Source organism: Pseudomonas sp. LBUM1674 (genome assembly GCF_059695635.1).
In genome coordinates, this window is sequence record NZ_CP166779.1 from 1,092,340 (window position 1) to 2,009,457 (window position 917,118).

The 917,118-nt window shown below is 59.8% G+C and carries 818 protein-coding genes, 29 tRNA genes, 6 rRNA genes, 20 pseudogenes and 1 riboswitch (2 of these 874 cut by a window edge); of the genes and pseudogenes, 469 read left to right on the plus strand and 404 right to left on the minus strand.

Annotated features, from left to right (window positions below; all coding sequences use genetic code 11):
* A protein-coding gene (locus ACA067_RS05025; protein WP_497460849.1) for a DUF4398 domain-containing protein crosses the window boundary here: on the minus strand, positions 1-230 show its 5' portion. Its footprint begins 184 nt before the window's first position; 230 of the gene's 414 nt are visible here — the first part of the coding sequence; it begins with the start codon at positions 228-230; its stop codon lies beyond the left edge, outside the window.
* Between the two features lie 376 nt (positions 231-606).
* Entirely contained in the window at positions 607-951 is a 345-nt protein-coding gene (locus tag ACA067_RS05030) for a pilin assembly protein (RefSeq protein WP_497460850.1), read from the minus strand.
* 201 nt (positions 952-1,152) lie between these two features.
* Here ACA067_RS05030 and ppc point away from each other — a divergent pair, with 201 nt between their 5' ends.
* The 7 genes from ppc (at position 1,153) to ACA067_RS05065 (ending at position 8,476) form a co-directional block, all read left to right on the plus strand.
* Positions 1,153-3,783, plus strand: a complete 2,631-nt coding sequence (ppc, locus tag ACA067_RS05035; RefSeq protein WP_497460851.1) for a phosphoenolpyruvate carboxylase — start codon at positions 1,153-1,155, stop codon at positions 3,781-3,783.
* Positions 3,784-4,076: 293 nt separating this feature from the next.
* Complete coding sequence (gene adk / locus ACA067_RS05040; protein ID WP_497460852.1) at positions 4,077-4,724, plus strand: adenylate kinase; 648 nt, start codon at positions 4,077-4,079, stop codon at positions 4,722-4,724.
* A gap of 87 nt (positions 4,725-4,811) precedes the next feature.
* On the plus strand, positions 4,812-5,486 hold the full coding sequence (gene tsaB / locus ACA067_RS05045; protein WP_497460853.1) for a tRNA (adenosine(37)-N6)-threonylcarbamoyltransferase complex dimerization subunit type 1 TsaB: 675 nt from the start codon (positions 4,812-4,814) through the stop codon (positions 5,484-5,486).
* Between the two features lie 271 nt (positions 5,487-5,757).
* Positions 5,758-6,063 carry a hypothetical protein gene (locus ACA067_RS05050; protein ID WP_497460854.1) on the plus strand — a complete coding sequence of 102 codons (306 nt, stop codon included), beginning with the start codon at positions 5,758-5,760 and terminating at the stop codon, positions 6,061-6,063.
* The gene (locus tag ACA067_RS05055) at positions 6,063-6,923 is read left to right on the plus strand and encodes a DUF72 domain-containing protein (RefSeq protein ID WP_497460855.1); all 861 of its coding nucleotides are present in this window, start codon (positions 6,063-6,065) and stop codon (positions 6,921-6,923) included. Before ACA067_RS05050 ends, ACA067_RS05055 begins: the two co-directional genes overlap by 1 nt.
* Before the next feature lie 33 nt (positions 6,924-6,956).
* The gene (locus tag ACA067_RS05060) at positions 6,957-7,778 is read left to right on the plus strand and encodes an isocitrate lyase/PEP mutase family protein (RefSeq protein WP_497460856.1); all 822 of its coding nucleotides are present in this window, start codon (positions 6,957-6,959) and stop codon (positions 7,776-7,778) included.
* A gap of 2 nt (positions 7,779-7,780) precedes the next feature.
* Positions 7,781-8,476 carry an extensin-like domain-containing protein gene (locus ACA067_RS05065; protein WP_497460857.1) on the plus strand — a complete coding sequence of 232 codons (696 nt, stop codon included), beginning with the start codon at positions 7,781-7,783 and terminating at the stop codon, positions 8,474-8,476.
* 3 nt (positions 8,477-8,479) lie between these two features.
* Here the strand turns inward: ACA067_RS05065 and ACA067_RS05070 are convergent, their stop codons facing one another.
* Complete coding sequence (locus tag ACA067_RS05070) at positions 8,480-9,100, minus strand: energy transducer TonB (protein ID WP_497460858.1); 621 nt, start codon at positions 9,098-9,100, stop codon at positions 8,480-8,482.
* Positions 9,101-9,193: 93 nt separating this feature from the next.
* Between ACA067_RS05070 and ACA067_RS05075 the strand changes: the two genes are divergently transcribed.
* Complete coding sequence (locus ACA067_RS05075) at positions 9,194-9,976, plus strand: class I SAM-dependent methyltransferase (RefSeq protein ID WP_497460859.1); 783 nt, start codon at positions 9,194-9,196, stop codon at positions 9,974-9,976.
* 118 nt (positions 9,977-10,094) lie between these two features.
* On the opposite strand, the gene ACA067_RS05080 is transcribed toward ACA067_RS05075, so the two are convergent.
* Entirely contained in the window at positions 10,095-10,739 is a 645-nt protein-coding gene (locus ACA067_RS05080) for a TetR/AcrR family transcriptional regulator (RefSeq protein WP_497460860.1), read from the minus strand.
* Positions 10,740-10,832: 93 nt separating this feature from the next.
* Here ACA067_RS05080 and ACA067_RS05085 point away from each other — a divergent pair, with 93 nt between their 5' ends.
* The 4 genes from ACA067_RS05085 to ACA067_RS05100 all read left to right on the plus strand — a co-directional run bounded on the left by ACA067_RS05085 (position 10,833) and on the right by ACA067_RS05100 (position 17,349).
* Positions 10,833-11,933, plus strand: a complete 1,101-nt coding sequence (locus ACA067_RS05085) for an efflux RND transporter periplasmic adaptor subunit (RefSeq protein ID WP_497460861.1) — start codon at positions 10,833-10,835, stop codon at positions 11,931-11,933.
* Between the two features lie 5 nt (positions 11,934-11,938).
* Positions 11,939-15,010 (plus strand): efflux RND transporter permease subunit, encoded by a 3,072-nt coding sequence (locus tag ACA067_RS05090; RefSeq protein ID WP_497460862.1) that lies wholly within the window; start codon positions 11,939-11,941, stop codon positions 15,008-15,010.
* A 512-nt stretch (positions 15,011-15,522) separates the two neighbouring features.
* The gene (locus tag ACA067_RS05095; RefSeq protein ID WP_497460863.1) at positions 15,523-15,804 is read left to right on the plus strand and encodes a DUF6124 family protein; all 282 of its coding nucleotides are present in this window, start codon (positions 15,523-15,525) and stop codon (positions 15,802-15,804) included.
* Positions 15,805-16,002: 198 nt separating this feature from the next.
* On the plus strand, positions 16,003-17,349 hold the full coding sequence (locus ACA067_RS05100; protein WP_497462733.1) for a Fic family protein: 1,347 nt from the start codon (positions 16,003-16,005) through the stop codon (positions 17,347-17,349).
* A gap of 122 nt (positions 17,350-17,471) precedes the next feature.
* Here the strand turns inward: ACA067_RS05100 and ACA067_RS05105 are convergent, their stop codons facing one another.
* Genes ACA067_RS05105 through plsB form a run of 3 tightly spaced genes read right to left on the minus strand, consistent with a single transcriptional unit; the run spans position 17,472 to position 21,138 of the window.
* A complete protein-coding gene (locus ACA067_RS05105) occupies positions 17,472-18,161 on the minus strand; it encodes a DUF4197 domain-containing protein (protein WP_497460864.1) in 690 nt (229 codons plus the stop codon).
* A gap of 23 nt (positions 18,162-18,184) precedes the next feature.
* Entirely contained in the window at positions 18,185-18,583 is a 399-nt protein-coding gene (locus tag ACA067_RS05110) for a YbaY family lipoprotein (protein ID WP_497460865.1), read from the minus strand.
* A 50-nt stretch (positions 18,584-18,633) separates the two neighbouring features.
* Positions 18,634-21,138 (minus strand): glycerol-3-phosphate 1-O-acyltransferase PlsB, encoded by a 2,505-nt coding sequence (gene plsB, locus ACA067_RS05115; protein WP_497460866.1) that lies wholly within the window; start codon positions 21,136-21,138, stop codon positions 18,634-18,636.
* Between the two features lie 166 nt (positions 21,139-21,304).
* Here plsB and ACA067_RS05120 point away from each other — a divergent pair, with 166 nt between their 5' ends.
* Entirely contained in the window at positions 21,305-21,514 is a 210-nt protein-coding gene (locus ACA067_RS05120; protein WP_008146705.1) for a cold-shock protein, read from the plus strand.
* A 126-nt stretch (positions 21,515-21,640) separates the two neighbouring features.
* Here the strand turns inward: ACA067_RS05120 and ACA067_RS05125 are convergent, their stop codons facing one another.
* From ACA067_RS05125 to ACA067_RS05140, 4 genes are all read right to left on the minus strand, one after another.
* Entirely contained in the window at positions 21,641-22,018 is a 378-nt protein-coding gene (locus tag ACA067_RS05125; RefSeq protein ID WP_497438493.1) for a hypothetical protein, read from the minus strand.
* A 75-nt stretch (positions 22,019-22,093) separates the two neighbouring features.
* Entirely contained in the window at positions 22,094-22,903 is an 810-nt protein-coding gene (locus ACA067_RS05130) for a putative RNA methyltransferase (RefSeq protein WP_497460867.1), read from the minus strand.
* Positions 22,903-24,054, minus strand: coding sequence for a succinyl-diaminopimelate desuccinylase (dapE, locus tag ACA067_RS05135; RefSeq protein ID WP_497460868.1), 1,152 nt, complete (start codon positions 24,052-24,054; stop codon positions 22,903-22,905). Before dapE ends, ACA067_RS05130 begins: the two co-directional genes overlap by 1 nt.
* 210 nt (positions 24,055-24,264) lie before the next feature.
* Positions 24,265-26,856, minus strand: coding sequence for a glycosyltransferase (locus tag ACA067_RS05140; RefSeq protein ID WP_497460869.1), 2,592 nt, complete (start codon positions 26,854-26,856; stop codon positions 24,265-24,267).
* A 276-nt stretch (positions 26,857-27,132) separates the two neighbouring features.
* Between ACA067_RS05140 and tcdA the strand changes: the two genes are divergently transcribed.
* The gene (gene tcdA / locus ACA067_RS05145) at positions 27,133-27,945 is read left to right on the plus strand and encodes a tRNA cyclic N6-threonylcarbamoyladenosine(37) synthase TcdA (protein WP_497455494.1); all 813 of its coding nucleotides are present in this window, start codon (positions 27,133-27,135) and stop codon (positions 27,943-27,945) included.
* Between the two features lie 90 nt (positions 27,946-28,035).
* Here the strand turns inward: tcdA and ACA067_RS05150 are convergent, their stop codons facing one another.
* The 4 genes from ACA067_RS05150 to ACA067_RS05165 all read right to left on the minus strand — a co-directional run bounded on the left by ACA067_RS05150 (position 28,036) and on the right by ACA067_RS05165 (position 31,201).
* On the minus strand, positions 28,036-28,440 hold the full coding sequence (locus tag ACA067_RS05150) for a SufE family protein (RefSeq protein WP_497460870.1): 405 nt from the start codon (positions 28,438-28,440) through the stop codon (positions 28,036-28,038).
* Positions 28,437-29,642 (minus strand): aminotransferase class V-fold PLP-dependent enzyme, encoded by a 1,206-nt coding sequence (locus tag ACA067_RS05155; protein WP_497460871.1) that lies wholly within the window; start codon positions 29,640-29,642, stop codon positions 28,437-28,439. Before ACA067_RS05155 ends, ACA067_RS05150 begins: the two co-directional genes overlap by 4 nt.
* Positions 29,643-29,770: 128 nt before the next feature.
* Positions 29,771-30,805: a 2,3,4,5-tetrahydropyridine-2,6-dicarboxylate N-succinyltransferase gene (gene dapD, locus ACA067_RS05160; RefSeq protein ID WP_497460872.1), complete on the minus strand. Its 1,035-nt coding sequence runs from the start codon at positions 30,803-30,805 to the stop codon at positions 29,771-29,773.
* Between the two features lie 33 nt (positions 30,806-30,838).
* Positions 30,839-31,201: an ArsC family reductase gene (locus tag ACA067_RS05165; protein ID WP_095631678.1), complete on the minus strand. Its 363-nt coding sequence runs from the start codon at positions 31,199-31,201 to the stop codon at positions 30,839-30,841.
* Positions 31,202-31,499: 298 nt separating this feature from the next.
* Between ACA067_RS05165 and ACA067_RS05170 the strand changes: the two genes are divergently transcribed.
* Positions 31,500-31,628, plus strand: a complete 129-nt coding sequence (locus ACA067_RS05170; protein ID WP_497460873.1) for a hypothetical protein — start codon at positions 31,500-31,502, stop codon at positions 31,626-31,628.
* On the opposite strand, the gene ACA067_RS05175 is transcribed toward ACA067_RS05170, so the two are convergent.
* From ACA067_RS05175 to map, 4 genes are all read right to left on the minus strand, one after another.
* Complete coding sequence (locus ACA067_RS05175) at positions 31,621-32,373, minus strand: M12 family metallopeptidase (protein WP_497460874.1); 753 nt, start codon at positions 32,371-32,373, stop codon at positions 31,621-31,623. The two genes, ACA067_RS05170 and ACA067_RS05175, sit on opposite strands and share 8 nt — an antisense overlap.
* 156 nt (positions 32,374-32,529) lie before the next feature.
* Entirely contained in the window at positions 32,530-33,729 is a 1,200-nt protein-coding gene (gene dapC, locus ACA067_RS05180) for a succinyldiaminopimelate transaminase (protein WP_497460875.1), read from the minus strand.
* Positions 33,730-33,943: 214 nt separating this feature from the next.
* Entirely contained in the window at positions 33,944-36,646 is a 2,703-nt protein-coding gene (locus ACA067_RS05185; protein ID WP_497460876.1) for a [protein-PII] uridylyltransferase, read from the minus strand.
* Positions 36,647-36,693: 47 nt separating this feature from the next.
* Positions 36,694-37,476, minus strand: a complete 783-nt coding sequence (gene map, locus ACA067_RS05190) for a type I methionyl aminopeptidase (protein WP_128872777.1) — start codon at positions 37,474-37,476, stop codon at positions 36,694-36,696.
* 373 nt (positions 37,477-37,849) lie between these two features.
* Here map and rpsB point away from each other — a divergent pair, with 373 nt between their 5' ends.
* The 23 genes and pseudogenes from rpsB (at position 37,850) to ispD (ending at position 63,989) form a co-directional block, all read left to right on the plus strand.
* Positions 37,850-38,587, plus strand: coding sequence for a 30S ribosomal protein S2 (gene rpsB, locus ACA067_RS05195; RefSeq protein WP_007907989.1), 738 nt, complete (start codon positions 37,850-37,852; stop codon positions 38,585-38,587).
* 189 nt (positions 38,588-38,776) lie between these two features.
* A complete protein-coding gene (gene tsf, locus ACA067_RS05200) occupies positions 38,777-39,640 on the plus strand; it encodes a translation elongation factor Ts (protein WP_154997187.1) in 864 nt (287 codons plus the stop codon).
* 213 nt (positions 39,641-39,853) lie between these two features.
* Entirely contained in the window at positions 39,854-40,597 is a 744-nt protein-coding gene (pyrH, locus tag ACA067_RS05205; protein ID WP_003172271.1) for a UMP kinase, read from the plus strand.
* On the plus strand, positions 40,594-41,151 hold the full coding sequence (frr, locus tag ACA067_RS05210) for a ribosome recycling factor (RefSeq protein WP_497460877.1): 558 nt from the start codon (positions 40,594-40,596) through the stop codon (positions 41,149-41,151). Before pyrH ends, frr begins: the two co-directional genes overlap by 4 nt.
* Positions 41,152-41,164: 13 nt before the next feature.
* The gene (gene uppS / locus ACA067_RS05215; protein WP_497460878.1) at positions 41,165-41,920 is read left to right on the plus strand and encodes a polyprenyl diphosphate synthase; all 756 of its coding nucleotides are present in this window, start codon (positions 41,165-41,167) and stop codon (positions 41,918-41,920) included.
* Positions 41,920-42,726 carry a phosphatidate cytidylyltransferase gene (locus ACA067_RS05220; protein WP_497460879.1) on the plus strand — a complete coding sequence of 269 codons (807 nt, stop codon included), beginning with the start codon at positions 41,920-41,922 and terminating at the stop codon, positions 42,724-42,726. The genes uppS and ACA067_RS05220 overlap by 1 nt, the downstream gene beginning before the upstream one ends.
* Positions 42,723-43,913 carry a 1-deoxy-D-xylulose-5-phosphate reductoisomerase gene (gene ispC / locus ACA067_RS05225; RefSeq protein ID WP_497460880.1) on the plus strand — a complete coding sequence of 397 codons (1,191 nt, stop codon included), beginning with the start codon at positions 42,723-42,725 and terminating at the stop codon, positions 43,911-43,913. Before ACA067_RS05220 ends, ispC begins: the two co-directional genes overlap by 4 nt.
* 50 nt (positions 43,914-43,963) lie before the next feature.
* Entirely contained in the window at positions 43,964-45,316 is a 1,353-nt protein-coding gene (gene rseP / locus ACA067_RS05230) for a sigma E protease regulator RseP (protein ID WP_497460881.1), read from the plus strand.
* Between the two features lie 74 nt (positions 45,317-45,390).
* On the plus strand, positions 45,391-47,766 hold the full coding sequence (gene bamA, locus ACA067_RS05235) for an outer membrane protein assembly factor BamA (RefSeq protein WP_497460882.1): 2,376 nt from the start codon (positions 45,391-45,393) through the stop codon (positions 47,764-47,766).
* 45 nt (positions 47,767-47,811) lie between these two features.
* Positions 47,812-48,315 (plus strand): OmpH/Skp family outer membrane protein, encoded by a 504-nt coding sequence (locus ACA067_RS05240; RefSeq protein ID WP_008028980.1) that lies wholly within the window; start codon positions 47,812-47,814, stop codon positions 48,313-48,315.
* A gap of 2 nt (positions 48,316-48,317) precedes the next feature.
* Positions 48,318-49,373, plus strand: a complete 1,056-nt coding sequence (gene lpxD, locus ACA067_RS05245) for a UDP-3-O-(3-hydroxymyristoyl)glucosamine N-acyltransferase (RefSeq protein ID WP_497460883.1) — start codon at positions 48,318-48,320, stop codon at positions 49,371-49,373.
* A 108-nt stretch (positions 49,374-49,481) separates the two neighbouring features.
* The gene (gene fabZ / locus ACA067_RS05250) at positions 49,482-49,922 is read left to right on the plus strand and encodes a 3-hydroxyacyl-ACP dehydratase FabZ (RefSeq protein ID WP_008154051.1); all 441 of its coding nucleotides are present in this window, start codon (positions 49,482-49,484) and stop codon (positions 49,920-49,922) included.
* On the plus strand, positions 49,919-50,695 hold the full coding sequence (gene lpxA, locus ACA067_RS05255; protein ID WP_497460884.1) for an acyl-ACP--UDP-N-acetylglucosamine O-acyltransferase: 777 nt from the start codon (positions 49,919-49,921) through the stop codon (positions 50,693-50,695). Before fabZ ends, lpxA begins: the two co-directional genes overlap by 4 nt.
* A gap of 2 nt (positions 50,696-50,697) precedes the next feature.
* On the plus strand, positions 50,698-51,828 hold the full coding sequence (gene lpxB, locus ACA067_RS05260; protein ID WP_497460885.1) for a lipid-A-disaccharide synthase: 1,131 nt from the start codon (positions 50,698-50,700) through the stop codon (positions 51,826-51,828).
* Between the two features lie 11 nt (positions 51,829-51,839).
* Entirely contained in the window at positions 51,840-52,466 is a 627-nt protein-coding gene (gene rnhB, locus ACA067_RS05265) for a ribonuclease HII (protein ID WP_064676113.1), read from the plus strand.
* Between the two features lie 74 nt (positions 52,467-52,540).
* Positions 52,541-56,062, plus strand: coding sequence for a DNA polymerase III subunit alpha (gene dnaE, locus ACA067_RS05270; RefSeq protein WP_497460886.1), 3,522 nt, complete (start codon positions 52,541-52,543; stop codon positions 56,060-56,062).
* Positions 56,063-56,215: 153 nt separating this feature from the next.
* On the plus strand, positions 56,216-57,163 hold the full coding sequence (locus ACA067_RS05275; protein ID WP_497460887.1) for an acetyl-CoA carboxylase carboxyltransferase subunit alpha: 948 nt from the start codon (positions 56,216-56,218) through the stop codon (positions 57,161-57,163).
* 133 nt (positions 57,164-57,296) lie between these two features.
* A pseudogene (gene tilS / locus ACA067_RS05280) lies at positions 57,297-58,624 on the plus strand (tRNA lysidine(34) synthetase TilS).
* Positions 58,625-58,898: 274 nt separating this feature from the next.
* A complete protein-coding gene (pyrG, locus tag ACA067_RS05285) occupies positions 58,899-60,530 on the plus strand; it encodes a CTP synthase (RefSeq protein WP_497460888.1) in 1,632 nt (543 codons plus the stop codon).
* A gap of 5 nt (positions 60,531-60,535) precedes the next feature.
* Positions 60,536-61,381 carry a 3-deoxy-8-phosphooctulonate synthase gene (gene kdsA / locus ACA067_RS05290; protein ID WP_497460889.1) on the plus strand — a complete coding sequence of 282 codons (846 nt, stop codon included), beginning with the start codon at positions 60,536-60,538 and terminating at the stop codon, positions 61,379-61,381.
* A 171-nt stretch (positions 61,382-61,552) separates the two neighbouring features.
* Complete coding sequence (eno, locus tag ACA067_RS05295) at positions 61,553-62,842, plus strand: phosphopyruvate hydratase (RefSeq protein WP_033059918.1); 1,290 nt, start codon at positions 61,553-61,555, stop codon at positions 62,840-62,842.
* Positions 62,843-63,006: 164 nt separating this feature from the next.
* Positions 63,007-63,285, plus strand: coding sequence for a cell division protein FtsB (ftsB, locus tag ACA067_RS05300; RefSeq protein ID WP_008028992.1), 279 nt, complete (start codon positions 63,007-63,009; stop codon positions 63,283-63,285).
* Positions 63,282-63,989 (plus strand): 2-C-methyl-D-erythritol 4-phosphate cytidylyltransferase, encoded by a 708-nt coding sequence (ispD, locus tag ACA067_RS05305; protein WP_497460890.1) that lies wholly within the window; start codon positions 63,282-63,284, stop codon positions 63,987-63,989. Before ftsB ends, ispD begins: the two co-directional genes overlap by 4 nt.
* Positions 63,990-64,130: 141 nt before the next feature.
* Here ispD and ACA067_RS05310 read toward each other — a convergent pair whose 3' ends face one another.
* The gene (locus ACA067_RS05310; protein WP_497460891.1) at positions 64,131-65,027 is read right to left on the minus strand and encodes a LysR family transcriptional regulator; all 897 of its coding nucleotides are present in this window, start codon (positions 65,025-65,027) and stop codon (positions 64,131-64,133) included.
* A gap of 107 nt (positions 65,028-65,134) precedes the next feature.
* Between ACA067_RS05310 and ACA067_RS05315 the strand changes: the two genes are divergently transcribed.
* From ACA067_RS05315 to rpoS, 8 genes are all read left to right on the plus strand, one after another.
* Entirely contained in the window at positions 65,135-66,247 is a 1,113-nt protein-coding gene (locus tag ACA067_RS05315) for an S-(hydroxymethyl)glutathione dehydrogenase/class III alcohol dehydrogenase (protein ID WP_497460892.1), read from the plus strand.
* Between the two features lie 8 nt (positions 66,248-66,255).
* On the plus strand, positions 66,256-67,101 hold the full coding sequence (gene fghA, locus ACA067_RS05320; protein WP_497460893.1) for an S-formylglutathione hydrolase: 846 nt from the start codon (positions 66,256-66,258) through the stop codon (positions 67,099-67,101).
* 43 nt (positions 67,102-67,144) lie between these two features.
* On the plus strand, positions 67,145-67,618 hold the full coding sequence (ispF, locus tag ACA067_RS05325; protein ID WP_497460894.1) for a 2-C-methyl-D-erythritol 2,4-cyclodiphosphate synthase: 474 nt from the start codon (positions 67,145-67,147) through the stop codon (positions 67,616-67,618).
* Positions 67,615-68,673: a tRNA pseudouridine(13) synthase TruD gene (gene truD / locus ACA067_RS05330; protein ID WP_497460895.1), complete on the plus strand. Its 1,059-nt coding sequence runs from the start codon at positions 67,615-67,617 to the stop codon at positions 68,671-68,673. Before ispF ends, truD begins: the two co-directional genes overlap by 4 nt.
* Complete coding sequence (surE, locus tag ACA067_RS05335; RefSeq protein WP_497455517.1) at positions 68,661-69,410, plus strand: 5'/3'-nucleotidase SurE; 750 nt, start codon at positions 68,661-68,663, stop codon at positions 69,408-69,410. Before truD ends, surE begins: the two co-directional genes overlap by 13 nt.
* Before the next feature lie 38 nt (positions 69,411-69,448).
* Entirely contained in the window at positions 69,449-70,084 is a 636-nt protein-coding gene (locus tag ACA067_RS05340) for a protein-L-isoaspartate(D-aspartate) O-methyltransferase (RefSeq protein WP_178110502.1), read from the plus strand.
* A gap of 200 nt (positions 70,085-70,284) precedes the next feature.
* Positions 70,285-71,142, plus strand: coding sequence for a peptidoglycan DD-metalloendopeptidase family protein (locus ACA067_RS05345; RefSeq protein WP_497462734.1), 858 nt, complete (start codon positions 70,285-70,287; stop codon positions 71,140-71,142).
* Between the two features lie 105 nt (positions 71,143-71,247).
* Positions 71,248-72,255, plus strand: a complete 1,008-nt coding sequence (gene rpoS, locus ACA067_RS05350) for an RNA polymerase sigma factor RpoS (protein ID WP_461973861.1) — start codon at positions 71,248-71,250, stop codon at positions 72,253-72,255.
* Between the two features lie 484 nt (positions 72,256-72,739).
* Here rpoS and fdxA read toward each other — a convergent pair whose 3' ends face one another.
* Positions 72,740-73,063 (minus strand): ferredoxin FdxA, encoded by a 324-nt coding sequence (gene fdxA / locus ACA067_RS05355; RefSeq protein ID WP_008154011.1) that lies wholly within the window; start codon positions 73,061-73,063, stop codon positions 72,740-72,742.
* Positions 73,064-73,205: 142 nt separating this feature from the next.
* Positions 73,206-75,785 carry a DNA mismatch repair protein MutS gene (gene mutS, locus ACA067_RS05360; protein ID WP_497460896.1) on the minus strand — a complete coding sequence of 860 codons (2,580 nt, stop codon included), beginning with the start codon at positions 75,783-75,785 and terminating at the stop codon, positions 73,206-73,208.
* 281 nt (positions 75,786-76,066) lie between these two features.
* On the opposite strand from mutS, the gene ACA067_RS05365 reads away from it, so the two are divergent.
* The 3 genes from ACA067_RS05365 (at position 76,067) to recX (ending at position 78,179) form a co-directional block, all read left to right on the plus strand.
* On the plus strand, positions 76,067-76,567 hold the full coding sequence (locus ACA067_RS05365; protein WP_138964500.1) for a CinA family protein: 501 nt from the start codon (positions 76,067-76,069) through the stop codon (positions 76,565-76,567).
* Between the two features lie 83 nt (positions 76,568-76,650).
* Positions 76,651-77,703, plus strand: a complete 1,053-nt coding sequence (gene recA / locus ACA067_RS05370; protein ID WP_338921963.1) for a recombinase RecA — start codon at positions 76,651-76,653, stop codon at positions 77,701-77,703.
* 8 nt (positions 77,704-77,711) lie between these two features.
* Positions 77,712-78,179: a recombination regulator RecX gene (gene recX / locus ACA067_RS05375; RefSeq protein ID WP_497460897.1), complete on the plus strand. Its 468-nt coding sequence runs from the start codon at positions 77,712-77,714 to the stop codon at positions 78,177-78,179.
* A 44-nt stretch (positions 78,180-78,223) separates the two neighbouring features.
* On the opposite strand, the gene ACA067_RS05380 is transcribed toward recX, so the two are convergent.
* Entirely contained in the window at positions 78,224-79,342 is a 1,119-nt protein-coding gene (locus ACA067_RS05380; protein ID WP_497460898.1) for an LOG family protein, read from the minus strand.
* Between the two features lie 485 nt (positions 79,343-79,827).
* Here ACA067_RS05380 and ACA067_RS05385 point away from each other — a divergent pair, with 485 nt between their 5' ends.
* Positions 79,828-80,028, plus strand: a complete 201-nt coding sequence (locus ACA067_RS05385; RefSeq protein WP_064676132.1) for a hypothetical protein — start codon at positions 79,828-79,830, stop codon at positions 80,026-80,028.
* Here the strand turns inward: ACA067_RS05385 and ACA067_RS05390 are convergent, their stop codons facing one another.
* Positions 80,029-80,454 (minus strand): quorum-sensing-regulated virulence factor family protein, encoded by a 426-nt coding sequence (locus tag ACA067_RS05390; protein ID WP_128872805.1) that lies wholly within the window; start codon positions 80,452-80,454, stop codon positions 80,029-80,031.
* A gap of 188 nt (positions 80,455-80,642) precedes the next feature.
* Here ACA067_RS05390 and ACA067_RS05395 point away from each other — a divergent pair, with 188 nt between their 5' ends.
* From ACA067_RS05395 to ACA067_RS05405, 3 genes are all read left to right on the plus strand, one after another.
* Entirely contained in the window at positions 80,643-81,401 is a 759-nt protein-coding gene (locus ACA067_RS05395) for a tRNA-uridine aminocarboxypropyltransferase (RefSeq protein ID WP_497460899.1), read from the plus strand.
* Positions 81,402-81,626: 225 nt separating this feature from the next.
* Entirely contained in the window at positions 81,627-82,277 is a 651-nt protein-coding gene (gene erdR / locus ACA067_RS05400) for a response regulator transcription factor ErdR (RefSeq protein WP_497460900.1), read from the plus strand.
* Positions 82,278-82,351: 74 nt separating this feature from the next.
* Positions 82,352-82,714, plus strand: a complete 363-nt coding sequence (locus ACA067_RS05405; protein ID WP_008030027.1) for a diacylglycerol kinase — start codon at positions 82,352-82,354, stop codon at positions 82,712-82,714.
* On the opposite strand, the gene ACA067_RS05410 is transcribed toward ACA067_RS05405, so the two are convergent.
* Positions 82,711-83,637 (minus strand): LysR family transcriptional regulator, encoded by a 927-nt coding sequence (locus ACA067_RS05410; RefSeq protein ID WP_128872808.1) that lies wholly within the window; start codon positions 83,635-83,637, stop codon positions 82,711-82,713. The two genes, ACA067_RS05405 and ACA067_RS05410, sit on opposite strands and share 4 nt — an antisense overlap.
* A 146-nt stretch (positions 83,638-83,783) precedes the next feature.
* Here ACA067_RS05410 and fpr point away from each other — a divergent pair, with 146 nt between their 5' ends.
* The gene (fpr, locus tag ACA067_RS05415) at positions 83,784-84,563 is read left to right on the plus strand and encodes a ferredoxin-NADP reductase (protein WP_008054100.1); all 780 of its coding nucleotides are present in this window, start codon (positions 83,784-83,786) and stop codon (positions 84,561-84,563) included.
* Between the two features lie 83 nt (positions 84,564-84,646).
* On the opposite strand, the gene tsaA is transcribed toward fpr, so the two are convergent.
* The 6 genes from tsaA to rimO all read right to left on the minus strand — a co-directional run bounded on the left by tsaA (position 84,647) and on the right by rimO (position 89,980).
* Positions 84,647-85,345 (minus strand): tRNA (N6-threonylcarbamoyladenosine(37)-N6)-methyltransferase TrmO, encoded by a 699-nt coding sequence (tsaA, locus tag ACA067_RS05420; RefSeq protein WP_497460901.1) that lies wholly within the window; start codon positions 85,343-85,345, stop codon positions 84,647-84,649.
* Positions 85,346-85,530: 185 nt separating this feature from the next.
* A complete protein-coding gene (locus ACA067_RS05425; RefSeq protein WP_497460902.1) occupies positions 85,531-86,301 on the minus strand; it encodes an SDR family oxidoreductase in 771 nt (256 codons plus the stop codon).
* A 191-nt stretch (positions 86,302-86,492) separates the two neighbouring features.
* A complete protein-coding gene (locus tag ACA067_RS05430; protein ID WP_497460903.1) occupies positions 86,493-86,963 on the minus strand; it encodes a YehS family protein in 471 nt (156 codons plus the stop codon).
* A gap of 74 nt (positions 86,964-87,037) precedes the next feature.
* Positions 87,038-87,748 (minus strand): rRNA pseudouridine synthase, encoded by a 711-nt coding sequence (locus ACA067_RS05435; protein WP_497460904.1) that lies wholly within the window; start codon positions 87,746-87,748, stop codon positions 87,038-87,040.
* 307 nt (positions 87,749-88,055) lie between these two features.
* Positions 88,056-88,529 carry a GNAT family N-acetyltransferase gene (locus ACA067_RS05440; protein ID WP_497460905.1) on the minus strand — a complete coding sequence of 158 codons (474 nt, stop codon included), beginning with the start codon at positions 88,527-88,529 and terminating at the stop codon, positions 88,056-88,058.
* Positions 88,530-88,642: 113 nt separating this feature from the next.
* Complete coding sequence (gene rimO / locus ACA067_RS05445) at positions 88,643-89,980, minus strand: 30S ribosomal protein S12 methylthiotransferase RimO (RefSeq protein ID WP_048393845.1); 1,338 nt, start codon at positions 89,978-89,980, stop codon at positions 88,643-88,645.
* Between the two features lie 446 nt (positions 89,981-90,426).
* On the opposite strand from rimO, the gene ACA067_RS05450 reads away from it, so the two are divergent.
* Entirely contained in the window at positions 90,427-92,328 is a 1,902-nt protein-coding gene (locus ACA067_RS05450; RefSeq protein WP_497460906.1) for a potassium transporter Kup, read from the plus strand.
* 277 nt (positions 92,329-92,605) lie between these two features.
* Here the strand turns inward: ACA067_RS05450 and ACA067_RS05455 are convergent, their stop codons facing one another.
* The 5 genes from ACA067_RS05455 to ACA067_RS05475 all read right to left on the minus strand — a co-directional run bounded on the left by ACA067_RS05455 (position 92,606) and on the right by ACA067_RS05475 (position 97,491).
* Positions 92,606-93,901 (minus strand): virulence factor family protein, encoded by a 1,296-nt coding sequence (locus tag ACA067_RS05455; RefSeq protein ID WP_497460907.1) that lies wholly within the window; start codon positions 93,899-93,901, stop codon positions 92,606-92,608.
* Positions 93,901-96,543: a bifunctional lysylphosphatidylglycerol flippase/synthetase MprF gene (mprF, locus tag ACA067_RS05460; RefSeq protein ID WP_497460908.1), complete on the minus strand. Its 2,643-nt coding sequence runs from the start codon at positions 96,541-96,543 to the stop codon at positions 93,901-93,903. Before mprF ends, ACA067_RS05455 begins: the two co-directional genes overlap by 1 nt.
* 276 nt (positions 96,544-96,819) lie before the next feature.
* A tRNA-Met gene (locus tag ACA067_RS05465) sits at positions 96,820-96,896 on the minus strand.
* A 220-nt stretch (positions 96,897-97,116) separates the two neighbouring features.
* Positions 97,117-97,193 (minus strand) — tRNA-Met (locus tag ACA067_RS05470).
* 221 nt (positions 97,194-97,414) lie between these two features.
* Positions 97,415-97,491 (minus strand) — tRNA-Met (locus ACA067_RS05475).
* A gap of 301 nt (positions 97,492-97,792) precedes the next feature.
* Between ACA067_RS05475 and dinB the strand changes: the two genes are divergently transcribed.
* Positions 97,793-98,854 carry a DNA polymerase IV gene (gene dinB / locus ACA067_RS05480; protein ID WP_497462735.1) on the plus strand — a complete coding sequence of 354 codons (1,062 nt, stop codon included), beginning with the start codon at positions 97,793-97,795 and terminating at the stop codon, positions 98,852-98,854.
* A 141-nt stretch (positions 98,855-98,995) separates the two neighbouring features.
* Here dinB and ACA067_RS05485 read toward each other — a convergent pair whose 3' ends face one another.
* The 4 genes from ACA067_RS05485 to ACA067_RS05500 all read right to left on the minus strand — a co-directional run bounded on the left by ACA067_RS05485 (position 98,996) and on the right by ACA067_RS05500 (position 103,803).
* Positions 98,996-99,949: a hypothetical protein gene (locus ACA067_RS05485; protein ID WP_497460909.1), complete on the minus strand. Its 954-nt coding sequence runs from the start codon at positions 99,947-99,949 to the stop codon at positions 98,996-98,998.
* 17 nt (positions 99,950-99,966) lie between these two features.
* A complete protein-coding gene (locus ACA067_RS05490) occupies positions 99,967-101,682 on the minus strand; it encodes a proline--tRNA ligase (RefSeq protein WP_497460910.1) in 1,716 nt (571 codons plus the stop codon).
* Positions 101,683-101,824: 142 nt separating this feature from the next.
* Positions 101,825-103,378, minus strand: coding sequence for an AmpG family muropeptide MFS transporter (locus ACA067_RS05495; protein ID WP_497460911.1), 1,554 nt, complete (start codon positions 103,376-103,378; stop codon positions 101,825-101,827).
* A gap of 44 nt (positions 103,379-103,422) precedes the next feature.
* Positions 103,423-103,803, minus strand: coding sequence for an MGMT family protein (locus tag ACA067_RS05500; RefSeq protein ID WP_497460912.1), 381 nt, complete (start codon positions 103,801-103,803; stop codon positions 103,423-103,425).
* Positions 103,804-103,939: 136 nt separating this feature from the next.
* Here ACA067_RS05500 and ACA067_RS05505 point away from each other — a divergent pair, with 136 nt between their 5' ends.
* Positions 103,940-104,947, plus strand: coding sequence for a DUF481 domain-containing protein (locus tag ACA067_RS05505; RefSeq protein ID WP_497460913.1), 1,008 nt, complete (start codon positions 103,940-103,942; stop codon positions 104,945-104,947).
* Between the two features lie 168 nt (positions 104,948-105,115).
* On the opposite strand, the gene ACA067_RS05510 is transcribed toward ACA067_RS05505, so the two are convergent.
* Complete coding sequence (locus ACA067_RS05510) at positions 105,116-105,325, minus strand: cold-shock protein (protein ID WP_002554837.1); 210 nt, start codon at positions 105,323-105,325, stop codon at positions 105,116-105,118.
* A gap of 354 nt (positions 105,326-105,679) precedes the next feature.
* Here ACA067_RS05510 and dcd point away from each other — a divergent pair, with 354 nt between their 5' ends.
* Both dcd and ACA067_RS05520 read left to right on the plus strand, forming a co-directional pair.
* The gene (gene dcd, locus ACA067_RS05515; RefSeq protein WP_282376893.1) at positions 105,680-106,246 is read left to right on the plus strand and encodes a dCTP deaminase; all 567 of its coding nucleotides are present in this window, start codon (positions 105,680-105,682) and stop codon (positions 106,244-106,246) included.
* A gap of 107 nt (positions 106,247-106,353) precedes the next feature.
* The gene (locus ACA067_RS05520) at positions 106,354-106,560 is read left to right on the plus strand and encodes a hypothetical protein (protein ID WP_128872824.1); all 207 of its coding nucleotides are present in this window, start codon (positions 106,354-106,356) and stop codon (positions 106,558-106,560) included.
* Positions 106,561-106,667: 107 nt separating this feature from the next.
* Here ACA067_RS05520 and pdeM read toward each other — a convergent pair whose 3' ends face one another.
* From pdeM to ACA067_RS05590, 14 genes are all read right to left on the minus strand, one after another.
* Complete coding sequence (pdeM, locus tag ACA067_RS05525) at positions 106,668-107,321, minus strand: ligase-associated DNA damage response endonuclease PdeM (protein WP_497460914.1); 654 nt, start codon at positions 107,319-107,321, stop codon at positions 106,668-106,670.
* Positions 107,321-109,807, minus strand: a complete 2,487-nt coding sequence (locus ACA067_RS05530) for a ligase-associated DNA damage response DEXH box helicase (protein WP_497460915.1) — start codon at positions 109,805-109,807, stop codon at positions 107,321-107,323. Before ACA067_RS05530 ends, pdeM begins: the two co-directional genes overlap by 1 nt.
* Positions 109,808-109,963: 156 nt before the next feature.
* Positions 109,964-110,728 (minus strand): ABC transporter ATP-binding protein, encoded by a 765-nt coding sequence (locus tag ACA067_RS05535; protein WP_497460916.1) that lies wholly within the window; start codon positions 110,726-110,728, stop codon positions 109,964-109,966.
* Positions 110,729-110,741: 13 nt separating this feature from the next.
* Complete coding sequence (locus ACA067_RS05540; protein WP_497460917.1) at positions 110,742-111,860, minus strand: succinylglutamate desuccinylase/aspartoacylase family protein; 1,119 nt, start codon at positions 111,858-111,860, stop codon at positions 110,742-110,744.
* 26 nt (positions 111,861-111,886) lie between these two features.
* Positions 111,887-112,597, minus strand: coding sequence for an ABC transporter permease (locus ACA067_RS05545; protein WP_497460918.1), 711 nt, complete (start codon positions 112,595-112,597; stop codon positions 111,887-111,889).
* Positions 112,594-113,322 carry an ABC transporter permease gene (locus ACA067_RS05550; RefSeq protein WP_497460919.1) on the minus strand — a complete coding sequence of 243 codons (729 nt, stop codon included), beginning with the start codon at positions 113,320-113,322 and terminating at the stop codon, positions 112,594-112,596. Before ACA067_RS05550 ends, ACA067_RS05545 begins: the two co-directional genes overlap by 4 nt.
* Positions 113,323-113,378: 56 nt before the next feature.
* Positions 113,379-114,161, minus strand: coding sequence for a transporter substrate-binding domain-containing protein (locus tag ACA067_RS05555; protein ID WP_497460920.1), 783 nt, complete (start codon positions 114,159-114,161; stop codon positions 113,379-113,381).
* Positions 114,162-114,471: 310 nt separating this feature from the next.
* Entirely contained in the window at positions 114,472-116,160 is a 1,689-nt protein-coding gene (locus tag ACA067_RS05560; protein WP_497460921.1) for an ATP-dependent DNA ligase, read from the minus strand.
* Positions 116,157-117,191: a ligase-associated DNA damage response exonuclease gene (locus ACA067_RS05565; protein ID WP_497460922.1), complete on the minus strand. Its 1,035-nt coding sequence runs from the start codon at positions 117,189-117,191 to the stop codon at positions 116,157-116,159. The genes ACA067_RS05560 and ACA067_RS05565 overlap by 4 nt, the downstream gene beginning before the upstream one ends.
* Positions 117,192-117,324: 133 nt before the next feature.
* Positions 117,325-119,775 (minus strand): penicillin acylase family protein, encoded by a 2,451-nt coding sequence (locus ACA067_RS05570; protein ID WP_497460923.1) that lies wholly within the window; start codon positions 119,773-119,775, stop codon positions 117,325-117,327.
* A 390-nt stretch (positions 119,776-120,165) separates the two neighbouring features.
* Positions 120,166-120,375: an SEC-C metal-binding domain-containing protein gene (locus ACA067_RS05575; protein ID WP_064676164.1), complete on the minus strand. Its 210-nt coding sequence runs from the start codon at positions 120,373-120,375 to the stop codon at positions 120,166-120,168.
* Positions 120,372-120,866, minus strand: coding sequence for an LEA/WHy family protein (locus ACA067_RS05580; RefSeq protein WP_497460924.1), 495 nt, complete (start codon positions 120,864-120,866; stop codon positions 120,372-120,374). The genes ACA067_RS05575 and ACA067_RS05580 overlap by 4 nt, the downstream gene beginning before the upstream one ends.
* Before the next feature lie 120 nt (positions 120,867-120,986).
* Positions 120,987-121,463, minus strand: coding sequence for a YchJ family protein (locus ACA067_RS05585; RefSeq protein WP_497460925.1), 477 nt, complete (start codon positions 121,461-121,463; stop codon positions 120,987-120,989).
* Between the two features lie 4 nt (positions 121,464-121,467).
* Positions 121,468-121,965: a DUF6231 family protein gene (locus ACA067_RS05590; RefSeq protein WP_497460926.1), complete on the minus strand. Its 498-nt coding sequence runs from the start codon at positions 121,963-121,965 to the stop codon at positions 121,468-121,470.
* A gap of 190 nt (positions 121,966-122,155) precedes the next feature.
* Between ACA067_RS05590 and ACA067_RS05595 the strand changes: the two genes are divergently transcribed.
* From ACA067_RS05595 to ACA067_RS05610, 4 genes and pseudogenes are all read left to right on the plus strand, one after another.
* A complete protein-coding gene (locus ACA067_RS05595; protein WP_497460927.1) occupies positions 122,156-122,851 on the plus strand; it encodes a PA1041 family peptidoglycan-binding anchor lipoprotein in 696 nt (231 codons plus the stop codon).
* Between the two features lie 103 nt (positions 122,852-122,954).
* A pseudogene (locus ACA067_RS05600) lies at positions 122,955-123,190 on the plus strand (OmpA family protein); the annotation flags it as partial.
* Between the two features lie 147 nt (positions 123,191-123,337).
* Complete coding sequence (locus ACA067_RS05605) at positions 123,338-123,616, plus strand: DUF1145 domain-containing protein (RefSeq protein ID WP_497460928.1); 279 nt, start codon at positions 123,338-123,340, stop codon at positions 123,614-123,616.
* Entirely contained in the window at positions 123,609-124,367 is a 759-nt protein-coding gene (locus ACA067_RS05610; protein ID WP_497460929.1) for a collagen-like protein, read from the plus strand. Before ACA067_RS05605 ends, ACA067_RS05610 begins: the two co-directional genes overlap by 8 nt.
* Positions 124,368-124,479: 112 nt before the next feature.
* On the opposite strand, the gene ACA067_RS05615 is transcribed toward ACA067_RS05610, so the two are convergent.
* Positions 124,480-124,938, minus strand: coding sequence for a CopD family protein (locus ACA067_RS05615; RefSeq protein WP_497460930.1), 459 nt, complete (start codon positions 124,936-124,938; stop codon positions 124,480-124,482).
* Positions 124,939-125,037: 99 nt separating this feature from the next.
* Between ACA067_RS05615 and dinG the strand changes: the two genes are divergently transcribed.
* The 5 genes from dinG to pdxH all read left to right on the plus strand — a co-directional run bounded on the left by dinG (position 125,038) and on the right by pdxH (position 133,091).
* Positions 125,038-127,182: an ATP-dependent DNA helicase DinG gene (dinG, locus tag ACA067_RS05620; protein WP_497460931.1), complete on the plus strand. Its 2,145-nt coding sequence runs from the start codon at positions 125,038-125,040 to the stop codon at positions 127,180-127,182.
* A gap of 96 nt (positions 127,183-127,278) precedes the next feature.
* A complete protein-coding gene (locus ACA067_RS05625) occupies positions 127,279-129,807 on the plus strand; it encodes a beta-galactosidase (RefSeq protein WP_497460932.1) in 2,529 nt (842 codons plus the stop codon).
* A 251-nt stretch (positions 129,808-130,058) separates the two neighbouring features.
* Positions 130,059-131,204, plus strand: a complete 1,146-nt coding sequence (locus tag ACA067_RS05630; protein ID WP_497460933.1) for a serine hydrolase domain-containing protein — start codon at positions 130,059-130,061, stop codon at positions 131,202-131,204.
* A 114-nt stretch (positions 131,205-131,318) separates the two neighbouring features.
* Positions 131,319-132,422 carry an OmpA family protein gene (locus ACA067_RS05635; protein ID WP_497460934.1) on the plus strand — a complete coding sequence of 368 codons (1,104 nt, stop codon included), beginning with the start codon at positions 131,319-131,321 and terminating at the stop codon, positions 132,420-132,422.
* A gap of 24 nt (positions 132,423-132,446) precedes the next feature.
* Complete coding sequence (pdxH, locus tag ACA067_RS05640) at positions 132,447-133,091, plus strand: pyridoxamine 5'-phosphate oxidase (RefSeq protein ID WP_497438411.1); 645 nt, start codon at positions 132,447-132,449, stop codon at positions 133,089-133,091.
* Positions 133,092-133,096: 5 nt separating this feature from the next.
* Here the strand turns inward: pdxH and ACA067_RS05645 are convergent, their stop codons facing one another.
* Positions 133,097-133,333, minus strand: a complete 237-nt coding sequence (locus ACA067_RS05645) for a hypothetical protein (protein WP_497455556.1) — start codon at positions 133,331-133,333, stop codon at positions 133,097-133,099.
* A 169-nt stretch (positions 133,334-133,502) separates the two neighbouring features.
* Between ACA067_RS05645 and ACA067_RS05650 the strand changes: the two genes are divergently transcribed.
* Positions 133,503-133,967: an outer membrane lipoprotein gene (locus ACA067_RS05650; RefSeq protein WP_064676178.1), complete on the plus strand. Its 465-nt coding sequence runs from the start codon at positions 133,503-133,505 to the stop codon at positions 133,965-133,967.
* A gap of 135 nt (positions 133,968-134,102) precedes the next feature.
* Here ACA067_RS05650 and nhaA read toward each other — a convergent pair whose 3' ends face one another.
* Positions 134,103-135,290, minus strand: a complete 1,188-nt coding sequence (gene nhaA, locus ACA067_RS05655) for a Na+/H+ antiporter NhaA (protein WP_497460935.1) — start codon at positions 135,288-135,290, stop codon at positions 134,103-134,105.
* A 239-nt stretch (positions 135,291-135,529) separates the two neighbouring features.
* Here nhaA and ACA067_RS05660 point away from each other — a divergent pair, with 239 nt between their 5' ends.
* On the plus strand, positions 135,530-136,624 hold the full coding sequence (locus ACA067_RS05660) for a PLP-dependent cysteine synthase family protein (protein ID WP_497460936.1): 1,095 nt from the start codon (positions 135,530-135,532) through the stop codon (positions 136,622-136,624).
* Positions 136,625-136,782: 158 nt separating this feature from the next.
* Here ACA067_RS05660 and ACA067_RS05665 read toward each other — a convergent pair whose 3' ends face one another.
* The 3 genes from ACA067_RS05665 to ACA067_RS05675 form a co-directional block, all read right to left on the minus strand.
* Entirely contained in the window at positions 136,783-138,396 is a 1,614-nt protein-coding gene (locus tag ACA067_RS05665; protein ID WP_497460937.1) for an NAD(P)/FAD-dependent oxidoreductase, read from the minus strand.
* A gap of 95 nt (positions 138,397-138,491) precedes the next feature.
* Entirely contained in the window at positions 138,492-139,157 is a 666-nt protein-coding gene (locus ACA067_RS05670; protein ID WP_497460938.1) for a COG3650 family protein, read from the minus strand.
* 186 nt (positions 139,158-139,343) lie between these two features.
* Positions 139,344-139,943 carry a short chain dehydrogenase gene (locus tag ACA067_RS05675; protein ID WP_497460939.1) on the minus strand — a complete coding sequence of 200 codons (600 nt, stop codon included), beginning with the start codon at positions 139,941-139,943 and terminating at the stop codon, positions 139,344-139,346.
* A gap of 105 nt (positions 139,944-140,048) precedes the next feature.
* Between ACA067_RS05675 and ACA067_RS05680 the strand changes: the two genes are divergently transcribed.
* Entirely contained in the window at positions 140,049-140,957 is a 909-nt protein-coding gene (locus tag ACA067_RS05680; protein WP_497460940.1) for a LysR family transcriptional regulator, read from the plus strand.
* Positions 140,958-141,156: 199 nt separating this feature from the next.
* On the opposite strand, the gene ACA067_RS05685 is transcribed toward ACA067_RS05680, so the two are convergent.
* The 5 genes from ACA067_RS05685 to ACA067_RS05705 all read right to left on the minus strand — a co-directional run bounded on the left by ACA067_RS05685 (position 141,157) and on the right by ACA067_RS05705 (position 146,159).
* Complete coding sequence (locus tag ACA067_RS05685) at positions 141,157-141,858, minus strand: ABC transporter ATP-binding protein (protein ID WP_064676186.1); 702 nt, start codon at positions 141,856-141,858, stop codon at positions 141,157-141,159.
* Positions 141,859-142,626, minus strand: a complete 768-nt coding sequence (livG, locus tag ACA067_RS05690; protein ID WP_497460941.1) for a high-affinity branched-chain amino acid ABC transporter ATP-binding protein LivG — start codon at positions 142,624-142,626, stop codon at positions 141,859-141,861.
* On the minus strand, positions 142,623-143,879 hold the full coding sequence (locus ACA067_RS05695) for a high-affinity branched-chain amino acid ABC transporter permease LivM (RefSeq protein WP_497460942.1): 1,257 nt from the start codon (positions 143,877-143,879) through the stop codon (positions 142,623-142,625). The genes livG and ACA067_RS05695 overlap by 4 nt, the downstream gene beginning before the upstream one ends.
* Positions 143,876-144,799, minus strand: coding sequence for a high-affinity branched-chain amino acid ABC transporter permease LivH (gene livH / locus ACA067_RS05700; RefSeq protein ID WP_497460943.1), 924 nt, complete (start codon positions 144,797-144,799; stop codon positions 143,876-143,878). The genes ACA067_RS05695 and livH overlap by 4 nt, the downstream gene beginning before the upstream one ends.
* A gap of 232 nt (positions 144,800-145,031) precedes the next feature.
* Complete coding sequence (locus tag ACA067_RS05705; protein ID WP_307340682.1) at positions 145,032-146,159, minus strand: branched-chain amino acid ABC transporter substrate-binding protein; 1,128 nt, start codon at positions 146,157-146,159, stop codon at positions 145,032-145,034.
* Positions 146,160-146,495: 336 nt separating this feature from the next.
* On the opposite strand from ACA067_RS05705, the gene ACA067_RS05710 reads away from it, so the two are divergent.
* The 3 genes from ACA067_RS05710 to ACA067_RS05720 all read left to right on the plus strand — a co-directional run bounded on the left by ACA067_RS05710 (position 146,496) and on the right by ACA067_RS05720 (position 149,461).
* The gene (locus ACA067_RS05710; RefSeq protein WP_497460944.1) at positions 146,496-146,801 is read left to right on the plus strand and encodes a DUF2288 domain-containing protein; all 306 of its coding nucleotides are present in this window, start codon (positions 146,496-146,498) and stop codon (positions 146,799-146,801) included.
* A gap of 235 nt (positions 146,802-147,036) precedes the next feature.
* The gene (locus tag ACA067_RS05715; protein ID WP_497460945.1) at positions 147,037-147,930 is read left to right on the plus strand and encodes an NAD(P)-dependent oxidoreductase; all 894 of its coding nucleotides are present in this window, start codon (positions 147,037-147,039) and stop codon (positions 147,928-147,930) included.
* Between the two features lie 181 nt (positions 147,931-148,111).
* Positions 148,112-149,461, plus strand: a complete 1,350-nt coding sequence (locus ACA067_RS05720; RefSeq protein ID WP_497460946.1) for a spinster family MFS transporter — start codon at positions 148,112-148,114, stop codon at positions 149,459-149,461.
* Between the two features lie 197 nt (positions 149,462-149,658).
* Here the strand turns inward: ACA067_RS05720 and rapA are convergent, their stop codons facing one another.
* The gene (gene rapA, locus ACA067_RS05725; protein ID WP_497460947.1) at positions 149,659-152,505 is read right to left on the minus strand and encodes an RNA polymerase-associated protein RapA; all 2,847 of its coding nucleotides are present in this window, start codon (positions 152,503-152,505) and stop codon (positions 149,659-149,661) included.
* A gap of 217 nt (positions 152,506-152,722) precedes the next feature.
* Here rapA and ACA067_RS05730 point away from each other — a divergent pair, with 217 nt between their 5' ends.
* The 3 genes from ACA067_RS05730 (at position 152,723) to ccoM (ending at position 153,555) form a co-directional block, all read left to right on the plus strand.
* On the plus strand, positions 152,723-153,064 hold the full coding sequence (locus tag ACA067_RS05730; protein WP_497460948.1) for an aspartate-semialdehyde dehydrogenase: 342 nt from the start codon (positions 152,723-152,725) through the stop codon (positions 153,062-153,064).
* Between the two features lie 72 nt (positions 153,065-153,136).
* The gene (locus ACA067_RS05735) at positions 153,137-153,298 is read left to right on the plus strand and encodes a hypothetical protein (RefSeq protein WP_007906621.1); all 162 of its coding nucleotides are present in this window, start codon (positions 153,137-153,139) and stop codon (positions 153,296-153,298) included.
* Between the two features lie 143 nt (positions 153,299-153,441).
* A complete protein-coding gene (gene ccoM / locus ACA067_RS05740) occupies positions 153,442-153,555 on the plus strand; it encodes a cytochrome c oxidase subunit CcoM (RefSeq protein ID WP_318183103.1) in 114 nt (37 codons plus the stop codon).
* Between the two features lie 261 nt (positions 153,556-153,816).
* Here the strand turns inward: ccoM and ACA067_RS05745 are convergent, their stop codons facing one another.
* Both ACA067_RS05745 and ACA067_RS05750 read right to left on the minus strand, forming a co-directional pair.
* Positions 153,817-155,292: an inorganic phosphate transporter gene (locus ACA067_RS05745; RefSeq protein ID WP_497460949.1), complete on the minus strand. Its 1,476-nt coding sequence runs from the start codon at positions 155,290-155,292 to the stop codon at positions 153,817-153,819.
* Positions 155,293-155,671: 379 nt separating this feature from the next.
* Positions 155,672-155,872, minus strand: a complete 201-nt coding sequence (locus ACA067_RS05750) for a hypothetical protein (RefSeq protein WP_497460950.1) — start codon at positions 155,870-155,872, stop codon at positions 155,672-155,674.
* Positions 155,873-156,540: 668 nt separating this feature from the next.
* Here ACA067_RS05750 and pcaR point away from each other — a divergent pair.
* The 11 genes from pcaR to pcaC all read left to right on the plus strand — a co-directional run bounded on the left by pcaR (position 156,541) and on the right by pcaC (position 167,364).
* Positions 156,541-157,383, plus strand: coding sequence for a pca regulon transcriptional regulator PcaR (gene pcaR / locus ACA067_RS05755; protein ID WP_497460951.1), 843 nt, complete (start codon positions 156,541-156,543; stop codon positions 157,381-157,383).
* Positions 157,384-157,510: 127 nt separating this feature from the next.
* Positions 157,511-158,857, plus strand: a complete 1,347-nt coding sequence (pcaK, locus tag ACA067_RS05760) for a 4-hydroxybenzoate transporter PcaK (protein ID WP_497460952.1) — start codon at positions 157,511-157,513, stop codon at positions 158,855-158,857.
* Between the two features lie 272 nt (positions 158,858-159,129).
* A complete protein-coding gene (locus tag ACA067_RS05765) occupies positions 159,130-159,990 on the plus strand; it encodes a CoA transferase subunit A (protein ID WP_497460953.1) in 861 nt (286 codons plus the stop codon).
* Entirely contained in the window at positions 159,987-160,766 is a 780-nt protein-coding gene (locus ACA067_RS05770) for a CoA-transferase subunit beta (RefSeq protein WP_497460954.1), read from the plus strand. Before ACA067_RS05765 ends, ACA067_RS05770 begins: the two co-directional genes overlap by 4 nt.
* Positions 160,763-161,968 carry a 3-oxoadipyl-CoA thiolase gene (gene pcaF, locus ACA067_RS05775; protein ID WP_497460955.1) on the plus strand — a complete coding sequence of 402 codons (1,206 nt, stop codon included), beginning with the start codon at positions 160,763-160,765 and terminating at the stop codon, positions 161,966-161,968. The genes ACA067_RS05770 and pcaF overlap by 4 nt, the downstream gene beginning before the upstream one ends.
* Positions 161,969-162,005: 37 nt before the next feature.
* Entirely contained in the window at positions 162,006-162,710 is a 705-nt protein-coding gene (gene pcaH / locus ACA067_RS05780) for a protocatechuate 3,4-dioxygenase subunit beta (RefSeq protein WP_497460956.1), read from the plus strand.
* A 1-nt stretch (position 162,711) separates the two neighbouring features.
* Complete coding sequence (pcaG, locus tag ACA067_RS05785) at positions 162,712-163,278, plus strand: protocatechuate 3,4-dioxygenase subunit alpha (RefSeq protein WP_497460957.1); 567 nt, start codon at positions 162,712-162,714, stop codon at positions 163,276-163,278.
* A gap of 163 nt (positions 163,279-163,441) precedes the next feature.
* The gene (locus ACA067_RS05790) at positions 163,442-164,746 is read left to right on the plus strand and encodes an MFS family transporter (protein ID WP_497460958.1); all 1,305 of its coding nucleotides are present in this window, start codon (positions 163,442-163,444) and stop codon (positions 164,744-164,746) included.
* 47 nt (positions 164,747-164,793) lie between these two features.
* Positions 164,794-166,158, plus strand: coding sequence for a 3-carboxy-cis,cis-muconate cycloisomerase (locus tag ACA067_RS05795; RefSeq protein ID WP_497460959.1), 1,365 nt, complete (start codon positions 164,794-164,796; stop codon positions 166,156-166,158).
* 11 nt (positions 166,159-166,169) lie between these two features.
* Entirely contained in the window at positions 166,170-166,961 is a 792-nt protein-coding gene (gene pcaD, locus ACA067_RS05800; protein WP_497460960.1) for a 3-oxoadipate enol-lactonase, read from the plus strand.
* A 10-nt stretch (positions 166,962-166,971) separates the two neighbouring features.
* Positions 166,972-167,364 (plus strand): 4-carboxymuconolactone decarboxylase, encoded by a 393-nt coding sequence (gene pcaC / locus ACA067_RS05805; RefSeq protein WP_497460961.1) that lies wholly within the window; start codon positions 166,972-166,974, stop codon positions 167,362-167,364.
* 347 nt (positions 167,365-167,711) lie between these two features.
* On the opposite strand, the gene ACA067_RS05810 is transcribed toward pcaC, so the two are convergent.
* The 4 genes from ACA067_RS05810 to ACA067_RS05825 all read right to left on the minus strand — a co-directional run bounded on the left by ACA067_RS05810 (position 167,712) and on the right by ACA067_RS05825 (position 175,190).
* Positions 167,712-168,971 carry an OprD family porin gene (locus ACA067_RS05810; protein WP_497460962.1) on the minus strand — a complete coding sequence of 420 codons (1,260 nt, stop codon included), beginning with the start codon at positions 168,969-168,971 and terminating at the stop codon, positions 167,712-167,714.
* A 436-nt stretch (positions 168,972-169,407) separates the two neighbouring features.
* Positions 169,408-170,868: an efflux RND transporter outer membrane subunit EmhC gene (gene emhC, locus ACA067_RS05815; protein ID WP_497460963.1), complete on the minus strand. Its 1,461-nt coding sequence runs from the start codon at positions 170,866-170,868 to the stop codon at positions 169,408-169,410.
* Complete coding sequence (gene emhB, locus ACA067_RS05820) at positions 170,868-174,029, minus strand: efflux RND transporter permease subunit EmhB (protein ID WP_497460964.1); 3,162 nt, start codon at positions 174,027-174,029, stop codon at positions 170,868-170,870. The genes emhC and emhB overlap by 1 nt, the downstream gene beginning before the upstream one ends.
* Before the next feature lie 3 nt (positions 174,030-174,032).
* Entirely contained in the window at positions 174,033-175,190 is a 1,158-nt protein-coding gene (locus ACA067_RS05825) for an efflux RND transporter periplasmic adaptor subunit (RefSeq protein WP_497460965.1), read from the minus strand.
* 264 nt (positions 175,191-175,454) lie between these two features.
* Here ACA067_RS05825 and emhR point away from each other — a divergent pair, with 264 nt between their 5' ends.
* A complete protein-coding gene (gene emhR, locus ACA067_RS05830) occupies positions 175,455-176,087 on the plus strand; it encodes an efflux system transcriptional repressor EmhR (protein ID WP_497460966.1) in 633 nt (210 codons plus the stop codon).
* Positions 176,088-176,336: 249 nt separating this feature from the next.
* On the opposite strand, the gene ACA067_RS05835 is transcribed toward emhR, so the two are convergent.
* A complete protein-coding gene (locus ACA067_RS05835; RefSeq protein ID WP_497460967.1) occupies positions 176,337-176,822 on the minus strand; it encodes a GNAT family N-acetyltransferase in 486 nt (161 codons plus the stop codon).
* A gap of 140 nt (positions 176,823-176,962) precedes the next feature.
* On the opposite strand from ACA067_RS05835, the gene ACA067_RS05840 reads away from it, so the two are divergent.
* The 3 genes from ACA067_RS05840 (at position 176,963) to ACA067_RS05850 (ending at position 179,170) form a co-directional block, all read left to right on the plus strand.
* Positions 176,963-177,388: a YybH family protein gene (locus ACA067_RS05840; RefSeq protein ID WP_150746132.1), complete on the plus strand. Its 426-nt coding sequence runs from the start codon at positions 176,963-176,965 to the stop codon at positions 177,386-177,388.
* 99 nt (positions 177,389-177,487) lie between these two features.
* On the plus strand, positions 177,488-177,832 hold the full coding sequence (locus ACA067_RS05845) for a YciI family protein (protein ID WP_497460968.1): 345 nt from the start codon (positions 177,488-177,490) through the stop codon (positions 177,830-177,832).
* 102 nt (positions 177,833-177,934) lie between these two features.
* The gene (locus ACA067_RS05850) at positions 177,935-179,170 is read left to right on the plus strand and encodes an RNA polymerase sigma factor (protein ID WP_497460969.1); all 1,236 of its coding nucleotides are present in this window, start codon (positions 177,935-177,937) and stop codon (positions 179,168-179,170) included.
* A gap of 216 nt (positions 179,171-179,386) precedes the next feature.
* On the opposite strand, the gene ACA067_RS05855 is transcribed toward ACA067_RS05850, so the two are convergent.
* A complete protein-coding gene (locus ACA067_RS05855; RefSeq protein ID WP_497460970.1) occupies positions 179,387-180,241 on the minus strand; it encodes a LysR family transcriptional regulator in 855 nt (284 codons plus the stop codon).
* A gap of 89 nt (positions 180,242-180,330) precedes the next feature.
* On the opposite strand from ACA067_RS05855, the gene ACA067_RS05860 reads away from it, so the two are divergent.
* Positions 180,331-180,768, plus strand: coding sequence for a multidrug/biocide efflux PACE transporter (locus ACA067_RS05860; RefSeq protein WP_497460971.1), 438 nt, complete (start codon positions 180,331-180,333; stop codon positions 180,766-180,768).
* A 121-nt stretch (positions 180,769-180,889) separates the two neighbouring features.
* Here the strand turns inward: ACA067_RS05860 and ACA067_RS05865 are convergent, their stop codons facing one another.
* Entirely contained in the window at positions 180,890-181,648 is a 759-nt protein-coding gene (locus ACA067_RS05865) for an SDR family NAD(P)-dependent oxidoreductase (RefSeq protein ID WP_497460972.1), read from the minus strand.
* Positions 181,649-181,768: 120 nt separating this feature from the next.
* Here ACA067_RS05865 and ACA067_RS05870 point away from each other — a divergent pair, with 120 nt between their 5' ends.
* Entirely contained in the window at positions 181,769-182,665 is an 897-nt protein-coding gene (locus ACA067_RS05870; RefSeq protein ID WP_497460973.1) for a LysR family transcriptional regulator, read from the plus strand.
* Between the two features lie 24 nt (positions 182,666-182,689).
* Here the strand turns inward: ACA067_RS05870 and ACA067_RS05875 are convergent.
* The 4 genes and pseudogenes from ACA067_RS05875 to ACA067_RS05890 form a co-directional block, all read right to left on the minus strand.
* A pseudogene (locus tag ACA067_RS05875) lies at positions 182,690-182,776 on the minus strand (hypothetical protein); the annotation flags it as partial.
* Between the two features lie 43 nt (positions 182,777-182,819).
* Complete coding sequence (locus ACA067_RS05880; protein ID WP_497460974.1) at positions 182,820-183,998, minus strand: GAF domain-containing sensor histidine kinase; 1,179 nt, start codon at positions 183,996-183,998, stop codon at positions 182,820-182,822.
* Positions 183,999-184,156: 158 nt separating this feature from the next.
* The gene (locus ACA067_RS05885) at positions 184,157-184,462 is read right to left on the minus strand and encodes a PepSY domain-containing protein (protein ID WP_154997254.1); all 306 of its coding nucleotides are present in this window, start codon (positions 184,460-184,462) and stop codon (positions 184,157-184,159) included.
* 181 nt (positions 184,463-184,643) lie between these two features.
* Positions 184,644-185,771, minus strand: coding sequence for a glycerophosphodiester phosphodiesterase (locus ACA067_RS05890; protein ID WP_497460975.1), 1,128 nt, complete (start codon positions 185,769-185,771; stop codon positions 184,644-184,646).
* A gap of 234 nt (positions 185,772-186,005) precedes the next feature.
* Here ACA067_RS05890 and ACA067_RS05895 point away from each other — a divergent pair, with 234 nt between their 5' ends.
* Positions 186,006-186,332 carry a DUF2025 family protein gene (locus tag ACA067_RS05895; RefSeq protein ID WP_497460976.1) on the plus strand — a complete coding sequence of 109 codons (327 nt, stop codon included), beginning with the start codon at positions 186,006-186,008 and terminating at the stop codon, positions 186,330-186,332.
* 245 nt (positions 186,333-186,577) lie between these two features.
* Here the strand turns inward: ACA067_RS05895 and ACA067_RS05900 are convergent, their stop codons facing one another.
* Together ACA067_RS05900 and ACA067_RS05905 are read right to left on the minus strand one after the other, a co-directional pair.
* Complete coding sequence (locus ACA067_RS05900; protein ID WP_497460977.1) at positions 186,578-187,108, minus strand: DUF1003 domain-containing protein; 531 nt, start codon at positions 187,106-187,108, stop codon at positions 186,578-186,580.
* A gap of 54 nt (positions 187,109-187,162) precedes the next feature.
* Positions 187,163-187,771, minus strand: a complete 609-nt coding sequence (locus ACA067_RS05905; RefSeq protein WP_497460978.1) for a TetR/AcrR family transcriptional regulator — start codon at positions 187,769-187,771, stop codon at positions 187,163-187,165.
* Between the two features lie 212 nt (positions 187,772-187,983).
* On the opposite strand from ACA067_RS05905, the gene ACA067_RS05910 reads away from it, so the two are divergent.
* Entirely contained in the window at positions 187,984-189,036 is a 1,053-nt protein-coding gene (locus tag ACA067_RS05910; protein WP_497460979.1) for an MBL fold metallo-hydrolase, read from the plus strand.
* 45 nt (positions 189,037-189,081) lie between these two features.
* Here ACA067_RS05910 and ACA067_RS05915 read toward each other — a convergent pair whose 3' ends face one another.
* The 4 genes from ACA067_RS05915 to ACA067_RS05930 all read right to left on the minus strand — a co-directional run bounded on the left by ACA067_RS05915 (position 189,082) and on the right by ACA067_RS05930 (position 190,980).
* A complete protein-coding gene (locus ACA067_RS05915; RefSeq protein WP_497460980.1) occupies positions 189,082-189,402 on the minus strand; it encodes a helix-turn-helix domain-containing protein in 321 nt (106 codons plus the stop codon).
* A complete protein-coding gene (locus ACA067_RS05920; RefSeq protein ID WP_497460981.1) occupies positions 189,395-189,757 on the minus strand; it encodes a type II toxin-antitoxin system RelE/ParE family toxin in 363 nt (120 codons plus the stop codon). Before ACA067_RS05920 ends, ACA067_RS05915 begins: the two co-directional genes overlap by 8 nt.
* A 44-nt stretch (positions 189,758-189,801) precedes the next feature.
* Entirely contained in the window at positions 189,802-190,119 is a 318-nt protein-coding gene (locus tag ACA067_RS05925) for a helix-turn-helix domain-containing protein (protein WP_497460982.1), read from the minus strand.
* Positions 190,120-190,212: 93 nt separating this feature from the next.
* Complete coding sequence (locus ACA067_RS05930; RefSeq protein ID WP_497460983.1) at positions 190,213-190,980, minus strand: AraC family transcriptional regulator; 768 nt, start codon at positions 190,978-190,980, stop codon at positions 190,213-190,215.
* 109 nt (positions 190,981-191,089) lie between these two features.
* On the opposite strand from ACA067_RS05930, the gene ACA067_RS05935 reads away from it, so the two are divergent.
* Positions 191,090-191,905 carry a sulfite exporter TauE/SafE family protein gene (locus ACA067_RS05935; RefSeq protein ID WP_497460984.1) on the plus strand — a complete coding sequence of 272 codons (816 nt, stop codon included), beginning with the start codon at positions 191,090-191,092 and terminating at the stop codon, positions 191,903-191,905.
* Positions 191,906-192,019: 114 nt separating this feature from the next.
* Positions 192,020-193,210 (plus strand): hypothetical protein, encoded by a 1,191-nt coding sequence (locus ACA067_RS05940; RefSeq protein WP_497460985.1) that lies wholly within the window; start codon positions 192,020-192,022, stop codon positions 193,208-193,210.
* 3 nt (positions 193,211-193,213) lie between these two features.
* Here ACA067_RS05940 and ACA067_RS05945 read toward each other — a convergent pair whose 3' ends face one another.
* The 4 genes from ACA067_RS05945 to ACA067_RS05960 all read right to left on the minus strand — a co-directional run bounded on the left by ACA067_RS05945 (position 193,214) and on the right by ACA067_RS05960 (position 196,711).
* Positions 193,214-194,203: a hypothetical protein gene (locus ACA067_RS05945; RefSeq protein WP_497460986.1), complete on the minus strand. Its 990-nt coding sequence runs from the start codon at positions 194,201-194,203 to the stop codon at positions 193,214-193,216.
* Between the two features lie 163 nt (positions 194,204-194,366).
* Entirely contained in the window at positions 194,367-194,846 is a 480-nt protein-coding gene (locus ACA067_RS05950; RefSeq protein WP_497460987.1) for a YbaK/prolyl-tRNA synthetase associated domain-containing protein, read from the minus strand.
* A gap of 9 nt (positions 194,847-194,855) precedes the next feature.
* Positions 194,856-195,620: a sulfite exporter TauE/SafE family protein gene (locus ACA067_RS05955; RefSeq protein ID WP_497460988.1), complete on the minus strand. Its 765-nt coding sequence runs from the start codon at positions 195,618-195,620 to the stop codon at positions 194,856-194,858.
* Positions 195,621-195,625: 5 nt separating this feature from the next.
* Positions 195,626-196,711: a TauD/TfdA family dioxygenase gene (locus ACA067_RS05960; RefSeq protein WP_497460989.1), complete on the minus strand. Its 1,086-nt coding sequence runs from the start codon at positions 196,709-196,711 to the stop codon at positions 195,626-195,628.
* A gap of 110 nt (positions 196,712-196,821) precedes the next feature.
* On the opposite strand from ACA067_RS05960, the gene ACA067_RS05965 reads away from it, so the two are divergent.
* Positions 196,822-197,745: a LysR family transcriptional regulator gene (locus ACA067_RS05965; RefSeq protein WP_497460990.1), complete on the plus strand. Its 924-nt coding sequence runs from the start codon at positions 196,822-196,824 to the stop codon at positions 197,743-197,745.
* An 85-nt stretch (positions 197,746-197,830) separates the two neighbouring features.
* Here the strand turns inward: ACA067_RS05965 and ACA067_RS05970 are convergent, their stop codons facing one another.
* From ACA067_RS05970 to ACA067_RS05990, 5 genes are all read right to left on the minus strand, one after another.
* Entirely contained in the window at positions 197,831-198,544 is a 714-nt protein-coding gene (locus ACA067_RS05970) for an HNH endonuclease (protein ID WP_497460991.1), read from the minus strand.
* Between the two features lie 112 nt (positions 198,545-198,656).
* On the minus strand, positions 198,657-199,193 hold the full coding sequence (locus tag ACA067_RS05975; RefSeq protein WP_497460992.1) for a BRO-N domain-containing protein: 537 nt from the start codon (positions 199,191-199,193) through the stop codon (positions 198,657-198,659).
* Positions 199,194-199,583: 390 nt separating this feature from the next.
* Positions 199,584-200,834 carry a ribonucleotide-diphosphate reductase subunit beta gene (locus ACA067_RS05980; RefSeq protein ID WP_064676236.1) on the minus strand — a complete coding sequence of 417 codons (1,251 nt, stop codon included), beginning with the start codon at positions 200,832-200,834 and terminating at the stop codon, positions 199,584-199,586.
* 654 nt (positions 200,835-201,488) lie between these two features.
* Positions 201,489-201,803, minus strand: coding sequence for a hypothetical protein (locus ACA067_RS05985; protein WP_497460993.1), 315 nt, complete (start codon positions 201,801-201,803; stop codon positions 201,489-201,491).
* A 188-nt stretch (positions 201,804-201,991) separates the two neighbouring features.
* Entirely contained in the window at positions 201,992-202,255 is a 264-nt protein-coding gene (locus tag ACA067_RS05990; protein ID WP_497460994.1) for a DUF2790 domain-containing protein, read from the minus strand.
* Positions 202,256-202,694: 439 nt separating this feature from the next.
* On the opposite strand from ACA067_RS05990, the gene acs reads away from it, so the two are divergent.
* From acs to astE, 14 genes are all read left to right on the plus strand, one after another.
* The gene (acs, locus tag ACA067_RS05995) at positions 202,695-204,650 is read left to right on the plus strand and encodes an acetate--CoA ligase (protein WP_497460995.1); all 1,956 of its coding nucleotides are present in this window, start codon (positions 202,695-202,697) and stop codon (positions 204,648-204,650) included.
* A gap of 713 nt (positions 204,651-205,363) precedes the next feature.
* Complete coding sequence (locus ACA067_RS06000; protein ID WP_497455613.1) at positions 205,364-206,137, plus strand: ABC transporter substrate-binding protein; 774 nt, start codon at positions 205,364-205,366, stop codon at positions 206,135-206,137.
* A gap of 91 nt (positions 206,138-206,228) precedes the next feature.
* Positions 206,229-206,918 carry an ABC transporter permease gene (locus ACA067_RS06005; RefSeq protein WP_007943881.1) on the plus strand — a complete coding sequence of 230 codons (690 nt, stop codon included), beginning with the start codon at positions 206,229-206,231 and terminating at the stop codon, positions 206,916-206,918.
* Positions 206,915-207,613 (plus strand): ABC transporter permease, encoded by a 699-nt coding sequence (locus ACA067_RS06010; RefSeq protein WP_497460996.1) that lies wholly within the window; start codon positions 206,915-206,917, stop codon positions 207,611-207,613. Before ACA067_RS06005 ends, ACA067_RS06010 begins: the two co-directional genes overlap by 4 nt.
* A gap of 1 nt (position 207,614) precedes the next feature.
* Positions 207,615-208,727: a M14 family metallopeptidase gene (locus tag ACA067_RS06015; RefSeq protein WP_497460997.1), complete on the plus strand. Its 1,113-nt coding sequence runs from the start codon at positions 207,615-207,617 to the stop codon at positions 208,725-208,727.
* A gap of 27 nt (positions 208,728-208,754) precedes the next feature.
* A complete protein-coding gene (locus ACA067_RS06020; RefSeq protein ID WP_010457249.1) occupies positions 208,755-209,519 on the plus strand; it encodes an ABC transporter ATP-binding protein in 765 nt (254 codons plus the stop codon).
* A gap of 317 nt (positions 209,520-209,836) precedes the next feature.
* Positions 209,837-210,817, plus strand: coding sequence for a transcriptional regulator ArgR (gene argR / locus ACA067_RS06025; protein WP_497460998.1), 981 nt, complete (start codon positions 209,837-209,839; stop codon positions 210,815-210,817).
* A 374-nt stretch (positions 210,818-211,191) separates the two neighbouring features.
* A complete protein-coding gene (locus tag ACA067_RS06030) occupies positions 211,192-212,412 on the plus strand; it encodes an aspartate aminotransferase family protein (protein WP_497460999.1) in 1,221 nt (406 codons plus the stop codon).
* A 226-nt stretch (positions 212,413-212,638) separates the two neighbouring features.
* A complete protein-coding gene (gene aruF, locus ACA067_RS06035) occupies positions 212,639-213,658 on the plus strand; it encodes an arginine/ornithine succinyltransferase subunit alpha (RefSeq protein ID WP_497461000.1) in 1,020 nt (339 codons plus the stop codon).
* Between the two features lie 85 nt (positions 213,659-213,743).
* Positions 213,744-214,769 (plus strand): arginine N-succinyltransferase, encoded by a 1,026-nt coding sequence (gene astA / locus ACA067_RS06040; RefSeq protein ID WP_497455618.1) that lies wholly within the window; start codon positions 213,744-213,746, stop codon positions 214,767-214,769.
* Complete coding sequence (gene astD / locus ACA067_RS06045; RefSeq protein ID WP_497462736.1) at positions 214,766-216,235, plus strand: succinylglutamate-semialdehyde dehydrogenase; 1,470 nt, start codon at positions 214,766-214,768, stop codon at positions 216,233-216,235. The genes astA and astD overlap by 4 nt, the downstream gene beginning before the upstream one ends.
* A gap of 166 nt (positions 216,236-216,401) precedes the next feature.
* The gene (astB, locus tag ACA067_RS06050; RefSeq protein WP_497461001.1) at positions 216,402-217,748 is read left to right on the plus strand and encodes an N-succinylarginine dihydrolase; all 1,347 of its coding nucleotides are present in this window, start codon (positions 216,402-216,404) and stop codon (positions 217,746-217,748) included.
* Between the two features lie 51 nt (positions 217,749-217,799).
* Positions 217,800-218,087: a hypothetical protein gene (locus tag ACA067_RS06055; protein ID WP_033056735.1), complete on the plus strand. Its 288-nt coding sequence runs from the start codon at positions 217,800-217,802 to the stop codon at positions 218,085-218,087.
* 11 nt (positions 218,088-218,098) lie between these two features.
* Positions 218,099-219,109 carry a succinylglutamate desuccinylase gene (gene astE, locus ACA067_RS06060; protein ID WP_497461002.1) on the plus strand — a complete coding sequence of 337 codons (1,011 nt, stop codon included), beginning with the start codon at positions 218,099-218,101 and terminating at the stop codon, positions 219,107-219,109.
* A gap of 169 nt (positions 219,110-219,278) precedes the next feature.
* On the opposite strand, the gene ACA067_RS06065 is transcribed toward astE, so the two are convergent.
* Positions 219,279-219,788 (minus strand): 6,7-dimethyl-8-ribityllumazine synthase, encoded by a 510-nt coding sequence (locus tag ACA067_RS06065; RefSeq protein ID WP_497461003.1) that lies wholly within the window; start codon positions 219,786-219,788, stop codon positions 219,279-219,281.
* A 103-nt stretch (positions 219,789-219,891) separates the two neighbouring features.
* Positions 219,892-220,063, minus strand: a riboswitch (FMN riboswitch).
* A 196-nt stretch (positions 220,064-220,259) separates the two neighbouring features.
* Between ACA067_RS06065 and ltaE the strand changes: the two genes are divergently transcribed.
* The 9 genes from ltaE to mgtE all read left to right on the plus strand — a co-directional run bounded on the left by ltaE (position 220,260) and on the right by mgtE (position 228,204).
* A complete protein-coding gene (gene ltaE / locus ACA067_RS06070; RefSeq protein ID WP_497461004.1) occupies positions 220,260-221,264 on the plus strand; it encodes a low-specificity L-threonine aldolase in 1,005 nt (334 codons plus the stop codon).
* Positions 221,265-221,410: 146 nt separating this feature from the next.
* On the plus strand, positions 221,411-224,035 hold the full coding sequence (gene alaS, locus ACA067_RS06075; RefSeq protein WP_497461005.1) for an alanine--tRNA ligase: 2,625 nt from the start codon (positions 221,411-221,413) through the stop codon (positions 224,033-224,035).
* Between the two features lie 91 nt (positions 224,036-224,126).
* Positions 224,127-225,368 carry an aspartate kinase gene (locus tag ACA067_RS06080; RefSeq protein ID WP_150797603.1) on the plus strand — a complete coding sequence of 414 codons (1,242 nt, stop codon included), beginning with the start codon at positions 224,127-224,129 and terminating at the stop codon, positions 225,366-225,368.
* 187 nt (positions 225,369-225,555) lie between these two features.
* Positions 225,556-225,744, plus strand: coding sequence for a carbon storage regulator CsrA (gene csrA / locus ACA067_RS06085; RefSeq protein ID WP_002554426.1), 189 nt, complete (start codon positions 225,556-225,558; stop codon positions 225,742-225,744).
* Positions 225,745-225,806: 62 nt separating this feature from the next.
* A tRNA-Ser gene (locus ACA067_RS06090) sits at positions 225,807-225,897 on the plus strand.
* A 107-nt stretch (positions 225,898-226,004) separates the two neighbouring features.
* Positions 226,005-226,081: transfer RNA gene (locus tag ACA067_RS06095), tRNA-Arg, on the plus strand.
* Positions 226,082-226,152: 71 nt separating this feature from the next.
* Positions 226,153-226,229, plus strand: a tRNA-Arg gene (locus ACA067_RS06100).
* Positions 226,230-226,318: 89 nt separating this feature from the next.
* On the plus strand, positions 226,319-226,594 hold the full coding sequence (locus tag ACA067_RS06105; protein WP_497461006.1) for a hypothetical protein: 276 nt from the start codon (positions 226,319-226,321) through the stop codon (positions 226,592-226,594).
* Positions 226,595-226,761: 167 nt separating this feature from the next.
* Complete coding sequence (gene mgtE / locus ACA067_RS06110) at positions 226,762-228,204, plus strand: magnesium transporter (protein ID WP_497461007.1); 1,443 nt, start codon at positions 226,762-226,764, stop codon at positions 228,202-228,204.
* A 223-nt stretch (positions 228,205-228,427) separates the two neighbouring features.
* On the opposite strand, the gene ACA067_RS06115 is transcribed toward mgtE, so the two are convergent.
* Positions 228,428-228,754 carry an Arc family DNA-binding protein gene (locus ACA067_RS06115; protein ID WP_023966649.1) on the minus strand — a complete coding sequence of 109 codons (327 nt, stop codon included), beginning with the start codon at positions 228,752-228,754 and terminating at the stop codon, positions 228,428-228,430.
* A gap of 494 nt (positions 228,755-229,248) precedes the next feature.
* Positions 229,249-229,482 (minus strand): hypothetical protein, encoded by a 234-nt coding sequence (locus ACA067_RS06120; RefSeq protein ID WP_497461008.1) that lies wholly within the window; start codon positions 229,480-229,482, stop codon positions 229,249-229,251.
* Between the two features lie 288 nt (positions 229,483-229,770).
* On the opposite strand from ACA067_RS06120, the gene ACA067_RS06125 reads away from it, so the two are divergent.
* The 7 genes from ACA067_RS06125 (at position 229,771) to ACA067_RS06155 (ending at position 236,579) form a co-directional block, all read left to right on the plus strand.
* A tRNA-Arg gene (locus tag ACA067_RS06125) sits at positions 229,771-229,847 on the plus strand.
* Positions 229,848-230,657: 810 nt separating this feature from the next.
* Positions 230,658-232,194: ribosomal RNA gene (locus tag ACA067_RS06130) — 16S ribosomal RNA — on the plus strand.
* Positions 232,195-232,316: 122 nt separating this feature from the next.
* Positions 232,317-232,393, plus strand: a tRNA-Ile gene (locus ACA067_RS06135).
* Between the two features lie 10 nt (positions 232,394-232,403).
* A tRNA-Ala gene (locus ACA067_RS06140) sits at positions 232,404-232,479 on the plus strand.
* A gap of 244 nt (positions 232,480-232,723) precedes the next feature.
* Positions 232,724-235,616, plus strand: a 23S ribosomal RNA gene (locus ACA067_RS06145).
* 152 nt (positions 235,617-235,768) lie between these two features.
* A 5S ribosomal RNA gene (gene rrf, locus ACA067_RS06150) occupies positions 235,769-235,884 on the plus strand.
* The 16S, 23S and 5S rRNA genes sit together here with 2 tRNA genes alongside, the layout of an rRNA operon.
* A gap of 155 nt (positions 235,885-236,039) precedes the next feature.
* A complete protein-coding gene (locus ACA067_RS06155; RefSeq protein WP_497461009.1) occupies positions 236,040-236,579 on the plus strand; it encodes a hypothetical protein in 540 nt (179 codons plus the stop codon).
* Positions 236,580-236,583: 4 nt separating this feature from the next.
* On the opposite strand, the gene ACA067_RS06160 is transcribed toward ACA067_RS06155, so the two are convergent.
* Positions 236,584-240,720 carry a CheR family methyltransferase gene (locus tag ACA067_RS06160; protein WP_497461010.1) on the minus strand — a complete coding sequence of 1,379 codons (4,137 nt, stop codon included), beginning with the start codon at positions 240,718-240,720 and terminating at the stop codon, positions 236,584-236,586.
* Between the two features lie 447 nt (positions 240,721-241,167).
* Here ACA067_RS06160 and ACA067_RS06165 point away from each other — a divergent pair, with 447 nt between their 5' ends.
* Complete coding sequence (locus tag ACA067_RS06165) at positions 241,168-242,409, plus strand: glutamine synthetase family protein (protein ID WP_497462737.1); 1,242 nt, start codon at positions 241,168-241,170, stop codon at positions 242,407-242,409.
* Between the two features lie 70 nt (positions 242,410-242,479).
* The gene (locus ACA067_RS06170) at positions 242,480-243,862 is read left to right on the plus strand and encodes an MFS transporter (RefSeq protein ID WP_497461011.1); all 1,383 of its coding nucleotides are present in this window, start codon (positions 242,480-242,482) and stop codon (positions 243,860-243,862) included.
* Between the two features lie 78 nt (positions 243,863-243,940).
* On the opposite strand, the gene ACA067_RS06175 is transcribed toward ACA067_RS06170, so the two are convergent.
* The 4 genes from ACA067_RS06175 to flgA form a co-directional block, all read right to left on the minus strand.
* Positions 243,941-244,687 (minus strand): flagellar brake protein, encoded by a 747-nt coding sequence (locus ACA067_RS06175; protein ID WP_497461012.1) that lies wholly within the window; start codon positions 244,685-244,687, stop codon positions 243,941-243,943.
* Positions 244,688-244,779: 92 nt separating this feature from the next.
* A complete protein-coding gene (locus ACA067_RS06180; RefSeq protein ID WP_497461013.1) occupies positions 244,780-245,247 on the minus strand; it encodes a flagella synthesis protein FlgN in 468 nt (155 codons plus the stop codon).
* Positions 245,248-245,295: 48 nt separating this feature from the next.
* Entirely contained in the window at positions 245,296-245,622 is a 327-nt protein-coding gene (gene flgM / locus ACA067_RS06185; protein ID WP_497461014.1) for a flagellar biosynthesis anti-sigma factor FlgM, read from the minus strand.
* A gap of 181 nt (positions 245,623-245,803) precedes the next feature.
* On the minus strand, positions 245,804-246,565 hold the full coding sequence (gene flgA, locus ACA067_RS06190; protein WP_497461015.1) for a flagellar basal body P-ring formation chaperone FlgA: 762 nt from the start codon (positions 246,563-246,565) through the stop codon (positions 245,804-245,806).
* Between the two features lie 81 nt (positions 246,566-246,646).
* Here flgA and ACA067_RS06195 point away from each other — a divergent pair, with 81 nt between their 5' ends.
* The 6 genes from ACA067_RS06195 to flgE all read left to right on the plus strand — a co-directional run bounded on the left by ACA067_RS06195 (position 246,647) and on the right by flgE (position 251,827).
* The gene (locus ACA067_RS06195; RefSeq protein WP_497461016.1) at positions 246,647-247,579 is read left to right on the plus strand and encodes a chemotaxis protein CheV; all 933 of its coding nucleotides are present in this window, start codon (positions 246,647-246,649) and stop codon (positions 247,577-247,579) included.
* A 46-nt stretch (positions 247,580-247,625) separates the two neighbouring features.
* Positions 247,626-248,453: a protein-glutamate O-methyltransferase CheR gene (cheR, locus tag ACA067_RS06200; protein ID WP_497461017.1), complete on the plus strand. Its 828-nt coding sequence runs from the start codon at positions 247,626-247,628 to the stop codon at positions 248,451-248,453.
* 346 nt (positions 248,454-248,799) lie between these two features.
* A complete protein-coding gene (gene flgB, locus ACA067_RS06205) occupies positions 248,800-249,207 on the plus strand; it encodes a flagellar basal body rod protein FlgB (RefSeq protein WP_497461018.1) in 408 nt (135 codons plus the stop codon).
* A 3-nt stretch (positions 249,208-249,210) separates the two neighbouring features.
* A complete protein-coding gene (gene flgC / locus ACA067_RS06210; RefSeq protein WP_497455635.1) occupies positions 249,211-249,654 on the plus strand; it encodes a flagellar basal body rod protein FlgC in 444 nt (147 codons plus the stop codon).
* Between the two features lie 15 nt (positions 249,655-249,669).
* On the plus strand, positions 249,670-250,392 hold the full coding sequence (gene flgD / locus ACA067_RS06215; RefSeq protein ID WP_497461019.1) for a flagellar hook assembly protein FlgD: 723 nt from the start codon (positions 249,670-249,672) through the stop codon (positions 250,390-250,392).
* Between the two features lie 31 nt (positions 250,393-250,423).
* Positions 250,424-251,827 carry a flagellar hook protein FlgE gene (gene flgE / locus ACA067_RS06220; RefSeq protein WP_497461020.1) on the plus strand — a complete coding sequence of 468 codons (1,404 nt, stop codon included), beginning with the start codon at positions 250,424-250,426 and terminating at the stop codon, positions 251,825-251,827.
* 196 nt (positions 251,828-252,023) lie between these two features.
* Here the strand turns inward: flgE and ACA067_RS06225 are convergent, their stop codons facing one another.
* Entirely contained in the window at positions 252,024-254,918 is a 2,895-nt protein-coding gene (locus tag ACA067_RS06225) for a ribonucleoside-diphosphate reductase subunit alpha (protein WP_497461021.1), read from the minus strand.
* A gap of 738 nt (positions 254,919-255,656) precedes the next feature.
* Here ACA067_RS06225 and ACA067_RS06230 point away from each other — a divergent pair.
* Both ACA067_RS06230 and ACA067_RS06235 read left to right on the plus strand, forming a co-directional pair.
* On the plus strand, positions 255,657-256,370 hold the full coding sequence (locus ACA067_RS06230; protein WP_497461022.1) for a response regulator: 714 nt from the start codon (positions 255,657-255,659) through the stop codon (positions 256,368-256,370).
* Positions 256,367-257,977: an ATP-binding protein gene (locus tag ACA067_RS06235; protein ID WP_497461023.1), complete on the plus strand. Its 1,611-nt coding sequence runs from the start codon at positions 256,367-256,369 to the stop codon at positions 257,975-257,977. Before ACA067_RS06230 ends, ACA067_RS06235 begins: the two co-directional genes overlap by 4 nt.
* A gap of 144 nt (positions 257,978-258,121) precedes the next feature.
* Here the strand turns inward: ACA067_RS06235 and ACA067_RS06240 are convergent, their stop codons facing one another.
* Positions 258,122-258,847 carry a 4'-phosphopantetheinyl transferase family protein gene (locus ACA067_RS06240; RefSeq protein WP_497461024.1) on the minus strand — a complete coding sequence of 242 codons (726 nt, stop codon included), beginning with the start codon at positions 258,845-258,847 and terminating at the stop codon, positions 258,122-258,124.
* A 189-nt stretch (positions 258,848-259,036) separates the two neighbouring features.
* Here ACA067_RS06240 and ACA067_RS06245 point away from each other — a divergent pair, with 189 nt between their 5' ends.
* From ACA067_RS06245 to ACA067_RS06255, 3 genes are all read left to right on the plus strand, one after another.
* The gene (locus tag ACA067_RS06245) at positions 259,037-259,639 is read left to right on the plus strand and encodes a hypothetical protein (protein ID WP_497461025.1); all 603 of its coding nucleotides are present in this window, start codon (positions 259,037-259,039) and stop codon (positions 259,637-259,639) included.
* Positions 259,640-259,757: 118 nt separating this feature from the next.
* Positions 259,758-260,435 carry a response regulator gene (locus ACA067_RS06250; RefSeq protein ID WP_497461026.1) on the plus strand — a complete coding sequence of 226 codons (678 nt, stop codon included), beginning with the start codon at positions 259,758-259,760 and terminating at the stop codon, positions 260,433-260,435.
* On the plus strand, positions 260,432-261,778 hold the full coding sequence (locus ACA067_RS06255) for an ATP-binding protein (protein ID WP_497461027.1): 1,347 nt from the start codon (positions 260,432-260,434) through the stop codon (positions 261,776-261,778). Before ACA067_RS06250 ends, ACA067_RS06255 begins: the two co-directional genes overlap by 4 nt.
* A gap of 88 nt (positions 261,779-261,866) precedes the next feature.
* Here the strand turns inward: ACA067_RS06255 and ACA067_RS06260 are convergent, their stop codons facing one another.
* Positions 261,867-262,865, minus strand: a complete 999-nt coding sequence (locus ACA067_RS06260; protein WP_497461028.1) for an AraC family transcriptional regulator — start codon at positions 262,863-262,865, stop codon at positions 261,867-261,869.
* A gap of 338 nt (positions 262,866-263,203) precedes the next feature.
* On the opposite strand from ACA067_RS06260, the gene ACA067_RS06265 reads away from it, so the two are divergent.
* Together ACA067_RS06265 and ACA067_RS06270 are read left to right on the plus strand one after the other, a co-directional pair.
* Positions 263,204-264,538 (plus strand): dicarboxylate/amino acid:cation symporter, encoded by a 1,335-nt coding sequence (locus ACA067_RS06265; RefSeq protein WP_150746736.1) that lies wholly within the window; start codon positions 263,204-263,206, stop codon positions 264,536-264,538.
* Between the two features lie 161 nt (positions 264,539-264,699).
* The gene (locus ACA067_RS06270; RefSeq protein WP_497461029.1) at positions 264,700-265,881 is read left to right on the plus strand and encodes a CaiB/BaiF CoA transferase family protein; all 1,182 of its coding nucleotides are present in this window, start codon (positions 264,700-264,702) and stop codon (positions 265,879-265,881) included.
* Positions 265,882-266,014: 133 nt separating this feature from the next.
* Here the strand turns inward: ACA067_RS06270 and ACA067_RS06275 are convergent, their stop codons facing one another.
* Together ACA067_RS06275 and ACA067_RS06280 are read right to left on the minus strand one after the other, a co-directional pair.
* Positions 266,015-266,509 carry a SprT family zinc-dependent metalloprotease gene (locus ACA067_RS06275; protein ID WP_497461030.1) on the minus strand — a complete coding sequence of 165 codons (495 nt, stop codon included), beginning with the start codon at positions 266,507-266,509 and terminating at the stop codon, positions 266,015-266,017.
* Between the two features lie 161 nt (positions 266,510-266,670).
* Positions 266,671-267,273, minus strand: a complete 603-nt coding sequence (locus ACA067_RS06280; protein WP_017340184.1) for a Yip1 family protein — start codon at positions 267,271-267,273, stop codon at positions 266,671-266,673.
* 373 nt (positions 267,274-267,646) lie between these two features.
* Between ACA067_RS06280 and ttcA the strand changes: the two genes are divergently transcribed.
* Positions 267,647-268,471 carry a tRNA 2-thiocytidine(32) synthetase TtcA gene (gene ttcA, locus ACA067_RS06285; RefSeq protein ID WP_497455649.1) on the plus strand — a complete coding sequence of 275 codons (825 nt, stop codon included), beginning with the start codon at positions 267,647-267,649 and terminating at the stop codon, positions 268,469-268,471.
* A 149-nt stretch (positions 268,472-268,620) separates the two neighbouring features.
* Positions 268,621-269,295, plus strand: coding sequence for a DNA-3-methyladenine glycosylase I (locus tag ACA067_RS06290; protein ID WP_497461031.1), 675 nt, complete (start codon positions 268,621-268,623; stop codon positions 269,293-269,295).
* Between the two features lie 104 nt (positions 269,296-269,399).
* Here the strand turns inward: ACA067_RS06290 and ACA067_RS06295 are convergent, their stop codons facing one another.
* From ACA067_RS06295 to arsC, 3 genes are read right to left on the minus strand one after another with little or no spacing between them, the layout of a single operon-like run.
* Positions 269,400-269,825, minus strand: coding sequence for a DUF2069 domain-containing protein (locus ACA067_RS06295; protein WP_497461032.1), 426 nt, complete (start codon positions 269,823-269,825; stop codon positions 269,400-269,402).
* A 1-nt stretch (position 269,826) separates the two neighbouring features.
* Positions 269,827-270,423 (minus strand): NAD(P)H:quinone oxidoreductase, encoded by a 597-nt coding sequence (gene wrbA, locus ACA067_RS06300; protein ID WP_064676288.1) that lies wholly within the window; start codon positions 270,421-270,423, stop codon positions 269,827-269,829.
* The gene (gene arsC / locus ACA067_RS06305) at positions 270,420-270,773 is read right to left on the minus strand and encodes an arsenate reductase (glutaredoxin) (protein WP_497461033.1); all 354 of its coding nucleotides are present in this window, start codon (positions 270,771-270,773) and stop codon (positions 270,420-270,422) included. The genes wrbA and arsC overlap by 4 nt, the downstream gene beginning before the upstream one ends.
* A 113-nt stretch (positions 270,774-270,886) precedes the next feature.
* Here arsC and ACA067_RS06310 point away from each other — a divergent pair, with 113 nt between their 5' ends.
* Positions 270,887-271,354, plus strand: coding sequence for a TlpA family protein disulfide reductase (locus ACA067_RS06310; RefSeq protein ID WP_497461034.1), 468 nt, complete (start codon positions 270,887-270,889; stop codon positions 271,352-271,354).
* 155 nt (positions 271,355-271,509) lie between these two features.
* On the opposite strand, the gene ACA067_RS06315 is transcribed toward ACA067_RS06310, so the two are convergent.
* The 4 genes from ACA067_RS06315 to ACA067_RS06330 all read right to left on the minus strand — a co-directional run bounded on the left by ACA067_RS06315 (position 271,510) and on the right by ACA067_RS06330 (position 276,304).
* Positions 271,510-271,914, minus strand: a complete 405-nt coding sequence (locus tag ACA067_RS06315) for an META domain-containing protein (RefSeq protein WP_497461035.1) — start codon at positions 271,912-271,914, stop codon at positions 271,510-271,512.
* Positions 271,914-272,348, minus strand: coding sequence for a hypothetical protein (locus ACA067_RS06320; RefSeq protein WP_307342060.1), 435 nt, complete (start codon positions 272,346-272,348; stop codon positions 271,914-271,916). The genes ACA067_RS06315 and ACA067_RS06320 overlap by 1 nt, the downstream gene beginning before the upstream one ends.
* Before the next feature lie 77 nt (positions 272,349-272,425).
* Positions 272,426-273,418 carry a 2-hydroxyacid dehydrogenase gene (locus ACA067_RS06325; protein ID WP_497461036.1) on the minus strand — a complete coding sequence of 331 codons (993 nt, stop codon included), beginning with the start codon at positions 273,416-273,418 and terminating at the stop codon, positions 272,426-272,428.
* A 132-nt stretch (positions 273,419-273,550) separates the two neighbouring features.
* The gene (locus tag ACA067_RS06330) at positions 273,551-276,304 is read right to left on the minus strand and encodes a response regulator (protein WP_497461037.1); all 2,754 of its coding nucleotides are present in this window, start codon (positions 276,302-276,304) and stop codon (positions 273,551-273,553) included.
* Positions 276,305-276,517: 213 nt separating this feature from the next.
* On the opposite strand from ACA067_RS06330, the gene ACA067_RS06335 reads away from it, so the two are divergent.
* The 7 genes from ACA067_RS06335 (at position 276,518) to ACA067_RS06365 (ending at position 284,984) form a co-directional block, all read left to right on the plus strand.
* On the plus strand, positions 276,518-277,240 hold the full coding sequence (locus ACA067_RS06335; protein ID WP_497461038.1) for a response regulator transcription factor: 723 nt from the start codon (positions 276,518-276,520) through the stop codon (positions 277,238-277,240).
* Positions 277,227-278,651, plus strand: coding sequence for a histidine kinase sensor domain-containing protein (locus ACA067_RS06340; protein ID WP_497461039.1), 1,425 nt, complete (start codon positions 277,227-277,229; stop codon positions 278,649-278,651). Before ACA067_RS06335 ends, ACA067_RS06340 begins: the two co-directional genes overlap by 14 nt.
* 170 nt (positions 278,652-278,821) lie before the next feature.
* Positions 278,822-279,724, plus strand: coding sequence for a cysteine synthase CysM (gene cysM, locus ACA067_RS06345; protein WP_497461040.1), 903 nt, complete (start codon positions 278,822-278,824; stop codon positions 279,722-279,724).
* On the plus strand, positions 279,724-281,076 hold the full coding sequence (gene rlmD, locus ACA067_RS06350) for a 23S rRNA (uracil(1939)-C(5))-methyltransferase RlmD (RefSeq protein WP_497461041.1): 1,353 nt from the start codon (positions 279,724-279,726) through the stop codon (positions 281,074-281,076). Before cysM ends, rlmD begins: the two co-directional genes overlap by 1 nt.
* A 123-nt stretch (positions 281,077-281,199) precedes the next feature.
* The gene (relA, locus tag ACA067_RS06355; RefSeq protein ID WP_497461042.1) at positions 281,200-283,443 is read left to right on the plus strand and encodes a GTP diphosphokinase; all 2,244 of its coding nucleotides are present in this window, start codon (positions 281,200-281,202) and stop codon (positions 283,441-283,443) included.
* A gap of 136 nt (positions 283,444-283,579) precedes the next feature.
* Positions 283,580-284,413: a nucleoside triphosphate pyrophosphohydrolase gene (gene mazG / locus ACA067_RS06360; protein ID WP_497461043.1), complete on the plus strand. Its 834-nt coding sequence runs from the start codon at positions 283,580-283,582 to the stop codon at positions 284,411-284,413.
* A gap of 28 nt (positions 284,414-284,441) precedes the next feature.
* A complete protein-coding gene (locus ACA067_RS06365; RefSeq protein WP_084321993.1) occupies positions 284,442-284,984 on the plus strand; it encodes a DUF2058 domain-containing protein in 543 nt (180 codons plus the stop codon).
* An 83-nt stretch (positions 284,985-285,067) separates the two neighbouring features.
* On the opposite strand, the gene ACA067_RS06370 is transcribed toward ACA067_RS06365, so the two are convergent.
* The 6 genes from ACA067_RS06370 to ACA067_RS06395 all read right to left on the minus strand — a co-directional run bounded on the left by ACA067_RS06370 (position 285,068) and on the right by ACA067_RS06395 (position 292,627).
* Complete coding sequence (locus ACA067_RS06370) at positions 285,068-285,256, minus strand: hypothetical protein (protein WP_497461044.1); 189 nt, start codon at positions 285,254-285,256, stop codon at positions 285,068-285,070.
* Between the two features lie 423 nt (positions 285,257-285,679).
* Positions 285,680-286,900: a beta-ketoacyl-ACP synthase I gene (gene fabB, locus ACA067_RS06375; RefSeq protein WP_497461045.1), complete on the minus strand. Its 1,221-nt coding sequence runs from the start codon at positions 286,898-286,900 to the stop codon at positions 285,680-285,682.
* A gap of 11 nt (positions 286,901-286,911) precedes the next feature.
* A complete protein-coding gene (fabA, locus tag ACA067_RS06380) occupies positions 286,912-287,427 on the minus strand; it encodes a 3-hydroxyacyl-[acyl-carrier-protein] dehydratase FabA (RefSeq protein ID WP_003179264.1) in 516 nt (171 codons plus the stop codon).
* Positions 287,428-287,674: 247 nt separating this feature from the next.
* A complete protein-coding gene (locus tag ACA067_RS06385) occupies positions 287,675-289,576 on the minus strand; it encodes an ATP-binding protein (RefSeq protein ID WP_497461046.1) in 1,902 nt (633 codons plus the stop codon).
* Positions 289,573-290,502: an ABC transporter substrate-binding protein gene (locus ACA067_RS06390; protein WP_497461047.1), complete on the minus strand. Its 930-nt coding sequence runs from the start codon at positions 290,500-290,502 to the stop codon at positions 289,573-289,575. The genes ACA067_RS06385 and ACA067_RS06390 overlap by 4 nt, the downstream gene beginning before the upstream one ends.
* Position 290,503: 1 nt before the next feature.
* Complete coding sequence (locus tag ACA067_RS06395; protein WP_497461048.1) at positions 290,504-292,627, minus strand: TonB-dependent receptor plug domain-containing protein; 2,124 nt, start codon at positions 292,625-292,627, stop codon at positions 290,504-290,506.
* A gap of 197 nt (positions 292,628-292,824) precedes the next feature.
* Here ACA067_RS06395 and ACA067_RS06400 point away from each other — a divergent pair, with 197 nt between their 5' ends.
* From ACA067_RS06400 to pyrF, 11 genes are all read left to right on the plus strand, one after another.
* Entirely contained in the window at positions 292,825-293,850 is a 1,026-nt protein-coding gene (locus tag ACA067_RS06400; protein WP_307342017.1) for an NAD(P)H-dependent glycerol-3-phosphate dehydrogenase, read from the plus strand.
* 31 nt (positions 293,851-293,881) lie between these two features.
* Complete coding sequence (locus tag ACA067_RS06405) at positions 293,882-294,229, plus strand: DUF4389 domain-containing protein (RefSeq protein ID WP_128872127.1); 348 nt, start codon at positions 293,882-293,884, stop codon at positions 294,227-294,229.
* Positions 294,226-294,678: a phosphohistidine phosphatase SixA gene (gene sixA / locus ACA067_RS06410; RefSeq protein ID WP_497461049.1), complete on the plus strand. Its 453-nt coding sequence runs from the start codon at positions 294,226-294,228 to the stop codon at positions 294,676-294,678. Before ACA067_RS06405 ends, sixA begins: the two co-directional genes overlap by 4 nt.
* Before the next feature lie 204 nt (positions 294,679-294,882).
* Complete coding sequence (locus tag ACA067_RS06415; protein ID WP_497461050.1) at positions 294,883-296,550, plus strand: AMP-binding protein; 1,668 nt, start codon at positions 294,883-294,885, stop codon at positions 296,548-296,550.
* 33 nt (positions 296,551-296,583) lie between these two features.
* Positions 296,584-297,027: a hotdog fold thioesterase gene (locus ACA067_RS06420; protein WP_497461051.1), complete on the plus strand. Its 444-nt coding sequence runs from the start codon at positions 296,584-296,586 to the stop codon at positions 297,025-297,027.
* A gap of 170 nt (positions 297,028-297,197) precedes the next feature.
* Positions 297,198-298,004: an alpha/beta fold hydrolase gene (locus ACA067_RS06425; RefSeq protein WP_497461052.1), complete on the plus strand. Its 807-nt coding sequence runs from the start codon at positions 297,198-297,200 to the stop codon at positions 298,002-298,004.
* The gene (locus ACA067_RS06430; RefSeq protein WP_497461053.1) at positions 298,001-298,855 is read left to right on the plus strand and encodes an alpha/beta hydrolase; all 855 of its coding nucleotides are present in this window, start codon (positions 298,001-298,003) and stop codon (positions 298,853-298,855) included. Before ACA067_RS06425 ends, ACA067_RS06430 begins: the two co-directional genes overlap by 4 nt.
* A gap of 50 nt (positions 298,856-298,905) precedes the next feature.
* A complete protein-coding gene (locus ACA067_RS06435) occupies positions 298,906-299,565 on the plus strand; it encodes a glutathione S-transferase family protein (RefSeq protein ID WP_497461054.1) in 660 nt (219 codons plus the stop codon).
* An 8-nt stretch (positions 299,566-299,573) separates the two neighbouring features.
* Entirely contained in the window at positions 299,574-300,380 is an 807-nt protein-coding gene (locus tag ACA067_RS06440) for a DUF4892 domain-containing protein (RefSeq protein ID WP_497461055.1), read from the plus strand.
* A 69-nt stretch (positions 300,381-300,449) separates the two neighbouring features.
* A complete protein-coding gene (locus tag ACA067_RS06445; RefSeq protein ID WP_497461056.1) occupies positions 300,450-301,505 on the plus strand; it encodes an AI-2E family transporter in 1,056 nt (351 codons plus the stop codon).
* 184 nt (positions 301,506-301,689) lie between these two features.
* Positions 301,690-302,388 carry an orotidine-5'-phosphate decarboxylase gene (gene pyrF, locus ACA067_RS06450; protein WP_185752715.1) on the plus strand — a complete coding sequence of 233 codons (699 nt, stop codon included), beginning with the start codon at positions 301,690-301,692 and terminating at the stop codon, positions 302,386-302,388.
* Between the two features lie 168 nt (positions 302,389-302,556).
* Here pyrF and ACA067_RS06455 read toward each other — a convergent pair whose 3' ends face one another.
* The gene (locus tag ACA067_RS06455) at positions 302,557-303,561 is read right to left on the minus strand and encodes an NADP-dependent oxidoreductase (RefSeq protein WP_497461057.1); all 1,005 of its coding nucleotides are present in this window, start codon (positions 303,559-303,561) and stop codon (positions 302,557-302,559) included.
* A gap of 235 nt (positions 303,562-303,796) precedes the next feature.
* On the opposite strand from ACA067_RS06455, the gene ACA067_RS06460 reads away from it, so the two are divergent.
* From ACA067_RS06460 to ACA067_RS06475, 4 genes and pseudogenes are all read left to right on the plus strand, one after another.
* The gene (locus tag ACA067_RS06460; RefSeq protein WP_497461058.1) at positions 303,797-304,558 is read left to right on the plus strand and encodes an SDR family oxidoreductase; all 762 of its coding nucleotides are present in this window, start codon (positions 303,797-303,799) and stop codon (positions 304,556-304,558) included.
* A gap of 153 nt (positions 304,559-304,711) precedes the next feature.
* Complete coding sequence (locus ACA067_RS06465) at positions 304,712-306,103, plus strand: aminotransferase-like domain-containing protein (protein ID WP_497461059.1); 1,392 nt, start codon at positions 304,712-304,714, stop codon at positions 306,101-306,103.
* Positions 306,104-306,250: 147 nt separating this feature from the next.
* Positions 306,251-307,315, plus strand: a pseudogene (locus tag ACA067_RS06470) (HAMP domain-containing protein); the annotation flags it as partial.
* Positions 307,313-308,176, plus strand: coding sequence for a methyl-accepting chemotaxis protein (locus ACA067_RS06475; RefSeq protein ID WP_497462738.1), 864 nt, complete (start codon positions 307,313-307,315; stop codon positions 308,174-308,176). The pseudogene ACA067_RS06470 and the gene ACA067_RS06475, both read left to right, overlap by 3 nt.
* Before the next feature lie 587 nt (positions 308,177-308,763).
* Here the strand turns inward: ACA067_RS06475 and ACA067_RS06480 are convergent.
* Positions 308,764-309,513: a hypothetical protein gene (locus ACA067_RS06480; protein ID WP_497461060.1), complete on the minus strand. Its 750-nt coding sequence runs from the start codon at positions 309,511-309,513 to the stop codon at positions 308,764-308,766.
* 409 nt (positions 309,514-309,922) lie between these two features.
* Here ACA067_RS06480 and ACA067_RS06485 point away from each other — a divergent pair.
* From ACA067_RS06485 to ACA067_RS06500, 4 genes are all read left to right on the plus strand, one after another.
* Positions 309,923-309,998, plus strand: a tRNA-Glu gene (locus tag ACA067_RS06485).
* A 2-nt stretch (positions 309,999-310,000) separates the two neighbouring features.
* A tRNA-Gly gene (locus ACA067_RS06490) sits at positions 310,001-310,076 on the plus strand.
* A 104-nt stretch (positions 310,077-310,180) separates the two neighbouring features.
* Positions 310,181-310,256: transfer RNA gene (locus ACA067_RS06495), tRNA-Glu, on the plus strand.
* A gap of 3 nt (positions 310,257-310,259) precedes the next feature.
* Positions 310,260-310,335: transfer RNA gene (locus ACA067_RS06500), tRNA-Gly, on the plus strand.
* 81 nt (positions 310,336-310,416) lie between these two features.
* Here the strand turns inward: ACA067_RS06500 and cqsA are convergent.
* From cqsA to ACA067_RS06520, 4 genes are all read right to left on the minus strand, one after another.
* A complete protein-coding gene (gene cqsA, locus ACA067_RS06505) occupies positions 310,417-311,472 on the minus strand; it encodes an alpha-hydroxyketone-type quorum-sensing autoinducer synthase (protein WP_497461061.1) in 1,056 nt (351 codons plus the stop codon).
* 51 nt (positions 311,473-311,523) lie between these two features.
* A complete protein-coding gene (locus ACA067_RS06510; RefSeq protein ID WP_497461062.1) occupies positions 311,524-312,162 on the minus strand; it encodes a LysE family translocator in 639 nt (212 codons plus the stop codon).
* A gap of 1 nt (position 312,163) precedes the next feature.
* Complete coding sequence (locus ACA067_RS06515; RefSeq protein ID WP_497461063.1) at positions 312,164-312,934, minus strand: 2OG-Fe(II) oxygenase; 771 nt, start codon at positions 312,932-312,934, stop codon at positions 312,164-312,166.
* Positions 312,935-313,026: 92 nt separating this feature from the next.
* Positions 313,027-313,653 (minus strand): alanyl-tRNA editing protein, encoded by a 627-nt coding sequence (locus ACA067_RS06520; RefSeq protein WP_497461064.1) that lies wholly within the window; start codon positions 313,651-313,653, stop codon positions 313,027-313,029.
* A gap of 91 nt (positions 313,654-313,744) precedes the next feature.
* Here ACA067_RS06520 and ACA067_RS06525 point away from each other — a divergent pair, with 91 nt between their 5' ends.
* Positions 313,745-314,743, plus strand: coding sequence for a LysR family transcriptional regulator (locus ACA067_RS06525; RefSeq protein WP_497461065.1), 999 nt, complete (start codon positions 313,745-313,747; stop codon positions 314,741-314,743).
* A gap of 191 nt (positions 314,744-314,934) precedes the next feature.
* On the opposite strand, the gene ACA067_RS06530 is transcribed toward ACA067_RS06525, so the two are convergent.
* A complete protein-coding gene (locus ACA067_RS06530; protein WP_027924016.1) occupies positions 314,935-315,342 on the minus strand; it encodes a PA2817 family protein in 408 nt (135 codons plus the stop codon).
* 74 nt (positions 315,343-315,416) lie between these two features.
* A complete protein-coding gene (locus ACA067_RS06535; protein ID WP_497461066.1) occupies positions 315,417-317,864 on the minus strand; it encodes an acyl-CoA dehydrogenase in 2,448 nt (815 codons plus the stop codon).
* A gap of 249 nt (positions 317,865-318,113) precedes the next feature.
* On the opposite strand from ACA067_RS06535, the gene ACA067_RS06540 reads away from it, so the two are divergent.
* The 4 genes from ACA067_RS06540 to ACA067_RS06555 all read left to right on the plus strand — a co-directional run bounded on the left by ACA067_RS06540 (position 318,114) and on the right by ACA067_RS06555 (position 321,282).
* Positions 318,114-318,773: a transglutaminase-like domain-containing protein gene (locus ACA067_RS06540; protein WP_497461067.1), complete on the plus strand. Its 660-nt coding sequence runs from the start codon at positions 318,114-318,116 to the stop codon at positions 318,771-318,773.
* A 43-nt stretch (positions 318,774-318,816) separates the two neighbouring features.
* Positions 318,817-319,440: a glutathione S-transferase family protein gene (locus tag ACA067_RS06545; protein ID WP_497461068.1), complete on the plus strand. Its 624-nt coding sequence runs from the start codon at positions 318,817-318,819 to the stop codon at positions 319,438-319,440.
* A 133-nt stretch (positions 319,441-319,573) separates the two neighbouring features.
* Entirely contained in the window at positions 319,574-320,506 is a 933-nt protein-coding gene (locus ACA067_RS06550; protein ID WP_497461069.1) for an ABC transporter ATP-binding protein, read from the plus strand.
* The gene (locus tag ACA067_RS06555; protein ID WP_462031844.1) at positions 320,503-321,282 is read left to right on the plus strand and encodes an ABC transporter permease; all 780 of its coding nucleotides are present in this window, start codon (positions 320,503-320,505) and stop codon (positions 321,280-321,282) included. The genes ACA067_RS06550 and ACA067_RS06555 overlap by 4 nt, the downstream gene beginning before the upstream one ends.
* Before the next feature lie 184 nt (positions 321,283-321,466).
* Here the strand turns inward: ACA067_RS06555 and ACA067_RS06560 are convergent, their stop codons facing one another.
* Positions 321,467-321,985 carry a DUF2062 domain-containing protein gene (locus tag ACA067_RS06560; RefSeq protein WP_497461070.1) on the minus strand — a complete coding sequence of 173 codons (519 nt, stop codon included), beginning with the start codon at positions 321,983-321,985 and terminating at the stop codon, positions 321,467-321,469.
* Positions 321,986-322,121: 136 nt separating this feature from the next.
* On the opposite strand from ACA067_RS06560, the gene ACA067_RS06565 reads away from it, so the two are divergent.
* The 8 genes from ACA067_RS06565 (at position 322,122) to murB (ending at position 328,969) form a co-directional block, all read left to right on the plus strand.
* Positions 322,122-324,344 carry a DNA internalization-related competence protein ComEC/Rec2 gene (locus tag ACA067_RS06565; RefSeq protein WP_497461071.1) on the plus strand — a complete coding sequence of 741 codons (2,223 nt, stop codon included), beginning with the start codon at positions 322,122-322,124 and terminating at the stop codon, positions 324,342-324,344.
* A gap of 97 nt (positions 324,345-324,441) precedes the next feature.
* Positions 324,442-325,080: a flagellar polar localization protein PocA gene (gene pocA, locus ACA067_RS06570; RefSeq protein WP_497461072.1), complete on the plus strand. Its 639-nt coding sequence runs from the start codon at positions 324,442-324,444 to the stop codon at positions 325,078-325,080.
* On the plus strand, positions 325,077-325,508 hold the full coding sequence (pocB, locus tag ACA067_RS06575) for a flagellar polar localization protein PocB (RefSeq protein WP_497461073.1): 432 nt from the start codon (positions 325,077-325,079) through the stop codon (positions 325,506-325,508). Before pocA ends, pocB begins: the two co-directional genes overlap by 4 nt.
* Entirely contained in the window at positions 325,508-326,518 is a 1,011-nt protein-coding gene (gene lpxK, locus ACA067_RS06580) for a tetraacyldisaccharide 4'-kinase (RefSeq protein ID WP_497461074.1), read from the plus strand. Before pocB ends, lpxK begins: the two co-directional genes overlap by 1 nt.
* A 24-nt stretch (positions 326,519-326,542) precedes the next feature.
* On the plus strand, positions 326,543-326,728 hold the full coding sequence (locus tag ACA067_RS06585; RefSeq protein ID WP_007945752.1) for a Trm112 family protein: 186 nt from the start codon (positions 326,543-326,545) through the stop codon (positions 326,726-326,728).
* Entirely contained in the window at positions 326,725-327,489 is a 765-nt protein-coding gene (kdsB, locus tag ACA067_RS06590) for a 3-deoxy-manno-octulosonate cytidylyltransferase (protein WP_497455693.1), read from the plus strand. Before ACA067_RS06585 ends, kdsB begins: the two co-directional genes overlap by 4 nt.
* A complete protein-coding gene (locus ACA067_RS06595) occupies positions 327,489-327,953 on the plus strand; it encodes a low molecular weight protein-tyrosine-phosphatase (RefSeq protein ID WP_497461075.1) in 465 nt (154 codons plus the stop codon). The genes kdsB and ACA067_RS06595 overlap by 1 nt, the downstream gene beginning before the upstream one ends.
* On the plus strand, positions 327,950-328,969 hold the full coding sequence (murB, locus tag ACA067_RS06600; protein WP_497461076.1) for a UDP-N-acetylmuramate dehydrogenase: 1,020 nt from the start codon (positions 327,950-327,952) through the stop codon (positions 328,967-328,969). The genes ACA067_RS06595 and murB overlap by 4 nt, the downstream gene beginning before the upstream one ends.
* A gap of 146 nt (positions 328,970-329,115) precedes the next feature.
* Here murB and ACA067_RS06605 read toward each other — a convergent pair whose 3' ends face one another.
* The 5 genes from ACA067_RS06605 to ACA067_RS06625 form a co-directional block, all read right to left on the minus strand.
* A complete protein-coding gene (locus tag ACA067_RS06605) occupies positions 329,116-329,787 on the minus strand; it encodes a hypothetical protein (RefSeq protein WP_497461077.1) in 672 nt (223 codons plus the stop codon).
* 156 nt (positions 329,788-329,943) lie between these two features.
* The gene (locus ACA067_RS06610; RefSeq protein WP_497461078.1) at positions 329,944-330,723 is read right to left on the minus strand and encodes a hypothetical protein; all 780 of its coding nucleotides are present in this window, start codon (positions 330,721-330,723) and stop codon (positions 329,944-329,946) included.
* A gap of 47 nt (positions 330,724-330,770) precedes the next feature.
* Positions 330,771-331,547 (minus strand): hypothetical protein, encoded by a 777-nt coding sequence (locus tag ACA067_RS06615; protein WP_497461079.1) that lies wholly within the window; start codon positions 331,545-331,547, stop codon positions 330,771-330,773.
* Positions 331,548-331,549: 2 nt separating this feature from the next.
* The gene (locus ACA067_RS06620; RefSeq protein WP_497461080.1) at positions 331,550-331,786 is read right to left on the minus strand and encodes a hypothetical protein; all 237 of its coding nucleotides are present in this window, start codon (positions 331,784-331,786) and stop codon (positions 331,550-331,552) included.
* 56 nt (positions 331,787-331,842) lie between these two features.
* Positions 331,843-333,936 (minus strand): lipase family protein, encoded by a 2,094-nt coding sequence (locus ACA067_RS06625; protein ID WP_497461081.1) that lies wholly within the window; start codon positions 333,934-333,936, stop codon positions 331,843-331,845.
* A gap of 1,112 nt (positions 333,937-335,048) precedes the next feature.
* Between ACA067_RS06625 and ACA067_RS06630 the strand changes: the two genes are divergently transcribed.
* The 4 genes from ACA067_RS06630 to ACA067_RS06645 are packed head-to-tail and all read left to right on the plus strand — an operon-like array spanning position 335,049 to position 339,407.
* Entirely contained in the window at positions 335,049-335,519 is a 471-nt protein-coding gene (locus tag ACA067_RS06630) for a (2Fe-2S)-binding protein (RefSeq protein ID WP_497461082.1), read from the plus strand.
* On the plus strand, positions 335,516-337,837 hold the full coding sequence (locus ACA067_RS06635; protein WP_497461083.1) for a xanthine dehydrogenase family protein molybdopterin-binding subunit: 2,322 nt from the start codon (positions 335,516-335,518) through the stop codon (positions 337,835-337,837). The genes ACA067_RS06630 and ACA067_RS06635 overlap by 4 nt, the downstream gene beginning before the upstream one ends.
* Positions 337,837-338,820 carry an XdhC family protein gene (locus ACA067_RS06640; RefSeq protein WP_497461084.1) on the plus strand — a complete coding sequence of 328 codons (984 nt, stop codon included), beginning with the start codon at positions 337,837-337,839 and terminating at the stop codon, positions 338,818-338,820. Before ACA067_RS06635 ends, ACA067_RS06640 begins: the two co-directional genes overlap by 1 nt.
* A complete protein-coding gene (locus tag ACA067_RS06645) occupies positions 338,817-339,407 on the plus strand; it encodes a nucleotidyltransferase family protein (protein ID WP_497461085.1) in 591 nt (196 codons plus the stop codon). The genes ACA067_RS06640 and ACA067_RS06645 overlap by 4 nt, the downstream gene beginning before the upstream one ends.
* Positions 339,408-339,608: 201 nt before the next feature.
* On the opposite strand, the gene rne is transcribed toward ACA067_RS06645, so the two are convergent.
* Positions 339,609-342,881 carry a ribonuclease E gene (rne, locus tag ACA067_RS06650; RefSeq protein WP_497461086.1) on the minus strand — a complete coding sequence of 1,091 codons (3,273 nt, stop codon included), beginning with the start codon at positions 342,879-342,881 and terminating at the stop codon, positions 339,609-339,611.
* A gap of 700 nt (positions 342,882-343,581) precedes the next feature.
* On the opposite strand from rne, the gene rluC reads away from it, so the two are divergent.
* Genes rluC through sppA form a run of 3 tightly spaced genes read left to right on the plus strand, consistent with a single transcriptional unit; the run spans position 343,582 to position 346,204 of the window.
* Positions 343,582-344,544, plus strand: a complete 963-nt coding sequence (gene rluC / locus ACA067_RS06655; RefSeq protein WP_128872161.1) for a 23S rRNA pseudouridine(955/2504/2580) synthase RluC — start codon at positions 343,582-343,584, stop codon at positions 344,542-344,544.
* Positions 344,531-345,190: an HAD-IA family hydrolase gene (locus ACA067_RS06660; protein ID WP_497461087.1), complete on the plus strand. Its 660-nt coding sequence runs from the start codon at positions 344,531-344,533 to the stop codon at positions 345,188-345,190. Before rluC ends, ACA067_RS06660 begins: the two co-directional genes overlap by 14 nt.
* Before the next feature lie 24 nt (positions 345,191-345,214).
* On the plus strand, positions 345,215-346,204 hold the full coding sequence (gene sppA / locus ACA067_RS06665; protein ID WP_497461088.1) for a signal peptide peptidase SppA: 990 nt from the start codon (positions 345,215-345,217) through the stop codon (positions 346,202-346,204).
* Positions 346,205-346,449: 245 nt separating this feature from the next.
* On the opposite strand, the gene ACA067_RS06670 is transcribed toward sppA, so the two are convergent.
* Positions 346,450-347,028 carry a Maf family protein gene (locus ACA067_RS06670; protein WP_497461089.1) on the minus strand — a complete coding sequence of 193 codons (579 nt, stop codon included), beginning with the start codon at positions 347,026-347,028 and terminating at the stop codon, positions 346,450-346,452.
* A gap of 105 nt (positions 347,029-347,133) precedes the next feature.
* Between ACA067_RS06670 and ACA067_RS06675 the strand changes: the two genes are divergently transcribed.
* The 21 genes from ACA067_RS06675 (at position 347,134) to ACA067_RS06775 (ending at position 365,473) form a co-directional block, all read left to right on the plus strand.
* Positions 347,134-347,661, plus strand: coding sequence for a YceD family protein (locus ACA067_RS06675; RefSeq protein WP_004371317.1), 528 nt, complete (start codon positions 347,134-347,136; stop codon positions 347,659-347,661).
* A gap of 13 nt (positions 347,662-347,674) precedes the next feature.
* Positions 347,675-347,857, plus strand: coding sequence for a 50S ribosomal protein L32 (gene rpmF, locus ACA067_RS06680; protein ID WP_008152339.1), 183 nt, complete (start codon positions 347,675-347,677; stop codon positions 347,855-347,857).
* Between the two features lie 4 nt (positions 347,858-347,861).
* On the plus strand, positions 347,862-348,872 hold the full coding sequence (gene plsX, locus ACA067_RS06685; protein ID WP_497461090.1) for a phosphate acyltransferase PlsX: 1,011 nt from the start codon (positions 347,862-347,864) through the stop codon (positions 348,870-348,872).
* Between the two features lie 125 nt (positions 348,873-348,997).
* Positions 348,998-349,936, plus strand: a complete 939-nt coding sequence (gene fabD / locus ACA067_RS06690; RefSeq protein ID WP_497461091.1) for an ACP S-malonyltransferase — start codon at positions 348,998-349,000, stop codon at positions 349,934-349,936.
* 16 nt (positions 349,937-349,952) lie between these two features.
* Positions 349,953-350,696 (plus strand): 3-oxoacyl-ACP reductase FabG, encoded by a 744-nt coding sequence (gene fabG, locus ACA067_RS06695; protein WP_497461092.1) that lies wholly within the window; start codon positions 349,953-349,955, stop codon positions 350,694-350,696.
* A gap of 191 nt (positions 350,697-350,887) precedes the next feature.
* Entirely contained in the window at positions 350,888-351,124 is a 237-nt protein-coding gene (gene acpP, locus ACA067_RS06700) for an acyl carrier protein (RefSeq protein ID WP_003442511.1), read from the plus strand.
* A 108-nt stretch (positions 351,125-351,232) separates the two neighbouring features.
* Positions 351,233-352,477 carry a beta-ketoacyl-ACP synthase II gene (gene fabF, locus ACA067_RS06705; protein ID WP_497461093.1) on the plus strand — a complete coding sequence of 415 codons (1,245 nt, stop codon included), beginning with the start codon at positions 351,233-351,235 and terminating at the stop codon, positions 352,475-352,477.
* On the plus strand, positions 352,477-353,292 hold the full coding sequence (gene pabC / locus ACA067_RS06710; RefSeq protein ID WP_497461094.1) for an aminodeoxychorismate lyase: 816 nt from the start codon (positions 352,477-352,479) through the stop codon (positions 353,290-353,292). Before fabF ends, pabC begins: the two co-directional genes overlap by 1 nt.
* A gap of 3 nt (positions 353,293-353,295) precedes the next feature.
* Complete coding sequence (gene mltG / locus ACA067_RS06715) at positions 353,296-354,573, plus strand: endolytic transglycosylase MltG (protein WP_497461095.1); 1,278 nt, start codon at positions 353,296-353,298, stop codon at positions 354,571-354,573.
* 19 nt (positions 354,574-354,592) lie between these two features.
* Positions 354,593-355,225 carry a dTMP kinase gene (gene tmk, locus ACA067_RS06720; RefSeq protein WP_497461096.1) on the plus strand — a complete coding sequence of 211 codons (633 nt, stop codon included), beginning with the start codon at positions 354,593-354,595 and terminating at the stop codon, positions 355,223-355,225.
* The gene (locus tag ACA067_RS06725) at positions 355,218-356,204 is read left to right on the plus strand and encodes a DNA polymerase III subunit delta' (protein ID WP_497461097.1); all 987 of its coding nucleotides are present in this window, start codon (positions 355,218-355,220) and stop codon (positions 356,202-356,204) included. Before tmk ends, ACA067_RS06725 begins: the two co-directional genes overlap by 8 nt.
* Positions 356,205-356,246: 42 nt before the next feature.
* Positions 356,247-356,603 carry a PilZ domain-containing protein gene (locus ACA067_RS06730; RefSeq protein ID WP_497461098.1) on the plus strand — a complete coding sequence of 119 codons (357 nt, stop codon included), beginning with the start codon at positions 356,247-356,249 and terminating at the stop codon, positions 356,601-356,603.
* A gap of 14 nt (positions 356,604-356,617) precedes the next feature.
* Entirely contained in the window at positions 356,618-357,406 is a 789-nt protein-coding gene (locus ACA067_RS06735; RefSeq protein ID WP_497461099.1) for a TatD family hydrolase, read from the plus strand.
* 386 nt (positions 357,407-357,792) lie between these two features.
* A complete protein-coding gene (locus tag ACA067_RS06740; RefSeq protein ID WP_008152317.1) occupies positions 357,793-358,431 on the plus strand; it encodes a TetR/AcrR family transcriptional regulator in 639 nt (212 codons plus the stop codon).
* Positions 358,432-358,569: 138 nt separating this feature from the next.
* Complete coding sequence (locus tag ACA067_RS06745) at positions 358,570-359,538, plus strand: GTP 3',8-cyclase MoaA (protein ID WP_497461100.1); 969 nt, start codon at positions 358,570-358,572, stop codon at positions 359,536-359,538.
* A gap of 173 nt (positions 359,539-359,711) precedes the next feature.
* The gene (locus ACA067_RS06750) at positions 359,712-360,317 is read left to right on the plus strand and encodes a DUF4823 domain-containing protein (protein ID WP_497461101.1); all 606 of its coding nucleotides are present in this window, start codon (positions 359,712-359,714) and stop codon (positions 360,315-360,317) included.
* A 17-nt stretch (positions 360,318-360,334) separates the two neighbouring features.
* A complete protein-coding gene (locus tag ACA067_RS06755; RefSeq protein ID WP_497461102.1) occupies positions 360,335-360,895 on the plus strand; it encodes a DUF1285 domain-containing protein in 561 nt (186 codons plus the stop codon).
* 256 nt (positions 360,896-361,151) lie between these two features.
* Positions 361,152-361,865 carry a GntR family transcriptional regulator gene (locus tag ACA067_RS06760; protein ID WP_497461103.1) on the plus strand — a complete coding sequence of 238 codons (714 nt, stop codon included), beginning with the start codon at positions 361,152-361,154 and terminating at the stop codon, positions 361,863-361,865.
* Complete coding sequence (locus tag ACA067_RS06765) at positions 361,862-362,860, plus strand: ADP-ribosylglycohydrolase family protein (RefSeq protein WP_497461104.1); 999 nt, start codon at positions 361,862-361,864, stop codon at positions 362,858-362,860. The genes ACA067_RS06760 and ACA067_RS06765 overlap by 4 nt, the downstream gene beginning before the upstream one ends.
* Before the next feature lie 224 nt (positions 362,861-363,084).
* Positions 363,085-364,551 (plus strand): purine-cytosine permease family protein, encoded by a 1,467-nt coding sequence (locus ACA067_RS06770; RefSeq protein ID WP_497461105.1) that lies wholly within the window; start codon positions 363,085-363,087, stop codon positions 364,549-364,551.
* Positions 364,544-365,473 (plus strand): PfkB family carbohydrate kinase, encoded by a 930-nt coding sequence (locus ACA067_RS06775; RefSeq protein ID WP_497461106.1) that lies wholly within the window; start codon positions 364,544-364,546, stop codon positions 365,471-365,473. Before ACA067_RS06770 ends, ACA067_RS06775 begins: the two co-directional genes overlap by 8 nt.
* A gap of 299 nt (positions 365,474-365,772) precedes the next feature.
* On the opposite strand, the gene ACA067_RS06780 is transcribed toward ACA067_RS06775, so the two are convergent.
* The gene (locus ACA067_RS06780; protein ID WP_497461107.1) at positions 365,773-366,027 is read right to left on the minus strand and encodes a hypothetical protein; all 255 of its coding nucleotides are present in this window, start codon (positions 366,025-366,027) and stop codon (positions 365,773-365,775) included.
* A gap of 40 nt (positions 366,028-366,067) precedes the next feature.
* Positions 366,068-366,406 (minus strand): hypothetical protein, encoded by a 339-nt coding sequence (locus ACA067_RS06785; RefSeq protein WP_497461108.1) that lies wholly within the window; start codon positions 366,404-366,406, stop codon positions 366,068-366,070.
* A gap of 191 nt (positions 366,407-366,597) precedes the next feature.
* Between ACA067_RS06785 and ACA067_RS06790 the strand changes: the two genes are divergently transcribed.
* The 6 genes from ACA067_RS06790 (at position 366,598) to ACA067_RS06815 (ending at position 372,469) form a co-directional block, all read left to right on the plus strand.
* A complete protein-coding gene (locus tag ACA067_RS06790) occupies positions 366,598-367,080 on the plus strand; it encodes a GNAT family N-acetyltransferase (protein WP_497461109.1) in 483 nt (160 codons plus the stop codon).
* Positions 367,081-367,294: 214 nt separating this feature from the next.
* A complete protein-coding gene (locus tag ACA067_RS06795; RefSeq protein WP_497461110.1) occupies positions 367,295-368,287 on the plus strand; it encodes a 2-dehydro-3-deoxygalactonokinase in 993 nt (330 codons plus the stop codon).
* Between the two features lie 19 nt (positions 368,288-368,306).
* Positions 368,307-368,927, plus strand: coding sequence for a 2-dehydro-3-deoxy-6-phosphogalactonate aldolase (locus ACA067_RS06800; RefSeq protein ID WP_497461111.1), 621 nt, complete (start codon positions 368,307-368,309; stop codon positions 368,925-368,927).
* A gap of 47 nt (positions 368,928-368,974) precedes the next feature.
* Complete coding sequence (gene dgoD, locus ACA067_RS06805) at positions 368,975-370,123, plus strand: galactonate dehydratase (RefSeq protein WP_008152275.1); 1,149 nt, start codon at positions 368,975-368,977, stop codon at positions 370,121-370,123.
* Positions 370,124-370,294: 171 nt separating this feature from the next.
* Positions 370,295-371,605, plus strand: coding sequence for an MFS transporter (locus tag ACA067_RS06810; RefSeq protein ID WP_497461112.1), 1,311 nt, complete (start codon positions 370,295-370,297; stop codon positions 371,603-371,605).
* A gap of 60 nt (positions 371,606-371,665) precedes the next feature.
* Entirely contained in the window at positions 371,666-372,469 is an 804-nt protein-coding gene (locus ACA067_RS06815; RefSeq protein ID WP_497461113.1) for an IclR family transcriptional regulator, read from the plus strand.
* On the opposite strand, the gene ACA067_RS06820 is transcribed toward ACA067_RS06815, so the two are convergent.
* Positions 372,470-373,522, minus strand: a complete 1,053-nt coding sequence (locus tag ACA067_RS06820; RefSeq protein WP_497461114.1) for an NAD(P)-dependent alcohol dehydrogenase — start codon at positions 373,520-373,522, stop codon at positions 372,470-372,472. It abuts the gene before it with no gap.
* A gap of 191 nt (positions 373,523-373,713) precedes the next feature.
* Between ACA067_RS06820 and ACA067_RS06825 the strand changes: the two genes are divergently transcribed.
* Complete coding sequence (locus ACA067_RS06825) at positions 373,714-374,604, plus strand: AraC family transcriptional regulator (protein WP_497461115.1); 891 nt, start codon at positions 373,714-373,716, stop codon at positions 374,602-374,604.
* Between the two features lie 184 nt (positions 374,605-374,788).
* Here ACA067_RS06825 and ACA067_RS06830 read toward each other — a convergent pair whose 3' ends face one another.
* Positions 374,789-376,453, minus strand: coding sequence for an electron transfer flavoprotein-ubiquinone oxidoreductase (locus ACA067_RS06830; protein WP_497461116.1), 1,665 nt, complete (start codon positions 376,451-376,453; stop codon positions 374,789-374,791).
* A gap of 547 nt (positions 376,454-377,000) precedes the next feature.
* Here ACA067_RS06830 and ACA067_RS06835 point away from each other — a divergent pair.
* The 11 genes from ACA067_RS06835 to ACA067_RS06885 all read left to right on the plus strand — a co-directional run bounded on the left by ACA067_RS06835 (position 377,001) and on the right by ACA067_RS06885 (position 389,167).
* Complete coding sequence (locus ACA067_RS06835) at positions 377,001-377,750, plus strand: electron transfer flavoprotein subunit beta/FixA family protein (RefSeq protein ID WP_064676439.1); 750 nt, start codon at positions 377,001-377,003, stop codon at positions 377,748-377,750.
* Between the two features lie 2 nt (positions 377,751-377,752).
* Positions 377,753-378,682 carry an electron transfer flavoprotein subunit alpha/FixB family protein gene (locus ACA067_RS06840; RefSeq protein WP_497461117.1) on the plus strand — a complete coding sequence of 310 codons (930 nt, stop codon included), beginning with the start codon at positions 377,753-377,755 and terminating at the stop codon, positions 378,680-378,682.
* 194 nt (positions 378,683-378,876) lie between these two features.
* Positions 378,877-379,701 (plus strand): substrate-binding periplasmic protein, encoded by an 825-nt coding sequence (locus ACA067_RS06845; RefSeq protein ID WP_497461118.1) that lies wholly within the window; start codon positions 378,877-378,879, stop codon positions 379,699-379,701.
* Between the two features lie 9 nt (positions 379,702-379,710).
* Positions 379,711-380,067, plus strand: a complete 357-nt coding sequence (locus ACA067_RS06850) for a DUF4398 domain-containing protein (RefSeq protein WP_497461119.1) — start codon at positions 379,711-379,713, stop codon at positions 380,065-380,067.
* Positions 380,064-380,876: an OmpA family protein gene (locus ACA067_RS06855; RefSeq protein WP_497461120.1), complete on the plus strand. Its 813-nt coding sequence runs from the start codon at positions 380,064-380,066 to the stop codon at positions 380,874-380,876. Before ACA067_RS06850 ends, ACA067_RS06855 begins: the two co-directional genes overlap by 4 nt.
* Positions 380,877-381,198: 322 nt before the next feature.
* Complete coding sequence (locus ACA067_RS06860; protein ID WP_138964764.1) at positions 381,199-382,638, plus strand: aminotransferase-like domain-containing protein; 1,440 nt, start codon at positions 381,199-381,201, stop codon at positions 382,636-382,638.
* Positions 382,639-382,716: 78 nt separating this feature from the next.
* Entirely contained in the window at positions 382,717-383,190 is a 474-nt protein-coding gene (locus tag ACA067_RS06865) for a translation initiation factor 2 (RefSeq protein ID WP_497461121.1), read from the plus strand.
* A gap of 162 nt (positions 383,191-383,352) precedes the next feature.
* Positions 383,353-383,607 (plus strand): YkgJ family cysteine cluster protein, encoded by a 255-nt coding sequence (locus ACA067_RS06870; protein WP_150744446.1) that lies wholly within the window; start codon positions 383,353-383,355, stop codon positions 383,605-383,607.
* Positions 383,608-383,648: 41 nt separating this feature from the next.
* Complete coding sequence (locus ACA067_RS06875) at positions 383,649-384,254, plus strand: START domain-containing protein (RefSeq protein WP_497461122.1); 606 nt, start codon at positions 383,649-383,651, stop codon at positions 384,252-384,254.
* A 469-nt stretch (positions 384,255-384,723) separates the two neighbouring features.
* Positions 384,724-386,088, plus strand: a complete 1,365-nt coding sequence (ltrA, locus tag ACA067_RS06880; RefSeq protein ID WP_497461123.1) for a group II intron reverse transcriptase/maturase — start codon at positions 384,724-384,726, stop codon at positions 386,086-386,088.
* A 967-nt stretch (positions 386,089-387,055) separates the two neighbouring features.
* Positions 387,056-389,167, plus strand: coding sequence for an LTA synthase family protein (locus ACA067_RS06885; protein WP_497461124.1), 2,112 nt, complete (start codon positions 387,056-387,058; stop codon positions 389,165-389,167).
* Positions 389,168-389,213: 46 nt separating this feature from the next.
* Here ACA067_RS06885 and ACA067_RS06890 read toward each other — a convergent pair whose 3' ends face one another.
* Positions 389,214-389,372 carry a DUF3309 family protein gene (locus ACA067_RS06890; protein WP_178084746.1) on the minus strand — a complete coding sequence of 53 codons (159 nt, stop codon included), beginning with the start codon at positions 389,370-389,372 and terminating at the stop codon, positions 389,214-389,216.
* A 279-nt stretch (positions 389,373-389,651) separates the two neighbouring features.
* On the opposite strand from ACA067_RS06890, the gene ACA067_RS06895 reads away from it, so the two are divergent.
* The 3 genes from ACA067_RS06895 (at position 389,652) to csrA (ACA067_RS06905) (ending at position 391,207) form a co-directional block, all read left to right on the plus strand.
* On the plus strand, positions 389,652-390,467 hold the full coding sequence (locus ACA067_RS06895; protein ID WP_150799761.1) for an SDR family oxidoreductase: 816 nt from the start codon (positions 389,652-389,654) through the stop codon (positions 390,465-390,467).
* A 64-nt stretch (positions 390,468-390,531) separates the two neighbouring features.
* The gene (locus ACA067_RS06900; RefSeq protein WP_497461125.1) at positions 390,532-390,864 is read left to right on the plus strand and encodes a YnfA family protein; all 333 of its coding nucleotides are present in this window, start codon (positions 390,532-390,534) and stop codon (positions 390,862-390,864) included.
* Between the two features lie 154 nt (positions 390,865-391,018).
* The gene (gene csrA, locus ACA067_RS06905; RefSeq protein ID WP_497461126.1) at positions 391,019-391,207 is read left to right on the plus strand and encodes a carbon storage regulator CsrA; all 189 of its coding nucleotides are present in this window, start codon (positions 391,019-391,021) and stop codon (positions 391,205-391,207) included.
* A gap of 5 nt (positions 391,208-391,212) precedes the next feature.
* On the opposite strand, the gene ACA067_RS06910 is transcribed toward csrA (ACA067_RS06905), so the two are convergent.
* From ACA067_RS06910 to mnmC, 5 genes are all read right to left on the minus strand, one after another.
* Positions 391,213-391,440, minus strand: a complete 228-nt coding sequence (locus ACA067_RS06910) for a YheU family protein (protein ID WP_003199186.1) — start codon at positions 391,438-391,440, stop codon at positions 391,213-391,215.
* Between the two features lie 165 nt (positions 391,441-391,605).
* Complete coding sequence (locus ACA067_RS06915; RefSeq protein WP_497461127.1) at positions 391,606-392,796, minus strand: osmoprotectant NAGGN system M42 family peptidase; 1,191 nt, start codon at positions 392,794-392,796, stop codon at positions 391,606-391,608.
* Positions 392,797-392,940: 144 nt separating this feature from the next.
* The gene (ngg, locus tag ACA067_RS06920; protein ID WP_497461128.1) at positions 392,941-394,686 is read right to left on the minus strand and encodes an N-acetylglutaminylglutamine synthetase; all 1,746 of its coding nucleotides are present in this window, start codon (positions 394,684-394,686) and stop codon (positions 392,941-392,943) included.
* 3 nt (positions 394,687-394,689) lie between these two features.
* On the minus strand, positions 394,690-396,462 hold the full coding sequence (locus ACA067_RS06925) for an N-acetylglutaminylglutamine amidotransferase (protein ID WP_497461129.1): 1,773 nt from the start codon (positions 396,460-396,462) through the stop codon (positions 394,690-394,692).
* A 124-nt stretch (positions 396,463-396,586) separates the two neighbouring features.
* The gene (gene mnmC / locus ACA067_RS06930; RefSeq protein ID WP_497461130.1) at positions 396,587-398,569 is read right to left on the minus strand and encodes a bifunctional tRNA (5-methylaminomethyl-2-thiouridine)(34)-methyltransferase MnmC2/FAD-dependent 5-carboxymethylaminomethyl-2-thiouridine(34) oxidoreductase MnmC1; all 1,983 of its coding nucleotides are present in this window, start codon (positions 398,567-398,569) and stop codon (positions 396,587-396,589) included.
* A gap of 128 nt (positions 398,570-398,697) precedes the next feature.
* Here mnmC and pap point away from each other — a divergent pair, with 128 nt between their 5' ends.
* Both pap and ACA067_RS06940 read left to right on the plus strand, forming a co-directional pair.
* Positions 398,698-400,212, plus strand: coding sequence for a polyphosphate:AMP phosphotransferase (pap, locus tag ACA067_RS06935; protein ID WP_497461131.1), 1,515 nt, complete (start codon positions 398,698-398,700; stop codon positions 400,210-400,212).
* A 102-nt stretch (positions 400,213-400,314) separates the two neighbouring features.
* Entirely contained in the window at positions 400,315-401,499 is a 1,185-nt protein-coding gene (locus tag ACA067_RS06940; RefSeq protein ID WP_497461132.1) for a thiolase family protein, read from the plus strand.
* A 134-nt stretch (positions 401,500-401,633) separates the two neighbouring features.
* Here ACA067_RS06940 and ACA067_RS06945 read toward each other — a convergent pair whose 3' ends face one another.
* Positions 401,634-401,828 (minus strand): DUF6316 family protein, encoded by a 195-nt coding sequence (locus ACA067_RS06945; protein WP_497461133.1) that lies wholly within the window; start codon positions 401,826-401,828, stop codon positions 401,634-401,636.
* Between the two features lie 210 nt (positions 401,829-402,038).
* On the opposite strand from ACA067_RS06945, the gene ACA067_RS06950 reads away from it, so the two are divergent.
* Entirely contained in the window at positions 402,039-402,998 is a 960-nt protein-coding gene (locus ACA067_RS06950) for a DMT family transporter (RefSeq protein ID WP_497461134.1), read from the plus strand.
* Between the two features lie 130 nt (positions 402,999-403,128).
* Here ACA067_RS06950 and ACA067_RS06955 read toward each other — a convergent pair whose 3' ends face one another.
* A complete protein-coding gene (locus ACA067_RS06955; RefSeq protein WP_497461135.1) occupies positions 403,129-404,523 on the minus strand; it encodes a class II fumarate hydratase in 1,395 nt (464 codons plus the stop codon).
* Positions 404,524-404,714: 191 nt separating this feature from the next.
* On the opposite strand from ACA067_RS06955, the gene ACA067_RS06960 reads away from it, so the two are divergent.
* The 5 genes from ACA067_RS06960 to ACA067_RS06980 all read left to right on the plus strand — a co-directional run bounded on the left by ACA067_RS06960 (position 404,715) and on the right by ACA067_RS06980 (position 409,113).
* Positions 404,715-405,236 (plus strand): DUF2059 domain-containing protein, encoded by a 522-nt coding sequence (locus tag ACA067_RS06960; RefSeq protein WP_150631677.1) that lies wholly within the window; start codon positions 404,715-404,717, stop codon positions 405,234-405,236.
* A gap of 12 nt (positions 405,237-405,248) precedes the next feature.
* The gene (locus tag ACA067_RS06965; protein ID WP_057713758.1) at positions 405,249-405,548 is read left to right on the plus strand and encodes a BolA family protein; all 300 of its coding nucleotides are present in this window, start codon (positions 405,249-405,251) and stop codon (positions 405,546-405,548) included.
* A gap of 171 nt (positions 405,549-405,719) precedes the next feature.
* Positions 405,720-406,661 (plus strand): oxygen-dependent tRNA uridine(34) hydroxylase TrhO, encoded by a 942-nt coding sequence (gene trhO / locus ACA067_RS06970; protein ID WP_497461136.1) that lies wholly within the window; start codon positions 405,720-405,722, stop codon positions 406,659-406,661.
* A gap of 3 nt (positions 406,662-406,664) precedes the next feature.
* Complete coding sequence (locus ACA067_RS06975) at positions 406,665-407,303, plus strand: DsbA family protein (protein WP_497461137.1); 639 nt, start codon at positions 406,665-406,667, stop codon at positions 407,301-407,303.
* The gene (locus ACA067_RS06980; protein WP_497461138.1) at positions 407,296-409,113 is read left to right on the plus strand and encodes an ABC transporter ATP-binding protein; all 1,818 of its coding nucleotides are present in this window, start codon (positions 407,296-407,298) and stop codon (positions 409,111-409,113) included. Before ACA067_RS06975 ends, ACA067_RS06980 begins: the two co-directional genes overlap by 8 nt.
* Before the next feature lies 1 nt (position 409,114).
* Here ACA067_RS06980 and ACA067_RS06985 read toward each other — a convergent pair whose 3' ends face one another.
* The gene (locus ACA067_RS06985; protein WP_497461139.1) at positions 409,115-413,890 is read right to left on the minus strand and encodes a hypothetical protein; all 4,776 of its coding nucleotides are present in this window, start codon (positions 413,888-413,890) and stop codon (positions 409,115-409,117) included.
* A gap of 375 nt (positions 413,891-414,265) precedes the next feature.
* On the opposite strand from ACA067_RS06985, the gene ACA067_RS06990 reads away from it, so the two are divergent.
* A complete protein-coding gene (locus tag ACA067_RS06990; RefSeq protein ID WP_497461140.1) occupies positions 414,266-416,725 on the plus strand; it encodes an EAL domain-containing protein in 2,460 nt (819 codons plus the stop codon).
* Between the two features lie 78 nt (positions 416,726-416,803).
* Positions 416,804-417,565: an iron-containing redox enzyme family protein gene (locus ACA067_RS06995; RefSeq protein ID WP_497461141.1), complete on the plus strand. Its 762-nt coding sequence runs from the start codon at positions 416,804-416,806 to the stop codon at positions 417,563-417,565.
* Between the two features lie 83 nt (positions 417,566-417,648).
* On the opposite strand, the gene sugE is transcribed toward ACA067_RS06995, so the two are convergent.
* The 3 genes from sugE to rdgC all read right to left on the minus strand — a co-directional run bounded on the left by sugE (position 417,649) and on the right by rdgC (position 420,144).
* Entirely contained in the window at positions 417,649-417,963 is a 315-nt protein-coding gene (gene sugE / locus ACA067_RS07000) for a quaternary ammonium compound efflux SMR transporter SugE (RefSeq protein WP_027922462.1), read from the minus strand.
* A gap of 120 nt (positions 417,964-418,083) precedes the next feature.
* A complete protein-coding gene (locus ACA067_RS07005; RefSeq protein ID WP_497461142.1) occupies positions 418,084-419,049 on the minus strand; it encodes a bile acid:sodium symporter family protein in 966 nt (321 codons plus the stop codon).
* 174 nt (positions 419,050-419,223) lie between these two features.
* A complete protein-coding gene (gene rdgC, locus ACA067_RS07010; RefSeq protein ID WP_497461143.1) occupies positions 419,224-420,144 on the minus strand; it encodes a recombination-associated protein RdgC in 921 nt (306 codons plus the stop codon).
* Positions 420,145-420,305: 161 nt separating this feature from the next.
* Between rdgC and ACA067_RS07015 the strand changes: the two genes are divergently transcribed.
* The 10 genes from ACA067_RS07015 to ACA067_RS07060 all read left to right on the plus strand — a co-directional run bounded on the left by ACA067_RS07015 (position 420,306) and on the right by ACA067_RS07060 (position 424,748).
* Positions 420,306-420,381: transfer RNA gene (locus ACA067_RS07015), tRNA-Val, on the plus strand.
* Positions 420,382-420,400: 19 nt separating this feature from the next.
* Positions 420,401-420,477 (plus strand) — tRNA-Asp (locus ACA067_RS07020).
* 188 nt (positions 420,478-420,665) lie between these two features.
* A tRNA-Val gene (locus tag ACA067_RS07025) sits at positions 420,666-420,741 on the plus strand.
* A gap of 15 nt (positions 420,742-420,756) precedes the next feature.
* Positions 420,757-420,833 (plus strand) — tRNA-Asp (locus ACA067_RS07030).
* Positions 420,834-421,243: 410 nt separating this feature from the next.
* Entirely contained in the window at positions 421,244-421,960 is a 717-nt protein-coding gene (gene bamJ, locus ACA067_RS07035; RefSeq protein ID WP_497461144.1) for a BamJ family beta-barrel-assembly machinery protein, read from the plus strand.
* 293 nt (positions 421,961-422,253) lie between these two features.
* Positions 422,254-422,709 carry a YkvA family protein gene (locus ACA067_RS07040; RefSeq protein ID WP_497461145.1) on the plus strand — a complete coding sequence of 152 codons (456 nt, stop codon included), beginning with the start codon at positions 422,254-422,256 and terminating at the stop codon, positions 422,707-422,709.
* A 112-nt stretch (positions 422,710-422,821) separates the two neighbouring features.
* A complete protein-coding gene (locus tag ACA067_RS07045) occupies positions 422,822-423,163 on the plus strand; it encodes a helix-turn-helix domain-containing protein (protein ID WP_497461146.1) in 342 nt (113 codons plus the stop codon).
* Complete coding sequence (locus ACA067_RS07050) at positions 423,160-423,531, plus strand: hypothetical protein (protein WP_003223109.1); 372 nt, start codon at positions 423,160-423,162, stop codon at positions 423,529-423,531. Before ACA067_RS07045 ends, ACA067_RS07050 begins: the two co-directional genes overlap by 4 nt.
* Positions 423,532-423,939, plus strand: coding sequence for an SEL1-like repeat protein (locus tag ACA067_RS07055; protein ID WP_497461147.1), 408 nt, complete (start codon positions 423,532-423,534; stop codon positions 423,937-423,939).
* Positions 423,940-424,421: 482 nt separating this feature from the next.
* Positions 424,422-424,748 carry a hypothetical protein gene (locus tag ACA067_RS07060; RefSeq protein ID WP_497461148.1) on the plus strand — a complete coding sequence of 109 codons (327 nt, stop codon included), beginning with the start codon at positions 424,422-424,424 and terminating at the stop codon, positions 424,746-424,748.
* Positions 424,749-425,116: 368 nt separating this feature from the next.
* Here ACA067_RS07060 and ACA067_RS07065 read toward each other — a convergent pair whose 3' ends face one another.
* Positions 425,117-427,198 (minus strand): carboxy terminal-processing peptidase, encoded by a 2,082-nt coding sequence (locus ACA067_RS07065; RefSeq protein WP_497462739.1) that lies wholly within the window; start codon positions 427,196-427,198, stop codon positions 425,117-425,119.
* Between the two features lie 140 nt (positions 427,199-427,338).
* Here ACA067_RS07065 and ACA067_RS07070 point away from each other — a divergent pair, with 140 nt between their 5' ends.
* Positions 427,339-428,301: a zinc-binding dehydrogenase gene (locus tag ACA067_RS07070; RefSeq protein WP_497461149.1), complete on the plus strand. Its 963-nt coding sequence runs from the start codon at positions 427,339-427,341 to the stop codon at positions 428,299-428,301.
* Between the two features lie 121 nt (positions 428,302-428,422).
* On the opposite strand, the gene ACA067_RS07075 is transcribed toward ACA067_RS07070, so the two are convergent.
* The 6 genes from ACA067_RS07075 to ACA067_RS07100 form a co-directional block, all read right to left on the minus strand.
* Positions 428,423-429,076, minus strand: a complete 654-nt coding sequence (locus ACA067_RS07075; RefSeq protein ID WP_497461150.1) for an HAD family hydrolase — start codon at positions 429,074-429,076, stop codon at positions 428,423-428,425.
* A 100-nt stretch (positions 429,077-429,176) separates the two neighbouring features.
* Positions 429,177-430,166, minus strand: coding sequence for an ABC transporter ATP-binding protein (locus ACA067_RS07080; RefSeq protein WP_497461151.1), 990 nt, complete (start codon positions 430,164-430,166; stop codon positions 429,177-429,179).
* Positions 430,163-430,963 (minus strand): ABC transporter permease, encoded by an 801-nt coding sequence (locus tag ACA067_RS07085; protein WP_497461152.1) that lies wholly within the window; start codon positions 430,961-430,963, stop codon positions 430,163-430,165. Before ACA067_RS07085 ends, ACA067_RS07080 begins: the two co-directional genes overlap by 4 nt.
* On the minus strand, positions 430,950-431,786 hold the full coding sequence (locus ACA067_RS07090; protein ID WP_497462740.1) for an ABC transporter permease: 837 nt from the start codon (positions 431,784-431,786) through the stop codon (positions 430,950-430,952). Before ACA067_RS07090 ends, ACA067_RS07085 begins: the two co-directional genes overlap by 14 nt.
* A gap of 5 nt (positions 431,787-431,791) precedes the next feature.
* Positions 431,792-432,598 (minus strand): alkaline phosphatase family protein, encoded by an 807-nt coding sequence (locus ACA067_RS07095; protein WP_497461153.1) that lies wholly within the window; start codon positions 432,596-432,598, stop codon positions 431,792-431,794.
* Positions 432,599-432,777: 179 nt separating this feature from the next.
* Complete coding sequence (locus tag ACA067_RS07100; protein WP_497461154.1) at positions 432,778-433,845, minus strand: ABC transporter substrate-binding protein; 1,068 nt, start codon at positions 433,843-433,845, stop codon at positions 432,778-432,780.
* A gap of 349 nt (positions 433,846-434,194) precedes the next feature.
* On the opposite strand from ACA067_RS07100, the gene ACA067_RS07105 reads away from it, so the two are divergent.
* Entirely contained in the window at positions 434,195-434,908 is a 714-nt protein-coding gene (locus tag ACA067_RS07105; RefSeq protein ID WP_497461155.1) for a UTRA domain-containing protein, read from the plus strand.
* 32 nt (positions 434,909-434,940) lie between these two features.
* Here the strand turns inward: ACA067_RS07105 and ACA067_RS07110 are convergent, their stop codons facing one another.
* Positions 434,941-435,708, minus strand: a complete 768-nt coding sequence (locus tag ACA067_RS07110; protein ID WP_497461156.1) for a DODA-type extradiol aromatic ring-opening family dioxygenase — start codon at positions 435,706-435,708, stop codon at positions 434,941-434,943.
* 103 nt (positions 435,709-435,811) lie between these two features.
* On the opposite strand from ACA067_RS07110, the gene ACA067_RS07115 reads away from it, so the two are divergent.
* Positions 435,812-436,468 (plus strand): thiopurine S-methyltransferase, encoded by a 657-nt coding sequence (locus ACA067_RS07115; protein WP_497461157.1) that lies wholly within the window; start codon positions 435,812-435,814, stop codon positions 436,466-436,468.
* A gap of 197 nt (positions 436,469-436,665) precedes the next feature.
* Here the strand turns inward: ACA067_RS07115 and htpX are convergent, their stop codons facing one another.
* Together htpX and ACA067_RS07125 are read right to left on the minus strand one after the other, a co-directional pair.
* Entirely contained in the window at positions 436,666-437,553 is an 888-nt protein-coding gene (gene htpX / locus ACA067_RS07120; RefSeq protein WP_497461158.1) for a protease HtpX, read from the minus strand.
* A gap of 316 nt (positions 437,554-437,869) precedes the next feature.
* A complete protein-coding gene (locus ACA067_RS07125; protein WP_090188845.1) occupies positions 437,870-439,081 on the minus strand; it encodes a pyridoxal phosphate-dependent aminotransferase in 1,212 nt (403 codons plus the stop codon).
* A gap of 226 nt (positions 439,082-439,307) precedes the next feature.
* On the opposite strand from ACA067_RS07125, the gene msrB reads away from it, so the two are divergent.
* The 3 genes from msrB to ACA067_RS07140 all read left to right on the plus strand — a co-directional run bounded on the left by msrB (position 439,308) and on the right by ACA067_RS07140 (position 440,862).
* Entirely contained in the window at positions 439,308-439,703 is a 396-nt protein-coding gene (gene msrB, locus ACA067_RS07130) for a peptide-methionine (R)-S-oxide reductase MsrB (protein WP_497461159.1), read from the plus strand.
* 215 nt (positions 439,704-439,918) lie between these two features.
* On the plus strand, positions 439,919-440,404 hold the full coding sequence (locus ACA067_RS07135; RefSeq protein ID WP_497461160.1) for a glutathione peroxidase: 486 nt from the start codon (positions 439,919-439,921) through the stop codon (positions 440,402-440,404).
* The gene (locus ACA067_RS07140; protein WP_497461161.1) at positions 440,401-440,862 is read left to right on the plus strand and encodes a MarR family winged helix-turn-helix transcriptional regulator; all 462 of its coding nucleotides are present in this window, start codon (positions 440,401-440,403) and stop codon (positions 440,860-440,862) included. Before ACA067_RS07135 ends, ACA067_RS07140 begins: the two co-directional genes overlap by 4 nt.
* Here ACA067_RS07140 and ACA067_RS07145 read toward each other — a convergent pair.
* Complete coding sequence (locus ACA067_RS07145; RefSeq protein ID WP_497461162.1) at positions 440,846-443,167, minus strand: hybrid sensor histidine kinase/response regulator; 2,322 nt, start codon at positions 443,165-443,167, stop codon at positions 440,846-440,848. The genes ACA067_RS07140 and ACA067_RS07145 overlap by 17 nt on opposite strands.
* Before the next feature lie 165 nt (positions 443,168-443,332).
* Between ACA067_RS07145 and ACA067_RS07150 the strand changes: the two genes are divergently transcribed.
* Positions 443,333-444,223 (plus strand): ATP-binding protein, encoded by an 891-nt coding sequence (locus ACA067_RS07150; RefSeq protein WP_497461163.1) that lies wholly within the window; start codon positions 443,333-443,335, stop codon positions 444,221-444,223.
* Complete coding sequence (locus ACA067_RS07155) at positions 444,220-444,702, plus strand: GAF domain-containing protein (protein WP_497461164.1); 483 nt, start codon at positions 444,220-444,222, stop codon at positions 444,700-444,702. Before ACA067_RS07150 ends, ACA067_RS07155 begins: the two co-directional genes overlap by 4 nt.
* Before the next feature lie 10 nt (positions 444,703-444,712).
* On the opposite strand, the gene ACA067_RS07160 is transcribed toward ACA067_RS07155, so the two are convergent.
* Positions 444,713-448,360 carry a transporter substrate-binding domain-containing protein gene (locus tag ACA067_RS07160; RefSeq protein ID WP_497461165.1) on the minus strand — a complete coding sequence of 1,216 codons (3,648 nt, stop codon included), beginning with the start codon at positions 448,358-448,360 and terminating at the stop codon, positions 444,713-444,715.
* Positions 448,361-448,368: 8 nt separating this feature from the next.
* Positions 448,369-448,995 carry a response regulator gene (locus ACA067_RS07165; protein ID WP_497461166.1) on the minus strand — a complete coding sequence of 209 codons (627 nt, stop codon included), beginning with the start codon at positions 448,993-448,995 and terminating at the stop codon, positions 448,369-448,371.
* Positions 448,996-449,187: 192 nt separating this feature from the next.
* On the opposite strand from ACA067_RS07165, the gene ACA067_RS07170 reads away from it, so the two are divergent.
* From ACA067_RS07170 to ACA067_RS07195, 6 genes are all read left to right on the plus strand, one after another.
* Positions 449,188-449,472, plus strand: a complete 285-nt coding sequence (locus tag ACA067_RS07170; protein WP_497461167.1) for a helix-turn-helix transcriptional regulator — start codon at positions 449,188-449,190, stop codon at positions 449,470-449,472.
* Positions 449,473-449,492: 20 nt separating this feature from the next.
* Entirely contained in the window at positions 449,493-449,768 is a 276-nt protein-coding gene (locus ACA067_RS07175; RefSeq protein WP_497461168.1) for a hypothetical protein, read from the plus strand.
* A 74-nt stretch (positions 449,769-449,842) separates the two neighbouring features.
* Complete coding sequence (locus ACA067_RS07180; RefSeq protein WP_497461169.1) at positions 449,843-451,714, plus strand: primase-helicase family protein; 1,872 nt, start codon at positions 449,843-449,845, stop codon at positions 451,712-451,714.
* Positions 451,707-452,252: a hypothetical protein gene (locus tag ACA067_RS07185; protein ID WP_497461170.1), complete on the plus strand. Its 546-nt coding sequence runs from the start codon at positions 451,707-451,709 to the stop codon at positions 452,250-452,252. Before ACA067_RS07180 ends, ACA067_RS07185 begins: the two co-directional genes overlap by 8 nt.
* Positions 452,242-452,430: a hypothetical protein gene (locus ACA067_RS07190; protein WP_497461171.1), complete on the plus strand. Its 189-nt coding sequence runs from the start codon at positions 452,242-452,244 to the stop codon at positions 452,428-452,430. The genes ACA067_RS07185 and ACA067_RS07190 overlap by 11 nt, the downstream gene beginning before the upstream one ends.
* 16 nt (positions 452,431-452,446) lie before the next feature.
* Entirely contained in the window at positions 452,447-452,767 is a 321-nt protein-coding gene (locus ACA067_RS07195) for a hypothetical protein (protein ID WP_497461172.1), read from the plus strand.
* Positions 452,768-452,811: 44 nt separating this feature from the next.
* Here ACA067_RS07195 and ACA067_RS07200 read toward each other — a convergent pair whose 3' ends face one another.
* From ACA067_RS07200 to ACA067_RS07240, 9 genes are all read right to left on the minus strand, one after another.
* Positions 452,812-453,291 (minus strand): hypothetical protein, encoded by a 480-nt coding sequence (locus ACA067_RS07200; RefSeq protein ID WP_497461173.1) that lies wholly within the window; start codon positions 453,289-453,291, stop codon positions 452,812-452,814.
* Between the two features lie 172 nt (positions 453,292-453,463).
* Positions 453,464-453,742, minus strand: a complete 279-nt coding sequence (locus ACA067_RS07205; protein WP_497461174.1) for a hypothetical protein — start codon at positions 453,740-453,742, stop codon at positions 453,464-453,466.
* Between the two features lie 14 nt (positions 453,743-453,756).
* The gene (locus ACA067_RS07210) at positions 453,757-454,719 is read right to left on the minus strand and encodes a hypothetical protein (protein ID WP_497461175.1); all 963 of its coding nucleotides are present in this window, start codon (positions 454,717-454,719) and stop codon (positions 453,757-453,759) included.
* The gene (locus tag ACA067_RS07215) at positions 454,716-455,258 is read right to left on the minus strand and encodes a hypothetical protein (protein ID WP_497461176.1); all 543 of its coding nucleotides are present in this window, start codon (positions 455,256-455,258) and stop codon (positions 454,716-454,718) included. The genes ACA067_RS07210 and ACA067_RS07215 overlap by 4 nt, the downstream gene beginning before the upstream one ends.
* Positions 455,251-455,493: a hypothetical protein gene (locus ACA067_RS07220; protein WP_497461177.1), complete on the minus strand. Its 243-nt coding sequence runs from the start codon at positions 455,491-455,493 to the stop codon at positions 455,251-455,253. The genes ACA067_RS07215 and ACA067_RS07220 overlap by 8 nt, the downstream gene beginning before the upstream one ends.
* Complete coding sequence (locus ACA067_RS07225; RefSeq protein ID WP_497461178.1) at positions 455,480-459,013, minus strand: hypothetical protein; 3,534 nt, start codon at positions 459,011-459,013, stop codon at positions 455,480-455,482. The genes ACA067_RS07220 and ACA067_RS07225 overlap by 14 nt, the downstream gene beginning before the upstream one ends.
* Positions 459,013-460,017, minus strand: coding sequence for a hypothetical protein (locus ACA067_RS07230; RefSeq protein ID WP_497461179.1), 1,005 nt, complete (start codon positions 460,015-460,017; stop codon positions 459,013-459,015). Before ACA067_RS07230 ends, ACA067_RS07225 begins: the two co-directional genes overlap by 1 nt.
* Positions 460,018-460,049: 32 nt before the next feature.
* On the minus strand, positions 460,050-460,295 hold the full coding sequence (locus ACA067_RS07235) for a hypothetical protein (protein ID WP_497461180.1): 246 nt from the start codon (positions 460,293-460,295) through the stop codon (positions 460,050-460,052).
* Positions 460,292-460,747, minus strand: a complete 456-nt coding sequence (locus ACA067_RS07240) for a hypothetical protein (RefSeq protein ID WP_497461181.1) — start codon at positions 460,745-460,747, stop codon at positions 460,292-460,294. Before ACA067_RS07240 ends, ACA067_RS07235 begins: the two co-directional genes overlap by 4 nt.
* A gap of 656 nt (positions 460,748-461,403) precedes the next feature.
* On the opposite strand from ACA067_RS07240, the gene ACA067_RS07245 reads away from it, so the two are divergent.
* Positions 461,404-462,102, plus strand: coding sequence for a recombinase family protein (locus tag ACA067_RS07245; RefSeq protein ID WP_497461182.1), 699 nt, complete (start codon positions 461,404-461,406; stop codon positions 462,100-462,102).
* Between the two features lie 451 nt (positions 462,103-462,553).
* Here the strand turns inward: ACA067_RS07245 and ACA067_RS07250 are convergent, their stop codons facing one another.
* The 6 genes from ACA067_RS07250 to ACA067_RS07275 all read right to left on the minus strand — a co-directional run bounded on the left by ACA067_RS07250 (position 462,554) and on the right by ACA067_RS07275 (position 467,414).
* Complete coding sequence (locus ACA067_RS07250; RefSeq protein ID WP_497461183.1) at positions 462,554-463,891, minus strand: tyrosine-type recombinase/integrase; 1,338 nt, start codon at positions 463,889-463,891, stop codon at positions 462,554-462,556.
* 429 nt (positions 463,892-464,320) lie between these two features.
* Positions 464,321-464,713 (minus strand): response regulator, encoded by a 393-nt coding sequence (locus ACA067_RS07255; RefSeq protein ID WP_497461184.1) that lies wholly within the window; start codon positions 464,711-464,713, stop codon positions 464,321-464,323.
* 183 nt (positions 464,714-464,896) lie between these two features.
* A complete protein-coding gene (locus ACA067_RS07260) occupies positions 464,897-466,225 on the minus strand; it encodes a deoxyguanosinetriphosphate triphosphohydrolase (RefSeq protein WP_497461185.1) in 1,329 nt (442 codons plus the stop codon).
* Between the two features lie 144 nt (positions 466,226-466,369).
* The gene (locus tag ACA067_RS07265; RefSeq protein ID WP_497461186.1) at positions 466,370-466,711 is read right to left on the minus strand and encodes a hypothetical protein; all 342 of its coding nucleotides are present in this window, start codon (positions 466,709-466,711) and stop codon (positions 466,370-466,372) included.
* The gene (locus ACA067_RS07270; RefSeq protein WP_497461187.1) at positions 466,708-467,097 is read right to left on the minus strand and encodes a phage holin family protein; all 390 of its coding nucleotides are present in this window, start codon (positions 467,095-467,097) and stop codon (positions 466,708-466,710) included. Before ACA067_RS07270 ends, ACA067_RS07265 begins: the two co-directional genes overlap by 4 nt.
* 2 nt (positions 467,098-467,099) lie before the next feature.
* Positions 467,100-467,414, minus strand: a complete 315-nt coding sequence (locus tag ACA067_RS07275) for an ElaB/YgaM/YqjD family protein (RefSeq protein WP_128871571.1) — start codon at positions 467,412-467,414, stop codon at positions 467,100-467,102.
* A gap of 304 nt (positions 467,415-467,718) precedes the next feature.
* Here ACA067_RS07275 and ACA067_RS07280 point away from each other — a divergent pair, with 304 nt between their 5' ends.
* On the plus strand, positions 467,719-468,927 hold the full coding sequence (locus ACA067_RS07280; RefSeq protein WP_497461188.1) for an ammonium transporter: 1,209 nt from the start codon (positions 467,719-467,721) through the stop codon (positions 468,925-468,927).
* A 1-nt stretch (position 468,928) separates the two neighbouring features.
* On the opposite strand, the gene ACA067_RS07285 is transcribed toward ACA067_RS07280, so the two are convergent.
* Positions 468,929-470,641: a cation:proton antiporter gene (locus ACA067_RS07285; protein WP_497461189.1), complete on the minus strand. Its 1,713-nt coding sequence runs from the start codon at positions 470,639-470,641 to the stop codon at positions 468,929-468,931.
* 209 nt (positions 470,642-470,850) lie between these two features.
* Between ACA067_RS07285 and ACA067_RS07290 the strand changes: the two genes are divergently transcribed.
* The 3 genes from ACA067_RS07290 (at position 470,851) to ACA067_RS07300 (ending at position 472,534) form a co-directional block, all read left to right on the plus strand.
* Positions 470,851-471,087: a glutaredoxin family protein gene (locus tag ACA067_RS07290; RefSeq protein WP_497461190.1), complete on the plus strand. Its 237-nt coding sequence runs from the start codon at positions 470,851-470,853 to the stop codon at positions 471,085-471,087.
* A 164-nt stretch (positions 471,088-471,251) separates the two neighbouring features.
* Positions 471,252-471,572, plus strand: a complete 321-nt coding sequence (locus ACA067_RS07295) for a transcriptional regulator (RefSeq protein WP_497462741.1) — start codon at positions 471,252-471,254, stop codon at positions 471,570-471,572.
* 71 nt (positions 471,573-471,643) lie between these two features.
* On the plus strand, positions 471,644-472,534 hold the full coding sequence (locus tag ACA067_RS07300) for a pseudouridine synthase (RefSeq protein WP_497461191.1): 891 nt from the start codon (positions 471,644-471,646) through the stop codon (positions 472,532-472,534).
* A gap of 69 nt (positions 472,535-472,603) precedes the next feature.
* Here the strand turns inward: ACA067_RS07300 and ACA067_RS07305 are convergent, their stop codons facing one another.
* Positions 472,604-472,825, minus strand: a complete 222-nt coding sequence (locus tag ACA067_RS07305) for a YgdI/YgdR family lipoprotein (protein ID WP_497455786.1) — start codon at positions 472,823-472,825, stop codon at positions 472,604-472,606.
* A 78-nt stretch (positions 472,826-472,903) separates the two neighbouring features.
* On the minus strand, positions 472,904-473,506 hold the full coding sequence (mobA, locus tag ACA067_RS07310; protein WP_497461192.1) for a molybdenum cofactor guanylyltransferase MobA: 603 nt from the start codon (positions 473,504-473,506) through the stop codon (positions 472,904-472,906).
* Between the two features lie 81 nt (positions 473,507-473,587).
* Here mobA and moaB point away from each other — a divergent pair, with 81 nt between their 5' ends.
* On the plus strand, positions 473,588-474,127 hold the full coding sequence (moaB, locus tag ACA067_RS07315) for a molybdenum cofactor biosynthesis protein B (RefSeq protein ID WP_497461193.1): 540 nt from the start codon (positions 473,588-473,590) through the stop codon (positions 474,125-474,127).
* Positions 474,128-474,149: 22 nt separating this feature from the next.
* Positions 474,150-475,337: a molybdopterin molybdotransferase MoeA gene (locus ACA067_RS07320; RefSeq protein WP_497462742.1), complete on the plus strand. Its 1,188-nt coding sequence runs from the start codon at positions 474,150-474,152 to the stop codon at positions 475,335-475,337.
* 230 nt (positions 475,338-475,567) lie between these two features.
* On the opposite strand, the gene ACA067_RS07325 is transcribed toward ACA067_RS07320, so the two are convergent.
* The gene (locus tag ACA067_RS07325; protein WP_497461194.1) at positions 475,568-475,879 is read right to left on the minus strand and encodes a hypothetical protein; all 312 of its coding nucleotides are present in this window, start codon (positions 475,877-475,879) and stop codon (positions 475,568-475,570) included.
* A 227-nt stretch (positions 475,880-476,106) separates the two neighbouring features.
* Here ACA067_RS07325 and yegS point away from each other — a divergent pair, with 227 nt between their 5' ends.
* From yegS to ACA067_RS07340, 3 genes are all read left to right on the plus strand, one after another.
* On the plus strand, positions 476,107-477,027 hold the full coding sequence (gene yegS, locus ACA067_RS07330; protein WP_497461195.1) for a lipid kinase YegS: 921 nt from the start codon (positions 476,107-476,109) through the stop codon (positions 477,025-477,027).
* Positions 477,028-477,140: 113 nt separating this feature from the next.
* Positions 477,141-478,076: a chemotaxis protein CheV gene (locus ACA067_RS07335; protein ID WP_497461196.1), complete on the plus strand. Its 936-nt coding sequence runs from the start codon at positions 477,141-477,143 to the stop codon at positions 478,074-478,076.
* A gap of 139 nt (positions 478,077-478,215) precedes the next feature.
* Positions 478,216-479,022 (plus strand): MOSC domain-containing protein, encoded by an 807-nt coding sequence (locus ACA067_RS07340; protein WP_497461197.1) that lies wholly within the window; start codon positions 478,216-478,218, stop codon positions 479,020-479,022.
* A gap of 70 nt (positions 479,023-479,092) precedes the next feature.
* On the opposite strand, the gene ppnP is transcribed toward ACA067_RS07340, so the two are convergent.
* The 7 genes from ppnP to ACA067_RS07375 form a co-directional block, all read right to left on the minus strand.
* Positions 479,093-479,377 (minus strand): pyrimidine/purine nucleoside phosphorylase, encoded by a 285-nt coding sequence (gene ppnP, locus ACA067_RS07345; protein ID WP_054614024.1) that lies wholly within the window; start codon positions 479,375-479,377, stop codon positions 479,093-479,095.
* A gap of 68 nt (positions 479,378-479,445) precedes the next feature.
* Complete coding sequence (locus tag ACA067_RS07350) at positions 479,446-479,988, minus strand: 3'-5' exonuclease (RefSeq protein ID WP_497461198.1); 543 nt, start codon at positions 479,986-479,988, stop codon at positions 479,446-479,448.
* A 71-nt stretch (positions 479,989-480,059) separates the two neighbouring features.
* A complete protein-coding gene (locus tag ACA067_RS07355; protein WP_497461199.1) occupies positions 480,060-482,021 on the minus strand; it encodes an acetyl/propionyl/methylcrotonyl-CoA carboxylase subunit alpha in 1,962 nt (653 codons plus the stop codon).
* Between the two features lie 132 nt (positions 482,022-482,153).
* Entirely contained in the window at positions 482,154-482,951 is a 798-nt protein-coding gene (locus ACA067_RS07360; RefSeq protein ID WP_497461200.1) for an enoyl-CoA hydratase/isomerase family protein, read from the minus strand.
* A complete protein-coding gene (atuD, locus tag ACA067_RS07365; protein WP_497461201.1) occupies positions 482,948-484,105 on the minus strand; it encodes a citronellyl-CoA dehydrogenase in 1,158 nt (385 codons plus the stop codon). Before atuD ends, ACA067_RS07360 begins: the two co-directional genes overlap by 4 nt.
* A 129-nt stretch (positions 484,106-484,234) precedes the next feature.
* Complete coding sequence (atuC, locus tag ACA067_RS07370) at positions 484,235-485,851, minus strand: geranyl-CoA carboxylase subunit beta (RefSeq protein ID WP_497461202.1); 1,617 nt, start codon at positions 485,849-485,851, stop codon at positions 484,235-484,237.
* An 83-nt stretch (positions 485,852-485,934) separates the two neighbouring features.
* A complete protein-coding gene (locus tag ACA067_RS07375; RefSeq protein WP_497461203.1) occupies positions 485,935-487,737 on the minus strand; it encodes an acyclic terpene utilization AtuA family protein in 1,803 nt (600 codons plus the stop codon).
* A 178-nt stretch (positions 487,738-487,915) separates the two neighbouring features.
* Between ACA067_RS07375 and ACA067_RS07380 the strand changes: the two genes are divergently transcribed.
* The 3 genes from ACA067_RS07380 to ACA067_RS07390 all read left to right on the plus strand — a co-directional run bounded on the left by ACA067_RS07380 (position 487,916) and on the right by ACA067_RS07390 (position 490,540).
* Entirely contained in the window at positions 487,916-488,542 is a 627-nt protein-coding gene (locus ACA067_RS07380; RefSeq protein WP_497461204.1) for a TetR/AcrR family transcriptional regulator, read from the plus strand.
* Between the two features lie 91 nt (positions 488,543-488,633).
* Complete coding sequence (locus tag ACA067_RS07385; protein WP_497461205.1) at positions 488,634-489,428, plus strand: substrate-binding periplasmic protein; 795 nt, start codon at positions 488,634-488,636, stop codon at positions 489,426-489,428.
* 98 nt (positions 489,429-489,526) lie between these two features.
* The gene (locus ACA067_RS07390; RefSeq protein WP_497461206.1) at positions 489,527-490,540 is read left to right on the plus strand and encodes a GNAT family N-acetyltransferase; all 1,014 of its coding nucleotides are present in this window, start codon (positions 489,527-489,529) and stop codon (positions 490,538-490,540) included.
* Between the two features lie 155 nt (positions 490,541-490,695).
* On the opposite strand, the gene ACA067_RS07395 is transcribed toward ACA067_RS07390, so the two are convergent.
* Complete coding sequence (locus tag ACA067_RS07395) at positions 490,696-491,244, minus strand: RNA polymerase factor sigma-70 (protein ID WP_010461205.1); 549 nt, start codon at positions 491,242-491,244, stop codon at positions 490,696-490,698.
* A 404-nt stretch (positions 491,245-491,648) separates the two neighbouring features.
* Here ACA067_RS07395 and ACA067_RS07400 point away from each other — a divergent pair, with 404 nt between their 5' ends.
* Positions 491,649-504,623, plus strand: a complete 12,975-nt coding sequence (locus ACA067_RS07400) for a non-ribosomal peptide synthetase (RefSeq protein ID WP_497461207.1) — start codon at positions 491,649-491,651, stop codon at positions 504,621-504,623.
* Between the two features lie 241 nt (positions 504,624-504,864).
* The gene (locus tag ACA067_RS07405; protein WP_497461208.1) at positions 504,865-505,677 is read left to right on the plus strand and encodes an alpha/beta fold hydrolase; all 813 of its coding nucleotides are present in this window, start codon (positions 504,865-504,867) and stop codon (positions 505,675-505,677) included.
* A gap of 176 nt (positions 505,678-505,853) precedes the next feature.
* On the opposite strand, the gene dsbG is transcribed toward ACA067_RS07405, so the two are convergent.
* From dsbG to dsbD, 3 genes are read right to left on the minus strand one after another with little or no spacing between them, the layout of a single operon-like run.
* Positions 505,854-506,624 carry a thiol:disulfide interchange protein DsbG gene (dsbG, locus tag ACA067_RS07410; protein WP_497461209.1) on the minus strand — a complete coding sequence of 257 codons (771 nt, stop codon included), beginning with the start codon at positions 506,622-506,624 and terminating at the stop codon, positions 505,854-505,856.
* The gene (locus tag ACA067_RS07415; protein ID WP_497461210.1) at positions 506,600-507,466 is read right to left on the minus strand and encodes a prolipoprotein diacylglyceryl transferase family protein; all 867 of its coding nucleotides are present in this window, start codon (positions 507,464-507,466) and stop codon (positions 506,600-506,602) included. Before ACA067_RS07415 ends, dsbG begins: the two co-directional genes overlap by 25 nt.
* The gene (dsbD, locus tag ACA067_RS07420; protein ID WP_497461211.1) at positions 507,466-509,202 is read right to left on the minus strand and encodes a protein-disulfide reductase DsbD; all 1,737 of its coding nucleotides are present in this window, start codon (positions 509,200-509,202) and stop codon (positions 507,466-507,468) included. The genes ACA067_RS07415 and dsbD overlap by 1 nt, the downstream gene beginning before the upstream one ends.
* Positions 509,203-509,355: 153 nt before the next feature.
* Between dsbD and ACA067_RS07425 the strand changes: the two genes are divergently transcribed.
* The 5 genes from ACA067_RS07425 (at position 509,356) to ACA067_RS07445 (ending at position 513,853) form a co-directional block, all read left to right on the plus strand.
* Complete coding sequence (locus ACA067_RS07425) at positions 509,356-510,036, plus strand: response regulator (RefSeq protein ID WP_497461212.1); 681 nt, start codon at positions 509,356-509,358, stop codon at positions 510,034-510,036.
* The gene (locus ACA067_RS07430; protein ID WP_497461213.1) at positions 510,033-511,358 is read left to right on the plus strand and encodes an ATP-binding protein; all 1,326 of its coding nucleotides are present in this window, start codon (positions 510,033-510,035) and stop codon (positions 511,356-511,358) included. The genes ACA067_RS07425 and ACA067_RS07430 overlap by 4 nt, the downstream gene beginning before the upstream one ends.
* Before the next feature lie 211 nt (positions 511,359-511,569).
* On the plus strand, positions 511,570-512,055 hold the full coding sequence (locus ACA067_RS07435; protein ID WP_497461214.1) for a GNAT family N-acetyltransferase: 486 nt from the start codon (positions 511,570-511,572) through the stop codon (positions 512,053-512,055).
* A 75-nt stretch (positions 512,056-512,130) separates the two neighbouring features.
* On the plus strand, positions 512,131-513,543 hold the full coding sequence (locus ACA067_RS07440) for an aspartate aminotransferase family protein (RefSeq protein WP_497461215.1): 1,413 nt from the start codon (positions 512,131-512,133) through the stop codon (positions 513,541-513,543).
* An 82-nt stretch (positions 513,544-513,625) separates the two neighbouring features.
* Positions 513,626-513,853: an MbtH family protein gene (locus ACA067_RS07445; RefSeq protein WP_008152757.1), complete on the plus strand. Its 228-nt coding sequence runs from the start codon at positions 513,626-513,628 to the stop codon at positions 513,851-513,853.
* 217 nt (positions 513,854-514,070) lie between these two features.
* Here the strand turns inward: ACA067_RS07445 and ACA067_RS07450 are convergent, their stop codons facing one another.
* The 11 genes from ACA067_RS07450 to soxR form a co-directional block, all read right to left on the minus strand.
* Entirely contained in the window at positions 514,071-514,973 is a 903-nt protein-coding gene (locus ACA067_RS07450) for a metal ABC transporter substrate-binding protein (protein ID WP_497461216.1), read from the minus strand.
* Positions 514,974-515,873, minus strand: a complete 900-nt coding sequence (locus ACA067_RS07455) for a metal ABC transporter permease (RefSeq protein WP_236480984.1) — start codon at positions 515,871-515,873, stop codon at positions 514,974-514,976.
* On the minus strand, positions 515,873-516,718 hold the full coding sequence (locus ACA067_RS07460) for a metal ABC transporter ATP-binding protein (RefSeq protein ID WP_497461217.1): 846 nt from the start codon (positions 516,716-516,718) through the stop codon (positions 515,873-515,875). Before ACA067_RS07460 ends, ACA067_RS07455 begins: the two co-directional genes overlap by 1 nt.
* Positions 516,715-517,641 carry a metal ABC transporter substrate-binding protein gene (locus ACA067_RS07465; protein WP_497461218.1) on the minus strand — a complete coding sequence of 309 codons (927 nt, stop codon included), beginning with the start codon at positions 517,639-517,641 and terminating at the stop codon, positions 516,715-516,717. Before ACA067_RS07465 ends, ACA067_RS07460 begins: the two co-directional genes overlap by 4 nt.
* Before the next feature lie 35 nt (positions 517,642-517,676).
* Positions 517,677-518,249, minus strand: a complete 573-nt coding sequence (locus ACA067_RS07470) for a DUF6162 family protein (protein WP_497461219.1) — start codon at positions 518,247-518,249, stop codon at positions 517,677-517,679.
* Positions 518,246-518,575: a hypothetical protein gene (locus tag ACA067_RS07475; RefSeq protein WP_497461220.1), complete on the minus strand. Its 330-nt coding sequence runs from the start codon at positions 518,573-518,575 to the stop codon at positions 518,246-518,248. Before ACA067_RS07475 ends, ACA067_RS07470 begins: the two co-directional genes overlap by 4 nt.
* Positions 518,572-519,114, minus strand: a complete 543-nt coding sequence (locus ACA067_RS07480; protein ID WP_497461221.1) for a PA2404 family protein — start codon at positions 519,112-519,114, stop codon at positions 518,572-518,574. The genes ACA067_RS07475 and ACA067_RS07480 overlap by 4 nt, the downstream gene beginning before the upstream one ends.
* Positions 519,111-520,310 carry a PepSY-associated TM helix domain-containing protein gene (locus ACA067_RS07485; RefSeq protein ID WP_497461222.1) on the minus strand — a complete coding sequence of 400 codons (1,200 nt, stop codon included), beginning with the start codon at positions 520,308-520,310 and terminating at the stop codon, positions 519,111-519,113. Before ACA067_RS07485 ends, ACA067_RS07480 begins: the two co-directional genes overlap by 4 nt.
* A gap of 262 nt (positions 520,311-520,572) precedes the next feature.
* The gene (locus ACA067_RS07490) at positions 520,573-521,448 is read right to left on the minus strand and encodes an alpha/beta fold hydrolase (protein WP_497461223.1); all 876 of its coding nucleotides are present in this window, start codon (positions 521,446-521,448) and stop codon (positions 520,573-520,575) included.
* 110 nt (positions 521,449-521,558) lie between these two features.
* On the minus strand, positions 521,559-522,017 hold the full coding sequence (locus ACA067_RS07495; protein ID WP_497461224.1) for a VOC family protein: 459 nt from the start codon (positions 522,015-522,017) through the stop codon (positions 521,559-521,561).
* 175 nt (positions 522,018-522,192) lie between these two features.
* Positions 522,193-522,660 (minus strand): redox-sensitive transcriptional activator SoxR, encoded by a 468-nt coding sequence (gene soxR / locus ACA067_RS07500; RefSeq protein WP_497461225.1) that lies wholly within the window; start codon positions 522,658-522,660, stop codon positions 522,193-522,195.
* Between the two features lie 95 nt (positions 522,661-522,755).
* Here soxR and ACA067_RS07505 point away from each other — a divergent pair, with 95 nt between their 5' ends.
* The 5 genes from ACA067_RS07505 (at position 522,756) to ACA067_RS07525 (ending at position 527,562) form a co-directional block, all read left to right on the plus strand.
* Positions 522,756-523,121 carry an antibiotic biosynthesis monooxygenase gene (locus tag ACA067_RS07505; protein WP_497461226.1) on the plus strand — a complete coding sequence of 122 codons (366 nt, stop codon included), beginning with the start codon at positions 522,756-522,758 and terminating at the stop codon, positions 523,119-523,121.
* Between the two features lie 221 nt (positions 523,122-523,342).
* On the plus strand, positions 523,343-523,612 hold the full coding sequence (locus ACA067_RS07510) for a hypothetical protein (protein WP_497461227.1): 270 nt from the start codon (positions 523,343-523,345) through the stop codon (positions 523,610-523,612).
* A 98-nt stretch (positions 523,613-523,710) separates the two neighbouring features.
* On the plus strand, positions 523,711-524,325 hold the full coding sequence (locus tag ACA067_RS07515; protein WP_497461228.1) for a LysE family translocator: 615 nt from the start codon (positions 523,711-523,713) through the stop codon (positions 524,323-524,325).
* 204 nt (positions 524,326-524,529) lie between these two features.
* The gene (locus ACA067_RS07520; protein WP_497461229.1) at positions 524,530-525,696 is read left to right on the plus strand and encodes an aminotransferase class V-fold PLP-dependent enzyme; all 1,167 of its coding nucleotides are present in this window, start codon (positions 524,530-524,532) and stop codon (positions 525,694-525,696) included.
* 57 nt (positions 525,697-525,753) lie between these two features.
* Positions 525,754-527,562 carry an aminopeptidase P family protein gene (locus ACA067_RS07525; protein WP_497461230.1) on the plus strand — a complete coding sequence of 603 codons (1,809 nt, stop codon included), beginning with the start codon at positions 525,754-525,756 and terminating at the stop codon, positions 527,560-527,562.
* 109 nt (positions 527,563-527,671) lie between these two features.
* Here ACA067_RS07525 and ACA067_RS07530 read toward each other — a convergent pair whose 3' ends face one another.
* The 3 genes from ACA067_RS07530 to ACA067_RS07540 all read right to left on the minus strand — a co-directional run bounded on the left by ACA067_RS07530 (position 527,672) and on the right by ACA067_RS07540 (position 529,636).
* Positions 527,672-527,959: a hypothetical protein gene (locus ACA067_RS07530; protein WP_497461231.1), complete on the minus strand. Its 288-nt coding sequence runs from the start codon at positions 527,957-527,959 to the stop codon at positions 527,672-527,674.
* Between the two features lie 321 nt (positions 527,960-528,280).
* The gene (locus ACA067_RS07535) at positions 528,281-528,871 is read right to left on the minus strand and encodes a 2-hydroxychromene-2-carboxylate isomerase (protein ID WP_497461232.1); all 591 of its coding nucleotides are present in this window, start codon (positions 528,869-528,871) and stop codon (positions 528,281-528,283) included.
* Positions 528,872-528,907: 36 nt separating this feature from the next.
* The gene (locus tag ACA067_RS07540; RefSeq protein ID WP_497283970.1) at positions 528,908-529,636 is read right to left on the minus strand and encodes an SDR family oxidoreductase; all 729 of its coding nucleotides are present in this window, start codon (positions 529,634-529,636) and stop codon (positions 528,908-528,910) included.
* Positions 529,637-529,728: 92 nt separating this feature from the next.
* Between ACA067_RS07540 and ACA067_RS07545 the strand changes: the two genes are divergently transcribed.
* Positions 529,729-530,289, plus strand: coding sequence for a TetR/AcrR family transcriptional regulator (locus tag ACA067_RS07545; protein WP_497462743.1), 561 nt, complete (start codon positions 529,729-529,731; stop codon positions 530,287-530,289).
* Positions 530,290-530,298: 9 nt separating this feature from the next.
* On the opposite strand, the gene ACA067_RS07550 is transcribed toward ACA067_RS07545, so the two are convergent.
* Both ACA067_RS07550 and rhtA read right to left on the minus strand, forming a co-directional pair.
* Positions 530,299-530,580 (minus strand): hypothetical protein, encoded by a 282-nt coding sequence (locus ACA067_RS07550; RefSeq protein ID WP_497461233.1) that lies wholly within the window; start codon positions 530,578-530,580, stop codon positions 530,299-530,301.
* 172 nt (positions 530,581-530,752) lie between these two features.
* Positions 530,753-531,640: a threonine/homoserine exporter RhtA gene (gene rhtA, locus ACA067_RS07555; protein ID WP_497461234.1), complete on the minus strand. Its 888-nt coding sequence runs from the start codon at positions 531,638-531,640 to the stop codon at positions 530,753-530,755.
* Positions 531,641-532,310: 670 nt separating this feature from the next.
* Here rhtA and ACA067_RS07560 point away from each other — a divergent pair.
* From ACA067_RS07560 to rrf (ACA067_RS07570), 3 genes are all read left to right on the plus strand, one after another.
* Positions 532,311-533,847 (plus strand): 16S ribosomal RNA (locus ACA067_RS07560).
* A 312-nt stretch (positions 533,848-534,159) separates the two neighbouring features.
* Positions 534,160-537,052 (plus strand): 23S ribosomal RNA (locus tag ACA067_RS07565).
* Positions 537,053-537,210: 158 nt separating this feature from the next.
* Positions 537,211-537,326: ribosomal RNA gene (gene rrf, locus ACA067_RS07570) — 5S ribosomal RNA — on the plus strand.
* Positions 537,327-537,554: 228 nt separating this feature from the next.
* Here the strand turns inward: rrf (ACA067_RS07570) and ACA067_RS07575 are convergent.
* Positions 537,555-538,478: a TIGR03571 family LLM class oxidoreductase gene (locus tag ACA067_RS07575; protein WP_497461235.1), complete on the minus strand. Its 924-nt coding sequence runs from the start codon at positions 538,476-538,478 to the stop codon at positions 537,555-537,557.
* Between the two features lie 270 nt (positions 538,479-538,748).
* On the opposite strand from ACA067_RS07575, the gene mrdA reads away from it, so the two are divergent.
* Positions 538,749-540,641: a penicillin-binding protein 2 gene (gene mrdA, locus ACA067_RS07580; protein WP_497461236.1), complete on the plus strand. Its 1,893-nt coding sequence runs from the start codon at positions 538,749-538,751 to the stop codon at positions 540,639-540,641.
* A gap of 12 nt (positions 540,642-540,653) precedes the next feature.
* On the opposite strand, the pseudogene ACA067_RS07585 reads toward mrdA, so the two are convergent.
* Positions 540,654-541,019: pseudogene (locus ACA067_RS07585) on the minus strand (substrate-binding domain-containing protein); the annotation flags it as partial.
* On the opposite strand from ACA067_RS07585, the pseudogene ACA067_RS07590 reads away from it, so the two are divergent.
* From ACA067_RS07590 to recR, 8 genes and pseudogenes are all read left to right on the plus strand, one after another.
* Positions 541,015-541,594, plus strand: a pseudogene (locus ACA067_RS07590) (M20/M25/M40 family metallo-hydrolase); the annotation flags it as partial. The pseudogenes ACA067_RS07585 and ACA067_RS07590 sit on opposite strands and share 5 nt — an antisense overlap.
* A 150-nt stretch (positions 541,595-541,744) precedes the next feature.
* A complete protein-coding gene (locus ACA067_RS07595; RefSeq protein WP_497461237.1) occupies positions 541,745-542,770 on the plus strand; it encodes a histone deacetylase family protein in 1,026 nt (341 codons plus the stop codon).
* Positions 542,771-543,018: 248 nt separating this feature from the next.
* Positions 543,019-544,923 carry a sigma-54-dependent Fis family transcriptional regulator gene (locus ACA067_RS07600; RefSeq protein ID WP_497461238.1) on the plus strand — a complete coding sequence of 635 codons (1,905 nt, stop codon included), beginning with the start codon at positions 543,019-543,021 and terminating at the stop codon, positions 544,921-544,923.
* Entirely contained in the window at positions 544,923-546,641 is a 1,719-nt protein-coding gene (locus tag ACA067_RS07605) for an ABC transporter ATP-binding protein (RefSeq protein ID WP_497461239.1), read from the plus strand. The genes ACA067_RS07600 and ACA067_RS07605 overlap by 1 nt, the downstream gene beginning before the upstream one ends.
* On the plus strand, positions 546,631-547,308 hold the full coding sequence (gene qhpE, locus ACA067_RS07610) for a subtilisin-like serine protease QhpE (RefSeq protein ID WP_497461240.1): 678 nt from the start codon (positions 546,631-546,633) through the stop codon (positions 547,306-547,308). The genes ACA067_RS07605 and qhpE overlap by 11 nt, the downstream gene beginning before the upstream one ends.
* A complete protein-coding gene (gene qhpG / locus ACA067_RS07615) occupies positions 547,305-548,600 on the plus strand; it encodes a flavin-dependent monooxygenase QhpG (protein WP_497461241.1) in 1,296 nt (431 codons plus the stop codon). The genes qhpE and qhpG overlap by 4 nt, the downstream gene beginning before the upstream one ends.
* Positions 548,601-548,761: 161 nt before the next feature.
* Entirely contained in the window at positions 548,762-549,799 is a 1,038-nt protein-coding gene (gene curA, locus ACA067_RS07620; RefSeq protein ID WP_497461242.1) for an NADPH-dependent curcumin/dihydrocurcumin reductase, read from the plus strand.
* 74 nt (positions 549,800-549,873) lie between these two features.
* Positions 549,874-550,476: a recombination mediator RecR gene (recR, locus tag ACA067_RS07625; RefSeq protein WP_497461243.1), complete on the plus strand. Its 603-nt coding sequence runs from the start codon at positions 549,874-549,876 to the stop codon at positions 550,474-550,476.
* A gap of 240 nt (positions 550,477-550,716) precedes the next feature.
* On the opposite strand, the gene ACA067_RS07630 is transcribed toward recR, so the two are convergent.
* From ACA067_RS07630 to ccoN (ACA067_RS07710), 17 genes are all read right to left on the minus strand, one after another.
* Positions 550,717-551,265: an adenine phosphoribosyltransferase gene (locus tag ACA067_RS07630; RefSeq protein WP_128869389.1), complete on the minus strand. Its 549-nt coding sequence runs from the start codon at positions 551,263-551,265 to the stop codon at positions 550,717-550,719.
* 79 nt (positions 551,266-551,344) lie between these two features.
* Positions 551,345-552,079: a fumarate/nitrate reduction transcriptional regulator Fnr gene (fnr, locus tag ACA067_RS07635; RefSeq protein ID WP_128869390.1), complete on the minus strand. Its 735-nt coding sequence runs from the start codon at positions 552,077-552,079 to the stop codon at positions 551,345-551,347.
* A 93-nt stretch (positions 552,080-552,172) separates the two neighbouring features.
* On the minus strand, positions 552,173-553,555 hold the full coding sequence (hemN, locus tag ACA067_RS07640; protein ID WP_497462744.1) for an oxygen-independent coproporphyrinogen III oxidase: 1,383 nt from the start codon (positions 553,553-553,555) through the stop codon (positions 552,173-552,175).
* Positions 553,556-553,758: 203 nt separating this feature from the next.
* Positions 553,759-554,442 carry a sulfite exporter TauE/SafE family protein gene (locus ACA067_RS07645; RefSeq protein WP_497461244.1) on the minus strand — a complete coding sequence of 228 codons (684 nt, stop codon included), beginning with the start codon at positions 554,440-554,442 and terminating at the stop codon, positions 553,759-553,761.
* Positions 554,435-554,653: a cbb3-type cytochrome oxidase assembly protein CcoS gene (gene ccoS, locus ACA067_RS07650; RefSeq protein WP_042932684.1), complete on the minus strand. Its 219-nt coding sequence runs from the start codon at positions 554,651-554,653 to the stop codon at positions 554,435-554,437. Before ccoS ends, ACA067_RS07645 begins: the two co-directional genes overlap by 8 nt.
* 23 nt (positions 554,654-554,676) lie before the next feature.
* On the minus strand, positions 554,677-557,127 hold the full coding sequence (locus ACA067_RS07655) for a heavy metal translocating P-type ATPase (RefSeq protein WP_497461245.1): 2,451 nt from the start codon (positions 557,125-557,127) through the stop codon (positions 554,677-554,679).
* A 134-nt stretch (positions 557,128-557,261) separates the two neighbouring features.
* Positions 557,262-557,801 (minus strand): FixH family protein, encoded by a 540-nt coding sequence (locus ACA067_RS07660; RefSeq protein WP_497461246.1) that lies wholly within the window; start codon positions 557,799-557,801, stop codon positions 557,262-557,264.
* A gap of 11 nt (positions 557,802-557,812) precedes the next feature.
* On the minus strand, positions 557,813-559,228 hold the full coding sequence (ccoG, locus tag ACA067_RS07665) for a cytochrome c oxidase accessory protein CcoG (protein ID WP_497461247.1): 1,416 nt from the start codon (positions 559,226-559,228) through the stop codon (positions 557,813-557,815).
* Positions 559,229-559,502: 274 nt separating this feature from the next.
* A complete protein-coding gene (locus ACA067_RS07670) occupies positions 559,503-559,745 on the minus strand; it encodes a hypothetical protein (protein WP_497461248.1) in 243 nt (80 codons plus the stop codon).
* 225 nt (positions 559,746-559,970) lie between these two features.
* Complete coding sequence (ccoP, locus tag ACA067_RS07675) at positions 559,971-560,954, minus strand: cytochrome-c oxidase, cbb3-type subunit III (protein ID WP_497461249.1); 984 nt, start codon at positions 560,952-560,954, stop codon at positions 559,971-559,973.
* Positions 560,951-561,136, minus strand: a complete 186-nt coding sequence (locus tag ACA067_RS07680) for a CcoQ/FixQ family Cbb3-type cytochrome c oxidase assembly chaperone (protein WP_003175465.1) — start codon at positions 561,134-561,136, stop codon at positions 560,951-560,953. Before ACA067_RS07680 ends, ccoP (ACA067_RS07675) begins: the two co-directional genes overlap by 4 nt.
* A 5-nt stretch (positions 561,137-561,141) precedes the next feature.
* Positions 561,142-561,750 (minus strand): cytochrome-c oxidase, cbb3-type subunit II, encoded by a 609-nt coding sequence (gene ccoO, locus ACA067_RS07685; protein ID WP_131059970.1) that lies wholly within the window; start codon positions 561,748-561,750, stop codon positions 561,142-561,144.
* The gene (gene ccoN / locus ACA067_RS07690) at positions 561,750-563,192 is read right to left on the minus strand and encodes a cytochrome-c oxidase, cbb3-type subunit I (RefSeq protein WP_150800227.1); all 1,443 of its coding nucleotides are present in this window, start codon (positions 563,190-563,192) and stop codon (positions 561,750-561,752) included. Before ccoN (ACA067_RS07690) ends, ccoO (ACA067_RS07685) begins: the two co-directional genes overlap by 1 nt.
* A gap of 482 nt (positions 563,193-563,674) precedes the next feature.
* A complete protein-coding gene (gene ccoP, locus ACA067_RS07695; protein ID WP_497461250.1) occupies positions 563,675-564,628 on the minus strand; it encodes a cytochrome-c oxidase, cbb3-type subunit III in 954 nt (317 codons plus the stop codon).
* A complete protein-coding gene (locus tag ACA067_RS07700; protein ID WP_311132817.1) occupies positions 564,625-564,825 on the minus strand; it encodes a cbb3-type cytochrome oxidase subunit 3 in 201 nt (66 codons plus the stop codon). Before ACA067_RS07700 ends, ccoP (ACA067_RS07695) begins: the two co-directional genes overlap by 4 nt.
* A gap of 21 nt (positions 564,826-564,846) precedes the next feature.
* Positions 564,847-565,455, minus strand: coding sequence for a cytochrome-c oxidase, cbb3-type subunit II (ccoO, locus tag ACA067_RS07705; protein WP_150655306.1), 609 nt, complete (start codon positions 565,453-565,455; stop codon positions 564,847-564,849).
* A gap of 10 nt (positions 565,456-565,465) precedes the next feature.
* Complete coding sequence (gene ccoN / locus ACA067_RS07710) at positions 565,466-566,890, minus strand: cytochrome-c oxidase, cbb3-type subunit I (RefSeq protein WP_497461251.1); 1,425 nt, start codon at positions 566,888-566,890, stop codon at positions 565,466-565,468.
* A 95-nt stretch (positions 566,891-566,985) separates the two neighbouring features.
* Between ccoN (ACA067_RS07710) and ACA067_RS07715 the strand changes: the two genes are divergently transcribed.
* On the plus strand, positions 566,986-567,663 hold the full coding sequence (locus ACA067_RS07715; RefSeq protein ID WP_497461252.1) for an alpha/beta family hydrolase: 678 nt from the start codon (positions 566,986-566,988) through the stop codon (positions 567,661-567,663).
* A gap of 168 nt (positions 567,664-567,831) precedes the next feature.
* Here the strand turns inward: ACA067_RS07715 and ACA067_RS07720 are convergent, their stop codons facing one another.
* On the minus strand, positions 567,832-568,761 hold the full coding sequence (locus ACA067_RS07720; protein ID WP_497461253.1) for a LysR family transcriptional regulator: 930 nt from the start codon (positions 568,759-568,761) through the stop codon (positions 567,832-567,834).
* 218 nt (positions 568,762-568,979) lie between these two features.
* Here ACA067_RS07720 and ACA067_RS07725 point away from each other — a divergent pair, with 218 nt between their 5' ends.
* Entirely contained in the window at positions 568,980-570,209 is a 1,230-nt protein-coding gene (locus ACA067_RS07725) for an acyl-CoA dehydrogenase (RefSeq protein ID WP_497461254.1), read from the plus strand.
* An 84-nt stretch (positions 570,210-570,293) separates the two neighbouring features.
* Here the strand turns inward: ACA067_RS07725 and ACA067_RS07730 are convergent, their stop codons facing one another.
* Entirely contained in the window at positions 570,294-571,100 is an 807-nt protein-coding gene (locus tag ACA067_RS07730; RefSeq protein ID WP_497461255.1) for a TatD family hydrolase, read from the minus strand.
* 229 nt (positions 571,101-571,329) lie between these two features.
* Here ACA067_RS07730 and ACA067_RS07735 point away from each other — a divergent pair, with 229 nt between their 5' ends.
* Entirely contained in the window at positions 571,330-572,751 is a 1,422-nt protein-coding gene (locus tag ACA067_RS07735) for an MltF family protein (RefSeq protein WP_497461256.1), read from the plus strand.
* 105 nt (positions 572,752-572,856) lie between these two features.
* Positions 572,857-573,291 carry a DoxX family protein gene (locus ACA067_RS07740; RefSeq protein ID WP_497461257.1) on the plus strand — a complete coding sequence of 145 codons (435 nt, stop codon included), beginning with the start codon at positions 572,857-572,859 and terminating at the stop codon, positions 573,289-573,291.
* Positions 573,292-573,413: 122 nt separating this feature from the next.
* Here ACA067_RS07740 and ACA067_RS07745 read toward each other — a convergent pair whose 3' ends face one another.
* Positions 573,414-573,668 (minus strand): hypothetical protein, encoded by a 255-nt coding sequence (locus ACA067_RS07745; protein WP_497461258.1) that lies wholly within the window; start codon positions 573,666-573,668, stop codon positions 573,414-573,416.
* Between the two features lie 596 nt (positions 573,669-574,264).
* Between ACA067_RS07745 and ACA067_RS07750 the strand changes: the two genes are divergently transcribed.
* Entirely contained in the window at positions 574,265-574,573 is a 309-nt protein-coding gene (locus ACA067_RS07750) for a class I SAM-dependent methyltransferase (RefSeq protein ID WP_128871797.1), read from the plus strand.
* Positions 574,574-574,591: 18 nt separating this feature from the next.
* On the opposite strand, the gene greB is transcribed toward ACA067_RS07750, so the two are convergent.
* From greB to ACA067_RS07765, 3 genes are read right to left on the minus strand one after another with little or no spacing between them, the layout of a single operon-like run.
* Positions 574,592-575,089: a transcription elongation factor GreB gene (gene greB / locus ACA067_RS07755; RefSeq protein WP_497461259.1), complete on the minus strand. Its 498-nt coding sequence runs from the start codon at positions 575,087-575,089 to the stop codon at positions 574,592-574,594.
* Between the two features lie 34 nt (positions 575,090-575,123).
* Positions 575,124-577,628 carry an ABC transporter permease gene (locus tag ACA067_RS07760; protein WP_497461260.1) on the minus strand — a complete coding sequence of 835 codons (2,505 nt, stop codon included), beginning with the start codon at positions 577,626-577,628 and terminating at the stop codon, positions 575,124-575,126.
* The gene (locus tag ACA067_RS07765; RefSeq protein ID WP_497461261.1) at positions 577,628-578,311 is read right to left on the minus strand and encodes an ABC transporter ATP-binding protein; all 684 of its coding nucleotides are present in this window, start codon (positions 578,309-578,311) and stop codon (positions 577,628-577,630) included. Before ACA067_RS07765 ends, ACA067_RS07760 begins: the two co-directional genes overlap by 1 nt.
* A gap of 10 nt (positions 578,312-578,321) precedes the next feature.
* Between ACA067_RS07765 and ACA067_RS07770 the strand changes: the two genes are divergently transcribed.
* The 3 genes from ACA067_RS07770 to ACA067_RS07780 all read left to right on the plus strand — a co-directional run bounded on the left by ACA067_RS07770 (position 578,322) and on the right by ACA067_RS07780 (position 580,437).
* Positions 578,322-578,927 carry an arylesterase gene (locus ACA067_RS07770; RefSeq protein WP_128871800.1) on the plus strand — a complete coding sequence of 202 codons (606 nt, stop codon included), beginning with the start codon at positions 578,322-578,324 and terminating at the stop codon, positions 578,925-578,927.
* Positions 578,928-578,983: 56 nt separating this feature from the next.
* Complete coding sequence (locus ACA067_RS07775) at positions 578,984-579,277, plus strand: hypothetical protein (RefSeq protein ID WP_003226812.1); 294 nt, start codon at positions 578,984-578,986, stop codon at positions 579,275-579,277.
* Between the two features lie 188 nt (positions 579,278-579,465).
* Positions 579,466-580,437 carry a L,D-transpeptidase family protein gene (locus ACA067_RS07780; RefSeq protein ID WP_497461262.1) on the plus strand — a complete coding sequence of 324 codons (972 nt, stop codon included), beginning with the start codon at positions 579,466-579,468 and terminating at the stop codon, positions 580,435-580,437.
* Positions 580,438-580,557: 120 nt separating this feature from the next.
* Here ACA067_RS07780 and oprI read toward each other — a convergent pair whose 3' ends face one another.
* Positions 580,558-580,809 (minus strand): outer membrane lipoprotei OprI, encoded by a 252-nt coding sequence (gene oprI / locus ACA067_RS07785; RefSeq protein WP_003172710.1) that lies wholly within the window; start codon positions 580,807-580,809, stop codon positions 580,558-580,560.
* Between the two features lie 635 nt (positions 580,810-581,444).
* Between oprI and ACA067_RS07790 the strand changes: the two genes are divergently transcribed.
* Complete coding sequence (locus ACA067_RS07790) at positions 581,445-581,732, plus strand: GNAT family N-acetyltransferase (protein WP_008057026.1); 288 nt, start codon at positions 581,445-581,447, stop codon at positions 581,730-581,732.
* 74 nt (positions 581,733-581,806) lie between these two features.
* Here ACA067_RS07790 and ACA067_RS07795 read toward each other — a convergent pair whose 3' ends face one another.
* A complete protein-coding gene (locus ACA067_RS07795) occupies positions 581,807-582,883 on the minus strand; it encodes a 3-deoxy-7-phosphoheptulonate synthase (protein ID WP_497461263.1) in 1,077 nt (358 codons plus the stop codon).
* Positions 582,884-583,052: 169 nt separating this feature from the next.
* On the minus strand, positions 583,053-583,496 hold the full coding sequence (locus ACA067_RS07800) for a PilZ domain-containing protein (protein ID WP_497461264.1): 444 nt from the start codon (positions 583,494-583,496) through the stop codon (positions 583,053-583,055).
* Here ACA067_RS07800 and ACA067_RS07805 point away from each other — a divergent pair.
* The 5 genes from ACA067_RS07805 (at position 583,495) to cysB (ending at position 587,453) form a co-directional block, all read left to right on the plus strand.
* The gene (locus ACA067_RS07805; RefSeq protein ID WP_497461265.1) at positions 583,495-583,881 is read left to right on the plus strand and encodes a YbbN family protein; all 387 of its coding nucleotides are present in this window, start codon (positions 583,495-583,497) and stop codon (positions 583,879-583,881) included. The genes ACA067_RS07800 and ACA067_RS07805 overlap by 2 nt on opposite strands.
* A complete protein-coding gene (locus tag ACA067_RS07810; protein ID WP_497461266.1) occupies positions 583,878-584,834 on the plus strand; it encodes a putative 2-dehydropantoate 2-reductase in 957 nt (318 codons plus the stop codon). Before ACA067_RS07805 ends, ACA067_RS07810 begins: the two co-directional genes overlap by 4 nt.
* A 27-nt stretch (positions 584,835-584,861) precedes the next feature.
* Positions 584,862-585,767 carry a 5'-nucleotidase gene (locus ACA067_RS07815; protein ID WP_497461267.1) on the plus strand — a complete coding sequence of 302 codons (906 nt, stop codon included), beginning with the start codon at positions 584,862-584,864 and terminating at the stop codon, positions 585,765-585,767.
* A 94-nt stretch (positions 585,768-585,861) separates the two neighbouring features.
* On the plus strand, positions 585,862-586,365 hold the full coding sequence (locus ACA067_RS07820; protein WP_497461268.1) for a universal stress protein: 504 nt from the start codon (positions 585,862-585,864) through the stop codon (positions 586,363-586,365).
* Between the two features lie 113 nt (positions 586,366-586,478).
* Positions 586,479-587,453, plus strand: coding sequence for an HTH-type transcriptional regulator CysB (cysB, locus tag ACA067_RS07825; RefSeq protein ID WP_064676591.1), 975 nt, complete (start codon positions 586,479-586,481; stop codon positions 587,451-587,453).
* Positions 587,454-587,459: 6 nt separating this feature from the next.
* On the opposite strand, the gene ACA067_RS07830 is transcribed toward cysB, so the two are convergent.
* Both ACA067_RS07830 and ACA067_RS07835 read right to left on the minus strand, forming a co-directional pair.
* Positions 587,460-587,942 carry a GreA/GreB family elongation factor gene (locus tag ACA067_RS07830; RefSeq protein ID WP_497461269.1) on the minus strand — a complete coding sequence of 161 codons (483 nt, stop codon included), beginning with the start codon at positions 587,940-587,942 and terminating at the stop codon, positions 587,460-587,462.
* Between the two features lie 2 nt (positions 587,943-587,944).
* The gene (locus tag ACA067_RS07835) at positions 587,945-588,355 is read right to left on the minus strand and encodes a hypothetical protein (protein ID WP_497461270.1); all 411 of its coding nucleotides are present in this window, start codon (positions 588,353-588,355) and stop codon (positions 587,945-587,947) included.
* 124 nt (positions 588,356-588,479) lie between these two features.
* On the opposite strand from ACA067_RS07835, the gene earP reads away from it, so the two are divergent.
* Positions 588,480-589,622, plus strand: a complete 1,143-nt coding sequence (gene earP / locus ACA067_RS07840) for an elongation factor P maturation arginine rhamnosyltransferase EarP (protein WP_497461271.1) — start codon at positions 588,480-588,482, stop codon at positions 589,620-589,622.
* Positions 589,623-589,670: 48 nt separating this feature from the next.
* The gene (locus ACA067_RS07845; RefSeq protein WP_007943632.1) at positions 589,671-590,240 is read left to right on the plus strand and encodes an elongation factor P; all 570 of its coding nucleotides are present in this window, start codon (positions 589,671-589,673) and stop codon (positions 590,238-590,240) included.
* 76 nt (positions 590,241-590,316) lie between these two features.
* Here ACA067_RS07845 and ACA067_RS07850 read toward each other — a convergent pair whose 3' ends face one another.
* The 3 genes from ACA067_RS07850 to ACA067_RS07860 form a co-directional block, all read right to left on the minus strand.
* Entirely contained in the window at positions 590,317-590,736 is a 420-nt protein-coding gene (locus ACA067_RS07850) for an organic hydroperoxide resistance protein (protein WP_497461272.1), read from the minus strand.
* A gap of 349 nt (positions 590,737-591,085) precedes the next feature.
* A complete protein-coding gene (locus tag ACA067_RS07855; RefSeq protein WP_497461273.1) occupies positions 591,086-591,547 on the minus strand; it encodes a MarR family winged helix-turn-helix transcriptional regulator in 462 nt (153 codons plus the stop codon).
* Positions 591,548-591,632: 85 nt separating this feature from the next.
* Positions 591,633-592,589 carry a LysR family transcriptional regulator gene (locus tag ACA067_RS07860; RefSeq protein ID WP_497461274.1) on the minus strand — a complete coding sequence of 319 codons (957 nt, stop codon included), beginning with the start codon at positions 592,587-592,589 and terminating at the stop codon, positions 591,633-591,635.
* 124 nt (positions 592,590-592,713) lie between these two features.
* Between ACA067_RS07860 and ACA067_RS07865 the strand changes: the two genes are divergently transcribed.
* Positions 592,714-593,448, plus strand: a complete 735-nt coding sequence (locus ACA067_RS07865; RefSeq protein ID WP_497462745.1) for a sulfite exporter TauE/SafE family protein — start codon at positions 592,714-592,716, stop codon at positions 593,446-593,448.
* Here ACA067_RS07865 and ACA067_RS07870 read toward each other — a convergent pair.
* Positions 593,438-594,292 (minus strand): LysR substrate-binding domain-containing protein, encoded by an 855-nt coding sequence (locus tag ACA067_RS07870; RefSeq protein ID WP_150765860.1) that lies wholly within the window; start codon positions 594,290-594,292, stop codon positions 593,438-593,440. The genes ACA067_RS07865 and ACA067_RS07870 overlap by 11 nt on opposite strands.
* 95 nt (positions 594,293-594,387) lie before the next feature.
* On the opposite strand from ACA067_RS07870, the gene ACA067_RS07875 reads away from it, so the two are divergent.
* The 3 genes from ACA067_RS07875 (at position 594,388) to ACA067_RS07885 (ending at position 596,307) form a co-directional block, all read left to right on the plus strand.
* Positions 594,388-594,609: a DUF1127 domain-containing protein gene (locus tag ACA067_RS07875; protein ID WP_497461275.1), complete on the plus strand. Its 222-nt coding sequence runs from the start codon at positions 594,388-594,390 to the stop codon at positions 594,607-594,609.
* A 161-nt stretch (positions 594,610-594,770) separates the two neighbouring features.
* On the plus strand, positions 594,771-595,010 hold the full coding sequence (locus ACA067_RS07880) for a DUF1127 domain-containing protein (RefSeq protein WP_497461276.1): 240 nt from the start codon (positions 594,771-594,773) through the stop codon (positions 595,008-595,010).
* A gap of 67 nt (positions 595,011-595,077) precedes the next feature.
* Positions 595,078-596,307, plus strand: a complete 1,230-nt coding sequence (locus ACA067_RS07885) for a winged helix-turn-helix domain-containing protein (RefSeq protein ID WP_497461277.1) — start codon at positions 595,078-595,080, stop codon at positions 596,305-596,307.
* A gap of 123 nt (positions 596,308-596,430) precedes the next feature.
* On the opposite strand, the gene ACA067_RS07890 is transcribed toward ACA067_RS07885, so the two are convergent.
* Positions 596,431-597,777: a class II 3-deoxy-7-phosphoheptulonate synthase gene (locus ACA067_RS07890; RefSeq protein WP_497461278.1), complete on the minus strand. Its 1,347-nt coding sequence runs from the start codon at positions 597,775-597,777 to the stop codon at positions 596,431-596,433.
* Between the two features lie 148 nt (positions 597,778-597,925).
* Between ACA067_RS07890 and ACA067_RS07895 the strand changes: the two genes are divergently transcribed.
* Positions 597,926-598,681: a spermidine synthase gene (locus ACA067_RS07895; protein ID WP_497461279.1), complete on the plus strand. Its 756-nt coding sequence runs from the start codon at positions 597,926-597,928 to the stop codon at positions 598,679-598,681.
* 111 nt (positions 598,682-598,792) lie between these two features.
* On the opposite strand, the gene ACA067_RS07900 is transcribed toward ACA067_RS07895, so the two are convergent.
* On the minus strand, positions 598,793-599,584 hold the full coding sequence (locus ACA067_RS07900) for a crotonase/enoyl-CoA hydratase family protein (protein ID WP_497461280.1): 792 nt from the start codon (positions 599,582-599,584) through the stop codon (positions 598,793-598,795).
* A gap of 423 nt (positions 599,585-600,007) precedes the next feature.
* On the opposite strand from ACA067_RS07900, the gene ACA067_RS07905 reads away from it, so the two are divergent.
* Entirely contained in the window at positions 600,008-601,681 is a 1,674-nt protein-coding gene (locus ACA067_RS07905) for a DEAD/DEAH box helicase (RefSeq protein ID WP_064676602.1), read from the plus strand.
* A 75-nt stretch (positions 601,682-601,756) separates the two neighbouring features.
* Here the strand turns inward: ACA067_RS07905 and ACA067_RS07910 are convergent, their stop codons facing one another.
* From ACA067_RS07910 to minC, 9 genes are all read right to left on the minus strand, one after another.
* Positions 601,757-603,094 carry an amidohydrolase gene (locus ACA067_RS07910; RefSeq protein ID WP_497461281.1) on the minus strand — a complete coding sequence of 446 codons (1,338 nt, stop codon included), beginning with the start codon at positions 603,092-603,094 and terminating at the stop codon, positions 601,757-601,759.
* A 65-nt stretch (positions 603,095-603,159) separates the two neighbouring features.
* Positions 603,160-605,316 carry a mechanosensitive ion channel family protein gene (locus tag ACA067_RS07915; protein ID WP_497461282.1) on the minus strand — a complete coding sequence of 719 codons (2,157 nt, stop codon included), beginning with the start codon at positions 605,314-605,316 and terminating at the stop codon, positions 603,160-603,162.
* Between the two features lie 77 nt (positions 605,317-605,393).
* The gene (locus ACA067_RS07920) at positions 605,394-605,570 is read right to left on the minus strand and encodes a hypothetical protein (protein WP_497461283.1); all 177 of its coding nucleotides are present in this window, start codon (positions 605,568-605,570) and stop codon (positions 605,394-605,396) included.
* A 173-nt stretch (positions 605,571-605,743) separates the two neighbouring features.
* Positions 605,744-607,033: a M18 family aminopeptidase gene (locus ACA067_RS07925; RefSeq protein ID WP_497461284.1), complete on the minus strand. Its 1,290-nt coding sequence runs from the start codon at positions 607,031-607,033 to the stop codon at positions 605,744-605,746.
* A 75-nt stretch (positions 607,034-607,108) separates the two neighbouring features.
* Complete coding sequence (locus ACA067_RS07930; RefSeq protein ID WP_497461285.1) at positions 607,109-608,212, minus strand: hypothetical protein; 1,104 nt, start codon at positions 608,210-608,212, stop codon at positions 607,109-607,111.
* Between the two features lie 33 nt (positions 608,213-608,245).
* Complete coding sequence (locus ACA067_RS07935) at positions 608,246-608,881, minus strand: RluA family pseudouridine synthase (RefSeq protein WP_030131660.1); 636 nt, start codon at positions 608,879-608,881, stop codon at positions 608,246-608,248.
* 180 nt (positions 608,882-609,061) lie between these two features.
* On the minus strand, positions 609,062-609,316 hold the full coding sequence (gene minE / locus ACA067_RS07940) for a cell division topological specificity factor MinE (RefSeq protein WP_007944431.1): 255 nt from the start codon (positions 609,314-609,316) through the stop codon (positions 609,062-609,064).
* Positions 609,316-610,128, minus strand: a complete 813-nt coding sequence (gene minD / locus ACA067_RS07945) for a septum site-determining protein MinD (RefSeq protein ID WP_150765849.1) — start codon at positions 610,126-610,128, stop codon at positions 609,316-609,318. The genes minE and minD overlap by 1 nt, the downstream gene beginning before the upstream one ends.
* A 201-nt stretch (positions 610,129-610,329) precedes the next feature.
* On the minus strand, positions 610,330-611,067 hold the full coding sequence (gene minC, locus ACA067_RS07950) for a septum site-determining protein MinC (RefSeq protein ID WP_497461286.1): 738 nt from the start codon (positions 611,065-611,067) through the stop codon (positions 610,330-610,332).
* A gap of 117 nt (positions 611,068-611,184) precedes the next feature.
* Between minC and ACA067_RS07955 the strand changes: the two genes are divergently transcribed.
* Both ACA067_RS07955 and ACA067_RS07960 read left to right on the plus strand, forming a co-directional pair.
* Positions 611,185-612,117: a lipid A biosynthesis lauroyl acyltransferase gene (locus ACA067_RS07955; RefSeq protein WP_497461287.1), complete on the plus strand. Its 933-nt coding sequence runs from the start codon at positions 611,185-611,187 to the stop codon at positions 612,115-612,117.
* Between the two features lie 31 nt (positions 612,118-612,148).
* On the plus strand, positions 612,149-613,321 hold the full coding sequence (locus ACA067_RS07960; RefSeq protein WP_497461288.1) for a patatin-like phospholipase family protein: 1,173 nt from the start codon (positions 612,149-612,151) through the stop codon (positions 613,319-613,321).
* 133 nt (positions 613,322-613,454) lie between these two features.
* On the opposite strand, the gene ACA067_RS07965 is transcribed toward ACA067_RS07960, so the two are convergent.
* The 9 genes from ACA067_RS07965 to puuE all read right to left on the minus strand — a co-directional run bounded on the left by ACA067_RS07965 (position 613,455) and on the right by puuE (position 621,679).
* Positions 613,455-614,240: an outer membrane protein OmpK gene (locus ACA067_RS07965; RefSeq protein ID WP_497455880.1), complete on the minus strand. Its 786-nt coding sequence runs from the start codon at positions 614,238-614,240 to the stop codon at positions 613,455-613,457.
* Positions 614,237-614,614 (minus strand): hypothetical protein, encoded by a 378-nt coding sequence (locus ACA067_RS07970; RefSeq protein ID WP_497461289.1) that lies wholly within the window; start codon positions 614,612-614,614, stop codon positions 614,237-614,239. The genes ACA067_RS07965 and ACA067_RS07970 overlap by 4 nt, the downstream gene beginning before the upstream one ends.
* A 1-nt stretch (position 614,615) precedes the next feature.
* On the minus strand, positions 614,616-615,401 hold the full coding sequence (locus ACA067_RS07975; RefSeq protein WP_497461290.1) for an outer membrane protein OmpK: 786 nt from the start codon (positions 615,399-615,401) through the stop codon (positions 614,616-614,618).
* A gap of 205 nt (positions 615,402-615,606) precedes the next feature.
* Entirely contained in the window at positions 615,607-616,965 is a 1,359-nt protein-coding gene (locus ACA067_RS07980; RefSeq protein WP_497461291.1) for a nucleobase:cation symporter-2 family protein, read from the minus strand.
* Between the two features lie 194 nt (positions 616,966-617,159).
* Positions 617,160-618,464 carry a urate hydroxylase PuuD gene (locus ACA067_RS07985; protein WP_497461292.1) on the minus strand — a complete coding sequence of 435 codons (1,305 nt, stop codon included), beginning with the start codon at positions 618,462-618,464 and terminating at the stop codon, positions 617,160-617,162.
* Positions 618,465-618,514: 50 nt separating this feature from the next.
* Positions 618,515-619,018 (minus strand): ureidoglycolate lyase, encoded by a 504-nt coding sequence (locus tag ACA067_RS07990; protein WP_403101035.1) that lies wholly within the window; start codon positions 619,016-619,018, stop codon positions 618,515-618,517.
* Between the two features lie 139 nt (positions 619,019-619,157).
* Entirely contained in the window at positions 619,158-620,153 is a 996-nt protein-coding gene (gene alc, locus ACA067_RS07995; protein WP_338922273.1) for an allantoicase, read from the minus strand.
* 87 nt (positions 620,154-620,240) lie between these two features.
* Complete coding sequence (gene uraD, locus ACA067_RS08000) at positions 620,241-620,756, minus strand: 2-oxo-4-hydroxy-4-carboxy-5-ureidoimidazoline decarboxylase (RefSeq protein ID WP_497461293.1); 516 nt, start codon at positions 620,754-620,756, stop codon at positions 620,241-620,243.
* Positions 620,753-621,679 (minus strand): allantoinase PuuE, encoded by a 927-nt coding sequence (puuE, locus tag ACA067_RS08005; RefSeq protein ID WP_128871836.1) that lies wholly within the window; start codon positions 621,677-621,679, stop codon positions 620,753-620,755. The genes uraD and puuE overlap by 4 nt, the downstream gene beginning before the upstream one ends.
* Positions 621,680-622,101: 422 nt before the next feature.
* Between puuE and uraH the strand changes: the two genes are divergently transcribed.
* Entirely contained in the window at positions 622,102-622,455 is a 354-nt protein-coding gene (uraH, locus tag ACA067_RS08010; protein WP_497461294.1) for a hydroxyisourate hydrolase, read from the plus strand.
* Positions 622,456-622,626: 171 nt separating this feature from the next.
* Here the strand turns inward: uraH and ACA067_RS08015 are convergent, their stop codons facing one another.
* The 8 genes from ACA067_RS08015 to ACA067_RS08050 form a co-directional block, all read right to left on the minus strand.
* Positions 622,627-624,507 (minus strand): hypothetical protein, encoded by a 1,881-nt coding sequence (locus ACA067_RS08015; RefSeq protein ID WP_497461295.1) that lies wholly within the window; start codon positions 624,505-624,507, stop codon positions 622,627-622,629.
* Between the two features lie 257 nt (positions 624,508-624,764).
* Positions 624,765-625,394, minus strand: coding sequence for a LysE family translocator (locus ACA067_RS08020; RefSeq protein WP_497461296.1), 630 nt, complete (start codon positions 625,392-625,394; stop codon positions 624,765-624,767).
* 65 nt (positions 625,395-625,459) lie between these two features.
* On the minus strand, positions 625,460-626,809 hold the full coding sequence (locus tag ACA067_RS08025) for an NCS2 family permease (RefSeq protein ID WP_497461297.1): 1,350 nt from the start codon (positions 626,807-626,809) through the stop codon (positions 625,460-625,462).
* A gap of 571 nt (positions 626,810-627,380) precedes the next feature.
* Positions 627,381-627,752, minus strand: coding sequence for a glutathione S-transferase N-terminal domain-containing protein (locus tag ACA067_RS08030; RefSeq protein WP_497461298.1), 372 nt, complete (start codon positions 627,750-627,752; stop codon positions 627,381-627,383).
* A gap of 104 nt (positions 627,753-627,856) precedes the next feature.
* A complete protein-coding gene (gene folE / locus ACA067_RS08035) occupies positions 627,857-628,402 on the minus strand; it encodes a GTP cyclohydrolase I FolE (RefSeq protein WP_497461299.1) in 546 nt (181 codons plus the stop codon).
* A gap of 78 nt (positions 628,403-628,480) precedes the next feature.
* Positions 628,481-629,038 (minus strand): Smr/MutS family protein, encoded by a 558-nt coding sequence (locus ACA067_RS08040; protein ID WP_497461300.1) that lies wholly within the window; start codon positions 629,036-629,038, stop codon positions 628,481-628,483.
* A gap of 75 nt (positions 629,039-629,113) precedes the next feature.
* Positions 629,114-629,434: a hypothetical protein gene (locus ACA067_RS08045; RefSeq protein ID WP_497461301.1), complete on the minus strand. Its 321-nt coding sequence runs from the start codon at positions 629,432-629,434 to the stop codon at positions 629,114-629,116.
* Positions 629,435-629,565: 131 nt separating this feature from the next.
* Positions 629,566-630,156 carry a cysteine hydrolase family protein gene (locus ACA067_RS08050; RefSeq protein WP_497461302.1) on the minus strand — a complete coding sequence of 197 codons (591 nt, stop codon included), beginning with the start codon at positions 630,154-630,156 and terminating at the stop codon, positions 629,566-629,568.
* Between the two features lie 239 nt (positions 630,157-630,395).
* On the opposite strand from ACA067_RS08050, the gene prmB reads away from it, so the two are divergent.
* A complete protein-coding gene (gene prmB / locus ACA067_RS08055) occupies positions 630,396-631,304 on the plus strand; it encodes a 50S ribosomal protein L3 N(5)-glutamine methyltransferase (RefSeq protein ID WP_497461303.1) in 909 nt (302 codons plus the stop codon).
* A gap of 123 nt (positions 631,305-631,427) precedes the next feature.
* On the opposite strand, the gene ACA067_RS08060 is transcribed toward prmB, so the two are convergent.
* Positions 631,428-632,219 carry a hypothetical protein gene (locus ACA067_RS08060; RefSeq protein WP_497461304.1) on the minus strand — a complete coding sequence of 264 codons (792 nt, stop codon included), beginning with the start codon at positions 632,217-632,219 and terminating at the stop codon, positions 631,428-631,430.
* Between the two features lie 99 nt (positions 632,220-632,318).
* The gene (locus tag ACA067_RS08065; RefSeq protein ID WP_497461305.1) at positions 632,319-633,317 is read right to left on the minus strand and encodes an alpha/beta hydrolase; all 999 of its coding nucleotides are present in this window, start codon (positions 633,315-633,317) and stop codon (positions 632,319-632,321) included.
* An 84-nt stretch (positions 633,318-633,401) separates the two neighbouring features.
* Between ACA067_RS08065 and aroC the strand changes: the two genes are divergently transcribed.
* The 3 genes from aroC to ACA067_RS08080 are packed head-to-tail and all read left to right on the plus strand — an operon-like array spanning position 633,402 to position 636,250.
* Positions 633,402-634,493, plus strand: coding sequence for a chorismate synthase (gene aroC / locus ACA067_RS08070; protein ID WP_150765827.1), 1,092 nt, complete (start codon positions 633,402-633,404; stop codon positions 634,491-634,493).
* 34 nt (positions 634,494-634,527) lie between these two features.
* The gene (locus tag ACA067_RS08075; RefSeq protein ID WP_150800277.1) at positions 634,528-635,673 is read left to right on the plus strand and encodes an MFS transporter; all 1,146 of its coding nucleotides are present in this window, start codon (positions 634,528-634,530) and stop codon (positions 635,671-635,673) included.
* Positions 635,674-635,704: 31 nt separating this feature from the next.
* Entirely contained in the window at positions 635,705-636,250 is a 546-nt protein-coding gene (locus ACA067_RS08080) for a 1,2-dihydroxy-3-keto-5-methylthiopentene dioxygenase (protein WP_497461306.1), read from the plus strand.
* 277 nt (positions 636,251-636,527) lie between these two features.
* Here the strand turns inward: ACA067_RS08080 and ACA067_RS08085 are convergent, their stop codons facing one another.
* Positions 636,528-636,806 (minus strand): DUF3509 domain-containing protein, encoded by a 279-nt coding sequence (locus tag ACA067_RS08085; RefSeq protein WP_017339634.1) that lies wholly within the window; start codon positions 636,804-636,806, stop codon positions 636,528-636,530.
* A gap of 344 nt (positions 636,807-637,150) precedes the next feature.
* On the opposite strand from ACA067_RS08085, the gene ACA067_RS08090 reads away from it, so the two are divergent.
* Entirely contained in the window at positions 637,151-638,986 is a 1,836-nt protein-coding gene (locus ACA067_RS08090; protein WP_497461307.1) for a long-chain-acyl-CoA synthetase, read from the plus strand.
* Positions 638,987-639,114: 128 nt separating this feature from the next.
* Positions 639,115-639,633, plus strand: a complete 519-nt coding sequence (locus ACA067_RS08095) for an ankyrin repeat domain-containing protein (RefSeq protein WP_497461308.1) — start codon at positions 639,115-639,117, stop codon at positions 639,631-639,633.
* A gap of 180 nt (positions 639,634-639,813) precedes the next feature.
* Here the strand turns inward: ACA067_RS08095 and ACA067_RS08100 are convergent, their stop codons facing one another.
* Positions 639,814-641,154 carry a substrate-binding domain-containing protein gene (locus tag ACA067_RS08100; RefSeq protein WP_497461309.1) on the minus strand — a complete coding sequence of 447 codons (1,341 nt, stop codon included), beginning with the start codon at positions 641,152-641,154 and terminating at the stop codon, positions 639,814-639,816.
* 125 nt (positions 641,155-641,279) lie between these two features.
* Between ACA067_RS08100 and ACA067_RS08105 the strand changes: the two genes are divergently transcribed.
* Positions 641,280-643,640: a DNA polymerase II gene (locus tag ACA067_RS08105; protein ID WP_497461310.1), complete on the plus strand. Its 2,361-nt coding sequence runs from the start codon at positions 641,280-641,282 to the stop codon at positions 643,638-643,640.
* On the opposite strand, the gene ACA067_RS08110 is transcribed toward ACA067_RS08105, so the two are convergent.
* Both ACA067_RS08110 and ACA067_RS08115 read right to left on the minus strand, forming a co-directional pair.
* Positions 643,626-644,075, minus strand: a complete 450-nt coding sequence (locus ACA067_RS08110; RefSeq protein WP_497461311.1) for a DUF1810 domain-containing protein — start codon at positions 644,073-644,075, stop codon at positions 643,626-643,628. The genes ACA067_RS08105 and ACA067_RS08110 overlap by 15 nt on opposite strands.
* A 30-nt stretch (positions 644,076-644,105) precedes the next feature.
* Positions 644,106-644,927, minus strand: a complete 822-nt coding sequence (locus ACA067_RS08115) for an aldo/keto reductase (protein ID WP_497461312.1) — start codon at positions 644,925-644,927, stop codon at positions 644,106-644,108.
* Between the two features lie 384 nt (positions 644,928-645,311).
* On the opposite strand from ACA067_RS08115, the gene ACA067_RS08120 reads away from it, so the two are divergent.
* Both ACA067_RS08120 and ACA067_RS08125 read left to right on the plus strand, forming a co-directional pair.
* On the plus strand, positions 645,312-646,061 hold the full coding sequence (locus ACA067_RS08120; protein WP_497461313.1) for a hypothetical protein: 750 nt from the start codon (positions 645,312-645,314) through the stop codon (positions 646,059-646,061).
* Between the two features lie 314 nt (positions 646,062-646,375).
* Positions 646,376-647,161: a sulfite exporter TauE/SafE family protein gene (locus ACA067_RS08125; RefSeq protein WP_497461314.1), complete on the plus strand. Its 786-nt coding sequence runs from the start codon at positions 646,376-646,378 to the stop codon at positions 647,159-647,161.
* 19 nt (positions 647,162-647,180) lie between these two features.
* Here the strand turns inward: ACA067_RS08125 and ACA067_RS08130 are convergent, their stop codons facing one another.
* Both ACA067_RS08130 and ACA067_RS08135 read right to left on the minus strand, forming a co-directional pair.
* On the minus strand, positions 647,181-647,549 hold the full coding sequence (locus tag ACA067_RS08130) for a VOC family protein (protein ID WP_497461315.1): 369 nt from the start codon (positions 647,547-647,549) through the stop codon (positions 647,181-647,183).
* A 45-nt stretch (positions 647,550-647,594) separates the two neighbouring features.
* Positions 647,595-648,062, minus strand: a complete 468-nt coding sequence (locus ACA067_RS08135; protein WP_497461316.1) for a GNAT family N-acetyltransferase — start codon at positions 648,060-648,062, stop codon at positions 647,595-647,597.
* Between the two features lie 228 nt (positions 648,063-648,290).
* On the opposite strand from ACA067_RS08135, the gene ACA067_RS08140 reads away from it, so the two are divergent.
* Positions 648,291-648,839: a DUF4174 domain-containing protein gene (locus ACA067_RS08140; RefSeq protein WP_497461317.1), complete on the plus strand. Its 549-nt coding sequence runs from the start codon at positions 648,291-648,293 to the stop codon at positions 648,837-648,839.
* A 134-nt stretch (positions 648,840-648,973) separates the two neighbouring features.
* On the opposite strand, the gene ACA067_RS08145 is transcribed toward ACA067_RS08140, so the two are convergent.
* Both ACA067_RS08145 and ACA067_RS08150 read right to left on the minus strand, forming a co-directional pair.
* A complete protein-coding gene (locus ACA067_RS08145; protein WP_497461318.1) occupies positions 648,974-649,609 on the minus strand; it encodes an HNH endonuclease family protein in 636 nt (211 codons plus the stop codon).
* A pseudogene (locus ACA067_RS08150) lies at positions 649,602-650,967 on the minus strand (AAA family ATPase). Before ACA067_RS08150 ends, ACA067_RS08145 begins: the two are co-directional and overlap by 8 nt.
* 503 nt (positions 650,968-651,470) lie before the next feature.
* On the opposite strand from ACA067_RS08150, the gene ACA067_RS08155 reads away from it, so the two are divergent.
* Entirely contained in the window at positions 651,471-651,830 is a 360-nt protein-coding gene (locus tag ACA067_RS08155) for a DUF6124 family protein (RefSeq protein WP_497461319.1), read from the plus strand.
* A 79-nt stretch (positions 651,831-651,909) separates the two neighbouring features.
* Here ACA067_RS08155 and ampC read toward each other — a convergent pair whose 3' ends face one another.
* The 5 genes from ampC to ACA067_RS08180 form a co-directional block, all read right to left on the minus strand.
* On the minus strand, positions 651,910-653,064 hold the full coding sequence (ampC, locus tag ACA067_RS08160; protein ID WP_497461320.1) for a class C beta-lactamase: 1,155 nt from the start codon (positions 653,062-653,064) through the stop codon (positions 651,910-651,912).
* Positions 653,065-653,236: 172 nt separating this feature from the next.
* On the minus strand, positions 653,237-653,506 hold the full coding sequence (locus ACA067_RS08165) for a PAAR domain-containing protein (protein WP_497461321.1): 270 nt from the start codon (positions 653,504-653,506) through the stop codon (positions 653,237-653,239).
* 2 nt (positions 653,507-653,508) lie between these two features.
* Positions 653,509-655,179: a type VI lipase adapter Tla3 domain-containing protein gene (locus tag ACA067_RS08170; RefSeq protein WP_497461322.1), complete on the minus strand. Its 1,671-nt coding sequence runs from the start codon at positions 655,177-655,179 to the stop codon at positions 653,509-653,511.
* Entirely contained in the window at positions 655,176-657,209 is a 2,034-nt protein-coding gene (locus ACA067_RS08175) for a T6SS effector phospholipase Tle3 domain-containing protein (protein WP_497461323.1), read from the minus strand. Before ACA067_RS08175 ends, ACA067_RS08170 begins: the two co-directional genes overlap by 4 nt.
* Positions 657,206-659,767 (minus strand): type VI secretion system Vgr family protein, encoded by a 2,562-nt coding sequence (locus ACA067_RS08180; protein ID WP_497462746.1) that lies wholly within the window; start codon positions 659,765-659,767, stop codon positions 657,206-657,208. The genes ACA067_RS08175 and ACA067_RS08180 overlap by 4 nt, the downstream gene beginning before the upstream one ends.
* A 128-nt stretch (positions 659,768-659,895) precedes the next feature.
* On the opposite strand from ACA067_RS08180, the pseudogene ACA067_RS08185 reads away from it, so the two are divergent.
* Both ACA067_RS08185 and ACA067_RS08190 read left to right on the plus strand, forming a co-directional pair.
* Positions 659,896-660,015: pseudogene (locus ACA067_RS08185) on the plus strand (FCD domain-containing protein); the annotation flags it as partial.
* Positions 660,016-660,104: 89 nt separating this feature from the next.
* A complete protein-coding gene (locus tag ACA067_RS08190) occupies positions 660,105-660,335 on the plus strand; it encodes a hypothetical protein (protein WP_497461324.1) in 231 nt (76 codons plus the stop codon).
* 194 nt (positions 660,336-660,529) lie between these two features.
* Here the strand turns inward: ACA067_RS08190 and ACA067_RS08195 are convergent, their stop codons facing one another.
* Positions 660,530-661,441 (minus strand): DMT family transporter, encoded by a 912-nt coding sequence (locus ACA067_RS08195; RefSeq protein ID WP_497461325.1) that lies wholly within the window; start codon positions 661,439-661,441, stop codon positions 660,530-660,532.
* Positions 661,442-661,537: 96 nt separating this feature from the next.
* Between ACA067_RS08195 and ACA067_RS08200 the strand changes: the two genes are divergently transcribed.
* The gene (locus ACA067_RS08200; protein WP_497455918.1) at positions 661,538-662,401 is read left to right on the plus strand and encodes a LysR substrate-binding domain-containing protein; all 864 of its coding nucleotides are present in this window, start codon (positions 661,538-661,540) and stop codon (positions 662,399-662,401) included.
* 184 nt (positions 662,402-662,585) lie between these two features.
* On the plus strand, positions 662,586-663,647 hold the full coding sequence (locus ACA067_RS08205) for an AI-2E family transporter (protein ID WP_497461326.1): 1,062 nt from the start codon (positions 662,586-662,588) through the stop codon (positions 663,645-663,647).
* Here ACA067_RS08205 and ACA067_RS08210 read toward each other — a convergent pair.
* The 3 genes from ACA067_RS08210 to ACA067_RS08220 all read right to left on the minus strand — a co-directional run bounded on the left by ACA067_RS08210 (position 663,644) and on the right by ACA067_RS08220 (position 664,822).
* On the minus strand, positions 663,644-663,826 hold the full coding sequence (locus ACA067_RS08210; protein ID WP_095128871.1) for a hypothetical protein: 183 nt from the start codon (positions 663,824-663,826) through the stop codon (positions 663,644-663,646). The two genes, ACA067_RS08205 and ACA067_RS08210, sit on opposite strands and share 4 nt — an antisense overlap.
* A gap of 100 nt (positions 663,827-663,926) precedes the next feature.
* The gene (locus ACA067_RS08215) at positions 663,927-664,121 is read right to left on the minus strand and encodes a hypothetical protein (protein ID WP_003179723.1); all 195 of its coding nucleotides are present in this window, start codon (positions 664,119-664,121) and stop codon (positions 663,927-663,929) included.
* 329 nt (positions 664,122-664,450) lie between these two features.
* Positions 664,451-664,822 carry a hypothetical protein gene (locus ACA067_RS08220; protein ID WP_497461327.1) on the minus strand — a complete coding sequence of 124 codons (372 nt, stop codon included), beginning with the start codon at positions 664,820-664,822 and terminating at the stop codon, positions 664,451-664,453.
* Positions 664,823-665,066: 244 nt separating this feature from the next.
* Between ACA067_RS08220 and ACA067_RS08225 the strand changes: the two genes are divergently transcribed.
* Complete coding sequence (locus ACA067_RS08225) at positions 665,067-665,885, plus strand: shikimate 5-dehydrogenase (protein ID WP_497461328.1); 819 nt, start codon at positions 665,067-665,069, stop codon at positions 665,883-665,885.
* A 359-nt stretch (positions 665,886-666,244) separates the two neighbouring features.
* Here the strand turns inward: ACA067_RS08225 and ACA067_RS08230 are convergent, their stop codons facing one another.
* Positions 666,245-666,892, minus strand: a complete 648-nt coding sequence (locus tag ACA067_RS08230; RefSeq protein WP_497461329.1) for a YceH family protein — start codon at positions 666,890-666,892, stop codon at positions 666,245-666,247.
* A gap of 139 nt (positions 666,893-667,031) precedes the next feature.
* Here ACA067_RS08230 and ACA067_RS08235 point away from each other — a divergent pair, with 139 nt between their 5' ends.
* On the plus strand, positions 667,032-667,541 hold the full coding sequence (locus ACA067_RS08235) for a DUF1993 domain-containing protein (protein WP_150800307.1): 510 nt from the start codon (positions 667,032-667,034) through the stop codon (positions 667,539-667,541).
* Between the two features lie 187 nt (positions 667,542-667,728).
* Here the strand turns inward: ACA067_RS08235 and sstT are convergent, their stop codons facing one another.
* A complete protein-coding gene (gene sstT / locus ACA067_RS08240) occupies positions 667,729-668,961 on the minus strand; it encodes a serine/threonine transporter SstT (protein WP_497461330.1) in 1,233 nt (410 codons plus the stop codon).
* Positions 668,962-669,241: 280 nt separating this feature from the next.
* Here sstT and ACA067_RS08245 point away from each other — a divergent pair, with 280 nt between their 5' ends.
* Entirely contained in the window at positions 669,242-670,396 is a 1,155-nt protein-coding gene (locus tag ACA067_RS08245) for an MFS transporter (protein ID WP_497461331.1), read from the plus strand.
* 4 nt (positions 670,397-670,400) lie between these two features.
* Here the strand turns inward: ACA067_RS08245 and nhaR are convergent, their stop codons facing one another.
* Positions 670,401-671,300: a transcriptional activator NhaR gene (nhaR, locus tag ACA067_RS08250; protein ID WP_497461332.1), complete on the minus strand. Its 900-nt coding sequence runs from the start codon at positions 671,298-671,300 to the stop codon at positions 670,401-670,403.
* A gap of 170 nt (positions 671,301-671,470) precedes the next feature.
* Between nhaR and ACA067_RS08255 the strand changes: the two genes are divergently transcribed.
* Both ACA067_RS08255 and ACA067_RS08260 read left to right on the plus strand, forming a co-directional pair.
* Complete coding sequence (locus ACA067_RS08255; protein ID WP_497461333.1) at positions 671,471-671,713, plus strand: hypothetical protein; 243 nt, start codon at positions 671,471-671,473, stop codon at positions 671,711-671,713.
* Positions 671,714-671,741: 28 nt separating this feature from the next.
* Positions 671,742-672,491 (plus strand): TerC family protein, encoded by a 750-nt coding sequence (locus ACA067_RS08260; RefSeq protein ID WP_497461334.1) that lies wholly within the window; start codon positions 671,742-671,744, stop codon positions 672,489-672,491.
* An 80-nt stretch (positions 672,492-672,571) separates the two neighbouring features.
* Here ACA067_RS08260 and ACA067_RS08265 read toward each other — a convergent pair whose 3' ends face one another.
* Positions 672,572-672,742: a hypothetical protein gene (locus tag ACA067_RS08265; RefSeq protein WP_497461335.1), complete on the minus strand. Its 171-nt coding sequence runs from the start codon at positions 672,740-672,742 to the stop codon at positions 672,572-672,574.
* Between the two features lie 221 nt (positions 672,743-672,963).
* Between ACA067_RS08265 and ACA067_RS08270 the strand changes: the two genes are divergently transcribed.
* The 3 genes from ACA067_RS08270 (at position 672,964) to ACA067_RS08280 (ending at position 674,188) form a co-directional block, all read left to right on the plus strand.
* Entirely contained in the window at positions 672,964-673,638 is a 675-nt protein-coding gene (locus ACA067_RS08270; RefSeq protein WP_497461336.1) for a peptidase C39 family protein, read from the plus strand.
* Between the two features lie 114 nt (positions 673,639-673,752).
* Complete coding sequence (locus ACA067_RS08275; protein ID WP_497461337.1) at positions 673,753-673,959, plus strand: DUF6021 family protein; 207 nt, start codon at positions 673,753-673,755, stop codon at positions 673,957-673,959.
* Positions 673,960-673,975: 16 nt separating this feature from the next.
* The gene (locus ACA067_RS08280; RefSeq protein WP_497461338.1) at positions 673,976-674,188 is read left to right on the plus strand and encodes a hypothetical protein; all 213 of its coding nucleotides are present in this window, start codon (positions 673,976-673,978) and stop codon (positions 674,186-674,188) included.
* 281 nt (positions 674,189-674,469) lie between these two features.
* Here ACA067_RS08280 and pbpG read toward each other — a convergent pair whose 3' ends face one another.
* The 3 genes from pbpG to folD form a co-directional block, all read right to left on the minus strand.
* Entirely contained in the window at positions 674,470-675,408 is a 939-nt protein-coding gene (gene pbpG / locus ACA067_RS08285; protein WP_497461339.1) for a D-alanyl-D-alanine endopeptidase, read from the minus strand.
* An 895-nt stretch (positions 675,409-676,303) separates the two neighbouring features.
* A complete protein-coding gene (locus ACA067_RS08290) occupies positions 676,304-677,572 on the minus strand; it encodes an IS110 family RNA-guided transposase (protein ID WP_497461340.1) in 1,269 nt (422 codons plus the stop codon).
* 577 nt (positions 677,573-678,149) lie between these two features.
* Complete coding sequence (gene folD, locus ACA067_RS08295) at positions 678,150-679,004, minus strand: bifunctional methylenetetrahydrofolate dehydrogenase/methenyltetrahydrofolate cyclohydrolase FolD (protein WP_497461341.1); 855 nt, start codon at positions 679,002-679,004, stop codon at positions 678,150-678,152.
* 279 nt (positions 679,005-679,283) lie between these two features.
* Here folD and ACA067_RS08300 point away from each other — a divergent pair.
* The 10 genes from ACA067_RS08300 (at position 679,284) to ACA067_RS08345 (ending at position 689,701) form a co-directional block, all read left to right on the plus strand.
* Positions 679,284-679,360 (plus strand) — tRNA-Arg (locus ACA067_RS08300).
* Positions 679,361-679,400: 40 nt separating this feature from the next.
* A tRNA-His gene (locus ACA067_RS08305) sits at positions 679,401-679,476 on the plus strand.
* Between the two features lie 56 nt (positions 679,477-679,532).
* Positions 679,533-679,617, plus strand: a tRNA-Leu gene (locus tag ACA067_RS08310).
* Positions 679,618-680,018: 401 nt separating this feature from the next.
* Positions 680,019-681,329, plus strand: coding sequence for a trigger factor (tig, locus tag ACA067_RS08315; protein ID WP_497461342.1), 1,311 nt, complete (start codon positions 680,019-680,021; stop codon positions 681,327-681,329).
* 92 nt (positions 681,330-681,421) lie between these two features.
* Entirely contained in the window at positions 681,422-682,057 is a 636-nt protein-coding gene (clpP, locus tag ACA067_RS08320) for an ATP-dependent Clp endopeptidase proteolytic subunit ClpP (RefSeq protein WP_064680636.1), read from the plus strand.
* 109 nt (positions 682,058-682,166) lie between these two features.
* Positions 682,167-683,450, plus strand: coding sequence for an ATP-dependent Clp protease ATP-binding subunit ClpX (clpX, locus tag ACA067_RS08325; RefSeq protein ID WP_007946893.1), 1,284 nt, complete (start codon positions 682,167-682,169; stop codon positions 683,448-683,450).
* Positions 683,451-683,625: 175 nt separating this feature from the next.
* Positions 683,626-686,022 carry an endopeptidase La gene (gene lon / locus ACA067_RS08330; RefSeq protein ID WP_497461343.1) on the plus strand — a complete coding sequence of 799 codons (2,397 nt, stop codon included), beginning with the start codon at positions 683,626-683,628 and terminating at the stop codon, positions 686,020-686,022.
* 148 nt (positions 686,023-686,170) lie between these two features.
* Complete coding sequence (locus ACA067_RS08335; protein ID WP_002552737.1) at positions 686,171-686,443, plus strand: HU family DNA-binding protein; 273 nt, start codon at positions 686,171-686,173, stop codon at positions 686,441-686,443.
* Between the two features lie 233 nt (positions 686,444-686,676).
* Complete coding sequence (locus tag ACA067_RS08340) at positions 686,677-688,548, plus strand: SurA N-terminal domain-containing protein (RefSeq protein ID WP_497461344.1); 1,872 nt, start codon at positions 686,677-686,679, stop codon at positions 688,546-688,548.
* A gap of 304 nt (positions 688,549-688,852) precedes the next feature.
* Positions 688,853-689,701: a DUF2242 domain-containing protein gene (locus ACA067_RS08345; RefSeq protein WP_497461345.1), complete on the plus strand. Its 849-nt coding sequence runs from the start codon at positions 688,853-688,855 to the stop codon at positions 689,699-689,701.
* 344 nt (positions 689,702-690,045) lie between these two features.
* Here the strand turns inward: ACA067_RS08345 and ACA067_RS08350 are convergent, their stop codons facing one another.
* Together ACA067_RS08350 and ACA067_RS08355 are read right to left on the minus strand one after the other, a co-directional pair.
* Positions 690,046-691,086: an AraC family transcriptional regulator gene (locus tag ACA067_RS08350; protein ID WP_497461346.1), complete on the minus strand. Its 1,041-nt coding sequence runs from the start codon at positions 691,084-691,086 to the stop codon at positions 690,046-690,048.
* 3 nt (positions 691,087-691,089) lie between these two features.
* A complete protein-coding gene (locus ACA067_RS08355) occupies positions 691,090-692,220 on the minus strand; it encodes a carbon-nitrogen hydrolase family protein (RefSeq protein WP_497461347.1) in 1,131 nt (376 codons plus the stop codon).
* A gap of 209 nt (positions 692,221-692,429) precedes the next feature.
* Between ACA067_RS08355 and ACA067_RS08360 the strand changes: the two genes are divergently transcribed.
* Both ACA067_RS08360 and ACA067_RS08365 read left to right on the plus strand, forming a co-directional pair.
* Positions 692,430-694,469, plus strand: a complete 2,040-nt coding sequence (locus tag ACA067_RS08360) for a 2,4-dienoyl-CoA reductase FMN-binding domain-containing protein (protein WP_497461348.1) — start codon at positions 692,430-692,432, stop codon at positions 694,467-694,469.
* A gap of 190 nt (positions 694,470-694,659) precedes the next feature.
* Positions 694,660-695,694 carry a 1-aminocyclopropane-1-carboxylate deaminase/D-cysteine desulfhydrase gene (locus ACA067_RS08365; RefSeq protein ID WP_497462747.1) on the plus strand — a complete coding sequence of 345 codons (1,035 nt, stop codon included), beginning with the start codon at positions 694,660-694,662 and terminating at the stop codon, positions 695,692-695,694.
* Between the two features lie 81 nt (positions 695,695-695,775).
* Here the strand turns inward: ACA067_RS08365 and phnX are convergent, their stop codons facing one another.
* Both phnX and ACA067_RS08375 read right to left on the minus strand, forming a co-directional pair.
* A complete protein-coding gene (gene phnX / locus ACA067_RS08370) occupies positions 695,776-696,603 on the minus strand; it encodes a phosphonoacetaldehyde hydrolase (protein WP_497461349.1) in 828 nt (275 codons plus the stop codon).
* Between the two features lie 167 nt (positions 696,604-696,770).
* Positions 696,771-697,880, minus strand: coding sequence for a 2-aminoethylphosphonate--pyruvate transaminase (locus ACA067_RS08375; protein WP_497461350.1), 1,110 nt, complete (start codon positions 697,878-697,880; stop codon positions 696,771-696,773).
* Positions 697,881-697,989: 109 nt separating this feature from the next.
* On the opposite strand from ACA067_RS08375, the gene ACA067_RS08380 reads away from it, so the two are divergent.
* Both ACA067_RS08380 and ACA067_RS08385 read left to right on the plus strand, forming a co-directional pair.
* Positions 697,990-698,853, plus strand: a complete 864-nt coding sequence (locus tag ACA067_RS08380) for a LysR substrate-binding domain-containing protein (RefSeq protein WP_497461351.1) — start codon at positions 697,990-697,992, stop codon at positions 698,851-698,853.
* 326 nt (positions 698,854-699,179) lie between these two features.
* Positions 699,180-700,412: pseudogene (locus ACA067_RS08385) on the plus strand (FAD-dependent oxidoreductase); the annotation flags it as partial.
* A 3-nt stretch (positions 700,413-700,415) separates the two neighbouring features.
* On the opposite strand, the gene ACA067_RS08390 reads toward ACA067_RS08385, so the two are convergent.
* A complete protein-coding gene (locus ACA067_RS08390; RefSeq protein ID WP_497462748.1) occupies positions 700,416-701,831 on the minus strand; it encodes a type VI secretion system Vgr family protein in 1,416 nt (471 codons plus the stop codon).
* Between the two features lie 230 nt (positions 701,832-702,061).
* On the opposite strand from ACA067_RS08390, the gene ACA067_RS08395 reads away from it, so the two are divergent.
* Positions 702,062-702,766: a YebC/PmpR family DNA-binding transcriptional regulator gene (locus ACA067_RS08395; protein WP_497461352.1), complete on the plus strand. Its 705-nt coding sequence runs from the start codon at positions 702,062-702,064 to the stop codon at positions 702,764-702,766.
* 226 nt (positions 702,767-702,992) lie between these two features.
* On the opposite strand, the gene ACA067_RS08400 is transcribed toward ACA067_RS08395, so the two are convergent.
* From ACA067_RS08400 to ACA067_RS08415, 4 genes are all read right to left on the minus strand, one after another.
* The gene (locus ACA067_RS08400; RefSeq protein ID WP_497461353.1) at positions 702,993-704,303 is read right to left on the minus strand and encodes a leucine-rich repeat-containing protein kinase family protein; all 1,311 of its coding nucleotides are present in this window, start codon (positions 704,301-704,303) and stop codon (positions 702,993-702,995) included.
* 317 nt (positions 704,304-704,620) lie between these two features.
* Positions 704,621-705,745, minus strand: coding sequence for a cell division protein ZapE (gene zapE, locus ACA067_RS08405; RefSeq protein WP_497461354.1), 1,125 nt, complete (start codon positions 705,743-705,745; stop codon positions 704,621-704,623).
* A 341-nt stretch (positions 705,746-706,086) separates the two neighbouring features.
* On the minus strand, positions 706,087-706,839 hold the full coding sequence (locus ACA067_RS08410; RefSeq protein ID WP_497461355.1) for an anti-sigma factor family protein: 753 nt from the start codon (positions 706,837-706,839) through the stop codon (positions 706,087-706,089).
* Positions 706,836-707,342, minus strand: coding sequence for an RNA polymerase sigma factor (locus ACA067_RS08415; RefSeq protein ID WP_497461356.1), 507 nt, complete (start codon positions 707,340-707,342; stop codon positions 706,836-706,838). The genes ACA067_RS08410 and ACA067_RS08415 overlap by 4 nt, the downstream gene beginning before the upstream one ends.
* Before the next feature lie 191 nt (positions 707,343-707,533).
* On the opposite strand from ACA067_RS08415, the gene ACA067_RS08420 reads away from it, so the two are divergent.
* Together ACA067_RS08420 and ACA067_RS08425 are read left to right on the plus strand one after the other, a co-directional pair.
* Positions 707,534-708,616 carry a catalase family peroxidase gene (locus ACA067_RS08420; RefSeq protein ID WP_497461357.1) on the plus strand — a complete coding sequence of 361 codons (1,083 nt, stop codon included), beginning with the start codon at positions 707,534-707,536 and terminating at the stop codon, positions 708,614-708,616.
* On the plus strand, positions 708,613-709,158 hold the full coding sequence (locus ACA067_RS08425) for a cytochrome b (RefSeq protein WP_497461358.1): 546 nt from the start codon (positions 708,613-708,615) through the stop codon (positions 709,156-709,158). Before ACA067_RS08420 ends, ACA067_RS08425 begins: the two co-directional genes overlap by 4 nt.
* Before the next feature lie 33 nt (positions 709,159-709,191).
* On the opposite strand, the gene ACA067_RS08430 is transcribed toward ACA067_RS08425, so the two are convergent.
* Positions 709,192-710,391, minus strand: a complete 1,200-nt coding sequence (locus ACA067_RS08430; protein ID WP_497461359.1) for an MFS transporter — start codon at positions 710,389-710,391, stop codon at positions 709,192-709,194.
* Positions 710,392-710,486: 95 nt separating this feature from the next.
* Here ACA067_RS08430 and ACA067_RS08435 point away from each other — a divergent pair, with 95 nt between their 5' ends.
* The gene (locus ACA067_RS08435; RefSeq protein ID WP_497461360.1) at positions 710,487-710,933 is read left to right on the plus strand and encodes a winged helix-turn-helix transcriptional regulator; all 447 of its coding nucleotides are present in this window, start codon (positions 710,487-710,489) and stop codon (positions 710,931-710,933) included.
* Positions 710,934-711,028: 95 nt separating this feature from the next.
* On the opposite strand, the gene ACA067_RS08440 is transcribed toward ACA067_RS08435, so the two are convergent.
* Together ACA067_RS08440 and ACA067_RS08445 are read right to left on the minus strand one after the other, a co-directional pair.
* On the minus strand, positions 711,029-712,180 hold the full coding sequence (locus ACA067_RS08440) for a M14 family metallopeptidase (protein ID WP_497461361.1): 1,152 nt from the start codon (positions 712,178-712,180) through the stop codon (positions 711,029-711,031).
* 486 nt (positions 712,181-712,666) lie between these two features.
* A complete protein-coding gene (locus ACA067_RS08445) occupies positions 712,667-713,008 on the minus strand; it encodes a DUF6124 family protein (RefSeq protein WP_497462749.1) in 342 nt (113 codons plus the stop codon).
* Between the two features lie 130 nt (positions 713,009-713,138).
* Here ACA067_RS08445 and ACA067_RS08450 point away from each other — a divergent pair, with 130 nt between their 5' ends.
* Positions 713,139-713,786, plus strand: coding sequence for a LexA family protein (locus ACA067_RS08450; RefSeq protein ID WP_497461362.1), 648 nt, complete (start codon positions 713,139-713,141; stop codon positions 713,784-713,786).
* 39 nt (positions 713,787-713,825) lie between these two features.
* Here the strand turns inward: ACA067_RS08450 and ACA067_RS08455 are convergent, their stop codons facing one another.
* From ACA067_RS08455 to ACA067_RS08470, 4 genes are all read right to left on the minus strand, one after another.
* Complete coding sequence (locus tag ACA067_RS08455) at positions 713,826-715,781, minus strand: acetyl/propionyl/methylcrotonyl-CoA carboxylase subunit alpha (protein ID WP_497461363.1); 1,956 nt, start codon at positions 715,779-715,781, stop codon at positions 713,826-713,828.
* The gene (locus ACA067_RS08460; RefSeq protein WP_497461364.1) at positions 715,781-716,596 is read right to left on the minus strand and encodes a gamma-carboxygeranoyl-CoA hydratase; all 816 of its coding nucleotides are present in this window, start codon (positions 716,594-716,596) and stop codon (positions 715,781-715,783) included. The genes ACA067_RS08455 and ACA067_RS08460 overlap by 1 nt, the downstream gene beginning before the upstream one ends.
* A 161-nt stretch (positions 716,597-716,757) precedes the next feature.
* Positions 716,758-718,362, minus strand: a complete 1,605-nt coding sequence (locus tag ACA067_RS08465; RefSeq protein WP_497461365.1) for a carboxyl transferase domain-containing protein — start codon at positions 718,360-718,362, stop codon at positions 716,758-716,760.
* 105 nt (positions 718,363-718,467) lie between these two features.
* Entirely contained in the window at positions 718,468-719,631 is a 1,164-nt protein-coding gene (locus ACA067_RS08470; RefSeq protein ID WP_150816943.1) for an isovaleryl-CoA dehydrogenase, read from the minus strand.
* Between the two features lie 408 nt (positions 719,632-720,039).
* On the opposite strand from ACA067_RS08470, the gene ACA067_RS08475 reads away from it, so the two are divergent.
* A complete protein-coding gene (locus tag ACA067_RS08475) occupies positions 720,040-721,737 on the plus strand; it encodes an AMP-binding protein (protein ID WP_497461366.1) in 1,698 nt (565 codons plus the stop codon).
* Positions 721,738-722,587: 850 nt separating this feature from the next.
* On the opposite strand, the gene ACA067_RS08480 is transcribed toward ACA067_RS08475, so the two are convergent.
* The 26 genes from ACA067_RS08480 to ACA067_RS08605 all read right to left on the minus strand — a co-directional run bounded on the left by ACA067_RS08480 (position 722,588) and on the right by ACA067_RS08605 (position 751,836).
* A complete protein-coding gene (locus ACA067_RS08480; RefSeq protein ID WP_497461367.1) occupies positions 722,588-723,487 on the minus strand; it encodes a hydroxymethylglutaryl-CoA lyase in 900 nt (299 codons plus the stop codon).
* Positions 723,488-723,650: 163 nt separating this feature from the next.
* The gene (locus tag ACA067_RS08485) at positions 723,651-724,049 is read right to left on the minus strand and encodes a MerR family transcriptional regulator (RefSeq protein ID WP_497461368.1); all 399 of its coding nucleotides are present in this window, start codon (positions 724,047-724,049) and stop codon (positions 723,651-723,653) included.
* Positions 724,050-724,437: 388 nt separating this feature from the next.
* Positions 724,438-726,003 carry a methyl-accepting chemotaxis protein gene (locus ACA067_RS08490; protein WP_497461369.1) on the minus strand — a complete coding sequence of 522 codons (1,566 nt, stop codon included), beginning with the start codon at positions 726,001-726,003 and terminating at the stop codon, positions 724,438-724,440.
* A 79-nt stretch (positions 726,004-726,082) separates the two neighbouring features.
* The gene (locus ACA067_RS08495; RefSeq protein WP_497461370.1) at positions 726,083-726,412 is read right to left on the minus strand and encodes a hypothetical protein; all 330 of its coding nucleotides are present in this window, start codon (positions 726,410-726,412) and stop codon (positions 726,083-726,085) included.
* 620 nt (positions 726,413-727,032) lie between these two features.
* Positions 727,033-727,428 (minus strand): VanZ family protein, encoded by a 396-nt coding sequence (locus tag ACA067_RS08500; protein ID WP_497461371.1) that lies wholly within the window; start codon positions 727,426-727,428, stop codon positions 727,033-727,035.
* A complete protein-coding gene (locus tag ACA067_RS08505) occupies positions 727,425-729,524 on the minus strand; it encodes a YjbH domain-containing protein (RefSeq protein WP_497461372.1) in 2,100 nt (699 codons plus the stop codon). Before ACA067_RS08505 ends, ACA067_RS08500 begins: the two co-directional genes overlap by 4 nt.
* Positions 729,521-730,294, minus strand: a complete 774-nt coding sequence (locus ACA067_RS08510) for a capsule biosynthesis GfcC family protein (protein ID WP_497461373.1) — start codon at positions 730,292-730,294, stop codon at positions 729,521-729,523. Before ACA067_RS08510 ends, ACA067_RS08505 begins: the two co-directional genes overlap by 4 nt.
* Complete coding sequence (locus tag ACA067_RS08515) at positions 730,291-730,950, minus strand: YjbF family lipoprotein (RefSeq protein ID WP_497461374.1); 660 nt, start codon at positions 730,948-730,950, stop codon at positions 730,291-730,293. Before ACA067_RS08515 ends, ACA067_RS08510 begins: the two co-directional genes overlap by 4 nt.
* A 14-nt stretch (positions 730,951-730,964) precedes the next feature.
* Entirely contained in the window at positions 730,965-732,068 is a 1,104-nt protein-coding gene (locus tag ACA067_RS08520; protein ID WP_497461375.1) for a polysaccharide biosynthesis/export family protein, read from the minus strand.
* Positions 732,069-732,155: 87 nt separating this feature from the next.
* Positions 732,156-732,458: a hypothetical protein gene (locus ACA067_RS08525; RefSeq protein ID WP_497461376.1), complete on the minus strand. Its 303-nt coding sequence runs from the start codon at positions 732,456-732,458 to the stop codon at positions 732,156-732,158.
* A 953-nt stretch (positions 732,459-733,411) separates the two neighbouring features.
* Entirely contained in the window at positions 733,412-734,179 is a 768-nt protein-coding gene (locus ACA067_RS08530; RefSeq protein WP_497461377.1) for a WecB/TagA/CpsF family glycosyltransferase, read from the minus strand.
* A complete protein-coding gene (locus ACA067_RS08535) occupies positions 734,176-735,372 on the minus strand; it encodes a glycosyltransferase (RefSeq protein ID WP_497461378.1) in 1,197 nt (398 codons plus the stop codon). The genes ACA067_RS08530 and ACA067_RS08535 overlap by 4 nt, the downstream gene beginning before the upstream one ends.
* Positions 735,362-736,573, minus strand: coding sequence for a DUF6369 family protein (locus ACA067_RS08540; protein WP_497461379.1), 1,212 nt, complete (start codon positions 736,571-736,573; stop codon positions 735,362-735,364). The genes ACA067_RS08535 and ACA067_RS08540 overlap by 11 nt, the downstream gene beginning before the upstream one ends.
* Positions 736,574-738,046, minus strand: coding sequence for a lipopolysaccharide biosynthesis protein (locus ACA067_RS08545; protein WP_497461380.1), 1,473 nt, complete (start codon positions 738,044-738,046; stop codon positions 736,574-736,576).
* A gap of 1 nt (position 738,047) precedes the next feature.
* Positions 738,048-739,190 carry a TDP-N-acetylfucosamine:lipid II N-acetylfucosaminyltransferase family protein gene (locus tag ACA067_RS08550; protein WP_497461381.1) on the minus strand — a complete coding sequence of 381 codons (1,143 nt, stop codon included), beginning with the start codon at positions 739,188-739,190 and terminating at the stop codon, positions 738,048-738,050.
* Positions 739,191-739,760 (minus strand): acyltransferase, encoded by a 570-nt coding sequence (locus ACA067_RS08555; protein ID WP_497461382.1) that lies wholly within the window; start codon positions 739,758-739,760, stop codon positions 739,191-739,193.
* Between the two features lies 1 nt (position 739,761).
* Positions 739,762-740,871 carry a DegT/DnrJ/EryC1/StrS family aminotransferase gene (locus ACA067_RS08560; RefSeq protein ID WP_497461383.1) on the minus strand — a complete coding sequence of 370 codons (1,110 nt, stop codon included), beginning with the start codon at positions 740,869-740,871 and terminating at the stop codon, positions 739,762-739,764.
* A complete protein-coding gene (rfbA, locus tag ACA067_RS08565; RefSeq protein WP_497461384.1) occupies positions 740,868-741,740 on the minus strand; it encodes a glucose-1-phosphate thymidylyltransferase RfbA in 873 nt (290 codons plus the stop codon). Before rfbA ends, ACA067_RS08560 begins: the two co-directional genes overlap by 4 nt.
* A 13-nt stretch (positions 741,741-741,753) precedes the next feature.
* Complete coding sequence (rfbB, locus tag ACA067_RS08570) at positions 741,754-742,857, minus strand: dTDP-glucose 4,6-dehydratase (protein WP_497461385.1); 1,104 nt, start codon at positions 742,855-742,857, stop codon at positions 741,754-741,756.
* Positions 742,854-744,122: a UDP-N-acetyl-D-mannosamine dehydrogenase gene (wecC, locus tag ACA067_RS08575; RefSeq protein ID WP_497461386.1), complete on the minus strand. Its 1,269-nt coding sequence runs from the start codon at positions 744,120-744,122 to the stop codon at positions 742,854-742,856. Before wecC ends, rfbB begins: the two co-directional genes overlap by 4 nt.
* Positions 744,123-744,188: 66 nt before the next feature.
* Positions 744,189-745,322, minus strand: a complete 1,134-nt coding sequence (gene wecB / locus ACA067_RS08580) for a non-hydrolyzing UDP-N-acetylglucosamine 2-epimerase (protein ID WP_497461387.1) — start codon at positions 745,320-745,322, stop codon at positions 744,189-744,191.
* An 80-nt stretch (positions 745,323-745,402) separates the two neighbouring features.
* Positions 745,403-746,794, minus strand: a complete 1,392-nt coding sequence (locus ACA067_RS08585; protein ID WP_497461388.1) for an undecaprenyl-phosphate glucose phosphotransferase — start codon at positions 746,792-746,794, stop codon at positions 745,403-745,405.
* A 780-nt stretch (positions 746,795-747,574) separates the two neighbouring features.
* Positions 747,575-748,081, minus strand: a complete 507-nt coding sequence (gene rfaH / locus ACA067_RS08590; RefSeq protein WP_497461389.1) for a transcription/translation regulatory transformer protein RfaH — start codon at positions 748,079-748,081, stop codon at positions 747,575-747,577.
* A 54-nt stretch (positions 748,082-748,135) separates the two neighbouring features.
* Positions 748,136-750,370, minus strand: coding sequence for a polysaccharide biosynthesis tyrosine autokinase (locus ACA067_RS08595; RefSeq protein WP_497461390.1), 2,235 nt, complete (start codon positions 750,368-750,370; stop codon positions 748,136-748,138).
* Between the two features lie 24 nt (positions 750,371-750,394).
* Complete coding sequence (locus ACA067_RS08600) at positions 750,395-750,829, minus strand: low molecular weight protein-tyrosine-phosphatase (RefSeq protein WP_497461391.1); 435 nt, start codon at positions 750,827-750,829, stop codon at positions 750,395-750,397.
* 218 nt (positions 750,830-751,047) lie between these two features.
* A complete protein-coding gene (locus tag ACA067_RS08605) occupies positions 751,048-751,836 on the minus strand; it encodes a CPBP family glutamic-type intramembrane protease (RefSeq protein ID WP_497461392.1) in 789 nt (262 codons plus the stop codon).
* A 66-nt stretch (positions 751,837-751,902) separates the two neighbouring features.
* Here ACA067_RS08605 and ACA067_RS08610 point away from each other — a divergent pair.
* Positions 751,903-752,016, plus strand: a pseudogene (locus ACA067_RS08610) (helix-turn-helix domain-containing protein); the annotation flags it as partial.
* A gap of 97 nt (positions 752,017-752,113) precedes the next feature.
* Here ACA067_RS08610 and ACA067_RS08615 read toward each other — a convergent pair.
* Complete coding sequence (locus ACA067_RS08615) at positions 752,114-752,734, minus strand: hypothetical protein (protein WP_497461393.1); 621 nt, start codon at positions 752,732-752,734, stop codon at positions 752,114-752,116.
* 793 nt (positions 752,735-753,527) lie between these two features.
* Positions 753,528-756,269, minus strand: coding sequence for an aconitate hydratase AcnA (acnA, locus tag ACA067_RS08620; RefSeq protein ID WP_497461394.1), 2,742 nt, complete (start codon positions 756,267-756,269; stop codon positions 753,528-753,530).
* A gap of 222 nt (positions 756,270-756,491) precedes the next feature.
* Between acnA and rlmM the strand changes: the two genes are divergently transcribed.
* Positions 756,492-757,565 (plus strand): 23S rRNA (cytidine(2498)-2'-O)-methyltransferase RlmM, encoded by a 1,074-nt coding sequence (gene rlmM, locus ACA067_RS08625; RefSeq protein ID WP_497455997.1) that lies wholly within the window; start codon positions 756,492-756,494, stop codon positions 757,563-757,565.
* 374 nt (positions 757,566-757,939) lie between these two features.
* Entirely contained in the window at positions 757,940-758,191 is a 252-nt protein-coding gene (gene tusA / locus ACA067_RS08630) for a sulfurtransferase TusA (RefSeq protein ID WP_007953079.1), read from the plus strand.
* 233 nt (positions 758,192-758,424) lie between these two features.
* Here tusA and ACA067_RS08635 read toward each other — a convergent pair whose 3' ends face one another.
* The 3 genes from ACA067_RS08635 to ACA067_RS08645 form a co-directional block, all read right to left on the minus strand.
* Positions 758,425-758,847, minus strand: a complete 423-nt coding sequence (locus ACA067_RS08635; RefSeq protein WP_497461395.1) for a type II toxin-antitoxin system HicB family antitoxin — start codon at positions 758,845-758,847, stop codon at positions 758,425-758,427.
* Positions 758,848-758,880: 33 nt separating this feature from the next.
* Positions 758,881-759,063, minus strand: coding sequence for a type II toxin-antitoxin system HicA family toxin (locus ACA067_RS08640; RefSeq protein ID WP_338922383.1), 183 nt, complete (start codon positions 759,061-759,063; stop codon positions 758,881-758,883).
* A 298-nt stretch (positions 759,064-759,361) separates the two neighbouring features.
* Positions 759,362-760,771 carry an MATE family efflux transporter gene (locus ACA067_RS08645; protein WP_497461396.1) on the minus strand — a complete coding sequence of 470 codons (1,410 nt, stop codon included), beginning with the start codon at positions 760,769-760,771 and terminating at the stop codon, positions 759,362-759,364.
* Between the two features lie 221 nt (positions 760,772-760,992).
* On the opposite strand from ACA067_RS08645, the gene pdxB reads away from it, so the two are divergent.
* Complete coding sequence (gene pdxB, locus ACA067_RS08650; RefSeq protein WP_497461397.1) at positions 760,993-762,135, plus strand: 4-phosphoerythronate dehydrogenase PdxB; 1,143 nt, start codon at positions 760,993-760,995, stop codon at positions 762,133-762,135.
* A gap of 217 nt (positions 762,136-762,352) precedes the next feature.
* Here pdxB and ACA067_RS08655 read toward each other — a convergent pair whose 3' ends face one another.
* Complete coding sequence (locus ACA067_RS08655; RefSeq protein WP_497456000.1) at positions 762,353-762,532, minus strand: PA1571 family protein; 180 nt, start codon at positions 762,530-762,532, stop codon at positions 762,353-762,355.
* Between the two features lie 271 nt (positions 762,533-762,803).
* Here ACA067_RS08655 and ACA067_RS08660 point away from each other — a divergent pair, with 271 nt between their 5' ends.
* Complete coding sequence (locus ACA067_RS08660) at positions 762,804-764,591, plus strand: ABC transporter transmembrane domain-containing protein (protein ID WP_497462750.1); 1,788 nt, start codon at positions 762,804-762,806, stop codon at positions 764,589-764,591.
* A 59-nt stretch (positions 764,592-764,650) separates the two neighbouring features.
* Positions 764,651-765,507, plus strand: a pseudogene (locus ACA067_RS08665) (Fic family protein); the annotation flags it as partial.
* Between the two features lie 297 nt (positions 765,508-765,804).
* On the opposite strand, the gene ACA067_RS08670 reads toward ACA067_RS08665, so the two are convergent.
* Together ACA067_RS08670 and ACA067_RS08675 are read right to left on the minus strand one after the other, a co-directional pair.
* Entirely contained in the window at positions 765,805-767,073 is a 1,269-nt protein-coding gene (locus ACA067_RS08670) for an IS110 family RNA-guided transposase (RefSeq protein ID WP_497461340.1), read from the minus strand.
* A gap of 533 nt (positions 767,074-767,606) precedes the next feature.
* A complete protein-coding gene (locus ACA067_RS08675; RefSeq protein ID WP_497461398.1) occupies positions 767,607-769,535 on the minus strand; it encodes a transglycosylase SLT domain-containing protein in 1,929 nt (642 codons plus the stop codon).
* Positions 769,536-769,749: 214 nt separating this feature from the next.
* On the opposite strand from ACA067_RS08675, the gene ACA067_RS08680 reads away from it, so the two are divergent.
* Positions 769,750-771,666, plus strand: coding sequence for an ATP-binding cassette domain-containing protein (locus ACA067_RS08680; RefSeq protein WP_497461399.1), 1,917 nt, complete (start codon positions 769,750-769,752; stop codon positions 771,664-771,666).
* 71 nt (positions 771,667-771,737) lie between these two features.
* On the opposite strand, the gene ACA067_RS08685 is transcribed toward ACA067_RS08680, so the two are convergent.
* Entirely contained in the window at positions 771,738-772,178 is a 441-nt protein-coding gene (locus tag ACA067_RS08685) for a universal stress protein (protein ID WP_497456004.1), read from the minus strand.
* A 134-nt stretch (positions 772,179-772,312) separates the two neighbouring features.
* Here ACA067_RS08685 and ACA067_RS08690 point away from each other — a divergent pair, with 134 nt between their 5' ends.
* The 7 genes from ACA067_RS08690 to ACA067_RS08720 all read left to right on the plus strand — a co-directional run bounded on the left by ACA067_RS08690 (position 772,313) and on the right by ACA067_RS08720 (position 781,095).
* A complete protein-coding gene (locus ACA067_RS08690) occupies positions 772,313-772,750 on the plus strand; it encodes a hypothetical protein (RefSeq protein WP_497461400.1) in 438 nt (145 codons plus the stop codon).
* Between the two features lie 541 nt (positions 772,751-773,291).
* A complete protein-coding gene (gene fadB, locus ACA067_RS08695) occupies positions 773,292-775,439 on the plus strand; it encodes a fatty acid oxidation complex subunit alpha FadB (protein ID WP_497461401.1) in 2,148 nt (715 codons plus the stop codon).
* 32 nt (positions 775,440-775,471) lie between these two features.
* Positions 775,472-776,647 (plus strand): acetyl-CoA C-acyltransferase FadA, encoded by a 1,176-nt coding sequence (gene fadA, locus ACA067_RS08700; protein WP_010456360.1) that lies wholly within the window; start codon positions 775,472-775,474, stop codon positions 776,645-776,647.
* Between the two features lie 99 nt (positions 776,648-776,746).
* Positions 776,747-776,983 (plus strand): DUF1653 domain-containing protein, encoded by a 237-nt coding sequence (locus tag ACA067_RS08705; protein ID WP_150745336.1) that lies wholly within the window; start codon positions 776,747-776,749, stop codon positions 776,981-776,983.
* A 114-nt stretch (positions 776,984-777,097) separates the two neighbouring features.
* Positions 777,098-779,731, plus strand: coding sequence for a type I DNA topoisomerase (topA, locus tag ACA067_RS08710; RefSeq protein WP_497461402.1), 2,634 nt, complete (start codon positions 777,098-777,100; stop codon positions 779,729-779,731).
* A 464-nt stretch (positions 779,732-780,195) separates the two neighbouring features.
* Entirely contained in the window at positions 780,196-780,720 is a 525-nt protein-coding gene (locus ACA067_RS08715; RefSeq protein WP_497461403.1) for a DUF6586 family protein, read from the plus strand.
* Between the two features lie 141 nt (positions 780,721-780,861).
* On the plus strand, positions 780,862-781,095 hold the full coding sequence (locus tag ACA067_RS08720) for a hypothetical protein (RefSeq protein ID WP_497462751.1): 234 nt from the start codon (positions 780,862-780,864) through the stop codon (positions 781,093-781,095).
* A gap of 94 nt (positions 781,096-781,189) precedes the next feature.
* On the opposite strand, the gene sulA is transcribed toward ACA067_RS08720, so the two are convergent.
* Positions 781,190-781,663 (minus strand): SOS-induced cell division inhibitor SulA, encoded by a 474-nt coding sequence (sulA, locus tag ACA067_RS08725; protein WP_497461404.1) that lies wholly within the window; start codon positions 781,661-781,663, stop codon positions 781,190-781,192.
* A 10-nt stretch (positions 781,664-781,673) separates the two neighbouring features.
* Positions 781,674-782,282, minus strand: a complete 609-nt coding sequence (lexA, locus tag ACA067_RS08730; protein WP_128870862.1) for a transcriptional repressor LexA — start codon at positions 782,280-782,282, stop codon at positions 781,674-781,676.
* 229 nt (positions 782,283-782,511) lie between these two features.
* Between lexA and ACA067_RS08735 the strand changes: the two genes are divergently transcribed.
* The 4 genes from ACA067_RS08735 to ACA067_RS08750 all read left to right on the plus strand — a co-directional run bounded on the left by ACA067_RS08735 (position 782,512) and on the right by ACA067_RS08750 (position 788,458).
* On the plus strand, positions 782,512-783,219 hold the full coding sequence (locus ACA067_RS08735; protein ID WP_128870861.1) for a TetR/AcrR family transcriptional regulator: 708 nt from the start codon (positions 782,512-782,514) through the stop codon (positions 783,217-783,219).
* Between the two features lie 148 nt (positions 783,220-783,367).
* On the plus strand, positions 783,368-784,378 hold the full coding sequence (gene nagZ / locus ACA067_RS08740) for a beta-N-acetylhexosaminidase (RefSeq protein WP_497461405.1): 1,011 nt from the start codon (positions 783,368-783,370) through the stop codon (positions 784,376-784,378).
* 12 nt (positions 784,379-784,390) lie between these two features.
* Positions 784,391-785,128 (plus strand): S-methyl-5'-thioinosine phosphorylase, encoded by a 738-nt coding sequence (locus ACA067_RS08745; RefSeq protein WP_497461406.1) that lies wholly within the window; start codon positions 784,391-784,393, stop codon positions 785,126-785,128.
* Between the two features lie 39 nt (positions 785,129-785,167).
* Entirely contained in the window at positions 785,168-788,458 is a 3,291-nt protein-coding gene (locus ACA067_RS08750) for a DEAD/DEAH box helicase (protein ID WP_497461407.1), read from the plus strand.
* Positions 788,459-788,600: 142 nt separating this feature from the next.
* Here the strand turns inward: ACA067_RS08750 and ACA067_RS08755 are convergent, their stop codons facing one another.
* From ACA067_RS08755 to mfd, 3 genes are read right to left on the minus strand one after another with little or no spacing between them, the layout of a single operon-like run.
* Entirely contained in the window at positions 788,601-791,291 is a 2,691-nt protein-coding gene (locus ACA067_RS08755; RefSeq protein WP_497461408.1) for an SNF2-related protein, read from the minus strand.
* A gap of 11 nt (positions 791,292-791,302) precedes the next feature.
* On the minus strand, positions 791,303-791,881 hold the full coding sequence (locus tag ACA067_RS08760) for a CsiV family protein (protein WP_497461409.1): 579 nt from the start codon (positions 791,879-791,881) through the stop codon (positions 791,303-791,305).
* Positions 791,882-791,891: 10 nt separating this feature from the next.
* Entirely contained in the window at positions 791,892-795,341 is a 3,450-nt protein-coding gene (gene mfd / locus ACA067_RS08765) for a transcription-repair coupling factor (RefSeq protein ID WP_497461410.1), read from the minus strand.
* Between the two features lie 362 nt (positions 795,342-795,703).
* On the opposite strand from mfd, the gene ACA067_RS08770 reads away from it, so the two are divergent.
* The 3 genes from ACA067_RS08770 to sthA all read left to right on the plus strand — a co-directional run bounded on the left by ACA067_RS08770 (position 795,704) and on the right by sthA (position 799,983).
* Positions 795,704-797,167 (plus strand): glyceraldehyde-3-phosphate dehydrogenase, encoded by a 1,464-nt coding sequence (locus ACA067_RS08770; protein ID WP_497461411.1) that lies wholly within the window; start codon positions 795,704-795,706, stop codon positions 797,165-797,167.
* 227 nt (positions 797,168-797,394) lie between these two features.
* Positions 797,395-798,381: an FAD:protein FMN transferase gene (locus ACA067_RS08775; RefSeq protein ID WP_497462752.1), complete on the plus strand. Its 987-nt coding sequence runs from the start codon at positions 797,395-797,397 to the stop codon at positions 798,379-798,381.
* Positions 798,382-798,588: 207 nt separating this feature from the next.
* Positions 798,589-799,983, plus strand: a complete 1,395-nt coding sequence (gene sthA, locus ACA067_RS08780) for a Si-specific NAD(P)(+) transhydrogenase (RefSeq protein ID WP_150765124.1) — start codon at positions 798,589-798,591, stop codon at positions 799,981-799,983.
* Between the two features lie 42 nt (positions 799,984-800,025).
* On the opposite strand, the gene ACA067_RS08785 is transcribed toward sthA, so the two are convergent.
* Together ACA067_RS08785 and ACA067_RS08790 are read right to left on the minus strand one after the other, a co-directional pair.
* The gene (locus tag ACA067_RS08785) at positions 800,026-800,748 is read right to left on the minus strand and encodes a glycerophosphodiester phosphodiesterase (RefSeq protein ID WP_497461412.1); all 723 of its coding nucleotides are present in this window, start codon (positions 800,746-800,748) and stop codon (positions 800,026-800,028) included.
* Between the two features lie 14 nt (positions 800,749-800,762).
* Positions 800,763-801,344, minus strand: coding sequence for a PilZ domain-containing protein (locus ACA067_RS08790; protein ID WP_497461413.1), 582 nt, complete (start codon positions 801,342-801,344; stop codon positions 800,763-800,765).
* 94 nt (positions 801,345-801,438) lie between these two features.
* On the opposite strand from ACA067_RS08790, the gene ACA067_RS08795 reads away from it, so the two are divergent.
* The 3 genes from ACA067_RS08795 to ACA067_RS08805 all read left to right on the plus strand — a co-directional run bounded on the left by ACA067_RS08795 (position 801,439) and on the right by ACA067_RS08805 (position 804,691).
* On the plus strand, positions 801,439-802,689 hold the full coding sequence (locus tag ACA067_RS08795) for a lipoprotein-releasing ABC transporter permease subunit (protein ID WP_497461414.1): 1,251 nt from the start codon (positions 801,439-801,441) through the stop codon (positions 802,687-802,689).
* A gap of 7 nt (positions 802,690-802,696) precedes the next feature.
* The gene (lolD, locus tag ACA067_RS08800) at positions 802,697-803,380 is read left to right on the plus strand and encodes a lipoprotein-releasing ABC transporter ATP-binding protein LolD (RefSeq protein ID WP_497461415.1); all 684 of its coding nucleotides are present in this window, start codon (positions 802,697-802,699) and stop codon (positions 803,378-803,380) included.
* Between the two features lie 66 nt (positions 803,381-803,446).
* Positions 803,447-804,691 carry a lipoprotein-releasing ABC transporter permease subunit gene (locus tag ACA067_RS08805; RefSeq protein WP_497461416.1) on the plus strand — a complete coding sequence of 415 codons (1,245 nt, stop codon included), beginning with the start codon at positions 803,447-803,449 and terminating at the stop codon, positions 804,689-804,691.
* 123 nt (positions 804,692-804,814) lie between these two features.
* On the opposite strand, the gene ACA067_RS08810 is transcribed toward ACA067_RS08805, so the two are convergent.
* Positions 804,815-806,164, minus strand: coding sequence for a heavy metal sensor histidine kinase (locus ACA067_RS08810; RefSeq protein ID WP_497461417.1), 1,350 nt, complete (start codon positions 806,162-806,164; stop codon positions 804,815-804,817).
* Positions 806,164-806,844 carry a heavy metal response regulator transcription factor gene (locus ACA067_RS08815; RefSeq protein WP_497461418.1) on the minus strand — a complete coding sequence of 227 codons (681 nt, stop codon included), beginning with the start codon at positions 806,842-806,844 and terminating at the stop codon, positions 806,164-806,166. The genes ACA067_RS08810 and ACA067_RS08815 overlap by 1 nt, the downstream gene beginning before the upstream one ends.
* Positions 806,845-806,999: 155 nt before the next feature.
* Here ACA067_RS08815 and copI point away from each other — a divergent pair, with 155 nt between their 5' ends.
* The gene (copI, locus tag ACA067_RS08820; protein ID WP_497461419.1) at positions 807,000-807,563 is read left to right on the plus strand and encodes a copper-resistant cuproprotein CopI; all 564 of its coding nucleotides are present in this window, start codon (positions 807,000-807,002) and stop codon (positions 807,561-807,563) included.
* Between the two features lie 309 nt (positions 807,564-807,872).
* Positions 807,873-808,703 carry an NADPH-dependent 7-cyano-7-deazaguanine reductase QueF gene (queF, locus tag ACA067_RS08825; protein ID WP_497461420.1) on the plus strand — a complete coding sequence of 277 codons (831 nt, stop codon included), beginning with the start codon at positions 807,873-807,875 and terminating at the stop codon, positions 808,701-808,703.
* 203 nt (positions 808,704-808,906) lie between these two features.
* Here the strand turns inward: queF and ACA067_RS08830 are convergent, their stop codons facing one another.
* A complete protein-coding gene (locus ACA067_RS08830; protein ID WP_497461421.1) occupies positions 808,907-809,170 on the minus strand; it encodes a DUF4404 family protein in 264 nt (87 codons plus the stop codon).
* Between the two features lie 123 nt (positions 809,171-809,293).
* On the minus strand, positions 809,294-809,914 hold the full coding sequence (gene pcrP, locus ACA067_RS08835; RefSeq protein ID WP_497461422.1) for an HAD superfamily inactivated hydrolase PcrP: 621 nt from the start codon (positions 809,912-809,914) through the stop codon (positions 809,294-809,296).
* A gap of 198 nt (positions 809,915-810,112) precedes the next feature.
* Between pcrP and ACA067_RS08840 the strand changes: the two genes are divergently transcribed.
* The 3 genes from ACA067_RS08840 to rssC all read left to right on the plus strand — a co-directional run bounded on the left by ACA067_RS08840 (position 810,113) and on the right by rssC (position 812,823).
* The gene (locus ACA067_RS08840) at positions 810,113-810,802 is read left to right on the plus strand and encodes an MlaA family lipoprotein (protein WP_497461423.1); all 690 of its coding nucleotides are present in this window, start codon (positions 810,113-810,115) and stop codon (positions 810,800-810,802) included.
* 357 nt (positions 810,803-811,159) lie between these two features.
* A complete protein-coding gene (rssB, locus tag ACA067_RS08845) occupies positions 811,160-812,341 on the plus strand; it encodes a two-component system response regulator RssB (RefSeq protein WP_497461424.1) in 1,182 nt (393 codons plus the stop codon).
* A complete protein-coding gene (gene rssC / locus ACA067_RS08850; protein WP_007935262.1) occupies positions 812,341-812,823 on the plus strand; it encodes an anti-sigma factor antagonist RssC in 483 nt (160 codons plus the stop codon). Before rssB ends, rssC begins: the two co-directional genes overlap by 1 nt.
* A gap of 286 nt (positions 812,824-813,109) precedes the next feature.
* Here the strand turns inward: rssC and tal are convergent, their stop codons facing one another.
* The 4 genes and pseudogenes from tal to dusA all read right to left on the minus strand — a co-directional run bounded on the left by tal (position 813,110) and on the right by dusA (position 815,843).
* Positions 813,110-814,036: a transaldolase gene (tal, locus tag ACA067_RS08855; RefSeq protein WP_497456032.1), complete on the minus strand. Its 927-nt coding sequence runs from the start codon at positions 814,034-814,036 to the stop codon at positions 813,110-813,112.
* A 424-nt stretch (positions 814,037-814,460) separates the two neighbouring features.
* Positions 814,461-814,539, minus strand: a pseudogene (locus tag ACA067_RS08860) (helix-turn-helix domain-containing protein); the annotation flags it as partial.
* On the minus strand, positions 814,530-814,784 hold the full coding sequence (locus tag ACA067_RS08865) for an AbrB/MazE/SpoVT family DNA-binding domain-containing protein (RefSeq protein WP_497461425.1): 255 nt from the start codon (positions 814,782-814,784) through the stop codon (positions 814,530-814,532). The pseudogene ACA067_RS08860 and the gene ACA067_RS08865, both read right to left, overlap by 10 nt.
* Positions 814,785-814,823: 39 nt before the next feature.
* Positions 814,824-815,843 (minus strand): tRNA dihydrouridine(20/20a) synthase DusA, encoded by a 1,020-nt coding sequence (gene dusA / locus ACA067_RS08870; RefSeq protein WP_497461426.1) that lies wholly within the window; start codon positions 815,841-815,843, stop codon positions 814,824-814,826.
* 343 nt (positions 815,844-816,186) lie between these two features.
* Here dusA and ACA067_RS08875 point away from each other — a divergent pair, with 343 nt between their 5' ends.
* The 3 genes from ACA067_RS08875 (at position 816,187) to ACA067_RS08885 (ending at position 825,100) form a co-directional block, all read left to right on the plus strand.
* On the plus strand, positions 816,187-816,405 hold the full coding sequence (locus tag ACA067_RS08875; RefSeq protein WP_497461427.1) for a TA system antitoxin ParD family protein: 219 nt from the start codon (positions 816,187-816,189) through the stop codon (positions 816,403-816,405).
* Complete coding sequence (locus ACA067_RS08880; RefSeq protein WP_497461428.1) at positions 816,402-816,677, plus strand: type II toxin-antitoxin system RelE/ParE family toxin; 276 nt, start codon at positions 816,402-816,404, stop codon at positions 816,675-816,677. The genes ACA067_RS08875 and ACA067_RS08880 overlap by 4 nt, the downstream gene beginning before the upstream one ends.
* A 242-nt stretch (positions 816,678-816,919) precedes the next feature.
* Entirely contained in the window at positions 816,920-825,100 is an 8,181-nt protein-coding gene (locus tag ACA067_RS08885) for a SpvB/TcaC N-terminal domain-containing protein (protein ID WP_497461429.1), read from the plus strand.
* Here the strand turns inward: ACA067_RS08885 and ACA067_RS08890 are convergent.
* Positions 825,075-825,218: pseudogene (locus ACA067_RS08890) on the minus strand (transposase); the annotation flags it as partial. The gene ACA067_RS08885 and the pseudogene ACA067_RS08890 sit on opposite strands and share 26 nt — an antisense overlap.
* Positions 825,219-825,325: 107 nt before the next feature.
* Entirely contained in the window at positions 825,326-825,751 is a 426-nt protein-coding gene (locus tag ACA067_RS08895; protein WP_497461430.1) for a DUF2628 domain-containing protein, read from the minus strand.
* Positions 825,752-826,145: 394 nt separating this feature from the next.
* Between ACA067_RS08895 and ACA067_RS08900 the strand changes: the two genes are divergently transcribed.
* Positions 826,146-826,553 carry a hypothetical protein gene (locus ACA067_RS08900; RefSeq protein ID WP_497461431.1) on the plus strand — a complete coding sequence of 136 codons (408 nt, stop codon included), beginning with the start codon at positions 826,146-826,148 and terminating at the stop codon, positions 826,551-826,553.
* Here the strand turns inward: ACA067_RS08900 and ACA067_RS08905 are convergent.
* A complete protein-coding gene (locus ACA067_RS08905) occupies positions 826,546-827,463 on the minus strand; it encodes a LysR family transcriptional regulator (RefSeq protein WP_497461432.1) in 918 nt (305 codons plus the stop codon). The genes ACA067_RS08900 and ACA067_RS08905 overlap by 8 nt on opposite strands.
* 94 nt (positions 827,464-827,557) lie before the next feature.
* Here ACA067_RS08905 and ACA067_RS08910 point away from each other — a divergent pair, with 94 nt between their 5' ends.
* From ACA067_RS08910 to ACA067_RS08925, 4 genes are all read left to right on the plus strand, one after another.
* Positions 827,558-829,516: an aconitase family protein gene (locus ACA067_RS08910; protein WP_497461433.1), complete on the plus strand. Its 1,959-nt coding sequence runs from the start codon at positions 827,558-827,560 to the stop codon at positions 829,514-829,516.
* 1 nt (position 829,517) lies between these two features.
* On the plus strand, positions 829,518-830,030 hold the full coding sequence (rraA, locus tag ACA067_RS08915) for a ribonuclease E activity regulator RraA (protein WP_497461434.1): 513 nt from the start codon (positions 829,518-829,520) through the stop codon (positions 830,028-830,030).
* 92 nt (positions 830,031-830,122) lie between these two features.
* Positions 830,123-831,454: an MFS transporter gene (locus tag ACA067_RS08920; protein ID WP_497461435.1), complete on the plus strand. Its 1,332-nt coding sequence runs from the start codon at positions 830,123-830,125 to the stop codon at positions 831,452-831,454.
* A gap of 147 nt (positions 831,455-831,601) precedes the next feature.
* Positions 831,602-831,838 carry a hypothetical protein gene (locus tag ACA067_RS08925; RefSeq protein ID WP_497461436.1) on the plus strand — a complete coding sequence of 79 codons (237 nt, stop codon included), beginning with the start codon at positions 831,602-831,604 and terminating at the stop codon, positions 831,836-831,838.
* Between the two features lie 94 nt (positions 831,839-831,932).
* Here the strand turns inward: ACA067_RS08925 and ACA067_RS08930 are convergent, their stop codons facing one another.
* The 6 genes from ACA067_RS08930 to ACA067_RS08955 all read right to left on the minus strand — a co-directional run bounded on the left by ACA067_RS08930 (position 831,933) and on the right by ACA067_RS08955 (position 837,110).
* Positions 831,933-832,352, minus strand: coding sequence for a type II toxin-antitoxin system YafO family toxin (locus ACA067_RS08930; RefSeq protein WP_497461437.1), 420 nt, complete (start codon positions 832,350-832,352; stop codon positions 831,933-831,935).
* A gap of 6 nt (positions 832,353-832,358) precedes the next feature.
* Positions 832,359-832,505, minus strand: coding sequence for a hypothetical protein (locus tag ACA067_RS08935; protein ID WP_497461438.1), 147 nt, complete (start codon positions 832,503-832,505; stop codon positions 832,359-832,361).
* Between the two features lie 149 nt (positions 832,506-832,654).
* On the minus strand, positions 832,655-832,924 hold the full coding sequence (locus ACA067_RS08940; RefSeq protein ID WP_497461439.1) for a short-chain dehydrogenase: 270 nt from the start codon (positions 832,922-832,924) through the stop codon (positions 832,655-832,657).
* Between the two features lie 400 nt (positions 832,925-833,324).
* On the minus strand, positions 833,325-834,116 hold the full coding sequence (locus ACA067_RS08945) for a transporter substrate-binding domain-containing protein (RefSeq protein ID WP_497461440.1): 792 nt from the start codon (positions 834,114-834,116) through the stop codon (positions 833,325-833,327).
* A gap of 422 nt (positions 834,117-834,538) precedes the next feature.
* Positions 834,539-835,807 (minus strand): IS110 family RNA-guided transposase, encoded by a 1,269-nt coding sequence (locus ACA067_RS08950; RefSeq protein WP_497461340.1) that lies wholly within the window; start codon positions 835,805-835,807, stop codon positions 834,539-834,541.
* 598 nt (positions 835,808-836,405) lie between these two features.
* Positions 836,406-837,110, minus strand: a complete 705-nt coding sequence (locus tag ACA067_RS08955; RefSeq protein WP_497461441.1) for a murein L,D-transpeptidase catalytic domain family protein — start codon at positions 837,108-837,110, stop codon at positions 836,406-836,408.
* Between the two features lie 79 nt (positions 837,111-837,189).
* Between ACA067_RS08955 and ACA067_RS08960 the strand changes: the two genes are divergently transcribed.
* The 4 genes and pseudogenes from ACA067_RS08960 (at position 837,190) to ACA067_RS08975 (ending at position 842,055) form a co-directional block, all read left to right on the plus strand.
* Complete coding sequence (locus tag ACA067_RS08960) at positions 837,190-838,941, plus strand: L,D-transpeptidase family protein (protein ID WP_497461442.1); 1,752 nt, start codon at positions 837,190-837,192, stop codon at positions 838,939-838,941.
* A gap of 47 nt (positions 838,942-838,988) precedes the next feature.
* Complete coding sequence (locus ACA067_RS08965) at positions 838,989-839,780, plus strand: WaaZ-like lipopolysaccharide core biosynthesis protein (RefSeq protein ID WP_497461443.1); 792 nt, start codon at positions 838,989-838,991, stop codon at positions 839,778-839,780.
* A 107-nt stretch (positions 839,781-839,887) separates the two neighbouring features.
* A pseudogene (locus ACA067_RS08970) lies at positions 839,888-840,352 on the plus strand (HAD family hydrolase); the annotation flags it as partial.
* Between the two features lie 131 nt (positions 840,353-840,483).
* Positions 840,484-842,055 (plus strand): sensor domain-containing diguanylate cyclase, encoded by a 1,572-nt coding sequence (locus ACA067_RS08975; RefSeq protein WP_497461444.1) that lies wholly within the window; start codon positions 840,484-840,486, stop codon positions 842,053-842,055.
* Positions 842,056-842,140: 85 nt separating this feature from the next.
* Here the strand turns inward: ACA067_RS08975 and ACA067_RS08980 are convergent, their stop codons facing one another.
* Positions 842,141-842,443, minus strand: coding sequence for a hypothetical protein (locus tag ACA067_RS08980; RefSeq protein WP_497461445.1), 303 nt, complete (start codon positions 842,441-842,443; stop codon positions 842,141-842,143).
* Positions 842,444-842,812: 369 nt separating this feature from the next.
* Here ACA067_RS08980 and ACA067_RS08985 point away from each other — a divergent pair, with 369 nt between their 5' ends.
* Complete coding sequence (locus tag ACA067_RS08985; RefSeq protein ID WP_497461446.1) at positions 842,813-843,607, plus strand: exodeoxyribonuclease III; 795 nt, start codon at positions 842,813-842,815, stop codon at positions 843,605-843,607.
* A gap of 111 nt (positions 843,608-843,718) precedes the next feature.
* Positions 843,719-844,546 carry an arylamine N-acetyltransferase family protein gene (locus tag ACA067_RS08990; RefSeq protein ID WP_497461447.1) on the plus strand — a complete coding sequence of 276 codons (828 nt, stop codon included), beginning with the start codon at positions 843,719-843,721 and terminating at the stop codon, positions 844,544-844,546.
* 69 nt (positions 844,547-844,615) lie between these two features.
* On the opposite strand, the gene ACA067_RS08995 is transcribed toward ACA067_RS08990, so the two are convergent.
* Positions 844,616-844,933, minus strand: coding sequence for a BrnA antitoxin family protein (locus tag ACA067_RS08995; protein WP_497461448.1), 318 nt, complete (start codon positions 844,931-844,933; stop codon positions 844,616-844,618).
* A gap of 2 nt (positions 844,934-844,935) precedes the next feature.
* Positions 844,936-845,217: a BrnT family toxin gene (locus ACA067_RS09000; protein WP_497461449.1), complete on the minus strand. Its 282-nt coding sequence runs from the start codon at positions 845,215-845,217 to the stop codon at positions 844,936-844,938.
* A 259-nt stretch (positions 845,218-845,476) separates the two neighbouring features.
* Here ACA067_RS09000 and ACA067_RS09005 point away from each other — a divergent pair, with 259 nt between their 5' ends.
* From ACA067_RS09005 to ACA067_RS09015, 3 genes are all read left to right on the plus strand, one after another.
* On the plus strand, positions 845,477-846,994 hold the full coding sequence (locus tag ACA067_RS09005) for a nucleobase:cation symporter-2 family protein (protein WP_497440780.1): 1,518 nt from the start codon (positions 845,477-845,479) through the stop codon (positions 846,992-846,994).
* Positions 846,995-847,473: 479 nt separating this feature from the next.
* Positions 847,474-847,638 carry a hypothetical protein gene (locus ACA067_RS09010; protein ID WP_497461450.1) on the plus strand — a complete coding sequence of 55 codons (165 nt, stop codon included), beginning with the start codon at positions 847,474-847,476 and terminating at the stop codon, positions 847,636-847,638.
* Between the two features lie 129 nt (positions 847,639-847,767).
* Entirely contained in the window at positions 847,768-848,145 is a 378-nt protein-coding gene (locus tag ACA067_RS09015) for a winged helix-turn-helix transcriptional regulator (protein WP_497461451.1), read from the plus strand.
* A gap of 135 nt (positions 848,146-848,280) precedes the next feature.
* Here the strand turns inward: ACA067_RS09015 and ACA067_RS09020 are convergent, their stop codons facing one another.
* A complete protein-coding gene (locus ACA067_RS09020) occupies positions 848,281-849,750 on the minus strand; it encodes an efflux transporter outer membrane subunit (protein WP_497461452.1) in 1,470 nt (489 codons plus the stop codon).
* A gap of 87 nt (positions 849,751-849,837) precedes the next feature.
* Here ACA067_RS09020 and ACA067_RS09025 point away from each other — a divergent pair, with 87 nt between their 5' ends.
* The 3 genes from ACA067_RS09025 to ACA067_RS09035 all read left to right on the plus strand — a co-directional run bounded on the left by ACA067_RS09025 (position 849,838) and on the right by ACA067_RS09035 (position 854,840).
* On the plus strand, positions 849,838-850,458 hold the full coding sequence (locus tag ACA067_RS09025; RefSeq protein WP_497440781.1) for a TetR/AcrR family transcriptional regulator: 621 nt from the start codon (positions 849,838-849,840) through the stop codon (positions 850,456-850,458).
* A 177-nt stretch (positions 850,459-850,635) separates the two neighbouring features.
* Complete coding sequence (locus ACA067_RS09030) at positions 850,636-851,757, plus strand: efflux RND transporter periplasmic adaptor subunit (RefSeq protein WP_497461453.1); 1,122 nt, start codon at positions 850,636-850,638, stop codon at positions 851,755-851,757.
* Positions 851,754-854,840, plus strand: coding sequence for an efflux RND transporter permease subunit (locus ACA067_RS09035; RefSeq protein ID WP_497461454.1), 3,087 nt, complete (start codon positions 851,754-851,756; stop codon positions 854,838-854,840). The genes ACA067_RS09030 and ACA067_RS09035 overlap by 4 nt, the downstream gene beginning before the upstream one ends.
* Positions 854,841-854,919: 79 nt before the next feature.
* Here ACA067_RS09035 and ACA067_RS09040 read toward each other — a convergent pair.
* Positions 854,920-855,153 (minus strand): annotated as a pseudogene (locus tag ACA067_RS09040) (phage integrase central domain-containing protein); the annotation flags it as partial.
* A gap of 83 nt (positions 855,154-855,236) precedes the next feature.
* Positions 855,237-855,312 (minus strand) — tRNA-Asn (locus tag ACA067_RS09045).
* 227 nt (positions 855,313-855,539) lie between these two features.
* Here ACA067_RS09045 and ACA067_RS09050 point away from each other — a divergent pair.
* Positions 855,540-855,770: a hypothetical protein gene (locus tag ACA067_RS09050; protein WP_008007186.1), complete on the plus strand. Its 231-nt coding sequence runs from the start codon at positions 855,540-855,542 to the stop codon at positions 855,768-855,770.
* Here the strand turns inward: ACA067_RS09050 and ACA067_RS09055 are convergent.
* Together ACA067_RS09055 and ACA067_RS09060 are read right to left on the minus strand one after the other, a co-directional pair.
* Entirely contained in the window at positions 855,767-855,976 is a 210-nt protein-coding gene (locus ACA067_RS09055) for a hypothetical protein (RefSeq protein WP_128870954.1), read from the minus strand. The genes ACA067_RS09050 and ACA067_RS09055 overlap by 4 nt on opposite strands.
* 257 nt (positions 855,977-856,233) lie before the next feature.
* A complete protein-coding gene (locus ACA067_RS09060; protein WP_497461455.1) occupies positions 856,234-857,430 on the minus strand; it encodes an amino acid aminotransferase in 1,197 nt (398 codons plus the stop codon).
* Positions 857,431-857,768: 338 nt separating this feature from the next.
* Between ACA067_RS09060 and uvrB the strand changes: the two genes are divergently transcribed.
* The 11 genes and pseudogenes from uvrB (at position 857,769) to ACA067_RS09115 (ending at position 866,213) form a co-directional block, all read left to right on the plus strand.
* Positions 857,769-859,784: an excinuclease ABC subunit UvrB gene (gene uvrB, locus ACA067_RS09065; RefSeq protein ID WP_497461456.1), complete on the plus strand. Its 2,016-nt coding sequence runs from the start codon at positions 857,769-857,771 to the stop codon at positions 859,782-859,784.
* A 398-nt stretch (positions 859,785-860,182) separates the two neighbouring features.
* Positions 860,183-861,664 carry a glutamate--tRNA ligase gene (gltX, locus tag ACA067_RS09070; RefSeq protein WP_497461457.1) on the plus strand — a complete coding sequence of 494 codons (1,482 nt, stop codon included), beginning with the start codon at positions 860,183-860,185 and terminating at the stop codon, positions 861,662-861,664.
* A gap of 252 nt (positions 861,665-861,916) precedes the next feature.
* Positions 861,917-861,992, plus strand: a tRNA-Ala gene (locus ACA067_RS09075).
* Positions 861,993-862,071: 79 nt separating this feature from the next.
* Positions 862,072-862,147 (plus strand) — tRNA-Glu (locus ACA067_RS09080).
* A gap of 53 nt (positions 862,148-862,200) precedes the next feature.
* Positions 862,201-862,276 (plus strand) — tRNA-Ala (locus ACA067_RS09085).
* A gap of 80 nt (positions 862,277-862,356) precedes the next feature.
* Positions 862,357-862,432 (plus strand) — tRNA-Glu (locus tag ACA067_RS09090).
* A gap of 184 nt (positions 862,433-862,616) precedes the next feature.
* A complete protein-coding gene (locus tag ACA067_RS09095; protein ID WP_497461458.1) occupies positions 862,617-863,156 on the plus strand; it encodes a TetR/AcrR family transcriptional regulator in 540 nt (179 codons plus the stop codon).
* A gap of 31 nt (positions 863,157-863,187) precedes the next feature.
* Complete coding sequence (locus ACA067_RS09100) at positions 863,188-864,021, plus strand: alpha/beta fold hydrolase (protein ID WP_497461459.1); 834 nt, start codon at positions 863,188-863,190, stop codon at positions 864,019-864,021.
* A 48-nt stretch (positions 864,022-864,069) separates the two neighbouring features.
* Positions 864,070-864,507 (plus strand): acyl-CoA thioesterase, encoded by a 438-nt coding sequence (locus tag ACA067_RS09105; protein WP_497461460.1) that lies wholly within the window; start codon positions 864,070-864,072, stop codon positions 864,505-864,507.
* 178 nt (positions 864,508-864,685) lie between these two features.
* A complete protein-coding gene (locus ACA067_RS09110; protein WP_497461461.1) occupies positions 864,686-865,645 on the plus strand; it encodes a tRNA dihydrouridine synthase in 960 nt (319 codons plus the stop codon).
* Positions 865,646-865,767: 122 nt separating this feature from the next.
* Positions 865,768-866,213 (plus strand): annotated as a pseudogene (locus ACA067_RS09115) (Hsp20 family protein).
* Between the two features lie 101 nt (positions 866,214-866,314).
* Here ACA067_RS09115 and ACA067_RS09120 read toward each other — a convergent pair.
* The 8 genes from ACA067_RS09120 to ACA067_RS09155 all read right to left on the minus strand — a co-directional run bounded on the left by ACA067_RS09120 (position 866,315) and on the right by ACA067_RS09155 (position 876,836).
* Positions 866,315-867,247: a phosphatidate cytidylyltransferase gene (locus ACA067_RS09120; protein WP_497461462.1), complete on the minus strand. Its 933-nt coding sequence runs from the start codon at positions 867,245-867,247 to the stop codon at positions 866,315-866,317.
* 1 nt (position 867,248) lies between these two features.
* Entirely contained in the window at positions 867,249-867,869 is a 621-nt protein-coding gene (locus tag ACA067_RS09125; protein WP_497461463.1) for a lysophospholipid acyltransferase family protein, read from the minus strand.
* Positions 867,870-867,878: 9 nt separating this feature from the next.
* Complete coding sequence (locus tag ACA067_RS09130; RefSeq protein ID WP_497461464.1) at positions 867,879-868,334, minus strand: hypothetical protein; 456 nt, start codon at positions 868,332-868,334, stop codon at positions 867,879-867,881.
* Positions 868,324-869,667, minus strand: coding sequence for a phosphatase PAP2/dual specificity phosphatase family protein (locus tag ACA067_RS09135; RefSeq protein ID WP_497461465.1), 1,344 nt, complete (start codon positions 869,665-869,667; stop codon positions 868,324-868,326). The genes ACA067_RS09130 and ACA067_RS09135 overlap by 11 nt, the downstream gene beginning before the upstream one ends.
* On the minus strand, positions 869,667-871,421 hold the full coding sequence (locus ACA067_RS09140) for a bifunctional alpha/beta hydrolase/class I SAM-dependent methyltransferase (protein WP_497461466.1): 1,755 nt from the start codon (positions 871,419-871,421) through the stop codon (positions 869,667-869,669). Before ACA067_RS09140 ends, ACA067_RS09135 begins: the two co-directional genes overlap by 1 nt.
* Before the next feature lie 10 nt (positions 871,422-871,431).
* A complete protein-coding gene (locus tag ACA067_RS09145) occupies positions 871,432-872,055 on the minus strand; it encodes a CDP-alcohol phosphatidyltransferase family protein (protein ID WP_497461467.1) in 624 nt (207 codons plus the stop codon).
* A gap of 536 nt (positions 872,056-872,591) precedes the next feature.
* Positions 872,592-875,870, minus strand: a complete 3,279-nt coding sequence (locus ACA067_RS09150; RefSeq protein ID WP_497461468.1) for a PAS domain S-box protein — start codon at positions 875,868-875,870, stop codon at positions 872,592-872,594.
* Positions 875,871-875,945: 75 nt separating this feature from the next.
* Positions 875,946-876,836: a LysR family transcriptional regulator gene (locus ACA067_RS09155; protein ID WP_497461469.1), complete on the minus strand. Its 891-nt coding sequence runs from the start codon at positions 876,834-876,836 to the stop codon at positions 875,946-875,948.
* 148 nt (positions 876,837-876,984) lie between these two features.
* On the opposite strand from ACA067_RS09155, the gene leuC reads away from it, so the two are divergent.
* The 26 genes and pseudogenes from leuC to ACA067_RS09285 all read left to right on the plus strand — a co-directional run bounded on the left by leuC (position 876,985) and on the right by ACA067_RS09285 (position 902,997).
* Positions 876,985-878,403, plus strand: coding sequence for a 3-isopropylmalate dehydratase large subunit (leuC, locus tag ACA067_RS09160; protein ID WP_064676826.1), 1,419 nt, complete (start codon positions 876,985-876,987; stop codon positions 878,401-878,403).
* A gap of 11 nt (positions 878,404-878,414) precedes the next feature.
* A complete protein-coding gene (leuD, locus tag ACA067_RS09165) occupies positions 878,415-879,059 on the plus strand; it encodes a 3-isopropylmalate dehydratase small subunit (RefSeq protein ID WP_497461470.1) in 645 nt (214 codons plus the stop codon).
* Between the two features lie 145 nt (positions 879,060-879,204).
* The gene (locus ACA067_RS09170; RefSeq protein ID WP_497461471.1) at positions 879,205-879,972 is read left to right on the plus strand and encodes a class I SAM-dependent methyltransferase; all 768 of its coding nucleotides are present in this window, start codon (positions 879,205-879,207) and stop codon (positions 879,970-879,972) included.
* Positions 879,973-880,106: 134 nt separating this feature from the next.
* Positions 880,107-881,189, plus strand: coding sequence for a 3-isopropylmalate dehydrogenase (gene leuB / locus ACA067_RS09175; protein ID WP_497461472.1), 1,083 nt, complete (start codon positions 880,107-880,109; stop codon positions 881,187-881,189).
* 68 nt (positions 881,190-881,257) lie between these two features.
* A complete protein-coding gene (asd, locus tag ACA067_RS09180; RefSeq protein WP_064676830.1) occupies positions 881,258-882,370 on the plus strand; it encodes an aspartate-semialdehyde dehydrogenase in 1,113 nt (370 codons plus the stop codon).
* Between the two features lie 271 nt (positions 882,371-882,641).
* Positions 882,642-883,652: an aspartate-semialdehyde dehydrogenase gene (locus ACA067_RS09185; protein ID WP_497461473.1), complete on the plus strand. Its 1,011-nt coding sequence runs from the start codon at positions 882,642-882,644 to the stop codon at positions 883,650-883,652.
* 208 nt (positions 883,653-883,860) lie between these two features.
* A complete protein-coding gene (locus ACA067_RS09190) occupies positions 883,861-886,566 on the plus strand; it encodes a motility hub landmark protein FimV (RefSeq protein WP_497461474.1) in 2,706 nt (901 codons plus the stop codon).
* A gap of 439 nt (positions 886,567-887,005) precedes the next feature.
* Positions 887,006-887,830 carry a tRNA pseudouridine(38-40) synthase TruA gene (gene truA / locus ACA067_RS09195; RefSeq protein WP_497462753.1) on the plus strand — a complete coding sequence of 275 codons (825 nt, stop codon included), beginning with the start codon at positions 887,006-887,008 and terminating at the stop codon, positions 887,828-887,830.
* Positions 887,831-887,893: 63 nt separating this feature from the next.
* Positions 887,894-888,517, plus strand: coding sequence for a phosphoribosylanthranilate isomerase (locus ACA067_RS09200; protein WP_497461475.1), 624 nt, complete (start codon positions 887,894-887,896; stop codon positions 888,515-888,517).
* A gap of 177 nt (positions 888,518-888,694) precedes the next feature.
* Complete coding sequence (gene accD / locus ACA067_RS09205; RefSeq protein WP_497461476.1) at positions 888,695-889,615, plus strand: acetyl-CoA carboxylase, carboxyltransferase subunit beta; 921 nt, start codon at positions 888,695-888,697, stop codon at positions 889,613-889,615.
* Positions 889,612-890,919: a bifunctional tetrahydrofolate synthase/dihydrofolate synthase gene (folC, locus tag ACA067_RS09210; RefSeq protein ID WP_497461477.1), complete on the plus strand. Its 1,308-nt coding sequence runs from the start codon at positions 889,612-889,614 to the stop codon at positions 890,917-890,919. The genes accD and folC overlap by 4 nt, the downstream gene beginning before the upstream one ends.
* A complete protein-coding gene (locus ACA067_RS09215; RefSeq protein WP_497461478.1) occupies positions 890,903-891,583 on the plus strand; it encodes an SPOR domain-containing protein in 681 nt (226 codons plus the stop codon). The genes folC and ACA067_RS09215 overlap by 17 nt, the downstream gene beginning before the upstream one ends.
* A gap of 98 nt (positions 891,584-891,681) precedes the next feature.
* The gene (locus ACA067_RS09220) at positions 891,682-892,242 is read left to right on the plus strand and encodes a CvpA family protein (protein WP_064676838.1); all 561 of its coding nucleotides are present in this window, start codon (positions 891,682-891,684) and stop codon (positions 892,240-892,242) included.
* A 41-nt stretch (positions 892,243-892,283) separates the two neighbouring features.
* On the plus strand, positions 892,284-893,789 hold the full coding sequence (gene purF / locus ACA067_RS09225; protein WP_150743630.1) for an amidophosphoribosyltransferase: 1,506 nt from the start codon (positions 892,284-892,286) through the stop codon (positions 893,787-893,789).
* 225 nt (positions 893,790-894,014) lie between these two features.
* Positions 894,015-895,226: an O-succinylhomoserine sulfhydrylase gene (locus ACA067_RS09230; protein ID WP_497461479.1), complete on the plus strand. Its 1,212-nt coding sequence runs from the start codon at positions 894,015-894,017 to the stop codon at positions 895,224-895,226.
* Complete coding sequence (locus tag ACA067_RS09235; RefSeq protein ID WP_497461480.1) at positions 895,223-895,999, plus strand: SDR family oxidoreductase; 777 nt, start codon at positions 895,223-895,225, stop codon at positions 895,997-895,999. The genes ACA067_RS09230 and ACA067_RS09235 overlap by 4 nt, the downstream gene beginning before the upstream one ends.
* A gap of 288 nt (positions 896,000-896,287) precedes the next feature.
* Positions 896,288-896,363: transfer RNA gene (locus tag ACA067_RS09240), tRNA-Val, on the plus strand.
* A gap of 54 nt (positions 896,364-896,417) precedes the next feature.
* Positions 896,418-896,494, plus strand: a tRNA-Asp gene (locus tag ACA067_RS09245).
* 93 nt (positions 896,495-896,587) lie between these two features.
* A tRNA-Asp gene (locus ACA067_RS09250) sits at positions 896,588-896,664 on the plus strand.
* 390 nt (positions 896,665-897,054) lie between these two features.
* Positions 897,055-897,564: a sigma-70 family RNA polymerase sigma factor gene (locus ACA067_RS09255; protein ID WP_497461481.1), complete on the plus strand. Its 510-nt coding sequence runs from the start codon at positions 897,055-897,057 to the stop codon at positions 897,562-897,564.
* Entirely contained in the window at positions 897,558-898,511 is a 954-nt protein-coding gene (locus tag ACA067_RS09260) for a FecR domain-containing protein (protein WP_497462754.1), read from the plus strand. Before ACA067_RS09255 ends, ACA067_RS09260 begins: the two co-directional genes overlap by 7 nt.
* A gap of 67 nt (positions 898,512-898,578) precedes the next feature.
* Complete coding sequence (locus tag ACA067_RS09265) at positions 898,579-901,002, plus strand: TonB-dependent siderophore receptor (RefSeq protein ID WP_497461482.1); 2,424 nt, start codon at positions 898,579-898,581, stop codon at positions 901,000-901,002.
* Positions 901,003-901,064: 62 nt separating this feature from the next.
* On the plus strand, positions 901,065-901,208 hold the full coding sequence (locus tag ACA067_RS09270) for a hypothetical protein (protein WP_497462896.1): 144 nt from the start codon (positions 901,065-901,067) through the stop codon (positions 901,206-901,208).
* Positions 901,208-901,516, plus strand: a pseudogene (locus ACA067_RS09275) (iron-siderophore ABC transporter substrate-binding protein); the annotation flags it as partial. The gene ACA067_RS09270 and the pseudogene ACA067_RS09275, both read left to right, overlap by 1 nt.
* A gap of 71 nt (positions 901,517-901,587) precedes the next feature.
* A pseudogene (locus tag ACA067_RS09280) lies at positions 901,588-902,361 on the plus strand (IucA/IucC family C-terminal-domain containing protein); the annotation flags it as partial.
* 3 nt (positions 902,362-902,364) lie between these two features.
* Entirely contained in the window at positions 902,365-902,997 is a 633-nt protein-coding gene (locus tag ACA067_RS09285; RefSeq protein ID WP_497462755.1) for an RraA family protein, read from the plus strand.
* Positions 902,998-903,112: 115 nt separating this feature from the next.
* Here the strand turns inward: ACA067_RS09285 and ACA067_RS09290 are convergent, their stop codons facing one another.
* Entirely contained in the window at positions 903,113-904,396 is a 1,284-nt protein-coding gene (locus tag ACA067_RS09290; protein WP_497461483.1) for an NAD(P)/FAD-dependent oxidoreductase, read from the minus strand.
* Between the two features lie 183 nt (positions 904,397-904,579).
* On the opposite strand from ACA067_RS09290, the gene ACA067_RS09295 reads away from it, so the two are divergent.
* A tRNA-Val gene (locus ACA067_RS09295) sits at positions 904,580-904,656 on the plus strand.
* Positions 904,657-905,273: 617 nt separating this feature from the next.
* Positions 905,274-905,420, plus strand: a complete 147-nt coding sequence (locus ACA067_RS09300) for a hypothetical protein (RefSeq protein WP_497461484.1) — start codon at positions 905,274-905,276, stop codon at positions 905,418-905,420.
* A 567-nt stretch (positions 905,421-905,987) separates the two neighbouring features.
* Here the strand turns inward: ACA067_RS09300 and ACA067_RS09305 are convergent.
* Positions 905,988-906,224: pseudogene (locus tag ACA067_RS09305) on the minus strand (tyrosine-type recombinase/integrase); the annotation flags it as partial.
* Between the two features lie 42 nt (positions 906,225-906,266).
* Between ACA067_RS09305 and ACA067_RS09310 the strand changes: the two are divergent.
* Positions 906,267-906,611 carry a hypothetical protein gene (locus tag ACA067_RS09310; RefSeq protein WP_497461485.1) on the plus strand — a complete coding sequence of 115 codons (345 nt, stop codon included), beginning with the start codon at positions 906,267-906,269 and terminating at the stop codon, positions 906,609-906,611.
* Between the two features lie 78 nt (positions 906,612-906,689).
* Here the strand turns inward: ACA067_RS09310 and ACA067_RS09315 are convergent, their stop codons facing one another.
* Positions 906,690-906,899 carry a hypothetical protein gene (locus tag ACA067_RS09315; RefSeq protein WP_497461486.1) on the minus strand — a complete coding sequence of 70 codons (210 nt, stop codon included), beginning with the start codon at positions 906,897-906,899 and terminating at the stop codon, positions 906,690-906,692.
* A 289-nt stretch (positions 906,900-907,188) separates the two neighbouring features.
* Positions 907,189-907,710, minus strand: coding sequence for a hypothetical protein (locus ACA067_RS09320; RefSeq protein WP_497461487.1), 522 nt, complete (start codon positions 907,708-907,710; stop codon positions 907,189-907,191).
* A 246-nt stretch (positions 907,711-907,956) separates the two neighbouring features.
* Between ACA067_RS09320 and ACA067_RS09325 the strand changes: the two are divergent.
* Positions 907,957-908,067 (plus strand): annotated as a pseudogene (locus ACA067_RS09325) (restriction endonuclease); the annotation flags it as partial.
* Between the two features lie 89 nt (positions 908,068-908,156).
* Here the strand turns inward: ACA067_RS09325 and ACA067_RS09330 are convergent.
* Positions 908,157-908,591, minus strand: a complete 435-nt coding sequence (locus tag ACA067_RS09330; RefSeq protein ID WP_497461488.1) for a hypothetical protein — start codon at positions 908,589-908,591, stop codon at positions 908,157-908,159.
* Between the two features lie 255 nt (positions 908,592-908,846).
* Between ACA067_RS09330 and ACA067_RS09335 the strand changes: the two genes are divergently transcribed.
* Positions 908,847-909,041 carry a hypothetical protein gene (locus ACA067_RS09335; protein ID WP_064676864.1) on the plus strand — a complete coding sequence of 65 codons (195 nt, stop codon included), beginning with the start codon at positions 908,847-908,849 and terminating at the stop codon, positions 909,039-909,041.
* Between the two features lie 48 nt (positions 909,042-909,089).
* On the opposite strand, the gene ACA067_RS09340 is transcribed toward ACA067_RS09335, so the two are convergent.
* A complete protein-coding gene (locus ACA067_RS09340; RefSeq protein ID WP_497461489.1) occupies positions 909,090-909,842 on the minus strand; it encodes a carbonic anhydrase in 753 nt (250 codons plus the stop codon).
* A gap of 215 nt (positions 909,843-910,057) precedes the next feature.
* Here ACA067_RS09340 and ACA067_RS09345 point away from each other — a divergent pair, with 215 nt between their 5' ends.
* A complete protein-coding gene (locus tag ACA067_RS09345) occupies positions 910,058-910,513 on the plus strand; it encodes a DUF2214 family protein (RefSeq protein ID WP_497461490.1) in 456 nt (151 codons plus the stop codon).
* 225 nt (positions 910,514-910,738) lie between these two features.
* Here ACA067_RS09345 and csrA (ACA067_RS09350) read toward each other — a convergent pair whose 3' ends face one another.
* On the minus strand, positions 910,739-910,930 hold the full coding sequence (csrA, locus tag ACA067_RS09350) for a carbon storage regulator CsrA (protein WP_008028241.1): 192 nt from the start codon (positions 910,928-910,930) through the stop codon (positions 910,739-910,741).
* Positions 910,931-911,180: 250 nt separating this feature from the next.
* On the opposite strand from csrA (ACA067_RS09350), the gene ACA067_RS09355 reads away from it, so the two are divergent.
* A complete protein-coding gene (locus ACA067_RS09355; protein WP_497461491.1) occupies positions 911,181-911,546 on the plus strand; it encodes an SPOR domain-containing protein in 366 nt (121 codons plus the stop codon).
* An 81-nt stretch (positions 911,547-911,627) separates the two neighbouring features.
* Here the strand turns inward: ACA067_RS09355 and ACA067_RS09360 are convergent, their stop codons facing one another.
* The 6 genes from ACA067_RS09360 to ACA067_RS09385 all read right to left on the minus strand — a co-directional run.
* Positions 911,628-912,317 carry an endonuclease gene (locus ACA067_RS09360; RefSeq protein WP_497461492.1) on the minus strand — a complete coding sequence of 230 codons (690 nt, stop codon included), beginning with the start codon at positions 912,315-912,317 and terminating at the stop codon, positions 911,628-911,630.
* Positions 912,318-912,321: 4 nt separating this feature from the next.
* A complete protein-coding gene (locus ACA067_RS09365) occupies positions 912,322-912,612 on the minus strand; it encodes a DUF1654 domain-containing protein (protein ID WP_497461493.1) in 291 nt (96 codons plus the stop codon).
* A gap of 326 nt (positions 912,613-912,938) precedes the next feature.
* The gene (locus tag ACA067_RS09370) at positions 912,939-913,931 is read right to left on the minus strand and encodes a LacI family DNA-binding transcriptional regulator (RefSeq protein ID WP_497461494.1); all 993 of its coding nucleotides are present in this window, start codon (positions 913,929-913,931) and stop codon (positions 912,939-912,941) included.
* 75 nt (positions 913,932-914,006) lie between these two features.
* Entirely contained in the window at positions 914,007-915,509 is a 1,503-nt protein-coding gene (locus ACA067_RS09375; RefSeq protein ID WP_497461495.1) for a glycoside hydrolase family 32 protein, read from the minus strand.
* Positions 915,506-916,651: an ABC transporter ATP-binding protein gene (locus ACA067_RS09380; protein WP_497461496.1), complete on the minus strand. Its 1,146-nt coding sequence runs from the start codon at positions 916,649-916,651 to the stop codon at positions 915,506-915,508. Before ACA067_RS09380 ends, ACA067_RS09375 begins: the two co-directional genes overlap by 4 nt.
* 27 nt (positions 916,652-916,678) lie before the next feature.
* Positions 916,679-917,118, minus strand: partial view of a carbohydrate ABC transporter permease gene (locus ACA067_RS09385; protein WP_497456251.1) — the 3' portion only. It continues 403 nt past the right edge of the window; 440 of the gene's 843 nt are visible here — the last part of the coding sequence; the start codon falls outside the window, past its right edge; its stop codon occupies positions 916,679-916,681.

A 917,118-nucleotide genomic window follows, 5' to 3' on the forward strand; every position in this document is an offset into this window, starting at 1 on the left:
TTGAGCTTGTCCTGGGCGGACCTCATTTCCACTGCGGCGAATTCGGTACCGCCAGCGCTGACGGCGCCATTCACGGCGGATTGGGTCACGGCGAATTGTTCGGTCGGCGGGTTACCGGCGCAACCGGCCAGGACCAGGCTGCTGCCGATGGCCAGTGCCGCCAGTTTCAGGCCGCGCAGGTGGGTCGACGGGGATTGGGCAGTTCGGGTCTTCATGGTCTTCAACTCCATTGGAATAACTCCTGAAAAACTTGAAATCCATCCTGGGCATGGAGCCGCAACCGTCAATTTCAGAGGCGTTTTGAAACGGCCGTCCCAGGCGTGGTTACTGGGTGTGACCCGAGGCGTTTTTCAAAAGTTCAGAGAAGATGGCCCATCGCCGGAAAAAATATTGACCGGGCGGACAAGGCTCTGGAGCGGGAACTTCGGCGATTTGTGGCGGTATTCCCGACCGTTTCAAGGCCCGGGAACACGCATTTTTGAACGGAACCGCAATCCATGTGGGAGCGAGCCTGCTCGCGAAAGCGGTGTGTCAGGCAACTTATACTTTGAATGTTGAATAGCTTTCGCGAGCAGGCTCGCTCCCACAGGTTTCGTATCGGATGGATCAGTGTTTCTGTTCGTCGTTACCGCTCGACAAGTCTTGCAAATGACGACGAGACAAAGCGAGAAAACGTGGCGTCGGCCCGACGTCTTCGTACAGCGGATCACCTTCTTCGTCGGTGGCCACGACGGTCGAGCCCTTAACGTACGGGAAGCTTTTTTCGAGCTCTTCCAGGGCGGCGCCGATCAGCTCGCCGAGGAGTTCTTCGGGCTGCCGTTTGGGGTACATCTCGACGATTGCAGCCAGCCGCGCGGCAGCCTCCACATCCAGATGAATCTTGTAGCCGGTGTCGGTCAGGCGACCCTTGGCGTTTTCTTCCCAATGTTGGGCAAGCTCGCGGATTTTCATAGTGACCTCAGTGCGCGCCTGCTCGTGGCAGGCAGGGTGAGTGCCGGCGTTGGCCGGCGGCGGCCGTTGTACGGCTTACTCTTCAGACTAGCTATAACGCCCAAGGTTTAAAGTCCCTTCGTCGTCTTGCTTGTAAGAACCGGTCTGGAGCGGCACTCTTGAAGATCTTAGCCGCCCGGATTTTTTGCTGGAGAACTGCTGATGACCGATATCGATGCACGCTTGCGCGAGGACGTTCACCTGTTGGGTGAGCTGTTGGGCAACACCATTCGTGAACAGTACGGGGACGGCTTTCTCGACAAAATCGAGCAGATCCGCAAGGGCGCCAAGGCCGACCGTCGCGGTTCGATGGATGCCGAGCTGAGTGCCAGCCTCAACCAACTGAGCGAAGAGGAGTTGCTGCCGGTTGCGCGGGCGTTCAACCAGTTTCTCAACCTGGCCAACATCGCCGAGCAATATCAGCTGATCCACCGCCGCGAAGAATCGCAGCCAGCACCGTTCGAAGCGCGGGTGCTGCCGGAGTTGCTGGCGCGCCTGCGCGCCGAAGGTCATGGCGCCGAATCCCTGGCCCGGCAACTGGGTCGGCTGGAGATCGAGCTTGTACTCACCGCTCACCCGACCGAAGTGGCGCGCCGCACCTTAATCCAGAAATACGACGCGATCGCCGCGCAACTGGCGGCCCAGGACCATCGCGACCTGACCACGGCCGAGCGCGAGCAGATCCACGCGAAACTGCAGCGCCTGATCGCCGAAGCCTGGCACACCGAAGAAATCCGTCGTACCCGGCCGACGCCTGTGGACGAAGCCAAATGGGGTTTCGCGGTGATCGAACATTCGCTGTGGCAGGCGATCCCGAATTATTTGCGCAAGGCCGATAAAGCCCTGCATGACGCCACGGGCCTGCACCTGCCACTGGAGGCCGCGCCGATTCGCTTTGCCTCGTGGATGGGCGGCGACCGGGACGGCAACCCCAACGTGACCGCTGCCGTGACCCGTGAAGTCTTGTTGCTGGCGCGCTGGATGGCGGCGGATTTGTACGTGCGAGATGTCGATCACCTCGCTGCAGAATTGTCGATGCAGCAAGCCAGCGATGCCCTGAAAGCCAAGGCCGGGGACAGCGCTGAACCTTATCGTGCGGTGCTTAAACAGTTGCGCGAACGCCTGCGCGCCACCCGTAACTGGGCTCACGCCTCCCTGACGACAACCACTCCCGCTTCGGCCGATGTGCTGCAAAACAACCGCGACCTGCTCGATCCGCTGGAGCTGTGTTACCAATCGCTGCATGAGTGCGGCATGGGCGTGATCGCGGACGGACCGCTGCTCGATTGCCTGCGCCGGGCGGTCACGTTCGGGTTGTTCCTGGTGCGACTCGACGTGCGTCAGGACTCGTCGCGGCACTCGGCGGCGATGACCGAAATCACCGATTACCTGGGCCTCGGTCGGTATGAAGACTGGAGCGAGGAGGAGCGCATCGCCTTCCTGATGCGCGAACTGAACAACCGTCGGCCATTGCTGCCAGCGTACTTCAAGCCGTCCGCCGACACCGCCGAAGTACTGGCGACCTGCCGGGAAATTGCCTTGGCACCGGCGGCTTCACTCGGCTCCTATGTGATTTCCATGGCCGGTGCCGCTTCCGACGTGCTGGCTGTGCAGCTGCTGCTCAAGGAGTCCGGCGTGTTGCGACCCATGCGTGTCGTGCCGCTGTTCGAAACCCTTGCCGACCTCGATAACGCAGGTCCGGTGATTGAGAAGCTGTTGCTGCTGCCGGGCTATCGTGCGCGCTTGCAAGGGCCGCAGGAAGTGATGATCGGTTATTCCGACTCGGCGAAGGACGCCGGCACCACCGCGGCGGCCTGGGCGCAGTATCGGGCGCAGGAGCGTCTGGTCGACATCTGCCGCTCACGCGACGTGGAGCTGCTGTTGTTCCACGGTCGCGGCGGCACCGTGGGCCGCGGTGGCGGTCCGGCCCACGCGGCCATTCTGTCGCAGCCGCCGGGTTCGGTGGCGGGACGTTTCCGGACCACCGAGCAGGGGGAAATGATTCGTTTCAAATTCGGCCTGCCGGACATCGCCGAGCAGAACCTCAACCTGTACCTGGCGGCAGTGCTGGAGGCGACCTTGCTGCCGCCGCCACCCCCCACACCCGAGTGGCGACACTTGATGGACGAATTGGCCGCCGATGGCGTCAGTGCCTACCGCGCCGTCGTGCGGGAAAATCCGCAGTTCGTCGAGTATTTCCGCCAGTCCACGCCGGAACAGGAGCTGGGACGCTTGCCGTTGGGCAGTCGTCCGGCCAAGCGCCGCGCGGGTGGGATCGAAAGCCTGCGGGCGATCCCGTGGATCTTCGGCTGGACCCAGACACGCCTGATGCTGCCGGCCTGGCTCGGCTGGGAAGCCGCCCTGAGCAAGGCACTGGAGCGCGGCGAAGGCGAGCTGCTGGGACAGATGCGTGAGCAGTGGCCGTTCTTCCGCACCCGTATCGATATGCTGGAAATGGTCCTGGCCAAGGCCGACAGCGATATCGCCCGGTCCTACGATGAGCGTCTGGTCGAGCCGAATCTGCTGCCTTTGGGGGCGCATTTACGCGACCTATTGTCGCAGGCCTGCTCGGTGGTCCTGGGGCTGACCGGTCAGTCTCAGCTACTGGCACATAGCCCAGCTACCCTTGAATTCATCCGCTTGCGCAACACTTACCTTGACCCGCTTCATCTATTGCAGGCCGAATTATTGGCGCGCTCCCGGCAACAGGAAGTGGCACAGGGCAGCCCCGTAGAACAGGCGCTGCTGGTGTCTGTGGCGGGGATCGCCGCCGGATTGCGAAATACCGGCTAAGGTTTTTGCCGTGGGTCCAGGCACTCGATGCGGGCATCGGGTGCCTGCTGGCAGAGGATTGGAAAGTGCTGCCAGGCGACAGTTAATGATGGGGTTGCGACTAGGGGTACCCCGTCGCAAAGGTCACGTCAGGCGCGGGTTTCTCCGACTTTTGGCGGCTTGTGTGGTCAGGGCCTGCTGTGTATCTTGATCAGCCTTTGGCCGTTTGGGCGGTCACGATCCTTTTTTTGAGATTGGCCCCAAGAGGCGAATCTGACGTTATCTGTATCTATAAAAAATTGAGGAGCACATCGATGCGCGTCATTCTGCTGGGAGCTCCCGGGGCCGGTAAAGGTACTCAGGCTAAGTTCATCACCGAGAAATTCGGCATTCCGCAAATCTCCACCGGCGACATGCTGCGTGCCGCGGTCAAGGCCGGCACCGAGCTGGGCCTGATCGCCAAGAGCGTGATGGACAGCGGTGGTCTGGTTTCCGATGACCTGATCATCAATCTGGTCAAGGAACGTATCAGCCAGGCCGATTGCGCCAACGGTTTCCTGTTTGACGGCTTCCCGCGCACCATTCCCCAGGCTGAAGCCCTGGTGAAGGCCGGTGTCGAGCTGGATCACGTGGTCGAAATCGCTGTCGACGACGAAGAGATCGTGCAACGTATCGCCGGGCGTCGCGTTCACGAGGCCAGCGGTCGCGTGTACCACACCGTCTACAATCCGCCGAAAGTCGCAGGTCAGGACGACCTCACCGGTGAAGCACTGGTGCAGCGCAAGGACGACACCGAAGAAACCGTGCGTCATCGCCTGTCGGTCTACCATTCCCAGACCAAGCCGCTGGTAGCCTTCTACCAGAACCTGGCCAATGCTCAGGGCAAGCCGAAATACAGCCACATTGCTGGCGTCGGTTCGGTTGAAGCGATCACCGGCAAGGTGCTCGAAGCGCTGAGCTGAACACCGCTTCATCTTCTACGGCCCGCTTGCGGGCCGTAGTTGTTTATACTGGCGCACTTTTTTCTGACCTCTCTTACGGAAACATCGATGAGCACCTTGCTGGCCCTGGACACCGCGACTGAAGCCTGCTCCGTTGCCTTGCTGCATGATGGCAAGGTCACGAGCCATTACGAGGTGATCCCGCGCCTGCATGCGCAGAAGCTGTTGCCGATGATTCAGCAATTGCTGGCCGAGGCCGGGACGACCTTGCAAGCGGTCGATGCCATCGCCTTCGGTCGCGGGCCGGGCGCTTTTACCGGCGTGCGGATCGCTATCGGCGTGGTACAGGGGCTGGCGTTTGCGCTGGATCGCCCGGTGTTGCCGGTGTCGAACCTGGCGGTGCTGGCACAGCGAGCGTATCGCGAACACGGCGTCAGCCAGGTCGCAGCCGCCATCGATGCGCGGATGGACGAGGTGTATTGGGGCTGCTACCGCGAGACGGCAGGGGAGATGCGCCTGGTCGGCAATGAGGCGGTGTTGCCGCCGGAAGCGGCAGCGCTGCCGGCCGATGCCAGCGGTGACTGGTTCGGTGCGGGCACCGGCTGGGGTTATGCCGAGCGCATTGCGGTCAACCTGACCGGGCAGGATGCGGGCATGCTGCCTCATGCTGAAGACCTGCTGACCCTGGCGCGTTTTGCCTGGGAGCGGGGTGAAGCGATTGTGGCGGATGAGGCGCAGCCGGTGTATTTGCGCGATAAAGTGGCGACACCAAAGGCCCGGTAATATCTCAGAGCGAGTCGGTCCAATCGCGAGCAAGCTCGCTCCCACAGGTTCTGTGTCGAGCACAACATCAGAGCGCACCTCAGGACCTGTGGGAGCGGCGGTGCGGCGATCCGACTTGCCCGCGATGGCGGCCTCCCAGCCAGCGCCAATCGTCAGTTTTTAACCCCTGCTTTAAACCTTTCATCGTTTCTGTGTTCTAGTTAGCACTCGGCTGTTTGCGAAGTGGGTTATGCGCCACTAAACTGCCATTATCGATACCGAGCCCGCCATCATGCGTATAGACGGCCTTTCCTCTCAGTCCTACCCCATCAAGCGCCAGCCTCGCAAAGGCCGTGTGGTTGACGACGAATCCGTCGAAATCGACGGTGAGCTGGAATTTCCGTCCGAAGAACAACTGGCCGCCCGCGCCGCCAAAGCCAGCGCGCAACGCTTGAGCAATCTCCCCGCCCGTCAGCAAGACATGATCTATCACCGCGCGATGAGCAAAAGTGTGGCCACGGCACTCGCCAGCTACCTGAGCACCGCCGGTTTTGTCGATTGGGATGCGGATGTGCTGGGTCTCGACCTGTACATCTGATGCTGCTGCCTTACTACCTCGGTTGCCCGTCCTGGAGTGAAAACGCCTGGCGCGACTACCTGTATCCGCAAGACGCCAAGCCCGCCGAGTTTCTGAGGCTCTATTCCCAAGTGTTCAATGCCGTGGAAGGTAATACGACCTTCTACGCCAGCCCCTCTGCCGCCACCGTGCAGCGCTGGGCCGACACCCTGCCGGAACACTTTCGCTTTACCGCCAAGTTTCCGGGCGACATCAGCCACAGCGGCGACCTGCGGGAACAACTGACGGCTGCCGAAACGTTCCTGCAATTGCTCAGCCCCTTGGGTGAGCGGGTTTCGCCGCTGTGGCTGCAATTGTCGAAAAGCTTCACGCCTCAACGACTGTCGGAACTGGCCGGTTTTATCGATGCTGTGGACCGACCCCTGGCAGTCGAAGTGCGGCATGACGCGTTCTTCGCCAAAGGTGATGCCGAGCGCAGGCTCAATCGCCTGCTGCTGGATCGCGGCGTCGAGCGCATCTGCCTCGATCCGCGTGCGCTATTCAGCTGCACCTCGGCCGACCCGTCAGTGCTCCACGCCCAATCGAAAAAGCCCAGGGTTCCGCCCCGTCCGGCCGCATTTACTCAGTTCCCGCAGATACGCTTCATCGGCCATCCACAACTGGAAGCCAACGATCCGTTCCTGGTGCCCTGGGTCGAGAAAATCGCCCTGTGGATCGAAGAAGGCCGCACGCCTTATATTTTCCTGCACACCGCCGACAATCTGCTGGCGGCAAAGCTTGCTCAGCGTTTCCACGCAAAACTGCGGCTGCGATTGCCTGGCCTGCCGCCGCTGCCTGAGCTATACAGAGAGCCCGCCGCGGAGCAACTTGGCCTGCTCTGAAGCGGATTCGTTCCCCTTTTCAGGAGCCTGCCAATGGATGCGCAAACCCTTCGAGCCCAGGCGTTCAAAGCCCTGCATGAACGCGACGGCGCTTTTGTCATTCCCAACCCATGGGATGCCGGCTCGGCGATAATGCTCGCCAGCCTTGGTTTCGAGGCACTGGCGACCACCAGCGCCGGTTATGCCTTTTCCCAGGGGCGTCCCGATGGTGGACTGACGCTGGACGAGACCCTGGCGAACGTTCAGGCGATTGTTGCCGCCACCCCTCTGCCGGTGGCGGTCGATCTGGAACACGGATTCGCCGACGATCCTGCCGAATGCGCCCAAAGTATCTTGCGGGCCGCCGCAGCAGGCGCCGTCGGCGGCTCGATCGAAGATGCCACGGGACGCGAAGACGGCCCGATCTACTGCTTCGACCATGCGGTCGCCCGCATCGAAGCTGCTGTCGCCGCAGCCCGCAGTCTGTCTTTCCCGTTCACGCTGACCGCCCGGGCGGAAAACTTTCTGCATGGCATACCCGACCTGGACGATACGATTCGCCGCTTGCAGGCGTTTGCCGAAGCCGGCGCCGACGTGCTGTATGCGCCGGGCCTGCGCAGCGCTGAAGAGGTGTTGGCGGTGGTCCGTGCCGTGGCGCCGAAACCGGTCAATGTATTGATGTCAGGTGGACTGAAACTGACGGTCGAGCAGTTGAGCGAAATGGGCGTCAAACGCATCAGCGTCGGTTCGGCGCTAGCCCTGGCAGCGTATGGCGAGTTTTTTCGCGCGGCTGAAGAGATCATGATGTCAGGCACGTTCGGGTTCACGTCGCGATCCATGCCGTACGCCCAAGCCAATCAATTGTTCAAAGGCTGACGATGCGGTTTCGGTGGTGGCTGCTGCTGATGCTGTTGATCATTGGTGCGGCGACCGGGAGCGTCTGGCGCGGCTGGATCTCTGTGCCACCACAGTGGAATCCCTGGGCGCCGCTGGATGTGCAGGCCGCGCCGAATTTTCTGACCCGCTACAAGCTGATGCGCCTGCGCGATGATCCGCAATTGTGCGATCAGGCGTTGAGCAGCTCCGGATTGCGCGTGACCCATCAAGCCGACAGTCCTGGCGCGACGTGCCCGCTGATCAACACGTTGCGCGTGCAAGGTGGCGCAGTGGCCCTGAGCAGCAGTTTCCTCGCCAGCTGTCGCCTGGCAGTGTCTTTCGCGCTGTTCGAACATCACGCCCTGCAACCCGCGGCACAGGCGGTCTATGGGCAGGCAGTGACCCGCGTCGACCATCTCGGCAGCTTTGCGTGTCGCAACGTCTACGGTCGCGAGAATGGCAGGCGCAGCCAGCATGCTACCGCCAATGCGCTCGATATCGCCGGTTTCCGCCTGGCCGACGGCCGCGCCATCAATGTGCTCAAGGATTGGCCGAAGGATAATCAGGACGCACGGTTTTTACGCCAGGTCCGCGATGGCGCCTGCGACATGTTCAGTGGGGTATTGAGCCCGGACTACAACGCCGCCCATCGCGATCACTTTCACCTGGATGTCGGGCCATGGTGGGTCTGTCGCTGAGACTCAGGCGGCGATACGCAGGTTCTGCAGCACGATCGGGCGCGCCCAGCCGGTGTCGAAATCGAAGTGTTGCTGTTGCTCCAGCAGCTGTTCTGGCGAGAACGGCGGGAAGGGTTTGTCCAGCAGATGGCGTTCGAACTCGGCGATCGGCAAATGCAGCGCACGCGGTTGTGGCGCCGGGCCGGCTTGCGGCACAGGTTGACCGGCGGCCAGCACGATAGGGCGTACCCAGGCGCTTTCGAAATCCTGCTGTTGCTGCTGCGCGATGATTGCCTCTTCCGGGAACGGTGGGAAGGGTTTGTCCGCCAGGTCCATTTCGAACTCGGCAATCGGCAGGAACAACGGCTCGGGCGGGCGTACCTGGTTGTCCTTCACCTCACAGTCGCGCTGTGAAACGATGTGCGCCAGCAGATCGCTGCCAACGGTGGGCTCGACCGGGCTGTCGAGAGCGACCGGTGGAAAGTTGAGCGACTCCGGCAGCGCCTCACCCGAATGATCGGCCAGCGCCCGGGCAAAAAAATCCTGCCACAGGTGACTGACACCGCTCAGTGCCTGGGTATTTTGCCGACTGTAATCGCCGTAGGGCGAGATAAAGCCGGTAATGGAGGGTTGAAAGTCTGACATTTCTCTCGGTCGACGCTCAGCTCTGGCAAAATGCTCGATAGTTTTGTTATCGGCCGTTTTTGCCGATCATTAATTTTTTGAGCGTGTTTTCCCATGATTGAGCAACCTGCGGCCTGCCGCATCCACGTCGAGGCTTCGACCCCGGCCTTTCAGCCACAGGCCGAGCAATGGGCCGAGCGCCTGGGTTTGCCGATGCAGGTGGCGGACGCTGAGTTTGCCTTGCAGGTGGGCGAGCAGGGTTTGCAGCTGCAACAACTGGGTGCCGATGCGCCGGGACCGGTGCGGGTGGACTTTGTCGAGGGCGGCGCGGCCCACCGTCGGTTATTTGGTGGCGGCACGGGGCAGATGATCGCCAAGGCGGTGGGCATTGCCCAAGGCGTGCGGCCACGGGTGCTGGATGCCACGGCAGGGCTGGGCAAGGACGCGTTCGTGCTGGCGAGCCTGGGCTGCGAGATGAGCCTGATCGAGCGTCAGCCGTTGATCGGTGCCTTGCTGGAAGATGGCCTGGCCCGTGGCGCGGAGGATTTCGAGGTGGCGCCGATCGTGGCGCGGATGAGATTGCTCAAGGGCAATTCGATCGAAGTGATGCGCAACTGGGAAGGTGAGCCGCCGCAGGTGATCTACCTCGACCCGATGTTTCCCCATCGGGAGAAAACTGCGTTGGTGAAGAAGGAAATGCGCCTGTTCCGGCCGCTGGTGGGGGATGATCCCGACGCACCGGCGCTGCTCGAAGCGGCATTGGCGTTGGCCAGTCACCGGGTGGTGGTCAAGCGCCCGCGCAAGGCGCCGTGCATTGCGGGGCCCAAGCCCAGTCATGCGCTGGATGGGAAATCCAGTCGGTATGACATTTATCCGAAGAAAGCGTTGAAGCCCTGAGACCTGCATCGCCCTCATCGCGAGCAAGCTCGCTCCCACAGGGGATCTGTGGTGTGACATGGATCCCTGTGGGAGCGAGCTTGCTCGCGATAGCGTCGGCCCAGACACTACAAATCGATCAGGCTGACTCCGGCCGATAAGCCCGCATAAACAACCCCACCACTTCCCGCACATGGCCCTCGGCCGCATCCCCGGTCAACGGCTCGCCACAGCCATACAGCAAGCGAAAATTCCCCGCACCCTTGAGCAGACAGAAAAAGTGCTCGGCTGCGTTACGCGGTTTGTCGATGCTCAGCGCGCCGCTCTGATCCACCTTGCTCAGCAACCGCTCCATGCCATGCAGCATGCGCTCCGGCCCGGCCTCGAAGAAAATCTGCGAGAGCTTCGGGTCCTGGCTGCCCAGGGTCATCATCAGCCGATGCAGGTTGACCGATTCGTCGCTATTGATCAGCTGATGAAAGCCGCGCGCGATGTTCAGCAGCACGGTTTCAACCGCGACGCCGTCCGGCAATTCGAAAAACAGCGTAGGCAATTGCTCTTCGCACTTGGCTACCACGGCGGCGGAGAACAGCGTCTCCTTATCGTTGAAATGGCTGTAGACCGTCAGCTTTGACACACCGGCCTCGGCGGCCACCGCGTCCATGCTGGTGTTGGCATAGCCCTTACTCAGAAATAGCGTTTTAGCCGCATCGAGGATCGCCTGGCGCTTGGCCAGATCCTTGGGACGGCCCGGGCCGTTAGGTACTGAAAGATTGTTAGGCATATGCGCTTTTATTACTGGACTGGTGAGTTTGCTATTAATAACATACTGGCCAGTATAATTATTCCAAGCACCATTAGCGAAAGGTCCTTCACCATGTTCCGCTATGCCTTGCCCCTCGCGTTGCCAGCTGCTCTGGCGTTTTTATTGACTGCGTGTGGTCACGAAGAGGCACCTCAAGTCACCGTCCGCCCGGCCATGGTGGTGCAGCCAGAGCCTTCGGCCCAGGCGATGGAAAGTTATCCTGGTGAAGTCCGTGCGCGCTTTGAGCCCGAGTTGGCGTTTCGCATTGGCGGCAAAGTCAGCCGACGACTGGTCGAAGAGGGGCAGCGCGTCAAGGCTGACCAACCGCTGGCGGAACTCGATCCTCAGGACGTGCGCCTGCAACTGGAAGCCACTCGTGCCCAGGTCGCCGCGGCCGAAGCCAATCTGAACCTGGTGCGCGCCGAGCGCGATCGCTACAAGACCCTGATGGACCGGCAGATGGTCAGTCGTTCGCAATACGACAATGCAGAAAACCTCTACCGATCCGGTGAGGCCCGCCTGAAGCAGATCAAAGCCGAGTTCAACGTCTCGACCAACCAGGCCAGCTATGCGGTGCTGCGCGCGCCCCAGGACGGTGTGGTGGCCAAGCGTGCGGTGGAAGTCGGACAAGTCGTGGCCGCCGGGCAAACCGTGTTTACCCTCGCCACCGATGGCGAGCGCGAAGTGTTGATCGGCCTGCCGGAGCAAAACTTTGGTCGTTTCAAGGTGGGTCAGCCAGTGTCGGTGGAACTCTGGACCCAACCCGATCAACGTTTCGCCGGACGCATCCGTGAGTTATCCCCGGCAGCCGATCCGAAATCCCGAACCTTCGCCGCCCGCATCTCATTCACCGGCGGCAAGGTCCCCGCCGAACTCGGCCAGAGCGCCCGAGTGTTCGTTCAGGTTGCCGACGTGGTGACGCTGTCCGTACCGCTTTCCGCGCTGACCGCGGAAAACGGCGCGACCTACGTCTGGGTGGTCGGTGCCAATAACACCTTGAAGAAGACCCCGGTGCGGGTCGGTGCCTTCGGCGAGAAAACCGTGCCGGTGCTCGAAGGCTTGAACGCCAGTGACTGGGTGGTGGCGGCCGGTGTCCATGTGCTGCTCGAAGGGCAGCAGGTGCGCCCGGTGGATCGCTCCAACCGCGTGGTCAATCTGGCGGACAAGGAGTAATCCCGATGGGTTTCAATCTATCCGAATGGGCGCTGCGTAATCGCCAGATCGTACTGTTCCTGATGCTGTTGCTGGCGGTCGTGGGGGCACTGTCCTACACCAAGCTCGGCCAAAGTGAAGACCCGCCATTCACCTTCAAGGCCATGGTCATCCGCACTATCTGGCCGGGAGCGACGGCGCAGGAAGTGTCGCGCCAGGTCACTGAGCGCATCGAAAAGAAGCTGATGGAAACCGGTGAGTACGAGCGCATCGTGTCGTTCTCCCGCCCTGGAGAATCCCAGGTGACGTTCATTGCCCGGGACTCCATGCATTCGGTGGACATCCCCGAGCTCTGGTATCAGGTCCGCAAGAAGACCAACGATATTCGCCACACCCTGCCACCCGGGGTTCAGGGGCCGTTCTTCAACGATGAGTTCGGCACGACATTCGGCAATATCTACGCCCTGACCGGCGACGGCTTCGACTACGCGGTGCTCAAGGATTACGCCGACCGCGTGCAGATCCAGCTCCAGCGAGTCAAGGACGTGGGCAAGGTTGATCTGCTCGGCCTGCAGGACGAGAAGATCTGGATCGAACTCTCCAACGTCAAACTCGCCACCCTCGGGTTGCCCCTGGCGGTGGTGCAGCAAGCGCTCGAGGCGCAGAACGCGGTGTCCACCGCCGGCTTCTTCGAAACCACCAGCGAGCGCTTGCAGCTACGGGTTTCGGGGAATTTTCAGACCGTCGACGAGATCAAGAACTTCCCGATTCGCGTCGGCGATCGCACGTTCCGCATTGCCGATGTGGCGAACGTACGCCGTGGTTTCAACGATCCTCCCGCGCCGCGCATGCGTTTCATGGCCGAAGATGCCATCGGTCTGGCCGTGGCCATGAAGCAGGGGGGCGACATTCTGGTGCTGGGCAAGGCGCTGGAAGTCGAGTTCGCCAGAATCCAGAAGAACCTTCCGGCCGGCATGCAACTGCGCAAGGTCTCCGACCAGCCAGCGGCGGTGAAAACCGGGGTTGGCGAGTTCGTTCAAGTGCTGGTGGAAGCCCTGGCCATCGTGCTGTTGGTGAGCTTCTTCTCCCTCGGTGTGCGCACCGGCATGGTGGTCGCCCTGGCGATTCCGCTGGTATTGGCGATGACCTTCGCCTGCATGTATTACCTCGGCATCGGCCTGCACAAGATCTCTCTGGGCGCGCTGGTGCTGGCCCTGGGGTTGCTGGTGGACGACGCGATCATCGCCGTGGAAATGATGGCGATCAAAATGGAGCAGGGCTTCGACCGGATCAAGGCCGCCAGCTACGCCTGGACCAGTACCGCGTTCCCGATGCTCACCGGCACGCTGATCACCGCTGCCGGCTTCCTGCCGATTGCCACTGCGCAATCGGGCACCGGCGAATACACCCGCTCGATCTTCCAGGTCGTGACCATTGCGTTGCTGGCCTCGTGGATCGCCGCCGTGGTGTTCGTGCCCTATCTGGGGGAAAAACTCCTGCCGGACCTGGCGAAAATTCATGCGGCCAAACACGGGACCGGCGACGGCCAGACCGACCCTTACGGGACGCCGTTCTATCAACGGGTCAGGCGCCTGGTGGAGTGGTGTGTGCGCTGGCGCAAGACCGTGATCCTGCTGACCGTCGTGTTGTTCATCGCTTCGATCGTGCTGTTCCGCTTTGTTCCACAGCAGTTTTTCCCGGCTTCCGGGCGTCTTGAGTTGATGGTCGACCTGAAACTGGCCGAAGGCGCTTCCCTGAGCAACACTGCCGACGAGGTCAAGCGCCTTGAGGCCCTGCTGAAGGATCACGTGGGGATCGACAATTACGTGGCCTACGTCGGCACCGGTTCGCCGCGCTTCTACCTGCCGCTGGATCAGCAACTGCCGGCGGCGAGCTTCGCCCAGTTTGTCGTCCTGGCCAAGACCATCGAGGACCGCGAACCCCTGCGTACCTGGCTGATCGACACCCTCAACGAACAATTCCCGGCCCTGCGCTCGCGGGTCACGCGTCTGGAGAACGGCCCCCCGGTCGGCTATCCGGTGCAGTTCCGGGTCACTGGCGAGCACATCGAGGAAGTCCGTGCGCTGGCGCGCAAAGTCGCGGCCAAGGTTCGGGAGAACCCTCACGTGGTCAACGTCCATCTGGACTGGGAAGAGCCGAGCAAAGTCGTGTACCTGAACGTCGATCAGGACCGCGCCCGGGCGCTTGGCGTGAGCACGGCGAACCTGTCGAGGTTTCTGCAAAGCTCCCTGACCGGTTCCAGCGTCAGCCAGTACCGCGAAGACAACGAATTGATCGAGATCCTGCTGCGCGGCACCGTGCACGAACGCACCGAACTGTCGTTGCTGCCCAGCCTGGCGGTGCCGACCGACAATGGCCGCAGCGTGGCGCTGTCGCAGATCGCGACCCTGGAATACGGTTTCGAAGAAGGCATCATCTGGCACCGCAACCGCTTGCCCAACGTGACGGTCCGCGCCGATATCTATGGCAAGGAACAGCCGGCGACCCTGGTGCAGCAGATCATGCCGACCCTCGATCCGATTCGTGCCGAACTGCCGGACGGCTATCTGCTGGATGTCGGCGGCACCGTGGAAGACTCGGCCCGCGGGCAGAACTCGGTGAAGGCTGGCGTGCCCTTGTTCATCGTGGTCGTGCTGACCTTGCTGATGCTGCAACTGCGCAGTTTCTCGCGCACGGTGATGGTGTTTCTCACTGCGCCACTGGGGTTGATCGGCGTGACCTTGTTCCTGATGGTGTTCCGTCAGCCGTTCGGTTTCGTTGCCATGCTCGGGACCATCGCCTTGTCCGGGATGATCATGCGTAACTCGGTGATCCTGGTGGACCAGATCGAGCAGGATATCGCTGCCGGGCTCAAGCCGTGGCAGGCGATCATCGAAGCCACGGTGCGTCGTTTCCGGCCGATTGTGTTGACGGCGCTCGCGGCGGTATTGGCGATGATTCCGCTGTCACGCAGCGTGTTCTTCGGGCCGATGGCGGTGGCGATCATGGGTGGGTTGATCGTGGCCACTGCGCTGACATTGCTGTTCCTTCCTGCGCTTTACGCGGCCTGGTTCAGGGTTAAGAAAGAGTCGGTTTGATCTTTTGATCTTGGCGGCCTTCGGGCCGACCAATCTCTCTCTCGGATACGCTGACCCACTGTAGGAGCTGCCGAAGGCTGCGATCTTTTGACCTTGACCTTGGCGGCCTGACAGCCGACCTGTTTCTGCGGATACACCCGATCCAATTGTGGGAGCGAGCTTGCTCGCGAAGGCGGCCTCAAAATCGACGATGTTTATCGCTTGATCACATGCTCAGAACTTTCCCACAACACTTTCAGGTTGGCTGTCGGAAGCTCGCCCTCTAGCCTATGAACGTCGCTGCCAATTCAGCGACCGGGACTGCAAGCCCGCCGATAGTTTGTTAGGTGCCTACAGGCACACCTATAATCGCGTCGCTTTTACCAGCGTCATCGATTTATGGTGGCTGTGTGCGGGAGATCTTCGGGTCTGCCGAGGTTGCCTAACGACTCGGTCTTGCAGACCCGCATACAGCTGCCACCCATCATCTGCAAGTGATGCTGGCCGCTCCCACGTTCGTTAGGAGCTACACAATGATCAAAGACAGTCCAAATCCCCCCGATCCAGAAACCGAAAAACTGGCCAGACCCGCTCACCGTCCCAGCCCGATTTTCATCATCCGCCCTAACGTCAATTCCGAAACCCTCCTGGTCCATGCCTGTGAAACGCTTGCCTCGGCCAATGTGATGGCTACCGAGTTGTCATCCGCCCTGACCGGCCCCACGTGCAATCTGGTGCTGGGCATCCAGCAGATGATTGTGCTGGCAGAGCTGTCCGTGAATCGCGTGCTGGATCATCTCGATCCCCAGCAATAGCACAACCAAAAAGCCCGCTGAACCTGTGAAGGCCAGCGGGCTTTTTGTGCATGGCCGTTGTCCGATCAGGCTGACCGGGTCCTGGTCATCACAAGCAAGCTTTGCTCCTACACCTATCTCAGACTTGTCTGATATTGAGATGTGGAGAGCAAAATGCTGTACTCAAGACTCAGTTTCATGAGTTTTGAGACAGCGCCAGTGAAAAAGCCACCCATTCTGAAAGGCCGATCCGACCCGATATTCGACCTGTTGGCGCGATCGCCCCACAAGGAGCGTCTCTCGGACTACCTCGCGCTGCTCAAGCCGATGGACGATCAGGGGCGTTACCTTCCGTTCGATGAATTGCGCTACCGCTGGGCGCCGGGGCTGGATTCGAACCTGTGCTGGGCTTTGGTCAAGAAAGCCCGGACTGCCCAGTACTCGACCCTTCTACCCTTGGGCGAGCCGATCCAGTGGGGCAAGTGTGTGCTGACGCCACTGGCGCAAAAGGCGATGTCCATCGTCGACCGGCAAACGACGACTGCAGCGCTGGAATACATGACCAGCCAGATCGGTGAGCACGCGCACTTCAGTTATCTGCTCAACGATCTGATCGAAGACGAAGCCATCAGCAGCAGTCAGCTCGAAGGCGCGGCAACCACCACCCGGGTGGCCAAGGACATGCTCAAGCGCAAGCGCCTGCCGCGCACGCCGGACGAGCGCATGGTGATCGGCAATTACAAGATGATGAACTTCGCCTGGGAGAAGCGTTACGAACCCTTGAGTCTCGAGCTGATCACAGCGATGCATTGCGTTGGTGTGGAGGGCATTGATGACGCGCAATATTCGCCGGGGGATTTCAGGGATAACGATGACGTGGTGGTGCAGGATGGCGAAGGCAACACCGTCCATGCGCCACCCCCGGCAGCGGGGCTCGCTTCACGATTGCAGATGTTGGCGAAGTGGATCAATCAGTCCCACAACGACCCCGATCACGCGGATTACCTCCATCCGTTGATCAAAGGCATCGCGCTGCATTTTGCACTGGGCTATGAGCATCCTTTTCGCGATGGCAATGGCCGGGTCGCGCGCGCGTTGTTTTACTGGTTCATGTTCAAGAATGACTTCTCGGCCTTTCGCTACATCGCGATCAGCATTTTGTTGCGCAACGCGCCGGTGAAGTACGGGCGCTCGTATTTGAATACTGAAGCCGATGATCTGGACCTGACCTATTTCATCGATTTCCAATGCTCGGTCATCCTGCGGGCTGTCAGCGGTTTTACCGAGGCTTATCGGAAAGGTCTGGCCTATGCCGAAAGCTTTGATCAATGGCTATTGGAGTCGGGCTTTTTCGACCGGCTTACCGAGAAACAGCGTGCTGTATTCCAAGTGGCCAAGAGTGGTATGGCCAAGGAGTTCACGGCGGTCAATGTGAAGGAGAATCTGGGTTGTTCCTACAACACCGCGTCGGCCACGTTGAACGGGTTGGTGGCGTTGAACGTGTTCGAGAAGCGCAAGATGGGACGCGAGTGGGTGTTCTTTCTGCGGGCTGCATCGACGCCCTGAATCATTGTGGGAGCGAGACCGGCTTGCCGGCGAAAGCGGTGTGTCAGCCAAAGATGATGTGACTGACACGGACCCTTCGCCGGCAAGCCGGTCTCGCTCCCACAGGTGTTTTGTGCTGAAGCTTAGAGCGTACCGAACACTTTTTTCGCCAGGCTGGTCGCCGCAGCTGCCGGGTTCTGGCGAATGGTTTCTTCCTGCTTGCCGATCATCTCGAACAAACCGTTCAATGCCTGCTCGGTCACATAGCTTTCGATGTTGGCATTCTTCGCATCCAAAACCCCCAGCGTTGCAGCCTGGCCCGCGAACGAGTTGTACTGCTTGGCCAGACCCACCTGGTCGGTCGCTTGCTTGACGATCGGCAGGAACTTGGCGCGGATCTGTTCGCGGCTGGTTTTGCTCAGGTACTGCGTGGCCGAGTCATTGCCGCCACTGAGAATCCCTTTGGCATCTTCCACGCTCATCTTCTTCACCGCATCCACGAGGATCGGCTGGGCCTGGGTCACGGCGGTTTCCGCCGCCTTGTTCATGCTGGTTTCCAGTTGATCAACCTGGGCACCCATGCCGAACTGTTTCATTTTGCTGGCGACCTTGCCCAGGTTGCCCGGCAGTTCGATTTTCACCTCCGGGTTATTGCTGAAGCCACCAGGCGTGCCCAGCTGCTTCACGGCCAGTTGCGCGCCCTGGGTCAGGGCATCTTTCAGGCCGCCGGTGGCGTCCTTTTGCGACAGGTCGCTGAGCGACAGCGCCAGGGCGCTGGCGCAGAACATCAAGCCTGCGCACAGGCCGGCGAGACGAAGGGTAGGGCGGAGCATGGTGGCTTCCTTGTTCGAAAGAATTAGCGGACGGCGTGGACGCGGACTTTCAGCGACTGCGGGTCGCTGCCATCAAGCTGTACGATGTGTGGTTGGGTGGTGATATACGTCAGTTTGCCATCCACCTCGATCCGCGCGCTGATCAAATAACGGTGGCCGGGTTGGACTTGTGCCGGATCGTAGCTCAATTGAAACGGCAGTGGCACCTGGCCTTTGACCGGGCCTTTCTGTTCATCGAGGACCACAGCGGGGGCGTCGGCCAGGGACACGTCCTGCAGGCTGACGCTCAAGGTGGCATTCGGCGGCAGGGCGATGCGTTGCAGGTAGAATACTTCGCCTTCGAGGCTGGATTTAGCGGCGGGTTGTATCAACTGACAGGCACCCAACAGGGTGGCGATGGCCAATAGAGAAAGTTTTTTCATCGTAAATCTCCGTATTTAAGGCGCCAGAAGAAGATGGCGCCTGTGGGAATTTAGTCGGTCTTTACCGGGTCCGCGAACTGATCTGCCGCATCTTCACTGCGATGCAGCGCTACCTGCCGGATCGACAAACGAATTTCCGCCGGCAACACCCTTTTTGCTGCGCCTTCGGCCAGTTCACCGAGCAGTTCGTGATAGCCCAGCTTGCCGGCTTCATCGCGCTTGAGCACGTCGAGGTCGAGCAGGGTCTGGATGAAGTGGCGGAACAGGCTTTTATCGAAGAATTCCGGGGCGTTCAGGCCATGGAGGATCGACAGGCGCTGGGCCATGACCGTGCACAGGTCTTCCAGCTCTTCGGCACTGATGCTGTTCTGGCCGCTGTTGAGCAGCAGGGACACGGTCATGTAGAAGCGTTGCAGGGTCTGGGCGATGCTTTTCGACAGCAGCGTCAGCAGCACAAAATGCCGCGAACTCGGTGCCGGACGCAGGTAGACGTCGTTCTCGAACCGCAGCAGGCCTTGTTCGACGAACGCCTCGAGCCACTGATCGATCACCGCGTCCAGTTCTTCCAGCGTCCAGCGAATGAACAACTCCGCTTGCAGGTACGGATACAGCGCCCGGGTGTAGCGCAGGATCTGCAAGCGGCTCATGCGCGACGCGCTCTGGAAGAAGCTCGCGAGCAACGCCGGCAGGGCGAAGATGTGAAGCACGTTGTTGCGGTAGTAGGTCATCAGGACGGCGTTCTGCTCGTCCAAGTACAGAATCTTGCCCAGGGCATCGCTCTGCTCGGACAACAGGTTCATGCCCTTCACATGCTCGATCAGCGCCCGGCCGTCACCTTCCGGCAGGGTGGTGTGCGGCGAGTACGGGACTTTGCGCAGCAGTGCCAGGTACAGGTCGAGTACCCGCGACATCGCGCGGTCGTCCAGGGCCAGGCGGCTGGTGGACAGCAGCGCCAGGGCCACCAGGTTGACCGGGTTGATTGCCGCGGCTTCGTTTAGATGCTGCGCGACTTTCTCGCCGAGGCGGTGGGTGGTTTCGTTGAGCCAGGCTGGCTTGAACTGCGGGCCGAGTTCCTGCTGGCGCCAGTTCGGCTGTTCGCTGTCGAGGAATTCTGCCAGTTTGATCGGCTCGCCGAAGTTCACCGCCACCTGACCGAAACGCTGCTTGAGCGCGCCGATGACTTTGAAGATGTCGAAAATCGACTCCTTCTTCTTGCTCGCGCCACGCAGTTCGCCGAGGTAGGTCCGGCCTTCCAGTACGCGCTCGTAACCGATGTACACCGGAATGAACACGATCGGCATCCGCGACGAGCGCAGGAAGCTGCGCAGGGTGATCGCGAGCATCCCGGTTTTCGGTTGCAGCATGCGCCCGGTGCGCGAGCGACCGCCCTCGACGAAGTACTCGACCGGGAAGCCTTTGGTGAACAGGGTGTGCAGGTATTCATTGAACACCGAGGTGTACAGCGGGTTGCCCTTGAAGGTGCGGCGCATGAAGAATGCACCGCCACGCCGTAACAGGCCGCCGATCAGCGGCATGTTGAGATTGATCCCGGCGGCGATGTGCGGCGGGGTCAGGCCGTTGCGGAACAGCAGATAGGACAGCAGCAGATAATCGATATGGCTGCGATGGCAAGGCACGTAGATCACTTCGTGACCCTGGGCGACCTGCTGTACGCCTTCGATGTTGTTGACCTTGATCCCGTCGTAGATCTTGTTCCAGAACCAGCTCAGCACCACTTCCAGGAAGCGGATCGCGGTGTAGGTGTAGTCAGAGGCGATCTCGTTGCCGTAGCGCAAGGCCTGGGCCTTGGCTTTCTCCGGGGAAATGTTTTCGCGCTCGGCTTCGTCGAGGATCGCTTGCCTGACCAGTGGCTGATTGAGCAAGCCCTTGACCAGGTTGCGCCGGTGGGAGATGTCCGGGCCGATCACGGCGGCTTTGAGGTTGCGCAAGTGCACCCGCAGAATCCGCTGGGCCATGCGCACGGTGCGCTCGTGGCCCTTGTCGTGAGCGATCAGCTCGCGCAGGTGGATCGGCGCCGAGAACTGCACGCGGGTCTTGCGTCCCAGCACGATGATGCTGAGCAATCGGCGCAGGCGCCCGGTGACTGCCCAGCTGTCGGCGAACAGCAGTTTCCACGGGCTCGATTCGCTGTCCGGCGACTGACCCCAGAAGACGCTGACCGGAATGATCTGCGCGTCTTCCGCAGCGTTCTGGCTCAGGGCGCTGACCAGGCGGGTCAGGGTCGGTGGCGCCCCGCGTTTGTCCTGACGTCCAAGCCAGTCGGGCGCCGGGGTCAGGTAGAAAAACGCGGCGGGTTCCGCCAGGTTGCCCACCGATATTGGAAGCACCGGGCGGGGCAGGCCGGCCTTGCTGCACTCGGTATCGACCACGGCGAGGTCGGTCAGTGAAGGATTTTGCAGGACGTAGAACACCGGACGGCTGCGGTCGAGGTTGAGGGTGAACGACGACTGGTTGATCGTCTCGGAGCGAACCCAGAGGTACAACAGTCGGCGCAGGGTGCCAAACACAAGACGGCGGAGCGGGGAACGGGTCATACGGCTTCTGCATGAGTGAATGAAACCGAGCAATTGCTCGGGCGGCTAATAGTGTGCCGTATTCGTCGAAAATCGGCAAAAAAGCGGCAAAGTAAAGTTGAGTTGAGAGATTTCTCTTCTGTCATATACTCGGCCGCTCAACAATAAAAAGAAGGGGTGACGAGTCATGGCTACGCGCGAAACCGGCAATGTGAAGTGGTTCAATGACGCCAAGGGGTATGGCTTCATTCAGCGCGAGGATGGGGTGGATGTGTTCGTGCACTATCGCGCGATCCGCGGTGAGGGACACCGCTCGCTGGCTGAAGGTCAGCAGGTTGAGTATGGGGTGGTGACGGGCGAGAAAGGGTTGCAGGCCGAAGACGTCGTCGGCCTGTAATTCGATCTAAAGATCATTCCCACGCTCTGCGTGGGAATGCCTCAACGGACGCTCTGCGTCCGCTTCTGGGACGCGGAGCGTCCCGGGCTGCATTCCCACGCAGAGCGTGGGAACGATCAACAGCTTTTAGGCGGTTTTCCAGGTGATTTCTTCTTCACCATCGGCGCTGATGCGCATCCAGCGATCCGCCGACTCTTCACCTTCTTCCTCGACCCAGCTACCCGGTGCGCAGCGCACTTCAACGTTCAGCGCGGCAAACGCGGCGCGGGCGCAGGCGATGTCGTCTTCCCACGGGGTCTGGTCGCTTTCCAGGTACAGGCTGTTCCATTTTCCTACGGCTTTCGGCAGCCAGGTCACTGGCACGTTGCCGGCCTTGCACTTGTAGGTCTGGCCTTTCTGCACCCAGTCGGTGCACGGGCCCAACGCTTGGCCGAGCCAGGCCGCGATGGCCTTGTAGTCGACGTCGGCGTCTTTCAGGTAAATCTCGATATCGGGTTGGCGCATGGATGTCCTCACTGCGGGTCTGAAAAATCCATTCGCGGATTTAGCCGGCCTCAAGCTGTTGCTCGAGACCAAAAATTATTGAAGTACGAAGTAATCGTAGCGCATCGAAACAGTGACCTCGAAAGGCTCCACTTGCTCAATGACCGCCGCCCGGCGTTCAGCACTGGCGCGCCAGCCGTGAGGCGTCATGGCCAACAGGTTCGCTCGGTCCTGACCGCTTTCCAGCGTCAGTTTGAATTCCAGTGTTTCACTGTGTTGCAGCGTCATGCCTGCCGGCACCAGGGCCAGATGCTTGTCATCCGTGTACTCACGGACTTCGTCGTACAGCCGCTCGCGCAGTTCCATCAGATGGCCGCTGGTCGGTCCGACTTTCATCAAGCCGCCACCGGGGCTAAGCAGGCGTTTGGCTTCTTCCCAGTCCAGCGGGCTGAAGACGCTGGCGAGAAACTGGCAACTGCCAGAGGCCAACGGCACCCGGGCCATGCTGGCGATCAACCAGGTCAGCTGCGGGTTGCGCTTGCAGGCGCGTTTGACCGCTTCGCGAGAGATGTCCAGCGCGTAACCATCGGCGTTCGGCAAGGCCTCGGCGATTTGCGCGGTGTAATACCCCTCGCCACAGCCGATGTCCAGCCAGCGCTGCGGCGCATACCTGGCAGCCAGCTCCGCCAGACGTTTGGCCACCGGCGCATAATGGCCGGCATTCAAGAAGTCGCGGCGGGCTTCGACCATCGCCAGGTTATCCCCGGGGTCGCGGCTGTTCTTGTGCTGCACCGGCAACAGGTTCAGGTAACCCTGGCGCGCGCGGTCGAAACGATGCCCGGCGGGGCAGGCCACGCCGTTGTCCACCGCGTTCAGCGGTTCGCTGCAGATCGGGCAGGCCAGCATCAGGCGAGCAACTTGATCAGGGTCTGGTAGTAGATGTCGGTCAGCACGTCGAGGTCGGCGGCCAGCACGCGCTCGTTGACCTGATGGATCGTCGCGTTGACCGGACCCAGTTCAACCACTTGCGTGCCCATGGTCGCAATGAAACGACCGTCAGAGGTGCCACCGCTGGTGGATGCTTTGGTTTCGCGCCCGGTGATGTCCTTGATGCTCGCCGACACTGCGTCGAGCAAGGCGCCCGGCTCGGTCAGGAATGGCAGGCCGGACAGCGCCCAGTCGATGTGCCAGTCCAGGCCATGTTTGTCGAGAATGTCGGCGACGCGCTTTTGCAGGCCTTCGACGGTGGATTCGGTGGAGAAGCGGAAGTTGAACACGGCCACCAGGTCACCGGGGATCACGTTGGTCGCGCCGGTGCCGGAATTGACGTTGGAGATCTGGAAGCTGGTCGGCGGGAAGAAGTCGTTACCGTGGTCCCAGTGCTCGGCAGCCAGTTCGGCCAGCGCCGGGGCGGCGAGGTGGATCGGGTTCTTCGCCAGGTGCGGGTACGCCACGTGCCCCTGCACACCGCGTACGGTCAGTTTGGCGCCGAGGGAGCCGCGACGGCCGTTCTTGACCACGTCACCCACCAGGGTAGTGCTCGACGGTTCGCCGACAATGCACCAGTCCAGGCGTTCCTTGCGGGCGGCAAGGCGTTCGACCACAGCCTTGGTGCCGTGGTGCGCCGGGCCTTCTTCGTCGCTGGTGATCAGGAAAGCGACCTTGCCCTTGTGATCCGGGTAGTCGGCGACGAAACGCTCGGCTGCCACTGTCATGGCGGCGAGGCTGCCTTTCATGTCCGCCGCGCCACGGCCGCAGAGCATGCCGTGCTCGTCGATCAGCGCGTTGAACGGGTCGATCTGCCAGGCCGTCACCGGGCCAGTCGGCACCACGTCGGTGTGGCCGGCGAAGCACAGCACCGGACCCTCGTGTTTGCCGTGGGTCGCCCAGAAGTTATCCACATCTTCGATGCGCATCGGTTCAAGCGCAAAACCGGCATCGCCCAGGCGCTGCATCATCTGCTTCTGGCAATCGGCGTCGACCGGCGTCACGGACGGACGGCGGATCAGGTCGATGGCGAGTTGGAGGGTCGGCGAAAGGTCGGCATGGGCCGTCATGAAAAACTCCGGAAGATCTTTATGTGGGAGCGAGCTTGCTCGCGATAGCTGAACCACGCTCACCATAAATGTTGAATGTGACGGACTCATCGCGAGCAAGCTCGCTCCCACAGGAATTGGGGCAGGTCATTGAGCCAAGCCCTGCAAAATGGCGGTTATCTTAAAGCAAAACGGCGGCCATTGGCCGCCGTTTAGTGCATCCGCAGCGATTTAGACCGCTGGTAGTGGCTCGGCTTCGACCGAAGGTTTCGGCAGCGAAGACAGGAACGCCATGATCAGCGCCGCCAGGTACGGCAGCGACTGCACCAGCAGCATGGTCACCCAGAAGCGCATGTCGTTGCTCGGCATACCATTCACCAGGTAGATCCCCAGTGCCGCACCCCACAACAGCAGCATGATGAACACTTCTTCCCGCGCTTCCGAAATCGCCACCCAGAAGCCGTGGTTGTCGGCATTTTTCGGTGTGCGGAAGAACGGAATGCTGCTGGTGAAGAAACCGTACAGCACTGCCTTGGCAATGGTGTGCGACAACGCCAGCCCGGCCAATGCCGCGCAGAACGCATCCTTGAGGTTGACCCCGACCGCACGACGGTAGAGGAAGATGATCTTGCCGACCTTGAACACAAACAGCGCCAATGGCGGGATCGCGAAAATCAGCAGCGGCGGATCGACCCGTTGCGGCACGATGATCATCGCCGCCGACCACAACAGCGCGCCGACGGTGAAGAAGATGTTCATGCCGTCCGCCACCCACGGCAACCAGCCTGCGAGGAAGTGGTACCGCTGGCCACGGGTCAGTTCGGTGTCTTTGCCGCGCAACAGGCTGGCGGTGTGACGCTTGATGATCTGAATCGCGCCATAGGCCCAGCGGAACCGTTGTTTCTTGAAGTCGATAAAGGTATCGGGCATCAGGCCTTTGCCGTAGCTGGTGTGGTAATACGCCGCCGACAGGCCTTTTTCGAATACGCGCAGGCCCAGCTCGGCGTCTTCACAGATGCACCAGTCGGCCCAGCCGAGCTCTTCGAGTACCGAGCGCCGGGTCATGGTCATGGTGCCGTGCTGGATGATCGCGTCACGGTCGTTGCGGGTGACCATGCCGATGTGGAAGAAGCCTTTGTATTCCGCGTAGCAGAGCTTCTTGAAGGTGCTTTCGTTCTGGTCGCGGTAATCCTGTGGCGACTGCACCACGGCGATTTTCGGATCGGCGAAGTGCGGCACCATATGCTTGAGCCAGTTCGGATCGACGCAGTAGTCCGAGTCGATCACCGCAATGACTTCGGCATCCTTGGCGGTGTGCGGAATCAGGTAATTCAGCGCGCCGCCCTTGAAACCGGCCAGCGGTGCGACATGGAAGAACTTGAAGCGCGGGCCGAGGGTTTCGCAATAGGCCTGCACCGGCTCCCAGACTGCCGGGTCCTTGGTGTTGTTGTCGATGATCAGGACTTCGAAATCCGGGTAATCGAGGTTGGCCAAGGCGTTGAGGGTCTGTTTGACCATCTCCGGCGGCTCGTTGTAGCAAGGGACGTGAATCGAGACTTTCGGTCGGTAGTCCGAATCACCCACCACCGGCAGGAATTCGCGCCGACGCTTGTGGGTCCACACCGCTTCGGCCAGTTCGTGGGCCTCGGTCAGCAGCACGATAAACACCCCGAACGCGCCGAGGGCGAGCAGGAAACCCACCGTCAGGCTGAACCAGGTGCTGTATTGCAGACTGTAGTCGTAACCGATCCACACCAGTACCGAACCGCAGAGGAACGCGATGAAGGTCAGGAAGGTACGGCCGCGTTGACGCAGGGCCGAGCCGTCGATCATCAACAGGGTCAGGGACAGCAGGGCCAACACCACCGAGCCGACAGCCAGCACCCGCCATTGCGGAATCGCGACGACCGGGCCTTCGAAGTTGAATTTCTGCTGACGTGCCGCGTTGAACACACCCCAATAAGCGCCCACCGAGCCTTCATCGCTGGCCTTCCAGGGTTGGTCAAACGCTTCGATCACGAAGTAGTTGAAGCCCTGGCGGTTGAGTTTGTTGACCAGTGTGCGCAGGTAGATCGCCTGGTCTGCCGGTGACGCATCGGCGCCGCCGCGCATACGGCCGTTGCTCGGCCAGCCGACTTCCGACAGCAGCAGCGGTTTTTTCGGGAACATTTTTTTCAGGTCGCGGGCGCGGTCGAGCACGAATTGCCCGGACTGTTCCATTGGAACGTGTTCCCAGTACGGCAGGACGTGCGCGGCGATCAGGTCGACGTGCTTGGCCAGGCTGGGGTTTTCTTCCCAGACGTGCCATTGCTCGGAGGTGGTCACCGGCACTTTCACCGCCGCGCGGACGCGATCGAGAATAATACTGAGCTCCGGGGCGGTAATTTCCTTACGGAAGATCGCCTCGTTGCCTACAACCACGCGAACCACACTGCGCGAACTGTTGGCGATCTCGATCGCACGTGTGATCTCGCGCTCGTTGCGCTCTTCGTCCGGGCTGATCCAGATGCCGAGGGTTACCCGCAGGCCGAATTCTTCCGCCAGTTTGGGGATGTTTTCCAGGGTGCCATCGACCGAGTAAGTACGGATGTTGTCCGTGAGCTTGCTCAGAATCTCCAGATCGCGACGCATTTCATCGTCGGTCGGGTATTGCTCTTTCTGTGGGTACTGGCCTTGCTGGAATGGCGAGTACGAAAAGCCGGAGATCTGTTCGGGCCAGTCGGGGGCGGTGACCGGGCGATTGATCAGCGCCCAGAAGCCGGTAAACAAGGCAGCGATGGCGAGCACCACCACCAGGTTGATTCCAAATTTACGCGATGACATAGCTATTTCGGGTTCCAAAGGCTGTGGAACTAAGGACCGGTCGGCGAGAACCAAGGGGCGCGCATCCTACACCGGGCATTCCCTGAGCGTACAGCTGACAGGGAAATGCCCTACATTTGGCAATCCAACTCGACTTAAGTTCTTTCGTTGGCCTTCGTAGGTTAATTCTTGGTTCTGTGTAGCCTGATTGAAGAAACCAAGACACCGTTCATAGCCCAAAGATGCTCTTGGCCGCCTTCGGCCCTATAATGCGCGCCGGTTTTTGGGGTAATGGTCATGAGTACAGAAGATCCACGGTTTGCTGGCATCGCCCGGTTGTATGGCATCGAGGGCCTGGAGCGCTTGCGCGCGGCCCATGTGGCGATCGTCGGTGTCGGCGGCGTCGGCTCCTGGGCGGCGGAAGCCGTTGCGCGATGTGGCGTGGGCGAAATTTCGCTGTTCGACCTGGACGACGTCTGTGTCAGCAACGCCAATCGTCAGTTGCACGCGCTGGACAGCACCGTCGGCAAGCCCAAGGTCGAAGTGATGGCCGAGCGCCTGCGCGGGATCAACCCGGACTGCACGGTGCACGCGGTGGCGGATTTCGTCACCCGCGAGACCATGGCCGAATACATCACGCCGAACATCGACTGTGTGATCGACTGCATCGACAGCGTAAATGCCAAGGCTGCGCTGATCGCCTGGTGCAAGCGGCGCAAGATCCAGATCATCACCACCGGCGGGGCAGGCGGCCAGATCGACCCGACGCTGATCCAGGTGTGCGACCTGAATCGCACCTTCAATGACCCGCTGGCGTCGAAAGTACGCTCGACCCTGCGCCGGGATTACAACTTCTCCCGCACCGTGACCCGCCATTACAGCGTGCCCTGCGTGTTTTCCACCGAACAGCTGCGCTACCCGAAACCGGATGGCAGCATTTGCCTGCAGAAGAGTTTTGTCGGGGATGGCGTGAAGCTCGACTGCGCCGGCGGGTTTGGCGCGGTGATGATGGTGACGGCGACATTCGGCATGGTCGCGGCGACCAAGGCTGTGGATAAGATTGTGGCTGGGGTGCGGCGGCCGGCGGATCGGGTCAAGCCTCAGGTTTGATCGGTGTGGCTGCTGACCTCTTCGCGAGCAGGCTCGCTCCCACATTGGAATGCGTTCCCCCTGTGGGAGCGAGCCTGCTCGCGAAGGCGATTAACCAGCCAACTCATTCATCCGCTGGAGCACGGCGTTGAGGCCATTGCTGCGCGAAGGAGATAGCTGACGGCTCAGTCCAAGCTGATGAAACCAATCCGGCAGATCCACCTGGTGCAACTCAGACGCCGACAACCCGTTAACCCGCGCCAGCAACAAAGCCACCAAACCTCGAATCAACCGTGCATCGCTACTGGCGCTGAACTGCCAGTGCCCATCCTGCAACGCGCCCACCAACCAGACCTGACTTTCACAACCATGTACCCGGTTGGCTTCGACTTTATCCACATCGCTCAATGCGGGCAGACGATCGCCCCATTGCATCAGCATTCGCGCCCGTTGTTCCCAGCCAGCGGCAGCCTGAAAGGTTTCGAGCGCAATGACAGCATCGGCAGGCAAACTCATCGCAACAACTCCAGCGCCTGATCCAGGGCTTCAAAGAATCGTTCCAGGTCTTCGGAGTCGTTGTACAGCGCCAGTGAAACCCGAATCGCCCCGGCCAGTTCGAAGCTTTTCAGCAGCGGCATGGCGCAATGATGGCCGGCGCGTACAGCGATCCCTTGTTCGGTCAGCAGATGTGCCAGATCGGAGTTATGCACACCCTCGACAACAAAACTGACCAGCGCCAACTGCGGTTTGCCCAGCAGGCGGATGCCGGTACGCGCCTCAAGGCCCTTGAGCAAATAGTCATGCAGCGCCGCTTCGTGGGCGGACACGGCTTGCTGATCGAGCCCGGCAAGGTAATCCAGGGTCGCCCCCAGGCCGATCACGCCGGCAATCGGTGGCGTACCTGCTTCAAAACCCAGTGGTGCCGGGCGAAAGCGGGCGTCGTGATAATTGGCATCCATCACCATTTCACCGCCAAACTGCCAGTGGCGCAGCTGCTCCAGCGCTTCATCGCGGCCGAACAGCACGCCGAGGCCCTCGGGGCCATAGAGCTTGTGGCTGGAAAACACATAGAAGTCGCAACCCAGCGCCTGCACGTCATGCCTACCATGGACGACGCCTTGGGCGCCATCGACCACGGTCAATGCGTCGTGTGCCTGGGCTAGCGCCAACAACGCGGGCAACGGCTGCCAGGCGCCGAGCACGTTGGACAGCTGACTGACTGCCACCAGGCGGGTTCGTGGATTGATCAACTGCGCGGCGGCATCAAGATCAATCAAACCACTGGCATCCAGCGGCAGGATCACCAGCTTCAAGTCGCGACGCTGGGCCAGTTGCTGCCACGGCAGCAGATTGGCGTGATGTTCCAGGGCGCTGATGGCAATTTCATCGCCCGGATTGAACAGGTGTTCCAAGCCATATGCCAGGAGATTCAGCGCGGAAGTCGCGCCGTGGGTAAAGATGATCTGCCCGCAATCGCCGGCATTGAGCCATTGGGCGACCTTGCGTCGGCTGTCCTCGAACGCCTGGGTGGCGTGGGCGCCGGGCAAATGTTGCGCCCGATGCACGTTGGCCGCGCCGTTGGCGTAGTAATGCGCCAGGGCATCCAGCAGGGCTTGGGGTTTTTGCGTGGTGGCGGCGTTGTCCAGATAGGTCTGGTCTTGCCGTTGCAATGCGGCGATGGCCGGAAAATCGGCACGCCAGGGAGAGGGAATCATCATGGGTTCAGCCCTGTGAACTTGGGCGGATGTACACTGGACCTTGTGGGAGCGAGCTTGCTCGCGATGGCGTCCGTAAGGCCGCCAAAAAGCATCGCGAGCAAGCTCGCTCCCACAGGTGCCTGCGGCACTTAGTTGTGAGCGTGCAGCGCTTCGTTCAGTTCGATGGCCGATTTGTGGGTTTTGCATTCCACGGCACCGGTCTGCGAATTGCGGCGGAACAGCAGATCCGATTGGCCGGCCAGCTCACGGGCTTTCACCACTTTCACCAGCGCGTTGTGCTCGTCCAGCAAGGCCACCTTGGTCCCGGCGGTGATGTACAGGCCCGATTCAACGGTGTTGCGGTCGCCCAACGGGATACCGATACCGGCGTTGGCGCCGATCAGGCAGCCTTCGCCCACCTTGATCACGATGTTGCCGCCGCCCGACAGGGTGCCCATGGTCGAGCAACCGCCGCCCAGGTCCGAGCCCTTGCCGACGAATACGCCAGCGGAAACGCGGCCTTCGATCATGCCCGGGCCTTCGGTGCCGGCGTTGAAGTTGACGAAACCTTCGTGCATTACGGTGGTGCCTTCGCCGACATAGGCGCCCAGGCGCAGACGTGCTGCATCAGCGATACGCACCCCGGCCGGCACCACGTAGTCGGTCATTTTCGGGAACTTGTCCACCGAGAACACTTCCAGCAGCTCGCCACGCAGGCGGGCTTCCAGTTGACGCTCGGCCAGTTCGGCAAGGTCGATGGCGCCCTGACTGGTCCACGCCACGTTCGGCAGCAACGGGAAAATCCCGGTGAGGTTCAAACCGTGCGGCTTGACCAGGCGATGGGACAGCAGGTGCAGTTTGAGATAAGCCTCAGGCGTGGAAGACAGTGGCGCATCTTCGGCCAGCAGGGTTGCGACCAGCGGCTTGTGGCTTTCGGCCAGACGGGTGAGCAGGGCGGCCTGGACAGCGTCGACGCCTTTGAGCGCGTCGGCCAGTTGCGAAGCCTGAGCGAGGGTGAAGGCGATGGCCTGGTTGCCTTCGGTGTAGCCCAGGATTGGCGCAACGGCGGCGACCAGTTCGGCCGACGGGTTGAGCAGTGGCTGCGCGTAAAACACTTCCAGCCATGCGCCTTGACGGTTTTGAGTGCCGACACCAAAGGCCAGGCTGAACAGGGTAGTGGACATGTAAATACCTCTAACAAAATTGAACGGGCTGCCTTACTTGAGCGCTGCCGCGTAGATATCTGGCTTGAAGCCAATCAGGGTTCGGTCACCGAGATCAAGCACCGGGCGCTTGATCATCGAGGGTTGTGCGAGCATCAGTTCGATGGCTTTGCGCTGGTCGAGATCGGCTTTGCGTTCGTCGTCGAGCTTGCGAAAGGTCGTGCCTGCACGGTTCAACACTACTTGCCAGCCGTGCTCATCGCACCATTGGCTCAGGTGTTCACGGTCGATTCCGGCCGTTTTGTAATCATGAAAGTCATAGCTGACAGCGTGTTCATCGAGCCAGGTGCGCGCCTTTTTCATGGTGTCGCAGGCTTTGATGCCGAAAAGGTGCAACGTTTTGCTTGAAACGGTCAAGGAATTGCCCCCTTTGCAGGTGCTGGAAATAAAAGGTGAAGGATTATGCCACGACCGGACGGTTTCGCGTCGGCCGTGGTCGGGTTTGTCGATCTGTAGGAGCGAGCTTGCTCGCGATGAGTCTGAGAACGCCGCGGGGTGACAGGCTTGTCGCGTTATCGTTGACGACCTTCGTCGGAGCGCCGCCCGGAGCAAGCTCGCTCCTGCAGAGGCTGGTGTCCAGGTGTGCGAGATGGGTGTAGCCAATCCCCAGGACCCGGCGTAGGCGGCGCTGGCGGTAGAACTCAAGGCGCGGATCATGTCCGAGTATCGGCATCAGCTGGAGTTGTATGGCCTGAGCCATCATCACCGGATCGGTGATGACGTGCTGCGGGAAGTATTGGGAGAGCTGGATTTGAGCGGGGTCAATCTGGGGCAGGTCAGATAAGCAAAGTGCCTTGGGGGCTTGGCTTCGGATAGATCTGGCTTATGTTGATCTTGTCCTGCGCGCTGATTTCTGGATTGACACCCACATACCAGTCTCCATAGGTGAGGAAGTTTGGTACGCGGTAGTGCATGACGGAATCTTTATCATAGTTTCCCAGGAAAGTATCAGCACCGGTTTCTAAATCAAATAGATTGTGATCAATCTGTTCTCTGCTCCACTCGGCAGCATGGGTGTAGTGTTCATATACTTTTTCCCGGTTCCAGGGGATATCTGCCAGGGGATGCAAGTGCGCGTGATGCAAACCCAGTGCGTGACCGAATTCGTGAAGTATTACTTGGCGAAAAACCATATCTGGATGATTTATCCCTACGACGAGAGTAGGTTCGTTCGGTTGCTTTAGCAACGCATCTGTCCCGATGGTGGAGTAGCTGTCCTTACCCTCCATGGCGATTCGGATTTCGCCTTGACCAGGCTCGACGAATTCGAAGGACAGACCGACGTAAGGCTCCCACTCGCGAATGATTCGTTCAGCATCACGTTTCATATCATTGAGCAATCCATGCATGAACGAGATGGTAATGGTTTTTCCGTTTTTCCAAAACTTGCTGTAATAACCCACCGAGCGTTTGCGACGCCCTCCCGGCAAAGTATTGGCGACATTGCTGGCGTTTTCTTTGACAGCCGCATCGTATGAGTTGTGCTCATTTAACGGCGGTTCCATTCGGACAAAGTGATGAGTGTGCATGAGTAACATCCATGTTGTTTATAAATTTTTTATTGGTCCGCAGGACAACGGGTTCGAAGAAGATAATAGGCTTGAGAGCTTCAGGGTGGACATTGTTGTAACTTGATGATTAATTGAAGTCCCGCCGCTGCATTGCGCAGGGCGGGACTTATCTGTTCACTGTTTCGAGGTAATAAAAGCGCGAATCCGTTCAGCCGCTTCGACACACTCTGCCAATGGTGCGACCAACGCCATCCGCACACGACCGGCGCCCGGGTTGACACCCTCCACCTCGCGGGACAGGTAGGAACCCGGCACCACGGTCACGTGTTCTTCGACAAACAGATCGCGGCAAAACGCTTCATCGTCGCCTTCCACATTCGGCCACAGGTAGAAACCACCGTCCGGGCGCTGCACATCCATCACCGGGCTGAGTATCTCCAGCACCGCATCGTATTTCTCGCGATACAGCGCACGGTTGGCGCGCACATGCACTTCATCATTCCAGGCGGCAACGCTGGCCAGCTGGGTTTGGACCGGCATCGCGCAGCCGTGGTAGGTGCGATACAGCAGGAAGCCTTTGAGAATGTCGGCATCACCGGCCACGAAGCCCGAACGCAGGCCCGGCAGATTGGAGCGCTTGGACAGGCTGTGGAACACCACGCAGCGCTTGAAATCCTTGCGGCCCAGTTCGACGCAGGCGCTGAGCAGGCCGGCGGGCGGGGTTTGTTCGTCGAAGTACAGTTCGCTGTAGCACTCGTCTGCGGCGATCACGAAGTCGTGTTCGTCGGCCAGGGCGATCAGCTTTTTCAGGGTATCTACCGGGATCAGCGCGCCGGTCGGGTTGCCCGGCGAGCACAGGAACAGGATCTGGCAGCGTTTCCAGATGTCTGGCGATACGGCGTCGAAATCCGGGTTGAAGCCGTTTTCATCCAGGCACGGCAGGTAGTGCGGCTTGGCCCCGGCGAGGAATGCCGCGCCTTCGTAGATTTGATAGAAAGGGTTCGGGCTGACGACCAAGGCGTCGTCGCCACGGTTGACCACGGTCTGGGTAAAGGCGAACAGCGCTTCACGGGTGCCGTTGACCGGCAGCACGTTGCGCGCCGGGTCGAGCCAGCCGTTCGGGACGCCGAAGCGGCGCTCGCACCAGGCCGCGATGGCCTCACGCAGGGCGGGGATGCCCAGGGTCGTTGGATAGACGGCCATTTGATCCAGGTTGCTGGCCAGGGCTTCGGCGACAAAGCTTGGCGAACGGTGCTTCGGCTCGCCGATGGACAGCGCGATTGGGCGCTTGTCAGGGTTTGGCGTAACGCTGCCGAGCAAGGTGCGGAGCTTCTCGAACGGGTATGGCTGCAACTGGTTCAGAGCGTTGTTCATCGATGGATCTCGTTCAATGTGGAGAGCGCGCTCAAATCTCAGTCAAGACACGAAACCTGTGGGAGCGAGCTTGCTCGCGATGGCGGCGGAACATTCAGCATCAATGTGTACTGATCCACCGCTATCGCGAGCAAGCTCGCTCCCACATGGGATTTCGCTTAACTGAGCATTCTTGGGGTTGCCCATTTCCACAGGGGAAGTTTGTTAATTCAAATCAGATACTGATTCGCGACAGTTTAATTTCGGATTCCTGGTTGACGGTCAACTGTTCGACGATCGCATCCTGCAAACGGCTGCACAGCAAGGGGTCGGACAGTGGATGGTTGTTCGCATCGGTGATGAAGAACACGTCTTCCACGCGTTCGCCGAGGGTGGCGATCTTGGCGTTCTGCAGCGACAGGTCGAATTCCAGGAAGATCGTGCCGATCCGCGCCAGCAAGCCGGGCCGGTCCGGAGCGCTGAGCTCCAGCACCGTCACCGGACGCTGGGCGTCGGTGTGGATCGTTACCTGCGGCGCAAACGCGAAATGCTTGAGCTGGCGCGGCACCCGACGCTGAATGATGGTCGGGTAGTCGTCCGGGTTGCGCAGGGCTTCGGTCAGGCCGTCACGGATCTGTTTGACCCGCGCCGGATTATCGCCGATCGAGTCGCCGTCGGTATCGAGCACGATATAGGTGTCGAGGGTGAACTGGCTGCTGGAGGTGATGACCCGGGCGTCGTGGATGTTCAGGTTGAGCTGGTCCATCGCGGCCACGGTCACGGCGAAGAAGTCGTGCTGGTCCGGGGCGTAGATGAAGATCTGCGTGCCGCCCTCGAACTCGCGCTGGGTGGTTTCCTTGATCAGCACCAGTGGCCCGCCGTCGGCCGGCTGCTGGAGGATCGCATCACTGTGCCAGGCCACATCGCCAGCGGTGTGACGCAGGAAGTAGTCGTCGCCCAGTTGCGCCCAGAGTTGCTCGACGTCGTCCGGATCGGTACCGCCGCGCACCAGGATGTCCAGAGCGGCGCTCTGGGTCTGGCGGATCTGTTCTTCGCGGTCGACCGGGTTTTCCAGGCCACGGCGCAAGGCCCGCTTGGTCTCGGTGTAGAGCTGGCGCAACAGGCTGGCGCGCCAGGAGTTCCATAGCGTCGGATTGGTCGCGTTGATGTCGGCGACGGTCAACACGTACAGATAGTCGAGGTGGGTTTCGTCGCCGACGGTCTGCGCGAAATCGTGGATCACCTGCGGGTCGGACAAGTCCTTGCGCTGGGCAGTGGTCGACATCAGCAAATGGTTCTGCACCAGCCAGACGATCAGGCGGCTGTCCCAGACCGGCAACTGGTGGCGCTGGCAAAAGGCTTCGGCATCCACCGCGCCGATTTCCGAATGGTCACCATGCCGGCCCTTGCCGATGTCGTGGTACAGCCCGGCCAGGTAGATCAGCTCCGGCTTGGGCAGCTTGCCCATGAGCTTGCTGGCCAGCGGGAATTTTTCCGACACCTGGGTGTACTGCAACTTACGCAGGTGTTTGATCAGGTTCAGGGTGTGGGCGTCGACCGTATAGATGTGAAACAGGTCGTGCTGCATCTGCCCGACAATGAAGCCGAACTCCGGCAGATAACGGCCGAGAATGCCGTAGCGGTTCATCCGGCGCAGGTTGCGATGGACGCCGATCTTGCACTTGAACAGTTCGATGAACAGGCTGGTGTTGCGAATGTCGTTGCGAAAGTTGTCGTCGATCAGGTGCCGGTGTTCGCGCAGCAGACGAATGGTGTCGGCGCGTACGCCCTTGATCTCCGGTTGCTGCGCCATCAGCACGAAGATTTCGAGCATGGCGAAGGGCGTACGACGGAATACGTTGTCGTTGCGCGCCTCGATATAACCGTCGTGCAGCTGGAATCGCGGGTTGATCGGTTGCGGCGGCGCCTGGTCTTGCGGCGCGAGAATGACTTCTTCGAAGTGCTGGATGATCAGGTCGCTGAGCTGGGCAATGCTCATGACCACCCGATAATACTGCTGCATGAAGTTTTCAATGGCTTGCTTGGCGTCATCGCCCTGGAAGCCCAGCAGCCCGGCAATGGTGCGTTGGTGATCGAACAGCAAGCGGTCTTCGGAGCGGCCGGCAAGCATGTGCAGGGCGTAACGAACCTTCCACAGGAATTCCTGGGAGGAGGCCAACAGGGCATTTTCGCTCTCGACCAGGAAACCTTCCCCGGCCAGCGCCCGCAGGTTCAGGGTGCCGTACTCGCGACGGGCCACCCACAGAATGGTCTGGATATCCCGCAGGCCACCGGGCGAGCCTTTGACGTTGGGTTCCAGGTTGTATTCGGTGTCGTTGTACTTGTGATGCCGGGCCTTCTGCTCGGCGCGCTTGGCCAGGAAGAAGTCCTTGCTCGGCCACATGTGCGCGGTGCTGGTGACGTCCAGCATGCGCTGGCGCAGGCGCTCGGGGCCGCAAATGGTGCGGCTTTCCATCAGGTTGGTGACGACCGTCAGGTCGGCGCGGGCTTCAACGGCACACTCGTCTACCGAGCGCACGCTCTGGCCGACTTCCAGGCCGATGTCCCACAGCAGCGTCAGAAAACGCTCGATGGAATCACGGAAAATTTCGTGATCGGCGCTGTCCAGCAGGATCAGCAGGTCGATGTCGGAAAAGGGGTGCAGCTCACCACGACCGTAGCCGCCGACCGCGACCAGCGCGATGTCGGCATCTTCGCTCCAGTCGAACTGTTCCCAGGCCTTTTGCAGGATGTTATCGACGAACCAGGCGCGATCCTCGATCAGCCGGCGAATCTCCCGGCCGCTGCGAAAGCGCCCGTCAAGCACCTCGCGGGCCTGGCGGATTGCCTTCTTGAAGGCCGCGATCGGGCTTGCCTTCAGGGCCAGTTCCGCCTGGAACTGGCCTCGGTCGAAGAGTTCTGGATCCACCTGCGGCATCGATTGGCTTTCCTGTCTATAAAAGGCTGGGAGCTGCGCGGCCCGGATCAGGCCGAAACGCGCGGGATGGTGTCGTCGGCGCGCAAGGTGAAGATCTCGTAACCGGTTTCGGTTACCAGCAAGGTGTGTTCCCACTGCGCCGACAGCTTGCGGTCCTTGGTGATCGCGGTCCAGCCGTCGCCCAGCACCTTGGTGTCGGCCTTGCCCTGGTTGATCATCGGCTCGATGGTGAAGGTCATGCCGGCCTTGAGTTCCATGCCGGTGCCGGCACGGCCGTAGTGCAGGATCTGCGGTTCTTCATGGAAGACCTTGCCGATGCCGTGGCCGCAGAACTCGCGAACCACCGAGAAACCATTCTTTTCCGCGTGTTTCTGGATGATTTCACCGATGTCGCCCAGGCGGCAGCCGGGTTTGACGATTTCGATGGCTTTGTACATGCATTCCTGGGTCACTTGCGACAGGCGCTCGGCCCAGACCGGCACGGTGCCGACGTGGAACATGCGGCTGGTGTCGCCGTGGAAGCCGTCCTTGATGACGGTGACGTCGATGTTCAGGGTGTCGCCATCCTTCAACGGCTTCTCGTTCGGGATGCCGTGGCAGACCACGTGGTTGATCGAGGTGCAGATGGACTTCGGGTAGCCCTTGTAATTGAGCGGGGCAGGGATGGCCTTTTGCTCATTGACGATGTAGTCGTGGCAGATGCGGTCCAGCTCTTCGGTGGTGATGCCCGGTTTGACATGTTCGGCAATCATTTCCAGCACATCGGCGGCCAGTTTGCCGGCGACACGCATTTTGGCGATGTCCTCCGGGGTTTTGAGGGTGACGGTCATACAGGCTCTCTCTGCGCTCGATGGCGCTTGCTAAAACAAAATGGGCGTTGCGCGATCGATCCCGCGGCCCTGAAAAACCCGATTCTATCAGACGAACAGGGCAAATCTGAGCCTCTGTGCGTCGCTTCTCTCTATAGAAGGGTGCATCCTTGACGAATTCCAGGGCGTGGAATAAAAGCCTAGGCTGGGATTTCAGAATCCGGGTTCCGTTTTTTTACGCCTTGTGGTATAAAATGCGCCGCTTTCCGGGGATCCCCTGAAAAGCCTAAATCCACACACGTGTCGACACGATGACCTGGGTGCCTGAAGCGTAATGCTGCTGGTTGGTCATTGGGATACGTGGAGGCCAAACCCGACTTATTAAGGAACTATCATGTCCCAAGTCAACATGCGCGATATGCTGAAGGCCGGTGTGCACTTCGGTCACCAGACCCGTTACTGGAACCCGAAAATGGGTAAATACATTTTCGGCGCGCGTAACAAGATCCACATCATCAACCTTGAAAAAACCCTGCCAATGTTCAACGAAGCTCTGACTTTCGTAGAGCGCCTGGCCCAGGGCAAAAACAAGATTCTGTTCGTCGGCACCAAGCGTTCCGCTGGCAAGATCGTTGCTGAAGAAGCAGCACGTTGCGGTTCGCCGTACGTCGATCACCGCTGGTTGGGCGGCATGCTGACCAACTTCAAAACCATCCGTGCTTCCATCAAGCGTCTGCGTGACCTTGAAGTGCAAGCCGAAGACGGTACCTTCGCCAAGCTGACCAAGAAAGAAGCGCTGATGCGCACTCGCGATCTTGAGAAGCTCGATCGTTCCCTGGGTGGTATCAAGGACATGGGCGGTCTGCCAGACGCTCTGTTCGTTATCGACGTTGATCACGAGCGCATCGCGATCACCGAAGCCAACAAGCTGGGCATCCCGGTTATCGGCGTAGTCGATACCAACAGCAGCCCGGAAGGCGTTGACTACATCATCCCAGGCAACGATGACGCAATCCGCGCTATCCAGCTGTACATGGGTTCGATGGCTGACGCAGTCATCCGTGGTCGCAACCACGTTGCTGGCGGTACCGAGCAGTTCGTTGAAGAAGCTCCGGCAGCTGCAGCTGAGTAATTGACGCCTTGGCGTTGACTCAGTAAGCAAAAAGGGGGCTTGGCCCCCTTTTTGCCACCTCGAAAACCATTTGTCGGCAGCGCAGCTACAGCCTTTGTAACGTGCAGCGGCTACAAGATGGTTCGGGAAGAATTGAACGCCCGTTTGATCGGGTGGAATGGTTGAAAACCTATCCAAGAGGATTTTGAAATGGCAGAGATTACTGCAGCGTTGGTCAAAGAACTGCGCGAGCGTACCGGCGAAGGCATGATGGATTGCAAAAAGGCCTTGACCAAGGCCGGCGGCGACATCGAAAAAGCCATTGATGACATGCGTGCTTCGGGCGCCATCAAGGCTGCCAAAAAAGCGGGCAACGTTGCCGCTGAAGGCGCGATCGCTCTTAAAGAAGACGGTAAATCTGCCGTTCTGCTGGAAGTGAACTCGCAGACCGACTTCCTGGCTCTGCAGGACGATTTCAAGGCATTTGTTGCTGCAAGCGTTGAAAAAGCGTTTGCTGACAAGCTGACTGACGTCGCTCCGCTGATCGAAGCTCAAGAAGCCGATCGCCTGGTTCTGGTCGGCAAGGTTGGCGAAAACGTCAACATCCGTCGCCTGGCGCGCGTTGAAGGTGATGTTGTTGGTGGTTACCTGCACGGCAACAAGATCGGTGTTGCGGTTGTTCTCAAGGGCGGCAACGTTGAGCTGGCCAAAGACATCGCCATGCACGTAGCGGCCACCAACCCTGAATTCCTGCTGCCATCGGAAGTTTCCGCTGAAGCGGTCGAGCGCGAGAAAGGCGTGTTCCTGACCCTCAACGCTGACAAGATCGCCGGCAAGCCGGAAAACATCGTTGAAAACATGGTCAAAGGCCGTATCAGCAAGTTCCTGGCTGAAGCGAGCCTGGTTGAGCAGGCGTTCGTCAAGAACCCTGAAATCAAGGTCGGCGAACTGGCCAAGAAAGCCGGTGCTGAAATCGTTTCTTTCACCTACTTCAAAGTAGGCGAAGGCATCGAGAAGCCGGTCGACAACTTCGCTGAAGAAGTTGCTGCCCAGCTGGCTGCCGCCAAGCAATAAGACAGTTTTCAACTGTCGCCCTGAAGAGGCTGCCCGCTCACGCGCGCAGCCTCTTTTCAGATGGGGTGCCAAATTTTTTAATTGGTTTCCCTTTGGAACTGGCTTACAAAGCCATGTTCTGATGGCGCTGAAGCAGCGCCAAGCTAGAGTGAACAGCCAGCTGTAAACAGCTCGCAAAGAATTTTTTAAAATACGCCGCAGGAGAGATTCGCAATGGCTCAGCAGGGCAGTGGTTATCAGGCTCGCTATAAACGCATTCTACTCAAGCTTAGCGGCGAGGCCCTGATGGGCTCGGAAGAGTTCGGGATCGATCCGAAAGTTCTGGATCGCATGGCGCTGGAAGTCGGCCAGCTGGTCGGTATCGGTGTTCAGGTCGGTCTGGTGATCGGTGGTGGTAACCTGTTCCGCGGTGCGGCGCTGAGCGCGGCCGGCATGGATCGGGTCACTGGCGACCACATGGGCATGCTGGCCACTGTGATGAACGCCCTGGCCATGCGCGATGCGCTGGAACGTGCCAATATCTCGGCCATCGTGATGTCGGCCATTTCCATGGTTGGCGTGACCGATCACTACGATCGCCGCAAAGCCATGCGTCACCTGAACGCCAAGGAAGTTGTGATTTTTGCGGCCGGTACCGGTAACCCGTTCTTCACCACGGATTCGGCAGCCTGCCTGCGTGCAATCGAAATCGATGCCGATGTAGTGCTCAAGGCAACCAAGGTCGATGGCGTCTACACCGCTGACCCGTTCAAAGACCCGCATGCCGAGAAGTTCGATCATCTGACTTACGATGAAGTGCTGGATCGCAAGCTGGGCGTGATGGACCTGACGGCCATTTGCCTGTGCCGCGACCATAAGATGCCGTTGCGCGTATTTAACATGAACAAGCCCGGCGCCCTGCTGAACATCGTGCACGGCGGCGCTGAAGGGACCCTGATCGAGGAAGGCCAACAATGATCAATGAAATCAAGAAAGACGCTAAAGAGCGTATGCAAAAATCCGTCGAAAACCTGGCTCACAACTTCGGCCGTATTCGTACCGGCCAGGCTCACCCAAGCATCCTTGAAGGCGTGATGGTGCCGTATTACGGTTCCGACACTCCAATCAAGCAGGTGGCGAACATCACCGTCAAAGATGCCCGTACCCTGCAAGTCGTTGCCTTTGAGCGCAACATGCTGGGTGCCGTCGACAAGGCTATCGGTAGCGCGGGTCTGAACCTCAACCCGACCAACCTGGGTGAATTGTTGCTGATCTCCATGCCGGCCCTGACCGAAGAAACCCGTAAGGGCTTCACCAAGCAGGCTCGTGATGTGGCTGAGGACGCCCGTGTTGCCGTGCGCAACATCCGTCGTGACGCAAACAGCTCGCTGAAGGATCTGGTCAAGGAAAAAGAAATCAGCGAAGACGAAGAGCGTCGCGCCACTGGCGAGATCGACGATCTGACCAAGAAGTTCGTAGCTGAAATCGACGCTAAGTTGGCGGAGAAAGAAAAAGACCTGATGGCCGTATAAGGGTCGCTTTGTCATGGATAAGATCAAGCAGAGTGCGCCGACTGCGGTGCCGCGCCATGTCGCGATCATCATGGATGGTAACAATCGTTGGGCGAAAAAACGCTTTATGCCGGGTGTCGCCGGGCATAAAGCGGGTGTGGATGCCGTTCGGGCAGTGATCGAGGTGTGTGCCGAGGCCAAGGTCGAAGTGCTGACGCTGTTCGCCTTCTCCAGTGAGAACTGGCAGCGTCCGGCCGCCGAGGTCAGTGCCTTGATGGATCTGTTCTTCAGGGCGCTGCGACGTGAAGCCAAGCGCCTGAACGAGAACAACATCAGTTTGCGCATCATTGGCGACCGTTCTCGCTTCCATCCGGAGCTGCAGGTTGCCATGCGTGAGGCCGAGGCCATGACGGTGGGCGCCGATCGCTTCATCCTGCAGATCGCCGCCAACTACGGCGGTCAGTGGGATATCGCGCAAGCCGCGCAGCGTCTGGCGCGGGAAGTTCAGGCCGGGCATCTGCGTCCGGAAGACATCACCCCAGAACTGTTGCAAACCTGCCTGGTCACCGGCGACCTGCCGTTGCCGGACTTGTGCATCCGTACCGGTGGCGAGCATCGCATCAGTAACTTCCTGCTGTGGCAACTGGCTTACGCCGAGTTGTACTTTTCCGACCTGTTCTGGCCGGACTTCAAACACGATGCCATGCGTAACGCGCTGGCCGATTACGCTTCTCGCCAGCGCCGCTTCGGTAAAACGAGCGAGCAGGTCGAGGCTGGAGCCCGGGTTTAATGCTTAAACAACGAATCATCACCGCACTGATCCTGCTACCGATTGCGTTGTGCGGGTTTTTCCTGCTTGAAGGCACAGGGTTTGCCCTGTTCATCGGGCTGGTCGTGACCCTCGGGGCCTGGGAATGGGCGCGCCTGGCGGGCTTCACCGAGCAGCCGATCCGCGTCGCCTATGCGGCGGTGGTCGCGTTGATGCTGTTTGTCATGCATATCCTGCCGGGGCTGGCGCCATGGGTGTTGGGCGCTTCTGTGCTCTGGTGGGGTGTTGCGACCTGGCTGGTGCTGACTTACCCGCGCTCCAGCGAACATTGGGCCAGCGCGGCCTGCAAGCTGGTGATCGGTCTGCTGATTTTGTTGCCGGCCTGGCAAGGGCTGGTGCAGATCAAGCAGGAGCCCTTGGGCAACTGGCTGATCATGGCGGTGATGGTGCTGGTCTGGGGGGCCGATATCGGTGCTTACTTTTCCGGCCGGGCGTTCGGCAAGCGCAAGCTGGCCCCCCAGGTCAGTCCCGGCAAAAGCTGGGAAGGCGTGTATGGCGGGTTGGCGGCGAGCCTGGTGATCACGGCAATCGTCGGAATCGTTCGCGACTGGAGTGTCGCCCAGATGCTGATCGGTCTGATCTGCGCCGCAGTGATCGTGTTTATCTCGGTGGTGGGTGACCTCACCGAGAGCATGTTCAAGCGTCAATCCGGGATCAAGGACAGCAGCAACCTGCTGCCAGGTCACGGCGGTGTGCTCGACCGCATCGACAGTCTCACGGCGGCGATTCCAGTGTTTGCCGTATTGCTGTGGATGGCCGCACCGTGAGCCGCCCACAGCAGATTACCGTGCTGGGGGCGACCGGCTCGATCGGTTTGAGCACGCTCGACGTCATTGCGCGTCATCCCGAGCGTTATCAGGTGTTTGCCTTGAGCGGCTTCACCCGCTTGAGTGAGCTGCGGGCGCTGTGCGTTCGTCATGCGCCGCGGTATGCCGTGGTGCCTGAGGCGAGCGCAGCCCGAGGCTTGCAGGACGACTTGCATGCAGCTGGCCTGTCGACTCGTGTGCTGGTGGGGGAGGAGGGGTTGTGCCAGGTGGCGGCCGATCCTGAAGTGGATGCCGTGATGGCGGCTATCGTCGGTGCGGCGGGCTTGCGTCCGACCCTGGCGGCGGTCGAAGCTGGCAAGAAAATCCTTCTGGCCAACAAAGAAGCACTGGTGATGTCCGGTGCGTTGTTCATGCAGGCCGTGCGTAAAAGCGGTTCGGTGCTGTTGCCGATCGACAGTGAGCACAACGCGATTTTCCAGTGCATGCCAGGGGATTTTGCCCGTGGCCTGGGGGCCGTCGGCGTGCGTCGGATTTTACTGACAGCCTCCGGTGGTCCGTTCCGGCAGACGCCGATGGCTGAGCTGGTGCATGTGACTCCCGATCAGGCGTGTGCCCATCCGAACTGGTCCATGGGGCGCAAGATCTCGGTAGATTCGGCCAGCATGATGAACAAGGGGCTCGAGTTGATCGAGGCCTGCTGGCTGTTCGATGCCAAGCCATCCCAGGTCGAGGTAGTGATTCACCCGCAGAGCGTGATTCATTCGTTGGTCGATTACATCGATGGTTCGGTGCTGGCCCAATTGGGCAATCCGGACATGCGTACGCCCATTGCCAATGCACTGGCCTGGCCAGAGCGTATCGACTCGGGCGTACCGCCGCTGGATCTGTTTGCCATCGCGCGCCTGGATTTCCAGGCGCCTGATGAAGATCGCTTCCCTTGCCTGCGCCTTGCGCGTCAGGCGGCCGAAGCGGGTAACAGTGCGCCGGCCATGCTCAATGCGGCGAATGAAGTGGCGGTCGCGGCCTTTCTCGACGGACGGGTTCGTTACCCGGAAATCGCGAGTATCATCGAGGAAGTGTTGAATCTTGAACCGGTGGTTGCGGTGGACGATCTCGACGCGGTGTTTACGGCGGACACGAAGGCGCGTGTGCTGGCCGGACAATGGTTGAGTCGTCACGGGCGGTAAGTGCAATACGTTGGCCCATGCAGCAACGAACAGGATTGCGGAGAAAGTAGATGAGCGCGCTCTATATGATTGTCGGCACCCTGATAGCCTTGGGTGTGCTGGTCACCTTCCACGAATTCGGCCATTTCTGGGTCGCACGTCGCTGTGGGGTCAAAGTGCTGCGTTTTTCCGTGGGCTTCGGCATGCCGCTGCTGCGCTGGCACGACAAGCAAGGCACTGAGTTCGTGGTCGCCGCCATCCCGCTGGGCGGCTATGTGAAAATGCTGGACGAGCGCGAAGGCGAAGTCCCTGCCGATCAGATCGATCAATCCTTCAATCGCAAATCGGTCCGTCAGCGCATCGCTATCGTCGCGGCGGGCCCGATTGCCAACTTTTTTCTGGCGATGTTTTTTTTCTGGGTAGTCGCCATGCTCGGCAGCGAGCAGGTGCGGCCTGTCATTGGCGCCGTCGAATCTGGAAGCATCGCCGCCAAGGCAGGTCTGAGCGCCGGTCAGGAAATCATTGCCATCGATGGCGAGCCCACTTCCGGCTGGGCGGCGGTCAATCTGCAGCTGGTGCGTCGCCTGGGCGAAAGCGGTTCCCTGCAGTTGTTGGTTCGCGAGCAGGGCTCCACGGCCGAATCGCCTCGTGAACTGGCACTGGACAAATGGCTCAAGGGTGCCGATGAGCCGGATCCGATTCGCTCGCTGGGGATTCGTCCCTGGCGTCCGGCCCTGCCACCGGTGCTGGCCGAACTTGATCCCAAAGGCCCGGCCCAGGCTGCTGGTCTGAAGACAGGCGATCGATTGCTCGCCCTGGACGGCAAGGCGCTCGATGACTGGCAGCAAGTGGTCGATACCGTCCGCATGCGCCCTGATAGCAAAATCATCCTGCGGGTCGAGCGCGACGCCGCTCAAATCGACGTCCCGGTGACGCTGGCGGCGCGTGGCGAGAAGAAGGCACCCAGTGGTTATCTGGGGGCAGGGGTAAAGGCAGTCGACTGGCCGCCCGAGATGATTCGCGAGGTCAGTTACGGTCCCGTGGCAGCGATCGGGGAGGGTGCTCGACGCACCTGGACCATGAGTGTGCTGACCCTCGATTCGCTCAAGAAAATGTTGTTCGGCGAGCTCTCGGTAAAAAACTTGAGTGGACCGATAACCATTGCTAAAGTGGCGGGCGCTTCTGCCCAGTCGGGTGTCGCTGATTTCCTGAATTTCCTTGCTTATCTGAGTATTAGCCTGGGTGTTCTGAATTTGTTGCCCATTCCTGTACTGGATGGGGGGCATCTGTTGTTTTATCTGATCGAGTGGGTGCGTGGTCGCCCCTTGTCGGATCGGGTGCAGGGTTGGGGGATACAGATCGGTATCAGTTTGGTGGTCGGGGTGATGTTGCTTGCTCTGGTCAATGATCTGGGTCGACTGTAACGCTTCGCTGAATTGCGAATCTGCCGCATTTTGCGGCAGTTTGTTTATTGCCAGTTGGAATAAGAAAGGACTTCATGAAACGTCTGCTGCTAACTGCGGTTTTCACCGTATTGATGATCGCCGAAGTTCACGCCGAGTCCTTCACCATCTCTGATATTCGCGTCAATGGCCTCCAGCGGGTCTCCGCGGGTAGTGTCTTTGGTGCCTTGCCGTTGAACGTCGGTGAAAAGGCGGACGATCGTCGCCTGGTGGAATCCACGCGTGCGCTGTTCAAAACCGGTTTCTTTCAAGATATCCAGTTGGGTCGCGATGGCAACGTCCTGGTCATCACGGTCGTCGAGCGTCCCTCGGTCGCCAGTATCGAGATCGAAGGTAACAAGGCGATCTCCACTGAAGACCTGATGAAGGGCCTCAAACAATCCGGTCTGGCCGAAGGCGAGATCTTCCAGCGCGCCACCCTCGAAGGTGTGCGTAACGAACTGCAGCGCCAGTACGTCGCCCAGGGTCGCTACTCCGCCACCGTCGACACCGAAGTGGTGCCGCAGCCGCGTAACCGCGTTGCGCTGAAGGTCAACATCAACGAAGGCACCGTCGCGGCTATCCAGCACATCAACGTGGTGGGTAACACGGTCTTCGCCGACGAAGACCTGATCGACCTGTTCGAACTCAAGACCAGCAACTGGTTGTCGTTCTTCAAGAACGACGACAAGTACGCCCGTGAAAAACTCTCCGGTGACCTGGAGCGCCTGCGTTCCTACTACCTGGACCGTGGCTATATCAATATGGATATCGCTTCGACCCAGGTGTCCATCACCCCGGACAAGAAACACGTCTATATTACCGTCAACGTCAACGAAGGCGAGAAGTACACCGTTCGTGACGTCAAGCTGAGCGGCGACCTGAAAGTCCCTGAAGACCAGGTCAAGTCCCTGTTGCTGGTGCAGAAAGGCCAGGTGTTCTCGCGCAAGCTGATGACCACCACGTCGGAACTGATCACCCGCCGCCTGGGTAACGAGGGTTACACCTTTGCCAACGTCAACGGCGTGCCTCAGCCTCACGAGGACGACCACACGGTAGACATCACGTTCGCCGTCGATCCGGGCAAGCGTGCCTACGTCAACCGTATCAACTTCCGTGGCAACACCAAGTCCGAAGACGAAGTGCTGCGCCGTGAAATGCGTCAGATGGAAGGCGGCTGGGCTTCGACCTACCTGATCGACCAATCCAAGACCCGTCTTGAGCGCCTGGGCTTCTTCAAGGAAGTCAACGTCGAAACGCCGGCCGTGCCGGGCGTCGATGACCAGGTCGATGTGAACTACAGCGTTGAAGAACAGGCTTCCGGTTCGATTACCGCCAGTGTCGGTTTCGCCCAGAGCGCCGGTCTGATCCTCGGTGGTTCGATTACCCAGAACAACTTCCTGGGTACCGGTAACAAGGTCAGCGTCGGTTTGACCCGCAGTGAATACCAGAGCCGTTATAACTTCGGTTATGTCGACCCGTACTGGACTGCCGATGGCGTGAGCCTGGGTTACAACGCGTTCTATCGCACCACTGACTACGACGATCTCGACGTCGACGTTGCCAGCTATGCCGTGGACAGCCTGGGTGCTGGCGTGAGCGTCGGCTACCCGATCAGCGAAACGTCGCGTCTGACCTTCGGCCTGACGGCGCAACAAGACAAGATCAAGACGGGCGTCTACACCGTTGACGAGATCTTCGACTTCGTTAACAAGGAAGGCGACAACTACCTGAACTTCAAGGCCTCGGCCGGCTGGTCTGAATCCACCCTGAACAAGGGCGTACTCGCCACCCGTGGCCGTTCCCAAAGCCTGGTGCTGGAAACCACCACGCCTGGCAGCGACCTGTCGTTCTTCAAGCTCGATTACCGTGGCCAGTTGTTCCAGCCATTGAGTGAAAACTACACCATGCGCCTGCACACCGAATTGGGTTATGGCGATGGTTACGGTTCGACCGATGGCTTGCCATTCTATGAAAACTACTATGCTGGTGGTTTCAACTCGGTTCGTGGCTTCAAGGACAGTACTTTGGGTCCGCGCAGTACGCCTAGTCGTGGTACAAACCCGGGTACACTGGCCGATCCGGACCAGGATCCGCTGCCGTTTGGTGGCAACGTCCTGATCCAGGGCGGTGTAGAGCTTCTGTTCCCTCTGCCGTTCGTCAAGGATCAACGCTCCCTGCGTACCTCGGTATTCTGGGATGTGGGTAACGTCTTCGACTCGAAGTGCGAAGACACCACCAATGCAAACGGTACGTCGTCCAATACGAAGTGCAACGACATCAGTCTGAGCAACATGGCCAGTTCCGTCGGTGTCGGCGTGACCTGGGTTACCGCACTGGGTCCTCTGAGTTTCGCGCTGGCCATGCCGGTCAAGAAACCGGATGACGCCGAGACTCAAGTGTTCCAATTCTCCCTCGGCCAGACGTTCTAAGCGTCTGACCCAAGATAACGACAATGGATTTTGTAGGAGTACATCGTGCGTAAGTTGACTCAATTGGTTCTCCTGGCGACCGTACTGGTAGCAGGTCCGGCTTTTGCCGACATGAAAATCGCCGTTCTGAACTATCAGATGGCACTGCTGGAATCCGACGCGGCCAAGAAATACGCGGTGGATGCAGAGAAAAAATTCGGCCCTCAGCTGACCAAGCTCAAGACGCTGGAAAGCAGTGCCAAAGGCATTCAGGATCGTCTGATGGCGGGCGGCGACAAGATGCAGCAAGGCGAGCGTGAACGCCTGGAACTCGAGTTCAAGCAAAAGGCCCGTGACTTCCAGTTCCAGTCCAAGGAACTGAACGAAGCCAAAGCCGTTGCCGACCGTGAAATGCTGAAGCAGCTCAAGCCGAAACTGGACAGCGCTGTGGAAGAAGTCATCAAGAAAGGTGCTTTTGACCTGGTCTTCGAGCGTGGCGCAGTGATTGATGTCAAGCCTCAGTACGACATCACTCGCCAGGTAATCGAGCGCATGAATCAGCTGAAGTAACCATGACAGCGACTATAAAGCTCGGCCAATTGGCCGAGTTCCTCGGCGCCACACTACGTGGCGACCCGGAGAAAGAAATTACTGGGCTAGCCACTTTGCAAGAGGCTGGCCCAGCTCAGTTGAGCTTTCTCGCAAACCCCCAATACCGTAAATACCTGGCGGACAGCCGGGCCGCTGCGTTGTTGCTGAAGGCCGCTGATGCTGAAGGTTTTACCGGGGATGCACTGGTGGTGCCTGATCCATATTTGGCTTATGCACGTATTTCCCATCTGTTCGATCCCAAGCCAAAGGCGGCTGCCGGTATTCATCCGACAGCTGTTGTGGCAGCGGACGCAGTGGTCGATCCGGCGGCGAGCATTGGCGCCTTTGCGGTGATCGAAAGCCGCGCGCGCATTGCTGCGGGTGTGACCGTTGGCGCGCATTGCTTCATTGGTGCCCGCTGCGAGATTGGCGAGGGGGGTTGGCTGGCTCCGCGGGTTACGCTGTACCACGATGTTCGCATCGGTAAGCGGGTGGTGATTCAATCCGGTGCTGTACTCGGTGGCGAAGGTTTCGGTTTTGCCAACGAGAAAGGTGTCTGGCAGAAAATCGCCCAGATCGGTGGGGTGCTGGTGGGTGACGACGTGGAGATTGGCGTGAATACCGCTATCGACCGGGGTGCACTGGCCGATACCGTACTGGGTAACGGTGTGAAGCTCGACAATCAGATTCAGATTGCCCACAACGTTCAGGTCGGTGATCACACTGCCATGGCTGCGTGCGTGGGGATCTCCGGCAGCACCAAAATCGGCAAGCACTGCATGCTCGCCGGTGGTGTAGGGCTGGTGGGGCATATCGAAATTTGCGACAACGTTTTCATCACCGGGATGACCATGGTGACCCACTCGATTACCGAAAAGGGTTCCTATTCTTCCGGTACAGCCATGCAACCGGCTGCCGAATGGCGCAAAAGCGCGGCACGCATCCGTCAGCTCGATGACATCGCGCGACGGCTGCGACAGCTGGAAAAGCGAGTAGGGGAAGTGACCCCTGACGATAATGCTTCATCAGATGGCTGATACCATTTCCATATCAAGTGTGTACAGCCGCTAGACGGCCTCCTTGATTTGCTAGAGGAATGCGCGTCAGTCGCGCGTTTCCAATCTTTACATAGGCTTCCCCCCGAAATGATGGACATCAACGAGATTCGCGAATACCTGCCTCACCGTTACCCGTTCCTGCTGGTGGACCGGGTCGTGGATCTGGATGTGGAAGGCAAGCGCATTCGCGCCTACAAGAATGTCAGCATCAACGAACCCTTTTTCAATGGCCACTTCCCCGCGCATCCAATCATGCCGGGTGTGTTGATCATCGAAGCGATGGCTCAGGCTGCCGGCATCCTTGGCTTCAAAATGCTCGACGTGAAGCCTGCCGACGGCACGCTCTACTACTTCGTCGGCTCCGACAAGCTGCGTTTTCGCCAGCCCGTCACCCCAGGCGATCAGTTGATCCTCGAAGCCCGCTTCATCAGCTGCAAGCGCCAGATCTGGAAGTTCGAGTGCCAGGCTTCGGTCGACGGCAAGCCAGTCTGCTCTGCTGAAATCATCTGCGCGGAACGCAAACTATGAGTTTGATTGACCCTCGCGCAATCATCGATCCGGCGGCCATTCTGGCCGACGGCGTCGAGGTCGGCCCTTGGTCGATCATCGGTGCAGGTGTGGAAATCGGCGAGGGGACAGTGATCGGGCCGCATGTGATTCTCAAAGGCCCGACCCGAATCGGTAAGCATAATCGCATCTACCAGTTTTCTTCGGTAGGCGAGGACACGCCCGATCTGAAATACAAGGGTGAAGAGACGCGTCTGGTCATCGGTGACCACAACGTCATCCGTGAAGGCGTGACGATTCACCGCGGCACCGTCCAGGACCGTTCGGAAACGACCCTGGGTGATCACAACCTGATCATGGCCTATGCCCACATCGGCCACGACAGCGTCATCGGCAACCACTGCATCCTGGTCAACAACACCGCGCTGGCGGGCCATGTGCATGTCGAGGACTGGGCGATCCTCTCTGGTTTTACCCTGGTCCACCAGTATTGCCACATCGGCGCCCACAGCTTTTCCGGCATGGGTACCGCCATCGGCAAGGACGTGCCCGCGTACGTCACGGTGTTCGGCAACCCGGCGGAAGCGCGCAGCATGAACTTCGAAGGCATGCGCCGTCGGGGGTTCAGCGAAGACGCGATCCACGCGTTGCGTCGTGCCTACAAGGTGGTTTACCGCCAGGGCCTGACGGTCGAGCAGGCGCTCGCCGAGCTGGCCGAACCTTCGGCGCAGTTTCCGGAAGTCGCGGTGTTCCGTGATTCCATCCAGTCTTCGACCCGCGGCATCACGCGTTAATCATGGCTAATCTGCGTATAGCGCTGGTAGCCGGTGAGGCTTCCGGTGACATTCTCGGTGCCGGTCTGATGCGCGCACTCAAGACTCGGCATCCGGCGGTGGAGTTCATCGGGGTCGGTGGCCCGTTGATGCAGGCTGAAGGCCTGACCTCGTATTTCCCCATGGAACGTCTTTCCGTGATGGGCCTGGTGGAAGTGCTGGGCCGCTTGCGTGAGTTGCTCAAGCGCCGCAAGAAGCTGATCGCCGACCTGATCGCCGAGAAACCGGACGTGTTCATCGGCATCGATGCCCCGGACTTCACCCTCAACATCGAACTCAAGCTGCGTCAGGCCGGGATCAAGACCGTGCATTACGTCAGCCCGTCGGTCTGGGCCTGGCGGCAGAAACGGGTGCTGAAGATTCGCGAAGGCTGCGACCTGATGCTGACGCTGTTCCCGTTCGAAGCGAAATTCTACGAAGAGAAGGGCGTGCCGGTACGGTTTGTCGGGCACTCCCTGGCCGATGCGATCCCGCTTGAAGCCGATCGCGCCGCCGCACGTGCCGAACTCGGCCTGCCGGACGGACCGCTGGTCGCATTGATGCCCGGCAGTCGCGGTGGGGAGGTTGGCCGTCTCGGTGCGTTGTTCCTCGATACCGCCCAGCGTCTGCGTGCGCTGCGCCCTGGCGTGCGGTTCGTCCTGCCTTGCGCCAGCCCCGAGCGGCGCAAGCAGCTTGAAGAGTTACTGGCGGGTCGCGATCTGCCACTGACCTTGCTCGACGGCAACTCTCATCTGGCGCTGGCGGCCTGCGACGCCGTGCTGATTGCCTCCGGAACGGCGACGCTTGAAGCCTTGTTGTACAAGCGGCCGATGGTGGTTGCCTATCGCCTGGCGCCCCTGACGTTCTGGATTCTCAAGCGCATGGTGAAAAGCCCATACGTGTCCTTGCCGAACCTGCTGGCCCAGCGCCTGCTGGTGCCCGAGCTGCTACAGGACGATGCGACGGTCGAAGCGCTGGCCCAGACCCTGTCGCCGCTGATCGAGGGTGGTGAAGAGCAGACCCGCGGTTTTGACCAGATACACCGGACCCTTCGTCTGGACGCCTCCAACCAGGCTGCGGATGCAGTGCTGAAGCTGATCGGTCAAGTACAATGAAAAAAACAAGCATGCAAATGGGGCTGGATTTCAACTTGGTCGCTGAAGTCGAAGAATTGGTCGCCGGCGTCGACGAAGTCGGTCGTGGCCCGCTCTGTGGTGCCGTGGTGACCGCTGCGGTGATCCTCGATCCGAGCCGACCGATTCTGGGTCTGAACGACTCGAAGAAACTGACCGAGGCCCGTCGCGAAAAGCTTTATGACGAAATCTGCGAAAAAGCCCTGAGCTGGTGCATCGCTCGCGCCGAAGTCGAAGAAATCGACCAGTTGAACATCCTCCACGCCACCATGCTGGCCATGCAGCGCGCCGTCGAGGGCCTGCACATCACGCCAAGACTGGCGATGATCGACGGCAACCGCTGCCCGAAACTGTCGATGCGCGCCGAAGCGGTGATACAGGGGGACGGCCTGGTACCGGCCATCGCGGCGGCATCGATTCTGGCCAAGGTCAGTCGCGACCGTGAAATGGCTGCTTTCGAATTGGTTTACCCGGGGTACGGCATCGGCGGCCACAAAGGCTACCCGACCCCCGTTCATCTGGAAGCCCTGGCCCGCCTGGGGCCGACGCCGATTCACCGGCGCTCGTTCGCCCCGGTCCGCCTGGCTTACGAGGCACGGGCACACCTGATCGTGAGTTAGTCGCAAGGCTGATGTTTTTTCCAAGGCCCGGTACAATCCGGGCCTTGTTGTTTTCATGTTTAGACAGGATCACTATGCCGGCTTCATTCGTTCACCTACGCCTGCACACTGAATATTCCCTGGTCGACGGTCTGGTGCGGATCAAGCCGCTGGTCAAGACCCTGGTCGGCATGAACATGCCTGCCGTAGCGGTCACCGACCAGAACAACATGTGTTCCCTGGTCAAATTCTATAAAGCGGCCATGGGTGCGGGGATCAAGCCGATCTGCGGCGCCGACCTGTGGCTGTCGAACAAGGATCCGGATAACGCCCTGAGCCGGATCAGTCTGTTGGCCATGAACGCCGTCGGCTATCGCAACCTGACCGAACTGATCTCCCGCGGCTTCATCGACGGCCAGCGCAATGGCTCGATCATCATCGAGCGCGAGTGGGTGGCCGAAGCCAGCGAAGGCTTGATCATGCTGTCGGCGGCGAAAGAAGGCGAGATCGGCCTGGCCATGCTCAGTGGCAACCCGGCTGAAGCGGAAAACCTGGCGCGCGAATGGATGGCGGTGTTCCCGGATCGCTTCTACCTGGAAATCCAGCGCACCCATCGCCCCAACGATGAAGAGCAATTGCACGGCGCCGTGGCCCTGGCCGAGAAGATCGGTGCGCCACTGGTGGCGACCAACGACGTGCGCTTCATCAAGCAGGAAGACTTTGCCGCTCACGAAACCCGTGTCTGCATCGGTGAAGGCCGTGCGCTTGACGATCCGCGACGTTCGAAGAATTACAGTGACCAGCAATACCTCAAAAGCGCCGAGGAAATGGCTGAGCTGTTCAGCGACATTCCCGAGGCACTGGCAAACACCGTCGAGATCGCCAAGCGCTGCAACATCGAAGTGAAACTGGGCAAGCACTTCCTGCCTAACTTCCCGATTCCCGATGGCATGACCATCGACGAGTATTTCCGCAAGGTGTCCTTTGACGGTCTGGAAGAGCGCTTGAGCGTTCTGCTGCCCAGGGACACCACCGAAGACTACGAAGCCAAGCGCCAGGTCTATGTCGACCGGTTGAATTTCGAGCTGGATATCATCATCCAGATGGGCTTCCCCGGTTACTTCCTGATCGTGATGGACTTTATCCAGTGGGCCAAGAGCAACGGCGTGCCGGTAGGTCCGGGTCGGGGGTCGGGTGCCGGGTCGCTGGTGGCCTATGTGCAGAAGATCACCGACCTCGATCCGCTGGAATATGACCTGCTGTTCGAACGTTTCCTTAACCCGGAACGGGTCTCCATGCCCGACTTCGACGTCGACTTCTGCATGGACGGTCGCGACCGTGTAATCGACTACGTGGCCGAGAAATACGGCCGCAATGCGGTCAGCCAGATCATCACGTTCGGTTCCATGGCGGCCAAGGCTGTGGTCCGTGACGTGGCGCGGGTGCAGGGCAAGTCCTACGGCCTGGCGGATCGTCTGTCGAAGATGATTCCGTTCGAAGTCGGCATGACCCTGGAAAAGGCCTACGAACAGGAAGAAATCCTGCGTGACTTCATCAAGGTTGATGAAGAGGCCGCGGAAATCTGGGAAATGGCGCGCAAGCTGGAAGGCGTTGTGCGTAACGTCGGCAAGCACGCCGGTGGTGTTGTTATCGCCCCGACTAAGCTGACTGACTTCTCGCCGATTTATTGCGATGAGGCCGGTGACGGTCTGGTCACCCAGTTCGACAAGGATGACGTTGAAGCCGCCGGCCTGGTGAAGTTCGACTTCCTCGGTCTGCGAACGCTGACGGTCATCGACTGGGCGCTGAAAACCATCAACCGCGACCGCGCCAAGGTCGATGAGCCGCCGCTGGACATCGCGTTCATCCCGCTGGATGACAAACCGACTTACCAGCTGCTGCAAAAGGCTGAAACCACCGCGGTGTTCCAGCTCGAGTCGCGCGGCATGAAGGAGCTGATCAAAAAGCTCAAGCCCGACTGCCTGGAAGACTTGATCGCACTGGTGGCCCTGTTCCGTCCGGGCCCATTGCAATCGGGCATGGTTGACGACTTCATCAACCGTAAGCACGGTCGCGCCGAACTCGCGTACCCGCACTCGGATTACCAGTACGAAGGCCTCAAGCCGGTGCTGGCACCGACTTACGGCATCATCCTGTATCAGGAACAGGTGATGCAGATCGCCCAGGTCATGGCCGGTTACACCCTCGGCGGGGCGGACATGCTGCGGCGGGCCATGGGCAAGAAAAAGCCCGAAGAAATGGCCAAGCAGCGCGGCGGCTTCATCGAGGGTTGCAAGACCAACAATATCGATGCGGACCTGGCCGGTAACATTTTCGACCTGGTGGAAAAATTCGCCGGTTATGGCTTCAACAAATCCCACTCCGCCGCTTATGGCCTGGTCTCGTACCAGACCGCGTGGCTGAAGACACACTACCCGGCACCGTTCATGGCCGCGGTACTGTCGGCGGATATGCACAACACCGACAAGGTCGTGACCTTGATCGAAGAAATTCGCACCATGAAGCTGCGTCTCGACGCGCCGGATGTGAATACCTCGGAGTTCAAGTTCACGGTAAACGACGAAGGCCGCATCATTTACGGCCTCGGCGCGATCAAGGGCGTGGGCGAAGGGCCGGTCGAGGCGATTACCGAGGCGCGGCAGAACGGGCCGTTCAAGGACCTGTTCGATTTCTGTGCCCGGGTCGACCTCAAGCGCATCAACAAGCGCACCCTGGACGGATTGATTCGCAGCGGCGCCCTGGATCGTCTGGGGCCCTGTTTCCATGACGAACCGAAAGCCTATCAAGCCAGCATCGACCAGAACCGCGCCATCTTGCTGACAGCGATGGAAGGGGCGATCAAGGCCGCCGAACAAACGGCCCGCACCCACGACAGTGGTCACGCGGACTTGTTTGGCGGACTGTTCGTCGAAGAAGACGCCGATGTCTATGCCAATCACCGCAAGGCCAAGGAGCTGACCCTCAAGGAGCGCCTGAAAGGGGAAAAAGATACCCTCGGCCTGTACCTGACCGGTCACCCGATCGACGAATACGAAGGCGAGATCCGCCGTTTTGCCCGTCAGCGCATCATCGACCTGAAACCGGCCCGGGATACCCAGACGGTCGCGGGCATGATCATCGCCCTGCGCGTGATGAAGAACAAAAAGGGCGACAAGATGGGGTTCATCACCCTTGACGATCGCTCTGGCCGGATCGAAGCCTCGTTGTTTGCCGACGCGTTCCATTCCGCGCAGTCGCTGTTGCAGACCGACGCGATGGTGGTGGTCGAAGGCGAAGTCAGCAACGACGACTTCTCCGGTGGCCTGCGCCTGCGGGTCAAGCGGGTGATGAGCATGGAAGATGCGCGCACCAACCTGGCCGAAAGCCTGCGCCTGACGCTGCAGACCAAGGATCTCAAAGGCGATCGGCTGCGCTGGCTGGGGGAGCTGTTCAAGCGCCATCGCGGTGCGTGCCCGATCACCCTGGAATACACCAGTCCCGATGCGAAGGCCTTGCTGCAGTTTGGCGAGACCTGGCGAATCGACCCGGCGGATGCCTTGATTCAAGCCCTGCGTGACCAGTTCGGGCGAGACAACGTCTTCCTCCAATACCGTTGACGGTCAGGCCTCATTCTTCTCCATCAAGAGCGTGGCCTGATCTCGACCGAATTTTTTAATCTCGACCTGAACGCGCCTGTCCCTTAAGGTAGGGCGCGAATAGACAACCGGCCGGCCCAAGTTCTCTTGGAGGTCGACCCAAGACGGACGCCTATGAACCCGAATTTTCTAGATTTCGAACAGCCGATCGCCGACCTGCAAGCCAAGATCGAAGAGTTGCGCTTGGTCGGTAATGACAATTCGCTGAATATCGGCGATGAGATCTCCCGCCTGCAGGACAAAAGCAGCACGCTGACCGAAGACATCTTCGGCAAGCTGACCAGCTGGCAGATCGCACGTCTGGCACGTCACCCGAAACGTCCGTATACCCTGGACTACATCGAACACATCTTCACCGAGTTCGACGAACTGCACGGCGACCGTCACTTCTCCGACGACGCGGCAATCGTGGGTGGTATTGCCCGTCTGGACGACCAGCCGGTGATGATCATCGGCCACCAGAAAGGCCGCGAAGTGCGCGAGAAAGTTCGCCGCAACTTCGGCATGCCGCGTCCGGAAGGCTACCGCAAGGCGTGCCGCCTGATGGAAATGGCCGAACGCTTCAAAATGCCGATCCTGACCTTCATCGACACCCCGGGCGCCTACCCGGGTATCGACGCCGAAGAGCGCAACCAGAGCGAAGCGATCGCCTGGAACCTGCGCGTCATGGCGCGCCTGAAAACCCCAATCATCGCCACCGTGATCGGTGAGGGTGGTTCCGGTGGCGCGCTGGCGATCGGCGTGTGCGATCAGTTGAACATGCTGCAGTATTCGACCTACGCGGTGATTTCGCCGGAAGGTTGCGCTTCGATTCTGTGGAAAACCGCGGAAAAAGCCCCGGATGCCGCTGAAGCCATGGGCATCACCGCCGAGCGCCTCAAAGGCCTGGGCATCGTGGACAAAGTGATCGGCGAGCCTTTGGGCGGCGCCCACCGTGATCCAGCCAAGGCGGCAGCCTCGATCCGTGCCGAGCTGAGCTCGCAACTGTCGATGCTGAAGAAGTTCGATAACGACGCGCTGCTGGCCCGCCGTTACGAGCGTCTGATGAGCTACGGTCTCTGATCTGACCTTGCTTGACCCATGTGGGAGCGAGCTTGCTCGCGATGGCGGTTTAACATTCAACAAATAGGTTGGCTGTTACACCGCTATCGCGAGCAAGCTCGCTCCCACATTTGATTTGGGCGAAGTGAACACTATGAGCTCATCCAAGAATGATCTGCCCGCCAGGCTTCTGCTGAATCTGAAGCCCTGGCGCAACGCCGCCACCTGGCGCATCGCCTTCTCCGGCGGCCTCGATTCCACCGTCCTGCTGCACCTTCTCGCCCATCTCGCAAAAACCGAATCCCTGCCCGCGCTAAGCGCCATCCACGTCCATCACGGCCTTCAAACTGCGGCTGATGCGTGGCCGGCACATTGTCAGGCGGTCTGTGATGCGCTGGGTGTGCCGCTGGAGGTGATTCGCGTCCAGGTTCAGCCTGGCGCCAGTCTTGAGCGTGCGGCCCGGGATGCGCGCTATGGCGCGTTCATCGAGGCCACTCGAGCCAATGAGGTGCTGCTGACTGCACAGCACCGTGACGATCAGGCAGAAACCCTGTTGTTTCGGTTGCTGCGTGGGGCAGGCGTGAGAGGGTTGTCGGGGATGCCACGCCAACGACCGCTGGGCAAAGGACATCTATTGCGGCCCTTGCTCGATGTCACGCGGACGGAATTGGAGGCTTATGCGGCCGAGTATCGGCTGAGCTGGATTGAAGACCCGTCAAATCAGGACCGGCAATACTCGCGCAATTACCTGCGTCATCAGGTGTTCCCGGTATTGACCGAGCGCTGGCCGCAAGCGGTGGCGACCATGGCCCGCAGCGCCGCGCATCTGAGTGAAGCGCAGGCATTGCTCGATGAGCTGGCGCAAATCGATCTGGCCCACGCGAGTACGGTCAGTGAGTTCGATTGGCTGGGTTTGCCGTCCCTGGAGCTGGCGCCACTGGCAACACTCTCCGCTGCTCGCCAGCGAAATGCACTGAGTTACTGGCTCGCGGCGCTGACGCGTCTGCCGGATAGCGACCATTGGTCGGGTTGGGAGGATTTGCGTGATGCTACCGGCGATGCTCGTCCGAGCTGGCGATTGGCGGATGGCGAACTCCATCGGGCAGGTGGGCGGATCTGGTGGTTGTCCGGCAGCTGGCTACGCCCCGTACTCGACGCTGGAACCTGGCCTGATCCCGCGCTATCGCTGGCGTTGCCGGGCAACGGTGTACTGACACTCACCGGCCAAATCCCCGCTGGCCCGCTGCATATCCGCTATCGTGAAGGCGGTGAGGTCATGAATCTGCCGGGTCGCGGCCACCGTGATCTGAAGCGTTTGCTCAACGAACGCGGTGTCCCGAACGTCGCCCGTGGCAGATTGCCGCTGCTGTACCAGGGCGAGCAATTGCTGGCGGTGGCGAACCTGCGGGGCTTGAACGGCAGCGCAAAGGACGGCTGGAATTTACATTGGCAGCCACCACCTGCGATCAAGGTTTGAGCTGAAAGGGGCTTTCCGGTAGACTACGCTCCCTTCTTGATACAACTTCTGTGGATTCGCCTGAATTGCAGGAGTTGCCGATTACCAAGCAGTCTTTGCTGGGCGATTCCAAAAAATGTGTAGCGAGCAACGTACCGGTGTTTCACCTTCCGGTCTGTCCCAACGCGGCGGTTTTTTTGAAAGATGCACTGTGATTGATGCAGGTGATCGGGGGCTTCGGCCTTCCTTCGCTTTCCCCGGCGGCTCGGACCGCTTTAACGCAGACTTCTAGGGTTTTTCATGACGCGCTACATATTCGTCACGGGCGGTGTTGTTTCTTCATTGGGGAAAGGCATCGCATCGGCTTCATTGGCGGCCATCCTGGAGGCGCGGGGACTTAAGGTCACCATGCTGAAGCTGGACCCGTACATCAACGTTGACCCGGGCACCATGAGCCCGTTCCAGCACGGTGAAGTGTTCGTCACCCACGACGGCGCCGAGACCGACCTGGACCTGGGCCACTACGAGCGGTTCATCCGCACGACCATGACCCAGAACAACAACTTCACCACCGGCCGTGTCTACGAACACGTCCTGCGCAAAGAGCGCCGTGGTGATTACCTGGGCGCCACCATCCAGGTGATCCCGCACATCACCGACGAAATCAAGCGCCGGATCATCAAGGGCGCCGGCGACGCCGACGTGGCCATGGTCGAGATCGGTGGCACCGTGGGTGACATCGAATCGCAACCGTTCCTTGAAGCGATCCGTCAATTGCGTTTCGAAGTCGGCGCCAAGCGCGCGATGCTGATGCACCTGACGCTGGTGCCGTACATCGCCACCGCCGGCGAGACCAAAACCAAGCCAACCCAGCACTCGGTCAAGGAGCTGCGTTCCATCGGCCTGCAACCCGACGTGCTGGTGTGCCGTTCCGATCACCCGATCGACCTGTCCTCGCGTCGCAAGATCGCGCAGTTCACCAACGTTGAAGAACGTGCGGTGATCGCGCTGGAAGACGCCGACACCATCTACAAGATCCCGGGCATCCTGCACTCCCAGGGCCTGGATGATTTCGTCGTCGAGCGTTTCGGCCTGCAATGTGGTGGCGCCGATCTGTCCGAGTGGGAAGCTGTGGTCGACGCCAAGCTCAACCCCGAGCACGAAGTCACCATCGCCATGGTCGGCAAGTACATGGAACTGCTGGACGCCTACAAGTCGCTGATCGAAGCGATGAGTCACGCCGGCATCAGCAACCGCACCAAGGTCAACCTGCGCTACATCGACTCCGAAGACATCGAAAACCAGGGCACCGCGCTGCTGGAAGGTGTCGACGCGATCCTCGTCCCGGGCGGTTTCGGTCTGCGTGGCGTGGAAGGCAAGATCACTGCCGTTCAATTCGCTCGCGAAAACAAGGTTCCGTACCTGGGCATCTGTCTGGGCATGCAAGTGGCTGTGATCGAGTTCGCTCGTAACGTGCTGGGCTGGAAAGACGCCAACTCCACCGAGTTCGATCGCGCCAGCGGTCACCCGGTCGTGGGTCTGATCACCGAGTGGGAAGACGCCACCGGCGCTGTCGAAATCCGTACCGAAGCCTCCGACCTGGGCGGCACCATGCGCCTCGGCGCTCAGGATTGCCTGCTTGAGCCAGGCTCCCTGGTGCACGATTGCTACGCCAAAGACGTGATCGTCGAGCGTCACCGTCATCGCTACGAAGTGAACAACAACCTGCTGCCGCAAATCATGGAGGCCGGTCTGAAAATCTCCGGTCGTTCCGGTGATGGCGCGCTGGTTGAAGTGATTGAAGCCCCGGATCATCCATGGTTCGTCGCTTGCCAGTTCCACCCTGAGTTCACCTCGACGCCACGCGACGGTCACCCGTTGTTCAGCGGTTTCGTTAAAGCAGCTTTGATTCAACACCAGAAGAAGGCGTAAATCTGATGGCGCAGAAGATCATTCGCGTAGGCGATATCGAGATTGCCAACGACAAGCCAATGGTGCTTTTCGGTGGCATGAACGTGTTGGAAAGCCGCGACATGGCGATGCAGGTCTGTGAAGAATACGTAAAGGTTACCGAGAAACTCGGGATCCCTTATGTGTTCAAGGCCAGCTTCGACAAGGCCAACCGTTCCTCCGTGACCTCTTACCGTGGCCCCGGCCTGGAAGAGGGCATGCGGATTTTCCAGGACATCAAGCAAGCCTTCGGCGTGCCGATCATCACCGACGTCCACGAGCCTGATCAGGCCGCGGTCGTCGCTGAAGTCTGCGATATCATCCAGCTGCCGGCCTTCCTGTCGCGTCAGACCGACCTGGTGGTCGCGATGGCCAAGACCGGCGCGGTGATCAACATCAAGAAAGCCCAGTTCCTCGCGCCTCAGGAAATGAAACACATCCTGAACAAGTGCGTGGAAGCGGGTAACGATCAGTTGATCCTCTGCGAACGCGGTTCGAGCTTCGGCTACAACAACCTGGTCGTCGACATGCTCGGCTTCGGCATCATGAAGCAGTTCGAATACCCGGTGTTCTTCGACGTGACCCACGCGCTGCAAATGCCCGGCGGTCGCTCGGATTCCGCCGGCGGTCGTCGCGCTCAGGTCCTCGATCTGGCGAAAGCCGGGATCAGCCAGTCACTAGCGGGTCTGTTCCTCGAAGCGCACCCGGACCCGGACAACGCCAAATGCGATGGCCCTTGCGCCTTGCGTCTGGATAAACTGGAGCCATTCCTGGCCCAGCTCAAAGCGTTGGACGAACTGGTGAAGAGTTTTCCTGTCGTAGAAACCGCGTAATATCGGCAAACCGGATCCCCTGTAGGAGCTGGCTTGCCAGCGAAGGCACCCTCAAGTCTTGCAAAGATTTCGAGACCGTCTTCGCCAGCAAGCCGAACCCTGCAAAGTGACCCACCCGTTATAAACCGAGCGGTACAGAGCGTTTTCGTCAACTTTGGAGTGTTTACAACAATGGCAAAAATCGTCGACATCAAAGGTCGTGAAGTTCTCGACTCCCGTGGCAACCCCACCGTGGAAGCGGACGTGCTTCTCGATAACGGCATCATCGGCAGTGCTTGCGCGCCGTCCGGTGCTTCCACTGGCTCGCGTGAAGCACTCGAGCTGCGTGATGGCGACAAGAGCCGTTACCTGGGCAAGGGCGTGCTCAAAGCCGTCGCCAACATCAACGGTCCGATCCGCGACCTGTTGAAAGGTGCAGACCCAAGCGACCAGAAAGCGCTGGATCACGCCATGATCAAGCTCGATGGCACTGAAAACAAAGGTTCCCTGGGCGCTAACGCGATCCTCGCCGTTTCCCTGGCCGCAGCCAAGGCCGCCGCACAGGACCAGGACCTGCCGCTGTACGCTCACATCGCCAACCTGAACGGCACCCCGGGTGTTTACTCGATGCCGGTTCCGATGATGAACATCATCAACGGTGGCGAGCACGCCGATAACAACGTCGACATCCAGGAATTCATGGTTCAGCCAGTAGGCGCCAAGTCTTTCTCGGAAGGTCTGCGCATGGGCACCGAGATTTTCCATCACCTGAAAGCCGTGCTGAAGGCCCGTGGCCTGAGCACTGCTGTTGGTGACGAAGGTGGTTTCGCACCGAACCTGGCCTCCAACGAAGACGCTTTGAAAGTGATCTCCGAAGCTGTGGCCAACGCCGGTTACAAGCTGGGCACCGACGTGACCCTGGCCCTGGACTGCGCGGCCAGCGAATTCTACGAAGACGGTAAATACAACCTGTCCGGCGAAGGCCAGGTGTTCACCGCTGAAGGTTTCGCCGACTACCTCAAAGGCCTGACCGAGCGTTACCCGATCATCTCCATCGAAGACGGCCTGGACGAGTCCGACTGGGCTGGCTGGAAAATCCTCACCGACAAGATCGGCGAGAAAGTCCAACTGGTAGGCGACGACCTGTTCGTGACCAACACCAAGATCCTGAAAGAAGGCATCGATAAAAAGATCGCCAACTCGATCCTGATCAAGTTCAACCAGATCGGCACCCTGACCGAAACGCTGGAAGCCATCCAGATGGCCAAAGCCGCGGGTTACACCGCTGTGATCTCGCACCGCTCCGGCGAAACCGAAGATTCGACCATTGCCGACCTGGCCGTGGGCACCTCGGCTGGCCAGATCAAGACCGGCTCCCTGTGCCGTTCCGATCGCGTTTCCAAGTACAACCAACTGCTGCGTATCGAAGAGCAGTTGAATGGCAAAGCCAAGTACAACGGTCGCAGCGAATTCCGCGGCTGATTGCTGAAAAAAGACAGCGGATAGTGTCGGAAAAGTCGCGACAGCGATGGATTTGCCATTAATCTGATGCCTTGCAAGCACAAGCCTGGGTCTTCCAGGCTTCGTGCTATCAGCAGCTTCAAAGTTTGGCATGCTGTCTTTTTCCACTGGATACCTGATATTCGATGCGCAGTCCCAATTGGTTGTTCCTCGTCTTGCTCCTGCTGCTGGCTGGCCTGCAATACCGCCTGTGGGTGGGTAATGGCAGTCTGGCGCAAGTGGCCGAGCTGACTCAGCAGATCGCTGATCAACACGCTGAGAACGAGGGCCTGCTTGAGCGCAATCGGGTGATGGACGCTGAAGTCAGTGAGTTGAAAAAGGGCATGGAGACCGTTGAAGAGCGGGCTCGTCATGAGCTGGGCATGGTCAAGGATGGTGAAACCCTTTACCAGCTGGCCCAATGAATCTCTCGTTACCGGCCTTCTGGGCCGTGATTCCTGCCGCGGGCGTCGGTGCCCGTATGGCCGCGGACCGTCCCAAGCAATACTTGCAACTGGGCGGGCGCACTATTCTTGAACACAGCCTTGGCTGTTTCCTTGATCATCCTTGCCTGAAGGGCCTGGTGGTCAGTCTTGCTGTCGATGATCCTTATTGGCCGAATCTGGCGTGTGCTGGCGATACGCGTATTCAGCGGGTTGAAGGTGGTGCCGAGCGTTCCGGCTCGGTACTCAATGCGTTGCTGCATTTGCATGCCCAGGGCGCTGACGATGAGGATTGGGTGTTGGTTCACGATGCTGCGCGGCCCAATCTGAGCCGTGATGATCTGGACAAGTTGCTGGGTGAACTCGCAGATGATCCGGTCGGTGGACTGCTAGCGGTTCCGGCACGCGATACCCTCAAACGGGTCGACAAGCACGGTCGCGTGGTCGAAACCGTGGATCGCAGTGTGATCTGGCAAGCCTATACGCCGCAGATGTTTCGCCTTGGCGCATTGCATCGGGCGTTGGCCGACAGTCTGGTGGCGGACGCGGTCATCACCGACGAAGCCTCGGCGATGGAGTGGGCAGGCCTGGCACCGCGCCTGATCGAAGGCCGTTCCGATAACCTCAAGGTCACTCGCCCGGAAGACCTCGAATGGTTACGCCAGCGTTGGGCTAACCGCCGCTGAATGGTTCGTTGTCTCTTCAACCGCTATCGCGAGCAAGCTCGCTCCCACAATGTTTTGCGTTGCCTACCTTTTCAGTGTTCACCAAAGACTCCTGTGGGAGCGAGCTTGCTCGCGATAGCGGTTGAAGAGACAACGCATAACTTAGCTTCGATACTCCGGCCGCTCGGCCAACCCTTCCTTAAGAAAATCTACCAGCTTGCGCACCTTCGGCGACAAATGCCGTTGCTGCGGATAAAGCGCCCACACCGCCGTATTCGGCGGCTGATGCGCTTCCAGCAACGAAATCAAGGCACCGCTTTTCAAATGCTCCAGTACGTAATAGTCCGGTAGCTGGCACAACCCAACCCCTTGTAACGCCGCATCCAGCACCGCCTGCCCACTGTTGCAGCGCCAGTTTCCCTGTACCCGCTGCGAAAACTCCCGTCCGTTCTGTTCCAGTTGCCAGATATCCGAACTGCCGATGAGGCAGTTGTGGCGGCTCAGTTCCGACAGACTGTGCGGGCGACCATACCGTTCCAGGTAGGACGGCGAAGCGCACAGGTACATTCGCCGTGGTGCCAGACGCGCCGCCACCAGTCTTGAGTCCTGCAAGCGACCAAGGCGGATCGCGAGGTCCAGGCCCTCGTGTACCAGATCGAGTTGGCGATTGCTCAGTTCGATATCGATCCGCAGTTGCGGATAGAGCCCCATGAAACGCGTCACCAGCGGCACGATAAAACGTTCGCCGTACGCCACGGCGCAGGTCATGCGTAGCATGCCTTTAGGTTCGCTGGTCAGGTCGCCGACCGCTCGCAAGGCTTCTTCGCGGCCATCCTGTAAACGTTGGCAATGCTGTAGAAACGTCTGCCCGGCTTCAGTCAGGGTGACACGTCGGGTGCTGCGGTAAAGCAGTCGCGTCTGAAGGCGCTCTTCGAGGCGTACGATTTGTCGACTGATGTGAGAGGAAGAAACCCCAAGACGTTCCGCGGCAGCCGTGAACTGACTGCACTCGGCGACCGCGACGAATTCGTCGATACCTTCCCAGCGGCTTTCGGACATTGAAGATTATCCCTGTACGGCAATAATGTTTTGCTTTTACCCGGATTATTCACCGTGTGGCCGTGTATTACACTCCTTGTCTCGTTTTTATTCACTGGAGAACCCACATGATCAAGTCGCGCGCTGCCGTAGCCTTCGAGGCCAAGAAACCCCTCGAGATCGTCGAAGTCGATGTTGCCATGCCCAAGGCCGGTGAAGTGTTGCTGCGCGTGGTGGCTTCCGGTGTCTGCCATACCGATGCCTACACGCTGTCCGGTGCTGACCCGGAAGGCATCTTCCCGTCAATCCTCGGTCACGAAGGTGGTGCGGTGGTTGAAGCGGTCGGCGAGGGCGTGACCTCCGTGGCGGTCGGCGATCATGTGATCCCGCTGTACACCCCGGAATGCCGTCAGTGCAAATTCTGTCTGTCGGGTAAAACCAACCTGTGTCAGGCGATTCGCGCGACTCAGGGTAAAGGGCTGATGCCGGATGGCACCTCGCGCTTTTCCTACAAGGGCCAGCCGATTTTCCACTACATGGGTACCTCGACCTTCTCCGAGTACACCGTGCTGCCGGAAATCTCCGTCGCCAAGATTGCCAAGGAAGCGCCACTGGAAAAAGTCTGCCTGCTGGGCTGCGGTGTCACCACCGGCATCGGCGCAGTACTCAATACGGCCAAGGTCAAACCAGGTGACACCGTCGCCATTTTCGGCCTCGGCGGCATCGGTCTGTCGGCGGTCATCGGCGCGGTCAAAGCCAAGGCTGCGCGCATCATCGCGATCGACATCAACCCGGCCAAATTCGAGATTGCCAAGCAGCTGGGTGCAACCGATTGCGTGAACCCGAAAGACTTCGACCGTCCGATCCAGGAAGTCATCGTCGACATGACCGATGGCGGCGTCGACTTTTCCTTCGAGTGCATCGGCAATGTGCAATTGATGCGCGCGGCACTCGAGTGCTGCCACAAGGGTTGGGGCGAGTCGGTGATCATCGGCGTGGCCGGTGCCGGCCAGGAAATCTCCACCCGTCCATTTCAGCTCGTCACCGGTCGCGTCTGGCGCGGTTCGGCATTCGGCGGTGTGCGCGGCCGTACCGAGTTGCCGAGCTATGTCGAAATGGCCGAGACCGGCGAGATCCCGCTGGATACGTTCATCACCCACACCATGGGCCTGGAAGATATCAACAAGGCATTTGACCTGATGCACGAAGGCAAAAGCATCCGTAGCGTCATTCATTTCTGAGGTCGGACATGAGCCTGGAAAATATCTCCTGCCAGAAAAGCTTCGGCGGCTGGCACAAACGTTATCGGCACCGCTCCGATGTACTCGGCTGCGACATGGTGTTTGCCGTGTACCTGCCGCCGCAAGCGGAGCAGGGCGGCAAACTGCCGGTGCTGTACTGGTTGTCCGGCCTGACCTGCACCGACGAAAATTTCATGCAAAAGGCCGGCGCCATGCGCATGGCCGCCGAGCTGGGGCTGATCATCGTTGCGCCGGACACCAGTCCTCGCGGCCCCGATGTCCCGGGTGATCCGGATGGCGCCTGGGACTTCGGCCTCGGTGCCGGTTTTTATCTGAATGCCACGCAGGAACCCTGGTCGCGGCACTATCGGATGCATGACTATGTCGTGCAGGAATTGCCGGCATTGGTCGAAGCCCATTTCCCTGCATCGGACAAGCGCGGCATCAGCGGTCATTCCATGGGCGGCCACGGCGCGCTGGTCTGCGCCTTGCGCAATCCGGGGCGTTATCAGTCGGTGTCGGCGTTCTCGCCGATCAACAACCCGATGGACTGCCCTTGGGGTCAGAAAGCCTTTTCCCGTTTCCTGGGGGAAGACCGTTCGAAATGGCGCGAATGGGATGCCTGCGCATTGATTGCCGAGGCTGATGAGAAATTGCCGCTGCTGGTCGATCAAGGTGATCGCGATGATTTCCTCGCCACCCAGCTCAAGCCGGAAGCCCTGCAACAAGCCGCCAAACTGGCCGGTCATCCGCTGACGCTGCGTCTGGAGCCGGGCTACGACCATAGCTATTTCTTCATCGCCAGCTTCATCGACAATCACTTACAGCATCATGCACGCGCCCTAGGCGTGTAATGCAGGTAGAATCACGCCCTGACAAAAATCGGGGCGTTTTTTTATGCGTATTGGCCACGGCTATGATGTGCACCGTTTCGCTGAAGGCGATTTCATTACTCTGGGTGGCGTGCGCATCGCACACGGCTTCGGGCTGCTCGCTCATTCCGACGGTGACGTCCTGCTGCACGCCTTGAGCGATGCCTTGCTTGGCGCTGCCGCGCTGGGGGACATCGGCAAGCATTTCCCGGACACCGACCCGACATTCAAGGGCGCCGACAGCCGCGTGCTGTTGCGTCACGTCGTTGCACTGATCCACGCCAAGGGCTGGACAGTCGGCAACGTCGATAACACCATCGTCGCCCAGGCGCCGAAAATGGCCCCGCATATCGAATCGATGCGCGCGCTGATTGCCGCGGATCTTCAAGTTGAGTTGGATCAAGTGAACGTTAAAGCCACCACCACCGAAAAGCTCGGCTTTGTCGGTCGCGAAGAAGGCATTGCCGTGCATTCCGTAGCCTTGTTGCTGCGCGCATGAACGACCTGCAATTGCTCGGTCCGCGGGCCTACGGTGAGGCCCTGGGCACCGCCGTACTGAAAGCGACGGCGGAAGATTTTCAGGTCGATGAAGTCCTCGATATCCCCCTCAGTGGCGATGGCGAGCACTTGTGGATCTGGGTGGAAAAGCGCGGGCTGAACACCGAAGAAGCGGCACGGCGAATCGCCAAGGCAGCGGGTGTGCCCTTGCGCACCGTCAGCTACGCGGGCCTCAAGGACCGGCAGGCGCTGACGCGTCAGTGGTTCAGCGTACAGCTGCCGGGCAAGGCTGATCCTGATTTGTCGCCTGCAGAAAACGATACGCTGAAAATCCTCAAGACCGGCCGGCACAAACGCAAGCTGCAGCGCGGTGCCCATTCGGCCAACGGCTTCACCTTGCGCCTGACGCAGTTCGCGGGCGACAAAGCGGCCATTGAAGAACGTCTGCAACTGATCGCCAAGCAAGGTATTCCCAATTATTTCGGCGCCCAGCGTTTCGGGTTTGACGGCGGCAACGTGGTCGATGCCCGTGCCTGGGCCGCGCGCAAGGCCTTGCCGGAGCAGCGCAACGTGCGTTCGCGCCTGCTTTCAACGGCCCGTAGTTTTCTGTTTAACCAAGTGTTGGCGGCGCGTGTCGCCGATGGCACTTGGCAGCGCGCTCAGGTCGGCGATTTGCTGGCCTTCACCGACAGCCGCAGTTTCTTTCCCGCAGGCGTTGCCGAGTGCAGCGACCCGCGTCTGGCGATTCTCGACCTGCACCCGACCGGTCCGCAGTGGGGCGAAGGTGACTCGCCGGCCTCGGGCGCTGTCCATGAACTGGAGCAGGCAATTGCCGCACGCGAGGCGGATCTTCGCGATTGGTTGATTAACGTCGGAATGAGCCACGAACGTCGCATCCTGCGGCTGCCCATTGGTGGGTTGACGTGGCATTATCCCGAGCCTGACATTCTGCAACTGGAATTCGTCCTGCCGGCCGGATGCTTCGCCACCGTATTGGTGCGCGAACTCGTCGATCTGGTGCCGGTGGGGCAGACGGACAGCCCATGCGTATTCTGATTTCTAACGACGATGGGGTAACCGCACCCGGTCTCGCCGCGCTTTATGCTGCGCTGGCGGATTACACCGAATGCGTGGTTATTGCCCCGGACCAGGACAAAAGCGGCGCCAGCAGTTCGCTGACGCTCGACCGTCCATTGCACCCGCAAACCCTGGCCAACGGCTTTATCAGCCTTAACGGCACGCCCACCGATTGCGTACACCTGGGGCTCAACGGTTTGCTGGAACAAGCACCGGACATGGTGGTTTCCGGGATCAACCTGGGCGCCAATCTGGGGGACGACGTGCTGTACTCAGGCACCGTGGCTGCTGCCCTTGAAGGGCGTTTCCTGGAGCGTCCTTCGTTCGCCTTTTCGTTTGTCTCACGGCAAGTAGAGAACCTTTCCACCGCCGCTTATTTTGCGCGCAAACTGGTGGAGGCTCATGCGGACCTCGAACTGCCACCGCGCACGGTGCTGAACGTGAACATTCCCAATTTGCCGCTGGACCACATCCGCGGAATACAACTGACTCGCCTCGGCCATCGCGCCCGCGCTGCGGCACCGTTGAAAGTGGTCGATCCGCGCGGCAAATCCGGTTACTGGATCGCCGCGGCGGGGGACGCCGAAGATGGCGGTCCGGGCACCGATTTCCATGCGGTCATGCAAGGCTATGTTTCAATCACCCCACTGCAACTGGATCGCACCTTCAATGATGCCTTCAGAAGTCTTGATGGCTGGCTGGAGGGGCTGCGCTGATGGCTCGTGAACAAGACCCTATGCATCGTGGCATCGGGATGACCTCGCAACGGACCCGTGAGCGCCTGATTCAGCGTTTGTATGAGGAGGGCATCTCCAACGCCAAGGTGCTGGAGGTGATTCGCCGTACCCCGCGTCACCTGTTCGTCGACGAGGCGCTGGCCCACCGTGCCTATGAAGACACGGCGTTGCCGATCGGGAACAACCAGACCATCTCCCAGCCTTACATGGTCGCTCGCATGAGCGAGCTGTTGCTGGAGGCAGGCCCTCTGGACAAGGTCATGGAAATAGGCACGGGGTCGGGTTACCAGACCGCGATCCTGTCGCAACTGGTCGAACGGGTGTTTTCGGTCGAACGCATCAAGGTGCTGCAGGACCGGGCCAAGGAACGCCTGGTCGAGCTTAACTTGCGCAACGTGGTGTTTCGCTGGGGCGATGGCTGGGAGGGCTGGCCGGCGCTGGCGCCGTACAACGGCATTATCGTCACCGCAGTGGCGACCGAAGTGCCTCAGGCGTTGCTCGATCAGTTGGCGCCGGGGGGGCGATTGGTGATTCCGGTCGGCTCCGGTGAGGTTCAACAATTGATGTTGATCATTCGGGAAGAACAGGGCTTTTCCAGACGCGTTCTCGGGTCTGTGCGCTTCGTTCCATTGCTCAATGGGCCACTGGCCTGAGCATTTGTTTCGGCGCGCTGAATTCTCTTCGATTGTCCCTGTCTTACAGCGGCATCAATCAATTAAACGAGGCGCATCAACAGGTAGCAAACGTGTGCCTCGCTTCATTAAAGGTAAAGCCTGCACGGGCCGTTATACTTGCGACATTTCTGCCGGAATACGGCAATCCACATTTTCAGCCACCACAAAGGGAGCGGCGGGTGAGTCTCACAGTCATTGCGCAGCGAATGGGAATAACGAGCTTTCAGCGCCTGGTGACTGGCCTCGTCTTGAGCACCTTGCTGGTTGGTTGTTCCAGCAACAAGTCGAGCGACGTGCGCGTCATCGAACGCAACAATTCCGTCGCACAGCGTCCGGCAGTGACGACGGGTCAGTACGTCGTCCGCCCCAAGGACACCCTGTTCTCCATCGCTTTTCGTTACGGCTGGGATTACAAGGCGCTGGCTGCACGCAACAACATTCCTGCGCCCTACACGATCCATCCGGGTCAGACGATTCGCTTCGATGGTCGTACCGGTTCAACGCCGACCACCGTGGGCAGTTCGTCCAGTTCAACGCCTTCGTCATCGAGTAAAACCACGGTCTTCCGTCGTCCCGCTACCGGTGCGACCACCAGCACGGCGGTGGTTGTACCGTCCGTCGCGAACAAACCTGCAGCCGTTCCGATGCCCGCGGCGGGCCCCGCCCCGACCGGCTGGGGGTGGCCATCTAATGGCATTCTCATTGGTAAATTCTCTTCAAACGGCAGTTTGAATAAAGGAATTGATATCGCGGGGGATTTGGGACAGCCTGTTTTAGCTGCGTCTGATGGGACGGTGGTATACGCCGGGAGTGGCTTAAGGGGCTACGGCGAATTAGTCATCATCAAACACAGCGATACCTACGTCAGTGCCTACGGACATAACCGCAGGCTGTTGGTTCAGGAGGGGCAGCAGGTCAAGGTCGGACAGACAATTGCCGAAATGGGGTCAACGGGTACAGACCGGGTGAAACTGCACTTTGAGATTCGCCGACAGGGTAAACCTGTAGATCCGCTGCAATTCCTGCCACGTCGTTGATCGCTATCCAGCCTGTTCCGTTACGTAGAGGGGACAGGCTCCAGCGTTGCCAAGGATAAAGGCGCCGCTTGAGCTTGGGGTCGAACTCACCAAAGGACTATAACAATGGCTCTCAGTAAAGAAGTGCCGGAGTTTGACATCGACGATGAGGTTCTCCTTATGGAGACCGGCATCGGCACGGATTCGATGTCGAATGATGAAGGGGCTGCTCCACCTTCCGTTCGTGCCAAATCCAAACACTCCGCTTCGTTAAAGCAACACAAATACATTGATTACACGCGTGCACTCGATGCCACGCAGTTGTATCTCAATGAGATCGGCTTTTCCCCTCTGTTATCCCCCGAAGAAGAAGTTCATTTTGCGCGCTTGTCGCAAAGTGGAGATCCTGCCGGGCGCAAACGCATGATTGAAAGTAACCTGAGGCTGGTGGTGAAAATCGCCCGGCGTTACGTCAATCGTGGCCTGTCGCTGCTGGACTTGATTGAAGAGGGCAACCTCGGGCTGATCCGGGCCGTAGAGAAGTTCGACCCTGAACGTGGCTTCCGCTTTTCGACCTACGCGACCTGGTGGATTCGTCAGACCATCGAGCGCGCCATCATGAATCAGACCCGGACTATCCGGTTGCCAATTCATGTGGTCAAGGAGCTTAACGTCTACCTGCGGGCTGCACGGGAACTGACGCAAAAGCTCGATCATGAACCCTCACCCGAAGAAATCGCCAACCTGCTGGAAAAGCCAGTGGCAGAGGTCAAGCGCATGCTGGGCCTTAACGAGCGGGTTTCTTCGGTCGACGTCTCGCTGGGTCCGGATTCGGACAAAACCCTGCTGGACACCCTTACCGATGATCGCCCAACCGATCCATGCGAACTGTTGCAGGATGACGACCTGTCCCAGAGCATCGATCAATGGCTCTCGGAACTGACCGACAAGCAACGCGAGGTGGTGATCCGCCGCTTCGGCCTGCGCGGACACGAGAGCAGTACCCTTGAAGATGTAGGCCTGGAAATTGGCCTGACCCGGGAGCGGGTCAGACAGATTCAGGTTGAAGGCCTGAAGCGTCTTCGGGAGATTCTCGAGAAGAATGGCCTGTCGAGTGAGTCGCTGTTTCAATAAATAGTTTGCCAGGCACGCTACATAAAAACCCCGACTGGTTCGGGGTTTTTTGTTATGCCGCGAAGGGTTTTGATGGGGCTGCGACATCACCTCAGCTTTGTAGTCTCGTGCTGTAAGTCTTTGCTTACCCTTTTGTAAGTGTTCGTTATTTTTACAGTGTGGCAGTCTTCCATTCTCCAGCCGCAGGCTTCTTATCTGGTTGATCCATAGACTTATTTTATAAAGTTACGAGTATATGACAGCCGATTTGGGCGTTTGCGGCCGCTTGCTCCCGGGCGGGAACACTCTAGTATTCAGGTTGTGTCAACGGACAGACACGCCCTTCAAGGATGAGGGGAAAGGACATCGCAGGACGCGATTCATCAGGACGATGAAAAGGAATACAGGGACTAGGGAAAAAATGTGGGCGGGTCAAACCGCCCCTTTTTTTGTCTTCAAAAAAGCAAAAAGGCCCGCAGGGGGCCTTTTCCAGAACGCGGGGCAATCAGCGTTCGAGGTCTTTGATCTTGCCTTTGACGCCATCCCACTCTTCGGCATCGGGCAGCGATTCTTTCTTCTCGGTGATGTTGGGCCAGATTTCGGCCAACTCAACGTTCAGCTGAATGAACTGCTGCATATCTTCCGGGACTTCATCTTCGGAGAAGATGGCCACGGCAGGGCATTCTGGTTCGCACAGCGCGCAGTCGATGCACTCATCCGGGTGAATCACCAGGAAGTTCGGGCCTTCGTAAAAGCAGTCCACCGGACAGACTTCTACGCAGTCGGTGTACTTGCACTTGATGCAGTTGTCGGTGACGACGAAGGTCATTTCTAGATTTCTCCTCAGGCGGCGGCAGCGGAGCCCCTTCACGTTGGGGTCGCCAGGTTCGGGAGCGATAGTCTGCTGGCCAGGCTATTAGCCAGCAGCATCCCAAACCGCGCGAGATTCTAACAGCTTGCAGGCAAGTGCGTTAGACCCGTGTCTTTAGTGCATAGAGCATTTCGAGCGCACGGCGCGGCGTCATGTCATCCAGATCGAGCCTGGCCAGTTCGTCCAGTACCGGATGCGGCAGGCTGGCGAACATGTCGCTCTGCTGCGGCGCGGCCGGTTTGCCCTTGGTTGGCTTCGGCGTTTCGTGAGGCAGGGCGGTGGCTTCCAGTCGGCCCAGATGCTCGCGAGCCCGCACGATCACTTCGCTCGGCACACCGGCCAATTGCGCAACCGCCAGGCCGTAGCTTTGGCTGGCAGGCCCCGGCAGCACGTGATGCAGGAACACGATGCGCTCGTTGTGCTCGGTGGCATTGAGGTGCACGTTGGCCACCAGCGGCTGGGCTTCCGGCAACACCGTCAACTCGAAATAGTGGGTGGCGAACAGCGTGTAGGCCCGCAAATGCGCCAGGCGTTCGGCGGCGGCCCAGGCCAGGGACAGGCCATCGAAGGTGCTGGTGCCGCGGCCGACTTCGTCCATCAGCACCAGGCTGCGCTCGGTGGCGTTGTGCAGAATGTTGGCAGTTTCGCTCATTTCGACCATGAAGGTCGAACGCCCGCCCGCCAGGTCATCGCTGGAACCGATCCGGGTAAAGATCCGGTCCACCAGCGACAATTCGCAGCTGGCTGCCGGCACGAAGCTACCAATGTGCGCCAGCAGCACAATCAAGGCGGTCTGGCGCATGTAGGTGGATTTACCGCCCATGTTCGGACCGGTGATGACCAGCATGCGGGTGTTGTCATCGAGGCTCAGGTCATTGGCCACGAACGGCGTGGTCAGCACTTGCTCGACCACCGGGTGACGACCCTGGCTGATGCGCATGCAGGGCTCGTCGACGAAACGCGGGCAGTTCAGATCCAGGTTCAGTGCACGCTCGGCCAGGTTGCTCAGCACGTCCAGCTCGGCCAGGGCGGCGGCGGTGTCTTGCAGGGGCGGCAGCTGGGCGATCAGGTCTTCGAGCAGCGCTTCGTAGAGCATCTTCTCGCGGGCCAGGGCGCGGCTCTTGGCCGACAGCGCCTTGTCTTCGAACGCCTTCAATTCCGGCGTGATGAAGCGCTCGGCACCTTTGAGCGTCTGACGGCGGATGTAATCTGCGGGCGCCGATTCGGCCTGTTTGCTCGGCAATTCGATGAAATAACCGTGAATGCGGTTGTAGCCGACTTTCAGGTGCGACAGACCGGTGCGGGCCTTCTCGCGCGCTTCGAGATCGATCAGGAACTGCCCGGCGTTTTCGCTGAGCGATTGCAGCTCGTCGAGTTCGCTGTCGTAACCGGTTTTCAACACGCCGCCGTCTCGAATCACCGCGGGCGGGTTGTCGACGATGGCTTTTTCCAGCAGGGCCGCCAGTTCCGGGTAGGTGCTGGTGGTCCTGGCCAGTTGAATGATGTGTGGCGCTTCAAGTTCGCTCATCGCCACTTGCAGCGCTGGCAGTGCGCCGAGTGCGTCGCGCAGGCGAGCCAGGTCACGAGGACGGGCATTGCGCAGACCGATCCGCGCCAGGATCCGCTCGATGTCACCGATTTCCTTGAGCTGCGGTTGCAGTTTCTCGAAACGGTAGCCGTCGAGCAGGCAGGTGATCGACGTCTGACGAGCCAGCAGTACGCTCAGGTCGCGCAGGGGGCGGTTCAACCAGCGGGTCAACAATCGGCTGCCCATGGCGGTCTGGCAGCGATCGACCACCGATTGCAAGGTGTTATCACGACCGCCGGCCAGGTTGGTGTCCAGTTCCAGGTTGCGACGGCTCGCGCCGTCCAGCACTACGGTGTCGTCCAGGCGTTCATGACGCAGGCTGCGCAAGTGGGGCAGGGCGGTGCGCTGGGTTTCCTTGGCATAGCTGAGCAGGCAGCCGGCAGCGCCAATGGCCAGGGTCAGGTTCTCGCAGCCGAAACCTTTCAGGTCCTGGGTCGAGAATTGTTGGCAGAGACTTTTCAGCGCCGAGTCACGCTCGAAATCCCACGGCGCACGGCGACGAACCCCACGACGTTTTTCCGCTGGCAGATCTTTCGGCCAGTCATCCGGGATCATCAGTTCCACCGGATTGACCCGCTCCAGTTCGGCGAGCAGATTTTCCCAGCCCTTGATTTCCAGGACCGTGAAGTTGCCGCTGGTGATATCCAGCACGGCCAGACCGAACAGGCGCTCGTCGCCCAGCACCGCAGCGATCAGGTTATCCCGACGCTCATCCAGCAGCGCCTCGTCACTCACCGTGCCCGGGGTGATGATCCGCACCACCTGACGATCCACCGGTCCTTTACTGGTAGCCGGGTCGCCGACCTGCTCACAAATCACCACTGACTCGCCGAGCTTCACCAGTTTCGCCAGGTAACCTTCGGCGGCGTGGTAAGGAATCCCACACATCGGAATCGCCTGGCCGGCCGACTGCCCGCGGGCGGTCAGGGTAATGTCCAGCAACTTGGCGGCTTTCTTCGCATCTTCATAGAAGATCTCGTAGAAGTCGCCCATGCGATAGAACATCAGCTGGTCGGGGTGCTGGTTTTTCAGGCGCCAGTACTGCTGCATCATTGGCGTGTGGGAGGACAGATCGGAGAGCGCTTTATTCATCGGATAATCAGGCAAATTCGTTGAAAGGTATAGGGCAAAGGAGGGGCGTCGGCCCGGCTTTTCCGCGATGGGCGCAAGGTTAACATGGGCGGTCCACCCGACGCAGGCATGAAAGCCCGACAAAGATACCGGCCAGGATCATTGAAGCCCACGCCAATGGATTGGCCAGGAGGAGGGCTGCGTCAGAGTCCTTGTCCGTTAACATCTTGATCGAAGCCGTGTCTTGCAAGCGCGATCCGCTCGTGTACGGTAGTCCCATTCAGCCCCTTCAGGAGAGGACCGTGAAAGAAATCACCCAGCTGGCCGCTGAACTTGGCAGGCGCTTGCAGGTTCTCAATACGCACGTCACTGCCGCCGAGTCCTGTACCGGCGGCGGGATTTGCGAGGCAATTACCCGCATTCCCGGCAGCTCGGCGTGGTTCGAGGCGGGTTATGTCACTTACTCCAACCGCCAGAAAATCGAGCAATTGAATGTCCCTGCGCAGTTATTTGCGACGGTGGGAGCGGTCAGTCGCGAGGTGGTCGAAGCGATGGTGCGGGGCGCGCAGGAAAAAAGCCGCGCGCATTTTGCCGTGGCGGTCAGTGGCGTAGCCGGGCCGGATGGTGGGTCTCCCAGCAAGCCGGTTGGCACGGTGTGGCTGGCCTGGGGCGTTGGCGAGCGGGTATTCAGCGAGGTGCAGCACTTCCCCGGCAACCGCGACGAGGTTCGCCGACAAACGGTGAAGGCCGCGCTAGAGGGGCTACTACGGCATGCCGCTGGAGAAATCTCAAATCAGGGGTAGGCGATCCTCAAGCGCTGTGGAATAATACTGGCTACTTATACAGGTGTTGGCCGTCAGGCCTTATTGATTACGTGAGGACTTTAATGGACGACAACAAGAAGAAAGCCTTGGCTGCGGCCCTGGGTCAGATCGAACGTCAATTCGGCAAGGGTGCCGTAATGCGTATGGGCGATCAGGACCGTCAGGCGATCCCGGCTATCTCCACTGGCTCTCTGGGGCTGGACATCGCGCTCGGCATTGGCGGCCTGCCAAAAGGCCGTATCGTTGAAATCTACGGTCCTGAATCCTCGGGTAAAACCACGCTGACACTGTCGGTGATCGCCCAGGCTCAAAAAGCCGGCGCGACCTGCGCATTCGTCGACGCCGAACACGCCCTCGACCCTGAATATGCCGGCAAGCTGGGCGTCAACGTCGACGACCTGCTGGTTTCCCAGCCGGACACCGGCGAGCAAGCCCTGGAAATCACCGACATGCTGGTGCGTTCCAACGCGGTTGACGTGATCATCGTCGACTCCGTGGCGGCTCTGGTGCCAAAGGCTGAAATCGAAGGCGAAATGGGTGACATGCACGTGGGCCTGCAAGCCCGTCTGATGTCCCAGGCACTGCGTAAAATCACCGGCAACATCAAGAACGCCAACTGCCTGGTTATCTTCATCAACCAGATCCGCATGAAAATCGGTGTGATGTTCGGCAGCCCGGAAACCACCACCGGTGGTAACGCGCTGAAGTTCTACGCCTCGGTTCGTCTGGACATCCGTCGCACTGGCGCGGTGAAAGAAGGTGATGAAGTCGTTGGTAGCGAGACCCGCGTCAAGGTCGTGAAGAACAAGGTGGCTTCGCCGTTCCGTCAGGCCGAGTTCCAGATTCTTTATGGCAAGGGCATCTACCTCAACGGTGAGATGATCGACCTGGGTGTTCTGCACGGTTTCGTCGAGAAGTCCGGTGCCTGGTATGCGTACAACGGCACCAAGATCGGTCAGGGTAAAGCCAACTCGGCCAAGTACCTGGCAGAAAACCCGGACATCGCCGCGACCCTCGAGAAGCAATTGCGCGACAAATTGCTGTCTCCAGCACCGGACGTCAAAGCTTCGCCGGTCAAAGAGAAAGCGGATGATCTGGTAGAAGTGGACGTCTGATTGATCCGATGACCGCCGTACTCGATACACTCGTCGCAGTGCGGCGAACCGCAATGGACCTGCTCGCGCGACGCGAGCACGGTCGAGTCGAGCTGACGCGTAAACTGCGTCAGCGCGGCGCTCTTCCTGAAATGATCGACACCGCACTCGATCGTTTGACGGAAGAGGGCCTGTTGTCCGAATCCCGTTACCTCGAAAGTTTCGTTTCCTACCGTGCCCGTTCCGGTTATGGCCCTTTGCGAATTCGCGAAGAGTTGAGCCAGCGCGGACTGCAACGTACTGACATCGAACTTGCGTTGCGCGAGAGCGGTATCAACTGGCAGGAACAACTGGAAGATACCTGGCGGCGCAAGTTCTCCGGACATTTACCCATAGACGCAAGGGAGCGCGCCAAACAAGGCCGATTCCTGGGTTATCGGGGATATTCCATGGAGATGATCAGCCGCTTGTTCAGCGGCCGAGGGATGGACGATTGAATGAAACGGCTCGCTATTTCGGTAGCGGGCCGTTTTTTTCGGCCTTAGGTAACCTTCAATGGCTCCCGCGTGCGTTGTTGCGTCTGGGATTTTGACTGCGCCCAGTTTTCCGGCAAGTTGATGTAGTCCACCAGTTCCCGCAGGCGTCCATGATCACGGGCATTGAACGTGAAGGCCAGTCGCGCCAAGTGGCTGAACTGCGGTTCGTCGTGCTCCTCACCGCTGTAGGCATGCTGGTGGAAGTGATCGCTCAGGCACAGGTCGGCGAATGCGCCTTGCATGTGTTCGAGCGCATCGTCGCTTAGCTTGTGGTTCATGCGGATAATGAACTGATGCTTGAGCCAGCGGCTGGAGTGGAAGTTGCTGTAGAACTGATTGATCTGCTCCACCGCCTCTTCGGCGCTATAGACCAGGCTCAACAGCTTCATGTCGGTCGGCAGGATGTAGCGATTCTCCTCCAGTTGCTGGTGAATGAAGTCCAGCGCCCCTTGCCAGAACTTGCCGCCCGGCGCATCCAGCAGCACCACCGGTACCAGCGGGCTCTTGCCGGTCTGGATCAGGGTCAGTACTTCCAACGCTTCATCCAGCGTACCGAAACCACCGGGGCACAGGACCAGCGCATCGGCTTCCTTGACGAAGAACAGTTTGCGGGTGAAGAAGAAGTGGAAGGGCAGCAGGTTGGTCGTGCCATTGACGGTGGGATTGGCATGCTGCTCGAAGGGCAGGGTGATGTTGAATCCGAGGCTATGTTCCAGGCCGGCACCTTCGTGGGCCGCCGCCATGATGCCGCCACCGGCGCCGGTGATGACCATCAGGTCCGAGCGCGCCAGCGCCGCGCCGAGCTCTCGGGCCAAGCCATACAGCGGATGTTCTATCGGCGTTCGGGCGGAGCCGAAAACGGTGACTTTGCGTCGTCCCTTGAACTGTTCCAGCACACGGAAGGCGTGTTCCAGCTCGCGCAGGGCTTGCAGGGTGATCTTGGCATTCCAGCGGTTGTGATCTTCCTGGGCCATGCGTAGCACGGTCAGGATCATGTCGCGGTAGATGGGGATGTTCGGGCTGTTGGGTGAAACCAGGTTGAGTTGTTCTTCGACCTTGCTGGTGAGGTCGTGGCCGCTTTCTTCAAAATGACGGCTCAGGAGGTCATTCGGTTGGTAAGGCATTCAGCTTCTCCTTCTGCACAGAACCCTTGGCGCCGACACAGCAGTTGTCCGCGCCGCGACACCTCGTGTGTCGCTGTCTGCCCAGGCCCGTGCCTGGGCGATCTGCCGGACTCGAGTTGCAATCGAGTCATCCATACAGGCTCTGTTTTTTCCCTTGGATGAAAGAAACGTTCGCACAACAAGATGCATGACAGGCAGCCCCTTTTCTGCCCGGAATAATTCAATGTGAACACTATGAATCTAGACCCTCGCGAGGATTTGCGCTGACTGGATCATTGCGCCGCAAAGTCTTTCCTGGCAACCGCTTAATGACGATTTGCAAGGTGATTTCACCGCTCGTCTGAACGCAAAGCTGAGTGTCCATCACTCTGATTTACTGAATGTCAGGCGAGACATGACATTTTGCGTCAATGGTAGGACGCACGACACAAGCGGTTGAAGGATTTTATCGCTCACGCAGGGCGAGGCGCAGGGAGCCGGAAGCAATGACGAGAGTCATTCTGGAAATCGAAATCGATACGCAACTGTATCGGTTACTGAAGTCATCGGCCGAGAACCATCATTTGAGTCTCGAGGAGGAGTGTTGCCGGCGTCTTGAGGCTGCCGAGCGACGCTCTTGCTACTTGCAGGCGCTGTTGGCAGAACTGCGCGCCGAAGATGAGCAGCGGCGCGCCAATTCCCAATGATTACTTTTTCTTCGCGGGTGCAGCTTTCGGGCAATCCGATTCCTGGAAGCGCTCGCTCGCGACCGGACGGTTGGTCTTAACCTCGGTGAACTCGTAACGCATGATTGCGCCCTTGGCCATCAGCTTGCGAAAGCCCGGGTTGTTGCAGACGGTGGAGCCGAGCTGGAAATACACCGCTTTCGGATCGGCGCGCATTTTGTCGGCGTGGCTGCTCTGGACGCTGAGGTGGTTGATCAGCTCTTTACCTTCAACGGTATAGCCCTGATCGAGAATGTCTTCGTTGATCGCTCGTGGAGTGCCGACGCTGCTTTGAGCGGCAACGTTTTGCAGCATTTTGCTCAGTTCCATGTCTTTCAAGGAAGCAGCCTGGGCGTTGAAGGACGACGCCAGCAAAATGGCGGCGGTAGGAACGATAAGGCGCAGCATGAAACTCTCCTGGTTCAGTGACTGGTGGTTCGACCAGCCACATGACTGTGCGTTCAGTGGCGGCGAATTATAGGGGAGGTGGCCTGGACGGTACAGGCTTGCGCCGGCCGGTCTGATAAACTGCGGGCACTTCCTGTCTTGCAGAGTGTTTTCGTGTCGATTTTCTACCCCTTCCGGTGTTGCCTGCGATGAGCCATGCAATCAAGCCTTTTGCGTTGAATGCTGTCGCCCGCCTGCGCGACGAGCGCGAAGAGGAGGGCATCAAACCGATTCAGGCCCGTGGCTGGCGAGCCCCGCGTTGCCGTGCCTGCCGTGTGATCGAGAGCCACTGCCTGTGTGCCTGGCGTCCGCAGGTCGAGACCCGCTCCGGGGTGTGCCTGATCATGACCAACAAGGAAGTGTTCAAGCCCAGTAATACCGGGTGGCTGATCGCCGATGTGGTGCGTGACAACCATGCGTTCATCTGGTCGCGGACCGAAGTCGACCCGCAACTGTTGCGGCTGCTGTCCGATCCGCAATGGCAACCCTATCTGGTATTCCCGGGCGAGTACGTCGAGCCCGAGCGAGTGACCCATGGTGTCGAGGCCGATAGCACCCGGCGGCCGTTGTTCATTCTGCTGGATGCGACCTGGACCGAAGCCCGGAAGATCTTTCGCAAAAGCCCCTATTTTGATGCGCTTCCGATCCTGAGCCTGCTGCCCGAAAAACTCTCCCGATACCGGCTGCGCCGGTCGACCCGCAGCGAGCACCTGTGCACGGCCGAAGTGGCGGCGCTGTGTCTCGATCTGGCGGGCGATGTCGAGGCCGCGTCAGCACTGGACGCTTATTTTGATGTGTTCAGTCAGCATTACCTCGATGCGAAACATCAGCTGGAGATGAACGTTGCAACACCGGCGCACGCCGAGCTGATGCCCTTCGTGCAGAACGCGGCTCCGGTGACGTGCTGAGCGTCGCCCATACTGCAAGCAACTGGAGCGGCGGCGTCGCTTGACCACCCCGGCTTCGCTGGGCATGCTTGGCGCCGATTAGGGCGCGGCCAGGTTTGATACGCCGTATTCTTACGTAAATAGCTGCGTGAATAGCTGCGTGAAGCTACGTAATTGGCGTTGAACGTGCCCTGTTGATGCAGCTCCGTGGCTGCACCTCGTTTGAAAAACAGGATCATTTGAAAAATGGCCACATACGAAATCCTGATTGCCGATGACCATCCTCTTTTTCGTAGTGCCCTGCATCAAGCGCTGACCTTGGGCCTCGGTCCGGATGTCCGGCTGGTGGAAGTGGCGAGCATTGCCGAACTTGAAACCCGTCTGGACGAAAAGGCCGACTGGGATCTGGTGCTGCTGGACCTGAATATGCCGGGGGCCTACGGTTTTTCCGGGCTGGTGCTGTTGCGTGGTCAGTATCCGCAGATTCCGGTGGTCATGGTCTCCGCCCAGGAAGAGGCATCGATCATGGTCAAGTCCCGTGAATTCGGGGCCAGCGGTTTCATTCCCAAGTCGAGCGACCTGAGCGTCATTCAAAAAGCGGTGCGAGCGGTACTCGATGGCGATGTCTTCTGGCCACCTCAAGCCTTCGAAGCGGTAAGCGTTTCCGCTGAAGCCAAGGCTGCCAGTGCGGGCCTTGCCAGTCTGACACCGCAGCAGTTTCGGGTGTTGACCATGGTCTGCGAAGGTTTGCTGAACAAGCAGATTGCATATGAACTGAGCGTTTCGGAAGCGACGATCAAGGCCCATGTCACGGCGATTTTCCGTAAGCTGAATGTGCGGACCCGGACCCAGGCGGCCTTGCTGCTGCAACAACTTGAGTCAATTTCGAGCCACTAAAGCGTTACCGTTCACGCTTTTTTGACCATGCTTGATCTAGCTTTCCCACTCCTTTTTGGTCAGTTGCCTACTCTATGTCACCTTTCAAAGGCCAGACCGGCCTCAAACGTATCCTCAACGCCTCCGGTTACTCGCTGGATGGCCTGCGCGCAGCCTTTACCGGCGAAGCGGCCTTTCGGCAACTGGTGTTGCTCAACGTCATCCTGATCCCGATTTCGTTCTTCCTGAACGTCAGCCGTGTCGAGCAGGCACTGCTCATTGCCGTCTGTCTGTTGGCCTTGATTGTCGAGTTGCTCAATTCGGCGGTGGAGGCGGCCATTGACCGCATTTCCCTTGAGCTGCACCCGCTGTCGAAGAATGCAAAAGACATGGGCAGTGCCGCGCAGTTGGTGGCGTTGACCATGATCGCACTGGTGTGGGCGGTGATCCTGCTTTAAGCGATGGTGGGCAGCACGATCTCGTCGCTGCGCTGAACCCCTGCGGTGAACGCGCGGCACAGATCGAGGAATTCGCGCATCGCCGACGTCTGGTATTTCTGTTTGTGCCAGATGAAATAGAACTGCCGCGCCAGGTCCAGGTCCGGGGTCTCCACCGGCACCAGACTGCCGCGGCGGAATGCATCGCGCAGTGCCAGCCGCGAAATGCAGCCAATGCCCAATCCTGATTCCACCGCACGCTTGATCGCTTCAGTGTGTTCCAGTTCCAGGCGAATATTCAGTCCGCTACGGTGGTGACGCATGGCCTGGTCAAACGTCAGTCGTGTGCCCGAGCCTTGTTCCCGCAGGATCCAGGCCTCGTGGCTGAGCTCATCCATGGTCGCCGTGCCACGCTTGGCCAGTGGATGCTGAGGCGCGCAGAACACCACCAGCTCATCCTCGACCCAGCTCTGCACTTCGATGTCCGGATGGCTGCAGTCGCCTTCGATCAGACCCAGATCAATTTCATAGTGGGCGACCTGCTGCACAATGTTGGCCGTGTTCTGCACATGCAGCTTTACCTGGCTTTCCGGATGGCGCTGCATGAAGCTGCCGATCAACAGGGTGGCCAGATAATTGCCGATCGTGAGGGTCGCGCCGACTGCCAGGGAGCCGAAACCGGACTTGCCGTTGAGCAGGTCTTCGATTTCCTTGGCCTGATCGAGAAGTGCCACTGCTTGCGGCAGCAGCTGTTTGCCGAGCGCGTTGAGGGCCAGCCGTTTGCCCGCGCGGTCGAACAGCTGGCAGCTGCACTGGCGCTCGAGCTCGGTGATCGAGGTGCTCGCCGCCGATTGCGACAGGTTGAGCAGACCCGCAGCGCGGGATACGCTTTCCTGCTGGGCGACGGCGACGAATACTTGAAGTTGACGGAGAGTAAATCGCATATCTATATAACCGATAACCCTTATCTTAATAATCCAGTTAACAGATATTGTGGCTGCCATTAGAATGCGATGCAATTGCGCACAGCAGCTCATTTTCAGAGCAGGCGCAGAGCGCGCGCAGACAAATCTCCAGGAGTCCCACGTACATGAGCAACATGAACCACGAGCGTGTCCTCAGTGTTCACCACTGGAACGACACTCTGTTCAGCTTCAAGTGCACCCGCGATCCGGGCCTGCGCTTCGAGAACGGTCAGTTCGTGATGATCGGCCTGCAACAGCCCAACGGCCGGCCGCTTATGCGTGCTTACTCGATTGCCAGCCCGAACTGGGAAGAGCATCTGGAGTTCTTCAGCATCAAGGTGCCTGACGGCCCGCTGACTTCCCAGCTGCAGCACCTGAAGGAAGGCGACGAGATCATCATCAGCAAGAAGCCTACCGGCACGCTGGTGCTGGACGACTTGAAGCCTGGCAAACATTTGTACCTGCTCAGCACCGGTACCGGTCTGGCGCCGTTCATGAGCGTCATCCAGGACCCGGAAACCTACGAGCGTTTCGAAAAAGTGATCCTGTGCCACGGCGTGCGTTACGTCAACGAAGTCGCTTACCGCGAGTTCATCACCGAGCACTTGCCGCAGAACGAGTTCTTCGGCGACGCCCTGCGTGACAAGTTGATCTACTACCCGACCGTGACCCGCGAGCCGTTCGAGAACGAAGGTCGCCTGACCGACCTGATGCGCAGCGGCAAGCTGTTCAGCGATATCGGTCTGCCACCGATCAACCCCCAGGACGACCGCGCCATGCTGTGCGGCAGCCCGAGCATGCTCGACGAGACCAGTGAAGTGTTGAACAGCTTCGGCCTGAAAGTCTCGCCACGGATGCGCGAGCCGGGCGACTACCTGATCGAGCGTGCGTTCGTCGAGAAATGACCTGTAGGAGCTGACCAGCTCCTACAAAAAAGCCCGCATGACCGGAGAAGGTCATGCGGGCTTTTTTATGCCCAACGCAATCCCTACAGGGGTATGGGGATGACTTCGAGGACGCGGATCAGGCCTGGCTCGGGGTAATGCCACCGCACATCCACATCCCAGAACTGCGCCCCATATTCCCGCTCAGGCGTAGGCGTCTGATACGCTGGCCGCGGATCCTGCGCCAGACACTGCTCAATCAACTCAACCAACGGCTCTTCAAGGCGCTGTGCATGCCCTTGGGCCTGTTGCAATGCCGAATCCGTCCACTGCACGGGAATCAACAGCGGCGCGGCGCTGGCGATGCTGTTGGAGGCTGTGTCGATGATGTCGGCGTAGGGCACGTAGGGTTTGATGTCGAGAATCGGCGTGCCGTCCAGCAGGTCGATGCCGGATATCCACAGGCGATTGGCTTCGACCTTGTCCAGTTTCACTACGGATTGGCCAATACCGTTGGGCCGATGCGTCGCGCGGGTGGCGAACACGCCCATGGATTTGTTGCCCCCCAGGCGAGGAGGGCGGACTTTCAGCCGTGGCTTTTCTTCCAGGGCCTGATGGAACAGGAACAGCAGCCAGACGTGACTGACCTGCTCCAGGCCTTGCACCGTGTCACCCTGATCGAACGGCGCCACCAGTTCCAGCACGCCGCGAGCGGCGGGAGCCAGTAGCGGTTGGCGCGGAATGGCGAACTTTTCCTTGAAGCAGGAGCGCACGAAGCCGATGGGGGAAACGCTGTAGGTCATGGTTTGGGGTCGAGGCGGGATTGAGGCGGGCATGATAACCCGAGCAGCCGCAGGATCGGTGGCGCCTGTCGGTCCGTCATCGCGGGCAAGCCACGCTCCCACAGGTTCTGTGTTGTCCACAAAATCTGTGTTCGCTCGAGAACCCTGTGGGAGCGTGGCTTGCCCGCGATGGCCGCGCCGCCGATCTAGAGGCTGAATCCACCATCCAGAGGAATGATATTCCCGGTCATGTAAGCCCCGGCCGTACTTGCCAGGCTGATCGCCAACGCCGCCATCTCTTCTTCCCGGCCCCAACGCTTCATCGGAATCAGCGCCGTATCTTCCGCCAGCGCCTGCTCATCATTGCCAATGTGCTGCGTCATCTTGCTCGGAAAGCGCCCCGGCGCGATGACGTTGACGTTGATGTGCTGGCTCACCAGCTCCCGCGCCAGAATCCGCGACAGTTGGTGTAAGGCAGCCTTGCTAGGCCCGTAGGCATAAGCCTGTTCACCGAAGGAAGAAATCCCGGCCACCGAGCCGATGTTGATGATCCGCGCCGGATTCGCTTCGGAGCCAGCCTTGCGCAGCAGTGGCAAGAATTGCTGGATGCAGTTGAAGACCGAGGTCACGTTGAGCTGCATGACCTTTTCCCAGCCCTTGACCGGGTAACTCTCCAGCGGCGCACCCCAGGTGGTGCCGGCGTTGTTCACCAGGATGTCCAGCTGGTTGATCTGCTCACCCAGTCGCGTTGCCAGCTGATGTACGCCTTCTTCGGTCGCCAGATTGGCCGCCACGGCGTGGCAACGGCCGAGTGCACTCAATTCATCGGCTGTTTGCTGGCAGGCTTCGACATCCCGCGCGCAGACGTACACGGTGGCGCCGGCCTCGACATAGGCCTTGGCGATCATTTTGCCGATACCACGGGTGCCGCCGGTCACCAGAGCGGTGCGGCCTTGCAGGGAGAAGTAGGGGTGCATGGCGAATCCTGAGGGCTGAGGGTCAGTACACCCTAGTCGTCAGCCGCCAGAAGCGGAGCCACTATTTTTGCGAGGAATGAGGATTCATACAGCCGGACCTGCGACCGCCATTGTAGGAGCCGGCTTACTGGCGATGGCGCTTTGAAAATCGCCATCGCCGGCAAGCCGTCTTCTACAGAACGGGCGGGTGCTTATTGCGGGCGCACGCGCAGGGTCAGGCCCTTGAGGAAGTTGCGCAGCAACTGGTCGCCGCACGCACGGTAGTTGGTGTGGCCGAACTTGCGGAACAGCGCGCTCAGCTCAGGCTTGGACACCGGGAATTCGGAGGCCTTGAGGATCGCGTGCATGTCGTCTTCTTTCAGTTCGAAGGCCACCCGCAGTTTCTTCAGGATGATGTTGTTGGTCACCGGCGTTTCGATCGGTTGCGGCGGACGGCTTTCATCCTTGCCGCGCTTGAAGATCACCAGGCCATCGAGGAAATGCGCCATGACGTCGTCTGGGCAGCGTACGAAGCCTTCCTCGTCTTCCTCTTTCTTGTCGAGGTAAGTCAGCAGGTCTTCGAGGCTCACGTCCATGCCGCCGAGCTTGATGATCTCGATGACTTTCTTGTCGCTGATGTCGAGCATGTAGCGCACGCTGCGCAGTACGTCGTTATGAATCATGTGTGCAATCCTGATATTCAGCAGTGGGCGCCGCATAAGCAGCGGCGCCGAAATGTGTGGCGGCGTGAAAAGTCTTAGAACTTCTCTTTGCCGGACAGGTAGCGCCATTGCCCCAACGGCACTTTGCCGATGGACACGCCGCCAATGCGGATGCGGCGGATAGCAACGACCTTCAGGCCAACGGCCTGGCAGAACAGGGCGATCACGCCCGGTTGTGGGTTCTTCATCGCAAAACGCAGGCGGTTTTCGTTCTGCCAGCTGGCCTTGACCGGCGGCAGTTCCTTGCCCTTGTAAGTCAGGCCGTGGTTCAGGCGGTTGAGGCCGTGAGCCACCATGTCACCTTCGACTTCGACCACATACTCTTGCTCGATCTTGGCGGAGTCGGCGGTGAGCTTGCGCAGGATCTTCCAGTCCTGGGTGAACACCAGCAGACCGCTGGCATTGGCCTGCAAGTCGGTGCTGGCGGTCAGGCGCAGGAAGTGACCCTTGAGCGGACGTTTGCTGAAGCGGTGTTCTTCGCTCAGGGTTTCGGCGCTGATGGTCGCCATGGCCGTGTCCGCATCCATGCCCGCCGGAACGTTGAACAGGATGGTCACCGGCTCGGGCGCAGTGGCTTTCGCTTCTGGATCGAGCTCGACTTTCTGGGTGCCGACCTTGAACTGCGGCTCGTCGATGACTTCACCGTCCACGGTGACCCAGCCGCCCTCGATGAACAGCTCAGCCTCCCGACGGGAACAGCCGACGAGTTCGATGAGGCGTTTGGAGAGTCGAATCGGGTCAGTCATGACAGGGCCGTAACAAAAAAGGGGTGGGCATTGTACCTGCTGGGCGCCGGTTAATCCCGGCTCCATTTACGCCGTACAGCTTTTTGTGTAGGAGCTGGCTTGCCAGCGAAGGGGCCCGAGAGCCTTGCGAGAGGCCTGCGGATGTCCCCCGAGCGTCCCTCCGATAGTTCTGTGGCGATCAATCGGGCCTCTTCGCTGCGGTGCGGCGATCCGACAAGCCAGCTCCTACAGGGTTCTGTGTTGTGTCAGCCATTGCGCATGTTGTTTTGTGTTGTGTCAGCCATTGCGCGTGTTGTTCCGCATTGTGTCAGCCGTGCTGTGAACGTTGCTGGGTTTGGCGCAGGCGCATGTGCAGCAGCGGATAGGGCTGGCCCATGCCATCGACCTCGGAGCGGCCGATCACCTCGAACCCCTGCTTGAAATAGAACCCCAGGGCTTGCGGGTTCTGTTCGTTGACATCCAGTTCGTTGGCATTCAGGTGCTCCAGGGTATACCGCAACAACTGCTTGCCTAGCCCCTGGCCGCGGTGTGCCGGGTCGATGAAGAGCATTTCGATCTTGCCCGCCGCGACCCCGGCAAACCCGGTGATGCGCTGACGCGAGTCTTTGGTGCAGATCAGCATGACCGCATCCAGGTAGCGGGTCAGCACCAGGTTCTTCAGCAGTTCGATGTAGCTGTCGGGCAGAAAGTCATGGGTGGCGCGCACTGATGCCTCCCACAGCTGGGTGAGTTCTTCGTAGTCGCTCTGTTTCGGCGTGTGGATGACCGAATGTTGGCGCATGGCCGGCTGCCCCTTTTATTGTTGATTGTGCGAGTCCTTTCTCCCACAAAACGATAGACGTAAAAAAGCCCCGCATCTCGTCAAGAGAGCGGGGCTTTGCGTATTTTTTGCGTTTAGATCTGTTCAGCCCACAGATCATATTCGTCGGCGTCGGTCACTTTGCACCAGACCTTGTCGCCCGGCTTCAGGTTGCTGCCGTTGTCGATGAATACGTTACCGTCGATTTCCGGGGCATCGAAGAAGCAGCGACCGACCGCACCTTGCTCGTCGACTTCATCGACCAGCACTTCGATTTCACGGCCGACGCGCATTTGCAGGCGTGCCGAGCTGATGGCCTGTTGATGCGCCATGAAGCGGTCCCAGCGGTCTTGCTTGACGTCGTCCGGCACGATGGCTGCGTCCAGCAGGTTGGCCGGTGCGCCTTCGACTGGCGAGTACTGGAAGCAGCCGACGCGATCGAGCTGCGCTTCGGTCAGCCAGTTCAGCAGGTACTGGAAGTCTTCTTCGGTTTCGCCGGGAAAGCCGACGATGAAGGTCGACCGGATGATCAGGTCCGGGCAGATCTCGCGCCAGTTCTTGATGCGGGCCAGGGTCTTGTCTTCGAAGGCCGGGCGTTTCATGGCTTTCAGGACTTTCGGGCTGGCGTGCTGGAACGGGATGTCCAGGTACGGCAGGATCTTGCCGGCGGCCATCAGCGGGATCAGCTCGTCGACGTGCGGGTACGGGTAAACGTAGTGCAGACGCACCCAGACGCCCAGGGTGCTCAAGGCTTCGCAGAGTTCGGTCATGCGGGTTTTCACCGGCGCGCCGTTCCAGAACCCGGTGCGGTACTTCACGTCGACGCCGTAGGCGCTGGTGTCCTGGGAGATCACCAACAGCTCCTTGACCCCGGCCTTGACCAGGCGCTGGGCTTCGTCGAGCACGTCACCGACCGGACGGCTGACCAGCTTGCCGCGCATCGACGGGATGATGCAGAAGCTGCAGCTGTGGTTGCAGCCTTCGGAAATCTTCAGGTAGGCGTAGTGGCGCGGGGTCAGCTTGATCCCTTGTGGCGGCACCAGGTCGATCAGCGGGTTGTGATCCTGGCGCGGCGGCACGGCGTCGTGCACGGCGTTGACCACTTGCTCGTACTGTTGCGGGCCGGTCACGGCCAGCACGCTTGGATGCACGTTGCGAATGTTGCCTTCTTCGACGCCCATGCAGCCGGTCACGATGACCTTGCCGTTTTCCTTGATGGCTTCGCCGATCACTTCCAGGGACTCGGCCTTGGCCGAATCGATGAAGCCGCAGGTGTTGACCACCACGACATCGGCGTCCTGATAGGTGGACACGACGTCATAGCCTTCCATGCGCAGCTGGGTAAGGATGCGCTCGGAGTCGACCAGTGCTTTGGGGCAACCCAGGGATACGAAGCCAACCTTTGGATTGGCCGGCGCAGGAGTGGTGGACATGTCTAACCTCGGTATGGGGTAGCGCCTCCGGCCGAAGACGGCAAGGCGACAGACGGGCGCTTGGCGTCCTGCCTCGTGAATACGCTGTTTTTTGACGAGTGCGTGTTGTTGCCAGGCAAGGCGCCGCGCCGAGTCATAGCTTGCTATGGCGAGAAGCGGCAACGCAGCATGGCGACAACAGGCGCCGTCAAAAAGCAGCAGTGATTCGCGAGGCAGGACCCTTAGCCTCTGATCAAAAAGTGCGCAATTCTAGCGATGGGCGAGGCACTTGACCAGCTTTATGCGGGGAAATACGACGAGTGTTGCGCTATGCTTCGCGCCGTTAGGCTTTACCGATTTTCTACAGTCAATAAAACGTCTGTAACAACAAGTAAAACAGCGCATGCTGCACGGCAAAGCATAGTGTTTCTTTCAAAGAAGTCCGGGTCTGGGTGTAGGAGTGGTGGATGGGTCAGGCAAGTAGTCAGGCGGCGGGTTCCGAGCATTCGGCGGCCAAGCCGATCGGCATGCTGGTCGCGGCGGTCGGGGTGGTGTATGGCGATATCGGCACGAGCCCGCTGTACACCCTCAAAGAAGTGTTTTCCGGTGGCTATGGCGTGCCCGTCAATCATGACGGGGTGCTGGGGATTCTGGCGCTTATCTTCTGGTCGCTGATCTGGGTCGTGTCGATCAAGTACATGATGTTTGTCCTGCGCGCCGATAACCAGGGCGAAGGCGGGATCATGGCCCTTACCGCGCTGGCCCGGCGGGCGGCGGCAGGGCATGCCAGGTTGCGTACCCTGCTGGTGGTGTGCGGGCTGATCGGTGCGGCGCTGTTCTACGGCGACAGCATGATCACGCCGGCGATTTCCGTACTCTCGGCCATTGAAGGGCTGGGACTGGCGTTCGAGGGTATCGACCATTGGGTAGTGCCGCTGTCGTTGATCGTGCTGGTGGCGCTCTTCCTGATTCAGCGTCACGGCACCGCGCGGATCGGCATTCTGTTCGGGCCGATCATGGTCACCTGGTTTGTCGTGCTGGGGGCGCTGGGTGTCTACGGCATCCTGCAACATCCGGAAGTGTTGCGGGCGATGAACCCGGTGTGGGGCGTGCGCTTCTTCATCGTGCACCCGGGCATGGGCGTGGCGATTCTCGGCGCGGTGGTGCTGGCACTGACCGGCGCCGAAGCGCTGTACGCCGACATGGGCCACTTCGGCCGCAAGCCGATTGCTCGTGCGTGGTTCATCCTCGTGCTGCCGGCGCTGGTGTTGAACTACTTCGGCCAGGGTGCGTTGCTACTCGGTGATCCGGAAGCGGCCCGTAACCCGTTCTACCTGCTGGCACCGAGCTGGGCGCTGATTCCGTTGGTGGGGCTGTCGACCCTGGCCACGGTGATCGCTTCTCAGGCGGTCATCTCCGGTGCGTTCTCCCTGACTCGTCAGGCCATCCAGCTTGGTTACATTCCACGCATGCACATCCAGCACACCTCCAGTGCCGAACAGGGCCAGATCTACATCGGCGCGGTGAACTGGGCGTTGATGGTCGGCGTGATTTTGCTGGTGTTGGGCTTCGAATCCTCCGGTGCCCTGGCCTCGGCCTACGGCGTGGCCGTGACCGGGACCATGCTGATGACCACCATTCTGGTGTCGGCGGTGATATTGCTGTTGTGGAAATGGCCACCGATCTTCGCGGTTCCGCTGTTGCTCGGTTTTCTGGTGGTAGACGGCCTTTACTTCGCGGCCAACGTGCCGAAAATCGTTCAGGGCGGGGCGTTCCCGGTGATCGCCGGTATTGTGCTGTTCGTGCTGATGACCACCTGGAAGCGCGGCAAGCAACTGCTGGTCGACCGAATCGATGAGGGCGGATTGCCGCTGCCGATCTTCATTGGCAGCATCAGCGTGCAACCGCCGCATCGCGTCCAGGGCACCGCGGTGTTCCTCACCGCACGCCCGGATGCCGTGCCCCACGCGCTGTTGCACAACCTGCTGCATAACCAGGTGTTGCACGAGCAAGTGGTGCTGCTGACGGTGGTCTACGAAGACATCCCGCGAGTGCCGCCAACGCGGCGCTTCGAGGTTGAGTCCCACGGCGAAGGGTTCTTCCGGGTGATCCTGCACTTTGGCTTCATCGATGAGCCGGACGTGCCGCAGGCGCTGAAACTGTGCCATCTCGATGACCTGGATTTCAGCCCGATGCGCACCACCTACTTCCTCAGCCGCGAGACGGTCATCGCCTCCAAGCTCGAAGGCATGGCCCGCTGGCGCGAGGCGCTGTTTGCCTTTATGTTGCAGAATGCCAACGGTAATTTGCGGTTCTTCAATCTGCCGTTGAATCGGGTGATTGAGTTGGGTACTCAGGTAGAGATGTAACCCCATCAAAAAGCCCCCGTTGCCATGATGGCAGCGGGGGCTTTTTTGTGGGCGAGCACCTGACCCCAATCCAACGAGAATCCCTGTGGGAGCGGGCTTGCCCGCGATGAGGCCGGCACATCCAACATAGTTGCCGACTGACACACCGCCATCGCGGGCAAGTCGAATCGTCGCACCGCCGCTCCCACAGGGGGCTGCGGTGCGTGGTAAACGGCGTACTTATGAAAAGCCCCCGCTACCGTGAGGTAGCAAGGGCTTTTTGATGGCGGGACTCAGATCACTCCTGAGCCGCCGTCTCCTTGGCTTGACGCTTCTCGATCACATCCACCAGCCGCTGGGCCAGTTTCGGGTAGTTCTCGTCGAAGTGGTGGCCACCGGGCAGTTTGATGGCTTCGCCCACCGCCGTCTTGTCAGTACAGCCACTCTCATCGACTTCTTCTTCCCCATAGATGCACACCACTTTTTCCGGCGGCAGCTTGGCCATTTCCGGGCCGGTGGCGGCTTCCTTGCCGGCGTTGCCGAGCCAGCCTTCGACTTCGATTTCGAAACTGCCGGTGCGGGCGAAGGCCAGCAGGATGATGGCGTCGACCCGTTGCTGCTCCGCGGGCTCCAGACGGTTGTAGATCGCCGGCAGGACGTCGGCGCCGAACGAGTAACCGGTCAGGATGAAGCGCTTGGTGCCCCATTTCTGCCGGTAATGCTGCATCAGCTCGGCCAGGTCCAGCGCACTTTGCTCAGGGCTCTTGTGCTGCCAGTAGTAGCGCAGGGTATCGATGCCGACCACCGGGTAGCCGATCTTGGCCATCTCGCCCGCCACGTCGCGGTCCAGGTCGCGCCAGCCGCCGTCACCGGAGAGGAACAGGGTGACGGTGTCCCGGGCCTGGCCGGCCGGCACTTCGACCACCGGGATCTGCAGGCCGCCAGCGGCTTTGTCGCCACCGACCAGGCGCTTGCGCAGTTCGTTGTTCAGCACTTGCGGCAGGTTGATGTCGTAGTCGCTGATGCTGGTTTCGGCGTTCGGTTGATCGCGCACGAAGCCGGCGCTGGTGTCGTCCGGGTTGTCGTTCCAGGCCACCAGCCAGTGACCGTGAGAGGCGCTCTTTGGCAGCAGGTGCGTGCAGCCGGGTTTTTCCAGGGCCAGGTCCACTGAAACGGCCTGGGCCTTGTCGTCCTTCTGTTCGGACAACCAGCGCCAGGCGAGCACGGCGCCAGGGCCGATGCCGCTGACCAGGGTCGCCGGGCCCTTGAGCTCCCTGAGGCCTGATTGCAGGGCACGACTTTGCAGCAGGCAGTCTTTGGGCAGGATCACCTGGACGATCTGCGCCGAGCCGCTGCGGCTGAGGGTCAGCAGTTGTTTGTCGCTGAGCTTTTGCTCTGCATTGACCGCCACCAGCACCCGGGCGCGTGGTGTGTTGCCGGGGATCACTCGAGTCATCGCCGCACCGTCGGAGGGTGTCAGCTGTTCGAGGGTCGGTTCTGGTGCCGGACGTTTGAGGTACCAGTAACCGCCACCGAGGATCAGGGCCAGCACTACCAGTGTGCCCAGTACGTACCGCAGGGAGCGTTGAATCATCAGCGTTTCACCAATCCAGTCAAGCCACCCGCAATCAGGGCAGCAGTGTCGGCCAGGGCCACCAGCGGATCGAGTCCGGCGGGCACGGCCATATAACGGGGTTCCCAGTCAGGCTGGAACTTGTCTTTGAAGCGGCGCAAGCCCTGGAAGTTGTAGAGCTGCTCGCCACGGCGGAACACCATCGAGCCCAGGCGCTGGGTCAGCGGTGCGCCGCGACGGGGTTGCAACCCCGACAGCGGCACCATGCCCAGGCTGAAACGCGCGTATCCATGATTTTTATAATGTTGGATCAGGCCGACCATCATGAACTCCATGGTCAGCTTGGGGGCCTCCGGGTGCGCGCGCATCAGATCGAGGCTGGCCAGGTCATGGCCGTAGGTCTCGAGCAGGTTGGCGAACGCCACCGGGCGGCCTTCGAAACGGATCACCGCGATGCGGAAATGCTTGAGGTAGTCATCGCTGAAACGACCGAGGGAGAAGCCTTTCTCGCGCACGTTCTTGCCGGTCAGCCAGGCATCGGAGATCACCTTGAGCTCATCCATCGGCGCTTGCCCCGGCTCATGGATCTCCAGCGACAGGCCATCGCGGGTGCCACGGTTCCAGGTGTAGCGCAGGTCCTTCATCTCTTTGCCCTTGGCCTCGAGGTCGAAGCGCTGCAGATCGACCCGGGCTTCTTCGCCGAGCTTGATCGCTGTCAGGCCAATGTCCATGTAGTACGGCAGGTTCTCGGCGCGCACCTGATAGAACACCGGGCGGGCGTGGTGAAGGTCACACAGGTCACGGAACTGCCAAATCATCTCGGCCCGTTGCTGGGCCGGGCCGATCGGGTCATACAAGGCCACCAGGCTGCGACCACGGCGGGCGTACATCAGGAACGCCTCGTCATCAGGGTGAAACAGCAGCGCCTTGTCACCGGTCAGGGCCAGGCCGCCATCCGGTTGGGCGGAAGCCATGAGGATCTTTGTCGCGCGATCCAGCTCATCGGACGTGGGCAGATGGATCACCGGGCGCGCGGTGCGCAGTAGCCAGGTCAGGGACACCACCAGCAACAGGACGGCGGCACCGAGCAGCGAGCGCAAGCCACGGGGGGCATCGGCGTCGAGGGTGAACTGCCACCAGAGTTGATGGCTGTAGGGAACGTCCTGATAGGCGAACAGCAGCAGCCAGATCGACGCGCCGAGGACGCACAGGCTGGACACGAGATACAGCGGCGAAAAGGGCAGTTCGGTCAGGCGGCTGGGGCGATAGAACGAACGCCGGAAAACCCCCAGCAGGCTCGCGGTCAGGGTCATCAGGCAGGCTTCTTCCCAGTCGAAGCCTTTGAGCAAAGAGAGCAGGGCGCCCACCAGCAACAATATGGTGGTTAGCATCCACGCGGCCGACAGGCGCCGCCGCAGACCTTGAGCCAGCAGCAGGCAAAGTACGCCGACCAGGCTGGCGCCGAAGTGCGAGGCGTCGACCAGTCGATGCGGGATCAGAAAACCGATGTGCTCCAGGCGCGTATCGATTTCCGGGGTGACGCCGGAGAACAGCAGCACCACACCGGATAGAAACACCAGCACCGCCAGAATCGGTGCGGCCAGACCGGACGCGGCGCGCAGTGTCTGGCGCGTCTGAAACACGCGTTGGCCTTCATTGATCAACAGCAGCAAGCAGGCCACCAGCAACGGTAGCACCACATAGATAAGGCGGTAGAGCAGCAGCGCGGCAGCCAGTGGCGCGGCACCGAGCTTGTCGGCGAAGGCGGCGAGAAGGATGGCCTCGAACACCCCGACACCGCCGGGCACGTGGCTGAGCACTCCGGCAGCCAGGGCCAGCAGGTACACCAGCAAGAATGCGCCAAAGGGCGGCGCTTCGGGCAGCAACAGATAAAGCACGGTCGCGGCGGCGGCCACGTCCAGGGCGGTGATGACCAATTGCAGGAAAGTCAGGCGGCGCCCTGGCAGACGCAAGGTGCGACGACCGACCTTGACCAGCAGATTATCCGGGTAAGGCTGTTCCGGCAGGCGACGGCGGTAGATGCCGACCGCCAGCACCGTAAAAAGCAGCAGTACGGCGACGGCGACCGCACCCAGCACTGTCTCGGACAGACCGAGGGCGACGGAAGCGGCAGGCAGGTTGCTGAGTGTGGCGAGGGCCGCGAGCGGTGGCAGGGCACAGCCGAGCGAGAGGCTGGCAAAGAGCGTCATGTGGGCGACTTCCGAAGCCCCCAGGCCATGTCGTGCATAGAGACGGTAGCGAACCGAGCCTCCCGAGAGCATCGAGAGGCCGATGGCATTACCAATGGCGAACGCGGTGAACCCGCCCAGGGCGAGGATGCGCGGCGCCAGTGTCACGCCGGCATACCGACTGGCCGACCATTCATAGCCCAGCAGAATAATAAAGCCGACCAGGGTCGCGGCCAGTGCGCCGAGCAGGTCCGGTTGCGGTACTTCGAGAATCGAGTCGTGCAGCGCGTATAGGTCGAGTTCGCTCAGCAGGTGACGACAAGCAATCAGCGCGACAGCGAACAACAGCAGCGTGACGGCCAGCCCCAGGGGTTGGCGGTATTTGCTGACCAGGTCCAGCAAGCGCAGACGCTCGGCCTTGATCGGTTGTGTGGCGGTGACGGTGTCTTGTGGATCAGACGAATTGGTGCGCATCAATCACCTCTTGGATTGTGCGCGACAGGATGGGGGTATCCAGTCAAGTTACCAATCCCTCTGGAAAAAAATAGTTACAAATATACCGACTCTCACTGGGACCCGGCGACGGCGCGTCATCATTTGTAGAGGGTTTTATCTGTGATCGAGCATAGTCTGAACTCAGCGAGCCGGAAGGCTGGACGGCACGGAACACGCTGATAGTTCATTGTTGCGAAAGGACTTTTTCAACAGGCACAAAAAAGGCCACTCTTTCGAGTAGCCTTTTTTGATGTTTGGTTGCGGGAGCCGGATTTGAACCGACGACCTTCGGGTTATGAGCCCGACGAGCTACCAGACTGCTCCATCCCGCGTCTGTGTGGCGGCATTCTACAGGCGAACGGCGGAGTGTCAACCGTTAATCCTGAACCTCGTCAAATAACTGCAAGTGTATGGCAGGCCGTGGCAGGGGAGACCTAAGTTCAGGAATCAGAACGATTTCTCTTTCCGCGCTACTGATGGGTAAACGCTGCACTCGTACAAAACAGGCGTGCACAAAAAAGGCCACTCTTTCGAGTAGCCTTTTTTGATGTTTGGTTGCGGGAGCCGGATTTGAACCGACGACCTTCGGGTTATGAGCCCGACGAGCTACCAGACTGCTCCATCCCGCGTCTGTGTGTCGGCACTCTACAGGCGAACGGCGGAGAGTCAACCTTTAATCCTGAACCTGGTCAAATAAGTGCAAATGAATGGCAATGCAAGGCACGGAGATCTAAGTTCAGGAATCAGAACGATTTTCTTTTTTCTGGGCTACCAATGGGTAAGCGCTGCACTCGTACAAAACGGGCGCGCACAAAAAAGGCCACTCTTTCGAGTAGCCTTTCTTGATGTTTGGTTGCGGGAGCCGGATTTGAACCGACGACCTTCGGGTTATGAGCCCGACGAGCTACCAGACTGCTCCATCCCGCGTCTGTGTGTCGGTATTCTACAGAGGATAGCGGGGGCGTCAACCCTAATTCTGAGAAAACCTGTTCCTGTTCAATCGCTTAGCTCTCCATGAGGGTGGGTATGGAGGCCTGTGAGGCAGGCGTGGCAAGGCTTCCAGCTCTATTTGGCGGTGTTGTTCGATTGAGAAATTAAATTCATCCGATACTTTTCCTACGTATGAAAAAGAACATTCGGAGTACTGGTGCTATATACAGGTGTCAGTGAGATACTGCCTGTCCGGCAGGCCATGACCCCATTTCTTCGCCATGAATACCGCTTTTATATGACCCAGCGAAAAATCATTCACGTCGATTGTGACTGTTTCTACGCCGCCATCGAAATGCGTGACGACCCGCGCCTGGCCGGTAAGCCTCTGGCGGTGGGTGGGTCGGCAGATCGGCGGGGAGTGATCGCCACCTGCAACTATGAAGCGCGGGCGTATGGCGTGCGTTCGGCCATGTCATCGGGGCATGCCTTGAAACTGTGCCCGGACCTGACCATCGTCAAGCCGCGCATGGACGCCTATAGAGAAGCGTCTAAGGAAATTCACACGATCTTTCGCGATTACACCGACTTGATCGAGCCGCTTTCCCTCGATGAGGCGTACCTCGACGTGTCGGACAGCGCGCATTTCGGTGGTAGCGCCACCCGCATTGCCCAGGATATCCGGCGACGGGTGTCCAATCAGTTGCACATCACCGTCTCGGCTGGCGTGGCGCCGAACAAGTTTCTCGCCAAGATCGCCAGTGACTGGAAGAAACCCAACGGCTTGTTTGTCATTACACCGGATCAGGTGGAGGACTTTGTCAGCGGTTTACCTGTCAGCAAGCTGCACGGGGTGGGCAAGGTGACTGCCGACAAGCTGGGCCGGCTCGGTATCGTTGACTGCTCGCATTTGCGCGAATGGGACAAGTTGGCACTGGTGCGCGAATTCGGCAGCTTTGGTGAACGGCTCTGGAGCCTGGCCCGTGGGATCGACGACCGTCTGGTGCACAACGACAGTCGGCGGCAGTCGATCAGTGTGGAAAACACCTACGACGTGGATCTGCCGGATCTGGTGAGCTGCCTGGATAAATTGCCCGAGCTGCTGGAGACCCTGTCTGGACGCATGGCGCGAATCGACAGCAGTTATCGGCCGGGCAAGCCGTTCGTCAAAGTGAAATTCCATGACTTCACCCAGACCACGCTGGAGCAGGCCGGGGCAGGGCGGGATCTGGGGAGTTATCAGCTGTTGCTGACCCAGGCCTTCAATCGCGGTGGGAAGCCGGTGCGGTTGTTGGGGATTGGGGTAAGGTTGGAGGATTTGCGGGGTGGGTTTGAGCAGATGGAGTTGTTTGAGCGGTAGTGCAGAGTTTCGATGCCGCGGTGAATGTTAGGCCACCATCGCGGGCAAGCCCGCTCCCACAGGGATTTGAGGCGGTCACAAATTGTGTGTCCACAGCAAATCAAATGTGGGAGCGAGCCTGCTCGCGAAGCCTTTAGGCTTTTAGTTCGGCCCCGGATCCGCCACCAATCGCCCGGCATCCCTGGTCAATGACTTGAGGAATTCGGTCTGCAGCTCCGGATCGTTGCGAGTCAGCTCAATCAGGCTCTGCTCCAGCTCCGTGGCCTCTTCTTCCAGGCCCAGTTCCGACAGACGCTTGACCCGGTGTACCCACTGGCTCACTTCGTCGTCTTCGAGGTCATCGTAAATCAGTCCGTGCGCTTCGAGCAGTTTGCCGCGCAATCCACTGCTGACCGCCAGGGACGAGTCGGAGTGCACGTTGTCCTGGGCATCTGCGACAGTGATCAGCAGTCGGCTCAGATGATTGATGTCATGTTCGGCGAACGGGCTGTCCAGCAGGTTCACGCGCAAAATGCCGTTTTTGTCGGTATTGAGCTGGAAGGTTTCCTTGCCAGCCTTGACCTCGACCGGACGCTCGCTCCACGGCAGGCTCGAGTACTCGGTGCGCTTGTCCAGCTGGACTTCATCGATGCCGGCCAGGTTCTGCTGCGCACGACCGTTGGACTGTGCGTTCATGAACGGGTTGAGCCCGGCGAAACCGTAGCTGAACCAGTCCCGGGTCACACTGTCCGGAAGGTTGCCGAGGGCGAACACGTTGACCACGTTCGCGCCGACACCGCCCACCACCGCCACCGCGCCCAGCGGAATCTCGTAGATCTCCCGCCAGGGTTGGTACGGCGTATAGCGATCATAGTGGCGCGTGACTTCGAATTCGGTGACTTCGAAGGTCTTCTGCTCGTGGATTTTCACCCGCCGTTGCGGCAGCTCAAGCACCTTGGGCTCGCCGACATCGATCTGCAGGCTGTGATCGAGCAATTTGCGCTCGACACGTTCCTCGTGCTCGCTGCGTTGCGACATGTGATTGGCACAGCCGCTGACCAGCAGGGTGCCGCACAAGGCGGCACCACCGAGGCCTAAGGTGTTTCGCTTGAACATGACTTCTCTATCTGGTGTCAGCGGCGGATTCGGGCCTGGAGGAAAGACAGCACGTCAGCGACCGGCAGCGCTTGCGCCTCGGGCTCGGTGCGGCTCTTGTATTCCAGATTGCCATCAGCGAGGCCGCGGTCACTGACCACGATCCGGTGTGGAATGCCGATCAGCTCCATGTCCGCGAACTTGATGCCCGGGCTGGTTTTCTTGTCACGGTCGTCCAGCAGTACTTCGAAGCCGGCTGCAGTCAGTTCTGCATACAGCTTGTCGGTGGCTTCGCGAACCTGTTCGGTTTCGTAGCGCAGCGGTACCAGGGCGACCTGGAAGGGTGCCAGGGTGTCGCTCCAGATGATGCCGTTTGCGTCGTTGTTCTGTTCGATGGCCGCCGCCACCACGCGGGACACGCCGATGCCATAGCAGCCCATTTCCAGGGTCACCGGCTTGCCGTTCTCGCCCAGCACTTCGCACTTCATCGCTTTGCTGTATTTGTTGCCCAGCTGGAAAATGTGCCCGACTTCAATGCCGCGCTTGATTTCCAGGGTGCCCTTGCCATCCGCGCTTGGGTCGCCGGCCACGACGTTACGCAGGTCGGCCACGGTCGGTACCGGCAGATCACGCTCCCAGTTCACGCCGAAGTAGTGCTTGTCGTCGATGTTGGCGCCGATGCCGAAGTCGCTCATCAGCTCGACGGAACGGTCGATGATGATCGGCAGCGGCAGGTTCAGCGGGCCAAGGGAGCCGGCACCGGCGCCAATGGCGTCGCGCAGTTCGGCTTCGGACGCCATCACCAGCGGGCTGGCAACGCCTGGCTGGTTGGCGGCCTTGATTTCGTTCAGCTCGTGGTCGCCACGGATGATCAGGGCAATCAGCTTGCCTGGCTCTTCTGCGTGGACCACCAGGGTCTTGATGGTCTTCTCGATCGGCAGGTTGAAGCCTTCGACCAGTTGCGCGATGGTCTTGGCGTTCGGCGTGTCGACCAGGCGCAGCTCTTCGGCGGGTAGTGCACGGGATGTTTCCCGCGGCACGGCTTCGGCTTTCTCGATGTTGGCCGCGTAGTCGGAACCGTTGCTGAAGACGATATCGTCTTCGCCGGATTCGGCCAGCACGTGGAACTCGTGGGAACCGGCGCCGCCGATGGAGCCGTTGTCGGCTTCAACTGCGCGGAACTTCAGGCCCAGGCGGGTGAACACATTGCAGTACGCCTGGTACATGCGGTCGTAAGTGACCTGCAGCGAAGGCTGATCGGCATGGAACGAGTAGGCGTCCTTCATGATGAATTCGCGACCGCGCATCAAACCGAAGCGTGGGCGGATTTCGTCACGGAATTTGGTCTGGATCTGATACAGGTTGATCGGCAGCTGTTTGTAGCTGCTCAACTCGTTGCGCATCAGGTCGGTGATCACTTCTTCATGGGTCGGGCCGGCGCAGAAGTCGCGGCCGTGGCGATCCTTGAAGCGCAGCAATTCCGGGCCGTATTCTTCCCAGCGACCGGATTCCTGCCACAGCTCAGCCGGTTGCGTGCTCGGCATCAACACTTCAAGAGAGCCCGCGGCGTTCATTTCTTCACGAACGATGGCTTCGACCTTGCGCATCACTCGCAAGCCCATCGGCAGCCAGGTGTACAGGCCCGAGGCGAGTTTGCGGATCATGCCGGCGCGCAGCATCAGCTGATGGCTGATCACGACCGCATCGGAAGGCGTTTCTTTCTGTGTGGCGAGCAAAAATTGACTGGTGCGCATGGTTGGCCGTTGTCGGTTGCTGATGACGAGAAATGACGGAGCATTGTACGGGCGAGATCTTCTGGCGTACAGGCGTGCGGTCGGCGGGGTGGCAAAGGGCAGGAATCGACGCGCCCTTTGCGAAGTTTCTTGCGTAGAGAACCTAGGACTCTTCCGCGACCTGGGTCGGCACCGGCTCCGGCGTCGGGCCGGCGCGGCGGTTCTCCTGGTACCAGTGCACGGCGATCAGCAGCAGCGTCGGAACGCCCAGGAACGCGGTAATCAGGAAGAAGTCGTGATAGCCGAATTTTTCCACCATCACCCCTGAGTAGCCGCCGATCAGGCGTGGCAGCAGTAGCATGATGGAACTGAGCAGCGCGTACTGGGTGGCGGAGAACTTGAGGTTGGTGAGGCTCGACAGGTAGGCGACGAACGCCGAGGTCGCCAGGCCCGAGCTGAAGTTGTCCAGGGAGATGGTGCCAATCAGCATGTTCAGGTTGGCACCCATGTCGGCGAGCATCAGGAACAGCAGGTTGGTGCCGGCCGACGTGACCCCGCCGATGAACAGGATCGGCAGGATGCCGAAGCGCACGATCAGCAAGCCGCCCATGCCGGCGCCGACCAGGGTCATGATCAGGCCGAAGATTTTGCTGACGCTGGCAATCTGATCCTTGGTGAAACCCTGGTCGATGTAGAACACGTTGGCCATCACGCCCATGACCGTATCGGACATCCGGTAGGTGGCGATCAGCCCGAGCAGCAGCAGCGCTTGCCAGCGGTACCGCAGAATGAAGTCGTTGACCGGCGTCAGCACCGGCGCCAGGCCGCGGCGGCCCATGGCTGACAGGCACAGTGCGGTCAGGGTGATGTAGAGGATGGCCCGCAGGAATGCGCGGTCTTCGAGCAACAGGTCGAGCAGGCTTTCGCCCTGGAATAGCACGCTGGCGAAGTCGGTGTTGTAGAGCTGGGTGAACAAGGCCGGTACGGAGACCAGCAGCACGATCAGCACGCATACCGACGCCAGTTGATGCACAAAGCTGTAGCGTCCGGCCTGCAGTTGCGTGCGCAGCGGTACCGGCGGCTCGCGCATGAAAAGGGACGTCAGCAGCGCCGGGATCATCAGTGCGCCGAACAGGATGTAAGTGCCGGCCCAGGCCGAATGCTGGTAATTGAAGCCCGTGGAGCCAAAGCCTTCGGCGAAGAACAGTGCGCCGGCGGTGGCCAGTAATGCGGCGATCCGATAACCGGCCATGTAACTGGCGGCCAGCGCTGCCTGGCGGCTGTCTTCGGCGATTTCCAGGCGATAGGCGTCGACCGCGATGTCTTGCGTCGCCGAGGCAAAGGCGACGACAACGGCGATAGCGATCAGCCAGGACAAATGCTTTTGCGGGTCGCAGAAACCCATCCCGATCAGGCCGAGGATTACCAGTGCCTGGGATAGCACCAGCCAGGAACGACGGCGACCGAGCTTGCCGAGCAGTGGCAGACGCCATTGATCGAGCAGCGGTGACCAGACCCATTTAAAGGCGTAGGCCAGACCGATCAGGCTTGCATAGCCAATGGTTTCGCGAGCCACGCCGGCTTCACGCAGCCAGACCGAAAGTGTCGAAAACACCAGCATGTAAGGCAGGCCGGCGGCGAAACCAAGCAACAACAGCACAAGCGTTGAGGGGCTGGCATAGGCGGCGAGCGCGGCGCGCCAGGTTTTACGGGGCATGGGCTGGAGTCTGCCTCAAGAATTACGGAAACAAAGCGCGCACTCTAACCGCTGTGCTCTACCGGGCGCCAGCCATGGCGCTGAATATCAACACGATTATTCTGGACGCTGATGCCCTCCATGCGCAAACGCGCCCGCTGTTCGTCCCCTGAAGCACTGCCCACCGGCAGGCTGATGCGCCCACCGGCACCGAGCACGCGGTGCCAGGGCAATTTACTGTCGGGGGGCAGTTGGCTCAGTGTCCGTCCGACCCAGCGGGCGGCGCGACCCAGCCCGGCCAGCTCGGCGAGTTGACCGTAACTCACGACTTTGCCCGCGGGCACTTGCGCCAGGGTCAGGTAGAGCGCCGTGCGTCGGATTTGCGCCGGGCTTTGGTTTTCAGCGGTTGAGTCGGTCACGTCCGCAGTTCCTGGGGGGATTCGCATTACCGTCTGTAGAGTAATGCCTGGATCTTCAATTGAGAAATGAACTCAATAGAAATAGTCGGGTCAGTGCTTGCTGGGGTCTTATTCCTATGGATAATGCCGACTTTTTTTCGCAATCTTGAGCCTGTTTTTGCTTATGGTGTCCAGAACCCTGCTGTGCCTCGCTGTCTTCACTGCTTCCACACCCCTGCTTGCCGACACCGTCTGGTTGAAGAACGGTGACAAGCTGAGCGGCAAGATCACCTTGTTCGACGGTGGCAAGCTGCTGATCCAGACCGAGTATGCCGGTGCGGTCCCGATCGACTGGAAGCAAGTCAAAACCCTGGAAAGCGATCAGCAATTGCTGGTCAAGCAGGATGCCTACACCGGCGAAAAGGCCAAGGCGCTGCATGCGGCGGAAGACGGCAAGGTGACCCTTGCCAACGGCGACGGTCCCAAGACCGTGGAGCTGGCCAGTATCCAGCAGATGCTCAAGCCCAAGCCGGTGGTCGAAGACCTGGTGTGGAAGGGCAATATCGACGTGGCGCTGGATTATCAGCGTGCGGAAAACGATACCGATGACTACGACGTCGACTTCAAGACCAGTGCCCGCCATGGCAGATGGCGTCACACTGCTGAAGGCGAGTACAACCGCGAGTTCCAGGACGACGTGGTCACCACGGACAACTGGCGCGGCGAGTACTCCCTCGACCGCTTCCTGACCGACAAATGGTTCTGGCAAGGCCGTCTGGTCTACAAGCGTGACAAGGTCGAAGACCTTGCTCGTCAGCGCACCGTCGGTACGGGTCCCGGTTATCAGTTCTGGGATGACGAATTGGGTGCATTCTCCCTGGGCTCACTGCTCAACCGCACCGATTACGAATACAGCGATGGCGGTAAGGACAACTTCTACTCTGTTGCCATGAAGTGGGACTACAACCGTTACCTGATCGGCAAGAAAGTTGAGTTCTTCACCAATGGCGAGGTGGGCAAACCGCTGGGCGGCGTGGCGGAGTATGCGCTGGATGCCGAGGCTGGGTTGCGTTACAAAGTGACGGATTGGGCGTCGCTGAACCTGAAGGCCGAGAGAGACATCATCAAGGGTAGCGATGAGGCTGACCTGAGCAAGACCCGTTATACCGCAGGGTTTGGCGTTACCTGGTAACCGCTGAAAGATCAAAAGATCGCAGCCTTCGGCAGCTCCTACTTTGGATTGATGTACATCCTGTAGGAGCTGCCGAAGGCTGCGATCTTTTTTGGGCCCGGCAAAAATCTACGGGCACAAAAAAGCCCCGCTTTTGAGGGCGGGGCCTTTTACTAAAGCAAGTACAAGTTAGATAACTTGAACTTCTTCAGCTTGCATGCCTTTCTGACCGCGGGTAGCGATGAAAGAAACCTGTTGGCCTTCTTTCAGGCTTTTGAAGCCGTCGGATTGGATAGCTTTGAAGTGAACGAACAGGTCGTCACCGGATTGTGGAGTGATGAAGCCGAAGCCTTTTTCATCGTTGAACCACTTAACGGTACCGGTTTGGCGATTAGACATGGTGTAACTCCTTGAACAAAGATAACTGCGACACAGGAAGAACCCTGGCCGAGACTGAGTGCAAAGAGCAGGAAAAATTCTTGTAGATGGTTGGATCGAAATTCAACATATCGTGTAGAGATTCTCAGTGACACAAGCAGCACAGTGGCGCCACCTTAACCCTTTTTCCGGAACGTGCCAATGTTTCTTGCGAAGGTTTCTCTGTTTTCATGACTGACGGTGCACTGTTCTGCGGCGAAGGTCCGCAAATTAAGGGGTTGGCGCCGAGAATCGTGCCGCGGACTTTGAACCCGGCGGCGCGCCCGGTAAGATGCCGGACAGAATTTTTCCACCTCGCTATTCAGGACACCCGCCATGAGCATCAAATCGGACAAGTGGATTCGCCGCATGGCGCAAGAGCACGGCATGATCGAACCTTTCGTCGAACGCCAGGTGCGTGGCGAAGGCGCCGACCGAGTGATTTCCTACGGTGTATCGAGCTACGGCTACGACGTGCGTTGCGCCGATGAATTCAAAGTGTTCACCAACATCAATTCGGCGACCGTTGATCCGAAGAACTTCGACGAGAAAAGCTTCGTCGACGTCAAGAGCGACGTCTGCATCATCCCGCCAAACTCCTTCGCCCTGGCGCGCACCGTGGAATTCTTCCGAATCCCGCGCAATGTGCTGACCATCTGCCTGGGTAAAAGCACCTACGCTCGTTGCGGCATTATCGTCAACGTGACGCCGCTCGAGCCTGAGTGGGAAGGCCATGTGACCCTGGAGTTTTCCAACACCACCACCTTGCCGGCGAAAATCTACGCCAATGAAGGCGTGGCGCAGATGCTGTTTTTCGAATCCGACGAAGAGTGCGAAGTCTCCTACAAGGACCGTGGCGGCAAGTATCAGGGCCAGCGCGGCGTCACCCTGCCACGCACCTGATTCGTTCCATCGGACGGTCAGCGGGAATTCTTGAGCGGGTAGACACTCTACTGGGTGTACTGCCCGGTTCGCGTACAGCGGACGAGGCCATTGCTCAGGAGTGTCCCATGAAGATCGATCCGCGAATAAGTGCCGAACTGGCAAGGCTTGAGCCCAATCAGGTTGGCGTCTTGGCCTGGTCCTTGTTGGCGCACCCGCCAATCATGGCGGGGGGCATCCCCGGCCAGCCCGATCCCGATACCCCCAACGAACAACCCACAGAACCGGGAGAGCCCACCCTGCCGGATGAGCCGCCGCCCGCGCCTGTTGCCTGAGCCCCTGCTCCCTGTGGGAGCGAGCTTGCTCGCGATGGTCGTCAACGATAACGCGATAAGCCTGACACTCTGCGGCGGGCTCGAGGTTTTCGCGAGCAAGTTCGCTCCTATACCGGCCATATTTCGTTATCGCCAATGACGAATATCCTGCAACTGTCATCCAGCGCTACCTGATAACCCCCGGTAAACGCGCCGAAGGCAGGTAACAGGCTGATCTCGTCGCCGAGCTTGAAGCAGGCCAGGCGCAAGCTTTGTCGACCTCGACCGTTCAATCGGTAGACGGGGTGTACATGCCCGGCCAGCACGTGCCGACTCACATGAGGGGTCGGTTCGTGCTGCAAGGCGAACGGTCCCAACAGCAAAGGCTCGGGCACCACCCGAATATTCAGCGAAACAGGCGGGTCGCCAGCGCGCTTGTCATGATTGCCGCGGATCAGCGTCATGGGCAGGTCGCGGTGCTGCGCTCGCCACTCGGCTAAAGCGCTTAGCGTGGCTTTCGCGTGGGAGCCGGGACCGTGCAGGAAGTCCCCGAGAAAAATCAGCTGCCGACAGGGCAGGGCTGCCAGTAACCCGTTCAATACGGCGATATTGCTGGCGGTGGTTCCCTGAGGCACCGGTTGGCCGAGGTTGCGATAAGCGGCGGCCTTGCCGAAATGCACATCGGCGACCAACAAGGCCTGTTGTGCTGGCCAATAGACAGCCTTTTCTGGCAACAACCAGAGTTCTTCACCCGCCAGGCGGACCGGATAGGGCGTACTCATCAGGCTTTCCCGGTTTCGGCGGTTTTCTCGAGATCGCTGACCATGCGTCTGATGCGGTCGGCGAGTTTTTCCGAACTCATGCTTTCGCGCATGCGCTCCACCAGCAGCGGAAACCCGAGGGGGGTAGGGCGTTTGACAGGATGCAGGTTCAATTGCAGGCGATTGAGCCGCTCCAGGGTCTGTTCCAGGCGCTGAATATCCAGTTCCTCCCGCAGGACTTCTTTCCCGGCCTGAGCCAGCAGCAGATTCCCGGCGTCGTATTGTTTGAACACTTCAAAGAACAGACCGCTCGAAGCCTGAACCTGACGCGTGCTTTTCGGCGCGCCGGGGTAGCCGGCGAACACCAGCCCGGCGATGCGCGCGATTTCCCGAAAGCGGCGCAACGCCAGTTCACCGGCATTCAGGCTGGCGAGGACGTCCTTCAACAGATATTCAGGGCTCAACAGCTGAGGATCCAGATGCGTCGACCAATCGACGCAGTTGGCGCTGAGCAGTTCCAGGCCATAGTCGTTGACCGCAATGGAAAACGTGACGGCCAGCCGTTGACTGACCCGCCATGCCAGCAGGCTCGCCAGGCCCAAATGCACCTGGCGTCCGGCAAAGGGGTAGAGGAACAGGTGCCAGCCTTCGCGGGATTTCAGCACCTCGGCCAGCAGGCTGGTCTCGGTGGGCAATCCGGACCAGCGTTTCTGTACCTCTAATAACGGGCGCAGGGCCTGCATTTCCGGGCCGATGAAGGTGCCCTGGTCGGCTGCACTGAAACGCGCTACCACGGCGTGCGCCAACTCGCTGGACAACGGCATGCGCCCACCATTCCAGCGAGGCACTGCGGCTTTTTTCGTGGCACTGCGTTTGACATAAGCCGTCATGTTTTCCACCCGGACCAGCTCCAGCAAGCGTCCGGCAAACAGAAAACCATCACCCGGCTTGAGCCTTGCGATAAAGCCTTCTTCGACACTGCCCAACGACTTGCCACCGCCGCCTTTGCTCCAGAACTTCAACTGAATGCTCGCGTCGCTGACGATGGTGCCGATGCTCATGCGATGCCGTCGGGCCAATCGCGCATCCGGCACACGCCAGACACCGTCCTCATCCGGTTCAACCCGGCGATAGTCCGGATAAGCCGTCAGAGAAAGCCCGCCGTGGCGTACGAAAGCCAAGACCCAGGCCCAATCCTGCGGTGAGAGATCACGATAAGCCCAGGCTCCGCGCACTTCTTCGTACAACTCATCGGGTAGAAACCCGCCGCCCAGTGCCATGCTCACCAGGTGCTGGACCAGCACATCCAGCGGCTTGTGCGGCGACTCGCGGGGTTCGATCCGTCGTTGCGCCACCGCGTCCTGTGCCGCGGCGGCTTCGATCAATTCCAGACTGTGCGTCGGCACCAGCGTCACCCGCGAAACCCGGCCCGGTGCGTGACCGGAACGCCCGGCACGCTGCATCAGCCGCGCCACGCCTTTGGCCGAGCCGATTTGCAGGACCCGCTCAACCGGCAGGAAGTCCACGCCAAGGTCCAGGCTTGAGGTGCAGACCACGGCTTTGAGCTGACCTTCCTTGAGCGCTCGTTCGACCCAGTCGCGGGTATCCCGGGACAACGAGCTGTGATGCAGGGCGATCAGGCCGGCCCAATCCGGGCGAGCCTCGAGCAACGCTTGATACCAGATCTCGGATTGGGCACGCGTGTTGGTGAACACCAGGCTGCTGGGGCTGGACTCGATCTCGGTAACGACCGCTGGCAACATCTTCAAACCGATATGGCCAGCCCATGGAAAGCGCTCGAGGGCGGGCGGCAGCAACGTGTCGACCCGCAGTGCCTTGGACGTTTGCCCCTGAACGCTGATACCACCGCCCTGTGGGATTAATACCTGCTCGGCGTGGGCCTGATTGCCCAGCGTTGCGGAAACGCCCCAGACGATCAACGCCGGGTGCCAGCGGCGCAGACGGGCGAGGGCCAATTGCAGTTGCACGCCGCGCTTGTTACCGAGCAATTCGTGCCATTCGTCCACCACCACCATGCGCAAGGTCGACAGCGCGGTGTGCGCATCGGCGCGGGCCAGCATCAGGGTCAGGCTTTCGGGGGTGGTGATCAGTGCAGAGGGCAAGCGCCGACTCTGCCGTGCGCGCTCGGCGCTGCTGGTATCGCCGGTGCGCAGGCCAATGCTCCACGGGATCTGCAAGTCGTGCAACGGGGCTTCCAGGGCGCGGGCGGTATCGGCGGCCAGGGCGCGCATGGGGGTTATCCACAGCACCGTCAATGGCTCGGCAACCGGCTTGCGTTTGCGAGGTTTATCAACAGCAGGGGTGGCGCGGGCGAAGCGATCGAGCGCACCAAACCACACGGCATAGGTTTTACCCGCGCCGGTGCTGGCGTGCAGCAACCCGGACTGTCCGTTTTTTATCGCTGCCCACACCTGTTTCTGAAAGACGAACGGCTTCCAGCCGCGAGCGGTGAACCAGTGTCTTGCGAAGTCGGGGGAGGTTCCCATGCCGGCGGTGTGCGCTCTGAAAGTCTTCTTTCAGTGACCACGACGGCATGCGAAAGGTTTAATGACACAACGCGGTCCTGTAGGAGCCCGGCTTGCCGGCGAAGGCGTTCTCGAGATCGCCTTCGCCGGCAAGCCGGCTCCTACAGGGGGCGTGCGCTACTTCAGGTTGCCGCTGAGGAATTGCTTCAGCCGTTCACTTTTCGGATTGCCCAGCACGTCGTCCGGCGCGCCTTCCTCCTCAACCAGCCCCTGGTGCAGAAACAGCACCTGGCTCGATACCTTGCGGGCGAAGCTCATTTCGTGGGTGACCATGATCATGGTCCGGCCTTCTTCGGCCAGGCCCTGGATCACCTTGAGCACTTCACCGACCAGTTCCGGATCGAGCGCCGAGGTCGGTTCGTCGAACAGCATGACTTCCGGCTCCATGGCCAACGCGCGGGCTATGGCGACCCGCTGCTGCTGACCGCCGGACAGGAACGCCGGGTACTGATCGGCCACCCGCGCCGACAGGCCGACCTTGTCCAGATAGCGTCGGGCGCGGTCCTCGGCTTCTTTCTTGTCACAACCCAGCACCTGGCGTGGCGCCATGGTGATGTTTTCCAGCACTGTCATGTGGCTCCACAGATTGAAATGCTGGAACACCATGGCCAGGCGAGTGCGGATCCGCTGCAGTTCATCGGCATCGGCGACATGGATGCCGTGGCGGTCCTTGACCATGCGGATGTTCTGGCCATCGAGGCTCAGGGTGCCGTCGTTGGGTTGTTCGAGAAAGTTGATGCAGCGCAGGAAGGTGCTTTTGCCCGAGCCGCTGGCACCGATCAGGCTGATGACATCGCCGGTATTGGCCTTGAGCGAGACGCCTTTGAGTACTTCATGATCGCCATAGCTTTTATGCAGGCCTTCGATGGTCAGTTTGTACATGGGGCATGCATCCTCAAGGCGAAAGTAGGTAGCCGCTGCGATAGGCCTCGATGCCCGCGACATGCGCGATCACCATCCCGGCAGTGGCCATGCGTCGCAGCGAGCGGGCGTACATCAGCCCGGCGGCGGTGCAATGAACGGGGGTGACGCGATCATTGATCGGGTCGATGATTTCGGCGATCAGTTGCCCGGCTTCCAGGTATTGCCCCGGCAACGCCGTGAACACCAGCAACCCGCCGACGGGGGTTGCCACCGGTTCCACACCGGCCAGTGGCGTGGCCGGGTAGGGCAGCGCGGGCAGTGGCGCCGGTTCGCCGGCAATGGCGCCGTAGTGAGTCAGGTAGTCGATCAGTGCCTGGCAGTCGAGGCTGGCCAGCGGGTGATTGACGTCGCCCTGGCCGCGCAGTTCGACGGTGACCGAAAAGCTCCCCGGCGGTATGTCAAAGTGTTCGCCAAAGCGTTCCTGGAGCTGCCACCAGAGCAGGGTGAAGCATTCATCGAACGACTGGCCGCCTGAATCGGTGGCCAGCAGACTGGCTTCGGCACCGATGTAGCGGGCCAGCGGCTCGACCTGCGGCCAGGCTTCGGGCGTTGTGTAGAGGTGGGCGACCGCTTCGAAATCGCAATGCAGGTCCAACACCATGTCGGCATCGCAGGCCAGCCGTTGCAGGATAAGGCGCTGTGATTGCAGTTGGGTGGCGGCGCTCTGGCGTGCCAGCGCATCACGCAGGCTGCCGCGGATCAGTTCGAGGTTGCGCTGCGGATCGTCGCCGAGTTGGCCTTCGATCGCATTGCCAACCTCCTCGCTCAAATCGACGAACCAGCGGTTGAAGTTCTGCCCGCTCTCCAGGTCGTAGCGGCCCAACGGTACATCCATCAGTACCTGTTCCAGTCCGACCGGATTGGCCACCGGCACCAGCACGATTTCGCTGCGCAGGCGGCCGGCGGTTTCAAATTCTGCCAGGCGCTGCTTGAGGTGCCAGGCCACCAGCATGCCGGGCATTTCGTCGGCGTGCAGGGATGACTGGATGTAGATCTTGCCCTTGGCCGACGGTGGGCCGAAGTGGAAGCTGTGAATCTGTCGTGCGGTCCCCGGCAGCGGGGCCAGCAGGTTATGAATCTGGTGGCGCATTCTGTGTTTCCTGAAGCAGAAAAGACCTAGTGGGTCGGCCCGAGGAAGGCCAGCCATCGGCGTTCGGCGAGGCGGAACAGGCCGACCAGCGCAAAGGTAACGGTCAGGTAGATCAGCGCGGCGATGCCGAACGACTGGAACGTCAGGAAGGTCGCCGAGTTGGCGTCCCGCGCGACTTTCAGGACATCCGGGATGGTCGCGGTGAACGCCACGGTGGTCGAGTGCAGCATCAGAATCACTTCGTTGCTGTAATAAGGCAACGAGCGACGCAGGGCCGACGGCATGATCACGTAGGCATACAGCTTCCAGCCTGTCAGCCCGTAAGCCTTGGCCGCTTCGACCTCACCATGGGCCATGCTGCGGATCGCCCCGGCAAAAATCTCCGTGGTGTAGGCGCAGGTGTTCAGGGCGAACGCCAGGATCGTGCAGTTCATGGCATCGCGAAAGAACGCATCGAGTACGGGCTGGGCCCGCACGGCGGCCAGGCTGTAGATACCGGTGTAGCAGATCAGCAGCTGGATATACAGCGGTGTACCGCGGAACAGGTAGGTGTAGAACTGCACCGGCAAACGAATGTAGGAGTGCGGTGAAACCCGGGCGATGGACAACGGGATCGACACCAGGAAACCGATGAAGATCGAGGCGCTGAGCAGCCACATGGTCATGGCCAGGCCGGTGATGTTGTAGCCGTCGGTATAAAGAAACGGTCTCCAGTATTCCTGCAAGAGTTCGATCATCGCACGGCCTCCCGGGAACCGGCGGCGTAACGGCGTTCGAGCCAGCGCAGGACGACATTGGAGGCGCTGGTGATCAGCAGGTAAAGCAGCGCGGCGAGCACCAGGAAATAAAACAGTTGATAAGTGCTTTTACCGGCGTCCTGGGCCGCCTTGACCAGGTCGGCCAGGCCGATGATCGAGACCAGCGCTGTGGCCTTGAGCATCACCATCCAGTTGTTACCGATGCCGGGCAGGGCGAAGCGCATCATTTGCGGGAATACCACGATTCGGAAACGCTGGCCGCGTTTGAGGCCATAGGCGGTGGCGGCTTCGACCTGGCCTCGTGGTACCGCGAGGATCGCGCCACGGAAGGTTTCAGTGAAATACGCACCATAAATGAAGCCCAGGGTGATGACCCCGGCGCTGAACGGGTTGATCTCGATGTATTCCCATTCCATGAAATCGGTAAAGCTCGTCAACCAGGTTTGCAGGCTGTAGAAGATCAACAGCATCAGCACCAGGTCCGGTACGCCGCGGATCAGCGTGGTGTAGAGCTGGGCCGGGATGCGCACCAGTTTGACTTTTGACAGCTTGGCACTGGCACCGAGCAGGCCGAGCAATCCGGCCAGCAACAGTGACAACACCGATAATTTGATGGTCATCCAGGTGCCTTCCATCAGCAACGGACCGAAGCCCTGGAGGCTGAAGGCTGAGAGCCCCAGGTTTTGTAATAGGTTTTCGAACATAAATCAGCAACCTGATCGAATGAAAAAAGCGCCCATCGCGAGATGGGCGCCGGGCATTATTTGCCGCTGTGCAGATTCAGATCGCCAAAGTGTTTCTTTTGAATGGTGGCGTAGGTGCCATCGTCGTGTAACGCTTTGATACCTTTATCCAAAAGTGCTTGGAGGTCTTTGTTACCTTTAGAGATACCGATAGCGGTTTTGGATGGCAGCAATTCGTTGTCGACCGGCTTGCTGACTTCGTAGCCCTCGCCTTTTGGCGACTTCAAGAAGCCCAGTTCGGCTTGCAGCATGTCCTGGATCGCCGCGTCGAGGCGACCGGACATCAGGTCGGAATACACCTGATCCTGATTCTGATAGGCCTGGGTTTTCACCCCTGCCTTGTCCAGCACGGCCTTGGCGTAGGCTTCCTGAATGGTGCCTTGCTCGTAGCCTATGGTCTTGCCCTTCAACGAAGCGACCTCTTCGCTCAGGCCCGACCCTTTCTTGAACACGTAGGCGGTCGGACCGGAAAACAGCTCATCGGAGAAGTCGATGACTTTTTCGCGAGCCGGGGTGACGGTCATCGAAGAGATCACACCGTCGAACTTATTGGCTTTCAGGCCCGGAATCATGCCGTCGAAATCGCTTTCGACCCACTTGCACTTGACCTTCAACTCGGCGCAGATCGCGTTCCCCAGATCAATGTCGAAACCCACCAGGCTACCGTTGGCCGCTTTCGATTCGAACGGCGCATAAGAAGGGTCAACGCCAAAACGCAATTCCTTGTATTCCTTGGCCAGCGCGGACCCGGCTGCCATGCACAACGCCAGTGCAGAAAGGGTAAGCAATGCTTTTTTCATTCTTCAATCCCTAAAAACCAATATGAGCGCTTGTGGCGCAGAATTATTGTTACTGGTAAGCGTAAGACCCGATGGAAGTAGCAATTTCCGAACCAGAGTCCCGAACAAGCGTTTAAAAGGTAGTTCAAGAAATGACGGCGAGGGATTTATGCACGGAAATGGGCGTTGGAAAATAGCTGCACCGTTGCGGTTCGAGTCGGCATAAATCCCTGTGGGAGCGAGCTTGCTCGCGATAGCGGAGTGTCAGCCGCCATCATTGCAAGATGACACACCGCTATCGCGAGCAAGCTCGCTCCCACAGGGGCCCGCGTTAACTCAGCAAATTCTGCAGGGTCCCCAGGTTGTCCGCTTCTTCGACGGTTTTGTCCTGCCGCCACCGCAACATCCGCGGAAACCGCACCGCAATGCCACTTTTATGACGCTTGGACAAGGCGATCCCCTCAAACCCCAGCTCAAACACCAGGCTCGGCTTCACACTGCTCACCGGCCCGAACTTCTCCACCGTGGTCTTGCGCACGATGCTGTCGACCTGGCGCATTTCTTCATCCGTCAGTCCCGAATACGCCTTGGCGAACGGCACCAGCGTGCGTTCGCTGGCGTCGGCTGGGGCATCCCAGACGGCGAAGGTGTAGTCGCTGTAGAGACTGGCCCGGCGGCCATGGCCTCGCTGGGCATAGATCAGCACGGCATCGACGCTGAACGGGTCGACTTTCCATTTCCACCAGACGCCCATGTCCTTGGTCCGACCGACACCATAAAGCGCATCCCTGGCCTTGAGCATCATGCCCTCGACACCCAGGCTGCGGGAGGCTTCCCGTTGCCGGGCGAGGTCGAACCAGTCTTCTCCCGTGAGCACGGGCGAAGGCAGCAGGACGGGGTTGGCGCAGGAGCTGATCACCTGTTCCAGTTGAGTGCGGCGTTTGACCTGAGGCTGATTGCGCCAATCTTCGCCTCGCCATTCCAGCAAGTCATAAGCGAGAACGACCACCGGCACCTCGTCGAGGATTTTCTTGCCGAGGGTTTTACGACCGATCCGCTGTTGCAGCAGGGCAAAAGGTTGCACCGCGGGTGCGGCTGGCGCTTGTGGATCGAAGGCATCCTCGGTGTCCGGTCGGGCTGTTTTCCAGGCAACGATCTCACCGTCGATCACGGTGCCATCAGGCAGGCAGTGAACCAGGCTCTCGAGTTCGGGAAAGCGCTCGGTGATCAGCTCTTCACCGCGCGACCAAATCCACAGTCGGCCGTCGCGCTTGACCACCTGGGCGCGGATGCCATCCCATTTCCATTCCACTTGCCAGTGGCTGGCGGGCCCGAGCAGGGCTTCGAACTGTTCGACCGGCTGTGACAGCGCATGGGCCAGAAAAAACGGATAGGGCTGGCCGCCCCGTTGGGCGTGCTCGTCGGACGATTCGGCGGCGATCAGCTTCAAATAGCTGGCCGCGCTCGGACGGTGGGACAGGTCGGTATAGCCGACCAGCCGCTGCGCCACGCGTTTGCTGTCCAGGTGCGCCATGGATGCCAGGGCGCGGGTCACCAGCAACTTGGAGACGCCGACCCGGAAACTGCCGGTGATCAGTTTGATGCAGAGCATCAGGCTGGGGCGGTCCAGTTGCGACCAAAGCCCGGGAAGCCGTTCGGCGAGAACGTCCGGTGGCGCGCCACGCAGTGGCAGCAGCTTGTCTTCGATCCACACCGCCAATCCGTCGATGGAGCTGTGGGGCGCTTCGGGCAGCACCAGCGAGATGGTTTCCGCCAGATCGCCGACGGCCTGATAACTCTCCTCGAACAGCCACGGCGACAGGCCGGAAAATGCCACCGCCAGTTCGCGCAGGATGCGCACCGGCACCAATTGCCTGGGGCGTCCACCGGACAAAAAGTAAACCGCCCAGGCGGCATCTTCCGGGGCAGCCTCAGCGAAGTAATGTTGCATCGCCGCCAGTTTGGCGTTGCTCGATGTCGTGGCGTCGAGCTCGGCGTACAGTTGGGCGAAGGCCTTCATGTCAGCACCTCGGCGATTTCCGGCTCGATGATCGGGCTCTCTTCCTCGTCATCGCCGTACTCGGTGTTGAAGCTCTGCGCATCGAGCCCTTGCTCGCGCAGGTGGCGCACCAATACCCCGACCGAACCATGGGTGACCATGACCCGTTCGGCACCGGTTTGCTCGATGGCCCACAGCAGGCCCGGCCAGTCGGCGTGGTCGGACAATACGAAGCCGCGGTCCACGCCGCGCCGCCGACGTGTGCCGCGCAAACGCATCCAGCCGCTGGCAAAGCCGTCACTGTAGTCACCGAAGCGTCGCATCCAGGTGCTGCCGCCTGCCGAAGGCGGGGCCAGCACCAACGCTTTGCGCATCATGGGGTCGCTTTTTTTCAAATCGCCGGCGTAGATCGTTGGCGGTAGATAAACACCGCTCTCGCGATACACCCGGTTCAACGGCTCCACCGCACCATGCACCAGGATAGGGCCGAGGCTGGCGTCGATACCGTGGAGAATGCGCTGAGCCTTGCCGAAGGCGTAGCAGAACAGCACGCTGGCCTTGTCGGCGGCGGCGTTGGCTTGCCACCACTGATTGATCTCGGCAAAGACCTGCGCCTGTGGCTGCCAGCGATAGATCGGCAGGCCGAAGGTCGATTCGGTGATGAAGGTGTCGCAGCGTACGGGTTCGAACGGTGCGCAGGTGCCGTCCGGCTCGATCTTGTAGTCGCCCGAGGCGACCCAGACTTCGCCACCGTATTCCAGGCGTACCTGGGCCGAACCGAGCACATGCCCTGCGGGGTGAAAGCTCAGGGTCACGCCATGGTGAGTCAGGGGTAGACCGTAAGGCTGGGTTTGCAGGTTGATATCCGTCCCCAGGCGCGTGCGCAGGATGCCTTCGCCGGGAGCCGCCGCCAGATAGTGCTGGTTGCCGCCCTTGGCATGGTCGCCGTGGGCGTGGGTAATCACCGCACGCTCGACCGGGCGCCACGGGTCGATGAAGAAATCCCCGGCGGGGCAGTACAAACCTTCGGGGCGGGCGATAACAAGGTCCATGTTTGTTACCAAATAGGGAGGGATTTGTTAGCTATGAGGTCGGCGCGAGGCGAGAAGTTCTATCGATTTTTAAAGGACAGACGACATTCAACTGTGGGAGCAAGCCCGCTCCCACAGAAGGTCGCGGCGACGCTTATTTACCTGGTGTCAGGGTCAACCGCTTGCTCCCATACACCTTGTCAAAGTTCTGCGGTTGCATCGGCAAGCTCATGTATTGGCCCTTGAACCACGGATCAATGCTATCCAGGTAATTGGGACTCGCCGGGTTGCCGGACTGGCCTGTGCTGTTCTGCCCCATCAGCGGTTCAGCCTGGCCGAAGTCGACGATCAAGCGCATGGCCGGTGCCAGGGTGGTGTTGAAATCCTGGCCCCAGGTGAAGGCCGCCGTGTTGAGGGTGGTGTGATCGCCTCCAGCCGGCAGCGGACCACGCACAGTCTGGCCGCTGGCATTCTTCCATTCGTAGCGGTGCAATTTGCCCCACTGCCAGACTTTGTGATCGCCACCCAACTGACTGTCACCTGCGCTGATAGCCGCCGCGAGACTGCGAGCGAGAATCGCCGGTTTATCTTCTTTTTGCGGCGTGCGAACGTCATCCCAGAACGGACTGTCCTCACGGCCCAACAGATGATCGGCCTGGGCGGCGTAGGACAACTTGCCGTTGGCGATCAAGGCTTTCCATGCCGGGCTGGTTTCCGGGCCCAGTTCGTCGAGGAAAATCTGCCGGGTGCTTTCCTGGAGGAACAGTTCGTAGATCGCCGCGTCGGCGGAGGTCGGACTGAGTTTGCCGTCGAACGCCATCAAGCGGGTGTACGCCTCGCGCGCCTTGTCGCGATCGGCGTCCGGCAGCGCTTCGATGGCTTGCTTGAGCGGTTGGGCCATGCCCGGTGCCTGGAATATTTTCTTCAGCTTGGCGGCGAAGGTGGTGGTCTGATCATATTGCATGGCGATCAGGCTGCGGGTGTCGTGTTTGCCCGCGCCGGCCAGCTCGGCCATGCGTTCGCCACGTTCCGGTGCCGACCAGGAATTGGACAGCTGCATGCCGTAGCCATGGGGAATGACCCGCTGGTTGGCGGTGCCGAGCCAGCCTTGGGCGGGGTCCTGGTCATAAGGATGCAGCATCGGGTCGGCGTAACCGTCCCAATCGTAACGGCCTTCCCAGCCCGGGGAGGGCAGCAGGCCTTCGCCTTCGCGACGGTTCGGGTAACGACCGGTGACTTGCCAGCCAATGTTGCGGGCGTCGGCAAAGAGCAGGTTCAGGGTAATGGCGCGGATTTCGCGGCTGGCATCCGACGCTTTTTCGACGTTCTGCGCCCGGGACAGGTCGAAAAACGCGTCCAGGGTTTTGTCGTCGGTGAAATTCGGCGTCTGCAAGGCCAGGCCGAAGCCGTTGGCCAGCGCGGTGCCTTGGGCACTGTTGAGCAGGGGGCCATGCCGGGTCTCGTACACCGCTTCGCGAATCGACCGCTGGCCTTTGACGAAATAACTTTCGTTACGCACGATCACTGGCTGCCATTTGCCGCCGACCTCGTAGGAAAGACCGTTGCCCTGGCGTTTGATTTTTTCCAGGAACAAGTCCTGGTTATCACCCATGACCGAGGTCATGCTCCAGGCCACCTTGCCGTTGTAACCGCCCAGCACCATCGGCAAACCGGCGATGGTGACGCCGGACGCCTGGTACTTCGGCGCGCGGATCTGTACGTAACTGAATAACGACGGCACGCCCGGCGATCCATGGCTGTCGCTGGCCAGCAGGCTTTTACCGCTGCGGCTGCGTTGCGGGGCGATCGCCCAATTGTTCGATGAAGTGGCGCCCAGCAGGTTCAGATCGGACAGTTGGGCGGTGGCTTTGCTGATTTCAGCCAGGCCCGGAACCTGCCCGTTGAGCTTGATACCCTGCAGTTTTTCGGCTTCGGCCACCGGCAGTTTTTCATCGGGAGCGGAGGGTGTCAGCCACGGCAGTTTGTCGGTGGTGACTGTCTGCGCCAGCATCAGCGAGGCAATTTCTTCCGGCAGGTTGGCCGATTGGCTGAAATTCAACAGGCAGAAAATCAGCGCCGAGTCTTCCGGTTTCCAGTATTCAGGTTTGTAGCCGGTAGCGGCGAGGTCCGCCGGCAGCTTGTCGCGGTAGCGGAACAGATAGGCGTTGACGCCACGCGCGTAGACTTCGAAAAAGCGCTTGAGGCGCGGCGAAGACGCTTTGTACAGCTCGCCGGCGCTTTTCTTCAGGTTGACTGCGCGCATGTAGCGGTCGGCGTCCAACAGGTCCGGACCGGACATCTCCGACAGACGGCCCTGGGCCAGCAGGCGCAGGGTCACCATTTGGGTGATGCGGTCTGTGGCGTGCACATAGCCAAGGGAGAACAGCGCGTCATGGAAACTGTTGCTTTCGATCAATGGCACGCCCATGGCATTACGCCGCACCGAAACGTTCTGCGCCAGTCCTTTGAGCGGTTGTACCCCGGAGGTCGGCGGGAGGGTGTCCTGGGTGTTCGTGGTCTGACAACCGGTCAGGCTCAAGACACCGGCCACTGCTGCGGCAACGCCGAACCGGGGAAGAAAATGTGTGAGGGCTGGCGAGGCCATGGCAAAGCTCCTGCGGGGGGTAGCGTCATTAAAGGCGCTACGTTAGTGAGCAGGAGGAGGGTGTGCAAGCAGCTTATTTCAGGATTTGTCTGCCGAACGCAAAGATCGCAGCCTGCGGGATGTACGCCGATCCAATGGAGCTGGCTTGCCAGCGACAGCGGTCTGTCAGTCAACAGCTCTACCGAATGTGCCGCCGTCTTCGCCGGCAAGCCGGCTCCTACACAGGATCGCTGTCGTTCACCGACCTGATGTTCGCTGAAGATCCCCCTGTAGGAGCTGGCTTGCCAGCGAAAGCGGTCTGTCAGCCAACACCTCTGCTGAATGTGCCACCGTCTTCGCCAGCAAGCCGGCTCCTACACGGGATTGGTGGCGTTCACCGATCCGGTGTTCTCAAGCCCCGTGGCACTTCTTGAATTTCTTGCCATTGCCGCACGGGCAAGGGTCGTTGCGGCCGACGTCTTTCAGGGCGTTGCGCACCGGTTCCTGGTGGGCGTGGCCGCAGTTCGGGCCGTGGACATGGCCATGGTCGTGATCATGGTGCTCGTGATGGTCATGATCGTGGTTGCAGTCAGGGCCATGGACATGGGGTTGCTGGGTCATCGAAGTTGCTCCGGAATTAAATCGGCGGGGATTATCACGCCATTGCGCGCCAGGTGCACGTAGTGCGCGATGAATAAACCGGTTTCCATTTCACCCTCCAGTCGATAGGGGATGGGCTGATCGGGTTTCTTCAGCAGTTTCACCACGTCCCGGACCTTGGGCCACAGGTTGGTGCGGATCGGCACCTTGAAGTACGCACTGCGCTTGGGACCGACCGTAAACCAGTGTTCGTGCTCGCCTTCGGTCAGCAGCATGTCGCCCAGGTGAATGCGATATTCGAGGCCGCGCACCGTCAGGTCACTGTCATTGGGGTTGTCGACGCGAAAGTACAGGAGGAATCGTTGCTGCATCAGTTTGGCCTGGACGACTTCGACCTTGACCAGGTGCACTTGTGGCTCCGGCCCGTCGTAGGAGAACCATGATGCACAGCCGCCGAGCCCCGAAAACAGGAGCAGAGTAAAGAGATAAAGTACGAGTCGTCGGGTGATCATGGTTGTGTTCTCCCTTGAACTCCAGTCTAGCCCCAAAAGATCGCAGCCTTCGTCAGCTCCTGCGGGTATATGCAATACCAATTCAGGAGTTGACGCAGGCTGCGATCTTTTGGGATTACCTCAACCGCTGATATACCCCGCGCAACACTTCTTGAACTTCTGCCCGCTGGCGCACGGGCAGGCATCGTTGCGCCCGGCCTTGAGTGGCACGGTGGGGTCGATGAAGTACCAGCGGCCGGCGTTCTGCACAAACGATGAGCGTTCACGGTGGCTGTGTTCGCCGCCGCCGTCGTGCCAGCGCGCCGTGAAGGTGACGAACGCGTGTTCCGGCTGGCCACCGAGTACCTCGGCGCTTTCCACGTCCAGGCCCAGCCAGGTGCTTTGGGCGCTCCAGTCGCTGATGGACTGTCGGTCCAGGCTCGCTTGTTGCGCGGGCAGTGTGGTCGCCACCAGATAATCGATCAGGCCCAGCACATAGGCGCTGTAGCGCGAACGCATCAAGGCTTCGGCACAAGGCGCCGGATGCCCGGCATGGTAATGACCGCAGCAGGCGTCAAGCAGGGTGCCGCTGCCGCAAGGACAAATAGAGGTACTCATTGCGTTACCACCAGTATTTCCCGAAATTTTCCGGATTGGCCCAGAACCGCGAATTGAGCCAGTCGGGTACTTGTTTGTAGTCAAGCAGATCATAGGTAAACAGGGTCAGCACCTGATCGTCGCGCTGGAAGCGCTCGCTGGCTTGCAGGGCCAGGGAGAAGAAGTCGGTCTCTAGCCAGCCACTGGCCGGCAAGTCTGCCAGCACCGCGATGCGGCTGGCGTTGAGGTTGCGTATCCCACCCAACAGGTTCAGGCCATCGCGTTTGGGCAAATGTTCCAGGCAATCGACCACCAGCGCCAGGTCAAACCGGCGTGCCGCCAGTTCGTCCGGCAGCGGTCCAGGTGCCGCATGGGCCACGAAGGTGTCCGGATGGGCGAGCTTGAAAGCTTCAAGCGCGGGGAATTCGCTGGCGCCAATCAGCAACAGACGCGCCGGGGCGTAACGATCAAGCAATGCGGCCAGCGCCTGCTGGGGCGTGCGCGGAGAAATAGCTGCAATCATCGAAGATCCTCAATCAGAGTGCCAAGACTAGCCTGCCCACAAGTCCAGATATAGAGCTGGATACAGTCAAAAGTGTCGATCAGCCGCGAACACGGGACCAAACAGCACTGGCCTATTGCTGGCGGAGATGAAAGCTGGGGTCTTTACTCCCTAGAATCGGTTTCAAGCCGATCCCTCAGGAGATAACTCGATGAGCATAGTTCGGACAGCATTACCCTTGGTTCTGCTAACCAGTGTGTTGACTGGTTGCGCAGGTTTGCAGAAAACCGACTGGCCGACCTGTGCGGCGGTCGGTGGTGTCGTTGGTGCGGGTCTTGGCGCAACCGAGAGTTCGGCATGGGCAGGGTATGGCGCGCTGCTGATCGGCGGCACGGCTGCGGCCTATTGCTGGGTTCACGGTGATGGCGACGAAGACGGCGATGGTGTGCCGGACAGCCGCGACAAGTGCCCGGGTACGCCTAGAGGCGTACGGGTCGACGCCGACGGTTGCCCTCCACCGGTGCCTGCGCCAGTGGTCGAAGAGGCCGTTGTGGTCAAGGAAGAAGTCATCGTCATTCGCGATGTTCATTTCCAGTTCGACAAAGCCACGCTGACCCCTTCTGATAAAGATGTACTCAACACCATCGCCACTCGCCTGAAACAGGAGTCCACCACTGCCCAGTTGAGCGTCACTGGTCACACCGACAGTGTAGGCAGTGATGCCTATAACCAGAAACTGTCTGATCGTCGGGCGCATTCGGTGGTCGAGTATCTGATCTCCCAAGGCGTTCCACGCAGCAGCTTCGTGTCCGTGGCCGGTGCCGGTGAAAGCCAGCCGGTGGCCGATAACAAAACCGCTGACGGCCGTGCACTGAACCGTCGCACAGAGATCAAAATCAACCGCTAGGCCCCGCGCATTCCGCGGCTTGTGCAGTCGCGGATGCAGGTCTTTACTCCTGTGTAACCGGCATCGGCCGGTAACACAGGAGCTTTCACCATGAGTGATCAGCGCCGAAGTCATCGTCCTGAGAGACGACGTGCTGTTCGCCTTCAACCAGTCCAGCCTGACCCCTTCTGCCCAAAGCAAGCTGGATTCGCTGATGAGCAAACTGCAGAACGCCGATGTGGTGAGCATCAAGGTGATTCTCACCGGCGAAGGCCGGGGTGAGCTCGAGCCGGTGGCCGATAACGCACAGATGCAGGGCGCGCGCAAAACCGTCGCGTGGAGTTGCACATCAACCGCTGAGGCCCGTAATAGAGCCGTCGGATAGCTATCATGGTCGATCCGGCGGCCATTCGACACCTTCATGAAGAATTTGCCATTGCCCTCTGGCTTATCCCGTGTGGAAGCCGTTACTGTGCGTGCAAAGAATAATTCTCGACGGGTGAGCGTATGAAGGTGTTCTGGTGGCTGGGGAAGCTGTTGACCCTGCTGTTCTGGTTGGTGGTGCTGGTCAACCTGCTCATGCCGTTTATCTATCCGCTGCACCTGTTGGTCAATATGGCTGGTAGCCTGCTGGCAGGCCTTCATCTGCTGGAGGCGGCGTTCTGCTTTCGCAGCCTCAGAGGGCGCGCCCACCCTTGGCGTGATCGCCTGAAAATCCTCTTTTTCGGTGTTTACCACCTGCAAACCATCCCGGCTCCTACCGTATCGAAGGCTTCCCATGCGTAAACTCTGTCTGCTCGCCGCACTCGTCAGCCCATTGGCTTGCGCTCAGGTGGTAAGCGTTGAAACCAACTCGCTGATGCGCTTGCCCAACACCGCCAGCACCTTGCACCTGGAACGCCTGGAAGTGGCCGATTACGGCACGTTATTGATCCCTTCGAACGTGACCGAAGTGAGCGTCGAGCAATTGCACCTGGGGCGTGAAGCGCGGATTGCGATCGTACCCAGCGAACAGGCACTGGCGCTGAAGGTCAGTCGTGCCCGATTGGCCGAAGGCAGCCAGATCACCGCTCGCGGTGCGCCGGGAACCTACCTCAAGGCTGCCCGCTCCGGGCGTAACCTGACGTTGCAGATCAAGACGCTTGAGGCGCCGCAATTGTCGGTCGACGCTCGCGGTGGCGCCGGCACACCGGGTTTTGTCGGTCTGGATGGAGCCAACGGGCAAGCACCGGGTTGCACCTGGGGCCAGGCCGGTCGCGGAGCCGATGGCAGCAATGGCAGCGACGGCCAGCCGGGCGCACCGGGTGCGCTGGTCCGGCTGGAAGTGCCGCGCGATTACCCGGCGGAACAAATCAAGGTCCAGGTCGCCGGCGGTGCCGGTGGCATGGCCGGACCTGGTGGCAAGCCGGGGGCGGGTGGCAAGGCCAAGGGCTGCTTCGTATACAAGGCCGATGGCGGCAAGAGCGGGCGTCCTGGCGCTGATGGACAGCCAGGACCTGCGGGTGCGGCGGGGTCGGTGACTGTACAGCGGTTGTAATCCGCTTTAACCGATCGTTCCCACGCTCAGCGTGGGAATGCAGCCCGTGACGCTCTGCGTCACTGGACGCGGAGCGTCCCTTGAGGCATTCCCACGCAGAGCGTGGGAACGATCACGGCCGCGCCGCAGCAATCGCCACCAGCACCAGCCCGACGATCAAATTGATCCCCACCAACTTGCGAATCCTCCCCAGCACCGCAGCCCCCGTCGGCCAATCCTGCGCCGTTACTGCAATGCGCAACTCAGGCAACATCAACGCCTGGATCCGGATAAACAGCGCAGTCATCACCACATACAATCCCATCATCACCTGCACATAACGTGGCGCGGTTTCAAACCCGGCGTACTGCATATGAATCATGCCCACGCCGCTGATCGGCAAAAGCACCACCGCCACCCAGACCCAGCGGAAAAATCCTTGAAACACTTCTACCCACAGTTTCAACCGGGCAGGACCCTCAAGCGCCTTCATTGCGGCGGGGCGCAAGACCATCCAGGCGAAAAACATGCCGCCGACCCATACCAGGGCGGACAGGACATGCAGGGTATAAACGATGCCAAAAGGTGTCATTGAGGTACTCCGTTCTGCGCGGGATTAATTAGCGGGGTATGATAGCGACCGATCCGAACCACTGAAAATTTATCCAGCGTTTTTTGCGCCCGACAATCCATGATCAGCACCGAACTCAAAACCACGATCCAGGGCGCCTATACGCGTTTTCTCGAAGCCAAGAGCCTCAAGCCGCGCTACGGGCAACGCCTGATGATCGCCGAAATTGCCAAGGTCCTCGGCGACATCGCCACCGACGACGAAGGCCGGCGCAGTGGCGACCCCGCGATTGTCGCGGTGGAAGCCGGCACCGGTACCGGTAAAACCGTGGCCTACAGCCTCGCGGCCATCCCCACGGCCAAGGCTGCCGGCAAACGCCTGGTGATCGCCACGGCCACCGTGGCCCTGCAAGAGCAGATCGTCTACAAGGATCTGCCCGACCTGATGCGCAACAGCGGGTTGAATTTCAGCTTCGCCCTGGCCAAGGGGCGCGGGCGCTACATGTGCCTGTCCAAACTCGACATGTTGCTCCAGGAAGGCCATGCGCAAACGGCCACGGCGCAATTGTTCGAAGAAGAAGGTTTCAAGATCGAGGTCGACGAGGCCAGCCAGAAGCTGTTCACCAGCATGATCGAGAAGCTCGCCGGCAATAAGTGGGACGGCGACCGCGACAGTTGGTCCACCGCCCTGGAAGACGCCGACTGGGCGCGCCTGACCACCGATCACAGCCAGTGCACCAATCGCCATTGCCCCAACTTTGGCCAGTGCGCCTTCTACAAGGCCCGCGAAGGCATGGGCAAGGTCGACGTCATCGTCACCAACCACGACATGGTCCTGGCTGACCTGGCCCTGGGCGGCGGCGCGGTATTGCCCGATCCGCGCGACACCATCTACGTCTTCGACGAAGGCCATCACCTGCCGGACAAGGCCATCGGCCACTTCGCCCACTACACGCGCCTGCGTTCCACCGCCGACTGGCTCGAAGCCACCGCCAAGAACCTGACCAAACTCCTGGCCCAGCACCCGCTGCCGGGGGATCTGGGCAAGTTGCTCGAACAGGTGCCGGAGCTGGCGCGAGAGATCAAGACCCAGCAGCAGTTCATGTTTACCGCGTGCGAGCAGGTCGCCGATTTCAAACCCGGCGAAGACGTCGAAGGCCGCGAGCGACCGCGTCATCGTTTCGTCGGCGGGGTCATTCCCGAGCATATGCGTGAGATGGGCATCGAGCTGAAGAAGGCCTTTGCCCGTCTGACCGACCTGTTCACCCGGCTGACCGAACTGCTCAAGGAAGGCATGGATGGCGAGGTCAACATCGGCATCGCCAGCAATCAGGCTGAAGAGTGGTATCCGCTGTTTGGCAGTCTATTGTCCCGTTCTTCGGGCAACTGGGAGTTGTGGACCGCTTTCACCGCTGAAGACCCGGAAGACAACCCGCCCATGGCCCGTTGGCTGACCCTGGCTGAAAGCGGTTCGCTGTTCGACATCGAGGTCAACGCCAGCCCGATCCTCGCGGCGGAAATGCTCCGACGCAATCTGTGGAACGTGGCCTACGGCGCGCTGGTGACCTCGGCGACCCTGACCGCCCTCGGTACCTTCGATCGTTTCCGCATGCGCGCCGGCCTGCCGAAAAAAGCCGTCACCGCCGTGGTCCCGAGCCCGTTCCACCACGCCGATGCGGGTGTGCTGCGGGTGCCGGACCTGAAGGCCGACCCGCGTGATGCGCCAGCCCACACCGCGGCAATCATCCGCGATTTGCCGCAATTGGTCGAAGGCTCCCGGGGCACCCTGGTGCTGTTCTCCTCGCGCAAACAGATGCAGGACGTGTTCGACGGCCTGGATCGCGACTGGCGCAAGCAAGTGTTCATTCAAGGCAACCTGTCGAAACAGGAAACCCTGAACAAGCACAAGGCGCGAGTCGATGGTGGGGATTCCAGTGTGCTGTTCGGCCTGGCGAGTTTCGCCGAAGGGGTCGACTTGCCCGGTGCGTATTGCGAACACGTGGTGATCGCGAAGATTCCGTTCTCGGTGCCCGATGACCCGGTCGAAGCGGCCCTGGCCGAATGGATCGAGGCCCGAGGCGGCAATCCGTTCATGGAAATCTCGGTGCCGGATGCCTCGCTGAAACTGGTCCAGGCCTGTGGTCGCTTGCTGCGCACCGAAGAAGACCGCGGCACCATCACCTTGCTCGACCGGCGCCTGGTGACCCAGCGCTACGGCAAGGCGATCCTCAATGCGCTGCCGCCATTCCGTCGTGAAATTTCCTGAAACAGGGCTGGGCAATTTTGCCCAACCTGCTGTCTATCTCTCTACCATCGCTTTTCCATTGGCCCATTGAAGGTCGTTAGGGAGAATTTCGTTCTCATGATTCGCCGTTCGCCGCGCCGTTCGTTACCTGCCGTTTTTGCCCTGATGTTTGCAGCCCCTGTGTTGGCGGCGCCTGCCGGCCAGCAGACGCTGTTCAACTTTGTGCGCCCCGCCGACGTGGTCCAGGTGGCGACTCAGGACGCCAGCCTGCCGCAATCCAACGCCGAACAAACGGCCGAAGGCGAAGTGTTGCGGCGGGTGACGTTCAACCCGGTGGCGCAGCCCACCTTGCGCCTGAGCCCGCAAACCGGTGCCTGGGACTGGTCACAGTCGGGTTTCATGAGCCTGCGGATTCAAAGCGCGATGAATTGGGCTGTGACCCTGTACGTCAAAATCCAGAGCAACGACGGCAAGACCCTGGTCAGTCGCGTCGATCTGCCGGCCGGCCCTGCGCAAACTTTGCTCGTGCCGCTGCAGCCATTTACACCTTTGAGCCTGGGCATGAAAGCCGGGCCGCCGATGCCGATGACCTTTGACGGTCAGCGCGTATTGCTGGCCAGCAGCGCGGGTGAGCTGGAGCGCAGCCAAGTAGTGTCGGTGACCTTGTCGATGGATCAGCCGAAAGTCGCCCAGAGCATCCTGCTCGAGCGGTTCGGCGTGCAGGAAGGCGAAGCGGTGACCAAAGCGGCTTATGGCGGTCTGGTGGATGCTTACGGGCAATCCACCCGCGCCAAATGGCCAGAGAAGATCGGCAACGACGAACAACTCAAAAGCAGCGCCGCCAAGGAACAGCAACAGCTGAAAACCTGGCTGGCCGAGCGTCAGAAGGCGTCGTTGGACAGGTTCGGAGGCTTGGACAACGGGCCGGTCTTCAAGGCCAGTGGCTTTTTCCGCACCGAGAAACGTGACGGCCGCTGGTACCTGGTGACGCCGGAAGGGCATCCGTTCTACTCGCTAGGGGTCAACACTGTGACCCCGGACGTCAATCGGACCTACATCGCCGGACGCGAATGGATGTTCGAATCCCTGCCCAAACCCGACGAGCTGCTGGCCAGCCACTATGGCGAAGGCGACAACCGCGGCGGCAATGGTGCCGATCAGGGCCGTGGTTATAACGCCGGTCGCTGGTACGACTTCTATGGGGCCAACTTGCAACGTCTGTATGGCGAACCCTGCGCACCGGGCAGCGACACCAATGCCGGTGTCGCCGAGGCGGCCAAGGCCGACGCGGTCGAGGCGACGGTCGACAAGGCCGCCGAACAACCCGCCGCACCTGCAGCTGCTAAGTCCAAGGCCGATGTAGCCGAAGCGGCCAAGTCCGACGCCGTCGAAGCAACAGTCGTACAAACCGCTGAACAGACAGTTGCCGAGCCCTGCAAAGCCGTGGTCGATGAAAAGCAATGGGCCAACCATGCGCTTGACCGCCTGCAGGCCTGGGGTTTCAACACCGTCGGTAACTGGAGTGCGCCGGTATTGGCCAACACCGACCGTGTGCCGTACACCTTGCCGCTGTCGATCGTCGGCGATTACGCCAGTATCAGCACCGGCAGCGATTGGTGGGGCGGCATGCCCGACCCGTTCGATCCGCGGTTCGCCATGGCCACCGAACGTGCCGTGGCCATCGCTGCCCGCGACCATCGCGACGATCCGTGGCTGATCGGGTATTTCGCCGATAACGAGCTGGCCTGGGCCGGTCCCGGCGACGACCCGAAAGCCCGTTACGCACTGGCCTATGGCACCTTGAAAATGACCACCGACGTGCCGGCCAAACGCGCGTTCCTCAAGCAATTGCGTGACAAGTACCGCAACCAGGCAGGCCTGTCCAAAGCCTGGGGCATTGACCTGCCAGCCTGGGAATTGATGGAAGACCCGGGCTTCGTGCCGCCACTGCCGAGCGCTGAACACCCGGAAATCGAAGCTGACTTCAAATACTTCCAGAAGGTCTTCGCCGACACCTACTTCAAAACCATTTCCGACTCGCTGAAGTGGCATGCGCCGAATCAGCTGTTGCTGGGCGGCCGCTTTGCCATCAGCACGCCGGAAGCCGTGGCGTCCTGCGCCCAGTATTGCGACGTGCTGAGTTTCAATATGTATACCCTGCAACCGCAGGACGGCTATGACTTCGCCGCGCTGCGCAGCCTGGACAAACCGGTGCTGATCACCGAGTTCAACTTCGGCTCCGCGGATCGGGGCCCGTTCTGGGGGGGCGTGACGCAATTGGCCAAAGAAGAAGACCGTGGGCCGGCCTACGCTAACTTCCTCAAACAGGCGATGAACGAACCGTCGATTGTCGGGGTGCATTGGTTCCAGTACCTCGATCAACCGGTGACCGGGCGTCTGCAGGACGGTGAGAACGGTCACTTTGGTCTGCTGGGCATCACCGACCTGCCGTTCCAGGGTTTCGTCGACAGTGTGCGCAAGAGCAACCTGGCAATGGTCGATCAATTGGGCAAAGAGGCCCAGAAGACCAAGGCTGAAGCGGAGAAAGCCAGCCACGATGCCGAGGGCGGTAGGCAAGGCGACGCCGGTAAGGGGCCGGGGCAGGGCGCTGGCCAGGCGGGTGGGCATTCGGCCGATGGTCACTAGGGCCTGAGACCGCATTATCGTTCTTCGCTGCGGTGCGGCGATCCGACAAGCCAGCTCCTACAGGGGATCTTTGGCGTGACTTAGATCCAATGTGGGAGCGAGCCTGCTCGCGAAGGCGTCCCAGAGGACGCCATGAATTTCAGATCCAATACATGGGTGACCGACCGCCCAGCTCGCCCCTGTTCCCAAAAGCCTCAATGGCTGGAACAATGCGGGCCACTTTGTAGTGCGTTTATCCAGGGGAGTTGCGGGTGCTGATTCAGGGTTATTACGATCTAAAGTTCGAAGCGGTGCGAGAGGCGTTCGCGGCGCTGTTCGACGATCCCCAGGAGCGTGGCGGCGCGTTGTGCATCCAGGTCGGGGGCGAAACCGTGGTCGATCTATGGGCGGGTAGCGCCGACAAGGATGGCTGCGACGCCTGGCACAGCGACACCCTCGCCAACCTGTTCTCCTGCACCAAGACTTTTACCGCCGTGACCGCCCTGCAACTGGTGGCCGAAGGCAAACTGCAACTGGATGCTCCGGTTGCCCGCTACTGGCCCGAGTTTGCCGCCGCCGGCAAAGCGTCCGTGACCCTGCGCCAGTTGCTCTGCCACCAGGCCGGTCTGCCGGCGCTGCGCGAACCGTTGGCGCCCGAAGCGCTTTACGACTGGCAAACCATGGTCGATGCCCTGGCTGCCGAAACGCCCTGGTGGACCCCGGGGGAAGGTCACGGTTACGCCGCGATCACGTATGGCTGGCTGGTCGGCGAGCTACTGCGTCGTGCCGACGGTCGAGGACCGGGCGAGTCCATCGTGGCGCGCGTTGCCAAGCCGTTGGGGCTGGATTTCCATGTCGGCCTGGCGGACGAAGAATTTCACCGCGTGGCGCACATCGCCCGTGGCAAGGGCAACGTCGGCGACGCCGCGGCCCAGCGTTTGCTGCAAGTAACGATGCGCGAACCGACGGCCATGAGCACGAGGGCGTTCACCAATCCGCCTTCGATCATGACCAGTACTAATAAACCGGAATGGCGCCGGATGCAGCAGCCGGCTGCCAATGGCCACGGCAATGCCCGCAGCCTGGCCGGGTTCTACGCCGGACTGCTGGATGGCAGCCTGCTGGAAAGCGAAATGCTCGACGAGCTGACCCGCGAACACAGCCTTGGCGAAGACAAGACTTTACTGACCCGGACCCGTTTCGGTCTGGGTTGCATGCTTGATCAACCGGACGTCGCCAACGCGACCTACGGCCTTGGCTCTCGCGCCTTCGGCCATCCGGGTGCGGGCGGTTCCATCGGTTTTGCCGACCCGGAATACGACGTGGCCTTCGGGTTTGTGACAAACACCCTGGGGCCGTACGTCTTGATGGATCCGCGGGCGCAAAAGCTGGTGCGGGTACTGGCCACTTGTCTGTAAAACCTGCTCAAGGGTTCCAGGGCCGGAACCCAAAGGCCTTTATGGTTTCAAAGCGTCTGTTTATCCGGGTTATTCCGGTCTGATTTTTTCATTACTTCATTTTGTGGAAATCCAATGTCATCCAATAAAACCTTCGCCTTGGCCCTGTGCTTCGCCATCACCGGTTGCGCACAAACACCACAAAATGATTCTGATGGCAGCAGCTGGTGGCCGTTCGGCTCCTCCGACAAAGTCGCCGCCAAAGATCCGGCTTCGACTCCAGCCCCGGCCCCGGCCCCTCTGAAGCCTGCCGCAACCGCGCCCGTAGCCAAGGCTGAAAGTTCCAGCCCATGGTATTGGCCATTTGGCTCCGAAGAGGTGCTGGACAAAAAACCGGAGGTAAAACCAGAAGCCAAACCTGTCGAAGTGACCAAGGCGCAAGCCGATGCAGGGGGCAAATGGTGGTGGCCGTTCGGTGGCAAGGAGCAAAGCACCGCCAAAGCCGTGCCGATGCCTGATCCGAAAGTCACCCAGGCCTGGCTCGACGACTACGAACCACGCCTGCGCGCGGCGATCAAGGACAGCAATCTGCAACTCGAGCGTCGTGAAAACGTGCTGGTGGTCACCGCGCCGGTAGAAGGTTCGTTCAACCCTGACCGTCCAGCCATGCTGCTGCCGGTGACGCTAGGTCCCTTCACCCGCGTTGCAAAAATCCTCGAAGTCGATCCAAAGACTGCCGTGCTGGTGCTCGGTCACAGCGATACGTCGGGCGCGGCACCGGCCAACGTGAAACTGAGCCAGGAGCGCGCCCAATCCGTGGCCGCGATTTTCCGTCTCAGCGGCCTGCAGCGTGATCGCCTGATGCTGCGCGGCATGGGCGGCGAAGCCCCGCGTGCTGCCAACGACAGCAATGAAGGTCGTGCCCTGAACCGTCGCGTGGAACTGCTGGTGACCCCGCAGAACACCATGGTGGCGTTGTTGAGCAAGTACAACATGCCGGCTCCGGCGCCAATACGCCTGGTCGCTGCTCAGGACGTCAAGCCAGTGGCCGCGCCGGTCACCCCTGCGCCAGCCGCGAAGAAAGCTGCTGTACCTGCAGCGAAAAAGGTCCCGGCCAAGAAAGCTGCCAAGGCTCCAGCCAAGAAAACACCGGCCAAGACTCCGGTGAAAAAGACCGCGCCGGCCAAAGCCGCAGCCGCTGACAAGAAAGTCGCCGCTGCCGATGCGGCAAAAAAGTGATTCGTTAACTAAAAGGAATGCGCCATGACCCAGGGCCTGGCTGATATGCGTCGCGACTACACCCGGGACGGCCTGACCGAGGCGCAAGCCCCGGCCGAGCCGTTCGCGCTGTTCCATCAGTGGTTCGCCGACGCGGTGAAAACCGAACAGGCGCCGGTGGAAGCCAACGCCATGACCCTGGCGACTGTCGATCAGGACGGTCGGCCGCATTGCCGCATTCTGCTGCTCAAGGGACTGGACGAGCAGGGCTTCACTTTCTTCACCAACTACGACAGTGCCAAGGGGCAGCACCTGGCGGCGAACCCGTTCGCCGCCATGACCTTTTTCTGGCCGGCACTGGAGCGGCAAGTGCGGATCGAAGGGCGGGTGGTGAAGGTGACGCCCGAGGAGTCGGATGCCTACTTCCAAGTCCGGCCGCTGGGCAGCCGGCTGGGGGCCTGGGCTTCACCGCAAAGTCGCGTGATTGCCGATCGTGACGAACTGCAAGCCTTGCTCAAGAACACCGAGCAACGCTTCAGCGACACTCAGCCGCACTGCCCCGAACATTGGGGCGGTTATCGTCTGCTGCCTGAGCGCATCGAATTCTGGCAGGGCCGTCCGAGCCGTCTGCACGATCGCCTTAACTACCGTCTGGGCGCCAACTGGATTCTTGAACGTCTGGCACCCTAAGCAGTCTACCGACCGGGATAGCCTGCCGCAGCGGCCTCCAGCCACTGGGGCAGGTCCCGACGCTTGATCTTCTGCGCCTGAGCGTTTGCCAATTGCTGGAGCATGAAGGCTTTCTTATGCTCATCGCTGCCCGCCAGGGCCAACGCCAGGTCGCGGTCCATCCAGCGCTTGATCCGCACGTACAGCCACCCGTGGAAGTACAGGCCGGCGACAGTGGTGACGACAATGATGAAGTAATCCATGACAATCCTTGAATCAGCGGGGCAGATCCCGGGATTTGCCGCTACTGTGTGGCAAATTCGCGCGGACGTCTGTACCGGAACTGAATGAAACCAATTTTATCCGGGCGATGCCGTGACAGGCGTCAAGCTGCGGAGTTTAATGAATACCTGTCTTTTTGGAGTTGATGCTATGCGTAAGTCTGTTCTGTTGGTTGCTTCCTTTTCCACCATGGCGATGTTGCTCACTGGCTGCCAATCGAACCTGACCGGTGACTCCTACTCCCGTGACGAAGCGCGTCGTGTACAGACGATTCGCATGGGCACCATTGAAGCATTGCGTCCGGTAAAAATCGAAGGCACCAAGACCCCGATCGGCGGCGCCGCGGGTGCAGTCGTGGGCGGTGTCGGCGGTAGCGCCATCGGGGGCGGTCGCGGCAGTATCGTCGCCGCCGTCATCGGCGCAGTGGCGGGCGGTCTGCTCGGTTCCGCTACCGAAGAAGGCCTGACCCGCACCCAGGGCGTGGAAATCACCGTCCGTGAAGACGACGGCAGCATGCGCGCCTACGTGCAACAGGTTCAGGAAAACGAAGTATTCCGTGTTGGTGAACGTGTACGGATTGCCACGGTGGATGGTACGAGTCGCGTTTCGCATTAAGCCGGACGTAGCAAAAGAAAACCCCGATCAGGTGACTGGTCGGGGTTTTTTTTCGGATGCAACCTACAGTGGATCTTTGCCAGACTCGGGATTTGTGTACGCTCCGACACCCCCTGTGACGACGTTCCTTTCGCGCTAGACCGCCGGACTACTACGCTTGCGACTCGCCACCGCCGTCACCCCATACCCGATCACCGCCGCCAGTATCGAACCGGTCAAAATCCCCATCCGATCCATCCCGGCGTATTCACTGGCACCCGGCACAAACGCCAGGGAGCCGACAAACAAGCTCATGGTGAAGCCGATGCCGCAGAGGATCGCCACGCCCAGTACCTGGCCCCAGTTGGCGCCTTGGGGCAGGGCGGCGATGCCGATTTTCACCGCCAGCCAGGTCAGGCCGAATACGCCAAGCATCTTGCCCAGCAACAGGCCGACCGCGATGCCCATCGGCACGTGGTGGGTGAAGCTTTCGAGGGTGACCCCGCTCAGGGACAGGCCGGCGTTGGCGAAGGCGAACAGCGGCAGGATGCCGTAGGCCACCCAGGGATGCAGGGCGTGTTCCAGGGTCAGCAGCGGCGAAGGTTCGGCATTTTTGGTGCGAAGCGGAATGCAGAATGCCAGGGTCACGCCGGCCAGGGTCGCGTGGACGCCACTCTTGAGTACGCAGACCCACAGGATCAGGCCGATGATCATGTACGGCCCGAGCTTGACCACGCCGAGCCGGTTCATCGCGATCAGCGCCACGATGCAGGCTGCCGCCAGAGCCAGTGACAGCGTCGACAGCGCACCTGAATAGAAGATCGCGATGACGATGATGGCGCCAAGGTCGTCAATGATCGCCAGGGTCATCAGGAACAGTTTCAGCGACACCGGCACCCGCTTGCCCAGCAGTGCGAGCACGCCGAGGGCGAAGGCGATGTCGGTGGCCATAGGAATGGCCCAGCCGCTGAGGGCTGGCGGGTTATCCCGGTTGAGAAACCAGTAGATCAGCGCCGGTACCACCATGCCGCCAATGGCGGCCGCGCCGGGCAGGACGATCTGTGACGGCTTGGACAGCTGGCCGTCGAGCACTTCGCGCTTCACTTCCAGGCCGATCAGCAGGAAGAACAAGGCCATCAGACCGTCGTTGATCCATAGCAGCAAGGGCTTGGCGATTTTCAGCGCGCCGATCTGGGCCACCACGGGGGTGTCCAGCAGGCCGTTGTAGAGCCACGACAGCGGGGAGTTGTTGATGATCAAAGCCAGGGCTGCAGCGGCGATCAATAGCAGACCGCTGGCAGCTTCCAACTGAAAGAAACGCGTGAAAGTGCTACGCAGAGGCAAGGTCGCTCTCCATCGATGGATTCAAAAGGTGGCACACCCTAACCCGTACCGTTAGTTGTTAAAACAAAAGTTATATTCTTTTTTGTTATATGCCGTTGCAGCGGTAGGGATCGACACGGAGCTGAGCCTAGCAGTTGCCGGGCGTATTGAACCTCAGCTGTATCTGTGCGTGATGTAGGATCTTTCCTAAGCTTGTCAGCTGAGCCTTGCAGTAAGGCCGACTCGACGAGAAAACCACCATGAGCGACAACCGACAGTGGGCCCGCGAAGCCATCCGGATCATCGAAGCCGATTTCCAGCGAAGTGCCGACACCCACCTGATCCCCTTGCCTCTGCCGGGTTTCCCAGGCATCGAATTGTATTTCAAGGACGAGTCCAGCCATCCCACCGGTAGCCTGAAACACCGGTTGGCGCGCTCGTTGTTCCTCTATGCGCTGTGTAATGGCTGGCTCAAGCCCGGAGCACCGGTGATCGAGGCTTCCAGCGGCTCGACGGCGATTTCCGAAGCGTATTTCGCCCGTTTGCTGGGATTGCCGTTCATTGCGGTGATGCCCGCGACTACCTCCAAAGAGAAGATCGCGCAGATTGCTTTCTACGGTGGTCAGAGTCATCTGGTGGAGGATCCAACCCAGATCTATGCCGAATCCGAGCGCCTGGCCCGCGAGCAGGATGGGCATTTCATCGACCAATTCACCTACGCCGAGCGCGCCACCGATTGGCGAGCCAACAACAACATCGCCGAATCGATCTTCCAGCAGATGCGTTTCGAGCAGCACCCCGAGCCGAGCTGGCTGATTTCCAGCCCCGGTACCGGCGGTACCACGGCGACCCTCGGTCGTTATGTCCGTTATCGCCAGCATTGCACCCGGGTGCTGTGCGCCGATGCCGAGCGTTCGGTGTTTTTCGATTACTACCTGACAGGCGATGCCAGCCTGCGCCTGGACCATGGTTCGCGAATCGAGGGCATTGGCCGGCCCCGGGTAGAAGCGTCGTTCCTGCCCAAGGTGATCGATGCGATGGTCAAGGTGCCGGACGCCCTGTCACTGGCGGCGATGCATTATCTGGCACAACACTTGGGACGGCGAGTGGGCGGATCCAGCGGGACCAACCTGATTGGCGCATTGATGGCGGCTCAGCAGATGGTTGCAGCGGGGGAGTCGGGGTCGATCGTGGCGATTTTGTGTGATGGCGGTGAGCGCTATGCAACCACCTATTACGATCAGGATTGGCTCAAGGCCCAGGGGTATGAGTTGAGTGGTTTGATGGACGCGGTGGCGGCTAGCGCCGAGCGCGGTGAGCCGCTGCCGGCGACAGTCCTTCGCGCCAATATCTGAGATCTTTCATACACTGAAGACCCTTGTGGGAGCCGGCGGTGCGACGATTCGACTTGCCCGCGATAGCGGATTCAAATTCAACAGAGATGTTGACTGATCCACCGCTATCGCGGGCAAGCCCGGCTCCACAGGTTTTGTGTTGTATCCAGGAATGCGCGTCAGGCTTCGAGGCCGAGGATATCCCGCGCTACCGCTTCCGCAATCCGAATCCCATCCACACCCGCCGATAGGATCCCGCCCGCATAACCCGCGCCTTCACCCGCGGGAAACAGGCCCTTCACGTTCAGGCTCTGCATCGACTCGTTCCGGGTAATCCGCAGCGGCGATGAGGTCCGCGTTTCGATCCCGGTCAACACCGCGTCGTGCAGCGAGTAGCCACGGATCTGTTTCTCGAAGGCCGGCAAGGCTTCGCGAATGGCTTCGATGGCAAACGCCGGCAAGGCCAGCGCCAGATCACCCAACGCAACCCCCGGCTTGTAGGACGGTTCGACACTGCCCAATTCGGTGGACGGTTTGCCCGCGATAAAGTCGCCAACCAGTTGCGCCGGCGCTTCGTAGTTGCTGCCGCCCAGCACAAAGGCGTGGGATTCCAGGCGCTCCTGCAGCTCGATCCCGGCCAGCGGGCCACCCGGATAATCGACTTCCGGGGTGATGCCGACGACGATCCCGGAGTTGGCGTTGCGCTCGTTACGCGAGTACTGGCTCATGCCGTTGGTGACCACGCGGTTCGGCTCGGAGGTCGCTGCGACGACCGTGCCGCCCGGGCACATGCAGAAGCTGTAGACCGAACGCCCATTGCTGGCGTGGTGCACCAGTTTGTAATCGGCGGCACCGAGTTTCGGGTGGCCGGCGTACTTGCCCAGGCGCGCGCGGTCGATCAGCGACTGTGGGTGTTCGATGCGGAAACCCACCGAGAACGGCTTGGCTTCCATGAACACGCCACGGGCGTGAAGCATGCGAAAAGTGTCCCGGGCGCTGTGGCCAAGCGCCAGGATCACGTGCTTGGAATGGATCTGCTCGCCGCCGTTGAGTTCGACGCCGACCAGTTGGCCATCCTCGATCAACACGTCAGTGACACGCTGCTGGAAGCGCACTTCGCCGCCGAGGGCGCGAATTTGCTCACGCATGTTTTCCACGACACCGGTCAGACGGAACGTACCGATATGCGGTTTGCTGACGTAGAGGATTTCTTCCGGTGCGCCGGCCTTGACGAACTCGTGCAGGACTTTGCGCCCGACGAACTTCGGATCCTTGATCTGGCTGTAGAGCTTGCCATCGGAGAACGTACCCGCGCCGCCCTCGCCGAACTGCACGTTGGACTCGGGATTGAGCACGCTCTTGCGCCACAGGCCCCAGGTGTCCTTGGTGCGTTGCCGCACTTCGGTGCCGCGTTCGAGGATGATCGGCTTGAAACCCATTTGCGCCAGCAGCAGCCCGGCGAAAATCCCGCACGGCCCGAAACCGACGACAATCGGGCGTTGCTGCAGATCATCCGGCGCCTGGCCAACCGGCTTGTAGCTGACATCCGGCGCCACGTTGACGTTACGGTCATCGGCGAACCTGTGCAGCACCGCCGCCTCATCGCGAACGTTGAGGTCAATGGTGTAGATGAAGCACAGTTCGGAGGACTTTTTGCGCGCATCGTAGCTGCGCTTGAACAAGGTGTAATCGAGCAGGTCATCACTGGCGATCCCCAGGCGCTGCACGATGGCAGGGCGCAGGTCTTCATCGGGATGGTCGATCGGCAGCTTGAGTTCGGTGATTCGTAACATGACGGGATCCGGTTCGCGGGGCGCACAACTGCGCCAAGGCGTATGAAACCGGGGATTATAAGCCCCAAAGGCGCATTCCCGTGAGGCTTAAACGATCAGTCGTCCCGGGATCCGCCGAAATACCCGCAGCCGCGCTGAACCTTGCCATCGATGCGTAGTTCGGCGCTCATGTGCTGGACACTGCCGGTCGTGCTGTCGACACAACGTTGCGGCGTGACCCACAGCTCGATGTGCTGGTTATTGGCTTCGGTGCTGAGGTTGAAGCGGCCATCGCCCAGTTGTTCTTCAACGTACGGCACCGCCAATGGCTTCTGACCGACGCGCTCGATAATCATGCCTTTGGCGCTGACCCTCACGTTCCACTCAGGGTCGTGGCCGGCAGCGCGCAAAATCAACTTTTTGAAGTCTGGATCGTCACAGGCGGTGCCCGAACGCTCGACCCGGTACAGCTGCTGCAAATCGAGTCGGTTATCGGCGCCACTGGCGACGATCCGGCCGCGCACGTCGGCGAACAACTTGCCCCGGGCATTGGCCAACGTGGCGGCCTCTTGCAGGACGCTGGTGCCTCCGGTGTCGTTGACCACGTAACTGCGCTGCTCATTGCACGGCTGGAACAGCAGCTTGCCGTCGGCCGCCGTCAACTGGCCCTGTAAGCGGGTTTGCCCCACGTTGGAGGCGCTTTCACGGGGGCCATCCAGCAATTGGCACGCGGCGAACAGCGGAAGCAGGGCAACAAGGACTAAGGAACGGGCGACACGCATCTTTGGTTCTCCAGACAAGTGCCGCCACGTTACTCAGCCTGACCGTTCATCACAACCCTGAGAAAGATCGCGGGGTCTTAAAATCAAAAGCCAGATCAAAAGATCGCAGCCTGCGGCAGCTCCTACGGTGGAGCGCACTTTTGTAGGAGCTGGCGAAGCCTGCGATCTTTTGATCCTTAGCCAGGTTCAGCCCACATGAAAAGTCTGACCGGTTTGCAAGCCTTCGACGCTTTTGGCGTAGGCCAGTGCCACATCGGCCGCCGGCACCGGTTTGTAGCCACGGAAGTACGGCGCGTACTTGCCCATGGCTTCGACCAATACGTTAGGGCTCACCGAGTTGACGCGCAGGCCGCGGGGCAACTCAATCGCAGCGGCACGGACAAAGCTGTCGAGCGCGCCATTGACCAGGGCTGCCGAGGCGCCGCTGCGAATCGGGTCGTGGCTGAGCACGCCGGTAGTGAAGGTGAACGACGCGCCGTCGTTGGCGAATTCACGGCCGATCAGCAGCAGGTTGACCTGCCCCATCAATTTATCCTTCAGGCCCAGCGCAAAACTGTCTTCGGTCATTTCGCTCAAGGGGGCGAAGGTCACGTTACCGGCGGCGCACACCAATGCATCGAACTTGCCGGTTTGCTCGAACAGTTGGCGAATCGAGGCGCTGTCGCTGATATCGACCTGTAAATCACCGCTGTTACGGCCGATGCGGATGATTTCGTGCCGCTCGGACAGTTCGTTGTCGATAGCTGAACCGATGGTGCCGCCGGCGCCGATCAAAAGAATTTTCATGGTGCTGATCCTCGAATGAGTTGAACGAGGCCCCAGTCTAGAGTGGTTTTTTACATTGATAAGCGTACTAATAGGCAACCTTTGGTTTTCAAATGGAAACAATCCATGAGCGAAATGGATGACCTGGCGGCGTTCGCGGTGTTGATCGAAGCGGGGAGTTTCACCCAGGCGGCACAGCAACTGGGTTGCAGCAAGGGGCAGCTGTCCAAGCGCATCAGCCTGTTGGAATCGCGGTTTTGCGTGGTGCTGCTGCAACGTACGACGCGCCGCCTCAGTCTGACCGCGGCGGGCGCGGCATTGCTGCCACAAGCCCAGGCGCTCGTAGTCCAAGTGGAGAGGGCGCGTCAGGCCTTGGCGCGATTGAAGGACGACATGGCCGGCCCGGTGCGTATGACGGTTCCGGTATCGCTGGGGGAAACCTTCTTCGATGGCTTGTTGCTGGAATTTTCTCATACCTATCCCGACGTGCAGATCGAGCTCGACCTCAGCAATGACTATCGTGATCTGTCCCGCGACGGTTTCGATCTCGCGGTTCGCTCCGAGGTGGGCAATGACGAGCGTCTGGTCGCCCGACCCCTGCTGGCCTGGCACGAGATGACCTGCGCGAGTCCGGGCTATCTCGAACAATACGGCGAACCGTTGACGCCTCAAGCGCTCGCTGCACACCGCTGTCTGCTCAACAGTCATTACAGCGGCCGCGAAGAGTGGCTTTATCATCAGCAACATGAGTTATTGCGGGTTCGCGTGTCCGGACCCTTCGCCAGCAACCATTACAGCCTGCTGAAGAAAGCGGCACTGGCCGGCGCCGGCATTGCGCGTTTGCCTTCCTATTTGCTGCAAACGGAATTGGCTGACGGACGATTGCGCTGGCTCCTGCGCGATTATCAAACCCGCAGAATGCCGATGTATCTGGTACATCCCTATCAGGGCGGTTTGCCCAAACGCACCCAGGTGCTGGCGGATTACTTGATCGACTGGTTCAAGCGCAGTGGCGAGGCGTTGGATCGGCTTTAACTGATCACACAACCCCCTGTAGGAGCTGGCTTGCCAGCGAAGGCGGCTTCACATCCAACGAAGATGTTGACTGATCCACCGCTTTCGCTGCGGTGCGGCGATCCGACAAGCCAGCTCCTACAGGGGATTTGCGGTGTTGTCGGGATAGGGGTGGGCATAAAAAAACGGCCCGAAGGCCGTTTCTGGTTACCGCAAAGGCTTAACCACCCAGATACGCTTCGCGCACTTTAGGATCGGTCAGCAACGCTTCACCCGTGCCTTGCATCACCACCCGGCCGTTTTCCAGCACGTAGGCGCGGTCAGCGATTTTCAGGGCCTGGTTGGCGTTCTGCTCCACCAGGAACACCGTCACGCCATCCTTGCGCAGCTGTTCGATGATGTCGAAGATCTGCTGGATGATGATCGGCGCCAGACCCAGCGACGGCTCGTCGAGCAGCAGCAGTTTGGGCTTGCTCATCAGCGCCCGGCCGATGGCGAGCATTTGCTGTTCGCCACCCGACATGGTGCCGCCGCGCTGGGCGAAGCGTTCTTTCAGGCGTGGGAAAAGTCCGAGAACCTTGTCCATCTGCTCCTGATAATCGCCCTTGTCGGTGAAGAAGCCGCCCATGGCGAGGTTTTCTTCCACGGTCAGGCGGGCAAACACCCGACGACCTTCCGGCACGACGGCGATGCTCTTGCGCATGATCTGCGCCGAGGTCTGCCCCACGAGCTCTTCGCCCATGTAGCGGATGCTGCCGCTGTGGGCCTGCGGCGAACCGCAGAGGGTCATCAGCAGGGTCGACTTGCCGGCACCGTTGGCACCGATAAGCGTCACGATTTCGCCCTGACGGATTTCCACGTTGACGCTGTGCAGGGCCTGGATCTTGCCGTAGAAGGTGGAAACGTTTTCGAATTGCAGCATTTACGCTTCCCCCAGGTAGGCTTTGATCACTTCAGGATTATCGCGGATCTGTTGCGGCGTGCCGTCGGCCAGGGGGGTGCCCTGGTTGATCACGACGATGTGGTCGGAAATGCTCATGACCAGTTTCATGTCGTGTTCGATCAGCAGCACGGTGACGTTGTGCTCTTCACGCAGCATGCTGATCAGCGCCTTGAGGTCCTCGGTTTCCTTCGGGTTCAGGCCGGCGGCCGGTTCGTCGAGCATGAGGATCCGCGGACGGGTCATCATGCAGCGAGCGATTTCCAGGCGACGTTGCTGACCGTAGGCCAGGGTGCCGGCCGGACGGTTGGCAAACGCCGTGAGGTTGACCTTGTCCAGCCAGTACTCGGCAAACTCCATGGCGTCGCGCTCGCTCTTGCGGAACCCCGGGGTTTTGAACAGGCCGGCCAGAAAGTTGGTGTTCAGGTGACGGTGCTGGGCGATCAACAGGTTCTCGACCGCCGTCATGTCCTTGAACAGCCGCACGTTCTGGAAGGTGCGCACCACGCCTTTGAGGGCGATCTTGTGGCCGGGCAGGCCTTCGATCGCCTGACCGTCAAGCAGGATGCTGCCACCGCTCGGTTTGTAGAAACCGGTCAGGCAGTTGAAGACGGTGGTCTTGCCGGCGCCGTTAGGGCCGATCAGCGCCACAACCTGTTTTTCTTTCACGGTCAGGGCTACGCCGTTGACCGCCAGCAAGCCGCCGAAGCGCATGCTCAGATTTTCGACTTTAAGGATCTCACGGCTCATTTGCGCAGCTCCATGTGAGGACGTTGCATGGGCAGCAGGCCTTGAGGACGCCAGATCATCATCAGCACCATCAAGGCGCCGAACATCAACATGCGGTACTCACTGAACTCACGCATCATTTCAGGCAACAGGATCATCACCACCGCGGCCAGGATCACGCCCAGCTGCGAGCCCATGCCACCCAACACCACAATGGCGAGAATGATCGCCGACTCGATGAAGGTGAAGGACTCCGGTGTTACCAGCCCCTGACGCGCAGCGAAGAAGCTGCCGGCGAAACCGGCGAAGCTGGCGCCCAGGGTGAAGGCCGACAACTTGATGACCGTAGGATTGAGACCCAGCGCACGGCAGGCGATTTCATCTTCACGCAACGCTTCCCAGGCGCGACCCAGAGGCATGCGCAGCAGGCGGTTGATGACGAACAGCGCCGCCAGCGCGAGGAACAATGCAACCAGGTAAAGGAAAATCACCTTGTTGATCGAGTTGTAGGCCAGGCCGAAGTACTCGTGGAAGGTCTGCATCCCTTCGGCCGCTTTACGCTCGAAGGTCAGGCCGAAGAACGTTGGTTTCTCGATATTGCTGATGCCATTCGGACCACCAGTGAGGCCGGTCAGGTTACGCAGGAACAGACGGATGATTTCACCGAAGCCCAGGGTCACGATCGCCAGGTAGTCACCGCGCAGACGCAATACGGGGAAACCGAGCAGGAAGCCGAAGGTGGCCGCCATCAGGCCGGCGATCGGCAGGCAGATCCAGAAGCTCAGGCCGTAGTAATGCGACAGCAACGCATAGCTGTAGGCGCCGACAGCATAGAAGCCCACGTAACCCAGGTCGAGCAGACCGGCCAGGCCGACCACGATGTTCAGGCCGAGGCCGAGCATCACGTAGATCAGCACCAGGGTGGCGATATCCACCGCCCCGCGAGAGCCGAAGAACGGCCAGACCAGGGCGCCGGCGATCAACGCGATGATAAACCAGCGCTGGGTGGACGGCAGGGTCAGGAAGTGACTGGCCTTGGCCGGAATCAGCGGCATGCTTGGCGAGGAGCGCCAGGCCGAGCTGATCTGCTGGTCGAACAGCACCCGCAGGAACATCAATACCGAGCACACGGCGATGGTGATCAGTGTGGTGTCACTGGTGCCATGGACCTCGAGGTTGATGCCGACGATGGTCAACTTCAGCCCGAGTACCGGATACGCCACAGCCCAAACCAAGAGCGCGCTGAACAACGCCTGTTTAAGATTCCTAGTCATACTTTCTCAACCTCCGGACGGCCCAGCAGGCCGGTTGGCCGGAACAACAACACCAGAACCAGCAGGCCGAACGCCACGACGTCCTTGTACTGGTCGCCGAAGATATCGGCACCGAAAGCTTCCGCCACCCCCAGCACGATCCCGCCGAGCATGGCTCCGGGGATACTGCCGATACCGCCCAGTACTGCGGCGGTGAAGGCCTTGAGGCCGACCAGGAAACCGGCGTTCGGGTTGATCACGCCGTATTGCATGCTCAGCAGCACGGCGGCGATGGCTGCCAGCGCGGCACCGATGACGAAGGTCAGGGCGATGATGTTGTTGGTGTTGATGCCCAGGAGGTTGGCCATCTTGATGTCTTCGGCACAGGCGCGGCAGGCGCGACCCAGGCGAGAGCGGGAGATGAACATCGTCAGGCCGAGCATGGCGACAAAAGTCACCACGAACACCACGATTTGCATGTAGGAAATCAGCACTTCTTGTGCGCCACCTGGCCCGAAGGAGAAGTTACCGGGGATCAGGTTGGGGATGGATTTGTCCTTGGAGTCTTGCGCCAGCAGAACCGTGTTCTGCAGGAAGATCGACATGCCGATGGCGGAAATCAGCGGGATCAGACGGTTACTGCCGCGCAAGGGGCGATAGGCGATCCGTTCGATACTGTAGCCGTAGGCACTGGTCACGACGATGGTCGCGATGAAAGCGGCGGTCATCAACAGCGGAACACTGTCGAGTCCCATCATGGCCAGCCCGGCGATGGCGATGAACGCCACGTACGAACCGATCATGTACACCTCGCCGTGGGCGAAGTTGATCATTCCAATGATGCCGTAAACCATCGTATAGCCGATGGCGATCAGGGCATACGTGCTGCCAATGGTCAGACCATTAACCAGCTGTTGGAGAAAGTGATAGATGTCAGGCATTACAGCGCTCCTAAAAACCTGATACGCATTTCACTGGTGGAGTCATTTTCCCGCTCGAGCCCCATGGATCTGCACCCACTTCGAATTCGAGATTGGCCAGCGAACCGCTGATGACGGTTTTGAGATTTTCAGGTGGGGAGGCTGGCGGATCACGCCAGCGCGGCCCAATACGTTCGTAAAACAAAGCCCACGGCACGCCGTGGGCTTTATTGGCAGTCAGTCAGGCAACGCCTTACTGAGGCTTGGCTTCAGTTTTTGGTTTGCCGAAGTGCCACTCGTAGACCACGAATTTGAAGTCTTTCAGGTCGCCCTTGTCATCGAAGCTCAGGTCGCCGGTCGGCGTCTTGAAGGTGCCTTTGTGGATGGCTTCAGCCACTTTGGCAGTGTCTTCGGACTTGGCAGTCTTGATGGCGTCAGCGATGACGGTCACAGCGGAGTAGGACGGGAACACGAACGGACCGCTCGGGTCTTCCTTCTTGGCTTTGAACGCATCAGCCAGGGCGATGTTGGCCGGATCCTGGTCGAAGGATTTCGGCAGGGTCACCAGCAGGCCTTCGGAAGCGTCCTTGGCGATCTGCGAAATGGAGTCGTTACCCACGCCTTCCGGACCCATGAACTTGGCTTTCAGGCCTTTTTCACTGGCTTGACGCAGGATCAGGCCCAGCTCCGGGTGGTAGCCGCCGTAGTAGACGAAGTCGACGTTGGCTTGCTTGAGTTTGGAGATCATCGACGAGAAGTCCTTGTCGCCGGCGTTGATGCCTTCGAACACGGCAACCTTGGTGCCTTTCTTCTCGAGGGTTTGTTTAACGGCGGTGGCGATGCCTTCACCGTATTGCTGTTTGTCGTGCAGAACGGCAACGATCTTCGGTTTTACGAAGTCGGCGATGTAGTTACCGGCGGCAGGGCCCTGGGCGCTGTCCAGACCGATGGTGCGGAACACCATTTTGTAGCCACGGGACGTGATGTCCGGGCTGGTGGCAGCCGGGGTGATCATGATCACGCCTTCGTCTTCGTAGATGTCCGAAGCCGGTTGGGTGGAGCTGGAGCACAGGTGACCGACGACGAACTTGACGCCGTCGTTGACGACTTTGTTCGCCACAGCCACGGCTTGTTTCGGATCACAGGCATCATCGTATTCAACGGCTTGAAGTTGCTTGCCGTCTACGCCGCCCTTGGCGTTGATCTGTTCGATGGCCATTTTGGCGCCACTGAATTGCATGTCGCCGTATTGGGCTACAGGGCCGGTTTTAGGGCCGGCGATGCCGATCTTGATGGTGTCGGCTGCGAACGAATGGCTGGCCACCCCGGCCAGAACCATAGCGGCAAACAGTTTGGAAATCTGCTTAGTAGCCTTAGTCATAGTGCTCCACTCTTACTGTTGTAGTTTTTATAGTCCTGGCGCCGTAGCAGCAGAACCGGGTCAGATACCTTCGATATCCTCCGGAAATGCCCCCGGCAACTGTACCGGTACAGTGTAGAGCGCCGATTGTCAGCCTGGGAAGCTGGCGCCAGGGGGCAAAACCTGAGGGTGTCGCTTAATTGAAAGAAAAAGACAGAATCGCGGCGGGGTTATAGCTGAAGTATCAGCAATCCTTGGCTTTCCTGCTGTTTTCGATCAGTAACTCAATTACATCCGGGTTTTTCTGCCAGACCACCGACGTTATGATGACGACGATTTCTTTTCCGGACAGGACCCATGACTCAAGAACCTAGCACCCTCTATGCCAAGCTGCTTGGTGAAACCGCATCTATCAACTGGAAGGAGCTGGAACCGTTCTTCGCCAAGGGTGCCCTGTTATGGGTCGATCCTGGCCTGGATTTGATCGCCGCCGCCGAGGCCGTGGCCACGGATGAAGATGAGAAAGTGGCTGCCTGGCTGGCCTCTGACCAGCTCGGCAAGCTGTCTGAAACGCGGGCGCTGGATCTTTTCGAACGTGATCCCGAGCTGTGGGCAGTGGTTGTTTCACCGTGGATTCTGATCCAGGAAAGGGCGACGAGCTGATGGCGTGCACATTATTGGTGCGCCGCTTCGCTGGATAAAAGTGTGTAGGTGAGTAGCGTGATGGCATGTTGCCGTGAAGAAAGACCACAGAAGGGTCTTGGCAAGGGTGACGTGCGCGTAACGGGAACAGTTTATTGCGCTGCCTTGGGGCCGCTTAATTGTTTCTGATTGTGAGCAAGGCAGTGGGTTTCGCGGCCAGTAATTGACGATCTTCAATCAAATGGGAGACTAAAGGATGGCAACGCTACCGCCGCTGGGATTTGCCGGGATTGGCCTGATGGGCTTGCCCCTGTGTCGGCGCCTGTTGGCAGCGGGTTATCCGCTGACCGTGTGGAATCGCAATCCGGCCAAGTGCGCGCCCCTGATCGAGGCCGGCGCGCGACAGGTCGCGACGCCTGCCGAGTTGTGCCAGCACGCGGACGTGGTGATGTTATGCCTGGCGGACACTTCAGTGGTGCGCGAGGTGGTTTTTGGCGCGGCGGGGGTGGCGCAAGGGGCGAAAAGCGGCCAACTGCTGGTGGATTTTTCCAGCCTGGAACCTGCCGCGACGCGGGAAATGGCGGCAACGCTGATCAGTCAGACCGGCATGAGCTGGCTGGACGCCCCAGTGTCCGGTGGCGTCGTCGGCGCGGAGGGCGGCAGCCTGGCGATCATGGTCGGCGGCGAAGCGACGGATCTGGAGCGAGTCAGGCCGCTGCTGCGCAGCCTCGGTCAGCGCGTGACCCACATGGGCGCCGTCGGGGCAGGGCAGGTGACCAAGGCTTGTAATCAGATGATTGTCGCCTGCAATGCGCTGGTGATCGCCGAAGTGGTGGCGTTGGCCGAACGCTCCGGCGTCGATGCCCGCCTGATCGCCGAGGCCCTGGCCGGCGGTTTCGCCGACTCCAGGCCCTTGCAGATACTCGCACCGCAAATGGCCGAGAGTCGTTTCGAACCGGTGAAATGGCACGTTCGCACGCTGCTCAAGGACCTCGACGCCGCCGTGCAGTTTTCCCGTGAACAGGGCTCGGCCACGCCCATCAGCGGATTGGCCGCACAACTGATGCGCCTGCATGGGGGCCAGGGCTTTTTGGAAAAGGACCCGTCAACGTTAGTGCAGCTGTACCGCGAGCCAGACTCGGAGGGCTGACCACTCGCTGCGATAGTGGGATGAGCGCCGGTGCCTTTGGAAATAAATCGTTGCATGGGCCACGCCTGCTGCCATGGGCAGGTATCAGCTTTACGAATAATTACAGACAGCTCCGGCGGGCCTGACTAGATTGCAGGTTCCGGGACAGTGATGTCCCAATAACAATAAAAGAGACGGACCCATGCAGAACTCGACCCAAGCGGCGAATGCCTGGCGCATTCTGTTCCTGCTGTTCCTGGCCAACCTGTTCAACTTTTTCGACCGCACCATCCCGGCCATCATCATCGAGCCGATCCGCATGGAATGGCACCTCAGCGACTTTCAGCTGGGGATCATCGGCACTGCATTCACCATCGTCTACGCCATCGCCGGCCTGCCTTTGGGGCGGATGGCCGATACCGGTTCGCGCAGCAAATTGATGGGCTGGGGCCTGGCGGCGTGGAGCGGGCTGACAGCCGTCAACGGGCTGGTGGGCAGTTTCTGGAGTTTCCTGATCGTGCGCATGGGCATCGGCATCGGCGAAGCCAGTTACGCGCCGGCTGCCAACTCGCTGATCGGCGACCTGTTCCCGGCCCACCGCCGCGCGCGGGCGATGGGCATTTTCATGCTCGGCCTGCCGTTGGGGTTATTGCTCGCGTTCTTCACCATTGGCTGGATGGTCAAGGCGTTCGACAGCTGGCGTGCGCCGTTCTTCATCGCGGCGGTGCCGGGGCTGATCCTGGCGGTCTTCATGTTCTTCATCAAGGAACCGAAACGCGGCGCAGCGGAAAGCGTGCAGGTCTCGCAGGAACGGGTGGACCGGCCAATCCGCCGCGTACTGGCAGTACCGACCTTCCTGTGGCTGGTGATGGCGGGGCTCTGTTTCAACTTCGCGACCTATGCCTGTAACTCGTTCCTGGTGCCGATGCTGCAGCGCTACTTCCTGATGCCGCTGCAGGAAGCAGCGGTGGCAACCGGGGTGATCGTCGGCGTCACCGGATTGTTCGGACTGACGCTGGGCGGCTGGGTCGCTGACAAGATTCACCAGCGCATAGCCAATGGTCGCCTGCTGTTCGCGGCATTCAGCCTGATCATCTCGACGGTGTGCACGGCCTGGGCCCTGCATGCGGGGCGGATCGAGATCGGGGTGTTTGTGGCGGTGTTCAGCCTGGGCTGGTTGTTTGCCTATAACTTCTACACCTGTGTTTACACGGCGATTCAGGACGTGGTCGAACCGCGCCTGCGGGCGACGGCCATGGCCCTGTTCTTTGCCGGTTTGTATTTGCTCGGCGGTGGGTTGGGGCCGGTGGTAGTGGGGGCTCTGTCCGATCACTTCGCCCATGCCGCCATGCTGTCGGCCGGTGCCGAACAGATGACCGAGGCGTTCAAGGCGGTGGGCCTGCATGACGCGATGTACCTGATTCCGGTGGCGTTGTTTTTCACGATGGTGTTTCTGGTCCTGGCTTCGCGGTGTTTCGTGCGCGATGCCAAGCGGATGAAAGATGGGTTGGTGGCTGTGGTTGAGCCTGGGGTTGCTGCGGCGACTGCCTGATCGCCATCGCGGGCAAGTCGGATCGCCGCACCGCCGCTCCCACAGGTTCAGTGGCGTTCATGGATTTTGGGCTCGACACGGACACTGTGGGAGCGAGCTTGCTCGCGAAGAGGCCCTCAAGAACAGCACACCAATCAAGCAGACAAAAAAAGGCCCGCATCGCTGCGGGCCTTTTGTTTAACGGGGCAGGGCCGGGATCAACCCGCCACCAACACCCGGATCGCTTCCAATCGCAACGCCGCCTTGTCGAGCATGGCCAACCCTTGCTCACGCTGTTTGCGCAGGGCAATCAGTTCGCTGTCGCGCACGGTCGGGTTGACCGCTTGCAACGCGGTCAGGCGCGCCAGTTCTTCGTCGGTGTCGGCGGCCAGGCGCCGCTGCGCTTCGGCAACGCGCTCGGCGTGACGCTGGAAGATCTTCTCTTCGCCGGCGTTGATCCGGGGCGACAGCTGATCGCGCTGGGCCTGGATGAACTTGTTGGCGCTGGCGCGAGGCACGCTTTCCAGCTGGTCGTTCAGGGTCTCGAACGAGACCCGGGCCGACAGGTCGTTGCCATTGGCATCCAGCAGGCAGCGCAGGGCGGCCGGCGGCAGGTAACGGCCCAGTTGCAGCGAGCGCGGGGCAACCACTTCGCTGACGTAGAGCAGTTCCAGCAACACGGTGCCGGGTTTGAGCGCCTTGTTCTTGATCAGCGCCACGGCGGTGTTGCCCATCGAACCGGACAGCACCAGGTCCATGCCACCCTGAACCATCGGGTGTTCCCAGGTGATGAACTGCATGTCTTCGCGAGACAGCGCCTGGTTGCGGTCGTAGGTGATGGTCACGCCTTCGTCGTCGCCCAGCGGGAAGCTGGCGTCGAGCATTTTTTCGCTCGGCTTGAGGATCAGCGCGTTTTCCGAATGGTCTTCGCTGTCGATACCGAAGGCGTCGAACAGGGTTTCCATGTAGATCGGCAGCGCGAACTGATCGTCTTGCTCAAGGATATCCTCGACCAGCGCATCGCCTTCGCCGGCGCCGCCGGAGTTGAGCTCCAGCAGGCGGTCACGGCCGGTGTGCAGCTCGGCTTCCAGACGTTCACGCTCGGCGCGGGCTTCGTCGATCAGCGCTTGCCACTCGCCATCGTCGGCGTTTTCCAGCAACGGCAGCAGACGTGGGCCGAACTGATGCTGCAAGGCGTTGCCGGTCGGGCAGGTGTTGAGGAACGCGTTCAGGGCTTCGTGGTACCACTGGAACAGCCGCTCTTGCGGGCTGGTTTCCAGGTACGGCACGTGCACTTCGATGATGTGCTTCTGGCCGATCCGGTCCAGGCGACCGATACGCTGTTCCAGCAAGTCCGGGTGCGATGGCAGATCGAACAGCACCAGATGGTGCGAGAACTGGAAGTTGCGACCTTCACTGCCGATTTCCGAGCAGATCAGCACTTGCGCACCAAATTCTTCGTCGGCGAAGTAGGCGGCGGCGCGGTCCCGCTCGAGGATGTTCATGCCTTCATGGAACACCGTGGCCGGAATGCCGGAACGCACGCGCAGGGCGTCTTCCAGGTCCATGGCGGTTTCGGCGTGGGCGCAGATCACCAGCACTTTGGTGCGCTTGAGCATCTTCAGGGTATCGATCAGCCATTCGACGCGCGGGTCGAATTTCCACCAGCGCTCTTCTTCGTTGGCGTCCGGCTGGGCCTGGAAGCTGACTTCCGGGTACAGCTCGGCGTGATCGCCCAGCGGCAGTTCGAGGTATTCGTCCGGGCACGGCAGCGGGTACGGGTGCAGTTTGCGCTCCGGGAAACCCTGCACCGCAGCGCGGGTGTTACGGAACAGTACGCGGCCGGTGCCGTGGCGGTCCAGCAGTTCGCGGACAAGGCGGGCGCTGGCTTCGGTATCGCCATCGTTGACCGCGGTCAGCAACGCTTCGCCTTCGTTGCCGAGGAAACCGTGGATAGTCTTGTGCGCTTCAGGCGACAGGCGCCCCTTGTCCAACAGCTCCTGAACGGCTTCGGCTACCGGGCGATAGTTTTCGCTCTCGGCGCGGAAGGCCTGCAGGTCATGGAAACGGTTCGGGTCGAGCAGGCGCAGACGGGCAAAGTGGCTGTCCTGGCCCAGTTGTTCCGGGGTTGCGGTCAGCAGCAATACGCCAGGGATCGTTTCAGCAAGCTGCTCGACCAGGCTGTACTCGGGGCTGGCCTTGTCTTCGTGCCACACCAGGTGGTGGGCTTCGTCGACCACCATCAGGTCCCAGCCGGCAGCGAACAGTGCGTCCTGGGCCTTCTCGTCTTCCACCAGCCACTCGAGTGCAACCAGCGCGAGCTGGGTGTCTTCGAACGGGTTGGAGGCATCGCTTTCGATGAAGCGTTCTTCGTCGAACAGCGCGACTTGCAGGTTGAAGCGGCGGCGCATCTCCACCAGCCACTGGTGCTGCAGGTTTTCCGGCACCAGGATCAGCACGCGGTTGGCCCGACCCGAGAGCAGTTGGCGATGGATCACCAGGCCGGCTTCGATGGTCTTGCCCAGGCCCACTTCGTCCGCCAGCAATACCCGCGGCGCAATGCGGTCGGCGACTTCACGGGCGATGTGCAACTGGTGCGCGATCGGTTGCGCACGCACGCCGCCCAGGCCCCACAGCGAGGACTGCAATTGGCGGCTGGTGTGCTCCAGGGTGTGATAACGCAGGGAGAACCAGGGCAGCGGATCGATTTGCCCGGCAAACAGGCGGTCACTGGCCAGGCGGAACTGGATGAAGTTCGACAGTTGGGTTTCCGGCAGGGTGACCACTTCGTTCTGTGCATTGAGGCCGTGGTAGACCAACAGGCCGTCGACGTCGTCGACTTCCTGTACGGTCAGTTTCCAGCCTTCGAAGTGAGTGATCGAATCGCCCGGCGAAAACCGCACGCGAGTGAGCGGCGCATTCCGTAGCGCGTACTGGCGAGTGTCGCCAGTGGCCGGATAGAGCACGGTCAACAAGCGGCCGTCCTGTGCCAGAACGGTGCCCAATCCCAGCTCGGCTTCGCTGTCACTGATCCAGCGTTGCCCCGGTTGATACTGCTGCGCCATGCTGCCTGACTCCCACCTTGAAAAAGCGGGCTATCTTAACGGAATGAGGGCTTCAGGGCCAAAGGACTCTCATAAAACTCACGGTATTTACCTTAGACTACCCAGACGAGGGGGCAGGCCGGGGCACCTATTCGTGCCAACCGGGTCACAGTTTGCGACCGATGGCTCAAGTCGCCATCTGCGCAGCCGACAGCCTGCTGACAGGAGACCCATCATTATGCTGCCACCGATGCTCCCCTTGAGTGCGGTTCCGATCACCTCACAGCTCGACCCGGTCCGCCCGCGTCCGGATATCCCGCCTGTGGTGCCGGTGCAGGAAAGCTCCAGCGAAAGCACGATCGACCTGCAGCAACACGATCCGGAAGAGGCGGCCTTTCAATTGCGCGAGGAACAACGTCGCAAGCAGGAGCGGGAAAAGCGTCGTCGTGAAGCGGATGACAGCGTTGAAGTACACCTGGCGATTCCCGGTACCGAGCTCAACGCCGACAACACCGTGCCGGTCGTGCCGCTGATTGAAGGCGAGCCACGTCAGGGTTTGTGGGTTGATATCAAGATTTGAGGGGATGGCTGTTCAGGGTTGCCTTCACACCGCATTATTATGACAAACCTGCCAAGCGATGTACTGAATGCCATGAGCCAAGACGACAAGCTGATCGACCTCAACACCGAACGCGCCAAGCGGGTTCATGACCTCAACGAAAAACGCCTGAATGAAGTGCGCCAGGCATTTGAACAGGCCATGCCGTTGGGCAAGGCGAAGAAAAAGCCGAAAAACAAACCGAAAAAGCGTTGATGTCCCCTGCATCGGTTGATGCAGGTCAATTTTTCCCCTCCTTTACGCCCAGTCTCGGGCGACATTGATCCCGGTCAATTTTCTCTTCTGCCTGATTGGTTACCTTGGCTCCATCGCAACAGGGTAACTGTAGGAGAGCCGTCATGTTCCTCGACAACGTGGTGATCGCCGGAGTGCTGACCGTCGGCCTCATGGTTCTGTTTTTTGCAGGGTTTGGATTTTTTATCTGGAAGGACTCGCATAAGCGCAAGCCATAAGTCTTTCCGGATGTAATGAGCACGCAAGGCATTTTGGGCGACTTCGGTCGCCTTTTTTTTGCCTGCGCTTCTATCGGGGTATGCAAACCCCTGTGGGAGCGAGCTTGCTCGCGATGAGGCCATAACATTCAAGATCCATGTCGACTGTAAGGCCGCCATCGCGAGCAAGCTCGCTCCCACAGGGGATTTGCGTTGCCTTGATGTGTGCAATAAAAAAGGCGCGAACCTCACGGAACGCGCCTTTTTTTTTGCCGCTGCGTATCAGCTGCCGAGTGCCTTCGAAGCCAGCCAGAACAAGCCGGCCGACAGCGCCACGGTCGCCGGCAGGGTCAGGACCCAGGCCAGCAGGATGGTTCTGACGGTGCCGCCTTGCAGGCCGCTTTTGTTGGCGACCATGGTGCCGGCCACGCCCGAGGACAGGACGTGGGTGGTGGACACCGGCAGGCTGAAGATGTTGGCCATGCCGATCAGGCTCGCAGTAGTGATCTGTGCCGACATGCCTTGGGAGTAAGTCATGCCCTGCTTGCCGATCTTCTCGCCGATGGTCAGTACCACGCGTTTCCAACCAACCATGGTACCCAGGCCGAGGGCCAGGGCGACCGCCAGAATCACCCAGAACGGCGCGTATTCGGTGGTGGTGGTCAGGTCTTTGCGCAACTTGTCCAGGTCAGCCTTTTCACGGGCCGCGAGGCCAGGCAGTTTGCCGACTTTCTTCGCGGTGTCATCAAGGCACAGCAGGTAGCGACGCACTTCAATGCGGTTTTCCGCCGGCAGCGAGTGGTAGTCGGCTACACCCTTGAGAGTGCCAAGCAGGGCCGTGATGGTCGGTTCGGTCTGTTGCGGGTTGCAACGGAATTTCTCCGGCAGATCGCCTTCCACGCTTTTGCCCAAAGCCAGGTATTCACCCAGGGTATCGGCATTGCGCTTGTAGAACTGGCTCAGGTGCAAGGTCGCGTCGCGAGTCCGTTCGATCTGGTAGGTCGTGCTGCCCAGGTCGAGCACGAACTGCGCCGGGACGATACCGATCAGCACCAGCATGATCAGGCCGATACCCTTCTGGCCATCGTTGGAACCGTGCACAAAGCTGACGGCCATCGCCGAAATCACCAGCACCAGGCGGTTCCAGAACGGCGGGTGCTTCTTGTCGTCGATCTTGCGGCGCTGTTCCGGCGTCTTGTGCATTTTCGACAGCGGACGCCACCATTTAAGGCCGATCAATATCAGGGCGGCGACCAGGAAGCCGGCCATCGGCGAGAACACCAGGGAGGCGCCGATGTCGATCGCTTTCTGCCAGTTCACGCCATCGGCCAACGGAATGTCGTTGATCAAGGCATTGGCCAGGCCGACACCGAGTATCGAACCGATCAGCGTGTGGGAGCTGGAAGCCGGGATGCCGAAATACCAGGTACCCAGGTTCCAGGTAATGGCGGCGGCAAGCAACGAGAACACCATGGCCAGCCCGTGACCGGTGTTCACATTGATCAACAGCTCTACCGGCAACAGGTGGACGATGGCGTAGGCCACGCCAACCCCGCCCAGCAGCACGCCGAGAAAGTTGAACACACCGGAAAAGAACACCGCCAGATGAGGCGGCATGGCTTTGGTGTAGATAACAGTGGCCACCGCGTTAGCGGTGTCATGAAAGCCGTTGATGAACTCGAAGGCGAGGACAAAGGCCAGGGCGAGCAAGAGGCTCACAAGCACCCAAGCATCCAGTCCGCTGAATAAATCGATCATGAAGGTTTTCTGACCCGGTCGTAAGGGGGCGCGATTATGCCAGAAAAGACCGCTAATCGATGCACTTGCTGCTCATCGGTAACATTCTTCAACGAATTAATTTGTAAAAATACCTTGGGCCCCCGGGTTTTACCGGGTTTTACAAGTCATTGAATTTCTTTGGAAAGCCCACAGGCACAAGGGTTTCTCTCGTAGGACCGAGAGGCTTCAACGCTTGTGTGAAATATCTGAAAAGAGGGCCAGACATAAGCCATTAACCTCATCCGATGGGTGAGGCAGCCGCTGCCCGCGGATAACGGGCGCGAAAAGGCAACATCTATACACCGCGCTTGTAACGGGTGCAGACACCAGGCCCTTGAAAGGAATTCGGCCGAGACTGTCACGGCTCTTCGGCTTTGAGTTCCTTTTCCATTTTCTGCAGTTCTTGAGTGAATGCCTGATCCTGAACGGTGGCGCGTTTACGCCAAGGCTTGCGTTCCGGTTCTGACTGGGCGGCGTAGGTGGTGACTTCCCCGCCGTACACTTCCTTGTAACGTTGTTCCTGGCGCTCAAGTTCCGCGCGCAGTTCGTCTTTTGTCACGGTAGTACCTGATTGAGATGAGATTAATTCTGGTGAAACGCGCTGCATAGAACCTATTGGTCGCGCTCGCCGAAAAGACAAAACCCGCGAAGGCTTCGTTTCTGGGCATTTGCGATCAATACTTCCATGTTGCAGGCGGCCACGGCACCAGAGACAAATAGCTGACGTAGCATCAGATTCCTGTTCCAGCGAGCGCCAGGTCGTAGCCTATGAAATGAGCGTCTGGCGCTTGCTGCGGGCAGCGGCGATGGGACATCGCGCTACCGGTGGTGAACTCGCGTAAAAACCGAGCACCACTGAACTGTATTATAGCGGTCGATTCGAAGAACACTATCGCCAACGCGTTAAAAGTGGTTCTCCATATGTGATTGTTTTGTTGTTCGCAACTTCAGGGGCCAACTAGGACGCCTTCCACAGCGGTGTCTTTCTGACGCCATTAAGTCGGTCAAGTAAGGACAATTACATTTACCCTCTTATGCCTATGCCGTGCAAGCGTGAATCGTCGAGGGAAGGTATCCATCCGCCGAGATATCGCCAAGTGCAGCTGCCATCGATTGCGATTATCGGCTGAGCGTTCGATAATCGCCCAATGTTGGCCGCCCATGGCTTGTGCAGGAAGCCGGGAGCCGCTTGTAATAGTCGCTGATCCGTGTGGGAAAGGACCTGATATGAACGATCAAATGCGCAATGCCTTCGCCTCCGTGGCGCCGCCAATCGTTGCGTCGCCGGCCAAGCGGATCCAGGCCATGACCGGTGACCCCGATTTCATGACGTCCCTGGCCCGAGGCCTGGCCGTGGTGCAAGCGTTCCAGGAGCGCAAACGGCACCTGACCATTGCTCAGATCAGCCATCGCACGGAAATTCCTCGCGCCGCAGTGCGACGTTGCCTGCACACCCTGATCAAGCTCGGCTACGCCACCACTGACGGTCGCACCTATTCGCTGCTGCCCAAAGTGCTGACCCTCGGCCATGCCTATGTGTCCTCGACACCGTTGGCGGTATCCGCCCAGCCCTACCTGGACCGCATGAGCGAGCAACTTCACGAGGCGTGCAACATGGCCACGCTGGAAGGCGATGACATCCTGTATATCGCCCGCTCCGCCACCACTCAACGCCTGATTTCCGTTGATTTGTCGGTGGGCGGACGCCTGCCGGCCTATTGCACGTCCATGGGTAGAATTCTTCTCGCCGCGCTGGACGATACTTCGTTGCGCGAGTACCTCGATCATGCGGAGTTCCAGGCCAAGACCAGTCGTACCTTGCATACCCCCGAGGCGTTGCTCGAATGCCTGCAAGAAGTGCGGCAGCAAGGTTGGTGCATCGTCGATCAGGAGCTCGAGCAAGGCCTGCGCTCGATTGCCGTTCCGGTATATGACGCGTCCGGGCAAGTCGTGGCGGCCTTGAATGTCAGTACTCACGCCGGACGGGTCAGCCGCAACGAGCTGGAACAGCGTTTCCTGCCGGGGCTGCTGAGCGCCAGCCGTGACCTCAGTGCACAACTCTTCGCCTAAGTTGTTCGATAACCGCACACAGCCGCATTTGTCGAATTGACGCTCATTCACCAGGATCACTAATGTCGCGGCAGCGTCAGCCTTGGCTGACTCCTGTCCGACTGCGTTCTTGCGTGGAATAAGAATAATGAACCAACCCCAGTCTGCTGTAGGTCACTGCCTCGACGTGCAGTCCTTCATCAATGCCCAACCCATTTCGCGCTACCAATGGCGAGTGGTGATCCTGTGTTTCCTGATTGTCTTTCTCGATGGCCTCGATACGGCGGCCATGGGTTTCATCGCGCCGGCCCTGTCCCAGGATTGGGGGATCGACCGCGCCAGCCTCGGCCCGGTGATGAGTGCCGCGTTGATCGGCATGGTCTTCGGTGCACTGGGTTCCGGCCCGTTGGCTGACCGCTTCGGGCGAAAAGTCGTACTGGTGGGCGCGGTGCTGTTGTTCGGCGCCTTCAGTCTGGCATCCGCTTACAGCACTAACGTCGATCAATTGCTGGTGCTGCGTTTCCTCACCGGCCTGGGGCTTGGGGCCGGGATGCCAAACGCCACGACCCTGCTGTCGGAATACACGCCGGAGCGCAAGAAGTCCCTGCTGGTGACCAGCATGTTCTGCGGTTTCAACCTCGGCATGGCCGGTGGCGGATTCATCTCGGCGAAACTGATTCCGGCGTTCGGCTGGCACAGCCTGCTGCTGATCGGCGGGATTCTGCCGCTGATCCTGGCGGTGGTTTTGCTGTTCTGGTTGCCGGAATCGGCACGTTACCTGGTCGTGCGCAATCGCGGCACGGACAAAGTGCGCAAGACTCTGGCGCCGATCGACCCGACGGTCGTCGCCCAGGCTTCAAGCTTCAGCGTGCCGGAACAGAAAACCGTGAAAGCCCGCAACGTATTCGCGGTGATCTTCTCCGGCACCTACAGCGCCGGCACCTTGTTGCTGTGGCTGACCTATTTCATGGGCCTGGTGATCGTTTACCTGCTGACCAGTTGGCTACCAACGCTGATGCGTGACAGCGGCGCGAGCATGGAGCAGGCGGCGTTCATCGGGGCGCTGTTCCAGTTTGGTGGAGTGCTGAGCGCGGTGGGGGTGGGCTGGGCCATGGATCGGTTCAATCCGCACAAGGTCATCGGCATTTTCTACCTGCTGGCCGGGGTATTTGCCTACGCGGTAGGGCAGAGCCTGGGCAACATCACGTTACTGGCGACCCTGGTGCTGGTGGCCGGGATGTGCGTGAACGGCGCGCAATCGGCGATGCCATCGCTGGCGGCACGGTTTTATCCCACTCAAGGCCGCGCAACCGGTGTGTCGTGGATGCTCGGGATTGGCCGCTTCGGCGCGATTCTCGGTGCGTGGATGGGCGCAACGTTGCTGGGCCTGGGCTGGAACTTCGAGCAGGTGCTGACGGCGCTGGTGATTCCGGCGGCAGTGGCGACGACGGCGGTGGTGATCAAGGGCATGGTCAGTCATGCGGATGCGACCTGATCCGGCTTTGAAATAGCGCTGTCCCAAAAAGATCGCAGTCTTCGGCAGCTCCTACATTGGAATGCGTACACCTGTAGGAGCTGCCGAAGGCTGCGATCTTTTGCAGGCAACACAGAACGGTAGGCAGACAACAATCTGTGCGATAAACGAACACTCAGTCGATTATCGGATTGTTTGACGATTTTCAGAGGCTTACTCTTCAGTCATTCCGGCGCTGCGCATCGCGCCTTTTTCTTCCACTGTCGGTTCATAACAAAACGGGAGCCTGCCCCATGGCTGAAATCCTTTCGCTGCACGACGCGGTGAAGCAATTCGTTAACGACGGCGATACGGTCGCACTCGAAGGCTTCACCCACCTGATCCCTACCGCGGCGGGTCACGAAATCATTCGCCAGGGCAAGAAAGACCTGACACTGGTGCGGATGACCCCTGACTTGATCTACGATCAGTTGATCGGTGCCGGTTGTGCTCGCAAGCTGATCTTCTCCTGGGGCGGTAACCCGGGTGTCGGCTCTCTGCACCGTCTGCGCGATGCAGTCGAGAAGCAATGGCCGCACGCGCTCGAAATCGAAGAACACAGCCACGCCGACCTGGCCAATGCCTACGTCGCTGGCGCTTCGGGACTACCTTTTGCGGTGCTGCGCGCCTACGCCGGCTCCGACCTGCCAAAGGTCAACCCGCTGATCAAGACCGTCACTTGCCCGTTCACCGGCGAAGTGCTGGCGGCCGTGCCGTCGGTGCGCCCGGACATCACCGTGATACACGCACAGAAAGCCGACCGCAAAGGCAACGTGCTGCTGTGGGGCATCCTCGGCGTGCAAAAAGAAGCCGCGCTGGCGGCCAAGCGTTGCATCGTTACCGTCGAAGAAATCGTCGACGACCTCAATGCACCGATGAATTCCTGTGTACTGCCAACCTGGGCCCTGAGCGCGGTCTGCCACGTCCCTGGCGGCGCACATCCGTCCTACGCTCACGGTTACAACGAGCGCGACAACCGTTTCTACCAGGCCTGGGACCCGATTGCCCGCGATCGTGAAACCTTCACCGCGTGGATCAACGAGTACATCCATGGCTGCGCTGACTTCAGCGAGTTCCAGGCCAAGCTGGCCGCTGCTTCGCAGGTGAAGAAATGACTTACACCACCAATGAAATGATGACCGTCGCCGCCGCCCGCCGCCTGAAGAACGGTTCGGTGTGTTTTGTCGGCATCGGCCTGCCGTCGAAAGCAGCCAACCTGGCACGTCTGACCTCGTCGCCAGACGTCGTGCTGATCTACGAATCGGGCCCGATCGGTGCCAAGCCGAGCGTACTGCCGTTGTCGATCGGTGATGGTGAGTTGGCGGAAACCGCCGACACCGTAGTCCCGACCGGTGAGATTTTTCGCTACTGGCTGCAGGGCGGGCGCATCGACGTCGGCTTCCTCGGTGCCGCGCAAGTCGACCGCTTCGGCAACATCAATACCACCGTGGTGGGTGACTACCACGCGCCGAAAGTCCGTCTGCCGGGTGCCGGTGGCGCGCCGGAAATCGCCGGTTCCGCCAAGAGCGTGTTGATCATCCTCAAGCAGTCGGCGCGTTCCTTCGTCGACAAGCTCGACTTCATCACCTCGGTCGGTCATGGCGAGGGCGGTGATTCACGCAAGCGTCTCGGTCTGCCGGGCGCCGGTCCGGTCGGTATCATTACCGACCTGTGCATCATGGAGCCGGAAGCCGGCACCCATGAATTCGTGGTCACCGCACTGCACCCGGGCGTGACCCGCGAGCAAGTGACCGCTGCCACGGGTTGGGCGATTCGTTTTGCCGAACACGTTGAAAACACCGCCGAGCCGACCGGAGTCGAGCTCAAGGCACTGCGCGATCTGGAAGCCCGCACTGCCGCGGCCCACGGCCAAGCGCCGGGAGAAGCGTGATGCGTGACGTTTATATCTGCGACGCGATTCGTACCCCCATCGGCCGTTTCGGCGGTGGCCTGTCGGCGGTTCGCGCCGACGACCTGGCTGCCGTGCCGATCAAGGCGCTGATGGAACGCAACCCGTCGGTAGACTGGAACGCGGTGGACGAGGTGTTCCTCGGTTGCGCCAACCAGGCCGGTGAAGACAACCGCAACGTGGCACGCATGGCGTTGCTGCTGGCGGGCCTGCCGGACAGCATTCCGGGCGTGACCCTCAACCGTCTGTGCGCCTCGGGCATGGATGCCATCGGCACTGCATTCCGGGCCATTGCCAGTGGCGAGATGGAGCTGGCGATTGCCGGTGGCGTCGAGTCGATGTCCCGCGCACCGTTCGTGATGGGCAAGGCCGATGCGGCGTTCTCGCGCAACATGAAGCTGGAAGACACCACCATCGGCTGGCGTTTCATCAACCCGTTGATGAAAGCCCAATACGGCGTGGATGCAATGCCGCAGACCGCCGACAACGTCGCCGACGATTACCAGATTTCCCGCGAGGATCAGGACGCTTTCGCACTGCGCAGCCAGCAAAAGACAGCCGCCGCGCAAGCTGCAGGGTTTTTCGCCGAAGAAATCGTCGAAGTGCGTATTGCCCACAAGAAAGGTGAAACGGTCGTCAGCCAGGACGAGCATCCTCGCGCCGACACCACCCTGGAAACCCTGGCCAGGCTTAAACCGGTCAACGGTCCTGACAAAACCGTTACCGCAGGCAATGCCTCGGGTGTGAATGACGGTGCGGCCGCATTGATCCTGGCGTCGGCCGAAGCGGTGAAAAAGCACGGCCTGACGGCGCGTGCCAAAGTATTGGGTATGTCCAGTGCCGGTGTCGCCCCTCGGGTCATGGGCATTGGCCCGGTCCCTGCGGTGCGCAAACTGACCGAACGCCTGGGCCTGGCTGTCAGCGATTTCGACGTGATCGAACTCAACGAGGCCTTCGCCAGCCAGGGTCTGGCTGTATTGCGCGAACTGGGGCTGGCGGACGACGCGGCTCAGGTCAATCCGAACGGTGGCGCCATTGCCTTGGGCCATCCGTTGGGCATGAGCGGTGCGCGCCTGGTGCTGACTGCGCTGCATCAGCTGGAAAAGACCGGCGGCAAGAAAGGTCTGGCGACCATGTGCGTCGGTGTCGGCCAGGGTCTGGCGTTGGCCATCGAACGCGTCTGACACCTCGCCTGGACTAATAAGAACTGAGGAATGCTCCATGACTGACAAGCCTGGTTACCGCCGCCCGCAGGCGGGCACTCAGCCGGAATACCTGCACCCGGCCTACCAATCCACCAACCGTCGCTCGCCGTCCAAGCCGCTGGTGTTCTTGCCTCACTCGCTGTCGGAAATTACCGGTCCGACGGTCGGTGCCGAGCGCATCAAAGAGAAGGACAACGACCTGACCACTCAGCACCAGGGCGAGCCGCAGGGCGAGCGGATCATCATCCACGGCCGCGTGCTGGATGAAGATGGCTTGCCGGTACCGGGGATCCTGGTGGAGATCTGGCAGGCCAATGCCGCCGGTCGCTACAACCATGATCGCGACCTGCACGATGCACCGCTGGACCCGAACTTCACCGGTACCGGCCGCACCGTGACCGACGCCGATGGCTGGTACCAGTTCCAGACCATCAAGCCCGGCGCCTACCCGTGGGGCAACCACCACAATGCCTGGCGCCCGGCGCACATCCACTTTTCGCTGTTCGGGCCGAGCATCCTGACGCGGCTGGTCACCCAGATGTATTTCCCCGGTGACCCGCTGCTGGCCTATGACCCGATCTACAACTGTGTACCGGATACGAGCGCCAAAGAGCGCCTGATCGCCAGTTTCGACCTGGAAAAAACCATCCCTTCCTACGCCCTCGGTTATCGCTGGGACATCGTCCTGCGCGGCCGCGAAGCCACGCCGATGGAGAAATAAGATGACGCTGAACGCGACCACGTCCCACACCGTCGGACCGTATTACCACATCGGCCTGACCTGGCTGAACCGCGAAGACCTGACCGTCGAACAAACCCTCGGCGAGCGCGTGGCGATCACCGGGCAGGTCATCGATGGCAACGGCGATGTCGTCAACGACGCAATGCTGGAAGTCTGGCAGGCCAATGCCGCCGGCAAGTACGACCACCCCGAAGACGATCAGGACAAACCCCTGGACCCGAACTTCGAAGGTTTTGGCCGAGTGCCGGTGGATGCTGAAGGGCGATTCCGCTTCACCACGATCAAGCCGGGTACGGTGCAAGGCCTCAAAGGCACGACCCAGGCACCGCACCTGGTGGTGCTGGTGTTCGCCCGTGGTTTGGTGAAGCACTTGCTGACGCGGATTTACTTTGATGGCGAGCCGGCCAATGTGGCTGATTCGCTGCTTGAATGCGTGCCTGCCGAGCGCCGCGATACCTTGCTGGCGAAGCAGGATGCTTCGGGGGTTTATCAGTGGAATGTGATTTTGCAAGGGACTGATGCGGAGACGGTGTTCTTCGATTATTAAGGTCAAGATCAAAAGATCGCAGCCTGCGGCAGCTCCTACATGGGTTCGGCATGCACTCTGTAGGAGCTGCCGCAGGCTGCGATCTTTTGATGTTTCAGAACTGTGGAACGGGATTGTTGCAAATTGTGTCTAGACTCTCACAGTCCCCAAAGAGTGAGTACCCATGGCTACCCCCACCGCTATTCCAGCGCACTACACCCGTGAAGAGCGCAGCAAACGGATCTTTGCGATTGTCGGCGCCTCGTCGGGCAACCTCGTTGAATGGTTCGACTTCTACGTCTACGCCTTTTGTGCAATCTATTTCGCGCCAGCGTTCTTTCCGTCCGACAACCCCACGGTGCAGCTGGTCAACACGGCGGGCGTATTCGCCGCCGGGTTCCTGATGCGGCCTATCGGTGGCTGGATCTTTGGCCGTGTCGCGGACAAGCACGGGCGCAAGAATTCGATGCTGATCTCGATTCTGATGATGTGCTTCGGTTCGTTGCTCATCGCTTGCCTGCCGACCTACAAGGACATCGGCGTCTGGGCGCCGATCATGCTGCTGTTCGCCCGCTTGCTGCAGGGCTTGTCGGTGGGCGGTGAGTATGGCACCACGGCGACCTACATGAGCGAAGTCGCCCTCAGGGGCCAGCGCGGTTTCTTCGCCTCGTTCCAGTACGTGACGCTGATCGGCGGGCAATTGCTGGCAGTGTCACTGGTGGTGGTCCTGCAACAGTTTCTCACCGAAGACGATCTGCGCGCCTACGGCTGGCGGATCCCGTTTGTGGTCGGTGCGGCGGCGGCATTGGTTTCGCTGTTCCTGCGTCGTTCGCTCAAGGAAACCACCAGCAAGGAAATGCGCGACAACAAGGACGCCGGCAGCATCCGTGCACTGTTCCGCGACCACAAGACCGCATTTATTACCGTGCTGGGTTACACCGCCGGTGGCTCGCTGATTTTCTACACCTTCACCACGTATATGCAGAAGTACCTGGTGAATACCGCCGGCATGCACGCCAAGACGGCCAGCTACATCATGACCGGCGCGCTGTTCCTATATATGTGCATGCAGCCGTTTTTCGGCATGCTCGCGGACAAGATCGGTCGTCGTAAGTCGATGCTCTGGTTCGGCGCCCTCGGTACCTTGTGCACCGTGCCGATCCTGCTGAGCCTGAAAAGCAACACCAGTCCGTTCCTGGCCTTCGTGCTGATTACCCTGGCGCTGGCGATCGTCAGTTTCTACACCTCCATCAGCGGCCTGGTGAAAGCCGAGATGTTCCCGCCGGAAGTGCGGGCATTGGGTGTCGGCCTGGCGTATGCGGTGGCGAATGCGATCTTTGGCGGTTCGGCGGAGTATGTGGCCTTGAGCCTCAAAGCCGTGGGCATGGAAAACTCCTTCTACTGGTACGTGACGGTGATGATGGCGGTGGCGTTCCTGTTCAGCCTGCGTCTGCCGAAGCAGGCGAAATATTTGCACGCCGATCTTTGATCTTTTTACCCGTGGGCCTGACCGGCCCACGCCTTCAGGGACTGTTTATGAACCAGCGACCGGGCAATCAATTGTTCGATGCTTATTTTACTGCCCGCGATATGCGTGACGTGTTCTGCGATCAGGGCCGGGTTCAGGCCATGCTCGATTTCGAAGCGGCACTGGCCCGGGCAGAGGCGCGGGTCGGGTTGATCCCGCCAACCGCCGTGGCACCGATCGAAACGGCTTGTCGGGCTGAGCAGTACGATTTCATCGCCCTCGGCGAGGCGATTGCCACGGCGGGCAATTCGGCGATTCCGCTGGTCAAGGCACTGGGCAGGCAGATCGCGAAGAACGATGCCGAAGCCGAGCGTTATGTGCATCTGGGTGCGACCAGTCAGGACGTGATGGACACCGGCCTGGTGCTGCAACTGCGCCGCGCGCTGGCGTTGATTGAAAGCGATCTGGCGCAACTGGGAGACCGCCTCGCGACCCAGGCCTTGCGTTACAGCGCCACACCACTGGCCGGGCGCACCTGGTTGCAACATGCAACGCCGGTGACCCTCGGCATGAAGATCGCCGGTTGGCTCGGCGCCGTGACCCGCAGCCGCCAGCGTCTGCAAGCACTCAAGCCACGACTGCTGGTGCTGCAATTCGGTGGTGCCTCCGGGACACTGGCAGCCCTCGGCGATCAGGCGATGCCGATTGCCGAAGCGCTGGCAGCAGAACTGCAACTGGCCTTGCCCGAACAACCCTGGCACACCCAGCGCGATCGCCTGGTGGAATTCGCTTCGGTGCTGGGTTTGATTGCCGGCAGCCTCGGCAAATTCGGTCGCGACATCAGCCTGTTGATGCAGACCGAAGCGGCCGAAGTCTTCGAGCCGTCGGCGCCGGGCAAAGGCGGTTCCTCGACCATGCCGCACAAACGCAACCCGGTGGGCGCAGCGGTGCTGATCGGTGCCGCGACCCGGGTGCCGGGTCTGTTGTCGACACTGTTCAGCGCCATGCCTCAGGAGCACGAGCGCAGCCTGGGGCTGTGGCATGCCGAGTGGGAAACCCTGCCGGAGATTTGCTGCCTGGTATCCGGTGCGTTGCAGCAGGCGCTGTTGTTGGCCGATGGGCTGGAAGTGGATGCCGATCGCATGGCCCGCAACCTCGATCTGACGCAGGGCCTGGTGCTGGCCGAAGCGGTGAGCATTGTCCTCGCCCAACGGGTCGGCCGCGACACCGCCCATCATCTGCTCGAACAATGCTGCAAGCGCGCCGTGGCGGAACAACGTCATTTGCGCGCGGTACTCGGCGCCGAGCCGCAAGTGACCGCCGAGCTGTCTGCCGGTGAACTCGATCGTCTGCTGGACCCCGCCCATTACCTCGGTCAGGCCCATACCTGGGTCGAGCGAGCAGTGGCTGAACATTCTGCGTTGACTGCCTGAAGGAGATTGCTGTGGCTTTCGTACAACTCGCCGAGGGCGAACTGAATTACCAACTTGATGGACCGGCCGATGCGCCGGTGCTGGTGCTGTCCAACTCGTTGGGCACCGACCTGCATATGTGGGACGCGCAGATAGCGGCGTTCACCGAACAGTTCCGGGTGCTGCGTTTCGATACCCGTGGGCACGGCAAGTCGCTGGTGACGCCGGGGCCCTACAGCATCGAGCAACTGGGCCATGACGTGCTGGCACTGCTGGATGCCTTGCACATCGAGCGCGCGCATTTTTGCGGCCTGTCCATGGGCGGCTTGATCGGCCAGTGGCTGGGGATCAACGCCGGCCAGCGTCTGCACAAACTGGTGGTGTGCAATACCGCGGCGAAAATCGGCGATCCATCGGTGTGGGACCCGCGGATCGAAACCGTGCTGCGTGACGGCGCGGCGGCCATGGTCGCGCTGCGCGATGCGTCGATTGCGCGCTGGTTCACCGCGGATTTCTCCGAAGCCAATCCCGAAGCGGCGAAGAAGATCACGGACATGCTCGCGGCGACATCGCCTGAAGGGTATGCGGCCAATTGCGCCGCCGTGCGCGATGCCGATTTCCGTGATCAGCTGTCCTCGATCAAGGTGCCGTTGCTGGTCATCGCCGGCACCGAAGATGCGGTCACGCCGCCGTCTGGCGGGCACTTCATTCAGGAGCATGTGCAGGGCGCCGAGTACGCCGAGTTCTACGCCGCGCATTTGTCCAACGTCCAGGCCGGCGCTGCGTTCAGCGACCGGGTACTGGCGTTCTTGTCAGCTGATTAAGGGGATGGTTGTGGACGAGAAACAACGTTATGACGAGGGCATGCAAGTCCGTCGCGCGGTACTCGGTGACGCCCACGTCGACCGCAGTTTGACCACCCTGACCGAGTTCAACTCGGAGTTTCAGGAGATGATCACCCGCCATGCCTGGGGCGACATCTGGACCCGCCCGGGCCTGCCACGCCACACCCGCAGTCTGATCACCATCGCCATGCTGATCGGCATGAACCGCGAGGGTGAACTCAAACTGCACCTGCGCGCCGCCGCCAACAACGGCGTAACCCGTGGCGAGATCAAGGAAGTGATCATGCAGAGCGCGATCTACTGTGGCATTCCGGCGGCGAATGCGACGTTTCACCTGGCAGAGTCGGTGTGGGATGAGTTGGGGGTCGAATCGCGGGGGTGATCCTGGTGTTTTGCAGTGTCTGAGCTGACGCCTTCGCGAGCAGGCTCGCTCCCACAATGGTCCGGTGTGAACGCAGGTGTTGTGTTCACCGAAGATCCCCTGTGGGAGCGAGCTTGCTCGCGATGAGGGCATAACATTCAATGTAGATGTTGACTGTTATTACGCCATCGCGGGCAAGCCCACACACAGTGGTCCAGTGTGAACACCAATTTTGTGTTCATCGAAGATCCCCTGTGGGAGCGAGCTTGCTCGCGATGAGGGCATTACATTCAATGTAGATGTTGAATGTCATGACGCCATCGTCGGAACGCCGCCCGGAGCAAGCTCGCTCCCACAGTAATTTGTGTTTACAGCAGGCTGATCGGGTAGCTGACGATCAAACGGTTCTCATCGAACTCGTTATTGCTGAAGTCGCGGCGGATGGTCGAGTTGCGCCATTTGACGTTCAGGTCCTTGAGCGCTCCGCTCTGTACGGTGTAGCCCAATTCACTCTCGCGACCCCATTCCTTGCCATCGGTAATGGTGCCGGTGCGCACGTTGTCACCGCTGATATAGCGGTTCATCAGGGTCAGGCCTGGCACTCCGAGTGCGACGAAGTTGTAGTCGTGGCGTAGTTGCCAGGATTTCTCCTTGGCGTTGTCGTAGCTGGCGTTGTAGCTGTCGTTGGCCAGGGTGCCGCCGCTGGTACCGTTGACCCGCATCCAGGCGTTGTCGCCGGTGAGTTTTTGCAGGCCGACGTAGAAGGTGTGGCCGCCGTACTTGGCCGAGAACAGGCCGGACCAGGTCTTGTTGTCCAGCTCGCCGGCCCGGGCGCTGCCGTCATCCTTGCCGTAGAAGAAGCCGAGGTTGGCGCCCAGGGTCCAATCGCCGATGGGCTGGCTATGGGTCACATTCAGGTATTGCTGGCTGTAGATGTCCTTGAGCTCGGCGTTCCACAAACCGACCTGGGTGCGCTTGTCGTTGAACAGGTACTCGCCGCCCTGAAAGTTGAAACGGTCTGAAGTGAATGCGGCCTGGCCGGTCATCGACATGTCGCTCATGCTGCTGTCGTCCCGCGGGCTGTTGGCGCGGAACTGGCCGCCGTAGAGGGTCAGGCCGGCGATTTCCTTCGAGGTGATCTGGCCGCCACGGAAGGTTTGCGGCAGGGAGCGACCGTCGTCGGAGCGCAGGATCGGCAGTACCGGCATCCATTCGCCGACCTTCACTTCGGTCTGTGACAGTTTGGCCTTGAACGCCACGTTGGTGCGGCCGAAGTTGTCCGCCGGGCGACCGTCGTGGTCCAGCGGCAGCAACTGCGTACCGCCGGTGCCTTTACCGCCGTCGAGTTTCACCGAATACAACCCCAGGACATCCATGCCGAACCCGACGGTGCCTTGAGTGAACCCGGATTTTGCGTCGAGGATGAAGCTTTGCGTCCACTCTTCAGCTTTGCCCTGGGCCCGGGTCGGGTTGGTGAAGTTGCGGTTGATGTAGAAGTTGCGCAGGTTCAGGTTGACCTTGGCCCCTTCGACAAAACCCGATTCCTCGGCCACGGCGGGCAGAGCCGCACCGGTCAGCGCGATGGCGATCAGGCTGGGAAAAAAATACTGCACGGTGGAAGGCGTCATGGGCTCGGGTCTCTCTAATTCTTGGGGATGAAGCGTGGCGATGCCGCAACCTGGGGTTGCAGTCACAAGATTCGAATTCGAAAACGGTGCGGGATCAGCCGGAGAGGGCAGGGCGCTGGGACATGGTGTCGAACCTGTTGTTATTGGTTTTGTGTGGCGAATGGTGCGGTGAATGGACTAGATAGTTCAATCAGACTAAACAGGTTTTGGGCGATAATCGAACGCAAGATTGGTTTATGATTTTATGTTGTTTGCACTGGCCCCATCGCGAGCAAGCTCGCTCCCACAGGTTCAGCGGGGTTCACCACTTGTGTGTACAGCTCGGACACTGTGGGAGCGAGCTTGCTCGCGATGGGGCCAGTAGGGCCAACACCACTTTCCCCGCAGGCAACAAAAAGCCCACCAAAAGGTGGGCTTCAAGTTTTTTACCCCGAGATCAGAACAACTTCATCTTCGGCGCTTCTTCTTTCTGCGGCTCGACCTTCGCGGTCTGCTCGTTCCAGCCCCCCCCCAGTGCCTTGTACAGATTCACCGCACTGGCCAGCTGCGCCAAACGGTCGGTGATCAGCGCCTGTTGGGCACTGAACAGCTGACGCTGGGCATCAAGGAAGGTCAGGTTGCTGTCGACCCCAATGCGATAACGACGCTCGGCCAGACGGTAGTAGTCCTGGTTGGCGGTGACGAAATCACGCTGGGCCTGCAACTGCTCGGTGTAGGTCTGGCGCGCGGCCAGGCCGTCGGCGACTTCCTGGAAGGCCGTTTGAATGGACTTCTCGTAGTTCGCCACGCCGATGTCTTTCTGGATTTTCGAGTAATCCAGGCTGGCGCGCAGGCTGCCGGCGTTGAAGATCGGCAGGTTGATCTGCGGCTGGAACAACCAGGTGCCCGAGCCGCCCTTGAACAGGCCGGACAGGTCCGGGCTCAGGGAGCCGGCATTGGCCGTCAGGCTGATGCTCGGGAAGAACGCAGCCCGTGCCGCACCGATGTTGGCGTTGGCGGCCTTGAGGTTGTATTCGGCCTGGAGGATGTCCGGACGACGTTGCAGCAAGTCTGACGGCAGGCCGGGCGGAACCTCGCTCAACAGATCGTCGGACAGCGGCTTGGCGGTTTGCAGATTGGCCGGGATACCGGTGCCGAGCAGCAGCACCAAGCCGTTTTCATCCTGCGCCACCTGACGGGTGTACCGGGCCAGTTGCGCCCGGGCGTTTTCCACCGAGGTACGCGACTGGGCCAGGTCCAGGGCCGACGCCACACCGACTTCGTTGCTGCGCGCGGTGAGCTTCAGGCTCTCCTCGAACGCACCGAGGGTGTCCTGGGTCAGTTTGCGCAGCTCTTTGTCGGCCTGCCAGGTCAGGTAGGCATTGGCCACGTTGGCCACCAGACTGATCTGCGTGCTGCGGCGGCCTTCTTCAGTGGCGAAGTATTGCTGCAGGGCTTCTTCGCTCAGGCTGCGAACCCGACCGAACAGGTCGAGTTCATAAGCACTGATGCCGACCGTGGCCGAGTAGGAGCTGGTGATGCCCGCTTCGCCAGTCTGCGAGGCCCGTGCCGGGACCCGTTGACGGCTGCCGGTGCCATTGGCCGACACCGCCGGGAACAGATCCGCACGCTGGATGCGGTACTGCGCCGCGAAGGCGTCGATGTTCAACGCCGCGACCCGCAGGTCCCGGTTGTTTTCCAGGGCGACCTGGATCAGCTGTTGCAGCGCCGGGTCATGGAAAAACTGCTTCCAGCCCTGTTCGGCGGCGGCCTGGGCCGGCGCCTGGGCCGGCGAGTACGCCGGGCCCTGCGGATACTGGCCTGCCACCGGCGCGTCCGGCCGCTGATAATCCGGTATCAGTGAGCAACCGCTCAGCACGAGGGCGGCGATTGCGATGGAGAGTAGCGACTTGCTCATTAGCCAGCCTCTTTAGAAGGTTCAAGAGCGTCATCCTGGTCAGCGGTCTTGCGCTGCCCCATGGCCGACACAGTGACGAAAAACAGTGGGACCCAGAAGATCGCCAGGATCGTGGCCGTGAGCATACCGCCAATTACCCCGGTACCGATCGCATGTTGGCTACCGGAACCTGCGCCCGTGGAAATGGCCAGTGGTACCACACCGAGGACGAAGGCGAGCGAGGTCATGATGATCGGTCGCAAACGCATCCGGCAGGCTTCGATCGCTGCATCGCGCAGGCTACGCCCTTGTTCATGCAGTTCCTTGGCGAATTCGACGATCAGGATGGCGTTTTTCGCCGCCAGACCGATGGTCGTCAACAGGCCCACCTGGAAGTACACGTCGTTGGACAGGCCGCGCAGGCTGGTCGCCATCAGCGCCCCGATGATGCCCAGCGGCACCACCAGCATCACCGCGATCGGGATCGACCAGCTTTCATACAAGGCTGCCAGACACAGGAACACCATCAGCAGCGACAACGCGTACAGCGCTGGCGCCTGCGAGCCGGACAGACGTTCCTCGTACGACAGGCCGGTCCAGGAAATACCGACACCGGCCGGCAGTTTCTTGGCCAGGGCTTCGACTTCGGCCATGGCTTCACCGGTGGAATAACCGGGCGCCGGAGCACCGAGGATTTCCATCGCTTCCACGCCGTTGTAACGCGACAGCTTCGGTGCACCGTAGATCCACTCACCCTTGGCGAAGGCCGAGAACGGCACCATGGTCCCGGCGCTGTTGCGCACATACCATTTCTTCATGTCTTCAGGGCTCATGCGTGCACCTGGCTGGCCTTGCACGTAAACCTTCTTCACCCGACCGCGGTCGATGAAGTCGTTCACATAGCTACTGCCCAGGGCAATCGACAGGGTGTTGTTGATGTCGCTGAGGGTCACGCCCAGGGCGCTGGCCTTCTCGTCGTCGATTTCCAGCTGATATTGCGGCTCGTCGTTCAGGCCGTTGGGACGCACTTGCGAGAGAACCTTGCTTTGCGCCGCCATGCCGAGGAACTGGTTGCGCGCTTCCATCAGCTTGTCGTGACCGATACCGGCGCGGTCCTGGAGGAACACGTCGAAACCGGTGGCGTTACCCAGTTCCAGTACCGCCGGTGGTGCGAAAGCAAACACCATGGCATCACGGAAGGTGAAGAAGTGCTGCTGGGCCCGTGCCGCCAGCTTGAACACGCTGTTGTCGGCGTTACGCTCGCCCCAGGGTTTCAGCATGATGAACGCCATACCCGAGCTCTGGCCACGACCGGCGAAGTTGAAGCCGGTCACGGTAAACACCGAGGCCACCGCATCGCCTTCACCGCCGTCCTTGCTCGGACGCAGCAGGAACTCACGCATCTCGTCCACCACCACCTGCGTGCGCTCGGCGGTGGAACCTGCCGGGGTTTGCACCTGGGCAAACAATACGCCCTGGTCTTCTTCCGGCAGGAACGCCGTTGGAATGCGGGTGAACAGCCAGATCATGCCGACCAGGATGACGAGGTAGGCCAGCAGGTACGGCGCCTTGTTCGAGAGCATATTGCCCACGCCACGCTCGTAGCTTCTGACGCCACGGTCGAAGTTGCGGTTGAACCAGCCGAAGAAGCCGCGTTTCGGCGTGCCGTGCTCGCCTTTGGGAATCGGCTTGAGCATGGTGGCGCACAGTGCCGGGGTGAAGATCAGCGCGACCAGTACCGACAGGGCCATGGCCGAGACGATGGTGATCGAGAACTGCTTGTAGATCACACCGGTGGAGCCGCTGAAGAACGCCATCGGCAGCAGTACCGCCGACAGTACCAGTGCGATGCCGACCAGTGCACCCTGGATCTGCCCCATGGATTTCTTTGTGGCCTCCTTGGGGGACAGGCCTTCTTCGCTCATGACCCGTTCGACGTTTTCCACCACGACGATGGCGTCGTCCACCAGCAAGCCGATGGCCAGCACCATGCCGAACATGGTCAGGGTGTTGATGCTGAAACCAAATGCCGCGAGGATCCCGAAGGTACCCAGCAAAACCACCGGGACAGTCATCGTGGTGATGACCGTGGCGCGGAAGTTCTGCAGGAACAGGAACATCACCAGGAACACCAGCACGACCGCTTCGACCAGGGTTTCAACCACGCCCTTGATCGACTCGGTCACCACCGGCGTGGTGTCGTACGGGAACACCACTTCCATGCCTTGCGGGAAGAACGGCTTGAGGGTTTCGATGGTCTTGCGCAGGGCTTTTGCCGTATCGAGGGCGTTGGCACCGTTGGCCAGTTTCACCGCCAGACCGGAGGCCGGGCTGCCGTTGAACTGGGCGCTGATCGCATAGTTCTCACCACCCAGGCCGACATCCGCGACGTCGCCGACGCGCACTTGCGAGCCGTCCTTGTTGACCTTGAGCAGGATCGCCTTGAACTGCTCGGCAGTCTGCAGACGGGTCTTGCCGATGATCGTCGCGTTCAGTTGTTGGCCGGCGACGGCAGGCAAACCGCCGAGTTGACCGGACGACACCTGGACGTTCTGCGCCGCGATGGCGGTTTTCACGTCCACCGGGGTCAGGTTGTAGTTGTTGAGCTTGGCCGGGTCGAGCCAGATCCGCATCGCGTACTGGGCACCGAAGACCTGGAAGTCACCGACACCGGCGGTCCGCGAGATCGGATCCTGCATGTTCGACACGATGTAGTTGGACAGGTCGTCCTTGGTCATGCTGCCGTCACGCGACACCACGCCGATCACCATCAGGAAGTTTTTCACTGCCTTGGTCACGCGGATCCCCTGTTGCTGCACTTCTTGCGGCAGCAGCGGGGTGGCCAGGTTCAGCTTGTTCTGGACCTGAACCTGCGCGGTATCGGAGTTGGTGCCCTGCTCGAAGGTCGCGGTAATGGTCATGCTGCCGTCGGAGTTACTTTCCGAGGAGACATAACGCAGGTTATCGATACCGTTGAGCTGTTGTTCGATCACCTGCACCACGGTGTCCTGCACGGTTTGTGCGGACGCGCCCGGGTAGGTCACCTGGATCGCAATGGCCGGAGGCGCAATGCTCGGGTATTGGTTGATCGGAAGTTTGAGGATCGAGAGTGCCCCGACCAGCATGATCACCAGGGCGATTACCCAGGCGAAAATCGGACGGTCGATAAAAAATCTGGACATGGTTTACTCCCCTTTGCCGCTGGCAGCCTTGTCAGCTACCTGTGCGGGGGCCGGGTTCTTTGCGCCAACGTTAGTCGCTTCACTGGCTTTGACTTCAATGCCAGGTTTGACGTATTGCAGCCCTTCGGTGATCAGTCGATCGCCGGCCTTCAGACCGTCTTCGATCAGCCATTGGCTGCCCACAGTGCGGCTGGCCTTGAGCTGACGCAGTTCGACCTTGTTGTCCGGGCCGACGACCAGCGCGGTCGGGGTGCCTTTGAGGTCGCGAGTCACGCCCTGTTGCGGCGCGAGGATCGCCGCGCTATTCACGCCGGACTGCAACTGGGCGTGAACGAACATGCCTGGCAGCAGGGTGTGATCAGGGTTCGGGAACACTGCACGCAGGGTCACGGAACCGGTGGTCTGGTCAACCGAAACTTCGGAGAACTCGAGCTTGCCCGGTTGTTTGTACTCGCTGCCGTCTTCGAGGGTCAGCTTGACCGCTGCGGCGGTGTCGCCAGCCTTTTGCAGGCGGCCGCTTTCGAGTTCGCGGCGCAGCTCGAGCAGCTCGACCGACGACTGAGTCACGTCGACGTAGATCGGGTCGAGTTGCTGGATCACGGCCATGGCGTCGGCCTGGCCGTTGGTCACCAGCGCGCCTTCGGTTACCGAAGAACGCCCGATACGGCCAGAGATCGGCGCGTACACCTTGGTGTAGCGCACATTGATCTGGGCGCTTTGCATGGTTGCTTCCGATTGCAGCCGGTTGGCCAGGGCCGTGTCGTATTCCTGGCGGCTGACGGCCTGCTCCTTGACCAATTGCTGGTAGCGATCCGAGATCGACTTGGTCTGCTGCAGGTTGGCCTGGGCGCTTTTCAGGGTGGCCTCATAAACGGCCGGATCGATCTGATACAGCTGCTGGCCGGCCTTGACGTCGCCGCCTTCCTTGAACAGGCGCTTGAGAATGATGCCGTTGACCTGAGGGCGAACTTCGGCGACGCGGAACGCGCTGGTGCGGCCCGGAAGCTCGGACGTCAGGGTGAAGGCTTGTGATTGCAGGGTTACGACGCCGACCTGAGGGGGCGGTGCTGCAGGCGCGGCCTCTTCCTTTTTGCATCCGCTAAGCAGTGTTGCCAGGGCGACGGCGGTGACCAGAGTGGTAACGGCTGGCTTGAATTGCATGAAAATCCTCGGGTCAGGCGCGCAAATTGCGCACAAGAAAGGTGGAAGGGTAAAAATTGTGCGCTGAGTGGATAAGTAGCTTGCTAAGTAATATACTTACGTTCATGGTTGTTTGTAAATAGCGTGGCCCTGTACCCATAACGTTACAAAAATTGTTCAAAGGTTCGAATTGTAGGCCGGGGACGACGCCTGAGAGCGCTCGCCCCACTTTTATTCAGCTGATATTCAGACATCGCTGAAGCATCCTGATTGAGGTTGTACTGCATGGTCCGTCGTACCAAAGAGGAAGCTCAAGAAACCCGTAGCCAGATACTCGAAGCGGCCGAAAAAGCCTTTTTCGAGCGGGGCGTGGCGCGCACGACACTGGCGGAAATCGCGACCCTGGCCGGCGTCACGCGCGGGGCCATCTATTGGCATTTCAGCAACAAGGCCGCCGTGGTGCAGGCCATGCTCGACTCCTTGCATGAGCCGCTGGATGAAATGGCCAAGGCCAGCGAAAGCGCAGATGAACCCGACCCGCTGGGCTGCATGCGCAAGCTGCTGATTCATTTGTTTCATCAGGTTGCGCTGGACCCGAAAACCCGACGCCTCAATGAGATTCTGTTTCATAAGTGCGAATTCACCGATGAAATGTGCGACCTGCGCCAGCAGCGCCGCGCGGCCAGTCTCGATTGCAATGTGCGGATCGCCCTGGCCCTGAGTAATGCAGTGAATCGGGGACAGTTGCCGGAAAACCTCGACACCGCCCGTGCCGCCATCAGCCTGCATGCCTACATCGATGGCATCCTGTACCAGTGGCTGTTGGCACCCGACAGTTTTCAACTGCACGCCGAAGCCGAGCGTTGGGCCGATACAGGGTTGGATATGCTGCGCTTGAGCCCGAGTCTGTGCAAATAAAACTAAATGAATAAATGAGTCCGGTTCTGACAATGCTTGGCAGGGGGAAGCGTCGTTCCTTGCCCGCGTTGTCGCAACGGGATGCTTTTATATACGCAGGCTCGCCCGGTTGACAGGTAGCGGGCTAAGTATTTTGTAGGGAATTTGTGTTGAGTGTGTGAATGAGCGTGACGTCGGCGTGATCGGCGTTGCGCTCATTTGCATCTGTGGCAGTGCAGTTGCCTGGATCCAGCGCCAGCACGGAACACATCAGAAGATCAGCCCCATTCGCCGCTCGTAACCGATCCGGCCCTTGTAGGCCTCGCCGCTGTCGACCCAGCCGAATTTTGCGTAAAGCGCGATGGCCGACACGTTGTCGGCATCCACTGACAATTCCAGCCCCTTTATTTCCGGCCAGGCCTGGCGCGCCACCTCGGGCAAGGCTCGCAGGCAAGCCTTGCCATAGCCTTTGCCCTGAGCGCGGTGATCCACTTGCAATGCATGCAGGGTCGCGCTGTGTTCGTTGGCCCAGGCGGGTAGCACCGGCGGGCGTTTTAGCAGCAGAAAGGCGACGGGAATATCCTCGGCCAGCAAGGCAAATCCCTTGACGCCGGGGCCGGGCCTGGACAACAGGGTGTGCAACGCACCGTGGATGTCGCCGGAGAACTTGATTTGTTCTTTGTGAACTTCAATGGCCTCGACCTGCCGGCGCTGGAGCGCGTTGAGGCTTTCGTAAGGCACGAGTCTGGCTGTCACTGGAGTATCCTTTTTCCATCACCGAGATGTTTCGAATTCTAACGAGTTTGTGCCGATGGATTATTTTTATTTCGGTTGTCGATTTGGCGTTTTGCCAGACGACAAAGGGTGTCTTCACACAAAAACCACGGAGAACCACCATGAACGCGACACACGAGATCCAGACCCTGATCGACACCTATCGTCAGGCGGTCATCGCCAAGGATGTCGAGAAAATCATGGCCCTGTATGCCGACGACATCGTCTCCTACGACGCCGTCAAGGCCCTGCAATTCCGGGGCAAGGCCGCCTACCGCGCGCATTGGCTGGAGTGCATGGAAATGTGCCAGGGCGCGCACACGTTTGACTTCGACCAGATGAACATCGTGGCGGACGAGCACATCGCCTTCGCCCATTGGCTGGCCCATTGCGGTGGCACCAATGACAAGGGTGAAACCCAGGCCTGCTGGATGCGCGTGACCGCCTGTTATCGGCGCGAGGCCGGACAATGGCGCATCGTCCACGAACACTGGTCAGCCCCGTTCGACATGATGAGCGGCACTGCGCTGTTCAACCTGGAACCTTGATCGTCGGGCGGTTGATCGGGAAACAGCGTCCAAACGCCAATCTGCAGCCATAGTTGATCAGTTCGATTAGGGCAGAGCCTCAAGAAACGGAGAGCGTCCATGAAATATCTATGCCTGGTCTACAGCAACGAGCTCGAGTTGCATTCGCTGCCCGACAGCCCGAAAGACGCCGAATGCATGGCCTACGCCGAGTCAATCCAGGGCAGTGGCCGGATGCTCGCGGCCGAAGCGCTGGAGTCGGTGCAGACCGCGACCACCGTGCGCATGCGCAACGGGAAAATGTCGATCACCGACGGCCCGTTCGCCGAAACCAAGGAGCAGTTGGCCGGCTTCTACCTGATCGATGCCAAGGACCTCAATGAAGCCCTCCAGGTCGCCGGCAACATCCCGGCGGCCCGGGTGGGCTGTGTCGAGGTGCGCCCCGTTCGCCAGTTGAACCCCTGAACCACAATCAAAGACAGGAGATCTGCATGAGCCCGCAACCTTGTAAAAAGCAGCCTGCCGAATTCGAGTCAGTGACGCGGGTGCCGAAGGCCTGCCGGACTGATGCCTGACGTCGCGGTGACGGCTCGGGTCGAGCAGGTCTACCGTGAAGACTCGCGGCGGATTCTGGCGACTCTGATCCGCTTGCTCGGCGATTTCGATCTTGCCGAAGAGGCCCTGCATGAGGCGTTTTTCGTCGCGGTCGAGCGCTGGCAGCGTGACGGTGTGCCGGACAATCCGCGGGCCTGGCTGGTGTCCACCGGGCGCTTCAAGGCCATTGATGTGTTGCGTCGGCGCGCGCGCTTCAACGCGTCTCGGCCGCTGTTGATCGCGCAACTGGAGGCGCTGGAGCAGGCCGACTGGAGTGACGAAGACGTGGAAGACGACCGCCTGCGCCTGATCTTTACCTGCTGTCACCCGGCACTGGCGCCGGACGCCCAGGTGCCATTGACCCTGCGGGAAGTCTGCGACCTGACCACCGAAGAAATCGCCCGGGCCTTCCTCTCGGCACCGACCACCATTGCCCAGCGCATCGTGCGGGCCAAAGCGAAAATCCGTGACGCGAAAATCCCCTATCAAGTGCCGACCCTGGCCGAATTGCCCGAACGTCTGGACAGCGTGCTGCGCGTGATTTATCTGGTATTCAACGAAGGTTACTCGGCGTCCATCGGCGCCGAATTGACCCGAGAAGATTTGACCCGCGAAGCGATACGGCTCGGCCGGTTGCTGGTCGAGTTGCTGCCGGAGCCGGAGGTGATGGGCCTGCTGGCGTTGATGCTGTTGCACGAGTCGCGGCGCCTGGCCAGGACCTCGGCCAGTGGCGAGCTGATTGTGCTGGATGAGCAGGATCGTGCGTTGTGGGATGCCGGGATGATCGCCGAAGGTTGCGCGCTGGTGGAGCGGGCATTGACGACCCGGCGTTTCGGGCCTTATAGCCTGCAGGCGGCGATCGCGGCGGTGCATGCCGAAGCGCCGAGGGCGGGGGAGACGGACTGGCCGCAGATTGTCGGTTTGTATGACGTGCTGTTGCAGGCCATGCCTTCACCGGTGATCGAGCTGAACCGGGCCGCGGCGTTGGCCAAGCGGGATGGACCGTTGGCGGGGTTGACCTTGATTGAAGGGATTCTGCAGCGCGGTGAGCTGCTGGATTACCACTTGGCGCATTCGGCGCGGGCGGAGTTTTGTCGGCAGTTGGGGCGGGTGGATGAGGCGCGGGCGGCATATGAGCGGGCGCTTGAGTTGACGCAGCAGGTGCCGGAGCGGCGGTTTATCGAGGGGCGGCTAAAGAGGTTGGAGTGATGTGATCTCTCGGGCCCCATCGCGGGCAAGCCCGCACACAGTTGATCGGGTTCTGCCTGGAGAATGTGGTCCAATGTGGGAGTGATGTGATCTTGCGGGCCTCTTCGCGGGCAAGTCGAATTGTCGCACCGCCGCTCCCACAGGTTCGAGTCGATCATATAATCACGATTCGACTCGAACCTGTGGGAGCGGGCTTGCCCGCGATGGGTGGCGCCGCTATTCCAGCATCTTGCCGATCAACCAACTCCCCGCCGGGCCCGGCGGATTCAACCGCGACCACAGCGCGTCCACCGACACGGTCTTTGGCCAACCACGCACGTGAATCTCCTGCAACGACCCCGCGCCAAAGCGTTCCACCAACCACCGGGGCAACGGCGCCCAGCCGAATCCACCCTGGGCCATTTCCAGCAGCATCAGGTAGCTCGGCGCCGACCAGACGCGCCCCTTCGCCCGGCTTTCATAGGGATTGACGATGGTCGCCAGCCGCAGTTCGCGATGCTGTTGCAGCACATCCTGATCCACCTTTGCCAAAGCCGCCAACGGATGTCCGGGGGCTACGAACAGTGCGATTTCCGTGCGTTCGTCCACCGTCGAACTGGCCAGGTCCGGTGGGTAGCTGTCTTGCCGCTCGGCGAAGGCGACATGGGCGCGACCGCTTTGCACCAGCGCCACCAGGTCATCGCACTCGGCAATCAGGCATTCGAGTTCCAGGTCCGGATAACGCTGTTCAAAGGTACTCAGTGCTGCTTCGAATCGGTCGGACTGGTAGGTGTCGGACAGCGCCACCGTCAGTTTCGCCTCGACCCCTCGGGACAATTGGCTGGCGGTCATTTCCAGGCGGCTGGTGGCCGCCAGAATCGCCTCGGCCCGCTGTAATACCACGTGCCCGGCCGGCGTCAGGCCGGGCTTGCGACTACTGCGATCGAATAAGGTCAGGTTCAGGTCGATCTCCAGGCTGGCCACTGCCGCGCTGATGGTCGACTGACTGCGGCCAAGCTTGCGCGCCGCCGCGGAAAACGAGCCTTGCGTCGCCGCCTGGACGAAGGCCAGCAACACTTCGTGAGAGGCCATGAACTATCGCCTTGATCGATGGTTATTGGTTATGAAGTATCGGTGCGATAGCGGACTATGGCAACCACAGTCACTCAGGGAGTCTGGCCATGAACGCCAACAAATCCATCACTGAACGTATTTTCCAGGCCATTGGTTTTGAACTGCTGGCGGTGCTGATCTGCACCCCGTTGCTCGCCTGGGTCATGGACAAACCGATGCTGGAAATGGGCGTGGCGACCCTGGCTATCGCTGCATTGGCCCTCGCCTGGAACGTGGTCTTCAACGGCTTGTTCGATCGCGCGCTCAAACGTCTCACCCTTGTGCGTAACGCCTGGGTTCGCGTCGTGCATGCATTGCTGTTTGAAGGCGGACTGGTTGCCGTCGGCGTGCCGCTGATTGCCTGGTGGCTCAATATCAGCCTGTGGCAGGCATTCCTGCTGGACATCGGTGTGTTGCTGTTTTTCCTGCCGTATACCTATGTTTATCACTGGGCGTATGACGTGGTGCGTGAGCGGATGGTATTGCGCACCTCTTACGATGGATAAAAGCAAAGATCGCAGCCTGCGGCAGCTCCAACAGGGATCGAGTACATCCGCATAATTGTGGTTGTACCCGGTCCATGTAGGAGCTGCCGCAGGCTGCGATCTTTTGATCTTGGCGGTCTATTTACAAAAACATCCCCCCCGAAGCCTCGATACGCTGCCCGTTGATCCACTGGCCACCCGGCGCCATCAATAACGCAATGGCCGCGCCGATGTCGTCCGGCTGACCGACGCGACCCAGCGCGGTATTACTGGCGACCAGTGTGTTCACCTGCGCGTTGTCGCGCACCGTGCCGCCGCCGAAATCGGTTTCGATAGCGCCAGGTGCCAAGGTATTCACTGCAATATTACGTGCCCCCAGCTCCTTGGCCTGGTAGCGCGTCAGCACTTCCATGGCGCCCTTCATGGCCGCGTAGGCGCCGTAGCCCGGCATGCTGAAGCGGGTCAGGCCGCTGGAAACATTGAGAATGCGTCCACCATCAGCCAGCAGCGGCAGCAGATTCTGCGTCAGAAAAAACGGTCCCTTCAGATGGATGTTCATCAGCAAATCGAACTGGGCGACGGTAGTGTCGACGAAATTTGCATTCACGCCGATGCCAGCGTTGTTGATCAAAAAGTCGAAGTGCTCTCGATCGAAATGGTTTTGCAGCACATCGGCGACCTGTGTGGCGAAGGCCGCGAAGCCTTCACTCTGGCCAACGTCGAGTTGCAGCATGGCGGCGCGACCGCCGAGGCTTTCGATGTGCGCCACCAGTGCTTGCGCCTCTTCGGCGCGGCTGTTGAACGTGCCGATGATGTCGACGCCCTGGGCTGCCAGATGCAGCGCTGCGTTTTTGCCAAGGCCACGGCTGGCGCCGGTGATCAATGCGATTTTACGGTTCATGGGACTTCCTCAAGCGCGGTGAGTGATGGTGTGAAGGAAGTTTATTTATCCGCCCTGCAATGATAAACAGAGCTAAATCGGAATCACTGGTCGGTTAATCCGAACAATAGAGGGCGAGCCATGAACAAGCTGGAACTGCTGCGCACCTTTGTGCGTGTCAGCGAGATGTCGAGTTTTACCCTTGCCGGTGAAAGTCTGGGCCTGCCAAGGTCGACGGTCTCCGACCACATCCAGGCCCTCGAAACGCTGTTGGGCACGCGCTTGCTGCAACGCACCACGCGCAAGGTTCAGGCGACCCAGGACGGCATCGTGTTGTACGAGCGCAGCAAGGACTTGTTGTCGCACATGGACGAAATCGAAGGGCTGTTTCGCCAGGATGCGGCGGCGCTCACCGGTCGGATCCGTATCGATATGCCGAATATTCTGGCTCGTCGCGTCGTGATGCCGCGCCTGCCCGAATTCATGGCGCAGCATCCCAATCTGGAGCTGGAAATCAGCAGCACTGACCGCCGGGTCGATTTGCTCGGCGAAGGTTTTGATTGCGTGGTGCGGGTCGGCGCGCAGCCGGATCAATCGGTGGTCGCCCGACACTTGTGCGACTTTGTCATGGTCAACTGCGCCAGCCCGGCTTATCTGCAACGCTATGGTGTGCCTGAGCGAATCGAAGACCTGGCGCACCATCGGCTGGTGCATTACGTCGGTGTGCTGGGTTCGCGCTCGGAAGGTTTTGTGTACGAGGTGGACGGGCAGTCGCATCAAGTGCCGATGGCGGGCAGCGTCACGGTCAACAGCACAGATTGTTACGAGTCGGCATGCCTGGGTGGTTTCGGTTTGATCCAGGCGCCGCGGGCGGGCATGACGCCGCACCTGCGCAGTGGTGAGCTGGTGGCGGTGTTGCCGCAGTTCAACGCGCCATCCCTGGGGGTTTCACTGTTGCACGCCCGGCAACGGCATTTGCCGTTGCGGGTCAGGGTGTTCATGGACTGGCTGGGGCAGGTGATCCGGGCAACCACGTGAACAACAACACATCACCTGTGGGAGCGCAGACAGCACGTGAGTGGTCGACACCGGCAGCCCGAATACGTCGGCCGCGCCGATGGTCAGCATGGCCAGGGCTTCCGCCGAGGCCCTTCGATACGGAAGCAAAAGATCTTGATCATCCTGCCGGTTCTTAACGGCGAATCGGCAGGCTGAAGGTAAAGATCGTCCCCTGTCCTGCGTTGGAGACCACGTCCAGTGTTCCCCCATGGGACTTGGCGATTTCGCTGGCGATGTACAAGCCCAGCCCGAGGCCGGCCTGCGGTGTATCGCGGGTCGGTCGCGAGTAGGGTTTGAACAGGTGCAACAACGCCTGCTCGGCAATCTGTCCCTGATTTTTTACGCTCAGTACAAAGGTGCCTTGATCGATCCGCGCGCTGACCACTACCGAACCTGCGAGATCGCCATGGGTGACCGCGTTGGCCACCAGATTGGAGGCCAATTGCGCCACTCGCTCACGATCGCAATGAACATCGCGCAAGTCGCCGATGGACGACACGATACTGCGGTCGGGGTGCACGCTCTGGATTTCAGCAATCACATGGCGTAATGCCCCTTCCAGATCCGGGCACGGCTCGATGTTCACCGGAATGCCCTTGCCCATGGAACCGCGGGTGAAGTCCAGGACATCGTTGACCAGTCTGGTCGCGCGCCGGGCGCTGGTGAGAATGTGTCGCACCAGCTTGTCGCTGGCTGGGTCTGGAAACTTGCGCAGGAGCATTTCCGCGCCGGCGCTGATGGCAAACAAGGGGTTGCGCAAGTCATGCCCGAGCACGGCGATGAACTGTTCGCGCAGTTCTCCGTTTTCCTGCTCCTGAATCAGGGCCGCTTCGGTCTTCTGCTGGTTTTCTTCGGATTCGATCTGCAGCGCCAGCATCCGTGCGAAGGACTCCATGGTGCTCTGGATCGTGCTGGATTTGAGCGGCGCCGGGTTGGGGTCAAGGGCGCAGATGGTGCCGAAGAAACGCCCGTCGGTGCGAAAAACCGGTACCGCGATGTAGCTTTCGAATTGATACAGGCGCGGCGTGTGGTGGTCGCGGTAAAGCGGGTCGTCACTGACCTTGTCGATCACCACGGCGTGGTGGGCCTGACGAATTTCGTGGCACAGCGTGGTAGTCACCTCCAGTTCACCGCCGACCTGCAGGCCGAAACCCAGTTGATCGAGCACCGCACAGGCGGTCCAGGAATCTTCGGTGACGCGGGCCACTGCGGCAAAGCGCAGGCCGGTCATTTCGCGGATCACCTGAAGTATGGCGGGCACCGCGCTGATTCGACCAATGGTGGCGATGTCTGCTGCCGCTGTCTGACCCATGTACGTTGTTCTCGCTGCAAGATGCCGAGGGGGGTCGAGGAATTCTAGCGGGCTGGCGCGAGGTTGGCGTCACTGGATTGATGACGTTCGGGATCAGCTGACGCAGGATGCAAAAAAGCCGCACGACTCGAAAGTCGTGCGGCTTCTTGATGTGTGTATCAGTCGTCTTGTTTGTTTTTCAGGACTTCGCCGGTGGCGGCGTTCAAATCCACGTCCCATTCAACGTTTTTGGCATCGCGCAGTTCGACTTCGTATTCATAGTTGTTGAAGTGGTTGTCCAGGTCGCTGTCGGTAATCGTGGCACCCGGGTGCAGCTTCAGCACGATCTGGTTCAGTTCTTCCAGTGGCTTGATCTTTTTATCTTTGACCAACTGCGGGATCTGATCGACAGGCACATCGGCCTGGGCCAGGCCAGCGGTGAGGGTCAGCGCAGCAGCGGTGAACAAGGCAGTCAGGGTTTTCATGGGATTCTTTCCTTGGGGTGAACTGTTTAAGTGGGGCCAGATTAACTGTGGCAACTTAATCGAGGCTTAATTCCCATTAACGCATCGGATGTAAAAGCTTCGCTGGCAAGCCAGCTCCTACAGGTTTTGCGCAATCCTGTAGGCGCTGGCTTGCCAGCGAAGCAGGCGCCACGGTCTCGGATCAGAACCCGTTGTTCTGCAACAACTGCGCAACACTCGCCGCCGCCGGGCGTTTGTAGAACTTGAGCAGCTCGCTGGCGCGATTGGTGAAGATGCCATCGACGCCGGCGTCCATGACTTTCTGATAATCCACGGCATCGTCGACGGTGTACGCATGCACCAGCAAGCCCTGGTCATGGGTGTACTGGTTCATCCACGGTTGCACCAGGTCCGAGTAGCTCTGATCACCCCCCTGGGTCAGCCTGGCAGAAGGGCCGGTGCCGATCGCGCCCTGGGCCTTGGCGTACTCGACCCAGCGCTGGAATTCGGCTTTGTCCTTCGGTTGCTGTTTAGCGTAGAACGTCGCTTTGTCCTTGTCGCCGGACTCGGCAAAGGTCACCTTGGACTTGGGCTCGATGCTGCCTTCGCCGACCCACAGCAGCAGGATCTTCGGCACTTGCGGCATTTCCTTGTCCAGCAGTTCGAGGCTGCCCTTCTCAAACGTTTGCAACACCACCTTGCCTTTGCCCTGGCCGACCGCCAGTTCGCTTTTCGCCAGTGTCGAACCGGTCGGACTCAACCAGCCGCGATCCTGGAGTTTCTCCTTGAGGTCGCGTTCGAGACCGGGAAACTGCTTCGGTTCTTTGGTTTCGATGTACAGGCCCGGCTTGTGCAGCGGATTGCCCTGGGCGATGTCGATGATCTCGTCCAGAGTCAGGATTTTCAGACCCGCGTAGGACGGACGGGCGCGATCCGGGTAAGCGCTGTTGAACCAGCTGCCGGCATCGAGGGTTTTCAGTTCGGCAAGGGTGAAGGCGTTGGCCGGGCTGTCCTTGCGCTCCGGAAACTTGATGGCGACGTCGGTGGTGCGTTGCAGGTTGTCGTCGTGCAGGGCAAACAGCACGCCATCCTTGCTGCGCTGCAAGTCCAGCTCCAGATAGTCGGCGCCCAGATCGCGCGCCAGTTTGTAAGCCGGGGCGGTGGATTCCGGCGCATCGAAGGACGCGCCACGGTGGGCGATCACGGCCGGATGCGGGATACCCAGGCGGGTCGCCAGTGCGGTGGGGCTTGGTTCGCTGGCGGCCTGTGCCTGGCCGAGGCCAAGCAGCACACTCAGCAGCAGGGCGCTTTGGGTGAAGGTGACAGGCATGGGTCGAAGTCCTTTCGCAGTTTTTCAAAGAGCTCCCTTTTAACAACTGAGGGCTGCCAGCGCTATCGCGAGACCGACATAAACCTGTTTAAAGCCCATTTTTTCCGCGCTTTTGTGCGGTTTTTTGCAGTACTCTTGGCCCCGGCAACGTCCCCGGCAGAGGGAAAGCCATTGACTTGTCTTGCGTGTAAACCATCGATCACCGGTCCTTCGCGACCCTTTGTGAGGTTTATCATGCGCATCACTTCCCAACTCATCTGCCAGGCTGCCGACCAACTCAAAGGCTTCGTCGGCCTCAATCGCAAGACCGGCCAGTACATCGTTCGCTTCAGTGAAGACTCGTTCGGCATGGACGTGGCGGATGACGGCATTATTCCGGTGAGCGAGTTCGTCTGGGCACCCGGTCCGGAGCAGGCCATGACGCTTAAACGCGAGTTGATTCAGTTGTTGCTGGATCAGCACATCGATGACCGGATCAACATTACCGAGCCGTTGCGGGTGTACATGAATCGGCGGGAAGTGCCGGAGATTTCGGCAGTGCGCAGTTTGGTGGGCGGCTGATGTTTTTGGGCTGACTGTTCCGGCCTCATCGCGGGCAAGCCCGCTCCCACAGGGACATGTGTCGTACACAGATCAAGTACCCGACACAAAACCCTGTGGGAGCGGGCTTGCCCGCGATGACGGCCTGAAGAACACCGCATCATCTACTGTTCGAACGCATACGCCCGTTCAACCCTGCGCATCCACGTTCGACAGCGCGCGGTCACCTGCTCCAGGTCCCCGCCGACAGGTCGTTGGTTCGCTGATCAGCTGCTTGGCTGATCCTTGCGCACAAACTGCTGATGCATCTCCGAAGTCAGGCTTTCGATGCGTTCGGTCAGGGCCTTGGTCATTTCGGTCAGCCGGGTGTTTTGCTCCAGCAGTTCCAACAGTTGCGCGGTGTTCTGCGCTGCCTGTGCCTGACGTTCGGCGTTGGCCACGGCCAGGGCTTCGCGGTGCTGCGCATCGGCCTCGGACTGGGCCTTGTCGCGTGCGGCTTGACGGGTCTGGGCTAGCAGAATCAGCGGTGCGGCGTAAGCCGATTGCAGGCTGAACGCCAGGTTGAGCAGGATGAACGGATACAGGTCAAAGTGGGCCACGCCAAACAGATTGAGGCACACCCACACCACCACGATCAGCGTTTGCGCACCGAGAAAGGTCGGCGTGCCGAAGAATCGCGCAAAGGCCTCGGCGCGCAGGGCAAACTTGTCGGTGCCAAAGGTCGGAGCCAGGTGAGCGTGAGGGCGGTGGAAACGCAGGTGATCGACGGGAGCGGTATGTTTGGTTTCGGTGGTCATGGGGCTCTCTGCCTGGCGCTGGGACTGAGGCTCACTATAGCGCCAGCGCTTGATCTAGACCTGATAGCAAGCCAGAAACATGTCCAGCGCCGACTCCACGACAATGGTCTGTCTCTCGGCTGACAGGCTTGGCAAGCCCATGGAAATCTGCGGCCAGAAGGCAAAGGATTTGAGCATCCCCTGAATCTGCTGCGCGGCAAATTCCGGGTCGACCGGTTTTAACCGGCCATCGGCCTGGGCGGCACGGATCCACAGGGTCAGGCTTTCTTCACGCTCGCCCATTCGCGCGACCATGTTCTGCGCACGCTCCGGGGAGTGGATGGTGGCGGCGATGGCGACCCGGGCCAGGTCGAGAAAATTGTCGTCGCTCATCATCTGCAATTTTGCCAACAGCATCCGGCGCATCTGGTCGCGCAGGGGCAGGTCAGGGCGGTAGGACGTTTCCGGTTCTGCGGTCAGTCGCGCCCACAACTGATTGAGGATTTCGGCGAACAACTCTTCCTTGCTGGGGAAGTGGTTGTACACCGTGCGCTTCGACACCCCGGCGGTGGCGGCGATCTTGTCCATGCTGGTGATGTCGAAGCCGTTGGCACGGAATTCGGCAATCGCCGCCTGAATGATGGCTGCACGTTTTCGATCGGTGAGGCGCTGTGGGGCAGTCATAGGAACGCTTCGTCAGGAATAGGTAAAGATTACACTGAGCAGTTTACTTGTGATCGGCATTGATGCAACCTAGAAACTACACTGTGCAGTGTAATGCTCTGTTAATCCTGTGCAGTAACCATAGATTTTTCGGCTAATGCGTGCGTGCTTGGCCATTTAACGTTTCAAAGCAGAGGGCCGCGAATCATGCGGTTTTCCTGGAGTCTTCAGCCATGGCCACTTCAATTTCCCCGGCGGACAACGCCTCCACACCTGAAGCGTCTCGACAGACTCAAGGGCAGTACAGAAACCATGCCCCGGTGCAGCGCGAAGGGTTTCGTAAAACCTTGCGCATCATGTGGAACGTAATCTTCCATAAACCAGGCAACACCCGCCCGACGGCACCCGTACCGGTGCAAAACCTGACGCAAGCCGCATTGATTGCCGCGCCCAATCACAGCGTCTACCGCCTCGGTCATTCCACCGTACTGCTGAAACTGCGCGACAAATTCTGGATCACCGACCCGGTCTTCGCCGAACGCGCCTCGCCGGTGCAATGGGCCGGCCCCAAGCGTTTTCATCAGCCGCCGATCAGCCTGGAAGAACTGCCGCCGATTGAAGCGGTGATCCTGTCCCACGATCACTACGACCACCTCGATTATCAGGCGGTACTGAAACTGGCGGACAAGACCAACTACTTCCTGACCCCGTTGGGCGTTGGCGACACCTTGATCAAGTGGGGCATCGACCCCGGCAAAGTGCGTCAACTGGACTGGTGGCGGGGCACCGAGGTTGATGGCGTGCAGTTCATCGCCACACCTTCGCAGCATTTTTCCGGCCGCGGCCTGTTCGATGGCAACAGCACGCTGTGGGCGTCCTGGGTGATGATCGACGGCGACACGCGGATCTTCTTCAGCGGCGACAGCGGCTATTTCGACGGCTTCAAACGCATCGGCGAACAGTACGGGCCGTTCGACCTGACGCTGATGGAAACCGGCGCCTACAACGTCGAGTGGCCCCATGTGCACATGCAGCCGGAGCAGACCTTGCAAGCGCATATCGATCTGAAAGGGCGGTGGTTACTGCCCATCCACAACGGTACTTTCGATTTGTCGATGCATGCCTGGTACGAACCGTTTGACCGGATCCTGGCGTTGGCCTGGGAGCGCAATGTTTCAATCACCACGCCGCAGATGGGCGAACCCTTTAATGTGATGCATCCGCAGCGAGGCAGTGCCTGGTGGTATGAGGTCGAGCAGCAGGTGTACCAGCAGAGTGTCGGCTGAAGCGGCTACAGATGGACTCGGAGGACAAACGCCGGGCTACGCGCTTCAGGTGAAAACCACCTCGATCCGGCCCTCTTTTCTTGATCGGGGGGCCGATTTGATGACGATTTGCACGTCACGCCCAAGCAGGGAAAGGCATTCCATCATCTTGGCTTCACTGATGCCGCGAAACTTTCCGCGCAACATTTCAGAGAGCTTGGGTTGTGACAGGCCCAGGATCACCGATGCTTGAACCTGGGTCAGGTGGCGAGCCTTGATGATCTCGCCAATTTTTGCGGCCAGTTGGGATTTGACTCGCATTTCATTGGCGTTGGGTATCCCGAGGTCGGCATAGACGTTCCCGCTGCTTTCTTCGATTTCAATCATTTTCTGATCCTTTTGCGTGATCCTGTGCTGCTTGAAGTCTCGTCCTGATCAAATCGATGTCGCCCTGCGCGGTTTTGATTCCCGTAGTCGACTTCTTCTGAAAACAGTGCAAAACATAAATGGCACTACCAAAACGAACGGTATAAACGGCGCGGTAGGTATTCGTATCGAAGTCCTCGACCACCTCAAGAACTCCAGCACCTCCAAAACCCTTCAGAGGCTTTGCGTCCGGATGCTTCGCACCAATTTGTGCCAGATCCAGAGCATGACCAAAAACGTCCTGTACATCGGCGGGCATTTGCTTGAGGTCCTTCTTACTGCTGCTCACCCACAGGAGTGACTTCCTTGTACTCATGGGAAAATATACCTATTTGGGGATAATCGTCAATCAATGATTCTTCACTCAACCATCGCATAATCCGGCCGTCCCACCGGATTCGGCGTCGACCCCTTAACATTCATCCCTCTCCCCGGGGCAAACCCCGGGAAGAACACCAACCCCTGCGCTTCAAACCGATAAGCCAACGCCAGCCGGGTTACATCCAGCACATCGCGCTCGGCTTCGAAACGTTGAATGGCGTCAACCGAGACACCGGATTCTTCAGACAGCTCTTCAACACTCCAACCCAGCATCGTCCGGGCCTGGGCGCAGTGGGTTGGCGTGAATTGGAAAAGGGCGATACGTTCCAGGGTGATCTTCATCGCATAAGAGGCCATGGTGTTCTCCGGGCTCGAGAGTGTTGGTTCAAAATATACTGTGTTTTTGTACAGTTGTTTTGCCCCCGGATCAAACTCATTTTTTGATGCATCCTATTTCACTCCCTCCAGCCAGACCGACGGTGGCTCTCCCAGCACCCGGCGAAACATCGTCGAAAACGCTGCCGGGCTCTCATAACCAAAATCCAGGGCAATGCGCGTCACTGGCTCACCCGCGGCCAATCGGGCGAGCGCCAGCACCACGCAGGCCCGCTGGCGCCATTGGCTGAAACTCAGGTCCGTCTGTTGGCGAAACAGACGATTGAACGTGCGCAGACTGATGTGCAACTGATCGGCCCATTGCTGCGGTGACTGATGGGCGTCGGGCCGCTGCACAAAGCCCTGGCACAACGCGAGCAGCCGCGCATCGACCGGCAGCGGAATGTGCAGGGGCAGGTGAGTACTGCGCCTCAGTTCATGCAGCAGCAAGTCGACCAAGGCTCCATCGCGCCCAGGCTCCTCGTACTCCAGCGGCATCTCCACCGCCTCCATCAGCAAATGGCGCAGCAACGGCGAAACGCTGATCACCTGACAACGGTGCCCGAGATCCACCGCCCCCGGCTCGATGTACAGACTGCGAGTACTCACCCCCAGCATCAACACCTCATGCGCCACACCCGCCGGAATCCACACCGCTCGCTGTGGCGGCACCACCCAATTGCCGTCGTGGGTGCTGACCTGCATCACCCCCGTGGCGCCGTACAACAACTGCGCCCGACGGTGCGAATGCCGAGGCAGCAAATGACCGTGGACATAATCCGTCCCAATGGCCACCACTCGCCGTGGTGTGCCGTCCAGCCGATCTATCGAAACATTGCGCATCAAGCCCCCAGCGGTTGGCGTAAACGCAAATATTATTGGCCGACTTGCTGAAGCAGGCCAAGCCATGTCGCTCTATCGTCGACCGCTCTCACCACACGGACGACATCCAATGTTCTATCTCTTGCTGGCACTCTTCGGCTGCATGACCGGCGTCACCGCCGTGCTGTTCGGCTTCGGCGGCGGCTTCGTCGTCGTGCCATTGCTCTACCGCATGCTCATGGCCAGCCACGGCGCAGACGACCCCATCGGCCAATCGGCGATGCACATTGCCGTAGCCACCTCGACCTGCGTGATGATCGTCAACGCGCTGGTCGCCACCGGAAAACACCGCCGAGCCGGTCATCTGATTCGCCATTATGTGTGGCCGTTGGGCGGATTCATCGGGGTGGGCGCGGTCATCGGCGCCGTCGCGGCAATGTGGGTGAGCGGCGAAGTGATTCGTTATGCGTTCATCGCCTACCTGGGCTTCACCATTGTGGACTGCCTGTTCAGACGTGGTTTTCTAACGCAATCCGGCGACGCAATCCCACGGCAGTTGGGGAGGGCGGAAGTGTCTGTCGGCGGTGTAGGAATCGGCGCTATCGCCACGTTTCTCGGTGTAGGAGGGAGCGTCATGACTGTGCCGCTATTGCGGCGATGCGGGTTGAGCATGACTCAGGCGACGTCCATGGCCAACCCGCTGAGTTTGCCGGTGGCGGTGGCTGGGACCCTGACTTACATGGCGATGGCGGGGTTTACCGAGTTTGATCTGGGGCAGTGGTTTGTCGGTTACGTGGATGTGTTGGCGTTTGCCGTTTTGACTACGGGATCATTGGTGGGGATTCGGCTGGCCACGCCTTGGATAGGGCGGCTACCGGATCGGGCGCATGCGCGGGTTTATATTGGTTTGCTGGTCGCGGTGATGCTCAGCATGGCGATGAAGTGAGGCGTTTGATGAGGCTCGATTCCCCCGTGCAACCTCGCCATAATCCGTCCTCGTTCAACCTGCGCCGCATTCAATCTGCCCGGCGCTGCTTCCGCTTAATTCAGGGATCGATCAATGCTCAAAGGATTGTTACGCCTGGTGCCAGGCGCCGCGCTGTTACTCATGGTGTGTTCCACTGCTCATGCCGAGGACGGGAGACGAGTCTTCACCGGCACCCTGGGCAAGATGCCGATTGTGCTGGAGCTCAACAGCGCCCAGTCGGACGAAGTCACCGGCCGCTACTTCTATGAGAAATACCATCGCGACCTGGAGCTGAGTGGCTCGCTGCAAGAAGAGACCTTGACGCTAACCGAAGGCAACAACCGCTACGGCGACGACAAACCCCTGCCAACCCTGAAGCTGCAAGAAACGGCCAACGGCTGGCAAGGCGAATGGAAAAGCCCCAAGGGCAAAATCCTGAAAATGCAGTTGACCGAAGCCAGGCTCCCGGCACCGGCGGTAGACGCCTTGCCCTTCATCGCCGCGCTGTCGAAAAGCGACCCTTACGAATATCTCCGCCTGCAAGGCTTGAAGCTCAAACCGGGCAAGAAAGAGTCCTTCATGGGCTACGACCTGCAATGGTGGACGCAGCCCGAGTCCAGTCTCTCCATGTTCAGCATCGAGTCCGGCTACCCGAAAGCCGACCAGCAGCGAGTCAATCAGCAATTGTTGGAGCGGCTCTGGAGCGAAGCCATCAGCTACCACGGCTGTTTGCTGCAAGGTGGTGAATATGCCGAGTTCGACCAAGGTGTCGCCCCCCAATTCCTATCGCCCGACGTAGTCAGCCTGAACATCTCCACCAGCTACAGCTGCGGCGGTGCTCACCCGGATTTTGGCAATTCGCCGATCAACCTCGACGTTCACACCGGTCATAGCCTGTCGTTGGAAGACGTGTTGTGGGTCGGCAAAGGCAAGCCACTGCTGCACGCCGATCGCGACGGCGCGGGCGACGCATCCTTGACCAAGGAAGAGGACAAAGCGCGATTCACTTATCAGCGTGAAGTGTTCGTACCGTGGTTGATCAAGCAGCTCACCACGCTATACCCCGACGAAATGATGAAACCAGCGGACGAGGACAGCTGCGATTACACCGACGAAAGCGTTTGGGGTTATTCCAACTGGCACTTCACCGCGAAAGGCCTGTACCTGGGCCCGTATTTCGCTCGCGTACAACGCAATTGCGATGACCCGAGCTGGTCAGTGCTGCCGTACGCCGTGGTCAAGCAACATCCCGGCGCAGTCAAACTCGAACTGCCTCAGGATTAATTCCTAGCCCGATGCCAACCCCGGCGCCTCACGAACAATGAAATGATCCAGGTTCTCGATATTGGCACTGAACACCCCGAACGTCTGCTCGGGGTTCTTCTTGCTCGGTACCTGCTGCAACTCCGGCGTCACCCCATAAAAGAAGCAATACAACTCGGCATCACTGTCGATGGCATGCTTGATCTCTTCCAGAAACGCTTTGCGCTTGCGGTAGTTTTCGATCAGCTTCTTGCTCAGGTAAACGTTGACTGAATAAGGCCTCTTCTTCGCCTCGTCCGCTTGCTTGAACCAGACCTTCTGTTCGAAATCGATGCGAAAGCTCTGGGTGTAATCCTTGATCTCCTTGATCTTGCCCCAGTAAATCAGTCCCTTGTTGTCCTGCAGATACTCGATCTTCTTGAAGAATGATGCATAAGGCGCCGTGTGCTCGCCAATCTTCAGCGGCATGCGCTTGAGCAGCTCCTTGTCCTCGAAATTCGACACGAAACACTCTACCGGGTGGGCAAAGACGCTGGTCTTGTCCGGTGCCGACTCGCGAGTCGAATGCTCGATGTCACTCGCCGCAGAAGGTGGTTTTGGATCATCCCGCATGACATCCGCCGCCACTGCGGGGTTAGACGGCTTGCGCACATACTCACGCCGAGTCAGCAACAACTCCGACGGGAAATGCTCCTCGCGACTGTCATCCGTTTCCGCACCGTCCGCCTCGACGCCCGACGCCGCCGTCTTCAAACTCACATAAGGACAACCCTCGACATGCCGAGTGCTGGGTATGTTCTTGAAGTGCGGCGTGCGCAGGTAATTCACATTCTTGGCGTTGAACGTCCCCAACACATTCCCCGCATCGAACGCCAATCGACAAGCATCGTTGGGGCACTGGAAGTGTTCCTTGGCGGAATCGAACGCCATCGTCTCGTCGAAATTCAAATCGCGCACGTCATAGATCGACAGCTTGTCGTCGAGGCTGAGGCAGTAGGCGAGGTCGAATTTCATGGCGGGCTCGGGTCCTTGCAGGCGCGAGCTTGCTCGCGATGGTTGCCAACGATAACGCATAAAACCTGACACCTCTCTGCGTTCTCAGGTTTTCGTCGCAACGCCGCCCGGAGCCAGCTCGCACCTACACCCATCAGCGCAATCCAATCCTGCCCACGGGTGCTCAACCCTGGCGGATATCCACCAACCGGGGCTTGGCAATCGACAGGTAATCCTGCGTATCGAGCACCATTGATGCATCCAGCCGCCCGGCGTTGAAGGCGATTTCGCCGTAGCCCGTGGTCAGGGACGGGTCGACGATCAATTGAATCCGCTCGTCGAAGGTAAACGGAGGGATGGCGCCGATCCTGCACCCGGTCAGTTGCATGGCCGTTTGCGCATTCACCAGCTCGGCTTTTTTTCCTCCCAGGGCCGCTCCGACTTTCTTCATGTCGAGCCTCTGGTCCCCTGGCAGTATCACCAGGGCATAGGGTTCGGCCTGACCCTTTAGCGCGCAGAGCATGGCTTTTGCGCCTTGGCCGGGTTCCGTGCCTCGGAGTTCGGCGACCCGCGCCGACTGGCCCTCGGCATCGTGCATCAACACCCGATAGGAGGCGGCGTGGGCATCGAGTAGCGTCACCAGGCGATCAAACATGGGTTGCATGGGCTTTTCTCAGGTTTTCAGCAACAGGTCATAGGACAGTTTGCTGATCAGGATCACCAGCAACACCAGAAACAGCGCCCGGACAAAGGGCACGCCTTTACGCACCGCCAGCCAGGTGCCGGTCAGCGCGCCCAGGATGTTGAAGACCGCCATGGGGAGGGCGATCAGGTACAGCACGTTACCTGTCGGGATGAAGAATATCAGCGCCGCCACGTTGGTCGCGATGTTCACCAGCTTGGCCGACGCCGAGGCGTGCAGGAAGTCGAAGGCGAAGCAGCGGATAAACAGGAAGATCAGGAAGGTGCCGGTGCCAGGACCGAACAGCCCGTCGTAGAAACCGATGGCACCGCCGATGACGACCGCCAGCCACTTCTGCCGGATACCGATGTACGTGGGGGCGTGCAGGGCGCCGAAGTCCTTTTTCCAGAAGGTGTATATCGCCATCAGCACGATCAATACCAGCACCGCCGGGCGCATCACTGCCTGGGGCACGAACGATACCGTGGCCGCGCCGAAGAAGGCCATGACAAAGGCGGCGCAGGCGGCTGGAATCACCAGGCCCCAGTCGATCACCACCTTGCGCACGAAGGACCTGGCCGCGAACGCGGTGCCGAACGCGGCCGCGACCTTGTTGGTCCCCAGCAGCGCTGCCGGTGGTGCGGCGGGCAGCACGTTGAACAACGCGGGTATCTGGATCAGGCCGCCGCCGCCCACCGCCGCATCGATCAGGCCGGCGGCGAAGGCGAACACACAAAGAATGACAATATCGACCATTAACATCAGGCTCTTGCGATGAAGGGTTGTTGGGGGTTCAGCGCCAGCACACGGGCCGGGTCGTTGACCCCGAAAACGCGCAGCAGCCAGCGGTCGCGCCCGTCGTAGCGCGGGGTAAAACCTTCCCTGGCATGCAGGGTTTGCTGGTTCTTGAAGATCAGCATGTCCCCCGGTTGCAGCAGGACGGGGCATACGACATCGGGGTGATTGGCGGCGGCTTCGAACAGCTGCAGGGCCAACTTCGCGATGGCGCCGGTGGCGGTGACACTGGCCTTGTTGTAACGGCAAAACAGCTCGCCGGTTGCGCTTTTGTACAGCAGGGGTACGTGTTCCAGCACATTGCCTGGCTTGCCGAAGGACACCGGTCGGCGAATGGCGAACTGCGGTTGTGACAAGGCAGTTTCAACCCAGTCGGGCAACATGGCCAGCACCTCGCTAATGGCAACGATGCGGGTCGGCACATCCAGCTCGCAGCGCAGACCGGTCAGGCACAGGTACTCCGGACAGGCCGACAACGCTGAGACAGGTTCGCAGGTCAAGGGCAGGTGCGGGTTGTCGACGTGCATACACAGGTCCATGCGGGACCCGTAGGAGCTCTTTTCGGCTTCACGCTGGCGCTTGGGCGACACGTGGCGAAACACCGTGTCGTCGTTTTCACCCTCGTAGGCCACCGGATGGGTTTGCAGGGTCTGCAGCACCGCCAGGATCGCGCCGGCCACTACCGGCAGTTGCTCGATACCTGGCGCCATGTCGTAGGGGGTGGCGGGCAGGTGCGAGTCCAGGGGCAGCCCCCTGACGATCATTGCCTCCTCTGGGGCCGTGGGGAAGTTGCGCAAGCGATCGATTTTTTCACCGCACAGGACGCTCTCAAGCAGCTGCCCCAAGGCCGGCATGCGACGGATACCCGAGGCGCTGTCGGTCACGGCCAGGGAGACCAGGCCGGCGTGAAGTGCGTGCTGTTCTTCAAACGAAACATGAATCTGCGGTATTGCTTGTCGGGTTGAACTCGCTGTGTGACTGCGCTGCCAGTCATGAATGTGTTCACCCTCAGTGGCCGTTGATGTCCCGACTATTTCTTCCATCTTTGCCATGTCCATTTGCTCCTGTTTGCCTACATCCCTGTAAGTTGAGCGCGAAGGTTAACGGAAGGGCCTTTTTTGTGTTGCAATGCCACGTTGCGATAAATGCAATGAGGTGATCAATGGCTCTGGATAAGTTATGGGCGCTTGAAGTCTTCGCGACCGTAGCGCGCAAGCGCAGCTTCGTCGCGGCGGCACGCGCGCTGGGGCGCTCCCCCAGTGCGTTGACCCGCGCCGTTCAAGGCCTGGAGGAAAGTTCCGGGGTCAAGTTGTTTAATCGCTCCTCCAGCACCGTAGGCTTGACCGAGGCGGGTGAACGCTTGCTGCCCCATGCCTGCAAAATGCTGGAATTGCAACGTGAGGCGGATGAAGACCTGGCCGGTCTCAGCGGCATGGCGAGCGGTTGGGTGCGTTTTTCCGCCCCCGAGTTCCTCGGCCACGGCGGTTTGCCGCAATTGATCGCGCAGTACGCCGAGGATTATCCGGACGTGAACGTCGACGTGATCTTCACCGATGAGACCCTCGACCCGGTCAAGAGCAAGCTGGACTTCTCGATTCGCGGCGCGTTTGCGCAATCCAGTGACCTGATCGGCTATCCACTCTGGAGTTACTCGCGTCATCTGTACGCCAGCCCCGGCTACCTGCAGCGGCGCGGGACGCCTGAGGCGATTGAAGCGCTGGAGGCCCACTCGCTGATCCTGCACACGGCGCCGCGCATCCTCAAGGAATGGAATTTCCGCAGTGAGCAGCAGGCCATCAGCGTTCGGGTCCATCCACGGTTTCGTTTCAGCTCGGGCGTGGCGGTGTTCCAGGCCGCCCTGGCGGGCATCGGCATCGCTCGCCTGGCGGACTGGCTGGCGGAGCCCGAAGTGCAAGCGGGGCGCCTGCGCCGGGTCTGCCCCGAGTACCGGCTCACCGCCAGCAACGGTGACAGCCCGCAGATGCACGCGGTGTACCCGGCCGGGAACCTGCCGCTGCGGGTAAAGGCACTGCTGGAGGTGATTCGCGGGTTTGGTGACAGTCTTGAGCTCAAGCATGGACCTTAAACAAGCAAGAGCAAATCAAAAGCTCATTTAGAAAAAAACCGCCGTTAGGCGGTTCTCTGTAAATCTCCCTCGCCACAGAGTTCGCCTACTCGGGAATTAACCGTGCGACCCTCTTATAAAGCGAAGCGGTGAACCTCTCTCTGTCGCTCGAATGATGACAACGACGATGGCAGTTCGGGCACACCGCTACTGCGTTGGTGATTTGATCCGAGCCTTTTTCGGCAAGCGGCTTAACGTGGTGAACTTCCAGATAAGGCAAATCAAGTTTTTGAAACGGAGCCGGCTCGCCACAAGCTTCGCAATGGCCTTCCGCTTCATTTCGAACCCAGGCTCTGACTTCGGGATCACGTACATATACTGTGCGAGAACTTGCGGCTCGCTTTGGCTTCTTAATGCCCTTTGGCGGTTCCTTTATCTTTTGCTTTTGAATCGCGGCAGCGCGACGTTCTAGCGTTTCCTCATCGGCCGTGGGAATGGCGGGGTTGCCAGGTTGAACGCCTCGTTCGGTAAGTGCTGCCCGGATTAGCTGCTCAACATTCGAACCAACGTTTTTTGCAGGCTTATAGCCCCTAATAGGATTCCGATCCATCGTCGCCAGAACCCTAGAAATATTCTGCATTCGGAATTCGACAGAACCCTTGGTGCGGGTCGGCAAGGCTGATGCACGCAGTACGCGATTCTCATGTGCCTTGTTAAATTTTTGACCGATTAGCTCTAGCTCAAGCATTTTCAGATAGGCGTCAACCGCTGCCTTAATCTCAGGAACGCTCCAGTCGTTATCTTCTTTCTTGTCGCTCATACAACCGCCGAGGGTTAAAAACCCTCGGACGATACTGAGTGGCCATCACCGCTGTCTACGAAAATTCCTACAAGATATAGCGAAGAATCTCACGAGTGTTCCTACGAGCACGTCACCCAACGATCGAATGCTTCGACGACTGAAATATTTGAACAACTCTCCGCCACCAAGGCTTAGCGACCGTCGCCCGCCGCTGCGTCTGATCGTTTAAAAGGTAAGGCATGTCCCGTAGCCGTATCCAACCTTCATCCTGCCAATGCAGCAGACTCAACGACATCTCCGGCCAATCCAACAAACTCAGCATTGGTCGATCCGGATTTGCCGAAGGTTCTGCATCGCGTAAGGCTGCCACCACCTGATGGGTCAACCACTCACGCAGTAAGCGATTCCCTGGAACGTAGTGATAAACCAACAGCGCATATACCCCTGACTCGCTGAGCATCAGCTGTTTTTCTGGTTGCCGGAAATACTCTATCCACAAAACGCGACGCTGATCTTTATCCAGTTTACTGACCATACGATCACTCAGATGGACGCCCATCAAACGGCCAATATCGCGGGCGCAGAACCATGGTTGATTTTCAAGAAGAAGGGCGTGGAGGTGGAGGTTGTGGCGGGTGAAGATCGTCGGCCTAACGAGATTGCGCATGACCGATCGGTGTGGAGTTTCTGCAGGCATATCCATTACCTCTACGTATGAGTGGAAGAGGGCCGGAACCCGACGTAGAGGATCTAAGAAATCCCAACAGGCAGTTTCTCCCACTCACAGGATTGCGCGTGTATCGCTGATATCAGCGCGCGTTCTGTGGAAAGGAAGTTAGCTTCTACGTTGGGCGTTTCTTAGGCACCTGCTATAGAGCTTAGAGGTGCTCTGAAACGACATCAATGCGGACGATGCTCTAATTGTTGTAGGAGTTTTAGTGGCGAAGGTTGAGATTAGTGAGAATTTTCTTACCCAATAAAAAGGCCCCTATCAAATCGGGGCCTTTTGCAGTTCGATTTTTCGATTTACATCGTCAAATCAGGGTGAACTCGGGAATCAATCCCAGCTCAACGCCCCACCAGTCTGATACTCAATAACCCGAGTCTCAAAGAAATTCTTCTCTTTCTTCAAGTCCATGATCTCGCTCATCCAAGGGAACGGGTTAGTCGTCCCCGGATACTCTTCCTTCAACCCAATCTGCGACAGACGACGGTTAGCAATAAACTTGAGGTAATCCTCCATCATCGCCGCATTCATCCCCAGCACCCCGCGAGGCATGGTGTCGCGCGCGTATTCGATCTCCAGCTGAGTGCCCTGCAGAATCATCTGCGAAGCCTCTTCCTTCATCTCGGCATCCCACAAATGCGGGTTTTCGATTTTGATCTGGTTGATCACGTCGATGCCGAAGTTCAGGTGCATGGATTCGTCGCGCAGGATGTACTGGAACTGCTCGGCGACGCCGGTCATTTTGTTGCGGCGGCCCATGGAGAGGATTTGGGTGAAGCCGCAGTAGAAGAAGATGCCTTCCAGGACGCAGTAGTAGGCGATCAGGTTGCGCAGCAGTTCTTTGTCGGTTTCGACGGTGCCGGTTTCGAACTTCGGATCGGAGATCGAGCGGGTGTATTTGAGGCCCCAGGTGGCTTTTTTCGCGACCGACGGGATCTCGTGGTACATGTTGAAGATCTCGCCTTCATCCATGGCCAGCGATTCGATGCAGTACTGGTAGGCGTGGGTGTGGATCGCCTCTTCGAAGGCCTGGCGCAGGATGTACTGGCGGCATTCCGGGTTGGTGATCAGGCGGTACACGGCCAGGACCAAGTTGTTGGCAACCAGGGAGTCGGCGGTGGAGAAGAAGCCGAGGTTGCGCATGACGATGCGGCGCTCGTCGTCGGTCAGGCCTTCCGGGTCTTTCCAGAGGGCGATGTCGGCGGTCATGTTGACTTCTTGCGGCATCCAGTGGTTTGCGCAGCCGTCCAGGTACTTCTGCCAGGCCCAGTCGTATTTGAAGGGTACGAGTTGGTTGAGGTCGGCGCGGCAGTTGATCATGCGCTTTTCGTCGACCGCTACGCGGGCGGAGGCGCCTTCGAGTTCGGCAAGGCCTTCGGCAACGTCGAGGTTGTCCAGGGCGGCTTTGGCGCGGGCGATTGCGGCGGAGTCGGACGCAGTCACAGCGCGAGCTTCCTGGGCGGCAACACCACCGGCAGCATCAAGGCGGTCCATGTTGGCTTCGGTAGCGTGGCCGGCGTTGGCGCCTTTGACCACGGTTTCGCCGCTGTCTTCTTTGTCGAATTCGTCCCAGCTCAGCATGACGTGTCGTCTCCTGCGTGAGGGCCAGTTGCCCGTGTGAAAACTGATAGGTTGGTTTTTCACACGACCGACTGGCCGCGTTGGATCTAAAGGAAATCGTTTTTTGCAGCAGTACAACGCAGGCAATAAACAGAATTTTGTACGGGTGTTCCGAAGCCGCTGACGGGCGCAGAAAACATGAACGGCATCTGCGTGGGCTTCAGACTGGCTATTGACCCCTGTAAGGGAATATTGCAGGCCCGTTTAAGCCCGCATTATAAGGAAAAATTCAGCGCCGTGGTGCGGCGAATCGGCGCTGGGAACGGTCGGCAGGGCACGTTTTCCGGTCGGAGCGAGGGTTTACAGGGCTTTGGCGGATGAAGTTTTTTTTTCGCCTGGAATGGCTTGTTTTTGACGCTGTGATCGGGTTGGTGGCGGGGTAGAGGTCGTCTGAAATGCTGTGAGCCAAGCCGGGCGGGGCTTACAGAGGAGGAAGGGGGATTTGCGGGCGAAATTGTGTGCAGTTTTGCTCAGGAAATGACCTTGGAATTGTCTGGTCAAAAAATAGCCAGAAATTGAGGTTTTTCACTACATGTAGTGTTTTTAGTCGGTTTTGCGTGGCTCCAGACACAACTAGGCCCGACCGAAGTCGGGCAGTGAGGTTGCCACTGATGGTCAGCTGAGGCGAGCAGCTCCCACATGATCAGAACCATCGGCAGCGACCTTGGCGGCACCTGTGTGATCGAAGCCGTCAGCGGCGACTTTGGCGGCGCCAGTATGATCAAAACCGTCAGAAGCGAGTTTGCCCGCACCGACGTGATCGGAACCGTCGGAGGCGAAGGACGCCGAACCCGTATGGTCGTAACCGTCAGAAGCGACAGCTGCCGAGGTGGTGTAAGCGGCCGAGCCAGTGCGGTCGTAGCCATCGGCGGCGAAGGTGCTGGCAGCCAGGACGGAGAGGGTCAGGGCGAGGATCAGCTTGGTTTTCATGATAATGCTCCAGGTTCGTTGGCGTTTTGTGCCTTGGGTGTGGAATTGATACTACGCCGACTTTTTTGATTAAAAAGCGCAAATAAACGCTTAAAACAATCAGATAAATCGATATGTAAGGTCCGGCGCTTCATCTGCCTTAAACCGCGGGCGGGTGGGTCGAACCTTGGGAAAGTGGGGGTGGGTGATCAGCCGTTGGAGCAGCCGTTACCCATGACGCTGTAGCGCAGAATGTGGCGCTGACCTTTGGAGTCGTCGTATTCCATTTTGGCTGGAACAACTTCGCAGACGTTGGGGATTTCGCTCATGGATATAACTTTGGCGATGTCCAGGTCGGTGGAGTAAGTGTATTCCTCAATGGCGGGTTGCTGCTGTGCGACATCAGTCGGACCCTCGTTGGCCATGGCGGTTGCGCACAGGCTGCTGAGGGCCAGAACTAATAAAGCTTTCATTTCAGGTTTACCTTTCAGAGGTCGAGTGGGGTCACGCAACCTTTTTGGGGTTGCGTGTGGAGCTTGATTACCGGGATCTGGATTAACTGCCTTCGTGGGGGCTGCAACTTGGTTAATCACGTTGCCTTGTTGGCGAGGTGGATTTTAGGCGTGGGGTGGGCATTCATATAGGTGGGGTTTTGATAAACACCTTTGACAGATTTCGTAACAATCGACGAATAACGTTGTAGGAGCCGGCTTGCTGGCGATCTTGACGACGTGGTTTTACAGGTACACCGCATTCGCCGGCAAGCCGGCTCCTACAGGGGTTTTGGGCGTCTTTCGGGGTAATCAGGACATTTTGTAGGGGCTTGTTACTACCATCGTCGAATGGTTCTATAGGCCCGGTCCGGCTACAACTGGGTCATACAAAAACAACTATTCCACCGAGGTAAGAAAGATGAGTGCGGCTTCCCTGTATCCCGTTCGTCCCGAGGTAGCAGCCAACACGCTGACTGACGAGGCCACCTACAAGGCCATGTACCAGCAGTCGGTCGTCAACCCGGACGGCTTCTGGCGCGAGCAAGCCAAGCGCCTCGACTGGATCAAGCCTTTCACCACGGTGAAGCAGACCTCTTTCGACGATCACCATGTCGACATCAAGTGGTTCGCCGACGGCACCCTCAACGTTTCCTACAATTGCCTCGACCGTCATCTGGCCGAGCGCGGCGATCAGGTCGCGATCATCTGGGAAGGGGATGACCCTGCCGAAAGCCGCAACATCACCTACCGCGAATTGCACGAAGAAGTCTGCAAGTTTGCCAACGCCTTGCGCGGCCAGGATGTGCACCGCGGCGACGTGGTGACTATCTATATGCCGATGATCCCCGAAGCCGTGGTCGCCATGCTGGCCTGCACCCGGATCGGCGCGATTCACTCGGTGGTGTTCGGTGGGTTCTCGCCGGAAGCCCTGGCGGGCCGGATCATCGACTGCCGCTCCAAAGTGGTGATCACGGCCGACGAAGGCGTGCGTGCCGGCAAGAAGATCCCGCTCAAGACCAACGTCGATGACGCGCTGACCAACCCGGAAACCAGCAGCGTGCAGAAAGTCATCGTGTGCAAGCGCACCGGTGGCGATATCAAGTGGAACCAGCATCGCGACATCTGGTACGAAGACCTGATGAAAGTGGCGGGCAGTGTCTGCGCGCCGAAAGAGATGGGCGCCGAAGAAGCGCTGTTCATCCTTTACACTTCCGGTTCCACCGGCAAGCCCAAGGGCGTGCAGCACACCACCGGCGGTTACCTGCTGTATGCGGCCATGACGCACGAGCGCGTGTTCGACTACCGCCCGGGTGAAGTCTACTGGTGCACCGCCGACGTCGGCTGGATCACCGGCCACACCTACATCGTCTACGGCCCGCTGGCCAACGGCGCGACCACCTTGCTGTTCGAAGGCGTGCCGAACTATCCGGACATCACCCGGGTGGCGAAGATCGTCGACAAGCACAAGGTCAATATCCTCTACACCGCGCCGACCGCGATCCGCGCGATGATGGCGTCGGGCACTGCCGCTGTTGAAGGCGCTGATGGCAGCAGCCTGCGTCTGCTGGGTTCGGTCGGCGAGCCGATCAACCCGGAAGCCTGGGATTGGTACTACAAGAACGTCGGTCAGTCCCGTTGCCCGATCGTCGACACCTGGTGGCAGACCGAAACCGGCGCGACCCTGATGAGCCCGTTGCCGGGTGCTCACGGTTTGAAGCCGGGTTCTGCGGCGCGTCCGTTCTTCGGCGTGGTGCCGGCGCTGGTGGACAACCTGGGCAACATCCTCGAAGGCGTTGCCGAGGGCAACCTGGTGATTCTCGATTCGTGGCCAGGCCAGGCGCGCACCCTGTATCGCGACCATGACCGTTTCGTCGACACCTACTTCAAGACTTTCCGCGGCATGTATTTCACCGGTGACGGTGCGCGTCGTGATGCAGACGGTTACTACTGGATCACCGGCCGTGTGGATGACGTGCTCAACGTGTCCGGGCACCGCATGGGGACTGCCGAGATCGAAAGCGCGATGGTCGCTCACCCGAAAGTCGCCGAGGCGGCGGTGGTCGGTGTGCCGCATGACATCAAGGGGCAGGGCATTTATGTCTACGTCACGCTGATCGGTGGTGAAGAGGCGACCGAGCAATTGCGCCTGGAGCTGAAGAACTGGGTGCGCAAAGAGATTGGCCCGATTGCTTCGCCGGATGTCATCCAGTGGGCGCCGGGGTTGCCGAAGACGCGTTCGGGCAAGATCATGCGCCGGATTCTGCGCAAGATTGCGACCGCTGAGTACGATGGGTTGGGGGATATTTCCACCCTGGCGGATCCGGGCGTGGTGCAGCATTTGATTGATGAGCATAGGACGATGAATGTTGCGTAAGCGTCGTCTCTGAGTCATTGAAAGCCCCATCCGGTGTTGTGCCGGATGGGGCTTTTTTTGTCTGTGGATTTTGTGTTGGTTGGTCGGGCCTCATCGCGGGCAAGCCCGCTCCCACAGGGTTTTGGGATTGGTTCAGATTGCATGCGCACCACAAATCCTTGTGGGAGCGGCGGTGCGGCGATCCGACTTGCCCGCGATGAGGCCCGGTCAGGCACTACATAAACAACGACCAATAATTATCGGCTTCATTTGTAGGCGCTTTCCCACTGTTACCCGTCACCCTTCAAGTAACTGAATGTGTAACCGCTCGCGCCGTTACGGGGCATTGGGAAACGCAAAGTCCCACTTTCGGGCCTCGTCCGCGCTCATGAAAAATAAGGTATGACGCTACACTTGCCGGATTAGAAGGCTTTGCCAATAATAGGCCCGCAATTTGCAACTTCGATCGGTTCACTGTCTTTTGCTCTTGCATGAAATTGCAAGGCTGTCAACGCGCCCGAACGGCTTTCTCGGTGCTTCTGTAATTTGTTGTCGCATTGAAGAAATATCGGCTTCGGGCCTGTCGTTAGAATGCCGATCACTCGCTCGTCGTTGCTCGCGTTGAAATCAACGTGGGTTTACCAGGACGCAGCACTGCTTTGCGGTTCCACTCATTCGCATATTGGGCTGTCGCTCACTCTGCCGTTTTAGCCCTTTACCGATGGAGTCCCAAGATGAAGAAACTCGTGCTGCTTGGCGCCCTGGCACTGTCCGTGCTGTCCCTGCCGACGTTCGCTGATGAAAAACCGCTGAAAATCGGTATCGAAGCGGCTTACCCTCCGTTCGCTTCCAAAGCGCCGGATGGCAGCATCGTGGGTTTCGACTACGACATCGGCAACGCCCTGTGCGAAGAAATGAAGGTCAAGTGCACCTGGGTCGAACAAGAGTTCGACGGCCTGATCCCGGCCCTCAAGGTGCGCAAGATCGACGCGATCCTGTCGTCCATGTCGATCACCGAAGACCGCAAGAAGTCTGTGGACTTCACCAACAAGTACTACAACACCCCGGCGCGCCTGGTGATGAAGGCCGGCACCCCGGTCAGCGACAGCCTGGCTGAGCTCAAGGGCAAGAACATCGGCGTGCAGCGTGGTTCGATCCACGAGCGTTTCGCCCGCGAAGTCCTGGCCCCACTGGGTGCCGAGATCAAGCCTTACGGTTCGCAGAACGAAATCTACCTCGACGTGGCCGCCGGTCGCCTGGACGGCACCGTGGCAGACGCGACCTTGCTGGATGACGGTTTCCTGAAAACCGACGCCGGCAAAGGTTTCGCCTTCGTGGGCCCGGCCTTCACCGACGAGAAGTACTTCGGCGACGGCATCGGCATCGCAGTACGCAAAGGCGACGCCTTGAAAGACAAGATCAACTCCGCGATCACTGCCATTCGTGCAAGCGGCAAGTACAAGCAAATCCAGGACAAGTACTTCGCCTTCGATATCTACGGCAAGTAATCGTCCCCGCAACAAGTCCGAAATGGCGCAAGCAACAGGATCTCTGAGGTTTGCGCCATTTTTTCATCCCCCCTTTTCGAGGACCTGAATCATGTTGAAAGGCTACGGGGCTGTCATCCTCGATGGCGCATGGCTGACGCTTCAGCTTGCCTTGTCGTCCATGGTCCTGGCGATTGTTCTGGGTCTGATCGGCGTTGCGCTGCGTCTGTCCCCGATTCGCTGGCTGGCCTGGCTGGGCGACCTGTACTCCACGGTGATCCGCGGGATTCCCGACCTGGTGCTGATCCTGCTGATTTTCTACGGGGGGCAGGACCTGCTCAACCGCGTCGCACCGCTGCTTGGTTTTGACGACTACATCGACCTCAACCCGTTGGCCGCCGGTATCGGCACCCTGGGGTTCATCTTCGGTGCGTATCTGTCGGAAACCTTCCGCGGCGCCTTCATGGCGATTCCGAAGGGGCAGGCCGAAGCCGGCATGGCGTACGGCATGAGCAGTTTTCAGGTGTTCTTCCGGGTGCTGGTACCGCAGATGATTCGCCTGGCGATTCCCGGTTTCACCAACAACTGGCTGGTACTGACCAAGGCCACCGCACTGATTTCGGTGGTGGGTCTGCAAGACATGATGTTCAAGGCCAAGCAGGCGGCAGATGCCACCCGCGAGCCTTTCACCTTCTTCCTCGCAGTGGCGGCGATGTACCTGGTGATCACCAGCGTCTCGTTGCTGGCATTGCGTCACCTTGAGAAGCGCTACTCGGTAGGCGTAAGGGCGGCTGATCTATGATCTTCGACTACAACGTCATTTGGGAGGCTTTGCCGCTGTACTTCGGCGGCCTGGTGACCACCCTCAAACTGCTCGCACTGTCGCTGTTTTTCGGTCTGCTGTGCGCGTTGCCGCTGGGCTTGATGCGCGTCTCGAAGAACTCGGTCGTCAACTTGAGCGCCTGGCTCTACACCTACGTGATCCGCGGCACGCCGATGCTGGTGCAGCTGTTTTTGATCTACTACGGTCTGGCGCAATTCGAAGCGGTGCGTGAAAGCTTCCTCTGGCCGTGGCTGTCCAGCGCCACGTTCTGTGCCTGCCTGGCGTTCGCGATCAACACCAGTGCCTACACCGCCGAAATCATCGCCGGCAGCCTGCGCGCTACGCCGAACGGCGAGATCGAAGCGGCCAAGGCCATGGGCATGTCGCGCTACAAAATGTACAAACGCATCCTGCTGCCGTCGGCCCTGCGCCGGGCGCTGCCGCAGTACAGTAACGAGGTGATCATGATGCTGCAGACCACCAGTCTGGCGTCCATTGTGACTCTGATCGACATCACCGGCGCCGCGCGCACGGTCAACGCGCAGTTCTACTTGCCGTTCGAAGCCTACATCACCGCCGGTGTGTTCTACCTCTGCCTGACCTTTATCCTGGTGCGCCTGTTCAAACTGGCCGAGCGCCGCTGGCTGGGCTATCTGGCCCCGCGGAAGCACTGATATGGAACGCATCGACCATGCATTGCCGTGGAGCCATCTGGGCAGCGAACGCCGGATTTCGGTGTTCCGTTTCGGCAGTGGTGAGCGCAAGGCCTACATTCAGGCCAGCCTGCACGCCGATGAATTGCCGGGGATGCGCACGGCCTGGGAGCTGAAAAAGCGCCTGACCGAACTCGAAGCCCAAGGCTTGCTCAACGGCGTGATCGAACTGGTGCCGGTGGCCAACCCCCTGGGCCTTGGTCAACTGCTTCAGGGCAATCATCAAGGGCGTTTCGATGCGGGCAGCGGCAAGAATTTCAACCGGGATTTCGTCGAGCTGAGTGCGCCGGTTGCTGCCGAGCTGGATGGACACCTGGGTGATGATCCGCACGCCAATATTCGCTTGATCCGTCAGACCATGAGCGATGTGCTCGCCGCATTGCCGCCCGCCGCCAGCCAGCTGGAAGGCATGCAGCGCATCTTGCTCAGTCATGCCTGCACCGCCGACGTGGTGCTGGATTTGCATTGCGATACCGACGCGGCGCTCCACATGTACGCCTTGCCGCAGCACTGGCCGCAGTGGCGTTCGCTCGCCGCGCACCTGAACGTCAAGGTGGGTTTGCTGGCGGAAGATTCCGGCGGCAGCTCCTTCGACGAAGCCTGCTCGCTATCGTGGTTGCGCCTGTCACGGCTATTTCCGGATGCGCAGATTCCGCTGGCGTGCCTGGCGACTACCATCGAGCTGGGTGGTCAGGCCGATACCGGTCGCGCTGAAGCCTGCGCTTACGCCGAAGGCATTCTGGCGTTCCTCGCCGAACAGGGTCTGATCAGCGGTGAATGGCCAAAACCTGCGCATGAGGCTTGCGAAGGTTTGCCGTTCGAAGGCACTGAATTGCTGTTCGCGCCGCACCCTGGCGTGATCAGCTTTTTGCGCAAACCCGGCGAGTGGGTCGAAGCCGGCGACGAGATTTTCGAAGTGATCGATCCGTTATCGGATCGGGTCAGCACGGTGTGTGCTGGTACGTCCGGGGTGCTGTTTGCCATTGAACGGCTGCGTTATGCCCAACCCGGTTTCTGGCTGGCCAAGGTGGCGGGGCGCGAAGCGCTGCGTCACGGGCGCTTGCTCAACGACTGACTGACTGTTTTTGTGAGAACCGACCGCATGTACAAACTTGAAGTCCAAGACCTGCATAAACGCTATGGCAGTCACGAAGTGCTCAAGGGCGTGTCCCTGAAAGCGGCGGCTGGCGATGTGATCAGCATCATCGGCTCCAGTGGCTCCGGCAAAAGTACGTTCCTGCGCTGCATCAACCTGCTCGAGCAGCCGCACGCGGGCAAGATTCTGCTCAACAACGAAGAGCTGAAACTGGTCGCCAACAAGGACGGCGCGCTGAAGGCGGCCGACCCGAAACAGCTGCAACGCATGCGTTCGCGCCTGTCGATGGTGTTCCAGCATTTCAACCTGTGGTCGCACATGACGGCGCTGGAAAACATCATGGAAGCGCCGGTGCATGTACTCGGCATGTCCAAGGCCGAAGCCCGCGAGAAGGCCGAGCACTACCTGAACAAGGTGGGCGTGGCGCATCGCAAGGACGCTTACCCGGGCCACATGTCCGGCGGCGAACAGCAGCGCGTGGCGATTGCCCGGGCGCTGGCGATGGAACCCGAGGTGATGCTGTTCGACGAACCGACGTCGGCGCTCGACCCGGAACTGGTCGGCGACGTACTGAAGGTCATGCAGGCCCTGGCCCTCGAAGGCCGGACCATGGTGGTGGTGACGCATGAAATGGGCTTCGCCCGGGAAGTGTCGAACCAGCTGGTGTTCCTGCACAAAGGTATCGTCGAAGAAAGCGGCAACCCGCGTGAGGTGCTGGTCAATCCACAGTCCGAACGCTTGCAACAATTCCTCTCGGGCAGCCTGAAGTAATCGCTCCCGTTACGCACCGGGATAGTGCATGCTTCGCCGTTTAGAAGCTGGCCCCGATCCCTTGTGGGAGCGGGCTTGCCGGACCCCCTGTAGGAGCTGCCGAAGGCTGCGATCTTTTGATTTTGATTTTGATTTTGATTTTTCAGATCAAAAGATCGCAGCCTCGTTTCACTCGACAGCTCCTACACAGCTCCTACACGGGGGGGGCGGCAAGCCAGCTCCCACATGTGATCTCTGTTGATTTTGAGATTTGCGTTCATTTACGGGCTAGCATTGGCCCGTGCCTTCATCACTGTTTTCGTTTCGGATTGCCCGCCATGACTGCCCATCGAATTGGTTTCCTGATTTGGCCCAGCACTAAAGCATTGACGCTTGCGCTGGCTGAGGAGGCCTTGCGTGTTGCTCAGCGTGTGCATCCGGACGTGGTCTACGAACTGTCGTTCCTGCAGGCCGAGCCACCGACCGAAGGTGCCTGGCAATTGCCGGGTGAACCCTGGGCCGGCAAGCTAGAACACTTCCAGAAACTGTTCCTGCTCGCCGATGAGCCCCCAACCACACTGGCGCCGGCGCTCAGCAGTGCGCTGAAACAACTGGTGCGTGCCGGTTGCGTGATCGGTGGGCTGTCGGCCGGTGTTTACCCGTTGGCGCAACTCGGTTTGCTCGACGGTTATCGCGCCGCCGTGCACTGGCGCTGGCAGGACGATTTCGCCGAGCGTTTCCCGAAAGTCATCGCCACCAGTCATCTGTTCGACTGGGACCGCGATCGTCTCACCGCGTGTGGCGGCTTGTCGGTGCTGGATCTGTTGCTGGCGGTGCTGGCCCGTGACCACGGCGCCGAACTGGCGGGTGCCGTCTCGGAAGAATTGGTGGTGGAGCGCATCCGCGAAGGGGGCGAGCGCCAGCGCATTCCCCTGCAGAATCGCCTCGGTTCCAGCCATCCGAAGCTCACCCAGGCGGTGTTGCTGATGGAAGCCAACATCGAAGAGCCGCTGACCACCGACGAAATCGCCCAGCATGTGTGCGTGTCCCGTCGGCAGCTGGAGCGCATCTTCAAGCAATACCTCAACCGCGTGCCGAGCCAGTACTACCTGGAACTGCGCCTGAACAAGGCCCGGCAGATGTTGATGCAAACCAGCAAGTCGATCATCCAGATCGGTTTGTCGTGCGGCTTTTCCTCGGGGCCGCATTTCTCCAGCGCCTACCGCAATTTCTTCGGTGCGACGCCACGGGAAGATCGCAACCAGCGGCGTAGCAGCAGTCCGTTCGAATTGTCTTCGGTGCCGTCGGAGCGCGGCTGATTCCGGACTGAAAGGCCATGGACATGACTCCCATGGCCCTGCGTGACGGGAACGCCAAATCTGCCTCATGCTGCCGGTCGCTGATCAAGGTCACGCGTTCGGTTTGCCTGCGTGCCCGTTCGACGCGTCTTTCTGCCCCCTTTAGTCAGGGCGAGTTGTGCAAATCAAATACTGGCAGCGCTGCCGCTAATCTCGTAGGCCAGTTAAACTGCGCCTTTGCGACGCTATTTGTCGCATTGCCGTAAACCCGGCTGAAACCGGGGTTTGCGCTATAAGAAGTTGTCGCTTGGCGGCAAGGCCGGGCTGAAAACTGTCCTTACAATCCCCTCATCGCTCGCCAGTTTCAGGCGGGTGTTCCTCTTCAGGAGACTCCGATGTCCGTTGAGCACGCTGCGGTACAACGCGCCGATTTCGACCAGGTAATGGTTCCCAACTACGCGCCTGCCGCATTCATTCCCGTGCGTGGCGCCGGTTCCCGCGTCTGGGACCAGTCTGGCCGCGAGCTGATCGACTTCGCCGGCGGGATCGCCGTTAACGTCCTGGGCCATGCGCACCCGGCGCTGGTCGGTGCATTGACCGAGCAGGCGAACAAGCTGTGGCACGTGTCGAACGTATTCACCAATGAGCCGGCCCTGCGCCTGGCCCATAAGCTGATCAACGCGACCTTTGCCGAGCGCGCATTCTTCTGCAACTCCGGCGCCGAAGCAAACGAGGCCGCCTTCAAGCTGGCCCGTCGCGTCGGTTTCGATCGGTTCGGCAGCGAGAAGTACGAAATCATCGCCGCGCTCAACAGCTTCCACGGTCGCACCCTGTTCACCGTGAACGTCGGTGGCCAGTCGAAGTACTCCGACGGCTTCGGTCCGAAGATCACCGGTATCACCCACGTGCCATACAACGATCTGGCAGCGCTGAAAGCGGCCATTTCCGACAAGACCTGCGCCGTGGTGCTGGAACCGATCCAGGGCGAGAGCGGCGTGATCCCGGCCGAGCTCGAATACCTGCAAGGCGCCCGTGACCTGTGCACCGCGCACAACGCGCTGCTGATTTTCGATGAAGTGCAGACCGGCATGGGCCGCAGCGGCAAGCTGTTCGCCTACCAGCATTACGGCGTGATCCCGGACATCCTGACCAGCGCCAAGAGCCTGGGCGGCGGTTTCCCGATTGCGGCGATGCTGACCACCGAAGACCTGGCCAAACACCTGGTCGTCGGCACCCACGGCACCACCTACGGCGGCAACCCGCTGGGGTGTGCGGTCGCGGAAGCGGTGATCGACGTGGTCAACACCCCTGAAGTGCTGGCCGGCGTCAACGCCAAGCACGACAAATTCAAGGCTCGCCTGGAACAGATCGGCGAGAAGTACGGCCTGTTCACCCAGGTCCGCGGTCTGGGCCTGTTGATCGGTTGTGTGCTGAACGATGCCTGGAAAGGCAAGGCCAAGGACATCTTCAACGCCGCTGAACAAGAAGGCCTGATGATTCTGCAAGCCGGCCCGGACGTGGTGCGTTTCGCCCCGAGCCTGGTGGTTGAAGACGCCGATATCGACGAAGGCCTGGACCGTTTCGAACGTGCTGCGGCGAAACTGACGCAAGCCTGATAGACCCTTCGACGCCTGATCATTCAGGCGTCGAACCCAATTTTTATGCCGGGCCAGATTCAATGTGGGAGCGAGCTTGCTCGCGATAGCTATCTGACAGTCGACATTGATGGCGACTGGCAGGGCCTCATCGCGAGCAAGCTCGCTCCCACAGTTGACTCTGAGTGATTTCAGATCTGGCCCGGTTAATTTTCCTCAAAGAATTTTTCGAGAAAGGAGTGACACCATGCTGGTGATGCGCCCCGCGCAAATGGCTGATCTGGGCGAGGTACAGCGTCTGGCTGCGGACAGCCCGATTGGTGTCACTTCCTTGCCGGATGACGTTGAACGCCTGAGCGACAAGATTGCCGCAAGCGAAGCCTCGTTCGCCGCCGAAGTCAGCTTCAACGGCGAAGAGAGCTATTTCTTCGTCCTCGAAGACTCCGCCACCGGCAAACTGGCCGGGTGCTCGGCGATCGTTGCCTCGGCCGGTTATTCCGAGCCGTTCTACAGCTTCCGCAATGAAACCTTCGTGCACGCCTCCCGCGAGCTGAAGATTCATAACAAGATCCACGTGCTCTCCCAGTGCCACGACCTCACCGGCAACAGCTTGCTGACCAGTTTCTACGTGCTGCCGGAACTGGTGGGGTCGGCCTGGTCGGAACTCAACTCACGTGGGCGCTTGCTGTTCGTGGCCAGTCATCCAGAGCGTTTTGCCGATTCCGTGGTGACCGAGATCGTCGGTTACAGCGACGAACATGGCGATTCGCCGTTCTGGGACGCTATCGGCCGCAACTTCTTCGATCTCAATTACGCCGAAGCCGAGCGTTTGTGCGGGCTGAAGAGCCGGACCTTCCTGGCCGAGCTGATGCCGCATTATCCGATTTACGTGCCGCTGCTGCCGGACTCCGCGCAAGAAGCGATGGGCCAGGTGCACCCGCGGGCGCAGATCACGTTCGACATCCTGATGCGTGAAGGCTTCGAGACCGATCACTACATCGACATTTTCGACGGCGGCCCGACCTTGCATGCCCGTGTCTCGGGGATCCGCTCGATCGCCCAGAGCCGTGTGGTCCCGGTGAAAATCGGTGAGCCGGTCAAAGGTGCCGGTCGTCAGTACCTGGTGGCCAACGCCCAGTTGCAGGATTACCGCGCGGTGTTGCTCGAGCTCGATTATGCGCCGGGCAAACCCGTGACCCTGGATCTGGAAGCAGCCGAAGCCCTGGGCGTCGGTGAAGGTGCCAGCGTGCGCCTGGTGGCGGTCTGACGACTGCTGCCACGCCTGGAAAACAATGCTTGGAAAAGCAGCGAAGTTTCGCGGGTGGCGCAAGCGGCCCGTTTGAGGAGATAGCATGATCGTTCGTCCCGTACGCAGCAGCGATTTACCCGCTCTGATCGACCTGGCCCGCAGTACTGGCACCGGCCTGACCACCTTGCCGGCCAACGAAGAGCGTCTGGCCCATCGGGTCGGCTGGGCCGAGAAGACCTTTCGCGGCGAAGCCGGGCGGGGCGATGCGGACTACCTGTTCGTGCTCGAAGACGACGACGGCCGTGTGGTGGGCATTTCTGCCATCGCTGGCGCCGTTGGCCTGCGTGAACCCTGGTACAACTTCCGGGTCGGCCTGACCGTCAGTGCTTCCCAGGAACTGAATATCTATCGCGAAATCCCGACGCTGTTCCTGGCCAACGACCTGACCGGCAACTCCGAGCTGTGCTCGCTGTTCCTGCACGCCGATTACCGCACTGGCCTCAACGGTCGCATGCTGGCCAAGGCGCGGATGCTGTTCATCGCCGAGTTCCCGCAGCTGTTCGGCAACAAGATCATCGCCGAGATGCGTGGCATGTCCGACGCAGCCGGGCGTTCGCCGTTCTGGGAAAGCCTGGGCCGGCACTTCTTCAAGATGGAGTTCAGCCAGGCCGATTACCTGACCGGCGTGGGCAACAAGGCGTTCATCGCCGAATTGATGCCGAAATTCCCGCTGTACACCTGCTTCCTGTCGCCAGACGCGCGCAACGTGATCGGCCAGGTTCACCCGGACACCGAGCCGGCGCTATCGATGCTCAAGAGCGAAGGCTTCAGCTATCAAGGCTACGTCGATATCTTCGACGCCGGCCCTGCGGTGGAGTGCGAAACCGGCAAGATCCGTGCGGTCCGCGACAGCCAGGCGCTGGTATTGGCCATCGGCACCCCGGGTGACGACGCTACGCCGTTCCTGATTCACAACCGCAAGCGCGAGGACTGCCGGATCACGGCCGCTCCCGCACGCTTCGCCGCCGGCACCTTGGTGGTCGATCCACTGACCGCCAAACGTCTTCAACTCAACGCCGGCGATCAAGTGCGCGCCGTTCCGTTGTCCGCTGCCCGGGAGTCGAAATAATGAATTCGCTATACATCGCAGGTGAATGGCTGGCCGGTCAGGGTGAAGCCTTCCAGTCGCTGAACCCGGTGACCCAACAGGTGCTGTGGGACGGCGAAGGCGCCACCACCGCACAGGTCGAATCGGCCGTGCAAGCCGCGCGTCAAGCCTTCCCGGGCTGGGCTCGGCGCACCCTGGAAGAGCGCATCACGGTGCTGGAGGCGTTTGCCGCCGCGTTGAAAAACCACGCGGATGAACTGGCGCGCACCATCGGCGAGGAAACCGGCAAGCCGCTGTGGGAATCGGCGACCGAAGTCACCAGCATGGTCAACAAGATCGCGATCTCGGTGCAGAGCTACCGCGAACGTACCGGCGAGAAGAGCGGCCCGCTGGGCGACGCCACCGCCGTACTGCGCCACAAGCCACACGGCGTGGTGGCGGTGTTCGGGCCTTACAACTTCCCCGGGCACTTGCCCAATGGTCACATCGTGCCGGCGCTGCTGGCCGGTAACAGCGTGCTGTTCAAGCCGAGCGAGCTGACGCCGAAAGTCGCCGAGCTGACGGTCAAGTGCTGGATCGAAGCCGGCCTGCCGGCGGGCGTGTTGAACCTGCTGCAGGGCGCGCGCGAAACCGGGATCGCCCTGGCGGCAAACCCGGGCATCGACGGCCTGTTCTTCACCGGTTCCAGCCGCACCGGCAATCACCTGCACCAGCAGTTTGCCGGCCGTCCGGACAAGATCCTCGCGCTGGAGATGGGCGGGAACAACCCGCTGGTGGTCGACGAGGTGGCTGATCTCGACGCCGCCGTCTACACCATCATCCAGTCGGCGTTCATCTCTGCCGGTCAGCGTTGCACCTGTGCCCGCCGCTTGCTGGTGCCGCAAGGTGCCTGGGGCGATGCACTGCTGGCGCGTCTGGTTGAAGTCAGCTCGACCATTGAGGTCGGCCCTTTCGATCAGCAACCGGCGCCGTTCATGGGCTCGGTGATTTCCCTGGGCGCGGCGAAAGCCCTGATGCAAGCGCAAGAGCATCTGCTGGCCAATGGCGCCGTGGCGCTGCTGGAAATGACTCAGCCGCAGGCTCAGGCCGCTTTGCTGACCCCGGGTATTCTGGACGTCACCGCGGTAGCCGATCGTCCTGACGAAGAGCTGTTCGGCCCATTGCTGCAAGTGATCCGCTACGCTGACTTTGAAGCAGCGATCGCTGAAGCCAACGATACCGACTATGGCCTGGCGGCGGGTCTGCTGTCGGATTCCGAAGCGCGTTATCAGCAGTTCTGGCTGGAAAGCCGCGCGGGCATCGTCAACTGGAACAAACAGCTGACCGGTGCCGCGAGCAGCGCGCCATTCGGCGGCGTCGGCGCCTCGGGCAACCACCGCGCCAGCGCCTACTACGCCGCGGATTACTGCGCGTACCCGGTGGCCTCGCTGGAAACCCCGAGCCTGGTGTTGCCTGCAGCTTTGACGCCTGGCGTGAAGATGGCGTAACGCCCAATCGCGGGCAAGCCCGCTCCCACAGAGTCTGCGTCGAACACAAAATATGTGAACACTGCTGAACCTGTGGGAGCGGGCTTGCCCGCGATGGCCGCAACTCGGTCTTACTGAATTGTTACCTGATGCCTATAACAAACCAGATTCTCGTGGAGCCTCGCTGATGAAATCCTATGAAGTCAATTTTGACGGTCTAGTGGGGCCGACCCATAACTACGGCGGCCTGTCCTACGGCAACGTCGCGTCCCAGAGCAACAGCCAGCAGTCCTCGAACCCGAAGGAAGCCGCGCTGCAAGGCCTGGCGAAAATGAAAGCGCTGATGGAGATGGGCTTTCAGCAAGGCGTGCTGGCACCCCAGGAACGCCCTGACGTGGCTGCCCTGCGCCGCCTGGGTTTCAGCGGCACCGACGCGCAAGTGATCGAGCAGGCCGCCAGGGACGCCATGCCATTGCTGGTTGCCAGCTGCTCGGCGTCGAGCATGTGGGTGGCCAACGCCGCCACGGTCAGCCCAAGTGCCGACACGGCCGACGGTCGCGTGCATTTCACCGCCGCCAACCTCAACTGCAAATATCACCGCAGCATCGAGCACCCGACCACCAGCCGCGTGCTGGGGGCGATGTTCGCGGACCAACAGCATTTCGCTCACCACGCCGCGTTGCCGGCCGTGGCGCAGTTTGGTGATGAAGGCGCCGCCAACCACACCCGTTTCTGCCGTGAATACGGCGAAGCCGGCGTCGAGTTCTTCGTGTTCGGTCGCAGTGCGTTCGATACCCGTTACCCGGCGCCGCAGAAGTACCCGGCGCGCCAGACCCTCGAAGCCTCCCAGGCAGTCGCCCGCCTGCACGGCTTGAGCGAGGAGGGCGTGGTGTTCGCCCAGCAAAACCCGTCCGTCATCGATCAGGGCGTGTTCCACAACGATGTGATCGCGGTGGGTAATGGCGAGGTGCTGTTCTATCACGAGGACGCGTTCCTCGACACCGAGCAGATGCTGGCTGAACTGCAGGGCAAACTCGCCAGGGTCGGTGGGAAATTTCAGTCGATCTGTGTACCGCGTTCCGCGGTCACCGTGGAAGACGCGGTTCGCTCCTACTTGTTCAATAGCCAGCTGCTGACACGTGCTGACGGCACCATGCTCTTGATCGTGCCGGAAGAATGCCGTGGCAATGAGCGGGTCTGGCAGTACCTGCAAGGCTTGACCGGCTCCGGCGGCCTGATCCGCGAAGTCAAGGTGTTCGATCTCAAGCAGAGCATGCAGAACGGCGGTGGCCCGGCTTGCCTGCGGTTGCGCGTGGCCCTGAACGAAACCGAACTGGCGGCCGTCAACCAAGGCGTTATCATGACGGCACCGTTGTACGGCACGTTGACCGAATGGGTCGACAAGCACTACCGCGACCGCATGACCGAAAATGATCTCGCGGACCCGCAATTGCTGCTTGAGTGCCGGACGGCACTGGATGAACTGACGCAAATCCTTAAACTGGGCGCGGTTTATCCATTCCAGATCAATTGACAGTCGGCGCTGCATGCGCCGATTCATCTCCTTTAGCGAGCGTAAAAAAACATGAGCGATACCCTGCAGCTGATCCTTGAAGACACCGACGGCACGCAACTGGAAACGTCCTGCACCCGCGTCGCGGTCATGTGGCAAGGCAAAGAGCTGTGGATCCAGCAGGATGGCCGCGGCCAGCTGCTGATCGGGGTGGACGTCGAAGAAGGTGATGCTGAATACGCCAACCTGCTGCTGCGCCCATTGGCAACTAATCTGGTAAGTCTGCAACTGGAAATGGAACCGGCCGAAGTCGGTGACGAAGACCACGTGCACGGCCCGGATTGCGCACACGACCACTAAGGAAACCGCTTATGCTCGCCCTCGGCAAACTGCTTGAACTGACCCTCGCCGGCCGCGAACCGGCGGAGAAGACTCAACTGACTGTCGAAGGCGTGCGGATGCGCTGGTTGAGCGAGGGTGCACTGGAAGTCCGGCCACCTGAAGCGCGCGACAACGGCCTGGACCTGCTGCTGTCAGCGGGCATCCATGGCAACGAGACAGCGCCGATCGAGTTGCTCGACCGCCTGTTGCATGACATCGCCCGCGGTGATGTTAAACCGCGCACACGTATTCTGTTTCTGTTCGGCAACCCCGAGGCGATTCGCAAGGGCGAGCGTTTCATCGAGCAGGACGTCAATCGGCTGTTCAACGGCCGACATGAACAAAGCAGCGGCTCCGAAGCCCTGCGGGCTTGTGAACTGGAGCGGCTGGCGGCCAGTTTCTTCAGCCTGCCGGATCGCAACCGCCTGCACTACGACCTGCACACCGCGATTCGTGGTTCGAAGATCGAGCAGTTCGCGTTGTATCCCTGGAAAGAAGGCCGTCAGCATTCTCGCCAGGAATTGGCTCGCCTGCGCGCCGCCGGCATGGAAGCGGTGCTGCTGCAGAACAAGCCGTCCATCGTGTTCAGCTCCTACACCTACGACAAGCTCGGCGCCGAGTCCTTCACCCTTGAGTTAGGCAAGGCGCGGCCGTTCGGGCAGAACGACGGCGTCAACGTCGACCTGCTGGAGACCCGCCTCAAACAGATCATCGAAGGCAACGAACCGCCGCCCACCGACGCGGCACTGGACGGCTTGCAGTTGTTCAGTGTGGCGCGGGAAATCATCAAGCACAGCGATAGCTTCCGCCTGAACCTGCCGGTGGATATCGAGAACTTTTCGGAGTTGGAAGTGGGTTATCTGCTGGCGGAAGACATCGCCCAGACGCGCTGGATCATCGAGGAAGAGGGCGCCCGGATCATCTTCCCGAACCCCAAGGTCAAGAACGGCCTGCGTGCCGGCATCCTGATCGTGCCGACCACCGACGAAAACCTGGCATAAGCCTGGTCTCAAGCCAGGCATAGAACCAATGTGGGAGCGAGCTTGCTCGCGATAGCGGGTCAACATTCAACGTTAATGTTGACTGTCAGTCCGCCATCGCGAGCAAGCTCGCTCCCACATTTGATTTGAGTGAAGCCAAAGACCTCACCCCAAACCACAGGTTTTGTGTTTACACGGCTACTGCGCGTGGTTCACTGCGACGCAACGCCCGCATCTTGTGCAACGTATCCGCACAAGTCTTCGCCGCTTCCTGACCCTTATGCACGAAATGCTCAAAGAAGAACTTCTGATGTTCTTCGCCGGCATGGAAATGATGCGGGGTCAGGACCACCGAGAACACCGGCACTTCAGTTTCCAGCTGCACCTGCATCAGCCCGCTGATCACCGACTGGGCGACGAATTCGTGGCGATAGATGCCGCCATCGACCACCAGCCCAGCGGCGACGATACCGGCATAACGGCCGGACTTGGCCAACAGCTTGGCGTGCAGCGGGATTTCAAAGGCACCGCCGACTTCGAAGAAATCGATCTCCGATTCCTGATAACCCTGAGCAATCATTTCGGCGACGAAGCCTTTACGGCTCTGATCGACGATATCCTTGTGCCAGCAGGCCTGGATGAACGCAACGCGCTCGCCCTGATGGTGTTTACTTTTGCTATCGATTGCGGTGGGTTGCATGTTCTGACTCCTGTTTGTGTAAAAAACAGGGCTTATGAATCGAATGGGATTTAAGGGTAACGTACGCTCGCACGAATGCTTGCGGGCGGCCCTTTGGCGCCAATCCCGTTCTCTCTTCATCCGGACTATGACCGTCGGCCCCGGGATCACACCGGGTCTGCTGACCTTGTCGCCAATCACCGCCGAAGCCGTGGCTGACGCCAAGCGCTCGCGGGCTATGCACGTTGCGCGCAATTACCGCCGGTGGGGAGTTGCACCCCGCCCTGAGAACGTTTTGCCGCCAGATTATTTGGCGGCGCAGCGTTTTTAACACATATTTCTCACCTGTGCATCGCTGCTATTTGATGATTGCGATCGAGTTTTTTGTTGGCTCAAGCAGCCTTTTCCTGCCCAAGGGTTGATTATTTGTCGCTATGACCGCAGTAATTCCTGACTGAAAGGGATTTTCCCCTGCTTACCGAGGCCAGATTCATGAGCGTTATTGATCTTCGCAGCGACACCGTCACCCAACCCACCGCCGGGATGCTCCACGCAATGGCCACCGCAGCCACCGGTGACGACGTTTATGGCGAAGATCCGACGGTCAATCGTCTGGAAGCCGAAGTGGCAAAACGGCTGGGTTTTACTGCCGCGCTGTTCGTTCCGACGGGCACCATGAGTAACCTGCTGGGGCTGATGGCGCACTGCGAGCGCGGTGACGAATACATTGTCGGCCAGCAAGCGCATACCTATAAGTACGAGGGCGGCGGGGCGGCGGTGCTGGGATCGATCCAGCCGCAGCCACTGGACGTGCAGGCCGATGGTTCGCTGGATTTGTCCCGGGTGGCCGCCGCAATCAAACCGGACGACTTCCATTTCGCCCGCACCCGCTTGCTGGCGCTGGAAAACACCATGCAAGGCAAGGTGTTGCCGCTGGAGTATCTGGCCCGGGCTCGAAGCTTTACCCGTGAACAGGGCCTGGCCCTGCACCTGGACGGCGCGCGGTTGTACAACGCGGCGGTAAAGCTGGGCGTCGATGCCCGGGAAATCACTCAGCATTTCGATTCCGTTTCGGTCTGTTTGTCCAAAGGCCTGGGCGCGCCGGTCGGCTCGGTGCTCTGTGGTACGGTGGAGTTGATCGCCAAGGCGCGGCGCCTGCGCAAGATGGTGGGTGGCGGCATGCGTCAGGCCGGGCTCCTGGCGGCGGCGGGGCTGTATGCTCTGGATCACAACGTTCAGCGTCTGGCCGACGATCACGCCAATGCCCAAATTTTGGCTGATGGCCTGCGAAAGGCCGGTTATGACGTCGAACCGGTGCAGACCAACATGGTGTACGTGCAGATGGGCGACAAGGCCGAGGCGATCACAGCCTTCGCCGCCGAACGCGGGATCAAGCTCAGTGCAGCAGGCCGCCTGAGAATGGTCACGCACATGGACGTCAGTCGTGTCCAGATCGGGCAGGTCGTCGCGACATTCGTCGACTTTTCGCGCAACTGACAGCGTTAGCCGTCCAATTGACCGTTTCTATCGTATAAACACGCTGTACCCCGCGCGCAGGGCCGATATAATGCGGCCCTTTGCCGTCGCTTCGTCTGTTGACGTTTCGCACAGGCCTTTGGCCGCAGCCTCCGTGGAAGAACCTAATGAAAAGCGCAGAAATCCGTGAAGCCTTCCTTCGCTTCTTCGAAGAGCAAGGCCACACCCGTGTAGCCTCCAGCTCTTTGATTCCGGGCAATGACCCAACCCTGCTGTTCACTAACGCGGGGATGAACCAGTTCAAGGACTGCTTCCTGGGCCAGGAAAAGCGCGCGTACACCCGCGCCGTCTCGAGTCAGAAATGCGTGCGCGCCGGCGGCAAGCACAACGACCTGGAAAACGTCGGATATACCGCCCGTCACCACACCTTTTTCGAAATGCTGGGTAACTTCAGCTTCGGTGATTACTTCAAGCGCGACGCGATCAGCTATGCCTGGAACTTCCTGACCTCCGAGCAGTGGCTGAACCTGCCGAAAGAAAAGCTCTGGGTCACCGTCTACGCCAGCGATGACGAGGCGTACGACATCTGGACCAAGGACATCGGCGTTCCGGCCGAGCGCATGGTTCGCATCGGCGACAACAAAGGCGCGCCGTATGCGTCCGACAACTTCTGGACCATGGGCGATACCGGCCCGTGCGGTCCTTGCACCGAGATTTTCTACGATCACGGCGCCGACATCTGGGGTGGCCCGCCAGGCTCGCCGGAAGAAGACGGCGACCGTTACATCGAAATCTGGAACAACGTGTTCATGCAGTTCAACCGCACTGCCGATGGCGTGTTGCACCCGCTGCCAGCACCGTCGGTCGACACCGGCATGGGCCTGGAGCGGATCAGTGCCGTGCTGCAGCACGTACACTCGAACTATGAAATCGACCTGTTCCAAAGCCTGCTGACCGCATCGGCCAAGGCCATCGGTTGCACCAACGATGCTCAGGCTTCCCTGAAAGTCGTGGCGGACCACATTCGTTCCTGCGGCTTTCTGATTGCCGACGGCGTGCTGCCGTCCAACGAGGGTCGCGGCTATGTGCTGCGCCGGATCATCCGTCGCGCTTGCCGTCACGGCAACAAGCTGGGCGCCAAGGGCAGCTTCTTCTACCAGATCGTTGCGGCGCTGGTCGCCGAGATGGGCGAAGCCTTCCCTGAGCTGAAATCCCAGCAGGCGCACATCGAGCGCGTACTGAAAGCTGAAGAAGAGCAGTTCGCCAAGACCCTGGAGCAGGGCCTGAAAATCCTCGAGCAGGACCTGGCCGAACTCAAAGGCGACGTGGTGCCGGGCGATGTAGTGTTCAAGCTCTACGACACCTATGGCTTCCCGATGGACCTGACGGGCGACATCGCTCGCGAGCGCAGCCTGACCATCGACGAAGAAGGCTTCGAGCGCGAAATGGAAGCCCAGCGCGTCCGTGCCCGTTCCGCCAGCTCCTTCGGCATGGACTACAACAGCCTGGTCAAGGTTGATGTGGCTACCGAGTTCACTGGCTACAAAGCCACCAGCGGTTCGGCGAAAGTCGTTGGCCTGTATAAAGACGGCCAGTCGGTCGACGTATTGAGTGAAGGCGAAGAGGGTGTGATCGTCCTCAACCAGACGCCGTTCTATGCTGAGTCGGGTGGGCAGATCGGTGACTGCGGCTATCTGCAGGCCGGTGCTTCGCGTTTTGACGTGCGCGACACCACCAAGACCGGCGGTGCGTTCCTGCATCACGGCGTGCTGGCATCGGGCAGCCTGACCATCGGCGCGCCGGTCGAGACTCATGTGGATGCCGACGTGCGTCACGCCACTTCGCTGAATCACTCGGCGACGCACTTGCTACACGCCGCCTTGCGTCAGGTGCTGGGCGAGCATGTTCAGCAGAAAGGCTCGTTGGTCGACAGTCAGCGCCTGCGCTTCGACTTCAGCCACTTCGAAGCCATCAAGCCTGAGCAGTTGAAGGCGCTGGAAGACATCGTCAACGCCGAGATCCGCAAGAACTCCGCGGTTGAAACCGAAGAAACCGACATCGAAACCGCCAAGCAGAAAGGCGCCATGGCGCTGTTCGGCGAGAAGTACGGCGATAGCGTGCGCGTACTGAGCATGGGCGGCGATTTCTCCGTCGAGCTGTGCGGTGGTATCCACGTCAACCGTACCGGCGACATCGGCCTGCTGAAAATCGTCAGCGAAGGCGGTGTAGCCTCCGGCGTGCGTCGTATCGAAGCGATCACGGGTGCCGCGGCGTTGGCCTACTTGAACGCTGCCGAAGAACAACTCAAGGAAGCGGCCAACCTGGTCAAGGGCAGCCGCGACAACCTGATCGACAAGCTGTCGGCTGTGCTGGAGCGCAACCGTCTGCTGGAGAAACAACTCGAGCAGTTGCAGGCCAAGGCTGCCAGTGCGGCGGGCGACGATCTGTCGGCCTCCGCGCTGGACGTCAAAGGCGTGAAAGTGCTGGCCGTGCGTCTGGACGGTCAGGATGGCAAGGCGCTGCTGGCGCTGGTCGATCAACTGAAAAACAAACTCGGCCGCGCAGTGATCCTGCTCGGCAGTGTCCATGAGGAAAAGGTCGTGCTGGTTGCAGGCGTGACCAAAGACCTGACTGGCCAACTCAAAGCCGGTGATTTGATGAAGCAAGCCGCTGCGGCAGTGGGCGGGAAGGGCGGTGGTCGTCCAGACATGGCGCAAGGCGGTGGTACTGACGCTGGCGCACTGGATGCGGCATTGGCCCTGACTGTTCCCTTTGTAGAGCAGGGTTTATAAGGCAGTGTGTACGGCCCGCAGTCTAGTGGCGGGCCGGAACGCTGTTTGAGTGATTATTTGGGCGCCCTTCATGGGCAGAGGCGGCTTTGAAATGGCTTTGATCGTACAGAAATTTGGAGGCACCTCGGTCGGCACCGTCGAGAGAATCGAACAGGTCGCCGACAAGGTTAAGAAATTCCGCGATGCCGGCGATGACCTGGTGGTTGTGCTGTCAGCAATGAGCGGCGAAACCAACCGTCTGATCGATCTGGCCAGGAAAATCAGTGGCGACGGCCAACCGGTTCCCCGTGAGCTGGATGTGATCGTCTCCACCGGTGAGCAGGTGACGATTGCATTGTTGGCCATGGCGCTGATCAAGCGTGGCGTGCCAGCGGTGTCCTACACCGGCAATCAGGTGCGGATCCTGACGGACAGCGCGCACAATAAAGCGCGTATCTTGCAGATTGATGACCAGAAGATTCGCGGTGACCTGAAGGCGGGTCGTGTAGTGGTTGTCGCCGGTTTCCAGGGCGTCGACGAACACGGCAACATCACCACCCTCGGCCGTGGCGGTTCCGACACCACCGGCGTGGCGCTGGCGGCAGCCCTGAAGGCTGACGAGTGCCAGATCTACACCGACGTCGACGGTGTCTACACCACCGACCCGCGCGTAGTGTCCGTGGCTCAGCGCCTGGACAAGATTACCTTCGAAGAGATGCTGGAAATGGCCAGCCTCGGTTCCAAGGTGTTGCAGATCCGTGCGGTCGAGTTCGCCGGCAAGTACAACGTTCCGCTGCGCGTACTGCACAGCTTCAAGGAGGGTCCGGGCACCCTCATTACTATTGATGAAGAGGAAACCATGGAACAGCCGATCATTTCCGGTATCGCTTTCAACCGCGATGAAGCCAAGCTGACCATCCGTGGCGTGCCAGACATCCCGGGCGTTGCCTTCAAGATTCTCGGCCCGATCAGTGCCGCGAACATCGAAGTCGACATGATCGTGCAGAACGTTGCGCACGATAACACCACCGACTTCACCTTCACCGTGCACCGCAACGACTACCAGGCCGCGCAGACCGTGCTGGAAAAAACCGCTGGCGAGCTGGGTGCCCGTGAAGTCATCGGCGACACCAAGATCGCCAAGGTGTCGATCGTCGGCGTTGGCATGCGCTCCCATGCGGGCGTCGCCAGCCGCATGTTCGAAGCACTGGCCAAGGAAACCATCAACATCCAGATGATCTCGACCTCGGAAATCAAAGTCTCCGTGGTGATCGAAGAGAAGTACCTGGAACTGGCTGTGCGCGCGCTGCACACGGCTTTCGAACTGGACGCACCGGCCCGCCAGGGCGAGTGATGCGTTTGCCAAAGGGCGCGGTCTGACCGCGCCCTTTGTTTTTTCGAATGGCGCGACTCGTGGCTGTTCTTTTGCTCGCGCTGGTCAATACTCAGGCATGTAGGGCTACGATCGTTCCGGTTGTAGGTCGGGTGCCTTTTTTTTTACAGACTGTTGTCCCTGAAATGAAATGCGTGAGGAGAAAGGTATGCTGATTCTGACTCGTCGGTGCGCAGAAAGCCTGATTATCGGTGATGGAGAAATCACCGTGACCGTGCTCGGCGTTAAAGGAAATCAAGTGCGTATCGGTGTCAACGCCCCGAAAGAGGTTGCGGTCCACCGTGAGGAAATTTACCTGCGTATAAAGAAAGAGAAGGACGAAGAACCAAGCCATTAATTTTTATCGTTTTTTATGTTTGCAAACGGGGAAGAAGCTGGTTAATATACGCCCCGTGTTGCGGAGAGCTGGCCGAGTGGCCGAAGGCGCTCCCCTGCTAAGGGAGTACACCTCAAAAGGGTGTCGGGGGTTCGAATCCCCCGTTCTCCGCCATTATTTGCGTAGTACGTTGTAATCTGGCTTCTTCGGTAAGTTGTTGAAATTACTAGAAAAAGTGTTTGACATAGAGATTAGACGGCCTATAATGCGCGGCAACAAATGCACTCGTAGCTCAGCTGGATAGAGTACTCGGCTACGAACCGAGCGGTCACAGGTTCGAATCCTGTCGAGTGCACCATTTAAGAGTTGTTTGCAGCAATGCGAATGACTTGGCTTCAACCAGTTGTGATCTGGTATAAAAACACAAATGCACTCGTAGCTCAGCTGGATAGAGTACTCGGCTACGAACCGAGCGGTCACAGGTTCGAATCCTGTCGAGTGCACCAAACACCAAAAAGCCTGCGTCTAACGCGGGCTTTTTGCTGTCTGGGTTTTGGCTTTTCCCTGTTGCATCCTCTCTCCTCAAATCTGGCCTATGCGCTATGACCTCGCCTGGGGTTGTGACGGCTGCGCGCGCTCGAATTCAAATGCCGATCTTGTCCTGTTTGTCGGGGACGCTTTTGATGTCCTGTTGTCTCATGCGGTGACGATGCGCTGGTTGATGGTCTTCCGTGAGGGTCTCTCAAGGGAGATCGCTGCATTTTTGGACGGCAGTGTGTTTTCTCCCCAGGATAAGTCGTCGCATTTTCATGGATCAGGACAGGGCTCAGGTTTATCTCGCAACCGCTTGTTTCCACCCGCGATTTTTTAACGTTTAAAACCGTCGGGCGGTGTATCATTGCGCCCGTCAGCCCCGCCGGGGCTTGTGGAATACCTCCATGGACTTACCCAGTAGTTACTCAGTAAACCGTTTTTCCAATCATGAATTGACTGATTGATCCTTCCGGCGCGCTCCGCTGCTGGGAGTGGAGTTCGCCTATGTCTGAAGTAGAAGTAAAGAAAACACAAGAAAGCCTGCAGGACCGCCTCGCTCAAGTCGTTGAGCTGCTGCAGCGTCAGCGGGTGGTCGAAGACCTGACTCATCGCCAGGAAGGCCCGCATCACGAGCGGGTCGAGAACCTGGTTCACCGGCAGAATCTCGTCGAACTGCAACGCAAGCTCGATGACCTGCACTCCGCCGACGTTGCCTACATCCTTGAAGCCTTGCCGCTGGACGATCGCCTGACGCTTTGGCAACTGGTCAAGGCCGATCGCGACGGCGACATCCTGCTCGAAGTATCCGATTCGGTTCGTGAAACCCTGATCGCCGACATGGACGATCACGAGCTCCTGGCTGCCGCCAAGGACATGGATGCCGACGAACTTGCTGACCTGGCTTCCGAGCTGCCGCGAGACGTCGTCCATGAGCTCATGGAAACCCTGGATAACCAGCAGCGTGAACGCGTGCGGTCGGCCCTGTCCTATGACGAGGAGCAGGTGGGTGCGCTGATGGACTTCGAGATGGTGACGATCCGTGAGGACGTCAGTCTCGAGGTGGTCTTGCGCTACCTGCGCCGCCTGAAGGAACTGCCGGGCCACACGGACAAGTTGTTCGTGGTCGATTATGGCGGCGTGCTCAAGGGCGTATTGCCGATCAAGCGTCTGCTGGTCAACGACCCGGATAAACAGGTGGCAGAAGTCATGGCCAGCGATCCGGTGAGTTTTCACCCGGATGAAGATGCCTACGATGCCGCCCAGGCGTTTGAGCGTTACGACTTGATTTCGGCGCCCGTCGTCGACAAGAACGGCAAGTTGATCGGTCGCCTGACCATCGATGAAATGGTCGACCTGATTCGTGAAGAGAGCGAAAGCGAAGTGCTCAACATGGCGGGTCTGCGCGAAGAAGAAGATATCTTCGCCTCGGTCTGGAAGTCCCTGCGCAACCGCTGGGCCTGGCTGGCTGTGAATCTGATTACCGCCTTCGTAGCCTCCCGCGTGATCGGTCTGTTCGAAGGTTCCATCGAGAAGCTGGTAGCGCTCGCGGCATTGATGCCGATCGTGGCGGGCATCGGTGGCAACTCCGGCAACCAGACCATCACCATGATCGTTCGCGCCATGGCGCTGGACCAGGTGAGCACGGGCAACACTTCGCGTCTGATGCGCAAGGAGTTGGCGGTAGGCCTGATCAATGGCCTGGTGTGGGGGGGTGTAATCGGTGTCGTTGCCTATCTGCTCTATGGCAGCTGGTCCCTTGGTGTGGTAATGACTGCCGCCATGACGCTCAACCTGTTGCTTGCAGCCTTGATGGGGGTATTGATTCCCATGACCCTGGCACGGCTTGGTCGTGATCCGGCGATGGGGGCCAGTGTGATGATCACCGCCATGACCGACAGCGGCGGCTTCTTCATCTTCCTTGGGTTGGCGACGATTTTCCTGCTCTGATTTCCTGCTGTTGTTGTAGGAGCAAGCTTGCTCGCGATGGACGTTAACGATGACGTGATTCTTCTGAATAAACGCGTCGCCTTTGAAACCGTCGTCGGAACGCCGCCCGGAGCAAGCTCGCTCCTACAGTCCACCATTACCCGCTGATTGGCGGGTTTTTTATGCCCGAATTTCAGGCAAAAAAAAGCCAGCGATTACGCTGGCTTGGGACTTTCGTGATGAGTCAGGAAGCGTCCGCGGCCATTTCGGTGTCATGGGCAATCAGCGAAACAAGAGCGTTCTGCTGACGATGGGAAAGTTGGCGGAAGCGTTGCAACAGTTCGCGTTCGTGCAGCGACAGCTCCGGGCTATCCAGGCGCATGCTCAGTTCTTCGCCCAGAGCGCCTTCCTGAATAAGGCTCTGCTCAAGGCGCGCGATGATTTCGGAGTTCATGCTGCGGTGATGATTGCGAGCCACCTCGGCAATGCGTTCACGCATTCCGTCTGGCAGACGTACGACAAACTTGTCAGCCGTACGGCTGGAATAAATTGCCTGTTTCAATGGGCGCATATATTTAACCGGTTAGTTCAGGGGAGCGGTTCTCGGGATTGGCCGCAGGATGTCTGTTAGGACAAGCGCTCTGGCCAAATGTTCAACCTGAATTGATAGAGGCTCGCATCATGCCTCAAGGTAGCCAGTTCATTGGCGTCAATTCTGTGACAAATATTGAACTGGATAAAGGCGTTCTGCCAGCACCTACTATCAGAAATGCGGACTGGTCGAAAAGTTTTACCTGTCCGTAGCGCTGCCGCGTCCGGTTGCCCGACTGGTGATGTCCGAAGACGCCGGAAGGTGCATGTTATGCGGATTCGTTCAATGTTCCTTACTTATACAGGGTAGTGGCAAATGGCCGATTTGCTAGGGTGTGGGCATACTGATACGCGATTACAGGATGGATGGCAGCCTGATTTGCTTTAGGGGCTTCCCTGATCAGGCAAGGAGGGCCGGGTCAATTTCGCGCGCGAGCTTCAGCGGCGACATGCTGTGCTCCTGACAGGGTGGATTCAAAATACCAGGCGTTCTGAACTGGGAGCTGGCAGCAGGATCTTCTCCTGGCTCACATCCTGGCTTGCAAAGCCGCGCTGATCGTTCATGACTGCCAGCTGTGGCGCTTTTTGCAGCTGGAGGTAATGGGGTGTTCGTTGGGCAACCGGTTCAGTGCCGTGCTCGGGAGCAAAATGAAAACCCAGCAGGACTGCCAGGGCGATCGCATTCGAGAGTAAAAGGGCGCTGTTCATGAGGGCTGACCTCCGTTGTTCTATGTGGGAGCTGAAGCAGCCGGCATGCCAAGACTCCTTTGGCTATTAAAGTCTTTAAAATCAAAGGTATAGAGTGTCAGGTCAAATAGAGGGTCTTGCATTTTGCAATGATGGCTTTTTGGGGTGATGCAATTTGCACGGTCAGCGATGCCGCGCGGCCTTGAAGTATCTGCCTACACTTAAAAAGCCTACGGACGACATGACAAAAGCAGGCCTGGCCGTTAACATGCTCGCCGTCCTTAGCGCCGCACTTGCGGGGCGACTTGTGTCTCAGTAGCTCAATTGGATAGAGCATCCCCCTCCTAAGGGGAAGGTTGGCAGTTCGAACCTGCCCTGGGACACCATATTCAAAGAAGCAAACTCGCATCCTTCCTCAAAAGCTTCATGGCTAGTGGGGTAGGGTGTTTGCTTCAGGCATAAAAAGCTCCGTTCAGGCATTCGATCCTGGCGGGGCTTTTTTTATTTTGGCGGCAGGCATGTCGACAGCGTTGGAGGTCTTGTTTTCGAGCACTGAAGATTCCTTCTATATAGAAGGCGTAGGTGTGGTCGTCCTGCCGAAGGAAACGGACCGTTTTGCGGCCTTTGGCAAGATATTGATAGGAGGGCGGAATTAACGCTTGACGGCAGATTCTGTAAGTCTATAATTCGCCCCACTTCCGGCGCAGTCGAAACGGAAAACTCCTTGGTAAACAAAGAGTTACGCAGTTTTCGACAGCGAGTTGCTTCAGTTCATCGAAGCCCAGAAGGAGTTGAAAGAGCGGTGATGTTTGGCTCTTTTGACGGTTCGATCTTCTCGGTCGAAAGCGGAGAAAAAGAGGTGTTGACAGCAGCGAGTAACGCTGTAGAATTCGCCTCCCGCTAACGAGAGATCGGAAGCGCAAGTGGTTGAAGTTGCAAAGGAAACTTTGAAAACTTCTGAAAATAACCGCTTGACAGCAGCAGAGGAAAGCGTAGAATGCGCGCCTCGGTTGAGACGAAAGATCTTAACCAACCGCTCTTTAACAACTGAATCAAGCAATTCGTGTGGGTGCTTGTGGAGTCAGACTGATAGTCAACAAGATTATCAGCATCACAAGTTACTCCGCGAGAAATCAAAGATGTAACCAACGATTGCTGAGCCAAGTTTAGGGTTTCTTAAAAACCCAAAGATGTTTGAACTGAAGAGTTTGATCATGGCTCAGATTGAACGCTGGCGGCAGGCCTAACACATGCAAGTCGAGCGGTAGAGAGAAGCTTGCTTCTCTTGAGAGCGGCGGACGGGTGAGTAATGCCTAGGAATCTGCCTGGTAGTGGGGGATAACGCTCGGAAACGGACGCTAATACCGCATACGTCCTACGGGAGAAAGCAGGGGACCTTCGGGCCTTGCGCTATCAGATGAGCCTAGGTCGGATTAGCTAGTTGGTGAGGTAATGGCTCACCAAGGCGACGATCCGTAACTGGTCTGAGAGGATGATCAGTCACACTGGAACTGAGACACGGTCCAGACTCCTACGGGAGGCAGCAGTGGGGAATATTGGACAATGGGCGAAAGCCTGATCCAGCCATGCCGCGTGTGTGAAGAAGGTCTTCGGATTGTAAAGCACTTTAAGTTGGGAGGAAGGGCAGTTACCTAATACGTTGCTGTCTTGACGTTACCGACAGAATAAGCACCGGCTAACTCTGTGCCAGCAGCCGCGGTAATACAGAGGGTGCAAGCGTTAATCGGAATTACTGGGCGTAAAGCGCGCGTAGGTGGTTTGTTAAGTTGGATGTGAAATCCCCGGGCTCAACCTGGGAACTGCATTCAAAACTGACAAGCTAGAGTATGGTAGAGGGTGGTGGAATTTCCTGTGTAGCGGTGAAATGCGTAGATATAGGAAGGAACACCAGTGGCGAAGGCGACCACCTGGACTGATACTGACACTGAGGTGCGAAAGCGTGGGGAGCAAACAGGATTAGATACCCTGGTAGTCCACGCCGTAAACGATGTCAACTAGCCGTTGGGAGCCTTGAGCTCTTAGTGGCGCAGCTAACGCATTAAGTTGACCGCCTGGGGAGTACGGCCGCAAGGTTAAAACTCAAATGAATTGACGGGGGCCCGCACAAGCGGTGGAGCATGTGGTTTAATTCGAAGCAACGCGAAGAACCTTACCAGGCCTTGACATCCAATGAACTTTCCAGAGATGGATGGGTGCCTTCGGGAACATTGAGACAGGTGCTGCATGGCTGTCGTCAGCTCGTGTCGTGAGATGTTGGGTTAAGTCCCGTAACGAGCGCAACCCTTGTCCTTAGTTACCAGCACGTTATGGTGGGCACTCTAAGGAGACTGCCGGTGACAAACCGGAGGAAGGTGGGGATGACGTCAAGTCATCATGGCCCTTACGGCCTGGGCTACACACGTGCTACAATGGTCGGTACAGAGGGTTGCCAAGCCGCGAGGTGGAGCTAATCCCAGAAAACCGATCGTAGTCCGGATCGCAGTCTGCAACTCGACTGCGTGAAGTCGGAATCGCTAGTAATCGCGAATCAGAATGTCGCGGTGAATACGTTCCCGGGCCTTGTACACACCGCCCGTCACACCATGGGAGTGGGTTGCACCAGAAGTAGCTAGTCTAACCTTCGGGAGGACGGTTACCACGGTGTGATTCATGACTGGGGTGAAGTCGTAACAAGGTAGCCGTAGGGGAACCTGCGGCTGGATCACCTCCTTAATCGACGACATCAGCTGCTCCATAAGTTCCCACACGAATTGCTTGATTCATTGAAGAAGACGATAGAAGCAGCTTTAAGCTCCAAGCTGATAGCTCAGGCTAACAGTTACAAGCTCGAAATTGGGTCTGTAGCTCAGTTGGTTAGAGCGCACCCCTGATAAGGGTGAGGTCGGCAGTTCGAATCTGCCCAGACCCACCAATTTTGTTATGGGGCCATAGCTCAGCTGGGAGAGCGCCTGCCTTGCACGCAGGAGGTCAGCGGTTCGATCCCGCTTGGCTCCACCATATAAACTTGCTTCGAAACGTTTAGAGTTTAGAAATGAATATTCGCACATGAATATTGATTTCTAGTCTTTGATTAGATCGTTCTTTAAAAATTTGGGTATGTGATAGAAAGATAGACTGGACAACACTTTCACTGGTGTTGGATCAGGCTAAGGTAAAATTTGTGAGTTGCTCTTTATGAGCAAGAATCGAATTTTCGGCGAATGTCGTCTTCACAGTATAACCAGATTGCTTGGGGTTATATGGTCAAGTGAAGAAGCGCATACGGTGGATGCCTTGGCAGTCAGAGGCGATGAAAGACGTGGTAGCCTGCGAAAAGCTTCGGGGAGTCGGCAAACAGACTTTGATCCGGAGATGTCTGAATGGGGGAACCCACCTAACATAAGTTAGGTATCTTAAGCTGAATACATAGGCTTAAGAAGCGAACCAGGGGAACTGAAACATCTAAGTACCCTGAGGAAAAGAAATCAACCGAGATTCCCTTAGTAGTGGCGAGCGAACGGGGACTAGCCCTTAAGTGGCTTTGAGATTAGCGGAACGCTCTGGAAAGTGCGGCCATAGTGGGTGATAGCCCTGTACGCGAAAATCTCTTAGTCATGAAATCGAGTAGGACGGAGCACGAGAAACTTTGTCTGAATATGGGGGGACCATCCTCCAAGGCTAAATACTACTGACTGACCGATAGTGAACTAGTACCGTGAGGGAAAGGCGAAAAGAACCCCGGAGAGGGGAGTGAAATAGATCCTGAAACCGTATGCGTACAAGCAGTGGGAGCCCACTTTGTTGGGTGACTGCGTACCTTTTGTATAATGGGTCAGCGACTTATTTTCAGTGGCGAGCTTAACCGAATAGGGGAGGCGTAGCGAAAGCGAGTCTTAATAGGGCGTCTAGTCGCTGGGAATAGACCCGAAACCGGGCGATCTATCCATGGGCAGGTTGAAGGTTGGGTAACACTAACTGGAGGACCGAACCGACTACCGTTGAAAAGTTAGCGGATGACCTGTGGATCGGAGTGAAAGGCTAATCAAGCTCGGAGATAGCTGGTTCTCCTCGAAAGCTATTTAGGTAGCGCCTCATGTATCACTGTAGGGGGTAGAGCACTGTTTCGGCTAGGGGGTCATCCCGACTTACCAAACCGATGCAAACTCCGAATACCTACAAGTGCCGAGCATGGGAGACACACGGCGGGTGCTAACGTCCGTCGTGAAAAGGGAAACAACCCAGACCGTCAGCTAAGGTCCCAAAGTTATGGTTAAGTGGGAAACGATGTGGGAAGGCTTAGACAGCTAGGAGGTTGGCTTAGAAGCAGCCACCCTTTAAAGAAAGCGTAATAGCTCACTAGTCGAGTCGGCCTGCGCGGAAGATGTAACGGGGCTCAAACCATACACCGAAGCTACGGGTATCACTTAGGTGATGCGGTAGAGGAGCGTTCTGTAAGCCTGTGAAGGTGAGTTGAGAAGCTTGCTGGAGGTATCAGAAGTGCGAATGCTGACATGAGTAACGACAATGGGTGTGAAAAACACCCACGCCGAAAGACCAAGGTTTCCTGCGCAACGTTAATCGACGCAGGGTTAGTCGGTCCCTAAGGCGAGGCTGAAAAGCGTAGTCGATGGAAAACAGGTTAATATTCCTGTACTTCTGGTTATTGCGATGGAGGGACGGAGAAGGCTAGGCCAGCTTGGCGTTGGTTGTCCAAGTTTAAGGTGGTAGGCTGGAATCTTAGGTAAATCCGGGATTCTAAGGCCGAGAGCTGATGACGAGTGTTCCTTTTGGAACACGAAGTGGTTGATGCCATGCTTCCAAGAAAAGCTTCTAAGCTTCAGGTAACCAGGAACCGTACCCCAAACCGACACAGGTGGTTGGGTAGAGAATACCAAGGCGCTTGAGAGAACTCGGGTGAAGGAACTAGGCAAAATGGCACCGTAACTTCGGGAGAAGGTGCGCCGGTGAGGGTGAAGCATTTACTGCGTAAGCCCATGCCGGTCGAAGATACCAGGCCGCTGCGACTGTTTATTAAAAACACAGCACTCTGCAAACACGAAAGTGGACGTATAGGGTGTGACGCCTGCCCGGTGCCGGAAGGTTAATTGATGGGGTTAGCTAACGCGAAGCTCTTGATCGAAGCCCCGGTAAACGGCGGCCGTAACTATAACGGTCCTAAGGTAGCGAAATTCCTTGTCGGGTAAGTTCCGACCTGCACGAATGGCGTAACGATGGCGGCGCTGTCTCCACCCGAGACTCAGTGAAATTGAAATCGCTGTGAAGATGCAGTGTATCCGCGGCTAGACGGAAAGACCCCGTGAACCTTTACTATAGCTTTGCACTGGACTTTGAATTTGCTTGTGTAGGATAGGTGGGAGGCTTTGAAGCGTGGACGCCAGTTCGCGTGGAGCCAACCTTGAAATACCACCCTGGCAACTTTGAGGTTCTAACTCAGGTCCGTTATCCGGATCGAGGACAGTGTATGGTGGGTAGTTTGACTGGGGCGGTCTCCTCCTAAAGAGTAACGGAGGAGTACGAAGGTGCGCTCAGACCGGTCGGAAATCGGTCGTAGAGTATAAAGGCAAAAGCGCGCTTGACTGCGAGACAGACACGTCGAGCAGGTACGAAAGTAGGTCTTAGTGATCCGGTGGTTCTGTATGGAAGGGCCATCGCTCAACGGATAAAAGGTACTCCGGGGATAACAGGCTGATACCGCCCAAGAGTTCATATCGACGGCGGTGTTTGGCACCTCGATGTCGGCTCATCACATCCTGGGGCTGAAGCCGGTCCCAAGGGTATGGCTGTTCGCCATTTAAAGTGGTACGCGAGCTGGGTTTAGAACGTCGTGAGACAGTTCGGTCCCTATCTGCCGTGGACGTTTGAGATTTGAGAGGGGCTGCTCCTAGTACGAGAGGACCGGAGTGGACGAACCTCTGGTGTTCCGGTTGTCACGCCAGTGGCATTGCCGGGTAGCTATGTTCGGAATAGATAACCGCTGAAAGCATCTAAGCGGGAAACTAGCCTCAAGATGAGATCTCACTGGGACCTTGAGTCCCCTGAAGGGCCGTCGAAGACTACGACGTTGATAGGTTGGGTGTGTAAGCGCTGTGAGGCGTTGAGCTAACCAATACTAATTGCCCGTGAGGCTTGACCATATAACACCCAAGCAATTTGACTACTCGAAAGAGCATCAGATTGCGGTGTGTGAAGACGAAACGAACCGAAAGTTCGAGACCTCACAAAACACCGAAAGCTATCACATACCCAATTTGCTGAAACGTCGAAAGACGGTTCAGTACCCGAATTTCTTGACGACCATAGAGCATTGGAACCACCTGATCCCATCCCGAACTCAGCAGTGAAACAATGCATCGCCGATGGTAGTGTGGGGTTTCCCCATGTGAGAGTAGGTCATCGTCAAGATTAAATTCCGAAACCCCTATCTGCGTATGCAGGTAGGGGTTTTGTTTTTGTCCGCCGGAAACTGGCACGACGAAAATGGATCCGCCCGACGACCTACATGGAAAGTCCGCCAGTGCTGTGCCTTAATCCAGAGGACCACTCACGGAGCGAAATAGATGCGACGCAGAGGCGCCCAATTCTGGCTATGGACCAATAGACGATTACCCCTCCACACCCATGAGGAAGTCCTCAGTGATGGTGTGCATATCGATGTGCAGGCGCGGGTCAACCATGAGGGGATTACCCAGGTTTTCGTAGGCGTCTACGGCCCGAATGGCTGGGCGATTGGCGAGGAGTTTTATGACCGGTGTGTCGGTGAACATTACTGTGCAGCGCTGAAATGGGGCATCCAGCGGGCAAGAGAAATTGTCGCGGCCACTCAAGAATTCGTAGCGCCGCACCGGGTGCAGTTGACCCTGAGTACGGTGATCACCGATGAGTCGGTATTGGCATTGAGGCGCATGGAGATGACCGAGCGCGAACGTTTGAAGCTCAGGTCTGAGGATGCCTGGGCGGAGTACCGTGCCGCCAAGACCGCCATGTTGGCCTTGATGCGCTCAACCAAGGTTGATCCCGGGATGTGGGCCGATCACAAGGAGCGGCTCAGGCAGGCAATCGATAGACGCGCCTGCGTACAGCGCGCCTATCTCAATTGATATTTTACCGCGGTGGCTGGCGCAAGGCCTCGATGGTTTCGATCAGTTCATCGTATGACACCGGCTTTCCAATATGCTGGTCAAAGCCTGATTGCCGTGACTTTTGAATGTCGCTGTGGGCTCCATAGCCGGTCAGTGCAATGGCCGGCACATCCTTGACCAGTGGCAACTGACGCAGGGCGCTCATCAACTCATGGCCGCTCATGACCGGCATGCCCAAGTCCGAAATGATCAGATCGAAACGGGTATTTCTGGCCGCGTCCAAAGCCGCCACCGGACGATCGAAGGCAATCACCTGCGCGTCCTCCATCTCCAGCAGCATTTTCAAGGTTTCCAGTACGTCGGCGGAGTCGTCTACCAGGAGGATCGTCAATCCGCTCAGTCGTCCCGAGGCGCTGTCGAACGGGGGCGCTGATTGAATCGCGCCATGGGTGAGTGCCAGTGGCAGACACACCGTGAAAGTACAGCCCGTTCCGACTCCCGCAGAGCTCACCTCAACCGTTCCGCGTTGTGCCTCAGTCAACTGGCGGACGAGCGAAAGACCGATACCCAGGCCTTCCCGGTGGTGTGTGGCGTGCTGCTGTTCGGCCTGACCAAAGAGGTCGAACACATGATCGAGGTTCTCGGGGGCAATACCGGCACCATCGTCTTTGACATCCAGTCGAGCCATGTTCCCGACCTTGCTGGCAATCAACTGCACGCGGCCCTTGGGCGGGGTGAATTTCAGTGCATTGTTCACCAGGTTCCAGATGATCTGCTCCAGGCGAGTCGGGTCGGCCTGGACGATCAGCGGGTCCGAGGGCACTAACAGTTCAACCCTGAGATCGTGCTGTTCATTGAGGACAACGGTGTGGATGTCACGCAGCACACTGATCAGATCCACGGCGACCGGTTGCAGCTTGAGCTTGCCAGTGCGAACCCGTGCGACATCCAGCAGGTCATCGATGATCCGTGCCTGGCTGTTGACGGCTTCGCAAATGGTATTGACGGCCTTGGCGGCCGGCGCCCGCGACTTGGTGACCGGCAAGCGACGCAGCAGCTCCGCGTTGAGCTGGATCAGGTTCAGCGGATGCTTGAGTTCGTGGGACATCACCGCGAAGAACTCATCCTTGAGGTAGTTGGTGTTGCGGGTCTCGGCCAGCTGTTTGCTTTGCTCTTCGTGCTGGCGTTTGTGACCGGTCAGGTCCCGGGCAATTTTCACATAGCCCTTGAGATTCTCACCCTTGAGCAGCGTCACCTCGCCGCTGCAGAAGAAGCGGCTGCCATCCTTGCGCAGGTGCCAGCGTTCATCTTCGCTGCGGCCATGGGTGCGCGCCGATAACAGTTCATTTTCAGGCTCCCCCGCCGCGCGATCCTCGGTGGAGAAAATGAAGTCGTAATACGCCCCTTCGGCCTCGGCCTTGCTATAGCCGAAGATCAACTCGGCGCCTTTGTTCCAGCTGGTGATGATGCCCAGCTCATCGAGGGTGATGATCGCGTAATCGCGGGTACTTTCGGCAACCAGGCGCATGCGTTCTTCGCCCTGGCGCAACTCTTCTTCGGCGGCACGACGCTTGCTGATGTCGATGAAGGTCAGCACGGTGCCGTCGATGTGGTCTTCGCTGGAGCGATAGGGCAGCAGGCGCGCGATGTACCAGCGATTGTCGTTGCTGCTGACTTCGCGCTCGATCATGTTCAACGATTCGAACACCTGCGCTGCATCAGCGGCCAGGTCGTCGTAATGCAGGCGATGGGTGATGTCGAGCAGCGAGCGACCGGTATCCACCGGCAACATGCTGAAGATGTCGGTGGCGCGCGGGGTGAACCACTTGATGCGCATGCTGCGGTCGACAAACACCGTGGCGATGTCGGTGGAGGCGATCAGATTGGTCAGGTAGTCGTTGATCTTGTCGGTTTCTTCAACCTTGGTTTTGAGCTCGTAGTTGACCGTCAACAACTCTTCGTTGATCGACTGCAGTTCTTCCTTGCTGGTTTCCAGTTCTTCGGTGGCCGAGCGCAGTTCTTCGTTGATCGCCTGCATTTCTTCGTTGGAAGCCTTGAGCTCTTCGCTGGAGACTTCCGATTGTTCGATGGTGTCCTGCAGGTGCAGTTTGGTGCGTTGCAGTTCACGCTCCAGGTTGGACAGCACCTGGCTTTCCGTTTGCAGCACGGTGGTCGCCGCCATCTCCGAAGGGTCGACCTCCACCTCCTCGAATATCACCAGCACGTAGTCGCCGTCCGACTCTTCATCCTTGTAGGGATAGGCAACGAGATCAATCAGGTAGCGCCGGTCGTCGCGCGTGATCGGTACTTCGCGGGATTTGACCGGCTGGCCGCTCTGCTGCACCTGGAACAGGGTGGTGCGGATTTCCAGGCGCAATTGCGGAAGAATCAGGGTCAGCAAATTGCGCGACAGTTCACCGCCGACATGCCGCAGGAAACGCCCGGCACTTTCGCTCATGTGCAGGATGTCGGCATTGGCATCGACAATCATGCTCGGTGGTGCGGACTGTTCCAGGGCCCGTTGATGGATATCGGCGACAGACAGTTTACGCGGCAGGCTGTTTTGCGGCACCTGCCGGGAAACACTGGTTCGCACGTAGCCACCGCGGGGCATGGTCGGGGTGCGACGGCTATTGGCCGTGCCGGTTTTGGCGCGGAAGATCCGGTTACGTTTGTCTATCGGAGCGAATAATTCATGGCACGCGTCCGCGCTCTCGGATGAACCGAGGAACAGAAAGCCGCCGGGACGCAGGGCAAAGTGGAACATCTGCAGGATTTCGCGCTGCACCTCGCGATCCAGATAGATCAGCAGGTTGCGGCAAACGATCAGGTCGATTTGCGAGAAGGGCGGATCGGACAACAGGCTGTGTCTGGCGAACAACACCTTTTCGCGGATTTCCTTGCGAATTCGATAGTGGTCGTTTTCCTTGGCGAAGTAATGCCGCAATCGCGTCGGCGGTACGTCGGTAATGATCGCTTGCGGGTACAGCCCGGCCCGGCCGACGCAGATGGCGCGCTCGTCGATGTCGGTGGCGAACAGCTGAAACGAGGCCGCGCTTCTGTCCAGTTGCAACTGATCGTTCAGCAGCATCGCCAGGCTGTAGGCTTCCTCGCCTGTGGAGCAGCCAGCGGACCAGACCCGGATCTCTTCTTTCTCCGGTTGCGTCGAGACGGCGGCGCTGACCAGTTGCGGCACCACATCCCGTTCCAGGGCTTCGAAGGCTTCACGGTCGCGGAAGAAGTTGGTCACGCCGATCAGCATATCGCCCAGCAGTGCCTTGGTTTCCTCGGGATTACTCTGCAAAAAGCGGTAGTAGCCGGCCAGGTCCGGCTGGGCTGTCACCTGCATCCGGCGTTCGATCCGGCGCAATACGGTCGCGCGTTTGTAGTGTTTGAAATCATGGCCGGTGCCGGTGCGCAATTGGATAAGAATGTCGTGCAGCAATTGTTCGGCCACCACGGCTTCGCGTTCGGATACGGCGGCAATGGTTTGCAATTCGGGATCGTTGGCGGTAGGCAAGCTGATTTCCTGAGCGTTACGCCACAATTCCAGCAACTTTTGCGGCATCTCGACAACGGGCAACACCAGGTCCACCAGGCGAGTGTCGATGGCTGCACGGGGCATGCTGTCGAACTCGGCGTCTTCCGGAGCCTGGGCGAGGGTGACGCCCCCCTGTTCCTTGATACGGGACAAACCGACAGCACCGTCCGAACCGGAACCTGACAGCACCAGACAGAAAGCACGCTCGCGGTGCACATCGGCCAGGTCACGAAAAAACAGATCGATGGACGCATGGCGCCCTTGACCCGGGTCGCAGGCGCGGACTTCAAGAACCCCGTCATTCATCGCCAGCCGTTGCGCCGGTGAAATGACGTACACCCGGTTTTTTTCGATGGGCACTGTTTCGGTGACTTGCAGCACCGGCATCCGGGTCGACTCCTGGATGATCTTGTCGGCGACGCTTTGGTGGTCGGGGGATAGATGGAGAATGATCACGAACGCCATGCCGTTGTCCTGCGGCATGTTTTCGAAAAACAGTTTGATGGCTTGCAGCCCGCCAGCCGACGCGCCAATGCCCACCACCGGAAAATCCAGGGTGCTGGGGCGCAAGGCCTTTAGCTCGGAGACAGTGTCCGAGCGCTTGGGAGTGGTGGTCATGACTTCGGCCTTTGGCGGCGACGGAAAACGTCTTGAGTTCAAGCGATGGGCAGCGCACTTCAATGAGTCAGGATAATCTCGTTTTTCGATAACGCCTTCAAATATTTAGCCCCTTGAGCGGCGCTCCCCTGTAGGAGCTGGCTTGCCAGCGAAGGCGTCGTAACATCCAATAACGATGTCGACTGAACCACCGCTTTCGCCAGCAAGCTGGCTCCTACAGTCTGCCAATCGGACGTTGTCATCCGCCATGAAGTATTTGTATGCCGGTGCTTGATATTCCGAACACGCGGAGCCTATTTTGTACGGGTCGCCGTTCGCGGCTCGCACAATAACAAGGATTGCGTCATGACAACCGATGGCCAGCGTTCACTCGCGCAGCGATTGACGGGCATTGATGAGATTGAATGTGTCACGCCGGACTTGAATGGCGTACCCCGTGGCAAGGTAATGACCGCCGAAGGTTTTCTCGAAGGGCGACGTTTGCAGATGGCGCGAGGGGTGCTGCTGCAATGCATCATGGGCGGATATCCGCCAGCGCGTTTCTACGGCAGCGATGACAGCGACCTGGCGTTGATTCCCGATGCTGCGCAGATCCACCGTTTGCCCTGGAGCAAACAACCGCGAGCCTTTGCCATTTGTGATGCGCACGAGTTGTCCGGCGACAGCTCAAACCTGTCGACCCGCGGCCAGCTCAAGGCCGTCATCGCGCGTTACGCCGTCCTCGGCCTGGCACCGGTGGTGGCGACCGAGCTGGAGTTTTTTGTCTTTGCGCCCAACACCGACCCGACTCGACCCTTCCAGCCTCCGGCAGGCCTGGACGGTCGTCGCGAGGACGGTCATTCGGCCTTCAGCGTCAGTTCCAACAACGGCTTGCGGCCGTTCTTCAGTGAAGTCTATGAATGCATGGCGGCCTTGGGCCTGCCGCGCGATACCTTCATGCACGAGATGGGCGTCAGCCAGTTCGAGATCAACCTGCTGCACGGCGATCCGTTGCTGCTGGCAGACCAGACGTTCCTGTTCAAACATCTGCTCAAGGAAGTCGCGCTCAAGCATGGCTTGACCGTGGTCTGCATGGCCAAGCCGCTGGCGCACACGCCGGGCAGTTCGATGCACATCCACCAGAGCATCGTCGAGATCGGCACCGGGCGTAACGTGTTCAGCGACGAGGCGGGAGAGCCGACCGCGATCTTCCGTCATTTCATCGCCGGCCAGCAGGCGGGCATGGCGGATTTCACCGCATTGTTTGCGCCGAACGTGAACTCCTATCAGCGTTTGTGCCATCCGTTTGCATCACCGAACAATGCCTGCTGGTCCCACGACAACCGTGCGGCCGGTTTGCGCATTCCGGCCAGTTCGCCGCTCGCCCGTCGGGTCGAGAACCGTTTGCCGGGGGCGGATGCCAATCCCTATCTGGCTATTGCCGCGAGCCTGGCGGCGGGGTTATATGGCATCGAAAACCAACTGGAGCCGAGCGAGGCGATTCAGGGCGAATTCGAGGTGCCGGATAATCTTTCATTGCCTTGTACCTTGCATGCCGCTCTCGAGCGTCTGAGTCGTAGTCAATTGGCGAAGGAACTGTTTGGCGAGGAATTCATCGAAGGCTACATCGCTTCGAAGACCCTGGAATTGACCAGCTTCCTTGATGAAATTACTCCCTGGGAGCGGCGTGTTTTAGCGGCCCAGGCCTGACGATCCGTCGACACCGGGCTATCTTTTCGGATAGTCCGTTACTCACTGCAAGGAGCCGCTCGGAACGCCGATGCGCCAAATCTGGAAACCTTTTCGAGCGCTTTATTTTGCCTCGCTGATGATGTTGATCGGCTCGGGCTTGTTGAGTACTTACCTGGCCTTGCGCCTGGCTGCCGATCATGTCGACAGCCTGTGGGTCGGTGCGTTGATGGCGGCCAACTATTTCGGCCTGGTGCTGGGTGGCAAGATCGGCCATCGGCTGATTGCCCGGGTCGGGCATATTCGAGCCTATTCGGCGTGTGCCGGGATCGTCGGTGCGGCGGTGCTCGGCCATGGTCTGGTGGACTGGCTGCCCGCGTGGCTGTTTCTGCGGGTCATCGTCGGCCTTGGCATGATGTGCCAGTACATGGTCATCGAAAGCTGGCTCAACGAGCAGGCGGAAGCCAAGCAGCGGGGCATCGTGTTCAGCGGCTACATGATCGCGTCATACCTGGGATTGGTGTTGGGCCAGCTGATTCTGGTCATGCACCCGGGGCTGGGTCTGGAACTGCTGATGCTGGTCGCCCTGTGCTTCGCTCTGTGCCTGGTGCCGGTGGCCCTGACCCAGCGGATTCACCCGGCGGCATTGCACCCGGCGCCGATGGAGCCACGGTTCTTCATCAAGCGCGTGCCGCAATCGTTGAGCACGGTGCTGGGGGCGGGGTTGATCGTCGGTTCGTTCTACGGTCTGGCGCCGCTGTACGCCTCGCAGCAAGGCTTGTCCACGGAGCAAGTCGGTTTGTTCATGGGGAGCTGCATTTTCGCCGGCCTGCTGGTGCAGTGGCCGCTGGGTTGGCTATCCGATCGTTATGACCGAGCGCTGTTGATCCGCTGTTTTGCCTTCAGCCTGGCACTGGCTGCCTTGCCGCTGGCAATCATGAAGCAGGTGCCGCTGGAGGTATTGTTCATCGCCGGTTTCCTCTGCTCGTTGGTGCAGTTCTGCCTGTATCCGTTGGCGGTGGCGTTCTCCAATGACCATGTCGAGGGCGATCGTCGGGTGTCCCTGACGGCAATGCTGCTGGTGACCTATGGCGTCGGCGCCAGTATCGGGCCGCTGGTGGCAGGGGTGCTGATGAAGCTGTTCGGCAGCCAGATGCTGTATGCCTTCTTCAGTTTCTTCGCGTTGGTGCTGGTCTGGCGTATTCGCCCGAAAGCGGTCACCAATCTGCACCAGGTGGACGATGCGCCGCTGCATCACGTCGCCATGCCGGACAGTATGTCGAGTTCACCGCTGGTGGCTTGCCTTGATCCACGGGTCGATGAGCAGGTGGTGCAGGAGCAGATGCATAACCCGATCGAGCCCGAGCCGGACCCCGCACCCGAAACGGAGACAGAAACGGAGACAGAAACCGATTCGTCCTCGGACGACACTGACCTGGGGCGCGAGCAAAGCTTTACCGAGGCCAGGCCTTAACAACGGATCCTTGATATCCGAGGATAAAAAACGGGCAGTCACCGCAAGGGGCTGCCCGTTTTTTATTGGAGCGTTGTCTCAGAAATCGTCTTTGTCGAAGCGCCGCGCTTCGCGCTGAAGCTGATAGACGAACCGCTCGACCTGTCGCTGTACCAATCCGCTCATGTTGTGAAAGCGTACGCCGGCGAAAGTGGTGGAGATTTTTTCTTCGAAGTGCAGGTACCGCAGCTCGACCGGTGCCGTCATTTTGCCAAAGGGCAGGGCGGCGGCGAAGCGGTCGTAAACCTGGCCCAGCTGCAGCCTGCTGCTAATGTCGCCTTCGAAGCGCAACTTGCAACCGGTGGCGGAAATGTCCAGCAATTTGCCGCTGATCGGCGCCTTGAACTTTTCGCCGTCCAGATCGATGTTGACCAATTGTGCCAGCTTCAACGCTGCGCGAAAGGCATTGCGGCGCTGGTGATAAACCACTTGATCGGGCAGGGGGCCGCGGTAGCAGCGAGTATCGACGGACTCGTCGATGGTCAGTGGGCCGTTGCTGTCCCAGGCAATGCGCACGCCGTCGTGGAAGCCTTCGACCTTGAACGGTTCGCCAGCCAGCAAAAAGCGCTCGCCATCGCGGGGAATCATTTCATCCAGAGCGATCGTCTTACGTTTACGGTCGATGTCCACCAGATAGCTCTGGAAGCGCTGGCTGCGCTCGTGGAACGTGATGATCAGCGGATCATGACTTTCTTGCAGCTGGCGCAGGTTGCCGGAGATCTCCAGAGGCGTGGTAAGCACCTTGGGTGGCTGCGGAGCATCTTCCGCATATAAGGCATTGGACACGGTTCATCAATCTCCGGACAAAATATGACTGCGGCTGGCCAGTATTTTGCCAGCATGTTTCGCGTCTAGATAGGGCGTACTCATCAGCAGGCTCAGGCCTGACTGAGCGGGCGCGGCTTCACAAGCGTGGAGAATGATCCGCTGGCGTTGTAGAGCGCTGGCGGCTCGCCGCCGGTGAGAATTTTCAGCTGGGTGGCCGTGGCGGCCTGCTGTCTCACAATCGACTGGCCATTGATGAGGTTGGCGGCCTGGCATTGGGCCAGAAGGTCGGTCAGCACATCGCTTTGTGCCAGCAACTGTTCACCCACGCTCGATTGGCTGGCCAGTTGCTCAAGGCCCTGGCGATTGGTGGGCAGGTTGAGACTGGCGAGGATTTCACTGCGCTTGCGGCCATGCTGTTCGAGCAGAACGATCAATGCCTGTTTCTGCGCCAGAATCTCTTCGAGCAGCGGCATGTCGCGACCGTGCAAGGCGATGGATTCGGTTTGCAGTAGCTGCAGCAAGTGTTGTGCGGGAGCAAAGTCGTCGGTGATCAATTGCAGCAGATGAGTGTCGTGCATGGCTGGCCTTGGGTTTTAAGCGTCCAAAAGCCTGGCGCGGGCCGTGGCCTAGCGCTGGGCTTCGAAGTTGAGCAGTTTGCTGGCGACACGGTTGCTGTCGACTTTGTAGCTGCCATCGGCAATCGCTGCTTTCAACTCGGCCACCCGGGCTTTGTCGACGGCAGGCTGATCGCGCAACGTGTCAGTGACCTTCTGCAACTGTTGAGCCTCATTGCTGATGTGTACCGATTCCCCGCTTTTGACGGTACTGGCCTGTTCGGCCGGGGTGCTCTGCGGCGCGGATTTGCCGGCGTCGGCGGTTTCCCTGGCAGCGCCGGTACGGGTACTGCCCGTCGGTGGCGAGGAGCTGTTCAATCGGTTGAAATCGATGACCATGATAAAAACCCTCTGGGTATTTGGACGCTTGCCATGTTTTCGGCCATACCCGGGAAAACTTTAGGCTCATCTCTCAATGAGCTTGCGCGCGTCAGCGCTTGCCCTGCATGGAGCACAGTTTAGGGAACAGTCGGATGGTGCGCCACCTGTTCACCCACACAGAGCCCACCCAAAGGGAATCCTACATGGCCACTTCCACCTGGCCAGGCGCGATGACTTGCGCCTTGATGACCCGTTGGGAGTTGAGGTTTTTCACTCGAATCTGTTCACGCATACCGCCGTTGGACAGTGCTTCACCCGGCATGCGCACGGTGAGCGTACCACTGCGGGCAATAATCACCACCTGGTCGCCCTTGCTGATGACTTCAGCCTGTTCCAGATGCACCAGGGTAATGACCTGGTCAGCGACCATGGGGCGGGTCAGTTTCTGCCCGATCGCCTGGTCGAGCGAGGTCAGGTAACCCTGGTTGATCAGACTGATGTCACGCTCACGCAAGGTCACGTCCTCGGGCTCGACAATACCCGCGCGGCGCAGGGGGCGGGTGGTGGTCACGATGTCGCGAAACAGGCGTACTTGAGCGGGCACGAAGACTGTCCAGGGGGAGGCGCCCTCGCAGCGAACCTTGACCGTGACCCGACCCAGCGGCTTGGCCGGGCTCTCCAGGGTGGCTGTCAATTCCTTGTCGCACATTGGCATGCGCAGTCGCGGGTCAAGCGGATTGACCTGGATCTCGTAACGGCCTTCCGTTTGGCTGCTCGCCAGATAGTCTTCCACGGTGAATTCAAGAAAGCCCTGAGTGACGCCGATAAGCATGTCAGGCAAGGTAACCGTGTCAGCAATGGCAGGGCTGCCGGCGTTGAACAGGCACACGGCCGCCAGCACGCGGCACCATTGGCGGCAGTTGGAGGTCAGGCGTCGGAAAAATGTCGGGTCTGGGTTCATAAGGGTTAAAAAGCAAGCGCCGTGCCGTTTAGTGATGAAGGTGCGTCGCAACACACTTGGCGTTGGTGTAGGAGTCTGGGCATGGCTGGTGTAATGGATTCGGTAAACCAGCGCACGCAACTGGTTGGGCAGAATCGCCTTGAGCTGTTGTTGTTCCGTCTCGACGGCCAGCAGCTGTATGGGATCAACGTATTCAAGGTTCGGGAGGTGCTGCAATGCCCCAAGCTGACCCTGATGCCCAAGTCCAATCCTGTGGTGTGCGGTGTGGCGAGTATTCGTGGGGCGACTATTCCGATTCTCGATCTGGCGATGGCGACCGGTTCCGGTCGGTTGCGTGATCAAAGCAATCCCTTCGTGATCATCACGGAGTACAACACCAAGACCCAGGGTTTCCTGGTGCGCTCGGTGGAACGCATTGTCAACATGAACTGGGAGGAGATCCATCCGCCGCCCAAGGGCACGGGACGCGATCATTACCTGACGGCGGTGACCCGGGTCGACAATCAGCTGGTCGAAATCATCGACGTCGAGAAGGTGCTGGCGGAAGTGGCGCCGACACCGGAAGCGATTTCCGTCGGCGTGGTGGATGTCGACACCCGGCACAAGGCGTTGTCCTTGCGCGTGTTGACGGTCGACGACTCGTCGGTGGCGCGCAAGCAGGTCTCGCGTTGCCTGCAAACGGTCGGTGTCGAAGTGGTGGCGTTGAACGACGGCCGGCAAGCGCTGGATTACCTGCGCAAGTTGGTCGAGGAGGGCAAGAAGCCGGATGAAGAGTTCCTGATGATGATTTCCGACATCGAGATGCCGGAAATGGACGGGTACACCCTGACGGCCGAGATCCGCAACGACCCGCGCATGCAAAAGCTGCATATCATCCTGCATACTTCGTTGTCGGGTGTATTCAACGAGGCGATGGTCAAGAAAGTCGGTGCCGATGACTTCCTTGCAAAATTCCGCCCCGATGACCTGGCATCCCGGGTAGTCGACCGGATCAAAGCAGCAGACATCAGCTAGGGGCCTTCTGCCCCTGGCAGTCAACACGATTTAAGAGGCGGTATCTTTGTCTACGGGTAATTTGGATTTCGAACAGTTCCGGGTCTTCCTGGAAAAAGCCTGTGGCATTTTGCTCGGTGAAAACAAGCAGTACCTGGTCGCGAGCCGTCTCAACAAACTGATGGAACAGCAGGGCATCAAGTCCCTGGGTGAGCTGGTCCAGCGCATCCAGACCCAGCCGCGCAGCGGTTTGCGCGAGAGGGTGGTGGATGCCATGACCACCAATGAAACCCTGTGGTTTCGTGACACCTATCCGTTTGAAGTGTTGAAGAACAAGGCGTTGCCCGAAGCGATCAAGGCCGCCCCTGGCCAGCGTCTGCGGATCTGGTCGGCGGCGTGCTCGTCGGGCCAGGAGCCGTATTCGCTGTCGATGTCGATCGATGAGTTCGAGCGGGTCAACATGGGCCAGTTGAAGATGGGGGTGCAGATCGTTGCCACCGACCTGTCCGGCACCATGCTGGCCAACTGCAAGAGCGGCGAGTACGACAGCCTGGCCATCGGCCGCGGCCTGTCACCCGAGCGCCTGCAGCGTTATTTCGACCCCAAGGGGCCGGGGCGCTGGGCCATCAAGGCACCGATCAAGAGCCGGGTGGAGTTCCGCTCGTTCAACCTGCTGGACAGCTACGCGGCGCTCGGCAAGTTCGACATCGTGTTCTGCCGCAACGTGCTGATCTACTTCTCCGCCGAGGTGAAGAAAGACATCCTGTTGCGTATTCATGGCACGTTAAAGCGCGGCGGTTATCTGTTCCTCGGCGCTTCCGAGGCGCTGAACGGTTTGCCGGATCATTACCAGATGGTTCAGTGCAGTCCGGGGATTATTTACCAGGCGAAGTGATGCAAAGCGCCAGGCATAAAAACGGGAGTCCTTAAGGACTCCCTTTTTTTATGCCTGGCGCTTTTGCATCACGTAGGAGCTGCCGCAGGCTGCGATCTTTTGATCTTGTTTTTTAAGATCAAGGTCAAAAGATCGCAGCCTGCGGCAGCTCCTACAGGGGGAGGTGTGCAATCCAGGAAAGCGGCAGAAAAGCGGCAGACAGCGGAACCCGGTTGCCGCTTTTCTGGCATCGCCGGCTTGCCCCTGCCCGCAAAGCCCCGGTTTACGGGCTTTTTTGGGTTGGCACGACGCTTGCTTTTGCAAAAGTCATCCTACGAAAAATCAGGTCACCCGAAGGTTTCCCGACATGAGCATCAGCTTCGATAAAGCGCTCGGTATCCACGAACAAGCCCTGGGCTTTCGCGCCAAGCGCGCCGAAGTCCTGGCCAACAACATCGCCAACGCCGACACCCCGAACTACAAGGCTCGGGACCTGGATTTCTCGGCAGTGCTCGCCGAGCAGAGCGAGAAGACCAAGGGCGGTCATTTCGCCTTGAATATGACCAACAACCGCCATATCGAAGCCGAAGGCCTGGGTAATGGCGATGAGTCGCTGCTGTATCGCACGCCGATGCAAGCGTCGATCGACCAGAACACCGTGGACGCTCAGCTTGAGCAATCGGCCTACGCTGAAAACTCGGTCAACTTCCAGGCCAGCTTCACCCTGCTCAACAGCAAATTCAAAGGGTTGATCTCAGCCCTTCGTGGAGAATGATTCATGTCCCTCGCCAGCGTTTTCAACATTGCCGGTAGCGGCATGAGTGCCCAGACCACTCGCTTGAACACCGTCGCCAGTAACATCGCCAACGCCGAGACCGTCTCGTCGAGCATCGACCAGACGTACCGCGCGCGTCACCCGGTGTTCGCCACCATGTTCCAGGGCGCCCAGAGTGGCGGCAGCGATTCGCTGTTCCAGAACCAGGACGCCGCCGGCCAGGGTGTGCAAGTGCTGGGCGTGGTCGAAGACCAGAGCGATCTGGACGCACGGTACGAGCCGAACCATCCAGCGGCTGACGCCAAGGGCTACGTCTATTACCCCAACGTCAATGTGGTGGAAGAAATGGCCGACATGATTTCCGCGAGCCGTTCGTTCCAGACCAACGCCGAAATGATGAACACCGCCAAGACCATGATGCAGAAGGTCCTGACCCTGGGTCAGTGATAAGGGACGACTCAGATGAGTGTGATTGATACCACCAGTGGCTTGAACCTCAACGACATCCTGGCCAACTCCTCGATCAAGACCAATACCAGTACCGACGGCCTGGCGTCGGCAACGGACAGCGCCACCGGCAAAAAAGCCCTGGGCAAGGATGCATTCCTGCAGTTGCTGGTCACCCAGCTGAAAAACCAGAACCCCCTGGAGCCGCAGGACAACGGCGAGTTCGTCGCCCAATTGGCGCAGTTCAGCAGCCTGGAGGGGATTACCACGCTTAACGACACGGTGACGGGCATTGCCGGCAACTACAACTCGTCTCAGGCATTGCAGGCTTCGTCACTGGTGGGGCGTTCGGTCATCGCGCCGGGCGACAAAGCCGTGGTCGACACGTCGAAGAGTATGACCGGCACGGTGGTGATCCCGGATTCAGTGGCCGGTGCCACCTTGAAAATCACCGACAAGGACGGCAAGGCCGTTCGCACCATCGACCTGGGCAGTCAGTCGGCCGGCAATGCCAGCTTCATCTGGGACGGCAAGGACGATGCAGGCAAAACGGTTGAGTCGGGTACTTACACCTTCGCCGCTGCGACCACCATCGATGATCAAGCCGTGGCGCTGATCACCTATCTGCCGGCGACCGTCAACAGCGTGACCATCAGCCAGACCGGCGGTGAGTTGATGCTCAACCTGGCCGGGCTGGGCAGCATTGCCCTGTCCAAAGTACAAACCATTGGTATGTAGAGCCGACTAACACGGCATAAAGGAGTGGAGTATGTCTTTCAATATCGGCCTTAGCGGTCTCTATGCAGCCAACAAACAACTGGACGTGACCGGCAACAACATCGCCAACGTCGCGACCACCGGTTTCAAATCGTCCCGTGCCGAATTCCAGGACGTTTACTCGGCAAGCAAGCTGGGCACCGGTAGCAAGGCCGTTGGTAGCGGGGTGCGCCTGGCTAACGTTGCCCAGCAGTTCACCCAGGGCGACATCAACAACACCGGTAACGTGCTGGACATGGGCATCAACGGCTCCGGCTTCTTCGTACTGAATAACAGCGGTTCGCTGTCCTACACCCGTGCCGGTACGTTCAAGGTCGACAAGGAAGGTTACGTCACCAACACCGACGGCTCTTCGCGTCTGCAGGGCTACGGTGTGGATGCCAATGGCAAGATTCAGAGCGGTGTGTTGACCGACCTGCGCATCGACACGTCCAACCTGGCACCGAAGTCCACCAGCACCGTTTCGTCGACGATCAACCTGAACTCCACGGCGGACGTGATCGATCAGTCGATTGCCGCCAACAAGTTCGATCCGTCCAAGCAGGCCACCTTCACCAAGCAGTTCAGCACCCCGGTTTTCGACAGCCAGGGTAACCAGCACGTCATGGATCAATACATGGTCAAGACGGGCCCTAATACCTGGGACACCTACACCCTGATCGATGGCCGCAACCCGGATGGCACCGACCCTGCTGCCGTTGCTATTCCTGAAACCCCTGCTACCCCTACTACTCCAGTCATCCCTGGTACCCCCGCCACCCCTGCGATCCCTTCGACCATGACGTTCGATTCGAGCGGCAAGCTGACTCAGGTGAGCACTCCGGCACCGGTCACCATTCCGCCAACTGTCCCGACTCCCGCGCCGACCATCAGCAGCGATCTGAAGATCATGAACTGGACTCCGGGCACTGTGACCGCCGGCGTCTGGAAGGCCAACGGCGCCGCGGCCAACCCGGAGGGCTTGACCATCTCCATGGGCAACACCACCCAGTTCAACGCCGATACCGCGCGTTCGATTCCTGCGCAGGACGGTTACGCCACCGGCCAGATCACCAGCCTGACCATCGACGGTAGCGGGGTGTTGCTGGCCAACTTCAGCAACTACCAAACCAAGGCTATCGGTCAGATCTCGCTCGCCAGCTTCACCAACGAACAAGGTTTGCAGCCTATTGGTGGCTCCAGCTGGAAAGAATCCTATGCGTCGGGCATTCCCGGCTTTGATTCGCCGCAAAGCGGTACCCTGGGGATGATCGAATCCAACGCCCTGGAAGAGTCCAACGTCAACCTGACCAACGAACTGGTCGACTTGATCAAGGGTCAGAGCAACTACCAGGCGAATGCCAAGACCATCTCCACCCAGAGCACCATCATGCAGACCATCATTCAGATGGCGTGATGTTGGTGGGCTGATTGCTTTACAAGGAGCCCCTCGCAAGAGGGGCTTTTTTTATCACCGGGATTTTTGTCAGGAACAATTTTTGACGATGGGGGCGGCCCGGATACCGTTTCCTTGAGGCAAAAGAAAACCCCCGAGAAGCCAGAGGCTCATCGGGGGTTTCAGGTAAATGCCTTTCGGCGTCTACCGGCTCAGCTTATTGACAAGCTTCGCAATCCGGCTCGTCGATGGCGCAAGCCTTTGGCACTGGAGCAGGGCCGGCAGGCGCTGCCAGGACCGAATCTTCACCGTGGTTGCCGCCGCTGGAAACAGCGTTCAGCTTGCCGGTGTTGATGGTCGACTTCTCGGTGCTGGTTGCGGCCAGGGCACGGAGGTAGTAGGTGGTTTTCAGGCCACGGTACCAGGCCATGCGGTAGGTCACGTCCAGCTTCTTGCCCGATGCGCCAGCGATGTACAGGTTCAGCGACTGAGCCTGGTCGATCCACTTCTGACGACGGCTGGCCGCGTCAACGATCCACTTGGTGTCCACTTCGAAGGCAGTCGCGTAGAGCGCTTTGAGTTCTTGCGGGATGCGCTCGATCTGCTGCACCGAACCGTCGTAGTACTTCAGGTCGTTGATCATGACCGAGTCCCACAGACCGCGAGCCTTCAGGTCGCGAACCAGGTACGGGTTGATCACGGTGAATTCGCCCGACAGGTTCGATTTCACATACAGGTTCTGGTAGGTCGGTTCGATCGACTGCGAGACGCCAGTGATGTTGGCGATGGTCGCGGTCGGTGCGATGGCCATGATGTTGGAGTTGCGAATGCCTTTCTGAACGCGGGCACGAACTGGCGCCCAGTCCAGGGATTCATTCAGGTCGACATCGATGTACTGCTGGCCACGTTGTTCGATCAGGATTTGTTGCGAATCCAGCGGCAGGATGCCTTTGGACCACAGCGAACCCTGGAACGTCTCGTAGGCGCCGCGCTCGTCGGCCAAGTCGCAGGACGCCTGGATCGCGTAGTAGCTGACCGCTTCCATCGACTTGTCGGCGAACTCGACGGCAGCATCGGAACCGTAAGGAATGTGCTGCAGGTACAAAGCGTCCTGGAAGCCCATGATGCCCAGACCGACCGGACGGTGCTTGAAGTTGGAGTTCTTCGCTTGCGGCACCGAGTAGTAGTTGATGTCGATCACGTTATCGAGCATGCGCACGGCGGTGTTCACGGTGCGTTCCAGCTTGGCGGTGTCCAGCTTGCCGTTGACGATGTGGTTCGGCAGGTTGATCGAGCCCAGGTTGCAAACGGCGATTTCGTCCTTGTTGGTGTTCAAGGTGATCTCGGTGCACAGGTTCGAGCTGTGAACCACGCCGACGTGCTGCTGCGGGCTGCGCAGGTTGCACGGGTCTTTGAAAGTCAGCCATGGGTGGCCGGTTTCAAACAGCATGGACAGCATTTTGCGCCACAGGTCTTTGGCCTGGATGGTCTTGAACAGCTTGACCTTGCCCGGGTACTCGGTCAGGGCTTCGTAGTACTCGTAACGCTCTTCGAAGGCCTTGCCAGTCAGGTCGTGCAGGTCTGGAACTTCGGACGGCGAGAACAGGGTCCACTTGCCGTCATCGAAGACGCGCTTCATGAACAGGTCAGGGATCCAGTTGGCGGTGTTCATGTCGTGGGTACGACGACGATCATCACCGGTGTTCTTGCGCAGTTCGATGAACTCTTCGATGTCCATGTGCCAGGTTTCCAGGTAGGCACAGACAGCGCCTTTGCGCTTGCCACCCTGGTTAACGGCAACGGCGGTGTCGTTCACCACTTTCAGGAACGGCACAACGCCCTGGGATTTGCCGTTGGTGCCCTTGATGTACGAGCCCAATGCACGAACCGGCGTCCAGTCGTTGCCCAGGCCACCGGCGAATTTCGACAGCATGGCGTTGTCATGGATCGCGTGGTAGATGCCCGACAGGTCATCCGGCACGGTGGTCAGGTAGCAGCTCGACAGCTGTGGACGCAGGGTGCCGGCGTTGAACAGGGTCGGGGTCGAGGACATGTAGTCGAAGGACGACAACAGGTTGTAGAACTCGATCGCACGGTCTTCTTTGTTCTTCTCTTCGATCGCCAGGCCCATGGCCACGCGCATGAAGAAGATTTGCGGCAGTTCGAAACGGATACCGTCCTTGTGGATGAAGTAACGGTCGTACAGGGTTTGCAGGCCCAGGTACGTGAACTGCTGATCGCGCTCGTGGTTGATCGCCTTGCCGAGTTTTTCCAGGTCGAAGGTGGCCAGGACCGGGTTCAGCAATTCGAATTGGATACCCTTGGCGATGTACGCAGGCAGGGCCTTGGCGTACAGGTCGACCATTTCGTGGTGGGTCGCGCTTTCGGCCACTTCCAGGAAGTTCAGGCCTTCGGCACGCAGGGTGTCCATCAGCAGGCGAGCGGTCACGAACGAGTAGTTCGGTTCGCGTTCAACCAGCGTACGGGCGGTCATCACCAGGGCGGTGTTGACGTCGGTCAGGGCCACGCCGTCGTACAGGTTCTTCAGGGTTTCGCGCTGGATCAGGTCGCCGTCGACTTCTGCAAGGCCTTCGCACGCTTCGGTGACGATGGTGTTCAGGCGGCCCATGTCCAGCGGTGCAAACGTGCCATCGGCGCGGGTGATGCGGATCGACGGGTGAGCGTCGACCGCGGCCTCGGCCGGTGCGTGGGCGGCGCGTTCTTTCGAGCGGCCGTCACGGTAGATCACGTAGTCGCGAGCCACTTTCTGCTCGCCGGCACGCATCAGGGCCAGTTCGACCTGGTCCTGGATTTCTTCGATGTGGATGGTGCCGCCCGATGGCATGCGACGCTTGAAGGTCGCGGTGACCTGTTCGGTCAGGCGGGCAACGGTGTCGTGGATTCGCGACGAAGCGGCAGCGGTGCCGCCCTCAACTGCGAGGAACGCTTTGGTGATGGCGACGGTAATCTTGTCATCGGTATAAGGAACGACAGTGCCGTTACGCTTGATCACGCGCAGTTGACCCGGCGCGGTCGCGGACAGATCCGAAGTCGAATCAGCGGCCTGCGGCAAGGTACCCTGCGGGTTCTCGCGAGTTGTGTCGGTTTGCATGGGGGGTTGTCTCCACATTCTCTATGTTTGTTTGGGCACCATCACGGTGCTCACCGTTCCGTCCTGAAGCACTACAACCGGCCAGTGGCCGGGCATACCAACGTCGGGACAGATCAGGAAGGGGCTACAGGGCGCCGCTTCCATGCCGAAGTATTTTGGTCCCAGGCCTTGAGCCTGAAACCGGGATCCTTTTGAGTGACAGTAACTGACTGCAACACCCGTACCGTTGTCGCCGTTTTCGGCTCAAGAACAGTAGCCATCCGCACGCGCGGTTTGGTCTTTCGAAAATACGTTTGGTTCAACCGGACAGAGGCAATAAAAGCGCTTGAAATCGGTGTCTGGTTTGTGTTTGGTTTTTGATGCAAAACCCTACATGTAGGGTTTTTTTCGCGCCGGAGTACAAGATAATGCGTTTTGGGGGGTGTTGCAACGTACTACCTGTGGATAAACCTGTGCGTAAATTGTGGGTGAAAGTTGGAACGTGCGTGTAGGCCGCGACTCTACTGGAGCGGACCATTTTTCACGGATTTTCAATGTTCGAAAACGGTCCGTTGGATTTTTAAGGGCGCGAACCCTACCACAAAAAACCGGCTCGGCCGAACGCATTTACCAGCTTGTGTTCTCGGCGAGTGGCGTTTATACAATCGGCCACTGCATACGCATTCTTATCCCCCTGGTCATTACAAAAAGACGGGCGGATCCTTTCTTATTTCGTGTTGTTGGCAAGCAGAGGTCACCGTGGAGCAAGAAGCCTGGCAGGTATTGATTGTGGAGGACGATCAGCGTCTGGCCGAATTGACCCGCGAATACCTGGAAGCCAACGGTCTGCGTGTGTCGATCGAGGGCAATGGCGCCTTGGCCGCGGCCCGCATCATCGATGAGCAGCCGGACCTGGTGATCCTCGACCTGATGCTGCCGGGTGAGGATGGCCTGAGCATCTGCCGCAAGGTCCGCGAGCGTTTTGATGGCCCGATCCTGATGCTCACTGCTCGTAGCGACGACACCGATCAAATCCTGGGCCTGGACCTGGGTGCCGACGATTATGTCTGTAAGCCGGTTCGCCCTCGGTTGCTGCTGGCGCGCATCCAGGCCTTGCTGCGGCGCAGTGAAGTACCCGAAGCCACCCCGGAAAAGCTTCGGCGCCTGCAATTCGGTCCGCTGGTGGTGGACAACGCGTTGCGCGAAGCCTGGCTCAATGACAACGGCATCGAGCTGACCAGCGCCGAGTTTGACCTGCTCTGGCTGCTGGTGGCCAATGCCGGGCGCATTCTGTCCCGGGAAGAAATATTCACCGCGTTGCGTGGCATCGGCTATGACGGCCAGGATCGCTCCATCGACGTGCGCATCTCGCGTATTCGCCCCAAGATTGGCGACGACCCGGAGCATCCGCGGCTGATCAAGACCATCCGCAGCAAAGGCTATTTGTTCGTCCCAGAGGCCTGCACCCTGTGAATTCGATCTTCCTGCGCATCTATGGTGGCATGTGCGCGGCGTTGATTCTGGTGGCGGTCCTTGGCGTACTGGCCTTGCACATGCTCAACCAGGTGCGCAGCGAGCAATACCGTGAACGCCTGGCCCACGGCACGTTTGCACTGATGGCCGACAATCTGCAACCGATGAACGCGACGGAACGCCACCGAACCCTGTTGGTGTGGGAGCGACTGCTCGGGATTCCCCTGGCGTTGAAGACCTTCGACCAGACCGACCTCGACCTCACGCAACGCACCCGCGTGCTGCGTGGTCAGGCGCTGGTGGAGCAGACCGGCCCGCACGCGGCAAAGGTTTACCGCTTGGTCAGTGACAAGGAGCAGTTGGTACTGACGGGCGAGGTGCAGCAGATCAGCGAGCAATTGGCGCGTGCGACTATTTACCTGCTGGCGGATGAACTGGTGCGCGTCCCGGTGGCCGAGCAGCCCGGGCGTCTGGCGCAATTAAAGGAAGAGAAGGGCTTCGGCTTTGATCTGCAGCTGGTCACGGTCGACCAGGCCGACATGGACGAAGACCAGAGCCGCCGGGTGGCCGAAGGCGATACGGTGATGGCCCTGGGCAAGGGCGGCGATTCGATCCGCGTGTTTGCCGGCATGGTTGGCACGCCCTGGGTATTGGAGATCGGCCCGCTGTATCAGATGAATCCTTATCCGCCGGAGTGGCTGGTGCTGATTGCGGCCCTCGGTTTGAGCCTGATCGGCTTGATCGTCTATTTATTGGTGCGTCAGCTGGAGCGTCGCTTGCGTGGCCTGGAAGCCGCGGCCACGCGCATCGCCAAGGGCAGCCTGGAAACCCGGGTACCGGCACGCGGTGCGGACTCGGTAGGGCGCCTGGCCTCGGCGTTCAACGGCATGGCCGAGCACTTGCAGCAGTTGTTGGCGATTCAGCGGGAACTGGTACGCGCGGTGTCCCATGAGTTGCGCACACCGGTGGCACGCCTGCGTTTTGGCCTGGAGATGATCGGCTCGGCCACCACCGCGCAAGCGTTGGAGAAGTATCGCGAGGGCATGGACCATGACATTGAGGATCTTGATCGGCTGGTGGACGAAATGTTGACTTATGCGCGGTTGGAGCAGGGCTCGCCGGCGTTGAATTTCCAGCGCATCGATCTGGATGCCTTGGTCAATCAGGTGATCGAGGAACTGGCACCGCTGCGGGCGGAAGTTACGGTGCAACGCGGCCTGTGCCTGTCGGCCGCCGATTGCGACGACGCCTGGGTCGAGGCCGAGCCACGCTACCTGCACCGGGCGTTGCAGAATCTGGTGAGCAACGCCATGCGCCACGCTCAATCGCGGGTAACTGTCAGCTATCAAGTGGGTCAGCAGCGCTGTCGGGTGGACATCGAGGATGACGGGCCGGGCGTGCCGGAATCTTCGTGGGAGAAAATCTTCACCCCGTTCCTGCGCCTTGATGACAGCCGCACCCGTGCTTCGGGCGGGCATGGGTTGGGGTTGTCCATCGTGCGACGGATCATCCATTGGCATGGTGGCCGGGCGTTGATCAGCAAGAGCAAGAGTTTGGGCGGGGCTTGTTTCAGTTTGAGTTGGCCGCGGAATCAGGAGCAGCGTTGAGATCTTTGTTGCGTTTGAGGGCCTCTTCGCGAGCAAGCTCGCTCCCACAGTTGATCTCTGCTGTTCAGCAGATAGGTGTTTACAGGAGATCCAATGTGGGAGCGAGCTTGCTCGCGATGAGGCCCTCCAAAACACCGAAAATGTTCAGGCCTTGATGCTGACCAGACTCAACAACTGCCCATCCTTCACCGCAAACTGCGCATCCATCTCAGTGCCGCTACGCCATTCACTGGACAGATCCGTCAGCAACCGCAGCCGCACTTCACCACCCTCGCTCCACTCCAGCACTTCAGCATGTTCAAAATAGAACCGCTGCAGAACAATCGGGTACAGCGCCTTGAACAAACTTTCCTTCACCGAAAACGTCAGCGTCACCAGCTGCGCCAGCTGATCCCGACGGCCTGTGCTCATACGCTGTAACTCCGGCGCGGTCAGGATTTCCCCGGCCAGGCGTTCGGCCCGGTCAGGGGCGAGCAGGTTTTCCAGGTCCATGCCCAGCCCGCGCCAGTGGCTTTTCTTCGCGACAATCGCCGCCGCCCGGCCGGTACTGTGGGTGATCGAGCCGGCGATATGTGACGGCCACACCGGTGCCCGGTCTTCACCGATAGCCGGGATAACGTTCAGTCCTTCCAGTGCTTGCAATGCCGCCCGAGCGCAGACCCGTCCGGCGAGAAACTCCGCCTGGCGCTTGGCGACCGAGCGCTGGATGCTGGCCGGCGGCTCGATGGCACTGCGTTGAAAATCATCGCTGGCCAATTGTGCGGTATCGAAGTGAGTGCCCAACAGGACCGTATCGGGCAGCACGAAGGGTAGCGGCCAATCGGCATCGAGTGGGGTGCAGCAGACGGGTAGGGCGGGAGCGGGATTCATGTCGGGCATTTTGCCGGGTTGCCCGGGTGCTGGGTAGTGCTGTCGTAAAACTGCGGTGCGGCCATTCGCGGTTCAGCTGGATGGATCTGGTTCAGTTCAGGTTAAGCGCGTGTTCAGGGGGCGTTCAGGGCGGGGTCAGTAATCTTGCCCCATAGCCAAACAACACGTCACTCACGAGGAGTTTCACCCATGACTGGATTCAAAAAACTGCTTCTGGCAATCACCGTACTGGGCGCGAGCACGGCAGCGTTCGCCTCCGACGACAATTTCGCCGGCCTTACTTATGGACAGACCAGCGACAAGGTCAAAAAGTCCCGCGCCTTGAGCGATAACCTCGACCGCCCGAACGCCAACGGTGTGATCGACAAGGATAATACCTGGGGCGTGCGCCTGGGTCGGCAAAACAGCCAGGGCCGCTACTACGCCACTTACGACAATGTGTCGGGGTCGCACAATGGCATTAAACTGCGTCAGGAAAACCTGCTGGGCAGCTACGATCTGTTCTACCCGGGGGGTGGCAGCACCAAGCTGTTCGGTGGCGTCTCGGCGGGGTTGACCAAAGTGAGTCAGGAATCGACAGGCTTCAGCCGCGACACCAACGTCGGTTACACCTATGGTGCGCAGGCGGGCGTTTTGCAACAGGTTTCGCGAAACACGTCGGTTGAACTGGGTTACCGTTACCTGCGCAGCAATCCCGGCACCGAGATGCGCGACCACAGCGGCAGCAAACAGGGTTCGCTGAGCATGAACAGCAGTTCCCAGGCGTACATCTCCGCTAATTACGCTTTCTAAAAAGCGTTCGCGGCAAGCCGGCACCGGATCAACCCAGGAGGCTGATCCGGCGTCGACCTGTCAGTTATCGAGGTGCGCCGTTCGTGTCTCAAGATGTTGATTTGCCCGGGAGGGCGTTATGAAACTGCTGGTCGTCGAAGATGAAGCGCTGTTGCGCCATCACCTGCAAACCCGCCTGACGGATAGCGGCCATGTGGTCGAGTCCGTGGCCAACGCCACCGAAGCGCTGTATCAGGCCGGGCAGTTCAACCATGACCTGGCGGTCATCGATCTCGGCTTGCCGGGCATGGGCGGGCTGGACCTGATCCGTCAGTTGCGCTCGCAGGGCAAGACCTTTCCGATCTTGATCCTCACCGCTCGCGGCAACTGGCAGGACAAGGTCGAAGGCCTTGCGGCCGGGGCCGACGACTATGTGGTCAAGCCGTTCCAGTTCGAAGAGCTGGAGGCTCGGCTCAATGCCTTGCTCCGTCGTTCCAGCGGGTTCACCCAGTCGACGATTGTTGCCGGGCCGCTGCTGCTGGACCTCAATCGCAAGCAGGCGTCCCTCGATGATCAGCCGCTGGCGCTGACGGCGTATGAGTACCGGATTCTCGAGTACCTGATGCGCCATCACCAGCAGGTGGTGCCCAAGGACCGCTTGATGGAGCAGCTTTACCCCGATGACGGCGAGCGCGATCCGAACGTGATCGAAGTACTGGTCGGCCGGCTGCGCCGAAAGCTGGAGGGACCCACCGGCTTCAAGCCGATCAATACCGTGCGTGGCCTCGGCTACCTGTTTAATGAGCGCTGCACTTGATCAGTTCTCTGCGAATTCGTCTGATGCTCGCCGCCACGATCCTGGCGATAATGTTCATGCTCGCGTTGCTGCCGGCGATGCAGGGCGCATTCAGCCTGGCATTGCAGGACGCTATCGAGCAGCGCCTGGCGTCGGACGTCACCACGTTGATCTCCGCCGCGCGGGTGGAGAACAACCGCCTGCAGATGCCGGCACAGTTGCCCGACGAGCGCTTCAACCTGGCCGACGGCCGTTTGCTCGGTTATATCTACAACCGTGAAGGTCGTCTGGTCTGGCGCTCGAAAGACACCCTCGAAGAGAACATCAATTACACACCGCGTTACGACGGGCACGGTAACGAGTTCGCGAGGATTCGCGAAGACAGTGGTCAGGAATTCTTCGTCTATGACGTCGAGGTCAAACTGCTCGGCGGCAAAAGTGCAGCGTTCAGTTTTGTCGCGCTGCAACCGCTGCGCGACTACGAAATCACCCTCGAAGGCCTGCGGGAAAACCTTTACCTGGGCTTCGGCGCGGCCTTGCTGGTGTTGCTGGCGTTGCTGTGGATCGGTCTGACCTGGGGCTTGCAGGCGTTGCGCCGGTTGAGTCAGGAACTGGACGAGATCGAAAGCGGCACCCGCGAAAGCCTCAGCGAACAACACCCCAGCGAATTGCTGCGCCTGACCGGCTCCCTGAACCGCTTGCTGTGCGGCGAGCGCGAACAGCGAAGCCGCTATCGCGATTCCCTGGATGATCTGGCCCACAGCTTGAAAACCCCGCTGACAGTGCTGCAAGGCGTCAGCGAGGACATGGCCCTGCGGCCAGCGGATCGCGATCAGGCCTGGGTCCTGCAAACCCAGATCGAGCGCATGAGCCAGCAGATCGGTTACCAGCTACAGCGCGCCAGCCTGCGCAAAAGCGGACTTGTGCGACATCAGGTGCGGTTGCGTCCGGTATTGCAGAGCCTTTGCGACACGCTGGACAAGGTTTATCGCGACAAGCAGGTGCGGGTGACCATCGATCTGCCGGAGCCGTGTCATGTGCCGATCGAGCAGGGCGCCTTGCTGGAGATGTTGGGCAATCTACTGGAAAACGCCTATCGCCTGTGTCTCGGCGAAGTGCGCATCAGCGCGCGCGCGACCCAGGACGGGATCGAGTTGTGCGTCGAGGATGACGGCCCCGGGGTGCCGCCAGATCAGCGCGCGCGGATTCTGCAGCGCGGCGAACGCCTGGACCGCCAGCATCCGGGGCAGGGCATAGGCCTGGCGGTGGTCAAGGACATCATCGAAAGCTACAGCGCGAAGCTGACCCTGGATGATTCACCCCTGGGCGGGGCGGCGTTCCGGATTCAGATTCCGGTGGTATGACCTGAGTCATGCAGGGTTCTTTCGGGCCTCATCGCGGGCAAGCCCGCGATGAGGCCAGTGAGTTCACCCTAGAGCCTGGCCCCGGAGCTCAGTTCTCCCGGGCGCGGTAGGCCCCCGGCGTCAATCCCGTCCACTTCTTGAACGCCCGGTGAAACGCCGAAGGCTCGGAAAACCCCAGCTGCTCGGCAATCTGTTGCAACGACAGATCCGCACGCCCCAAGTGATAAATCGCAATGTCCCGGCGCAACTGGTCCTTCAGTTCCTGAAAACTCGAACCCTCTTCACGCAAGTGTCGACGCAGCGTCTGCGGGCTGATGTGCAGGTGCGCGGCCACCGATTCCAGGTCAGGCCAGCATGCACTGTCGCGGCTGAGCAGACGCCGCAGCTGGCTACTCAGGCTGTCGCCGTCATCCGGGCGCGACAGCAGGTCGGCCGGGGACCGTTCGAGGAAACGCTTGAGGGTTCGCTCGTCCTGCAACAGCGGCATGCTCAGGTAGCGGTTGTGAAACAGCAGGCTGCTCTGCGCCGCCTTGAACTGCTGGGGGCATGAAAACAGCAAATCATATTCCGCGCCGTGTTCGGGCCTTGGATAGCTGAAGGTTGCCTGCTCCAGACGAATGCGCTGGCCGATCATCCAGCTGCCAAGCCGATGCCAGATCATCAGCAGGCTCTCGCTGAGGAAATGATCCGGGTCCCACAGCTGCGCATCGTCGAGGCTCAGGCGCACCCATTCGTCTTCGCGGGTCAGGCTCAGGCGCGGAGCCCCGGGGAATAAGCGATAAAACAATAAGCCGCGATTGAGGGCGCTTTCCAGGTTGCGGCAGTGGATCACCGCATGGCACATCATCGCGAAGCTGCCTGGTTTGCTCGGGGCCGATCCGAAACCCAGGTACTCGTCGTCCAGTGCCAGCCACAATCCCTGGATCAACCGGGTGAACTGCTCGGGCGCGATGCGTGCACGCGGCTCGTCGAGCAATTCGGCGCTGATCCCCAATCGCAGCAGCAGGTTCGAATAGTCGTACCCACGCCGGCGCGCCCCTCCCAGGGCGGCGCGGGCGAAATGACTGGCGATGGTGCGTTCGCGCATAGAGGCAGGTCCGTCCATTGAGCAGCGGATGGTAGCCGGGCGCAAGGGAGATCAACAAGGCGGATATCCGCCAAATTGCAGGACGCGATTTGGTCGATTGGCGGTATTCCGCCACGCTACCGTGATTGTTCAGTGTCCAGGAAAAACCTGTAACCCTTGATGTCGGAAGGCTTGCGGGCATTTCGCCGAAGGTGGCACGGGCTTTGCGATACAACCAGCAGATGTCTGCCGTTGCGCAGCTCGACAAAACAAATCCCTCCAGTGCAGGAGGGTTCGCAAATGAGGTGTCGTCGACAACAGATGGAGGTTGTCGCGGGACGCTCTTGAGGAACTTTGCAATGACGACTCGTCAGCCACTGTATAAATCCCTGTATTTCCAGGTGATCGTTGCTATCGCCATCGGCATCCTGCTTGGTCACTTCTACCCGCAGACTGGTGTGGCCCTCAAGCCGCTGGGTGACGGGTTCATCAAACTGATCAAAATGATCATCGCGCCTATCATCTTCTGCACCGTTGTCAGCGGTATCGCCGGCATGCAGAACATGAAGTCGGTCGGCAAGACCGGCGGTTACGCGCTGTTGTACTTCGAAATCGTTTCGACCATCGCACTGCTGGTGGGTCTGGTGGTGGTCAACATCGTGCAGCCCGGTGCCGGCATGCACATCGACGTCACCACCCTGGATGCCTCCAAAGTCGCTCAGTACGTATCCGCTGGTGCCGATCAAAGCGTGGTCGGCTTCCTCCTGAATGTCATCCCGTCCACCATCGTCGGCGCGTTCGCCACGGGTGACATCCTGCAAGTGCTGATGTTCTCGGTGATCTTCGGTTTCGCCCTGCATCGCCTGGGTGCCTACGGCAAGCCGATCCTGGACTTCATCGATCGCTTCGCCCACGTGATGTTCAACATCATCAACATGATCATGAAGCTCGCGCCGATCGGTGCCTTCGGTGCCATGGCGTTCACTATCGGCGCCTACGGTGTCGGCTCGCTGGTGCAATTGGGTCAGTTGATGGCCTGCTTCTACATCACTTGCCTGCTGTTCGTCCTGGTGGTGTTGGGCGGTATCGCTCGCGCGCACGGCTTCAGCGTGCTGAAAGTGATCCGTTATATCCGTGAAGAGCTGCTGATCGTGTTGGGTACTTCCTCCTCGGAATCGGTACTGCCACGCATGCTGATCAAGATGGAGCGTCTGGGCGCGCAGAAATCCGTGGTAGGCCTGGTTATCCCGACCGGTTACTCATTCAACCTCGACGGTACTGCGATCTACCTGACCATGGCGGCGGTGTTTATTGCCCAGGCCACCGACACTCACATGGACCTCTCTCATCAGATCACGCTGCTGGTGGTATTGCTGCTGTCCTCCAAAGGCGCTGCGGGCGTGACCGGTAGTGGCTTCATCGTGCTGGCTGCGACCCTGTCTGCGGTCGGCCATCTGCCGGTTGCCGGCCTGGCGCTGATCCTGGGTATCGACCGCTTCATGTCCGAAGCCCGTGCCCTGACTAACCTGGTGGGCAATGCCGTTGCTACCCTGGTGGTGGCCAAGTGGGTCAAGGAACTGGATGTCGATGTGATGCAAGCCGAACTGGCTTCCGGTGGTCGCGGTATCGCCGACGAGCGTGAAGAAGATGACCTGGGCGTGGCCGAAGGCCCAACCCCGAACAGCGTCAAGTAACGCTCGCTTCACCGCTATTCAGGCTGCAACAAAAAACCCGCTTCGGCGGGTTTTTTGTGGGCTGCGATTTGAGCGAAACGGTCACCGCAACTGACGCAAAAGGTGATTGCCGCATTGCCGATGGCTGCCTAGTCTGGGGGTATCGTTTACGGAGAAGACCCATGATCGGTCCACTGGCATCACTCAAGGTTCTGGATTTCTCTACGTTGTTGCCTGGGCCGTTTGCCTCGTTATTGCTGGCGGACATGGGCGCCGAGGTGTTGCGTATCGAATCGCCGAGCCGCATGGACCTGTTGCGGGTGCTGCCGCCCCATGACCAGGGTGTCTCGGCCAGCCACGCCTACCTCAATCGCAACAAGCGCAGCCTGGCGCTGGACCTCAAGCAGCCTGAAGCGCTGGACGTGATCAAGCAATTGCTTCAGGACTACGACATCGTGCTGGAGCAGTTTCGCCCCGGCGTGATGGAGCGTCTGGGCCTGGGTTATGAAGCCTTGAAGGCGATCAATCCGAAACTGATCTACGTCTCGATCACTGGTTACGGTCAGACCGGCCCTTACAAGAACCGCGCCGGCCATGACATCAATTACCTGGCGCTGTCAGGGCTGGCCAGTTACACCGGTCGCGCCGACAGCGGACCCTTTCCCTTGGGCATGCAAGTGGCGGATGTCGCCGGCGGCTCTTTGCATGGGGTGATAGGCCTGTTGGCAGCGGTGATCGCCCGTCAACAAAGCGGGTCAGGACAATATCTGGACGTGAGCATGACCGATTGCGTGTTCAGTCTGAACGCCATGGCCGGCGCCGGCTACCTGGCCTGTGGCGCGGAGCCGCACAGGGAGGACCAGATGCTCAATGGTGGCAGCTTCTACGACTATTACCGTACACGCGACGGCCGCTGGTTATCAGTGGGTAGCCTGGAGCCGCCGTTCATGAAACAACTGTGTACGGCGCTGGGGCTGGAGGAGCTGGCGACTTTGGGATTGTCGCCTGAACCGGTGCAGCAGAAGAAACTCAAGGAAGCACTGAGGACCGAATTCGAGAAACACGACTTTGGTGAATTGTGCGCGCTGTTTGCCGAGCTCGATGCCTGTGTCGAACCGGTATTGAATCTGGGCGAAGCGGTTCGTCATCCTCAGTTGAGATCACGGCAACTGGTCACTGAGGTGCCGCGCAACGACGGCTCGACCCAAGCGCAGATGGCCTGTCCGTTGAAGTTTTCGGACGGGTTGCCCGAGCCGCGACATATCGGCGCGGCGCTGGGTGAGCATACCGATCAGGTGTTGGGGGAGTTGGGGTATAGCGCTGAGCGGATTGAAGCGTTGCGGCGTGCCGGGGTGGTCATATAGCGCCTGTACCGGCCTCTTCGCGGGCAAGCCCGCTCCCACAGGGGCAGTGCCGTTTGCAGATTTTGTGTACGACACAGATCCTGTGGGAGCGGGCTTGCCCGCGAAGAGGCCAGTCGAGACACCACAAATCCAACTACTCGACCCGCATCTCCCCACTGAACACCAACGTGCTCCGGCAGCGCCGACACAAATACCGTCGGCCTTGCCGCACCAGCCCATGGCGCTGCGCTGAAAACGGAAAATCGCTGTCGGCGCACGGGCATTTGTAGATGTAGCGGGTCACCCTGCGGCGTTTGACGTCATAGGTATGGCAGCGATTGGGCGGCAGTTCGTACACGCCACGCATGATCAATTGCCACTCTTCGCCATGGGGCTGGATGCGGTCGCCGAACAACTGATGGGCGATCAGGTGGGCAACCTCGTGGGCCACGGTCTGTTTAAGAAAATCTTCGGTGTTTTCCCGGTACAGCTGCGGATTGAAACGCAGCATGTTCTCGTGCAAGTGCGCGACACCGGCTTTTTGGCCGCGCAGCTTGAGACTCACCACGGGGCGTTTGAAAGGTCGTTTGAAAAAGGATTCAGCTTGTTGGAAACAGTCTTCGACGCGGGAATTGAGGTGCTCGGGCATGCTTGATGGATCTCCAGAGACGTCGAGTATGCCGCAACCCTCGGGACTTGCGAATCGTCGAGGCGCCGAATGGTCATCGGCTGCCCACTGCCTTGAAGACATCAGAAGGCCGCCTTGCGGCGGCCGGTATTGGCAGATCTGGTTTTTAGTAAACAGCGTTGTTAATTGGTATAGACCGGCCCCACGCCGAGTCCCCAGACAATCACGGTGAACGCCATGATGGCTACCAGCACCACCAGGCCTACGGCGAGTACCGAACTTGAAAACAGAAATCCTTCGTCCGACGGAATGTTCATGAACGTCGGTAGCCCGACATAGAGCAGGTACACCGTGTAGCAGATGGCCGCGGTGCCGACGATCATCCCCAGCCACATGTGCGGGTACAGTGCCGCCAGGCCGCCAATGAACAACGGTGTCGCGGTATAGGTCGCAAACGCGACGCAACGGGCCAGGCTCGGGTTGGCATCATAGGTACGGGCCATCCAGTGGATGAATGCGCCCATCACCGCAACGCCACCGAGCATCGCCAGGTATGACATGATCGTCATCCATAGCGCACTCTCTGTCGTCAGCATCACCGGCGCTCGATTGCCGATGACCCAACCGACCTGTGTGGTACCGATAAACGCCGACACCGCCGGGATTGCCGCCAGGATGAGCGTGTGGGTCAGGTACATGTGGCTGATGCTTTCCTCCTGATCGCCACGAATTTCTTTCCATTCTTGGTCAGGGTGGGTGAATAGGCCCACTACGTGATGGATCATGCCAGTCACTCCTCTTGTTTTACCGTCGCCCCCCAGTGGAGCGCCTACGGGCCAAGGTGGCCGAGTAAGGAAAGGTCTGGATATGTGTGCGACCTTATGTCGCAGTATAGAAAGGTCTTATCCACGCAGGTACGGGGGGCTTAGAGCAAATCGCGCTGTAAAAGCGGAGGGTAATCGCTGAAGGGTCTGTCACCTCAATCCCTGTGGGAGCGGGGCTTGCTCGCGAAAGCGGTTTAAAATCCAACCTGGACGTTGGCTGATCCAACGCCTTCACGAGCAAGCCCGCTCCCACAGGGGGATGGTGGGCACTTCGCCCCGGAAGGGTTTTTGCGTAAAATGCCGGCCTTTCGTCACACCTCACGGATTTCGCGTCATGGGCACTCTCACGGTCAACCAGAACAAACTGCAAAAGCGCCTTCGCCGCCAGGCCGGTGAGGCTGTCGCCGACTTCAACATGATTGAAGACGGTGACAAGGTCATGGTCTGCCTGTCCGGAGGCAAGGACAGCTACACCATGCTGGACGTGCTGATGCACTTGCAGAAGGTTGCACCGATCAGGTTCGAGATCGTGGCTGTGAACATGGACCAGAAGCAGCCGGGCTTCCCGGAGCATGTACTGCCGGCTTACCTCAAGACGCTGGGTATCGAGTACCACATCGTCGAGAAAGACACCTACTCGGTGGTCAAGGAGCTGATCCCGGAAGGCAAGACCACCTGTTCGCTGTGCTCACGCCTGCGTCGCGGTACGCTCTACACCTTCGCCGACGAAATCGGTGCGACCAAAATGGCGCTCGGCCATCACCGCGACGACATCGTCGAGACCTTCTTCCTGAACATGTTCTTTAACGGATCGCTCAAGGCCATGCCGCCGAAGCTGCGGGCCGACGACGGTCGCAACGTGGTGATCCGCCCGCTGGCCTACTGCAACGAAAAAGACATCCAGGCCTACTCCGACTTCAAGCAATTCCCGATCATCCCGTGCAACCTCTGTGGTTCCCAGGAAAACCTGCAGCGTCAGGTGGTCAAGGACATGCTCCAGGAGTGGGAACGCAAGACACCTGGCCGCACTGAAAGCATTTTCCGCAGCCTGCAGAACGTGATCCCGTCGCAATTGGCGGACCGCAATCTGTTCGACTTCACCAGCCTCAAGATCGACGAAACCGCAGCTTCGCGGTTCGTCAACGTAGTAAACCTCTGACACTAATTATGTGTGGGAGCGAGCCTGCTCGCGAATGCGTAGTGTCAGTCAACAACAATGTGGCTGACACTCCGCATCCGCGAGCAGGCTCGCTCCCACAGGTTCTTTGTTTACAGGTGTCGGTTTCATCTCAATCCTCAGGAGAGGGCATGCGCGATTACAAGTGGCTGCACGAATACTGTCTGAACCGCTTTGGTTCAGCGGCTGAACTGGAAGCCCATCTGCCCGTTCCCAAGACCCCGGCGCAATTGCGCAAGATCAGTGATGACCGTTACCTGTCGACCATGGCGCTGCGCGTATTCCGTGCCGGGCTCAAGCACAGCCTGGTGGACGCCAAGTGGCCGTCGTTCGAAGAGGTGTTCTTCAAATTCGACCCGGAAAAAGTCGTGCTGATGAGTGCCGAACACCTGGAGCGGTTGATGCAGGATGCGCGGATTATCCGGCACCTGGGCAAGCTCAAGAGCGTGCCGCGCAATGCGCAGTTCATCCTTGATGTGGCGCATGAGAAGGGCAGCTTCGGCGCCTTGATCGCCGATTGGCCGGTGACCGATATCGTCGGCCTGTGGACTTACCTGAAAAAGCACGGGCATCAGTTGGGCGGGTTGTCGGCGCCGCGGTTCTTGCGCATGGTCGGCAAGGATACCTTTGTGCCGAGCTATGACGTGGTGGCGGCGTTGAATGCGCAGAAGATCGTCGACAAGGTGCCGACCAGCCAGCGGGACCTGGCCACGGTGCAGCACGTGTTCAACCAGTGGCATGAAGAGAGTGGCGGGCGGGCGATGAGCCAGATTTCGATGATGCTGGCGTACACCGTCAATCATTGACACCGAGTCGATCCCATCGCCGGCAAGCCGGTCTCGCTCCCACAGGGGATTTGTGAACGGCGCAAATTCCCTGTGGGAGCGAGCCTGCTCGCGAAGGCGGCCTATCAGGCGACCGAGATCTCGCCTTCTCCGGCCAACCTGCGATTCAACTGAAACCGCCACCGCACAAACAACAGAGCCGAGCAGAACACCGCCAGGCTCGCCCCCATCTCCAGCAAACCGAACAGCTGCCGGTTCGGGTCGAACGCGGCCAATGCGCCCTTGATGAAATACAGGTTCACGACAAAGCACATCCACGAATGCCCACGCGGGCTGCCGGTGATCATGCCCGGCGCCAGCAACAGCAGCGGCACCAGTTCGATCAGCAGAATGACCCAGGGCCGTGCGCCGTGCAGGTCGGCGACTGCCAGGTAGTAGACGCATAGCAGCCCCACCAAGCCGAAAAAACACAGCAGGCTGATGACTCGCATCGCTCGTACGCGCGGTTCCAGCCATTCGATGGAGGGCAGAATCTTCGGCTTCCTGGCCACTTCAGCTCTCCAGTTTCTGTGCAGTGCGGGCCAGGCGCAGACCCAAGGCTCGGCACAGCGCCACTTCATGTTCATTCAAGCCGCTTTTGCCATCGGCCCCGGCGTGGTGACTCGCACCATAAGGCGTGCCGCCGCCGCGGGTTTCCAGTAAGGCCGATTCGCTGTAAGGCAGGCCGGTGATCAGCATGCCGTGGTGCAGCAGTGGCAACATCATCGACAACAGCGTGGTTTCCTGGCCGCCATGCAGGCTCGCGGTGGAGGTGAATACCCCGGCCGGTTTGCCCACCAGTGCACCGGTCAGCCACAGGTTGCTGGTGCCGTCGAGGAAGTATTTGAGCGGCGCCGCCATGTTGCCGAACCGGGTCGGACTGCCCATGGCCAGGCCCGCGCAATTCTTCAGATCGTCGAGGCTGGCGTACAGCGCGCCTTCGTCGGGGATGTCCGGCGACACGGCTTCGCATTCGGTAGAAATCGCCGGCACCGTACGCAACCGGGCTTCAAGACCGGCCTGCTCGACACCCCGGGCAATCTGCCGGGCCATTTCATTGGTCGAGCCACTGCGGCTGTAATACAGGACCAGGATATAGGGTGCGCTCACGGCAGCAGCTCCAGCACATTCTCCGGCGGACGGCCGATGATGGCTTTGTCGCCGACTTCGAGAATCGGGCGCTCCATGAGTTTCGGATTCGCGGCGATGGCGGCGATCAATTGCGCCTCGCTGAGGCTGCTATCGGCCAGATTGAGGGTTTTGTACTCGTCTTCGCCGGTACGCAGCAGTTGCCGGGCGCTGATGCCGAGCTTGGTCAGCAGGCTCTGGATTTGCCCGGCGTCGAGCGGGGTTTCCAGGTAACGGACCACAGTCGGAGCCAGGCCCCGGGCTTCAAGCAGTTCGAGCGCACCGCGGGATTTCGAGCAGCGCGGGTTGTGATATAGCGTCAGATCGGTCATGTGCGGGTCGCATCTTGCGTAAGGTGGCGGCTATTCTAACTGGGCAGCGCGTAATCCAGAACCTTGGGAGGCAATGGGTCGCGGCAGTATTCTTTTTTGACAAGGATCACGACATGACAAGACGACTGGCGGCGGCATTGGCAATCATCGGGGCGTTGGTGCTGGGAGGCTGTGGCAACGACTATGGCATCGACCAGAACGGTCGGGCAATCGCTGCCGAGCGTCTGGACAAGCAATGGCTGGTGCTCAACTACTGGGCAGAATGGTGCGGGCCGTGCCGTACAGAGATCCCGGAGTTGAACGCGCTGGCCGATCAGCTCAAAGACAAGCAGATCGGCGTGTTCGGGGTCAACTTCGACAATGTACAGGGCGAGGAGCTAAGAAGCGCCAGTGAGAAGTTGGGCATCAAGTTCACGGTGTTGGCGCAAGACCCGGCCGACCTGTTCGAACTGCCGCGCAGTGAGGCGTTGCCGGTGACCTATATCATCGATGACAAAGGCAAGGTGCGGGAACAGTTGATGGGCGAGCAGACGGCAGCGGGGGTGATGGCGAAGCTGGAGGCGTTGCAGGCTAACAACTGATCGTCCGTGCTGTAGGAGCCGGCTTGATCGTTCCCACGCTTTGCGTGGGAATGCATCCTTTGACGCTCTGCGTCACGATTTGCGAAGGGACGCGGAGCGTCCCGGGCGGCATTCCCACACGGAGCGTGGGAACGATCATTACAGGTTGCTTCGGATCAACCCTCTTCCAGCCACCAGCGCAACGGCTTGCCTTCGGCCGGCCAGAAACGCATCTGGTCGATCGGCGAAACATCCCAGAGCTGCACATTTTCCAGCGCCTGGAGAAAACGCTTCTCCTGCTCCATCAACGCCGGCGCACACATTTTGCGGGTGCTGCCGACCTTGCCGAAGCTCAGCTTGTCGCCGTCCAGGGTGTACGGCGCGAACCAATGGTTGCAGCCGCCGTTGCCGTAGGCCCGACCGTCTTCACCGAGGGTGATGGTCAGGTGGCTGTAATCCATCAACGGACGTTCGCCGATCCACTCCAGTATGTAGCTGCGGTTCTGTTGCAACTTCACCGGTTCGGCGGCGCAGCCCAGCAGGCTGGCGCCAAGCATGGCGCCCAGAACAAGGCGTTTCATCACGCAGGCTCCTGGCATGTCGGGCACAGGTGCTTCTCGCCGGCAGTGGTCCAGCCCAACTCGGCAATCCGCGCAGTGGCGGCTGGCTTTTCGGCCTTGTTGCCCAGCTTGGCGTCGACCGCGAACTCGAAGCTCAACGCTTTGGCGCAGCTGTCGCAGTTGACGTTCCAGGTGTGGATCGCCAGTTCGCCGAACACCGGACCACTGGCCACCGCGACCCATTGGCCGGGCGGGTTGATCAGGTGGCGAACCGTTTCGACGGTCAGGCGCATGGACAAGTCCTTGCTGCCTTTGAGGGTCACGACCAACACGTCGTTATTGCGAATCGAGCCGCCGTTGCCGGTGACTTGATAACGCCCCGGTACCAGGGCGCGGCATTCGGTGAGGGTGTGTTGCGGGTTCATCAGGCTATAGCGGAAATCGTGTTCGACCATGGGTCCTCCAATTATGCGCGGCATGCTAGCACGGACATCAACGCAGCACCGCGCGGGCGAATGACCTTCGATCTGGTTCAGCCGGCATCAACTTGATTCTGAGTATTGCCGACAGCCCAGGCCGCGATGTTCTGCAGGGTGGTCGCAGCAATCGCGCCCAGGGCTTCGCGGGTCAGGAAGGCCTGGTGTGCGGTAATGATCACGTTGGGAAACGTCAGCAGGCGCGCCAGCACATCGTCCTGCAGCGGCAGATCGGAGCGATCCTCGAAGAACAGCTGCGCCTCCTCTTCATACACATCCAGCCCCAGATAACCCAGTTGGCCGTCTTTCAACGCATCGATCAGCGCCGGGGTATCCACCAGGCCGCCGCGACCGGTATTGATCAGCATCGCGCCGGCTTGCATGTGTGCCAGTGACTCGCTGTTGATCAAGTGTTTGCTCTGCTCGTTGAGCGGGCAATGCAGGCTGATGATCTGCGACTCGGCCAGCAACTGCGGCAAGCTCAAATAACGGGCACCGAGGGCTTCGACCTGAGGATTGGGGCAGGGGTCGTACGCCAGCAACCGGCAGCCAAAGCCATGCATGATTCTGGCGAAGGTCGCACCGATCTGCCCGGTGCCGACCACGCCGACGGTCTTGCCGACCAGGTCGAAGCCGGTCAGGCCATGCAGGGTGAAATCGCCTTCGCGGGTGCGGTTGTAGGCGCGGTGCAGGCGGCGGTTGAGGGCCAGGATCAGCGCCACCGCATGTTCGGCCACCGCATGGGGCGAGTAGGCCGGGACCCGTACGATCGTCAGTTCCAGCCGCTTGGCCGCAGCCAGGTCGACATGGTTGTAACCAGCCGAACGCAGCGCGATCAGACGAGTGCCCCCGGCGGCCAGGCGTTCGAGCACCGCGGCGCTGAGGTCGTCATTGATGAACGCGCAGACCACCGCGTGATCCTCCGCCAATGCCACCGTATCGAGGCTCAATCGCGCCGATTGAAAGTGCAACTCGATGCCGGCGGGCAGGGCTGCCGCGAGAAAACTGTCGCGGTCGTAGGTCTGACTGCTGAAAAGAATGGTGCGCATGATTTCCTCCTTGTTCCCGATCCCCTGTAGGAGCTGGCAAGCCAGCGAAGGCGTCCTCAAGAAATACGCAGAATTTGAGGGCCCCTTCGCTGGCAAGCCAGCTCCTACAATGGGTTGCGGTAATGGGTCAGTTCAAGCGTTGATACGGGCATGGGCGGCCAGGCGGTTGATCGCCCGATCGAGTTCTTCCAGGGCGCCGGGGGCTTTCGGGTCCTGTTGCTTGAGCAGGGTTTCGCTGCGCTGGCAGGCGGCGCGCAGTTGCGGCACGCCGCAATAGCGGGTCGCGCCGTGCAGCCGATGAACGCGCTCGATCAGGGCGTTCTGGTCATTGGTTTCCCGAGCGCAGCGAATGGCTTCGCGGTCGGCTTCCAATGACGCCAGCAGCATCGCCAGCATGTCCGCCGCCAGATCAGCCTTGCCGGCGGCCAGGCGTAAACCTTCTTCGTGATCGAGCACCTGCAACTCATGGTCGCCGCCATGGCTGTCGCTGGAACGCTCCGGCCCATGATTGCGCAGCGCCAGGCCGGTCCACTTCAACACCACCTGCGCCAGTTGCCGTTCGCTGATCGGTTTGGTCAGGTAATCGTCCATGCCGCTTTGCAGCAGTGCGCGTTTTTCGTTGGCCATGGCGTGGGCGGTGAGGGCCACGATCGGCAGCGGCGTGCAATGCCGTTCGCTTTCCCACTGACGTATCGCTTCGGTGCTCTGGCGTCCGTCCATGCCTGGCATCTGCACGTCCATCAGCACCAGATCGAAGGTCTCGCTCTGCACCGCCTTCACCGCGGCGTAACCACTTTCCACCGCAAGCACCTTGGCGCCCATGTCTTCGAGCAGGGTCTGCACCAGCAACAGGTTGGCCGGGTTGTCGTCGACACACAGCACCTTTGGCGCACGGCTGGACAACGGTTCGCCCGGCTCACTACGCAACTGGCGCGGGTTGACCAGGTCGGACAGGGCCCGTCGCAGTTTGCGGGTGCAGGCCGGTTTGGCCTGAAGCTGGCTGTGCGGGTTGGGGACCGAGAGGTGGAACAGCGTCTGTTCGGTGGTCGGGCACAGCACCAGCACCTTGCAGCCCAGGTGTTCGAGGTCCCAGATGTGCTGGTTGAGGCGCTCCGGCGGCATGTCGTTGCTGGTGATGCCCAGCACCGCCAGGTCAATCGCCTGATCGGTCTGATGTGCGCCGGTCACGCCATTGGTCAGGCTTTCCAGGGTATTGAACGGGGTGACTTCCAGACCGCAGTCTTCCAGTTGATGCTGTAACGCCTGACGGGCCAACTCGTGGTTTTCCAGCACCGCCACCCGGCGTCCGAGCAGCGGCGGACCCGGCAGGTCTTCGGCGTCGTCGCGGGTTTTTGGCAGGCTCAGGCTGATCCAGAACTCCGAACCTTCGCCCGGCGTGCTGTCGACCCCGATTTCGCCACCCATCTGTTCGATCAAGCGCTTGGAAATCACCAGGCCAAGACCGGTGCCGCCAGGCTGTCGGGACAGCGAGTTGTCGGCCTGGCTGAACGCCTGGAACAGCGCGCGCACGTCCTGGTTCGACAGGCCGATGCCGGTGTCCTGGATGCTGATGCGCAACTGCACGCTGTCCTCATGCTCTTCTTCGAGCATGGCCCGGGCGACAATGGTGCCTTCACGGGTGAATTTGATCGCGTTGCTGACCAGGTTGGTGAGGATCTGCTTGAGCCGCAGCGGATCACCCACCAGCGACAGCGGCGTGTCGCGATATACCAGGCTCACCAGCTCCAGCTGTTTGGCGTGGGCGGCCGGGGCGAGGATGGTGAGGGTGTCCTGCAACAGGTCGCGCAGATTGAACGGAATATGGTCGAGCACCAATTTGCCGGCCTCGATCTTGGAAAAGTCGAGGATCTCGTTGATGATCCCCAGCAGGCTGTCGGCGGACTTTTCGATGGTGCCCAGGTAGTCGAGCTGGCGCGGGGTCAGCTCGCTTTTTTGCAGCAGATGGGTGAAGCCGAGTATGCCGTTGAGCGGCGTGCGGATTTCATGGCTCATGTTGGCCAGGAATTCGGATTTGATCCGGCTGGCTTCCAGGGCTTCCTTGCGCGCCAGGTCGAGCTCGATGTTCTGGATTTCGATGGTTTCCAGATTCTGGCGCACATCTTCGGTGGCCTGGTCGATGCTGTGCTGCAATTCTTCCTGGGCATTTTGCAGGGTGCCGGCCATGCGGTTGATTCCGGACGCCAGTTCATCCAGCTCCTGACTGCCGAGAGGCGGCAGGCGGGTTTCCAGATGCCCGTCCTTGAGTTTTGTCACGGCTTGCTTGATCTGGCCCAGCGGCCGGTTGATGGTCCGGCCCATGCGCAACGCCAGCAGTGCCGCACCGCCCAGGCCCGCGCCGATCAGCAGCAGGCTGGCGAACAGGCTGCGGTAACCGCGCAGCAGCATGCCGTTGTGGGACAGTTCGAGTTCCACCCAGCCGAGCAGGCGGTCGGCTTCATCAGGGATCAGGTCGCCGGCCAGATTGCGGTGCTTGCCGAATACCGGCAGCAGGTAGCGAGTCGCATCGTTGCCGCTGCGATGCAGCATCTGCGAGCCGTTGCCCAGAGGGGCAGGATTGAGCATGAGCGGGCCGGCATGGGCCAGTAGCGTGCGGTCGGGCGCGAGGAAGGTTACCGCGCGAACGTCCGGCTGCTCCAGTGCCTGGGTGGCGATGCGCTCCAGCAGCTCGTTGTTCTGGTGACCCATGGCCGGGGCCGCCAGGGGCGCCAGCTGTTCGGCGATCATTTCGCCACGCTGCATGAGTTGGGCTTGCAGGTCGGACTGCTGCATCCAGGTAAAGTAGCCACCCAGTACCAACGCCATCAGGCTGGTCGGCAACAGGGTCAGCAACAGCACGCGGCCTTTAATTCCCAGTTTCTTGAGCACGCCTCTCTCCTGCATCCCGCTATTCAATGACCTGCACGTACATCCGGCACGCACCACCTGCGCAGTGTAGCGATTTGATCGCGGGCCATCCGGTAAAATTGAAGTAGTCATTCGTCGGCCGCAGGCCTGCTTTTGCGTCGTGGGCAAACCTTGGGTTGCCCCTGGCGAGGCAATCTTGAATAATCGCCAATTGAGAATTATTTGCAGATACTCATGACTCCCATCTCTATTGGCCACCCTCGCATCCTTTCCATCGAAGACGACCTCGTGCTCGGTGCCTATGTTCATGAGCACCTGGGACGTTGCGGGTTTCAGGTGACCTGGTGCCAGAACGGTCAGGAAGGCCTGGCCATTGCCCGCCAGCAAGCCTTCGATGTGGTACTGATGGACATTCTGTTGCCGGGCATGGACGGGTTGAACGTGCTGACGCAATTGCGCCAGAGCCATTCGACTCCGGTGGTGCTGATGTCCGCGCTCGGCGCCGAGGCGGATCGCATCAGCGGCTTTCGCCTGGGCGCCGATGATTATTTGCCCAAACCCTTCAGCATGGCCGAGTTGCGGGTGCGCATCGAAGCGATCCTGCGGCGGGTGGCGCTCGACCGGCGGCCGGCGCCTGCACCGGTCGTCCCTGCGGCGGACAGCCTGCGGTTCGATGATGAGCTCTTTGACGTCTTTTACGCCGACCACGCTGCCGGGCTGACCCGTAGCGAGTATCGGTTGCTGGAAACACTGAACCGCAATGGCGATGAAGTGCTGAGCAAGGCCTTCCTTTATCAACATGTGCTGCAACGCGGTTACGCGGCCCATGACCGCAGCCTCGACATGCACATCAGCCAGATCCGCCGCAAGCTCAAGGTCATCGGCTACACCGAGCGGGAAGTGCGCACGGTCTGGGGCAAGGGCTATGTATTGAGTGCTGTCGATGAAATGGTCTGATCTGCCGGGCCGGCATTCGCTGTTCTGGAAGCTGGCATTTTTGCTGGTGGCGTTCTGCCTGCTGATGATCTGGTTGAGCTGGTCTTGGGGCCGCTATATGGAACAGCGAAACCAGTTCCTGTCGGATGACGCCCGAGCCACCCTGACGCGCTATGCCGCCGAGGCCGAGCAGGCGTGGCAGCAGCGGCAGGACGCTGGCGTCGATGCATGGCTGCAAAGCATGCAACAGCGCGAAAGAGGCTGGGTTGGCGTCATTGGCGGTGATTTGCAGTCGTTGAGCAGCCTGCCGCTATCGGATAAGGACATCCAGCGCCTGACCTTTCTGCGCGGCCTGGACTGGCCCATCCATAAAAAAGGCCTGCCGTGGCTGCGGGTGCCGTTTCCCAACGACCCGACCGTCGGCAGTCTGGTAATTGAACTGCCCCAACGTTTTAAACCCGGGCGCTACCGGGTGTTCTGGCGCGTGATCACCAACGGCGTCATCCCCGGACTGTTCACCTTGCTGCTGTGCGTCGGGCTGTATCGGCTGCTGGTAGTCCCCCTCAATAACCTGCGCGAGCAGGCCAATGCGTGGCGTGCCGACCAGTTGGGCGTGCGCCTGTCGCGCCGCACGACCAACCGTTCCGATGAGTTGGGTGAGCTGGGCCGAGCCTTCGATCACATGTCCGAACGCCTGCAAAGTACCGTGGCCCTGCAACAACAATTGCTGCGCGATCTGTCCCACGAGCTGCGCACGCCGCTGAGCCGCCTGCGGGTGGCCAGCGAGAGCGAGCAGGGGCTGACGCAATTGCGCGAACGCATTGGTCGGGAAGTCGACGGGATGCAGCGGCTGGTGGAGGATGCTCTGCAACTGGCGTGGCTCGACACCGAGCGCGCGCCTTTGCCCGACGAAGCGATCCAGATCCAGGCGCTGTGGGAAATGCTCACGGAAAACGCCTGCTATGAAAGTGGCTGGCCGGCGATTCAGTTGCAATGTGCGGTGGATTCGTCCTGCTGGGTGCGCGGCAATCTCAATACCCTGGCTCAGGCGCTGGAAAATATCCTGCGCAATGCCATTCGTCATTCCCCCAAAGGCGGCGTCGTGCGTCTGGACGGACGGCGCGATGGTGATTTCTGGCATTTGTGGCTGGAGGACGAGGGCGGCGGGGTGGCTGAGGCGGATCTGGAACGGATCTTCTCGCCGTTCATCCGGCTTGACGGCGCGCGGCCGGGGAATGGTGGGTTCGGGTTGGGGTTGAGTATCGCCAGGAATGCGGTGCAGCGGCAGGGTGGGAGGCTTTGGGCTGAGAACACTGGGGCGGGGTTGCGGCTGAATATGCGGTTGGTGGCTGATGTCGGTGGTGTCAGTGATGACGCCTTCGCGAGCAGGCTCGCTCCCACAGTGGATGGGTGTCGGCCACAAATTATCTGATCACCTCAGATCCCCTGTGGGAGCGAGCCTGCTCGCGAAGAGGCACTGCGATCCACCACAATCCTTCCCTTATTCCCATAAGCCATAAGCACCGTACTTTGCGTGATATGGCCTGCGAACGTTTGCCGGTATGATAGGCGCCCCCGCAGTCTGGATTGCGAATACACACCATGACCTTGCAGTACCCAACCATCGCCGATTGCGTCGGCAACACTCCGCTGGTTCGTTTGCAGCGCCTGCCCGGCGCCACCAGCAACACCCTTTTGCTCAAGCTCGAAGGGAATAATCCGGCGGGTTCGGTCAAGGACCGTCCGGCGTTGTCGATGATCACCCGCGCCGAATTGCGCGGGCAGATCCACGTCGGCGATACGCTGATCGAGGCGACCTCGGGCAATACCGGGATCGCCCTGGCGATGGCCGCCGCGATCAAGGGTTACAAGATGATCCTGATCATGCCCGACAGCTCCAGTGCCGAGCGCAAGGCGGCGATGACCGCCTATGGCGCCGAGCTGATTCTGGTCACTCAGGAAGAGGGCATGGAAGGCGCCCGCGACCTCGCCGATCGGATGCAGGCCGAAGGCCGTGGCAAGGTGCTGGATCAGTTTGCCAACGGGGACAACCCCGAGGCGCACTACACCACCACCGGCCCGGAAATCTGGCGTCAGACCGAAGGCACCATCACCCATTTCGTCAGTTCCATGGGCACCACCGGTACCATCATGGGCGTCTCGCGCTACTTGAAAGAGCAGAACGAGAGCGTGCAGATCATCGGTCTGCAACCGATGGAAGGCTCGGCGATTCCGGGCATCCGTCGCTGGCCGCAGGAATACCTGCCGAAGATCTATCAGGCCGAGCGCGTGGACCGGATCGTCGACATGGCACAAAGCGAAGCCGAAGACGTGACCCGCCGTCTGGCCCGCGAAGAAGGCATCTTCTGCGGCGTGTCCTCGGGCGGTGCCGTGGCAGCCATGCTGCGTTTGTCCCAAGAAGTTGAAAACGCGGTGATCGTCGCGATCATCTGCGACCGTGGCGACCGTTACTTGTCGACCGGCATTTTCGACGCGCCCAACTGATGGCCAAGCAAGAGAGAAGCCTGCGCTTCCAGCCCACCGGCGGCAGCAAGGCCGCGCAAATCCCGACCGGCAAAAAGCAGCGCCTGACCATCGAGCGCCTGGCCAACGACGGTCGCGGCATCGCGTTTGTCGAAGGTCGCACCTGGTTCGTCATCGGCGCATTGGCCGGTGAAGACATCGAGGCGCGTGTTCTCGGTGCCCACGGCAAAGTGGTCGAAGCGCGCACCGAACGGGTGTTCCAGGCCAGCGAACTGCGCCGCCCGGCACCGTGTCCGCATGCCGGTCGCTGCGGCGGTTGCAGCGTGCAACATCTGCCGCACAACGAACAACTCGCCCTGAAACAGCGCATGCTCGCCGAACAATTGTCGAAGGTCGCCGGTGTCGAACCCGAAGAATGGGCAGCGCCGTTGAGCGGTCCGGAATTCGGTTACCGGCGTCGCGCCCGAGTGGCGGTGCGCTGGGACATGAAGGCGAAAAAGCTCGAAGTCGGTTTCCGCGCGGCGGGCAGTCAGGACATCGTTGCGATCAACGAATGTTCGGTGCTGGTACGGCCCTTGCAACCGATCATGACCCGCTTGCCGGAGATGTTGCGGCGCTTGAGCAAACCTCAGGCGCTGGGGCATGTGGAGTTGTTCAGCGGTTCGTCGTTGGCGGTGTTGCTGCGGCACATGGCGCCGCTGTCCGACGCCGACATGACGATTCTCAAGGATTTCTGCGCGTTCCATGAAGCCCAATTGTGGCTGCACGGTGATGGGGAACCGCAACCGGTCGAGGCTGACCAGTCGTTGGGTTATCGACTTGAACAGTGGGATTTGAACCTGGCGTACCGCCCAGGGGATTTCATCCAGGTCAACGCCGGGGTCAACGAAGCGATGATCGTCCAGGCGTTGGAGTGGCTGAAGCCGACGGCGGATGAACGAGTTCTCGATCTATTCTGTGGATTAGGTAACTTTGCCTTGCCGCTGGCCAAGGCCGTTCGTGAAGTGGTGGCAGTGGAAGGCGTGCAGGCGATGGTCGAGCGGGCAGCCGCGAACGCCGCTAGCAACAATCTGCATAACACGAAATTTTTTCAGGCCGATTTATCCCAGCCTTTGACCGATGCCGAATGGGCGCGCGAAGGCTTTTGTGCGGTACTCTTGGACCCACCCCGTGACGGTGCTTTCGAGGTCGTGCGCAAGCTCAAGTCGTTGGGCGCCAAACGGTTGGTGTATGTGTCATGCAACCCTGCAACCCTGGCGCGTGACACGGTCGAATTGATCAAACAGGGCTACCGGTTAAAACGTGCCGGGATTCTCGATATGTTTCCTCAAACGGCACATGTCGAGGCCATGGCGTTATTTGAAGCGAGCTAGGAAGGCTCGTCTGGTCCGACTGGCCCGCCCGTGAAGCCGCGCACCAGCCCGACGTGGGCTCATGGGCAGCGAAGGTCAGCGATTTTGACGCATTGAATCTGCGTCTTAGGGAAGGTAAGCAAGATGGTACAGGTGAGAGCACACCAGCCGATCAACACCGACGGCAGTATCAATCTCGAGGCTTGGCTCGATCACGCGGTCAGTGTCGATCTGGCACTGGATCGCGAAGCCTTGAAGGAAGCGTGCGAGTTCGCTCGCGCATCTGAGCAACAGGCCAATGCGGCGAAAAATCTCTGGTCCGAAGGGACCTCGAGTTTCCGCGCGGGCCTTGAGATCGCCGAGATTCTCGCCGACCTCAAACTCGATCAGGATTCGTTGGTTGCCGCGGTCTTGTACCGCGGCGTGCGCGAAGGCCAGATCGAACTGCCGGCGGTGAGCCAGCGCTTCGGTCCGGTGGTCGCCAAACTCATCGACGGTGTGTTGCGCATGGCGGCGATCAGCGCCAGCCTCAGCCCCCGTCAATCCCTGGTACTGGGCACCCAGGGCCAGGTGGAAAACCTGCGCAAAATGCTGGTTGCCATGGTCGACGACGTACGCGTCGCGCTGATCAAATTGGCCGAGCGTACCTGCGCGATCCGTGCGGTGAAAACCGCCGACGACGAGAAACGCAACCGCGTGGCCCGTGAAGTCTTCGACATCTATGCGCCCCTGGCTCACCGTCTCGGTATCGGTCACATCAAGTGGGAGCTGGAGGACTTGTCCTTCCGTTACCTCGAGCCCGACCAGTACAAGCAGATTGCCAAGCTGCTCCACGAGCGGCGCCTGGATCGCGAGCGTTTCATCGCCGATGTGATGAACCAGCTGAAAGTCGAATTGCAGGCCACCGGTGTCGATGCCGATATAAGCGGCCGGGCCAAGCACATCTATTCGATCTGGCGCAAAATGCAGCGCAAGGGACTGGAGTTCAGCCAGATCTACGACGTGCGCGCCGTTCGTGTGCTGGTGCCGGAAATGCGCGACTGCTACACCGCACTCGGCATCGTCCACACGTTGTGGCGGCACATCCCGAAGGAATTCGACGACTACATCGCCAACCCCAAGGAGAACGGCTACCGCTCGCTGCACACCGCGGTGATCGGGCCCGAGGGCAAGGTGCTGGAAGTGCAGATCCGCACCCACGCCATGCACGAAGAAGCCGAGCTGGGCGTGTGCGCGCACTGGCGCTACAAGGGCACCGACGTCAAATCCGGCTCCAACCACTACGAAGAGAAAATCTCCTGGCTGCGTCAGGTCCTCGAATGGCATGAAGAGCTGGGCGACATTGGCGGCCTGGCAGAACAGCTGCGGGTCGATATCGAACCGGACCGGGTCTACATCTTCACCCCGGACGGTCACGCCATCGATTTGCCAAAGGGCGCGACGCCACTGGACTTCGCCTACCGCGTACACACCGAAATCGGTCACAACTGCCGTGGCGCGAAGATCAACGGGCGCATCGTGCCGCTCAACTACAGCCTGCAAACCGGTGAACAGGTCGAGATCATCACCAGCAAGCACGGCACCCCGAGCCGCGACTGGCTGAACCCGAACCTGGGTTACATCACCACCTCGCGTGCACGGGCGAAGATCGTTCACTGGTTCAAATTGCAGGCGCGCGATCAGAACGTCGCCGCCGGTAAAACCTTGCTGGAGCGCGAACTCAACCGCCTCGGTCTGCCAGCGGTAGATTTTGACAAGCTGGCCGAAAAGGCCAACATGAAAATGGCCGAAGACATGTTCGCCGCATTGGGCGCAGGCGATTTGCGTCTGGCACAACTGGTGAACCTGGCGCAGCAACTGGTTGAACCGGAACGCGGCAACGAACAGCTGGAACTGATTCCACGCAAGGCCACCGGTTACAAACCGGGCAAGCGCGGCGATATCCAGATCCAGGGCGTCGGCAACCTGATGACGCAGATGGCCGGCTGCTGCCAGCCGTTGCCAGGGGATGCAATCGTCGGTTACATCACCGTGGGCCGCGGTGTGAGCATTCACCGTCAGGACTGCGCCTCGGTATTGCAATTGGGCGGGCGCGAGCCTGAGCGGATCATCCAGGTCAGCTGGGGGCCGGTGCCGGTGCTCACCTACCCGGTGGACATCATCATCCGGGCCTATGACCGGTCCGGCTTGCTGCGTGACGTTTCGCAAGTGCTGCTCAACGAGCGGATCAATGTGCTGGCGGTCAATACCCGCTCGAACAAGGAGGACAACACCGCGTTGATGTCCCTGACCATCGAGATTCCGGGGCTGGATGCACTGGGGCGGTTGCTGGGACGGATTTCCCAGTTGCCGAACATCATCGAAACCCGGCGTAACCGCACGCCGTGATGATCTATGCGGGACGGTTTTATGTGGGAGCGAGCTTGCTCGCGATGGCAATTTGAAGGATACATTAATGTTGAATGTGCCGACGTCATCGCGAGCAAGCTCGCTCCCACAAGGTTTTTTGCTGTGAGAGAAATAGATGTACAGCCTTGAAGACTTGCTGCACCTGATGAACCGCCTGCGCGACCCGCAGTACGGTTGCCCGTGGGACATCAGGCAAACCTACGCCACCATCGTCCCGCACACCCTTGAAGAGGCCTACGAAGTCGCCGACGCCATCGAACGCGGTGATTTCGATCACTTGCAGGGGGAGTTGGGGGATTTGCTGTTCCAGGTGGTTTATTACAGCCAGCTGGCCCGGGAAGAAGGGCGCTTCGAATTCGCTGGCGTGGTCGACAGCATCACCCGCAAGTTGATCCGCCGCCATCCTCACGTGTTCCCCACCGGGGATCTGTACGCACCGCTGGATGTTCCGCGCCTGAGTGAAGAACAGGTCAAGCAGCGCTGGGAAGAAATCAAGGCTGAAGAACGGGCGGAGAAATCTTCGGCGCCCGAACAGCTGTCCTTGCTCGATGACGTGCCTGCGGCACTGCCGGCATTGTCCCGTTCGGCGAAGTTGCAGAAGCGCGCAGGGCAGGTCGGTTTCGACTGGCCTGACGCCTTGCCGGTGCTCGACAAAGTGCGCGAAGAGCTCGATGAAGTGCTTGAAGCCATGGCCGACAATGACTCGGCAGCGATTGCCGATGAAGTCGGTGATCTGCTGTTTTCCGTGGTCAATCTGGCGCGTCATCTCAAGGTCGACCCGGAAACTGCCTTGCGTGGTGCCAACAGCAAGTTCGAAAGACGCTTCCGATTTATCGAACAGGCATTGCGCGACACCCACCGTCCCATGGAAGATTGCACCCTCGAAGAGTTGGACGCCTTGTGGGGCGAAGCCAAACGTCAGGAAAAGAATATGCCCAGCTGCGGTTGAGCAGTTGCCTAAGTGAGAAATAAGCACCATGAGCATTTCCCTTCGCGACCAGTTGCTCAAAGCAGGGCTGGTCAACCAGAAGCAGGCCAAGCAGGTCGGCAAAGAAAAACAGAAGCAGCAACGTCTGGCCCACAAAGGCCAGATCGAACTGGATGACTCGCAGCAGCGGGCGGCTCAGGAAGCCATGGCCGAGAAGGTCAAGCGCGACCAGGAGCTGAACCGTCAGCAACAGGAGAAGGCCGAAGCGAAAGCCCGCGCCGCCCAGGTCAAGCAATTGATCGAAGTCTCGCGCCTGCCAAAGCTGACCACCGAGGATTACTACAACTTCGTTGACGACAAGAAGGTCAAGCGTCTCTCCGTCAATACGCTGATGCGCAACAAGCTCAGCAACGGTTCGCTGGCAATCGTGCACCATGCCGGCGGCTACGAAGTGATCCCGCGTGAGGCGGCCCTGAAGATTCAGGAGCGCGATCCGCAACGTATCGTGCAGTTGAATGTGCAGACCGAAGAAGCGGCCGCCGAAGACGATCCGTACGCGGCCTACCAGATCCCGGACGATCTGATGTGGTAAGCCGATAAAGGCTGCAACAACGACAAACCCCGCTCATGGCGGGGTTTGTCGTTTTCAATGCTGTCATTGCTTATGCTCCGCGCCTAGGCGGTGAGTAACTCGCGTTGCTGCTCCTGTTTTTCCAGTTCGGCCTTGTAGCTGTGGGCATCGGTTTCGGAATGAAACATTCCCACCAGCATGTCTTGTTGATGTACATCCCAGATCCGGATACCGGCGGCTACGCCTTCATGGGATTTATGTGAATCGTCGCGTTCAGTTACTTTTACAGTCATCTGCTAGCTCCAATCTCTGTTATCTGCAGCAAGGCGTGTGCAGGCCTTTGTTATATATTTTGGTAGCTTGCTAAGTAAACGACTGGATTCGATAACGAATTTTTGCGAAATCGGCAAAAGTCCTGCAGCCCGCTAAACACGCGGCATTCGGTCGCAGGGCGTTAAGTTTCATGACAAAAGCTTCATGTTGGCGAGGCACAAAACTCTCTTCGAGCCTGATGGATTGAACGCCGCAATACCTGTGGGAGCTGGCTTGCCTGCGATGGCGTCGGCACCGAAAACATCTATGTTGCCTGATCCTCCGCTATCGCAGGCAAGCCAGCTCCCACAGGATTTGTGTTCGGCCTGACTACTTATGACAGGCACAAAAAAAACGCCCCGAACCAGTCGGGGCGTTTTTGTGTGCAGCAGAGCGGCGGGGTATTACTTACCTGCCCAGCGCTTCAGTACCAGCGTGGCATTGGTGCCACCGAAACCGAAGCTGTTGCTCATCACGGTGTTGATGGTGGCGTCTTCGCGAGTCTTGGTCAGGATCGGCATGTCTGCCACTTCCGGGTCCAGTTCGTCGATGTTGGCGGAGCCCGCCATGAAGTTGCCTTCCATCATCAGCATGCAGTAGATCGCTTCGTGAACGCCGGCGGCGCCCAGGGAGTGACCCGACAGGCTCTTGGTGGAGCTGATGGCCGGAGCCTTGTCGCCGAACACCTCACGCACACCCTTCATCTCCATGACATCACCGACCGGAGTCGAGGTGCCGTGGGTATTCAGGTAGTCGATCGGAGCGTCAACGGTGGACATGGCCATCTGCATGCAGCGGATGGCGCCTTCGCCGCTTGGGGCGACCATGTCGTAACCGTCGGAGGTCGCGCCGTAGCCAACGATTTCGGCGTAGATCTTCGCGCCGCGGGCCAGAGCGTGTTCCAGCTCTTCGACCACGACCATGCCGCCACCGCCGGCGATGACGAAACCGTCACGCTTGGCGTCGTAGGCACGGGAAGCTTTTTCCGGGGTTTCGTTGTACTGGCTGGACAGGGCGCCCATGGCGTCGAACAGGAACGATTGGCTCCAGTGTTCTTCTTCACCGCCGCCGGCGAACACGATGTCCTGCTTGCCCATCTGGATCTGTTCCATGGCAGTACCGATGCAGTGAGCACTGGTGGCACAGGCAGAAGCGATGGAGTAGTTCAGGCCCTTGATCTTGAACGGCGTGGCCAGGCAGGCGGAAACGGTGCTGCTCATGGTCCGCGTCACGCGGTATGGGCCGACGCGCTTCACGCCTTTCTCGCGCAGGATGTCCAGCGCTTCCATCTGGTTCAGCGTGGAGGCACCACCGGACCCGGCGATCAGGCCGGTACGCGGGTTGGAAACCTGCTCATCACTCAGACCGGAGTCGGCGATGGCATCTTTCATGGCCAGGTAGGCGTATGCCGCCGCGTGGCCGACGAAGCGAAAGATCTTGCGGTCAATCAGCTCTTCGAGGGGAAGGTCAATGGAGCCGGAAACCTGGCTACGCAGACCCATTTCGGCATATTCCGGGTTGAACCGGATGCCAGGGCGGCTTGCACGCAGGTTAGCGGAGACGGTCTCTTTGTCATTGCCCAGGCACGAAACGATGCCCAGACCAGTGATAACGACGCGGCGCATGCGGATAACCCTTAGAAGTTGTCAGTGGAGGTGAAAACGCCGACCCGAAGGCCTTCGGCGGTATAGATCTCGCGACCGTCGACAGTCACCGAACCGTCGGCAATGGCCAGGTTCAGCTTGCCTTTGAGGACGCGCTTGATATGAATGTTATAGGTCACTTTCTTCGCGGTCGGCAGAACCTGACCAAAGAACTTCACTTCGCCCGAACCCAGGGCGCGGCCGCGGCCCGGCAGACCTTGCCAGCCAAGGAAGAAACCGACCAATTGCCACATGGCGTCGAGGCCCAGGCAGCCTGGCATCACCGGGTCGCCTTCGAAGTGACAGGCGAAAAACCACAGATCCGGAGTGATATCCAGCTCGGCGACCAATTCACCTTTGCCGTACTTGCCGCCTTCTTCGCTGATCAGGGTGATGCGATCGACCATCAGCATGTTCGGGGCGGGCAGTTGCGCGTTACCTGGGCCGAACAGCTCACCGCGACTGCAGCGCAGCAGGTCTTCCCGGGTAAAGGCGTTTTGTTTGGTCATGCGAGCTCCTCAATAGTCCCGTGCGGCAGGTGGGGCAAATCTTCCCGGCCGGTCGAAGCATTCATGCCTCGAGTCAGCAGCCTACTCATAGACTATTGCGTTGTGGTGAAAGTCACAGCACCAAGGACACGAATGTACACTTGTGCACTGAAATTTTTATTCAAGCCCCTTTTCGGGCCTGTTCGGGTGCCTAAGACTGCCGCACTTTCGCCTTTCACGCCAGTCGCAGATAGCCGAAAGGCCTGCACTACTGCACCCATCGCTGCAGAATCTGCTGCAGATCAGTACGTTTGAAGGGCTTGGCCAGGTAATCGTTCATTCCCGCCGATAAACAGGCTTCCCGGTCGCCCTGCAAGGCATTGGCGGTCAGGGCGATGATGGGCAAGCCAGCGCAGCCGGGCAATTGGCGAATCTGTCGGGTCGCCTCATAGCCATCGATGATCGGCAATCGACAATCCATCAGGATCGCTTCGAAAATCAGACTCTCGGCACTGCGCACCGCCTGCACTCCATCCGTCGCGACGCTGACAGTAAAGCCCAGGCTGCGCAACATTGCCTCGATAACTGTCTGATTGACCGGATTGTCCTCGACCAGCAGTACATTGCGCCCTTCGCCATCACCGGTGCCGGTGGGCGTACGTGGCGTCAGCATCGGCAGCGTCTGTTTACAAATCGCCAGCGGGATTTCCAGCGTGAACACCGAACCGCGACCTTCTTCGCTCTGGGCACGCAGGGTGCCGCCCATGCGTTCAGCCAGGGTACGGGCGATGGAGAGCCCCAATCCGGTGCCGCCATAGCGCCGTGAAATGGAACTGTCGGCCTGCTGGAAGGCTTTGAACATCGACTCCAGGTTCTCGCTGGAAATTCCGATCCCGCTGTCGCGCACCGTGCAGGTAAACCAGAGCAGCTCGTGATCCAGCGACTGCCATTGCGGCTCGATGGTGACGCGACCTTGCTCGGTGAACTTCAGCGCATTGCCGACCAGGTTGACCAGGATCTGCCGGATCCGCGTCGGGTCGCCCTGCACCTGCAACGCGCGCATGTTATCGGGCGTCAGCAGTGCCAGGTCCAGCCCGCGTTGTGCGGCGCTGTGCGAGAACGACTGGGCACAACTGCCGATCAGGTCCGTGAGGTTGAACGGTATGTGCTCCAGTTCCAGTTCCGAGCGCTCGATGCGCGAGAAGTCGAGAATGTCGTTGATGACCTTGAGCAGGTGTTCGGTGGACTCCGAAGCCAGCGCCGCGTATTCGAGCTGCTCCTCGGTCATCTCGGTGGTTTCCAGCAGTTGCAGCATGCCCAGTACGCCATTCATCGGGGTGCGCAGCTCGTGGCTCATCATCGCGAGGAAATCGGTTTTTGCGTTGTTGGCCTTTTCCGCCTCTTCGCGGGTCTGGATCAACTGCGCCATCGCCTGGTGCTGTTCCCGGCTGGCTTGTTCGAGACCGCTGGCGAGGTTGTTGATGTGTTGCGACAACGCCCCGAGTTCGGTGTCGTCGACGATCGGCAGCGGAGTTTTGTAGTCGCCGTCCTGGATCGCCTTGACCGCATTACCGATGTCGCGGATTGGCTGCGACAGGCTACCTGCCAGGCGCCGGGCGATCAGAAAGGTAAACAGCAGGGCGAACATTGCCAGAATCCCGGCCTTGAACAGGATTTCCTGCTGGCGCTGGCTGAAGGCATCGTTGGACAGGCCGACAATTACCCGGCCCAGATAATCTTCGGTGGGCGTGGCGCCGGGGGCTTTGCTGCCCTGGAAAAAGTCGTTGTGCAGCGCAATGCGTTGCAGTCGCACCGGGGCCTGGAAGACTTCGACCTGATGCGAGCGGGTGTGGGTTTCCGACGGTTGTTCGACGTACACCAGAATCCGGTTGGCGCTGTCCTGAACTTCCAGGAAGCGCACATTGGGCGTGGCCAGCGTGGCCTTGAGCAAACTGTCGAGCACCTCGTTGTTGCCCGAAATCACCCCGTATTCAGTGGCCGGCGCCAGTTGGTTGGCAATCAACTGACCGGTGTGGTTGAGTTCCTGGCGCAGGTCCTGGATTCGCACGAAGGTGAAGAAACTGATCAACAGCAAGGTCAGCAACAGGGCAGGGCCGAGGCTGATGATTTGCGTGCGGGTGTTGATGTCCCAGCGACGATGGAAAGTCATGGGTGGCTTTCTCCTGCGGCCAACTGTGTTGCGACAGAGGCTTCATCTATCTGTTCAATACCTAAGGAACGAGCCACTTGTGGATTACTCAAGACCTGGAAGCGCTGCGGGTAGTGCGCGCGTGGCCAGTTGGCCGGTGGCTGGTCGAGCAGTGTGTCAAGAATCGCCAGCCAGTCGCCCTGATCGCTGTAGGTACTGGCCAGGCTCCCGGCCTTGACGAAACCGGCATTGGGGCCGATCAGCGCCAGTTGCCGTGCGTAGCTGCTGAGCAACAGGTTTTTCGCGGTTTTCGGGTTGAACAAATCGGGATCGTCGAGTCCCAGCAGCACGTCGCTGTTGTTCAGCAAAGACTGTAACGGGCGGCTGTCACTGGTGTTGTCCCAGCGCTCGGTGACGATTTCAAGGCCGAGCGGCAGGGCGGCCTGGCGCAGTTCGTTCAAGAGAAACTCACTGTGACTGTCGTAGAGCACGCCGATTCGGCGGGCCTGGGGTAGAAGAATACCGGTCAGGCGCAATTGCCGAGCCAGCGGCGGATCGCTCCACAGCAGGCTCAAGTGCGGGGGCAGGGTGGCACCCAGGCGTTGGCGCGCTTGCAGGCGACTGATGCGCAATACCAGTGTCGCCGGGCCTCGGGCCTCTTGCAGGCGCCAGTCGAGACTCGGCAGATCAAGCAGGATCAAACGGGTAGTGGCGGGCAGTTTGCCCGGTGCCGGCAGACGGGGCAGTGGCTGGAAGCGCACGCTGTCGGCAGGGCGCAACTCGCTCAGGGCCCGGGCGAAAGATTGCACGCCGGGGCTGTCTTCGGCGGCGGTCAACAGAATGTCGGCGGCCCGAGTCGGCAGGCTGCACAGTAAAGCACCCAGTACCAGGCATAGCCCGGCCATCAGGTGGCCAAGGGTTGGCGTCTTCCGTGACCAATAGCGCATCTTAGAACGCCAGCTCTGCGCTGAAGTAAATCACCTGACGCTCGTCATAGTTGTTGTCGACGAAGGTGGTAGGTTGATTGTCCAGCCGTTGCTGGAGCACCCCCGCCAGTTCCAGGTTGGCCTTGCCCAGATCGATGCGTTTGGCGATGCGGGTGTCGACCCGTTCGAAGCGGTAACCGTTGAGTGCGTCGTCGCCATAGTAGAAGAGTGCGCTGTTCCAGCCACGGCCCCAGTCCCGCAGCCAACCGGCAGAGCCGCTGTGGCGGGCGGTCAGTTGCGCATCCAGCGGATTGCTCGCCTCGGCGTCGACGTAGGCATAGGTCAGGCGCAAGCGATCGGCGCTGCCCAGGCGCCAGTCGAGCTGGGTTTCCGTTCCCGAGAAGCGCGAGGTGTTCGAATTGCTGGCGATGTACTGATTATTGCGCAACGGTTCGCTGATCATGCCGCTGATTTCGTCGTAGAACAGCTTCACATCGACCGCCAGTCCCCACTCGGCGAAGTAGCCGTTGTAGCCCAATTCCCGGGAGCGCATGTGTTCTTGGTCGAGGTCGCCGGGGCCGCGGGTCTTGACGAAATAGCGGGCACTGGTCTGGCCATAGGCGCCGGGCCGCAGGTTGGTCACCTGGTAACTCCAGTTGACGTTGTTCTCGAACATATCCGGCGAACGGATGGCCTCCGAGTACACCGCCCGCACACCGTGACGCGGGTTGATCAGGTAGTTGACCGCCACCCGCGGGGTCAGCGAACTGCCGATCAGTTGCGAGTCTTCGAACATCGCGCCGCCCTGCAGCAACCAGTGCTCCGTGGCGCGCCACTCCAGTTGGCCGAACACCCGCCAGCTGGTGTCGTCGAGCGTGCCATCGAAGTAGGTCTCGGAGTTTGCCCGGTCGTAACGATAGTTCAAGCCGCTGACCAGTCGCAGACTGTCGGACAGGCTGAGGGTGTCCTGCAATTCAAGGTCGTAGCGCGACTCGCGGGCGCTCTGGTCGATGTCGCCGCACAGGGTTCGGCTGGCGCCGTTGCGCCATTGCTCCAGCACCTGATTGGCCAGGGCTTGTTCCGCCGCCGTGCCGGGTGGTGCGCCGGGGCCGGTGAAGCGTTCCATGTTGCGCGCCAGGCGTTCAGTGTAATTCGGGTTGAGCTGCCAGAGTTCGCTCAGCTGCGGGCTGAACGAGACCTCGGCATCACAGGCGCGCCAGGTCTGCTGGCGATCCCAGTGCTGTGCCGAGCCCTGAATATACAGGCTGTGATCGGGATCGATGTCGAGATTCCAGCGCAAGGAAGCGGCGTAATCCTTGGCGATGACGTCGGAATTGTTCCCGGCATCGGTCACTCCCGAGAACACCGGCTGATAGGTATAGGGCCGCTGGTTGCTCCCGTCCTTGGCGTTCAATTGCCAATCGATACTCTGGTTTTCATCGAGCGTCTGACTGACGGCCAGGTTGAAGCGGTTCAAGCGCCGGCTGTCGCGGTAGTCCGCACCCTGGCGGTCCGAGTCGAAGCCGTCGTCTTGCTGGCCCGACAACGACAGGCGCAAATCGCCGCCATCCCAGCCCACGCCCTGGCTCGCGTAGAAGTCGTCGATACCGCGCTGGCCACGGGTGACTTTGAGGCGCGTGCCATGGCTGTCCGCCGGGGTGCGCGTGATGATGTTGATCACCGCCATCAACGCATTGGCGCCATAGCTGACGGTGTTCGGGCCGCGGAAAACTTCGACGCGCTCGATGTCCTCCATCGCCACCGGAATGTCGCTCCAGTCCACCGTGGCCAAGCCGGCGCGGTACACCGAGCGACCGTCGATCAGCACTTGCATGCGCCGCGCTTCGCTGGCGTTGGTGCCGTGGTAATTCACCGCCGCCTGATTACCGCTGATGTTGCCGACCATCATCCCCGGCACCAGGCGCAGCAGCTCGCTGATGTCTCGGGCGCCGCTGGCGTTGATCAGTTGGCTGTCGAGCACCGTCATGCTTCCCGGCACCGCGGCCGGCGACTGCTTCAAGCGCGTGGCCGTCAGCACTTGCGGTAGCGGCTCGCTGTCAAGGAACAGGTCGTCGGCCAACAAGGGCGGGCTGAAAATCAGCGCCAGCACCAGCGGCGAGCGGGGTGATGGAGAGCCAAACGACACGACAACATCCTTGATAGGGAACAATTGGCGCGCATGTTAACCGAGCCGGTCGACTTTTCCAGTCACGATGGCGGCATTTTCCGCGGATTTATTGGTCTTCTTCGTACAAGTGCCGGTAATTGATACAGGGGCTGGCCGCCACTGGGCTGCTCCGTATAATGCCGATATCGCCACTGGTATGGATTAACGGATTGCATATGACTGAACAGCGCCCAATTGCGGTCCTGGGAGGCGGAAGTTTTGGTACCGCCGTGGCTAATCTGCTGGCCGAGAACGGGCATCAGGTGCGGCTGTGGATGCGTGACCCCGAGCAGGCCGAGGCCATTCGGGTCAATCGCGAAAACCCGCGCTATCTCAAAGGCATCAAGATTCTGCCGGCCGTGGAAGCGGTCACCGACCTGCAAGCCACCCTGGAAGCCTGCGACCTGAGTTTCGTTGCGCTGCCGTCCAGCGCACTGCGCTCGGTACTGGCGCCGCATGCCGAACGTTTGCGCGGCAAATTGCTGGTGAGCCTGACCAAAGGCATCGAAGCCCACACCTTCAAGCTGATGAGCGAGATCCTCGAAGAGATCGCGCCGCAAGCGCGCATCGGCGTACTGTCCGGACCGAACCTGGCCCGTGAAATCGCCGAACACGCGCTGACCGCCACGGTGGTCGCCAGCGAAGACGAAGACCTCTGCCAGCAAGTCCAGGCCGCGCTGCACGGTCGCACCTTTCGCGTCTACGCCAGCGCCGACCGCTTCGGTGTGGAGTTGGGTGGGGCGCTGAAAAACGTCTACGCGATCATCGCCGGCATGGCGGTGGCGCTGGGCATGGGTGAAAATACCAAGAGCATGTTGATCACCCGGGCGCTGGCGGAAATGACTCGCTTCGCGGTGAATCAGGGTGCCAACCCCATGACTTTCCTCGGGCTGGCAGGCGTGGGCGATTTGATCGTCACCTGTTCGTCGCCGAAAAGCCGTAACTACCAGGTCGGGTTCGCCCTCGGCCAGGGGTTGAGCCTGGAAGACGCAGTGACGCGTCTGGGCGAGGTGGCCGAAGGCGTCAACACCCTGAAAGTGCTCAAGGCCAAGGCCCAGGAAGTTGGCGTGTATATGCCGCTGGTCGCCGGGCTCCATGCCATCCTGTTCGAAGGGCGCACGCTGGAGCAGGTGATTGGTCTATTGATGCGTGCCGAGCCGAAAACCGACGTCGACTTTATTTCCACCAGTGGTTTCAACTGAGCACTCAATTGACAGGGGCAGGGAGCGAGACATGAACGATCCGAAAGTAGAAGCCAGGTACGAATCCATCCTGCTGCGCGTGCTGTGGATGATCGTCTTCTTGCTGGTCTGGCAAGTGGCGCAATTCATCCTGGGCGCGGTGGTGCTGGTTCAACTGATCTATCGTTTGATCTATGGCGCCCCGAGCGCCAGCCTGATGAACTTCGGCGACAGCCTGAGCCAGTTCCTGGCACAGATCGGTCGTTTCGGCAGTTTTCACAGCGACCAGAAGCCCTGGCCGTTCGCGGACTGGCCGACGCCGCGTACGCCGGAAGGTGAGGCGCCACACGTTGTGGCGCCAGCGCCGCATCCGGCTCGAGATGAGGAACCGAAATTATGAAACTCTGGGTATTGCGTCATGGTGAAGCCGAGCCACACGGTACTCGTCCGGACTCCGAGCGGGCATTGACCATCAAGGGGCGTGAAGAGGTGTTGCGCACTGCCGCCGAATTGCTCGGCCAGCCGCTCACCGCGATCTATGCCAGCCCTTTCCTGCGAGCGCAGGAAACCGCCCAGCTGGTCCGTGAAGCCCTGGGCTTTCAACCGGAAATTCGCACCGTCGAGTGGCTGACACCCGACTACCGCCCGCAAACGGTGGCGGAGCAGTTGGTGTCTGTCGATCATGCGCTGCTGGTCAGTCATAACCCGCTGGTGGGCAACCTGCTCGGTTATCTTCAGCACGGCCATGTTCAGGACCGGGAATCGGTGCCCACCGCCGGGCTTGCCGAGCTCGAAGGCGAAGGGCCGCTGGCGGGGGCGATGAAGCTCAACGGCATCAAGCACCCATAACCGCTTTTGCTTTTGTGGGAGCGAGCCTGCTCGCGAATGCAGCACCTCGGTTTATCAGCTATGTCGAGGCGTCTCCATTCGCCGGCAAGCCGGTCTCGCTCCCACAAGGGCGGCGGCGTTGCTGATTTATGTATGAAATAGTCAACCAAGCAACTGCTTGGTTGACTACGCTTGCTCCAGAACAAAAACAAAGGAGCGAGTCGCATGTCAGTCGCTTTTCGTTTGCCGCTGGACGTCTTCTACGAGCGCGAAGCCCGTCATCCCCGCCAGCGCTTTCTGGTCCAGCCCATGGGTGGCGGACAGGTCGAAACCCTGACCTGGGAAGACGTCGGGCATCAAGCGCGATGCGCCGCGCATTGGTTGCGTGCGCGGGAATTGCCCCAAGGCAGTCACATCGCCCTGATCTCGAAAAACTGCGCCCACTGGATCATTGCCGACCTGGCGATCTGGATGGCCGGACATGTTTCGGTGCCGCTGTACCCGAATCTCACGGCCGAGTCCGTCGCCCAAGTACTGGAACATTCGGAGGCGGCGCTGGCGTTCATCGGCAAACTCGATGACTGGCCTGGCCTGTCCCGTGGGGTCAATCCCGATCTGCCGACCATCAGCCTGCCATTGCACCCGCCCGGAACTTTCGATTTCAGCTGGGCCGACCTGCAAGCGAGCTCACCGATCCAGGATGATCCCAAGCCGTCCGCCGACCAATTGGCGACGATCATTTACACCTCCGGCACCACCGGCCTGCCCAAGGGCGTGATGCACAGCTTCGCCAACCTGGGGTTTGCCACCACCCGTGGCACGCAATTGTTCGGTCTCAACGAGTCGGACCGACTGCTGTCCTACCTGCCGCTGTGCCACGTCGCCGAGCGGATGTTCGTCGAACTGGCGTCGGTCTATAGCGGGCAAACCGTATTCTTTGCCGAGAGCCTCGACACCTTCCTTACCGATCTGCAGCGTGCGCGGCCGACCGCGATGTTCGGCGTGCCGCGAATCTGGACCCGGTTCCAGATGGGCGTGTACGGCAAAATTGCGGCAAAGCGTCTCGACTTCCTGCTGGGCTTGCCGGTGATCGGCAAGCGGGTGGGGCACAAAGTCCTTGCCGGATTGGGGCTGGACGCCTTGCGCGTGGCCTTGTCCGGCGCAGCGCCCGTGCCGCAGTCCTTGCTGCTGTGGTACCAAAAGCTGGGGCTGGATGTGCTGGAGGTGTACGGGATGACCGAGAACTGCGGCTATTCGCACGTTGGCCGGCCCGGTGAGAACAAGCCCGGCTGGATCGGCAAGCCATGCCCCGAGGTGGAGGTGCGCATCGAGCCGTCCGGCGAAGTGCTGGTGCGCAGCGGCGCGACCATGCTCGGGTATTTCAAGGAACCGGAAAAAACCGCCGAAACCCTCACTGAAGACGGCTTCCTGCGCACCGGTGACAAGGGCGAGCAAGACGCCGAAGGCAACCTGCGCCTGACCGGACGCCTGAAGGAAATCTTCAAGACCAGCACCGGCAAATACGTCGCCCCGGCGCCGATCGAAAATCGGCTGGCGGTGCATTCGCGGATCGAGCAGGTGTGCGTGGTCGGTGCTGGATTGAGTGCGCCGCTGGGTTTGTGCGTGCTCTCGGCGGTCGGGCAACAGGACGCGGGCGGCACCGCGCGCGCAGGCCTGCATTCCAGCCTGGAAAAGCTCCTGGAGGAGGTTAACGGTGTACTCGACCAACATGAGCGCTTGCGGCGGCTGGTGGTGGTCAAGGACAGTTGGGCCGTGGAAAACGGCTTCCTGACGCCGACCCTGAAGATCAAGCGCAACATGATCGAAGCGGCTTACGGTGCCCGGTTCGAAGAATGGAGCGAGCGCAGCGAAGCAGTGCTGTGGCAGGATTGAGTGACGAATAAAAACCAACAAAGGATGTCAGCAATGAGTTTGTGGCGTACCACTCCCAACATCGAGCAGTTGAACGCAATCCAGAAAAACACCATCGGCGAAGTGCTGGATATCCGCTTCGAAGACTTCGATGAAGCGTCCCTGACCGCCAGCATGGTCATCGACCACCGCACTCACCAGCCTTACGGCCTGCTGCACGGCGGCGCCTCGGTGGTGCTGGCCGAATCCGTCGGCTCCATGGCCAGTTACCTGTGCATCGACACCAGCAAGTTTTATTGCGTGGGCCTGGAAATCAACGCCAACCATTTGCGCGGCCTGCGCAGTGGGCGGGTGACGGCGGTGGCCAGGGCGATTCACATTGGACGTACGACCCATGTCTGGGACATTCGGCTGAGCAGTGACGAGGGCAAGGCCAGTTGTGTGTCGCGGTTGACCATGGCGGTGGTGCCGTTGGGTGAGAATCCGCCGGCGCGTTGATTGAGGGTTGATGGATCAAAAGATCGCAGCCTGCGGCAGCTCCACCGCGTACCTTGCGATCTTTGATATTTGCGACATTTCCTACCACCATTGCTGACAGTTATGGTCATTGCTGTAGGACCTGGTCTTACGGACAATCAACGCCTGTTCTCGCTCATGGATTTGCCTGTATGCCGCAACAGATTTTTTTCGCCCACGCCAATGGCTTTCCTTCGGGAACCTACGGCAAATTGTTCGCGGCGCTGGCGCCCGAGTATCAGGTGACGCATCTGGAGCAACACGCCCACGATCCGCGTTTCCCGGCGGACGACAATTGGCACAACCTGGTCGACGAGTTGATTCATCACCTCAAGCAGCAATCGGAACCGGTGTGGGGTGTCGGGCATTCCTTCGGCGGTGTGTTGCATTTGCATGCGGCCCTGCGTTGCCCCGAGTTGTATCGCGGCGTGGTGATGCTCGATTCACCCGTGCTGACCCGTGCCGATCAATGGGTCATCCGCGCCGCCAAGCGCTTCGGTTTCATCGACCGCCTGACCCCTGCCGGTCGCACCCTGGGCCGTCGCGAAGAGTTCGCCGACCTGCAAGCTGCGCGAGTGTATTTCGCCGGTAAGACCTTGTTCCGTGGTTTCGACCCGGAATGCTTCGATGCTTATCTGCAACACGGTTTGCAACAGGTTGGCGACACGCTGCGCCTGCGCTTCGACCCGGCCACGGAAATCAGTATCTACCGCGGCGTGCCCCACACCAGCCCGGGCCGGGCGCGGCAGCTGAAAGTACCATTGGCGGTAGTTCGCGGGCACAAGAGTCGGGTGGTCATGCGTCATCACGCCAGTGTCGTCGGGCGCATGCCGCTGGGCGAGTCACTGACCATGCCCGGCGGCCACATGTTTCCGCTGGAACGTCCCCAGGATACGGCCATGCTGCTGAAGAATCTGTTCAGCCGCTGGGAAGGTCGCCGCCAGCAGGATTGCGCATGAGCCCTGTCGTTGAAGAAGTTCGCCTGAGCCTGCCGCATATCGAATTGGCGGCGCATCTGTTCGGACCGGAAGACGGTGTCCCGGTGATCGCCTTGCACGGCTGGCTGGACAACGCCAACAGCTTTGCCCGGCTGGCACCGAAGCTCAAGGGGCTGCGCATCATCGCCCTGGACATGGCCGGCCATGGTCACTCCGGGCATCGGCCCGTGGGTGCCGGTTACGCGCTCTGGGATTACGCCCATGACGTGCTGCAAGTGGCCGAACAACTGGGCTGGAAACGCTTCGGGTTACTGGGGCACTCGCTGGGGGCGATTGTTTCCCTGGTGCTGGCCGGGTCTTTGCCGGAGCGGGTGACCCATCTGGCCTTGATCGACGGCATCATTCCTCCTACAGACAAAGGCGAAAATGCCGCCGAGCGCATGGGCATGGCCCTGCAAGCACAGCTGGGTCTAAAGGAGAAACGCAAACCGGTCTACCACACCCTCGATCGCGCCATCGAAGCGCGCATGAAAGGTCTGGTGGCGGTCAGTCGCGAAGCCGCCGAGCTGTTGGCGCAACGGGGCCTGATGCCGGTACCGGGCGGTTACACCTGGCGCACCGATAACCGTCTTACATTGCCATCGCCGCTGCGTCTGACCAACGAACAGGCAATGGCCTTCGTCCAGCGGATAGGTTGTCCTGCAAGACTGGTGGTCGCGGCCGACGGCATGCTCGCTAAACATCACGAGCTGCTGGAACGTCTACCCTTTTGCCGTGAACAGCTGCCTGGCGGCCATCATTTGCACCTGAATGACGAAACCGGCGCCGACCTTGTCGCAGACTGTTTCAATCGGTTCTTCGCCGTTCCTTGACTTGCGCCGGGCAACTGTCGAGGCTGGGCGGGTTGAAATGGGAGACAACCATGATAGATCTCTACACCGCTGCGACCCCGAATGGCCACAAGGTCTCTATCGTGCTCGAGGAACTCGGCCTGCCCTACAGGGTGCACGCCTTGAGTTTCGACAAAAAGGAACAGAAATCCGAGGACTTCCTCAAGATCAATCCCAATGGCCGGATCCCGGCGATTGTCGACCGCGCCAACGGTGATTTTGCCGTGTTCGAATCCGGCGCCATCCTGGTTTATCTCGCTGAACTGAGCAGCAAGCTGCTGCCCACGGACCCGAAAGGGCGCTCGGTGGTGCTGCAGTGGCTGATGTTCCAGATGGGCGGAATCGGCCCGATGCAGGGGCAGGCCAACGTGTTTTTTCGATACTTCCCTGAGAAACTGCAGGGGGCCATCGACCGTTACCAGCATGAAACCCGTCGTCTCTATGAAGTGCTCGACACGCGCCTGCAAGCGGTAGAGTTTCTGGCGGGCGAGTACAGCATTGCCGATATTGCGACCTTTCCATGGGTGCGTGGCCACGAGTGGTCCGGTGTCGAGGTAGAGGGTTTGTCCGCCTTGCAACGCTGGATGGCGACCATGGAGGCGCGCCCGGCAGTACAGCGTGGTCTACTGGTGCCCGAACGCATCGATGATGACAGCGTAGTCAAAGGTGCCCAGGCCATGCTGATCCGATGAGCCCGACCATGCGTTCATTCAGTCTGCTGGCGCTGTGCTGTTTCAGTCCTCTATCGTTTGCCGCCGATGTCCCGGGCAGTCAGGACCTGCCGATCGTGCCGCGCATGACCGATGCGCAGATCGTCGACTATCGCCCGTCCGTCGAGCTCGAGCGGATCTACCCGCTGGGTTCGATCCGCAAGATCAGCGGCCAGCTGCGCTTCGATGGTCAGGTCAGCGCCCGTGGCAATGCGACCTCGGTCACCTACGAGTTGCCACCGGAGCACTCGTCCATCGACGCCTTCACTGCCGCCCGCGAATCCCTGCAGAAGCAGGATGCCGAGTTGCTGTTCTGGTGCCAGGCCCGGGATTGCGGGGAAAGCAGCCTGTGGGCCAACGATGTCTTCGGCAACGCCAAGCTCTATGGCGCCGACGATCAGCAAGCGTATCTGCTGTTGCGTCTGGCCGCGCCGCAGGACAACACACTGGTGGCGCTTTACAGCATCACTCGCGGCAATCGCAAAGCCTATCTGCACGTCGAACAATTCGACGCCGCGGCGCCGCTGGGCAATGTGCTGCCGACATCCGCGACCTTATTGCGGGAGCTCAAGAGCACCGGTGAGCTCGATTTCCCCAAACTGACCGGCGATCCCGACGAGACCTGGCTGCGCTTGATCTCCCGCGGATTGAATCTTGACACCACCTTGCGGGTCAGTGTTTCCGGGCCCAAGGCCGAAGCCTGGCGCCAGGCCCTGATCGGGCAGGGTGTGCGTACGGCCAGAATGGAAGCCGGCAGTGTCGAAGGCTCTGGCCTGCACCTCGAACTGTTGCGATAAGCTATATCGGGTGAACGTGCTCGCGTGTTCACCTACTTTTTGGCTGACTGACTTTTTTTCGAGATTGGGATGATCAATAACGATCGGCTGTTGGTGCAGATCCTGCTCCTGGTGCTGTTTGGCGCGAGTTTCTGGGTGATGGCGCCGTTCTGGTCCGCGTTGTTCTGGGGCGCGGTGCTGGCCTTCGCCAGCTGGCCGCTGATGCGTTTGCTGACCCGCTGGCTCAACGGGCGCGAATCCCTGGCGGCGGCGCTGCTGACCATGGGCTGGATGGTGCTGGTGGCGGCGCCGCTGGTATGGCTGGGGTTCAACCTGGCGGACCATGTGCGTGATGTCACGGCGTTCATCAAGGATGTGCATGTCGATGGCCTGCCCGAAGCACCGGTCTGGCTGGGCAGTATTCCCTTGGTGGGCGAGCGGTTGCTGGGGATCTGGAACAGTATCGATCAGCAGGGCGCGGCGATGATGCTGGCGATCAAGCCCTATCTGGGCCAGGTCGGTAACTGGTTGCTGGCGCGCAGTGCGCAGATCGGCGGCGGGATTCTCGAACTGACGTTGAGCATTGTCTTCGTGTTCTTTTTCTACCGCGACGGGCCGCGGTTGGCGGCGTTTGTTCATGGGCTGCTGCAGCGGCTGATCGGTGATCGAGCCGGCTATTACATCGAACTGGTGGCGGGAACGGTGCAACGCGTGGTGAACGGGGTCATCGGGACGGCGGCGGCTCAGGCGGTTCTGGCGTTGATCGGGTTCCTGATTGCCGGGGTTCCCGGGGCGCTGGTGTTGGGGATCGTCACGTTCTTGCTGAGTCTGATTCCGATGGGACCACCGCTGGTGTGGATTCCTGCCACGGCCTGGCTGGCCTGGAAGGGTGAATACGGGATGGCGGTCTTCCTCGGGTGCTGGGGGATGTTCATCATCAGTGGGGTCGACAACGTGCTCAAGCCTTACCTGATCAGTAGGGGTGGCAATTTGCCCTTGGTGATTGTATTGCTTGGGGTGTTTGGCGGGCTGATTGCGTTTGGGTTCATCGGTTTGTTTATCGGGCCGACCTTGTTGGCCGTGGCTTACAGCTTGCTGACCGACTGGAGCAAGACTCAAGCCCGGGTTGAGGATCGCCGGCCTTGAGAGGCATCGCGGGTGCGCTATTCATCCAGGTGTGGGTGTGTCAGGTGTGTATCTGACTCGACACAAGGGGCGCAGGGGCTAGGCTTGCGGGAGCTGACTCGACGATTTACCGATCATCGGGTCCCGCAGCGCCGCTGGTTCCGCTACAATGCGCGCCGATTTCGACCTGCCTGAGAGCCCACTCATGTCCGCCTGCCAGACTCCTATCATCGTCGCCCTGGATTTCCCTACCCGTGACGCCGCACTGAAGCTGGCCGATCAGTTGGACCCGAAGCTGTGCCGGGTCAAAGTCGGTAAAGAACTGTTTACCAGCTGCGCCTCGGAAATCGTTGGCACCCTGCGTGACAAGGGTTTCGAAGTATTCCTGGACCTCAAGTTCCACGACATCCCGAATACCACCGCCATGGCCGTCAAGGCGGCTGCGGAAATGGGCGTGTGGATGGTCAACGTGCACTGTTCCGGTGGTCTGCGCATGATGGCCGCCTGCCGTGAAGTGCTCGACCAGCGCACCGGCCCGAAGCCGCTGTTGATCGGCGTGACCGTGCTGACCAGCATGGAACGTGAGGACCTGGCGGGTATCGGCCTGGACATCGAGCCGCAGGAGCAGGTGCTGCGTCTGGCCGCACTGGCGGAAAAAGCCGGGATGGACGGTCTGGTCTGTTCGGCCCTGGAAGCCCGGGCCCTGAAATCGGCTCACCCGTCGCTGCAACTGGTGACCCCGGGGATTCGTCCGGCGGGCAGCGCCCAGGACGATCAGCGCCGTATTCTGACCCCGCGTCAGGCGCTGGATGCCGGTTCCGACTATCTGGTAATCGGCCGTCCGATCAGCCAGGCGGCAGATCCGGCCAAGGCCCTCGCTGCCGTAGTGGCCGAACTCGCCTGATCACTCGTAGGAGCCGGCTTGCTGGCGAAGGCATCACCGCGGTGTACCTGATACACCGCGGTGCCTGCATCGCCAGCAAGCCGGCTCCTACAGGGATGGCATCACCGCGGTGTATCTGTTCCACCGTGGTGATGCCTTCGCCAGCAAGCCGGCTCCTACAGGCCTGCGTTAAACCTTCAGCACCAATTTGCCGAAATTCTCACCGCTGAACAATTTCATCAGCGTCTCCGGGAACGTCTCGAGTCCTTCGACGATGTCTTCCTTGCTCTTGAGCTGCCCCTTGGCCATCCAGCCAGCCATTTCCTGCGCGGCAGCGGCGTACTGTGCGGCGTAATCCATCACCACGAAACCTTCCATCCGCGCGCGGTTGACCAGCAGCGACAGGTAGTTGGCCGGACCTTTGACCGCTTCCTTGTTGTTGTACTGGCTGATGGCGCCGCAAATCACCACCCGTGCCTTCAAATTCAGGCGGCTCAGCACGGCGTCGAGGATATCGCCGCCGACGTTATCGAAGTACACATCCACACCTTTCGGACACTCACGCTTGAGCCCGGCGTGGACGTCTTCGTTCTTGTAGTCGATGGCGCCGTCAAAACCCAGTTCGTCGATCAGGAACTGGCACTTGTCGGCACCGCCCGCGATGCCGACGACGCGGCAACCCTTGAGCTTGGCAATCTGCCCGGCAATGCTGCCTACCGCGCCGGCCGCGCCAGAGAGCACCACGGTGTCACCGGCCTTGGGCGCACCGACGTCGAGCAGGGCGAAGTAGGCGGTCATCCCGGTCATGCCCAGTGCTGAAAGAAAGCGCGGCAGCGGTGCCAGTTTCGGATCGACTTTGTAGAAACCCCGTGGCTCGCCGAGGAAATAATCCTGCACGCCCAGGGCACCGTTGACGTAGTCGCCGACCGCAAAATCCGAATGGTTCGAAGCAATGACCTGGCCTACACCCAATGCACGCATGACTTCGCCGATACCCACTGGCGGAATATAGGACTTGCCCTCGTTCATCCAGCCTCGCATGGCCGGGTCCAGGGACAAGTATTCGTTTTTGACCAGAATCTGACCCGTGGCCGGTTCGCCGACCGGTACTTGCTGATAGGTAAAGGTCTCGCGGGTAGCCGCACCCACCGGACGTTTGGCGAGCAGGAACTGGCGATTGGTCTGGGTAGTCATGACAGGCACTCAAGATGAATGAAGACTTGTTGATAGCCCTTCATGATCAATGCCGCAAGTCGGGCCGATGCGGCGAATGCAGTCCGATCCAGAACAGTGATGACTAGTCGGGTGGTTTTATCACTGTCACTCATGGGCACTCAACCGGCCTTCTGATAGTGCTGCCGCGCTACGGATGCCTGTGGCTAGACTGCGGCACGCGGACCCCCCGCATCTTCTCTACGAGGACATAACAATGAGCATGACGTTTTCCGGCCAGGTGGCAGTGGTGACAGGCGCGGCCGCCGGTATTGGCCGCGCGACTGCCCAGGCGTTCGCCGCCGAAGGCTTGAAGGTGGTGGTGGCCGACCTCGACACGGCGGGTGGCGAGGGCACGGTGGCGTTGATTCGCACGGCGGGCGGTGAAGCAACTTTCGTGCGTTGCAACGTCACGCTGGAAAGCGATGTAAAAAACCTGATGGACGAAGTCGTGAGTACCTACGGCCGTCTCGACTATGCCTTCAACAACGCCGGCATCGAAATCGAGAAAGGCAAGCTGGCCGAGGGGACGACCGACGAATTCGACGCGATCATGGGCGTCAATGTCAAAGGTGTCTGGCTGTGCATGAAGTACCAATTGCCCTTGTTGCTGGCTCAGGGCGGTGGTGCGATCGTCAACACCGCTTCGGTGGCCGGCCTGGGCGCTGCGCCGAAGATGAGTATCTACGCGGCCTCGAAACATGCAGTGATCGGCCTGACCAAATCGGCGGCCATCGAATACGCCAAGAAAAAGATCCGCGTGAATGCGGTGTGTCCGGCGGTGATCGATACCGACATGTTCCGCCGCGCCTATGAAGCGGATCCCAAGAAGGGCGAGTTCGCCAATGCCATGCATCCGGTGGGTCGCATTGGCAAGGTCGAGGAGATTGCCAGCGCGGTGCTGTACCTGTGCAGCGATGGTGCAGCGTTCACCACCGGCCACTCGTTGGCGGTGGACGGTGGCGTCACGGCATTCTGACCCACATTCATGGTTTTTTTTCATCTTCGGTGAAGGGCCGGACAATGTGTTTCCAATGGTTAGAACCGAAGGTTCTGGCGGCGTTGTCGCACATCCGATCGAGCGTTCCTGTGATTAACTGTTCCAGCAAAACGAACAGGAGTTTGCTTGCTCATGGAATTGAGAATCGATCGACAGGCCTTGGTGCCGCTCGTCCAGCAAATTGTCGACGCGCTGGCGGGCTGGCTCCGTCAAAGCGAGGTATTGCCGGGCACGCGTTTACCTTCTGCGCGGCAAATCGCGCGGGATAATCTGCTCAGTCAGTCCAGCGTCGTTGAAGCGTGTGAGCGCCTGGTAGCTGAAGGGGTGCTGGCGTCGCGTCAGGGCGGCGGCTTTTTTGTCGCCGACCCGGCGTTGGCTGCTCGCAGGCAACGGGATTGCTCCTGGTTCGAAGGCGCGGCGGTAAAGCACGATGGCGTCTTGGGTGAGCTGAAGCTGGGCTGTGGTGGATTGCCCGTAAGCTGGCGCGAGACTGACGACCTGGGTTACGCGATCCGTCAGGTCAGTCGCACCGACATGGCGGGCCTGTTCAACTACGGCACCCCGCTAGGTTTGCCAGCCCTGCGCCAACAGATTCTCAAGCGCCTGCTACAACTGGATATCGCCGTGCAGGAGCGCCAGATCCTGACAACGGCGGGCGCCAGCCAGGGGCTTGATCTGATTGTGCGCACCTTGCTCAAGCCGGGGGAGTGCGTGGTGGTGGAAAGTCCCGGGTACTCGATGCTGTTCAAGCTGCTCAGGCTGCACGGCATCAACATGATCGAGGTGCCGCGAACGCCGAGCGGGCCCGATATCGAAGTGCTCGAGGCGCTGCTCCTGCAGTACCGGCCCCGTGCATTGTTCATCAACAGTTTCCATCACAATCCTACGGGCAGCAGCCTGACGCCGAAGGTGGCACAGCGGGTTCTGCAACTGGCGAAAACCCACTGTGCGCTGGTCGTCGAAGATGACGTCTATGCGGATTTATCCAGCGGAGCCGGTACGCGGCTCGCCGCGCTGGATACCGCGGACAATGTGATCTACGTCGGCAGTTTCTCCAAAACCCTCAGCAGCTCGTTGCGGGTCGGTTTTGTAGTTGCCGGCGCCGGGGTTGTTTCGCGACTGGCCGAGGTCAAGATGATCAGCAGCATGGGCGCGTCACGGTTTTGCGAATCGGTGCTGGCTTGCCTGTTGGCCAGTGGTGCCTACCGCAAGTTGGTACAGCGACAACGCCAGCGTTTGAACAGCGACCGGGAGGCCGCCCTGCAAGTGCTTGAAGACGCTGAGTGGGAGGTCTTCGGCAAGCCCGCCGGGGGCTTGTTCATCTGGGCGCGATCCCGGATGGCCGACTACGCTCAGGTGCGGGCCCAGGCACAGCGCTTCGGTGTCCTGCTGTCTTCAGCGACGGCCTTCAGCCCCACCGGCGAGCCCGGTGACTGGCAGCGTATCAACGTGGCCTATGCCGGTGACCCGCGAGCCCGGGCGTTTTTTCAAGCCACCACTGTGGATCGACCTCAAGCGTTCTGAAAACGACGTTGGCGTAGCTTTTTGCCATTATTCCGACACCAGAGACTTGTGTTGATACAGGCCCGTTGCGACCCTGCGTCAACAGACTCTATCAGGGGACCCAGTGCAATGATTTCGGCCGTGAAAGGACGTTTTGCCAACCTCGGTATGGCAAAAAAACTGGGTGTCGGGTTTGTACTCGTACTGTTGTTGACCGCGGTGGTGGCGGCCATCGGCGTAGGGGCCCTGCAGACCATCAGCCAGCGCTTCGACGGGCTCACGCACATGTCGTCGCTCAACAGCGGTCTGCTCAAGGTGCGACTGCTTGAGCAGGAGTATGCGTTGCACGGCAACCCGAAAACCGCCGAAGCCCTGCACAAGGGTGTGGACGACCTGATCGCCCTGGCGACCGAACTCAAGGTCCGGTCCGCGGCCAACGTGCCGGTGATGAATGATGTCGAGCAATCCCTGGGCGCCTATCGCAAGGCCTTTGACGAGTTCGTCTCGCTCAGCCAGGCCAAGGACCTGGCGCTGGAAATGGCCAGTTGGTCGGTGTCCAGCGTGGCCAATAACCTCGATGTGCTGCAGGCCGGGCTGGCCGATGACGGCGCCTATACCTTGAAAGAGTCCGCAGGCAAGGACGGCGCGCAGTTCATCGAGCAAGCCAGTCAGGTCAGCCAGGTGTCGCGGCTGATGTTGCAGGCCATGAACGAAGCGCGCGTGCGCCTGGACCAGAGCCGCAAGGGCGACGACAGCGCGGCGCAGGGCAAGATCGAGCAGGCCGACCAGGCGCTGACCCAGGCCGAGCAGCTGAAAACCACGGTCAAGGACGAGGGCTACCAGACGGTGCTCAATGAAGTGGCCGGCCACATCGGCAGTTTCAGCGAAAAACTCGCCGAATACACTGGCCTGCTAGCCCAGGAAAAAACCGTCTATGAGCAACTGCATCAGCGTGCTGCGCAGGTGGTGGCGCGGGTGGATCAGGCCTATGTCACCGAAGACCAGTCGATGCAAACCGAGCTGAAAAAGAATTCGTTGCTGATCATCGGCTCCTCCGCGCTGGCCTTGCTGGTCGGGTTGATTGCGGCATGGGTGATTACCCGGTTGATCGTGGCACCGTTGCGCAGTGTGATCCGTATTGCGCAACAGATCGCCGCTGGCGATTTGAGTGCGACGGTTGAAGTGGTCCGTCGTGACGAAATCGGTCAATTGATGCAGGCCATGCAACAGATGGGGGCCGGGCTCAGCGGTATTGTCAGCGGCTTGCAGGCCGGCATCGAGCAATTGGCCAGTTCGGCGCAATCACTGTCGGCGGTGACCGAGCAGACCAATCTGGAAGTCAGCAGCCAGAAGGAAGAAACCGAGCAGGTCGCTACCGCGATGAATCAGATGACCGCGACCGTGCACGACGTTGCACGTAACGCGGAAGAGGCCGCTCAGGCGGCGCAGACGGCGGACGACAAGGTTGAAAGCGGTCAGCAGGTGCTGCGCCAGAGCATGGCCCGGATCGAGCAACTGGCAGATTCTGCGACCTCGGCCAGTTCGAGCATCGAAAGCCTGAGTGTGCAAATCCAGAATATCGGCATGGTGCTCGGTGTCATTAAGAGCGTGGCCGAGCAAACCAACCTGTTGGCGCTCAACGCCGCTATCGAGGCGGCGCGGGCCGGCGAGCAGGGCCGGGGCTTTGCGGTGGTGGCCGATGAAGTGCGGGCATTGGCCAAACGGACCCAGCAATCGACCGAGGAGATCGAGCGACTGGTCAGCGCCTTGCGTTCAGCGGCGCACTCGTCGGTACAGCAGATTCAGAACAGTGGTGAGTTGGTGAAGCTGGCGGTCAGCGATGCGCTACAGACTGAGAGTGCGCTGGGCAGTATTGCCGCGGCGGTATCGTTGATTCAGCAAATGAACCAGCAGATCGCGGCGGCTGCCGAGGAGCAGAGTTCGGTGGCCGAGGAGATCAATCGCAGTGTGACGAGTATTCGCGCCAGTGCGGATCAGTCTTCGTTGGCGATGCGGGGGAATGCGGCGTCCAGTATTGAGCTGGCGCAGTTGGGGGTTGAGTTGAAGGGGATGGTCGGGCACTTTCGGCTCTGATGTGGTCTTTTGAACTTGGCGGCCTGTTAGCCGACCAGGTTCTTGTTGATGGTGTACATATCCGTTGCTGCGGTAACGGCCGCTGGCGGTTTCGCTTTTACAGCGAGTCACTTGGAAAAGCGCCAAGTAACCAAGCGCTCTTGCCCCTTTCGTTCGGTGCCTCGCTAAGGCTCGGCATGCCCTCGCTCCGGTCCTGCTCCGTGGGCCCGCCGCGATCGGCCATCCATGGCCGAGCGCGGCTAACCCGGCATCCATGCCGGGTTGCCCACTGCGCAGTACCTGCGCTCGGCCTCTCGAGGGGGCGGTGCGTCAAGATCAAGCGCTGCAGGCGAGCTAACGCTCGGCCTGTTGAGTGGTGAAGAGCGCAGGTGTACGCCGATTCATTGTAGGAGCTGGATTGCCAGCGAAGGCGGCCTGACAGCCGACCTGATTCTGCGGATGTACCCAGACCCCTTGTAGGAGCTGCCGCAGGCTGCGATCTTTTGATCCTGGCGGCCTGGATGTCGACGTGTATTTCCCTGATGTACTCACCGATAAAACTCACCACAAAAAAAGCCACCTTTCGGTGGCTCTTCTACTTTCCTGAATCAGTCGTAAATCAATTTCTTCTTCCAGTCCGCATCATCCTTGAGACCTTCGGTCAGTTGGTTCACTTCGCCTTCAGCCGGCGCGTTGTTATCCATGACCTGGGCGTTGGCCTGGGCCAGGAGTTTTTCCAGGTATTCCAGTTGTTCGGCGTAGACCTTGGGTTCCTGCTGTTTGCGCAGGTACTGCACACCGCGTTCGAACGCCAGGCGGGCTTGGCCGGGCTGGTTCTGTTGCAGGGAGTGCTGGCCGAGGTTGTTGAAGAATTCGATGTGCAGCAGAACCAGGAAATGGCGGACTTCGCGGATCCAGCGCTTGGCTTCGTTGGTTGGCAGGAAGCCATCATGTGCGGCGCGGGTGATCTGGCCGTGCAGGGCTTCGAGCAGGAAGCGTACGTCCTTGGCTTTGGCTTCGGTCTGGATCGGTGCCGGCGGATTGTTGACCGGGATCGATTCGCCCTGGGCGACCAGGGCAGTCAGTTCGGCAATCCGCTCCTTCATCGTGGCGTTGGATTTCTCCAGGTTGAGCAGGCGCTGGCAGACGTTCAGCTCCAGACGGGTCAACAGCAGCTTGAGTGCCGGTGTCATCAACTGACCGGGAAACGTCTCGGTGATTTCGCCACAGCGACGCAGGCGGTCGTTCAGCTCGATCCGGGTGCGGGCCTTTTCCAGCTTGCTGTTTTCCACCACATGGCTCATGTAGCCAATGGCGATCAATAGTGCGATCCCGGCTACGACTAGCAGGGTGATCATGAGTGGAGTCACCGGTAAGACCTCTTTATGGGTTTATGGGTTTATGGGTTCGCGTGCGAATGTAGTGGCTGGGCAGGGGAGCCGCCCAGGACCGCTCGACGGGATGAATCGGCTTTACTTATGCTGTATCGGCCGCGACCCTGATTACTATAAGTAATAGTCGTGCGAGAGGCATATTGCCATCATTCACGGCGTGGATGGACTATAAGCCTTGTCGGGCGTCAGAATATAGACGTCAAACGCCGGGCAACGGAAAACCCGGATCGGTGTCCTAAAGCAGGGCGAAGTCATTGATTTAAATAAATTTATATCAGGGGGTTGACGACCCCTCAATCCATCCATAGAATGCGCGCCACTTACAGCGTAAAGCACACAGCGAAACGCGGTAGGAAGTGAATGTTGTACGTGTGTCCCCTTCGTCTAGTGGCCTAGGACACCGCCCTTTCACGGCGGTAACAGGGGTTCGAGTCCCCTAGGGGACGCCAATGCGGGAATAGCTCAGTTGGTAGAGCACGACCTTGCCAAGGTCGGGGTCGCGAGTTCGAGTCTCGTTTCCCGCTCCATTTTTAAACAGCGTTGCTTTCGGGCAGGGCTGAGTGAAACCAGAACCAAGTCTTCGGATGCGGGTCTGGGCACCGAAACACACACCATGTGTTCCGGGCAGCGTGTCCCCTTCGTCTAGTGGCCTAGGACACCGCCCTTTCACGGCGGTAACAGGGGTTCGAGTCCCCTAGGGGACGCCATTTGCGGGAATAGCTCAGTTGGTAGAGCACGACCTTGCCAAGGTCGGGGTCGCGAGTTCGAGTCTCGTTTCCCGCTCCATATTCACAAAAACGCCGCTCATTGAGCGGCGTTTTTGTTTGTGCGCGATTTGTGCCCGCTGCAGTAACAAAGGCCTTCCAGTCAGACAGCTGACGAAGAACGTCTCCAGAGCTTCAGGCTGACTTCATCTCGAATATCGGAGCAGGCCCTGATGAGATGGTCGAGTTCCTCATCAGTGAGTCCGCAGTTCATAGAAAATCGCATTAATGAGCGGTTGAGCCCGGTCGCCGGGGCGCAGAAAACCGAGCCGAATATGCCTCGTGCCTGTAAGGCGTCCCGCAAGCGAAGGGTAAGTAATTCAGGCCCGGGCTCCAAGGCAATAATCTGTTCCGTCCCAGCGCTGACGTCATACCCCAACTGCGTGAATGCCGCTCTGACTTGATGGGTAATCGCATGCAGCCGTCTGCGACGTTCATCGGCGTGTTGTAAAAAATCGGCAGCCTGCTCGAACCATGTCAATTCGTGATCCAGCAGGCTGGAGCTGAAAATGGCGGGGTAGGACTCCATCGCAAAGTAGTCCTTGAAACTGCCAGGACAGGTGATCAGGCCCGCACGCCCGCCGAAAGCCTTGGCCAGGCTGACAGTTTGGAAATGGACCTTGTCAAACAGCTGATTCTGCGCGACCAATCCCGCTCCATGTGCCCCGTGGGTTCCGAGTGAATGGGATTCATCGACAGCCAGCACGCAATCGTTTCGTTGAGCAATATCGGCGAAATCTGCCAGAGGACAAAGACTGCCATTGGTGCTGTAGATCGCATCGACCGCAATAACCCCTTGGCCATGTTTCTTTATCTGCCGCTCCGCATGGGCGGCATCGTTGTGGGCAAATGCAATTGAGCGCGCATGAGCGGCGTGTGCTCCTTGCCAGAGGGACATGTGCGCGTGGATATCCAGATAGACGGGGGTATATGGACTGGCGATAGCCTGCATCAGCCCCACATTAGCGGCCCAACCTGACTGGCAAAGAATACTGTCTTGCGCACCGATGAATTGCGCCAGGTGTTGCTCTAACCTGGCGATGGGCGAGTCACCCTTGAGAAAAACGGCAGACATCAAAAGTTGGCGCCGGGTCTGGAGGATCGCGCGGGCCTGGGCTTCGATTATCTGTCGCTCGTTTGCCAGGCACCGCGACAACAAAAAAAGGCCCGCCAGTCAGACTGTGCGGGCCATTTGCATGTTCGGCGTTTTTTACATCGACAGAATCAAACGCCCGGCGAACAAAATCAGAATCACCCCCATCGTCCGCTCGAACCAGTGCCCCATGCGCATGAACAGCAATCGCACCCGGGCGCTGGAAAAGAACAGCGCGACGATGACAAACCACATCGCGTTCACGAAACACATCCAGACCCCGTACAGCGCCTGAACCTTGAGCGGTGTCGTGGTGCTGATGATCGTGGTGAAGATCGCCAGGAAAAACAGTGTGGCTTTGGGGTTGGTCGCGTTAGTCAGGAAGCCGGTAGTGAACGCTTTCAACAACGTTTGTTCGACCACCGGTTGGTCTGCACTTTTGTCGCCTTCCAGCACGGTCTTGGGTTTGCTGCGCAGCAAACTCACACCGAGGTACAGAATGTAGGCACCGCCCACCACCTTGGCCACCGTCAACAGCCAGGGTGTGGTGTGCATCAGTGCGCCGACGCCAAGCAGGGTGTAAAGCACATGCACGGAAATGCCCGCACCGATGCCAAGCGCCGTGCAGATTCCCACTACTCGACCGAAGCGCACACTCTGGCGGATGGTGACGGCGAAGTCCGGTCCGGGTGCGACCACGGCCAGGAAGTGGATAGTCGCCAGCGCCAGGAACTCGCCAAGGTAATTCGAAAGCATCTCAACTCCAAAACGTAAGGGGTGAAGCATTGCCGCGATAGCCGACAAAGAACGAAAGGCTCAATCGCGGATCGGCCACACCCGGTGTCACCGCGTGCATGCGACGTGAATTGAACATGATGAAATCACCCGGTTCAGGACGAATCTCCAGGGTCGGCGTGCCGAGCAGGGCTGGGTCGATGCCGTAGCTGTCGCCACGCATTTCGTCGAACTGGTCTGGGGAAATGTCGTCGTCCCACATCTGCAATGCGCCCCCTTCGGTGGGCATGTTCAGGTAAACGTTGCAGGCGAACTGCGCTTCCAGGCTTCTGGCCTGGTAACTGTCCGGGGCATCCTTGGCGAAAATGTCGTGGTGGGCGAGGAAGCACACGCCGGGCTTCACTACCCGGGACAACCCGACATACATCTTGCGGCCGTAGAGATTCTCCAGATGCGCCCCCGCCGGCCAGGATTCGTCGAGCATGCAGCGCAGGGTGTCGACCGGTGATGAATAGGGCGCGCAACGGTTGCGCAATTCCGCAATGTTGCGGGTGGCGCGTGCGAAATAGTCCTCGATCAGCAAAGGCTGGTTTTCTGCTTCATAAAACGCCATGCCGATGCGACCAATGCTGGGTGCGTTGATATAGCCTTCGAAGCCGGGGGCGAGGATCTTGTCGCCAATCTGAATCGCCAGCGATCGGGGCAGCAAGCCTTTGACGCGGATGGCGAGGACTTCTTCATTGGCCAGTTTTTTTATGCACGTCTCATCGAGACGCTCGACGTCAAGCATCATGGTTTAGGTCCATCTATCAGAGAGACAACGGAACCCGCGGATGCGGCTCCCCCGGCGTCAGGCGATGGCCAGGCTCGGCATCGCCAACATGCTCAGTTCACGTCGTAGTGAACTGACAGCGTTCCTTTCTTCTGCGAAACGGCAGCGATCGAGACCGTGCCCAGATCCTTCAGGCTACGTACATGGGTGCCACCGCAACCGTAGGCGGGCAATTCACCGAAACCGATTTCCCTGGCACCTTCGCGCAATGACGTCAGGCGTGGCAGGTCGTGGGCGATCCACTGCTCGATGCCGTGCTGAACAGTCTCGGTATCAACGTCTTGTGCCGAATCCTGCGGCTTGAACTGCACGCGTCCTTCGCCAGGCCAGTGATGCGCCTTGATCGGCACCCAGCCGAAGGCCTGAACAAAGTGACCGATCAGATGGCCGGCAGAGTGCATGCGCGTGTTGAACTGGCGACGCTGTTCGTCGACCCGAATCTGGGTCATGCCGAGTTTTACCGGGCGATCGACGAAATGGATGATTCGGTCCGGATCCTGAACCACACGCAGCACCTGGCTTTCACCGATCCAGCCGGTGTCGAAGGGTTGTCCGCCACCCTGAGGATGAAACAGCGTGGCGCGCAGCACTACCGCGAATTCGTTCTCGCAGGGCGTGCACTCCAGCACTTCCACGTCAGCCTTGAGATCATCACTATGGAAAAACAGGCGAAGCGTCATAGTCCATGACCTTATTAAAATTTCTATTTTTTATTATATGGAGTGCGCAATTGCGTGATAATCCGTTCAAACATCAAAGGACTGTTGCGTTGTGAGCATAAATCTTCCACTGCCACTGCTGGGTGAAATGGCGATTTTCGTCAAGGTCGTCGAGACCGGCAGTTTCTCCGAGGCCGCTCGCCAGCTGGGTTCCTCTCCCTCGGCAATCAGTCGCAGCATTTCGCGTCTGGAGAAGGCGCTCGCCACCCGTTTGCTACAACGCACCACCCGTAAACTACGCCTGAGCGACGGTGGCGAGGAAGTGTTCAAGCGCTGCCAGGAAATGGTCAGCGCCGCCAAGTCGGTGATGGAAATCAGCGGCCAGTTCACCCACGAAGCGGAAGGGCTGGTGCGCGTCAGCGTGCCTAAAGCGGTGGGGCGGTTCGTGATTCATCCGCATATGCCGGAATTTTTGCGGCGTTATCCCAAAGTCGATGTGGAGTTATTGCTTGAAGACCGTCAGGTGGACTTGATCGACGACAACGTCGACCTGGCGATTCGCATTACCGATCGGCCACCCGCCGGTCTGGTGGGACGGCAACTGCTGACCATCGACCATTTGCTCTGCGCAACGCCGCAGTACCTGGCCGAACACGGCACGCCGACCCATCCCCATGACTTGCTCAATCACAGTTGCATCTACCTGGGCGAAACGCCGAGCGATGCGCGGTGGAAATTCAAGAAAGGCAGCAAGGCTGTGACCGTCGGTGTGCGCGGGCGGTATGCGGCCAATCACACCGGTGTGCGATTGGGTGCGGTGTTGCAGCACATCGGGATTGGCAGCCTGCCGTATTTCACCGCGCGTTATGCGCTGGAGCAGGGACTCATCGTGCAGGTGTTGCCGGACTGGACCTTCCTCGCGTCCTACCACGGCGGTGCCTGGCTGCTGCATTCGCCGACCCGTTATCTGCCGCCCAAGCTTCGGGTGTTGATCGATTATCTGGTGGAGTGCCTGGAGAAGGAGCCCACTTTGAGCAAGCCGGGCAAGCCAGGTACGTTGGGCAAAGTCGCGGCGCAATATGAGTTGCCCGAAAGTGATGGGTTGCTCTGAAGGACCCTATCGCGAGCAAGCTCGCTCCCACATTTTGATCTGTGTTGGATGCAATTTTCGCAGCCGCTGGAGATCCCCTGTGGGAGCGAGCTTGCTCGCGATGGCGTCCGCTCAGTCGCCACATCTTTCGGCAATGCCAAAAAAAGGCCCGCATATTCAACCATGCGGGCCTTTTGATTGCTGACCGGGGATCAGTGCTTGCTGTCGTCGTTCGACATCGCCAGCAGCTGTTTTTCCTGGTTCCAATCGAACGGTTCGTCGTTCTGTTCGGCTTCGAAACGACGCTCTTCCAGTGCCTGGTACAGGTCGATCTCATCGTCGGGCATGTAGTGCAGGCAGTCACCGGCGAAGTACCACAGCAGGTCGCGCGGGACCAGGTGGGCGATTTGTGGGTAGCGGGTGATCACCTGGCACAGAATGTCCTGGCCCAGGTATTGGCTTTCGATCGGATCGACCGGCAGCAACGCGCGCAGTTCGTCGAAGCGCTCCAGGAACAAGGCATGGCTTTCTTCGGGAACCTGTTCGGCCTCACCTACGGCGACCAGGATACTGCGCAGGTGGTCGAGCAAGACAAGATGATCGGCAACGACGTTGGACACGAGATAAGTCCTCAAGAGCAAAACGGGCGCGGGAGTATAAAGCGCCCGCGCCCTTTTTTACATGGTGGACGGGATCAGCGGACCTTTCCTTTGGTCAGCGCCAGCTCCTCTTTGTCGAAATCATCGACATCGATCACCTTGCGTCGTGCTGCTTCGGCATCACGCAGGGTTTGCGCCTCCACGGGCTGCAACACGCCGGCTTCCAGCGCTGCATCGATGACGTGTTCCCCGACCGCTGGTTTGACCTGACCGCTTTTGAGGGCCACATGCAGTTTTTTCTGCAAGGGCTGCGCCGCGTTCAACAGATTGCAGGCGTGTTGCAGTGCGCCGACGGCATCATCGGCCGATTGCGGACGGTAGCAACCGCCGAGCAATTCTTCGAGGGTCGGATCGCCCTTGGCCCGGCCAATCACCGCCGCGACTTCTGCGCCGAGCGTGTCCGAAGGTCCTTTGTGACGACGACCAAGCGGGAATACGATCACCCGCAGCAGACAACCCAGCACCCTGTTCGGGAAGTTGCTCAGCAGTTCATCGAGTGCGCGCTCCGATTGACCCAGGCTTTCTTCCATGGCCCAGGTAAACAGCGGTGCCATATGGTCCGGTGAGTCGAGGTCGTGGTAACGCTTGAGCGCGGCGGAGGCGAGGTACATGTTGCTGAGCACGTCCCCCAGACGAGCCGACAAGCGTTCGCGGCGTTTCAGTTCACCGCCCAGCAGCATCATGCTCAGGTCGGCGAGCATGGCGAACGCAGCGGCCTGGCGATTGAGTGCACGGAAGTAACCCTGGCTGAGCGTGTTGCCCGGCGCGTGTTCGAAATGCCCTAAGCCGAGGTTCAGCACCAGCGTGCTGGCGGCATTGCCCACGGCAAAACCGATGTGCTTGAGCAGCAGGCCATCGAACTCGGTGAGTGCCTGGTCCTTGTCTTCGCGGCCGGCCAGGGCCATTTCCTTGAGCACGAAAGGGTGGCAGCGAATCGCGCCCTGGCCGAAGATCATCAGGTTGCGCGAGAGAATGTTCGCGCCTTCCACGGTGATGAAGATCGGCGCGCCATTCCAGCTGCGCCCCAGGTAGTTGTTCGGCCCCATGATGATCGCCTTGCCGCCGTGCACGTCCATGGCGTGGCTGATGCACTCGCGACCGCGTTCGGTGAGGTGATACTTGAGAATTGCCGACAGCACCGACGGTTTCTCGCCCAGGTCTACTGCGTTGGCGGTCAGCATCCGCGCGGCGTCCATCATCCAGGCATTGCCGCCGATGCGCGCCATGGCTTCCTGAATGCCTTCGAAGGCCGCCAGCGGCACGTTGAACTGCTCCCGAACCTGCGCGTATTGTCCGGTTACCAGACTGGTGAACTTCGCCGCACCGGTGCCCACTGCCGGCAACGAAATCGAACGCCCGACCGACAGGCAGTTCATCAGCATCATCCAGCCTTTACCGAGCATTTCCTGGCCGCCGATGAGGAACTCCAGCGGAATGAACACATCCTTGCCCGAGTTCGGGCCGTTCATGAACGAAGCGCCCAGGGGCAAGTGACGGCGGCCGATTTCGACGCCGGCGGTGTCGGTGGGGACCAGCGCCAGGCTGATACCCAGGTCTTCTTCGTCCCCCAGCAGGTGATCCGGGTCGTAGGCCTTGAACGCCAAGCCGAGCAGGGTAGCGACCGGGCCCAGCGTGATGTAGCGCTTTTCCCAGTTCAGGCGCAGGCCGAGGGTTTCCTGGCCTTCCCATTGTCCTTTGCAGATCACCCCGGTGTCGGGCATCGCGCCAGCGTCGGAACCGGCCAGAGGGCCGGTCAATGCGAAGCAGGGGATGTCGTCACCCCGTGCCAGTCGTGGCAGGTAGTGGTTGCGTTGTTCGTCGGTGCCGTAATGCAGCAACAGTTCGGCCGGGCCGAGGGAATTGGGGACCATCACCGTGGAGGCGAGATCGCCGCTGTGGGTCGCCAGTTTCATCGCCACTTGCGAGTGGGCATAGGCGGAAAAACCTTTGCCACCGAATTCCTTGGGAATGATCAGGGCGAAGAAGCCGTTGTCCTTGATGTGGGCCCAGGCTTCTGGCGGCAGGTCCATGTCTTGCCCGATCTGCCAGTCGCTGACCATGGCGCAGAGTGCTTCGGTCGGGCCGTCGATAAAGGCCTGTTCTTCTTCGCTCAGTTGCGCTTTGGGGTAGGACAGCAGTTTGTCCCAGTCCGGACGACCGCTGAACAGTTCACCGTCCCACCACACCGTGCCGGCGTCGATGGCATCGCGTTCGGTTGGCGACATCGGCGGCAGGGTTTTCTGGAACCAGTTGAACATCGGCGCACTGAAGTATTTGCGGCGCAGGTCAGGCAGCAATAGCGGGGCCGCGGTGGCCGCGAGCAACACCCAGAAAATCAGCAGCAACCCACCCGGTGCACGGCTGAAAATGCCCATCGCCAACAGATAGACAGCAACGATGCCCATGGCGGGCAGCGGGGCGATGCGGCGGTGAGCCAAATAAGCGATCCCGACAACCAGAACCAGTATCCACAACAGCAGCATATTTAATCCTCCGTGAAACCAGGGCAAAACCAGCCTTCAGAGCTTAGACGGCATCCGTAAAACAGGGTGGTCAGAGCGATGTGATTGAAATCGTGGGAAACCGTGATGAATTTTGTAGGACCGATGGGCGACAGGTCGTGAAAAATCATTCATGGCGCGAGCGACAATGCGCTCAAGTTTGGCCGAAACGTCGTTATCTCTGTGCTGAACCTGTCGCTAGACTCGTGGCTTCCCCAGGAGATTGTTCTCATGCACGAGTATCTGAGTCCCGGCCGCTTCATCGATAGTGACCACCCGTCGGTGGTGGAGTTCGCCGAAAAACATCGAGGCAGCAGTGCCGACCCGCTCGTGCAGGCGATCAATCTCTATTACGCCGTGCGCGAGGCCGTGCGCTACAACCCCTACACCTTCAGTCGCGACCCGCAGACCTTGCGTGGCAGTTATGCACTGGCGGCCGGGACGAGTTACTGCGTGCCCAAAGCCACGCTGCTGGCCGGATGCGCACGGCATTGCTCGATCCCCGCACGCATCGGCCTGGCGGATGTGCGCAACCATTTATCGACGCCGCGCCTGCTCGAATTGCTCAAGAGCGACGTGTTCGCCATGCACGGTTATACGGAGCTTTATCTGAACGATCGCTGGATCAAGGCCACGCCGGCGTTCAACCAGGGCTTGTGCGAACTGTTCAATGTCGCACCACTGGAATTCGATGGAATCAACGACAGCGTTTTCCATCCCTTTAATCGTGACGGCGAGCAGTTGATGGAGTACCTGCTCGATCACGGCCAGTTCACCGACGTGCCTGAAACGTTCTTTTTCGAGCACTTGGAAAAGTGCTACCCACATCTGTTCAGCGAGCAACTGCCGGTGCTGCTGGGCGATATGCAGAGCGATTTGAGTCGCGCCTGATCCGGCGTATGCTGCCTGCGCATTCATCCATAAAGAGGCGGTCATGCTGAAGATCTGGGGTCGGAAAAATTCGTCGAATGTCAGGAAACCTTTGTGGGCCGCCGAGGAGCTGGGCCTGGCCTATGAAGCGATCGATGCCGGCGGCGCCTTTGGTGTAGTCGATACGCCGCAGTACCGCGCGATGAATCCCAACGGCCGTGTGCCGGTGATTGAAGACGACGGTTTCGTGCTGTGGGAATCCAACACCATCGTGCGTTACTTGCTGGCGCGCCATGCCAACGGTACTGCCTGGTACCCCGAGAATCCGCAAGCCCGCGCCGCTGCCGAGAAGTGGATGGACTGGACCACTTCAAGTTTTGCCGGCCCATTCCGTACGGTGTTCTGGGGCGTATTGCGCACGCCGCAAGACAAGCAGGACTGGCCCGCCATCAAGGCTGCAATCAAGGAATGTGACGATCTGCTGTCGATGGCCGATCAAGCGTTGGCGACCCAACCGTACCTGTCGGGCAATGACATCGGCATGGGCGACATTCCCCTCGGCAGTTTCATTTATGCCTGGTTCGAGATGCCGATCGAGCGTGCGCCACAGCCTCATCTTGAAGCCTGGTACGCACGACTGAAGCAGCGTCCGGCGTATAAGAAAGCCGTCATGACCGCGTTGACTTAATACTCACTATCGACACACTTGACTGTACTTGTGAGGCGGCGACAAGCACCATTGCGTCCATGCGCTGCGGTTGCATTGCTCGCCGCCCGCCCTTATTTATTCTTTTCTTCCCTTCTTGGTGCGTAAATCCGATATGAGTTCCGCTCTGTCCATCCGGCAGCTAACCAAAACCTACGGCAACGGTTTCCAGGCCTTGAGTGGTATCGATCTGGACGTCGCCGAAGGTGACTTCTTCGCCTTGCTCGGCCCTAACGGCGCCGGCAAATCCACAACCATCGGCATTCTCTCGACCCTGGTCAACAAGACCAGCGGAACGGTGAATATCTTCGGCAACGACCTGGACAAGAACCCTGCGCAGCTCAAGCGCTCCATCGGCGTGGTGCCCCAGGAATTCAACTTCAACCAGTTCGAGAAGACCTTCGACATCGTCGTGACCCAGGCCGGTTACTACGGCATCCCGCCGAAAATCGCCAAGGAACGCGCCGAGCAGTACCTGACCCAGCTTGGCCTGTGGGACAAGCGCGATGTGCCGTCGCGTTCATTGTCCGGCGGCATGAAGCGCCGACTGATGATCGCCCGTGCGCTGGTCCACGAACCACGCCTGCTGATCCTCGATGAACCGACGGCGGGTGTGGATATCGAACTGCGTCGTTCGATGTGGACCTACCTCACCGAGCTGAACAAGAAAGGCATCACCATCATCCTCACCACCCACTACCTGGAAGAGGCTGAGCAGTTGTGCCGCAACATCGGCATCATCGACCACGGCACCATCGTCGAGAACACCAGCATGAAGCAGTTGCTCGGCCAACTGCATGTTGAAACCTTCTTGCTCGACATGAAAAACGATCTGAAAGTGGCGCCGCAGTTGCTCGGTTACGCCACCAAGCTGCTCGACAGCCACACCCTGGAAGTCCAGGTGGACAAGGCCATGGGCATTACCGCGCTGTTTACTCAGCTTGCTCAACAGCGCATCGAAGTGCTGAGCCTGCGTAACAAAACCAATCGCCTCGAGGAGTTGTTCGTGTCCCTGGTGGAGAAAAATCTGTCGAAGGTGGCGGTATGAGTTCCGAGCTGCAACCCAATCTCGTTGCACTCAATACCATCGTTTACCGTGAGGTCAAACGCTTTACCCGGATCTGGCCGCAGACCTTGCTGCCGCCGGCCATCACCATGGTTCTGTACTTCGTGATCTTCGGCAACCTGATCGGTCGGCAGATCGGCGACATGGGTGGCTTCACCTACATGGAGTACATCGTCCCGGGACTGATCATGATGTCGGTGATCACCAACTCCTACGGCAACGTGGTCTCGAGTTTCTTCGGCAGCAAGTTCCAGCGTTCCATCGAGGAATTGATGGTGTCGCCGGTGTCGCCGCATACGATTCTGATTGGCTACACCCTGGGAGGCGTGTTGCGCGGCTTGATGGTCGGGGTCATCGTGACGCTGCTGTCGCTGTTCTTCACCGACTTGCAGGTGCATCACCTGGGGGTGACCATTCTGGTGGTGGTGCTGACCGCTACGATTTTCTCGTTGTTGGGCTTTATCAACGCGGTGTTTGCGCGCAATTTCGATGACATCTCGATCATCCCGACTTTCGTGCTCACGCCACTGACGTACCTGGGCGGGGTGTTCTACTCGATCAGCTTGCTGCCGCCGTTCTGGCAGACCGTGTCCCTGGCCAACCCGGTGCTGCACATGGTCAACGCTTTCCGTTACGGGATTCTGGGCGTTTCGGACATCCGGATCAGCGTGGCGATTACCTTCATGCTGGTGGCGACTGTGGTGTTGTATATCGGTTGTGCGCGGTTGCTGGTCAGTGGTCGCGGGATGCGTACATAAGGAAGACCGAGTCGCCTGCATCGTCGGAACGCCGCCCGGAGCAAGCTCGCTCCCACAGGGTCTCTGGTGTTTATGCGATTTGTGCCACGCAACAGATCCCTGTGGGAGCGAGCTTGCTCGCGATGGCGTCAGTCCAGACACCGCAAAAAAACAACGGCCTCCCACTGTGGAGGCCGTTTTGCGTTTACGGCATCCGTCTCTTCTGGCGCCGCCGCCACTGCCGCCCGACCCACCAGCGCCAGTACATCATGGTCAGGCAGTAGGCGAGTGCGCCGAGCACCAGTCCCGTCACCACCGAACCGAGTAAAAACGGCTGCCAAAGAGTCGAGAGTTGGCCGCTGATCCAATCCCAGGTCAATTCATCCGGCAAATGACGGGCAGGCACGTCCATCAACCAGGCACCGGTCTGGTAAGTACAGAAAAACACGGCCGGCATGGTGATCGGGTTGGTCAGCCAGACCAGGCTGACGGCAATCGGCATGTTGCCGCGCGCGATGATGGCCAGGAACGCTGCCACCAACATCTGCAATGGAATCGGCAGGAAAGCCGCGAACAGACCCACTGCCATGGCCCGGGCGACGGAGTGTCGGTTGAGGTGCCAGAGGTTCGGGTCGTGCAGCAGGGTGCCGAGAAAGCGTAAGGACTTGTGTTCCCTGATGCTCGTCGGGTCTGGCATGTAGCGTTTGAATAAGCGCCGGGGCATAAGGCTTCTCGGTCGGTTAAGGCGGCAAGTATGTCTGGATTCCATGAACCGCCCATTCAGACTTTGTGACAATTGATAACCGCGGTCGTGCGATAAGCCGGCTATGCCTAGGGATGGAACTCTCAAGGACGGGCTTATGCGCATAGGGATGATGGCGCTGGCGCTGGGTCTGCTGACCCTGCGTTTTTTACCTGTACTACCGCCGGTCTGGTTTTGGCTGTCGTTGCCGGTAGCGGCTTTGATGATGCTGCCGTTCAGGACGTATCCACTGGCATTTTTCCTGTTCGGCTTCAGTTGGGCGTGTGCGAATGCGCAGTGGGCGCTGGATGATCGGCTGCCCGTCAGTCTGGATGGCGAAACCCGTTGGGTTGAAGGGCGGGTGGTGGGATTGCCCCAGAACGGTGAGGCAGTCGTGCGTTTCGAGTTGGCAGATGCCCGCTCGCGACGCGAGAAAGTCCCGAAATTGTTGCGCCTGGCCTGGTACGGCGGGCCGCCGGTCAACAGCGGCGAACAGTGGCGACTGGCGGTGAAATTGAAGCGTCCTGCCGGGCTGCTCAATCCCCATGCCTTCGATTACGACGCCTGGCTGCTGGCGCAACGCATCGGCGCCACCGGAACGGTCAAGGATGGCGTGCGTCTCCAGGAAGCCCGGTGGGCCTGGCGCGACGGCATCCGTCAACGATTGCAGGCGGTGGATGCCCAAGGCCGAACGGGGGCGCTGACGGCCTTGGTGCTGGGGGATGGCGCCGGGCTCAGTCGCGAGGATTGGCAGGTGTTGCAAGACACCGGCACTGTGCATTTGCTGGTGATTTCCGGGCAGCACATCGGCTTGCTGGCGGGGTTGGTGTACCTGCTGATCGCCGGCCTGGCCCGTTATGGCCTGTGGCCGGGCCGTTTGCCCTGGCTGCCATGGGCGTGCGGCCTGGCCTTCGCCGCTGCGCTTGGTTATGGGTTGCTGGCCGGCTTCGACGTGCCCGTGCGGCGGGCCTGCGTGATGATCGGCCTGGTGCTGTTGTGGCGGCTGCGCTTTCGTCACCTCGGTGCCTGGTGGCCGTTGTTGCTGGCGCTCAACGGCGTTCTGCTGCTGGACCCGCTGGCGAGCCTGCAACCGGGGTTCTGGTTGTCTTTCGCGGCGGTAGCCGTGTTGATCTTCATTTTCGGCGGCCGCCTGGGGCCTTGGCGCTGGTGGCACTCCTGGACCCGCGCCCAGTGGCTGATTGCGATCGGTCTGGGCCCGCTGTTGCTGGTTCTGGGATTGCCGATCAGCCTCAGCGGGCCGCTGGTCAATCTGCTGGCCGTGCCCTGGATCAGTCTGGTGGTGCTGCCGCCAGCCTTGCTGGGGACGCTGCTGTTGCCCATCCCTGTTGTGGGCGAAGGGTTGCTGTGGGTGTCGGGTGGCTTGATTGATCTATTGTTCAGAGGCCTGGCACTGATGGCCGGGCGTTTCCCCGCGTGGGTGCCGGCGGCGGTGCCGGTGTGGATAGGGGGCCTGGGCGCACTGGGTGCCTTGCTGCTGTTAATGCCTCGCGGAGTGCCCCTGCGCCTGTTGGGTTGGCCGATGCTGCTGTTGCTGGTATTTCCACCCCGGCAACTGCTGCCGGAGGGCACGGCCGAAATCTGGCAACTGGACGTCGGCCAGGGGCTGGCCATCCTCGTGCGTACCCGTCATCACACGCTGTTGTATGACGCCGGGCCACGTTTCGGTGATAACGACCTCGGCGAGCGCGTGGTGCTGCCGACGCTGCGCAAACTGGGCGTGAGCGCCCTCGACCTGATGCTGATCAGCCACGCCCATGCCGATCACGCTGGCGGGGCGCAGGCTGTCGCCAAGGGGTTGCCGGTGATGCGCGTACTCAGTGGCGAACCCTTGGAATTGCCCGCCGAGCTGCAAGCCGAAGCCTGCGAGAGCGGCCGGCAATGGACCTGGGACGGTGTGCAGTTCGCGCTCTGGCAATGGGCAGCAGCCCGGGAAAGCAATCCGAAATCCTGCGTGTTGCAGATCGAAGCCAACGGCGAGCGCCTGTTGCTGACCGGTGACATCGACACCGCGGCCGAGCGAGCCCTGCTCGACAGCCCCCTGGCGGTGACCACCGATTGGTTGCAGGCGCCCCATCACGGCAGTCGCAGTTCGTCTTCGCCAGCGCTGCTTGCCGCGTTGCAACCCGCGGCGGCGCTGATCTCCCGTGGCCAGGGCAATGCCTTCGGCCATCCCCATCCCACGGTAACAGCGCGCTATAAACAGCGAGGCATGGCGATTCATGACAGTGCCGAACAGGGTGCCATCCGTCTGCAACTGGGACAATTCAAGCCAGCATGGACAATGCGTCAGGAACGGCGTTTCTGGCGGCCTGCACCCTGATCGCGAGTGAACGAAGCCCACCGGATGCGCCATACCGGTCTTCGGTGCGCCCACCCCCTATGTTAGAGTGGCGCACTTTTTCGAGGGGACTGTCACTGTGTGGGAATTGGTCAAATCCGGCGGCTGGATGATGCTGCCGATCATTCTGAGTTCCATCGCGGCCATGGCGATCGTTGCCGAGCGTCTCTGGACCCTGCGCGCCAGCCGTGTGACCCCGGAGCATTTGCTCGGGCAGGTCTGGGTCTGGATCAAGGACAAGCAACTCAATAAAGACAAGCTCAAGGAACTGCGCGCCAACTCGCCGTTGGGTGAGATCCTGGCGGCGGGCCTGGCCAACTCCAAACATGGTCGCGAGATCATGAAAGAGTGCATCGAAGAGGCCGCTGCGCGGGTCATTCACGAACTCGAGCGCTACATCAACGCCCTGGGCACCATCGCGGCCATGGCCCCGTTGCTCGGCTTGCTCGGCACAGTGCTGGGCATGATCGATATTTTCAGTGCGTTCATGGGTTCGGGCATGACCACCAACGCCGCCGTGCTGGCCGGTGGTATCTCCAAAGCCCTGATCACCACGGCTGCGGGCCTGATGGTCGGTATCCCGGCAGTATTCTTCCATCGCTTCCTGCAACGCCGGATCGACGAACTGGTGGTAGGCATGGAGCAGGAAGCGATCAAGCTGGTCGAGGTTGTACAGGGTGACCGTGACGTGGACCTGTCCGAGGGCAAAAAAGCGTGAAATTCCGCCGCAAGCAACGGGAGAATGTGGACATCAACCTCGCGTCGCTGATCGACGTGGTGTTTATCCTGCTGCTGTTTTTCGTCGTGACCACCACCTTCACCCGTGAAACCCAGTTGCGCGTCGATTTGCCGGAAGCGGTCAGCGGCGCGCCTGCCGAAGACCAGCAGGCCAAGCACCTGGACGTCGCGATCAGTGCCGAGGGTGTGTTCTCGGTGAACAACCAGGTCTTGCCGAAGAACGACCTGGCTACTTTGATGGACGCACTGCAGAAAGAGTCCAGCGGTGACACCAATCTGCCGCTGTCCATCAGCGCCGACGGCAAGACCCAACACCAGGTTGTCATCACCGCCATGGACGCCGCCGGCAAACTCGGCTTCAGTCACCTGCGCATGACCACTGTCGAGGCGGCGCCGCCCGCGCCCTGATGGCCATCTCCGATCGCTTGCTCGCCGCGTGGTACCAGGGCCATCCGGCCCTGAAGCTGTTGCAGCCGCTGGAGTGGCTGTATCGGCGCGTGGTCAACAACAAGCGCAAGCGCTTCCTGGCGGGTGAGGGCGAGATCTATCAGCCGCCGGTGCCGCTGATCGTGGTCGGTAACATCACCGTCGGCGGCACCGGCAAGACGCCCTTGATCCTGTGGATGATCCAGCACTGCCAGCGCAGCGGCTTGCGGGTGGGCGTGGTCAGTCGCGGATACGGCGCCAAACCGCCGCAATTGCCGTGGCGGGTCGAAGCCGAGCAGGGCGCCGAAATCGCCGGGGATGAGCCTTTGTTGATCGTCCAGCGCACCGGCGTGCCGTTGATGATCGATCCGGACCGCAGCCGCGCGGTCAAAGCCTTGCTGGCGAGCGAGCCGCTGGACCTGATCCTGTCCGACGACGGCCTGCAGCATTATCGCCTGGCCCGCGACCTGGAACTGGTGCTGATCGACGCCGCCCGTGGCCTTGGCAATAGACGCTGCCTGCCGGCCGGGCCGTTGCGAGAGCCCGCCGAGCGCCTGCACAGCGTCGACGCGGTGCTCTACAACGGCGCCGCCGCCGACCGCGACGGCGGTTTTGCCTTCCAGCTACGGCCCACCGCGCTGGTCAATCTGCACAGCGGAGAACGGCGTCCCCTCGACCACTTTGCCGCCGGCCAGGCCCTGCACGCGGTGGCCGGGATCGGCAATCCGCAGCGTTTCTTCACGACCCTCGAAACGCTACACTGGCAGCCCGTACCCCATGCATTTGCCGACCACGCCGAATACAGCGTCCAGGCCTTGAATTTTACGCCGTCATTGCCATTGGTGATGACCGAAAAGGACGCGGTGAAGTGCCGTGCCTTCGCTGCCGCCGATTGGTGGTACCTGGCGGTCGATGCTGCGCCATCGCCGGCCTTCGTGGCTTGGTTCGATACGCAGCTGATGCGCCTGTTGCCGGCTCGTCTTTTGCCTTAATCCGTTTTTCTCCAGGGAATGCTCATGGACACCAAATTGCTCGATATCCTCGCTTGCCCGGTCTGCAAAGGCCCGCTCAAGCTCAGTGCCGACAAGACCGAGCTGATCAGCAAGGGCGCAGGTCTGGCGTACCCGATTCGTGACGGCATCCCGGTGATGCTCGAAACCGAAGCCCGCACCCTGACCACCGACGAGCGCCTGGATAAATGACCACCGCCTTTACCGTTGTCATCCCGTCGCGTTATGCCTCCACCCGCTTGCCGGGCAAGCCGTTGCTGATGATCGCCGGCAAGCCGATGATCCAGCACGTCTGGGAACAGGCCAGCAAGAGCAGCGCCGAGCGCGTGGTGGTCGCCACTGACGACGCGCGCATTGTCGAGGCCTGCAAGGGCTTTGGCGCCGAGGTGGTGCTGACCCGTGAAGACCACAATTCCGGCACTGATCGCCTGGCCGAAGTCGCCGCGAAATTGGGCCTGGCGCCCGATGCGATCGTGGTCAACGTCCAGGGTGACGAGCCGTTGATCCCGCCGAGCGTGATCGATCAGGTCGCCGCCAACCTGGCCGCCCACACCGAAGCGCGCATGGCCACCCTGGCCGAGCCGATCGAAGACGTGGAAACCCTGTTCAATCCCAACGTGGTCAAGGTCGTCAGCGACCTCAACGGCCTGGCGCTGACCTTCAGTCGCGCGACCTTGCCGTGGGCCCGTGATGCCTTCGCCAGGAGCCGCGAGCAATTGCCGGAAGGCGTGCCGTATCGCCGCCACATCGGCATCTATGCCTACCGCGCCGGTTTCCTGCATGACTTCGTCAGCTGGGGCCCGTGCTGGCTGGAAAACACCGAATCCCTGGAACAGCTGCGGGCCCTGTGGCACGGCGTGCGGATTCACGTCGCCGACGCACTGATCGCACCGCCCACCGGCGTCGACACCGTTGAAGACCTCGAGCGCGTTCGACGCCTGCTGGAGGCCTGATGCGGGTCCTGTTCGTCTGTCTGGGCAATATCTGCCGCTCTCCCACGGCGGAAGGGGTGCTGCGGCATAAACTGCGCGAAGCGGGGCTGGTCGATCACATCGAAGTTGCCTCCGCCGGCACCGGTGACTGGCACGTCGGCAAGGCGCCGGACAAGCGCAGCCAGGCCGCCGCCAGGTTGCGCGGCTACGACCTGTCCGCGCAGCGCGCCCAGCAAGTGAGTCGTGCCGATTTCGCCACCTACGACCTGATCCTGGCGATGGACAACAGCAACCTGCGCCACCTCAAGGCCCTGCAACCGGCCAAGGGCAAGGCCGAGCTGGACCTGTTCCTGCGTCGCTACGAGTCGGAAATCGACGAAGTCCCCGATCCGTATTACGACGGCGACCAGGGCTTTGAGCAGGTGCTGGACCTGATCGAACGCGCAAGCGACAGGCTAGTGATCGAATTGAAGGGGCGGTTATGAGTTTGCAGGTACTGCCCAAGGTGTCGCTCAAACCGTTCAATACCTTCGGGGTGGACGTTCAGGCCCGGTTGTTCGCCGAGGCCCACAGCGACGCCGACGTGCGCGAAGCCCTGGCCTATGCGGGGCAACATCAGGTGCCATTGCTGGTGATCGGCGGCGGCAGCAACCTGCTGCTCACCGCCGATATCCAGTCGCTGGTGCTGCGCATGGCCACGCGCGGGATTCGCATCCTGAGCGACGATGGCAGCAAGGTCGTGATCGAAGCCGAGGCCGGCGAACCTTGGCATCCGTTCGTGCAGCACACCCTGGCCCAGGGGTTGTCGGGGCTGGAGAACCTCAGCCTGATTCCCGGCACCGTCGGCGCGGCACCGATGCAAAACATCGGCGCCTATGGCGTGGAAATCAAGGACGTATTCGCCGGGCTGACCGCGCTGGATCGCCAGACCGGCGAACTGCGGGACTTCACCCTGGCCGAATGCAACTTCGCCTACCGCGACAGCCTGTTCAAACAGGAGCCGGGACGCTGGTTGATCCTGCGGGTGCGTTTCCTCCTCGACCGCGCCGTGCACCTGCATCTGGAATACGGCCCGGTGCGTCAGCGCCTGACCGAGCAGGGTATCGATCACCCCACGGCCACCGATGTCAGCCAGGCCATTTGCAGCATCCGCAACGAAAAGCTGCCGGACCCGGCGGTACTCGGCAATGCCGGCAGCTTCTTCAAGAACCCCCTGGTGCCCGCCGCACTCGTGGCGCAATTAAAGGGTGAATTCCCGGACCTGGTGGCCTACGCGCAACCGGACGGGCAAATGAAGCTGGCGGCGGGCTGGCTGATCGAGCGTGCGGGATGGAAAGGTTTCCGCGATGCCGACGCCGGTGTGCATAAATTGCAGGCGCTGGTGCTGGTCAACTATGGCAACGCGACCGGTCTGCAATTGCTGCATCTGGCGCAGCGCATCCAGAAAGACATTTCAGAACGTTTTCACGTTGATTTGGAAATGGAGCCTAATCGTTATTGATTGAGCAAAGGCAGGCTTTAAGCCATCTCAATTCCAAGTAGAACCAGGCTTGTTTCTACTTGCAGCTTAAAGCTTGCAACTAATTTACATGTCTCAACAGTAAGGCCGTTCAATTTACAACTGGGGGAGGGGCGCGTGTAGCGCGTTCATGGTGTTTGACCCAAGCGAATGGCTTGCAGCTTCTTGAAGTTTGGATCGCTAATGCGATCGCCCACCACGCTGCCATCGGGATAGATGTAGCGGGTGTAATTGCCCTCTTTTTTCACTTTCGGCCCCACCGAATACAATACGTAGTCGGCATGCAGCAGGGGCTCGAACGATACCTTTCGCGCGTTTGTGGCGCGGTAATACAAATAGATGCCACCTTCACCGACTAACCAAGCGTGTTTTTTATGTCCGCCAATGAAAAGCTCGCTAACCTCGGGGTAATAGTCCTTCCTGATCAGCAAGTCGCCATTAACCTCTATAGTTGGATCAAAAACAGAGCGCCGCTGTGGCAGATGATGATCGAACATCACGATCACCCCACCCCCTGGCCCCGCTTTTACGTTATCCCCGAAGTGTGTCGTGTTGGCATAGGTGACGCCAAAAGTCACATTACTCAACCGCCACTGGCATCCGCCCCCACCATTGACGGCCAATTTCGCCTCATACAGGTCACTCTGCCCCTGTTGTTGCGGCTGGACCGTGGTAGCGAGGTAGCCATCCACTTCATAAGAGCTCCAATCCGGCCCGGAGCGCTTGATCGTGCATTTCTCCGAGCGGTAGATCACCTGCATGGGTTCTGCCGCGAGATCCTGGGGGACCTTCACCGTCATGCTGACCTGTTCGCCCCCCCGCTGGCGGCGACAAGCCACGGTCCAGGACGCAACCGGTGAGACTGAACAGCAACAGGCCAGCGCTTGTACAGCGGATGAGGGCGTTCATGCTTACTGCATGGTGGCGGGCGGGGATGGGGATAACCCGCAGCGCTCTCATTGGGATTGACCCAGGCGAATGGCTTGCAGCTTCTTGAAGTTTGGATCGCTAATGCGATCGCCCACCACGCTGCCATCAGGATAGGTGTATTGGGTGTAATTGCCCTCTTTTTTTACTTTCGGCCCCACCGAATACAATACGTAGTCGGCATGCAGCAGGGGCTCGAACGCCACCTTTCGCGCGTTTGGGGCGCGATAATACAAATAGATGCCACCCTCGCCGATTAGCCGAGCGAGCTTTTCATATCCGCCAATGAAATGCTCGCTAACCCTGGGGTAGTAGTCCTTTCTGATCAGCAGGTCGCCATTGACTTCTATAGTTGGATCAAAAACAGAGCGCCGCTGTGGCAGATGATGATCGAACATCACGATCACCCCACCTCCTGGTCCTGCTTTGACGTTCTCCCCGAAGTGCGTCGTGTTGGCGTAGGTGACGCCAAAAGTCACATTGCTCAACCGCCACTGGCATCCGCCCCCGCCATTGACAGGCAGCTTCGCCTCATACAGGTCACTCTGCCCCTGTTGTTGCGGCTGGACCGTGGTGGCGAGGTAGCCATCTACTTCATAAGAGCTCCAATCCGGCCCGGAACGCTTGATCGTGCATTTCTCCGAGCGGTAGATCACCTGCATGGGTTCTGCCACGAGATTCTGGGGGACCTTCACCGTCATGCTGACCTGTTCGCCCCCCGCTGGCGGCGACAAGCCACGGTCGAGGGCGCAACCGGTGAGACTGAACAGCAACAGGCCAGCGCTCGTACAGCGGATGAGGGTGTTCATGCTTACTGCATGGTGGCGGGTGGGGATGGGGATAACCTGCAGCGCGCTCATTGGGGTTGACCCAGGCGAATGGCTTGCAGCTTCTTGAAGTTAGGCTTGTTACCATCGGCTACCACGCTGCCGTCGGGGTAGGTGACGCGGTTATATTCGCCCTTTTTGTTCCCTTCCGGCTCCACCGAATACAACACGTAGTCGGCATGCAGCATGGGCTCGAACGCCACTTTTCGCGCGTTTTGGGCGCGATAATACAAATAGATGCCACCCTCTCCGACGAGCCAAGCAAGCTTTTCATGTCCGCCAATGAAATACTCGCTAACCCTGGGGTAGTAATCCTTCCTGATCAGCAGGTCGCCGTCGACCTCTTCAGTCGGGTCAAAAACAGAGCGTTGCTGTGGCAGATGATGATCGAACATCACGATCACCCCACCTCCTGGTCCTGGTTTGACGTTCTCCCCGAAATGCGTCGTGTTGGCGTAGGTGACGCCAAAAGTCACATTGCTCAACCGCCACTGGCATCCGCTCCCACCATTGACGGCCAATTTCGCCTCATACAGGTCACTCTGCCCCTGTTGTTGCGGCTGGACCGTGGTAGCGAGGTAGCCATCCACTTCATAAGAGCTCCAGTCCGGCCCGGAGCGCTTGATCGTGCATTTCTCCGAGCGGTAGATGACCTGCATGGGTTCCGCCGCGAGGTTCTGGGGGACCTTTACCGTCATGCTGACCTGCTCGCCGCCCGCTGGCGGCGAGAAGCCACGGTCGAGGGCGCAACCGTTGAGACTGAACAGCAACAGGCCAGCGCTTGTACAGCTGATGAGAGTGCGCATTCTCAAAACTCCTCCAAGGTAGAGGGCAGTTCGTCAGGAAACTCGATGGTCATCGCGTCCGGGGAGCAGGTGGGGATAGGTTGGCTGTCACCTTTATGATTAGTCACGCCCTCGTACACCTTCCGTTCCCGGGTGGTGACGCGGTATCTGCCGAAGGGCACGACAGCGCCGCTTTCATCGAAGGTGCGATAGGTCACGTGTTGCACTGGAAATTGCGCCGGGTGGATCAGAATATTCATGGTTTAACTCTTTCCCTGTGGCTGAAGCGTCGGCCGCGTCTTACCGGAGCGCAGGCTCAGGCCTGGGTGATCTCGATCATCACGCCAAACTCACGCTCGCGGCAGAAACGCTGCAGCGCTTCCGGACCACCCTCCAGGTCCTGGGTCGCGCGCAACGCCATGGGCAACAACTTCTGCAGGGCGAGGAACTGCTCGTTGCGGTGCCTCTCCGGCTCGGGGATTCCCAACCTTTGCATCTGTTCCTCGAACTTTGCCCGATCCTCCTTTCGTTGCAGCGGACGTTCGGGGTCACTCAACTCCAGCAACTGGTTGTGCAAGAACGGCAGGTAGGCTTCGATCATCGAGTGATCCATCGGGTTGCTGCGCCGGTTACTGCGCTCGGGGTTGGTGTGTGATGGCAGGAAACGCGCCAGATTTTCCCGGTTCAACGAACCGATCAGCACCTTTTGCTCTTCATAAGCGAAGCGGCTGAATTCATCGTTGAGGCTCGGCACCAGATAAATGCGGGTGCGGTGCGGCAAGCGCCGGGTGATGGTGTTGTGATAGGGCGCGCCCAGGCCGTCCTTGTTGCGATAGGCCGGGTAGGAGGAACCCTGTGACGACAGGTGCTGGTCGGCCCGGTAGAACATGACGAGCTGCCCGTGATGCCAGTACGGGTCGCCAAAACGAACCAGTTTGCCGGCCAGCAACTGCCCCACGGACCAGATGTAGCCCAGGTCAGAGCCAAGTGGGCCAAGGGCGTCGTACAGCCAGTTGTCCAGTGCCGCCTCGGGCGGAACGCTGGTGATGGTGTCCGCATCGTTCACATGGCGGAAGTGTGTCACCTCTTGAAGATGTTCCAGTGCTTTGCCGGTGAAGGTGCGGGGCATGCCGTAGGTATAGAGAATTGGATTGCGGTCCTTCAACTCTGCCGAATGAATCAGCGCTAATGCACCGCCTAGACTATGACCACAAATAAATAATGTTCTTTCTTCCAATGCGTGTTTAATCTCACCGAAGTCACTGACGAACAGCTTCTTAGCCACCTCAAACGCCTGCAAAAACCCGTAATGCACACTGCCCACCCCGGTAAGTGGCGTGCCCGGAAACTTCAAATCGCTGCCACTGCCATCAGTCGGCACGGGTCGGTACATCAAATCCGTCAGCCAGTCCCTGGGCTCCTGAGTTCCGCGCCAGGCCACTACCACCTGAGTCTGGTTGATGAAATAGAGCAGTTGAGTGTTTTCAATGATGAGCCTGGGAATGTCCGGCCCACCCGGCGGACGCTCGGCCGTCAGTGAGTCGAGCATGACCGCCGTGGTGTAGCGCTGGTCAAAAGGCACGTCTACCACCAGGGCGGGCAGGGTAGTCCCCTTGGCGTCGATCATCATCGGCGTGCGTGACAGGTCGAGGCATTGGCGAAAGAAGAACTCCTCCACCGAGCCCGACACCGTGACAGGATCGGTGGCCGGCCTTATCTTCAAGACCTCTTGGGCTTCAACGCTATATGACAGATTGGCCATCAACCCAAGGTTGTAGGCATTGGCCATGCTGTATTCCGGCTGGTGGTGCAGCACCAGCGACCAGGCACGAAAGGGGCAGATCTCCAGTACGTGACGGCGGTTCAGGCTTTCGCTGTCCACCGTGAAACCGCCGAAGCCCGGATCAGGAAAATGGAAAACCGGCAGTTTGTCCGGTTCTGACCAGGCAGGATTCAGGTCCGGGAATCGATCGCACAATTGACCGATGCGCAGATAGTGATACACGTGCCCATCGTCCAGGGCCTGGTTCTCCACGGGAGAGAAACCCGCGGGCGGAGAGTCATAGCGATAGGGGATTTCCACGGGCGTCGAAACGGGCAGTTCGGCGCGCAGTGCGCGCACGCGTCGGGTCTGCAACACCTCCGCCAGCGGATTGGCCGTCAGCAGCAGGGTCACCGCCAGCGGGTGCAGGCCCTCCAGGCGAATCACCCCTTGGGCATCGCTCTGGCCGCTGAATTCGGCGACGAGCTGGCAGCGGGTCGCCTCGTTGATCGCCCGATAAGGTTGATGAGGCAAAGGTTCTCCGCGCTCATCCAGTAACTGGAACTCCAGCCAATGCCGGATCTGTTTACCGCATTGAACGTCCTTGGACGGACAAAGGGTATCGGTACGATGGTGTCTATCAGACATGACCAGTCTTCCATGAAATATTCAATAGTCGTGAAAATACGCCTTGGCTTGAAGTGGAACTTTCGCCAAGTTATGCGGGTGTCCCTGTAAGACTTTCTGGAGTCTTTAAGTTGCTGGCCACAGAAAAACTCTTCGAGGGAGGAAGAATGAGGTGCGCAATATTCAATCGTAACTAAATTGTAACGACACCAGAGCTGGCAAATATGTAGGACGTTTCCTTTTTGCCTGTAGTCCCTAGTGTGTTTGCGACCGTTACGAAATCGGCTTTATGCGGCCGTCCAGTATTTACAGGCTGTTGGGCGTCGATTCTGACCACTATTTATGGCTTTTCAGTTGGGTGAAAAGCTCTTCGGAGTACAGCGCAACACGGTAAGGCGCGCATGCGCCGTCGCGACTTAGTCATTTTCAAGCGCAGTTCTCGACTCGCATTTTTTAATCAGGGCTGGTAAAAATTCTTACACCGTTTAATACATGGGAAAGGTTTTTTGTTCTTGCGGGTGACCATGTAAGCCCTGAAAACAACAAACCCCGGCCATTGCTGTAATGCTATCCACTAAAGCGGAGCAGCCTTACTGTTCACTGAAAGCCGGATTTTGAAATATTCACCATTGTTGGTCTCGACGGCCTTGGTGGGACAGAAACATCCCTCCAATACCCGCCTTTGACGCTGGCAAGCGCCTCCCGTTCTGAACTCGGGTTGGCCGCCGCCATCATGAACAGTCTCGTTGCGAAAAACGCTATGCCCAATGCCAGCCATAGCACTTGATCAGCGGGCAGCGACGCCGCCTGATGACGGCCTGCGTGGAGAGATCCCGCGACGACGTTAGCCGAGACCAGAGCTCTGGCATCAGATTTTTCGCCTCTGCCCGCTGAGGCTCAAATTCTTGTCTTAGATGAATAACACTACTATCTCAGCAGGTTTTTTTTGTTAATGTTGGGTTAACTTAGCTCCCTAACGATGCAGGCATTTGCTCCACCCAAGGCCTGATGCAGACGTTGCCGTCCGCATAAGAGAGCCCATTAGCCTGAGTCGATCTGCGTGATGCGAACCGCGAAACCACCAGCGGCAGATAGGCTCGACCCCATGAACCAATAACGATGCGGGCGTGCCCATGATTACCCTGAAACTCAATGGCCAAGACCATCAACTCGACGTCACCGAGGACATGCCACTACTGTGGGCGATCCGCGACGTGGCCGGTTACAACGGCACCAAATTCGGTTGCGGCATGGGCCTGTGCGGCGCCTGCACCATCCATATCGAAGGCGCTCCGGCGCGCAGTTGCATCACGCCGATCGGCTCGGTGGTCGGCCAGAACGTCACCACTATCGATAATCTGCACGTCGACCCGGTCGGCAAAGTCGTCCAGCAAGCCTGGCTCGACACCGCCGTGGCCCAGTGCGGTTACTGTCAGGGCGGGCAGATCATGTCCGCGACTGCATTGCTCAAGACCAACCCGAATCCTAGCGACGCACAGATCGAAGAGGCGATGGTCGGCAATATTTGCCGCTGCGGCACCTACAACCGAATCAAGACGGCGATCCGTCAGGCATCCACTGACCTGAAGGAGGCCAAGGCATGAGCCAGCTACCGAATGATTTTGCGCTGAGCAACCTCAGCCGTCGCGGTTTCCTCAAAGGCGCGGGCGCCACCAGTGCGTTGGTGTTGGCGGCAAGTTGGGGCTGGCAGAACGCGTTCGCCGCCGAAAAAGAGAAGAAATTCGGCGCCGAAGGCATGCCCAACGGCTGGATCGATGACCCGAAGGTGTACGTCAGCATTGCCGCCGATGGCACGGTGACTGTGGTTTGCAACCGTTCGGAAATGGGCCAGGGGATACGCACCAGCCTGACCATGGTGGTGGCCGATGAACTGGACGCCGACTGGGCGTTGGTAAAAGTTCAGCAGGCGCCAGGCGACGAAGTGCGCTTCGGCAACCAGGACACCGACGGTTCGCGCAGCATGCGTCACTGGTACGAGCCGATGCGTCGCTGCGGTGCTGCCGCGCGGACCATGCTCGAACAAGCCGCCGCCGAACAGTGGAAAGTGCCGGTCAGCGAATGCCGTGCGCAACTGCATAAAGTCATTCACCAACCGACTGGTCGTGAGCTGGGCTACGGCGCTTTGGCCGCTGCTGCCGGTGCACTGGCAGTGCCGGCCCGCGACAGCCTGCGGCTCAAGCAGCCGTCGCAATTCCGTTATATCGGCAAGGAAGGGACGAAGGCTATCGACGGTGCGGACATCGTCAACGGTCGCGCGGTCTTCGGCGCCGATGTGCATTTCGACGGCATGCTCTTCGCCACCATCGCGCGTCCGGCGGTCTACGGCGGCAAGGTCAAATCCCTCGATGCCAGCGCCGCGATGAAAATCCCTGGGGTAACCAAGGTTGTCCAAATCGAAAGCCGTCCTCTGCCATCGGCGTTCCAACCCCTGGGCGGAGTAGCCGTAGTCGCCAGCAACACCTGGGCGGCGATCAAGGGTCGCGAAGCCCTGAAAATCGAATGGGATGATGGTCCCAACGCCAGTTACGACTCGATCGCCTATCGCAAGGAACTGGAAGCTGCGTCCCTCAAACCCGGCAAAGTGGCGCGCAATACCGGCAACATCGACGAGGCCATGGGCAGCGCCGACAGCATCCTGGAAGCCTCCTACTACCTGCCGCATCTGGCGCAATCGCCAATGGAACCGATGGTCGCCATCGCTCGCTTCGGGGACGGTCAGTGTGAAGTCTGGGCCCCAAGTCAGGCGCCACAAGTCACCCGTCAGCGGATCAGTGAGCGTCTCGGCATTCCCTTCGACAACGTCACGGTCAACGTCACCCTGCTGGGCGGCGGTTTCGGCCGCAAATCCAAACCGGATTACATTATTGAAGCGGCGATCCTCGCCAAGGAGTTTCCCGGCAAGGCTGTGCGGGTGCAGTGGACTCGTGAAGATGACATTCATTGTTCCTATTTCCACACCGTGTCGGCCGAATACCTCAAGGTCAGTCTGAACAAGGACGGCATGCCATCGGGCTGGCTGCATCGCACCGTTGCGCCGAGCATTACGGCGCTGTTCGCCCCGGGCATGAATAACGAGGCCGCTTTCGAGTTGGGCATGGGCTTTACCAGCATGGCTTACGCGATTCCCAACGTGCGCCTGGAAAACCCCGAAGCAGCGGTCCACACCCGGGTCGGTTGGTATCGCTCGGTATCGAACATTCCTCACGGGTTTGCGATTCAAAGCTTTGTTGATGAACTGGCGCACAAGGCCGGTCAGGATCCGCTCAAGTATCAGGTCAAATTGCTCGGCCCGGATCGTCAGATCGATCCGCGTACCTTGAGTGAAGAGTGGAACTACGGCGAATCTCCCGAGCGCTATCCGATCGACACCGGTCGTATGCGCACGGTGCTGGAAACCGCCGCCAAAGCCGCCGGTTGGGGGCGCAAGTTGCCCAAGGGCCGAGGCTTGGGTCTGGCAGTGCATCACAGCTTCGTCACTTACGTGGCGGCAGCGATCGAGGTCGAAGTCAAAGATGACGGCACCTTGATCGTGCACAAGGCTGACATCGCCGTGGATTGCGGTCCGCAGATCAACCCGGAGCGGATTCGCTCACAATTCGAAGGCGCCTGCGTCATGGGCCTGGGCAACGCGGTGCTGGGGGAAATCAGCTTCAAGGACGGCAAGGTCCAACAGGACAACTTCCACATGTACGAAGTGGCGCGCATGTCTCTGGCGCCGAAGGAAGTCGCCGTGCATCTGGTCACGCCGCCAGGCAACGTGCCATTGGGCGGTGTCGGTGAGCCGGGCGTGCCGCCGATTGCGCCAGCCCTGTGTAATGCGATCTTCGCCGCCACCGGCAAACGCATTCGCAATCTGCCGGTTCGCTATCAGCTGCAGGGTTGGCAGAAGGCTGAGGCCTGATGGACAGCGTTGATCTGAACGTATTGCGCAGTGTGCTGCAATGGCGGCGCGCCGGTCAGCGGGTGGTGTTGTACAGCGTGGTCCAGACCTGGGGCACCGCGCCCCGGGCACCTGGCGCCATGCTGGCCTTGCGTGAAGACGGGGTGGTGATTGGCTCGGTGTCGGGTGGCTGTGTCGAAGACGATCTGATCGCCCGGCTGCACGATGGACGGATTCCGGCCGATGGGCCGCCTGTGCAGCTGATCACCTATGGTGTCACTCGTGAGGAGGCCGCGCGATTCGGTTTGCCCTGCGGCGGCACCTTGCGTCTGACCGAGGAGCGAGTCGGTGATCCGGCCTGGGTGGCCGAGCTGCTGACACGTTGCGAGGCCCACGAAATCGTGGCGCGGGAGCTGGATATCGAGACCGGTGCAGTGGTTTTGCAACCGGCCAGCAAGACCGACGCGTTGACGTTCGACGGCAAGACCTTGCGCGCCATCTACGGTCCGCGTTGGCGGTTGTTGTTGATTGGCGCGGGGCAATTGTCCCGTTATGTCGCCGAGATGGCGCGGCTGCTGGATTTCGAAGTGCTGATCTGCGACCCGCGCACCGAATTCGTCTACGGCTGGGAAGAACAGCACGGGCGCTTCGTATCGGGTATGCCCGACGAAGCGGTGCTGAACATCCAGACCGACGAACGCACTGCCATCGTAGCCCTGACCCACGATCCTCGCCTGGACGACATGGCGTTGCTCACCGCCCTGGACTCCAGGGCTTTTTATGTCGGTGCATTGGGTTCCCGGGTCAACAGCCGCAAGCGCCGGGACAACCTGGCTCAGCTAGGCTTGTCAGATCAGGCCATCGAGCGGCTGCATGGCCCGATCGGTTTGCACATCGGCAGCCATAGCCCGGCGGAAATCGCCTTGTCGCTGCTGGCCGAAATTGTCGCGATCAAGAACGGTGTCGAGCTAAAGCAGAAGAAGCCGTTGCAGGAGGTAGTATGAGCGAACCCATCGGCGCCATCGTGTTGGCGGCAGGGCAGGGCAGCCGTTTCCGCGAGGTGGCGGGTGCCGGGAAGGACAAGTTGTTGGCGGATTGTGCCGGGCGTGATGGCGCGGTTCATTCGGTGATCGAGCAGGTGCTGGTGAATTTACCCGCCCGCCTTGAAAAGCGCGTCCTGGTGACGACCGCTGACCGCCCGCAAGTGATTCGCATGGCCCAGGCTTATGGTTGCGAGATTGTGCTGATCGAGTCGACCGGCATGGGCGACAGCATTGCGGCCGGGGTGGCGGCGTGTCCGCAGCTTGGTGGTTGGTTGATAGTGTTGGGCGATATGCCGTTTATCCTGCCGTCGAGTATTGAACGGGTGGTGGCGGGGATTGCGGATGATTGCGTCAGTGTGCCGGTGCAGGACGGGGCGTATGGGCATCCGGTGGGGTTCGGGCGCACGTTTGGGCCGGGGTTGATGGCGTTATCGGGAGATCAAGGCGCCAAGCCGTTGTTTGCGCAAGCGCGGGTGGTTGAAGTTGCAGTGGATGATCCCGGGGTGTTGTGGGATGTGGATGTGCCTGAGGCGTTGGTTTTCAAATAACCTTGGTGCACATCCCCCTGTGGGAGCGAGCTTGCTCCGGGCGGCGTTCCGACGATAGCGGTGGATCAGTTTGCATCGATATCGAATGTTAAACCGCCATCGCGAGCAAGCTCGCTCCCACATTGGTTCTCGGTGATGTTCCATGACATAAAAAAAGCCCCGCCTGGATCACCAGGCGGGGCTTTTTAGTGGCCGATGGAATCAGACGAGAGGTTTAGGCTCGTGCTCTTTTTCCAGGGCTTGCTCGCGTTGCTCTACCGCTTCCTGAACGGAGCGCGGCGCTTCGTCGATCGCGGAGTCAACCGGCTCGGCAGCGACTTCAGCCGCCGGGGCAGGAGCTGCCTCGACCACATCAGCCACAACCGGAGCCGCTTCGACCACGGCCGGTGCAGCAGCGGCAGCCAGTTCGGCTTCCTTCTGCAGACGCTCGGCTTCACGCTTGCGACGACGCACTTCACGCGGGTCGTTCGGCGCACGGCCGCTTGGCGTCAGGGCGCTGACAGGCGCCGCTTCAACTTCAGGTGCGGCCACTTCGGCAACGACCGGCGCCGCAGCTTCGACTGCCGGTGCAGCTTCGACTACCGGAGCAGGTTCGGCCACCGGTGCAGGTTCGGCAGCCGCCACCACTGGTTCGGAAACCATGGCGTCAGCTTCTGGCGCTTCGGCGGCAGTTGGCTCGGCAACCCAATTGAATGCAGTCTGCTCTTCGCGAACTTCACGAACGGTTTCGGTCACGGTTTCGGCGACTGTTTCAGCCGCCGGCTCTGCAACCACGGCTGGCGCTTCGGCGACGACTGTCGGCTCAGCCACAGCTTCAACTTCAGGCTGTGCTTCACGAACCGGGGCGACTTCGATTTCCGGGGACGCGGTGGCTTCGATCGGCGTGGTCGCTTCAACGACTGGCGCTTCCACTGGAGCAGTTTCCAGGTTGGCGGCAGTGGCGCGTTCGGCTTGCTCGTTGGCTTGGGCCTCGGCTGGCGCGCTGATCACGCTGCTGGCAACGGCTGCGGTAACCGCCAGGCCGGCGGCCAGATCGGCAGCGCTTGGCGCTTCGCGGGTTTCGCTGGCTTCGCCTTCGGCGGACTCGGACTCATCCGACCCTTCGATCACGTTGCCATTGGCATCGCGTTGACGCTCGCGGCGGTTGCTGCGACGACGCTGGCCACGGGAGCGGCGGCGTGGACGATCGCCTTCGGCGCCTTCCTGACCGTCTTCCTGCAGTTGCTCTTCGTTGCCGGTCAGCTCTTCTTCGGCCACGGCGGCAGCCGCTTGCTCGGCACGTGGTTGACGTTCTTCACGCGGTGGGCGTGGAGCACGTTCTTCACGTGGCTGGCGGGCAGGACGTTCTTCGGCGGTAGCGGTAGCGGAAGCGGCGGCAGCCGGAGCCGGAGCGATGGCATCCAGAGGCTCACGCAGTTCACGAACCCGTTCTTCACGATCGCCACGGGGCTTGCGATCTTCGCGAGGAGCACGCGGTGCGCGTTCTTCACGAGGGGCGCGTGGTGCGCGTTCTTCGCGAGCGACTACTGGAGTGGTGGCCTCTTCACGGGCTTCGCGTGGTTGGCGCTCTTCGCGTGGCTCACGGGGTGCGCGCTCTTCACGCGGTACACGTTCCTCGCGCGGCTTGCGTTCTTCGTCGCGGCGACCGTTACGGTTGCGGCTTTGCTGGCGACCGTTGCGACGCTCTTCGTTGCGGGCAGGACGCTCGGTGGTTGCCGGCTTTTCAACCACAACCGGAGCGGCGGGCTCTTCCTTGGTCGCGAACAGGCTGACCAGCGACTTCACCAGGCCTTTGAACAGGCTTGGCTCTGGCACGGCGGCCGGTGCGGCAACGGGCGCGGCAGCGACGACTTCGGCTGGAACCGGAGCGTTGGCGCGGACCGGCGCAGTCTTGACCGCGGCTTCCTGGCGAACCAGGGTACGGGTCGCAGCGGCTGGCTGGACTTCTTCGACTTCGGCAGCGGCAGCCGCGATTTCATAGCTGGACTGGCCGACCGCGGCTTCCGGGCTGTCATCGCGCAGACGCTGAACTTCGAAGTGCGGCGTTTCGAGGTGATCGTTCGGCAGAATGACGATGCGGGCACGGGTGCGCAGTTCGATCTTGGTGATCGAGTTGCGTTTCTCGTTGAGCAAGAACGCAGCCACCGGGATCGGCACTTGGGCGCGAACTTCGGCGGTACGGTCCTTCAGGGCTTCTTCTTCGATCAGGCGCAGGATCGCCAGCGACAGCGATTCAACGTCGCGGATGATGCCGGTGCCGTTGCAACGCGGGCAAACGATGCCGCTGCTTTCGCCCAGGGATGGACGCAGGCGCTGACGGGACATTTCCAGCAGGCCGAAGCGCGAGATGCGACCGACTTGCACGCGAGCGCGGTCGGCTTCCAGGCATTCGCGGACTTTCTCTTCCACGGCGCGCTGGTTCTTGGCCGGGGTCATGTCGATGAAGTCGATGACGATCAGGCCGCCGATGTCGCGCAGGCGCAACTGACGGGCGATTTCTTCGGCGGCTTCAAGGTTGGTCTGCAGAGCGGTTTCTTCGATGTCGCTGCCTTTGGTGGCGCGCGCCGAGTTGATGTCGATCGACACCAGGGCTTCGGTCGGATCGATAACGATGGAACCGCCGGAAGGCAGTTCAACGACGCGCTGGAAGGCGGTCTCGATCTGGCTTTCGATCTGGAAACGGTTGAACAGCGGCACGCTGTCTTCGTACAGCTTGATCTTGCTGGCGTACTGCGGCATTACCTGGCGAATGAAGGTCAGGGCTTCGTCCTGGGCTTCAACGCTGTCGATCAGCACTTCGCCGATGTCCTGGCGCAGGTAATCGCGGATGGCGCGGATGATCACGTTGCTTTCCTGGTAGATCAGGAACGGCGCGGAGCGATCCAGCGAAGCTTCTTTGATGGCGGTCCAGAGTTGCAGCAGGTAGTCGAGGTCCCACTGCATTTCTTCGCTGCTGCGGCCCAGGCCGGCAGTGCGCACGATCAGACCCATGTCAGCCGGGGCAACCAGGCCGTTCAGGGCTTCACGCAGTTCGTTGCGCTCTTCGCCTTCGATGCGACGGGAGATACCGCCGGCACGCGGGTTGTTCGGCATCAGCACCAGGTAACGACCGGCCAGGCTGATGAAGGTGGTCAGGGCGGCGCCCTTGTTGCCACGTTCTTCTTTTTCGACCTGAACGATGACTTCCTGGCCTTCGCTCAGGACGTCCTTGATGTTGACGCGGCCTTCGGGGGCTTTCTTGAAGTATTCGCGGGAGATTTCTTTGAGGGGCAGGAAGCCATGGCGCTCAGAGCCGAAATCGACAAAGGCAGCCTCAAGGCTTGGTTCGATGCGAGTAATCCGGCCTTTATAGATGTTGGCCTTTTTCTGCTCGCGTGCACCGGATTCGATGTCCAGGTCGTAGAGGCGCTGGCCATCTACCAGTGCAACTCGCAACTCTTCAGGTTGGGTTGCGTTAATCAGCATTCTTTTCATGTAGTACCGTCGGTTTCCGGGCTGCCGGAAACGGCGTTCGGCACACACGACTTCTCATGGTCGGTGTCAGGTGCGTCGGGAGTGGTTGGCCATTCCCGTGTCCAGCGAAGTCCGGCCAATGTGGGCCTTCATCGCGACGTACGCGTCCTGCTTGCTGTGGCTACTTAAGCACTCAGTCAGGAGGAGGAATCAACCGGCGGCTGTGGACGAGATGAAGCGTCTTGATAAAGCCTAGTGCTACACAGTCCAGCGGTTGTGCATCTCCACCCTACACGTATCCCTGATAATTCGGGTGCTGCCGCGCGCAGAATCCGCAGCGGGTTGGCATTTACCGTGAGCTCCGAAAGGCGGAGGTCACGCATCATGGCTAATTTAGGCGTGGTTTCCGAAGCGTTCGCTCGGGGTCATTCACCGCTGACTGCACTTTGTGAACTGGCCATGAATATTGGCTCGAAAAGCGAGTGAAAACCCTGCTTTGCGGCTTGATTCAGGCCTCATGTCACCTGCGCTCGTTACAGCTGCAAACTCCACCGTTACGTAGCGAAAGCCCCGTAGGACGGCCTCGCGTCCTGGTGAATTGCGTGGTCAGGGCCGGTTTTTGACCGTTGGTCCGCTGTCCAGGCCGCTTTTGGCGGCGTTCGCGACTATAGCAGCAATGATTAAGTGCTTCAATTCCATAAAAAATTGTTATCATCGCGGCATGACGACTACTGCCCCTTCGACCCCAGCGGTACAACTGCTGGAGGTCTCGCCGGAATATGCCGGCCAACGTATAGATAACTTCCTTCTCGCTCGGCTCAAAGGCGTGCCCAAGACCTTGATTTACCGCATTTTGCGCAAAGGCGAAGTGCGGGTGAACAAAGGTCGGATCAAGCCCGAATACAAGCTGCAGGCGGGCGACATCGTGCGCGTGCCGCCGGTTCGCGTGCCGGAGCGCGACGAGCCGGTGCCGCTGGCCCAGGGCCTGCTGCAGCGACTCGAAGCCTCGATTGTCTTTGAAGACAAGGCGCTGATCGTGATCAACAAGCCTTGCGGCATCGCGGTTCACGGTGGCAGCGGCTTGACTTACGGGGTGATCGAAGCCTTTCGTCAGTTGCGTCCCGATTGCAAGGAGCTCGAACTGGTTCACCGTCTCGACCGTGATACCTCCGGCCTGTTGATGATCGCCAAGAAGCGCAGCATGTTGCGCCACTTGCACGCTGCCTTGCGCGGCGATGGTGTCGACAAGCGCTATATGGCGCTGGTTCGTGGTAACTGGGCGGCCTCGATCAAGCAAGTCCGGGCGTCGCTTGGCAAGAGCAATCTGCGCTCCGGCGAGCGCATGGTCGAGGTCGACGAGGAGGAGGGCAAGGAGTCTGTGACCGTGTTCAAGGTCCTGCGCCGCTTCGGCGACTTTGCCACCCTGGTCGAAGCCAAGCCGATCACCGGCCGCACCCACCAGATCCGGGTTCACACCTTGCACGCCGGGCATTGCATCGCCGGCGATACCAAGTACGGCGACGAGGGCTTCAGCAAAGAGATTCGTGACCTGGGCGGCAAACGCCTGTTCCTGCACGCCTACATGTTGACCGTGCCGCTGCCCGACGGTGGCGAGCTGAAGTTGCAGGCGCCGGTCGACGAGATGTGGGCCAAGACTGTGGAGCGCTTGAGTGCACCCATCTGATTACAAACTGCTGATTTTCGATTGGGATGGCACGCTGGCCGACTCCATTGGTCGGATCGTCGAGTCGATGCATGTAGCGTCCGAGCGATCGGGTTTCCCGTTGCGCGATGATTTTGCCGTCAAGGGCATCATCGGCCTGGGCTTGCCGGAAGCGATTCGTACGTTGTATCCAGACATCGGTGACGACGACTTGGTCGCCTTCCGTCAGCACTATGCTGATCACTACATCGCCTCCGAAGCCGTGCCCTCGCCATTGTTCGAGGGCGTGGTCGAGTCGATGCAAGCGTTTCGCGCCGACGGGTATCACCTGGCGGTCGCCACTGGCAAGGCCCGCCGCGGGCTGGATCGGGTGCTGAAGTCTCACGGCTGGGAAGATTATTTCGATATCACCCGGGCCGCCGATGAAACTGCCAGTAAACCCCATCCTCTGATGCTGGAGCAGATCGTCGCGCATTGCGGCGTCCGTCCGGAGCAGGCGCTGATGGTGGGCGATTCGTCCTTTGACCTGCAGATGGCGCGCAACGCCGGCATGGACTCGGTGGCCGTCAGCTATGGTGCTCAATCGATCGAGGCGCTGAAGCTGTTCGAGCCGCGCCTGGCGATAGACCGTTTTTCAGAATTGCATGCCTGGCTGAGCCAGGCTTAAACCGTTTTTGCTGGGGTACATGGCATGACCGACGAATGGAAAGCGCCCGCCGAGCCGAGCGCGCAGAGCGGTGACGAGAAAAGCTGGAAGCTGCTGGAAAAGACCCTGCTGGCCAGCGTGCAGGAGCAGCGTCGGTCCCGTCGCTGGGGCATCTTCTTCAAGCTGTTGACCTTTGTGTATCTGATTGGCGCGCTGATCCTGTTCACGCCGCTGATGGACATGGAAAAAGCTGCAACCCGCAGTGGCAACTACACCGCGCTGATCAACGTGACCGGCATGATTGCCGACAAGGAGCCCGCCAGCGCTGACAACATCGTCGGCAGCCTGCGTGCCGCCTTCGAGGATGAAAAGGTCAAGGGCGTCATCCTGCGAATCAACAGTCCGGGCGGCAGTCCGGTGCAGTCGGGTTACGTGTATGACGAGATCCGCCGCTTGCGCGGTCTGCATCCGGATACCAGGGTTTACGCGGTGATCTCCGATCTGGGTGCTTCCGGCGCTTACTACATCGCCAGTGCGGCGGATCAGATCTATGCCGACAAGGCGAGCCTGGTGGGCTCCATCGGTGTGACGGCGGCCGGTTACGGCTTTGTCGGCACCATGGAAAAGCTTGGCGTCGAGCGGCGTACCTATACCTCGGGCGAGCACAAGTCGTTCCTGGACCCGTTCCAGCCGCAGAAACCTGAAGAGACGCAGTTCTGGCAGGGTGTGCTCGACACCACTCATCAGCAGTTCATTGCCAGCGTCAAGAAAGGGCGTGGCGACCGTCTCAAGGACAAGGAGCATCCGGAACTGTTCTCCGGCCTGGTCTGGTCTGGCGAGCAGGCGCTGCCTCTGGGGCTGATCGATGGCCTGGGGAGCGCCAGTTCCGTGGCGCGTGATGTGATCGGCGAGAAAGAGCTGGTGGACTTCACCGTCCAGGAATCGCCGTTCGATCGCTTCTCGAAGAAGCTCGGTGCCAGCGTGGCTGAGCATCTGGCGATGTGGATGGGGTTTCAGGGGCCGACGCTGCGCTGATTGGGGGGGTATCCCGCCATTTGGTCCTTGCACCGATTAACTGTAGGAGCTGGCTTGCCAGCGAAAGCGGTGGGTCAGTCGACACATTACATCGCCTGAACGGACGCCTTCGCTGCGGTGCGGCGATCCGACAAGCTAGCTCCAGCAGGGAAGTGGTGAGTCAGTTGACGCATTCATCGCCTGAACGGACGCCTTCGCTGCGGTGCGGCGATCCGACAAGCCAGCTCCTACAGGGGGTGTGGTGTTTACGGGATTTGCACACCTTCCGCCCACAGCATATCGATCAGCCGAATCAGTGGCAGGCCGATCAGGCTGGTGGCGTCAGTGCCTTCGGTGCTCTGAAACAGGCTCACCCCCAACCCCTCGGCCTTGAAGCTGCCAGCGCAGTCGTAGGGCTGTTCAGCGCGCAGGTAGCGTTCGATGCGCGCGGTGTCGAGTGTGCGCATGTGTACGGTGAACGGCACGCAGTCGACTTGGCAGTCGCCAGTCTGGCTGTTCAGCAGGGCGATGCCAGTCAGGAAGGTGACGCTGGCACCGCTTGCGGCCAATAGCTGCTCACGAGCCTTTTCGAAGGTGTGGGGCTTGCCGATGATCCGCTCGCCCAGCACCGCGACCTGGTCGGAGCCGATGATCAGGTGAGCGTTATGGTCAGCGGCCAGTGCGCGGGCCTTGGCCTCGGCGAGGCGCTTGACCAGCTCGATGGCGGGCTCGCCCGGGCGATGACTTTCATCGATATCCGGCGAGCTGCAGATGAACGGCAGCTGCAGGCGGGCCAGCAACTCCCGGCGATAAACCGAGCTTGAAGCGAGTAATAAAGGCAGCATGCGCATCTCCAAAGGGGAGGTGCCAATTCTAGCGAGGTGACCAAGTGACGGACAGGGCTGAATTTCCTTTGACATGCCCGGGGGCATCCCTATAATGCTGCGCCTATGTTGAATGACCCGATTCCACCTCACGTTGACCCGCGCAAATTGGCTGATCGTGGCACCACCCTTCAAGGTGAACTGCTGCTGGCCGATTTGGAGAGACTCTGCGACCCGCTTTCCGATACTGTCGGTACGGTGCAGGCTAAATTCGTTTTTGAACGAGATGAACGTAAGTCTGTGGTAATCCACAGCTTTATCGACACCGAAGTCAAAATGGTTTGCCAGCGTTGTCTTGAGCTGGTCACCCTGCCGATCCATAGCGAATGCAGTTATGCTGTGGTGAAGGAGGGTGCGAATACCCAGTCGTTGCCGAAAGGTTATGACGTGCTGGAACTGGGCGAAGATCCATTGGATCTGCAGTCACTGATCGAGGAGGAGCTTCTGCTCGCCTTGCCCATTGTGCCTGCTCATCATCCGGAAGAATGCCAGCAGCCGGCGGGTCTCGATGAGCCCGAACCGAGCGAGGACGAGGTAACGCGGTCCAACCCGTTCAGTGTATTGGCGCAGTTAAAGCGTGACCCAAACGTTTAGGAGTTAATCAATTATGGCTGTTCAGCAGAACAAAAAATCCCGCTCTGCCCGTGACATGCGTCGTTCGCACGACGCCCTGACGGCAAGCACTCTGTCTGTAGAAAAAACCACCGGTGAAATTCACCTGCGTCACCACGTATCGCCAGAAGGCGTATACCGTGGCCGTAAAGTGATCGACAAGGGCGCTGACGAGTAATCACTTGTCTGCTCAAGTCATCGCGATTGACGCAATGGGCGGGGACTTCGGTCCCCGCAGCATTGTTCAGGCCAGCCTTGCTTGTCTGATTGCTACACCCTCGTTGCACCTGACCCTTGTCGGTCAACCCTCACTCCTTGAAGAATTGATCGCCAGCCAATCGGCTGTGGATCGCGCGCGCCTGTCGATTGCACCGGCGTCTGAAGTCATCACCATGGACGAAAAGCCGGCCCAGGCCTTGCGCGGCAAGCCTGATTCGTCGATGCGCGTGGCGCTGGAGCTGTTGCGCGACGGCAAGGTCCAGGCCTGCGTCAGTGCCGGCAACACCGGCGCGCTGATGGCGTTGTCGCGATTTGTCCTCAAGACCCTGCCGGGCATCGACCGGCCGGCCATGGTCGCGGCGATTCCGACGCAGAAGGGTTACTGCCAGTTGCTCGACCTGGGCGCTAACGTCGATTGCAGTGCCGAACATCTGTTGCAGTTTGCGGTGATGGGGTCGGTCGCGGCAGAAACCCTGGGTATCATTCGTCCTCGGGTCGCGTTGCTGAACATCGGCACCGAAGACATCAAGGGCAATCAGCAGGTCAAGCTGGCGGCGACCTTGTTGCAACGCGCCCGTGGCATCAACTACATTGGTTTCGTCGAAGGTGACGGTCTGTACCGCGGCGAGGCGGATGTGGTGGTGTGTGACGGTTTTGTCGGCAATATCCTGCTTAAGTCCAGCGAAGGCCTGGCGACCATGATTGCCGGGCGCATCGAAGCCCTGTTCAAAAAAAACCTTGCATCAAAAGTAGTCGGCGCAATGGCGCTGCCGCTGATGAAACGGCTGCAAGCCGATCTGGCGCCTGCGCGGCATAATGGCGCAAGCTTCCTCGGATTGCAGGGGATCGTCGTGAAAAGCCACGGCTCGGCCGGGGTTCAGGGCTTTCAGAGTGCCATTGCCCGGGCGTTGATCGAAATCCAGGAAAACCTGCCGGAACGGATTCACGGTCGTCTGGAGGATTTGTTGCTTTAGGCGTTTTCGTCGGACAATGCTTAAATGTGACCGTTCAGTTCAATTGGCCATCCAATTGTCAGTTTTCTTGCGTCCCGGGGTGGGACGTCAATTCTTCGGCGACAAGATCATTAGGGGCTTGTTACATGTCTGCATCCCTCGCATTCGTCTTTCCGGGACAGGGTTCGCAGTCCCTCGGCATGCTGGCCGAGTTGGGCGCGCAACATCCGCTTGTCCTCGATACCTTCAAAGAAGCTTCCGACGCCCTGGGTTACGACCTGTGGGCACTGACCCAGCAGGGGCCGGAAGAGCAACTCAATCAAACCGATAAAACCCAGCCGGCCATTCTGACCGCCTCGATCGCCTTGTGGCGTCTGTGGCTGGCCGAAGGCGGCGCGCGTCCGGCTTATGTCGCCGGTCACAGCCTGGGCGAATACAGCGCTCTGGTGGCGGCAGGCAGTCTGAGCCTGGGCGACGCGGTGAAGCTGGTCGAACGCCGCGGTCAGTTGATGCAGGAAGCCGTTCCGGCCGGGCAGGGTGGCATGGCCGCGATCCTCGGTCTGGAAGATGCCGACGTGCTGGCCGCCTGTGCCGAAGCGGCGCAAGGCGAGGTGGTCAGCGCCGTCAACTTCAATTCCCCGGGCCAGGTGGTCATCGCCGGTGCCAAGGCGGCGGTCGAACGCGCCATCGAAGGCTGCAAGGCCCGTGGCGCCAAGCGCGCCATGCCATTGCCGGTCAGCGTGCCGTCGCACTGCGAGCTGATGCGTCCGGCAGCCGAGCGTTTCGCCGAATCGATCGCGGCGATCGACTGGCAGGAACCGCAGATTCCTGTGGTACAAAATGTCAGTGCCGGTGTGCCGGCCGATCTGGAAACCCTCAAGCGCGATCTGCTTGAACAGCTCTACAAGCCCGTGCGCTGGGTCGAATCGGTCCAGGCGCTGGCTGCCAAGGGCGCGACCCAACTGGTCGAATGCGGCCCGGGCAAAGTACTGGCCGGCCTGAACAAACGTTGCGCCGAAGGCGTATCGACATCCAACCTCAATACCCCAGACGCTTTCGCTGCCGCCCGTGCAGCGCTGGCCTGAATCAGGAGAAGCTTGCATGAGTCTGCAAGGTAAAGTTGCACTGGTAACCGGCGCGAGCCGCGGTATCGGCCAGGCTATCGCCCTGGAACTGGGTCGTCAGGGCGCCATCGTCGTTGGCACCGCGACCTCCGCTGCGGGTGCCGAGCGCATCGCCGCCACCCTGAAGGAAAACGGTATTCAGGGTACTGGCCTGGAACTCAATGTCACCAGCGATGAATCCGTCGCTGCTGTCCTGGCGAGCATTCAGGAACAGTTCGGTGCACCGGCGATCCTGGTCAATAATGCCGGTATCACCCGCGATAATCTGATGATGCGGATGAAAGATGACGAATGGCATGACGTCATCGATACCAATCTGAACAGTCTGTTCCGCCTGTCCAAGGGCGTTTTGCGCGGTATGACCAAAGCCCGTTGGGGACGAATTATCAGTATTGGCTCGGTTGTGGGTGCCATGGGCAACGCAGGCCAAGTAAACTACGCTGCCGCCAAGGCCGGCCTGGAAGGTTTCAGCCGTGCACTGGCGCGTGAAGTCGGCTCGCGTTCGATTACGGTAAACTCGGTGGCCCCAGGGTTCATCGACACCGATATGACCCGCGAACTGCCCGAGGCGCAGCGTGAAGCCTTGCAGACGCAGATTCCGCTGGGCCGTCTGGGACAAGCGCAAGAGATCGCGTCTGTGGTCGCTTTTCTTGCATCCGACGGTGCGGCATACGTTACTGGGGCTACAATCCCGGTGAACGGCGGGATGTACATGAGTTAAATGTGACGGATCGTTTCAAAAAAATGTCATACGAGCTGTCTAAAATCCGTTATAAAGCTGCAATCTATTTATAGGCAGAGGGCCACCGGGTTTGAGGAGTGAAGCTTTCAGTTGAAAAACTGAAAAGTCTTTCTATACACTTACCCACTGGCCAGCTGCCTGAATTTGTCCATTAGGAGTGAAAACAAGGTATGAGCACCATCGAAGAGCGCGTCAAGAAAATCGTTGCCGAGCAACTGGGCGTTAAAGAAGAAGAAGTGGTCAACACTGCTTCCTTCGTTGAAGACCTGGGTGCTGACTCCCTTGACACCGTTGAGCTGGTGATGGCTCTGGAAGAGGAATTCGAGACCGAAATCCCTGACGAAGAAGCCGAGAAGATCACTACTGTACAAGCTGCAATCGACTACGTTACCAACCACCAGGCGTAATAGCTTGTAGTCGTTGCTTGCTGTCATGGAAAAACCGCACTGCCATCACGGCGTGCGGTTTTTTCTTTAGGCCTGATGCAAAGTCGTCATTTGAAAAAGGAGAGTGCTGTGTCGCGTAGACGCGTCGTAGTCACCGGTATGGGTATGTTGTCGCCACTGGGCACGGATGTGCCGAGCAGTTGGCAGGGCATTCTGGCTGGCCGCAGTGGCATTGGTCTGATCGAACACACCGACCTTTCTGCCTATTCCACCCGTTTTGGCGGCTCGGTAAAGGGCTTCAATGTCGAGGAATACCTGTCGGTCAAGGAAGCTCGCAAGCTTGACCTGTTCATTCAGTACGGTCTGGCTGCAGGTTTTCAGGCCGTTCGTAACGCCGGTCTGGAAGTCACCGACGCCAACCGCGAGCGTATCGGGGTGGCCATGGGGTCGGGTATTGGCGGTCTGACCAATATCGAAGAAACCAGTCGCACCCTGCATGAATCCGGCCCGCGACGGATTTCTCCTTTTTTCGTGCCTGGCTCGATCATCAATATGATTTCCGGGTTCCTGTCGATCCACCTGGGTGCACAGGGGCCCAACTACGCCATCGCCACGGCGTGTACCACCGGTACGCACTGCATCGGCATGGCGGCACGCAACATCATGTACGACGAAGCCGACGTGATGATTGCCGGCGGCGCCGAGATGGCGGCCTGCGGCCTGGGCATGGGCGGCTTTGGTGCCTCCCGTGCACTGTCGACCCGCAACGACGAGCCGACCCGCGCCAGCCGTCCATGGGACAAGGGCCGTGACGGCTTCGTATTGTCCGATGGCGCCGGTGCGCTGGTGCTGGAGGAGCTGGAACACGCCAAGGCTCGCGGCGCGACCATCTACGCCGAGCTGATCGGTTTCGGCACCAGTGGCGACGCCTTCCACATGACTTCGCCACCGGCCGATGGTGCGGGCGCTGCACGCTGCATCACCAATGCCTTGCGCGACGCGAAGATCAATAGCGATCAGGTCCAGTACATCAACGCCCATGGCACCTCGACGTCGGCCGGTGACCTTGCCGAAGCCTGCGCGATCAAGTCGGTGTTTGGCGACCACGCCTACCAGCTGGCGGTCAGTTCGACCAAGTCCATGACCGGTCACCTGCTGGGTGCGGCGGGCGCGGTCGAAGCGATCTTCAGTGTGCTGGCGATCAACAGCCAGGTGGCGCCACCGACCATCAACCTCGATGAGCCGGACGAAGGCTGCGATCTCGATTTCGTGCCCCACACCGCGCGCAATATGGATATCGATGTGGTCCTGTCCAATTCCTTCGGGTTTGGCGGTACCAACGGCTCGCTGGTGTTCCGCCGGTTCGCTGACTGATGGACAGCTGGGTCGACGGTCAGCCGGCTGACGCTTTGTCGCTGAAGGATCGCGGCCTGGCTTACGGCGATGGTCTGTTCGAGACCATTGCCGTACACAACGGCGCTCCTGTGCTGCTGGACCGGCATCTGGTGCGTTTGGTCAACGGTTGCCAGCGCTTGGCGATCAACCTCGACCACAGTGCGCTGTGCACCGAGTTATCGAGCTATGCCCAAGCGTTGGGTGAAGGCGTGCTCAAGCTGATCGTCACCCGTGGCGACGGTCTGCGCGGTTACGCACCGGATCCTGCGGCGCAGGCACGGCGCATCATGCAAGGCAATCCTCCCGCAGCGTATCCCGTGGCGAATGCGGAGCAGGGCGTGCGTCTGTTCCCCTGCTCGACGCGCCTGTCCAGGCAGCCCCTGCTCGCCGGGCTCAAGCATCTGAATCGCCTTGAACAGGTCATTGCCCGCTCCGAGTGGCAAGACACCGAGCACGCGGAAGGTCTGATGCTCGACCAGGCCGGTCGCGTGATCGAAGGCGTGTTCAGCAACCTGTTCCTGGTGCGCGACGGAGTATTGATCACCGCCGATCTCAAGCGCTGTGGCGTGGCCGGCGTGATGCGCGCCGAATTATTGTTTCAATCCGAGTCATTGGGCATCCCCACGCAAATCACCGACATCACCCTCGACCAGCTGCAATGGGCCGATGAAGTCTTTGTCTGCAACAGTGTGTATGGCATTTGGCCGGTGCGCGCCTATGCAGCACTGAGCTGGCCGGTTGGCCCGCTCACCCGTAAACTCCAAACCATTGCCCGTGCGCTACTGGATGCTTGATTCGTGAGACGTAAATTCTTGCTGCTGCTGGAAACCGGATTGGTTCTGGCGGGGCTGTGTCTGGGCGCTTCTGCCTGGAAAATCCATTCGGCGCTGGAACAGCCGCTGAACATCACCCAGGAAGAATTGCTGGAGGTGCCCAAAGGCACCACGCCGACCCGCACCCTCTATCGACTCGAAGCCGATGGCGTGATCAAGGACGCTTTCTGGCTGCGCGTTTACTGGCGCTTCAATCTCGCCCGGCAACCCTTGCACAAGGGCGAATACCGCATGCAGCCCGGCATGACTGTCGAAGGGTTGATCGACCTGTGGAAGCGCGGGGAAATTGTGCAGTACAGCTTGACCCTGGTCGAAGGCTGGAATTTCCACCAGGTTCGCGCGGCCTTGGCCAAAGAAGAAAAACTTGAACAGACCCTCGCCGGTTTGAGCGATAGCCAGGTCATGGAGAAACTCGGTCACAACGGGATTTTTCCGGAAGGCCGATTCTTCCCCGATACGTATCGCTACGTGCGTGGCATGACCGACGTCGAGTTGCTGAAGAAAGCCTATGACCGCCTCGACGAAGTCCTCGCCAGGGAGTGGGGGCAGCGCTCGGCCGACGTGCCGTACACCGAACCCTATCAGGCGCTGATCATGGCTTCGCTGGTGGAAAAGGAAACCGGTGTGCCGCAGGAGCGCGGGCAAATCGCCGGCGTGTTTGTGCGGCGCATGGAAATGGGCATGCTGTTGCAGACCGATCCGACCGTGATCTACGGCCTCGGTGATCGTTACAACGGCAAACTGACCCGTGCCCACCTCAGGGAAGCGACCCCTTACAACACCTACATGATTTCCGGCCTGCCGCCGACCCCGATTGCCATGGTCGGCCGCGAAGCGATCCATGCAGCGCTCAATCCGGTGGCGGGCAACAGCCTCTATTTCGTTGCCCGGGGTGATGGCAGCCACGTGTTCTCCGATGATCTGGATGCCCATAACAACGCGGTGCGCGAGTTCCAGCTCAAGCGCCGCGCCGACTACCGCTCCAGCCCGGGGCCCGTGACCGCGCCGGAAGCGCTGGACGAGCAGATGCCGATTCCGGCCGCTTCGCCCAACATCGCCCCTGAGGCTTTTGAGCCAGTGCCGCCGCAAGAGCCTGCTCAGGTGGCGTCACCCGAATCACAAGCGCCTGTCGATGAGCCGCCACAGGAGCCGTCACCAGCGCCGGCGCAACAACCCGCTGAAGAACCCGCTGCCGCACCCGTGCCCGACCCGGATGCGACTGCGCCGCAAAGCCCGCAATGACTCTGACTAAGGACTGCCTGTGACTGGCTTGTTTATTACCCTGGAAGGGCCGGAAGGCGCCGGCAAGAGCACCAACCGCGACTACCTGGCCGAGCGCCTGCGCGCCGCCGGTATCGAGGTGGTGCTGACCCGCGAGCCGGGAGGCACGCCGTTGGCCGAGCGGATCCGCGAGGTGCTGCTGGCGCCCGTCGACGAAGTCATGAACCCCGACACTGAATTGCTGTTGGTGTTCGCCGCGCGAGCCCAGCATCTGGCCGAGGTGATTCGCCCGGCGCTGGCCCGCGGCGCCGTGGTCCTGTGTGATCGCTTTACCGATTCGACCTACGCCTATCAGGGTGGCGGCCGCGGATTGTCGCTGGAGCGCATCGCGACCCTGGAAACCTTTGTCCAGGGCGACCTGCGCCCGGACCTGACGCTGATTTTCGATCTGCCGGTTGAAGTGGGCCTGGCCCGCGCCAGTGCTCGCGGTCGCCTGGACCGCTTCGAACTCGAAGGCCGGACATTTTTCGATGCGGTGCGCAGTGCCTTTCTCAAGCGTGCTGAAGCGGACCCGGCGCGCTATGTCCTGGTCGATGCCGCCCAGCCGCTGGCGCAGGTTCAGCAGGCGCTGGATACCTTGCTCCCGCGTCTGCTGGAGTTGACCCGTGGCTGAGTCCTATCCGTGGCAGGACAGCCTCTGGCAGCAGTTGGCCGGTCGCAAGCAGCATGCTCACGCCTATCTGCTGCATGGCCCGGCCGGGATCGGCAAGCGCGCGCTGGCCGAGCGCTTGATGGCCAGTCTGCTGTGCCAGCGTCCGACCGCGCAGGATGCTTGCGGCGAATGCAAATCCTGCCTGTTGCTCAAGGCCGGCAGCCACCCCGACAACTACATCCTGGAGCCGGAAGAAGCGGACAAGGCGATCAAGGTCGACCAGGTTCGCGAACTGGTCGGCTTCGTGGTCCAGACCGCGCAGATGGGCGGGCGCAAGGTGGTGCTGATCGAACCGGCCGAGTCGATGAACGTCAACGCCGCCAATGCCTTGCTCAAAAGTCTTGAAGAACCGTCCGGTGATACCGTGTTGCTGCTGGTCAGCCACCAGACCAGTCGGTTGTTGCCGACCATCAAGAGCCGTTGCCAGCAACAGGCGTGTCCGCTGCCCAGCGAGGCGATGAGCCTGGCGTGGCTGGCGAAGGCCCTGCCAGACTGCTCGCAAGAGGAGCGCGTCGAGTTGCTGACACTCGCCGCCGGGTCGCCATTGGCCGCGGTCAAGTTGCAGGCCCGGGGTGTGCGCGAACAGCGGGCGCTGGTGGTCGACGGCGTGAAGAAATTGCTCAAGCAGCAACAGTCGCCGACGCAGCTTGCCGAAGAATGGAAAACCATACCGCAGTTGCTGTTGTTCGACTGGTTCTGCGACTGGTCGAGCTTGATCCTGCGCTATCAGTTGACCCAGGATGAAGAAGGTCTCGGCCTGACGGATATGCGCAAGGTCATTCAATACCTGGCGCAGAAAACCGCGCAGGACAAAGTGCTCGCCATTCAGGACTGGATTCTCGCCCAGCGTCAGAAAGTGATGAACAAAGCCAACCTGAATCCGGCGCTGTTGCTGGAGGCGCTGTTGGTGCAATGGGCGTTGTTGCCTGGCCAGAAGTGACCGTTCGCGCCTAGACTCTGAACATCAGCCGTGGAGATCAGCATGAATGAAGCCGTCAATCCGGGGCCGCGCAACGGCATTTTGTCCCTGACGATCAAGGACAAGTCCGTGCTGTATGCCGCTTACATGCCGTTCATCAAGAACGGCGGCCTGTTTATCCCGACCAACAAAAGCTACAAGTTGGGCGATGAGGTATTCATGCTGCTGAACCTGATGGAAGAGCCGGAAAAAATTCCGGTCGCCGGCAAGGTCACCTGGATCACCCCCAAAGGCGCCCAAGGCAACCGGGCCGCGGGGGTCGGCGTACAATTCAATGAAGGCGACGATACCGCGCGCAGTCGAATCGAAACCCATCTGGCCGGAGCCCTGAAGTCCGACCGTCCTACCCATACGATGTAAGTTGCAGCCCTTTTATGCTCGTAGATTCTCATTGTCACCTTGATCGCCTCGACCTCGCCGCCCACGACGGTTCTCTGGATGCTGCGCTCGATGCCGCCCGTCAGCGCGGGGTCGGTCACTTTCTGTGTATCGGCGTCAGCGTCGACAACGCCGCCGACGTCAAAGCCCTGGCCGAGCGATACGACGACGTCGACTGCTCGGTGGGTGTGCATCCGCTGGATGTGCAACCCGGTGCGGCGCCAGCGCTGGAGTGGTTGCTGCAGGAACTGAATCACCCGCGCGTGGTGGCGATCGGAGAAACCGGCCTGGATTATCACTACGAACCGGAAGCGGCCGAGTTGCAGCAGCAATCGTTTCGCCTGCACTTGCAGGCGGCGCAGCAGACGGGCAAACCGGTGATCATTCACACCCGTGGCGCCCGTGCCGACACTTTGAGTCTGTTGCGTGAAGCGGCGCTGCCTCAGGCGGGCGTCCTGCATTGCTTCACTGAAGACTGGGACATGGCGAAAGCAGCGCTGGATATGGGTTATTACATTTCCCTGTCCGGGATTGTCACCTTCCGCAATGCCGATGCGTTGCGCGACGTGGCGAGCAAGGTTCCGGCCGATCGCTTGCTGGTAGAAACCGACTCACCGTACCTGGCGCCGATTCCCTATCGCGGCAAGCCGAACCTGCCGCAGTATGTGCGGGAAGTGGCAGAGTTTCTGGCGATGTTGCGCGGTGAGCCCTATGAGCGGTTTGCCGAGCAGACCACGCAGAACTTCAAGCGGTTATTCCCGTTGGCGCATGTGAAATCAGTTTAGGGTTCAACGCCGCTTTCGCGAGCAACCTTGCGCCCGCAAGGGTAAATCGCAGGCAAAAAAAACCCGGGTTCTGGGGGGTGAATCCGGGTTAAGACCATTAGGAGTAAAACAAAGGCACGCGGTCCGTTGGTACCTATATCGGCGTGACACTTGGGGGAGATGCCCCGCCGACAGTTGAAGTATTGATCAGTATCGCGCCGAGTCCAGTTTAGCAGGGCGGGTTTTTAAACAATTTTGGAATACGCCCGCTTCGGAAGCGTTCTCATCGCCCGGCATTTTGCGCGAAATCATCATGAAACATAGATATGGTCGGATGATCCGTGCATTTTGGCGCAAGTTAGGCATAATACGCGGCTTCGAATTTTGACCCCTACAGACCTTTTCTTATGCATAAAGAACCTCGTAAGGTCCGTGAGTTTCGTCGCCGCGAGCAAGAAATTCTCGATACCGCGCTCAAGCTATTCCTCGACCAGGGTGAAGACAGTGTCACCGTCGAGATGATTGCTGATGCCGTCGGTATCGGCAAAGGCACGATCTACAAGCACTTCAAGTCCAAGGCGGAGATCTATCTGCGCCTGATGCTCGATTACGAGCGCGATCTGAACGAGCTGTTGCATTCGGCCGATGTCGACAAGGACAAGGAGGCGCTGTCCCGGGCCTATTTCGAATTCCGCATGCGCGACCCGCAACGCTATCGGTTGTTCGACCGCCTGGAAGAAAAGGTGGTCAAGGGCAACCAGGTGCCGGAGATGGTCGAGGAACTGCACAAGATCCGCGCCTCGAACTTCGAACGCCTGACCCTGCTGATCAAGGGCAGGATCAGCGAAGGCAAACTCGAAGACGTCCCGCCTTACTTCCATTACTGCGCGTCCTGGGCGCTGGTACACGGTGCCGTTGCGCTGTATCACTCGCCGTTCTGGAGCAATGTGCTGGAAGATCAGGAAGGCTTTTTCCAGTTCCTGATGGACATCGGCGTACGCATGGGCAACAAGCGCAAGCGCGATACCGACACCCCGAGCAGCTGAGCCATTCAGTTCCCTTATGCGCCATGATTTAGCTACATGGCGCAGTACCTCAGGAATATACTCAGGCATAGGACTTGCTAAAACTTGATTTGTGAGTCAAGTTTTACGCGTCCGAATTTCCTTTTGCCGGAGTGATCCATGATCGTTGACCGTCAAGGCAGGCGTTTTCGCAATCTGCGTATCAGCCTGACTTCAGCCTGCAATTACGCTTGCACCTACTGCGTGCCCAATGGCAAGCGGCTGGTGGCTGCGCAGGATGAGTTGTCGGCCGAAGCGATGGCACGGGGCGTGGCTTATCTGATTGAAGCAGCAGGTATCGAGCGCTTGCGCATTACCGGCGGTGAACCGCTGGTCAGCCCAAAACTCGAAGCCTTCATGACGGCTGTCGGGCAGATGGGCCTCGAAGACATCAGCCTGACCACCAATGGCCAGCTACTGTCCAAGAAGCTGCCGCTGCTGGTAGACGCTGGCATTCGCCGCATCAACGTTTCCCTCGACACCCTGGATGCCAGTGCATTCCGCAGCATTGCCCGCGGCGGCGATCTGGCGACTGTGCTCAACGGCATGGACCAGGCCAGCGCCGCCGGGATGAAAATCAAGGTCAACATGGTGCCGCTGCGCGGACAGAACCTCGATCAGGTGATGCCGCTGCTCGATTACTGCCTGGAGCGCGGCTATGAGTTGCGTTTCATCGAGCTGATGCGCATGGGCCACCTGGCCAGTGACTCCAATGCCTTCCTGCAGCAGTTCGTCAGTCTTCAGCAGTTGCTGAGCCTGATCGGCGAGCGCTACGAATACCTGCAGGCCGATGCGCCCGTTGACGCCACGGCCGTGCGCTACGAGGTGCCGGGGCAGGGCTACTTTGGCGTGATCGCCAACGAAAGCGTGCCGTTCTGTCGGACCTGCTCGCGGCTGCGTCTGTCGTCTACTGGCTGGTTGCATGGCTGTTTGTCATCGAGTAACCGGCACTATGTCGGCGACTTGCTCGACAAACCTCGGCATCAGGCATTGCCGGCGTTGCAGCGACTGCTGGTGAAAGCCCTGGGAGACAAGCAGGAAGTGGCGTTCTCCGGTGGCGCGACCATCATGAAAATTATCGGCGGCTGATCGGCCCTCTTCGCCGGCAAGCCGGCCTCGCTCCCACAGGTCGTGTGCCAACCCTGTGGGAGCGAGCCTGCTCGCGATGGCGTCAGATCAGGCGAGGCTACTCTTGAGCTGGCGCGGAAGCTGCATCCAACCCCCATTCGCCGGTTTTCCGTCACCGGCCTCTGGAGGGAAGGATGCGTAGCCTGGTTTTGCTGCTGACCGTTTTGGTGCTCGGTGGCTGCATGAATGTCAGCGACATGGCCGAAGGCACTCGCTACCACATGAGCGACGCGGGCCTGCTTGACCATAGCGACAGCCACCGCGCCAATAATCTGCGCATTCAACCCGACTCCTTCGTCTACATCGCCCAAGGCGCCTTCGCTCCACCGGGCAGTGCCTATCCACGACCCAACGTGATCGCCGAAGTCGCCTTCGATGGCTTTATCGAATACTTCCCGATGGCGCGCCGTGCCCGCGTGCCGGAAGGTCTCGACCAGGCCATGGGTGAAGCCCGTGCCGCCGGTGCGCATTACCTGCTCTATACCCGCTTCGCCAAGTCCGACGACCGTATCGGAAACTCGGACGAATGGCTCGACCAGGAAGCCGTGGATCGACTCGGTATCGACAGTGGCGTCATTCAGATCATGTTGATCGAGACCAACACCCAGTATTTGATTGATACTGCACGTATCAAGAGTCGTGGCGGTTTGCTGACGTTCCACGACAACAAGCCAGAAGACCTGATGGGCCCGCCGCTGGAGCAATATGCTCGTAGCTTGCTGGGGCTCAGCGACCAGTAACTCAAAAGGAGAACGCCATGAGTGGCCCGCAAAAAGCCAACGACCTGTTGGGGCAAATCCCCAAAACCAAAGGCTTGCCACCGGTCCATCTGTGGAATCCCGACTTCTGCGGCGACATCGACATGCGCATCGCGCGCGACGGCACCTGGTACTACCTGGGCACGCCGATCGGGCGCAAGCCAATGGTCAAGCTGTTCTCCACCATCATGCGCCGCGACGGCGATGACTACTTCCTCATCACCCCGGTCGAGAAGGTCGGGATCAAGGTCGACGATGCGCCTTTCGTGGCGATTGCCGTGGAGGTGGAAGGCGAGGGTGAGGCGCAGGTCTTGCGCTTCACCACCAATGTCGAGGAAAGCGCCGAGGCCGGTGCCGAACACCCGATGCGGGTTGTGATCGACCCGGTGACGCAAGAGCCGGCCCCCTACGTACATGTGCGCACCAACCTTGAAGCGCTGATCCACCGCAATGTGTTCTATCAACTGGTGGAGCTGGCCGTGACCCGAGAGATCGACGGGCAGCGCTGGTTGGGTGTGTGGAGTGGTGGAGAGTTCTTCCCCATCGGTCTCGAGCCCTGACGCATAACACTGTGGGAGCGGGCTTGCTCGCGAAAGCGCCGGCACATCCAACATTTATGTGTCAGACAGACCGCTTTCGCGAGCAAGCCCGCTCCCACAGGTTATATGTCGGCCGCATAATCCGGGCACGACACTTGACCTGTAGGAGCTGGCTTGCCAGCGAAGGCTGCGTCACTGATCGACGCCTACACCCCCCCCGTCACCTCCCTTAAATATTCCTTGCCCTCCCGACCTCGTTTCGGTTATCACGTTGTACATGATTAGACAGGTACGATTTGACAAGAAACAACGGGTGGTCGACGAACTCATCCGGCGCATCGAAAGCGGCCTCATGGAGGACGGCTTTCATCTGCCGGGGGAGCATCAGTTGGCTCAGGAATTCAAGGTCAGCCGGGGCACGCTGCGCGAAGCCCTGGCCGAGTTGAAACGGCGCAACTATATCGCGACGCAAAGCGGGGTCGGCTCCATCGTCACTTTTGACGGTGTGGTACTCGATCAACGCAGCGGCTGGGCCCAGGCGCTGGCCGACAGCGGGGCGCTGATCAATACCGAAGTGCTGCGGCTGGAGGCGGTGACCCGTCCTGACCTGCTGCCGCGTTTCGGCACCGACCAATTCATCACCCTCGACCGACGCCGCCGTTCTACGGATGGCAAGCTGGTTTCCCTCGAACGCTCACTGATGCCTGCCACCGGAGGCCTGGAAAGCCTGCCGCGGGTCGGCCTGATCGATAATTCCCTGACCATCACCCTGGCCGCCTACGGCTACATCGGTGAGCGCGGCGATCAATGGATCGGCGCGGAACCCTTGAACGCCGAAGACGCCGAGTTGCTCGGTCGCCCGGAAGGCACGGTATTTCTCAAAGCCTTGCGCACCACCTACGACCGGAAAAACCGTTTCATGGAACAGGTCGAAAGCCTGCTCGATCCCGTGCACTTTCGCCTGCATCTGCAATTTGGACCTACACAATGACTGTGCTCAACCGTGCCCTGGGCGCGTTTTATGGGCTGGCCCTGGGCGATGCGCTCGGCATGCCGACGCAATCCCTGAGCCGCGCCGAGATCAAGGCGCGCTTCGGTGAAATCACCGATCTGCAGGACGCCGGCCCGAATCAACCGATCGCCGCGAACATGCCCAAGGGCTCGATCACAGACGACACCGAACAGGCGATTCTGGTCGGTCAATTGCTGGTTGAAGGTGAGGGGCGGATCGAACCTTCAAGGCTCGCCCAGCGCCTGATCGAATGGGAAGCCGAGATGCAGGCCAAGGGCTCGCAGGATTTGCTCGGGCCGTCGACCAAGCGGGCGATCGAGATGATCCTCGCTGGCCACTCGGCGGAAGAGGCGGGGCGCTATGGCACCACCAATGGTGCGGCCATGCGTATCACACCGGTCGGGATCGCGGCGGATGTCGCCGATCCTGAACGTTTCATCAATGCCGTGGTGCAGGCCTGCCAGGTCACCCACAACACCACGCTGGGCATTTCCAGTGCGGCGGCGGTGGCGGCGGTGGTCTCGGCCGGGATCAATGGCATGGACCTGGGCGAGGCCTTGAACCTCGGCCAGCAGATTGCCCTGCAAGCGGAAGGTCATGGCCACTGGGTCGCTGGCGGACGCATCGCCTCGCGCATCAGTTGGGCACGGACCCTCAGTGTCGACAGCGACAGGGTGATGCTCGCCGATTTGCTGTATGACGTGATCGGCACCTCGGTGGCGTCACAGGAATCGGTGGTGGTGTCGTTTGCCCTGGCTCAGCAAGTAGCCATCGGCGAAATGAACGCCTTCGAAGCGCTGTGCATGGCGGCGAGTCTGGGGGGGGACACCGATACCATCGCCGCAATTCTCGGGGCGATGCTCGGGGCCTGTCTGGGGTTTGAGAGCTGGCCGGCGGCGATGATCGAGCAGGTTAAAGCGGTTAACTCGTTGGAGTTGGAACCGTTGGTGAGAGGACTGTTGGCTCTGCGCTGACTGGACTGACGCCTTCGCGGGCAAGCCCGCTCCCACAGGTACCGCGTGGATCTTTAGGTTTGCACTACCCCTGTGGGAGCGAGCCTGCTCGCGAAAAGGGCACACCGCGCACTCAAATTTTTTCACCGCAATGGAACGCACGAACACGGCCAGGACCGCCGGGAAGTTGTTTCGTCTTCCGAAATTGCCCACAACCACAACAAAGGCAACAGGAGTGTTTTTTCATGAGTTCATCGACCGCCGGGCCAAGCGCCGGGCAACTGGAAACCCGGGGCATCGAACCGGTGCCGGAGGCGGAGTGCAACGGTCATCCGCTGCAACTGTTCTGGGTCTGGTTCGCCGCCAACATTTCCATCCTCGGCCTGCCGCTGGGTGCGACCCTCGTGGCGTTTCGCGGCCTGGCGATCTGGCAGGCGATCATCGTCGCGATCCTCGGCGCCGCCGGTTCGTTTGCGGTGGTCGGCATCATCTCCATCGCCGGCCGTCGGGGCCGGGCACCGAGCCTGACCTTGTCGCGAGCGATCTTCGGCGTACGCGGCAATATCGGCCCGACCCTGGTCTCGCTGATGTCGCGCCTGGGCTGGGAAACCGTCAACACCACCACGGCCGCCTTCGTGCTGTTGTCGCTGTGCTCGATCCTGTTCGGCTCGCCGGTGCAAGCCAAAAGCGCGCCGCTGCTGACCCTGGTGTTCATCGCGATTTTCGTGCTGCTGACGTTGTCGGTCTCCGGCCTCGGCCACGCCACTTTGCTGGTGATCCAGAAGTGGGCGACTTACGTGTTCGGTGCGCTGAACATTCTGGTGGGCGGTTTCCTCTGCGCCACCATCGACTGGAGCGCGGTGTTCAACGCCACGCCGGCACCGCTGAGCGCCATGATCATCGGCATCGGCACCATGGCCGCCGGCACCGGCATCGGTTGGGCCAACGCTGGTGCCGATATGTCGCGCTACCAGCACCGCAGCGTCAAGGCCGTGCGCCTGGTGGCGTCGGCGGCGTTCGGTGCGGGGATCCCGCTGGTGCTGTTGATCACCCTCGGCGGGCTGCTGTCGGTGGGCAACAACGACCTGGCCTCGGCCACCGATCCGATCGTCGCGATCCGCGACATGCTGCCGACCTGGATGGCCGTGCCGTACCTGATTACCGCTTTCGGCGGGCTGCTGCTGTCGAACAACCTGTCGGTGTACTCCGCCGGCTTGACCACCTTGACCCTCGGCCTGAAGGTCAAGCGCGTCTATGCCGTGGTGGTTGATATCGTCGCGATCTTCGCCGGTTCGATCTACTTCATGCTGATTGCGGACAGCTTCTACGGTCCGTTCATTACCTTCATTTCGCTGCTGGCAGTGCCGATTACGGCGTGGGTCGGGATCTTCGTGGTCGACCTGATTCATCGTCACTACTACAGCCCCAAGGACCTGCTGGACGTCAGCCCGAGCAGCGCCTACTGGTATTGCGGCGGCGTCGAGTGGCGTGCGTTCGGTGCGTGGGCGGTGGCGATCGTGCTGGGTTTCAGCTTCACCACCCTCGGCACCACCGAACAAACCGTCTGGTTCCGCGGATTCCTGTCCGACTCCTGGCTGGGTCATAACGGCCTGGGCTGGATCGTGACCCTCCTGGTGGCAGGCGGGATTTATTTTGTATTCGGCGGGGCCAGGGATCGCCGCGCCGCGTCGCTAGAGAATGCTCATGCCTAGATTGCTGCATACCGGCCAGGTCATCATCGACCTGGTCATGGCCGTGGATAAACTGCCTCAACCCGGCGGTGACGTGCTGGCGCAATCCGCCAATTTCCAAGCCGGTGGCGGCTTCAATGTGATGGCTGCCGCCCAGCGTAACGGGTTGCCGGTGGTTTACCTGGGCCGCCACGGCACCGGACGTTTCGGCGATCTGGCCCGTGAGGCCATGAACGCGGAAGGCATCCGCCTCGGCATCGCTGACCGCGCCGAGCGCGATACCGGGCTGTGCGTTGCGGTGACGGACGCGTCGGCCGAGCGCAGTTTCATTTCCTATATCGGTGCCGAGGGCGAGCTGACCGCCGAGGACCTGGCGAGTGTGCCGGCTGAAGCGGGCGACTATGTCTACGTCAGTGGCTATAGCCTGTTGCATCGCGGCAAGGCGCAGGCGCTGGTGGATTGGGTGCTGGCGTTGCCGGGCGGGATCAAGGTGGTGTTCGATCCGGGCCCGTTGGTGGATTCGCCGGATTTGCCGTTGATGCAGGCCTTGCTGCCGCGCATTGCTCTGTGGACCAGCAACAGTGCCGAGGCGCTGCGGTTTACCGGGGCGTCGGACATCGGCGAAGCATTGAACCGGTTGGCTGATCACCTGCCGGCCGAGGTGCTGACGGTGGTACGCGATGGGCCGCAAGGGTGCTGGATCAGCCGGCGTGGCGAGCACCGGCATGTGCCGGGGTTCAAGGTCGAGGCGGTGGACAGCAATGGCGCCGGGGATGCGCATGCCGGGGTGTTTATGGCCGGGTTGGCGCAGGGGTTGTCGGCAGGTGAGGCGGCGCGGCGGGCGAATGCGGCTGCGGCGTTGGCGGTGACTCGGTGGGGGCCGGCGACTTCGCCCGGGACTGCTGAAGTGGATGCGTTGATCAGCAAGACTTTCGGTGTCTGATCTGTCGCCATCGCGGGCAAGCCCGCTCCCACAGGGTTCAGGGTGAACACAAAATTTGTGACCACCGCCATACCTGTGGGAGCGGGCTTGCCCGCGATGGGGCCCTTGAATTCAACACAAAATTCTGGCGTTAACTTGCTTTGCGCAACGCCTCGATCAACTCCTGCTTCCACGAGGCATGGGATTTCTCCTTGCTTCAGGATGTATATCCGTAGGAGCCGTCCCGCCGCAGCCTGCGATCTTTTGATCTTCAAGCATTCAAAGGCAACAGATCGCAGCCTGCGGCAGCTCCTACACTGTTAGATGTCCAGCTTGCGCGCCGCTTCAACCCCGGCGGCACTGAGCTTGATCGGCAAGTTCAGCGAGTGCTCACCGGCTTCGTTGCAGACCACGTGACCATGTTGAATCAACCCGCGGTCCTGCAGCGTGGCGAGGGCGCTGGCCACGACTTTCTCCCCCCGGTAATTGTCCAGGACCTCCTTGCCCAGCCCACTCGGGTGGGCGTGCAACAGGCGGGTCAGGACTTCTTTTTCAAGGCTTTTGTCGACGTTCATGCTTACCTCTTCAGGTGAATAAGTCGCTCGCGTGGGCGAACTATTGACTGACACCGCCTTCGGAACCGGAACCACCGGTGGTGGTTTTCGAGCCGATGCCGGTGTCCGCGTTATCGGGTGTCCGGGTGTCCGGCTGGTTCATACCACCTTGACGGCCCGCGTCGTTGCCCTGAGTCCGTGGGTCGGTGCCTGTGGAGGGCGGCAGGCTGCTGTCGACGCCCGTACCGTTGGTGTTCATACCGGGTGCGCTTTGGATGGCGGGGGCTTTGGGGCTTTCGACCGGATTGGTCGGGCCGGTGCCGGAGGCAGTGTTGGCGGCGAAGGCGGCGGATGACATCAGGACGGCGAGAGCGAGGGCGGACAACCTGGACGCGATCATGGTGGTGTCTCCATTTTCTATTGAGAGTCCTTACCTGATATTGGTCCGCTCCCGATCTGGATTGGTGCCTGATGAACGACGAACGGTTCGGACCTGCGGCAACACTCGTCTCCCGCCTCAGAGATTTCTAATGTGACGAGCGTCGCTTGTGGACTTAGTATGGCGTTTTCAACTTTGACGAAGGCACGTCCATGACCATCGAGATACGCCCGGCGACCCCCAGCGATGCACCGCAAATCCTCGGGTTCATCACTGAATTGGCCGACTACGAACGTGCCCGCCACGAAGTCATCGCCAGCGTCGCCGACATCGAACGCAGCCTGTTCAGCGAAGGCGCCACGGCCCACGGTCTGATCTGCCTGCGTGACGGAACGCCGATCGGCTTCGCGGTGTTCTTCTTCAGCTATTCCACTTGGCTCGGCAGCAACTGCCTGTACCTCGAAGACCTCTACATCACCCCGCAACAGCGCGGTGGTGGCGCGGGCAAGACTTTGCTGCGCCATCTGGCAAAAATCGCCTGCGCCAATGATTGCGGGCGGTTCGAGTGGAGCGTGCTGGACTGGAACAAACCGGCGATCGAATTCTACCAATCCCTCGGCGCGCAGCCGCAGGAGGAGTGGGTGCGGTATCGGATGGATGGGGCGGTGTTGAGAGATTTCGCTTCGGGTAACTGACCCCTTAAAAGATCGCAGCCTGCGGCAGCTCCTACAGATTCAGTGTGCGCCGCTACATCGCGCCCGAACACGATCCCTGTAGGAGCTGCCGAAGGCTGCGATCTTTTTTTGCCTTATGCTCAATATATGGGATGTATATTTATATATTGAGATTTTGTGCCGTCCGGGTTTATAGTCCAGCTCACTCACTGCCAAAAACAAAACAGGTGAATCGATGCTGGCGCAATTGATCGCGCTCGATTGGGGGACAACCTCATTACGTGCTTACAAACTGGGCGAAGGTGGCCAAGTGCTCGAACAGCGCTCGCTGTCTTCGGGCATCATGCAGCTGCCCAAAGCGCCACGAATCGTCGCCGGCCGGGAATGCACCGATGGTTTTGAACTGGCCTTCGATGAGGCCTGCGGTGACTGGCTCGACGCGCAGCCCGATTTGCCGGTGATTGCCTGCGGCATGGTCGGCAGCGCCCAGGGCTGGTGCGAAGCGGCCTATCGCGATACCCCGGCAAACGTCGCCAGTCTCGGCACCTCCCTGCACACCCTGCGCAGTACTCGCGGTGTCGATGTGCACATCGTGCCGGGCGTCATCCAGCGCTCGCCTTTACCGAATGTGATGCGCGGCGAAGAAACCCAAGTGCTGGGCGTGCTGCAAAACCTGCCATTGGATGGCGGCAACGATCTGTTGATCGGCCTGCCGGGCAGTCATTCGAAATGGGTGGAAGTCGCCGACGGCTGCATCGTGCATTTCGATACCTTCATGACCGGCGAAATCTTCGCCGTGCTCAGCGAACACAGCATTCTCGGACGCACCCAGCAACGCGGTGCGTCTTTCGATGGCGCAGCCTTCGATCAAGGGGTGCAAGTGGCCTTGTCGGCGGATGGCGAGATCGGTCCGCTGTCGACCTTGTTCAGCGCCCGCAGCCTGGGGTTGACCGGCGAACTGAGCGCTGGCGCGCAACCGGATTACCTGTCCGGCCTGCTGATCGGCCATGAGCTGTCGGCCTTGGCCAGCGTACAGCGCCGGCGCCGCAATACGGTGCATCTGCCCTCGATCATCCTCATCGGTAACGGCCAACTGTGTGCCCGCTACAGCCGGGCCCTCGACGCCTGCGGTTTTGCCCGGGTGACCCTGGCCGAACAGGCCACCGAACGCGGGTTGTGGCAGTTGGCGCTCGCCGCCGGACTGATGACCGCAAACCCATCCCGTTAAACCTGACTGGAGGTCTGACATGCTCAAGCAAGCACTGGCGCAAAACGGTCTGATCGCGATCCTGCGTGGCCTGCGCCCGCAAGAGGCAGCGGCTATCGGAGAAGTCCTGTATGCCGCCGGATTTCGCGTCATCGAGGTGCCGCTCAATTCCCCCGAGCCGTACGACAGTATCCGCATCCTGCGCAACATCTTGCCTGCCGACTGCCTGATCGGCGCGGGCACGGTGCTGACGCCGGAGCAGGTCGAGCAAGTGAAAGCCGCAGGCGGCCAGGTGATCGTCATGCCCCACAGCGATCCCAAGGTGTTGCGCGCGGCGAAGGCGGCGGGGTTGTTCCTGTCGCCAGGTGTTGCGACGCCGACGGAGGCCTTTGCCGCGTTGGCCGAAGGGGCGGACGTGCTGAAGATGTTCCCGGCCGAGCAGATGGGGCCAGCCGTCGTCAAAGCCTGGCTTGCCGTATTGCCTGCCGGAACGCTCTTGGCGCCAGTCGGCGGCATTACTCCGGACAACATGCAAGTGTTTATCGACGCGGGCGTCAAAGGCTTTGGCCTCGGTTCCGGTTTATTCAAACCGGGCATGACGCCTGAAGAGGTGGCCGTTAACGCCAAGGCGTATGTCGCTGCATGGAACGCTCTGCATTAAGAATTTTTGGCGCCGAGCGCGCTGCATCTAATAAGAGAGACAAAGAGATGAAAATCACCAAACTGACCACCTTCATCGTTCCACCGCGCTGGTGCTTCCTCAAGGTCGAAACCGACGAGGGCGTGACCGGTTGGGGCGAGCCCGTGGTCGAAGGGCGCGCCCACACGGTCGCTGCTGCCGTCGAAGAATTGTCCGACTACCTGATCGGCAAAGACCCACGCAACATCGAAGATATCTGGACCGTGCTCTACCGCGGCGGCTTCTACCGTGGCGGCGCGATTCACATGAGCGCGCTGGCCGGTATCGACCAGGCGCTGTGGGACATCAAAGGCAAGGCCCTGGGTGTGTCGGTCAGTGATCTGCTGGGCGGCCAGGTGCGCGACAAGATCCGCGTCTACTCCTGGATCGGCGGCGACCGGCCGGCGGACACCGCTCGCGCGGCGAAAGAAGCGGTCGAACGTGGTTTCACCGCGGTGAAAATGAACGGCACCGAAGAACTGCAATTCCTCGATTCCTTTGAGAAGGTCGACCTGGCCCTGGCCAACGTCGCCGCCGTGCGCGACGCAGTGGGCCCGAACGTCGGCATCGGCGTCGACTTCCATGGCCGGGTACACAAGCCCATGGCCAAGGTGCTGATGAAGGAACTCGATCCGTACAAACTGATGTTCATCGAAGAGCCGGTGCTCAGCGAAAACTACGAAGCACTGAAGGAACTGGCGCCGCTCACCAGTACGCCGATTGCCCTGGGTGAGCGGCTGTTCTCGCGCTGGGATTTCAAGCGCGTGCTCAGCGAAGGCTACGTCGACATCATCCAGCCCGATGCCTCCCACGCCGGCGGCATCACCGAAACCCGCAAGATTGCCAACATGGCCGAAGCCTACGACGTGGCGCTGGCGCTGCATTGCCCGCTGGGCCCGATTGCCCTGGCGGCGTGCCTGCAACTGGATGCGGTTTGCTACAACGCGTTCATCCAGGAACAGAGCCTGGGCATCCACTACAACGAGAGCAATGACCTGCTGGATTACGTCAAGGATCCACGGGTGTTCGACTATGACAAAGGCTTCGTCAAGATCCCCAACGGCCCGGGCCTGGGGATCGAGATCAACGAGGAATACGTGATCGAACGCGCGGCGGTCGGTCACCGCTGGCGCAACCCGATCTGGCGCCATGCCGATGGCAGTTTTGCCGAGTGGTGATGCCCACGCGGTGATCGTTCCCACGCTCTGCGTGGGAATGCCGCCATGGACGCTCCGCGTCTGCTGTTGACGCTGTGACGCAGAGCGTCACGGGATTCATTCCCACGCAGAGCGGGGGAACGATCATGTCTTCAAGACGCCCTCAATAAACATAAAAAGAGGCACTCCCCCATGCAACCGCAAACCCTCACCGGGCAGGCGTCGTTGGTGACGCCCAGTCGCAAGCGTTTTTTCATCATGGTCCTGCTGTTCATCACCGTGGTGATCAACTACCTGGACCGCAGCAACCTGTCGATTGCCGCCCCGGCGCTGACCAGCGAACTGGGGATCGATCCGATTCATGTCGGGCTGATCTTCTCCGCGTTCGGCTGGACCTACGCCGCCATGCAGATTCCCGGCGGCTGGCTGGTGGATCGCGTCCCGCCGCGGATTCTCTATAGCGTCGCGCTGCTGCTGTGGTCGATCGCCACGGTGATGCTCGGCTTCGCTGCCAGCTTCATCGCGCTGTTCGTCTTGCGCATGGCGGTCGGTGCGCTGGAAGCGCCGGCCTATCCGATCAACAGCCGTGTGGTGACGACGTGGTTCCCCGAACGCGAACGCGCCACCGCCATCGGTTTCTATACCTCCGGGCAGTTCGTCGGGCTGGCCTTCCTCACCCCGGTACTGGCCTGGTTGCAGCATCGATACGGCTGGCACATGGTGTTCGTCAGCACTGGTGCGGTGGGCATTCTCTGGGCGGTGATCTGGTACGCGGTGTATCGCGAGCCGCGGGATTTCAGGGGCGCCAACGAGGCTGAAATCGAGCTGATCCGCGAGGGCGGCGGGCTGGTGGATATCCAGGCCGAAACCGCGAAAGCCAAGGCAAAATTCAGCTGGATCGACCTCGGCATTGTCCTGAGCAAGCGCAAACTCTGGGGCATCTACCTTGGCCAGTTCTGCCTCAACTCGACACTGTGGTTTTTTCTGACATGGTTCCCGACCTACCTGGTGAAATATCGCGGCATGGACTTCATCAAGTCCGGCCTGTTGGCATCGCTGCCGTTTCTCGCCGCCTTCGTTGGCGTGCTGTGCTCGGGGTTCTTCTCTGACTGGTTGATCCGTCGCGGCTACACGGTGGGTTTCGCCCGCAAGTTGCCGATCATTGGCGGCCTGCTGATTTCCACCTCAATCATCGGCGCCAACTTCGTCGAGTCGACACCCCTGGTGATTGCCTTCCTCGCGCTGGCGTTTTTCGGTAACGGGCTGGCCTCGATCACCTGGTCGCTGGTGTCGACCCTGGCCCCGGCACGTTTGTTGGGGCTGACCGGCGGGGTGTTCAACTTTATCGGCAACCTGTCGGCCATTACTACGCCCATCGTCATCGGCTTCCTTGCCACCGGTGATTCGTTTGCTCCGGCGATCACTTATATCTCGGTGCTGGCATTGATTGGCGCGCTTTCCTACATCTTGCTGGTGGGCAAGGTCGAGCGTATCAAGTTGTAGTTGCAGTCGTCGGGCGACCATAATGCCGCCCGTTCACTCGCTCAACGGTAAAGGCTGGATATGCAGGAAGACGCCCCGAAAATCGCCAAGGACGCCGCGCCGACCGGCACCCAGACACTGCTTCGCGGTTTGGGTGTGGTTCAGGCCGTGGCCAGTGGTGCCCGTGATCTCAAGGAAATCGCCCGGCTGATCGGCACCACGCGCAGCACTACCCATCGTCTGGCCAGTTGCCTGGTGGACGAGCGTTACCTGCGGGTGGTGCCGCAAATCGGTTACCTGTTGGGGCCCAAGCTGATCGAGCTGGGTTTCCAGGCGCGGGAAGAACTGCCGTTGGTAACCCTGGCCGGGCCGTTTCTGGATGAGCTGTCGGCATTGACCGGCGACACCATTCACCTGGCGATTCGTGAAGGCGATGAAGTGCTCTATCTGCACAAGAATCCTGGGCGCAACGGCCCGGAAATGCGTTCGCGGGTCGGCCACCGCATGCCGTTGGCGCGTACCGGGATCGGCAAGGCGCTGATGCTGGATGACACGCAGGAAGAATGGCAGCGGCTGTACGAAGTCAGTCTGCCGGCGGGTGGGAAAAATCAATTCTGGCCGCAGCACCCGGAACAATCCTGGGAGCAGTTTCAGCAGCGCATGCTTGAGTATGTGGCGGGCGGTTACGCCTTCGATCTGGAAGACAACGAACCGTCGATCCGCTGTGTGGCGGCGCCGATCCGCGATGCCTCCAGGCGCATTGTCGCTGGCATCAGTATCGCCAGCACCGTGCCCTACATGCCGCTGGAAAAAATGGCCGAGCTGATCCCCCTGATCAAAGGGGTCACAGCCCGGCTCTCGGCAGAGCTCGGCGCGAAGGTCTGATCAGACCTTCAGCGTCGCCATGTCGATCACGAAGCGGTACTTCACATCACCGGCGATCATGCGGCTGTAAGCCTCGTTGATCTGGCGGATGTCGAGCATTTCGATGTCGCAAGTGATGCTGTGCTCGGCGCAGAAATCCAGCACCTCCTGGGTTTCGGCAATGCCACCGATCAGCGAGCCGGCCAATACGCGACGGCTCATTACCAGTTTGCCAGCATGCACCGGCGGCTCGACCGGTTCGATCAAGCCCACCAGAATGTGCACGCCGTCGAAACGCAGGGTGTCGAGGTAGGGATTGAGGTCGTGCTGCACCGGAATGGTGTCCAGCAGGAAGTCGAAATGACCGGCCGCCGCCTTCATCTGTTCGGCATCGGTGGACACGATCACGTGGTCCGCGCCCTGACGGCGAGCTTCTTCGGCCTTGCTCGCCGAGCGGGTGAACAGCGTCACTTCGGCGCCCATGGCCTTGGCGAACTTGATGCCCATGTGGCCGAGGCCGCCCATGCCGAGAATGCCGACCTTGTCGCCAGCCTTCACCCCATAGTGCTTGAGCGGCGAGTAGGTGGTGATGCCGGCACAGAGGATTGGCGCGGCGCTGGCCAGGTCGAGTTTCTCCGGAATGCGCACGACGAAGTGTTCGCTGACCACGATGCTGTCGGAATAGCCGCCCATGGTGTTGCTGCCATCGATCCGGTCCGGAGTGGCGTAGGTCATGGTCGGGCCTTCGAGGCAGTATTGCTCGAGATTCGACTGGCAGGCTTCGCAGCTGCGGCAGGAATCGACCATGCAGCCGACACCGACCAGGTCGCCGACCTTGTGTTGGGTGACGTTCGCACCAATGGCGGTCACTTTGCCGACGATCTCGTGGCCGGGCATCAGTGGGTAAACGGCAATGCCCCACTCGTTGCGTGCCTGGTGGATGTCGGAATGGCAGACGCCGCAGTAGAGAATATCGATGGCAACGTCGTCGGCCCGAGGGCTGCGGCGCTCGAATTTCACGGGGGCGAGGGGAGTGGTGGCCGATTGGGCGGCATATCCGATGGCGGTGTACATGAAGAACCTCGCAGAGCAGTGACAGGTGAGGGGGTGAATTCTGGGCGCCGTACCCACGACCGGCCATGGCGATTCCTCCGGGTGTCATGCCTAATCCTCCGGCATGAGCCGCGGCGGAGTCGCATTGGCCATCAGACCTGCGATGATGCTTTCATCCCGATTTCCGCGACTTTTTCTGTGAAGAGCTGCCCATGCTGTTGACCCGTCATCTCGATGCCAATGCCACCCTGGTTTCATTGATCCAGCCGCTGACCACTCGCGATGGTTTCGCGCCCACCTCATTGCCGGGTGTTCAGGTTCTGCGCGCCAGTTGTGATGTGGCCCGTGGCCCGCAGATCTACGAGCCGAGCCTGGTCATCATCGCCCAGGGCAGCAAACTGGCGTATCTGGGACCGCGTACGCTGGAGTACGGCGCCGGGCATTATCTGATCCAGGCATTGCCGGTGCCGTTCGAGTGCGAGACGTTTTCGGCACCGGATGGGCCGATGCTCGGGGTGTCCATCGCCATCGACCGGGTGCTGCTCGGTGAGTTGGTGTTGGCCATGGGGCTGGTGTCGGGACGCACGATTGCTGCGCAGACGCCGGAGTCCATGACCTCGGCGGTGCTCGACGACGCGATGCGTGGCTGTGTGGAACGGCTGCTGCGTTGCCTGCACGATCCGCTGGAATGCCAGGTGATGGGACAGGCCCGATTGCGCGAGTTGTTGTTCGTCGCCTTGCGCGGGCCGCAAGCCGATGTGCTGCGGGCGCTGGTCGAGCAACAGGGACAGTTCGCCCGGATCGCTGCCTCGCTCAGTCATCTGCACGCGCATTACACCGAGCCGTTGAACGTCGAAACCCTGGCCAGTTGCGCGAACATGAGTGCGTCGACCTTTCACGAGCATTTCAAGCGCAGCACCTTGTTGTCACCGGTGCAGTACTTGAAGCGCCTGCGTTTGCTCAAGGCGCAGACCTTGCTGGTGGCAGAGGGGTTGGGCGTGGCGCAGGTGGCGCATCGGGTGGGGTATCAGAGCACGTCGCAGTTCAGTCGTGAGTACAAGCGGTACTTCGAGCGCAATCCCGGCGACGAACGCGCCGCCTGAAACGCCATCGAGCCCCTGTGGGAGCGAGCTTGCTCGCGATAGCGGTGGATCAGCTTGCATCGGTGTTGAATGATAGATCGCCATCGCGAGCAAGCTCGCTCCCACATGGACTCTGTGTTGGGTATAAATTGCAGGCAACAAAAAAGGCCCCCATTCCGGGAGCCTTGATGTTCAGCGCTGCGACTTACATGTTCGGATAAGTCGGACCGCCGGAGCCTTCCGGCGCCACCCAGGTGATGTTCTGCGCAGGGTCCTTGATGTCGCAGGTCTTGCAGTGCACGCAGTTCTGGGCGTTGATCTGGAAGCGCTTCTCACCGTCTTCCTTCGTCACCACTTCATATACGCCGGCCGGGCAGTAACGCTGGGCAGGTTCATCGTACATGGGCAGGTTCTTGGCGATCGGGATGCTCGGATCAGTCAGCTTCAGGTGGCACGGCTGTTCTTCTTCATGGTTGGTACCGGAGATGAACACTGAGCTGAGTTTGTCGAAGCTGAGCTTGCCGTCCGGTTTCGGGTAGTCGATCTTCTTGCAATCGGCCGCCAGTTTCAGACACGCGTAATCCGGCTTGGTGTCGTGCAGGGTGAACGGCAGTTTACCGCCGAAGATGTTCTGGTCGAGCCAGTTGAAACCACCGCCGACGATGGCGCCGAACTTGTGGATCGCCGGGCCGAAGTTGCGGCTGGCGAACAGTTCGTCGTAGAGCCAGCTCTTCTTGAACGCGTCCACGTAGGTGGTCAGCTCTTCGGTGCCGTCTTTTTCAGCAAACAGCGCGTCGGCCACGGATTCGGCCGCGAGCATGCCGGACTTCATGGCGGTGTGGCTGCCCTTGATCTTGGCGAAGTTCAGCGTGCCGAGGTCGCAACCAATCAACGCGCCGCCCTTGAACACCATTTTCGGCAGCGAGTTCAGGCCGCCCTTGCTGATGGCGCGCGCGCCATAGCTGATGCGCTTGCCGCCTTCCAGGTACTGCTTGAGCACTGGGTGATGCTTGAGGCGCTGGAACTCGTCGAATGGCGACAGGAAGGTGTTGCTGTAGGACAGGTCGACGATCAGACCGACGACCACCTGGTTGTTTTCCAGGTGATAGAGGAACGAGCCGCCGGTGTTCTCGGTGCCCATGATGTCCAGCGGCCAGCCGGCGGTGTGCACCACCAGGCCTGGTTGATGCTTGGCCGGATCGACTTCCCAGATTTCTTTCAGGCCGATGCCGTAGTGCTGGGCATCGGCCTCGCTGTCGAGGTTGAAACGCTTGATCAGTTGCTTGCCGATATGGCCACGGCAACCTTCGGCGAACAGTGTGTACTTGCCACGCAGTTCCATGCCAGGGGTGTACAGGCCTTCTTTCGGATTACCTTCACGGTCAACACCCAGGTCGCCGGTGATGATCCCGCGAACCACGCCGTTCTCGTCGAATAACGCTTCCTGCGCAGCGAAGCCCGGGTAGATTTCCACGCCCAGGTTCTCGGCCTGCTGGGCCAGCCAGCGGCACAGGTTGCCCAGGGAGATGATGTAATTGCCTTCGTTGTGCATGGTCTTGGGCACAAAGAAGTCAGGAATTTTCTGCGCGCTGTCGGCGTTCTTGAGCACGAAGATGTCATCGCGGGCCACCGGCGTGTTCAGCGGCGCGCCGAGCTCTTTCCAGTCCGGGAACAATTCGTTCAGGGCGCGGGGTTCGAAGATCGCGCCGGAGAGAATGTGTGCACCGACTTCGGAGCCTTTTTCGACCACGCAGACGCTGATTTCCTTACCGGCTTCAGCAGCCTTCTGCTTCAAGCGGCAGGCGGCGGAAAGACCCGCGGGGCCGGCACCGACGATGACCACGTCGAATTCCATGTATTCGCGTTCCACAGGTTATCTCCTACTCAAGGCTCAACAGTTTTTTTTCTAATTGGAGGTTGGGTGTCGCATCCATGAATGCCTGCTCGATGCAGGAAAAGGACAATCGATAAAACCACCTTTCTCTCTAAGGTGGCGCATTATATCTACACCACTCTCAGCGTCCAATACAAACGTTTGTTTGAATCGGCGCAAAGCCAGAGAAATCACAGTAAAGCGGCTTATGAATGGCCCATTTGCCGTATTGACCGGAATAGGTGTTCCGGTCAATATACGGGCGGTTTTGCGCTCGCCGTAGGCTGACTGTTGGTTTCAAGAGCACCTCTAAAGACAGGGCGGTGGCAGTACAAGGTGAAGCGTTGCGACCCCTGGGGCGCAGTTTACACGTCGCGGTAAGGTATGACTCGTCGGTCATCACTGACGAACGGTCATAAACCTCGTGAGCAAGGTTCACCTGATTCACCTGCCAGCGTTTTTAGAGGTGCCCTTGCGCCGATGAGCATCAAACCGCCAGGTTCGCCTAGGCGACTTCTTTTCACCGGAGAGTAACGAGGAATCCATGAAGGTTCTTGTAGCTGTCAAACGCGTTGTGGATTACAACGTCAAGGTTCGCGTCAAGGCGGACAATTCCGGCGTCGACCTCGCCAACGTCAAGATGTCGATGAACCCGTTCTGCGAAATCGCAGTGGAAGAAGCCGTACGCCTGAAAGAGAAAGGTGTTGCGACTGAAATCGTCGTCGTCTCCATCGGCCCGACCACCGCTCAAGAGCAACTGCGCACCGCGCTGGCTCTGGGTGCCGACCGCGCCATCCTCGTCGAATCCGCTGAAGATCTGACTTCGCTGGCTGTTGCCAAGCTGCTCAAGGCTGTTGTCGACAAGGAACAGCCTCAGCTGGTGATCCTTGGCAAACAAGCCATCGACAGCGACAACAACCAGACTGGCCAGATGCTCGCTGCATTGAGCGGCTACGGTCAGGGCACGTTCGCGTCCAAAGTTGAAATCAGCGGCGACAGCGTTGCCGTGACCCGCGAAGTCGACGGCGGCGCGCAGACGGTTTCCCTGAAACTGCCGGCCATCGTCACCACCGACCTGCGTTTGAACGAGCCGCGCTACGCGTCCCTGCCAAACATCATGAAAGCCAAGAAGAAGCCTCTCGAAGTGCTGACTCCGGACGCTTTGGGCGTTTCCACCGCCTCCACCAACAAGACCGTGAAAGTCGAAGCGCCAGCTGCACGCAGCGCGGGTATCAAGGTCAAGTCGGTGGCTGAACTGGTTGAGAAACTGAAAAACGAAGCGAAGGTAATCTAATCATGACTATCTTGGTAATCGCTGAACACGACAACAAAGTGCTGGCCCCGGCCACGCTGAACACCGTGGCGGCTGCCGTCAAAATTGGCGGCGACATCCACGTTCTGGTTGCAGGTCAGGGCGCTGGCGCCGTGGCTGAAGCCGCTGCGAAAGTCGCTGGCGTGGCTAAAGTGCTGGTGGCAGACAACGCCGCCTACGCTCACCAACTGCCGGAAAACGTTGCTCCCCTGGTTGCCGAACTGGGCAAGGGCTACAGCCACATCCTGGCTGCCGCCACTTCCAACGGCAAAAACATCCTGCCGCGCGTTGCCGCCCAGCTGGACGTTGACCAGATCTCCGAGATCATCTCGGTCGAAAGCGCCGACACCTTCAAGCGCCCGATCTACGCCGGTAACGCCATCGCTACCGTTCAATCGAACGCTGCGGTCAAAGTGATCACCGTGCGTGCCACCGGTTTCGACCCGGTTGCCGCTGAAGGTGGTTCGGCGGCTGTTGAAGCCGTGGCGGCTGCTCACGACGCTGGCACTTCGAGCTTCGTTGGCGAAGAGCTTGCAAAGTCCGATCGTCCGGAACTGACCGCTGCCAAGATCGTCGTTTCCGGCGGCCGCGGCATGCAGAACGGCGACAACTTCAAGCACCTGTACGCCCTGGCCGACAAGCTGGGCGCTGCTGTTGGCGCTTCCCGCGCCGCGGTCGACGCAGGTTTCGTACCCAACGACATGCAGGTCGGTCAGACCGGCAAGATCGTTGCTCCACAGCTGTACATCGCGGTCGGTATTTCCGGCGCGATCCAGCACCTGGCCGGCATGAAAGACTCCAAAGTGATCGTTGCGATCAACAAGGACGAAGAAGCGCCGATTTTCCAGGTGGCCGATTACGGCCTGGTGGCGGATCTGTTCGAAGCGATCCCTGAGCTGGAGAAGCTGGTCTAATCCAGCGGCTTCACTTATAAAGAGCCCGACCTTTTGGTCGGGCTTTTTTTTGGCTTTTCCTGTAGGAGCGAGCTTGCTCGCGATGGTCTCAAAGGCAACGCGTTTATTCAGAATGAACGCGTTATCGTTAACGACCATCGCGAGCAAGCTCGCTCCCACAGGAGATATAACCAGGTTTAGGGGAGTGTATTGCCATGGATCTGCGCCGAGTGTTCGGTTGGTCAATGCTGTTGGGGCTGACGGTGTTGCCGGTGCTGTCTGTTGCCGCAGGCAAGTGCGAGCGCCTGGTGGTCACCGGCAGCCCGGATGCGCCGCCGTACCTGTGGCAAGACCCGCAGCACCCCAAGCGCCTGATCGGCGCCAGTGCCGATCTGTTGCAGCAGGTGGCGGGGGAGTTGGGGATCAAGGTCGAACTGCTGTACGCCGGCAAACGCTCCCAGGCCCTGGACGAGGTGCGCAGCGGGCGCATGGACATGCTGGCCGATGCGCCGTTGACGGTCAGCGGACTGGAAACCCTGGATTACATTCATCCGCCGTTGCTGGAAAACGATTACCTGGTCTGGACCCGAAAAGACTCGGCACTGGTCTACAACGAAGCACAGGATCTTCACGGTCATCCCGGCGCTTTATCGGAAAAGGCGCGTTTGACCCCGGCATTCGGCATCTTCGCCGAACAGCAATTGACCCTCGCGCGCACGCCCAACCTGACCCAGAGCTTTCAGAAATTGCTGTTGGGCGAGGTGGAGTTTGTCCTCGCTGGACGCTACTCGGGCATGGCCGCCGTACAGGCATTAAGCATGGTCAATGACCTGGTCGCGCGACCCCGGGCAGTCGACAAACCCGGTCTGTTCCTCGCGGTCTCCCATAACTCCGCCTGCAACGATCCGTGGTTACGCGGACAGCTGGCTAAAAAGATGACAGAATTGCTCGCGTCCGGACTGACGGAAGCCGCATTGCAGCGCAATGTCGAGCGCTGGAAGCTGCAGCAGCAACTACCCGCCAGTACCCCAAAACAGTAGGGATTTTTCGTGAGTATTCGACCTCTTTTCGCTGCCCTGGCCGTTCTGGCTCTGGCGGGTTGTGCAGCCGATCCGGCGCCGAATGAACAAATACGCCTGACCGAACAGGCGCTTGTACAAGCAAAAGCTGTGGGTGCCACCCCCGACGACGTGCCGGAGTTGAAACTGGCCGAAGAAAAATTCAGCCGTGCCCAGGGCGACATGGCCGACCAGTCCTATAAACATGCGCGCATGCGGGCCGAACAGGCCGAGCTGGACGCGCGTTTGGCCGAAGCCCGGGTCCTGACCCGCAAGAGTGAAGAACAGTTGAACGTGCTCAATACCCGCATCACCCGCTTGCGCAAGCAACTGGGAGATGCCCAATGAGCCTCAAGCGCAAAGTACTCGGCGGTTTGTTCCTGGCAGGCTGCGCCAGCCTCCTTGGCTGTGCCGGTCAGCACAGCGAGGCCGCGTTGCAGCAGGCAGGCGTTGATTTCCAGAAGGTCAAGGAAGACTCCAACGTGCTGCGGATCGCGCCCAAGGATGTGATTCGCGCCGGTGAGTCCCTGGCCCGCGCCGATCGTCTGTCCAGCTACTGGGGCAGCGGATCCGACGTGCAGCATTACGCTTATCTGAGCCAGCGCTACAGCGAAATCGCCCGTGAACACTCCAACCAGGTGCTCAACGAAGAGCGCGCGGCGAAGCTCGAACTGGAGCGTCAGCGCCTGCAACTGGCCCTGCGCGAATCCAAATTGCTCAGCGTGCAACAGCAGGGCAAGTGGCTTGAAGAACAGATTCTCGCGCTGGCCACCACCCAGACCGACCGTGGCCTGGTGATGACGCTGGGCGATGTGTTGTTCGATACCGGCGAAGCGGAGTTGAAAAGTTCGGCCAACCGCGTGGTGTTGAAGATCGTGCAGTTCCTGCAGCTCAACCCCAAGCGCGTCGTGCGCATCGAAGGCTACGCCGACAGTACCGGCGGCAAGCAGGAAAACCTCAAGCTGTCCCGCGACCGTGCGCAATCGGTGGCGAACGTGCTGATGGACCTGGGCATCGACGACAAACGCATCCAGGTCGAAGGGTACGGCGATGAATACCCGGTGGACGTCAATGCCTCGGAACGGGGCCGCGCGCAGAACCGTCGGGTGGAAATTGTGTTCTCCGATGAAAAAGGCCAGCTTGGCGCTGCTCGGTAATCAGAAGTCCCGTAGGAGCTGTCGGGTGCACGGGGCTGCGATCTTTCCGGGTCCACTTGAGTCCCAAGCGAAAGATCAAAAGATCGCAGCCTCGTTGCACGAGACAGCTCCTACACACCAGCTCCTATAACCCGGCCTGCCTGGCAGCGCCGGGTTTTTGTTGCGCCTGACAATTTTCGCGCCATGCCAATAAAGCAGTACAGATTTTGCTGACACTGCACTGTACTGTCGACTATTGTGGCAACTGTCCCCGTACACTTCTAAACTGTTCCGGTATTGTTTCACACAAGAATAAAATGCCCGTGAAATCGAGTGCTGCGTCATGACCAATCTCTTGCTTTACCAACGTATTGCTCAACAACTGGCCGAAGACATCCGCCGGGGCGTCTATCAACCGGGGGAGCGCGTGCCTTCGGTACGCAAGATGAGCTCGCAGCTCAACGTCAGCCATGCGACGGTGTTGCAGGCCTACGCCAATCTCGAGGATCAGGGGCTGATCCGTGCCCGGCCGCAGTCGGGCTACTACGTGCACCAGACCCCCGCGCTGACCGCGCCGACGCCGGACATCGCCAGGGTCGAGCGTCCCGGCCTGGTCACCCGCAGCAGCATCATTCAGCAAGTGCTGGTCGAATCCCGCCGCGAGGGTGTGTTCCCCTTGGGCGCGGCAGTACCGAGTGTCGATTATCTACCGGTAAGGGCGCTGCATCAGCAATTGGCCAAAGTCACCCGTTTCCATAGTCCGCGGGCGTTCAGCTACATGTTCAGCCCCGGTTTCGAACCCTTGCGGCGCCAAGTGGCGATTCGCATGCGTGATGCCGGCGTGGTGGTCGATCCCTCGGAAGTGGTCATCACCCACGGCTGCGTCGATGCCTTGCAGATGTCCCTGCGCGTCCTGACCCGGCCGGGCGATTTGATCGCCGCCGAGTCGCCGACCTACTACGGTTTGCTGCAGCTGGCTGACCTGTTGGGCCTCAAGGTCATCGAGATCCCCAGCGATCCGGCGACCGGCATGAGCCTCGAAGCCCTGCAACTGGCGGCCAACCAGTGGTCGATCAAGGCGCTGGTGCTGACCACTCGTCTGAGCAATCCGCTGGGCGGCACCATGCCCGAAGAGCGACAGAAGCAACTGCTGCGGCTGGCCTCGGATTTCGATATCCAGGTTGTCGAAGACGATATCTATGGCGAACTGATGTTCGAGCAGGGTCGCACCAAATCGCTCAAGGCCTACGACCGGCTGGATCGGGTGATCTATTGCTCGAGCTTCTCCAAAACCCTGTCACCGGGCGTGCGGATCGGCTGGATGATTGCCGGCAAGTACCAACAGGAAATCCAGCGCTTGCAGACCTTCAGCACCCATTCGGCCTGCAGCGTCACGCAGATGGGCATTGCGGCGTACCTGGAGAACGGCGGTTACGACCGGCACTTGCGCTACATCCGCCAGGAGTACCGCAAGAACCTCAGCGCGTTCCAGCTGGCGGTGCAACAGCATTTTCCAGAAGGCACGCAGATGACCCGACCGACCGGCGGCTTCATTCTGTGGGTCAGTTTGCCGGGAAGGGTCAACACACAGGAACTGCATGTGCGGGCATTGCAGCAGGGCATCAGCATCGCGCCAGGGCTGATTTTCAGTAACACCGAACAGTTCAATCACTGCATTCGCCTGAACTGCGGCATCCCCTGGAACCGGGAAGCCGAGCGTGCATTGATGACCCTGGGCATGCTTGCCACCCAGCTCTGCCAGGAAATGGCCGGCGGTTTTTGACCAGGCGGGCAGGCCGTGCTTGTCTTGTTGCGTGCAACAGGTGAGCATATGACTCCTGCCGTTTGCGCCGTTGGGTCCATGAAACCGATTCTCCCCGCCGTCTGGCTATCGATCTGTCTGCTGATGACCTTCCAGGCCGAAGGACTCATGGCGGCTCCCCTGCAGGAAAAACCGGCAGCCAGCATTACCTCGCAACAACCCGCCCCGGCCAAAAAAGCCGCAGCGGTCAAAAAGAAAGCGGCCAAGGTGAAAAAACGGGCGCCGATTGCCTCCAAGTCCAAACCCGCCAGCGAGGTGGTGAAAACCAAGTTGCCTTCGGCCGACCTGGATTTGAGTCTGCCCGAGGACATGGCGGAGGAATTGAAACCGATCGGTTCGGTACCCTTGCCACGACACGACGAAGTATTGCCGCAAATGTTCGGTGACAAGGCCGGCAGCACGCCGTTCCAGCTCAACGGAAGGCTGATCAGTAACGAAATGCAGTTGCAACTGCGTAACGAAGAGCGCCGGGAAGTCGAAGGCGCAGCGCTGGAATTCGAATTCAAGCGGTAATTGCGATATCTGTGACCCGTTAGCCAGACACTTTGTCGGAGACTGGTCAGTCACGTTCGTTTGAGCGAAAAAACCTGGGTCCAGGCAATTTAAAACGACCGTTTTAGCGGTTACCCTGTGCCCCGTCTTTAACACATCGCCCGTCGCGAGGAGCTCGTCGTCATGAAATGCCGAGAAGGCTGTGGCGCCTGTTGCATTGCCCCTTCCATCAGTTCACCGATTCCCGGCATGCCTAATGGCAAGGCCGCCGGAGAACGTTGCGTTCAGCTGTCTGCGGAGAATTTGTGCAGTATTTTCGGCAAGGCGGAACGTCCCGCCGTGTGTTCGGCATTTGCAGCCGATGTCGAAGTCTGCGGAAGCAGCAGTGATGAAGCGATCAAATTGCTGGGATGGTGGGAGCAAATGACGGCGGCGTAGTGTGTTCAACGAACGGAACTTCAACAATAAGGAATAAGATTATGGGTTCGCTGCATCGTATGGCTGTGCTCTGTGGTTTGACTGTAGTGCTGGCCACCACGGCCGCTCAGGCTGAAAACTGGACTGTCGCCAAGAACGAAGATGGGATCAAAGTCTCCCTGAGTGAAGTGGCTGGCTCCGATTACAAGGCCTACCAGGGCGTCACCCTGATGAAGACCACCATGGCCAAACTGCGCGCATTGCAGGAAGACGTGCCAGGCGCCTGCGCCTGGATTCACGACTGCAAAACCCAGAAGTTGCTCAAGCACGAAGGCGACCAGAGCTGGACCTACACCCAGTTCAATACGCCCTGGCCGGTCACCGCGCGTGATTCGGTGCTGCATGTCACCACCGTTGAGGGCGCAGACGGCAGCCTGACCCGTAAGCTCGAAGGCGTACCGAAGTACCTTCCCGAAGAAAAAGGCTTTGTGCGGGTCACCAAGGTCGACGGTTTCTGGAAGTTCGTGCCCAAGGGCGACCAGATCGAAGTGACTTATCAGGTGCACACAGAGCCGGGCGGCAGCATTCCGTCGATGGTGGCGAACAAGTTTGTGGTCGATGCGCCGTTCAATACCTTGAAAGCCCTGAAAGAACGTGCCGAGAAGTGATTGCTCCGTTTTTTTGATGTCGGCTGCATTGGGTACATATCCGTTTCTGCGGTAACGGCCGCTGACGGTTTCGCTCTTACAGCGAGTCACTTGTGCGCCCAGCATGGGCGCCATCCCAGAGGTGAAAGTCCTCTCTTGAGCTGGCCACAGCGAATGAAGCGAAGCGCAACTGCATGAGGGCGACCGAGTGTGGGAAGGAAGCGTGGAACGTAAACCGCGAGCCGAGGTACACGAACCGCATATAAGGCGCCGCCGGTCAGGGCGAGCAGCCAAGTGACTGCGAAGCTCTTGTGGCCAAAGTGCCGGGGACGTAAATGCGGCGGTTGTGCGGTGAAGGATGGCGTTCTTACCTGGGGAGATCTCGCCTCATGCCTGAAAGGGCGACGGCGCAAGCCGGAGCGAGAAGTCAGCAGAGGTCGTAGTAGCTGCGTTGCAGCGAAGGGCCGAACGAGAAGGAGTGAGGTTCACCATGGCGATACAACAGGCCTTGCATCAGATGCCCGGGAAACCGGGGCGGGACGCAGCTGCGACGGGTGAAACCCGACGCGAAGCGTCCAGCGATGAAGCTGGTTGTCCGCGCGATGACCCGAACCCCATGGGGTCAGGGCTTCTGCAAGAAGTCCTGACCAGAGAAAACCTGCAACTGGCGCTCAAGCGAGTCCGGTCCAATAAAGGTGCGGGCGTCGACGGTCTTGGGATCGATGAGACGGTCGAGCATCTGCAAACGGCCTGGCCCGTCATACGGGCACAGTTGCTGGCGGGAACGTACCGGCCAAGCCCGGTGCGTAGAGTTCTGATCCCAAAACCGGAAGGAGGCGAGCGCAAGCTGGGCATTCCGACGGTGACGGACAGACTGATCCAGCAGGCGCTTCTACAGGTTTTACAGCCTCTGCTGGACCCGGGATTCAGTGATCATAGCTATGGTTTTCGTCCCGGTCGCAGCGCTCACCAAGCGGTACTGGCGGCGCAGCGATATATTCACTCGGGGCGAGACATCGTGGTGGACGTCGATCTGGAGCAGTTCTTCGATCGCGTTGATCATGACCTGTTGATCGCTCGACTGAGCAGGAAGGTGACCGACCGAGGCGTTCTGCGTCTGGTCCGGGCTTATCTGAACAGCGGGACGTTGATCGACGGCGTAGTGGTAGTCAGTGAACGAGGGACGCCGCAAGGCGGCCCACTTTCACCATTGCTCGCCAATGTATTGCTGGACGAGGTGGACAAGGAGCTGGAGCGACGAGGCCATTGCTTCGTCAGGTACGCGGACGATGCGAATGTTTACGTGCGCAGCCTCAAGGCCGGCCAGCGGGTAATGGCAGTGCTCCGTCGCCTTTATGACCGACTTAGGCTGCAAGTAAACGAGAGCAAGAGCGCAATTGCCAGTGCGTTTGGCCGCAAGTTTCTGGGCTACGGCTTTTGGCTGTCAGCTCAAGGCGAGGTCAAACGCTGGGTGGCAAGCAAAGCGCTACAGACGTTCAAAAGCCGCATCCGACAGCTGACGTCTCGAAATTGGGGTCGAAGCATGTCGCGAGTGGTGGAAGGTCTGAGGCTGTACCTACTGGGTTGGAAAGCGTACTTCGGTTTATCGCAAACCCCTCGCCTCTGGCATAGGTTCGATGAATGGATACGCCGACGACTCAGGGCCATCCAGCTAAAACAATGGAAAACTGGAAGGAAGACGTACCGTGAACTGCGCAAACTTGGAGCAGGCCCTGACTTGGCAGCGGCGATAGCCGGCAACAGCCACAGGTACTGGCACAACAGTGTCGGTCTGATCCATGGAGTGCTTACGGTGGCGTGGTTCGACCGGTTGGGTCTACCTCGACTCTGCTGACCTCAACTTCTCGAACCGCCCGGTGCGGACCCGCATGCCGGGTGGTGTGGCAGGGGCGCGGCCAGATGGCCGCCTCCTATGCCGATGGAAGAGCCCCAAGTAACCAAGGGCTTTTGCCCCGCCATTCGGTGCCTCGCCTAGGCTCGGCATGCCCTCACTCCGGCATTGCTCCGGGGGCCCGCCGCCATCGGCCATCCATGGCCGGGGGCGGCTACCGCGGCATCCCTGCCGCGGTGCCCCCTGCGCAACGCCTGCGTTCGGCCTCTGGGAAAGGGGCGGCAGATCTAAAGCCAAAGCCAAAGCCAAAGCAACGGCAACGGCAACATCAACATCAACAGCAACAGCAACAGCAACAGCAACAGCTTCGCGAGCAGGCTCGCTCCCACATGGATCGGCGTACCCCTTCGCTTTTTCACCACTCAACAGGCCGAGCGTTAGCTCGCCTGCAGCTTTTGATCTTGATGCACCGCCCCCTCGAGAGGCCGAGTGGAGGTTCTGCGCAGTGGGCAACCCGGCATGGATGCCGGGTTAGCCGCCCCCGGCCATGGATGGCCGATGGCGGCGGGCCCACGGAGCAGGACCGGAGCGAGGGCATGCCGAGCCTTAGCGAGGCACCGAACGAAAGGGGCAAGAGCGTTTGGTTACTTTGCGCTTCTCAAAGTGACCCGCTGTAAGAGCGGAACCATAAGCCGCCGTTACCGCAGAATCGGATATACACACAAGCAAACGGGGCATCAGAGGCTGGGACTTTATTTTGTTTCCAGATATACGTTGCACGAAATTTTCACAAAGCCTCCAAGACAATTCGCCCCGCGCCGCGCATGCCGGTCAGTAATCAATGGCAATGCCGCGGACGATCGTGCAACATTTGCGCACCGCGCAAGCCCCGGGGTCGAGAACTGGCCAACAGAGGGCAAGGCGCCGCTGTATTTTTGAAACTTCAACTTCCAATGGGTCCTAAAACGACATGGCAAACCCGGACGCCCTGAGTCAGCAGCGAGCTTCTAGTCGCCTGCTGCAACCGACCGTCAAATCGCATCTGGCCTACACGCTGCTGTGTGCCCTGGTCATGATGGTCATGTTCACCCTGCTGCGCGTCGCGCTGCTGGTCTACAACCGCGAGATGATCCTCGACACACCGGCCTCGACCTTTTTCGAAGCGTTCACCAACGGTCTGCGTTTCGACCTGCGACTGGTGGTCTACCTCAGCGTTCCGCTGGTGCTGGCACTGTTCAGCGCCCGGGCCATGGCCGCCCGCGGGTTCTTCCGTCTCTGGCTGACCGTCGTCTCGAGCATTGCATTGTTCCTCGGCCTGGTGGAGATGGACTTCTACCGCGAGTTCCACCAGCGCCTCAACGGCCTGGTCTTCCAGTACATCAAGGAAGACCCGAAAACCGTGACCAGCATGCTCTGGTACGGTTTCCCGGTGGTTCGCTACCTGTTGGCCTGGGTCGTGGGCACCGTGATCCTGACCCTGGCATTCAAGGGCGCCGACCGCGCCACCCGTCCTCGCGGTCCATTCAGCGGCGGCAGTGTCAGCTCACGCCAGATCGCCCCATGGTACTCGCGCATCGCGGTGTTCGTGGTCTGCCTGCTGGTCTGCGTCGTCGCTGCCCGTGGCACCCTGCGTCAGGGCCCGCCGATGCGTTGGGGGGACGTCTACACCACCGACTCCAATTTCGCCAACCAGCTGGGCCTCAACGGCACATTGTCGCTGGTCGCCGCGGCCAAGAGCCGGATGTCCGAAGACCGCGACAACATCTGGAAAGCCACGCTGCCGCAGCCGCAAGCCCAGCAAATCGTGCGTGACATGCTGGTGATGCCGGATGACAAGCTGGTGGATAGCGAGACTGCCGCCGTGCGTCGCGATTACACGCCGCCGACCGACAAGACCCTGCCGATCAAGAACGTCGTCGTGATCCTGATGGAAAGCATGGCCGGTCACTCGGTGGGCGCGTTGGGTGCCCCAGGCAATATCACGCCATACCTCGACAAGCTGTCGAAGGAAGGCCTGTTGTTCGACCGTTTCTTCTCCAACGGCACCCATACCCATCAGGGTATGTTCGCCACCATGGCCTGCTTCCCGAATCTGCCGGGTTTCGAATACCTGATGCAAACGCCTGAGGGCAGCCACAAGCTGTCCGGCTTGCCGCAATTGCTCAGCGCCCGTGACTACGACGATGTGTACGTCTACAACGGCGACTTCGCCTGGGATAACCAGTCGGGTTTCTTCAGCAACCAGGGCATGACCAACTTCATTGGTCGTAACGACTTCGTGAACCCGGTGTTCTCCGATCCGACCTGGGGCGTGTCCGACCAGGACATGTTCGACCGTGGTCTGGTCGAGCTCAAGGCGCGGGAAAACGGCAAGCCGTTCTACGCATTGCTGCAGACCCTGTCGAACCACACGCCATACGCCTTGCCGACACCCTTGCCGGTTGAACGCGTGACCGATCGCGGTAACCTGAACGAACACTTGACCGCCATGCGCTACGCAGACTGGGCGCTGGGCCAGTTCTTTGAAAAGGCCCGCAAGGAGCCGTACTTCAAGGAGACCCTGTTTGTCGTCGTGGGCGACCACGGGTTTGGCAACGAGCGCCAGATCACCGAAATGGACCTGGGCCGCTTCAACGTGCCGATGCTGTTCATCGCACCGGGTATCCAGGAAAAGTTCGGCCAGCGTGACCACACCGTGGGCACCCAGATCGATATCGTGCCGACCATCATGGGCCGGATCGGTGGCGAAGTGCGCCATCAGTGCTGGGGACGTGACCTGCTCAATCTTCCCGAAGGCGATACCGGTTTCGGCGTGATCAAGCCGTCGGGCAGCGAACAGACCACGGCCATCATCACGGCCGACCAGATTCTGGTGCTGCCGAAGGAAAAGGAAATGGCGCCGAAGGTGTACCAGTATGAGCTCGGTGCTACGCCGCGCGCCGAGGTGGTTGCGAATGCGCCGCGAACGGCGGAGCTGAAACTCAAGCTCGAAGCATTCCTGCAAACGGCAACCAAGAGCCTGATCGACAACACCGCCGGTGTGGTTGACGGCAAGCCGGACGGAATAGTCGAAGCGCAATAAAAAAAGAGGCCCTTGAAAAGGGCCTCTTTTTTTGCCTGTTAAACCTTTATATCTTGCCCAGCAACAGCAGGATCAACAGCACCACCAACACCACGCCGATGATACCCGACGGCCCATAACCCCAACTTCTGGAGTGTGGGAAGACCGGTAAACCACCTACCAGCAGGAGGATCAGGATAATGATCAGAATTGTGCCCATGTTTATTTCCTTGTTGGAAGTGTTCTGGAACTACCTGGCGTTTAACGGTCAGCCGCGATGCTATAAAACCAGGCTGCTTACCAAATCCGACTGTTGCCCATGAAAGAAAATTCCAAGTTTTTTTAATGTTTTTCGAAGAAAGGCTTATTTCGTTTTTACTGCATTAGTGGGTTGGGGCACTTCCACGGTTTGCTTGGGCCATTCAGCAATCTGATGGAGCGTGGGTCGGGCAATGTCCTTCGCTACACTCGACACATCTTCCCCGGAACAACAAGGCTGTTTGCTATGCAAAATCGCATGATGATCACTGGTGCGGGCTCTGGCCTGGGTCGCGAAATCGCGCTGCGCTGGGCGCGTGAAGGCTGGCAACTGGCCTTGTCGGATGTTAGCGAGCCTGGTCTGCAAGAAACCCTGAAACAGGTTCGCGAGGCCGGCGGCGACGGCTTCATCCAGCGTTGCGATGTACGCGATTACAGCCAGTTGACCGCCTTCGCCCAAGCCTGCGAAGAGAAACTGGGAGGCATCGATGTCATCGTCAACAACGCCGGCGTTGCTTCGGGCGGGTTCTTCAGTGAACTGTCCCTTGAGGATTGGGACTGGCAGATCGCAATCAACCTGATGGGGGTGGTCAAGGGCTGCAAGGCCTTCCTGCCGCTGCTGGAAAAAAGCAAAGGCAAGATTATCAACATTGCGTCGATGGCCGCGCTGATGCAAGGCCCGGCCATGAGCAACTACAACGTCGCCAAAGCGGGCGTGGTGGCCCTGTCCGAAAGCCTGCTGATCGAGCTGGCGCAGCAGGAAGTCGGCGTGCATGTGGTGTGCCCGTCATTCTTCCAGACCAACCTGCTCGATTCCTTCCGCGGCCCGACGCCGGCCATGAAGGCCCAGGTCGGTAAATTGCTGGAAAGCTCGCCGATCAGCGCTGCCGACATTGCCGACTACATCTATCAACAGGTCGGCGCCGGTGAATTCATGATTCTGCCCCATGAACAGGGCCGTATGGCCTGGGCGCTCAAGCAGAAGAACCCACAACTGCTCTACGACGAAATGACCGTCATGGCCGACAAGATGCGCGCCAAGGCCAGGCAAACCGCAGGCTGAGCTTGCCCCTGGGTATCACCGTCGCTAGGGTGGCCGCAATCGGTCATCCTCGCGAGACGTTTGCATGCTCAATTACCTGTGGTTTTTCCTCGCCGCGCTGTTTGAAATCGCCGGCTGCTTTGCCTTCTGGGTGTGGCTACGTCAGGGCAAGAGTGCCTGGTGGATAGTGCCGGCGTTGCTCAGCCTGACGGTGTTTGCGCTGCTGCTGACCCGTATCGAGGCGACCTATGCCGGTCGCGCGTATGCTGCTTACGGTGGTATCTACATCATTGCGTCGATTGGCTGGCTGGCGGTGGTCGAGCGGATTCGTCCGTTGGGCTCGGACTGGGTCGGCGTGGCACTGTGCGTGATCGGGGCGAGTGTCATCCTGTTCGGGCCGCGCTTTTACGCATCCTGACAGACCGGTCCTACAGCGCCGGTGATTTGTCAGTTCTTTCCTACGCCGGCTTACTTCTTGCGCTGTAGGGAAGGACTGATTTGCCGCCGTCGCATTGAACACCCGCCATGGGCCGGGCATCTTCAGGGTCAACCAATCCTGAAGGACGAATACCATGCTTGTACTCAGTCGCGTTGTGGGCGAATTGATCTCTATCGGTGACGACATTTCCGTGCGCATTGTGGCCGTCAACGGCGGCACGGTGCGCTTCGGCGTCGAAGCGCCACGAAACGTCAACGTGCACCGGGCCGAGATCTATGAACGCATCCAGCTCAATCTGCCGAAAAAAGACAAAGCGCGCTGAAGGTTTCAGTCAAACAGATGCTTGGGCACGTCGTGCTTGAGCATCAACTGGCATTGCTCGCTTTCCGGGTCGAAGACAATCAGCGCCTGACCCTTGGTCAAGGCCTGGCGAACACGCAGTACGCGGGTTTCGAGCGGCGTGTCATCACCGTTGTCGGTGCCGTCACGGGTCACGAAATCCTCGATCAGACGGGTCAGGGTGTCGACTTCAAGTTGGTCATGGGGGATCAGCATGGGCACCTCGGCTAAACAATGGCGCGATGCTACGGCGGTTATGAACGCATCACCAGTAGGAGCTGCCGAAGGCTGCGATCTTTTGATCTTCAGCGACCTAATAGACGCCAAAGATCAAAAGATCAAAAGATCGCAGCCTTCGGCAGCTCCTACAGTAGCGTTCGCTTAGCTATCGTTGCGCTGCCCCACCAGGCTATCCACCGACGGTACCCGAGTATCGCTTTCCATTTGCGTGTCATGTTCGATCTGATGACTGAACCTGTCCAGCGACCCCTTCGCAGGCTGGGCATCGCTGGCGAATACCGGCGGGCTGAGGATATAGGCACCCAGCAAACGACTGAGCGCGGCGAGACTGTCGATGTGGGTGCGTTCGTAGCCGTGGGTGGCGTCGCAGCCGAAGGCGAGCAGGGCGGTGCGAATGTCATGGCCGGCGGTCACTGCCGAGTGCGCATCGCTGAAGTAATACCGGAACAGGTCGCGGCGCACCGGCAACTCATTGTCACTGGCCAGCCGCAGCAGGTGGCGTGACAAGTGATAGTCATAAGGCCCGCCGGAATCCTGCATCGCCACGCTCACTGCATGTTCGCTGGAATGCTGGCCCGGCGCGACTGGAGCGATGTCGATGCCGACGAATTCGCTGACATCCCAGGGTAACGCTGCCGCCGCGCCGCTGCCGGTTTCCTCGGTAATGGTGAACAGCGGATGACAGTCGATCATCAGCTCTTCACCGCTGTCGACGATGGCTTTCAGCGCTGCCAGCAGTGCAGCAACACCGGCCTTGTCGTCGAGGTGACGGGCGCTGATGTGGCCACTTTCAGTGAACTCCGGCAACGGGTCGAAGGCGACGAAATCGCCGACGCTGATTCCCAGGGAGTCGCAATCGGCACGGGTGGCGCAATAGGCGTCCAGACGCAATTCGATGTGATCCCAGCTGATCGGCATTTCATCCACGGCGGTATTGAAGGCGTGCCCGGAAGCCATCAGCGGCAACACGCTGCCGCGGATCACGCCGTTATCGGTAAACAGGCTGACCCGGCTGCCCTCGGCAAAACGGCTGGACCAGCAACCGACCGGAGCCAGGGTCAGACGGCCGTTGTCCTTGATCGCGCGAACCGCCGCGCCGATGGTGTCCAAGTGCGCGGAAACGGCCCGGTCCGGACTGTTCTTCTTGCCCTTGAGGGTGGCACGGATGGTCCCGCGACGGGTCATTTCAAAGGGGATGCCAAGCTCTTCAAGCCGTTCGGCGACGTAGCGCACGATGGTGTCGGTGAACCCGGTCGGGCTGGGAATGGCGAGCATTTCCAGCAGGACTTTTTGCAGGTAGTTGAGATCAGGTTCGGGAATTTTGTTGGTCATGGAAACTCCTGATGAGTTAAGCGCTGATCGTTCCCACGCTCCGCGTGGGAATGCAGCCAGGGACGCTTTGCGTCCCAAAAGCGGACGCGGAGCGTCCGGTGAGGCATTCCCACGCAGAGCGTGGGAACGATCGTAAGGGGAGCGTCAGGCCGCCGGCTGACTATGCGGAAACAACAAATCCACAAACCGCTCGGCCGTCGGCTGCGGTTCATGGTTGGCCAGCCCCGCCCGCTCGTTGGCTTCGATAAACACATACTCCGGCTGATCGGCGGCGGGCACCATCAGGTCGAGTCCGACCATCGGAATATCCAGTGCCCGCGCGGCACGCACCGCCGCATCGACCAGGGTCGGATGCAGGATCGCCGTGACATCCTCGAGAATACCGCCGGTATGCAGATTCGCCGTGCGGCGTACGAACAGATGCTCGCCGGCCGGCAGAATACTGTCGTAGTCATAGCCTGCTGCCTGCAGGGTGCGCTCAGTCTCATGGTCCAGCGGGATTTTGCTTTCACCGCTGGTGGCCGCCTGGCGCCGTCGACTCTGGGCTTCGATCAGCGCACCGATGGAATGCTGACCGTCACCCACCACTTCTGCTGGTCGGCGGATCGCGGCGGCGACCACTTCGAAACCGATCACCACGATCCGCAAGTCGAGCCCTTCGTGGAAACTTTCCAGCAGCACGCGGCTGTCGAACTGGCGGGCTGCCTCGATGGCTTGCTGGACCTCTTCAATGGTCTGCAAATCCACCGCGACCCCTTGACCCTGCTCGCCGTCCAGGGGTTTGACCACCACCCGTTCGTGCTCATCGAGAAACGCCAGATTGTCGTCCGCGTTACCTGCAAGCTGTTGCGCCGGCAGATTCAGGCCGGCCTTTTTCAGCGCCTTATGGGTCAGGCTCTTGTCCTGACACAAGGTCATGCTGATGGCGCTGGTCAGATCGCTCAAGGATTCGCGGCACCGTACCCGACGACTGCCATGGATCAAGGTGAACAGGCCGGCCTCGGCATCATCGACCTGCACGTCGATGCCACGCCGGTGTGCTTCCTCGACGATGATCCGCGCATACGGATTGAACTCGGCTTCCGGACCGGGGCCGAGGAACAGTGGCTGATTGATGCTGTTCTTGCGCTTGATGGCGAAGGTCGACAGGTTGCGAAAACCCAGCTTGGCGTAAAGACTTTTCGCCTGGCGGTTGTCGTGCAGTACTGACAGGTCCAGGTAACTCAAGCCGCGGCTCATGAAATGTTCGATCAAGTGCCGCACCAGTACTTCACCGACGCCCGGTCGCGAACATTGCGGGTCGACGGCGAGGCACCAGAGGCTGCTGCCGTTTTCCGGATCGTTGAACGCCTTGTGATGATCGAGGCCCATGACGCTGCCGATGATCGCGCCGCTGTCCTCATCTTCGGCCAGCCAGAATACCGGGCCGCCCTGGTGACGCGGGGTCAGCAGGCTCGGGTCGATCGGCAGCATGCCGCGCAGCTGATACAGCTGATTGATCGCCGACCAGTCCGCATCGCTCTGGGCCCGACGGATGCGAAAACCGCGAAATACCCGGGTGGACTGCCGGTAATCGCTGAACCACAGACGCAAGGTGTCGGACGGGTCGAGGAACAGTTGTGCCGGCTCCAGCCCCAGCACTTGCTGGGGCGCGGCGACGTAGAGCGCAATGTCGCGCTCGCCGGGCTGCTCGTTGAGCAACTCCTGGGCGAGGCTGGCCGGGTCGGCAAAGGTGTGGCCGATCAATAACCGGCCCCAGCCGCAATGCACGGCGATCGGCGCCGCGCCCAATTCACTGCCGTCTTCGGCCAGGCGCGCCTGCAAGCGTTCGTAGGAGGGCGCCTGACCGCGCAACAAGCGTTGGCTGTATGCCGTGGCATGGGGTTTCATCGATCAGATTCCTTGTTCACTGAGCCACAGGTTCAGGGCCGCCAATTGCCACAGCTTGGAGCCGCGCAACGGGGTCAACTGTCCTTCTGGATCGGTCAGCAGGCGGTCGAGCATGGCGGGCTTGAACAGACCGCGATCCTGACTTGGATCGAGCAGCAGTTCACGCACCCAGTTCAGCGTGTCGCCCTGCAAATGCTTCAGGCCAGGGACCGGGAAGTAACCTTTCTTGCGGTCGATCACTTCACTGGGAATCACCAGCCGGGCCGCTTCTTTCAAGACTTGCTTGCCGCCGTCCGGCAGTTTGAATTTACCCGGCACCCGGGCCGACAATTCCACCAGGCGATAGTCGAGAAACGGCGTGCGCGCTTCCAGGCCCCAGGCCATGGTCATGTTGTCGACGCGTTTGACCGGGTCGTCCACCAGCATCACCGTGCTGTCCAGGCGCAAGGCTTTGTCCACCGCTGCGTCCGCGCCGGGCTGGGCGAAATGTGCTTTGACGAAGTCGCCAGCGGCGTCATTGGCGGTCAGCCATTTCGGCTGCACAGTGGCGGCGTAGTCGTCGTAGCTGCGGTCGAAGAACGCATCGCGATAGGCGGCGTAAGGATCGGCGGCGCCGTCGACTTGCGGATACCAGTGGTAGCCGGCAAACAACTCGTCCGCGCCTTGGCCGCTCTGCACCACCTTGCAGTGCTTGGCCACTTCCCGGGACAACAGATAAAAGGCAATGCAGTCATGGCTGACCATCGGCTCGCTCATGGCGCGGAACGCCGCAGGCAGTTGCTCGATGATCTCTTTTTCGTCGATGCGCAGTTGGTGGTGTTGCGTGCCGTAATGCTTGGCGATCAGGTCTGAATACTGGAACTCGTCGCCACGCTCGCCGCCGGCATCCTGGAAACCGATGGAGAAAGTCGACAGGTTTTCAACGCCGACTTCCCGCAACAGCCCGACCAGCATGCTTGAATCGACACCGCCGGACAGCAGCACGCCGACGTCGACCGCCGCACGTTGACGAATCGCTACCGCGTCGCGGGTGCTCTCGAGCACTCGGTCGCGCCAGTCTTCGAGGGTCAGGTTCATCTCGTCGGCATGTGGGCCGTAGGGCAGGGTCCACCAGGTTTTCTGCTCGGTGGTACCGTCCGCTTCGATGCGCATCCAGGTCGCCGGTGGCAGTTTTTCGATGCCCGCCAGCAAGGTGCGCGGCGCCGGGACCACGGCGTGGAAATTCAGATAATGGTTGAGCGCCACCGGATCGAGGATCGGGTTGATGTCGCCGCCCTTGAGCAACGCCGGCAGGGACGAGGCAAAGCGCAGGCGCTGGCCGGTGCGCGACAGGTACAGTGGCTTTACGCCCAGACGGTCGCGGGCGATGAACAGGCGTTTGGCGTCGCGCTCCCAAATGGCGAAGGCGAACATGCCATTGAGCTTGGGCAGCAGCGCTTCGCCCCAGGCGTGATAGCCCTTGAGAAGCACTTCGGTGTCACCGCCGGAATAGAAGGCGTAGCCCAGGCTTTCCAGCTCGGTGCGCAATTCCGGGAAGTTGTAGATGGCGCCGTTGAAGGCCAGGGACAAGCCCAGTTGGTTATCGACCATCGGCTGCGCCGAGCCGTCCGACAGGTCCATGATTTTCAGGCGACGATGGCCGAGGGCAATCGGCCCTTGGGCCTGGAAGCCCCATGCGTCAGGGCCGCGAGGGGCCAGGTGATGGGTGATTCGTTCAACGGCTGCAAGGTCCGCAGGTTGATGATCAAAGCGTAACTCGCCAGCTAATCCGCACATAAAGTCCTTACCGGTTTTTCCGTTGGGGAGGGTCAAGCGATACCGCACCAAAAACGGTGGGTACTCAGAAACTGACCAGCGTGAATCCCCGTAGTTTTAGACCGATAAGTTATAAGCCAAGGGTTCAGACTTTTCCGCGGATCAATTGGCGCAGGGCAAAACGGTTGGGATGACAGGCCTCGGCGATTGACCTGGGCATGGGCAGAGGTTCGTTTTCGATCCATGCCGCGAGCAATTCACCCGACAGTGGCGCGGTGATCAGGCCGCGAGAGCCGTGGCCGCTGTTGACGTAAAAACCCTCAAGCCAGGGGCAGGGAATGTCCGGTACTTGCCGGGCGTCCTTGCTCAGTACGGCGTAGGCGTCGGCGAACGCTGTTTGCTCGGCCAACGGGCCGACGATCGGCAGATAGTCCGGGCTGGTGCAGCGGAACGCGGCGCGTCCTTCAAGCTGCTGCGGGTCCAGTTCCCGAGCCTGCAGTCGAGTGGCCAGGTCGGGGGAGATTTCCTCGAGCAACGCCAGGTTGCCCAGGTGCTCGGTGAGGGTCGGGGTCAGGTCATCGCTCTTGAAGTCGAAGCTGGCGCCAAGTGTGTGTTCGCCCAGTCGAGCCGGCGCGACATAGCCTTCGGCGCACACGACGGTGGTCAGGCTCTGGCTTTCAGGTGTTTGCGCCAGTCGGGTGATCTGGCCACGAATGCGTTTGAGGGGCAGCTCGGCACTCTGCGCAAAACGCTTGATCTCGGCGGCAGCGGCCAGGATCACCACGGGGGCACTGGCCAGCAAGTCATCACCGTCCCAGGCCTGCCACTGATCATCAACCTTGTGCAGTTCCAGTACATTGCGGTGGGGCAGCCACTGGATGTTCGCTGAGGACGCCTGCCAATGGCACAACGCTGGCGGATGAACCCAGCCACCTTCCGGGAAGAATAAACCGCCGTGCTCCAGGGCGATGCCGGCCTGTGTCTGCGCCTGCGGTTGATCGAGCAGGTGCACCAGGTCTGGCGAAAAGGCTGCCGCCAACTGCGCCTGACGCTCGGCTTCCTTGGCGTTGAAGGCCAGTTGCAGGACGCCACAATCGTCCCAGTCGACGCCCCGATGCAAATGCTCAAGCAAGCGTCGGGTGTAGCCAAAGCCGCTGACGATCAATTGCGACAACGCCGTGCCATGGGCCGAAAGCTTGAGATACAGCACGCCCTGGGGATTGCCCGACGCTTCCTGCGCCAGCGCATGGTGACGCTCCAGCAGGCTGACTTGCCAACCCCGCGCAGCCAGGCTGGCGGCCGTCGCGCAACCGGCCAGGCCGGCGCCGACCACCAGCGCTCGACGCTCGCCGGTCAGCGGCGCCGGGCGTGCAAACCAGGGTTTCACGGCGACGGGTGTCGGGATTTGTTCTGGCCAGCCGACGAAGGTGCCGCGCAGGATTTCCCATTTGTGGCCGATGCCTGGCGTGCGCTTCATCTTGAAGCCTGCCGAGTTCAGCAAGCGCCGCACCCAACCAGTGCTGGTGAAGGTGCTGATGGTCGAGCCGGGTGCCGCCAGGCGCGCCAGTTCGGCGAACAGCTCGGCGGTCCACATGTCGGGGTTTTTCGCCGGGGCGAAACCGTCGAGAAACCAGGCGTCGATCTGTGCGTCCAGTTGCGGCAGTTGTTCCAGCGCATCGCCGATCAACAGGGTCAAGGTCACGCGGCCACTGTCCAGCACCAGGCGCTGGAAACCTTGATGGATCGCCACGTATTGCGCCAGCAGTTGATCGGCAAACGGCTTGAGCTCCGGCCACAAGGCCAAGGCACGCTCCAGATCGGGCAGGCTCAACGGATACTTTTCGACACTGACGAAATGCAACCGCGCTCCACCCACAGCGTGCTGTTCAAACAACTGCCAGGCGCATAGGAAATTCAAGCCGGTGCCGAATCCGGTCTCGCCGATCACCAGTCGACCGCCAGGGGGTAATGAGGCGAAGCGCTCACGCAAAGCATTCTGTTCGAGGAACACATAACGGGTTTCGTCCAATCCGGACAGATCGGAGAAATACACATCGTCGAACACCCGCGAACGCGGGAGCCCTTGGTCGTCCCAGTCGAGCTGGGCGTGGCGCAATACAGGTTTCATGGCAGGCTCGGCAACGGCAAGGCAGCCATTCTAGCCGATCGCCACAAAAGCCCGAACCACAGGGAATTTTCCCTGCTGACTATTGGCCCAATCCGCTAGTCTTGCTCAATCCTGGAAGGAGCCGTCCCATGTTCGAATCCGCCGAAATCGGTCACGTCATCGACAAAGAAACCTACGAAGCTGAAGTGCCAGCGCTGCGCCAGGCTTTGCTTGAGGCGCAGTTCGAACTTCAGCAGCAGAAGCGCTTCCCGGTGATCATCCTGATCAACGGCATCGAAGGCGCGGGCAAGGGCGAGACCGTCAAGCTGCTCAACGAATGGATGGACCCGCGCCTGATCGAGGTCCGCACTTTCGATCAACAGACCGACGAAGAGCTGGCGCGACCACCGGCCTGGCGCTATTGGCGGATGCTCACGGCCAAGGGCCGCATGGGGGTCTTCTTCGGCAACTGGTACAGCCAGATGCTGCAAGACCGGGTCCATGGCAAATTCAAGGATCCGCGGCTCGATCAAGGCATCAACGCCGCCGAGCGACTGGAGAAGATGCTGTGCGACGAAGGCGCGCTGATCTTCAAATTCTGGTTCCACCTCTCGAAGAAACAAATGAAAGCGCGGCTCAAGGCCTTGGCTGATGATCCGCTGCACAGTTGGCGCATCAGCCCGCTGGACTGGCAGCAATCGCAAACCTACGACAAATTCGTCAAGTACGGCGAACGCATTCTGCGTCGCACCAGCCGCGACTATGCACCTTGGCATGTGATCGCCGGGATGGACCCGCGCTATCGCAGTCTGGCGGTGGGCAAGATTCTGCTCGATGGCCTGCAAGGCGCCCTGCAGCGACCCAGGATTCACCCGGCCAAAGTCAGCGCCGCGCCTTTGACCAGTAGCGTTGATCAGATGAACCTGCTCGACAGCCTGGACTTGACCCTGAATCTGGACAAGGACGATTACGAAGAACAGTTGATCACCGAGCAGGCGCGGTTCTCCGGACTGATGCGCGATAAACGCATGCGCCGCCACGCCCTGATCGCCGTGTTTGAAGGCAATGACGCAGCGGGCAAGGGCGGGGCCATCCGCCGGGTGGCCGCGGCGCTGGACCCACGCCAGTACAGCATCGTGCCGGTCGCCGCGCCCACCGAAGAGGAGCGGGCGCATCCGTATATGTGGCGGTTCTGGCGCCATATTCCGGCGCGGGGCAAGTTCACTGTGTTCGACCGCTCCTGGTATGGCCGGGTGCTGGTGGAGCGCATCGAAGGTTTTTGCAGCGCGGCGGACTGGTTGCGCGCCTATGGTGAAATCAACGACTTCGAAGAGCAGATCGCCGATGCCGGGGTGATCGTGGTCAAGTTCTGGCTGGCCATCGACAAACAGACGCAGATGGACCGATTCGAGGAGCGTGAACAGACGCCTTTCAAGCGCTTCAAGATCACCGAAGATGACTGGCGCAATCGAGACAAGTGGGACGACTATCGGGCCGCGGTCGGCGACATGGTCGATCGCACCAGCACCGAGATCTCGCCCTGGACCCTGGTGGAGGCCAATGACAAGCGCTGGGCCCGGGTCAAGGTGTTGCGCACCCTCAACCGGGCGCTGGAAGAAGCGTTCAGGAAATCCGACAAGAAGGTGAAAAAGAACAAGGGGTAAGCCAATGGTCGCGCATACGCGAGGTGAATGATTGTCGCGGTCGGTCATTCTGTGGACTTATGCTCGGTCCACTCTAAACCGACAACAACAATGAGGTATGCCATGCGTGAAGTGGTGATCGTCGACAGCGTGCGGACCGGCCTGGCCAAATCCTTTCGCGGCAAGTTCAACATGACCCGTCCGGACGATATGGCGGCGCATTGTGTCGACGCCTTGTTGACACGCACGGGGATCGACCCGGCCAGCGTCGAGGATTGCATCGTCGGCGCCGGCTCCAACGAAGGCGCCCAGGGCTACAACATCGGGCGCAACGTCGCCGTGCTCTCGCGTTTGGGCGTCGGCTCCGCCGGCATGACCCTCAACCGATTCTGCTCCTCTGGCTTGCAGGCGATCGCCATCGCCGCCAACCAGATCGCCTCGGGTTGCAGCGACATCATCGTTGCCGGTGGTGTCGAGTCCATCAGCCTGACCATGAAAAGCGTCAACACCGACAACCTGATCAACCCGCTGCTCCAGGAGCAGATGCCGGGCATCTACTTCCCCATGGGCCAGACCGCCGAAATCGTCGCCCGTCGGTACCACGTCAGCCGCGAACAACAGGACCTGTACGCCCTGCAAAGCCAGCAACGCACCGCTCAGGCCCAGGCCGCGGGATTGTTCGACGATGAAATCGTGCCCATGGCGGTGAAGTATCGGGTTGAAGACAAGGCCACCGGCCAAGTGCAGCTCCTGGACGGCATCGTCGATCGCGACGACTGCAACCGCCCGGATACCACGCTGGAAAGCCTGGCCGGGTTGAAACCGGTCTTTGCCGAAGACGGCTCGGTGACCGCCGGTAATTCTTCGCAACTGTCCGATGGCGCCTCCATGACCCTGGTGATGAGCCTGGAAAAGGCCCTGGAGCTGGGATTGAAGCCGAAAGCCTTCTTTCGCGGCTTTGCCGTGGCCGGGTGTGAACCTGATGAAATGGGCATCGGCCCGGTGTTTTCAGTGCCCAAGCTGCTCAAGGCGAAGGGCTTGCAGATGGCCGACATCGATCTGTGGGAGCTCAATGAAGCGTTCGCGTCCCAGTGCCTGTACAGCCGCAATCGGCTGGAGATCGATAACGATAAGTACAACGTCAATGGCGGCTCGATCTCCATCGGCCACCCGTTCGGCATGACCGGTTCGCGCCAGGTCGGGCATATCGTGCGTGAGCTGCAGCGGCGTAACTTGCGCTACGGCGTCGTCACCATGTGCGTAGGGGGTGGGATGGGGGCGACGGGGTTGTTTGAAGCGGTGCGTTAGAGTCGAAAATTTTGTAGCCTGATCAACCGCTTTCGCGAGCAGGCTCGCTCCCACAGGGATCTGGTGTGCGACAGAGATCCAATGTGGGAGCGGGCTTGCTCCGGGCGGCGTTCCGACGATGTAGGCGCCGCGGTTTATCGGTTCATACGCGAAAGCAGCCTCCGCTCTATATAAACCTGAATCTCCAATTCAGCCTTCTCCAGGTTTTCAAACGGCCCCTCCAGGGTGTTTTCCCGGGTACTGAAATACAACTCCCCATTCACACGGCACATCCGGTCACTGCGAAAGTGTGTGGCGGGGGCGTTGTCCTGGGCGCGCATGCCGTACATGGCGATCTCCTGTAGGGTGTTGCCGTTGGTGGATCCAATGAGCTTATGCACGAACCACTGGCAATGCCTCGCCAACCGATCGACGGCCTATCGCCCCTTGAATGTTGCGACCTGCACAGTTTCATTCGCGGCCAATCGCCAACTGTCCCTGTGTGCCGAGCGGCTCTGCGCCTAGAATGACGGTTCTCGCCAATGGGCTTCGGGGTACGCATGCACATTTCATCGGGTCGCTGGGTCTATGGTCTGTTCCTGGCCTTGTTGACCGCGTTGCTGTGGGGAATCCTGCCGATCAAGCTCAAGCAAGTGCTGGTGGTGATGGATCCGGTGACGGTGACCTGGTTTCGTCTGATGGTGTCCGGCGGGTGCCTGTTCATTTGCCTGGCGGCGACCAGGCGCCTGCCCAGTCGCAAAGTCCTCGGCCCACGCGGTGGCTGGCTGGTGTTGATGGCGGTGCTCGGTCTGGTGGGCAACTACGTGCTGTACCTGATGGGGTTGAACCTGCTCAGCCCCGGCACCGCGCAGCTGGTGGTGCAGATGGGGCCGATCATGCTGCTGATTGCCAGCCTGTTTGTGTTCAAGGAGCGGTTCAGCATGGGGCAGGGGATTGGCCTGTTGGTGCTGCTGATCGGCTTCGGGTTGTTTTTCAACCAGCGGCTGGCCGAGTTGTTCACGTCCCTGACTGACTATACGGCCGGCGTCCTGTTGGTGCTGTTGGCCTCCACCGTCTGGACCTTCTATGCCCTGGGGCAGAAGCAATTGCTGACGGTGTGGAATTCGTTCCAGGTGATGATGGTGATCTACCTGTTTTGCGGGTTGTTGCTGACGCCCTGGGTGCATCCGCTGGAGGCACTGCAACTCAGTCCGTTGCAAGGCTGGCTGCTGCTGGCGTGTTGCATGAACACCCTGATCGCCTATGGCGCGTTTGCCGAGGCGTTGGCGCATTGGGAAGCTTCGCGGGTGAGTGCGACCCTGGCGATCACGCCGTTGGTGACCTTTGCTGCGGTGGCGGTGGCGGCGTGGTTGTGGCCGGAGTATGTGCATGCCGAGACAATCAATGGTCTTGGGTATGGCGGGGCGGTGCTGGTGGTGCTGGGGTCGGCGCTGGTGGCGTTGGGGCCTTCGCTGATGGCCGGGCTCAGGGCGCGTCGGGTTCGGGTGGCGGCCAGTTAGACCGCGTTATCGTTCTTCGCGAGCAAGCCCGCTCCCACAGGTTTTGTGTCGAGCACAATTTCGGTGAACGACGCAACACTTGTGGGAGCGTGGCTTGCCCGCGATGACGGACTGTCAGGCGCCGAAAATCTTAACCTTTGGCCCCAGCCTCCAGCATATTCTCCGGCCTAACCCACGCATCAAACTCTTCATCCGTCAGATACCCCAACTGCAACGCCGCTTCCCGCAAGGTCAACCCTTCGCCGTAAGCCTTCTTGGCAATCTCCGCCGATTTGTCATAACCGATGTGCGGATTCAGCGCTGTCACCAGCATCAGCCCACGTTCCAGATGTTCCGCCATTTTCGCCGCATCCGGCTCCAGGCCGGCGATGCAGTGCTGCTGGAAGTTGCCGCAGCCATCGCCCAACAAGCGAATCGATTGCAGCAGGTTGTGGATGATCACCGGCTTGAACACGTTCAATTGCAGATGCCCCTGACTCGCCGCAAAACCGATGGCGACGTCGTTGCCCAAGACCTGGCAAGCCAGCATCGACAGCGCTTCGCACTGGGTCGGATTGACCTTGCCGGGCATGATCGAACTGCCCGGCTCGTTGGCCGGCAGTTTCACCTCGGCAAAACCGGCACGCGGCCCAGAACCCAGCAGACGCAGGTCGTTGGCGATTTTCATCAGGGTGACGGCGAGGGTTTTCAGCGCGCCGGACAGGGTGGTCAGCGGCTCATGGCCGGCCAGTGCGGCGAATTTGTTCGGTGCGGTGACGAACGGCAGGCCGGAGAGGGCGGCCAGTTCGGCGGCGATCGCTTCGCCAAACCCGTGGGGCGAGTTCAAGCCTGTACCGACGGCGGTGCCGCCCTGGGCCAGTTCGCAGACGGCCGGCAGCGCGCTGCGGATCGCCCGTTCCGCGTAATCCAACTGCGCGATGAACGCCGACAGTTCCTGGCCGAAGGTAATGGGTGTCGCGTCCATCATGTGGGTGCGGCCGGTCTTGACCAGCTTCATGTGCCGCGCGGATAACTCGGCCAACCCGCCGGACAGTTCGCTGATCGCCGGCAGCAAATGCTGTTGCACTGCCTGGGCCGCGGCGATGTGCATCGCAGTGGGGAAGCAGTCGTTGGAGCTCTGGGAGCGATTGACGTGATCGTTGGGGTGCACCGGGGTCTTGCCGCCGCGCGGGTTGCCGGCCAGTTCATTGGCACGACCGGCGATCACTTCATTGACGTTCATGTTGCTCTGGGTGCCGCTGCCGGTCTGCCAGACCACCAGCGGGAACTGGTCGTCGTGGCTACCGTCGAGCACTTCGTCGGCGGCCTGTTCGATCAGCCGGGCGATGTCGGCGGGCAGGTCACCGTTGCGGTCATTGACCCGCGCCGCGGCTTTCTTGATCAGCGCCAGCGCATGCAGCACCGCCAGCGGCATGCGTTCGTTGCCGATGGCGAAATTAATCAGCGAGCGTTGCGTCTGAGCGCCCCAGTAGGCTTCATCGGGGACTTCCACCTGGCCAAGGCTGTCGGTTTCGATACGGCTCATCATGCACACTCCTGTAGGTCTGATAGCGCAGTTTAGGCCGTGATCTATCGCTGTGGTTCCATCAGTCTGGAATTTGACCGTTCACCCCTCTAAATCAGGCCCGACAAGGCTTGGGGTTGAGCCGCACGGTTTTTTAGGCGCAGAATGGTCGCCCTTGGGGTTTTACCTCGCCTGCTAGAAAAGGAAACTCGATGACTCGTCTTCGTGCCATCTGTACCGCGGTTGCACTGGTTTGCGCCAGCGGCCCTGTTTTTGCCGATACCGCCAGCCACAACGCCAGTGCCGAGGCTTTCCTGACCCTGGCGCACGCTGACAAATTGGGCACTCCGGTGTACATGCAAGTGCAGCAAATGTTCGCTCAGCGCTTTGAACAGACCAAAGCCCCCGAGTCGAAAAAAGCCCTGCTGGAAACCTACCAGGCCAAAGCCAACGCCGCCCTGGACCAAGCCATCGGCTGGAACAAGCTGAAGCCGGACATGGTCAAGCTCTACACCACCAACTTCAGTGAATCCGAGCTCAAGGACCTGGTCGCGTTCTACCAGTCGCCACTGGGCAAGAAAGTCCTGGAAAAAATGCCGCAGCTGACTCAGCAATCGGCCCAGATGACCCAGGCCAAGCTGGAAAGCGCAGTGCCTGTAGTCAACAAACTGCTGGCTGACATGACGGCCGAGCTGGAGCCTAAAGGCGCCGCTCCAGCCAAGAAAAAGCCGTAAGCGGAGTTCGGTATGACCATGCAACAACGCATCGAATCGACGCTGGGTCTGTTACAGCCCGAGCACCTGCAAGTGCTGGATGAAAGCCACATGCACAGCCGTGGGCTACAGACCCACTTCAAGGCTGTGGTGGTCAGCGCGCAGTTCGAAGGGCTCAATCGCGTCAAGCGTCACCAGAAGGTCTACGGCACGCTCGGCGAGCTGATGGGCGAGTTCCATGCGTTGGCGCTGCATACCTACACGCCAGAGGAATGGGCACAGATCGACGCGGCTCCGGCCTCGCCGACCTGTGCTGGCGGCAGCAAGCATTAAGATCAAAAGATCGCAGGCTTCGCCAGCTCCTACCTTGGAATGCGTTCTCCTGTAGGAGCTGCCGCAGGCTGCGATCTTTTTTGCTAGAATCCGCAACGCGCCGCTCACCCGGCGCGTTTTTTTTCGCATCCGGTTCACCCCTTACGAGGGTAGCCACCTGGAGAATCACCCATGACACAACAGATTGTCGTGGCGGCACTGTATAAGTTCGTCACCCTGGAAGATTACGTCGCCCTGCGCGAGCCACTGCTGCAAGCGATGGTCGACAACGGCATCAAAGGCACGCTGCTGATTGCCGAAGAAGGCATCAACGGCACCGTGTCCGGCAGCCGCGAAGGCATCGACGGGCTGATGGCCTGGCTCAAGAACGACCCGCGCATGGACGACATCGACCACAAAGAGTCGTACTGCGACGATCAGCCGTTCTATCGCACCAAGGTCAAACTCAAGAAAGAAATCGTCACCCTCGGCGTCGAAGGCGTGGACCCGAACAAAAAGGTCGGCACCTACGTCGATCCGCAAAACTGGAACGCGCTGATCAGCGACCCTGAAGTGCTGCTGATCGACACCCGTAACGACTACGAAGTCTCGATCGGCACCTTCGAAGGCGCCATCGACCCGAAGACCGCCAGTTTCCGCGAATTCCCCGACTACATCAAAGCCCATTTCGACCCGGCCGTGCACAAGAAAGTCGCGATGTTCTGCACCGGCGGCATTCGTTGTGAAAAGGCTTCGAGCTATATGCTCAGCCAAGGCTTCGACGAGGTTTATCACCTCAAGGGCGGCATCCTGAAGTATCTGGAAGAGGTACCGCAGGAAGAAACCAAATGGCAGGGCGACTGCTTCGTGTTCGATAACCGTGTGACCGTACGCCATGACCTCAGCGAAGGCGACTACGATCAATGTCATGCCTGTCGCACACCGATCAGCGTCGACGACCGTGCATCCGAGCACTACGTGGCCGGCATCAGTTGCCCGCATTGCTGGGATAAGCTGAGCGAGAAGACCCGCCGCAGTGCCATCGACCGGCAAAAGCAGATCGAACTGGCCAAGGCGCGCAACCTGCCTCACCCGATCGGCTACAACTACAAGCAAACCCCTTCCGAGGCTTGAATCATGTCTGCTCGCCGCCTGCTCTATGTGATGGACCCTATGTGTTCCTGGTGCTGGGGCTTTGCGCCGGTGGCCAATGCGCTGGTCGAGCAGGCGCACGCAGCGGGGGTGGAGGTGCATCTGGTCGTGGGCGGTTTGCGCACCGGCAGTGGCTCGGCGCTGGAGCCGACGACCCGGCGCTATATCCTTGAACACTGGCAGGCGGTGACCGAAGCCACCGGCCAGCCATTCAAGCAGGAAGGCGCGTTGCCCGAAGGCTTTGTCTACGACACCGAGCCTGCGTGTCGGGCACTGGTGACGGCGCGCAGCCTGGCGCCGGATTGCGCGTGGAAACTGCTCGGGCTGATTCAGCATGCGTTCTATGCGCAAGGGCGCGACGTCACTCATGCCAGTGTGCTGGTGGAACTGGCGGAGCAGGCCGGTCTGCCGCGCATCGAATTCGCCGCCGCATTCGACCGTGCGGATCAGCACGCCGCAACCGCGGCCGATTTCACCTGGGTCCAGGACCTGGGCATCGCCGGTTTCCCGACCTTGCTGGCTGAACGTGATGGTCAGCTGGCGCTATTGACCAATGGCTATCAGCCTCTGAGCGTGTTGTCCCCGTTGCTCGGCCGCTGGCTGGAGCGCGCGGCCTGTGCATGACTTGCCCGATGACGCGCCAGTACCCAAGCGCGTCGATCGGCTGAGCTGGGCGGAAATCCGGCGGCTGGCCCTCCAGCATAAAAAGTCCCTGTGGATCGCCAACGGCGTGGCCGTACTGGCGACCCTGTGCAGCGTGCCGATCCCCTTGCTGCTGCCGCTGCTGGTGGACGAAGTGTTGCTGGGCCACGGTGACACCGCGTTGAAAATCATGAACCACGCGCTGCCGGATGCCTGGCAGAAAGCTGCGGGCTACATAGGCCTGATGTTATTTGTGACCTTGGGCCTGCGTTGCGCGGCGCTGCTGTTCAATGTCGTGCAGGCAAAGCTGTTCGCGGCGCTGGCCAAGGACATCGTGTACCGCATTCGTGTGCGCCTGATCGAGCGACTCAAACGCATTTCGCTGGGTGAATACGAAAGTCTGGGCAGCGGCACGGTGACCACGCACCTGGTCACGGACCTCGACACCCTCGATAAATTCGTCGGCGAAACCCTCAGCCGTTTCCTCGTGGCCATGCTGACCCTGGTCGGTACGGCTGGCATTCTGATGTGGATGCACTGGAAACTGGCGTTGCTGATCCTGCTGTTCAACCCCTTGGTGATCTATGCCACGGTGCAGTTGGGCAAGCGGGTCAAGCACCTGAAGAAACTCGAGAACGACAGCACCTCGCGTTTTACCCAGGCACTGACCGAAACCCTCGATTCCATTCAGGAAGTACGTGCCGGTAACCGTCAGGGCTTTTTCCTCGGGCGCCTTGGCCAGCGAGCCCGTGAAGTGCGTGACTATGCGGTGAGTTCGCAGTGGAAAACCGATGCGTCGAACCGTGCCAGTGGCTTGCTGTTCCAGTTCGGTATCGATATTTTTCGTGCCGCCGCCATGCTCACCGTACTGTTTTCCGACCTGTCCATCGGGCAGATGCTGGCGGTGTTCAGCTACCTGTGGTTCATGATCGGTCCGGTGGAACAACTGCTGAACCTGCAATACGCCTTTTACGCTGCCGGTGGCGCGCTGTCGCGGATCAACGAGTTGCTGGCCCGGGCCGACGAGCCTGAATACCCGGGCGGCGTCGACCCGTTCAACGGTCGCGAAACCGTCGGCATCGAAGTCCAGGGACTGAGTTTCGGCTACGGCGACGAGCTGGTGTTGAACCAGATGAACCTGTCGATCGCTCCTGGCGAAAAGGTCGCGATAGTAGGTGCCAGCGGCGGCGGCAAAAGCACCCTGGTGCAGCTGCTGCTGGGCCTGTACACACCGCTCGCCGGAACCATCCGCTTCGGCGGTTCGACCCAGCAAGAGATCGGCCTGGAAACCGTGCGCGAAAACGTCGCCGTGGTCCTGCAACATCCGGCGCTCTTCAACGACACCGTACGCGCCAACCTCACCATGGGCCGCGAACGTAGCGACGAGGCCTGCTGGCAAGCGCTGGAAATTGCGCAACTGCACAACACGGTTCGGGAATTGCCCAACGGCCTGGACAGTATTGTTGGACGGTCCGGCGTGCGTTTATCCGGCGGGCAGCGTCAACGCCTGGCGATTGCGCGGATGGTGCTGGCCGAGCCCAAGGTGGTGATCCTCGACGAGGCCACCTCCGCCCTGGACGCGGCCACCGAATACAACCTGCACCAGGCATTGGCGCGGTTCTTGAGCAACCGCACCACCTTGATCATTGCGCACCGGTTGTCGGCCGTGAAACAGGCCGACCGGGTGCTGGTGTTCGATGGCGGGCAAATTGCCGAGGATGGCGACCATCAGCAGTTGATTGCCGATGGTGGGTTGTACGCCAAGCTTTATGGGCATTTGCAGCAGATGTAGGTCAGTTCCAAAGCACCTTGAGCGCGTCTCTTCCGCCATCATGTCCGAACTGTTGCATGACCACTGAGCACGACTCACAGGGCCGCATGGTCGACACTACGTCGATGGAGCGGATTTGCGTTGGGTCGGGATACTTCTCACGAATAACCTTGATTAATTTACTTTCGCTGTCCAGCGAGGTTGGTCTGGTTGCATCTATCGGTTTATAGGTTTTGATATCTTTGATAGTAAGGGGGATGGCCAGTATCTTTCCCTCAGGCGTGACATTGAGGTTCGTTTTCGGGAAAGTCTGATTGAAGTCGATGTTGAAGTACGTTGCATTACCCTGCCGTACCTGATTGGCACCCAAGCTGCGGAACAACGGCAAATAGGTGGTGCTGCCCTGAGCCCCGGAAACACTGACGTAGATTTCCCTTTGCCCCGAACTGGTCGTCACATCGGCGAAGGCAATGTTTCTGGCATTGACCGGACGTGCATTTCTGGGTAGCAGGCTGTGCAGCCTGGACATTGTGTCCTGGATCCGTAAGTAAGGATCGGCAAGTCTAGGTTTGATGATTGGAGACAGAAAAAGCGTATCGAGGATTTCTGCTGTTTTTTGCCGAAAGGGTTGTGATGCTACCCCACTGCGTGTCCAGGTAGCGGCCCCTTCAGGTAGGGAGGTGACGATCATTCGGGTCGAGTGATCGAACATTAAAGCCTCTCCCGGGCTGGTATCCACCTTAAGCCATCGCATATTACTGGCAGGATTAGCCGTTGTGCCCAGCGGGATCGCGATCTCATCCATGGTTCTCATGGCACGTTCGACAGCCTCGACTCCGTGGATTCGGGCGGTGTTGTTCGCATTCAGCGAGCCGGTATATACCCGTGATAGTTCATCGCCGAGCGTGCCATCGGCCATCTCGGCCTGCGTAAGTTTTCTGAATTCCAGTGGTTCGCTCAGACTGTTGCCCTTGGGGACTGTCGCGAGATAGTACTTGTCGGTGTTGACCCGGGTAAAAACATGGATGGCCGTATCATCGATGGCGGGAATCACAATGGCCCCGACCCGTTGAATGTCGGTGGCCTGCTCATAGGTTCCAGGAATATTAATGCGAGCGTAAATACCTTTTCGAAACTCTATGGTGGCGGTAATTCTTCTGCGGGGTATCAGATAGTTTTGGTTGAAACCCAGAGTTCTCAGATCGCCATGAACGCGGCTAGGTACATTGTCCGTAACTCGGTAGAGCCCGCCATCGCGTGCGAGGTACTGATTCTGGCGCCATGTTTGCGGTGTAGAGAGCTGGTCGCCAAACCACGGTGCATAACCCTTGGATTCGTCGACTGAGCCAATTGGGGGAGTCGGAGCGGGAGTTGCAGTGACAAAACTATTGAGGCAGACGGTTTCGGCAATTACTCGCCGCAGACGGCACGGAACAAGTTTCAATGCGTCGCTGTCATCGATCAGGTTGACTCGGCGCAAGATGTTGCCATCCAACCGGTAGGCGACATCATCGAGATACATCGTGGTTCGGCCATCGACTTCAGGCATTTCTCGAACGCGTGTATTTTCCGGGATGTCGCACAGCACGCTATCGCTATTCTTACCAGCGGTTCGATACAGCGATGGCCCGATGGACAATTCGTTTTCAGACAATACGCGACCATAGGGTTTGCCAGATAGAGGATCGCTTAAATAATGGGCTGACCTGGTGGTTGATCCGACATTGCGTACAGGGACGTCGTCGAGCCCGCGCACTGTAGCCAGTCGGTCGCCCTTCGTCAGGGGCGTCCAGCGACCCGGATCATTGATATGAGGCAAGCCTGAGATGACGCTGTATTTTCCAGATTTACCCGCGGCGATCCGAATGCGTTTATACGCAGGCCTGAGCGCAAATCTCAAACCTGCGTATAAGCCCCGCAACGAACCTCCCAATAGTCGCAGGCCGAGTGTTGGAAGACCATAGAACGGGATTGTGTTCCGTACGAGTGAAGTGGTTAGCTTTGTAACAAGCGAGCCGAACTCCGGAAGTGCAGCGCGTACACCAGATCGGACTGTTGTGGAGGCCAGCTTCATGGAGCCTGAGGCAAATTTCCCCACGGGGAATGCAAACGAGGCTACATCGAAAAATAATCCGTAAAAACCCCAAATCTGTTTATTGGGGTCGTTGGAAAGCAGATCGCTGATACTTCCCCAGAATGGAATAAACCCTTTGATCCGCTCAGTAAAATAAGGCCGGTTTTTAACTTTTTCTATCTCGGTTGTACCTCGGGCCTCGGCGTAAAGATGTTTTTCGTCATAATAGAAAAATTGATTGGCAATATAATCGGCGAGCTTCAAGGCTTGAGAAAAACCCGAGATGCCAGACGAGGAATAATCACTGTCCGGGCTTGGTGATGGGGCTGAGAACGTTTTTCCAAACTGATCGATAATGGCGATGCATGTTGCATTTTTTTTCGGGAGGGTACCGCTCTCATGAGCGTCCCAATCAAATGGAACACTTTTTCCCCGTACGACTGGCACATCGGGAAAGAAAGACCCTTCGATCTGCTCTAATTCTTCTTGTCCGCCGAGCATGGAGGCTGAAAAATCTGCACGTTCTCGAATGATTCCGGCTTGCGGTAAGCATTCATAATAGGAAATTTTTGTTTTGTAGTCGATCTGAAGAATGAATCCCATTCGGAGTCGAAGTGGGAGTGTGATTTCTTCCGTCTCGTTAGCTTTTCCTATATCGATGGCAGATGTTCTCAAGGTGAAAATCTTGACTTCTCCCTTTTCGATGGCTTGGCGGTCATCGTAGGGAAGTGAAAAAAACAGACTTTTCAATAGTGTCTGATAGCTGCGTTTGGTGAGTGTTAGGTAATTATTAAATTCCAATTCAAATAATTCTTCTACATCGGGCAAGGTTTTTTGCCTCAGTGTTTCAGGAAGCCAGGGGGCGGTGGTTTTTATTGTTCGGTCTGCATTAATACTGATTCGGTGCCCACTTCTGCTTACTTCGTTGCGATTCGTGATGTACCAGGTTTTATTTTTGGTCCATTTTCCCGACATATAAACATCTTTAAATGAGTAGGGTTTGTCTGCTAGCGGGGGTATTGGACGCCCTCCAGGAGTTTGCTCGACATATTCAATCAATTTTCGTCCGTCTGAAGTGAACGCACCGCTGGTGTTGCCGGTAACTGTCCGCTGTACTCCATGTATAGTGGTGACATAGGAGTAGCTGTGTTCGCTGTTGAAATAGGCTTTCATCTCTCGTTCGGCAATGGCCGATCTTTCCGGATGCTTGACATCCAATTGAATGATGGCTTTTCTCAATGCGTCGGTGTGCTCGTCGAGCGCTTTGATCGATCGTTCTATTTCTTCCTGTGAATAATCCGAATCGGCTCTCTCGAAGATGACGTCATTGGTGATGGCCCATTCCAAAGTCGGGGGGATTCTCGCCCACGCGATAAGCTCAAGTTCTTCCGGAGTGGCTTGTATAGACCGCTGAAGTGGTAAATCGACCAATTGCTGAAAGGTCATCCGCTGGAGCAGGTCAGATTCCATGGCCTCGGCGATCAATACACCATGGACGAAGTTTACCCAGACAACAGAACTTCTGTAGGGCAGGTCGGCGGGTATGTCAGGAATCTGGAATTCCTTGGGGAATTCGGATTGGAACAACTGAGCGAGCAAGCGCGCCTCGGTCATTGAAGAGGCTCGTTTGGAGTCGAATAAATGCCGTTCGAACTCGGTCCAAATACTTCGGTAACTTTTTCCCCAGTTTGAACGCTTGTGCCAAGGGTAGCCTGCGATATCTGCCGGGTTGTCATTCCTTGACATGTTTGTCCATAAACGAATGGTTTTACTGATCAGTTTGATCCGGACCTCTGCTGAGGCATCCTCGCCCGGCTGGCCGCCGTACCAATTTAAACCTTCCAGTAATGCGTTTCCCAACCGCTCGGCCTCGGGAGTACGCAAGATTTTTTCGAGCACTACGGTTGGCGTTGTGCGGGCTTTATCGTCAGTCGCTCTGGGGGACGTATTTTTTTCGAGGTGGTGGAATAGCGAATTTTCTGTTTTGGGAAGAAATCCTTTAACGATATCCGTGATCTTGCTATTGGTAAGTTGGGTGATCAGGCTGTCCATTGTAAATGTTGGTTCGACTCGCCGTATTGTTTTTAGCGTTTTTTGGTCGTGCTGGGTGGGCGTACGAGGGCAAGCGTCGATATCGACACCGATGCCTAGATGAAGCGAATGGCGGGCGCGTTTTTCTTTCAGGTTATGGATCGTTGCGCGATGTTCGGCGGTGACTTCAGGATTCCAGGGAAGCATGCCGTAATAGTTGATCATCTGTATAAGCCTGATCGCACCATCGCTGCGAATGACGCCGCCTAGTTTAACCGCTGCAAGGTTAATGGTCAGCATCAGGTCAACCAACTCCTGCTTCGTCGGTAGACCCAATACCAACGTTCGCGTACCCTCTTTCGAGGTGGCCTCATACTTGACCCTATCACCGTCGACCGTCAGTACCAACGTATCGGGATTGGCCCCCGAGTTCTGACAATATGCTCGGTATTCCGCATTTTTTAATAGAGGCTCCAATAGTTTTTGGCCTGGGACGCCGAGGCCCGCGAGTGGAGAATAGGCGTGGGGAACGATACGAATGCTTTGCAGGACCACTAACGATATGTTGGGAGCATCTAAGTGGGTAATCATTGTGTCATAGTCGGACAGAGTGCCTTGGTGCTCCATTGCGGCAGAGGGTGTTGAAGCGGCTGTTGTTGAGTCTTCACTCAACTCTGATGTTGTTAAATTCATTTTAGTGATATCTCGCTTGGTTCATTTGTGAGAATTGCGCATGCGACACAGAGGTAGGTGCGTTATCCCAGTTGGAAGAGTAAATAGTTGTACCAGCAGGAAATTAAAGAATGCGGTATTTATATATATTGTGAAGTCGAGCGCGGGTAGTGGGTGTGTTGGTTGAAGGGTAGTTCCAGGGAGACATTGCTACGCGTCCCTTTGCCTGTTTTTGTTATGACTTTTGAAGCTCGTATAAACTGTGGAAGTTGGCCGGGGCGTGCGAGGGGGATCCGGAAATTGTGGCGCTGGCTTGCCGGGAGAGTGAACGCACCCTAGTCTAGCTGTAGCGATCACGTTGGATGATGATCTGGCAGTGCTAATGCAAGGGACCCCATGAATCAGACACGGACTCTCGGAACGCCCCGGCTGTTGGGCATCGTCTGGCCATTTATCGCCGTCGTGCTGTTTCAGGCGCTGCTGGGGGGCGTCAGTCTGTACACGCTTTCAGCGGTTCGCGGCTACGTGGCCGGTGAAAGCCTGTGGTCCAAGGGCCAGAAAGACGCCATTTATTACCTCAATCTCTACGCCGACAACCGTGACGAGGCGATTTTTCGCAAGTACGAGGGTGCCATTGCCGTGCCTGAGGGAGGGCACGAGTTGCGTCTGGCGCTGGATCATCAGCCACCGGACATCGAAGCGGCGCGAGTGGCGATTCTCAAGGGTGGCAACCACCCGGATGATGTTTCCAGTGTGATCTGGCTGTACCTCAACTTCCGGCATTTCAACTACCTGGAAAAAGCCATCGACCTCTGGAGAGTGGGGGACGCCTACCTGGTTCGACTCGACGACGTTGCGCAGCAGATGCACCGGCACATCATCGCCAATCAGGCCACGGATGCCGACATCAAGCGTTGGAAGGAGCAGATATTCGCCATCAATAATGGCGTGACGCCGGCGGCGAAGGCGTTCAGTGATGCCTTGGGCGAAGGCTCACGGGTGATTCTGCGGCTGTTGTTGGTGATCAATCTCGCCACAGCCCTGGGCTTGATCGTCCTGGCGCTGATGCGCACCCACAAGCTGCTCAAGCAGCGCCATGCGTTCGCCGACGCGCTGCAACTGGAGAAAGACCGGGCGCAGATCACGCTGCAATCGATCGGCGATGGCGTGATAACCACGGATGTCGAAGGCGCGATCGCCTACATGAACCCGGCCGCCGAGGCGTTGACGCACTGGAAGGCCGAGCAGGCGACAGGTTTGCCGCTGGCAGCGCTGTTCAATCTGCTCGATGAGAACGCTCAAGCTGACGGTTTTACCTTGATCGAGCACATTTTGAGCGGACAGCTCAGCGGTGGCAGCGAACATTCCAAATTGATTCAACGCCTGGACGGCAGCACGGTGTCGGTCACGCTGGTCGGTGCGCCGATCCGCAATGCCGGCAAGGTCAGTGGCACCGTGCTGGTGCTGCACGACATGACCCAGGAGCGGCAATACATTGCCAATCTGTCCTGGCAGGCGACCCACGATGCCCTGACCGGGCTGGCCAACCGCCGCGAGTTCGAGTATCGCCTGGAGCAGGCGCTGCACAACCTGACGCGGTATTCAGGGCGCCATGCGCTGATGTTCCTTGACCTGGATCAGTTCAAACTGGTCAACGATACCTGCGGTCACGCGGCCGGTGACGAGTTGCTGCGGCATATCTGTGCGTTGTTGCAATCCGGCCTGCGCGAGGGCGATACCCTGGCTCGGTTGGGTGGCGACGAGTTTGGCATCCTGCTGGAAAACTGTGCCCCGCAAGCCGCGGAGAAAATTGCCGAGGTGTTGCGCCAGACCGTACAGAACCTGCATTTCGTCTGGAAAGGCCGCCCCTTCGTGACCACGGTGAGTATCGGCCTGGTGCATGTCACGCAGAGCCCGACCACCCTCGAAGCCTCGCTGCGCGCTGCAGACATGGCCTGCTACATGGCCAAGGAAAAGGGGCGCAATCGGGTTCAGGTCTATCATGCCGACGATTCGGAATTGTCCCTGCGCTTTGGCGAGATGGCCTGGGTGCAACGTCTGCACATGGCGCTGGAAGACGACCGCTTCTGTTTATACGCCCAGGAAATCGCGCCCCTTGGCCCTACCGATCAGGGCGGCGGGCATATCGAAATCCTGTTGCGCCTGCATGACGAAGCCGGGCGGATGATTTTGCCCGACAGTTTTATTCCGGCCGCCGAACGTTACGGCCTGATGACGTCTCTTGACCGCTGGGTCGTGGAGAACGTGTTCAAGATCATTGCCCAATGCATGGCTGAGAAGCGCAGCTGTCCGTTGGCGATGTGTGCGATCAATCTGTCAGGCACCACGATCGGAGATGAGGCGTTCCTCGACTTCCTGCGTGAACAATTTGTTGCATATGCGATCCCGCCTGAAATGATTTGTTTTGAAATCACAGAAACGAGCGCCATTTCCAATCTGGGCAGCGCAATAAAATTTATCAATGAACTCAAAGGGTTAGGTTGCCACTTTTCGCTGGACGATTTTTGCGCCGGAATGTCCTCATTCGCGTATTTGAAACATTTGCCTGTAGACTTCCTGAAGATCGACGGGAGTTTCGTAAAGGATATGCTGGACGACCCGATTAACCGCGCCATGGTCGAAGTGATCAATCACATCGGTCATGTCATGGGTAAGCGCACGATTGCCGAGTTTGTAGAGACACCCCAGATCGAGCAGGCATTGCTGGAGATCGGGGTGGATTACGCTCAAGGGTATGTGATTGAACGCCCGCATCCGTTTACCTGCGATAGTCTGCAACGTCGTCCTGCCCGGCCTCGGCCCTTGTTGTTCAAGGCGCCTGGCACGTTCCGCTGAAATCTTTCGCTGGTCCATACAATCACAATCAAAAGGAGCTCGACAGTGATCGACACATTCATCAGAACCGGACCACTCATGGAAGCTGCAAGTTATCCCGCCTGGGCTCAGCGCCTGATCCAGGATTGCAGCGAGAGCAAGCGCCGGGTTGTCGAACACGAACTGTACCAGCGTCTGCGTGATAACAAACTCAGTGCAAAGACCATGCGCCACTACCTGATTGGTGGCTGGCCGGTGGTCGAACAGTTCGCTTTATACATGGCACAGAACCTGACCAAGACTCGCTTTGCCCGCCATCCAGGCGAGGACATGGCACGTCGCTGGCTGATGCGTAATATTCGCGTGGAACTCAATCACGCTGATTACTGGGTGCACTGGAGCCGTGCCCACGGTGTCAGCCTGGAAGATCTGCAAGCGCAACAGGTTGCCCCGGAACTGCATGCCTTGAGCCATTGGTGCTGGCACACCAGTTCCGCGGATTCATTGATCGTTGCCATTGCCGCCACCAACTACGCCATCGAAGGCGCGACCGGGGAGTGGTCGGCGCTGGTGTGTTCCAGTGGCGTCTATGCGGCATCGTTCCCCGAGGAAGATCGCAAGCGGGCCATGAAGTGGCTGAAGATGCATGCCCAGTACGACGATGCCCATCCGTGGGAAGCGCTGGAAATCATCTGCACGCTGGCGGGCATGAACCCGAGCAAGTCCCTGCAAGAGGAGCTGCGTCATGCCGTCTGCAAGAGCTACGACTACATGTTTCTGTTCCTGGAGCGCTGTATGCAGCTTGAGCATGCGCAGATGGCCCCGGTGATGCGTGAGCGGATGGCGCTGGCGGAAAGCTGATCCGTTATTCGCTGCATTGAAAAAGCCCGCTTTCCTGTCCGTATCGATAGGGGCGCGGGCTTTTTAGTAACAGCTGAAAATGACTAGGCGCTGACTTTCAGTCCAACCAGTCCGGCAATGATCAGGGCTACGCTGGCCAGTCGGAACAGCGCCATGGATTCGCCAAACAGAATGATCCCGGCGATCACTGTCCCGACTGCACCCACGCCCGTCCAGATTGCATAGGCCGTGCCCAGCGGCAGTTCCTTCATGGCAAGACCCAGCAAGCCCAGGCTGATGGCCATGGCGGCAACGGTCAACGCGGTGGGGAGAGGGCGGCTGAATCCGTCGGTGTACTTCAGGCCGACGGCCCAGCCGACTTCGAACAGGCCGGCGAAAAACAGAATGATCCAGGACATGAGAGACCTCCATCGATTGACGGGGTCGTCCCCAGATTAAATGACTCGATCGAGCCGCGAGGTCGTCCTCGCGTTGCGCAGAATAGTGCCAATTATTAACCCGGGGATCAAGTTCGTGGATCAGTCAGTGGCCTCTTTGGCCGCTGTTGTCCTGTCTGCTTTCTCGCTCATGCGCCGGAAATACGTCGAGAGCAGCGCCCCGGAAATGTTGTGCCAGACGCTGAACAACGCGCTGGGCACTGCCGCCAGCGGCGAAAAGTGCGCGCTGGCCAGGGCGGCACCCAGTCCGGAGTTTTGCATGCCGACCTCCAGCGCCAGGGATTTACGCTGGGCCAGGGGCAGCTTGAACAGCCGCCCTGTGAAGTAGCCCAGCAGGTAGCCGAAGCTGTTGTGCAGCATCACCACGGCCATGATCAACAGGCCGGACTCGGCGATTTTCGCCTGGCTGGCGGCAACCACCGCGGTGACGATGATCACGATGCTCACCACCGACACCAGCGGCAACACCTCCACCGCGTGGCGGACCCGATCACCAAGCACACGCTGGGCGACCACGCCGAGCACGATCGGCAGCAGCACCACTTGCAGGATCGACCAGAACAGCTCCATGAACGATACCGGCAACCACGCCGAGGCCAGCAGCCAGATCAGTGCCGGCGTCAGCAGTGGCGCGAGGAGGGTGGTGACGGCGGCGATGGCCACCGACAGCGCCAGATCCCCGCGGGCCAGCCAGGTCATCACGTTCGATGAGGTGCCGCTCGGGCAGCAACCGACCAGAATCACACCGACAGCGATTTCCGGCGGCAATTGGAACACCTGGCAGAGCAACCACGCCACGCCGGGCATGATCACGAAATGGGCAACCACGCCCAAGGCCACGCGCCACGGATGGCGAGCGACTTCGGCGAAGTCTTCGAGTTTGAGGGTCAGGCCCATGCCGAACATCACCAGCCCCAGCAGCGGGACGATTGCGCCTTTGAGGCCGATGAACCACGTCGGTTGCAGGAATGCCACGACGGCGAAAATCAGTACCCAGTAAGCGAAGGTGTTGCCGACAAAACGACTCAATGCTGCCAGCGCGCGCATGGCCTGATCCTTGTTAAATTAGTGGTATTCCCAGAGTGGAAATCCATCAATGTGGGAGCTGGCTTGCCTGCGATGGCGGTGTGTCAGGCTACATTTCAGCTATCTGACACACCGCCATCGCAGGCAAGCCAGCTCCCACCTTTGACCCGGTTTCTTCAGGGGAGCCGGTTGCCTTTAGATCCCTTGCGGAAGCTCTTCGCCACCCAAGGCTTCAACCAGCGCCGGCAGGAAGTCGCCGAAGGTCAACATCATCAGGGTGAAGCTGGCATCCAGTTGGCCCAGGGCTTCTTCGCCACCGTCCTGTTCCGCCTGGTCTTGCAGCAGGTCTTCGAACTTCAGGCGCTTGACCACCATCTTGTCGTCGAGGACGAACGACAGCTTGTCTTGCCAGGCCAGGGACAACTGGGTGACCACTTTGCCAGTGCTCAGGTGCAGCTGGATTTCTTCGCTGGTAAGGTCCTGGCGCTTGCACCGTACGATGCCACCGTCTTCATGGGTGTCACGCAGTTCGCACTCGTCCAGTACGAAGAAGTCGTCCGCGGCTTTCTGGGTGGTGACCCACTCCGTCATGGTCGCCGTCGGGGACATCTTCACGGTCAGTGGGCGTACCGGCAGCGTACCGATCACTTCACGCAGGGTGGACAGCAGGTCTTCGGCACGTTTCGGGCTGGCCGAGTTGACCAGGATCAGGCCCTGTTTCGGCGCGATGGCGGCGAAGGTCGACGAACGACGGATAAAGGCGCGCGGCAGGAAGGCCTGGATGATTTCATCCTTGATCTGGTCGCGTTCCTTTTTGTAGACCTTGCGCATTTGCTCGGCTTCGATCTCTTCGACCTTTTCCTTCACCGCGTCGCGCACGACGCTGCCCGGCAGAATGCGTTCTTCCTTGCGGGCGCTGATCAGCAGGAAGTCACCGCTGACGTGTACCAGCGGTGCATCTTCGCCCTTGCCGAACGGCGCGACGAAACCGTAGGTGGTCAACTCCTGGCTTGCACATGGACGCGCCAGTTTGGTGGCCAGTGCAGTTTCCAACGCCTCGGCATCAACAGGCAGATCTTGGGTCAGGCGATAGAGAAGCAGGTTTTTGAACCACATGGGGTGAGTCTCTCCTTATATACAAAGGGGGGCATTATTCTCTTCGCGGCGCCATAGGCCAACCCTTAGCTAAGCCTTTGGAAGGCCTGCAAAAATTATTTAAAAAAGTGCTTGCCAGAGGTGGGGGCGCTCCGTAGAATGCGCGCCACACCGAACGTGAAGGGTGATTAGCTCAGCTGGGAGAGCGTCTGCCTTACAAGCAGAATGTCGGCGGTTCGATCCCGTCATCACCCACCATTCGCATTCAGTGTTACGCGCAGCGGTAGTTCAGTCGGTTAGAATACCGGCCTGTCACGCCGGGGGTCGCGGGTTCGAGTCCCGTCCGCTGCGCCATATTCGGTTACCTGGAATGCTGAACGCCAGGTCACCACGGAAAAGCCCGCTCACGCGGGTTTTTTTCTGCCTGAAGTTCCTGCAGGATGCATCGTTTCACGGGTTTTCAGATTTTTTTGAAAGATTTATCAATTAAATCAACACTTTATGAAAATCCATGGCATAATGTGCCCCGCAACGAAGGTAAAGGGTGATTAGCTCAGCTGGGAGAGCGTCTGCCTTACAAGCAGAATGTCGGCGGTTCGATCCCGTCATCACCCACCACTTTCAACGCTACGCGCAGCGGTAGTTCAGTCGGTTAGAATACCGGCCTGTCACGCCGGGGGTCGCGGGTTCGAGTCCCGTCCGCTGCGCCATATTCGGTCATCTGGAATGCTGAACGCCAGGTCACCACACGGAAAGCCCGCCTAGTGCGGGCTTTTTGCTGTCTGGAGATTGGCTTTTTGCTGGCTTCCCACTGTGTGTAGCGGCGAGCTTGATCCTACATAACCGCCACACGACCTGTAGGAGCGAGCTTGCTCGCGATGATCTCGAGGGCGACGCGTTTAGTCAGAGAAGACGCGTTATCGTTAACGTCTATCGCGAGCAAGCTTGCTCCTACAGGCGAAGATGACAGAAGCTTCATCCTCCGATTCCAGAAATGCGTTGAAACACCTGAACTTATCAGCAGTTTCCTGCTCTCATGCCGGTAGCCATTGGTCGTGGCCGCCTGATAAGCTCGCGGCTTTACTCGATTGCCCTTTAGGCGCATGAACAAGGAAATAGCATGAAACAGCATCGGTTGGCGGCGGCGGTGGCCCTGGTTGGCCTGGTACTAGCGGGTTGTGATTCGCAGACCAGCGTAGAGCTCAAAACCCCGGCGCAAAAAGCTTCCTACGGGATTGGCCTGAACATGGGCAAGAGCCTGGCTCAGGAAGGCATGGATGATCTGGACTCCAAAGCCGTTGCCCAGGGCATCGAAGATGCCGTTGGCAAGAAAGAACAGAAGCTGAAGGACGAAGAGCTGGTTGAAGCCTTCGCAGCACTGCAAAAGCGTGCTGAAGAACGTATGGCCAAGATGAGCGAAGAGTCGGCGTCCGCCGGCAAGAAGTTCCTCGAAGACAACGCCAAGAAAGCGGGTGTCACCACCACGGCTTCGGGCCTGCAGTACGAAGTGGTCAAGAAAGTTGATGGCGCACAGCCGAAGCCGACCGACGTAGTGACTGTCCACTACACCGGCACCCTGACTAACGGCACCGTTTTCGACAGCTCCGTCGAGCGCGGCAGCCCGATCGATCTGCCGGTCAGCGGTGTGATCCCGGGTTGGGTCGAAGGCCTGCAACTGATGCACGTTGGCGAGAAGTACAAACTGTACATTCCTAGCGAGCTGGCCTACGGCGCCCAAAGCCCGAGCCCGGCGATTCCAGCCAACTCGGTGCTGGTATTCGACCTGGAACTGCTGGCGATCAAGGATCCGGCAAAACAGGACGACGCTGCCAAGTAATCGGCGTCTGCTCTTACAACAGCGCCTCGCTTATGCGGGGCGTTGTTGCATCTGGCGCTCAGCAAGGGTAAACAAAGCGAACGGATGCTGAACGCTGGAGTCATAGCCATTGAGGACGCCCGTGCTATCCGCGCCAGAGCGCCAAGTCAATGAAATCTTGGGTTTTTTTATGTGAGTAAAAAACGCCCGATCTGAGCTCAGCCCTTATGAAACGGGGCCTTCAGCCGCGAAATGCAGCTCTGTTCACAAGGTTATCCACAATTTGTGTGGATAACATTTCAGTGGGAGGAATCATGAAAGTACCCTGGAATTTCGCTCGTTTTCTGCCACTTGCCGGACGTCTGCTCGCTCGTGGCCGTTTGCCGACCTTGCTGTTCGCGGTTGCCAGCAAAGGTGCCAGCCAGGGCAACCGGCTGGGCAAGCTCAAAGATGACCTGCGCTTGTTGCAGGCGCTGTGCCTGGCCTATTGGCGAGGTGAGTACCGTGCCATCAGCCCGAAAGCGCTGATATCGGTGGTCGCAGGCTTGATGTACTTCCTCAGTCCGGTGGATGCGATCCCGGATTTCATTCCGATGTTCGGCATGCTCGATGACATTGCCGTGCTGGCCTGGCTGATGAAAGTCCTCGACGACGAACTCAACGCCTTCCGTGCCTGGCGCAAACGCCAGCTGCCGGAGAAGCTCGCCATTGTCGAGCGCCTGCCCGATACCCCGGAGCAACTCAAGCTTCAGCACCCGAAAAAGCACTGAGCCCTTCAGGACGTCCTTATATTCAAACCCCTCGCGACCTTGGCCGCTGTTAGGATTACACTTCTAGGGAAAAGTGCCGACTCGCTAAGTGTCGTTGTCCTACGGGGAAGTCATGGATATTCAGATAATCACACGCGAAGGCGAGCCCGAGTATGCGGTTCTGCCGTGGGCTCAGTATCAGGCTCTACTGAAAGCAGCAGGCATCAACCAGCAACCGCCGCAGGTCGCCCCAGAGCGTCATGCGGCATCACCCGACCCGATTCTGCCGGGTCTGGATCAACTACGCAGTTTGCGCGAAGGGAAGGGCATCGCCATCGAGGCGCTGGCCCGCACGGTAGGCATCAGTCCGTCTTATCTGGCCTTGATCGAAAGTGGCGAGCGTCAACCCGACGCTGCGATTCGCCGCAGCCTGGCCTGGGAATTGACGGTGCCAGGGTGGAGGGATGAATCGTGAGCGTACGCATCAGTCGTCAACATTGGGATGGATTACTCGGCGAGCTGGATCAGGCACGTCGTCAGCGTCACCTTCTGACTTATCGCGCATTGCTGGAGCGTCTGCAGCTTCCGACGCCGGCCATGCAAACCCTGACCGCTGCCCTTGAGCATCTGGCCGCGCTGGACGCCAAGGCCGAACAGCCCCTGCGCAGTTCGCTGGTGATCAGTCAGGGCGCCAGTCGCCTGCCGCGCACCGGCTTCTTCGAATGTGTCGAACGCCTGGGGCGTTTCTCCGGGCCATCCGATGGTGTCGCTGCTGCCTCCTGGCATGCCTCGGAAGTGGTGCGAGTATTCGAATACGAGTATCCCGAATCGGCGGAAGCCTGAGTGTTTTTACGACTCAAGGCGCGGGCCGGTTACTGGCTCGCACGCCGGTTGTTTCACTGGTCATGGTTCGTCCGCCAGCCCCGTGGCTGGAGCTGGCTCGAGGGCCAGTTCGCGCGCATGGCGAACCTCGGTGACGTTGGCGCCCAGAGCTTCTATGGTCACATCCTGACCTTTCGCGGCGTTGGCCTTGGGGCTCGTGAGGAAGGCGTGCGCTTGTTGCGCCTGGCGGCGTTGGCGGGCGATGGCAAGGCCGCGTACCAGGTGGGCGTGATCAGTCTGGCGGGGACGGCGAGCAAGGCGCCGGATCCGGTCGAGGCGGCGCGGTTCTGGGAGATGGCTGCCAAGGCGGGGCATCCGTTGGCTGAGATCAAACTCAAAGCGTTGGCGTCTCGCGGTGCTGCGGATTAATTACCTGCGTATCTGGCAGACAAATGTAGCGTGAGGGAAACCTCTCGCCACGTTTGCGTTTCTGGCTGCTCATTCTATGGTGGCGAATTAAAGAATTGCCCTACATCAACATCATCCTTTTCCGGCTTCTTTTCTGATTGATTCCCCGCAATGTCATGCGCGCAATTTCCGGACAGGCTCATCAGAGATTTCCTTCAAGTTGTAGCGATTTTCATGAACTGGTGCGCAGCTGGGTCTATCGATAGTCTTTTGGCTGTCACTGCAAATTCAGTGACAGGGCGTGGAAGCCCTTCTATCGTTAGGCGCACAAGCGCCGCCAGCTCGGCGTTTTTTATCGTCTGTGTTTTATGGTGGCTGTGCGCGGGGCGCTTTCGAGTGCGCCGGGTGCCTAACGTCCCGGTCTTCCACACCTGCGTACAGCCGCCACCTATTGCGTGGAAGTGATTTCTGGCGGCTCCATTTCATACGTTAGGAGTCAAGCGATGACAGCAATTACACCTGATCCACCCTACGAAAAACCAATTCCCAATCCGGGAAACCGCTTCATGGCGCTTACCAGCAACTGTTCGGACATACCAACCTTGTTCGTCGATACACACGCGCCGCTTGATGTTTTGTATGACGCAGCCAACTACCGAATCCGCGCGGTAACCCAAGCGCTGGAGAACCTGTCGATGCGCGGTTCTATCGAGTGTGAATCCTTCATCCTCAGTGACTTTTCCTTGCTCTGTGCCATTCCATTGCGCGATGGCTGCGATGTGCTGGATGTCATTGGGCGGCGGTTGCGGGCTCGGTCAGCGGCGAATTAGTTCAGAGACTTGTAGTGTTTGAGCTGGCCTCTTCGCGGGCAAGCCCGCTCCCACAGGTTTGGTGTCGTTCACAATATCTACGAACGACACCAGACCTGTGGGAGCGGCGGTGCGGCGATCCGACTTGCCCGCGAAGGCGTCCTTCCAATCAGCGCTACCCCATCAGCAATGATCGGCTGGAACAGGCGGTGCAAACCGCTTTGGGCCAGGATTGAACTCAAGGCACTCAGCTGTTCGGTTGTGGTCATGGCGATCTCTGGCGATAAAAAAAGGACCGGGTGCAAGGTGCACCCGGTCCTTTATTTATCGCCAGAACAATGACTGTCTGCTGACGCTCCGGAGAGCGTCAGCATTTAATTGCCATCATCTCAGTGCTTGGCCACCGCCGTGTTGAGTTTCAGGTAATCCAGCAGAATCCGCCCGGTCTCGCTCAGGTAGGCATCGTCTTCCGGCTTGGTCTTGTCCGGCTCGGCTGCGATCAGGTCTTCATCTTCTTTCTTCAGCTCTTTTAGCGGCTCTTCGCCCTTGGCCTTGCGACGCAGATTCTCCATCGCCAGCTGCTTGGCTTCGATATCGGCGTGTTGGGCACGACGATCGGCTTCATTGAGGCTGACGGTTTTTTCCGCCATCAGTTTCTGCGCCAGGGCCAGCTTGTCGCGGATGAACACGAACTCTGCGTCCTTGGCCGTGCGCACGTCATGCTCGGACTGGAGCTGGGTGATGTACGGTTTGAACGGGTCGAGCGCAGGCTTGATCGCCGCGCGGATGGTGTCCCACGGCATGGCTTCCGGCAGGGCGCTTTCGCCGATTTCCTTGGTGTCGATGATCGACGGGTAGTCGATGTCCGGCAGCACGCCCTGATGCTGGGTGCTCTGACCGGAAACCCGGTAGAACTTGGCCAGGGTCAGTTTCAGTTCGCCATGGTTCAGCGGCTGAATGGTCTGCACGGTGCCTTTGCCGAAGGTCTGGCCGCCGATGATCAGCGCGCGGTGGTAGTCCTGCATGGCACCGGCAAAAATCTCCGAAGCGGAGGCCGACAAGCGGTTGACCAGCAACGCCATCGGGCCTTTGTAGAACGCCCCCGGATTTTCATCTTCAAGCACGTCGACCCGGCCATCGGCATTACGCACGAGAACGGTCGGCCCTTTGTCGATGAACAGGCTGGTCAGCTCGGTGGCTTCCTGCAGGGAACCGCCGCCATTGTTGCGCAGGTCGATGACCACGCCGTCGACCTTGTCTTTCTGCAGCTCGGTCAGCAGTTTCTTGACGTCGCGTGTGGTGCTCTTGTAGTCCGGATCACCGGCACGGAAGGCCTTGAAGTCCAGGTAGAACGCCGGGATCTCGATGACGCCGAGCTTGTAATCCTTGCCATCCTGCTTGAGCTTGAGGACCGACTTTTTCACCGCCTGGTCTTCAAGCTTCACCGCTTCGCGGGTGATCGGGACGATCTTGGTGGTCTGGTCGTTCGGCGCATTGCTGGCCGGGATCACTTCCAGGCGCACCACGGTGCCTTTCGGACCACGGATCAGCTTGACCACTTCGTCCAGGCGCCAGCCGACCACGTCGACCATTTCCTTGTTGCCCTGGGCTACACCGATGATCTTGTCGGCCGGTGCGACCTGCTTGGTCTTGTCGGCCGGGCCGGCAGGCACCAGACGCACGACTTTCACCTGGTCGTTATCGCTCTGCAACACGGCGCCGATGCCCTCGAGGGACAGGCTCATGTTGATGTCGAAGTTCTCCGCGTTATCCGGCGACAGATAGTTGGTGTGCGGGTCGTAGGACATGGCGAAGGTATTGATGTACGCCTGGAAGATGTCTTCGGCACGGGTCTGGTCCAGGCGCGCCAGCTGGTTCTTGTAGCGCTTGGTCAGGGTTTCCTGAATCTGCTTGGAGTCCTTGCCGGCGATCTTCATCCGCAGGACTTCATCCTTGACGCGTTTGCGCCACAGTTCGTCGAGGTCCGCGGTGGATTTGAGCCAAGGGGCATCCTTGCGATCGATCAGCAAGGTTTCCTTGGTGGTGAAATCGATTTTGTCGACGCCTTTGTTCAACTCGACAAGGGCAAAGTCCAGACGCGCCTTGACGCGGTCCAGGTAGCGCTTGTAGATGGTGAACCCGGCGTTCAGGTCGCCGCTCTTGAGGAAGTCGTCGAACTGGGTTTTCCACTTGTCGAATTCGGCAATGTCGCTGGCCATGAAATAGCTGCGCGACGGATCCAGCAGCTTGAGGTAGCTGTCATAGATGATGACCGAGCGCGCATCATCGAGCGGCGGCTTGCTGTAGTGGTGACGCTTGAGCAACTCGACGACGTTCAGACTGGCGATCACTTCGTCACGATCAGGCTGAAGCTTGTCCCAGCTATTTGCTGCGAACGTATTGCTCGACATCGGCAACAGGCCGATACCAATAAATAGGGCTAGGGCGGTGCTGGGGAACAGATGCTTCATGCTGATTCGACGCGGGGACAATTGATCACGCATATTAGGCCGTCTTTGAAGTCGCCGGTTCCACAAAGGGCCGGTCACATAATGCAAGAAAGCCCGGCGCTACAGCTACGGGCTCAGTCCAGACTCACTATGGAGGCACTGTGAAAGCATTGCAAGGCGTGGAAGGTCGAGTGGAGTGGGTGGAAGAGCCCAGTCCTACGTGTGATGTAGGACAAGTCCGCATTCGTGTGGCGGCAGCGGGTCTCAATCGCGCCGATTTGTTACAGAAGGCGGGACTTTACCCGCCACCGCCGGGAGCCAGTCAGGTACTGGGTCTTGAGTGTTCGGGGGTCATCAGCGAGGTCGGTCCGGGCTCCTCCTGGCAGGTCGGTGATCGGGTTTGCGCCTTGCTGGCCGGGGGCGGGATGGCCGAAGAGGTGGTTGTCGACGGACGGCATGTGTTGCCGGTTCCCGACGGAATGTCGCTGGCCGAGGCGGCAGCGCTGCCTGAAGTGTACGCGACCGTTTGGCTGAATTTGTTCCAATTGGCTGCGCTCAAGCCAGGTGAGAAAGTTCTTCTGCATGCCGGGGCGAGTGGAATCGGTTCAGCTGCCATTCAGCTGTGCAAGGCGTTTGGCAACCCGTGCTGGGTCAGCGTCGGTTCTGCCGAGCGCCTGGCTTACTGCGAAGCGCTGGGCGCGCAGGGCGGTGTGGTGCGCAACGGCGATCTGGACAGCTTGCGCGATCTGGGGCCGTTCGATGTGATCCTCGACCCGGTCGGGGGCAACTATGCCGAGCTGAATCTGAAGGTGTCGGCCCTGGATGGCCGTTGGGTATTGATTGGGCTGATGGGAGGGCGAGAGGCAAAGCTGGATCTGGCACAAGTGCTGGGCAAGCGCGTGCAATTGTTGGGTTCGACCCTGCGCAGTCGCGACGAGCAGTTCAAGGCGGATCTGTTCAGCGACCTGAGCCAGCATGTCTGGCCGTTGTTTGCCGAAGGGCGTTTGAGCCCTCAACTGGCGAAGACATTTCCGATCAAGGATGCCGAAGCGGCGTTTGCGGAACTGGCGAGCAATAAGGTGTCGGGGAAGTTGGTGCTGCTGATCGACGAAAGCCTGACCTGATTTTTCGCTAAATGCGGTCCTTGTGGGAGCGTGGCTTGCCCGCGATTCAGGCGACGCGGTGTGTCAGTCAGACCGCGTCATCGTTCATCGCGGGCAAGCCACGCTCCCACAGGGATTTGGGTTACTTCCAGAGATGGATTGGCCAGCCGGCTTTTTCGGCGTGTTCGAGCAACACCGGATCCGGATTCACCACGTGTGGGAAATCCACCTTTAACAGCAGCGGCAGATCGTTGCGTGAATCCGAGTAGAAACTCGCGCCTTCCAGGTTTTCCTCCTCCGCATCCAGCCATTCCAGCAAACGCGTGATCTTGCCTTCGCGGTAGGTCAGGGTGCCGAGGGTGTTGCCGCTATACACCCCGTGCGTAACTTCCAGCTCGATGGCGAGCATTTCATCGATACCCAGCCGTTCGGCAATGGGCCCGACCAAGTGCGTGCCTGAAGCAGAAATCACCAGAATCCGGTCGCCAGCCTTGCGGTGGGCAGCAATGGCCTTGGTGGCGTCACTGAAGATGATCGGCTCGATGAAGTCTTCCACCCAAGGCGCCACCAAGTGCTCGACCTCTTCCGGCGTGCGCCCGATCATCGGCTCCAGGCTGAAGGTCATGTACTCCTCCATGCGCAATTTGCCGTGGCTATAGGCGTCCATCATTTCGTTGTTGCGACGCATGAACGGCTCGGGGTCGACCCAACCCAGGCGGCCCATTTGCTCGCTCCAGAGGGTGGCGCAGTCGCCGTGGATCAGGGTTTCGTCCAGATCAAAAATTGCCAGGGCCATTAGTGCGGTTCTCTCCGAGAACAGCTTCAAGCTATAAGCTTCAAGCTGCAAGAAGTGGATTTAGGGTCAGCAGTCTACAACTTGCAGCTTGCCGCTGCTTTCAAGCTACCTCACACAGCGCCGTCGGATCGATGGAAAGCGCCAGGCGCTGACCATCGGGATGCAGATCGGCCGCCGAACGGTTGAGCACATCTACCACCAATTCCACGCCCCGGGTTTCGACCCGGTAGCGAATCACGTTGCCCAGCAGGCTGTGGCTACGCACTTGTGCGTCCAGTTCGCCGTTGAGGCTCAGCTCGATCGCTTCCGGACGAATCGCGATGCGATGGGTGATCGGCCGTTGCAGCAGTTTCGAGGCGCTGTCGGCGTCCAGCAGGTTGTAGTTGCCGATGAAGCCGGCGGCAAAGACATCGACTGGTGCTGTGTACAGGGTCTCGGCATCGCCGCTTTGTACGATCTTTCCCTGATTCATCAGGAAAATTCGATCGGACATGGTCAGCGCTTCTTCCTGGTCGTGTGTGACGAAGATCGTGGTCAGGCCGAGTTCGCGCTGGATCTGACGAATCTGTTCACGCAGGTGTTTGCGAATCCGCGCGTCGAGCGCCGACAGCGGTTCGTCGAGCAGCAACAGGCGCGGACGGGTCACCAGAGAGCGGGCCAGGGCGACACGCTGGCATTGGCCACCGGACAGTTGATGTGGGTAACGGGCAGCAAAGTCGTTCAGCTCCACCAGTTTCAGCACTTCGGCGACACGCTTGCGGCTGTCGTCGGCGTTGACTTTCTGCATGCGCAAACCGAAGGCAACGTTCTGTTCCACTGTCATGTTGGGGAACAGTGCGTAGCTCTGGAACACCATGCCGATTCCGCGTTTCTGCGGGCTCAGCGGTACGAGGTCGTGACTATCGAGCAGGATCTTGCCGCCGTCCACCGAGGTCAGCCCGGCAATGCAGCGCAGCAGCGTGGATTTGCCGCAACCGGACGGACCGAGGAGGGTGACGAATTCACCCTTCTTGATTTCACAGTTGATGTCGCTGAATACCGTGGTGCCTGAGTAACTCTTTTGAAGATGTTGGACGCTGACATAGCTCATTCGCTTTTGTCCTTGTTCAAGATATTGGCCGCCCAAGTCAGAACCAGCACAAAGAAAAAGTAGGAAATCACCAGCGCACTGGTGAAATGGCCGCTGCTGTTTCGCATATTGTTGAGGTACACCTGCAGGGTTTCGTAGCGGGTGCCGACGAGGATGTTGGCGAACACGAACTCACCGAACAGGAACGAGAACGACAGCAGCAGCGCCACCATCAAGCCCTTGCGCAGGTTGGGCAGTACCACCAGAAACGCCGCTTGCCAGGTGCTGGCGCCGAGCAATTGGGCGGCGTCCATCAGGTCGCGCAGGTTGATCGCTTGCAAGTTGTTGGTGATCGCCCGGTACATGAACGGCAGTGCCACGGTGAAGTAACAGCCAATCAGAATCCACGGCGTGCCGACCATCGCGAACGGGCCGGAACCGTAGAGCTGCAACAGCCCCACCGACGACACCACGGGCGGCACCGCGAAGGGCAGCAGGATCAGGATGTTCATCAACACGTCGAGTTTCGGGAAGTGGTAATGCACCACGAACAGCAGCGGCAGAATCAGCACCACCGCTAGAATCAGTGCACCGACACACACCAGCAACGACTGTCCGAAGGCATGCAGAAAACGTGGGTCGCTCCACAGTTGCACGTACCACTTGAAGGTAAAGCCGCTGGGCAAAATGGTTGCCGACCAGCTGCTGGAGATCGAGTAGACCAACGTCCCGACCAGGGGCAGCAACAGAATGGCAAACAGCAGGTACACCACGACCCGGTGGTAGACCCCGACAGGGCCCGTTTCAGCGCGAGACATGGTAGCTCCTCTTCAACAGCAGCTGATGCACGATGGTCACCAGGGTCATCAACGCCACCAGCACCACGGCCAGGGCGCTGGCCAGGTTCGGGTCCAGGGAAATGTCGCCGGAGACCATCGCCGCGATGCGTATCGGCAGCACGTTGAAGTTGCCGGTGGTCAGGGCATACACCGTGGCGTAGGCGCCGAGGGCGTTGGCCAGCAGGATCACGAAAGTGCCGAGCAGCGCCGGGGTCAGCACCGGCAAGCCGATGTGCCGCCAGAACTGCCAGCCGTTGGCACCCAGCAGCGCGGCGGATTCACGCCAGTCCTCGCGCAAGGCGTCGAAGGCCGGGTAGAGCAGCAGCACGCCGAGCGGAATCTGGAAGTAGGTGTACAGAATGATCAGCCCGGTTTTCGAGTACAGGTTGAAGTCCTGAATGATCCCGGCCTGCTTGAGCATGATGGTGAAGCTGCCGTTGAACCCCAGCAGGATGATGAACGCGAAGGCCAGAGGTACGCCGGAAAAGTTGCTGGTCATGTTGGCGAAGGCGTTGACGAAGTTGCGCAGTTTCGAGTCGACGCGGCGCAGGGAGTAGGCGCCAATGACGGCGATGATGATCCCGAACACGCTGGACCAGAAACTGATCTCGAGGCTGTACTGGATCGCCTGCAGATAGAACTTCGAGTTGAAGATTTTGCTGAAGTTGGCCAGGCCCCAGCCGAACTCTTCCGATTCCAGGCTATTGATCATCACCCACGCCAGCGGGGCGATCTGGAACACGATGAAAAACAGCGTGAAAGGCACCAGGCACAGCGCCGCCAGCCATTTGCCGCGGGTCATGGCGTTCACTTGAGTAGCTCCCGACACACCGATTTGTCGTGAGCCACGCCGAGCAGTTCGCAGACGGTGCCGCAGATTTCAGTCTGTTTCGGTGCGGCGTTGGCGTTGAAACTGAAGGCATCACCGAGCACGAACAGTGGCACTTCGCGTTCTTCGGGGAGCAGGCCGTTGTGGGAGCGGTCGTTGTTCATGCCGTGGTCGGCGGTCACCATGACCTGATAACCGGCATCGAGCCAGCCTTGCAGGTAGTCGGCGAGGATGATGTCCGCCGAGCGGGCACTGTTGCGGTATTGCGGGGTGTCGAGGCCGTGCTTGTGCCCGGCGTCGTCGATGTTCATGGGATGGACCAGGAGAAAATCTGGCGCATGACGCAGGCGCAGGTTTTCTGCGTCGGCAAACAGGTGCGAGTCCGGGTAGTGATCGCTCCAGTAGAAATGGCCGTGCTGGATCGGCAGGTCCGGATCGTCGGTGTGACGATCCCGGGCCGCGACGAATGGCGAACGGTTATACAGTTCGCTGACCCAGTGATAGGCCGCGGCGGCAGTGACAAGGCCGGCGTCGGAGGCGTAGTGATAGATGCTGCGCTGGTTGGACAGGCGCGAGACGTTGTTATGGACGATGCCGCTCTCGATGGGCGGGACGCCGGTCAGGATGCATTCGTAAAGCGGTCGGGACAGGGCCGGCAGTCCGCACTCCAGTTTATAGAGCGCCGCGCGTCCTGCGCCGACATAAGCCTGCAGGTGCCCCATGGCGTGACGGGCGACTTCGTAATTGAGGCCGTCGAGCACGACAAGGATGACGTTGTGCTTCATAGGGCGATGACTCCGCAAAACAGATGATTCAAATTCGCAACCAATCCCCCTGTGGGAGCGAGCCTGCTCGCGAAAGCGGTATGACATTCAACATCTTTGTCTAATGTTCAGCCGCATTCGCGAGCAGGCTCGCTCCCACATTGGATCTCCATCAGCCGTCCGATGTGGGATTCAGGGCGTTATTTCATCTCGACGATGACTTCTTCGTTCCACTTCTGCGGCAAGGCCTTGGAAGTTTTCTCCCACGCGTCAGCATCCTTGATCGGCGTCACGCCTTTGTACTGTTCGTTCGGCAGCAGCCTGGCCTTGACGTCCTCCGGCAGTTTGATGTGCTCGGCGCGGATTGGACGGGCGTTGCCTTTCGCCAGGTTGATCTGGCCGGCATCGCTGAAGATGTACTCGCGCGTCAGCTTGGCGGCGTTCGGGTTTTTTGCGTATTTATTGATGATGGTGGTGTAACCCGAGATCACCGAACCGTCGGAGGGAATCAGCACGGTGTAGTCATCAGGATTGGCCATCTTGGCCTTGTAGCTCAGGCCGTTGAAGTCCCAGACCACGCCGACTTCGATTTCACCCTTTTCCATGGTGGCGATCGTCGGGTTGGCCATCGACAGACGACCTTGTTTGGCGATGTCCGCGAACAGCAGCAGGGCTGGCTGAAGGTTCTTCTCGTCGCCACCGTGGGCGAGCGCGGCAGCCAGTACACCATTGGCGGCTTGGGCTGCGGTGCTCACGTCACCGATGGACACTTTGTATTTGCCGGTCTTGAGGTCGGCCCATTTGGTCGGCGCGTCGGAACCGTGCAGCAACTTCTTGTTGATGATGAACGCGATAGTGCCGGTATAGGCCAGCGCCCAGTTGCCGTCCTTATCCTTCGCCCAGTCCGGAATCTGCTCCCAGGTGCTCGGCTTGTAAGGTTGCACCACACCTTGCTTGACCGCGATCGGACCGAAGGCTGCGCCGACGTCGCCGATGTCGGCACTGGCGTTGTCCTTCTCGGCGGCGAACTTGGCGATTTCCTGGGCCGAGCTCATGTCGGTGTCGATGTGCTTCAGGCCGTATTTACTGGCCAGGTCTGCCCAGGTTCCTCTCCAGTTGGCCCAGTCATCGGGCATGCCGACGCTGTTGACCGCACCTTCCGCTTTCGCTGCGGCTTCCAGGGTTTTCAAATCGGTGTCAGCGGCCATGGCGGCGGTGCACATGGCAATGGTCGAGCCTAACAGTGCTGCCAGGAAAAGCTTTTTCATCCGAAGCTCCTTTGGGCGTTTTCAACGCTGCGATTGCGGTTGTGTTGGTCTAGGTCAGCAATACCTGAGCCAATTTAGGCGGGTTGGATGACATTTTGATGTCGACGGCCGGTCTGCCTATATTTACCGAGTTGCAATGCTCAGGCTTCCGGGTAAGCGTAGACCATGGCTAAAGGGCTGAAATGAAAGGACTTGGCTGTGAAATTGCAGGTGTCTGGATCAACCGTTCGGCGGCTTTGTCATCTGTCAGTCATAAGCAGTGCCTAGGCTTGCAGGAAGTTGAAAGGAGCCGGTTGAGTAGCGGTTCCGCCCCGTAGTAGTGCTGGTCTAGTCCAGATAGGTAACGTTGATGCGCATCGAGACAACCAAGGCGGTGACAACGATCGGGCAGGTCCTGCAGGAACAGCTCGACCATGGTCTGTTGGCGCCCGGGAGCAAACTGCCAGCCGAGCGCAAACTCAGTGAGTTGTTCGGCACCACACGGATCACCGTGCGCGAGGCGTTGTTACAGCTGGAAGCCCAAGGTCAGATTTATCGGGAGGAACGCCGTGGCTGGTTCGTATCGCCACCGCGCCTGGCGTACAACCTGATGCAGCGCAGTCACTTTCACGCGATGGTCAGCGCTCAGGGGCGAGTGCCGTCCACCGAGGTGATTTCGGCGCGGTTGCAGCCGGCGTCGGCGGCGGTCTGTGCCTGGTTGCAATTGCCGGCGTTGTCCAGCGTGATTCAGATTTGCCGGGCGCGGCGCATTGATGAGCGGTTGGTTTTGTATGTCGAGCACTATTTGAATCCGCAGTTTTTTCCGGGGATTCTGCAGTTCGATTTGAATCAGTCGATGACCGAGCTGTATGCACGGCATTACGATTTGCATTATGGGCGGGTGCGTTTCGAGATCGTGCCGACGGCGCTGTCGGTGGATGCAGCGGCGGCTTTGCGGGTGTCGGTGGGCAGTCCGGGGCTGCGGATTGCCCGGGTCAACTACGATCAGCATCAACGGCTGATCGATTGTGATCTGGAGTTCTGGCGGCATGATGCAATTCATGTCGGGGTCGATGTGGTCTGAGCCTGGGCGCCCCAGGCTGCACGTTCTTTACGTCATCCAAAGCGATAAATGTCCATGCCCAGAGCGCCCAGGGTGAATCCCTCGTGGCTCACGCTGAATGTGCCTCCGGCGCCGCGGGCAAAGTACAACGGCAACAAATGTTCATCACTCGGATGGTTGCGCACGGCGTTCGGCGCTTGCCGACGATAATCGTGCAACGCGACTTCATCCTGCGCCTTGAGTTTCTCCACCATCCAGTCGCGAAATACCCTGGCCCAGGGTTCGACGCTTTCCGGGCCGGCGTGCCAATCCAGTTCGCGCAGATTGTGGGTAATGCTGCCGGACCCGATCAGCAGCACGCCCTGTTCGCGCAAACCGGCCAGGGCTTGACCCACCCGGGTTTGCAGGGCCGGGCCACCGCGGGTGGGCAGCGAGACTTGCACAATCGGGATATCGGCTTGCGGATACATCAACGACAAGGGCACCCAGACACCGTGGTCGAACGGTCGCTTGGGGTCGATGCGTGCGGGCAGGCCCGCGTTCTCCAGCCGTTCGACCACCTCTGTCGCCAGGTGTGGGTCGCCAGGTGCCGGGTACTGCACCTCGAACAAGGCCTGTGGAAATCCGCCGAAGTCATGCCAGGTGTCGGGTTGTGGGTTGCCGCTGACCAGCAGCTCATTGCTTTCCCAATGCGCGGATACAATGACGATAGCCTTGGGTTTCGGCAATTCGGCGGCCAGGCGCGCGAGGGCCGGCCCGCTGGCACCGGGTTGCAGTGCAAGCATGGGGGAGCCATGAGAGATATACAGGCTGGGGAACATGAATGAGCTCCTGGGAGTTAAGATGGCGTCATCTTCAGTCAGATCATTGATCTAAATCTAATATAAGTTTTAGGGTGTTTTGATCGAATTTTCGGGGTTATATATGCAGCCGGAGTTTTGGCACAAGCGGTGGACGTCGAATCAGATCGGCTTTCACCTGCCGGAAGTGAATCCATATCTGCAACGGTACTGGCCGCAGCTGGGCCTGGAAGAGGGCTCGCGCGTACTGGTGCCGTTATGTGGGAAAAGCCTGGATCTGCTGTGGCTGGCAAAATGCGGTCACGAGGTGTTGGGCGTCGAATTGTCGGAAAAAGCGGTGGAAGACTTTTTCCACGAGCATCAATTTGATCCGGACGTCAGCGACCAAGGTCCCTTCACTGTCTATCGGGCGGGCTCGATCGAGATCTGGTGTGGTGATTTCTTCGCGTTGACGGCCGGCGATGTCGCTGATTGCAGTGCGTTGTACGACCGCGCTGCATTGATTGCCTTGCCGCCGACAATGCGCGAGCAATACGCCGAGCATCTGAAGCGGATTCTTCCGAAGGATTCGCTGGGGCTGCTCATTACCCTGGATTACGACCAGGCGCAAATGGACGGGCCGCCATTTGCAGTGTTGGATGACGAAGTGCAACGGTTGTTCGGGGCTTTGTGGGAGTTGAAGATTCTGGAGGACCAGGACGTTCTGGGTGAGAGCTGGAAGTTCCGGGAAAGCGGTGTTACGCGGCTTGAAGAGCGGGTGTATCGGGTTTCCAGCCGATAGATTTGTTGTTTGTACAGACCCCATCGCGAGCAAGCTCGCTCCCACATTGGATCTTCAGTGGACACAGATTATGTGTACAACAGAGATTAAATGTGGGAGCGAGCTTGCTCGCGATGGGGCCAGGAAGCGCACCCCAAAAATCAGCAGACAAAAAAAGGCCCGCATCACTGCGGGCCTTCTTTTTGGTGCCGCGCCTGTCAGCCCCGACGACGCAGTGCGTCGATGCGCTCTTCCAGCGGCGGGTGGCTCATGAACATGCGGGCAAACCCTTGCTTGATGCCACCGTTGATGCCGAAGGCATTCAGGGTGTCCGGCATGTGTACCGGCAGCCCCTGTTCCGCCCGCAGGCGTTGCAGAGCGCCGATCATTGCACTGGTGCCGGCCAGGCGTGCGCCGGCTTCGTCGGCACGAAATTCCCGTTTGCGCGAGAACCACATGACGATGGAGCTGGCCAGGATGCCCAGTACCAGTTCGGCAACGATGGTCGCCACGTAGTAGGCAATACCCTGGCCTTCTTCGTTCTTGAAGATCACCTTATCGACAAAGTTGCCGATGATCCGTGCAAAGAACATCACGAAGGTGTTCACCACGCCCTGGATCAGCGCCAGGGTGACCATGTCGCCATTGGCCACGTGGCCGATTTCATGGGCCAGCACGGCTTTGACTTCATCCGGCGAGAATCGCTCGAGCAAGCCCTGGCTGACCGCGACCAGCGCGTCGTTCTTGTTCCAGCCGGTGGCGAAGGCGTTCGCCTCGTAGGCCGGGAAAATCCCGACTTCCGGCATCTTGATTCCGGCTTCCCGGGACAATTGCTCAACGGTTTGCAGCAGCCATTGCTCGTGACGTGTGCGCGGCTGGGTGATGATCTGGGTGCTGGTGCTCATCTTCGCCATCCACTTGGAGATGAACAGCGAGAACAGGGAACCGGCGAAACCAAAGACCGCACAGAAAATCAGCAGCTGATTGAGGTTGAGATCAACCCCGTTGGCCGCCATGAACCCGTTGAAGCCGAAAAGGCTCAGGGTGATGCTGGCAATCAGCACGACCGCCAGGTTAGTGGCCAAAAACAGCAGGATGCGCATCATGGTTGTAGAAATCTCCTCGTGCTAAAGATGTAGCGTACTGCGGGGTATATAAGGTGCTGCACCGGGCTATTCAACCGGGTGACTATTTCAAACTGTGTCCTACAGCCAGAGTCTAGCTGCTTGAAGGACATTTCCGACGCTGATGGGGGGAAGTGTTTGTCAGCCAATTTGCCTCGCAGGCCCCGTCGTTGTTAGACGCGAGCCAGCAACCTGTCCTCGGTCAGCCGTGGAAGGCGTGATGGAAGACAGGGCGCAAAGATATGTTGCTGAATCAATCACCCTGCGACTTCAGTACGCGCCGCACAGTGACATCCGCTTACTGGCGATAGGACTTGAGGAAATTGCCGATACGTCCGATGGCCATGTCCAGGTCATCCACCCGCGGCAGGGTCACGACTCGGAAATGGTCCGGCCATGGCCAGTTGAAGGCCGTGCCTTGCACCACCAGCAGCTTTTCGGAGAGCAGCAGGTCGAGCACGAATTTTTCGTCGTTGTGGATCGGGCAGACTTTCGGATCGATCCGCGGGAACGCATACAGTGCGCCCATCGGCTTGACGCAACTCACGCCCGGAATGTCGTTGAGCAGTTCCCAGGTACGGTTGCGCTGCTCCAGCAGGCGACCTTGCGGCAGCACCAGGTCATTGATGCTCTGATAACCGCCCAGGGCGGTCTGGATCGCATGCTGGCTCGGCACATTGGCGCACAGGCGCATGTTGGCCAGCATGTCGATGCCTTCGATGTAGCTCTGGGCGTGGTGTTTCGGGCCGGAAATGGCGATCCAGCCGGAGCGGAATCCGGCCACGCGGTAGGACTTGGACAGACCATTGAAGGTCAGGCACAGCAGGTCCGGCGCGAGCGAAGCGGTGCAGATGTGCACGGCATCGTCGTACAGGATCTTGTCGTAGATTTCGTCGGAGAACACCACCAGGTTGTGCTGACGGGCCAGTTCCAGCATGCCCAGCAGGACTTCTCTGGAATACACCGCACCCGTCGGGTTGTTCGGGTTGATGATCACCAGCGCCTTGGTATTCGGGGTGATCTTGGCCTTGATGTCGGCCAGGTCCGGCCACCAGTTGGCCTGCTCGTCGCACAGGTAATGCACCGGGTTGCCCCCCGACAGGCTCACCGCGGCGGTCCACAGCGGGTAGTCAGGGGCCGGCACCAGCACTTCGTCGCCATTGTTGAGCAAGGCCTGCATTGACATCACGATCAGCTCGGAAACGCCGTTGCCCAGGTAGATGTCTTCGATGCCGACGCCTTCCACCTGCTTTTGCTGGTAGTACTGCATGACGGCCTTGCGCGCACTGAACAGGCCTTTGGAGTCGCTATAACCCTGGGCGGTCGGCAGGTTGCGGATCACGTCCTGGAGGATTTCATCCGGCGCTTCGAAACCAAAGGGCGCCGGGTTGCCGATGTTCAGCTTGAGGATGCGATGGCCTTCCTCTTCCAGGCGTTTGGCGTGCTTGAGCACTGGGCCGCGAATGTCGTAGCAGACGTTGGCGAGCTTGTTCGATTTGCTGACCTGCATGGCGATGTGTTCCCGAAAATGAACGATCCAGGCGGCGTTTGAACGACCGTACTGGGAATCCTGCGTAATCACACAGGCCTGACGCCTTGTGAAGCGGCACCCATAAATCCGTTTGAATGCGCGTGGTCTGGCTGCCAGACTGGCGTTTGACGAGGCGCAATCATACGTGCCGCCCGATCCGTGGAAAAGGTACAGATCGGGCTTTTTCAGCTGCTGAGGTGTGACAATGGAAAAGTTGGAAAAAACCCTGGAAGAATGGAAGGCGATGCTCGATCCGGAGCAGTACAACGTTTGCCGCCTCAAGGGCACCGAACGTCCGTTTTCCGGCAAGTACAACGACAGCAAGGTTGACGGTGTTTATCACTGCATCTGCTGCAACGAGCCGCTGTTTGACTCCAAGACCAAATTCGACTCTGGCTGTGGCTGGCCGAGTTTCTACGCACCGATCGGCGACAGTGCCATGGTCGAGATCCGTGACGTCAGCCACGGCATGATCCGCACCGAAGTGGTTTGCGCCAAATGCGACGCGCATCTGGGGCATGTGTTCCCGGATGGTCCGCCGCCGACGGGGCTGCGGTATTGCATCAACTCCGTGTGCCTGGACCTGGTGCCGCGCTCCTAATGGGAGCCGTGTAGGAGCTGCCGCAGGCTGCGATCTTTTGATCTTGATCTTTTGCGATCGAGAGAAAAAACAAGATCAAAAGATCGCAGCCTGCGGCAGCTCCTACAGTGTTGTGTGTCGGTTTCGGATTGAGGGGCAATCTCGATCTATTACATTGCATGCAATTCAATTGCGCGCTATTTTTAGCCTTTCTTCCTCACCCCGGATACCGCGCCATGAGCGACAATCTTCTGAGCATTCCCTGCACCACCATCAAAGGCGAGCAAAAGACCCTGGCGGATTACGCCGGCAAAGCCGTATTGGTGGTCAATACCGCGAGCCAATGCGGCTTCACTCCGCAGTACAAAGGGCTGGAACAGCTGTGGCAGACCTACAAGGACCAAGGCCTGGTGGTGCTTGGCTTTCCCTGCAACCAGTTCGGCAAGCAGGAACCGGGTAACGAAGGGGCAATTACCGAGTTCTGCGAATTGAACTACGGTGTCAGCTTCCCGCTGTTCAAAAAGATCGAAGTCAACGGCGCTGATGCCCATCCGCTGTTCGTGCAATTGAAAAAGCGCGCACCGGGCGTACTGGGTTCCCAGGGTATCAAGTGGAACTTCACCAAGTTCCTGATCGGCAAGGACGGACAGTTGGTCAAGCGCTTCGCTCCGGCGACCAAGCCGCAGGACCTGAGCGGCGAGATCGAAGCCCTGCTCAAATGAACAGCTTGTCCGTCGATTCCCTGAAGCTCGACAGTCAGCTCTGCTTCAAGTTGTACGCCGCTTCCCGGGCGGTCATCCGCGCCTATAAGCCGATGCTTGATCAGCTCGGCCTGACCTACCCGCAATACCTGGCGATGCTGGTGTTGTGGGAGTGGCAGGAAGCGGCGCCGGAGCAGCCGACGGTCAAGGCGTTGGGCGAACGCCTGGCACTGGATTCCGGCACCTTGACGCCGCTGCTCAAGCGGCTTGAGCAGTTGCAGTTGGTGCAGCGTCAACGTTCGGCGCGGGATGAGCGTGAAGTGCACCTGAGCCTGTCACCCACCGGCAAGGCATTGCGCGATCAGGTGGGGCCGCTCAAGGCGCGTTTGTTGTGCGACAGCGGTGTCGATCTGGATCGCCTGCATGATCTGCGTGAGGGTCTCGATCATCTCTTGGGCCAGATCAAGGCACTGTCATAGACGGTATCCACAAATCCAGCAGGGCGGCCAGCTCTTCGCGGCGAAACGGTTTGGCCAGGTAGTCGCTCATGCCCGCTGCACGGCAGCGTTCGCGTTCTTCGGACATCGCATTGGCGGTCAGGGCGACAATGGGCAACTGTGGCCAGCGCCCGCTGCGGCGGATTTGCCTGCTGGCTTCGTAACCGTCCATCACCGGCATGTTGCAGTCCATCAGCACCAGATCGAACTCACTGCGCTCAAGTTGATCCAGGGCCTCACCGCCGTGAGCGGCGACGATCACCTCGCAGCCGAGTTTGCCAAGCATGCCCTTGGCCACCAGTTGATTGACCGGATTGTCCTCCACCAACAACACCCGTCCACGTCGCAAGGATGAGCGATTATCGAGCCGGGCATCGTTGATCGTGTTGAGGTCCGGCTGCAGCACCCGCCGCAATGTCTGGTACAGCGCGTTACGCGCCAGAGGCCGCGCCTGTTGCTGCAAGGGCGCCAGGGCGCTGGCTTCTTCGCTGGGCAGGAAACTGCCGTAGGCGGTCACCAGCAAAATCGGCGCAGTGCAGGTGGGGCGCAGGCGGAACAGGCATTCGGGGCAGTCGGTGATCACCACATCCGGGTCCAGTCCGATCAACGAGTCCTCGAGCGAGCGCTGCTGATACTCCAGGCCCCAACCCGGCAACAGGCTCTTGAGTAATTCCGCCAGACCGCTGCTGGCCGCGGTGATCGCGATGACCTTGCCCTGTAACGTTGCCGACGCCAGGGCGCGGGTGTGGCAAGGTAGCGGCAGGTCGGCGCAGAACTGGCTGCCGAAGCCTGCTTCGGAGCTGATGGTAAGGCGCCCTTGCATGACTTCGCAGAGGTTGTAGGTCAGTGCCAGGCCCAGGCCGGTACCGCCGAATTGCCGGGTAATGCCGGCACCCGCCTGGGTGAAGGGCTGGAAGATCTTGACCTGGGCGTCCTGGGCGATACCGATACCGGTGTCGCAGACCTCGATTCTGACACCGTCCTCGAAGGTGGACAGGCGCACATCGACCCGACCGAACCGGGTGAACTTGAGGGCGTTGGACAACAGGTTGCTGACAATCTGCCGGACCCGGGTCGGGTCGCCGAGCACCAGCGCCGGAAAGCGCGGATCGATCAGACAGGTCAGCTCGACGCTGGGCGCGGCGTTCTGCGACAGCAGGTTGGCGGTGTCTTCAATCAGCGAGCCGAGATCGAACGGAATATGCTCGAGTTCAAGTTGGCCGGCGTCGAATTTCGACAAATCGAGAATGTCGTTGAGCAATTCCACCAGTACTTTGCCCGAGTCATGGGCAATGGACAGCTGTTGCTGTTGCTCGGCATTGAGCGGACCGTCCAGGGAGAGCGCGATCATTCCCAGCAGACCGTTGAGGGGCGTGCGGATTTCGTGGCTCATGTTGGCCAGGAAGGCCGAGCGCGCTTCGGCCATGTCCAGGGCGGTGCTGCGGGCGACTTCCAGTTCCTGGTTGGACTGGCTGAGCCGGCTGTTGATTGCATTCAGTTCCGCAGTCCGGGCCGAAACGATGTTTTCCAGTTGTCCGAGGTAGTCGGTCAGACGGTTTTCGGCATTGCGCCGTTGCTGGATTTCAGTGGCGATGTTTTCGAATTGCTGGTTCGCAACCTTGACCAGCACACCGATCTCATCGTGTTCATGTCCGGCCGGGTACTCCAGCCACGTCGGTTCGACACTGCGCGGATCGCGACTGCTAAGTTCCCGAATCACCCGCACCAGGGGTTTGGTCAGCATCACGTAGAACAGTGCAAGCAGGATGCCGGTCAGCAGCAGGCTACGGGTGAAGCCGTTGAGCAGGGTCACTTCGGCCCGACGCAGGAACCGGCTGCCGAATGCATAGGTGTCGACGTCCAGGTGCAGGGTGCCGAGGGATTCGGACGGTAAATGATCCAGGTACAGGCGGTCTTCGAAGTGCCGGTTGGCGCCAAACAGGAAGTCGCTGATCACCCGATAACCGCTTTGCAGGCCAGGGCGCTTGACTTTGGCCAACACCGTACCGTTGTTGTCGATCAACTGCGCGCCGATGATCGCGGGCGAGTGCAACAGGCCCAGGGTCAGTTCCTGGGCGAGTTCGGAGTCAATGTTGTAGGCGATGCGCGAAGCGGGGTTATGACTGATTTCCAGCAAAGACTGGATTTCGCGGTTGATGGAGGCGTCTTCACTGGCATAATCGATGCCTATTTGCAGCAGACTGAGCAGCGTGCCCAGAATGAAACCGACCAGCACGGTCAGCCGGGCTTGCTTGTAGGACAGCCGGTTGGTGAACTTGATATCCATGGAGTGTTGAACCACTTCCGTTTCCCTTCGCTGCTCAAGCATAGTTGATCATGCATGGATCCCGATGTTCCCGCGCAACCCTGGTTCAAGGGCTGAACAGGACATCGTACGCTGTGTTGGATCGCTGTAACGCATCATTACTGTGAACCTGCCCGAGGAGAAGACGTGGATTCCCGATTGAATGCTTTTCTTGAACGCGCCGATGCCGTTCTGGCCCGTATCGAACCGCTGCTGCCCGCCCCCCGGCAAGCCATCGACTGGCCCCACAGCCTGGCTGCACGCTGGCAACGCGAAGGGCGCAGCGGTTTTCTGTTGCCGCTGCAAGTCAGCCTCGACATGCGTTTGTCCGACCTGATCGGCGTCGATCGGCAAGTGGAGCAATTGGGGCGCAATACCCAACAGTTCCTCGACGGCATGCCGGCCAACCACGCCTTGCTCTGGGGCTCGCGCGGCACCGGCAAATCGTCCCTGGTGCGCGCCTTGCTGGCCGAACACGCCCAGGCGGGGTTGCGGCTGATCGAGATCGAACGCGATCACCTGGCGGACTTGCCACGCGTAGTCGAACAGATTGGCAAATTGCCCCAGCGCTTCGTGCTGTTCTGCGATGACCTGTCCTTCGAGTCGGGCGAAGGCGACTACCGCGTGCTCAAGAGCGTACTCGACGGTTCTCTCGAACAGGCGCCGGATAACGTGTTGCTCTACGCGACCTCCAATCGTCGGCACCTGGTGCCGGAAAAGGAGAGCGATAACGAAAACTGGAAAAGGGTCGACGGTGAACTCCATCCCAGCGAGGCGGTGGAAGACAAGATTGCCCTGTCGGACCGTTTTGGCCTGTGGCTGTCGTTCTATCCGTTTACCCAGGAACACTTTCTCAACGTCGTCGAGCACTGGATCGGTCAACTGGCCGACAAGGCCGGCCTCAAGTGGCAGCGTGATGCAGCACTGGACATCCTTGCCGTGCGTTGGGCCACGGGGCGGGGCAATCGCAACGGACGATGCGCTTATCAATTTGCCCGCTATTGGGTCGGGCTCAAGCTGTTGGAGCACAAGGCATGATCGATTTGCAAAAGAGCGGCCAGGGCCTCGAAGGCTACGGCATGCTGTGGGCGCAGCTGGAGTCATTGCTGGCGGATGAACGGGATTTCATTGCCAACGCCGCGCAGTTTTCGGCGTTCCTGTACAACCAGCTCGATGATTTGAACTGGGCCGGTTTCTACCTCAATCGACATGAAGAGCTGGTGCTGGGTCCGTTTCAGGGGCAGATCGCCTGCGTGCGAATTGCCTTCGGTCGCGGTGTGTGCGGAGCTGCGGCGGCGACCTTGCAAACCCAGTTGGTCGACGACGTGCACGCGTTCCCGGGGCATATCGCCTGCGACAGCGCGTCCAATAGCGAGCTGGTCGTGCCGCTGGTCAAAAACGGCCGATTGATCGGCGTGTTGGACCTAGACAGCCCGAAGCTCGCGCGGTTTACCGCTGACGATCAAGCCGGTATCGAACAACTGGCGCAGATTTTCCTGCGCCTGACTGACTGCTGATCATGCAGGGTTAAGCCTCTTTCATCGTGCTGTTGCCGTCTTGTCGAAGTTGCTGTTGCAGCGCCTGCTCCAATTCGAGCATGGCGCTCTCTACGGCTTTGCTGCATTTGGTGACTTGGGCGCGATGGAACACTTCATGGCAGGCGTTCTCCAGCGCCTCGCAGCTGTCGATCAAGCGGGTGGCCTGGACAATTCGGGCAGCGCCCTTGATTTTGTGGGCAATATCGAGAAATGACTGCCGGTTCCCGGACCCGGACAACGCCAGCAGCGCTTGTCGGTCCTGCTGGTTGCAGTTGAACAGTTCGGTCAACAGTCGCTGTTTCAGAACCGGGTTGCCTCCCGTCAACTGGTGCAACCCTTTCAGGCTGAAGGCCGGATCGCGGACGGTGGGCTCGATGCCTTCAACCCATTGGCTCAACGCTGTCAGTGTCAGGGGCTTGAACAGGCAGTTGTCCATGCCGGCTTGTTTGCAGCGCTGTATTTCTTCCGGCTGTGCGTTGGCGGTGAACCCCAGAACGGTGCAGGGTGGGCGTTGCGTTTGTTGTTCCAGTCGGCGAATGGCCCGGGCCAATTCGTAGCCATTCATGATCGGCATGTTGCAATCGACAATCACCAGGTCGAACGTCTGTGCTTGCCACGCCTCGAAACCTGCTTCGCCATCCGCTGCGACACTGAATCGATGCCCCAGAAACTCAAGCTGCTGACACATGAGCAAGCGATTGGCCGGGTGATCGTCGACCACCAGAACGTTCAGGGGGGATCTTGTGGAATGGATGGGCGCTTCAACAGCCTCAGGGAGCTGTTCGCATGGCAGTGTTGCCAGGCACAGCGCAACCTGGACCAGAGTACCGACACCCGGCTGGCTGCTCAATTGCAGGCTGCCGCCCATCATCTCGCACAGACTGCGACTGATCACCAGGCCCAGCCCTGCGCCACCTCTGCTTGACTGTTCACAGTGATCGGCTTGAGCGAAGGGTTCGAACAACCGTTGCCGATCCTGTTCGCTGATGCCGATGCCACTGTCCTGAACGTGCACCAACATCCGGACGCGCTCGGGCTCGTCGGTGGGTTGCAGGTCCACGCTGATCCTGACCTGACCAAGCTCTGTGAACTTGATGGCGTTGCTGACCAGGTTGGACAACACTTGTTTGAAGCGCAACGGGTCCAATATGACATCGACCCGCGGATTGGCAGGGTGAAATTCCAACAGCAGTTCAAGATTTTTCTGACGCGCCAGTCCATCGAAAATCCGTATCACCGATGTCACAATCTCACGCGGATTGACGCGCTCCGGGCTCAGGCTCAGACGCCCGGACTCGATCCGCGCGATATCGAGAATGTCTCCGATCAGTTCGAGCAGGTCTTTTGCCGAGTGGTACGCCACCTCGATCGCCGGACGGTCCGGGTGCTGGTGATCGATACGCTTGAGCGTCAGTTCAAGCATGCCGATGACCGCGTTCATCGGCGTGCGAATCTCATGGCTCATGGTCGCCAGAAACGTACTTTTGGCCCGGTTGGCCTCATCGGCCCGTTCTTTCGCACAGCGCAGCTCATCGAACAGTTGCCGCCGCTCGCTGATGTCGATCCAGCCGCCAATGATGCCTCGCACTTCACCGCTTGAATCGCGGTAGGGGATAATCCAGTGGTAGATCGTCAGCCTGCGGCCACCGATGTGCAGCGGCCGGTCGAGAATCAGCGGTATGCCCTCGGCCACGACGCGCTGGTAATCGGCTTGATATTCCCGCGCTTCGAAGGCGTTGCTCAGGGTGCCCTGCATGACGCTTTTGCCGATGACCTCTTCACGTTTCGCGCTGAAGGCTTCCAGGTAACTGTCGTTGCAGCTTTGCAGCAGCCCTTGACGATCGCGCACATAGATGGGATGCGGTGTCCCGTTGACCAGCGATCGCATGAATTCGAATTGATCGTTCAACGCACGCTCGGCCGCCTGACGCTGCTTTATCTGTCGACGCATGTACGCATTCCAGGCAACGGAAATCAGCAGCAGCACGCCGGCACCGATGACGATCTGATAAAACACCCGGTGATAGTCGCGCCAGGGATTTTGCGATATTGCCGAATAGCCACGCCAGCGACCGTTGATGATGCCCAGTTCTTCCGGCGTGATGCTCAGCAGCGCCTTGTCGAGGATGGCGTTCAGCTCTCGGGCGTCCCGGCCGGTAGCCAGGGAAAATGCGGCCTGCCGGGTTCCGAGGGTGCTGCTGATTCGCAGTGTGTGCTCGAAAATCCGCGATGACAGGAAGTAGTTGGCAACCACCAGTGAGCTCACCGCACCCTGTGCCTTGCCTTCGGCCAGCAATTGCGCGGCGCTGAAGGTGTCCGGGGTTTCAATCAGCTTGATCTGCGGGAACTCGCGGCGCAAGTCATCCACCATTGGATTGCCCTGAGCGATGGCCAGGCGTTTGTTCTGAAATTGATCAAGGCTTGTCGGGCTACCGGCGGATTTGCGGGTCAGCAGGATTAAGGAGTTTTGCAAGTAGGGACGGGTGAAGCTCAGGCTTGCTTCACGTTGGGCGCTGGGGAGCAGGGCGGCGATCAGGTCGGCTTGTTGGTTGTTGACCTGCTCGATCATCTCGCCATCGCTGCGGCTGCGCCGGATGTCGAAGCGCAAACCCGTACGCAGCCTGATCAGTTCGAGCAGGTCTGCGGTAATGCCTCGAAAGTTGCCGTCGTTGTCGAAAAACGTCAGCGGCGCAAAAGCTTCATTGACCACCACACGCACTACCGGGTGTTGCGCCAGCCAGCGTTCTTCGTTGTCACTGAGCTGCAGTTTTTGATCGGTGAGCAGAATGTCGCTGCCAGCGCTCCAGCGCTTGGCAATGCTTTCCCGCTCGCTGGTGGGGACAGCCATGAGCATCGCATTGATAATCCCGAGCAGTTCGGGGTTGTTCCTGTTCACGGCAAAGCTGAAACCCTGGGCTTCGTGTTTGCCGAAATTGGCCATGCGGATGTTGTTCAGGTAGCCCTTGTTGATCGTGTAGTGGGTTGAAATCGTATCGCCGAGGAAGACGTCAGCCTGGTCGAAAGCCACGGCATTGATCGCATTCTGGTAGGACGGATAGGACGTGATGATCGCCTTGGGATAGATGGCCCTGACGTCCTCCAGTGGCAAATAGTGATACACCATGCTCAGCCGCAGGCCGGCGAGACCATCGCTCAGGGACCTGCTTTCGTCTTCTCGGGTCACCAGCACCGGTTGATCCACGGCGTAGGGGCCGGACAGCACGATGTCCAAGGCATTGTGAGCTTCGAACCCATTGGCGGTGCCGAGCAGGTCGACCTCGCCGTTTTCGAGTGCCTCGATCGCCGCCCCCCGGGACTCGAAGCGCTGGACCTTGATGGCCAAACCGGTGGACTTGCCCAGGATGCCGGCATAGTCGGCGGTGTAACCTTCATACTCGTGACCGCTGATGGTCAGATCGAAGGGCGGATAATCCGGGCCCGAAGTGCCGAGAATCAGTTCACCCTTGTTCTTGATCCATTGTCGTTGGGATTGATCCAGTTGCAGGTCCAGGTGTGCGGCCGATGAACGACTGAGCAGGGTGAGACTTTTGCTGGAGGTCTGTGCAGCGGGCACCGAGGTGCTCAGGCTTAAACCAACGGCCATGAGTATCAGATAGTCCTTTATGCGGCTGGGCATCCTGCTTCTCATACTAACGCGTTACGTTTTGCCATCTCGATGAGTTCAACCAGGGATTTGGCCTTGAGTTTTTGCATGAGTCGTTTTTTATAGGTGCTGACCGTCTTGTTGCTCAGAAACATACCTTTGGCAATTTCCTTGTTGGTGCGGCCTTGGGCAAAAAGTTGCAATACCATCAGTTCGCGATCGTTGACTGCCTTGAACAACTCCAGGTCGGCATAGTGCACATCATCGACACGAACAGGACTCAGGGCCTGACTCGGATAATAGTTGTAACCTGAGAATACCGCTTTGATGGCGCTGACCAGTTCACTGAGCTCTTCCTGTTTGCACACATATCCGGAAGCGCCGGAATGCATGCAGCGAATACCAAAAAGTTTCGGACTTTGGGCCGTGAGTACCAGTGTTTTTATCGGCGTACACATTTGGTTGAAACGAGCGAGAATTTCCAGTCCGTCCAGTTTGGGAATACGGATATCGAGAATGACCAGGTCAGGCATGTATTCGCGAACCATCTGCATGGCATCGACCCCATTATCTGTTTCGCCGATGACGTTGTAACCTTCATGTTCGAGCAGCATTCGGACGGCAAGACGGATGACAGGGTGATCGTCGACGATTAAAACGGAGTTCATAATCAAATCAGTAGAAAGCGGTAAGATGGCCGTAGTAGAGCGATTGTGCACACAGCAGCTGTGCCGGATACCCCTTGATATACCCCTTACCTCAATATCCCGAAAATAATTTCATTTCCCTTCTTTACCTCCCGAATTTCTCACTATCATGGGCCTCAACACCTTGTTCCGCCCCGTGTTGAGGATACTGAAATGAGCAAAGCCAGAGCCCGTGAAATAGCCAAAACAGTCGATTCCTTTCTGCACCCGGATGATTTGATGCGGGCGTTTGGGGTGAGCCGAAACACGCTCGATAACTGGGTGGCCGCGGGGTGGTTTCCGGCACCGGTCCAGATCGGCGTAATGCGCACATCAGGACGGTCGGGGAGGGTGGCGTGGCTCAAGTCTGAGGTAGACGCGTGGATTCTTGCCCGTGCGGCAGCTCCACGTTCGGCCAGCCCGCTGGCTGCTTTCGACGGTGCCAGTCAACCCGCGTAACCACATTGAGGTGATTGACCATGGACAGACGCAGCTATGAAGCCCTCATCCTGAAAGACGCAGAGGCCGCCGTCGAAGTAGCGCTCGCCGCCTATGCGGCGCTCGCCGCAGACTACATAGCCACACTCAGGACAGCCTTCGCCACAGACTACGTATCACCCGCGTATCGCATCGCGGCCATCGATCACGCGACGGTCGCATTTAGGCGGGTTGAGGCACGATACCTGGCCGCCGTCGAGCACTATAGAGCCTCCCATGCCGAGGCCATCAGCGGCGCCATTCCACCCGCTTATTAGCAGACAAAGAAAAGCCCGGTGAACGCTACCAACATTCGATCCGGGCTGAGCGACCTCCTTGGGGGAGATCCAGAATGAGTAAGATACATAGTAACATTTCCGCGTCTGTAAAGCAGCCGGCAATGATAGATGCCCACGCCGGATTGGTAGAAAGCACGGCGCGGCGGGAAGCTGAGAAAGCTGAGGCGAAAGCCCGCCAGAAAGCCAAGAAGGCTGCCATTGCGGCAGCGAAGTCACAACCTGTGCCAGCATCTGTAAACGACACCGAACAAGGCGTCAGGATCTTTGATGATACAGCGCAGGCACTGGGTGAACAGTCGCTATCAGGTACGGTATCGGCCACCCTGGCGGCGACGCCCGCTGCCAACGACATCCAGACAGCGGCGTCCGCCATCCCCGTGACGACGGAGCGGCCTGCCTATCTGGACGAGGTCAAGGCCGAAGACACGAAGCCCGAAGCTTTGGTTATCCAGACAGAAGCCAAGGCCGAAGCCACGCCGCAGGCCGAGCCGAAACGGGAGAAAGCCAGCACAAACGGCCAAGGAGCCCCAACTGGCGGCTTGAAGTTCGACCCCGAATCCTTCGAGGTCCTGCGGTACATCAGCGAGGACTTCGTGATGTTGACGGGCAAATCCCTAGTCGCCTATCGCATCGAAAGCGGTGATGAGATGTGCAGGGACGCGTTTATCCAGTACAGCGATCGGCATTATCACGACGTCCTTGTCCTCCAGCCGCCTGACAAGGACGGTAACCCGGTGGAGCCAAAGCGCGTTTCCGCTGGCGAAGTCTGGTGGAGTTGGAAAAACGACCTGCGCCGCAGAGTTCGCCGTATCGTGATGGAGCCGACAAGTAAGAACGAGGCTGACGATAACCCCGAGGTGCTCAACCGCTGGCACCAGCTCAAGGAAACGATGGCCGAGCGTAATCCTGCCGCTACGGCAGACGACATTACGATTCTGGTCAATCACCTGATGTACCTGTCCGGTGGTGACGTCGTCGGTGTGACTTACTTCCTGTGCTGGCTGGCACAGTTGTATCAGACGCCAGAGATCAAGATCCCGACCGCGATCCTGATGTACTCGAAGAACACCCGCATCGGCAAGAACCTTATGCAACGGCTGCTGACGAAGGTATTCGGCAAACCGCTGGTGTCGGGGGCGACAGGCAAGTCATTGCAGGGGAGATTCGACGACGCCATAAAGCACAAGCGACTCTTCTTCATCAACGAGTTGGCCCGGTCCGATAAGGTCGATGGATACGAGAATTTCAAGAGCATGGTTTCTGAAGAGGACATGCAGTTCGAGGGCAAGGGCGACAAGTCGAAAGAAATCAAGAACATCACGCATTACGTGGTCACCACCAACCATGCGGACGCGCTGCCGCTGGCGGAGAAGGATGGTCGGGTTCTGGTACTGCAATGTCTGGCTGAGCGTCAGCCGGACGCCTACTACAAGGAGCTGGTCGATTGGATAGATGGCCCTGGTGCACCGGCGCTGGCACAGATCTTGGACACTTGGCGGTTCCCGGCTGACTGGGACCCCTACGCACCTGTACCGCAGACCGCCGCCGTGAAGGCCATGCAGAAGTCCGCCAAGGGCGAGCTACACGGTGTCGTGATGGACATGATCGAGGCGGGCGAGGCACCGTTCGACAAGGACATCATCATCGTCGCCAACGCCTGCAATGGACTGAACAACAGCGACCGAGTCCTGACGAGGCCAGCCAACGAATCCACACTCGGCGCGGTGCTCAAGGACGTATACGGCGAACCTTTATTTCGGCGGATCTTAATCGGTAAGGAGGCTAAGTTGAGACGTTACTACGTCATTCGCAACGCGGCGAAGTGGGAGGTTTCCACGCCGGAACAACGCGGCGAGCACCTGAAAACCGGCGCGCCAATGTTCGCCGTCCAGCAACCGCAGCCAAAGGAGTCCGACCATGACTAGCCTATCTGGCACCGCGACCGCACCTCTGCCGATCCCGTTCTCCCTGAACCTATGCGGCACGTTGCGCGGGCGGCGGTTGGAAAAAGAACTCGCACCCAAGCCCAGCGACGAACGCGCCCGACAGCTCGCCGCCAAGCGCAAGATCCAGCACGAAGTCCAGATGCTGAGCCTCGAGTGGTCCAAGATCTTGCTCCAGCGACAGATCGACGACGCGATCAACCCGGCTACAGACCCCCGCCTGCGACGTGACCTATGCAACGATGTGCTCAACCGTGGCGTTGGTCGGCCGAAGGAACAGGAGGACGAAAACGCGGACGCCAAGAAGAAAGGCAACAGCGGTGCGCAAGAATTCCTGGAAATGCTGGCGGCCATTTCGACGGCAGCTTCGGCGGCGGCAGTCTTGAACCACAACATAGCGTCGACACCCCGGATCGAACGCGACATTGGTGGCAGTGGCACCGACGAGAACAGCCTGCAATCGTTCCTTGATGGGCTGGAAAACGATCTGGACGGTGAGGAGGTGGATGATGAACAGTGAATCACTTAAACCGCCGCTGCGTGCCGTGCACCGCATGGATGGGCTGACGCTTTTCACCTACGGGACCAGCAAACGGCGCGACGTGCACATGACAGCCCCGCCAGAGCCTGACAGCTGCCTGGCCTGGGTCGAAAAACTGGAGCAGCTGCGCGAACTGTGCAGGGAGGAAGCGCGATGAACGATGAGGACGCATCATGAACATCGTATGGGTAATACTCGGTCTGGCTGTGCTAGGTGCGGTCGCATGGCCTATTGGCGTCCTGTGGGATCGGTACGTCACGCAAAGCAAATACGGCATACCGATCGTCGCTACGGCGATAGTCGGGGCGCTGGCCTGGATGCCCGTGTACGCGCTGATCATGTCGGCGTTCGACGTCCACGCGTCCAATGCCTTTCACTGGGCGATCATGGGCGCAGGCACGGTGCTTACGGCGTTCTGCCTTGGCCTCTACAAGAGCCTGTTTGCGGGTATGGTCCGCGACCACCAAAACCACCTGAAAAATCACCGGGCATGAAAAAGGGCGCTTCCCTGGCGCCCTTAGTCTTTCCTGCACACCGGTCAAAACAAACCGCCGATTATTCTCTGCATCGCGAGCCCGCCCCCCGGTGCCGCGTAACCCTGCTGCGGTGCGACGATGTTACGCGGGGCGATACCGCCACCCTGTGCCAAGTAGCCACGCTGGGCTTGGGTCTGGCCAGGGCCGCCCTGCCCGCGCGCCATCATGCCAGGCATCTGCATCTGTGGCGGCATAGGCGGTTGCTGACCTTGTTGGCCCTGCATCATCGCAGCACCCATAGGACCGAGCTTCTGGATCATCTCCGGGGTCATCTGGAAGTTCTGCAACTGACCCATCAGGGTTTGCGGCGCGGCCATCTGCGAAGCACCCATCTGGCCCTGCATCAGCTGCTGGCCCATGCCGAACCCAGGACCGGCAGCCTGTGGGCCACCCATTTGCGCGGCGCCGAGCTGAGCCGCTGGCATCTGCATGCCGCCCCCACCACCGCCAAACATGCTCATCAATGTTGTCATGTCCATCATGTCACCTCAATGTTGCGCCGTCCGTGGCACAGGTTGTCATTTCTCGTCGAGCGGTTGCTTCGGTGCCTTCCGCTGACTGGGCTGCACGTCCTTCCCCGGCAGATCTGACTTCGTCCGCGAGAACCACGGCTCCTGGCTCGGGATTGGTTTTTTCGTTACGCCGTCGCGTTTATCAATCGTCATCGTCTTCTACCTCGGTTGATGTGCCGGCTGGCACACTGTCTATCGGCAAACCCAGTTCCAGACGTAACGTCACCTCGAGCTCGGGAAGCGTAGCCGGTGCCGTCACGCTCCAGAGCGCAGCCCTGAAACCACGGATCAAGGCGCGATCACGGCGGCGATCTTCAGCCGAGCTGGTCGGCGCCCTTTCTATTTCTCGCTGAAGTCTGCAAAGCATTTCCTCGGTCAGAGCTTCCCTAGTGCGTCGGACCTTTCGTTCCGGCATTGTCATGATCTGCACCTCCATCAGAACGCTGGCCCAGACGAGCCGCCGCGGGACATCCCCTTCCAATACTCATCGAACTCAGCATCAGTCATAGTGGAAATGTCCGACAGACCGACCTTGCCGCCTTCTCCCGGCACTCGAGCAGAGCCAGCCAGGCTGGACAAGCTGGTGGGTGGTTCACGACGCGGCGCACGACTGGCAGCCTTGAAGCCCAGTTGCTGCGCACGTTGGTACAGGTACTCGGCTGGGTTAACACCCTGTGCCTGGCACTGCTCCGCGAGTGTGACCAGCGCAGCGGTCCTTAACATTCCGAGCTGTTGATCGTTGATACCTGGGTGCTGAGCGCGCATGTTCTGCTCAACGACAGCCATGGCGTGATCGGCTGCCTGCCGATAGTCCGGGTTGGCAGCTTCAAACCGTGTCTCCAAGTCGGTGATCACGGGGGCAAGCACAGCGGCTTTCTGCACCAGCTGCTGTTCGAGCTGCTGAACTTGTGGTTGCTGACCGCCGTTCTTCAGGTCCTCAAGTTCCTGCTTGAACTGTCGTTTCACGGCTTCCACGTGGCCCTCAGGGTCTTCCGAGAACGGGGGGATTTCCGCTTCCTGCTGTGCCTGCAACTGTGCCCGCTGCGCTTCCTGCTGTGCCGCCTGAAACTGCTGCATTTGTTGCTGATACGCTGCGAGTTGCAGCTCGAGCGCCTGGCGCTTGGTGCGCTCTTCATGCAGGGCGGCCAGCGGCACCTTCTTGCCGCGTTGCTGGGTTTGCTCTTGTTCGACTTCGCGCTGCTCAGCCGCTTCGCGGGTATCGTCCACATCGTTGCTGACAGGAATGTCCTTTTCGGCCTCGTACTGGTCGAACTCCGCCACGGCGTTGGCCATGCTTTCCGGCAACTCATCACCAGTATCGACGGCGTCTGGCACACCGACAGAGTCGGTCAAATACGCCGCGGCTGATTGGCTAAGGTCTTCGTTAAGATCGCTCATGACTTCACTCCAGAACGGGATAGATTACGTTCACGTTTGGCACTGCCTTGTACTGGCACTGCCTTCGTCGGTTTGGCTGGGGTCGATGCCAGGCCGTAGCGGGATTGAAGGTCGGTTGCACCGGCGTTCGCCTTGGCAGTTGCAGCGTTCTGTCCGACGACGGCAGCCAGTTCACGGGTAAGACGTTTCACAGTGGCGGCATGCTCGATGCCGGCTTTGTATTCGGCCAGTTCCTCGACGGTCAAAGGTCGGCGGTTGATGTCCGAGCCAGACCAGCCATAGACGCGGCCCGCTCGGACCTTGACCCGCTCAGCCAACTGAAGGCGACGGCACCCGGTCAGCATTTCATACTCAGCCTGTGCGGCATTGCTGCACCACGTCTCTTTAGGCGGATCGTCCAAGGTGGTGCCGAGGTCAATCAGCGGACCGCTGAACGTGACGCGGTAGCCGTCTCCGTCGGTGCTGATGGTTGCGCGGGTGGTGTCGATGCACAGGGTTCGGCAGTCTTCGCGGATGTATAACAAGTCGGGATTAAGCATTTTCTTTGACCTCGTTGAGTTTACGGCGGAGGGTTTCCAGCTCGGCGCCGCGGATCGATGCCTTGCTGGGGCGAGTCAATTCACGCAACCGCTTCTCGGCCCTGGCCAACGCGGCTTGTGCGGCTGGCAGCTCAACGTCGAGCATCTTCTCGATGGCGAGCAGTTTTCCCAACGCTGCCTGCGCTACCGTCACGGCATGTGCGGCATCGACTGCTTCCCGGTTATCGGTATTCATTTTTCTTACCCCCGTCTGTGCGCTTCCAGGCGCTGGTTTGCTTGCGGTAAAGGTCGATCAACCCGCGCTTGTTAGCCGACAGGTACGGCACGAATGCCACCCTGGCCGAGGCCCGCGCTTCCTTCATGATCTTGTCCAGATGGTCGGCGCGTTCGTCATCATTGAGGCCCTCCCAGTACCGACTGCGCATCAGATTCCCGGCAGCTGCGTGCATGCGAGCACCGGCTAGCTCGTTCAACTCGCGTAGTTGTTCGTCGGTCAGATCGAAGCGCTTGCCCGGTACACCACGCTTCCTTGGCGGCACACTGAAGTGGTTTTGCATTCCCCCTGGCACCCAACCGATACGAGCTGCCTCGATCCTTACGGGGTCATCGCTCACCTCGACGTGGGTCATTGGAGCCAACGCGTTGAACACGCTGTCGCCTTGCCGGTTGTTGGCCAGCGGCTGGCCCCATGCGTCCTGGCGCACCGGCACAGATTCCCGAAGCCCTGGAGTGCGAACCTTGATGGCCTCTAGCAGCGATTCAGGTTTGCGTGCGAATTCGTCTTGTCGTGCGGCGATACCACTGGCGAGTGCGTTGGGTTGCAGCAGCGAAGCACCAGTGCGTTGCAGGTAGTTCGGCATGTAACGTTCCGGGTCCGCCAGTGCCTGCGACAGCCCTTCGACACCGGACATCCAGGTTTTCGAAACGATGTTGTCCGCGAACGTGGATACCAACTTGAGCGCCCGCTGCTCGGCGTCTTTGTTCTTCCAGTCCGTCTGGACCAGATCAGCGACCGATCCAGCCCACATCGCGAAAGGGTCCAGACGATTGATCCCATACCAAGTATTTCCGATCTTCACCGAGTACGGCTGATTTCCCGCCACGAGCCATGCGGCGCGGGTCGGCTCGTCGTCCGGGCCATTGCCGGTCAGATACCCTGCCTGGGCCAGGAGGCCAGCGCCGATCATGATTTGAGTGCCGGTCATCATCTTGCTAATGGCAGCTTCCTGGGTCGCCCCGCCCGCCCGGATATCACGCCACACGCCCCGCGTGGTCAGGCCAAGGGGCGAGCCTTTCCAAGCGCGCTCCAATACGTTCAAAGGCGTGCGGACGAACGGAATGACGATGTTGAGCCATGGCACAGCAGCCTTGGCTGCAAGCAATTTGGAAGCGAACGGGCCAGCCTTTTTGTTGAAGGTTGATTCTCTGGCAAAGTCGCCGGACTGCTCGATCATGGTTGGTGTCGGGCTGCTGACCAACTGCTCGATCCGCTGACTCAGCTTGACTCCCTGCGGCAGGGCACCGGCCTTCTTCTCTGCGGAGGCAGCGCGGTGCGCTAGGGCGCGCAGACTGGCCTCATACTGGCTTACAGCAAAATAGGCATCTTCAGCACCGAGGAAGCGGAACGGCAATAGCGCGGTGTTATCGAACGCCAACTTGGCCGTACCTTTCAGACCTGGCATGGTGCGTCGTGGCAGGGTGGACGCTTCCAACTTGCCGCTTCCCAATAGTGGTGATTCCCCTTCCATGAATGCCTTTTGAGTTGCGGCTACTGCCTTGGCCTGGCCACGAATGGCACCACTCAAAAGGGCCACCGGCTCTGACCATGTAGTCTCACCTTTCAAGCCGAACATCCGCTTGGCGCCCGCCAGCACAGCAGCGTTGGTGCGATCCATGATGTTGACGCCGACCATCCCCGTGTTCCCGGTCATGTTGGCCAGATGCGTAGAAGGGTCGGACAACCAACCAGCCTTGATATAGTCGGTTATGTGGTTGCCTTTCTGAATAACCCTCGCCGCGTTCTGGAGTCCGCCCGACTGGATCGCTGCACCAATGGCTGTAGCCAAATCATCCGCGCCAGACACACCACCCACGCTTTCGAGGATCGCTTGGGCCTGCCTGATGTCAGCCACTTGCCGGCGCTGCGCAGCCAAGGCGCGAGCTGCCTCAGCGCGAGCCCCGAGTAATTCGCCTGTCGTGCGGCGCATGTTTGTCAGGTCGTCAACGAACTGAGCCCTGTCGATGTCAGAAGCCTGACCGCTGGCGATGCGCTGTTGCATTTCGAGGACGTTGGTCATCTGGGTTTGCACAGCGGACGTGACGGCGCGGAACTCTTCGGCATTGAACGTCTGCCCAAGCTTTCGACCGTGGGCCAGCGCCTGGGCACCGTCGAGGCCGATCAGATTAGCCAAGCGCTTTTGCTCAGCCTCTGACACGACACCGCGACGACGGACCTCGATATCAGCTTCGACCGGCTGGAGAAGGTCAAGCGTCCGGGTCCGCTGCTCGCCTTGAAGGCCGAGGTTGTCGAGCAAGGGGGAAAGGTCTTTCGAGCCTGCAAACGGCGTTGCCGCTGGTACGGCTGGCGCCTGCTGCGGTTGCGTAGCGGCCATGACCTGCGCGTGCAAGCCCTGTAGTGCCGCCTGGGGCGCGCTCGCCGCTGGGCCTGGTGTTGGCATGGCTTGCGGAATGAAAGCTGGCTGACCCTGGGCTTGCTGCACAGGTTGGGCCATGAGTGCAGGCGCCGGCTGTGGTGCGGACACTCCTGGGCGATTCAGCAGGTTTGCTCCTCCGCCAAGGGCCGCGCCGAGCACACCGCCCATGGTCGCGTTTTTGGCGACGCCATCGAAAGGATTCTTACCCTGCGCCAGGTTCCCAAGAATAGTCTCAGACGTTCCCTGTCCGGCTTCTTCCAGGCTCTCAAGGGTCGTACCACCCAACGCTCGAGTGACCAAACCACGGGCTACCTGATTGCCGTTCTGGCCGGCGAGCATCGCGTCCACGTCGCCGATACCGAGGGCTCTGCCGATTTTTGCGGCTGCCGCGCCTAACAGTCCTGTTGCTGCGCCACTGGCGACAGCGAGGCCGGATTGCTTGGCGGTCAGCAGTTGGTCAGGGTTGCTCATGCGCGCCTGTTCGGCGGCGGCGCCACTTTGAACAATCCCTTCCCCAGCCCCCGCGCCAAGGATGCCGGCCATACCGGGTGTAGCGCCAAGCCCTTTAACGCCGAGCGCAATACCACGGCCCGCCGCGCCCCCTAGCAATAGGCTTGGCACCGACTCGGTGATCAAGTGCGGGATGTTGCCGGGGCTGTCGCGCAGCGCCCGCAATGTACCGCCGACACCCTGAGCCTGCTCGAGCGCCTGCCGGGATTCTTGCCGTGCTGGTGTGTCCCGGCTGTCCATGAACTGCTTTACGGCAGTCGTGTCGTAGCCGATCGCCTTGGGAATCGCGCCCTGGGATAGCAACCCGGCCAGCCCCATCACGGAATCGCCAGCACCGATGCCACCCCGCGCAAGGCTGCGGCCAAAGTCGCCGAGCATAGAGTTATCGATGGCGTGTTCGATCTGGCCAATGACGCCTTGCGGTTGTCCCGGTACAGGAGGTGTGGCTTTCGGTTGTGCAGCCACCAGTGCACCGGCTATGCCACCGGCAGGCGCGGTTTGTGGCTGCGCGTAGTCCGCCCAAGGTGGGGCATCATCCGCTGTGGCCTGCGGCGGATCGGCCGCAAAGTCATCCCACGGCATACCGGCCATTAGACTTTGCTCCAGCTCTTAGGATCGGCGGGGTTGCCACCGAGGAACTTGAAACCCTTGCGCACAGTGCCAACGGCTGGTGCGCCGGGGTATTGCGGCTGGCTAGCCTTCGGCGGCGAGGCGTATTTGGGCGTTGCACTGGCGAGGACACCGTCCGCTACGGCCTGGCCGTCGGGAATCGTGACGCTGGCGAGGACGCCGTCCGCGGTGCTGTTTGATGGCGGACGTGCCATCGGATTAGCCCCGTTGCTGTGTTGTAGGAGCTCGGCACCCTGCATCGGCTGCTTGGTGTAGCTCGACAACGGCGCATTGCCTGGGAGTTGCCCAAGACCAGCACCGACGTCTGGGGTCAGTTGGTCGACAGTCTCTTCCACCGCGCCGGACTTGCCAGGGGCGAAGGCTGGATAGGCCCGGCCGTAAGGTTTGTAACTGCCCGACGCAGCGTCGTACAGATGCTTCTGGAGCATATTATTTTCAAGCGGTTCGATGATCAGCTGGCGCGGGGTCGGTGCTTTCGGACCTCGATCACCACCACCACCACCACCAACGTGTGCCTGGCGCATGTCGAACTGGCTTTGATTCTGTGCCAGTTGAGCAGCACGGTGGGCTTGCAGGTTATCGCCACTGGCAGCCTTCAACACGTCATCCAAAGGCATACCCAACCCGGCAAGCGTTTTAGCTAATGGGCCGAGCTGGCTTTGCAGGTTCGGGTCTTGCAGTGCCTGGGCCTGGCGTTGTTGCTGCTCAGTCTTGGCTTGCGCCTGGGCTTGCCGATGGGCCATGGCCTGCTGTCCCTGGGCAGCAATCTGTTCGCGGTATTGCTGAAGCTGCTGCGAATGTTGCTGTTGCTGCATCAGTTGTGCAGCCTGGCTGCCGGCCTGACCGAGTGCCTGAGCACCGGAGCCTTGACGCCCTTGGGACATCATCTGCAAGCCCAGCAACATGCGGGGATCGCTCATCAATTTGTTTACCGATTCCGCCGAGAAGGCGTCAGCGAAGGCCATGACAATTCTCCACCCGGCACAGTGGCCGGCGATTACTGCAAGGTGTGTTGACCCTTGGCTTTTTCAGCCGCGGCGTCATCAACAAGTTTCTGGTGATCGAGCCCCAGCACACTGGCGAAGGTGCCATCGCACACGGTGTTGTAATGCGGACTGACTGGCTGCTCGAACGGCGTACTGCATAGGCCATACGACATAGGGGCATCCTGATTGCCGGCAGCGCCGTGGATCAGGCGGGCCATCGGCGTACGTGGCGGCAGGAAAAGAATCTTGGCGGTCATGGCTGCATCTCCTGCGGAGTGGTGGTGCTGGGTTGGCGTTTGGCAGCGCGGCGGGCGCGTAACTCGACGCGTTCCCGGGCCATCAGGGCTTCGACCTTGGCACGCAGTTCAGGCGTCAGGGCACCGTGGTCGCGGGCGACAACCTCGAGGACGCCATCGACTTCAATGAGGCTGTGGGCATCAAGGAAGCGGGCCATGGGTGATTTCCTCTTGCGGGTGCACATGGACATGGCGACCCGGAGCCTTACCTCGGCTTCGGTCAGGAAATTGGTTTCGCGCAAGATGAATGCGGCGATGTCTTCGAGGCTGTAGGCCTTGGCAGGTCGGCCACCTTGTGGGCTGGCGGACGGCACATCGAAGGCCCCCGGTAGTTCGTCGCGGTGCAAGGTGAAGTAGGAGGGGTCGAGCCCTGCGAGGCTGGCCAGTTGCTGCGTGGTGATGATGGTTTGCATGTTCCCCGACCTCCCCAGTCAGGTTTTCTGTTGCGTTCAGATTACTCCTATTATTCCAAATTGGTATAACAAACAGACGAACGGCATGATTACCTATGGACAATTAAACGCTTACGTGATATGGGAGAGCAATAAATCAGACGGCTTCGTTACCACGGATAAGCGCTAAGCACAGTGCTTAAATAGACAGCTTCGTTAAGATTAACGGGCGGCTTAATTAAGGGCGGAACCTTTAGCATGATGTTCTTAGGCTTGCGGCGGCTAAAATTTGCGGGGAAATTTTTGGGAAAATAGGCAGAGTCTGGAATCTTAAAAAATAGTGCTGGGATCTCAGCCCTAGTTATACGTATGTGACGTGATCGAAAGGACTGGTACGGCACCCCCACGGGTCGACTTTCAGCCACCTGGCCCTTTCCTGGCAGCCTCCAGCCAGCAGCCGTGCCTTCTGCCTCCTCCCTTCTGTCTCCGTCTCCGCTCGACATCGAACGATCAACGATCAACGATCTGAATGTGTGCGGGTGGGATGCAATGATCTGGGCGGCATGGCCTGTTTTCCTGGGCTTATTCCCTTTTGTCGGAGCATTGTCATTCAGTTGTACAAATGTGCAAGACAATGACATAGTACTGACTCCAGTCACCAGACAAGGGCTCAGACCATGGACGTTGTCGCTTACACCAGGGTATCGAGGGCAGCGCAGGAGAAGTCAGGCTTGGGCCTTGAGGCGCAGCTCGACTACATTCGCAAGGCGGCGGAGCAGAAAGGGTGGACGATCATTGCCACCTATCACGACACGGTCAGTGGATCGGTCGCGCCGTCAGAACGCCCTGAGTGCGCCAAGGCGCTGGAGCATGGGCTTCCCCTTGTGGTCGCCAAGCTCGACAGGGTATCGCGTGACGTAGAGCACATAGCGGGACTCATGAAGCGAGCGCAGCTGAAGGTGGCTACGATGCTGGAGGCTGATGCCTTCCAGCTGCATATCTACGCGGCACTCGCGCAACAAGAGCGGACATTCATCAGGCAGCGGATCAAAGACGCACTGGACGCGCTACAGCGGCGCGCAGACGATGGCGACGTGGTAAGTCAGGAGAAGATCGCTCGGCGCACTGCGGCGATGGTGAAGGGGCGCAAGATGCCTACCACGGCACCGATGCGAGAAGCCAAGACGCAGAAGATGGATCAGCACAGGGGGGCAATCAGGGTTCATGTCGAAGCGTGCCTGTACAACGGCGCCAGTACGCTGCAAGGGGTTGCAGACTGCCTGAACAGCAAAGGACAGAAAACTAGCCGGGGCGGGCTATGGAATCCGACAACGGTACGCCGGCTGATGATCGCTTTAGGGTTGTCGTTTGCGTAGGGCAATGATGGCACCGTGTGTCTTTAGCCTCAAACCATGTAACAAACCCTAGTAACAACGGCGGAGGCTCTAGGACGGGCCTTACAGCACGCTGTTACATGCGTTACTACCTTTTGCCTATTGTGCCCAGCGGGGGCGCTTTTGCGCTACAGCACAGAGGCCATATTCCTGGGCATATAGTCATACTATTTACACCCTACCTCTCTCCCTCTCTAAATCATTAAAAAAGATAGTAACATAGTAACAAGCCTGTGCTGAGCCCCGGACTAGAGCGGTGCCGAGTGTTACTAGGTCTGCTAAAAACCACGTAACTGTTACTGTAACAGCGCCCTCCAAAACACTAAATCCTGTGCCGATTCGCGCTAAAAGCTCAGTTTTTACCGCCAGAATCTGAAAACGGAGTTGCAGTTACCCCCGGCCCCTACGTGTAACAAGGTGTTTCGCAGTGCCATCACTCCACGCCCCGAAGATCCGCGACCGAAGCCCTCAGTTCGTCCAGCTTGTTCGCGTACCTTTGTGCTGCGGCGTGCCGCTGCTTCAGCAGCAATCCTCGAGCGTAGGTCGCCCCCATTGCCCCCGGCATACGGTGCCCGAGGCACAGTTCGAGGACAATCGGGTCGATCTCCAGCACTTCATGGCCGATCGTTCGGAAGCTGGAGCGGAAGCCGTGGGCAGTGATCTCTCCGCGCTTGTACCCTAGAGCCTCAATAATTCGAACCAGTATCGTGTCGCCGGAGATTGGGCGTCCGAAGCGGTTGGCTGAAGGGAAGACCCAGCCGGTGGGACTTGCTTCTGTTCTCCGGGGCACACCCAGTTTCGTGTTCTTTGCCTTCAGTTCATCCAGGCGCGCGCGCAGGAGGGCGACGGCTTGCGTGGGCAGCGCGACGATGTGCGGTAGTTCCTTCTTCGGCACGGTGAAACGCCATTCAGCGCTGTCGAGGTATACGTCTTTCCACTCCATCGCCGCCAGTTCGGAGGGTCGCACCGGTAACAGGGTCAGCAGGCGCAGCGCCGAGGTCACGCTGTCGGTGGAGTCTTCGAGGGCGTCGAGCCGTCGCAGAAATTCCGTCAATCCGGCTTCGTCGATCAGGGCCGCGTGATGCTTGGTCTTGTGCTTTTTCAGCAGCCCGCTGCGCCCTTTGGCTTCATTGCTGGGCACCAACCCCCGTTGCTCGGCATAGTCCAGCACCATCTTCATCAGGTCCAGCGAATGCCTGGCCATGGTGGGGGAGGTGGCCAGCCGATCCAGCACTGCGATGATGTGGCTGAGTTTGATGTCGGCGACCGGCACATCACCCACCAACAGAAAAACATGATTCTTTAAGGCGCCACGATGGCCGGCCAGCGTCTTGGGTGCCAGGTTCGACCGGAACTCGAGCCAGCGTTCGGCGACCTTCCTGAACGTATTGGCCTCCTTCTGTTTCTGTGCTTCGGCTTCGGCCTGCTGTGCATCAGCTTTAGCCCGCAGTTCGTTCTTCTTGGCTTGCAGTGGGTGGACGCCATTGTCGACTTGCTCAAGTGCCCACTTTGCTGCTCTACGGGCTTCGGCACAGGTAACTTCCGGGTACTTGCCGATAGAATAAATGTTCGCCTTGCCGCCAATCTTGTACTTGAATCTCCATAGTTTTGCCGTGGCGGTAACTTGCAAGTACAGCCCCCTTACCGATCCAGGGTAGCGGTCGGGGTCTTTCACTGAGCCCGCAGAATACCGGCCGGGTTTATTCAGTCCCTTCACTATCAGATCATGGTAGGCCTTTTCTTTGGTCGACTCGTCGGGGTTCTTCATCATGAGGGGTATCCGGTGTGCTGAAGAGGGGTATCCAGCGACCAAAAATACCCTAGGCGAAGCTGGTGGGCAATGATTAAACGGGTATATATTGAGTGTCGTAAACTGAGGTATTCCAAGTGGTTACGGGCATTTGGTGTCGTAAGTCCTTGATACTGCTTAGGTCTCAGGAGTTCATAATCAAATCCCATACGAGCGCGAATAAAGCGCGCACCTTAGCTCAGATAGTTGAGGTGACGCATGAGCTGACGGACCTGCTGCAGCAATATAGGAAGATTCCTACGTGTGAAAAAGATTAGGACTACGTATCAACTGGATTTTTTGTGGAGAAGGTGACAGTGGTGGGTGTTTAGACGAGGTGTTTGAACTTCTGTTTCGGAAGTTTCAAATTGTGTCCTGGTCGGGTTTTTAGTGTCTGAATTACAACTTTGTTTACAGTGAGGCCAAGGTCAGCAAGTTTAGAAATTCGGATTGTTTCAACGGCTTGACCAGATAACCCAGTAATGGCAGCCGATGTTCGTTGGCCAATTGTTTTAAACCGTCCAGTTCAGCGGGTGTCAGGCTGCTTAGCAGTATGGCTTGCCTGATCATCCCCCGGTGACTGGCGTACTCGATCAACTCGAGGCCGGGAAGGTCGGGCAGGCATTGATCGCATAAAAGAATATCGAAGGGTTGCGCAGCCCTGAACATATGTTGCATCGCGCCTTCGGCACTGTCGGCGGGGGTCAATTGACTGAAGCCGTAACTCTCGAGCAGGTACTGGGTCGCCCTGAGCTGAAAAGGGTGATCTTCTACCAGCAGGATGCGCAGATCGTCTTCGAACATAGGATTACTCACGCTTCATCTGTCGAGTACAGTGGAGTGTGATTATTGAGCGAGAATCCCGAACAGACGATCAGTACACTTACCACGAGCTGTAGGGGGATTCAGCGAGCGTTGAATGTACTTGGATTTTCAAGCGTTGATCAGCCATTTCGGGTGTCGAAATGGCCGATCAACCGGTTCTTGTCAATGATTGGAGCGACCGGTCATTTCCAATGCCATGTCACTGGCATAGCTGTCGGTCATGCCCGCGATGAAATCGATCATGCGAAGAAACGAAGTGTGCAGGGGACCGCAGGGATCGGGCGCATTGTTACCCAACAAATCGAGGATGCGCCGGCTCTTGAAGGAGGGCGTGCGACCGTCATGCTGTTCCAGTGCCGCACCGCAGAAGGCATTGAGCAGGATTTCCAGCGTGGTGTAGGCGCCGATTTCGTGCAGGGTCTTGCGCTTGTCCTGGAAGATTTTTTTGCGCGCCATGTCCTTCGCATTCAACACGCATCGCTTGGCGGGGCCATGCATGTGCTCCACCAGATCGCCGGGCAGCAGGCCCGCCAGCAACGCGTCCTGTTGCTCGACAAAGGCGCGGGCCGCGGCATTGGTCAGATGTTCAATGGCTTTGCCGCGCAGGATCGCCAGTTTGCGCCGACGCGAGTCCTGCGGACCGAGCTGGCGATAGGTTTCCGGCAAATCGTCACCCACCAGGTCCAGCAGCAGCGATTCGACTTCGGCATACTCCAGCAACTCCATCTCCAGGCCATCTTCCAGGTCGATGAGCGCGTAGCAGATGTCATCGGCGGCCTCCATCAGGTACACCAGCGGGTGACGCGCCCAGCGCTGTTCCTCGAGTTGCGGCAGGCCGAGCTTATGGGCGATCTGCTCCAGCAGCGGCAATTCACTCTGATAGCAGCCGAACTTGTGCTTTTTGTAGCCCAGTGAGTCGGCGTGTTTTGCCGTCCATGGATACTTCAGATAGGTACCCAGGGTGGCGTAGGTCAGCCGGGTGCCGCCGTCGAACTGGTGATATTCCAGCTGCGTGAGTACCCGGAAGCCTTGGGCATTGCCTTCGAAATTGAGGAAGTCATCGCGTTCGACTTCGCTCATGGCATCCAGCCAGCCACGGCCGGCGGCTTGCTGGAACCAGTGCCTGATGGCGTCTTCACCGGAGTGGCCGAAGGGCGGGTTACCGATGTCGTGGGCCAGGCAGGCCGATTGCACGACCATTCCCAGGTCACTGGGTTCGCACCAGTCGGGTAGGGCACGACGGATGGTTTCACCGACGCGCATGCCCAGCGAACGGCCGACGCAACTGACCTCCAGCGAATGGGTCAGGCGCGTGTGGATGTGATCGTTACTGGTCACTGGATGAACCTGCGTCTTGCGCCCGAGGCGGCGAAACGCTCCCGAAAAAATGATGCGGTCGTGGTCTTTGTGAAAAGGGCTGCGGCCGAGTTCTTCCGGGCTGTGCAGAGGCTTTCCGAGGCGTTCGCGGGTAAGCAAAGTTTGCCAATCCAAGGCTGGTTCTCTCCGTCAGGTGACTGAATCCTTAAGCTTCCGGGTTCGCGCCATGGCCTGCAAGGGGAAAACACGCGCGCACCTGAACCCCTCGATAAAGAGGTTCATTCCGGTGACGTGGCAAGAATGCAGCCAGAAAGTGGCCTAGTGGTTGCGCGAGGAGCCTTGCATGACCAGCTTGATCAGCGGACCCAGCGTGGTCCCCAGCCGAACCAGTCGGGACAGGCTGCTGGTGCCGCCACTCCTGGCGCCCTTGCCGGTCAGAAACCCCAGCAAGGTCACGGCCGCCATGCCCCAGAGCGGGGCGTGTTTGATGCCGAAGCCATCCTGCAGGTTTTGCGTCATCCCGCGCACACGTTGCAGGGGTTGCAGCAGTTGCGCGGATTCGTGGCGGATTTCCTGGCGATGCATTTCCATGCGCAGGCGGATCAATGCCTTGCGCATTTCCGTGCGCGAGTTGTTATGAGGCAATGCAGGCAGGCTCATGGCAGCAAGCGCTCCCGATCATTGGCCAATTCTTCCAGCGTGCCGTGAAAGGGCGAGGACTCATCGAAAATCGCCGCTCTCAACCGCATCCCGCAGAATATGGCCGCGAGTGTATAGAACACGCAGAGCCCGATGATGGCCGGCAGGCGATAGGTGTCCCAAAACAGGATCAATACCAGCGTCGACAAGCCCACCAGCAACAGCAAGGCAAACACCAGCGACAGGCCGGCGAACAACAACAGGCTGACGGTGCGGGCCTTCTGTTCCTGCAATTCGATGCCGAACAGTTCGACATGGCTGTGCAGCAGTCCAAGAAAAGCGGCACCCAGGCGCCGCGGTGAGGAGCTTGGGCCCGTCGCGGACGAGCCGGATTCGCCGATCGCCATAATCAGCGCCGAGTGGCCAGCAGGCCAATCAGGAAGCCCACACCGGCCGCTATCCCGACCGATTGCCATGGGTTGGCCTGAACATAGTCTTCAGTCGCGGTAACGGCAGCCTTGCCGCGTTCGCGCAGGGAATCTTCGGTCAGTTTCAAGGTTTCCCGGGCACGCAGCAGGCTGTCATGGATCTGCGAGCGCAATTCATCGGCCTGATCCCCGGCCAGCGTCGCCGTGTGTTCCAGCAACCGCTCGGTGTCGCTGACCAGTGTTTGAAAGTCATTCATCAGAATTTCTTGAGCAGTCTTTGCCTTGATGCTGGCCATTGGTGGATCTCCGTAAGTGGCGTCTGTTGCGTTCGAGTATGAGCCTTGCGTGAAGGTTCAGTACAAATGACTGGTACAACTTTTGCTATGTCGTGGTGCGTCCGCCTGCGCCGTTGCGCGGTTGCCGGGCATGATTCGAGCGAAACCTTATCTCAAATAAAGAAACCTCGCGCAAAGGCTCCAACCTTGTGCGCCAAAGTGGCTCATCGGATCCCTGTACCGATCCGGGAAGGTGCAATTTGGTGCATGAATCGTCTGTGCGAACTGCTTTGGTGCTTTTTTAGCCTTCAGGTCTGCCAATCCCATGGAAAATCTGCAAAGCGCTGTGGACAGTCTGATCCATAGCTCCAACACGTTGTTCATTCTCGGCGGCGCGGTCATGGTGCTGGCCATGCACGCCAGTTTTGCCTTTCTGGAAGTCGGCACGGTCCGGCAGAAGAATCAGGTCAACGCCCTGTCGAAAATCCTCAGCGACTTCGCGATTTCGACCTTGGCCTATTTCTTTATAGGCTATTGGATTTCCTATGGGGTCAGCTTTATGCAACCGGCGGCGGTGATCAATGCCGATCATGGCTACGGGTTGGTGAAGTTTTTCTTTCTGCTGACGTTTGCCGCGGCGATCCCGGCGATCATTTCCGGCGGGATCGCCGAGCGAGCCCGGTTTGTCCCGCAGTTGTGCGCGACGGCCTTGATCGTGGCGTTCATTTATCCGTTTTTCGAAGGCATGATCTGGAACGGCAACTTTGGCTTGCAAGCCTGGTTGCTGGAACGCTTCGGCGCCAGCTTCCATGATTTCGCCGGCTCCGTGGTGGTCCACGCCATGGGGGGCTGGCTGGCGCTGGCGGCAGTGTTGTTGCTCGGGCCACGCAATGGTCGTTATCGCGACGGAAAACTGGTCGCGTTCGCCCCCTCGAGCATTCCTTTCCTGGCATTGGGTTCGTGGATCCTGATCGTCGGCTGGTTCGGTTTCAACGTGATGAGTGCGCAAACCCTGCAAGGTCTCAGCGGACTGGTGGCGGTGAATTCGCTGATGGCCATGGTCGGTGGCACCGTGGCCGCGCTGATCGTCGGGCGCAATGACCCGGGCTTTCTGCATAACGGTCCGCTGGCCGGGTTGGTGGCGATCTGCGCCGGCTCCGATCTGATGCACCCGGTGGGTGCGCTGGTGACCGGTGCTGTTGCCGGTGCGCTGTTTGTCGGGTGCTTTACCGCCGCCCAGGGCAAATGGCACATCGACGATGTCCTGGGTGTGTGGCCGTTGCATGGCCTGTGCGGCGTCTGGGGCGGAATCGCCTGCGGCATTTTCGGCCAGGGCGCATTGGGTGGTCTGGGCGGGGTAAGCCTGATCAGCCAATTGATCGGTACTGCGCTGGGCGTGGTGGTGGCGCTGGTCGGTGGCTTTGCCGTGTATGGCGTGATCAAGGCGTTCCATGGTCTGCGCCTGAGTCAGGAAGAAGAGTATTACGGCGCGGACCTGTCGGTGCACAAGATCGGCGCTGTCAGCCAGGACTGAATCAATGCTCTTCATCGTCTGCGCCGGGATAAAAGCCGTGCAACAGGCGATAGCGGTCGTGCCGGATCTGGTCGGCCCGCTCCTGCACCTGATGCGCGGGTAACCCCAGCATGATCAGCGCGTGGGAGGCGAGCATCAGGCTCGACTCCAGCAGTTCCGGCACGACTTCGCTGGCGCCGGATGCTTTCAACTCGGCCAGTTGGCTGTCGTCGCGCGTGCGCACCAGTATCGGCACGGTCGCGTTGAGTCGCCGCGCTTCCCTGAGGATCAGTAACGCGATGTCGGTCTGATCCACGGCGATCACCAGTAGCCTGGCGCGCTCCAGCCCTATCGCGACCAGCAGTTCACCGCGGCGTGAGTCGCCATAATGCACACAGGTTTCACCCACGGCGGCTTCCTGGACACGGACCGGATCAGTATCCAGTGCGATATAGGGTTGCTGCGCATTGCGTAGCGCGCGTCCGATCGACTGGCCGACACGACCATAGCCACAGATCACTACATGGTCATGCAAGTCGGCAGTGAGTGCGCTGATTTCCTCGAGTTTCGCTTCTTCATTGGGCTTGCGGTGCAGGCGTGTCGCAAGGTGAGGCGCGGCGCGCAATAGCAGCGGCGTGACGAGCATCGAACAGAAGGTTGCCGCCAGCAGCAGGCCGCCAAAATCGGCGGGCATCAGTTTGTTATGCTGCATCTGCGCCATCAGCGCAAAGCAGAATTCGCCGCCCTGGGCCAATGCCAGGCCGCTGCGCCAGGCGGTTTCGCCATCGCTGCCACGCCATTTGACCAGGAGCGCAACGACGCTGCCCTTGAGCAGCAACAACCCCAGGGTGAGGCCGAGAATCAGCAGGCCATGGCTGGCGAACAACTGCAAATCGATGAGCATGCCGATACTGACAAAGAACACGCCGAGCAGAATGTCGCGGAAGGGGCGGATGTCGGCTTCGATCTGGTGCCGGTAGTGGCTTTCTCCCAACAGCATGCCGGCCAGGAATGCACCCAGGGCCGGGGAGAGGCCGAGCAAGTGGGTCAACCAGGCCGTCAGCAGCACGATGACCAGCGCCAGCAGCACGAACAGCTCGGCGGAGCGGGCCGCCGCTACTTCATGGAACAGCCGTGGCAATATCCAGCGACTGGCCAGCAGCAGGCCGACGAACAGCACCACGGTCTTGCCCAGCGTCAGTGGCAGCGCCCAGTACCAGGCCTGATCGCTGCTGCCGGCGAACACGGGCACCATCGTCAGCAGCAACACCGCCACCACATCCTGGAACAGCAGCACGGCGATGGCATTCTGGCCGTGACTGCTGAAAATCTCGCCAAGACTGCCCAGCTCCTTGCTGACGATGGCGGTGGAGGACAACGACAAGCCGGCACCGAGTAACAGCGCAGGCAGGGTCGAGATGCCGAGCAGCATCAGAAAACCACCCAGCAGCATTGCGGTGCCGAGCACCTGCAGGCTGCCGAGGCCAAACACCACTTGGCGCAACGCAAGCATTTTCGTCAGGGAAAACTCCAGCCCCAGGGAGAACAGCAGGAACACCACCCCCAGTTCGGCGAGGTCCGGCAAGTCTTCGCTTTCATTGACCCAATTGAATGCGGTCGGCCCGATCATCAGCCCCACGCACAGGTAGCCCAGCACCGGCGGCAAGCGCAGGCGCTGGAACAGTGCAATCACCACCAGGGAGGAGGCGAAGATGACCAACAGGTTGGCGAACACAAAACACTCCGGAATCAGGTCTGGCTACTCAAGCGTAGAGGCAAAAAGGCCATGAGCATCGCGTAAGTTCCACTGCGCACGAATGATTTGAATCAGCAGTTTGCCGAAACTTTCTGAAATTCACCGTTGCTCAGACGCTTGGTTCATTGGCTCGACTGCTTTTGATCACCGGCCTAGAATGAACGCCTACTTAGTCGGGTCTTGTCGTCATGCTTCCTGAATGTCAGCTGTTCGGCACCATAGGGTGCCATCTGTGTGAAGTGGCCGAAGCCATGCTGATGGAATTTGTCGAGCGCGGCCTGCTGGTCGAACTGGTGGATATCGCTGACGACGAAACATGGTTCGAAGCCTACAGCCTGCGTATTCCAGTGTTGCGACGGGTCGATACCGGCGCGGAGCTGGGCTGGCCGTTCGGTGCCGATCAGGTAGTGGCGTTCTTGGGTTGATCGGACGCTTTCGGCAACGGCCCACCCGTCGCCGTTCTCGTTTCCTCCATTGGCGAAAAACAGCTTATTCGGTTACTGTATGGGTATACAGCTATTCCGGTTGCCTGCCATGCGGTCCCTCCTGCGGGATTGGGCAGGCGATCCCAGAAGTGAGAGGGATGAACGTGGTCAATGTCGAACAATTGAAGAACAGCGTGAACCGGATGTCGGCGGACGTGGTGCGCGAGGCCGTCACCGAATTGCGTCTGGATGGCTTGGTCACCGAAGGAAAAACCCCCTTCAATAAACTGCATTTCAACACCTGTTTCGCCGAAATCGAAGCCTTGTTCCAGCGCGCGGGTTATCACAGGCAGCTGGATGTCGTGGGTTATCAGGGCTTGTTGTATGCCCTGTATGACCCGGGTCGCTGGGAGGCGGTCGACGTGCTGCGCTGGCTCAAGGAGTTCACCGAAGCGGCAGCGCAGACCCGGTCCATACCGGCCTGAGGATTCTCTTCTAGGTTCGATCCGGCTGCTGTCGGATAATGCCGCCCTGTATCGAGGGTCAGAACGTCCGTATGTCCACTTCATCTTTTTCTGCAGCACACAACCAGGCCAGCACGCTCTACTTGCCGCCGGGGCCGTGGCAGACCGTGCTCGATTGCCTGTGTGAACACTTCAGCGCCATTGGCCGTGAACAATGGCTGGACAGAATCGCGCGTGGGCGCGTCCTCGACGGGCATGGCGCACCGATTGCCCTCGATCTGCCTTACAAGGAAGGTCTGCGGATTCACTATTTTCGAGAAGTGCCGGACGAAAAGCCGATCCCGGTGGTCGAGTCGATCCTGTACGCGGACGACCATCTGGTGGTGGCGGACAAACCGCATTTCCTGCCAGTGACCCCGGCCGGGGAATATGTAGAGCAGACTCTGCTGCGACGGTTGATTCGCCGCCTGGATAACCCGCATCTGGTGCCCTTGCACCGCATTGACCGGCATACGGCGGGGCTGGTGCTGTTTTCAGCCAACCCTCGGAGCCGGTCGGCGTATCAGTCGTTGTTTCCTGCGCGGCAGATCGAAAAGCGCTACGAGGCGATTGCCAGGGCATTGCCTGATCTCTCATTTCCACTGGTGCACAAGAGCCGGCTCATCGATGGCGAGCCTTTCTTCCGCATGCAGGAAGGTCCGGGCGTCAGCAACACCGAGACAGCCGTCGAGGTCCGTGAGAAAAACGGTGATCTGTGGCGGTATGCGCTTTACCCGGTGACGGGCAAGAAGCATCAATTGCGCGTGCACATGACCGCCCTGGGCGCGAGTATCTGCAACGACCCCTTCTATCCTCAGGTGCTCAAGGGCGTCGTGGATGACTATGCCAATCCCTTGAAGCTGCTCGCCCAGGGGCTGCGGTTTATCGATCCGGTGAGCGGGCAGGAAAGAAGCTTCGAAAGCGCGATCACGCTGCAGTGGTGAGCACCGTTCTTCGGCCACGAAAAAGCCCGCTTGCAGCGGGCTTTCTGTATCCGGTTGTCACCGCAAGGATTACAACTCCTTGACGGTACGCACCTGATCCTTGTTAACGCGGTTTTGCTTACCATCGAGTTGTTCGAACTCGTAGAAACCTGATTCGTCATCGTATTTTGGTGCGTCGACGGCCTGGATTTCGCGACCGTCATTCAAGGTGATCACTGTCGGCGAGGCGCAACCTGCGAGGGTCGCGAGGCCCAGTGCGAGCATGAAAGTGGCAAGGGTCCGTTGAGTCATGAGTGTGTCTCCGAATTTGAATTCTTTTGGTTACTGAGCTTGAGACGTATACAACGAGTGCAAGTTCCGTGGGTAGTGTCAGTCTGGCACAGTGTTATGGGTACTTAACAGTTCCGGGGTATTGAGGTTGGCCAGGCGAGGGTCATTGTCGGGGCATTGCAGTGCATGGGCCCCCAGCTTGCGCATGAGGCGACCCGGGCTGCGTTCACCATCGTGCCAGGCATTTTCAAAAGCGTCGGAAAGTGCCACGGGGATGATGCACAGCAAGGGCTCCCAATGTTCGCCCTGGCGCAGCATCAACGGTTTGTCCGGATGCTGGCTGGCGGTTTCGCGCATGCCCTGGAGCAACGCGGCATCGATACGGGGCACATCACAGGGCAATATCATCAGCTGCGCATGCCTGGCGGCCTTCAGGCCAGCCCGAATACCGGCCAAAGGCCCCGGAAAATCCCCTTCGTCGTCATGGACCAGCCGGTCGGCGTAGGGTGCGTACTGCTCCGGGTTCCTGTTGCAGGAGATGATCAGGTCATCGCTCAATGCGCGGGTCTTGCGGTGCAGATGAGCAATCAGGGGTTCACCGTGCCATTGCAGCAACCCTTTATCCTGACCGCCCATGCGTTGGCCACGCCCACCCGCCAGGAGCAGAATGGAGCAGGGCGGCAAATCCATAGTCGAAGTCATGGCAGGTCTCCATGGGGGCGGCGAAAAAATGAGGGGCTGTGATATAACACCGGGCCGTTTCTCCTACAACTGGACGAGCCTATGAAAGCCAAGGCTGATGTACCTTTTGCGCCGCTCAACATCGCGGTGCTGACGGTCAGCGATACCCGTACCCTGGAAACCGATACGTCAGGCCAGGTCTTCGTCGACCGCTTGAGCGCCGCCGGCCACCACCTGGCGGCCCGGGTATTGCTCAAAGATGACCTCTACAAAATTCGTGCGCAAGTCGCCAACTGGATTGCCGACGATGTCGTGCAGGTCGTGCTGATCACCGGTGGCACCGGTTTTACCGGACGCGACAGCACCCCTGAAGCCGTGAGCTGCCTGCTGGACAAGCAGGTCGACGGCTTTGGTGAACTGTTCCGGCAGATATCGGTGGCCGATATCGGCACCTCGACCGTGCAATCCCGGGCCTTGGCCGGTCTGGCCAATGGCACGCTGGTCTGCTGCTTGCCCGGTTCGACCAATGCCGTACGCACCGGTTGGGACGGCATTCTCGCCGAGCAGCTGGATGCGCGGCACCGCCCGTGCAATTTCGTGCCTCATCTGAAACAGGCGGCACCCTGTGAATCCCGCGGGTAAGCCGGGCAAGGCCGGCAGCCTGATGGCGGTCGAAGTGGCCCTGGCCCGTTTGCTCGAAATGGCCGAAGCCTCACCGATTCGCGAACGTGAACGCTTGCCGTTGGCGCAGGTAGAAGGCCGCGTATTGGCCGATGACCTGGTGTCGACGCTTGACCTGCCGCCCTGGCCCAACAGTGCCATGGACGGTTATGCCTTGTGCCTGGCCGACTGGACGGGAGAACCGTTGGTCGTCAGTCAGAAGATTTTTGCAGGCAAGGCTCCGGCCCCCTTGAAACCAGGCACTTGTGCACGAATCTTCACCGGTGCGCCGGTCCCTGCGGGTGCCGATTGCGTCGAGATGCAGGAAAACGCCGAGGTCCGGGCGGATGGGCGAGTGCGTTTCATCGAACCCATGGTCCCGGGACAAAACATCCGTGCGCAAGGCCAGGAAACTACCGTCGGTGAACTGATTCTGCCTGCCGGCACGCGTCTGGGACCGATCGAGCAGGGGCTGGCGGCATCGCTGGGTTGCGCAGAGCTGGAGGTGATTCGCAAGGTTCGCGTTGCGGTCTTGTCTACCGGGGATGAGTTGCTTGAACCGGGTCAGGCGCTGGGGCCGGGGCAGATTTACAACAGCAATCGCGTGTTGCTCTGCAGTTGGTTGCAGCGCCTGGGCTGTGAAGTGATCGACGCCGGTATTCTTGCGGACGACCTGGCGACCACTCGCGCCCGCCTGGGCGAGTTGAAAGATGTCGACCTGATCCTCTCGACGGGCGGCGTCTCGGTAGGTGAAGCCGATTTTCTCGGGATCGCCTTGCGGGAAGAGGGCGAGTTGACCTTGTGGAAGCTTGCCATCAAGCCAGGCAAACCGTTGACCTTCGGACATTTTTGCGGCGTCCCGGTGATCGGCTTGCCCGGCAACCCGGCGTCGACCCTGGTGACCTTTGCCTTGTTGGCAAGGCCTTATCTGATGCGTCGTCTGGGGGTGAAGGAGGTCGAGCCCCTGAAGTTCCAGGTTCCGGCAGGATTTGCCTGGCCCAAAGCCGGCAATCGGCGCGAGTATCTGCGTGGGCGGCTGGAGAACGGGCGTGCCATTATCTACAGGAATCAGAGTTCCGGGGTGCTGCGCAGCGCCGCCTGGGCGGATGGCCTGGTTGAAGTGCTGGAAGATCGCACGCTGGTCGAGGGGGACTGGGTCAGCTTCATTCCATTGAGTGAAGTCCTGGGCTAACCCGGCATCCTTGCCGGGTTGCCCACTACGCAGAACCTGCGCTCGGCCTCTCGAGGCGGCGTGTACCGCAACAGCCAAAGCGAGGCGGCCTACGGGCCGACCTGGCTCCACGTGAACGCCTCCCCCTGTAGGAGCTGTCGAGCGAAGCGAGGCTGCGATCTTTTGATCTTGTCGTTGCCGTTGCTTCGGCTTCAGATTTGTCGCCCCCGGGAGGCGTTCATGGCGAATCCTTATCGACCCAGAAGAAGCGTCACGAGCTGGTCGAAACGGCTATTGCCGATCCACACCAGAAGCCCGAGAACCACGGCTGTTCCGCCCGCTGAATAAACCAGCCGGTGCTTGATGGATTTGACGTTGTCACGCACTTCATCCATCTCTCTACGAATGTATTTGAGGTGCGTCTCCAGTTCAGTGACGCGAGGGTCCATGGCGACTCCGCCGGTGGGTGCTGCGCTGTTTTTTAATTCAGCCTGATGATTGGAGCGTTTTTCTGCCAGTGGTGTGACCGGAATGAGCGGTGGCCTGATGTCATGGTTTTGCATGGCACGTCCCTGTTTGTTTCTGCTGATGACTGTTAAATGCAGTCGCCACGTTGTACCAATCACGGCAGTCGGGTCAATTGAGCCAATTCCTAACGTTTTGTAAGAAAATTCCTTGTTGCAGGGCGCAAGACGGCTCGATTTGAATTAATTCAATTCCCATCGACTTTTCTGAAGGGCAGTGAGGTCATATCTCCCGTATGGAATTCAATTCTTGGGAGTGAGCACAAATGAGCGAACACAGGGCGCTATTGATTCTTCATGGCAAGCAGGCGCTCAACGAGTCGGTTCGCGCCGCCGTCGAGGGCAAGCGCCAACAGGGCTGGGAACTGGCCGTTCGACTGACCTGGGAAGCCGGGGACGCACAACGGCTGGTAGAGGAGGCATTGACGGCAGGCTATAGGCAAATCATCGCCGGCGGCGGTGATGGCACCTTGCGTGATATCGCCGAGGCGATGGCCGCACATCCGACGCAGGCCAGCCTGGTATTGATGCCCCTGGGGACGGCCAATGATTTTGCCCGCGCCGCCGGTGTGCCACTGGAGCCTGATCAGGCACTGGATCTTTTGGACACTGCGCCGAGCGCCATTGATCTGGGCGAAGTGGGCGGACAGGTATTCCTGAATATGGCCACGGGCGGCTTTGGCAGCCAGGTGACGGCCAATACCTCGGAGGATCTGAAAAAAATCCTCGGCGGGGCGGCTTATCTATTCACCGGTTTATCTCGCTTCAGTGAGTTGCATGCGGCCTACGGCGAGTTGCAGGGCCCTGATTTCCAATGGAGTGGCGAGCTGCTGGCATTGGGTATCGGCAATGGCCGACAGGCGGGCGGCGGGCATGTGTTGTGCCCGGACGCACTGGCCGACGATGGCCTGCTGGATATCAGCATCTTGCCTGCGCCGCAGGAACTGGTGGGCACCTTGAAAACACTGTTGGCTGATGGTTTCGGTATCGACAACATGTTTGTGCGCGCCCGTTTGCCCTGGGTCGAGATCAAGGTCGCGGAAGGTCTTTATATCAACCTTGATGGCGAACCTCTGGAAGGCGACAGTCTGCGGTTCTCTGCGCGGGCGGCGGCACTGCGCGTGCACCTGCCGGAAAACTCGCCGCTGCTAGGCGGTACTCTAACGACTGGGGGGCAACAGGCTTGATCGTAACAAGCAGCAATGCCTGGACGTGGCGTTTTGCCTGGGGGTCAAGGTCCGATAAAAACAGCCGATAACCCCCTTTAGTGAATTCATCAGAACAAGCCCAGGAGTCCTTGATGGCCGGCATTCTCGACACGGTAGACCAACGCACCCAACTGGTGGGTGAGAATCGCCTGGAAATTCTCATGTTTCGACTGGCCGGACGGCAATTGTTCGCGATCAACGTGTTTAAAGTACAGGAAGTGCTGCAACTGCCGAAACTGACCCTGATGCCCCAGCGCCATCCGTTTGTCTGCGGCGTGGTCAATCTGCGTGGCCAGACCCTGCCGGTGATCGACCTGTCCCAGGCCATCGGCATGCGTGCGCTGGTGCCAAGCCCTGCCAGTACCATCATCGTCACCGAGTACAACCGTTCGGTGCAGGCGTTCCTGGTCGGTGGCGTGGACCGCATCGTCAACATGAACTGGGAAGCCATCCTGCCGCCGCCAACCAGCGCCGGTCGCCAGCACTACCTGACCGCTATCAGCAAGGTCGACGACCAGTTGGTGGAAATCATCGATGTCGAAAAAGTCCTCGCCGAAATCGTCCCGTACAACGCCAAGGTATCCCGCGAAAAACTCGACGATCCGGTACTGGAACACGCCCGCGGTCGTGAAGTGCTGCTGGTGGATGACTCCAACGTGGCGATCTCGCAGTTGCGCGACACGCTGGGGCAATTGGGCGTGAAGATGCACGTTGCCAGCGATGGCTTGAAGGCATTGAACCTGCTCAAGGGCTGGGCCGATACGGGCGTGACCATGACCGACAAACTGCTGATGGTCTTCACCGATGCGGAGATGCCGGAAATGGACGGTTACCGCCTGACCACTGAAATCCGTAACGACCCGCGCCTGCGTGGCCTTTATGTGGTGCTGCACACCTCCTTGTCCGGCAGCTTCAACGACTCGATGGTCAAGAAAGTCGGCTGCGATAACTTTCTCTCCAAATTCCAGCCGGACAAACTGGTCGATGTGGTGCGCCAGCGCCTGATGCTCGACGCCGTGCCGGCCTGATAACGACGCGAAGCCTGAGCACAGTTTACCTGTGGGAGCGGGCTTGCTCCCACAAGGTATGCAGAGATCGGTTTTCAGCCTTTGATTCGGCGCTGGAGGTCGTATAGGGTGGCGTTTTTCACCTTCCAGGGAGCTGGCCATGTTGCGTCTGAGCGCGCTTTATCGTTATCCGTTGAAATCCGGCAAGGGCGAGATCCTGCAGCAGGCCAGCCTGGACAAGCTTGGGCTGGAAGGCGATCGACGCTGGATGTTGGTGGACGAGGCCAGCGGGCGGTTCCTGAGCCAGCGCGTAGTGGGGCAGATGAGTCAGCTGTCGGCGTTGTGGAATGCCGAAGGCGGCTTGACCCTGGGGGCTCCGGGCCGCTCACCGATTGATATCGCCTTGCCAGGCAGTGACGCTGAGCTGCGGGGCGTGACCATCTTTCGCGACAGTTTGCGGGTTCCCGATGCCGGTGATGAGGCAGGGGCCTGGGTCAGTGAATTCATTGGCAAGCCGACTCGCCTGGTGCAAATACCGCTTGATCGCGCGCGGATCACTCAGGCGGGCTACGGCAAGGATGACGATCGGGTGGCTTTCGCCGACGGCTTCCCGCTGTTGCTGATCGGGCAGGCGTCCCTTGAGGATCTATCGCAAAAAGTCGGGCGCCCGCTGGAGATGCTGCGTTTTCGACCGAATCTGGTGATCGAGGGCACGCCAGCCTATGCCGAGGATGGCTGGAAGCGTATCCGTATCGGCGATGTCGAGTTTCGCGTGGTCAAGCCTTGTTCGCGCTGCATTCTGACCACCGTCGACCCGCAAACCGGTCTACGCAGCGATGATCGTGAGCCTCTGGCCACCTTGCAGAAATACCGCGCCCAGGAAGAGGGGGCAATGTTCGGCCAGAATCTGGTCAATGATGGCAACGGCCAGCTCGAAGTCGGCATGCCGGTGACGATCCTGGAGTAAACGCGACAATGAAAAATGCCCGTGTCCTGGGACACGGGCATTTTTTTTTGCGCTATGAAAACCCGGGGTTTTAGCCGCGGTATTCGCACAGGTAAGCGGTGTCGACAGCCACTTTCAGCTGGAACTTGCTGTTGGCGGGCACGTTGAACTGGCTACCCGCGGCGAAGGTTTCCCAGTCACTGCTGTCTGGCAGTTTGACGGTCAGGGCACCGGTCACCACGTGCATGATTTCACGCTGGCTGGTGCCGAATTCGTACTCGCCCGGCGCCATGACGCCGATGGTCGCCGGACCTTCTGCGGTGCCAAAGGCGATCGACTTGACGGTGCCGTCGAAGTACTCGTTGACTTTAAACATGGGCGATTCCTCGAAAAGGGCTGAAAAGGGCTGGCCAGTATGCACAAGGCCCTTGGCGCCGTCACGCCCTAGAGGGGCAGGACCAGTGGCAACAGGCGTGCAGTATTGCGCGCGTCTTCCAGCGCCCGGTGTTGCTGCCCGGTGAACTGCATGCCCGCCAGTTGCAGGGCGCCGTTGAGCCCCAGCGGGCGTTCCAGCCGACGGGCCTTGGCAAAGCGCTGCTTGAGGTTCATGTGTGGCACCCGGCTCAGGGCGCTGTCGAGCTGCAGGCGCTGCCATTCCTGAAGCAGTTGCTTGCGGTCGTAATCGCCCCAACTGACCCAGCCTTCCAGCCGCCCGTGATGCTGGCCGAGCCAGCGTTCGAACGACACCCAGACCTCGCTCAGCGGCTCGGCACCGTCGACGTTGGCCTGGGTGATGTGCGTCAGCTCCCGGCAAAACGGCGTCAGCAAAGGCCGCCGCAGTGGCCGCACGAAGCGCTGGAATGAATCCAGTTCTCGCCCCTTGCGATCCACCAGCGTGGCGCCGATTTCGATGATTTCCATTTCCGTTACTGGCCAGCCACCCTCATCGGTGGTGGCTTCCAGATCAATCACCAGCCAGTGAGGCATCGCAGGGTTCCTGGTATCCGCGTCCTGATAGCGCTTGAGCGTAGCCAAACCCGGCGGATCCGCCTAGCGGCTTATTCGACCTCCAACAATATCTGACGATTTTTCACCTGGTCGCCAACCCTGACCTGCAAGCGTTTGAGCACGCCATCGATGCCTGACTTGAGGGGATGCTCCATTTTCATGGCCTCCAGCACCACCAACAACTGGCCTTTACTGACCGGGCTGCCCTCGGTGACCAGCACGTCGACGATCGCACCGTCCATCGGTGCCTTGAGCGTGCCGGAGCTGACGCTGGCCTGACCGCTGACCAGGGCTTGAGTCCGATCCATCAGCCGCAGGCTGCCGGGCCGGGTGAACAGCCAGAGCTGCGCGGATTCAAGACGATAGGCATGACGTTGGCGGATGCCATCGATTTCCAGGGTGGCCCAGCGTCCGTCGCACCGCACAACCTTCAATTCGAGGGTCCGGGTGGCGACTTGAATCCGGTAGGGTTCGCCAGGCACTGCGTGCAATTGCACCGGCCAATCCTGGTCTTCCAGGCCAATGCGATAGTGCAACGGCACGCTGGCGTTGTTGCGCCAACCGGCCAGGGGCGCGAGGTGATTCTGCGCCGATGCCTGATAAAACAGGGCCGCTGCGATCGCCAGTTCTTCGGCTGTGGGTACAGGGGGATGCAGGCAGTCATGGTCGGAAAAATACCTCGGGATAAAGCCGGTATTGAACTCGCCGCTGACGAACTGCGGGTGTTGCAGCAAGCTGGCGAGCAGTCGCTGATTGCTCTGCACGCCCAGTAGCACGCTGTCCTGCACGGCGCGCAGCAACTTGCGCCGGGCTTCTTCGCGGGTGGCGCCGTGGGCAATGAGCTTGCCCAGCAGCGGGTCGTAGAAGGGGCTGATGCCCTGGCCTTCGATCAGACCATGGTCGATCCGCACACCGTCCTGCAAGGCGGGCTCCCAGGTTGCGATGCGTCCGGTCTGTGGCAGAAAACCCTGGGCCGGGTCTTCGGCATACAAGCGCACTTCCATGGCATGGCCGTTGAGTTGCAGTTGCTCCTGGCGCAGCGGCAACGGCAGCCCTGCGGCAACCTGTAGCTGCCAGGCGACCAGGTCGAGACCGGTGATCAATTCGGTCACCGGGTGTTCCACTTGCAACCGGGTGTTCATCTCCAGAAAGTAAAACTGTCCGCTTGCATCCAGCAGGAACTCCACGGTGCCAGCGCCGACGTAACTCACCGCGCGCCCCGCCTTGAGCGCCGCTTCGCCCATGGCCCGGCGCAGTTCGGTGGTCATCACCGGGCAGGGTGCTTCTTCGATGACTTTCTGATGGCGACGCTGGATCGAGCAGTCGCGCTCGCCGAGGTAGATCAGGTTGCCGTGCCGGTCGCCGAATAGTTGGACCTCGACGTGCCGGGGATCGATCAACGCTTGTTCGAGGATCAGTTCGTCACTGCCAAACCCATGCAGCGCTTCGGAGCGCGCGCTGCGGATCTGCTCCAGCAAATCAGCGGCGCCCTGTACCAGGCGCATGCCGCGCCCACCACCGCCGGCACTGGCCTTGATCATCAGTGGGTAGCCGATGCGCCCGGCTTCGCGACTCAGGGTCGCGTCGTCCTGTTCGGCGCCCTGATAGCCTTTGATGCAGGGTACGCCGGCTTTGATCATGGCGAGTTTCGACAGGCGTTTGCTGCCCATCAGCTCGATGGCGTCGGGGCTGGGGCCGATGAAGGTGATGCCGGCGTGTTGGCAGGCGCGGGCGAAGCCTGCGTTTTCCGAGAGGAAACCGTAGCCGGGGTGGATCGCGTCGGCCCCGGTGCGCCGGGCGGCGTCGATGATTGCCGGGATGTTCAGGTAAGACTGCTGCACCGGGGCCGGGCCGATGTTCACGGCTTCGTCGGCCATCTGCACGTGCAGGGCATCGGCGTCGGCATCGCTGAAGACGGCGACGGTGCGATAGCCCAGGGCCTGGGCGGTGCGCTGGATGCGGCAGGCGATTTCACCGCGGTTGGCGATGAGGATTTTGCTGAATCCGGACATGGGTATTTCCTTGGTTTTTGCGGGGAATGTGCTGGCCTCTTCGCTGCGGTGCGGCGATCCGACAAGCCAGCTCCTACAGGGATCTGTGTCGTTCACAAGCCCCCTGTAGGAGCTGGCTTGCCAGCGAAGCTTTTAAGGGGCCCACCCCGGTTTACGCTTCTGCACAAAAGCCTGGGTCCCCTCGACCCCCTCATCCCCGGTCACCGCGTCGCTGAACCACCCGGCCGCCTCATCGAGCAACGCATCCGTCGGCTGCCCCGCACTCGCCAGCAACAGCTGTTTAGTCCGCGCATTAGCCTCTGGTGCGCAGCACAACACATGGGCCAACACCTCATCGAGACGCTCGGCCAGGGCTTGCGCGTCATGTTCGACAAAATGCACCAGGCCGATCCGCTTGGCCTGGGTGCCATCGAAGCGCGCCGCCGTCAGGGCGAGTCGACGGGCCTGGGTCAGACCGATGCGCTGGACCACGAACGGCGCGATCTGCGCGGGCAGCACACCGAGACTGGTTTCCGGCAGACCGAATTGCGCCTGATGATCGGCCAGGGCGACGTCGCTGACGCAGGCCAAGCCCAAACCACCGCCGAGTACGGCCCCTTGCAGCACGGTGATCACCACTTGCGGCGTGTGTTGCACTTCTTGCAACAGCGTGCCGAACGCACGGTTCAACTCCCGGTAGGCGTTCGGGCCTTGGGCGCGGGCGTTGGCCATGTCCTTGATGTCGCCGCCGGCACAGAAATGGCCGCCGGCACCGCCAATGACCAGGGCACGCACTGCGCGGTCATCGTGTACCGCCGCCAGCACCGCGCGCAGTTCGGCGACCATCTGCAGGCTCATGGCATTCCGGCTTTCGGGGCGGTTGAGGGTAATGTGCAGGACGCCGTTGTGCAGTTCCAGCAGCAGGGTCTGGCAAACCGGCAAGGTGCTCATTGCTTTTTCCCCGGCAGGATGCCCATGAGTTTGCAGATGATCCCCAGCATGATCTCGTCGGCCCCGCCGCCGATCGACACCAGCCGCACATCGCGGTAAGCCCGGGCCACCGGGTTGTCCCACATGAAGCCCATGCCGCCCCAGTATTGCAGGCAACTGTCGCTGACTTCGCGGCCCAGGCGACCGGCCTTGAGTTTCGCCATCGACGCCAGGCGGGTGACGTCCTGGCCTTTGATGTATTGCTCAGTGGCCTGATAGACCAACGCTCGCAGGCATTCGATTTCGGTTTGCAGTTCGGCCAGGCGGAAGTGAATCACCTGGTTGTCGATCAGCGCATTGCCGAAGGTCTTGCGGTCCTTGCAGTACTCGATGGTGCTGTCGATGCAGTATTCCAGGCCCTTGATCATGTTGGCCGCGCCGAACAGGCGTTCCTCCTGGAACTGCAGCATCTGCATCATGAAGCCCGCGCCTTCGTGGCCGATGCGATTGCGTTGCGGCACGCGCACGTTGTCGAAAAATACCTGGGCGGTTTCCGAACTGCGCATGCCGAGCTTGTCCAGGTGCGAGCCGAGGCTGATCCCGGGACTGTTCATCGGCACCATGATCAGCGACTTGTTGATGTGCGGTTTGTCGTCCGAGGTGTTGGCCAGCAGGCACATGAAGTCGGCACTGGGCGAATTGGTGATCCACATCTTGCTGCCGTTGATCACGTAGTCATCACCGTCCTTGCGAGCGCTGGTTTTCAATCCCGCCACGTCGGAACCGGCGCCGACCTCGGAGACGCCGATGCAGCCGACTTGCTCGCCGGTGATCGCCGGACGGAGGAATTCTTCGCGCAACTCATCGGAACCGAAACGCGCCAGTGCCGGGGTGCACATGTCGGTCTGCACGCCGATGGACATCGGGATGCCGCCGCAATGAATGGTGCCGAATTCTTCGGCGGCGACGATCGAGTAGCTATAGTCGAGCCCCATGCCACCGAATTTTTCCGGTTTGGAGATCCCCAGCAGGCCGAGCTCGCCAGCCTTGCGGAAAATCTCGTGGATGGGGAAACGCCCGGCCTTTTCCCATTCCTCGATGTGAGGGTTGATTTCGTGGTCGACGAATTGGCGGACGGTGCGGCGCAGTGCTTCGTGTTCCTGGGTGAAGATCATTTTTATTGTTCTCCTGTGATCCATGATCGTTCCCACGCTCTGCGTGGTAACGCCTCTAGGGACGCTCTGCGTCCGCTCTTTGGACGCGGAGCGTCCTGGGCTGCATTCCCACGCAGAGCGTGGGAACGATCAAAACCTCGCTACACCAAAACTGTTGGGTTGCAGCGCTCGCACTTCGGCTTCATGACAAATATCCAGCAAGTAACCGAGCAACGTCCGGGTATCCCGCGGATCGATCAACCCGTCGTCCCACAAACTGGCGCTGCTGTAGAGCGCGGTGGACTGGCTGTCGAGTTTTTGCGCAGTGACCTGTTCCAGCATGTCGAGCATTTTCGGGTCCGGCACCAACCCGTCCTTGAGCTGTTTGGCTTCGGTGACGATCCGCAACACTTTGCCGGCCTGGGCACCACCCATGACCGCCGTGCGGCTGTTGGGCCAGGCGAAGATGAAGCGCGGGTCGAGACCGCGGCCGCACATGGCGTAGTTGCCAGCGCCATAGGAGCCGCCGACGACAATGGTCAGTTTAGGTACCCGGGCATTGGCCACCGCCTGGATCATTTTGGCGCCGTGCTTGATCACGCCTTGCTGTTCCGATTCGGTGCCGACCATGAACCCTGTGGTGTTGTGGAAAAACAGCAGCGGCGTCTGGCTCTGGTCGCAGAGCTGAATGAACTGCGCCGCCTTGCTCGCACCCTTGGGGGTGATCGGGCCGTTGTTGCCGATGAAGCCACAGGCGCGGCCCTGAATCTGTAAATGACCGCAGACGGTCTGCTGATCGAACTCGCCCTTGAATTCGAGGAAGTTCGAACCGTCGGCAATCCGCGCGATGATTTCGCGCACGTCGTAGGGTTTCTTCGGGTCATCGGGAATCAGCCCGAGCACCTCATCGATGGGGTAGAGCGGTTCTTCCCAGTGTCGCGCAGGGGGGGCAGGCAGCCGCGCATTCCACGGCAACAGGCGGACAATTTCGCGCACCTGACGCACGCCATCGGCATCGTTCTCGGCCAGGTATTCGGCGGTGCCAGCGATCTGCGCATGCATCTGGGCGCCGCCCAGTTCTTCGTCGGTGGCGACTTCGCCAGTGGCCGCCTTGAGCAGCGGCGGGCCGGCCAGAAACAGTTTGGCCTTGCCGCGCACCACCACCACGTAATCCGATAACCCAGGCTGATAAGCCCCGCCAGCGGTGGCCGAACCATGGACGACGGTGATCTGCGGCAGGCCCATGGCCGACATCCGCGCCTGATTGGCAAAGCTTCGCGCGCCTTCGACGAAAATCTGCGCCGCGTAATTGAGGTTGGCGCCGCCGCTTTCGGCGAGCGTGATCACCGGCAGTTTGTTTTCCATGGCGATCTGTTGCAGGCGCAGGGTTTTTTTCAAACCGCTGGGGGAAATGGTCCCGCCCTTGATCGCACTGTTGTTCGCCACGACCAGCACCCGAACACCGGACACGTAACCGATCCCGGCGATCAAGCCGCCGCCGGCCGAGCTGCCGTCCTTGTCGTCGTGCAACTTGTAGCCGGCCAGGCTCGCCAGTTCGAGGAAGGGCGCGCCGGGGTCGAGCAGCAGGTTGAGGCGCTCCCGGGGCAGCAGTTGTCCGCGCTTGTCGAACCTGACTTTGGCTTCGGCGGCTTTGTTAAGCAGGTTTTGTTCGAGCTGGCGGACGTGCTCGATGCCCACCAGCATCGCCGCGCGATTGCGGGCGAGCTGTTCGCAGAACGGGTCCACTTGCGACTGAATCACCGGCATGGGTTATTCCCTGTCCTTGAGCACATCGGGTCGGCAAACAGATCAGTTTTGAACATCGAATCGTAGGCCACGGCGGCTGTCCTCTAGTTGACCTGGTCGGCGATGCGCTGCGGCACCGGAATCTGGATTTCCAGCAGTTGTTGGGCAAAGGCCTTGCCTTGTGGATCGATGCGCAGGCTGGCCACCCCGCCACCCCCCAGGGCGTTTTCCAGCAGGAAGTTAAGGCTGTGGGTGGCGGGCAGGTACCAGCGCTCGACTCGCCCGTGGACCGGGTCGAGGACATGGCTCATCCAGTCGACGATCACTTCCGGGGTCAAGGCTTCGGCGATCCACGGCAGGTAGTCGGGGTCGCGCGCCATGACCCCGATATTGCTGTGATTGCCCTTGTCGCCGGAGCGCGCCACCGCGAGCTTGATCAGGGCGACGCTGGCGTCGGCCAGGCCCGTGGGTTTGGGTGGGGCCAGGGGGATGGGCAAGTCCGCGGTGTCGAGTCTGTCGACGGCGGGCAGGGCACACGGATGGCGCTGGCCGGCGAGGTCGATCTGCAGGGTGCAGGCGCTTTTGTCGATGAGGAACGAGAACAGCCGGATCAGCGGATACACAGTCGGCCGCCCGCCGACGATCCCGGTCAGCCCGGGCGCCATGCCGGTGGCGGCCTGGGCGATTTCCCTGGAGAACAGGATCAGTGCCTGTTTGCTCGGGTGGCGCACGGCGAGCTTGATCACCACTTCGCGGCTGTCCTGGCGCTGGCCATGGGGGCCATAGGTGGCCTCGCTGCCCAGCAGCTCGATGTTCACTTCACGGTAGGGCGCCCAGCCGCGCTGAGCGAAGATTTCCGCGGTCTTGTCGATGATCGCCGTGCTGACCCGGCGCGCCTTGTCGACCGCATCGATCCCGGCGATCAGGCAACTGGCGGTGCAACGAAAACCGTCCGGGTACGTGGCACTGACCTTGTATTGACCGGTCGGCGGCAAGCCTTTCGCGCCGTGCACCCGAACCGCGTTCTTGCCTTGTTGCACCAGTTTTACCTGAGTGAAATCGCAGACCACATCCGGCAGCAGATAAGCCTGCGGGTCGCCGATTTCATACAGCAGTTGCTCACCGACGGTCAGTGGCGTGACCAGGCCGCCGGAGCCTTCGGGTTTGCTGACGATGAACTGGCTGTCGGCGCTGACTTCAACGATGGGAAAGCCAATGTGTTCGTAGTCGGGAACGTCGCGCCAGTCAGTGAAGTTGCCACCGGTGCACTGGGCGCCGCATTCGATGATGTGGCCAGCCAACGCGGCCTGGGCGAGTTTGTCGTAGTCGTGCCAGGACCAGCCGAATTCGTGTACCAGCGCGGCACTGACCACGGCGCTGTCGACCACGCGCCCGGTAATCACGATGTCCGCGCCCAGGCACAGAGCCTCGACTATGCCCGGCGCGCCGAGGTAGGCATTGGTCGAGACGCACATCGGCGGCAGCGGCGCGCCGCTGAACATTTCATGCAGGCCAAGGCTGCTCAGTTGTTTGAACTGCGGTTGCAGGTCGTCACCCAGCAGCACGGCTATTTTCAGCGCCACCCCGGCCTGGTCGCAGGCGGCCTGCAGGGCAGCGGCGCAAGCGTGTGGGTTGACCCCGCCGGCATTGCTGATGACGCGAATGTTCTGTTCGGCGAGCCGAGTGAGCAGCGGGCCGAGGACTTCGATGAAGTCGCTGGCGTAGCCGGCCCTGGGGTCTTTCATTCGCGCGCCGGCCATGATCGACATCGTGATCTCGGCCAGGTAGTCGAACACCAGATAGTCCAGACGCCCGCCTGCCACCAGTTGCGCGGCGGCGGTCGAGGTGTCGCCCCAGAAGGCGCTGGCGCAACCGATGCGAATTGTCTTGGACCCCGTCAACACCATAGCCACCTCCGACAGCAGTACATCGAGACTACCAAGCAAGCGCTTGGTTTGTAAACGACTAAACTATCTTCTGCCCGAGCGCTTGCTTGGTCGCCCCCGCCAGCTTAAATTGCGCGCGCAACCCCGCTGTTTTAGCGGTGAACGGCGCATTTGATTGATCGACTGTAGGAGAGAACGGGTGGACGAGCAAAAAGCCCTGAGGGTGATGCGAGAATTGGTCGACGACGGCCAATTGACCGACCCGGACAGCGCCCGCGGCAAACTGCTGCAAGTGGCGGCTCACCTGTTCCGCAACAAAGGCTACGAGCGCACCACCGTGCGCGATCTGGCCGGTGCCGTAGGCATTCAGTCCGGCAGTATTTTTCATCACTTCAAAAGCAAGGACGAAATCCTGCGGGCGGTGATGGAGGAGACCATTCGCTATAACACGGCATTGATGCGTGCGGAACTGGCCGAGGCCGGCAGCGTGCGCGAGCGGGTGCTGGCGCTGATTCGTTGCGAATTGCAGTCGATCATGGGCGGCAGCGGCGAAGCCATGGCGGTGCTGGTGTATGAATGGCGTTCGCTTTCCGAAGAAGGGCAGGCGCGGGTGCTGGCCTTGCGCGACATTTATGAAGACCTGTGGCTACAGGTGCTGGGGGAGGCCAAGGACGCCGGGTTTATCCGCGGCGATGTGTTCATTACCCGGCGGTTCCTGACGGGTGCACTGTCCTGGACCACCACCTGGTTTCGCGCTGGCGGCAGCCTGAGCCTCGATCAATTGGCCGATGAAGCGTTGATTCTGGTGCTGGCAGAGAAACAATAGTGTTGTCTGAAACACGACTAGACTGGTGAAGTGGCTGAAACCGCCTAGCTTGAATGCATTGATGCGTATTTTCTGGGGAGTGGGTTGTTTGATGTCTTCGCCAATTCGGACGGCCTCGGTGCTTTTGCTGGCGGCGCTTTCGTCGATAGGGGCAGTACCGTCCCAGGCTGCACAGCTGGTGCGGATCGGCGCCGCGCATTTCCCGCCCTACACGGTTCGCCCGGAAACCGGTGCCGACACCGGCCTGTTGCCGCAACTGGTGGAGGCGCTCAATGCCTTGCAGAGCGACTATCAATTTCTCCTGGTGCCGACGTCCATTCCCCGGCGCTTCGGTGACTTCAAGCAAGGCCGGGTGGACATGGCGATCTTCGAGAACCCGGACTGGGGCTGGAAGGACATCCCCCACACCAGCGTCGACATGGGGCTGGAAGACGCCGAGATTTTTGTCGCGCAACGCGAGCCCGGTCGTCAGCAAAGCTATTTTGCCGATCTCACCGGCAAACGCCTGGCGCTGTTCAGCGGCTATCACTACGAATTTTCCAATTTCAATGCCGACCCGAAATTTCTCGCGCAGAACTACAACGCCACACTGACCTATTCCCATGACAGCAACCTGTTGATGGTGCTGCGCGGGCGAGCAGACATTGCCCTGGTGACGCGCTCTTACCTGAGCGACTACCTGTTGCGCAACGAGCAGGTCGCCAATCAGTTGCTGGTGTCCGAGCGGGTCGATCAGATCTATCACCACTACGCCATCCTCCGCCCGACGGCGCCCATCAGTGGCGCTGCATTTGGCAAGCTGCTGCAAGACTTGCGCGAGAACGGCCAGATGCTGAAGATTTTTGATCCGTACAGGATTGCCGTGGTGCCGGTGCCCGGTAACTGAGATCGCACCAGGTTGCGTATTGACCGACTTCTCTTAAATTTCTCGCCTTGGCCCACGTCACCTCGTTGAACTGTCGACGATTAACGTGAGCCTGACCCATGTCCAATCCGAATGACCTGACTGCCCTGACTTTGCCCACAGGAAGCCGTCTTGTAGCTGATGAAACCGAAAACCGGCTGAGCCTGGACCTGGATGGGCAGCCGCTGATCAAGTTGCGTCTGACACGCGAACCCGTACTGCAGGTGCAGATAGAGCAACGCTTCGACCGCCCCGATGGCGATGCACTGCGCACAGCCTGTTATTGGCTGTTTACCCGCGATCCGGCCTGTCAGTGCCTGACCTGGCAGCTGGATGAAGTCCCTGTTGAAGCCTTGCGCAACGGCTTGCTGGTCGCCACCGAAACTCCAGGCCAGTATCGCTGCGAGCGCACCCTGTTCTGGCAGTTGCCGCAGCCCTGGCTAGGTCAGTCCCTGGCCAGCAGCTATCCGCAGCAAATGGTCATCAGTGGCGGCAAACGTCATCCGTTGCGTGCGGTGAAACCAAGGGGTGAGGTGTATCGACGTTTCGATGCACGGCTGGGCGCGTGGATTTCCCTGCGTACGCTGGACATCGACCATGACCTTGAACGGTTCAATCGCTGGCAGAACAGTGCGCGGGTCGCGAGTTTCTGGCAGGAGGAGGGCAGTCTCGAACAGCATCGCGAGTATCTGGCCAAACTTGAGGCCGACCCCCACACCCTGACCCTGATCGGTTGTTTCGATGATCAGTCGTTTGCCTATTTCGAAGCCTACTGGGCCAAGGAAGATCGCATTGCGCCCTTCTATGAAGCGGACGATTACGACCGGGGTATTCACATGCTGGTCGGTGAAGAGCATCACCGCGGCCCGCACAAGGTGGCGAGCTGGTTATCGGCGCTGGTGCATTACCTGTTTCTCGATGATCCGCGTACCCGGCGGGTGGTTGCCGAGCCTCGGGCCGACAATGGCAAGATGATCGGGTATATGCAGGGCCAGCGTTTTTATTGCGAGAAAGAGTTTGATTTTCCGCATAAGCGTGCGGCGTTGATGGTGTTGGGGCGGGAGCGGTTTTTTGATCGGTGTGAGTTGGCTTGATGCGTAAGGCTCAGGGGCTGTATCGGCCTTGAGTCCGCCTTCGCGAGCAAGCTCGCTCCCACAGTGGATCTCCTGTGTACATACAATTTGTGAACAACAGAGATCAAATGTGGGAGCGAGCTTGCTCGCGATGGGGGCGACGAAAATTTCAGATCTCAGCGGCGGGCAAAAGTATCCACCCGATTCCCCGACACCTTCCGGCAGTGCACCAAAGCATCGCGAATCATGAAGTTCACCAGGGTCGGCGAAACCCCGAGTTCCTTGGCGATGTCCTTCTGCGGCACGCCATGCAGGCGGTACATTTCGAAAGCGTAGCGGGTGCGGCTGGGCAACTCCGTCAGCGCATCGGCAATGTTTTCCAGGGTCGAGAAGTTGATGTGCGAGGTTTCCGGCGAAGCGCCTTGAATCACCACGTTCAAGCCTTCTTCTTCAGGGCCTGAGTACTTCTGTTCCAGTGCCTGTTTACGGTAGTGATCGATCGCCAGGTTGCGCACGATCTGGAACAGGTAGCTCAGTTGAGCCTTGAACGAGGACGTGATCTGCGGCGCCGACTGCAGGCGGAAGAACGCATCCTGTACCACGTCTTCAGCACGCGAGCGGCAGCCGGTGATACGGGCTGCAATCTTGACCAGAATCAGTCGATTGTCGACGAATGCCTGAAGTAGCGGTGAATCGCACCTGCTTGTGGACACTTGTTCCGTCATGGAAATCACCCTGCTGCAAATAGGTTAGTGGGACGCCTGGAAGACCGGTGCCGTCCTACACATCGAGCGACAAATTATGTTGAATGATAATGATTGTCAATTGAGAAAGAGAATTAATGCTCCCCAAAGGTGCAAAGTGAGAACTGCGACACGCTGTTGTGCTCGCTTGCGACGCTCGCTTGCGACACCGCAGCGGGGTTGGCGATCCGGCCCGCCGACTAATTATTTCAAGACGTCATCCGTTCTCATTGGTGAATAGCACAGCGCAATCCTCATAACCCTGTAGGAGCGAGCTCGCTCGCGAAGGTCGTTAACGATGACGATGGGCACCTGACACCCCGCGGCGTTCTCCGGTTTTTCGCGAGCGAGCTCGCTCCTACAGCCGAATTCAGGCAGGAAACCCCATGACCGACGCGTTCGAAATCCCCAGCACTCTGGTCCAAGCCCTCCAGCGCCGCGCGGCCCTGACGCCGGACCGGGTGGCCTTGCGTTTTCTCGCCGAAACCGAGGATCAGGCTGTGGTGCTCAGTTATCGCGAACTGGATCAGCGAGCGCGCGTCATTGCCGGCGCGTTGCAGGCCGAGGCTGAGTCTGGCGATCGCGCGGTGCTGCTGTTCCCCAGTGGCCCGGATTACGTCGCGGCGTTTTTTGGTTGTCTGTATGCAGGTGTCATCGCGGTGCCGGCCTATCCACCGGAATCGACCCGTCGTCATCACCAGGAACGCCTGCTGTCGATCATCAGCGATGCCGAACCGCGTCTGTTGCTGACCAGCGCCGACCTGCGCGATGCGTTGTCGCACATTGAAGGCGCGCCGCCGTTGCTCTGCGTTGACACCCTCGACGGCACGTTGGCGGAGCGCTGGGTCGCGCCGGAGCTGCAAGACGATCACATCGCCTTCCTGCAATACACCTCCGGTTCCACCGCGTTGCCAAAAGGCGTACAAGTCAGCCACGGCAACCTGGTGGCGAACGAATTGCTGATTCGCCACGGCTTCGGCATCGATCTGAACCCCGATGACGTGATCGTCAGCTGGTTGCCGCTGTACCACGACATGGGTCTGATCGGCGGTCTGCTGCAGCCGATTTTCAGCGGCGTGCCGTGTGTGTTGATGTCGCCTGCCTATTTCCTCGCAAGGCCGTTGCGCTGGTTGGAAGCGATCAGCAAGTACGGCGGCACCATCAGCGGCGGGCCGGACTTTGCCTATCGGTTGTGCAGCGAGCGGGTCAGCGAATCGGCCCTGGCGCGCCTCGACCTGAGCGGTTGGCGCGTGGCGTATTCCGGTTCCGAACCGATTCGTCTCGACACGCTGGAGCGTTTCGCCGAAAAGTTTGCGGCCAGCGGTTTTACCCCGGACAGTTTCATGGCGTCCTATGGTCTGGCGGAGGCCACGCTGTTCGTCGCCGGCAGCCTTCGCGGCCAGGGTATCGGCAACCTGCGGGTGGACGATCAGGCCTTGGCGCAAAACCGTGTCGAGCCGGGCGAGGGCGGCGCGATCATGAGCTGCGGCATCAGCCAGCCGGATCACGCGGTACTGATTGTCGATCCGGTGACGCTCAACGAGTTGGCAGATCACGCAGTCGGCGAAGTCTGGGCGGCCGGGCCGAGCATTGCCCACGGCTACTGGCGCAACCCCGAAGCGTCCGCCAGGACCTTCGTCCAGCACGCCGGCCGCACCTGGCTGCGCACCGGCGACCTGGGCTTCATGCGCAACGGCGAGCTGTTCATCACCGGGCGCCTGAAAGACCTGCTGATCGTGCGCGGGCACAACCTCTATCCTCAGGACATCGAGCTGACCATCGAGCGCGAAGTGGAAGTGGTGCGCAAAGGTCGCGTCGCCGCTTTCGCCGTGAATATTGACGGGCAGGAAGGCATTGGCATCGCGGCTGAAATCAGCCGCAGCGTGCAAAAAATCCTCGCGCCCGAGGCGTTGATAAAGGCTATCCGCCAAGCCGTGGCCGAGGCGTATCAGGAAGCACCGAGCGTGGTGGTGCTGCTCAATCCGGGCGCGTTGCCCAAGACGTCCAGCGGCAAACTGCAACGTTCGGCATGCCGCAATCGCCTGGCAGACGGTAGCCTCGACAGTTATGCGCTGTTCCCGTCGGCAGACACCGACAGTCAATCGGCAACTGAATCAGGTTGCGAACTGCAAAGCCTGATCGGCCAGATCTGGTGCGAGCAATTGCAGGTCAAGCAGGTCAACGCCGACGATCACTTCTTCCTGTTGGGAGGCAACTCGATCGCCGCCACTCAAGTGGTCGCGCGTCTGCGCGAAGAACTCGGCCTGGAGCTGAACCTGCGCCTGTTGTTCGAAGCGCCAACCCTCGGTGCGTTTACCGCCGCGGTTGTTCAACAGCAACAGGACGGTGGCCTGGCCCAAGGGTCGATCTGCGCGCTGTCGCGCAGCGAAGCCATGCCGCAATCCCTGGCGCAAAACCGTCTGTGGATCACTTGGCAGCTCGACCCGCAAAGCAGCGCCTACAACATTCCCGGTGCCTTGCGCCTGCGCGGCGAACTGGATGAAGACGCCTTGCGCGTCAGTTTTCAGCAGTTGATCGAACGCCACGAATCTCTGCGCACGCGGTTTTTCGAGCGTGACGGTGTGGCGCTGCAACAGGTCGATGCCGCCGCATTCAATCTGCAACGGATCGACATCAGTGATTTACCTGTCGCCGAGCGTGAAGCGCGCGCGCGGCAAATCCGCGAGGACGAAGCCCGCACCGAATTCGATCTGGAAAAAGGCCCGCTGCTGTGGGTGACGCTGGTACGCCTCGATGATGAGGATCACCAGTTGCTGGTGACGCTGCACCACATCATCGCCGACGGCTGGTCGCTGAACGTGCTGGTCGACGAGTTCTCGCGACTGTATGCCGCAGCGTCCCAGGGACAAAAGGCGACGCTTGCAGCATTACCGACCCAGTACGCCGACTACGCCAGCTGGCAGCGCCAATGGCTGGCGCAAGGGGAGGGCGAGCGGCAACTGGCCTACTGGAAAGCCCAATTGGGCGATGAGCATCCGACACTGAGCCTGGCCACCGACCATCCGCGCTCGGCGCAACACACCCACAGTGCTGCCCGTCATTCCATAAAGCTTGGCGCAACGTTGAGCGATGCCATTCGCCAGACCGCCCAGGCCCATGAATCGACCACTTTCATGCTGTTGCTCACCGCCTTCCAGAGCCTGCTGCACCGCTACAGCGGCCAGCGCGACATCCGCATCGGTGTGCCGAATGCCAACCGCCCGCGCCTGGAAACCCAAGGGTTGATCGGCTTCTTCATCAACACCCAGGTGCTGGGCGCCGAGGTCGATCCGCGACAGCCCTTCGTTGAGCTGCTGGCGCAGACCCGTCAAGCCGCATTGGGTGCACAAGCGCATCAGGACCTGCCGTTCGAACAATTGCTCGAGGCTTTCCCGCAAGCCCGCGAACAAGGCTTGTTCCAGGTCATGTTCAACCACCAGCAACGCGACCTCGGCGCATTAAAACGTCTGCCTGGGCTGCTCGCCGAAGAGCTGCCGTGGCACAGCCGCGAAGCCAAGTTCGACCTGCAACTGCACAGCGAAGAAGACCGCAACGGTCGCCTGAGCCTGTCCTTCGACTACGCCAGCGAACTGTTCGACGCCGCGACCATCGAGCGTCTGGCCGAGCATTTCAGCAACCTGCTGCGAGCGGTTTGCGCGCAACCGGAAACCGCCATCGCCGACCTGCAACTGCTGACCCCGAGCGAGCTCGATCAGCAAGCAAGCTGGAGCGCTGCACCGTGCACGCCGGCCAGCCAATGGTTGCCGCAGCTGCTCCACGAACAGGCGCGCCTGACTCCCGAGCGCATCGCGTTGATGTGGGACGGCGGCCAACTCGACTTCGCCGAACTGCACACCCGGGCCAACCGCCTGGCCCATTACCTGCGCGACAAAGGCGTGGGTCCTGATGTCTGCGTGGCCATCGCCGCCGAGCGCTCGCCGCAACTGCTGATCGGCCTGTTGGCGATTATCAAGGCCGGTGGCGCCTACGTGCCGCTGGACCCGGATTACCCGGCAGAACGCCTGGCTTACATGCTCAACGACAGCGGCGTCGAATTGCTGCTGACCCAGACCCAATTGCTTGATCGCCTGCCCGCCACCGACGGCGTCAGTGTTATCGCCATGGACGCTTTACATCTGGATGGCTGGCCGAGCCATGCGCCGGGCCTGCACTTGCACGGCGACAACCTGGCCTACGTGATTTACACCTCCGGTTCTACCGGTCAGCCCAAGGGCGTCGGCAACACCCACGCGGCCCTCGCCGAACGCCTGCAATGGATGCAGGACACCTATCGCCTGAACGACACCGACGTGCTGATGCAAAAGGCGCCGATCAGTTTCGACGTGTCAGTGTGGGAATGCTTTTGGCCGCTGATCACCGGCAGTCGGTTGCTGCTCGCCGGCCCCGGCGAACACCGCGATCCGCACCGCATTGCGCAACTCGTTCAAACGTACGGCGTGACTACGCTGCACTTCGTGCCACCGTTACTGGCGTTGTTCATCGACGAGCCGCTGACCGCCAAATGCACCAGCCTGCGTCGTGTGTTCTCCGGCGGTGAAGCCTTGCCTGCCGAGTTGCGCAACCGGATCCTGGCACACCTGCCGGTGGTGCAATTGCACAACCGCTATGGCCCGACGGAAACAGCGATCAACGTCACTCATTGGCAGTGCACAGCCGCCGATGGCGAACGCTCGCCGATTGGTCATCCGCTGGGCAACGTAGTGTGCCGCGTGCTGGACGATGATCTCAATCCGGTTCCTGCCGGTGTGCCGGGCGAACTGTGCATCAGCGGCATCGGTTTGGCTCGCGGCTATCTGGGCCGTCCAGGCCTGACCGCCGAACGTTTTGTGGTCGATCCCCTGGACGAGCAAGGTGCGCGTCTGTATCGCACCGGCGACCGTGCACGCTGGACCGCCGATGGCGTGATCGACTACCTCGGGCGCCTCGACCAGCAGGTCAAACTGCGCGGCTTTCGCGTCGAGCCGGAAGAAATAGAGGCGCGTTTGCTGGCCCAGGACGGCGTCGCTCAGGCCGTGGTGCTGGTGCGCGAAACGGCAGCCGGCGGACAGTTGATCGGTTATTACACCGCAACCGAAACCAGCGAAACCGAAGACATTCAAACCGCACGCCTGAAAACCACACTGGCGGCCGAGCTGCCGGAATACATGGTCCCGGCGCAGCTCATGCGCCTGGACGAAATGCCTCTGAGTCCGAGCGGCAAACTCGACCGGCGTGCCTTGCCGGAACCGCAGTGGCAAGTCCGCGACCACGTGGAACCGGTCACCGCGCTGGAACAGCAGATCGCCGCTATCTGGCGCGAAGTCCTTGGCCTCGCGCAAGTCGGTCTGCGCGACGATTTCTTCGCCCTCGGTGGCCATTCGCTGCTGGCCACACAAATCATTTCCCGCACCCGACAAGCCTGCGACGTCGAGTTGCCGCTGCGGGCGCTGTTCGAAAACAGCGAGCTGGGCGCATTCGTCGATCAGGTTCAACTGATCCAGGCCAGTGGCAACACCAACACACAGCTGCCCATTGAAAAAGTCGACCGCAGCCAACCGGTGCCACTGTCCTATTCCCAGCAGCGCATGTGGTTCCTCTGGCAGATGGAGCCGGACAGCCCGGCCTACAACGTAGGCGGCATGGCACGGTTGCGCGGGGTGCTCGATGTCGGGCGTTTCGAAGCGGCGCTGCAGGCGCTGATCATGCGCCACGAAACCCTGCGGACTACGTTCCCGAGTGTCGACGGCGTGGCCCGCCAACAGGTTCATCCGCAAACCGGCATGCGCCTGGAGTGCAAGGATTTCACCACGCTGGATGCCGATGGCCGAGAGTGGCAGGTCCAGCAATTGGCCGATGACGAAGCGCACAAACCCTTTGATCTGGAGACCGGGCCGCTGCTGCGCGCCTGCCTGGTCAAGACCGCCGAGCAGGAACACTACCTGGTGCTGACCCTGCACCACATCGTCACCGAAGGCTGGGCTATGGACATCTTCGCCCGTGAGCTGAGCGCGCTGTACGAAGCCTTTGTCGAGGACCGCGAATCGCCGCTGGCACCGCTGCCGGTGCAGTACCTGGATTACAGCGTCTGGCAGCGCCAGTGGCTGGAGTCCGGCGAGCGCCAGCGCCAGCTCGACTACTGGACCGCACAACTGGGCCTGGAACATCCGCTGCTGGAATTGCCCGCTGACCGACCGCGGCCGCCGGTGCAAAGTCATCAGGGCGAACTGTTTCGCTTCGACCTCAGCGATGATCTTGCCGCCCGGGTTCGCGCCTTCAACGCACACAACGGCCTGACCCTGTTCATGACCATGACCGCCGCGCTGGCCGTGCTGCTTTACCGCTACAGCGGCCAGACCGACCTGCGCATCGGCGCCCCTGTCGCCAACCGGATTCGTCCGGAAAGCGAAGGGCTGATCGGTGCGTTCCTCAACACCCAAGTGCTGCGTTGCCAGCTTGACGGGCAGATGTCCGTTGGCGAGTTGTTCGAGCAGGTTCGCCACACGGTGATCGAAGGCCAGTCCCATCAGGACCTGCCATTCGACCATCTGGTCGAGGCCTTGCAGCCACCGCGTAGCGCTGCATACAACCCGCTGTTCCAGGTGATGTGCAACGTGCAGCGCTGGGAATTCCAGCAGAGCCGTACCCTGGCCGGCATGACCGTCGAGTACCTGGCCAACGATGCCCGCGCAACCAAGTTCGACCTCAACCTGGAAGTCACCGACCTCGATCATCGCCTGGGTTGCTGCCTGACCTACAGTACCGACCTGTTCGACGAACCGCGCATTGCGCGCATGGCCGGGCATTGGCGCAATCTGCTGGAAGCGCTGCTGGCCGATCCGCAACAGCGTCTCAGTGAACTGCCGTTGCTGGAAGCGAGCGAACAGCAAAACCTGCTCGACAGCCTCGGGGTCGAGCCGGGTGAGCATCGGCTGGATCAGTGCATCCATCATCTGTTCAGCGAGCAGGCCCTGTCCCGCAAAGAAGCCCCGGCATTGACCTTCGCCGGACAAACCCTGAGTTACGCCGAACTCGACAGCCGCGCCAATCGCCTGGCCTGGATGCTGCGCGAGCGTGGCGTCGGGCCGCAGGTTCGGGTCGGCCTGGCGCTGGAGCGCTCGCTGGAGATGGTCATCGGCTTGCTGGCAATCCTCAAGGCGGGCGGCGCTTATGTGCCGCTGGACCCGGAATACCCGCTGGATCGTCTGCACTACATGATCGAAGACAGCGGGATCGGTTTGCTGCTCAGCGATGCGGCGATGTTCGACGCGCTTGGCGAGCTGCCGGCCAGCGTCGCCCGCTGGTGCCTGGAAGAAGACTCCGCCGAGCTGGTCAACTACCCGGCCAGCGAGCTGCCATTTATCAGCCTGCCGCAACATCAGGCCTACCTGATCTACACCTCCGGCTCCACCGGAAAACCCAAAGGCGTGGTGGTATCCCACGGCGAAATCGCCATGCATTGCCGCGCCGTGATCGAACGCTTCGGCATGCGCCCGGACGATTGCGAGCTGCACTTCTATTCGATCAACTTCGACGCGGCCACCGAGCGTTTGCTCGTGCCGTTGTTGAGCGGCGCTCAGGTCGTTTTGCGTGCTCAAGGACAGTGGGACGCGGAAGAAATCTGTGGTCTGATTCGCCGCCACCCCATCAACATCCTCGGCTTCACCCCGAGCTACGGCAGCCAGTTGGCCCAATGGCTGGCGACCCGGGGCGAAACCCTCCCGGTGCGCATGTGCATCACCGGTGGCGAAGCCCTGACCGGCGAGCACCTGCAGCGAATTCGCGCGGCGTTCAAGCCGAGCCTGTTCTTTAACGCCTATGGCCCGACCGAAACCGTGGTCATGCCGCTGGCCAGCCTGGCGCCGCAACGGTTGGAAGAAGGCCTGGGCAGCGTGCCGATCGGCAGTGTGATCGGCGCTCGTGTGGCCTACATCCTCGATGCCGATCTGGCCTTGGTGCCGCAAGGCGCGACGGGTGAGTTGTATGTCGGCGGCGCCGGTCTGGCGCAGGGTTATCACCAGCGTCCGGGCATGACGGCCGAGCGTTTTGTCGCCGACCCGTTCGCCGCCAATGGCGGGCGTCTGTACCGCACCGGCGATCTGGTGCGTCAGCGCGCCGATGGTCTGGTGGAGTACCTGGGGCGTATTGACCATCAAGTGAAAATTCGCGGCTTCCGCATCGAACTGGGCGAAATCGAAACCCGACTGCTGGAACACGAATCGGTCCGTGAAGCGGTGGTGTTGGCGCTCGATGCCCCGAGTGGCAAACAACTGGTCGGCTACGTTGTCACCGAGCTCGCCGGGCAGGACGAAAGGCAACAAGCCGAACTGCGCGAATCCCTCAAGGCTCACCTCAAGTTGCAATTGCCGGATTACATGGTGCCCACGCACCTGATCCTGCTGGCTCACTGGCCGCTGACCGCCAACGGCAAACTCGACCGCCGCGCACTGCCGGCACCGGATCCGGAGCTGAACCGCCAGCAGTACGTGGCGCCGAGCAACGCGCTTGAACTGACCCTGGCCGACATCTGGTGCGAAGTGCTGAACGTCGAACAGGTGGGGCTCAACGACAACTTCTTCGAACTGGGCGGCGACTCGATTCTGTCGATCCAGGTGGTCAGCCGGGCGCGGCAGCAGGGCATTCACTTCAGCCCGCGGGACTTGTTCCAGCACCAGACCGTACAGACCCTGGCGGCCGTGGCGACCCGTGCCGAGCAGCGCAGCGCCGAACAGGGTCTGATCACGGGCGAGTCGCGGTTGACGCCGATCCAGCACTGGTTCTTCGACACCGACATCCCGCAGCGCCAACACTGGAACCAGGCGTTGTTGCTGGAACCCACTGTGGCGCTGGAGCCCCATCGCCTGGAGCAAGCGCTGCTGGCAGTGATCGAACAGCACGACGCCTTGCGTTTGCGTTTCTCTGAAAATGCAGGCCAATGGCAGGCCGGGCACCAAGCGATTTCCGACGCGCCGGTGCTGTGGCAAGTGCGCGTTTCGTCCATGGACAAATGCGCGGCACTCTTCGCCGATGCCCAGCGCAGCCTCGACCTTGAGGAAGGGCCGCTGATGCGCGCGCTGCTGGTCGATGGTCCTGAGGAGCAACAGCGGCTGTTCATCGCCATTCACCACCTGGTGGTGGACGGGGTTTCGTGGCGGGTGTTGCTGGACGATTTGCAAACGGTGTATCGCCAACTGGACGCTCAACAGTCCATCAAACTGCCGGCAAAAACCAGTGCATTCAAGGACTGGGCGGCACATTTGCAAGCGTATGCCGGCAGTGAATCCCTGCGCGAAGAATTGAGCTGGTGGCAGTCGCAACTGGCCGGTGAACGTGCTGAATTGCCGTGCGACCGACCGGAGGGTGGCCGGCAGAATCGTCATGCGCAAACCGTCAGCGTGCGCCTTGATATCGAGCGCACTCGCCAACTACTGCAACAGGCACCGAGCGCCTATCGCACCCAGGTCAACGACTTGCTGCTGACCGCATTGGCCCGCGTGCTGTGCCGCTGGAGTGGTCACGAATCGGCGCTGATTCAACTCGAAGGCCACGGCCGTGAAACGCTGTTCGACGAGATCGATCTGACCCGCACCGTTGGCTGGTTTACCAGTGCTTATCCATTGCGCCTGATGCCAATGGAAGAGCAGGGCGCCTCGATCAAGGCGATCAAGGAACAACTGCGCGCGGTGCCACACAAGGGCCTGGGATACGGCGTGTTGCGCTACCTGGCCGATGATCGGTGCCGCCAGTCCATGGCTGCACTGCCGATGGCGCCGATCACCTTCAACTACCTCGGCCAGTTCGACCAGAGTTTCGGCAACGATGCGTTGTTCCGTCCGCTGGATGAACCGATCGGCGCCGCACACGATCCGAAAGCGCCGCTGCCCAACGAGCTGAGCGTCGACAGTCAGGTCTACGGCGGTGAGCTGGTGCTGCGCTGGACCTTCAGCGGCGAACGTCACGACCCGCAGACCATCAGCGAACTGGCGCAGGCTTATCTCGCTGAATTGCAGAGCCTGATCGAACATTGCCTGAGGGACGACGCGGGCGGCCTGACGCCGTCGGACTTCCCGCTGGCCAGGCTGACCCAGCCGCAACTCGACGCGCTGCCGGTTCCGGCCGCGGTCATTGAAGACGTCTACCCGTTGACGCCGATGCAGGAAGGCATGTTGCTGCACACCCTGCTGGAACCGGGCACCGGCCTCTACTACATGCAAGACCGTTACCGCATCAACAGCGAGCTCGATCCGCAGCGTTTCGCCCAGGCCTGGCAAGCGGTGATCGCCCGTCATGAAGCCTTGCGTGCGTCGTTCTGCTGGAACGTCGGCGAAGACATGCTGCAAGTGATCCACAAACCGGGCAGCACACCGATCGAGTACCTGGACTGGACGGCAATTGCTGAAACCGAACAAGAGCCGAAGTTGCAGGCGCTGCTCAAAAGCGAGCGCGAGGCCGGTTTCGATCTGCTCAACCAGGCACCGTTCCACCTGCGTCTGATCCGGGTCGGCGCGGCGCGCTACTGGTTCATGATGAGCAACCATCACATCCTGATCGATGCCTGGTGCCGTTCGCTGCTGATGAACGACTTCTTCGAGATCTACAGCGCCCTTGGCGAAGGCCGGGACGCGCAGTTGTCCGTGCCGCCACGTTACCGCGACTACATCGGCTGGCTGCAACGCCAGAGCCTGGCCGAGGCTCGGCAGTGGTGGAAAACCAACCTGCGAGGCTTCGAACGCACCACGCCGATTCCGAGTGACCGGCCGTTCCTGCGCGAACATGCCGGTGACAGCGGCGGCATGCTCGTCGGCGATCGTCATACCCGGCTCGATGCCCGTGATGGCGCGCAACTGCGCGAACTCGCCCAGGCGCATCAGCTGACTATCAACACCTTCGCCCAGGCGGCGTGGGCCTTGGTATTGCGGCGCTTGAGCGGTGATCGCGACGTACTGTTCGGCGTCACCGTGGCCGGGCGTCCGGTGGAAATGCCCGAGATGCAGCGCACGGTCGGGCTGTTCATCAACAGCATCGCGCTGCGGGTGAAGATGCCGGAAGACGACCAGCGTTGCAGCGTGCGCCAGTGGCTGAGCGGCTTGCTCGACAGCAACATGCAGTTGCGCGAGTACGAGTACCTGCCACTGGTGAACATCCAGGAAAACAGCGAACTGCCCAAGGGCCAGCCGCTGTTCGACAGCCTGTTCGTGTTCGAAAACGCCCCGGTGGAAGTCTCGGTAATGGACCGTGCGCAAAGCCTCAACGCGACCTCGGATTCGGGCCGTACCCACACCAACTTCCCGCTGACCGCGGTGTGCTACCCGGGCGATGACCTCGGATTGCACCTGTCCTACGACCAGCGTTATTTCGACGAGTCGACCATCGAGCGCATGCTCGGCGAGTTCAAGCGTTTGCTGTTGGCACTGGTCGAAGGCTTCCATGGCGACATGGCCGACCTGCCGCTGCTGGGTGCCGAGGAGCAGGACTTCCTGATCAACGGCTGCAACCAGAGCGAACACGAATACCCGCTGGAGCAGAGTTACGTCGAGTTGTTCGAAGCGCAAGTTGCCCGGCATCCGCAGCGGATTGCCGCCAGTTGGCTGGATCAGCAACACACTTACCTTGAGCTGAACCAGCGCAGTAACCGCCTCGGCCATGCGCTGGTCGCCGCCGGTGTCGGGCTGGATCAACCGGTGGCGTTGCTGGCCGAACGTAATCTCGATCTGCTGGGCATGATCATCGGCAGCTTCAAGGCGGGCGCGGGCTATCTGCCGCTGGATCCGGGACTGCCGAGCCAGCGTTTGAGCCGGATCATCGACTTGAGCCGCACGCCGTTACTGGTCTGCACTGAAGCCTGCCGCGAGCAAGCGCTGGCATTGCTGGATGAGTTCGGTTGCGCCAACAGGCCGAAGTTGCTGGTCTGGGAAGAGGTGCAAGGGAGCGCTGTCTCGGTGGTGAATCCTGGCCTCTACAGCGGCCCGGACAATCTCGCCTACGTGATCTACACCTCGGGCTCCACCGGCTTGCCGAAAGGGGTGATGGTCGAGCAGCGCGGCATGCTCAACAACCAGCTGAGCAAGGTACCGTACCTGAACCTGAGCGACGCCGACGTGATCGCCCAGACCGCCTCGCAAAGCTTCGACATTTCGGTCTGGCAGTTCCTTGCCGCACCGTTGTTCGGCGCGCGGGTGGACATCGTGCCGAACACCATCGCCCACGACCCGCAAGGTTTGCTGGCCCATGTCCAGAGCCAGGGGATCAGCGTACTGGAAAGCGTGCCGTCGCTGATCCAGGGCATGCTCGCCCAGGAACGCATGAGCCTCGATGGTCTGCGCTGGATGCTGCCGACCGGTGAAGCGATGCCGCCGGAACTGGCGCATCAATGGCTGCTGCGCTACCCGGACATCGGGTTGGTGAATGCCTACGGCCCGGCGGAATGCTCGGATGACGTGGCGTTCTTCCGGGTCGACATGGCGTCGACGCGCGGCAGTTACCTGCCGATCGGTACGCCGACGGACAACAACCGTTTGTACCTGCTCGATGGTGCACTGGAATTGGTGCCCTTGGGTGCGGTGGGCGAGTTGTGCGTCGCTGGCACCGGGGTGGGGCGCGGTTATGTCAGCGACCCGTTGCGCACCGCCCAGGTGTTTGTGCCGAACCCGTTTGGTGCAGATCGCCTGTATCGCACCGGTGACCTGGCCCGTCGTCGCAGTGACGGCGTGCTGGAGTACGTCGGTCGCATCGACCATCAAGTGAAGATTCGCGGCTACCGCATCGAGCTGGGTGAAATCGAAGCGCGTCTGCATGAACAACCGGAGGTCCGCGAAGCAGCAGTCGGTGTGCAGGAAGGTGCGAACGGCAAACATCTGGTCGGCTATCTGGTGGCGGCTGATTCGGCACTCAAACCGGCTGAACGGCTGGAGCGCATCAAGCAACGCCTACGCGCCGAGCTGCCGGAATACATGGTGCCGTTGCATTGGTTGTGGCTCGAGCGGATGCCGCTCAACGCCAACGGCAAACTCGATCGCAAGGCCCTGCCGGCGCTGGAGATCGGTCAGTTGCAGAGCCAGGACTACCAGGCGCCGCGTAATACGCTTGAGCAGGTGTTGGCTGATATATGGGCTGAAGTGCTGAAGGTCGAGAAGGTCGGCGTGCGCGACAATTTCTTCGAGCTGGGTGGGCATTCGCTGCTGGCGACGCAGATTGCTTCGCGGGTGCAGAAGGCGCTGCAACGTAACGTGCCGCTGCGGGCGATGTTCGAGTGCAGCACGGTGGAGGAATTGGCCGGATACATCGACGGGTTGGCGGCGAGCGATATCACTGAGGAGAAGGTCGATCGGCTCAATGATCTGATGGCGGAGTTGGAGGGGCTTTGATTCTCCAGCGTCTGTAAGGGCCTCATCGCGGGCAAGCCCGCTCCCACAGGTCCGGGGTGTTCTCTGATGTTGTGCTCGACACAAAAACCTGTGGGAGCGGGCTTGCCCGCGATGGCGTCAGTCCAGACTCCATAAAATTCACGGCACAAATGCGTACATTCTTGCGATTGACTGCTGTTTCCGGCCAGCTCAGGCTGCCTCTGCTTTTTTAGTGAACCGCATTTCACCAAGGAAACAGCCAATGCCCTTCGTCACAATAGATGGACAACCGCTTCACTACATCGATCAAGGCACAGGCCCGGCAGTGCTGCTGGCCGGCAGCTATCTGTGGGACCAGGCCATGTGGGCACCGCAGATTACCGCGTTGTCGCAGCAATACCGGGTGATTGCCCTGGACCTGTGGGGCCATGGCGAATCCGGGCCCATACCGCAAGCGACCACTTCACTGGATGACATCGCTCGTCAGGGATTGGCGCTGCTGGATCATCTGGATATCGATCGCGTCACGCTGGTGGGACTTTCGGTCGGTGGCATGTGGGGCGCGCGCCTGGCCTTGTCGGCGCCACAGCGGATCGCCGGTTTGGTGCTGATGGACACCTATGTCGGTAACGAGCCTGAGCCGACTCGCGAATATTATTTCTCGTTGCTAAAACAGATCGAAGAGTCCGGCGAGATAACGCCGCAGCTGCTGGATATTGTGGTGCCGATCTTCTTCCGTCCCGGTATCGACCCTCAATCGGCGCTCTATCAGGATTTCCGTGCGTCGTTGGCAGCGCTGCCATCGGATCGTCTGCGCGAAAGCATCGTGCCGATGGGGCGGATTACGTTTGGCCGGGAGGACCTGCTGCCGCGGCTGGGCGAGCTGAACGCTGACACCACGCTGCTGATGTGTGGGGATCAGGATCAGCCACGGCCTCCGGCGGAAACCAGGGAAATGGCCGAGTTGATCGGTTGCCCGTACGTGCTGGTGCCGGAGGCGGGGCATATCTCCAATCTGGAGAATCCGCTGTTTGTCACGGATGCCTTGCTGACGTTTTTAGCCCAGAGAAATTAGTCGGTCATACAGCCGCCATCGTGGGAACGCCGCCCGGACAAAGCCCGCTCCCACAGGGATTCAGGGTGCACACAAATCATGTGTCTACCACCACCCCTTGGGGGAGCGGGCTTGGTCCGGGCGGCGTTCCGGCGATGGCGTTAATGCTGTCACCACAAATCCATCGGCCGAACTACTTATTTGGGGCCGAGAATCTTCACCAACGTGTCCGGCGACGGCGCCCCTTGCTGCTGTTGCAGCTCGCCCTTGTCATCCATATAGAAAATCGCCGGTGTCGCGGACAACTCCAGCTCTTCCATCAACTGCATGTTCGCTGCAAGCTTCGCCTGAATCGCCGGCGGCACTTCTTTCAAGGCCTTGAGCGAGCTGCCCTTGCCGGCACCTTCGTGGTCTTGCAGTGCTTTCTGCGGATCCTTGGCCGCCAGCAATGCAGCAGATTTGCCCGGGCTGTCTTCTCGGATGATGCCGACCATGATGTGGCGCAACTGCACCTTGCCGGCCTTCACCCACGGCCGCGCCTGTTCCCAGAACATATTGCAATACGGGCAGTTCGGATCGCTGAACATATAGACAACCCGTGGTGCGTCTTTATTGCCGTCTGCGATCCAATTGCTGGTTTCCATCTTGGCCCAGATTTCTTTCGCCATCGGTGCATAAACCAGCTTCTGCAACGGCGCGCTGCTCAGGTCATTGCCCTGGGCGTCATACAGATTGCCCAGCAGCACATGCTTGCCATCCGGGGTCAGGTACAGTGCCATGCCCCGGTTCTGGTACTGCGCCGCATAGCCGCGCAAACCGTCGGGAGCATCGAATTGACCAACGATTTTCGCGCCCTTGGCCTCGATCTTCTTGATCGCTTCGGGCAGTTCTTCGGCAGCCTGTACCGACGGCAAATGCAGCAGGGCGGCGCCCAGGGTCAGCGTTAGCAGGTGGCGGAGGCGGGGCATGGCAGTTTCCTTGAAGAAGTGGCTGGTGTGGCAGGATTAGAGGTATCGAAGCTTTCCAGGGCGCGGGCCAGGCTGGCTTCCGACAGCTCTCCCAGATGGCTGCCCAGCAAGCGACCTTCGGGGCTATAGAACAGCGTAGTCGGCAATGCCATGGAGCCGACGGCCTGGCCCAATCGGCCGCTGCCGTCGAACAGGACGTTGGACAGGCTCAGGCCCTGGGTTTCCAGAAAGGTGCTGACGCTTTGCATGCTTTCGGCCTGGTTGACGAACAGGAAGGTCAGGTCCGGGCGCTGTTGCTGGGCGTTTTCCAGCACCGGCATTTCCCGGCGACAGGGCGGGCACCAGGTGGCCCAGAGATTGATGACCAGCGGGCCGCCTTTATAGTCGGCCAACTGCACGGTCTCACCGGCGGCATTGCGCAGGGTGATTTCCGGCAGGCGTGTGCCTTGCTCGTAAATCGTCAGGGAGAACGTCGCCAGGAGCCAGAACGCCAAGCCGCTGGCAACGCCAAATCCCAAGGGACGGCGTAAGCCGGGGCGACGCCAGCCTCGATACAAGGCAGCGAGCAGCAGCACGAAAACACCCGGCCAGGCAAGGAAACCGCCGTCGCGCAGGTCGATCATCTGCCACGGATCGTCCCGATAATGGGTCCAGTAACGGGCGACAAACCCCACGCGCGCCGCCAGCATGCCCAGCAGGAACAGACTGAACAGCGCCGACTCGGGATTCTCGCCACCGCGCTTGGCCACCCGCCAGCCGATGAAGGTCGCCAGCGCCAGGGCGCTGATCAGCAGCAGGTGGTTAAGCGCAATGGCAAAGGTGCCGAGGGTAAAAGTCAGCATTAACGGGCGTCTCGGGTGGTGGTCCAACGTTGCAGGAAGGTGTCGGCATTGACCTCGCCGGTGATGCGCTGGCTGCGGCGCTCGATGCCGTCGGCGCCGATCCACAGCAGGCTCGGTGGCCCCGGCACTTTATACCGGGCGAGCAGTTCACGGCTGGCGGCATTGTCGGCGGTGACGTCCAGCCGTAGCAAGCGCACCTCGCTCAAGGCTTGCAGCACATGGGCTTGGCCGAACACCTGTTTTTCCATGACCTTGCACGACACACACCAGTCGGCGTAGTAGTCCAGCAGCACCCATTGGCCTTGTACCTGTGCCGCATCGAGCTCCCGTTGCAGGGCGGCGGGGTCCTTGATGGTGGTGAAGGCGTCGTGACCGACAGGGCTTGCGGCGCTGCCTGGGTTTGTTGCGCTGTAGACCTGCAACGGCTTGAACAGATCATCGCTGCCGCCTGCGGCACCGATCATCAGCAGGCTGCCCCATAAGCCCAGCAACAGCGAACTGGCACCGAACAGGTGAGCGACGCGCCCGAACCCTTCGGACTGTTTCCAGGCGCTGTAGGCGGCGATCAACAACAATGCACCCCACAGTCCGACCCACAGGGATTCAGCCAGCACCGGACGCAGCATCAGCAGCGCAGTGGCGAGGAACATGAAACCGAACACGCCTTTGAGCAGGTTCATCCACGCGCCGGGTTTAGGCAGGAAGCGATTGCCGACCGTCACCAGCAACAGCAGCGGTATGCCGATGCCGATCCCCATGGCGAACAGGATCAGCCCGCCATGCAGCGCATTGCCGCTTTGCGCGATGTAGAGCAGGGCGCCGGCCAGCGGGGCGGTCATGCAGGGGCCAACCAGCAGACCGGAGACGGCCCCCAGGACACCAGCGCCGATGAGGCTGCCACCGCGCTGGTTGCGAGAGACATTTTCCAGGCGATCCCGCACGGCTACCGGCAATTGCAACTCGAAGAATCCGAACATCGGCAACGCCAGCAGCACAAACACCGCGGCGAAGGTGCCCAGCAACCAGGGGTTCTGCAGCAATGCCTGCAGATTTGCGCCAAGCAGCGCCGCCAGCACACCCATCGCCGCATACACCAGCGCCATGCAGAGCACATAGCTGCAGGCCAAGGCAAACCCGCGTCGGGGCGTGGCGCCACTGCCGACAATCAAACCGGCGAGGATCGGCAGCATGGGGAGTGTGCAAGGGGTGAAGGCCAGCAACAACCCCAGACCGAAGAACACCAGTAGACTCCAGCCCAGTGCCCGCTGTTGCAGGCCGCTGGCCAAGGCTTGATCAGGTGCTTCGTCAACGGCCGATGTGGCAGCGCTCCCACCCAGATCCACCACCTGCGTTTGCGGCGGATAACACAGGCCGGCATCGGCACAGCCCTGGAAACCCACCTTGATCTGGCCCGTGGCCCCCGCTGGAATCTTCAGCTCCAGGCCCTGGCGATAAACCTGCTGCTCGCCGAAAAACTCATCGCTGTGCGACTCGCCCTCGGGCAGCGCAGGTTTGAACTCCGGGGCCAATCCGTCGAATTTCAGGCGTTGTTGATAGAGGTAGTAATTGTCGGCGATCTGCCAATAGAGCTGGGTTTCACCGCTCTCGAGACGTTCAGCTGTGAAAACGAACGCTTTACCGACGGGAAGAAAGTCCGGTTTGGTCGCGAACGGATCAGTCCCTGCCTGGACCAGGCCCGAGATCAAGAGAGCAAAAAATAGAAACAGTCGAAGCATGGGTAGGCCTTGTCCCTGTGCAAGTGAAGTGCACAGTGGCGAATGGCGATTAACCGATGATTAACCGCGATGGTCTTGTCGCCGTGGCACTTGCGGCATAATGTCCGCTTAATCGGGCACCGGCCTAATCACCTTTTATCCACAGGTTTCAGCATGCACGTACTGGTTTGCGAAGATGATGAGCTGATCGCCAGCGGCATTGTCGCCGGCCTCACCGCTCAGGGCCTGACGGTCGAACACGTGGCCACTGCCTCGGCAGCCCGGGCGATGCTCAAGGTCGCCGAGTTCGATGTGATGGTGCTCGATCTTGGCCTGCCCGATGAGGACGGGCTGAAGCTGTTGCAGCAGTTGCGCCATCATGGCCTCGACATTCCGGTGCTGATTCTCACCGCGCGGGACTCGGTCACCGACCGGGTCGACGGTTTGCAGGCCGGTGCCGACGATTACCTGCTTAAACCTTTCGATCTGCGCGAACTGGCGGCGCGTCTGCACACCTTGTTGCGCAGGGTGGCCGGGCGCAGCGTCAACCTGATCGAGCACGGTGCGCTGACGTACGATCCGAGCAGTCGCGAAACCCTGCTCGGCGGCCAGCCGGTCGACCTGTCGCGTCGTGAGCAGGCACTGTTGCAGGCCTTGTTGCATAACCGTGGCCGGGTGCTGTCCACCGAGCAGCTGAAGGACAGTGTCTACGGCTTCAACGACGAACTGGAAAGCAACGCCCTCAACGTTCATATCCATCACCTCAGGCGTAAACTGGGTAACGGAATCGTCGAGACCGTGCGCGGCCTGGGTTATCGCCTGGGGCCGGCGGACGGGGGAGATCAATCGAAGTGATGAGCCTGCGTTTGCGCCTGAGCCTCACGCTAGGCGCCGCTTTTACGCTGATCTGGGCCTTGGCGGCGGCCTGGATGCTCAGCGACCTGCGCAATCAAATGATGTTTTCCCTCGACCAGCGGCTGGTGGCGTCGGCGCGCATGGTCGCCGGTCTGATGGAGCAATTGCCGGCGTTGCCGAGCAAGGGCGAGGGCACCCATTTCAGCGCCGAACAACTGACTATCCCCGGCGGCATGGCGTGTCAGGTCAGCTCGTTGCGTGGCGAAATCCTCGCCCGCAGCCACACTGACCCGCAACAAACCCTGGAAGCCGAGAAGATGGGCTTCCACGATCAGATGATCGACGGCGCGCCGTGGCGCAGTTTCACCCTGGCCCGCGGCGATCTGCGCATCACCACGGCGGACCGGCAGATCGAGCGCGAAGCCCTGAACATGTCGATCCTGCTGGCCGCTTCGGTGCCGGTAGGCGTGGCGTTGCTTGGCTGCCTGTGCCTGCTCTGGCTGGGCATCGGTCAGGGGCTGGCGCCGCTCAATCGCATGCGCGATGCCTTGAAACGGCGCAGCGCCGATTCCCTGGAGCCGTTGCAGATCCAGCCGTTGCCCAGTGAACTGCAACCCTTGCTCGATACCCAGAACCAGCTGTTGCAGCGGATTGGCAAGACCATCGAGCGCGAGCGCCGCCTGACCGGTGACGCGGCCCACGAGTTGCGCAGCCCGCTGACGGCGATCAAGACACACCTGCAAGTGGCGCGCATGACCGACGGCGCATCCCGGGATCAGTCCCTGGCCCGGGCCGAAGAGGGCGCCGATCGCCTGCACCGGACCCTTGAACAATTGTTGCTGCTGGCGCGGGTCGAGGGCAGCCTGTCGTTCGACGATGGTGCGCAATGCAGCGCTGAGCAAGTGGCTAAACTGGCGATTCAAGACGCCGCCAGCGGTGATCGCCAGCGAATCAGATTCCAGGTACCGCCGAAGATCTCTCACGCTCCGGTACAAATGCCGGCCGTATTGTCCATCGCGGCACTGCGCAACCTGCTGGACAACGCACTGCGTCATACCCCCGGTGACGGGCCGGTGGAGTTGAGTCTGGAAACCACCGGCAATCGCGTGCAGTTTGTGGTGCGCGACCATGGCCCGGGCATTGCCGAAGACGATCTGCAACACCTGACCCAACGTTTCTGGCGCAACGGCCAGAGCACTGGCTGTGGCTTGGGACTGGCGATAGTCCAGGCCATCGTCCAGCGCTGCGGTTGTACCCTGCATTTCGACAGCCGGCCGGATGGGTTGCGGGTCAAGTTGACCATGCCGCTGCAACCGATCTAACCAACACCACAATCCCCCTGTAGGAGCTGCCGCAGGCTGCGATCTTTTGATCCTCGTTTTAAAAACAAGATCAAAAGATCGCAGCCTCCGGCAGCTCCTACATGGGATCTGCGTCGCTCATCAAATGTAACTTCTCTCCATTGGCGTTCGAGCCCCTACCGGCGCTATCGTCTCCGCCAGCTTTGACTCAATGGATTGAGGTAACAGCGCCATGGATGCACCCATACACATCTGCAAGGCTACCCCCGCCGACGCCGGCATCATCAGCCGCATCGTCGAGCGTTCCATTCGCGTCGGTTGTGCGCTCGACCACCGCAACGACCCACGTACGGTCGCCAACTGGACCCACAACAAGACCATCGAACACGTATTGCCGTGGCTGGCTGACCGACGACTGTATCTGAACATCGCCCTGTTGCAGGACAAGCCGGTCGGCGTCGCCATGGCGGCGATCAGCGGCAAGGTCGCATTCTGTTACGTGCAACCTGAATGGTTTCGCCGGGGAGCCGGGCGAGCGCTGGTGCGCGACCTCGAGGGTTGGTTGATCGGCCGGGGTTTGCACCGGGCTCAGCTCAACAGTACGCGTACCAGCGAAGCCTTTTATCGCCATCTGGGTTACCGGCCTTGCGCCCGAACCTTCGCGGTCGCAGGGCTCCACGCCATTCCCATGCACAAGGGCCTGTCGCCACCTTCATGAAAGCGGGTCAGAGGGCTAAATCCCCGAGGCCCTGATGCGTTTCCACAACAGGAAAACCTTTTTAGGGGTCGAGAGATGTCAGTCGCTACCAGCCTTGTGGAAGATCAGCCGGCCCGGATCACTCCGGCGCCCACCGAGGTGCTTTATCATTTCAACGAATCGCCGTTGCTGGCCCGTCAGAGCCAGCAGGAATCGAATGCCCGCAGCTACCCGCGACGCATTCCACTGGCACTCAAGCGCGCCAAGGGCATCCACGTCGAGGATGTCGAAGGTCGCACGTTCATCGACTGCCTGGCCGGCGCCGGCACGCTGGCACTGGGGCATAACCACCCGGTGGTGATCGAAGCGATCCAGCAAGTACTAAGCGATGAACTGCCGTTACATACCCTCGACCTGACCACCCCGGTCAAGGATCAATTCGTCCAGGACCTGTTTGGCCTGCTGCCACCGGCCATGGCCGCTGAGGCGAAAATCCAGTTCTGCGGCCCCACCGGCACCGACGCGGTGGAAGCTGCGCTGAAACTGGTGCGCACCGCCACCGGCCGCAGCACCGTGCTGTCGTTTCAGGGCGGTTACCACGGCATGAGCCAGGGCGCGCTGAGCCTGATGGGCAGTCTGGGGCCGAAAAAACCCTTGGGCGCCTTGCTGAGTAACGGCGTGCAGTTCATGCCGTACCCCTACGATTACCGCTGCCCGTTCGGTCTCGGCGGCGCGCAAGGGGTACAGGTCAACCTCAATTACCTGGAGAACCTGCTCAATGACCCGGAAGCCGGCGTGCAGTTGCCGGCAGCGGTGATCGTCGAAGTGGTGCAGGGCGAGGGCGGGGTGATCCCGGCCGATCTCGACTGGCTGCGCGGCCTGCGGCGGATTACCGAACAGGCTGGCGTGGCGCTGATCGTCGATGAAATCCAGAGCGGATTTGCCCGCACCGGCAAGATGTTCGCTTTCGAGCATGCCGGGATCATTCCGGATGTGGTGGTGCTGTCCAAAGCCATCGGTGGCAGCCTGCCGCTGGCGGTGGTGGTCTATCGCGACTGGCTCGACACCTGGCTGCCGGGCGCCCATGCCGGGACGTTCCGCGGCAATCAGATGGCGATGGCGGCTGGCTCCGCGGTGATGCGTTACCTGATCGAACACAAAGTCTGCGAGCACGCGGCCGCCATGGGTGACCGCTTGAGCGAGCACCTGCACATTCTGCAGCGGGACTTCCCGCAGTTGGGGGACATCCGCGGTCGTGGCTTGATGCTTGGCGTAGAGCTGGTCGACCCGGCCGGCGCGCCGGATGCCCAGGGTCACCCGCCGATCTTTGCGCGCCTGGCGCCGCTGGTCCAGCGCGAATGCCTCAAGCGCGGCTTGATCCTCGAACTGGGTGGTCGTCACGGCGGCGTGGTGCGCTTTCTGCCGCCGCTGGTGATTACCGCCGCGGAAATCGATCGGGTCGCCGAGATTTTCGGCCGGGCCATGGCTGCGGCGACCGCCAGCCTATAAATTTTCCGGCCCCTCGAACGTTCCTTCTACAGACCGGCTGCGCATGCAGCGCAGCCCACCCCTACAGCGATGGAGACACACCATGACGTCAGTATTCGACCGCGAGGACATTCTCTTTCAGGTCGTGGTCAACCACGAAGAGCAATACTCGATCTGGCCCGACTACAAGGCCGTGCCTGCCGGCTGGCGCACCGTGGGCAAGAGCGGCCTGAAAAAGGAATGCCTGGCTTACATCGAAGAAACCTGGACCGACATGCGGCCGTTGAGCCTGCGACAGAAGATGGAAGAGCAGGCGGCTGTGGCTCACTGAGTCACCGTCCATAAAGAAGCCCGCTGAACGGGTGACAGTCAGCGGGCTTTTTCAGATCTGGAATTTGTGTTGTCTATAAGCCGCCTTCGCGAGCAAGCCCGCTCCCACATTTAATCTCTGGCGATCACAAATTCTGTGTTCGCAAGAGATCGAGTGTGGGAGCGGGCTTGCTCCGGGCGGCGTTCCGACGAAGAACGATAACGCGGAATAACTGACGTTACACCCCGCTCAACCCCTTGATCACCAAATCCACATTCTCCTCCAGCTCCGCCACCGGATCCGCTGCATCGGTACTCAACACCACCAACCGACAGCCAGCCTCGGCAATCACCGCTTTCACCGCGTCCGACGGCTGTCGATGATGCAACACCACCGCCACGTCATTGTCCTTGAGCGTCGCGCCCAATTGCTTGAGCGCCTCCGGCGTCCACTCGGCATCCGGCCGTGCATCGACGCCGACCAACTCAAGATTGAGCCCGCCAATCAGGTAACCGAAATGGTCGCTGAGGCTCATCACACTGAGGTTGTCGGCACTGGCCAGCCGCACTTCGCTGTCTGCACTGAACTTGAGCAGGCGCTGTTTCAGCGCTGCCAGGTTGGCCTCGATCTTCGGCTTGGCCTCCGGTGCCAGGCGTACCAGATCCGCCGCCATGACGTCCGCCATCCGCCCCATGTTGTTGCTGGAAAACCACGGCTGACTGTTCAACCCATCGACCTTGTTGCCCGGCTGTACGGCGATGCCGGGCAGGGCGCCGTCCACCGGGCGAGCGGCATCGACTTCGACGATACGGATATTGCTGCGCCGGGAGATCGGGTACAGCGGATCATCCGTCCACAGCGAACGCAGGCCGATCACTGCATCAGCGTCGGTCGCCAGTTTGGCCAGTGCCGGCGCGCCACGTCCGGTAAAGTAGGCGGTCTGACGGCTACCAGGCAGGTTCGCCGGCGCCGCTCGCTCAAGGTTGACGTCGGTGCCCTTGAGCAAGACTTCGCCCAGACCGTAGGTGATCGGCAAGGACGCCAGCACGCGCAGCGGTTTGCCGCTGTCCGCCGCAAAGGAGGTATGGACCAGCCCGCATAAGGCCATGGCCAGGGTCAATTGACGCAGAGAAAAAGTCATTTATCCAAGGTTCCCTTTCAGACTTGGGACGACACCACGGGCAATGGCGGCCAGGGCGAAGGCGATGCCGGCCACCAGAATGATCGCGGCGCCGGACGGGATAGGCAGGTCGAAGACAATCGGCGCGAGAATCCCGCACAGCGTGCTGACCGTGGCGATCAACACCGAACACCAGAAGAAGCCCTTCAACGACTGGCTCAGCAAGCGCGCCGCCGCCGCCGGAATCACCAGCAGGGCGCCGACCAGAATTGCGCCGATGACTTTAACGGCGGCCACGGTAATCAGGGTCACCAGAATCACGAACAGGTAATCCAGGGTTTTCACCGCCACACCGCGCACCGCCGCCAGTTGCGGGTTGAAACTGGCGAGCATGATGCGGTTGTACAGCGGCAAGGCCAGCGCCATGACCAATGAACCGACGATGGCCAGCACCAGCAGGTCATTGCCGTTGACCGTCAACACCGAGCCGAACAATACGTTTTCCAGAATGTGCACGTTGATTTTGCCGGCCAGAATCAGCAGCAGGCTGGCACCCAGCGCCAGGGACACCGAGAGAAACACGCCGATCAAGGTATCCGGCGCCAGGCCGGTGCGGTTGCGCAGGTAGTTGAGCAAGATGCCGAACAGCAGGCAGTAGCCGAACAGGCTGCCATAAGGTCCGGTGTAGGGTTCACCGAGCAGGATGCCGACGGCCACGCCGGTCAATGCCGCGTGACCCACCGCTTCGGAGAAAAACGCGAAGCGCTTGACCACCACCAGCGTGCCCAGGCCGCCCAGCACCGGGCCGATCAGCAAGCCGGCGAGCAGGGCGTTGACCACGAATCCATAGGCCAGCGCCTCGGGCAGATAACCCGATGAGGCCCAACCCTGGACCATCAAGCGAAAGGCTTCGTAACTCATCAGGCAGCGCTCCGTGGATGGGTGGAGAACAGGGTCAGCAAACGTTCCGGCGTCAGTGCCTGTTTCGGCGTGGCATCGAATAACACCCGACGATTGAGCCCGGTGACGCGATCGGCCAGACGCCCGACCGCTTCCAGATCATGCTCGATCCACAGCACGGTGATACCGCTCTGGCGCCAGTCGCCGAGCAGCCGTTCGAACACCCGGATGCCCGCCTCATCGAGGGCCGACATCGGCTCATCGAGCACCAGCAATTGCGGTGCCGGAATCAGCCCCTGAGCCAGCAACACGCGCTGGCGTTCGCCGCCGGACAAGGCGCCCATGCGTCGTTTGCGCTTGTCCTGCATGCCGACCCGTTCCAGGGCTTCACCTATCGCTGCTGCGTAATGCTTGCTCAAACCGAGGAACGCCGGACGCCGCTGACACATCGCGGCCATGAAATCGTCGACGGTCATCGGCAGGCCGCGGTCGAATTCCAGCGCCTGCGGCACGTAGCCGATGGTCCCGGGCGTGCCCGGCCATTGCAGGCTCAAGCGACCCTGATGCGGCATCTGCCCGAGCAGGGTCTTGATCAGTGAACTCTTGCCGCCCCCGTTGGGGCCGACCAGCGCATGCACGCTGCCGGGCTGGACCTGGAAGGTCACCTGGTCGAGGATCGTGGTGCGGCCGAGGGTCAGGCTGACATCCGCAAAATCCAGGGTCGGCCCCGATGATACTTGTGGGAGCGAGCCTGCTCGCGAAAGCGGTATCTCATTTTGCGATGATGTTGACTGAGCGGACGCCTTCGCGAGCAGGCTCGCTCCCACAGGGGATTCGGAGTCGATGAGCTTTTCTTTAGCCGTCATTTCCCCGACTCCTGAATCGCCCGGACCACGGTGTCGAGATTGCCGGTCATTTCCTTTTCGTACTTGTCGGCCGTGTACTCGCCATAGGAAATGTGCGACAGCGGATACAGTTTCACCCCGGATTCACGCTGGATGGTCTCGACGTAAGTGGATGGAAAATCCATTTCGGAGAAGATCACTTTCACATCCAGTTCGCGCAGTTGGTCGATGGTCTTTTTCAGCTGGCTCGGGCTCGGCTCGATGCCATGGGCCGGCTCGACCACGGCGGTCACTTCGAGGCCGAATTCGCGCAGCAGGTAGTCATACGCCGCGTGCACCGTAGCCACCCGCAGTTCGGCGTTCGGCGCCTGGGTCAGTTTGGCCAGGGCGTCGGCGCGCATCTGCCGCAGGCGTTTGCCGTAGGCGCGGGCGTTCTGGGTGTAGGTCTTGGCGTTGGCCGGGTCGAGCTTGCCCAACTCCCGGGCAATGTTGTTGACCTGGGCAATCGAGGCGCTGATCGACAGGAAGGTGTGCGGGTTCACGACCTTGCCGGCGCCGCGGGCGGCGACGCCGGTGGCGGCCAGCAAAGGCACGTTTTCATTGGCTTCGATTACCGGCACGTTCGGGGTTTCGCTGGCGGCGATCATGCGGTCGGCGAAGTCGTCATGGCCGACGCCATTGAGCACGACCACGTCCAGCCCGCTGATGCGCTTGATGTCTTCGGCCCGGGGCTCATAGGCGTGAGGATTGAAACCGGCCGGAATCAGCGGGACCACCTCGGCCTTGTCGCCGACAATGTTGGCCACGTAGCTGTAATAAGGGTGCAGGGTGATGCCGATGCGCAGGCGCTTGGCCTCGTCGGCACTGGCCAGGGGTGTCAGCAGGCAGGCGAGCAGGCCGACCAGCAGCAGGCGCAGGAATGAGCGTTGAGATGAACTAGGCATGGGCAAGCGGTCTTCTCTCGGGTGAAGGCGAGGGTTCAGTGCCGGTGCTGGCGGGTCACGCCGGCATCGAATTGCGCGACGATCTGCTGCCAGCCGGTGCTTTCGAGCGCGGCGTCAGTGAGGTCGGTCGGGGCGGCGAGGGCTTTGCCGGGGTTGAGCCAGATGTCCGGTGCATCGTCGTCAGCGCTCAGGCGCATCAGAAACGAGCCGGCCACGGTGGGGGCCTGGCTCTGGCCGAAGTAAGCCTTGGCGTCGAGCAATTGCCAGGCATGGCCGCCACGGCTGACGGAACTGGCATCCTGGGCAAACGGCGCAAAACCTTCATCGGCGAGGACTTCAGGCGTCGGCAGGGTTTGCTGTTCCTGGCGCAACAGGTGAATTTCGTCCAGCGTTACCCGCAGGTCGGCGTAGATGCCTTGCTCGGAGGCGCTCAGGTCGCGACGGGCATCCAGTTGATGGCTACCGACACTGCTGACCTCCTGGGACTCACCGCGCCAGGCGACCACCGAGCCGGCCACCGCCAGGATCATCAGACACAACAGCAGCACATAAAGGGTTTCATGACCGGCTCCGGCCGGGCGGACGATGTGCGTGGTTGGCGTGGTCATGGGGCCTCGATGTCCGCTTGGTCGATCTCGACGACGTGACCGGGACCGGCGTCGAACAGCACGTAGAACTCGGCGCCGGGCTTCTTGAAGGTCAGGGTCGAATCGGCACCGAGCTTGCCCGGTACCAGGATGGTTTCGTCGTAGCCGATCACGTCCAGGGTCACACCCGGCGCGCCGCTGCCATCGGAAAAGCCGCCGGTACACTGGATCTGCTCGGCGTCGATGGCCTTGCACTCGCACATCGGATTGTGGGCCAGGGCACTGGCGCTGAAACCGGCGCACAGCACCAGCAACGCGGCGCTCAGAGGACGGGTAACATTGATCATGGTTTGCCTCTTTGTTGGTTCAGCCAGGCGAGGGTGGCCGGGGAGGCCTGGCTGAGCGGAATGGATGCCTGATGCATGGCGCCGTCCCAGCCTTCCATGGTGATCCACAGCTCGGCGTCGGCCTTGGTCTTCTCGGGGATCGGCAGCATCGCGCCCATGCGGTGCGGCGTGCCGAAGAAAATCACCCCAGCGGCGCGCAGGCTGCGTGGCTTACCGATGCGCAGGTAAGTCGCCTTGACCTGATCGCGGCAGCTGTCGCACAGCGCCGCGTTGAAGTTCTTCATGTAACCGGCCGGGCCATCGAGCCTCGGTGCTTCATTGCGCAATTCGGCCAGGCGCAGGCTCCAGGGTCCGACCTGAACCTCGCCGATTTCCCGCTCGCCCAGGCCCGTATCACCACGAAAAAGCGCGGCATCGGCGAAATACTTGGGCATGAACCCCAGCGGCACCAGCAACAGCAGGACGTTGATGTGAAAACGCCATTTGTGCCAGAAACGGCTCAGTTTCGAACCCGGTTTTTCAGCGGCGAACAGGCTCATTGGCTGACCTCCGTGGTTTCACGGCTGGAGGCCGCAGCGGTCTGGTTGCGCGGGGTTTTGTTGCTGCGCTTGAGGGCGTTGGCCGTGGCCAGGGCCGTGCGCTTGGTCCAGATCAACAGGCCGCTGAGCACCATCATGCTCAGGATCAGGCCGAAGAAGAACCAGATCAGCTTGATCCAGAGGCCACCGAAATCGCCGGTGTGCAGCGGCCGCATGGATTCGGTCACCAGCTCCAGGCCCGAGCGGTCCGACAGCAGGCGGGTCGCGCCGACGTCGCCGGTGTACGGGTTGATTTCGGCGGTCTGGAATATCAGCGGGTACCAACTGCGGCCACCCACCGAGAGGTAGCTGTAGGCATTGGCGGGCAGGCTGACGAAACTGTCTTCCAGCCCGGGAATGCTTGCCTTGGCCTGCGCAGTCGCGGCCTCCAGGCTGATCATCGGTGCCGGCGCGCCATCGTCGGTCATCGGCACGCTCTCGCGCGGGACCACCAGCGCCACCGGCGCGGTGGAAATCGAAATCTGGTTATCGAACATGAAGGCTTCGATCAGGAACCAGGTGCTGGTGACGGAAATCACCGCAATGAACCAGATCGACCAGATGCCGCTGAGGCGGTGAAAGTCGCCCCAGAAAATCCGCGCGCCGTGACGAATGCGCAGGGTCGGGCGCAGGAAGCCTTTCCAGAAACGCTTGTAGACCACCAGCCCGGTGACCAGGGACGCCAGCAACGGCAGGCTGAGGAACGACACCAGGTACCAGCCCCAGCTGTAACCGTTGGTGAACGGCACCAGCCACCAGCCATGCAGTGCGCGGGTAAACGCCTTGAAATTGAATTGCGGGGCCGTGCCCTGGATGACACCACTGTACGGGTTGACGTAGACCGTCACCGAACGACCGTCGGGGTAGCTGACGTCCACGTCGAGGGCGAAGTGTGATTCGTCGGGCCGACTGATGGACTCGACCAGGGTGTCGGGCTCAGCCTTCTTGATGGCGGCGATGATCTGGTCGTAACTGAGCAAGGGCGCATCGTCAGCAGGCTGGCTGGCGCGCATTTGCGGGTTGGCCAGCCAGACGATTTCCTGGCTGACCACCGCCAGGGTGCCAGTTACGCAGACGATGAGCACGAAAAACCAGATCGGCAAGGCCAGCCAGCTATGGACCAGAAACCAGAGTTTTGAGCGGGATTTCTTCGACATGATTAAAGGTCTTGTATCGATGAGAGGGCCTCTGCTGCGGGCTTCCCAGCGATGAGGTCCATGAAAGGTCCGGCTGTGGCTTTTGCCTACGCGGCCCGACTGCATCTATATAAGACGAATGAGTATCGGAAATCCCGAAGGGGAATATGAAAGAAAATGTTTCGCATTTCACAATAGCTGATTTTCCCGGGGCATGCCTATCCGCCGCAAGCCAGGGATGGCCAGCGGCGGCAAGTTGATTCAGATCAGTCAGGCATCGAGCTCAGAGCAAGAAACCCAGCGTTTCGGCGAGCAGCAATTCAGGGGTTTCTTCAGCGAGGTAATGGCCGGCGGGCAGCGCCTTGCCGCGGACATCGGTGGCAACCTGTTGCCATTCCTTGAGCGGGTCGAAGCAGCGCCCGACCGTGCCTTCGGCGCCCCACAGCACCAGCAATGGCAGGTCCAGGTGATGGCCAGCCTCGATGTCCGCGCGGTCATGCTCCAGGTCGATGCTGGCGCTGGCGCGGTAGTCCTCGCAGATACCGCGGGCGGCGCCCGGCAGTTTCAGGCAGCGCAAGTATTCGCCAAAAGCCTCGGCGGTGAAGGGTTCTAGCCCCGCGCTGCGACTGCCCATCACGCTGCGCAGATAGGCTTGGGGGTCGGCTTCGATCAGGGTTTCCGGCAATGGCGCGGGGCGGATCAGGAAGAACCAGTGCCAGTAGGCGCGGGCAAAGGCTTCGTGGGTTTGTGTGTACATCGCCAAGGTGGGCGCGATGTCGAGCAGCACCATGCGTTGCACGGCGTCGGGATGATCCAGCGCCAGGCGATGGGCCACCCGGGCGCCACGGTCGTGGGCCAGTACTGAAAACCGCTCGAAACCAAGGGACTTCATCAGCTCCACACTGTCCTTGGCCATTTCGCGCTTGCAATAGTGGCTGTGCCGGTCGTCGGCCGGTGGTTTGCTGCTGTCGCCATAACCGCGCAGGTCGGCGGCGATCACCGTGAAGTGCTCGGCCAGTTGTTCGGCGACCTTGTGCCAGATGACGTGGGTCTGCGGGTGACCGTGCAACAGCAGCAGGCCCGGCCCGCTGCCGCCGATGCGGTAGGCAATGTCCACACCGTTGACGTGGCGCTGGTCTTTCAGGAATCCGGCAAACATGGGGAGCCTCCTTGTTGTAATGCCTGCATCCTGAAATTGTTGGCGCGCAAGGACAAGTCGCAAAGTGTGGTGCGAGTGTTCATGAAGTGTGTTCAAGGAGGCCGAAGATTTCAACCCTGCTGGAACATCTCCTTCGCCCGCTGCTCAATCTGCTCCTGAGTCAGGTCCTCCTTGCGCGTAGCCAGGAACCACAAATGCCCATAGGGATCCTTCAAGGTCCCCGAACGGTCGCCGTAAAACTGATCCTTGACCTCGGACACCACCGTGCCGCCTGCCGCAATCGCCTGTTTAAAGGACGCGTCCACATCGTTCACGTACAGATGCAGCCCCACGGAAGGCGAGGTGTCCGGATTGCTGAGCGGCCCTTGATCGCAAGGCGTGCCCAGCATGATCGGGCAATCGCCGATACGCAGTTCGGCATGGCCGATGCCACCATCCGGCATGGACAGGCGCATGACTTCGGTGGCGCCAAAGGCTTTCTTGTAGAAATCGATGGCTTCGGCCGCTTTCTGAATGCCCAGATACGGGGTAATGCTGTGATAACCCTCTGGAATCGGTTTGACGCTCATGACGGTTCTCCCTTTTTGTTGTGAGTTGACGAGTTTTCGTCAGTCTCCAGCCGAACCAGTGTAGGAGATGCCGAAGGTTCGGGCCGCCGATCTCTTGATTTTGATCTTTAACCGTCGTCAAGTTCACAAAAAATCGCAGCCCGCGGCAGCACCCAAGCCCGCGATGGCCGCACCGCTATTTGGAACCCGGCCCCGATTCCAGGAGCTGCGCCCCCGGACCCTGTTCCCCCAACACATCACCAAAATTACGCAACGGACATGCCTCCATCGACAAACATCCACAGCCTATGCAGCCGTTGAGCTTGTCCCGCAGCAACGTCAGCTGATTGATCCGCTCATCCAGATCCCGACTCCATCTTGCCGACAACAGTTTCCAGTCCGCCGCCGTCGGCGCCCGGCTGTCCGGCAGCGCTTTCAAGGCCTGGCCGATCTCCGCCAGCGGAATGCCCAGCCGCTGGGCCACTTTGATCAACGCCACTCGCCGCAACACTTCCCGCGGATAGCGCCGCTGGTTGCCCTGATTGCGATTGCTTTTGATCAGCCCCCTGGATTCATAAAAGTGCAGGGCGGTGACGGCCACGCCGCTGCGCGCGGCCACTTGGCCGACCGTGAGTTCTTTATGCAGATTTTCCGAGGTGACCATTTAAAAAATGCCCCTTGACCTCTAGTTAACTCGAGGTTTTACCCTGCAGGCCTTCGGATCGCAAGATCCGTCTTACAGGTGAGTGGGGACTATTCATGCAGGCGCTAGAGAAAAATCGCAGCTTCACCCAATTGATCGAATTCGAGATCGAACCCCATCGGCAACCGGCACTGGTATCGGCGCTGGCGGCACAAACCGAACGCCTGGCCCAGTGCTACGCAGGGTTTCTGAGCGCCAGTATCCAGGCCAGCGACGACGGTCGGCGGGTGCTCAATTATCTGCAATGGCAATCCCGCGAGGCCGGGGAAGCCGCGTTTCAGGGTTTTGAAAGCGGCGAACAGGATTTCTGGCAGCTGATTCGCGCTCATCAGGCGAAAACCGTGACCTTCGGTTCGTTCCAGGTGCTGCACAGTCTGGAGCGCAGCCACGACAATGCGCTGCACTGTAATCTGGTGGGTTAGATCGACGGACAACTGTAGGAGCTGACGAGTGAAACGAGGTTGCGATCTTTTGATCTTGATCTTTTAAAATCACAAGATCGCAGCCTCGTTTCACTCGTCAGCCCCTACAGCAACGTTAGCCAAATTCAATACCCACTATCGAGAGCGTTGATTTCTGTCCATCCAAAGGCGCGAGTAGCCTGTGTTCATTGCCCCGAACCCAGATGTCAGGACGCCAGACCATGAAACCTCTACTCGCCACTTTCCTGCTGCTAGCCGCCTCCGTTCTCGCAGGATGCGCCAGCCACGTTCCCCCGGAACTGCGGCCCTACACCGCTGAAGAAAGCAAGGAACTGGCGCTGGAGGCATTGAATCGTCGTGGCTTGTCCTTCGATGAATACCACGCAAAAAAAACCGAACTGCTTGGCGAGCCGCGAAAGTCGTTCAGCTTCGACAAACAAGGGGAAATGAGCGCCGAACGTGCCGTACAACTTCATGGTCGCCCAAGCTGAGCGACTGTACTGCTCGAAGTTTCACCCAACTGTCCGTGGGTTTTGCGCAAGGTGTGCGATAGGGTCAATACCTGACTGCCCCTGATGGACTGCCACCGATGACGCTCTCGCTCGATCTGCTGCTGGGGTTCGCCCTGTTTGCCCTGGTCACCTCGATCACCCCAGGCCCGAACAACACCATGTTGCTGGCATCGGGTGTGAACTTCGGCTTTAATCGCACCATCCCCCATATGCTTGGCATCACCTGCGGTTTCTTCGTGTTGGTCGTGGCGGTGGGTTTCGGCCTGGGCGCGGTGTTTCAAACCTATCCATTGCTCTACACCGTGCTGCGTTACATCGGTGCTGCATATTTGCTGTACCTGGCGTGGAAAATCGCTCATTCCGGACCCGTCTCGGACGCCAGGCAGAGTGAGGCCAAGCCGATCAGCTACCTGGGTGCGGCGGCGTTTCAATGGGTCAACCCCAAGGCCTGGATCATGGCAATCGGTGCCATCAGCACTTACACGCCCCTGCAGGGCTATTTCACCAATGTGATCGTGATTGCCGCGGTCTTTGCCCTGATCAACTTGCCGAGCGTCGGTGTCTGGGCCGCTTGCGGCACGCTGTTGCGCAACGTGCTGAAGGATCGCCGCTGGTTGCGCCTGTTCAATTGGGGCATGGCCGCGCTGCTGGTGGCTTCGCTGTATCCGATATTGCTCGAAAGCTTTCACTGAGGCATTGCTTCAACCGGTTGCCCGATGCCTGTTAAGCTCGACTTCAGGAGCGTTCCTACGCACTTTTAAATGAAGTTGTTCTTCTTTAACGGCCTCCGATCAGGTATTTCTAAGGTTCCGGACGATCGACGCAGCTCACGAGGTTGCGCCTAGACCGTTCGGTAACGAGCTTCCTGATCCCGGAACACGCTCTGCGAGTCTTTTATGAATAAACGTCCACTGTATTTCGACTACGCCGCCACCACGCCGGTGGATGAGCGGGTCATCCAGGTCATGATCGAATGTCTGGGTTTCAACGGCAATTTCGGCAACCCGGCTTCCAGCTCCCATGCGTTCGGCCAGCTGGCCCGGCAAGCGGTCGAGCAGGCACGGCGTCAGGTGGCGGAACTGGTCGGTGCCCAGGCGGAGCAGATCGTCTGGACCTCCGGCGCCACCGAATCGAACAACCTTGCGCTCAAGGGCGTGGCCCAGGCTCGCGGCGTAGCTGGCGGCCACATCATCACCAGCCAGATCGAACACAAGGCCATCCTCGACACGGCGAAACAATTGCAGGACGCCGGTGTTGCAGTGACGTATCTGGTGCCTGACGCCGAAGGCCTGATTACCCCGCAAGCCGTCAGCGAAGCGATGCGCGAGGACACCTTCCTGGTCTCGCTGATGCTGGTCAACAATGAGTTGGGCACCGTCAATGACATCCAGGCCATCGGCCAGGTCGTGCGTGATCGCGATGCGTTGTTCCATGTCGACGCGGCTCAGGGCGCGGGCAAGGTGGCGATCGATCTGGCCGAATGGCCGGTGGACCTGATGTCGTTTTCCGCCCACAAGATTTATGGCCCCAAAGGCATCGGCGCGTTGTACGTCGGACCTCGCGCACAGCAGCGCTTGCAGGCGCAGATCCACGGTGGCGGTCACGAAGGTGGCTTGCGTTCCGGAACGCTGGCGACTCACCAGATCGCGGCCATGGGCGCGGCCTTTGCGTTGGCGGGACAATTGTTCGAGGATGAGAAAGTCGTGATCGAGCATCTGCGTGAACGTCTGCTCGAGCCGCTGCTGGGCATTCCTGGCGTTCGCCTCAATGGCAGCCCGACCCGGCGCATTCCCCATACCCTGAGCCTGACCTTCAACGAAGGCGAGTTCAGCTCTGCGGCGTTGAGCGCCTCGATCGCGTTTTCCGCGACCTCGGCCTGTAACTCCGCCAGCAATGCGCCCTCCCATGTGCTGCTGGCCCTTGGGCACGACGCCCGCTCGGCGAGCCGTACCATCCGCTTGAGCCTGGGACGTTTCACCACCGAGCAGGACATCGATCAAGCGGTACACCTGATCAAATCGGCCTGCGCCAGTGCTCCGGCATTCTGGGCGACAGGGCCATAAAGCGCCGGCTTCGATCGGCACTCAACAATAATGATGAAGTGGTTAGCAGGAGACACGATGAGTACGCAGCCTTCGATCAATGGATCGGTGCCCGAGCGCCTGGCGCACACCCGCGAGCTGATGAGCCGGGAGGGCATTCACGCTCTGCTGGTGCCGTCGGCCGACCCGCACCTGTCGGAATACCTGCCGGGCTATTGGCAAGGGCGGCAGTGGTTGTCGGGCTTTCATGGCTCGGTCGGCACACTGATCGTGACCAGGGACTTTGCCGGAGTCTGGGCTGACAGCCGGTACTGGGAACAAGCGACCAAGGAACTCCAGGGCAGCGGCATCGAGCTGGTCAAGCTGCAACCGGGTCAACCCGGCCCGTTGGATTGGCTGGCCGAGCAAACCCCCGAAGGCGGCGTCGTCGCGGTGGATGGTGCAGTGATGGCCGTGGCCTCGGCGCGTACCCTGGGCGGCAAGCTCGAAGAACGCGGCGCTCGCTTGCGTACCGACATCGACCTGTTGAGCGAAGTCTGGAGCGACCGCCCGAACCTGCCGAACGAGCCGATCTATCAACACTTGCCGCCGCAGGCGACTGTCAGCCGCGGTGAGAAGCTCGCCAAGCTGCGCGAGGTATTGAAGGAGCGCGGTGCCGACTGGCATTTCATCGCCACCCTCGATGATATCGCCTGGCTGTTCAACCTGCGCGGCGGCGATGTGTCGTTCAACCCGGTGTTCGTCTCTTTCGCCTTGATCAACCAGCAGCAGGCCACCTTGTTCGTCGCCCTGAGCAAGGTCGATAGCGAACTGCGCGCGATCCTCGAGCAGGACGGCGTGACCCTGCGCGATTACAGCGAAGTGGCCGACGCCTTGCGTGCCGTGCCGAGCGGCGCCAGCCTGCAAGTCGATCCGGCGCGGGTGACGGCGGGTTTGCTGGATAACCTGAACAGCGGGGTGAAACTGGTCGAGGGCCTGAACCCGACGACATTGGCCAAGTCGCAGAAAAGCCTGGCCGATGCCGAGCATATTCGTCAGGCCATGGAGCAGGACGGCGCGGCGTTGTGCGAATTCTTCGCCTGGCTGGAGTCGGCATGGGGTCGTGAGCGCATCACCGAACTGACCATCGACGAACACCTGACAGCCGCGCGTACCCGACGTCCGGGTTATGTGTCCCTGAGCTTCAACACCATTGCCGCGTTCAATGCCAATGGCGCGATGCCGCACTACCACGCCACCGAAGAGGAGCATGCGGTGATCGAGGGTGACGGTCTGTTACTGATCGACTCCGGCGGCCAATACCTGGGCGGCACCACCGACATCACGCGGATGGTCCCGGTCGGTACGCCGACGGATGAGCAGAAACGCGATTGCACGCGGGTACTCAAAGGCGTGATTGCCTTGTCCCGGGCACAATTCCCGAAAGGCATTCTGTCGCCATTGCTGGATGCCATCGCTCGCGCGCCGATCTGGGCCGAAAGCGTCGACTACGGTCACGGCACCGGTCATGGCGTCGGCTACTTCCTCAACGTGCACGAAGGTCCGCAGGTCATCGCCTATCAGGCGGCAGCCGCGCCGCAAACGGCAATGCAGCCAGGCATGATCACATCCATCGAACCGGGCACCTACCGTCCGGGCCGCTGGGGCGTGCGGATCGAGAACCTGGTATTGAACCGCGAGGCGAGCAAGAGCGAATTTGGTGAGTTCCTGAAATTCGAGACCCTGACCCTGTGCCCGATCGACACTCGCTGCCTGAAGCCGTCGTTGCTGACCGAAGATGAAAAACAGTGGTTCAACGCTTACCACGCCGAGGTACGCAAACGTCTGAGCCCGTTGCTCGACGGTGCAGCGCTCGAATGGTTGAACACTCGAACCGCCGCTATCTGATCGGCATGAGTCCAGGCGCTGTTGCCAGCGCCTGGCTCTTGGCGACGATTCGCAAGTGGCTCCCTCTACATCAGATAAGGCTGACAGTGCTCCTGATACTCGACAGAACTTACCGTTGTTTGCACACCTCCAGCTCGTCTTGAGTTTTCAAGTCAGTAGTGACACCCAGGCGGTATTTGCAGTAGTTGATCACCGCTTGCCGCTCTTCATTGCTTAATTGGCTAAGCGGCTTATCGTCCGCATCGTTGGCGAAAAGATGTCGAAACTTAACTTGAAAGGTTGGTGATTGTTTGATGAAGACGACACTACGTGTCTCAGCATCCTCCAGCACCTCGTAATGCCCGACGAAGAGTGCGGTCAGTAGGGTTAATGCAATGATGAAAAGCGACTTTTTCATACCCGAGGATTTGGAGGGGCAAGTAGGTCGGTCCGGGTACGAATGGCTAATCCGCTTACAGTTCCACGTCCCATTGTCCAGCCCTCCATAGGCGGCAGGAAATCCTCCGCTATTCAATGAATCGTATCGACTCGCTAGTGAGCTGGAATCGAGCGAAGTAACCGACCAAAGTTTCAGGACAAGGGCGCTGAGAGTAAATAGGACGTTTCCGAATAGGGTGTCAGAAGTGGTCGCCCTCGAGTCGGATCACAAGCACCAGATTGAAGCCGCCCATAAGCTGCTCGGTTCTGGCGCTGCTCAAGGGCGGTTGGTCGCGGAAATTTAACTCAAGGCTTCAAGCACGAACTCCAGCCGATCCTGGCCAAAGAACAACTCATCACCGACAAACATGCTCGGTGCGCCGAATACGCCCCGTTGCACAGCTTTCTCGGTGTTGTCCTTGAGGGCGGCTTTGACTTGCTCATCGGTGGTCAGGGCCAGCACGTCATCCGGATCGAAGCCGTTCTGTGTCAGCACCGACGCGACAGTCGCCAGGTCATCGAGACTGCGCCCTTCAACCCAGAGGGCGTGGAACAGGCAGTCGATGAACGCCTGAAAGCCTTCCGGATGGCGCAACTGCATGCCCGTGACGGCGCGCATGAGCATCAGGGTGTTGATGGGAAAGTGCGGATTGAACTTCAGTGGCACGCCGTAGCGCCGGGCATAGCGGTCCAGGTCTTGAAACATGTAGCGGCCCTTGGCCGGGATGGTCGCCGGGGAGGCGTTGCCCGTGGCTTTGAAGACGCCACCCAGCAGGATCGGAATGTAGATCAACTGGCTGTCGGTTTGCGCGCAGATCTTCGGCAGTTGGGTATAGGCCAGGTAGGTCGCGGGGCTGCCGAGGTCGAAAAAGAACTCCAGGGTTTTGCTCATGGTCGATGTGCTCTGCTTATTGTTGTAGGGGAGGGCTTACCAACGCTCATTCCACGGACGCAGGTCCAGTTCGAAGGTCCAGGCGTCCCGGGGCTGGCTGTGCAGGTACCAATAGTTCTCGGCGATGTGCTCGGGGTTGAGGATGCCGTCCTGCTCCTTGGTCGCGTATTTCTCCGGAAAGCTGTCACGGATGAAGTCAGTATCGATGGCGCCGTCGACCACGACATGGGCGACGTGAATATTCATCGGGCCCAGTTCCCGGGCCATGCTTTGGGCTAGCGCGCGAATCCCGTGTTTGGCGCCGGCAAAGGCCGCAAACCCCGCCGCACCGCGCAAGCCGGCGGTGGCGCCGGTGAACAGGATGGTGCCGCGTTGACGCCCGGCCATGCGTTTGGCCACTTCACGGCCATTGAGAAACCCTGAGAAGCAGGCCATTTCCCAGATCTTGAAATACTTGCGGGCGGTTTCTTCGAGAATGCTGCACGGCACATTGGCGCCGATGTTGAAGACGAACGCTTCGATAGGCCCGATCTCGGTTTCGATCTGTTCGACCAGCGCAATCACCTCTTCTTCCTTGCGCGCATCGCAGGCGAATCCGTGGGCTTGTGCGCCACTGGCCTGGATGGCTTCTACCAGTGGCTGGAGTTTGTCCGCGCTGCGCCGAGTGACACAGGCCACAAAACCTTCCCGGGCAAAACGCTTGGCGATGGCACCCCCGGTGGCATCCCCTGCGCCGACAACCAGTACGACCTTCTTATTGTTCATGGGTAGATCCCTTTGATAAACGATCGTTAACTAAACGAACGTTATGCTACGATTCGACAGGCGTCAAGGTGATCAACTCTGGGGGCAAGGCAATGCGTTACTCGGCCAGTCACAAGCAGGAAACCAAAGAGAAGCTGCTGCAAAGCAGTGCGGTGTCGGCCAAGCAATCCGGTTTTTCAACGGTAGGTGTCGACGGCTTGATGAAAGCGATCGGCTTGAGTGGCGGGGCTTTTTACAGCCACTTTTCGTCGAAGGATGAACTGTTCTCGTCAATCGTCGAGCGCGAGTTGGGCCAAAGCCTGGCTCGGCTGGGGGCTGACCAGGACCGGGGCAAGCTTGAGCGTTGCCTGAAGCATTACCTGACCATGGCCCATGTTGAGCATCCGGGGTCCGGCTGTGCGTTACCGGCCCTGGGAGCGGAGATTGCCCGTTCGGACATCGCGATTCGCCAGCAGGCTGAGCATTGGATTTGTCGGTTGCAGGAGAGTTGGGCGCAGGTCCTGGAGAGTGACAGCCTGGCCTGGGCGATACTGTCGCAATGCATCGGTGCGTTGGTCGTGGCGCGCATGTTGGCCACTCCAGACCTGCAGCGCAGGGTGCTGAAGTCCAGTCATGAAGAGATTGGCCGCCAGCTCGCAGGTCCGCGAACCTGACCAGGCGGCCTATTTGCAGATGACGATCATGCTGCGGCTGGTGTAGCCGGCAGGATTGAGACCAAATGGATAATCGCCGGGTTCTTCCACCGCGTCCCCCGACTTGGCGATGACCTTGTAACCCTTGGGCGCACATGAATTGGCCGCGCTGGCGTAGCACTTGTCCCAGGATGACGACAGCCCGGAACAGTTGATATGCAGCCCTTTCTTGCCATGTTTGATCGTGGGTTTCGACGTCGCCGCGCAGCCCGCAACTGCCAGCACGGCGATCAGTATCAAAATTCGTTTCATTACTGTCCTTATAGCGTCCCCGGATCTTGATGCCCGGGTCTTGCTGTATTCGCTTTCGCTGGAAGCGTCTCCGATGTCCCTATCCTTGAAAATCCATGTCTGGCACCGGGTTACGGGTCTAAACATGGCCTAATTGCGCGGTAAATACCAGACCCTCGTTAAAAATCTGATATCAATCCGCCACGACGGCGGGCTTGACGGCGTTGCCCATGGTCATGGTCGCACCGACGGACGCCAGAATGATGCACAGGATAGCCATCCACTGTGACAGCGAGAGGTATTCCTGGAGGAACAGCAGGCCGGACAGTGCGCCGATAGCAGGTTCAATGCTCATCAGCGTGCCGAAGGTCCGGGCCGGCATGCGGGTGAGTGCGACCATCTCCAGCGTGTAGGGCAATGCCGTGGACAGCAGGGCGACACCAATGGCGATGGGGATCAGCGATGGAGTCAGCAGGGCGGCGCCCGCATGCACGATGCCGATCGGGGCGACGAACAGTGCGGCAATCATCACCCCCAGTGCTGCGGTCTGCACGCCATTGTCGGCACCGGCTTTTTGCCCGAACAGGATATAAAGCGCCCAGCAGACACCCGCCCCCAAGGCGTAACCGGCCCCTGCCAGATCGATACTGGCGGAGGCGGCTCCAGTCGGTATCAACAGCATCAGGCCGACGGCAGCCAGGGCGATCCAGACAAAATCGATGGCGCGGCGCGAGGCATAGATGGCAACCGCCAGGGGACCGGTGAACTCCAGTGCCACCGCGATACCCAGGGGCACGGTGCGCAAGGACATATAGAAGAGGAGGTTCATGCCGCCCAGCGCCATCCCGTAGACAATAACGGTGCGCAGGGATTTCGCCGTGAGCGTCGCCCGCCATGGGCGCAGTATCAGCAGCATGATCACACTGGCGAAAATCAGGCGCAGGGTAGTGGTCCCTTGAGCACCCACAACGGGAAACATGCTTTTGGCCAGGGAGGCTCCAGACTGGATCGATGCCATGGCTATTAATAGCAGGCCAACCGAGAACAGGGTCGAGGCAAGACTGCGGGGTTGGTTATTCATTGCGTGGCATCGTCCGAAGTAGGAAACGAGAGTGTAGTGCTGATTGTTGAGCAATATACTGCGCATTCGTTGCAGGCGCGTCTATATATAAGCGGCGTTTTTGCAGATCTTGATAGAAATGCGTAATCAGGGCTTGACGGCAGATTCTGGAAGTCTATAATTCGCCCCACTTCCGGCGCAGTCGAAACGGAAAACTCCTTGGTAAACAAAGAGTTACGCAGTTTTCGGCAGCGAGTTGCTTCAGTTCATCGAAGCCCAGAAGGAGTTGAAAGAGCGGTGATGTTTGGCTCTTTTGACGGTTCGATCTTCTCGGTCGAAAGCGGAGAAAAAGAGGTGTTGACAGCAGCGAGTAACGCTGTAGAATTCGCCTCCCGCTAACGAGAGATCGGAAGCGCAAGTGGTTGAAGTTGCAAAGGAAACTTTGAAAACTTCTGAAAATAACCGCTTGACAGCAGCAGAGGAAAGCGTAGAATGCGCGCCTCGGTTGAGACGAAAGATCTTAACCAACCGCTCTTTAACAACTGAATCAAGCAATTCGTGTGGGTGCTTGTGGAGTCAGACTGATAGTCAACAAGATTATCAGCATCACAAGTTACTCCGCGAGAAATCAAAGATGTAACCAACGATTGCTGAGCCAAGTTTAGGGTTTCTTAAAAACCCAAAGATGTTTGAACTGAAGAGTTTGATCATGGCTCAGATTGAACGCTGGCGGCAGGCCTAACACATGCAAGTCGAGCGGTAGAGAGAAGCTTGCTTCTCTTGAGAGCGGCGGACGGGTGAGTAATGCCTAGGAATCTGCCTGGTAGTGGGGGATAACGCTCGGAAACGGACGCTAATACCGCATACGTCCTACGGGAGAAAGCAGGGGACCTTCGGGCCTTGCGCTATCAGATGAGCCTAGGTCGGATTAGCTAGTTGGTGAGGTAATGGCTCACCAAGGCGACGATCCGTAACTGGTCTGAGAGGATGATCAGTCACACTGGAACTGAGACACGGTCCAGACTCCTACGGGAGGCAGCAGTGGGGAATATTGGACAATGGGCGAAAGCCTGATCCAGCCATGCCGCGTGTGTGAAGAAGGTCTTCGGATTGTAAAGCACTTTAAGTTGGGAGGAAGGGCAGTTACCTAATACGTTGCTGTCTTGACGTTACCGACAGAATAAGCACCGGCTAACTCTGTGCCAGCAGCCGCGGTAATACAGAGGGTGCAAGCGTTAATCGGAATTACTGGGCGTAAAGCGCGCGTAGGTGGTTTGTTAAGTTGGATGTGAAATCCCCGGGCTCAACCTGGGAACTGCATTCAAAACTGACAAGCTAGAGTATGGTAGAGGGTGGTGGAATTTCCTGTGTAGCGGTGAAATGCGTAGATATAGGAAGGAACACCAGTGGCGAAGGCGACCACCTGGACTGATACTGACACTGAGGTGCGAAAGCGTGGGGAGCAAACAGGATTAGATACCCTGGTAGTCCACGCCGTAAACGATGTCAACTAGCCGTTGGGAGCCTTGAGCTCTTAGTGGCGCAGCTAACGCATTAAGTTGACCGCCTGGGGAGTACGGCCGCAAGGTTAAAACTCAAATGAATTGACGGGGGCCCGCACAAGCGGTGGAGCATGTGGTTTAATTCGAAGCAACGCGAAGAACCTTACCAGGCCTTGACATCCAATGAACTTTCCAGAGATGGATGGGTGCCTTCGGGAACATTGAGACAGGTGCTGCATGGCTGTCGTCAGCTCGTGTCGTGAGATGTTGGGTTAAGTCCCGTAACGAGCGCAACCCTTGTCCTTAGTTACCAGCACGTTATGGTGGGCACTCTAAGGAGACTGCCGGTGACAAACCGGAGGAAGGTGGGGATGACGTCAAGTCATCATGGCCCTTACGGCCTGGGCTACACACGTGCTACAATGGTCGGTACAGAGGGTTGCCAAGCCGCGAGGTGGAGCTAATCCCAGAAAACCGATCGTAGTCCGGATCGCAGTCTGCAACTCGACTGCGTGAAGTCGGAATCGCTAGTAATCGCGAATCAGAATGTCGCGGTGAATACGTTCCCGGGCCTTGTACACACCGCCCGTCACACCATGGGAGTGGGTTGCACCAGAAGTAGCTAGTCTAACCTTCGGGAGGACGGTTACCACGGTGTGATTCATGACTGGGGTGAAGTCGTAACAAGGTAGCCGTAGGGGAACCTGCGGCTGGATCACCTCCTTAATCGACGACATCAGCTGCTCCATAAGTTCCCACACGAATTGCTTGATTCACTGTAGAGGCGATAGGCATCCATATGGTTGTCTTTTTCGTTAGAGTTTAGAAATGAATATTCGCAGATGAATATTGATTTCTAGTCTTTGATTAGATCGTTCTTTAAAAATTTGGGTATGTGATAGAAAGATAGACTGGACAACACTTTCACTGGTGTTGGATCAGGCTAAGGTAAAATTTGTGAGTTGCTCTTTATGAGCAAGCATCGAATTTTCGGCGAATGTCGTCTTCACAGTATAACCAGATTGCTTGGGGTTATATGGTCAAGTGAAGAAGCGCATACGGTGGATGCCTTGGCAGTCAGAGGCGATGAAAGACGTGGTAGCCTGCGAAAAGCTTCGGGGAGTCGGCAAACAGACTTTGATCCGGAGATGTCTGAATGGGGGAACCCACCTAACATAAGTTAGGTATCTTAAGCTGAATACATAGGCTTAAGAAGCGAACCAGGGGAACTGAAACATCTAAGTACCCTGAGGAAAAGAAATCAACCGAGATTCCCTTAGTAGTGGCGAGCGAACGGGGACTAGCCCTTAAGTGGCTTTGAGATTAGCGGAACGCTCTGGAAAGTGCGGCCATAGTGGGTGATAGCCCTGTACGCGAAAATCTCTTAGTCATGAAATCGAGTAGGACGGAGCACGAGAAACTTTGTCTGAATATGGGGGGACCATCCTCCAAGGCTAAATACTACTGACTGACCGATAGTGAACTAGTACCGTGAGGGAAAGGCGAAAAGAACCCCGGAGAGGGGAGTGAAATAGATCCTGAAACCGTATGCGTACAAGCAGTGGGAGCCCACTTTGTTGGGTGACTGCGTACCTTTTGTATAATGGGTCAGCGACTTATTTTCAGTGGCGAGCTTAACCGAATAGGGGAGGCGTAGCGAAAGCGAGTCTTAATAGGGCGTCTAGTCGCTGGGAATAGACCCGAAACCGGGCGATCTATCCATGGGCAGGTTGAAGGTTGGGTAACACTAACTGGAGGACCGAACCGACTACCGTTGAAAAGTTAGCGGATGACCTGTGGATCGGAGTGAAAGGCTAATCAAGCTCGGAGATAGCTGGTTCTCCTCGAAAGCTATTTAGGTAGCGCCTCATGTATCACTGTAGGGGGTAGAGCACTGTTTCGGCTAGGGGGTCATCCCGACTTACCAAACCGATGCAAACTCCGAATACCTACAAGTGCCGAGCATGGGAGACACACGGCGGGTGCTAACGTCCGTCGTGAAAAGGGAAACAACCCAGACCGTCAGCTAAGGTCCCAAAGTTATGGTTAAGTGGGAAACGATGTGGGAAGGCTTAGACAGCTAGGAGGTTGGCTTAGAAGCAGCCACCCTTTAAAGAAAGCGTAATAGCTCACTAGTCGAGTCGGCCTGCGCGGAAGATGTAACGGGGCTCAAACCATACACCGAAGCTACGGGTATCACTTAGGTGATGCGGTAGAGGAGCGTTCTGTAAGCCTGTGAAGGTGAGTTGAGAAGCTTGCTGGAGGTATCAGAAGTGCGAATGCTGACATGAGTAACGACAATGGGTGTGAAAAACACCCACGCCGAAAGACCAAGGTTTCCTGCGCAACGTTAATCGACGCAGGGTTAGTCGGTCCCTAAGGCGAGGCTGAAAAGCGTAGTCGATGGAAAACAGGTTAATATTCCTGTACTTCTGGTTATTGCGATGGAGGGACGGAGAAGGCTAGGCCAGCTTGGCGTTGGTTGTCCAAGTTTAAGGTGGTAGGCTGAGATCTTAGGTAAATCCGGGATCTTAAGGCCGAGAGCTGATGACGAGTGTTCCTTTTGGAACACGAAGTGGTTGATGCCATGCTTCCAAGAAAAGCTTCTAAGCTTCAGGTAACCAGGAACCGTACCCCAAACCGACACAGGTGGTTGGGTAGAGAATACCAAGGCGCTTGAGAGAACTCGGGTGAAGGAACTAGGCAAAATGGCACCGTAACTTCGGGAGAAGGTGCGCCGGTGAGGGTGAAGCATTTACTGCGTAAGCCCATGCCGGTCGAAGATACCAGGCCGCTGCGACTGTTTATTAAAAACACAGCACTCTGCAAACACGAAAGTGGACGTATAGGGTGTGACGCCTGCCCGGTGCCGGAAGGTTAATTGATGGGGTTAGCTAACGCGAAGCTCTTGATCGAAGCCCCGGTAAACGGCGGCCGTAACTATAACGGTCCTAAGGTAGCGAAATTCCTTGTCGGGTAAGTTCCGACCTGCACGAATGGCGTAACGATGGCGGCGCTGTCTCCACCCGAGACTCAGTGAAATTGAAATCGCTGTGAAGATGCAGTGTATCCGCGGCTAGACGGAAAGACCCCGTGAACCTTTACTATAGCTTTGCACTGGACTTTGAATTTGCTTGTGTAGGATAGGTGGGAGGCTTTGAAGCGTGGACGCCAGTTCGCGTGGAGCCAACCTTGAAATACCACCCTGGCAACTTTGAGGTTCTAACTCAGGTCCGTTATCCGGATCGAGGACAGTGTATGGTGGGTAGTTTGACTGGGGCGGTCTCCTCCTAAAGAGTAACGGAGGAGTACGAAGGTGCGCTCAGACCGGTCGGAAATCGGTCGTAGAGTATAAAGGCAAAAGCGCGCTTGACTGCGAGACAGACACGTCGAGCAGGTACGAAAGTAGGTCTTAGTGATCCGGTGGTTCTGTATGGAAGGGCCATCGCTCAACGGATAAAAGGTACTCCGGGGATAACAGGCTGATACCGCCCAAGAGTTCATATCGACGGCGGTGTTTGGCACCTCGATGTCGGCTCATCACATCCTGGGGCTGAAGCCGGTCCCAAGGGTATGGCTGTTCGCCATTTAAAGTGGTACGCGAGCTGGGTTTAGAACGTCGTGAGACAGTTCGGTCCCTATCTGCCGTGGACGTTTGAGATTTGAGAGGGGCTGCTCCTAGTACGAGAGGACCGGAGTGGACGAACCTCTGGTGTTCCGGTTGTCACGCCAGTGGCATTGCCGGGTAGCTATGTTCGGAATAGATAACCGCTGAAAGCATCTAAGCGGGAAACTAGCCTCAAGATGAGATCTCACTGGGACCTTGAGTCCCCTGAAGGGCCGTCGAAGACTACGACGTTGATAGGTTGGGTGTGTAAGCGCTGTGAGGCGTTGAGCTAACCAATACTAATTGCCCGTGAGGCTTGACCATATAACACCCAAGCAATTTGACTACTCGAAAGAGCATCAGATTGCGGTGTGTGAAGACGAAACGAACCGAAAGTTCGAGAGACTCACAAAACACCTGACTATCACATACCCATTCGCTGGAGCGTAAACCGAAAGGTGAACGACCTGGCTACCGAATTTCTTGACGACCATAGAGCATTGGAACCACCTGATCCCATCCCGAACTCAGCAGTGAAACGATGCATCGCCGATGGTAGTGTGGGGTTTCCCCATGTGAGAGTAGGTCATCGTCAAGATTAAATTCCGAAACCCCTATCTGCGTATGCAGGTAGGGGTTTTGTTTTTGTCCGCCGAAAATTCGCACTGTAGGAGCGAGCTTGCTCCGGGCGGCGTTCCGACGATGGTCGCCAACGATGACGCTGGCCTCCTGACACCCCGCGCTGTCCTTTAGTTCTTCGCGAGCAAGCTCGCTCCTACACACGAAAAAAGGGATAACCCAACGGCTACCCCTGGTCCCGACAGCATCAGTGAAACTTCGGCAGCACGTATTCAGCGATCTCCTCGATAACCTCGGCCACCGGTCGTTCGCTGCGACGCACATGCAAGCCAACATGCTGCACCCCCGCCTCACGCAAAGCCTGAAGCTCATCAATCAGGGCCAGCCGCCCACAGCTGCCACCGAAACGCACACGGCGCATCGGCGCATGGGGATTGGCCGCCAGGTCCAGGTGCACGAAGCTGATATAGGGTTTATCAGCGCCGACTTCCCGCCAAAGCCCCGCTCGACGCCGATGTTCATCCGGGGTACCGGGGTAGGCAAGCCAACCGTCCATGTGTTGGCCAATCCATGCCGGGGATTGTTGACCAAGACCGGCTACCAGCAACGGCACCGGCTGATCCCGTTCGGGAAGCAATCGGGCACCTTCAGGTAATCGCCCTTCACCTTGGCTGCGCAACAACTCAACCGTCTCGCGAAAGATCTCTCCCCGCTGATCATAGTCCACCCCAAACAACGGATATTCCATCGGCCGGTCACCACTGGCCACACCCAGCAGCAAACGCCCGTCACTCAATTCATCGACGCTGTTGGCGGACTTGAGCGTGAGCCAGGGCTGACGCAGTGGCAGCACAACCGCCGCCGTGCCCAGCATGATGTTATCGGTGATCCCCGCCAGGTAGCCCAGGTAGGAAAAGGTTTCGAACACCTGTGCGGCATCGCCGAAGTTGGGGTCGTAAATCGGCACGTCACGCACCCACAGGGCGCGGAAACCCGACTGGTCAGCCAGGCGTGCCATCGCAGCGTGCTGCTTCAGATCGGGAACGCCAAACGGCCTGTCCTCGGCGATCCGCAGTCGCTGCCCATCGCTGGACCAATCATTATCCAGCGGCAACTCCAGTCCGATGGAAAATCCATTCGAGCCGAGTAATCGTTTAAAACGTGGGTGCATGAAAGACTCCAGATAGCACAAAGGGAATGACATGCACCCAGTATCTACAGCCGCTACAGCAAGAAAAATGCATGAATCGGAATATCAATCTTGAGTGAAAGGCACGAGTGAGCCAGAAACTGATCATCGTTTTGCCCCTCAAGGACCTCCCTTGGAGCAAATCGCACTAAAGTGACCGCGCGGTTTTTGGTATGGTGCAGCTCGTTTTTTAACGGACTGATTTCAAGCCTGAGGATGGGCTCCCTTTACAGTCAAAGAGCTGCTGCAGAAATGCCCGAACCGATACCGATCAAGGACCACGAACAAGAGACGCGCCTGGTCAACAAACGACTGATGGCCTGCGCCTTGTTCGTCGCCGCCATTAGCTGCGCCTTGGTCGTGCGCCTATACGTCCTGCAGGTACTCGAATTCGACTACAACTCGACGATCTCCGAAAACAACCGCGTACACGTACTGCCGATCACCCCCACCAGAGGGCTGATCTATGACCGCAACGGCGTGGTTCTGGCAGACAACCGCCCCAGCTTCAACCTGACCATCACTCGCGAACGCGCCTCCGATATCAAGGAAGAGCTGGACCAGGTGGTCACCCTCCTGCATTTGCCGGCCGAAGACCGCACGCTGTTCGACAAGGCCATGAAGCAGGCACGCCATCCGTTCGTCCCCGTCACGCTGTTCTACGAACTCAGCGAAGAACAGATCGCGGTACTGGCCGTGAACGAGTTCCGTCTGCCAGGGATCGACGTCGAGCCGCAGTTCGTTCGTCACTACCCGATGGGCGCGCACTTCGCGCATTCGATCGGCTACGTCGGCCGTATCAACGAGAAAGAGTCCAAGGCCCTGGACACGGTGGAATACCGTGGCACCCAATCCATCGGCAAGACCGGCATCGAGAAATTCTACGAGTCGCAATTGCACGGCCACGTCGGTTACGAAGAAGTCGAAACCAACGCCCAGGGCCGGGTGCTGCGCGTGCTCAAGCACACCGATCCGATCCCCGGCAAAAATATCGTCCTGAGCCTGGATGTAAAACTGCAGGAAGCCGCCGAGGAGGCGTTGGGTGATCGTCGCGGTTCAGTGGTCGCGCTCGACCCGTCGACCGGCGAAGTGTTGGCCATGGTCAGCAAGCCAAGCTTCGACCCGAACCTGTTCGTGACGGGCATCAGCTTCAAGGAATACGCGGCGCTGCACGATTCCATCGACCGGCCGCTGTTCAACCGCGTGCTGCGCGGCCTCTATGCCCCCGGCTCGACCATCAAGCCGGAAGTGGCAATTGCCGGCCTCGACGCCGGCGTGGTCACCCCGCAGACCCGCGTCTACGATCCGGGTTATTACCAGTTGCCGGACTTCGATCACAAATACCGCAACTGGAACCACAGTGGCGATGGCTGGGTGGACATGGACGCGGCGATCATGCGCTCCAACGACACCTACTTCTACGACCTGGCCCACAAGCTGGGCATCGACCGCCTGCACGACTACATGGCCATGTTCGGCCTCGGCGAGAAGGTCTCGCTGGACATGTTCGAAGAGTCTGCCGGGCTGATGCCGTCCCAGGCCTGGAAGCGCGCCACGCGCCGCCAGCCGTGGTTCCCTGGCGAGACGGTGATCCTCGGCATCGGCCAGGGCTACATGCAGGTCACGCCACTGCAACTGGCCCAGGCCACTGCGTTGATCGCCAACAAGGGGGTCTGGAATCGACCGCACCTGGCCATGACGGTGGATGGCATCGCGCCGGTGGATGAGCATCCGATGCCGAACATCCTGCTCAAGGACCCCCGTGACTGGGAGCAGGTCAACCACGGCATGCAGATGGTGATGCACGACGCGCGCGGGATTGCCCGGGCGGCAGCGGCGGGGGCTCAATACCGGATCGCCGGCAAGAGTGGAACCGCGCAGGTGGTGGCGATCAAGCAGGGCGAGCGCTACAACCGCGCGAAAACCCTGGAGCGTAACCGCGATAACGCCTTGTTCGTCGGCTTCGCGCCGGCCGAGCATCCGAAGATCGTCATCTCGGTCATGATCGAAAACGGCGAGGCCGGTGGTCGTGTCGCCGGTCCCGTGGTGCGGCAGATCATGGACGCCTGGCTGCTCGATCATGACGGCCACCTGAAACCGCAATACGCCACGCCGAGCAAAAAGCCGGGCGACCCTCACGTCTGAATGATCGAGGCTTCACAGCACAGGCTCACGAATACTGAGCCTGTGCTGGAAGCTGTCGAGGAACACGGTTTCGGCCTGACTCATCTTCTGCTCGCGATTCCACAACAGCTGGATATCGAAATCGACCACCCCATCTTCCGGCGGCAAACGCCAGAGCAAACCTTGCTCGACATCCCGTCGCACCAAGTGTGTCGGCAGACAGCCAATACCGAAGCCTGCGCAGATCAAGCGATAAATCTCTTTGAAACTCGTCGATGAAGCCACGATCTTGCCGGTGAACCCTTGCTGGTCGCGAAACAGCGTCAACGGCGAAAGATTACCGCCGAGCTGGTCGCTGGTGAAGCTCACGAAATTCTCCGCCGCGAGCTGTTCCAACGTGCGGGTCGAAGGCATGGCCGCCCACGCCGATGCCGCTGCGCAAGGACGCCTTGTACGGCGTGGCGCGGATGATCCAGGCGATCGAAGGGTTGGCCGGTGATTTCGCCCCCGAGGGGCTGACCACCGTCGGCGAGTTGAGCATCAACAAGTCGTCGCGCAACACCATTCCGGGGCTGGTGAATTTCACCATCGACCTGCGTCATCACCGCGATGAAGCCATCGAGGCGATGGAGCAGCAGGTGCGTGCACGACTGCAGGCGATTGCCGACAGTCGCGGCTTGAAGCTGACGATCACGCCGCACTGGATCAGTCCGGCGACGCCTTTCGATGCCGATTGCGTGGCGGCGGTGCAGCAGGCGGTGGATGCGCTGGGCTACGCTCAGCAATCGATTGTCAGCGGCGCTGGGCATGACGCGATTCACCTGGCGCGGTTCTGCCCGACGGCCATGGTGTTTATCCCCTGTGTCGGTGGGTTGAGCCACAACGAGGCGGAGGATGTGCTGCCGGAAGACGTGCGCCAGGGCACCGATGTGTTGCTCAACGCCGTGCTGTCCCGCGCCGGCAAAGCTCAATAAACGCAATCCCTGTGGGAGCGAGCTTGCTCGCGATAGCGGTGGATCAGCCGCCATCAATGTTGAAGTGCTGACCTCATCGCGAGCAAGCTCGCTCCCACAGGAGGGCACACAAGGTTTCAAGATCTACGTTAACTGACAGGTATTAATCCCATGCGCAGTTTTTTCCATCCCGAACAATTGCTTCACCATCCACGCAGCTACTACTCCCGCGGGCAGATGCGTACGCCGCAGGAAGTGCCCGAGCGCGCTCAACGCTTGGTGCTGGCCTCGCACTCCCTGGGTTTTACGGTCGAGCAACCGGCCGATGCCGGACTCGATCCGCTGCTGGCGGTCCACGGCGCGCCGTACCTGGCCTTCCTGCAGGAAGCGCATCAGCGCTGGAAGGAGATTCCCGAGGATTGGGGCGATGAGGTGATGTCGAACATCTTCGTGCGCGAGCCCAACGCCTTGCGCGGGATACTCGCTCAGGCCGCCCGTTATCTGGCCGACGGCAGTTGCCCGGTGGGTGAGCAGACCTGGCGCTCGGCCTATTGGTCGGCGCAGAGCGCTGTCGCCGGCGCCCAGGCATTGCTCGACGGCGAACCTGCCGCTTACGCCTTGTGCCGGCCGCCGGGTCATCATGCCCGGGCCGAAGCGGCGGGCGGGTTTTGTTATGTGAATAACGCGGCGGTAGCGGCGCAGGTGTTGCGCGGCGGTTTTGCACGCGTTGCGGTGCTCGACACCGACATGCACCACGGGCAGGGGATCCAGGAGATCTTCTACGATCGCGATGATGTGCTGTATGTCTCGGTGCATGGCGATCCGACCAACTTCTATCCAGGGGTGGCCGGCTTTGCCGATGAGCGTGGTAGTGGCAAGGGCGAGGGGTGCAACCTGAACCTGCCGATGGCCCATGGCGCGAGTGAGGCGCACTTCCTGGAGCAACTGGAGGTGGCGTTGATGGCGGTGAAGGACTTCGGCGCCGAGGTGCTGGTGCTGTCCCTGGGATTCGATATTTTCGAGCTGGATCCGCAGAGCAAGGTGGCGGTGACCCGGGAAGGATTTGCGCGGCTGGGGGAGAGGATTCGCAGTCTTGGGTTGCCGTGTTTGATTGTGCAGGAGGGCGGGTATCACCTCGAAAGTCTTGAAGACAATGCGCGGGCGTTTTTTGTGAACGCCGAGGTGTGGCAGCTCTGAGTTTATGGTTGTCCGGGAAATAGCTATCGCGAGCAAGCTCGCTCCCACAGTAGTCGGTGTTAAATGCAAATTTGTGGTTCAACTCGGTCAAGTGTGGGAGCGAGCTTGCTCGCGATGAACGATAACGCGGTCCCCCGGATGAAATACAAGCGCCGTAAGGCACTTGCCATCGCCCTGACGTTAACGTAAAGATTGCGCCAGGGCGCTGAACTTGAATAAGCGCAAAGCGGACCGCTCCGGAGCGCTTGATGACGCTGATAAAAACAACTACACCCAAGCCGCACCGCGAAGCCCGGCTGGCCCGGGAAAAACTCCATCTCGAGGGCGAAGTCCCGGATGGTGTATTGCGGGCGGAAATCGATGCCTCGTGGCGACGCAGCCTCAGCCATGGCGTGCATTTCAATGCCAAGCACGAACTGGCGCTGGAATCGAGCGCGAGTCTCGACGTGCTGTTGGCGAGCAACCGCCTGCTGATCGACGCCGCATTGCCGGCGATCGATTACCTGGCCGAGCGCCAGGGCAAGGAAGGGCTGATCATCCTTGCCAATTCCGACGCCACCATCCTGGCCGTCGAAGGGCGCGCCGATCGCCTCAAGGGCAGCGGCCTGCAAGACATCACCCTAGGTGCCTGCTGGAGCGAAGCCGTTCGTGGCACCAATGCCCTGGGCACCGCACTGGTGGAAGCCCGGCCTACGCTGATCGATTGCGGCGAACATTACCTCGATCGCCTGAGCGACTTTTCCTGCACCTCGGTGCCGATCCATTGCCCCCAGGGCGACATCCTCGGCGTGCTCGACCTGACCCGCGAAGGCCCGCTGGGCCGGGTCCATGACAGCACCGCGCTGCTGGCCATGGCCGTGAGCCAGATCGAAAGCCGCATCTTCAACTCAAGCTATCCGGACGAAATCGTCCTGGCGTTCCACAGCCGTCGGCAATACCTCGAATCCCCTTGGCAAGGCCTGCTGGCGGTGAGCCTCGGCGGGCAAATCCTCGCGGTCAGCGCCCAGGCCTGCCAGTTGCTGCATGCCGAGCGTTCGGCGCTGGTCGGTCGACGCTGCGAAGAGTTTCTTGGCGTCGATGGCCTGCAACTGCTATCACGCCTGCATCAGGGCGGTGTCGGCAGTCTGCAGACCGCCAAGGGCGAGTTCTTCTACAAGACTCTGCGTGCGCCGCAGCGGTCGATCAACGTCAGCACGCTACCGCGCACCACCACCAAAACCGCCAAACCCCAACCGGACCTCGAATCCCTGGCCGGCAGCAACGTCCGTTATGCCCGGGCCTTGCGCATGGCCCGCCAAGGCCTGGCCAATGAACTGCCGGTGTTGCTGCTGGGCGAAACCGGCACCGGCAAGGAAGTCATTGCCCGTGCTTTGCACATGGCCGGCACCCGCTGCGACAAACCCTTCGTCGCGGTGAACTGCGCGGCGATCCCCGAAGGCCTGATCGAGTCGGAACTGTTCGGCTATCGCGAAGGCGCGTTCACCGGCTCCCGTCGTGGCGGCATGATCGGGCGTCTGCAACAGGCTCACGGCGGCACCTTGTTCCTCGACGAAATCGGCGACATGCCCCTGGCCCTGCAAGCACGTCTGTTGCGCGTGCTACAGGATCGCAAAGTCGCCCCACTGGGTGCCGGCGAAGAGCAAGACATCGACGTTGCACTGATCTGCGCCACCCACCGCGACCTCAAGCGTCTGGTGGAAGAAAAGCATTTCCGTGAAGACCTGTTCTACCGGGTCAACGGCATCAGCGTGATGCTCCCGGCCCTGCGCGAGCGCGACGACTTCAGCGCCCTGGTCGCTCGCTTGCTGGCCAGGCTCGACGCGCCGACGATGGTCCTGCATGACGACCTGAGCCGCTTGCTTGGCGGCTATCACTGGCCGGGTAACATCCGCCAACTGGAGATGGTCCTGCGCACCGCGCTGGCCATGCGTGAACCGGGCGACACGGTGCTCACCCTCGATCACTTGCCCGACAGCATGCTCGACGAGCTGACCGCCACTGAGCGCCCTCAGTCGGGGAGCATTCGCGAAAACGAACTGGAGCTGATACGCCAATCCCTGGACACTCACCAGGGCAACGTCTCGGCCGCCGCCGACGCCCTGGGCATCAGCCGCGCGACCCTGTATCGCAAGCTCAAACAGTTGCGCTCGTGATGCAGCGCTTGCTCGTTCGGCTGATCCACAGCCAGAACCCCGAGGCCTTGCAAGCGGCGTTGCGCTGGCTCTACAGCTTTGTTCGGCCCCATCGCCTGGCGATTGCCGGGCTGCTCGGCCTGTCGGCCTGTGCTTCGGCGCTGGTGCTGGTGCAGCCGTGGCTGACCAAGTTGCTGATCGACGACGGCCTGCTGGCGCGCAACTTTTCCATGCTGGTGCTGATCGCCGGGCTGATGATCGTGGCCGGGTTGCTCGGCACGCTGCTGTCCGGGGTCAATCGTTACCTGCACACGCGGCTGTCCGGGCGAATTTTGTTTGCCCTGCGCGATGATCTGTACCGACATTTGCAAAAACTCTCGCCGGGTTTCTACGGTCAGCGGCGCATCGGTGACTTGATGTCGCGCCTCGATGGCGACGTGGCGGAGATTCAACGCTTTGCCGTGGATTCGATGTTCTCCGCGGTATCGAGCGTGATCGGTCTGGTGGTCGCCGTGGCGATGCTGGTGACCCTGTCGTGGCAACTCTCGCTGCTGGCCTTGGTCCTGATTCCCCTCGACGTGCTCTGGCTGCGCTGGATGCGGCGCAAGGTCGAGCGCGATGTGCGGCAGTTGCGCGAGCGTTCGGCGGACATGTCGTCATTCATGGTCGAGACCTTGCCGGTGATGAAATTCATCCAGTCCGCCGGTCAGCAGCAGCGTGAAGCGCGCCGGCTGGAGACGCTGGGTCAGGGCTATATGAGCCAGTTGCTGCGATTGCAAGTCACCGAGTTTTTCACTCAGGCAGTGCCGGGCACCCTGACTTCGTTGTCCCGGGCCTGTGCGTTTTTGATCGGCGGTTACTGGGTGGTGCAGGGGACCTGGCAACTGGGTGCGCTGATCGCGTTTTCCACCTATCTGGGGATGGCTGTGGGGCCGGTTCAGAGTCTGCTGGGCCTGTATGTCGCGATTCAACGGATGACCGTCAGCCTCGGGCGGGTCATGGAGTTGCGCGGCGAAGAACCGACCGTGCTCACGCCGGCTGCGCCGCAGCCGATGCCGACTTCTGGCGAACTGCGTTTCGACAACGTGCACTTCAGCCATCCCGGCCGCCCGACAACGTTGCGCGGCATCGAAGCGCGTATCCCCTATGGCTTGAAAGTCGCCCTGAGCGGTGGCTCCGGGGTCGGTAAATCGACGTTGATCGACCTGCTGCAACGGCATCACGATCCGCAGTCCGGCCGGGTGTTGCTGGGGGAAGTCGATGTGCGGGAGTTGGACCTGTTCCAGCTGCGTCGGCGAATTGCCGTGGTCAGCCAGGACATCGTGCTGTTCCGTGGCAGCCTCGCTGACAACCTGGCCTACGCCGTACCGGATGCCAGTCGCGAAGCGATCGCCGAAGTGGCGCGGCTGGCGCAACTCGACAGCCTGATCGCGTCATTGCCCGAAGGCCTCGACAGTCCATTGGGCGAGCGCGGCCAACAATTGTCCGGCGGGCAGAAACAACGCATCGCCATTGCCCGTGCGCTGTTGCAGGACCCGCTGATCCTGGTGCTGGACGAGGCCACCTCGGCAGTGGATGAAGCCACCGAGCGCGAAGTGATCGAGGCCATCGACCGCCTGTTTGCCGGACGTACGCGCATCCTGATCAGCCATCGCCCCTCGACCCTGGCCGATGCCGATCTGCGTTTTGAATTGCTCGACGGCGTGCTGACGTCGAAAACGGTGCTGCATGAAGCCTGAGTTGCGCATTGGCGTGGTGGACAGTGGTCACTCGGCGGCGCAGCGGGTGCAGGTAGTCGCGGGGCGACGATTCTCGTTGCTGGCCGATGGGCTGGCAGAAAGTGATTTGCGTGAAGATCCGCTCGGCCACGGCAGCGCAGTGATCGAGGCCATCGGTCGGCGGGCGCCGGCGGCGGTATTTTGCGTGGGCCAGGTGTTCGACCAGCGGGGTGTCACCAGCGCCTTGCAGATCGCCACGGCCATCGACTGGCTGGTGGCCCAGGACGTGCGCCTGATCAATCTGAGCCTGGGTCTGCGGCAGGATCGCAGCCTGTTGCGCGAAGCCTGCGCCGCGGCGGTGGCTCGGGGCATTCTGCTGTGTGCGTCCAGTCCGGCCCAGGGCGAAGGTGTGTTCCCGGCGAATTATCCACAGGTGCTGCGGGTCACCGGTGATGCGCGGTGCGCCGAACAGGAATGGTCGTGGCTCAACAGCGCCCAGGCGGATTTTGCCGCCTGTGTGCATGGGACGTATCCGGGTCAGTCCGGCGCCAGCCTGGGGTGTGCGGCCTTGAGCGGGCACATTGCCGGTTTTTTGGTGGCGCATCCCGAGGCGAGCAACCAACAAGTCATCGAATGGTTGCGCGAGCATGCCCGTTATCGTGGCCCTGAACGGCGTTCCGGCGCATGACGGCGGTTGTCATTCTCGGCGCCGGCCCGGCGGGTGCGGCCGTCGCGTTGGGGCTGCGGCGGCTTGGTTATGCGGTGACCCTGGTCAGTGAGTGGCGCCGCTTTGCCGCGCTGGAAGGCGTTTCCGTGCGGGTGCTCGAGGCGTTGCGTGGCGCGGGGCTGAATCAGGCGCTGGCGGATGCGGCGTTGCCTTCCCAGCGTCAGGTGTCGTGGAACGGCCAGCAGCATGCGCAAAATATCGAATATCTAGTGGATCGTCCGAGCTTCGATCGGGGCCTGCGCGAGGACCTGCGCCTGGCGGGTGTCGAACTCATCGAAGCGCGGGTGTTGACGGTTCACCCGTCGGCGGCGGGGCATCGGATCGAGCTCGAAGGGCGTCCGCCACTGCTGGCGGATTTTCTGGTGGAGGCCCGAGGCCGTCAGGCGCCAGCGCTGGGCAAAGGCCTGCGCGGGCCGGAGACGGTCAGCCTGCTCAATCGCTGGCAAAGTACGCCGGGCACCACCGCCAGCGCCGTGGAAAGCCTGGAGGATGGCTGGGCCTGGATGGCGCGGCGGGCCGGCGGTCAGTGTTACTGGCAATGGACGGTCGACGTCGCCAGCGCCGGGTTGCCAGGCAAGGCGCAATTGCTCGATTACTGTCGTCAGCGGCGCCAGGGTTCGGCGTTGGCCCGGGCGTTTTTTGCGGCGGGGCCTGAGAATGATCTACAGCTGCATGCCCGCAGCAGCACGGCCATTTTGTGTCCACAGGTCTGTGGCGCTCACTGGATCCGGGTCGGCGATGCGGCAATGGCGGTGGACCCGCTGTCGGGCAACGGGATTTTCCAGTCCCTGTCTTCGGCGTTACAGGCCCCGACGGTGATCAACACGCTGTTGCGAAAGCCTGAACGAGCAGCGCTGGCCCAACGGTTTCATCAGCAGCGGGTGGAGCAGTTGTTTTTGCGATTTGCGCGGATCGGGCGCGATTTTTATGCCGATGAGCAGCGTTGGTCCGGGCAACCGTTCTGGCAGGCGCGGCGACAATGGCCGGATACCGTGGTCGCTCATGCCGAGGCGGATTTCAACGCGCTGAGAATCGAGCGCGCGCCGGTGCTCAGGGATGGCTTTGTCGATGAGGCCGAGGTGGTGATCACGGCAGATCAGCCATTGGGCATCTGGCATGTGCAAGGGATCGAGTTGGCGCCGTTGGTGCGGCGGTTGCGTACAGAACCGGCGACACAGGCGTTGGCGGGGTTGTCGGTGGAGCAGGGGCGGATGGTTCGCAGCTGGTTGCTGGCCCAGGGATTCAAACCCTGACCGATCCTTTGCACGCGCATTGGCAAGCCACGTCCCGGATTGCATATCCACGATAAACGATCAACGATGAACACTCCGCGTACGGCAGAAACATCGAACCCGCCACCGCCACAACGGTCTGCTCCCTATACCATCGAATTCTCGTACAAGGAGACGCTCACATGCCCGAAGCATTGACCCTCAACCAACGTATCGTCCTGGCATCCCGCCCCACAGGCGCGCCGACGCCGGAGAATTTTCGCCTGGAAAGGCAAGCGCTGCCGGACCTGGCCGACGGTCAGGTGCTGCTCAAGACCCTTTATCTGTCGCTAGACCCTTACATGCGCGGGCGCATGAGTGATGCGCCATCCTACGCCGCACCCGTGGAAATCGGCGAAGTGATGACCGGTGGGGCGGTCAGCCGGGTCGAGCGCTCGCTGAATCCGAAATTCCACGAAGGTGACCTGGTAGTCGGCGCCACCGGCTGGCAGAGCCACAGCCTCAGCGACGGTCGCAACATCATGCCGGTGCCGTCCGGGCTGCCAAGCCCGTCGATGGCGCTGGGTGTACTGGGCATGCCGGGCATGACCGCCTACATGGGGCTGATGGACATCGGCCAGCCCAGGGCCGGCGAAACCCTGGTGGTCGCGGCGGCGTCCGGTGCGGTGGGATCGGTGGTCGGCCAAGTGGCGAAGATCAAAGGCCTGCGGGTGGTCGGCGTGGCCGGAGGTGAGAAAAAGTGCCGTTACGTGGTCGAAGAACTGGGCTTCGATGCCTGCATCGATCACAAGAGCGCCCACTTTGCCGATGAGCTGGCTCAGGCCTGCCCTGACGGCATCGACATCTATTACGAGAACGTCGGCGGCAAGGTGTTCGATGCGGTGCTGCCGCTGCTCAACCCCAAGGCGCGGATTCCGCTCTGCGGCCTGATCGCTTCGTACAACGCTCACGAGGTACCGACCGGGCCGGATCAATTGCCGCAACTGCAGCGCACCGTGCTGACCAAGCGGGTGCGAATCCAGGGCTTCATCGTGTTCGACGACTACGGCGACCGTCAGCCGGAGTTCATCAGTGCCATGGCGCCCTGGGTGCGCGATGGCAAGGTGAAATTCCGCGAAGACGTCGTCGACGGCCTGGAGAATGCGCCCGAGGCGTTCATCGGCCTGCTGGAAGGACGCAACTTCGGCAAACTGGTGGTTCTGGTCGCGCAGGCCGAGTAATTGACCCTGCCATTTGACGCTAAACAGAGGCGCGGGTATAAACCGCGTCTCGTTGTTTTGTCGGACTTTTCCCCATGAGCTTCAGCCCTCTGATTCGCCAACTGATCGACGCCCTGCGAACTTTGCCCGGTGTCGGTCAGAAAACTGCCCAACGCATGGCGTTGCAGCTGCTCGAGCGTGATCGCAGCGGTGGCTCGCGCCTGGCCCTGGCGCTGAGCCAGGCCATGGAAGGCGTGGGCCACTGCCGGCTGTGTCGCACGCTGACCGAAGACGATCTGTGCCCGCAATGCGCCGATACCCGTCGCGACGACACCTTGCTCTGTGTGGTGGAAGGGCCGATGGATGTCTATGCGGTGGAGCAGACCGGCTTCCGTGGGCGCTACTTCGTGCTCAAGGGGCACCTGTCGCCTCTCGACGGCTTGGGCCCGGACGCCATCGGCATTCCGCAACTGCTGGCGCGGATTGAAGAAGCGGGCACGTTCACTGAGGTCATCCTCGCCACCAACCCGACGGTGGAAGGTGAAGCCACGGCGCACTACATCGCCCAGTTGCTGAGCAATAAAGGCTTGATCGCCTCGCGCATCGCTCATGGTGTGCCGTTGGGCGGCGAACTGGAGTTGGTCGATGGCGGGACGTTGGCGCATTCGTTTGCGGGGCGTAAGCCGATCGCTTTGTAGCGTCTGCACTGACGCCATCGCGAGCAAGCTCGCTCCCACAGTTGATCTCAGTCGTGCACGAACGTGTGTACACCGAAAGTCCCCTGTAGGAGCTGGCTTGCCAGCGAAGGCGGTGTCCGGGATTACTTGACCAGAACAAGCCCGCTCCCACAGTTGATCTCAGTCGTGCACGAACGTGTGTACACCGAAAATCCCTGTGGGAGCGAGCTTGCTCGCGATGGCGTCGTTGCAGACACCGCGCTACTTATCGCTCAACGCAAACTGCGTCAGGCAAAACGTGGGAATCCCCATGTCTTCCAGCCGCTGCGCCCCACCCAGCTCCGGCAGATCAATAATCGCCGCCGCCTCATGAACCCGCGCACCCATGCGCCGAATCAGGTTCGCCGCGGCAATCAGCGTGCCGCCGGTGGCAATCAGGTCATCGAACATCACCACCGAATCGCCTTCACACAGGCTGTCGGCGTGGACTTCGAGGAAGGCTTCGCCGTACTCGGTCGCATACCCCTCGGCCAGCACGTCGGCCGGTAGCTTGCCTTGCTTGCGGAACAACACCAGTGGCTTGTTCAACTGATAGGCCAGCACCGAGCCGATCAGGAAGCCACGGGCGTCCATCGCACCGATGTGGGTGAAATCGGCTTCGACATAACGGTGAGCGAAGCTGTCCATCACCAGGCGCAGGGCCTTGGGCGACTGGAACAACGGGGTGATGTCGCGAAAGATCACGCCCGGCTTGGGGAAGTCGATCACGGGGCGGATCAGGGATTTGATGTCGAAGGCGTCGAAGGCCATAGTCGAAGAATCCTGGCAGGCTGCAAACGTTGCAGTATAACGGCGGCTGAACCCTTTCGCTCAGCCGCAATGGTTGCCGTCAGCCCTCGAGCGAGCCGCCGGCCAGGGCGCAGAGCTGGATCGGGTCGAGGATATGAATTTCCTTGCCTTCGGCGGCGATCAGTTCGTTTTGCTGGAAGCGCGTGAACACCCGGGACACGGTTTCCACCGCCAGCCCCAGATAATTGCCGATCTCGTTACGCGACATGCTCAGGCGAAACTGGTTGGCCGAGAACCCCCGGGCGCGAAAGCGTGCCGAGAGGTTGACCAGGAACGTCGCAATACGCTCATCGGCCGTTTTCTTCGACAACAGCAACATCATTTGCTGATCGTCACGAATCTCGCGGCTCATGACGCGCATCAACTGTCGGCGCAGTTGGGGCAGTTGCAGCGCCAGCTCGTCGAGGCGCTCGAAAGGAATTTCACAGACCGATGTGGTTTCCAGGGCTTGCGCCGAGACCGGGTGTTTTTCGGTGTCCATGCCCGACAAACCGACCAGTTCACTCGGCAAATGGAAACCGGTGAGCTGCTCTTCGCCGCCATCGCTCAGGCTGAAGGTCTTCAAGGCGCCAGCGCGAACTGCATAAACGGAATCGAACGTGTCGCCCTGACGGAACAGGAACTCGCCCTTTTTCAGCGGGCGGCCACGTTTGACGATTTCGTCCAGCGCATCCATGTCTTCCAGATTCAGAGAAAGTGGCAGGCAGAGGGGGGCCAGGCTGCAATCCTTGCAATGGGCCTGGCTATGAGCGCGCAGTTTTACTGGCTCGGACATTTCTTCAATCCTTGTGGGAAAAAACACACATAAGCCGTAAGGGTAACTCACGGGAGGACATTCAGGCCAGCGCCTGGCGAAATTGCCGTAGGCCTAGATCACCCGTGAAAAACGCTGGCGATTCTGCTCGCCCAGGTAGGCGTCGAACACCATGCACACCGAGCGCACCAGCAACCGTCCTGCGGGCAGCACGTTGATTTTTTCATTATCGAGTTCGATCAGGCCGTCTGCGGCCATGCGCTGCAATTGCGGCCAGAGTTCGGCGAAATAACCCCGGAAATCGATGTTGAATGCGTGTTCGATCAGGGCGAATTCCAGATTGAAGTGGCAGATCAATTGTTGGATGACTGCCCGACGCAACCGATCATCGGTGTTGCACAGCAGACCGCGATGGGTGGCCGGTTGCGAGGAGGCCAGCGCGTTCTGATACTGAGTCAGGTCGCTGCTGTTCTGGCAGTACAGGTCGCCGATCTGGCTGATGGCCGAAACGCCCAGGCCGATCAGGTCGCAGTGACCGTGGGTGGTGTAGCCCTGGAAGTTGCGTTGCAGGGTCGATTCTTCCTGGGCAATTGCCAGTTCATCGTCGGGCAGCGCGAAGTGATCCATGCCGATGTAGCGGTAACCGGCGGCGGTCAGTTGTTGGATGGTGCGCTGGAGCATGTCCAGTTTCTGCGCCGGCGTCGGCAATTCGTCGCTGTTGATGCGCCGCTGCGGCATGAAACGTTCCGGCAGGTGCGCATAGTTGAATACCGATAGTCGATCGGGTTGCAGCGCGATGACTTCGTCGACCGTGCGCGCGAAGGTCTCGGGCGTCTGTTTCGGCAAACCGTAGATCAGATCAATGTTGATCGAGTGAAATTGCAGGGTGCGGGCGGCGTCGATCACCGCGCGGGTTTCTTCCAGGCTTTGCAGGCGATTCACCGCCCGTTGCACCGCCGGATCGAGGTCCTGCAGGCCGATGCTGACCCGGTTGAAGCCCAGTTCACGGAGCAGGCCCATGGTCGACCAATCGGCTTCGCGAGGGTCGATCTCGATGCCATAGTCGCCGGAATCATCGTCCAGCAAGTTGAAGCTTTTGCGCAAGCGGGCCATCAACTGGCGCAGTTCGTCATGACTGAGAAAAGTCGGCGTGCCGCCGCCGAAATGCAATTGCTCGACTTTCTGCGCCGGGTCGAGGTGGCAGGCGATCAGCTGGATTTCCTGTTCCAGACGCTGCAAGTAAGGCAGGGCCCGCCCGCGGTCCTTGGTGATGACCTTGTTGCAGGCGCAGTAGTAGCAAATGTTTGCGCAGAAGGGCACATGCACGTAGAGCGACAACGGACGCAGGGCCTTGCGGCTGTCACGCAAGGCATGGAACAGGTCGAAGCTGCCGACATGCCCGTCGAACTGCATGGCGGTCGGATAAGAGGTGTAGCGCGGTCCCGCCAGGTCGTAACGGCGGATCAGATCGGTGTCCCAACGAATGGCGTCGAGCATCATGCGGGCATTCCCCCGGATAGGCTGGCTGTGTCGGCGAGTCTAGGGGCGGCGGTGTTGGGGCATCTTGATTTGCATCAAAGGTAGGGATCTGTGTTGTCAGTGCGGACCCCATCGCGAGCAAGCTCGCTCCCACAGGGGATTGGTGAACACCGCAAATCCAATGTGGGAGCGAGCTTGCTCGCGATGGGCGCGCCGCCGATCTAATGCCCCATGAGCCAATGCTGATGCGGCCCAGGCATGGTCCAGATACCGAACAAAATGACCAGCAAGCCACCCGTCATGCGCACGCTGCGTTTGCGCAACAACGCCGTCACCCGTTCGGCCGCCAGCCCCGTGGCGAGCAATACCGGCCAGGTGCCCAGCCCGAACGCGAGCATCAGCAACGCACTGTCCAGCGCATTACCCTGGCTCGCCGACCACAGCAGCGTGCTGTAGACCAGTCCGCACGGCAGCCAGCCCCAGAGCGCACCCAGCAGCAACGCACGCGGCAGGCTCGACACTGGCAGCAGCTTGGTGGCAACCGGCTGGATGTGCCGCCACAGGCCGCGACCGAGGCTTTCGATGCGGGTCAGGCCGCTCCACCAACCGGCGAGGTAGAGGCCCATGGCGATCAGCAGCAATCCGGCGATGACGCGCATGAACATCGCTGCCGGGCTGTTGGCCACCGCCCACCCGGCCAGTCCGATCAGCAGGCCGGCAGCGGCATAGCTGAGAATTCGTCCCAGGTTATAGGCCAGCAGCAACCGAAAGCGTCGGCTGCGCTGCTCCCGGGGAATCGCCAGGGTCAGCGCGCCCATCAAGCCGCCGCACATCCCCAGGCAATGACCGCCACCGAGCAGGCCGAGAATGACGGCAGACACCAACAGCGGCGCCAATTCAAGCATGCGGAGGCGCCTTGTCGTCCGGTTTGGCCGGATGGCCGCTGGCCTCGTCGACCGCCGCCTGGTGATTCGGGTCCTGATCGTCGAACAGGATGCTGTGGGCCGGGCCGTCCAGATCGTCGTACTGACCGCTGTCGACTGCCCAGAAGAAAATGTAGATCGCAATGGCCACAATCAGCAGCGCGGCCGGGATCATCACGTAGAGAGCTGGCATGGGTCACTCCATGCCCGCGCGGCTCAGGCCGGCAGCGGGCGGGTTTGTGGCGTGGCGCCGGCGGCAGGCGCGCCCGGCAGGTGAGTCAGGCGCAGGGCGTTCAGCACCACGGTCAACGAACTGATGGACATGCCCACCGCGGCCCATACCGGGGTGATCCAGCCGAGGGCGGCGAAGGGTAACATGAGGCCATTGTACAGCCCCGCCCACAGCAGGTTCTCGATGATTACCCGACGGGTGCGCCGGGCCAGGCTGAAGGCTTGCACCAATGCGTCGAGCCGGTTGGACAGCAACACCGCATCAGCACTGGTCTTGGCCAGATCCGTCGCCGAACCCATCGCCACGCTGATGTCGGCGGCGGCCAGCACCGGCACGTCGTTGACCCCGTCACCGAGCATCAACACCCTGCGACCTTCCTTGTGCAGTTGTTGCAAGACCTGCAATTTATCGACCGGACGCAAGCCGCCACGGGCTTCGTCGATGCCCAGTTCAGCCGCGACGCTGGCCACCATCGGCGAGCTGTCGCCGGACAGCAGCAACGTGCGCCAGCCGCGGGCCTTGCACGCGGCGAGCAGGGCGGGAGCGTCGCTGCGCAGACGGTCATCGAGGACGAACCATGCCAGCGGCCCCCGGTTGTCGCCGAGCAGCAACCATTGACCGGCTTCATCCGGCATGACGGGCACGGCAGCGCCACTGAGTTCGCAGACAAAACCGGGTTGACCGATGCGCAGGCGTTGCTCGCCGACCAATCCTTCGAGGCCCAGGCCGGGCGTGCTGTGGACTTCTTCAGCGGCCAGCGGCGCCCGACCAAATGCCCGGGCGATCGGGTGTTCGGAGCGGTTTTCCAGGGCTGCGGCGAGACTCAGGCATTGATCACTGTCTAGCGCGCCGAGCGGGCGGATCGAACGCAGCGCCAGGCGGCCTTCGGTGAGGGTGCCGGTCTTGTCGAAAATCACCGTGTCGATCTGGTTCAGGCCCTCCAGCACATGACCGCGAGTCAACAACAACCCCAGTTTGTGCAGGGTGCCGGTGGCGGCGGTGAGGGCGGTCGGCGTGGCCAGGGACAAGGCGCACGGGCACGTCGCAACCAGCATCGCCAGCACGATCCAGAAGGCCCGTGACGAATCCAGCTCCCACCAGACCAGGCCGATTACGGCGGCGGCAATCAGCGACAGCAGCAGGAACCACTGCGCGGCGCGGTCGGCGATTTGTGCCAGTCGCGGCTTTTCGGCCTGGGCACGGTCCAGCAGGCGGACGATGGCGGACAATCGGGTGTCCTGACCGAGGGCCTGGACTTGCACAGTCAACGCGCCCTCGACGTTCAGGGTGCCAGCGGTGACCGCATCGCCCGGCATCCGTGATTGCGGCAGGTATTCGCCGGTGAGCAGGGATTCATCGATGCTTGACTGGCCGTCGAGGATCTTGCCGTCGGCCGGGAGGATCGCGCCGGGATGCACCAGTACATGATCGCCCACCCGCAGTTCGCTGAGCAGGATCCGCTCGCTCTGGCCGTCAGCACTCAGTCGCAAGCAAGAGGCGGGCAATAGATTGACCAGCTGCGCGGTGGCGGCGGCGGTACGCTCCCGGGCGCGACGTTCCAGGTAGCGCCCGGCCAGCAGGAACAGCGCAAACATGCCGACAGCATCGAAGTACAGTTCGCCGACACCGGTGATCGAGGTCCAGATCCCGGCGAAGTAGGCGCTGCCGATCGCCAGCGATACCGAAACGTCCATGGTCAGGTGCCGGGTACGCAGGTCGCGCATGGCACCCTTGAAGAAGGGCGCACAGCTGTAGAACACGATCGGCGTCGTGAGGAACAGCGCGACCCAGCGCAGGATGGTGTGCAGCTCGGGGCTGAGGTCGATATTGAATTCCGGCCAGGTGGCCATGGTCGCCATCATCGCCTGGAACCACAGCAGGCCGGCGACCCCGAGCTGGCGCAGGGCCAGGCGGTTTTCACTGGCCAGTTGTTCGCTGGCGCGGTCGGCCTGGTAGGGGTGGGCGGCGTAACCGATGTGGCGCAATTCGCTCAGGACCTGGCTCAGCGGCAATTGCGCGTCGGCCCAGCGTACGTGCAGGCGATGGTTGGAGAGGTTGAGGCGTGCTTCGGCAACCGCTGGCAAGCTGCGCAGGTGCTTCTCGATCAGCCAGCCGCAGGCGGCGCAACTGATGCCTTCCATGAGCAAAGTAGTTTCGGCGAGGTCGCCTTCGTGACGAACAAAGGGTTTTTGCACGTCGGCGCGGTCGTACAACGCCAGCTCGTCCACCAGCTGTACGGGCAAGGCTTCGGGGTTGGCCGATGCTTCGCTGCGATGCTGGTAATAGCTGTCCAGGCCCCCGGCGACAATCGCCTCGGCCACAGCTTGGCAACCCGGGCAGCAGAACTCGCGGGTTTCACCGAGGACGGCAGCGGTGAAGCGGCTGCCGGCCGGGACGGGCAGGGCGCAGTGGTAGCAGGGGGTTGGCGTGGTCATGAGGCGTTGTCCGATGATCGTTCCCACGCTCTGCGTGGGAATGCCTCCCCGGACGCTCCGCGTCCGCTTCGGCTGGGACGCGGAGCGTCCCTGGCTGCGTGCCCACGCAGAGCGTGGGAACGATCAGTTGGTGCTTACTTTTTCAGGTCTTCCGCGCCTTGCAGCGGTTCATCACCCAGCAACAGATCCTTGTCATGACTGACCTGTTCTTCCTCGAACATGCGCCAGGTTTTCCCGTCCTGCACTCCCAGCAACTCCACGAAGCGACGGCCTTCGACCTTGTCGCTCACCTGGCCGATATAGCGCCCCTGTTCGGTTTCGCTGCGGGCGAGGGTGATCTTGCGATCCTTCTCCGGCTGGGTCGGCGAGATCAGGTTCAGCTCCAGGGTGGCCGGTGCGCTGTTGCCGTTCAGGCGTACATCGACTTCACCGGTCACGCCATCCAGATGAACGCTGGCGCGCAACAGCAGGGTCTGGGCCAGCAGTTCACGGTCCAGCGAACGGTTGATGCCCTTGCCGGCCTCGTAGTAGTTATCGTTGACCAGGTTGTCCGGGTTGTTCACCGCGATGGTCACCATGGACAGGGTCAGGGTCACCGAGCAGGCCAGGATGGCGATGATGATCCACGGCCAAAGGTGCTTGTACCAGGGACTTGTGGCATTTGCTGCGGGCATGGTCACTTCTCTCAACGAATTTGTGGGCCGATGAATCGGCTCTTGGCTTCAACGTGGATGCTGGCGTCATCGGCGTCCTTGAGGATGAACTTCACCTCGTTGGTACTCGACGGCAGTTGTTCCGGTGCGCTGGACAATTCGACCGGCTGGCTGAAAATCTCCCCGGCGGCGACCTTGATCTCACGCTTGCCTTGCAGCTTGAGGTCCGGCAGGCCAGTGGCTTCCAGCAGGTAGGTGTGGTCGCGCTGGTCCTTGTTCATGATCTTCAGGCTGTAGACGTTCTCGATCCGGCCTTCGGCGTTCTCGCGGTACAGCACGCGGTCCTTGCTGACGTCGAAGCCGACCAGCGAACGCATGAAGAATGCGGTCACCAGCAAGGCGATCATCGCCAGCAGCACCGTGGCATAGCCGAGCAGGCGGGGCCGCAGTTTATTGGTTTTTTGCCCGGACAGGTTGTGCTCGGTGGTGTAGCTGATCAGGCCGCGCGGATAGTCCATCTTGTCCATGATGCTGTCGCAGGCATCGATGCAGGCGGCACAGCCGATGCATTCGACCTGCAGGCCGTCGCGGATGTCGATACCCGTCGGGCAGACCTGGACGCACATAGTGCAGTCGATGCAATCACCCAGGCCCATGGCCTTGTAGTCGACGCCTTTCTTGCGCGGGCCGCGGGATTCACCACGGCGCGGGTCGTAGGAAACGATCAGGGTGTCCTTGTCGAACATCACGCTCTGGAAGCGTGCGTACGGACACATGTAGATGCACACCTGCTCACGCAGCCAGCCGGCGTTGCCATAGGTGGCGAGGGTGAAGAAGCCGACCCAGAAGTAGGACCAGCCATCGGCTGCGCCGGTGAAGAAGTCGATGGTCAGTTCGCGGATCGGCGAGAAGTAGCCAACGAAGGTCATGCCGGTCACGAAGCCGATCATCAGCCACATCGCGTGCTTGCTGAATTTGCGCAGGAACTTGTTGGCGCTTATCGGCGCCTTGTCCAGCTTGATGCGCTGGTTGCGGTCGCCTTCGGTGACCTTTTCGCACCACATGAAAATCCAGGTCCAGACACTCTGCGGGCAGGTATAGCCACACCAGACCCGCCCGGCATACACGGTGATGAAGAACAGGCCGAAGGCGCTGACGATCAGAATCCCCGAGAGGAGGATGAAGTCCTGGGGCCAGAAGGTCGCGCCAAAAATGAAGAACTTGCGCTCCGGCAGGTTCCACCAGACGGCCTGATGGCCACCCCAGTTCAGCCAGACCGTACCGAAATACAGCAGGAACAGCCCGGCACCGCCCATCATCCGCAGGTTACGGAACAAGCCGGTGAAGGCGCGGGTGTAGATCTTTTCCCGAGAGGCGTAGAGGTCGACGGTGTTGTTGGTGTTTTTGGCAGGGGGGGTAACGTCGTGTACCGGAATCTGGTTACTCATCATTGCATCCCACGGCAGTGGAAAAATGCCCCGGTCAGTACATGCCGACCGCGGTCAAAAAAGGTGTAGCAGTGGCGCAATGATACGCCTGTCGCTCTGGCCCGAGGGTGCGACCTTTAGTCGCGTTGGGGAAAAATCTTGAATGGTGTAGCAGATGTAACAAAACATGATGCAGGTCAATTGACTATAGCCGAACACGACTGCTCGCCGATGAACGATGCCTTCAAGCTTCAGGACGCAGCGGAGCGCCGCTGCGCCCGTGGATGAGTACTGATCAAGGCAGGCGACCACCTCCCAGGCTGTCCAGCCCGCTACCGGTAGTGGACTTTTTGCCGTCTCCGTCCTCGGGAGCGGCAAAATTGGCGCGGCGACTCGAAATCCCTGCGGCTGCAGAGGCCTGTGCTGGAGCATCCTCGTCGATCTGCGGCGAAACAGTCGTGTCTGGAGTGGTCTCCAGGGTGGTTTCGGAGTCCGGGAAATAACAGGTTGTGGGTTGGTTTTTGGTCTTTTTGGACATTTGATGATCTCCTTGTTTTCGATGGGTATTCCCTTGTCCCTGAGTGACCTGAGTCGCACACAGATTGCCCGCTTGCGGCCACCAGGTGGATGGACGTTACCCCTGGCCGCCACGCGGGCCTACTGAATATAGGTTTCAATGTGTGAAAGGTGGGTTGATCCAGACCCCAAACAAAACGGCCCCGCCAATTCTCACTGGCGGGGCCGTTTTTTATTACATCAAGCGTTACTGGGCATCCGCCACCGGAGCCTTCTCACCGTGAGACAGGCTGTAGACGTAAGCGGCCAGCAGGTGGACCTTGTCGTTGCCTTGCAGCTGTTCCTGCGCAGGCATCTGGCCCTGACGGCCGTATCGGATGGTCTGCTGCAGCTGAGCGAAGCTCGAGCCGTAGATGAACGCACCCGGGTGGGTCAGGTCAGGTGCCCCCATGGCTGGCGTCCCTTTACCTGCCGGACCGTGGCATGCCACGCAGTTGGCAGCAAACAGTTTCTGCCCGGCAACCGGGTCGGCCTTGGTGCCTTCCGGCAGCTTGCGGCCATCGAGGTTGGTCAGCACGAACGCGGCAACGTCAGCCACGCCTTGCTCGCCGATCACTTCGGCCCAGGCCGGCATCACCGCGTGACGACCGCCCATGATGGTGGTCTTGATGGTTTCCGCTTCGCCGCCCCAGCGCCAGTCGGCGTCGGTCAGGTTAGGGAAACCATAGGCGCCTTTGGCGTCGGAACCGTGGCAGACCGAGCAGTTGGAGGCGAACAGGCGGCCACCCATCTTCAGGGCTTGCGGATCCTTGGCCACTTCTTCGATGGGCATGGACGAGAACTTGGCGAAGATCGGGCCGAACCTGGCGTCCGACCTGGCCATTTCCTTTTCCCACTCGTGAACGCCGGTCCAGCCGGTCTGGCCGTTGGCGAACGCGGTCTGCTTGTCGTTATCGAGGTAGTTGTAACCCGGCAGCAGGCCTTTCCAGTTGCCCAGGCCCGGGTACAGCACCAGGTAGCCCAGGGCGAAGATGATGGTGCCCACGAACAGCATGAACCACCATTTTGGCAGTGGGTTGTCGTACTCCTCGATCCCGTCGTAGGCGTGGCCAACCGTTTCCTCGGTGGATTCGCTGCGCTGGCCCTTGCGGGTGGCCAGCAGCAGCCAGGTCAGGGCGAAGATAGTGCCGAGACTGAGGACTGTGACGTACAGACTCCAGAACGTAGTCATTCTTTGTTACTCCTAGAAGCTTGCTCGACGTGCTTGATGGCTTCGGGATCATCCGCGAAAGGCAGCAAGGTCGCGTCTTCAAACTCCGACTTGCGCTTGGGGCTGAACACCCACAACGCCAGACCGATGAAGGCCACCATCACGACAACGGTGCCCAGGCCACGAATCATCCCGATATCCATCCAGATCACCGTTTGCTTTTGATGATGGTGCCCAGGCCTTGCAGATAGGCCACCAGCGCGTCCATTTCGGTTTTGCCCTTCACAGCATCCTTGGCGCCGGCGATGTCTTCGTCGGTGTAAGGGACGCCGAGCGTACGCAAGACTTCCAGTTTCTTGGCGGTGTCTTTGCCGTCGAGCTTGTTTTCCACGAGGAACGGGTAGGCCGGCATTTTCGACTCAGGCACCACGTTGCGCGGGTTGTACAAATGCGCACGCTGCCAGTCATCGGAGTAACGACCGCCGACGCGGGCCAGGTCCGGACCGGTACGCTTGGAACCCCACAGGAACGGGTGGTCCCAGACGCTTTCACCGGCGACCGAGTAGTGGCCGTAACGTTCGGTTTCAGCACGGAACGGGCGGATCATCTGCGAGTGGCAGCCGACACAACCGTTGGCGATGTAGACGTCGCGTCCTTCAACTTCAAGGGCGGTGCGAGGCTTCATGCCTTCGACCGGCTTGTTGGTGACGTCCTGGAAAAACAGCGGAACGATCTGGGTCAGGCCGCCGATGCTGACGGCGATGACCATGAAGAAGGCCAGGAGGCCAATGTTCTTCTCGACTGCTTCATGCTTCATCAGTGAGCTCCAACTACAGCAATCTGTTCAGCAGCTTTGGCTTCAGCCGGGTTCGAGGCACGTACGGTACGCCATACGTTGTAGGCCATGAACAGCATGCCGCTGGCAAAGAACGCACCGCCCAGGGCGCGAACGATGAAACCGGGGTGGCTGGCTTGCAGCGCTTCGACGAACGAGTAGGTGAGGGTGCCGTCATCGTTGATTGCACGCCACATCAGACCCTGGGTGATGCCGTTGACCCACATCGAAGCGATGTACAGAACGGTACCGATGGTCGCGAGCCAGAAGTGCGTGTTGATCAGGCCGATGCTGTGCATCTGCGCACGACCGAACAGTTTCGGGATCATGTGGTAGATGGCGCCGATCGAGATCATCGCCACCCAGCCCAAGGCACCGGCGTGAACGTGGCCGATGGTCCAGTCGGTGTAGTGCGACAGCGAGTTCACGGTCTTGATGGCCATCATCGGGCCTTCGAAGGTCGACATGCCGTAGAAGGCCAGGGACACGACCAGGAAGCGCAGGATCGGGTCGGTGCGCAGCTTATGCCAGGCGCCCGACAGGGTCATCATGCCGTTGATCATGCCGCCCCAGCTTGGCGCCAGCAGGATGATCGACATCGCCATGCCCAGGGACTGAGCCCAGTCCGGCAGAGCGGTGTAGTGCAGGTGGTGCGGACCGGCCCAGATGTACAGGGTGATCAGCGCCCAGAAGTGCACGATCGACAGACGATAGGAGTAGATCGGACGCTCGGCCTGCTTCGGCACGAAGTAGTACATCATCCCCAGGAAGCCGGTGGTCAGGAAGAAACCGACCGCGTTGTGGCCGTACCACCACTGGATCATCGCGTCAGTCGCACCGGCGTAAGCCGAGTAGGACTTGAAGAAGCTGACCGGCAGGGACGCATGGTTGACGATGTGCAGCATCGCCGTCACAACGATGAAGGCACCGTAGAACCAGTTACCGACATAGATGTGCTTGGTCTTGCGCTTGACGATGGTGCCGAAGAACACCAGACCGTAGGTGACCCAGACGATGGCCAGCAGAATAGCCAGGGGCCATTCCAGTTCCGCGTATTCCTTGGTGGTGGTCAGACCCATCGGCAAGGTAATGATCGCGCCGACGATCACCGCTTGCCAACCCCAGAAGGTGAAGGCGGCGAGGCTGTCGGAAATCAGTCGCGTTTGGCAGGTTCGCTGCACGACGTAATAAGAAGTGGCAAACAGTGCACAACCACCGAAGGCGAAAATCACCAGGTTGGTGTGCAACGGGCGCAGGCGTCCAAAGCTCGTCCATGCCAGACCGAAGTTCAACTCCGGCCAGACCAGTTGCGAGGCGATGAAGACACCGAGCCCCATGCCAAGGATCCCCCAGACCACCGTCATGATGGCGAACTGGCGGACTACCTTATAGTTATAAGCAGTCGGACTGATTGCTGTGCTCATTCTAAGGTTCCACGGTTTGGGTGTTTTATTAGGAGTAAAAATCGGCCGCAAGTATGGAGAAAGCGGGGGGTCATTGCAACGCGCCATGACCTGGGTCAATGCTTTCAAAAGCTGATTCTGCGGCCTTTCCATGCGCCGCGTAAGGACAAAATTGCCCCCGGCCAAAATGCCGCAGCGGACGTAGGAGGTGAGGGGGTCAGGTCAGTTGTAACGGGGTGTGTTCAAACATGACGATCGGGCGGCTGATGGCAATTGGCACGACAGCCGGTGTCTACCAGCCTTTGCGGCCTGTCATCGAGCAAATTCGTCGAACACATCGGGTAAGATCGACCTGGAGCCGGCTCATGCCAGTCCGCATCGGAGCAAGCTTAGACCCGAATCCGGGGAACCGAAAGGAGGACTAAGGGAGGGTGCGACAATGGGTCGCAAAGGGGCAGGGAACTGCCGCATCCGGGGGAATGCGACAGAGTAGCGGTCAAGAATTATTCGCTGTTGCCTTCAGCCTGCAAACGCTCTGTATTCAGTCCATTCGACAGGCTGTACACATAAGCTGCCAGCAATTGCACTTTGTCGTTGCCAAGCAGTTCGATCTGGGCTGGCATATGGCCTTGACGGCCATGACGAATCGTTTGTCCAAGCTGCGCCAGGCTGGTTCCGTAGATGAACCCGGCCGGTTGCGTCAGATTCGGCGCGCCCATGGCTTCAGTGCCTTGGCCGTTTGCCCCATGACAGGCTACGCACATGGTGCTGAACGCTTGCTGTCCGGCGTGCAGGTCAGCACCGCTTTCGGCAGGCAACGGCAGGCCGGCCAGGTCATGGCGCACATAAGCCGCGACGTTTTTCACGCCGGCATCACCAAGGATTTCACCCCAGGCCGGCATTGCGGCCATGCGGCCACCCATGATCGTGGTTTTGATGGTGTCGGCGTTGCCGCCCCAGCGCCAGCTGGTGTCCCCCAGGTTCGGAAAGCCAAAGGCACCCTTGGCATCCGAGCCGTGGCAGACCGCGCAATTGGAGGCAAACAGGCGACCGCCCATTTTCAACGCTAACGGGTCCGCCGCCACTTCTTCCACGGGCATCGCCGCGAATTTGGCGAAGATCGGACCGAACTTCGCATCGGCCTTGTTCATCTCCTTTTCCCACTCGTGGACGCCGGTCCAGCCGTCCTCGTAACCGGGCAGGATGCCTTTCCAGTTGCCCAGGCCCGGGTACAGCACCAGATAACCCACGGCGAACACCAGGGTGCCGGCGAACAGCATGAACCACCACTGCGGCAGCGGGTTGTCATACTCCTCGATGCCGTCGAAGCTGTGGCCCATGGTCTGGTCCACGCTGCCCTTGGTTTCGCCCTTGCGGGTGCCGATCAACAGCCAGGTCAGGCCGATCAGGCTGCCGATGGTCAGTACGCAGATCCACGTACTCCAGAAGGTGGTCATGGCCGGGTACTCCTTGTTTCAGGTTCTTGGGTGGCGTCATCGGGTAGCGGTTCATCGGCGAACGGCAGCAAACGCGCTTCGGCGAATTCCGGGTTGCGCTTGCCGTTGAACACCCACAGCGTCAAGCCGACGAAGGCCACGAACACCACGACCGTGCCCAGGCCGCGGATCATTCCACTGCTCATTTCGCTTATGATTTCAAAGGGCATGGCCATGGCTCACCTCTTGCTCTTGATGGATGTGCCGAGCACTTGCAGGTAAGCGACCAGGGCGTCCATTTCGGTCTTGCCCTTGAGCGAAGCGACTGAGCCGGCGATGTCGTCGTCGGTGTACGGCACGCCCAACGTGCGCATGGCGCGGATCTTGGTTTCGGTGTGGCTGCTGTCGAGCTGATTGGCCACCAGCCACGGATAGCCGGGCATCTTCGATTCCGGTACGACGTTGCGCGGGTTGTACAAGTGCGCGCGGTGCCAGTCTTCGGAGTAGCGACCGCCGACCCGGGCCAGGTCCGGACCGGTGCGCTTGGAGCCCCAGAGGAACGGGTGATCCCAGACGCTTTCACCGGCCACCGAGTAGTGACCGTAGCGTTCGGTCTCGGCGCGGAACGGCCGGATCATCTGCGAGTGGCAACCGACGCAGCCTTCGCGGATGTAAATGTCGCGACCTTCCAGTTGCAACGCGGTATAGGGCTTCATGCCTTCCACCGGTTTGTTGGTCACGTCCTGGAAGAACAGCGGGACGATCTGGGTCAGGCCGCCGATGCTTACGGCCAGCACCATCAGCAGCATCAGCAGGCCGACGTTTTTCTCGATTGTTTCGTGTTTCATGGCGGCCTCCTCAGGCGATCTGCGCGGCAGCGGCGACTTCGGCAGGCTGCGAGGCCCGAACGGTGCGCCAGGTGTTGTAGGCCATCAGCAACATGCCGCTGAAGAAGATCGCACCGCCTACCAGGCGCACGACGAAGCCTGGGTGGCTGGCCACCAGGGTTTCGACGAAGGAATAGGTCAGCGTTCCGTCTGCATTGACCGCGCGCCACATCAGGCCCTGGGCGATGCCGTTGACCCACATCGACGCGATGTAGAGCACGGTGCCGATGGTGGCGAGCCAGAAGTGCGCGTTGATCAGGCCGATGCTGTGCATCTGCGTGCGGCCAAAGATTTTCGGGATCATGTGGTACAGCGCACCGATGGAAATCATCGCCACCCAGCCGAGCGCGCCGGCGTGAACGTGGCCGATGGTCCAGTCGGTGTAGTGGGAGAGGGCGTTCACCGTCTTGATCGCCATCATCGGCCCTTCGAAGGTCGACATGCCGTAGAACGCCAGCGACACGACGAGGAAGCGCAGGATCGGGTCGCTACGCAACTTATGCCAGGCGCCGGAGAGCGTCATCATGCCGTTGATCATCCCGCCCCAGCTCGGTGCCAGCAGGATCAGCGACATCACCATGCCCAGCGACTGGGCCCAGTCCGGCAGCGCGGTGTAGTGCAAGTGGTGCGGGCCGGCCCAGATGTACAGGGTGATCAGCGCCCAGAAGTGCACGATCGACAGGCGATAGGAATACACCGGGCGTTCGGCCTGTTTCGGCACGAAGTAATACATCATTCCGAGGAAGCCGGCGGTGAGGAAAAAGCCTACGGCGTTGTGCCCGTACCACCACTGCACCATGGCATCGGTGGCACCGGCGTATACCGAGTAGGACTTGGTGAAACTCACCGGCAGTTCAAGGTTGTTGACGATGTGCAGAATCGCCACGGTGATGATGAACGCGCCGAAGAACCAGTTGCCGACGTAAATATGCCGGGTCTTGCGCTGCATGATCGTGCCGAAGAACACCACGGCGTAGGCGACCCAGACGATGGTGATCAGGATGTCGATCGGCCATTCGAGTTCGGCATATTCCTTGGAACTGGTGTAACCCAGCGGCAGGCTGATCGCTGCCAGGAGAATCACCAGCTGCCAGCCCCAGAAGCAGAACGCGGCGATTTTCGGCGCGAACAATCGCGTCTGGCAGGTGCGCTGCACCGAATAGAACGAACTGGCGAACAGGGCGCAACCGCCAAAGGCGAAGATCACCGCGTTGGTGTGCAACGGGCGAAGGCGGCCGAAACTGGTCCACGGCAAGTCGAAGTTGAGTTCGGGCCATACCAACTGGGCAGCGAGAAAAACCCCGAGCCCCATGCCGACGATGCCCCACACCACCGTCATAATGGCGAATTGGCGGACCACCTTGTAGTTGTAGGCGGTACTGATAGAAGTGTTCATGGTTCCCCATCCACGGTTCAGCCGAAGTGAAGGCGGATGCGCAAGGCAACGCTCACTTCGCCTGGAGTTATAGGCAGACTAAAAGCGAGGCAAGCATGGGCAAAGAGCACAAGGCCAGTATTGACGGGGATCAATGGGCGCAGTGTGTGCAGGATCATGGATGGTTGTGGAATGCCGCTTCAGCGCCGGCATCTGCGACGTTGATTCTCGCCCACGGCGCCGGTGCACCGATGGACAGTGGCTGGATGAACGACATGGCTGCACGCCTTGCGGCTCAAGGCGTCAACGTGTTGCGCTTCGAGTTTCCATACATGGCGCAGCGGCGGCTGGAAGGGGGCAAACGTCCACCGAACCCGGCACCCAAACTGCTGGAATCCTGGCGTGAGGTCTATGCCGAGGTGCGACGCCATGTCGCTGGGCGCCTGGCCATTGGCGGCAAGTCCATGGGCGGGCGTATGGCCAGTCTATTGGCGGATGAACTGGGGGTGGATGCGCTGGTGTGCCTGGGGTATCCGTTTTATGCGGTCGGCAAACCGGAGAAGCCGCGGGTCGAGCATTTGGCCGGATTGAAGACGCGCACGTTGATCGTTCAGGGGGAGCGGGATGCGCTGGGCAGTCGCGAGGCCGTCGAGGACTATAGCCTGGCGCCGAGCATCGAAGTGTTCTGGATGCCGGCGGGGGATCATGATTTGAAGCCGCTGAAGGCTTCAGGGTTTACTCATGAACAGCATTTGGCGGCAGCGGCGAGCCAGGTTGCCATGTTTCTTCTGTGAGCGTTCGCTGTCGCCCCATCGCCGGAACGCCGCCCTCGCCGTGCCCCCTGTACCTGTCCCCTGTGGGAGCGAGCAAGCTCGCTCCCACAGGAAACAGGAAACAGGAAACAGGAAACAGGAAACAGGAAACAGGAAACAGGAAACAGGAAACAGGGGGCAAGCCTCTCGCTAGACCTTATCCAGCTTCTTTTCATGGGCCGTCACCTGCTGGCACAACTCGATCATCTGCTCGCGCATCCAGCGGTTGGCCGGATCCTGGTCGGTGCTTTCATGCCAGTACAGGTGGGTTTCCACCGGCGGCACGTCGTTGACCGGCAAGTTCACCGAGTACAAGTCATGGCGGCGGGCGAAGCGCTCCGGCACGGTCATGACCATGTCAGTCTGCTGCAACACTTGCGAGGCCATCAGGTAATGCTGGGAGCGCAGGGCGATCTTGCGCTGGATGCCCATCTTGCCCAGTGCCAGATCGACATGGCCCAGGCCGCTGCGACGGCTGGATATATGGATGTGGGTCAGGGAGAGGTAGTCATCGAGGCTGAATTTTTCCTTGGCGGCCAGCGGATGCCCCTTGCGCATGGCACACACGTAGCGGTCTTCCATCAGCTTGACGTGGCGCACCTGTGGGTCGGTGTTGAGCGGCGCATCGACGGCGAAGTCGAGGCGGCCGGCCGCCAGATCCTTGGTGGTTTCGCGGCGCTTGGACAGGAAGCTCTCGATGATCACCGTGGGGGCCAGTCGACGCAGGCGCTGGAACAGGGGCGGCAAAATCACCGCTTCGGTGAGGTCGGTCATGCTGATGCGGTAGGTCTTGACCGCCTGCAACGGATTGAAGATGCGACTTTCCTGCACCGAGACCCGCAGCAGGGAAAGGGCGTTGCGCACCGGGCCGATGATGTTCTGGGCCATCGGTGTCGGGACCATGCCTTGGGCGGTGCGCACGAACAACGGATCGTTGAAGGTCTCACGCAGGCGAGCCAGGGCGTTGGACACCGCCGGCTGGGTGATCCCGACTATCTGCCCGGCCCGGGTCAGGTTGGCTTCGGTGTAGATCGCATCGAAGACGATGAAAAGATTGAGGTCGACCTTGCTCAGATTCATTGCGCTGCACTCTTGTTATAGGGGCGGTGTTATAGGAGCGGTGTTATACGGGCGGTGTTATAGGGGCTGGGTGGCCTTGACGATCAGTCGATCATATATCGGTGATGAATGTTAATACACGCCGAGAATAGGCTAGGTAAATTTTCATGGCTGTTCTAGCATCGATTGCATGACTTGAACAACTCCTCTGAACCCCCTGTCAAAAGGTAGAGCTGCCCATGGATTTCGCTTATTCGCCCAAGGTGCAAGAACTGCGTGAGCGCGTGACCGCGTTCATGGACTCCTACGTTTATCCTGCCGAAGCCGTGTTCGAGCGCCAGGTCGCCGAGGGCGATCGCTGGCAGCCGACGGCAATCATGGAGGAGCTAAAACTCAAGGCCAAGGCTGAAGGGCTGTGGAATTTGTTTCTTCCCGAGTCCGAACTCGGCGCCGGCCTGAGCAACCTGGAATACGCGCCATTGGCGGAAATCATGGGCCGTTCGCTGCTGGGGCCGGAACCGTTCAACTGCTCCGCGCCGGACACTGGCAACATGGAAGTGCTGGTGCGCTACGCGAACGAAGAACAGAAGCAACGCTGGCTCGAACGGTTGCTGCGCGGCGAGATTCGCTCGGCGTTCGCCATGACCGAACCGGACGTGGCCTCATCTGACGCCACCAACATGGCTGCCCGCGCCGTGCGCGATGGCGACGAGTGGGTGATCAACGGCAAGAAATGGTGGACCTCGGGTGCCTGCGATCCGCGCTGCAAGATTCTGATCTTCATGGGCCTGAGCAATCCGGATGCGCCGCGCCATGCCCAGCACTCGATGATCCTGGTACCGGTGGATACCCCGGGGGTGAAAATCGTGCGCCCGTTGCCGGTGTTTGGTTACGACGATGCCCCTCACGGTCATGCCGAAGTGCTGTTCGACGATGTTCGGGTGCCGTACGAAAACGTCCTGTTGGGTGAAGGACGCGGCTTCGAAATCGCCCAGGGTCGCCTTGGCCCTGGCCGGATTCACCACTGCATGCGTTCGATCGGCATGGCTGAGCGTGCGCTGGAACTGATGTGCAAGCGCTCGGTGAACCGTACAGCGTTTGGAAAGCCCCTGGCACGTCTGGGCGGTAACATCGACAAGATCGCCGACTCGCGGATGGAGATCGACATGGCGCGCCTGCTGACATTGAAAGCCGCGTACATGATGGACACCGTCGGCAACAAGATTGCGAAGAGCGAAATCGCGCAGATCAAGGTGGTGGCGCCGAACGTCGCCTTGCGGGTGATCGACCGGGCGATCCAGATCCATGGCGGGGCAGGGGTGTCCAACGATTTCCCGCTGGCCTACATGTATGCGATGCAACGCACCCTGCGCCTGGCCGATGGCCCGGACGAAGTGCACCGCGCGGCGATCGGCAAGTTCGAGATCGGCAAATACGTACCCAAGGAAATGATGCGCAGCGGTCACTAAGACCGGTCAGCAAATAGGGATTCTGTGTGGGGCGAGCTTGCTCGCTCCCACAAGGTCGGTTTTGCGTCAAAAGTCGATGGTTTGTCAGTCGACCATTGGCAGCCCATAGAACGCCCGCGCACACGCAGTGCTATGAGCCGCCAGGTCTTCCTCGCTTTCCCCACGATGCAGCGCCACTTCGCGCAACACTTCGGTGAGATACGCAGGCTCGTTACGCCCGTTTTTCGGTTTGGGCCGCAAACTGCGCGGTAACAGGTACGGCGCATCGCTCTCCAGCATCAACCGCCCGCGCTTGATTTCCTTCACCAGCGGATGCAGGTGCGTACCCCGGCGCTCGTCGCAAATCCAGCCGGTGATGCCGATGTGCAAATCCAGATCGAGGTAGCTGAACAGGGCCTTTTTTTCGCCGGTGAAGCAATGCACCACCGCGGCGGGCAACTGATCACGGTAATCACGCAGGATCTCCAGCAAGCGCTGGCTGGCATCGCGCTCGTGGAGGAATACGGGCATTTGTAGCTCGACCGCCATCGCCAGGTGCTCTTCGAGGACTTTTTCCTGCTGCGGACGCGGCGAGAAATCGCGATTGAAATCCAGTCCGCATTCACCCACGGCCACCACATTCGGCTCCTTGAGCAAGCTGAGCAGTTGCCGGGCGCTGTCGGCGTTCCAGTCACTGGCCGAGTGCGGATGAATGCCGGCGGTGGCGAACAGCCGTTGCGCCGTTTCATCCAGCTGGCGACACAGCTCCAGCGCCTGTTCGCTGCCCTCGACACTGGTACCGGTGAGCACCAATTGGCAGACCCCGGCAGCGTAGGCGCGGTCGAGTACAGCCTGGTGTTTGTCGGCAAAACCGGGGTTGGTCAGGTTGACGCCGATATCGATGAGTTGCATGGTGCTACCTCGGACCAAAGGCCGGAAAGCATATCAGAGCTGCAGATTTATAAGAAAAACCAAGAACTACAACGGGTTATTGCTGTCTCTTGAGGCCGAGAGACAGGTCCGGTTGGTCAATGTGCCATCACTGTGCCAGTTTTCGGCACCTTGTCAGCGCTCAGGGCGCTCTGTTTCTGTCGCTCGATCTCATGAAAACGATCGACCCGGTATTCTTCGCGGAGAGCGGATGATTCGTCCCTCGGTTTTGCTACTGCTGTGTTGTTCGTTGCTGCTGCCGATGCCCGCGATTGCGCGCCTGGCCGGGCCATTGCAAGCCGTGCCGGCAGCCAAGGTCCGCGATCTGGCGGACATCCGCAGCAGCCGGGTGCTGAGGGTGCTGGTCAATCAGAGCCGCAACAGCTCCGGCGAAGTCCAGGGCCAGTCCATCGGCGTCGAATACCATCGCCTGCGTGCCTTCGAGCAATACCTCAACGGTCACGCCCGAGACGGTCAGGAAATCACCCTCAAGATCATTCCCAAGGCCAAGGATCAATTGCTCGGTGCGCTGCAGCGCGGTGAGGGGGATCTGGTGGCGCCCGGGGAACTGCTCGATCTGCGGCCCGGCTACGCCGTCAGCACCAGTGCTCCGGTTTCGAGCAACGTTCCCTTGCTGCTGGTCGGTATCAAGGGCGAGCGACGCTACACCCGTCTTGAACAACTTTCGGGCAAAACCCTGGCGCTGCCCACCGGCAGTGCCGCTGGCGATGCGGTCAGTCAGATCAATCAGAAGCTGGCGCTGCACAAGTTGGCGCCGGTGAAGATCGAGTGGGTCGATCCCAGCCTGGCGGTCGAGGATGTGCTGGAGATGGTCCAGGGCGGTATTTTTCACCTGACCATCGTCGAACAACCGATTGCCGAGCGCTGGGGCAAGATCCTGCCCAAGTTGCGTTTTGATCGGCAGGTGCTCATCAGCGAGCCGGGCGATGAGTTCTGGTTCGTGCGCCGCGATGCTTCGATGTTGCGCGCGAGCATCGATCGCTTCCTGACCGGCTACAAGAAACCATCGGATCAGGACGTCGCGTTCCTGCGGACCTATCGACGCTCGTATCGAGTGCACTATCCCTTGGCCAAGGCGGATCGACAGCGCCTGGAAAAACTTCGACCGGTGCTGCAGAAACACGCGGATGCCCAAGGCATGGACTGGCTGAACCTGGCGGCGCTGGCGTTCAAGGAGTCGTCCCTGCAACCCAATGCCCGCAGTGGCAGCGGCCCCACCGGCCTGATGCAGATTACCCCCTCCGCGGCCCAGCGGGTGGGGGTCAACAATATTCAGAACCTCGATGCTAACGTGCAGGCCGGGGCCAAGTACCTGGCCTTGATCCGTCGCAAATTCTTTTCCAGCCCCAAACTCAACGAACGCGAGCGCATGGCGTTCGTGCTGGCGGCCTACAACATGGGGCCGGAGCGCGTGCAAGGCATGCGTGCCGAGGCGCGTCGTCGGGGCTTGAATCCCAATCAGTGGTTCTTCCAGGTGGAACGCATCGCCATGGAGCAGGTGGGAATGGGCGCCGTCAGCTATGTTAATAGCGTGAACAAGTATTACTTGGCGTTCGATCGGGAGCGGGAGTCGTTGGAGCCCGGGGGACAGAAGGTTGTCTTGCGTAAATGATCGAATAAACTGATTGTTATGGCGGGTTTTTTGCGCTTTTAACATGATATTTACTGATTAATATAGCGGCCAACCACTACTCAACCCCAGAATGGATGACACAGCATGAGCACACTGATCAACAAGGTACTGTTTACCCGCGCCGGCTATGGCCTGACTGTCCTGCGGATTTTCGTCGGCATCATCTTCGCGGCCCACGGTTCGCAGAAACTGTTTGGCGCGTTTGGTGGTTATGGTCTGGCGGGCACGGCGCAGTACATGGAGAGCATCGGTCTGACACCAGGCTACGTGATGGCGACGCTGGCGGGCGGCACCGAGTTCTTCGGCGGCCTGGCATTGATCATCGGCTTGCTTGCACGCCCGGCTGCTCTGGGTCTGACTTTCCTTTCGCTGGTTGCGATTTTCAGTGTGCATATTGGCAATGGGTTGTTCATGGCCAACAACGGGTATGAGTTCGCTTTGGCGCTGCTTGGCGGCAGCATTGCGGTGTTGATCGAAGGTGCGGGCAAGCTGTCGGTCGATCGTGCTATCGCTGGTTGACCGTTTTCCGTGTACATATCCGTTTCTGCGGTAACGGCCGCTGACGGTTTCGCTCTTACAGCGAGTCACTTGGAAGAGCCCCAAGTAACCAAGGGCTTTTGCCCCGCCATTCGGTGCCTCGCCTAGGCTCGGCATGCCCTCACTCCGGCATTGCTCCGGGGGCCCGCCGCCATCGGCCATCCATGGCCGGGGGCGGCTACCGCGGCATCCCTGCCGCGGTGCCCCCTGCGCAACGCCTGCGTTCGGCCTCTGGGAAAGGGGCGGCAGATCTGAAGCCAAAGCAACAGCAACAGCAACAGCAACAGCAACAGCAACAGCAACAGCAACAGCAACAGCAACAGCAACAGCAACGGCAACAGCAACGGCAACCTCAACATCAACAGCTTCGCGAGCAGGCTCGCTCCCACATGGATCGGCGTACCCCTTCGCTTTTTCACCACTCAACAGGCCGAGCGTTAGCTCGCCTGCAGCTTTTGATCTTGATGCACCGCCCCCTCGAGAGGCCGAGAGGAGGTTCTGCGCAGTGGGCAACCCGGCATGGATGCCGGGTTAGCCGCGCACGGCCAGGGATGGCCGATCGCGGCGGGCCCACGGAGCAGGACCGGAGCGAGGGCATGCCGAGCCTTAGCGAGGCACCGAACGAAAGGGGCAAGAGCCCTTGGTTACTTGGGGCTCTTCCAAGTGACTCGCCGTAAGGGCGAAACCCTAAGTCGCCGTTACCGAAGAAACGGATATGTACTCCCACACCCCCATCGCGCAGCCCGTTTTTGTTGCGCGTCATTCTTGACACCCTCCGGTCAGCTTCTCTAGGATGCTGCTCATGCGCCGATTTAAACAGCTACTTGCGGGGCGCCAGGTGACTCATTCAGTTGCCGACAGAAGCTTGCAGCAAGCTTCGAAATACCGCTAAAGCGCTGGTTCGGTGTTGCCTCTCACCTGCCATGCAGACTTTTTGAGGCAGAGACACGACACGATGAATGCACTAAGCCCTGTTATACGCCCCGCGCCGATCACGGCCCATCTGACCCAGCGCAATCCAAAAATCCTGCTGGGTGGCAAACATCAGCCGACGCTCCTGCGCTATCTCGATGGCTGGCCACGTCGCACCGGCGGACCTGCAGCCTTCCTGATCCAGTTTGTCGAAGACGGTGAATCCCTGGCCCGCTTTGCCAGCGACAGCTTTGATCTGGCGGTGATTCAATCGCCCAGCATTGAAGACGCCCCCGAAGTGATCAGGCAACTGACCCGTGTTGCCCGACAAGGGCTGATTACCCGCCGCTGAGATTAATGGCGCTGCGACTCAGGGATAGTCGATCGCCACGATATACACACACTGCTCGCCAGTGGGTGTCTGGACTCGAACTTCCGCATCCAGTGCCTTGCCGATCAGGGCGCGGGCCAGCGGTGAGTCGATGCTGATCAGCCCCTGCTTTAAATCAAGCTCATCCGGCCCGACGATGCGATAACGCGATTCTTTGCCGTTCTCGTCTTCAATGGTGACCCAGGCGCCAAAATAAACCTTGTTCGGGTCGCTCGGCTTCTCGCTGACCACCTTGAGCGCTTCCAGCCGCTTGGTGAGAAAGCGCACGCGACTGTCGATCTCGCGCAGCATTTTTTTTCCGTAGGTGTACTCGGCGTTCTCCGAGCGATCGCCCTGGGCCGCGGCCTCGCTGACCGACTGCGTGACCTGCGGGCGGCGCACATGCCAGAGCTCATGGAACTCGGCCCGCATCCGCGCTTCACCCTCGGGGGTGATCAGCGCGGTGCCAGCGGTGCGGGGAGGGCGATAACGGCTCATGGCAACTTCTTGTGGTGGAGAAGACTTGAGTCTATCAACCCTCGCGCAAGACTGTCAGGGGGCTGGCGTTCAAGGCACGACGAGTACCGAAGACACCGGCGCCACCGATCAGCACGGCGCCGATCAGCGGCAGCACCAGCAGCCACGGATGTGGGTGCCAGGGCAGGTCGAAGGCGTAGCGGTAAAGCACCAGGCTCACCAGTTCCGAGCCCAGCGCCGCCAACAAGCCGCTGACTGCGCCAAGCAAACCGAACTCGATACGTCGGGCCTTGACCAGCAACTGCCGCTCGGCCCCCAGCGCTCGCAACAAGGCACCCTGGCGAATGCGTTCGTCCAGGGTCGCTTGCAGGCCGGAGAACAACACCGCCATTCCCGCCGCCAACACGAACAACAGCACGTACTCCACCGCCAGGGTGACCTGGGCGAGGATGCTGCGCAACTGCGCGAGCAAGGCTTCGACTTGCAGAATCGTCACCGCCGGGAAGGACCGGGACAGGTCGACGATCTGCTGATCGTGACCGGCCGCCAGATAAAAACTGGTCAGGTAGGTCGCCGGCAAATCCTTCAACGTGCCAGGCTGGAAGATCATGAAGAAGTTCGGTTGAAAGTTGTCCCAGTTGATGTCTCGCAGGCTGGTGACTTTCGCTTCGCGATTCATCCCGCCGACGGTGAACACCATGTGATCGCCCAGCTTGAGCTTCAGGCTCTCGGCGACCTTGCCCTCCACCGACACGCCGGGAATCTCATCTGGCGCTTGTCCGGGCCACCAGTTGCCAGCAGTGAGTGTGTTGCCCGCCGGCAGGTCCGCCGCCCAGGTCAGGCTCAGGTCGCGCTGGATCGCCCGATCACCGGCCGAATCCTTGCTGACGATTTCCTGCACCGGTTCGCCATTGATGCTGATCAGTCGCCCCGGCACCACCGGGTACAACGGTGCCGACTGTGCCGACAGTTCGATCAACCGGTCGGTGAAGGCCTGCTTGTCCGCCGGCAGAATGTTCAGCGCGAAATAGTTCGGCGCGTTTTTTGGCAACTGGTTCTGCCAGGTGTCCAGCAATTCGCCGCGCAAGAGGGCGATCAATGCCATGGACAGCAGAATCAGACCGAAGGCCAGGGCTTGACCCGCGGCGGCCAGCGGATGGCGCAGCAATTGGCCCAACCCGAGGCGCCACGGCAAGGACGCGCGCGCGAGCATTCGGCGCAGGCTCTTGAGCAGCAGCAACAGCAAACCGCCCAGCACCAGCGCGGCGATCACACCACCGCCGAGCAGGGCAAAGGTCAGCAGCAAGTCCAGGCTCAGGCGCCACATGATCAGGCCGAGAGCGCCCAACGCGGCGCCGTAGACCATCCAGGTGCTGGTGGGAATCGGCAGCATGTCCCGCCGCAATACCCGCAAGGGTGGCACCCGACCCAGCGCAGCCAGCGGCGGCAAGGCAAAACCGGCCAGCGCCACCAGCCCGGTGCCGATCCCGGCGATGCCCGGAAACAGGCCGCCCGGCGGCACATCGGTCGGCACCAGATCATGCAGCAAGGCGAACAGGCCGAGCTGCGCCAGCCAGCCGATAACGGCGCCGCTGATACTGGCGAGGAGTCCGAGCACCGTCAGCTGCAAACTGAACAGCACCATGGTTTCCCGACGGGACAGCCCCAGGCAGCGCAACAAGGCGCTCGCATCGAATCGCCGCGTAGCGAAGCGCGTCGCCGACAACGCCACCGCCACACCGGCTAGCAGCACCGCTACCAGACTGGCCATGTTCAAGTAACGCTCGGCCTTGCCCAGGGCGCCGCCGATCTGCCGGTTGCCGTCGCGGGCATCCTGTATGCGCTGGTTGGCGGCCAGCCCGGGCTTGATCAGTTGCCGATAGGTTTCCAGTGCCTCGGCGTTGCCGCGCCAGAGTTCGCGGTAGCTGACCCGACTGCCGGGTTGCACCACGCCGGTCGCCGCGAGGTCGTCGAGGTTGATCAGCACCCGTGGCGTGAGGCTGTAGAAATTGCCGGCACGGTCGGGTTCGTAGGTCAGCACGCGCGCCAGTTTCAGGGTTTTCATACCGACGTCGATGCTGTCGCCGATTTTCAGGTCCAGGGCGGTCAGCAGGCGTCCTTCGACCCAGGCTTCACCGGGTTTCGGGCCGCCACCGGATTCTTCCGCGGCGAAGGGCGCCGGGGTACTTTTCAGTTCGCCGCGCAGCGGGTAGATGTCGTCGGCGGCTTTGATACTGGAGAGCTGGATGCCGTTGTCGGTGGCAATGACGCTGGAAAACTCCACCACTTGCGCGTGTTCCAGGCCCAGCTCCACGCCACTCCTGATTTGTTCGGGGCGCGCCGGCGAGCTGCCTTCGAGCAGCAGGTCGGCGCCGAGGAATTCGGTGGCGCGCAGCATCATGGCGCCGTTCAGGCGGGCACCGAAGTAGCCGATGGCGGTACTCGACGCCACGGCCACCAGCAGGGCGAAGAACAACACCCGCAGTTCACCGGCGCGGGCGTCGCGCAGCAGTTGGCGGATGGCGAGGCTGAACAGGCGCAACAGCGGCAGGCGTGCCATCAAGGCTCCAGAGGGGCGACCAGCAGGCCGGCTTCAAGGCGGATCAGGCGCCGGCAGCGATGTGCCAGGCGTTCGTCGTGGGTCACCAGCACCAGGGTCGTGCCGCGTTCCTGGTTGAGTTCGAACAGCAGGTCGCTGATGCGCTCGCCGGTATGGCTGTCGAGGTTGCCGGTGGGTTCATCGGCGAACAGCACATCGGGCTCCGCAGCGAAGGCGCGGGCAATGGCCACACGCTGCTGTTCACCACCGGAGAGCTGGCGTGGCGAGTGGCTCAGGCGTTGACCCAGGCCGACTCGTTGCAGCAATTCGGTAGCGCGCCCACGGGCGTCTTTGCGACCGTCGAGCTCCAGCGGCAGCATGACGTTTTCCAGGGCATTGAGACTGTCGAGCAGCTGGAATGATTGAAAGACAAAACCGACATGTTCGGCACGGATGCGTGCGCGTTGGTCTTCATCGAGTTGGCTCAGGCCTTGTCCGGCGAGGGTGACTTCGCCGCTGCTCGGCAGGTCGAGCCCGGCCAGCAGGCCGAGGAGGGTGGATTTGCCGGAACCGGAGGCGCCGACGATGGCCAGGCTGTCGCCCTTGTTCAGTTCCAGGCTGAGTTCGTGCAGGATAGTCAGTTCACCTTCCGCGCTGGAAACCACTTTGCTGAGGTTCTTCGCGGTGAGAATGCTTGCGCCCATGGAGAATCCGATGCGAGTGTGGTTTTTGAGTGCTGGCCTGGCCTTGATGTGCATGGCCCAGAACGCAGCGGCGGGTACAGTCCTGATCGTTGGCGATAGTATCAGCGCCGGTTTCGGACTGGATACCCGCTTGGGGTGGGTGTCGCTGCTCGAGCAACGGCTCAAGCGCGAAGGTTTCGACGATAAGGTGATCAACGCATCCATCAGCGGCGACACCAGTGCCGGAGGCCAGGCGCGCCTGCCGGCGCTGCTTGCAGAGCATAAGCCGGAACTGGTGATCCTCGAATTGGGCGGCAATGACGGGCTGCGCGGAATGCTGCCAACGCAATTGCAACAAAACCTTGCGGCGATGATCGACAGTTCCCGCGCCAGTGGTGCCAAGGTGTTGTTGCTTGGCATGCAATTGCCACCCAACTACGGTGAGCGTTACACCAAAGCCTTCGCCGAGGTTTATACCAAAGTGGCCGATGAGAAAAAAATCCCGCTGGTACCGTTTTTTCTCGACGGCGTGGGCGGTCATCCGGACTTGATGCAGGCCGACGGCTTGCACCCGGCCGCAGGGGCGCAGGACAAGTTGCTGGAAAATGTCTGGCCGGCACTGAAACCGCTGCTTTGACGCTTTTCTAGCGGTCGCGTTTCGGCTAAGGTGGCGCCCCCGATTTGGAGCCCCCGATGCCGCGTCCCGCCTGGTCACTTTTTGCCTACCAACTGATCGAGCCTGACGAACAGCTGGATCTGTTCGCCTGCCAGGAAGTGCGGGTACATCTGGTGACCCGTCAGCTGGAATTGGGCGGCTCGGCGGACCGCACCTTGTGCGGCAGCCTGCTGCCGGCGCAGCCACGCTGGTCGAGCGTCGACCGCCGGGTGTTCCAGGATCAGCGCCTGTGCTCGCTGTGCCGGGCCATCCTGGAATCGCAAAAGCGCGGCACCTCGCCGATCTGGCCTGAGTTGCGGTTCGAGCTTTAGGGCCCCTTCGCCGGCAAGCCGGCGAAGACGGCATCCCAGGTACCAAACATAGTTGAGGCAGAACCTTTCGCGAGCAAGCCCGTCCCATGCCTTGCATCGCCTGTAACAGTCGCGCCTCCCCGAAATAACGGGCGCCAGTGTACAATCCCGTTTTTATACCCTTGTCGATCATGCGAAGGATTTTCCGGATGTTGCCGCGTTTTCCCGCCGTCACCCGCTGCCTGACCCTTGCCGCCCTGTGCGTCGCAGGTCCGGTTGCCGCATTGGAGCTGCCCCTGCCACCGCCCGGTGAAGACATCGTCGGCCAGGTGCAAGTGATCAAGGCCAAGTACGAAGACACCTTCGCCGACCTTGGTACCACCTATGATCTGGGCTATTCGGAAATGGTCGCGGCCAACCCCGGGGTCGATCCATGGTTGCCGGGCGCCGGCACCGAGATCGTGCTGCCGACGCGCTTCATCCTGCCCCCGGGCCCGCGTGAAGGCATCGTCATCAACCTGGCCGAGTACCGCCTGTATTACTACCCGAAAGACCGGAACGTGGTCTACACCTTCCCGCTGGGTATCGGCCGTGAAGGCTGGGGGTCGCCGATTGCCCACACCAGCATCATCGCCAAGACGCCGAACCCGACCTGGACACCTCCGGCGTCGATCAAGGCCGAGCACGCCGCCGATGGCGATCCCTTGCCAAACGTGGTGCCGGCAGGCCCGGACAACCCGCTGGGGCCGTTCAAGTTCACCCTGGGCACACCGGGCTACCTGATCCATGGTTCGAACAAGAAGTTCGGCATCGGCATGCGCACCAGCCACGGTTGCTTCCGCATGTTCAACAACAACGTGCTGGAAATGGCCGGCATGGTGCCGGTAGGCACGTCGGTGCGCATCCTCAGCGATCCTTACAAGTTCGGCGTCAGTGGCGGCAAGGTGTATCTGGAAGCGCACACGCCGCTGGACGACGCGGGCAACCCGTCGGTGGTGGACAAGCACACCGCCGTGATCAACGCGATGCTCAAGCGTGAGGACATCACCAACAACCTGCGCATGAACTGGGATGTGGTCCGCGACGTGGTGGCTGCCGAAGATGGCCTGCCGGTGGAAATCGGCGTGCCGGACGCCTCGGCGCCAATGATGACGAGTGCACCGATCGATCCACTGCAGTAACGCTTGAAAAGAACCCGCCGATGCCGACCGCATCGGCGGTTTTTTTTGCCTGTACGAAACAGTGGGCAAAAAAAAGCCGACCCATGAATGAGTCGGCCTGATAACAATCCCGAAGGACTATTACTTGCGGCTAGCTTTTTCCAGCATGCGCAGAGCACGCTCGTTAGCTTCGTCAGCAGTCTGTTGTGCTTTTTGAGCAGCAGCCAGAGCTTCATCAGCTTTACGGTAAGCTTCGTCTGCACGAGCCTGGGAGCGAGCAGCTGCGTCTTCGGTAGCAGTCAGACGTGCTTCGGTTTCTTTCGATACACTGCTGCAACCGGTAGCCAGAACTGCGGCCAGCGCCAGAGCAGAGAATTTCAGAACGTTGTTCATCGTGTTCCCCTTCAAGGACTTTCTAGTAAGTAGCTGTCTCCTCAGAGTGAGGAAATGGCCGGCGTACATACTACCCATTACTTCTAGTAAGTAAACTGACGTGTAGCAAGAAGCAAAAAAAATTGTAGGCGTTGATTCTTTTTCGAGCAACTTTTAACTGCATTGTTTAAAAAATATCCAGCTGCGAGGCCCGAGCTGAGCGAGCCGGGGTAAAAAAGTTCCCCGTGTTCGCGGCTGTTTCCCGGGGCTTGGCCAAAGTCTGTCTATATGATTGCGTCTACTCTTTTGTTCGGGATTTGCGTGACGCCTCTCATATCTTTCTCCTAGTTGAGGTGACTTTAACGAGGGGCGTTCGTCTTATGTCTCAATATCCGGCGATGTTCGGGCTCCGACCCGGTGCAATACCTGGTCGAGCCGTCCCTGCGCAACCCGGAGCAGCACCCGCCAACCTGCATGATGACGAGCGTACCTTGAGCATTTTTGCCAATGGTGCCTACTATTTGTACGTGCCCGGTTGCGCGAGATCGTGCAGCTCTTCTCGGTGTCCATTCAGGCACGGGGTGGCGTAGATGTTCCTTCGCCGGAAAAACATCGGTAAGGTAGGGGTCAGAATCCAAGACCCGCGAGGAGTAGTGATGAGCGAGGCGTTGTCCATCCACCATGACCAGGCTGGTCATCAGTTCGAGACCAATGTGGACGGTCATCGTGCCTACCTGACCTATATGGATCTGGGGAAACAGACCCTGGATATCTATCGCACCTTTGTGCCCAATGCATTGCGTGGTCGCGGCATTGCGGCCGCCTTGACCGAAAAGGCGCTGGAGTACGCCGAGGAAATGGGCTACACCGTCATTCCTTCGTGCTCCTACGTGGAGCGCTACATGGAGCGTCATCAGCGGCATGCGGCCAAGCTGAGCCAGTAAAACGAACGCATAAAAAAACGCCGGGCTCAGCCCGGCGTTTTTTTGTCTGGCGGTTTTTTTGCCTGGAAAAGCGATCAGGTGCGATCGCGTTTCGGCAGCACATCCTTGAGTTTGGCATGCATGCTGCGCAAGGTGGTTTCGGTGGCGGTCCAGTCGATGCAGGCATCGGTGATCGACACGCCGTATTGCAGGTCGGCGAGGTCTTTAGGGATCGACTGGCAGCCCCAGTTCAGATGACTTTCGACCATCAGCCCGATGATCGACTGGTTGCCTTCGAGGATCTGGTTGGCGACGTTCTCCATCACCAGCGGTTGCAGGGCCGGGTCCTTGTTTGAGTTGGCGTGGCTGCAGTCGACCATGATGTTCGGCTTGATCTTCGCCTTGTTCAGCGCTTGCTCGCAGAGCGCGACACTGACCGAATCGTAGTTCGGCTTGCCGTTGCCACCGCGCAACACCACATGACCGTAGGCGTTGCCCTTGGTGGTGACGATCGACACGCCACCTTCCTGGTTGATGCCCAGGAAACGGTGTGGGCTGGAAACCGATTGCAGGGCGTTGATCGCCACGGTCAGGCCACCATCGGTACCATTCTTGAAACCGACCGCCGAGGACAGGCCGGACGCCATTTCACGGTGAGTCTGGGACTCGGTGGTGCGCGCACCGATGGCCGACCAGCTGATCAGGTCCTGCAGGTACTGCGGGGAGATCGGGTCGAGGGCTTCGGTCGCAGTCGGCAGGCCCATTTCGGCCAGGTCCAGCAGCAACTGCCGGCCGATGTGCAGGCCGTCCTGAATCTTGAAGGAGTCGTCCAGGTACGGATCATTGATCAAGCCTTTCCAGCCGACGGTGGTACGTGGCTTCTCGAAATACACGCGCATGACCAGATACAGGGTATCGGACACTTCGGCCGCGAGTGCCTTCAGGCGCTCGGCGTATTCGTGGGCCGCCTTGATGTCGTGGATCGAGCAGGGCCCGATGACGACAAACAGGCGGTGATCGGTGCCATCAAGAATGTTGCGAATGACTTCGCGACCCTTGGTGACGGTGCGCAGGGCAGCGTCGCTCAGAGGGATATCACGCTTGAGCTGATCAGGAGTGATCAGCGTCTCGTTGGAGGCGACGTTTAGGTCGTTGATCGGTAAATCAGCCATCGTTTACTCGTCAGGTCACGGGTGCCGGCCGCCAGCGAACCCGCGCGGCGGAGCACAGCAAATTAAGCGCGTCGGGGAGCCGAACCTTAGCGCGTTACACCGTGGCTCGACAATGGGCAGACACCGGTTTGCGGCGACAACGCGGCGGGAAACTGACCGAGAACGCTCCCTAATCCATCACCGGCTGTGAAAATGCCCGGCGAACCGTGTCATGGGAGAACTCGTCGGCGTGCTCCTGGACCCATTCGAGGGCCAGTGCCTGGTTATCGTGCAAGTCGGTGTGGGTGTCGTGCATGCGGCAATAACGTTCGATCTGACACACCTGCTCGCCCATTCGCGCCGTGAACAGAGTCTGCTCGTCAACGAAAGCGATGCCCACCAGATAGCCGTGCTTGCGTCGCAGGCACCAGGCCACATAACCCAGGTAACGCAGGTCCGGGTTCACGCTCGGCATGCGCACTTCCAACGCCGTACCGTGACGCCACGCACGGTGGTAATTGCAAGCCATGCCCCCGAGGCTGATAGTGTGCAGCTGTTGCCGCGAAATACACTCGGGTGTGAGCAACGTCAATTCAACGGGTACATCGTCAGGATGAGGAAGAAAACGTCCCATGAGCACGGACTCCATGTGTCGGCCATCTGACATTGTTCCCACCAGTATAGTGGTCGAATTGGAACTGACTGATTTCGACGCCGACCAACGGCTGCTGGCGATGAGCGGTGTTTCGCTGGTGATTTTCACCAGTGTCGGTTGCGCCGGTTGCCGGTTTGCCCGTGAGCGACTGCCGCGCTTGGAGCTGGACGTGGATCGGCTGTGCTGGATCGATGCCGGGAACAATGGCGGGCTGGTCGAGCGTTACCAGGTCTTACATTTGCCCGCGCTGTTCGTGGTACGCGACGGTGAGTTTTTTGGGACACTGAATTCACGCCTGAGCGGTACCGAACTCAATGTGGCCGTAGGTCAGGCGTTGACCAGAACAGCAGAGGAGTTGCCATGACGGGTGCAGTTGCCAAACCGACAATCGGTATCATCGGAACCGGCGCGATCGGCGGTTTCTACGGCGTGATGCTGGCGCGAGCCGGTTTCGATGTGCACTTTCTGTTGCGCAGTGAATTTACGGCGGTGGCCGAACGCGGGTTGCAACTCGACAGTGCGGTGCATGGCGCCCTGGCGTTGCATCCGGTTCAGGCCTATTCGACGGCCGAAGACATGCCGCCCTGCGACTGGTTGCTGGTGGGGGCGAAGACCACCGGCAATGCGGACCTGGCCCCGGCGATCATCCACGCCGCGGCGCCGAATGCCAAGGTGCTGTTGCTGCAGAACGGCCTGGATGTCGAAGACAGCTTGCGCGCGCTGCTTCCCGATTCCCTGCATGTGCTTGGCGGTCTCTGCTATATCTGCGTCCATCGCGCCGGGCCCGGGGTCATCACCCATCAGGCGCTCGGCGCGGTGCATGTCGGTTACCACAGTGGTCCCGCCGTCGATGAACCGACGCGCAGGGTCATCCTCGAGGAGTGTGCCGGGCTGTTCCGCGCCTCCGGCATCGACTCCCAAACCATGGCGAACCTGCACCAGGCGCGCTGGCAAAAACTGGTATGGAATATCCCTTACAACGGCCTGTCGGTGCTGCTCGGGGCCAGCACCACGCCCTTGATGGCCGATGCCGACAGCCGGGAACTGATCAAGGCCCTGATGGCCGAAGTGGTCCAGGGCGCAACCGCCTGCGGTCACGAGATACCTGCCGGTTATGCCGAGCACCTGTTCGCGGTGACCGAGCAGATGCCCGACTACTGGCCGAGCATGTACCACGACTTCCTGCACAAACGACCGCTGGAGCTGGCCGCGATTTACGCCCGGCCCCTGGCGGCGGCCAAGGCGGCAGGCTGCGAAATGCCGCGTATCGAAGCCTTGTATCGCAGTTTGAGTTTTATCGATCGACGCAACGCTTGAGTCGATCAACCAGAGGGGGAAGGGGGCATGGCCAAGACTATCGATGACAAACTGGTGCTGGCGATTTCCTCGCGAGCGCTGTTCGACCTGAGCGAAAGCCACAAGGTCTACCTGTCGAGCGGCGTTGAGGCCTATCGCCAGTATCAGATCGAACATGAAGACGAAATCCTCGAGCCCGGCGATGCATTCCCGCTGGTGCAGAAACTCCTCAACCTCAATGCCCACCTGGGCCGCGCCCGGGTCGAGGTGATCCTGGTGTCGCGCAACAGTGCCGACACCGGCCTACGGGTGTTCAATTCGATCCACCACTATGGCCTGGCGATTTCCCGGGCGGCATTTGTCGGTGGGCGCAGTCCTTATCCTTACCTCAAAGCCTTTGGCTGCGACCTGTTTCTCTCGACCCATGCCGAAGACGTGCGCAGCGCGCTGGAGGCCGGGTTCGCCGCGGCGACCATTTTGTCGGGCGGCGCCAGTCGTGCCGCCAGCGATGAGTTGCGGATTGCCTTCGACGGTGATGCGGTGCTGTTTTCCGATGAGTCGGAGCGCGTCTATCAGTCCGGGGGCCTGGAAGCCTTTCAGGCCAGCGAGCGTGAAGCGGCCCGCGAGCCTTTGCGCGGAGGACCCTTCAAAGGCTTCCTGGCAGCCCTCAACCTGTTGCAGCGCGAGTTCCCCGACGACGCCTGTCCGATTCGTACGGCCCTGGTGACGGCGCGTTCGGCGCCGGCGCATGAACGGGTGATCCGCACCTTGCGCGAGTGGGACATTCGTCTGGACGAGTCGTTGTTCCTCGGCGGCCTGACCAAGTCGGCGTTTCTCGAAGCCTTTGCCGCCGACGTGTTTTTCGACGATCAGGCCGGCCACTGCGAGCTGGCCCGGGAGGTGGTCGCCACCGGTCATGTGCCCCACGGCATAAGCAACGAGCAAAAGGTTTAAGCCCGCGCTTCAAGGTGTTGCACGGCACGTCGCACTCGCCAAGGCACTGCTAAGCTGAATCAATCCCCGCCATGTTGGCACTCGAGGAGGTCATATGATTCGTTCGATGCTATATGCCACTGACCTCGGCCTGTACGCGCCTTTGGTGATGCAGCATGCCTTGGCGCTGGCGAAAACATTCAACGCCGACCTCTACGTGGTTCACGCCGTCGAGCCGATGGGATTGTTCGCCGAGTCGGTGCTTCAGAGTTACCTCGATGAGCAGGCGCTGAACGAGTTTCACAGTCAGGGCTTGAATACGGTGATTGCCAATATCGAGCGGCGGGTACTCGACAGCTTTCGTGAAGAACTGGGGGAGGACGGTGAGCAGGACCTGGAACGGATCAAAGCGGTGCGGGTGCTGCAGGGCGATCCGTCGCAGGTGATTCTCGACCAGGCGCAGAAACTCTCCGTGGATTTGTTGATCGTAGGTAGTCATAGCCATGGGGCTGGTGCGGAAACGCCTCTGGGCAGGACCGCGGCGCGGGTGCTGCAATTGTCCCGGGTGCCGGTCTATCTGGTGCCGCGGGTGGAACGTCGGCGCCAGGGGGATCGCTAGAATACGAATAATGGCAGTTTGACAAAAAAGTTCTAGATTTATTATTCAAACCTTTAATATAGTTATATACCGTCGCTGATGCCCGTGGCGTCTACCTGCTTTGAGGGATTGATATGAAGCTTCAACAACTGCGCTACATCTGGGAAGTGGCGCACCACGACCTCAACGTCTCCGCTACGGCCCAAAGTCTCTACACCTCGCAGCCGGGCATCAGCAAGCAGATCCGTCTATTGGAAGACGAGTTGGGTGTCGAGGTTTTCGCCCGCAGCGGCAAGCACCTGACCCGCGTCACACCGGCCGGCGAGCGCATCATCACCACCGCCGGCGAGATCCTGCGCAAGGTTGAAAGCATCAAGCAGATCGCCCAGGAATTCTCCAACGAGAAGAAGGGCACCCTGTCGATCGCCACCACCCACACCCAGGCACGTTATGCATTGCCGCCGGTGATCAGCAATTTCATCAAGCAATACCCGGACGTTGCCCTGCACATGCACCAGGGGTCGCCGATGCAGATCGCCGAAATGGCCGCTGACGGCACCGTGGATTTTGCCATCGCCACCGAAGCGCTCGAGCTGTTCGGCGACCTGGTGATGATGCCGTGCTATCGCTGGAACCGCTGCGTGGTCGTGCCGCACGGCCACCCACTGACCAAGCTGTCGAAGTTGACCCTCGAAGCCTTGGCTGAATACCCGATCGTGACTTACGTGTTCGGTTTTACCGGTCGTTCGAAGCTCGACGAAGCCTTCAGCCATCGCGGCCTGACGCCGAAAGTGGTGTTCACCGCGGCCGACGCCGACGTGATCAAGACCTACGTGCGTCTGGGCCTGGGCGTGGGTATCGTGGCGAAAATGGCGGTCGATACCAAACTCGACAGTGACCTGGTGGTGCTCGATGCCAGCGAACTGTTCGAATCCAGCATCACCAAGATCGGTTTCCGTCGCGGCACCTTCCTGCGTGGCTTCATGTGCGACTTCATCGAGAAGTTCGCCCCGCACCTGACCCGCGAAGTCATGGCCAAGGCCATCCAGTGCCACAACAAGCAGGAACTGGAAGAACTGTTCGACGGGGTCGAACTGCCGGTCCATTGATGTCCTTCAGATCACCTCGGTGACAGCAAATTGTTGCCGGGTGCCCGCCACCAGAATCTCCACCTCGTCCCCGTCGAACTTGCCCAGCAGGCTTTTGCCCAGTGGCGAGCGCGGGGTGATGACGGTGATCAGCTGCCCCACCAGATCGATCTTCAAGCCGGCCGCATCGGGGGCCAGGAACAGCCATTGCTCGCGACCCTTCTCGTCCTCCAGGCCGAGCAGGGCGCCGACTTCGATGCCGCGCTGGTTGTCGTAAGGGCGCAGCATCAGGTTCTGACACAGCGTCAGTGAGTGTTTGATTTCTTCTACCCGTTTAGCCTGTCCCGCCGCCAGGTAAGACGCCTCCAGGCCCAGGGTGTCGTACTTGTTTTCGGCGATGTTCTCTTCGTGGGTCGCGGTTTCGTAAGCGGTTTGCGCGGCTCGCTCGGCGATGTCGAGATCGATCCGCAACTTGTCGAGAATCAGTTGGTGAACTGTGTGTTTATTCATGGTCAGTCGCAGAATTGCATGACATTGGCCCGGCTTTTTTCGCTGGGTGCGGTGCGGTCCTGTTGCAGCCAGAACTGGCATTTCGGATTGGCCAGATTGCGCTGGCTGCTGCGCGCCTGATCCAGCCGTTGCTGCTGCTCGTTCCGGCGCAGGTTCTCTTCGTATTGGTCGAACAGCGGACTCTGAGGTGGACTATCCGGCACCGGTTGCGCCACCACCGGCGGTTTGGCCAGTTGCTCGAGCGCTGCCGCGACGGGCGCCAGTTGCTCGCTGAACAACAGGCGAGCGGCGAGCCAGGCTGTCAGCGCGATTGCAATGAATCCCAACCACAGGCCAAAGGCGATGCTGGCACTCAGCTGCACTGCATTGAGCTGGATCGGCAACGACCGGCGCGGGTCGGGACGGTAGGGCATGGTTGCCTCCTGGCGGGTGGTCGCGGGCAAGTGGCGATTGTCGCATGAAGATTAATCGCCGTCGGGTCTTCTGTACGGGGTAATTTATGCGGACAATCGGCGCCTTTGCCAACGGGAGCCTGGAATGCCTGAACTGAACACCCGCTGGGATATTTTTTGCACCGTGGTCGACAACTTTGGCGACATCGGTGTGACCTGGCGCCTGGCCCGACAGCTGGTGGCCGAACATTCGGTGACGGTTCGTTTGTGGATTGACGATCTACGGGCCTTCGAGCGCTTGTGCCCGGACATCGACGTTAACGCTTCACAGCAGTGGCAGCTGGGCGTCGAGGTCTGTAAGTGGCCGGCCGACTGGCAACCCACCGAAGCCGCCGATGTGGTGATTGCCGCGTTCGCCTGTCAGTTGCCGAGTGCTTACATGGACGCCATGGCCGAGCGGGAAAAGCCCCCCCTCTGGATGAATCTCGACTACCTGAGTGCCGAGGACTGGGTCGTCGGCTGCCATGGCCTGCCGTCGGTGAAGTACAAGCACGTGCAGAAGTTCTTTTTCTTCCCCGGGTTCCAGAAGGGCACCGGTGGCTTGCTGCGTGAAAACGGATTGCTGGAGCGGCGTCGGCAGTTTCAGCAAAGTCCCCAGGCTCAGCGAGCATTCCTGCAAGGCCTGGGGATTGATCGTGCAGAAGGCGCGCTGCTGATCTCGCTGTTTGCCTATGAAAATAGCGGCCTGGCGAGCTGGCTCGATGCGATGGCCGGTGATTCGACACCCACGCATCTGCTGGTACCCGAAGGGCGGATTCTCGGTGATCTCGAACACTGGCTGGGTGTGAACGGGTTGGCGGCTGGGGCCGTGCATGTGCGCGACGCCCTGACCGTGCAAGTCCTGCCGTTCGTCCGACAGGACCAGTATGACCTGCTGCTGTGGAGTTGCGATTTCAACGCCGTGCGTGGCGAAGATTCCTTTGTCCGGGCCCAATGGGCGGCGCGGCCACTGCTCTGGCACATCTATCAGCAGGAAGAAGATGTCCACCTGGACAAGCTCGAAGCCTTCCTCGAACGCTACGTGAAAGGCCTTTCGCCGCCCGCCAGCGAGGCGATCAGCGGTCTCTGGCGGGCGTGGAACGCGGGTGAGACAATGGGCGATCACTGGCAATCGACCCGCAAACATTGGCCCGAACTGCAAAAACATGCCGACGCGTGGTGTCTGGAACAGGCCTTGCAGGCTGATCTTGCCGCAGCGCTGGTACAGTTTTATGTAAATTGGATATGATACGCGGCCTAGATTTATGTAAATCCCATCCAAATTCGGATATTCGCAATGAAAACTGGTAAAGAACTGAAACCCGGTACCGTGATCCGTCTCGAAAACGATCCTTGGCTGGTTCAGAAAGCTGAATTCACCAAGTCCGGTCGTAACAGCGCGATCATGAAGACCAAGCTGAAAAACCTGTTGACCGGTTACAAGACCGAGATCGTTTACAGCGCCGACGACAAACTGGACGACGTAATCCTCGACCGCAAGGAAGCGACACTGTCCTTCATCAGCGGCGACACCTACACGTTCATGGACACCACCGACTACACCATGTACGAGCTGAACGCTGAAGACATCGAAGCCGTTCTGCCTTTCGTTGAAGAAGGCATGACCGACGTCTGCGAAGCGATCTTCTTCGAAGAGCGCCTGGTTTCCGTAGAGCTGCCGACCACCATCGTGCGTCAGGTTGACTACACCGAAGGCTCCGCTCGCGGCGACACTTCCGGCAAGGTGATGAAGCCTGCCAAACTGAAGAACGGTACCGAACTGTCGGTTGCTGACTTCATCGAAATCGGCGACATGATCGAGATCGATACCCGCGAAGGCGGTTCCTACAAAGGCCGTGCCAAATAAGCACCGCTTCAGGAATGAAAAAGCCCGACCATTGAGTCGGGCTTTTTTGTGGCCGAAGATCTTTGCTTTATTGCGCTTAAACCGTCACGTGCAAGCGCACATCGACATTGCCACGGGTGGCGTTGGAGTACGGGCAGACCTGGTGGGCCGCGTCGACGAGGCTTTGCGCATCGGCCTGTTCAAGACCCGGCAGGCTGATGTGCAGGTCGATGTCCAGCCCGAAACCACCAGGGATCTGGCCGATGCCGACATGAGCAGTGATTGAGGCGTCATTCGGGACATTGCGTTTGGTCTGGCTGGCGACGAATTTCAGCGCGCCGATAAAGCAGGCGGAATAGCCGGCTGCGAACAGTTGCTCAGGATTGGTCGCTGCGCCGCCGGCACCGCCGAGTTCCTTGGGCGTGGCGAGTTTGACGTCGAGGATGTTGTCGCTGGAAACCGCACGACCGTCACGGCCACCGGTGGAGGTTGCGATTGCGGTGTAGAGGGTTTGCATGGTGAGAGCCTCGTTCGGGATTTGGTTGTTTGCGCTAAATGTTTGCGCGCTAAGTAAGTGCGAAGTGAATGTATCGCGCAAATATTTAGCGCGCAAGATAAATGTCGGAAAAATTTTAGGTGGGATTTTGGTATTTGGTCAGAAAGGTCTGGCTAGAGCGGTTTCGTGGGAGTTTGCGCACGGCAGGTTTTTTGAGGCGAGGATGTGAAACGGGGTTGGGAGGACACCACCATCAACTGTGGGAGCGGGCTTGCCCGCGATGGCGGTGTAACAGTCGCCTCAATGCTGAATGTCACACCGCCATCGCGGGCAAGCCCGCTCCCACAAGGGATCGATGGTGTTCTTGAAATCAGAGGCTGTCTTGCAGATTGCTGCGCAGCGCTTGCAACTCGGCTTGCAGTTTCTGCAGTCGCTCCAGCGTCATCCCGCTTGCGCCGAGAATGCACCGGGGAACATCACGCGCCTTGTCCCGCAAGGCACGGCCTTGCTCGGTGAGTTCAACGATCACCACCCGCTCATCCTCACGACTGCGGGTGCGGCTGAGCAAACCTTCGACTTCCAGGCGTTTGAGCAGCGGCGTCAGCGAGCCGGGATCCGTCAGCAGTCGCGTGCTGATTTCGCCTACGGTCAGACCGTCCCGTTCCCACAACACCATCATCGCCAGGTATTGCGGATAGGTCAGGCCCAATGCCTGCAACAACGGCTTGTAGACTTTGGTCATCAGCAACGAAGTGGAATGCAGGGCGAAGCAAGCCTGATTATCCAGCAGCAGTTCGTCGCAGTTATCCGGGGTGTTGCGCTTGGTGGTCATTTCGAAGCCTTGTTCAGTGATCGTGACAAATCTAGCGGGCGAATCTTTAACGCGCCAGATAATTAGGGTGCAAGGGTTCTATGAGTCAGTGGCGCTCAAGGCTGTTTTGCAGCGCCAAATCCCAAGGCGGAACAGGGCTGAAGCGGGTCTTGAGGTATTCCAGCAACAAGCGACTGCGTGAATCGGCTTGTCGCTCCAGGCGCAGGGCATAAATGCCGGTCGTCTCCGGAGGCGGCAGGCCGTTCTCGCAGAACAGCGGCAGCAGTTCGCCGCGCAACAAGTGTTCGCTGGTCAGCCAGGTCGGCAAGTGCGCGACACCCAGCCCGGCCAATGCGCCGCATAGCAGCGCCTCGGCGTTATTGGCGCTCAGGCGGATACGTCCAGGGCGGTGCAGGTGCAGTTGCCCGTCGCGTTCGAAGCGCCAGGCAAAGGGCGGAGCCAGGCCCTCCCAGTCAAGGCCATCATGTTCGGCCAGTTGCGCTGGATCGGTCAGTACACCCCGTCGCTGCAAATAGTCAGGGCTGGCGCAGGCGATACGCACCATGCTTGCCAGCGGCGTAGCCACGAGCCGGGTATCGGCCATTTGTCCGGCGCGCAGAACCAGATCGACCTTGCCCAGGTTCAAGCCCTGCATGTCGACAAAACTCTCGATCAGATGCAGTTGCACGTCGAGGCCGGGGTAGAGCAGCAGAAAATCGGCGATCACCGGCGCCAGGTGCAGCCGACCGAACGCTGCCGGCGCATCCATCCGGATCAGCCCCTCCGGCGCACTGCTGAGGGATACCGCTTCCGCCCGGGCCAACTGCAATTCCGCCACAATTCGTCGCGCACGCTCGGCAAAGGCCAATCCTGCCGGCGTTGCGCGCACTGCGTGGGTGCTGCGTATGAACAACTGGCTGCCGACCGCATTTTCCAGGCTGTCGATCCGCCGCGCCACAGCCGAAGGAGTCAGTGGATGACGGCGGGACGCGGCGGAAAAACTGCCGGTTTCCAGTACGTCGAGGAACAGGCCCAATTGCCCGGTCAATTGATTGGGGTTCATGCTTGGTCTGCGCTTGTGCGAATTTGGCATAGCCATTGTGCGTTGCTGTGCGTTTCCCTACCAGAGCTGACTGCGTAGGATGAACGGACTGACGTGAGGGAATGGGCAAGTGATTGAGTTTTTGATGTATCTGGTGTTTGGCGCTGCCTTGGGGACCCTCGGTGGATTGTTCGGCATCGGCGGCGGTCTGATCGCGATTCCGCTGCTGGGCGTGCTGTTCGGTCTCGATCAGCAGATCGCCCAGGGCACGGCGCTGGTGATGGTCGTGCCGAATGTCATGCTGGCGCTGTGGCGTTATCACCAGCGCAACCGTATCGAGATGCGCCATGCCGTGCCGCTGGCGTCGATGGGCTTCTGTTTTGCCTGGATCGGTTCGATCTGGGCCGTGGGCATCGATGCGCAAACCATGCGTATCGCTTTTGTCGCCTTCCTGGTTGCCCTGACGGCCTACAACCTCGTGCGAATGTTCACGACCCACTCGCCACCTTCGGCGCAGATGCACCATTCGCCACGGTGGCTGGGTGTGCTCGGTGCGGCGTCGGGCAGCATGGGCGGGTTGTTTGGCGTGGGCGCGGCAGTGGTGGCGACGCCGGTGCTGACCAGCGTCTTCGGCACCAGCCAGGTGGTTGCGCAGGGGTTGTCACTGGCGCTGGCATTGCCGAGTACCAGCGTCACCTTGGTGACTTACGCGGTACACCATGAGGTGGATTGGGCGATCGGCGTGCCCTTGGCGGTCGGCGGTCTGCTGAGCATCAGTTGGGGAGTGAAGGTCGCCCACGCCTTGCCGGAGCGGCTGTTACGCGGGCTGTTCTGCGGTTTCCTGGTGCTGTGCGCGGTGATGCTCGCCTTTAAAGTTTGAAGCCTTCGACAATGTGCTCGGCCAGGCACTCGGTGATCGGCGACGGGTTGTGCAGGTTGCGCACCAGCATGATGCTCGCCTCCGGCAAAACCGGAAGGTCCTCGGCGTCCCCCAGGATGCGCATGTCGGGTGTGATCAGGCTTTCCAGTTGCGCGGTGATGGCCAGGCCGGCGCTGACTACCGCCATGATCGCCGACAGGCTGGAACTGTTGTAGGCGACGCGGTAATCGCGGCCCATGGCGTCCAGCGCATTGCAGGCCCACAGCCTGCAGAAACAGTCACTGTTGAACATCGCCAGCGGCAACGGCGTCTGCTCATGAACGCTGTAGCACTGCGCTTCGGCCCAGACAAACCGCTCCTTGCGCAGCAACTGGCCGATTTCGTTGCCCGGTTCCCGGGTGACGATGGACAAGTCCAGGTCCTGACGCAGCAGCAGTTGTTTTGACGATTCGCAGTGCACCTCGATCTGGATCAGCGGATAGGACTGGGCAAACCGGCGCAGGATCCCCGGCAGAAAACGCATGACGTAATCGTCCGGCGTGCCGATGCGCACCATGCCGACCATATGCGGCTCGCGCAAGGTATTGAACACCTCGCTGTGCAGCTTGAGGATGCGCCGGGCGTAACCCAGCAGCACCTGGCCTTCAGCTGTCAGCCGTACCTGCCGTCCGTCGCGCTGGAATAATTGGCGCTGCAGCACGTCCTCTTCCAGTCGCTTCATCTGCATGCTCACGGCGGACTGGGTGCGGTTGACCTGTTCGCCGGCGCGGGTGAAACCGCCCTGGTCGGCGATGGCGACAAAGGTGCGCAGCACTTCGGTGTCGATACTCGGGTAGGCGGACATTCATCAATCTCCGAGATGTGTTGCATCAGAAACATTCGTTGGATTGATCTTAGCTCCGGCGCGACACTTGAGCCATCCAAACGGAGGGCAACACGATGAAAGGTCAAAACGGTTTTATCACGGTTGAAAAACACTCCATCCACCTGGTGACCGACCTGCTGCACAAGATCAATCGCTGGTACGAACTGCACCGCGAACGTGAAATGTTGGCGGGTATGAGCGATGAAGCGCTGAAGGATATCGGCCTGACCCGTGCAGATGTCGCACAGGAAGCCGAACGACACTTCTGGCAAGACCCCCTGAGCAATGGAAAATAAGCTGAACGCTCTGCGGGAAATCCCTGGTCACAACCCCATGATTGAGGCGCAAGCCCCTGAAATGGGGTTCGTGGCGACCTGAAACAGACGGTCATAGACATTCGCTGGAGCCTGCCCGACACCTGGCCAAGACTGCCGCCTCGACGCTGAGGAGCATCATCATGGAACGATCGATTATTGCAAGGCGCAGCACGTTACAGGCATTGAGCCATGGATTGGGCAGGGTCGGCCTGCCACTCTCCAGGGCAACGGCGCAACTGATGCGCTGGCGACAACTGAGCAGGGATCGCGCCGATCTGGCGCGCTTGAGCGATGACTGTCTGCGCGATATCGGCTTGAGTCGGGCTGACGTCATCTTGGAGTCGTCCCGGCCGTTCTGGGACGATCCGCTCAAGCGATGACGCGGCGACGCTGGCATTTTATGCGCAGGTCGCTAAGGTGGGAACAGACCTCGCCATGAGCCGTTGAATGTCCACTTCCTCGAGCTTTTCCTTGAAACAGGCCAGGCGCCTGGCACTGACCGCCCAAGGTTTTACCGGGCGTCAGTCGCCAGCGCCGGTCAAGTCGGCCAGGATCAATCGATTGATCGAGCGTCTGGGTACGGTGCAGATCGACTCGGTCAACGCGTTGGTGCGTTCGCACTACCTGCCCCTGTTCTCCCGCCTCGGCCATTACTCACATGATTTGCTCGACCAGGCTGCCTGGGGTCAGGGCCGGCAACGCACGCTGTTCGAATATTGGGGGCATGAAGCCTCGCTGCTGCCCCTGTCGATGTACCCGTTGATGCGTTGGCGCATGCTGCGCGCGAGCCGTGGCGAAGACATCTATCAGCAACTGGCGCGTTTCGGCCGTGAGCGGCAGGACACGATACGCCGGGTGCTGGCCTCGGTTCAGGCGCTTGGCGCGCTGGGGGCCGGGAGCCTGTCGACCCGTCAGGTGCGGGCAGGGCCCTGGTGGGACTGGAGCGCGGAAAAGCATGCACTGGAATGGTTGTTCGCCGCCGGTGAAGTGACCGTGGCCGGGCGGCGCGGGTTCGAGCGGCTGTATGATTTGCCGGAGCGGGTGATTCCTTCGGCGATTCTGCATCAGCCTCTGCTCTCGGAAGTCGAGGCGCAGCGGGGTTTGTTGCTGCACGCCGCAACAGCCTTGGGTGTCGGTACGGAAAAAGACCTGCGCGACTATTTTCGCCTGGGTCCGGCAGACAGTCGACCGCGGCTGGCGGAGTTGGTCGAGTCCGGTGACTTGCTGACCTGCGAGGTTCAGGGCTGGCGCCAACCGGCGTTCTGCCTGCCGGAGCCAAAGGTGCCGCGCAAGGTCGAGGCCAGTGCGCTGTTGTCGCCCTTCGATTCACTGATCTGGGAGCGCAGCCGTACCGAGCGGCTGTTCGATTTTCGCTACCGGCTGGAGATTTACACGCCCCAGCACAAGCGGGTCTATGGCTACTACGTGTTGCCGTTCTTGCACAACGAGCGAATAGCCGCACGAGTAGACTTGCGCGCTGAACGGGCGCTGGGCAGGCTGGCGGTGCACGCCGTGCATGAGGAAGAGTCGGGGCTGGACGAGGAGGGGATGCTGGCGTTGGCGGTCAATCTGCGGCGCATGGCGGATTGGTTGGGGCTGGAGCAGGTTCAATTGAATTGTCCGCGGGCGAGTGCGGCGCGGTTGCGGGTGGCATTGGCTCAATTCAGTGGTGACTGAACCGACGCCATCGCGAGCAAGCTCGCTCCCACAGTTGACCGCGTCCGTCTGGGCCACTCGGTCAACTGTGGGAGCGAGCTTGCTCGCGATGGCGGTGTATCAGGCAACCAAAGACTTACTGACTCACCGCCGGACCTGCTTCAACGTCTCGGCAATCAAAAACGCCAATTCCAGTGACTGATCGGCATTCATCCGCGGGTCGCAATGGGTGTGATACCGATCCGACAACCCATCTTCGGTAATCGGCCGTGCCCCACCGATGCACTCGGTCACATTCTGCCCGGTCATTTCGATGTGAATACCGCCGGCATAACTGCCTTGCGCTTCGTGAACCTGGAAGAACTGCTTCACTTCGCCAAGGATCTGCGCAAAATCGCGGGTCTTGTAGCCGCTGCTGGCCTTGATGGTGTTGCCGTGCATCGGGTCGCAACTCCAGAGCACCTGCTTGCCTTCACGCTGCACCGCGCCGATCAGTTGCGGCAAGTGATCGCCGACCTTGTTCGCGCCCATCCGCGCAATCAGGTTCAGGCGCCCCGGATCGTTGTCCGGGTTGAGCACGTCGATCAGGCGGATCAAGTCGTCAGGGTTCATGCTGGGGCCGACCTTGACCCCGATCGGGTTGTTCACCCCGCGCAGGAATTCGACATGAGCGCCATCCAGCTGACGGGTGCGGTCGCCGATCCACAGCATGTGCGCCGAGCAATCGTAGTAATCGTTGGTCAGGCTGTCGCGACGGACGAAGGCTTCTTCGTAGTTCAGCAGCAGCGCTTCGTGGGCCGTGAAGAAACTGGTTTCGCGCAATTGCGGCGAACCGTCCATGCCACAGGCGCGCATGAACGCCAGGGTTTCATCGATGCGATCGGCCAGATGGCTGTACTTTTCAGCCAGTGCCGAGTTGGCGATGAAGTCCAGGTTCCATTTGTGCACCTGATGCAGGTCGGCAAAACCGCCCTGGGCAAAGGCGCGCAACAGGTTCAGGGTCGCGGTGGACTGGTGATAGGACTGCAGCAGGCGCTCCGGGTCCGGCACGCGGCTTTTTTCGTCGAAACCGATGCCGTTGACGATGTCGCCCCGATAGGCCGGCAGGGTGACGCCATCGATGGTTTCGTCATTGGCCGACCGCGGTTTGGCGAACTGCCCGGCCATGCGCCCGACCTTCACCACCGGGCAACCGGCAGCAAAGGTCATGACGATCGCCATTTGCAGCAGCACTTTAAAGGTGTCGCGGATTTTCGCAGCGGAGAACTCGGCGAAGCTTTCGGCGCAGTCGCCGCCCTGCAGCAGAAACGCGCGTCCTTGGGTCACTTCGGCAAACTGACGGCGCAACTCCCGGGCTTCACCGGCAAACACCAGCGGCGGATAACTGGCCAGCGTTTGCTCGACATGCTGCAAATGGGCGGCGTCGGGGTAACGGGGTTGTTGCTGGATCGGCAGGGCGCGCCAGCTGTCAGGACTCCAGGGTTGGCTCATCGCGGTCTCTAGTGTTTTACGCTCGGACTGTCATGTTATCAGCAATTAGTGCGTGACCTGTTCCCGTCGCTTCGCGGACAATCGCCCCTTTGCCGCGCCACGCCGCGGTTTCAATGTGTTGCCTGCCGGGCGACGATCAGGAGACAAGATGACTGAGGAGCGCGTCGAGCATCTGCTCGCCGAGGTACAGGATGAGTTCGGCGTGATTCGCGTGCTGGAAGTGGCCGATTACCGTTTTCTCGAGTTCGGTGATGCCATCGAGCAAAGCTGCGTGTTCACCGCGGACCCCAGTTGGCTCGAATACGATTACACCCGGGCGATGCTGATCGGCGCGCTGTGCCACGAACAGCCGGAAAACGCGCTGTTCCTCGGACTGGGCGCCGGTACCTTGACCCAGGCCTGTCTCAAATTCCTGCCGTTGGAAGACGTCGAAGCCATCGAACTGCGCCCCGACGTGCCGCGCCTGGCCATCGAATACCTTGGGCTGGATGACGATCCGCGCCTGTATATCCGCGTCGGCGATGCGCTGGAGCTGCTGGAGTCGGCGGAACCGGCGGACCTGATTTTCGTCGACCTCTATACCGACGTCGGTCCGGGTGTCGGGCATCTGGCGTGGAGTTTCCTGGAGAACTGTCAGAAGCGCCTGAACCCGGGGGGCTGGCTGGTGATCAACCAGTGGGCGACCGATGACGGCAAGCCGTTGGGCGCGGCGTTGTTGCGCGGGCTTTATCACCGGCATTACTGGGAACTGCCGGTGAAGGAGGGCAATGTGATTCTGCTGGTGCCTTCGGAGCTGGATCAGGAACTGGACATGGACGGGCTGATGGCCCGGGCCGAAGGGCTGGCGCCGCGGTTGGGGTATTCGTTGCAGTCGCTGATCAAGGCCATCCGCCCGGCGACATGAGTTGTCGTCTGTAATGGCCCCATCGCGAGCAAGCTCGCTCCCACATGGAATTGCGGTTCAACTGTGGGAGCGAGCCTGCTCGCGATGGCGATCTATCTGCCAATACAAATCTCAAACCCCTTTGAAGATGCCAGGCCGCTTCTCGACCATCGACCGCACACCTTCTTTGGCATCCTCACTGGCCAGCAACTTCTTCACCAGCGCCGGCAATCCCTGCGCTGCTGCCGTTTCTCCTTCGTAACGCGCCTGCCGGGCCGACATCAACGTCGCCTGCACCCCAAGCGGCGCCTGCCGGGCAATCCGCTCCGCCAGTTCAAGCGCTCGCGGCAGTAAATCCTCACTGGCCATGACTTCCTGCACCAGCCCCAGATGCAAGGCGTCATGGGCGTCGAATTCATCGCCGGTCAGCAGCCAACGCATGGCATTGCCCCAGCCCGCGACTTGATGCAGGCGCAACGTCGCGCCGCCGAACGGGAAAATGCCGCGCTGCACTTCTTTCTGGGCGAAGCGAGTGTTGCTCGCGCACAGGTTGATATCAGCGGCCAGCATCAGTTCGATACCAATGGTCAGGCAATAACCTTGCGCGGCGACGATCACCGGTTTGCTCACCCTGGGCCCGGCAAACACCCCCCACGGATCACAGCCGCCTGGCGGTGCCTGCCAACCTTCGGCCAGGGCCGCACTGGCGTTGATCAGATCGAGCCCGGCGGTGAAATGCTCGCCATGGCCAAACACCACCGCCACCCGCGCCTCGCTGTCGGCCTCGAATTCGCCGTACGCCAGGCTCAATTCATTGAGCAGGTCGAGATCGAAGGCATTGCGCTTGGCCACCCGATCCAGACCGAGCAACAGGACATGACCGCGGCGTTCACGGGTAACACGACTGTGGTCGGGCTGGTTCATGGGGCATTTCCTCGGGGTGGGAAGGGGTCGTCGGACTGCCGGTCTGCGGCCCCGGGATGAACCGTTTTAGCGCGATCGCCAGCAGGGCCGGGGCCTTTGAAAAATAGACCCTTGCACGATTATCCGCAAAGCCTGTGACACAACGGTGTATGCGTCAGTTTTCCGACAAATAATGCTCCCTTTTTGGCCGATTTCCGGTATAGTGCGCGCCGGCCTTTAACCGGGCCGCGTTTAGGTAGCGCAATTCCCCGAAGCCAGCTTCGGCTGCACGTTCGCACTGCGAACTCTTCCTTGACGAATCTTTTTCATTCATTCGTTTTCGCAAATCCCCGCCGACAAAGCAGCCAGGGCGACTCTTGAGTCTTACACGGCATGCGCAGCTTTGGAGCATGGGTCTTTGCGGATGCACTTAGAGGCAGACCCATGACCCAGGAAACCGGCGGCTTCGCCGCTTTTAATCTTAATCCGAATATCCTTGCAGCCGTCATCGCGACTGGCTACGAAGAGCCTTCGGCTATTCAGCAGCAATCGATCCCGATCATCATGGCCGGCCAAGACATGATTGGCCAGGCGCAAACCGGTACCGGTAAAACCGCCGCGTTCGCCCTGCCGATCCTGCACTGCATCGATCCTGCCAAGCGCGAGCCGCAAGCCCTGATCCTGGCGCCAACCCGTGAGTTGGCGCTGCAAGTAGCAACCGCTTTCGAAACCTACGCCAAGCAAATGCCGGGCGTTACCGTTGTGGCCGTTTACGGCGGCGCCCCTATGGGTCCACAACTGAAAGCAATCCGTAATGGCGCACAGATCGTTGTCGCCACGCCGGGCCGTCTGTGCGACCACCTGCGTCGCGACGAAAAAGTATTGTCGACCGTGAACCACCTGGTTCTCGACGAAGCCGACGAAATGTTGAAGCTGGGCTTCATGGACGACCTCGAAGTTATCTTCAAGGCCTTGCCAGCGACCCGTCAGACCGTATTGTTCTCGGCCACCCTGCCGCAGTCGATCCGTGCCATTGCCGAACGCCATCTGCGCGATCCGCAACACGTGAAGATCCAGACCAAGACTCAGACCGTTACCGCGATCGAACAGGCTCACCTGTTGGTTCACGCTGACCAGAAGACCTCGGCTGTATTGAGCCTGTTGGAAGTGGAAGACTTCGACGCCCTGATCATGTTCGTGCGCACCAAGCAAGCGACCCTGGACCTGGCCAGTGCCCTGGAAGCCAAAGGCTACAAAGCCGCTGCGCTGAACGGTGACATTGCCCAGAACCAGCGTGAGCGCGTGATCGAATCCCTCAAGGATGGCCGTCTGGACATCGTTGTGGCGACCGACGTTGCCGCTCGTGGCCTGGACGTTCCGCGCATCACTCACGTGTTCAACGTTGACATGCCGTACGACCCGGAATCCTACGTGCACCGTATCGGCCGTACCGGCCGTGCCGGTCGCGAAGGTCGTGCACTGCTGCTGGTGACTCCGCGTGAGCGCCGCATGCTGCAAGTGATCGAGCGTGTAACCGGTCAGAAAGTTGCTGAAGTTCGCCTGCCGGACGCTCAAGCTGTTCTCGATGCCCGCATCAAGAAACTGACCAACAGCCTGTCGCCGCTGGTGGCTGATGCCGAATCGACTCACGGTGATCTGCTGGATCGCCTGACTGCCGACATCGGTTGCACCCCGCGTGCCCTGGCCGCTGCGCTGCTGCGCAAGGCCACCAACGCTCAGGCGCTGACCCTGGCTGCAATCGAGAAAGAACGTCCACTGGTGCCAAACAACGCACCGCGTGGCGATCGTCCAGAGCGTACCGGTGATCGTCCGGACCGTGGTGATCGTGAGCGTCGTGCTCCGGTTCCATTGGCCGAAGGTCGTGCCCGTTGCCGTACCGCGCTGGGCGCGCGTGACGGTATTGCGGCCAAGAACCTGCTGGGTGCCATCCTGAATGAAGGCGGTTTGGCTCGTGAAGCCATCGGTCGCATCCAGGTGCGTGACAGCTTCAGCCTCGTCGAGCTGCCGGAAGATGGTCTGGAGCGTCTGCTGACCAAGCTGAAGGACACTCGCGTTGCCGGTAAGCAGTTGAAGCTGCGTCGCTATCGCGAAGATTGATCCGCTCCCGGGCTGATTGATCGAACATAAAAAATCCCCGACTGGTTCGGGGATTTTTTATGCCTGGATTTTGATTCAGGGTTTGGCGTTGGCGTAGAGATAGTCCGTGGCCAATGACGCCAGCGTCCGCACGCCGACCACCAGCGCCGCCTCATCCACAAAGAACCCCGGATTATGATTCGGCGCCGCCTTGCTCATGTCCTGGTCTTTGGGCGTGACCCCCAGGAATACAAACAACCCCGGTGCTTCCTTGGCGTAGAAGGAAAAGTCTTCGGCGCCACCGACCAATGGCCCCTGCACCACGTCGTCCTTGGCCGCCCAGCGCAAGGTCGGCAGCATTTTCTCTGTCAGTGCCGGGTTGTTGATCGTCGGGTCATACTTCTCGATGATCGTCACTTCAGCCTTGGCGCCACCGCTTTCGGCGATTTTCTCCACGGTCTGGCGTACGTCGGCGTGCAGCTTCTGGCGGATGGCGTAGTCGTAGGAGCGGATAGTGCCGCTCATGTCCACGGACTCGGGAATGATGTTGTAGCGGGTGCCGCCGTTGATCGTACCGATACTGACCACCGACGGATAAGACGAGATGTCGGTACGGCGGCTGACCACGGTTTGCAGGCCGACGATGGTTTGCGCGCCGACCGTGATCGGGTCGATACCGTCCCACGGGCGCCCGGCATGGGTCTGCTTGCCGAGAATTTTAATGCGCAGGTCATCGGAGCTGGCCAGGGTCGGGCCAGGGCGATAGGCGATACGGCCGGCGGGGACGCCGGCCCAGACGTGCAGGCCAAATACCGCGTCCGGTTTCGGTGATTTCATCACGCCTTCTTCAATCATCATTTTCGCGCCCCAGGTGTTTTTACCGTCGGGGATGAAATCGCTAGGGCCTTCTTCTGCCGGCTGGAAATAGAACACCACCGTGCCGGGCAAGGTGTCGCGCATGCCGGTCAGGATTTTCGCCGTGCTCAGCAGGATGGCGGTGTGCGCGTCGTGGCCGCAAGCGTGCATCACGTCGACTTCTTTGCCGAGGTAGGTGCCTTTGGCTTTCGAGGCGAAAGGCAGGTCCGAGACTTCCTTGACCGGCAGCGCATCCATGTCGGCGCGCAGCGCGACGGTCGGGCCGGGCAGGGCACCTTTGAGGATGGCCACCACGCCAGTGCGGGCGACGCCGGTTTTCACCTCAAGGCCCATGGCCCGCAGTTGTTTGGCGACCAGTTCCGAGGTGCGTTGTTCGGTGTTGCCCAGTTCCGGGTGGGCATGGAGGTCGCGCCGGGTTTCCAGCAGCTCGGGCTCCAGGGCCTTGGCCTGTTCGGCGATGTGGGTGCGGGCGCCTTCCAGTGTATCGGCGCTGGCGTGGCCGGCCAGTGCGCCGAACAGGGTCAGCAAGCAGGTTTGGGCAATGCGGGTCAGCTGCATGGGTATCTCCATGATTGTTGTTTTTTTGGCTTCAGTGCCTGTGACTCGAGTGCTGGAGTCAAGTGCTATTCCTGCACCTGGCCGCCACCTGCCGTGATCACTTGCACGCTCATGCGTGGCGTCGCCAGATCGAGCCCGGCCTCATCCAGGTGCCGCTTGAGTGACAGGTTGAACGCCCGGGACACTTCCCACTGCTTGATCGGCGCGGTCTTGAAGCGGGCGCGCAGGATCGCGTTTCCCGACTCGAAACTCTCGACCCCCTGGATCTCCAGTGGCGACCAGATATTGCGCCGTTGCAGCGGATCGGTGCGCATCTTCTGCCCGACGTCGCGCATCAGTTTGATCGCGTTATCGATGTCCATGTTCGAAGGCACTGCCACCCGGAAGATCGCGTAGCCGAATTCCCGGGAGTAGTTTTTGATGCTTTTGATTTCGCTGAACGGAATGGTGTGGACGATGCCGTCGATGTCCCGCAGGCGCACGGTGCGGATGGTCAGGCCTTCGACGGTGCCCAGGTGGCCGCCGACGTCCACGTAATCGTCGATGGCCAGGGAGTCTTCGATGATGATGAACAGCCCGGTGATCAGGTCCGCCACCAGCGACTGCGCACCGAAACCGATGGCCAGGCCGATCACCCCGGCACCGGCCAGCAGCGGTGTGACGTTCATGCCCATGTTGGCCAGGGCGACGATCAGCGCGATGATGAAAATGGCCACGAACAGCACGTTGCGGATCAGCGGCATCATCGTCTGCGCGCGGGCGTTGGCCAGGCCTTTGCGCGAGCGGGTGAGAGCGTGGTGCACGGCGGTGTCGCTGAGGATCCAGATCAGCCAGGCAAAAATCAGCGTGCCGCCGAGGCTGAACAGTTTGACGCTGATTTCATGGCCTTCGCCTTCAGTGAACGCGATGAACGACAGGCCCCAGACCCGCAGGCCGAGCTCGATGAATGCCAGCCACACCAGCAGATGGGCAAGGGTGTAGAAGAAGCTTTTCAGGCGATCGGAGTACAGCGCATGTCGCTTCGCGCTGCGCTGCGGCTTGAGGGAATGGCGGCGCACCAGCCCGTTGATGACCATGCATAGCACCAGCAGCACGGTGCAGATCAGCGACTGGCGCAACGCCGTGCTGGTATCGCCGGCCGAGACGAACGTGGCGAACAACGAGATGGCCACCAGCACCAGCGCCGGTACGTACCAGAAGGTGCCGAGGATATCGATGGTGTCGCTGAGGGCGCGCCGGGTCAGGCGTCGGGACAGCGGTTGGTTGCGGATCAGATGGGCAATCGGGCGGCGGAACCGCAGGATGAACAACCCCGTGGACACCGCTGCCAGCACGTTGGCGATCGTCGCGGCGGTATGCGCCAGGTGACTGCCGAGGCTGGCGACCAGGCGCGGGTCGCCCAGGGCTTCACCGAAGGCGGCGAAACTGCCGATCAGCCACAGCGGCCGAAAGGCCTGATGGCGCAGGATGTACAAGGCGCGGTGGCGGTGCGGGCCGTCGAGCACGGAAAACGCGATCACGCAGATCGCCGAGAAACAGGTACCGACCACCAGCGCATAAGCCAGCACCATGGCCAGGCTTTTGCCCAACGACGAGGGCAGGGCATAGCTCATATACACCGTGATGACCAAGGCGATCAGCCACGGCCCGAGCTTGCGCAGGGCAAAGCGCAGCATGTCCAGGGCCCTGGGGTGTTGCGGCAGTTCTTCGGTCAGGCCGAAGCGCATCCGCACCCGGTGCCCGAGCCAGATCAGCGCGGCGGCCAGCAGGCTCCAGATCATCAGGATCATGGCGAAGGCAAAGATGATCGGCAGCCATTCATTGGCCGGCAACACCAGCGCCGCCAGTTCATCCTCGGCCAGTTCGAACTCTTGCGTCCAGCGCGTGAGCGGGCTGTCGGCGCCGGAGAACTGTTTTTCGAAATTGGCCAGGGTACCGCCGATGAGGCCCAGAACGCCTGTTTCAGTGGTGGGCCGGGCTTTCAGGGTGGCGTCGCGCAGCTTTTTCAGGTCGGTCAGCAACTGGATCCGTTGCTGATCGTTCTCCAGCGACTTGATGACTTCATCCAGGGACTGGCCCAGGGGTTCTTGCGCCTCTGGCTGGGATTTCGCCGAACCGCCGAGCAAGCCCGGCAAACCGACCGCCTGGGCAGGGGCCAGCGGCAGCAGCGTCATGAGGCAGACGAGGAAAAGGGATGGCAGGGCAAAAAGACGAGCGAACACTAGGCGGTCAACCTCGGATGAGCGGATCGACCGAGTGTACGAGCCCGTCAAAATCAATGCGAGCCAGGGTTGAGGATTTATTCGTTGAGTTTGGCGAGGATCTTGAACACCACGGTGGCGAGGATCGTCAGCATGCCGATCCACATCGCGAACACGCCAATGTTCTTGTCGCGAAAATTGAAACCGATCGCCAGCATGATCATCCCGGCAAGAATCGGGATCAGCATGGCGTGGAACGAAGACATCGTGATCATGGGCGACTGCCTTGTCGGAAGGGGTAGTTAAAGTCTAGGTGGCTTTTGAGAGACTGGAGGTGATGGGCGTAGGAGCTGCCGAAGGCTGCGATCTTTTGACCTTGATCTTCAGCATTCAGCCTGGCATCAAGATCAAGATCAAAAGATCGCAGCCTGCGGCAGCTCCTACGGGGCTATGGCAACTCGCGGCAGGCGTAGAACGCGCTCAGCACCTTGACCAGGTGCGCCAGGTCATGGCTGCCGCACAGCTCGCGGATCGAGTGCATGGCGAACGTCGGCAAACCGATGTCCACGGTGCGCACGCCCAGGTGGCTGGCGGTGATCGGGCCGATGGTCGAGCCACAACCCATATCGCTGCGCACCACGAAGCTCTGCACCGGCACTTCTTCGGCCATGCACAGATGGCGGAAGAACCCGGCTGTTTCGCTGTTGGTGGCGTAGCGCTGGTTGCTGTTGACCTTGATCACCGGGCCGGCATTGAGTTTCGGACCGTGGTTGGCGTCGTGTTTGTCGGCGTAGTTGGGGTGCACGCCGTGGGCATTGTCGGCCGAGACCAGCAGGGATTTCTGAATGGTGCGTACGAATTCATCACCTTCGGGCAGCAGGCGACGCAGGGTTTGCTCGAGCATCGGGCCGTCGGCGCCGCAGGCGGAGCAGGAGCCGACTTCTTCGTGGTCATTGCAGACCAGCACGCAGGTTTCATCGGTCTCGGTCGTCAGCAAGGCTTGCAGGCCGGCGTAGCAGGACAGCAGGTTGTCCAGGCGCGCACCGGCGATGAAGTCGCCATGCAGGCCAATGATCGCGGCGCTTTGGGTATCGTAGAAGCTCAGCTCGTAATCCAGCACCACGTCGGCGTTCAGCCCATGCTCCAGGGTGAGCTGGTTGGTGAGCACGGCGCGGAAGTCGACCCGTTCGTCACCGGCAAATTGGGCGAGGATCGGTGGCAACTCGGTCTGGGCGTTGATGGCCCAACCCATGTTGGCTTCGCGGTTGAGGTGAATGGCCAGGTTCGGGATGATGGCGATCGGTACCTTGAAGTCGACCAGCTGACTCTCGACCTTGCCGTCACGGCGGAAGGTCACGCGGCCGGCCAGCGACAGATCACGATCGAACCACGGCGCCAACAGCGCGCCGCCATAGACTTCCACGCCCAGTTGCCAGAAGCCCTGGCGTTGCAGTTCCGGCTGGGGCTTGACCCGCAGGCAGGGGCTGTCGGTGTGGGCGCCAACCAGGCGAATCCCGCCGTGCAGCGGCGAATGACGGCCCATCTTGATGGCGACGATCGAAGAGTCGTTACGGGTGACGTAGTAACGACCATTGGTTTCGGTGGTCCATGGCTCGCGCTCGTCGAGGCGTTGATAGCCCGCCGCTTCCAGGCGCTGTACCAGGCTGGCGGTGGCATGAAACGGGGTAGGGGAGGCCTTGAGGAAGTCGATCAGGCCTTGGTTCAACTCTTCGCGCATAAGTAGCTCCAGACAGCAGTGGAGCCAGTTTAACGTATTGGTCGGGGGCTTTGGGCATGACGTGTACCACTCACCTCAGCTCGCAGCCTCGACCCGCTTTATCAGGTACTTCATGATGATCCGCTCATCCTCGGGCTTTTCGGGCCGGGGCAGTTGCGCGGACCAGCCCTGCTTCGTCTCCAGCAGCTTTTTCTGACGGCTGCGGTCCCAACGAAGAATCTCCCGCGAGGCACTTTCCCACCACTCGTGGCGGCACGCCGTGTAGTACGGGTGATCGGGTGCCGCGCTGCCGTAAAGCAGATCGCGTCCGACCTTTCTCAGCGGGCCGCTCTGGTGACGCAGCTTCCATTTTATTTTCAGTCGCTGCCAGGCCGAAGGGAAGGGTTTCGCACGCGGTACATCACGGCACAGTTCAACCAGGTGCTGACTGAACGCCTCGCCATGCAGGGAGAAGAAAAGCGCCTGCATCGCGTGGAAAAAGCGTTTATCCGCAAAGTAGTGATAGATGGACTTCCTGGCCTCAGCCACAGGCTTGCCGTGCATGGCGAACGACAGGGCGATCTGCTCGATGGTGTGGATGTCGAAGCCGTCGCGGGTCCATTCGTCGATGAATCGGATGGACGCTTCGAACAGCGCCGTGTCGCGATCAGTCACGCCGCACACGCCGCTGTTGAACAGCTTGAAGCCGTTATCCGCGGTGATGCCATGCGCGCGCAGGTAACCGCCGAGCTTCACATAGTCGGGGCGTTCGTGGACGTCTTTCCAGTCGTATTCGAACCGGTCCATCAGGTAGTGCCCAGGCTCAATCCGCTCGAAGATCTGCATCGGGTCGCGGGTGAACAAGGTGTCGGTGTCGACGAACAAGGTCTTTTGCGCCAGCGTCAGCCCATAGGCGATCGCGCAGGCCTTGCGACGATGGTGATAGCTGTTTGCGCCTTGCCACAGGGTCAGGGTTTCCTGGGTCAGGGTAACGGTTTCCACTGGCCAGCCGGCATAGTCCTGTGGACGATCCGTAAGGATTCTGATGCTCGGCAGCTTGCCGTTCGTGGCGTGGGACAGCGCGGTCAAAATACTGAACTTGGCTTCCCGCCGGTACACGTCATGGTCGCCGTAGATCAGGTAAAGCAGCTGGTGTCGGGTTTTTTCGACGGGTAACGCCAGGAAATCAGTACAACTCATCCGGATTAATATCCTTTCTCTGAAGCGGCAAGCTTAAAACGGTGCCGGGCATTCGAAGCGCAAGCGTTCGCCGGTTTGCGGATGGGTGAAGCTGAGCATACTGGCGTGCAGGCACAGGCGCGGCCAGGCGGCCAGGGCCTGTTCGTGCGCATAGAGCCCGTCACCCAGCAGCGGATGACCGATGGACAGCATGTGCACGCGCAGTTGATGGGAGCGGCCGGTGATCGGTGTCAGTTCGACGCGGCACCAGTCGCCGCAACGTTCCAGCACGCGCCAGAAGGTCAGGGCATGCTTGCCGAACTCATGGTCCACCACGTGGCGTGGTTTGGTCGGCGGGTCGTAACGCAGTGGCAGATCGATGCTGCCACTGTCGAGCTCCGGTTGGCCCCAGCACAGCGCGGTGTAGGCTTTTTCGGTTTCGCGGTCGTGAAATTGCCGAGACAACTCGCGATGAGTATCCGGATCACGGGCCAACAGAATGATGCCGGACGTTTCCCAATCCAGTCGATGGACGATTCGCGCTTCCGGGTAGCCGTTTTCTTGCAGGCGGGTAATCAGGCAGTCCTTGTTGTCGTCAGCCCGGCCAGGGACGGAGAGCAACAGGGTTGGTTTATCCACCACCAGTACGGCGGCGTCCTGATGGATGATGCGGATGTTGGACAACGGCATTAAAACAGCCTCGTAACAAACGCCAACGGCGGCTCAGAACCTTCGTTGTCCCCTGTAGGAGCTGCCGCAGGCTGCGATCTTTTGATTCTGCTTTCAAAACAAGATCAAAAGATCGCAGCCTGCGGCAGCTCCTACAAAGGCCCGAAGGCCCTGAACCGCCGTGGCTCCTGTCTGATCGACTCAGCGATCCGGCAGGGTGATATTGAGTTCCAGGATCGAGCAGCTGCCCTGGTTTTCCAGAGCGACGTGCACGTCATCGGACCCGATATTGACGTACTTGCGGATCACTTCCACCAGTTCCTTCTGCAAGGCTGGCAAGTAGTCCGGCGTACTGCGCTGGCCGCGTTCATGCGCCACGATGATCTGTAGACGCTCTTTCGCTACCGAGGCGGTACTTGGCTTCTTGTTGGCACGAAAGAAGTCAAAAATGTTCATTACCTACCTCCAAACAGGCGCTCGAAGAATCCCTTCTTCGTGACATCGAGGAAGCGATGTTCCACGGTTTTACCCAGCAGGCGATCGACCGCATCGCTGTACGCCTGGCCGGCGTCGCTCTGATCGTCGAGGATCACCGGCACGCCGGAGTTGGAAGCCTTGAGTACCGCCTGGGATTCCGGAATGACACCCAGCAGGGTGACCGCCAGGATTTCCTTGACGTCTTCGACACCGAGCATTTCGCCGTCACTGACCCGTTGTGGGTTGTAACGGGTCAGCAGCAAGTGTTCCTTGATCGGTTCTTCGCCCTTTTCCGCGCGGCGCGACTTGCTGGCCAGCAGGCCGAGCATGCGGTCCGAGTCACGTACCGAGGACACTTCCGGGTTGGTCACGATGATCGCTTCATCGGCGAAGTACATCGCCAGGTGAGCACCTTTCTCGATGCCGGCCGGGGAGTCGCAGACGACGAATTCGAAGTCTGCCTTGAGCGCCATCAGGACTTTTTCCACGCCATCGACAGTCAGCGCGTCTTTGTCGCGGGTCTGACTGGCGGCCAGTACGTAGAGGTTTTCCAGGCGTTTGTCTTTGATCAGCGCCTGCTGCAGGTTGGCTTCGCCGTTCACGACATTGACGAAGTCATACACCACGCGGCGTTCGCAACCCATGATCAGGTCGAGGTTACGCAGGCCGACGTCGAAGTCGACGATAACTGTTTTGTGGCCACGCAGAGCGAGGCCGGTACCGATAGCGGCGCTGGTGGTGGTCTTACCCACACCACCCTTGCCGGATGTAACCACGAGAATCTTGGCCAAGGTGTTTCACCCCTAAGGAAAAAGGACTTTTAGCCCCTGAAAAACATCTCTTGAAAAACTACTGCAGTCGGACAGCCTTGGCTGGAATCCGGTTCAGAGCGGCACTTACTTACGGTAAACACTGCTTGTAGCCTTTTTCCTACTTCGTTTGAGCCGTATTCGCTACGTTTTAGAGATGCTTGGAAAATGCGGCAGTATCCGTTAAAGCCGAATGATGTTCAACACATCGCCCGACAGGCTGACCTGCACGCCCGAGCCCCACAAAGGGTCGCGACGCAGATCCTCCGAAACTTTGTAATGGCCTGCGATTGAGACTAGTTCAGCGCTCATCTGCTGACAGAAAATCCTGGCTTTGGTGTCGCCTTTGACCCCGGCCAGCACACGACCACGCATCGGGCCGTATACATGGATGTTCCCATCGGCGAGAAGTTCCGCCCCCGGACTGACCGACGACACCACCACCAGATCGCACCCCTGGGCATAAATCTGCTGGCCACCCCGTACCGGCGACGTGATGATCTTGGTCGGCTTGAGCGTCGGCTCCGGCGGTTTTTCCGGTTTTTTCTTCACCTCGCCTTCGTACGGGTCCAGCGCACGTTCCCGGGCGCCGGACGGTGGCAGCACCGGCAGGTCGACCGCGATGGCGGCGGCGATGTCCTCGATGCGGCTGGCACGGATCGCCAGGGTGCGCAAGCCGTGCTGGCGGCAGATGCGCATCAGGCCGGGCAGATCGACGGCGCCTTCGTGGGGCGGCAGTTTGTCCAGGGCCAGCACCAACGGCGCGTTACTGAAGAAGTTAGGCGCCTGGGCAACCTTGGCGGCCAGTTGCCGATCGAGGTTCTCGAGGTCGTTACGGGCCAGTTCCAGCACCGTGATGGCGAGCATGCTGCCCTTCAACTGGAACACGGGATCTTGGTCTAGCGGATCGATTTTGCTCATGTCGGCATACAACGGCTTGTCACTAAAAGTGCCGAGACTTATAACGAGAACGCCCGCGGGCCGCAAGCCGGGTCGAACGATGTAGAATGCGCGGCCACTGTCTTGACGGAAGCTTTAATGGATCGCCCGCGTTTTCGAACAGCATTTCTTTCTCCGCGTTTCTGGCCGCTGTGGTGCGGGCTGGGGCTGTTGTGGCTGATAGTCCAGTTGCCGTACCCGGCATTACTGGGTATCGGGCGCGCCCTGGGTGCATTGATGTATCGCGTGGCCGGCGACCGACGGCGCATTGCCAAGCGTAATCTCGAGCTGTGTTTCCCTGAAAAGACCGCTGCCGAGCGCAAGCGCCTGCTCAAGGAAAACTTCGCCTCCACCGGCATCGCCTTCTTCGAGATGGCCATGAGCTGGTGGTGGTCGCGCGAACGCCTGGCGAAACTGGCGCATGTCGAAGGGCTGGAGCATTTGCAAAAGGCCCAACGTGAAGGCAAGGGCGTGATCCTGATGGCCGTGCATTTCACCACGCTGGAAATCGGCGCGGCGCTGCTCGGCCAACAGCACACCATCGATGGCATGTACCGCGAGCACAAGAATCCGTTGTTCGACTACATCCAGCGCCTAGGTCGCGAGCGGCACAACCACGACTCGCTGGCGGTGGAGCGCGACGACGTGCGTGGCATGCTCAAGCTGCTGCGGGCCGGCCGGGCCATCTGGTATGCACCGGACCAGGACTATGGCGCCAAGCAAAGTATCTTTGTGCCGCTGTTCGGCATTCAGGCCGCGACCGTCACCGCCACCAGCAAGTTTGCCCGGCTGGGCAAGGCGCTGGTGGTGCCGTTCACCCAGGAGCGCCTGGCGGATGGCAGCGGTTATCGACTGGTGATCCATGCGCCGCTCGAGGGTTTCCCCGGCGAGACCGAAGAGGCCGATTGCATTCGCATCAATCAGTGGGTCGAAGGCGTGTTGCGCGAATGCCCGCAGCAATACCTGTGGGCCCACCGCCGCTTCAAGAGCCGTCCGCCGGGCGAGCCCAAGCTGTACGCAAAACGCGGTTGATCGATCTCTTTGAGCGCCATGGAGTGTTGCCATGAGTCCTGCTGAACCGGTGACAGGCTTGATTCTTTCCGGTGGCGGGGCCCGGGCGGCCTATCAGGTCGGGGTGCTGGCAGCGATTGCCGAGCTGTTGCCGGTGGGTGCAAGCAATCCGTTTCCGGTGATCGTCGGCACGTCGGCCGGGGCGATCAACGCGGTCAGCCTGGCCAGTGGGGCAATGGATTTTCGCGGCGCCATCGAGGGTCTCACCGCGTTCTGGCAGGGCTTTCGCAGTCACCTGGTACTACGCAGCGACTGGCCCGGGGTGATCCGTCAGGCGAGCCGTTTTGTCAGTCACAGTCTGCTGGGCATCGGTGCCCAGGTTCCGGTGGCCCTGCTCAACAGTTCGCCGCTGCGCGGGTTGCTCAATGACAAACTGCACATGACCGGTATTGACGAGGCCATTGCGCAGAAGCAGCTGCAGGCAGTGGCGGTGACCGCGTTCGGTTACGAATCCGGTCAGGCCGTCACGTTTTATCAGGGCGGCGGCACCATCGACGCCTGGTTGCGCCATCGACGAATCGGCGTTCCCACACAGTTGACCGTAGAGCACTTGCTCGCCAGCTCTGCCATTCCGCTGCTGTTCGCGCCAGTGAAAATCGGCGAAGAGTATTTCGGTGATGGTGCTGTGCGCCAGTCGGCACCGATCAGCCCGGCCCTGCACCTGGGTGCCAGCCGGGTGCTGGTGGTGGGTGTCAGCGGCAATCCGCGGGGTGTCGACCCGCAGCAGCCGCTGCAACGCGCCTACACCGGTCAGCAGCCGACCCTGGCGCAGATCGGCGGGCACATGCTCAACAGTACGTTCATTGACAGTCTGGAAAGCGACATCGAGTTGCTGCAGCGTCTCAATCAGTTCAGTCATCTGCTGCCCGACGGCACCCCGACCCGCGCGCTCGGCGTGGCACCGGTAGAGGTGCTGGTGATTTCGCCGAGCCAGCCGATCGACGAAATCGCCGCGCGCCATCGCCAGGAATTGCCGGCGGCGCTGCGCCTGTTCCTGCGCGGGCCGGGGGCGACCAAGACCAGCGGGGCGGGGGTGTTGAGTTATCTGCTGTTCGAGGCGGGGTATTGCAGCGAGTTGATTGATCTGGGGCGGCGGGATGCGCTGGCCAAGCGGGATGAGTTGTCCCGGTTTCTCGGGTTGGCGGAATCTGTGGTTGCGGCTTGAGATCGGCGGCGTGGCCATCGCGAGCAAGCTCGCTCCCACATTCGATCTACTGTGAACACATTATTTGTGATCACCACTGATCAACTGTGGGAGCGAGCTTGCTCGCGATGGCGTCACTGCAGACGCCGCTGAATCAGAAATGAACCTTGACCAGGAAGCTGGTCACGCTCTGATCAGTCTTGAAACCCTGGCTGTCTTCAATACCGTACTTGTTTTTCCAGTAGTCATACTCGACACCGACGTACAACTGCTTCTCGCCCAGATTCAGCGCCTTGCCCAAGTCGTATTTGACCTGTGGATTGAAGTGCAGGTTGGCGTGGTATTCGCCTTTTTTGTTGACGTCATTGTCGACCACCCAGTCCATGAAGCCATCAATCAGGATGTTCGAATCGCCCACCGGGATGGTGTAGGACCAGACCGGAGTGACCTGCCAGATATTGTCACCGGGGCGGTCGCCTTCGGTATGACGGTTGTAGAAGTTCAGCTGGAAGTAATCGAAGCCCGGGATCGCCAGGTCAAAAGCAGGACCGATCAGGTACGACTCGGTATCGTCTTCACCGAACTCGTACGTCATGGCCAGCAACACGTCTTTGATCGGGCCGAACTCGAGTTTCTGATCGAAGATCTTGCCGAACGACAGGCGCGGGCTGATTTCACCGTAGTAGGTGTTCTCACCGGCGAAGGAATCTTCCTTGCCGTTGTAGAAGATCTTGTCGACGAACATGAAGTTGTCGCCGTATTTCCAGCCATCGGCGTGTTCGAAGGTCACCGTCTGCTGAATGCGCGGGTTGACCTGGAAGTCCTTGCCATACAGATAGGTCAGGCTGTTGTTCTGCCATTGCAGCAAGTCGCCGGCCATGGCCTGGCCACCGGCCAGCAAGGATCCTGCGAGCATCAGGCTAGTGCACGTACGTTTCATTCGGTTGCTCCCAAAAAGTAGGTGTTCCACGTTATTTTTCTAAGGTCGGCGCTCTGGTCTGGCGCCTTTTTCTCAAGCTGTAAAAAATCGTCCAATCGGTCAGCTTCAGGGCTGTTGGCAAGCGCTGCGCCAAGGCTTTCGCAAAGCACAAAAACTCCCGCTCGGCTGCTCGAAAACAGTCGATTGAGAGGGGTTTTGGATGGCCTTGATACCGTCCAGAGCCGGGATAAGTTGGCTTTCTGGTCAGGAATTAAATCCGGGCTTTTTTTTAAAGCGGATTTGGGCGGCCGCGGAGAATACTGACTCCTTGGCCAGGTCTCAAGTGCCCCGCAACAGCGCACGGACGACAGGTTTAAGGCGCGGTTGCGGGCCATCTTAGAAATGCACCTTCACCAGCAGGCTGGCGGTGTTTTCATGGGTGTCCAGGTTCGAGCTGTTTTCGACCCCGTACTTGTTTTTCCAGTAGCTGTATTCGGTGCCGACATAGAACTGCTTCTGGCCCCAACCCAGGGCTTTGCCGAGGTCGTATTTGATCTGCGGGTTGATGTGCAGGTTGGCGTGGTAGGTGCCGCGGGCGTTCTGGTCATTGTCCACCACCCAGTCCAGATAGCCATCGATCAACAGGTCCGATTTGCCCAGTGCAATGCTGTAGGACCAGGCGGGTGTGATCTGCCAGACACCGTCGCCAGGGCGCGGGCCTTCGGTCTGGCGGTGATAGAAATTGAGGGTGAAATAGTTGAAGCCTGGCACTGCGAGGTCGAAGCCGGGGCCGATCAGGTAGGCCTCGCTCTCGCCTTCGCCATACTCGTAAGTCATGGCCAGCAGCACGTCCTTGATCGGGCCGTATTCGAAGCGGCGGTCGAGGATCTTGCCGAAGGACAGGCGCGGGCTGAACTCGCCGTAAAAGGCGTGACGGCCTTTGCTGCGGTCTTGTTCGCCGTTGTAGAAGACCTTGTCGACGAACAGGAAGTTGTCGCCGTATGTCCATTTGTCGGCATGCTCGAACGTCACCGTCTGCTGGATCGACGGGTTGATCGCGAAGTTCTTGCCGTACAGGTAGCTCAGGCTGTTGGTCTGCCATAGCAGCAGATCGCCGGCCATGGCCTGACTGGCGGCCAGAAGACCACCGCACAACAACATGCTTGTCTGGGTCCGAATCATCTGTTGCTCCCTCTTGTTTTTATTGTTCGAGGCGCAGGCAGCCACTGACCTGTGGCCTGGTGGCTTGCCTTTTTGTTTTTGTAGGAGCTGGCTTGCCGGATCGCCGCACCGCAGCGAAGAGGCCAGCAAATCCACCATCAATGTCGTCTGACACACCGCCTTCGCCGGCAAGCCGGCTCCTACAGGGGGTTGTGGTGTCAGTGGGTCAATGCGGGTGGGCGTGGCAGTCGTTGATGGCCGCGCGTTCGGCGCCGCCGAGGATGTTGAACAGCAGGTTCAGTGACAGCGCACTCAGCGTGGCCATCGCGATTCCGCTGTGGGTGATCGGGCTCATCCACAGCGGCAGGTGGGCGAAGAATTCCGGGCGCACCACCGGGATCAGCCCCATGCCGATACTCACTGCCACCAGCAACTGGTTGCGACGATCACCGATGTCGGCTTCCTGGAGAATCTTGATGCCGGTGGCGGCGACCATACCGAACATGGCGATGGCCGCACCGCCCAATACCGCCGGTGGAATCGACGCCACCAGGAAGGCCGCTTTCGGCAGCAGGCTCAGTACCACCAGCAACCCGCCGGCAACGATGGTCACTGAGCGGCAACGCACGCCGGTCATCTGCACCAGGCCGATGTTCTGGGCGAAGGAGGAGTGGGTGAAGGTGTTGAAGAACCCGGCGAAAAACGAGGCGCCGGCATCACAGAGCAGACCGCGACGCAGCATCCGCGGGCAGACTTCCTGGCCGGTGATCTTGCCCAGTGCGAGGAACATCCCGGTGGACTCGACGAAGATGATCACCACCACCAGGCACATCGAAAGGATCGGTGCGAGTTCAAACTTCGGCATGCCGAAATGCAAGGGGGTGACGATTTGCAGCCACGGCGCCTGAGCCATGCCGCTGAGGTCGACCATGCCGATCAAGCCGCAGATCACGTAGCCCAGGCACATGCCGATCAGCACGGATATGTTGACCCAGAAACCGCGCATGAAGCGATGAACCAGCAGAATGGTGGCCAGTACCAGGGCGGCGATGGCCAGGTAAATCGGCGAGCCGAATTGTGCGGCGCCAGCACCGCCACCGGCCCAGTTCACCGCCACGGGAAACAGCGACAAACCGATCGAGGTGATGACCGTACCGGTCACCAGCGGCGGGAAAAAGCGTACGACTCTGGACATGAATGGCGCGATGAGCATGCCGAAGAATCCAGCGGCGATGGTCGCACCGAAAATCCCCTGCATACCGATGCCCGGCATGCCGGCCATGGCCACCATGCTGCCGACGGCGGCGAAACTGGCGCCCATCATCACCGGCATGCGGATGCCCATGGGGCCGATGCCCAGCGATTGAACGATAGTGGCAATCCCGGCGACCAGCAGGTCGGCGTTGATCAGGAAAGCGATTTCTTCACGACTCAGACCGGCGGCCTGTCCGATGATCAGCGGCACGGCGATGGCTCCGCCGTACATCAGCAAAACGTGTTGCAGGCCGACCAGGATCAGTTGCAAAAGGGGCAAACGCTGAATGGCGGGTGCGTCGGGGATGCGCGCTTCGGATAGCTCGGACATGCAACACCTCGGATTTTTTTATTCTTGTGATTTACAGCCGCATTGCTGCTGGCAGCTGTTTTCTAATCAGGTGGACCGCGTCGCGGCCATTCGCGAGCAGGCTCGCTCCCACAGTTGATCTCTGCTGTTCACCAGATATGTGTTCACAGGAGATCCAATGTGGGAGCGAGCCTGCTCGCGAAGCTTTTCAACGATTAATTGGTTGGAGCTCCCTGCACAATCCACGCGCCGATCAGGTCACGTTCCTGCTGGGTCATCTGGGTGATGTTACCCAGCGGCATGATCTGGCTGGTGACGGCTTGCGCCTGGATCCGCGCGGCGTTCTGGCGGATCTGCTCGGGGGTGTCGAACATCACACCGGCCGGTGCCGCGCTGAATAGCGGGCTGGTCGGTTTGGCCGAATGACAGACCGTGCAGCGTTCCTGAATCACGTTGTGCACCTTGTCAAAGCCAGGACCTGCATTGGACGCTTGCGCCGGTGCGGCGGCAGGCGCTTCTGCGGGTTTTGCTTCAGCCGGTTTCAAACCACCGCCCAGTGCTGTTTCCGGCAGAGGCTGGTATTCGATCTTCGCTGGGGCGTTGGCGACTTCAGGGGCGCTGGACATCGGCTTCGGCCCGGACACGTAGGCCAGGCAAATCATGCCCACCGCTGCCACGGGCAGGGTCCAGGCATATTTGTGGCTGTCGTGACGGGTGTTGAAGTAGTGACGCACCAACACCGCCAGTACCGCGATCCCGGCCAGGATCAGCCAGTTGTACTGGCTGCCGTAGGTGCTCGGGAAGTGGTTGCTGATCATGATGAACAGCACCGGCAAGGTGAAGTAGTTGTTGTGACGCGAACGCAGCAGGCCTTTGGCCGGCAGCGCCGGATCGGGCGTGCGGTTCTCGGCGATCGCCGCCACCAGTGCACGTTGCGCCGGCATGATGATGCGGAACACGTTGCCGACCATGATGGTGCCGATGATCGCGCCGACGTGCAGGTACGCACCACGACCGCTGAACACCTTGCTGAAGCCGTAGGCGGCGCCGATGATCAATACGAACAGGATGAAGCCAAGCAGGGCAGGGCGTTTGCCCAGGGCCGAGTCGCAGAGGAAGGAGTAGATGAACCAGCCGATGAACAACGAGCCAAGACCGATGGCCACGCCTTCAGGACCGCTCAGGGTGCTGCCCGGTGCCAGCAGGTACAGCGTCGGGTTGGCGTAGAACACCACGCACAGCAGCGCGATCCCCGACAACCAGGTGAAGTAGGCTTCCCATTTGAACCAGTGCAGGTTGTCCGGCATGGTCGGTGGGGCCAGTTTGTATTTTTCCAGGTGGTAGATGCCGCCGCCGTGGATCGCCCACAAATCGCCAGCCAGGCCGCTTTTCGGGTTGACGCGATTGAGGTTGTTCTCCAGCCAGACGAAATAGAACGACGCGCCGATCCAGGCCACGCCAGTGATCATGTGAACCCAGCGCACGCTCAGGTTCAGCCATTCCAACAGATGTGCTTCCACAGTCTTTACCTCTCGCCTGTCACTCTGTCGTCGAGTGATCAGACCTTCTCTTATTGGTGGGGGGCGAGGATCAAACGCTCATCCTCTTTGAAAAAGTGCTCATCGCAGTTATTGCCTGTGCCACTGCGATCAACCACCAGGAAGTCATCCCGCTTTTCGATCGTCAGCACCGGATGGTGCCAAACGCCGCGATGGTAATTAATGCCCTGCCTGCCGTTGGTGACGAAGGCGCGGACCAAGCCTGATACAGGTTCATCGCCAAGTGGCGCGACCACGATCAGAAAGGGGTTGCCGAGCAGCGGAATGAAAGCCTGGCTGCCCAGCGGGTGACGCTCCAGCATGCTGACGGTCAGCGGCATGTCCTGCGCGTCGGCGCGGAAGATGCTGATGATCGCGTTGTCCTCTGGCGTGGCGGTTTCCACCGTCGCCAGTTTGTGAAAGCGCATGGTCGAACCATTGTTGATCATGAAGTGATCGCGGCCAGAGGTTTCGATCACGTCACCGAAAGGGGCGAAGGCTTCTTTGGTCAGCGGTTCAATCGTCAGTGTGCGCATGCTGGTCTTCTTAATCTTTTGAATTTGATCGTTCCCACGCTCTGCGTGGGAACGCCGCCATGGACGCTCCGCGTCCACTGTGACGCGGAGCGTCACGGTATGCATTCCCACGCAGAGCGCGGGAACGATCATCGCTGTCTTATTTTGCGACCTTGCCGAGAACGCGCAGGCGGCTCACACCACCATCCGGGAACACGTTCAGGCGGATGTGGGTGATCGGGCCCAGCGCCTTGATCTGCTCGGCGAAGGTGTGTTCGGCGTGCATTTCCAGTTTCTGCGCCGGCAGCAGTTCGCGCCAGAACAACGATTGGGTTTCGATCTGGCTGTCGGTGCCGCCTTTCACGAACGCGCCCTGGATCGAGCAGGTGTCCGGGTAGTTGCCCTTGAAGTGCAGGGTGTCGACGATGACTTTCTCGATCTCGCCAGCATGACCCAGCGCGACGATCACCCAGTCATTGCCTGGCGTACGACGACGTGCGGTTTCCCAGCCGTCGCCCATGTTGATGCCACGGCCCGGGTTGAGGATGTTGCTCATGCGCCCGAAATGTTCGTCGGAGCAGGCGAGGGCGCGGCCACCGTTGAGGGCTGCTGCCAGGTCGATTTGCTCGTTGTCGCCGACAGCGGACCAGTCGCGGAACGGAATGCCGTACACACGCAGACGGGCGACGCCGCCATCCGGGTAGATGTTGAAACGCAGGTGGCTGAACGCCTGGTCGTTGCTGATTTCGTGGTAGTGGTGGCTGTTGCCTTGCAGTTCGACTGCGGACAGCACTTCAGTCCACTGGGTGTTATCGTCCGGCTCGCCCGAGGCCAGGAAGCAGGCTTCCAGGGAGGCAGACGGCGGGAAGTTGCCGGTGAAGAATGAGGTGTCGATGTCCACGCCTTTGATCGAACCCGGTACACCCAGGCGGATCACGGCGCTGTCGTAGCCTTCGAAGCGCTTGCGGCGCGACTCCCAGCCGTCCATCCACTTGCCGTTGTCGTCGAACACGCCCTCCTTCCACACAGCCGGGGTCGGCTGGAACAGGCGGTTGGCATCAGCGAACCAGTCATCGGTGACCGAGATGATTTTGGTGCCCAGGCGGGCGTCGGCCAGGTTGACGAACTTCTCGAAAGGTACGGCGTAAGCTTTCATTCTTCTAGTCTGCCTTTTATTAAGTTGGCTTGGGATGCTTGCAATGCCCTGGGTGTCTTCGCGTCTTAAACACTTGGGCAAGCCTCGCTATAGGGTCAATAATCGGAACAACGCAATCTTGTTGATCTCCGCCAGCGCGCATTTGAATTCGGTCTCTGCCGAGTTGTGAATGCGCGTTTCGAACGCCGCGAGGATCTGATGCCGGTTGCTGCCTTTTACCGCCATGATGAAGGGAAACTTGAACTTGGCCTTGTAGGCGTCGTTCAGCTCGGTGAAGCGCTGGAACTCATCGCTCGAGCATTGGTGAATACCGGCGCCAGCCTGTTCATTTGTGCTGGCTTCGGTCAACTGGCCCTGGACGGCGGCTTTGCCTGCCAGGTCCGGGTGAGCGTTGATCAGTGCCAACTGACTGGCGTGATCGGCGCTCGACAGGATGTCGCTCATGCGCTGGTGCAGGGTTTCGATCTCGTCGATCGAAGCGTCCTGGCCCAGGTCGAAGGCCTTCTCGGCCACCCATGGCGAATGTTCGTAGATGTCGGCGAAGGCGGCGACAAACGCATCGCGGCTCTGGGTCGAGGGTTTCAGGGTTTGAAACTGGCTCATTTCGCGGCCCCTTGGTACGGGTGGGTTTCATGCCAGTGGCGAGCGATGTCGACGCGACGGCTGAACCACACCTGTTCATGACTTTTAGCGTATTCGATAAAGCGCTTGAGCGAGGCCAGACGCGCCGGACGGCCGATCAGACGGCAGTGCAGGCCGATCGACAGCATCTTCGGTGCTTCGGCGCCTTCGGCATACAGCACGTCGAAGGCGTCTTTGAGGTATTCAAAGAAATCGTCGCCCTTGTTGAACCCCTGGACCTGGGTGAAGCGCATGTCATTGGTGTCCAGGGTGTACGGGATCACCAGGTGCGGCTTGCCGGTCGGGTTGTTCGGTTCCCAGTAGGGCAGGTCGTCGTCGTAGGTGTCGCAGTCGTAGAGGAAACCGCCTTCTTCCATCACCAGGCGACGGGTGTTCGGGCCGGTGCGGCCGGTGTACCAGCCCAGTGGCCGCTCGCCGGTGATTTCGGTGAGCACGCGGATCGCTTCGAGCATGTGCTCGCGTTCCTGCGCTTCATCCATGTACTGGTAGTCGATCCAGCGATAGCCATGGCTGCAGATCTCGTGGCCGGCATCGACCATGGCGCGGATCACGTCCGGGTGACGCTGGGCGGCCATGGCCACGGCGAAGACGGTCAGCGGGATGTCGAATTCCTTGAACAGTTTCAGAATCCGCCAGACACCGGCACGACTGCCATACTCGTACAGGGATTCCATGCTCATGTTGCGCGCGCCTTGCAGCGGCTGCGCCGAGACCATTTCCGAGAGGAAGGCTTCGGATTCTTTGTCGCCGTGCAGGATATTGCGCTCGCCACCTTCCTCATAATTGAGGACGAAGGACAGGGCGATGCGGGCATTGCCCGGCCAGTGTGGGTGGGGAGGGTTACTGCCGTAACCGATCAGGTCGCGTGGGTAGTCAGCGCTCACTGCAGTCTTCCTTCTTGTTCGTGTTGACAGGTTGTGTGACAGCCCTGGTGTTGGGGTGACAGGCTGGTGTCACAGCGATGGAATGATTGTATACAACTTTATATCCACATTGTAAGCCTGTTTTTTCGCATTTTTCCCTAACGGTTATCTTTGCTTGAGGTTGCAAGAAACCTGCCTGACTGGTCAGCAAATGGATAGAGGGTCCTTTGATTTCATGGTGCGAAGGCTAATTCGTCGGGAATCCCCGAATGACGGGGGTAGGGGTAAAAATGTCGTTTTTATTGTGTACAATTTTTTTTAAAAGTGTCTTAATCGATGCCTCGCCGTAGCGTTTCGTGCTCCGAACCGGTGCGGTCTCCTTTTCAACTGACTTCGGGAGGCGCGAGGCCTGACTGCCCCAGGCAGCCAGGCGCGCAGAATCAATGGGACGTTTGACTACACACGTTTTAGACGCTGCACACGGTTGCCCGGGCAGCTCGATCAAGGTCGAGCTGTACCGCGTTGAAGGCTCGCAGCTGGAACTGATCGCCACCGCGATCACCAACAGCGATGGCCGTGTCGATGCACCGCTGCTGCAAGGCGAAGACTACCGGTCCGGGGTCTATCAGGTTCAGTTTCATGCGGGCGACTACTACCGCGCCCGGGGCGTGCAGCTTCCGGAGCCGGCGTTTCTGGATGTGGTGGTGCTGCGGTTTGGCATCTCTGCCGAGCAGGATCATTACCACGTACCGTTGTTGATTTCGCCATACAGCTATTCAACGTACCGAGGAAGCTGATCCCCAAACAACGGTCTCATCCTGGAAGCGACTGCGCATATAGCTTCTTTGGTCTTTCGCCCGCTCACACTGCGGGCTTTTTTTATTCTTCGCACACCGTCGAGCGATATTTTTCAATTGACGTCTTCTGGTGTCTTGCGAGTGAACCCGCAAGACACCAGAAGTCGTAAGTCAGCGCTCTCTGATAATAAAGACCGAAGGTGAGCCCTCGGGAGGGATTTGCACGCCCCCTGACAACCACGTCACTGCGTTGTGGTCATTGGCAGCGCGCAATTGTTGAACGGCGACGTCGCCAATCTGAGTACCCAGGTCGGGATGGGTTAATTCAGAGCCAGGTGTCTTATGGAGTGTTATGGTATTACCCGTAATCACACTCAGTTCGAGGAAGTAAACCCTGTTGTGGTTTGGACGTCTGAATACCAACTTTGGGGATAGCTGGGGTTTGGTTTCCAGGGGGAAGATCTGAAAGCCATTTTTCCGGAGCACGTAGCCGAGCAGATATCTGAGTTGAAAATCTGTTCCGCTCTCTCGGTAGAAGTCCCATTGTTGCTGGAAACCGCGAGGATCAAAGTCCAGGCGTCGCAACGATTCGTCGGCAGTCTGAGCCAGCAAGGGAATGAACTGTGGATCTCTACGTGTAGCGACAGGCAACAAATCCAGCGGGTTTTCGTATCCGGTTGTTGGTCCCGTAGGCTGTTTCCAGTAGCGAAGGGTTTCTGTCGTGGTTAATAACGTTGCATGATCAAGTACGGCTGAGTGGGCGGAGCCTTCAAATAGGCTTCGGGCAACTGCCCGGGATGTGATGGTCGTGAAGTCCGGGAATGAATCTGCTACAGACTGAGTGATCGTTTTTTCAAAGAGGCGAGTGCCGCCTTGCACAACCCACTGCCCTTCGTTATTCAAGACCGCCGATACCGGCTGCTTCGAAGGTGTCCCATTCAGCATTTGCTCGAAGACGTCAAAGCGCAACGGCGAGAGCTCAGGAGGCTGCAAGTAGGCTGAGTTATCGATTCTTTGTCCCTTAGGGGCAATTCGATAATGAAGGCTCCCTATCCGCACGGATTCGACAGCAGCGGGTTGTGTTATTTCTCCCCAGGATGCCCATAGGTAAGGATTGTAACTTGGCTTGCTGGACGAAGACACAGCGGGCGTATGTTCGGCAGCGGCGCTCTCTGCTGCGCGATCATCATGGTCTTCAATGCGAGGACGTTTACTGGGACCGGGGCCAGGATCTTCAGCCGAGGATGAACGGTGAGAAATGTCCCTTTGTTCCTGGGTTAGCGCATTCGGTGCTTTTCTTTTCCAGAATGATGTTGCTTCGATTCTTTCAACTACCGGACCAGACGGCATCCTCTCCTGGGGAGTGGTCGCCTGATAGTTGCCATCCGCGTTCTTGTCGACTTGAACCGTGCCTTCCTCGATCAGATCGACATAACTTCTTGAATTATACCAGCGTATGCCTTGATCATTTGGCGTTGGTAACTTCTTCACAGCAGCAGGGTTGATGAGGGTGACAGACGCAGTGGCTCCTGTAATGAAGGAGGGCGAACCTGCGGCTGGCGCAGCTGGCCAAGGTTCTACAAATCGCCACTGCGGTTTACCTTCGATTTTTTTAAGGAGTGGGCCTGGATAGTCCGGCGCAAAGGGGAAATGCACCTGGTAATCTCCATCTGCATTGAGTTCCACCCGGCCGATACCTGCTTTTTCAACGTCGGCATACAACGTTCGCTCATTGCTCATGAAGAGCCCCGTATCGTTGATCTTCTTCAACTGATCAACCTGATCCCGGGGCCACGAAGCCAGGTTCGAAGCACGGACAGTGGAATTGCGAAAGGGTATGTCGCTGACGATCACATCCTGTTGATGAGGGATGTTAGTTGGCGGCGTATTTGAGGTATGAGATCCCGGAGTTGGCGCACCATCAGGCAGATGCATGCCCGGAGGCACGGAATGCTCGCCCCTGACCCTGCTTTCCTCTGGCAAGGTTCTGGGCGTTGTCGACGATGTATCGGATGGATGAGTATTCGAAATTTTCTTCGGTGGTTTCGCCATGATTTTAATTCCAATAAATAATCAGATGAATCTGACTCAGGAAGTGCACCTGAAAAATTATAAAAAACGTAATGTGATGAAATCAGACGCGTGAAAAATACAGGGCGTCGAACTTCTACAGCATTCAGTTTCTGTCAGTCTGATTCTCGAGGTGCACTACATATTTATCGGGTGGTCAGTATTTGCTACAAGATACGTCTCCAGTGTTGGACGTTGCGGCAAGTTACAATTACACGCTCACAGCCACGTCGGCCGCGTCAGTGATTGCTTATTAACGAGGCAACTCCGGCACCGCCGAACAACCCCGCACTAACGCGGTTAAACCAGCTCTGCCCCTTGCCACTACGCAAATACCGCGCCGTACCATGCGCACCCAGCCCGTAAGCCAACTTGCACAGCAGGTCCAGCACGGTCCACGTCGCAATCATCACCAACAACTGGGGCAGGAAGGGGTGTTCGGCGCTCAAAAATTGCGGCAGGAAAGCGGCGAAGAACAGAATGTCTTTCGGATTGCTGGCGCCCAATACAAAGGCGCGTCCGAACAGTGCGCGAAAGCGCGGCACTGGTGCAGCCTGGGGCACTTCAGCGCCCACCGAGGGCAGGCGCGATTGCTTCCAGCTCTGCCAGGCGAGGTAGAACAGGTACAGCGCGCCGACGATCTTCAGGGCGCTGAACAGCTGTTCGGATGCGAGCAACAACGCGCCCAGACCCAGCGCCGAAGCACTGAGCAAGCAGATCGAAGCAAACACGCCCCCCAAAAACGCCGGGTACGAACGGCGCAAACCGTAATTCAGACTGTTGCTGATCATCAGCAAAGACAGCGGTCCCGGGATCAGGATCACCACCAGCGCAGCGCCGCTGAACAGCAGCCAGGTTTCCAGACTCATCACTTTCCTCCATTTGCACAAAAGCCTCACCCGACGGGGTGAGGCTGAATTGATGCGTTTACGGCTTACAAGAAAACGAACTTGGCGATGAAGATCGCGCAGAGCACCCACAAACTGACGGAAATTTCCTTGTGCTTGCCGGTACAGGCTTTCAGCACCACATACGTGATAAAGCCCAGCGCGATGCCGTCGGCGACCGAAAAGGTCAACGGCATCATGATCGCGGTAACGATCGCCGGAATGCTGTCGGTCGCCTCGTCCCATTCGATGTGCGCCATGCCGCCCATCATCAGCATCGCCACATAGATCAGCGCACCGGCGGTGGCATACGCGGGGATCATGCCAGCCAACGGGGCGAAAAACATGGCTGCAATAAATAACACACCTACGGTCACAGCGGTAAGACCAGTCCGACCACCTGCGGCGACCCCGGCGGCACTTTCCACGTAACTTGTGACGGGAGGGACACCCACCACAGCGCCGAATACGCTGGAAGCACTGTCGGCTTTCAGGGCGCGGGAGAGGTTTTCGATCTTGCCGTCGGCGTTCACCAGGCCGGCGCGCTGGGCCACGCCCATCAAGGTGCCGGCGGTATCGAACATGTGCACGAAGAGGAACGCCAGCACCACGCTGATCATGCTGATGTTGAACACGCCGGCGACATCCATGGCCATCCAGGTCGGTGCCAGGCTCGGCGGGGCCGACATGATGCCCTCGTAGTGCACCAGCCCCAGCCCCCAACCGGCCAGGGTCACGGTGATGATGCTGATGAGGATTGCGCCGAACACTTTGTGGTAGCTGAGTACGGCAATCATCAGGAAGCAGATGGCAGCCAGCAATGGACCGGGTTCGCGCAGGGAGCCGAGCTTGATCAGGGTGGCCGGGCTATCGACGACGATCCCCGCGGTTTTCAGACCGATCAGCCCCAGGAACAGACCGACACCGGCGCCCATGGCAAAGCGCAAGCTCACCGGGATGCTGTTGAGCAGCCATTCGCGAATCCGGGAAAAGGTCAGGAACATGAACAACACGCCGGAAACGAATACTGCGCCCAGGGCCGTTTCCCAGTTGTAGCCCATGGTGCCGACCACGGTGTAGGTGAAGAAGGCGTTCAGACCCATGCCCGGCGCCAGGCCGACCGGCCAGTTGGCGTACAGGCCCATCAGCAGGCAGCCCAGCGCGGCGGCGATGCAGGTGGCGACGAACGCAGCCCCGTGATCGATCCCGGCGTCGGCCATGATGTTGGGGTTGACGAAGATGATGTAGGCCATGGTGATGAAGGTCGTCACACCGGCAATCAGCTCGGTCTTCACCGTGGTGCCATGCAAGCTGAGTTTGAAGATGCGCTCCAGCCAGCCATTGCGGATCGGCGGCGAGAGTTCCAGGGTCGGGGCTTCGGATTTGCGGCTTTCCACAGCGAGTACTCCTCAAGAGTTTTATTGTTATTTCCAGGGCAGGACCCATGAGGGTGGCAGCGGCCCTTTGAGGTGCTTGCAAAATTGTTGACCGCCTGGTCAAGAACTCGCACGAAGTGGATTATGCTTTTGTATACAAATAATGCAAATAATGTTTTTGATTTTGTAGACGAAAAGTTTGGCAATCGGGATATATGGCCGCTCGGCAGCATTCGCGAGCAGAGGTGGGATCGTTCCACGCTCTGCGTGGGGATGCCTCAACGGACGCTCTGCGTCCGCTTTGGGACGCGGAGCGTCCCGGGCTGCGTTCCCACGCGGAGCGTGGGGACGATCAGTCTGCAAGGGCCTGGTTTTTCCTGGCGGCCGGGCTTGAGGGGAGGCAGAAACAAAAAAACCGGCTTGAGGGCCGGTTTATTTTTGTCTGAAGGTTTGCGGTGTTTTTGCCGGCCTCTTCGCGAGCAAGCTCGCTCCCACATTGGATCTGTTTTAACTACAAATCCCATTCCCACCACAAATCCCCTGTAGGAGCCGGCTTGCTGGCGAAGGCGTCCTTAAGGACACCTCCAAACCATCAGGCCGCCGCAAACCGCTTATCCAGATAATCAATAATCACCTTGGACTCATACATCCAGGTGGTCTGCCCATTTTCTTCAATGCGCAGGCACGGCACCTTGATCTTGCCGCCTTGCTCCAGCAGCGTCCGGCGATCCTGTTCATTGTTCTTTGCGTCGCGCAACGCCACCGGCACATTCAGGCGGCGCAGGGTGCGGCGGGTTTTCACGCAGAACGGGCAGGCATGGAACTGATACAGGGTCAGGCCCTTGGCTGCCGTGTTGACCTGAGCCTGAACCTCGGCCGGGCGTTGCTTTTTACCTGGGCGAGTAATGAAGTCGATGAAGATGATCAGTTGGCCAAGGCCGACACGAAGCGCTTTTACGAACACGGTGAAAGCCTCACGGTACGAATGAAGAAAGGCGCGCAGCTTACCTGATTTTTTGCAGACGAAAAAAAACCGACGATGAACGCCGGTTTTCTTCGTGCAGCAGGTTACTTGATCAGGCTGAGAAACTCGCTGCGGGTGGCCGCATTTTCGCGAAACTCACCGAGCATCACCGAAGTGATCATCGTCGAATTCTGTTTTTCCACACCGCGCATCATCATGCACATGTGCTTGGCCTCGATCACCACGGCAACGCCGATGGCGCCGGTGACTTCCTGGACCGCATCGGCGATCTGGCGGCTGAGGTTTTCCTGGATCTGCAGGCGGCGGGCGTACATATCGACGATCCGCGCAACTTTCGACAGCCCCAGCACCTTGCCGTTCGGGATGTAGGCGACATGGGCCTTGCCGATGAACGGCAGCAGGTGGTGTTCGCACAACGAGTAGAGCTCGATGTCCTTGACCAGCACCATTTCGCTGTTGTCGGAGCTGAACAAGGCACCGTTGGTGACCTCTTCCAGTGTCTGTTCATAACCGCGGCAGAGGTACTGCATGGCTTTGGCGGCACGCTTTGGCGTGTCGAGCAGGCCCTCGCGGGACACGTCCTCGCCCAATTGGCCGAGAATCGCGGTGTAATTCTGTTCCAGGGACATGAAACTACCTGTGGGATTTTTACGCAAAGGCCAAGGGTACGGTGGCGGACACGGCGCTGCAAGCACGAAGCGACAGCCTCACTCGTCGCGACCTTCCATCATGGTCCGTTTGAGCATCACATAAACCGCTCCGGCACCGCCGTGTCTAGGCTGGCACGAAGTGAAGCCGAGTACCTGGGAATGCTGGCGCAGCCAGGTGTTGACGTGGCTTTTGATCATCGGGCGCTTGCCGTCCAGGCGCACGGCCTTGCCGTGGGTGACGCGCACGCAGCGGATTTCGAATTTGGTCGCTTCGGCCAGGAACGCCCAGAGGGTCTCCCGGGCCTTTTCGACATTCATGCCGTGCAGGTCGAGGCTGCCTTCGAACGGAATCTGGCCGATCTTGAGCTTGCGCATCTGGCTTTCCTGCACCCCGTCGCGCGCCCACATCAGCTCGTCTTCCGGGCCGACGTCGATGACGAACTGATCGGACAGCCCGTCGACGGTGGTGGCATCGGTGCGCACGGTGGCGGCCTGGCGCAGCTTGGCGATCTGCGCGCGGTCAGCTTTGGGTTTGCCGGTTTCGGCGCGATCGTGCTTGATCGGCTTGACGCCTTGGATCACGCTTTTGAACAGGGAAAAATCGTCGTCTTGCATGTCAGCCTCCGCGAAGGGCGGCCAGTTTACCCAACTCGGACGAACGGGGCGCGACAAAACCCCTTCGGGTTCGACTCAGTCGTGTTTTTTCATCAGGTGCGGAGAAATGTTCAGCTCCCGCGACTGACGCGCACGGCGACGGCAGCGGCGCCATAGCCACACGCCGAGGTACAGCACGAACAGGCCGACCGCCAGAATGATTGCCGAGCCCAGCGGGCTGGCATTCAACTCGCCGAGTGCCGGTGGGCGGCCCAGCAGGCTGGCCGCACCGGCCATCGCCAACAGCACGCCACAGGTCGCCAGCAAGGCAGCAAAGGCTGCGCCGAAGCGAAAACGCCAGTTGCTCTGGCCTTTGGACCGCAAGCGGCGAGCGTCAAATCCATCGGATAACTTCATTCCGACCTTCCTCAATGGGTATCGGCCCTTCGACCGGGAGTTGACCGGGATGTTCCTGAGGCTAAGACAATTACAGCACACCAGAGGCATTTGCGGATGAGCGGCGGTATGCACCGCTCATCGAGCGTCGATCAAATCAGCTCGCGGGTCACGGCGAGGGTGGCGAAGTTGTCCGCCATGATCGCCATTTCGGTCTGCTGCACGTGCTCGGCACTCAGGATTCCACCTTTGTACGGCAGGTCGCGAGTGGCACAGGCATCTTCTACCAGGGTGCAACGAAAGCCCAGGTTCTTGGCGGCGCGCACGGTGGTGCTGACGCTGGAATGGCTCATGAAACCGCAGACGATCAAATCCAGCGAACCGAGATTCTGCAGGCGTTCCAGCAGTTGGGTACCGTGAAACGCACTCGGCAGCAGCTTGCCGACGATGGTTTCGTCGTTCTGCGGTTCAAGCCCCGGAATGAATTCACCGCGCGCACCTTGTGGATCGAACAGCCCACCGACGGTGCCAAGGTGGTGCACATGCACGATCGGCCGGCCGGCTGCGCGGGCAGCGGCCACCAGTTGCTTGATGTTCGCGACGGCAGCATCCATGCCGCTCAGGGCCAGCGGACCACTGAGGTATTCTTTCTGGGCATCGATGATGACAAGGGTCGCATTACTCAGATTGGCTGCTGCGTAACCGCGGCCGCTGAGTTGAAACATCGTTTTTGGAACGGACATTCTGGGGCTCCTTCGGGTGGGGCTTTTGCGACATTGTCCTCTGGCTGAGCGCTTCTGTGAATCGCTACTATCACAGGCACCGTCGTTGCTGGCTCGCAGCCTTGTCAAGATGTCTGTTTTGTTCAAGAGCCAAGCTAAAAAAGAGAATAGTCCTACAACTGGTCAGGTGCTTTTCCTGCGTCGTCGTGGCGCGATTTGGCTGATAGAATCGCCAGTCGTTTTTTCTGGAGTCTGCCGCCGTGATCACTTCCCGCCTTCGTACCCTGCGCGACCATATCCGTTGGGCCGTCAGTCGCTTCCATGGGGAGGATCTGTTTTTTGGCCATGGGACCGACAACGCCTGGGACGAAGCCCGGCAACTGGTGTTGGGTGCCTTGCACTTGCCATGGGAAATGGCCGACAGCTACCTGGACTGCAATCTGGAAGACGATGAACTGGTCAAGGTGCAGCGCTTGCTCAAACGCCGCATCGAAGAACGCATCCCGACCGCGTACCTGCTGGGTGAAGCCTGGTTCTGCGGCCTGTCGTTCATCGTCGACGAGCGTGTGCTGATCCCGCGCTCGCCGATTGGCGAGCTGATCGAAAAACGCTTCGAACCCTGGCTGGGCACCGAGCCTGCGCGGATCCTCGACCTGTGCACCGGTTCCGGCTGCATCGGTATTGCCTGCGCCGACGAGTTCCGGAACGCCGAAGTGGTGTTGGCCGATCTGTCGTTCGAAGCCCTGGAAGTGGCCAACCAGAACATCGAGCGCCACGGTGTCGACGAACGGGTGTACACGGTGCAGGGCGATGGTTTCGATGGTTTGCCGGGTCAGCGGTTCGACCTGATCGTGTCGAACCCGCCGTATGTCGATGCCGAAGACTTCGCCGACATGCCGGACGAATACCAGCACGAGCCGGAGCTGGGGCTGGCCTGTGGTGACGATGGCTTGAACCTGGTACGGCGCATGCTCGCCGAAGCGGCGGATCACCTGACCGAGAAGGGGTTGCTGATGGTCGAAGTGGGCAACAGCCAGGTTCACGTCGAGTCGCTGTACCCGGAAGTCGACTTCGCCTGGCTCGAATTCGAGCGCGGCGGGCATGGGGTGTTCATGTTGACGGCGGAGCAGTGCCGGGATCATCAGGCACTGTTCGCTTCCCGCGTTTAACCGTCAAAAGCATCGCGAGCAAGCTCGCTCCCACAGGTTTCGTGTGTGCCATATCATTTGGACACGATACACATCCTGTGGGAGCGAGCTTGCTCGCGATGGCCGCACCTCGGTCTACAACCTTCACCGGTGCATGGCAATCCAGATCAACAACCCCGCCTGAAACACCGCAAACGCCACCAGACAAGTAATGGTAAACCGCAGCCCCGCATCTTCGCGTTTGTACTGGCTGACTTGTTCCTCGTGTTGCTTGAGCTTCACTTCCTGCTGGGCCAGGTGCTGCTCGGCGTGCTGCAGCATCTGCGCCGCCTCGAGAATCTCCACCCCCTGCAGCTTCTCGGCGTTCCAGTCACCCAGCAGATCGCCGACCCGCACCTCTTTGACGCGGCCCTTCAAATGCTGGGCGTCGGCGTAGACCACATCAAAACCCTGCATACGCAGAAAATGATCGCGGCGCGAACGAGTGTCTTCATTCAACGCATCCTTGTTGTTCAGGTCGGTGCCGTCGACGGTGTAGCCAGGCCATCGCTGCTTCGCCCAGCTAATGCCTTGAGCCGCCATGAAGCGGCCGAGCCCGCGGTTCATCGGCTCGATCTGCAAGCCACTGTCCGGGCTGAAATGCACACGTTGGGTGCGGTGATCGATCCACACGTCCAGATGATTCTGTTCCTTGCGCACGCGCTGGCCGGGCAGGGCGATGCGCATGCGCATCAGGCTGTGTTCCTTGCCGAAGCGATGCGCATAACCGAGTTCGACAAAGCGCAGCGGGCGGGCGCCGGTCGTGCGGTCGGTTTGCAGCGGCGCCAGGCGGAGCAGCCTGTGATGCTCGACGTCGACGTCCGTCCACGGCAGCTCGACCACGGGCGCAGCCTCTGTTTCAGCGGTGGTGTCGGGTGAAGCCGGGGTATCAGTCATAACGGCGAGATCCTGTCCAAGCCCTGCTTGTCGCCAGCGATAGCGTTGGCGACAAAGGCTTATCGGCCGTATTGGTCAAAACTGGAGGGCAGGCTGCGCCTAAGGGGTGCGAAGTCCGTCAACAAATCCGATGATTCGCGCGCCCAGTTCAGCCGCCAGCGGCAATTGCGGATCCTTATAGGACGCCAATTGCCGTTTCACATCGTTGGGCACGATGCGCATCACGTGGTTCATGCCTTCGATCAGTGCCAGTTCGGCGTCCGGCTTGGCGGCCTTGAGCAGCCGGGCATCATTGACCCCGACCTGGATATCGTTGCTGCCCTGGATGATCAGCGCCGGCATCTTCAATTGGCCAAAGGCTGCCGCCGGGTCCTGGCGGAACAGCGAAATCAGGTACGGCTGCACGCTCGGGCGGAAAATCACCTGCAAAGCTGGCGGCACGTTGTCGTCGGTGCGGCCGGCCTTGAGGCTGTCGAGCAGTTCGTTGCTGCGCAGCATCAGGGGGGGCGGCAAGCGATTGCTCAGTTGCTGGCGCAACACCTGGTCGACCGGTCGGGCGCTGCCGGACATGGAAATCACCGCGGCGGCGTCGAGGCTCGGCGCCGCGAGGCTGGCGATCAAGGCGCCCTCGCTATGGCCGAGCAGGATCAGTTGGCCAAAGCGCGGATCGGTTTTCAGCTGCCGGCCCCAGGCCTCGGCGTCGGCCACATAGGCTTCCACCGACAGGTTACGTTCGTCCGGGGTCGCCGCGAGGCTCGCCGCCACGCCGCGCTTGTCGTAACGCACGCTGGCGATGTTGTGTTTGGCCAGGACCCAGGCCAGACGCTTCAGGCTGTCATTGCGTCCGCCGTCGGGGTTGTTGCCATCGCGATCCGTAGGACCGGAGCCGGAAATGATCAGCACGACCGGCACGGGTTGCTCGGATTTTGGCAGCAGCAACGAGCCGAAAAGCTCGCCGGTGCCGGTATTCAGACTGATGGGCCGTTGCAGGACAGTGGCCTGCACAAAGCCGGTAAACAGGGTAAGGCTCAAGGCTAGAACTCGCAGCATCATCACGCCATCATGAACAAGGTGCCGGTTGGACTCGCGGGCACCCATAAGGTTCGAGGATGAACTAGTTGGGTAGCCTGCGTATACTGGCGCGCATTACGTATTCAGGTTCGATTTCACGGAGCGTCCCGCATGTCCGGCAATACCTACGGCAAGCTGTTCACTGTCACCACCGCTGGCGAAAGCCATGGTCCGGCGTTGGTCGCCATTGTCGACGGCTGCCCGCCGGGTCTGGAGATCTCCCTCGACGATTTGCAGCGCGACCTCGATCGCCGCAAACCCGGCACCAGCCGCCACACCACCCAGCGCCAGGAAGCCGACGAAGTCGAGATCCTTTCCGGCGTGTTCGAAGGTCGCACCACCGGTTGCGCCATTGGCCTGTTGATCCGCAATACCGACCAGAAGTCCAAGGACTACTCGGCGATCAAGGACCTGTTCCGCCCGGCCCATGCCGACTATACCTATCACCACAAATACGGTGAGCGCGATTACCGCGGCGGCGGTCGCAGCTCGGCGCGGGAAACCGCGATGCGCGTGGCGGCCGGCGCTATCGCCAAGAAATACCTGGCCACCCAAGGCATCGTCATTCGCGGCTACATGAGCCAGCTGGGCCCGATCGAGATCCCGTTCAAGACCTGGGACTCGGTGGAACAGAACGCCTTCTTCAGCCCCGACCCGGACAAGGTGCCGGAGCTGGAAGCCTACATGGACCAGTTGCGCCGCGACCAGGATTCGGTTGGCGCGAAGATTACCGTCGTCGCCGAGGGCGTGATGCCAGGGCTGGGCGAGCCGATCTTCGACCGTCTCGATGCCGAACTGGCCCATGCGCTGATGAGCATCAACGCGGTCAAGGGTGTGGAAATCGGCGCCGGTTTCGCCAGCGTCGCCCAGCGCGGCACCGAACACCGTGATGAAATGACCCCGCAAGGTTTCCTCAGCAACAATGCCGGCGGCATTCTCGGCGGCATTTCGTCGGGTCAGCCGATCGTCGCGCACCTGGCGCTGAAGCCGACCTCGAGCATCACCACGCCGGGTCGTTCCATCGACATCCACGGCAACCCGGTGGAGGTCGTCACCAAGGGCCGTCACGACCCCTGTGTCGGCATCCGCGCCACGCCGATTGCCGAAGCGATGATGGCCATCGTGCTGATGGATCACCTGCTGCGTCACCGCGGGCAGAACGCCAATGTACGGGTGAGCACTCCGGTGCTGGGTCAGCTTTAATGCCTGGCCTCACCGCCGCTGCGGTTTGACCACTGTGGCGGCGCTCCCGTACTGGCGGCTCTCCAGTTTTTATCTGTTCTATTTCGCCTTGCTCGGTTCGACGGCGCCGTTTCTGGCGCTGTACTTCGATCACCTGGGCTTTTCCAGCGCACGCATCGGCGAGCTGGTGGCGATCCCGATGTTGATGCGCTGCGTGGCACCGAACATCTGGGGCTGGCTCGGTGACTACACCGGCCAGCGCCTGGCCATCGTGCGCTTCGGCGCGGTCTGCACCTTGCTGACGTTCTCGTTGATTTTCGTCAGCAAGACCTACGCCTGGCTGGCGATGGTCATGGCCTTGCACGCCTTCTTCTGGCACGCCGTGCTGCCGCAGTTCGAAGTCATCACCCTGGCACATTTGAAGGGGCAGACGTCCCGCTACAGCCAGATCCGGTTGTGGGGTTCCATCGGCTTCATCATCACCGTCGTCGCGCTGGGCCGGCTGTTCGAATGGCTCAGCCTCGACATCTATCCGGTGGCGCTGGTGTTGATCCTGGCCGGGATCGTGGTCAGCAGCCTGTGGGTGCCGAACGCACAACCGCTGCAGGGGGAGCGACTGGCGGGGGACGGTTTTCTCAAGCAATTGCGCAGCCCCGGGGTGTTGGCGTTTTACGCCTGCGTGGCACTGATGCAACTGAGCCACGGTCCGTATTACACCTTTCTGACCTTGCACCTTGAGCGACTCGGCTACAGCCGGGGCTTGATCGGCATGCTCTGGGCGGTTGGTGTGGTCGCAGAGGTCCTGATGTTCCTGGCCATGAGCAAGATCCTCGCGCGTTTCTCCGTGCGTCGAGTGCTGCTGGCGAGTTTTCTGCTGGCGGCGCTGCGCTGGTTGTTGCTCGGTTCGTTCGCCGAGTATCTGTGGGTATTGCTGTTCGCCCAGGTCCTGCACGCGGCCACCTTCGGCAGCTTTCATGCGGCGGCCATCCAGTTCGTGCAACGCAGTTTCGGCGCACGCCAGCAAGGGCAAGGCCAGGCGCTGTACGCGGCACTGGCCGGCACCGGCGGCGCACTGGGTGCGTTGTACGCAGGCTATAGCTGGAACGCCCTCGGGGCCACATTGACCTTTAGTATTGCCAGTCTCGCCGCGTTCGCGGCGGCCGTTATGATTGCGACATGTATGCAAGAGGACCGGCCATGAGCCTGTCCTGTGAACAATCGAGGAAGTAACCATGAGCAGCCTGTCCGTTTACCCTGTCAGCAGTCCGGAACTGCCGAACAAGGTGCTGACCCACTTCGACGATATCGCTTCGACCCTGGCCGAGCAGGGGGTGCGCTTTGACCGCTGGCAAGCCGCGACGAAGCTCCAGCCCGGCGCCAGCGAGGAAGAAATCATCGGCGCGTACCAGGCGCCGATCGACGAGCTGATGACCGAACAGGGGTATATCAGCGTTGATGTGGTCAGCCTGAGCAGCGATCACCCGCAAGCAGCCGAGCTGCGCGCCGAACGCCTCGAGGAACACCGCTGCGATGAAGATGTAGTGCGATTTTTCGTTGCAGGCCGTGGCTTGTTCAACCTGCACATCGGCGATTACGTCTACGCGGTGTTTTGCGAGAAGAACGACCTGATCTCAATCCCGGCCGGTACTCCCCATTGGTTCGATATGGGTGAGCATCCGCATTTCGTCGCGATCCGGCTGTTCAATCATCCGGAGGGCGGGGTGGCCAACTTCACTGGCGAGGACATTGCCAGTCGCTTTGCGCTGCTTGAGGATTGAGGTCGGATCAAGGTGATCTCTCGCCGGCAGCGACCCTGCCAGACGACCTGTTCTCTGATCCGTAAGCAATTCAAACTGTGGGAGCGAGCCTGCTCGCGAAGAGGGCGTGTCAGTCGACATCAATGCCGGATGTGAGTCCGCCTTCGCGAGCAGGCTCGCTCCCACATTGATTCTTTGCCGGTCACAGGATTTGTGTACGCCCCAGCTCCTACGAGAAACAACACAGGCCGTGAAGCGAAAGCTTTCACGGCCTGTGTGTTTGCAGCATTACAACGGTTTACGCCGAATGATAAGTCGGCAGGGCAAATCGTTGCTGGCTTTGCAGCATGGAGATCTGCGGCAGTTCGCTGGCCTGTTCGGCAAGATCACGGCGGATTGCGCTGATCACCCAAGACAGCTGATCGCCAGCATGCAATTGCTGGTAGGAAATCGAGCGTTTGAACACTTTACCTTCGGTGCTGCGCAGGGTCAGCAGGATGCCACCGTCAGGACGTGGCTGGGTGGTCACTTCGAAGTTGGAGAACAGCGACGAAAATTTTTCTTGGATCAGGTTCATGTCTATCAGCTCCGTTAGCTCTTGAATGGCAAGCATGCAGAGGTAGTTGCAGTGATTGTGCCAGCACCTTAATTTTTAAAAACACTTTAAAATCAATAACTTATATTTGTCGTGATTTTGTGGTTTCGTGCAATCTGCATGAATGACCATCGTGCATCCTGCATTTTGCGTGGTTGTGCGCGATTCGACTGAACCATTTGCACGGCGGGTGCTCCCGATTTCCGTTGCGGCTGCCGCGGATACAAAACATTTCAAAAACCGCGTGTACAGCCCAGGAAGCGCTGACGTATTTTCGGCCTCATTCAACCGCCACCCGACAATAAAAAGATCGACCGGGAGCCTCCATGAGCATGCCGCACGACACGATTACCTGGGGCATGATGCTCCGCAAGCTGCCTTCCATTGCCAAAGCCATCCCCCGAGTGGTGAAAGGCATGAAAGCGGCCAACGTCAAGGACCCGACCCAACCCTGTGGCCTGGGCTGGAGCTTCGAGCAGGCGACCTTGCGCAATCCCGATGGCCCGGCATTGCTACAGGGCGAGGTGGCGCTGACTTATGCACAGGTCAACCAATGGGCGAATCGCATTGCCCATCACCTGATTGCCCAAGGCATCCGCAAGGGCGATGTAGTGGCGGTGTTCATCGAGAACCGCCCGGAACTGTTGGTGACGATTCTGGCGGTGGCCAAGGTCGGCGCGATCAGCGCCTTGCTCAATACGTCGCAAACCCGCGACACCCTGGCCCACAGCCTGAACCTGGTGGCGCCGGCGGCAATCATTGTCGGCGAGGAGCTGGTCCCGGCGTTTTCGGCGGTGCGCGAACGGGTGTCGATCACGCCTGCGCGCACCTGGTTTGTCGCCGATCAAGGCACCTATACCCATCCGGGCATTGCCCCCGACGGCTTCATCAACCTGATGGCGACCAGCGTCGACGCTTGCAGTGACAACCCGGTCAGCAGCCAGCAGGTTTTTTTCGACGACCCTTGTTTCTACATCTACACCTCAGGCACCACCGGGTTGCCCAAGGCCGGGGTGTTCAAGCACGGCCGCTGGATGCGCAGTTCCGCCAGCTTCGGGATGATCGCGCTGGCTATGCGCCCCGAGGATGTCGTCTATTGCACCTTGCCGCTCTATCACGCCACCGGGCTGTGCGTGTGCTGGGGTTCGGCGATCAGTGGCGCCTCGGGTTTTGCCATCCGCCGCAAGTTCAGCGCCAGCCAGTTCTGGAACGATGTGCGAAAGTACCGCGCGACCACCCTCGGCTACGTCGGTGAGCTGTGCCGTTATCTGGTGGATCAACCGCCCGCTGCCGACGACAACCAGCACAGGGTGACGAAGATGATCGGCAATGGCCTGCGCCCCGGCGCGTGGCGCGAATTCAAGACGCGATTCGGTGTAAAGCATATTTGCGAGCTGTACGCCGCCAGTGACGGCAACATCGGCTTCACCAACGTTCTGAATTTCGACAACACCGTGGGGTTTTCCCTGATGTCATGGGAACTGGCGGCGTACGACCACGACAGCGGCTTGCCGACTCGGGACGCCAAAGGCTTCATGCGCAAGGTGGCCAAAGGCGAGCAGGGCTTGTTGCTGGCGAAGATCGACGACAAGGCGCCGCTGGATGGCTACACCGATCCGCAAAAGACTGCGAAGGTCGTGCTCCACGATGTATTCGCCAAAGGCGACCGTTACTTCAACACCGGCGACCTGATGCGCAACATCGGTTTCGGCCACGCGCAGTTCGTCGATCGTCTGGGTGACACCTATCGCTGGAAGGGCGAAAACGTCTCGACCACCGAGGTCGAGAACATCCTCCTGCAGCACCCGAACATTTGCGAAGCCGTGGCCTATGGCGTGGAAATCCGCAACACCAACGGCCGCGCCGGGATGGCCGCGATCACGCCCGCCGAATCCCTGGCGACCCTGGATTTCAGCGAGCTGCTGGCCTTCGCCCGGGAGCAGATGCCGGCCTATGCCGTGCCTTTGTTCCTGCGGGTAAAAGTGAAAATGGAGACCACCGGGACCTTCAAATACCAGAAGACCCGGCTCAAGGATGAAGCGTTCGACCCCGGTAGAACCGGTGATGATCCGATTTACGCCTGGCTGCCCGGGACCGGGACTTACGTGCAGGTTACTGAGCAGTTGCTGACGGACATTCATGGCGGCAAGTACCGTTATTGAATGTGGCTATTGTTGAATGTGGCTATTGTTGAATGTGGCTATGACCGTCCATGAGAAAAAACAAGTGACAGCTTCGGGGCTCATCGGGAAACTGTCGGCTTTGCGAATAACCGAAAGTGGAGCCCCCGATGTCAGACCAAAGCCGCCAGATGACCCCCGAAGAAGCCGCTGAATTTGCCGAACAGGTATTCAACAAGGCGCGCGAGGGCGATGCGGCCATGATGGCTGCGCTGCTGACCAAGGGCCTGCCGCCGAACCTGCGCAACCACAAGGGCGATACCTTGTTGATGCTGGCCGCTTACCACGGCCATGTGGAGACGGTAAAAGTCCTGCTCGAGCACAAGGCCGACCCGGAAATCCGCAACGACAACGGCCAGAGCCCGATTGCCGGCGCGGCCTTCAAGGGTGACCTGGCGGTGGTCAAGGCGTTGGTCGAAGGCGGTGCGCAGGTTGAAGGTTCGTCCTTCGACGGCCGTACGGCGCTGATGATGGCGGCGATGTTCAATCGCGTCGAAATCGTCGACTACCTGATCGGCAAGGGTGCCGATCCGAAGGCCCGGGATGCCAATGGCATCACCGCGCTGGATGCGGCCAAGACGATGGGTGCGGTGGACACCACGGCGCAGCTTGAGAAATTGCTCGGCTGACCGGCAAATCCTCAGGCAGGCTGAAAACCTGTGGCGAGCGAGCTCCTGTGGCGAGCGAGCTTGCTCGCGCTGGGCTGCGTAGCGGCCCCAAAAATCTGACAACAACACAGATTTTTGTGAGTGCTACGCACTCAAGCGGGAGCAAGCTCCCTCGCCACAAGTGTCATAAATTTCAGGTTTTCAATACACCCACACCTCAACCCGCCGATTCTTGATCCGCCCCTCGTCCGCGCTATTGGCCGCCACCGGCATCTCTGCGCCAAAGCCGCGAACCTCGCGCAACACCACACCGCTTTTCACCAGCTCCCGGCGCACTGCCATGGCGCGCAGTTTCGACAGCAGATCGGCCCGCGCCGAATCACGCTTGGCATCGCCAAATCCCACCAGCGTCACCTGCCGACGGCTCTTGTCGTGCTGCTTGATGTAGTCGAGCACCCTTGAGAGGTCCTGCCGGGCCTTGTTGTCCAGGGTCGCACTGCCTTCTTCGAACCGGAAGTTGACCGACAGCCGCTGGGCATGGCGGCTGAGCGCCTGATAGCCTTCGGGCATCAGCGCATTCGGCGTGACGGCCATGGCCTGGACGGTCTGGGCGATAAAGCCATTGGCCGCGACGATGGCCTGACCCTGGCTGCTTTGGGCGAATGCCACCAAGGCGTTGGCCCAGGGATTATTCCCGGTGGGCGGCAGGTAAAAGAACAGTCGACGGGACAATGGATAGTCTTCCGTGGCGATCAGGCTGTCGAGCGGCAGCATGGCCTGGGATTGGCCGTCGGCAATGGCCACGGCTTTGGCCTGGCGTACGTAGGGCAGACCGATGAAGCCGATGCCTTGCGGATCCAGGCTCACCGCGTCGGACAACTGCTCACTGGATTCGAAACGTTTCGCGCTGCCGCTCAGCATTTTCCCCCGTCCCGCGAGAACCAGTTCCTTGAACGTGTCATAAGTGCCCGAATGGTCATCCCGCGCATAAAGATGAATCGGCCCACCGCGACCGCCGAGTGCTTCCCAGGTACTTGCCTCGCCGCTGAAAATCCGCGCCAGTTGTTCGGTGTCGAGTTGATTCAACGGGTTTTGCGGATGAAGGATGATCGCCAGGCCATCGATGGCGATCACCTGCTCGGCGTCAGGTTGTTTCAGATCGCCCAGTGATTGCAGGGTTGCCCGTTCGCTGTCCTTGATCGGGCGCGAGGACGCGGCGAGATCGGCGGTGGCGTTTTCCAGGGCAGTGAAGCCGGTGCTGGAGCCGTGAGCCGCAATGCCCACCACCACCCGGCGCCCTTGAACGGTTTCGCCAACCACTCGCAGTTCGTTGGCGGTGTCCAGGGCTTCGCGGTGAACCTTGTACAACCCTTGCTCGCGCATCAAGCCTTCGACCAGTGCCGGGCCCAGTGCGGCGCCGATCGTATTGGACCCCTGGATGCGCAGCACCGGACCCTGTTCGGGGGTCGGCAGATCACCGGCCGAAGCCGTCAGCGGCAGGCTCGCGCAGAGCACCCACAGGAACAACACGCGCAGCGTCATGCCGGCACCTTACAAGATAAGGAAAGTGCCGGGAGAATAAGACAGTAAGGTGTCCGAAAGATGACAGATCAATAGCTCGTCTAACGCGTAGAATTGCGCTCTGGAGCAAATCTGAGGTTGCAGTGGTGGATTTACAGCGGGGCTTCGTCTTGACCCGGCATTGGCGCGACACACCGGCCGGCACGGAAGTCGAATTCTGGTTGGCGACCGATACCGGTCCCCAGCGAATCCGCCTGCCTTGGCAACCCTCGGTGGCGTTCATCCCGGCGGCCCAGCGCGAGCAGGCCGAGGCGCTGTTGCGCGGCGAAAAAAACGTCGAACTGCGACCGCTCGCCTTGCTGGATTTCGAGCATCGTCCGGTGCTCGGTCTGTATTGCCGGCAGCACGGGCAGCTGATGCGCCTGGAAACCGCGCTGCGCAAGGCCGGCGTCGATATGTTCGAAGCCGACGTGCGCCCGCCCGAGCGCTACATGATGGAGCGGTTCATCACGGCGCCGGTGGTCTTTGGCGGCACGCCCGGTGCCGAGGGCCTGCTGCTGGACGCGCAGATGAAACCCGACCCGGACTATCGACCCACGCTCAGGCTGGTGTCCCTGGACATCGAAACCACCGCCCGGGGCGAGTTGTATTCCATCGCCCTGGAAGGCTGCGGCGAGCGTCAGGTCTATATGTTGGGTCCGCCCAACGGCGACGACCGCGCGGTGGATTTCCAGCTCGAATACTGCGACTCGCGAACCCTGCTGCTGAAAAAACTCAATGAATGGTTCGCCCGCCATGATCCCGACGCGATCATCGGCTGGAACGTCGTGCAGTTCGACCTGCGCGTGCTGCACGAGCACGCCAGGAGCCTGGCGGTGCCGCTGAAACTGGGGCGCGGCGGCGAGGAAATGCAATGGCGCGAACACGGCAGCCGCAACCATTACTTCGCCTCGGCCGCCGGGCGATTGATCATCGATGGCATCGAATCCCTGCGCTCGGCAACCTGGAACTTCCCCTCGTTCAGCCTGGAAAACGTCGCGCAAACCCTGCTTGGCGAGGGCAAGGCGATCAGCACGCCGTATCAGCGCATGGACGAAATCAACCGCATGTTCGCCGAGGACAAACCGGCCCTGGCCAGGTACAACCTCAAGGACTGCGAACTGGTGACGCGCATCTTCGCCAAGACCGAACTGCTGACCTTCCTCCTGGAACGGGCCAGCGTCACCGGTTTGCCGGCGGACCGCAGCGGTGGTTCGGTGGCGGCCTTCACCCACCTGTACATGCCGCTGATGCACCGCCAGGGGTTCGTCGCGCCCAATCTCGGCAGCAAGCCCGCGCAAGCCAGCCCCGGCGGATTCGTCATGGACTCGCAACCGGGGCTGTATGAATCGGTGTTGGTGCTGGACTACAAAAGCCTCTATCCGTCGATCATCCGCACCTTTCTCATCGACCCGGTGGGCCTGATCGAGGGCCTCAAGCATCCCGCTGACAGCGAGTCGGTGCCAGGTTTTCGCGGTGCACGTTTTTCCAGAACCCGGCACTGCCTGCCAGCGATCGTCGCCCGCGTCGCCGAAGGCCGGGAAACCGCCAAGCGCGAACACAACGCGCCGCTGTCCCAGGCCTTGAAGATCATCATGAACGCCTTTTACGGCGTGCTCGGTTCCAGTGGTTGCCGCTTCTTCGATACGCGCCTCGCATCGTCCATCACCCTGCGCGGCCACGAAATCATGCTGCGTACCCGCCAGTTGATCGAAGCCCAGGGCCACACGGTGATCTACGGCGACACCGACTCGACCTTCGTCTGGCTGCGCCGCGCCCACGGTCAGCAGGAAGCGGCGCAGATCGGCCGCGCCCTGGTGGACCACGTCAACCAGTGGTGGCGCGAACATGTGCGGCAGGAATACGGGCTGGAAAGTGCCCTGGAGTTGCAGTTCGAAACCCACTACAAACGCTTCCTGATGCCGACCATCCGCGGCGCCGAGGAGGGCAGCAAGAAGCGCTATGCCGGGCTGGTGACCCGCGCCGACGGCACCGATGAAATGGTCTACAAAGGCCTGGAAACCGTGCGCACCGACTGGTCGCCGCTGGCCCGGCAGTTCCAGCAGGAACTGTACCTGCGCATCTTCAATCGCCAGCCTTACCGGGATTACGTGCGCGACTACGTGCGCAAGACCCTGGCCGGTGAGTTCGATGACCGGCTGATCTATCGCAAGCGCCTGCGCCGCACCCTCGACGACTATCAACGCAACGTGCCGCCCCATGTCCGCGCGGCGCGTATCGCCGACGACTACAACGACCGTCAGGGCCGGCCGCGGCAGTACCAGAACGGGGGCTGGATCAGCTACGTGATCAGCGTCGCCGGGCCCGAACCGCTGGAGATCCGTAGCGCACCCATCGATTACGACCACTATGTCACCCGGCAATTGCAACCGGTGGCGGATGCGATCCTGCCCTTCGTCGACGACGACTTCTCAACCCTGATCGGTGGGCAATTAGGCCTGTTTTGAGTCCAGCAGCGTCAACGTCCACTCGTCAGGAATGCCGTGGAAATACCGATCCAGTGCCCGGCTGAAGAGGTTGTCTTCGGTATCGATCTGGGCAAACAGTGTCATCGAGGAGTGAAACTTGAGGTCGTCGGGATGGCCGAAAATCGCGGCAATCGGGCGCTGCTCGATGTCCAGGACCAATTGCGTGCAGGTACGCAGGCGCGTGCTCAATACGGGGTGTTGGAGATAGGCCTGCGCTTCCGCTGCGGATCGAATCGCGAATTGACGGGACATCTCACTGTCGCCAAGTCCGGTGAATTGCGGAAAGATGAACCACATCCAGTGGCTGCGCTTGCGGCCATCACTGAGCTCATCCTGAACCCGTTCGAACACCGGGTTTTGTGCCTGAATGAAGCGTTGCAGGTTGAACCTGTCGAGTGGATCGGTGCTTCTCATGCGCAAGCCCTCTGACAAAACCGCGATGGCTCAGACCATGGCCAACCGTTGCTTTCGTTGCGGCGCGTGAAACGCATGGTCCAGCGCCTCCAGATCCCCGGCTTCAAGCTGCAATTGCGCGGCTCGCGCATTCAATTGCACATGTTCAGGTCTGACCGCCTTGGGGATGGCGATCACGTCGTCCTGACGAAGAATCCATGCCAGTGCGATTTGGGCCGGCGTCGCGTCGTGATGGGCGGCAACCCGCCTGAGCGCCGGGTGGTTCAGCAGCTGCCCACCCTGGCCGATCGGACAGTAGGCCATGACCGGCAGGCGATGCTGCTGGCACCAGGGCAACAGGTCAAATTCTATGCCGCGTTCTTCCAGATTGTAGAGTACCTGGTTAGTGGCGCAGGCCGGCGCGGCCAGCTCGTGCAAATCATCCAGGTCGCAATTGGACACGCCCCAACGACCGATCTTGCCTGCTTCGCGCAGGCGTTCGAAGGCTTCGACGGTTTCCTCCAGGGGATACTGGCCGCGCCAGTGCAGCAGGTACAAGTCAATGTAGTCGGTATCCAGCCGTTGCAGGCTGCGCTCGCACGCCAGGGGGATGCCGTTGCGGCTGGCGTTGTGCGGGTACACCTTGCTGACCAGAAACACCTTGTCTCGCCTACCTGCGATGGCTTCACCGACCACCTGCTCGGCGCCACCTTCGCCGTACATTTCAGCGGTGTCGATCAGGGTCATGCCCAACTCGATGCCCAGGCGCAACGCCGCGACTTCCTGGCTGTTCCGCGAAGGATCCTCACCCATGCGCCAGGTGCCCTGGCCGATGACCGGTACGTTGACGCCTGCCAGTTCGAGGGTGCGCATGCACATCTCCTTTTTCGCTCGAAGGGTACTCTTCGGTTGGCACCAGAATAACCCGGTGGTTCCGTCGGAAGATCAAAAGATCGCAGCCTGCGGCAGCTCCTACATCGATCGCGTCCATCCGCGATATACCGGATGGACGCTGCCCCCTGTAGGAGCAAGCTTGCTCCGGGCGGCGTTCCGACGATGCACGTGAACGATAACGCACGCTGCCAGAAAACACGCGCACCCCTGTAGGAGCTGCCGCAGGCTGCGATCTTTTGATCTTATGCACCACCCCCCACACTTACGGACCGCCGGCACTGCACTTTTCCGTAATTCCCGGCTCTATCCATGGCCAGCCTGCGGCGATCCCCACCGCAAGCCCATGTCCAAGTTCAAACACCCATGGTTCGAGTGTTATCCCTCATCACAATGCAAATCCGCCGTATCAGCCTGCTGCTGGCCTGTCTGTCGACGCTCTGCCTCACCGGATGCAGCCAGCAACAGGGCGGCGACATCATCGACCAGTTCCGCGAAGGCAAACCCCAGGAATTTCTCCAGACCAGCGTCGACCGCATGGCAACCCTGGCGATGCGCGACAACCTCGACAGCCTCTACTTGCTCATGAGCAAGCTCTACCTGCGCAATCCCGAAGAGTTGAAGAAGTCCGGCTTCCTCGACGCCCGCACCGCTGGGCAGCAAGTGCGCATGGCCATCGAAATGCAACAGCCGCTGCCGACCCTGGGGGGTAAAAAAGACCTGGCGGCACTGAGCTTCGCCATGAGCCCGGAATTCCTCGGCGACCGGGTCGGTGCCTTCATCTATGCCATCGGCAGCATGCTGGTCACCGCCCACGGCAATCGTCTCGAGTTCTACATGACCGATGCGATCAACCCGACCTTCGTCAACAACGCCGCGCGCAACATCGAGAAAGCCACCTGGATCCTCAGCCAGCGGCAGAACAAGCAGGGCGAGCCCTTGCTGTTTTCCAACGAGATTTCGGAGGAGGGCAGCAACCTGAGTTTTGCCGTGGAATTCGGCAAGATCGTCGCGCGTCTGGACCTGCTGACCCAGATGCTCGACGAGCGCTACCGGCGGATCGGGCTGAATTACGCCCAGAGCCTGCTATTCCTCAATTTCCTGCCCGTGCAATAACTTTGGCGGCCTGCCCCTGATCCATCAAACGCCCGCACCCCCCTGTAGGAGCTGGCTTGCCAGCGAAGGGGCCGTCACATTCAACATCATTGTTACCTGTCACACCGCCTTCGCTGGCAAGCCAGCTCCTACAAGGGTCCGGTATGTCCACAGCATCAGGTCGGCTGACACACCGCGTTCGCAGGCAAGCCAGTTTCAGGAGGGATATCAGAGGTCATATAGGTATAACGATAGACCGCATCGATATAAGTGGTTATAAGAAAAATCGCTATGCTGCGGGCCAGTTTTTTCATGCGATTTTTGTGGGCGTGTTAATGGAATTCGTTAACTTCGGGTTGGTGGTCGCAGGTTTAATTGTGGGTTTCATCGTCGGCATGACCGGCGTCGGCGGCGGTTCATTGATGACGCCGATCCTGCTGTGGTTCGGCGTCAATCCGGCGACGGCGGTGGGCACGGATCTTCTGTACGCCGCCATCACCAAATCCAGCGGCGTTCTGGTTCATAAAAAGAACAACAACATCGATTGGTCAATCACCGGCTGGCTGACCCTCGGCAGTGTGCCGGCGGTGCTGATGACGCTGTGGTTCCTGAGCACCCTGCAGACATCCCCCGATGCCATGAACGCCGTGATCAAACAGGCCTTGGGCTTTGTCCTGTTTGCCACCGCGATGGCGATTTTCTTCAAGAAACGCTTGCTCGATTTCGCTCACAAACGCGCGGGCGGCAACTACAACCCCAGCGGCTCGCGCCTGAATGGGCTGACCGTGATCACCGGTCTGGTGCTCGGCACCATGGTCGCCCTGACCTCTATCGGTGCGGGTGCCCTGGGGACCGTGGCGCTGTTCATTCTTTATCCACTGCTGCCAACCCGCCGGCTGGTGGGCACGGAAATCGCCCACGCCGTACCGCTGACCCTGGTCGCAGGCCTCGGTCATGCGAGCATGGGCAACATGGATTGGCAGGTGCTGGGCTATTTGCTGGTCGGTTCGCTGCCAGGCATTTACCTGGGCAGTCATCTGACCGGCCGCATCTCCGACGAAGTGTTGCGTCCTTGCCTGGCCACGATGCTGGTGCTGATCGGCTACAAACTGGCGTTCTGATGTTCGCCGCAGGCCTCAGTCACTCACGGGTGAAAATTTCCAGCAGATGCCCATCCGGGTCATCGAAGTAAACCCGCCGGCCACCGCCGTAGTCATTGATTTCGTTCGGCCGCTGCTTGCCGGGATCGGCCCACCAGGGTTGCTTTCGCGCTTGCAGACGGGCGAAGGCCGCATCGAAATCGTCGTCACCGATCAGAAATGCATAGTGCTGGGAGGCGATCGGTGGGTCGTTGTTGTAGAAATCCAGCGACACGCCGTTGTCGAGTTTAACGATCAACATCGGCCCGAAGGGTTCGGGGGCGGGCAGGCCGAGGATGTCGGCCAGATAGTTGGCCGATGCCTGCTTGTCGCGGCACCAGACGATGGTGTGGTTCAGCTGAGCGCTCATGGGAGGAGACTCCTTGATCTCACCCATGAGTTAAGCACTGTTGCTTTAAACCTTCGACGTATCGCGTGCCATCACGGTGATCTCGAGCCCGTCGTCGTCCAGTTGCTCCACGATCTCCCAGCCCAGTCTGGCGTAAAGCGACTGGGCCGAGTCGGTGTATAGAAAGAGCCTGGGGATTGCGAGTGCCGCCGCCTCCTCGACGATACGCGACACCAGCCCGGAGGCGATGCCCCGACCACGATGCTCGGCCTTGACGTAAACACCTGCCAGCCAGGGAGTCAATTCGGGCCGTGATGCCAGATCGCTCTCAATCAACAGGGCTCCGCCGAGCAGTTGCGTACCATCGAGTGCTACCACCACGGTGGGCACGGCACCTTTGCCGCATGCAGCGCGCATACGTTCGGTTCTTGCCTGGAGGGTGTCGCCGGGTCTGAATTGACCCCATTCCTTGAAATTCAGCTCGGCCAATTCCGGGATCAGGGCGGGGTGGTTGCAGAGGTAATCGATTTCCATGTTGAATTGAAGCTCCTTTGCCGGCAGACGATTCAGTCGTCGCAATGGTGAACCACAATAAAGCGCTCGGAACAGCTGATCAAATCCACGTTCGATCCTCAATGATCTGTTGCGCAATGACTGCCCTGACCTAAGCTAGGGTCAGGGCGAAACATAATTGCGAAGCGTCCCCGGAACGAACGCCGCGATGCGCAATCATTAGAGCGTGGATATCAAAAGGAGATGCGCATGCTCATCAGGTCATTGACCCTGGCTACCCTGCTGGCTTTCGCCGGTCCCTTGTTCGCCGCCGATGGCGACTCACCGCTGGACATGGACAAGGGCAGGGCCCGGCCGTTGATCGTCATCGCTCCGAGTACGGTCGATCCCACGTGGGTCAGCTTGAAAAAGGCACTGGATGAGCCGGCCAACCGCAAGGGCTTCGACGATCGCAACATGATCCTGTACACCGTGCTCAATCTGATGGGCCAGCGCGAGGGCAAAGACCTGGGGCCACAAGACACGGCGGCATTGATCCGTTCGCTCAAGTTGGGGGCCGGCGCGAAGACCAAGGTGATTCTGGTCGGCAAGGACGGCGAAAAGAAACTGGAACAGTCGGATGCGGTCGACCTGCAGGCGATCTTCAAGACCATCGACGAATTGCCGGCGACAGAGAAAGAAGCCACGGTGCCGACGCCACCGCCGGTGACCGAAGCCGCCCCGGCCAAGGGCGCCAAGGGCACAAAACCGGCCAAACCGACCAAACCCGCCAAGCCGCCTGAAATGCCGGACGATTGAATCCGCGCAGAACCTTCATGGCAAATGAATTCCCTGTGGGAGCGAGCTTGCTCGCGAAAGCGGCGTGTCAGTCAGCATCGATGTTGAATGATCACTTGCCTTCGCGGGCAAGTCGAATCGTCGCACGACCGCTCCTACGGTTGAGCCAGAAAATTGCTGATTACGTTGACCAGGACGGGTGAAAAAGGCTGCAGACATTGCGCAGCATCCGGTGTTTTCAGATCCTCCAGGAGCAAACCCAGGAACTCTTCATCTTCAAACTGCAAGTCTTCGGGAGGCACGCTCTGGCTATAAATGAGTGCATCGACCAACGCTTTGCGTTTACCGACAAGGCCTCTATTACTTTCTTCGGTATGACCCAGGTTCAATGCCTCAATAGCAACCCTGGCCCGTTCGGTTTGTCCCATTACCAGTCCGGACAAGTAGAACTTCAGTTCGGTTTCGCATTCCGTCATCAACGGCGTGAGTGGCAAATGTCGTGTACCGCGACCATGACCACATTGATTGGGGCGCTGGCAACTGGCGACGATGTTGGAAAAATCCAAAGTCCGATTCGGCGCACGATCCTGGACTTCAAGATGTTCGTTATGGGCGTCATCAATCGTGATCGACTGACAGCAATACGCACATAAACCGTATTGTTCCGAGATACACGATGAACGGATGGACCGGCTCTCTTCCCGTGGTAAGTCCCGGTAACGTAGCGCGTTGTTCGAGCGCTTCCAGCGAGACAGTGATTGGGGCTCCATGCCTTTGTCGATCTTACGCACGGCGCAACTCCAACTTACGGATCAACAATGCAGCCTTCCAGCTCCAGATGCCCCTCTGGGAGCTCAAGTGAAAGCTCGGAAAAAAGGTTCTTCGCTTCGTCCAGATCACCGTCTTGCAAACGCTCCAGCAATCGATTCAAGCGCTGCTGCACTTCGCTGTTGCGGATGTCGGTGTCCATGACTTCCAGCAGAACCTGATTGGCATCCAGTCCATATAGGCCGTTGCGTTCCTGCAATTCCCCATCGTCCAGCACATAAACCAACACATCTTTTGCGTCGCTGATGACCAGCGGTGAATGGGTTGTCAGCACAAATTGGCAATTGGGAAAGGTATCGCTCAACTGCCGAATCAATCTGCGCTGCCATTTGGGGTGCAGGTGCAAATCGACTTCGTCGATCAGCACGATGCCGTCACCTTCCAACGGATTGTCCAAAGACTGATTCATCATCGCCAATCGGCGAGCGATATCGCCAACTAACGCCATCATGGATTTTTCACCCTGCGAGAGCTGGGACACATTGAGTGTTACGCCGTCTTTGTCTATCGCCATGTGCAGGCGCGGCTTACGCTGCACTCTCAGGTTGCTGAAGCCAGGCATAAACGCTGCGATAGCAGAGCGAACCGCCGTCAGTTGACGATCACGGGATGAGGCCTTCAATTGGGAAAGGGTTTTCCAGATGTCGCTGTCGTTGCCGAATTTTTCGGAAATCTCGGCCAACGCGGTATCGGATACGCCAGTTTCATTTTCGCTATCTTCGCGTTCGCGAAACCATTCAAAGAAACGGCGGAAATCCACGCCACGATTCAATGAGTTGTCGTAACCATCCAGTTGGTCGAAGGTATGTTTGGTTCTGATTTTCAGGGGGATTTCCAGAACCGAACGTTCAACCGGGTAGTAGGCGATCAATGGGAGCGAAGCTTTATCATCTGCGGTTAGTTCGTTGCGATAGTGATCCGCAAGGAGACTGACATCGCCTAAGGAACTATGAATATGAGCCTTTCGCCCTTGTCTGCCGCGAGCAATGCCCCACGTGAACAGAGCATCCTCAGGATTTGCATCGGAACGACTTGAGCGTGCATGTGACTCGTCTACTACGCCTATCAGAATTAATGCAGACGAAGCACCGTTCCGAATGTCCTCTTCCGCAAGATAATTGCCATTGCCTTTCTCGGTGCGAATTCTGGCAACCAACCAGCTCAACGAGGTGGCCAGTGACTTTAAAAGGGTGGTTTTCCCGGCGCCGTTATTCCCCACCAGAACCGTCACGTTTGAGGGGTGTTTGGCCGTGGGGGCCAACTGAATGTCCAATTCGGTGAATCGACCGACATCCGAGACCTTGAATCTGTTGATTTCCATTACATCGCCCTTTGGGGGTCAGTCGGTTTGAAGGCTTGAGCGCGCATTATGTCATTCCCGACCACGGATTGATCCGATGCCGTTTAGATACAACGGTTTCGGTCACATCACAACGGTTAGCAATAAAAAGTATTTGCAATGTATGCCCATAAAAATGAGCCAGGGCAAAGGCCTTCAATTGCGTCGGACATTTCCTGCAAACCGTGGCGCACGCCATGAACTGGTGCTCTGTGGACCGTGTCGATAACCTTCCCCAGCCGCTGCAAAATCAGTGGTCGGATGTGGAAGTCCGGTGGTCAGAGATACTCACCAACGCTCGTAAAGCGCATGTCGACATTTTTTATGTCAACATTGCCGCGTTATGGCGGCTGTGCGCGGGAGCACTTTCGAGTGCGCCGGGTATTGGTGGGTTGGCCTGGTCTTCCACACCTGCGTACAGCTGCCTCCCTCATGTGGAAGTGAGATGGGTGGTTTTCTCGACAACCCTCAATGGATCTTCTCCTATGAAAAAAGTAAGTCCCAATCCCCCAGAATCCCCAACCAGTTCCGATCCCCTCGACCCCGTTCCACTATCCGATATCACCGAACCCGCCATCAGCGCCCGCTTGCGCAACCCCCACCACGCCGACCCGGTCAGCCACATCTTCACCATCGTCCCCGGTGTCGACACGGCAACCCTGCTATGCCACGCCTGCGAAACCCTCGCGTCGCTGAATGTCCTCGTCACGGACCTGGCCTGCAAACTGGAAAGCTCCAACCGCAACGTGGCGCTGTCGATTCAGCAGTTGGCCGTCGTGGGCGAGTTATTGGTGAACCGGGCACTGGACAATATCGATCCACTCGAAGGCGCGCCGGCTGTTTAGCTAATAGGCGCACCAATGAAAAGGGGCGACCTCAAGGGGTCGCCCATTTTGATGACTGCCACAGGTGAGTGTGTCCAGTTTATTTACTCAGTGCGCTCAATACCCTATGCGCCACTTTCGCCCGCGCATCATTCGGATAGTTTTTATTGGCCAGGATCACGATGCCAATATCTTTCGAGGGCACGTACGCGACGTAGGCACCGAAGCCACCCGTTGAGCCGGTTTTATTGACCAGCACAGCGTCCGTTTGTGGTTGCGGCGGATTCAGCCAGCGGACTTTGTGAGCTTCCATCGCCATCTGCGTCGAGTTGCCGGCGAGCAACTGATCAAGCGTGACCGGATAGTTGTAGAGCTCCCAGCCCAATCCCTGAGTCATCTCACCGACCTGGTAATACCCCGTGTGTGTGGTGGCGATTGCCCGTTGCAGCGGTGCTTCAAGCCCTGCCGGATTCATGTTCAGCTGAACATAACGCAGCAGATCCGCCGCACTGGTCTTCACCCCATACGCCTCTGAATCCAGCGCCCCCGGCCCGACCCGCACCGGCTTGTCTTCCTTGTCATACCCCTGGGCATAAAGCCCCATCTGATCCTGCGGCACCTTGAGGAAGGTGTGCTTCAGCCCGAGTTTCGGCAGCAGGGTCTTTTCCATCACCTCATCAAACGGCGCGCCCATGCTTTTGGCCGCCAGATAGCCAAACAGCCCCAGGCTCGGGTTCGAATACTGCCGATGGCTGCCAGCGGCGTAGGTCGGTTTCCACTGCTCGAAATAGCCAAGCATCTTGTCCGGCGCATCGGACTCGCCGGGGAATTGCAGTGGCAGTCCACCGGCTGAGTAGGTGCCCAGTTGCAGTACGCTGATGTGATCGAACGCACTGCCGCGCAGCTCTGACAGGACGTTGCTGGCCTTGTCTGACAGGGAAAGTTTGCCTGTCGCCTGGGCGTAGGCGGCGAGGGTGGCAGTGAAGGTCTTGCTCACCGAACCGATCTCGAACAGGGTGTCTTCAGTGACGGCTTTGCCGTTGTCCTTCGAGGCCACACCGTAGTTGAAGTAATGCGGCTGGCCGTTGACGGTGATGGCGACCGCGATACCGGGGATCTGCTGTTGCTGCATCACTGGTTTGATGGCGGCGTTGACGATGGATTCCATACGCTCGTCTGCTACGCAGTGACCGGCGCCGAGGAAAAGTACGAAAGCGCTGTAGGACGCGAATTTGTTCAGATTGTATTCAGGCATGACTGAGCCATTCTCCATGAGTTTCAATGATATTAACCGCTACACGCCGAGCGGCGTTTGAATCCGGGCCGCAGGCGCCCGATGATCGAGATCAAGCGATCGATCTCTCGCGTCGAGAGACTGCTGGTCAGTTCGTCGAACGCGGGCTCGCGTTGAATGAAAATGCGGAGCATCAGGTGACCCGAACCTTCTGCGCATGACCCGCCACCCCATGGCAGCCACAGGCAAGGCGATGACCTTGCAGGACCACCGGGATGCCATTCATGCGCCTGCGCGGATGCCCCTCGACGAAAGCGAACTCGCCCAGATGAAGCGGGCAGGTGGCCTTGTCGCCCAGCACCGCGGGGGTTTTTCCGTTGAGGGTATGTGTGCCTGCGAGTTGGCAGGACACGACCGTGCCACCACTGCTGGTGGAGTCGCCCAGGCAGACGGGATGGGTCATGGTCATCCCCCCGGCATGCGAAATCGAAACGGGTCGATGCCGTGGGTCTGCTGGTTTTTCGCTTTGCGGGCTTCGTCAGGCGGACGGATCATTTGCACTGTGGTGCTGCCATCCTTGCCGGAGTACACCACTGCGCTGACACCACCCTCCTGGTAGCTGGCAATCGTGGCGAGGTTGATTTCAACCAGGGCGCCACTGACGCCGGTATTGCCCAGGCGCCGACCGATATCGTAGCCCTCGTCGAGATTGCCCAACTCGATGCCGGTGCCGTCAATGTTGAGGCCGTGTAGCGCGTTGGTCAGGGCGATTTCGCCGTTGACATTGTCAGTGCTGTCGTAGAACACGCGTACTGGTTTGTCGCCATCGGGCAGGGTTTCCAGCGCCTGTTGCCAACCCGCTTGAAGAGCTTTGGCCTGGAGTGCAGGCTTGAGCAATTTGCCGTTATCGTCCTGCATCGGGACTTTTATCGGGCGATGCAGGTAACCCAGGATTGGAGCCCTGTCGAACTCCTGGACTTGATGGTTGGCCCAACGTACCGGGAGCCATGGGGAAGGTTCGAAGTGGCCGGGCCCTCGGTTGCTCAGGGTTTGCCAGAGGGTGGGGAGTTGGGATTGCCAGTAGGCGGAGGACATGGTGCCGGGACCATTCGGGTTCTTGATCCCCTCGGCTAGTTTGGCGTCTTCATATACTTTTCTGAACAGCGGTGAATGCTTCCAATAAAAAGCCCACAACTTGCCCATGTCGGTGTTTGTGTTTTGGTTATCCTCGGATTCGTTGGTGGTAAAGGGACGGATGTAACGGTCTACTCGATCGGAACGCGTGACTAGTAGGCCGGTCACGCTTGTGTACACCGTCGGTACGACCTGAACATATTGCAATCCAGGTGTGCCGGCCACTCGATAGCCGTTTCGGGTGACATCACCGTCCTCGCTCACAATCAATGCTTGCGGCACCATGGGATTGTCGTCGAAGAACTTGAATAAGCGTTCAATCATGCTTTGGGCATGGGTTGTATTGTCCGCGTCCTGCCACAGGAACAGTGTGACGCCTAAGGTGGCGGCGTTTCGTCCATCCAGAATGTTTGCGGCGGCCCCCGTATCTTCAGGCTGTTTTGGCGGTGCTATCGCGAACACAGGGATCGGCCAATAGGCGACCGAGTCGCTGGCCGAAAAGGTGAAAGCAGCTCGAATAGCAAGTTGATTCGTGTTTGTTCTGGACGTTACTGAGGCCTTGTAATCTTTGGGGTCTCGCGAGTAGATCGATATGAAGTTGTCTGATTTTTCTTCTATTTTTCGCCACACCGATGACTGATACCACCCCTGAACCGCCAAGCCTACCCCTCGTATTTCCAGCGAATACGTCCGGTCTGTCGTCGCACTTTGCTCGGCTGCATCAACGATGACTTTTGTTCTGTAGGCTGAGAGTTGTTCCTTTTCATAAGCTACCTGCTTGGCAAACCAATGCCCGCTGTAGGCCAATACCAAGCCACTCAAAACACTCACGACTCCCCAGCGCATAAAAGTACCCATTTCCTTTGGTTTCAAATCTTCAGCTGGTGTTATGTAAATGACGAACAGCAAAAAACTCAACAAAACGGCTATCAGTATCGCTATTCCCCAGAGGTAGCCTTTCAGGTTAGGTCGCTGTGACTTGTTCTTTTGACGATCCCTCATCGGCCTGTTCCTATTTCCGGGTTGCCGGAGATCAGGTTCGGCGGCGTCAACGACACGAGATCGGTGGAAGGGAATGTGCCTTCTTGGTAATACAAATAGCAGGCCTTCACCAGCGTCCGTGTCTGCGCAGTCAGGCGCGACCATCCTTCCATTTTTTCGACCTCATAGAAGTACCTTTTTTTGTCCATTTTCCAATCCGCAATCGCCACCAACACCTCGCGCATCACCGGATCATCCAGGCACTTCGCCTGCCCAATCGCGATGTCCATTGCCGTCACCCAACGATGGTTTTCCGGACTGCGCAATACCGCCGAGTGATAGCTGTTTTCACTCAACTCTTGTGGGTCGATGTCCATGCGGGCACGGATTTCGTTGGGCGTTTCCTCACGTTCGTAGCGGTAGTGATCTTTGGTTTCTAGCAACGCAATACCGGACACCGCAGTTCGGCGGAAAGCGTGGGTCTGGTCGTCCGGCTCTTTGCCCTGGTTCCAGCGGGCGCGTACGACTTCCACATCGATTCGATCGGTGATGTTCTGCACAAAAATCCATTTGAAGGTCGCGCTGGGGTTGCCCAAAGCAGCGTTTTGCGAGACCGCGTCTGAGCGGTCCTTTCCCGATTCGTGAGTTGAACCGGTCACGACTTCGCCACCGAACATTTGCGGCGCGTGAGGCGGGTACAGTTGTTCGGCATTGATGTTGCGCTCTTGGCCTTTCTGGATCGGTGCTCGCGAGGCCACCGCCGCGGCTGACCAACCACCGGGGTAACGCGGTTCGCCCTTGGCTCGGGTAAGGTCCTGTTGCGGAGTCTTCCCGACGAGCACGGGTTTACCTTCGCGCAGACGCTTGGTCCACAAGCGCTGGTAGAAACGCAAGGATTGCAAAGCGTTCATGGCTGGCTGCCCATCAGGGAGCACGTCCGGTACGCCGTAAGTACCGATACCCTGTACATCATCCAGCGCCACCGTGGTGTCGTCCGGGCAGAAGTACAGATAAACCTTGCCGCGATTGTCGCGCTCGGGAAATACCAGGGTTGTCCCGTCAGCCCCCAAACGCTGACCCTGTTCAGGTGACCATCGCGGGCCGGTACGACCGCCATACCCCGGTACGCCACAACGCGCGGCGCTCAAGGGCGGTTGGGAATGGGGCGATTGGGTGATCTGTTGCACAAGGTTTATCAGCACTTGCAGCGTCTTTGAATTTTTCGGCGTCGTACCTGGCAACACCGAATAAGGCGAGGCCACCATGATTGCGCAGTCGGCGCAGCGTTCGCCCCGATCCACCAGCATCGCTTGAGCAAGCAAAGTGATCAGCGTGCCCTGGCTGTGCCCCATGATGGTGATGGTTTCATCGGGTGAGACGCGGCGAATCTCGCTGACCAGCATCGCCAGCCGGGTCGCCGCCAGCACAAAGTAACGCCTGTTTGGCGCCTTACCCATGAACAGAGAATTATGCATCGTGGGTTGGGCCAAATGGCGCACCCATTTGGCGAAGCCTTCCTCGTACATCTCAAGCAAATTGTTGGTGGCGTTTGAAAAAAAACCGCCGCCCTTGGCGAAGTGACGGTCCAGACGGTTGTTGAACCTGTCCTGGAATTGATCACGTAGCCGGGCTGGATCGCCATTCTCATCGCGCTTGACTTCTCCAGGTTCGGCCCTGTAACCCCAGTAAAACGGGATCATCAAGCTACGCGCTTTGGGATCTTCGGTATCTCGCTGATAGAGATAGGTGTCAGGGTCGTCGATTGCGAACTTGTGCTCATCCTTGCGCTGCTCCAGCGGTAACGCTTTGGCTGCACTGAAATCAGCTCCATACCGCCCCGCCCTGAGATCCGGCCGATCCAGCCGCTCATTAACCCCCTGACACAACCCCGTCTCCACCGACTCATACGATGCCCCCGGATCATTGACACCGTGCAGGAAAATCACCACCCCAGGCAGGTCACCAGGGACTTCCATCCTGCGCTCGGTGGTGCAGTTCGCAATCAAGCGGGTGGTGCTCTGCGCCACTGTGTGAAAGCTCGACTCGCTCATTGACTCTCTCCCGCCGGGCCAGTTTTTCGCTTGGCCTTCACCCGGGCCTGATGCATCACCTCGCGCTCCACCCTCTGCGTCAAACCGGTCGCATCCGTTGAACCTTGCACCACGCTGCCATCTCCAAGCTCGATCTGGTACGCGTGGTCCGCTGCCATTCGGGGGCTCTCGGGCGCATGGCCCGGATAGTGAAAGGCCAGACGTTGCGCCGCTGGATCACGGCTGAAAGAAGGTATGGAAACGCTGTCGCTTTTCGGTCCGACCCAGTCATGGTCGCTGGCATGCACCATGACCTTGTCCTGGGTGCCGATCTCGATGCCGCCACCAATCTTGATGTAGCTGCCGTCGTCGGCCACCAAGCGAATGGTGGGGGCCGTCACGATCACTTCACCTTCGGTGGCCGACAGGTGCAGGTTCTTTTGCGCATTGAGCGCAATGTCATCGTCCTGGGCTTGCACGAGCACCTTGCCGCGATTGGCGATGGCGCTGATGCCTTCATCTTGCGCAAAGGCCGAAATCCCTTTGCCCGCGTTCAATCGCATGGCAGCACCGCTGGTCAATTGCAGGTGGTCCTGAGCCGTTGTGTCGTGGTTCTCACCGGCGTAGTGCACTTGTGAGCGCGGTGTTGCGCTGGCAATGCCCGCCTCGGCGGCCACGGCGAGCAGTGGGTCGCCCGAGCTGTTGCTCTCGGGTGCAGGCCATTGATTCAACGACTGGCGCAGCGTTTCGATGCCTTGGCGATCGACCTGTTGGCCACCACGGGCGGCAGCGGTCTGGCCGAGCGACTGGAACAGTTCGCCGCACTCGCTCAGCAGCTTGAGCAGTTCTTCGCGGTCCAACTGCGAACCCTGCGCACCGTGACGGGCATAGGTGGTCAATAACATGCCTTGGGCCGCTCGCAGAGCGATGGCCGCGTCGGTGCGCAGTTCGGCGCCATTGCCACGGGGCTGGGCTTGTCCATCAGTTCTGGGCGTGGTGAGTTTGCCGAGGTTCAGCGCGGTGGCGTGATGGGTCGTGCCCATGCGGGCGCGCAATGCACCGGGTGTATCGTCGAAAAGCAGTTCGTTGAAGCCGTTGCCTTTGTGTTCCCGGGTCTGGATGCCCGAGAGCGTTCGATTACCCGGTAAACCCGTGGCGTTACTGAAGCGCGGCGGTAAATGGTCAGCGTTGTAGAGTACCGAAGTGACAAGGGGACGGTCGATGTCGCCCCCGAGGAAAGTCACCAGGACCTCCTGACCGATGCGCGGCAAAAACTGATGACCAAAACCGGCGCCAGCACTGGGCATGGCAACCCTTAGCCAGGTGGTGCCGGGTGCAGGATCTTGCCCGCGCTGCCAATGGAAGCGTACTTGTACCCGCGCCAGCGCATCGGTGAAGACTTCCTCTCCTTCAGGACCCACCACGATGGCGGTGAGCGGCCCCGAAATCGTCGGGCGAGGCGTGATGATCGCAGGACGATACGGAATTCTATGGCGCACGCACACGAAGCTATTGTCGTAGCCTGCCGGTTGATTCGATAGATAGTTGTTACTGCCATGGTGCTCGACGCTCAGCAACAGGAAATGGCGATCTGCAATGGGGTCACGATCGTGATCGAAGTGCTGGGTCAACTCGAAGGTGTAACCCGGCAGCATGGCGCGACAGTTGCTGCTGCCCTGAAACGTCTTGCCCTGTACTTCCATGGCTTCCAGTCGATGACGCACCAGCGTCTCGCCATCCGCGGGGATCGCGTGGCTGTAATGACCGGGAAAGTCGTAGATTTCGTAAGGCGGGACCTCACCCTGGACGTTGAGGCTGGGCATGCTGACCGGCAGTGGATTTCGCGGTTGCCGGTAGTCGAATGTCTGAATCGCCATACGACCGGACTGCAAGACCCGGTTGCTGCTCCATTGAGTGATGGAGTCGGCTGTCTCGGTGACCGAAGCACTGTGGTAGCGGATCTGCGGTTGCTGCGGTAACGGCTCGAGGTTGCGGGAATGGTCGGTGATGATCAGCCGATGTCCTTCCTTCGCGTGATCGAAGTAGAAGAACAACCCTTCGCCTTCCAGCAGGCGCAAGACGAAATCCAGATCGTTCTCGCGGTATTGCGTGATGTAGCTGTGGGACTTGAGCGGCGGGTCCAGCCGGAACTCGAAACTGGGCAGCGCTTCATAGTGGGCAAACACCGTGCGAATGATGTCTTCGATCGTTTGCTCTTGAAATATCCGCGAGTCTGAACGGCGCGACAGCATCCACAGCCAGGGACTTAATGTTGCCGAGTAGCGCGCCAGCCCACCGTCACTGCCTTGCAGGCTGAAACGGCTGATATAGCCATGAATATAACGGGCCCCACCGGTCGCCAGTTCAATCTCCAGCAACGCGGGTTGCCCTATCAGGGACTTGAGTTCCAGTCGCGCATCCTGACTGATCAGCGACAACTCGAAACTGAACAGCGTCGACAATCCTTCAGTCCCGGAAAATCGCTCCAGTAGCAGTTCCTGCTGACCGTTGGCCGGGGTGGTCAGCTTGATCAAGCGTCGGTTCTGTGGCGCAAATAGTGTTGTCAGTTCCATTAACAAGTGTCCTACGGCATAAGCAACCGGTGTTCGATCCATGAGCGGTGCACGTTGTGCTCACGGCGAAATACAAACACGGGAATTAAGACGCTTATGAAATAGCTTGTATGTAGGACGCTTCCTTTTTTAACAACCTTGAGCACGAGGCGATACTCAACGCCATCAAGCGCCAGGACCCGGATGCGGCGCGGGCAGCCATGTGGCTGCACCTGACCAATAGCCGCGACCGGTTTCTGGCGGATCGCGGGTAGCCGTTGGTCTACTCGATAGCACCTCATTCACGGCGTTGCTTCCAACCAGTACGGCCCAGATTTGCTGGACCTCACCTGTGAGGTGCGTCATGGCTAACGAATCAACGTTCCAGGGTGGAACACCCACTACCGACCCTGCCAGACCCATACCCGGTACCGATGAGCCAAGCATGGATCAGGATGCACCACCAGGCATGGACCCGACCCGGGATCCGACCGGCGCAGACGCTGATCGGCCTGAAGACTGGATGGATCCGACAGCGGATGAGGACGTGCCTCCGGCAGATGAGCCAACACCGTTGTCCGATGACAGGCGATAACCAGAACCCGGCCAGTGTGCCGGGTTTTTTGTGTCGGGCAGGTTAACCGCGTTATCGTTCATCGTCGGATCGCCGCCCGGACCAAGCCACGCTCCCACAGGTTCCGGGTTGATCCAAATGGTGTGATCGACACAAAACCTGTGGGAGCGTGGCTTGCCCGCGATGGCGTCTGATGCATCAGAGAAGGTCATCGATCAGACACTGGCCCCCTGAATCACCCCCACCCGCCGCTCCAGATTCAACGCCAGCACACTGATCAGCACAATCGCCGAACCAATGAAAACCATCAATGTGGGCTGCTCCGCCAACGCAAAAGACGCAATGCCCATGGCAGTGGGTGGAATCAGGTACAGCGTCATCGTCGCCCGGCTCAAATCCACATGAGCCAACACATACGCCCAGGCCAGATACGCCAGAGCGCTCGGAAACACGCCCAATCCGATCACCGCCAACTGCACATCCACCGGCGCTGCGGCCACCTTGCTCGCCAACCCCGGGAGATAGACCAACAGCAGCAGCGTCCCGAACCAAACCGTGTAACACACCAGCGTCAACCCGTCGTAGCGCCGGGCATGATGTTTCTGCAACGCAAAGTAAAAGCTCCAGGACAGCGCCGCCAGCAGAATCAGCAAGCCGTGGCCATCCATGCTGCCCAGCCCGTGATCGCCAGCGACCACAATCACCACGCCAAGCATGCCCAGGACGACACAGCCCCAGCGCCAGGCACTCACCCGGTCCTTGAACACGAAGCGCGCCAGTAGCGTGCTGAACAAGGGCGTCGATTGCGCCAACACACTGGACGCTCCGGCGCTGACGCCCTGCTGGCCGAAATTCAACGCGACGTGATGCAGGCTGACCGCAAAGAAACCCAGGGCCACCAGCAGCGGCAGATCGCCAAGGCTCGGCAGGCGAATGCCTCGGATCAGCGCGACTACGCCCATGAATGCCGAGGCCAGCAGAAACCGCAGCAACGCCAGATGACCCGGATCATAGGCTTGTAATCCGAGGTGAATGCCGGTCGGGGAATACCCCCAGCAGGCGACGACGAACGCCATCGCCAGGACGATCTTGACGGGGGAGGGGGAGACGGCTGTGAGCGCTTGCATGGTCGGATACCTGTGGGCCTGTGCACCGAGTATCAGAATTCAAACAATTCACCACAACTGACTTATACTGCGTTAACTGTTCACTTTGGGTGATGTATGGAGCTGGCGCAGATTCGCATGTTCAAAACCGTCGCCGACGTCGGCAGCATTGCCCGCGCCGCCGAGTTGTTGCATTGCGTGCCGTCGAATATCACGGCACGGATCAAGGCGCTGGAGGCAGAGCTGGGTGTCGCGCTGTTCCTGCGCGAGGGCCGAGGGTTGCGAATCAGCCCGTCGGGGCAGACCTTCCTCGCCTATGCCGCGAAGATGCTCGCGCTCGCGGCTGAGGCCAAGCGGGCGCTCGATCCCGCCGCGGAGCCGTCCGGTCCGTTACGCATCGGCGCCATCGAGTCCTCGGCCACGGGGCGCTTGCCGCGCTTGCTGGCCAAGTTCCACAAGCGTTTCCCGAAGGTGGCACTGGAACTGACCACCGGTCCCTGGAGCCAGCTGCTCGATGACACCTTCAACCATCGGCTCGACGGCGCGATAGTCGCCGTGGATGTCGAACGCTCGCAACTCAAGCGCACGCCGATGTACCGCGAGGAGCTGCTGTTGATTGCCTCGACGTCCCTGGGGCCGGTGCGTGATATTGCCGATTTGCAAGACAAGACCGTGTTCATGTGGCCACAGGGCTGTCCCTACCGGGCGGCGCTGGAGCATTGGTTGTTGCGACAGGGGCAGGCGTTGCCGATTGTCAGCCTGGCCAGTTACGGCGCGATCGTCGGCTGTGTCAGCGCCGGGGCCGGTGTGGCGCTGGTGCCTAAAGGGGTTTTCGACCAATTCGCCAAAGGCGCCGGTTGCGCAGGCTATGAATTCCCCGACCTGACGGCCATCGACAACCTGTTCTACTGGCATGAAAACGCCGGGGTTCACCCGGCGCGAGAGGCGTTTGTGGCGATGTTGCGCGAAGAGTTCGCCTGAACTCCTGTGGGATGGCGGTGCGCAAAAGTGACCGAGAATAAGCGGCTTGCTCCAGGGACTCATTCATCTGGATCTATGCTTGATGAACAAACGGATGGCACTCGCGCGAACCGTGGCGGACTAAGCACCAGAACGGCTCTTCAGTACAAGAGCCTGCGCCCCTGCGGACTGACATGGATCGGACATGAACGACGAGACAGTACAAAACAAATCACTGGTGATCTTGCTGGGGCTGGTAACCGCCGCTTTCATCTGGATTTTGCTGCCGTTCTACGGCGCGGTGTTCTGGGCGGTGATCCTCGGCATCCTCTTCGCGCCCCTGCAGCGACGGCTGCAACTGAAGTTCGGCTGGGAGCGCAATCTGACATCGCTGCTGACGCTGAGCATCTGCCTGGTGATCGCGATTCTGCCGGTGATCATCCTCAGTATCCTGCTGGTTCAAGAAGGGGCGGCGCTTTACAAGAGCATCGAAAGCGGTGAATTGGACATCGCGGGGTATGTGACCCATTTCAAACACAGCCTGCCGCCGTACTTCCAGCATTTGCTCGATCGGTTCGGGGTAGGCGAGTTGGACGGCCTGCGGGAGAAAATCATCAAGAGTGCGGTGTCCGGCAATGAGTTCATCGCCACGCAGGCCTTCAGTTTCGGCCAGGGCACATTCGAGTTTCTGGTGAGCTTTTTCATCATGCTCTATCTGCTGTTCTTCTTTCTGCGGGACGGCGCCGAACTGGCGCGCAAGGTTCGTGCGGCTGTGCCGCTGCAGGAGAGCCAGAAACGCCGGTTGCAGCTCAAGTTCAACCGCGTGGTGCGCGCCACGGTGAAGGGCAACCTGCTGGTGGCTATCACGCAAGGGGCATTGGGCGGTTTGATTTTCTGGTTTCTGGATATTCCGAGCTCGTTGCTGTGGGCCGTGCTGATGGCGTTTCTGTCGCTGTTGCCAGCGGTGGGAGCGGGGATAGTCTGGGCGCCGGTGGCGGCGTTTTTCCTGTTCGCCGGGGCGATCTGGCAGGGCGTAGTGCTGGTGTTGTTCGGGATTTTTGTGATCGGCCTGGTGGATAACGTGCTGCGACCGATCCTGGTGGGCAAGGATACAAAGATGCCGGACTATCTGATCCTCATCTCGACCCTGGGTGGCCTGGCGATCTTCGGCCTCAATGGCTTTGTCATCGGGCCGCTGATCGCTGCACTGTTCATGTCGAGCTGGGCAATTTTCATCGAAACCAAGCCGCGGGTGCAGCTGCCTTAAGCGCTGAGTTGGCCTTGGCCGATGCGCTGCGACAATGCCTGGGCGGCCGGAAGCGATGTGAGCGGACCGCTGATCGGTTCGCCGTCTTGCACCAGATACCAACAGGCGAGCAATCCCAGCTCTCTGAGCGGTGCGGGAACGGCGCTGCCGATAACGGACATGATCTGAACCTGTGACATAAGTACCTCCATCAATCTATGGAGCTACCTTACGGACCCGAGGCTGGAACGGACAATCAACGCTTTCGATAGTCGTCATTGATGCCAATGAGTCTTGGGTTCAGTCGACCACCAGATCAAGCATGTGGACCACTTCCTGTTCGTTGAGCAGGCCTTTGCGCACCAGGTTTTCTGCCAGCAGCGAGAGAAACTTGGCGCTGCGATGGCCTTCCAGGTGCTTGAGTTCGGTCAGTGCGTTGTACACCTTGCTGGAAGTGCACAAGCCGACGATGCGGTGCGGATTTTGCGTGGGCATTAGGTCGTCCTTGTTATTATCAACCTGTTGTTTTCGGACAGATCCAGCTTGCGGACCTGGCATGTCATAAATATGACCGTTTTCCCCAAGTGGGGGGAAGGGTGGCGAGTCAATCTTGCCAACTTGCACCGCAATGACTGTCCCGACAGCGACCTTGAGGCGATTTATTCAGACTTGTGCCGACAAACGGCCACAAAAAAAGGCCTGTAGGAGCAAGCTTGCTCGCGAAGGTCGTTAACGATAACGCGTGCTTACTGGATAACCGCGGTTCTCTTAAGTCCATCGCGAGCAAGCTCGCTCCTACAACAGGGCGGGGCCTGATGATTGTGTTACCAGCGGCCATAACCGTGGGGATGGCCGTAGTAGCCGCGCGGTGGGTAATAGCCACGGGGCGGACCATAGTAGACCGGTGGCGGAGCGTAATAGACCGGTTGCTGCATGTAGACCGGTGCCGGCTGGTAATAAACCGGAGGCGGTTGTTGCACGTACACCGGTTGTGGCTGAACGTAAACCGGCTGCTGCACATAGACCGGCCGGTTGCTGTTGATGATGGCCGAACCGACGATGGCCGAACCGACGATCGCACCGAATACCGCCGGTCCTTCCCAACCGTGACCGCCGTGACCGCCGCCTGCCTCTGCCTGCCCTGTGATAGCAAAAGCACCGATCAGCAAGGCCACTATGGGGATTTTACGGATCATGATAATTCCTCGGCTCTTCGACCCGGCGCCTGGCTCTGCAATAGACCCAGGGATTGTCGCGGGGATACTTCTAAGACAGCGTTTTTTTGCAAATCAGCACAGCCGTTGGGTAAATTTTGTGTAAGGTCTGTACCGGCTTTCTTACCGTCGTGCGCTGCCACCGGCAGGTACGCGAATATGATCGATCAGACCGGGTGGAATGGCTAATCCCGTCCATCTGATAGTGCTATTGAAGGAGATTCCCATGCAGATGAACCCCAACAAAGACACCCAGCTGTGCATGTCCCTCTCCGGGCGCCCTGGAAACTTTGGCCTGCGATTTCACAATCATCTGTACGAACAACTGGGCCTGAACTTCTATTACAAGGCCTTCAGCAGTCAGGACCTGCCAGGTGCCATCGGTGGCATTCGCGCCCTGGGGATTCGTGGCTGTGGCGTGTCGATGCCGTTCAAGGAGGCCTGCATTGCGTTGGTCGATGAACTGGACGCGTCGGCCGCAGCCATTCAGTCGATCAACACCATCGTCAACAGCAATGGCCATCTCAAGGCCTACAACACCGACTACATCGCCATCGCTCAGTTGCTGGACACCCACCAGGTGCCCAAGGACTCGACATTTGCCCTGCGCGGCAGCGGTGGTATGGCCAAGGCCGTGGCCAGTGCCTTGCGTGATGGCGGCTACAAGCATGGCCTGATCGTCGCCCGTAACGAACGCGCCGGGCGTACCCTGGCCGAGTCGCTGGGCTTTGAATGGCAGGCTGAACTCGGCGCGCGGCGTCCGCACATGCTGATCAATGTCACGCCGATCGGCATGACTGGGGGGCCGGAAGCCGACCAACTGGCGTTCGACGCCGACGCCATTGCCGCTGCCGAGACGGTCTTCGATGTGGTGGCGATTCCCTCGGAAACACCGCTGATCGTGCGCGGTCGTGCCGAAGGCAAGCGGGTGATTACCGGGCTGGAGGTGATTGCGATCCAGGCGCTGGAGCAGTTTGTGCTTTATACCGGTGTGCGACCGACGGTTGAGCAGTTCCAGAAAGCGGTGGAGTTTGCCAGGAGCTGATCCCTCAAGTTATCTGTTGGCTGTACTGGCCCCTTCGCGAGCAAGCTCGCTCCCACATTTGATCGGCGTTGCACGCAAGATTTGCATTCGCCAAAGAACCCTGTGGGAGCGAGCCTGCTCGCGAAGATGGCGGCACATCCAGCATTGATGTGGCTGACAGACCGCTTTCGTCGGAACGCCGCCCGGAGCCGGCTCGCTCCCACATTGGACCGGCGGCGCCCACACCTTCAGTCATCGACGCATAACCCTGTGGGAGCGAGCTTGCTCGCGAAGACGGCAGCACATTCAACATTGATGTGGCTGACAGACCGCCTTCGCGAGCAGGCTCGCTCCCACATTTTTTGATCTTTGTTGTCGGGCTACTCGAGGCGTGCCAGACGTTCTTCGAGTGCGGCAATCCGCGCCTCAAGCTCTTCAATTCGCTCGACAGACACACCGCCGCCGGCGCCTCGCTCAACCGGATTACTGCGCGCCGCCAGTATCACCTCGATATCCGCCGGATCCCCCAACGCATGCATGTAGCGGTCTTCACGCTGCCCGGCCTGGCGCGGAATCAGCAGCGCCAGACCGCGGGCGATCAACCGTTCAAGCTGATGCACCACCTGCTCGGTGTCTTCGAATTCATGCATGCGGCCGCTGCGGGTCAGCAGTTCATTGACCGTTTGCGGGCCGCGCAGGAACAGCAAGCCGGTCAGGATGACCTGGGCCGGCACCAGTTCCAGCGCCTTGTCGACCCGGTGCTCCCAGCGATCGGCCCGGCTGCCCATCACCAGCCTGGTAAAACCGCGGCCTTCAAGGGCGCGCAGGCTCTGGCCGACCTGACCCTGGGTGAGGTTCATCACCGGCTCGCGGCTGGTTTTCTGGTTGCAGGCGATCACCAGGGCATTGAGGGTCAGCGGATAGGTTTCCGGGCTGGTGGCCTGTTTCTCGATCAGCGAACCCAGAATGCGGATTTCCGTGCTGTTGAGGCGCGGCTCGTCGATAGTGGTTTCTTGCTCAGTGCTCATCGCGCTTTTCCCTAGGCAGTCGAAGCATGCAGTCGAAGCGGCCTAGCGTAATCCTTGCTGGATAAAAGACAAGTCGCAGGAGCGTCGCGCATGGCTATAATCGGCCCACATTTACCTCCTGTCACAACATGAGACTGCCATGACCATTTCCCTGTACGACGCTTCCGTTCCGGTATTCAAGCAAATGCTCAACGCCTTGAGCGATGTGCTGAACAAGGCCGAAGCCCACGCCACTGCAAAAAACATCGATCCGAACGCGTTGCTGCAAGCCCGTCTGTACCCGGACATGTTCCCGCTGGTACGCCAGGTGCAGATCGCCGTTGATTTCGCCAAGGGTGTTTCCTCGCGCCTGGCCGAGATCGAAGTGCCGAAGTACGACGACACCGAAACCACCTTCGCCGAACTGCAAGCGCTGATCGCCAAGGTCCTGGCCTACATCGGCGAGATCAAGCCCGAGCAGATCGCCGGCAAGGAAGGCATCGAGATCGTCACGCGTCCAGGCACGCCAAAAGAAAAGCGCTTCAGTGGCCAGGCTTACCTGCTGAGCTACGGTCTGCCGCAATTCTTCTTCCACGTCACCACCACCTACGCCTTGTTGCGTCACAACGGTGTGGAAGTGGGCAAGCGCGATTACATGGGCGCGTTCTAAACCGCCCGGGCAATAAAAAAGCCCCCGCAGCTTAAGGCTGCGGGGGCTTTTTAATAGGTGCGCATTGTTCAGCTTCACCACTGATCCTGTGGGAGCGGGCTTGCCCGCGAAGGGGCCATCAGCTCCAACATAAACGTTGACTGATACACCGCTTTCGCGGGCAAGCCCGCTCCCACAGGGATTGGGGTCAGGCCAGACGTTCTGCTTTTGCTTCTTCACCCAAACACGCCGCCGCCGTAAACAGCACATCCGTAGACGAGTTCAGCGCGGTCTCCGCCGAATCCTGCAACACCCCGATGATGAAACCGACCGCCACCACCTGCATCGCGATTTCACTCGGTATGCCAAACAAACTGCACGCCAGTGGAATCAGCAGCAACGAACCCCCGGCCACACCCGAAGCGCCACAGGCACAGATCGCTGCGACCACGCTCAGCAGGATGGCCGTCGGAATATCGACCGCAATGCCTAAGGTATGCACGGCCGCCAGGGTCAGCACGGTAATGGTGATCGCTGCGCCAGCCATGTTGATGGTGGCGCCGAGCGGGATCGAGACCGAGTAAGTGTCTTCATGCAGGCCCAGACGCTTGCTCAACTCAAGGTTGACCGGAATGTTCGCCGCCGAACTGCGAGTGAAGAACGCGGTGATGCCACTTTCGCGAAGGCACATGATCACGAGCGGATACGGGTTGCGGCGCAACTTCCAGAACACGATCACCGGATTCATCACCAGCGCCACGAACAGCATGCAGCCCAGCAGCACGGCCAGCAAATGCATGTAGCCGATAAGAGCACCGAAACCGGACGTGGCGAGGGTCGAGGCCACCAGGCCAAAAATCCCCAGCGGTGCGAAACGAATCACCAGGCGCACGATCAGGGTCACGCCGTTGGACAAATCGCCGAGTACCTCGCGAGTGGTGTCACCGGCATGGCGAATGGCAACGCCCATGCCGATCGCCCAGGCCAGGATGCCGATGAAGTTGGCGTTCATCAGGGCGCTGACCGGGTTATCGACCACGCTCAGCAACAGGCTTTGCAGCACTTCGCTGATGCCACCCGGGGCGGTCACCGCGACGTCGTGAGTGGACAGCACCAGGCTCGACGGGAACATCATGCTGGCAACGACCGCGACCACCGCAGCGGCAAAGGTGCCCAGCAGATATAGAAACAGAATCGGCCGGATGTGGGTTTCCTGGCCGTGCTTATGGTTGGCGATCGACGCCATGACCAGCACGAACACCAGGATCGGTGCGACGGCTTTCAGGGCCGCGACGAAGACTTTGCCGATGAACGCGGTGGACTTCGCCACGTCGGGCGCGACCAGCGCCAGGACAATCCCGGCGACCAGGCCGATGATGATTTGCGCGACCAGGCTCAAGCGTTTCAAACGGTGCAATAGCGAAGGGGATGAAGCGGTCATAAAACGGCATCTCTGATTTTATTAGGTGCGGGGTAGCGCGACATCAATGCCAATCGCTGGCAGATGAGCAGGGTGTACGTATCGCAGGGCGCGGACTTTATCACAGCGTCGTCCTGATCCTTCAGGCCTGTGACGATCTGCCGCCCGCGTGTCAGACGAGAAAGGCAGGTTCGTGCAACCGCTCTAGAAAACACTCTGTTAAGATGGCCCATCCTCATTTTCATGTTCTGCCAGCGGGCCTTCGGGCTGTCGCTGGTGTCGTCGTTTTCTGGAGTTCTGCATGCTGTTGCCCATCCTTCTGTTGTCCGCCGCCGGTTTCACGGTGCTGACCACGGAATTCGTCATCGTCGGCCTGTTGCCGGCGATCGCTCGAGACCTTGACGTCAGCATCCCGCAAGCGGGTTTGCTGGTGACCTTGTTCGCCTTTACCGTCGCCGCCTTCGGACCGTTCCTGACGGCGTACTTCGCCAGGTTCGAGCGGCGCAAGCTGTTCATCTCGGTGCTGATCATGTTCGGCCTGGCCAACACCCTGGCGGCGTTCGCCCCGAACATCTGGGTGATGGCCATCGCCCGCCTGATTCCCGCGCTCGGGTTGCCGGTGTTCTGGGCCCTGGCCAGCGAGACGGCGGTGGACATCGTCGGACCGGACTTTGCCGGTCGCGCCATCGCCAAGATCGGTTTCGGGATTGTCTGCGCCACGGTGTTCGGCATTCCGGTGGGCACGCTGATTTCCGACGCGTTTGGTTGGCGCAGTGCCTTCGGCATTCTGGCGGTGATCGCCTTTGCCAAGGCGCTGCTGCTGTTCATCTACCTGCCGACAACCAACCTGCATCAGCATCAAGTGAGCTTTCGCTCGCAGTTCAAGATCCTGCGCAGCCCGCTGATGATCGGCCATGTGCTGCTGTCGATCCTGGTGTTCAGCGGCATGTTCACCGCCTACACCTACCTGGCGGACATCCTTGAGCGCCTGGCCGGTTTCAACGGCACAGTGGTCGGCTGGTGCCTGATGGGCTTCGGCGCGGTGGGGCTGATCGGCAACTCCCTGGGTGGCCGCGCCGTGGATCGTCACCCCTTGATCGCTTCAGTGACGTTCTGCGCGTTCATGATTGCCGGCATGGTGGCGCTGGTGCCGAACATTCACTCGCCGCTGGGCCTGGCGGCGGCGATGGGGATCTGGGGCGTGACCCAGGCGGCCATGTTCCTGGTCAGCCACGTACGTTTGATGAAGGCGGCACCTGAGGCGCCGGCCTTTGCTGCGTCGCTGAATATTGCCGGCGCCAACCTCGGAATCGGCCTGGGCGCCATGGTCGGTGGCCGGGTGATCGACAGCGTTGGCCTGCAAGGCCTGGGGTTTGCGGCGGCCGCTTTCATCCTGGTCTCGATCCTGCTGGCCATGGCGCTGATGACCTTCAAACCCCGCGAAGTCTGCGCCTGACGCTTCACAATTCGGTGAACAGTTCGCGTCGGGCACCTTCGGTAATGGCGACAATGCCGGGGTGCTTGACCTTGCGTTCCACCGAAATGGCGTAGAACGACTCGGTGACCGCGGTGGTCTGGCCAATCGACTCCACGCCACATTGGCGTTTCACCTCGTCGGCAATCACGCTCGGGCCGATGAAAATACCGCTGCCGGATTGACCGAAAGCCTGCATCAAGGCGCTGTCGTCAAACTCGCCGACAATACGTGGCTGGATCTGCTGCTCGGCAAACCAGCGCTGCAAGCGACTGCGCACCACGGTTTCCGGCCCGGGAATCAGCAGCGGTGCACCGTGCAGGCTGCGCGGAAAGTCCTGGCCGTACTGCGCGGCCAGTGCGGGGGTGGCAAAGAAGCTGATCCCGCATTCGCCAAGCTTCTGGCTGTAGCCCTTGATGTCCAGGTGCGAGGGCATCGGGCTGTCGGAGATCACCAGGTCCAGGCGCTGGATCGCCAGGTCGGCGAGCAAGCGTTCGAGTTTGTCTTCGCGGCAGGTGATGCGCAGCGGCTCGCTCAACTCCATGGTCGGCGCGATCAGCCGATAGACGATGGATTTGGGCACCACGTCCGCCACGCCGACCCGAAACAGAATCTGCTGCTCGTTGGGCTGCGCCCGCAGCATCAATTCCAGTTCACCGCCCAGCTGGAACATCTGCTCGGCGTAGGGCAGGGTCTGGCGCCCGGCCTCCGTCAGCTCAAGCTGGCGGCCAACCCGGCGAAACAACTCGATGCCATAGGTTTGCTCCAGCAGGGAGATCTGCCCGCTGATGGTCTGCGGGGTCAGGTTCAACTGCTCGCAGGCGCGCACGATGCTGCCGGTCTTGGCCACCACCCAGAAGTAATGCAGCTGTCGATAATTCAGCATGTTGTTTGGATCACCGTAGGGAAGCGCGATTTGCGTCGCAAGGCTGGGTTCGTAAAAACCGAAGTATAGCCGGTAAAAATACGAATTTTCCTGAAGTGTCTGTCTCCCTAGAATGCCCCGCTATCGACGGGAGGCCTTTTCGGCTCTATCTGTTCTATCGAGGAAACATCATGAAGCTTAAAACCACGGCGCTGCTGATCACGTCTTTACTGGTACTGGTCGGTTGCGACCAGGCCGAGAAAAGCGCTCAGCAACTGATGGGCAAGGCGGCCGAAAGCGCAAAACAAGCGATCGACGATACGCACAAAGCCGCTGAACAAGCGATAAGCGACGCCACCGGCGGTCTGATCAGCAAGAAAGAACCATCGGCCGAAGACAAACGCAAAACCGAGTCTTCGTCCCAGGAAATCTAAACCGTCTTAAACGAGTCAGGACTGACCCATGGAATACCTTTTAGAACTTGCTGTAAGCCCCACCGCCTGGGTCGCCCTGGCCACGTTGATCGTGATGGAAATCGTGCTTGGCATCGATAACCTGATCTTCATCTCGATCCTGACCAACAAACTGCCCGAGCAGCATCGGCAGAAGGCGCGGCGCATCGGTATTGGCATGGCGCTGATCCTGCGACTGGCGCTGTTGAGCACCATCGCGTTCATCGTCCAGCTGACCGAGCCGGTGATCGATCTCCTCGGCCACGCGTTCTCCTGGAAGGACATGATCCTGATCGCAGGTGGCCTGTTCCTGTTGTGGAAGGCGACCACCGAAATCCATCACAGCATGGACCCGGCGCCGGATGATCCGAAGTCGGCGACCTCGACCGTGACCCTGGGCTTTGCGGCCGCGATCGGGCAGATCCTGATGCTGGACATGGTGTTCTCCATTGACAGCATCATCACCGCGGTCGGCATGACCGAGCATTTGCCGATCATGATCATTGCAGTGGTGGTGTCGGTGTTGGTGATGTTGCTGGCGGCTGATCCGTTGGCCAAGTTCATCAACGACAACCCGACCGTGGTGATGCTGGCACTGGGCTTTTTGATCATGATCGGCATGACGCTGATCGCCGAAGGCTTCGGCGCCCACGTACCGAAAGGCTACGTCTACGCGGCGATGGCGTTCTCGGCAACAATCGAGGGGCTGAACATGATGTCCCGGCGGGCGAGACAGAAGCGGATCGCTTCTGAAGCGTAACCTGCACTGAACGAAACGGCCGCCCGGACTTGCAAGAGTCCGGGCGGCCGTTTTTGGTTGGTGCGACTGAAAAGCGCCAGTCAGTGCGCGGTGGCGTGGCGTGTGGCCGGTTTATCGGTGGCGGCCGGCGACGCCGGTTGCACGGGAGGGTGATGGTGCCGGCGGGTAATGCGCAAGACACCCCACAACATGGCGGAAGCCACAGCCAGCCAGCCGGCAATCAGCATCACTATGGTCATTGTCAGGTTCATCAGTGCCTTCTCCTTGCCCCTGCAGCGGGCTTAACACTCTTCAAATGACAGTCTAGCCGCCACCGTGTTTCAGACTATTGACCAAAGGTCGGCTGACATCAACGAGTTCGCTCTATCGAATGCAATCAACTGCCGGTGAAGGCTATACCGTCGCGGTCTGGCGTCCTATGATCGACGGCCAAGCCGGGAGCACGTACGCCTGGCGCCTGAACAAGTGAGTGATGATAGTGCGGGTATTTTCTCGAATTCTTTCTGTGGCGGTGCTCGTTGGCAGTGTTGCAGGCCTGGCGGGTTGTGCGGGAAGCGTTGCGCCTGAAATCAAGCGGCTGCCGGAACGGGTCGAACTCAGCGGTACCTTCTACCGCGGGCAGGACAACCAGAGCGGGCCCCAGGTCCTGGCCAGCCTGTTGTCCCAGCAGGGCATCGTGATTACCCCGGGTTTGCTCGACAAGCCCCTGCATTTGCCGGGTGCCGAAGCCCAACTTCAGCAGAACATGCAGAACCTCGCCCGTGAGTACGGCATGGTAGTCTATTCCTTGGACGCCAACCTGCCTGCGCTGCTGGCCCAGGTCGCGGCCGGCTATCCAGTGATGGTGCGCTTCACAGAAGGCTCGGCGTTCTGGGCTGGACCGCGTTACGCCATTCTCGCCGGATACAACCGTGAGAAACAGACCGTGCTGCTGCGTGCCGGGATGAATCGCCGGACGTTGATGAGCTTCAGTTCATTTGAGTCGGCGTTCAAGGACGCCGGGGGGTGGGCGGTGCTGATCCAGAAACCGGACCAGCTTCCGGCCAACGTCGATCACCAGCGCTGGCTGAAGGCGGCGAGCGACCTGGCCCAGGCTGGTCAGGAGCAGGCGGCAGCCCGGGCGAAGAAGGCGTTGTCCGCGCAGTAGGGTTCCGTTCGTCATCTGCATGGCACTGTCACCCGCGATTGGCCTCTGAGGTATCAGGACCCGGATTTTTCCGGGTCGGTCCTTTTATTCCAGGACACACCCCAGGAGGCGCCGATGGCACATTCCAATACCCCCGATGGCCCGCACTCGTCCGAGCATTCGTCCGGCGATGAGTTGGACTTCGACCCCGATTCGCCGGACCTCGCCGATCCACAGGTCGATCCCATCGGACCGGCCAAGGCGCCAAGGGACGTCAAGCCGGGGGATAACACCAAGGCCCCGGCGAAGCCTTACGATCCTCTCGCCGATCTGAAACCCTGAGCCCAGTGAGGTGCGTATGTCTACCGATTCGAGTTTCAACGACAAACGTCCGGACAGCGTTCCAACCACCCCCGAAGCGGACACCGATCCGGTGATGGATCCGAACAGCCCGTTGCGGGATCCGTTGGCCAGGCCGGTGGTGGTGCCAACCGAGCATCAGGGTCACAGAGATCCAAGCACGGGAGATGGCATCCCGGATGACGACCAGATGCCGCTGCCCAATGATTGAAATGTGCCCTTGCAGGAGCAAGCTTGCTCGCGACGGACGTCAACGATAACGCGTTAAACCTGAATTAACGCGTTACCTGTGGGAGCGAGCTTGCTCGCGAAGGACGTCAACGATAACGCGTTCATCCTGAATAAACGCGTTACCTGTAGGAGCAAGCTTGCTCGCGATGGACATTAACGATAACGCGTTAAACCTGAATATACGCGTCGACCTTGAGACCTTCGCGAGCAAGCTCGCTCCTACAAGAGCGGGCAAGCGGGGGTCGCGGCACGGGTTTCGTCTTACTTCGACGCTTCCACCACACCACTTTGCCGACTCTTGAGGTTTTTGTCGGATTTGTACTGCAAGGCTACCGACGGCACGTCGGCGCCCCTGCCGGTTTCGACCCAGCTGCGAATACGGCTGGCATCGGCAAAGTGGGTGTATTTGCCGAAGGCATCGAGAATAACCAACGCCACCTGGCGATTACCCATGCTGGTCACCAGCACCAGACAATGTCCGGCCTCGTTGGTGAAACCGGTTTTCGTCAGCTTGATGTCCCAGTTCGGCTTCCTGACCAAATGGTCGGTGTTACGAAAGCCCAGGCTGTAGTTGGGTTTACGGAACGAGACGGTCTTTTCCTTGGTGGTGCTCAATTCGGTCAGTAACGGATACTTGTGTGCGGCCACCAGCAGCTTGCTCAAGTCGCGGGCGGTGGACACGTTGCGAGGGGACAGGCCGGTCGGCTCGACGAAATGGGTGCTGGTCATGCCCAGCGCGCGGGCCTTGGCGTTCATGGCGGCAATGAACGCGACATAGCCGCCCGGATAATGATGGGCGAGGCTCGCGGCGGCGCGGTTTTCCGAAGACATCAGGGCGATCAGCAGCATTTCCCGACGCGGCAACTCGCTCTTGAGCTTGACCCGGGAGAACACGCCTTTCATTTCCGGCGTGTCGCTGATGTTGATGGAAAGGTATTCGTCCATGTTCTGCCTGGCTTCGACCACGACCAGGCCGGTCATCAGTTTGCTGACGGAAGCGATCGGGACGACCACGTCAGGGTTGCTGGCATAAATGATCTTGTTGGTCTGCATATCCATCAGCAAGGCGCTGCCGGACGCAATCTTCAGTTGTTTCGTATCGCGTGGCGCCGAGGTGGTTTCGGCAGCGTTGGTGATTGGCGTGATGAAAGCCCCTGTAACAGCAAAAAACAGGCTCAGGATGGAAAGACGGATTTTCACGCTGGCAGACTCATAAGGTGTTGATAAGCCGTTATGTAACGGGCTGTTTCGTAAAAAAGCGCGGTATTCTGGAGTATGGCTGAATAACTGTCGATGGTTGTTCACGGATGGACGCAAAGTCCTTGGAAACATGAAAAAAAAGCTAATTTCCGGCGGATGGTCGAGCTATTTTCCGCAGGCAAAAAGAACCCTGCCATGGGGCGTAAATACTGTTCACTTGAGGAGATGGTTGGCGGGCGGATGGATTTCTTTTGGAGGGGGCGTATCCGTTTGTGAGGTAGCGGCTCTTTCGGGTCGGGTACATATCCGTTTTTGCGGTCACGGCCACTGACGGTTTCGCTTTTACAGCGAGTCACTTGGAAAAGCGCCAAGTAACCAAGCGCTTTTGCCCCTTTCGTTCGGTGCCTCGCCCAGGCTCGGCATGCCCTCGCTCCGGTCCTGCTCCGTGGGCCCGCCGCGATCGGCCATCCATGGCCGTGCGCGGCTAACCCGGCATCCATGCCGGGTTGCCCACTGCGCAGAACCTGCGCTCGGCCTCTCGAGGGGGCGGGCACCGCCAAAAAGCCGAAGCGAGGCGGCCTGCCAGCCGACCTGGCTCCAAGCGAACGCATTACCCCGTAGGAGCTGTCGAGCGAAGCGAGGCTGCGATCTTTTGATCTTGATCTTCTCGAGCTCGCTGAGAAACAACGGCAAGATCAAAAGATCGCAGCCTTCGGCAGCTCCTACAGGGGGTCGAGTACGGTCGGAATAGATGGGGCGGCTGTCAGGGCGCCTTCGCCGGCAAGCCGGCTCCTACATTTAGACCTGCGTGCGGATCGGAGAGCCAGGCCGGCCCGCAGGCCGCCTCGGCTTTTGCTTTTGCGGTGCACGCCCCCTCACGCCCTGAGCCTCTCCGTCAACCTGTGGCTACCTCCATCGGCGCCTCGATCAACGTTGATCCGCGCCGCATTAAAGCCTGTAGGTAAGCCTTTTCGTCATAGACGGTGCTGGTTTTCCAGCACCGATAGACGACTCTGATCCACTTAAAAGCGAGTGCTCTCAGGGCCGCTTGGTATGAGCAGCCTTTAGCCCGCTGCTGCCGATAATAAGCCTCGGCCCACGTTGATTGAGTGATGCTGTGAGCGGCCCATTCGACAAAGGTCTGACGCAAAAAGGTTGAGCATTGGTAGCGCCAATACACGACTTTCTTCTTTCCGCTACGCTGGGTAACTGGTGCGATTCCGGCATATCGCTGCATCGCACTGGCGTCGCTAAATCGATCACGCTGTTCACCAAAAGCCACCATAAGACGTGGTGCAAGATGTTGGCCGGCGCCAGGGAGTGCCTTAAAGATCGGGTAATCGGCCAAGGTGTTGGCCGTTTCTTCGATCTCGCGATCAAAATCCTTGATGGTTGAAATGAGCCCTTTGAGTTGCGACGCCAGGGCTGTCGCGTACAGCTGCGAAGGACGTATTACCCCCGGATCCTGCGTCAAAGGCATCGCCTTGGTGATGATTTCCCAGCGCGCCTGATTGAGTTGAGGGTGACGAGCGTTGTGCTCGTTAAAAAACTTGAGAAAGGCACTCTGGCGAGAACGCTTGATGTGTTCAAGCGTGGGCCAGCGCATCAGAAAGTCACAGAACACCACGGTGTCATGATTGCTAAACAGCTCCAGGACCAATGGATAATACTGTTTGAGCGTACAGATCAAGCGGTTGCTGACCTTCACTCGCTCATCAACCAGTGCCCGCCGATGTTCTGTCAGGCAGGCCAAAATACGCATGGCTGGGCTTTGCGGCATCAACTGGGGAAATCGTTGGGGGTGAGTGAGCAACAACTCAAGCGCCCATTGAGCATCAGTCGGATCATCCTTGGCACCGCTACGGACAAAGGTTTTACGGTGTCTGGCCAAGGTGCTCGGATTAATCGGAAACAGACAAAAGAACTCGTATTTCTGCAGGGCAGCCACCAACGGGCCCTTGTTGAGCTCAAGAGCAATCGCAATCGGAGCACCGTAGCGCTCAAACAACGATTTCGCCCAACGATCAATCGATTGGGGCGTGTGGTCGATGACAGAAAAGTGCCGCAGGGTTTCCCCTGCGACCTGCAAACACACGTCGTGCTTGGTATCTGCCCAGTCTATTCCGATATAAGCAGTGAATTTCTGAGACAGGAGCGTTTTCATCAACAACCTCCACAGGCGCTAAAGTACATGCAGGGACATGCATGCTTGCGTCCAGCGAAAGCGATATAGAGAGCCGTGTCGGGCTTTCCCTGAGTATTCGTTAAAGGGCGCAAGCGCACCTGGGGGCTCGAAGGTGAGGAGGTAATCATCGAGTGCTTGAGAGGCCTATTCGTAGCCCACAGGTGCATGTTCCTTCCTTGATCAAAACTGACTTCCAGACACCGAAGTATGGAAGAAGAAAGGAACGGACAACCTATATCGAGAGGCCGAGTGGAGGTTCTGCGCAGTGGGCAACCCGGCAAGGATGCCGGGTTAGCCGCCCCCGGCCATGGATGGCCGATGGCGGCGGGCCCACGGAGCAGGGCCGGAGCGAGGGCATGCCGAGCCTTAGCGAGGCACCGAACGAAAGGGGCAAGAGCCCTTGGTTACTTGGGGCTTTTCCAAGTGACTCGCTGTAAAAGCGAAACCGTCAGCGGCCGTGACCGCAGAAACGGATATGTCCCCGACCCAAGCAGCCATGACCGCAGCAACGGATATGTACACATTCAACAAAAGGCGAAAACGCCCATAACCGCAATCAACCGTGCAGCGTTTCCGCCGCGTACAGCGTATTTTCCAGCAGGCAGGCACGCGTCATCGGGCCAACGCCACCCGGAACCGGCGTTATCCAGCCAGCGCGGGGCAGGGCGGTGTCGTAGATCACGTCACCGACCAGCTTGCCGTCTTCCTGGCGGTTGATGCCGACGTCGATCACGATCGCGCCTTCCTTGATCCACTCGCCCTTCACCAGCCCCGGCTTGCCAGCCGCAACCACGACCAGGTCGGCACGACCGACGTGGCCCGCCAGGTCCTTGGTGAAGCGGTGGGTGACGGTCACAGTGCAGCCGGCCAGCAACAATTCCATCGCCATCGGGCGGCCAACAATGTTGGAGGCGCCGACAATCACCGCGTCCATCCCGTAAAGATCGGCACCGGTGCTTTCCAGCAACGTCATGATGCCTTTAGGGGTGCACGGACGCAGCAACGGGATACGCTGGGCCAGGCGACCGACGTTATAAGGGTGGAAACCGTCGACGTCTTTGTCCGGACGAATGCGCTCCAGCAACCGGGAAGCGTCCAGGTGTTCAGGTAAAGGAAGCTGCAGCAGAACGCCGTCGATTGCCGGGTCGTCGTTCAGGCGATCGATCAGATCGGTCAGCGCTTCTTGAGTGGTTTCAGAAGGCAGGTCATAAGCTTGGGACACAAAGCCGACCTCTTCACAGTCTTTACGCTTGTGCGAGACATAAACCTGAGAGGCAGGATCGCTGCCGACCAGGATCACCGCGAGGCCGGGCGTGCGCAGGCCTTGCTGGCGACGCTCGGTGACGCGTTTGGCGATCTGCTGGCGCAGGCTGGCGGCGATCGATTTGCCGTCGATTAGTTGTGCAGTCATTGCGCGTGATTAACCATCGAGAGGTGAAAAAAAGAGAGCGCATTCTCGCATGTCATGAGGTGAGGGCAAAGGCGCTTGGTCTGCAAATTCCCCTAACCCCTTTAATTAAATGAATTTTTTTTAAAAAAGAGTTGACGACCTTCAGGGTCACCTATAACATTCGTCGCACTTGTCGGGCACAGCCTAGCACTGGTTAAGAAGGTTGAGCGGAGTTGATGTTTGATTCGGCGAGACTGAAAGCACTTAGTTTGTAATCGTCCAAGAATACAGATTAATCAGGCGCCCGTAGCTCAGCTGGATAGAGCATCCGCCTTCTAAGCGGATGGTCGCAGGTTCGAGTCCTGCCGGGTGCGCCATTAGGCAGCTTTGGCACAAGTAACGCAACATGGCAATATGGTGGGCGTAGCTCAGTTGGTAGAGCACGGGATTGTGACTCCCGTTGTCGAGGGTTCGATCCCCTTCGTCCACCCCATATTTAGAAAGGCGCCAGATTAACAGTCTGGCGCCTTTGCTTTAAAAGCTTGATACGCGGATGTGGTGGAATTGGTAGACACACTGGATTTAGGTTCCAGCGCCGCAAGGTGTGAGAGTTCGAGTCTCTCCGTCCGCACCATACAAGTCGCTATTTAATAGCAGAAAACGGCGCAGCACCTGAAAAGGGCTGCGCCGTTTTTGTTTTAGAAGTCGCAATTTCCAAGGCAACCGCGGGTTCCGGGGTTGAGAGGGCAGGTCGACTCGTCGCATTTTTGTTTCTCGATGATGCCGATTCGCCCGCTGTCGGGGGCACATGGCCGCTTCTTCCTATATATAGAAGGGCTGCTGCAGAGCCTTGGCCTGATTGACTGTATTTGCTAACAGGGCGAGGCATAACCGTTTGTCCCCGCCTATAAATTGCCTGCTGCTTTTTTACCCGTTTTCAGTAGGGTGACTTCTTGAGTTTGACCCACTAGAATGCATGCCCTTGATTCTGGGGTCGGAAACGGCCGGCTAACGTCTGTGCAACGAGGAATATCCATGCAAGTTTCTGTTGAAAATACTTCTGCTCTTGAGCGCCGCATGAGCATCACCGTGCCGGCTGAGCGCATCGAGACTCAGGTCAACAAGCGTCTGCAGCAGACTGCCCAAAAGGCCAAGATCGCTGGTTTCCGTCCAGGCAAAGTGCCAATGAGCGAAATCAAGCGTCGTTTCGGTGCCGATGCGCGCCAGGAAGCGGTAGGCGACGTGATCCAGTCTTCGTTCTACGAAGCGGTTGTCGAGCAAAAGCTGAACCCGGCCGGCGCGCCGTCGATCGAGCCTAAGTCGATCGAAGCGGGCAAGGACCTGGAATACGTCGCGGTTTTCGAAGTGTTCCCTGAGTTCACCGTTGCCGGCTTCGAAGGTATCAATGTCGAGCGCCTGAGCGCTGACGTGGCCGATGCCGACCTGGACAAGATGCTGGAAGTGCTGCGCAAGCAGAACACCCGTTTCGAAGTGGCCGATCGCGCCGCTCAAAACGAAGACCAGCTGAACATCGATTTCGTCGGCAAGGTCGACGGTGAAGTGTTCGCCGGCGGTTCCGCCAAGGGTACCCAGCTGGTCCTGGGTTCCGGCCGCATGATCCCTGGCTTCGAAGACGGCCTGGTTGGCGCCAAGGCCGGCGAAGAGCGCGTGTTGAACCTGACCTTCCCCGAGGACTATCAGAACCTCGAGCTGGCTGGCAAAGCCGTTGAGTTCACCGTGACCGTGAACACTGTTTCCGAGCCAAAACTGCCAGAGCTGAACGAAGAGTTCTTCGCTCAATTCGGCATCAAGGAAACCGGTCTGGAAGGCTTCCGCACCGAAGTTCGCAAGAACATGGAGCGCGAACTGCGTCAGGCGATCAAGTCCAAGGTCAAGAACCAGGTCATGGACGGTCTGCTCGAGACCAACCCGATCGAAGTGCCAAAGGCGCTGCTGTCCAACGAAGTCGACCGTCTGCGCGTGCAGGCTGTTCAGCAGTTCGGCGGCAACATCAAGCCTGACCAGCTGCCGGCCGAGCTGTTCGAAGAACAAGCCAAGCGCCGCGTAGTCCTGGGCCTGATCGTGGCTGAAGTGGTCAAGCAATTCGACCTCAAGCCTGACGAAGCCCGCGTTCGCGAAATGATCCAGGAAATGGCTTCGGCCTACCAGGAGCCAGAGCAGGTTGTGTCCTGGTACTACAAGAACGACCAGCAGCTGAACGAAGTCCGCTCGGTTGTGCTGGAAGAACAAGTTGTGGATACTGTTCTGCAGAAAGCTAGCGTGACCGATAAATCGGTCTCTTACGAAGAAGCGGTCAAGCCGGTAGAAGCTCCACAAGCCGACTGATTGATTTTGCGTTAGAAGTACACACCATAAGCCAGCTCTCGAGCTGGCTTATGCGTATTCAAGACAAAACTATTTGGGAGCGACTGCAGAGCATGTTCCGTAATTCTTATATTCAGCAGAACTCTGATATCCAGGCCGCAGGCGGCCTGGTCCCGATGGTTGTCGAGCAATCCGCTCGTGGCGAGCGCGCCTATGACATCTACTCGCGTCTTCTCAAGGAGCGAGTGATCTTCCTGGTTGGCCCGGTAGAGGACTACATGGCCAACCTGATTTGTGCGCAGCTGCTGTTCCTTGAAGCGGAAAACCCGGACAAGGACATCCATCTCTACATCAACTCCCCGGGCGGTTCGGTGACGGCGGGCATGTCGATCTACGACACCATGCAGTTCATCAAGCCTAACGTGTCGACCACCTGCATTGGTCAGGCGTGCAGCATGGGCGCGTTCCTGCTGACGGCCGGTGCCGCCGGCAAGCGTTACTGCCTGCCGAACTCGCGCGTGATGATTCACCAGCCACTGGGCGGTTTCCAGGGCCAGGCGTCGGATATCGAAATCCATGCCAAGGAAATCCTCTTCATTCGCGAGCGTCTCAACACGTTGATGGCCAAGCACAGTGGACACACGCTTGAAGAAATCGAGCGCGACACCAACCGCGACAACTTCATGAGTGCAGAAGCCGCCCGTGAATACGGGTTGATCGATCAAGTGATCGACCAGCGCCCCGCTTAAAAGCAGCTCAAAATAAGGTCGGTCGGCTTGTCTGGCCACCTGCGGGCTTGAAAAAGCCCGCAATAGCCTTCATCTTGTGTTGCAAGCCTATCGGATTTGGATCGAACGAATGACTGACACCCGCAACGGCGAGGACAACGGCAAATTGCTCTATTGCTCCTTCTGCGGCAAAAGCCAGCATGAAGTACGCAAATTGATTGCCGGCCCCTCGGTCTTCATTTGCGACGAGTGCGTCGACCTGTGCAATGACATCATCCGCGAGGAGGTGCAGGAAGCCCAGGCCGAGAGCAGCGCGCATAAATTGCCTTCGCCTAAAGAAATCAGCGGCATCCTTGATCAGTACGTGATTGGTCAGGAACGTGCGAAAAAGGTTCTGGCCGTAGCGGTGTACAACCACTACAAGCGCTTGAACCAGCGTGACAAGAAGAATGACGACGTCGAACTCGGCAAAAGCAACATCTTGCTGATCGGCCCGACAGGCTCGGGTAAAACCCTGCTTGCCGAAACCCTGGCCCGCTTGCTGAACGTTCCGTTCACCATCGCCGACGCAACCACCCTCACCGAGGCGGGTTACGTGGGTGAAGACGTCGAGAACATCATTCAGAAGCTGCTGCAGAAGTGCGATTACGACGTGGAAAAGGCCCAGATGGGCATTGTCTACATCGATGAGATCGACAAGATCTCGCGCAAGTCTGACAACCCGTCGATCACCCGGGACGTTTCCGGTGAAGGCGTGCAGCAGGCCCTGCTCAAGTTGATCGAAGGCACGGTCGCTTCCGTTCCGCCCCAAGGCGGTCGCAAGCATCCGCAGCAGGAATTCCTTCAGGTCGACACCCGTAACATCCTGTTCATCTGCGGTGGTGCGTTCTCCGGTCTGGAAAAGGTTATTCAAAACCGTTCCACCAAGGGTGGCATTGGTTTCAACGCGGAAGTGCGCAGCAAGGAAGAAGGCAAGAAAGTCGGTGAATCCCTGCGTGAAGTCGAACCTGATGATCTGGTCAAGTTCGGTCTGATCCCGGAGTTCGTCGGTCGTCTGCCGGTCCTGGCCACGCTGGACGAGCTTGATGAAGCTGCCTTGATGCAGATTCTCACCGAGCCGAAAAATGCGCTGACCAAGCAGTATGCCAAGCTGTTCGAGATGGAAGGCGTAGACCTGGAATTCCGCGCCGACGCGCTGAAATCGGTCGCCAAGCGTGCCCTGGAACGCAAGACCGGTGCCCGTGGACTGCGTTCGATCCTCGAAGGCGTCCTGCTCGACACCATGTACGAAATTCCCTCGCAGTCCGAGGTGAGTAAAGTCGTGATCGACGAAAGCGTTATAGAAGGCAAGTCCAAGCCACTGTATATCTACGAAAACAGTGAGCCGGCTGCCAAGGCAGCGCCAGACGCCTAAGCGTCACGCTGCTGGAACAAAGAAGGGGCCTTCGGGCCCCTTTGCTATTGTGGCCAGGCCATAATCTTTTAAGCCGCTCTTTTATCCGCTTGTTTTTTTCCAAACCAGCCCCCATCTTGGTTTCAAGCTTACATCCATCTGTTTACGGCCTTACGGCCGCCGTAGAGGCGAAATCATGAAGACGACCATCGAATTGCCTCTCCTGCCATTGCGTGATGTTGTGGTTTATCCGCACATGGTTATCCCGCTGTTCGTGGGGCGCGAGAAATCCATCGAAGCCCTCGAGGCAGCGATGACCGGCGACAAGCAGATCCTTCTGCTGGCTCAGAGAAACCCTGCTGACGACGATCCCGGTGAAGATGCACTCTATCGCGTAGGTACGATTGCGACCGTTCTGCAGCTGCTCAAGCTGCCTGACGGCACGGTCAAGGTGTTGGTCGAAGGTGAGCAGCGGGGCGCCGTGGAGCGCTTCAGCGAAGTGGACGGCCACTGCCGCGCCGAAGTCTCGCTGATCGACGAAACCGAAGCGCCCGAGCGCGAGTCGGAAGTGTTTGTCCGCAGCTTGCTGGCTCAGTTCGAACAATATGTGCAACTGGGCAAGAAAGTCCCGGCTGAAGTCCTGTCGTCGCTCAACAGCATCGACGAACCAGGCCGCCTGGTCGACACCATGGCCGCGCACATGGCCCTGAAGATCGAGCAGAAGCAGGAAATCCTCGAAATCATCGATTTGTCGGCCCGGGTCGAACACGTCCTGGCGTTGCTGGATGCCGAGATCGACCTGCTGCAAGTCGAAAAACGCATTCGCGGTCGCGTCAAGAAACAAATGGAGCGCAGCCAGCGCGAGTACTACCTGAATGAGCAGATGAAGGCCATTCAGAAAGAGCTCGGCGACAGCGACGAAGGCCACAACGAAATCGAAGAGCTGAAAAAGCGCATCGATGCTGCCGGTCTGCCCAAAGATGCCCTGGCCAAGGCCCAGGGCGAACTGAACAAGCTGAAACAAATGTCGCCAATGTCCGCGGAAGCGACCGTGGTGCGTTCGTACATCGACTGGCTGGTCCAGGTGCCGTGGAAGGCCCAGAGCAAGGTGCGTCTGGACCTGGCCCGTGCCGAAGACATTCTCGACGCCGACCACTACGGTCTGGAAGAAGTCAAAGAGCGGATCCTCGAATACCTCGCCGTGCAAAAGCGCGTGAAGAAGATTCGCGGTCCGGTGTTGTGCCTGGTCGGTCCTCCGGGGGTGGGTAAAACCTCGCTGGCGGAGTCGATCGCCCACGCCACCAACCGCAAGTTCGTGCGCATGGCCCTCGGCGGTGTGCGCGATGAAGCGGAAATTCGTGGTCATCGCCGGACTTACATCGGTTCGATGCCAGGAAGATTGATTCAAAAGATGACGAAAGTAGGGGTGCGCAACCCGCTGTTCCTGCTCGATGAAATCGACAAAATGGGCAGCGACATGCGTGGCGATCCGGCCTCGGCGTTGCTGGAAGTGCTCGATCCCGAGCAGAACCACAACTTCAACGATCACTATCTGGAAGTCGACTACGACCTGTCCGATGTGATGTTCCTGTGCACCTCCAACTCCATGAACATTCCACCGGCGCTGCTGGACCGGATGGAAGTGATTCGTCTGCCGGGTTACACCGAAGACGAGAAGATCAACATCGCCGTCAAATACCTTTCGCCCAAGCAGATCACGGCCAACGGCTTGAAGAAAGGCGAGCTGGAATTCGACGCCGAAGCGATCCGCGACATCATCCGCTACTACACCCGCGAAGCCGGTGTACGTGGGCTGGAGCGCCAGATTGCCAAGGTTTGCCGCAAGGCGGTCAAAGAGCATGCGATGGAAAAACGCTTCTCGGTGAAGGTCACGGCCGACATGCTGGAACATTTCCTCGGCGTGCGTAAATTTCGCTACGGCCTGGCCGAATCCCAGGATCAGATCGGTCAGGTCACCGGCCTGGCGTGGACTCAGGTGGGCGGCGAATTGCTGACCATCGAAGCCGCTGTCGTTCCCGGCAAGGGGCAGTTGATCAAGACCGGTTCCCTGGGCGACGTGATGGTCGAATCGATCACCGCTGCCTTGACCGTGGTCCGCAGCCGCGCGAAGAGCCTGGGGATTCCCCTGGACTTCCACGAGAAGCGCGACACGCACATCCATATGCCGGAAGGGGCGACCCCGAAGGATGGCCCTAGCGCTGGCGTAGGCATGTGCACGGCCCTGGTTTCGGCATTGACCGGAATTCCGGTACGCGCGGACGTGGCCATGACCGGTGAAATCACCCTGCGTGGCCAGGTGCTGGCGATTGGCGGCCTGAAAGAAAAACTGCTCGCGGCTCACCGTGGCGGAATCAAGACGGTGATCATTCCTGAAGAGAACGTACGTGATCTGAAGGAAATTCCTGACAATATCAAAGCAGATCTTCAGATTAAACCGGTTAAATGGATTGACGAGGTCCTGCAAATTGCGCTGCAATACGCGCCGGAGCCCTTGCCTGATGTGGCTCCGGAGATAGTTGCAAAGGATGAAAAACGCGAGTCTGACTCTAAGGAAAGAATTAGCACGCATTAGTACGTATTTGCCTGGGGGGCTTGTTGACGCTTTTTAGAGCCCTTGTTATAAAGCGGCTCTTCAGTGTCTGTAGGCCATTCAGCACTCGTTTTTTTGCTTTTACCAAAAAACTTAGAATCATACTCAAATAGATATAAGGGGACTTAGAGTGAACAAGTCGGAACTGATTGATGCTATCGCTGCATCCGCTGATATCCCGAAAGCTGCTGCTGGCCGTGCGCTGGACGCTGTAATCGAATCCGTCACTGGCGCTCTCAAGGCTGGCGACTCTGTTGTTCTGGTGGGTTTCGGTACGTTCTCCGTCACCGATCGTCCAGCTCGCATTGGTCGTAACCCGCAGACCGGTAAGACGCTGGAAATCGCAGCCGCTAAAAAACCAGGTTTCAAAGCCGGCAAAGCACTGAAAGAAGCTGTCAACTAAGTTCGATTCAGGTTTTTGCCTATCCGGGTCGGGGTCATGCCTGACCTGGCAGCGGAGCGGTAGTCCAGTCGGCAAGTCGCCGTGCCGAGACACCGAGGGTCGCACGTTCGAGCCCTCGATCCGCTCCGCCAGTTACGAGAAGGCGCATCCTCGGATGCGCCTTTCTTCTATCCGGATTCTACCCACGCTCCACGGTTGCCTAATTTTGAAGTTCAACCGTTTCTGGGGGACGCATGCTGCAGAATATCAGGGACAATTCACAAGGCTGGATTGCCAAGACTATCATCGGGATCATCGTTGTACTGATGGCATTCACCGGTGTCGAAGCCATTTTCCAGGCCACGACCAACAGCCAGAACGCGGCCAAGGTCAATGGTGAAGAAATCAGTCAGAGCGAGCTGAGCCAGGCGGTCGATATGCAACGCCGTCAACTCATGCAACAGCTGGGCAAGGACTTCGATGCTTCCTTGCTCGACGAAAAAATGTTGCGCGAATCGGCCCTCAAAGGCTTGATCGATCGCAAACTGCTGCTGCAAGGCGCAGAAAAATCCGACTTCGCTTTTTCCGAAGCGGCTTTGGACCAGGTGATCCTGCAAACGCCTGAATTCCAGGTGGACGGTGCGTTCAGCGCCGAGCGTTTCGACCAGGTCATCCGTCAACTCGGCTACAGCCGTATGCAATTCCGCCAGATGCTGGCTCAGGAAATGCTGATCGGCCAGCTGCGCGCCGGTCTGGCAGGCAGCGGTTTCGTCACCGACGCACAGGTGCTGGCCTTCGCCCGTCTGGAAAAACAGACCCGCGATTTCGCTTCCCTGAACGTCAAGACCGACCCGGCGGCTGTGAAGCTGACCGACGATGAGGTCAAAGCCTACTACGACGAACACGCCAAGGAATTCATGACGCCGGATCAGGTGGTCATCGATTACCTCGAATTGAAGAAGTCGTCCTTCTTTGATCAGGTCAGCGTCAAGGACGAAGACCTGCAATCGGCGTATCAGAAAGAAACCGCGAACCTGTCCGAACAGCGTCGGGCTGCGCACATTCTGATCGAAGTGAACGACAAGGTGACCGAGGCGCAAGCCAAGGCGAAGATCGAAGAGGTCCAGGCACGTCTGGCCAAGGGCGAGAAATTCGAGGCACTGGCCAAGGAGTTCTCCCAGGACCCGGGTTCGGCCAACAACGGCGGTGACCTCGGTTTCGCAGGTCCTGGTGTCTACGATCCAGCCTTTGAAACAGCGCTGTACGCGTTGGCCAAGGATCAGGTCTCGGAGCCGGTTCGCACCGACTTCGGTTTCCACCTGATCAAGCTGCTGGGTGTCGAAGCGCCGCAAGTTCCAACCTTCGCCAGCCTGAAAGACAAGCTGACCCGCGAGCTGAAAACCCAGCAGGTCGAACAGCGTTTCGTCGAGGCCACCAAGCAACTGGAAGACTCGGCGTTCGAGGCCTCCGACCTGGCCCAGCCGGCGCAAGACTTGAAGCTGACCGTGCACACCTCCAAGCCGTTCGGCCGTGAAGGTGGCGAAGGTGTGGCGGCCAACCGCGCGGTGATCACCGCTGCATTCAGTCCTGAAGTGCTGGATGAGGGTGCCAACAGCACCGCCATCGAGCTCGATCCGGAAACCGTGATCGTGCTGCGCGCCAAGGAGCACCTCAAGCCTGCGCAACTGCCGCTCGACAGCGTATCTGCCGCGATCCGTGGGCAATTGGCCAAGGAGCACGCCAGTGCTGCCGCCAAGACCAGGGCCGATGAGTTGATCGCCAGCCTGCGCGACGGCAAGACCCCTCTGGACCAGGCCATCGATGGTCAGAACTGGACAGTCACCGCCGCCGCCACTCGCGCTCAGGAAGGGATCGACCCGACTGTGCTGCAGGCGCTGTTCCGCATGCCAAAACCCGCCGCGAAGGACAAACCGACCTTCAGCAGCGTGACCCTGGCCGATGGCAGCCTGGTGATCGTGCGTCTCAATGGCGTGAACGAAGCAGCGGCACCGACCGATGAAGAGAAGGCCCAGTACCGTCGCTTCCTCGCCTCGCGCATTGGCCAGCAAGACTTTGCGGCTTACCGCAAGCAGCTGGAAGCCGAAGCGGACATCGAGCGGTTCTGATGCCTGATTGAGGTTTGCGCAACACAAAGACCCCGGCCCAAAAGCCGGGGTTTTTTTTTAAAAGCAAAATCAAAAGATCGCAGCCTGCGGCAGCTCCTACATGGAATGCGATCGGCGTAGGAGCTGCCGCAGGCTGCGATCTTTTGATTTTTTACCCTGCCCATCGGAACGGTGAAATCATCGAGCGACTTTTCTGCATATAAACGGTCACTAGTCGTGTAACTGTTTTAAGACACCAATCGGTACGACGCTAAGCATCGATCTGTTGCACAATACGCCCCGGACCGTTTCTTCAGGATGTTCAATGTCTAAATCAATTCCCATGCATGTCGTCGGGCTGGCTCTGGTATTGGCCGCCGCTGCCGGCTGCTCGTCGAAAAAGGCCGCCATCTATGAGCATGAGAATTTCGATGACTCCGGTACCTTTTCCCGCAATTACCCGGTAACCGATGCGCAGACCTGCGAGGCCGCCCGTCGGGCGTTGCTCAGCCAGGGCTATATCATCACCAGCAGCGACCCGAAACTGGTCAGCGGCCACAAGAGCTTCCAGCAGACCGGCGATACCCACATGGAGATCAGCTTCAGTGTGGTCTGCGCCGATGACGGCACCGAGGGGCATCATGCGACCATGTTCGCCAACGCCCTGCAGGACCGCTATGCGCTGAAGAAGACCAACAACTCCGCCAGTCTCGGCGTGGGTGTGTTGGGTTCGGTATCGATGCCGATCGGCTCCTCCGACGACTCGATGGTCAAGGTTGCCAGCGAAACCGTGTCCTCGGCCAAGTTCTACGAGCGTTTCTTCGCCCTGGTCGAGGTGTTCCTGCCGCCGGAAGCGAAGAAAGTTGCGCACATCAAGGAAAAGCCGAAAACCGACCTGGGCGTGCCTGAAGCCAAGGCGGCACCGGCTCAATTGGCGCCGACGCCTGCACCAGCGGCAGCACCTGCTCCCGCTCCGGCCCAAGAACCTGTACAGCAACCGGAGCCGGCACCTGCGGCCTCGGAGCCGGTGGCACCGCCGCCTGAAACCTTACCGATTACCCCGGCGGAGAATAGCGAACCGGCAAGCTCCACCGAAACCGTCACCCCACCGGCGGACTCGAGCCTGCCGCCGCCGACCGAGCCAATTCCGGCCATGCCGGTCACTGCCCAGTAATAATGTTATGGGATCGGGCCAGACGGTACCGATCCCACAACCGCCTTCATCATTGACCCGCGTCAACCCTGGTCACAGTTCTGCGGCCAGAATCGAAAAAATCCTGTGATAAATTCCCGATCCCCTGCTACGTTTTATCAAGTAGCCGCGTAGTGTCTTGCCTGCGTCATTTTTCGTTCACACGGGCACTTTATGCTCAGTGCGCAGGTCACTTATTCAGGCATTTTTTTCAAACAAGCCGTGGGGGATTCAAAATGGACGATTATCAAGAAGAACTGCTCGAGTATCAGGCGTTCGAACTCGACCCGCTGGAACCCGCCGAAGACGCTACCGAGCTGTAGGCGTCAGGCGGACTGGCGATGGCTGCGGCGAAATTCGCCAGGGGTCTGGCCATTCCAGCGCTTGAAGGCCCGTTGAAAGGCTTCGGCTGAGGCAAAACCCAGCAGGTAGGCGATTTCGCCGAACGCCAGTTCGGTGTCGCGGATGTAGGTCATGGCCAGGTCGCGGCGCGTGTCGTTGAGGATCGCGCGAAATTGCGTGCCTTCCTCGGCCAGTTTGCGGCGCAAGGTCCAGGTCGGCAGCTTCAGGCGTGCCGCCACTTCTTCCAGGTCGGGCTCCCGGCCACCATTGAGCAACGGCCCCAGCAACTGAGTAATGCGTTCACGCAGGCTGCGGGTGCGTGTCAATTGCTCCAGTTCCCGTTCGCACAGTTGCAGCAAGTGCCGCCAGGTGCTCGGGCAGTGCAGCGGATTGCGCTGGGCGAGGCTGGCCAGGCTCAGGCGCAGTTGATTGTGTTCGGCACCGAACTGGATCAGGCAGTCGCCCAGCACGGCATACGCCTCACGGTAATCCGGCGCCGGGAACTCGATCTCGATGCGTTCGGCGCGCAGCGGGTCAGGGCTGACGCTGGACAGTTGCTGCAACCAGCCGGCGATGATCGAATCCACCACGAAGCGGTTGTAGGCGTTGTAAGGACTGATGGAATAAAAGCGCAGCCAGGCGCCCTGGGCATCCTCATGAAAGCTCGATTGGCCGCGATAGTTGGAGCCGTACAAGGCTTCGAATCGAATCAGGCAGCGCGCCGCTTCTCGCACCGTCGGCGCCTGGGCAGCGGTCACTCCGGCCAGGCCGGCCTGGCTCAGGCGGCTGAGCTGGCCCATGCGCAAACCCAATGCCGGGTCGTTGGTCAGTTGAATGGCGCTGTGGCCCAGGCGCATGTACCGCGGGATCGAGAGCCGGGCGCCGGCTTCGCTCAGGCGAGCCGCGTCGAGGCCGTACTGCTCAAGCAAAGGCTGTGGGTCTGCACCGTGGCTGCGCACGGCGTCGGCCAGGCTGTGCACGAAGCCCACCGACAGATCGCCCAGACGCATGGGCAAGGGTTTCATGGTTTATAACCACAGGTTCAGCAAACGCGCGCCACGGGCATTGCCGTCGGCAAAATGCTGGCCGTTACTGCTGAGAAAGCTTTGCCCGGCGCTGCCCTGATCCCAGAACTGACCGCGCAGGAACACACTCATGCCGGCGATCGCCTGACTGCTGGGCGGTTGAGCGGTCAGGGTCAAGTGATGCCAGGCCTGGCCTTCGCTCAGTTCCCCGGCCTTGAGGCTGACGGAACCTGGCGTGGACAAGCCCTTGTAGCCGCGCCACGGTTTATCCCAGGTGCCGCGCCCCGTCACGAAGGCCGGAACCGCGACGAACTTCGCGCCCTGATCGTCAAGCTTGCGGTAGGCGTCCGGGTACCAGCTATCGCTGCCGATCAGCACCCCCAGGCGTCCGGCCGGGGTATCGACGACGCCGGGCGTACGCTCGCCATTGGCCGCGATGACGTCATGTTCATCGAACACCGGGTGCATCTGGCGCTGAGGCTGGCCGATCGGCAGACCGTCACGGCCGAACACCACGCTGCTGTTATACAGCGCACCGCCGCCGATTTTCAGCCTGCCCTCGATGATGCTGGGTTCGGGCAACACGATGGAGCCCGCCACCAGGGTCACCTGGAATTCTTTGGCCAGACCACCGAACAGTGCCTGGTAGTCCTTGGCCATGCCTTTGGCTTTCATCCGCAGGTGAGCGTCGTCCAGGCGACTGTCGCCCCTGGCACCGATCAGGGCGCGGATGAACTTCAAGGGGTTGCTCGCCGCCAGCCAATTCATGGCTTCCTTGAGGGTGGTGGCTTGGTACAGCTCATCTTTCTCGCCGCTGACCATCAGCCAGGTGCCGATATGTTCCGGCAGCACGACGATGGTTTTTTCATTCAGCAGGCCCTGGTCCCGGGCCTTCTGCAAATAGGCCGCGAGCTTGCGGTGCAAGCGCTCGGAGCTTTGGTAGTCGGCGGGAAACAGCTCGGGCTGGATGCCCAGCAGGTTGCCGCGATCGGCAGGGGTGCCTTGATCGACGGCGAGATCGATACGCAGGTCCGACAGGTAGTGACCCACCGGACGGTCCGCGGCCCACATCGCGTAGGTCGTCAGGGCGGCAATCAATGCCATGGAGACAGTCAGGTACAGAAGTTTGCGCATGGGAAAACAGTCAACGGCGTGTGCAGGGTTCGCTGACTAGGGTAGGGCCCATGCCGGCGCTTGCCAAGGGGCGCTGCGCATTTGGATCAATAAGTTGTCAGTTACGGTCATTGAGCGACCGGTGGAGTGCTCATAGTCTGTGGCACATGACAGAGGGGTGCCAAAGAGCACCCAGACTTTTTCCGTGATCGCTCGTTGTGGAGTTACCGATGGCCGCCGCTCATTACCCGCACCTGTTGGCCCCGCTGGACCTGGGTTTTACCACGTTGCGCAACCGCACCCTGATGGGCTCGATGCACACCGGTCTTGAGGAGAAGCCCGGCGGTTTCGAGCGCATGGCCGCGTACTTCGCCGAGCGTGCCCGGGGCGGCGTGGGCCTGATGGTCACCGGGGGTATTGGCCCGAACGATGAGGGCGGGGTGTATTCCGGTGCGGCCAAGCTGACCACCGAGGAAGAAGCGCTCAAACACCAGATCGTGACCCGCGCGGTGCACGAGGCGGGCGGCAAGATCTGCATGCAGATCCTGCACGCCGGCCGTTATGCCTATAGCCCGAAACAGGTCGCGCCGAGTGCAATCCAGGCGCCGATCAACCCGTTCAAGCCCAAAGAGCTGGATGAGGAGGGCATCGAGAAGCAGATCAGCGATTTCGTCAGCTGTTCGACCCTGGCGCAAACAGCCGAGTACGACGGCGTCGAGATCATGGGCTCCGAAGGTTATTTCATTAACCAGTTCCTTGCCGCCCACACCAACCACCGCACCGACCGTTGGGGCGGCAGCTACGAAAACCGCATGCGCCTGCCGGTAGAGATCGTGCGTCGGGTGCGCGAAGCGGTCGGCCCGAACTTCATCATTATCTTCCGCCTGTCGATGCTCGACCTGGTGGAAGGCGGCAGCACCTGGGAAGAAATCGTGCAGTTGGCCAAGGCCATCGAGCAGGCGGGTGCGACCATCATCAACACCGGCATCGGCTGGCACGAAGCACGAATCCCGACCATCGCCACCAAGGTGCCGCGCGGTGCGTTCAGCAAAGTCACGGCCAAGCTGCGCGGCTCAGTGAGCATTCCGCTGATCACCACCAACCGCATCAACACCCCGGAGGTCGCCGAGCAGATCCTGGCCGAAGGCGATGCCGACATGGTGTCCATGGCGCGACCCTTCCTCGCCGACCCGGACTTCGTCAACAAGGCCGCCGCCGGCCGTGCCGATGAAATCAACACCTGCATCGGCTGCAACCAGGCGTGCCTCGATCACACCTTCGGCGGCAAGTTGACCAGCTGCCTGGTGAACCCGCGGGCCTGCCATGAGACCGAACTCAATTACCTGCCGGTGCAGCAGATCAAGAAAATCGCCGTGGTCGGTGCCGGCCCCGCCGGACTGTCCGCAGCGACCGTGGCCGCCGAGCGTGGCCATCAGGTGACGCTGTTTGATTCGGCCAGTGAAATCGGTGGCCAGTTCAACATCGCCAAGCGGGTACCGGGCAAGGAAGAGTTCTTCGAAACCCTGCGCTACTTCAATCGCAAGTTGCAGACCACCAACGTCGAGGTGTGCCTGAACACCCGCGTCGATGTGGAGCAACTGGTCGCAGGCGGTTATGACGAGATCATCCTGGCCACCGGCATCGCCCCGCGGACCCCGGCGATTCCGGGCGTGGAGAACGCCAAGGTGCTGAGCTACCTGGACGTGATCCTCGAGCACAAACCGGTGGGCAAGCGTGTCGCGGTGATCGGCGCCGGGGGGATCGGTTTCGACGTGTCGGAGTTTCTGGTTCACCAGGGCGTAGCCACCAGCCAGGACCGTGAAGCGTTCTGGAAGGAGTGGGGCATCGATACGCACCTTGAAGCCCGCGGCGGAGTGGCCGGCATCAAGGCCGCGCCCCATGCCCCGGCCCGTGAGGTGTTCCTGCTGCAACGCAAGAAATCCAAGGTCGGCGACGGTTTGGGCAAGACCACCGGCTGGATTCACCGCACGGGCCTGAAGAACAAGCAGGTGCAAATGCTCAACAGCGTCGAGTATCTGAAGATCGACGACGCAGGTTTGCACATCCGCATCGGCGAAACCGGCGAACCGCAGGTGTTGCCGGTGGACAACATCGTGATCTGCGCCGGGCAGGATCCGTTGCGTGAATTGCACGACGGGCTACTGGCTGGGGGGCAGAGCGTGCATTTGATTGGCGGTGCGGATGTGGCGGCGGAGCTGGATGCGAAGCGGGCGATCAATCAGGGATCGCGGTTGGCTGCGCAGTTGTAATAGGCAGGTTTAACGTGCCAATGGCTTTCGCGAGCAGGCTCGCTCCCACATTGGATCTGTGCCCGGCCACAAATCCCCTCCCACACTGGATCTGTGCCGGTCACAAATCCCCTGTGGGAGCGAGCCTGCTCGCGAAGGCGGCCTATGAGCGACTAGAATGCGGGCTCTTTCCGAGCACAATCAGGCGCCAATGCTTTCTCCTCCTGCCCACTGGCAACCCGAAGCCCCCCTCGAACCGCTTCATCTTGATTGGCTCAGCCGATCAGGCATCGAACTCGCCATCCTGCGCCTCGACCAGACCGACCCGCTGATCAGCGGCAACAAGTGGTTCAAACTCATCGAACACCTCAATGCCGCTGACCTGGCTGGAGCCAAGGGCATCATCAGCCTCGGCGGTGCCCACTCCAATCACCTGCATGCCCTGGCCGCCGCCGGCAAACGCTTCGGTTTTCCCACTGTCGGTCTGCTGCGCGGTCATCCGCAAGACACCCCCACGGTGAAGGACCTGCTGGCATTCGGCATGCAGTTGCACTGGCTGGGCTACGGCGGTTTTCGAGAGCGGCACGCCCCCGGTTTCTGGCAGCCATGGCAGGCACAGTATCCCGATCTGCAGCCAGTGCCCGAAGGTGGCGGCGGTTTGCCGGGCGCCAAGGGCTGCATGCAGCTGAAAACCATGGTCAGCGAGCAGTTGAACGGTCTGGGCTGGAGCGATTACGACGGCTGGTGGCTGGCCTGCGGCACCGGCACGACCCTGGCCGGCCTGGTGTTGGCCGAAGCGGGCGAGCATCCGGTGTACGGCGCATTGGCAGTGCCCGACGATCATGGCGTGGCGCAACAGGTCGAGCACATTGTGCAGGAAGCGGGTTTGGTCGATGCCGCCTATGAACTGTTGGACGCCAGTCGTGGCGGCTTTGCCAAAGTCGATCCGCTGCTACTCGAATTCATCGAACAGACCGAACAGGCCAGTGGCATTCCCCTCGAACCGCTGTACACCGGCAAGGCACTGCTGGCACTCCAGCAGCAAGTCGAAGCCGGAAAATTCACCCGGGGAACGCGCCTGATCTTCATCCATACCGGCGGCTTGCAGGGCCTGCGGGGGGTTCAGTCCACAGACGTAGAGCGCCAAGGCTCAGGGACAGATGACACGGCTACAAAGAAAAGCACCAACGCGGTCAACTGTAGGAGCTGGCTCGTCGGATCGCCGCACCGCAGCGAAGGTCGCTAACGATAACGCGTGTTTACTGGCTAAATGCGGCGCTCTTGAGTCCATCGCGAGCAAGCTTGCTCCTACAGGCAAAGCGGTGAATCAGCTCGTTTGCGGCATTTCACCCTTGGCCAGACGCTGGTTGATGTCGGCGATCACTTCCGGCAAGTCGGTGATGGTGTCGATCATGTAGTGCGGGCGCGAACCTTCGAACATCCCGTGGATACGCTTGCGTTCGCTGGCCAGTTGGTCGCTGCCGAGGGCGCGATAACCTTCGTAGTCCAGGCCCAGCGCGTTGCCCGAGCAGATCAGTGCCACGGTCCACATGCCGGCGCGACGTCCTTCGAGAATGCCCGGCACGGTGTCGTCGATCTTCACGCAGGCCGCGACATCATCGATCCCGAGCGCGATCACATTGGCCAGGGCCTGGGCCGGCCATGGGCGGCCGTTGGGGACTTCGTCGGTGGCGACCACGTGATCGGCCACGTAACCGTTGGTGGCGGCCAGTTCGACCACCTTGTCCATGACCTGCTTCGGGTAGCCCGAGCAAGAGCCGATCTTGATGCCTTGCTGGCGCAGGTTGGCGATGGTGTCCAGCGCGCCGGGAATCAGCGCCGAGTGCTCGGCGATTTTCTCGATCTGCAAGGGCATGAAGCGTTTGTAGATGGCGGTGACGTCATCATCGGTCGGCGTGCGGCCGAACACGGCGCGATAACGTTTGGCCACTTGCGGCTGATCGCACAAGGTACGGATGTGGTCCCATTTGCCCATGCCCATCGGCCCGCGGGCTTCTTCGATGGAAACCTGGACGTCGAACTCGGCGAAGGCCTCGACGAAAATCTGGGTAGGGGCGAAGGAGCCGAAGTCGACCACGGTGCCGGCCCAGTCGAGGATGGCGGCCTGGAGTTTGGTTGGGTTCGTGTAGTTCATAGTGATCAGAATCCTGTAAGAGATAACAGCATTTGGGCGGCTTCTGTGGGAGCGAGCTTGCTCCGGGCGGCGATCCGACGATGAGGGCCTGACATTCAGCACATGTGTCGCCTGACAGTCCGCTATCGCGAGCAAGCTCGCTCCCACAGGGGGGAACGCGGTGTGGTTCAGACCTCGAGTACTTCCATCTCGCGCAGCACTTCAGCCACCGCCGCCACGGCCGCGTGCATCTCGGCCTGGTTGACGTGGCCGATGCAGCCGACGCGGAAGGTGTCGACCTGGGTCAATTTGCCGGGGTAGAGGATGAAACCCTTGGCCTTGACCCGTTCGTAGAATTCCTTGAACTGATAGCGCGGGTCTTTCGGCGCGTGGAAGGTGACGATGATCGGCGCCTGGATCGCTGCGGGCAGGAAGCTGCGCAGACCGAGCGTGGCCATGTCATCGAGCAGCACTTTGCAATTATTGGCGTAGCGCTGATGCCGGGCGGGCAAACCACCTTCTTCGTTGTATTGCAGCAGGGCCTCGTGCAGCGCGGCGACCACGTGGGTCGGCGGGGTGAAACGCCACTGGCCGGTCTTGGTCATGTAGCTGTGCTGGTCGAACAAGTCCATCGCCAGGGAGTGCGAGTTGCCGGCGGCATTGGCCAGGGCTTCCTTGCGAGCGAAGACGAAGCCCATGCCCGGTACGCCTTCCAGGCATTTGCCCGAGGCGGCGATCAGCGCGTCGAACGGCACCAGTTGCGCGTCGATCGGCAGCGCGCCAAAGGAGCTCATGGCGTCGATGATCAGGCGTTTGCCGTGTTGCGCGATGACCTGGGCAATCTCCGGCAGCGGGTTGAGGATGCCGGTGCTGGTTTCGCAATGAATCAGTGCGACGTGAGTGATGGCGGGGTCGGCGCGCAGCAGGCGGTCGACGTCGGCGGCGGTGGTCGGTTCGTCTTCGGCGGTTTCAAAGGTGCTGAAGGAGCGGCCGAGCACTTCGCAGATTTTCGCCAGGCGTTTGCCGTAGGCGCCGTTGATCAGCACCAGGACTTTGCCGTTGCGAGGCACCAGGGTACCGATCGCCGCTTCGACCGCGAAGGTGCCGCTGCCTTGCAGTGGCACGCAGTGGTGGCTGGCGCCGCCGTTGAGGATCGCCAGCAGTTGCTCGCACAGGCTGGCGGTCAGCTGGTTGAAGCGGTCATCCCATGAACCCCAGTCGACCATCATCGCCTGGCGGGTGCGGGCCGAAGTCGTCAACGGGCCGGGGGTGAGCAGGATGGGTTCGGCAGTACTCATTCTCGTGTCCTCGCAATCGATGGGATGAAGCTACGGGGCCTAAATTGCAATTTGCCGAGCTATCAATCAAATTGTTTGTTGTTATGCCAGCCATCAGTGAGGGTTATTCATGAACCTGTTCCAGCTCCGCGCGTTCGATGCGGTCGCCCGCGAGGGCAGCTTCACCCGGGCCGCCGCGCGGCTGTTCATCAGCCAACCGGCGGTCACCGGACACATCAAGGCGCTGGAGGAGCACTACCAGATCACCTTGTTGCGCCGCACCGCGCGACGAGTGGAGTTGACGGAAGAGGGCACCAAACTGGCCGCGATCACCCGGGCCATGTTCGGCTTGGCGGAAGAAGCGCAGGTGATGCTCGAAGCCAACCGGCAGCTGCTCACCGGGCGTTTGGAGGTGGCGGCGGACGGGCCGCACATGGTCATGCCGATGCTGGCCAGCCTGCGCACGCGTTATCCGGGGATCACCGTGAACCTGCGGCTGGGCAATGCCCAGGAAACCCTGGCGGCGTTGCTGTCGGAACATGCCGATGTGGCGGTGCTGACCGAGGTCGAGCCGCGCAAGGGCTTGCATCTGCAGGCCCTGAGCGAATCACGCATCTGCGCGCTGGTGCCAGAAAGTCATCCGTGGGCGCAAAAGCCGAAAGGCGTGCAGATCAAGGAACTGGATCAGGTGATCATGGTGTTGCGTGAGCCGAGTTCGACTACCCGACGCACGTTTGATCAGGCGTGCGCCCTGGCCAAGGTCAACCCGCGGGTGTTGCTGGAGCTGGACAGTCGTGAAGCGGTGACCGAAGCCGTTGCCGCGGAACTGGGGGTGGGCGTGGTGTCATCGGTGGAAGTCAGCCATGACCCGCGGGTGGTGGCGGTGCCGATTATTGGTGAGGGGTTGGTGAATCGGCACATGATGGGGTGCATGGAACGGCGGCGGGAATTGCGCTTGATTCAGGCGTTTTTTGAATTAGCACCAGTCAGATAGACCGCGGCGCGGCCTTCGCGAGCAGGCTCGCTCCCACAGGGATCCAGGGTCGCCGCAGATCTTGTGCACGACGCAAAACCTGTAGGAGCTGGCTTGTCGGATCGCCGCACCGCAGCGAAGGCGGCCTCAAGTCTGACAACGCCCATGAAGACGCCTTCGCCGGCAAGCCGGCTCCTACAGGGGTTGGCGCACAATCCCGCGGTATGCAGGTGATCCCTGTGGGAGCGGGCTTGCTCGCGAAGAGGCCAGACCTGCTTACACCAGACTCTCGCGAACCACCTCCAGAAACGTCGCCACCACCCGCCGCGAACTCTGCTCGCGCAAGCGTGCTGCTGATCGAGGCGGACATTTGCGGGGCGGGCGCCAGTGGCCGCAATGGCGGCTGTGCGCTGTCGTGGTCGGCGAAATATTTCACCCTGGAAGGTTTGTTCGGTGTCGAAGAAGCGGTGCGCCTGGTCAAGGAATCCGAGCGCAGCATCTACGCCATCGGCACGTTCTGCGAGCAGTATGGCGTGGACGCCGTTTACCGCCTCGATGGCACGCTCTACACCGTCACCAACCGTGCCCAATGCGGTTCGACCGACGCGGTGATCGCGGCGCTGGAGCGCAACGGCATCAACTCGTTCACCCAGCGACCGGTGGCGGATGTGCAGCGCATGGCCGGTTCCGGCAAACACCTGGAAGGCTGGTTTTCCCCGGCTGCGGCCAGTGTGCAACCGGGCAAGCTGGTGCGCGGCTTGCGCCGGGTCGCCTTGCAACTGGGGGTGAGAATTCATGAGCACACCGCCATGACCGGGCTGCAGGAGGGCCGCCCGGCGACCATTCAAACCGCCAGCGGCAGCATCCGCGCCGACCGGGTGGTGCTGGCGATGAACGCCTGGATGGCCCGGGCATTCCCACAGTTCGAACGCAGCGTGGCGATTGTTTCCAGCGACATGGCGATTACCGAACCAAGGCCGGACCTGCTCAACGAGATCGGTTTGACCAGCGGGGTCACGGTGCTCGATTCGCGGATTTTCGTGCACTACTACCACAACACGCCGGACGGCCGGATCATGCTCGGCAAGGGCGGCAATACCTTCGCCTATGGCGGGCGGATGCTGCCGGTGTTCGATCAGCCATCGCCCTATGCCGGTCTGTTGAGGCACAGCCTGAGCGAGTTCTTCCCGGCGTTTGCCGAGGTGAAAATCGAGGCAACCTGGAACGGTCCCTCGGATCGCTCGGTGACGGGCTTGCCGTTCTTCGGCCAGATGAGTGCCAGCGGCAATGTGTTCTACGGTTTCGGTTATTCCGGCAGCGGGGTCGGCCCCTGTCATATGGGCGGGCAGATTCTCGCCTCGATGGTCCAGGGGCTGGACAATGCCTGGACCCGTTCGCCGCTGGTCAACGGTCCTTTGGGCTTTTTTCCGCCGGAGCCGATCCGTTACCTCGGCTCACTGCTGGTGCGCAACGCCATCCGCCGCAAGGAGCTCGCCGAGGATCACGGGCGCCGACCCCGGCATCTGGACGTGCGCCTGGCGAAGTTCGCCGCAGCGGCGGGCAAGGCCGACAAGGGCTGAGCATCAGGGCGTGAGGTCCGAGCGATTCACCAGCCAGTCAAGCAGCAAGCGCGTATCGTTGCGAGGGCCGCGGGGGTGGGCAGGTTCAGGCGGGTGAATCTGCCCCAGGCCGACACACAGCACCGGCCGGTCCGGATCGCTGTCGAGAAAACTGATGAACACCTCGCTGCCGGCCTTTGGCAGTCTGCCGGGATCGATCCAGCCGTCCGGCGTTGTCACGGCGAGCGGCAGCCAGAGGCCGACAGACTCATCCGGATCGGCGTGCGGCGCTGGCCACAGCCTGACCTGGATCCGGCCGCGATCGTCCAGCTCGGGCGGTTGCCCGGTCGGGCCCAGTACCCGGGCTGGCTGATAGCCCGGGATGCTCGGCCTGGGCTGTTTCAACGCCGGGCGGAATTCCGTTGACCAGGGAATGGCGCTGAATTGATTGCGATACATCAGGGCACTGCTGTCCCGGGCCGGATTCGAAGGCTGTCGTCCCTGGTGGCGGGTCTCGGTGAGCAGCCATTGATCGTTGAAACAGGAAAGCGGATGCGCGGTCACCTGGACGATCCGCGCGCTGCGCAGGGCACCCTGATTGCTTTGGCCATGGACCTGCTGCTGCAGGCAACGCAGGCGTTGCAATTGTCGGCGGCTGCGTCGGTCCTGCTCGGGATCAGGCCTGGTCATCCTCGGCGAAGTCTTGCCGAAGGCCTGGTTGGCCGCGCCATCGCCGGCATTCGGCGCGCCACGGTTGCTGGCCTCCCTTCGCGGATGCGAGGGCAGGGCGTCATGGCGCTGGAACAACTCACTGATCGCCGGCGGTGTATTGTCCAGCGGGGCGTCCGCCTGGAAAGGCGTCAGCAGCGGCTCCTGGGGGAAACTCAGGCTGTCGTCGGCCAACACCAGCACATGCCCGTCGCGCTGATGTTCGAAGTGATAGTGAATGCCTTCTTCCTCGCACAGGCGCTGCAGCAACGCCAGGTCGCTCTCCTCGTACTGAATGCAAAACGGCCGCGGCGGATAGTGCCCGTTCGCCAGCTCAAAGCGATAGCTGTCAGCGGGCAGGTCATGGTCTTCCAGGAGCTGGTGCAGGATCATCGGCACGCTGAGGTCATGGAAGACCCGGCGGCGGCTGTTGCGGTCCAGTGCCTGCAGGCAGGGCACCAGCACCAGTATGTAACCGACTTGTTGCGCACCGCGGTATTCGCGACTGGCACTGTGCAGTACGCCGTGAAAGCCCTGGCCATGCCCCAGGCAGAGAAACAACGGCTGTTGCAACAACTGGTCGAAGGGCATGGCCGGCGGCAGGCCGATCACCTCGACCTCGAATCGATAGGGCTGGTTGAGGGCTTCATGCCCGCTGAACTGCACCACCTGAAAACTCAAATCGTCCTCGAGCAGCGTCAGGGTGAAGGAGCTTTCCTTGTCGTTGAGCATCGAATGCGCTTCTGCCATGGAATTCAGGCGAAGAGGGTACGCAACCACGGCCCCTTGTAGTCACCGCAAATCGACATTTCAGAAACGCCCTACAACCACCGGTGAAAATGTCGATTCATGACCCGATCGAACGGGTGGAATTTTTGGTCGATTGCCAACTTTAGGCCGTATAAACTTGCGCAAAGCGTCGGCCAATAGATGTCTCGGCGCCACAGATAAGAGAGTGAGTAATGGGCGCACAGTGGAAGGTTAAACACAAAGAAGCGGCATCTAACGCCAAGGGCAAGATCTTCGGCAAACTGGTGAAAGAAATTACCATTGCCGCGCGCAACGGTGCCGATGTGGCGACCAACGCGCACCTGCGGCTGGTGGTCGAGCAGGCGAAAAAGGCTTCGATGCCCCGGGAAACCCTGGAACGTGCGATCAAGAAAGGCTCGGGCCAGCTGGGCGAAACCGTGCAATACCATCGCGTGACCTATGAAGGGTTCGCCCCGCATCAGGTGCCGCTGATCGTTGAATGCGTGACCGACAACATCAACCGCACCGTCGCTGAAATCCGCGTCGCGTTCCGCAAGGGCCAGCTCGGCGCTTCCGGTTCGGTGGCCTGGGACTTCAACCACGTCGGCATGATCGAGGCCTCCCCGCAGACCCCGGACGCCGATCCGGAAATGGCCGCCATCGAAGCCGGCGCCCAGGATTTCGAGCCGGGTGAAGACGGCGCGACCCTGTTCCTGACCGAGCCTGGGGACCTGGACGCGGTACAGAAAGCCCTGCCGGATCACGGCTTCACGGTGTTGTCGGCCAAGCTGGGCTACCAGCCGAAGAACCCGGTCAGCGGCCTGAGCGACGAGCAGATGGCTGAAGTCGAGGCGTTCCTCGAAGGCCTGGATAACCATGATGATGTGCAGGATATGTTTGTCGGGTTGGCGGGCTAAACATCAAAAGATCGCAGCCTGCGGCAGCTCCTACAGGTGTAAACCCTGTAGGAGCGAGCTTGCTCGCGATGGACTCAAGAGCGCCGCGTTATGTAGGAGCGAGCTTGCTCGCGAAAAACTCAAGAGCGCCGCATTTAGCCAGTCGACACGCGTCATCGTTAACGGCCATCGCGAGCAAGCTTGCTCCTACAGGGAGCGGGCTTGCCCGCGATTGACCGCGCAGCGGTCACCCTCTCTTCAATTCCCGCACAATCTCGTCGAACCCAGGCCGCGCCAGCACCTCCGGCTGACAGCAACGCCGCTGCAAATCCCCCAACCGCCCACGCCCCTCATCGCTCAACCCCGAATCGATCCGCTCCAGCAGTTCCCCCAGCAGAATTCCAAACGCCCGCACCTCGATCCGTTGCAATGCGCGGCTTTCAAAGGTGTCCGCGGTGGCATGAAACGACGCCGCACCAAAGTCCCCCAACAGGCAATCACCCTCGTCCCACAAAATATTGTGGCCATAGAGGTCGCCGTGGGTGATGCCCTGGCGGTGCAGATGTTCGGCCGCCAAAGCGATGCCGCTGGCGATCCGCAAGGCCACATCCGCACTGAACCGGGTATCGCTGGCGTAGACGTCCCGGCTGCAGGATTCCAGGCTCGGCAGTCCGGCCAGGTTGCGGTAAACCGGATCGATCAGCGCCATCACCAGCCCGGCCCGCGCGTGCGGATGCCCGACGATCCGCCCTTCGATCCGGATCAGGTTGGGGTTGCAGCCTGCGGTGATGCAGGCGTTCATCTCATGCAACGGCGAGCCATCGCTGGTCATTTCGCCTTTGTAGAGTTTGACCGCGACCTGGGTGGCCGATTGGCCCGGCCGTTCCCAGGTGGCGCGATGAATCACCCCCGAAGCACCTTCGCCCAGTTGCTGCTCCAGGCGCAGTTCCGACCAGGGGATGCTCGCGACCGATTCCAGCGCGGCCGCATCGGCTTCGGTTTCCAGCGGGTTACCGGCGTAGGCCAGCCAGGCCAGGCTCGGCAGGGTCAGCAACCACTCGGGCAGTTCGGTCAGCCGGTTGGCGGCGATGCGGATCAGCTCGAGTCGATGACAATGACGCAGGCTGTCGGGCAAACGCTGCAAGCGATTGCCGGCCAGCATCAGTTTTTGCAGGTGCGGGCGTTCACCCAACTCCGTCGGCAGCTCGCTGAGGTGGTTGTCGGTCAGGATCAGCCACCGCAACAGCGGTGGCAGCGCGGCGCCTGGCACTGTTTCGATGCGATTGGCCTTGAAGCCGACCATGGTCAGCGCCGCGCATTGTCCGAGGCAGGCGGGCAGTTCGGTAAACCGATTGTCCGAGCAGAACAGCACCCGCAAACGGCGGAGGCGGTGCAAGTCGTCCGGCAGCCGGGTCAAGGCGTTGCCACTGAGGTTGAGCACCTCCAGGGTGTCCGCCAGGTCGAAGATTTCCCTGGGAAACTCCGTCAGGCCGCAGGCGAGATCGAGGCGGGTGATGCCCGACAGTTGGCCAGCGCGCAGTTGGGCAAGGGTGTCCATGAACAGATTCGCTATTGATCGAGGGAAGGGCTCGGGGCCCCGGGAATGGGCGACATGATAGCGGCAAAGGCGCGGCGCCTGTCAGGCCGCCTTCGCGAGCAAGCTCGCTCCCACAGGGTGCAGCGTCGTTCACAAATCTGTGTTCCTCAGCCGATCACTGTAGGAACTGTGGGAGAAGTGGTGACTGTCAGGCCGCCATCGCGAGCAAGCTCGCTCCCACAGGGTGCAGCGTCGTTCACATATCTGTGTTCCACGCCGATCACTGTGGGAGCGAGCTTGCTCGCGAAGAGGCCCGCAATCACCCCGAAAAACCCAGATCAGCCCACTCCCTTCACTTCCACCAACTGCCCCAACCGACTCCGCGTCCGCGCCAGGTCAATCGCATCGCCCCCCAGGCTTTCCCGCAACGACCGCTGTCCCAGCAGCACCAGATGCTTGTCCTGATCGTACAAAACATCGACCAGATTGATAAACCGCTGCTGAGCCGCCATCGAACACTCAGCGAGACTGGGCAGTTCATCGATGACCCAGTGATCGAAACGCCGGCACAGCTCCAGGTAATCCATGACCGCCGTGGGGTGGTCGCACAGGTCGGCAAAGGTAAAACCAATGGTTCGCCCTTCACAGTATCGGGCCCGCAGATGCCGTGTGCCGACGGGCAGCGCAAGGGCGGGAGCGTCCGGCTCGGGCAGGTTCAAGGCCCGACGTTGTGCCAGCGTGGCCGGCCAGACGTAATGGCCCTGGGTGAACAGCTGCTGCGCGTGGGTTCTCGCCTGACTTCGGTAGTCGTGAGGGCCGCCGACTTCCATGACCTGCATGCGCGCGTTGATCAGGTCGATCACCGGTTTGAAGCGCGCATGGTACAGCGGGTTGGGCAGCAGGCCCTCGGGTGGGTAATTGGAGGTGATCATCAGCAGGATGCCCCGGCGGAACAGCGCCTTGAACAGCCGCGTAATGAGCATCGCATCACCGATGTCGTGGACGTGGAATTCGTCGAAACACAGCACCCGGCAGTCGAGCAGCAGCTCATCGAGCGTGGCCGCCAGCGCATCGGGCTGATCGCGATGACTGAACATGCCTTGATGCAGCTGCGCAAAGAACTGATGGAAGTGCAGACGCTGTTTTTCCGCGATCGGCAGGGCCTGGAAAAAACCGTCGAGCAGCCAGCTCTTGCCGCGCCCCACAGCGCCATGCAGGTACAGGCCGGGCAGGGTGTGCACCGATGAACCGAGCAGCGTCGTGGCGTGCTGCGCCATGCAGTCGATCACTCGCTGCTGGCTGTGGCTGAGGGTATAGCCCTGGGCATGCGCCTTGTGGTGAAAGTAGTCGTGGATCACGCGACCGGTCGCGGTGCCGCAGGCAGGCGATGCCTTGCCGAAAATGCGGCGCAGCGTAGGCCAGCGCGGCGTGAGTCGCGAACGGTTAGGTGGTCGAACAGCCACTGTGATGGCACCCCGTAATGGTCAGGCCCGCTCCCCCGAGCGGCGGCCTAGTGTAACCAAAGGGCGAACGACCCGACCACTGCGCCATACGCGGACCCTGTAGGCGCTGGCTTGCCAGCGAAAGCGGTGGGTCAGGCAACACTTCTTTCGACTGGAAGGCCGCCTTCGCTGGCAAGCCAGCTCCTACAGTGATGGGGGCTGGCCGTAATTTTTGTGCTCGGCGCAGATCCCTTTGTGGGAGCGAGCCTGCTCGCGAAGGGGCCGGTACATTAAACAAATGGGTTGGCAGACACACCGCTTTCGCCGGCAAGCCGGTCTCGCTCCCACAGTTGATGTGGTGATCAGAACTGCACGGTCTGCTTGAGCATCTGCGCTGCCGGTGTGTCGCTTGGGCTGACCATCGCATAGTTATACCCACCCCCCGACCAATACTCCGCCTGCAACTCGCCATCGCGGCGACTGCCCCTGGGCAGCAGGAAGTTTTTCGGCCCCGGTGGCCTTACGTAAAAACTGATCTTGTGCCCGCCCTGATCCTCATACACCACCATCGCCGCCGGCCCTTGCTCGGTGCTGAGCAAGCGCCCGCTGGCCGGTTTGAAGCCCGCAGCCGAGAGGTCAGGCAAGCGATTGGCCTGGGTGAAATACCGGTCGAGCCAGCCCTGCATATCGCCGTCGTCGCCGGCTTTGTAGTCAGCCGGCAGCAGGCCTTGCTGGGCAATCAGGCGATAGGCTTGCAGGGCATCGGTCATCGGCAGCGAGGCACCGACCAGCGTCATCTGCCGCGCCTGCCAACCGCCGAACCCGCCGACGCTGACCGCGATCAACAACACCGCGGCACTCGCCAGGTGACGACGGGATTGCCGTGTGCGGCGCTGGCGAATCAGCGCCGGGTCGAGGTCCGGGTTGGCCGGCCGCTGCAAGGCGCCGCTCAGGGCTGCGCGCAATTGTTGGGCGTCCTGTTGCCAGGCCCGGACCTGGGCCGCCACTTCAGCATGGCTGGCCAGAAAGGTCTCCACCTGACGTCGCTCGTCATCGCTCAATTGGTGGTCGACATAGGCGTGCAGGTCCCGCTCGCTAGGGGGCATGCTGATCATTTGAGTCTCCGCAGGGAAGGACGGGCGATTTCGCCATCGCTGAGTTGGCGCAAGGCCTGGCGCGCTCGGGACAGGCGCGACATCACGGTACCGACGGGGACGTCGAGGATCTCGGCGACCTCCTTGTAGCTCAAGCCCTCGACCGAGACCCAAAGCAGCAGGGCGCGCTGTTCCGTGTTGAGCCGATCGAAGGCCAGCAGGGTCGATTGCGCGATCACCGTGCGCTCGACCGAGGGCTGCGCATCATCACGCCCGGTAAAGAATTCGAGCATCCGCGCATAACGCCGGGACCGCCGGTGCGCGTCGAGAAACTGCCGATACAGAATCGAAAACAGCCAGGCGCGCAGGTCGCCTTCGGGACGTTTGTCTTCCCAACGCGACAACGCGCGCTCAAGGCACGCCTGCACCAGATCGTCGGCGCTGCTGGGATTGCGCGTCAACGACACAGCAAAACGGCGCAATCTGGGAATGATTTCTCTCAGTTGTTCGTCGATATCGTTCATGAGGTCCGGACAAATCACTACGCTGGGTGGGTATCGGTCTCACGTATTGGCGAGACCGGACACCAGAGAGACGCCCGCCACCCGAGGTTATTCCACCCCTGAAAAAATAAACACCGCGTGCTGGAATAAACCTTCACGGGGTGCGTCTGCTTGATTCTTCTCACTTGTGGCCGATGGCCCAGGAGTCTTTCATGGTAGATCGCTCATCACCGCCAACCCGGCCGCCCTTGAGTGCCGCGAGCCTGACGTTGCGCCTGGCCGGTATTGCCGTGGTGGTCGCCGCAGTGGCCGGGGCCTTTGCCTACGTCAACGGCACCCTCGATCCACAACGTCTGACCCCGAAAAAGCTGATCAATGTGTTGGAGACCAACAACGGCGTGCACCCGGGCTTCCGGCGTAATCATTCCAAAGGCGTGTGCGTGATCGGGCACTTCCAGAGCAGCGGTGAGGCGCGTGCCTACTCCAGCGCTCAGGTGTTCAATGATCCGCGAACCCCGGTGGTCGGACGTTTCGCCTTGCCGGCCGGTAACCCTTATGCGCCGGACAACAGCGTGCCGATTCGCAGCCTGGCATTGCGCTTCAGCCAGGCCAACGGCCAACAGTGGCGCACCGGGATGAACAGCATGCCGGTGTTTCCGGTGGGCACGCCCGAGGCGTTCTATCAATTGCAACAGGCGCAGTCGCCGGACCCGGCCACCGGCAAACCCAATCCTGCCGCCGTGCCGGCGTTCTTCGGTGCGCACCCGGAAGCGGCACCCTTCCTGGCCTGGGTCAAAACCGCCAAGCCCTCCGCCAGCTACGTGACCGAAACCTACAGCGTCAATGCGTTTTACCTGGTGAACGCGGCCGGACAGCGCCAAGCGGTGCGTTGGAGCATGGTGCCGGTGGCTCAGGATGCGCCAGGCGCCACGGCACCGGAGGGCGGCGATTTCCTCGAGAAAGACCTGGTCCAGCGTATGGCCGCAGGGCCGCTGCGCTGGCAGTTGAACATCACCCTGGCCAACCCCGGCGACCCGGTCAACGACGCCAGCAAAGCGTGGCCTGGCGACCGCAAAGTCGTAAACGCCGGCACCCTGGTACTCGACAGCACCCAGGCGCAACTCAATGGCGAATGCCGTGACATCAACTACGACCCGCTGGTATTGCCCGCCGGGATCGAAGGGTCCGACGACCCGCTGCTCGCTGCGCGCTCAGCCGGTTACGCCAAATCCTACCTGCGTCGCACCAGCGAAGTCAGCCAGTTGCCCGCCGCTAAACAGGAGGCGCAACAATGAGCGCTCAACCGAACCATTTCGCGCCACTGGCGCGACTGCTGCACTGGCTGATGGCGCTGATGGTCATTGCCATGCTGTTTATCGGCGCAGGCATGGCCGCCTCGGTGTCCGAACGGCATGAGTGGCTGATCAATCTGCACAAACCCTTGGGCGTGGCCATTCTGTTGCTGGTGATCGTGCGTCTCGTCGTGCGCTTCTCCACTCGACAGCCACCGCTGCCGGCGGACCTGCCGGGCTGGCAAGTGCTGGCGGCCAAAGCCTCGCACTATTTGCTGTACGCCTTGATGCTGATCTTGCCGCTGCTGGGCTGGGCGATGATCTCGGCGGCAGGCGACCCGGTGATGCTCAGCAGCTCGCTGCAATTGCCATCGATCGTACCGGCCAATGCACAGCTGTTTGCATTCCTGCGCAAGGCGCACGGCTACCTGGCCTATCTATTGTTCCTGACCATACTGCTGCACCTGGCCGCAGCGCTGTTCCACGGCTGGGTGCGTCGCGATGAAGTACTGGACAGCATGTTGCGCGGCAAGGACCGCGGCTGATCCCGGCAATTCTGCGGATGTACCCGGTCGGGGTCAGTGTGAAGTCACCTCGATCGGTTGGTCTTTGGTGGCCAGCGTTCGCCACCAATAGATCAGCGCCACGGCGTTGATGCCTGCACCCAACAGACAGACACCAATCCACCCGCCCCAGGCATACATCGCCGTGGAACCGATCGAGCCCAAGGCGCTGCCAATCGAGTAAAACACCATGTAGCCGGCAGTCAGTCGGCTCTGAGCCTCGGGGCGCACGCCATAGATCATGCTCTGACTGGTGACATGCACCGCCTGCAAACCCAGATCCAGGGTAATCACCCCAAGCAGCAAGGCCCATAAAGAGGATTGAGTGAGGGCAATCGGCAGCCATGAGACGAGCATCAGTAACAATGACAAACCGCTGGTCCATTGTCCCAGGCCCCGATCGGCCAGATGCCCGGCACGCGCGGCGGCCAATGCTCCGGCGGCGCCTGCCAGTCCGAACAAGCCGATTTGAGTGTGGGACAACGACAACGGTGCAGCGCTTAACGGCAACACCATGGGCGTCCACAGCACCATGGCACTGGCGAAGGTCAGCAACGCCAGCACCGCCCGTTGACGCAGCACCGGTTCTTCCTTGAACAAGCTGAACACTGAGCCCAGCAACGCGCCGTAGGAACTGGCGGGTTGCGCCTCTTCATGCCTGGGCAGCACGCGAAACAGCAGCAGCGCCATCACCAGCGTCAAACCGGCCGACAACAGATAAATCGACCGCCACCCGGCGAGATCAGCCATGCCGCCGGCCACTGTCCGGGCCAGCAAAATGCCGACCACGATACCGCTGGTGACCGTGCCGACCACACGCCCTCGCTGCGCCGGGATGGCCAATGTCGCGGCATAGGCCACCAGTACTTGTGTCACAACGGCCAACAACCCGGTCAATGTCATCCCGATCAACAGCCAGGTGCTGTTGGGTGCCAGGGCGATCGTCAGCAAGGCCAGCGCCGACAGCAGCGTTTGCGTGACGATCAGGCGCCGACGGTTGAGCAGATCCCCAAGCGGCACCAGCAGCACCAGACCGATGCCATAACCGACCTGGGTGAGGGTGACGATGATGCCGATGCTTGCCGGCTCCATGGCGAACGCCTCGGCCATGGCATCGAGCAGCGGTTGTGCGTAGTAGACATTGCCGACAGCCAGGCCGCAGGCGACGGCAAACAGCAGCACCACCGCGCTGCTCAATGGGTGTTCGGTTTTCATGGCAGGCTCCCTTAACTGGTTTCAAAATGAAACCAGTTGTACGTTAAGGAAACCGGTTTTATATTGCAACTACATTTGTTGTCGGGAGCGCGATCATGGCTAAACGTCCAAGTATGGAAGGCGCCGAATGCCCGGTTGCCCGTTCCGTGGAAGCCATTGGCGATGGCTGGTCGATGCTGATCGTGCGCGATGCCTTCGATGGCATGCGCCGGTTCGGTGAATTCCAGCGCAGCCTGGGCATGGCCAAGAACATTTTGTCGGTGCGTTTGCGCACGCTGGTAGCCCACGGGATTTTCGATCTGGTGCCCGCGTCGGATGGCAGCGCGTATCAGGAATACGTGTTGACGGAGAAGGGCAAGGGCCTGTTCCCGCTGATCATCGGGTTGCGGCAATGGGGCGAGGCGTTTTTCTTCGAGGAGGGGGAGGCGCACTCGCGGCTGGTTGACCGGGAGCACGGTCAGCCGCTGCGGACCCTGGAACCGCGTGCCGAGGATGGGCGCCTGCTCGGGCCTGAGGATTGCGTACGGATTGCGGCCGAATAAACATCAAAAGATCGCAGCCGAATTCCCCTGTAGGAGCTGACGAGTGCAACGAGGCTGCGATCTTTTGATCTTGATCTTGATCCTTAAACCAACGATCAACGCAAGCTATCAACCATATCCGCCACCGTCACCAACACATCCTTACCCAACTGCTTCGACCGCTTGCCCGACCACCCCGTCAACGCATTCGGCGCATCATTGTTGTCCTTGAACGGCATCTCCAACGTCAGCGACAGGCAGTCGAATTTCTCCCCGACGGCGTTACACGCCAACGTCATATTGGCCTTACCCGGCAGATCACGGGTATAGCCGTGCTTAGTCTGAAAATCCTTGGTCAAGTGCTTCAGATGGCTGCGGAAATGCTCTTCAAGTTTCTCGATCCGCGGCGTATACCCCGGATTGCCTTCGCAACCGGCGGTGAACACATACGGGATCTCTTCATCGCCATGAATGTCGAGGAACAGGTCGACCCCGTACTGCTCCATCTGCTGTTGCACAAACAACACCTCCGGGCTCAGTTCCTGGCTGGCGCTCTGCCAGGCGCGGTTCAGGTCCTGGCCCATGGCGTTGGTGCGCAAGTGACCGTGGAAGGCGCCGTCCGGGTTCATGTTTGGCACCAGGTACAGGTCGGCGCTGGCCAGCAATTTCTCCAGAACCGGGTCGTCATGCCGTTCCAGGCGTTCGATCACGCCCTCCATGAACCACTCGGCCATGTGTTCGCCAGGGTGTTGCTGGGCAATGATCCACACCTTGCGCCGGCCTTCGGCGCCCGTGCCTTTACGCAGCAGCTGGATGTCCCGCCCTTCGACGCTCTTGCCGGTGGCCAACAGCTCGGTGCCGGCCTTGGTCAGCGCCTGCTCGATCAGCCAGTCATGGCGACCGCGGCTGTAGGGTTCGAAGTAGGCAAACCAGGCGTGGGTGGCGGTGGTTTCGAGGCTGAAACGCAAGCAGTCGCCCTCGAAGATGGTCGGCACGCGGAACCAGTTGACGTGGTCATAGGACGCCACCGCCTGATAACCCTCCCACGCCTTGTTGTAGGAGGATTTGCTGGCGTTGTTCAGGCGGAACCAGTGCTCCTGGCCGACATGCAGACCGCTGGCCTTGAAGTGAAACCACTGAAAGTGCTGGCTGCGGGTGTCCGGCCGGATGGCCAGCAACGCGTGAAGCGGATTGCTGATATCGAGCACTTCAATGTTGCCGCTGTCGAAGTTGGCGCTGATGTCGAGAGAGGATTTGGCCACGGTCATAATCGATTCCTGAATATGATTTTTATGGCTGGTACTTTACACGCTGGGCAGGGAAAAACCGGGGGAAATTGCGGGCTGAAAGGGGGGGCGTCGTCCTTGACGCCGAGGCAGCTTAGAGACTGTGCAATTGATTCTCAAGTGCTATTTTTGATTAGTTCAGGCCAATGTGGCCGGGCTTCTCTTGCCAACGGATATTCATTTGATATCATCCGCGCCATTCGGATTTTCAGCACCAAAAAGACTTCATTAGCCTGAAGATAAAGCCAGAATAACTGGCAAAAAAAAGACCCGGCAAAAAGCCGGGTCAAAAACCGTGATTAGCCTGATGAGGAGAGTGTCCAGGAGACCGACCTAAGGTCCCTTGGACAATCGACTGATCTCGCGACCAGCTGCATGCAATAATAATCATTCTCGTTTGCAAGTCAAATGATTTTATCTGCACGATTGGAAAATTCTTTCCGGTCCTCCTCGAAAGCCTCCTCGTTTTCAACCGTTCTGAGCACACTCCAGGGACCGGTCCACCAGCGCCCTGGCCATGTCGATCATGTGCACCGTCGAAAAAGCCAGGTGCCGGTTGGTGCCCTGAAGGTTATTGCCTGACTCGTAAGCGGTGGCGGCGGCACAACGCAGCAGGTCCGAGGCATGGATCAGCGCCTCTTCGCTGCTGATATTGCGGTTCACGTCAAAGAAGCGTTCTTCGACCACTTCCTCTGAAACAGCAGGTTTCAAGTAATAGTCCAGCGCTCGCTGTGCGGCCGCAAAGCCTTCGGGCGAGGTGAGGGTGGTGTCGATCGACATGTCTGGCAGGTCATGGCTGGGGATGGTCATGGTGATGGCAAGCTCCGTGATGGGATTCATATCCGTGAAACAATCCTAGTACAAAGTGTATTTGTGACGATAATTTAAATACTACAAGTTGTGTTTTGATGGCTGGAGGCACCCACGTATCGTGCCGCACATGGATAAATGGATTGAATTGGTCAAGGCCAAGATGAGTGAACTCAAAGTCACTCAAGAGATACTCGCCGAGCGCGTCGGGATGTCCCAGGGCGGCATTGGCCATTGGCTGAACAAACGTCGCGAGCCCGGCATCGATGACATGAACCGGGTGCTGCAGGCGCTGGGCCTGGACTTTCTCGAGGTGGCGCTGGTGATCCGCGAGCCGGACGCCTCGCAGGCCGACGGCCAGGACCTGGCGCAAAAATACAACCCGTACTTCCGTTACCCGGTCAGTGGCTGGCGCGCCACCGCAGAGGTGCGCGACGGCGAGCCGGCGGTGTACGGCCAGGCGCGTTACGAACTGTCCGATTACCCGGCCCGGGGCGCGGCGTTCTGGCTGGAGGTGACCGGCGATGCGATGACGGCACCGACGGGCCTCAGCATTGCCGAGGGCATGTTGATCCTGGTGGACCCGGCCGTGGAAGCGCTGCCCGGCAAACTGGTGATCGCCCAGTGGCCGGACAGCGCCGAAGCCACGTTTCGCAAGCTGATCGAAGAGGGCGGGCAGCGTTACCTGGTCCCGCTCAATCCGACGTACCCCAAAGCCCTGTACACCCAGGCCTGCCGAATCATCGGCGTGGTGGTCCAGGCGACGATCAGGTTCTAGCTACATCGGTCCGCGCCAGGCGCAGGACCGATCTTCAGTTCAGGCTTCTTCCAGTTCGACCAGCGCACTGCCTTCGCTGACCATCTCGCCTTCCTGGCAATACAGCGCCTTGATCACCCCGGCATGGGGCGCACGGATGCTGTGCTCCATTTTCATCGCTTCCAGCACCACCAGTTGCGCCCCGGCTTCGACCGATTGCCCGGCCTCCACCAGCACCCGCACGATGCTGCCATTCATCGGCGCGGCAAGCCCGCCCTGATGGCTGTGACTGGCTTCGACGGCACTGATCGGGTCGTAGGCCTCGATGCGGCGCAATTCACCGGCCCATTGCAGGTACACGCTGTCACCCCGACGGATCGCCCGATGCTGGCGGCGCACGCCGTTGTGCTCGGTCAGCAGCTGCTCGCCCTTGAGTTGTGCCGTGTGGGCATCAACGGCACCCAGCGTCAGCGCCCGGTCTTGTCCCTCGCAACTCAAGTGCAGAGTGATTTCGCTCGGCAGTCCGGCACGGAAACCATTGCCGATCCCCCACGGCGAACCCGGGTCGTCAGTGCGCGCAGAACCCGGCTGGCTCTGGGCAACGGCCTGAGCGGCGGCTTGCCAGAAATCGTCACTGAGGTCCGAAGCGTCCGGCAGCAGTTGCTCCTGATAACGCGGAATGAACCCGGTATCCAGTTCCGCCGCGGCAAACGCCGGATGGCCGACGATCCGGCGCAGGAAGTTGATGTTGGTCTTGAGCCCGCCGATCGCAAACTCATCGAGCATGCTCAACAACCGCAGGCGCGCCTGTTCACGGTCCTCGCCCCAGGCAATCAGCTTGCCGAGCATCGGATCATAGAACGGCGAAATCTCGTCGCCTTCTTCCACGCCACTGTCCACCCGACGTCCCGGACCGGGCGCGGATTCGCGGTACAGCGCCAGACGCCCGGTGGCCGGCAGGAAATCGTGGCCCGGGTCTTCGGCGTACAAGCGCACTTCAATCGCATGGCCGAGCAGCGGCACCTGCTCCTGGGTCATCGGCAGCGCTTCACCGCGCGCCACGCGAATCTGCCAGGCCACCAGATCGAGGCCGGTGATGGCTTCGGTGACCGGGTGTTCGACTTGCAGGCGGGTGTTCATCTCCATGAAGAAGAACTCGCCGCGGGCATCCAGCAGAAACTCCACGGTACCGGCACCGACATAGCCGATGGCCTGCGCCGACCGCACCGCGGCTTCGCCCATGGCGCGCCGCAGTTCCGGGCTCAGGCCTGGCGCGGGTGCTTCCTCGACGACTTTCTGGTGCCGACGTTGAATCGAGCAGTCCCGTTCATTGAGGTACAGGCAGTGGCCATGTTGATCGGCAAATACCTGGATCTCCACATGACGCGGTTTGAGCAGGTATTTCTCCACCAGCATCCGCGAATCGCCGAACGACGATTGCGCTTCACGCTGGGCCGATTCCAGCGCTTCGGCGAGCTGGCTGACGTCTTCGACCACTTTCATGCCTTTGCCGCCGCCGCCCGCCGTGGCCTTGAGCAACACCGGGTAGCCGATGCGTTCGCAGGCATCGCGAAAGGTCTCGAGGTCCTGGGCTTCGCCGTGATAGCCCGGCACCAGCGGCACGCCCGCGGTTTCCATCAAGGCTTTGGCCGCGGATTTGCTGCCCATGGCGTCGATGGCCGAGGCGGGTGGGCCAAGGAAGATCAAGCCGGCGGCTTCGATGGCGCGGGCGAACCCGGCGTTCTCGGACAGGAAGCCATACCCCGGATGGATCGCCTGGGCGCCACTGGCCTGGGCCGCGGCGATCAGTTTGTCGATCAGCAGGTAGCTGTCGGCGGCTTTGCTGCCGCCGAGGTCGACGCGGATATCCGCTTCGCGGCTATGGCGCGCGTCGCGGTCAGTGGCGCTGTGCACGGCCACGGTGGTCAGGCCCAGGGCTTTGGCGGTACGCATCACCCGGCAAGCGATTTCGCCGCGGTTGGCCACCAGCAGGGTGGTGAGAACAGGTGCGCTCATCAACGCGACTCCTTGGGGGTGGTGGCGGCTTTCCAGATTGGCGCACGCTTTTGCAGAAAGGCCCGCAGACCCTCCTGGCCTTCAGGGCTGACGCGAATGCGCGCGATCGCGTTTTCGGTGTAGCGCCGCAGCGCCGGGGTCAGCGCACCGTTGCCGACTTCGCGCAGCAAGTCCTTGCTGACGCGCATGGCCGCCGGGCTGTTGAGCAGCAGATTGTCGATCCACTGCTCGACTTGTTGTTCCAGCTCGTTGCCCGGATAGCTCTCCGACAACAAGCCGATGTCCTGCGCCCGTTGCCCGCCGAAGCGCTCGGCGGTCAGCGCATAGCGGCGTGCCGCCCGTTCGCCGATGGCTTGCACCACGAACGGGCTGATCACCGCCGGGGCCAGGCCGATGCGCACTTCCGACAGGCAGAATTGCGCGTCATCGGCACCGATCGCCATGTCGCAGCAACTGATCAGGCCCAACGCGCCACCAAAGGCTGCGCCTTGCACCACCGCCAGCGTCGGGATCTTCAGCTTGGCCAGGTTGTACATCAACTCCGCCAGTTCCCGGGCGTCGTCGAGGTTGGTGTGGTAATCGAGTTCGGCCGATTGCTGCATCCAGATCAGGTCGGCGCCGGCACTGAAATGCTTGCCGCGACCGCGCACCAACAAAAACCGCAGGCTGGCATCGCCCGACACTTTGTCCAGGGCGAGGATCAGTTCGCGGATCATCTCGGCGTTGAACGCGTTGTTCTTTTCTTCACGGCTGAGCCACAGGGTCGCAAAACCACGCGGGTCGGTCAGCAGTTCCAGCGTATTGAAGTCGCTCATATTCGTCCGTCTCCACGGCACTCTGTAGGAGCGAGCTTGCTCGCGATGGGCGTTAACGATAACGCGTGCTTCCTGAATAAACGCGTTGCCCTTGAGACCATCGCGAGCAAGCTCGCTCCTACATCAGGTTCACATCACATCAGATCAGATCAGGATCCGGATCACATCCGGAACACGCCGAAGCGGCTCGGTTCGATTGGCGCGTTCAACGACGCCGACAAGGCCAGGGCCAACACATCGCGGGTCTGCGCCGGGTCGATGACGCCGTCGTCCCACAGCCGAGCGCTGGAATAGTAAGGATGCCCCTGTTCCTCATACTGATCGAGAATCGGCTGCTTGATCTCGGCTTCCTGCTCGGCACTGAAACCCTGGCCACTGCGCTCGGCCTGCTCACGCTTGACCTGCACCAGCACCCCGGCCGCCTGTTCGGCGCCCATCACGCCGATCCGCGCATTCGGCCACATCCACAAAAAGCGCGGATCGTAAGCCCGCCCGCACATGCCATAGTTACCCGCACCGAAACTGCCACCAATGATCACCGTGAACTTCGGCACCTTGGCGCACGCCACGGCAGTCACCAGTTTCGCGCCGTGCTTGGCAATGCCGCCCGCTTCGTATTTCTGCCCGACCATGAACCCGGTGATGTTCTGCAAGAACAGCAACGGAATCCCGCGCTGACACGCCAGCTCGATGAAGTGCGCACCTTTCTGCGCGGCTTCGGCAAACAGGATGCCGTTGTTGGCGAGGATCGCGATCGGGTAACCGTGCAAGTGGGCAAAGCCACAGACCAGGGTCGTACCAAACAGCGCCTTGAATTCATCGAACACCGAACCGTCCACCAACCGCGCGATCACTTCCCGCACATCGAACGGCTGCTTGGCGTCCGCCGACACCACGCCATACAACTCGTCGCTGGCGTAGAGCGGGGCGATCGGCGTGCGCTGCTGCACCTCACCGAGCTTGCGCCAGTTGAGGTTGGCGATGCTGCGCCGGGCAATGGCCAGGGCGTGTTCGTCGCTCTCGGCGTAATGGTCGGCCACCCCGGAAATCTTGCAGTGCACATCGGCCCCACCGAGGTCTTCGGCGCTGACCACTTCACCGGTCGCGGCTTTCACCAGCGGCGGGCCGGCGAGGAAAATCGTCGCCTGCTGGCGCACCATGATCGCTTCGTCGGCCATGGCCGGTACATACGCACCACCCGCGGTGCACGAACCCATCACCACCGCAATCTGCGGAATGCCCATGGCGCTCATGTTGGCCTGGTTGAAAAAGATCCGCCCGAAGTGCTCCCGGTCGGGGAACACTTCATCCTGGCGCGGCAAGTTGGCGCCACCGGAGTCCACCAGATAGATGCACGGCAGGCGGTTCTGCTGGGCGATGGTCTGCGCGCGCAGGTGTTTTTTCACGGTCAGCGGGTAATACGAGCCACCCTTCACCGTGGCATCGTTGGCGACGATCATGCATTCGACGCCTTCGACCCTGCCGATCCCGGCAATCACGCCCGCGGCCGGCACGTCTTCGCCATACACCGCGTAGGCCGCCAGTTGGCTGATCTCGAGAAACGGCGAGCCCGGATCGAGCAAGCGATTGATCCGTTCACGGGGCAGCAATTTGCCTCGCGAGGTGTGGCGCTCCTGCGCCTTCGGGCCGCCACCTTGCTGCACCTGGGCGAGCAGGGTGTGCAGGGCTTCGACCTGTTTGAGCATCGCCGCGCCGTTGGCGGCGAACTCCGCCGAACGGGGGTTGAGCTGGGTATGCAAAATCATGGGGCTACTCCGTAGCAGCTTCGAGTTTCAAGCTACAAGCTGCAAGTTGAAGCAAGAGCTGCGTGCTCTTGCCGCTTGAAGCTTGGAGCTTGCCGCTAGCGAAATTCATTTCGTCTCATTGAAGAGTTCACGACCGATCAGCATGCGCCGGATCTCACTGGTGCCCGCGCCGATTTCGTACAGCTTGGCGTCACGCAGCAGGCGGCCGGCGGGGAATTCGTTGATGTAGCCGTTGCCACCGAGAATCTGGATCGCATCCAGGGCCATTCGGGTCGCACATTCGGCGCTGTAGAGGATGACTCCGGCGGCGTCCTTGCGGGCGGTTTCGCCGCGCTCGCAGGCCTGGGCCACCGCATACAGGTAGGCGCGGCTGGCGTTGAGCTGGGTGTACATGTCGGCGACCTTGCCCTGGATCAGCTGGAATTCGCCGATGCTCTGGCCGAACTGCTTGCGGTCGTGGATGTACGGCACGATCAGGTCCATGCAGGCCTGCATGATCCCGGTCGGGCCGCCGGACAGCACCACGCGCTCGTAATCGAGGCCGCTCATCAGCACTTTCACGCCGCCGTTGAGCACGCCGAGGATGTTCTCTTCCGGCACTTCGACGTCATCAAAAAACAGCTCGCAAGTGTTGGAACCGCGCATGCCCAGCTTGTCGAATTTGTTGCTGCGGCTGAAGCCTTTGGAATCGCGCTCGACGATGAACGCGGTGATGCCGTGCGGGCCCTTTTCGAGGTCGGTCTTGGCGTAGATCACATAAGTGTTGGCGTCCGGACCGTTGGTGATCCAGGTCTTGCTGCCATTGAGCACGTAGTGATCGCCGCGCTTGTCGGCGCGCAGCTTCATCGAGACCACGTCGGAGCCGGCATTCGGCTCGCTCATGGCCAGGGCGCCGATGTGCTCGCCGCTGATCAGCTTGGGCAGGTACTTGGTTTTCTGCTCGTGAGTGCCGTTGCGGTTGATCTGATTGACGCACAGGTTCGAATGCGCACCGTAGGACAACGCCACCGACGCCGAGCCGCGGCTGATCTCTTCCATGATCACCACGTGGGCCAGGTAACCCAGGCCAGCGCCGCCGTACTCTTCCGGCACGGTGACCCCCAGCAGGCCCATGTCGCCGAACTTGCGCCACAGGTCCGCCGGGAACAGGTTGTCGATGTCGATCTGAGCGGCGCGCGGGGCGATCTCCTTGGCGACGAAGGCCTGAACCTGATCGCGCAGCATGTCGATGGTTTCACCGAGGGCAAAATTCAGGGATGGATAGCTCATGGGGCACCTTTTGGCTTTTTTGTAGGGTAGGGGAGGGCCGTGATCCGGCTATCACCTTTACGTTAACGTAAACCTGTGACGAATGGCTGTCAATCGCCCTTTACGTTAACGTCAACTTAGGCGACATTAGAGCCAGCTCAAGATAGAACAGTGGACCAACCCTGTGGGAGCGAGCCTGCTCGCGAAAGCGTCGGATCAGTCAACATAACTGTTGAATGTGCTGGCCTCTTCGCGAGCAGGCTCGCTCCCACACGGACCGTCCGCAGCTGAACCCTGTGGGAGCGGGCTTGCCCGCGAAGGCGTCAGACCAGTCAACACCAATGTTGAACATGCCGACCTCTTCACAAACAAACCCGCCCCCCACAGGTGACCGTCGCCAACCCATAAATAAAGACAATAGGGGTCGTCATGGATCAACCCACTGCAAGCCCGCAGCGCAGCTACACCCGCGGTTCCCAGGACAAAGCCTTGCTGGCGATGACCATCGGCCAGGCGTTCGACAACACCGTCGCGCAGTACCCGACCGGGGAGGCGCTGGTCGTGCGCCACCAACAACTGCGCTACACCTGGCAGCAATTGGCCGACACCGTAGACCTGCACGCCAGAGCGCTATTGGCCCTGGGCCTGCAGACCGGTGATCGCCTCGGCATCTGGGCCCCCAACTGCGCCCAATGGTGCATCAGCCAATTCGCCAGCGCGAAAATCGGCGTGATCCTGGTCAACATCAACCCGGCATACCGCAGTTCCGAACTGGAATACGTATTAAAGCAATCCGGCTGCCAATGGCTGGTCTGCGCCGGCGCCTTCAAGACCTCCGACTATCACGGCATGCTGCAAGGCCTGGTCCCGGAACTGGCGGAGCAAGCCACCGGCCAGTTGCACAGCGAACGCCTGCCGGACCTGCGCGGAGTGATCAGCCTCGATGCCCAGCCGCCAGCGGGTTTCCTCCCCTGGTCGCAATTGACCGATCTCGCCAGCAACGTCTCCGCCGAGCAACTGCACGCACGCCAGGACAGCCTGCATTTCGACCAGGCGGTGAACATCCAGTACACTTCCGGCACCACCGGCTTCCCCAAGGGTGCGACCCTCAGCCACTACAACATTCTAAACAACGGCTACATGGTCGGCGAAAGCCTCGGCCTGACCGCCAGTGATCGCCTGGTGATCCCGGTGCCGCTGTACCACTGCTTCGGCATGGTCATGGGCAACCTCGGCTGCATGACCCACGGCAGCACCATGATCTACCCCAACGACGCGTTCGATCCGCTGCTGACCCTGACCACCGTCGCTGAAGAACAGGCCACCGCGCTCTACGGCGTACCGACCATGTTCATCGCCATGCTCGACCAACCCCAGCGCGCCGAATTCGATCTGTCGAGCCTGCGCACCGGGATCATGGCCGGGGCGACCTGTCCGATCGAAGTGATGCGCCGGGTCATCAGCGACATGCACATGAGTGAAGTACAGATCGCCTACGGCATGACCGAAACCAGTCCGGTGTCGCTGCAGACCGGCCCGTCGGACGACCTGGAGCTGCGCGTCACCACCGTCGGCCGCACCCAGCCGCAACTGGAAAGCAAAATCATCGACGAGGCCGGCAACCTGGTGCCCCGCGGCACCATTGGCGAACTGTGCACCCGCGGCTACAGCGTGATGCTCGGCTACTGGAACAACCCGCAAGGCACCGCAGAAGCCATCGACCAGGCCGGCTGGATGCACACCGGCGACCTGGCGAGCATGAATGAGCAAGGCTACGTGTGCATCGCCGGACGCAACAAGGACATGATCATTCGCGGCGGGGAAAACATTTACCCACGGGAACTGGAAGAATTCTTTTTCACCCACCCGGCCGTGGCCGACGTACAAGTGATCGGCATCCCGTGCTCGCGCTACGGCGAAGAAATCGTCGCCTGGATCAAATTCCACCCCGGCCACAGCGCCACCGAGCAAGAACTGCAAGCCTGGTGCAAAGAACGCATCGCCCACTTCAAGACCCCGCGTCACTTCAAGTTCGTCGAGGAGTTCCCAATGACCGTGACCGGCAAAATCCAGAAATTCCGCATGCGCGAAATCAGCATCGAAGAGCTACAAATCAACAAAACCTGACCACACCCCCCTGTAGGAGCTGGCTTGCTGGCGAAAGCGGTGTATCAGCCGACGACAACGTTGACTGACACTCCGCCTTCGCGAGCAAGCTCGCTCCCACAGTTGATCGAGGCTACCCCGGAATCCACTGACCACCGCAGCTCCCTGTGGCCGACACTGCCCCCCTGTGGGAGCGAGCTTGCTCGCGAAAGGGCCGGCACATTCAACCAATCCGCTGGCAGACAAACCGCTATCGTCGAAACGCCGCCCGCAGCAAGCCGGCTCTGATAAAGGGGAGGGGGAAAATCACAAACAGCAGAAAGCACAAAGGGGAGCCGAAGCTCCCCTTTAATTTTGTCGTCACGTGCTCTTTTTTTATTATTGAGGGGCGGTCTGTTTTTGTTTTTAGCAACCGTGACCCTTTACCGCTGTTTTTATCGATCCCCATCCGGGATCAAGAGCAAACGTATTTTTTTGAGCGCTGATCTACTTTCTCGCCAAGCGATCCAACCAGTTCGGGAGCTACCTGAAGGTAGTTTTATTATTCTCTGCCCGGTTGCGGGTCACTCCGAAAAGCACCCTGAAAAGCACATCCTCTCCAAAAAAATCTGTTAGCTGCGTCTCTGCCGTGTTGTTTTTGTTATGTCAGAGTCGTTACGTCTTATTTTTATTAGGGTTGGAGCATTTTTTTTGTTCTTGTTATGCCATAGAGATAGCAGGAGCCGTGCCAACTTTTAAAAACCCTTTAAAATCAACAGTTTGAGATTTTTCAGGATTTTCCCCGTCGCCAAAACCCGCTGATTTGTTTCCGTGTTACTCGCTTGTCCCCCACATTCGGACGTTGCGGTAACACCCCGACACATCCGCCCACTCACTGCGCGCTACGCGCCCTGGCCACCCGCGAACCGCTGGCGCGTCCCAGCACCGTGCTGATGTGCTGGCCAGCCACAATCAACGCCTCGAGGTCGATACCGCTCTCGATCCCCAGGCCATTGAGCAGGTACACCACGTCCTCGCTGGCCACGTTACCGCTGGCGCCCTTGGCATAGGGGCAGCCGCCAAGGCCGGCGATCGAGCTGTCAAACACCGAAACCCCTTCCAGCAGACTGGCGTAGATATTGGCCATGGCCTGGCCATAGGTGTCGTGAAAGTGCCCGGCGAGTTTTTCCCGCGGCACATCGGCCGCGACCACTTCAATCAACTTGCGGGTGGCCCCGGCCGTCCCGGTGCCGATGGTGTCGCCCAAGGACACTTCATAACAGCCCATGGCATAAAGCTCGCGCGCAACCCGGGCCACTTGCTCCGGCGAGACGTTACCTTCATAAGGGCAGCCCAGCACACAGGACACATACCCCCGCACACTCACCCCGTGCTGCTTCGCCGCATCCATGATCGGCCCGAAACGCGCCAGGCTTTCACTGATCGAACAATTGATATTGCGCTGGGAAAACGCCTCGGACGCCGCGGCGAACACCGCAACCTCCTTGACCCCAGCAGCCACCGCATCCTCAAACCCGCGAAGATTCGGCGCGAGCGCCGCATAAGTCACCCCGGGCTTGCGCTGGATCTGCGCAAAGACCTCGGCGGAACCGGCCATCTGCGGCACCCACTTGGGCGAGACAAAACTGCCGACCTCGATATAGCTCACCCCTGCGGCAGTCAGCGCATCGACCAACCGCACCTTGTCCGCGACACTGATGGGTTGGGCTTCATTTTGCAGACCGTCGCGAGGGCCGACTTCGACCAGGCGTACGTGAGTAGGTAGGGACATGGGAATCGACCTGTGCTGAATGATCTGAATGCTCAGAAAACCTGTGGGTGGGGACCTGTGGGAAAAAACCTGTAGGAGCTGCCGCAGGCTGCGATCTTTTGATCTTCAGCGATCGCCGTCGCGCCGAAAATCAAGATCAAAAGATCGCAGCCTGCGGCAGCTCCTACACCACCTGCTGACTCTTGATCGTCTGCTCCAACGCCTGACTACACCGCTCCTGCGCCGTATCCAACTCCAGCTTCATCTGCTCAATATCAAGCATCTGCTGCTCAAGCTGCTCCCGACGCTCAGCGATTTTGTTCAGCATCGTCTGCAGCTGCTTCTGATTGCCACCAGTAGGATCGTAAAGCTCAATCAACTCACGGCATTCAGCCAATGAAAAACCAATACGCTTACCCCGCAAAATCAGCTTCAGACTGACCTTGTCCCGAGGCGAATAGATACGTTCCTGCCCACGCCGCTCAGGGCTGAGCAGCCCTTGCTCTTCATAAAAGCGAATGGCCCGGGTGGTGATGTCGAGCTCGCGGGCGAGGTCGGAGATGCTATAGGTCTGGCTGCTCATGGAAGCGCTCGAAAAAGATCATGGCGCTAAGCTAATGGCAGGTTGACGTTTACGTCAAGGGCCGCAAGCCTTTCAAGACATCACACCCCAGATATCCAGCCAACCTGTGGCGAGGGGGCTTGTCTATGGTGAAGGGGTTTACCCCCCCTGTAGGAGCTGGCTTGCCAGCGAAGAGGCCAGCACATTCAACATTGATGTCGACTGACCGGACGCATTCGCTGCGGTGCGGCGATCCGGCAAGCCAGCTCCTACAGGGGGCAAACCCCCACACCACAGGCAAGCCCCTAGCCACAGCATTTGGCAGCCCCTGAAAGGTGTGTAGATACCAATGCGCATCACAAACAAACCCGGGCGCATCAGCGCCCGGTTTTTTACTTCAAGACAGCGATCAGCGATTAAACCGCTCCACCAACGAATACTGGGTATTCGCCGTCTTCGTCAGCTCTTCACTCAACAACGCCGAGTGTTGCGCCTGCACCGAAGTCTGATCCGCCAAATGCGAGATGTTACTAATGTTACGGCTGATCTCTTCAGCCACCGCACTTTGCTCTTCAGTCGCCGCCGCAATCTGAGTAGTCATGTCGGTAATATTGGCCACCGCCTCACTGATCCCCACCAGCGCCTGATCCGCCTCCAGCACCCGCGCCACACCTTCCTCTGCCTGCCGATGCCCGGCCTCCATGGTTTGCACCGCGGTGTTGGCGGTGTGCTGCAGCTTGGCGATCAGCGCATGAATCTGCCCAGTGGACTCACTGGTACGTTGCGCCAGTTGCCGTACTTCATCGGCCACCACCGCAAACCCGCGCCCCATCTCACCCGCACGCGCCGCTTCGATAGCCGCGTTCAAGGCCAACAGGTTGGTCTGGTCGGCAATGCCTTTGATCACATCCACCACACCGCCGATTTCGTTACTGTCCTTGGCCAGCTGGGTCACGGTCAATCCGGTTTCACCCACCACCGTCGACAGACGCTGAATAGCTTCACGGGTTTCCCCGGCAATATCCCGCCCGCGACCGGTCAGGCGATTGGCTTCCTGAGTCGCATCCGCCGTGCGCTGCACATGGCTGGCAACTTCCTGAGTCGTCGCCGCCATCTGGTTGACCGCCGTCGCTACTTGCTCGGTTTCCACACGCTGACGCTCCAGCCCGGTGGAGCTGTTGTGCGCCAGGGCATCGGACTGTTTCGCTTGCTCGCTCAGGTGCTCGGCGGTGTCCTGCAGACGCGTCAAACAGGTTTTCAGACGGGCTTCCTGACTCAGAATCGACATCTCCAGACGCGCCTGAGCGCCGCGACTGTCGGTGTACATCTGCGCAATCAACGGGTCCGACGTGGTCTGCTCGGCCAGGCGCAACAAACGCTTGAGCCCGCGCTGCTGCCAGCGCAATCCCATCAGACCCAGCGGCACCGAAAGCCCGGCGGCAAGGGCAAAACCCCATTGCGAATTCAGCGACGCGCCGATCAGGAAACTCAGCTGGCTGACCAGAATGAACGGCAACCAATCCTGCAGCACCGGCAGCCATTTATCCATGGAAGGCACGGCAGACTTGCCCTGGTTGATGCGCTGGTAAAGCGCTTCGGCACGGCGAATCTGTTCAGCTGTAGGCTTGACCCGCACCGACTCGTAACCGACTACCTGCTGGCCTTCGAACACCGGCGTGACATAGGCGTTAACCCAGTAATGGTCACCGCTCTTGCAGCGATTCTTGACAATGCCCATCCATGGCAAGCCTTGCTTCAGCGTCGCCCACATGTGCGCGAACACCGCAGAAGGCACGTCGGGGTGACGCACCTGATTATGCGGCGCACGAATCAGCTCCTCACGGGAAAACCCGCTGATCTCGACAAAGGCGTCGTTACAGTAGGTAATCACCCCCTTGGCATCGGTCGTGGAAATCAACCGTTGCTGAGCCGGGAAGGTCCGTTCGCGTTGAGTAATAGGCTGGTTGTTACGCATGGCTATATTCGATCCGTGAGGCTTTGACAGGGTGTCGGCGCGGTCACGGATTTGTTGAGTTTTTATTTTTCATCCACCCCTAAACACCCCCCGAAGCCCGCGGCCGCAACCGCCGCCCAATCACCTCCAGCACATCACACCCATCCCGCAACGGAACGGCGCAGAGCAAGGCAAAGTCACTGAGAATGAACGAGTCGCACTCGATCGAACCGCGCATGGACAGGTTTTCCAGCACCTGGGTCACGGCCTGAATCCGATGGTTGGCCGCGTCGACCAGCACATCCAGTGGCGCCTGGGTATCGACGAAGAGGGTGGGCATGTCGCTGCAATTGTTGGTGAGCGCCTTGAAGCGGTTTTCGGGGTGGGGGATTGGTTTTATGTAGGGTGAGTCGGGAGTAATTGTTGTCATTCTATGAAGTCCATAAGCGTAGATGTGGACCGCCAGTAGCCTTCCTACGGACTAGGGTGGCAGCCGTGCGCGGGAGTAGGAAACCGAGTGCTCATGAACCTCAGCCACGCCGAAGCGTGTCCCGCGCACAGCCGCCGCGAACGATCTTGCGGACTCGAGTTGAGTGCCGCAATCAAACGACAGCGATGATGCGCGATGAGCAAACACGGGTTCCTACACCCCGCCACCGCATTGGCAGTGACAACGAAAGACTACCCATGGAACTCACTCTGCACCAGTTCATGCAAACCGCTAAAACTTGAAGGAAATCTCCGACGAGGACGTCCTCGAAAATGAGCGAATGTAGGACCGCCTTCGCACCCTCAGCCTTCCCGTCAACGAATAGAGCGCACGCGACTTTGCCGGGGATCAGAAAGAAAAGAAGTCAGAAAAGGAGGAGGTTCAGGTAGGAAGATTCGCTGAATAGCGATGTTGCATTGATGTGCAATGAATAGGCACGAGAGGAGGGTACTGAATAAAGCAAATGTGAGCAGTGCTTGCTCACGAACGCGCTGTGTCAAACAACCTTCAAATCGTCTGACACACCACCTCCGCAAGCAAGGAGTTTCCTACTAACCTGATCAGTCAATGCATTCCGACGTCACCAGCGAAGCTTTCTTGAGCTTCCTACCCTGATATCCACGCCACGCCAGAATAACCACCATCCCACACAAAACCCCCAGCGCATTAGCCCCCATGTCACCCAGGGACGCAGTGCGCAGCGGCATCAAGCTCTGCTCCAGCTCGATTAACATCGAACCCAGCAGCGGCAAAACCAGCAACCAGATCAGCCGGGTTCCGGGGAACGCCAAAAAGGCGCTCACCGTCAGACAAAAGAACCCCGCCCAGTGGTGCAGCTTGTCCTGATTCTCGAATACCTGCGGCACTGGCTCGCCGCGCATGCCGGCGAAACAAAGCACCAGCAGGATCACGAAAAACGCCAGCTTGGGCAGGACACGCAAAATCCGCTGCTTCATTCGGTGACCTTGTAGAAGTTGTTGTGGAACAGGTCGATGTTGCGCCGCTCCGTCAGCGAGTACAGCGAGTAGCTGCGAGCCAAGGCAGCGCCACCGTCTCGGGTTAGCGGTGACCAGGCCAGTGAGGCGCGGCGGGTGGTGGAACTGGACATCAATTCATCGAACGGAATCGAGAAGTAGATACCCTTGCCGAAACTACCCTCGCCGTATTCGTCCTTGGTTGCGTTGGTGACCGTCACCCAACCACCGAACCGCACGCCATTGCTGAACTCACGGGACAGGTCCAGGGTGACCCCCAGATCCTTGGCCAGGTAGCGCCCGACACTGAGCGCGCCGAGGATGTCCTGGAACGAACTGCGGTAGTAGAGCGTGGCATTCCCGGTAATCGTACTGTAGTCACGCAGCCCGAAGCCTTGATCGAAATCGCGCTGCTTGACCCAGTTCATGTCCACGCCTACGGCCCAGCGCTCGCCCATCGGACGGTACAACGCTTCACCGCCGACGCCGGCGTACATCGACTCCAGATAACCGCCGTAGAGCATGCCGTACAGGTCCTGGTCCAGCTGCTTGACCTTGTTCATCTGGAAGGTCGGCATCGTTACGTCCGACGTCGTCATGTATTGACGCAGATCCGTACGCACACGCGGCAGGCCGCTGGGGGCGTCGTACTTGAACTTGTCATAGTTGTTCGCCAGGTTGGCGCTCAGGGTGCCGCTCCACCACAAATCTGGCTGGAATCGATACTCGGCGCTCAGGTCCGCACTGAACTGGTACAACAGGAACCCGTCGGGGCCACCGACGTTTTGTTTATAGCCCAGGCCCAGGCCATAGGTGAACGGATCAGGCTTCTGCGCGAACAGGGTCTTTTCCTGATGCGGCACGGGGACGTTTTGCTCAGTGACCCGGCGCAGGTCTTCCAGCGGTCGGTCTTCCTGAACCACTTCACGGAAAGTGTCTCGTGGCAGGCTGACTTCCTGGACCGGCAGGCTATAGCGCGTGTCGACCATGGTGAACCAGTCGATCTTGTCGTTGACGCTGTTATCGAGAATGCGCGAAGCCCGGCCGACAGCTTTCGGGGTATGGAAATAGCGGCCCTGTTCGCCGTAGACGATCAGCTCGGAATCGCGTTGGGTAATGCGCGAGACGGTATAACCTGCGTTGTTCTGCAAACGCTTGGCGACGCCGGCCCATTGAACGTCGGTGGGAGCGGTCGTTGGTTTGACATCCGGCACGGGTTCGGGCTTCGGGTCGAAGCTTTTGGTTGGTGCCTTGCGAGTGGCAAAGTTTGTGTGCAGGGTAATGCCGAACATTGCGGTGTTGCCGCGCTCCCAGGCGGCGTGGAGGTCAACCGTGTCGTTGGCTTTGAACACCAGACCGAGGTTGATCGGGGAGTCCTGGACCTGGTTATTCTGCAGCGGTTCGTGCTTGTAGTCGTTGCCTTCGTATTCCAGCTTGAGCGACAGCGGATCCCATGGGGTTTGATAGGTCACGCCGCCGAAGAAGGAAGGGGAGCCTCGGAAATAGCTGTCTGCATTGAAGCTACCCGAAGTATCAACCAAACCTGTTGAGTCCGGGCGGTGGTTGAACTTGTCGTCGATATAACCCAAAGGGTTGTCGATATCGCCGCGGTTACCGATATAGCCCCAAGCCAAACCCAGGCTGAGATCGAAATTGCCCACTCGTTTGTTGCCAACAAAATACTCGCTGGAAAACAGACCAGTACCACCGATATCGCGAGCGCCCAGCGCTACCTGAGGCATCCAGTGGCTTTCTTCGAGCAGACGTACCTTGGCATCAATCGCTTTATCCTTGAAACTTTGATCGCCGCTCAATTCTTCCGCACCATAAGCGCGGTTAGTGATGGAGGTGTATCGGAACGATCCCTCCAGCCAGTCAAATGGCTGAAAGGACACGCTGTAGCGGCTGTACGGATCAGTACGGCTCGCAGTCAAGGATAACTCGCCAGCCGGTGCCATACGCGCCGTGGGTGTTTGCAATAGACCTACGCCACCAAAGTCACTCTGCGTGTAACGCGGCTCGGCCACCGCCCATGTGCAGCAGCCGAGCAACAGGCAAGGGATCAAGTGATACTTCATGGCTTCACCTCCAGCAGCGGCTGGGTGGCGATGAAAGCGGCCAGTTCGGTATTCAGGTCGGGCGTAGGATCGCCCTTGGCGCTACTGCGCAGCGGCACATAAATGCGTGCTCCCGGCGCGGGCGGTACGGATTTGGTTTCGTTCCAGAGCGCGATACCTTGCTGGAAAACGCGCCCATCCGGCTGGACGATAAAGAGCTGATCGGCGTCGGCGCCAGGATCACGCGGACAGCTTTTCAGATAGCCGATGGCCGGCTGCAAAGGCTGGTACGCCAGCTCGCATTCACCCAGCACCGCACCCACAACCTTTACTGTGGTAGGACGGGCAGGGTAGAGCAGCACATCACCATTGCTCAGGTAGGGATTGTCCCCACGATTCAGTTCAACCCGAACCGGATCGAGCTGAGCCACCCTGCGACCAGTCACCGGCATGGCTTGCACTTTGTCGCTGAGGCGCGCGGCCAGCGCGGCCAACTCGGTCTCGTCATCCTGCAGCGCGTTGCTTCGCACAGTTGCAAGATCAAAGAGTACGCCTAACTTGAGGCGCTCCTGCGCATTGCGCAACGGGACATGCAACCACGCAGCACCGAGCAGGTAAGCCTTCGGACTAACCTGGGCTGGCAGCAAAACGTCATGCAGGCGAGTGCCTTCCTTGAACGAGTAACGCCCGGGTTTGGTGGCATCGCCTTGCACGGTTACCTGCGATTCGGCATTAACGGCAAACGTCATGAACAGGCTGCAGCAAAGCAGCCAGGAGGAACGAAGAATCATTGCACTACCGGCTTATTCGGGCGCACTTGAACAATGCGTAGGGGCAATTCGGGGGTCAGGTGCTGCACACTGGCCATGATGAAGCCGTCGGCCGGGTCGACCCAGTACTGGTTCCGCGCGCTGAAGCCCAGGCCGTCCATTGCGATATCCTCGTCCACGCGCAATAACTCCACGTCGCGGTCGAGGATGTGTACGGTTTCCAGGCCTTTTTTCTCGAAGCGGCTGGTGAGGATCACACCCATCTGATAACCATCGGTGAAGTCCACCTGGCGACGGGTTTGCAGGCCATCGACGATGCGGTGTAGACCGGTCTTGAAGGGTGATTCACCTTCAAAGCGGGTGCCATCGAGGTTGTCATTGAAACCGACACTGCGAATGGCCAGGCCATCCTCAAGCATCAGGATCTGGCGACTTGAGGCCATCCAGAATCCAACACCATCCTGCAGACGCACCAACGCCATCACGGCTTCACCCGTAGGTGCCGCAATGGTGATCTGGTAGTACGGAGTCGCATCCACCTGTTGGCGGGTGAGTTCCAGGGGCTTAGGTCCTTCGAAAGCGGCCTTGAGCGTGTCCAGGGAAGCGGTCATCAACGGATTGCAGGCGGTCACCAGCAAGGAGGCCGCCGATATAGCGGCCAGTCGCAGAAATTTCACAAGAATTCCAGTTCTTAGTTGTTGCCCAAGTCTTCCTGAATACCGACACCCGTACTCAACAGGTTAGCTGTCGGGAATACCTGGCTGATAAAGCGGTTCCAGCGGGTGACATCGGCCGGGCCGACATAAACCACATCCTGCGGTTGCAATTTGAAGTGCTGCGCAAGGGCAAAGGCTGAAGGCGACTTCAGGTCAATCTGAAAGACCTTGACGGGTTCATCCGCAAGATTCTCTACCCCGCGGATCACATAAACCTCTTTGCCACTGGAAGTTTCCTGGCGCAAGCCGCCAACACTGCCAATAGCATCGGTGAGGTTCATGTTACTACCCTTGAAGAAAAGGGCGCGCGTTGCGACAACTTCACCCAATACATAGACTTTTTTCTGGTCGTTGTACGGCAGGTGCAGTTGGTCACCATCTTTGAGGTAAAGATTGTGAAGCTTCGAGTTCTTGCGGTTGAGCGAGTCGAGATCGATGACGTACTCACGACCGTCGCGCTTGAGCACCAGGCCGGAAATATCGGCGGTGCCGACCTGCACCGAGCCTTGACCCACAGCATCCAGCAGACTCAGAGGTATATTGGTGATAGGTACTTGGCCGGTCTTTCCAAAAGCGCCTGAGAGAACAACCTTCTGGCTAACAAAGCGCAGAATGCTGACATCAACTTGGGGTTCAGCGACAACCTTGGCCAAGCGTGAAGCAATAATTGACCGAAGATCTTCGATGGTTTTGCCAGCGGCTTCGATCGTTCCTACATATGGATAGAAAAGAGAACCGTCGGGACGAACCAAGCGACCGTTGGCTTCAATCTGCTGCTGCGGGCCGGAGGGCGCCGTCAGCTCCGGATGGTCCCAGACTGTAATGTAAACAAGATCGCCTGCACCAATACGATACTCAGCGGGCAGGTAGCTCATCAGCTCAGGGGCAACCACGTTCGAATGGTCAGAGGCCGCTTCGATAGCGACCAGCTTAGGTGTAATCGGCACCAGCTCGATCCGGCTGCTTTCGGGTGAACCTTCACGTATCAGATTACCTGTGTCCATGTGCTGACCAGGGGAGAAAATACAGCCTTGCAGGGTCAGGCCAACCAGCATGGCCAAGGGAAGCGCGCGATTCATTGTCGAAATTGCTCGAAGGGAATATGCAAAACAAAACCTCCCAGCAGGGCTGGGAGGTTAGCGTATCGAACTTTAAGCGGGGAGCTGTTACCGAGCGGTGCCAGTAGTACCAGAAGTGCCCGAGGTGCCACCACCAGTAGTGCCTGGGGTACCGTCGTTTCCACCACCACTGCTGTTGGAAGCTGCGACGCCGATAGCGACAAGACCCGCGCCAATGGCCAAACCAGTGCCAACTGTTACGGCACCTGCGATCGGCGTCGACAGGGATAGGCCCGAGGTTGCCTCAGGTGCTGTGGCGGTCGTAGTAGGCGCTTTTGCAGGAGCTGTTTCAGCAGCCATCAAAGGCAGACTGATGGAGGTAACGAGGGCCAAGACCAGTAGCTTTTTCATGTTCATGCTCCTTTTGAAGGATAATCCCTGAGGGCGGTTAGGTGTGAAGGGTATTGCAGACCGTGCCTGTTTTGCAAGGCGGGAGTGCTTGGTTAGGGCTGTTTTAGGCACTTTTTTATCATTACCGTGCTCTAATTATCTGAGTGCGTATAGATCACTAAAGCCGCGATAGTTTGCAAGCGGGCTATGAGGCCCATAAGGTCAGAAAATAGGGGGCACGTTTAGCTAGGTGAGAGTGGCTACTTTAATGTCCAGCTCGACCAACGCGGCGAGGCCGTCGATGGATTTCGGAAGTCGTTGGCCTTGGGGTACACAAAGACTGTTTCGTCTTTGCGTCGGACCGCATCATAAGGGCGGACTTCTTAACGAAATCGGGAGGTACAGCATCGACCCTCAGCAGCAAGGTTTGAATATGCGGTTCATGGAGTAGTTACGATTGCGCACTATTATGTTGCATTAGGTTGCCGCTTTCTGTAGGGCGAGCTTACTAGTGAAAGCCGGCCGCGGTAAAAGCTTCGCGGGCAGCCTGCTCCACAGATTATGTGTTGCTGAAGTGGAATCCGCAGTACAACTGGCTCAAGCATGACCAAGAAAATTCTTGCATGAAAGTCCTAGGCTCCATACCCCAGCGTTTGAGGGACTGCCAACGTCGGGTATCATCTTTTCCGGCAAGCTCGCTCAGCTTTCCAGCCTAACTAATGCGCAGCTTTCGCCGGTTTGACCCAACACTGGTGGATATCCCCACGCTGGCGGTCAGCCATTTGGCAAGGCACCGGCTAGGCCCGCTTGCAAGCTCGAACGCACAGATCATTTCCAGCAGGCGGTAACAGATGGCTAGATTGCTTATATTCACCCCAGTTTGCTTACTGCCTGCAGTGCTTTCCGGTACCCTGAAGCCAGATATCTAGGAAGTAGATTTTGAGCCCGATATAGCAATGGCAAGCCGGAAAGTTTTACTTCGTCCTCAACTGCTTGCATTTTTCCTGGAGCAGTAGAAGGACAAATTTCGAATTTGTGGTCAGATAGCGCTTCCACATGCGTCGTGGTTCTTGTGCCAGCCTAAAAAACCACTCTAATCCATAACTTTGCATCCATACGGGAGCTCGGCTGGTTTTTCCAGACAGGACATCAAAAGAGCCTCCGACCCCCATGATTACTATTCGTCTTTTGATTTTGGTTTTCGCGTAGTTGAGAAATTCTTCCTTCTGAGGCGAAGGCGTACCTATGAATAAGAAGTCCGCCTTGCTTGTCTCAATTTCCCCTATGATTTTATTCCAATCCGTTTTCTGGAAGTATCCATTTCTAAACCCGGCAATAAGTTTTTTAGAATATTGGTCTGTTAATTTTCGGACGAGCTCTTTTACGACGTCTTCATTTGCTCCGAGAAGAAAAACACTTTTCTGTCTCCTGTGTGATTCGCTTAGTAGCCTTGAGAATAGATCGCAGCCAGTAACCCGAGGTATCTTGATTCCATTTAGGAACTGTACGGCATATACAATAGACATGCCATCTGCGTTTACAATGTCAGCGCATTCCAGTGCGTTACTAACATCTGAATTTTTTTTCTTCAAGCACGCTTTGAAAGCATTCAAATCCTCTCTTATGATAGGAGAGCTGTTAGCATCTTCAGATAAAAGATACTCGACAGTTTCTTCCATATTTAGAGTGGAAAGTTTAACCCCGAAAATAGTGATGTGACTGCTCGATTCAAATGGTCTCATTTCCCTAGAACCTTTTTGTATGAGTCTGAATACTGGATTCCCATGGATTCTATAGTAAAGTTTTCAGTGTAGTACTCAAAAGTAATATCTGTGATTTCTTTAGCGTTTAGCTTGCCGTCAATAGCCAGACTCATAAAATCAGACAGCTTTTCAGCGTTCTCTGGCTCAACAAGGTAACCATGAACTTTGTCGGTAAATAGTTCGCGCATACCACCGACATCGGATGCAAGTACTAATTTTTTGTATGCGAAAGCTTCAACTGGCTTCAAACCTGCCACTTTTTGCGTGATGGGGAGATCTTTTCTTGGTAAGACGATGGTGTCAATTACTGAGTACGCATCCTGAATATTAGAGAAATCAACTCTTCCATGAAATTTTATTACATTTAATACGCCGGCCTCCTCAGCGAGGGCTTCCAGACGAAGTTTTTCCTTACCGTCCCCGTAAATATTTACCTGGAAGTCATTGCGTTGTTTTAAAAGAGAAGCCGTTGCATTAATAAGCGTCTCAAGCCCTTCATAAAAAACAATTGATCCAACGTAGCCAAATGAGTGAGGTTTCGTTGTCGCTTTGCTTTCTTGCTGCTGACTATGGGGGAGGAGTACGCAGTTGTATATGACCTTATAGTTTTCTGGCTCTTCCGAGTAATAATGGTGCATGATTCCTTTCGAAACGAAAAATATGAAATCACTTTTCCTTCCCGTGAACGACTCTAAAAACTTTATTATGCGTCTCTGAAGATTTATAAATGCGCCGCCGTGAATGTCATCTTCCCATGTTGAGCGCATTTCATAGACAACGCGCTTTTTCAAGACGAAGCCGGCAATTAGAGCAGGTATCCCCATTAAAAAAGTGGCATGGGCATGTATGATGTCGGGGTTCTCTCGTTTGCAGATATCAATTACATCTCTCGTGAAGGAGATAATTGATAGTCCTCTTTTCATGCGCTCTAGCAGAGTGCGATGGTTTTTTATTCCTTCGGAGCCATGATTGGCTGCGTTGCACCGGTGGTATTCGACGCCATTATTTCTTTCAATTTGTTCTGATGTTTCGCCCGCCTGGAAAGGTGAACTAATTACGAAAACATCAATGCCTGATTTTTTCTGGGCAGCTAGTATATTTTCTAGGCGAGAGACGGAGCCACAAATGGATGGCCAAGACTGGTGTGCGATATGACATACTTTAATTTGCATGGCTGGGCTCGACCTTTTCATAAACCATCCTGCTTAATATCAGCATGAATAGGATAAAAACAGAAAATAACGGCTGATAAGGGAGTGACGTGGTCAGCATTGTTATCAGTAAAAATACATATATTGCTTTTCTTGTTTTGTTAGCTTGATTGAAGGCTGCGATTTTAATTAGTGCATATATGTACAGGATAGAGAAAATGCCGATCTTCACCCATAGCGTTGGATATGCAGAGTCAATGGTATTGTGTTTTGTGTCGAGGTTTTGATATTCAAACCACGGGATCTCAAAAGTTGCTCCTAACCCATGACCAAAAACAGTTTGAATTGGTCCTGCGCTTTCCAAATAGTTTGTTGCTGGAGATAGTCTAATTGCAAGCTGAGTGGTCAATTTTTCTACGTCGAATGTACTGTTAAGTCTATCGGTTTCTAATGATTGGGCTACGTAAAAAAAAGTAAGACACATTACAAGCGCCACGCCTACTGAGTAAGCAAAGTTCTTAACGCTTTTGGTTGATGCGAGCATTAGTGATAGTATCAATCCGAATATCATAATCCGCGATCCGGCTATCAAAATAACAGCGACAGCCAATATATTGGCAATATGGAATAGAAACTTTCTAGTAAATTTTTCTTTGTTGGTGGCTGAAAATATTATGAAGGCGGCGCACAAATATGTGGAAAACCCAGAATATCTATATTTGTTTTCTTCGGAATAATAAACATTAGACACCGATAGAATATTGGTTGCGAGCGCGAAAAATGCAATGGCATGAAGAATTGATGTGACAATTACTATTTTGCTAATTTCTGTTTCTGTAAGGCTGATTTTATTGATTGCGGGTATCATTAGTAGCGGTAGCGCTATGCACAAAATTAAGCGAATTTCCCTGAGAAGATATTTATCCATTCCATATATAACTGAGCCAATAGCCAAATATAAAAATAGCATGATGATTGTGAGAAGCTGTGTTTTGAACTCTTTCCTGAAGATGGCTCTTGGTTTTTTTATTAGGTAAATTATTGCAGCTGTCAATATGAATGACTCGTAAAAATACATTCCATAATTGGACACGATTTTTTCGAAAGCAGAAGATGATGGTACAGCTGCGGCAAGCAAAAAAAACAATAATAATGTAATTTTTGGTTTGCTGGTGGAGAAAAGTCCCAGGATTGAGAATAACAATGAGAGAACTATAAACATTCAGTTTTCTTCCATTTTTTTCTGCTTGTGTATATTTGGCTGGCATGGAGAGTGCCGCCTTCCAAATATATTTGCGCTATGTATTTGTAACTTTGCAGCGCGAAGTGAGGTTTTGAAAAGCAAAAAGCCTACAATCCCAATTAATATCCATGCCAAAGTTGCTACGGCCTGATGGGCTTCGCCGAATATTGACGTGGCTACTGCAGTCACCAGACATACGAACGTAGTGCCATATAATTTTAGGCGTGGAATTTTCCGCCAAACAAGGCAGGAAAACTCGGTGCGGCAGACCAAAAAAGTCCAGAAAGCAATGGCTGTAGATACGCTTGCACCTGCAGCACCATAGGTAGGCACTAGAAGATAGTTTCCTATTATATTGACCAATACTGCAATCAGGGAGGCAATCATGGCATAACTACTTTTACGAGTGATACCGAGGCCAACCACGGTTGTTTCAGAAAGTGTATAAAATAGTGGGTAAGCCATGCAGACAACCAAAAGATATTGAACTTTCTCATATTTTTCGGGCAGCAGATAGTTTACGAGCCAGGAAAAAAGGCCAGCCAGTACAAATAAAAATACGACAGCGGCAAGTACATACTCTGTCACTTGGTCTATTTTTTCATTATTGATTCCTTCAGCTGCCCACCTGTAAACGGTGGGAGCCCAGACGGTTGAGAAAATACTTTGGAAAATAATGGCCGCTGATGCAAAACTAGCTGCTACTGAATAGATGCCCAGCTCTTCAAAGGTGGAAAAGCTGCGCAGGAATAACTTATCCATGGCAGTCAGCCCCCAGAAGGCGGCTCCACCCATAATCAACGGTGTGCCAAAGCGCAGCATGGCCTTCAATTGTTCTATATCTATTTTCTGTTGTAAAGCGGTGAGCAATTCCTGACGGGTATTCCAGGCATATATTAGGGTTACAGTCACGATAGAAAGCGTGTGGGCTATTACCAAGTGAAGAAGATCAAAGCCAAACGAGAAAAGAACATAGGTGCCAATGGTTGCGAGAAATAGGAGCTTTGGCAAAACTTGACTCATAGAAAAAGCCAAGCCTTTTTCCTGCATGCGTAAGATCAGCGACAAAAAACGAGATATAAACGCAGCGAGCATGCATGCGGATATCAACACGCTTATCAGTAAACTGTCCACGGAGAACAACGTATTAGAAATAAAGTCAGGTACTAATAAACAGAGAAGTAGTCCAGCAGTCAGCAACAGGAAGCCAGGTAGCAGGGAGGCTTTCAGTAGAGCAGGCTTGTGCTCAGCTTCGTGGTATTCACGGATATATACCTGATCTAACCCTAGGCTGAACAGCAGAATGCAAAAACTGGACATGACCTGAAGCATGGCTATTCGACCAATATCTTCGGGTGAGTAAAACCAGGTAATGATTGGCAATGTAATGAAGCCTAATGCGGCACCGCCAATAGGACCAACCGCAAAAGCAGCTATTTTCTTTATATTCATGTTATGAAGACTGGCATACTTGCCTTAATAAATTAATTGTTTTGTTGCTGGCAGCTTCTTTTGACCAGCAGCTTTTTACTATGGTTCGGTTGACTATCATAGTTGCATGGTCCAGCCTCTCATTGAGAAGTGCAGGGTTTTTTTCAAGCTCTTGAATTGAGAAAATCACGGCACCCTGGTCTCGAAAAAAAGTATAAGTTGGACATTCTTGTCGCAAAAATATTTTCGCTCCCAGATAAAGCATGATGACAATGTTGCCAACGGCCTGTTGTCGAACATGATTCATGATTACAAAGCCGCAGGACTCCAAGATCCTTACATAATCGTCGATAGGTATGAAATCAATCAACGGCTCAAAATGATGGCCGAACAGCTTGCGTCCGTTGTTTAAAATTAAATCTCTGTATTGTGCATCGCCATAGCTGAGAGGTGAAACAATATCTCTATTGTAAATTCCAAAATTTGACAGAAGATCGAACGCGTCTAAGTGGTTGTTTTCGGCGGAGGCGCTATTGCCAATTAGAATAGAGTTTCCGCTCACCTGCCCATTTGTGAAACCTTTGACAAAGTCTTCTTCAAGATTGCCATAGTTCCATAGGGCGTACTCCGGAAATTTTTCGCCTAAGTGTTTTTTGCTCACCATATTGTACTCGGATGGTAAGACGGGCGAAAAGAAATTAATTCTTTGTATTATTTTTGATTTATCTTTCAAAAAAAAAGTATTTTTCAGAAAGGTTTTTATTTTTTTTGGAGTGCTATCTTTGAGAGTTGTTTTTTTTAGCTCTCGACATGTAAGTGGGAGAAGCATTTCCTCTCGAGACTCATATATTATGTCGTAATAATCATAGCCCCAGCCGAGCCAGACAAGAGGCAGGGTGCTGGGTAGCTTTAATATTGTTTTATACCAGGCTGGGTTGAGGGAGTGAATTATGACTAGGTCATACTTTAAAAATTTTCTGGAAGCCATACCGGTCAATACAGATAATACTGACAGTATTGTTGCTGGTGACTTTACGAACTTTAATGGTGTTTTGCTGTATACATATAAGTCGTTTGCACCAGGGGCTGCGTGTTCGAAAGCCTTTATTGCCTGGTCAATAAATTTTTCATCATTTGCCAGATGAAGTATTTTAAGGCCTTCCATTTATTGATTCTTCTTTGTAAGGAGTTTTCCTTCTAACTCTAAAAGAGTCGTTTTCCTTTCCTTGATTCGCTTCGCGGGCACCCCAGAATAAATCCCAAATGCCTTGCAGCTTTTCGAAACCAAGCTCAATGCCCCAACGGCCACACCGTCTTCAAGGATTACATCAGGAAGAACGACACTGCCCGCGCCAATAATCACGTGTCGACCGATGGTGACATCCGCATGGCTGACGTTGGTGAGTTCCACGGGCACCATGGGGTTGGTCATGCTGGCACCGCTGTAGTCATCATTACTGCTATATATTGAAACTTTTGACGAAATATTGCTGAAGTCGTGCAGCGTGATTTTCCCTGCACCAATCAGCGAGGTGTAAACGGCAACATGAATGTAGTTGCCGATCTCGATTCCACCGAGACCAGCAGAGAGCACGCAGAAGTCATCAATGCGTACATTGTTGCCAACGCTGATATTGGCGCAATTGTAATAGGACGCTTTGTCGGACAGGCGTGAGTTTTCTCCGACATAGGAAAACCCCATTGTGTCGATTTGCTCACGAGTAAGAAAGCCCATTTCAATACCCCTTTATAGCATTGATAATGCGGCCAAGGTCATCGTTGTCAAGAGATGGGTATATCGGCAGGCAAAGAACTTTCTCGGCAATCTTATTCGCAACTGGGAGGTTGTTTTGCTGTGCCGATGGCATGCCGCGGTACATGGGGAACTCGCTGATTAGCGGGTAAAAGTAACGACGGGCAAAAATGTTTTTCTCTTTTAGCTTCTGGTATAGCTCGTCGCGGCTCAACGGGTAATCCGCTTCAATCAGAATCGGGAAGTAGGAGTAGTTTGCGACCTTCTGGCCGGTCTCCTCGATCAAGCGAACGCCTTTTATAGTTTTCAGTTGTTCGCGATAGATCTGATCGATTTCTTGGCGACGGATCATGATCTTATCAATGTGTTGTAATTGCAGAAGGCCAAAGGCAGCGTTGATTTCACTCATCTTGCCGTTGATGCCCGGGGCTACTACGGTGACCTCATCGACAATGCCGAAGTTCTTCAGATTATTGATACGCTGCTTGGTCTTAGCGTCGGGGCAAATGATAGCGCCGCCTTCGAAGGTATTGAAAACCTTGGTCGCGTGGAAGCTCAACGCACTGAGGTCGCCATGACGGAGGATGCTGCCACCGGAATCTTTAACACCGAAGGCGTGAGCGGCATCATAGATTACCCGCAAGTTGTAGTTGTCGGCGATTTTTTGAATGGATTCTACGTCACATGGGTTGCCGTAGCAGTGCACCGGCATGATAGCTGTGGTCTGTGGGGTGATGGCCGCCTCGATTTTGGTTGGGTCGAGATTGAGGGTTTGCGGGTCGATATCCACGAAGACTGGCTTAATGCCGTTCCACAAAAGCGAGTGGGCGGTGGCAACGAATGAATAGGGTGTGGTGATCACTTCGCCTGTCACACGCAACGCCTGCAGAGCTGTCAGCAGGGCAATGGTGCCATTATTGAACAGGGCGATATGCTCGACGCCGAGGTAGTCGCACAGCGCCTCTTCTAATTGCTGGTGCATCGGTCCGCCATTGGTGAGTATCTTGTTATCCCAGATCTTTTGCAAATAAGGGACGAACTCTTCCAGAGGCGGCAGGTAGGGCTGGGTGACGTAAACCGGTTTATTGCTCATTCCGACTCCTTAGCCAACGATAGCAGATACTGGCCATAACTATTCTTTCTCAGGGACTGGCCAATACGCCGTAGATCATCGCCATTCAGCCAGCCATTGTTAAAGGCAATTTCCTCCAGGCAGGCGACTTTATAGCCTTGACGTTTCTCGATGGTTTCGACGAAGTGGCTTGCTTCTAGCAGGCTTTCGTGGGTGCCGGTATCCAGCCAGGCAAAACCGCGGCCAAGCACTTCGACATTGAGATCGCCGCGCTCGAGATAGGTCTGGTTGATGCTTGTGATTTCCAGCTCGCCTCGGGCTGAGGGCTTCACTTGTTTGGCGATTTCCACCACATCGTTGTCGTAGAAGTACAGTCCGGTAACAGCGAAGTGGGATTTGGGTTTGAGCGGTTTTTCCTCAATGGTAACGGCGCGCTTGTTTTCATCGAATTCGACTACGCCGAAGCGCTCGGGGTCCTTCACCTGATAGCCGAATACCGTTGCACCCTTCTCGCCCTGTGTTGCCTTACGCAGCATGGTGCTGAATCCTTGGCCGTAGAAGATATTGTCGCCCAGCACTAAGCACACCGAATCGCCGCCAATAAACTCCTCACCAATGATGAAGGCTTGGGCCAAACCGTCCGGGCGAAGCTGTTCGGCATAACTTAGGTTTACACCGAACTCACTGCCATCGCCGAGCAGGCGTTGGAAACCACCGATGTCATCCGGAGTACTGATCAGCAGAATGTCACGGATGCCGGCGAGCATCAGTACCGAAAGCGGGTAATACACCATCGGCTTATCGTAGATCGGCAGTAGCTGCTTGGAGACACCCTTGGTGATAGGGTACAGCCGGGTGCCGGAGCCACCGGCCAGGATGATGCCTTTCATATGTAGCCTATCCTTATTCAATAGCGCCGAGGCGTTCACGTTGATAGCTGCCGTCCTGTACGCGGCGGCACCACTCCAGATTATTTAGATACCATTCGACGGTCTTGCGGATGCCCGACTCGAAGGTTTCTTTCGGTGTCCAGCCCAGTTCGCACTGAATTTTGCTGGCGTCGATGGCGTAGCGTAGGTCATGGCCGGGACGGTCCTGGACATGGATGATTAGGTCCTTGTAGGAGCGGAGATGTTCGTTAGGTAGGTCTTTGGCTCGCATCGCGGGGGACGCGGCGCTCGTGAGAGGGCGCAGTTCGTCGAGTAGATCACAGATAGTGTGGACGACTTCGATGTTCTGCTTCTCGTTATGACCGCCAATGTTGTAGGTCTCGCCGATCTGCCCCGCGGTCAGCACGCTGTATAAAGCGCGAGCGTGATCCTCAACGTAGAGCCAGTCGCGGATTTGGTCACCTCTGCCATACACCGGCAGTGGTTTGCCTTCCAAGGCATTGAGGATCACCAGCGGAATCAGTTTTTCGGGGAAATGATAAGGGCCGTAGTTGTTCGAGCAATTGGTCACCAGCGTAGGCAAGCCATAGGTGCGGCGCCAGGCACGAACCAGATGGTCGGAACTGGCCTTGCTCGCCGAGTAGGGCGAGCTGGGTGCATAGGGGGTAGTTTCGGTGAACAAATCTTCGGGGTTTTCCAGGTCACCATACACTTCGTCAGTCGAGATGTGGTGGAAGCGGAAGGCGACCTTTCGTGCCGCATCCAGGCCTTGCCAGTACTGTCGAGCGACTTCCAGCAGGGTGTAGGTGCCGACGATGTTGGTTTCGATGAAGGCTGCTGGCCCGTCAATGGAGCGGTCGACATGGGACTCGGCGGCCAAGTGCATTAACATATCCGGCTGATGCTCGCGGAATATCCGCTCGACTTCTACGCGGTTGCAGATATCAGCATGTTCGAAGGTGTAACGCTCGCTGGAGTTGACTTCGGCCAGGGATTCGAGATTGCCTGCGTAGGTCAGCTTGTCGAGGCTGACCACGCTATCGCCTGTGTTGCGGATGATGTGACGAATGACCGCCGAACCGATAAAGCCGGCACCGCCGGTGACCAAAATCTTCATGCGGTCCAGACTCCACGCGTATCGACAATTTTGCGGTCATTGAGCCTAGTTGAAGGAATTTCCTTGAACTCCTTGTGATCGACCAGCAACACCACTACATCAGTTTCTGCCAGTGCCTGCTCCAAACTGTTGAGTGTCAACTTGCCAGCCAGCTTCGCAGGCAACTCGGAAATATTCGGCTCCACTACCAACACCCTCCCTGGGTGTATCGCCGCAATCTGCTGCGTAATAGCCACTGCCGGGCTTTCCCGCAAGTCATCGATATCCGGCTTGAAGGCCAGCCCAAAACAGGCAATGGTCACTTCCTTGGCGGTTTTCTCAGGGTTAGCTTGCAGGAATTCGGCCACCGACAGCTTTACCTTTTCGATCACCCATTGCGGCTTACTGTCATTCACTTCGCGGGCTATGCGAATCAACTGTGCCTGTTCCGGTGTCTTGCTGACGATAAACCATGGGTCTACCGCAATGCAGTGGCCGCCGACACCAGGGCCAGGTTGTAGGATGTTGACGCGAGGGTGGAGGTTGGCCAACCGAATCAATTCCCAGACATTGATCTCCAGCTTGTCGGAAATCATCGAGAGTTCGTTGGCGAAGGCGATATTCACGTCACGGAAGCTGTTTTCGGTGAGTTTGCACATCTCGGCAGTACGGGCGTTTGTGACGATGCATTCGCCCTGGACGAAGACCTTGTAAAGGCTGATGGCTAATTCGGAGCATTTTGGCGTCATGCCACCGATAACGCGATCGTTTTGTACCAATTCACGCAGTACGTGGCCAGGCAGTACGCGTTCTGGGCAGTGAGCAATGCGAATGTCAGAGCTTTCGCCGTGGGTTTGCGGGAAGCTCAGGTCCGGACGAGCTGTGGCGAGCCAGGCGGCCATCTGTTCGGTGGCGCCGACAGGAGATGTCGATTCAAGAATGACCAGATCGCCTTTCTTCAGCACCGGGGCAATACTTTTACTGGCCGATTCGATGTAGCTCAGGTCCGGTTCATGGTCGCCCTTGAACGGCGTGGGCACAGCAATCAGAAAAGCATCGGCGGGTTCCGGCTGGGTGGTGGCGCGTAGATAGCCTTCAGTCACCGCCGCATGCACAACCATGTCCAGGTCTGGCTCAACGATATGAATCTGCCCGCGGTTGATGATATCCACCGCGTTTTGATTAACGTCAACTCCGATCACCTGTTTCTTGCGTGAAGCGAAGACGGCCGCTGTAGGCAAGCCGATGTAGCCGAGACCAATGACAGAGATGGTTGCGAAAGGCATGAAACATCCTTGATTAATGTTTGTTGAATTCGATGTGAATGGATTGTCGTCGAGCGAAGCGATGGCTTACTTGCTAGATGTTTTGTGACCGAGCAGCGTGTCAAGAATGCGCTGGCAGGCGTTGCCGTCACCGTATGGGTTATGGGCAACGCTCATGGTGCGGTAAGCAACGGGGTCTGACAGTAAGCGGTTTAACTCGCGAACGATGTTGGCGGTTTCGGTGCCGACCAATTTCACTGTACCGGCAGCGACGGCCTCTGGTCGTTCTGTTGTATCACGCATTACTAGTACCGGTTTGCCCAGCGAAGGCGCTTCTTCTTGAATGCCGCCAGAGTCGGTCAGGATGATGTGCGCGCGGCTCATCATGTAGACAAAAGGGAGGTAGTCCAGAGGCTCAATCAAATGGACATTGTCGATGCCAGTCAGTAGACGATTGACAGGTTCGCGGACATTGGGATTGAGGTGCACGGGATAGACGATATCGACCTCTGGATGTTGCTGGGCAACTTCCATAAGTGCCTGGCAAATTCTCTCAAAGCCGTCACCGAAACTTTCTCGACGATGGCCGGTAACGAGAATCAACTTGCGGCTAGGATCAAGAAACGCGCTGGGTGCAGCTGCTTTGCTGTTTAGCGCCTGATCCTGATCCAGGCGCGCTATGACGCCAAGCAAAGCATCAATTACGGTGTTGCCTGTAACGATGATGCTCTCAGGGTTGACGCCTTCATGCAGCAAGTTAGCTTGCGAGGTTTCAGTTGGGGCGAAGTGCAGGTTGGCCAGCGCGCCTGTTAGCTTGCGGTTGCCTTCTTCAGGCCATGGCGAGTAGAGGTTGCCCGTCCGTAGGCCCGCTTCCACGTGCGCGACCGGAATTTGATGGTAGTAGGCTGCAAGACTGGCCGCGAAGGTGGTCGCGGTGTCTCCGTGCACTAAAACGACATCCGGTTTGAAGTCCGCAAATACACTCTTCAAACCCTGCATGATCGCTGTGCTAACGTCCGTAAGATCCTGGCCGGGCTTCATGATGTTCAGATCGAAATCTGGCTGGATGGCAAACAGGTCAAGCACTTGGTCGAGCATCTCGCGGTGTTGGCCTGTAACGCAGACCTTTGCATCGAAGCGATCGTCAGACGCAAGTGCAAGAACTAGGGGAGCCATCTTGATAGCTTCGGGGCGGGTGCCAAAGACGCAGAGGGTTTTCATTAGATACAGGCCATTATATTGGTGTTTGTTAGTGTCGAGGGTTGCACGGAGTAGGTGCAGTAACGGGAGGGCGACACGCTTCAGTAAATATTCTTCGATAGCAGAGTGAACGGCGTCTTGATCAATATCTTGATGTCCAACCACAATGACCAGTTATTGATATATGCAAGATCCAGCTCTACGCGCTTCTCCATCTTGTCGATAGTTTCCGTCTCACCTCGGTAACCGCTGATCTGTGCCAAGCCAGTAATCCCAGGTTTGATTCGATGTCGAGCCATATAGGCATCGATTTTTCCGGTGTAGTAATCGTTGTGGGCCACGGCGTGAGGGCGCGGGCCAACTAGCGACATGCGGCCTTGCAGGGCATTGAAGAGCTGCGGTAATTCATCGATGGAAGTGCGGCGGATGAATTGGCCGACGCGAGTGATGCGCGGGTCATCACGGCTGGCCTGTTTTACTTCTCGGTCATCGTGCATGCGCATGGAACGAAACTTCCAGACCTTGATGATCTTGCCGTTCCATCCATGGCGTTTTTGCTTGAACAGCACCGGGCCAGGCGATGACATCTTTACGGCGAGGGCGGTGGCCAATAACACGGGGCTGAGCATGATAATGGCGAACAGCGCAACGGTGCGATCCAATAAGGCTTTGGAGAGTGCTGCAGTCGGGTAGGAGGTCAGCGGGCTCTCATTGAGATGGATCGCAGGAAGCCCCTCTATTTCCGATACCGAGTGGTTGAGTAGAATCAGGCTTCGCAGGTCGGGAATCCAGATGACGTCTACGCTGGAGTCCAGCAAATCGATATACAGCTCCTCGATCTTTTCGGCTTCGGTCAGTGGCAGTGCTATGTAAAGCCGGCGAATACGATGGGTCGCGATCAGGTCGCGCAGGTGGGCGAGACTGCCAAGGATGGGGTACAGGCTGTCGTTCGGTAACGGCAGGTCGTCCGCCGCCACCAGGCCTATCAATGGTTCGTTTTTTTGCAGGGCCAGTTTGTCTGCAAGGTCGAGCGCCAGCTCGCCAGTGCCGATGATTAGAGAGGTGCGAGCGGCCTGAAGTTTCTGCTGGTAGCGTCTGGCCAGAGTATGCAGCGGCAGGTAAAGGCATGCTTGTAGTGCGAAACCAGCGAAGATCCACGTCAGGATCACTTCACGGGAGAACAGCTCACTGGTCTTGGTGATAAAGGCTATCACCATCAAGCCCGAGAGCAACACTAGCCATCCGGCAAGCAGTCGGCCAAGTCCGACCAAGTAGCCATGATGCTTGTGATAGACCTGCATCATGGAATAAGCCGGAACCGAACCCAGCAGCATGAACGCGCTAAGCATGCGGTATTGGGTATCGACGTCCCCTGTCTTCATCACCGCCAGTGCGCAAAGCAGGAGGATGAGTACGGAGATTGCGGCCAGCCATTGGGCCCAGAACGTAAGGCTGCGGCCTGCTGGTATCGTGGTGCTGCGCTTGCGTATCAAGATAAGGTCCCTCGCGTTGGGATGGACATAGCCTTCCAGACTGTGCCCGCTGGGGGGAGGTATTACCTCCATGCAGCTGGAGTTACTGTTTGGGCCTGAGGCTCAACGGGTCGTTGGCGTGGCGTTCCCTGTCTCCGTGGCATGGGACGCAATTGCCTTGGCCAACATCAAGGTTTTCGGCACGCTACCGCCCCAGGATTCACCGTTGGTTTCCTGAGAACGTGCGCTGTGGATGCGACGTGAGTCGTATGCACAAGCGCTGGCAATTTTGGGAGGAGGATCAATCAGGCAGGACCGAGTCTTTGCTCGGTTAATGGCGCGCAGAGGAGATGAATCCGTCCTTGAACTGCTGCACAACGAGAGGTCTGTGCAATGGCATCCTGCCGAAATGAGTTGTTACCTCAGCCGACGTCGCATTTTACTGAATTGGTGGGAAAAGTGAAGGCAAATACAGTCTTGGGTGAAAGATCCTACATACAGGACAGTGTGTTTTGAGTAGTAGATCACGGATTCGGTTTTGGGAATGACTTGAGGAGTAGTGGCGTTTTGATGCCTATTTGATGTTTTAGGCGATACAGATGTGAGTTTATGTGGGGAACGACGTAATTGATTGTGATAGTGGGAGGGTACGGGGTGTTTTTTGTCAGGTGCGTGTGGCGAGTGTTTTAGCGGGGAGGAGCAAGAGCGTGGTTAAGGTCAAAAGATCGCAGCCTTCGGCAGCTCCTACGGGGGGATGATGATGTGGATGTATTGTTTTTGTTTTAGAGAGCGTTTGTGGGGTCAGGTTTTTTCTATGGCGCTGATTGGGATGCTGAGCGTGTGTTCGCGATGCAGTAGTTGTAGGAGGATTACGATGCGTTCGGCGCCGTCGCGGGAGAGGAAGATGGCCTCAAGTTCTTTGTAGCTGCCGCTGTTGATTCGCACGCGGTCTCCGGGCTCAAGCGTTACGGATTCTGGCGTTTTTTCGTTGAGTCGTTGTTTGAGTTGGTCGATTAGTTCGTCTGCTACAGCAATAGGCTGTTTGCCGAATGTCACTAGCTGGTTCACTCCGCGAGTTGAGCGGATGGGGTGCCAGTTATCGTTCAGTTGGTCGAGCTGGATGAATAGGTAACCAGGGAACAATGACTCCACCGTTGTGATGCGACGGCCGCGTTGGATGCGTTCGATGTTATGGGTGGGGCGGTAGCACTTGAAGGCTTGGCGCGTCAGGTTTTCCTCGGCGCGTGAGTCTTGCCGTGGTTTGCACTGGATCAGGTACCAGCGGGGTGGCGGGTGCTGGGGTGGCATGCAGGAGCTCTCATGGGTCGATCAGGGCAGCAGCGCTGCCCTGATATTCCTGTGTTATTTGTCTGAAGCGTATTCGTACTGGTAGTAGCTGTAGTTGCCATAACCATACGCAGACGCTTTGCGTTCCACGGCGTTGAAAATCGCGCCTTTGATGACAATGCCGTTCTGCTCGAAGCGGCGCTTGGTCACCAGGATTTCCTTGGCGGCATTGACGCCGAAACGGGTCACGATCAGGCTTGTACCCGCCTGGCGACCGACCAGGGCGGCATCGGTAACCGCGAGGATCGGCGGGGTGTCGATGATGATCAGGTCGTACTGGCTGCTGACCTTTTCCAGAAACAGGGTGAAGTTGCTGTGCATCAGCAATTCCGACGGGTTCGGTGGGATCTGCCCGCGAGTGATGACGTGCAGGTTTTCCACCTCGGTCGCGTGAGTCGCGGTTTGCAGGTCGACTTTGCCAGCCAGAAGGTCAGACAAGCCGTTGCTAACGTCTTTGCGGAACAGTTTATTCAGGTAACCCTTGCGCATGTCGGCGTCGACCAGCAGCACCTTCTGTCCGGTCTGAGCGATGATCGCCGCCAGGTTGCACGAGACGAAGGATTTACCCACGGCCGGGCTCGGTCCCGAGATCATTAGGATGTTGTTCTTGGCCTCCAGAGTCGCGAAGTGCAGGCTGGTACGCAGACTGCGTAACGATTCCACGGCGAGGTCTGCGGGATTGTTCACCGCCAGCAGCAGTGAGCCGGTACTAGCGCGGCCGTTACCTTTTACATTGCTTTCAATCAGGGATTGTCCCTTGCTGAGCGGGATCGAGGCGTAAACCGGGATGCCTAGTTGTTCAATGGCTTCCGGGTCTTCAATGCCGCGGTTCAGCGCTTTGCGGATCAGTACGTAAGCCACAGCAATCAATCCGCCGAGCAGGGTAGCGATCAGTACGATCAGCGGTTTTTTTGGTTTGACTGGTTTGTCGATATTCGCATCCGCCGAGTCGATGATACGGACGTTGCCCACCGTACCAGCGCGGACGATGTCCAGTTCCTGGGTTTTATTTAACAGCTGCGTGTAGATCTCAGTGGTGACTTGCATGTCGCGGGCCAGGCGCAGCAGTTCCTGCTGGGTTTCTGGTAGATTTGCAACCTTCTTCTCCAGCCCTCGTTTCTGCCCGGCGAGTTGACCCATCTGAGTCATCAAAGCCTGGTAAGCCGGGTGCTCGCGGGTGAAGCGATGTTCCATTTCCGCTTGTTTGAGCTTCAGCTCGGAAATCAGGGTTTCCAGGGCCACAATCTGATCGAGCACGGCTTTGGTTTCTATGGTGATGTCCACCGAGCGGGCACTGGTCTGGTAGGCGTTGAGCTGGCCTTCGGCTTTTTCCAGCTGCTTGCGCACTTCCGGTAGCTGGGTGCGCAAGAACTCAAGGCTTTGCGCGGCCTCGGCGGAGTTGCGTTGGACGTTCTGCAATACATAAAGACCGGTGATTTCGTCCAGCACTTTGTTGGCCAGTACTGGATCCTCGTTTTCCAGTGATAGCGAGATGATGCCGGACTCTTTGCCGCGCTCACTGGCCGCAACATCTTCCTGGTATTGCAAAATGGTATTGAGGCGACGCTGCTTGGTTACGCTGAACAATGAGCCTGCATTGGCATTGAGCGTAGCGACCTGCACCTTGAAGCCATTTTGCTCAAGCTTTTCGCCAATCTGACCACTAATAACGACTTCGTCGTCTTTATTGAGGAGGGTGAAGTTGCCATTGTCTTCCGCGCGTAGCGTTAAAGTTTTACCAAGGTAAGCATCCGGCACTTCCAGCTGGAAGATGTCGAGTTTTTCTCCACCCCATGTATAGCTATTCAAACCAAACAATGGAGAAGTCAGCTCGTCTGGACTGGTTGGCTGAAAGCGCCTGCTCAGGAATTGGCCTATCAGCGGAAAATAGTTCGGCTGGATGATTATGTCGAGCTTAAGGTTCTCAACCGCCTTACCCACCACTGCCCGAGATTTGAGCAGCTCGATTTCTGTCACCGCCGGGGAGGTGCCACCGAACATTTCGCTCATTTCACCCATGCCGCCTAGCGCAGCCATGCCACCTTTCTTTTCTTCGACCTGGACGAGCGCATTCGCCTGGTAGATCGGTGTTGACAGCAGAGCGACTGCAACACCGATTGCGCAAAACAATGCGGTGATGCCGATAATGATCCACTTGCTATCGATCAAGGTGCCGAATAGCGCGAGTAGATCGATTTCACCATCGTCATCGCGGTGATCCTGAATAGGTAGGCTGTTTTGGCTTGGCATGCGGGGTACTTTTACAAGAGGTGATTATAATTTTTTCGACCAACTGTCGACGCCTTGCGTCATCAGTTGATAAACGTGTTCGAAGGCGACTTTCTGCTGGCGGTAGGGGTCGGAGATTTCCTGATTGCCCTGCCACTTGCCCAGCAGGAACGTCTTGCCGCGCACTTCCGGAGCCATTTCGACGATGCGGTCCACATGGCGTTTTTCCATGGCGAGGATCACATCGGCTTGTTGCAGATGTTCGCGAGTCAGCTGCCGGCCTTTGTGGTCCGGGAGATCGCCGCCATGGTCGCGCAGTACGTCCAGCGCGGTGCTGTCCATGGGTTTGTCTACAAGCGCGCCGAGGCCCGCCGAACTGACGTCGATGCCGCGATGGGCCAGTCTGCTTTTAAGCAGGGCTTCGACGGTGGGGCTGCGGCAGATGTTGCCGACACATACGACCAGGATTTTATTGAACATATGGGCTGCGCAGGTTGCGATATCGAGTGTGATGACCGCACAGGCAGCAGGAAGGAGGGGGTGGAATTCCTTTCCAACGCAACAGTACGGCTTTCTCCGGTGCATTGCTGCTGCCGGGGCCATTTCAAAAGCGTGCACTCTAGTGCCGTAGGGGGGGAGGGTCAAGGCTCGGCTGTTACTTTCTGTCATACGGGTGTTTGCCTTTGCTTGCAATATTATTATGCCAGCATCGGGTAGGTGAACAGGCCGAAGTGCAGCAGATTCAAGCCGAAATGCGTGGCGACTGCGGCGGCCAAACCTGCGTAGCGGTAGGCCAGGCCGTAGCCGATACCGGCCAGGGTCGCGAGGAAGACCCATTGCCAGCCGGCGCCCCAATGGGCCAGGCCGAACAGTAGCGCGGCGAGTAGCAGGGCGAGGTGTTCACCGTAGGGCAGGTGTTTGAGTCGCTGAGTGAGGCCGCCTTGTACATAGCCGCGGAACAGGGCTTCTTCGACCAGGGTGACCAGCAGCAGGTTGTTGAGGAGCCAGAGTCGGGCGACGTCGGGCCATTTCGGGGACCATTCGATGATGCCGAGCAGGCAGGCGCTGGCGAGGGTGGCCAGGGCGGTCAGGCTCAGGGTTAGGGTGCTGGTTTTGAGGGTTTGGGTGAGTGAGCGTTGGGCGATGATCCAGGGGCAGGCGAGGATGAGCCAAAAGCCGATCAGGGGCTTGTCGAGGTTCAGGTACATCGAGAAGGGGATGGCGTTTTCGCTGAAGCGTTGTGGGGGGATGACTTGGGCGTTGTGGAAGCCTGGCAGGTAGTGGAGGGCCAGGGTTAGGGCGAGGAGGATGAACAGGGTGTGGCCCAGGTAGCGGGCGTAGGGGTGGTTTTGTGGTTGGATGGCGAGGCCGGCGAGCAGGAGCAGGGTGATGGGCAGGCTTGCCGCGAGGGAGAGTTGGCCGTGGGTGAGTGCCAGGACGTAGCCTGCGGTGAGTAGCGTCAGGTAGGGCCAGGGCAGTCGGAGCATGGGTCTTCCTTGGTTGGGGCTTGGTGTTAGGTGGGCATTTAGGCAGATGTGGGGGTGGGGTGGCAAATGGACGGCCCTGAAGCCATGGCTATTTTTATGGCCGATGCGTTTGAGACGGGGGACGCGCAATACATCGCCAAAGCAATGGGTGTTGTAGCCCGTGCCAAAGGCATGACCGAGCGCAGCTGTGGAATTGATGGGGCCGAATCCAGTTGTACCGATGCATCAAGAAATGGCTGATGTCGCGATGCATTTCCCTTGTCGAGCATTAAGCCTTTCACTCAATTGCAACTTCGACGCAAGCATTGGCAATCACCCTCCCTGCGTAGGCAGCGCTGCACACCAGATCACAGAACTTGCCATTGTCATCCATGGAAGAAAAGCGAGCATTGAACTGCAATTGCTTGGCGGCCGGCACCCGCTCGGCGGCGTCTAACGTCGCATGCAAAAGCCTATAGGAAACGGCTCGCCCCATTTTGTGATCCAGTAGCCGAGACATGGCCTGATTCATCCCGTACATAACAACAGCGACCGGCCACATGGCGTATTCCGGAAAATGTCCTTCGCACCGTGCGGCGCAGAATTTAACACTGCAGGCGGTGATCTCCTGATCGCTGAGGTCAAGCACCGACAATGGGAACGCTTTGGCATAGGGAGACTGGCCAGAGGGTAAAGGCGCTCGCGATCGGTGACTGGCGAAGAGTTTCTCAAAGGCCTTTTCTGCCAGCACGTGGTAACACACGAACAATTCTGCGAATAGTTGCCCGCCCACCAGAAGTTGAGTTTTTGCGGTGACGGTGTTGCGAGACTGCTCTACGATTTTCGCCCTGGCGGTCATCGACGGTGTGTGGCCAAGCCCGATGGGGTAACGCCGGTCCCATTGAGCGCGTGACGCCACGTAGTTACACGCGCGCCTCTTCAGCCTGTGTCCGAGCCGCCGCACATGACCCCAGAATGGCTAGATGACGCCCTGCCTCGGCAGTTGCCAACGGCCCTAGCTCATTCCCTCGCGGTTGCTCAGGGGTGAATTCACCATAGATGTCCCATTCGTCAGGCAGCGTATAAAGCGACCTGAAAGCGAAATAGGGGGGCTGTACCGCGATGCTTGTGGCCATCTGCGCTATGTCGACAGCAATCCGGGCATGTTGATCAGGGATTTTTAAGGCAGGGTTCATGACTGACGATCTCCATGTCGGTAGTGATCAGAGCAGGGGGGCTGCACTGCTGTGACGCAACTTCAAACTAGGAGAAAACCCTTACAAAGAAACCTGTCAACAATGACAGTTTTATCGCCAAAGTGACGGACGGTATTGCGTTACCTTCAAGCGTTTTATTGCCAGCTATTAGAACCCCGGCAACGGATTGATCCGATGGTTTTGCGTTATGTCGGGTCTTTTATTACTGTCACGCTGAACATCGTGTCAGGCGATATCTTTGTTGGCTGATGGACCGCTTTCGCGAGCAAGCTTGCTCCTACAGGTAAACAGATCAAGATCAAGAGGCAGATCAAAAGATCGCAGCCTTCGGCAGCTCCTACAGGGGGGGGCGGTGTTCGGTATTGATGTTGGCTGGCATACCGCCATCGCGAGCAAGCTCGCTCCCACAGGGGGTTGTGGGGGATATATGGGTTGTGTGAATAGCCTGGGAACCAATTGGGGTTGGTGTTGGGCACCAACCCCGGTTTGGTGGGGTTAGGAGGCTATTAGTTGGCGTAGGACGTAGTGCAGGATGCCTCCTGATTTGAAGTATTCCACTTCGTTCAGCGTGTCGATCCGGCACAGCACTTCGACTTTTTCGCGGCGGCCGTCGGCTCGGGTGATGACCAGGGTCAGGTTCATGCGGGGTGTCAGTTCGACGCCGGTCAGGCCGAGGATGTCGAGGGTTTCTTTGCCGGTCAGGTTGAGGCTTTTGCGGTTCTGGTCCAGTTTGAATTGCAGGGGCAGCACGCCCATGCCGACCAGGTTGGAGCGGTGGATGCGTTCGAAGCTTTCGGCGATGACGGCTTTGACGCCGAGCAGGTTGGTGCCTTTGGCGGCCCAGTCGCGGCTGGAGCCGGTGCCGTATTCCTGGCCGGCGATGACCACCAGTGGGGTGCCGGTGGCCTGGTAGCGCATGGCGGCGTCGTAGATCGGGATTTTTTCGCCGGTCGGCATGTAGATCGTGTTGCCGCCTTCTTCGCCGCCGAGCATTTCGTTGCGAATTCGGATGTTGGCGAAGGTGCCGCGCATCATCACTTGGTGGTTGCCGCGACGGGAGCCGTAGGAGTTGAAGTCGCGCGGTTCCACGCCTTTGTCGCGCAGGTAGTGGCCGGCGGGGCTGTCGGCCTTGATGTTGCCGGCCGGGGAGATGTGGTCGGTGGTGACGGAGTCGCCGAGCAGGGCGAGGACTCGGGCGCCGGCGATGTCCTTGACCACGGGCGGCGGGCCGCCGATGTCGTCGAAGAACGGTGGGTGCTGGATGTAGGTCGAGTCGTCCTGCCAGACGTAGGTCGCGGCCTGGGGCACTTCGATCGCCTGCCATTGTTCGTCGCCGGCGAAGACTTCGGCGTATTCCTTGTGGAACATGGCAGTGTTGACCTGATTCACGGCGTCGGCGATTTCCTTGCTGCTAGGCCAGATGTCCCGCAGATAGACCAGGTTGCCGTCCTGGTCGGTGCCCAGGGGTTCGCTGCTGATGTCCATTCGCACCGTGCCGGCCAGGGCATAGGCGACGACCAGGGGCGGGGAGGCCAGCCAGTTGGTTTTCACCAGCGGGTGCACGCGGCCTTCGAAGTTGCGGTTGCCGGAGAGCACCGAGGCGACCGTGAGGTCGGCTTGCTGGATGGCTTTTTCGATGGGCTCTGATAGCGGGCCGGAGTTGCCGATGCAGGTGGTGCAGCCGTAACCGACCAGGGCGAAGCCGAGTTCGTCGAGGTATTGGGTCAGGCCGGCCGCCTTGTAGTAGTCGGTGACCACTTTCGAGCCGGGCGCCAGTGAGCTTTTGACCCAGGGTTTGCGCTTGAGGCCTTTTTCCACGGCTTTTTTCGCCACCAGGCCGGCCGCCATCATCACACTCGGGTTGGAGGTGTTGGTGCAGGAGGTGATGGCGGCGATGACCACGGCGCCGTTTTTCAGGCGATAGGTCTGGCCTTCGTAGTCGTAGTCCGCTTCGCCGGCGAGATCGGCGTTGCCGACGGCGACGCCACCGCCGCCTTCGCTTTCCAGGCGGCCTTCTTCCTTGCTGGTGGGTTTGAATTGCAGGTCGGTGAAGTCACTGAAGGCTTGTGGGACGTTGGGCAGGGAGACGCGGTCCTGTGGTCGTTTCGGCCCGGCGAGGCTGGCTTCGACGCTGTCCATGTCCAGGGCCAGGCTGTCGGTGAAGATCGGTTCTTTGCCCGGCAGGCGCCACAGGCCTTGCGCCTTGCAGTAGGCCTCGACCAGTTTCACCGTGGCCGGCGGCCGGCCGGACAGGCGCAGGTAGTCCAGGGTGATGTCGTCCACCGGGAAGAAGCCGCAGGTGGCGCCGTATTCCGGGGCCATGTTGGCGATGGTTGCACGGTCGGCCAGCGGCAGGTCGGCGAGGCCGTCACCGTAGAATTCGACGAATTTGCCGACCACGCCTTTTTTGCGCAGCATCTGGGTGACGGTCAGCACCAGGTCGGTGGCAGTGATCCCTTCCTTGAGCTTGCCGGTGAGTTTGAAGCCGATCACTTCCGGGATCAGCATCGACACCGGCTGGCCGAGCATCGCCGCTTCCGCTTCGATCCCGCCGACGCCCCAGCCGAGTACGCCGAGGCCGTTAATCATGGTGGTGTGGGAGTCGGTGCCGACCAGGGTGTCGGGGAAGGCATAGGTGCGGCCGTCCTCGTCCTTGGTCCAGACGGTGCGACCGAGGTATTCCAGGTTCACCTGGTGGCAGATGCCGGTGCCCGGTGGCACCACGCTGAAGTTGTCGAAGGCGCTTTGGCCCCAGCGCAGGAAGGCATAACGTTCACCGTTGCGCTGCATTTCGATGTCGACGTTCTGGCCAAAGGCGCTGGCACTGCCGAATTTGTCGACCATCACCGAGTGGTCGATCACCAGGTCGACCGGCGACAGCGGGTTGATGCGCTGCGGGTCGCCACCGGCCTTGGCCATGGCGGCGCGCATGGCGGCCAGGTCGACCACGGCGGGCACGCCGGTGAAGTCTTGCATCAGGACCCGCGCCGGGCGGTACTGGATTTCGCGATCGCTGCGCCGCTCCTTGAGCCAGGCGGCGATGGCCCTGAGGTCGGCGCCGGTCACGGTTTTTTCGTCTTCCCAGCGCAGCAGGTTTTCCAGCAGGACTTTCAGCGACATGGGCAGCTGGTCCAGGTCGCCGAGGCTCTTGGCGGCGTCGGGCAGGCTGAAATAGTGGTAGGTCTTGTCGTCGACTTGCAGGGTTTTAAGGGTGTTCAGGCTATCGAGGGACGGCATTGCGATCACTCCTTTAAGTCCGCACGGCTACGGACTGAGGGGACGGACAGAGCATTAAAGCTAGCCCTGTTTTCAGTAGCTGGCTAATAACTGGACTCTATGGACAAGTCCAAGGTTCCGAACTCGGCTATCATGCGCCGGTTTTCGTGACAGGCTTTGCTTCAACGCAAGCCTGGGCATCGCGCAGTGGTTGAATGTCTCGCCATCTGCCCAGGAGTAAGAATGAACACCCTCTTTATGCATTGCCGGCCGGGCTTCGAAAGCGAAGTCTGTTCCGAGATTTCCGAACACGCCGCGCGGCTGAATGTGGCCGGTTATGCCAAGGCCAAGACCGCCAGCGCCTGCGCCGAATTCATCTGCACCGAAGAAGACGGCGCCGAGCGGCTGATGCGGGGCCAGCGGTTCGCCGATCTGATTTTTCCGCGCCAATGGGCCCGGGGGATTTTCATTGATCTGCCGGAAACCGACCGCATCAGCGTGATCCTCGCGCACATGGCGGACTTTCCACTGTGCGGCAGCCTGTGGTTGGAGATGGTCGATACCAACGATGGCAAGGAGCTGTCGAACTTCTGCAAGAAGTTCGAGGGGCACCTGCGCAAGGCGCTGATGGCGGCGGGCAAGTTGGTGGAAGACGCGCATAAGCCGCGGTTGCTGCTGACGTTTAAAAGTGGTCGCGAAGTGTTTATGGGCCTGGCCGAGTCGAACAATTCGGCGATGTGGCCGATGGGCATTCCGCGCCTGAAGTTTCCGCGCGAGGCGCCGAGTCGTTCGACCTTGAAGCTGGAGGAGGCGTGGCACCACTTTATTCCGCGGGATCAGTGGGATGAGCGTTTGCACAGTGACATGACTGGTGTGGACCTTGGCGCTGCGCCGGGTGGCTGGACTTGGCAACTGGTTAATCGTGGCATGTTGGTGACTGCTATCGACAATGGGCCGATGGCGGAAAGCTTGATGGAGACCGGGTTGGTGCAGCATTTGATGGCTGACGGGTTTACGTTCAAGCCGCGGCAGCCGGTGGACTGGATGGTTTGCGACATTGTCGAGAAACCGGCGCGCAATGCGGCGATGCTGGAGGAGTGGATTGGCGAAGGGCATTGCCGGGAAGCGGTGGTTAACCTCAAGTTGCCGATGAAACAACGGTATGCCGAGGTGAAGCGCTTGCTGGAACGGATTGCCGATGGCTTCAAGGAGCGCGGGATTCGGGTTGAGATTGGTTGCAAGCAGCTGTATCACGACCGGGAAGAAGTGACGTGCCACCTGCGCCGGCTGGACGTAAAGAAACCGAAATCCCGCTGATACATGCGGACCCCTGTAGGAGCTGGCTTGCCAGCGAAGGCGGTGGGTCAGTCGACAACAATGTTGAATGTGATGCCCTCATCGCGAGCAAGCTCGCTCCCACAGGTACTGGCGTCGTGCCTTGATCCTGCGATCGACACCCCCCCTGTGGGAGCGGGCTTGCCCGCGAAAGCGGTGGGTCAGGCGACATCAATGTTCGATGCCCCCCCCGTGTGGGAGCGAGCCTGCTCGCGAAGAGGCCGGTCCAGCCAATATCAATGTCGACTGACCCACCGCATTCGCGAGCAGGCTCGCTCCCACAGGTGTTGTGCACGCCACAGGTGACGTTAAACCCGGCAATGCGCGACAATGCCGGCAAGTTTCAGGAGTGAACCATGAGTGAAATGATCGATACGCCGGTAGACGGCACCCTAGACGCCACCGGCCTCAACTGTCCCGAGCCGGTGATGATGCTGCACCAGCACATCCGTGACCTGGTGCCCGGCGGCCTGCTGAAGGTGATCGCCACCGATCCGTCGACCCGTCGCGACATTCCCAAGTTCTGCGTGTTTCTTGACCATGAGCTGGTGGGGCAGCACGAAGAGGCAGGAACCTACCTGTACTGGATTCGTAAGAAGTCCGGTTAAACGCAAATCTGCATGGGCGTTATGGCCCCCTGTAATTGAATGGACTCGCCCAAGCCGAGGCGTCTATGCGCCACGGTGGCATTCTATGAAAGCCAACGACAGCGAAGGCGGCCTTGAGCCTTGCAGCGTCCATGATGACGCCTTCGCCGGCAAGCCTGGCTCCTACGGCGAATGCGGCCTCGAGTCTTGCACCGCTCATGAAGACGCTTTCGCCGGGCCTGGCTCCTACGGGGTCACGCGGCCTCCAGGACCAACATCAGGCGACGCCCCAATAGGCCCAGGGCGCGCTCGACCTGTTCGATTTTCGACGCGTGCAGAAAGTCCACCAGCCGATCGACGACCTGGCGCGTACAACCCAGGCGGCGGGCCAGCTCGGCGCGGCTCACGCCCTCATCGAGCATGGCGTTCCACAGCATGATCTTGGCCACGGTCAACGCCGGCAGGTGCAGCACGTGGGCCGGATCGCTGGCCGGCGACGCGGACGGGATCGGCCGGCGCTGGTCGACGTACAGCGACAACGCCGACTCCATGCCGTTCAAGGCTTCGGCAAAGGCCTCGCCCAGAGTATCGCCGGCGGCGTTCATTTCCGGGATATCCGGGCACGACAGCCAGACGCCGGGGGCTTCATGGTGCAGTTCTAGCGGGTATTGATACATAACGCCCTCACCGTTCAGGGGTACAGCTGGGCCTCAATCCTTAAGGCCCAGCTGTTTGATGATGGTTTTGCGCAACCCTTCGTGCATTTCCTTGCTGCCGTGGTCCGCAAAAATGGTGGCTTTGCCATTCAAGGAGACCTTGAAATGACTGCCTTTGGCGCTTTTGAACTCAACGCCTTGGGCCAACAACCACCGCCGAAACTCGCTGCACTTCATATCAAAGTCTCTTGAAGTTTCGGTGAGGTCATGATGCAACACATGTGCTGCGCGCGCAACACTTTTGCTGCATCTGTTTTGGCCGCGGTTAACCGGCGGCAGACGACCGCACTTTCGTTTCGGCACCGCCCATGTAGACGACTTCGCCTGTAGGAGCGAGCTTGCTCCGGGCGGCGTTCCGACGATGGACTCAAGAGCGCCGCGTTTAATCAGTAAACACGCGTTATCGTTAACGACCATCGTCGGAACGCCTGTAGGAGCAAGCTCGCTCCTACAGGGGTTTGGCGTTTTCCACCATTCAGCGGTATGCATCCCCTACACGAATCTGCTTGCGGGCACTGCGCGTCAGGCGGATCGACAGCATCAGCGCCGCGCAACTCAGGCCGACGATCAAGCCCTGCCACAGCCCGCTCGGGCCGCTCGGGGTGCCGAACCAGTCGGTCAGGCCCAGGGCGTAGCCCACTGGCAAACCGATGCCCCAGTAGGCGAACAGGGTCAGGATCATCGTCACCCGGGTGTCCTGATAACCACGCAACGCGCCGGCCGCGGTGACCTGGATCGCGTCGGAGAACTGGAACAGCGCCGAATACACAATCAGCATCGATGCCACCTGGATCACCGTCGGGTCAGCCGTGTAGATGGTTGCGATGTGCTCGCGCAGCAACAGCATCATGCTCGCCGAAATACACGCATACGCCAGCGCCGTGCCCATCCCGACTCCGGCGGCGAAGCGGGCTTCACGCGGCTGCCGGCGACCGAGTGCCTGGCCGACGCGCACGGTCACGGCCATGCCGAGGGAGTAGGGGATCATGAACACCAGCGAGCTGAAGTTCAGCGCGATCTGGTGCCCGGCGACCACGGTCGCGCCAAGGCTGCCGATCAGCAGGGCGATCACGGCGAAGATGCTCGACTCGGCGAACACCGCAATCCCGATTGGCAAGCCGATGCCCAGCAGGCGTTTGATCACCGACCATTGCGGCCAGTCGAAACGGCTGAACAACTGGCTCGACTGATAGGCCGGCGCCCAGCGTTCATAGCCGGCCATGCCCAGCGCCATCACCCACATCACGATCGCCGTGGCCCAGCCGCAACCGACGCCGCCCATGGCCGGCACACCGAAGTGGCCATAGATGAACACGTAGTTCAGCGGAATGTTCAGCGCCAGCCCGCACAAGCCCAGGACCATGGCCGGGCGCGTGCGGCCGAGGCCATCGCTGAAGCAGCGCAGCACATGGTAGAGGGCGACGGCGGGCAGGCCGCTGGCGATGCCGTGCAGGTATTGCATGCAGGGGCCGATCAGTTCGGGATCGACCTTCATCAGGTGCAGGATCGGCTCGGCGCTGAATAGCATGATGGTCGCCATCAAACCCACCACCAGGGCCAGCCACAGGGCCTGACGCACGATCGGGCCGATCTCGCTGGGGGTGCCGGCGCCGAAACGCTGGGCGACTTTCGGCGTGGTGGCCAGCAGGGTGCCGGTCATCAACAGGAACACCGGGACCCAGATCGAGTTGCCCAGCGCCACCGCCGCGAGATCCCGCGGCCCGACCCGGCCGGCCATCACCGCATCGACGAAGCCCATGGCGGTGGTCGCCAGCTGCGCGATCATGATCGGCAGGGCCAGGGCGAGCAGGTTTTTCAGCTCCAGGCGAACCCGGGCGGGGCGGGTGAGGGAGGGAGCGGCGGGGCGGTCGGTTACGGAATTCAAGGGCGGAACGTCCAGAGGTGTTTGATGCGCGAGGCGGGGCATTCTACCTGTTGACGCAATGGTCAGGAAAAGTCCTGTGTTGGGATTTTGTAATGGGTCACTTGCGGGGTTCGACAATCCCTGTGGGAGGAGGCGGGGTCTTTTGTATAACGGTGAGCGATGCCCGCTGGCCCACCACGGTCATCTCCGCCTACACTGCCGATCCGCCAAAGGAGCCTGCCATGCTGATTGTTGCCGACGAAAATATCCCGCTGCTCGATGCCTTCTTCGAAGGTTTCGGTGAAATCCGCCGGGTGCCGGGACGTTCCATCGACCGCGCCACCGTCGAGCAGGCCGATGTGCTGCTGGTGCGTTCGGTGACCAACGTCAATCGCGCGCTGCTCGACGGCAGCAAGGTGCGGTTTGTCGGCACTTGCACCATCGGCACCGACCACCTGGACCTGGATTACTTGCAGCAAGCCGGCATCACCTGGTCCAGCGCCCCCGGTTGCAATGCCCGGGGCGTGGTCGACTACGTGCTGGGCAGCCTGCTGACCCTGGCCGAGATCGAAGGCGCCGACCTGACGCAGCGCACCTACGGGGTGGTGGGTGCCGGTGAGGTGGGTGGCCGCTTGGTCAAGGTTCTGCGAGGGCTGGGCTGGAAGGTGCTGGTCTGCGATCCACCACGGCAAGCCGCCGAAGGGGGCGATTACGTCAGCCTCGAGCAGATCATCGAGCAGTGCGACGTGATCAGCCTGCACACGCCGTTGAAGAAGCACGGTGCGCAGTCGACCTGGCATCTGTTCGATAAGCACCGCTTGAATCAACTTAAATCCGGCACCTGGCTGATCAACGCCAGTCGTGGCCCGGTGGTGGATAACGCCGCGTTGCGCCAGGTGCTGTTGCAGCGTGAAGACCTGCAGGCGGTGCTGGATGTCTGGGAAGGCGAGCCCGAGGTCGATGTGGCCCTGGCCGAACTCTGCGTGCTGGCGACGCCGCACATTGCCGGTTACAGCCTTGATGGCAAGCAGCGCGGGACGGCGCAGATCTATCAGGCGTATTGCCGGTTCCTCGGGCAACCGGAGCAGGTCAGCTTGAGCGATCTGCTGCCGGCGCCCTGGTTGTCGCACGTGACCTTGAATGGGCAAAGCGACCCGGCCTGGGCGTTGGCGATGGTATGCCGAGGGGTGTATGACCCGCGCCGTGATGACGCGGATTTCCGCCGCAGTCTTGTCGGCAGTGTGAGTGAGCAGCGTGCGGCGTTTGATGCGTTGCGCAAGCATTATCCGCTGCGGCGGGAGATTGATGGGTTGCAGGTGCGGATTGAGGGGGATTCGGCGGAGTTGCACAAAATCGTGGCGGCACTGGGCGCAACACCAATTTAAGACCCTGACCGAAACCCTGTAGGAGCTGCCGCAGGCTGCGATCTTTTGATCTTGCCTGTGATCCTCGACAATCAAAGGCCAAAGATCAAAAGATCGCAGCCTGCGGCAGCTCCTACAAAGGCCACACAAAACAGGCACCAATCAATATTGGCCACACCCTACCGACACCCATAAAAAACCCGGCCACCAGGGCCGGGTCAAGAAGACGGTGGCTATATCACTCTTGTTTGGCAGGCGTGACCAATCGCTTCTCCAGTTCGCGGCAAGCGTCCTGGACCATGTGTTCAGTGATCGGTACTTCTTGCCCTTTCTCATCAATAATCGAGCAACCCAGAGACTGGTCTGGCTGTGTGCGGATCACTTCAATCTTGTCTTCGCTGCTGTTTTGCAAGGACATGGCCTGTCTCCTCATCAGGTTTGTGCTTACTGTAGAACCGCCAGGTGACCGGGCTATGACAACTCCCTGCGATCTTCCTCGGCAGCCATATCAGTCCACCAGAAATACCGCGGTCCTGCCACCCGAACTTTAGACTAATAGCGTCTAGAGTCTAGGCATTGCGGTCATAATTAAAGTGACTCATTGTGATTTACACAGTTGCTTCTTTTAGGGTTTATCCCATTTGAGCGGTGTAGGCTGGGCCCGATTAATGGCTTTGTCGCGTACATGGATGGTCCTGATGCTTTCTGCTCGTCAACGCCGCGCGTTTCGCCTGGCCAGTCGTTTTCTCGCGCCGTATCGTTGGCCGGCCCTCGGTGCCTTGTTTGCCTTGGTCGTCACGGCCGGCATCACCCTGTCCATGGGGCAGGGCATTCGCCTGTTGGTGGACCAGGGGTTCATGACCCAGTCGCCGCACTTGCTCAATCAGTCCATCGGCCTGTTCCTGCTGCTGGTGCTCGGCCTGGCGATCGGCACGTTCACGCGGTTTTACCTGGTGTCGTGGATCGGCGAGCGCGCGGTCGCGGACATCCGCCGCCAGGTGTTCAACCACCTGATTTACCTGCACCCGGGGTTCTACGAAGACAACCGCAGCTCCGAGATCCAGTCGCGCCTGACGGCCGATACCACCTTGTTGCAATCGGTGATCGGCTCGTCGCTCTCGCTGTTCCTGCGTAATTTGCTGATGGTGATCGGCGGGATCGTCCTGCTGTTCATCACCAACCCCAAGCTCACCAGCATCGTGGTGATCGCCTTGCCCCTGGTGATCGCGCCGATCCTGATTTTCGGCCGGCGCGTGCGTAGCCTGTCGCGCCTGAGCCAGGACCGGATTGCCGACATCGGCAGCTACGTCTCCGAAACCCTCGCCCAGATCAAGACCGTGCAGGCCTACAACCATCAGGCGCAGGACGAGCAGCGCTTTGCCGTGACCGTGGAAGAGGCCTTCGACACCGCCCGCAAACGCATCTTCCAGCGCGCCTGGCTGATTACCCTGGTGATCGTGCTGGTGCTGGGCGCGGTCGGGGTGATGCTGTGGGTCGGTGGCATGGATGTGATTGCCGGGCGGATCACCGAGGGTGAGCTGGCCGCTTTTGTTTTTTACAGCCTGATCGTCGGCAGTGCGTTCGGTACCTTGAGCGAAGTGATCGGCGAATTGCAGCGCGCCGCCGGCGCCGCCGAGCGGATTGCCGAGTTACTGCGTTCGGAAAACATCATCCAGCCACCGCGCACCGGCCTGGTGACGTTGCCGGAACGGGTCAAAGGCGACCTGGTGCTGCAAGACCTGCGTTTTTCCTACCCGTCGCGTCCGGAAAGCTACGCCGTCGATGGCTTGAATCTGACCATCAACGCCGGCGAAACCCTGGCGCTGGTAGGACCGTCCGGGGCCGGCAAGTCGACGGTGTATGACTTGTTGCTGCGCTTTTACGATCCCGCCGAAGGCCGCATCCTGCTCGACGGCGTCCCCCTGACCCAACTCGACCCGCTGGACCTGCGCCGCTGCTTCGCCCTGGTCTCGCAAAGCCCGGCACTGTTCTTTGGCAGCATTGAAGAGAACATCCGCTACGGCAACCCGACGGCGACCCTGGCCCAGGTCAAGGACGCGGCAACAATCGCCTACGCCCATGACTTTATCGAGGCCATGCCCAACGGTTACCAGACCCACCTCGGCGATGCCGGCCTCGGCCTGTCCGGCGGCCAGCGCCAACGCCTAGCCATCGCCCGGGCGCTGCTGGTGGATGCCCCGATCCTGCTCCTCGACGAAGCCACCAGCGCCCTCGATGCCCAGAGCGAACACCTGATCCAGCAGGCCCTGCCCAGCCTGATGAAAAACCGCACCACCCTGGTCATCGCCCACCGCCTGGCCACGGTGAAAAACGCCGACCGGATCGCGGTAATGGATCAAGGGAGGCTGGTGGCGGTGGGGACGCATCAGGAGTTGATTGCGAGTAATGAGCTGTATGCGCGGTTGGCGGCGTTGCAGTTCAGCGATGGGAAAGCTGAATCCGGTCTTCTCCTATAGGTAATCGGCCGATCCGTGCAGGAGCCGGCTTGCTGGCGAAGACGGTGGCACATTCAATAGAGGTGTTGACTGCCGTGCTCGCGGGGCAGCGAGTGCTGGGGTTGCCTCGGGAAATCCAGGAAGTGCGCAATGCCTTTGCGGCCTACGAGGCTATGCCGGATTGGCAGCCAAGCAGCCGAGCAGCCGAGCCGACTTGCTGCAGGCGCATAACCTGTTGATGCACGGTTTAATCGACGACGTTGGACAGTTGCGCAAAGCCGGGGTGGGTATTTACCGGGGCGAGCAACTGGTTCATATGGTGCCACCTCCCAGTCGCGTTGCGCATTTGATAGATGATCTGTTGGCCTGGCTGGGTGCTTCTGATTGGCACCCGCTGATCATCAGTTGCGTCTTTCATTACGAGTTTGAGTTTATCCATCCGTTCGCCGACGGCAATGGACGCATGGGGCGTCTTTGGCAAACCTTGATCCTCAGTCAGTGGCGTCCGGTGTTGGCTTACTTGCCGGTCGAGGCGGTAATTCGAGAGCAGCAGGACGCTTATTACGCGGCATTGTCGGCAGCCGATCAGTTGGCTGAATCGACGCCTTTTGTCGAGTTTATGCTGCAAGCGTTGAGCCTCGCCCTTAAGGAGGCGGCCCAGAGCGAACCAGTAACCGACCAAGTAACCGACCAAGTAACCGACCAAGTAGCGAGGCTTCTTTTGTCGCTCCGTGGCGTGGGCCCGATGAAGGTCAGCGAGTTGATGGAAGACGTCGGATTGGCACACAGGGCGACCTTCCGGGCTAATTACCTCAAGCCGGCATTGGCTGCAGATTTGATTGAAATGACAAACCCCGATTCGCCCAACAGCCCGGCCCAACGATATCGCCTCACGGAACTTGGCAAACAAGCCGCGGCACGATCTCGGTCGGCGTAGGAGCTGCCGCAGGCTGCGATCTTTTGATCTTAAAAAAATGCCCGCTTCAATCGAAGTGGGCATTTTTGTTTGCGGTTTAAAGCAAGATCAAAAGATCGCAGCCTGCGGCAGCTCCTACAGGAGATCGAGTGAAGTTGAAACAGGTTGGATGGCTGTGAGGACGCCTTCGCCGGCAAGCCAGCTCCTACAAGGGTTCGGGTGCACCCCTTCGCTCTTCACCACTCAACAGGCCGAGCGTTAGCTCGCCTGCAGCTCTTGATCTTGACGCACCGCCCCCTCACGCCCTGAGCCTCTCCGTCAACCTGTGGCTACCTCCATCGGCGCCTCGATCAACGTTGATCCGCGCCGCATTAAAGCCTGTAGGTAAGCCTTTTCGTCATAGACGGTGCTGGTTTTCCAGCACCGATAGACGACTCTGATCCACTTAAAAGCGAGTGCTCTCAGGGCCGCTTGGTATGAGCAGCCTTTAGCCCGCTGCTGCCGATAATAAGCCTCGGCCCACGTTGATTGAGTGATGCTGTGAGCGGCCCATTCGACAAAGGTCTGACGCAAAAAGGTTGAGCATTGGTAGCGCCAATACACGACTTTCTTCTTTCCGCTACGCTGGGTAACTGGTGCGATTCCGGCATATCGCTGCATCGCACTGGCGTCGCTAAATCGATCACGCTGTTCACCAAAAGCCACCATAAGACGTGGTGCAAGATGTTGGCCGGCGCCAGGGAGTGCCTTAAAGATCGGGTAATCGGCCAAGGTGTTGGCCGTTTCTTCGATCTCGCGATCAAAATCCTTGATGGTTGAAATGAGCCCTTTGAGTTGCGACGCCAGGGCTGTCGCGTACAGCTGCGAAGGACGTATTACCCCCGGATCCTGCGTCAAAGGCATCGCCTTGGTGATGATTTCCCAGCGCGCCTGATTGAGTTGAGGGTGACGAGCGTTGTGCTCGTTAAAAAACTTGAGAAAGGCACTCTGGCGAGAACGCTTGATGTGTTCAAGCGTGGGCCAGCGCATCAGAAAGTCACAGAACACCACGGTGTCATGATTGCTAAACAGCTCCAGGACCAATGGATAATACTGTTTGAGCGTACAGATCAAGCGGTTGCTGACCTTCACTCGCTCATCAACCAGTGCCCGCCGATGTTCTGTCAGGCAGGCCAAAATACGCATGGCTGGGCTTTGCGGCATCAACTGGGGAAATCGTTGGGGGTGAGTGAGCAACAACTCAAGCGCCCATTGAGCATCAGTCGGATCATCCTTGGCACCGCTACGGACAAAGGTTTTACGGTGTCTGGCCAAGGTGCTCGGATTAATCGGAAACAGACAAAAGAACTCGTATTTCTGCAGGGCAGCCACCAACGGGCCCTTGTTGAGCTCAAGAGCAATCGCAATCGGAGCACCGTAGCGCTCAAACAACGATTTCGCCCAACGATCAATCGATTGGGGCGTGTGGTCGATGACAGAAAAGTGCCGCAGGGTTTCCCCTGCGACCTGCAAACACACGTCGTGCTTGGTATCTGCCCAGTCTATTCCGATATAAGCAGTGAATTTCTGAGACAGGAGCGTTTTCATCAACAACCTCCACAGGCGCTAAAGTACATGCAGGGACATGCATGCTTGCGTCCAGCGAAAGCGATATAGAGAGCCGTGTCGGGCTTTCCCTGAGTATTCGTTAAAGGGCGCAAGCGCACCTGGGGGCTCGAAGGTGAGGAGGTAATCATCGAGTGCTTGAGAGGCCTATTCGTAGCCCACAGGTGCATGTTCCTTCCTTGATCAAAACTGACTTCCAGACACCGAAGTATGGAAGAAGAAAGGAACGGACAACCTATATCGAGAGGCCGAGTGGAGGTTCTGCGCAGTGGGCAACCCGGCATGGATGCCGGGTTAGCCGCGCACGGCCATGGATGGCCGATCGCGGCGGGCCCACGGAGCAGGACCGGAGCGAGGGCATGCCGAGCCTAGGCGAGGCACCGAACGAAAGGGGCAAAAGCGCTTGGTTACTTGGCGCTTTTCCAAGTGACCCGCCGTAAGGGCGGAACCCTAAGCCGCCGTTACCGCAGAAACGGATATGTACACGATCAAAAAAGCCGGCACGGCATCACCAATCATTGATCGTCAAAATACCGCTCATGCCAATCCACCAACGGCTGTGGCGAGTTGAGTTTCTGGCCGTAGATCACCGAATACGACAACACGTTCTGCACATACTGGCGGGTCTCGTCGAACGGAATGCTTTCCACCCACACGTCAAAGCTCAAATGGTCGGCACCGCGCAGCCACTGGCGCACACGACCGGGGCCGGCGTTGTAGGCGGCGGAGGCGAGGACGCGGTTGCCGTTGAACTGGGCGTGGACCTGGCTCAGGTAGGCGGCGCCGAGCTGGATGTTCTTGTCCGGATCGAACACTTGCTGCGGTGAGGCCAGAGGAATGCTGAACTTGCGCGCGGTTTCCTTGGCGGTGGCGGGCATCAGCTGCATCAGGCCGCTGGCGCCGACGCTGGAGCGGGCGTCGTCCATGAAGGCGCTTTCCTGGCGGGTAATGGCGAACACCCAGCTCGAGTGCAGCCCACGGACCTTGGCTTCACGCACCAGGGTTTCGCGGTGGGCCATCGGGAAACGGATGTTCAGGTCGTCCCAGTACTGCGCCTGGCTGATGGTGCGGATCGCCGGGAAATACCATTTCAGGTCATAGGCCAGTTTGGCCTGGGCGACCATTTCATCGCGGCTGAAGTGGCGGCTGACGTGGTACCACTCGCGACGACCGTCGACGATTTGCCCGCGGGCGTGGAACTCCAGTGCGCGACGGATGCCCGGGGTGTTGCGCACCTTGTTGATCAGTGCCTGGCTGAGCACCAGCGGTTTGTTGTTCAGCGAGTAGGGCAACTGCGAGCGATCGGCGGCCAGGAACCCGTAAAAATCACGCTCGCGGGCCAGGCTCTTGTAGAGCGTCTGTGCTTCCGGGCTCTGCGGCTGCGCCAGTTCCAGGCTGCGCGCCTGCCAGTAGCGCCAGCGGTTGGTCGTCGCCAGGTCCTGCGGCAGGCGGCGGCTCAACTGGTAGGCATCGTCCCAGCGCGCCAGGCGCAACAGCAGGCGCATGCGCCATTCCGACACGGTGTTGTCGCGCAGTTCCGGGTCGTACTTGGTCATCATGTCCAGCGCGCGAGGGTCGAACCGTTTGGCCAGGGACAGCCCGATTTCCCGGGCGATCGCCACTTTTTCATCACGTGAGAAGTGCATGCTGCTGGCGTAGCCATCGAGCATCTGCATCGCCCGGTCGGGATCCTGTCGCGCCAGGCGGCGCAGGCCGAGGCTGACCACGTCGGACATCGGCTCATCGGCTGGAATGAAGCGAGCCGGATCGTTGAGCAGTTCGGGTTTCTGCGCCACTTCCACCAGCAGGCGGCCGCGCGGGGCGAGGGTGCTCAGGCCGTTGACCAGGCTGTTGGCCAGCGGATAGTTGCGCGCCTGGGCCGCGAGCTTGGTGCGCTCCCAGCGTCGCTGTTCGGTCAGCTGGCCTTCGGCGGCCCAGACACCGAACAGCGTGTCGCAGGCGGCCGGTTGCGATTTGCCGGTGAGCCAGAGTTTTTGCGCGTTGGCGTAACCTTCGGTTTTCTGGTTATGCGTGATCTGGTACTGCGCGTTGAGGCAATCCAGCTCGGTGAAGTTCATCTTCGGGTCGTAATACTTGACGAAGGTCGCCCAGTCGCCGCGTTCGGACAGCCAGCGCAACCAGCGCAATTTCATCCAGTTGGCCTGGGGCAGGTCACCGTGTTCGGCGAGGAATTTTTCTATTTCGGCATTGCTCGCGTATTTCAGGCGCGCGGTCAGCTCGTCATACGCCAGGTACGGTTCCAGCGGATAATCGGCGAGGGCCTGGCGATAGCGGAAATACGGGCCGGTGTCACCCTTGGCCAGGGCGCGCTTGGCTTCATCGTAATACTGGCGTTGGGTGGACAGATCCACGGCCTGGGCGGTGTGGACGACAGTGGCAGTAAGAAGAAAACAGGACAAAAGACTTAAAAGGCGACTGCGCATGAGACGTCCGGGCAGAGAAATCATGACAAGCGCGGGGCAATGCCCGCGCTGAATTGTCTGTAGCTTAGCCTTTTGCCAGCAGCGGGCGAAAGCTTTGCCGGCTTGTCAGCATCAACTCGCAACATTTGTCCTGCAGAGTGTCGTCCAGGTGAAATTGCCGGCCTTCTGCAGCCTCAAGTCAGGTAGAATGCGCGCCCGGTTTTTGGAGAAGCTCATGACCCTGCTCAAATTCAGCGATGTGTCCCTTGCTTTCGGCGCTATGCCGTTGTTGGACAAGGTGTCCTGGCAGATCGCCCGTGGTGAGCGGGTGTGCATCATCGGCCGCAACGGCACTGGCAAGTCCAGCATGATGAAGCTCGTCAAGGGCGACCAGAAGCCCGATGAGGGCTCCGTTTGGCGCGCGCCCGGCCTCAAGATTGGCGAATTGCCGCAAGAATTGCCGGTAGCCGACGAGCGGACCGTGTTCGACGTGGTGGCTGAAGGCCTGGACGGTGTCGGCGAGCTGCTTGCGCAGTATCACCACCTGAGCCAGAACATCGTCACCGATGCCGATCTGGACAAACTGATGCACGTCCAGCACGACCTCGAAGCCCGTGACGGCTGGCGTTTGCAGCAACTGGTCGACAGCACCCTGAGCCGTCTGCAATTGCCGGCCGACAAGACCCTCGCCGAATTGTCCGGCGGCTGGCGTCGCCGCGTCCTGCTGGCCCAGGCCCTGGTGTCCGAACCGGACCTGCTGTTGCTCGACGAGCCGACCAACCACCTGGACATCGGTGCCATTGCCTGGCTCGAAGAAGCGCTGAAGGATTTCCAGGGCGCCGTGCTGTTCATCACGCACGACCGGTCCTTCCTGCAGAACCTGGCAACGCGCATCCTCGAACTGGATCGCGGCGGCCTGATCGACTGGAACGGCGATTACGCCAGCTTCCTGGTGCATAAAGAAGCGAGTCTGGCGGCCGAAGAAACCGCCAACGCGCTGTTCGACAAGAAGCTGGCCCAGGAAGAAGTCTGGATCCGCCAGGGCATCAAGGCGCGCCGCACCCGTAACGAAGGCCGCGTGCGCGCCTTGAAAGCCCTGCGCGTCGAGCGCAGCGAGCGTCGTGAGCGCACCGGCAAGGCCAACATTCAGCTGGATACCGCCGACAAGTCCGGCAAGCAGGTGATGGTCCTCGAGAACGTGAGTTTCGCTCACCCGGGCGGCCCGTTCCTGATCAAGGACTTCTCGATGGTCCTGACGCGCGGCGACCGTATCGGTCTGCTCGGCGCCAACGGTACCGGCAAGACCACCCTGCTGAAACTGATGCTCAGCGGCCTGCAGCCTACCAGCGGCACCGTGGAAGAGGGGACTCGCATCGACGTCGCCTACTTCGATCAGTTGCGCCATCAGCTGGACCTGGAAAAGACCGTGATCGACAACGTGGCCGAAGGTCGCGACTTCATCGATATCGACGGTCAGAGCCGTCACGTGCTGAGCTACCTCGGCGACTTCCTGTTCAGCCCGCAGCGTGCCCGCACGCCGGTCAAGGCGCTGTCCGGCGGTGAGCGTGCCCGTTTGTTGCTGGCGAAACTGTTCAGCAAGCCGGCGAACCTGCTGGTGCTCGACGAACCGACCAACGACCTCGACGTCGAAACCCTGGAGCTGCTGGAAGAGGTCTTGCTGACCTTCAACGGCACCGTGCTGATGGTCAGTCACGACCGGGCATTCCTCGACAACGTGGTCACCAGCACCCTGGTCTTCGAAGGCGAAGGCAAGGTTCGCGAATACGTCGGTGGTTATCAGGACTGGCTGCGCCAGGGCGGCTCGCCGCGCCTGCTGGGCGTGACCGAGAGCAAATCCGGCAAGGCCGACCTGACCTCTGCGGTGGTCACGGCGGAACCGGCGCCTGTCGCTGCGGTAGAAGCGCCTGTGGCCAAGAAAAAGCTCAGCTACAAGGTGCAGCGCGAGCTGGAAGCCTTGCCGGGGCAGATCGAAGCCATGGAACAGCAGATCGCTGCCGTTGAAGCGCAGATGGCGGATGCCGGGTTTTACCAGCGTCCGGCGGCCGAGAGCGCTGCGGTGATCGCCCAGCTGGAGCAGTTGAATGCTGAACTCGACATCATGGTCGAGCGCTGGGCCGAGCTGGATGCCTGATTGATCCCGCACTAAAAAAGCCCGACCTCGGTAACTCGAGTGTCGGGTTTTTTTGTAGGGGGGTTGTGTTGTCAGCTTTTGTTTTGCAGGCGCACCGCAAGCACGTCGCACGGCGCGCCGTGCAGTACGTCATTGGCGGTGGAGCCCAGCAGCAGTGCCAGGCCATGCCGTCCGTGACTGCCGACCACGATCATGTCGCACCCTTGCTCCTTGGCCAGGTGGTGAATTTCCTGGCGGGGCTGGCCGTAAGTCAGGTGGCTGTATTCCTTGGAGAGTTCCGGATACTTGATGATAAGTCGGTCCAGACGCTCCCGGGCCTGATCGAACTGCTGTTGTTGCAGTTGTGACAGGTCCATCGGCACATCACCGCCAAAGGCCATGGCCATCGGCTCGACGATGTGCACCAGGGACAGCTTGCAGCCGTTGCTCACCGACAGCTCGCGAGCACGATGGATGACAGGGTCGCACTCTTCGGTCAGGTCTACAGCGACCAGAATGTGGTTGTAGGGCATGAGGTGCTCCTCCTGAGGATGGCAATAAGGGTAAGTATGGCTGGTTTCAAGCGCATTGGTTTCAAAGTGACCCGGCGCGCTCATTTAAAATCGGTGCATTTGAAATGGGTGCATTTAAAATCGGGAGTACAGATATGACGGTCTGGATAGTGGTGTCAATCCTGTTGGTGGTCCTGAGCCCGCTGGCATGGTTGCGGCCGTCCCGTGGACAGAGCGGGCGCATCGCCCTGCGCATGGAGGCGCGACGCATCGGCCTAGCCATGCAACTGGCGCCTCAGGAGTGGCCACACTGGCTCAGCCCGGAGCCGCCGAGCCCGTGCGCCCAGTACCATAGGCCGCGACGTGGCAATCAGCCAGCATGCTGGCGCTATTGGCAAAAATCCCCGGGGCTGTGGGTGAATCAGTGGCAGGAGGTCTGTGAGGATCCTGTGCTGCTCAATCATTTCGAAAAATTGCCGGCCAATGTGTACAAGGTCGAGGCGGACAAGCAGATGATCACCTTGTACTGGGGCGAGAAGGGCGAAGCCGAGGTGTTGCAGCAAATCGACGCCACCCTCAAGGCCCTGGCCTGAACCCGATCCCCGCTGATCCCCCGAATTGCGCGCGCAGAACATATCTTCAGGCAATAAAAAGCCCGACATCATCATCGGGCGGAAGTTGGCCAGGCAGGCCGGAAATTCTTTGTCACATTGATCTTGCGCCGGTATTCACCCAAGGCGTTGAAAAATATCCTCGGCTCCCCGCCAGCGTAGCCTGTTAAACACAGGCTGCCGCGAATTAGGGCGAATTTTCTAATGATTGATCCTATGAATGGCCGCACATGCATCCGCGTGTTGCAGGTCTTCGTGGTACGGAAGTGACCGTAAAGTCGCGCTTCAACCAGTATTTTGGGCGATTGACAATTGTCGGAAATTCCGTGAAGGTGGCATACCCAAATCAAACGGGCGTATGAAATGAGCGTTTGTATTACAGATCGCTCCTACAGAATCCCGACTATCGCGTTGGCGGGTGTGCCAGGTGGATGGGCGTAGCATTGACGATAACCGTCCCTGCCGAGCCATTTGCCTGCGTCCGACGTGTACTGTTCAGCTTCCATATCGTGGAGATCAGTTGATGATTTACGAAGGTAAAGCCATCACGGTTAAGGCTCTTGAAAGTGGCATCGTCGAATTGAAATTCGACCTCAAGGGTGAGTCCGTCAACAAGTTCAACCGTCTAACCCTGAACGAACTGCGTCAGGCCGTGGACACCATCAAGGCAGATAATTCGATCAAGGGTGTGATCGTCAGCAGTGGCAAGGACGTGTTCATCGTTGGCGCCGACATCACCGAATTTGTCGAGAACTTCAAGCTGCCTGATGCAGAGCTTGTGGCAGGCAACCTCGAAGCCAACAGGATCTTCAGCGATTTCGAAGACCTGAATGTCCCGACTGTCGCCGCGATCAACGGCATCGCCCTGGGTGGCGGCCTGGAAATGTGCCTGGCGGCGGACTACCGCGTCATGGCCAATACCGCCAAGATCGGCCTGCCGGAAGTCAAGCTGGGTATCTACCCGGGCTTCGGCGGTACGGTGCGCTTGCCGCGCATCATCGGTGCCGACAATGCCATCGAGTGGATTGCCGCCGGTAAGGAAAACCGCGCTGAAGACGCGCTGAAAGTCGGCGCCGTCGATGCCGTGGTTGCCCCGGAGCAACTGCTCGAAGCGGCGCTGAACCTGGTCAAGGGCGCCATCGCCGGCGAGTTCGACTACAAGGCCAAGCGTCAGCCGAAGCTGGAAAAGCTCAAGCTCAACGCCATCGAACAGATGATGTCGTTCGAAACCGCCAAGGGCTTCGTCGCAGGTCAGGCTGGCCCGAACTACCCGGCACCGGTCGAAGCGATCAAGACCATCCAGAAAGCCGCGAACTTCGGTCGTGACAAGGCGCTGGAAGTCGAAGCCGCCGGTTTCGTCAAACTGGCCAAGACCTCTGCCGCGCAGAGCTTGATCGGTCTGTTCCTGAACGATCAGGAACTGAAGAAAAAGGCCAAGGCCTACGACGAAATCGCCAAGGACGTGAAGCAGGCTGCCGTATTGGGCGCCGGCATCATGGGTGGCGGTATCGCGTATCAGTCGGCCTCCAAAGGCACGCCGATCCTGATGAAAGACATCAACGAGCACGGCATCGAGCAGGGCCTGGCTGAAGCCGCCAAGCTGCTGGTGAGCCGCGTTGATAAAGGTCGCATGACGGCCGCGAAGATGGCTGAAGTGCTCAACGGCATTCGTCCGACCCTGTCCTACGGTGACTTCGGCCACGTCGACCTGGTCGTCGAAGCGGTCGTCGAGAACCCCAAGGTCAAGCAAGCCGTGCTGGCTGAAGTGGAAGATCAGGTCAAAGAGGACACCATCCTCGCGTCCAACACCTCGACCATTTCCATCACCTTGCTGGCCAAGGCCCTCAAGCGTCCGGAAAACTTCGTCGGCATGCACTTCTTCAACCCGGTGCACATGATGCCGCTGGTTGAAGTGATCCGTGGCGAGAAGTCCAGCGAGCTGGCCGTCGCCACCACCGTGGCCTACGCCAAGAAAATGGGCAAGAACCCGATCGTGGTCAACGACTGCCCGGGCTTTTTGGTCAACCGCGTGCTGTTCCCGTACTTCGGCGGTTTCGCCAAGCTGGTCAGCGCCGGTGTGGACTTCGTCCGCATTGACAAGGTCATGGAAAAATTCGGCTGGCCGATGGGCCCGGCGTACCTGATGGACGTGGTCGGCATCGACACCGGTCACCACGGTCGTGACGTGATGGCTGAAGGTTTCCCGGACCGCATGAAAGACGACCGCCGTTCGGCCGTCGACGTGCTCTACGAAGCCAAGCGCCTGGGCCAGAAGAACGGCAAGGGCTTCTACGCCTACGAAACCGACAAGAACGGCAAGCAGAAGAAAGTCGCCGACCCGTCGGTGCTGGAAGTGCTCAAGCCGATCGTGTTCGAACAGCGTGAAGTCACCGATGAAGACATCATCAACTGGATGATGATCCCGCTGTGCCTGGAGACCGTGCGTTGCCTGGAAGACGGCATCGTCGAAACCGCTGCCGAAGCCGACATGGGTCTGGTCTACGGTATTGGTTTCCCTCCATTCCGCGGCGGTGCGCTGCGCTATATCGATTCGATCGGTGTGGCCGAGTTCGTTGCCCTGGCTGACCAGTACGCTGATTTGGGCGCGCTGTACCACCCGACCGCAAAACTGCGTGAAATGGCCAAAACCGGCCAACGGTTCTTCGGTTAAGCGTCCAAACACTTGAGCGAGAGTGAAATTTTATGAGCTTGAATCCTAGAGACGTCGTGATTGTCGACTTCGGTCGTACGCCGATGGGCCGCTCCAAGGGCGGCATGCACCGCAACACCCGCGCCGAAGACATGTCGGCGCACTTGATCAGCAAACTGCTGGAACGCAACGTCAAGGTCGACCCGAACGAAGTCGAAGACGTGATCTGGGGCTGTGTGAACCAGACCCTGGAGCAGGGCTGGAACATCGCCCGCATGGCATCCCTGATGACGCAGATCCCGCACACCGCTGCCGGCCAGACCGTCAGCCGCCTGTGTGGCTCGTCGATGAGTGCCTTGCACACTGCCGCGCAAGCGATCATGACCGGCAACGGTGACGTGTTCGTCGTCGGCGGCGTCGAGCACATGGGCCACGTGAGCATGATGCACGGTGTCGATCCGAACCCGCACATGTCGCTGTACGCGGCGAAAGCCTCGGGCATGATGGGCCTGACCGCGGAAATGCTCGGCAAGATGCACGGCATCACTCGCGAGCAGCAGGATGCTTTCGGCGTGCGCTCCCACCAGCTCGCCCACAAGGCGACCCTGGAAGGCAAGTTCAAGGACGAAATCATCCCGATGCAGGGCTACGACGAGAACGGTTTCCTGAAACTGTTCGACTACGACGAAACCATTCGTCCGGAAACCACCCTGGAAAGCCTGGCCGCTCTCAAGCCAGCGTTCAATCCGAAAGGTGGCACCGTGACAGCGGGTACTTCGTCGCAGATCACCGACGGTGCCTCGTGCATGATCGTGATGTCGGCGCAGCGTGCCCAGGACCTGGGCATCCAGCCGCTGGCGGTGATCCGCTCGATGGCGGTGGCAGGTGTGGACCCGGCAATCATGGGCTATGGTCCAGTACCGGCCACCCAGAAAGCACTGAAGCGCGCAGGCCTTGGTATCAACGATATCGACTTCTTCGAGCTCAACGAAGCGTTCGCCGCACAGGCCCTGCCGGTGCTGAAAGATTTGAAAGTACTCGACAAGATGAACGAGAAGGTTAACCTGCACGGCGGCGCGATCGCCCTGGGTCATCCGTTCGGTTGCTCCGGTGCACGGATCTCCGGCACCCTGTTGAACGTGATGAAGCAGAATGGCGGCACCTTCGGGGTAGCTACCATGTGCATTGGTCTCGGCCAAGGCATCTCTACCGTCTTCGAACGCGTTTAAGCGTTTCGTTGAAGGAAGCCGGGGCCAAGTGCCCCGGTTTTTGTTTTTCCGGATTTTTTTTTGTTTTTATTTTGAAAAGATTTGAGCGAGGGCCAAACCATGCCGATACAACCTGGTCTGTACGAGCATTACAAAGGTCCGCAGTACCGCGTATTCAGCACCGCGCGGCATTCGGAAACCGAAGAGGAAGTGGTCTTCTACCAAGCCCTGTATGGCGATTACGGCTTTTGGGTGCGTCCCTTGAGCATGTTCCTGGAGTCGGTCGAGGTTGACGGCGAACAGGTGCCACGCTTTGCTTTGGTGCAAGCCGAACCGAGCCTTTTTTCCAAGCCATAAGCGGAGTGCGCGCAGGACCCTGCGCTTGACCTCACCTTGTAGCCACTATATATAGCGGTGCCGCGTCAGGCGCCAACCGCCTTTCACTTCTAGAATTCAGGAATTTTCTGATCCATGGGCAAATCGCTGGTCATTGTGGAATCCCCGGCTAAGGCCAAGACCATCAACAAGTATCTGGGTAACCAATACGTGGTGAAGTCGAGTATCGGCCATATCCGAGACCTGCCCACCAGCGGTTCGGCTAGCGCCAGCAAAGAGCCTGCCGCCAAGCGCGGCAAGGCCGCCGCGGGTGAAGGTCCGGTACTTACGCCGAAAGAGAAAGCGCGCAAGCAGCTGGTCTCGCGCATGGGCGTCGATCCCGATCATGGCTGGAAAGCCAAGTACGAGATCCTCCCGGGCAAAGAGAAAGTCATCGAAGAGCTGCGCCGGCTCGCCAAGGATGCTGACACCATCTATCTCGCAACCGACTTGGATCGCGAGGGGGAAGCCATTGCCTGGCACCTGCGCGAAGCCATCGGTGGTGACGACAGCCGCTACAAGCGCGTGGTGTTCAACGAAATCACCAAGAAGGCGATTCAGGAAGCCTTCTCCAAGCCGGGCGAGCTGGACATCGACCGTGTCAACGCCCAGCAGGCGCGTCGTTTCCTCGACCGCGTGGTCGGTTACATGGTCTCGCCGCTGCTGTGGGCCAAGGTCGCCCGTGGCCTGTCCGCCGGTCGCGTGCAATCGGTAGCGGTGAAGCTGGTGGTCGAGCGTGAGCGCGAAATCCGTGCGTTCAACCCGGAAGAGTACTGGGAAGTCCATGCCGACCTCGGCACCGCCAAGGGCGCCACCGTGCGCTTCGACGTGGCCCGCGAGAAAGGCGAAGCCTTCAAGCCGCTCAACGAAGCCCAGGCCATGGCTGCGCTGGAAAAGCTCAAGGCGTCCAGCTACAGCATCGTCAAGCGCGAAGACAAGCCGACCAGCAGCAAGCCGTCGGCGCCGTTCATTACCTCCACCCTGCAGCAGGCCGCGAGCAACCGCCTGGGCTTCGGGGTGAAGAAAACCATGATGATGGCCCAGCGTTTGTACGAAGCGGGCTACATCACGTATATGCGTACCGACTCCACCAACCTCTCGGCCGATGCCGTGACGATGGCGCGCACCTATATTGAAGGCGAGTTCGGCAAGAAGTACCTGCCGGAAAACCCGAACGTCTACAGCAGCAAGGAAGGCGCACAAGAGGCTCACGAAGCGATTCGTCCCTCCGATGCCAATACCGAGCCAAGCAAGCTGTCGGGCATGGAGCGTGACGCTGAGCGGCTCTACGAGCTGATCTGGCGCCAGTTCCTCGCTTGCCAGATGCTGCCGGCGCAGTACCTGTCGACCACGGTCACCGTCGGTGCCGGCGACTTCGAGCTGCGCGCCAAGGGCCGCATCCTCAAGTTCGACGGTTACACCCGCGTCATGCCGCAGATCGCCAAGCCAGGCGATGACGACGTGCTGCCGGACATGGCCCAGGGCGACGCGATGAAGCTGATCAAGCTTGATCCGACCCAGCACTTCACCAAGCCGCCGGCGCGTTACTCGGAAGCCAGCCTGGTAAAAGAAATGGAAAAACGCGGCATCGGTCGTCCTTCGACCTACGCGGCGATCATTTCGACCATCCAGGACCGCGGTTACGTGGCGCTGCACAACCGTCGTTTCTATTCGGAAAAGATGGGCGACATCGTCACCGAGCGCCTGGCCGAGAGCTTCTCCAATCTCATGGACTACGGCTTCACCGCCGGCATGGAAGAGAACCTCGATGACGTGGCCCAGGGCGAACGCGACTGGAAAAACGTGCTCGACGAGTTCTACGGCGACTTCAAGAAGAAGCTCGAAGTAGCCGAAAGCGCCGAAGGCGGCATGCGCGCCAACCAGCCGGTGATGACGGACATTCCGTGCGTGGTGTGCGGTCGTCCGATGCAGATTCGTACCGCGTCGACCGGCGTGTTCCTCGGTTGCTCGGGCTACAGCCTGCCGCCGAAAGAACGCTGCAAGGCCACCGTCAACCTGGTGCCGGGCGATGAAATCGCTGCGGACGACGAGGGTGAGTCGGAATCCTTGGTGCTGCGTGGCAAGCACCGTTGCCCGATCTGCAGCACGGCGATGGACGCTTACCTGCTCGACGAGAAGCGCAAGCTGCACATCTGCGGCAACAACCCGGATTGCGACGGCTACGAAATCGAAGAGGGCAGTTATCGCATCAAGGGCTATGAAGGTCCGAGCCTGGAATGCGACAAGTGCGGCAGCGAGATGCAACTCAAGACCGGCCGTTTCGGCAAGTTCTTCGGCTGCACCAACGCGACCTGCAAGAACACCCGCAAACTGCTGAAAAGCGGTGATGCGGCGCCGCCGAAGATGGACCCGGTGAAGATGCCTGAGCTGAAATGCGAAAAGGTCAACGACACCTACATCCTGCGCGACGGTGCTTCGGGCCTGTTCCTGGCCGCCAGCCAGTTCCCGAAAAACCGCGAGACCCGTGCTCCGCTGGTCATGGAAATCGTGCCGCACAAGGATGAGATCGATCCGAAGTACCACTTCCTGTGCGAAGCACCGAAGAAAGATCCGGACGGCCTGCCCACTGTGATCCGCTACAGCCGCAAGACCAAGGAGCAGTACGTGCAGACTGAAGTCGACGGTAAGCCGACTGGCTGGAAGGCGTACTACGACGGCGGCAAGTGGACGGTGGAAGACAAACGCCCGGCAAAGGCCGCCAAGGCGTAAACCTGTAGGAGCTGGCTTGCCAGCGAAGGACGGTGTGTCAGGCACTATCAATGACGACTGACAGACCGCTATCGTCGGAGCGCCGCCCGGAGCAAGCTCGCTCCCACAGTTGATGGGGGCTGGCCGCAGTTTTTGTGCTCGGCGCAGATCCCCTGTGGGAGCGAGCTTGCTCGCGAAGGGGCCAGTACATTCAACAAATGGGTTGGCAGACAGACCGCTTTCGCGAGCAAGCTTGCTCCTACAGACGGTGTCCGCGATAACGCGTACTGTCTGGATGAACGTGTCGCTCTCGGGTTTTCGTCGGAACGCCGCCCGGAGCAAGCTCGCTCCTACAGCACAAAGGCCGCATGACCACCCCCGGGTGTTCATGCGGCCTTTTTGTTTTGTGCTTGCGGGAGGCGCAGGTGATCCATGACACTGTCTGACCTGCGTGAAGCAATTATTTCGTTGTGGAGGCTGCCGTCATGGCCCACGAACTCTATACCCGTACCAACCAGAAGATTTATTTCGCCGGCCTGTCGCTGGAAGCGCTCGCCAAGGCCGAAGAGGGGCGAGCGATGAACTCGCTGGCGCTGATTCAGGCCGGGCGCGAATCGGCGTTGTTTCACCTGTACGGCGCATTGCTGGGGTTGTGTCATGAAATCGCCGGCTTCTATCGTTTGCCCCAGGCCAATGCGCCGCGGGCGGAGATGCTGCTGACCCGGGAAGTGCTGGAAGCCATCGCCATCCCTGAAATGGCCGAGATGGTCGAACTGGCGCAGAACCCGGAAACCTGGCTGGCCAGGCTGTTGGCCGCCCATGCGGCGCTGTTCCAGCCGCCAAGGGCCCCGCACAAACCTAAAGGCGATGTGACCCAGCCGCTGATCCTGGCCGTTAACCTGGATGAAGAAGAGGCGCCTCAGGAATTGAGTCGGGAAGAGCTGGAAAGCTGGCGCCAGAACCTCAAGGGCCTGGCGATCCGGTTTCGCGAAGGGTTGAACGAGTGCTGAAAAACTGAGTGTCTGGCCGGTGTTTCGCTCAGGGAAACCTGTTGTGGGAAATTTCCCTGAGTGACGACATCTGGTCAAGATCCCGAGCGAAGCCGGGAAGATGCCTATATAATCCCCGCCTTTCTTGGAGAACTCATCTTTATGCCAACGTCCTTTCTAGAAATTGTCGAGTTACCAGACGGCCGTATCGAGCTGCGCAGGGCTGAGGACGAGGGTTCTCTGGTTACTTTGGATTTCTCCGAGGATGCCAAGGCGTTCCTGCAAGGCCAGCATGTGGAAGTCGCCAAGGCGATGTTGAGTGTCGGCGTTCAGATGGCCGGACGCCTGGTTGAAGGTGAATTTGAACCGGATCAGGGGTCGCGGGTTCTTCATTGATCCCGTCCGTCGTTTTATTGCGGATACCTTTACAGATTGGCTTCTCTATCCCTGGAGAAGCCCGGCGCTGCTCAGCGCATCCCCTGTTTTTCAGTTAACCCAGTCGAATGTTCAGGCTCTGCGCATCCCCGATCCGGGCGGCGCTGATCAACTGTTGCCGTGAAGCCGAGCTCAGCGTGTTGAGCCAGCTGACCACCGTATGGCTACGGCCCAGGCGCAGGGCTTCGCAGGTCAGTTGCTGGGCGCTCTGGGTGCCACGCGGCTGCAGCAGCAGGATGCGTTCGCGATTCAGGCCGGCATCGCGCAGCCAGGCCTGGGTCAGGCTGGCGGGCGGGGCGATCAGGGTCAGCCAGCGGGCGTCCTGATCCTCGCTCAATTCCCTGAGGATCGGTGCCAGAAGGTTCAGGCAGTTCCCGGCCGCACCACTCAGTGACAGCTCGCTGAAGACGTCCGGTTCGGCACTCCAGGGCGACTCGACCACCTCTTTCAGGATCGGTGCCAACGGCTGCATCATGAACGCCTCGAACAACGGCAACTGGGCTTGCTGTGGTGTATGTGGGAACTGCATAAAGCCTCCTTTAGCGGCGAATGACGCCGACACTCAAGCCTTCGATCACCAGTTCCTGATCTTTCAGGTTCACTTCGATTGGGGCGAATTCAGGGTTTTCAGCCAGCAGCCAGACTTTGCTGCCATCGCGCTTGAAGCGCTTGACGGTCACTTCGTCGCCGATCCGCGCGACCACGATCTGGCCGTTGCGGGCTTCACGGGTGGTATGGACGGCCAGCAGGTCGCCGTCGAAAATGCCCACGTCCTTCATGCTCATGCCATGGACCCGCAGCAGATAGTCGGCGCGGGGATGGAAGAAGGTCGGGTTGATGTTGCAGGACTCTTCGATGTGCTGCTGGGCGAGGATGGGGGCGCCGGCCGCCACACGTCCGATGATCGGCAGGGTGGATTCGTCGGCCTTGGCTTCAAAACCGGGGATGCGAATGCCGCGGGAGGCACCGGGAGTCATCTCGATAGCGCCCTTGCGGGCCAGTGCCTTGAGGTGTTCTTCCGCCGCGTTGGGCGACTTGAAACCCAGTTCCTGAGCGATTTCCGCGCGGGTCGGCGGGTAGCCGTTGTCATCTAGGCAGCGTTTGATGAAGGCCAGAATCTCTGCTTGGCGTGGCGTCAGCTTTAGCATATTGATCGCTCTGTCTTTTTATACAGTGACTGGGATTATATACAGTGGAACGGTCTTGGCAATGCCCCTTTTTTTGCCGGCCGCCAGACGGTCGATCAACCGGCTGAATAAAGCTTTGCCGATGTATGGTTAAATAGCTGACTGACCATTCCCGAAACGAACCGCCAGACTTGACAAGACTGGGACTGAAACGTATGTTTCAAACAAGTGTTTGTCAGGCGGAGTAGCCATGGCCCAGTCGGAAACCGTTGAACGCATTCTCGATGCTGCCGAGCAATTGTTCGCGGAGAAAGGTTTCGCCGAAACCTCGTTGCGTCTGATCACCAGCAAGGCCGGGGTCAATCTGGCAGCGGTGAATTATCACTTCGGCTCGAAGAAGGCGCTGATCCAGGCGGTCTTCTCGCGCTTCCTCGGGCCGTTCTGCATCAGCCTCGACAAAGAGCTGGAGCGGCGTCAGGCCAAGCCGGAAAACAAGCCGACCCTCGAAGAGCTGCTGGAAATCCTCGTCGAACAAGCCCTGGTGGTGCAGCCACGCAGCGGCAACGATCTGTCTATCTTCATGCGCTTGCTGGGCCTGGCCTTCAGTCAGAGCCAGGGCCATTTGCGGCGTTACCTGGAAGACATGTACGGCAAGGTGTTCCGCCGCTACATGACGCTGGTCAACGAGGCCGCGCCGCGGATTCCACCGATCGAACTGTTCTGGCGGGTGCACTTCATGCTCGGTGCCGCGGCGTTCAGCATGTCGGGGATCAAGGCCTTGCGCGCGATTGCCGAGACCGACTTCGGCGTCAATACCTCCATCGAGCAGGTCATGCGGCTGATGGTGCCGTTCCTGGCGGCCGGCATGCGTGCCGAAACCGGCGTGACCGACACGGCCATGGCCACCGCGCAGCTGCGTCCGCGTAGCAAATCGACACCCTTTGCCGCCAAGGTTTGACCCCGCACGGGTGGGCGCGGCAGCGGACATCCGCTAAGCTGGGCGCCCATGCCGACTCTCGTCTGCACCCCATTGTTTTCGCCAACCGGGCTATCACCCGGGGTGACCAATGCGTGCGAGCCGGGTTTATCGTTATCAAGGAATCTCTATGACTGCTGGCCTGCAAGGCTCGTTGATGGTGGACGTCGCCGGTACCTGGCTGACGGCCGAAGATCGCCAACTGTTGCGTCAACCCGAAGTGGGTGGCCTGATCATTTTTGCGCGCAACATCGAACACCCGCGCCAGGTGCGTGAATTGAGTGCGGCGATCCGCGCCATTCGTCCTGATCTGCTGCTGGCAGTGGATCAGGAGGGCGGTCGGGTTCAGCGTTTGCGCCAGGGCTTCGTGCGGCTGCCGGCCATGCGTGCCATTGCCGACAACCCGAATGCCGACTACCTGGCCGAGCAGTGCGGCTGGATCATGGCCACCGAAGTGCTGGCGGTCGGCCTCGACCTGAGCTTCGCCCCGGTGCTGGATCTGGATCACCAGCGCAGTGCCGTGGTCGGCACGCGTTCGTTCGAAGGTGACCCGGAGCGCGCGGCCTTGCTGGCCGGTGCCTTCATCCGTGGCATGAACAGCGCCGGCATGGCGGCCACCGGCAAACACTTCCCCGGTCACGGCTGGGCCGAGGCCGATTCCCACGTTGCCATTCCCAACGATGAGCGCAGCCTCGATGACATCCGCGCCAATGACCTGGTGCCGTTCGCCCGCTTGAGCAAGCAACTGGCCGCCGTCATGCCGGCCCACGTCATTTACCCGCAGGTCGATGCCCAGCCTGCCGGTTTCTCCCGCCGCTGGTTGCAGGACATCCTGCGCGGCGAGTTGCAATTCGACGGGGTGATCTTCAGTGACGACCTGTCGATGGCGGGTGCCCATGTGGTCGGCGATGCCGCCAGTCGTATCGAAGCGGCGCTGACGGCCGGCTGCGACATGGGCCTGGTGTGCAATGACCGCGCCGCGGCCGAGCTCGCACTGACCGCTGCCCAGCGCCTGAAAGTCAAACCGTCGCAACGCATTGCGCGGATGCGTGGCCAGGCCTGGGCCAACATTGAATATCGCCAGGACCCGCGCTGGCTGGCAGCTGTCGGCGCGCTCAAAGAAGCTCAACTGATTGATTGAGGACGTTTCGCTATGACGGTTTACGCGATCATCGGTGGCAGCGGCCTGACTCAGCTCGAAGGCCTGGAGATTCGTCAGTCACTGGCGGTGGATACGCCTTACGGTGCGCCGTCGGCCGAGGTGCAAATCGGTGAGTACGCCGGCCAGGACGTGCTGTTCCTTGCGCGCCACGGTCATCCACACCGTGTGCCGCCACATCGGGTGAATTATCGCGCCAACCTCTGGGCGCTGAAGCAGGCCGGTGCGGAGGCGATTCTCGCGGTCAACGCCGTGGGCGGGATTCATCCCATGATGGACGCCGGATTTTTGTGCGTGCCGCATCAGTTGATCGACTACACCAGCGGTCGCGAACACACCTATTTCGCCGATAATCTCGAACAGGTCACCCACGTCGATTTCAGCTTTCCCTACAGCGAAGCCCTGCGTCAGCGGCTAATCGCGGCATTGGTGGCTGAAAACGTTGGTTTTGCCAGTCAGGGTGTGTACGCCTGCACCCAGGGGCCACGCCTGGAAACCGCCGCCGAGATCGAGAGGCTGGAGCGCGACGGCTGCGACATCGTCGGCATGACCGGCATGCCGGAAGCGGCATTGGCCCGTGAACTGGAACTGGATTATGCCTGCCTGGCGCTGGTGGTGAACCTGGCGGCGGGCAAGTCGGCGGCGGTGATTAGTATGGTAGAGATCGAGCAGGCGTTGCGGGATGGGATGGGCAAGGTGACGTCAACGCTGGCGCGGGTGCTTAAAGGCTAAGTTGTGCGTCACTAATTCATCTTCAAAAGCATCGAGTGTATGTCTGCAATTATTGAGCAAATTCAACAGCTGCCATGGGCGGAAGAATTTAGTCATCGCGCTCTGGATAAGGCGCGCAGATACGCCCAAGAACATCGGGTAAAAATTCTCGAACTTGATGATGTGTTGGTTCGTGCAACCTGCAGGGGTTCCCAAGGTAACGTCTACGAACAGCACATCGAACTGGTCGAAGACACCAATGGCGATTTTGAGCTGGACTGCTCCTGCTCATGCCCCGTAGTGATCGATTGCAAACACTGCGCAACCGTTATCTATCACCTGCAGGACCTTCCTGTCGCGGCGACTGACAGTACTGCTTCTGTTCACTTGAATCGTGAGCTGGAGCGCTGGATCAACGGTATTCCTTCTACAAGCAATCCCGCCGATGAGCCGGCACAGGGGACAAGTACGCGCCTGTTTTACAAACTCAGGGCTACACCCACTGCCGGTAAATGGACGCTTGAAATCTTCAAGGCCCGCCAACTCAAGAGTGGCGTGTTGCAAGACATCAAGTCGATGTACTCGCTGTCGGACACGCTGATACGTCAACCCGGTTACCTGACGGAACTCGACCTTCGAATCGCCAGGCTGTTAGTCGCCGTTCACTCCCATCATGCGTATTACGCCGGCTATCCATTGGAAGGCAGCAGCGGCGCCGAGCTTATTGAGATGCTGTTGCGGACCTCGCGTCTTTTCCTCGATCTCGAACGGTCGCAACCCTTGACGTCAGGAATGCGCAGAACAGGTCAATTTGCCTGGGCCGAACAAGCCAACGGCAGTTTCCGCCCGCAATGGGGCAGCGACGAAGCGCCAGTGGAAACGATCCTGGCCCTAGAGCCCTTGTACTATCTGGATCGCGGGCGGCTGCAAATCGGGCCACTGTTCAGCGAGATGGATGAAAAACTGGCGTGTCACCTGTCGTTGGCCCCGGATATCCCGGCTCGCCAGGCCATGCAGTTCAGCCATCGGATGAGAGCGGCGACTCAAGTTGCGCCGCCGCATACGTTGACGGAACGGGTCATCGAGGGCGTTTTCCCTCAGGCTCATCTGGTGCTCGCCAGCGGCAAGCGTTACGTCCGCTGGCAGCATGAACCCGAGCACCGCGCCGCGTTGGCGTTCACCTACAACGGCCATCCAGTGTCGGACAGGAACCCGGAGGTGTTGATCCTTTCCGGGACTGAAACACAGCGTATCCAGCGCAACCCGGTCGCCGAAAAAGCCCTGCGCCAGGCGCTGCAAAAACACGGTTTCAAAAAGGCTACGCGCAAAAGCAGTCTGGACCGTCCCGGCGAAATGTTCACCCTGCCGGATGATGCGACATGGCTTGCCTTTGCGCAGGACGGGGTCCCGGCGCTGCGGCAGAAAAACTGGCTGATCGATATCAGCGAAAACTTTCACTTCATCGTGCAGCCTGTAGAAGAGTGGTATGCAGAGGTCGAGGAAGAGTCGGGGCGCCAGTGGTTCGATCTGCAACTGGGTATCGTCGTCAACGGCGAGCGTCACAGTCTGTTACCCATCCTGCTGCATTTGTTGCGCAGCCAGCCACAGTTGATGGACCCAGGCTTGGCCCAACGCAACGATGATGAACTGTTGCTGATCGGACTTGGCGACGGGCGTTTTGGTGCCAAGCCCCATGGCAAAGTCGCGCTGCCCTATGGTCGGATCAAACCGCTGATGGCCACCTTGGGCGAGTTGTACCTGGGTGACCATCTGGGTGATACCTTACGTCTGGGTTTGCCGGATGCCGCGCGCCTGAGCGCGCTGGAAGGCGTGCCATTGGTGTGGCAGGGCGGTGAGCGACTGCGCAGTTTTGCGAAGCGTATGCGTGAGTCGAACCATGCTCACGTCCCGGCGCCCGAAGGGTTGAAAGCGACCCTGCGACCGTATCAGCTTGAAGGGCTGAACTGGATGCAAACCCTTCGCGAACTGGAAGTGGGCGGCATCCTCGGCGACGACATGGGCCTGGGTAAAACCCTGCAAACCCTGGCTCACCTGCTGACGGAAAAACAGGCCGGCCGGCTCGATCATCCGGCACTGGCCGTGATGCCTACCAGCCTGATCCCCAACTGGCTCGACGAATCCCTGCGCTTTACTCCGCAGCTCAAGGTGCTGGCGCTGCATGGCGCCGCACGGCAAAAAGACTTTGCCAGCCTTGCTGAATACGACCTGGTGCTGACCACCTACGCGTTGCTGCCTAGGGACCTGGAGATTTTGCAGCCGCAAGTCTGGAGCGTGCTGATTCTCGACGAAGCGCAGAACATCAAGAATCCGGTCAGCAAAGCCGCTCAAGCCGCCCGTGATCTACAGGCTCGCCAGCGATTGTGTCTGTCCGGCACCCCGCTGGAAAACCACCTCGGCGAGTTGTGGTCGCAATTCCACTTTCTGTTGCCCGGCTGGCTGGGTGACAGCAAAACCTTCAACTGCGACTACCGCACGCCGATCGAAAAGCATGGCAACACCGAGCGGATGCAACACCTGACCGCTCGGATAAAACCCTTCTTGCTACGTCGCAAGAAAGACCAGGTGGCGACCGAACTGCCGCCGAAAACCGAGATTGTGCATTGGGTTGATCTCAGCGACGGGCAGCGGGATGTGTATGAAACCGTGCGGGTTGCGATGGACAAGAAGGTCCGCGACGAAATTGCCCGCAGTGGCGTTGGGCGCAGTCAGATCATCATCCTCGATGCGCTGCTCAAGCTGCGTCAGGTGTGCTGCGATCTGCGGTTGATCAAGACGCCGCTCACCGCCAAAGCCCTGCGTTCGGGCAGCGGCAAACTGGTCAGCCTGATGGAGATGCTGGAAGAACTGCTCAGCGAAGGCCGCAAGATTTTGCTGTTTTCGCAGTTCACGTCGATGCTGGCTTTGATTGAGGAAGAGTTGCAGCAGCGTGGCCTGGGTTACTCGTTGCTGACCGGTGAAACGACGGATCGACGCACACCGGTCAAGGATTTCCAGAGCGGTAAAGTGCCGTTGTTTCTCATCAGTCTGAAGGCCGGTGGCACCGGGCTGAACCTGACGGCGGCGGACACGGTGATCCATTTCGATCCGTGGTGGAACCCTGCGGTCGAGAACCAGGCGACCGACCGCGCCTACAGGATCGGGCAAAACAAACCCGTGTTCGTCTACAAGCTGATTGCCAGGGGTACGGTGGAAGAAAAGATACAGGCGTTGCAGCAGGAGAAAGCCGTTCTGGCCGAAGCGGTGCTTGAAGGTGGGACGACGGGTGGGTTGAAGCTTGAGCAGAGTGATATTGAGGCATTGTTTGCACCGCTGCCCAATCTCAAGTCCTGATAGCGGGTTTCTTCAGCAATGGCCCCATCGCGAGCAAGCTCGCTCCCACAATGGTTTGATGTTGTCCCCAATATTGCGGGTAACCAAATTCAATGTGGGAGCGAGCCTGCTCGCGAATGCAATCTACCAGGCGCGGAATATCTCAGCGCTTCTCCAGCTTCTCCGGCAACGGCGCAAACAACGCTTCAATATCATCACTCTGCAACTTCCAGTCCCCGGCCTTGCGCCCATCCAGCACGCCGGCCGCGAGGTCGGATTTTTCTTTCTGCAGGTGCTGGATCTTCTCTTCCACCGTGCCCCGGGCAATCAGCTTGTAGACGAACACCGGTTTCTCCTGACCGATGCGATACGCACGGTCGGTCGCCTGGTTTTCCGTCGCCGGGTTCCACCACGGATCATAGTGAATCACGGTGTCCGCCTCGGTCAGGTTCAAGCCAACGCCGCCAGCCTTCAGGCTGATCAGAAAGATCTGACGCTTGCCGCTCTGGAAGTCCTTCACCGGGGTGCGTCGGTCCCGGGTCTGGCCGGTCAGCAGGGCATAGTCGACCCCGCGTTTGGTCAGCTCGGCTTCGATCAGCGACAGCATTGAAGTGAACTGCGAAAACAGCAACACCCGCCGTCCTTCCTCGAACAACTCCTCGAGCATTTCCATCAGGCTGTCGAGCTTGCCCGAGGTGCTGCCGCGCGCGGGCAGGGTGGCTTCGTTGACGAGGCGCAAATCGCAGCACACCTGGCGCAGCTTGAGCAACGCCTCGAGAATGATGATCTGGCTACGGGCCACACCCTTGCGGGTGATCTCGTCGCGGACTTTCTTGTCCATCGCCAGGCGCATGGTTTCGTACACGTCGCGCTGGGCTTCGTTGAGTTCGACCCAGTGGATGATCTCGGTTTTCGGCGGCAACTCGGTGGCCACCTGTTCCTTGGTCCTGCGCAACAGGAAGGGTTTGATCCGGCCGTTGAGGTGTTGCAGCCGGACTTCACTGCCGCGCTTTTCAATCGGCACGCGGTAATCGCGGTTGAAGCTTTTTATGTCGCCGAGCCAGCCCGGCAGCAGGAAGTGAAACAGTGACCACAGCTCGCCCAGGTGATTTTCCAGTGGCGTGCCACTCAGGCACAGGCGCTGGCGCGCATTCAGCTCGCGCGCGGCCTGGGCGGCCTTGCTGTTGGGGTTCTTGATGTACTGCGCCTCATCCAGCACCAGCACATGCAACGGCTGCGCCGCGAGCCGCTCGACGTCCTTGGGCAGCAGCGCATAGGTGGTGAGGATCAGGTCGTAATCGGCCAGCTGGTCGAAATGCTTTTTGCGACTGGCGCCGTACAGCGCCAGCACCTTGAGTTGCGGCGTGAAGTGCGCCGCTTCATCGAGCCAGTTGGGGATCAGGCTGGTGGGCATCACCACCATGCACGGCCGATCCAGACGCCCGGCGTTCTTTTCGCTGAGAATGTGCGCCAGGGTCTGCAGGGTTTTGCCCAGCCCCATGTCATCCGCGAGAATCCCGCCGACTTCCAGTTGGCGCAACGACTGCATCCAGCTCAGGCCTTCCAGCTGATACGGACGCAAGGTAGCGTTCAGGTCTTCGGGGGCGGTGGCGGTGTAATCCTTGATGTCCCGCAGGCGCTGGGCAAAGGTGCGGATCTGTTCGCCACCTTCCCACAGCAGCGGCAGGTCTTCCAGGGGATTGAGGCGCGTGGCGTCGGCCTTGCTCAGGCGCAGGGTGGTCTCGCCGGGCTCTTGCAGATAGAACTCGCCAAGGGTCGCCAGCACCGGTTTCAAACGGCCGAAGGGCAGGGCGACTTGCAATGGACCGTACTCGGAGTTCGGGCGATTGGGGATGTTTACCAGGATCAGCTCGTCGTCGCGCCGTCGCGCCAGTCGCTCGGGGTTGAGGATCTCGGTGTGGGAGCGCATCAGGTTCAACAGGATCGGCAGCAGGCTCAGCCGCTCACCGTTGACGATGATCCCCAATTCCAGGTCGAACCAGTCACGTTCCGGCACCTGCTCCACCGTGGCGTACCAGTCGTCCACCGCGGTCAGGTCGAAACCGAAGTCCTCGTCGATCTGCAACTCCCAGCCCTGGGTGCGCAGCTTCGGCAGCTCATTGAGGGTGAAGGTCAGCCAGGCGCTGTCGTTGACCATTTCGAACAGCTCGCCGGCGCTTTCCGGCAAGGCCTTGCTTTGTCGGGTGGCGACCTTGAAGCCGAGGATTCGCAACTGTTCCCTGTAGGGCTGTTCAATTTCCGGATGACGTTTTATCCGCAGTGTCTGGGTTTCCTGGCGAATCAGCACATCGGCGTTCTTCTGCCCGCTGACGTATTCATCCAGGTAGCTGAAAGACAGCGCGGCGCGATGCTGGATGTAGCGCTGCATCTTGCCGTTGCGCGGTTCGAAGGCGCTGAACTCGACGCTCGCCAGCCACAGGCGCGGCACCGGTTGCACGTTGTCCACCAGCACTTGCGGCGCTTTCGGGCTGCGGTTTTCCAGCACCGCCTGGAGTTTTTCCAGCAGCTCGGCGTCTTTCGCCGCAGCCGGGTAGGCGAGGGTTTCCTGCACTTGCAGCAGCACCGCCGCGCAATGTTTGCAGTTGCTGTGGACCGGGCACGTGCAATGGGCGTCGATCATCAGCAATGTGCCTTTGGCCGACTCACGCAGGCGAATGGTCTGACGGTAAACGTTACCGCCAGAGCCTTCGCAGGCAGCGATGATCGTGGCGTCGCCGGCCTCGACAATCCTGACGCGATTTTCCAGTGCGTAGCGGCGGCCACGCTCCAGGCTCTGTTCCTTGAATCGGCTGACCCAGGAAGGTGCCAGGGGTTTGCTCAGGGTCGGGGACATAAGGACGTCGATCAGTCCGGAATTTCATCGGGGACTGGCCGAGGCGCAGGGGCGGTCAACGAGGTGATCTTGATCAGCAGGCCGAGGTGGCCGTTGTCGAGGAAGTTCAGCTGGCCGTTCTTGGTGTGGCTTTCCTGCTTCAGGCGTTCGCTGGCAGTGACCATGCCGCTGGCGTCGATCTGGTTGACCCAGAAATCCGCGTCGACGTCGGTAAAGCGCCCCAGTTTCAGGCTCAACGTGCCCTCGATCGGGAACTGGCCGAACTGTTCCGCACCCTCGCTGATCGCGACCTTGGTGGCTTCTTCACCGAGGTTCTGCTGCCACGCCTTGTGCAACAACACCGTGTAGTCGTTGCTGGCGGTGAGCTTTTCCACTTCGGGATTGAGGCTCGGCGTGCGAAAGCTGTCGGGATTGATGCGCTGGGCGCCGGCAGCCCAGTCTTCCGGCGCGGCGCGGCTGACAATGGCAGGCACCGCGTTTTGCCGCACCAGAATCATTTCGACCTGATACAGATCATCGGCAAGTGCCGTAGGGACGAGCAGCGACATCAAAAGCGTCATCAACAAGGTCAGCGAGTGGAACAGGCGCATGCGGCGTCCTTCAAGCAGTTTTCGGAATGAGGCGCTCGAACAGCGCCTCTACAGTATTAAAGCGCTCTTGCGGGCTTTCCATCGGCACCTGGAATTTAAACATCGTCGCGCCTTCGAATTTGTAGCGTTTGGGCTGGCTCTGGATCAGTTTGATCAGGGTCAGCGGGTCGACCGGGGTTTGCGTGGCGAACTCGATCCGGCCGCCTTGCGGGCCGCCGTCGACTTTCTTGATGCCCAGCAGCTCGGCCTGCAATTTCAGCGCAGTGATGCGCATCAGGTTCTTGGTTGGCTCCGGCAACAGGCCGAAACGATCGATCATCTCCACTTGCAGGTCCTTGAGGCCATCCTCATCGGTGGCCGAGGCAATGCGTTTGTACAGAATCAGACGCGCGTGTACATCCGGCAGATAGTCTTCGGGAATCAACGCCGGTACCCGCAGATTGACTTCCGCACCGCCGCCCAGCGGCTGATCGAGGTTGGGTTGTTCGCCCTTGCGGATCGATTTCACCGCGCGCTCGAGCATTTCCATGTACAGGGTGAAACCGACGGCCTGGATCTGCCCGCTCTGCCCGTCGCCGAGCAATTCGCCGGCGCCACGGATTTCCAGGTCGTTGGTGGCGAGCACGAAGCCCGCGCCGAGGTCCTGGGTGTTGGCGATGGCTTCCAGGCGCTTTTCCGCGTCCGGGGTGATTTGCTGGCGCGGCGGGGTCAGCAGGTAAGCATACGCCTGGTGGTGACTGCGGCCGACCCGGCCGCGCAGCTGGTGCAGCTGTGCCAGGCCGAATTTGTCGGCCCGCTCGATGATGATGGTGTTGGCGCTCGGCACGTCGATACCGGTCTCGATGATGGTCGAGGCGATCAGCACGTTGAAGCGCTTGTGGTAGAAGTCGCTCATCACCTGTTCGAGATCACGTTCGCGCATCTGCCCGTGGCCGATGCCGATCCGCGCTTCCGGGACCAGTTCGGCGAGGTCGGCGGCGCATTTCTCGATGGTCTTCACGTCGTTGTGCAGGTAGTAGACCTGACCGCCACGCAACAGCTCACGGAGCAGGGCTTCCTTGACCGTGCTCTTGTTCTGCTCCATGACGAAGGTGCGCACCGACAGGCGACGGGCCGGCGGCGTGGCGATGATCGACAGGTCGCGCATGCCCGACACCGCCATGTTCAGCGTGCGCGGAATCGGCGTCGCAGTCAGGGTCAGGATATCGACTTCACTGCGCAGGGCCTTGAGCTGTTCCTTCTGGCGGACCCCGAAACGGTGCTCTTCGTCGATGATCACCAGCCCGAGGTTTTTGATCTTCACGTCGTCCTGCAGCAGCTTGTGCGTGCCGATGACGATGTCGATCTTGCCTTCGGCCAGGTCCGCGACCGCGGCGTTGACTTCCTTGGTCGACTTGAAGCGGCTCATTACTTCCACGGTCACCGGCCAGTCGGCAAAGCGGTCGCGGAAGCTGTTGTAGTGTTGCTGGGCGAGCAGGGTGGTCGGCACCAGGATCGCCACCTGCCGACCGCCGTGCACCGCGATGAACGCCGCGCGCATCGCCACTTCGGTCTTGCCGAAACCGACGTCGCCGCAGACCAGGCGATCCATCGGCTTGGGCGCAAGCATGTCGCTGCGCACCGCTTCGATGGTGGTTTGCTGGTCCGGGGTTTCTTCGAACGGGAAGCCGGCGCTGAAGGTCGCGTAATCGGCTTTCGGATCTTCGAAGGCATAACCTTCGCGAGCGGCGCGGCGGGCATAGATGTCGAGCAACTCGGCGGCCACGTCGCGCACCTGTTCGGCGGCTTTGCGCTTGGCTTTCTGCCAGGTCTCGGAGCCGAGGCGGTGCAGCGGGGCCAAGGCATCGTCGCTGCCGGTGTAGCGGGCGATCAGGTGCAGGTTGGCCACCGGCACGTACAGCTTGGCGTTTTCGGCGTATTCGAGGGTCAGGAATTCAGCGGCCTGGCTGTCGATCTCAAGAATGGTCAGGCCCAGATAACGCCCGACACCGTGGTCGATGTGCACCACCGGCGCGCCTTCGCGCAGCTCGGTGAGGTTCTTGATCACGGCATCGTTGTTGGCATCGGCGCGTTTCTCGCGACGCCGGCGCTGCATCACGCGTTGGCCGAACAACGGGCTTTCGGCGACCAGGGCCAGGGCCGGGTCGTCGAGCACCAGGCCTTCGTCGAGCGGGGCGATGGTGATCGCCAGACGCTCCTTGCTCGCGACAAAATCCGGCCAGCTGTCGACCGTTTTCGGGCGCAGCTTCAAGCGCTCGAGCAATTCCAGCAGCACTTCGCGACGCCCGGCGGACTCGGCGGTAAACAGCACGCGCCCGGGGAACTCGTCGAGGAAACCGGCCAGCGCCGCCAGCGGCTGGCTGGCCTTGGCTTCGATCGCCAGGTTCGGCAGCTCGCGAGCGGGGAAGCGTTCGCGGCCGACGCCGGTTTCCACGTCCTGTTGGCTGGCGACCACCCGTGGCCAGGCCTTCAGGCGCGCAAAGCAGTCTTCCACCGGCAGGAACAGCTCGGCGGGTGGCAATAAAGGACGGGCCGGATCGACGCGGCGCTCTTCATAACGATTGCGCACGTCGTTCCAGAAGTTTTCCGCCGCCTGTTCGATGCCCGGCAGGGAAAACACCTGGGTGTCCTGGGGCAGGTAATCGAAGAGGGTCGAGGTTTCGTCGAAGAACAGCGGCAGGTAGTACTCGATACCGGCCGGGGTGATCCCGCTGCTCAGGTCCTGGAAGATCGGGCAGCGTCGGAAGTCGACATCGAAGCGCTCGCGGAACCGCGCCTTGAAGCGCGTGACCGCATCCTTTTGCAACGGAAACTCTCGCGCCGGCAACAAGCGAACGGTGTCCACCTTGTCGATGGAACGCTGGTTTTCCGGATCGAAGGTCCGCAGGGTCTCGATTTCGTCGTCGAACAGATCGATGCGATAGGGCAGTTTGCTGCCCATCGGGAACAGGTCGATCAGCGAGCCGCGAACGGTGAATTCGCCGTGCTCGTACACCGTATCGACGTAGCGATAGCCGCTGGCTTCAAGCCGGGTGCGCATCTGCTCGACGTCGAGCTTCTGGCCGATGTCCAGCACCAGGCTGCTGCCGAGCAGGAACTTGGTCGGCGCCAGGCGATGCAGGGCCGTGGTGATCGGCACCACCAGCACGCCATGACTCAGCTCCGGCAGCCGGTAAAGGGCGGCGATACGCTGGGAAATGATGTCCTGGTGCGGCGAGAACAGGTCGTAGGGCAAAGTTTCCCAGTCCGGGAAATGCAGCACAGGCAAATCCGGGGCGAAGAAACTCAGCTCCTGTTCCAGCCGTTCGGCACTTTGGCTGTCGGCGGTCACGAGCAGGGTAAAGCGCTTGGCTGCGCTGGCAGCCTCGGCAATGGCCAGGCTCAGGGCGGCACCGGGCAGGTTGCCCCAGTGCTGTTTACCTGCCGCGGCAGGGAGAAGCGGTAGACGCAGAACGGGCACGGAAGGTTGAGCTCCAAGCGTTGCGACAAAGTCGGTAATTGTAACGGTCCCGGGTGCCGGCTGTCAGTTGCAGACTGTGTCTATTACGCAGCGGGGACAAATGTAGTGGTAAAGACAAAATCGGGCCGTTTTTCAGTAAAAATGACGGATTATGTAGTGGCAAAACGGACCAGTGTTACGGATGGTTACGGACAAGGCAGCGCTGTCTCCAAAAATTTGACTCGGCTGCAACCCGCGGTTTTACTGGGCTCGAGCGACGCGTGATTTTTTTGAAGGAAAAGTTGTTACTGGTTGCGCGACAGGCGCGCATTGCTACGGGAGCCACTCGGCGGCATAATGTAGCCCCTTTTTTCTGCCCCTACATGTGGAAGGTTCCCGTGACTCAGAAGCCCGACCAGTGTCTTGGTGAATGGATCGACCGTGAAGCACTCGCAGAAGCGATGATTCCGCTTATCGGTCAGCTCTACCGCAATAACAACGTGGTGAGCTCGATCTATGGCCGCAGCCTGATCAATCGTTCAGTCATCGCGATTCTCAAAGCTCACCGCTTTGCCCGTCATCGCCAGTCCGATGACAGCGAATTGTCCGTCCACGAAACATTCCCGCTGCTCAAGGCGATGAGCGAGCTCAAACTGGGCGCCGCTTCGGTCGACCTGGGCAAGCTTGCCGTCAAGTTCAAGGCCGAAGGCAATGGCCGCAGCGCCGAAGAGTTCGTCCGTGACGAACTGGCCGATGTGGTCGGCAAGCAAAACGGTTCCGGCCGTACCGGTACCGACGTTGTCCTGTACGGCTTCGGTCGTATCGGCCGTCTGCTGGCGCGTATCCTGATCGAGAAAACCGGTGGTGGCGACGGCCTGCGTCTGCGCGCCATCGTGGTCCGCAAGGGCGCCGAGAACGATCTGGTCAAGCGTGCCAGCCTGCTGCGCCGTGACTCGGTGCATGGTCCGTTCGATGGCACCATCACCATTGATGAGGCCAACAACACCATCACCGCCAACGGCAACCTGATCCAGGTTATCTACGCGAAAAACCCGACTGAAGTGGATTACACCCAGTACGGCATCAAAGACGCGCTGCTGGTGGACAACACCGGTGTATGGCGTGACGCTGACGGCCTGGGCCAGCACCTGGCTTGCCCGGGTATCGATCGCGTGGTCCTGACCGCGCCTGGTAAAGGCAAGCTGAAGAACATCGTTCACGGTATCAACCACGGCGAAATCACTGCTGACGACAAGATCGTGTCCGCCGCTTCCTGCACCACCAACGCCATCGTGCCGGTGCTGAAGGCTGTGAATGACAAGTTCGGCATCATCAACGGTCACGTGGAAACGGTTCACTCGTACACCAACGACCAGAACCTGATCGACAACTTCCACAAGGGTGATCGCCGTGGCCGTAGCGCCGCGCTGAACATGGTGATCACCGAGACCGGTGCCGCCACCGCTGCTGCCAAGGCCCTGCCTGAGCTGGCCGGCAAGCTGACCGGTAACGCGATCCGTGTTCCGACGCCGAACGTGTCGATGGCCATTCTCAACCTGAACCTTGAGAAAGCCGCCACCCGTGAAGAGATGAACGAGTACCTGCGCTACATGGCGCTGCACTCCGATCTGCATAAGCAAATCGACTACGTCAATTCGCAGGAAGTGGTGTCCACCGACTTCGTCGGCTCGCGCCACGCAGGCGTGGTGGACGCTGAAGCGACCATCGTTCAGGACAACCGCGTTGTACTGTACGTTTGGTACGACAACGAGTTCGGTTACAGCTGCCAGGTGGTGCGTGTGATGGAAGACATGGCTGGGGTAAACCCGCCAGCGTTTCCGCGCTAAGCACTAGCGGCACATGAAAACGCCCCGGCTTTGGTCGGGGCGTTTTTGTTTGTGGGGTGATCGTTCCCACGCAGAGCGTGGGAACGATCTTGTGTAAGCGCCGCTGAACCCTGTGGGAGCAGGCTCGCTCCCACAGTTTCTATCGCATAATGGCTGGCCTTGGCATTGTGTCGGGGGGGCTTCAGGAGATGCAGGTGTTGTTGAATGGGCGGCTGATTGCAATGGTGATGCTGGTTGGCGCATTGTCCGGCTGCGGCAACGGCGACTCCATGGAAAGCTTCGGCGGCCCGACCATGGGCAGCACTTACTCGATCACCTACCTGCGCCAGGCCGGTCTTGCGGCGCCGGCAGAGGTCCGGGTCGAGGTCGAAAAGATCCTCGCGCAAGTCGATCAGCAAATGTCGACCTACCGCAGCGACTCCGCCATCGAGCGCTTCAACGCGCTACCCGCCCATCGCTGCCAGACAATGCCCGCGCCGATTCTCAAGCTGGTCCGTGTGGCCGAGCAATTGTCGGAACAAAGCGAAGGGTCCTACGACTTGACGGTGGAACCCTTGCTCAATCTCTGGGGGTTCGGCCCGCAAGGCCGTGGGGAAAAAGTCCCTTCCGCCCAGGCGCTGGCCGACGTGCGGCAGCGTGTCGGTTACCAACATTTGCGCATCGAAAGCGATCAGCTGTGCAAGGACGCCGCGGTCGAAGTCGACTTCAACAGCATCGCCGCCGGCTATGCCGTCGACACCATTGCCGCCAGGCTCGACGCGATGGGCATCCACAATTACCTCGCCGAGGCCACCGGCGAACTCAAGGCGGCCGGCAAGAAACTCGATGGCTCACCCTGGCGCATCGCCCTTGAGGAGCCTCGGGATGATCACCAGGTCGCGCAAAGAATCCTTGCCGTCGACGGCTACAGTGTGTCCACTTCCGGTGATTACCGGAACTATTTCGAGCAGGACGGCAAGCGCTATTCCCACACCTTCGACGCCCGCACGGGAGCACCGGTCTCACACACCCTGGCGTCAGTCACGGTGATTCATCCTTCAGCGTTGATGGCCGATGGCTTATCCACCCTGTTGCTGATTCTCGGCCCGGTACGCGGTTGGGACTACGCCGAAAAACACGCTATCGGTGCATTCTTTGTGATGCGTGCCGATAGCGGTTTTGTCATTCGAACCAATCAGGCTTTTGAGCGCCTGAGCGGTGCAAAGACCGAGTGATTACAGCGATTCGCGCATTGAAAACTGGCGTTGTAGTGCAGGCAAAAGTAGCCTACGACGCGACCAAGGGTTAATGTGCCCGGCGTTGACGCTTCTATAGACTGTGTCCCGGGTCTGCACTGGCCCCAAATTGTTCCTTCACGCCGCAGACCGGCGTGATTTAGCCGCAGGTGCCGAGGGCGCCGCGGCCTGTTCTGAGGAGTACGCATGGCTGTCTACAACTACGACGTGGTGGTACTGGGTTCCGGCCCGGCGGGAGAAGGCGCGGCAATGAACGCCGCCAAGGCAGGGCGCAAGGTGGCGATGGTCGATAGCCGTCGCCAGGTCGGCGGCAACTGCACCCACCTGGGTACCATCCCGTCCAAGGCACTGCGTCACTCGGTCCGGCAGATCATGCAGTTCAACACCAACCCGATGTTCCGGGCCATTGGTGAGCCGCGCTGGTTCTCGTTCCCGGACGTGCTGAAAAGCGCCGAGAAAGTCATTTCCAAACAAGTCGCTTCGCGCACCGGCTACTACGCCCGTAACCGCGTCGACGTATTCTTCGGCACCGGCAGCTTCGCCGACGAGCAAACCATCGAAGTCGTCTGCGGCAACGGCGTGGTCGAGAAGCTGGTGGCCAAGCACATCATCATCGCCACCGGCTCGCGCCCGTATCGTCCGGCGGACATCGATTTCCACCACCCGCGCATCTACGATAGCGACACCATCCTCAGCCTCGGCCACACCCCGCGCAAACTCATCGTCTACGGCGCCGGGGTGATCGGTTGCGAATACGCCTCGATCTTCAGCGGCCTGGGGGTGCTGGTCGAGCTGGTGGATAACCGCGGTCAGTTGCTGAGCTTCCTCGACTCGGAAATTTCCCAGGCCCTGAGTTACCACTTCAGCAACAACAACATCACGGTTCGCCACAACGAAGAATACGACCGCGTCGAAGGCGTTGACAGCGGCGTGATCCTGCACCTCAAGTCCGGCAAGAAGATCAAGGCCGACGCCTTGCTCTGGTGCAACGGCCGTACCGGCAACACCGATCAGCTGGGCCTGGAAAACATCGGCGTGAAGGTCAACAGCCGCGGCCAGATCGAAGTCGACGAGGCCTACCGTACCTGCAAGCCGAACATCTACGGCGCCGGTGACGTGATCGGTTGGCCGAGCCTGGCCAGTGCCGCGCACGACCAGGGTCGTTCGGCCGCTGGCAGCATCGTTGACAACCATAGCTGGCGCTTCGTCAACGATGTGCCGACCGGCATCTACACCATTCCGGAGATCAGCTCGATCGGCAAGAACGAGCAGGAGCTGACCCAGGCCAAGGTGCCGTACGAAGTGGGCAAGGCGTTCTTCAAGGGCATGGCGCGGGCACAGATCGCCGGCGAGCCCCAGGGCATGCTGAAGATCCTGTTCCACCGCGAGACCCTGGAGGTACTGGGCGTGCACTGCTTCGGTTATCAGGCGTCGGAGATCGTGCACATCGGCCAGGCGATCATGAACCAGCCGGGCGACCTCAATACCCTGAAGTACTTCGTCAACACCACGTTCAACTACCCGACCATGGCCGAAGCCTATCGGGTCGCCGCCTACGATGGCCTCAACCGGCTTTTTTGAGCGGCTCCGGCCGGTGGCCTGAGCCGGCCGGGGAGACCGATTTCAGCAATTCTCGAGCGTGGCGCTGGCCAAACCGGGAAAGTCTGTAATCAGGCTGTCAACGCCGAAGTCGGCGAGCCTGCGCATCAGCGCGGGCTCGTTGACTGTCCACACCGACACATGCAGCCCCTGACGCTGTGCCTTCTGCAGGCGTTCCGGCGTACACAGGGTCCAGTTCAGCGCCAGAATCTCACAGCCATAGCTTTGCGCGACCTTCAATGGGTCGAGCCAGGCGTACTCGGCCACCAGTCCGCGGGACACGTCCGGCACCAGGTCCAACGCGGCTTTGAGCACTTCCCGCGAGCTCGAGGTGATCGTCACCTTGTCCAGCAGGCCATGGCGCTGAGCCATTTCACGAATCGCCAGCACGGTGGTCACGGCGCGGGTGCGTGAAGCGCTCTTGACCTCCAGCTGCCAGTGTTCGAAATCGCATTGCTCGAACAACGCTTCCAGTGTCGGGATCGGGCAGGGCTTGATCCAGCCCGGGCCACCCTGGCGCGCGTCGTAGGTCACCAGCTGCGCCGCGGTATGCTCGACCACCTTGCCGCGACGGTCGGTGGTGCGCTTGAGGGTCGGGTCGTGGATGACCATCAACTCGCCATCCATGGACAGGTGCAGGTCCAGTTCGCAGCGGCGCACGCCGTGCTTGAGACATTCCTGAAAGCCGGTCAGGGTGTTTTCCGGTGCTTCGCCCTTGGCGCCGCGATGGCCGTAGATGAGGGTCACGGTTCTTCCTTAAATTAAATGCCTGATTCTGATTGGTCGCGGGTCAGGCGTCGTTCCTGGGCCTGCTTCTGCAAGATGTAGCGGGCCAGCAACTGCCGCTGGGCATCGGTCGGGTATTGGAACTCGGTGCCGATGTCGTAGCCGTCGCCCTTGGGGTTGCAATGGGTGACGCGAGCCCGCAGCAACAGGCCAAGGGCTTGCGGCATCAGCACCAGCTTGATCGACAGGTGTGTGCCAGCGGCAAAGGGTGTCGGATGCTGGAAGTCGATGCCGCCTTCGGAAATGATCACCGGCTGCGGCTCGCCGATCTGCCCGAGCACGGTGATGGCGATCACCTGGCTGAGCAGATCGATGCGTTTATTCTGGGATTTGAGGAACGCCGCGAGGTGACGGTCGCGCTCGCTGATCTGGCGCAGCAAGTGTTGCGACTCGAATTCGCTGAGGTGCAGTTCGCTGAGCAAGTTGAAGAGCGGAGAAGCATCCTGCAACACTTCCTGGCCGAAGGCTTCGGGGGCAGACAGAGGCCGAATTTCCAGTGCGATCGTGTCCTCGATACGGTAGTATTCGCGGCGATCTTCTTCATCTAATGTCGACATGGCGAACCCATGGTAGCGGCGGTGGTCTGAGTGTAAAGCTGGTTATCGACCCCCGCCACAAGGACGTTCCTTTTCCCTCCGAACAAGCCCCGACATGTTCAGACCTCTCTTCGTATTTATTGGCACGCGTTATACCCGTGCAAAGCGTCGCAACCATTTTGTATCCTTCATTTCCCTGACCTCGATCATTGGACTCGCCCTCGGCGTGGTCGTGATGATCGTGGTGCTGTCGGTCATGAACGGCTTCGATCATGAGATGCGCACCCGCGTGCTGGGCATGGTGCCCCACGCGACCATCGAGTCCGGTGAACCGATCAACGACTGGCCGAGCCTGGCCGCCAAGGTCCAGCAGAACCCGCAGGTGACGGCCGTGGCGCCGTTCACCCAGATGCAGGGGTTGCTGACCAACAAGGGCAAGGTCTCCAAGGTCCTGCTCAATGGCATCGATCCGGCGCTGGAACGGCAGGTGTCGATCATCGACAAGTTCATGCAGCAGGGCCAACTCGACGCCCTGGCGCCCGGCAGTTTTGGCATCGTCATCGGCGACAAGGCGGCGGCCAAGCTCGGTGCGGCCATCGGCGACAAGCTGACCTTCGTCGCGCCTGAGGTCACCGTGACCCCGGCCGGCATGTTCCCGCGCATGAAACGCTTTACCGTGGTCGGCATCTTCCATGTCGGCGCCGGTGAGATCGACGGCTACCTGGGCGTGACCAACCTGCAGGACCTGGCCAGGCTGCATCGCTGGAAGCCGGACCAGGTGCAGGGCATCCGCTTGAAGTTCGACGACCTGTTCCAGGCGCCGCGCACCGCGTGGAACATCGCCCAGCAGCTCGGCGAAGATCATTACTACGCCCGGGACTGGACCCGCACCCACGGCAATCTGTATCAGGCGATCCGCATGGAAAAAGCCATGATCGGCCTGTTGTTGCTGCTGATCGTCGCCGTGGCGGCGTTCAACATCATTTCCACGCTGGTGATGGTGGTGAACGACAAGAAGGGCGACATCGCGATCCTGCGTACCCTGGGCGCCACGCCGGGTTCGATCATGGCGATCTTCATGGTGCAGGGCACGGTGATTGGTGTGGTCGGGACGCTGATCGGCGCCGTGGTCGGGATCTTCGCCGCGCTGAATGTCAGCGCCGCGATCTCGGCCCTCGAAGGCTTGATCGGCCACAAGTTTCTCAACGCCGATGTGTACTTCATCGATTACCTGCCGTCGCAAGTGCAGAGCGACGATGTATTGATGGTCTGCGCCGCCGCGTTGGTCCTGAGTTTCCTCGCCACCCTGTATCCAGCCTGGCGTGCCGCGCGCACCCAGCCTGCGGAGGCGCTACGTTATGAGTGAGTCGGGCATGAGTGATAAAGCAATCTTGAGCTGCCGCAACCTGGGCAAATCCTACGAGGAAGGCCCGGAATCGGTCGAGGTCCTGGCCGGTCTGCAACTGGAGTTGCACCCGGGTGAGCGGGTGGCGATTGTCGGCACCTCGGGTTCGGGCAAAAGTACCTTGCTCAATCTGTTGGGCGGCCTCGACACGCCCACCAAGGGCAGCGTCTGGCTGGCCGGTGAAGAGCTGTCGGCGTTGAACGAAAAGGCCCGTGGCCTGCTACGCAACCGGTCACTGGGTTTCGTTTACCAGTTCCACCATTTGCTGCCGGAATTCACCGCGCTGGAAAACGTCTGCATGCCGCTGCTGATCGGCAAGACGGCTATTCCAGAAGCGCGTCAACGGGCGACGGCGTTGCTGGAGCGGGTAGGGCTGGGCCATCGCCTGGAACACAAACCGGCCGAATTGTCCGGTGGCGAACGTCAGCGCGTGGCCATCGCCCGTGCCCTGGTGAACACGCCCGGCCTGGTGATGCTCGACGAGCCGACCGGCAACCTCGACTCCCACACCGCCCAGGGCATTCAGGATTTGATGCTGGAACTCAGCGTGTCGATGCGCACCGCGTTCCTGGTGGTGACCCACGACATGAACCTGGCTCGCCAGATGGATCGCGTCCTGCACCTGCAGGAAGGTTACCTGACGCCCATCTGACTGGCCGCAACCCGACGTCACTGAACGGTGCGTCGGGTCTTTTATTTTTATACGGTGCCCCTGCGAATGTTCAGACCGTTATCGATCTTCATCGGCGCGCGCTATACCCGCGCCAAGCGCCGCAATCGCTTTGTTTCCTTCATCTCGATGACCTCGATGATCGGCCTCGCCCTGGGCGTGCTGGCGATGATCGTGGTGCTGTCAGTCATGAATGGCTTCCAGCGCGAAATGAGCTCGCGCATCCTCGGCATGGTGCCCCACGCGACCATCGTCGGCGTCAATCCGATCGATGACTGGCAGCCGGTGGCCGCGGCAGCGATGAAAAATCCCGAAGTGACCGCGGCGGTGCCGTTCACCGAGATGGAAGGCATGCTGTCCTACAAGGGCACGATGCAGCCGATCCAGGTCAGCGGCGTCGATCCGGCGCTGGAAGGCAAGGTCTCGATCGTCGCCCAGCACATCGTCCAGGGTCGCCTCGACGCCTTGAAACCGGGCGAGTTCGGCGTGGTGATCGGCGAGATCACGGCGCGGCGCTTCCGCTTGAACGTCGGCGACAAGATCACCCTGATCGTGCCGGAAGTCAGCACCGCGCCGGGCGGGATCACCCCGCGCATGCAGCGGCTGAACGTGGTCGGCGTGTTCAAGGTCGGTGCCGAGCTGGATGGTTCGATGGCGCTGATCCACCTGGCCGATGCCGCGCAGATGCAGCACTGGGAACCGAATCAGGTGCAAAGCGTGCGCCTGGCGGTAAAGGATTTGTACGCGGCGCCAACCGTCTCCAGCGAGGTGGCTGCGGGTCTTGGCAGCGCCTACCGGGCTGACGACTGGACCCACACCCAGGGCAGTCTGTTCAGCGCGATGAAGATGGAAAAAACCATGATCGGCCTGCTGTTGCTGATGATCGTCGCCGTGGCGGCGTTCAACATCATCGCGACCCTGATCATGGTGGTGAACGACAAGGGCGCGGACATTGCGATCCTGCGCACCATCGGTGCCACCCCCCGGCAGATCATGGCGATTTTCATGGTCCAGGGCACGGTGATCGGGGTCGTCGGGACCTTGATCGGTGGTGTGCTCGGGGTGATTGCGGCGTTGAACGTCAGCGAGTTGGTGGGCTGGGTGGAGCGGGTGAGTGGGCAGCACATCTTCAGTTCCGATGTGTATTTTGTCAGTAACCTGCCGTCCGAATTGCAGGGAGCGGATGTGTTGTTGATCTGCTCGGCCGGTTTCATCTTGAGCTTCCTCGCCACCGTTTACCCGGCCTGGCGTGCGGCGAAGATCGAGCCGGCTACAGCGTTGCGGTATTCGTAGTCCGATAGACCGCTTTCGCGAGCAAGCCCGCTCCCACAGGGTTTCGAGTCGTTCACACCATTGTGGCTCAACTCGGTCACTGTGGGAGCGAGCTTGCTCGCGATAGGGCCGGCCCTGCTGGCCTCAATCCCCCTTTGGCAACTCAATCACAAACCGCGTCCACCCCCGATCCGATTCACACCGAATCTGCCCACCATGGGCCCGAATGATCGACCGGGTAATCGCCAGCCCCAACCCCGCATGCTCACTGCTGCCTTCATGCCGCGCCGGATCAACCCGGTAGAATCGGTCAAACAAACGCGGCAGCAGCTCCTCGGATATCCCCCCACCATTGTTCTCAACCGTCAGGCTCAACCCATTGGGCTGCTCGACAATCAACACCCGAACCTCCCCCTCAGGCGGCGCAAACCGCAGCGCATTATCCAGCAGATTGGACAGCGCCCGCCGCAACATACTGCGATCGCCCTCCATCTGCGCACTGCCTTCACGACTCAACCTGACCTGCGCGTCCTCCGCCAACGGCGCAAAGAACTCCAGCAACACATCCACTTCCTCCGCCAGTTCCAGCGGCTCGCGCCTGGGCATCAACAGCCCGTGGTCTGCCTTGGCCAGGTACAGCATGTCGTTGACCAGTTGCGCCATCCATTGCAGTTCTTCGAGGTTGCTGTGCAGTGCTTCGCGGTAATCCTCGATCGGGCGCGGGCGGGTGAGGGTGACCTGGGTGTGGGTCAGCAGGTTCGACAGCGGCGTGCGCAGTTCGTGGGCGATGTCGGCGGAGAACGCCGAGAGCCGCTGAAAAGAGTCGTCGAGGCGTCCGAGCATGGCGTTGAAATGGTGGGCCATTTCCGCGAGTTCCGGCGGCATGTCGGTGTCGGGCAGGCGCGCATTGAGCGATTGCGCCGACACGCCGCGGGCCACCGCACTCATGCGCCGCAAGGGGCGCAAACCGCTGCGTGCCGCCCAGGCACCGAGCAGGGCGGTGGCCAGGGCCGACAAGCCCACGGTCAGCCAGATCAGGTGCTGCATGCGTTGCAGAAAGTGCTGGTGATGGGTGATGTCCAGCAGCAAGGTCAGCTGCGGCGAGTCGGGTCGGTCGGGGAACAACGGAGCCTTCAACACGCGATAGTCCGTGCCGGCATCGTTGAGGGTCGACAGGCCCGGTTGCTGCGGCAAACTGGCGGGCAGGCGCTGCGAACTGTCATACCAGCGTTGGCCATCGCTGCCGGTGATCCGCAGCGACAAATCCGCTTGTCGGCTCAACTCATCCGCCAGTCTGACTTCGCTCTCGCTCGATTGAAGATCGTGAAGCGCACGGCGCAGGCCGATCAACTTGCCGTCGAGCAATTGCTGATCCAGTTCAACAAAGTGCGCCTCGCTGGCGCGACTGAACAACACCCCGGCGAACAGTGAAACCACGGCGGTGCAGGCGGCAAACAACAGCGCCAGGCGACTGCTCAGCGACAGTCTGCGCATCAGGCCGGGCGCTCTTCAAGGACGTAACCCATGCCGCGCACGGTGTGGATCAGCTTGTTCGGGAACTCATCGTCGATCTTCAGGCGCAGACGACGGATCGCCACTTCGATGACATTGGTGTCGCTGTCGAAATTCATGTCCCAGACCTGGGAGGCGATCAGCGACTTGGGCAGGACTTCGCCCTGACGACGCAGAAGCATTTCCAGCAAGGCAAATTCCTTGGCGGTCAGGTCGATGCGCTGGCCGTTGCGTTCGACCCGGCGGCGGATCATGTCCAGGCGCAAGTCGGCCAGTTGCAGGCTGGTTTCCTGGGGGCTGGCGCTGCCGCGACGCAACAGGCTGCGGACCCGGGCCAGCAGTTCGGAGAAGGCGAAGGGTTTGACCAGGTAATCGTCAGCCCCCAGCTCCAGGCCGTGAACCCTGTCCTCCACCGCGTCACGCGCGGTCAGAAAAAGTACCGGGGTGTCGAGGCCGGCGCCGCGCACCGCCTGCAGAATCTGCCAGCCATCGCGGCCGGGCAGCATCACATCGAGAATCAACAGCGCGTAATCGCCGCTCAGCGCCAACTGCTGGCCGGTGCTGCCGTCGGCCACCAGTTCGGTGTTGAACCCGGCCTCGGTCAGGCCCTGGCGCAGGTAATGGCCGGTTTTCGGTTGGTCTTCGACGATCAGCAGTTTCATGGGCGACTCGAGGCAGATGGAACGAACGCTTTATACCGTGGGCAGCATCAGTACAGGCCAACCTGACAAAGTTGTAATCGGGGTGTCAGGTTGTCGGCAGCGGTTGCAGTTTAGAGTTTTCCACAGGCTGAACCTTATCTTGTTGGAGTACGACCATGTTTTTGCGCAAACCTCTGATGCTGGCCGCGTGTTTGCTGGTGCTGAGTTCGCCGGTGTGGGCATCGCCGGCGCATACCTTCGACTTCGGTCAACCGGCGCCGGCAGCCAAGGCGACCCGCAGCGTTGAAGTGGTGATGGGCGACATGTCGTTCACGTCGAAGGCGATCGAGATCAAGGCCGGTGAGACGGTTCGTTTTGTGCTGGTGAATAAAGGCCAGTTGCTGCACGAATTCAACCTCGGCGACGCGGCGATGCATGCCAGTCACCAGCAGGAAATGCTGAAGATGCAGCAAAGCGGCATGCTCACGCCTACAGGCAAGAAGGAAATGGACCACGGCTCCATGCCCGGTATGGATCATGGTATGAAGCACGACGACCCCAACAGCGTGCTGATAGAACCGGGCAAAACCGGCGAGCTGACCTGGACCTTCACCAAGGCCACCCACCTGGAATTTGCCTGCAATATCCCCGGCCACTACCAGGCGGGCATGGTCGGCCAGTTGACCGTAGGCACTGCCGGCGCTGCCGGAACTGTAGGACCCGTAGGAGCTGTCGAGTGAAACGAGGCTGCGATCTTTTAAGGGCACCCCCGGCACTTTAATGGCGTTCAGTTAAGGAAATTGTAGGAGCGAGCTTACTCCGGGCGGCGTTCCGACGATGGACTCAGAGGCGCCGCGTTTAACCAGTCAACATGCGTTATCGTTAACGACCATCGCGAGCAAGCTCGCTCCTACAGGGCGCCGCGTTTAACCAGTCAACATGCGTTATCGTTAACGACCATCGTCGGAACGCCGCCCGGAGCAAGCTCGCTCCTACAGCCAAACGCAAAGACTGGTAGAATCCGCTGATTCTTCATTCAGGTTTCCGCCATGCATCCCGCAGCCGAACACTCGCCGCTGGGCAAATCCAGCGAATACATCGCCACCTACACGCCGTCCTTGCTGTTCCCGATCCCGCGCACCGCAAAATGGGCCGAGCTGGGCCTGACGGCGCAAACCTTGCCCTACAAGGGCGTGGACTTCTGGAACTGCTTCGAGCTGTCGTGGCTGTTGCCGTCTGGCAAGCCGGTGGTGGCGATCGGCGAGTTCAGCATTCCGGCGGATTCGCCGAACATCATCGAATCCAAGTCGTTCAAGCTGTACCTGAACTCCCTGAACCAGACGCCGTTTGCCGATAACGCCAGCCTTGAAGCCACGCTGGTGAAGGACCTGTCGGCCGCGGCCGGCAAGCCGGTCGGTGTGCGCATTCGCCGCCTGCAAGAAGTTGAAGCCGAAGGCGTCATGGCGTTGCCGGGCGTGTGCATCGATGATCTGGATATCAGCGTGAGCAACTATGAGCATCCGCGTCCGGAGCTGCTGCGTTGCGATGAGTCGCGCATTGTCGAGGAGAGCGTGCACAGCCACTTGCTCAAATCCAACTGCCCGGTCACCAGCCAGCCGGACTGGGGCAGCGTGGCGGTGGAGTACCGTGGCGCGGCGCTGGATCATGCGAGTTTGCTGGAGTACATCGTCAGCTTCCGCCAGCACTCGGACTTCCATGAACAGTGTGTGGAGCGGATTTTTCTCGACCTGCAGCGGCTGCTGAAGCCGGAGAAATTGACGGTGTATGCGCGGTATGTGCGCCGTGGCGGGTTGGATATCAATCCGTATCGCAGTACCGAAGACGTGCAACTGCCGAACCACCGCCTGGTCCGTCAGTAAGATCAAGATCAAGATCAAGATCAAAAGATCGCAGCCTTCGGCAGCTCCTACATTGACGGCGTGTAAACCCGATCCTGTAGGAGCTGCCGAAGGTTCGGGCCGCGTTCGGACGATCTTGGCGTCATACCAGACGCAAAAGACTCCACGGTTGAAATGAAAAAAGCCCCGCCATCGCTGGCAGGGCTTTTTTGCATCCAGCGGGATCAGATCCCCATATTGCCCAACGCCTGCACAATGTTGCGCAAGGTGCCGGCCAGGGTTGGGTGGTCGATTTCAAAGCGTTCGACAGCCAGGTTCACGTTATCGGAAAGGCTGGAATCCTGGGTTTTGGTTTCCAGTTCAATCTCCGATTGGATCTGTTGCATCAGCACGTGCAGATCTTCGCGCTCGGCTTCGGTCAGCGGTGGATTCTGTTCCAATTGCTCGCGCAGTCTACTGAGCTGTTCTTGCAATTCGCGGGCAGGCATGGCGTTCTTCCTTTTATCGATAGGCACTGGCATAGACCACAGCGGCACGCCAAAGGTCTATGGCTGTCCTTTAGATTAATCCACTCCCGCGCAACCTGCATGCGTTCATAGGTGAGGCGGCGGTCAGGGCTTCTCGCCCTTGAGCCGGCGCAGGCTGATGTCGGCCAGGCAGGTGTCAAGTTCGCCAAGGTGATCGATCACCGAATGCACACCCAGGCCGAACAGTTGCACCGTGGCCTTGCCGCGTTTGATGTCCCGTTCCTGCTGAGTCAATGCCTGCCACTCGTTGGGCGCCAGTCCGCAGAGCGAGCCGCAGGACGCCAGGCCAATCGTCCACAACCCGGCATTCAACCCCGATTGCAGCAAGCGCGGTTCGCCGCTGACCAGCACGCAACCTTCCAGGCGCTCGACGTTCAAGCGCATTAATGCTTGCCAGCAGGCATCGGGGGCCGGCCATGGATTGATTGTTGCAATGTGTTGCGACGGGATTATCCATTCCGGCAGGGCGGCGGCCAGGGAATGGCAGAGGGCAGGGGGCAGTTCATCGAGCCAGGCGCAGGGAATCCGTTGCCGCTGCAAATTGTGCAGGCTCTCCAGGGCGCCGGGCGTGACCTCGGCCTGTTCGCTGGCGTGGCTGTCGTGACGGTGCGTGCGGGCGCCGAAATCCACCAGGCAACCACTAAGACCGAACAGCACGGCGGTCAGGCTGGGTGCAGCGAGGGGCAAGGTTTCGGCGTGCGGCATAGTAACGTCCCTGAAATAGTTTCAAGGCTAGGGGCCGACGGTGACAGTTGCGTGACATGGCGGTGAATCGCCGAACATCATCGCCAATCTGCAGCCTGGAACGTACGATGCTGCCTAAAGCGGCTATTCCGTCTTATACTAGCCCGCTTATCGCTTGGGCCCCTGTGCCCGCGCCAGTAACAATCCAAGGAGTTTTCTATGCGCTGGAGCAATCATCTAGCTCGGCTTTGTGTGTGCGCCAGTGTGCTGGTGGTTCCGTTCGTTGCCCAGGCCGCCACGGAAGAAGATCCTTGGGAAAGCATCAACCGCCCGATCTACAGATTCAACGACGTGCTCGACACCTATGCCCTGAAGCCCTTGGCTCAAGGCTACCAGTTCGTGACGCCGCAGTTCCTCGAAGACGGCATCCACAACATGTTCCGCAACGTCGGTGATGTGACCAACCTTGCCAACGACCTCTTGCAGGCCAAGCCGGCCGCCGCAGGTGTCGACACTGCGCGCCTGATCTTCAACACCACCTTCGGTGTGCTGGGCTTCTTCGATGTGGGCACCCACATGGGCCTGCAGCGTAACGACGAAGACTTCGGCCAGACCCTCGGTTACTGGGGCATGGGCAGCGGGCCTTACGTGATGTTGCCGTTGTTGGGCCCAAGCACCCTGCGTGACGCGCCGTCCAAGTATGTCGACGGCTACACCGGCCCCTACCGCTACATGGACGACGTATCGGTGCGTAACTCGATCATGGGCCTGTACATCATCGACACCCGCGCCAGCCTGCTGTCGGCCGAGAAACTGATCAGTGGCGACAAGTACACCTTCATCCGTAATGCGTACTTGCAAAACCGCGAATTCAAAGTCAAGGACGGCCAGGTCGAAGACGATTTCTGATCCCGGGTAGGAGCAAGCTTGTTCCGGGCTCGCTCCTACAGGTGTTTAATTCGGAGAGAGACGAAGTACCCATTAAATCCGTGGGTTACGACCTTCCATCCAGTTACGCTTCAGCCGGTTTTTATAACTCCCGGTCATTTGGCAACCAAAGACGTCAAGCGACCATCGGCGTGAGCTTGAAACGCCCCGCGGATGGGAGTACCGTCTGCGCCTTAGAAGGGCACCTCTGGTGTACCCGTGTGTAGGGCAAATGCCCGAAAACGGTGCGACGGAGAGGCTAGAAAGCGAATCCAGTAGTGAGAGCCGGCCAAACCGCCTGCCTGCTACGCCAACCTAATTCTGGCGCCGTTTGCCCACATGCCAAAAACCAGTGCCACGCTGCTGATAATCGATGATGACGAAGTAGTGCGCGCGAGCCTCGCCGCCTATTTGGAAGACAGTGGTTTCAGCGTCTTGCAGGCCAGCAATGGCCAGCAGGGTCTTCAGGTATTCGAGCAAGACAAGCCCGACTTGGTCATCTGCGATCTGCGCATGCCGCAGATGGGCGGGCTCGAACTCATCCGCCAGGTCACCGAGCGGTCGCCACAGACCCCGGTCATCGTGGTGTCGGGCGCCGGCGTGATGAACGACGCGGTCGAGGCCCTGCGCCTGGGCGCGGCGGACTACCTGATCAAGCCTCTCGAAGATCTGGCTGTGCTCGAGCACTCTGTGCGCCGGGCCCTGGATCGTGCGCGCCTGCTGCTGGAAAACCAGCGCTACCGCGAGAAGCTGGAAAAGGCCAACCGCGAGCTCGCCGCCAGCCTGAACCTGCTCCAGGAAGACCAGAACGCCGGTCGCCAGGTGCAGATGAACATGTTGCCGGTCAGCCCGTGGACCATCGACGAGTTCAAGTTTGCGCATCAGATCATTCCGTCGCTGTACCTGTCGGGTGATTTCGTCGACTACTTTCGGGTCGACGAGCGTCGGGTAGCCTTCTACCTGGCGGACGTTTCCGGTCATGGCGCCTCTTCAGCCTTCGTTACCGTGCTGCTGAAGTTCATGACCACGCGCCTGCTGTTCGAATCCAAGCGCAGCGGTACATTGCCGGAATTCAAGCCTTCAGAAGTCCTTGGTCATATCAACCGAGGCCTGATCAGTTGTAAGCTGGGTAAACACGTCACAATGGTCGGTGGAGTCATCGACGAGGAGACAGGTTTGTTGACCTATAGCATCGGTGGTCATTTGCCGTTGCCTGTGTTGTACACGCCAGACAGTGTTCGTTATCTGGAAGGGCGCGGTCTGCCGGTAGGCCTCTTCAATGAAGCCACCTACGAAGATCACGTACTGGAGTTGCCACCGACGTTCAGCCTTACGCTGATGTCCGATGGCATTCTGGACCTTTTGCCAGAACCTACACTCAAAGAAAAAGAAGCGGCTTTGCCCCAACGGGTCAAGGCAGCGGGCGGCAGCCTGGATGGTCTGCGGCAGGTTTTTGGATTGGCCACGCTGGGGGAGATGCCGGATGATATCGCCCTGTTGGTGTTGAGCAGGAATCTTTGATGAGTACCGGTAGAATCCAGTTCGCCGAGCAGGACGGCACCTTCGTCCTCAAGTTCGTCGGTGAAGTTCGCCTGACCCTGTGTTCGGCGTTGGATGCGACTATTGAGCGGATCTTCACCGCGTTGAACTTCAACGCGATCGTGATCGACCTGACCGAAACCCGCAGCATCGACAGCACCACCCTGGGCCTGCTGGCCAAACTGTCGATCCTGTCGCGGCAAAAGGTCGGCCTGCTGCCGACCGTCGTCACCACCCACGAAGACATCACCCGTCTGCTGCAGTCCATGGGCTTCGAGCAAGTGTTCAACATCGTTGACCGCCCGATCCCGTGCCCTGAGTGCCTGACCGACCTGCCAGACCAGGACCAGTCCGAAGAAGTGGTGCGGATCAAAGTGCTCGAAGCGCACAAGATCCTCATGGGCCTGAACGACTCCAACCGTGAAGCCTTCCACGACCTGGTGAATGCCCTCGAACGGCATTGATCTCTTGCAGGAGATAGGCTTGCTCCGGGCGGCGTTCCGACGAAAGCGGTGAGTCTCTAGCACCTGTATCGACTGATACAACGCCATCGCGGGCAAGCCCGCTCCCACAGGGACTTGCGTCGTTCGCATCCTTCGCGAACGACATAAATCCTGTGGGAGCGGGCTTGCCCGCGAAGGCGCCATAACAATCACCACAACCTTGGCGCGAAGCCCATCCAACACCCAAATTCAACGCAAAAAAAGGGCGAACCCAAAGTTCGCCCTTTTTGCATTGCCCTGAACTAAATCACAGCTTGGCCTGCAACAACGCCTCAAGCTTCTCCTGATCCCGAGCAAACTGACGAATACCCTCAGCCAGCTTCTCGGTCGCCATCGCATCTTCGTTGGACAACCAACGGAACTGCGCTTCATTCAGACTCAAGCGTGCCTCACCGGCATTGCCCGGCGCCAACTTGCGTTCCAGCTTGCCGGTATCCGCTGCCAGCTTCTCCAGCAGATCCGGGCTGATGGTCAGACGGTCGCAACCGGCCAGCTGCTCGATCTGATTCAGATTGCGGAAGCTCGCGCCCATCACCACGGTCTTGTAGTCATTGGCCTTGTAGTAGTTATAAATCCGCGTCACCGACTGCACACCCGGATCATCCGCGCCGGTGTAGTCATTGCCATTGGCCTTCTTGTACCAATCGTAGATGCGGCCCACGAACGGCGAAATCAGGAACACCCCGGCATCGGCACAAGCGGCGGCCTGAGCGAAGGAGAACAGCAGGGTCAAGTTGGTCTGGATGCCTTCTTTTTCCAACTGCTCGGCAGCGCGGATACCTTCCCAGGTGGACGCGATCTTGATCAGCACCCGGTCACGGCCGATGCCAGCCTTGTCATACAGCTCGATCAGACGGTGCGCGCGCTTCAATACGGCGTCAGTGTCGAACGACAGGCGCGCATCCACTTCAGTGGAAATACGGCCCGGTACAACCTTCAGGATTTCCTGCCCTACCGCCACGCCAAAACGGTCGCTGGCCAGGCCGACATCGCCCTTGCAGTCGTGAACGCAAGCATTCAGCAACTCGGCATAACCGGAAATGGCCGCCGCTTTGAGCAGCAGCGAAGGGTTGGTGGTAGCGTCCACGGGTTTAACGCGAGCGATAGCTTCGAAGTCGCCGGTGTCGGCAACCACGGTGGTCATTTGTTTGAGTTGATCCAGCTTGGAAGTCATGGGCGTGCTCTGTCCTATGGGTCTGTTGACATTACCCGAGCGCTGACAGCCACTCAAGGGCGTGTACGTGTATCGATGGCCCCAGCGGCAACAACCGGAAAACGGATGTTTGAAAGGCGGGGCGCGGTATCGATAGTTACGATGCCAAATCCGGGCACAGGTTCAACCGGGGCGACCGTTAACGCCCGCGGATTCCACCGTCATGACTTCAGTTCGACAATACGTCTCGGAAAACGTCGGTACGAATGGCTGCGATATACAGCAGCGAAACGCTATCTATGTAGGAGCGAGCTTGCTCCGGGCGGCGTTCCGACGAAGGTCTCAAAGACGACGCGTTTATCCAGTACAAACGCGTTATCGTTTACGTCCATCGCGAGCAAGCTTGCTCCTACAGAGGTATGTGCCAATGGACATGCCTTGACTTCAAGAATCGAAGCCAACAGTTCTTCGCCAATATTGCGCTTGGCATCCCGTTCCATCAGTTCTTTTTCAGTCAGGGGCATAATTCAGCTCCTTTGCGATTTCGCGCAGCATACGACGGGTTCATGCTCGCAATGCTTACAGCCTTTGGCGGCTTACGGATCAGGCCTTTGAGCGCCTGAATCGAGCCGTTCCTGGCCTCAAATTCAACGCTGCCGTCTCGCAACGTTACAAATTCGACCTGATCACCTGCGGCCAAGCCGAGCGAGGTGCGAACCTGCGCAGGAAGGGTAATCCGTCCTTTCGTCGTTATCGTCGCAGTTGCCATCAATGGCGCTCCATTTCAACGTAGCCAGAAAACTTACCGTTAACGCCCCTCCAACAACTCCGCAGCCTGATCCAGCAACACCAACGGCTCCTTAGCCTTATGAATATCCACCGACAACAACTGCCGAAACTTGCGCGCCCCCGGAAACCCGGTGCCCAGTCCCAGCACATGCCGGGTGATGTGGTGCATCGAACCACCGGCATCGATATGCGCCGCGATGTAGGGCCGCAACTGCGCCAACGCCTCGGCCCGGCTGATCACCGGCGCCGTGCTGCCGAACAGCTGCTGATCGACCTCGGCCATCACATAAGGGTTGTGATAGGCCTCACGGCCCAGCATCACCCCGTCGAACGTCTGCAAGTGCTCGCGACAAGCCTCCAGCGTCTTGATCCCGCCATTGAGAATGATCTCCAGCTCCGGAAAATCCGCCTTCAACTGCGCTGCCACGTCATAACGCAGGGGCGGAATGTCGCGGTTCTCCTTCGGCGACAACCCTTCCAGAATCGCAATCCGCGCATGCACCGTAAAGCTCGTGCACCCGGCATCCCGCACCGTGCCGACGAAATCACACAACTGCTCGTAACTGTCCCGGCCATTGATCCCGATCCGATGCTTCACCGTCACCGGAATCGACACCGCATCGCGCATCGCCTTCACACAATCGGCCACCAACTGCGGATGCCCCATCAGGCACGCGCCGATCATATTGTTCTGCACCCGGTCACTCGGGCAGCCGACATTCAGATTCACCTCGTCGTAGCCATGGTCCTGAGCCATGCGCGCACACATGGCCAGGTCCAGCGGCACACTGCCACCAAGTTGCAGGGCGAGCGGGTGTTCGGCCTCGTTGTGGCGCAGGAAGCGCTCGTGATCGCCGTTGAGCAGCGCGCCGGTGGTGACCATCTCGGTGTAGAGGAGGGCGTGCTTGGAGAGCAGGCGCAGGAAGAAACGGCAGTGGCGGTCGGTCCAGTCCATCATCGGGGCGACGGAGAAGCGGCGAGACGGCTCGGAACGGGTAGGGCTGGTGTTTACGGGCGCTTCAGGATTTTCGAAATTCATTGATACTGATCTTTTATACAGCGGTTTTTACCCATTTTCCTTGATTTTCGAAGACGGTTGCTACGATGTAGCAAGGGAATTCGGCAATGTAGCAACTGGAAATGGGCACGATCACATCACGCAAGCGCAAGGGCAACTCGACGGTCTACACGGTGCAGATACGGATCAATCGGAACGGGGAGACAGTTTATCAGGAAAGCCAAACCTCCGGCCGTAAGGAGGTCGCCCGGGCTTGGATCAGGCGCGGTCCCCATTTCCGCTATTTCCGACGCCCCCATGACCATTGACAGAAGGTTTTAAAAGGTTTCATTATGACACTCTTAGCACCAGATCTGGATCTCTCATGAGTACCGCCATCAAGCTCGACAGTGCCCTGGTTGAAGCTGCTCGCATTTATGCTGCAGCCGCGCATCGTTCAACCCCCAAACAGATTGAACATTGGGCCACCCTCGGCCGTATTGCAGAGCAAAACCCTGAGCTGCCCTATGACTTTATCGTTGGGCTTTTGCAGGCCAGAGCCCAAGTGGAGGCGGGCGACGCGAGCGAGTACACCTTCGGATGAAGGTCATACAAGCCAACGAATTTGCCCGTGCTGTGAAAAAGCTGCCAAAACAGATGAAGGTTGAACTGGATGAGGCCGTCAAATCCATCATGGCCAACCCCTTGCTGGGTGACGCTAAGGTGGCTGATTTAGCGGGTATCCGCGTCTACAAATTCAAGCTGAATAAGCAACTTACGCTGCTGGGGTATGAGTACGACGGTGAGACAGTGACCCTGTACCTGTTGAAACTTGGCAGCCATGAAAATTTCTATCGCGACCTGAAAAACATGTGATTCGTCAGGAGGGTGACTTCCATCTAGCCTCCGCCACTCTAGTCCTAGAGCGGAACAGGCTGGATCCGATTATTTAGAACCCGTTTCGCAACCGCGTAACGCAGCCGCGGAAACGGGGACCGACCAGGATCAAGGGATGTTTGTAGTGGTCTAATGAATCCGGACACCCACATAGGCGAGATCTGGTCCCGTAATCTAGGCTGATGCTTCGGCATCCCCGCAATGGGCCAGCAGCCTTCGCAATGACCGTTGTGAAGGAAAGGCGTCGTGGATCAGGAGGGTTGGCATTGCAGAACAGTACTCGCAACAATGCCAAAACGCCTGCTGGAGATGCTCAACAACCTGCGGGCGGGACCGGCCAGGCTTGCGCACCAGCCCTCTTCTTGCCCAAAGGTGGTGGCGCCATCAAGGGTATAGGCGAGAAGTTTTCGGCGAATCCGGTCACCGGCACGGGCTCCATGAGCGTGCCCATCGCCACCAGCCCGGGGCGGTCTGGCTTTGGTCCGCAGCTCTCCCTGTCCTATGACTCGGGCGCCGGTAATGGCCCGTTCGGCTTCGGATGGAGCCTTTCTCTTCCATCGATCACTCGCAAAACCGACAAGGGCTTGCCGCAGTATTTCGAGGGTCCCGTTGATGCCGATATCTTCATCCTTTCAGGGGCCGAAGATTTGGTGCCCGAGTTCAAGAGGGATGCCGCCGGCAACTGGGTTTTTGAGGACGGGAAACACGTCGTTCATGAAGAGTCACGAACGGTTGATGGAGCCAGTTACCGGCTTCGCCGCTACCGTCCCCGTATCGAAGGCCTGTTTGCCCGCATCGAACGTTGGACGAATACCTCCGATGCGACGGACGTGTTCTGGCGCTCCCTTTCCAAGGACAATATCACCACCTGGTACGGCAGGACGGCTGACAGCCGCATTGCCGATCCCGCTGATGCGACTCGCATCTTCAGTTGGCTGATCGGTCAGAGCCACGACGACAAAGGCAATGTTATCGTCTACGGCTACACACCAGAAGACACGGCGCGGATTTTCGAGGATGCGGCCGGTAACAGACTCGCCAAGGCCCACGAGCGCAACCGTACGGACGAATCCCGTTCAGCGCAGCGCTACCTCAAGCGCATTCGTTACGGCAATCGCTCGCCGTACTTCCCGGCGTTGAAAGACGATGCTCCCTGGCCCGAACCTCGAGATGCCAGCGCGGTTGACGCAAGCAACGCCTGGCTCTTCGAGGTCGTCTTCGACTATGGCGAACACGACGCCAACGCACCGACACCGCGCGACGCGGGCATCTGGCCAGCGCGCAGCGACCCGTTCTCCTCTTACCGGGCAGGCTTTGAGGTCCGCACCTACCGGATCTGTCAGCGCGTCTTGATGTTTCATCATTTCCCAGGCGAAGCCGGCGTGGACCGCGACTGCCTGGTGCGCTCGACAGACATCACCTACTCGGACGAAGTCGACCCGACCGACGTTCGCAATCCGGTCTATACCTTCCTGAAATCTGTCACCCAGGCCGGCTATCGCCGCGACAACGGCGGCTATGACAAGCGCAGCCTGCCCCCCGTCGATTTCGAATACACCGAGCCCATCGTACAAGATGTCGTCGAGGAGGTTGATCGGGCGAGCCTGGAGAGCCTGTCCATCGGTGTGGATGGCAGCGCCTACCGCTGGACCGACCTGCACGGAGAAGGCATCCCCGGCATCCTCACCGAGCAGGCCGGCGCATGGTTCTACAAGCGCAACCTCAGCCCGATCCCGACCAGGCTAACTGACGGCAGCGAAGTCGTGACGGCGAAGCTCGCCGCACTCGAAACCGTAGCGCTCAAGCCCAACGTTGCCCTGAGTGGCGGCGCGCAGTTCCTGGACTTGGCCGGCGATGGTCAGCCCGACCTCGTCATCATGGAAGGTCCCGTTCAAGGTCTGTACGAGCACAACGAGGCCGAAGGCTGGCAGCCCTACCGCCCCTTCACTTCGCGGCTGAACCGTGACCTGCGTGATCCAAACGTCAGGTTCATTGATCTCGACGGCGACGGCCACGCCGATGTGCTCATCACCGAAGACGATGCCTTCGTCTGGCACGCCTCGCTCGCTGAAAAGGGCTTCGGCCCGGCCCGACGTGTCGCGCGGGCACTCGACGAAGAGAAAGGTCCTCGCATCGTCTTCGCGGATGGCACGCAGTCCATTTACCTGGCCGACATCTCGGGCGACGGACTGGCTGACATCGTTCGCATCCGCAACGGTGAAGTCTGCTACTGGCCCAACTTTGGCTACTGTCGCTTCGGCGCCAAGGTGACGATGGACCATGCCCCCTGGTTCGACCACCCGGACCAGTTCGACCACAAACGCATCCGCCTGGCCGACATCGACGGCAGCGGCACCACCGACATCATCTATCTGCACCGCGACGGCGTGCTCCTGTACTTCAACCAGTCGGGCAATAGCTGGAGCCAGCCGCATCAGTTGAGGGTATTCCCGCGCATCGATGATGTCGTGAGCATAGTGCCGACCGACCTGCTCGGAAACGGCACCGCCTGCCTCGTCTGGTCATCGCCCTTGCCGGGTGATGCGCGGCGGCCGATGCGCTACGTCAACCTGATGGGTGGCCGCAAGCCCCACCTGCTGGTGAAGACCATCAACAACCTGGGCGCCGAAACCCGCGTCGACTATGCCCCCTCGACCAGGTTCTACCTGCAGGACAAGCGCGACGGCAAACCATGGATCACCCGGCTGCCGTTTCCGGTGCACGTGGTCGAGCGCGTGGAAACCTGCGACCACGTCAGCCGCAACCGCTTTGTCACCCGTTATGCCTATCACCACGGGTACTTCGACGGTGAGGAGCGCGAGTTCCGCGGCTTCGGCATGGTGGAGCAGTGGGACACGGAACAGTTCGCGGCCCTGGCCGACGGCAATGTGCCGGCAGACAACATCGCGGCTGCGTCGCATGTCCCTCCGGTGCACATCAAGACCTGGTTCCACACCGGTGTATACCTGGGCCGCGATCACGTTTGCGACTACTTCGCCGGCCTGCTCAACGCCACCGACCAGGGCGAGTACTTCCGCGAACCCGGCCTGACCGACGCCCAAGCCCGAGCCCTGCTGCTGCCGGACACGGTGCTGCCCACGGGCCTGAGCCTGGAGGAAGAGCGCGAAGCATGCCGCGCGCTGATGGGCTCGATGCTGCGCCAGGAGGTCTACGCCGATGACGCCGAGCCGAGCGCCACGCCCGAGCAGATCGAGCGCGCTCGCACCCCCTACACCGTCACCGAACAGAACTTTACCATTCGCGCCTTGCAGCCCCAGGGCGCCAACCGCCACGCCGTCTTCTTCACTCATGCCGGCGAGGCGATTAGCTACCACTACGAACGCATCCCGGCAGATCCGCGCATCCAGCACACGCTGACACTGGAGGTCGATGACTACGGCAACGTGCTCAAGCAAGCCGCCATCGGCTACGGGCGCCATACGCAGATTCGCGTCGTCGACAATCAGGGGAATGTCCAGCAGGTGCCGAATCCCGGGCTCACGGGGCTGCTGGCAGCCGATCAAGCCAAGCAAACTACGCCACTGCTCACCTACACCGAGATCCGTGTCACCAACGCGATCAAATCAGCCGATACGCACCGTAATCCGCTGCCCTGCGAGGCGCTCACCTTTGAGTTGACCGGCTACGCGGCGGGTGGCCAGGCCGGCCGGTTCCGGGCGTCGGATCTGGTCGAGCCCGACCCTGCCAAGCCTGGACGCCTGCGGCACACGTTCATTGCCCCGGAAGTCGTCTACGAGGCCACCGCTGCCGGCAACCAACGCCGCCGCCCCATCGAATGGCTGCGCACGCTCTACCGCCACGACGAAATGACGGGCCTGTTGCCGCTCGGTGAACTGCACTCACTCGCGCTTCCGGGAGAAAGCTACACGCTCGCTTTCACGCCCGGATTGCTCACACAGGTCTTCCAGCGCCCGCACGAAGGCCAACCGCCCGAAGCATTGCTCCCCGATCTGGCGGCAGTGCTCGCCGGCCAGGCCGGCAACCGGGGCGGCTACGTCCAAAGCCAGACGCTCAAGGCCGACGGCCGCTTCTTCGCGAGCGATGCCGACGACCATTGGTGGATTCCTTCCGGGCAGTCCTTCTTCAGTACGAATCCCGCTAACGACGCGGCCACCGAATCCAACCAGGCTCAACAGCATTTCTTCCTGCCGCGCCGTTACCGCGACCCCTTCGGTCAAGACACCCTCGTCGACTTCGACGCCAACGACCTGCTGATGGTCGAAACCCGCGACGCACTGGGCAACCGCGTCACCGTGGACGCGAACGACTACCGCGTCCTGCAGCCGCGCCTCGTCAGCGACCCCAACCGCAACCAGACCGAAGTCGCCTTCGACACGTTGGGCATGGTGGTCGGCACGGCCGTCATGGGGAAGCCGCTGCCCGCACTGGCGGAGGGCGACACGCTCAGCGGCTTCGTCACTGACCTTACGCAGGCGCAGCTCGACGCCTTTTTCGCTGCGACCGACCCGCACACCGATGCCCCGGCGTTGCTGCGAGACGCCACCACATGCATCGTTTATGACCTCGAGCGCTTCCGCCGCACCCGGCAGGCCAACCCCAACGACCCGACGAAGTGGCAACCCGCCTGCGCCGCAACGCTCGCCCGTGAGACCCATGCAAGCGCGCCGCTGCCGCCGCAGGGTCTCAAGATCCGGCTCAGCTTTTCCTACTCCGACGGCTTCGGCCGCGAGAGCCAGAAGAAGATACAGGCCGAGCCCGGGTCGCTGTTGGAAGGCGGTCCCGTCGTCAACCCGCGCTGGGTCGGCAGCGGCTGGACCCTCTTCAACAACAAGGGCAAACCGGTCCGTCAGTACGAGCCCTTCTTCAGCGCTACGCACGGCTTCGAGTTCGGCGTGCAGGTCGGCGCCAGCCCGGTGTTGTTTTACGACCCGGCCGAGCGCGTGATCGCCACGCTGCACCCGAACCACACTTACCAGAAGGTCGTCTTCGACCCCTGGCAGCAGACCACCTACGACGTCAACGACACGTGCGCGGCGAGAAATGCACAAACGGGCGACCCGCGTACCGACCCCAACATCGGCGGTTACGTTGCCGACTACTTCAAGACCCAGCCGGCCACCTGGCAGACCTGGCATGCGCAGCGCGTCGGCGGCGCCCTTGGCCAAGACGAGCGCAATGCCGCCCTGCGCGCCGAAGCGCACGCTGACACGCCCACCACTGTGCACTTCGACGTGCTGGGCCGCCCCTTTCTGACCGTAGCGCGCAACCGCGTTGTTTGCACCGGCCACGATCTTGACGGCACCGAAGACAGCTTTGCCAGTCGCGTCGAGCTGGACATCGAAGGCAACCAGCGCGCCGTGCGCGACGCCATTCAGCAGGCGGGTGACCCGCTCGGCCGCCTCGTGATGCGCTACGCCTACGACATGCTCGGCAACCGTATCCACCAGCTCAGCATGGAGGCGGGCGCGCGCTGGATGTTGAGCGACGTGGCCGGCAAGCTCATCCACGCCTGGGACAGCCGCGGCCACACCTTCACGACCACCCACGACACGCTGCGCCGCCCGGTGGAGCGGACCGTGCGCGGCACCATCGCCAATGGTGAGGCAGCCTCCGACCCACGCACACTGAACCGCGACATCCTGGTCGACAGGATCGAGTATGGCGAAAGCCGCGCGAACGCCGAAGCCCTCAACCTGCGCACCCGCATCTTCCGGCACTCCGATTCCGTCGGCGTCGGCACCAACGCCCGCCTCGACGCCAATGGCAACCCCATCGAAGCCTACGACTTCAAGGGCAACCTGCTGCGCGGCACCCGCCGCCTCGTTAGCGATTACACCGCAATCCCCGACTGGCTGCTGCCAGCGGAGCCGCAACTTGAGGCCGAATTTTTCGAGGGCGGCACCCGCTACGACGCGCTCAACCGCACGATCCAGTCCATCGTGCCGCACAGCAACCTGACCCGCGCCCAGCATCCGAACACGTTCAACGTCATCCAGCCGGTGTTCAATGAAGCCAATCTGCTGGAGCGGGTGGATGTGTGGCTGGAGCGCGCAGCCGAACCCGTCGTGCTGCTCGACCCGAACAACGAGGCGCCGTCTCCGGTCGGCGTCTCCAACATCGACTACGACGCCAAGGGCCAACGCCTGCGCATCGACTACAAGAACGGCGTCAGCACCCTCTACAGCCATGACCCGCTCACTTTCCGGCTTATGCAATTGCTCACGCTGCGCAACGCGGCCGCCTTTCCCGGCGACAGCCCGCAGCCTGCCATCGCCGGCTGGCCGGGCCAACAGGTGCAGAACTTGCGCTACACCTACGATCCGGCAGGCAACATCACCCGCATCCAGGACGACGCGCAGCAGACCATCTACTTCAAGAACAAGCGCGTCGAGCCGAGCAACGACTACTTCTACGACGCCCTCTACCGCCTGATCCAGGCCACCGGGAGAGAGCACCTGGGCCAAGGCGGCGCTCCACTCGCCCATTCGCACAACGATGCAGGGCGTGTGGGCATCGTTAGCGCCAATGCAGCCGGACGCTTTGCACCCAACGATGGCATCGCCATGGGTACGTACATCGAGCGCTATGTGTACGACTCTGTCGGCAATTTCCTCCAGATGCAGCACGCGCGCAGCGACGGCGCCGTACCGGGTTGGACGCGCCGTTACACGTACAATGAAACCAGCCTGATTGAAGAGAGCAAACAGAGTAACCGTCTAAGCAGCACGCAGGTTGGCAATGGGATCGCCGCCGCCCCCGAGCCCTACCTGCATGACGCTCAGGGCAACATGCTTCGTATGCCACACCTGGGTGGCGGTCAGCTGGGCCCGAACATGCACTGGGACTACAAGGACCAGTTACGTCAGATCGATCTGGGGGGCGGCGGCGCAGCCTATTACATCTACGATGCCTCAGGTCAGCGCGTGCGTAAGGTGGTGCAGAAGAACAATGGAAACCTTACCGAAGAACGCATCTACCTCGGTGGCTTCGAAATCTTCCGCAAGCACGGCGGCCCTATTGGCGCCAATGCCGCCACGCTGGAGCGCGAGACGTTGCACATTATGGACGACGAAAAGCGCATGGCCCTTGTGGAAACGCGCACGCTCGACACGACCGGCAACGACCAGGCGCCCCCGCAGGTGATTCGCTACCCGTTCGGCAACCACCTCGGCTCTGCCAGCCTGGAGTTGGATGAGCAGGCGCAGATCATTTCCTACGAGGAGTATTCGCCCTACGGCAGTTCGACCTATCAGGGAGTGCGCAGTTCGATAGAGACGGCAAAGCGGTATCGATACACGGGGAGGGAGCGGGATGAGGAGAGTGGGCTCTCCTATCATGGGGCGCGGTATTACTCACCATGGTTGGGTAGGTGGGTGAGCTGCGATCCGATCGGAGTTAAAGATGAGCCCAACCTGTTCCACTACTGCAATTGCAACCCATTGAATAGAACCGACATCCAGGGATTGGATTGGGAGTTCACTTGGAAACCATGGGAATGGGAGCCGATAAGGTTTACCAAGGAGGAAGTTGCCCCCAGGGCCAGAGTGTTCTCAGGCAACGTCGTCGGAACCTTCCACGCCATCGTGGGCTACGAGACCGGCCGTGAGCTCGACCCCGACCAGGCGGCTGGCTACGCGTGGGCGCAGGATGTCTTCGGCTGGCAAAAGTTCAAGGCCGTGCAGAGCATACGTGACGACGTCGTAAACAACCCGCTCGCGGCCAAGATCATGGGCGGAACGCTCGGCCTCATGAGTGGGTTCGTCCCATTTGCCCCGGCGGGTGACGATCTCCCGGAATCGATGCAGCATTCTTACAAGATGATGAATTTCGCTTCGACCAACGCGACAGCGATAGTCAGTGGGCTCGAAACGCTCCAATCCACCCGACTCCCTCCAAACCCGCCCGCGTTTGCGATGAGCACGGGGTCAACCGTGCAGACCCTCCCACGCATCTCGGCAGCTCAAGCGTTAGGCCCGCTTGCGATGGCTATGGTGGCAGCCGGAAATAATGCGGCAAAGGCTGAGTCGAAAAGTGGCCCGGCACCGAAGGCGAAAGCGAAGCAGTTGAAGACTGACGCGGGCCTTATACATGGCGTTGACCAATACAGAGGCGGGCAGACTGTACTCACTGCAGAACTGAAAATGCCAGGTGGCAAGAAGGTTAAGGTGGCCGTTCCGAACGAGGGTGCTGGATGGCGGCCGGAGCAAAAGGAAAAAGCAATCAGCCTGGGATACAAGCCGCTTGATGCGAAGACTCCCGGTTCTGGAATGCATGCTGAAAATGAGCTTGAGGTCTTTCGCAGGGAAACCAATGCGACAGTCATCGAGTGGGCTATCAGTCGTGGCAAGGGCGGAAACAGCATCGTCTGTAATGAAGGATGCAAGAGCTTCACAAGGAACTGGGGACCACAGCAGCGATGACGGCGCTGAACGCCGACAAGCTGACGTCCTGATACAGCTTACGCCACAGGAACAGCTGGTTGGCATTGATGCCGTTGCGCCGAGCTACCACCGAAACACTTTGTCCTGGCTCCTGGCTCCTGGCTCTCGCGAACCATGGCCAGTTTTTTGCTTCAGTGAAAAAGGCGCGCTCTAGAGGGCGCGCTTCCTTTATCCCAGCAGGTACCTTTCGATCCCGCAGGTCATTCAGACTATCTTCAACCCTTCAAACGGGTTCCAGCCTTGCGAGCCTTTTACCTGTTTCAGGTAATACGCATAGTTGGCGCTCAACCCATACATCAGTGCGAAGACGACGTTCAGGCCGCTGCCCAAGGCATTGGGCAATTCATGACCCAGGATTGTAAAGATCAACGACAGGCTGAAGCTGACGACAACGATGATCGCTATCAGCGCCAGGTTCTTTTTCCACAGACCAAGCACGAAAAGATAAATCGGTCCGAAGAAAATCGCGATGAAGTTTATATTGATCAGCATGCGCTTGCAGGTCGGTAGCTGCTTGAGCGCCGAACTGAAGGTAGGGTTTTTGGGGCTGCCGTGCTGATTGAAAAAAGCGAAACGCTCTTTCCATTTCGGGCTGGCATCGTGGGTCTGCAATTCATCCGTGTTGCTCATGTTCTGTCCTTTTTTGGGGCGCTGCTCGGTCGAGACATCGACCAGGTTTTCCTTCCGTGCGTTTGGCACGGCGTTTTTTGCGGGCTGCAGGTCAGAGGCCGATGTGGCGACTTGAGTCTCCGGCAGCGTAGGAGATTTCACAAGCCATTATGTTCAGCCCCGATGCGTCACGGGGTGAGGCTTGGAATCAAAGGGGGACCCATAAAAAATAAATCTGTCGCCGTTTCCGCACAATCAGAGAGCAAAACCTACCAGCCATTGGTGATGGTGCTGCTTTGACAGCGACTGCCTGGCAACAATGGATTGCCGACCGTCACAAACAGCAGATATAAGGGTGAATTGTTAACTGCCGCCTGCTATTACCGTGTAACCACCTGAACGAAGGATCGCTGACATGTCGACCACCCAGAAGCTGGCCCTGATGATCGCTGCGCTGTACCTATCGAGCTTTGCCCAGGCCCGCGAGCTTGAGGTTGCCACGGGCGGCGCGACCGTGACCATCAATGGCATTACCTACACCGGGAAAAACATCAGCGTTGACGGCAACAGGGTGGTGGTCGATGGCGTTGAGCAGACTGTGCCAGTGACGGGTCCGGTCAGCGTCGTTGTGAACGGTAACGCCACCTCCGTTGAAACGGCCGCTGGCAGGGTTCAGGTCACCGGCAATGTAGGCAGCGTCCGCACCATGAGTGGCCATGTCGACAGTGGTGATATCAATGGCGATGTCACCACCATGTCGGGTGATGTGAGTTGCAAAGTTCATACTGGCGACACCAAAACAGTCTCCGGCAACATCAGATAGTCAGTGCCGATGGCCGAGCGCAGAGAAACTGCAGACAACTTTTGCACACTGCCGATAGGTACGGAGCAGGTCTGGAGACGATGTGAAAACGTCGGGACGCCCAACTGTCGGTCAGCGCAACACTGACAAGTCCCGGCCCCTCGGTGTAGCTGATCGCCCGTCGAGGGATGACGGCAATGCCCAGATCGGCTTGAACCATCCGGCACACCGCATCAAAGCTCTTCACGTGCACTTCATACTTGATGGTTTTTTTCGCGTTGCGCGCTGCCTGGTCAAGCATTCGGTATAGAGGACTGTCCTTGTGCAGCGCGATGTGGCTGAACGACAGGCTGTCTGAAAACGCCGCAACGGTTTTTTCCGACAGCGGATGGCCCGCCGGTACCACCAGCACCAACTCATCCGAGTGGTAGGCATGGACATCCAGCCCGCGTTCCGCCGCGCTGGACAGGTCAGTGCCGATCCCTAAATCACTCTGATTGCTAAGCACAGACTCAACCGCTTCTTCGCTGGTCTGTTCCTGAAGTTCTATTTGGATTTCGGGGCGAGCATCGCGGAAGGCGCGCAGATCCTGGGGAAGAAACTGGATGATGCTGGAACGATTCGCGCCCACCCGGATATGACCGCGCTGCCCATCGGCGAAACCCGACAAGTCGGCGCTCATCTGCAACAAGTCATCGACGACCCGTCTTGCGTGCTCAAGCAGACAGAGGCCGGCGGGAGTTGCTTCGATCCCTTTTTTATGGCGATAGAACAAGGGCGTACCGACGGCTTCTTCCAGTTCGGCAATTCGCTTGCTCACCGCCGACGGCACCATGTTTTCTCTTTCCGCGGCTCGCGCGATGCTCCCCTGTTCACAGGCGGCAATGAAGAGCTTGAGCGAGGTGGGGTCGAATCGCCAGATGGATTGCATTGAGCACCGATATTTGGTGATGGCTGTGCTGAGGAATCGTCACTAGTGCCAACAGGTGTGACGTTTAGTATCCCTCTCAGAGAGGAGATAGAAAATGACTACAACAAAAATCCGCTTTGACGGACGCATCCTGTTCTTATCCTGCAGCAGCGAGGCCGTTCAGGCTCAGCTGCAGGGGCGCGACTTGACGGTGGCCGAAGCTTGGCCGCTTCGCGACAACATTTCCACCGACGAAATCACGCCTGTGGTCATCATGATGACCTACGACTCGCGCCTCGGTGAATTTCCTTATGTGGGCTTCAAGACAGAGGATGTGCTGCCCATTGGAAATTTCGCTGTAAAGAATGGCGGCTTCCAGGTCACGGTGGCAGGCAAGCGTTATGGGAAGGGTTCGTCTCGCGAATCCAGCCCGCTGGCGGAAAAATCCGCCGGTATTCGCTTGATCATTGCCGAGAGTTTTGAGCGCATTTATCGCCAGAATTGCGACAACATCGGCATCTACACGTCGACTGATTTCGGCTTGATCGACCGTATTCGCGCAGGCGAATCCATCGATATCCAAGAGTTCCTGGTGGGGCGGGATGCGGTGACGCAAGCGGTGATCCGCGCGGGTGGCCTGCTGCCTTTCAGCAAAGCCGAATTACCGCCTCGCGACGAAAAAGTGTTCAACCCGATTCCTGACAATCGTCCACTGACGCTGATCGAAAAGATCATCGAGCGCCGCCGCATTGACCCTGATGGCGCAGTAGTCAAAGGCGACGGTTTGTTTATCTCCGCCGACTGGCGTTTCAGTCATGACTACTTCACCGGAATGTGCGCGCACTTCATGCAGGAGGCGTTTGGTGAAGAAGTGAAGCTGGTGCGACCCCATGAAATCATTGCCTTTCAGGATCACCTGATTCTGGCCAGCCAGAGCTTTCCCCATGTCCGTGACAATCTGCTCGCCGCCGTTGGCGGGCTGGCATCGGCTCATGATGACTTCGTCCGGCGGTACCCGGTCGTTGCGCATGGCGCCTTGCAAGGACAGAGCGGTTCGGAAGGCATCTGTCACGCCTTGATGACCGAGCAGCATGCGCTCCCGGGCCAGGTCGTGGTCGGTACGGATTCACATTCGCCGCACTCCGGGGCCCTGGGCTGTCTGGCCTTCGGCGCGGGCGCGACCGACATCGCCAATAGCTGGGCCACGGGTTACATCCGTTGCCGCATGCCCGAGATTATTCGTGTCGAACTCAATGGTCGGCTTAAGTCCGGCGTGACGGCCAAAGATGTCGTGCTCGAGTTGCTGCGTTCGGAATTCATCCGCCAAGGTAATGCCATCGGCGCGGTGTTCGAGTACACCGGGGAAGCTGTCCGGGCCATGTCGATTGATGAGCGGGCCACGTTGACCAACATGGTGGCCGAGCTCGGCGGATTCACCGGCATCGTGCAACCCGACCAGAAAACGGTCGATTTCATTCTTGAGCGGCGGGGCGTGAGCATTGAGCTGGAGGACTGGTTGTTCAGCGATGAAGGTGCTGAATACAAAGAGCAGTTCGCTATCGATTGCTCGCGCCTCACGCCTTTGGTCGCTGCACCCGGTGATCCCGGAAACGGTGTGGCGCTGGCGGAGCTGGATGAGCCCATCTCGGTGGATATTGCCTACGGCGGATCCTGTACGGCGGGCAAGCGCGAGGACTTTGATTATTACCACGAAGTCCTGGCATGGGGAGTGGAGCACGGACTCACCATCGCCGAGCACACCCGACTCTATCTTCAATACGGCACCCTGGCCGTTCGAGACTACTGCATCGAAAAGGGTTACCTGGACACCTTTCAACGCCTCGGCGTCGAGATGATCATGCCGGGGTGCGGCGCCTGCGCAAATTGCGGACCTGGCTCATCCACCCGGGCGGATCAGGTGACCGTGAGTGCGATCAACCGAAACTTTCCCGGTCGATCCGGCCCGGGCCAGGTGTGGCTAGCCAGCCCTTACACCGTTGCCGCCAGCGCGCTTCTTGGACGACTCGCCAGTTTTGAAGAGTTGCGTGAGCTGGCCAGCCAGGAGGTGGTTTGAGATGGATGTCTCTACCTCGGATCTGTGTGATCAACATGCGGCGATGCTCATCAATGGCGATGTCCGAGTGCTGCCTGGCGACTGGGCCTGGTTCGGTTCCCTGCGCCGTTGTCATGGCCAGATCGTTACGCTCAAAGCGCAAGGATGTAACGGCGAGATTCGCACTCTGCTGGGTGAGGCGGGCAATGGCCGCGTGCTCTTCGTCGACGCGGGGCACAATCCCTTGGCGCTGCTTGGCGACAATCTGGCTGCGCTGGCCAAGGGTAACGGCTGGGCGGGGATTCTGATCAACGGAAACGTGCGCGACACCCAAGGGCTGGCTCGGGTGGAACTCGGGATCATCGCCACCGGGTGCTGGCCCGTGCGGTCGAACAATGAGCACGGCAGCATCGTCCAGGAAGCGCTGACTATTGGCGACACCACAGTGGTTCCTGGCGATTGGCTGTATGCCGACGAGGATGGCGTGCTGGTGAGTCGCTCTGAACTCCATCCTCCCGCCCGACATTTGAGGTAACCGGCACGCTAGCGATTTCCTGATGCTATAACCGGTTACCGTGCGTGGCCGGAATAAATGATCTCCAACAAATACAATTACGGAGAAATGACATGGCTACTGCAATCCAAAGCGCTGTGGGTAACCCTGCCGGCATTGATGAGTTACTGCTCTATCGGCGTATTGCCTGGCGAATTCTTCCGCTCACCATTGTGTGCTTTCTGTTTTCCTATTTCGACCGCATCAATATCAGTTTTGCCAAGACCCAGATGCAGGCGGAACTGGGGCTTTCCGATGCAGCTTATGGCTTTGCCGCGAGTATTTTCTTTTTTGGTTACGTGCTGTTCGAAGTGCCAAGCAGCTACGGCCTCAAACGCTACGGCGCGCCGAGCTGGATTTGTCGCATCATGGTGTCATGGGGATTGGCGACCGCCGCCCTCGTCTTCGCTTATAACGAGTACACCTTGTACTTCCTGCGCTTCCTGATCGGCGTCATGGAAGCAGGTTTTGGCCCGGCCCTGTTGTTCTATCTGGCCTGCTGGTTTCCTAAAAAGAACCTGGCGAGCATGAACGGCATCTGGTTCCTGTCGATTCCACTGGCCGGCGTGCTTGGTGCGCCCGTGTCGGGGTTGATCCTCGAGTACATGAACGGTTTCCTGGGGCTCGCCGGATGGCACTGGCTGTTCGTCTTGTCCGGGCTACCCTGCAGTCTCCTGGGCATTGTCGTGTTGTACAAACTTGATCGTGATATCCAGTCCGCCAAATGGCTCACACAGGACGAAAAGAATGTCCTTCAGCGCAACCTGGATAACGACAGGAAGGAATCCAATCCGATTCACGCATCGCTGTTCAAGGTTATCTTTACGCGGCAGGTCGCCGTGCTTTCCGTGATCTATTTCATGATCAAGCTGACGGGCTATGGCCTCAACTTCTGGATGCCGCACCTGATCGGCGCATCGGGTATCAAAAGCGAGCTGACGGTGGGGTTCCTGACCGCACTTCCGTATCTGGTTGCCGCTATCGGCATGATCATCGTCACCCGGCGTTCGGACGCCACTGGAGAACGGCGCAAGTACCTGTGGATGTGCATGATGGTCGGCGGAGTGGGTTATTTCGCAGCGTGCTACTTTAATGATCACTACATCCTGTTGACTTCATTTTTGGTCCTGGCCACGGCCGGCGTCTTCATCGCCATCCCGATTTTCTGGACAATCCCCCAGCAAGCTTTCACCGGCCTGGCTATCGCCGGTGGCATCGCCGCAGTCAATACAGTAGGGCAGCTCAGTGGCATGGTCGCGCCCTTGCTGGTCGGCTACATCAATGACGTGAGTGGTAACACTTACATGGGGATGTTGGCGTTGGCTCCGTTCTGCTTCTTGTGCGCGGGTCTGATTTACTGGGGCCTCCCGGATGATCGAAAAATTGCGAAGCGTGTCGTGGCTTGAATGGCCGACGTATCGATGCGCCTATAGATCTCCTCGATAACCAAAAGCTGGCCTCTGCATGAAGAGGGTAAGCCGAGCGGTTGAACTAAAAACTGACCATTAAGTCAGGATGGTTAGCTGCTCTGCTCCCATTATGAGGATTTCACCATGCGCACATACACCCTGAAATACCTGTTCAACGGCGAGCCCCGCACACAGCTGTTCGAATTAAAGCAGCCTCAGCTGTCCCTACATGAGGCGGCGATGCACCTGCTGCAGCTGCATTTTGGGGATGCCGAGAACAGCCTGATCATGCCCACCGCGGACGCGACGCCGGAGGAAATTTTAGAGCAGGCTGAGCGGGTAGGGCTGACGCAGATCAAGGTCGTCGATCAGCCCGGTTGAGGCCAGGTGCAGTGAACGGTTGAATCCTCAACCGTTAGCTGTAATCCGAGGCGTATCGTTTTGTCTAAGCGATTACGCAGCAGGATGAAGTGTTTTAAAAGTCGTCTAAATCAGGGTAATTGAGTGTTCCCACTACCCACGGCTCTACGATGTCAATGTGCATCATCCGCAAGAAGGACGACCACTCGCTACGATTGTGAGCATCCGGTCCAATGACTGTAAGTAGCAGATATTCATCTCTGAAGTAGTCGTAGGCATAAATCATCCAGAAATCGTTATCAGGATCATTCACTAAGGCGGTGCGGTGATACTGTCGACTGATCTTTGCCCATCGTATTTGCGTCTCTCGCGAGCTTGCTAGATGGATATGATTCATATCGCTCAGGTCGAGCTTTTCGTCTCGACCGAAAACCGCAGGTAACTCGCCACACACCTTATAGTTATAAAAATGTGCGGCGAAGTTTTGCCAATTGTTTATTTTTTCAAAAAGCGCAGAGATTTTGACTGCTGGCATCCAGGCCTACTTTGTAACAGGCAGCTTGCCAGTAATCACAAAGGTATCGAACACTTTCTGCCCATCACGTGCGGCCTGCCGAACATCAAGGAACGTCAGCTCATGCTGAACGACCTTTCTGTTGGGTTTGACGGCTTTTTTGGTGGTGGCCATCGGAGCCTCCGAGGGATGTGAGTTCATGCTGACCAGCTTATGTGATTAATCGAAGTCGGGCAAATATGGCTGCCGAACGCTGTGGTTCAAGCGGCTTTTACGTTAGGCCTGAGCACAGAAGGCGCCCCGAAAAGGCGCCCAGGGTGACGTCAGGATGGTTCGGCGTCCATGCGTCGCGCGATGACCTCCAGCACATCGCAGCCGTCGCGTAATGGCACGCAACAAAGCAACGCGAAGTCGCTGAGGATCACGGAGTCGGTAGTGATGTCGCCGCGCATCGCGAGGTTTTCAAGGATCTGCGTCACGGCCTTTATTCTGTACTGAGCCGTGCTGAGCAACGAGTGCAGCGGTTGCGTGGTGTTGACGTACAAGGAGGGGAGATCGTCAGCGTTGCTAGTTAAGGCTATGTATTCTTTCATGAGTGAAGCTCCATTAATTGAAGAGCGATACCACTCAGTTGTCGCCAAACAAAAGGGTGGTAGCTGTACGCGGGTTGGCGAACCGGGCAATGGAGAAACCGGCAGACCCTGAGGTCTCCCGCGCACAGCCACCATAAAACAGGTAGCCAAGTGCTTCCGAAGCCTCGGAAATGGTCGAAGGCTTCAGTTCATTGCCATCGAGTCGCCAAACCCGACACGCCATATGGGCGTTGGCTCGACTATAGAACTCGTGACAAAGACACAGCAATGCGCAAGTGTACGGACAATTCCTCAAATCTTGTAGGACATTGCTTTTTTTGAAAGATCGGCTCATTCGCATCCAGGGCGCGTCCTTGGGGGGCGCCCTTTTTGCTGTTCGAACCAGTAGAAAATTGATCCGCTATTTAACCTCAGGCACCGCCAACCACTGCCCCAACACCTTCTGATAATTACCCGTCACCTTGGCCAGATGCAGCCACTGATCGACATACAACTTCCAGCTGATGTCGTCCCGCGGCAGCAGATAGGCCTTCTCCCCATACTGCATGAAACGGGTTGGATTGACCGCGCACAAACCGGGTTTGAGTTTCTGCTGGTACAGCGCTTCCGACGCATCGGTAATCATCACGTCGGCTTTCTTGTCCAGCAGCTCCTGGAAGATGGTCACGTTGTCATGCAGCCGCAACTGCGCCTTGGGCAGGAAGGCGTGAACAAAGGCTTCGTTGGTGCCGCCGGCCGGTTCGACCAGGCGCACCGCAGGCTGGTTGATTTGCTCGATGGTCTGGTACGACGCCTGCTCTTCGCAGCGCACCAGCGGGATCTTGCCGTCGACATCCAGCGTGGTGCTGAAGAAGGCTTTTTTCTGGCGTTCCAGCGTGACCGAGATCCCGCCGACAGCGATGTCGCATTTGCCCGCCAGCATGTCGGGCATCAGGGTTTTCCAGGTGGTCTGCACCCACTCGACCTTGACGCCAAGGCTGTCCGCCAGCGAGCGGGCCGTGGCGATGTCGATCCCTGAGTATTCGCCGTCATCGGCTTTGGAGGTATAGGGTTTGTAGTCACCCGTGGTACAGACGCGCAGTTGGCCTTGTTGAATGACGGTGTCCAGGTGCGATGGGCTTTGCGCTGCCTGAACGCCGATGGATAGGGCGAGCAGGCCACCGAGCATCATCGAGGTTTTGATTTTTTTCATTGTTATTGGGCTTTTGAATTGGAATGTCGACTGAGTGTAGTGAATTGGTTTGTCGACTTGTAGATCTATACCCCAACTCGTAAGGCACGGTCAGCTGACATGAGCGTAGTAAGGCGCATGCTGTTTTACGCAGTTTCGCTTCGCTCGACAGCTCTTATGGAAACAAACATTAAATGAAAATTTGGCGTTTTGAGTTGTTCACGAATACAGCGTCCCAATAGCTCGTACAGTGCAAGGGCAAGGGCAAGGGCAAGTGCGAGGACAAGGGCAAGGGCAAGATCAAAAGATCGCAGCCTCGCTTCGCTCGACAGCTCCTACAGGGGGATGCCAGGGGGAGGCGGTCACGTGGAGCCAGGTCGGCCCGTAGGCCGCCTCGCTTTGGCTGTTGCGGTGCCCGCCCCCTCACGCCCTGAGCCTCTCCGTCAACCTGTGGCTACCTCCATCGGCGCCTCGATCAACGTTGATCCGCGCCGCATTAAAGCCTGTAGGTAAGCCTTTTCGTCATAGACGGTGCTGGTTTTCCAGCACCGATAGACGACTCTGATCCACTTAAAAGCGAGTGCTCTCAGGGCCGCTTGGTATGAGCAGCCTTTAGCCCGCTGCTGCCGATAATAAGCCTCGGCCCACGTTGATTGAGTGATGCTGTGAGCGGCCCATTCGACAAAGGTCTGACGCAAAAAGGTTGAGCATTGGTAGCGCCAATACACGACTTTCTTCTTTCCGCTACGCTGGGTAACTGGTGCGATTCCGGCATATCGCTGCATCGCACTGGCGTCGCTAAATCGATCACGCTGTTCACCAAAAGCCACCATAAGACGTGGTGCAAGATGTTGGCCGGCGCCAGGGAGTGCCTTAAAGATCGGGTAATCGGCCAAGGTGTTGGCCGTTTCTTCGATCTCGCGATCAAAATCCTTGATGGTTGAAATGAGCCCTTTGAGTTGCGACGCCAGGGCTGTCGCGTACAGCTGCGAAGGACGTATTACCCCCGGATCCTGCGTCAAAGGCATCGCCTTGGTGATGATTTCCCAGCGCGCCTGATTGAGTTGAGGGTGACGAGCGTTGTGCTCGTTAAAAAACTTGAGAAAGGCACTCTGGCGAGAACGCTTGATGTGTTCAAGCGTGGGCCAGCGCATCAGAAAGTCACAGAACACCACGGTGTCATGATTGCTAAACAGCTCCAGGACCAATGGATAATACTGTTTGAGCGTACAGATCAAGCGGTTGCTGACCTTCACTCGCTCATCAACCAGTGCCCGCCGATGTTCTGTCAGGCAGGCCAAAATACGCATGGCTGGGCTTTGCGGCATCAACTGGGGAAATCGTTGGGGGTGAGTGAGCAACAACTCAAGCGCCCATTGAGCATCAGTCGGATCATCCTTGGCACCGCTACGGACAAAGGTTTTACGGTGTCTGGCCAAGGTGCTCGGATTAATCGGAAACAGACAAAAGAACTCGTATTTCTGCAGGGCAGCCACCAACGGGCCCTTGTTGAGCTCAAGAGCAATCGCAATCGGAGCACCGTAGCGCTCAAACAACGATTTCGCCCAACGATCAATCGATTGGGGCGTGTGGTCGATGACAGAAAAGTGCCGCAGGGTTTCCCCTGCGACCTGCAAACACACGTCGTGCTTGGTATCTGCCCAGTCTATTCCGATATAAGCAGTGAATTTCTGAGACAGGAGCGTTTTCATCAACAACCTCCACAGGCGCTAAAGTACATGCAGGGACATGCATGCTTGCGTCCAGCGAAAGCGATATAGAGAGCCGTGTCGGGCTTTCCCTGAGTATTCGTTAAAGGGCGCAAGCGCACCTGGGGGCTCGAAGGTGAGGAGGTAATCATCGAGTGCTTGAGAGGCCTATTCGTAGCCCACAGGTGCATGTTCCTTCCTTGATCAAAACTGACTTCCAGACACCGAAGTATGGAAGAAGAAAGGAACGGACAACCTATATCGAGAGGCCGAGTGGAGGTTCTGCGCAGTGGGCAACCCGGCATGGATGCCGGGTTAGCCGCGCACGGCCATGGATGGTCGATCGCGGCGGGCCCACGGAGCAGGACCGGAGCGAGGGCATGCCGAGCCTAGGCGAGGCACCGAACGACAGGGGCAAAAGCCCTTGGTTACTTGGGGCTCTTCCAAGTGACCCGTCGTCAGGGCGGAACCCTAAGTCGCCGTGACCGCAGAAACGGATATGTACACAACCTAAAAAGCCGGGACGACCATCAAAACGTCGTCGCGACCAAGTCGAATCGCCGCACCGCACGCCCATGAAATCAAACAATCCCAACCGTGCTTATTGGCGGCTCGTCGACTTTGAAGACGACGCAACCGTAGCGCCACCACAATTGATATACGAAGAAGACTTCAACCAACGCTGATCCGGATAGTAAGAAAACAACAACTGCCCATCCTTCATCGAGTCGATCAGCTTGTGCGCAATGGCCGGCCGAACCGCCGGGCAACCCAGGCTTCGACCGATTCGCCCGTTCGCTCGTGCAAGGACCGGACTGACATAAGGTGCACCGTGGATAACGATCGCCCGGTCAAACGCATTGTCGTTGAAACCCGGCTCCAGGCCTTCCATGCGCAACGAGTAACCGTTCTGCCCGACATAGCTCGCCTGGGTGCGGTACAGGCCGAGGCTGGTGGCAAAACTTTCGTTCTGATTGGAGAACTTGACCGCCATGTTCTCGCCGCTGTTGCGACCGTGGGCCACCAGTTCGTGGAACAGCAACTTGCGTTTCTTCAGATCGAATACCCACAGCCGCTGTTCGGTGGAGGGCAGTGAATAATCGATCACTGCTAGTCTTTGCACCGGAGCTTTGCCTTGGGCGATGCTACATTGGGAGGCGCGTACCGCCAGTCCAATGACTTTGGCGTTGGCGTGGGGAGCCGCTTTGATCAGCGCGGCTTCCAGCGAATCGGCGTAGGCTGCAGGTATTGAAATGGAGGTAAGCAGCAGGGCCGTGATTAAAATGCCAAAGCGATCTGGCGCCATGTTCGGGTCTCATCAGTTAGTTTCGAGCCTAGCAGTGTGTGGGATGCTAGCTGTTGAATGCAGAGATTAAGGATTATCCATGGTGCAGTTAACAAGGTTATTCGTCATAAGCCGCGTCTTTTTTATGGTCTTTCTGATCAGCGGTGCAGCACAAGGGCAAACGTCGCCGATTATGCTGTCATCTCCCGCTGGCGGCCTGATCGAGGCGGCACCTGATGACATCGTCGCTCAGGCGATTCAGGCCGAGCTGGTGCCATTGGCGACTGCGTTCCCGCCGCTGCTCACCTCGCCGCGTCATCAGCGGGTAGATGTGAGTCGGGTGGTGATGGATTTTTATAGCCATCGCGGTTATCGCGCCGCCTGGTCACACGACAGCGACGTTGCCCAGTTGTTGAAAAGCCTGGGCGAAACCCAGGTCGACGGCCTCGACCCTGCGGATTTTCGCATTGCCGAGCTGGCCGGGGCGCAAACATTGATGCAGTCCAGGGTGCCCACCCCGGCGCAACGCGCTGCGTTCGATATGGCGGCCACCCATACCTTCATTACGGCATTGCTACAGTTGCGGCGGGGCAAGGTCGACCCATCGCGACTGGACATGCATTGGAACTTCGACCCTGTCGGCGTCGATCCTCGTGCAGACGTGAATCATTTCTTCGCCGCGCTCGATGACCACGATGTGGCGCGGGCGTTTGCTCAAGCGCCGCCACAAGAGGCGATTTATGGCAGCTTGCGGATGGGCCTGGCGCAATTGCGCAAAGTGCGGGACACGGGTGGCTGGCCGAAGGTTGCCGAAGGCCAGTCGCTCAAGCCCGGCATGGATAGCGCTGCGGTCGCGCAGTTGCGAGCCCGTTTGGTGGCGGGTGGCTATCTGGCTGCGCAACGCCCGCCGCGCACGATTTACGACGACGCCGTTATCGCTGCGGTGAAGAAGTATCAATCCGAGCAATACCTGGGGGCGGACGGTGTGGCGGGGGCGGCGACGCTGGCGGCCTTGAACGTGCCCGTCGAGGCGCGGATCGACCAGGTCCGGGTGAACATGGAGCGCGCACGCTGGTTGCTGTACAAGCTGCAGGGCACGTTCGTCATCGTTGATATCGCCGGCTACAAGGTGGCGCTCTACCGCGACGGCAAGGCGATATGGCGTTCACGGGTACAGGTTGGCAAGCCGTTCCGCAGTACGCCGGTGTTTCAATCCGAGATTACCTACGTCACGTTCAACCCGACCTGGACCGTTCCGCCGACGATCCTGGTCCAGGATATGTTGCCGAAGATTCGCAGCAATCCTGGCTACCTGGCTGCCAACCACATCAGGGTCCTGGATCGCGAAGGCAATGTGCTCGATCCGGCCGGCGTCGACTGGGATCATCCGCGCGGCCTCACCCTGCGCCAGGAAGCCGGCGCGGAAAACTCGCTGGGCCAGGTGGTGATCCGGTTTCCCAACGACTATGCGATTTATCTTCACGACACACCGCATCGGGAGCTGTTTGCCAAAACCTTCCGTGCCACCAGTTCCGGCTGCATAAGGGTGGAAAACCCGTTGCAATTGGTGGAGCTTCTGTTTAACGATCCGGTTCGCTGGAATGCCGCCGGGATACAGGCCCAATTGGCAAACGGCAAAACCGAAAACATCAAGCTTCCCGTGAAAGTACCGGTGTTGTTGGCGTATTGGACGGTAGACTTGAGCAACGATGGCCGGGTGATTTTCAAACCCGACATTTACGGGTATGACACGGCCGTACTTCGGGGGTTGAACAAGCCGTTGAAACTACCCGTCCTGGATTGGCAGCGAGCAGGTAGTCCCGCGGTCGTGGCGGGGCAGAACCAACAGTAGCCAGGAAGGGCGCTGGATTTAATATCGTTATAGGAGGGAATCTGAAGATGGATGTTGCGCAAAAAAAACCGTCATTTACTACACGTCAGCTTGATGTGCATGACTTCGATGAGTGTCGCAACATTCAAAAAGGTCCGGTGTTTATCATTGCATCGGGAGCCTCCGCGAAAGATTTTCCGCTGGAGAAGTATGCCGACGTTCCTATGATTACCATGAACGGGGCTATTTCGATGTTCATCGAGCCTGACATCAAACCGTTCTTTTACGCCTGCACGGACGACGCCTTCTGCCGACAACAGCCTTTTCTTTTTGCTGAAGCCATGCGCCTCAGTCAGCGGATAGCGTTGTGGAAAGACCTCATCAGGTATGAAGCGCTTGCGCCCGAGGGCGAGCTTTATTTGCTGACGCAGGCGCCAAAACTCTCCTGGCGCGAACTGCTTTTCCGGCGGGATAAAGAACTTGTCCGAAGACGAAAATTAGGGAGTGGCCGCAATCGAAGCCTGGGTTTCAGCAAGAACCTCAAGCGAGGCTTTTTTGATGCCCGCACAGTGGCCTACCTGGCGTTGCAAATCGCCTATCACCTGGGGTTCACCAAGGTGTTCCTGGTGGGCGTCGACCTGGATCAGTCGGCAGGTCGCTTTTATGAAGAGGCAGGCACCGTTGTTTCGCCCTGCAACCTCGACGATCACTTTCATACGAGAATCCTGCCGTCGTTCGAGATCATGTCGAAGTACGTCATGGATGATGATTTTCAGGTCTACAACCTCTCCGGTTCGTCGCGGATTCCCGGTGAACTCGTGCCCCGGGTGACGCTGGATCAGATCGACAGGATGATTTGAAAAGGCCCTCCGTCAACAGGGCGCATCGGTCAAAGGGGTCCCACGCGCGCTTCGGGTCTGGCCCGGTTGAAGCCGGCGAGGAAGATCACCTTCCAGAGGATTCGAACGTGACACTCAAAGACACTCCGTGCCCCGAATGGCTGACCTTCGATTGCTACGGCACGCTGATTCAGTGGGATGAAGGCTTGAAGGCGGTGGTTGCCGAGCTCTTGCGCGACAAGGGCGATCACGCCGTGGATGTCCAGCGCCTGATCGAGGTATACGACGGGCATGAACATCGCTTGGAACAAACCCCGCCCCATCGTTCGTTTCGTCAGTTGAGCACCCTCGGCCTGCACCTCGCCCTGGAAGACCTGGGGCTGCCCAGTGATCCCGAAGACAGTCAGCGCCTGGCCGCCGCGATCCCGCGCATGCCGCCTTTTCCTGAAGTGATCGAGACCTTGGCGCAACTCAAGGCGATGGGGTTCAAGCTGTGCATCGTGTCCAACACGGATGACGACATTATCGCCGGCAATGTCGCGCAACTCGGTGGGCATATCGATCGTGTTATCACCGCCCAGCAGGCCCGTGCCCGGGCGCATTTGCACAGTGCGATGCGACGGCTGGCCAAAGCACATTGCAGCCTCACCACGGCGTAGACTAAGCTCACAAAAAATAAGGGTTTTGGGCCTTCGCCCAGGCCTTACCCTTACAGGACGAGCGTTTGCCAATCCTCAGTCACGATCCGCCCGACATCTCCGGCGGCGCTTCGAAACGGTTACCCCTGCGCAAGGCGGCGATGCTGTTTATCGCAGTCGTGTGCCTGTGCCTGTGCGGTCTGCTTTACCTGCAACTGGAGCAATCGCGCCGGCACGCCCTGGCGGTGGCGCAAACGGCGTCGTCCAACCTGACGCGGGCCATGGCGCAGCAGGCCGAAGACACCTTCATGCAAGCCGATCTGACGCTGACCAGTCTGGCGGACTGGATTCAGGCTGACGGTTTTGGCGCGGACCAGAACCCACGCTTGCAGAAAATCTTCGCCCGTCGGGTGCAAGCGCTAAATCAATTGCACGGAATATTTCTGTTCGACCAGAAAGGGCAGTGGGTCGTGACCTCATTCGAAAAGCTGCCACGCGGCTCGGGTGTGGCTGATCGGGAGTACTTCAAGTTCCACCAGCAGAACGTTTCCGCGGTCGCGCACATCGGCCCGGCGATCCGCAGTCGAGAGAATGGCGAGTGGATCATCCCGCTTTCCAGGCGGGTGAACGACGAGAATGGCCATTTCCAGGGCGTGTTACTGGCCGGGATCAAGATGTCCTACTTCGATCAGTTCTTCAAAAGCTTCAGCATCGATGACGACGGGTCGATGTTCCTCGCCTTGACCGATGGAACCTTGCTGGCGCGCAGGCCCTTTGTCGAAGCGCAGATCGGCATATCATTGGCCAAGGGAGACATCTTTCAGAAACTCCTGCCCCACGCGACGTCGGGCAATGCCATGCTCAACTCGGTCGTGGATGGTGTTGTCCGGTTGCATGGTTACCGTCAGCTCGATGCCTATCCGCTGGTGGTGTCCGCAGCATCGTCCAGGGATGCCATTTTCAAGGATTGGTACGCCACGGCCATACATTCCAGCTTCATCGTTGCGCTGGTGCTGCTGGGTATTGGCCTGTTCGGCTGGGTGTTCGTTCGGCAGGTGCGTGTCGGCGAACGGGTCGAGGCCGATTTACGCAAGGCCAAGGAAGCCCTGAGATTGATCGCGACTCATGACAGCCTGACCGGCCTGGCCAATCGCCGGCTGTTCGAGCGGGCGCTGGACATCGAGTTCAGCCGGGGTGCCCGGCAGTCGAGCTCGCTGAGCCTGATCTTGCTCGATATCGATTACTTCAAACGCTACAACGACGCCTACGGCCATGTGGCGGGGGATCATTGCCTGGTCGAAGTGGCGCGGGCGGTGAAAGGTTGCTGTCATCGCAAAGCCGATCTGGCGGTACGGTACGGCGGTGAGGAGTTTGCGGTCCTGCTGCCCGACACCGACATTCACGGCGCGCTGGTGATTGCCGAGCAGATCCGTCGCAGCGTGATGGACAAGAACATCAGCCATACGGGCTCGCCCATCGGCCATGTGACAGTCAGTCTTGGCTGTTATTCGTTTGTGCCGACGGGGCGCGACAGCATGAACGTCTTCATCGAGCGTGCCGATGCGGCCTTGTATCAGGCCAAGCATTCGGGGCGCAATCGCTCGGCGGTATTGTCGCTGGCCGGAGGCGGCGAGGCGCTGATGCGTTCGGATCGCTGAGGCGTTACGACCCGTTTGCAGTGCGTCAACGTAACCACGGGGCTGGCGAAAAAGCAGCCGACGCTCATCGGCTGCGTTTATTCGTTCAGCTGCCCGTCCCGCCGCCCGCGCCACCAGTTCCACCCCCTGCGGCTCCCGTGCCGCCGCCCGCGCCGGAGCCCGAACCACTGGCCCCGCCACTGGTGCCGGTGTCGGAGCCACCTGAGTCCGTGCGATTACCGCTTGAAGGCTCGCCGGGGGTGTTGTCCGGTGGCGTGGTCGAACCGCTGGTGGCACCGGATTGGGTCCCGGTCGCATCGGCACCATCGCCCGACCCTGCGAATGTGGCCGCTGACGACACCGATAACAAACCGGCCAATAACAACGAAGTGATTTTGCTGTTCATCATGGTGCGTCTCCAAAAGAAGAGTCGTTACCTGATGTTGGTGTGAGGGGGCGGGGAGTTGGTGCCGGTTGGATGACGAGTGGTGGGGGGCGAACCGTCAGTTGAACGATGGCGACTTGTCCCCTGTGGGAGCGAGCTTGCTCGCGAAGGCGGAGCATCAGTCGACATTGATGTTGTCTGGCACACCGCTTTCGCGAGCAAGCTCGCTCCCACAGGGTGTAGAGTCGTTAGCGAAGACTGAGTTCCGCCAGCCCTTGTTCACGCTTGCGCCGCGCCAGCGGCTATTCATCATCAGTGAGAGGCTGCCGACGCAACCACCAAAACGCGCAGGTGTCACACGCTAGACACCCCCGCCATCAGGAGCGTTGGCCCATGAAGAATTTGCGAATCGCGACGTTCAACATCAACGGCATGCGCGCTCGGCTGCCGAACCTGCTGGCCTGGTTGGAGCGGGGAAAACCGGACATTGCCTGCTTGCAGGAGCTCAAGTCCGTGGACACTGCGTTCCCCGCCGCAGAGCTTGAGGCTGCTGGCTACGGATCGATCTGGCAAGGCCAGTCGTCGTGGAACGGGGTAGCGATTCTGGCGCGGGATGCGCAACCGCTGGAAAGTCGGCGCGGTTTGCCGGGCGATGACAGCGATACCCACAGTCGTTATCTGGAAGCCGCCGTGCACGGCATCCTGGTGGGTTGTCTGTACCTGCCCAATGGCAATCCGCAGCCGGGGCCGAAGTTCGATTACAAACTGGCGTGGTTCGAGCGGTTGATCGCTTATGCCAAGGATCTGCAGAGCAGCGAACACCCGGTGGTGCTGGCGGGCGACTACAACGTGGTGCCGACTGACCTGGACATCTACAACCCGCGTTCCTGGCTCAAGGATGCGCTGCTGCAACCGGAAAGCCGCGAGTGTTACCAGCGGTTGCTGGATCAGGGCTGGACCGATTCCCTGCGTCATCTGTATCCGGAAGATCGCCTTTATACCTTCTGGGATTACTTCCGGCAGCACTGGCAGAAGAACTCGGGGCTGCGCATCGATCACCTGCTGCTCAACCCGGCATCGAGCCCCTATCTGCAAGAGGCGGGAGTCGATGCCTGGGTGCGCAACGAACCCCATGCCAGCGATCATGCGCCGACCTGGATTCGATTGGGCTCGCGCAAGCGGCGTTGATCTTTACCCGGGTGGCGATTGGCTAAATCAATTGTCGGTCGGACCGGTTTTTCCTTTATACATGGCGACCAATGGCGGAGTGATCCGCAGCCCTTGCATAAGGATCGAGCAATGAGCGAGCCACGCCTGACCCATCTGGCGTCGTACCTGCAACGCCTGGGCTACGACGCCCCTCCGGCACCGACGCTGGAAACCCTGCGCCAGTTGCAACGGCGGCATACCGGCGTTTTTGCATTCGAAAACCTCACCACGTTGTCGGGCGAGCCGGTGCTCATCGATTTACCGTCCGTGGAGCAAAAAGTCCTGCAAGAGGGTCGCGGCGGCTACTGCTATGAACTCAACAGCCTCTACCTGGCGTTGCTCCAGGCGCTGGGCTTCGACGCGCGTGGCATCTCCGGCCGTGTGGTCATGGGTCAACCTGAAGGTGCGTGGACCGCTCGCACGCACCGCCTGAGCCTGGTGACTCTGGACGACGTGCGCTACATCACCGACGTCGGCTTCGGCGGCATGGTGCCCACCGCACCGTTGATACTCGATTGCGCGACCGAACAGCTCACCCCCCACGAACCCTATCGCATTGACCAGCATGACGACGGCTACACCCTGCGCGCCAATGTCGCCGGGGAGTGGAAAGCGATGTACATCTTCGACCTGCAACGCCAGGAAGACATCGACTACGCCGTCGGCAACTGGTACGTCTCGACCCATCCCGAATCGTCATTCAGAAAACAACTGATGGTGGCGCGAACGGGGGAAGGATGGCGGCGTACGCTGAACAACGGCAGCTTTGCGATTCATCGGGTCGGCAGCGAGAGCGAGCGGCGGCAAGTGGCGGATGTAGAGGAACTGGTGGCGTTGCTGGAGCGCGAGTTCGGTATCCGGGTGCCGGAGCATGCAGCGTTGAAGAGCACGCTTGGGCGGTTGATCGAGCCCGGCTGATTCATGGCTGCACGGGTTCCACGTGCAGGTCGAGCTCGCTTCAACCCGGTTCTCTCGAAGGGGGGGCGCCTAGGGGCGAACGTCAGGTTCCATCATGCGATGGATTTCGTGGGCGACTTCGAGCAGTTTCTTTTCCAGATTTTTCAGTTCAGAAGCCGTCAAGCCTTTCTTCAGATGCCCGGTTTCCGCCGCTTTGCCTTTTTCGCCGAGCAAGGCGTGTCGCAACGTGTTGTTGATCACGGTCTGGTAGCCAAACCCCTCGCTCTCGGCGAGCGAGCGAGCAGCTTCTATGACGGCATCATCGAGCATGATGGTGATGCGGGTCTTGCCTTTGCTGGAGGCGACGGCCCCACGTTTGGCAGTGCTGAAGTCGTATTCGTCTTTCATCCTCAAGCTTCCATGTAGTGGCGACGCTCGTTTTTCGTGGCGATGCGCGCGGAAATGATTCGAACGAAATTCGGATCGCGGTACGTATACGCAACGACCAGCAAGCGACCTTTGGCATCGAGCCCCATGATGATCCATCGTTGCTCATCATGATGGTGGTCCTGAAACGTCATGGCTCGTTCGTCATGGAACACCGGCTCGGTCTCTGCGAGGCTGATGCCCTGATGCTTCAGTTTGTTCGCCGCGTTTTTTGCCTTGTGGTACTGAATTTCGAATGACTTCATTATGCATACTTTATATGCATAGAAAAGAGGGCGGCCATACCGGTGGTCGCCAGGAACTCAAAAGACTAGCGGGGCAGCGCAAAGGGCCTGGGAGGGATGTATTTCAAGGTTTTTTGCTTGTCGCTCGCAGCGAGCCCACAGGAGCGCGCGGAACATATGTCCATAATCTGACCGGTCAGTTGTATACAACTCTATAGACATTTGTCCTTACTCTTGCATACAGTGTGCGCACAACAAAAACCAGGGAACCCCCCAAACCATGAAAACGCCCTCTGTTTCACATCAACGGCCCGAGGACGAGAATCTCGGGGTCGGCGCGAATATGGCTTACGGCCTGCAACATGTTCTGACCATGTACGGCGGCATCGTCGCGGTGCCTTTGATCATCGGCCAGGCGGCCGGGCTCTCGCCGGCGGACATCGGTTTGTTGATTGCTGCTTCATTGTTTGCGGGAGGCCTGGCGACGTTACTGCAAACACTGGGCCTGCCGTTTTTCGGTTGTCAGTTGCCGCTGGTGCAGGGCGTGTCGTTCTCTGGCGTCGCGACTATGGTGGCGATTGTCAGCAGTGGCGGGGAGGGTGGCTTCCAGTCGATTCTCGGGGCGGTGATTGCCGCGTCCCTGATCGGTTTGCTGATCACGCCGGTGTTCTCGCGCATCACCAAGTTCTTCCCGCCGCTGGTAACGGGCATCGTCATCACCACCATCGGCCTGACGCTGATGCCGGTGGCCGCGCGCTGGGCGATGGGCGGCAACAGCCACGCACCGGATTTTGGCAGCATGGCGAACATCGGCCTGGCGGCGGTGACGCTGGTGCTGGTGCTGTTGCTGAGCAAGATCGGCAGCGCGACCATCTCCCGGTTGTCGATTCTGCTGGCCATGGTCATCGGTACGGTGATCGCGGTGTTCCTCGGCATGGCCGACTTCTCTTCGGTGACCCAGGGCCCGATGTTCGGCTTCCCGACCCCGTTCCACTTCGGCATGCCGACTTTCCACTTCGCGGCGATCCTGTCGATGTGCATCGTGGTCATGGTGACCCTGGTCGAGACCTCGGCGGACATCCTGGCGGTCGGTGAAATCATCGACACCAAGGTGGACTCCAAGCGCCTGGGCAACGGCCTGCGGGCCGACATGCTGTCGAGCATGATCGCGCCGATCTTTGGCTCCTTCACCCAAAGCGCCTTTGCCCAGAACGTCGGGCTGGTGGCCGTGACCGGGATCAAGAGCCGCTTTGTGGTGGCCACCGGCGGCTTGTTCCTGGTGATTCTCGGCCTGCTGCCGTTCATGGGCCGGGTGATTGCCGCGGTACCGACCTCGGTACTCGGTGGTGCCGGTATCGTGTTGTTCGGCACCGTGGCCGCCAGCGGTATTCGCACGCTGTCCAAGGTCGACTACCGCAACAACGTCAACCTGATCATCGTTGCCACCTCCATCGGCTTCGGCATGATCCCCATTGCCGCACCGAACTTCTATGACCACTTCCCAAGCTGGTTCGCCACGATCTTCCACTCGGGCATCAGCTCCTCGGCGATCATGGCCATCGTGCTGAACCTGACCTTCAACCACCTCACTGCCGGTAACTCCGATCAGCAATCGGTGTTTGCGGCGGGTACCGAGCGGGTTCTGCGTTACCAGGACCTGGCGGCATTGCGCGAAGGGGATTATTTCAGCGAAGGCAAGCTGCACGACTGCGACGGCAAGGAGATTCCGGTGGTCGAGGCAGAGCATGGGCATGCAGAGCCGCGGGCGGTGCATGCAAAAAGCAGTGAGCATGTGTGAATGAAAGAGGCGTCCTTCGGGACGCCTTTTGCATATCCGACGAACGCCGGCTCCTGCAGGTCGACGCACCATTTTTCCACCGACCAAAAAAAGGCCCCCGAACCTTTCGATTCGGGGGCTTTTTGGTTTTGCTGTCTGGCTCACGACCTGGACTCGAACAGAAAAATAAGCATTTGTTTTACAATGAAATTATTCTGTTTTTTAGTATTCATATCCCTACGATTATCCTAATCCAGCCCGTATTTTATTGGAGTTCTTTCGATATCCCTGGATTAGGAAAAAACATCCGAGTTCCCGCCGATAACTGTTACTGCAAGCACCCAAAAGCGTTTTTACACAGCCTCGACCCGAAGCGGAGCCTCATGGGGGAGGTGACAGGGTCGATGAGCTTGGCCGGGTGCACTCGCACCGCAACGACTGTCAGGACCGTTGCATAAGGAACCATTGGCGTGCCGCAATCCATACACCATGGCTTACGAATGGGCACCGCTGATCAAATGCGTCCGGCGCTGGCCGCCGCAGTCAAGGGAGCCGCCGCGCAGAAACGAGAGGAGTTTAATGCGCGTTTACCTGAGCTCTTCGCCAAGAAGCCTTCCCACGCCGACGTGGTGGCGTTTAACCGGAACTTCAACGCGGTCAACTGAGTTCCTCGTCACCGATAGCGATTTTCATAGTCCCTCCAAGGATTCAAAGTCCGGATACGGTATTATCGATGCTGCAAAATTCGCAAGAACCGACGTTTTTGTCGGTAACGCACCAAAAGGTAAGTATCTATGGATCGTGAGTGGGAATGTGAGAACCCATTACGGCGGCAGGCCTGGTCTGCTGCCATCAACGCCACGCTTCGCGTGCTGGAGGGGAAGTGGAAGATCGTCATCATCAATGAGCTGATGGCCGCCAAAGGCCGGCCGCTTCGGTTCTCCGAACTGGAGAAGCTCATTCCCGATGTCACGCAGAAGATGCTTATCCAGCAGTTGAAGGGGCTGCAACAAGACGACATCGTTCACCGAACCGTTTACCCAGAGGTGCCTCCGCGGGTGGAGTACGCCCTGACAGAGCTGGGTCATGCACTCGCCCCTACAATGACCGCGCTTATCGACTGGGCCGAACTCCGTCACCTGCACCATGCAAAGCGTGTCGAAACCACTTAACGACGACAAATCCTCGGGCTCGCTAATTCGCTTGGCGGACGAAGCTTAACTGGGGCTGAGGGAGGGCGCTGGCTGATACCCCTCCAAAAAAACGGCCGGTTAAGGCCGTTAAGAGGGATGACACAGGTCACAGTTCTACCGTGTCTTTGAGGCAACGCGAGCATCTGAGTCGTCTCGCTGCCAACCGCCGCCCAATGCTTTGAACGTGGCCACTGCAGCGCGAGCCGATTCAGTTTGTGCCTGGGCTCTGCCATCAGATGCCGCTAAAAGGTGTTCATCGGCATCCAGTACTTCGATCAGGCTGACCACGCCTTTTTCATAGGCGACAAACGACGTCGCTCGGGCTTTCGCATACGCCGACTCGCCCTGGGCGAGTTGTGTCGATTGTTGCTCGCGGTTGATCAGCGCCGAAAAAGCACTTTCGACATCTTCGCAGGCCCGCAGAACGGACTGGCGGTAAGCGGCTAAGGCTTCGGCTTCTTGGCCTTTCGCCAAATCAATTTGAGCGTTGATGCGGCCAAAATCGAACAGCCTCCAACGTAATCCCAGTGCCGCCGAAGCCTGACTGGCGCCGTTGCTGAACAGGTTTGCGCTGGATACCGAGGTAGCACTGCCGAGCAGCGCCCCCACAGACAGTTTGGGGTAGTACTCGGACATGGCTTCGCCGATGCGTGCGTTGGATGCCGCAAGCCGGCGCTCAGCGACGATCAAGTCTGGACGCCGACGCAGCAGGTCGGCCGGGGCGCCCATGTCCGAGAGGCCTGGCACATCAGGGATGGGCGCCGGCTTAATCAACTGCGCGCTATAAGTCCCGGGCGCCTTGCCCAACATGACATCCAGCGCATTCATTGCCGCGTCAATGCCTGCTTGCAGTACCGGCACGGTTGCCTGCGCTTGATTCAGCGCGCCTTGGGTCTGGTTCAACTGCAGTTCAGCCGCCAGGCCTTTTGCGTAGAGATGTTCGATGGTGGTGAGCAGTTGTTGTCTTGTGTCTACTTGCTGCCGGGCAATTTCCATGCGTGCTTGCAGGCCACGGATGCTGATGTAAAGGTCGGCTGTTTGCGCGACCACTGCCAGGCGTGTGGCAATCGCCCCGGCTTGTGAGGCCTGATAATCGGCGAAGGCCGCCTCTTGGCTGCGGCGCAGCCCGCCAAACACATCCAGCTCCCAGCCGGCATTCAAATTCGCCTCATAGGCACTGCCGTAGCGATTATAGGAAGGGTCTGAATTCAGCACTTGGCCCAACGGAGTCTCCAATGACTGACGGGCTCGGGCCGCTTGACCGTTGACGGTAGCCGACGGCAGGAGGGCTGCGTTAGCTGCGCCCAAACCGGCGCGAGCCTGCTCGATCCTTGCGCTTGCCTGGGCTAAATCGAGGTTCTGTTCAAGTGCTCGATTTATTAGCTGATTGAGTATCGGGTCATTAAATGCGTTCCACCAAGCGGCGAGATCGGCATTTGCGGCGCCTACTTGTCGTGCCTTGGACGTTTGCGCCGAGAAATGCTCGGGCAATTCCACACTGGGTTCTGAGTAGTCGGGGCCCACTGCGCAACCTGCAACCATACCCAAACACAGTAAGACGGCGAAACGAGGAGGAGGGTGCATGCGATACCTGCGAAAGGGTCGTTTTGTGACGATATTACAATTTGGTCACGAGTTGTCAACCACCTTTGGGATGAGTAAGCTGCTCGCATGAATCAGCCATCAGTTTCTTCGCCCAGCGCCCGAGGCCCAGTCGATCACGACATTCGAGACCAGATTGTCGCGGCGGCCAACGAGCATTTCAGTCAGTACGGTTATGGCAAAACAACGGTTTCTGACCTAGCCAAGGCCATCGGCTTTTCCAAGGCTTACATCTACAAATTCTTTGAGTCCAAGCAGGCGATTGGTGAAGCAATCTGTACAAATTGCCTGACTGAAATCGTTGCGGCAGTGGAGCAGGCCATCAATGTAGACGGCATCTCGGCGACTGAACGTTTTCGGCGCCTGGTCAAAACCTTAATCGCTACAGGTGTGAGCCTGTTCTTTAACGACCGTAAACTCTATGACATCGCAGCGTTCGCCGCGGCGGAGCGCTGGCCCAGCTCACAAGTCTATGACGCTCAGATCAAGAGCTTCGTGTTGCAAATCGTGCGTGAGGGGCGAGAGCTCGGCGAGTTTGAACGCAAGACACCGCTGGACGAGACGGTAGAGGCGATTCATCTCGCTCTGCGGCCCTTCATCAATCCTCTGCTATTGCAGTACAACCTCGATTTTGTTGAAGAAGCCCCTTCTCTCATCTCCAATCTTGTTCTGCGCAGCCTGATGCCTTAAACCTCTGCTGACGGATGCGCTGCGCATCCGTATCAGCGTGTGCGCCTGAAAAAACCAGATATCAAGCCTCTCTGCTTTGCTCTGATCAAGTGGGCGATGTTCATTCGCGCCGGTAGTGACTATTGACATAATTGGTCACTTGAATAAGCATGGCGCATCCGCTACCGAGAGGTCTTTATGATCCAGTGCCATCGCATGTCACTCATTTTCATTGTCTTGTTGCCGTTTGCCCTGGCGGCCTGCAACGAGGCCACGCCTGCCGATCCTCGCCTTCAAGTGCCCTTGGTGCGCATCGGCGTGGTTCAACCCTCCGCGCCTGCGGCACGGGTATTCACCGGTATCGTCGCGGCTCGAGTTCAGAGCGATCTCGGTTTTCGGGTGCCAGGGAAAGTCTTGGAGCGCTTGGTGGACGCTGGGCAGAGTGTCAAACGTGGGCAGCCACTCATGCGCATCGATGCCAACGACCTGACGCTGACCGCGAGGGCGCAGCAGGAAGCGGTGCTGGCCGCTACGGCCCGAGCCCGGCAGGCCTCCGATGACGAGCTTCGCTACCGTGATCTGGTGTCCGTCGGAGCGGTATCTGCTTCAGCTTACGCAGGGTTCAAAGCGGCTGCCGACTCGGCGAAGGCCCAACTCAACGCTGCCAAAGCCCAGGCTGATGTGGCGAAAAATGCGACCGGTTACTCGACGTTATTGGCTGATGCTGATGGGGTTGTGGTGGACACCTTGGCGGAGCCGGGGCAGGTGGTTGGCGCAGGGCAGATGGTGGTACGCGTTGCCCATTCAGGGCCGCGCGAGGCCGTGATCCAGTTACCCGAGACGCTACGTCCTGCGCTGGGCTCGGCGGCGACGGTTGAACTCTACGGGCAGAACCAGCGTGCAGGCAGCGCCCGTTTACGTCAGCTGTCCGACTCTGCGGACCGACAGACCCGAACGTTTGAAGCGCGTTATGTGCTGGAGGGGGCGCTCTCCAACGCCACCCTGGGTTCGACGATCTCAGTGGTTATCGCTGACACGGATGTTGCTGATGCCAAGGAATTACAGGTGCCCATGGGGGCCCTCTACGACGCGGGTAAAGGCCCGGGTGTCTGGGTGGTTGAGGGAGAACCGGAGCATGTGGTATGGCGCCCGATCAAGGTTCTCAGCCTGAATAACGAGGCCAGCGTGCGCGTGACGGGTGATCTCCAGGTGGGTGATCGTGTCGTCGCATTGGGTGCGCACTTATTGAATGAGGGAGAGAAGGTCAGGACTGAACTTGCCGGTGCCACGCAAAAAACGGTGGTTGAGGTGAGTCGATGAGCGGCTTCAATCTTTCGGCGCTGGCAGTACGCGAGCGCTCAATCACCCTGTTTTTGATCCTGCTGATTTCTGTGGGTGGGTTGTACGCCTTCTTCAAACTGGGGCGTGCGGAAGACCCCGCATTCACCATTAAACAAATGACGGTGGTCACCGCCTGGCCTGGGGCGACGGCCCAGGAAATCCAGGACCAGGTGATAGAAAAGCTGGAAAAACGCATGCAGGAACTGCGTTGGTACGACCGGACCGAGACCTTTACCCGGCCCGGCTTGGCATTCACCACGGTTTATCTGCTCGATAGCACGCCGCCCTCAGCCGTCCAGGAGGAGTTTTACCAGGCGCGCAAGAAAATCCTGGATGAGCAGAAGGGGTTGCCGTCTGGGGTGATCGGCCCGATGGTCAATGATGAGTATTCCGATGTCACCTTCGCGCTCTATGCGCTCAAGGCCAAGGGCGAGCCGCAACGTCTGTTGGTGCGCGAAGCCGAGAGCTTGCGCCAGCGTTTGCTGCATGTAGCGGGTGTGAAGAAGGTCAACATCATCGGTGAACAGGCCGAGCGCATTTTTGTCGAGCTGTCCTACGAGCGTCTGGCGACGCTGGGCATTTCCGCACGAGACATCTTCAGTGCGTTGAACACGCAGAACATGATAACGCCGGCCGGCTCAGTTGAAGCGAAGGGCCCACAGGTTTTCATCCGCCTGGATGGCGCGTTTGACGACCTGCAAAAGATTCGTAATACCCCACTGACGGTGCAGGGCAGAACCCTCAAGTTGTCCGATGTGGCTGAGGTCAAGCGCGGTTATGAGGACCCTGCGACGTTCCTGGTACGCAACAATGGCGAGCCCGCATTGTTGCTCGGCGTGGTCATGCGCGATGGCTGGAACGGTCTGGATCTGGGGAAGTCGCTGGAGGCCGAGGCGACAGCGATCAACGAGCAGATGCCTTTGGGCATGAGCCTGACCAAGGTCACGGATCAGGCGGTGAATATTGGCGCATCCGTCAACGAGTTCATGGTGAAGTTTTTTGCTGCCCTGGGCGTGGTGCTGCTGGTGTGTTTTCTCAGCATGGGCTGGCGTGTCGGCGTTGTGGTTGCCGCGGCGGTGCCGCTGACCCTGGCGGCCGTGTTCATTGTCATGGCGGCCACGGGCAAAGACTTCGATCGAATTACCCTGGGCTCGTTGATTCTGGCGCTGGGACTGCTGGTGGACGATGCAATCATTGCCATTGAAATGATGGTAGTGAAGATGGAGGAGGGCTACGACCGAATCAAGGCCTCCGCTTATGCCTGGAGCCACACGGCCGCGCCGATGTTGTCGGGGACGTTGGTGACGGCGATCGGCTTTATGCCCAACGGTTTTGCCAAGTCGACCGCTGGTGAGTACACCGCGAACATGTTCTGGATCGTTGGCATTGCGCTGATTACTTCCTGGGTAGTGGCCGTGGTGTTTACCCCTTACCTGGGCGTCAAACTGCTGCCGCAGATCAAGGTGCCTGAAGGCGGGCATACGGCGATTTACGGTACACCGAACTACCAGCGTTTCAGGCGCCTGCTGGGCAGTGTGATCCGCCGCAAAGGCCTGGTGGCTACATCCGTCGTTGGCTTGTTTGTTGTTGCGATTCTGGGCATGGGCGTGGTCAAGAAGCAGTTCTTTCCAACGTCCGACCGACCTGAGGTGCTGGTTGAGGTGCAGATGCCTTACGGCACCTCTATAGAACAGACTGATGTGGCCGCGGCCAAGGTCGAGGCGTGGTTGGCTCAGCAGTCGGAAGCCAAGATCGTCACCGCTTACATTGGCCAGGGCGCGCCGCGCTTCTATTTGGCGATGGCCCCTGAGCTACCCGATCCATCCTTCGCAAAAATCGTCGTCCTGACCGCGAGTCAGCAAGAGCGCGATGCGCTCAAGCTCCGCCTCAGGCAAGCCGCAGCCGATGGCTTGGCGCCTGAAGCCCGGGTGCGGGTGACGCAGTTGGTATTTGGTCCTTATTCACCGTATCCGGTGGCCTTTCGGGTGATGGGCGTCGACCCCGCGGTGTTGCGAGATATTGCCGCGCAGGTGCGTGAGGTCATGACCGCCAGCCCCATGATGAGGACCGTCAACACCGACTTGGGCGAGCGCGCGCCGGCACTTCATCTCACGCTGGATCAGGATCGCCTGCAAGCATTCGGCTTGACCTCGACCGATGTCGCGCAACAGCTGCAATTTCTGCTCACGGGGGTGCCTGTCACCGAGGTGCGTGAGGACATTCGTTCGGTTCAGGTGGTCGCTCGCTCCGCTGGGGAGACGCGTCTGGATCCATCGAAAATTGCCGCCTTCACGCTGACCGGCGCCCAAGGCCAGCGCGTGTCGCTGTCCCAGGTAGGGGCGGTGGATGTGCGCATGGAGGAGCCCATCCTGCGGCGTCGTGATCGGACGCCGACCATTACCGTGCGCGGTGACGTGGCTGAAGGTCTTCAGCCTCCCGATGTCTCCAACGCCTTGATCACGCAGTTGCAGCCCATCATCGAAAAACTGCCGGCGGGCTACCGGATTGAGTTTGCCGGCTCGATCGAGGAGTCGGGCAAAGCGAACAAGGCATTGCTACCGTTGTTCCCGATCATGATCGCGCTGATGTTGCTGATCATCATTATTCAGGTGCGCTCAATGTCGGCAATGATGATGGTGTTCGCCACCGCGCCTTTGGGTCTGATTGGTGTGGTGCCAATTCTGCTGCTGTTCCAGCAACCGTTCGGGATCAACGCCTTGGTGGGACTGATTGCCTTGTCAGGGATTCTGATGCGCAACACGCTGATCCTCATCGGCCAGATTCACTCCAATGAGCAAGCCGGCCTGTCGCCTTACAACGCCGTGGTCGAAGCCACTGTGCAGCGCGCGAGGCCCGTGATTCTCACGGCGTTGGCGGCGATGTTGGCGTTCATTCCGTTGACCCATTCGGTGTTCTGGGGAACGCTGGCCTACACCCTGATTGGCGGTACGTTTGCCGGCACCGCGCTGACCCTGGTGTTCCTGCCAGCGATGTACGCCCTCTGGTTCAAGATCAAGCCTGAGCCCGCGCATGAGCTTGCAGCGAACACTCATGTTGCTTGATACCTGCGTGCCTGGATCGTCTCAAAAAGGAAAATCGATATGAGCTTGTTGGCCACGCGCCTTCGAGCAGGGCGACCGCTCGGTGGACGACTCTCGGGGCTTTGATCGAGCCTTCGAGGTCATAGGCAGGGTTTACGGTGATAAGCCGGAGGCGCTTTGCCTCGCGCATGATGTTCTGCAGGTAGTTTTGTACCCTTAAAGCAACGTCTATCTTTCCGCGCTTCTTGATCACTTCCAAGGGTCGCATAAGGTCATGGGTGTCGAGGTCGACAATGGCGCGGGCGCCGATCAGCGGGAAGAGGTGGGTTTTGACGGAACGCCAAAACGAAAAAACCCGCCATAAGGCGGGTTCTTCGGGGTTTCAGAGATTTTGGTAGCCTTCTCTGGAACCTTGTATGGCTCCACGACCTGGACTCGAACCAGGGACCCAGTGATTAACAGTCACTTGCTCTACCAACTGAGCTATCGCGGAATGCCGTGTATGTTACTGATTCAAAAAGAGAAGTCAAGCATCTGTTAGCGATTGGACGGTTTCGATGAGACGGACGGTGGTTTATCGGTCATTGACGGTTACCAGAATGGCCCCGGAGGTCTACCATGGCCGCCCGGAAGTGGTTACACGCGCTGCCGGCCATTAGCCGAAAAGGTACGCGCCATGAATCACCCAGTCCCCACGCCTCGCCACCACGAGGTGCTTGCATGAGCATCGCTCAGATCAGTCTGCCCAAAGGGGTAGGTCCCCACGCCGAGAAGCTGTTCGACGCGATCACCCAGGCCAGCACCGCTGACGAATTGAACCGCGCCGGTGGCAAGGCCGAAGGCTTTGTCCTCGGCCTGGAAAGCACCAAGGCGATCAAGAGTCAGGTCGCCGAATCGCTGTATGTTGCCTATGACGATGCCGCCAGCCAGCGTGCAACCGAACTGGCTTAACCGCCGAAGGTAAGGGTGCCGAGCATCAGTTTGGCGTACAGCATCGTCGCGGCCAGTTGCACCAGCCACAAGGCCAGGCCGCCGAGGAAGACGCCAGCCGCCACTTGCATCACCAAGTTGTTCCCGCGCTTGGCCGGGGTGCGCGGGACGAAGGCATCCAGGTCATCCAGGTCATCGCGCTCAGCGCGTAGGTCATCGTTTTTCATGTGGGTTCTCGTCAGAATTCTCGGGTGTACATAAAACCTGTAGGAGCCGGCTTGTCGGATCGCCGCACCGCAGCGAAGGCGTCTTCAAGGGCGTGCATGGCTCGAGGCCTTCGCTGCGGTGCGGCGATCCGACAAGCCAGCTCCTACGAAAGGCAGATGTGTGCAGTCTAGAGGGCTTGGTTGGCGGGTTGAAAACTATCTGAGCCAAATAAAAACGGGAAGCCCGAAGGCTTCCCGTTTCACATCGCAAAGCTGAATCAAATCACCTGAACGATCGCATCTGTCACGACGTTGATATTGCTCTGGTTCAACGCCGCGACGCAGATGCGACCGGTGTCCAGGGCGTAGATGCCGAACTCGTTGCGCAGGCGGATCACTTGCGGGGCCGTCAGGCCGGAGTAGGAGAACATGCCGCGCTGACGACCGACGAAGCTGAAGTCGCGCTGTGGAGCGTTTTTCGCCAGCAGGTCGACCATCTGGGTGCGCATGCCGCGAATCCGCAGGCGCATTTCGGCCAGTTCTTCTTCCCACTGTGCGCGCAGTTGCGGGCTGTTCAGTACGGCGGCGACAATGCTGGCACCGTGGGTCGGCGGGTTGGAGTAGTTGGTGCGGATCACGCGTTTGACTTGCGACAGCACGCGCGCGCTTTCTTCTTTCGATTCGCTGACGATCGACAGGGCGCCCACGCGCTCGCCGTACAACGAGAAGGATTTGGAGAACGAGCTGGAAACGAAGAAGGTCAGGCCCGATTCGGCGAACAGACGCACGGCAGCCGCGTCTTCGTCGATGCCATCGCCAAAGCCCTGGTAGGCCATGTCGAGGAACGGCACGTGACCCTTGGCTTTCACCACGTCCAGCACGTTGTTCCAGTCCGCCGGGCTCAGGTCGACGCCGGTCGGGTTGTGGCAGCAGGCATGCAGCACCACGATCGAACCGGACGGCAGCGCGTTCAGGTCTTCCAGCAGGCCGGCACGGTTGACGTCGTGGGTCGCGGCGTCGTAGTAGCGGTAGTTCTGCACCGGGAAACCAGCGGTTTCGAACAGGGCGCGGTGGTTTTCCCAGCTCGGGTCGCTGATCGCCACGACAGCATTTGGCAGCAGTTGCTTGAGGAAGTCGGCACCGATTTTCAGGGCGCCAGTACCGCCGACGGCCTGGGTGGTGATGACGCGGCCGGCAGCGATCAGCGGCGAGTCATTGCCGAACAGCAGTTTCTGTACGGCCTGGTCGTAAGCCGCGATGCCGTCGATCGGCAAGTAGCCACGGGAAGCGTGTTGAGCGACGCGAATCGTCTCGGCTTCGACAACGGCGCGCAGGAGTGGAATTCGCCCCTCCTCGTTGCAATAAACACCGACCCCCAGGTTGACCTTGTTGGTGCGGGTATCGGCGTTGAATGCTTCGTTGAGGCCCAGGATTGGATCGCGTGGTGCCATTTCGACAGCGGAGAACAGGCTCATTTTGCGGCGGCTCTGAATGGAGAGTGGAGGGACGTGTCGCGCTCCAGCCGAATGCACTAGAGCGGTGCACAAACGGGGAGCTAGTATAGAGGCCATCACTGATTTAAGGCGACAGGCATTTCGGCTTTTAACCCAGGTTTTTCCGATTATTTTTCGATCGATAGTCGATTGATTGCGTCAAAGACTTCAAGGGATGTAGGACGTTTGCCTTGAAAGCGCGGGCAATCGACTGCACATTGAGCACAATCCCAGTTTTTTCCTCGGGCGACATCGGTCGTTTGCGGTCTTTTTCGTTGCTGTCCGGTTTGACCGGCCAGGCGCGAACCCAGAGGTTTTGTATGTCTGAATTCCAGCTAGTCACCCGCTTCGAGCCCGCCGGCGATCAGCCGGAAGCCATCCGCCTGATGGTCGAGGGTATCGAAGCCGGGCTGGCGCACCAGACGTTGCTGGGTGTGACCGGCTCGGGCAAGACCTTCAGCATCGCCAACGTCATCGCCCAGGTGCAGCGCCCGACCCTGGTGCTGGCACCGAACAAGACCCTGGCCGCGCAGTTGTACGGTGAGTTCAAGGCGTTCTTCCCGAACAATGCGGTGGAATACTTCGTTTCCTACTACGACTACTACCAGCCCGAAGCCTACGTACCGTCCTCGGACACCTTCATCGAAAAGGATGCCTCGATCAACGACCACATCGAGCAGATGCGTTTGTCCGCCACCAAGGCGTTGCTCGAGCGCAAGGATGCGATCATCGTCACCACGGTGTCGTGCATCTACGGTCTGGGCAGCCCGGAAACCTATTTGAAGATGGTGCTGCATGTGGATCGTGGCGACAAACTCGATCAGCGGGCACTGCTGCGCCGGCTCGCCGACCTGCAATACACCCGCAACGATATGGAGTTCGCCCGTGCGACCTTCCGGGTGCGCGGCGATGTCATCGATATCCACCCGGCAGAATCCGATTTCGAAGCGATCCGCATCGAGTTGTTCGATGACGAAGTCGAGAGCCTGTCAGCCTTCGATCCGCTGACCGGCGAGGTGATCCGCAAGCTGCCGCGGTTCACCTTCTACCCGAAAAGCCACTACGTGACGCCGCGGGAAACCCTGCTGGGTGCCGTGGAAGGGATCAAGGTCGAGCTGCAGGAGCGTCTGGACTACCTGCGGTCCAACAACAAACTGGTGGAAGCTCAGCGTCTGGAGCAGCGCACCCGTTTCGACCTGGAGATGATCCTCGAACTGGGGTACTGCAACGGCATCGAAAACTACTCGCGCTACCTGTCGGGCCGTGAATCCGGCCAGGCGCCGCCCACCTTGTTCGACTACCTGCCGGCCGATGCCTTGCTGGTGATCGACGAATCCCACGTCAGCGTGCCGCAGGTCGGCGCGATGTACAAAGGTGACCGCTCGCGCAAGGAAACGCTGGTGGAATACGGTTTCCGCCTGCCGTCAGCGCTGGATAACCGGCCGATGCGTTTCGACGAATTCGAACACATCAGCCCGCAGACGATTTTTGTCTCGGCGACGCCGGGCAATTATGAGGCGGAACACGCCGGTCGCGTCGTCGAGCAGCTGGTGCGCCCTACGGGCCTGGTGGACCCGCAAATCGAAATCCGCCCGGCGCTGACGCAGGTCGACGATCTGCTCTCGGAAATCTCCAAGCGCGTGGCGCTGGAAGAGCGGGTGCTGGTGACCACGCTGACCAAGCGCATGTCCGAAGACTTGACCGATTACCTGGCTGACCACGGCGTGCGCGTGCGTTACCTGCACTCGGACATCGACACCGTGGAGCGGGTCGAGATCATCCGCGATCTGCGCCTCGGCACCTTCGATGTGCTGGTGGGGATCAACCTGCTGCGTGAAGGCCTGGACATGCCGGAAGTCTCGCTGGTGGCGATTCTCGATGCGGACAAGGAGGGCTTCCTGCGCTCCGAACGCTCGCTGATCCAGACCATCGGCCGCGCGGCGCGCAATCTCAATGGTCGGGCGATTCTGTATGCGGATCGGATCACCGGTTCGATGGAGCGGGCGATCGGCGAAACCGAGCGGCGTCGCGACAAGCAGATCGCCTTCAACCTGGCCAACGGCATCACGCCCAAGGGTGTTTTCAAGGACGTGGCCGACATCATGGAAGGCGCCACCGTGCCGGGTTCGCGCAGCAAGAAGCGCAAGGGCATGGCCAAGGCCGCCGAGGAAAGTGCCAGGTACGAAGCCGAACTGCGTTCGCCGGGCGAAATCGCCAAGCGGATTCGTGCGCTGGAAGAGAAGATGTACCAGCTCGCCCGCGACCTGGAATTCGAAGCGGCGGCGCAGCTGCGTGATGAGATCAGCAAGTTGCGGGAGCGGTTGATCACGGTTTGAGATGTGCAGTGAATGGGCGGGCCTCATCGCGAGCAAGCTCGCTCCCACAGGGTTCAGCGTGATCGCTGTTTGAGATGGGTGTTGAAAATGAGGGCCTCTTCGCGAGCAAGCCCGCTCCCACAGAGTTTGTGGGTGGGCACAGATGGTGTGAACACCTTCAACCCCTGTGGGAGCGAGTTTGCTCGCGATGAGGCCCGTCGGAGCGCTACACATATCAATTGGTGCGCTTCCCCAGCCTTCAGCCCTGCCTGCTAGCGCCTGGCAGGCAACACCGCCACAAAGCTGACCCCCAGCGCAATATTGGCTTAAATACCCCGCTGACTGGAGCCAGGCAGGCTACGCCTGTTACCATTCGCCCCCTGTTTTATCTTCGCTTTTCATTCTTTTCGAGACATGCCATGACCACCGTCCGCACTCGCATCGCGCCATCGCCTACCGGGGACCCCCACGTAGGTACCGCTTACATCGCTTTGTTCAACTACTGCTTTGCCAAGCAGCACGGCGGTGAGTTCATCCTGCGGATCGAGGACACCGATCAATTGCGTTCGACCCGCGAGTCCGAACAGCAGATTTTCGACGCCCTGCGCTGGTTGGGGATCGACTGGAGCGAAGGCCCGGACGTCGGCGGCCCGCACGGTCCTTACCGGCAGAGCGAGCGCGGCGACATCTATCAGAAGTATTGCCAGCAGCTGGTCGAGATGGGCCATGCCTTCCCGTGCTTCTGCACCGCCGAAGAGCTGGACCAGATGCGCGCCGAGCAAATGGCCCGTGGTGAAACCCCGCGCTACGACGGCCGTGCGCTGTTGCTGTCCAAGGAAGAAGTGGCTGCCCGCCTGGCCGCCGGCGAACCTCATGTGATCCGCATGAAGGTGCCGAGCGAGGGCGTCTGTGTGGTGCCGGACATGCTGCGTGGCGACGTCGAGATCCCGTGGGATCGCATGGACATGCAAGTGTTGATGAAGACCGACGGCTTGCCGACGTACTTCCTGGCCAACGTGGTCGACGACCATCTGATGGGCATCACTCACGTCCTGCGCGGCGAAGAATGGTTGCCATCGGCGCCGAAGCTGATTCTTTTGTACGAATACTTTGGCTGGGAACAACCGGAGTTGTGCTACATGCCGCTGCTGCGTAACCCGGACAAGAGCAAGCTGTCCAAGCGCAAGAACCCGACCTCGGTAACGTTCTACGAGCGCATGGGTTTCATGCCGGAAGCCATGCTCAACTACCTCGGCCGCATGGGCTGGTCGATGCCGGACGAGCGCGAGAAGTTCTCGCTGCAGGAAATGGTCGACCACTTCGACCTGAAACGCGTTTCCCTCGGCGGGCCGATTTTCGACATCGAGAAACTGTCGTGGCTCAACGGCCAGTGGCTGCGTGACCTGCCGGTGGAAGAGTTCGCTTCGCGCCTGCAAACATGGGCGCTGAACCCTGAATACATGATGAAGATCGCGCCGCACGTGCAAGGCCGGGTTGAAACTTTTAGCCAGGTTGCACCGCTGGCCGGCTTCTTCTTCGCCGGTGGCGTCAATCCGGACGCCAGGCTGTTCGAGTCGAAGAAGCTCTCGGGTGATCAGGTTCGCCAGTTGATGCAGTTGATCCTGTGGAAGCTCGAAAGCCTGCGTCAGTGGGAGAAGGACAGGATCACCGCGACGATCCAGGCGGTGGTCGAGTCCCTGGAACTGAAGCTGCGTGACGCCATGCCCCTGATGTTCGCCGCGATCACCGGCCAGGCCAGTTCGGTGTCGGTGCTCGATGCGATGGAGATCCTCGGCCCGGACCTGACCCGTTTCCGTCTGCGCCAGGCCATCGACCTGCTGGGCGGCGTGTCGAAGAAAGAAAACAAGGAGTGGGAAAAACTGCTGGGCAATATCGCCTGATTCTTTGCTGCCCCTGAAAAGATCGCAGGCTGCGCCAGCTCCTACATTTGAAATACGATCACCTGTAGGAGCTGCCGAAGGTTTGGGCCGCATTCGGACGATCTTTTGATCTTGATCCTCGTCGGCACCCCCATTTTCCGGGGGGAGGGCGGTAAGTGATTGTTATGTCGGCAAAAAACTTTGAAATATTTTAAAAATAAGTTTGACAGCCTTCCACTGCGCCATTAAGATTCGCCCCGTCCTCAGCGATGAGGGGCTATAGCTCAGCTGGGAGAGCGCTTGCATGGCATGCAAGAGGTCGACGGTTCGATCCCGTCTAGCTCCACCAATTTACACTTCAAGGTCTGGCCACACCGGCTTTGAAGCGATCAACACTCAGCGTTGATCGGTTGTATAGAAGGGTTTGCGTCCCCTTCGTCTAGTGGCCTAGGACACCGCCCTTTCACGGCGGTAACAGGGGTTCGAGTCCCCTAGGGGACGCCAGTTTTACAGAAGCGATGTTGCAAGATGTCGCTCCGCCGCGAGGCGAAAAATCCGGGGCTATAGCTCAGCTGGGAGAGCGCCTGCATGGCATGCAGGAGGTCAGCGGTTCGATCCCGCTTAGCTCCACCAATTTTACAGTTCAAGGTCTGGCCACACCGGCCTTGAATCGATCAGCTCTCAGCACTGATCAGTTGTATAGAAGGTTTTGCGTCCCCTTCGTCTAGTGGCCTAGGACACCGCCCTTTCACGGCGGTAACAGGGGTTCGAGTCCCCTAGGGGACGCCACGATTACCCGCTCTGCGGGATTTATAGGGGTCATTCAATCATTGAATGGCCCTTTTGTTTGTCTGGCGTTTGGCCAAATCCCCCCCCTTTCTTTCACACTGTTCTTCAGACCAGCGGTCACATCCACGACTTGCGGAAAATTATTATGAGAATAATATTCTAGTCGTAATATTCGGAGGCAACGATGAACGATAAAAAAGCTCAAACCCGCGAACGCATCCTCAAGGCCGCCAGCGCAGCGCTGATCCAGCGCGGCCCGGCCGAACCGAGCGTGGGCGAAGTGATGGGCGCAGCCGGCCTGACCGTCGGCGGTTTCTACGCCCACTTCGACAGCAAGGACGCGATGATGCTGGAAGCGTTCAAGCAGTTGCTCAGTCATCGCCGTGGCTTGATCGCCGACATGGATGCGCAGTTGACCGGCGAAGAGCGTCGCGCCCTGGTCGCTGCGTTCTACCTGTCACGCAAACACCGTGATTCCTCTGAGTCAGCGTGCCCGATCCCGGCGTCTGTCGGCGAGCTGGGCCGGCTGCCGGACGAATTTCGCGTGGCCTTGAATGAGCATGTGGAAATGATGGTCGCGCAGTTGGCGGCCAGCCCCGAAGACACCGACAAAGCCCTGGCCGACATGGCCTTGATGGTCGGTGGCCTGGCCCTGGCACGCGCGCTGGGGCCGGGAGAGTTGTCCGATCGATTGCTTCGCGCCGCCAAGTCGGCGGTGCTGTGACCTGAAGGCGTCAGCCTGGGGAGTGAGAGCGATGAGCACGTTGAAGTGGGTTCGTGGCGTTAATGGCACCTTGGGCTGGTTCGCACCAAAACTGGTGGCGAGCAAAATGCGACTGGCGTTCATGACGCCGCGGGACCTGCCGCCGCGTGATTGGGAATTGCCGCTGTTGGCCAAATCCGAACGGATCACCTTGCGCTTCGGCCTCTCGGCCTTGCGTTGGGGGCAGGGCCCGGCGGTGTTGCTGATGCACGGTTGGGAAGGCCGGCCGACGCAGTTCGCCAGTCTCATCACCGCGCTGGTCGATGCCGGTTATACCGTGGTGGCCCTGGACGGTCCGGCGCATGGTCGCTCACCGGGTAGCGAAGCGAACGTCGTGCTGTTCGCCCGGGCCATGCTGGAAGCCGCTGCCGAATTACCACCGCTGCAAGCGGTCATCGGCCACTCCATGGGCGGCGCCAGTGCCATGCTTGCCGTGCAATTGGGCCTGCGCACCGAAACCCTGGTAAGCATCGCTGCCCCGGCACGAATCCTCGGGGTGCTGCGGGGCTTCGCGCGTTATGTGCGGCTGCCGCCCAAAGCCCGTTCGGCGTTCATTCGTCAGGTCGAAAAAGACGTCGGCATGCGCGCCGCGACGCTGGATGTTGCGCATTATCAGCTCGACATGCCCGGCTTGATCGTGCATGCCGAAGACGACAACTATGTCTCGGTCAAGGAATCCCAGCTTATCCACGAAGCCTGGTTCGACAGCCGTCTGTTGCGCCTGGAAGAGGGCGGTCATCAACGGGTGCTGGCCGATCCCCGGGTGATTGATGGCGTGCTATCACTGCTGGCGGGCCGTAGCCTGCAATCGCGCCAATCCGCCTGAGCATCCGTTACACTGCCCCGGTCGACATCATCTGACCGGGAGTGGGGCATGGGCTGGGATCGGGCAACGCCGTTTATCATTGATCTGCAAGTGGGCGCCGAGGACATCGACGGGCTGGGTCACGCCAATAACGCGGTGTATGTGACCTGGCTCGAACGCTGCGCCTGGCGCCACTCCCAGCGGCTCGGCCTGGACCTGGTCGAGTACCGGCGGCTGGACCGGGCGATGGCGGTGGTGCGGCACGAGATCGATTACCTGGCGGCCGCCTATGAAGACGATGAGTTGCAATTGGCGACCTGGATCGTCGATTGGGACCAGCGCCTGAAAATGACCCGGCACTTCCAGTTGAAGCGCCCCTGCGACAACACCACGTTGCTGCGGGCGCAGACCACGTTCGTGTGTATCGAACTGTCCACCGGCAGGCCCAAGCGCATGCCGGTGGAGTTTATCGAGGGCTACGGCCCGGCATTGAAAGCCCTGACCTGACACAATCCCTGTAGGAGCTGCCGAAGGCTGCGATCTTTTGACTTTGACTTTGACTTTTGCTGTTGCTGTCAAAGATCAGGATCAAAAGATCGCAGCCTGCGGCAGCTCCTACAGGGGTTACCTTTTCGTTGATGAAACCCAGTAAACTGCCGCACGTTTTTCGTCGAGTGTGTTTTTCATGCAAATTGCTTTGGCGCCCATGGAGGGGTTGGTCGACAACATCCTGCGGGACGTGCTGACCCGTGTGGGCGGTATCGACTGGTGCGTGACCGAGTTCATCCGGATCAACGACCAGCTGCTCACCCCTGCTTATTACCACAAGTTCGGCCCTGAGCTGCTGACCGGCGCCCGCACTGCGTCCGGCGTGCCGTTGCGGGTGCAGCTGCTCGGGTCCGATCCGGTGTGCCTGGCAGAAAACGCCGCGCTGGCCTGCGAACTCGGTTCCGAGGTCATCGACCTGAACTTCGGCTGCCCGGCCAAGACCGTCAACAAGTCCCGTGGCGGTGCGGTATTGCTCAAGGAACCTGAACTGCTCAACGAAATCGTCGAACACGTGCGTCGCGCGGTGCCTGCGCACATCCCGGTGACCGCCAAGATGCGCCTCGGTTTCGACAGCCCCGACGGTGCCCTGGTCTGCGCCACGGCCCTGGCTGAAGGCGGCGCGGCGCACATTGTGGTGCATGCGCGGACCAAGACCGATGGCTACAAGCCGCCGGCCCATTGGGAGTGGATCCCGCGGGTGCAGGACGTGGTCAAGGTGCCGGTGTTTGCCAATGGCGATATCTGGAGCGTCGAGGACTGGCGCCGTTGCCGCGAAATCAGCGGGGTGGAAGACATCATGCTCGGTCGCGGCCTGGTCTCGCGCCCGGATCTGGCCCGGCAAATCGCTGCCGCGCGCGCCGGTGAGGAAGTGGTCGAGATGACCTGGGCCGAACTGCTGCCGCTGATCCAGGACTTCTGGCTGCAGGCCAAGGCCCAGATGACCCCGCGTCAATCACCCGGCCGCTTGAAGCAGTGGCTGGCGATGCTGACCCGCAATTATCCCGAAGCGGTGGCGCTGTTCACTGTCCTGCGTCGCGAAACCGAACTGGACCAGGTCTCGCGTTTACTGGGTCTGCAGGTGGCTGAAGCGGCCTGAAAAAAATCTGAAAATACCCTCTTGAAAAGCAGTCAGTGGTCCCTATTTTGGAATTACGCGATGCCGAATTCGGGTCGCGGAGACAAAAAAACTTGCTGATCTGTTTTCAGGAGATTTGAATCATGAGTACTGCATTTTCCATGGCACCACTGTTCCGTTCCTCGGTGGGCTTCGACCGTTTCAATGACCTGTTCGAACCGCCCTGCGCAACGAGCCAGGCAGCACCTACCCACCCTACAACGTGGAAAAACACGGCGACGACCAATACCGCATCGTCGTAGCGGCCGCCGGCTTCCAGGAAGAAGACCTGGAGCTGCAAGTGGAAAAAGGTGTGCTGACCATCAGTGGCGGCAAACGTGACGCGAACGAAGACGTCACTTATCTGTACCAGGGCATCGCACAGCGAGCCTTCAAACTGTCCTTCCGCCTGGCGGACCATATCGAAATCAAGGCCGCCGGCCTGAGCAACGGTCTGTTGAGCATTGACCTGTTGCGGGTGATTCCGGAAGAGGCGAAAGCCAAACGCATCCCGATCAACGGGACGCAAAAGCCGGCTCTGCAGCATTGAGTCGGCCCCGGGCAGGGTTGTCTGAGTACGACCCTACCGGCTGAAGCAAAAAGACCCCGACCTCTCGGGGTCTTTTTATTTGCAGGGGCGGTTCCATGCAATCAGGTCCACCCATACCGGACCAGGTGAAAGAAGATCGGCGCCGCAAAGCACACCGAGTCCAGGCGGTCGAGCATGCCGCCGTGGCCTTCGATCATGTGCCCCCAATCCTTCACGCCGCGGTCGCGCTTGATCGCCGACATCACGATGCCGCCAGCGAACCCCAGCAGGTTGATCAGCAGGGCGATGAGCAGTGACTGCCAGGGATTGAACGGCGTGATCCACCACAGGACGCAGCCGATCAACGAGGCCAGGAGGATGCCACCGACAAAGCCTTCCACTGTCTTGGACGGGGACAGGTTGGGGGCGATCTTGCGTTTGCCGAACAGTTTTCCGCAAACGTACTGCAGCACATCCGACATCTGCACCACGATCACCAGGTAGGCGATCAACAGCAGGTTTCGCCCTTCGTAACCGGCGATGTCGAGGGTCAGCAGGGCGGGCACGTGGGACACGCAGAACACCGCGATCATCAGGCCCCACTGGACTTTCGAAGCGCGTTCGAGAAAGTGCGTGCTGTCGCCGCCCAGGGACGCGAGGATCGGCAGGAGCAGGAACACGTACACAGGAATGAAGATCGAAAACAGCCCGTACCAGTCGTAGTAGATGAGCAGGTACTGCAGCGGCAGTGCCAGGTAGAACGCTGCCACCAGGGCCGGGTAGTCGCTGCGGCGGGTCGGTGTGAGGGTCATGAATTCGCGCAGGGCGTAGAAGGACACGGTGTAGAACAACAGGATCACCGCGGTGGTGCCGAGCCAGAAGGCGATTCCGATCACCAGCACCATGACCCACCAGGCATTGATCCGGGCGTTGAGGTTGTCGACCACCGGGTTCGCCGTGTCGCCAGCGCGCCGCTTGAGCATGAAACCGATCACCGAGGCCAGCAGCAGAAACGCGCCAATCCCGGCAAACAACATCAGGGTTTGTCTGTCCATGTCAGGCTTGCTCCTCGGCCAGGCTCAACAGCGCGTCGCGGCTGCGTTCGAGAAATAGCGCCTTGGTTTCTTCTTCGCCAAGGGCCAGGGCGGCGCCAAAGCTGATGGTGCATAACAGCGGCAGCGGCAGGACGCGGCCCTTGGGCATGACGCGGTTGAGGTTGGCGATCCACACCGGGATCAATTGAGCCTGGGGATAGGCTTTTGCCAGGTGGTACAGCCCGCTCTTGAACGGCAGCAGGCCGTCCTCGGGGTTGCGAGTGCCTTCAGGGAAAATGATCAGCGAATCGCCGTTTTCCAGGGCATCGAGCATCGGCTGCAAGGGGTTGTAGTCGGCCTCCTTGCGTTCACGGTCGATCAGCACGCCATTAAACACCCGGTTGATGATGTAGCGGCGCAGCGGGCTTTTGAGCCAGTATTCGGCGCCGGCCACCGGCCGGGTGATGCTGCGCAAGGCGGGGGGCAATGAGGCCCACAACAACACGAAGTCGCCATGGCTGCTGTGGTTGGCGAAGTAGATGCGCTGCACCGCCTGCGGCGCACAACCGAGCCACAGGCTGCGGGCTCCGGTGAGCAGGCGGGCGCCCGAGATGATGAGGGTGGCAACCGCGGGTGCGAGCATGAAAACTCCTTATCCGGCAAAGGTCAGCCAGGGGCCGGCCACAATGAAAACCAGGGTCAGCAGCACTTGTGCCGCCACCAGCAATGCCTGGCGGCGTAACAACGTCAGGGCGCCAGAGATACGTTCGTTCCAGGGACGACCGCCACGGTCGGCGGGCTGCAGGCCCAGCGCCGTCAGCGCATGGTCCAGGGCCTGGGTGCGTTCGGGAAGGTCTTGTGCACGGGCGGCCAGGTGCTGGAACAGATCGGCATCGAAAGCGACCCGCAGTGCCCAGTATTTTTGCCACAGGCCCAGCACCAGCAGTGCGCCGCTGCAGGTCAACCCCCAGATTCCCGGGCTGGCCACGACATATTGGCCCAGGCCGAGCAAGGCCCCCAGCAGCGTGAGCCCGGTGGACAGTCGGTCCAGCGAACCACCACGGCGCAACAGGCTGGCGGTCGTTTGCAGCTGCATATCAGTGGACACAGACCTGCTCCGTGATCATGGGTAACTGCTGCAGCACCTGTCGGTGCGCCGTGCTCAGAACGATCCCCGGACGTGCACGCTGAATCAGCAGGATGGCGTCATCGACACTGGCGGCCCTGCCGCTGTGCAGGAGCCACGCGGCGACCGCGATGGCACTGCGCGAATAGCCCAGGGCGCAGCAGACCAGCAGCGGACCTTGCTGGCGCAGGCTTTCGATCGCCTCGGCCGCGGCCTGGCATTGCGCGGCGGTGGGCACCGTCAGGTCCAGTACCGGCAGCGAGCAGTAAGTGACCGAATCCGCGTTCAGCGATAGCTCTGCACACAGATCGAGTACCGCCCGGAATGGCGAGTGCTCCAATTCCTGTCGACCAGGCAGGCGGCCGAGCCAGACGTCATCGAGCACCCGGTCGGGCTGCGGATGGTGGCGGGTCCACAGTCGCGAGTTGAGCCAGGCCGCCGCCAGGTAAGGTGCGAGCAGCCAGCGTACTGCGGGGGACAGACGTCCATCGGCGCGTTTCTGGAAACCGCGAGCGTCCAGCAGGGCGTAATTGAGCGCTACCAACAGCAAGGCCACCGCTGGCCAGATCAACCACAGCCACGCGCCCCTCAACGTAAAGGCCGGGATGGTGAAGGCGGCGGCGCCCAAGCTGTAATACAGCGCCAGTTGCCAGCGTTTTCTATCCACAGTCAGATGAGCACCGTGCAGGGGGCCAGGCCCCTCCAGTGGCCACAGCCAGACGCACAGCCAACCAAGCAGCGCACCGGTGGGCAGGTCGACGAAATGATGCTGGTAAGTGGTCAGCACCGACACCCCGATCAGGATGAACCAGCCATGCATCAACCCGCGCCACAGGCCCCTCAAGTGCCGCTGGTAGCAACTCCATAACACCACCAGCAGCGCAATGTGCAGGGAAGGAGCCTGGTTGAACGGCTTGTCGAAACCTGCCAGGACATCGAACAGCCAGCCGAACACCCCCTCCAGTTCGGGCCGGGCAAAGGTGAAGCGCAACGGCCAGATCAGAAAACAACTGACGGCGATCAACTGGGCGGTGATCAGGCGCAGGGCGTGGCGCCTGAGTTCCAGGCGACTGGCGGGCAGCAACAGCGACAGGCCGTAGAGCAGGTCAATGGACCAGTACGGGACGATGCTCCAGGCCCAGAACGGCATCCGGGTTTCCCAGTCGAACACCAGGCTGGCGACATCGTCCCGTTGGGTGGTGACCCAAGTGGCGAAGCCGTAGGTGGCGAAGAACAGCGGGGCCAACAGCAACAGCCAGAGCAGTGCCGGTTTCAACAGGCCGGGTTCGCGTCCGGATGTGGCAGTCAGGGGCATCATTGCACCCGTTGCGCCAGGGATACGCTGAAAATGCCCCATTCATCGACCCGCATGCCGATCTTGCGAAAGCCGGCGGCGGCTACCAATTGGTCCATTTCCCCCTGGGTACGCCGGCGCATGACCCAGGCCTGGCCTTCACGGTGACTGGTCAAGGCGCGGGCGATCAGTTCCAGCTGCGGGTGCCAGGGCTGGCCGGTGTAGACCAGATAACCACCGGGTTCCACGGCGTCGGCCAGTCCGGCGAGAGAGCCACTGACCCTCTGGTTGTCGGCGAACAGCTCGTACAGGCCGGACACCACCACCAGGGTCGGCTTGGGATCAAGTGCGGCGAGGTCGGCGCGGTCGAAGGCGTCGCCCTTGACGAATCGGGCGATGGCCTCCAGGCCTTTGTCGCGGATCAGCGTACCGCCGTCGCGCACGTTGATGTCGCTGTAGTCGCGCAACAGGATCGACTCGGGCAGCGGGTCGATGCCCTGCAAGGCTTCCAGAATGTAGCGCCCGTGCCCGGCGGCGATGTCGACGATGCGCACTTCGCGACCCTGGTCACGCAATTGCGCCATGGCCAGGCGCAGCAGTTCTTCGACATGCAGCTTGCGTTGGCGAATGCCACGCCAACCGATGGAGTCCAGGTAGTTACGATCGATCAGGCGGCCAACGGCAGATGTGCCGGTGGGCGTGTTGCGGTAGACATAGTCCAGGGTGCTGCCGGAGTCGAAACCGGTGTCGAAACCCAGCTTGAGCCCGGACGACAGCCGGCTGCCGAGGCCCATGCCGGCGCGGGTCATGCGCCAGTACAGGTCACGCAGGGAGTTGCGGGGCAATGGCGCGGCCAATGATTCCGATTCGGCGCAGGTCAGGCCCAGGCGGTCGGCGGCCAGCAGGGAGGGGCGGGCCGCCGGTTGTTCGAAGTTGTGCAGGATAAAGCGCCGTACGCTGGCGACGGCGGTCTCGCGACGTTGCTCACCCAAGGTGTCGTGGAAGAATCCCGGCAGGACATGTTTTTCCTTGTGCCGGCTGCCGAGGCGCTCGAAGAACTGTTCCTGCGGTTGGCGATGGACCACGAAATCGGCGCCGGAGATCAACAGCTGCGTCGGCACCTGGATGGCCTGGGCATCGGCCACTACACGCTCGGCAGCGTCGTAAAGACCGAGCAGGACATTGACCGAAATCGCCTTGGTGATCAGCGGGTCGTTGTCGTAGCTGGCGACCCGTTGCGGGTCATGGCTGAGAAAACGCGCTTTAACGTAGCTGTTGACGAAAAAGTTGCCTCGCCACCGGCGCATCAGCGCCAGCCCCTGACGCGCGAAGGGCACGTAAAGCTTGACCTTGAACGCCGGTGACGCCAGCACCAGGGAGCGTATGCGCGGTGCGTAATCGTGGACCCAGGCGGCAACGATCACCGCACCGACGCTCTGGGCGATCACCGCGATATGTTCTTCATCGATACCGTAGGCCGCGCCCAGGTGATCGCAGAAGGTCTGCACGTCACGCACGCTGGTGGCAAACCCCGGGCTATCGCCACGGGCACCGGGCGAGAGGCCATGACCCCGGGCGTCCCAGGCAAAGAAGTCATGGTCGGGCAGATTCAGTTCATCCACCAGATGGGCAATGCGCCCGGAGTGTTCATGGCCGCGGTGAAACAACAGCACGGCCTGGCGTGGTTCACCCGGGGCCGTGGTACCTGGCCAGTAGCGGTAGAACAATTCCACGCCGTCATGGGTGGTGAACGTCTGATGTTGAGCTTCGCGCATTGCACTGTCCTTATGCTGAAGGGATGTCTTCCTGTGCTTCCTTGAGGCCCTGGCGGACCCGGTTGATCAGCGTGTAAACCAACAACACGGCGATGATCGCGAACACGGCATTGATCCACAGGGCGCCGATCCAGCCCAGTGCGATAGCGATCGCCACGACCCCCAGCACAAAAGCCCGATCGCTTTTGCCCATGGGCCCGTCATAGCGCCGCGACGCGCCAACCATCGGCCCCAGCACGCCGCTGTATTCGCTGAACAAGGCGAGCAGGGCGACCAGCAGCACCAACCACAGGCTGACGCCCGGCAGCAGGGCAAAAGGCAGAATCAGCGCACAGTCGGCGACGATATCGCACAGTTCATTAAGGTAGGCCCCCAAGCGCGACTGCTGGTTGAACTCCCGGGCCAGCATGCCATCGATGGCATTGAGCGCCATGCGCAGGATCATCCAGGCCGGCACCAGCAAAAATACCCATGGGTGCTGGACGAAACCGGCGATCACCGCACCCACCAGCACCGAGCCGATGCCTGCTGTCAGGGTGATCTGGTTGGCGGTCATGCCCTGGTTGAACAGACGTTGCACCAATGGTCGCAGGAGGTTTTGAAAGGCCGGTTTGATCTGGTAGATGCTGGGCACGTCGGTAGGATCTCTGGGGAAACAGTGTGGGGCAAGTTTGGGTCGAGGCGATTTTTCAGTGTAGATGGGTTCTTGGGGGAGCTCGTTTAGTTGGTTGAGGAGATGCCGGGGGGCCGTCTTCAAGGTGCCCTTTGCGCCATTGCGCCTGGAGATCCAGCACAGTTCAAATTGCTCCGGCTCCCGAATGAGTCGGGGCATGGCAACGTGCAGCGCGAAGGGTCAGTGAAGGAGGGGTTGAAGGTATATGGGACGTTTCCTGGAAGCGTGTAGGAAATGGAGATTCAATCTTAGTCTTGCAGTGGCATAACCGGCGCGAAGATCAAAAGATCGCAGCCTTCGGCAGCTCCTACAGGGTTTTGTGTTGGGCACAAGGTTCGTGTACGGCAGGGAATCCTGTGGGAGCGAGCCTGCTCGCGAAGGCGGACTGACATCCGACATCGATGTCGACTGGCATGGCCTCTTCGCCGGCAAGCCGGTCTCGCTCCCACGGGGAAACGCGCCCAGTATGGTAGATGCGGGCGCATACAGCGACCGCGCTATTTCAGGAGTTTCTTGAATGCCTCCACCGGCAACGGCCGGCTGTGCAAATACCCCTGATAGAAATGGCAGCCCAGCCCCTGCAGGAAATCCAGCTGGTCCTGGGTCTCCACCCCTTCGGCAATCACCTTCAACTCCAGACTGCGGGCCATCGCGACAATGGCGCGGATGATCTCGGCATCGTTGGGATCGGTGGTGGCGTCACGTATGAAGGACTGGTCGATTTTCAGGGTGTCGACCGGCAAGCGCTTGAGGTAGGTCAGCGAGGAATAACCGGTGCCGAAATCGTCCATGGCAAAACTTATCCCGAGTTTTTTCAGGCGGCGCATTTTGCTGATGGTGTCTTCCAGGTTCTGGATGACGATGCCTTCGGTGATTTCCAGTTTCAGCAGCGAGCAGGGCAGGCCGTGACTGGCGAGGCTGCGTTCGATGCGTTCGACGAAGTCGTTCTGACGGAATTGTCGCGGGCTGATGTTCACGCACAGACTGAAGTCGAGCGGATCGACCAGGTCTTTGCGGATCAGCTGTTTGAAGGCGGCGCAGGCTTCGTCGATGATCCAGTTGCCGACTTCCAGAATCAGCCCGCTGTCCTCCAGCACCTTGATGAACTCCGTGGGCGACTGCGCGCCGAATTCCGGATGGTCCCAGCGCACCAGTGCCTCGGCGCCGACGATGCGGCCGTCCCGCGCGTCCACCTGCGGTTGGTAATGCACGCGAAACTCACCGCGGGACAGGGCCTGGCGCAGGTCGGTTTCCAGGCGCAGGCGTTGGCTCGCGGCCTTCTGCATGGTGTTGTGATACATCTGCGTGGTGTTGCGGCCCGAATCCTTGGCCCGATAGAGCGCGATGTCGGCGCGCTTGAGCAGGTCGGTCGGGGTCGAGCCGTGATCGGGAATCAGCGCGATGCCGATGCTCGGAGTCACTTGCAGGCGCTGCCCGTCGAGGAACATCGGTTCGGAGAGCAGTTCACGCAAGGTGTCGGCCAGATCCAGGACCTGTTCGCTGACCTCGTTGCGCGAACCTTCCAGGCCGCTGAGCAGCACCACGAACTCATCACCCCCCAGCCGCGCAACGGTGTCCTCCATGCGCACGCTGGCTTCAAGGCGCGCGGTGATGATTTTCAGCACCGTATCGCCCACCGGATGGCCGAGCGAATCATTAATGTGCTTGAAGTGGTCGAGGTCGAGAAACATCAGGGCGCCGCGCAGGTTGTGGCGCTTGAGCAGGGCGATCTGCTGGCTCAGGCGATCCATCAGCAGCGCGCGGTTGGGCAGGTTGGTCAAGGGGTCGTGGTAGGCCAGGTGGCGGATCTGCGCTTCGGCATTTTTCAGCAGGCTGACGTCCCGCGCCGTCAGCAGCAGGCAAGCGGTTTCGTTCAGGGTAATGGGTTCCACCGAGACTTCGACGGTCAGCAACTCGCCGCGTTTATTGCGTCCGAGCATCTCCAGGTGATGAACCCGGCCCTTGACCTGCAGTTCGGCCAGCAGCGTCGAACGTTGTTTTTCCTCGGCCCAGATGCCGACCTGGTACACCGTGCGGCCGATCACTTCGTCGGCGCGATAGCCGGTCAGGCGGCAGAAGCCATCGTTGACTTCCAGATAGCGTCCGGTGTCGCGCTCGGTGATGGTGATGGCGTCGGGGCTGGAGTGGAAGGCTTTGGCGAATTTCTCTTCGCTGGCCTTGAGCGCCGCTTCCGAGCGTTGCTGCTGGGTGATGTCGCGCAGGGTGGTGACGATGCACGGCTGGTCGCCGACGCTGATCTGGCGGCTGGAAATCACGCAGGTCAGGGTCTGTCCGTCTTTGTGCTGAACCAGGATCGCCACATTATTCAGGCCTTGTTCGCGGATGACTCGTTCGATCCGCCGCAGGCTTTTCGCCGAAGCGTCCCACATGCCGATTTCGTCGGCACTGCGGCCAATCACCTCGGCGGTGCTCCAGCCGAAGGTCTGGGTGAAGCTGGAATTGATCTCGATGAACAGGCCGGTGTCCTGGTGGGTCACGCAGATCGGGTCCGGGCTGACCTGGAACAGGGTGGCGAATTTCTCTTCAGAGGCCACCAGTCGCTGTTCGCGCTCCACCTGATCGGTGATGTCGAGCAGCGTGCCGGCCATGCGCAGCGGCGCACCCTTGTCATCGCGGTAGAGGCGGGCGCGGCTTTCCAGGTAGCGCGAACTGCCGTCCGGCATTTGCACGCGGTAGGTCAGTTGATAATTGCCGGCCGGGCCTTCGCGCAGGCTGCGGTAGGCGTCGCGCATGCTGTCGCGTTCTTCGCCGGGCACGCCTTCGAAAAAATCGTCGAAGGATTCATGGAAAGGTTTGGCTTCCAGCCCGTGCAGTTGGGCGGCCCGCGCCGAACCGTAGAGCATGCCGCTGGGAATGTGCCAGTCCCAGGTGCCCAGTTGCGCCGAATCCAGGGCCAGGTCGAGGCGTTCCTGGCTGTCTTTGAGGGCATGTTCGGCGGCTTTGCGTTCGGTGGTATCAAGGAAGGTGCTCAGCAGATAGGGCACGCCTTCGAGCTCGACTTTCTGCGCGCTGAGGATGCCGTCGTGGACCTGGCCATTGCTCGCGCGAAACTGCACCTCCATGCTGGTCAATTCGCCCTTGGCCTTGGTGGCCTTGACCAGTTGCGCCCGTTGTTCCGGGTGCACCCACAGGCCCAGTTCGAGGGTGGTGCGGCCGATCGCGTCTTGTACCGGCCAGCCGAACAGGCTTTCGAAATACTGGTTGGCTTCGCTGATCAGGCCGTCTTCCTGGCGGGTCAGCAACACCATGTTCGGGCACAGGTGAAACAGCGTGGCGAAGCGTTTTTCCGAACTGCTCAGGGCCTGTTCACGCTGACGCTGGTGAGTGATTTCGCGGATGACGCCAATCATCCGTGGCCGGCCCTGCTTGTCCGGCAGCAGGCTGCCGTTGATCTCCAGCCAGTGCAGGCTGCCATCAGGCCATTGAATGCGGTGGTGCATCGCCTGTTCCAGCGGGGCACCGGCTATCACCGCGTGGAAGGCGCGTATGGTTTTCGCCCGGTCCTCCGGCGGCAACAAGTCAAGGTATTCCAGGTCAGCCGGCAGCGGTTGCCGGGGATCGAAGCCGAACAACGCCTGGGTGCCCCGTGACCAGCTGATCTGCCCGCGCTCGATGTCCCAGTACCAGGCGCCCAGGCGTGCGCCATTGAGGGCGGCCAGTAATTGCGGAGCGCTTTCCCAGCTCTGCTCGGACCGTTTCGGGTCCAGCGCCTGAATACGCGGCATCGGCGGAATTCGGTCAACAGATTTCGGCATTTTCAAGCCTTGGGCTGAATTGGGCGTTAGGCACAGGTGTTCACGGCGCAATTGACTCTATAGACGTAGCACAGCTTAGCCCTGATTCCCTGGCCCATCGATTTGTGCATCCAGCAGGGCCATAAAGGCCCGTGCCGCATTCGAAAGCGTCCGTTCGGTGTGCAAGATATAGCCTAGCTGGCGAGTCAGTTGTATGCCCGGTAAAGGTATTCGTGCAACTTGCTCGTCGAGCATGGTGCGCGGCAACACACTCCAGGCCAGGCCGATCGAGACCATCATCTTGATCGTTTCCAGGTAATTGGTGCTCATGGCGATGTTCGGCGTCAGGCCCCGGGCTTCGAACAGGCGCTGGACGATGTGGTGGGTAAAGGTGTTGCCGCCGGGGAATACCGCCGGGTGCAGGGCAATGTCCGCCAGGCTGACCGGGCCGTTGCTGATCAGTGAATGCTCCGGGGCGACCACGAAATCCAGCGGGTCGTCCCATACGGGCATGGCCTTGACCAGGGCGTGGGGCTCCGGCGCCAGGGTGATGACCGCCAGCTCGGCGCGGCCATGAAGAATTTCTTCGTAGGCCACTTCCGAGTCGAGGAACTGAATATCCAGCGCCACCTGCGGGTAATGTCGGGTGAACTCCCTTAGTATCGGCGGCAGGCGGTGCAGGCCGATGTGGTGACTGGTGGCCAGGGTCAGGCGGCCGCTCACTTCGCCGGTCAGGTTGGTCAGGGCGCGGCGGGTGTCATCCAGCACGTTGAGGATTTGATAGGCCCGCGGCAGTAAGGCGCGGCCGGCCTCGGTCAGGCCGACTTCACGCCCCAGGCGATCGAACAGGCGCACCTTCAATTGCTGCTCCAGCCCGGCAATGCGTTTGCTGATGGCCGGTTGCGTGAGGTGCAGCCGCTCACCGGCGCCGGAGAAACTGCCGGTCTCGGCAATCGCTATGAAAGCATTGAGGTTGGCCAGATCCATTGTCGTATTCCAGTTGGTTATCCAAAGCATGAAAAATATGAATTTGAGTTATTTAATGTAACCCCCTAGGATCGACCTCACAAGCCAAAGGGTTATTGAAATCGCTCAAGACCCAGGGCATAGAAACAAATGATGAGGAAACCGTCTGATGGCCGGCAAAACGCTCTACGACAAGCTCTGGGATTCGCATTTGGTCAAGCAGCGCGACGATGGCTCTGCGCTGATCTACATCGATCGTCACATCATCCATGAAGTGACCTCGCCGCAAGCCTTCGAAGGCCTGCGCCTGGCCGGGCGCAAGCCTTGGCGCATCGATGCCAACATCGCAACCCCGGACCACAACGTACCGACTACTCCTGAGCGCAAGGGCGGTATCGAAGCCATTGCCGATGAAGTCTCGCGTTTGCAGGTTCAGACCCTCGACGATAACTGTGACGAGTACGGCATCGTCGAATTCAAGATGAATGACGTCCGCCAAGGCATCGTCCACGTCATCGGCCCGGAGCAAGGTGCCACCTTGCCGGGCATGACCGTGGTCTGCGGCGACTCCCATACCTCGACCCATGGTGCGTTTGGTGCCCTGGCTCACGGTATCGGCACTTCCGAGGTGGAGCATGTGCTCGCCACCCAGTGCCTGGTCGCCAAGAAAATGAAGAATATGCTGGTGTCGGTCGAAGGCAAACTGCCATTCGGCGTGACTGCCAAGGACATCGTTCTCGCCGTGATCGGCAAGATCGGCACCGCCGGCGGTAACGGCCACGCCATCGAGTTCGCCGGTAGCGCGATTCGCGACTTGTCCGTTGAAGGCCGCATGACCATCTGCAACATGTCCATCGAAGCCGGGGCGCGCGTCGGCCTGGTGGCAGCGGACGAAAAGACCGTGGAATACGTCAAGGGCCGTCCATTTGCCCCGAAAGGCGCGGAATGGGACTTGGCTGTCGAAGCCTGGAAAGACCTGGTGACTGACAAAGACGCGAAGTTCGACACCGTCGTCGAACTCGACGCGACCCAGATCAAACCGCAAGTCAGCTGGGGCACGTCGCCCGAGATGGTGTTGGCCGTTGACCAAAACGTGCCGGACCCGGCCAAGGAAATGGACCTGGTCAAGCGCGGCTCCATCGAACGCGCCTTGAAGTACATGGGGTTGACCGCCAACCAGGCGATCACCGACATCCAGCTGGACCGGGTGTTCATCGGTTCCTGCACCAACTCGCGGATCGAAGACCTGCGTGCGGCGGCAGTGATCGCCAAGGGCCGCAAAGTGGCGTCGACCATCAAGCAGGCCATCGTGGTGCCGGGCTCGGGCCTGGTGAAGGCTCAGGCCGAATCGGAAGGCCTGGACAAGATTTTCCTCGATGCCGGTTTCGAATGGCGTGAGCCGGGCTGCTCGATGTGCCTGGCGATGAACCCGGACCGTTTGGAAAGTGGCGAGCATTGCGCCTCGACCTCCAACCGTAACTTCGAAGGCCGTCAGGGTGCCGGTGGCCGTACCCACCTGGTGAGCCCGGCCATGGCCGCCGCCGCCGCTGTGAACGGTCGTTTTGTCGACGTCCGTGAATTGATCTGAAGGAGCGCAGCATGAAAGCTTTTACCCAGCACACCGGTCTTGTCGCGCCTCTGGATCGTGCCAACGTCGACACCGACCAGATCATTCCGAAGCAATTCTTGAAGTCGATCAAGCGCACGGGTTTCGGCCCGAACCTGTTCGATGAATGGCGCTACCTGGATGTGGGGCAGCCGTATCAGGACAACTCCAAGCGTCCGTTGAACAAGGACTTCGTGCTCAACGCCGAGCGTTATCAAGGCGCCAGCGTGTTGCTGGCCCGTGAAAACTTCGGTTGCGGCTCCAGCCGTGAGCATGCGCCGTGGGCGTTGGAAGAATACGGTTTCCGCAGCATCATCGCGCCGAGCTATGCCGACATTTTCTTCAATAACAGCTTCAAGAATGGGTTGCTGCCGATCATCTTGAGCGACGCTGAGGTCGATGAGCTGTTCCAGCAGGTTGAGGCGACTCCTGGTTACCAGTTGCAGGTTGATCTGGAAGCACAGACCGTGACCCGTCCGGATGGCAAGGTGTTGCGCTTTGAAATCGACGCGTTCCGTAAACATTGCCTGCTCAACGGCCTGGACGATATCGGCCTGACGTTGATGGACCACGAGGCGATTGCGATGTTTGAAGCCAAGCATCGTGCGAGCCAGCCGTGGTTGTTTCGTGACGCCTGATTTTCGGTAGGTAGTGCCGGCCTCATCGCGAGCAAGCTCGCTCCCACAGGTTTTTTGAACGCCTCAGATCCAATGTGGGAGCGAGCTTGCTCGCGATGGCGGCAGTAGAGACACCACAAGACTCACCCCAAAAAGGAAGTCCCCCATGACCAGCACCGTCCAGCACGCTCAGGTAGTCCAAAAGCAATTCGGTGAACAGGCCTCGGCCTATTTGAGCAGCGCCGTTCACGCTCAAGGCACCGAATTCGCCCTGCTACAGGCTGAACTGGCGGGGCAGGGCAATGCCCGGGTGCTGGACCTGGGTTGCGGCGCCGGTCACGTGAGTTTCCACGTGGCCTCGCTGGTCAAGGAAGTGGTGGCCTACGACCTGTCCCAGCAGATGCTGGATGTGGTCGCCGCCGCCGCTGTCGACCGTGGCCTGAGCAACGTGACCACGGTCAACGGCGCCGCCGAGCGCCTGCCGTTCGCCGATGGCGAGTTCGACTTCGTGTTCAGCCGTTATTCGGCGCACCATTGGAGCGATCTCGGCCTGGCCCTGCGGGAAGTCCGGCGGGTGCTGAAACCAGGCGGGGTGGCGGCGTTCATCGATGTGTTGTCACCCGGTAGCCCGTTGTTCGACACTTACCTGCAAAGCGTCGAAGTGCTGCGCGACACTAGCCATGTGCGCGATTATTCCGCTGGCGAATGGTTGCGTCAGGTCAGCGAAGCGGGATTGCATACCCGCAGCACCACGCGTCAACGGCTGCGTCTGGAGTACACCTCCTGGGTCGAGCGCATGCGCACGCCAGACGTGATGCGCGCAGCGATCCGCGAGTTGCAGCAGTCAATGGGCAATGAAGTACGTGAATATTTTGAGATTGAGGCCGATGGTTCGTTCAGTACCGATGTGCTGGTGCTGATGGCTGAGCGATAAATGCTGAACGATAGGCTCTGAACGATGAGCTCTAAACGATAAGCTCTGAACGATAAGCTCTAAACGATAGCCGCCGAGCGATAGACTTTTTCCGGGTGCGCCAAGGGCGCACCGACTGATGACATGAGGAAAGCATGAGCAAGCAGATTCTGATTCTCCCAGGCGACGGTATTGGTCCGGAAATCATGGCCGAAGCGGTCAAGGTGCTGGAGCTGGCCAACGACAAGTACAGCCTGGACTTCGAGCTGAGCCACGACGTGATCGGTGGCGCTGCCATCGACAAGCACGGCGTGCCGCTGGCCGACGAAACCCTGGATCGCGCCCGCGCGGCGGACGCTGTGCTGCTGGGCGCCGTGGGCGGCCCGAAATGGGACGCCATCGAGCGTGACATTCGCCCGGAGCGCGGCCTGCTGAAAATCCGTGCGCAACTGGGCCTGTTCGGCAACCTGCGCCCGGCGATCCTCTACCCGCAACTGGCTGAAGCCTCGAGCCTGAAAGCAGAAATCGTTTCCGGCCTGGACATCCTGATCGTTCGCGAGCTGACCGGCGGCATCTATTTCGGTGCGCCACGTGGCACCCGCACCCTGGAAAACGGCGAGCGTCAGTCCTACGACACCCTGCCGTACAGCGAAAGCGAAATCCGGCGTATCGCCCGTGTCGGTTTCGACATGGCCATGGTCCGTGGCAAGAAACTGTGCTCGGTGGACAAGGCCAACGTATTGGCTTCCAGCCAGTTGTGGCGTGAAATCGTCGAGGAAGTGGCCAAGGATTACCCTGAAGTCGAATTGAGCCACATGTACGTCGACAACGCCGCCATGCAACTGGTGCGTGCACCGAAGCAATTCGACGTGATCGTCACCGACAACATGTTCGGCGACATTCTGTCCGACCAGGCGTCGATGCTCACCGGCTCCATCGGCATGCTGCCGTCGGCCTCCCTGGACACCCACAACAAGGGCATGTACGAGCCGTGCCACGGTTCGGCGCCGGACATCGCAGGCCAGGGCATTGCCAACCCGTTGGCGACCATTTTGTCGGTGTCGATGATGCTGCGCTACAGCTTCAACCAGCAGGCTGCGGCCGATGCCATCGAAAAAGCCGTCAGCCTGGTGCTGGATCAGGGCTTGCGCACTGGTGACATCTGGTCGGCCGGTTGCACTAAAGTCGGTACGCAGGAAATGGGCGACGCAGTAGTCGCCGCGCTGCGGAATCTGTAATCTCTTGGGCCCGCTGCCACTTTCAACTTCGAAAGCAGCGGCCCACTTTTCAAGAAGGTGTAGTTGCGATGAAACGTGTAGGTCTGATCGGTTGGCGCGGTATGGTCGGTTCCGTGCTCATGCAGCGGATGCTGGAAGAGCAGGATTTCGATCTTATCGAGCCGGTGTTTTTCACCACTTCCAATGTCGGTGGCCAAGGCCCGTCCGTGGGCAAGGACATTGCTCCGCTCAAGGACGCTTACAGCATTGAAGAGCTGAAAACCCTCGACGTGATTCTGACGTGCCAGGGTGGCGACTACACCAGCGAAGTCTTCCCGAAACTGCGCGAAGCCGGCTGGCAGGGCTACTGGATCGACGCCGCTTCCAGCCTGCGCATGCAGGATGACGCGGTGATCGTGCTGGACCCGGTGAACCGCAAGGTCATCGACCAGCAGCTCGACGCGGGCACCAAGAACTACATCGGCGGCAACTGCACCGTCAGCCTGATGCTGATGGGCCTGGGCGGTCTGTTTGAAGCCGGTCTGGTCGAGTGGATGAGCGCCATGACGTATCAGGCGGCCTCCGGTGCCGGCGCGCAGAACATGCGTGAACTGATCAAGCAGATGGGCGCGACCCACGCCGCTGTCGCCGATCAACTGGCCGACCCGGCCAGCGCCATCCTCGACATCGACCGCCGTGTTGCCGAAGCCATGCGCAGCGACGCGTACCCGACCGAAAACTTCGGCGTACCGCTGGCCGGCAGCCTGATCCCGTGGATCGACAAGGAACTGCCGAACGGCCAGAGCCGCGAAGAATGGAAGGCCCAGGCCGAGACCAACAAGATCCTCGGTCGCTTCAAGAGCCCGATCCCGGTGGATGGCATCTGCGTGCGCATCGGCGCCATGCGCTGCCACAGCCAGGCGCTGACCATCAAGCTGAACAAAGACGTGCCGATCGCCGACATCGAAGGGCTGATCAGCCAGCACAACCCTTGGGTCAAGCTGGTACCGAACAGCCGCGAAGCCAGCATTCAGGAACTGAGCCCGACGAAAGTCACCGGCACCCTGAACGTACCGGTGGGTCGTCTGCGCAAGCTGAACATGGGCACGCAGTACGTTGGCGCGTTCACCGTTGGCGACCAGCTGCTGTGGGGCGCGGCCGAACCGCTGCGTCGCATGCTGCGGATTCTGCTCGAGCGTTGATCGATTGAAGCAATGAAAGAACCCGTGCCTTGAAAGAGGTGCGGGTTTTTTTATGCCCGGCCGACAGATGTTGATGCGTTGACTGACAGTCCGCTATCGCGAGCAAGCTCGCTCCCACAGGGTTCAGCGCGATCCTTGTGGGAGCGAGCTTGGTCTGGGCGGCAATCCGACGATGAGGCCGGCACGAACACCACAAATCCCCAGCCCAATTGCCTGCACACCCACCACCCGGTAAAGTGCCGCTCCCCCCCGTTTCGCCAGAGGTAAAACCATGAGCCAGTCCTTTGATATTGCCGTGATCGGCGCCACCGGTACTGTCGGCGAAACACTCGTACAGATTCTCGAAGAGCGCGACTTCCCGGTCGGCAACCTGCACCTGCTGGCCAGCAGTGAATCGGCCGGGCATTCGGTGCCGTATCGCGGCAAGAACGTGCGGGTTCGGGAAGTCGATGAGTTCGACTTCAGCAAGGTCCAGCTGGTGTTCTTCGCCGCCGGCCCGGCGGTCACCCTGAGTTTCGCCTCGCGCGCCAGCGCCGCCGGTTGTTCGCTGATCGACCTGTCCGGCGCCTTGCCGGCCGATCAGGCGCCGCAAGTAGTGCCGGAAGCCAATGCCCAGGTGCTCGCCGGTCTGCAAAAGCCATTCCAGGTCAGCAGCCCAAGCCCGTCGGCCACCACGCTGGCCGTGGTGCTGGCGCCGTTGCTCGGTTTGCTCGACCTGCAACGCATTCACCTGACCGCTGCTTTGGCGGTCTCTGCCCAGGGGCGCGAAGCCGTGACCGAGCTGGCCCGGCAAACCGCCGAACTGCTCAATGTGCGCCCGCTGGAACCGACGTTCTTTGATCGGCAGATGGCCTTCAACCTGCTGGCGCAAGTCGGCAAGCCGGATGAGCAAGGTCATACGCTGCTGGAAAAACGCCTGGTGCGCGAATTGCGCCAGATCATGGCCCTGCCTGCATTGAAGATTTCCGTCACCTGCATTCAAGCCCCGGTGTTTTTTGGCGATAGCTTCAGCGTGACCTTGCAGTCGGCGAGTGATATCGACCTGGCGAAAGTCAACGCCGCCCTGGAAGACGCCCCGGGTATCGAACTGGTGGAAGCCGGCGATTATCCGACGCCGGTCGGCGATGCGGTCGGGCAGGACGTGGTCTACGTTGGTCGGGTTCGCCATGGAATCGACGACCTGTCGGAACTAAATGTGTGGCTGACGTCAGATAACGTGCGCAAAGGCGCGGCGCTCAACGCTGTGCAGGTGGCTGAATTATTGATAAAACACCTTGTGTAAAAGATACTTGGCAACAATTTTTCCAAGGGTTCCAGCCAACGCTATGCTTGGTCCGGACTGCTGAAGGCGAGCCACCCTCCGGGGCTTTCCACGGCATGAATGAAACGATCGCGCGCGACGACTCTTCGTCGCCGCGCGCAATGCCTTGCGGCAGCGACTATCAACACCTTCTCGCTGGCCGAGGAATGTTCAAACAAAGGATGAGGCTATGGTTCAAGTTCGCAAACTGGTGTTAGCAATAGCGGCCGCATCGGCGCTGTCCTCCGGTATGGCGCATGCGCTCGGGCTTGGGGAGCTGACCCTGAAATCGACGCTGGACCAGCCGCTGGTGGCGGAAATCGAATTGCTCGACGTCAAGGAGCTCACCGCTGCCGACGTGGTGCCGAGCCTGGCTTCGCCGGAAGATTTCGCCAAGGCCGGTGTCGACCGCCAGGCGTTTCTCAACGACCTGAGCTTTACCCCCGTGCTCAACCCCAGCGGTAAAAGCGTCTTGCGTGTGACGTCCAGCAAGCCCCTGTCCGAACCGATGGTGAAATTCCTGGTTCAGGTCATGTGGCCCAACGGTCGTCTGCTGCGCGATTACAGTGTGCTGCTCGATCCTTCCAAGTTCTCGCCGCAGACCGCTGATGCGGCTGCGCAGTCGGCACCGACGCAAACCGTCACCGCCCCCGTGACCGGTGCCACCCAACCGACCGAATACACCACCACGCCACGGGATACCCTGTGGGAAATCGCGGCGAAAGCGCGCAATGGCGGCTCGGTCCAGCAAACCATGCTGGCCATCCAGGCGCTGAACCCGGATGCCTTTATCGACGGCAACATCAATCGACTGAAAACCGGTCAGGTATTGCGTCTGCCGGATCAGGCGCAGAGCACCAACCTGCCGCAGCACAAAGCCATTGCCGAAGTGGGCGCGCAGAACACGGCGTGGCGTCAGGGACGGCGCTATGTGCCGAAGACCGGGGCAGGGCAGCAGCAACTCGATGCCACCAACCGTCCGCGTGGTGAAGGCACGGCTGGGCAAGCTGCCAGGGACAATTTGAGCCTGGTGTCTGCCGAGTCCGGGAAGGCCGGTGGCAAAGGTGCCGCAGGCGACGCGAAGGCCTTGAACAACAAGCTGGCCGTGACTCAGGAAAGCCTCGACACGACCCGTCGTGACAACGAGGAACTGAAAAGCCGCATGACCGATCTGCAAAGTCAGCTGGACAAGCTGCAGCGCCTGATCGAACTGAAGAACAATCAACTGGCCAAATTGCAGGCCGAAGGCGCCGCGGGCGCTCCGGCTGATGCGCCAGCGACTGCGGCGATCTCCGCCGAACTGGCGGCCAATCCTGCGGCAGCGCCTGCGCAAGCGGATGCGGCCACGCCTGCGCCTGCGTCCGAGGCAACGCCGGCCGCAACCGAGACAACCCCGGCACCGGCCGAAACGCCAGTGGAGCCGACGCCGGTAGCGTCCGATGAGCAGAAATTCAACGAGCTGCTGACCAATCCGGCACTGCTGGGGCTGGTGGGTGGCGGGGCCGTGGTACTGCTGCTGTTGCTGCTGTTGCTGGCTCGTCGCCGCAAAGCGCAGCAGGAAGCCGAGAAACACGTGCGCATGGCCCGGGAACTGGCCGAAGAGCAGCAAAACCCTGCCGAACAGGATCAGTTGGAAGACAGCTTCGAAGGCCTGGAAGTGTCGCCGCCGAGCGTGAAGCTCGATACCGCGCCAGCGCCGGCTCCGGTGCCAGCTCCAGCGCCGGCACCCGCTCCGGTGATTGCTCCGGTAGTGGTCACGCCGCCGATTGCCGCGCCACTGGTATCCCCGGCTGTCGATCGCCACGATGACGATGTACTGCGCAAGGCGCATACGCATTTTGCCGCCGGTCGCCTGAATCAGGCTGCCGCACTGCTCGAAGACAGCATCAAGTACGAACCGCAACGCAGTGACCTGCGCCTGAAGCTGATGGAAGTCTATGGCCAGCAGGGCAACCGTGTCGCGTTTGTCGCCCAGGAACGCCAACTGGTGGCCAACGGCGAGAACTTTACCCGGGTGGAACAGCTGAAAAGCCGCTTCCCGGCCATGGCCCTCGCAGCCGCCGGCGGTATCGCCGCTGCTTCCATGGCTGCCGAGCTGGACGCGCAATACGTCAGGGAGTTGCTGCTGGACGAACCGCAGGCGCCAGCGGTGCCCGATGACTTCGACAGTGCCTTCGATCTGAGTCTGGACGAACCACAGGCGCCAGCGGTGCCTGATGACTTCGTCACGGCCTTCGATCTGAGTCTGGATGAACCACAAAGTCCTGCAACGGCACCGGTTGCACCGGCACCGGACACTGTGGCCGAACTGGATGATTTTCCGCTGGAAGACGACTTGAGCTTCGAGTCGGTGTTGCAACAGCAGACTGAAGTCAGGGAAAACCTCGACGACCTGTCGGACTTCGATCTGGACATGGACCTCGGCGGCGATGCAACGCCTGCGATCCTGGCCGAAGACGATTTCCTGTTGAGCCTGGATGACGAGGTCAAGACTCCCTCTGTTGCTCCAGCGCCGGCCGGTCCGGAAATGGCCCCGGACGATCTCGAGTTGCCGGACGACTTCGACCTGTCGCTGGCCGATGAAATGGACACTCCTGCCGCGCCGGAAGGCTTTGCGGGCGAGCTGGACGATGTCAATGCCGAGCTGGATCGCCTGTCGCAGAGCCTTGGCGAGCCGACCTTCACCGCGGAAGATGCCTTGGCCTCAGCGGATGACGAGCCGGAATTCGACTTCCTTTCGGGCACCGACGAAGTCGCCACCAAGCTCGATCTGGCCCAGGCCTACATCGACATGGGCGATGCCGATGGTGCACGGGATATCCTCAATGAGGTGGTGAGCGAGGGTGACGCAGGCCAGAAGGATGAAGCCAAGGAACTGCTTTCGCGCCTGGCTTGATTGATCGGTAAGGCTTGAACAGAACGGCAGCCCATTGGGGCTGCCGTTTTTGTTTATGGAAAGTGATGCGATGGCGTCTGTCAGGCCGCCTTCGTCGGAACGCCGCCCGGAGCAAGCTCGCTCCCACATTGGATCGGGGTTGCCTGCATCATTTATGTTCGACACAAATCCCCTGTGGGAGCGGGCTTGCCCGCGAAGGGGCCATCCCATTCAACACCCTATCAACTGTTGCACTCCCACAGGGATCGAAGTCAGACACAGATGATTTGGACAGCCCCGATCCACTGTGGGAGCGAGCTTGCTCGCGATGGGGCCGTCCCATTCAACACACTATCAACTGTTGCACTGGCGTCCCGGAGCCGCGGCCTTATAATGCCCGCCTTTGCGTACATCAGCAGGCTGTCACTCCTTGGCAAATATAGATAACCCGGCCGCCGAAATGGCGGCCGACGGCTTTTTCCGGATCGCGTTGGGCGTTGAATACAAGGGCTCGCGTTATCGCGGCTGGCAGCGCCAGGCCTCTGGCGTGCTCACCGTGCAGGAAACCCTCGAAAAGGCCCTGTCCAAAGTCGCCGATTCACCGGTGTCGCTGCTCTGCGCCGGACGCACCGATGCCGGTGTGCATGCGTGCGGGCAAGTGGTGCACTTCGACACGCCAGTCGAGCGCTCGATGAAAGCCTGGGTCATGGGCGCCAACATCAACTTGCCCCACGACGTCAGCGTCAGCTGGGCCAAGGTCATGCCGGCGCATTTTCATGCGCGCTTCAAGGCCATCGCCCGGCGCTATCGCTACGTGATCTACAACGATCAGATCCGGCCGGCGCACCTGAACGATGAAATCACTTGGAACCACCGCCCGCTCGACGTCGAGCGCATGGCCGAGGCGGCGCAGTACCTGGTCGGCACCCACGACTTCAGCGCTTTCCGCGCCGGTCAGTGCCAGGCCAAGTCGCCGATCAAGGAACTGCATCACCTGCGCGTCACCCGTCACGGCAAGATGATCGTGCTGGACATCCGCGCCAGTGCCTTCCTGCACCATATGGTGCGCAACATCGCCGGGGTCCTGATGACCATCGGTGCCGGCGAGCGCCCGGTAGCGTGGATGAAAGAAGTCCTGGAAAGTCGCATTCGCCGCTCCGGCGGGGTGACGGCGCACCCGTTCGGCTTGTACCTGGTGCAGGTCGAGTATCGCGACGAGTTCCAATTGCCCGAGCGTTACATCGGGCCGCACTTCTTGACCGGCTTCTCGGAACTTGACGGCTGACGCCTTCGAACGCTTTTGTTACCATCCGGGACTTTCTCGGATTTACCGTGGGGTTGTCTCGACATGTCGTCCGTTCGCAGCAAGATTTGCGGCATTACCCGCGCGGAAGATGCGTTGGCCGCGGTCGAGGCCGGGGCCGATGCCCTCGGCTTTGTGTTCTACGCCAACAGCCCGCGGGCCGTGACGTTTGAGCAGGCGCGCGCGATCATCAAGGCACTGCCGCCGTTCGTGACCACCGTGGGCCTGTTCGTCAACGCCAGCCGCTGCGAGTTGGGGGAAATCCTCGACGCCGTGCCGCTGGATCTGTTGCAGTTCCATGGCGACGAAACCGCGGCCGACTGCGAAGGCTGGCACCGCCCGTATATAAAGGCACTGCGGGTCAAGGCCGGGGATGACATCGCGACTGCCTGCGATGCGTTTCCAAGTGCCAGCGGTATCCTGCTGGATGCCTACGTCGAAGGCGTACCCGGCGGAACCGGGGAAGCGTTCGACTGGTCTCTGATACCGCAAGGCTTGAGCAAACCGATTATCCTGGCGGGCGGCTTGACGCCGGACAACGTCGCCGAGGCCATTGCCCGGGTTCGGCCGTATGCCGTGGATGTCAGTGGCGGGGTAGAGGCGAGCAAGGGAATCAAGGATCACGCAAAGATCCGGGCGTTCATCAAGGCGGTACATACGACGATGTGACGGCTGGCACACTGCCGCCGTCCACAGGCATGGCTGAGGGTTTTTGGGTCGTACGCTGGTCACATCTCTCTGACCCGGCAATCCATCGATCATCGCCGCACACATGAATTTAGCTCAAGGGCATACGCGGGGCTGCGAACCAGAGCGTTCGGGCCGCCGGTACTGGAGAAAGAAAGCATGAGCAACTGGTTAGTAGACAAACTGATCCCTTCGATCATGCGTTCCGAGGTCAAGAAGAGCTCGGTGCCTGAAGGTCTGTGGCACAAATGCCCGTCTTGCGAGGCTGTGCTGTATCGTCCGGAGCTGGAAAAGACCCTGGACGTTTGCCCCAAGTGCAACCACCACATGCGTATCAGCGCCCGCGCGCGCATCGACATCTTCCTCGACGTTGAAGGCCGTGCCGAACTGGGTGCGGACCTGGAGCCGGTCGACCGTCTGAAATTCCGCGACGGCAAGAAGTACAAGGATCGCCTGACCGCTGCCCAGAAGCAGACCGGCGAAAAAGATGCATTGATCTCCATGAGCGGCTCCCTGCTGGGCATGCCCGTGGTGGTGTCGGCCTTCGAATTCTCCTTCATGGGTGGTTCGATGGGCGCCATCGTCGGTGAGCGCTTCGTTCGCGCCGCCGACTACGCACTGGAAAACCGTTGCCCGATGATCTGTTTCGCCGCCTCCGGTGGTGCGCGGATGCAGGAAGCCCTGATCTCGCTGATGCAAATGGCCAAGACCTCCGCGGTACTGGCGCGTCTGCGCGAAGAAGGCATTCCGTTCATCTCCGTACTGACCGACCCGGTCTACGGCGGCGTTTCCGCCAGCCTGGCGATGCTTGGCGACGTGATCGTCGGTGAGCCGAAAGCCCTGATCGGCTTTGCCGGCCCGCGCGTGATCGAGCAGACCGTGCGTGAAAAACTGCCGGAAGGCTTCCAGCGCAGCGAGTTCCTGCTGGAGCACGGCGCGATCGACATGATCATTCACCGTCAGGAGCTGCGTCCGCGCCTGGGCAACCTGCTGGCACAAATGATGGGCCTGCCGACGCCTAAATTCGTCGCCGCCCCCATCGAACCGATCGTGGTTCCACCGGTGCCTGCCAACATATGACCCAACGTACCCTTGGCGAGTGGCTCGCCTACCTCGAGCAGTTGCACCCTTCGGCCATCGACATGGGGCTTGCGCGCTCGCAACAGGTAGCGTCCCGCATGGGGCTGGGCAAGCCGGCGCCTCGGGTGATCACGGTCACCGGCACCAACGGCAAGGGTTCCACCTGTGCGTTCGTGGCGTCGTTGCTGCGGGCGCAAGGCCTGAAAGTGGGGGTCTACAATTCTCCGCACCTGCTGCGTTACAACGAGCGGGTGCAGGTCAATGGCGTCGAAGCCACTGACGCCGAGCTGTGTGAAGCCTTTGTCGCAGTCGAGGCGGGCCGCGGCGACACCACCCTGACTTACTTCGAAATGGGTACCCTGGCGGCATTCTGGCTGTTTCAACAGGCCGGGCTCGATGCGGTGGTGCTGGAAGTCGGGCTGGGCGGGCGCCTGGACACGGTCAACGTGGTGGATGCCGATATGGCGCTGGTCACCAGCATCGGCGTCGATCATGCGGACTATCTTGGGGACACTCGTGAGTCCGTGGCCTTCGAAAAAGCCGGCATCTTCCGCCAGGGCGCGCCTGCGCTCTGTGGCGATCTGAATCCTCCGCAAACCCTGCTGGACAAGGCGCGCGAGCTCAATTGCCGGTTTTTCCTGCGTGGCCGCGATTTTGACCTGGGTGTGACCGATCACGCCTGGCAATGGCGCGGTCTTGACGCGCAAGGGCGGGTGGTCGAGCTGCGTGATCTGCCGTTGCTTGATCTGCCGATGGAAAACGCCGCGCTGGCGTTGCAAGCCTATCTGCTGCTCGACCTGCCCTGGGTGGATGCGCAGATCAGGGCTGCCCTGCAAGCAACGCGGGTGGTCGGGCGTCTCGATCGCCGCCAGTTCGATTGGCAGGGCAAGCGCCTGAACCTGCTGCTGGACGTGGGGCACAACCCCCATGCGGCCGAGTATCTGGCCCGCCGTCTGGCCAGTCGACCACCGGCCGGCAAGCGTCTGGCCGTGTTCGGCTTACTGGCGGACAAGGATCTGGATGGTGTTGTCGGCGAATTGAATGCTAGTGTCGAGCATTGGGCCGTTGCGCCGCTGGATTCGCCGCGGGCACGACCGGTCGGCGATTTGCACCTGGCGCTACAGAACCTAGGCGCGTCGGTAACGTCCTATGACAGTGTGGCCGCCGCCCTGGAAGGGCAGTGTGCACGGGCGACGAGCGACGACGAGATTCTGTTGTTCGGATCATTTTATTGTGTCGCCGAGGCCCTGGAATGGCTGGCCCGGCGCTCCACGGAGGACGCGGCAAATGGCATTGCTGGATAAGGCATACAAACAGCGCATGGTGGGTGCCCTGGTCCTGGTGGCGCTGGCGGTGATTTTCCTGCCGATGCTGTTTTCCCGCCAGGATGAACAACGTCAGGTGACGGTCGAAGCGCCGGCCGCCCCGCAGGCGCCTGCTGTGCCGCAAGTGCAGGTCGAGCCGGTGGTGGTGCCCGAGCCGCAAGCCTTGCCGCAGGAGCCGGTGCCGAGCGACGACGAAATCGCTCAGCAGGAACAGCCGTCGACGCCGATTGCACCGACTGCGCCCGTGGCGCCGGCACCGGCCGCCAAACCGGTGACACCGCCTGCGGCTCCAGCGCCTGTGCCGATGAACAAGCCGACCACGGCGCCGTCCCAGCCGATCACGGCCGGGCCGGGTGCGCCGGGCAAGCCGGATACCACCCAGAGCCGGGTCGATGCCAACGGCCTGTCGGTCAGCTGGTCGGTGCAAGTGGCCAGCCTGGCGAACCGGGCCAGCGCGGAAAGCCTGCAGAAATCCTTGCGCAGCCAGGGCTACAACGCCTATATCCGCACGGCCGACGGCAAGAATCGGGTGTTCGTCGGCCCGCTGATCGAGCGCGCGGAGGCCGATCGCCTGCGTGACTTGTTGAGTCGCCAGAAGAACCTGAAGGGCTTTGTGGTGCGTTTCCAGCCGGAACGTGGTTAAAACTATCGCGCCGATTTGAAATGCACGGACAATCGCAGCTTACCGATAAGCATGGGCTCTGCTAAAATGCGCCGCCTTATCCGTCTGTAGGCTGCACTGTGCCATTTACCTGGGTTGATTGGGCGATCGTTGCAATCGTCGCCATCTCCGCATTGATCAGTCTGAGCCGCGGCTTCGTCAAAGAAGCATTATCGCTGGTGACCTGGATCATCGCAGGAGTCGTCGCCTGGCTGTTCGGTGGTGCGTTGTCCGAATACCTCGTCGGGTACATCGAAACGCCATCGGCTCGTGTGATCACGGGCTGTGCCATCATGTTTGTCGCCACGCTGATCGTAGGCGCAATGATCAATTATCTTATCGGCGAGTTGGTTCGCGTCACCGGGCTCTCCGGGACCGATCGATTCCTCGGCATGGCCTTCGGCGCCGCGCGTGGCGTGTTGCTGGTGGTCGTGGCAGTCGGGCTGTTGAGCCTGGGGCCGGTACAGCAGGACGAGTGGTGGAAACAATCGCAACTCGTGCCAAAATTTTTATTGGTCGCAGACTGGTCCAAAAACCTGATTCTCGGGTGGAGCAGTCAGTGGCTTGCCAGCGGTATCAGCGTACCCGCTGAGATACCGTTCAAGGAGCACCTCTTGCCGACGGCCAAAACGCCTCAGTGAGTTGTGTTCAGTTCAGATCCATTAAGTAGGGGTTGCGTCGCATGTGTGGCATCGTCGGTATCGTCGGTAAGTCGAACGTCAATCAGGCGCTGTATGACGCGCTAACCGTCCTCCAGCACCGCGGCCAGGACGCTGCCGGTATCGTGACCAGCCATGATGGCCGGTTATTCCTGCGCAAGGACAATGGCCTGGTACGTGACGTGTTCCATCAGCGTCACATGCAGCGCCTGGTCGGCCACATGGGCATTGGCCATGTGCGTTACCCGACCGCGGGCAGCTCGACTTCGGCCGAAGCCCAACCGTTTTACGTCAACTCGCCTTACGGCATCACCCTGGCGCACAACGGTAACCTGACCAACGTTGAACAGCTGGCCAAGGAGATTTACGAATCTGACCTGCGCCACGTCAACACCAACTCCGATTCGGAAGTGCTGCTCAACGTGTTCGCGCACGAGCTGGCCCAGCGCGGCAAGCTGCAGCCAACCGAAGAAGACGTCTTTGCTGCCGTCACCGACGTGCACAACCGTTGCGTCGGCGGTTATGCCGTGGTGGCGATGGTGACCGGTTACGGCATCGTCGGTTTCCGCGACCCGCACGGCATCCGCCCGATCGTCTTCGGCCAGCGTCACACCGACGAAGGCGTCGAGTACATGATTGCCTCCGAAAGCGTGTCCCTGGACGTGCTCGGTTTCACCCTGATTCGCGACCTGGCACCGGGCGAAGCGGTCTACATCACTGAAGACGGCAAGCTGCACACCCGTCAGTGTGCGACCAACCCGTCCCTGACCCCGTGCATCTTCGAACACGTCTACCTGGCGCGTCCGGACTCGATCATCGACGGTGTCTCGGTGTACAAGGCCCGCCTGCGCATGGGCGAGAAACTCGCCGACAAGATCCTGCGCGAGCGTCCGGATCACGACATCGACGTGGTCATCCCGATCCCGGACACCAGCCGCACCGCGGCCCTGGAGCTGGCGAACCACCTGGGCGTGAAGTTCCGCGAAGGCTTTGTGAAGAACCGCTACATCGGCCGGACCTTCATCATGCCGGGCCAGGCGGCACGGAAAAAATCCGTACGCCAGAAGCTCAACGCCATCGAACTGGAGTTTCGCGGCAAGAACGTGATGCTGGTGGACGACTCGATCGTGCGCGGCACCACCTGCAAGCAGATCATCCAGATGGCTCGCGAAGCCGGCGCCAAGAACGTCTATTTCTGCTCCGCGGCACCGGCCGTTCGCTACCCGAACGTCTACGGCATCGACATGCCGAGCGCCCACGAACTGATCGCTCACAACCGTTCGACCCAGGACGTGGCCGACCTGATCGGCGCCGACTGGTTGATCTATCAGGACCTGCCTGACTTGATCGAAGCGGTCGGCGGCGGCAAGATCAAGATCGAGAAGTTCGATTGCGCGGTGTTCGACGGCCAGTACGTGACCGGCGACGTCGACGAGGCTTACCTGAACAAGATCGAGCAGGCACGCAACGATGCCTCCAAGGTCAAGACCCAGGCAGTCAGCGCGATCATTGATCTGTACAACAACTGAGTAACAACCGGCCTGTTGTAGGAACTGGCTTGTGTGGGGGGCGGGCTTGTGTAGGCGCTGGCTTGCCAGCGAAGGGGCCGTCACATTCAACATCATAGTTGCCTGTGACACCGCCTTCGCTGCGGTGCGGCGATCCGACAAGCCAACTCCTACAGGGGTCCCCCTCCAGGCCGGTTTTGTATCTATTACGCTTTTTATTTCGAGACCAGGGCAAGGAGTGACAGCATGAGTCAGGATTGGGATGCCGGTCGGCTGGACAGCGACCTCGAAGGCGTAGCGTTCGATACCCTGGCCGTCCGCGCCGGTCAGCACCGCACGCCGGAAGCCGAACACGGTGATCCGATGTTCTTCACTTCCAGCTACGTATTCCGTACCGCTGCCGACGCGGCGGCACGCTTTGCCGGGGAAGTGCCGGGCAACGTTTATTCGCGCTACACCAACCCGACCGTGCGCGCGTTCGAAGAGCGCATCGCCGCGCTGGAAAGCGCCGAGCAAGCGGTGGCCACGGCAACCGGCATGGCCGCAATCATGGCCGTGGTGATGAGCCTGTGCAGCGCCGGTGATCACGTGCTGGTATCGCGCAGCGTATTCGGCTCGACCATCAGCCTGTTCGAGAAGTACTTCAAGCGCTTCGGCATCGAAGTCGACTACGTGCCCCTGGCGGACTTGTCCGGTTGGGATGCGGCGATCAAGGCCAATACCAAATTACTGTTCGTCGAATCGCCATCCAACCCGCTGGCCGAGTTGGTGGACATTGCCGAACTGTCGAAAATCGCTCACGCCAAAGGCGCGATGCTGGTGGTCGACAATTGCTTCTGCACCCCGGCGTTGCAGCAGCCGCTGAAGCTGGGCGCGGACATCGTCGTGCACTCGGCGACCAAGTTCATCGACGGCCAGGGCCGTTGCATGGGCGGCGTGGTAGCCGGTCGCAGCGAGCAGATGAAAGAAATCGTCGGTTTCCTGCGCACGGCTGGGCCGACCCTGAGCCCGTTCAACGCCTGGATCTTCCTCAAGGGCCTGGAAACCCTGGGCCTGCGGATGAAGGCCCATTGTGCCAATGCCCAGCTACTGGCCGAGTGGCTGGAACAGCAGGACGGCATCGAGAAAGTCCATTACGCCGGCCTCGAGAGCCATCCGCAGCACGAGCTGGCCTTGCGTCAGCAGAAAGGCTTTGGCGCGGTGGTGAGCTTCGAGGTCAAGGGCGGCAAAGAGGGCGCCTGGCGCTTTATCGATGCGACGCGCCTGATTTCCATCACCGCCAACCTCGGCGACACCAAGACCACCATCACTCACCCGAGCACCACCTCCCACGGCCGTCTGGCGCCGCAGGAGCGTGAAGCCGCGGGTATCCGCGACAGCCTGATCCGCATCGCGGTCGGCCTGGAAGACGTGGCAGACCTGCAAGCCGATCTGGCGCGCGGTCTGGCTGCGCTGTGATCCAACTGTCGACGCCGGGCACGGGCACCAACGGCCGCGTCGCCCTGGTCACCGGGGCTGCGCGCGGCATCGGCCTGGGCATTGCGGCGTGGCTGATCAGCGAAGGCTGGCAGGTGGTGCTGACCGACCTGGACCGGGTGCGCGGTTCGAAAGTGGCGAAGGTGCTGGGCGACAACGCCTGGTTCATCGCCATGGACGTCTCCAACGAAGGGCAGGTGGCGCTGGGCGTCGCCGAGGTGCTGGGGCAGTTCGGGCGACTGGACGCACTGGTGTGCAACGCGGCGGTGACCGATCCGCATAACATCACCCTCGAAAGCCTCGACCTGGCGTACTGGAATCGGGTGCTGGCGGTGAACCTCAGCGGGCCGATGCTGTTGGCCAAGCACTGTGCGCCGTACCTGCGCGCCCACAGCGGTGCGATTGTCAACCTGGCCTCGACCCGCGCCGGGCAGTCAGAACCCGACACCGAGGCCTACGCGGCGAGCAAGGGCGGCCTGTTGGCCCTGACGCACGCGCTGGCGATCAGCCTCGGGCCGGAAATCCGCGTCAACGCGGTCAGCCCGGGCTGGATCGATGCGCGGGACCCGTCGGTGCGACGTGCCGAGCCGCTGACCGAGGCCGACCATGCCCAGCATCCGGCGGGCAGGGTAGGGACGGTCGAGGACGTGGCGGCGATGGTGGCGTGGCTGCTGTCGAAGAATGCCGGGTTTGTCACGGGGCAGGAGTTCGTGGTGGATGGTGGGATGACCAAGAAGATGATTTATAGCGAGTAGTGCAGGCTGCCGGCATTGGGTTGACTGTGCCACCGCCATCGCGAGCAAGCTCGCTCCCACAGGGTTCTCCTGTGTGTGAAAAAAAGTGTGCACACCGGAGATCCCTGTGGGAGCGGCGGTGCGACGATTCGACTTGCCCGCGAAGGCGGTATTGCTGCAAAAGGTTGATTGTGGGTGATGCCGTTGCCTTGCGGTTTGACACGATTTTGTCTTTTTCAGAAAAACTTCAAGCAGGCTATTGACTTAGCTTCGTTAGGTGCGTAAATTTCGCGGCCTCAGAGAAGCAAAGGGTGATTAGCTCAGCTGGGAGAGCGTCTGCCTTACAAGCAGAATGTCGGCGGTTCGATCCCGTCATCACCCACCACTTCTTGAGAGTCTTGCGCAAGCAAGAAGGAAGCTGAAAAGCCTCCACCGACGCGCAGCGGTAGTTCAGTCGGTTAGAATACCGGCCTGTCACGCCGGGGGTCGCGGGTTCGAGTCCCGTCCGCTGCGCCATATTTGCGAGTCAGGTGTTACCTGGCCCGAGATTGAAAAGCCTCGAAGCTTTCCAGTCACACGAGTTACCTGGACGCAAGTCCACAGCGATACGCAGCGGTAGTTCAGTCGGTTAGAATACCGGCCTGTCACGCCGGGGGTCGCGGGTTCGAGTCCCGTCCGCTGCGCCATATCTGCCTCAAGGCCCGCTGAACGCCTTGGTGCTACGAAGAAGATTGCCGGGAAGCCAGCGTCTGATTCGAGTCGATAGCAAAGACCCTGGTCGAAAGACCGGGGTTTTTTGTGTCTGCGATTTGGCTTTTCCTCCTTTTCCCTCGCCGCGTCACCTCTTCGCCCCCGCCATTGCGCTGCGGATGCAATGAATCCTGCCTTTTTTAACGCATGCCCTCAACAGCGCTCAGCCCTGATTAAACACGGGCTGTGTGGCTGAAATGCCGATCTTTCGTTCATCTATAGCAGTTCTTTCGGGATGTAAACCGAACAAAGGGCTTGGTTTGACGTATCAACACTAATTAGAATGAGTCGCATTTAAAATATTTCCTGGCGCAGGGTTTCTTGACATGAGTGAAGCAGCGATGCCGGCGGCGCAAAATTTCCACGACTTGTACCGCGACCATCGTGGCTGGCTGGAAAGCTGGCTGAGACGACGCATGAGCAATGGCAGTGATGCGGCGGACCTGAGCCAGGATACCTTCGTGCGGGTGCTTGCCAGCTCGCAGCGCATTGCCGACCTGCAGGAACCCCGCGCCTACCTGGCGACCGTCGGCAAGCGCTTGCTGGCCAACTTCTATCAGCGTCGCAGTCTCGAACAAGCCTACCTCGATGCCCTGGCACTGCTGCCGGAAGAGTGTGTGCCGTCGCCCGAGCAACGCTGGTTGCTGTTGGAAACCCTGCAAGCCCTGGATGAATTGCTCGATGGATTGCCGGTCGCGGTGCGACGGGCCTTTCTCTGGAGCCAGCTGGAAGGCCTGGGTTATCACGAAATCGCCGAGCGCCTGCAAGTCTCCGAGCGCACGATCAAACGCTACATGGCCCAAGCCTACGAACATTGCCTGCTGGTGGAATGGTGATCGGTTCGCCACCTTCGGCCGAAGCCCGCCAAGTCGTGCGAGCCGCCGCTCAATGGCTGGCGCTCATGGAATCAGGCGCCGCCAATGACCGTGACCGTGCCAATCTGCAGCACTGGCGTGACAGCCATCCCAGTCACGAACACGCCTGGCAGAAGGCCCAACTGTTGCGCCAACGCTTTGCCGACCTGCCGTCGACACTGGCCATGGCCAGTCTGGATCGGCCGCAGGCCAGTCGGCGCAAGGTGCTCAAGCGTGCCGTGGGGGCGGTGGCGTTGGTGCCGGCCGCCTGGCTGATCAGCCGGCAGCTACCGGTGGATGTCTGGCGCGCCGACCTGCGAACCGCGACCGGGGAGGGCAAAAAGGTCCAGTTGGCCGATGGCAGTTCGCTGCAACTCAACACTGCGAGTGCCGTCGACATCGACTTGAAGCACCGGCGACTGACCCTCGTGGAAGGTGAAATAGCGCTGAACGTGCCCGGGACCTCGCCGCTGACGATCCAGACGCAGTTCGGGCAAGTGGTGGTCAGTCAGAGCCAGGTGTGCGTTCGTCAGCGGCAGACGGGTTGCAGGGTGTCGGTGCTTAAAGGCGTGGTGCAGCTGCAGCCGTTGCGCGGCCCGGTCTTTTCGTTGCGCGCCGGCCAGCAAGTCAGCCTTCTGGCGGCGGGTGCCGGTGTGGTGGAGCCATTCGACGTGCTCGCCCCCGGCTGGCGTGACGGTGTGCTGATGGCGCAGAACCAGCCCCTGGGGGATTTTCTGCGCGAACTCAGCAGCTATCGCCCAGGCGTGTTGCGCTGGGAGCCGGCGCTGGAATCCCTGCGCGTCACCGGCAGTTTCCGCCTGGAAGACACCGATCGCATCCTGTCGTTGCTGGCGGCCAGCTTGCCACTGGAAGTGCATAGGCGCACCCGGTACTGGGTGACCTTGCGGCCGCGCAAAAATATTGCATGAGGGCTGTCCCCTTTTTTCGCTCCGCTTGTCATTCAAGGCAAGTGAAACGAAATCAGAGAGATTCTCAATGCCCGCAGTGATGCCCTGCAGTACGCGTCTGGCTTCTTCCAGGCTGCGCCCGTTGTTGCACCTGAGTCTGCTGTTGAGTCTGGGTGCCTGTCCTTTATTTGTCGCGGTCAGCCATGCCGAAGACAGTCCTCGTCGCAGTTACCAGGTGCCCGCCGGCAGCCTCAGCGCCGCATTGACCCGCTTTGCCGGATTGGCCGGGGTCAACCTGTCGGTAGACCCGGCGCTGGTCAGCGGTCGCAACAGCCCCGGGTTGTCGGGGAACTACGCGGTCGAGGAGGGCTTTGCCCGGTTGCTGCAGGGGTCCGGTCTGCAACTGCAGCCGGTGGGCGAACAGGCTTACATCCTGACCCCGGCGCCTGAAGGCGGCAGCCTGCAACTGGCCCCCACCTCGATTCTCGGGGCCACAGGCGGGGAGGGCGGCGATGTCTATGCCGGCGGCCAGGTCGCGCGCCGCACTTCGCAGGGCTTGCTCGGCTCCAAAGACTTCATGGAAACACCCTTCAGCGTGACCACCTACACCAGCGAGGCGGTCAAGAACCAGCAGGCGCGTACCTTGGGCGACCTGATCGCCAGCGACCCCTCGGTTCGCGCCACCAACCCGGCGGGCGGGCGGTATGAGCAGTTCACCATTCGCGGGTTGAGTCTGTTCAACAGTGATGTTGCCTACAACGGTCTGTACGGCGTCCTGCCGACCTATACCATTGATATGGAGATGGCTGACCGCGTCGACGTCATCAAAGGCCCGACCCAGCTGATCAACGGCATCTCGCCGCGGGGCAGCGTGGGTGGCGGGATCAACGTGGTGCCCAAGCACGCGACCGACAAGCCCATCACTTCGTTTACCGGCATGTACGCGTCCGACAGCCAGGTCGGTGGTGCCGTGGATGTCGGCCGGCGCTTTGGCGAAGACAACAAGTTCGGTCTGCGTTTCAACGGCGTGAAGCAGTCCGGCGACACCGAATGGGACCACCAGAATGTCGACCGCGAGATGGCCGTGCTGGGCCTGGATTTTCGCGGTGAACGCCTGCGGCTCTCGACGGACATCGGGCGCACCGAACGTGACACCGACGCCCCGCAGGAACGCGTGCAGGTCGGCCCCAACGCGCAGGTCCCGCATGCCAGCGATGTGCGCCGCAACTATGCGCAGCCCTGGAGCCAGGCGAGCACCAACGACACCTTCGGCACGGTGAACGCTGAATACGATGTCAACGATTCCGTCATGCTGTACGGCGGCGCGGGCGCGCGCAAAAGTAACCATGACTTCCTGCGCCATGCCGTTGCGGTCACCAACGATGCGGGCGATTTCAGCGTGCAACCGCGTGATTTCACCCGTGACGAAAATGTCCGGACGGCCATGGCAGGGGTGCGCAACTGGTTCCATACCGGCCCGGTGAGCCACGAAGTCAATCTGGCCGCCAGCTACTTCTACATGGACTTTGAAAACGGCGGTGCCCGTTACGGCGCGGCCCCAAGCAATATTTACAACCCGGTGGAAACGCCGACGCCGAACACCCCCACGCGCCAGGATTCGAAGGTCTACACCGAGAACCGCTTCAGCGGCGTGGCGTTGTCCGACACCCTCGGCTTCTTCGATGACCGGCTGCTGCTGACCCTCGGCGCCCGCTGGCAGCGGGTCAAGGTTGACGACTGGACCGACAACGTCAAAGGCGACACCGCCTACGATGAGGAAAAAGTCTCGCCGTCGGGCGGCATTCTGTACAAGGCGACCGACAAGCTGTCGCTGTATGCCAACTACATGGAAGGCCTGAGCCAGGGCAAGATCGCGCCGTCGACCTCAGTGAACGAGGACGAGATTTTCCCGCCGTTCATCAGCCGCCAGGTCGAGGTCGGTGCCAAGTATGACGCCGGTGCGTTCGCCGTGACCGCCGCGGTGTTCCGGATCAAGCAGCCGGCCTACGAGACCAACGCCACGACGCGGGTCTTCGGCCCCAACGGCAAGCGTGAGAACACGGGTGTGGAGCTGAGCGTGTTCGGCGAACCGCTCGACGGTTTCCGCCTGCTCGGCGGTGTCATGTACATCGACAGCGAGTTGAAGGAGACCACCAATGGCACCTTCGACGGCAACCGGGCGCCGGCCACGCCGAAATACAACGTCAACCTGGGCGCCGAGTGGGACGTACCGACCGTCCAGGGTCTGACCCTGACCAGCCGTGGCATCTATTCCAGCTCCCAGTATCTGGACCAGTCCAACAACAAGGAAATCGATTCCTGGGAGCGTTTCGACGTGGGCGCACGCTACGCCTTCAAGGTCGAGCAAAAGAACATCACCCTGCGGGCCAATATCGAGAACGTGGCGGACAAGCGCTACTGGAGCTCGGCCGGCGCCTCGGATGACAGCGAGCCTGGCTTGACGCTGTCGACTCCGCGCACCTACCTCCTTTCGGCCACCGTCGACTTCTGATTCACCCCTGTCATGCGTCCCAGGGATCGGGGCGTCAGGCGCTGAACGCCGAGGCACGAACCATGATCAAGCACCCGTTGTTCGAAGCACCGCACCGGCCGCAGAAATGGCTGCTCACCCCGATGATCGAACGTGCGGGTGGCCCTGGCAGCATGCCGTTCGGCAAAGGGCAAGGTGGTCAATCCGTTTCACAGGCTCGATCGTGATGCCTGAGCGGCGACATGATCCCTCCAGGCGCACGCTGCTGCGCCTGTCCCTGGGGGCGCTGGCCCTCAGGTTTTGCGCGCCAGCGTGGGCCGACACCGGCACCGCGCCGTTACGGGTGGTCACCCTGTTTCAGGGCGCCACCGACTGTGCCGTGGTGTTGGGCGTGACCCCCTGCGGCGTGGTGGATTCCTGGAGTGAAAAACCGACCTATCGCTATTTGCGCGAAGCCCTGGGCGCCGTGCCCCATGTCGGGCTGGAAACCCAGCCCAGCCTTGAGGACATCGCACTGCTCAAGCCGGACCTCCTTAATTGTCGAATCATTCCTGACCCGTTCTTTGGTACGCCGATGTGCATCCCGTTCGGTCGGGAACTGCCGCAATGAGTCTGACTGGCTACTTCACCGCGCAAGAGTGGAACGTGCTTGGCGGTGGCTTGCGTCTGAAGGACTTTGCCGAGCGTGATCCGTTACGCTCGCTGATGGCCCGGGACGTGTTGCAGGAGGAGGTGTGCGAGCAACTGCTGGACGCCTTGGGCCCGGTGATCGGCTCGCCGACCCGGGCGATCACCGCCTCGCTGCTGGGAAAACGTTTATCGTTTTTGGCGACCGGTGCCTGCTTGTACGCAATGTCGGTGTACGACAAGGGGCTGCTGCTGTCCCTGGACAACACGGTGATCGAGTACGGCCACGATGACGGGTTGTGGACGTCGTCGCTGCCGCTGCATCACGGCCAGCCACTGACGTATGGGACCAATGAGCGCGAGGCCTGGCGGGAAGCCGTGGTGCAGGCGCTGTTTGCCGGACTGCTGAAACCGCTGTGGCAAACCTTCAACCGGGTCACGGGCGTTTCACGGCGCATCCTCTGGGAGAACACCGCCGTACGCGTGTATTCGTTGTATGAAAAACGCATGGCAAAAATTGACGATCCGTCGGTGCGCGAACGCTGCGAAGCGGATTTCCAATGGTTGCTGACCCAGGCCGAACCTGCGCTGTTCGGCCTCGAATACAACCCGCTGAGCCATTTCCGCCGACCGCCGACACTGGTCGACGACGGCCAACGCAGCATTCGCTTTCGCCGCACCTGCTGCTTCTACTACCTGGCCACCGAGCCTGCTGAATACTGCTCGACCTGTCCATTGCTACGTCCGGGGAAAAAAATGCCGATGAGTGATCAGATTACCCTCCGGCAGCAGGTCGTCAGCCAGGAATTACTCGCCGCTTACCGGACGATCCCTTCGTCCACCCTCGGCCATTTTTCCGACCGTGGCTTCCTGCGCGGGATCAAGCCGTTGTTCAACGACATCCGCATGGTCGGCCAGGTCGTCACCGTCAAAGTCTTCCCGCCCGATGGCAGCATTCTGCGTGAGGCCCTGTTGTTGAGCGAGCCAGGCGACGTGCTGGTGATCGAATGCGTGGGCGATAAGGAGTGTGGTTGCTGGGGCGAGCTGCGCACCCTGGCGGGATTGATCAAAGGCCTGGCCGGGGTGGTGGTGTCGGGCGCCGTCACCGACGTCAGCGCCTTGCGTCGTCATGGCTTGCCGGTGTTTTGCCGGGACGTCAGTGCATTCACCACCCGTGGCATTGGCGCACAGGGTGAAGTCAATCAGCCGATCCAGGTCGGCGAGGTTCGGGTACAGCCGGGAGACCTGGCCATCGGTGACGATGATGGTGTCTTCATCCTCGATCCCGGCCAGGCCGCCGAGCTGCTTCCCGAGTTGTTGATCAAGGAGGAAGCGGACCAGCGGCGCAGAGCCGAATTCCTGCAGCGGCTCAACGCCCGTCCTGCATAAACCAGGCAATCGCCAGTGTAGGAGCTGGCTTGCCAGCGAAGGCGGCCTCAAGCCTTGCAGCGCCAATGAAGACGCCTTCGCCAGCAAGCCGGCTCCTACGGGGTTTGGCGGCCGCTCAGAACCCGAACTTGTCACGCAACCCGTAATACCACGCCCCCAACGCAGCAAACGGCGTCCGCAGCATCTGCCCGCCGGGAAACGGATAATGCGGCAGGTCGGCAAACGCGTCGAAACGCTCCGCCTGGCCACGCAAGGCCTCAGCCAGGACCTTGCCCGCCAGGTGCGTATAGGTCACCCCATGGCCGCTGCAGCCCTGGGAATAGTAGATGTTGTCGCCCAGACGTCCGACCTGAGGCAGGCGTGACAACGTCAGCAGGAAATTGCCGGTCCAGGCGTAATCGATCTTCACGTCCTTGAGCTGCGGGAAGGCCTTGAGCATCTTCGGCCGAATGATCGCTTCAATGTTGGCCGGATCCCGCGCGCCATACACCACGCCACCGCCGAAAATCAGACGTTTGTCGCCACTCAGGCGGTAGTAGTCGAGCAGGTAATTGCAGTCTTCGACGCAATAATCCTGAGGCAGCATGGCCCTGGCCAGTTCCTCGCCCAGCGGCTCGGTGGTAATGACCTGAGTCCCGCAAGGCATCGACTTGGCTGCCAGCTCCGGCACCAGATTGCCCAGATAGGCGTTGCCGGCAACGATGATGAACTTGGCCCTGACCTTGCCCTGTGGCGTATGCACCAGCGGATTCGCCCCGCGCTCGATGCGCACCGCCGGCGACTGCTCGTAAATAGTGCCACCCAACGACTCGACGGCCGCGGCTTCGCCCAGCGCCAGGTTCAGCGGATGAATGTGCCCGCCACTCATGTCGAGCATGCCGCCGATGTATTGATCGCAGGCCACCACTTCACGGATCCGGCGTTGATCCATCAACTCCAGCTGGGTGTGACCGAAACGCTCCCACAGCCGCTTCTGGGATTCCAGGTGCCCCATCTGCTTGGCGGTAATGGCCGCGAACACGCCGCCATCCTTCAGGTCGCACTGGATATTATATTTGGCAACCCGCTCGCGAATGATCCGCCCGCCCTCGAACGCCATCTGCCCCAGCAACTGAGCCTGCTTGGGCCCGACACTGCGCTCGATCACATCGATGTCACGGCTATAGCTGTTGACGATCTGCCCGCCATTACGCCCCGACGCGCCAAAACCCACCTTGGCCGCTTCCAGGACCGTCACCCGAAAACCGTTCTCCAGCAGAAACAGGGCGGAGGACAGGCCGGTATAACCGGCACCGATCACACAGACATCAGTCTCTACGTCATCCTGCAGGGCCGGGCGCGGCGGAACCGCATTGGCCGAAGCGGCGTAGTAGGACTCGGGGTAGGGTGTGTGCGCCATCCTGCAGCCTCTGTTTAATATATTTTACGAGTGCATCGATCCTACCCGAGTTAAAAATCGGCCGCCAGCCACCGCAAACTCTTCTTTGCAGCAGAAAAATTAAATATTTTGCATATTCATAGGGTTAGCTCGAAAAAAGGTGTTGACACCCCTCCGGAATTCCGTAGAATGCCGCCACACAGCAGGCACGTAGCTCAGTTGGTTAGAGCACCACCTTGACATGGTGGGGGTCGTTGGTTCGAGTCCAATCGCGCCTACCAAACAAAATCCGCTCTGCTGGGCGGTCTAGAAGGGCTCACCGAAAGGTGGGCCCTTTTTTGTTGTCTTGGATTTCATGCAGAACGTTCACAAAATATCGGGTTCGTTCACACGGGGCAATGTGAACGCCGAACATGGCTTGCCTAGGCTCGAATATTTTTCCGTGCCTGGGATGAAGTAGGAAGAGGCGCTCCGAGTTGGAGGCCATTGTGGCGGCAGTCGGCGGCTCAAAAAAGGGGGGGGCAGTTGAAGTTGGAGTTGTAGATGCGTGGGCAACTACCAAGTAACACGGATGAAACAGGTGTAATGAAAATGGACGTTTTTGGGGAATCACTGGGGGTAAATGTTTTAATTCATTCGACGAACTGCCGTCTTCTTGCCACGTCAATGGGCTAGTATCAGACACCGCCTCTTCATGTAACTCACTAGGGAACTGTGACCCGACATGAAACCGAATCAGTTTGTTGTCTTTCTGCTTATCCTTATTGTGTCTTGGATTACCCTGGTGGGTGGTGTGGCGGTACTGTGGTCAGTGGAACATGCGTCTGCATCACCTGTAGCGGGTGGAGTGAATGTGTCTCACCGAATGAGCAATTGACCACTCCAGGGGACCGCACCAATGAAAACGTCAAAGTTTCTGATGCTGATCCTGACGATTGCAATCATCTGGCTGCTAATGGTGTATGGCGTCACCAAGTGGTATGAGTCGGATGAAGAGACACCTCCTACCAGCTCCAAAGAAGTGTTCAAGGATAGACCGGAATGAATACACCCAGGGTGCTGCCAGGGAAATCTACTTCACCCGGTTACTGTTGAGAACTCCCGTTCTCTCGCACTTGTGCTATTCCATACTTGCACCAGCCTAACAAGGATTGCACAGAAGGACTTCTACACTGTACACCCACTCCAAGTGTCACCCCGCAATAGGCGATAGCCTCAGCGTACTCCATGTGAGTGAGGGTGGATGAATTGATATAGATCAATCCGTCTGCGTGCTTTAACTACCGTTCGTTGTAGGAATACCATAGAGCTTCCGACCTCGCACATAACCATTAATACATAATCACAATCCAGCTACGCTGTTGCCCTTGATCTTCTTTACAGTGCAAGACAAATGCGTGAGCATTCAGGGTAATCCCCTGTTAGTTTCGCTGACGATAGTACCCATTAAGCGAAAGCTTTGATTCAAATGCTGGGATGATATAAATATCAATTATCCCAGTTATTACTTCAAGCTATCGCCTCTCTTACAAGGTATCCAGTCGTGAAGTTCCCCGTTGGTCAGTCAATGAGATGCAGTACGTCCCTGACGTTCAGATGTGAATAACGTGCTACGGATCACCTTATCGGAGGACCGATCAGGCTTTGGGAGTGCGATTTCACTCACCGGGTTGTGAATGTCGATCAGTAGGCCGCGTTTGGCGAATCGATAGAAACGGGACATGAACGCTAGCTGCGTCCTGCACGTGGACGGCTTCACCTTCTTCAATCGCATGATCTTGAAGTCATTGATCATCTGCGGGGTGATTTCGTGAATGGGCTGAGTGAAGTGCCTTCCCAGATGCTCGACGCTGCTTGATATGCCCGGCGTTCTCGGCGATCGAGGACCGGGATGTCACCGATCATTCAGCAGTTCGGCGACCCCACGCGTGATGAATTTCAGGTTCTCATCGAGCTTGGTCAGAGAGTTGCGGATCCTGACGGCATCCTCGGCGGGGCCATGCAGTTGCTCGATCCAAATGGAGAGCGCCTCGGCGTAAGCCGTCAGCCGAGTCCATTACTTCAGCTTGCCATCGCGATTCTGAGTGCTACCGCGGCTTCAAGAAGCTTATTCGCCTGGCTCGAGACAGCCGTTGCCAAGGCATCATTTCCAGCGGCCTTCAGCATGGCTGCCAAATCGAGCAGCTTCCCCACCTCGATCTCAACTACGCGAACGGATTCGGTTATCTGGTATTGAAGTGAGTGCGCCATGCCATAAGCCCTCGTTCCGGATCGGCCAGGGCTCCCGTGTGTCAGGTAGTCCGCTGTACCACTTTCAATGAAGAGTCGTGACCCTGCGACTTTCGCCGATCCTGATCCGGTCCAGTGCCCGGTTTAGAGAATCCAGGGCATCAAGGAGGGCTTTCGCCTCGGTCTCTCGACCATCCCCCCAAAGACGTTCAGCCATTTTATTCATGGCCTGGATGGATCTCTCTATTTCAGCAGAGGTTGCTGTACTGGTGTCTGTCGGCCGTTTCTTTGTCATTATCAGAATGTCTGCAGTGCCCGCACGAAAAAAGGAGACGTGAAAAAAAGGGGGCGGGTTTATTGTCCAAAAAAGGAACGGAAAAATAAATCCTTCCCCTTTTGGCTCTGCTGGGCGGTCTGGACGGGCTCACCGAAAGGTGGGCCGTTTTTTGTTGTCTTGGATTTATGCAGAGCGTTCACAAAATATCGGGGGGGTACACTGGGTAATGTGAACGTCTGGAGCGTCCTGTTCCTGGCTGCGATTCTTCCACTATATCCCGATCCTCTGCACCACCTATCTTCTCCCGCTATTGAATAATTGCTACTGATCCTCCACCTCCAGATCCACCTCCGGTTCCACCGCCACCGCCACCGCCACTTCCAGATCCGCCTCCAGACCCGCCTCCAGACCCGCCACCGGTTCCCGTTCCTACTCCCGTTCCTGTTTGGGATCCTCCTGACGTGGAGCCGGACGATGTGGTGGACGCGTCCCCATCGGAATTATCGTCATCACGGGTGCTGGCGTAACCGCCGGCAATAGCGAATTGTTTAAGCAGGAGGTCATAACTAACGATAGCCGCTGCATTTTTGCCTTGGTAGCCTACACCCACGGGGAGCCCGAACATTGGGGTAAGGGCAAAGGGATAGTAGCTAATACCTGCCGACGCGATGGCGCTATTTTCATCCCTGGAAGAAGTTGCATGAAGTGTAAAGCCTATGCCGGTATTGGCGCCAAAAGCATAAGTTATGCCAGCAAAAGCGCCTATATCAGCATGTGCGATCGGTGCCGCACAAGAGACAAGTGCAGCAGCTAAAATAATTTTTTTCATTTCTATCACCCCAAGGAAGCTCTGGAAAAGTCCTCTTTCTCGCAGCCCACAAAAAGCAATAACTCATGAATTATGAAGTTGTTATTTTTAGATCGGCTCCTTCGAGCCGGATGGGGATTTTCCAGGGCCCCAACGTCTATGCGACATGACGTGAGCTTAGGCTTGGAGGGGGGACTTTCAAGACCGTTCGTCGGCAGATTTCTGCGAGAGGTGCCGCGCTTGATGGTCTCCGTTTCTGGCGCTAGTGATCTGCTGGAGCTTGATGAGCGCGTGCTCCCTGAGCCGCAGAACCTAACCAAGTCGGCTTTTGAGGTGGATTCGATTATCAGTGCAGCAAGAGAAGGCCGACCTGCGGGAGCGTCGGCTCTCCAAGTTAGAAGCTGAAGTGGAAAGCTTCAGGCTCGCCGATTAATAAATTCGCCTCCATGCCATTCATTTTAAAGAGCTTATAGATCGACTTTCGGCTGTTGGTCACGAATGAAGCAAGCAGATTTCGCCGTTTCGATTACCCGGTTATATATTTTGTTTTTCCCTGTTTCGTCTTCCTGGTTATTTTCGCGCATCTGCTCCAAGAGATCAGTGAAAAGAGTCAGATCAAGCGCGTCCTTCTTTCTGACCGCTGCGATTAGCGCAGTGATGATCTGGCTTTGAGCGATCACAGTTTCTTTGAGTGCATCGTTTGACACATTGACCTCCTGGGTCTTCAATTCTCGCCGAAATTGACGCAATCCCGGTCCTTGGGCTTGTGCGGCTGCGTAAACTTCCTCGGCAAGGTCTTGCTCGGCGAGGACGTCGTCAAAGTCAGTTCCGATAGGTGTGTTCCATTCAGGGCAATTGGTTGCATAACCCTTACGGGCCGAGGGTTTGCCAGGCGTGGCCAAGTTCCTTTTCAGCAAAAACAAGGAGACAGACAGTGGCGATGATGGCGAGGTGTCGCAATCAGACGATTCTGAAGGGTGCGTAGGAAATTTCTGAGAAAGTGAGCGTTGAACCGAACCGGCGCTTGTTGATGCTTCACTTGAATCAACTATTCCAGCTATGCGCAGAAGGTGCTCGTCAGCTGCGTTCGGGTTCCTGTCCTGAGGCCTTGGTTCGGGCGTAAACTAGCCGGGCTACCTCATCAAAAGGAGCCGCATATGATCGCCGACCAAACGAACAAACAGGCCGCTGATACCCGAACTGTCTGGGATCAGTACTTCTGCGCTGCGTTGATTGCAGAAAGCAACCTGACGGCACCCGTTGTCGGAGGGGCTACGCACGAGGACAGGCAGAACCTGTTGATTGAAAGGGCCAAAACCCTCGCCGACAAGATGATGGAAAACCGAAAATAACCGGGGCCCAGCCATCGCGCTGGGCTCTTTCCTTCCGGCTCGTCCGGCTCAGGTGATCAATTCTACTTTGCCACTCGCCAGACGATAGACGCCGCCGACTATCTTCAATGTGCCCTTGGCCAGCGCATCGGTCAGCAAGGGCGAGGCGTGCTTCAGGCGCTCCACCGAGTCTTTGACGTTTTGCGCGGTGGCGTTTTCCATATGGCTCCCGGGTTGACAGAGCACTTTCTCGATAGAGGGCTTGAGTGCGTCAGTCAGTTTCGGGATATGGCCAGGGAACACGGTGCGATCCTTGACCGCTTTGATGCCTGCATCGATGGCGCCGCAGCTTTCGTGCCCGAGCACGAGGATCAAGGGTGCGCCCAGCACCGCGACGGCGTATTCGAGGCTGGCCAAGCCCTCGTCCGTAACGAAGTTGCCCGCGACGCGTATGGCGAAAAGATCGCCTCGGGCAGTGTCGAACGCGTACTCGGGGGCGATGCGAGAGTCGGAGCAGCCCAGCACCGCCACGAACGGGTTCTGGCCGGAGACCAGGGCTTCTCGCTCATCCTTGAAGTCATGGGTCTTGGAATCGCCGGCAACATAACGTTGATTGCCTTCCATCAGTCTTTTCAGGGCATTGTCGGGGCTGATCGAGTTTTGCGGTTTGGGGGGAGCGGCGGTTTTCTCTGCAGCCCGGGCGACCTTGTCGGGCAGTGCACCGGCCAGTAGCAGGGCGCCTGCGCCCAGTCCGGCAAACCGAAGAAACCTACGACGACCACTCGCGATTTGCATAGTGTTTGAATCACATGATTCACACATGATCTTGTGTACTCGGGTCAGTGGGGGTGGGAACGACTTCGCATCAAGGGCTGGTGCCGCGACGAACTTTCAGCGCTTGTGGGGTGGAGTCTAGCCGCGATCCGCCTGAGGATTGACGCTTTGAGTGTTTGATGATCTGGCTGCGCGATGCACACCCTCATTTCATGCGCTACTACTGAAAGGCTGATTCATTTCGCCCTGACAGGAGTATTTCGATGCTGGCTCACTGGATTCTGGCGGCGGTTCATCTCTTGGCGTTTGCCCTGGGCTTCTGGGCGGTGCTCACTCGTGGCACGGCGCTTCGGCGGCTGGCAGCCGGGGCCGGGGAGGCTCGCAGTGTATTGATCGCGGACAATCTGTGGGGCATCTCGGCCGCCATTTTGTTGGTCACCGGTGGGATGCGAGCCTTTGGCGGGTTCGAGAAGGGCACTGATTATTATCTTCACCAGCCGTTGTTCCACCTCAAAATGACACTTTTCGTGCTTATTCTGTTGCTGGAAATCGCGCCGATGGTGACGCTGATCAAATGGCGGAGGGCGCGGGCGCGGGGCGCGGCGATCGATACCGGCCGTGCGCGGTTGTTTGCACGGATCAGTCATATCGAAGCGATGCTGGTGTTGCTGATGGTAGTGGCGGCCACGGGCATGGCGCGGGGTGTGACCTTTGGTTAGTCGAGCGCCAAGGCGCTCTTGTTCGGGGTGAGTCCGAAACGCCTGACATTCAGGGCGTGAAGCTTGGCGGCAGGATCGGCTTCACGTTCTCGACTGCATCGCCCGTAAGTGCCATGGCCATCGAGAAGGGGTGTGAGAAATGAAAGGCGATGCGATGCGATGCCTGAATCTCTAGCCAGCCATGGTTCCGGGGGCGAACGGGCTGGCTACCGACTACAGCGGGATTCAGGACTGCGGCTTGTCCGGGGCGGTCAGGCCAGCCTGGATACGCTGGTAAATTTCTTCGCGGTGCACGGCAACGTCTTTCGGAGCGTTGATGCCGATCCGGACTTGCTGGCCGCTAACGCCCAGGATGGTGATCGTAATGTCATCACCAATATTTATGCTTTCACCGACTTTGCGGGTGAGTATCAGCATGGTCTTCTCCTTGATTGCTTTGTGGGGCACCTGATTCGGACAGTGCAGAGGTCGGTGGTCTATATAGATTAGTGCGAAGTCTCACGGTTTGGGTGCCTCTTTCTGACGCGCAGATGCTGCATTAATTCCCAAGGCGTAACTATACAGAGGCCGCAACCATCATTCTCGTTGTTTTGACTCGATTTTGCGGCACTCGGGAACTATTCATGGATGTTAAAATCTGCGCTTTAGGCATCCAGAGGGAAGCGTTGTGCGCAAAATGGTCTTAGTAATCGCGGTACTGGCACTGGCGGGATGCGGTGAGGGCAAGCGCCCTGACGTGCCAAAGCCGCAGACGACAGCGGCGACCGCACCGGTGGCGGCCTCTGCACCGCAATGGGATCTCGAGGTGCGAGGTGAAATAACCCAGGCTGTCAGCGACCTCAGCGGCTGGCTGATCGAGCACAGTTTCGTTTCCACTGTCGTCAAGGAAAATGGCAAGACGCGGATTCTGCTCGGGCCATTCAATTCCAGAGCCGAAGCCGAGGCCAAACAGGCCGAAGTGGCGGCGGCGCTCACCCGGGCGAAAAAACAGAACATCGAATTGCTGGTCGTCGAACACACTGCGCCCCTGTAGGAGCAAGCTTGCTCCTACAGCGCTACAACAAAGGCCTTGAGTACGTATTAACCCCAAGGCTTTTGTGATTCCAGCGAACGCTTAACCGCAGGCTTTCAAGTCGACCGGGCCGACAAACTCGTTGCCGCGCCCCATCACGCAGCCCACGCTCTGGTTGCGCTGACGTTCCCAGGCCTCTACCGGATAGGTTTTGTTCCAGGCTTCGTACAACTGTCGATCCTGTTTCGACAGGCGCAAACCGTATTGCTTGCTCATGTAGAAGTACGTCCGGGCGATCATGCCGCGAATGGAAGGACGGGGCATGACCTTCTTCGCCTTGAAGTCGACCTGGGTCAGGCACGAACCGTATTGACCGGTTTGTACCGGCAGCCAGCCGAAACTGAAATTGCTGCGATCGCCGTTCACCTCGCCGATGCTCGGCACCAGGTTATGCAGGTCGGCTTCGGCCTTCTGGTAGACCGGATCGTAGCGCGTGCAGTTCTTGCGCCCGCCTTCTTGCCAGCACTGACGCTGATGGCCGATCTGCCAGGCCGGGACAATGTGTTCCCACTCGATGCGGGACGCGCGCTTGGCGTTTTTACGCGGTACATAACCGCAGGCCGCGAGATTGACCTTGTTGCCGGTGTATTTACAGCCGCAATAAAACTCGGTGGATTGCGGGGCGTACAACTTCCAGGCGGCTTTCTTGGCTTCGCTGAAGGTGCGTGGGGCGCCAGCCTGGGCGCCAAGGGAGATCAATAGAAACAGCAAAGCAAACCAGCGAACACTCATCGACTCAATCTTCCTTCGGCACAACCCAGAAAATCTGCACGCCGCCATCGTCGCGATAGGCGAGGGTGACGTTGTCGTTCTCATCGATTTCTTCGAGCAATTGTTCCCACTCGTCCACGGGTTCGTCCGGCAGACGGAAGATCAATGCGGCTTTGGCTTTTTGTGCGGTGGGGGAATTGATGATTTTCTGAACGCGAAGACCCATGCGTGTATAGGCGTCAGGAGAAACAGAGGTAAAGGCCACGGAATTATCCTTATTAAGCTGTACGTGCATACAGTATTTAACTGTAGGCATTTTCGCAACTACTTAAAATTCAAGAAATTCCTCTGACAGCTGTTTTGTGCATTTGATGTAGGACGATGGAGATTTTTTTATCGGAACAACGTCATCAACCACTCGCCAAAGGGCGAGTGGTGAGCGCGGTGCCCGACCGGAACCGGTCAGGCGAGGGCGAGGGCGAGTCTGTAGTGGTCAACTAATCCCGGACACAACGTTAAGTTTTTCTTCGGCCCGAGCTGGCGCCAGCCCGCGGTTGAATTGATGGCGGCGAAACACTTCTGATGCGTGACAGGCTAATGGCAAATCGAAAGCAAACGGGTGTGCTATCACCGAACTAATTCTTATAGTGATGCCCTGACCACCAATGGACAGTCAACTGGCTGGGCGCCCGACTCCTCAAGGGTCTCGATCAGGTGCCGGGCAGCCTTGCGACCGATCTCGTAGTACGGCAGTTGCACTGTGGTCAGCGGCGGGATGAACAGCTCAGCAATACCGATCATGTTGTCGTAGCCGAGCACGGCGACATCGTCGGGAATTTTCAGGCCACGGCCCAACAACAGCTGATAGGCACAAAAGGCGATACGGTCGTTGCCACAAATCAGAATGTCGAATTGGGGACGACCATCAATGATGTGCCGGTCGAGCATGGCTGCAGTTTCACCATAAGCGTCATGATCGGAAAGGTCGTATTGCAGGAGCGCGTCAGGCGCCAGTCCGAATGCCTGACAGGCACGCTCCATACCTTTTTGTCGCAGACCCCAGGCCAGACTCTGTTTTGGCAGATTGATACACAGAGGACGCTTATAGCCGTGGTTCAGTGCGTGATGTACGGCCCGATACTGCCCCATTTCGTCGTCTGGCACATAACTGACCAGCCGACTGTCATCAGCCAGGCAATTGGCGAGTACCAGGGGTTTGCTCTTCAATCGCTCGGGAATGCACACCTGGCGCAACCCCATGGCGCTGAAGATCAGTCCGTCGGGACGGTGCGATAGCATCAGGTCGATATTCTGGTCGGTGGGCGGGTTACTTAGCAGGTTGAGGATAAATACATTCCAGCCGGCTTGCTGCGCGGTCTGTTCGATGGACAGCAGCAGCTCGACCGCGTACGGGGTGGTCGCGGTGTCCAGTGCGAACACACCGATGGTTCGTGCCTGGAGATTGTCGCCACGCATCCTGCGCGCCGACAGGCTCGGTACGAATTGCAGTTCGTCAATGGCGCGACGCACCCGCTGAAGGGTTTCGGGGCTCAGTTTTTCCGGATTGTTGAGCGCTCGAGAAACCGTCATCAGGGACACGCCGGCCAGCTGTGCAACGTCTTTCACTGAAGTCATGCGAGGTGAGGCCGGTCAGGTTGACGCAGGATCATGACACAGGGCCCGGCCTTTTCGCGACTCGAATGACAGCGCTCACAGCCACCCTGATGCCAGAGGCCATGCCTTGGGAATGGAGACACGCCCGCCACTCCCGCTTGCCAGAAGCTTGACCCCCAGACTGTCGGGCCGGGGATAGAGGCGGCTGCTGAGACTGAAGCCCCCGTTTTCGTCGAACACCTCGATGGAGGAGCGATCGAGAAATACGCGCAGTTCCAGTTGCTCTTGCATCGGGTCTATCGATACGCTGCGCTGACCGGTGACTTGCGCGCCCGAGCGGCTGCGGTCAAGCACCAGACGCTGCAGCGCCGCATCGTAATAGAGCAGGGTTTGTTCATCGCCATCGTCGCTGCAGCGCAAGGCGATTCCCAGATGGCCATCGGTGCAGCCGAGCAGATCCAGATGCACATGGATTTCGAGCATGTCGCCCTTCACGTGCGGCGCCCAGCGGGTTCCCGACTCATCCCACCACGGCGTGCCCGGTAATGGCGCCTTGCGCAGTGCGGTGAGCTCCCGTGCCGGGTATACGCAAAGGCGATCGTCGTGCAGTTCAAGTTCGCGTGGCAATCCGAGCATGCCGCACCAGTGATGGGCCTGGCTCGGCATCGGGCTTTCCCACATGTCGAGCCATGCCCACACAAGGCGCCGACCATCGGCGGCCAATAGCGTTTGCGCCGCATAAAAATCGTGGCCGTTATCCAGCTCGATAAAAGGCCCGCCAGTGAAGTTCCATTCGTTGTCTAGTCGACCCACCCGGTAACCCGTCTGGTACTTGTTGAGCCGTTCGTAACCTTGGGAGGGCATGCCTTGGGGGGAGTACAGCAGCACATCGCGTCCGTTCAGTCGGAACAGATCCGGGCACTCCCACATATAGCCATCGCCCTCCCTGCCGCCAGACACATAGTTAAGGAACTCCCAGACGTGCAGATCCGTGGAACGGTACAGCGGGAGTAACGGCATATCGCCCAGACGTGCGCCGGCAATGAGGTACCAATAGCCATCCTCCTTCCATACCTTGGGGTCACGAAAGTGCATGATCGCGTCTTGCGGCGCGGTCTCGATGACGGTGCCATGCTTGACGAACCGGATGCCGTCGACACTGGTGGCCAGGCACTGGACTTGACGGATCGAGCGCTCGTCACCCACGTCGCCCAGCCAGGTGTGCCCCGTGTAGATCAGCGCCAGGGTATCTCCACACACCACCGCACTACCGGAAAAACAGCCGTCACGGTCGAAGTCATCGCCGGGTGCCAGCGCAATGGGCAGGTGCTGCCAATGAACCAGATCGGCACTCTTGGCGTGGCCCCAATGCATCGGGCCCCACTTCGCTTCGAAGGGGTAGTGTTGATAGAAAACGTGATATTCGCCTCGGAAGTACACCACCCCGTTAGGGTCGTTCATCCAGCCTGCCGGGGGAGCAATATGATAACCGGGTCGATAATCGTGGATGGCGCGAGTCAGGCCGTCACTCAGTGCACGCTGCGCAAGGTCAAGGGAAGAAGACATTGGATCGCTCATGTTGTTCGAAGACAAAGTCATAGGGCCCGTGCTCGGACTGAGCGCAGAGAGACGTCATTCGGCAGGTTTTCAATGGCTTGTGGGTGGCGCTCCAAGGCCGTGCCGTCGTGGTCGAACAGGTGCAGGTTGTCGATGTCCAGCTGCAGTTCTACCCGATCACCCGCTTGCCATCCGGCGTTGACCTCACAACGACAGATCAGTGGCTCGTCCTGACCTGTTTCGAGGTGCACATAGGTTTCGCTGCCAAGGTATTCGACCCCGGTCACGACGATCCCGACGGTTCCCTCCGCCGCTTTGAGCGAAATGTGCTCCGGGCGAATCCCCAGGCTCAGCTGCGTGTTCGCCGCCAGGTTCGAGCTGTCGAAGGGCAGGGAGGTCATACCCAGAACGGGGGTGTCGACCAGGCTGATTTCGCCTGGGGCATGCAGGCGCGCCGCCAGAAAGTTCATTTTTGGTGAACCGAGAAAACCGGCGACAAAGCGGCTCGCTGGGCGTTCATAGAGTTCGCGCGGTGAACCGACCTGCTCTACGCGACCGCCATTGAGCACGACAATTTTGTCGGCCAGGGTCATCGCTTCCACCTGATCGTGGGTGACGTAGATTATTGTCGAGCCCAGTCGAGCATGCAGACGGGCGATTTCGTTGCGCATCTGCACCCGCAAGGATGCATCCAGGTTGGAAAGCGGCTCATCGAACAACAAAATGTCCGGTTCCCGCGCCATGGCTCTGCCCATGGCCACACGCTGACGCTGCCCTCCAGACAGTTCCTTTGGCTTGCGTTGCAGCAGTTTGTCCAATTGAAGGATCTGCGCTGTTTTCAGCACGCGTTCGCGCAGGCTGCTCTTTTCGGTCTTGGCCAGTTTGAGGCCAAAGCTGATGTTGTCGTAGACGCTCATATGCGGGTACAGCGCATAAGACTGAAACACCATGCCGACGCCACGCTCGCGCGGCTCCAGGTCGTTGACCCGTCGCCCGTCGATCAGCAGGTCGCCGCCGCAGATCGAATCCAGTCCGGCGATCAGTCGCAGCAGGGTCGACTTTCCGCAGCCAGAAGGGCCAACGAACACCACGAATTCACCCGCAGCGATCTCCAGGCTGACGTCGCGAAGAATCCGCACGCCGCCCAATTGTTTGTTCACGTTGTCCAGTTTCAATTTGATCACGATGCTGTTCCTTGTGTTTGTTGGGCATCAACCCTTTAACGCGCCGGCAGTGAGACCGGAAACGATTCGGCGCTGGAAGATCAGCACCAGAATCACCAGTGGGACGGTGACCAGCACTGATGCGGCCATCAGCAGCCCCCACGGCAGCTCATGGGGGCTACCGCCGGAAATCAAGGCGATGGCGACCGGCACCGTGCGTTGCGTGTCGGTGAGGGTGAAGGTCAGGGCAAACAGGAACTCGTTCCACGCTGCGATGAAGGCCAACAAGCCTGTGGTGACCAGTGCGGGCCAGAGCAGCGGCAACAGCACCCGGGTCAGCGTGATCCAGGGGGTCGCGCCATCCATGATTGCCGCTTCTTCCAGTTCATGGGGCAGTTGCCCCATGAACGTGGTCAGCACCCAGACGGTGAAGGGCAGGGTGAAAATCGTGTAGCTCAGGATCAACGCCCAGGACGTGTTGTATAGGC

Coding starts and splice junctions, on each gene's coding strand:
- ACA067_RS05030 (WP_497460850.1), bottom strand. CDS start 951: ATGAAAATCCGCGAGCTTGCCCAACATTGGGAAGAAAACGCCAAGGGT.
- ppc (WP_497460851.1), top strand. CDS start 1,153: ATGACCGATATCGATGCACGCTTGCGCGAGGACGTTCACCTGTTGGGT.
- adk (WP_497460852.1), top strand. CDS start 4,077: ATGCGCGTCATTCTGCTGGGAGCTCCCGGGGCCGGTAAAGGTACTCAG.
- tsaB (WP_497460853.1), top strand. CDS start 4,812: ATGAGCACCTTGCTGGCCCTGGACACCGCGACTGAAGCCTGCTCCGTT.
- ACA067_RS05050 (WP_497460854.1), top strand. CDS start 5,758: ATGCGTATAGACGGCCTTTCCTCTCAGTCCTACCCCATCAAGCGCCAG.
- ACA067_RS05055 (WP_497460855.1), top strand. CDS start 6,063: ATGCTGCTGCCTTACTACCTCGGTTGCCCGTCCTGGAGTGAAAACGCC.
- ACA067_RS05060 (WP_497460856.1), top strand. CDS start 6,957: ATGGATGCGCAAACCCTTCGAGCCCAGGCGTTCAAAGCCCTGCATGAA.
- ACA067_RS05065 (WP_497460857.1), top strand. CDS start 7,781: ATGCGGTTTCGGTGGTGGCTGCTGCTGATGCTGTTGATCATTGGTGCG.
- ACA067_RS05070 (WP_497460858.1), bottom strand. CDS start 9,100: ATGTCAGACTTTCAACCCTCCATTACCGGCTTTATCTCGCCCTACGGC.
- ACA067_RS05075 (WP_497460859.1), top strand. CDS start 9,194: ATGATTGAGCAACCTGCGGCCTGCCGCATCCACGTCGAGGCTTCGACC.
- ACA067_RS05080 (WP_497460860.1), bottom strand. CDS start 10,739: ATGCCTAACAATCTTTCAGTACCTAACGGCCCGGGCCGTCCCAAGGAT.
- ACA067_RS05085 (WP_497460861.1), top strand. CDS start 10,833: ATGTTCCGCTATGCCTTGCCCCTCGCGTTGCCAGCTGCTCTGGCGTTT.
- ACA067_RS05090 (WP_497460862.1), top strand. CDS start 11,939: ATGGGTTTCAATCTATCCGAATGGGCGCTGCGTAATCGCCAGATCGTA.
- ACA067_RS05095 (WP_497460863.1), top strand. CDS start 15,523: ATGATCAAAGACAGTCCAAATCCCCCCGATCCAGAAACCGAAAAACTG.
- ACA067_RS05105 (WP_497460864.1), bottom strand. CDS start 18,161: ATGCTCCGCCCTACCCTTCGTCTCGCCGGCCTGTGCGCAGGCTTGATG.
- ACA067_RS05110 (WP_497460865.1), bottom strand. CDS start 18,583: ATGAAAAAACTTTCTCTATTGGCCATCGCCACCCTGTTGGGTGCCTGT.
- plsB (WP_497460866.1), bottom strand. CDS start 21,138: ATGACCCGTTCCCCGCTCCGCCGTCTTGTGTTTGGCACCCTGCGCCGA.
- ACA067_RS05120 (WP_008146705.1), top strand. CDS start 21,305: ATGGCTACGCGCGAAACCGGCAATGTGAAGTGGTTCAATGACGCCAAG.
- ACA067_RS05125 (WP_497438493.1), bottom strand. CDS start 22,018: ATGCGCCAACCCGATATCGAGATTTACCTGAAAGACGCCGACGTCGAC.
- ACA067_RS05130 (WP_497460867.1), bottom strand. CDS start 22,903: ATGCTGGCCTGCCCGATCTGCAGCGAACCGCTGAACGCGGTGGACAAC.
- dapE (WP_497460868.1), bottom strand. CDS start 24,054: ATGACGGCCCATGCCGACCTTTCGCCGACCCTCCAACTCGCCATCGAC.
- ACA067_RS05140 (WP_497460869.1), bottom strand. CDS start 26,856: ATGTCATCGCGTAAATTTGGAATCAACCTGGTGGTGGTGCTCGCCATC.
- tcdA (WP_497455494.1), top strand. CDS start 27,133: ATGAGTACAGAAGATCCACGGTTTGCTGGCATCGCCCGGTTGTATGGC.
- ACA067_RS05150 (WP_497460870.1), bottom strand. CDS start 28,440: ATGAGTTTGCCTGCCGATGCTGTCATTGCGCTCGAAACCTTTCAGGCT.
- ACA067_RS05155 (WP_497460871.1), bottom strand. CDS start 29,642: ATGATGATTCCCTCTCCCTGGCGTGCCGATTTTCCGGCCATCGCCGCA.
- dapD (WP_497460872.1), bottom strand. CDS start 30,805: ATGTCCACTACCCTGTTCAGCCTGGCCTTTGGTGTCGGCACTCAAAAC.
- ACA067_RS05170 (WP_497460873.1), top strand. CDS start 31,500: ATGTCCGAGTATCGGCATCAGCTGGAGTTGTATGGCCTGAGCCATCAT.
- ACA067_RS05175 (WP_497460874.1), bottom strand. CDS start 32,373: ATGCACACTCATCACTTTGTCCGAATGGAACCGCCGTTAAATGAGCAC.
- dapC (WP_497460875.1), bottom strand. CDS start 33,729: ATGAACAACGCTCTGAACCAGTTGCAGCCATACCCGTTCGAGAAGCTC.
- ACA067_RS05185 (WP_497460876.1), bottom strand. CDS start 36,646: ATGCCGCAGGTGGATCCAGAACTCTTCGACCGAGGCCAGTTCCAGGCG.
- map (WP_128872777.1), bottom strand. CDS start 37,476: ATGACCGTCACCCTCAAAACCCCGGAGGACATCGCCAAAATGCGTGTC.
- rpsB (WP_007907989.1), top strand. CDS start 37,850: ATGTCCCAAGTCAACATGCGCGATATGCTGAAGGCCGGTGTGCACTTC.
- tsf (WP_154997187.1), top strand. CDS start 38,777: ATGGCAGAGATTACTGCAGCGTTGGTCAAAGAACTGCGCGAGCGTACC.
- pyrH (WP_003172271.1), top strand. CDS start 39,854: ATGGCTCAGCAGGGCAGTGGTTATCAGGCTCGCTATAAACGCATTCTA.
- frr (WP_497460877.1), top strand. CDS start 40,594: ATGATCAATGAAATCAAGAAAGACGCTAAAGAGCGTATGCAAAAATCC.
- uppS (WP_497460878.1), top strand. CDS start 41,165: ATGGATAAGATCAAGCAGAGTGCGCCGACTGCGGTGCCGCGCCATGTC.
- ACA067_RS05220 (WP_497460879.1), top strand. CDS start 41,920: ATGCTTAAACAACGAATCATCACCGCACTGATCCTGCTACCGATTGCG.
- rseP (WP_497460881.1), top strand. CDS start 43,964: ATGAGCGCGCTCTATATGATTGTCGGCACCCTGATAGCCTTGGGTGTG.
- bamA (WP_497460882.1), top strand. CDS start 45,391: ATGAAACGTCTGCTGCTAACTGCGGTTTTCACCGTATTGATGATCGCC.
- lpxD (WP_497460883.1), top strand. CDS start 48,318: ATGACAGCGACTATAAAGCTCGGCCAATTGGCCGAGTTCCTCGGCGCC.
- fabZ (WP_008154051.1), top strand. CDS start 49,482: ATGATGGACATCAACGAGATTCGCGAATACCTGCCTCACCGTTACCCG.
- lpxA (WP_497460884.1), top strand. CDS start 49,919: ATGAGTTTGATTGACCCTCGCGCAATCATCGATCCGGCGGCCATTCTG.
- lpxB (WP_497460885.1), top strand. CDS start 50,698: ATGGCTAATCTGCGTATAGCGCTGGTAGCCGGTGAGGCTTCCGGTGAC.
- rnhB (WP_064676113.1), top strand. CDS start 51,840: ATGCAAATGGGGCTGGATTTCAACTTGGTCGCTGAAGTCGAAGAATTG.
- dnaE (WP_497460886.1), top strand. CDS start 52,541: ATGCCGGCTTCATTCGTTCACCTACGCCTGCACACTGAATATTCCCTG.
- ACA067_RS05275 (WP_497460887.1), top strand. CDS start 56,216: ATGAACCCGAATTTTCTAGATTTCGAACAGCCGATCGCCGACCTGCAA.
- pyrG (WP_497460888.1), top strand. CDS start 58,899: ATGACGCGCTACATATTCGTCACGGGCGGTGTTGTTTCTTCATTGGGG.
- kdsA (WP_497460889.1), top strand. CDS start 60,536: ATGGCGCAGAAGATCATTCGCGTAGGCGATATCGAGATTGCCAACGAC.
- eno (WP_033059918.1), top strand. CDS start 61,553: ATGGCAAAAATCGTCGACATCAAAGGTCGTGAAGTTCTCGACTCCCGT.
- ftsB (WP_008028992.1), top strand. CDS start 63,007: ATGCGCAGTCCCAATTGGTTGTTCCTCGTCTTGCTCCTGCTGCTGGCT.
- ispD (WP_497460890.1), top strand. CDS start 63,282: ATGAATCTCTCGTTACCGGCCTTCTGGGCCGTGATTCCTGCCGCGGGC.
- ACA067_RS05310 (WP_497460891.1), bottom strand. CDS start 65,027: ATGTCCGAAAGCCGCTGGGAAGGTATCGACGAATTCGTCGCGGTCGCC.
- ACA067_RS05315 (WP_497460892.1), top strand. CDS start 65,135: ATGATCAAGTCGCGCGCTGCCGTAGCCTTCGAGGCCAAGAAACCCCTC.
- fghA (WP_497460893.1), top strand. CDS start 66,256: ATGAGCCTGGAAAATATCTCCTGCCAGAAAAGCTTCGGCGGCTGGCAC.
- ispF (WP_497460894.1), top strand. CDS start 67,145: ATGCGTATTGGCCACGGCTATGATGTGCACCGTTTCGCTGAAGGCGAT.
- truD (WP_497460895.1), top strand. CDS start 67,615: ATGAACGACCTGCAATTGCTCGGTCCGCGGGCCTACGGTGAGGCCCTG.
- surE (WP_497455517.1), top strand. CDS start 68,661: ATGCGTATTCTGATTTCTAACGACGATGGGGTAACCGCACCCGGTCTC.
- ACA067_RS05340 (WP_178110502.1), top strand. CDS start 69,449: ATGACCTCGCAACGGACCCGTGAGCGCCTGATTCAGCGTTTGTATGAG.
- rpoS (WP_461973861.1), top strand. CDS start 71,248: ATGGCTCTCAGTAAAGAAGTGCCGGAGTTTGACATCGACGATGAGGTT.
- fdxA (WP_008154011.1), bottom strand. CDS start 73,063: ATGACCTTCGTCGTCACCGACAACTGCATCAAGTGCAAGTACACCGAC.
- mutS (WP_497460896.1), bottom strand. CDS start 75,785: ATGAATAAAGCGCTCTCCGATCTGTCCTCCCACACGCCAATGATGCAG.
- recA (WP_338921963.1), top strand. CDS start 76,651: ATGGACGACAACAAGAAGAAAGCCTTGGCTGCGGCCCTGGGTCAGATC.
- recX (WP_497460897.1), top strand. CDS start 77,712: ATGACCGCCGTACTCGATACACTCGTCGCAGTGCGGCGAACCGCAATG.
- ACA067_RS05380 (WP_497460898.1), bottom strand. CDS start 79,342: ATGCCTTACCAACCGAATGACCTCCTGAGCCGTCATTTTGAAGAAAGC.
- ACA067_RS05385 (WP_064676132.1), top strand. CDS start 79,828: ATGACGAGAGTCATTCTGGAAATCGAAATCGATACGCAACTGTATCGG.
- ACA067_RS05390 (WP_128872805.1), bottom strand. CDS start 80,454: ATGCTGCGCCTTATCGTTCCTACCGCCGCCATTTTGCTGGCGTCGTCC.
- ACA067_RS05395 (WP_497460899.1), top strand. CDS start 80,643: ATGAGCCATGCAATCAAGCCTTTTGCGTTGAATGCTGTCGCCCGCCTG.
- erdR (WP_497460900.1), top strand. CDS start 81,627: ATGGCCACATACGAAATCCTGATTGCCGATGACCATCCTCTTTTTCGT.
- ACA067_RS05405 (WP_008030027.1), top strand. CDS start 82,352: ATGTCACCTTTCAAAGGCCAGACCGGCCTCAAACGTATCCTCAACGCC.
- ACA067_RS05410 (WP_128872808.1), bottom strand. CDS start 83,637: ATGCGATTTACTCTCCGTCAACTTCAAGTATTCGTCGCCGTCGCCCAG.
- fpr (WP_008054100.1), top strand. CDS start 83,784: ATGAGCAACATGAACCACGAGCGTGTCCTCAGTGTTCACCACTGGAAC.
- tsaA (WP_497460901.1), bottom strand. CDS start 85,345: ATGACCTACAGCGTTTCCCCCATCGGCTTCGTGCGCTCCTGCTTCAAG.
- ACA067_RS05425 (WP_497460902.1), bottom strand. CDS start 86,301: ATGCACCCCTACTTCTCCCTGCAAGGCCGCACCGCTCTGGTGACCGGC.
- ACA067_RS05430 (WP_497460903.1), bottom strand. CDS start 86,963: ATGATTCATAACGACGTACTGCGCAGCGTGCGCTACATGCTCGACATC.
- ACA067_RS05435 (WP_497460904.1), bottom strand. CDS start 87,748: ATGACTGACCCGATTCGACTCTCCAAACGCCTCATCGAACTCGTCGGC.
- ACA067_RS05440 (WP_497460905.1), bottom strand. CDS start 88,529: ATGCGCCAACATTCGGTCATCCACACGCCGAAACAGAGCGACTACGAA.
- rimO (WP_048393845.1), bottom strand. CDS start 89,980: ATGTCCACCACTCCTGCGCCGGCCAATCCAAAGGTTGGCTTCGTATCC.
- ACA067_RS05450 (WP_497460906.1), top strand. CDS start 90,427: ATGGGTCAGGCAAGTAGTCAGGCGGCGGGTTCCGAGCATTCGGCGGCC.
- ACA067_RS05455 (WP_497460907.1), bottom strand. CDS start 93,901: ATGATTCAACGCTCCCTGCGGTACGTACTGGGCACACTGGTAGTGCTG.
- mprF (WP_497460908.1), bottom strand. CDS start 96,543: ATGCGCACCAATTCGTCTGATCCACAAGACACCGTCACCGCCACACAA.
- dinB (WP_497462735.1), top strand. CDS start 97,793: ATGACCCAGCGAAAAATCATTCACGTCGATTGTGACTGTTTCTACGCC.
- ACA067_RS05485 (WP_497460909.1), bottom strand. CDS start 99,949: ATGTTCAAGCGAAACACCTTAGGCCTCGGTGGTGCCGCCTTGTGCGGC.
- ACA067_RS05490 (WP_497460910.1), bottom strand. CDS start 101,682: ATGCGCACCAGTCAATTTTTGCTCGCCACACAGAAAGAAACGCCTTCC.
- ACA067_RS05495 (WP_497460911.1), bottom strand. CDS start 103,378: ATGCCCCGTAAAACCTGGCGCGCCGCGCTCGCCGCCTATGCCAGCCCC.
- ACA067_RS05500 (WP_497460912.1), bottom strand. CDS start 103,803: ATGCGAATCCCCCCAGGAACTGCGGACGTGACCGACTCAACCGCTGAA.
- ACA067_RS05505 (WP_497460913.1), top strand. CDS start 103,940: ATGGTGTCCAGAACCCTGCTGTGCCTCGCTGTCTTCACTGCTTCCACA.
- ACA067_RS05510 (WP_002554837.1), bottom strand. CDS start 105,325: ATGTCTAATCGCCAAACCGGTACCGTTAAGTGGTTCAACGATGAAAAA.
- dcd (WP_282376893.1), top strand. CDS start 105,680: ATGAGCATCAAATCGGACAAGTGGATTCGCCGCATGGCGCAAGAGCAC.
- ACA067_RS05520 (WP_128872824.1), top strand. CDS start 106,354: ATGAAGATCGATCCGCGAATAAGTGCCGAACTGGCAAGGCTTGAGCCC.
- pdeM (WP_497460914.1), bottom strand. CDS start 107,321: ATGAGTACGCCCTATCCGGTCCGCCTGGCGGGTGAAGAACTCTGGTTG.
- ACA067_RS05530 (WP_497460915.1), bottom strand. CDS start 109,807: ATGGGAACCTCCCCCGACTTCGCAAGACACTGGTTCACCGCTCGCGGC.
- ACA067_RS05535 (WP_497460916.1), bottom strand. CDS start 110,728: ATGTACAAACTGACCATCGAAGGCCTGCATAAAAGCTATGGCGATCAT.
- ACA067_RS05540 (WP_497460917.1), bottom strand. CDS start 111,860: ATGCGCCACCAGATTCATAACCTGCTGGCCCCGCTGCCGGGGACCGCA.
- ACA067_RS05545 (WP_497460918.1), bottom strand. CDS start 112,597: ATGATCGAACTCTTGCAGGAATACTGGAGACCGTTTCTTTATACCGAC.
- ACA067_RS05550 (WP_497460919.1), bottom strand. CDS start 113,322: ATGTTCGAAAACCTATTACAAAACCTGGGGCTCTCAGCCTTCAGCCTC.
- ACA067_RS05555 (WP_497460920.1), bottom strand. CDS start 114,161: ATGAAAAAAGCATTGCTTACCCTTTCTGCACTGGCGTTGTGCATGGCA.
- ACA067_RS05560 (WP_497460921.1), bottom strand. CDS start 116,160: ATGAAGGCCTTCGCCCAACTGTACGCCGAGCTCGACGCCACGACATCG.
- ACA067_RS05565 (WP_497460922.1), bottom strand. CDS start 117,191: ATGGACCTTGTTATCGCCCGCCCCGAAGGTTTGTACTGCCCCGCCGGG.
- ACA067_RS05570 (WP_497460923.1), bottom strand. CDS start 119,775: ATGGCCTCGCCAGCCCTCACACATTTTCTTCCCCGGTTCGGCGTTGCC.
- ACA067_RS05575 (WP_064676164.1), bottom strand. CDS start 120,375: ATGACCCAGCAACCCCATGTCCATGGCCCTGACTGCAACCACGATCAT.
- ACA067_RS05580 (WP_497460924.1), bottom strand. CDS start 120,866: ATGATCACCCGACGACTCGTACTTTATCTCTTTACTCTGCTCCTGTTT.
- ACA067_RS05585 (WP_497460925.1), bottom strand. CDS start 121,463: ATGAGTACCTCTATTTGTCCTTGCGGCAGCGGCACCCTGCTTGACGCC.
- ACA067_RS05590 (WP_497460926.1), bottom strand. CDS start 121,965: ATGATTGCAGCTATTTCTCCGCGCACGCCCCAGCAGGCGCTGGCCGCA.
- ACA067_RS05595 (WP_497460927.1), top strand. CDS start 122,156: ATGAGCATAGTTCGGACAGCATTACCCTTGGTTCTGCTAACCAGTGTG.
- ACA067_RS05605 (WP_497460928.1), top strand. CDS start 123,338: ATGAAGGTGTTCTGGTGGCTGGGGAAGCTGTTGACCCTGCTGTTCTGG.
- ACA067_RS05610 (WP_497460929.1), top strand. CDS start 123,609: ATGCGTAAACTCTGTCTGCTCGCCGCACTCGTCAGCCCATTGGCTTGC.
- ACA067_RS05615 (WP_497460930.1), bottom strand. CDS start 124,938: ATGACACCTTTTGGCATCGTTTATACCCTGCATGTCCTGTCCGCCCTG.
- dinG (WP_497460931.1), top strand. CDS start 125,038: ATGATCAGCACCGAACTCAAAACCACGATCCAGGGCGCCTATACGCGT.
- ACA067_RS05625 (WP_497460932.1), top strand. CDS start 127,279: ATGATTCGCCGTTCGCCGCGCCGTTCGTTACCTGCCGTTTTTGCCCTG.
- ACA067_RS05635 (WP_497460934.1), top strand. CDS start 131,319: ATGTCATCCAATAAAACCTTCGCCTTGGCCCTGTGCTTCGCCATCACC.
- pdxH (WP_497438411.1), top strand. CDS start 132,447: ATGACCCAGGGCCTGGCTGATATGCGTCGCGACTACACCCGGGACGGC.
- ACA067_RS05645 (WP_497455556.1), bottom strand. CDS start 133,333: ATGGATTACTTCATCATTGTCGTCACCACTGTCGCCGGCCTGTACTTC.
- ACA067_RS05650 (WP_064676178.1), top strand. CDS start 133,503: ATGCGTAAGTCTGTTCTGTTGGTTGCTTCCTTTTCCACCATGGCGATG.
- ACA067_RS05660 (WP_497460936.1), top strand. CDS start 135,530: ATGAGCGACAACCGACAGTGGGCCCGCGAAGCCATCCGGATCATCGAA.
- ACA067_RS05665 (WP_497460937.1), bottom strand. CDS start 138,396: ATGTTACGAATCACCGAACTCAAGCTGCCGATCGACCATCCCGATGAA.
- ACA067_RS05670 (WP_497460938.1), bottom strand. CDS start 139,157: ATGCGTGTCGCCCGTTCCTTAGTCCTTGTTGCCCTGCTTCCGCTGTTC.
- ACA067_RS05675 (WP_497460939.1), bottom strand. CDS start 139,943: ATGAAAATTCTTTTGATCGGCGCCGGCGGCACCATCGGTTCAGCTATC.
- ACA067_RS05680 (WP_497460940.1), top strand. CDS start 140,049: ATGAGCGAAATGGATGACCTGGCGGCGTTCGCGGTGTTGATCGAAGCG.
- ACA067_RS05685 (WP_064676186.1), bottom strand. CDS start 141,858: ATGCTGCAATTCGAAAACGTTTCCACCTTCTACGGCAAGATCCAGGCC.
- livG (WP_497460941.1), bottom strand. CDS start 142,626: ATGAGCCGTGAGATCCTTAAAGTCGAAAATCTGAGCATGCGCTTCGGC.
- ACA067_RS05695 (WP_497460942.1), bottom strand. CDS start 143,879: ATGACTAGGAATCTTAAACAGGCGTTGTTCAGCGCGCTCTTGGTTTGG.
- livH (WP_497460943.1), bottom strand. CDS start 144,799: ATGCCTGACATCTATCACTTTCTCCAACAGCTGGTTAATGGTCTGACC.
- ACA067_RS05705 (WP_307340682.1), bottom strand. CDS start 146,159: ATGACTAAGGCTACTAAGCAGATTTCCAAACTGTTTGCCGCTATGGTT.
- ACA067_RS05710 (WP_497460944.1), top strand. CDS start 146,496: ATGACTCAAGAACCTAGCACCCTCTATGCCAAGCTGCTTGGTGAAACC.
- ACA067_RS05715 (WP_497460945.1), top strand. CDS start 147,037: ATGGCAACGCTACCGCCGCTGGGATTTGCCGGGATTGGCCTGATGGGC.
- ACA067_RS05720 (WP_497460946.1), top strand. CDS start 148,112: ATGCAGAACTCGACCCAAGCGGCGAATGCCTGGCGCATTCTGTTCCTG.
- rapA (WP_497460947.1), bottom strand. CDS start 152,505: ATGGCGCAGCAGTATCAACCGGGGCAACGCTGGATCAGTGACAGCGAA.
- ACA067_RS05730 (WP_497460948.1), top strand. CDS start 152,723: ATGCTGCCACCGATGCTCCCCTTGAGTGCGGTTCCGATCACCTCACAG.
- ACA067_RS05735 (WP_007906621.1), top strand. CDS start 153,137: ATGAGCCAAGACGACAAGCTGATCGACCTCAACACCGAACGCGCCAAG.
- ccoM (WP_318183103.1), top strand. CDS start 153,442: ATGTTCCTCGACAACGTGGTGATCGCCGGAGTGCTGACCGTCGGCCTC.
- ACA067_RS05745 (WP_497460949.1), bottom strand. CDS start 155,292: ATGATCGATTTATTCAGCGGACTGGATGCTTGGGTGCTTGTGAGCCTC.
- pcaR (WP_497460951.1), top strand. CDS start 156,541: ATGAACGATCAAATGCGCAATGCCTTCGCCTCCGTGGCGCCGCCAATC.
- pcaK (WP_497460952.1), top strand. CDS start 157,511: ATGAACCAACCCCAGTCTGCTGTAGGTCACTGCCTCGACGTGCAGTCC.
- ACA067_RS05765 (WP_497460953.1), top strand. CDS start 159,130: ATGGCTGAAATCCTTTCGCTGCACGACGCGGTGAAGCAATTCGTTAAC.
- ACA067_RS05770 (WP_497460954.1), top strand. CDS start 159,987: ATGACTTACACCACCAATGAAATGATGACCGTCGCCGCCGCCCGCCGC.
- pcaH (WP_497460956.1), top strand. CDS start 162,006: ATGACTGACAAGCCTGGTTACCGCCGCCCGCAGGCGGGCACTCAGCCG.
- pcaG (WP_497460957.1), top strand. CDS start 162,712: ATGACGCTGAACGCGACCACGTCCCACACCGTCGGACCGTATTACCAC.
- ACA067_RS05790 (WP_497460958.1), top strand. CDS start 163,442: ATGGCTACCCCCACCGCTATTCCAGCGCACTACACCCGTGAAGAGCGC.
- ACA067_RS05795 (WP_497460959.1), top strand. CDS start 164,794: ATGAACCAGCGACCGGGCAATCAATTGTTCGATGCTTATTTTACTGCC.
- ACA067_RS05810 (WP_497460962.1), bottom strand. CDS start 168,971: ATGACGCCTTCCACCGTGCAGTATTTTTTTCCCAGCCTGATCGCCATC.
- emhC (WP_497460963.1), bottom strand. CDS start 170,868: ATGAGCAAGTCGCTACTCTCCATCGCAATCGCCGCCCTCGTGCTGAGC.
- emhB (WP_497460964.1), bottom strand. CDS start 174,029: ATGTCCAGATTTTTTATCGACCGTCCGATTTTCGCCTGGGTAATCGCC.
- ACA067_RS05825 (WP_497460965.1), bottom strand. CDS start 175,190: ATGCAATTCAAGCCAGCCGTTACCACTCTGGTCACCGCCGTCGCCCTG.
- emhR (WP_497460966.1), top strand. CDS start 175,455: ATGGTCCGTCGTACCAAAGAGGAAGCTCAAGAAACCCGTAGCCAGATA.
- ACA067_RS05840 (WP_150746132.1), top strand. CDS start 176,963: ATGAACGCGACACACGAGATCCAGACCCTGATCGACACCTATCGTCAG.
- ACA067_RS05845 (WP_497460968.1), top strand. CDS start 177,488: ATGAAATATCTATGCCTGGTCTACAGCAACGAGCTCGAGTTGCATTCG.
- ACA067_RS05850 (WP_497460969.1), top strand. CDS start 177,935: ATGCCTGACGTCGCGGTGACGGCTCGGGTCGAGCAGGTCTACCGTGAA.
- ACA067_RS05855 (WP_497460970.1), bottom strand. CDS start 180,241: ATGGCCTCTCACGAAGTGTTGCTGGCCTTCGTCCAGGCGGCGACGCAA.
- ACA067_RS05860 (WP_497460971.1), top strand. CDS start 180,331: ATGAACGCCAACAAATCCATCACTGAACGTATTTTCCAGGCCATTGGT.
- ACA067_RS05865 (WP_497460972.1), bottom strand. CDS start 181,648: ATGAACCGTAAAATCGCATTGATCACCGGCGCCAGCCGTGGCCTTGGC.
- ACA067_RS05870 (WP_497460973.1), top strand. CDS start 181,769: ATGAACAAGCTGGAACTGCTGCGCACCTTTGTGCGTGTCAGCGAGATG.
- ACA067_RS05880 (WP_497460974.1), bottom strand. CDS start 183,998: ATGGGTCAGACAGCGGCAGCAGACATCGCCACCATTGGTCGAATCAGC.
- ACA067_RS05885 (WP_154997254.1), bottom strand. CDS start 184,462: ATGAAAACCCTGACTGCCTTGTTCACCGCTGCTGCGCTGACCCTCACC.
- ACA067_RS05890 (WP_497460975.1), bottom strand. CDS start 185,771: ATGCCTGTCACCTTCACCCAAAGCGCCCTGCTGCTGAGTGTGCTGCTT.
- ACA067_RS05895 (WP_497460976.1), top strand. CDS start 186,006: ATGCGCATCACTTCCCAACTCATCTGCCAGGCTGCCGACCAACTCAAA.
- ACA067_RS05900 (WP_497460977.1), bottom strand. CDS start 187,108: ATGACCACCGAAACCAAACATACCGCTCCCGTCGATCACCTGCGTTTC.
- ACA067_RS05905 (WP_497460978.1), bottom strand. CDS start 187,771: ATGACTGCCCCACAGCGCCTCACCGATCGAAAACGTGCAGCCATCATT.
- ACA067_RS05910 (WP_497460979.1), top strand. CDS start 187,984: ATGGCCACTTCAATTTCCCCGGCGGACAACGCCTCCACACCTGAAGCG.
- ACA067_RS05915 (WP_497460980.1), bottom strand. CDS start 189,402: ATGATTGAAATCGAAGAAAGCAGCGGGAACGTCTATGCCGACCTCGGG.
- ACA067_RS05920 (WP_497460981.1), bottom strand. CDS start 189,757: ATGAGTACAAGGAAGTCACTCCTGTGGGTGAGCAGCAGTAAGAAGGAC.
- ACA067_RS05925 (WP_497460982.1), bottom strand. CDS start 190,119: ATGGCCTCTTATGCGATGAAGATCACCCTGGAACGTATCGCCCTTTTC.
- ACA067_RS05930 (WP_497460983.1), bottom strand. CDS start 190,980: ATGCGCAATGTTTCGATAGATCGGCTGGACGGCACACCACGGCGAGTG.
- ACA067_RS05935 (WP_497460984.1), top strand. CDS start 191,090: ATGTTCTATCTCTTGCTGGCACTCTTCGGCTGCATGACCGGCGTCACC.
- ACA067_RS05940 (WP_497460985.1), top strand. CDS start 192,020: ATGCTCAAAGGATTGTTACGCCTGGTGCCAGGCGCCGCGCTGTTACTC.
- ACA067_RS05945 (WP_497460986.1), bottom strand. CDS start 194,203: ATGAAATTCGACCTCGCCTACTGCCTCAGCCTCGACGACAAGCTGTCG.
- ACA067_RS05950 (WP_497460987.1), bottom strand. CDS start 194,846: ATGCAACCCATGTTTGATCGCCTGGTGACGCTACTCGATGCCCACGCC.
- ACA067_RS05955 (WP_497460988.1), bottom strand. CDS start 195,620: ATGGTCGATATTGTCATTCTTTGTGTGTTCGCCTTCGCCGCCGGCCTG.
- ACA067_RS05960 (WP_497460989.1), bottom strand. CDS start 196,711: ATGGCAAAGATGGAAGAAATAGTCGGGACATCAACGGCCACTGAGGGT.
- ACA067_RS05965 (WP_497460990.1), top strand. CDS start 196,822: ATGGCTCTGGATAAGTTATGGGCGCTTGAAGTCTTCGCGACCGTAGCG.
- ACA067_RS05970 (WP_497460991.1), bottom strand. CDS start 198,544: ATGAGCGACAAGAAAGAAGATAACGACTGGAGCGTTCCTGAGATTAAG.
- ACA067_RS05975 (WP_497460992.1), bottom strand. CDS start 199,193: ATGCGCAATCTCGTTAGGCCGACGATCTTCACCCGCCACAACCTCCAC.
- ACA067_RS05980 (WP_064676236.1), bottom strand. CDS start 200,834: ATGCTGAGCTGGGACGAATTCGACAAAGAAGACAGCGGCGAAACCGTG.
- ACA067_RS05985 (WP_497460993.1), bottom strand. CDS start 201,803: ATGAAAACCAAGCTGATCCTCGCCCTGACCCTCTCCGTCCTGGCTGCC.
- ACA067_RS05990 (WP_497460994.1), bottom strand. CDS start 202,255: ATGAAAGCTTTATTAGTTCTGGCCCTCAGCAGCCTGTGCGCAACCGCC.
- acs (WP_497460995.1), top strand. CDS start 202,695: ATGAGTGCGGCTTCCCTGTATCCCGTTCGTCCCGAGGTAGCAGCCAAC.
- ACA067_RS06000 (WP_497455613.1), top strand. CDS start 205,364: ATGAAGAAACTCGTGCTGCTTGGCGCCCTGGCACTGTCCGTGCTGTCC.
- ACA067_RS06005 (WP_007943881.1), top strand. CDS start 206,229: ATGTTGAAAGGCTACGGGGCTGTCATCCTCGATGGCGCATGGCTGACG.
- ACA067_RS06010 (WP_497460996.1), top strand. CDS start 206,915: ATGATCTTCGACTACAACGTCATTTGGGAGGCTTTGCCGCTGTACTTC.
- ACA067_RS06015 (WP_497460997.1), top strand. CDS start 207,615: ATGGAACGCATCGACCATGCATTGCCGTGGAGCCATCTGGGCAGCGAA.
- ACA067_RS06020 (WP_010457249.1), top strand. CDS start 208,755: ATGTACAAACTTGAAGTCCAAGACCTGCATAAACGCTATGGCAGTCAC.
- argR (WP_497460998.1), top strand. CDS start 209,837: ATGACTGCCCATCGAATTGGTTTCCTGATTTGGCCCAGCACTAAAGCA.
- ACA067_RS06030 (WP_497460999.1), top strand. CDS start 211,192: ATGTCCGTTGAGCACGCTGCGGTACAACGCGCCGATTTCGACCAGGTA.
- aruF (WP_497461000.1), top strand. CDS start 212,639: ATGCTGGTGATGCGCCCCGCGCAAATGGCTGATCTGGGCGAGGTACAG.
- astA (WP_497455618.1), top strand. CDS start 213,744: ATGATCGTTCGTCCCGTACGCAGCAGCGATTTACCCGCTCTGATCGAC.
- astB (WP_497461001.1), top strand. CDS start 216,402: ATGAAATCCTATGAAGTCAATTTTGACGGTCTAGTGGGGCCGACCCAT.
- ACA067_RS06055 (WP_033056735.1), top strand. CDS start 217,800: ATGAGCGATACCCTGCAGCTGATCCTTGAAGACACCGACGGCACGCAA.
- astE (WP_497461002.1), top strand. CDS start 218,099: ATGCTCGCCCTCGGCAAACTGCTTGAACTGACCCTCGCCGGCCGCGAA.
- ACA067_RS06065 (WP_497461003.1), bottom strand. CDS start 219,788: ATGCAACCCACCGCAATCGATAGCAAAAGTAAACACCATCAGGGCGAG.
- ltaE (WP_497461004.1), top strand. CDS start 220,260: ATGAGCGTTATTGATCTTCGCAGCGACACCGTCACCCAACCCACCGCC.
- alaS (WP_497461005.1), top strand. CDS start 221,411: ATGAAAAGCGCAGAAATCCGTGAAGCCTTCCTTCGCTTCTTCGAAGAG.
- ACA067_RS06080 (WP_150797603.1), top strand. CDS start 224,127: ATGGCTTTGATCGTACAGAAATTTGGAGGCACCTCGGTCGGCACCGTC.
- csrA (WP_002554426.1), top strand. CDS start 225,556: ATGCTGATTCTGACTCGTCGGTGCGCAGAAAGCCTGATTATCGGTGAT.
- ACA067_RS06105 (WP_497461006.1), top strand. CDS start 226,319: ATGCGCTATGACCTCGCCTGGGGTTGTGACGGCTGCGCGCGCTCGAAT.
- mgtE (WP_497461007.1), top strand. CDS start 226,762: ATGTCTGAAGTAGAAGTAAAGAAAACACAAGAAAGCCTGCAGGACCGC.
- ACA067_RS06115 (WP_023966649.1), bottom strand. CDS start 228,754: ATGCGCCCATTGAAACAGGCAATTTATTCCAGCCGTACGGCTGACAAG.
- ACA067_RS06120 (WP_497461008.1), bottom strand. CDS start 229,482: ATGAACAGCGCCCTTTTACTCTCGAATGCGATCGCCCTGGCAGTCCTG.
- ACA067_RS06155 (WP_497461009.1), top strand. CDS start 236,040: ATGCGACGCAGAGGCGCCCAATTCTGGCTATGGACCAATAGACGATTA.
- ACA067_RS06160 (WP_497461010.1), bottom strand. CDS start 240,720: ATGACCACCACTCCCAAGCGCTCGGACACTGTCTCCGAGCTAAAGGCC.
- ACA067_RS06165 (WP_497462737.1), top strand. CDS start 241,168: ATGACCGCCGAAGGTTTTCTCGAAGGGCGACGTTTGCAGATGGCGCGA.
- ACA067_RS06170 (WP_497461011.1), top strand. CDS start 242,480: ATGCGCCAAATCTGGAAACCTTTTCGAGCGCTTTATTTTGCCTCGCTG.
- ACA067_RS06180 (WP_497461013.1), bottom strand. CDS start 245,247: ATGCACGACACTCATCTGCTGCAATTGATCACCGACGACTTTGCTCCC.
- flgM (WP_497461014.1), bottom strand. CDS start 245,622: ATGGTCATCGATTTCAACCGATTGAACAGCTCCTCGCCACCGACGGGC.
- flgA (WP_497461015.1), bottom strand. CDS start 246,565: ATGAACCCAGACCCGACATTTTTCCGACGCCTGACCTCCAACTGCCGC.
- ACA067_RS06195 (WP_497461016.1), top strand. CDS start 246,647: ATGGCTGGTGTAATGGATTCGGTAAACCAGCGCACGCAACTGGTTGGG.
- flgB (WP_497461018.1), top strand. CDS start 248,800: ATGAGCATCAGCTTCGATAAAGCGCTCGGTATCCACGAACAAGCCCTG.
- flgC (WP_497455635.1), top strand. CDS start 249,211: ATGTCCCTCGCCAGCGTTTTCAACATTGCCGGTAGCGGCATGAGTGCC.
- flgD (WP_497461019.1), top strand. CDS start 249,670: ATGAGTGTGATTGATACCACCAGTGGCTTGAACCTCAACGACATCCTG.
- flgE (WP_497461020.1), top strand. CDS start 250,424: ATGTCTTTCAATATCGGCCTTAGCGGTCTCTATGCAGCCAACAAACAA.
- ACA067_RS06225 (WP_497461021.1), bottom strand. CDS start 254,918: ATGCAAACCGACACAACTCGCGAGAACCCGCAGGGTACCTTGCCGCAG.
- ACA067_RS06240 (WP_497461024.1), bottom strand. CDS start 258,847: ATGAATCCCGCTCCCGCCCTACCCGTCTGCTGCACCCCACTCGATGCC.
- ACA067_RS06245 (WP_497461025.1), top strand. CDS start 259,037: ATGACTGGATTCAAAAAACTGCTTCTGGCAATCACCGTACTGGGCGCG.
- ACA067_RS06250 (WP_497461026.1), top strand. CDS start 259,758: ATGAAACTGCTGGTCGTCGAAGATGAAGCGCTGTTGCGCCATCACCTG.
- ACA067_RS06260 (WP_497461028.1), bottom strand. CDS start 262,865: ATGCGCGAACGCACCATCGCCAGTCATTTCGCCCGCGCCGCCCTGGGA.
- ACA067_RS06265 (WP_150746736.1), top strand. CDS start 263,204: ATGACGACTCGTCAGCCACTGTATAAATCCCTGTATTTCCAGGTGATC.
- ACA067_RS06270 (WP_497461029.1), top strand. CDS start 264,700: ATGATCGGTCCACTGGCATCACTCAAGGTTCTGGATTTCTCTACGTTG.
- ACA067_RS06275 (WP_497461030.1), bottom strand. CDS start 266,509: ATGCCCGAGCACCTCAATTCCCGCGTCGAAGACTGTTTCCAACAAGCT.
- ACA067_RS06280 (WP_017340184.1), bottom strand. CDS start 267,273: ATGATCCATCACGTAGTGGGCCTATTCACCCACCCTGACCAAGAATGG.
- ttcA (WP_497455649.1), top strand. CDS start 267,647: ATGGGCACTCTCACGGTCAACCAGAACAAACTGCAAAAGCGCCTTCGC.
- ACA067_RS06290 (WP_497461031.1), top strand. CDS start 268,621: ATGCGCGATTACAAGTGGCTGCACGAATACTGTCTGAACCGCTTTGGT.
- arsC (WP_497461033.1), bottom strand. CDS start 270,773: ATGACCGATCTGACGCTATATCACAACCCGCGCTGCTCGAAATCCCGC.
- ACA067_RS06310 (WP_497461034.1), top strand. CDS start 270,887: ATGACAAGACGACTGGCGGCGGCATTGGCAATCATCGGGGCGTTGGTG.
- ACA067_RS06315 (WP_497461035.1), bottom strand. CDS start 271,914: ATGAAACGCCTTGTTCTGGGCGCCATGCTTGGCGCCAGCCTGCTGGGC.
- ACA067_RS06320 (WP_307342060.1), bottom strand. CDS start 272,348: ATGGTCGAACACGATTTCCGCTATAGCCTGATGAACCCGCAACACACC.
- ACA067_RS06325 (WP_497461036.1), bottom strand. CDS start 273,418: ATGCGCACCATTCTTTTCAGCAGTCAGACCTACGACCGCGACAGTTTT.
- ACA067_RS06335 (WP_497461038.1), top strand. CDS start 276,518: ATGACTCCCATCTCTATTGGCCACCCTCGCATCCTTTCCATCGAAGAC.
- ACA067_RS06340 (WP_497461039.1), top strand. CDS start 277,227: ATGAAATGGTCTGATCTGCCGGGCCGGCATTCGCTGTTCTGGAAGCTG.
- cysM (WP_497461040.1), top strand. CDS start 278,822: ATGACCTTGCAGTACCCAACCATCGCCGATTGCGTCGGCAACACTCCG.
- rlmD (WP_497461041.1), top strand. CDS start 279,724: ATGGCCAAGCAAGAGAGAAGCCTGCGCTTCCAGCCCACCGGCGGCAGC.
- relA (WP_497461042.1), top strand. CDS start 281,200: ATGGTACAGGTGAGAGCACACCAGCCGATCAACACCGACGGCAGTATC.
- mazG (WP_497461043.1), top strand. CDS start 283,580: ATGTACAGCCTTGAAGACTTGCTGCACCTGATGAACCGCCTGCGCGAC.
- ACA067_RS06365 (WP_084321993.1), top strand. CDS start 284,442: ATGAGCATTTCCCTTCGCGACCAGTTGCTCAAAGCAGGGCTGGTCAAC.
- ACA067_RS06370 (WP_497461044.1), bottom strand. CDS start 285,256: ATGACTGTAAAAGTAACTGAACGCGACGATTCACATAAATCCCATGAA.
- fabB (WP_497461045.1), bottom strand. CDS start 286,900: ATGCGCCGCGTCGTTATCACTGGTCTGGGCATCGTTTCGTGCCTGGGC.
- fabA (WP_003179264.1), bottom strand. CDS start 287,427: ATGACCAAACAAAACGCCTTTACCCGGGAAGACCTGCTGCGCTGCAGT.
- ACA067_RS06385 (WP_497461046.1), bottom strand. CDS start 289,576: ATGACTTTCCATCGTCGCTGGGACATCAACACCCGCACGCAAATCATC.
- ACA067_RS06390 (WP_497461047.1), bottom strand. CDS start 290,502: ATGCGCTATTGGTCACGGAAGACGCCAACCCTTGGCCACCTGATGGCC.
- ACA067_RS06400 (WP_307342017.1), top strand. CDS start 292,825: ATGACTGAACAGCGCCCAATTGCGGTCCTGGGAGGCGGAAGTTTTGGT.
- ACA067_RS06405 (WP_128872127.1), top strand. CDS start 293,882: ATGAACGATCCGAAAGTAGAAGCCAGGTACGAATCCATCCTGCTGCGC.
- sixA (WP_497461049.1), top strand. CDS start 294,226: ATGAAACTCTGGGTATTGCGTCATGGTGAAGCCGAGCCACACGGTACT.
- ACA067_RS06415 (WP_497461050.1), top strand. CDS start 294,883: ATGTCAGTCGCTTTTCGTTTGCCGCTGGACGTCTTCTACGAGCGCGAA.
- ACA067_RS06420 (WP_497461051.1), top strand. CDS start 296,584: ATGAGTTTGTGGCGTACCACTCCCAACATCGAGCAGTTGAACGCAATC.
- ACA067_RS06425 (WP_497461052.1), top strand. CDS start 297,198: ATGCCGCAACAGATTTTTTTCGCCCACGCCAATGGCTTTCCTTCGGGA.
- ACA067_RS06430 (WP_497461053.1), top strand. CDS start 298,001: ATGAGCCCTGTCGTTGAAGAAGTTCGCCTGAGCCTGCCGCATATCGAA.
- ACA067_RS06435 (WP_497461054.1), top strand. CDS start 298,906: ATGATAGATCTCTACACCGCTGCGACCCCGAATGGCCACAAGGTCTCT.
- ACA067_RS06440 (WP_497461055.1), top strand. CDS start 299,574: ATGCGTTCATTCAGTCTGCTGGCGCTGTGCTGTTTCAGTCCTCTATCG.
- ACA067_RS06445 (WP_497461056.1), top strand. CDS start 300,450: ATGATCAATAACGATCGGCTGTTGGTGCAGATCCTGCTCCTGGTGCTG.
- pyrF (WP_185752715.1), top strand. CDS start 301,690: ATGTCCGCCTGCCAGACTCCTATCATCGTCGCCCTGGATTTCCCTACC.
- ACA067_RS06455 (WP_497461057.1), bottom strand. CDS start 303,561: ATGACTACCCAGACCAATCGCCAGTTCCTGCTCGCCAAACGTCCGGTG.
- ACA067_RS06460 (WP_497461058.1), top strand. CDS start 303,797: ATGAGCATGACGTTTTCCGGCCAGGTGGCAGTGGTGACAGGCGCGGCC.
- ACA067_RS06465 (WP_497461059.1), top strand. CDS start 304,712: ATGGAATTGAGAATCGATCGACAGGCCTTGGTGCCGCTCGTCCAGCAA.
- ACA067_RS06475 (WP_497462738.1), top strand. CDS start 307,313: ATGGGGGCCGGGCTCAGCGGTATTGTCAGCGGCTTGCAGGCCGGCATC.
- ACA067_RS06480 (WP_497461060.1), bottom strand. CDS start 309,513: ATGATCACCCTGCTAGTCGTAGCCGGGATCGCACTATTGATCGCCATT.
- ACA067_RS06510 (WP_497461062.1), bottom strand. CDS start 312,162: ATGCTTTCGAATTACCTTGGCGAGTTCCTGGCGCTGGCGACTATCCAC.
- ACA067_RS06515 (WP_497461063.1), bottom strand. CDS start 312,934: ATGATGCTTGACGTCGAGCGTCTCGATGAGACGTGCATAAAAAAACTG.
- ACA067_RS06520 (WP_497461064.1), bottom strand. CDS start 313,653: ATGACGCTTCGCCTGTTTTTCCATAGTGATGATCTCAAGGCTGACGTG.
- ACA067_RS06535 (WP_497461066.1), bottom strand. CDS start 317,864: ATGCTGCTGTTGTGGATACTGGTTCTGGTTGTCGGGATCGCTTATTTG.
- ACA067_RS06540 (WP_497461067.1), top strand. CDS start 318,114: ATGCACGAGTATCTGAGTCCCGGCCGCTTCATCGATAGTGACCACCCG.
- ACA067_RS06545 (WP_497461068.1), top strand. CDS start 318,817: ATGCTGAAGATCTGGGGTCGGAAAAATTCGTCGAATGTCAGGAAACCT.
- ACA067_RS06550 (WP_497461069.1), top strand. CDS start 319,574: ATGAGTTCCGCTCTGTCCATCCGGCAGCTAACCAAAACCTACGGCAAC.
- ACA067_RS06555 (WP_462031844.1), top strand. CDS start 320,503: ATGAGTTCCGAGCTGCAACCCAATCTCGTTGCACTCAATACCATCGTT.
- ACA067_RS06560 (WP_497461070.1), bottom strand. CDS start 321,985: ATGCCCCGGCGCTTATTCAAACGCTACATGCCAGACCCGACGAGCATC.
- ACA067_RS06565 (WP_497461071.1), top strand. CDS start 322,122: ATGCGCATAGGGATGATGGCGCTGGCGCTGGGTCTGCTGACCCTGCGT.
- lpxK (WP_497461074.1), top strand. CDS start 325,508: ATGGCCATCTCCGATCGCTTGCTCGCCGCGTGGTACCAGGGCCATCCG.
- ACA067_RS06585 (WP_007945752.1), top strand. CDS start 326,543: ATGGACACCAAATTGCTCGATATCCTCGCTTGCCCGGTCTGCAAAGGC.
- kdsB (WP_497455693.1), top strand. CDS start 326,725: ATGACCACCGCCTTTACCGTTGTCATCCCGTCGCGTTATGCCTCCACC.
- ACA067_RS06595 (WP_497461075.1), top strand. CDS start 327,489: ATGCGGGTCCTGTTCGTCTGTCTGGGCAATATCTGCCGCTCTCCCACG.
- murB (WP_497461076.1), top strand. CDS start 327,950: ATGAGTTTGCAGGTACTGCCCAAGGTGTCGCTCAAACCGTTCAATACC.
- ACA067_RS06605 (WP_497461077.1), bottom strand. CDS start 329,787: ATGACGGTGAAGGTCCCCCAGGATCTCGCGGCAGAACCCATGCAGGTG.
- ACA067_RS06610 (WP_497461078.1), bottom strand. CDS start 330,723: ATGAACACCCTCATCCGCTGTACGAGCGCTGGCCTGTTGCTGTTCAGT.
- ACA067_RS06615 (WP_497461079.1), bottom strand. CDS start 331,547: ATGCGCACTCTCATCAGCTGTACAAGCGCTGGCCTGTTGCTGTTCAGT.
- ACA067_RS06620 (WP_497461080.1), bottom strand. CDS start 331,786: ATGAATATTCTGATCCACCCGGCGCAATTTCCAGTGCAACACGTGACC.
- ACA067_RS06625 (WP_497461081.1), bottom strand. CDS start 333,936: ATGTCTGATAGACACCATCGTACCGATACCCTTTGTCCGTCCAAGGAC.
- ACA067_RS06630 (WP_497461082.1), top strand. CDS start 335,049: ATGATTACCCTGAAACTCAATGGCCAAGACCATCAACTCGACGTCACC.
- ACA067_RS06635 (WP_497461083.1), top strand. CDS start 335,516: ATGAGCCAGCTACCGAATGATTTTGCGCTGAGCAACCTCAGCCGTCGC.
- ACA067_RS06640 (WP_497461084.1), top strand. CDS start 337,837: ATGGACAGCGTTGATCTGAACGTATTGCGCAGTGTGCTGCAATGGCGG.
- ACA067_RS06645 (WP_497461085.1), top strand. CDS start 338,817: ATGAGCGAACCCATCGGCGCCATCGTGTTGGCGGCAGGGCAGGGCAGC.
- rne (WP_497461086.1), bottom strand. CDS start 342,881: ATGAAAAGAATGCTGATTAACGCAACCCAACCTGAAGAGTTGCGAGTT.
- rluC (WP_128872161.1), top strand. CDS start 343,582: ATGACGACTACTGCCCCTTCGACCCCAGCGGTACAACTGCTGGAGGTC.
- sppA (WP_497461088.1), top strand. CDS start 345,215: ATGACCGACGAATGGAAAGCGCCCGCCGAGCCGAGCGCGCAGAGCGGT.
- ACA067_RS06670 (WP_497461089.1), bottom strand. CDS start 347,028: ATGCTGCCTTTATTACTCGCTTCAAGCTCGGTTTATCGCCGGGAGTTG.
- ACA067_RS06675 (WP_004371317.1), top strand. CDS start 347,134: ATGTTGAATGACCCGATTCCACCTCACGTTGACCCGCGCAAATTGGCT.
- rpmF (WP_008152339.1), top strand. CDS start 347,675: ATGGCTGTTCAGCAGAACAAAAAATCCCGCTCTGCCCGTGACATGCGT.
- fabD (WP_497461091.1), top strand. CDS start 348,998: ATGTCTGCATCCCTCGCATTCGTCTTTCCGGGACAGGGTTCGCAGTCC.
- fabG (WP_497461092.1), top strand. CDS start 349,953: ATGAGTCTGCAAGGTAAAGTTGCACTGGTAACCGGCGCGAGCCGCGGT.
- acpP (WP_003442511.1), top strand. CDS start 350,888: ATGAGCACCATCGAAGAGCGCGTCAAGAAAATCGTTGCCGAGCAACTG.
- pabC (WP_497461094.1), top strand. CDS start 352,477: ATGGACAGCTGGGTCGACGGTCAGCCGGCTGACGCTTTGTCGCTGAAG.
- ACA067_RS06730 (WP_497461098.1), top strand. CDS start 356,247: ATGAATGAAGCCGTCAATCCGGGGCCGCGCAACGGCATTTTGTCCCTG.
- ACA067_RS06735 (WP_497461099.1), top strand. CDS start 356,618: ATGCTCGTAGATTCTCATTGTCACCTTGATCGCCTCGACCTCGCCGCC.
- ACA067_RS06740 (WP_008152317.1), top strand. CDS start 357,793: ATGCATAAAGAACCTCGTAAGGTCCGTGAGTTTCGTCGCCGCGAGCAA.
- ACA067_RS06745 (WP_497461100.1), top strand. CDS start 358,570: ATGATCGTTGACCGTCAAGGCAGGCGTTTTCGCAATCTGCGTATCAGC.
- ACA067_RS06750 (WP_497461101.1), top strand. CDS start 359,712: ATGCGTAGCCTGGTTTTGCTGCTGACCGTTTTGGTGCTCGGTGGCTGC.
- ACA067_RS06755 (WP_497461102.1), top strand. CDS start 360,335: ATGAGTGGCCCGCAAAAAGCCAACGACCTGTTGGGGCAAATCCCCAAA.
- ACA067_RS06760 (WP_497461103.1), top strand. CDS start 361,152: ATGATTAGACAGGTACGATTTGACAAGAAACAACGGGTGGTCGACGAA.
- ACA067_RS06765 (WP_497461104.1), top strand. CDS start 361,862: ATGACTGTGCTCAACCGTGCCCTGGGCGCGTTTTATGGGCTGGCCCTG.
- ACA067_RS06770 (WP_497461105.1), top strand. CDS start 363,085: ATGAGTTCATCGACCGCCGGGCCAAGCGCCGGGCAACTGGAAACCCGG.
- ACA067_RS06775 (WP_497461106.1), top strand. CDS start 364,544: ATGCCTAGATTGCTGCATACCGGCCAGGTCATCATCGACCTGGTCATG.
- ACA067_RS06780 (WP_497461107.1), bottom strand. CDS start 366,027: ATGAACGTCGACAAAAGCCTTGAAAAAGAAGTCCTGACCCGCCTGTTG.
- ACA067_RS06785 (WP_497461108.1), bottom strand. CDS start 366,406: ATGATCGCGTCCAGGTTGTCCGCCCTCGCTCTCGCCGTCCTGATGTCA.
- ACA067_RS06790 (WP_497461109.1), top strand. CDS start 366,598: ATGACCATCGAGATACGCCCGGCGACCCCCAGCGATGCACCGCAAATC.
- ACA067_RS06795 (WP_497461110.1), top strand. CDS start 367,295: ATGCTGGCGCAATTGATCGCGCTCGATTGGGGGACAACCTCATTACGT.
- ACA067_RS06800 (WP_497461111.1), top strand. CDS start 368,307: ATGCTCAAGCAAGCACTGGCGCAAAACGGTCTGATCGCGATCCTGCGT.
- dgoD (WP_008152275.1), top strand. CDS start 368,975: ATGAAAATCACCAAACTGACCACCTTCATCGTTCCACCGCGCTGGTGC.
- ACA067_RS06810 (WP_497461112.1), top strand. CDS start 370,295: ATGCAACCGCAAACCCTCACCGGGCAGGCGTCGTTGGTGACGCCCAGT.
- ACA067_RS06815 (WP_497461113.1), top strand. CDS start 371,666: ATGCAGGAAGACGCCCCGAAAATCGCCAAGGACGCCGCGCCGACCGGC.
- ACA067_RS06820 (WP_497461114.1), bottom strand. CDS start 373,522: ATGTACACCGCCATCGGATATGCCGCCCAATCGGCCACCACTCCCCTC.
- ACA067_RS06825 (WP_497461115.1), top strand. CDS start 373,714: ATGCTGTTGACCCGTCATCTCGATGCCAATGCCACCCTGGTTTCATTG.
- ACA067_RS06835 (WP_064676439.1), top strand. CDS start 377,001: ATGAAGGTTCTTGTAGCTGTCAAACGCGTTGTGGATTACAACGTCAAG.
- ACA067_RS06840 (WP_497461117.1), top strand. CDS start 377,753: ATGACTATCTTGGTAATCGCTGAACACGACAACAAAGTGCTGGCCCCG.
- ACA067_RS06845 (WP_497461118.1), top strand. CDS start 378,877: ATGGATCTGCGCCGAGTGTTCGGTTGGTCAATGCTGTTGGGGCTGACG.
- ACA067_RS06855 (WP_497461120.1), top strand. CDS start 380,064: ATGAGCCTCAAGCGCAAAGTACTCGGCGGTTTGTTCCTGGCAGGCTGC.
- ACA067_RS06860 (WP_138964764.1), top strand. CDS start 381,199: ATGACCAATCTCTTGCTTTACCAACGTATTGCTCAACAACTGGCCGAA.
- ACA067_RS06865 (WP_497461121.1), top strand. CDS start 382,717: ATGAAACCGATTCTCCCCGCCGTCTGGCTATCGATCTGTCTGCTGATG.
- ACA067_RS06870 (WP_150744446.1), top strand. CDS start 383,353: ATGAAATGCCGAGAAGGCTGTGGCGCCTGTTGCATTGCCCCTTCCATC.
- ACA067_RS06875 (WP_497461122.1), top strand. CDS start 383,649: ATGGGTTCGCTGCATCGTATGGCTGTGCTCTGTGGTTTGACTGTAGTG.
- ltrA (WP_497461123.1), top strand. CDS start 384,724: ATGGCGATACAACAGGCCTTGCATCAGATGCCCGGGAAACCGGGGCGG.
- ACA067_RS06885 (WP_497461124.1), top strand. CDS start 387,056: ATGGCAAACCCGGACGCCCTGAGTCAGCAGCGAGCTTCTAGTCGCCTG.
- ACA067_RS06895 (WP_150799761.1), top strand. CDS start 389,652: ATGCAAAATCGCATGATGATCACTGGTGCGGGCTCTGGCCTGGGTCGC.
- ACA067_RS06900 (WP_497461125.1), top strand. CDS start 390,532: ATGCTCAATTACCTGTGGTTTTTCCTCGCCGCGCTGTTTGAAATCGCC.
- csrA (WP_497461126.1), top strand. CDS start 391,019: ATGCTTGTACTCAGTCGCGTTGTGGGCGAATTGATCTCTATCGGTGAC.
- ACA067_RS06910 (WP_003199186.1), bottom strand. CDS start 391,440: ATGCTGATCCCCCATGACCAACTTGAAGTCGACACCCTGACCCGTCTG.
- ACA067_RS06915 (WP_497461127.1), bottom strand. CDS start 392,796: ATGACCAACAAAATTCCCGAACCTGATCTCAACTACCTGCAAAAAGTC.
- ngg (WP_497461128.1), bottom strand. CDS start 394,686: ATGAAACCCCATGCCACGGCATACAGCCAACGCTTGTTGCGCGGTCAG.
- ACA067_RS06925 (WP_497461129.1), bottom strand. CDS start 396,462: ATGTGCGGATTAGCTGGCGAGTTACGCTTTGATCATCAACCTGCGGAC.
- mnmC (WP_497461130.1), bottom strand. CDS start 398,569: ATGAAACCTGTATTGCGCCACGCCCAGCTCGACTGGGACGACCAAGGG.
- pap (WP_497461131.1), top strand. CDS start 398,698: ATGTTCGAATCCGCCGAAATCGGTCACGTCATCGACAAAGAAACCTAC.
- ACA067_RS06940 (WP_497461132.1), top strand. CDS start 400,315: ATGCGTGAAGTGGTGATCGTCGACAGCGTGCGGACCGGCCTGGCCAAA.
- ACA067_RS06945 (WP_497461133.1), bottom strand. CDS start 401,828: ATGTACGGCATGCGCGCCCAGGACAACGCCCCCGCCACACACTTTCGC.
- ACA067_RS06950 (WP_497461134.1), top strand. CDS start 402,039: ATGCACATTTCATCGGGTCGCTGGGTCTATGGTCTGTTCCTGGCCTTG.
- ACA067_RS06955 (WP_497461135.1), bottom strand. CDS start 404,523: ATGAGCCGTATCGAAACCGACAGCCTTGGCCAGGTGGAAGTCCCCGAT.
- ACA067_RS06960 (WP_150631677.1), top strand. CDS start 404,715: ATGACTCGTCTTCGTGCCATCTGTACCGCGGTTGCACTGGTTTGCGCC.
- ACA067_RS06965 (WP_057713758.1), top strand. CDS start 405,249: ATGACCATGCAACAACGCATCGAATCGACGCTGGGTCTGTTACAGCCC.
- trhO (WP_497461136.1), top strand. CDS start 405,720: ATGACACAACAGATTGTCGTGGCGGCACTGTATAAGTTCGTCACCCTG.
- ACA067_RS06975 (WP_497461137.1), top strand. CDS start 406,665: ATGTCTGCTCGCCGCCTGCTCTATGTGATGGACCCTATGTGTTCCTGG.
- ACA067_RS06985 (WP_497461139.1), bottom strand. CDS start 413,890: ATGAATTTAACAACATCAGAGTTGAGTGAAGACTCAACAACAGCCGCT.
- ACA067_RS06990 (WP_497461140.1), top strand. CDS start 414,266: ATGAATCAGACACGGACTCTCGGAACGCCCCGGCTGTTGGGCATCGTC.
- ACA067_RS06995 (WP_497461141.1), top strand. CDS start 416,804: ATGGAAGCTGCAAGTTATCCCGCCTGGGCTCAGCGCCTGATCCAGGAT.
- sugE (WP_027922462.1), bottom strand. CDS start 417,963: ATGTCCTGGATCATTCTGTTTTTCGCCGGCCTGTTCGAAGTCGGCTGG.
- ACA067_RS07005 (WP_497461142.1), bottom strand. CDS start 419,049: ATGCGCGCGCTGGCAGCATTGAGTCGTTTTGTCGGCAACACCTTCGCT.
- rdgC (WP_497461143.1), bottom strand. CDS start 420,144: ATGTGGTTCAAAAACCTGCTTCTCTATCGCCTGACCCAAGATCTGCCT.
- bamJ (WP_497461144.1), top strand. CDS start 421,244: ATGAAACAGCATCGGTTGGCGGCGGCGGTGGCCCTGGTTGGCCTGGTA.
- ACA067_RS07040 (WP_497461145.1), top strand. CDS start 422,254: ATGAAAGTACCCTGGAATTTCGCTCGTTTTCTGCCACTTGCCGGACGT.
- ACA067_RS07045 (WP_497461146.1), top strand. CDS start 422,822: ATGGATATTCAGATAATCACACGCGAAGGCGAGCCCGAGTATGCGGTT.
- ACA067_RS07060 (WP_497461148.1), top strand. CDS start 424,422: ATGACAGCAATTACACCTGATCCACCCTACGAAAAACCAATTCCCAAT.
- ACA067_RS07065 (WP_497462739.1), bottom strand. CDS start 427,198: ATGAAGCATCTGTTCCCCAGCACCGCCCTAGCCCTATTTATTGGTATC.
- ACA067_RS07075 (WP_497461150.1), bottom strand. CDS start 429,076: ATGGCCCTGGCAATTTTTGATCTGGACGAAACCCTGATCCACGGCGAC.
- ACA067_RS07080 (WP_497461151.1), bottom strand. CDS start 430,166: ATGAGCTATGTCAGCGTCCAACATCTTCAAAAGAGTTACTCAGGCACC.
- ACA067_RS07085 (WP_497461152.1), bottom strand. CDS start 430,963: ATGTCTCGCGCTGAAACGGGCCCTGTCGGGGTCTACCACCGGGTCGTG.
- ACA067_RS07090 (WP_497462740.1), bottom strand. CDS start 431,786: ATGACCCGCGGCAAATGGCTGGCGGCGCTGTGCCTGGTGCCTTTCACG.
- ACA067_RS07095 (WP_497461153.1), bottom strand. CDS start 432,598: ATGAAGCACAACGTCATCCTTGTCGTGCTCGACGGCCTCAATTACGAA.
- ACA067_RS07100 (WP_497461154.1), bottom strand. CDS start 433,845: ATGAAAAAGCTTTTCCTGGCAGCACTGTTAGGCTCGACCATTGCCATG.
- ACA067_RS07105 (WP_497461155.1), top strand. CDS start 434,195: ATGCGCATCGAGACAACCAAGGCGGTGACAACGATCGGGCAGGTCCTG.
- ACA067_RS07110 (WP_497461156.1), bottom strand. CDS start 435,708: ATGTTCCCCAGCCTGTATATCTCTCATGGCTCCCCCATGCTTGCACTG.
- ACA067_RS07115 (WP_497461157.1), top strand. CDS start 435,812: ATGCAGCCGGAGTTTTGGCACAAGCGGTGGACGTCGAATCAGATCGGC.
- htpX (WP_497461158.1), bottom strand. CDS start 437,553: ATGATGCGCATCCTGCTGTTTTTGGCCACTAACCTGGCGGTCGTGCTG.
- ACA067_RS07125 (WP_090188845.1), bottom strand. CDS start 439,081: ATGCAGGTCAGCAAATCGAACAAGCTCGCCAACGTCTGCTACGACATT.
- msrB (WP_497461159.1), top strand. CDS start 439,308: ATGGAAAAGTTGGAAAAAACCCTGGAAGAATGGAAGGCGATGCTCGAT.
- ACA067_RS07135 (WP_497461160.1), top strand. CDS start 439,919: ATGAGCGACAATCTTCTGAGCATTCCCTGCACCACCATCAAAGGCGAG.
- ACA067_RS07140 (WP_497461161.1), top strand. CDS start 440,401: ATGAACAGCTTGTCCGTCGATTCCCTGAAGCTCGACAGTCAGCTCTGC.
- ACA067_RS07145 (WP_497461162.1), bottom strand. CDS start 443,167: ATGGATATCAAGTTCACCAACCGGCTGTCCTACAAGCAAGCCCGGCTG.
- ACA067_RS07155 (WP_497461164.1), top strand. CDS start 444,220: ATGATCGATTTGCAAAAGAGCGGCCAGGGCCTCGAAGGCTACGGCATG.
- ACA067_RS07160 (WP_497461165.1), bottom strand. CDS start 448,360: ATGCCCAGCCGCATAAAGGACTATCTGATACTCATGGCCGTTGGTTTA.
- ACA067_RS07165 (WP_497461166.1), bottom strand. CDS start 448,995: ATGAACTCCGTTTTAATCGTCGACGATCACCCTGTCATCCGTCTTGCC.
- ACA067_RS07170 (WP_497461167.1), top strand. CDS start 449,188: ATGAGCAAAGCCAGAGCCCGTGAAATAGCCAAAACAGTCGATTCCTTT.
- ACA067_RS07175 (WP_497461168.1), top strand. CDS start 449,493: ATGGACAGACGCAGCTATGAAGCCCTCATCCTGAAAGACGCAGAGGCC.
- ACA067_RS07180 (WP_497461169.1), top strand. CDS start 449,843: ATGAGTAAGATACATAGTAACATTTCCGCGTCTGTAAAGCAGCCGGCA.
- ACA067_RS07185 (WP_497461170.1), top strand. CDS start 451,707: ATGACTAGCCTATCTGGCACCGCGACCGCACCTCTGCCGATCCCGTTC.
- ACA067_RS07190 (WP_497461171.1), top strand. CDS start 452,242: ATGAACAGTGAATCACTTAAACCGCCGCTGCGTGCCGTGCACCGCATG.
- ACA067_RS07195 (WP_497461172.1), top strand. CDS start 452,447: ATGAACATCGTATGGGTAATACTCGGTCTGGCTGTGCTAGGTGCGGTC.
- ACA067_RS07200 (WP_497461173.1), bottom strand. CDS start 453,291: ATGATGGACATGACAACATTGATGAGCATGTTTGGCGGTGGTGGGGGC.
- ACA067_RS07205 (WP_497461174.1), bottom strand. CDS start 453,742: ATGACAATGCCGGAACGAAAGGTCCGACGCACTAGGGAAGCTCTGACC.
- ACA067_RS07210 (WP_497461175.1), bottom strand. CDS start 454,719: ATGAGCGATCTTAACGAAGACCTTAGCCAATCAGCCGCGGCGTATTTG.
- ACA067_RS07215 (WP_497461176.1), bottom strand. CDS start 455,258: ATGCTTAATCCCGACTTGTTATACATCCGCGAAGACTGCCGAACCCTG.
- ACA067_RS07220 (WP_497461177.1), bottom strand. CDS start 455,493: ATGAATACCGATAACCGGGAAGCAGTCGATGCCGCACATGCCGTGACG.
- ACA067_RS07225 (WP_497461178.1), bottom strand. CDS start 459,013: ATGGCCGGTATGCCGTGGGATGACTTTGCGGCCGATCCGCCGCAGGCC.
- ACA067_RS07230 (WP_497461179.1), bottom strand. CDS start 460,017: ATGGCCTTCGCTGACGCCTTCTCGGCGGAATCGGTAAACAAATTGATG.
- ACA067_RS07235 (WP_497461180.1), bottom strand. CDS start 460,295: ATGACCGCCAAGATTCTTTTCCTGCCGCCACGTACGCCGATGGCCCGC.
- ACA067_RS07240 (WP_497461181.1), bottom strand. CDS start 460,747: ATGCAAACCATCATCACCACGCAGCAACTGGCCAGCCTCGCAGGGCTC.
- ACA067_RS07245 (WP_497461182.1), top strand. CDS start 461,404: ATGGACGTTGTCGCTTACACCAGGGTATCGAGGGCAGCGCAGGAGAAG.
- ACA067_RS07250 (WP_497461183.1), bottom strand. CDS start 463,891: ATGATGAAGAACCCCGACGAGTCGACCAAAGAAAAGGCCTACCATGAT.
- ACA067_RS07255 (WP_497461184.1), bottom strand. CDS start 464,713: ATGTTCGAAGACGATCTGCGCATCCTGCTGGTAGAAGATCACCCTTTT.
- ACA067_RS07265 (WP_497461186.1), bottom strand. CDS start 466,711: ATGAGCCTGCCTGCATTGCCTCATAACAACTCGCGCACGGAAATGCGC.
- ACA067_RS07270 (WP_497461187.1), bottom strand. CDS start 467,097: ATGGCGATCGGCGAATCCGGCTCGTCCGCGACGGGCCCAAGCTCCTCA.
- ACA067_RS07275 (WP_128871571.1), bottom strand. CDS start 467,414: ATGGCCAGCATCAAGGCAAAGACTGCTCAAGAAATTCTGATGAATGAC.
- ACA067_RS07280 (WP_497461188.1), top strand. CDS start 467,719: ATGGAAAATCTGCAAAGCGCTGTGGACAGTCTGATCCATAGCTCCAAC.
- ACA067_RS07290 (WP_497461190.1), top strand. CDS start 470,851: ATGCTTCCTGAATGTCAGCTGTTCGGCACCATAGGGTGCCATCTGTGT.
- ACA067_RS07300 (WP_497461191.1), top strand. CDS start 471,644: ATGTCCACTTCATCTTTTTCTGCAGCACACAACCAGGCCAGCACGCTC.
- ACA067_RS07305 (WP_497455786.1), bottom strand. CDS start 472,825: ATGACTCAACGGACCCTTGCCACTTTCATGCTCGCACTGGGCCTCGCG.
- mobA (WP_497461192.1), bottom strand. CDS start 473,506: ATGACTTCGACTATGGATTTGCCGCCCTGCTCCATTCTGCTCCTGGCG.
- moaB (WP_497461193.1), top strand. CDS start 473,588: ATGAAAGCCAAGGCTGATGTACCTTTTGCGCCGCTCAACATCGCGGTG.
- ACA067_RS07320 (WP_497462742.1), top strand. CDS start 474,150: ATGGCGGTCGAAGTGGCCCTGGCCCGTTTGCTCGAAATGGCCGAAGCC.
- ACA067_RS07325 (WP_497461194.1), bottom strand. CDS start 475,879: ATGCAAAACCATGACATCAGGCCACCGCTCATTCCGGTCACACCACTG.
- yegS (WP_497461195.1), top strand. CDS start 476,107: ATGAGCGAACACAGGGCGCTATTGATTCTTCATGGCAAGCAGGCGCTC.
- ACA067_RS07335 (WP_497461196.1), top strand. CDS start 477,141: ATGGCCGGCATTCTCGACACGGTAGACCAACGCACCCAACTGGTGGGT.
- ACA067_RS07340 (WP_497461197.1), top strand. CDS start 478,216: ATGTTGCGTCTGAGCGCGCTTTATCGTTATCCGTTGAAATCCGGCAAG.
- ppnP (WP_054614024.1), bottom strand. CDS start 479,377: ATGTTTAAAGTCAACGAGTACTTCGACGGCACCGTCAAGTCGATCGCC.
- ACA067_RS07350 (WP_497461198.1), bottom strand. CDS start 479,988: ATGCCTCACTGGCTGGTGATTGATCTGGAAGCCACCACCGATGAGGGT.
- ACA067_RS07355 (WP_497461199.1), bottom strand. CDS start 482,021: ATGTCCGGATTCAGCAAAATCCTCATCGCCAACCGCGGTGAAATCGCC.
- ACA067_RS07360 (WP_497461200.1), bottom strand. CDS start 482,951: ATGAGCACCTTGCCGGTTTGCCAGACCCTGCTGCTGGAACTGCACAAC.
- atuD (WP_497461201.1), bottom strand. CDS start 484,105: ATGATCTTCACCCAGGAACACGAAGCACTGCGCCGCACCGTCCGCCAA.
- atuC (WP_497461202.1), bottom strand. CDS start 485,851: ATGCCGGTGATTCAGTCGCAAGTGGACCCGTTCTGCGAACAGCTCGCC.
- ACA067_RS07375 (WP_497461203.1), bottom strand. CDS start 487,737: ATGGTGTTGACGGGGTCCAAGACAATTCGCATCGGTTGCGCCAGCGCC.
- ACA067_RS07385 (WP_497461205.1), top strand. CDS start 488,634: ATGTCTTCGCCAATTCGGACGGCCTCGGTGCTTTTGCTGGCGGCGCTT.
- ACA067_RS07390 (WP_497461206.1), top strand. CDS start 489,527: ATGTCCAATCCGAATGACCTGACTGCCCTGACTTTGCCCACAGGAAGC.
- ACA067_RS07395 (WP_010461205.1), bottom strand. CDS start 491,244: ATGACGGAACAAGTGTCCACAAGCAGGTGCGATTCACCGCTACTTCAG.
- ACA067_RS07400 (WP_497461207.1), top strand. CDS start 491,649: ATGACCGACGCGTTCGAAATCCCCAGCACTCTGGTCCAAGCCCTCCAG.
- ACA067_RS07405 (WP_497461208.1), top strand. CDS start 504,865: ATGCCCTTCGTCACAATAGATGGACAACCGCTTCACTACATCGATCAA.
- dsbG (WP_497461209.1), bottom strand. CDS start 506,624: ATGCCCCGCCTCCGCCACCTGCTAACGCTGACCCTGGGCGCCGCCCTG.
- ACA067_RS07415 (WP_497461210.1), bottom strand. CDS start 507,466: ATGCTGACTTTTACCCTCGGCACCTTTGCCATTGCGCTTAACCACCTG.
- dsbD (WP_497461211.1), bottom strand. CDS start 509,202: ATGCTTCGACTGTTTCTATTTTTTGCTCTCTTGATCTCGGGCCTGGTC.
- ACA067_RS07425 (WP_497461212.1), top strand. CDS start 509,356: ATGCACGTACTGGTTTGCGAAGATGATGAGCTGATCGCCAGCGGCATT.
- ACA067_RS07435 (WP_497461214.1), top strand. CDS start 511,570: ATGGATGCACCCATACACATCTGCAAGGCTACCCCCGCCGACGCCGGC.
- ACA067_RS07440 (WP_497461215.1), top strand. CDS start 512,131: ATGTCAGTCGCTACCAGCCTTGTGGAAGATCAGCCGGCCCGGATCACT.
- ACA067_RS07445 (WP_008152757.1), top strand. CDS start 513,626: ATGACGTCAGTATTCGACCGCGAGGACATTCTCTTTCAGGTCGTGGTC.
- ACA067_RS07450 (WP_497461216.1), bottom strand. CDS start 514,973: ATGACTTTTTCTCTGCGTCAATTGACCCTGGCCATGGCCTTATGCGGG.
- ACA067_RS07455 (WP_236480984.1), bottom strand. CDS start 515,873: ATGAGTTACGAAGCCTTTCGCTTGATGGTCCAGGGTTGGGCCTCATCG.
- ACA067_RS07460 (WP_497461217.1), bottom strand. CDS start 516,718: ATGACGGCTAAAGAAAAGCTCATCGACTCCGAATCCCCTGTGGGAGCG.
- ACA067_RS07465 (WP_497461218.1), bottom strand. CDS start 517,641: ATGCCTAGTTCATCTCAACGCTCATTCCTGCGCCTGCTGCTGGTCGGC.
- ACA067_RS07470 (WP_497461219.1), bottom strand. CDS start 518,249: ATGACCACGCCAACCACGCACATCGTCCGCCCGGCCGGAGCCGGTCAT.
- ACA067_RS07475 (WP_497461220.1), bottom strand. CDS start 518,575: ATGATCAATGTTACCCGTCCTCTGAGCGCCGCGTTGCTGGTGCTGTGC.
- ACA067_RS07480 (WP_497461221.1), bottom strand. CDS start 519,114: ATGAGCCTGTTCGCCGCTGAAAAACCGGGTTCGAAACTGAGCCGTTTC.
- ACA067_RS07485 (WP_497461222.1), bottom strand. CDS start 520,310: ATGTCGAAGAAATCCCGCTCAAAACTCTGGTTTCTGGTCCATAGCTGG.
- ACA067_RS07490 (WP_497461223.1), bottom strand. CDS start 521,448: ATGTTTGCCGGATTCCTGAAAGACCAGCGCCACGTCAACGGTGTGGAC.
- ACA067_RS07495 (WP_497461224.1), bottom strand. CDS start 522,017: ATGAGCGTCAAACCGATTCCAGAGGGTTATCACAGCATTACCCCGTAT.
- soxR (WP_497461225.1), bottom strand. CDS start 522,660: ATGGTCACCTCGGAAAATCTGCATAAAGAACTCACGGTCGGCCAAGTG.
- ACA067_RS07505 (WP_497461226.1), top strand. CDS start 522,756: ATGCAGGCGCTAGAGAAAAATCGCAGCTTCACCCAATTGATCGAATTC.
- ACA067_RS07510 (WP_497461227.1), top strand. CDS start 523,343: ATGAAACCTCTACTCGCCACTTTCCTGCTGCTAGCCGCCTCCGTTCTC.
- ACA067_RS07515 (WP_497461228.1), top strand. CDS start 523,711: ATGACGCTCTCGCTCGATCTGCTGCTGGGGTTCGCCCTGTTTGCCCTG.
- ACA067_RS07520 (WP_497461229.1), top strand. CDS start 524,530: ATGAATAAACGTCCACTGTATTTCGACTACGCCGCCACCACGCCGGTG.
- ACA067_RS07525 (WP_497461230.1), top strand. CDS start 525,754: ATGAGTACGCAGCCTTCGATCAATGGATCGGTGCCCGAGCGCCTGGCG.
- ACA067_RS07530 (WP_497461231.1), bottom strand. CDS start 527,959: ATGAAAAAGTCGCTTTTCATCATTGCATTAACCCTACTGACCGCACTC.
- ACA067_RS07535 (WP_497461232.1), bottom strand. CDS start 528,871: ATGAGCAAAACCCTGGAGTTCTTTTTCGACCTCGGCAGCCCCGCGACC.
- ACA067_RS07540 (WP_497283970.1), bottom strand. CDS start 529,636: ATGAACAATAAGAAGGTCGTACTGGTTGTCGGCGCAGGGGATGCCACC.
- ACA067_RS07545 (WP_497462743.1), top strand. CDS start 529,729: ATGCGTTACTCGGCCAGTCACAAGCAGGAAACCAAAGAGAAGCTGCTG.
- ACA067_RS07550 (WP_497461233.1), bottom strand. CDS start 530,580: ATGAAACGAATTTTGATACTGATCGCCGTGCTGGCAGTTGCGGGCTGC.
- rhtA (WP_497461234.1), bottom strand. CDS start 531,640: ATGAATAACCAACCCCGCAGTCTTGCCTCGACCCTGTTCTCGGTTGGC.
- ACA067_RS07575 (WP_497461235.1), bottom strand. CDS start 538,478: ATGCACCCACGTTTTAAACGATTACTCGGCTCGAATGGATTTTCCATC.
- mrdA (WP_497461236.1), top strand. CDS start 538,749: ATGCCCGAACCGATACCGATCAAGGACCACGAACAAGAGACGCGCCTG.
- ACA067_RS07595 (WP_497461237.1), top strand. CDS start 541,745: ATGCGCAGTTTTTTCCATCCCGAACAATTGCTTCACCATCCACGCAGC.
- ACA067_RS07600 (WP_497461238.1), top strand. CDS start 543,019: ATGACGCTGATAAAAACAACTACACCCAAGCCGCACCGCGAAGCCCGG.
- ACA067_RS07605 (WP_497461239.1), top strand. CDS start 544,923: ATGCAGCGCTTGCTCGTTCGGCTGATCCACAGCCAGAACCCCGAGGCC.
- qhpE (WP_497461240.1), top strand. CDS start 546,631: ATGAAGCCTGAGTTGCGCATTGGCGTGGTGGACAGTGGTCACTCGGCG.
- qhpG (WP_497461241.1), top strand. CDS start 547,305: ATGACGGCGGTTGTCATTCTCGGCGCCGGCCCGGCGGGTGCGGCCGTC.
- curA (WP_497461242.1), top strand. CDS start 548,762: ATGCCCGAAGCATTGACCCTCAACCAACGTATCGTCCTGGCATCCCGC.
- recR (WP_497461243.1), top strand. CDS start 549,874: ATGAGCTTCAGCCCTCTGATTCGCCAACTGATCGACGCCCTGCGAACT.
- ACA067_RS07630 (WP_128869389.1), bottom strand. CDS start 551,265: ATGGCCTTCGACGCCTTCGACATCAAATCCCTGATCCGCCCCGTGATC.
- fnr (WP_128869390.1), bottom strand. CDS start 552,079: ATGTCCGAGCCAGTAAAACTGCGCGCTCATAGCCAGGCCCATTGCAAG.
- hemN (WP_497462744.1), bottom strand. CDS start 553,555: ATGCTCGACGCCATTCGTTGGGACACCGATCTGATCCGCCGTTACGAC.
- ACA067_RS07645 (WP_497461244.1), bottom strand. CDS start 554,442: ATGCTTGAATTGGCGCCGCTGTTGGTGTCTGCCGTCATTCTCGGCCTG.
- ccoS (WP_042932684.1), bottom strand. CDS start 554,653: ATGCCAGCTCTCTACGTGATGATCCCGGCCGCGCTGCTGATTGTGGCC.
- ACA067_RS07655 (WP_497461245.1), bottom strand. CDS start 557,127: ATGACCACGCCAACCCCCTGCTACCACTGCGCCCTGCCCGTCCCGGCC.
- ACA067_RS07660 (WP_497461246.1), bottom strand. CDS start 557,801: ATGCCCGCAGCAAATGCCACAAGTCCCTGGTACAAGCACCTTTGGCCG.
- ccoG (WP_497461247.1), bottom strand. CDS start 559,228: ATGAGTAACCAGATTCCGGTACACGACGTTACCCCCCCTGCCAAAAAC.
- ACA067_RS07670 (WP_497461248.1), bottom strand. CDS start 559,745: ATGTCCAAAAAGACCAAAAACCAACCCACAACCTGTTATTTCCCGGAC.
- ccoP (WP_497461249.1), bottom strand. CDS start 560,954: ATGACTACGTTCTGGAGTCTGTACGTCACAGTCCTCAGTCTCGGCACT.
- ACA067_RS07680 (WP_003175465.1), bottom strand. CDS start 561,136: ATGGATATCGGGATGATTCGTGGCCTGGGCACCGTTGTCGTGATGGTG.
- ccoO (WP_131059970.1), bottom strand. CDS start 561,750: ATGAAGCATGAAGCAGTCGAGAAGAACATTGGCCTCCTGGCCTTCTTC.
- ccoN (WP_150800227.1), bottom strand. CDS start 563,192: ATGAGCACAGCAATCAGTCCGACTGCTTATAACTATAAGGTAGTCCGC.
- ccoP (WP_497461250.1), bottom strand. CDS start 564,628: ATGACCACCTTCTGGAGTACGTGGATCTGCGTACTGACCATCGGCAGC.
- ccoO (WP_150655306.1), bottom strand. CDS start 565,455: ATGAAACACGAAACAATCGAGAAAAACGTCGGCCTGCTGATGCTGCTG.
- ccoN (WP_497461251.1), bottom strand. CDS start 566,890: ATGAACACTTCTATCAGTACCGCCTACAACTACAAGGTGGTCCGCCAA.
- ACA067_RS07715 (WP_497461252.1), top strand. CDS start 566,986: ATGGGCAAAGAGCACAAGGCCAGTATTGACGGGGATCAATGGGCGCAG.
- ACA067_RS07720 (WP_497461253.1), bottom strand. CDS start 568,761: ATGAATCTGAGCAAGGTCGACCTCAATCTTTTCATCGTCTTCGATGCG.
- ACA067_RS07725 (WP_497461254.1), top strand. CDS start 568,980: ATGGATTTCGCTTATTCGCCCAAGGTGCAAGAACTGCGTGAGCGCGTG.
- ACA067_RS07730 (WP_497461255.1), bottom strand. CDS start 571,100: ATGCAACTCATCGATATCGGCGTCAACCTGACCAACCCCGGTTTTGCC.
- ACA067_RS07735 (WP_497461256.1), top strand. CDS start 571,330: ATGATTCGTCCCTCGGTTTTGCTACTGCTGTGTTGTTCGTTGCTGCTG.
- ACA067_RS07740 (WP_497461257.1), top strand. CDS start 572,857: ATGAGCACACTGATCAACAAGGTACTGTTTACCCGCGCCGGCTATGGC.
- ACA067_RS07745 (WP_497461258.1), bottom strand. CDS start 573,668: ATGTTGAGGTTGCCGTTGCTGTTGCCGTTGCTGTTGCTGTTGCTGTTG.
- ACA067_RS07750 (WP_128871797.1), top strand. CDS start 574,265: ATGAATGCACTAAGCCCTGTTATACGCCCCGCGCCGATCACGGCCCAT.
- greB (WP_497461259.1), bottom strand. CDS start 575,089: ATGAGCCGTTATCGCCCTCCCCGCACCGCTGGCACCGCGCTGATCACC.
- ACA067_RS07760 (WP_497461260.1), bottom strand. CDS start 577,628: ATGGCACGCCTGCCGCTGTTGCGCCTGTTCAGCCTCGCCATCCGCCAA.
- ACA067_RS07765 (WP_497461261.1), bottom strand. CDS start 578,311: ATGGGCGCAAGCATTCTCACCGCGAAGAACCTCAGCAAAGTGGTTTCC.
- ACA067_RS07770 (WP_128871800.1), top strand. CDS start 578,322: ATGCGAGTGTGGTTTTTGAGTGCTGGCCTGGCCTTGATGTGCATGGCC.
- ACA067_RS07775 (WP_003226812.1), top strand. CDS start 578,984: ATGCCGCGTCCCGCCTGGTCACTTTTTGCCTACCAACTGATCGAGCCT.
- ACA067_RS07780 (WP_497461262.1), top strand. CDS start 579,466: ATGTTGCCGCGTTTTCCCGCCGTCACCCGCTGCCTGACCCTTGCCGCC.
- oprI (WP_003172710.1), bottom strand. CDS start 580,809: ATGAACAACGTTCTGAAATTCTCTGCTCTGGCGCTGGCCGCAGTTCTG.
- ACA067_RS07790 (WP_008057026.1), top strand. CDS start 581,445: ATGAGCGAGGCGTTGTCCATCCACCATGACCAGGCTGGTCATCAGTTC.
- ACA067_RS07795 (WP_497461263.1), bottom strand. CDS start 582,883: ATGGCTGATTTACCGATCAACGACCTAAACGTCGCCTCCAACGAGACG.
- ACA067_RS07805 (WP_497461265.1), top strand. CDS start 583,495: ATGAGCACGGACTCCATGTGTCGGCCATCTGACATTGTTCCCACCAGT.
- ACA067_RS07800 (WP_497461264.1), bottom strand. CDS start 583,496: ATGGGACGTTTTCTTCCTCATCCTGACGATGTACCCGTTGAATTGACG.
- ACA067_RS07810 (WP_497461266.1), top strand. CDS start 583,878: ATGACGGGTGCAGTTGCCAAACCGACAATCGGTATCATCGGAACCGGC.
- ACA067_RS07815 (WP_497461267.1), top strand. CDS start 584,862: ATGGCCAAGACTATCGATGACAAACTGGTGCTGGCGATTTCCTCGCGA.
- ACA067_RS07820 (WP_497461268.1), top strand. CDS start 585,862: ATGATTCGTTCGATGCTATATGCCACTGACCTCGGCCTGTACGCGCCT.
- cysB (WP_064676591.1), top strand. CDS start 586,479: ATGAAGCTTCAACAACTGCGCTACATCTGGGAAGTGGCGCACCACGAC.
- ACA067_RS07830 (WP_497461269.1), bottom strand. CDS start 587,942: ATGAATAAACACACAGTTCACCAACTGATTCTCGACAAGTTGCGGATC.
- ACA067_RS07835 (WP_497461270.1), bottom strand. CDS start 588,355: ATGCCCTACCGTCCCGACCCGCGCCGGTCGTTGCCGATCCAGCTCAAT.
- earP (WP_497461271.1), top strand. CDS start 588,480: ATGCCTGAACTGAACACCCGCTGGGATATTTTTTGCACCGTGGTCGAC.
- ACA067_RS07845 (WP_007943632.1), top strand. CDS start 589,671: ATGAAAACTGGTAAAGAACTGAAACCCGGTACCGTGATCCGTCTCGAA.
- ACA067_RS07850 (WP_497461272.1), bottom strand. CDS start 590,736: ATGCAAACCCTCTACACCGCAATCGCAACCTCCACCGGTGGCCGTGAC.
- ACA067_RS07855 (WP_497461273.1), bottom strand. CDS start 591,547: ATGACCACCAAGCGCAACACCCCGGATAACTGCGACGAACTGCTGCTG.
- ACA067_RS07860 (WP_497461274.1), bottom strand. CDS start 592,589: ATGAACCCCAATCAATTGACCGGGCAATTGGGCCTGTTCCTCGACGTA.
- ACA067_RS07865 (WP_497462745.1), top strand. CDS start 592,714: ATGTATCTGGTGTTTGGCGCTGCCTTGGGGACCCTCGGTGGATTGTTC.
- ACA067_RS07870 (WP_150765860.1), bottom strand. CDS start 594,292: ATGTCCGCCTACCCGAGTATCGACACCGAAGTGCTGCGCACCTTTGTC.
- ACA067_RS07875 (WP_497461275.1), top strand. CDS start 594,388: ATGAAAGGTCAAAACGGTTTTATCACGGTTGAAAAACACTCCATCCAC.
- ACA067_RS07880 (WP_497461276.1), top strand. CDS start 594,771: ATGGAACGATCGATTATTGCAAGGCGCAGCACGTTACAGGCATTGAGC.
- ACA067_RS07885 (WP_497461277.1), top strand. CDS start 595,078: ATGTCCACTTCCTCGAGCTTTTCCTTGAAACAGGCCAGGCGCCTGGCA.
- ACA067_RS07890 (WP_497461278.1), bottom strand. CDS start 597,777: ATGAGCCAACCCTGGAGTCCTGACAGCTGGCGCGCCCTGCCGATCCAG.
- ACA067_RS07895 (WP_497461279.1), top strand. CDS start 597,926: ATGACTGAGGAGCGCGTCGAGCATCTGCTCGCCGAGGTACAGGATGAG.
- ACA067_RS07900 (WP_497461280.1), bottom strand. CDS start 599,584: ATGAACCAGCCCGACCACAGTCGTGTTACCCGTGAACGCCGCGGTCAT.
- ACA067_RS07905 (WP_064676602.1), top strand. CDS start 600,008: ATGACCCAGGAAACCGGCGGCTTCGCCGCTTTTAATCTTAATCCGAAT.
- ACA067_RS07910 (WP_497461281.1), bottom strand. CDS start 603,094: ATGCAGCTGACCCGCATTGCCCAAACCTGCTTGCTGACCCTGTTCGGC.
- ACA067_RS07920 (WP_497461283.1), bottom strand. CDS start 605,570: ATGATCACGATGTCTTCGTTCCACGCCATGCTGATCCCGATTCTTGCC.
- ACA067_RS07925 (WP_497461284.1), bottom strand. CDS start 607,033: ATGCGCGAAGAGTTGAACCAAGGCCTGATCGACTTCCTCAAGGCCTCC.
- ACA067_RS07930 (WP_497461285.1), bottom strand. CDS start 608,212: ATGAGTTGTACTGATTTCCTGGCGTTACCCGTCGAAAAAACCCGACAC.
- ACA067_RS07935 (WP_030131660.1), bottom strand. CDS start 608,881: ATGCCGTTGTCCAACATCCGCATCATCCATCAGGACGCCGCCGTACTG.
- minE (WP_007944431.1), bottom strand. CDS start 609,316: ATGAACATTTTTGACTTCTTTCGTGCCAACAAGAAGCCAAGTACCGCC.
- minC (WP_497461286.1), bottom strand. CDS start 611,067: ATGAGCAAAATCGATCCGCTAGACCAAGATCCCGTGTTCCAGTTGAAG.
- ACA067_RS07955 (WP_497461287.1), top strand. CDS start 611,185: ATGGATCGCCCGCGTTTTCGAACAGCATTTCTTTCTCCGCGTTTCTGG.
- ACA067_RS07960 (WP_497461288.1), top strand. CDS start 612,149: ATGAGTCCTGCTGAACCGGTGACAGGCTTGATTCTTTCCGGTGGCGGG.
- ACA067_RS07965 (WP_497455880.1), bottom strand. CDS start 614,240: ATGAAACGTACGTGCACTAGCCTGATGCTCGCAGGATCCTTGCTGGCC.
- ACA067_RS07970 (WP_497461289.1), bottom strand. CDS start 614,614: ATGGCCCGCAACCGCGCCTTAAACCTGTCGTCCGTGCGCTGTTGCGGG.
- ACA067_RS07975 (WP_497461290.1), bottom strand. CDS start 615,401: ATGATTCGGACCCAGACAAGCATGTTGTTGTGCGGTGGTCTTCTGGCC.
- ACA067_RS07980 (WP_497461291.1), bottom strand. CDS start 616,965: ATGTCCGAGCTATCCGAAGCGCGCATCCCCGACGCACCCGCCATTCAG.
- ACA067_RS07990 (WP_403101035.1), bottom strand. CDS start 619,018: ATGCGCACACTGACGATTGAACCGCTGACCAAAGAAGCCTTCGCCCCT.
- alc (WP_338922273.1), bottom strand. CDS start 620,153: ATGAAAGCTTACGCCGTACCTTTCGAGAAGTTCGTCAACCTGGCCGAC.
- uraD (WP_497461293.1), bottom strand. CDS start 620,756: ATGAGCCAGTTTCAAACCCTGAAACCCTCGACCCAGAGCCGCGATGCG.
- uraH (WP_497461294.1), top strand. CDS start 622,102: ATGGGACGTTTGACTACACACGTTTTAGACGCTGCACACGGTTGCCCG.
- ACA067_RS08015 (WP_497461295.1), bottom strand. CDS start 624,507: ATGGCGAAACCACCGAAGAAAATTTCGAATACTCATCCATCCGATACA.
- ACA067_RS08020 (WP_497461296.1), bottom strand. CDS start 625,394: ATGAGTCTGGAAACCTGGCTGCTGTTCAGCGGCGCTGCGCTGGTGGTG.
- folE (WP_497461299.1), bottom strand. CDS start 628,402: ATGTCCCTGGAACAGAATTACACCGCGATTCTCGGCCAATTGGGCGAG.
- ACA067_RS08040 (WP_497461300.1), bottom strand. CDS start 629,038: ATGCAAGACGACGATTTTTCCCTGTTCAAAAGCGTGATCCAAGGCGTC.
- ACA067_RS08045 (WP_497461301.1), bottom strand. CDS start 629,434: ATGAAGTTATCCGATGGATTTGACGCTCGCCGCTTGCGGTCCAAAGGC.
- ACA067_RS08050 (WP_497461302.1), bottom strand. CDS start 630,156: ATGTCCGTTCCAAAAACGATGTTTCAACTCAGCGGCCGCGGTTACGCA.
- ACA067_RS08060 (WP_497461304.1), bottom strand. CDS start 632,219: ATGACTGATACCCCGGCTTCACCCGACACCACCGCTGAAACAGAGGCT.
- ACA067_RS08065 (WP_497461305.1), bottom strand. CDS start 633,317: ATGGGTGCCCGCGAGTCCAACCGGCACCTTGTTCATGATGGCGTGATG.
- aroC (WP_150765827.1), top strand. CDS start 633,402: ATGTCCGGCAATACCTACGGCAAGCTGTTCACTGTCACCACCGCTGGC.
- ACA067_RS08080 (WP_497461306.1), top strand. CDS start 635,705: ATGAGCAGCCTGTCCGTTTACCCTGTCAGCAGTCCGGAACTGCCGAAC.
- ACA067_RS08085 (WP_017339634.1), bottom strand. CDS start 636,806: ATGAACCTGATCCAAGAAAAATTTTCGTCGCTGTTCTCCAACTTCGAA.
- ACA067_RS08090 (WP_497461307.1), top strand. CDS start 637,151: ATGAGCATGCCGCACGACACGATTACCTGGGGCATGATGCTCCGCAAG.
- ACA067_RS08095 (WP_497461308.1), top strand. CDS start 639,115: ATGTCAGACCAAAGCCGCCAGATGACCCCCGAAGAAGCCGCTGAATTT.
- ACA067_RS08100 (WP_497461309.1), bottom strand. CDS start 641,154: ATGACGCTGCGCGTGTTGTTCCTGTGGGTGCTCTGCGCGAGCCTGCCG.
- ACA067_RS08110 (WP_497461311.1), bottom strand. CDS start 644,075: ATGAGAAGCACCGATCCACTCGACAGGTTCAACCTGCAACGCTTCATT.
- ACA067_RS08115 (WP_497461312.1), bottom strand. CDS start 644,927: ATGCGCACCCTCGAACTGGCAGGCGTCAACGTACCGGTCATCGGCCAG.
- ACA067_RS08120 (WP_497461313.1), top strand. CDS start 645,312: ATGGTTCGAGTGTTATCCCTCATCACAATGCAAATCCGCCGTATCAGC.
- ACA067_RS08125 (WP_497461314.1), top strand. CDS start 646,376: ATGGAATTCGTTAACTTCGGGTTGGTGGTCGCAGGTTTAATTGTGGGT.
- ACA067_RS08130 (WP_497461315.1), bottom strand. CDS start 647,549: ATGAGCGCTCAGCTGAACCACACCATCGTCTGGTGCCGCGACAAGCAG.
- ACA067_RS08135 (WP_497461316.1), bottom strand. CDS start 648,062: ATGGAAATCGATTACCTCTGCAACCACCCCGCCCTGATCCCGGAATTG.
- ACA067_RS08140 (WP_497461317.1), top strand. CDS start 648,291: ATGCTCATCAGGTCATTGACCCTGGCTACCCTGCTGGCTTTCGCCGGT.
- ACA067_RS08155 (WP_497461319.1), top strand. CDS start 651,471: ATGAAAAAAGTAAGTCCCAATCCCCCAGAATCCCCAACCAGTTCCGAT.
- ampC (WP_497461320.1), bottom strand. CDS start 653,064: ATGCCTGAATACAATCTGAACAAATTCGCGTCCTACAGCGCTTTCGTA.
- ACA067_RS08165 (WP_497461321.1), bottom strand. CDS start 653,506: ATGACCCATCCCGTCTGCCTGGGCGACTCCACCAGCAGTGGTGGCACG.
- ACA067_RS08170 (WP_497461322.1), bottom strand. CDS start 655,179: ATGAGGGATCGTCAAAAGAACAAGTCACAGCGACCTAACCTGAAAGGC.
- ACA067_RS08175 (WP_497461323.1), bottom strand. CDS start 657,209: ATGAGCGAGTCGAGCTTTCACACAGTGGCGCAGAGCACCACCCGCTTG.
- ACA067_RS08190 (WP_497461324.1), top strand. CDS start 660,105: ATGGCTAACGAATCAACGTTCCAGGGTGGAACACCCACTACCGACCCT.
- ACA067_RS08195 (WP_497461325.1), bottom strand. CDS start 661,441: ATGCAAGCGCTCACAGCCGTCTCCCCCTCCCCCGTCAAGATCGTCCTG.
- ACA067_RS08200 (WP_497455918.1), top strand. CDS start 661,538: ATGGAGCTGGCGCAGATTCGCATGTTCAAAACCGTCGCCGACGTCGGC.
- ACA067_RS08205 (WP_497461326.1), top strand. CDS start 662,586: ATGAACGACGAGACAGTACAAAACAAATCACTGGTGATCTTGCTGGGG.
- ACA067_RS08210 (WP_095128871.1), bottom strand. CDS start 663,826: ATGTCACAGGTTCAGATCATGTCCGTTATCGGCAGCGCCGTTCCCGCA.
- ACA067_RS08215 (WP_003179723.1), bottom strand. CDS start 664,121: ATGCCCACGCAAAATCCGCACCGCATCGTCGGCTTGTGCACTTCCAGC.
- ACA067_RS08220 (WP_497461327.1), bottom strand. CDS start 664,822: ATGATCCGTAAAATCCCCATAGTGGCCTTGCTGATCGGTGCTTTTGCT.
- ACA067_RS08225 (WP_497461328.1), top strand. CDS start 665,067: ATGCAGATGAACCCCAACAAAGACACCCAGCTGTGCATGTCCCTCTCC.
- ACA067_RS08230 (WP_497461329.1), bottom strand. CDS start 666,892: ATGAGCACTGAGCAAGAAACCACTATCGACGAGCCGCGCCTCAACAGC.
- ACA067_RS08235 (WP_150800307.1), top strand. CDS start 667,032: ATGACCATTTCCCTGTACGACGCTTCCGTTCCGGTATTCAAGCAAATG.
- sstT (WP_497461330.1), bottom strand. CDS start 668,961: ATGACCGCTTCATCCCCTTCGCTATTGCACCGTTTGAAACGCTTGAGC.
- ACA067_RS08245 (WP_497461331.1), top strand. CDS start 669,242: ATGCTGTTGCCCATCCTTCTGTTGTCCGCCGCCGGTTTCACGGTGCTG.
- nhaR (WP_497461332.1), bottom strand. CDS start 671,300: ATGCTGAATTATCGACAGCTGCATTACTTCTGGGTGGTGGCCAAGACC.
- ACA067_RS08255 (WP_497461333.1), top strand. CDS start 671,471: ATGAAGCTTAAAACCACGGCGCTGCTGATCACGTCTTTACTGGTACTG.
- ACA067_RS08260 (WP_497461334.1), top strand. CDS start 671,742: ATGGAATACCTTTTAGAACTTGCTGTAAGCCCCACCGCCTGGGTCGCC.
- ACA067_RS08265 (WP_497461335.1), bottom strand. CDS start 672,742: ATGAACCTGACAATGACCATAGTGATGCTGATTGCCGGCTGGCTGGCT.
- ACA067_RS08270 (WP_497461336.1), top strand. CDS start 672,964: ATGATAGTGCGGGTATTTTCTCGAATTCTTTCTGTGGCGGTGCTCGTT.
- ACA067_RS08275 (WP_497461337.1), top strand. CDS start 673,753: ATGGCACATTCCAATACCCCCGATGGCCCGCACTCGTCCGAGCATTCG.
- ACA067_RS08280 (WP_497461338.1), top strand. CDS start 673,976: ATGTCTACCGATTCGAGTTTCAACGACAAACGTCCGGACAGCGTTCCA.
- ACA067_RS08290 (WP_497461340.1), bottom strand. CDS start 677,572: ATGAAAACGCTCCTGTCTCAGAAATTCACTGCTTATATCGGAATAGAC.
- folD (WP_497461341.1), bottom strand. CDS start 679,004: ATGACTGCACAACTAATCGACGGCAAATCGATCGCCGCCAGCCTGCGC.
- tig (WP_497461342.1), top strand. CDS start 680,019: ATGCAAGTTTCTGTTGAAAATACTTCTGCTCTTGAGCGCCGCATGAGC.
- clpP (WP_064680636.1), top strand. CDS start 681,422: ATGTTCCGTAATTCTTATATTCAGCAGAACTCTGATATCCAGGCCGCA.
- clpX (WP_007946893.1), top strand. CDS start 682,167: ATGACTGACACCCGCAACGGCGAGGACAACGGCAAATTGCTCTATTGC.
- lon (WP_497461343.1), top strand. CDS start 683,626: ATGAAGACGACCATCGAATTGCCTCTCCTGCCATTGCGTGATGTTGTG.
- ACA067_RS08340 (WP_497461344.1), top strand. CDS start 686,677: ATGCTGCAGAATATCAGGGACAATTCACAAGGCTGGATTGCCAAGACT.
- ACA067_RS08345 (WP_497461345.1), top strand. CDS start 688,853: ATGTCTAAATCAATTCCCATGCATGTCGTCGGGCTGGCTCTGGTATTG.
- ACA067_RS08350 (WP_497461346.1), bottom strand. CDS start 691,086: ATGAAACCCTTGCCCATGCGTCTGGGCGATCTGTCGGTGGGCTTCGTG.
- ACA067_RS08355 (WP_497461347.1), bottom strand. CDS start 692,220: ATGCGCAAACTTCTGTACCTGACTGTCTCCATGGCATTGATTGCCGCC.
- ACA067_RS08360 (WP_497461348.1), top strand. CDS start 692,430: ATGGCCGCCGCTCATTACCCGCACCTGTTGGCCCCGCTGGACCTGGGT.
- ACA067_RS08365 (WP_497462747.1), top strand. CDS start 694,660: ATGCTTTCTCCTCCTGCCCACTGGCAACCCGAAGCCCCCCTCGAACCG.
- phnX (WP_497461349.1), bottom strand. CDS start 696,603: ATGAACTACACGAACCCAACCAAACTCCAGGCCGCCATCCTCGACTGG.
- ACA067_RS08375 (WP_497461350.1), bottom strand. CDS start 697,880: ATGAGTACTGCCGAACCCATCCTGCTCACCCCCGGCCCGTTGACGACT.
- ACA067_RS08380 (WP_497461351.1), top strand. CDS start 697,990: ATGAACCTGTTCCAGCTCCGCGCGTTCGATGCGGTCGCCCGCGAGGGC.
- ACA067_RS08390 (WP_497462748.1), bottom strand. CDS start 701,831: ATGCTCAACGACAAGGAAAGCTCCTTCACCCTGACGCTGCTCGAGGAC.
- ACA067_RS08395 (WP_497461352.1), top strand. CDS start 702,062: ATGGGCGCACAGTGGAAGGTTAAACACAAAGAAGCGGCATCTAACGCC.
- ACA067_RS08400 (WP_497461353.1), bottom strand. CDS start 704,303: ATGGACACCCTTGCCCAACTGCGCGCTGGCCAACTGTCGGGCATCACC.
- ACA067_RS08410 (WP_497461355.1), bottom strand. CDS start 706,839: ATGATCAGCATGCCCCCTAGCGAGCGGGACCTGCACGCCTATGTCGAC.
- ACA067_RS08415 (WP_497461356.1), bottom strand. CDS start 707,342: ATGAACGATATCGACGAACAACTGAGAGAAATCATTCCCAGATTGCGC.
- ACA067_RS08420 (WP_497461357.1), top strand. CDS start 707,534: ATGGTAGATCGCTCATCACCGCCAACCCGGCCGCCCTTGAGTGCCGCG.
- ACA067_RS08425 (WP_497461358.1), top strand. CDS start 708,613: ATGAGCGCTCAACCGAACCATTTCGCGCCACTGGCGCGACTGCTGCAC.
- ACA067_RS08430 (WP_497461359.1), bottom strand. CDS start 710,391: ATGAAAACCGAACACCCATTGAGCAGCGCGGTGGTGCTGCTGTTTGCC.
- ACA067_RS08435 (WP_497461360.1), top strand. CDS start 710,487: ATGGCTAAACGTCCAAGTATGGAAGGCGCCGAATGCCCGGTTGCCCGT.
- ACA067_RS08440 (WP_497461361.1), bottom strand. CDS start 712,180: ATGACCGTGGCCAAATCCTCTCTCGACATCAGCGCCAACTTCGACAGC.
- ACA067_RS08445 (WP_497462749.1), bottom strand. CDS start 713,008: ATGACCATCCCCAGCCATGACCTGCCAGACATGTCGATCGACACCACC.
- ACA067_RS08450 (WP_497461362.1), top strand. CDS start 713,139: ATGGATAAATGGATTGAATTGGTCAAGGCCAAGATGAGTGAACTCAAA.
- ACA067_RS08455 (WP_497461363.1), bottom strand. CDS start 715,781: ATGAGCGCACCTGTTCTCACCACCCTGCTGGTGGCCAACCGCGGCGAA.
- ACA067_RS08460 (WP_497461364.1), bottom strand. CDS start 716,596: ATGAGCGACTTCAATACGCTGGAACTGCTGACCGACCCGCGTGGTTTT.
- ACA067_RS08465 (WP_497461365.1), bottom strand. CDS start 718,362: ATGATTTTGCATACCCAGCTCAACCCCCGTTCGGCGGAGTTCGCCGCC.
- ACA067_RS08470 (WP_150816943.1), bottom strand. CDS start 719,631: ATGAGCTATCCATCCCTGAATTTTGCCCTCGGTGAAACCATCGACATG.
- ACA067_RS08475 (WP_497461366.1), top strand. CDS start 720,040: ATGGATCAACCCACTGCAAGCCCGCAGCGCAGCTACACCCGCGGTTCC.
- ACA067_RS08480 (WP_497461367.1), bottom strand. CDS start 723,487: ATGTCCCTACCTACTCACGTACGCCTGGTCGAAGTCGGCCCTCGCGAC.
- ACA067_RS08485 (WP_497461368.1), bottom strand. CDS start 724,049: ATGAGCAGCCAGACCTATAGCATCTCCGACCTCGCCCGCGAGCTCGAC.
- ACA067_RS08490 (WP_497461369.1), bottom strand. CDS start 726,003: ATGCGTAACAACCAGCCTATTACTCAACGCGAACGGACCTTCCCGGCT.
- ACA067_RS08495 (WP_497461370.1), bottom strand. CDS start 726,412: ATGACAACAATTACTCCCGACTCACCCTACATAAAACCAATCCCCCAC.
- ACA067_RS08500 (WP_497461371.1), bottom strand. CDS start 727,428: ATGAAGCAGCGGATTTTGCGTGTCCTGCCCAAGCTGGCGTTTTTCGTG.
- ACA067_RS08505 (WP_497461372.1), bottom strand. CDS start 729,524: ATGAAGTATCACTTGATCCCTTGCCTGTTGCTCGGCTGCTGCACATGG.
- ACA067_RS08510 (WP_497461373.1), bottom strand. CDS start 730,294: ATGATTCTTCGTTCCTCCTGGCTGCTTTGCTGCAGCCTGTTCATGACG.
- ACA067_RS08520 (WP_497461375.1), bottom strand. CDS start 732,068: ATGAATCGCGCGCTTCCCTTGGCCATGCTGGTTGGCCTGACCCTGCAA.
- ACA067_RS08525 (WP_497461376.1), bottom strand. CDS start 732,458: ATGAAAAAGCTACTGGTCTTGGCCCTCGTTACCTCCATCAGTCTGCCT.
- ACA067_RS08530 (WP_497461377.1), bottom strand. CDS start 734,179: ATGAGACCATTTGAATCGAGCAGTCACATCACTATTTTCGGGGTTAAA.
- ACA067_RS08535 (WP_497461378.1), bottom strand. CDS start 735,372: ATGCAAATTAAAGTATGTCATATCGCACACCAGTCTTGGCCATCCATT.
- ACA067_RS08540 (WP_497461379.1), bottom strand. CDS start 736,573: ATGTTTATAGTTCTCTCATTGTTATTCTCAATCCTGGGACTTTTCTCC.
- ACA067_RS08545 (WP_497461380.1), bottom strand. CDS start 738,046: ATGAATATAAAGAAAATAGCTGCTTTTGCGGTTGGTCCTATTGGCGGT.
- ACA067_RS08550 (WP_497461381.1), bottom strand. CDS start 739,190: ATGGAAGGCCTTAAAATACTTCATCTGGCAAATGATGAAAAATTTATT.
- ACA067_RS08555 (WP_497461382.1), bottom strand. CDS start 739,760: ATGGGCTTTCTTACTCGTGAGCAAATCGACACAATGGGGTTTTCCTAT.
- ACA067_RS08560 (WP_497461383.1), bottom strand. CDS start 740,871: ATGAGCAATAAACCGGTTTACGTCACCCAGCCCTACCTGCCGCCTCTG.
- rfbA (WP_497461384.1), bottom strand. CDS start 741,740: ATGAAAGGCATCATCCTGGCCGGTGGCTCCGGCACCCGGCTGTACCCT.
- rfbB (WP_497461385.1), bottom strand. CDS start 742,857: ATGAAGATTTTGGTCACCGGCGGTGCCGGCTTTATCGGTTCGGCGGTC.
- wecC (WP_497461386.1), bottom strand. CDS start 744,122: ATGCCTTTCGCAACCATCTCTGTCATTGGTCTCGGCTACATCGGCTTG.
- wecB (WP_497461387.1), bottom strand. CDS start 745,322: ATGAAAACCCTCTGCGTCTTTGGCACCCGCCCCGAAGCTATCAAGATG.
- rfaH (WP_497461389.1), bottom strand. CDS start 748,081: ATGCCACCCCAGCACCCGCCACCCCGCTGGTACCTGATCCAGTGCAAA.
- ACA067_RS08595 (WP_497461390.1), bottom strand. CDS start 750,370: ATGCCAAGCCAAAACAGCCTACCTATTCAGGATCACCGCGATGACGAT.
- ACA067_RS08600 (WP_497461391.1), bottom strand. CDS start 750,829: ATGTTCAATAAAATCCTGGTCGTATGTGTCGGCAACATCTGCCGCAGC.
- ACA067_RS08605 (WP_497461392.1), bottom strand. CDS start 751,836: ATGCTCCGACTGCCCTGGCCCTACCTGACGCTACTCACCGCAGGCTAC.
- acnA (WP_497461394.1), bottom strand. CDS start 756,269: ATGCCGTCCCTCGATAGCCTGAACACCCTTAAAACCCTGCAAGTCGAC.
- rlmM (WP_497455997.1), top strand. CDS start 756,492: ATGAACACCCTCTTTATGCATTGCCGGCCGGGCTTCGAAAGCGAAGTC.
- tusA (WP_007953079.1), top strand. CDS start 757,940: ATGAGTGAAATGATCGATACGCCGGTAGACGGCACCCTAGACGCCACC.
- ACA067_RS08635 (WP_497461395.1), bottom strand. CDS start 758,847: ATGTATCAATACCCGCTAGAACTGCACCATGAAGCCCCCGGCGTCTGG.
- ACA067_RS08640 (WP_338922383.1), bottom strand. CDS start 759,063: ATGAAGTGCAGCGAGTTTCGGCGGTGGTTGTTGGCCCAAGGCGTTGAG.
- pdxB (WP_497461397.1), top strand. CDS start 760,993: ATGCTGATTGTTGCCGACGAAAATATCCCGCTGCTCGATGCCTTCTTC.
- ACA067_RS08655 (WP_497456000.1), bottom strand. CDS start 762,532: ATGTCCTTGCAAAACAGCAGCGAAGACAAGATTGAAGTGATCCGCACA.
- ACA067_RS08660 (WP_497462750.1), top strand. CDS start 762,804: ATGGTCCTGATGCTTTCTGCTCGTCAACGCCGCGCGTTTCGCCTGGCC.
- ACA067_RS08670 (WP_497461340.1), bottom strand. CDS start 767,073: ATGAAAACGCTCCTGTCTCAGAAATTCACTGCTTATATCGGAATAGAC.
- ACA067_RS08675 (WP_497461398.1), bottom strand. CDS start 769,535: ATGCGCAGTCGCCTTTTAAGTCTTTTGTCCTGTTTTCTTCTTACTGCC.
- ACA067_RS08680 (WP_497461399.1), top strand. CDS start 769,750: ATGACCCTGCTCAAATTCAGCGATGTGTCCCTTGCTTTCGGCGCTATG.
- ACA067_RS08685 (WP_497456004.1), bottom strand. CDS start 772,178: ATGCCCTACAACCACATTCTGGTCGCTGTAGACCTGACCGAAGAGTGC.
- ACA067_RS08690 (WP_497461400.1), top strand. CDS start 772,313: ATGACGGTCTGGATAGTGGTGTCAATCCTGTTGGTGGTCCTGAGCCCG.
- fadB (WP_497461401.1), top strand. CDS start 773,292: ATGATTTACGAAGGTAAAGCCATCACGGTTAAGGCTCTTGAAAGTGGC.
- fadA (WP_010456360.1), top strand. CDS start 775,472: ATGAGCTTGAATCCTAGAGACGTCGTGATTGTCGACTTCGGTCGTACG.
- ACA067_RS08705 (WP_150745336.1), top strand. CDS start 776,747: ATGCCGATACAACCTGGTCTGTACGAGCATTACAAAGGTCCGCAGTAC.
- topA (WP_497461402.1), top strand. CDS start 777,098: ATGGGCAAATCGCTGGTCATTGTGGAATCCCCGGCTAAGGCCAAGACC.
- ACA067_RS08715 (WP_497461403.1), top strand. CDS start 780,196: ATGGCCCACGAACTCTATACCCGTACCAACCAGAAGATTTATTTCGCC.
- ACA067_RS08720 (WP_497462751.1), top strand. CDS start 780,862: ATGCCAACGTCCTTTCTAGAAATTGTCGAGTTACCAGACGGCCGTATC.
- sulA (WP_497461404.1), bottom strand. CDS start 781,663: ATGCAGTTCCCACATACACCACAGCAAGCCCAGTTGCCGTTGTTCGAG.
- lexA (WP_128870862.1), bottom strand. CDS start 782,282: ATGCTAAAGCTGACGCCACGCCAAGCAGAGATTCTGGCCTTCATCAAA.
- ACA067_RS08735 (WP_128870861.1), top strand. CDS start 782,512: ATGGCCCAGTCGGAAACCGTTGAACGCATTCTCGATGCTGCCGAGCAA.
- nagZ (WP_497461405.1), top strand. CDS start 783,368: ATGACTGCTGGCCTGCAAGGCTCGTTGATGGTGGACGTCGCCGGTACC.
- ACA067_RS08745 (WP_497461406.1), top strand. CDS start 784,391: ATGACGGTTTACGCGATCATCGGTGGCAGCGGCCTGACTCAGCTCGAA.
- ACA067_RS08750 (WP_497461407.1), top strand. CDS start 785,168: ATGTCTGCAATTATTGAGCAAATTCAACAGCTGCCATGGGCGGAAGAA.
- ACA067_RS08755 (WP_497461408.1), bottom strand. CDS start 791,291: ATGTCCCCGACCCTGAGCAAACCCCTGGCACCTTCCTGGGTCAGCCGA.
- ACA067_RS08760 (WP_497461409.1), bottom strand. CDS start 791,881: ATGCGCCTGTTCCACTCGCTGACCTTGTTGATGACGCTTTTGATGTCG.
- ACA067_RS08770 (WP_497461411.1), top strand. CDS start 795,704: ATGTGGAAGGTTCCCGTGACTCAGAAGCCCGACCAGTGTCTTGGTGAA.
- ACA067_RS08775 (WP_497462752.1), top strand. CDS start 797,395: ATGCTGGTTGGCGCATTGTCCGGCTGCGGCAACGGCGACTCCATGGAA.
- sthA (WP_150765124.1), top strand. CDS start 798,589: ATGGCTGTCTACAACTACGACGTGGTGGTACTGGGTTCCGGCCCGGCG.
- ACA067_RS08790 (WP_497461413.1), bottom strand. CDS start 801,344: ATGTCGACATTAGATGAAGAAGATCGCCGCGAATACTACCGTATCGAG.
- ACA067_RS08795 (WP_497461414.1), top strand. CDS start 801,439: ATGTTCAGACCTCTCTTCGTATTTATTGGCACGCGTTATACCCGTGCA.
- lolD (WP_497461415.1), top strand. CDS start 802,697: ATGAGTGATAAAGCAATCTTGAGCTGCCGCAACCTGGGCAAATCCTAC.
- ACA067_RS08805 (WP_497461416.1), top strand. CDS start 803,447: ATGTTCAGACCGTTATCGATCTTCATCGGCGCGCGCTATACCCGCGCC.
- ACA067_RS08810 (WP_497461417.1), bottom strand. CDS start 806,164: ATGCGCAGACTGTCGCTGAGCAGTCGCCTGGCGCTGTTGTTTGCCGCC.
- ACA067_RS08815 (WP_497461418.1), bottom strand. CDS start 806,844: ATGAAACTGCTGATCGTCGAAGACCAACCGAAAACCGGCCATTACCTG.
- copI (WP_497461419.1), top strand. CDS start 807,000: ATGTTTTTGCGCAAACCTCTGATGCTGGCCGCGTGTTTGCTGGTGCTG.
- queF (WP_497461420.1), top strand. CDS start 807,873: ATGCATCCCGCAGCCGAACACTCGCCGCTGGGCAAATCCAGCGAATAC.
- ACA067_RS08830 (WP_497461421.1), bottom strand. CDS start 809,170: ATGCCTGCCCGCGAATTGCAAGAACAGCTCAGTAGACTGCGCGAGCAA.
- pcrP (WP_497461422.1), bottom strand. CDS start 809,914: ATGCCGCACGCCGAAACCTTGCCCCTCGCTGCACCCAGCCTGACCGCC.
- ACA067_RS08840 (WP_497461423.1), top strand. CDS start 810,113: ATGCGCTGGAGCAATCATCTAGCTCGGCTTTGTGTGTGCGCCAGTGTG.
- rssB (WP_497461424.1), top strand. CDS start 811,160: ATGCCAAAAACCAGTGCCACGCTGCTGATAATCGATGATGACGAAGTA.
- rssC (WP_007935262.1), top strand. CDS start 812,341: ATGAGTACCGGTAGAATCCAGTTCGCCGAGCAGGACGGCACCTTCGTC.
- tal (WP_497456032.1), bottom strand. CDS start 814,036: ATGACTTCCAAGCTGGATCAACTCAAACAAATGACCACCGTGGTTGCC.
- ACA067_RS08865 (WP_497461425.1), bottom strand. CDS start 814,784: ATGGCAACTGCGACGATAACGACGAAAGGACGGATTACCCTTCCTGCG.
- dusA (WP_497461426.1), bottom strand. CDS start 815,843: ATGAATTTCGAAAATCCTGAAGCGCCCGTAAACACCAGCCCTACCCGT.
- ACA067_RS08875 (WP_497461427.1), top strand. CDS start 816,187: ATGAGTACCGCCATCAAGCTCGACAGTGCCCTGGTTGAAGCTGCTCGC.
- ACA067_RS08880 (WP_497461428.1), top strand. CDS start 816,402: ATGAAGGTCATACAAGCCAACGAATTTGCCCGTGCTGTGAAAAAGCTG.
- ACA067_RS08885 (WP_497461429.1), top strand. CDS start 816,920: ATGACCGTTGTGAAGGAAAGGCGTCGTGGATCAGGAGGGTTGGCATTG.
- ACA067_RS08895 (WP_497461430.1), bottom strand. CDS start 825,751: ATGAGCAACACGGATGAATTGCAGACCCACGATGCCAGCCCGAAATGG.
- ACA067_RS08900 (WP_497461431.1), top strand. CDS start 826,146: ATGTCGACCACCCAGAAGCTGGCCCTGATGATCGCTGCGCTGTACCTA.
- ACA067_RS08905 (WP_497461432.1), bottom strand. CDS start 827,463: ATGCAATCCATCTGGCGATTCGACCCCACCTCGCTCAAGCTCTTCATT.
- ACA067_RS08910 (WP_497461433.1), top strand. CDS start 827,558: ATGACTACAACAAAAATCCGCTTTGACGGACGCATCCTGTTCTTATCC.
- rraA (WP_497461434.1), top strand. CDS start 829,518: ATGGATGTCTCTACCTCGGATCTGTGTGATCAACATGCGGCGATGCTC.
- ACA067_RS08920 (WP_497461435.1), top strand. CDS start 830,123: ATGGCTACTGCAATCCAAAGCGCTGTGGGTAACCCTGCCGGCATTGAT.
- ACA067_RS08925 (WP_497461436.1), top strand. CDS start 831,602: ATGCGCACATACACCCTGAAATACCTGTTCAACGGCGAGCCCCGCACA.
- ACA067_RS08930 (WP_497461437.1), bottom strand. CDS start 832,352: ATGCCAGCAGTCAAAATCTCTGCGCTTTTTGAAAAAATAAACAATTGG.
- ACA067_RS08935 (WP_497461438.1), bottom strand. CDS start 832,505: ATGGCCACCACCAAAAAAGCCGTCAAACCCAACAGAAAGGTCGTTCAG.
- ACA067_RS08940 (WP_497461439.1), bottom strand. CDS start 832,924: ATGAAAGAATACATAGCCTTAACTAGCAACGCTGACGATCTCCCCTCC.
- ACA067_RS08945 (WP_497461440.1), bottom strand. CDS start 834,116: ATGAAAAAAATCAAAACCTCGATGATGCTCGGTGGCCTGCTCGCCCTA.
- ACA067_RS08950 (WP_497461340.1), bottom strand. CDS start 835,807: ATGAAAACGCTCCTGTCTCAGAAATTCACTGCTTATATCGGAATAGAC.
- ACA067_RS08955 (WP_497461441.1), bottom strand. CDS start 837,110: ATGGCGCCAGATCGCTTTGGCATTTTAATCACGGCCCTGCTGCTTACC.
- ACA067_RS08960 (WP_497461442.1), top strand. CDS start 837,190: ATGGTGCAGTTAACAAGGTTATTCGTCATAAGCCGCGTCTTTTTTATG.
- ACA067_RS08965 (WP_497461443.1), top strand. CDS start 838,989: ATGGATGTTGCGCAAAAAAAACCGTCATTTACTACACGTCAGCTTGAT.
- ACA067_RS08980 (WP_497461445.1), bottom strand. CDS start 842,443: ATGATGAACAGCAAAATCACTTCGTTGTTATTGGCCGGTTTGTTATCG.
- ACA067_RS08985 (WP_497461446.1), top strand. CDS start 842,813: ATGAAGAATTTGCGAATCGCGACGTTCAACATCAACGGCATGCGCGCT.
- ACA067_RS08990 (WP_497461447.1), top strand. CDS start 843,719: ATGAGCGAGCCACGCCTGACCCATCTGGCGTCGTACCTGCAACGCCTG.
- ACA067_RS08995 (WP_497461448.1), bottom strand. CDS start 844,933: ATGAAAGACGAATACGACTTCAGCACTGCCAAACGTGGGGCCGTCGCC.
- ACA067_RS09000 (WP_497461449.1), bottom strand. CDS start 845,217: ATGAAGTCATTCGAAATTCAGTACCACAAGGCAAAAAACGCGGCGAAC.
- ACA067_RS09005 (WP_497440780.1), top strand. CDS start 845,477: ATGAAAACGCCCTCTGTTTCACATCAACGGCCCGAGGACGAGAATCTC.
- ACA067_RS09010 (WP_497461450.1), top strand. CDS start 847,474: ATGGGCACCGCTGATCAAATGCGTCCGGCGCTGGCCGCCGCAGTCAAG.
- ACA067_RS09015 (WP_497461451.1), top strand. CDS start 847,768: ATGGATCGTGAGTGGGAATGTGAGAACCCATTACGGCGGCAGGCCTGG.
- ACA067_RS09020 (WP_497461452.1), bottom strand. CDS start 849,750: ATGCACCCTCCTCCTCGTTTCGCCGTCTTACTGTGTTTGGGTATGGTT.
- ACA067_RS09025 (WP_497440781.1), top strand. CDS start 849,838: ATGAATCAGCCATCAGTTTCTTCGCCCAGCGCCCGAGGCCCAGTCGAT.
- ACA067_RS09030 (WP_497461453.1), top strand. CDS start 850,636: ATGATCCAGTGCCATCGCATGTCACTCATTTTCATTGTCTTGTTGCCG.
- ACA067_RS09035 (WP_497461454.1), top strand. CDS start 851,754: ATGAGCGGCTTCAATCTTTCGGCGCTGGCAGTACGCGAGCGCTCAATC.
- ACA067_RS09050 (WP_008007186.1), top strand. CDS start 855,540: ATGAGCATCGCTCAGATCAGTCTGCCCAAAGGGGTAGGTCCCCACGCC.
- ACA067_RS09055 (WP_128870954.1), bottom strand. CDS start 855,976: ATGAAAAACGATGACCTACGCGCTGAGCGCGATGACCTGGATGACCTG.
- ACA067_RS09060 (WP_497461455.1), bottom strand. CDS start 857,430: ATGAGCCTGTTCTCCGCTGTCGAAATGGCACCACGCGATCCAATCCTG.
- uvrB (WP_497461456.1), top strand. CDS start 857,769: ATGTCTGAATTCCAGCTAGTCACCCGCTTCGAGCCCGCCGGCGATCAG.
- gltX (WP_497461457.1), top strand. CDS start 860,183: ATGACCACCGTCCGCACTCGCATCGCGCCATCGCCTACCGGGGACCCC.
- ACA067_RS09095 (WP_497461458.1), top strand. CDS start 862,617: ATGAACGATAAAAAAGCTCAAACCCGCGAACGCATCCTCAAGGCCGCC.
- ACA067_RS09100 (WP_497461459.1), top strand. CDS start 863,188: ATGAGCACGTTGAAGTGGGTTCGTGGCGTTAATGGCACCTTGGGCTGG.
- ACA067_RS09105 (WP_497461460.1), top strand. CDS start 864,070: ATGGGCTGGGATCGGGCAACGCCGTTTATCATTGATCTGCAAGTGGGC.
- ACA067_RS09110 (WP_497461461.1), top strand. CDS start 864,686: ATGCAAATTGCTTTGGCGCCCATGGAGGGGTTGGTCGACAACATCCTG.
- ACA067_RS09120 (WP_497461462.1), bottom strand. CDS start 867,247: ATGGACAGACAAACCCTGATGTTGTTTGCCGGGATTGGCGCGTTTCTG.
- ACA067_RS09125 (WP_497461463.1), bottom strand. CDS start 867,869: ATGCTCGCACCCGCGGTTGCCACCCTCATCATCTCGGGCGCCCGCCTG.
- ACA067_RS09135 (WP_497461465.1), bottom strand. CDS start 869,667: ATGCCCCTGACTGCCACATCCGGACGCGAACCCGGCCTGTTGAAACCG.
- ACA067_RS09140 (WP_497461466.1), bottom strand. CDS start 871,421: ATGCGCGAAGCTCAACATCAGACGTTCACCACCCATGACGGCGTGGAA.
- ACA067_RS09150 (WP_497461468.1), bottom strand. CDS start 875,870: ATGCCGAAATCTGTTGACCGAATTCCGCCGATGCCGCGTATTCAGGCG.
- ACA067_RS09155 (WP_497461469.1), bottom strand. CDS start 876,836: ATGGATCTGGCCAACCTCAATGCTTTCATAGCGATTGCCGAGACCGGC.
- leuC (WP_064676826.1), top strand. CDS start 876,985: ATGGCCGGCAAAACGCTCTACGACAAGCTCTGGGATTCGCATTTGGTC.
- leuD (WP_497461470.1), top strand. CDS start 878,415: ATGAAAGCTTTTACCCAGCACACCGGTCTTGTCGCGCCTCTGGATCGT.
- ACA067_RS09170 (WP_497461471.1), top strand. CDS start 879,205: ATGACCAGCACCGTCCAGCACGCTCAGGTAGTCCAAAAGCAATTCGGT.
- leuB (WP_497461472.1), top strand. CDS start 880,107: ATGAGCAAGCAGATTCTGATTCTCCCAGGCGACGGTATTGGTCCGGAA.
- asd (WP_064676830.1), top strand. CDS start 881,258: ATGAAACGTGTAGGTCTGATCGGTTGGCGCGGTATGGTCGGTTCCGTG.
- ACA067_RS09185 (WP_497461473.1), top strand. CDS start 882,642: ATGAGCCAGTCCTTTGATATTGCCGTGATCGGCGCCACCGGTACTGTC.
- ACA067_RS09190 (WP_497461474.1), top strand. CDS start 883,861: ATGGTTCAAGTTCGCAAACTGGTGTTAGCAATAGCGGCCGCATCGGCG.
- truA (WP_497462753.1), top strand. CDS start 887,006: ATGGCGGCCGACGGCTTTTTCCGGATCGCGTTGGGCGTTGAATACAAG.
- ACA067_RS09200 (WP_497461475.1), top strand. CDS start 887,894: ATGTCGTCCGTTCGCAGCAAGATTTGCGGCATTACCCGCGCGGAAGAT.
- accD (WP_497461476.1), top strand. CDS start 888,695: ATGAGCAACTGGTTAGTAGACAAACTGATCCCTTCGATCATGCGTTCC.
- folC (WP_497461477.1), top strand. CDS start 889,612: ATGACCCAACGTACCCTTGGCGAGTGGCTCGCCTACCTCGAGCAGTTG.
- ACA067_RS09215 (WP_497461478.1), top strand. CDS start 890,903: ATGGCATTGCTGGATAAGGCATACAAACAGCGCATGGTGGGTGCCCTG.
- purF (WP_150743630.1), top strand. CDS start 892,284: ATGTGTGGCATCGTCGGTATCGTCGGTAAGTCGAACGTCAATCAGGCG.
- ACA067_RS09230 (WP_497461479.1), top strand. CDS start 894,015: ATGAGTCAGGATTGGGATGCCGGTCGGCTGGACAGCGACCTCGAAGGC.
- ACA067_RS09255 (WP_497461481.1), top strand. CDS start 897,055: ATGAGTGAAGCAGCGATGCCGGCGGCGCAAAATTTCCACGACTTGTAC.
- ACA067_RS09260 (WP_497462754.1), top strand. CDS start 897,558: ATGGTGATCGGTTCGCCACCTTCGGCCGAAGCCCGCCAAGTCGTGCGA.
- ACA067_RS09265 (WP_497461482.1), top strand. CDS start 898,579: ATGCCCGCAGTGATGCCCTGCAGTACGCGTCTGGCTTCTTCCAGGCTG.
- ACA067_RS09270 (WP_497462896.1), top strand. CDS start 901,065: ATGATCAAGCACCCGTTGTTCGAAGCACCGCACCGGCCGCAGAAATGG.
- ACA067_RS09285 (WP_497462755.1), top strand. CDS start 902,365: ATGCCGATGAGTGATCAGATTACCCTCCGGCAGCAGGTCGTCAGCCAG.
- ACA067_RS09290 (WP_497461483.1), bottom strand. CDS start 904,396: ATGGCGCACACACCCTACCCCGAGTCCTACTACGCCGCTTCGGCCAAT.
- ACA067_RS09300 (WP_497461484.1), top strand. CDS start 905,274: ATGAAAACGTCAAAGTTTCTGATGCTGATCCTGACGATTGCAATCATC.
- ACA067_RS09310 (WP_497461485.1), top strand. CDS start 906,267: ATGTCACCGATCATTCAGCAGTTCGGCGACCCCACGCGTGATGAATTT.
- ACA067_RS09315 (WP_497461486.1), bottom strand. CDS start 906,899: ATGACAAAGAAACGGCCGACAGACACCAGTACAGCAACCTCTGCTGAA.
- ACA067_RS09320 (WP_497461487.1), bottom strand. CDS start 907,710: ATGAAAAAAATTATTTTAGCTGCTGCACTTGTCTCTTGTGCGGCACCG.
- ACA067_RS09335 (WP_064676864.1), top strand. CDS start 908,847: ATGATCGCCGACCAAACGAACAAACAGGCCGCTGATACCCGAACTGTC.
- ACA067_RS09340 (WP_497461489.1), bottom strand. CDS start 909,842: ATGTGTGAATCATGTGATTCAAACACTATGCAAATCGCGAGTGGTCGT.
- ACA067_RS09345 (WP_497461490.1), top strand. CDS start 910,058: ATGCTGGCTCACTGGATTCTGGCGGCGGTTCATCTCTTGGCGTTTGCC.
- csrA (WP_008028241.1), bottom strand. CDS start 910,930: ATGCTGATACTCACCCGCAAAGTCGGTGAAAGCATAAATATTGGTGAT.
- ACA067_RS09360 (WP_497461492.1), bottom strand. CDS start 912,317: ATGAGTGTTCGCTGGTTTGCTTTGCTGTTTCTATTGATCTCCCTTGGC.
- ACA067_RS09365 (WP_497461493.1), bottom strand. CDS start 912,612: ATGCCTACAGTTAAATACTGTATGCACGTACAGCTTAATAAGGATAAT.
- ACA067_RS09370 (WP_497461494.1), bottom strand. CDS start 913,931: ATGACTTCAGTGAAAGACGTTGCACAGCTGGCCGGCGTGTCCCTGATG.
- ACA067_RS09375 (WP_497461495.1), bottom strand. CDS start 915,509: ATGACTTTGTCTTCGAACAACATGAGCGATCCAATGTCTTCTTCCCTT.